The organism is Sphingobacterium sp. R2, assembly GCF_040760075.1.
Classification (GTDB): Bacteria; Bacteroidota; Bacteroidia; order Sphingobacteriales; family Sphingobacteriaceae; genus Sphingobacterium.
This window is the reverse complement of sequence record NZ_CP142884.1, coordinates 3,575,632-4,498,377: the sequence shown is the minus strand read 5'-3', so window position 1 is coordinate 4,498,377 and position 922,746 is coordinate 3,575,632. Positions and strand designations below refer to the sequence as shown.

Here is a 922,746-nt window from a genome sequence, read left to right as displayed (position 1 = left end):
AAGAAAGAAGAGAAAGCAACGATTCTTCTTGAACTTGCGGAGCTTTTAGAAGCTCCTGAGCGGTTTATGGGGCATAAAATATGGGGCAAAGTCTCTGAAGGACTGGTTAAACCCGTTGAGCTGCGCATGCAGGAACTGTATTCACATCCAGCTCCATTTAGCATATTTGGAGAAAATGAAATTGATGAGCAGGCCAAAAGGCAATTGTATGATGCTTTGAGATTACCCATTTCAAGACAAGGTGCATTGCTGCCGGATGCACATACTGGTTATGGGCTTCCTATTGGAGGCGTGCTGGCTGTAGAAAATGCTGTAATACCATACGGCGTTGGTGTCGATATCGGTTGTCGGATGAGTCTGTCGATATTCGATTTGCCGGGCAGTTATTTTAAAGGGAGAGAATTTCAACTTAGAAATATATTGAAGGAAAATACCAAATTTGGTTTAAATGAGACACATCGTGATAAACATGATCACGTTATTTTCAGCAGAGCTGAATTTCAGGAAATTCCTATGTTAAAGGAGTTGTTGGGTAAAGCGTACAGACAATTTGGGACTTCCGGCAGTGGTAATCATTTTGTCGAATTCGGTGTAGTTGAACTTCATACTGTGAGGGATGAATGGGGAATAAGTCCAGGGCTGTATCTGGGAATTTTATCCCATAGTGGCTCTCGAGGACTGGGCGCGCATATCGCTAAACATTATACAGCTCTTGCGGCACAGCAATGTCCCTTACCGCGCCACGTACAGCATTTGGCCTGGCTGGATTTAGCACGTGAAGAGGGGCAGGAATATTGGATGGCAATGAATTTGGCGGGAGAATATGCACAGGCCTGTCATGCTGATATTCATCGACGCCTGGCGAAAGCACTTGGCGGCAATCCCATCGTAACGATCGAAAACCATCACAATTTTGCCTGGAAGGAAATTGTGAATGGTGAAGAATGTATCGTTCACCGGAAGGGCGCAACGCCTGCTGGTGACGGTGTGCTGGGGATAATCCCTGGTTCGATGACAGCGCCAGGATTTATTGTGGAGGGGAAAGGAAACCCACTAAGTTTACAGTCTGCATCACATGGAGCTGGGCGTGTAATGTCAAGGTCAGCCTGTAAAAACAGTCTGACAAAAAGCGCCATGCTAAACGATCTGGAAGCACATGGGGTGCATTTAATTGGTGGGGCATTGGATGAATCACCGCGCGCTTACAAAGATATTCATCGGATCATGAAATTACAGCAAGAACTGGTTTGTGTTCTCGGTACATTCAGTCCGAAGATCGTTCGTATGGATAAATAATATGATGGAGGAAAAGTACGTGCAAGTTACCTCAGGACGAGGTCCTAAGGAATGTAATTTGGCAGTTAAGTTAGTTGCTAACCGCATCTCTTTTGAAGCTAGTAAAGTTGGGGTAATAGTCGAAGGATTAGCTACAGAAGAAATTGATGGACTTCCCAGTTCGTCGACCATCCGGCTGAGGGGAAATGATCTGGACCGATTGTTGGATAAATGGATTGGTACAGTCTGTTGGGTCTGTAAAAGTCCCTTTCGCCCTTTGCATAAACGCAAAAATTGGTTTGTGGAAGTAAAACTCGATTCTCCGGTAGCAAAGGAAGAATTCCTGCATCTGAAAGATGTCTATTTTCAGGCCATGCGTAGCAGCGGAGCAGGAGGCCAACATGTCAATAAGGTCAGTTCAGCAGTCAGAGCAACGCATGTTCCTACTGGTATCAGTGTACAGGTGATGGATACGAGGTCGCAGTTACAGAATAAAGAAATTGCAATGCTGCGATTAGCGGAGCGTTTGAAGGAATTGGGCCGTGAGGAGTTAAATGTGGCCAATGAGCAAAAATGGAAAAATCAAATCGAAGTGAAGAGAGGACAGGCAAAGCGGATTTTTCATGGACCTAATTTTGTCGAAAAATAGTTTTTTAGTCATTTATAGACAAAGCAACGATCCATGTGGTCATTCGGATTTAGATAGAAGCCTTGAGCCTGAAGTTCAGGGCTTCTTGAATTAATTGAAGTGTTTTTTGTTTATAGCCGTATTTTCTTCTGTAAATAACCTTGCGTTTAGAAAATAATTTGTTTTATTGGTATGGTAATGTGTATCTTTAAGAATAACGCTCTAAAGATGAGTGTTCAGACTACATAAACTTAAATAATTGCTGTTGCCTGTAGCTAAAGGCGATTGCAGGGCTTGGAATTTCAAATTCTATATTATGATAAAATCCCCAGGCTTCCTCTTTAGGGAAGCGATCAAGAACGAAAAACCATTGCAAATTGTTGGGGCCATAAATGCTAATCATGCCCTTTTGGCTGAGCAGGCGGGTTTTAAGGCAATTTATCTTTCTGGCGGTGGTGTTGCTGCCGGCTCACTAGGAATTCCAGACCTTGGAATTACCACACTTCAAGATGTTTTGATTGATGTAGATCGCATTACAAATGTATGTTGTCTCCCCTTGATGGTGGATATTGATACCGGCTTTGGACCGTCGGCCTTTAATGTTGCCCGAACGATAAAATCGTTAATTAAGGTGGGTGCAGCAGCAGTACATATGGAAGATCAGGCGGGAGCTAAACGTTGTGGACACCGACCGGGTAAGGAACTAGTCTCTTGTGCTGAAATGGTCGACCGCCTAAAAGCGGCAGTGGATGCGCGAACGGATGAACATTTTGTCATTGGTGCACGTACGGATGCACTCGCTTCGGAGGGTATTGAATTGGCTCTAGAACGCGCTGTCGCATATAAAGAGGCTGGAGCAGACTTTATTTTTGCTGAAGCAGTTCACCATTTGGACCAATACGTTCGATTTAGTGCAGCAACTGGCCTCCCTATTCTGGCGAATATTACTGAATTTGGACAGACACCGTTGTTTAATCTGGATGAACTGCGTCAGGCGGACGTTTCTATTGTTCTGTATCCACTTTCTGCTTTCCGTGCAGCTAACAAAGCGGCCACGGAGGTTTATCGTCACATTCGGCAAGACGGCGGACAGGCTAATATGGTGGACCACATGCAGACAAGAGAAGAGTTATACAGAAGTATCGATTATTATGCCTATGAAAATCGATTGGATCAATTGTTTAATAAATAATTTTATCAGATGGAAGAGACAAACAGTACAGGTTTTAAGCCTAAAAAAAGTGTGGCACTCTCTGGTGTGCCGGCAGGTAATACCGCTTTGAGTACTGTCGGGAAAAGTGGTAATGATTTGCACTATAGGGGGTATGATATCTTGGAGTTGGCGCATCAAGCCAGTTTTGAGGAGGTGGCCTACTTGCTTGTTTATGGAAGTTTACCAACTCAGGCGCAATTAAACAGTTACCAAAGTCAGATCTTAAGTCAGCGTGGGTTGCCGATTACGGTTCAGCACGTACTGAAGCAATTGCCATCAACTGCTCATGCCATGGACGTCTTGCGAACTTATGTATCTTTTTTTGGAAGTGTTTCGCCCGAAAAAGAAAGCCATCCCATTGCTGGGGCTCGCGATATTGCAACGCGTTTGATGGCGTCAATGGCTTCAGCACTGCTGTATTGGTACCATTTCAGCCAGCATGGGCGTGAAATTGAAGTTGAGACAGCTGATGCAACTTTAGGCGGCCATTTTCTGCATCTGCTACATGGAAAGGTACCCGCTGCTTCTTGGGTAAGAGCCATGCAGATTTCACTCAATTTATATGCAGAACATGAGTTTAATGCATCAACATTTACAGCGCGCGTCATTGCTGGGACGGGGTCTGATATGTATTCCTGTATAGCCGGTGCGATTGGTGCGTTACGCGGGCCTAAGCATGGCGGGGCCAATGAGGTAGCTTTTGAAATACAGAGCCGTTATGCAAATGCTGATGAGGCGGAAGTGGATATCCGGAGACGATTGGCTAATAAGGAAGTTATTATTGGGTTTGGTCATCCCGTGTATACAATCTCGGACCCAAGAAATGAAGTGATAAAGCAAGTGGCAAGGGAGCTGTCGGAAGAAGCTGGAAATATGACCCTCTACCTGATCGCAGAGCGATTGGAAAAGGTAATGTGGGACGAAAAGAAAATGTTTCCCAATCTAGATTGGTACTCGGCAGTGTCCTATCATATCATGGGCATTCCGACAGAGATGTTTACTCCTTTATTTGTTCTCTCACGTATTACCGGATGGTCTGCGCATGTTTTCGAACAGCGTCAGGATGGAAAAATTATCCGGCCAAGTGCACATTACACGGGTCCTGACAATAGAGCTTTTGTGCCTATTTCTGAACGGTAAATCGTGTTGGGGACTAATGATCAATCCTCTTATTAGCATGTAGCTATTAGGAAAATTAGGCGCAAGAGCGGATTTTAATCAATAAGTAAAACCACAGTCTTATACAAAATACACGAATGGGTTCAGCAATATCAAATGAAAGACCACAGCCAGATCAGGTTTTAGTGGACATTGTGGACTATGTCCTAAACGATCAAATTGGAGGGCAAGTCGCTTGGAATACGGCTTTTTATTGTTTTCTCGATACAGTCGGTTGCGGCTTGGAAGCATTAACATATCCCGCCTGTACCAAACTCTTAGGGCCTGTTGTTGCCGGTACCATTGTGCCAAACGGCGCACGGGTGCCAGGTACAAATTTTCAGTTAGATCCCATACAGGCGGCATTCAATATCGGCACGATTATTCGATGGCTAGATTTTAATGATACCTGGCTCGCTGCAGAGTGGGGACATCCATCAGATAATCTGGGTGGTATTTTAGCGGTAGCAGATTGGTTGAGTCGAAGCAATATAGCTAACGGTCAAAAGCCGTTGAAGACTAAAACCGTGCTGGAAGCAATGATTATGGCCCACGAGATACAAGGTGTTTTAGCACTTGAAAATTCTTTTAATAAGGTGGGGATAGACCATGTTATTTTGGTGAAGGTGGCTTCAACAGCTGTTGTAGGTAAGCTTCTTGGTCTAACAAGAGAAGAGCTTCTCAATGCGATTTCTTTGGCTTTTGTTGACGGGCAAGCGTTACGCACGTATCGACATGCACCAAATACAGGTAGCCGAAAATCCTGGGCTGCGGGAGATGCTACTTCGCGTGCTGTTCGGCTCGCATTGATCGCAAAAACTGGAGAAATGGGCTACCCCTCTGTTTTGACTGCGCCAACGTGGGGATTTTATGATGTATCGTTTCGAGGGAATCCATTTAAATTTCAACGAGAATATGGATCTTATGTAATGGAGAATATTCTTTTTAAAATCTCATTTCCGGCCGAGTTCCATGCGCAGACTGCAGCTGAAGCTGCTATGCAACTTTATCAGCAATTGAAGGAATTTGGAAAGAGCAGTGCGGATATTGCTCGTGTAACCATCCGAACACATGAAGCCGCTATTCGTATCATTGATAAAAAGGGGCCTTTGCACAATCCAGCAGATCGAGATCATTGTATTCAATACATGGTGGCAATTCCGTTAATTTTTGGCCGTTTGACAGCTGACGACTATGAAAATCATATCGCTTCTGATCCAAGAGTCGATACACTACGCGATAAAATTTCCTGCGTTGAAGATGTGCAATTCACTGCTGACTATCACGATCCTCATAAACGTGCAATATCAAACGGTTTGACAATTGAATTGATGGACGGTACAATATTGCCTGAATTAGTGGTTGAATATCCGATAGGTCATCCCAGACGTAGGGCAGAAGGTATTCCTAAGTTAATTGAAAAATACAAAACAAATCTTGCTCGTATATTTTCGGAAAAGCAACAGCATACCATTCTTGCTGCAACTTTGGACTACGATACTTTCCTTGAGCAGGATGTTTCGCATCTCATGGATTTGTTCGTCCGCCAATGCTAGTAAAATAGGGTGGCTTTAAATGTCACCCTATTTTTATTACCGCGCTATTCACTCAACCCAATATGCAGTTTTAATATTGTGATCGGTATGCTTTGTATCTTCGTATTTTTATAATCTGCTATTCCATTTGCATGGGAACATGCAGCAGCAGTCTCCAATTCAAATTAACTGATACGGTGCCAGTTTGACTCGAAACCATGATAAAATCTAAAATTCTTATCCGCCAGCTTTTTTAAAGATTCGGGGATGTCCCATTGATCGCCAAGGGGCTGAAATACCTGACATTCGGCCACGAAAAGCGGAAGCGTTGTGCGGTCGATGTGGCTAAATACCCCACCGGTATAAGAGGCATAACCTACGCCTAAAATAGCGCCGATGTCACCGTCAATGGGTTGATCGAGTATGCCTTCCTCGAGGCATCGATAACTATCTAATGCCATAACATGCAACAAACGCTTATGGATCGTTGCAGGCTTTATATTTTCCTTTAGAGATGAAATTTTGGGATTATTCCAAATCGTTTTGTTTTTGTTTTCACTCGGGTAATCGTAGAATCCTGCTCCCCATTTTTTTCCTTTTCTTCCCTGATCGACTAGCATTCGCAGGTAATTATATGCACGCTTCTGGCTGGTGTGCAGCCGCGGTAATTGATCATAAACATGTACCATCAGTTCCAGGGAAATTTCATCCAATACTGCCAAGGGCCCCACTGCAAATCCTGCTGCCGCCGCTTCTTTCTCGATCAACTCCGGTGATATACCCTCCAGAACCATGGTAATACCTTCGAGTAAATAGTTGAAGAAAACGCGTGAGGTAAAGAAGCCAGGGCCATCATGCACGACTATTGGAACTTTATTGAGGCGCAAAGCTGTAGTAAGTGCTTTTTCCAATGTTTTTTGCGCGGTTTGCTTACCGCAGATAATTTCGACAAGGGGCATGCGATCTACCGGAGAAAAGAAATGCATACCGATAAAATTCTCGGGATTGTTGCATGCTTTTGCTAGCTCCGTAATGGGCAATGACGTGGTATTTGTGGCGAAGAAACCATCTTTGTGCAAATAGGGTAAGCTTTCTTGTGTTACTTGCTCTTTAAGATGGAAATCTTCAAATACCGCTTCGATAACACAATCAGATCCATCAAGATCTGCCACTTGGTCGCTGGGTTTGATATGAGCAAGTAATTGTTGTTGCTGTGAGGAGTTGATTCCATCTAAAGCGAATAGTTTTTCGCAAATCCGCTTCGAATAGGCTTTGCCCTGTTCAGCTTGGTCGAGTGTAACATCTTTTAAAACGACCTCAATTCCCGCTCGTGCAGCTTCATAAGCTATACCAGATCCCATCATACCGGCACCCAATATGCCAATTTTCTTTAGGTTGTAGTCGTTAATAGGTGTGATCCTCGTGGACGATTTGGCTGATTTTACGCCATAATGGAATGTGCGGACCATACTCAGTGTCTCGGGAAGATTGATGACTTCCACGTACAACTTTGCTTCCTTCGCGGCAATTTCAAGAGGGCTGGATGAAAAGTTTGCTGTTAATAACTCGATAACAGCGTTTATGCCGGGATACAAGCCATGTGCCTTTCTTTGAATATTAAAGACTGCATCGGCTGATATTTCGTCGGTATGCCGACTTCTTTGTTTATCCAAACAATGAGGTCTATACCGGATTGAGGTTTTGGCTAATGATAGGCAGTCATCGGAGCGATACGCTAATTCGTCTATCAATCCCAGTTGGTGGCCTTGCTCACTACTTAAAAGTTTGCTTTGGGTCAGCAAGCGGAGCGCATCGTTGGCACCGATCAATGGTGGTAAGAAGATGGTTGTACCAAAAGCTGTAAACAGCCCGTATTTAGCTTCCGGAAAGCCTAATTCGATTTGTCTTGGTGCAATTCGATAGCTGGACCATAGCATAGTTGCTAGTGCTATAGCTGAACAATTACCAGTAAAGATGGAAACAATAGGTATATTAAACGTTTTCCAGCGCAATACCTTTACAAGAAGCTTGTATAATTCCGAGGGAGCTGCACGGTCCAGTGAAAATTGCTCAAATAACTGAATATATTCGATTTTCTCATCTGGAATAGGGCAAGTATACACCACCCCTTTGATTTCTTTTGTTTCGAGAACAAGCGTGACCAGGTCAACAAATTGTGTGAGATAACCTACAATATTCGGCTGCTTGGCTATTGCTGTTGAAATAGGGGTTATTGTTATGATATGATGTTCGTCCTGTTCTACCCAAAAGAGTGGATGTGTAATATAAGATTTGTTCTCCTGCATAATATGTGTCAATAGGTGTTGCTTTACTTCGGTGATTGATTTGAACTTTTGGATGGATAGGTTACATGATCTATCGTCATTTTGGCGATGATTTCGAGCATGATTTCTGATGTGCCGCCAATAATAGTTCCTACACGCACATCGCGATATAACCGGGCTATTTTATAATCTTCTGTAAATCCATAGCCACCAAATAACTGGAGACATTGATTTACAACATTCAGCGCCAGCTCACTCGCTTGTAGTTTAGCTATGGAGCATTCCTGGACAGCATATTCCCGCTGATTTTGCAGGTCAGAACAATGGTAAATAAAAGCTTTCGTCGTAGCTATATTCGCTTTCATTTGCGCGAGACGATGGCGGATGGTTTGAAATTCCTGAATTTTTTTGCCAAAGGCTTCACGTTGTGCAACATAGTCAAGTGTATACTGAAATGCAGACTCTGCGGTAGCAAGACTATGGATAGCTGCAGTTAGTCGTTCCAATTGGAGTCCATCCATTAAGTAGCGGAATCCTTCTCCTTCTTTACCAATGAGGTGCGAAATAGGGACACGAACGTTGTTAAATGCTAATTCAGCTGTATCAGAGGCATGCCAGCCAAGTTTTTTGATTTTGCTTGACGAAACGCCAGTTGCATTTCGATCGATAAGCAGCAAGCTGATACCTTTTGTACCCTGTTTAGGAGATGTCTTGACAGCCGTAATAAAGAAATCACCACAATACCCATTCGTGATAAAAGTTTTAGACCCGTTGACAATGTAAAAATCTCCATCGCGTACGGCTGTTGTCTTGATTTGCTTTACATCAGAACCGGCTCCGGGTTCCGTTATAGCGATAGCACTTACCATATCACCTGCAATAACGGGCTGAAGATAACGTGCTTTTAGATCTTCTGAACTATATTTGAGTAAGTAGGGAGCGGACATAAACTGAATAACAAGTGCAGAAATAGTAAATCCTCCGGAAAAGCAAGATGATAATTCTTCACAAAGGATCAAGGAGTAATAGAAATCCAGGTCTACTCCGCCGTAAGCTTCTGGCATATTTAGTCCCATAAGCCCCATATCACCCATTTTTTTCCAAATATTCCGATCTATTTCACCTCTATTTTCCCAGTCGTCAATGTAAGGTGTAATTTCTTTTTGAATAAATGCGCGAAGTGTATCGCGAAAAATATGATGTTCGGCTGTGAACCTGACTGTCTGCATAATCGTTTATTTTCCTTATTGGTTATTTCTGAAATACGAGCGTGTTTACGTATCTGTTCTTTCGGGATATTAGCTATACTAATTTAATGAAAAGCTTTGGCTTTTTACAAATATTTATTCTTTATTTTTCGTTCAATAGTTTAAGTAGGGAAGTTTTTCAAATGTTTTTTTGCTATTTATTCTGTTTTGATGTGTAAAAATAAAACGGAGTTGTTGTGCTGTATCTGTTAAATTTTTTATCTTTAAACATCAGGTGGCAGGCTTATCATCGGGAAAGCCATCTGATTTAGCAAAACAATTATAAACTTTTATCACATGTCAAGAAGAGTATTTATCGTTGCTGCGAAACGTACGCCAATTGGAAGTTTTGGTGGTGCATTATCTACCATTTCGGCACCAGAGCTTGCAGCTCACGCTGTTCGTTCTGTTGTTAAAGAAGCTGGTGTTGCTAGCGATTTGGTTGAGGAAATCATAATGGGTTCAGTTCTGCAAGCAGACTTGGGGCAGGCGCCGGCGAGGCAGGTGGCGAAGTTTGCTGGTCTTTCGGATCATACGGTTGCAACAACCATTAATAAGGTATGTGCGAGCGGGATGAAAGCAATAGCCGTTGCTGCACAGGCAATTTTTTTAGGGGATGCCAATATTATAATTGCGGGTGGGATGGAGAGTATGAGTAGAGTGCCTTATTATGCTAATTCCATGCGTTGGGGTGCTAAGTTTGGTACGCAGCGTCTGAATGATGGCTTACAGCGTGACGGCTTAAGTGACGCTTATTCAAATGAAGCTATGGGCTGCTTAGCCGAGCTATGTGCCGAAAAATATCATATAAGCCGTAAAGAGCAGGATCGGTATGCCATTCGCTCTTATAAACGCAGTCTCGATGCCTGGCAGAAAGATAAGTTTTTAAAAGAGGTTGAATCTGTAACAATACAAGGTCGTAAAGGGGACATGGTAGTTTCACAGGACGAAGAATTTTCCCAGGTCAATTTTGACAAAATACCCGAACTTAAACCAGCCTTCAAAAAGGAGGGGACTGTAACTGCAGCAAACGCATCAACCATCAGTGACGGAGCGGCTGCTGTCCTCTTGGTGTCTGGCGAAAAAATGGAAGAACTTGGGCTTGATCCAATTGCAGAAATAGTCGCTTATGCTGACGCAGAACAGGTTCCAGAATGGTTTACAACGACCCCAAGCGTTGCTGCAGAGAAAGTGTTGAAAAAAGCTGGATTGACACTCCAAGATATTGATTACTTTGAATTTAATGAAGCTTTTTCTGTTGTGGCTTTGGTAAACGCACAAATTTTGGATTTGCCAATGGACAAAGTTAATGTGTATGGAGGAGCTGTCTCTTTAGGCCATCCATTAGGTTGTTCGGGGGCAAGAATCGTGGTTACATTAACTAGTATTTTAAGACAAGAGGGTGGTTCATTGGGGCTTGCGGCAATCTGTAATGGTGGCGGTGGCGCATCTGCCATGATAATCAAAAAAACTTGATTCTTCTTCCAGATCATATTTTTGTACTTATCTGGAAGAAGCTCCATTCATTTATTCTATTGTTGATCATTCATAATTTCCAAGAGAATTGTTCTATTGGTTACAGCTTATATTGATTCTACTCTTCATATAGGCGGTTTGCCTCGACTCCGTGAAGGGCTAGTTCTGATTCGATTTCCGTAGGGTTGAGTCGTATGCCTTCTACGGTTAAGAGGTTATAGATAGAATCCAAGTCGATTTTCCATTCGTGGATGCCGTTCAATTTTTCAATAGCGTCTTTGATTTTGTCTACAAGACTGGGATGTTGAGCATTAGTTTCGAAAATGAGCTTTTCCATAGTGTTCCATATTAGGCCCGATAAAAAATCAGGCGTGTTTAACCAAAATAGTATAGACAATCATTTGATTGGCTAATTACGATAGTGTTAATATACGCCTAATAGTATTAAATTAATGGTCTAAAATGATTAAATTGTAATGAAGCTGTTAATTTTTGTAATAAATATGAGAATAAAAGGGCTGTGTTTCTATACTTGAATACATGACTTTTTTAATACACTATTTTTATGGGTACTGAAATTTTGGTAAGTTTGGATTAATCATGACTATTGAAATCTCCTATATCATCATCTTATCACTCCTCGCTATTGTTGTAGTACTATGGCTCTTATATTTTGTTTTGAGAAAGAAATATAGGAAGTTACTGCTAGATAACACGCTCCAAAAGGAGCTTTTTAATCGCATGGATAACCAAAAAATCGAGCATTTCCACCGGGCTCAGTTAAATCCTCATTTGCTAAAAAATTCGTTGAACGGAATGCTTTCTCATGCTTATCAGACCTATTATACCATGGATAAATTGGCTATGGTATTGGATTACGTATTGTATGAGAGCGAAGATGAGCTTGTTTCACCTAAAGCCGAGATTGAATTTGCGCGCAATCTCATCGAGATTAACAAAGTAAAACTGAGCCCCTTATTCGATATACGTGTTAAGTTTGACATTGATGAGGTAAATAGTTATATGCTGAACACACCTTCGTTGATCCCTTTAGTGTCTGTTGATCTGATTGAAAATGCGTTTAAGCATGCTGATTTTCACGGTTCTGATTCATTTATTTCCATCGTATTAATATTTAGGAATGGTTGGCTGGACCTTATGGTGAGCAATAGAATATCAAAACGCTCCCCTTTGCAAAAGTCAAAAAGTGGAATTGGTAGCAAAACTTTGGAGGAGCGCCTGATGTTGTATTATCCAAGTAGGCATCAGCTGCGGAGATTTGTAGAAAATGATGTGTATAATGCCCACCTTCAAATCAAATTATATGCGGAGTGAAAGAAACCTAAAATGTATTCTTTTGGATGATGAAATACCAAGTTTGAGATTCTTAAAAATGCTCTGCGAGCAAATTCCTGGTTTGGAGGTAGTCAAAACTTTTAATGATCCGGCTATACTATTGAGAGAATATGGTACGTTAAGTTTTGATTTTTGTATTCTGGATATTGAAATGCCAGGGTTCAATGGATTTGATGTCGCTAGGGAGCTGAAAGACTTTCCAATTGTTTTTTCTACCGCATATAAACAATATGCGAGTGATGCATACGATATCAACGCAGTAGATTACATGCGTAAACCAATATCATTGCAACGTCTTCAGCAAGCTATTATGAAGGTAGCGCAAATAATTGACAATCAGCCAGAAATAGTATCTTTTGGACAGTTCAATACCAATAAAGGAAAAACGATCTTGTATTTCGACCAGATCAACTATGTTCAGATCGCTGAGGTGGACAGCCGCGATAAAAAAGTCTATTTGGCAGATGGTTCGATCATTTTATTGAAAAATATAAGTTTTGATAAGTTGCTGGAGATTTTGCCTGTGCAGGACTTTATACGCATTAATAAAAAAGAGCTGATTGCGGCCAAGATCGTTAAATTTTTCTCTGCGGATGAAATTACAAGCAACCTGCTGGATCCACAAGCTATGCCCATTCTTTTCAATTTAGGCGAATCGTACAAGAGAATGTTTTTCGAGAAATTCAGCTGATTACAAAATTCCGTTGTTTCATTACATATTTTCTTAAACTGCGTTAGCGAAAAGCATTAAAACTCTCCGAGAATTATATTTTTGTTGTGACCGCATCTAAAAAGTACCGTGTTTGGTGCCTATCAGCCGGGATTTGGTATGCTGTTATAAGGATGTTTATTTAATTGCTATGGAAGATGAGAAAATATAGAAACACGATTTTCTACGTGGTTTTGATCGGTACATTACTCGCTGTAATGTATTGGGTGATTCGTATGGGGACACAGCTAGAATCTCCCGAACTTCTTCGGAGAGAAAAAACAAATAATGGCGCTTGGAAGGATTTTATAACCACGTTATGCGATAGTCTGCAGCATCCATTGGCGATATTGTTGGCTCAAATTGTAACGATTATTATCGCGGCGCGTATCATGGGCTGGATTTGTATTAAGATTAAACAGCCCGTCGTTATAGGCGAGATGCTCGCAGGGATTATATTGGGACCTTCGTTACTAGGTATTTATTTCCCAGCATTCTCACATATGCTATTTCCAATAGAATCGCTGAGTAATTTACAGTTTTTAAGTCAAATCGGACTGATCTTATTTATGTTTATCATTGGTATGGAGTTAGATTTGAATGTGCTACGGAATAAAGCGCACGACGCTGTGGTCATTTCTCATGCGAGTATTGTGATTCCATTTACCATGGGCATCTCATTGGCTTATTTTTTATATCTGTTCCATCCGCCGAAAAATGTAGAGTTTTTATCCTATAGCTTGTTTATTGGTATTTCAATGAGTATCACCGCATTTCCTGTTCTTGCTCGAATTATACAAGAGCGGGGTTTGCAGAAAAGTAAGTTAGGTGCAATGGCGATTACCTGCGCTGCGGCAGATGATATTACAGCTTGGTGTATTCTGGCTGTGGTAATTGCCATTGTAAAGGCAGGTGATTTTGCCAGTGCCTTGTATACAATCGGCTTGGCTATTGGTTATGTGTTCGTTATGATCAAAATCATTAGACCATTTTTAAAGCGCGTAGGAGAGGTGAAGGGAAGTAAAGAGGCTTTAAGTAAACCTGTTGTAGCGATTTTCTTTATCGTGTTGTTGTTATCTTCTTATGCGACCGAAGTGATCGGTATCCACGCACTTTTTGGCGCATTTATGGCGGGCGCCATTATGCCTGAAGGAAGTCGATTTCGAACAGCATTTATTGAAAAAATCGAAGATGTAGCGACCTTGTTGCTATTACCATTATTTTTCGTCTATACAGGGCTGCGCACACAGATTGGTTTGCTTAATGACCCTAATTTGTGGATGATCACCGTTGGTATTATTTTGGTAGCGGTGATTGGTAAATTTATGGGGAGTACATTAGCCGCACGTTTTGTCGGTCAAAGTTGGAAAGATAGCTTAAGTATTGGTGCATTAATGAACACGCGGGGTCTGATGGAGCTTATTGTACTCAATATTGGATATGATCTTGGTGTGTTAAGTGCAGAATTATTTTCGATGATGGTCGTTATGGCCTTAGTAACCACGTTTATGACAGGACCATCCTTAGATCTGATCAATTTTCTTTATCGACCCAGAAAAACGCTCACGCGGGAAGATCTGCACGATAAATCAAAATTTAAGATTCTACTGTCCTTTGCAAAAAGTAATACTGGGATTTCACTTTTATATCTGGCTAATGCTTTAACATTGAAAGCAAAAAAAAATGCTGAAATTACAGCGCTTCATATTGAACCTTCCAATGAGTTACATCACTATGAAGTGGAAACCCATGAGTTAGACAGTTTTCGTGAAATAAAGCAAGCTGCTCAGCAACTTGATCAACCGATTAAGACCGTATTTAAGATTTCGAGTGATATTGATAGCGGAATTGTTCAGACGTCTAACGAAGGCGATCATGATCTGCTCCTCTTGGGGGTAAGCGAATCTATTTATGAGGGTAGTTTGCTCGGAAGGTTCTTAGACTTTACTACGCGAATTATAAACCCCGAGAAGTTATTCCATACGGTTACAAATGCCGAATCACCCTTTACAACATATGACAGAAATCAACAGATCAATGCCAAAGTGAATGCTATGGTGGGCATTTTGATTGACAAAAACTTTGTGAAAGCAAGGCGAGTGACCGTTCCCATTGTCTTAGAGAACGACGAATTTCTCTACGAAATGATGCAGCGCTTTATCCATCATTCAGATGCTCAAATTATTGTTTGGGACGTAAATCAAGTCTTGAGGACCAATGCGGGTTTTAAAGAGAAACTTCGACAATTGGAACAACTTGTACCAAATCATCTGACAATAACTGAAAAAGGGTTAGACAGTGATACCTGGCAGGAGCAAGACCTCATGTTGATCAGCTTGCCCAGCTGGAACAAGATGATCAATAAGAAAGTACATTGGCTTTCCGCTACGCCATCCACGTTGTTGATGGCTGACCGTAAACCCTAAAAAAGTAGCCTTAAACAAAAAGCCCTTAAATCAAATGGATTAAGGGCTTTTTGTTTAAGGCTATGAATGCCTATTTATTTAATTTTTCTATTTTGATCTTTAGTCCGATCAGTTTCTCAATATCGGCCAGATAAGGTCTTTCTTCCACATCACAGAACGAGATTGCTTTTCCTTCGAGTCCGGCCCTTCCTGTTCTTCCGATGCGATGAACATAGGTTTCAGGTACGTTCGGGAGGTCATAATTGATAACGAGGGGAAGTTGTTCGATATCAATTCCTCTTGCAGCAATATCGGTGGCAATCAATATTTTTAGATGATTGTCTTTAAATTCACCCAGCGCCTTTTGTCTGGCGTTTTGAGATTTATTTCCGTGAATGGCTGCTGCTCTCAAACCATTTTTTGCAAGTAGCTTAACAATTTTATCGGCTCCGTGTTTTGTTCTGGAGAATACGATCGTACGTTCCTGCTTAAGTTTCTTTAATAAGACCGTTAGCAATTTGATTTTCTCCTTCTTTTCAACGAAAAATACCGATTGATTTACTTTTTCTGCTGTTGAGCTTACCGGAGTAACGTCAACTTCAAAAGGTTTATTCAATATTCCATGCGCAAACTTACGGATATTGGGAGGCATTGTTGCCGAGAAAAATAATGTTTGTCTCTTTGACGGAATCTTGGTCAGAATCTTTTTTATGTCGTGTATAAAGCCCATGTCCAGCATGTTGTCGGCTTCGTCCAGGACAAGCATTTCGATCTTATCTAGAAACACGATCTTCTGATTTACGAGATCCAGTAAGCGCCCCGGGGTAGCTACTAGGATGTCAACGCCCTTTTTTATTTCTTTGACCTGTTTTTCTTGGCTTACTCCGCCGAAAATGGTGCAATAGTTTACTTTTAGGTATTTTCGGTAAAAATTTATATTATCTCCGATTTGAATAGCCAACTCACGCGTCGGGGTGAGAATCAGCGCTCTAATCGGAACGAATTTACCCGACGTCTTGGTTTCTTCAAGACGTTGTAAAAGGGGAAGTGCAAAAGCGGCAGTCTTCCCTGTACCTGTTTGTGCACACCCAATCAGATCGTTACCTTTCAGTACAACTGGAATAGCCTTTTGTTGAATTGCTGTGGGATGTGTATAGCCTGTTTCTGTTATTGCTTTTAAAAGCGGATCGATTAAACTGAGTTGTTTAAATTCCATGCGTAGTATGTTCGAATTTGTCTTAAATAAAACCTTTTCAAATCATTTTATACTTTTTATTTGAATGCCAAAAGTCTTCAAATAAAAAGTGTAAGATTAATGAAAGTTTAAAGGAAGAATAGGAAAAAGAAATGGGATAAGTCATTGTGAATTACCCCATTTAACAAGAAAGTGTATTTTTTGGATTACGCCAATTTTACATTTGTAGCGCTGATCCCCTTTGGAGTTCTTTCTACATCATAAGTAACAACGTCGCCTTCAGATACTTGGTTTTTAAGCGCAGAAACGTGTACGAAAACATCTGCACTACCATCCTCTGGTGTAATAAAACCAAAACCTTTAGTTTCATTGAAAAATTTAATTTTACCTGTATTCATTATTTTTAATTAAGTGCGGCAAGTTAGGTATAAAAAACCATTAATCTTTCATTTTTTTTGATGAATTACAAAATGTGCTGTTGAGTTGGCTAATTCTCATCGTCAATGTAGACTTTCGCTGGGTTTGTCTATATATATTTTACAATGCGTATTGCAGGCACCTAAAATCATTTTTGTAATTTCATCGAAGCAATTTGCTTTTAATAAAGAAGGGAGCATTTCTCAATAAGGTACTCATCGGGGCGTATGTATTCATATCGGTAACCTCGGCGATGCGCAAATAACAATTTTTAAACCAATATCTAATGAATAGAAAAGATTTTATCAAATCGTCCACTGTTTTGGCTGCATCATCATTTTTCTTAAATGTCCAGGGTTCCAGTTTATTAGATCAGTCTATTCGAGTTGGGCTGATTGGTGTAAATGGCATGGGCTGGTCAGATTTGAATTCATTATTAAAGAATGACGGAATTGTGTGTACAGCTCTTTGTGACGTAGATGATAATATTCTTAAAAAGAGAGCGGAAGAGCTGCGGAAAAGGAATATAGACGTGGAAACTTTTGTAGATTATAAAAAGATGCTCCATAGCTCACTTGTCGATGCCGTTATCATTGCAACGCCAGACCATTGGCATTGCCTTCAAATGGTAGATGCTGTCAATGCAGGAAAGCACGTTTATGTAGAGAAGCCCATTGGCAACTCTATTCTTGAATGTCAATTAATGGTCGAGGCTGCGAAAAAGAATAAGGCTATCGTTCAGGTTGGCCAATGGCAAAGAAGTCAGCAACATTTTCAAGACGCTATTGATTTTGTTCATTCTGGAAAATTAGGCAAAATAAGACTTGTAAAGGCCTGGTCCTACCAAGGGTGGAAAAGTGCTATCCCCGTGGTACCTGACGAACCTGTTCCGGCGGGTGTTCATTATACAGAATGGCTTGGACCGGCGCAAAAAAGACCATTTAATCTGAATCGATTTCATTTTAATTTTCGATGGTTTTGGGACTATGCGGGTGGCTTGATGACCGATTGGGGGGTCCATATGTTGGACTATGCTTTACTTGGCATGAATGTTTCCGATCCAAAGTCTATTATGGCCTCAGGAGGCAAATTTGCTTTTCCGGATGATGCTGGACAAACGCCTGATACAATGACGGCCGTTTACGAGTTTGAGGGTTTTAATATTCAATGGGAGCATGCCAAAGGAATTGATCTTGGTCCCTATAACCGTAACCACGGTGTCGCATTTATTGGTAACAATGGTACGCTGGTTTTAAACCGTTCGGGATGGGAGGTGATTCCAGAAAAGGGGAGGATGGAAGAGGTCGCTATGCAACCTTCTTTAGACGATGGATTAGATAAGCACATGGAAAATTTTGTGGCTGCCATTCGTCAGCGTAATCCGCTATTGCTTCATGCACCAATCGAAGTTGGCGCCCATATTGCCATCTTTTCTCAGCTAGGAAATATAGCATTCAGGACAGGGCAAAAGCTCTACTGGAATAAAGAGAAACAGAATTTTACGGATCAGAAGGCGAATACGTACTTAGCATCGGTTTATCATAACGGATATAAATATCCAAAGGTATAATGCATTGCGACGGGTTGTTGATTAACATAATAATCAACAACCAATGCGTTATTTCTGTCCATCTTTGAGCACAAATTCATTTGCAAGATCGATCTCCTCGCGATTGATGGTATGACCTCCGTTTGAATATATAGCGAGCTTTACGTTTGCATTCATTTTTTCTAAAATGGATGCGGTTGTTTTGACCCGTTCTAATGGAACGTGAAAATCAGGATCGCTAGTGCCGAGGAGAATTGGAGTCTGTGCAAAATCTCCGCTGTAATTTTGGTGGTTAATTTCTTCACCTATTACGCCGCCGATAATTGCGACTGCCCCTCCGTAATGCTGCGCATGCCGTGCAAGGTATTCGAGCGTTAAGCAGGCTCCTTGAGAGAACCCGAAAAAATAAATGTCTTTGGCAGGGATTCCCTGCGCTAAAGCGAGTTGAACGGTATGGTCGATTAAGTCCAGTGCTGAACTCAACCACGGTTCGTTCTGTTGAACAGGAGCCATAAAGGAAAAGGGATACCAACTGTGGTTTTCGGCTTGTGGTGCCAGCAGTGCAAAATTATCGACCTGAAGGTACGATGACAGGCTAAGTATATCTTCGGCACTTCCGCCCCGGCCATGGATCATGATGATGGCTTTTTTTGCCTGTTCCAAATTGTGACCGGCTCTCTTGATGTTTAGTGGATGACTCATGTTGCTTTTTCTTTTTTGATAATTATGTTGTTCTTCTAAACCAAATATCTTGATAGCGCTCGGGATGGCGATGAAATTGTGCATTTACATAAGGACATAATGGAACAATTTTCATGTTATTTTCGCGGGCATAAGATACGAGCTTTTCAAGAAGTATTTTTGCAAATCCTCTGCCCTCATAGGCGTCATCTACCTCGGTGTGGTAAACAACAAGATTGCCGTCGATGATCGCAATGTTCATTAAGCCGGCTTTATGATTATCGGAGAATAATTGCAGTTCGCCGCGTTGACTTTTGTCGAGGATAATTTCAGTTCTTTCCATAGCTCCTTTTTTTGCAAGTGATTTGAAATGATTTATTTATCTAGTCTATTTTCGGTAATGCTTTTTCAATTTGTAATCGATGGCTTTCATACTGCTTTGGCAATTTGAGTGCAGAACCTAAACTCGAGAGCGGTTCATCCACAGTAAAGCCGGGGTTATCGGTTGCGATTTCAAAAAGTACGCCTCCTGGTTCACGAAAGTATAACGAGAAAAAATAGTCTCTATTTATTTTAGGCGTGATATCTAATCCTGCTGAAAGTATTTTTTCGCGGTACTCCATCAAAACGTTATCGTCTTTCACGCGAAATGCGACATGATGATTTGTACCGGCTGCATTTTTGCCGTAGTTCAGATTTTCATCTGCGATGATGTCGACCATGTAGGCTGTGGCTATACTGTCCGTCGTCAATCGATAACGATTGTCAATCTGTTGGCTAAGCGTATAGCCTAAAATATCGGTCAGTATATCTAAGGTTGGCTCTGCCTTTCTTAAAGAGAGTGTTACATTATGGAAGCCTTTTAAGGCATTTTCTGCTTGGATATCGGTGGTTGTCCAAGGAAGTCTTGGATCAGTTGTTTCAATAAACTGAAGCTGTAAGCCGTCGGGATCACGAAATGATATTAATTTCTCTCCAAAAATCTCATCTTCTATCCACTGGATGCGATATTGTGTTAAGCGATTTTTCCAAAAATCTAGACTACCTTTCGGTACGGAGTAGCCGATGTGGGTAGCCATTCCTGCACCTGGGGCTCCTTTTCCAATACCTTCCCAAGGGAAAAAAGTAAGGATAGTCCCAGGTTCTCCCATTTCATTGCCGTAGTAAAAGTGGTAGGTGCCGGGATCATCAAAGTTTACGGTCTTTTTTATAAGACGGACACCCAGTACTTGCGTGTAGAAATCGAGATTTCGTTTTGCATTATCGGCTATCGCAGTAATGTGATGCAATCCTAATATTTTATTTTCCATATCAACGTGTTATATTTTTCAACGAGTTATATTTTTTATAATGCGTTATGTTTTCTTAACTGAGATAAAGTTACACCAATTCAAAGAAAGTTTTATTGAACTAGATTAATAAAATCAATTGTGTATCAGTAACGGTATCTCTCTAAATTTAATTGGAAAATAACTTATTTATTAGGAATATAGACGATGAATTTTTGAGATAAGGCAACTATTCATCGCCTAGTTTGTTCTTAATAAAACATTATTTGATCAATTTCCTTATTAATTAGGCGGTGTTGAGTAATGTTTTTGTTAACTTCACGGTGATAATAAACCTGATCTAAATACTGGAAATAAATGGTAAATAATGTTTTTCCTGAAAATGAGTTAAGAAGGATAGAGAAACTAAAGTCTTATGAGTTAATGGGACTTGGGAAAGACCCTGAATTAGATGTTTTTGCGCAGGCGGCCTGTTTGATTACAGATTGTCCTGCTGCTCTAATTGCCATGATGGAACAAGAAACGCAACGTATTCAGAGTTGCGTTGGGATAGCGTTGGACACTGTGGACAGGAAGAATACCGTCTGTCAGTATACGATCATGAGTAAAGAAGTGCTCATCATTGAAGACACTTTTAACGATGTTCGCTCTTCTTCCAATCCCCTGATTCGCGAGGGAAATATCCGTTTTTACGCGGGGGTCCCGCTTTTGGACGATGATGGTGATGCGCTTGGGACAATTTGTGTGATTGATTTCCATCCTAAACAGCTTTCAGAGAAACAGGTCAGCTCCCTGGCAGAATTAGGCAAGGCAGTGACCAAGATATTACTAGGAAAGCATCGAAAAAAACAGGCGGGCTATTTCGCTGAAATTTTTCATTTGACCAACAATATCATTTGTGTTTTGGATGATATGCACAATGTTAGAGATGTTAATCCTGCATTTAGTAAAGTTTTGGGATTGTCCCGCTCGAACAGCTTAGGCAAATCTATTTTCACTTTATTGGGTGATAATGAAGAAAAATTAGCATCCGACTTGAACCGGGTAGCTGAAACAAAATACGGTATCCAAAGCAGTAGTACGATTCGAATGGAGAACGGCCAAATGGTGGAGATTGAATGGCATTTTAAATTTGATGCAGTCAACCGTGATATTTTGGCTTTTGGCAGAAATGTGACAGAAGAACGGGAAGAAAAGCTGAAACTGGAAAATTCGGAGCGTAGATTCCGTAGCTTTTTTGAAAATGCCATTGGCCTGATGAGCATGCATGATATGGAAGGTAATATTTTATCAGTTAATGAAAAAGGAAGAGAGTTATTAGGTTATTCCAAAGAGGAGGTCAAAGGGCTTAATCTAACAAACTTGGTCCCGGCCCATCATGTTGCTTTAGTCGCAGATTATCTTCAACGTATTGCAAGCAACCGAGAGGATTCAGGAATGATGGTTTTACAAACAAAAGATGGTGAAGATATCTCTTGGCTTTATCATAACATGCTAGAAACTGATGAAAATGGAAAGTCTTACGTTGTCAGCACCGCGTTGAATATGACGGACCGGCTACGGCTTGAAAATGATCTTTTGCATACCAAGCAGATCTTAGAACAGACAAATGCTGTAGCTCAAGTTGGTGGATGGGAGGTAGATTTGGCTAACAATAAGGTCTATTGGTCCGATTCTACAAAGCTTATCCATGGTGTACCACTTGATTTTACGCCGGATTTTGAGCATGCTATCGGATTTTATGAACAGGAGAGTCAGGGCACATTGCGACGAGTATTTGAAGAGGCAATTGCTTCCAGGACACCTTATGATACGGAATTACGTCTACTAAAGCAAAGCGGCGAGTCGATTTGGGTACGCGTAAAGGGTATTCCCGAATTTGAAAATGATGTATGCAAACGTGTGTATGGAATTATTCAGGATATTGATCATAGTAAATCGCTATTTCTGGAGTTAGAACGCAAAGAGTCGATGTTACGGGCCTTTGTAGATTACGTTCCGGCTTCTGTCGCCATGTTTGACCGAGATTTTAACTACATTTCTGTCAGTAATCAATGGTTGGAAGATTTTCATGATGGGGCGAATTTGCCGCCTAACAGTAACTTTTTTGATCTTTTTCCCAACATTCCGGAAAATAGAAAGAAAATATACCGCGATGCTTTAGCTGGCGTATCTTATAAGAATAGGGATGAGATTATTCAGGCCGGTGGATTTGCCGAAGCGCAGCATTTCAATTGGGAAGTTAGGCCATGGCATCTGGCTGATGGAAGTATAGGTGGGATCATTATTTTTACGCAGAACATTACGGAGTCAGTAAAAATAAATGATGAATTGAAATTAGCAAAAGAGCTAGCCGTGCTAGCGAGTAAGGCAAAGTCCGAATTCCTAGCCAATATGAGCCACGAAATTCGAACACCTTTAAATGGCGTGATCGGATTTTCAGACTTATTGTTGAAAACGCCATTAAATGATACGCAATTGCAATATCTTGGCTATATCAATGAATCGGGGAATAGCTTGCTCAATATTATCAATGACATTTTGGATTTTTCAAAAATTGAATCCGGAAAACTTGAATTATTTGTTGATAAATATAATCTATATGATGTAGCTAATCAGGTTATTAATGTCGTTCTCTATCAAGCCCAGCGAAAGGATGTCGAACTGCTTCTGAATATTGAGCAGGGGCTACCCGCTTTTGTTTGGGTTGATGAATCGCGTATCAAGCAAGTACTGGTGAATCTGCTGGGCAATGCGGTGAAGTTCACAGAAAAAGGCGAGATCGAATTTAAGATCAGTAAGCGCTATAATAGCGAGGATAAATTAGCGCTACGGTTTGAAGTTAGGGATACCGGTATTGGAATTCCGCCCGAGAAGCAGCAGCGTATATTCGATGCTTTCACCCAAGAAGATAGTTCCGTAAGTAAACGTTATGGTGGTACCGGACTTGGTTTGACGATCTCTAATAACCTGTTGAAATATATGGGAAGCAAACTGCATTTAGTGAGCAAAATGGGCGTCGGATCCACATTTTTCTTTGATATTGAGGTTCCATTTGAAGAACAGGAAGTTATAGATACAGCACTGCCATTAAATCGGGTTCTTGTTGTTGACGATAACGCTAATAATCGGATTATTCTTCAACATATGCTGTCGTATAAGAACATCGAATCTGTACTTGCAGCTAATGGTATGGAAGCTTTACAGTTATTGATGAAAGGTGAAAGGTTTGATGTTATTTTAATGGATTATCATATGCCGATATTATCGGGCCTCGAAACGATCGTTAAGATCAAAGAACTCTTTCTCAAGCAAGAGGAAGGTATTCCATTGATCGTCTTGCATACCTCATCGGAAGAGCATGAGGTGATTTCGGCATTTCGACAGGAAGAGCATTCTTTCTGCTTGCTTAAACCTATTAAATCGGAAGAATTGTATTCAACACTTCGCCGAGCGATCCAGCAAAATAGGCAGGAAGCCGTCCAAGCAAAAGCTAATGAAAATTTACCTGTGTCGTCAGATTTCTTTGATAAGGAAATTCAGGTGCTATTGGCGGACGATAATGCAGTCAATATGGCGCTCAATTTGCGCATTATGGCCAGTATTATGCCGGGTGCACGACTGACTGAAGTGTCTGACGGCGCTCAAGCCATTGCGGCCTGTATGAAAAAAACATTTGATTTTATTTTAATGGATGTTCAGATGCCTGAGATCGATGGTATCGAAGCTACCAAACAGATTCGCCAGATTGAAGGTTATGCCGACACACCTATAATTGGTGTTACAGCCGGTAATATTTCGGGTGAAAGGGAACGTTGTCTAGCTGCGGGGATGTCCGATTTTTTAGCCAAGCCTATTCGACAACAAGATTTGTACACAGCGTTAGATAAAGCTATATCTGGTAATCCGATTGTTGACGAAGGGTCCGATTTAGCGCACGACGATCAACATTTAGACATGCGTCGTTTGGATGAACAGGCGGGTGATGATCCTGCATTTCTAGCTTTTTTTCTGGATTTGGTCGTACGGGAGATAACAGGGGCTAGGAGGCAGCTTCAGGTGGCAATTCATGCCAGTGATATTGTCCATGTCAAGGAGCTGCTGCATAAATTGCGGGGCACTGCTTCAACAGCAGGGCTAGTCAAATTGGCCGAGATGACAAAAGAATTGGAAACAAGTTCCACCATTGAAACTGATCTTTCGACTGCTTTTATAGCAATTGAACAAGAAATGGATATAGGTTTGGAACTCATTACAAAAATTTTAAATAAATAACGCTATGTTGATTTTAATAGCTGAAGACGACGAATTGGTACTACGTACTGTTGAGCACAAATTGGTAAAAGAAGGGCACGAAGTTGTGTTGACCAGAAATGGCCGTGAAGCGATAGAGAAAATTAATGAACTGGATTTGGATTTAGTTGTCACGGACATTATGATGCCTTTTGCTTCTGGTATTGAAATTCTTTCGGCGATTAAGCGCGTTGGAAAGGAGATTCCAGTCATTGTATTATCGAGTATGGGCCAGGAGGAGGTTGTGGTCGATGCCTTCGACTTGGGTGCATCAGATTTTATGGTTAAGCCATTTAGTCCAAACGAGCTCATTCTCAGAATAAAACGCCTAAAAAATAAATAAACAATATGTATCACCATATCGCACTACATGAACTTATTCTTGCGATAGTTATCGTGTTGATCTTAGTACTGTTGTTGATTATTACCGTATTAGGATACAGCTTCTATAGTTATCGAATACTTCATAATAAGCAATCTTGGAGAGAAATCATCGAGTATAAGATTATGGAGACAATCGTAGGGAATGATGACCGTAGTGATAGCGATAAGGAATTTGCGGAACATTTAAAGGAGCCTTCATTTCGGGCACTTTTTTTAGATGTACTGGTTGATTCGGATCGAAAATTTTCTGGTGCTGCTAAACAATCGATTAATAGGCTGTTTCGTGATTTTGAACTGGAGGATGAAGCCTGGCGGAAACTCAGGCATCGCAGCGGCTATTTGGTAGCCGGCGGTGTTCAGGAGCTTGCAGCGATGAATGTTGAAGCTGCAATACCTGAAATCATGGAGAAGTTGAACGATCCCCGAACTGCCGTTTATCAGGAGGCCCAATATGCAATTGTTAGTTTTAAGGGATACGAAGGCCTTGGCTTTTTGGATCATTTCAACAAGCCGTTATCGGACTGGCAACAGCTCCGCTTATTGTATTCAATTCATGATATACCAGAACAGGCTGATTTACAGGTAAAGGATTGGATCCATAGTAAAAATGATTCGGTTGTTATCTTTACTTTACGTCTAATTCGAAAATTTAGATTGATGACCCTTTATACATTGGTCTTTAGCCTATTGGAACATCCTTCGATAAATGTTCGTGTACAGGCGGTAAGAACTTTGCAAGCTATTGAGAACAGTGAGACTATTCAGCAATTTATACAAGGTTTCGATCTGCAGCCACTCGCAGTGCAGAATGAGATGCTGAAGGCGATGAAGATGATCAAGAGTAAAGAAAGTGAGCATTTTCTTAAAGAACTACTGTGGAATCATAGCCCTGTATCAATTAAAATTTCTGCTGCAGAAGTACTTGTCGTTCTCGGAGAGGAACACTATCTGCGGGAGATCTCCCAAGATGGAGATACTTACGACGAACTTAAACAAATTATTAAACACGCTTTGCAAGAGAAAAAATGTTAGAGTTTTCCCATATCGTATATGAAATTATAGTTTGGCTATTTTTGCTTTATTCGGGGGCGGTATTTCTTATCTATGCTTGGATAGGATTATATGCTTATGGAGCTGTGTTTCGTTACAAACATGATAATACGTTTACGGACTATAGTATTATCGCCACCAACCCCAATGCACCTACATTCAGTCTGATTGCACCGGCCTATAACGAGGGTATGACTATCGTCGAGAATGTGCGGTCCTTATTGTCGTTGTATTACCATAATTTAGAAATTATAATCGTAAATGATGGAAGTAAGGATGATTCTATATCGAAATTGATCACGTCTTATGAACTTGAACCGACGTCATTCTTTGTTCAGGGAAACATTGAGACCAAGGAGATACGTGGAATCTATAAGAGTAAGAATCCGGCGTTTAAGAAGCTGATTGTTGTAGACAAAGCGAATGGGGGCAAGGCGGACGCCCTTAACGTTGGGGTGAATATCTCTTCTGGAGATTATATCGTTTGTATTGATGTGGACTGTATTTTAGAACAAGATGCCATTTTAAAACTAGCGAAGCCATTTCTAGAACAAACTGACAAACGCGTTATCGCTTGCGGTGGCGTTATCCGTTTAGCTAACAATTGTAACGTTGTGAATGGGTCTGTTGTCGATGTTAATTTGCCTAAGTCCTGGTTGGGGCGGACGCAAGCTTTAGAATATATCCGTGCTTTCATTTTGGGGCGAATGGCTTGGTCTAGAGCTTCGGGATTAATTCTTATTTCAGGTGCATTTGGCGCTTTTGACCGGGAAATTGTGTTGGCTTGCGGAGGCTATGACCGAAATACGGTTGGGGAGGATATGGAGCTTGTTGTTCGTATGCGTCGCTATATGGAAGAGCAAAAGCTGCCTTACGAGGTCGTTAATATAACAGATCCCTTATGCTGGACGGAGGTTCCAGAATCTAAAGAGGTACTACGCAAGCAGCGTAATCGTTGGATGCGTGGCACCATGGAAACCTTATGGAAGCATCGCAAACTCATGTTCAATCCAAAATATGGTCGTTTTGGTATGGTTAGCATGCCTTACTGGTTTTTCTTTGAATTTTTGGGTCCCATTGTCGAATTTACAGGTTACATTGTCTTTTTAATCTTTTTTATACTCGGAATTATCAACTGGCCATTTTTCTTTGCACTTTTTGCGCTGGTTATTGCTTCGGGAATTTTGTATTCCATCTATGCCATCTTGGTTGATCTTGTTAGCCACCAGGTCTATTCAAAGAAGCGGGACCTTTCGACGTTAATAACTACCGCTATTCTAGAACCATTTTACTTTCACCCCATTGTTGTTAAAGCTGGTGTCCAGGGGGTTGTTGACTACTTTCGCAAGCAGCATGGCTGGGGAGAAATGACACGACAAGGCTTTCAACAGAAGGATGCAAATGAGTCGGTTTGGAAATACCTCGGTCACCGATTAAATCTGTCGTTACAGAGCTTAGGCCCTGTGATGTTGGTTGTCTTTGCCTTGTATATGTTATCCGTTGGTGTAGAATGGTGGTGGTACGGTCGTCGATTTGCTCAACTTTCGGAGGTCCATGCAGGCAAATACTTGTTTTTGGATAACATCCTGTTCATCTTTCAAGCCTTAGCCTGTTTGGGTATAGGCTATTTATTGCTACAATTCTTAAGCAGATTTTGGGGGAGGCTTCTTTTGATCATTTCGTTCTCGTTTATTGTTGTTATGCAGTTCATCTTGTTTCTGTATTTTGGCGAATCGAGAAATTTGCTTGGGGCTGATATGTTCTATTACAGTTCGGAAGAAATGAAGCAAATTTTGGAGGCTAGCGGTATGTTAAGTGTTACCAATATTGCTTTACTTTTATTATTGATCGTAATTTCTTGGGTTCCCCTTTGGATTGCCAATAAAAAGACATTCAAGAAGACCTATGTTAGTATTGCACTGTTAACTCTTGGGTTGATGTCGTTTTTCATCAGCCCGGCTTCGCTTTTAGGAGGTAGCTCCGAAAAAGATGAATTTGTAGCCAATGTAAGCCGGAGTAAATGGCGTTATTTCTTTAATTCCAATTTATCAAATTATGTGGATGAACATCCGGGTATGCTCGCAATGTTTCATAAAGAGGAGGAGGATACAAAGGTGTTGGATTCTAAATTTCCTTTTTTGAAAAAAGAAGATACTAATGATTTTTTAGGGGCCCACCTTCAGAAAACGTCGAAAGTGCCCAATTTAGTTATTCTCATCATCGAGGGGCTAGGGCACGCCTACAGCGCTGAAAATGGCTATATCGGTAACTTCACCCCATTTATAGGCAAATTGAAGCAACAGTCTTTGTATTGGGATAATAATATGAGTTCCTCGGGTCGAACATTTTCCGTTTTACCGACCATAACAGGTTCGTTGCCTTTTGCTACACATGGATTCCTGGAACAAGATACCTTGCCAGACAATTTCAATTTATTTAATATTCTGAAGAGCAATGGATTTAATACTGGTTTTTTCTATGGCGGACATTCAAATTTTGATTTCATGAAGAAGTTCATGGATTATAATAAAATTGATATGCTCATCGATCAGGAAGCATTCGGCCCTCCGTATAAGAAATTGCCTGAAAAGGGGGAGGAAAGTTGGGGGTATGAAGACCAAGCTGTATTTAGTAAGCTTCTTGAGGTACAGAAAGTGCAGCAACAACCTTATTTCCATGTACTTTTGACGCTATCTACACATAACCCATTTTTGATTAACAATGCGGCACATTATGAGCAACTTTTTGATCAACGTATAGCGACATTGAACCTTACACCGGAACAAAAAAAGTGGGCTTTAGAAAACCGTACGCAGCTGGTCTCGGTGTTGAATTTGGATGATGCGATGGGACAATTTTTTGAATCCTACAAAAAGAGGTCAGATTTTGCAAATACGATTTTTGTCATAACTGGCGACCATGCGATGCCTGAGATACCATTACAGAGCAAAATCGATCGCTATCACGTTCCTTTGTTGATTTATTCGCCACTTTTAAAAGGGCCAAAGACTTTTCATCATTTTGTTAGCCATTTTGATGTTGCGCCTTCTATATTGGCCTACTATCGTGAGAATTTTGGCCTTAAAACCCCAGCTCAAGTTACTTGGATAGGTGAGGGCCTAGACAAAGGGGCATCTGCACAAGGTGATGGTATAGCCATGATGCAAAGTAAAAATCAATTGATTGATTTTGTCAGAGGTAATTACCATCTTTCCGACGGGCAATTGTTTCAGTTGGATGGTGTGTTCAATGAAGATGTCGCCCCGGATAATGCAAAAGAAGAGGTTTCAAAGCGCTTTGAATTATTTAAGCGCAAGAATAAGCTATTCTATACAGAGAAGCGGCTCATTCCGGATAGCGTCTATACCAACTATTTCAAACGGACAGGAAACCGCTAGAATTTTCGAATATAACCAAGGATGATGTCTAGTTGATTTCCTTTTTCTTTGGGACGGAATTCTTGGTTATAATAGGTGCCCGAAATTGAAAACAGATTACTTTGCTTAACAGAGAAATTATATTCAGCACCTACTTTGAATGTTTTTAATTTATAGGAAGCGTTGTCCAATAGATTATTTCGGTTTTCCTCAGGGCTCAGACCCGTTCCGGCGCTAAATCCGAAGTAATCGTTTGCTCCTTTTGTATAATAGCGGACTGTTCCGGTATACGATTGGGAAATATTCTTTTCGTCTGGAGTAAGGTAAGTCCTTAGATTGAACCACAAGTTTTGGTAATATTTTCCGACTGAAGCTGTGTACATCCAGATGTTGTCACTAAAATAGAGCTGACGATATCCGATTTCCCCCTCAAAGCTGTTCGGAAGATTGGCATAGAGAGACACACCAGTTCTATATTTCGCAAAAATCCCCACATTATTGGAATAGCCTGCTCCGACATAGAGGTAAAATATCTTTGAAAGCCGTGGGTAAGCCTCCATCTCAAATTGGACGCCATTTTCTGCAAATTTATTCGCATAGTTAGTTCTGAAAATTACAGATCCTATTGCTGTTGCCCGTTTATAACTTAATCCAACAATGTGCCAATTGTGATCAAACTGTTTGTCAAAATAGACAAAATTGTACGTCAGACCGATTGCATTTTTAGCGGTATACTCTTCAATATTTTTTGCCAATGCTCTGGCCTCCGTATTTTTTGGATTAATTTCCAACAAACTATGAATTGCCTTTTCGGCAGTTTCGTATTGATCGTTGCCATAGCTTATTTTGCCTTTTAGCAATAGTAAATCCTGAGACTGCGGATGTATGCGTAGCCCTTTATCGGTAATTGCAATTGCTCTTTCAGCCTGATCGTTCCAATACTCAAGCGAAGCGTAGGCCAAAAAGAAATCTTCATCAGTGGTATTTTTTCTATCCAGTTCCGTAAAGATGGCCCTTGCCGAATCTATCTTATCTGACCAGGTATAAATGCGCGCTAAAAAAATGTTGATATCCGTGTAGTCCGGTGCTTGAAGTAGCGCCTGCTTGGACAATTGAATCGCTTGTGGATAATCTTTTGAATCAAAAGCAACCTTTCGCGCTTTAGCAAAGAGATCATCGGCAGTGAGTTTTGTCTCTTGCGCCATGGAGAATAAAGGTATTAGTGATAGTAATGGATAAATTACTTTTTTCATTCCGGATTGTATAGTTGATATTTAAGCTTGCTAATATATAAACTAAAATTAGCAAAATTTGTTTGTGCACTGTGGTTTTAAATAAATTTTGCGCGCTCGTGAATCCTTCTAAACCATTTATGGGATACCATTTGAGACGACATTTAGAATGAGAGTTTAGAAAACCGCCAATTTAAGGTATCGATAATGGTTAACTGGTTGCTGTCTACAGGTAAACCGGTTATGATCTTAAGTACCTGCATAGCCATCATGCTACCTATGATCCCTGGCAGGGGCCCTAGTACTCCATTTTTATCGCAATTTGGAACCTGATCGGGGTTTGGGGGAGTGGGAAAGATGTCCAGAAGGTGTTTACTGCCTTCAAAGTTAAAAACTGCCAGCTGTCCTTCAAAGCCGTGGATGCTCCCATATACCAAGGGTTTATCGAGTTGCAAGCAAATTTGATTCAGTAAGTAACGTGTCGAGAAGTTATCCGAGCAATCTACTACTATTTGATAGGGAGCAAGAATTGCAGCCGTGTTGTTCGGTTCTATCTTCACCTGAACCGTATGAAAATCAATTGTACTATTATGCTGTCGAATATAGTCTTGGGCACTTTCGGTTTTAGTTTTGTGAATGTTGTTTTCGGAGTGTATGATCTGTCTATTTAGATTGTGGATTTCAACATGGTCAAAATCAGCCAGGCCAAGTTTACCTATACCTGCAGCGGCTAAATATTGAAGGACGGGACTTCCGAGTCCCCCTGCGCCAACAATCAATACCTTGGCATCCATGATTTTTCTTTGTCCTGAGACGCCAATTTCATCGATAAAAATCTGCCGGCTATAGCGCTCAAAAATATTGTCTTTTTTCATTTATTTTAACGTACTATGCCAGCGAAATTGGTTTCCCAGTCCTTCATCACTGGCGAGTATCCCATTTTTCGGATTTGACTTTTTATGGTTTCCATATCCCTTTCATCGCTTACTTCAAATTGTTCTAACGCTTGTGGATCGACCACATAGCCCCCCGGATTGGTTTTTGAGGCAGCGCTCATTGTTGTTACACCGATCGGTATAATATGATCTCTAAACGTTTCGTTTTCCCTAGTGGAGATAGAGATTTCCAAATTTTCATTCCACAGGCGATAAGCACAGATTAGCTGCAGTAGATCGCGGTCGGCCAAATGAAAATTTGGTTCCACAGAGCCAGCAGCTGGGCGTAGGCGTGGAAAGGAAATGGAATAACGAGTCTGCCAATAGTGTTTTTGTAAATAGGCAATGTGTGCGGCGGTAAAGAAACTGTCCACCCGCCAGTCTTCGAGCCCAAGTAATACGCCCAGTCCGATTTTATGGATGCCCGCCCGGCCTATACGATCAGGTGTATCCAAGCGATAATCAAAATTTGACTTCTTTCCCTTGGGATGATATTGCCTATAAACTTCGCGGTGGTATGTCTCTTGATAAACCAAAATGGCATATACGCCAGCGGCCTGCAATAACTCGTACTCGGATTGTTCCAACGGTTGTACCTCAATGGATATCTGCGAAAAATGGGACTTTAGAAGTTGGATAGCATGTAGGAAATAATTGATTTCAACAGTTTTGTTAGCTTCTCCGCTAACGAGGAGGATATGGTTAACTCCCATAGCTTTAAGTGCCATCGCCTCCAGTAACAACTCGGTATCGTTGAGCGTTTTTCGTCTGATTTTGTTGTCCATGCTGAAACCGCAATAGGTGCAAATATTCTGGCACTCATTGCTGAGGTAAAGGGGAGCATACAGCTGTACGGTTTTACCGAAGCGGCGTTGCGTGATTTGTTGTGTTTTTTGTGCCATTTGTTCCAGATACGGTGCTGCAGCCGGTGATATGAGCGCCCTAAAGTCGGCGAGCGTTAACTGGTCTTTTTCTAACGCATGCAGTACATCCTGCTTGGTAGCGTCATAAATCTGCGTGTGGACATCATTCCAGACGTAGGTATCGAGTATCGTTTTGAAATCTGTCATAAGTGAATTATCAATCAAATAAAAATGAAGTTAAGGGGCTCGAACCGATTGCTTGTGATCCGATCTTTCCTAAACCGGCCTCATAAGCCTTTCGTCCAGCGATAACAGCTTCTTTGAATGCTTCGGCCATACGTATCGGATTATTTGAGACTGCAATTGCCGTATTGACCAAGACGGCATCCGCTCCGATTTCCATGGCTTTGGCAGCATCGGAAGGCGCTCCGATGCCAGCATCGACAACAACGGTTACATTACTCTGTTCAATGATAATTTCAAGAAAGTCCAACGTACGAAGTCCTTTATTACTACCAATAGGGGCACCTAGAGGCATAACAGCTGCTGTGCCAGCATTTTCCAGTCTTTTGCAAAGCACTGGATCTGCATGGATATAGGGCATGACGACGAATCCTAATTTGGCCAACGATTCAGTTGCGCGTAAGGTTTCAATGGGGTCAGGTAGTAGATAGCGGGGATCGGGATGAATTTCCAACTTTACCCAGTTGGTTTCCAATGCCTCTCGTGCAAGTTGGGCCGCGAGTACCGCTTCTTGAGCGGTACGTGCTCCTGAAGTATTCGGCAACAAATGGATATTTTTCAGTTGGAGGGCATTCAGGATATTGTCGTCTATGGTATGCTGATCGATGCGTTTGAGGGCCACGGTAACCAACTGGGAAGCCGATGATTTAACGGCATGGCTCATTTCTGTGAGATTGCCGAACTTGCCCGTACCCAAAAATAGCCTGGATTCAAATACGCGATCGGCTATGGTTAAATTGCTCATATTAAAATTTTGTGGATTGATGAAACGATTGTTGGATTATGGGTTATACTACCGGAAAGTGCAATTCCATAAACTCCAGTTTGTAATAACTGTTGAATGTCGTCGAGGTGGGCTATACCGCCAATCGCGAATATCGGGATTGGGGATAACCCTTCTTGTCTAACCTGCCCGATGATATTTTCATATCCGTCGAGCCCCAATAGGGGACTGAGGTTATGTTTTGTCTTTGTAAAGCGGAATGGTCCGAGTCCGATATAGTCACAATTTTCCGTTATTCTTTGGTATACATCTGTAAAGCTATTTGCAGTACCGCCGATTATTTTTTTTGGCCCCAATAGCTTCCTTGCAGCATCGATACTGCCATCCTCCAGTCCGAGATGTACGCCGTCAGCATCGACAGCCGCTGCAAGCGCAGTATGATCATTGATGATACAGGTGGCACCATATCGCGAACACACGTTTTTGACCTGTTCTGCCAATCTGTAAACATACGCTTGGTGAGCTCCCTTCCATCTCACTTGTATCCATTTTACACCAGCATCAAGGGCCTTTAAAATATTATCTTTTTGTGCTGCTAATGTTTGTCCTTGTGATATGTATTGAAGTTTTTCCATAGTTTTTGTTGACATGCAATGAAATTTTGAATTGGGTCGGGATGCTGCCATAAAGCGCCGTACAAGGCTATTCCCTCTGCCCCTTCCTGCAACGGGAGGAGACAGTTAGCTTGGTTTATTCCGCCAAGTGCTATCAGACGAACAGTAAAATTAACGCGATTTGGAAGCTGATTCAGTTGAGCATTATACCTTCCGTATTCTTTTTTTGAAATACTTGGAAATATCGGACTTAGAAAAGCATAGGTCCAGCATTTATCCAGTTTGTTGAATGCCGCAATATCATGTACAGATGTCGAGCAAATAATTGTAGTGTTCACCTGATTGGAGGGACTATGCTGTCTGCTCCATTCATTCCGATGAATGCGTGAGATCCCGAGTTCCGTCGATAGGTGAGGGTGAGAATGAAGAACTAACTTTTCAAGATATGCAGGATCTATTGATTCTACATATCTTGCCATTTGTAAATCTGTAAAATGATATTTGCGTAAGTGCAGGATATCGAGCCCCTTCTCAAGAAGGGTATGGATAACCGCTTTTTCAGCATGTATGGTCTCTTCTGGCGTTAGTGCAATGATCATAAATAGAGTTCTTTACCCTGTGCGATAAATTCTTGCGATTTTTCAAGCATACCCTGCGCTGCACTATCCCGTATTTCCTGCGTAATCTTCATGGAGCAAAATTTGGGGCCACACATGGAACAGAAATGAGCTACTTTAGCTGCATCTGCAGGCAAGGTTTCGTCATGATACTCACGTGCGGTATCCGGATCTAGGGAAAGATTGAATTGATCTTCCCATCTAAATTCAAATCTCGCTTTACTTAAAGCATTGTCACGATACTGCGCTCCAGGGTGTCCTTTGGCCAAATCAGCAGCATGTGCGGCTAGTTTGTACGTGATCACACCATCTTTAACATCTTTTTTATTTGGTAATCCGAGATGTTCTTTTGGGGTGACATAACAAAGCATGGCACAACCGTACCAACCGATCATTGCAGCTCCAATCGCCGAAGTAATATGGTCATACCCCGGAGCGATATCGGTAGTAAGCGGGCCTAAGGTATAAAATGGGGCTTCATTACAACATTCCAGTTGTTTGTCCATATTTTCTTTGATCAGTTGCATGGGCACGTGGCCGGGGCCCTCTATCATTACCTGAACATCGTGTTTCCAGGCGATCTTGGTGAGTTCGCCCAGTGTTTCGAGCTCAGCAAATTGAGCCGCATCGTTGGCGTCCGCAATAGCTCCTGGACGGAGACCATCGCCAAGTGAAAAAGCAACATCATATCGTTTCATGATCTCACAAATCTCCTCAAAATGGGTATAGAGAAAGTTTTCTTTGTGGTGAAAAAGACACCATTTGGCCATGATAGAACCACCCCTTGAGACGATACCAGTTACTCGTGTTGCTGTAAGATGAATGTAGCGAAGCAATACACCGGCGTGTATAGTAAAGTATGAAACACCTTGTTCCGCCTGTTCGATCAAAGTGTCTTTAAAAATCTCCCAAGTAAGGTCTTCGGCCACACCTTTTACTTTTTCTAATGCCTGATAGATTGGAACGGTACCGATTGGAACTGGTGAATTGCGGATGATCCACTCGCGGGTTTCATGGATATTTTTACCGGTGGATAGATCCATGATCGTGTCGGCTCCCCAACGACAGGCCCATACCGCTTTCTCAACTTCTTCCTCTATACTTGAACTTACAGCGCTATTGCCAATATTGGCATTAATTTTAACAAGAAAGTTGCGCCCGATAATCATGGGTTCACTTTCAGGGTGATTGATGTTATTGGGAATGATCGCTCTCCCGGCAGCGATCTCTTCGCGGACAAACTCGGGAGTAATCGTTTTTCTAGGGATTCTGGCACCAAAGTTTTGGCCTGTATGCTGATGATCCATTCCGGGGGTGCTGGCTACTAGCTGCTCGATATGTTGATTTTCGCGGATAGCTACGTACTCCATTTCAGGCGTAATGATACCTTGCTTTGCATAATGTAATTGGGTGACATTACTCCCGGCAGAGGCTACTTTTGGTTTATGACTATAGGCAAATCGGAGTTCATCCAACGTTGGATCAGAAAGGCGTTGTTGTCCATATTCAGAGCTGATGCCCGCCAGCTGTATGACATCCTGGCGATTCAATATCCATTGTTCGCGAAGCCGGGGGAGACCTTTTCGGATATCGATCTGAAAATTCTCATCGGTATATGGACCAGAGGTGTCGTAGATTGTAATAGGGGGATTAATTTCTACTTGTCCATTGCTTAATTTGGTTGGACTTAAAGAAATTTGGCGCATAGCCACTTGAATAGGAAATAGTGTTCCAGGTACAAAAATTTTTTTTGAATTGGGAAAAGGGGATTGCGTAATTGTTTCAGCTGTCATTTTTTCTGAATTGAAGTGAATGATTAGGGTGATTTTTTTTAATCATTATCCGCCTTGCGATGCGGTTATTAAGATGATTTGATCGTGAGGTTTGAGTGTTGTTTTAGCCCAATCGTCCTTAGGTATAACATGGTTGTTGATGGCAGCAGCAACACCTTGGGTTTTGCCAGATAGTTCCAAAACCAATAGTTCCTCAAGTGAAGAAGGAGCGGGGTCGAAAGATCGAATTTGATGATTTATTGTAAGTTCCATTCCTTAATTTTTTTGGTTAAACTTTAGGAATGGCTACACGAAGGTACAGCAATGCACCTGTTAGACAGCTCACTTTTCCCTACGCCAGTATGATCCGGATCAGGTTCTAAGGGTAAAATCTCAGCCTGCACAAGCAGACACCCCTAAAGTTAAAACGAAGATAGTATTATTTTTGTGAAAGTTGCAAGAATTTTAATTTAAATGCCTCATATATACAGCAGGAAAGTACAGGTCGCGATTTGCGAAATATTTGATATATTAGTTTTTTAATCAGCTAAAACAATTTAACAGTAACCAAGAATTATATCCTTTAATGCGTAGAATTTTATTGATAATAATATTGTGTATGGCAAGTACTGCCTATGCACAATCCAAGAATAACTGCAAGGCTGTAAAGTTGACATGCGAACATCTGGTCAATCCTTTAGGCATTGACGCATCCCACCCGAGATTAAGCTGGCGCCTTGAAGACCGGCGAAAGGGCGCCCTACAGCAAGCTTATCAGATTCTTTTAGCGCAAGATTCCCTTGAATTGTTACATGGGGTAAAAGCGCATTGGGACAGTGGAAAGCAGCTAAGTTCGGCGATGTTGGTGCACTATAATGGTACCGAGTTAAAGCCGCGGATAAAATACTTTTGGAGAGTAAAAGTATGGGACCGAGACGGTATTTCCAGCGTTTCAGCAATAGCATCTTTCGAGACTGGAATGATGGGGAAGGATCTTTGGACAGGAAAATGGATCAGTGACAATAAAGATATCAATGCGCGCAACGCTCCGTATTTTAGGACTGAATTCACTATCAAAAAGCGGATAAAATCGGCTCGTGCTTATGTTGCCGCTGCCGGATTATATGAGCTTTCTATTAATGGCGTGCGCATTGGAGACCACCGTCTTGATCCTATGTATACGCGATTTGATCGAAGAACACTGTATGTGGTAGAGGATGTTACCGGACAACTACAACAAGGTGCGAATGCGATTGGCGTCGTTTTGGGGAATGGCTGGTATAATCACCAGCCACTGGCGGTTTGGAATTTTCATCAAGCACCGTGGCGGGCCCGGCCAATATTCTGTTTGGAGCTTAAAATCGAGTATACAGACGGTACGTGGGAGACGGTCGTTTCGGATAAGCAGTGGAAAACAGCTACCGGTCCAATTATCTATAACAATATTTATACGGGTGAGCATTATGATGCTCGACTTGATATGCCCGGCTGGGACAAACCTAAATATGATGATTCAACTTGGCAGGCTGTTCAGTACAGAAATGCGCCATCTGCACATATCGTTTCCCAACAGATGGTACCGATTCGGCTCGTGAAGTCCTATAAGCCCAAATCAGTGACAAAGATAGACCAACGTACTTATGTTTTCGATATGGGTCAGAATATGGCTGGAATTACAAAAATTAAAGTCAAAGGAGCTGCAGGGACTATGCTACATATCAAGCATGGTGAACGATTGTCGGCAGATGGGCGTCTTGATCTGTCCAATATCGATGTTTATTATCTTGGCGATAAGGAAAAGGAGCCCTTTCAGACGGACATTCTTACCTTAAGCGGTCGCGATGATGAGTTTATGGCTAAATTTGGTTATAAAGGCTTTCGTTATGTCGAGGTTAGCAGCAACATAGCAATAGCTTTGGATAGTTCTGCTGTAACTGCCTATTTTATGCACAGCGATGTTCAACCTATCGGACAGCTTAAAACATCCTCTGAATTGATTAACAAACTATGGAAAGCGACCAACAATGCCTATTTATCGAATTTGATGGGGTATCCTACAGACTGCCCGCAACGCGAAAAAAATGGTTGGACAGGGGATGGTCACCTCGCGATTGAAACTGCCCTGTATAATTTTGACGGTATTACAGTTTATGAAAAATGGCTGGCCGATCATCGTGACGAGCAACAAGAGAATGGCGTATTACCAGATATTATTCCAACGGGTGGATGGGGGTATGGTAATGCAAATGGTCTTGACTGGACAAGCACCATCGCTATTATCCCCTGGCAGATCTATCAGTTTTATGGTGATCCGCGCGCATTGGAAGAATGCTACGATAATATTAAACGCTATGTGGATTATGTAGACGGCATCAGCCCTTCTGGACTTACCACTTTTGGACGCGGAGATTGGGTGCCTGTTAAGGCTCAGTCCAATCTGGAACTGACGTCATCTGTTTATTACTATGCTGATGCGACCATTTTGGCTGCAGCGGCAAAGTTGTTTGGAAAAACGGCAGACCATCAAAAATATGATCAACTTAGTAAAAGAATTAAGGCGGCGATTAATGCGAGATTTTTGAATGTTTCTAATGGAATCTATAACAATGGAACACAGACGGAATTGAGTGTGCCACTCTATTGGGGAGTTGTACCGGAAGACATGAAAGCGAGGGTTGCGGCCAATCTAAATAGGAAAGTTGAAGAGGCTAACTTTCACTTAGACGTGGGCGTATTAGGGGCAAAAGCTTTATTAAATGCATTGAAAGATAATGGGTATGGAATGACCGCGTATAAAGTTGCAGTACAAGATACGTATCCGTCCTGGGGATGGTGGATTGTCAATGGGGCGACAACATTGTTAGAGAACTGGGATTTAAAAGCAACTCGTGATATTTCGGACAACCACATGATGTTTGGTGAAATTGGTGCCTGGTTTTTTAAATCTATCGGTGGGATTCTTCCAGATCCCGAACAACCTGGATTCAAAAACATCCTGTTGAAGCCTATTTTTCCTCAGCAATTGAAAGAATCATCGGTTTCTTACGAATCACCCTATGGTAAAATTTTATCTCATTGGAAATTACGGGGTAACAAGATTGTATATTATGTTCAGATACCTCCAAATGCGACGGCCACATTTTATCCTCCAAATAATGTAAGCAATGGTAATATCATCGCATTAAAGGCTGGTAAACATCGATTGAAATTGGAGCTCAAGTAAGGTTTTTAGTAGTATCAATCCTATTGTATTTGGTTGATGCCAATAAAAATATTTTATATTTGGAAGATATACGTGTAACGATTTCACCTTTTTAAAATCATCTCCCACTATAGGGAATGGAGTCAATCGTATCAAAATGAAATTTTCATTTTTTGGAAACTTGTCGTCATTAGGTGGAACTAAAAATAGAATATATTTAAAGGCGTCCTTTGTTGGGTAAATTGATTGTATAAGTTATTATCATAATGAGGACGTGGATAATAGCTCGATAATTGATAAAATGGATACAAAATATCAAATAATTGATACAGCAAATTGGAAGCGAAGAGAGCATTTCGAGATTTACCGTGGGGATGTAAAATGTGGATTTAGCCTTACAGTTAAGCTCGATATATCGGCGGTGGTCCAATTTGTAAGAATGCGGGGTTATAAGTTCTATCCTGTCATGATTTATCTCCTTTCGAGAGCAGTGAACCAACATGCTGAATTTAAAATGGCAATGAGAGGTAGCGAATTGATTTGTTGGGACAGGGTTGACCCTATTTACACCATACTGCATAAAGAAGCAGAAACTTTTTCGGCGTTGTCAGTAGGATATCAGGAACACTTAGCCTCTTTCCTCCAGGATTACAAGCATGTTCTTGAAAAATTCAGTGAAAGTAAGCTCTTTTTTCCTGAAAAGCCGCCAGAAAACCATTTTAATATTTCTGCTCTTCCATGGATTCATTTTGATAGTTTCAATCTTAATGTTGCAGATTTTAGCAATTATTTTTCACCGACATTTACGATTGGAAAATACAAAACTGAAGGAGATCAGATACTTATGCCCTTGGCGATACAGGTACATCATGCGGTATGTGATGGTCTCCATGTTGCAAAGTTGATTAATACGCTTGAGGCACTTTTTCAGGACGTCGAGTCTTTTTAGTCGAGTTGAAACTCGACATCCCATCGTGTTATTCTAGTCGTACATAGTTTAATAGTATTCTTCGTTTACTAGTTGTATATTTCGTTTTTTATTTTTTTTGTATATTTAGTATATTTTTAAACCAAATAATCTTCCCATTGTTATTTTAATAGTATGCTGGCAATGGGCATCAAATTGGATTTTGCAATTCACATTCAAATGAAATATACATTATATAGGGAACAACAATTAGCTTGCGATATAGCACGCGCTTGGAATTTTTTTTCATCTCCACAAAATCTTGCTCAGATAACACCTAAAGACATGGGTTTTGTGGTTGTTTCAGAATTTAATGGCGAAGAAATTGTAGAAAGTATGGTCATCGATTATTTAGTATCTCCAATTTTTCGAATTCCGTTAAAGTGGAAGACCAAAATAACGCAAGTGGAAAAGTATAAGAGTTTTACTGATTTTCAATTAAAGGGGCCTTATCGATTTTGGAATCATTTTCATGAATTTATTCCAAATGAAAAAGGCGTGTTGATGAAAGATACTGTTGAGTATGAATTGCCCTTCGGAATATTGGGTACAGTTGCGCACGGTATGTTTGTCAAAAAGAAATTAAATCAAATTTTTGACTATCGCTATGAGATTCTAGAAGAGCTATTTAATCGTCCTAATAATAAATCATAGCTACTCTTTAATCGCTTGTCGATCGGCGATAAATTACTAAATTAGCCTTTATTAACATTATTTATAGCTTTTACAATGAAAAAGATCTACCAAATAGTCAATGCAGTTGTTTTAGTCGTTACTATAGTTATCAATTACTTATCCAATACCGGCATTTTTAACGGGGAAACAATGGCAACGATATCAGCTAAGTATCAAAACCTTTTTACACCGGCTGGATATGCTTTCTCCATTTGGGGCTTGATATATCTGGGCTTGTTTGGATTTGTGGTCTATTTTGGACCATTATTAAAACTGACAAGAGAAAAGGAAGAGGTGATCTTAAAAGTTGGGTGGTGGTTTTTGGTTTCTTGTTTGGCAAATTGTTTATGGGTAATTACCTGGTTGTATGACTATACTTCTGTGACCATTTTTTTGATGCTCCTGCTATTTGTATCGTTGTTACGGATCATTCAAAATACTCGGGCTATTTCTTTTCAATCAAACCTCAAAAAACTTTTCTTTTTAAAGCTGCCTTTCCATCTGTATGCCGGGTGGATTTCTGTCGCTTTAATTGCCGACATTGCGGCCTATCTTACAAAGATCGGTTGGGGCGGGTTTGGCTTATCTGCAACGCTATGGACAATTATCATGTTTGTAGTCGCGCTAATTATTCATTTAATAATGATTTGGCAACGTCGTATGCCCGTATTTGGACTTGTATCTGCCTGGGCTTTGATTGCAATTGCAGTGGCAAATAAGGGAACGAATAGCATCATATATGCAGCGGCCATTGTCATAGCCATTATTGTTCTGCTAAACCTGTTTGTCTATTGTATTCGATATCGTAAACAGCTATTATTTTAGTAGTTAAATGGTAGGTAGGGCATGTTGGCATTAACCTCGACCGCTCTGTTGTTGGTCGAGGTTTGAGATTGTTTTATTAATTTTTAATTTTCTGTTTTAGATTTTTCATCAGCAAGCAATTGTTCCACACAGATTTTGCCGAATTTGTCTGCTGCCAGCGGACTGTCGGCGGTGATCAGCTTCCGGTCAACATGGCAATCGCCGCTAATTTTTTTATTTAAGATTTCAACCCCCAGCTGTTTCAGTTTCTCGCCATACAACCAAGGCATTTCGCCCGGCTGGTATCCACTTTGTGGAAGAATTTGATCCATTTCGTCAGGAAAAGAATTGATTTTATATCCTTTATATGGAAACTCATTCTCATCAATACCTTGTGCAGCAGATAAGAGGGCTGCGGGTCCATGGCATATTGTCAGCATAAATTTATTTTCGGCTATTACCCATTTAATCAGCTCTTTTACATCGTTATTCTCGGGGAGGCCGAGCATTGCGCCATGTCCTCCGGGAATGAAGACAGCTACATAGTCGACATAAGATTTAGTTGTGTCTGCTACAAAATCCTGGAGACTGTGTGGGTTTGAAAATTGTGTATTGTATTTTTCGAGAATTTTACCAATATGTTCGTCTTCATAAGGCATTGCCCACATCTCAAATTTTACCGTGCCGCCGGTTGGCGTATAGAAATCCACGTCAAATCCGGCTTGGTCAAAATGAAGAATAGGTACGAGTGTTTCAACGGGATGATTGCCTGTAGAAAATTTCTTTCCATTTTTCATGGTCATATAACGTTCCTCCGTACAAAGTACAAGAATTTTTTTTCTCGTATCTTTGTTGCCTTCATCATATTTTTTCTTACTATAGTCGGTTTTTGTAGTAACCATTTCTTTTCTTGAAAAAAAAGAAGGCTCATAGCCCATGCCGTCAAATATTGGCTCTTTGCTCAAATCTTTTGAAAATAAAGACATAATGTATGTATTGTTTATGGTGTATAACTTATCGTATTTATGCTATCATATGTTTTTGCCAGCTTATCGCTCGTTTATTCTCCAAAACAGCCTACATAGCAGTGTGGAGAAAATGACACATCTGCATGATCTTATAAGATAACAAATCTGAAGGCGATGCTGTTTTGTTTAAAAATTGATATGAATTTTAATACATCACCAGCAATCTATAACACCTACAAAAGCTTTTTTAGTTTAATTTGATGCTAATACTATCCTCTAAATGTCTTTAAAATGACTTTTTTTGGAAATCATAAACTAATTTGGTTTATTTTTAAACTATTTTGTTCAGTTGCTTGTTTGTAAATCAAAATATTAAAAATTATAATTATGAAATTCAACAAGAACATCAAACGACTATCGAGTATGGCATCGGCCTTAATGGTATTCTCGATGATTACAGTGTCATGTAGTAAAGACGATGACAAGCAGATGGAAACAACAGGAACAATCTCTGCGATGGTATCCATGAACAAGGATTATTCCATATTAGCCTCTGCCGTGACAAAGGCTGGTCTGGGCGAAACACTTTCTTCAACAGGACCATTTACAGTATTTGCTCCAAATAATGCTGCCTTCGAAAGCTCAGGGATGACTTCGGCAGATATTAGTAGCATGTCTGCAGAAAGCTTGAAATCCGTTTTGTTGTATCATACATTATCCGCTAAAGTAGTTGCTTCTAGCGTACCCGCTGGTCCAAATGCAGAAGTGAAGACAGCAAACGGAAGCAATGTTTACGTTACTAAAAATAGTAAGGGTATATTTGTCAATGGCTGGGCGGTAACCTCTCCAGATATGATGGCTACGAATGGTGTCATTCATGGTATTTCTCATGTACTTATGCCGGCAACAAAAAATATAGTGGCACTTGCTACAGCTAATAGTGATTTATCCTTCTTAGTTGCTGCAGTGTTGAGAGCAAGTCAAGGAACTACAAATGTTGCTCAATTGTTGAGTGGATCAGGACCATACACGGTTTTCGCACCTACAAATCAAGCTTTTATCAACGCGGGTTTTACCACAATAGCTTCAATTAATCAAGCTGATCCCGCAGCGCTGACTAAGATTCTAACCTATCACGTTCTTTCAGCTAGGGCTTTCTCTTCTGATCTTTCAGATGGACAGATGCTAAGTACCTTAAACGGTGAAAAAATCACTGTGAAATTGTCTGGAAAGGCAATGCTGAAAGGTAAAAGTAATACCAGTGAGTCCACAATAACTGGCGTAAACATGCTGGCAACAAACGGTGTTGTCCATGTCATTGATCAAGTTCTTCTTCCTTAATTTAGCGTTATGCTAGATGCTAGTTTGGCCGCAGAGAATTTCATTCTTTGCGGCCAAACCATTTTATATGCAAGCTGTCCTTCTTGATTCGATTGTGTTGGGAATTCTCTGGAATGAAATCAGAACCCGATCTTTTTTAGATCGGCTATTGCTAAAAAATGGAATTCGATACATTTATAGAGTTGTGATTCTTAAGGAATAATTTATTGGAAAACCGAATACATATACAATCCGACTGGGGGCTATTTATAAGAAATTTGGTGAATAGCAATGTTCAACGGATCAGAATTTAGCAATCATTATGTAGGCTCAGGAGCAGTCTATTCATAATTAAAAGGATTTACGCTAATTTCAATCATTAGATTCTCAAAATAGCAATAAAATCCGAATGTATTTCTGATTCTTTTGGGAGCTCCATCAATTTTTAATGCTTCGTTGTTTTTTAAAAGTTCAAAAATGTTTTGAACTGCAATTTCGTCGTCTTGATAAAAGCCGATATGGAAATTCTTAGGATATTGCGGTACATCTTTCTCTTTGTTCAATTCTTGTCCCCAAATTACAACAACAAAATTATTATTATCCTTCAGTACAGCCATTTTATTATTGCGGTTGACTATTAAATTGAACTTGAAAATATCTGTCAATAAATTAACGGCTTTATCAACATCTTTTACGACAAGATTGATATGATTAATATGCATATTTTTGTTTGATTTACAGACAAAGTTAGTAATCGGCTAATACACTCAATTGGATAAATCGGTCGTTTTCATTTTTATTTAGTAGGGTTGGTTTTACACCTGAGAATTTCTTTACCTGCCTAATGAAATGGGATTGATCCACATAATTAAGCTCCGGATAAAATATTCCCATTTTTAATTGTTTTAGGGAATTGGAAAAACGAATAATATTAATGTAAGATTTTAATGGAATACCAAACCAGCAGTTGAAATAACGGTTCATCTGCCGGCTGCTCCAAATCACCTTATTAGAAAGTTCTTCTACCGTCGTTTCGCCTTTTGATAGGTAAATCTGTTCGAATAGTTTTTTTTTCCTCACATCTATTTCGTTTTCAAATTGCTTTTCGAATATTTTGCAGGCTTTCGTGTAAAAGTTATCAAAATCTGCAAGATCATTCCTGCCAAATCCCAAATAATCATTTGGCAATACCAGTCTTTGGTTTCTTAATTTTTCGAAAGACTGCTTAAAAATATATTCGGCGGCCAACGGATAAAAACTGATGGCAAACATCGTCGATTTCGGATAGGGCGGCTTTAAAATGGGTTTATCACAGACTCCAGAAATGAAGATCTGAAAACTATTGTTTTCTTCCATCAGAAGAAATAAATCTATTTTTCCGTCAGGTATAATAATGCTTTCCTCTCGCTTGTTCGAATGATTTTTCAACATCCATATACTTTCTACCATTCCGATAAGTGAAGGAGACGGGGCTATAGAGGAATATTCCAGTGCATTTTTTGATAAATTCATACTGATAATCTATACAAAATAACATCTTGCAAAAGTAATATCGGCATACACGGTTTTTATTAGCAAACGTTGTGCTGATAAGAACCTAGTATCTTTTCAATAGCAAGTTACAAATTAAATACTTCTTCTGTCGAAATGGAATGTAACATTCCAAGTTAGCTTTAGTCATGCGAAAAAATACAATTAACCAAGCAATAGCGAGCAATATTTGATGTCTGGTTCCCCTAAGCGCAATTCTTTAAAAACCTTTTCACTTTGACGTTTGTGTTATATCAAAATTGAATGTATCGCGAATTGAAATCTAGGATTTTTCAATCGCCAAAAGAAAAACACTAAAACAAAATACCATGGCAGATAACAAGTCTAAAAAAGGGAAATCCGACAGAAGCAAAGTAAGCGGATCAGAACAGTACGAAATTCAATATTTCAAGGATAAGATGGGGGTGAGCAGTCAAGCTGTTGTTGGCGCAATACGGGCGACCGGATCGAATGAAAGAAAAGTTCTTGAAGATTATTTGAAGAAACGGCACGGGAAATAAACGTTATTTTCAATATACTTAAATACAGTAGTTATGGGACTGTCTAAATATCGCGAAAAGCGTTCCGAGGAGAACACCCCAGAACCGTTTGGAGGAAAGCCAAACGGAAAGGAACTTCGGTTTGTAATCCAAAAACATGATGCCTCACATCTACATTACGACTTTCGTCTTGAAATGGGCGGTGTTCTGAAAAGTTGGGCAGTTCCTAAGGGGCCATCAATCGATCCTACTGTCAAACGCCTCGCTGTGATGGTGGAGGATCATCCCTATGATTATCGAAATTTTGAAGGTTCGATTCCAAAAGGACAATATGGCGGAGGCACGGTTATCGTTTGGGATGAGGGACACTATGAACCGGCTGATGGGAGCGTTAAGGATATTTCCAAACAGGAAAAAGATCTCTTACATCAACTTCATTCTGGCAAGCTTAAATTTAAGCTATACGGTAAAAAACTTAAAGGTGAGTTTGCTCTTGTTAAGGCTCATGGGAGGGGAGATGATGGTTGGCTTTTAATGAAGCTGGAGGATCAATATGCTAGCGATAAGGATATTACTGCAAGCGATAAATCGGTGATATCGGGTAAAACTATTCAGCAGATGGAAAGGTCACCCGATAAAGTATATGGTGAAAATATCATTAAGAAAAACAGTACAGTAAAGGATAAACGTTCGACAAAAAACGAGGCATCCAAATTAATCAACGATCAGTTGGAAGCTGTTCCAAAGCATCGTGCTAAAAGCAAGAGGAATCTTCAGATCTTGTTGAAAAATGCGTCGTCAAAGAAGTTCTATTCTCATACAGAGCCTATGCTCGCTACACTTGTGGCTAAACCGTTCGATGATGATGAGTGGGTATATGAGGTCAAGTGGGATGGCTACAGGGCTGTTGCTTTTATGAACAAGGGGGAGGTTGAACTAAAATCCCGTAATGATAAAAGCTATAATGAAAAATTCTATCCACTTTATGAGGAATTGAAGAGTCTTAAATTAGACGCCATCTTGGATGGGGAGGTAGTCGTTTTAGACAAAAATGGGACAGCTAGTTTTGGAGCGCTACAAAACTGGCGCAGCGAAGCGGATGGTGATCTGGTTTATTACGTTTTCGATATCTTATGGTATCGGGGCCAGGATTTGAAGGACATGACATTGCTTGAGCGTAAATCAATTTTAAAAGAAGTTCTTCCCAAGAACAACTGCATTTTGATCAGCGAACATTTTGAAACTTCCGGCATTCATTTTCTGGAAGAGGCCAAGAAATTGGGGCTTGAAGGGATTATGGCAAAGCGAAAGGATAGTTTATATCATGTTCACAACCGTTCTAAAGACTGGTTAAAAATTAAAGCGAACAAAAGGCAGGAAGTCGTCATAGGTGGTTTCACCCTGAATGATGATTCCAGTAAATTGTTCAGTAGCATATTGGTCGGTGTTTATGAAGGGAAAAAATTGATTTATACCGGAAAGGTGGGTACTGGTTTCAATGTAAAACTTCAAAAGGAGATGATGGAACTATTTAAGCCGCTGATTGTTTCTAAAGCAGCTTTCTCTGAAGAACCTGACGTTAATAAGCCTTCGAGGTTTAGACCAAATCCGCCACACGCTACGGTGACATGGCTTAAACCAGAACTTGTATGCGAGGTGAGTTTTACGGAATTAACCAGCGATGGTATTATGCGTCATCCTTCGTTTAACGGCATGCGCGAAGACAAACGTGCTAAAAATGTTGTTCTTGAAGATGAAGCTCCTACAGAAAAAATGGTCAATCATATGGAAGATAAAATAGTTTCGCCCAGAGTGAAGGGGCAGCGGAAGAGCCTCTTAAATCCCTCAGATAAGACCCAGGTCAGAAAGGTCAACAAACATGAATTGAAGTTTACCAATCTGGATAAAGTTTTTTGGCCGAAAGAGGGAATAACAAAAAGAGACCTTATCAACTACTATTATCAGGCCGCTCCGTTTATATTACCTTATTTAAAGGATCGGCCACAAAGTATGAATCGATTTCCCAACGGAATTGAAGAAGATGGTTTCTACTTTAAGAACGTAACCGATACGGCACCAGACTGGGCGGAAACATATCTTTACCACAGTGAGGCTGATGAAAAAGACCGTCATTACCTTGTTGGAAAGGATGACGCTACACTACTTTATATGGCAAATCTTGGCTGTATAGAAATGAATCCCTGGAGTAGTACTGTGAAGAAGCCCGACAACCCATCGTTCTGTATTATAGACCTTGATCCGGATAAAAATTCTTTCGATCAGGTTATTGAGGCTGCACAAGTCACAAAGAACATATTGGATGATATGGGGGTAGCGAGCTATTGTAAAACCAGTGGTTCTACGGGGCTTCACATCTATATCCCGCTTGGTGGGAAATATACTTATGATCAATCCAAAGAGTTCGCGCGGGTTATCGTTACCCTAGTCCATCATGAGCTTCCTAAATTCACGAGCCTGGAGCGATCCATAAAAGATCGCAAGGGCAAAATGTATCTTGATTTTTTGCAGAATAGGCCTCATGCAACAATTGCAGCAGCTTATTCCGTTCGTCCTAAGCCCGGAGCCACTGTATCGATGCCATTACACTGGGATGAAGTCAAGAAAGGTTTGAAAATAAGTGATTTTCATATTCTAAACGCCCTTGATAGGATGCGAAGTGAAGGCGATATTTTTAAACCGGTATTAGGAAAAGGTATCAATTTAAAAAGCATAGTGGATAAGTTTGCTAAATAAGAGTTTCATTTTCATTAATCTATAATTTAAAATTCATTATTATGAACGTAAAACGTTTTTTTGGAACAGTATTAACTGTTCTGGGTATTGTCGGTTTAATATATACCGGATATGAACTTATTAACAAAAGTGCTGCCTATACAACTTTAGGTGTAATTGGTGTATTGGGGTTAATCTTCTTTTTCGCTGGTATAGGCCTTGTAAAGAATACCAAAGATGAGGCCTAATTATAAATCATTTTAATGAAACCGTTCCCAATTATTGGGAACGGTTTCATTAAATTTAATCCTATCCTGTACGTAAAATCCTGAACGCCTTTATCTAATTTAGGATGACTGACGTATCTATGTCATTTTGCTTGGACATTTTAACATGGATGTTCTAGACTGAAATCACTATACAGTATGAAACTGAGATATTAGCTTTAGTGTTGGTGATTATATAGCATGTTGCTGTTGGTCAATCTTAAAAAAATACAATTTCATGAAAATAAGGCGTTTTATTGCGTTGGCTATCTTGGGGCTTGATCCGGGGCTGTCAGTGTCTCAGGTTTCCACACGCGCTATGGATGTGCGAAAATCAGAAAAAGTGGTTGATGTTAGGCAGTATTTGAATCGGGTTGCTTCGTGGCAGTTGGACAGTATCGAACATAAGGGGCTACGTCATGCTGGCCGTGAATGGACTGCAGCAACCTTATTCACTGGCCTGATAGAGATGACAAAACATTCAGGTGGTGCACGTTATACCCGATATCTTGAATCTGTAGGCGAACAGTTTGATTGGAAAATGTATGCGGACAACTATCGGTATTATGCGGACAATTATTGTGTTGGTCAGCTGTATACCTGGAAGTATAATCGTGATAAAAATATTGATTACATAGCAGATTTCATCAGGTTGGCCGATACATTGGTAAGTCGTCCCCATAGCGAATCATTGGACTGGAAAAATAATATTGCACTTCGAGAGTGGGCTTGGTGCGATGCCTTATTTATGGGGCCACCGGCACTTTCGTCAATTTATAAAGTGACGGGAAACCTACAGTACCTTGATTTGGTAGACACTTTGTGGTGGAAGACTACAAATTATCTTTACAATCCCAAAGAGCGTTTGTTCTATAGGGATCAAAGTTATTTTGATAAAAAGGAAAGCAATGGTCAGGACGTCTTCTGGTCTAGAGGAAATGGCTGGGTTTTGGCTGGGCTGGTTCGTGTATTGAATGATATGCCAAAAGATTACAAAAGTCGCGCGCGATGGGAAGAGCTCTATCGTAACATGGTACAGCGGATTGCTTCCTTGCAACAGCATGACGGTTATTGGCGGACTAGCCTTTTGGATCCTGAGCGCTATCCAGCTAAGGAAACTAGCGGTACAGCACTATTTACGTATGCACTAGCGTGGGGAATAAACAATAAAGTAATTCCTTCAAAAGATTATGAAACTGTCGTATGGAAAGGTTGGAATGCACTCGTTAATGCGGTTCATCCCGATGGAAAGCTGGGCTATGTACAGCAAGTAGGCGAGGCTCCAGGCGAAGTAAACTACGATGATACGGAAATTTACGGCGTGGGCGCATTTCTTTTGGCTGGTAATGAGGTATTGAAACTCGCAGAAAAACGTAGTGCTACGGAAAAATAAATAATTGTAGGTAAAATATGTAGGTCCGAAAAATTGGTCGTAGCGATGTCTACGGCCAATTATCCGAGCGAAAAGATGCTACAGGAATACCTTCAGTAGAATAAAGTTCTCCGAAACACCAGTCATGAAAAGCATAGCGCACGGCGAGGGGTGCTTTCACCGCAGCTGACGTTACGACAATACGGTTATTTTGAAGTACGGCTATTGCTGGATGAAAGATTTGATCCGTGCCAGCGAGTTCAAATTGGGTTAATGATTTGCCATAGCTTGTGATGCCTAAGGGACAATGCTTCAACGAAACAAGTACTGTATCATGGAGGACGACGATTTTATCCAACGTTGGTGTTTGGTAAGCGATTCCCTTTTTTTGATAATGGCTACCCAACGCCCAGCTTGCCAATCGTTGTGCAACAATTGTTTTGTTGGCAGGATGAATATTGTGCATTTCACCTCCATCTATTGTAGCTGCCATACCCGCATTGGATAAGCTGTCTTGCGTTTTGAGTTGCATTTCACGAAGGCGTGGTAATAAAATTCCTTGTCCTCCGCCATATTGCATTGGGGCGATCTCTACATAGTAAAAAGGCCATTCTCCGATATCCCAAGTGTTTCTCCAATCGCGGATCATATTGGTTTGTAAAATATTGTAATCGTAATAATTATATCGGTTTTGTTCGCCTTGGTACCAAATTACACCTGCAATTCGAAATCCGATGAGTGGACAGATCATCGCATGATAGAGATTGCCCGGCTGTTGATGGACTTGTTTTCCGATCGCTCTGTTGGGTAATTTTTGTTGTCTTAGTGATCTTTCTACAAGCGATGGCTTCATCCATGCTTCAATTGGCGAGCCACCCCAAGTGGTTTGAATAATGCCTATAGGCACATTCAGGTGCTGCTGTAAATATTTTGCAAATTGGTAGCCCACCGCACTAAAATTAGCTACGGACGCCGCATTTGCTACAGACCAATTTCCGTTTACATCAAACGCTGCATTGTCGGCATGGCTTCTTTCTATTCGAAAGAGTCGAATCTGGTCATTGGGTGAAGCTAACAGCAGTTCTGCTGCATGGCGAATAGGTTGGCCGTAATAGCCCTTGATGGGCATGTCCATATTGGACTGACCGGAGCATATCCAAACCTCACCGATCAAAACATCGTGCAATGTAATTTTCTCTTCCTGCTGTATTTGTATGTTATGAGGCCCACCGGCTTTTGGAGTTTCTATCCATAGTGACCAATTTCCATCTTGATCTTTCGCTGTTTTATAACTCTTACCATCCCACGATGTTTTTACCTGTATTTTCTTTTTTGAAGTGGTCTTACCCCAGATCTTGACCTGACTAGATTGCTGCAGTACCATATTATCTGCAAAAAAATGTGGTATCGTTAACGCTGCGAAACTGAGTTGATAAACGAATATGCTGAATATGGAGGCGAGTATATATTTCATGTATTGAACTTTTTATTCCGTGTAAGTGTTGCTATCAATCCGGCAATGATCAATACTGCCAATCCTACAGCCATGACCATGTACGAGAACTGTGTAGTTAACGCTCCAAGAATCATGATTCCGATTCCCACTACTGCCATAGAAGCGGAAATAACCCTAATTCCAAATCGATTCTGCTGCTCGGTGTCGGCATGTCTTATCGCGAAGTTTTGGGGAATGCAATTGTTATCTTTCGCTGACATAGGGACGAGGCCATGTTGCGCCACTTGACCTGTTGAAAGATAGTACCATTCAAAAGCAGTTAATATAAGGATTGGAATGCCCATGCCGAATGTAGTTTCCATCGTTAAATTTAGCTTCAATCCCAAGGCGCCTGGTGCAATTGTTTTTAAAAATAGATTAACGAGCAATGAAATGATCGTGGCACATACGACGGAAAATCCGGTTTGTCTTTTTGAGAATAAGCTCCATATAATGGGAGCGAAGAGGGCACCGCCCGCGATAGATGCCGTGCTCAGTACTACAGTGACGATCCCTCCGGCAGATGGTATCCACATGGCAATTAGAATCGTACCTATGCCAAAGATTAATGTAAATAATCTTGCTATGGTAATAACCGATTTTTCAGAAGCTTCGGGCCTGATTAAGTTCTTATATATATCTTGGGCAAACACTGTTGCAGCCATATTTATGGTGGTGTTCGCTTTACTTGACGTCGCCGATACCATCCCTGCCAACACCAAACCGATAAGCCCTGCAGGCATAACCTTTTGGATAAGCATCATATAGGCGTCTTCCACCTCGAGTCCGGCCAGATTAGGATTGATAATGCGATAGATCATCGGCGGAAGCATCCAAATCAGTGGACAGATAAAGTATAAGATGCTAAAAATACCCGACACTTTTTTTGACTCTTTTGCCGACCCCACACTGGTATAGCGTTGTACATAGGACCAATTTCCGCCAAGATAAAATGTCTGGTATACAATAAAAGCCAGCATGAAGCCTATAGTATATTCTTCGTTAAAAGGTTTGAAAAAATCTTTGGGAGCCTCGCGGACCAAAGTTTGAAAGCCACCAATTTCACTGAAAGCAATTGGAATCACGATGACTACTGCAGCTGATAATATAACGAATTGTACCACATCCGTCACCAAGACGGCCCATAACCCACCCGCAGCGGTATACAAGATGATAATAAGTCCAATGATCACAATACACAGATTTACAGGCAAATCGGCCGCGACGTGAACCATCTTTCCTACGGGATAAAGAACTGCGGCGGTAGTGAATAAGCTTAAAAGCAAAGTCATATAGGTATAAAACTGCTTTTCCTTCTGACCAAAGCGTTTTCCAATATATTCTGCGGCAGTTGCCACACCTGTTTTTTTCCATCTTGAAGCGATAAAAAGGGTGACAAGCAGACCGCTAATAGCCATCGTCAGTTGAATGGCATTTGCGATTAGTCCATTTCGGTAAGCGATCGATCCCCAGACGACAAATGTACCTGCGGAAAAATAACTTATGAAAAGAGACAGTCCATTGATCCACCAGGGGGTTTCGCCTCCTGCTTCAAAAAAAGCTTGTCCAGTCTTACTTCCTACCCGTGTAAAAGTGAGCCCAATAGCAAAAATCAATAGGCTAAAAATGCCCATCACGATATAGTCTAACTGTATCATTCTATAGTTCTTTTAAAAGATCATTTATTTTTTTCGAAGCAACGAATATCAAATAGTGATGCGGGGACATGATCTGACGGGTGCATCATTTGTATACTAAGACGTTCGGTGCGTATCGGTTCGGTGAAGGTAATCCGGTTTAATGTCCTAAAGTTATCAGATGTTGAATATATAATTTTACCTGAGGAATCTTTAATAGTATATGCGCGTACACAGAAAGGCATTATGTTTTCTGGGTGACTCATTAATACTGATTCCATGGCATGGTCAAAGTCGGTATCAAACCACAGGTCAATGCGAGCGATTTCCTTCGGAGTGTCCCAATCGAGCACAACGGTAGGGGTCTCATCTTTAGGATGTGCAACCCAAGCATTTGCAGTCGTTACAGGTCTATTAACCCCATTTTTCAGTTGCTTACTTGTAAAAGTATCTATTTGCTGTTTGAAAGTTACAGCTATGTTTTGTCCATCGGGTCTGCGCTGTGGGCACCAGAATTCAAATTCATCTACGCCAACACCGGTAATTGGTATTTGCTTTCCATTGTTGGATACAGCTTTGTTAAAAGAATTAAATACGGACATGACGCCTGTTACGCGTTTTTCTGTATAACCCAATTGTATGTCAGGGTTAGACTGGAAAGTCAGAAAGACATATCCATCAGAAGCTAATAGCGTATCAAAATCGATGTCGATTGAAGTCGTTCCCTTGGTAAGGTGAATTGTGCGTGTTGCGAGGGTAATGTCCGGAGTGAAATTTCCAGCTTTCTCCGATATCCGTATCGACGTTTCCAAGACGGTATCTTGAAGTACTTGCACGGCTAGTTGAAAAACCGGAAGTTTCCCTTGTTTCATGGGAAGCAGTTGCGCTGATGGTATCGTCAGCGGCTTCCATAGACTGACGTCACCAAAACCCGTAAACGGTAATTCACTGGAAGTACTGATTTGCGCCTGCAGCGCAAGATCATGCTCTTCGTATAAGGCTAAAGACGGAATATGCTGACCCTCTGCCATTAAACGTTGTTGCAGCTGATGCATATTATTGTTTAGGGTCAGTTGCCGCGGCAAAACCTGGAGTTCTTTGCACAGAGCTGCTGCCATCCCTACAGCTTGACCGACATAAGCACAGGTTGCCATGACTCGCGTAGCGCCAAATGCCACATGACTTACACTGATTAGGCGCCCTGTCAGAAATAGATTACGAATATTTTTGCTAAACAGGGTTCTATAGGGGATATCAAATATTCCCTTGCTATGCCATTGGTTACAGCCTGGCAGTTCACTATATACGCCGTCGGCAGGATGCAAGTCGATGGACCAGCCGCCATAGGCAACTGCATCTGGATGCTGACGCTGTTCGACGAGGTCCTGTTGTATCATCATATAGTCTCCTTCAAAACGCCTACTTTCCCGTTTTCCAGGTATCATTCCTACCCATTCCAAGGTGAGCGTTTCGGATTCCGGAAAATTTCCGGAGTTTTTGATATAATTCCATACTCCATAGATGATTTTCCATAGCTCCCATTTGATGGTTTCCGTATCATGTATAGTATCCAAACGCCCGCCATACTCCACCCACCATAGTTTACAGCCATGTTCGTTTGCTTTAAACTGTTTAAATCGGGGGATTTGGCTGATTTCTTTAAGAGCGAAGGCAGGAGGGATAAAAGAAACAGGGATCCCGGTATCCTTGGTATAGAAATATAAAGAATGGCCCAATAACTCACCATATTCCTTACTTGGCGCCATACCTTCACCAAATTCCTCTTTACCTTCAGCGCCCATACGGAATGCAGCTCCTGCGAGAAAACCGACTATACCATCTCCCGATGCATCGCAGAATAATGGTGAATGGAAGGTGTATAGGGTCGAATTCTGGCTACAGAAAGCACGTATACTTTCTATTTGGTCTGCAGCAGATTTTTCTACATGATATACTGCTGTATTTAAAAAGAGACGAATGTTTTTTTCCTGATTTACTTTATCCATCAGGATCATATCCAAGATGATTGGGTTTCCTTGCGGATTGCGATAGGTGTTTTCCACCAGAATTTCGTCGATTACGCCACCTTCTCTGGACCAGCGATTATTGTTTCCCATATGTGAGGTGGCCCCTAACATCCAAAGGCGAACTTCGCTGGAGGCATTGCCACCCAAAACGGGTCTATCTTGTATCAAGATTACGTTTAAACCTTGACGCGCGGCAGTAATGGCGGTGCAGATGCCCGACATCCCTCCACCTGTCACGATCAGATCGCTATCGTATTGGATATGTTTTAGATTTCTTTTTTCTTGCGTGTTACTAGTAATCATGGATATAACTGGAATTAAGTGCTATCATTGGTTAAGACCAAATTTATCCATTCTAAGGGTAGGAGCTGGTGCACTTTGCTATAAAATTTCCATGGGAACGCTCCCTATAATTGGGAACGCTCCCGTGCTCGTTGCTGTTTTTGGGAATTACCCTCCGGATCGTACAGTAGAATCACGTACCATCAGCTTAGCTTCCATTGTGCGGATGATTGGCTTCCATTCTTCCATATCTTTTCCAATTAACCCCAATAGAAGTTCCATGGCTGTCTTGCCTATTTCCCGTACAGGCTGTGCGACTGTCGTGAGACTAGGTTCGGCGAAGCTTGAACCATAGTTGTCACTGAATCCGACCACAGCAATATCTTCAGGAATACGTTTATTCATTTTTTTGATTATCTGCATAGCCTCTATTGCAGTGGGGTCATTCACAGCGAAAATACCATCTATGGGATCTTCTAGTTCCACAAGAAATTTAACAAATATCTTGATTTTATTTAAGCTGAGGTCGGAGTCAATAATTAAATCCTGATCGATCGGAATGCCGTGTTTGATTAAAGCATCACAATATCCATTCAGCCTTTTTTGACTAATGCTGAGTTGCCTAGGACCTGCTAAGTGTGCTATTCTGCGCCTTCCCAAGCTGATGAGGTGCTCTACTGCATGGAATGCGGCATCGTAATCATTGACCACGACCTTCGGCACCATAATTTCATTACAGACTCTATTGAAGAATACAATCGGAATTTTCTTTCGAATAAATACTTTCCAGTGATCATAATTCAGTGTTTCCTTTGTTAGTGACACCATTACTCCATCTACACGATTGGCCAACATAACCTTCGCATTGGCGACTTCGGTGGCATAGCTTTCATTGCATTGCGATATCAGTACGGAATAGCCATGTTTACTGGCCTCTTCTTGTGCACCAACGACAACTTGTGGAAAAAAAGAGGTAGAGAATTCAGGTAATACAATACCGATCGTGTTGGTCTTGTTAGTGATGAGGCTTAGGGATTGCATATTGCGTTGATAATCTAATTTCTCAGCCAGTTCCAAGATTTTTTGGCGCGTTTCTGCCTTTACATTGGCATGGCCGGTAAGGGCTCGGGATACGGTGGACTTAGAAATATTTAGTTCGTTGGCAATATCAACAATTGTTATCTGATCACTTTTCATAGAAATAAGCGTTGGTCTCGATTTATAATGAGCGTTTAAAAATAAGATATGTTTATGATAAAGTGAACACTTTTTAATTTTTAGTGTTGGAGTCCTGTCCGTTTTCCGGCGATTTTAATGCAGTAAAGGTGCTTGTAGCGACATTTGCACCTTTACTGCTGTAGAGTGGTTACCTCGTTGTTAATAGCCGGGATTTTGTCTCATCAGTGGCATTTTTTGAATTTCACTTAATGGAATTGGCAGGAGGTACATTGCTTTCCTAAAATTTAGCGGTCGTAGAGCTGACCCCACCAAGTAGGTAAAGGTATTATCTTTGCGTGTGATAATTATTGTTTTGTTAAAGCCTTTGAGCACATTTTCGGCAATCATCCAGCGCCGGATATCATTAAAGCGATGATCTTCAAAAGCCAGTTCGATGCGTCTTTCATTTTGAATGACTATGCGCATCTGCTCGACATTCATCCCTGCCTTCAAACCATACATGCGGTCAGATCCCGGGAAAATTCCTGCTCTTTCACGTAATTCTTTCAGCTTGTCATACGCTCTTTCCGGGAATCCAGCTTCGTTGATCGCTTCAGCATAATTGAGTAAAATTTCTGCATAGCGAATAAGGGGCCATCCGCGTTCGGTAGAACCTGCCGTATTGGTCGCTAGATTTTCGTCCAGCATTTTTCTGCTATAATAGCCTGTGGAGTAATTGTTGGGTGTATAGGCATCGTTTGTGGGGTTGGCAGGATTCGATCCGTTACTCATATAGGTGTATATTGTCGTCTTAGGACCGGTGTTGGATACATAGGATAATCCATTATAAATAATGGAATAGTCGAATCGCGGATCCCGATTTGCATAAGGATTGTTGGGATCATAAAGCGGGCTTTCGTCCGTTGGTTTACCATCTCTCATGGGAAATGCAGCGACTAGATTGTGCGTAGGTTTCATCACTGAGCTGCCTGAACGGGTGGGAGGTAAGTAATAGGCCTCCAGCTCTTTCTGTGCTGTGCGATTGTAGGCGAGGATATATTCGCTGTTCATTCGTTTTAGGAATACTTGATAAAAACCGTTGCCCGGGCGAGTTTCATTATCTACATTGAGCGCATATTTGTGACTACTGATTACCGCTTCAGCAGCAGTTGCGGCATTTTGCCAGCGGTTTTTGTCATAGTTTGGGTATCCTACAAGTGCACTGAGTTCGGCCGTTGCCTCGCTACTTAGTCCACCGTTGAAGAGTGGGCTTGCTGCGTAAAGCAATACGCGTGATTTTAAAGCCAGGCAGGCTCCATTGGTAATCCGGCCAAAGTCGATATCTCTGTATACTACGGACGCGAGAGTCGCTGCGGCGGCATCCAGTTCTTGTACAATATAATTGATGGATTCTTCAAACGTATTACGTGGAAGGTCAATCAGATCATTGATTTCAAACACGCGATCACCAACAAGGGGTATACCGCCAAATGTGGCAACCATATTGTAATAATAGAAGGCGCGTAGGAAGCGTGCTTCTGCAACCATCCTTGTCCGGGTAGCAGGCGTAAATGGTGCATTGGGAAGCTTTGTCAACAGTAAATTAACGCGGCGAATATTGGCATAGGGGGTGTTCCATAGATCCTTGTTCGCAGCAAATCCCGTAAGTACATTGCTTGGGGCTATTACACCTTGTGCATAGGCATTTCCCCAGACCGAGACATTATTATTGCCTTCGGCATTATCCGTAGCCAATTCCATGTTACCTGAGCCACCAGCGGCCGAGAAGCGATAGGAATCAAAGCTATAGCCCATATCCTGATAGATCCTATTCAGAAAACCGAGCGTCCGAACGCTATCGGTAAAGACATCGTCAGCAGAAATGCCAACAGTTTTATCATCCAAAAATTTGGAGTTTTGACAAGAGTATATGGTGCCTGTCAGTGCAATTAGAAATATAAATATTTTCATGATTGTGCTTTAAAAAGTTACATTTAAACCGAAGTTGAAAATACGCGTTGGTGGGTATGGTAGGTCTGCAGATGATTCCAGCACTTCGGGGTCTAAATTGTATAGTTTGTCTAGCTTTGTCCATGTGAATAGATTATAGCCGCTGCTATAGATGCGTAATTGTTTTATTTTAAGCTTTTCAAGTGCAGTTGCAGTTAGTGTATAGCTAATTTCAGCGGTTTTAAGTCGGATATAGTCACCTGGTATAGCCCAAAAGTCCGAATACCAATCCCTTGGGCTTTGGCTTAATGAGCTTGTATATACTTGCGGATATTTGGCTGCGTTTCCTAATTCTGGTGTCCAATGTTGCAGGTGTATGGGGAGTGCTTTGCTGGCGTTGTGATGGATAACAGCTCCTTCGGCACTAGCGACGAAATTGGCGGCTCCCTGGAAGAGGACGGTAACATTAAAATTTTTGTAACCGGCACCCAATGTAATTCCATAGGTTGTATTGGGCAGGTTTGTATAGCCAAAAAAAGATTGGTCACTCGCGTTTATAATTCCGTCCCCATTTAAATCTTTGTATTTTAAATCCCCTGGACGACCGCCTGCGGGTTTGGCTACATTCGGATCCGCAATTTCTTCGGTTGTGTAAAACTCTCCTGTCCAACTGTATTTGAGCTTGGCTCCAATCGCTTGGCCGGTTTGTTTTTGATAAGGGTATAACGGTACTGGTTCGTCTCTAAACAACACCTTATTTTTTGCCAACGAATAGGTTCCTTTTACCGTGTATCGCCAATTGTCCTGGATTTGGCCTGTATAGCCTAATTCGACTTCCCAACCTTTATTATTGGTTTTTCCTAAGTTGACGTTAGGCAGTGTTTGGCCGAATACGGCTGAAACAGCGCCTCTGCTGGTGAGAATATCAAAGCGATTGTTGTCAAAATAGTCAATGGTTGCTGTCACCTTGCGATTTAAAAAAGCTAAATCAAGACCAATATCCATTTTCTTTTCTTTCTCCCAGGTTACCTGATTATTCCCTAAGGCACCCTCTGCAGCGGTGACATAGCTGTTATTGTTCGCTTCGCCAAATAATCCCGAACCGCTGCCAATACTGTAGTTTTGAAGATACGCATATACTCCACCAGTATTGTCAACGCCGGTTAGACCATAGGAACCACGCAACTTGAAAATATCAATAAAGGGAAGTTTTTGTTTAACAAATTTTTCTTCCGCGATGTTCCATCCGATAGAGGCTGCAGGAAAGAAGCCAAATCGACGTTCTTTTGCAAATCGATCGGATCCATTGTAGGCGCCGCTCAATTCCAGCAGGTATCGGTTCTTGAAGTCATAACCTATACGAGCTGTGTATCCCCGGAAATTTTCGGGGATAAAATTATAATCTTTTGCGCCCGTTGCGCTTTTACTGTTTTGGTTGTATAATACCAATGCAGAGACATGGTGCGCCTGTGCAAAGCTGCGGCTATAGTTAAGCATGGCTTGCAATGTGATTGCATAATTGGTACTTCCGGCACCATAGTTTAAGCTTGGCGTTGCGATGCGATAAACGTTGTCCTGACGGCCGAACGAATAGGAGTCGGTGGTCGGATCATAGATATAGGATGGGAAACCACCGCCAGCGGTAGGACGTTGTAAAGAACGGTTGTAAGCGTAGTCGTTGCGGTAGGCTAATGTTCCTTTGAAAGACAGCCCCTTTGTAATGAAGTTCAATTTCTGATTTGCGGATGCTGCCAGGTTCATATTATTATTGTGGGTACGATAGTAACCGTTGTACATCAAACGACCAATGAGGTTGTTGTTATTTCTGCCGGCAGAATTTCTCTGCCATACGCTATAGCCTAGACTACCATCGGGATTGAATAGGGGATAGTTGTAAGGCGCGGTTTCAGCCGTACGGCTGAGATCGCTGAAAATATTGTCGTTAGCACTTGCATTGTTGCGATTGGTTTCACCTAGGCTACCGAAGAAATCAAAACGCACATCGAGGTCATTATTCACTTTTAAATCTATGTTTGAGCGATAATTATATCGCTTATAATAAAATTTACTGTTAAGGTCTTCGCTGAAATCCTTTAATTGTCCACCTTGATTCAAATACCCGACAGATACGTAATATCTTGCGCGATCGGTACCACCCGTTACATTCAGTGTATTTGTCGATTGCGGTGCAAATTTGCGTAATAGAATGTCTGTCCAGTCATTATTGGGGTGCGTATAGGGAGAAGTTCCGTCTTTGAACAATTGCAGGTCTTCTTCTGAGAACTGAGGTTTAAAATTTGCGTTTGGATTTAAGTTATTTGTATTGACCTGGGACTCGACCAGGAGTTTGGCTGATTCGTAGGCATCTAAATACCGGGGCGTTCGGGTTAATTGACTCAGTGCATATTCAGTCTGAAAGTTGATTTGAGGCTTGCCCGACTTTCCCCGTGTTGTTGTCACTAAGACAACTCCATTAGCACCTTTGATACCGTAAATGGAGGTTGTTGCAGCATCTTTGAGGATGCTGATCGATTCGACTTCATTTGCATTTAAAGTTTGGAACTGTGCATAGGTGAACTCGATGTCATCAACAATAATAAGCGGTTGGTTGTTGCCGGTATAAGAACTTGTTCCACGAACATAAAACGTGGCACCATCGTTACCGGGTTGTCCTGAACGCTGCTGACTTGTAAATCCTGTTAAACGGCCCGCCAATGTATTTTGTAAGCTAGGTGATGGGCTTTGCCGAATTTCGTCACCACTAATGGAGCTTACAGCTCCTGTAAGTGTCTTTTTCGTGGTTTTACCATAACCCACCACGACGACTTCATCGATTTCCTGCTCACGTGGCACTAATTGGATGGTAATGGTATTTTTCCCCTGCACGTCTACCTCCTGGCGTAAATAGCCAAGATGGTTGACTACAATCGTCCCATTGCTGATATTTAATTTAAAGCGGCCGTTATCATCTGTGCGTGTTTGGTGATTTGTCACATTTTTCTCAGTAATCGTCACATCCTTAAGCGGACCACTGCTTCCTCGAACGGTGCCTGTCAACTGTCTTTCCTGACCGATAACAGTTGAGCAGGTGATCGTGGTAAGGCCAATGAGCGAATATATTAAGTTTTTCATTTAGAGTATCTGTCTTTTTGGTTAATAATAGCCTTCATTTTGGATCAATGCAGGATTTTTAGACGTTTCGCTATAAGGTATAGGCATATAGTAATACTTGGTTTCAAAATAAAAGGGGGTAAGCATTTGTTCGGTTGCCGTCACAGATGTCCCTGATTTATGGAGTACAAGACCTTTGAGCGGATTTTTGATTTCTCCAGCATCCTTCCACCGTCTGATATCCCAGAAACGATGTTCTTCGAAAGCCAGTTCGATACGTCTTTCATTTTTAATAAGATCGCGCATTGCGGTTTGGGCGATCCCTTCTGAAATACCATAGCGACTATTGTTGCCCGGTTTAATACCGGCCCGTGCTCGTATCATAGTGATCTGTTTGACTGCATCTTCGGTACGACCGACTTCGTTAAGGGCTTCGGCGTAGCTTAGTAAGACTTCAGCATAACGGAAATAGGGGAAATTATGGCTTTGATTTGCATAGGTCGTAGCGTTTGTGAAATCACCCAAGAATTTACGTAAGTAGTAAGCGGTCTTTGTCTGGTTTAAGAATGGTTTATTGGGTTTATCCAAACCACCTTCGAATGTTTCAATCGGCCTGCTCAACCACCTGAGCCCATTGTAAAAAAGGATAGCTTTTAATCGGGGATCGCGATTTTCATATTGGTTGAGATCGGTAGTTAAACCTACATAGGGTAAACCGGTATCCATTGGAAAGGCGTTGACAAAATTTTGAGTAGGGCTTGTTCGACCGTTGCTGGCCGCAGGTGCAACATAACCCACTGGTGCGTTATTTGCCTCTAACGAAGTTGAATTGGCCGATTGTTTGGCGAAGATTATATCTGTGTTTACCTTGGTTGTAAAAATGTTTGCATACGCTGCGGTACCCGTGCCAGCCGGTAATTTATGGTAACCTTTAGCGATCAACTCTTCGGCAGTTGAAAGAGTACGTGTCCACCTTCCATTGTCTTTGTTTGGATATCCGTTTAGGAGCTTGATTTGCGGGTTGATACTAACACCGCCGCCATTGAAAAGTGGGCTAGCTGCGTAGAGATATAATCTCAGCTTTAATGCTAAGACTGCTTCACTTGTGGCACGGCCATATTCAGTGGTAGAAAGCAGTGTGGAAGACGCTGCGGGGAGCTCTGCTTTAATTTCATCACACTCCATGGCGATATAATCCACACATTCAGCGTAGGAGGCCCGGGGTAAATTAAGGTCATCGTTGAGATCAAATACCTGTTCGCCCAATAATGGAATTCCACCGTAGCGCTTCAACAACTCAAAATACGCAAATGCCCTAAGAAACCGTGCTTCAGCTTTATAGCGACGGATCATGTTTTCGGGAATGGGTACTACCGATATATTTTGTAAGAACACATTTGCCCGGCGAATAATTGTATAGCTATTCTGCCAGTTATTGTCAGGATAATTTACAGCGGTCAACTGACCATTTGTAAATAGCCGAATATCCGAGGTTTCCGAAGATGGTACGGCATCATCCGTTGCTGCATCAAGCATATCTCCTGTAATGCGGTTGAAGCCGTTAGGAAGGAAGGAGTAGATTCCGAATAGGTAGGCTTTTGCCTGTACGCCCTCCTTGTCTGTGGGATCAAACACATCCCCGAGCAGAATCCGCTCTTCCGGTTGGTGTTCGAATTTGTTACATGATGCTATCCCGAGCATGGCAAAGACTAGCATACAAATTACTGGTTTTCTCATATCTCCCTGTATTATAATTGGATGTTTAGACCGAAACTGATAACTTTTTGTATTGGGTAGAGGCCACGGAAATTTTCAGGATCGGCGCCGTTAAAGGTTTTGGAGCTGAATGTAAAGATGTTGAATCCATTCGCGAAAATCCGTGCGGATTTGATTTTTGCGCGCTGCGTTAATGCCGTTGGTAGCGTATAACCCAATTCAATATTCCGTATACGTAAGTAGTTGCCATTGCGTAACCAAAAGGTTGAATACACATTGTTGTTTACGGCACCACTTTGTGGCCCCGAATCCGTGCTTAATCTTGGATAGCGAGCATCCGAGTTGTCCATGGTCCAACGATCGAGCTGTGTGCTGTAAGCTTGACCCGTGCCGCTGTTAAATTCCCGGTAACTATTGCCAGAAAGATAGACTTCACGATTTATCATGCCCTGAAATAGGATAGAAAAGTCGATATTTGCGAAGCTAAAGCCTAATTTTGCGCCCAGCAATACCTGTGGTTTCTCAGAACCTATTGGACCTTGGTCATATTGATTGATCAGACCATCACCATTCAGATCCCGGTAACGAATATCTCCCAACTGAGGTGAATAGCCCTCCATTGTTGGTGAAGATTCTAATTCAGTAACGTTTGTGTATAATCCTTCGGCAATATATCCTATGGTCTGTCCAACAGGATGTCCTGTAGCGGTCATCCAAGGATAAGGCAATGTAGGTTCGGCTTGGTATACCATTTTCGATTGTTGAAAGCTGGCATTGAGCAATGCATGATAGGAGAATTTGGATTTATGGTCACGCCATCCCAATTCGGTTTCAAATCCGGTGTAATCTTGTTTTCCAATATTTTCATTGGGATAGCTGATGCCTAATAGGGCATTATTACTTTTGCGTGTAATATTTAAGTCACGATACCTATTCTTATAGTAGGTTAATTCAAAAATAAGGCGTTCGTTAAGGAGTGCACCATCGATACCTAAATTTAACATGTTCACTTTGGCCCAGGTAGGATTGGGGTTGGCCAAATAAGATTCACCGATTGTGGCTGCCGAGCCCGCCGACGAACCGAAGAAAGTTTCTGGAGTACCATTATAACTTTGTATATAGGTGTAATAGCTCGCATTGTCACGACCTAACAAACCATATGATCCAAAAAGCTTGAGTCTGCTTATCCATTTGTAGTCCTTAAGGAGGTTTTCACGATGTACATTCCACCCTAGGCCGATAGCGGGGAATGTACCGTACTTGAACCCGCCGTCGTTCGGGTAACGATTAGCACCATTAACAGCAAAAGACATTTCTGCAAGGTAGCGGTTATCGTAGTGGTAAGCAGCATGCCCCGAGATGCCCTGTACAGTATAGGGTAGGTCTGAACCATTGACCAGATTGTCCCGATTGGCTAACAGCATAAGGTCGAGCCCATGCTTTTCGGTTTCATTGGAGTAGCCTATTGAAAGCTCCTGAAAATTTGATCTATTCTGAAATGCAATGTTATTGCTGTTATTTTGCTCCGTATTATTACCGTACTGTTTGTATATTGGTGCTTCGAGATCATCGTTCATTAACTGAAATACAGCGAATGATTTGTTTCGTACGTAATTTTCACGAAGGTTGGAAAAAAATGAAGCTCTGGCTTTTAACCACAAGCCTTTTACTACATCATCCAATGAACGTCTTAAGTAGAAGTCCGTTAGTATCGTACGCGTATTAGCTACGGCATATCCTGAAGCGTTAGTCTGCGCTACTATATTATTTTGAAATTTGGAAGAGCCGCCAAAAGTTCCATCTAAGTTATATATTGGATATGCACTGTTGGGGGTGTTTAAAATTGACTGAAAGATATTATCTGTCCCATCGTTACCGGGGCTGTTGGCATTCAATATACGGCCTTGGATATACACTCCGGCCTCCAGTAAATTGGAAAGCTTGACATCCACATTCGAACGGACGAAATAACCCTTCGCGTTGGTGTTCGTGCTATAATTGTTGTTGGCATTGGATTTTAATAGGCCGTTTTGACTGAGATGTTCGAGATTGACGAAATACTTGACATATTTGTTTCCTCCGCGGGTATTCAGATTGTATCGTGCCACAGTAGCGCTGTTTTTAATGACCTGTTCAGCCCAATCTACATTTGGATAGGCCTGTGGATTATTACCGTCTTTAAAGCTTTTTAGGGCAGTTTCACTAAAACCATTGTTAGTGACCGAAAGCCCATCATTTTGTAATGCTTCATTGTACAATAGGGCATACTGATAGGCGTCCAATGGTTTTCCGATCAAGTTCTGCAATGGTTTTTGGATGCCATACTGAGCCGAGAAATTAATCTGAGTCCTATCGGTGTACCCTTTTTTTGTGACAATTGCTATTGCACCGTCAGCGCCACGGATGCCTAGCATTGCTAGGGAGACAGCATCTTTTAATACCGAAATTGATTCGATCTCCTGCATGCCGATTTCCGTGACAGAGCGTGGAATACCATCGATTAGTATGATCGGCGGGCGGCCCCTGAGTTGATAGCTCACGTCTTCATTTAATGGCTGGCCATTGTTTTGGCTAACCTTTAGACCGGACAATTGTCCCGCCGCTGCAGTAAGGTAGCCAAATACCGGAGTTGAGGCAATTGCATTGCCAGGTAATTTGGACACCGAAGCTGTGGAGTGCTGCTTAGGTGTATTGAAATAGATTAATTGATTGATGTTACTGATAGAATCTTGCTCTAGAGTTTTCTCTAAAGAGACATCTTGCTGCGCATAGCTCCACAAGGGAAAACAAAAGAGCATAGCATAAGCTGTCTTAGATTTAAGCAAACTTTGTAATTCTAACATTCCTTAATTGGTTTAAAATTGGTCTTTTAAAATATGATCATCACGAATTTCGTAGCTTACATGGAAAAATAATTCCCGCTATCTTATACTTGGTGTATAATATAATAAGGCGCGCAGGTCTACTATATTCGGTTAGTCAATACCCAAAGATATTATAGTTGTATTCGGAAAGGTTTGCTGAACTGCTTTTTTTTTAATGAAACCGTTCCCAAATTTTGGGAACGGTTTCACGGTTAGAATGATCCGTTTTGGTGTTCGCGAATCTTAAGGGATCTATTTGAAAAATCAATCTGTCGGAAGAGGAGTGAGGATAGTTGGTTGCTTAAATTTTTTCCACTGTTGATTATTAAAAGATTTCTTCCTCAACATCTGAAGGCTCTGTTGGCGGTTGAATCGGCAGCCCTTCTGCATCATTTGCTTCTTCATTTTCAGCTATAGCTTCATCGTCAAATTCGCTTTCATCTTCAAAACCACTTTCTTCTGGAATATCTAGATCATCTTCTTCGGGGATGATTTTATTGTCAAATTCACTATCTTCCTCAAAACCAATTTCTTCTGGAATATCTAGATCATCTTCTTCGGCGATGATTTCATCGTCAAATTCGCTTTCATCTTCAAAACCACTTTCTTCTGGGATATCCAGATCATCCTCGTTTGGGATTTCTGGATCATCCTCGGATTCATATTCGAAAAGATCTTGATTGGGATCTTGTTGCGAGATAATCGCCAATGCAATGATAGGCATACCTTGATGCTGATCGTGCGTTATTTTTTTTACGTTCATATTAAACTTGTTTTATTCGTAGGACAGCGCATAATGGACAATTGTTGATCGATTAACTACGCGATAAATGCCACTTTATACCTGAAATTGCAGCTATACGCCTTTTACATTTTTTAATGGGCAACGTGTTTCTACTTTTTGTGACCGATTTATGCGTGAATTGACGAATCCATCATCTTTGATCGAACGAAAATACTGTCCCCGCTGTTAACTTTTTAAAAATTAATTTATGTGGAGAGCGTAAGATTAATATTCGCTAACCTGAAATTGAGTCAGTCATTAAAAAATTTATAGATAAAATGGAAAAACCGGTAAAAATGGATAGACGTAAAGCTTTGGGAACAATAGGAACCAGTGTGTTAGCTTTAGGATTAGTGGGAGGATGGCAGCCAGCTAAAGCCCAGCAAGCTGGAAATGCTATTTTACAGAATCCAAATGAAAAATACCCTAGACCACCATTTCAAAAGCAAATCCAGCCCTGGCCTGGATTGAGCAGTAAAATGAATCCAAAACCCGACCACGGCGAAGAATCATATAAAGGAAGTGGTCGATTGAATGGTCGAAAAGCTTTAATTACTGGCGGCGATTCTGGAATGGGTCGCGCTGCGGCAATCGCGTATGCGCGTGAGGGAGCCGATGTGGCTATTAACTATCTGCCGGATGAGGAGGCTGATGCCAAAGAAGTTGTTGCGTTGATCAAAGCTGCAGGGCGAAAGGCGGTGGCAATTCCAGGTGATCTTCGGGAAGAAAAGTTCTGTACGCGTCTAATACAAGAGGCTACACAACAGTTGGGTGGTTTGGATATTTTGGTCAATAACGCTGCCCGGCAGCAGACAAAACCTTCCATATTGGATATTACAACTGAAGAATTTGATGCCACCATGAAGACTAACATCTATGCTCCATTTTGGCTTATTAAAGCTGCTTTACCGCATTTGAAACCCGGTTCAGTTATTATAGGGACAACATCAGTACAGGCGACAGATCCATCGGAAGATCTTTACGATTACGCGCAGACAAAAGCCGCTACAACAAACTATATACGATCTCTCGCGAAACAGCTTGGACCAAAAGGTATTCGCGTGAATGGTGTAGCTCCTGGACCTATTTGGACACCGCTACAAGTGAGCGGCGGTGCAACACAAGAAAAGCTTGTGAATTTTGGAGGGGACACGCCCATGGGACGGCCCGGACAACCAGCTGAACTAGCATCAATCTATGTTCAACTTGCCGCATCAGATGCCAGTTATGCTAACGGACAGATCTATGGAGCAGCGGGAGGAGGTGGGCAACCTTAAGCTGATCCGCTACATTACGGAATAAACAGTTTTATCAAATATCTATCTAAGTGGTGTCTTGTGTTGCAATCGGTGATAAGCTGATTGCAACTCCTTTTGAATATACACTTTGCCGGAACTAGCTACTTATCCATCACTATTTATAATGACAAACCTTGTGCAAGATAAATTGTTCTTGATGTAAGATAAATTTTTCTTCAGAAAAGGCGATTTGATAATGTGGCCGGCTCATTAGAATACCTTTTAAATAATTGGAACATGGATCAGCTTAGCTTATTTCAAAACGAAGGATATCGTTTTCCGGAAGAGCTCCTAGAATTTGAAGCGGATTTTCTGACACTAGAGGAAGCTGATGATTTATTTCATCGATTGCTCAAGGAGGTTCGTTGGGAGCATACATCTAAGATGATGTACGATCGAACGGTATTGACCCCTAGGTTGACGGCTTGGTATGGTGATGAAGATACCAGTTACCAACTCGCTGGAAAAACAATCACTGTAAATCAATGGCTTGAACCTTTGAAAACTCTGAAGGAAAAGATCGAGCAGCGCTTTAATTATCGATTCAATTCAGTATTGCTTAATTTATATCGCGACAACAATGATTCGGTGGCCTGGCACCGTGATCGAGATAGCGAACTAGGAGATAGGCCTGTAATTGGATCGATAAGTCTGGGACAGGCGCGTTTTTTTGATTTTAGGAAGGCAGACGATCATAGTAAAAAGTATTCTTTGTTGCTAAGTCATGGCTCCCTGTTGCTGATGAAAGGCGATTTGCAGGAAACTTGGGAACATCGTGTCGCAAAATCAACGCAAAAAATGAGAGCTCGTATCAATTTGACTTTTCGCCTGATTGGCGATGTACATTAGGTTTTTTTAAGATCTTAATCAGTTTTTATTAGCATCCCTCTATTTTGTCCATCCCACGCTTCTCTTCCACTCTTCCATTTCTCGTTTTCTTTTTAAAAAGTCTTTTGGTGGCGACTGCTTTTCATGCACCGCCTGTATCCTTATCACTTCAGTTTGCTCTTCAAGCGTGTTTAGCCCGATTGACTTTCGTCGTTTATTTACTTTGATCACATCATCGACTGTATGCGCACTTAGATTTCCGTTTTCGTCCCAATCAAACTGGGTTCCATAACGTTGTGGCTGATCTTGAAATACAGCTATTCGGTCTGTCAGATAAGCTAAGTTTCTAGGGTCGGCTTTATTACTTTTTACAGCTGTCTTCAGTAGTTGGGCACTTCTCTTCATGAATTCTGGTTGTTCAATTGCATGCTGTATAATTAACCAGGTGGCTTCGCTCGCTTCTTTTCCCACTTTTTCTGCTGTAGGATAACCGATAGTGTTCATGATTTTGTCCAGAATCTTAGCATTTTTATTGTGTAAGGTCTTCATTTCTTCATTATACCCATCGCTTAGTTTACCCTCATTAATAAGCTTATCCCTTAATGCTAAGTCTGCATTTTTCAGGTCAATTATTTTTTTCGCAATGCCTTTATATTGTGTCATAAGTACCTTTTCGTAAATGACTGTTGTGATTGAAAATTTGAAGCATATTTATCATAGTAATATACAATTCATTCATTCATCAACACTTTTTACTATAATTAGATGCAAATTACCGACGGCCGTAATCCCTTATCAAATTTAATATGTAATTGTTGTATTATCAATAAGCGTTGAAATTCTGATGATCAAGCTGTTTATAAAATTTCCATTTACAAGATCATTGGGTCTCTTCTGAGTGAAGTATCTTCTTTCGATTGAACTTTTAGTAAACCTTTTTGTTTTGTATTTTTACGAAAACACGGCTGGTATCGCTTCTGCAATTCAGGATGTGTCGGTTTGATAATGACCAAATGGATAAGATTATGATAAATATCAAGGTATGTGTTTTAATTTTCTGTTATGCATATTTTTTCGCTCACAGCAATTGTAGTGCTCAGCCTACGAAGAAAAATCATAAGGCAAGTATTCAAAGTATCGAAGGTAAATGGTTCGACAAAAAAAATAAAAGACATCTATCCATCTATCATGAACATGGACAGGATTATTTTACCATTAACGATTGGTATGACATCGGCCGGGGTAGAGAACCAATGATTGATGCCTATAGAGCTTGGCCAAGAGGGAATAAATTGATCATGCTGCAAAGTACTACCGATCTGAGAGCCCCCTATGCAGAGATTCTGCCTTCTGGGAAGTTTCTTTTGTACCGTACAAAAAAGATGAATGATGAAAAAGGTCCTTTTATAGACAGCGCTTTCTTCTCTAGGTACAAATAACGGATTTTCCACCGTTCTATTCATGTCATTAAATTATGTCATTAAAATTGAGAGACCGATAAATTTATAGGTGTTGTCTAGATTTTTTAGTGGCAGCTGGTGAGGCAAAAATAGAAAAAATAGCATACGTAATGCGCAAGTTAAGCGTCATTATCATAACTAGAAGTGTCCCTATTGCCCATTTGTAAGATTTTTTAAGAAAATCAATATTCTGTAATTTAGCTAAAACAAATAGGTAGGGTAAAGCGCAAATAAGCAAAAAACTTTGGTATTTAATTTTGATGAAGTTTTAGAGAGCAAATGGAATATAAGAAAACAAAGCCTTGCAAAGAGTTAGAACCCTATATTCATTTTTATTGGGAACTTAGCGGAAATGAATCTGAAAGGGTGTGGGAGCGGGTTTTCCCCGATGGTTGTGCTGGCATCCTATTGAATTTAGGAAATAAATGTTTGACTGATAATGGTTGTTTCTCAATGGATTATGGAAAAACCTATGTAGTAGGTGCTATGAATGCTTTTAAAGATAGTCTTATTGATAACGATACACATCTCATTGGTGTTTGTTTAAAACCTGCAACTTTTGCTAATTTCTACCGTTTTACTGCTCAAAATGAATTGACAAACACTACGGTCGAATTTGAAAAAAACATCTCTTTTAATGTCGATAAAGTACTTGAAGAGCATTTCAATTTTTTTGATCGTTTTTATTCCGCAAGAATAATTACCCGAACAAACCACTTACATACTGTTATTGAGGGTATACATTTGTCGAAGGGAAGAATTAGCATTTTTGATCTGGCAAAAAGAAATTGTACAACCGTCAGACAGCTGGAACGAAATTTTAAAAAATTTATTGGACTATCGCCAAAGCAATATTCGAACATTATCCGTTTTCAGCATGCTTTATCCTTGATCAGAAATTCGACAGACAGTCGCAGTCTGATGGATATCGCTTTTGAGTGTGGCTATTATGATCATTCGCATCTGAGTCTTGAAATCAGACGGAATACTGGCCTTTTACCATCGTCACTTTAATTTTGTCGCATTTTTACAAAATAACGATGATAGCCTAGTCTTAAATTTGCAGAAACTTTAGAACGCTAAACATATGCGAAAAATTTCACTTTTTATTGCAATGAGCCTAGATGGATATATTGCAAAGCCTAACGATGACTTGAGCTTTTTAAAATTGGTCGAAAAAGAAGGAGAAGACTATGGCTACACTGAATTTATGTGTCAAATTGATACCATCATTGTCGGCAGAAAAACTTACGACTATGTCGTTCGCGAAATCGGGACCTCCCATTACGACAATGGACAGCGAGATGTTTATGTTATCACAAGAACAGAGAAACCACAAGTGGGTAGGACGATTTTTTACACAGGTGACTTAATCGAATTGGTAGCCCAACTAAAATCACTAGCTGGAAAAAATATCTATTGCGATGGTGGGGCGGAAGTAATCAATGCGTTTTTAAAGTGTGGCTTAATAGACGATTTTGTCATCTCGGTTATTCCAATTCTCCTAGGTAATGGGACAAAACTATTCAAAGACGGAAGACCTGAGCAAGCCCTACAATTTATGACATCAAAAGTTTTTGATACCGGGTTGATTCAACTACATTATAAGTGTACATAAAGAGCGGCCAGCTGAGAAGTTAATTTAAGGGCTATCCTACTTGGTTAAGTATTGAAACTGCTTTTCACATGGCACTCTTCCAATATATTTTGTTAATTCTACTGACATGATTAACATTTTTAAATGTCATTGAATAAGAAGCAAAAAAGAGTGACTCATCATCTTTAGAGTTGCCCTGTAACGTAAAAACGTTTTATAGGTGATGCTGATAAGTATTATTTTTACAACCGCTACTAAAGCTCGTCAACAAATATCGACTTAAGGTCTGAACGTCAAATAATATTAATAAAAATTGGTAGCAAATTGAGACAGAAGGACTATTGAAATTTTTGCTTTTCATGTATTTTTCCGCAATTGTAAAGCTTTACATGGAATCTCCCGATATTTGAGAAAAACTTCAGATATCAAGTGAATAATTTAAAGCAGGAAGTTCCATTTTACTAAATCGAACGTCTTTGCAGTACTTTGATAATCTAAAATGATAACTTAGGCTTAATTAATCAAAGTAAGATCGTTCATAAACAATTGCGATCAAAATAAAACCAAAAATGTACAGCATGAGATATGCTGAAAACGTTAACATTTTTAACGGTAAAGTCGACGCTCAACTAATCAAAATAAGCTCAATTATGAAAAGAATGCTATTTATTTTAATCTTGATAATATCCGCATCAGTTATTTTTCAAGCGAAGGCACAAACACAAAAAAACAACAATTATGATTTTTTTGATACTGTCGTCAACAATCACAATCAGATCTTTGGGCCTTCAGGTATTCCTTCAGCTATCGAAATGGTGCTAAAGTATTGCAAAGCGGTAGATTTTAATTTCTATGACTTGCAACTTAAATGGCAGAATAAAATAGATGGCTCTTTCCGTGATTTTGACCAAAAAGAACTATATGGGATTACTTTTTCTCAGAAATTTGTATTGCCCCGGGATGAAAGTTTTCCAATGGATAGTCTTTTTCAAACGATAGATAATGAATTGAAATCTGGGAAAAAGGTAATTATCGCACTTCAGGTGGAAACGGGCTGGTCGATTTTTGTGGTTTATAAAAAGAGTCCGGATGGTGAATTAGTTTCATACAGCAAACACGGCAGCCACACAACGATACTCAGAAATACAAAGGAGATTGTGAAAAAGTCTAATGGAACAGAAATCATGACGTACAGCATTTCATCTAATGAATAGAAAAATATGATCATGTTTTGCGCTATCATCAAAAATAATTTAAATTATGAAAAAGATGCTCTTTATTTTAAGTGTGTTACTATCCACATCTATCGGTTTTCATTTGAAGGCTCAAACACAAAAAGATGATGATTTTGAGTTCTTTGATACTGTCGTCAATAACCACAATCAACTCTTTCAAATGTCTTGCATCCCATCCGCTGTCGAGATGATACTAAAGTATTATAAAGTGGTTGATTTTGATTTTTACGGTTTACAAAATGAATGGCAGAACAAGGCTGATGGTTCTTTTCGTGATTTTGACAATAGAGAATTATACGGTATTACCTTTTCTCAAAAATTTGTTTTGCCCCGGAATGCAACCTTTCCGATCGACAGTCTTTTTCAGACGATAGATAATGAGTTGAAGTCCGAAAAAAAAGTAATTATCTCACTTCCGGTAGACGGTGGCTGGCATATGTTTGTTATATGCAAACAAACTCCGGATGGAGACTTTGTATCCTATAGCAAACTTGGAAGTCATACGCTAATCTTTAAAAATACAAAGGAGATTGTGAAAAAGTCTAATGGAACAGAAATCTTAACTTATCGTACTCCTCCAGGAATGTAGCCTTTTAGAATTCTAGAAGAAATATTTGCGTGTTTTTCATCATTTCAAAGTGGTTTTTCCTCGTGGATATATATCCGATATGGAAATTAATTTATTGTTCGTGCCAAAGGACCGCGATTTGTTCCATTTTCATTATAGTTTTTTATGATTTAAACCTACTATTTAATTTTATAGGAGATTATACTTTAAGGAAGGGAAATTTTAGCTATCCATTTAGTAATCCGATTGTTCAAAATCCAATACGATCTTTCTAATGATAGGTTGCAAGAATTCGACCCAATTGCGGATATCTGTTTCATCAAAATATACCAACCAGATGTCACTAGAGTTTGTGTAGATATTCTCAACTTTCTCAAATTTTTTCTTGTACCAAAGCTGTATCTTTTCATCCATAGCAAAAATATAATGACTACTTGGTGGAAAACGTAGTTTGTCTTTAACTCTATTTTCGAGTATGGTTACTGTGGTTAGATCGTCCATTGTTAAAAAGAAGGGGATTCTTTCCCTGAAAACAGAAGGTGAACCAATGTCATTGTTCTTACTAATCTGTACTTCAACTACAAATTTAGAACCAGCATAAGCATCAAAACCACCTTGGGCACATTGGAACCAAATAACTAAATTGTGATCTTTTAATTGCTTGTAAAAGCCTAACATGCCGCTTTTAGTCTTTTTAAACCCTAAGCTTTTTAATTCAGGAAAAATAATTCTGTTGATTATTCGATATACTTCCGTTGATTTCATTTTGCTTTATAAAGTTTTTTAAGTATTTAGCCTCTAATTTAAATAATTAAGTCCTCATTCTCACTAATAATAGATGTGAGTTCTTCTTCAGAATAATTTTCTATAACACCCTACTTGGTTTAAAACAATCAAAGATGGTAAGATTGTCCAGCCAATGTGATTCCCAAAATCCCTCAATGATTGTTTTCAAATAGGTAATACTACGTTTAGTCGAGGATTGTGCATCTTGTTCATTTGTTATGACAAAAATAGGGAATCCGTTTTGTTCTCCTGGGTACAATAGGTCCCTGTAACAGGATGGCTGTGTAAAGATATCAGGGTCATTTTTAATTGCCTTTTCAAAGTCAATTATTAAAGTGATACTTTTATTCGTCTTCTGTCTGGTCATATCTATCAGTCGGCCTTTTGTTACTAAATAAATTTTCCCCTAACAAGACGCAGTAGGAGCGAATGATGTTCACTTTTTGAAAGTGTTCTTTTTTCAATTGAAATACCTGGCAAACCTTTCAGACGCTGAGCTTGTTCATTTGTTGGAAGAATCGGTAAAAACTCTTTAGCAAAATGCCGATTATCTTTAATTTATCAATAAAGGTTATATAAGGTTACCAACACTATAAAGAATTCATATTTGCACTAACCTTTACAAATTTTCAAAATCAGATATTGTCTGGAATTATTTAAAAAAATGGTATGAAAAAAGCAGCAAGTAAAAAGATTAGACCGTTGCAAAAGCAGAAGCGACCCGGATTGGAAATAAATATGGCTCCAGTTCCTGACACTTCTCCGTTAACGTATCCTGCTGAAGGAAAGTTGAAAAACAAGGTCGCGTTAATTACGGGGGGAGATAGCGGCATAGGCAAAGCTGTAGCTTTGTTATTTGCAAAGGAGGGAGCAGATATTGTTATTGCCTATCTTAATGAAACAAAAGATGCAAAACAAACCAAGAAAGAGGTTGAATCCTTCTCTAGAAAATGTACGCTGATTAAAGGTGATTTGGGAAAAGAAAATCACTGTAAAAAAGTAATTGAATCTACGATAAGAATGCACAAAAAAGTTGATATTATTGTTAATAATGCTGGGCTTCATTGGGAAACAGAATCCATTGAAAAAATTACTACTGAACAGTTACAAAAAACTTTTCAGAATAATTTCTTTTCCTATTTCTGGATTACAAAGTATGCCATTCCTTATCTTAAAAAGGGGGCAAGCATAATTAATACATCCTCTGTGACTGCGTATAGAGGCAGTCCAAAGTTGATCGATTACTCTGCAACAAAAGGTGCAATAATTTCTTTTACACGAAGCTTGTCTGCAAATCTTATTGCTAAAGGAATAAGGGTCAATGCTGTTGCGCCAGGCCCGGTATGGACTCCATTGATAGCATCCTCATTTGACGCTAAAAAAAACTCAGAATTTGGAAGCGACTCGCCAATGAGAAGGGCAGGGATGCCAAATGAAATTGCACCAAGCTTTCTATTTCTAGCGAGCGAAGATTCAAATTTTATGAGCGGTCAAGTTTTACACCCAAATGGTGGTGAAGTGGTCAATGGTTAGCAATTGCGCTCATATTTAAGATCCCTATTTATGTTGTTTTTTGCGAGCAATGAACTATTGCAGTCCGAGGAATGTTTACGGAATAAATGTGACAATCTTGTTTAGATTTAGTTATTTGGGAGGTTATGATTGATATAAGCAAAATATTCTCGGACGGAGTTGAAAGTTCGTTTCTTGTGGAAATTGCAGCGAGAACGATAATAATGTTTCTTCTGATTTTGATCATACTCAGACTTTCAGGTAGGAGAGGTGTTCGCCAGTTGACTGTTTTTGAAGTGGCGATTATTCTCAGTCTTGGATCGGCCGCAGGAGATCCGATGTTTCAGGAAGATTTGCCAATTTCCTATTCGGTTGTTGTTTTTATTTGTGTTATTGTACTTTACAAGTTCATAACCTGGCTTACCTACAAGTCTGAGGTGATCACTCATTTATTAGAGGGTAAAGTTCTACCAATAGTGAAGGACGGAGTATTTCACATCAAGCATGAAGATGATGATAATTTTTCGAGAACGGAGTTTTTTTCAGAATTCAGAAATTTAAACGTAGAACATTTAGGGCAGGTTAAAGAGGGTGTTTTAGAGATTGATGGCACATTAAGCGTTTTATTCTATGCTGATGATGACGTCAAATATGGGCTACCACTGTTCCCTTCTTCCTATAAGATGGTTGATGTATCCAACTCTGAAGGGCCGTTTGCATGTATGTATTGTGGCCATGTTGTGTTTAATTTTGATAGCGATTCTCAATCCTGTACTCGGTGTCATCGAAAGGAATGGACTAAAGCTATAAATTCAAGAAGAGTTTAGCGTTGCCAGTTTCTGTAAAAATATTCATTCTCCGCGCAGACAGCGCTATTTTAAGAATATGAACTTGATTCAATTGAAAGGCTATAAAATAAAAAAAAATAATCAAAATATATTATCTTTTTGATTTAGAAAAATATCGTGATAATGCCCGAGGAATTTTAAAATAAGTCAGAGGTAATCCTGATAGACTAGTTTTAAACTTGTGTAGTAAGATACAGTATACAATACCTAAGTAATAAATTTATGTTTGGACAGCTCATTTGAAGCATGTTGTACATTTAGCGTACACTATTGATTAACAGCATTAAAAATAATATTTTGCATCTGCCCGATTTTTTGTGAATTATGCACATCATTAGCGATAATAAATAATCCCAATTGTTGCGCAATATAAATAGTACATAAACTGTTAAAGCCCAATTTTGTATTTCCGTTATGGTAAAAATAATGGATACCGTTTTCGGTATTATACATCCAGTTTAGCCAAATAGCGAAGCCGTTTGAACCAGTCAAAGTCAGTTGGTGGGAAAAATGAATTGCCGGATCACGCTCGTCCGCCTGGGCTTTAACATAGCCAATCAGATCACGCATTGTACCGTTCATGCTTGGCCCTATGTAATAACCTTCTAAGTTGACATATAATTGTGGCTTACGATCTTTGGTATAACCTTGGGCAAGTAGCGTACCTGTGGACGTTTTTGCGATTGATCCGATATTATAATATAGATCATCAGATGGTAACTTACCGCTAACCTTTACATTTTCACAATAATGGTAACTGGAGATTTTTCCTTTGTATATAATTCCAATGTTAAGACCGTTGGAGGTACTGTCTGACATATATTGCAGTGCCGCTCGATCGACAGCATGGTCAAGTTCGGACCGGAAAGGATTATCGGTTCTAACTTGCGACGGAGATTTATTAGAGGAAATCAAAGAACCTACCAGCAAAATTAAAATTTTTATATTCATAATGTATCTATTCATCTAAAGATCGCAATCAGGCATTTTCGGTTCACCTTTATATCAATTGTCCAATATTGTAAAACTTTAATTTCAAAACTAAAAATAAACATTTGAAAAAATATTGATCATGATTAAGTTTTGACTTTACAGTCCATCGAAAATTGACGGGATCAGCTAATCTGTAAAAATTATGCCGGGTATTGAAATTTTGTCTTTTGTGATAGCTGCATTATGCAGATGCGGGAAGATCGATATCTCAGCAACTTTTATAACTATCTGGATAAACTGGTTTCCATCATGATTTTATACACTCAGATTTCATTCATTTAATGGTTATTTTATATCCCAACGGTATATTCCCAATCATGATCAGTCTTGTCATTACATAGAAAACCCTCAAACAAATCGCTAGCGATAAGCTGATCATTTTTTTAAGGTCCATTGCTATGAGAAAGAAGAAGCTATCCCACTCAATGGTAAACAGAATTTCTTCATCGGCTGGGTATCGGTCATTATGGTAACTATAGATTTGCCTATTTGCTTCAGGAAGGTTTTTTAAAAAATCAATTTTCTTCAACGCTTCTTCATGCTATAGTAGCTTAGCCTCCTTTAGATTAGCTTTATCCGTTTCTTTTCTGTCAAGCTGAAAGAAGGGGAGGAATGAAGTTTTAAACGCCCGAAATATCCACATAGCATCTATTTTCTAATTTGTTAAATTGCGTATATTTGAAAGCTATATTCAATAACACCACCACACCTTGACAGTAGTAGACAAATATAAAACTGAACTCGATTTAGTTCGACAGAATCCAAAATTGTTATACAATTATCGATTTGACAAAGATGCAATAGATTCAAAACACTATGAGCGGTTACGACTCAATATTGCGATTTATAATGACCTTAAACAAACGGACTATGAAATCGTTAAATATCTATTTACCGAAGAAAAGGAATGGCGAAAATATGGAAAAGACGGAGAAGTTGACAATTTATATTTCTGCGCCTTCATACTGGCACTTTTCAATTTACCAGAAACCGTTTGGTTGTTTTTTGAAGCTAAAAATATTGATTTTGACAGCGCAATTGGATTTGATGGCGAATATTTGGTTTCGGCAGGAATTAAAGAATCCTACCAATATTTAAAAACTGCTGACAACCAGGAGAAAAAAGAATTGTTACAGTACATTGGAGAAGCGGAAGACAGTTGTATTTATTCGCAAGAAGACATTGACGATTGGAAAGAACATAAAAAATCCTACTTCAGATGTTACAAATTTCCAATTCAAGACCAGCTGTATTTTCTCTATTCGACAAATGAACGAGAACTATTTTTGAAGAAACTACCTGAATGGATCGATCAAGAAAGGGCCTGGACTTGTGATGAATTAAGTTTATATAGAACATACGCGAAGTATGCAAACGATAAGGTTTTAGAAATTGAATCGTTTAAATTGACACTTAAAAAAAATGATAAAGATTTTCTAAACGATATCTATAACCGACAATTGTCAGAGTTATATGTTGAGACCGGTGAAAATACTAAGGCTCTCGAAATCCTTGAGAGTATAATAAATGGAACAGATAACATTAATATTGTAAGAGATTGTATTGAACAACTTTGCAGGATAATTATTAACGCAAACAGTTCATCAGACGAGATAGCTAAGCAATCATATCAAATTATAAAAGTTCAACATAAACAGTACAGAAATTTTTCACCAATGGTGGACGATTTAATTATGTACGTTACAGAAATAATGGGGGAGGGAAAAATTACTGCGTATGACAGCAACTTGCCAAAAGCGGGGCGGAAGTGGTGGAAAAGGCTTTTTGGCTCTGAATAAACTACTCGGAATAAAACACCTGCAAATGAACCCTTCGTTGAGGTATTATCAATTTTATCTTATCGCCTTGGAAGGTATCATTTTATCAGCTTTCCATCCGATTACAGTTGGCGCTTTGCCAAATTTCTTTTTAAAGGCGTTAGAAAAATGCGACAGGGTCTCAAATCCGAGATCGAGATAGATCGCGGATGGCTTTTTGTTTTTTCTTTCAATTAAATGCCAGGCTTCAATCAGTCTCTTATCCTGTAACCACCTGCGTGGAGGCATACCGAAGGTCTTTTGAAAATCCCTTTTGTATCCCGAAAGGCTTCTTCCGGTGAGTTGTGCAAATTTCTCGATCGGGACATTGAAATGAAAATTGCTCAGCATAAATTTTTCTAGATCTATCTTATGAGGTTCTGAGAAATCGAACAAAAAGTTACGCAGTGCTGGAACAGCGATCAGTATCAGCTTGATGCCTTCTTTTACCTTTAAAAGACCCATCTCATCAGTCATTTCATCACCAGCACTTCGCGCATAGGGAATCACCGACTGGAAATAACCTTTGATAAACGCATTATTGGGCAGGCATATGTTTGGAAGTCCGATGTATTTACCCTGAGCCTCTATTTTTTCCTCTAGCGCTATCTGACGCATCAGATTTTCTTGTAGCGATATGACGATAGTTTCATAGTAACCATTTGGCTCCGGGGTTTTATTCAAGGTTCCCAGCTGATTTTTGTGAATTAGCAATACTTCTCCGGCAGATATCTTTACATGTTGCTCAGCGGTTTCGACAACCATCTGGCCCGACACCTGTAGTACCAGGGTATGGTGGTTCCAGACGCATGCTTTCTCCTTCTTTTGAGAAGAAAGGTAAGAGTAGAATATCACGCCGGGAAGTATTTCTGCTGGACTTTCCATTTATCTTTGTAAGTAAGTACCACCTTTAATAGCACCTATTGCAAATGTAGTGTTTAAAATTTTCAATTCCTCTGGGCTAAATACAATTTCCATCGCGTCAATATTTTCGGGTATTCTTGATCTACGGCTCATGCTCACCAGTGGCATTATATTGTCGCCCTGTTCTTTTACCCATGCGATCGCGAGTTGTGTAGGGGTGACATTTTTACGTTGAGCAACTTCTTTTAATACTTCCACTTTTTCAAGATTATGGATTAGGTTATTACCCTGAAAACGGGAAAAGTGATTTCGATGGTCATCGGCAGAAATTGGAGCTTTCAGGTCACCGGTTAACAGTCCCTCGGCCGTATTGGCAAATGCCACTACACCAATCCCTAGTTCTTTAGCTGTAGGCAATAGCTCAACTTCGATCTGACGGTCGGCCAAAGAATAACCGATCTCCAGTGCACTGATGGGATAAACGCTGTTGGCTTTACGGAGTTGATCGGCGGTGATTTCCGATACGCCTATATGACGTACTTTTCCTTCATCTACCAAACCGGCAATCGTTCCGATAATGTCTTCTATAGGCACACTGTCGTCCATTCTAGAAGGTTGATATAAGTCGATAGTTTCAATACCCAAACGTGTCAACGAATAGTTGACAAAATTCTTGATCGCTACAGGACGAAGATCCAAGCCGATCCATTGGCCGTTGTGGAAAATAGCCCCGAATTTGACACTGATGAAAGCATCGTCCCGTCTTCCCTTAATGGCTTTCCCAATAAGCATTTCATTGTGGCCTGCGCCATAAAAATCTCCCGTATTCAGGAAGTTGATCCCGCTGTCCAATGCTTGATGGATAGTTAAAATGCTTTCGGTTTCATCGGGTATCGCGCTACCCCATATTGATGACATCCGCATACATCCCAGGCCAAGTTTTGAAACCGTGGGACCGTTTTGGCCCAATTGAATTTTAGTGATTTCAGACATTTGATTGATTTAATGTTATTATACAAAGGTCCCGATTTAACAATAAGGTTACTTTCTTCTGCGGTTCAATTTACTTGTCTGTATGGTTCATTCATTAGTAAACTAAAGGCAATTCCTAGACTCATCCATCCAATTGTATAGTAAACACTGGTAAATCCTTCATATTTTTAAAAAAGGATATCCAGTTTGAATGTAACGTGTGAGGTCAAAAGGAAGCTGTTGTGGTGTCTGTTTTGCATGGCGATTTAATCCTGCAAATTATGATTGATCGCTTTTTCATAATGGATTTAGATTTTCGCAATGGCAAATGCTATGCAAAAATACGAGCTGGTTGACAACCGTTGAACTTGCTATTATTCTTGAAGAGTTGGGCTATGAGGAATAAAAAAACCTTGAGTCTGGGAGGATCTCAAGGTTCCTAATTACTACCTATTTTTGAAAAGTACTATTAATACAATATCAAACCCTATTTAGTTTTAAAAAAATTAAAAAAAGCTGAGTTACCATTACTGCGTACAAAATAAATGCTTAAGGAAGGCAGTCTGAAAGAATAAAAAATTGCAGTATATAACGAAAGTTAATCGATAAATCATTGAAAAATAATCTAAAAGGTTATAGTTCCCTTAATACCCTGGATTTTGGATTAGGTTAGGTTCGACTTGAAAGCTACTCTCATGGAAGGGCCAGAGGTATTGATGTGTCAAAAATTTTCTGTCTTCAATTTTAAGCACATCAGGTGTACCGTCTGTACGTTGTCGCATATGACCCAATGCAGGTTGATTAAGAACCGCTTCTGCTATTTTCCATCGTAGGATATCACTATAGCGCAGGCCTTCACCGGCAAATTCGACCCTTCGCTCATTGCGAATTAAGTCGATCCATTCCTGTTGAGATTTTACCGTTAAATTGACATCCGCTATACGCATATCAAGTCCTGCACGTTGTCGAATCTGATTGATACAGCTTTTTGCTAATTCATCTACATTATTTAACATAATTTTGGCTTCCGCATAGGTCAATAATACTTCAGCATAACGAGCCAGAGGAAAGTACATATTTCCGCCCGTCCGAAATGCATCAGCTTCATCGACAAATTTCTTAAACCAATAACCAGATCGGCTGCTTCGCAAATTTTGATAATAGAACAGACTCTTTGAATCATAAATATCTATTTTCTCATTGTTGAATAGGTCGCCCTGTCCAAAAATGCTAGCAGCATATCGTGGATCACGATTTAATTTGGGGTTGAGCTCATATTCCTGCTTACTGTGTAATGGGCATTTATCGATTGGCCGCCCTTGTAGTGTCCAATAACTATCGACCAACGACTTCAAAGGAACAACATAAGATTGTCCATTTCCAGTCTTATATTGTGGCGCAAGATGCTCAAAAGAATTTGTAGCAGAGTTATTGTGGCTTTCCATGTCAAATTTGATGATAAATTCCTTATTGGTTTTATCTGCCTGATAATTGAATAGGTTAGCATATTGAGGGTGAAGTTGGTATTTTCCACTATCCATTATTTCTTTCGCAAGCGTTGCGGCAAGATCATAACGTCCATTATAGAGAGCGTATCGCATGATCAATGTTTTGAAGGAGTATTTGTTGAACATATAGGCGTTTGTAGTACCTTCATTTTCAGGGAGCCTGTTTGCCACATCGTTGCTCATTTCAAATAGTTTGTTCAGTATTTCAGCTTTGGGTGTTACTTGAGGCGTAGCTTCTTCAAGCGTAACTGGTACGAGGACAAAAGGCACATCACCCCAAACTTCAGTGATTCTGAAATAATGCCAGATGCGCAATGCCTCCAAGATCGCTTTATATTTTTGTCGTATCGACTCATTTTCCACATAGGGAATATCAATATTAGCGATGTAAGTATTGATCCGCCCGACGTGTTTATTATATAGTGTCCAATAATACTCCGCCAAACGTGCATTGCTTGTCATATTACCATTGGCAATGACCATATGGTGGTCTGTCTCTATTCGTGCATAGGCGTTATCGCTACGGCCATCTAACATATAAAAGAGTAGACGGCGATCACCAGGTTCCATAAAAACATCCAAATAGCTACTGTATACTACCCGACGCAGATCTTCTTCGGTGTTGAAGAACTCGTCGAAAGATGTTGCGGTAGGATCTCGTTTATCCAGAAATTTTTCGCAGCTGCTTAACGTGGCTAGCGCAATTATCAAGGTTAAAATTTTCTTTTTCATTAGTATAGTTTTAAAAAATACTCGCACTCAATCCAACACTGTAAGTTGCCATACGCGGATAATTTCCGTTCCCATCATTTGTTCCAGGGCTATCGACATCAATACGTTCGGGGTCAAGGCCTTCCCATTTCGTGAACGTGAACACATCTTGTGCATTCACATATATTCTAAAATTTTTTATGCTTTTGCCGATTTTAGGAAATGTATAGCCAAGCTGAAGAGACTTGATGCGGAAAAAGGCTGCGTTGCTAAGCCAAACATCACTGAGTAGCGTATTGGGGCTTGGGCCTGTCCATAGACGTGGGAAACGGCTATTCGGATTGTCGGGACTCCAATGGTTTGCTACATATTCAACGCGTGGTGCACCGAGGTCGTTACTATTTCCGTCAACGTAAACCGGATAGGCTTCTTGCCCAATCAAGCGGCCCGTGCGCTTTCCTATTCCCTGGCCCAGGGCGGAGAAATCCCAACCTTTATATCGAATATCTAGATTTATTGCATAGTTATAATGGGGAAGGGGATCTGCCAGGTAGCTTCGGTCTTCATCGTTGATAATACCATCCTGATTTTTATCCACATAGCGGATATCACCAGGTTTTGAATTTGGCATTTTAGCGGGAGTTGCATCTACTTCCGCTTGAGTTTGGAAATAGCCGTCAGACTGGAAACCATAATAGTTATTGATTGGGACACCTTTATACCATATCCGGTTATTATCGCCTTTAAAGATCAATCTATCGTTTTCATTGTAACCAGCTTTGAGCATTCGGTTGCGGTTGTCAAAAAGCATTCCACCGATGGTATACGAAAAATCGTCCTTTTTGTCTGACCAGCTTGCAGATAGTTCCCAACCATTATTTTCCACGGCGCCGATGTTGACGGCAGATTCAAGACTATTTGATCCCGTGAGCGGAGGAACGGCAAATTGATCATAAATAAGATCGTATGAATTTTTATGATAAAGTTCAGCAGTAAAGGATAGTCTATTTTTAAATGCATTGACGTCTAGGCCCAGGTTCCATTGCTTCTGTTTCTCCCAGGAGAAATTTGGATTGGGAACACGTATTGTCCAGCCCCAGGTGTTTACAGATTCCTGCCAGAGGTATGGTGCTACATTTTCGTTTCCGATAAGTCCATAAGATGCTCTTACCTTAACGTTATTAACCTCGCCCGACTCAAGAATACGTTTGAAAAAATTTTCGTTATGTAAGTTCCAGGCGAAAGCTCCCGAAGGAAAAAATCCCCAGCGATGGCCAGGGGCAAACTTGCTACTTCCGTCTGAACGTCCGGTTAACTCCAAAATATAGCGGTTATTAAAAGAATAGTTTAGTTTACCGAAAAAGGAAGCTTTGCTGATTTCTCTAAAATCGGTGAAGGTATAATTCATCACTTCTGACCCTGCCGTAAGATAAATTTTGTCTTTGTGCTGGCGGAGCTCCTTGTTGAAGTTAATCAGCATCCGTGCGGTGAGCTGGCTTTCACTAACACCTTGTGAGGCATTGACATCATTTCCCCAAATTGCTGCCGGAGCGCCATTTTCATCAAAAAACTTGTAGGTCAGTCTTTTTTGTTTATTGGCCGATTTGTTAATCATGTAGGAAACGTTTCCCTCGATATTGAGATTGCTGTTGATGTTATATTTTGGACGTAAATTGATGGTACTACGATCATACATATTGTTTTTTGTACCACCATGTTTTATAGACGCGATGGGGTTGATATTGTTATGCAGAATATAGTGTTCGGGAAGTTCAGAATCATAAAAAATTTGTTGCGTTGGGTTCAACCGCCAAGCCTGTTTATAGAGGCCGTGTCCATCATCGTTTGCCAAAAGGCGATCGACCTGCAAACGGTGTGCGTAGAAGTCGGCCATTAATACAAATTTATCGGCAATGTTAATATTCGTATTGAAGCGGGCTGAAAACTTTTGAGTACCTTCAATCTTATTGAGGCCATTTTCTTTTATATGGCCGAGCATTAAATTAAAAGTACCAACGCCACCACCCCCGGATATACTCGCGTTATTATTAATCGCTGTCGACGTCCGTTCCATGACCTGATCGAGCCAATTGACCTCCTTTAATTCTCCGGAGGCATATTGGTTAATTGTTTCTTCGGGGTAGATTGCAGGTTGCCCCTGTTGGATTAAGGTTTCGTTTCGCAATTTCATGAAATCGACAGCACCGACAAATTTCGGAAGATCAATCGGTTTGTTGACTGCAAACCAGTTGTTGGTAACGACTTTAAATTGTCCCGTCTGTCCACGCTCCGTTTCGATGATGATAACACCATTTGCACCACGGGAACCATACATGGAGGCTGAGGCGGCATCTTTTAAAACGGTAATGCTTTTAACCTGATTGGGGTCAATGTCGTGGATGCTCTGTTCCATACCGTCGACGATGACCAAGGGATCTGCATTTTGTAAGGTACTTATTCCGCGAATGGAGATGGTACCCGGAACACTTCCTGGCATACTGTTTCCGCGCATCATTGTGACTCCTGGGATCGTTCCAGAAAAAGCATCTTGCATTTTAAAAATTGGGCGATTTTTAATTTTCTCCATATCCATTTGGGATACGGAAGATGCAATGTGTTTTTTGTCTACTTCGGAGAAGCCAACGACGACAACTTCATCAAGTCCCACTTCATCAGCGTCCATGATAACATTCAGCTCCGATTTATTGTTAATCGGGATTTCAAGCTGTTTGAATCCTACTGCACTAAAAATCAGGGTTCCTTTTTTGCCATCGGGGAGTGTCAGTTGAAACTCTCCTTTCGTATTCGATGAAGTTCCAGTGTTGGAGCCTTTTAGCAAGATGCTGACTGCACTCAATAGATTTCCCTTCGTATCATGTACTTTTCCTCTTACGACTTGTTGCTGCAGGTTGGATATGCTGGATGTACTTTGTTCTGGCAGAGCAACATCGCCATTCTTACGTTTGATGACAACTGTGCCACGATGTAACATGTAATAAAAAGCGCTACTCTTGAAAATTTGATCCAAGGCCTTATCGAGTGATACATCTGTGATTTCAACTGTTGCTTTTTCATTTTTCAGCAATCCTTCTTTAAAGATAAAATGTATACCAGTCTGTTTGGTAATGCTTTCCAGCACAGTTTCAATCCTGGTATTCTGGGCATGTAAAGTAATCTGAGCGGAGCTTGAAGCATAGGCGCCCATCATTGATGTCGCCAATAAGATTCCTGTCAGTTTCATTTTTAATAAATGGTTCAGAGTTTTCCCTTTGTCAACGGGACATAAGGTCCCTTTTGAATAAAATAAATTATTCATAAATTGGTATAGAATTAATGGTTTATGATCAGTGTTAATTCAAATTTGATGCAGGAGTATTTGCCGTACTTCTGCATTTTTTTTTATTAATTTAGGTTTTTCGCTTTTTTACATACAAAGTCCTCCTCAATAAGTTTATTGGTTTACAATTAGTTATCGGTTTACAATTAGTTTATCCTTGTCAATGGTCAATTTATAACCTGTCAAATCCTTTAGTACATTACAGAGTTCCGCCAGCGTTACATCTCTTTTCATGCTACCTTCATATCGTTCATTATTTAAAGGGATCTTGCAATCGACCTGAATTCCATACCAGCGGCTTATTTCATCAAGTATCTGTTGCATATCTTTATTTTTAAAATAAAAATAACCGTCTTTGAAGGCTGTGGCTTCGGCTTTACTAGCTAAAGGAAAAGTCTTCAGTTTTTTTTCGATAATCTCCGTCTCGCTACCGGCATTCATATAGATTTCGTGTTCTTCGTTGCTGACTTTAAGCTTTCCTTCTGTCAATGACACTCTCGTATTTGCACGATAGGAATTTACATTGAAAGCTGTTCCGATCGCTTGTATATTGATATGATTTGTTTCAACGATAAAAGGCCTATGTACATCTTTCGCAACTTCAAAATAGGCTTCACCTTTTAGGATCACTCGCCGCTCTTTTTTATCAAAATTTGCTTTATAGCTGAGTTCTGAGGCAGCATTTACCCACACTTTAGTGCCATCGCCAAGGGTTAATACCATAGTGGACCGTTTGGGAACTATTAAGGTGTTGCGTAGGTTTTCTGTTGAGTTCGATGCGTATACAAGTTGCCCATCTTTTAATTCGATACCTTGAGCAAAATATTGGATTGCCTTTTTTTCGGTCAATCGTATTTCTTTTCTCCCCTCAATTTTTAAAATTGCACCTGCTCTTCCGGGAAGAACGTCATTTTTGTGTCCATATATCTTATCAGGAATTAAATAGCTTACCGATTTTTCGTCCTTTTGTTTTTGCCATAACAGTGTTAGGGCAAGTATTACAGCAGCCGCTATTCCAATAATTTTGTACGGTATTTTGTTTAAGGAGAGGTATTTCTTTTTTGGTTGTAGAACAGCCTTCTTTGCCGTGAATTTTTGCTGTGTGATTAGCCATTCTTTGTTTACATCTATTTTACGAAGATCAAATGGAGCATAAATATCAGTATGTGATAGCCGACGAGACAAGCTATCCTTTGCGCTGGGATATTTTTGTAATAGATTTTTTAACTGGTCTTCTTTGTCGGATGGTAGCTCACCATCTTTTAATAGAAGAGCAATCAGTTCTGCTAATAATATTTCGTCGGTTTTTATCATAATTCATAAGCTAAATAACTTGAAGGGTCGATATGGGTGATCGACTCATCGAAAAAAGTGGAAAATTATTTTTAAAGCGTTGTGTGTTACAGTGTAAAAAACATATAAAGTATGCTTAGAAACTTCTTTTTTAGCAGATTTATCGCCCGCATCCGTTGTGTTTTTACCGTATTTACCGAAACATTGAGTTCCTGTGCCACCTCCTCGTACTTCATTCCGTCTAGATAGATTAAGCGGCAGACTCGTTGACAACCTTCGGGCAGTTCATTGAGTTCCCGATGAAGAGCTCCGATCAATTCTGCATTTATTAAATTATCTAGGATGTCGTTTTCATCCGGTTGGTCCGTATTAAATTGGCCCCGTACACGATCAAATACCACATTTCTTCGCTTGATATTCATCGCTAAATTTTTTACAGCGCTATAAAGGAAGCTTTTGATGACGGGCTCTCCCTTTAGTAGCAAGTCCTGTCTACCCATTAGAACGACAAATGCGTCCTGCACGATGTCTTTTGCAATTTCCTCTGAGCCAACCCATGGAAACGCAAATACACTGAGTTGCAGAAAATATTTGTTAAAATAATATTCTGTGGATAACATATCGTTTGCTTTTTTATGTAAAATATAAATTTTAAAAGTGATTTAAAGAATAATATTAGAGATTTTACGTAGGTAAAACCTTTTACAATTTTGAAGGTTCATGAGTGCTGGTCCACTTGTCAGCAGCATAATTCATCGCCTTTACGAGCTGGCTCTTGGTTGAAGTGTTCTTTATTTCCTTTGCGATCCATATCCCGATTTCATTCATCAGCGGAAAACCGAGAATTATTTTTGAAATTTATGCATAATAATTTGGTTATCATATATATACTGGTTTTATCGTACTTAACAATGTATACGTGGAAATAACCATCCTTTCGTGGAGTTATCTCAAAAACCTTAGATTCTATAGGCATGCCAGGTCATCAATTATTATAGTCGTTCAGCCTCCCGTACCCAGCTGGTAAGATGTGGTTGGCGAAGATACAATTGCGGACACTATATTGGACCGGATTGTGCATACTTCACATCAAATTGAACTAAGGTTTATAGTTTAAGAATATAAGCGTAATATTGTCAGGCTATTGGTGAAAATCCCCCAGATCACCAAAATCTGACGTGTCAGTATTGCCGGAAAGGGAATAACATCATCGGAATATGCGATACACTATCGAAACCTCCAAATCGATAATGATCTTGTCGGAAATGCAATTGGACCTGGAGTTTTGGGACGGAGAAGGCCTTTAATAATGATTTTTCTGTAATTCATTCAACGGATATAAACGTGAAAATGGATATCAGGTTCTTGCTAATGTATCAACTATAAAAATTGGCTCGTCAAATATTTCATCATCTTCCAGATACCCAGAATAATTGGCTGCGTTAAATTCTTCTATTTCTTTATAAGCGATTTCCCGTGGTAACCATTCAACATATATGAATGGCATGATTACCATGGTATAAATACAATCAATACTATTCGATTCGCCCTGTTCAATATATGTTTTCGAAGAAAAAGGAATTTCATTACCTAATTTCCATGCGAGGAAAAAGTTAAAAATACTCACCCAGATCACATACACCTCTGATGCTCCAATACATACTTCAAAATTTATCCCACGATCTTCTTTAATGAAAGGCCTAAACCTCTTGATCTGATATTGTGGGAAATCGTTGTGAAACTTATCCAAAATTTTATTCACAAGATCAGGATTTTCCTGTTCGAATTTGTCACTCCGCTTATAGATATCTATTAATTTAGGAGATCCATTTTCATAGTGTTTCCAAAAGAAATCCCTATCAAAATAATTATTAATTACGCTCTGAATTTTTTCCATATATAAATTATTGACAACCTGTCATTGGAATTTCGAGACCGTGCGGCCACTCAGATTCGAAGATACTGTTACTTCTGCACATATTTCTTATCTGCTATCCCATTTTGTTATGATATATACAGGAAATATATGCTTAATTGTATTTAAGGCGATTTTAATAGTTACTTTCAGATGATAATAAGTCATGTTAGACTTTAAATGAAGTGTATTTATATAAGATTAGATTATAAAACATTACAACAATACTATAGTGAAGTTGGTGAATATGGCCGCAAACTATACTTAAAGAATGAAGCTATCCGTGCAGGCAATTGGGATTTGTACGAAACGACTTTAAAAAAAGAATTTCCTGCTGATGGTGACTAAGAGATAAGAGAAGCCAATGGTGCTGGAAAAACAGTAGGAGTAAATTTAGTTCCGACAAAGGCAATACCTCCGTTTCAATATCTCGAGACCTTCGCGAAATAATAAGTGCTGCAACTTGAAATCCAAATATAATCAGGTTAAAATTTAAACTCCCCGTAAAATACCTCAGCCAATCTCCGTCTGTTAAGACAACATAAAATGTCAGAGCCATAAAACTGAGATGTACAAAGAGTGGAGCGTTAATTCTCTTCATTATCTACATTACGTTTGTGAAATCTTAATGTCTTTATCGATTTAAGAAGATCCTGTTCTGTTTGCGCTTTCAGGTTTGAACCATGAAGGTTAAATCGCACTTTTGAAGGGTCTCCCCATAGGTTGCCGATATACACTCCGGTGTTCCCTTTCCCGGATATCCTAGGAAAGACGATTTTCGCTCTTTTGTTATCAATGGTATCCCATGATACATTTTGTTTTCTGTATAGATCGGCATCAATATTCATCGACATCATATCTTTAACAACAATGAAATTGGAGGAGTCTAAGTTATATTCCTCTATCATCGGTCGAGTGATAACCTGAATATTTGGTTCTGTCAATGTATTTGAATACATGCCCAGATCGAAGTAAAGCGTATCCGTGTTGTCTACAGCAATTGCTCCGACGTAACTGTCGATTCCATTTTGTTTGACCTGCTGCCATTTATAGGGAACTTCAAGCGTAAAAAGACCAAAATCCATTCTTTTTGTGCGAGATGGATCTTTGCACGTAATAGCGAGTATAGTAAGGGCAGAAATATGGAATAGTTTTATGATCAGTTTCATGCTATGGCTTATGCGTTGAATCTACAAAATCCAGCTGAAAAGTATAAGGAGTTATTGAATTAAGAAGGTTATTTATAGCTCGATAATAAGGCTGTTATTAAATCCGTTATAAACTTCATTAATATAACCATGCGGATTGCAAATGATTTCGGTGTCACCTATTGAATAACGTGGCGGATCATGTACATGGCCATGGATCCAATAGGAAGGTTGATGCTTTAAGATAAAGGCTTCCATATCCGTGACGTAGGCAGCGCTGATCGGATCCTCCAAATACTTCATTGGCAGTGATCTTATACTTGGCGCATGGTGTGTTATTACGATACGATGTTTGGCTTGGTTGGCGTTAAGACTTTCCTCCAGCCATTGTCTCGAAGTTTGTTGGATTCTAAACGTATCAATACTTCTCAATTTGGCATAATGCTTCCCCAAGCTGATCTTCTTATAATCATTCATACGGCTTTGGCATAGCGATCCATAGACCGCAGGATTGCCCATTAAAGAAAAATCAGTTCATAGTGTGCAGCCATGGAAACAAACGTGGTCGATCTCCAAAGATTCATTTTTCCAGCACATGTATATTTGAATTGTTTGCAGCATCCTTAATTTTATATAGTGTCTTCGGATATGCGCCCTTGTAATACTCATGATTGCCCAGCACGTAGATGATGGGTATATCCAAAGAAAGTGATTTGAGCCAGCCGATCCCTTTTACTCCTATATCAGTATCTCCAGCCAGTACAAGTACATCCGCTACATTCAGATTGAAATCGTTGTATCCAAATTCTCTACGTAGGTCGCTAACGATGTGGATTTTCATCTTTGTCTTGTTTTGTCTCAGATTCTAATTTTAACTCACTAGCACTGAATGAGAGGGGGTATGTATAGCCGCATTTTACGGCAAGTCCAATTAAAGTTGTCAGAAAGGGTATTACTTTCCTATCTGTGTTTTTTTGCTAATTAATTTAGTATTTTTTAATTTATTATTGTATATTTGCTTAATAACCAATTAATAAATATTATGGCTAGATCAAAAAAACATTTGGGTAGATATGTAGATCCACGTACCGATTTCGGTTGGAAATTTTACTTTGGTAGAGAGGACAACAAAATCTTACTAATTGAGTTTCTCAATAGTCTATTTCATGGAGAGAAGACAATTTCGGATCTAAGATATAAGCCTGTAGAACAAGATGGCGATTATGAGGAAATGCGTCGTGTTGTATTTGATTTACATTGTATTGGCAGCGATGGTGAGGTTTTCATCATTGAGATGCAGCAGCTCTTTCAAGAATTTTTTAAGGACCGCGCGGTGTATTATACCTCACGTCTCATCAATAAACAATTAGCGCGAGGTAAGAAGGGTAGTGATTATTACCTACCAGAGGTTTACTTTATTGGTATTTTGGAGTTTGACATGGATAGAAATAGAAGTTCTGGTATATCACGTGTCACAGAGCGTCCTTATTTCTATGATGTGGCGCTGTGTGACAAATTGACCAAAGAAATATTTTATGATAAATTGGGATATAAAATGATTTCGCTTCCATTATTTAATAAACAGCCAGAAGAGCTAAAGACAGTTATGGATCAGTGGTTGTACTTACTTAAACATTTGAGTACCATGGATAGATTGCCAACATTTTTGGATAAAAGAATATTTGGTCTTATCTTTGAGATAGGAGAGATAGGTAAATTAACTGAGGAGGAACTAATGTCATACGAAGCAAGTTTAAAACATAAGCGTGATGCTGAGAGCGTATTTAATTCGGCTAAGAAATCCGGAGAAGCTTTAGGTCATGCTACAGGTCTAGCGGAAGGTCACGCTAAAGGTCTCGCTAAAGGACTAGCAGAAGGTAAAGCCAAAGGACTAGCAGAAGGTAAAGCCAAAGGACTAGCAGAAGGGGAACGCAAAAAAGCTCTTGAGACTGCTAAAGCATTTAAGGAAATGGGGCTACCTATAGCTGATATTGCTAAAGGCACAGGGCTTTCAGTCGAAGAAGTCGAAAAACTCTAAGGTTCGCTATTGGGTTTCTATGTATTCAACATTGCAGATGTAACTGTTGAAATAATTGTATCTAAATTCTCTATGCAAGTATCTAATAAGATGGATTTTCATTTTAGATTATATTAGTCAATTAAATGCCAGTCGCAATAACAAAAACGAAATTGTTTTACTGTTTGAGTTCTGGCTAGCTTCCCACTATTACACCTTATGATGCTCCACCTTGAAAATTAGCGGGGTCTTTATATAGAAAACATTAATTATAAGGCTAATGTTTATGCGCTTAATTTGGATGGATTCCTCAGCAAAAAAATAAAACGCTCCATCTTTCGTTATTTTGCAACATTCCGCCACAGAACAATATCAAAGTCAGTCAATAGTTGACAAATTTTACCTGCACTGTCTCTCCCAATGTAAGTAGCATAAAACCCATCTCCAAACCCCGTGGAGAAAAAGAAGGCATTTTGATTTTGAAAACTGTAATTTAAATAATCCTCGAATTTTTCGGAGAACATATTGTCCCAGTTTTTGTCGAGCAGCTTATCCAGACTATTTTTTGCTGCTTGATCAACGAAAAGACCTAGTCCTGAATCTACTCCGTAGCCATAGATTTCTTTGGATTTTAGCGGGATTGGATTCTGTTCAGGTAATAAGGCAAACTCCCATTTTCGGATGGGCTCATCTGAGAATTTTACTCGTGCAAATGCGACCCTTCGATCGTTATTGGCGTTGATAATTGCCATTGCCAATTCTACGGGAAACTCACCAAGAGGGAAATTTTCGCTGAAAGCTATTGCATCTCCTAAGGTAACGGGATCAGTTGCAATAATCTTGCCTGATGATACCTTTAAATTTCCTAAAGCTATCTTATCAAAAGTTATTTCGGTGCCGAATTGTGCTACTTTTGTGGCCTTAACGAAACTTCCCTCAAATATTTGAGGGAATGCCAGTGACGTGTCCTTAATGGTTGTTTTCGGTATTGTATCTTTGAAATCAAATTTGGCTGTCGGTACAACTATGTCGTTACTATTACTTGGAACTTTGTTCGTAAAAGTACATGAAAATAGCGCCAGGGCCATTAAGCATGTTGCTATTGTTCTTTTGTGCATTGAACGTATAATTATATTTGTCTAATTTACGACTCTATTTGATGATTTCTTTCCTTAATGAACTTTCTGAGCATTTGAAATGTTCTCGAATCAGCAATCACCCTCGTCATTGCAAGATTTTAATGAACATTACAAAGTGATTTCAGCTTTTCAAAACCTTCGTCTACTTCAAAATGGGGATCTTTCTGAAGATTTAGGGACAACGCTTTTTTAAAATCTTTACAAGCATTGCTCGCATCGCCAAGATCTAAATGAATGGACGCCCGATTAAAGTAACCTATAGCATAGTTCCTATTTAATTTTAAAGCTTTCTCTATTTCCACTAGAGCCTCTTTAGGTCTATTGGTTTCTCTATAGAGATTCGCTCGATTGTTATAAAGTATATGAAGGTCTTGTTGATTAGGAAATTCATTTAGTAATTTATCATAGTCCATAATCGCTTCGTCAAATAGTTTTAATTCCTTTTTAACGTTTATCAGATTTGCAAGCGACTTAAAATCTTTCGGCGATATTTTTAATTGTGCTATTAGATCATTTTTTGCATTCTCATAATCTTTTAATCTGATATAAGAATATGCTCTATCAAAATATATGTCCGTATAGGATGGATCTATTTCAATCACCCTCGAATAGTCAAAAATTGCGTTGTCAAATGCAGCAACTTCTTTATAAACACCTGCTCTAGCATAGAGCACATCGATGTTCTTGGGAGAAAAATCCAGAAATTTTGAATAATCCGCTATTGCAAGGTTGTAATTTCCTCGAAACCGGTGAATGTTGCCTCTATTTACGTAAGTGCCGGGAGAATTGGGGTACAGATTTATTGCTTTATCGAAAGCTGAAAAGGCTTCGTCAAATTTTTCTTTTTTAGCATATTTTATACCTAGTGCATTTAATTCTTCTACGGTCTGTGCGATTAAACTTTGACATAACAAAATTGTAACAATGAGCGATAATATTTTTTTCATTTCTGGGAATATATAAAGCTAGATAATATGGGCTTGTCCGGCCAATATACAAAAAGTTCAATAAATTGATATGGTGCAATATTACTATCGGCACCAATATCTTTAGCGATATAGGAGCGAGCTATGTAGACTTCTTTGGTTGCTCTACCAGCTGTCTTCCCTCAATCTTTAATAATTGCACCTATCTTAAAGGTTTTCTGTCCTCTTTCCACCATAACGGAATTAATTCTATTTGCGAAAAAATCCTTAACTAATTCCCAACTACTTATATTCATAGTACCATTCCCGTTTTTGTCGAGGTAGTCTATAATATTTAAATTACCAATAACTTTAAAATTGTCTCGAAACTTCATAAAGTCTTTTCGGAAAATTAAAAACCCGTAAGAACCTAAAAAGTATGGACGAGTCTCAGGATGAATTGACCACATGTTTTTAAGTTCATTATCAGAATATTTGAAGTAGTCACACTTTCTACGGTTTCCCGTATAATTTTATTCTAAACCAACTTTAATTTTTATTCATGGTTATTTTAAACACATAGACAATGGATATTTTGGAGTATAGCCACATGTCTATTTAAATAGTTTACAGGAGAAACTATTTTGGTAAATTGATAAGTAGTTCCTTTGCAGGTATTTCTTGAATTTTACCATCAACTTTTACGACCAAACTCTCACCCTTTGCAGCTCTTTCTTCTGCCAATTTTCGTAAAGCCTTTTGCACTCCCAAACGAATTCTTTCAGCAAGATTGATATTTTCACTATTTACCTTATCGTTCATTATGGTATTTCGATTTTAGTGTTGACCAAATTTCGCTATTTGAAACGAATTCTCCAAATTTATCACCTTGAGCAATTATTTAGGGTATTTCCAAGTAACACGTCTAGACAATTTGTAAGATGCTATTATCAGGCTAGGAAAGGCTTCACCCATCCAACTGCATATAAAAAATGAGAAACCCTAAATATCTATACTGTACACAATATTGCTAATATTATTAGTAATATTGTAAAATGAAACCGCTAGAAATCTTTTGCCGAAATCGGGTAATGCACGCTCAAATTACCGTGCATGATAAAAGCATGGGCATGAAAGACTATCATCTCTATAACAAAAATGGTCTTGCTTTTTATGTTTTTAGGAAATTTCAGGGCGTGTGGCAATTGGCATACGGTGTACTTGCCGATGACATAAAGGAAGCTTGCATTGACGCGCTTATACTTCGCTTTGATGCGGATGTGCCTATGTTGTTTTATCATCATGGAAAACGGCAGGTAGTGGAAGTTAGGGCCAAGGAATACAGCCTTTGGCATATTTATCTCAATAATGCTTATGTAGGAAGTATTCAATATTATAGCTTCACTAAGCAGTTCAATTACCACCTCGAAGACAATGGCTTATTGACCGATGATCACGTGCAAAAGTATATAGCCATGATCAGACGTGGGGAATTAAAGTGGATAAAGGACGATATTCGATGAAAAAAAATATAAAAGGAATAAAAAAACCTTGAGTCTGGGAGGATCTCAAGGCTTCCTAATTACTACCTATTTTTGAAAAGTACTATAAATACAATATCGAATCCTGTTTGGTTTTTAAAAAAATAAAAACGGCCGACTTACCGCTACTAAATATGAAGGAATAAATATTATGAATTCTTTTTATTAAATTACAAATCACTGCAAATTGCAGTAATGACAGGGAGTGGTGCGATAAGTCATATACTTAATACCGAGGGTTTCATTAATATTGTATTTCTATACCGGGGGTACATTCCATTCATAATTATTTATCAGAAACTAGCATTCCATATCTTAAATCAAGTTTAATATGATATTTATTATAATTATTTTAAAAATATAAAACTGCCATTATTCAATCGCTCTCAAATACAGTGCTTATTGATTAAAATTTGCTTAACAAAAGATAATTTTAAACAGAATATTTTCATTTTTTTGAAGAAATGATGGTATGATTCGTCAAATATAGGGGGATAATTCGCTTTTTGTAGATTATCAGTAATTTGTTTATGATTAAATTAATATCTTAGTTTTGAACTCAATTTAAATTATGATCTCAGTTATACACATAAAAAAATCATTTGTAAACAATTCTTCTATTACTATTTGCGAATTATTGCTTTACTTAAATGTTAAGCATACTAGAAACCTGTAGCAAGTCAACTCTATCTGGTGGTTTGCAGATCTGTATATGTTCGTTGTCAGGAGATATTTGCTATCCGTAATCCATATTGGGCGCTATACTTTTAGCGCCTATTTTCCAACTATTATAAAAAACATATGCGTTTACTTCATTTATTGTTATTTCTCCTAATTTCTTGTCAACTTTTATGGGGGCAAAAGAACGTCAAGCTTAAAATCCACCTTGAAGGTATACATAAAGAGGTATTTAACATCCATTTCTATGATGGTCTCGTGCAAGATTTTATTGATGCTAGTCAGAAAGATACCTTGATGCAGCTAGAGAGACTCACTTATACACCTTATCCAAGGATCTTAATTTCTTATAAAGGCAAATACTATAATTATCTTATTAACAAGCAAACTTCTACCATAAATATACATTATGATTCAAGTAAAGCGGATTTTCCTTTTTATTCCGATCAAAGTGAGGATATTACACCGATATATGATACAGTTTCCAGTCCCATTTTTCGGAAACTAAGAAGTGATCTAAAAACAGAGTACTTGCAACTTACTGAGCTATGGAGCAAACATGGATCTGAAATTCGTACAAATGATTCCGTCAAATTTGTACTGAGGGAATTGACTAAAGAAATGAATTCAAAAACAATGGAAGTATTGACGTCTTACCCAAACGACTTTTTCTCTTTTTTATATTTTAAAGAGCAAGTACTCATTCCGACACTTTCAGTGGAAGATGATTCTGAATATTATAATAATCTATTGGCTTACTACAACCGTACGTTTCCTAGTGAGTTTAGACTTACTGATGAAGGTAAACAGATAGTCAAAGATATGGAACAAAAAATCACTCCAGTATTTATCAAAGAAGGTGAGATGATGCCGGATATTTATTTTAAAGATATTTATGGGGATACAATTTTTTTTAAGAATCAACAGGAAAGCTTTGTGTTACTGGATTTTTGGGCAAGTTGGTGTGGGCCTTGCCTAGCGCAAATCCCTGACATAAGACTTTTACGTAATACTTTTTCCGAGGACTTGTTGAAGATTGTAGGCATTTCAATAGATAGCGATTCAGTAAGCTTTTTAAAAAGTATCAAAGAAAATGAGATGAGCTGGGTTCACAGTTTTGATCGAGGAGGTATACTTAGTGGTTCATTAGGTTTTACCAGTATTCCAAGGATAGTACTGCTGGATCGAAATGGTAAGATTGTGTACTATAAACATGGAGGACGTATTGATATGCAGAAGATAAACGCCATACTTCGGGAAGACTAATTTCAGTTTAATCAATTTTTTGTATTTGCAAATGCGAAAGCCTCGACTTCATCCTCAATTCCGTATTTGAGCTCTATCTCATTATTAAACGTGTCGAACCCGCTCCTGCCATCCAAGAACTGTTCAACGTGCTTTAATTCATGCGCTAATACTTCATTAAAAGCGGCATAGTTTAAATCACCTTTTTGGTGTAGAAGGATTTGGGTACCGTCAAGATATACGTCCTTCTTATAAACTAATTCAGACTGCTCCAATGTAATTTTCACATCCTTGTTTTCGCTGAGGGAGGTATATTCTGCTCTTCCATCTGCATTTCCAAAGCTAATGATCAAGTTGAAGTTGGAGCTCTCTATCCTGTTAAAAATCTGATTCAGCCCATTTAATTTATCTTTGAACGCTTGGTTTGTATTTGGGTTATTTAAATCAGCAGTTATTGCACTTCTAAAAGTACCAAGTTAAATACACTGCAAATTATTTTTTTTCAATTTGTATTGGGGATTCTTATCGAGATTGTAAGTCCCATCGTTAAGGACCGTATATTTAAAGAAGTTCATTGTCTTTATAAGTTCATCAAAGACTACAAGAAAAGATTCCCTTTGCTTCAAATTAGAAGTTTTTAAAACAACGAATGTATGTGTACTGTTTATTACCGGTGTTATTTTCCCGCTAGCTTTGGTGACATTCCATTTGGAGAAACCATTTATTCCTTTCATATTTCCCTCTAAGTCAAACCAGACATCTTCGCCTGAAGACTCTAATTTATAATTTCCACATATTAAATGAGCAAAGAAAATTTCTGACAGATCTTTGTTTGTTAAGAAAGCAGTAGGTTTTACAAATGAGATGGAATCTAAAACCATACTGTTTTTATCATTAATAAGTAAAAGCATCTCATTGGGCCTTTTTATTAACAAAAAGTCCTTGCCTTGTGGATTATAATCAAACATATGACTGGTCATTGTTTCTCCTATATTTAAAGAAAATCTATCTGAGCCTATCATTGCTGTCAAAGAAACAGGAACTAGATCGTCACCAATCGTTGGTTGATAATAAAGTTTATTTTTTTAAGCAAAAATGCTTGTATAGGAATACCCTGAGTTGGATCAGGTATTATCTTTTGTGAGAGGCTATCCGATAATCGGCTTGAAAACCAGAATTCTCTTGAAGCTTTGACATTTATTTTTTTTGCCCAAAACTGATAGAAAAGGTTAGCGCCAAAAATATTGCCAGGAAAATTTTAGTTAATTTCATGATCGAGAATTTTAGTTACATGCTGAATTGTCAATAGGTATGAAAATTACTTTATCTACATTACCAGATAGCCATAGAGAGCCAACTACACTTTCACCTTCATCACCTTTGAAGACGTCTATATGATTTACTCCACCTCTCTGCATATAAACAATACCATTTAATTTTGCAGATGACGAATCTAAAAATTCATTGGTAGAATTATAGGTTTTAATCTGGCTCTCCATACCTTTCGATTTATAATCAGAAACTAGATAATTTTTTAGGTTGGCAGCCCTTATGGGATAACCTTCTGATGATAACGGATCGTTAAATTCTGTTCCATAACTACCGAAGTCAACATCATATACTTCTTTTAATGCCGCTCCCACGGTAGTCTGTTTTAAACTATGCTTCTTATACTTATGCTACCAAGAAAATAACCTTATTTCTTCGCGCCAGGCTTTATATTTCAGATCTAAGATGTCATACGGCACAGCGGGATGGTAGAACAACGCATTTTCAAACTTTACGGGGTGTAAAGGGAAGTAGGTCTTTTTCTCAAACACGTGTCCATCATTTGTATGGATCATGCCATCTATTTCTTCTGTCCACAAGTCTAATATAAAAATTCTTTATCTGACACAGTTTAATTTACACCCTCCAAACAAATGAATAATTACTATCTGTGGGATTTACATACAATTAAACCAAAGAATGAAAGCAATTCACAATTTATGTAAGTAGCCATTAATATAAACCCTATAATGAGTCCAGCCGTATATATCGACTGGACTTTAAGATTTATCTTTTCAAAGCTTTCTCCTTTTCCTTTTCTTTAAGCATCCAGTTTCGGAGCTTTTCCTCTCTTTCAGGGCTAATACGCTTTAGAACAATTACTCCCTTTAAATTTTGAGTTCTATTCCCTGTAAATCTGTCGAATTCAACCGTTATATCATATTCAAAGCGATTCCATTTGGGAGAAGTGAGACTGTCAAACGGCACAGTTGTTATGGAATCCCCCCGTTGAACATATACCAAATTTGCCCAAGTAGCGGATGTCCTACTTGGAACACCAGACATCATTGCAACATCACGGAGATCCAAATGTATTTTTTCGACCAAAGTCTGTAGTATCGATAAGTCTTTTTCTTTTTTTTGACTGTAGGCAGATGTTAAAAAACAAATACCCAAAATTGTTAAAATGTTTTTCTTCATTTGTTATCAATTAATTGGGGTTAGAGGATACGCCATGGATCGGACAGTTTTTCCCATCGCCTAAGTTTGCGTATGGTTTGATCGTTTGTGGTTGACCATCGGCGCCCGTCACTGTGATAGTATGGTTTTTTACCCAGGTTTCATTTATTTCAACAGGTGGATTACCAAAGGTTGCATAATTATTTGCAAATGCGAAAGCTTCAACTTCATCCTCGATACCGTATTTAAGTTTTATCTCATTATCAAACATGTCAAACCCGATCCTACCATCCAAGAACTGTTCAACATGCTTTAATTCATGAGCTAATACTTCATTAAAAGCGGCATAGTTTAAATCACCCTTCTTATGAAGGAGGATTTCGGTGCCGGCAAGATATTCATCCTTTTTATAAACCAATTCGGACTGATCCATTGTAATTTTCACATCTTTGTTTCCGCTGAGGGATGTATAGGCTGCGCTGCCATCGGCATCTCCAAAGTTGATCACCAGATTAAAATTAGAACTCTCGATCCTGTTAAAAATCTGATTCAGTCCATTTAACGTGTCTTTGAATGCCTGGTTTGTATTTGGGTTATTTAGATCAGCAGTTATTGCACTTCTAAAAGTACCCAAATTATTAGAATAGTCAACAATCCCTCCAGAGCCAAGTCCCACAATTCCTTTTGTACAGGTACATTTCGGTTGTTCTTCCTCATTATTATCGGTTCCGCCATCGCCGTGATCATCACCATCCCAGTCTTCATCCCATTCATCATCCCATGGATCTTCCGGGTCGTCATCACCGCCATCATCCCAATTGTCATCGTCAACACCGCCGTCCGGGGGATATACATCAATTTCGGGGCCTTCGGTTTCCCATGCGACATCACTGTCACCACCTTTTAATTTGAATAGCTCATTCTCGGGTAGTAGGTCGACGTCGCTTGCAATGTCAAAAAAATTTAAAATAGGTTTTCTTTTCATATTTTCATTCATTTGTAATTTGTAAATCTTCCTTTCTTGTCTGTGGTGATGGGAACACTGATCTGTTTGACGTTGTGCTTTTTAAATCTATGCGACCACGAAAATATCTTGATTTCATTTCTCCAGCCTTTATACATCGTGTCCAGTATATCTGTTGCCACGGCGGGATGATAGAACTTGGCATTTTCGAATTCGATAGGCTGCAATGGAAAGTAGCTCTTCTTCTCAAAAACATACCCGTCATTGGTATGGATTTTATTCCCGATTTCTTCAGTCCACCAGATGTCGACAAACGGAAAAGTGTATTCATAGCCTTCTGTTTTATAACCGCCCTCTTTCCAGATCTTATAATATGTTTTTCCTGTTTTTGACCATGTCCATTCGGTCACATTATATATGTTGTCCTTCCGTATAGCAGGGATCAAAATTGTAAGATCTTCATTTCTTACCATGAGATCGATATCATCGTCCCAGGGCATAATTTTTCCGCTATGCCTGATCGACCCGAGCAGCGTTCCTGCATGCAGAAATATCTTCACATCCAGTGATGCGGCAGTTTCCGAAAGGTAGCATAATATTTCCCGTACTTCATTTATCTCGTCCTTCTCCCATGCGCTGTACGACTCAATGTATTCGATCATACTTTTTTTTCTTGCCAAATAAGAAGGGGCTTTGCGGTCGGCGAACATGGTCCAGTCCGTATCAACGGCAATCATCTTGATTTTACGGGAAATTCCCAGCTCCAAGAGCTGTTCTGCTAGTGGCCATCTTATTTCCGAACAGTTCTCTATGAGTTCCTTTATGGACTTCCTTGAAATAATATAAGACGAAGTACCCCAATAAAACCCAAACCTGCTGAATGCGATAGGCATGGCCGAGAGAATAATATAGATGCATTTCGCTTGAAATTGCCAATTTATATTCAATGGGAGTGGCATTTCCTTGATGAGATGAGCTATTAAAACATCATATGCTATGTAATAAGCCTCAGGAATCAGCCATAAAATCGTGATATTTATATTGGTATTAAACTGATAATTTCCCGTGATGAGTACACACGATATAAGTGTTATCAACCCAACCAATGCTGGCCAGAATATGGAGAAAATCTTTCTATTTCTTTGCGCCTGTAGGTATCCTGCATAAATAAGTGCTGCAACCTGCAATCCAAAGATAATCAGATTGAAATTTAAATTCTTCGTAAAATACCTCAGACAATCACCGTCTGTTAATAGTGCATAAAATGTCAAAGCCATAAAACTGAGATGTACAAATAGGGGAGCGTCAATTCTCTTCATTATCCATATTACGTTTGTGGAATCTCAATGTCTTTATCGATTTAAGAAGATCCTGTTCTGTTTGCGCATTCAGGTTTGAACCATGAAGGTTAAATCGGACTTTTGAAGAGTCTCCCCATAGGCTGCCGATGTACACTCCGGTGTTTCCTTTTCCGGATATTCTCGGAAATACGATTTTCGCTCTTCTGTTATCGATAATATCCCAGGATACATTTTGTTTTCTGTAAAGATCAGCATCGAGATCCAAATCCAATATCGGCATATCTTTTACAATAATATAGTCCGAAGAGTCCGTTGCACTTTCCTCCATCATCTGTCTGGTAATGACTTCTATGTTATGCTCTGTCAAACTATTGGAATACATCCCCAGATCGAAGTAAAGCGTATCGTTGTTGTCTACAGCAATTGCGCCGACATAACTGTCGATTCCGTTTTGTTTGACTTGTTGCCATTTATAGGGAACCTCAAGTGTAAATAGACCAAAATCCATTGTCTTTGTGCGAGATGGATCCTTGCAACCAGTAATGAGGATAGTAAGGGCAGAAATGTGGAATAGTTTTATGAACTGTTTCATGCTATGGCTTATGCGTTGAATTTACAAAATTAGGATGGACTATCCATCTATGGCTAGTATTTTTTATTATTAAATCGTAAACGGTTGGAGTGGAAGTGCCAAATTAATCATTAGCTTCGTGCAACATGATTTTCTTTTTAGATATAGACGGTGTCATGGTACATGCCAATCCACATAGGCATGTAGAGCAGGCAACTGATGACTTCTATGTATTCAGTAGTGCTGCTGTAGAGATATTTAATACAATATTCATTGCAGAGGAAGATCAGGTGATCCTCTCCACCTCGCACCGTTCTAGATATACAATAGCAAAATGGAAAAAGATATTTCTTGATAGGGATATTCGAATTGATTCACTTCAACTGTTGGATAATACTGAACAACATTTGATTGATCACTATACGCGAAAGATTGAAGACTATACTCAATAGGTAATTTCCTATTAATAGTTGTCGTATTGATTATAAGTCAATCAGAGAAAAACTGGAAAGCTGGATAATCTTTCAATTTGATAAAGTCAAATCTGTAGTAACAATTCCAATAGCTTATTATTCTACTTCGGATCGCCCTTTCATATAATGTGTTTTCAGTAAAGAATTCTTTGATCCAACTCTTTTGCTGCGGGGTAATGCATGCAATAATGGTCAAATGGATTTCCATAACATACTCACCTAATAGCTGCACTACATATGGAATGCTTTCCGAGGGAAAAAGATTCATTAGTTTCGCTATTGCTATTTCACGAATGTACCCATCATGATGACGGGTCATGAGACCTAGTTCCTCAAAATCCTTCATCGTTTCAACGTCATTTTTCGTTGTGGATCTATATATCCGATATGGAAATTGATTAACTTTTCCCTGCCATAGGACGTCGATTTGTTCCATTCTCATTGTTGTTTTTTGTTCATATCTCTATAACAAGGTTCTTATTAAACCCATTATACGGTTCATTGATATAGCCGTGTGGATTGCATATAATTTCAGTGTTACCGATTTTATAATTTACGGGAGTATGTATATGACCATGAATCCAATAGGAGGGTTGATGCTTTAAGATAAAGGCTTCCATATCCGAGACGTAGGCGGCGCTGATCGGATCGTCCAAATACTTCTTTGGTAAGGATCGCATGCTCGGAGCATGATGCGTCACTACGATGTTATGTTTTGCTTCGCTGACACTAAGACTTTCCATCAGCCATTGTCTCGAAGTTTGGTGGATTCTAAACGTATCGATGCTTCTTAATTTTACATAATTGTCACCTAATCTGATCTTCTTATAATCATTCATACGGCTTTGACATAGCGATCCATATGCAGCAGGATTGCCCTTTAACGAAAAATCAGTCCAGAGTGTGCAGCCATGGAAACAAACGAGGTTGATCTCCAAAGATTCATTTTCCAGCACATGGATGTTTGAATTGCTTGCAGCGTCTTTGATTTTATATAGTGTTTTCGGATATGCGCCCTTATAATACTCATGATTTCCCAGCACATAGATGATCGGTATATCCAATGAAAGTGATTTGAGCCAGCTGATCCCTTTTACCCCTAGATCCGTATCTCCAGCCAATACAAGTACGTCTGCTAATTTCAGATTGATATCGTTGTATCCAAATTCTCTATGCAGGTCGCTAATAATATGGATTTTCATCTTTGTCTTTTTGTATATCCTTATCTAATTTTATTTCACCATTACTAAATGACAGGGGATATGTATAGCCGCATTTTACCGCACATCCATTTTGATATCCCGGTTTCCATGGACTTGATTTTCGAATCAATGTTATTAATGCTTCACCGGTTTGATAACCAATATCTTTGGTTATCCGAAAATTACTGAGCCGTCCATCTTTCTCAATCGTAAAATTGATCATCAGTTTGCCATTTACTTTTGCTTTCTTGGCTGCCGTTGGTATCTTATAATTTTTAACAATCCAATTTTTAAATCCGTTTGTGCCATAAAGTGGCTCAGGAAATATTTCAATCATGTGAGGAGGAATATCCGCGATTGAGTCATCCAAAACAAGGGACTGACCGAAAGCCTGCGATAAAAGGCCTATTGATAAAATACATGTAAATGATAACTTACGAACCGATAAAATCCCCATTTTATTAATATATAATTCAGTAGCTAATTTACATATCTAATTTGTATCTTGATGCAACATGATTAATCTAGTTATAAGGAAAGTATTGAACGATTATGTCACTTTCATAAACGATTTCAAATATCAGTTCTCTCCAAATATGGATGAATTTGAACAAAAGAGCAGTCGAAATCGCTCGGGACAAATTGGTGGATTCAATTACCAGTTCCATGGTGCGGGCTGCCGTTTAGAGAAAGACGGTATAGTATGTGAATTTGACTTTATGCCAACCAATGAATATCCCATAAAATTTTCTTTATGGAAAATGAGCGAATTTATTTTGACCAACAAGGTATATGGAATAGATAAATTAGAGGAATCGGAATTACATGAGGTACTACATACACTGGTTGAAGATGGGACTCTTGTCAAATTGGTATTAGGTGGCGTGATTTCGGAAATATACCAAATTTAACGCAAAATTCTATTTTCGGATATACTCCTTAGGTATAGGATGTTTTTTCAGAAAATCAATAGCATCTTCGTTTTTTTTCTTAAAAAATGAAGATGTATTATAAATAATTTGGCGATCTTGAGCCGTCATATCATGATTATTTTTATCTTTTTTATTCGTATTTGTGCTCATGTTTTAAACCTCCTGATACAAAGTTCGTTATTATTTTTTAAATATAAAAAACGCATCATAATTTTTACCTCTCTCAAAGGATTCCCACTTGTCTTTATAATAGGCTCACTTCAAATATTTCTTGAATATCTTCCCAGAATTCCGCTATTCCCATTTGATACAATCTCGTTCTGGATGCCGTACTACCTTTTGCCATTACGATGACTTGAGGATGTTTATGAATAAAGTCTTAGACAGCTCTACCTACAGTAGTAAGGACCTTTTTTGTATCTAAATTATTTGATGTTGTTAGATCACTTATCTCTTTTGTACTAGGATCAAAATCTCCAAATCCAAGATTATATACGTTTTCCTCAATATTGATCTGTTGAAACTGAATTACTTTTCTTATGTTACCTTTTGGGCCTATACTGAAAAATTCGTAATAGTGTATGTCAGGCGTTTTTTCAAAACTATAATACTCCTCATGCATAAAAAATTGGTTATTTATCCAAATAGGTTTGATAATCCTGTTACTCCGGACTGGTACAAAAATACACAATTTCTCGGAAAGCTAAAAACACGCAACTTTATTCATCATAAAAGTTTCCGCTTTGCGTCCTCAAATTCGGCTTGTGTAAGTATTCTTTTTTCCACCAATCCATGTAATCGCTCTATTTCAGTAGCAGCATCCTTTTGGGGAATGGGGGAGTTGGGCACATAATTATGAACGATGGGCTGCGAAAAATATATACGGTTATATTTCAAATCAAAACTCTCTTTATTCATGGAGAGAAAAACGATAAAGTCAATCAAAGCGATAAATGCGGGTATAAGCGTCCAGCAGAAAAGGAGATAAAGGAAGCATAATCCGGTCTGCCCTAGGTAAAATCTATGTGCACCAAATCCTCCAAGGAAATGAAAATGTATTATCTTTTCGATTTAGGGAAACTAAATGTGTAATAATCTTGAAGTTAATAGCTGTAAGCCTATCAATTCAGCATACCAATTCCAACATTCCAATAGCTACCAATGTTGTCATCGGCGCCACTGTCTTTATCGAAATAGGCGCGAGCAATGTCAATTTCTTTGGCGGTCGCTCTACCAGCTATGAGAAGAAGATGCAGGAAATGTACAATCGTTTCATAGAAACGCTCAAGCAACATGTCCACGCAATTCGTTCTGATGCTATTATCGCGCTATGAGAGGCTTCATCCATCCAATGGCATATAAAAAATTTGAACCCTAAATATCTTTACCATATACAATATTACTAATATTATTAGTAATATTGTAAAATGAAACCACTAGAGATCTTTTGCCGAAATCGGGTAATGCACGCTCAAATTACCGTGCATGATAAAAGCATGGGCATGAAAGATTATCATCTTTACAACAAAAATGGCCTTGCTTTTTATGTTTTCAGGAAATTTCAGGGCGTGTGGCAATTGGCATACGGTGTACTTGCCGATGACATCAAGGAAGCGTGCATTGATGCGCTTATACTTCGCTTTGATACGGATGTGCCTGAGTTGATTTATCATCATGGAAAACGGCAGGTAGTGGAAGTTCGGGCCAAGGAATACAGCCTTTGGCATATTTATCTCAATAATGCTTATGTAGGAAGTATTCAATATTATAGCTTTACTAAGCAGTTCAATTACCACCTTGATGACAATTGCTTATTGACCGATGATCACGTGCAAAAGTATATAGCCATGATCAGATGCGGGGAATTAAAATGGATAAAGGACGATATTCGATGAAAAAGGATATAAAAAGAATAAAAAAACCTTGAGTCTGGGAGGGGCGAATCCTGTTTGGTTTTAAAAAAAATTATTCCTTGGTGTTGAGAATGAAGAATTAGCTGTCTATTAAGTTTTCTGTTACCCGATTTTTAACGATAGATGATTTAAGCATTAAAAAATATTTTACGTTGACGGATCAGGTTTGGATGATGTGGAGTACTCGTGAGACTGGCAATAATATTATGCTCAATTGCAGAACAAAAACAGCTCTTGGTCATATCAAACACAGCAGAGACTGCTCTCATGAGGTTCAAGCGTTCATCATTAAAAGCAACAAAGGGCTTATTTCCGAAATAGATAAACAAATTGCCCAATGCCTGGCGGAGATTAAACGACTTGTAGATCTTGATGAAAATTGTGGATCAAGACAATTTATACAGGGTTCGGGACTATTTAATGCATAATAAAATTCATTTGCATGAACGATTACAAGAAATCAATTTATTATTGATGAAGTACTTTGAAGACAATCCTATATGATAGGATTGTTATTTGTTAGATAAGATACTTTCCATTTTAATCTTTTAAGGCAGTACCTGTGCAAGGTCTCTAATAACGTTAATCTATTGTTTTAATAAATTTGCCTAAAGTATTGGAGGAAGGTATAATAATCTATGTGAAATGATCACTCGTTTACTAGCCATTATAGGGGGAAATTTATCTATTGCTTAAGCGCAGACAATTCACCCAATCTCCTTGCCAACCTTTCCCGTTCACCGCTGCCCGTGGTCGAAAAACGAAGTAGGGGCAGACCGTACTTTTCCAGTATGGCATCTTTCATCGCGTCGCGTTCCGATTGTTTTCCTTCGACGGCGTGATAAGCATAACCATCCACTTCGATCGCCAGAACCGGATTCTTGCCAAGTTTGTTGTAGATCAGAAAATCAAGGTGCGTCATGTGATGACCTGCATATTTTGCTTCTGCAGGCGTCATGAGTGAATAGTCGTCAATCAGGCTCCGCAATGGAAAATGGAGAAGCACATCGTATTTTGAAAACCTGTCATCAGATATTACGGAACGCACCAGAGTATACATTAAATTTTCACTATCAAATACCGATTTGATACGCTTCTGCGACAAGATCCTCTGTCGCTTTTCCTCATAGCCTTTGTATAGGTAATCAAAGATCGAATGCAGCTTACTCTGGATGATCGTGAAGTTATTGTATTCAATGTAACGAATCAGATCTGCAATATTGCTCTCATTTTCAGCATCGTTGCCATGTACCAATAGGATCAGCTGATCTTTAGCGCGGGAGATGGCCACATTTAGCCGGTTAGGATTATCTGTAAACTCGGAGATTTCATTGTCGACCGTTGAAAGAATAATCACATCATTTTCCCGACCCTGAAATTTATCAACCGTATCAGCTATAATCTCCGTACCCGCAAATGTACCCTGCAAGGCATTTGTCTGATTACGATAAGGTGTCACTATACCCAGGTCAACCGAAGCAAGCTGCTGCAGCGGAATGATCTCCTGTAGGATAACATCGATCTGCCGCTGATTCATCCGTGCCCGCGCATGGTTACCCGCCACTGTCCGGTAGACCAGTAGCGGTTCGCGCTCTGATGTTGGCTCAGAGAGGATAATGAGCTGTTCATTGTAGAATTTACGGTTACAGAATTCAATGATCTTTGGATGGCAACGGTAATGTTCTTTCAGCAGTGTTTTATGGACATCAGGGAATAACTGTGTGATGGATGCAAGTAAACTGTTTTTTGCATAATGATAAGGTTCAGACAGCTTGAATGCATGGAAGATTGCATCTGTCTTTTGGGCTATTGTCGCATCTACTACATTCGGCAGCTGCTTGAGGTCACCGACAATAACGGCACGTTTGGCGCATGATAAGGCCAATGCACCTGTCGCCAGATCCACCTGCGAAGACTCATCAATGATCACATAGTCATAGGTCGTATGCTCAGCCAGGCACCTGCGCAGCGAGTATGTAGTGCTCATGATGACAGGGTAGTCTTCGATGAAACTTGTGGACTTACCACGCAGATCAGCTTCCTGATATATCGGACGATCCTTATGCTGATACCTGTTGTAAAGTACATTTTTAAAAAGCCGCATCGCGATTCCCGTATACTCACGCATCTTTGCGTCAAAGGAGAAATTGTGTAAATCCTTTTCCAATGATCCGATACGAGATGCCAGTTCAGCAATCTTGGTTCGATAATAAGCCGATTGAGCAATCCTGATCATGTCCCAACGCGATAGGGTATAAAAGCCCTTATCTTTGATGCGGTACCTGAAACGATAGATTAGTTTCTTCCACCAGTTAAACTGTTTGCCAGTATGTTCCTGATCGGAGACGGAATTCCAGAGTGCCAGTAGCCGATCTGATGAAAGGTTTCTATTCAGTTTAAAGTCTGCTATTGATTTCACAGCATTCAGAAAATGCTGCTGTTCCGTTTTTATGTTTTCAACAAGGAGTTTCAGCGTGGCCAGCTCGTTCTTCTGTGCTAGTTTTTCGGTGAGCTGTAACAGGAGCTCACTATTCTGTTGTTTCAGTTGAGTGAACACTTTGTCATTTAACTGAAACTTGGATAGGTCAGGAATGTCCGATTGCGATTCTATAAATTCTCTTTTATTCTGGTTGCTTCCCAGCAAAGCAGCGATAAAGGAGAGCCCATTCTTATGCAATTTTTCATACACATTTTTCGTTGCCGAGTTATTGCTTGACACTACAGCTACACTTTGACCACGCATGATAGCGTTGGCGATTATATTTAGGATCGTCTGTGTTTTACCTGTGCCCGGAGGGCCCTCAATAATACTCAGTGGGTTGGCAAAGGCATTATTTACAGCCTCTTTCTGACTGAGGTTGAAACCGAAGGGGAATATTTCAATAGGAGAAGAAGGGAAACAATCCGCTGGCTGCGTTTCATTCAGATAATAGGATAGGATGGCATATTCAGGGATAAATGATATTCTGTCGTAACTATCCGATAGAATGTTTTTTCCTTCATCGGATTTAAGTCCAACGGCATCTGCAATCGCTTTTAGATACTTGAAAGTTGTCTGGGCTTTTTTGCTCTGCAAAGCAGATTTGATGATCTGAACTTTATCTTTATTGTACGTATATTTTTTATTGCTGCTTTTAAATGCCACAATACATTTCTCGCCTACGAAAGAATAGGACTGGATATCACTGGTCTTGTCCTTTCCATCAATATAGATGGCTTCTTTCTGTGAGAATATATTTGAATTGTGCATTCGTTAGTAATTTATATTGAAGTCTAATTTATAAATTTACCCTGAACTGCCGCAATCATTTTTGGCGGATATTTTCGGCACAATAACTCCCATTCGCTCAAAATTATACAAAAGTCCATTATGCTATAATATATCTGATTTTAAGAATGTCAAAATCAATATTTTAAAATAGAAGGATCTATGAATATAAATGGGTAGGTAGCGACTAGTCCTAGTTGATCATAAATTTTAAGATCCCCTGTTTTTGTAATCAATAATTTTTGATCAGGAATATTAATGTCAATATAGGCATCGCCATTATATGCAATTTCGGTATATGGTACTATAGACTCGCTATTTAATTCTAAACACTCATTGTCTATGTCACAGGGACCAAAATAAAGTTTATTATCCTTCAAAACCACTTTTTGGCCTATTCGTAATTTATAATTTTTTGAGCTATGAGAATCTAGCCAAACGCCCACAATTTTCATTATCTAAATCACTTTTGAGATTTTTTGTGATTTCATTATCTGTATTAGGAATTACTTTTTTTTCAGCCACTCCATTAATACAACTTATTAGCGTTAAAATGTTTAAAACAATTAATGTTACTATAATAATCTTTGTCATACTTTTATAGATTGCCCAATCAATTACACATGCTTCTGTCAACATAAGTCTTGTTGCCATTGGAGTTAATATAATAACAGCCTCCACGAGGGCCACGGATGTAATTTCTCGAAGAAGAACTACTTTTAGATGTATTTGTTTTGCGCGGCGAAGGGGAGGAGCTTGTACTTTTAAATTGATTGATATTTGATGATGTAGATTTGTCTTTTACATATTCCCAGGTTCCGTCGCTTTTTAATAATACCGTCTTTCCATCCGTCGTTGTAGCATATTTGTTTTGCGCACTTAGAGACAACGTAAGGATTGATAATATAGCGAATAGTATTTTTTTCATCATGTTGGTATATTAAACTGAGCTAAATGCTTCAATAGGTTTATACTGAGGACTTATAAGATTAAAATAGTAAATAGCAATTAGCTAAAACAATATCAATCCTACGAGTTCCTAAAGCATTGAATTTAATTTATCGTTGTCCCACTCAAAGAAGAAATCGCTACCATTAATTTCAACTTTCATCAAAAATGAATTAATGTCTAATCTAAACGGAATATTACAATAACCACTATACTCAGTGTTTGGGAATATTGTGTTCATCTTTATATAGCCATTTTGAATAGACGTAAGCCGATCAACCTGTTTTGCTTTCAAACTTTCTAAATTTTGGCGGGCGTATTGAGCGGCTATATAAGCGTTGCCACCATTAAATACTGTCGAATTTGATTTTGTATTTATGGAACCTGTCATGGACGTAGAACTAGTTCCAGCGTACATATTATTTCCGAAAAATCCATAATTAAGAGAGCGACCATTTGCAGTTACATATGTGTTCGAGTTTGAAGATATAAAAGAATAACCAGCTGCAACAGCTGCGAGCCCCTCAGATAGCCCATTCCAAAACATCTCACTCTTTTGGATTTTCTTGACCATTGAAAGGTATTTTTTATAGTCAAAAATTGGAGCAGTAAAGAATTTGGATTTCACTTCATATTGAGCATATATTTTGGATGGATCTAACAATATATCTTTCTTGTTGTAATTTTGTACAAAAATCTGTGGCTGAAAAAATTTCCCATAGTTTTCTTCAATGGCCAATTTAATCGCGATAATCATTCCTTTGTATGCATACCGTAGTACGGGGGAGCCTTCATTGTAGAAGATGTAAAATTCTCTCGAAGGTGTTTTACCAATGAATGCATCAACATCTAAAAACGCTGTTGATTGTGAACTATCGATCTTTAAATGAGGAAGGTTGAATTTCTTAATCGTTGCGCTTTGGACAGCAAAGGCATCGTTAACATTATCTATTTTTTCAAATTCAAGTGAAAAATTTAATTTTTCACCAGAATCGTTGAATAAATGTTTCTTTTCATCCAACGGGAGATTGTAGCTATTCAATAATTTTTTTGCCTTTCCGTTGGAAATAAGTTGTATATCCTCAGATCCATTTAATTCCAGAGATGTAATGCTTGTGTATGAAAAATGAATGACAGTACTATAATCGTATTGATCAATTTGTTCGATGATCAATTCGGGATAATTGCTATTATCGTAGTCTATCTTATTATATTGTGCTTTCGTAGAAAAATAGCTTGATAAGCTAATCCCTAACAATAGCATGCTTCTTAAACATACTTTTCCGAAATTCATTTTTTTCTAAGGTTAATATTAAAAACAAAGGTAGCGAAAAATCCTCTTTGCTTCTTCAAATAATAAATCAGCACATATCATTTTCGTTAAGTCGCGATAAGTTTTTAAATTTGCTATATGCAATCCGATCTCACATACGACAAAGCGAACTTGCGAGAATTGGCTTCTTTGGTGTCTCATGCGTCATTCAAGAAGCTTTCAAGCAGTACCAATCAGTCTTCTTATATCAGGAAGATGAAAAAGTATGTAGGTTGAAATGAAATGGTTGGAAATAAACCCAACCAATTAGGCGATTTAATCGCACATTCTTATCAGATCCTTGAACAAAATTATAGGCACGAATATATCTACAAGAATAAGTTGCTCAATGAGTATGTCTTGAAAAACTATTCCTTAGATGACACCATTCTACTCAATGAGTTTCGTGTTGGTCAGTCCATTGCAGATACGGTGCTTGTCAACGGCACAAATAAGGTTTTTGAAATAAAGACCGAGCTGGATTCCCCCGAACGCTTAGAAAGTCAGTTGAACGATTATTACCGAGCTTTTACCGAGGTTTATCTATTTACGCACGTTTCCTTGCTAAACAAATATCTTCGGGTACTTCCTTCTTACGTAGGCGTATTGATCTATACAGAAGAGGGAGAGGTTTCTGAATATCGTGCTGCTGTCAAATACACAGCTTGTCTTGATGCAAGCTACATGATGTCGTCCTTGCGAAAACCTGAATATAGCCGGCTTATAAAAGAACTGGTAGGTTTTCTACCTGACGTAACACCAGTATTTTATTATCGAGCATGTCTGGAAATATTAACGGAGCTGCCAGTAGAAGAAGTCCAAGCAATGTATTGCCATATCTTAAAAAGTCGTATTGATCCACAAACCAATTTATACTTGACTCTTGGCGATGTACCTTCATTCGTTAACTTCTCTTTTTATCAGGCGAAATACAATAAAAAGTCGTATCTTACTATGATTAATAATCTAAGTAAGAACCTATTATTATAAAGCGCTTATATATTTCCCGTATCTCCGAGGTAAGCAATTTGAGTTAATTGCATTACGTGAACCTGTAGGGCTTCCATTAAACCCAGAGAAGATCATTCCTATTATTGAACCTGTAAAGAAGAATACCTCATCGCTAAGGACAGCACTTAAAGCTTTAAGCGGGGCTAATATCCGTGTACAGTTGGTGGTAAATACTGAGCATGGAGAATTAAAAGGTGACAGTGAATCCATTTTTACTTAACACGGGTTTCTTTGCACGAGTCCATTAGTATCGGACGTTTTACATTAAAGGCTCCATTGCAGGTCATTTCCTTAAAAAATATTGAAGATTACGGACCATTTGAAATTCAGGATCGTGGATTTGATATTGAGGAGTTTATGTTGGTCCGATCTTATTTGTTAAAACTCGAAGAAGAGTTGTCAAAACCCGTTCGGAAGCAAGATGTAAACCTTGATTACTTGCCTACCCAATATCTTTGTGAGTATATTAAGTCATTAGGGTTTCATGCGGTAGAATATAGAAGCGCAATGAAGGCCGGAGGCTGTAACTTGGCAGTTTTTAATGATACTGACTTAGTTTGTACGGAAGTGAAACATTATCATGTGAAAGGCTTGAAATATAATTGGTAACATGCTTATGTTCAATTTTTTAAACTAGATTTTTATGTGTACGGTTTCCCGTAAATAGTCCTTCTTTCAAACCAATACTTTAGACTTACAGTTTGTAATCATAGCTATAATATCCCATCCATGTTAAATTGAATAAAAATGGTAAAGATGAAAAAAACAGCAATTTTATTTATGATGGTTTTAATCACAGGATGTGTTTTCTCCCAATCTAAGAATAATAGAAATGAATCAGGTAGACACCTAAAGCCAGCTGGGTTAAATAAATTTTATGGTACCTGGAAGTATGAGGGGCAGGATGAAGTGTTTACTATAGTTTTAGTAAAAGAAGAGTATTTTAATAAAATTAATGGTGATAAGTTAGATTTCGCAGTTGGTTACCATTCTTATAAAAAGGACGGTGCGTTGATCGATGGTTATGACGTTGGTGGTAAGAATACCATAACTACCGGATCTTTTGATAAAAAAATAGATAATGAAAATGTATTATCTTTTCGATTTAGGGAGACTAAAAATCGTGTTAATGCCCGAGGAACATTAACTTATGTCAAAGGAAATCCTGATAAACTAGTTTTAAAACTTATATTAGCGGAAGGTGGGGGAATGATAAGTATAGATGGTAAAGGTGGTCAATATAAACTTCACGTTCCGAATAATATTGAGTTGAAAAGAGTTAAATAGAAAAAATTGGTTTATAATGCATTCGATTGATATTTAGACAAGTACAAGTTAGTGCTAATTTAATTGCTTATCTATGTAATTTATAGAGAAGCAATTTTTTAATCTAAAGTAAGCTTAAAGAAACCGTTTAAAGTGGTTGGCCAACTTTGATATTTGCCTTAGCCCTAGGATTTGTAAAAATCTTGAAAGTTAATAGCAGTAAACGTATTAATTCGGCATACCACGACCAATTTCAGCCTTCCAGTTGCACCATTTTGCTCCCTGCTCCGAGAAAACCAATAATGAAACTTCGCCTCTTTGATCCCCCTTGAACCACAGTACTGCTTCTTCCTCATAGCGCTCTGCTGCCAATCTGCCATCATCGACAGGATCTGATCTCTTTTTCCCTTTGAACCCATTAAACAAAACTCGGAATTATAAAACGTTCATAAAATATGCACTTGGTTGGGCGGATACTTATATACTTGGGAAAATTGAGTATAATATATTGAAAGGATCAAAATATAAGACTTATTATTCCCTCAAATATGCTGGCGATCTGTTGTTTTTAAAAAGAAATTTCCGATGATAGACAAATTTGTCCTAAGTAATAGATTCGCTAATAATATTGAAGTCCCTAAGAAGGAAAGAAATTTTGTTTTAGTCGTAGAACCATTGTCCACTTCGATCAAACCGTTTTCGCATACAGGACCAGTTTTTAGCGGTTTCCGACACTCATTTTTACTAAAATTTGTCAAACGTTTAAATACGCTGTATAAGGAAATAATAGTTCCTTCAGGAGATTCAATTTAATTATTCAGGCTATAGTCAATAAAGACGGTACTCTTGGAAAAAAAATGCTTTTGCATGGAAATGAAGATGATCAATTGTAGCGATACCTATGTGAAAATTATGAAGCATATTAAGCCGAGGATAGTGTTGACCATTAACGTCGCTTGTTTCTTCCATACCAATCCTGGGGCAATCCTTTCACGAGTGTTATTGAGATTTTTGTACGCTTAAATCCTGATAAAAACATTTACTTTTGATGGTAGTGGTAGAGAAAGGGAGTTGCGTATTAAAGATTATATAGAAGATCCAAATGATCCGTTACAAGTATTTTAATGTTATTACAGGGTATTATGAAGTATAATAAGCAATTTTTGAGTAAACAGAGTCAATAAACTTAAAATTTAAATTAATATGAGAAGAGAACTTAAAATAGCTTTTGACGAGCTCGAAAAAGAATTACTGGTGATACCTCCGGATGATTTATTCCGTTTTATAGGCGGTTTTATTACCGGATCTAATTTAATTGGAAGTTCTGGACTTTCAACCCATGCGTCGCTTGATGAAGTGGTAGACTACTTGAAGGATAAAGGAATGAAATTTTTAGTAGACATTGCATGTACATTGGACAAAGTGAAAAAGCACCTGTCCTTTTAGAAGTCGAACAAAAGAGCTTATTATAGACATAAAAAAAAATCACAATATGCGCACACTAGCCATTGCACTATTTTCAGTGGTATTTATTTTCTCTTTTAACTCTTGCACTTCCATATCGCCCAGATATTTAGCACAGAATGCTGCGGCACATAGCGTTTCGAAGGTAGGCTTAAAAGAGACATACATTTTTGATAATTATCCCCAGAAGATAATTGGCCATAATCATAGCAGTCAGCAGAAGAGTGCAGCCTATAATGAATACTGTCTATCGAACTATATTGAACCAAATTATTATAAAACGGATAGTCTGCACTATCTTTACAGAACTTCATTGGAGCTCACCCAAAGAAATAAAATCCATTTCAAACTAATTGATACTTTATGAATGTCGTGCGTGAAAGAACGAGGAAAGTTAAGCCCGAACCGCAAGACTTTGTTTCTTCCAGAAATACCGATCTTGAAATCTATGTATTAGTCAATAGGTTCTTCACCAAAACTATTTGCTTTGCATTAGATAAACATGGTGATTTAGTAGTGCCCAGTGAGTCGACAGCAGCCGGCTTTCTTATTCTCTTTCCGCTCGCCGGCACCCTTAACCATGATGCATATACTTATCGTCGTATGGATACAATTGCCAATTAAGGCTTATGGTCGAGCATATCCTATTTAGAAGAAGGACGGTGATCATCGTTTGCTAGAGCTTCCTAGGCTTGGAATTGGTGAGGGGGTAAGTGATGGTGTAAATGAGGGAGTAAATGATGACGTTATACCTAGCGGAAGTGAGGGTGTAAACGATTTGCTAAAAATACCTGTTACCCCAATACATACCCGCCATCCCTTGGTTGTTATATGTTTGTTATAAAGTACTTAACAATGTATACTTGAAAATAACCACCCATTAATTGAGTTATCTCTATAACCTTTGGTTCACGATAGAGCGCAAAATTATCGAATATCATCTTTTATCCACTTTAATTCCCCACGTTGGATCATAGCGATGTACTTTTGCGCGTGATCATTGGTGAGCATGCTATTGTCTTCAATGTGGTAATTGAATTGCTTCGTAAAGGTGAAATACTGAATACTTCCTACATAGGCATTATTGAGATAAATGTGCAAAAAGCCCTCTTTTTTTGCGCGTACCTCTACTATCTCGATTTTACCTTTATGATAGAATAGCTCGGGCACGTCATCATCAAAACGAAGTATAAGCGCATCAATGCTTGCTCCTTGATGTCGTCCGCTAGTTGTCCATATGCAAGCTCCCAAACACCTTAAGATTTCCTGAAAACATACAAGGTAAGGCCATTTTTGCTGTAAAGATGATAGCCTTTCATGCCCATTCTCTTATCGTGTACAGTCATTTTAGTATATTTGGCGGCGTCATCTTCGGTTTTCACAGAAAAGGAGATAAGCTTCCATCGTGCAGCAACGATGCTGTCCTGACTCACGTTGACGGATCATAAGGTATATTGGGTAAAAGCCTAGATTTTGGTCTAGGCTTTTACTACAAATTAATTAACCTGTGTTGGTTTTGGATTTATTACTACTATTGGAAATTCGATAGTTGCATATCCACATCCCGGAATGTTCGCGGTTACCTGAATTGTGGTATTTCTTTCTGTTTCTCCTGGTGCAAAAGCATAATTACTGAGTACAGTATATTTAACTTTCGTTGGCGATATTATCTGCACATTCATACCGCTAGTACCAGTGAATGTTAGATTTTGATAATTCGAAATATTATCGTTTAAAGTCAAATTGTATTCGTAACTTTTTCCAGGGAAAACAGTCGTAGAACCTGAAATACCTCCGTTAATCCTTGCTCCGATCATTATTTCTCTTTCAAAAATTTTACCGTTTTTTATTGATCTCAAACTAACAACGCCATTCGCTGTACCTATCCTAGTTACTTTCCACTGATTATTTCCTAATGCTGTTAACGTTGCAATCCCTGACGCATTTTCTAAACTAACAGTATAAGGATTAGAAATTGTATAAATACCCTCATCGCAAATAGAAGCTGGTCCAGTGAATGTTGATCCTGGAATTTGATTAGGATTTAATTTTACAGGGGTATACATTTTATTTACCCAATCAGTCCATCCATTGATATTATATGGACTTGGATATCCCTCTTTGTAAAATCTCCATTGTGCCAAAATACCTGTACTTGGATTCGCCAGGGTGACTGCACCTGCTGGAATGACTATTTCTTTTTCAATGACTTTAGAAGCCGCATACTGTGGCCCATACCAGTCAGAATTTGAAATGTTTATAACACTAATCTGTGTATTTGGACCGGAAGAGTTTAAAAGGTACAAACCAATTTCAGCTTTGATTGGTAAGTCTGGCCAAAGATTCGTTGTAGCTGATAGTGCCCTTGATACAGTAAAAGTTGCGTAAATCGTTGTAGGTTGGTTATAATTTAGTAGAATTTCCCCATTTTCTTTTGGTGCAAATGGATACATCACAGTTTCTAAATTGATAAGTTGGGCACTAGCGAATTTACTTAGAATTAGTAGAGCAATGACACTTAAAATTTTAACTAATTTCATAACTTTTCTGCTCTAGCCGTTCTCAAATCTTGCGCAAATACTTTCAAATCAATTTTTAATTCAAGATAATCTATATTCAGGGTAAATGTCGCAGCACTGTAGTAAATACTGTCTTTTGGTACATTCAGTATTTTTGATGTTGCCCTATAAACGAATTCTTTTTCGAACTCTTCTCCGTCAATTAGGATGATATCATCTTTAGGTTTGGTCGATTCTTCCTTCTTACACGCGCCAAGGCCTAGCCCTAGCAGCGCAACAAATACTAAATATCTTTTCACGTGGTAATATAATTTAGCCATTAAGATAAATAAATTTGAGATGGAAAGTGTCATTAATAGAGAATTACTACCCAAAAGTGTAGAGTGAGGAATAGTAAAAACAGTGGATATACATCTTTCGCACTCGCGCCATTGTACCCTGTATAACCTTTGGCGATAAAACTATCCATTTTGATCCTTTGATAGGTGCGGCCTATTAATTAAATCTTCGTGATGCTTGTTGGAGAAAAATTAACTTAAAACTATATCTGCTAAAAATTAATTCAGGTAAGATTTCCCGTAACCCAACATTCTTTCAGACTAATAACTTGATCCCAAAATTCATAATAATCTTGAAAGTTAATATATGAAAACATCTTAATTCAGAATAAATAATGTATATTGGTGTGATTTAAATTAATGATGAAAAGAATTACTTTATTATTTACTACAAACGTCTGGAGCAGGGAACTTTTGGTGCATCTGAACTTAAGAAAGGTGAGCTGTCCTGGAGCGATCTGGTATTGATGGTCGAGGGTATACATGTTGTAAAGAGTATACAGAAAAAACGTTATTTGTTACCTCAAAAACAGCTTTTTTAATGGTATTAAGGCAATAAATGCGTATCTTTATGGCATGGAAAAAGCGCTGGAAAACCTCTCGAAAGAAGACCTTATCAAGGTTGTTTCCAGCCGTGATGAAGAGATAGATTATCTAAAGTCACAACTTGCCATGTACAATCGTATGCAGTTCGGACAGAAGCGTGAACGCTTCGAAGGAGACCCAAACCAGACCATGCTACCCTTTGAAGCAGAGCCGGCCGAAGTTGTTCAGCAACAGGAGGAAATCAAGGAAAAGATCGAGTATGTCCGTAAACGTCCTCACCATAAAGGACGTGCGAAGTTACTTGAACATCTACCGGTAGAAGAGGTCGAGATTCACCCCGAAGGAGACATGTCTGAAATGGTATGTATTGGAAAAGAGATTACCGAAGAGCTGGAGTGCGAGCCTGCAAAGTTCTATATCAAACGTTACATCCGTTATAAATATGCGGCTAAAGACGGAGATGGTATATCCATCGCAGGGCTTCCCGAGCGTGTCATCGATAAAGGCATCCCCGGGGCAGGCCTGCTGGCGATGATCCTAACACATAAGTATATGGATCACCTCCCATTATACCGCCAAAAGCAGATCTTCGCAAGGGAAAACATACAGATCCCCTCATCAACGATCGAAGGTTGGACAAAACAGGCACTCGAAAAACTAGACCCCCTTTATGAGCAGCTTATCTTCCAGACCAAAACACAGGGATATTTACAGGTTGATGAGACACCGATAAAAGTACTGGACAGCGATAAAAAAGGAGCTGCCCATACCGGTTATTATTGGGTCTATCACGCTCCATTGGATGGTATCGTGCTATTTGAATATAGTCCCACCCGTGGTGGCGCTGCTGCCGTGCCCATGCTTGGAAACTTTAAAGGATATCTCCAGACGGATGGATATGGTGTTTATGAAAAGTATGCCAAAAAGAAAGAGGTGACACACCTGGCCTGCTGGGCACACGCGCGCCGTGAGTTCGAAAAAGCTTTGGAGAATGACAGACCCAGAGCAGAAAAAGCGCTGTTGATGATACAGCAGCTATATACTATCGAGCGAAAAGCAAAACAGGATAATCTTTCCCCAGAAAAGATAAAGGAACTACGGCTGGAAGGATCCTTACCTATAATCAATGATCTGGGCAAGTGGATCTTTGAAGAGATAAAGAATACGCTCCCTAAAAGCCAGATCGGAAAAGCAATGGCCTATGCATACGCTAGATGGGATGCGCTATCAGCATACCTCTATGATGGAAATCTACTTATTGATAATAATCTTGTCGAGAATACTATTCGCCCTGTTGCCCTGGGACGAAAAAACTATCTCTTTGCAGGAAGCCATGAAGCAGCACAGCGGGCTGCAATGATCTACTCGTTCTTTGCTATCTGCAAAAAGCACGAGGTAAATCCGTTCCAGTGGTTAAAGCACACGCTGGAAAAAATCATGTCTATAAACCATAAAAACTTAAAGGAACTTTTTCCACAGAACTTCAAAAAATCAACTGACATGTAGTTAGTCGGGCGGATACGTACATATTGCCTTAGATCGCATTAGGCGTTAGCTTTGCTGTATGAACCACTTAGAAGAAAAAGGCGAGCGTATGCTGTGTATGATAGCAGACTGGCATCGGAGCGGAAAAAGTAAGAAAGCTTACTGCGCGGAAAATGGGATCAACGAAGCGACCTTTTATTATTGGTTTTCGCGCAGTAAAGAAAATGACACAGCAGGATGGCCATGGATCCAATAGGAAGGCTGATGCTTTATTATAATGTCTTCCATATCCGAGGCGTAGGCAGCGCTGATCGGATCGTCCAAATACTTCATTGGTAAGGATCGAATGCTTGGAGCATGATGCGTCACTACGATGTTATGTTTTGCTCCACTCACACGAAGACTTTCTGTCAGCCATTGCCTCGAAGTTTGGTGGACTCTAAACGTATCGATGCTTCTTAATTTGGCATAATTGTCACCTAATCTGATCTTCTTATAATCATTCATACGGCTTTGGCATAGCGATCCTTAAACTACAGGATTGCCTTTTAAGGAAAAATCAGTCCAGAGTGTGCAGCCATGGAAACAAACGTGGTCTATCTCCAAAGATTCATTTTCCAGCACATGGATATTTGAATTGCTCGCAGCATCCTTGATCTTAATTAGTGTTTTCGGATAGGCTCCTTTATAATACTCGTGATTGCCCAGCACATAGATGATCGGTATATCCAAAGAAAGTGATTTGAGCCAGCTGATCCCTTTAACCCCTAGATCAGTATCTTCGGCCAAAACAAGAACATCAGCTATCCATAGATTTATATCATTGTATCCAAATTCTCTATGTAGGTCGCTAATGATATGAATTTTCATTTTTAATTATCTTCAATCGTACTGCCATCGTCTATTTTCAATGTATAATTCAATATTTCTAAGATCTTTCCTGTACCGATCACACGGGGGCCTTCCAGAAATTCAAATAACATACCTTCGGCGAGTCTTCCTCTAAAATATATGACACCCGCTAATCGAATCGCCGCTTTAATTTCCTCTCCGGGATACACTGTATCTTTATCGATAAATGTTTGTTCACCTGATGTTTGCATTTCATCAAAATCAAATTTGATCTGAGGTCTATATTTAGAGAAAGCAGGAGTCTCTCTTCCACCTTCTTGTGGTGTTCTATAATGAAGCTGCGCTATGAAATCAGACATATATCATGACTTTTTCAAAAATGAATCAATTTATCGCAGTAATGAGTTGTCATCGGGATTGTACTTCTTATGATGTATACCCAATGCAACTCCAAATCCAACAAGTGAGCACCAAATGGTGACGATATTCTCACGCCCATTTAATGCTGCGAATTTAAATGTTGGATGGGCGTGCATATAATCTGCTATCGGCCATACTAATAAAGACAAGACGAATATAACCACCATTGACAGCCAGAACTTTGGAAAAGTCAAGTTTATATTCGTAATAAGTGCAAATAGTATGGCAGCTAAAGCCGAACCAATATACATCGCATGCATTCCCATCGGAGAAAGAATAAATACAGTGATGCCAATCGTGATGATAAAGATAACAATACTCAAAAACCAATGTAGGAGTATGCCTACCAATTTCTTGGGAAAACTGATCCTATCAAAATTGCTTAATGTTACGGCAAATGATATTAATGTCGGAATAAGGATAAATGACCAATCCCATTTGATGAAAACTGAAGAAATAAAGCCCGCCAAAATGCAGCAGAGTGAAGTCGTGGTTATTCTAATAATTTGCATTTTCCTGTTTTTAGATTTTACTTCATGAACCCCGATCGTTATTATAATCGTCTATGTCGGCAAATCTTGATTCCTCCAATATCTTTTTTCGATTTGTCTGACATTCCGTACATTCTTTAATTGTTTTAGGTAAGAAGCCAATAGGAGTAACTCATCATCGTTGGCGTTCCCTGTAAATTCAGCTATTTGGATTGCATTGCCATAGTTCAGCATTGATTTTTCAGCGGTGTCGTCTATTATAAGCGTTCTTTCCAATGAGAAGCCTTTACGTTTTACTTTGGATAACCTTTTTACGTAATAATATTCATCAGTCACACTGATCCGTTTTTTTGTTGTGCGAGATCTTCCCCAGATAAATTCAAAATCGACAGCGTCTGGTTTTATTTTATCAACGAGCTCATGCACGTAAGTATCATCCGCAGAGCTCCAAATAGCCAGTTTAAAATCTCCAACCAACTCTGATAAAAAATAGGCTAAATTTGGACGGACATATACATAATAAGGCCCTACAACAAAGTCTTCCCGCTGTTGCAGCTTATCTTTTGTAGCGTACAGCAATGTTTCGTCCAAATCCAATACCAAAAGAGTTTCCTTCATATTATTTATACCGGTTCATTTCCGGGGTTCTGACTTTAATATCCAAATTCCTCAAAGTTCGCCCGGCCCATTGTTATCCAGCTTTCCCAATATGATCGACCAGTAGACCCAGCACCGTTTGGGTCTATAGTATAAAAGTCAGCGATCACTTCAAAATTTTTTCTTGTATTAGTTTCGTTTAAAAAATGGGTTAAGCATGCCAGCATCTTGTTGAATGACGAAAAGATAATTTCGCTCAGTCCGTCGAGATCACCATCATATTCATGGTCGTAGACTCTGATCGGATAATCATTTGTTTCGACGGAGCCTCTTGTATCAAATACCAGTGGCCCTGTATCATTACCTTCATTCGCAAAGGGGATCAGGCCAAGTGGGATGAGTTGTTCAGCTAGGTACCAATCCAGATTAACTGTTATTTCAGCTAACGGTTGAGAAGGCAAAGAGTGAGGTAGTCTGACGATTGAACAATCACAGTCGGCAAAGAAATAGCGCTTATGCCATTCAATAAAGCTAACGGGTAATGAAGTGCCAAATTCTGCAGCCACTTTTTTGTAATCATCATTACTTAATGATCCAGGAATAAGCTTCCATTCGTACCAGCCATCTTCGTTTACCTCGGATGCCATCATTTCCCTTGGAACATCTTCTGTGTAAACAGAACTTACATCTCTGGTCAGATATGCATTAAAAAATTGTTCGATATTGTCGGTCATTTTCAGTCAGTTTTATCGCTTTAATTATTTAGTATTCTTGTGCCATGTTCTAATTTTAAATCACCCCAGCTTCCATTTTTGTCTACATCTAAAATCCAAAAATTCCCAAATCCATCTCCCGCTAGTTGAACTGAATTAGGAAAAAACTCTTCAAATCCGAATTGACCTACTCCGTCAAATGTGATTCCTTCAAGTCCAAAAAATTCAAAGCCGCTTGCAAATTGTAGTAATTCTCTTATCTCTGGCGGAATTTGTCCTGTCGGCAGTTTTTTGGCTAATTCGTCAATCTGTTGGTTGGTCAAACCTTCTTTTAGTTCTACTTTATATTCGTCGCCATCTTCTGAAATATATTGTTCTGTCAAAATGGATGTCAGTTTTTCTGTCGGTGTCATAAATGCAATTGTGTTTTCTTGATGTGTCGTGTTATGCTTGTAGGTAATTGGCGCGGAGACTCGTCGTAGCTGTATCGAAGATACGAAAGTGGAGCTGTTTTGCCAAGTCACTTGTTACAATTTAGTGGATGCGCCATTAAATTAGGAGTCTGAAGCTATCGGAATTTTTAAGGAGATACCACTAGCTATTGACAAGGAATTGAGGTTTTTTATAATTTGAGAAAGCCTTGAAGACGATTGTTTATTGAGCGATGATCACGTGCAAAAGTATATAGTCCTGATACAACGTGGAGAATTAAAGTGGATAAAGGACGATATTCGATGAAAAACGATATAAAAGGAATAAAAAAACCTTGAGTCTGGGAGAGACGAATCCTGTTTGGTTTTAAAAAATTATTTCTAGCTGTTGAGTACGGAGTACTAGCCATCGAAAAGTTTTCTGTTACCGGATTTCTAACTATAGATGATCTAAGCACCAAAAAATATTTTACATTGACGGGTCAGGTGTGGATGATCATGGAAGAGCTTTTTGATAAAAGACGGTTATCATTATCGAAGAGTGGGTTGATCTGGAGTGTTAGTAAGACTGATAATAACATTTGATGAAATAACCTAGTATTCCAGAATGAAATTATTACCAGTTGGCGGGTTTTGAACAACATTTTTTAAGAAATGAACAACAATTATCTCAACTAATCTCGCGATCTTTACGATAGATGAATGCCCAAAGCCGGTTAACATCTAGCCCAAGCGGACATCTAGCCAACATGGCCTCTCTCGACGGTTAACGAGGGAGGCCTTTTTGTTTATTTTATTGTCTTATTAACACGTTCAAGTAAATCAGTTACGGTTTCCCGTAAACAATCCTACTTTCAAACCAATACCTTAGCCTTACAGTTTGTAATCATTTTGAAAATTAATATCTGTAAACAATTTAATTCAGGATAAATAATGTATATTAGGCTTGGGTATTAATCTTGCCCGATTGAAAAGTATAATGTATGATAGTAACCACGACCAATTCCATCGAAGGGAGCGAGATTTCACGTTATAATGATCCAATAGCTGCCAATGTTGTTATCGGCACCACTGTCTTTAGTGATATAGCGGCGAACTATGTGAATTTATTTATTAACCTATTGAAAGAAGATCTAAAAACATTTTCGAAAGATTTTTGTCGACGTTCAAAATTGTTTTTAGAGGAAGTCGACTTTTAATCAATAAGTCATTGAAAGAAAAAGAAGATATGGGGATTGTAGGCCTTCAATTTATAAAATCAGATACAATAAAAGAGAACGATGAAAAATTAATATTAGTAACAATTCATCCTCAAGATTTTATTTCTCTTGTGCTTTCAATAGCTTGTAAACTAAAACTGTATATGATTATAAAATGAATTTATATACCGGCCGATTCAAATGATGTATATATAATTTTTTAAAAGAATAAAAATGGCAGAAACAAATACTACAATTATATTAAATGAAAGTACAAATGCAAAGAAATTTAATGATAAGAACATTATACATCTATCTCAATTTAATGCAGTAAAATCATTAATTAGTAAATTTCTTATAGAGGATTTGGATTCAAATCATTCTCATAATACGATAACCCTACTTGGATCAAGAGGTAGTGGAAAAACGTCTTTTCTACTAAGTCTTGAAAATGAATTAAAATCTCATGAAGAAATTGAAGTTTTAAATATTATTGACCCGACATTGATTGAAGAAAAAGGACACGTTTTTCTTAATCTTATATCAGCAATCTGTGATTTGGTCAATAATCATTTTACATCTTGTAGATGTAATCCCTATAAGTTTAATAAAGACATTGAAAATCAATGGAAGAAAAGTGTTACTAAATTAGCCGCAGGTCTTCCATCAATAGATCATCTTTCAAGAGATTCAGAATTCGTTTGGCAGGATCCAGAATATGTAATGGAGAACGAGTTGAGAGCTGTAGGAGCTGCAAGAAATTTAAGACAGTACTTTAATGAATTTTTAACAAAATCACTTGACATCTTAAAAAAGGAAGTCTTCTTAGTACTATTTGACGATATAGATGTGGATTCATCTAAAGGTTATGCTATTTTAGAAACCATAAGAAAATATTTTATTACTGGAAGGATTATTACAGTTTTAAGTGGGGACTTTAAGTTGTATAATTCATTAATAAGACAAAGTAAATGGAAAAATTTTGGTCAAGAAATACTTCGTTATGAAGCCTCTAAAGAATATCAATCTAATGAGGCTGATGGTAGGATTCGGTATTATGATGATATGGTAACAGATCTGACGTCGCAATATCTTTTGAAAATTATGCAACCTCAATATCGTTTTCAATTAGATACTCTATACAACGTTTTGAATTCAACTAACAGATTATGTATTAATATACAGGTTTCTGAAAAAGAGATGTCGATGCCTCTCGAAAAGCTACTTCAAAAGATATTTGCCCAATTAGGGGTAAATAATGGATATCAATTAGAAAGTCAAAAACATTTTTTGTTAAACCAACCCCTACGTACTATAGTACATTTTTTGCAAAGAATTGTAAAATCTATTAAAGATGATGATGTTGAATTAACTTACAATGTAAATATAGTATCGGTTCTCTTAGCTGATTTATATGAAAAAAATATTCTTATCGAAACACTAGTTAATTCACCAAAAAATATAAATATAGAAATACTCAAACTGTTAATTAGAGATAAACAATTAAAGGAATTATACCAACTTTCTCCAACATCCTCTGATAATAGTTTAAACGCTGGGGTATTTAGTTTAAATATATTATTCTCTTCCGCCGTTAGTAAATACAGATTCTTAATATTTGATTATCTAATTCGCATTTCGTTTCTAAGAAATATTATTGATTATTATCCTGAGGGATACAGTTTGGAGAGAGGATTAATCAAGGAAAGTGGAGTGCTGAATGATTTGGTGTTAAGAGATATAATGAACACTATGCAAATTTATCATTACTCATCTAAAGTCAAAAAGGGCAATAGTTTTTCGTTGATTAGTTTGTTGGGCTTAAAGATGGTAGCCAAGAAATCAGGTTTGGAAGATCGTCTAGATGCTGTTTTAAATCAGAAAGAAGTCTCTAGTGCTCAACGGATGTTAGGTTATGTTCCTTGTTTAGCTGGAGAACATTTGTATACGAATGGAAGTGAGTTGTTCTATTCTTTTTATACATTGCTTTCTTCAATTGGTGAATTATTAAAACGATTTGATCTCTTTGTAAATGATATTTCCAATTTGGAACTTGCATTTACTGAATTGTCCCAGATAAGATATTATTCTTTTCAAGAAAAGGTTTCTAACGAAATGGATGATAGTGATGATAGTGATAATAGTGAAGAGTTTAATGAGACAGAAATGCCAGATAGATCTGAAGATAAAGATATTCAGGAATTTACGAAAATAGTGAATAAATGGATGGAGGACTTTAGAGGTAATAATCTATCTATTCATTTGTTAGGAAAAATTTTTACACGGTTTTATGTTGGAATTTCTAATTTAATGAATTCTCATAATGAAAGAAAGCTAGGTCGGCTCTTCCATCTTAGTATTGTGAATTTCATGAATGCGATTCTAATTGAAGATGTTAGAGAAAATCTTTCATCAGGTGATTCAAGAGTTCTAGACTTGAACCATAGTAACATTGTTAGTTCTGAGAAAGTTTTCATTGACAATTTGAAGAAAGTTAATGGAAGTAAAAATAAGAAGCCAGGTGAGAAAGATAAACTGAAACTCTCTAAGTGGCTAATAGGTTGTCCTATGATAATTGCTTATTTAGATGAGTCGAAAAAAGATTTAGTAAATGAACTGAAGAAGTTTTATGATTATTCTTTAGATACAAAGTTTAATGTATACAAGTTATTAGATAATGTTTCTTTAGCTGTTAAAAGAAGCTCAGAAAACGTTAATAATAATAAACGAACGGACTGGAAATCTGACAAATCGTTAATAAAAAAAGTAAATTATGAAAAGTTAATAGGTTTACTTGAAAATGAAGGGGTTGATATGAAACTTTTTAAAAATATGGATACGGTTACTAATACGGCAAATAATAAAATTATTCGGAACCTTTTACCTTTTCTTCAGTCATCTGAACATATTCGTAACTTTCGGAATTATCTTGAAGAAAAAAGTTACTTCACTAATTAGCATATGTTAAAATACCTTTTTGATGATATAGAGTCTTTGGAAAAATACTACTCCAATGAGTTTGTAGATATAAAGCATGTTGGCATAAATTCTTTTTTAAAGAAAAGGGATGAAAACCGAAACCTACCAGACCATTATTATCGGCTCGAAAAAGAAGAGTTTTTTAAAGATGTGAATTCAATTGGAGATTTGTTTGTGGTGTCAATTCCAAAAATGGCTGACAGATTTCTTTCCATTGAAGGACAGGATCTTGTTGTTAGAAGTCTAGAGTTTTTTGGTTGGCAGGAATATATTTGTCATATTTCTCCTTTAGTTTTTATAGCACATAAGTTGGAGCCATATTTATTAGAAACATCTAAAGAGAATATATTAGTGAAAGACTTTTTTGAAAGATATATTCTCAAAAATACTCAGAATACGTGTTTATTAAAACCTAACATCATCCAATTGAATTCTAAATCAAAGAATTGGGGAGGTTTTCATGATTTACATATACATTTAAATGGTACATTGGAAACAGATATAGTTTGGCAAGATTTATTGTTACATCCAGATAAAATTCATAAAGAATTAAAAAAATCTTTTGTTAACAAAGAGAAAGTTCTTGAGCAATTGAAACAGGAATCGTTTTTGTTAACACCTGTTAAATACACCCATTTATTAAAAATAGCTGCCCGTTTGCGACAGTATTTTTTTATGTGCTGTAATCAACCAGAAACACTTTCGTCTTTCGAAAGTAAGGAATGTTTGCTAAGTCTGCTATTGAATGACGGTGATAGTTTTTTTGATCAATATCAGGCACCTCATCCCTTTCTTGATTATATTGAAAGTGATAATCAAGATTACCATCATCCCCATTCAATTGAATGTTTAATGTACGTCCTCCTTCTTAAAGAGATAAAAAAGAACCACAATGATGTATTATCTTCTATGTTCCATTTTTATAATTTAATTCTAGGATTAACAAATAGATTGCTAGTACAACAAAAACATCAAAAAGGATTTGAACAATTTCAAAAGATAACACTAAATGATATTAGACGGTATAGTGAATCAACATATTTTAGACGTTTTCATCAATTAAGTGGGAATAATGGAAATGATATTAATTATATTGAAGGGAGGATTGCTCCTAAAAACAATGAAACGGAACTACGGCTGCTATTAAAAGGGATTACTCAAGGTTGGAATAAATTTCTTGGTTATGCTAAGGGTGAGAGAACAAAAATTGCGACTTTAAAGTTAATAGTTCATTTTATAAAAGTCAAAGAAGATACATCAACTCCTTGGAAGGTCAGATTTGAAAAGCTTCGGAAAAGTTTATTTGCTCAAGCTCATGTTTTAAAATTATATTTAAATAAAAACGGCGGCTATCAAGACATACCTGTCGTTGGTATAGATGCTGCATCCAGCGAATTCGATACTCCTCCTGAGGTATTTGCACCCATATTTCGAATGCTTAGGAGAGCCGGAGTAAGGCACTTTACGTTTCATGCAGGAGAAGACTTTCATCATATTTTAAGTGGTATTCGGGCAATCTATGAAGCAATAAAATTCTGCGGGTTAAAAAATGGAGATCGCATTGGGCACGCAACTGCTGCGGGTTTATCCCCCGAACTCTGGTGTAATGAAGTTGGAAAAAATATTTATATAAGAAAAGGGGATTATTTAGACGATTTAGTTTTTGCCTATCATTTTATTGTTTCACAAAACATAGAAGAATTGAAAACCCAATTACCGCATTTAATTACAAAAATTCAGGGTTTGGCATTTGATATATATAAAAAGTTCTATGCTATTGGAATTATAGAACAAGCTTGGTTATTAAGATCTGCATGTCCATTGCATATGGAAGAGGATGCAGCTAGCCTACATGGAAACTTTAGTTCGGATGAATACGTTTTTTCACAAGATCATAAAAGGATGTATATTCAAGCCGAGGAAATACATAATTTATATCATACTTCTGAAATTAAGCAGGATCGAGACATTGTAGAAAATATAGATCCAATAGAATTTTTTTCGGCCTCCGACTTAGAACTTTTTCAAAAGGCACTATTGAAATATATGAATAAACAAGAAATTGTGATAGAAACACTTCCTACAAGTAACGTACGAATAGGAATTCATAAAGATTTCGGTACATATCAGTTATACAATTGGATTAAATGGAAAAAACAGGGATTAAGTATACCTCCTATAGTCATTGGAACAGATGATGCGGGAATATTTGCAACAAATATCTATAATGAATATGCCAGTGTTTATCTGATGCTCATTCAGCATCATCACCTATCTCATTCGGAAGCGATAGAGATAATTTCAGAGATTAATGAAAACAGTTTAATTTACCGCTTTACCTAGCTATAAAATCTATGAATGATCCTTTATCATTTACTGTTTTCTATCAAGAGAGTGTTCGGGGTAGTCAAGCCAATTTTATAAAAGAAATATCTGTTAGGGAAGTTTTAACAGATATTTATAAAGGAAAATACAGGAAGGATATTGAAGCACTTAGAGCGCTCTTATCTGACGGAAATGAGAAAATATATAAAGAAGAAAAGAAGAAATTACCAGCAATAACATTTGCTGCAACGTTTCATGTTAATAGAAATACAAATAATCTCAAGAGCTATACAGGATTACTTGTGCTTGATATTGATGATTTAGATAATGAAGATCAAGTTGTAGCAATGGAGAATTTATTACGTAATGATAAGTATGTAGTATCCTGTTGGCGTTCTCCATCCAATTTGGGGTTAAAGGGCATTGTATACTTAGAATATAAAGTAGATTTTCCTTTAGAACAAGCTGCTTATTTTCATCAAAGTGCTTTTAGTGAAGTGAAAAGCTATTTTTATAATACTTACAAAATAGTTTTGGACAAATCCGGAAAGGATATAGTTAGGACATGTTTTTTTTCTTACGATAGTAAACTTTCATACAATAGAAATTTTGATAGGTTTCCTGTTATATTAATTCCGACTGTCAAAGTAAAATCTAATAAAAGAAAAATTACTTCATATGCAGATTTAACAGTAGAGGCTGACATACTCAACAGTCCAAAAAACAAGAACAGTTCCTGGCACAGAAAAGAAATAAGCAATATTATTCGGTTCTTAAAGAAGCGTGATTTATCAATAACTGATGCATACAACGATTGGCAAATTGTCGCGAGAACAATTGCTTGTTGTTTTACTTTTAATATTGGACTTAAGTATTTTCAGATGCTCAGCATGCAGGATACAGCAAAATATGATAAACGAGAGTGTGAAAGATTTCTAAAAGCAAGGTATTTAGATACTAGAGAAGAGTTTTCTTTTGCAACAATTTTGTATTTAGCTAACAAAATAGGTTACCAAGATAGAGGAGTAGACCCTAATCGAAGAAAGATTAAAAATATAATAAAGTATTTAGCAAAAAATCGATTATCAATTACATTCTCATATTATGAATGGGAAAAAGTTGGAAAGGCAATTGTTCAAACATTTGATTATGATATTGGTGTGAAGTATTTTAAATTACTTAGCCAACAAGATCCAGGTAAATATAATGATAAACATTGTGAAGTTTTTTTAGAAAATCTATATTTAAAGAACTATGAAGGATATTCCTTTAATATAATAATTGAACTCGCTTATAAGAAAGGTTATAAAGGGAGTGGTGAAGTACCAAAGATGGCTTCCGAATTAAGTGTGGGGCAAGTCGTAAGTATTAACAGTGTTTTTGAGTCAAACAATGTTTAGAATGGCGAAACTAGCTGAGTATAAATTGTCGGGTACTTCCCACTCTTCTTTTCAATTCTCTGAGTACTACAATTATGAAGCAATTTTTAACATACTATGTAAACTTAGATGTAAAGTTGCTTTCAAGAGGAATGCGAAACATTATTATTTTGATCACATTAAAGGAGAAAAGTGTAAGGAAAACAAAGAAGATCTATTTCTAATGTCGCTTTTCCCTCCGAGAAGAAAGTGGTTGAAACTTGATCCAAACTTGAGAAATAACAAAAATAGATTACCAAAAACTTCAACGGAAAGAAACCTGATCAGTTTGAAGTTAACTGTCAAATATTATAAGAAGCGAGAACCTTCATCAGAATTCTTGAAAAAATTAGATGTTTATATAGCAAGTATTTGCGAAAATTTTCAAAGTGGTAATATATTGTTAAATAAGCCAAATGTTATACCCGTTTTAAAAAAGGAGGATGATGGATTTAAAATATGTCGACCTTTGTCAATTTATAGTTTAACAGATAAAATTATTTTATCAATTGCGAACAAATATGCAGTTAAAATTTTTGACGAGATATTTAAGGATTGTGGATATGCTTTTAGAGCTGTAAGGGAATTTCCAGAAGGAGATAGGTCGCCAAATCATATTGATGCATTTAAGAACATTATTGATTTTAGAACAAAACATTCAGATAAAGTAATTTGGGGTGCAGAATGTGACATGTGCAAATTCTTTGACACTGTTAATCATTCTTTTGTGATCAAAAGATTCGATCAGTTTGTAAAACAGAAGTACTTTAGAAAATTTGCAATAGAAGACTTACGTCTTTTGAGGCGTATTTTGAAAGAGTATTTAAAATCATATAATTTTAATAAGGATGTTCGTTCTCTGAGTAGTAATCAGGAGTATTTCAGAGATTTTAAGATTGAAAATGGGAGATTTGATTGGGTTGAAAAGGAATTTCTAGAAAATGATTTTTATAAAGATTTAAATAGGACAAGAATAGGGATTCCACAAGGAGGAGCTTTGTCAGGTTTTATTGCAAATATATTACTTCATGATGCGGACTGTAAGGTAATTAAACATCTAGATGAAAATTCATTATATCTACGTTTTTGCGATGACATGATTATCTTGAGTACTGATAGAAACATTTGCGTGAAAAGTTATGGTGCATATATTAATTCATTAACAAAATACAAGCTAGTAGTTCACCCTCATGTAGGTCCAGACTTCAAGAATCTTGTTGAATTTTGGTCTAGTAAATCAAAACTATGCTATAAATGGACTTCTGATGATACGAAAAACACATTTTGGGTTGGTTTTGTAGGACTAGAGATTAACTATTTTGGAGATATTCGAATTCGCAGATCTACTTTAAAAAAAGAGCTTAAAAAACAGGCTGATTTGATGTTAGAGATGAAAAGAATTCTTAAAAATGTTAAGAGAAAGAGCTCTTCTTCTTCTATTCTAGGTTCACTTCAGAAAAGAATGGTATCTATGTCAGTAGGAAGGGTAGATCTTTGGAACTACAAGTCTTATGCAAATGAAATGTCATGGGCTAAAGGTTTTAAAATATTGAATGATAATATTCATTCTCGAAGACAATTGAAAAGTTTAGACCGAAGCCGAAGCTTGAAAATTCATAAACTAATGAAATTTATAGAAAAAAAATATAGAGAAGACCAAACTACCAAAGTGGACGATACAACCGACAAAGATGACAAAAGAAGCTTTCAAATTAAACACTATGGGAAACCTTACAGCTATTATTATAATACTTTAAAGAAGTGAAGAGTAAAAGAAATATATACACTATTTGAAAGAGTTTTATATAGCTTATTTATCAGTAATTTCTAAATTATAGGAAATTATATAGAAGCGATTTGAATAAAAAATATTATTGATGGAAAATTCAAAAACTACATACACACCAAATCAAGAGAATTTGACTGAAGAAACTTTAGATTTTGAAGTTTATCATTATTGTGATGAATCTGGAAAGCCTGTGTTTTTAACAAAAGAAGTTTATAAGAAAGAAAAAAGAATTGTGTTTTTTCCCTATTCAGTAGACCAAAAGGAGGGATCTTTAAAACCGAAACGGATAAGAAAACTCGAGTTGATTGGATGGGACAGTATTGAGGATATTCCACATGATTTTCGTGTGACAGGAAAATATGGGCTTAAAACACTCAGGGCTAGACATTTTTTTGCAGGTCTTTACCTGAAATATAGAGATGTTTTTAATTATACTATAGGAATTAATATTCCCAATAGCTTCAAGCAAGATCATATTTCATTAAATTGGGCGGATTTAAAAACAATACTCAATGAAATTTATAAAGAAAAGATGACATATGATAAGGAAAAAGCGTTTTTAATAAATAAAGGCTTGGGTAGGATAAATTCGACTATCACACTTTCTAAACGATATATGCCAAGTGGGGAGCTTGGCCGTTTTCTTGGAAAATATGATTCTTTTGCTAAAGTTAACCAAGAGGACCTGAACGCTCTTTCGTCAATTCTAGATCTTATCCCTCCCAGTATTATTAAGACAACATCTAATTTTATAAATAGTAAGGAACAGATCAATAAGGTCTATATTGAAGATGTTATTAAACAATTTGAGAAATTATCTTCTTCAAGTAAAGACAATGAAAAACAATGGCAAGCATTTTTTGAGAAAAATGCTTGGATATTGTCTCACCTTTTTCCCTATGAGGTTATTTTGCGTAAAAAAGAGGCATATGTTGGAGGAAAAACTATAGATAATGATCAAGGAAGAATTCTTGATTTCTTATTCGAAAACGGTTTCAAAGATAATTATGCGTTACTAGAAACCAAAACACATAAAAAAGATCTTTTCAAAAAAATTGCTTACCGCAAACCGGATGTCTTTCCAATGTCTGACGAATTATCCGCCGGGATCACACAATGTCTAGATCAAAAAGATAATTTTATAAAAGATTTCGGCAGAAACAATCCATCATTTGATCCCAAATGCATACTTGTCATTGGTACAAAAAGCATGCTCACTGATTCTCAACGTCGTTGCTTTGAGTTATTAAGATCGAGTCAAAAAAATGTGGAAATAGTGACCTTTGATGAAATATTAATGAAATTAAAAGGTTTGCTTAAAGTCGTAAGTATTGATAATATGTCGTAATTATAACAATCCTAAATACCGAAAACTAAATGATGAAGGCACAATTATAATATTTATAACAAATACATTTTTTTACTTAGCTTAACATTATGAATAAACTTATCATTGTTGGAAATGGTTTCGACATCCATAATAAATTACCAACAAAATATACAGATTTCCTGATTTGGTATCTAATCAATTGTTTCAAAAGTTCTTCAAATGACGATGGAAAGTATAAAGAATTGATTGAAATATCTCACAATGTAATTTATCAAGGTAACAATTGCAGGGATATAACGGATTATAAACAGCTAGCTTTGTGGTTGATCACAGAATTTAATTTTGAATCGAGTGCGTATAGTCCGGATTTCATATCTAATGGAGGAATGTTTAAATTTCATTTAACTTCGAAATCAGAATTGTTTTTGCGTTTAATGAGTCATCAACGCGAACGAAACTGGGTTGATATTGAAATGACATATTACAAATTATTGAAAGATTGTCTATCTCTATTCAATACTATTGGAGAAGAAGAGAAGGCGGAGAAAAGATTAAAGAAGATTAATGCAGATTTTGAACTACTAAAAAGTCTTTTATACGAGTATCTTAAGATCGTTAGTGAGGGAGCTGAAGTAGAATACAATTTTGACTATTGTGCAGATGAATCAATTGATTCTAAAATTATTATTGATAAGCATCATATAAAAAATATACAAGAAGAGGATTATAAAGACAGTCGATATATAACGGCCAAAGATGTAACTATATTAAATTTCAATTATACAGGTTTACCTTACCAATTAAATAGGAGGAAGTACAATCATATTGATATACATGGATCTGTTAAACGTCAGAATAATCCTATAATTTTTGGCTTTGGAGATGAGATAGACTCTGATTATCTTGAAATGGAAAAAACCAATAACAATGATTTTTTAACCTATATAAAGTCATTTGGGTATTTTAACAATACAAACTATAAACAACTTATTGATTTAATTGATTCAGATTCTTATGTTGTGTATATATGGGGGCATTCTTGTGGTCTTTCGGATAGGACATTGCTAAATATGATATTTGAACATGACAATTGTGCTGCGATAAAACCCTATTACTGGCAAAAAGATGTTAATACCGACAACTATTTAGAGATCACGCAAAATATTTCGCGTCATTTTAGAAATAAGCAAAAAATGAGGAATAGAGTTGTCAACAAAGAGCTTTGTTCAGCGTTAGGTAGTCAAAATTAAAAGCTGACCTCTTAATGTATATTTAAAAACGTACAGATTTTTAATAAGTCTTGATGTAATTGGGTAATGATGTCAGTGATTTCGGTCAAACCAAAATGGTAAATCTTCAGTTAGAGTTCATTGTGGCGGGCAGTGGACAGCATCGTATGGGATGAAAACAGCTCTGACAAAGTACCGGTATCAAAGCCTAGGAGCTCCTTCAAATAATGTATATAGGTATTGACTGTATTACGGAAAATACTAAGAGCGGAACCTATTTTACGGTTACTGTCACAGTCCAAATGTAATGTGATTACTTGTTTTAATTCCCGCGGATCAAGTTTGGTGGCCATATCGCAGTATTTAAGGCGACAAGGTAATTCTTTCTTGAGCTTTTTAAAGTGGCACTGTAAGTACCCCATTTTTCCGACAGCTGGGATTGGACTTTTCTAATTTACGTTACTAATTGATTTATTTGTTGTTTGTGTCTAATATTTTTTGATAATTCCGTTGGTGTAAGATTCCCAAGACCTTCATGGGGTCTGTTGTTATTGTATTCATCCATCCATGCCTGGGTATGTTCTCTTACTTCTGACAAGTTGAAAAATAAATAAGCATCCAAAATTTCTTTGCGATAACTTCGGTTGAACCGTTCGATGTACCCGTTCTGCATAGGCTTACCGGGCTGGATAAATTGAATAGCGATGCCTTGGTCTTTACACCAGAGCTCAAAATGATGACTGGTGAATTCAGGACCATTATCTACGCGTAGACAGAGCGGATTGCCCTGCCAGTCTATGATTTGTTCAAGTGTCCGAGTTACCCGCAAAGAAGAAATTGAAGTAGCTATTTCGATACACAATATCTCACGGGAACAGTCATCCATCACATTAAAGGTTCTAAACCTGTTTCCGCTGGCCAAGCTATCGCTCATAAAGTCCATGCTCCATTTTTGATTAATGCTGACCTGTTGTTCCAGAGGCTGTTTCTCCCGAGCAGGTAGCCGACGTTTGCCACGCCGCTTCCTGTTCATATTTAATAGCTTATACACCCGATGAACTTTTTTGTGATTCCAGGGCTTCCCCGCTCTGCGCAGATAAGCGTAAAGTTTTCGGAATCCATATACAGGATGTTTGGCGGACAGATCATCTAATGCAGATATGACTGCACTGTCATCTTTCTTACTAACATAGTAATATTGTGAACGGCACATGCCTGTCAATTTGCAGGCTCCGGTGACACTCAAACCGTGATCTACGACAATTTCCTGGGTTAACTGTTTTTGCTGCCGGAGCCCCAACCTTTTTTTGTGATGACTTCTTTTAGGATATCATGGTTCATACTCAGTTCGGCAAACATCTTTTTCAAACGTGCATTTTCTTCCTCAAGTTCCTTTAGGCGTTTGACATCTGAGGCTTCCATGCCTCCGTAACGGCTCTTCCAGTTATAAAATGTGGCCTTGCTAATTTCCAGCTCACGGCAGATGTCTTCGGTCTTTCTGCCTTCTTCGCCCTCTTTGAGTGCTCGCACAATCTGGCTTTCTGTAAAACGTGTTTTTTTCATTTTATTACTTAAATCTAAACATTTATGTCCAGTTTTAAGCTGTTTGATTTTTTGGGACACTTACAGAGTCTTTCTTGTGGCAGTTGTTACTGCTGCGATACGTCCCTTTTTAAGGGCTATTCTTTTAAAGAAAGGTAACAGATCGTGGTCCTTTTGATTACCAATAGAATTTGCGACATGCCTTTTAAGTAATTTTGAATCTTGCTTGATGAGATTTTAAGAATGATTCACAATCACTGTAGTAATTATGAAGATCATTTGATATCTGATCATCACCAATGCTAAAAATAATTTTCCTATGTTCTCTGATTAATTTGCTCTTTTGCAAATGCTCTTCTTTAGTCAATTTATCACTATTATTAAATGATTTATAATACCCAATCTTCAATGCTGAATCAAAAATATCTTCCTTAGTTTTTTTTATAAATCGAATGTATTTCGTTATAGCGTTGTTTTCACCTAAAACAAACAAAGCCTCATACTCCATGTTAAACAATTCATTAACATATGATTCATATTTTAAATATCTGTATTGAATTTTTATAAATTCTGAATGTGTTTCTTGATACTCTTCGTTTAAATGATTACCTCTTTCTTTTAGTAATTTAATGCCTTTTTTATGTTCAAAATCAAATGAATATGGATTTCTAAGATCAACTATTAGCTCTTTTGAGCTTGGAAATACTTTAGAAAACCTGACTAATATATCAAGGTTTTTTTCGTTCTTCCATTCATCTTTTGCTTCTTTAGCAACCCCATAGGTGCGCCAAGCATAGTATAAAGCTATACCAGCAATAATAACAGTAGCAACATCAGATAGCATCTCAATTCCATCTTTACAAGTATATTCCATTGTTTGGTTGATATTATATTGAATCTGTATTCCAAAGTAAAAAAAGCACTTTTTTTTGCGCACTTTTCAAAAATAACAGACTATTTATATTAAAGGAGTATAATGCAAATAGTGTTACTTCTTTTGTAAATAAATAATAAATGGTTAAAAAATCAACTTTACTAGCTCTATTCCAGGAATTGGGTTCTGTACGTCTCTCAAGTGGCGAAATTACTAATTTTGAAGATTGGGTAGAACAAATTAAATCTTTAATGAAAATTCCCAACTAATAACAAAGATTAAAAGGAGCTGACTAACCAGCGCCTTTTTTCTTTTTATGTTCTGATTTAGCGGCTTCTTCAGTCGGCGTTGTTTCCGTCTTAACATCATCTTGGTAAGCCTCCCATGGATAAGTGTCATTTTGAGAGAATTGATCCTTATCTATTTTTACTTTAAACGCCATTGCTAGCCCTTCATTTTTTATGTGGATCTCAGTCTCCTCAATATCTTTTACCATTGGATGTTTAAGAGCAGATAAACGTTGATGTGCTTCTATATTTAGAAGCGTATCACCTGCTTTTGCACCCGAGAAACGACAAGCATACACAACTGGGATTCCGACAACTGTCAATTCAGATGAAGTATTAGCTATGCTAACGATACCACTATCAATTCCAATTCCTAAACCTACGTCCTTTATAAATACAGTAAATTTATTCCTACAATTTTTATAGTGCTCTTTAAAAACTAAATGACATTCTTCAGCAGCTTTTAAAGCTCTTAATATTGCTTCTTCTCCACTATAAAATTCAGGAAAAAATGCTAAAATTCCATCTCCAGTGAACTTATCAAAAATTCCAAAGTTTTCAATTATTATTTTAGATAACTTATCGCTTAGTGCTGTTATAAAATCAGAATATTGGGTAGGACTCTTAGCTTTTAACATTAATTCAGTTGAACGCCTTATGTCAATTGAAACTACCACTGCGAATGTTTCTTTGCCATGTTCAAAATTGGCACTGAACTCTGCTGAACTTAAGTACTTGGATACTGCTTCTTCATGGATCCTACTAATAATATGTGAACTTTTTTGCTTATTTTCTATTTCTTTCAACATTATTAGTGACTTTTCTTTATCACCTTGCGCAGCAATGAGCTGTCTCTTCAAGTCAATTATTTGCTCTTCAATAGCAATTTTGCTTTTGGAATTGGAAATAATTTTACTCATGTTAATGTACTCTTTATATTTTTCCACTACAGAGTTATAACCACCGCTCTCAATATTGTAATCTAATTTACCGCCTCTTTCTTGAAGTTGCTTAATTCTATTTTTTATAAAGTCAGAACTTGATTCACTACTTTCGTGACCATTTTTATTTTTATCCTTTTCTTCCATGTTGGTTAATTTGGTTTAATGAAACCAATATAAAACTATAATCCCATTATTCATAACTCAATGTCTTGTCCTGAGATAGCTTTACACTAAATTGTAAAGTATATGACAAAAAAGAGTAATGTGGAAAATTCCAAGCCGTTCCAAAGAATTGGAAGGTCTTATCCGGAAGAGTTAAAAAAGAGACTCGTGCAAGAAGTTGAGAGTGGTCGGCTCAGTCAACGTGCTGTAGAGAGGACTTATAAGATTAATCGGAAAACAATTGACAGTTGGATTACCCAGTTTTCTTTACTTCCTTTGAAACGTAATGAATTGATTGCAAAGCCGATGAAGGAACCAAATGAAAATTCAAAGATAAAACGACTATCAAAACAAGTTTTAGAGTTGCAGAAAGCCTTGGAAAAAGCCAACCTAAAAATTGATGAATTAGAAACTTTAATTCATGTTAGCGAAGAAGAACTTAAGATCAAAATAAGAAAAAAGCATGGTGCCAAACAGTCAAAAGAATGAGGCAGAGCCATTCCTATGTGAGTTTAGGGGATCTCTGTGCACTGTTTGGCGTAACACGACAAGCTTATTATGACGCTATCCGACACGCTGAAAAAGCTACTATTGCAAATATGGTGCTGCTGACTCTGGTAAAAGAAATACGGAGTCAGATGCCAATGTTGGGAACAAGAAAACTAATGTACGTGCTGGAACCAAAGTTAGTTGAACATGGCATTAAAATGGGACGGGATCAACTTTTTGATTTACTTCGGTTTCACGGCCTGTTGATCAGACGTCGCAAGCGCATCGCGCAACAACAGATTCAAACCATGTTTTTAGAAGGTATCCAAACCTCGTAAAGGAATTAATTACAACTGGCCCCGAGCAGCTGTGGGTAAGCGATATCACATATATTTGGACTCTACATGGGTTTAGTTATCTTAGTCTGATTACGGATGCCTACTCAAGAATGATCGTCGGCTATTCCTTGCATCCAACGTTAGAGGCGATTGGTTGCTTAAAGGCATTGGAAATGGCGATAACCGGTTGGAAGCATTTATCTTCGTTTTATCTCATCCATCATTCCGATCGAGGTATCCATTATTGTTGCAATGAATACACAGAAATGCTCCAGCGTTATGGCATTGCGATTAGTATGACGCAGAGTGGCAGTCCTTACGATAACGCGCTAGCTGAACGTGTTAACGGTATTCTTAAAAATGAATTCTATCCTAAGCGAGTATACCAAAATCATAAGGACGCGGCTAAAAACATTGATAAGATTATTAAAGTCTACAATTTGCGACGCCCACACATCAGTTTGGATTTCCAGACTCCCAAAAATGCACATTCTAAAACTGGTGAAATAAAAAAGAGATGGAAGCGATATCCTAGAAAATCGGTGGCTATAACAGCGGAAGTTTAAATCAATATTTTAGATGTGAAAAGTACTTTGTATAATTGTAAAGGATTTTCAGGATTACCAAAAAATGCTGTAAGATCTATTTAGGACTAATGGTTAAATCTGTAAAGTTTTTTCAGGACGAGACAGTAGTAGTAAAAGCGGACGAAATTCACAAGATCGAGTTGAAATCGAGTAAATGATCTCTCATTAATCTGATTATGAAAGACAAGGGAACATAATAGTTCTCATAGGATTTGCAGAAAAATAGACAAGACCCAATCCTGTTATTTTGTTATATTTAATCTTTGGAGAATAGTCTATTAACCCTAAAAAAATTGACCGAAGTAAATGGAAAGTAAATCATTAGTAAATCAATTAAAACTGGCATATAGTCCGCTGAGTAATTATGATTTTAGTATTTTAAAGGGAGATCGTGATATTCAGAATGCTCTACAAAATAGTAGCTTATATATTATAGCACAAAGACCGGTATTGAGTTTTGAAAATATCCGGATTAACAAGGTGGAAGGTCAGTTAGAATTCGAAATACATCAACAGGATAACAACGCAATTTTAAAATGCAAACTTCCTATTTTTCAAGAAAATCTTGTTAACAACTCTGATAGGTCGCACGTCTATTATTTTGGTTCACATGATCCACAATTTATTTTTGATGAAAACAATGTATCTAATGTTCATGGTATTAAAATTTACAAATCTTCCATCGAGCCAGAGAATTTTATTATTTGGTTTTCCCCTGAAAAATTCTTATTTAATTATTTAAATGGACACTTCAGCTGCTTCATTGATGGAGATGTAAGTTTATTGCTTAAGTACAATGTCCATTATGTTGGGCAGTCGACAGATCAAGACATTTGGAAAAGACTTACTGGACATGAAAAATTACAACAAATATTATCAGTGGAATATCCATTTGTATATGGCACATTACCGACTCACGAGATTGCACTGCTCCTTTTTGAATTTAGCGACAACATCTCATTTCAAACCTTTGATGGTGATGCAATATATGACGATTTTATGAAGTCATTTAGCGGTGAATATGATGTAGATCAAAGAGCAATATACTTGGACGCGGAAAAAGCATTAGTGAAGGCTATGACCCCTAAACATAACAAAATTCTTTTTAAAAATTATCCAAAAAGTACTGACGGCCTACATAAATACAAACTTTCTAGTTATTCGTATTCATTTATGGACCCGATAACATTTAAATATGGTAATGATGAAATACGTGGCGGTTTAAACGAATTTGGAGGAGATATAATTTTTATTGATAGTGATTCCAATTTTACCTTAAATAAGGCTTAATTCATAAAGTTGTTTAGATAAATAGTTTAATAAATATTTGTTTTAGTTTATCGTAATTGAAATTCTGGACGAATTTCAAAATCAAAGAGACTGTAACGTGAACTGTGTCAACGAAATAATTCAATAAGGTTTTTTTATATTTAATTATTCAAACGACATGGTCATGAAAGAAAAGACCCCATTTGATTTTTCGTTAGTGTTTGTTTTTAAATGTACTCAAGAGGGCTTCGCCGTTTTGAACGCTTCAAAGAGGAAGCTATGCAAGGTCTTTATAACGGAAAGAGTTTATCTCCCAATGATGGCGTTCTAGCGCCCTTAATTAAGCACTTACTGGAGTCGATGATGGATAGCGAGCTGGAAAGTCACCTTCAGGAAGATAAAGCTTCCGCGAACTCCAATCGTCGTAATGGCAAGACCAAAAAGACTGTTCGAGGTCTTAATACCGGTACATTTGAGCTTGAATCTGGACGGGATAGATCGGGTACATTTGAGCCCAAGGTAGTACCCAAACGTCAGCTTATTATAACAGAACAGCTTGAGGGACACGTGTTGAGCATGTATGCCAAAGGTATGAGCACACGTGCAATAAGTGATTTTATCCGCGAGATGTATGCTATGGAGATTTCTGCAACTGAAATATCCCGCATTACAGAAAGCGTCATGCCTGCTGTTAACGAGTGGCGAAGTCGTCCGCTAGAAGCCGTCTATCCCTTTGTCTTCCTAGACTGCATGCATTATAAAGTCCGTCAGAACGGTACTGTTGAGTCCCGGGCCATTTACAATATCCTGGGCATAGGAATGGATGGACGTAAAGACCTGATAGGGCTTTATAGTTCGGAAAACGAAGGAGCTAAATTCTGGTTATCCGTACTCACCGATCTAAAGCAACGCGGTGTAGAGGACATCCTGATAGCATGTATTGATGGACTGAAGGGCTTTCCTGAAGCTATAGAAGCTATTTTTCCAAAAACAAAAGTTCAGTTATGCATTGTCCATCAGATTAGATCAAGCATGCGATACGTTACAGAAAAGGACAAAAAGGCTGTTATTGAAGATTTAAAGCCCATTTATAAAGCTGTAAACGAAGAAATGGGATATGAAAAACTACTGGTCTTTGAAGAGAAATGGGGCAAGAAATACCCCATAGCCGCTAAGTCATGGCTCGATAACTGGATAAACCTCTCTACTTTTTTTGAGTATGATGAGCAGGTACGTAAGACTATCTATACCACTAATCCTATTGAAGGAATGCACCGTCAGATTCGAAAAATAACGAAGTCTAAAGGTGCATTCAGTTCTGAGCAGGTTCTTATGAAGCTGATGTTTCTGATAATAAAGGACATCTATAAAAAGTGGACAATGCCTGTGCATAACTGGGGCTTGACCATATCCCAACTTTACATTAAATTTGGGGATAGGCTCAAACTTGATAGCGGCTTTTAGATTTTGGTTAATTATCCAATGACACAGTTCAGTTTACACTCCCCCTATAAACCATCCCCAACACGTCATTTGAAACTTTTGAGGGTTTGCATGAGTGTTGGGGAGGGAAGCCAAATCAATAATAGACACTATAAATTTTTATGGCGTAATTTCTCAATTGGATAACTGTCAAAGGTATCATATTCTATAACAATTATATATTATAGTTTTAATCGGCTTTCAGCCACTTCGATAATTCTAATAAAATCTATAGGATCTCCATCAATAGATACTTGAGAACTCTCCATTAAATACTTTTGGATATATAATTTATCTTTTGTTTTGGCAGCAAGAAAATGCTGTAAGTAATATATAATAATATCGTAAGATATTGATTTATATGTAAACCCATCCGTAAAAACTTTTAAGAAACTAAAAAACAAATCTTTATTTATCTTTAATTCCTTTTGTATATCTTCAATTGTAAGCATGTTAAAAAAATCAAACCGTTGAACCAAATCTACAAATGAATTACTTCGACTTAGATATTCCCATCCTACTTTATTAGCTAATAAATCTCTAGCTTCAATGATAATGGAATTTTCTGAATTAAATTGCTTGAGGCTAGCAAAGTTTATTAGAACATTTTGAGGTTCTCGAATTATCTGCTCTGTCACCTTGCTTTCAAACTTAACCAAATCCCTTTTCAATCTAACAAACTCTTGATCAGCTAATTCCAATAGAGCTGAAAGTCGATTAAAACTCCTTTTATAATCATCGGGAATTTGCGCTTTCCCTTTATAACCCAAGTCATGTTCAATTTCAGCCCAAGCATGTTGCAAAATAGATCTAATTTGGATTTCAATTTTTAAATTTTTAAAATCTGAATTTTCATAAAGCTGTAATCTTCTATTGTCTAATTCTACAACTAAATGTAATGACTTATATCCAAATTGATCACTATTTAAAATCCTTTTATCTATGGAATTATCATTATCTATTTGAAATTCATCTCTTATTAATTTGTCAATTAAATCTACATCACTTTCCAAATAAGAAGTAATTCTTATCCCCACTAGATCTGTAATGTCCGAAAGACATTTGTATTTCTCAGATTTTCTATCAATTTTACTTGATAAGCTTTCATAGTTTTTTACTCTCCCGTCTATGTTATGAAAGGCTATTTTTTTTTGTTTTAGTAAATCATTAAGTAAACTAAGAGATTTATCCTTAAACCTGTTATAAACATGGATTTTACTCTCAAATTCATTAAGAATTTCATTCTTCATATTCAGATAAGTTATAATGAGGAAATATGGCATTCCGTTTCGGAATCACTAGCATAAAGATATGCCAAACCAAGTTAAAAAAGAAATCGGATTGCATCCCATTCTTTTTTAATGCTTCGCAGTTTGTCATACTTGATGCCTTAGTAATCCCTCCACTTCATAAAAGCTTGAAGATTTTTAATGGGTGCGTAGCACTAATTAAAAATCTTCAAGCTTTTAGAGTTTGGCTCGCCTGCTGTTCACTCAGGCTTCGCTCTTGTCATTATTTTTGATAAGCCCAGGTCACAAGCCCCTTTTTTCAAAAATACCGCCAAGAGGCTTCGTCTATTTCATAGATATCGTTGAATCGTCCTTACAGACTTTTCTTCAACGACCTTCGTTCAACTCGCAGGATGGCGAGCAATAATATCCTTTCTAGCCCCTTACAACTAAGTATTTATAATAATATTCAGAAGGGATTTTTATAAATGAAGATTCCGGTTTTAATTTACTTGTTGTTTCTAAAAGTCCAATACTTTCTTTACCATCGTTTACTGAGAATTGCTTTTCATAAAAATAGATATTTACAAGTAATAAAGCCCCAACAGAATTAATAACATTCTGTAAATTAGCCTGATAATAATATTCATTACGGTTATGCTTAACGTTATTATGACTCTTCCACCAAATGGGATTTTCACCATTAGTTATCCAATTTTCAAATGGTTTGTATTCTAATCCATATCTATTAATCGAAATTTTTTGATTCACAATATCTGATCCTGAAGACAATATTATGGTCTTGTAATCATTAATATTATTAGGGTTGGAATTTGGCTCAATCAGCTTACAAAACTGTTTAAGCATTACATCTACTTCCGAAGAAGATGATAATAAAATATGAGCAATCTCAATAGAATATGTTTGAAGATTATTTTCAGAAAATTCGATATATCTAGATAAGTTTTCTAAATCTTTTTCTATTGCTAAAAATTAATTCCAGTGATGGTTGATTTCGTGAAATGATATCATAACTAGGTCTATTTTTTCAATTTTTACTAGAATAAATATAGCGATTAATTTTGTCTGTGTCATACTTGCAAATATTCTAGAAAGGATAATTCCCTCAACTGGCAGGAAGGAGAGCTAAGAAGCTTGATTAATATAACGTGGCTAAAATGCATAAAAAAGGCCTTATCCTATGATGAAGTCTTTTATTCAGCAGAAAGTTAGGGGGGGCTCGATATTATCTAGCAAGGTATATTTCTAAAGACTTTAGTTGATCAACTATATCTGTTAGTCGGAAAAATATTATACCTCCAATTCTCTTAACACTTTAAACCCCTTATCTGTCAATTTATAGCTCTGTCGACTGCTGGTAACTGCCAATTTAGTTTTAGTAATTAATTCAGTGTTTTCTAATACATTTACTGTCCTAACGGCATTGTTGGTATCATTTTTCATCTTGGCTTTATTGAAAAGTTCTTTTCTTGTTTTCTCACCATCAACTAAAGTTAACAGCATAATGGCCATTTTTCGTAAAGAAGGCTTGATTATTTTGTTTTCGCTATTCACTAAGTCCGATTTGATTGGTTCGCAAATTTGCTCCAATTTGATTACTAAGTCGAAAAGCGGGTCTATTTCTTTGGGAAACTTTTTGTCGGAACGTTTATATTTTATGGGTGATGTCTGAGTCCTTACTAGTAAGCCAGTATTTACCAAAGAATTTAAAGAATTTTGAACTTTATTTGGCTCAATGTTGATTTTGAATTTTGAAGTAATAAGCTTTGACAATTCCGATGCAGTCAAAGGCTTGTCAAGTAATTTTTCCGGCAAAACTCTTTGCAAGATTATTCTCTTGGGAATTCCTTTTTTATCTGTTATTTCACAAATTAGAGGGGTTTTCGGATGAGTTTTTTTCAAAATAGCAATAAGTTCTTTCCAAGTTAAATTAAAAGAAAGACTACTTATAAGTTCTGTCTTTACCCCGATAAATTGAATATATTTATCTTGTTCCTCTTCATTTAAGTACTTTTCACCATTCTCAATTCGCTCGATTGATCTTTCGTTGATTCCAGACTTTTTAGCCATTTCTTTGCGTGAAAACAATAGCTTTTCCCTAACTATTCTGAGGTTTTTTCCGATAATAACATTGTTGTCTATTGCCATATGTTAATTTATGGCATACTGTGGAAAAAAATATTATTTATTTATGTGAAATATTAGATTAATTCACTAGGTTTGTAATAGTAATTCTCTCTATAGAAGAGGAGATTTATGGTATTTAAAACAAAGAGTCTTGCGGCTACATTTTCTGACGCCGTAACGCAAGGCAGTAGTTATGAATACCCATGTCTATTCTTATATAAAAGCTTTTATTATATTTGCTTAATAAGATAGATATGGGGCTACTGTTAGTCTGTGTTACGTTAGGCGTCAGAAACTTAATTTGTGGCCACAGCATGTAGCCCTTTATCTATCAAAGCTACTTCATGCAGGCAGGACTCGTTAACCAATAGCGAGTTATGATTATTAAAAACAAACATCCAAACATTTCAATCCCCCCTTAATTTTTTAGGAGTAAGAGTCTTTATGACCAAATCCGAATATTGTCAGTGTATCTATATCATCTGCTGTGTAACCAATTATTAGACAACTAACTCGGAGCATTTTTTTAAACTAATTTATGAACCTAAGCGTGTACGCGCGCGTGGTATAGGAATAGTATTGCTGTGTTTTTGGCGATGCTGATCATTTTAATGTCCTAAAAATGAACCAAAAATCAATTCAACTGCTACCCTTTGAGCTAGCATGTTATGAAATATACGACAATGGATACGATCCATTAAATACCATCCGGGAGTTCTGGTCCCAACATACCCTCAACGAATGTCAAGAGAGCCTTTGGTTGCTCTTTGAAAGCTATAGAAAGTGTGTAGTACAGGAAGATGCTACTGATGTTAAGCAGATGCATACCTTTTTGATGAAAGTGAACAGTGTGCTGATGGCTTATTTCCTGGTGCACTTTCGCAAGATAGAAATCGATACGGTACCATTTGCCTTTGCAGAACCTGCAGAAGCTATAATCGCTGATCTGGAAGCCAAGCAAAGGATCCACAGTTTCTTTAACCGAATTGCAGAATAATACCTAATCCATAAGCAGATGATAAAAAGAGCTAATCTTTACGCTGCCTTATTGGATAAGGGAGCGCTTGTAATGCTATTCGCATTGTTTTTCAATCTTGTTAATTGTTCTTTAAAGGTGTTAAAGAATACAACAATGGTTTTTACTTGCATTGCTGTATTTTATATGTTTAGTTTATCGGCTCAGACGCCCCGCAAGGAAAGCGGGGCCAATGGGCTCAATGGCCTCACAGCGCTCAATCCCGGTGATCCTATTCCCGAAGCTGTATGGAAAATGCCATTAGAACTGAATTATTTTGATGGAAAGAAAAAGATTGTAAAGCTTGCTGACTATAAAAACAAGCTGATTGTATTGGATTTTTGGTCCACAGGGTGCGCGTCCTGTATTGAGGGAATACCCAAAATGGAGCTCTATCAGCAACGCTTTAAAGATGATATCGTCGTTCTGCTCGTAAATAGCAAGCGTAATAAAGATACAGCGAAGCGTATAAAAACGAGATTTGAAAAATACAGGTTTGATTTTAAGTATACGCCGATCTTACCAACGATACTGGATGATACGGTCTTTACCGCTTTGATAGAGCACAATACACTGCCGCGTATAGCCATTATCAACAGGGCCGGTGCTTTTATAGGAACCAGCTCATCAGCGAGCCTGTCCGAACAGCATATTAGCGCTATGCTCAAGACGGATAAACTACCTTTCGAAAGTGAAAGAAATATCCTTAATAAGGTGATCGACCATGTCGAAACGCCCTTATTGATCGATACAGTGGGGTTGACCTATACCTCCACAATAGCGCGATATAAAGTGAATTACAACGGCATTTACCCGAATGTTCACTATAAGAACGGGCAGACATTATTGCAGACTGGAAACACTACCGTAAGAGCTATGTATCAACATGCTTTCCCGGAGGTGTTCAAAGATAAAGTGTACGGTACCTATGTCTTCCATAGTTCGGTGCCATACAAATTTAAAAAACTGCTGAACGATCCGCATACCTATTTCTGGTATCAGTATTTCAACAGGGACTCGGTAGACAACTACAGCATCAACCAGGCGTTTCGACGTGCATTGGTCGATAACTTTGCGGTGGATGTCAAACTGAAATTTGGTTTTCAGGATGTCTATATCCTAAAAATTGACCCCTCCAATAAAAGCATTTTGTCCAAAGGTGGTATGCGAATGCAGTCGATCGAAGAGGGAAGCTCTGCGCTGATCATGCAGAATGCAGGCCTTATTAGCATCGCGAATTTCTTGCGTACAACTTTGGATAGACCCGTCTTAGTCGAGGGAAAGAATCTTCCAAAAGTGGACCTTATGCTGCCGTCAAATTTCTATGACTTGGATAGCGAAAGCAAGATCGCAATGTTGGCCAAGAGGGGGCTTATCCTCAGTAAAAGTAGAAACCTCCTCGAGTATCCATTTTTCTATAAACCTATTGAATAAACGACCATGTTAAAATATATGATATCGGTTTTGTTATCCTTTTTATTAATGGGCATAGCAAAACCACAGCAAAAAGTTTGGGTAAAGGGCACCATTCTCACTAAGCGGGATAAATCGCCCATTGTGGGCGCTACCATAAAAGAACAGCGCAGAAACAACCAGGCAGCGAGTTCGGTTGGCGGGAAATTTTCTATACAGGTAAGTGATGACACCGATTCATTGGTTTTTAGCTACGTAGGCTATAAGACCGCCACTGTCGCAACCAAGCAGCTTCTAACACAACAGATCATCCTATTGGCGCAACAGGACAATTACCTGGAAGAGGCGACTGTCAATACGGGTTATCAGGTACTGAAACCAAATGAAATAACGGGAGCGGTAGATGTCGTTTCCAACAAGACCTTGAACGAACAGACAGGGACAAACATCCTGCAGCGTTTGCGCAATGTGGTACCTGCATTTCGCTATGACAATAATCCTGTTAAAAATACGGACCTCAATAAATTGAACATTTCGATCCGGGGATTGAGTACGATCAATGGAAACCTCGATCCACTCATTGTGCTGGACGGATTTATTTACGAGGGCGACATGGCCAATATCGATCCGAATAGCATCGAACAGGTCTCGATTTTGAAAGATGCAGCAGCCTCGGCGATTTGGGGTGCACGTGCAGGCAACGGAGTCATTGTCATCACATCCAAAAAAGGACGGATCAACGAAAGTGCGCGTATATCTTTCAATTCCAGCTTCATGTTGCAGGAAAAGTCGGCCTATACCAATCTGTATCGGGTGGACAATGGTACCTTTATGGATATTGAAAAGATGCTGTACGATAAGGGATATTACAATTTTAATATCAATACCTTGAAATATGTGGCCATGACACCGTTTGTGGATCTATTGGATAGGAGGGCAAAAGGCTTGATTTCTATAGCGGATTCGACGAAATGGGATAATTTTTACAGAACCCAAAATGGAGCTCAAAATTATATGGATAATTTTGTTTCCGATGCGGTTACCCAGCAGTATGCCTTAAATATCAGTGGCGGCGGCTTAAGCAATTCGTATAATTTTGGGTTAGGCTATACGCGTGCAGGTACCGAACTGGCAGCAAAGACGAGAAAGCTCAACCTACAGCTCAACAATAGTTTTAGGCCGACAGAGAAGTTACAGATAGACCTGTCGGTGTTGTTTACAGATCAGTTATTGCGATCGGGCAAACCGGCATTCAACTCTTTTGTTAATTCAAACAAAGCAGTGCCCTACCTGAGTTTCTTTGGGCCTGAAGGAGAGCAAATCCCTTTTGAAAGAGAATATCGTAAACTGTATCTGGATAATAACTATTCGAATGGTTTTCTCGACTGGAATTATTATCCCTTGTCCGACCATACAAATTCGCAGACATCAAATAAACTGCGGGAGCTCTATAGCAATCTGGCGTTGAACTATAAACTGACCTCGTACCTGTCAGCTTCTTTGTCGGGTCAGTACCAACAGCAGCAGGTGTTGGCCGCGGGATCGGATAATAGCGACAGCTATATAGCAAGGCGTACGGTCAATCAGTATACGCAGGTAGATAAGAATACCGGAGCAGTGAAATATAATGTGCCTAAAGGAGGCATATTGCGCACAAACAATGGGACAGGATCGTCCTATACATTAAGAGGGCAGCTGAACCTGAATAAATCGTGGACGGAGCATCGGGTAATCGGCGTAATCGGTGCTGAAATGCGCGAGCGTTTATACAAGGAAAATAGCCAAACGGCCTATGGGTATACGGAAGACCCTTTATTGACAGTTCCTGTCGACTATGTCAATACCTATCCCATCAACCCGACCAGTATCAATATGAATGTGGTCGGCGCGCCTTCTTTTCTCAAACAGGTAAATCGCTTTGTTTCGCAGTATGCAAATCTAAGTTATATCTGGCACGATAAGTATGGGGTGTCGGGTTCGTTCCGGAAAGACGGTGCCAATGTTTTTGGTGCTGCGACCAATGACAAATGGTCGCCACTTTGGTCCACGGGACTATTTTGGGAACTGGGTAAGGAGAAGTTTCTTGAAAGGAATTTTATCGATCATCTAAAATTGCGCGCCACCTACGGCTACAGTGGCAATGTGGATCTCCGTAAGACGAAAGATCCCGTGGGCAGCGTGTCGGTCGATCGAAATTCAAACCTGCCCATCATCATAATCACTTCTCTAAACGATCCGTCGCTCCGTTGGGAGAAAATAGGTACATTGAACATCGGACTGGATTACGCGTTTTTTAATCGCCGCATATCGGGCTCAATCGACTGGTATAATAAAAATGGACGGGATTTATATGGTTTATCCAATTACGATTATACATCATGGGGATACCAAAGTACAATTACTAAAAATATCGCCGCCATGAATGGCCGTGGTTTGGATCTATCCCTGAACACGGTAAACATTGACCGTGTGATCCAGTGGAGATCGCGCTTGACCCTGAGCTTTAACAAAAATAAAACGACAAAGTATTACTCAACCACACCAAATACCCTAAATACATTCATTAGCAATGGTTACGGGATCACGCCGATGGAAGGCTTTCCGCTTAATGGTCTTTCGGCTTATAAGTGGATGGGTGTAGACGGTAAGGGCCAGGGTTTGGGACTACTGGATGGTGAACCGTCGGCAAATTATAGCGCAATACGTGCAAGTATTGCAAAAGATCCACTGCATTCGGAAAGTATGGCCTTTATCGGATCGTCAAAACCACAGGTATTTGGCAACCTCGCAAATACTTTTGCATGGCGCTCTTTTGACCTTTCGGTTAATATCAGTTATGCGGGCGACTATTATTTTCGAAAACCTGTCACCTCTTATACGACATTATTTTCCACAGGTACGGCTTATCCGGATTTTGAGCGCAGGTGGCAAAAGCAAGGTGACGAATTGACTACCGCCGTACCGGCCATGTTTTATCCGGTCATATCCAGTGCGGACAGTTTCTATGCCAGCGCGGATATAAACGTGCTCAAAGCTGACCATATCCGTTTGGAATATATAAACTTCTCCTGGCGGAATTCGCTAAAGATAAACAACAGAGCAGTGCAGCTACAGATTTATGGTAATGTGTCCAACCTGGGTATTTTATGGCGGGCAAACAAGGAACGCATTGATCCAGAATTTCCCTATCGCATAGCACCTACAAAAAATTACGCACTGGGATTAAAATTAGATTATTAAACGATCAGCGATGAAAAAGATAAAATACTATGTGTTTTTACTAGGACTTATGATGGTTATCATGGCGTCGTCCTGTAAAAAGTTTCTGGAAGAAAAGGCGAATGCTTCTATGGTGGTACCACGTACCCTAGAAGATCTACAACGTATATTGGACAACGCCCAAAGTATGAACGCCGGCCTATCCTCCATGAGCGAGGCGGCATCCGACAACTACATGCTTACAGAGACACAGTTCAACAGTCTGCAGGAAGTATACAGACGAAACTATATTTGGGACAATGACGAATACTATTACAACAATGACTGGGCAAAAGGGTATACAGTCGTTTACAATAGCAATCTTGTGATCGATTTACTGAAGAAAATCGGCCGTACCGCCGACAATGCCCAGCAATACGATCAGGTATTGGGGTCTGCATTGTTCTTCCGGGCGAGCCAATATTTGAATTTACTATGGACATACGCCAAAGCGTATAATGAGTCCACCGCGGACGCTGACCTTGGTATTGTGCTTCGGGAATCGGCAGACTTTAATAAAAAGTCAGTCCGTAGTTCCGTTAAACAATGTTATGAAAGGGTAGAAGCCGACCTATTGCAAGCCGCGGAGCTATTACCTAACAAAACTATACATGTGAACAGACCTACAAAATCAAGTGTCTACGGTATGCTTGCCCGTTATTTTCTGTCCAAAAGAAGTTATGTAATGGTCGGTCAGTACAGTAGGCTTTATCTGGAAAACCGAAGTGAGCTGATTGACTTCAATGACGACAAACAGGTAAATCAAAACGCCACCTATCCATTTGAAAAATTCAATAAGGAAATTGACTTCTACCAAGAGTTAAGTGTAAACTATTTGGCTGTATCGCGCGCATTTGTGGATCCAACGGTATACAATTCCTATGCTGGGAACGATCTGCGAAAAGTGTTGTATTTTAAGAATAATGGAGCCGGAATAATCAACTTCAAGGGGAATTACAATCCGGCAGAAGGACTTTTTGCTGGCATTGCTACGGATGAGGTCATGCTGATGCAGGCAGAAAGTCTTGTAAGGTCGGGGCAAGTGAAAGATGGCATCGCGTTGCTGAATAAACTACTATCGACACGATATAAGAGCGGCAGTTTCCAACCTTATGAGGTTAGCGACCCAAAGAGTGCGTTGGAGCTGTTATTGAATGAGCGGCGGAAAGAACTCCTGTTTAGGGGGCTGCGCTGGATGGATATCAAGCGTCTGAACCTCGAGGAGCGGAATATCTCGATTGTACGCAGTGTTGCCGGACAGGTTTATACCCTCAAACCCAACGAAAATCGTTTTGCCCTACCTTTACCTTATGATGTTATACTGGAAACTGGCATGCCGCAGAATCCGAAATAACCAATACGGCCCCTAAATGGGGCCGTTCAATGTGAAAATATGTGCAGATCAGAAATTAATCCCTGTTGATCGGATTAAATGCCGTTGTGCTACTACCTCCTGTCCTGGTCGGAATATAATCGTTGGAAGAAGGACTGCTTTCTTGCGCACCAAGTTGTATTTTGGTAGGATCCAATTGTCCAGTAGATGTTAAATCACTGGAATCGACCTCTTGCGCACAAGCTTTACTGTTTCCATTACAATCTTGACCGTTGGGTGTAGTGGTCCAATTCGACTCGTCCTGTACTTGTGACGGATCCGAAGAATCACCATGGAAGTAAAGCATCACGCTGGCAAAAGATTTGCCGGATAATTTTTCAACAGCTTTTGCACCATTGAAACATACTGCGAAGGCTATCGCTAACATCATGTAGCCTTTGCGATTGAAGATACTAGTCATATGACTATCCTCCTTTCTGTACAGCAGACCGCTTTTATTTTTCTTTTTTAAATACTTCTTGGTCTGCGACAATTTGTGTTTATAATCAACCATAGTTTTTTCCTGAAACTACGGTCTGGTTTTCCTATGCTGTAGCCGAATTACTGTAACCCCTCTACAAAGTCGTTCGGGAACGGGGCGCCCTGCATGGGGTAGTCGAATGCATTCTTCGACTTTCCTCTTAACAGCGCTTGAACATGACCTATGACGATAATAATAAAAAATAGGAGGAACAGATTTATTCTGCTTTTATAGCGTTTATTTGTAATATGTTGAGCTATCCTATTTGATGTTTTACTACTGATGAAAAATCCTGCAAGACATAGCATAAATAACAGCGCATTTATCCAGAGGTGGGTGATCCGATTGACGTTGGTCAAAAAGCTGCTGCACATGCAAGGCGCATCTTTTAGTACGCCGAATACACCCAATGCGATATAGATACTGAAAATAAGAATCAAAAGAAGGGATACTGACCAACCTAGATATTCCAGTTTCTTACTCGGCATAAAAAGTAAGACCGCCAAAGAGATTTCCAACAGTGGCATCAACCAAGAAAGGACAGGCGCAAAGGCGCCGATAATTGGTTGGTGAACCAGCGAAAGCTCAAATGCATCATGGATCCAAATCTTATCCATGCCAACATATAGCCAGAATAGGATCATTCCGCATCGTATGATTTTATAGGTCCAATGGTATATTTTATCTCCTCTCATGTTACTGACGATTTATCTGCAGCGGTTAATGGGTTCACCTTATCGGGCTTTTACTTTCTCAACCATCTTATACCAAAGTTCGCCAGTAAAAATTAAGTGGGATATACAGAATCTGGACTCTTGTATATACAGAATCTGGATAATGGATGCCAATAGCTATAAAATGTATAATAGGGGCGTGTCAAATCATGGGTTAATGCGCTTAAAATATGCCGTTGGCGTCATGCCCGTTTGATTTTTAAAAAAGCGGACAAAGCTGCTGGGCGATGTGTAGCCGAGTTCGTAGGCAATTTCGTCGGTATGCATGCCATCAGCTATATACTTCTTTGCAAGGCGTAGCATAAACGCTATTTTGAGCTCCTGGGGGCTCTGTCCGTAATAGCTATGTATAAGTTGATGCAGATAGTCCTTACTGATTCCAAACCGGTAGGCAATATCTTCCAGTTTAAAATCCTGGCCATGCACTGTTACAGCCTGTTTGATGGCTGAATAGGCTGCTTTGGACTGTGCTTGCGATTGCGATATCTTCTCGTATTCTTCAAAAATCTTTTCCTTCGATAGCTGGATCAGTTTCTTGATGGCCCAGAGGATATTGACCTCGCTATCCAGATCGCCTTTTTTGATTTTTGCCGCAATGGACTTCATCAATGAAATGGTTCGGGGCCCCACCCGAAAATCAATGCTGCAGCAGGATCGCTTGTCTCCATTTCGATAGGCATCGACCAGGTGATGCAAGAACTGGAAGGGGCGTTCGTTGCCAGCCCGGAAAATACTGCCGCGGAAATAAAAGTTGACAAGCGTATAGCTGCCCGTAGGGATGTATATTTCATAATCTCCTCTGGTTAAGTAGAAATAGCGTCCGCGATTGGAAGCGATGCTGTAACTGGTCGGCTGTCTAATATCCTTGATGTGAATAGCGGAGTCATCACTTAAAATATAAATGATATGCATATCGGAGCGCTTTACCCTTACCGGAATGACGATATCGCTTGATAGCGCAACATCCAGCAGGTTGATGTAGCCAAGCAGTCCATCAAACTCCTGCAGGCAAGCCTGGCCAGAGGGGTGCCGGTAGTGACTGATCTTTCCATTGGATAGTGTTATCTGCGGCAGGATAGTCAACTCCGCAGGCGCACAGCACGCGCCAAAGACAGATTCAAGATGGAGATGTAATGCTTTTTTCATTCGCTTTAGGTGTATAAGTTTCCCCCGGTCAGGATTTCGGGATGATCGGGGGAAGTTGATTTTTCGATAAGGTCCAATTGGCTTCCTACTGTTTTAAATTTTTCTTCATCTGATTACTATTTATGATAAATATGGCTTTTATTTGATCACGGATGCAAGTGCAGTGTCCTAACCTCCGCTATTTTGGAGGATAATTTTCCCTTTAAGTACCGCGAATCACTTTTTAGTAGATTTTATTTAGTAAATTGGATGATTAAATAATAACAACCTAAACCAATTAAGGGAATTCGAATGAGCTTATGAAGGGATTAAAACTAATTGCGCTGAGCCTGCTTATTGCCGTGCTTTTTAATTTGATCGGAACGAACGAAATCGGGCTAAAGCCTTTTTGGCCGCCCATGTCTTGGACCTATGTATTCCAATTTACCCTATCCATCCTCTTGCCTGTGCTGCTTACACAGGGGCTCCTAAAAGTTTTTTGGACCTATTGGCAGAAGCAATATCCCGATCTGAACCTGCTCGATAACGGCAAGATCAAGACCGAGAGCTTACCCCACACTAAGCGCATCAGGGCGATACTATATACCGCCGCGGGGACTATATCCATCCACCTGGGTTGCATGTATGTGTTGTTTGATCGCATCGACGGTCAGGATAAGCTGTTTAGCATGTATTGCTTGTATTATTTGCCCTGGGTGAGTACGGGGTTGGTCGCCAATGTAATCGTTGTTTTCCGTCAAGGCAGGCTGTGGTGGCTAACGTCAGAAAACGTATTGGTCTTATTTGAGAAGGAGATTATGGCAAAGCAACCTACCGTTGAAAATAGACCAGAAAGCGCAGGACGCGCACAGCTGCCGACGGTATCGGATGCGTATATCGTACCCGGTTTTCTCTTTGACGTGCTGTATAATAGCAGCCCCTTCAATATCGAAAACTTGCAAAAAGATGCGGTACGGATGTTTGATGTACCATTCTATTTTTCGCAGAAAAGAAAAAGGGAGATCATTCTGATCGACGGCAGCCGTGTGGACGGCAGTCATTTTGTGCAGGAGCTGGAACGGCTGGGGCTCGACAAATGGTATTTCCGTATCAGTAAAACGTGCCGGGTGAATATGATGCTCGTACGTTATCCTGTAGATCCGTATGCGACGCACCTGGAGTTTAGAAAAGAGGTGTTCGATTATCTGCATACAAAGATGTCGGAACTGGAAATCACGAGCCTAATGCTCGTCACGGAATGGATGCGTAAAGAAAAAAAACTAAAGGATTTTATCGATAACCTACATACACTGCGGCATGAGCACTGGGATCGCCTTATACCGCTAAACTGATGCATCACGAAATTGTAAAACGCGATAGACCGGGCGCGGCAGCCAGCCAGTTAGCCTGCTGCCGATGATCTGTGCCATATCGCAGCGCTGATGGTGTCGTATTTCCATTGATTGCCCAACTTTCTTGGCACTTTCTCCCAACCAAATCCTGCCTTTACAATAATCTTGCTCGTATTGGGCTCAGCTTTTCCTCGTAATAAATTCGAGCAGCGCCCGATGCCGTCCCGATGAAATCCCGATGAAAGCTGGGAGTTGATAGGGAATTGATTGCGTGTTGGCTTTGCAATGCTATCAATTTTTTTGTGCTAGAAAACTCAACGTTGAGACAAATTCGGTCTGTAATCGGTTAGGTTTCTGATGCTTTTCGGTCAGCTGTAAGTCTTTAATTGATTTGCTTTTTGTTGTTGATTTAAAGTTTTTTATCTTTTTTTAATTTCCGAAAACAACCTATCCACATCTTTCTTGGCAAACAGTCCGGTTCCCTCTACCATCGTAGTCGCCGAGCCGCACGCGATGCCCATTTGAAGGACCTGTTTGAGATCGCCTTGTTGGGACAACACAGACACCATGCCGGCGACCATACTGTCACCAGCGCCCACAGTACTGCGTACTTTTACCACTGGGGAAGATAGCTGAATTCGTTCTGTTTCGGAATACAAGATAGCGCCCTGTGCACCTAGCGAGACTACGATAAGCGTTGCTTTACCCTCCGATATGAGCTGCTGGGCTGCCATGTCCAGATCAGCATGCCCCAATTCCTCTTTCCCCACAAGCGCAGCAAGCTCCCCGGCATTTGGTTTGATCAAAAACAAACCTTCCTCCAATGCGACGCGAAGTGATTCGCCAGAGGTGTCGACAATTATTTTACTGCCCTTGGTTTTGTACGTATGGATCAGTGACCGTATAAACTCAGGCGGTACACCAGCCGGCATACTACCGCTGATCACGACAAAATCCGGAATATACTTCAGTTCCGCAATCGAGGCCATGATCCCCTCCAGCTCGTTGGATTCAACGTGTTCTCCTGGAAAGCCGAATCGATATTGCTGATTGGTTGAACGGTCAACCACAATAAAATTTTCGCGGGTTTCGCCATTCACCCGGATAGGATCGACGGCAATATCTTCCAGCTTCAATAAGCTTTCGAGCAGACCGCCAGTCTTTCCACCGGAGGTAAAAAGGGCAGTAGAAGCCAAACAAAGTCTCTTCAAGGCGCGCGATACGTTAATACCGCCGCCACCTGGTTGGTATATCGGCTGTTCACAGCGCAATTTCTTTTCGGGAACAATATGCTGTACGCTGCTACTCTTGTCTACGGATGGATTCAGGGTGATTGTTAAAATAGATTTTGCCATTTTTCTACGTTATAATTGCTGTTCAGCGATAAAATAGTGCATTGTCGGAAAGCACTAGCCGATACACTAATTAAAGGTACTGATTAATGTTGATAGTGGAAGATGCCTGGCAGATTCTGGGCAGGTCGTTTAAAGCACAAGAAAGTGCCAACCGCCATAAAAAAGCCATGCCTGGGCATGGCTCAATGCTATCAGTTGTAGTTAACTTAGGCAGTCGATGGGGAAGTAAAATACTTCCTTCGGAACCAAAAAGCCAGATTGACCAATGCAATCAAGGCTGGAACTTCAACCAATGGGCCAATAACGCCGACAAAAGCCTGCCCGCTATTAATACCAAATACGCCGATGGCAACCGCTATAGCCAGTTCAAAGTTATTTCCTGCGGCAGTAAAAGCAATTGCCGTACTCTGTGCATAATCTGCGCCCACTTTCTTGCCAGCGATAAAGCTAACAACAAACATCAACGCAAAGTAAATCACCAGGGGAACAGCAATGCGCAGTACGTCGAAAGGAAGCTGGAGGATCATTTCCCCTTTAAGGCTAAACATGACAACAATGGTGAACAGCAAAGCAATCAGTGTAACCGGAGAGATAAATGGAATAAAACGCTCCTGAAACCAGTTTTCACCTTTTAATGCTATTAGCCCATACCTACTGAAGATTCCGGCAAGGAAAGGAATACCCAGATAGATGCCAACGCTTTTTGCAATCTCCATAATTGATATATCAACGGAGAGCCCAGACACGCCAAACAGCGGAGGCAATACAGTAATGAACAGGTAAGCGTAAAGACTGTACAGCAATACTTGAAAAATACTGTTGAGCGCAATCAGACCAGCAGCATATTCTCTGTTTCCAGCAGCAAGTTCGTTCCAGACCACCACCATTGCGATACAGCGGGCCAGCCCGATCAGTATCAATCCTGTCATATATTCCGGATAACCATTCAGGAAGAGGAGGGCCAAGGCAAACATCAATACCGGACCGATAATCCAGTTCAGCAACAGCGAGGTTCCCAGTACCTTAATATTCCGGAAAACCTTTCCAATATGTTCATAGCGTACTTTGGCCAACGGCGGATACATCATCAGGATCAGACCGACTGCCAGCGGAATATTTGTTGTTCCGCTGCTGTAACTGTTCACCCAGGTCGAGAACGATGGAAAGAATTTCCCGAACATGATTCCAACGGCCATTGCCAAAAAAATCCATAGTGTAAGGTAGCGGTCAAGAAATTTAAGTTTCGATTGCATAGGCTAGCATTTAATAGTATAGAATACATAAAACATCGCTGTTGCGATTTGAAGACTCCGCTGTTCGTAAACCTGTGTCTGCTGCGGCGTTCCGTCTGATACCTTGGGATCTTCAAAAGTAAGGGGTATGCGCTTTTCTGCTCCGGCAATGTAAGGACAACCACTGTCCGCCTGGGAGCAGGTCATAATTGCCGCAAATTCAGTTGATGGGTTGAACGGACTGTCATACTTTTTTGAAAATCCGATCATGGGCACCGCATTGTCGCTGCTCTTTATAGCATATACCGGATTATCGCCGTCAGCAATTGTTAAGATCTGAAAGCCCTGGGCTGTCAATGTTTCTGCAACCTGTGGGAAAAGCGCCGTTTCTTCTGTACCACCAGAGTAGCAGCAGACATTTGGTATCTTGAAATAAGTGGCGGCAGTTTGCGCCCAAATCTGGGCGAAATGGCTCCGGCGTGAGTTATGGGTACAGATAAAGTTCAGGTTTATGGGTTGCTTAGCTGTTACCTTCTGCTGGATATAATCTATCAGAAGCTGTAAGGCGGCTTTGCGCTCTTCACCAGCGAACTGGTCCCATTTCAACTGTGCGATCGTATTGGATAATCTAGGGTACATCACGATAGTTTATGGTTTAACAGCATCCCGAACCCGGAGTGCAGCAGGATGATTGATTGACCGATAGCTCAATAAGCTTCTTTTTTTGTTTTTCAACGGGAATACCGCAGGCATCCTCAGCAAGACAGGCAGTTGTGCGGCTTTTTAAAACAAAAGTCTTCCCATTGAAATCAAGTCCATATTTACCGATGGTATCAAGCTGATATTCTACTTCGATCTCCGCATCTTCCATTCCCAACTTTTCTTCCGAAAGGTTAATAATGTGGAGCAGCTTGGCGGGTTTCAGGCGGTGATCATAATCATCGGCATTCCAAAGCTGAAAGTTTACCGTTTTCTCCTGACGGACAACACCGCCACAGTCAATAAAATTTTTTGTGATCTGGCCCACTTCGGTTACGTGGAAGTGCTCGGGAACCAATGTTCCGTTATCCAATTGGAATTCAATAGTTTCCAATGTTGGTAGGATTTCTTTGATTTCAGATAGTCTCATGGTATTGGATTTAAATTAGTGTAATTATATATTGCAATATTACGATATTGATAATTAAAAAAAAGCGCTACGGACAACAGCTATTTACTTTTACTTCCTGGTTGAAAAACGTATTGAAATTGCGCTGCACCGACTTCCATACCGCTTCGTCAATACAATAGCAAACAGACTTTCCTTCAATAGTGCCCTGAATAATACCCGTAGCTTTGAGTTCCTTTAGATGCTGCGAAATGGTTGCCTGGGCAAGTCCCAGTTCATCCACAAGATCGTTGCAGATACAAGCTTTCTTATCTATAATGTACTGAAGTATGGCAATCCTTGCAGGATGGCCCAATACTTTGAACGCTGAAGCCACTTTATTCTGCTCGTCCGTAAAAATCTCAGTCTTGGTAAGTCCCATAGTGAAGCTTATTTAATATTGCAATATTACGATATTAATAGGTGAAATACAAACTGATATAAAAAAATGTCAGCTTAATTGGGTTCGCTCGGTTTTGCCATTATTTCGCCAAAATATTTAAAAAAGAGGTCCGCAAGGTATCTCAACCCAAAAATACTGGCTTACTTTCGTTCCAGTGGTATCTCTTCTACCAGAATTTCGTTTCCGGCCGCATCGTAATACGCGCAGGTCATTTTGTCGAGAAAGACCGTCCATTTTTCGATACCGCATGTCGCACACATCGCTATAAAAGTGGCGTAATCTGTTTTGCCCTGTTGATGTTCTTTTAGCGCTTTCTTAAACTGTTCCGCATCGACAGTACGACCAAGTATTAATGGCTCATGGCTAGCTGCTGAGCTGGTTTTGAAATGATTATCCCCATAATAATCGGAATGGCCATCCGTAACAAAAACGTCGTAAAGGGTAACACCCAATTTTTTGATGTCCCGGATATAGGCCGGGAAATCTGCGCCTGATTTTACCTTGCTATGTGCAGCATTTAGTTGTGCTATTGTAAACATGTTTTCTTAATTGTGTGCGTTAAAGACCTGTGAAATATCCTCCCATTCAGTTGTGAAGTAATGAAACAAAAGCATCAAATCGCCAAAACGGTGTTGTTGAGGTTATGTTATTTTTTAGTAACTTGATCGAACTAAAGATAAGGAAAACAGACTTAAAATAATGCTTGAACAGTTTAAAAAACACCTGGATAAATTTATAAAAATTTCCGATGATGAATTTGTCGATATCACCCAATATGTTGAGCTGCAACGCTTAAAGAAGAAAGAAAACGTACTGACCGAAGGGCAGATCTGCAAAGCCAATTATTTTGTGCTGGACGGAATTCTGCGAAAATTTTTCATTAACGAAAAGGGGGGGCAGCAGACCACTGAATTTGCGATCGAGAACTGGTGGATGACAGAGACCTTCTCTTATATCAATCAGACAGCCACAGAGTTTTACATCCAGGCCGTACATCCAACGCAGGTTCTGGTCATTCGCCAGCAAGCCTATGATGAAATGCTCGAGAAGCATCCGGCCCTGGAAAAGTATTTTCGCATGGTGTACCAAAAAGCGTATGCCGCAGCGCAGATGCGTATCAAGTTCCTTTATGAATACTCTAGGGAAGAGCTATACCTTCATTTTCTCAAAGACCAGCCGGCCTTTCTCCAGCGCGTACCGCAATATCTTGTGGCATCCTATCTGGGCTTTACTCCCGAATATCTCAGCGAAATACGCAAAAAAAATCTTTCTTAAACCCGTTTAAGTTTTTCCGGCTTCTCATTTCCCAATTTTGTAGAAGCAAAACAAAAAATAAGAAACATGGAAAAACGAATCAACATCAGTACGTCAGAACCACAGGGCTATAAAGCCATGTTGGGATTGGAAGGTTATCTTTCCAAAATTGACATTTCAAAAACGCTTAAAGAGCTCGTCAAAATTCGTGCATCGCAGATCAACAACTGTGCATACTGTATCAACATGCACACCAAGGATGCCATTAAAAACGGTGAAAGACCAGAGCGTATCTTTATATTGAGTGCCTGGCGGGAGGCGACCAAATTTTTTACCGAAGAGGAGCAGGCCATACTGGCAATGACAGAGGAAATAACCCTTATCCACCACCAGGGATTAACTGAAGAAACCTACAGCAAGGCGTTGAAGTTTTTTACTGAGAACCAGATCGCTCAAATCATTATGCTCATTGTAACCATCAATGCCTGGAACCGTATTGCCGTGAGTACGCATCTGCAAATAGAAGATTAATGATCAGAAAAACAGGGAGCTGTCGCAATAAAAGAGAAGTATTGCTTTAGCTCCCTTTATTAACTTACTGCAGTATTCAGTGCCCAGTCCTCAAAATGAATCTTGCCGGCATGGTATGCTCCGGCAGGTACGAGCAATGTTTTAGGAACAACCAGATGCATATATTTGCTATCGTCGTCAGAAACTACCCTTATGTGCTTCCCGGTGATCGCGATATATTTTGCGACAAAATCGTCCATATTGGCCTTTATGGGCCCCGCAATCTCGACCGTACCATTTTTAGGCTCCTCGAGTGCAAACTGCACAATGTAGTCTGTGACATCTTCTACGGCAATGGGCTGGTAATCGATCTTGGAAACAAATACCTCGTCTCCCTGGCCCTGCACGGCAATGATGGCATCGGTATGCTCATAAAATTGTGTCGAACGAATGATGGTATAAGGTATTCCGGACTGCTTGATATTGTCTTCCTGATATTTCTTGGCGCGAAGATAGCCGATCTCTGGCGCGTCGTCCGTTCCGACAATGGAAAGTACGAGGTGATGCCTGATGTTTGCAGCCAGCTCCGCTGTTACCAGATGCTTTCCTGCGGTCTTAAAAAAGTGGATGGCATTTTCTTCTTCCGGAGAGGAGGAATTGGAGAGATCGATCACGATCGCTGTATTTTCCAGCGCCTGGGAGAGACCTTCTCCCGTCATGAGATCCACGCCATGTGATGGCGAACCAATGACCACCTGATGACCAAGGTTGGACAGTTTTTTTGTGACCAGCCTTCCAGTAAGACCCGTACCACCGATTACTAAGATTTTCATAGCTGAGCGATTTAAATTTACAACTTATTTATACTCCAAAATTGATCAAAAAATGAACGCCGGTAAACTGACAAACAAAGGTAAAAGGTGGACAAAAAAAGAAGCCGTGTTTGAGTTGAATAGTATAAGGTTGTCTAATCCAGTTCCGCATTGGAACGTAGTGTCTTTCTGTAATCGCCCGGGGATAGCCCAGTTTTTTTTGTGAAAAGCCGGATAAAGTACTTGGTGTCTTTATAGCCTAGCTGCACCGCAATTTCTTTAATACTTAATCGCGAATAATAGAGGAGGCGCTGTGCTTCGCTCAATATTTCCTTCTGGATCAATGCGGATGCGGATAAGCCGGTAACCATTTTAACAACATCGTTTAGGTGGGCCACGGAGATGTTTAACTGCTGGGCATAGTCCGATGGACGTTTAAGGTTGCGGTAATCGCCCCTGACAAGATTTCTGAATGCGTTGGCTATACTCATAACCCGTGGGCTATGACTGATGGAGCCGGTGGCCAATTTGCGATCGTGACAAATTACCGCCTGGGCTATAAAAGCTGAAAGCAAGGGTTGCTGCACTTCCTGATAGGAAGTATTGTTTATGCTGTGCAAATTTATTAGCAAATCGAGCACGGACGTAAACCATTGTTGCTCGGGCGCTGAGAGGGTCAATATAATGGTTTCATGTAAAGCTGCATCAAGAATGTCCTTGGCTGAGCGGGTTATATGACGGCCTTCGAACGACATGTAATAACCCGATGCCCCTAATGTGCTGGTGATCTGATGAACCTGGTGCGGCGGGCAGATAAAAAGTGTTCCCGCAGGCATGGTGAGCGGTTCAAAATCAAATAGGACTTCCAGCTGGCCAGCCTCCACAAACATGCAGGTATAGTGGTCGTGCCGATGCGGATCTAGCGCTTCTAAGATGCCCGGAGTGGTACCATCCCATAGCCCAACAGCCATACTGCTGCTGGAATCCATGCTGTTCACTAAAATAGGATCTCTTTTTGGCATGCGTCGCAATTTTAAATTCAAATTTAGTTCATATCCTTTAATAATTACGATCGATGGGATTTTATGTGATGTAATCTCGTATAAACTTATGCGTTTAATTTTGAGTAGACCACGGTATCGAGAAATTTGCCGTTATAAAATTCATTTTCTTTGAAATAAGCTTCTCTTACAAAACCGCATTTTTCGAGTACGGCGCAGGAAGCTATATTCTCCGGATCGACTAACGCTTCGATGGAATGAAGTCCCATCGCTTCAAAGCCGTAGTTGACTACCGCCGCAATTGCTTCAGTGACATAGCCCTTCCCCTGAAACTCCGGAAGCAGCATATAGCCAATCTCTGCGCGATAATGCTCAGGCTTAATGTAATAGAAGCCTATTGTGCCAATCAGGGTAGAGTCACCCTTGATGCTGATCTTCCAATTGATCATTTCATTGCTGGTTATTTTCTCATCCGTCAGGCGAAGGAACTCGGCGATCTCGTCTGGCGAAGTTGCCACAGGGCGCGGAATGTACTTCATGATCTGTTCGTCAGAACGCAAGCGGTAGAGCTGCGGTATATCCGTTGCATCTGCTCGCCTGAGGGTTAGCCTTTCGGTGTGTAGCGCAGGAAATGGGGAGAAATTCAGTTTTAACATGGCTAGTTTATTATAATGTTGTGCTATGCTCTAATACTTTAGACGATAGCTGATTCAACTGCAAGGATAATAAAAACAGTATTAAATCCAGCTGTTAATTTAAATTTTAAAATAACTAAGCGGCCTTCTGCGCTTCTTTTTTTGAAGGCAAGCCCCTTAAATTGCTGCCGTCACTCGGACTAATTTTGAAATACTCGATTAACGATAGCATCGATAAAACGGCTATTAACTGCAGCGCCAAACTAAAATCGCGCATCTGATAAACCGTATCCTGGTAGTAACTGCTTGCCAGGTGCAGCGTCACTGCGCCCAGTGCGATACCCATACCGAGCGCCATTTGCTGCGCCGTATTGTACAGGGTATTGGCATTGCTCATCTTTTCATTCGGTACGTCAGCGTAAGCCAACGTGTTGAGACTCGTAAATTGAAGCGAGCGTGTCAGTCCGGAAAAAAAGAATACGATGGCCACCAGCCAAATCGGTGTCTGTAAGGATAGCAGCGAGAGCCCGGCAGTGACGAGCGTCAGGATAATACCATTGCCGATTAAGACTTTTCGGAAATCATATTTCCGTGTGATCCACATGGCTACAGGCTTCATGCTCATACTGCCCAGCATGTTGGCCATGTAGAGCAGACCGGCATGAAATGGGCTCAGTCCAAAACCAAGCTGCAACATCAGGGGCAATATAAAGGGCGCCACATTGATCACCATCCGCGTGATCGAACCCGAATACACCGTAATCCGGAAGGTCTTTACTTTAAGGATACTGTAATCGATCAGCGGATATTTGATGCGTCTGGAGTGCCATACGGCGACGGCCATAAGCGCAAAACTTGCAACAATGGTCACAAGAGGTTTTGTATAATTGCCGTTGGCAGCACCGATCATTTCGGTCCCCAGCATAATGCCGGCAAGACCGATACCGCTGATAAAAAAGCCGACGATATCAAGCGGACGGCTACTTTCTGAATCCATCGCCGGGATAAATTGATGCACTACCCACAGCGCAAATACGCCGACGGGTACATTGATAAAGAAAATCCAATGCCAGGTAAAATAGGTAGTGAAAAATCCGCCCAGTACAGGACCAATAATAGGGCCTAATAGTCCGGCCCAGGCAATATAACCGATCGCTTCAACCAGATCTTTCTTTTGGGTGTGCTTCAGTACGATGAGACGCCCCACAGGCACCATCAGTGCGCCGGCAGTACCTTGGCAGATGCGTGCCAGGACAAAGGCTGTTAAGCTGGTACTGAGCCCACAGGCGATCGACGACAGGATAAACCCTATAATCGCCATATTGAACACTTTTTTTGCGCCATAGCGGTCCGCAATCCAGCCACTGATCGGAATAAATACAGCCAACATAACGGTATAAGACGTAATACCCGCGCTGAGATGCACTACATTTGTCTCAAAATCATGAGCCATTTTGGGTAAGGCCGTGGATATCGCTGTGGTGTCGAGCATCTCCATAAGCAGCGTTCCCCCGACAATGAGCGATATGATGCGTGATTCTTTCTTCATTTTGCTCTTCTTCAATCCCGAACGGGAAATATTTGCCACAAAAGTAAGCGTATCGCATCAAACAAAAGTCATGTAAAGGCTATTTTTATCCGATAGCAATGGGGTTGCTTTCTCGCAGCAATCAGTTGCAAAGGGGGATATGTAATTATTGAGGGGCCACGTAGAAATACGTTGGCCTCTTTTTAACCATGCCTGCGTTGTATCAGATCAATATACCGCTAAATTAGGGCTTTGCATAAGGCAGCCGTGCAATCCGGTTGGTGGTATGATAGCTGTCGAGCCCGCTGCTCGTGACTGTGCCTGCTTCTTCGATATCAATATAGCCATCTTCCTTGACATAAGTATCCGGCACCAGCACGGTTGTGATCTGCCCAATGACCAAGGTGGTACCGTTGAGTTCAATGGCTGTTTGCTGCACAAATTTGCAGGCAAATTTTAGGGTGCTTTCGCGCACAAAAGGAGCCGGAATGTTTTCCAGGTATTCAGGGCTGAGCCCGACCTGTTCAAATTCGCTCACCCCTTTTGGATATTTGGCGCTGCACTGATGCGCCTGTTTTACAAAAGCTGGTGAAACATGATTGATGGTATAATACTGCTGTTCAACAATATTATCCAATGTACTGCTAAAGGGAGTGGCCGGCCGAACGATAATACCACATAGTGCAGGATCTGCGCCCAAGTGGAATAAGCTACTAAACGTAGCTAAATTTTCACTTCCGTCGCTGTTCTTGGTACCTATGAGAACCAGGGTTTTAAACCCGCCCAGTGAATTGATAAAATTGGCCCTGTATCTTCGCTCAAATGCGTCGATTGCGTTTTTAGTATAAATCATCGTGTATAAATGCTTTGTGTTCGATTGTTAGCGATCCTGTCTAGCAGCCCCTGCATAGGAAGCTACAGAAAGCCGGTATGGCATAAGATTGCTATCTTTCAGCTGCAGCAGGTCATCACCTTTAAATTGATGCATAAATATACTAAAACATCAATTGCAACATCATGTTTACAAAAACTTTTGCTATGGCAATGTTACACGCACGTAATGCTCCATTTTTTATATTTGTGGCAGATGCAGATCAAATTGCATACGATAGTAATAATAAAGCCTATGTTAAGACGAGTCATCGTTCAATTTCTCTTACTTGTGAGTGCCATGATGCTTGTTGTGAAGCCTTTGATCGGCTTTTCACTCTACCATCAGGCAAAAACGCAGGGCGAGAATGAGTTTATCACCGTTATCAAAGCCTTTAGTAAACGCAAACAGGAATATTTGGACTGGGTGGATGCAAAGGATGGGGTCTGTCTCACGCTAGCGCCAGTTCGCCATTTTGCGGGTAAAATAAAAGAGTTTTTTATTACCCGTTTTTTCAACAGGTTTGTTCCTAATTTCGGCGCGTTTGCTACTACGCAGTTCCAATCTATCCTTTTGCCGCTAGACCGGCTCTACCTCCGTCACCTCCAGCTCACCTTATGATAAAAAAGCCATTTTAATTGTATGAAACACGTCCCCCCGGGACGACAGACATTCATTTATTTTTAAAATAAGCTTTTTATATGTTTCAGAAACTTGTCCTTATGGGGCATGTGCTGCTCTGCTGTAGCCTATGGGGCTATGGTCAGGAGCGTCATGTGCCTATCAAACTCAACCAGCTGCTATCTTCGGTAACGGCGCATGCACCCGCTCTGCAAACCGACTATGTGCGTACACAGGTGCAGCAGGCTCGCGCTGCCGAAGTGAAAAATAACCGTCTGCCCAGCCTTCAGCTGTCGTATCAGGCAGATATCGGTTCCAATAATAATGTACCGGGGCCGTACTTCGGATTTGGTCTCGTGCCCACGAATAACGGTGGTATCAGAGCCGATAATAAGTATCAGGCGGTGAGCAGCAATCTTGGCATTGCAGCGTTCCAGTGGGAGCTGTATAATTTTGGTCAGTTCAAAGCCCAGGACGCACTCGCCCAGTCGGAGGTGAATGTCGAAAACCTCCGTTTTGAGCAGTCTAAATACGACTTACAGTCTTTTACCATCTACAGCTACCTGCAGTTATTAAAGCTGCACGACCTGATCGGTATTCAGTTGCGTAGTATAGCGCGTAATCAGGAAATACGGCAGTCCATATTTGCACTGGTCAAAAGCGGCATCCGGGCCGGTGTAGATACCAGTATGGCCGATGCCGAAATATCGCGGAGCCAGCTTAGCCTCATCGAGCTGGACAATCAGCAACAGCAATTGCAGATTCAGCTGGCCACGTTGTCGGGTATGTCGCCCCGGGAGATTGTCGCAGATACTTTGGCCGAAAAGATTCTTTTCGAGCAGGTAAAGAATGCACCCATTGAACTCGACGGTGGCCGCCAGCATCCGATGGTCGCCTATTATAATGCGTTGTTCGATAAGACCAAGATGGAAGAAAAGCTGGTTGCCAGCAGCTACCGCCCCAAGCTGTTCCTTTCCGGCGCAGTCTGGGGAAGGGCGTCCAGTGTGCATAGTGACAATAGCTATGGATCGCTCACCGATGGCTTTGGTTTGCAGCGTGGCAATTACCTCGTTGGCCTAGGCATCAACTACAACCTGTTTGACCTTCGCCGCAAAAAGGTAAAACTCAATACGCAGCGTCTTATGGTGGACGAGGCCGGACAAAAGCTGCAGGAACAACAGGCTAACATTGCCATGAATATCGCCCAGTCGGCCGCCGAAGTGGAAACCGCCGCACGACGGCTCAAGGAAATACCGCGGCAAACCAAGGCTGCGAATGCCGCCTATCGGCAGAAGTTTTCCCTCTACAAAAACGGCCTCATCGATATCGTGGAGGTCAACGTAGCCCAGAACATGCTCTATCAGGCAGAGCGCGATTACATCACCGCCAAGTATAATTATTACCTGGCATTGTTTCACCAGGTGGTGGCACAGAACAATGTCGATGGCTTTCTTCAACTTTTTAATTAATCTTTTATGTCACTTGTCACAGCTGCTTTACGAAGGCCCATTACCACGGTGATCATCACGCTGAGCTTGCTGCTCTTTTCGGTGCTGTCTGTACTGAAAATACCGATTGATATCTTTCCGCAGCTCAATTCGCCGACCATTTACGTCATCGAATCATACGGTGGGATGTCGCCGCAGCAGATGGAAGGTTTCTTTTCCTCGCGGATGCAGGATCAGTTTCTCTATGTTAATGGAATCAAAAATATATCTGCCAAAAATATTCAGGGCCTTACGCTCCTGAAACTTAGTTTTTACGAAAATACCGATATGGCCGAAGCCTCGGCGCAGGTGGCACTGCAGGTCAATCGGGCCATGAAGTTTTTTCCGCCAGGGGCATTGCCCCCGCAGGTGGTCCGTTTTGATGCTTCTTCACTCCCTGTGGGGCAGCTGGTGCTGTCTTCGAAGACCAGAAGCCTCAAAGAGATCTACGATATGGCGAGTACACTGGTGCGCCCAACATTTTCGTCGGTACCGGGGCTCTCGGCGCCGCCGCCCTTTGGCGCCAACTCCAGAACGATCACCGTGAATGTAGACCCCAACAAATTGCGGAGCTACAACCTCACCGCTGATGAGGTGGTGATGGCCTTGTCCAAATTCAACGTCATGTCGCCGTCGGGTAACCTGCACCTCAACAACACCATGTACGTAACCACCATCAATTCTTTGATCAAAAATGTGGCGGATTTTGCTGATATCCCTATTCTCACAAAAAATGGAATCCCGATTTATATCAAGGATGTGGCGCGGGTGTCGGACGCTTCGGATGTAACCGTAAGTTATGCCCTCATCAATGGGCGGCGGTCGGTGTATATTCCTGCTGTGAAGACATCGGATGCGTCTACCTGGGCGGTGGTGAGCAACCTCAAAGCCAAACTGCCCGAAATCCAGAATCTGCTGCCAGAAGATGTCAAGGTCTCTTATGAATTTGACCAGTCGGTGGCGGTAATGAATTCCGTGCAGAGCCTCTTGCATGAAGGTGGACTGGGCGCTTTGCTTACTGGACTCATGGTGCTGCTGTTTCTGCGCGACTGGCGGAGCAGCCTTATCGTCATTGTGACCATACCGGTATCCATTCTGATCGGTGTACTGCTGCTGACTTTGTTTGGACAGACCATCAATATCATGACCTTGAGTGGATTGGCTCTGGCTATCGGTATTCTGGTCGATCAGGCTACCGTGACCATCGAAAGCATACACCAACATCAGGAACAGGGGGCACATAAACGTAAGGCCATCTATCAGGCCTGTCAGGAAATCGCTGTACCGTTGCTGTTGATCCTGTTTTGTATTCTGGCTGTATTTGCACCATCCTTTATGATGACGGGGATACCGCGGGCCATGTTTCTGCCACTTTCTTTGTCCATTGGATTGACCATGATCGCTTCTTACTTTATGGCGCAGACGCTGGTACCTATTCTATCCAACTGGCTGCTCAAAGAGCATCATATCGGTCATTTCAAATCAGACTCGCCGGGATTTTTTGAGAAAATTAAAAAACGATACCGCTTTGGCCTGTACCGCTCCATGCGGCACAAGGGCAAAGTGATCATCGGTTATCTGCTGCTTACGGTAGGGCTTGCAGCAGCAGCGTTTATGTACATCGGCAAGGATATGATGCCCAAGGTCAATAATGGGCAGTTTCAGCTGCGCATCAAGGAACCGGATGGGACTAGGCTCGAACGTACCGAAGAGTCTGTCAAACAGGTGCTGCAGGTAATTGATAGTACGGTAAACCATCAGGTTGCCATTAGTTCGGCCTACGTGGGTTTGGTGCCCAGCAGCTATGGGGTGAGCAACCTCTATGTATTCAATACCGGTACGCATGAGGCAGTGATTCAGGTGAATCTCAATGCAGACTATCATGTCAATATGGATGAACTCAAAGATGCTTTAAGGCGTAATATCCGGTATAAACTGCCCAAATTGCGCCTCAATTTTGAGCCTATTGATATGACCGAAAAGATTATGAGCCAGGGAGCGGCAACACCGATCGAAGTGCGCATAGCAGGGAAGAAAATGGACGAAATAAAGGTCTACGCCGATAAGGTGGTCAGCTCATTGCAGCACATCGACTATCTGCGCGATGTGCAGATTGCGCAGCCCTTGCACCTGCCGACCATTGCCATTGCCATCGACCGCCTCAAAGCCTCACAGCTTGGTCTGCAGATGGATGATATTGCACGATCGGTAACTGCGAGTACCTCATCGAGCCGATTTACGCAAAAAATCCAATGGCTCGACGAAAACAATACGTACACCTATCAGGTACAGGTGCAGGTGCCGGAATACGTGATGAATACCATGGACGAACTGCGGGAAATTCCACTGGTAAAAGGGCAGCTGACGCCAACCTTGGGCGATATCGCTACTTTCAATACCCAATATGTACCGGGTGAGTACGACCGTCAGGGTCCAAGGCGCTATTTGACCGTAATGGCCAATATTCATCAAAAAGACCTCGGGACAGCGACTGCCGATGTGCAACAGGCTATTCGCGAGCTTCCGGCTCCGCCGCGCGGTGTCGTTGTCGAGATGAAAGGGATGTCAACCTTATTGCTCGATACCATGGGCAGTCTGCAGCTCGGCTTAGCCTGCGCCGTCGTTGTGATCTTTCTGCTGCTGGCCGCCAATTACCAAAGTGTCAAGCTTTCGCTAACCGCATTGGTGACTATTCCTGCAGTGATCCTTGGATCCTTGGCCATGCTTTTGCTCACCGGTTCTACGCTCAATCTGCAGTCTTATATGGGTATGATTATGTCTACGGGGGTGTCGGTGGCCAATGCGATCCTGATCGTTTCCAATGCTGAAACGTTGCGCATAGATTTTCGCAATGCCCGCACAGCGGCGCTGGCCAGCGCGACCACACGGCTGCGTCCCATCCTGATGACCAGTATGGCCATGATTGCCGGCATGATTCCCATGGCCATGGGCATGGGCGAGACAGGCGAACAGGCCGCTCCGCTGGGAAGAGCCGTTATCGGTGGATTATTTGCATCCACCTTTGCCGCTCTCTTCGTACTGCCGCTCCTGTTTGTGTGGATGAAGGAAAAATCCACGTTTGATTCCGAATCGCTGTTGCCGCAGGACGAGCCTGAGCACCGGCCTTCATCCATCCAAACCGATCCGCAGAAACTGCGGTGATAAAGGCCGCAAGGTTGAGTACACATAAAGAAATAGTAATTAAAGACAAAAATGCCAAAGGCATGCGGGCTGACTGATTGCAGCATGCCTGCCTTAAAGAAAATACAAACGCATGAAAAAGAACATGAATCGGATGCAAAAAATAGGCTATACATTACTACTGGCGGGCTTGCTGTCGGCTTGTGGTCGCACCGAAAAGCCAATTGATCTGACGCCAAAAAATCCGGCTAAAGCCAGTACTTACCAAACCACAGTAATACAAGAGAAAGTGATGTCTAGCAGCGTACGCCTGCCCGGTAAACTCAAACCCTTTAATGAGGTAAATATCTATGCCAAGATGAACAGCTTTGTGAAGCATATCTATGTGGATAGAGGAACTCTTGTAAAAAAAGGACAGTTGCTGATGCAGCTGGAGGCACCCGAGATGCTTGCTGCGGTACAGGCGGCGCATTCCCGTTTTGTGCAGGCACAGGAAACGGCTTCGGCAAGTAAGGATAAATATAAAAGGCTTAAAAATGCAGCGCAGGAGGAGGGGGCAGTGTCGCCGCTTGATCTGGATAATGCCCTTTCGAAGATGAAAGCGGACGAAGCGGTAGCGATGTCCGAGAAAGCGAATGTGGAGGAAGTTGAAATGTTGCAGTCTTACCTGAATATCAAGGCGCCTTTCAATGGCGTCATTGTGCAGCGTAACGTCTCCGAAGGAGCGCTCGTAGGACCGGGAAAAGGGAATGATCAACCGCTATTGATCTTGCAGGATCTCCATAAGCTCCGGTTGGAGGTACAGATTCCCGAGACGTATGTCGATAAAGTGGATCTCGCGAAAAAAGTGACCTATCGTTTCAATAATACGCCAAATAGGGTGTTTGAAGGGATGATTGCGCGTTCGGCAAATTCTCTGGGCGCCATGCAGTCGGAAGCCATAGAGGTGGACGTGCCCAACTCGGACAATAGACTCAAGCCTGGGCTCTACTGTGAGGTGGATATTCCCTTATCTGCAGGAGCTAATTCACTATTGGTGCCCTCCAATAGTATTGTGCGTTCGACAGAAAGGCAGTATGTAATTCAGCTCAAAGACGGCAAGACGCATTTTGTGGATATCAAAGAGGGGGTGTCGACACATGATTCGACCGAAGTTTTTGGAAAGCTGAATAGGAATGATCAGATCTTGCTGCACGCCAACGATGAAATCAAAGAGGGAGTCAAACTGCCTTTGGAAGAGTAAGCATCAGCCACTGGCTGATCCGTATGAAAGGCCTCCACGAGGCCTTTCAAACTTTTGTTAGCCTTGGGTTGCGACCAATAACTCAGACGTTATACCCAAAAATTCATTTTCCGCAGCACAGCAATCGGATGCAACTATTCGCGTTTAAAAAAAAGATGATTTATTATCATTTTTTAAAGCACAGACCGTCGCTTTTGGCACGATTATTTATCGATATTTATACTTTCATCGCATTCGTTTGGGCGTAACGACTATGGTTTAAAATTTTTAGAAGATTTATATTTATGCAAGGCACAATAGACAGGATAGACAGCGAGCATCACCGTTCGCAGGTGTTCCGTTTAACCTACAAAGGACAGGATTACCAGTTGGTGTTGTTAAAAAAATCTTTATCAAAGCTCGATACGGAGCTGCCAATTTTGCTCGATGGAATTGATCAAAAATTAGTAAGGAAAGGCGATAGCTGGTTTTTTGAAAATATGCATTCCGATCAACATTTTGCTACGGAGATCTGGCGTAATCTATCGCTTCGGTACCGCCTGTAAGCAAAAATTTGATCGTTCATAGTCTTCCTGTGGAAAACAAAAGAATTGTGCAACTTAGCCAACCTCGAGGCAGTTTGTTGTAATTGTTTGATTTTCGCCATCTATTGTTTCTATTTAGTCACCACCGTCGTTGATCGATGTGCTAAATTTGTCTTATAAATAAATTGATATGGAGACAAATAAAGTATGGTTTATAACGGGAGCGTCCAAAGGTATGGGGCTGTCGTTGGTCAAAAAACTCATTGAAAAAGGCTATCGCGTAGCAGCGACAAGTCGAAAATTACACGCTTTAATTGACGCAGGGGGGAATGTAGACATGGCGCTTTTTTTACCTCTTGAAGTGGATTTGACAAATGAGAAAGCTATCCGCGAAGCTGTCGCACGTACCGTTACTCACTTTGGGAAAATTGATGTTTTGGTAAATAATGCAGGCTACGGGATAGGGGGGGCGGTTGAAGAAATAGATCAGCAAGAAATCAAAGATAGTTTCGACATTAATGTTATGGCTGTCATCAAAACGATGCAGTCCGTTATGCCTTACTTCAGGCAGCAACGATCGGGCAACATCATTAACATTTCTTCTATTGCGGGGTTTGCCCCGGGAATTGGCTGGGCAATGTATGCTGCTACAAAATATGCGGTAACAGGGCTTTCGGAAGTCATGGCAGAAGATGTAAAGGAGTTTGGCGTGAAGGTGACGGTGGTGGCGCCGGGGGCTTTCCGCACCGAGTTTCTGCAAGATAGTTCGCTTGTTTTGGCCCAAAAGAAAATTGATGGCTACAGCGCGGTGAGGGCCTCCCATGAAAAATATGTCGCAATGCACGGGACACAGATTGGCAATCCCGAACTGCTGGCTCAGGTTTTTATCGATCTGGCAGAGCATCCCAATCCTCCTGTGCGCCTCTACCTAGGAAGCGATGCCTACAAAAGGGCAGCGGAAAAAATCAAGTTACTTTCGGAAGAGCTGGAAAGCAATAAGCCTATTTCTTATTCGACTGATTTTAATGCAATGTCGTAAGCGACAAATAGAGACGTTGTCATTATCAGTGACAACGTCTTATTTGATTTTCGTATATTCAATGCATGGAAAAATTGCAGTCGCTGGAGGAATTTTATCAGTCTAAATTTGAACGTATTCCGGAGAACATCCGTCATGGGGTAGGGCATTTCAATGTCTTTACAATTGATGAATATATAGGGAAGCATACGAAGCCAGTCGTCTATAGCCGAAAAGATTATTATAAGATCACCCTAATTATTGGTAAAAACAGAATACATTATGCCGACAAGGTGATTGAAATAAAAAAGCAGGCCTTGTTTTTTACCAATCCGCAGATTCCTTACAAATTTGAATGGATTGACGATTATAAATCGGGATTCTTTTGTGTGTTTACGGCATCGTTCTTTCATCATTTTGGTAACCTCAACGACTACGAAGTGTTTAAACCCAACGCCTTACCCGTATTTGAGCTGACGGATGAACAACTGGAAGATATTAAGCAGGTGTATAGGAAGATGCAGGATGCCTTATATTCGGAGTATGTACATAAATACGATCTGCTGAGAAATCTTGTGTTTGATCTGCTTCATTATACGCACGGCATGCAGACGGCGTCTAAAGTGGCAAAGAAGCAAGCAAATGCATCTCAACGGATAACCCATATGTTTCTGGAACTCTTAGCGCGTCAGTTTCCGATTGAGGATGCGCGCCAACGGATCGGCTTTCGCTCGCCCTCGGAATTTGCAGCACAGCTCGCCGTCCATGTTAATCACCTAAACCGCGCCGTCAAGGAAACCACCGAAAAAACAACCTCCACGATTATTGCCGACCGTCTGCTGCAGGAGGCCAAAATATTGCTGCGGCATACGGAATGGAATGTTTCCGAAATCGCTTATTCGTTAGGTTTTAAAGAGGCTACTCATTTCAGTAATTTCTTCAAAAAAAAGATGCAGATGACACCGCTCCGCTTTCGGGAAATGGATATCGTCGGTTAAATCTGTGATTATTGAACTATTTGTGGTCCTCTTGTGTTCTCTAAAGAACTGTAGATACATTGTAAAGATAAATTTAAACTGCAAAATATGAATGGATTGAATAAAAATATGCTGGGCGGACTGGTCGGTGCGCTTGTACTTAATGTAGTCCATACTGCTGCCAAACGGTTTGACTCCAAAGCTCCTGAAGTGGATAAAGTGGGGGAGGAGGCGATGCAAAAAACGGCGCGCTTTGCGGGTTTTAAACCGCCAAAAGGTAATGCATTGGTCGCGGCTACATTCGGTGCGGACGTCGCTTCAAATGCGATGCTGTATACGCTTATCGGATATGGCAGTCAGAATAACCTGCTGCTCAAAGGGGCGCTGCTGGGAACGTTGGTCGGCGTAGCCACATTGACTATCCCAGAACAGGCTGGACTGAATGCCGAACCAATAAAAAAGACCGATCGTACCAAATTAATGACCGTGGCATGGTATGTAATCGGCGGAATAGCGGCTGGACTGGCAATAAAGGCTATGGGAAAAAAATAATAATCGATTGCATCACGTTATGCACAGGGAGATTACGCTGCGCATAACGTGATGAGTTGATAAACAGTTTTATGCTGGCGAAGTGGCAAAGCGTAGGCATTAATCTAAAATAAAATTTTCCTGATCCTTCGTCAGCACAATCGGATCTGTCATTATTTTTTGCACATCGCTGAAACTGGCATTTCGAAAGTTCGCGACAAATTGCTCTAGATGAAAGGTGTTTTTGGGTAAGAAAGATGAGGCATTATTCTGCGCGTTATCCTGAAACTTTGTTATGATAGGCTGCATCAGGTCGTTATAATTCTTACAAGCAACGGCGAGATCATCTGGATCTAAAGCAATATAATGGGCTAAAGCTTTTGCGCCATAAATTGAAAGTGAAGCCCCCATGCCGGATAGCGCTGTAGGACAGTAGCCTGCATCGCCCAGCAGTACCATTCTTCCGTTGACCAGATTTGACGTATGTACCATGCCCATCTTGTCGATGAAAAATAAACCTTCGTCCAAAAGAGTATCAAGCAACTGATTTACTTCAGCATTGTAATTGCCAAAAACATGGTGAAGAATGGAGGCTGCGTTGTTTCTTAACCCGTGGAGGTCTTCAAAACTGCGTATATAACATTGGATGGCAATCTCATCTTCTGCGATGGGATAGATCGACAGCATTTTGTCTACATCGATATAGATTTTGAAAGCACCTACTTTCTTGTGGTGATAGCGCTTCAATCTGCCGCCTACGTACAGCATATTGAAGTCCTCAAATTGAACGTCTTTAAAATACTGCTGCCGAGTAGCAGAACGTAGTCCTTCCGACACGATAATCAAATCGACACACAGGGTCTTCCCGTTTGAAAGCTTTACTTCTGCGTAATCTCCCTTTTCGTTGACTTGTACCAGCGTGGTGTCAAAAAGGATTTCGACATCGCTCTTAATGGCGTCGTGCAATACCTCGTGCAATCCGCCCCGCGATATCAAAACCGAGCGTTCGATGTTTTCATTCATTTTGTCATAAGCGATGCTTTGGATGATGGTCTCGTCGGTTTCCACAAAATCAACGGTCTCGGAAGGGGATGACGCTGACTTGAGGGCTTGGGTAAGTCCGAGCTCGTCCATGATTTTCACACCGAAGCTTTTTAAAGATATAAGGAATCCAGCCTTGCTGAATGCGGGCGTGCGATCCACCAGCGTAACACGATGACCTTGCTGCGCCAAGAAGTTTGCTGCGGTTAAGCCGGCAATTCCGGCACCAGTAATTAAAATATGTTTTTTCATTGCACTATTTTTTAAGAATTAATGCAAACTTATGTATACTTTTAAGGCTAAAATAGTTCAATAAAAAGCAAAATTAGTCCAATAAAATGAGTGGTGTCGGTAAAAATGAAGAAATGAGCTATTGGGCCGATCGCCTGGGCGTTTCGCTATCGCCCGACAGACACGAATTGGAAATGCTCGAACTGAATGAGCTCAAGATGGTCGATCTGTTGCCCGAAATGCTGCTTATGATTCGTTCGGTGATGGCCAGGCAAACCTTTTGCTTTCGAAGGGAGCCGATCAAAATTATCGAACATGGTGTATCCATTTCGTTTCAGAATATCATTCATTCGGCCTCAACTCCGCAGGCACAACCTCATGTCCGCATCGTACCCCTGCACGTGGCAACCGAGTTGACATTTCCAAAAGCCGTCAATATCCAGCAGGTAACCATTCTCGTGAGCCTCGATTATTTAAAAAGTTTCATTGGAAAAGCACACCGGACATTCGATTATTTGTTTGATAATGATAAAACGCTTTGGATTGAGGAATTTATGTCGCCAGAAATAGCGGCAATCGCCAATGAGCTAGCAAATTCTAGTGATAGGGCGCCGCTTTCTGATGCTTTTTATAGGTTGAAATCACTTGAGTTACTTTTTCATCTGTTTAAAAACCTTTCCGCAAGAACGCAGGTGACGCATCAGCAATTGACAAAATATGAACTCGAATCGATCTATCGGGTGCGGGATCAGCTCGCAAACTACATGGACCGGCCATTTCTGCAGGAAGAATTGGTAAAGATAAGCGGAATGAATGTCATTAAACTTCGTAAGCTGTTTACACAGGTTTTTGGGATGGGAATGTATCCATATTATCAGCGTCTGCGCATGCAGGAGGCTGGGCGGCTTTTAAAGGAAGAATTATTGTCTGTTTCTGAAACTGGCTACCGCTTGGGATTTAGCAATTTAAGTTATTTTGGCCGATTATTCGAAAGCCATTTCGGATCTAAACCGAAAAAATGGATGCAGCTTCACAAGCATGTTTCTTCCGGATCTAAAAAATTCCGCGATACATTCTGAGTCTATTTTGACATGGCTTCCAACACTTTTAAATGCGATCGAAAAGCAGTCCCAAAGCTGCGGAATTCGTTGTACTGTATTTTATATTCGCTACACGTCTGCTTGACAATCCGGTTGAGTGCTGGATAATGGACGTGGCTAATCTTTGGAAAAAGATGATGCTCCACCTGAAAATTGAGTCCGCCAAGCAACCAGGTGAGTACCTTGTTGCGGGTAGCAAAATTTGCGGTGGACTGGATCTGGTGGATCATCCATTCTTCTTCGACCTTAGACTGGTCAATGGTTTTAAATTCGGTCTCCTCAACCACATGGGCCAGTTGAAATACAGTGGCCAGACTCATCCCACATACCGCACCTGAAATCAGCAATCCGATAAGAGTGGGCAGCCACCCCACGAAGATGACCGGAATAATGACAAATAAGCTGATGTGAACAAGCTTACTGACCCAGAAAATAATACGCTCGCTGAGCGGAAAATGAAATCGCTCAATTTTATCACCCATACGGCCACGAAAATACTTCTCATAATCCTGGTAAAAGATCCATGCTAAATAGGAAATCCCATAAAGCAACGGAAAGTAAAACCGTTGATAGCGGTGGTGCTTACGCAGTTTCTGGTCGTGATGTATACGCATAAACTTGACCTCGATATCGTGGTCTTCGCCATCGATGTTGGTGTAGGTATGGTGGGCGATATTATGTTTGAGTTTCCAAAAGTAGATATTACCGCCCAATAGATTGAGCGAGTAGGAAAGTAAAGTATTGAGGCGTTTGTTGTCTGAAAAAGAATTGTGCCCCGCATCGTGCATGATATTAAAACCAATGGCAGCCAGGTTGATGCCAAAAATCAGGCATAATACGATGGCAACGCTCCAGTGCAGGGGGGCGAATACGAGCAGGCTATATAACACAATGAAGCTGATGAGCAGGATAGCCGCTTTCAGATAAATTTTACGATTCCCTGTTTTGGGTTGTAGTGAACTTTGAAAATACGTATTGATTTTTTGTTTTAGCGTTTTAGAGAACAATGTATTTACATTGCTGAATTTTACAGACTGGGACATTTGACTTTTTACGGGAGAGATATGCTTTCTTTTTTTACGATTCGATCTTGAGTGATTGAATTGGTCTAAAGGTACGCTAATTTATTCGAACGACGATCATAATAAAGTTAAAGATTGTTAAAGCCTATCGTTCTCCTAAATTCAAGGGGTGAAACCGATGTCTTCTTTTTAAATAACCGATTGAGGGACTGTGGCTGTTCAAATCCAAGCTGATAGGCGATTTCGGCGACAGAAAGTTGAGAACGTGAAAGCAGATCTTTTGCTTTTTCGATGACCTTATGCTGGATGTGGTTCTGTGCGCTGTCACCAGTTTGCGCTCGCAGTAGATCGCTTAAATAGTTTTTTGACATATGCAGCCGTTCCGCAAAATACCCTACCTGCGGAAGGCTGGTACGTGCTGTGTCGGAGTCAAAGTATTCATCGAGCAGTTGCTCAAACCGGCTAACCAATGGTATATTGTGTACCTTACGGGTAGTAAACTGACGGTCATAAAAGCGCTGTGCATACACCAGTAACAACGCTATAAAACTGACAATGGCATCTTGGCTGTAGCTGTCAATCGTGCTTTCATATTCGCTCAAAATTCCCTTTCCGATCGTTCTGATCTGCTGCTTTTCCTTTTCGGATAGGAAAAGTGCTTCATTGACTTCATAGTCGAAAAAGCTATAGCTACCGATGTTGTTTGCCAGGTCATAGGTGCGGATAAAATCTGGATGGAAAACAACCGAATAGCCAACTTTGACATCAGAGCTCGTCGGATCTACAGTAATGGTCTGCCCGGGCTTGAAGAAGGTCATTAGCCCTTCGCGAAAGTCGTAGTGATGGGGGCCATAGCGCAATACGCACTGTGCATCTTCTTTGACGGAAATGCAATACAGATTGAGCAGAAAGGTGGTTTCTACCGATGGATGTGTATGCTTGTTCTTCGAGAAATCGATGATACTGAAAAGCGGATGCTGCGGTTTGGGCAACTGCAATGCTTCATGATACTCCGCGATGGAATTTACCTTAACAAATGTTGGTTCTTTCTTTGACATGTTCGTAGTAGCTATCAAATATCTTTAACGTTTTTGTATTGCCTAGCGTATGATAGGCTAATTTAAGTAAAATGTCATGCGCTTTGGGCAAACATGACATTTATATTTTTTACGATTGCAGCGGTATACTGACATCGCGCGATCCGGTATCTAATCCTACAGGTAGAATAGCTTCAATGCGCTGTAGCTCTTCGGGAGTCAACAGGATTTCGGTCGCTGCGATATTCTGTTCTAGATAGCGCACCTTTTTAGTTCCAGGGATAGGCACAATGTCTTTTTGGATGAGCCAGGCAAGGGCCAGCTGTGAGGGAGTAACTTGTTTTTCTTTGCCGATTTGTTCAAGCTCGCGTACGAGTTCCAGATTTTTGTAAAACTGCTCGCCCTGAAAGCGTGGAATAAGTCTGCGAAAATCATCTGCTGGAATATCGTCCGGCGACTTGATTTCTCCTGTAAGAAAGCCGCGGCCCAAAGGGGAGTAGGCCACCAGTCCGATGCCCTCCGTTTGTGTGAGTTCGTATACACCGTTGGTTTCCACCTCACGTCCGAAGAGGGAAATTTCATTTTGCACAGCCGTAATCGGATAGGTCGCATGTGCTTTTTTTATTTGCTCGGCACTGACTTCTGATATGCCTATATACCGCACCTTACCCGCTTTGACCAGTTCGGCCATGGCACCGACAGTTTCTTCAATAGGCACATTGGGGTCGGGTCGGTGCATATAGTATAGATCAATGACGTCGGTATCGATATTTTTTAGGGATCGTTCGATTGACTTCTGGATATAATCTGGCCGGCCATTTATACGCCAGGTCACTTGACCACTGGCATCAATCTCAAAGCCGAATTTGCTGGCGATGATAAACTCATTCCGTTTCCCCCTGATGGCCTTGGCGATAAGCTTTTCGTTTTCAAAAGGACCGTAAAGATCGGCAGTATCCAAAAAGTTTCCACCGAGTGCTAAGGATCGATGGATGGTCGCAATGGATTCTTTTTCGTCGGCCTTACCGTAAATATCGCCTGTGGATGCAAAACTGCTCATGCCCATACAGCCGAGACCTATCATTGGAATTTCTAGCCCTTGGCTGCCTAGTTTTCTTGTTTTCATTTGCTGCTATTTTTTTGTTACTCAAAATTACAGTGAAAGATCTGTTGGGTACTTACCCCAATTACAGAATAATGTAACCGAATTACGGATCGTAACGTATACTTCCCCGAATGACTTTCCATACGTGCTCTAATGATAAGAGCAAGGTACCCTGCGTCTAACTAAAAGTATTTGCGCAGCAATTTGCTGCATAAGGTAGTGGCCGAACCCCGCGTTCGACCTTTTTAATATAGGCTATTTGACATTGGAACATGTAATACTTCGATTCTGGCAGTGGCTTATTAGGATGGTCGTCCAAGTCCGATAAAGGTGCCAGCTTTTGTAGGATTTAATCTGTTCCAATAATTGTAATACTAATAATATTATAAATGTGTACCTTTACCAAGGTTCATAAGAGCCGCTAACTTTAATCAACTGTATGATTAACTTATATGGTGCGGATTCTACCTTTACGGTATCCCAAAAACATCTCGATCAGGCGCTTGAACAAGCCCGTATGGGCTTTTGGGAAGTAGGCTTGGTAGAACATAATTATATGTCTTGCACGGATCAGTGCAAAAGAAATTTTGGGTGGGACACGACTAAGGAATTTAGTTACAGTGATATGCTGGGCTGTATCGTAGAAGAAGACTTAGAGGCGATGCAAGATTGCGTGGCTCGATCTATTGAACTCCACATTCCCTATAGCGCGCAGTATCGTGTACGTCATACCGATAATAGCATACATTGGATTGAGGCGCGTGGATGGGTCACTTATGACGAGACAGGTTATCCGCAGGTCATATCGGGTACAACGCTTGATATTACTGAAAAGAAAGAACTGGAAATTTTGCGCGATGAAATGTTAAGCATTGCCATGCATGAAATCAAGACTCCGCTGTCATCTGTGAAAGGAACGCTGCAGATGCTGGAAAGGAAATTGGAAGTGCAAGAAGATACGCTATCGAACAAGCTGGTTCAGAATGCACTTAAAGCCACCGAGCGTATCAACCGATTGCTAAATGAAATGGTTGCGCCTGTAATGGTGATGGCCAGGGGAATTGCATTGGATAAGACCCAAATAAATCTATCACAGCTCGTACTTGAAATAAGTGAAAACGCTGGACTGGTGTTTCCTGAAAGTGATATACAACTGCATATACCTGAACAGGATGTCTTTCTGCATGCTGACGGATATCGTATCGGACAGGTCATCACAAACCTGATCAATAATGCGATTAAGTACAGCGATGGAAAATAGCCCGTGCACGTCAAGATGGCAGCCAATCAGGACGGAGTATCGGTGCTGGTGAGTGATCAGGGGATTGGCATAAAACCTGAAGATCGGAAAAAAGTATTTGAGAAATTTTATAGGGCCAATCGTGAGGGGCATATTGAAGGACTTGGTATCGGACTTTTTCTATGCGCCGACATCATATTGCGGCACGGTGGTCAGATCAAAATCCTTGAAAAGGAAGGTCCAGGTACGGATATCTCGTTTACACTTCCTTATAACGGGTAAGGCCGTAACTCTTCGATAAATACACCCGCTATGTAGACACCTGACTTGGATAGGTATTGGAGTTTTACAAACCACTTTAACGTAACATGTCAAGTCGAAATATCTATTTTCATTTATTTAAAACTATTGTTATTGAATGCAAGTTCTGAATTAAATGAACGGAAGAATGACTTCCTTTTTTCTGTTCATTAAAAGATGGAAAAAGATGAAAAGAAAAATAATAGTTTGCGATGAGAGCTCAATGGTATTGGAAGCCCTTTCGTTGGTTTTAACGGATAAGTATGAGGTGTATACCATTTCCCAGTCAAAAAAGCTGATAGGTGCAGTTGAAAGCATTCATCCCGATATCGTGCTCATGAGTGCAGAAATGCATTGGCAGTTTGATGGCAACCAAATCGTAAAAAGTCTTTTTACTAAAACCTTTAAAACTATTCCAGTGATCATGATGTCTGCCAATCCGACGGACAGTGAATCTGCAAAGGCATGGGGTGCTGACAGCTTTTTACCAAAACCTTTGGACTTAAATGAGCTATACTATCAGCTCAACAAATGTACAAAAATGACATGCCGATCGACTGCTTGATGGGCATCAGAGGCAGGTGTAGCTTTCAAATTTTTCGTTTGAATAGCGATGCAGCATAGTTGACGAATCAGCATGCATGGGGTATGGTAAACCAAAAGTTACTGCCTTCGCCCGGTGTGCTGTCCACGCCGATATCACCGCCATGCCGACGCACGATTTCAGCAGAAATATACAGCCCTAGCCCGAGCCCAGAGTATTTCTTTCCATCCGGATAGACGCGGTAATAGCGTTCGAAAATTTGATGCTGTAGTTCTCGGGCAATGCCTTCGCCATAATCGCGAACATGAATCTTGACATAATCTGCCTTATTTTCGATCCGCACATCAATTTTATAGGATTCGGGCGCATATTTGATCGCATTATTGATCAAATTGGAAAGGACTTGTTCGATACGCTGCTCATCGGCATTGATCAATGTGTCGAGATCCCCGATCAAGTTGAGCTGATGCTTTCCAATTATATTGATTTCTTGAAAACACGACCGAATTACATCCGCCGCTACCATGGGTTTTCTATCAAGTTTTAATTCACCTAAGCTGATGCGGTGCATGTTGAGCAGATCATCGACGAGCGCTGTTATTCTTTTGATACTGACGCTCGACATTTCAATCAATTTTCTTATGTTAACATCTGCTGATTTATCTTTGAGCATCTCCAGCATTTGTATCGTACCACGTAGACTGGTAATAGGAGTTTTGAGCTCGTGGCTGGCGATACTGAGAAAATCTTCTTTTTGAGCTTCGTAATTTTTGCGTTTGGTCACATCTACGGTTACGCCGATCAGGTCTAATGGTTTTCCTTCGGCGTCATAGCGGGGTAGCCCCGAGGAATTGATCCAATGTAGCGACCCATCGGGCCATCGGGTAAGATATTCAGCCTGATAGGTGATATTTTTAGCAATGGCTTCCTTAACTTTTTGTTCTACCGCCTCACGATGCTCTGGGACGATGGCCTGCATAAGGTCCTTAAATTGCAAATCTTCTGTTGTTGGAAGACCGAAATGAGCTTTGCAGGTGGCGGATGCCTGGTTTTTCCAGGTTTGAATATCCAGGTGATAGGTACCCAATTCTCCTGCTTTCAATGCGATTTCCAATTGCTGGTTGAGCCCCTCAAGATGTTCTTTCTGTAATATACGCTCGGTTACGTCATTGGCGATAACGATGATTGATTCTGTATTTCCATCTTCGCCCTTAACGGGTTCATATATAAAATCAAAATAATGTTGACTCACTACACCTTCATAATCAAACAGCACTGGCGCTGTATCACCAATGTAGGTTTCGCCATGCATAAATACGTTGTCGAGAATTTCAAGGTAGGGCTGATCGTGCAATTCTGGCAATGCAACCGCCAGCGGCTTCCCGATTACAGCAGTCGTTTTGCCCCAGATTTTGAGCACCATATCGTTGGCCACTTCAATGTTCATTTCCCGCCCTGTTAAAATGGCGAAAGCAATCGGTGCTTTGGTAATAAATGATTTTAAACGCTGCTCGCTCCTTTTTAGATTCTTATTGAGTAATAGGCTGATATCGTAGGATTTATACAGTTTGCTGTTCGAAAGCGTGAGCTGTTCGTTGGCAGCTTCCAGTTCACTGTTGAGGTCGAGTAGCCGCTGCTGCATATTGGCCAGGTTGGTGTTGGTGGAAGCCATTTCTTGTTCGTTTTCAATGGCTGCATAACGTAAAGCGACCTGATCCATTGCAGTACGGGCAAAGGACGCCAGCATACGCTCTTCGGCGGCACCAAATTCGCGATGTTGATCATCAGCAATACTGAAAGTACCGATATGAAATCCGTCGGGAGTGATCAATGGGGCAGCAGCATAGAAGCACAATCCATATACCTCGCTAAAATTAGCCTCCGGTCTGACCAGCACTTCGCCTTGCGGGATGATCTGCGATAGCAGGCTATCGGTATGGCTAATCTGTATCGGATCAATGCCGATGGCTGACTTAACAAAGATACGTTCTGCGTCAATAAAGGATAGCAGCAGTACCGGCGTCTGGAACACCTGGGCCGCTATTTCCAACAGCCCATCAAAAATATTTTCGCAAGGGCTATCCATAATTTCGTAACGCTGCAGTGCGGCAATCCTTTGCATCTCCCTACGTGGTGTAGCCGCTTCGCTGAATACATCTTCTGTCATATGACCGGATTATCTTTGTGTAAAGATAACCCAATCTTGGCAGATATGCTATGCCGATGCAATAAAATTAATATTAACGAACAGTGTTTAATACCTCCACCTCCTGAAATGTAAAACCCACGCGTATCGCCTTCAAACCTATCAGACCTTGTAGGTCTTCCACCTCAAACTGTTCGATATCAGTTTCAAGCAGGCCTTTGTGCTGAAGCAGGTTTATATAGCCCAGATATTCGGTTTCTTCGTGAATGGTGGAATAGACTATGACCAGTTTTCCTTTTTGGGTAATGCGTTCCGATTTTCCTTTAATCTTTGCTTTGTCGATGCGTTTCTTGGCAATTTCATACCGTACATTATAGGAACCGTCGATATCAAACTGTTTTTCGTCCATCCGGAAACGGATGGAAATAGGTGTTGCAAAGACAAGTACAAGCGAGGTCACCTCCAGCTGATGTGGAAGTGAGGGCTGCAGCACCTTAAATTCGTGTTCCATTGCACACATGACCTGCAGTTGCCATAAGCGTAAGTTGCGCAGGTAATACAGCTCAAAGTTGCGGTCGGGTGCAATGGATGCACCGATATACATATTGTGCTCGATACCATCCGTTTTATAGCGTTCGTAATAGTGAGGGAAATATTCCTGGGCTTCGACCTGTTTCTCGTCCAACACGGCCACGAGCTTTTTGTTGATCAGCGTGATGGAACTGTCGTAATCGCGACGTGCCTCATAAAAGCCGCCGATTGCTGGGTTGATACGGTTGAAATAACGGTCAATTGCATCGACAATGTTGGCATCTCGGTTGCTTTTTCGGAAATTCTCCAGGATAGGATGGATGTCAGCGTTAAAGTAATCGAGCATCTGCTGTTCGGTATCGGTCAGCAGCGCATGCTGCAGTGCCGCCAGGTTTCTTTCCAGGTCGAAAATCTTCTGCTCAAACAGGGGTAATTTTTGTGTTTGATTGATGGCCCTGAATAGCGTGATCAGATCGCTGTTTTGGTTGTACAGATCTTGCCGTATCGCTTGGTTGCGCGATTCGGATGACCCCTGCACGTCGATCTGTCCGTAAAGTGGATAGACATGATCGAAGACAATCTCCTGCAGGGCATAGTCTTTCCCGAAAGCGTGGTCGTTAATAAAACGGACAGCTTCTTCCTGAAACCGCCATTTGACACTTGGGTGGATGGAGGTATATTCCTTTTGGATCACAGCCTCGATCTGATTTTCCGTTTCGGAAAATGCTTTCGACACTTTATCTTTAATAAAAGGCAAAATAAAGTTGAGCTTGTTGGCATTGACCGAATTGAGCGCGCGTACCCGCGACGATGACAGCTCCAGCAGTCCCAAAACTTTTCCGCCCTCAATAAGGGGCACAAAAATAAAGCTCTTGACCTGCTGTTGCTTCAGCTTATTGATAAAATAAGCCTGTTTCGGATCGGTGATGGGCATCTTATCAATATCGGGTACGACAAGATATTCATCTTTTGTAAGCAGACTCTCGAGGGTATCGCTGCAGAGCATCTCTTCACACTCGGTGATGGTGGAATCATAGAGCAGATGGCTGTAAAGCTGCTTTTCGACAATCCGTAAGTTGTATTCGTTTCTGACCTTTTCGAATGAGGTAAGCCCAATACGCAGGTCGCTAATTTTGTAGATAGACCTAAATATGCTTTCAATTTCTGCCAGCTGGATTGCACTCTTCTCGCGGAGTAAATTACTTTTAAAGCTCGATACCGCATTTTCAATGGTGGCATCAAAAAGGGTCATTATGGCAAAGCCCTTTAAGATCCAGCTCCGTTCTGGGAATTTGGATTTCCATAAGTCAATATCCGAAAAATTGTCGATCAGTTCAACAATATCTTCTTCTGAAAGATGGACAGCGCGTTCGGTGGGGATGATATCCATAAAATCGGCATTGAATAATACGCGGTAATGATGGATGATATTATTTTTATCTGGAATATCCAAAAATTGGGGTGCATCCATGGCATCTACCTTAAAGCCATAATACTGGCTGATAATGACGCAGCAATTGAGAATATAGTAGGTGTCGGCAGAGATGTCACGAAGGGTGAATTCAAAGTGATCGCCAGCATCGCTTAAGATTTTTTCGAGCCTTGCGGTGTGATTGAACGTGTAGAGATGAAAAGGGATAGTAACGGCCTTGATCTCATTGTGTGTTAGTGAACTTGGGAACAGGTCGGCCAGCAGTACCCTGATGATAGGCTCGTAACCCAACAGCTCGTCAGTTTTCTCCACACCTTCGATAAGTTGGGGGTACTTCTTGATTTCTTCCAGTAACGCACGAGCGTAAACGGACTGAAACTCGACGGGCGATAAGGCAGCCCTTTCAAAGGCGGGTATAATTTTGTGAAAAGCGATCAGGGTTTTGAACGGACTGGAATCAAAGGAGAAGTTATACTGCATAGTGGTTGTTCCTGACTAAATTAGATTACTGCTGGAAGATGTACAAAATTAAAAAATAATCGGCGATTGCGGGATGGATTTTTAATACATTTTTCCATAAAACCATCAAACTGTATGGGCATGCGCTTGTTCTATACGTAAAAAAGCTTGAGCTGTTGTAGCAGATCGGAGAGGATGAGTAAAGCGATGTTGCTTAAAGCGGCGATAAACTTGCGCTCGTCGATTGGGAACGCAGGCAGAGGTCAGCGGACTGGCCACATCGACAAAGATATAATAACGTATATAAAAATTAAAAACTAATACCATGGAAGAGAGAACAACATTTACCGGGATCCCCGTGACTAATGACGAAGGAATAGAAAAGTATTTTGATTTTGAAGTAGGTAGGGAGGAAGGCCAAAACGAATATGCACGTATTACAATGGATGGCTGCCAGCTCATCTTAGATGAACAATTGGCTTACCTCAGCGGAGATCTGCCGAAAGAATGGCACAGGCCAGCGATCGATAAACTACTCTTTTTATTGTCGGTGGACCGTAATAGTGATGATAGCGCACAAGCGTAATAGGTATAAACAAAAAAAGCTCATCGTATGATGAGCTTTTTTTGTACCTAGGGCGGGAATCGAACCCGCACTCCCTTAACGGGAACAGGATTTTAAGTCCTGCGTGTCTACCAGTTCCACCACCTAGGCAGGTGAGCGAAAAACGAGATTCGAACTCGCGACCCCAACCTTGGCAAGGTTGTGCTCTACCAACTGAGCTATTTTCGCATTGGAATTATTATTCTTTCAATCGGTCAGAACATTGCGTTCTTCCTTTTCGGTGGTGCCAGCTGGATTCGAACCAGCGACACAAGGATTTTCAGTCCTTTGCTCTACCAACTGAGCTATGGCACCTTTTCAACGTAAGCTGTTTGCCTTATTGATGATGCAAATATAGACGGATTATTTGAATTACAAAAGTCAAAAGTGCTTTTTTTTGCGTTTAAACGCCAACCTGCTGATTTTTAAGTAAAAAAAATAAGGGGCTATCCGAATGGAATAGCCCCTGTATAGTTGGTTGACGCAGTTGATTACGACAATTTACCAACTTCTAAGACCAAATCAACAATTTTGTTTGAATAACCCCACTCGTTGTCGTACCAAGATACCACTTTAACGAAGTTGTCATTTAATGAAATTCCAGCTTTAGCATCGAAGATTGATGTGCGTGCATCACCTAAGAAATCTGAAGAAACAACTTCGTCTTCAGTATAACCCAAGATACCTTTCAATTCACCTTCAGAAGCTTCTTTCATTGCAGCTTTGATGTCTTCGTATGAAGCACCTTTGTTTAAACGTACTGTCAAGTCAACAACTGAAACGTCTGCTGTAGGAACACGCAATGACATACCTGTCAATTTACCTTTCAATTCAGGAAGAACCAAACCTACTGCTTTAGCAGCACCTGTAGATGAAGGGATGATGTTTTGGTATGCACCACGGCCACCTCTCCAGTCTTTTACTGAAGGACCATCCACTGTCTTTTGTGTTGCAGTTACGGCGTGAACTGTAGTCATCAAACCTTCAACGATACCAAATTTATCATTCAATACTTTAGCGATAGGCGCTAAACAGTTTGTTGTACATGAAGCGTTTGACACGATGTTCTGATCAGCTTTCAATTCTTTATGGTTAACACCCATGACAAAAGTAGGGGTGTCGTCTTTTGCTGGAGCAGACATCACCACTTTCTTAGCACCTGCGTCGATATGTTTTTGAGCCAACTCTTGAGTCAAGAAGAAACCTGTAGATTCGATGATCACTTCAGCACCTACTTCATTCCATTTCAAGTTTGCTGGATCTTTCTCAGCTGTAACGCGAATAGTTTTTCCGTTAACAACCAAATTACCGTCTTTTACTTCTACAGAACCGTCAAATTTGCCATGTGTTGAATCATATTTCAACATATAAGCCATATAGTCTGGTTCAACTAAGTCATTGATACCAACAATTTCAATTTCTGGACGATTGATTGCTGCTCTGAATGCTAAACGACCAATACGGCCAAATCCGTTAATTCCAATTTTCATATTCTTAATTTTTATTGATATAATATTTAATTAAATTGTGTATTGGTTCTTTTACTACAGATCCAATACTGATATTAAATTCTTCTGTGGCAACTTCCCGGAGGATGTTCTCATAATTGAACGCTACTGAACCCGTAAAGTTTACATCACTGTCGGGATATTCTTTCATTAGCGGTTTGATGTAAGTTTTTATAAACGTGCGAAGCCCGTTTTTAACCAATTGATTGATGAATAAATGATCTTTGTTGTCGAGGACAAAATCAGTGAATGAATTTAGAAAATTTGTCGGTTGAGGTGCAAAATACACCCGCTCCAAAATCATTTTCTTATCGACATTAAATTGTCTTTCCAACTTGTCCCGAAGATCTATAGGAAGAGACTCCGTCATATAATGTTTGAGCAGCTGTTGGCTGTTCCAATTTGTCGCCCCCTCATCGGCTAGGATGTAACCTAGGCCATAGTTGTTATCAATGATTTTTTTTCCTGTATAATAAGCTGCATTCGATCCACTGCCTATAATCCCAATAATGCCCTTTTCGTCGCCAAACGTAGAAATCGCCGAAGCGATTACATCATGGTCTACGCGCACACGAGCGTTGACAAAAAAACGTTCCAAGACATTCTTTATTTTATCCTTGCGCTCCTTGGACGATGACCCGGCACCAAAAAAATAAATCCGCTTTATTTTCTCGGCGTTGTTGATCAGATTGGTGTTCTTGTGCAGGTGCTGTAGTATGGAACGCTCATCTTGAAGATAGGGATTGATCCCGTTCATGCGAAAACCAGTGGTTACACGGCCTTTATCGGCCAATCTCCAGTCCGAAAATCGCGATCCACTATATACTACTGCTATCATGTCTGTTCAATTTATGATTATAAAATCTCAGCCATTTCCAATAAATCAGGGCTAAGTTTGATTTCCTTATTGCTGATTGCTTCTTCAATTGGAGTTGTCTGGATTTCATTGCCACGGAGTCCAACAGTAACACGTGTATTCCCTGCCAACAATTCATTGACAGCAGCAAAACCCAATCGACTAGCAAGCACGCGGTCGAAACTCGTTGGAGCACCACCACGCTGCAAATGCCCTAATATACTAACTTTCGTGTCGTAATGATCAAACTTTTCCTTTACTTTTTTCGCTACATAATATGCTCCACCGTTTTGGTCGCCCTCAGCAACAATAACGATAGAGGATGATTTCTTCTTAATCGCCCCATCTTCCAGGTGGCGGATCAGATCGTCAATAGCCGTTTCTTTTTCAGGAAGTAAAATCGCTTCGGCTCCGCCTGCAATACCGGCATTTAAAGCGATGCAGCCTGAGTCTCTACCCATTACCTCCACAAAGAAAAGACGTTCATGCGAAGCAGCCGTATCTCTGATTTTATCAATGGCTTCGATAACAGTATTATTGGCCGTATCATACCCAATGGTATAATCCGAGCCATACAAATCGTTGTCTATTGTTCCGGGTATGCCGACAACAGGAATGTCAAATTCTTTGGAAAAAAAGTTTGCACCTGTAAAAGATCCATCACCGCCGATCACCACCAAAGCTTCAATACCGGCAGCTTTAAGATTGTCGTAGCCTTTTTGACGACCTTCCGGCGTTTTGAACTCCATGCAGCGCGCCGTTTTCAATATTGTACCACCACGTTGGATGATATTGCTGACCGAGCGCGTATCCATTTCTATAAAATTGGCATCGATCATGCCTTGATAACCTTGGTAAATACCAGTTACTTCTAATCCTTTATGTAATGCTGTACGAACTACAGCACGTATACAGGCATTCATGCCAGGAGCATCACCTCCAGATGTTAAAACGCCTATTTTTTTAATTTCTTTTATCACACGCAATATTTTAGGTGATACGAATATAAGATTTTTATAGTGTATATTCTACACTTTGAGTAAATTTTTCAATATTTTTTTGCGCATCACGTTTAGGAAGCGTATAATTGTTACAGATAACCCGAAGATTAGTAACCGCTAAATTTAGCTCAGTATATTGCACATAAATTGATTTAGAAGTTTTGTATAGTAATTTTACCGTAGACTGTGTCATATTAGGCTTTCACGAAGGAGAATTAAAAGTTCTTCTGGCCGAAAGAAATGAATATCCTTTTAAGGATTGGTGGGCATTGCCAGGCTTTTTCGTGGACAACGATGAAGAGATGGAAGATGCCGTGAAGCGGATTTTGTATGAAAATACAGGGTTAAAAGATGTCTTTATGGATCAGCTCCATTCCTTTGCCGGTTTAAAAAGGCACCCAAAGGGAAGAATTTTGACCGTGGCTTATTACGCACTCATTCAATTGGATAATACCAAACTAAAAACTAAGCCTGTTACAAATTACATGAAACAGGCCAAATGGTTTCCTGTTCGTAATGTACCCGAACTAGCCTTTGACCACAAGCAGATTTTGGACCTCTGTCTGGAAAGATTGCAGCGCCGACTCGCTTATAAGCCTATCGCTTTTGAATTGCTTCCCGAAAAATTTACCCTCACCCAGCTACAGCTGGTCTATGAGGGAATATTGAATAAACAACTCGATAAGCGCAATTTTAGAAAGAAAATGCAAAACTATGGGTTCCTAAAAGAACTCGACGAGGTACAGACCGGGGTGGCGTATCGCGCAGCACGGCTCTATAAATTGGACAAAAGGAAGTTCCTAAAACATTTTCAGAATACGGTCGCGTTTTGATTGAACGATTTATAATATTAAGAGGCTGTCTCAAATTTATTTGGGACAGTTTTTTTGTTTAAAAAGTCTATGAGATAGATTTGTGTGTTATTTGTTGGTTATTTGAAAAAGACTCATATGGAGGGGAGAAATGAACAAAAAGTAGCTTTTTAGGCTGCTTTTTTTCTTAGATTTTGTGCTATTGCCAATAATCCCCATTCTATGGACACTTTTTCTTTACCCCGGAGCATAAATCTTCGGAACCCATGGTTCTGTTTAATGTTTGCAAAGACAGGTTCGACGTCACAACACCTCTGTTTTCGTTTAGCTACACCTACATCGCTGTTGAGCAATTGGTATGCCCTGTTCCTGTAAATCTCAAGTTGCTTATTCACCCCGATGATCCTATTTCCCTGTGATTTGTGACAGGCGCCATTCAACGGGCAGTTTGTGCAGTTTTTTGCCTGATACTTTTTGATTTCCTGCCGGAAGCCTGCGGAGGTCTTTTGGCTAAATGTACCTATACAATGCATTTCCTGTCCCATTGGACAGATATAGCAATCTTGTGAAGGATTATAATGTAATTTATCTACAGAAAATGGTTTCTTATCCCCACAGCTCTTTTTCTGTCCTTTGTCAAACATACCATATTTCACATAGCTCTCAATATTTTTTGCTGCCAGTAATGCATAGTTTTCTTCACTGCCATAACCGGCATCCGCGGTAAGGGTTCCCGGTGTTTTTCCAAAGCTGTCCTCATGTTGTTGCAAATGACCGGATAATGTTCTGGTATCTGTGGGATTGGAATGTATGGTGTAATTGACGATGTATTGATTGGACGTGGATATCTGGATATTATATCCTGGTCTGAGCTGGCCATTTTTCATATGATCCTCTTTCATCCGCATAAAGGTGGCATCGGGATCTGTTTTGCTATAACTGTTTCTGTCTCCCAGAGTAGCTTCCTGCTCTTCATATTGTACGATCTTCTCTGGATAGTTTTTGGTTACATAACGCAACTTTGCCTTCATCTTTTTATTTACCGAAGGTTTGTCGGATAAGACTCTGTTCAGCTTATCGACCGTAGCCCGGACTTTTTCGCTGTCAATTGTCGTCAGATCGGGAGGATCCGGGAGGTTGTCCTCCGACTTGGCAATACTTTGGGCGTAGTCCCATATATCTTTTAAGGCAGCTTTCATCTTTTCCTTATTGGTATGGATAGCTTTCTTCCAAACGAAAGTGTATCTGTTTGCATTAGCCTCTATCTTGGTGCCATCGGTGTAGACATCTTCTATGCTTAACAACCCTTCTTCGGCCAGGAGCTTAACAACTTCTTCAAATACACTGCGAAGTGCTTCTTTTAAGCGGACACCACGAAATCTGTTGATGGTATTGTGATCGGGATAGCTCATGCCGCTCAGCCACATGAAGTTGATATTCTCCCGGCAGGCTGTTTCCAGTTTCCGACTGCTGTAGACATTGCTTACATAGCCAAACACCAGAACCTTCAACAGCATTTGCGGATGATAACTGGAACAGCCTTTTATCTTGTAGGCATCCAAAAGACCCTGTATGTTGATACGGTTGATCACATCGTTAACAATACGTACCGGATGTCCTTTGGAGACCAATTCGTCCAAAGTTGGGGGAATTGCCATAATCTGATCCTGATAGTAAGGCTTAAAAGTAGGTCTTTGAGATGACATATATCTTTTTTTGAAATATAAATATATGAAAATCAATTAATTAAATCAAATTAAATATCATGAAATAACATAAAAAAGAGGCTGTCTTTTTGAGACAGCCTCTTTTTGTTGTCAGCCCAATATCAAAATTATTACAATTTCAAAATATATTTTGTAAAGCATGTTACTTTTTATATTTTTGAACAATTTCTGATAAAAGTCAGAAAGTTGAAAGGAGTTTTTTGAAGAATGGAAGATAGAAAAGATCAAATCATCGAGGCGGCTATACGGCGCTTTATGCATTACGGTTTTAGTAAGACTACGATGAATGAAATTGCGGAGGATATAAAAATTACTAAAGCGAATTTGTATTACTATTATTCAGAGAAGAATGCACTGATACGCGATGTGATTGTGCGTTTGACAGATGAGTATAGGGAAATGGAGGAAAGGGTGGCGGATGCACATGAAGGTACAACGTACGAACTGATCATCAAGATTTTGGAGCTGCGTGATGCATTTGTGCGGAAATACTATATGTTGCACATGAACGAAAATCTAGAATGGATAAAGGGTCTTTCGATGCAGGATTTTTTTCAGTGCCTGCATGACCGGGATGTGAAAGCCTTGTTTGAGATTTTGCAGGTAGGTGCAGAAAAGGGCGAAATCGATGGGGAACACCTCTATGAAACTGCCGAGATATATGTGGAATTGATGAAGAGTCTCTCGCTGATGTGCAATATTTCGGATATCATTTCGGGCATACCAAACCAGGATCGTTTTGATGAAGTATTACAAAAGCAAAAGTTGGCTACCAAGCTTTTTTTTAACGGTATAGGTAAAAAGTAGATATAAAATTAGGATAAACAAATTAGGAATGAAAACAATCAGAATACTAGCCAGCCTTTTATTAGGTACGATGGTTTTCCAAAGTCATGCACAACAACAGTTAACCTTAAGTGATGCCATTAAATTTGCGTTACAAAATAAGGCGGATGCAAAAAAGGCAGGTCTTGATGTCGTCAATGCCGAGCATAAAATTGCGGAAGTTAAGTCAGGAGCATTACCGCAGGTGAATTTTAACGGTGGAATTACCTACAACCCGATGATCCAAAAGGTTGCATTACCCGGGGAAATCGTCGGTCAGCCCGGAACAACCGTGATGGCGGCTTTTGGACAAAAATGGCAATCTACTAATACCATCAGTTTAAACCAACAGCTGTTTAACCAGACGGTATTTACGGGGCTGAAAGCCGCAAAAACCACCCGCGAATTTTATGTGATCAATAAGACCTTGACCGATGAGCAACTGATCGAGAAAGTGGCGAATAGTTATTATGATGTTTACCAATCTAAATTACAGTTAAAAACGGTTGAGAACAACCTGGAAAGTACCACCAAAACAAGGGATGTAATCGAAGGCTTGGTCAAAAACGGATTGGCAAAAAAAATTGACCTGGATCGTACCAATGTTTCCGTAACCAACTTGAAAGCGTCCAGGCAACAGCTGATCAATGCGGTGGAACTGAAAGAAAATGCACTGAAATTTGTGATTGGCATGTCCATGACCGAGCAAATTACAATGCCTAGTTCAACTTTTGAAACCGTTGCATTGGATGCAATATATGATCCGCTTGATGTGTCGAGTAGAACAGAAATTCAGGTGCTGTCAAAACAGAATGAATTGCTTGAACTAAATAAAAAGGCAGAGATCTCCAAATATTATCCGACGCTTTCGTTGACAGCGAATTATGGAAGACAGGGATTGGGACCTGTATTTCCGATATTTTCTAAGGCACAGGGGGTAAATTGGTCTGGCTTTTCTGGCATCGGACTAAACCTTACGGTTCCTATTTTTAACGGTTTCCTTACACGATCCAAAGTGCGTCAGGCGCAGATTGATATCGATAAACTGCAGATCGATATTGCCGACACCAAGCTGGCCTTGAATATGGCGGCTGAGAACTCACGGGTACAGATCAAAAACTCCTTATTGACAATCGAATCGAACCGTAAAAATGTTGATCTGGCAAAATCAGTATTGGATGATACAAATAACAATTATAAAAATGGCCTAGCGACATTGACTGATCTGCTGGATGCTGAAAATGCGTATGCAGATGCGCAAAATAATTTAAATACTTCGTTGCTGGATTATAAAATTGCTGAGGTGCAGCTGATCAAAGCGAATGGAAAACTTAAATCATTGATTAACGAATAATTGACTAATACAATATGAAACGCGGAATTATTACTCTACTTATTATTGCTGCTGGCTTAGCAGGAATATTTTTTGTGTTAAATAAAAATAAAAAGAAAAATGAAGCTGAAACAGCGGAGGTTGCCAAGAAGAATGCAGCAATCGCTGTACGTATCGATACAGCGAAAGTGTCTTCCATGGATTTACGCTATACCGCAAATGGCACCTTCTCGCCCAAACAGGAAGTAACTGTTTCGGCTCAAACTGCCGGCAGAGTTGTGAGAGTATTGGTGGATGAAGGTTCGCGTGTGAGCGCCGGGCAGACCTTGGCGATCATTGAAGGCGATAAGCTGAATGTCAATGTAGCCAATGCCCAAGCCGCATATACCAATGCGCAGGCCGATCTGCAACGCTTTGAAAGTGCTTACTCAACAGGGGGGGTGACCAAACAACAGTTGGATCAGGTAAAATTACAGTTTGAGAATGCGAAGAATAACCTACAGGCTTCCAAATTGAATGCAGGCGACGTAACCATCAAAACATCGGTGTCTGGTATTGTCAATGCGCGTAAAATCGAACCAGGTACTTACCTGAATATTGGAGCTCCGGCCTTTGATATCGTCAATGTGGCGACGTTGAAATTGCGTGTTAACGTTGATGAAAAGAACGTTGCAACGTTAAAGATCGGTCAGTCTGTGGATGTGAGTGCAAGTGTGTATGCCGATGAGCGCTTTACAGGAAAGATAACATTTATAGCCCCCAAATCGGACGGTAGCTTAAATTTTCCGGTAGAGATAGAGGTCAACAATGCATCAAACAAATTGCGTGCAGGTATGTACGGCACAGCCATCTTTGGTGAGGGTGTTGCCACCAACACCTTGATCGTGCCGCGCAATGCTTTTGTAGGTAGTGTGAGCGACAACAAGATTTTTGTGCTTAAAAATGGTAAAGCAATTGAAACAACGGTCAAATCGGGTAGAAACTTTGGTGATTACATCGAGATTTTAGGTGGTTTGCAAGATGGTGATCAGGTGATTGTATCGGGTCAGATCAATTTATTTGACCAAAGCCCTGTAGAAATTATTAAATAGAGAATACTGTAATCAATAGCCGATGAAACGCTGTCTTTGCACGGCTATTTAAAATAAAATATTCTAATGAAAATTACCGAAATATCGATAAAACGCCCCAGTATCATTATCGTATTATTTATAATACTGACATTGGGTGGGTTGTTTTCTTATACGCAATTGGGCTACGAACTGGTCCCTAAGTTTGAAATTAACGTAATCACGGTACAAACAATCTATCCGGGGGCATCGCCTGCGGAAGTGGAAAGTTCGGTCACCAAGAAGATAGAAGATGCAATCTCTTCGTTGGAAAGTATCAAAAAGGTGGAGTCGACCTCGCTCGAAGGGGTTTCGATTGTGATGGTTACCCTGAATAACGGTGCAGATGTCAACTTCCTCCTGACAGATGCCCAGCGAAAAATCAACGCTGTCGTCAACGATTTGCCGGACGATGTGAAGACGCCTTCGCTCTCCAAATTCTCATTTGATGACGTGGCAATCATGAGTCTGGCCGTTACATCCAACTTGTCAGAGAAAGAGCTTTACGACTTATTGGACAATAAAATCCAACCGGTCTTTGCCCGTATCAACGGGGTTGCCAAGGTGGACATGATCGGTGGGGAGGAACGCGAAATACAGATTTCTGTAGATCCCAAAAAAATTGAAGGTTATGGACTCACAATTTCGCAGGTGCAACAAACGATTGCATCGTCCAACCTGGATTTTCCTACAGGTAACGTCAGTACCCGCGACAACCGTACAACGATTCGTCTTGCAGGTAAAGTAACCTCTATCGAAGAATTGCGCAATCTGCCTATCACTACGCCTGCAGGCGTGCAGATCTATCTGCGCGATATCGCCGATGTACAGGATGGTATCAAAGAGATTGAAAAGGTGGCACGTTTGGACCGCCAAAACACGATTTTGCTACAGGTATTTAAACAGTCTGACGCGAATGCCGTGGCTGTGTCTGAGGCCGTAAAGAAAGTGATCGCTGTGCGTGATAAAGATGGAAAGGTGATTAGTGGGGTAGAGAAAGATTATGCGGCACAGAATATTAAAATTCTGGTGGCCAATGACTCTTCTGATTTTACCTTGAATGCGGCTGATAACGTTATCCACGATTTGATGATCGCCATTGCTTTGGTGGGTTTTATCATGCTTTTCTTCCTGCAAAGTTTGCGTAATGCTGCCATTACCATGGTAGCGATCCCGCTCTCCTTGATTGCAACTTTTATCGGTTTGCTACTGATGGGGTATACCTTAAACCTCATGTCCTTACTGGGATTGTCACTGGTGGTAGGTATCTTGGTGGATGATGCGATCGTAGTGATCGAAAACATTCACCGCCATATGGAGATGGGGAAAAATAAAGTACGCGCAGCGTATGATGGGGCGTCTGAAATTGGATTTACGGTAACGGCAATCACCTTGGTCATTGTCGTCGTGTTCCTTCCAATCGCCATGTCAACGGGATTGGTGGCCAATATCCTTGCACAGTTCTGTGTGACTGTCATCATCTCGACGCTATTGTCCTTATTGGTATCCTTTACGGTCGTACCGTGGTTGTATTCACGCTTCGGTAAATTGGAGCATCTAAGCAAGAAGTCGCTGTTTGGTCGTGTTATCCATGGTTTTGAAAGTGGTCTGAACAGCTTTACACATTGGGTTGCCGGTTTGTTAACCTGGTCATTAAAAAATGTCAAAACCAAATTGGCGACTTTAGGTTTAGCGATCGGTTTACTTATTGCATCATTCGCACTCGTGGTAAAAGGTTATATCGGTTCCGATTTCTTTCCGAGTGTAGACCGGAAAGAATTTTTTATCCAGCTGGAACTCGATAAGGATGCTTCTTTGGAAAAGACGAACTTGTTAACACAGAAAGCGGAGGCCTATATTACGGCGAAGCCAGATGTCAAGGAAATCATTACGACAGTTGGTCAGTCCTCAGACGGAATGGCGTCGACAACAGGCTCGCGTTATAAATCGGAGATCCATGTGATTCTCGACAAAGAAAATTTTGAAGGCAACTCACAGGTGTATTCAGCGACTTTAAAACGCGAACTGGAAAATAAGCTGATCGGTGCCAAGATCAAAACGGTAAACGTAGGTATCATGGGAGCGGAACAAGCACCATTGAAATTGACCATTATTGGTGCCTCGGTTGAAGATGCCCAGGAATTTGCTGAGAAAGCAGCAGATCTATTGCGTAAAATTCCAGGATCTGCGGGGGTTAAGTTGACTTCCGAAGCGGGTAATCCGGAGATCAATGTGAAGATAGACCGCGATAAAATGACTTCGTTGGGATTGAACGTATCTACCGTAGGTATGACCATGCAGACAGCATTCTCCGGTAATACGGATAATAAATATAGAGCAGGGGACAACGAGTACGACATCAACATACGCTATAACGAAAGTGGTCGTGCAACAATCGACAATGTGCGAGCCCTTAAATTTATCAACAATAATGGTGCTTCCATTTCATTGGATCAATTTGCTGAAGTGACGTATGGCTCTGGACCTACTTTGTTAGAACGACGCGACAAGTCGCCAGCCGTATCTATTCAGGGGCAGGTTATCGGTAGACCGATGGGTACTGTCGCTCAAGAGTGGCAGGCGCAGTTTGAGAAATTGCCGCGTAAACCGGGAATTGTATTTGTATGGGGTGGTAATATGGAAAATCAAACTGAAGGTTTCGGTACATTGGGAATTGCTTTGTTAGCATCCATCATACTAGTATACCTTGTTATGGTCGCACTGTACGACAGTTTTATCACGCCGTTTGTCGTGTTATTCTCGATCCCATTGTCGTTTATTGGTGCATTGTTGTTCCTGGCATTGGGAAATCAGACCTTGAACATCTTTACTATTTTGGGTATTATCATGTTGATTGGTCTAGTTGCTAAAAATGCGATCATGCTCGTCGATTTTGCCAATCACCGTAAGGAAGCCGGCGATAATACTCATGACGCTTTAGTGGCTGCCAACCATGCGCGTCTTCGTCCGATCCTGATGACGACAATTGCGATGGTTTTCGGTATGATCCCTATTGCAATCGCTACAGGCGATGGTGCAGATATGAACAGAGGGCTCGCTATTGTCATCATCGGTGGTCTATTGTCCTCCCTATTCTTGACGTTAGTTGTAGTACCCGTGGTGTACTCCATTTTTGATAGTCTTCAACGTCGTTTTGGAAAGAAAGAGAAGACTGACTATGAAGCCTTGATAAAGGAAGATTATGACCATGTGGACGTGGCAGAACATTAAAAAATAAGTAAATCTAATAGCCAAAAAAGGCGGTTAACATATGTTAACCGCCTTTTTTGTATTAATTTTAGGTTAATCAATCGATTGCATAAATATTTTTTATTACATTGCGTCGCATTAACAAAATATACACTTAAAATTGAGACAAGCATGTGTGGAATTGTAGGATACACAGGTTATCGTCAGGCGTACGGTATCGTCATTGACGGATTGAAAAAGTTAGAATACCGTGGATATGACAGTGCTGGGGTGGCATTGCATAAAGGTGATCAGATCGATGTTTACAAAAAGACAGGTAAGGTCGCAAACCTAGAAGAATTTGTGTTTGGTCACGATCTCCAATCCACTACAGCTATCGGCCATACACGTTGGGCAACACACGGTGAGCCTTCGGACAGAAATGCACACCCCCATTATTCGAATAGTGGACGCATAGCCATGATCCATAACGGGATTATCGAAAACTACGCTTCTTTGAAGTCGGAGTTGATCAACAAAGGATACACATTTAAGAGCGATACGGATACAGAGGTGCTCGTCAATTTTATTGAAGAGATTCAATCTCAGAACGAATGCTCGCTAGAAGAAGCTATTCGTATTGCCTTGAAACGGGTAGTAGGCGCTTATGTGATCCTCGTATTGGAGGCGGGTCATCCAGATCGTATTATTGCAGCGCGCAAAGGAAGTCCTTTAGTTATCGGTATCGGTAAAAATGAGCATTTTTTGGGTTCAGATGCTTCGCCGATGCTGGCCTATACCAAAGAGGTGGTATACATCAACGATTACGAATTGGCGATCATTACGCCAGATGAGCTGATCTTGAAAAATCTGGGTAATGAGCGCATCACACCGTACGTTCAAAAATTAGATTTGGAATTGTCAGCGATAGAGAAAGGCGGTTATGACCACTTTATGCTAAAGGAAATATTTGAACAGCCCGATACTATTTTTGACTCCATGCGTGGTCGGTTAGACCTGCAGTCGCATCAGATTACCCTGAGCGGTATCGAAAAGTTTGCAAATGAAATCAGCAATACCAACCGCATTGTGATTGTCGCTTGCGGAACAAGCTGGCACGCCGGACTTATCGCAGAGTATATTATTGAGGAACTGTGCCGCATTAATGTCGAGGTCGAATATGCCTCGGAATTCCGCTACCGTAATCCGGTTATCCATCCTGGAGATGTAATTTTGGCCATCTCACAAAGTGGGGAGACTGCTGATACGTTAGTCGCTTTGGAAAATGCCAAAAAACAAGGTGCTATTATTTTAGGTGTCGTCAATGTGGTGGGATCTTCTATTGCCCGTCTTTCGGATGCTGGTGCCTATACCCACGCAGGCCCTGAAATCGGTGTAGCAAGTACCAAAGCGTTTACGGCACAGCTAACAGTACTAAACCTCATTGCTTTAAAAATCGCTTCGTTAAAGGGTTCCATCAGCGACGAACGTTACCAGACACTTGCTCAGGAATTAAATGAAGTTCCGAAGAAAGTGGAATGGATCTTGGATACGCAGGTGGAGAAAATCAAGCAGATTGCCAGCAAGTACAAAGATGCCCGCGACTTCCTATTCTTAGGTAGGGGATATAACTTTCCGGTTGCCCTCGAAGGTGCCCTGAAGTTGAAGGAAATTTCATATATCCATGCCGAAGGTTACCCGGCAGCAGAAATGAAACACGGTCCTATCGCGTTGGTAGATGAGAACTTACCTGTTGTATTTATTGCCACTAAAGATGCTTATCACGAAAAGATTGTATCGAATATCCAGGAGATAAAAGCACGTAAAGGCAAAATTATCTCGGTTGTCACCCAAGGCGATACTGTCTCTGAGAACTTATCGGATGATTTTATGGAAATACCGGCAGCCGATGAAATCATTGCGCCATTGATTTCTGTTGTGCCATTGCAACTCCTGTCGTATTATATTGGCGTCGAGCTAGGGTTGGATGTGGATAAACCACGTAACTTAGCTAAGTCCGTAACTGTAGAGTAAGGAGGCTGATGAGTATATTGAAGAAAAAACCTTTGGAACAGCTGGGATATGGATTTATCCCCGCTGAATTTATTCCAGCAGGACAGGACGAATATACCCTGCGTTTTCAGCAAAATCCGCGGAATGACTTTCGGGATCTGACCGATGAAGAGGTTGAGCAGCTAATCAAAAACGGCAACTGGTCCAGCGACTGGTCCAAAGTTAAAGTATCGGCGGTCTTTGATCCAAATCAGATCCAGCATTGTAAATTCTATGGTCTGGTCCGTATCGGAAATCTGAGCCCAAGTTACCTGGACTACCGCAACTTGAAATTGCCTATAGGCCTGTATCATTCGACGATTGTAAGTTCGGATTTTGGCGACGATGTTGCTGTCCATCACGTGGGTTTTCTGTCTTACTTTATCGTTGGCAATGAGGTGCTGTTAAGCCAGATTAAGGAAATGGAAACAGGCAGTACAGCGAAATTTGGCAATGGTATTCTCCGCGATGGCGAAGAGCCCGAAAAGCGCATACAACTGGAGCTCTGCAATGAAAATGGTGCCCGCTCGGTCTATCCTTTTGATGGCATGCAGTCTGCAGACGTGTACCTCTGGACGCGCAATCGACAGGATGTTGCGCTGCAAAAGCGCTTTGGGGAATTAACTGATCAGAAGTTTGGCAGTCAACGTGGCTTTTACAGTCAGATCGGCGACCGTTGTGTCATCAAAAATACTTTCACGATCAAAAATGTAAAGATCGGAACGGATGCTTATATCAAAGGGGTCAGCAAACTGAAAAATGTGACGGTAAATTCCTCGCAGGAATCGTATACGCAGATTGGCGAAGGCTGTGAGCTTGTCAATGGTATCATAGGCTACGGCTGCCGCATATTTTACGGTGTTAAAGCGGTACGTTTTATCTTGGCGTCCTATTCGCAGTTAAAGTACGGCGCCCGTCTGATCAACTCTTATCTGGGAGACAACTCCACGATTTCCTGTTGTGAAGTATTAAATTCTTTGATCTTCCCGGCGCATGAGCAGCACCATAATAATTCTTTTTTGTGTGCGGCGCTCGTGATGGGCCAAAGTAATATGGCTGCGGGAGCTACGGTAGGATCCAATCACAACTCCAGAGCAGCGGACGGAGAAATTATCGCGGGACGTGGTTTTTGGCCCGGACTCTGTGTCAGTTTAAAACACAACTCCAGATTTGCATCGTATTGTCTCATTGTCAAAGGAGATTTTCTGCACGAATTGGACATTAGATTGCCTTTTACTTTGGTGAGCAATGATGTACAGCATGATCAGTTGGTGTTGATTCCGGGCTATTGGTTTATGTACAATATGTACGCGCTGGTGCGTAATGCCAATAAATATGAGGCTAGGGATAACCGGCATTTCAAAAACCAATATTTTGAATACGATATGTTGGCACCGGATACGGTGAATGAAATGTTTGAAGGAATGGATCTGTTGGCTTTGGCTGTTGCAGATAGTCTTCATACCGCAGCAGGTAAGGATGTGCAAGAGCGTATTATTGCCGGTCGTGCACTGCTCGCCAACAATATGGATCTTAAGAATCAGACTATCGTGCTCCAAGGAGCAGAAAATTCCCGAAGACCTACCGTGATTCAGAAAGTTGGTGAGGCGTATCATTTGTATCGTTCTTTTATCAAATATTACGGTGTGTTGCATCTGATGGATGCTTTGGAGGACGGTCTTTCGCTACAGGACATCATTGAATCCTTAGCGGATAAGGCGCGTACAAGCTGGCAGAATATTGGTGGACAGTTGATCGAAAGCAATGCGTTGCAAGCTTTTCTGAATGATATTAAGTCTAAAAAAATAGATTCTTGGGATGAAGTCCACGAATTCTATCATGATAAAAGTAAAACTTATGCCTTGGATAAACGTGAACATGCGCTCTTGTCTTTAATGGAGATTCTAAATTTAGAAGGGATGGCTTTATCAGCAGATAAAATCGTATCTTTGTTGGATCAGGCACTCGGACACCGAATCTGGATTGGTGAACAGATTTACAAATCGCGCGCTAAAGACTACAAAAATCCATTCAAAAACATGGTGTATGCCAATGATGAAGAACGTGATATTGTGGTCGGAAAGCTGGAGGAGAATTCCTTTATCAATCAACAACAAAAAGAATTAGAGACATTTAAGATAAGGGTTGCTAATTTGAAAGGGCAATTTTAAAAGAAAGGCTTCCGCTCGGAAGCCTTTTCTTTTTTGAACTCCGCACGGCCTGAAGAAGCTCCACACGGCCTGAAGAAGCTCCACACGGCCTGAAGAAGCTCCACACGGCCTGAAGAAGCTCCACACCGCCCGAAAATCCACACTGCCCCCGAGCATGTGTTAGAGTTCTTTAATCATTAATCTTATCCAGCGGTTTGCGTTTATTCTCTTTGATCTGTTTAAAGTGACTCGGTGTAAGTCCAGTAACCTTTTTAAATTGATTACTTAAATAAGCAACACTGGAGTAATTGAGTTTGTAAGCAATTTCACTCAGCGTGAGTTCGTCGTAAACCAATAACTCCTTGACATATTCAATTTTCTGCCCAATGAAGTATTTTTCAATGGTCATGCCTTCCACGTCTGAAAAAAGATTGGAGATGTAGTTGTAGTCGTGATGCACTTGCTTGCTGATAATTTCGGAAAGATTGAGGTTAGTATCATTATGCTGATTGCGGATAAGATCCAATACAACATGTTTGACCTGCTCGATGATGACCGTTCTTTTATCGTCAATCAGCTCAAAGCCAAGGCTGGAGAAAGTGGAAGCAAGTTGCTCGGTCTCCGCTTTGGTTAGCTCTTCATCGATTTCAACCTGACCCAAGGAAATATGTTTGATATGAAGATTGAGCTTGGTCAGTTCACTTTCAACGACCATAATGCACCGATTGCACACCATATTCTTTATCGCAAGTTTCATATGTAAATTATTTTAAATACAAGTTACCCATGTAAACCCAAAAATCGATAATTTATTGGACTTGGGGTTGTAAGATTTAGAGAATATCTTGTAGTATTTTTTAAAGCGTTACGGTTTGATTTCAATTGGAGTGCCTATTGGAACGGCTTTAAAAAGTTCGTCAATTTCCGAGTTCGTAAGCGCCATACAACCTAAAGTCCAGTCCATGTGCCGCTGCAACTTGCCGATAAAGCCCATACCATTTCTGAGGCCATGTATCTTAATGTCGCCGCCGGCTTCCTTTCCTAAGCCTTTGGCGTGGGCTACATCTGCTTGATTGGGATAGGAGACCCCAAGGTTTTTGTGGTAATCGCTATATTGATTTTTATCGTTGATTGTATAGAGACCCTCCGGTGTTTTCAAGTCGCCTTCAAACTGTTTGGCACCGATAGGTTGTCTACCCAGTGAAATCCGGTAAGTTTTTAAAAGCCTCCCATCACTGTACGCTAGTAACGACCTTTTTGATTTGTAGACGACAAGCTTGTCGACTTTAGCGTCGTTCCCTAATGTAGGTTCCGGATAGCTGTTGTAGCCCCACAGGCCAAGAGCAAAAAGGATAAAGATAGCGATAACCGTTTTTAATACTATTTTACGTTTTTTTTGTCGCTTCATCTTTGTGGCGTTTTAAAAGTGTATTAAAGGGTAAACGAAGTGCCAGGCACTGCGCTGGCACTTCGTTTATTGTTATGCTTGAGGTTTTCGGAAGATAAAGTAAAATCCGACCAATATGAAAGGTATACTCAATAACTGACCCATGTTTAAAGCCATACTTTGCTCGAAAGCTTCCTGGTCGATTTTAAAATGTTCTAGAATTATACGCGCGCCAAACAGTAGGACCATAAAAATCCCGAATAGCTGACCTCGCTGACGATTGGGATTTGATTTAAATAGGGAACCGATGATGATAAAGATCAAAATATAAGCGATAGCTTCATAAAGCTGTCCGGGATGACGGGGTATATTGTCTACACGTTCGAAGACAATAGCCCAAGGAAGATCACTGGGGGTTCCAATAATTTCGGAATTAAAGAAATTTCCAATCCGGATAAGTGCGCCGGCAATAGGGACAACGACGACGAGTCGGTCTGCAAGCCACAGAAAATCGGTTTTCGTTTTTCTGCAAAATAAATAAAGAGCGACAAGAATCCCCATGGCTCCGCCATGGGAAGCTAGGCCTGCAAAGCCTGTGATATGGAACCCTGTATTATCCCACCTGAACGGTAGGAAAATCTCCAGGATATGATCTTTATAATATTCAAAATCGTAAAACAGGCAGTGTCCTAATCGTGCTCCGATTAATGTGCCCAGAAAAATATAAATTGATAGTTGATCGAGCTGCTCCTGTGTACGGCCTTCTTTTTTGAAAATACGCAACATGATGACGTACGAAACAAAAAATGCCAATAGCCAGCACAGTGCATAATAACGCAGGGCAAAGGCGCCGAAGTTGAACATTTCAGGGTCTATATTCCAATGTATTGCACTTAGTATTGAATTCATAAATTTTATAGCTGTTTAAATTACTTTGGAGTAAAGATAAGCTTTAATCTCATTTTTTTGGGGTATAATTTACTTAAACAGGAGAACACACTCATGGCGTTTGTTATTTCAGGTAGGTAGGCCTTCTTTCTGTTATTATTTTCCAAAAAACATTTTTACTTTTGCAATTCATTGAAATTTTCATATTTTGACGAAAGTAAATAGAAAAGGAAAAGATGGCAGAAAAAAACAAGAAAAAAGAGCCGAAACACAATACGATTGTGACTAAAGATTCGCTTTCATTTTTTGAAAAATATATCAACAACGCTTCTCCGACAGGATTTGAGTGGGATGGACAGCGTTTATGGCTGGATTATTTAAAGCCTTATGTCGACGAGACATTTGTAGACAACTACGGTACTGCCGTGGGCGTAATTAACCCGAAGGCGGAGTACAAAGTGGTGATAGAGGCTCACGCTGATGAGATTTCTTGGTTTGTCAATTATATAACAAAAGACGGGTTGATCTATGTGATACGCAACGGTGGTTCGGATCACCAGATAGCACCCTCGAAGCGCGTAAATATTCATACGGAAAACGGTATCGTCAAAGCCGTATTTGGCTGGCCGGCTATTCATACACGTTCGGGCGAGAAAGAGGAGAACCCGACATTAAAAAATATCTTTTTGGATTGCGGTTGCAGTACCAAAGAGGAGGTCGAAGCATTGGGTATCCATGTTGGTTGTGTGATCACTTATGAAGATACATTCTCTGTCCTGAATGATCGTTACTACGTCGGACGTGCGATGGACAATCGGGCAGGTGGCTTTATGATCGCTGAGGTGGCACGGTTGTTAAAAGAGAATAAAAAGAAATTGCCATTTGGATTATATATCGTAAATTCGGTGCAGGAAGAAATTGGTTTACGTGGAGCAGAAATGATCGCAGACCGGATCAAACCGAATGTCGCTATCGTTACCGATGTAACGCATGATACGCAGACTCCGATGATTAATAAGATCACGCAAGGAGACCTGTTCTCAGGAAAAGGCCCGGTATTATCGTATGCTCCAGCTGTGCAGATCAACTTAAATAAGCTGTTGGTGAAGGTTGCTGAAAAGAACAATATACCTTTCCAGCGTCAGGCTTCTTCCCGTTTTACTGGAACGGACACAGACGCATTCGCCTATAGTAATGGTGGTGTACCGTCGGCGTTGATTTCTTTGCCACTGCGCTATATGCACACCACAGTAGAAATGGTTCATAAAGAGGATGTCGACAATGTGATCAGACTGATCTATGAAACATTATTGAATATAGAGAATGGACAGGACTTTAGAACATTTACAAAGTAGAATTTAGAATATATTAACTTATCATTAGAATTATTATGGAAAATAACCAAAATCAAAACGAATTGAGCATCGAGTTGACAGAAGAAGTAGCAGAAGGAATCTACTCAAATCTTGCGATTATCACTCACTCTAATACTGAATTTGTGGTTGACTTTATCCGTGTGATGCCAGGAGTGCCAAAAGCAAAAGTGAAATCAAGAATCGTTTTGACTCCGGAGCATGCGAAACGCTTGTTAGGTGCATTGGTTGATAACGTGAATCGTTTCGAAGCATTGAACGGTCCGATCAAAATGGATGTAGGTGCTGCTGAACAACCTCAACAAGGTGGTGACCCTACTGTAGCATTTCCTTTTGGAACTCCACAAGGTCAAGCATAGTTGATAAAAACTATCCCTGAGATATAAAAAGCGTCAATGATCCCATTGGCGCTTTTTTTTGTTTGTAATTTGATGATTACTGTTGTTACGCTCTTAAAAACGTGCTTCAAAATGTAATATAGCAACGTTTTATCGATCCTGCTGACATCCTATCGTACCTAATCTTTTCGGATTTTCTCGATATGAACGAACTTATGTATTTAAAAGTTGTTATCTATGGATGCTGGCCCTTTTGTGCATGCGGCATACCCGGTATATTACCTATGGATAGCCCTTGCGTCAGGCCTTTACATTTACTAAATTTAACAAACTAATTTCAAAAAGGAGAATGATATGGATATTCAAGTGCGGAACTTGACAAAGAAGGATTATGTTGATTTGAAAAAATCGATGGAGCAGGCATATGATGGTGTAGGTGAAACCTGGTCGAAGGAGAATATTCAGGACCTGATCGATTTATTTCCAGAAGGACAATTATGTGTGGAGATTGATGGACATGTTGTCGCTTGCGCCCTGTCCATTATTCTGAATTCAAAAAAGAATAATATCTACGATAGCTATTATGAGATTATTGATAATGGCAAGTTTACCAAGCATAGTGATGAAGGCGACACCCTGTATGGGATAGAAGTGTTTGTACATCCCAATCATCGGGCTCTTCGTCTTGGACGCCGGCTTTATGATGCACGCAAGGAGCTGTGCGAACAGATGAACCTCAAAGGTATCATTGCTGGCGGTCGGATACCCAATTACCACAATTATGCGGATAAAATGAGTCCGCGGGTGTACATTGAGAAGGTCAAACGCAAGGAAATTTTCGATCCTACATTAACTTTTCAGCTTTCAAATGATTTTCACGTCAAGAAAATCCTCAAGCATTATCTGCCTGAAGATGCTGAATCGATGGAGTTTGCGACGCTCCTCGAGTGGAACAATATTTATTATGAGGCCGAGACGCGATCGATTTCGACAACAAAGCAAACCATCCGTCTGGGATTGGTTCAATGGCAGATGCGCTTATTTGATAATCTGGACGCATTTTACGATCAGATTGAATTCTTTGTGGATACCGTAAGTGATTATGGAACCGATTTTATTATGTTTCCCGAGTTTTTCAATACGCCGCTCATGAGCCCGTACAACGATCTTCCGGAGCGTTTGGCAATGGAGAGGCTTGCGCAGCACACTGCGGAGATTATTGATCGCATTCAGCAATTTGCCGTTTCCTATAACGTTAACATTATTGCAGGCTCTATGCCTTTGGTAGAAAATAAAAAACTCTACAATGTTTCTTACCTCTGCCATCGCAATGGCAAACTAGATCAGTTTAAGAAAATCCATATTACACCTAACGAATTTAAATACTACGGTATGGTCGGAGGGAGTGAAGTAAAGGTTTTTGATACCGACTGTGGTAAGGTAGGGTTGTTAATCTGCTACGATGTCGAATTCCCTGAGTTGAGCCGAATTTTGGCAGACCAGGGCATGCAGATTCTTTTTGTTCCCTTTATGACTGATACACAAAATGGTTATATCCGTGTACGTACCTGTGCGCAGGCCAGAGCGATAGAAAACGAGTGTTACGTAGCTATCGCTGGTTCTGTGGGCAATTTGCCGCGTGTAAACAATATGGATATTCAGTACTCGCAGTCTGCTGTCTTTACGCCTTCAGACTTTGCCTTTCCGAATAATGCCATAAAAGCGGAGGCAACCCCAAATGCCGAAATGGTACTGATCGCCGACGTTGATCTGTATGCGCTTCGGGATCTACATGAATATGGTACCGTTAAAATTAAGAAGGATCGGCGTAAGGACCTGTATGAAGTAAAACTGCTCAAGTAATTTTAAATATGCTTTTAATTTATTAAAATATGATACAAAAAGTCAAGTGGGGAACGCTGTCGATCGTTTTCATGATCATGTCATGTCAGTCAAATAAGAAAAGCGATACAGCTCAAACGGTCCGGACCAATTTTTTTGATGTTTCGGGAATGGATACCACGGTGCATCCAGGGGATAATTTTTTTGAGTATGCGAATGGAGCCTGGATGAAAAATACCCAGATTCCGGCATCTGAAACAGGATGGGGATCATTTTACATTTTGGAGAATGAAAATTTGGAGAAGCTCCGATCTGTTTTAGAAAACGCTGCAAAAGGAGCTAATAAGAAGGGGTCCGATCAGCAAAAGGCAGGCGATTTCTATGCGAGTGGCATGGATACCGTGACCATCGATAAGTTGGGCGCAAAGCCGATCGAAGGAGCAATCCAGAAAATCAATGGACTGAAAAGCATCGATGAACTGATTGCGTATGCCGCAGATGGATTTAAGGAAGGCGGTGGTGATCTCTTTACATTTTATGTCGCTGCAGATGATCGGATCAGTACGAAAAATGCATTGCAATTTTTTCAGGGCGGACTTAATCTACCTGAAGCAAGTTATTACCTCGATCAGGATGATAAAGCACAGAAGATCAGAAAAGCTTATGTCTCCTATCTGGTTAAATTGTTTGGATTGATCGGAGAGGGCGCCAATGCACAAAGATTGGCAGAGGACGTACTTCAGCTGGAAACCGCTATCGCCAAATCGCATGCGACGCCGGTAGAATTGCGTGATCCCGTTAAAAATTATCATAAATTTGCGGTGCAGGATTTCCAAAAGCAGACCCCAAATCTTAACTGGAAAGATATCCTAAATCGCTTGGATATCAAAACCGATACCATCCTTGTGCAGCAGCCTAAATGTTATATTGCTTTAAATAATTTGTTGAAATCACAATCGCTAGAGGTCTGGAAGACAAAGCTAAAAGCAGATTTAGCAAATGCTTCTGCTGACGCTTTGAGCAAGGAATTTCGGGAGGCTAAATTTGAGTTGTTTGGAAAAATATTGAATGGTCAGCGGCAGGAGAAAGAACGCTGGAAATTAATGGTAAGCTCCGCAGATCAAAACTTGGGGGAGATTGTCGGAAAGTTATATGTGGATGAGTATTTTAAACCTGAAGCAAAGAAACGGATGCTTGAACTGGTCGACAACCTGCAAAAGGTGTATAAAAGCCGCATCGAGCAATTGGACTGGATGACACCGGAGACCAAGAAGAAAGCAATCGAAAAATTGGAGGCCTTCACCAAGAAAATCGGTTACCCCGAAAAATGGAAAGATTATAAGGACGTGGAAGTGGCTAAAGATACCTATTATGCCAATTTACAGTCTGCAGCAAAACATGCTTATAAAGAAATGGTAGGCAAAATCGGTAAACCGGTTGACAAGTCGGAATGGCTGATGACAACACCTACGGTAAATGCATACTATAATCCGCCTTACAACGAAATTGTATTTCCAGCTGGGATATTGCAATTTCCATTTTTTGATGTGAACGCAGACGACGCCGTAAACTATGGCGCTATTGGCGCCGTTATCGGTCACGAGATGACCCACGGCTTTGATGATCAGGGACGTCAATATGATAAAGATGGTAATTTGACCGATTGGTGGACTGCGGTCGATGCAAAGCAGTTTACAGAAAGGGCCAATCAGGTAGCGAAGTTATACAGTAGTTTCACTTTGTTGGACAATCAACATGTGAATGGTGAACTCACGCTGGGCGAAAATCTCGCTGATATTGGAGGGCTCAATATTGCCTATGACGCCTTTAAATTGACCAAGCAAGGGCAGGGGCAAGAGAAAATCGATGGTTTTACACCGGATCAACGCTTCTTCCTGAGTTTCGCGCAGGTGTGGCGCGTAAAGAGTAGTGATGAAAGAATGCGTTTGCGCTTAAAAGTCGATCCGCATAGCCCCGAACAATTTCGCGTAAATGGCCCCGTGTATAATATGGAGGCTTTCTACAAGGCATTTAATATACAGCCCACGGCAAAAATGTATGTAGCACCCGAGAAGAGAGTTTTGGTTTGGTAATAACTTTTGGGGACGAATGGTATTGTCTTGATGGTTCTTAGGGCAATACTATGCACAAAATAACGTTTAAGTAGAAATGAAAATATAAATTTGTCTTTGAATTGTGAGAAAAACTGATTACTTTTGCCCTTCATTTAATAACACATTTAATTAATTAACAATGTACGCAATAGTAAATATAGCAGGACAGCAATTTAAAGTTGCAAAAGACCAGTTCCTTTTTGTACACCGTTTACAAGGAGATGAAGGCGCTAGTATTGAATTTGACAATGTATTGTTAGCAGAAGACGGTGGTAAATTTACCATTGGTACACCTAGCGTTGCTGGTGCAAAAGTTTCGGCTAAAATTTTGTCTCATTTAAAAGGCGATAAAGTTATCGTTTTCAAGAAAAAACGTCGTAAAGGCTACAAAAAGAAAAACGGTCACCGTCAACAATTTTCTAAAATCCAGATCACTGGTATTACGTTATAATTGAATTTTTAATCAGACAAACAGTCTTAAATTAAGATAAAGAAATGGCACACAAAAAAGGTGCGGGTAGTTCGAAGAACGGCCGTGAGTCACATAGCAAGCGTTTAGGTATCAAAATCTTCGGTGGTCAACAAGCAATCGCTGGTAACATCATCGTACGCCAACGCGGTACACAACACAATCCCGACACAAATGTTGGTATTGGTAAAGACCACACATTGTTCGCTTTAGTAGACGGTAAAGTAGTTTTCCGTAAAAAAGCTAACAATAAATCTTATGTATCTGTAGTTCCTACAGAACAAGCATAAGGTTATGCAACAATATTTGAAGAGGCATCAAGAAATTGATGCCTTTTTTCTTTTTACTACTTATCTGCTTATCCTTCATGTCTGCGGCTGCAACTGGCCGGCTCTACCGCTGTCGCAATAGTGCATTAACACCATCGTAAAACGTTTGGTTGCAGCATCGCGCTATTCAAATGTCTCATCCCGCTGTAGGCTATATCGTCTGGCTTGATAATGAATAGTTTAAATTATTAAACAGATTTAAATTGTTATTTTCTGTTAAATGTAACTGCTTTGGTACAATTTTTATAAACTATTAGTGTTTTTAAAATATACACCAATTGACAAGATATCGACACAGATTAAATAGAAATTTACAAGCAGTAGCAGCGAAGCCCGCTTGGTTTATATATGTGGATACGATATGCGTGTGTAGACGAGATGATATAGCTATCGATAACAGAGCGGAATATGATGCATTCATGTGTCCATATCATGCAGACAAGAACGAATAAATACTTACATATGAAATACAATAAGTTGGGATATGCTATGTGCGCTGGATTATTTGCCTGTTCATTCTATTCCTGTAGTTCCATTTATATGCCCAATGTGCCATCCGCGCCAATGTTTACAGAAGCTGGGGAAGTGTATGTTTCGGGTAATATTAATACCAAAGCTAATGTATCGGCCAACCTCGGTGTCGCGGTCACAGATCACGTGGCGGTGATTGCCAACGGTTCTTATGTGGACAGTAGATCCAATATCAAAGACTATGCGCAAAAAATGGGAGAAGCGGGAATAGGCTATTATACACGGTTTGGCCGTAAAAATAACCGCGTATTTGAGGTTTATGGCGGTTATGGGGTGGGCAATACGAATGTACTAGATAAGCGTTCATCGACCATGGGACAGGCTATTGTGGAAACGAAGGATATGGATTTTGACAAAGTATTTGTGCAGGTCAATTTTTCATCAGAAAAAAAGGATGCCCTGAAACTATTTGGTAACCGGCATGACATCGATTATGGTACCATCATCCGTCTCAGTAATATGCGCATGAAGAATTTTGCCATCGATGGCCTTCCTGCAGAAAAAGAAGAAAATATGCTGGTCGAGCCTGTATTTTATACCCGGATGGGGCTTGGAAAAGGGTGGAAGCTGCAATATACAAATGGTATGGTTTTCGGTCTAAAAAGTAATACCTATTTAAAAGCAGGTTATCCATTGTTTACGTTGGGAGTTTTATATAAATTTGGAGGAAAATAGCGGCTATGAACAAGAAAATATTATTGGCGTTTTTTGTAGTGCTGGGTGTGTTTATATCCGGCTGTGGAATAAATCGGCAAAAAGCGCAGATCGAGAACTTGGCGAAATGTAAGTTCGATGTAGAATCGGTGGATAGTATCCGCTTGGCAGGGACATCGCTGCAACGACTGATCAGAAATAATCAGATTGACTTAGGGGCAGCGCCAAGCTTAGCATTGGCGTATCTTCGGAAAGATATTCCCTTAGACGCTGTTATCCGGCTTAAAATAGATAATCCGACGCTTAAGAAAGCGTCTATTAATAAATTCCAGTATATCATTCTTTACGGTGGGCAGCAGCTTGTTGAAGGTATTGTCAATCAATCCTTACAAATAGAACCCGGACAATCTACGATCGCTAATGTACGTATAGCAACCAATATCTACGATTTGTTGAAAAATTCGGATCTACAGGATTTTTTAATGTCAAGCGATGAAAATAAAAAAGGAATATTCACGTTAAAAGTGAAACCTTCAATCAATATCGCTGGTCAATCTGTTTTCTATCCGGGCTATATTACCATAGATAAAGCGGTAAGCCGCAAGATCCTACTTTAGCGTATCGGTGTAAGCGATAAAATAATAAGGTTTTTCATGAAAGTGGAAAACCTTTTTTGTTTGTTCGGCAGACAATGGATCGGTTAAAGGCAGTTTAGCATTTGTGTTTAAAACTGTGAGCCTAGTTGAAGTGGGGGAGATTGTAGGGAGTGATTTTGCTAAACCGTTATTACAAATAGACTATTATGTGAAGAATTAAACTGTAATAAAAAAGTTATAGTGTCAAAGTGTAAAGTGTACACCTTATTTTATATTTTAGTCTTTAATTACAAACCTAAATATGTTTAAAAAAATCTTTATTCCTGTTTTATTATTGACTGGCGTGCATGCTATGGCGCAAAAGGCCTTTGAGCCTTACGAGCAGTCTATTGAAGGAACTAATTTGACATTTAAAATGCTTGCCATCCCTGGTGGTAACTTTAAAATGGGAAGCACGAGTGGAGGTAAGGCGGATGAAAAGCCTGCACATGAGGTGAAATTGGATCCATTTTGGATGGGTCAATATGAAGTAACATGGGATCTGTTTGAGCCATTTCTCTATAAAGACTATGAAATTGCAAAGAGTAAGGACGGCCAAATAAGTAAAGAAATCGATGCTGTTACTCGTCCTACGAAGCCGTATTTGGATATGACTTTTGGTTTTGGGAAAGAAGGACATCCAGCTTTGGCAATGACGCATTACAATGCCATCCAGTTCTGTAAATGGCTATATGTGCGTACCGGCGTGTTTTATCGTTTGCCCACAGAGGCGGAGTGGGAGTATGCTGCCAGAGCAGGTTCCAAGACGGCGTATTTTTTCGGTGATCAAGCAACGCAACTAGCAGATTATGCTTGGTTTAAAGAAAATGCGGAAGAGAAAACGCATGTTGTCGGACAAAAGAAGCCAAACCCCTGGGGGCTTTATGATATTTATGGCAATGTAGCGGAGTGGACTTACGACCAATATAAAGCTGATAGCTACAGCGAAGGTACGGGAAAGGTGTTGACCAACCCGGTAGTGGTGCCGACTACCCTTTATCCACATGTCGTCCGTGGTGGTGCATTCGATAGCGCGGCTGATGACCTTCGTTCGGCGGCTCGGGGAGCTTCAGATCCAGTATGGAAGCAACTGGATCCGCAAGTACCAAAAAGTAACTGGTGGTTTCCGGAAGCACCTTTTGTCGGATTGCGATTGGTAAGACCGGCTAATCCGCCTAGCCATGAGGAGATTATGGCGTATTATGATAAAAAACCAATTAAAGATTTTTAAAAATAAAATAATCAATATAAAACTGTTATGGAGAATCTAGAAAGAAGAGATTTTATTAAAACTTCTGCCGTAGTGGCGGGTGGCGCAATGTTGAGTTCGTTACCGCTATCGGGTGCCTATGCTGCAGGTTCGGACGTCATCAAAGTTGCCTTAGTCGGCTGCGGGGGCCGGGGAACAGGAGCCACTTTCGATGCACTGAGCTCAGGAATGAACATCAAGGTTGTCGCGTTGGCCGATGCCTTTAAAGATAATTTAGATAGTACTTATAATACCCTCAAAGAAAAATGGCAAGATAAGATCGATGTGAGCGACAACCATAAATTTGTCGGATTTGATGCTTATAAAGATGCAATTCAATTGGCAGATGTGGTTATCTTAGCGACGCCACCGGGGTTTAGGCCGACACATTTCGAGGAAGCAGTCCGTCAGGGTAAGCATGTTTTCATGGAAAAACCCGTCGCCGTTGATATCCCGGGGGTGCAACAGGTGTTGCGGGCAGCGGCAGAAGCAAAGCGCAAAAAACTGAATGTTGTTGTGGGTTTGCAACGCCGTTATCAAACAAATTACCGGGAGGCTATCAAACGTATCCAAGAAGGTGCCATCGGTGATGTGACATCGGGACAAGTATATTGGAACTCGGGCGGTGTATGGGTGCGTCCACGCAAACCGGAACAGACAGAAATGGAATATCAAATGCGTAACTGGTATTATTTCAACTGGTTGTGCGGTGACCATATCGTCGAACAGCATGTGCACAATATCGATATTGCCAACTGGGTAAAAGGAGCTTATCCGGTATCGATTCAAGGCACCGGAAGTAGGGCGCATCGTACCGGTAAAGAGTATGGCGAAATATACGATAACTTTGCATTAGAGTTGACTTATGCCGATAACAGTGTTGTCTATAGCCAGTGCAGACACTTTGAAGGCATTCATAACCGGGTTGACGAACAATTTCAGGCAACCAAAGGACGTGCGTATCTCTCTGCGGGGGGACAGGCTGTGTTGTACGACTGGAAAGGAAAAGAAATCTATCGGCACGACCCGAAAGGGAATCCAAATCCCTATCAGCAAGAACATAAAGAACTTTTTGCGGCCATTTCTAAAGGGGAATATAAATTTGATAATGCTGAATACGGTGCTTACAGTACATTGACCGGTATCATCGGACGTATTGCTTGTTACACAGGTAAGGTAATCAAGTGGGACGAGGCATTGAAATCGACCATTAAATTGGGGCCGGATGTACTCGCGTGGGATGCAAAACCAAAATTGCTGCCCGATGCAGAGGGCTTTTATCCAGTGGCAGTGCCTGGCCAAAATACAAACCTTTATATTTAAGCTTTTAGGCTGATGGAATTAAAGTGTTATGTGTGCATCCTATTTTTTAGTATCGTTTGTCGCATGCATGTACAGGCGCAAATTCCGTTGCCTGAATTACACAAATTTAAGCTGGAAGGGCCCGCACAGGGGACACAATTCCATATCACTTATTTTGCTTCCGACAGTCTCTTGAGACGGTCGGAAGTTGATAGTATATTGACGGCCATTGATTTGTCGATGTCAATCTATCGCAAAGACTCGAAAATATCTCAGTTCAATACCGATTCGGTTAAGTCTATTGTCATGGATAACCACATGGCCAAGGTGATAAAAGCTTCTTTTAAGTATCATAAATTATCACATGGTCAATTTGATATTACGATTGCCCCGTTGGTCAACCTTTGGGGCTTTGGTGCATATAAGAGTGTCGCAGCCCCAGATTCGGCGACGGTATTGCGAGTGAAGGAACTTGTTGGCATGCAGTATTTGAAGGTGAGCGGGAATCGGCTGATCAAGAAGAAAAAGGGCGTTAAAATCGATGTCAATGGTATTGCACAGGGCTATACGGTCGATTTTTTGGCGGACTATCTTGAGCGAAAGGGAATTGTCAATTATATCGTTGAGGTCGGTGGTGAAATTAGGGCTTCGGGTACGCCACCTGCGGGGCAGGGGTTTTCCATTGGTATCGTTCAGCCTGATGATACTGGCGGTGAAGAATTGATTACTGCTGTGGCGCAGCTGAGAGCGGGTGCCCTGACCACGGCTGGTAGTTTCGAAAAGTATATTCAATATAAAGGGAAAAAATTGGGACACCATATCGATCCCGTTTCAGGTTTTCCATATACGAGCGATATCCTAAGTGTCAGCGTCTATGCAAAAACTGCGATGGAAGCAGATGCACTGGATAATTATTTTATGGGCATGGAACCCGATAAAGTGATGACAGAAGCCAAAAAATTTAAAGATGTGGCAGTATTTGTCATTTTTAAAGATAAAAATCAAACCATTCAAACGATTTATTCGGAGGGATTTGGTAAATTATTTAAAAATTAATCAATTATAAAATAAAATGAAGAGATCGGATTTTATTAAAGGTAGTCTTTTGGCCGCTGGGGCAGGACTGGCTGGACAGACTTTTGCGTCAACAACTCAACATACAGCAAATACGATGGATAAAGGTAAAACATTCAACTTAAATTATGCCCCGCATCAGGGGATGTTCAAAAACCACGCTGGGGATAATTTTCTCGATGAAATTCGTTATATGTATGATTTGGGTTTTCGTGGGATTGAAGATAATGGTTTTTTAGGGAGAACTTTGGATGAGCAGAAAAAGATCGGTGATCTGTTGGCCAAGCTGGGTATGACGATGGGCGTATTTGTGGTGGACGGCGGCCAAAACTGGATGCCATCATTGGCGACCGGCAAACAAGAGTATTTGGACAAGTTTGTCGAAACCTGCAAGAAGTCTGTAGAAGCTGCCAAATATTGCCATGCGAAATGGGTCACTGTAGTGCCCGGATTTTATGAACGTAGACTTCCCTGGGGCAATCAGTTTAGCAATATCCTAACAGCGATGCGCAAAGGCGCCGAAATCTTTGAGCCGCATGGTTTGGTAATGGTATTGGAAACTTTAAGTGATACACCAGATTTGTTTTTGCAGCAGACACATGAGACGTATGCCTTATGTAAGGCTGTGAACAGTCCGTCCTGTAAAATTTTATATGATATCTATCATATGCAGCGTACCGAAGGTGATTTAATTGCCAATATGAATCGTTGTTGGGACGAAATTGCCTACATACAGATCGGTGATAACCCGGGTAGAAAAGAGCCAACTACGGGCGAAATTAATTACAAGAACGTATTCAAACATATTCACAGTAAGGGATATAAGGGTATCATGGGGATGGAACATGGTATATCCAAGCCAGGTAAAGAAGGTGAGGATCGCTTGGTGGCAGCGTATCGCGAGGTGGATAGCTTTTTGTAATATTTTAATAGTGTACTATTGACAATTAGATTTAATTTCTTAAATTGAGCAGGTAAAACCAATTAGTAGTATTGTAAAACACCATTTTTTTTTATGATTTCATCAACAATAAAATTTAAACTATCCTTCATGATGTTCCTCGAATTTTTTATTTGGGGGGGATGGTTTGTGACATTAGGTACTTTCTTGAGCAAAAATCTACATGCAACGGACTTTGAAATGGCTAATGTATTTTCAACACAATCATTGGGAGCAATTATCGCCCCTTTTATTGTCGGAATGATTGCCGACCGCTATTTTAATGCGGAGCGTATTTTGGGTGTTTTACACTTGGTGGGCGCAGTATTGATGTACCAAATGTATGGTGCTGCAGACATGGCTACTTTTTATCCGTATGTATTGGCTTATATGGTGCTTTATATGCCAACGTTGGCTTTGGCTAGTTCAGTTTCCTTTAGGCAATTGACCAATCCGGAAAAACAATTCTCAGGTATACGCATCTGGGGAACAATTGGTTGGATCGTAGCAGGTTTAGCAATCAGTTATATCTTTAGATGGGATGCATCAGCATCAGAGGGTGCTTTGAAAAATACATTTTTAATGTCAGGGGCTGCTTCATTGGTACTTGGGGTATTCTCGTTTGCATTGCCTAAAACGCCGCCGGTTAAATTGGATGAAAACGAAAAACCATCCTTTGCATCAATCATTGGCCTGGATGCGATTAAATTATTGAAAGACAAAAACTTTTTTATCTTTTTCATTTCTTCGGTATTGATCTGTATTCCATTGGCCTTTTATTACTCAAATGCAAATTTATTCCTTTCAGAGATAGGTTTGGAAAATCCAACGGGTAAGATGACTATCGGTCAGGCATCGGAAGTATTGTTCTTATTGGCTTTGCCAATTTTCTTTACACGATTTGGCTTTAAGAAAACAATCCTTGTGGGTATGCTTGCTTGGGTAATCCGCTACCTGTTATTTGCTTATGGCAATGCGGGCGAGTTATCGTTCATGTTATTGATCGGTATTGCATTGCATGGTATCTGTTATGACTTTTTCTTTGTTTCCGGTCAGATTTATACAGATAGCAAAGCGGGTGTTAAATACAAATCGGCGGCACAGGGCTTAATTACTTTGGCAACGTACGGTGTTGGACAGCTGATCGGTTTCTGGGTTGCTAGTTATGTCGGCGACAAGTACAAAGATTTGAAGGCAACTGACCTGGCGGCATTTTGGAATCATACCTGGGTCGTACCAGCAATTATCGCAGCGGTGGTATTTTTTATCTTTCTAGCCCTTTTTAAGGACGAAAAGATTGATAGTACAAATGCTGTACACTAAACAGAAAAATAACTATTTAAAAAAACAAATAATTAGAAGAGAGATGGCAACAAATACTTATGACGCAATTGTAATCGGTTCGGGGATAAGTGGTGGATGGGCTGCGAAAGAATTGACAGAGAAAGGGCTGAAAACAATTATGCTGGAGCGTGGTCGTAACATCGAACACATCAAAGATTATACTGCGCCAAATAAAAATCCATGGGAATGGCCACATGCTGGCGGTCGTACGCAAAAAATGATCGAAGAGTATCCGGTGTTGCGTAGAGATTACCCATTGAACGAAAAAAACCTGGATTTTTGGGTAAATGAAAAGGAGAGCCCTTATACCGAAGTCAAACGTTTTGATTGGTACCGTGGGTATCATGTTGGCGGTAGATCGCTGATGTGGGGAAGACAATCTTATCGTTTAGGCGATTTGGATTTCGAAGCGAACTTAAAAGACGGTCACGGTGTAGACTGGCCAATTCGTTATAATGAAATTGCCCCTTGGTATAGTTATGCGGAGAAATTTGCTGGTATCTCCGGTAATCGCGACGGTGTACCATCTTTGCCAGATGGAGACTACATGCCTGCAATGGCGATGAATATTGTTGAAAAAGACTTAGCGGAGCGTTTGAAAAAACAATATGGCGGTCAACGTCATTTCATCATGGGTAGAACGGCAAACATTACTGTTCCGCATCACGACCGTGTAAACTGTCAATATCAAAATCAATGTTGGTTGGGTTGTAACTTTGGTGCCTACTTCAGTACACAGTCGGCGACTCTTCCTGCAGCGAAAAAAACAAATAACTTGACATTACGCCCTTTTTCCATCGTAACTAAAATTATCTACGATAAAAACACGAAAAAGGCAAAAGGTGTAGAAATTGTCGACGCTGAAACAAATCAAACCTATGAATTTTTCGCAAAGGTCATCTTTGTTTGTGCATCTGCATTGAACTCAACATGGGTATTGATGAATTCTGCCACAGATGTTTGGGAAGGCGGTCTGGGTAGCAGCAGTGGCGAATTGGGGCATAACCTGATGGATCACCATTTCCGTTGTGGTGCCGGAGGTAAGATTGATGGTTATTTGGATAGCTATGTGTATGGCCGCAGACCGACAGGTTTGTATGTACCTCGTTTTGTAAACGTAGAAGGTGATACCAAAAAACGTGATTATGTTCGTGGATTCGGATACCAAGGTGCGGCAGGTCGCGGACGTTGGTCTGGTGCTGTTGCCGAGATGGAAGTGGGGGGTGCATGGAAAGATGCCATCTGTGAGCCAGGTGATTGGACCGTAGGTTTTACCGCTTTCGGAGAAACGTTACCTTACCACGAAAATAAAGTTACGCTTGATAAAAGCAAAAAAGATAAATGGGGATTACCTGTATTGTCATTTGACGCGGAGATCAAGGATAATGAATTGAAGATGCGTGGTGACATGCAGAATGAGATGAAAGAAATGTTGGAAAAAGTTGGCGTGAAAGATATCTATACCTACGATAATGTATATGGCTTTGGTCAAGGTATCCACGAGATGGGGACTGCCCGTATGGGACGTGATCCAAAAACTTCCGTCTTAAATGGTAACAACCAAGTGTGGGATGCATTGAACGTCTTTGTGACTGATGGTGCTTGTATGACTTCTGCAGGTTGTGTCAACCCTTCATTAACGTACATGGCGCTTACTGCTCGTGCAGTTGACTTTGCAGTAAGTGAATTGAAAAAAGGTAACATCTAACAGCTAAAGATTCATAACAATGGAAAATAACTCAAATAAGACGAGTAGAAGAGGTTTTATAAAGAGTGCCGCGACCGCTGCGGCGGCTTTTATGATCGTCCCTCGCCATGTATTGGGCGGAAATGGCTTTACAGCTCCAAGTGACAAATTACAAGTAGCAGGTATCGGTGTAGGAGGCAAAGGTTTTAGCGACATCAATGCGTTTCACGATTCAGGGAAAGCAGATCTGGCTTTCTTGTGTGATGTGGACGACCGTCGTGCGGCCGGTGCATTAAAACGGTACCCGAAGGCAAAATATTATAAAGACTACCGCGAGATGCTGGATAAGGAGCACAAACGTATTGAAGCTGTTTCTGTTTCGACTCCAGATCACCAACATGCAATTCAGGCGCTTGCAGCTATGCAGTTAGGTAAACACGTGTATGTTCAAAAACCGCTGACACACGATGTTTGGGAAGCCAGAGCATTGACGCATGCCGCAAAGAAATATAAAGTAGTTACCCAAATGGGAAATCAAGGGGCATCCAATGATGGACCACGTTTTGTCCGTGAATGGTACGAAGCTGGTCTTATTGGTGATGTACATACAGTATATTGTTGGACAGACCGTCCAGTATGGCCTTCGGGAATTGCTTGGCCTACAGGTAAAGCTGAGATTCCGAAAGAACTGGATTGGGATCTTTGGTTAGGTACTGCTCCTTACAAAGAATATGTCGACAAATTGGTGCCTTTCAACTGGCGCGGCTGGTGGGATTATGGTACCGGTGCATTGGGCGATATGGGCTGTCACTTGTTGGAAGTGCCTTTCAGTACCTTAGGGCTTACCTATGTACAGGATGTACAAGCAACTGTAGGTTCGGTATATGTGGATGAGTTCAAACGCGGATATTTTCCGGAAAGCTGTCCGCCGTCAAGCCATGCAACATTAACATTCCCGAAAACACCGCGTACTAATGGCCCTGTCACATTACACTGGATGGACGGTGGTATTCAGCCCGCTCGTCCGGATGAATTAGGTCCAAACGAAATTTTTGGTGATGGTGGTAATGGTATCTTACTTGTCGGTACAAAGGGAAAAATCCTTGCTGATACTTATGGACAGAATGCACGTTTATTACCAACGTCGAGAAAAGAACAAATTGCCCAAAAGTATGCGCGTGTACCCGGACAAGAAAGTGGACACTATGCACAATGGGTAGAAGCTTGTCAGGCTGGATACGGTAAGAAAGAGGTGAGTTCGCCATTTGAGATCGCCGGTCCGTTGACTGAAGCTTTATTGATGGCTAATTTGGCAATCAGAGGAGCTGATTTACGCATCGATGGCAAATATCCTGGACGTAACCTGAAATTGCTTTGGGATAACAATAATATGCGCGTTACAAACTTTGATCATGTCAATCAGTATGTAAAACGGAATTACAGACAAGGTTGGGAAATGAAATATAATTTCTAAAATTAAGATATTTAGTAGTATGAATAGAAGAGAAGCATTACAACGGGTTGCCTTAATTTTAGGAGGTACCGTTATTGGCGCTAATTTATTTTTGGAAGGTTGTACACGTTCAGCAACGAAAGATGTGCAAGCCTTATTTGAAGCTAAGACGACCGACTTGCTAGGTGATCTAGCGGAAGCTATCTTACCTAAAACTGCCACTCCGGGAGCGAAAGAAGCTGGGGTAGGAAGTTTTATCCCTGTCATGGTGCGTGACTGCTATACAGAGAAGCAACAAAAAGCGTTTTTAGATGGCTTGGGCAGTTTGGACGACAAATCGAAAGAAGTAAAAGGGAAACCATTCCTAGAACTTTCGGCGGAAGATAGAACGGCGGTCGCGGCGGCCTTGGATAAAGAAGCGAACGAGTTCAACAAAAAACAGGCGGAAGATCAGAAAGATATTCGGGAGAAAAATAGAGAGAAACAGAATGAATTGTACAATTATGTGGATAATGATCCACCTCATTGGTTCACCATGTTTAAGCAGCTAACGTTGACCGGTTTCTTTAACTCTGAACTGGGCTGTACAAAGGCATTGCGCTATGTGAAGATTCCCGGAAAATTTGATGGTAATCTTCCATACAAAAAAGGAGACAAAGCATTTGCTTAACAAAGCTTGGAAAAGTAAAGATAAAAGGAGACCATGGTCTCCTTTTTATTTTGTCTCGATTGCCAGGGCAAAATGGATCCGCTGCTGTTTAGTAACCGTCATAAAATATCCCTGATCGGTAGAATCACCATTGATTTCTACTGTATCGTTATAACGTAGTTCACGAAGGTAATTCATCTCCAACGACCGGATCTGATTGGTTAAGACAAGTTCCATAGGCAATCTATCCATACACCAGTCGAGATATTTAACATTGTTAGCGTGGTTGACAATATCGAGATCGGAGAGCTTTACGATATATTCATCCCTATTTTTGACCGTACTGGAGATATCGAGCTTCGAAAAAGGCCGCTGAGTGGCTGGACGGTCGGGATATGTGACAAAATCTTCGGTCGAAATTGCCAGTGTTTCGGAACTTCTTTTTACTGTATTGATGACGGCCCAATAACTGCTTGCTGTCACATAAGTCTGCCCATTCACTGTAATTTCAAAATTTCTGGTCGAGCGTGCGCCTTCCAGTTCCTGCACCCAGGTTTTGACCTTGACAATATCCATCCATTTGGGTAACCTCGCAATCTCAATTCGGATACGGCTTAGTACCCACGTTTGGTTATGTTTAGCCATTTCTTTAAATCCAAAACCCGCTACATTGGCATGCTCTCCAGCGGTGAGCTGTAAGATATTAGACAAATCGGAGAAACGGATGCGACCATTGGAGTAGCACTGGGTGAAATTAATTTCCCACTCTTTTTCGAAGACAGATCGTTCCATATAGCATATATTTTCCGCAAAAATAGATAATTGGAATCACTTGTGCCATCCCTATACGATGAAATGACACGCTATCCAGATAACGCGAACGCTCTCCAAGGTACAAACGTATTTTTATTGTAAAATAAATGATAGTTTTCTATTAGCATATTGATTATTATAGTTGGAATTGGTAGATTTAGATAAGCCAATGGCAGAAGAAGATAAAATAAGATTGGCTTGAAAGCGTTATTGATTATGTAGCGCAAATACTATTGTTAAACATTAAATGCTCGTATTATGGTTGGACAACTAATAGCTAAAGAGGAAATTCCTCAATTTAAATTTATCCCGGCGATTGAAGATAAGACTGCGACCTTTATGGATAAATTGAAAGGTGCACTTCGGTTGGGAAATGAGTTTAAATCCAAAACCGAAATTGCCTTTCAGACAGATTCCGGACCAAAACGTATTGAGACCACGGTGTGGTCGTTGACTGATAGATATATTCAGATTAAAAGTGGGATTTTAATACCATTAAAGTCTATTATAGCCATTGATTATTAAGTAATAAAAACGGAGGCTCCTATTTAGGAGCCTCCGTTTTGTATGATTACATCTTGCTTATTGGCAAAATTGGCTTTTGTTTTGTCTCTAAAACGAGTGGGTTACAAGCCGTAATTTTAGTATGCTTCTCCTGTCAATTCCTTTAGTCGTATTTCCGACACTTTAGCATCGTATTGTGCCGTATAGCTACGTGTCATTGCATTGATGTAATTTAGCTGCGCCGTTCTTACTTCCAAGGTCGTGATGGTACCGATGCGAAATTTATCCATGGTGATGTTTAAATTTTCTTTTGCCAGTTCCTCATTTTTCCGTTCTACATTGGCCAATTCGATGTTGGTAATGTAGGTTTGAAACAAAGTTCTTACTTGAGCCTGTATATCTTGTTTTTGCTGTTTGATCTGTATTTCAGAACTTTTAATCTGAAATTTGGCGATACGCTCGTTTCTATTTTGCAAAAAGCCGTTGAATATGTTCAGGGACGCCGATACACCGTAGGTGAGCCCTCTATTTTTATTTTCTGTAGAGAAACCAAGTGAGGAGTGAGATTCGTTCCAATTATACCCACTATTTAAACCAATTTTGGGATAACGTTCGGCTTTTACTGCCTTTAGGTTGAGTTCGGCGACGCGGTTGTTGATGATGGCAAGCTGAATTTGAGGATTTTGTTGATCAGCAATTTCGATGAGATTACCCAGTTTAAGATCCGTATCCAGTTTCATTTCATCTTCAACGTCAAAGTCTAGACTCAAATCTCTTGTCATCAATTGGTTGAGGTATGTCTTGGTGTTTTTAAAGCTTTCGAGCTGTCTAAGCAGGTTTGTCTGATCGGTATTCAGATCGACTTTAGCATTCAGCAGATCAAGCTTGGAACCTTTTCCGATCTGCAGGCGATTTTCGGCCAGAGTAACCCGATATTGAGAAAGTGTAATGGTTGTATCTAATGCGTTTATCAATCGTTTTTGCTGCACAAGATTATAATAGGTGGCCATGACTTCACTGAGTTGCGTAGTGACCTCATATCTTATCTCAGCCTCGCCCTGACGCTGTATTTCTTTAAATCGATCCCTACGCGCAAACATACCCAGTCCGTCAAATACTGTCCAGTTTAAGTTAACGCCATACGACATATTGTCATTTTTTGCATTGGAAACCTGCTGTACCTGTCCATCGGCCCTAACCTGTCTTGAGTTCTGGACCGAATTACTTCTGTTAAATGTACCGGTTACTGCGGGAAGCATGCCAGCGCTTCCTAAACTGGTATTCTCGATATCAATGTTGTTGTCATTTTTAGCCAAAAGAATATTGAAGTTATTGCTCAACGTTGTTTTTAGCGCATCTTCCAAGGTCAATATCGCTTGGGCACGAGCTTGAAACATGATGGAGCAAAGCCATAGTAGTAGGGTGAAATTTCTCTTCATGTTTTAATTATTCGTAGCTTTTAATGTTATCAAATTCTGGTCTATGCTTTTTTTGTCGCGACCACATATAATAAATTGCCGGGATGATGAATAAGGTCAGAATAAGCGAAAATATGGTGCCTCCGACAATTACTACCCCCATCCCAATTCTGCTGGTCGAAGCAGCGCCGAGCGACATCGCAATTGGCAATGCGCCGAGCGCAATGGCCAAACTGGTCATTAAGATCGGTCTAAGCCGGGATTCGGCTGCATGCATAATGGCTTCAAATTTTTCCATTCCCTCTTCTCGCATCTGGTTGGCAAATTCAACAATCAGGATACCATTTTTGGTGACGAGTCCGATCAGCATAATCGTTCCGATCTGACTGAAGATATTCCAGGTCTGATCAAATAACCATAAACTGATCAGTGCACCGGCTACAGCCATGGGAACAGTCAGAATGATGATAAAAGGATCAAGGAAGCTTTCAAATTGAGCCGCTAAGATCAAGTAGATTAGTAATAGAGCCAGACCAAATGCAAATAGGGTATTGGAGCTACTTTCAATAAAATCACGCGATTCACCGCTAAGGTCGGTAGTAAAGCTCTGATCGAGTACTTTTTCCTTTATCCGATCCATTGCAGCAATACCGTCGCTCATACTCATACCAGGAGCCAGGCCTGCGGAAACGGTAGCGGACATATAACGGTTGTTGTGATAGAGTTGGGGTGGACTACTTTCTTCTTTCACGCTGACAACGTTGTCCAATTGGATAAGCTGCCCCATGTTATTGCGTACATAGATGGAAGAAAGATCCGTTGGAGTCGCCCGACGGTCATTCTCAACCTGGCCAATAACTTGATATTGTTTTCCGTCGCGCATAAAATAGGCAAATCGTTGACCGCTCAGCAACAATTGTAAGGATTGCGAAACATCCAGTACAGAGACGCCTAGGCTTAGCGCCTTTAGCCGGTCAATTTCAACATGAAGCTCTGGCTTGTTGAACTTGAGGTTGATATCTGTTGTTGAGAACGTGGGATCGTTGTTGACCTCATTCATAAATTGCGGTATTTTTTCCTGAAGTTTTTCAAAATTCTGTGCTTGGATAATATATTGCACAGGTAACCCACCTCTACGATTCATGGATATTGTGGGCGACTGTGATACATTGACCCGAACAGCATCGTATTGTTTAGTCCATTTGGTCAATTCCTTCGCAATATCATCCTGGGATTTCTGGCGCTCACTGGGGTCAACTAACGTCATCCGAATACGTCCAGAATTGACGGACGCTGCTCCGAAGCCAGGTGAAGTGATGTTGAGACTGATTTTATTCTCCGGAATTGAATCATACACGAGTTTGTCCAGTTCCTGCATATAACGATCCATATATTCGTAGGTAGCACCTTCTGGACCTGTTACATTGACAGAGATATTACTTCGGTCATCATAAGGTGCAGTTTCTTTTTTAATGGACGAAAAAAGGATTCCAATAACCACAAAACAGATGATTAGGATCGGAAAGCTGATCCATTTGAATTTCATGAATTTGTCAAGGGCATTAGCATACCCCTTGTTCATCTTGACAAACATGGGTTCGGTCCAATTATAAAATTTTGTTTTTTTGTGTCCACCACCTTTGATAAGATAGGCATTGAGCATAGGGGTGAGCGTCAGGGAAACAAACGCAGAAACTAATACGGCCGAAGCGATAACGACTCCAAATTCGCGGAACAACCGACCCACAAAGCCTTCAAGAAATATAACAGGTAAGAATACCGCTGCAAGTGTGATTGAAATCGAGATAACGGCAAAGAAGATTTCCTTTGAGCCCTTCAAAGCAGCTTCTATGGGAGACATACCTTCTTCCACTTTCTTAAAAATATTTTCCGTCACTACAATCCCATCGTCGACGACAAGACCTGTCGCGAGTACAATCGCAAGCAGAGTAAGCACATTAATCGAAAATCCGAACATGTACATAATAAAAAATGTTGCAATCAATGAGACGGGAATATCCAGAAGAGGCCGTAATGCGATACCCCAGTCGCGGAAGAAAAAGTAAATAATTAAGGTGACCAAGATAATTGAAATCAGCAGTGTCTCGGCGACTTCCTCAACAGATTTTTTAATAAATGTAGTGTTGTCAGAAGCTATGTTAAGGATAATATCTTGGGGTAGATCTTCCTTGATCTGATCGAGCATTTTATAAAAATTATTGGCAATATCGAGGTAGTTTGTGCCGGGTTGAGGAATAATTGCTATACCAACCAATTGCTTCCCATTGCTGACCATTTTTGTTTCCAGATTTTCGGCATCTATTTCTGCCCGGCCAATGTCGATGAATTTGACAATACGGCTGCTATCGGCTTTCAGAACGATAGCATTAAACTGTTCGGGTGTAGAAAGGTTTCCTACGGTTTTTACAGTGAGCTCCGTGGTATTTCCAACAATTTTTCCAGAAGGCAATTCAACGTTTTGATTATTCAGTGCCGTGCGGATATCAGAAGCGGTGATACCATAAGCAGCCATACGGTCGGGGTTGAGCCATAAGCGCATCGCGTAGCGCTTCTGACCGTAAATTTGGGTACTGCTGACACCTGGAATTGTCTGTAGTCTTTCTGAGATCACATTTTCGGCGTAGTCGCTCAGCGAAAGTTTATCGCGCGTTTCACTTTGCAGCGTCAACGTGATAATAGGATCGGAGTCGGCATCGGCTTTGGAAACCACTGGCGGAGCATCGATATCCTGAGGCAAGCTTCGGATGGCCTGAGATACCTTATCACGGACATCATTTGCCGCTTCTTCAAGATTTTTCTGCAGACCAAACTCGATGGTGATGTTACTGGACCCCTGGTTACTGGAGGATGATATATTCCGGATGCCATCAATGGAGTTGATGGCTTTTTCCAGCGGTTCGGTAATCTGAGATTCAATGATATCTGGATTTGCACCCGCATAGTTTGTTCTAACAGAAACAATAGCCGGGTCAATGGAGGGGTATTCGCGGACGCCCAAAAAGCTAAAACCAATGTAGCCAAACAATATAATGGTTATATTGACGACAATAGTTAAAACCGGGCGTTTAATAAAGATAGCAGATAAATTCATGCTCAGTTAGTTAGCTAGTGATACCTTAACTTTTGATCCATCCTTTAACGACAGGACACCTGTAGTTAAAATGGTGTCACCGGCACTGATCCCAGATAAAATGACAATATCTTTGTCTGTACGTGCACCCGTTTCAACCTTCACTTCTTTGGCTAGGCCATGCTGTACTATAAACACTTTTTTTCCGTCCTGAACAGGTACGATGGCTTCTGTTGGGATGGATATCGCATCGTTTTCTACCTCGATTGGAACGCTCACGTTAACAAATGATCCTACTTTCAATTTTCCCTGCTCGTTGTTTGCGCGGGCTCTGACTGTAAGTGTCCTGGTGTTAAGTGATACTTGAGGTTCTACAGCGTAGATAGTTGCTTTCATGACGGTTGGGTCATTGGCGACACTAAACTCGATCGGCATATTTACTTTAACGATACTGCTGTATTTTTCGGGGACTGCGAAGGTGATTTTTACCAAGTTGTCCTTGACCAGATTTGTGATCAGCGTGGTGGGCGAGACAATGGCTCCTACAGAGATATTCCGTAATCCAATCATTCCGCTAAATGGCGCCCTTATGGTAGTCTTTGATATTTGTGCCTGGATCAACTGAATCTGTGCGGCAGAAGTTTTTAAGGCCGCACTGGCAATATCAAATTCCTCTTGACTGATAGCGCCTTTTTGCAACAGCAATTTGGCTCGACGTTCATTTTCTGCATTGAGCTGATTGGTCGTTTGGGATTGTCTTAATTGTGCCTGCAGTTCTATATCATCAATCTTGATCAAAGGTTCACCCTGCCTGACACGCTGCCCTTCTGCAAAATATATTTTGGTGATTCGACCATTGACTTCACTTCTGACCTCGACCTGCTCTTCTGCGTCAATGCTTCCCGAAAGATTGATCGATCTATCGGCGACAGAAGATTTGGCAATGATCGCCTGTGCCGGCACTGGAACATCTTTTTTCTCCCTCGGCTTATCGGTTCCCTCTTTGTCTTTTTTAGCAGTAACCAGAAAGTATCCACCTCCAAAAACAGCGCAGGCCAAAAGAAGGTAAATGATCGATTTTTTATTCATATGGTATAGTATCTTGTGTACTTTTTATATTTAACTGGTAAATATAGGTTTATTATAATGTGGTTACGGGTTGTCAAAAGGATTTTACAATATATACAAAACTGTAGCAAGATCATGCACAGTGTTTTTGCTGGGAGCGAAGGGAGAAAAAAAGCTAGAAATTCATTTCTAGCTTTGCGTTTACTATTTTTTTGATTTTGTCTTTTGTTCCACTTCTTTTGGAGCCTCATCGTTTAATTTCGGCTTGATTGCAGCTCTGGACAAATGCGGTCTTCTTTTTCCAAAAGAACCATTCGATATTTTTCCTCTTCTGGTTTTGATGTCACCTTTTCCCATAGTGTAAAATATTTTGGTTTTTAAAATTATATATAACCTAAATATAGTGATTTGTTTTTAAAGAGTCAACTGTTTTGTCTTCAAATAATGGGAAAAATACGTTTTTGGACATCAATTTTGAAGTTTTGGGTAATGGTATCAAAAAACAAATTGTTGATTGGTTTGTTTTCGGCAACTAAGTAGGGAATTTCCAATATGCTATTTTTTAATTTAATACGGTAATAGCCATATAACAACCCTCTGGTCGTCTGAATCGATTCAATTTTCTGCACGGCTTCAATATCCTTTAAAAGGTTAAAGCTATAATTTTCTCCTTTTAATTGTTCAATAAATACTTCATCAGTTTTGGCATTATACCATACTTGCTGGCTCTTTACCTTATTAAAATGGTTGTTGAACAAAAAAAGATAGCCTATAAGAAAGAATGCAATGGGAAGGAGGAAGAGGATAATTTTTATCTTCACAAACAGCAATACGGTAATCAGAATCAGGATGACACCCATGATGACATTGGAAATGGTTTTTTTTAGATTTGCCTGGATGACTGCGGAGGAAGCCTCAATCAATTGAAAACCTGATTTTAAATCTTTGGATCCACCAGCAGCAAACCCAAAAAGATTAAATTTTTTGCGTATCATCAGATAAGCAATAAGGATAAAAAGTCCAATGATCAGGAACCGCATATTGTATACCTAGTATTGTTCATCTTCGTTTGGGTATTTTACTGCTTTCACTTCAGCCACATAATTGCTTACTGCAGTGGTAATTTGCTCATGCAATTTAGCAAAATGACGCATAAATTTAGGTTTAAAATCTGCATTCATGCCCAGCATATCGTTAATGACAAGTACCTGACCATCGCAATCCGGTCCAGCACCGATACCTACCGTAGGAATTGTCAATGTTTCGGTCACTGCCTTGGCCAATTTTGCAGGTATCTTTTCCAACACAATTGCAAAACAGCCGGCGTCCTGTAAAGCAAGCGCATCCTCGATGAGTTTAGCTGCCTCTTGTTCTTCCTTGGCACGGACACCAAAATTACCAAATTTGTTGATAGATTGAGGAGTAAGGCCCAGGTGACCACATACGGGAATACCGCCGGCAATGATTTTTTTGATGTTTTCTATGATTTCAAGACCACCTTCCAGTTTCAGTGCATGTGCGCCAGATTCCTTCATCATACGGACGGCTGCGTTGTAGGCCTCATTGGCAGATCCCTGATAAGAACCAAAGGGCAAGTCTGCCAGCACCATGGCGCGCTGCGTTCCCCTTGCAACTGACGCCGCATGGTATATCATATGATCAAGGGTAATAGGCAAGGTGGTTTCATATCCAGCAAATACGTTGGCGGCAGAATCTCCAATCAAAATAACATCAACACCCGCCTGATCAACCATTTTAGCCATGGAATAATCATAGCTGGTCAGCATAGATATCTTTTCCTGACGGTCTTTCATGGCTTGTAGCATGGCGGTGCTTACGCGTTTCATTTCTTTGTTTACAGACATCTTAACTTTTATTTTGTGTCCAAAAGTAAGCTTTTTATAATACATTGACCAATATTCTGCCTGGTGTTTTGTATTTTTGCCAAATGATACAAAATGAGAATCGTCTATTTAAATTTCCTAAATTTTCAGAATTAATCATTCATGAGGATGAAAATTTGATTGTTATCAATAAGCCACCGTTTGTAGCTTCTTTGGATGAGCGTGAGGGCGGAGAGGTGAATATCCTTCGATTGGCGAAAAAATACCATCCGGATGCACAGGTGTGCCACCGTTTGGATAAAGAGACTTCGGGTATTTTATTAATTGCCAAAAACCCCGAAACGTATCGTTCAATTTCTATCGCATTTGAAAAAAGAAGAGTGAATAAGACTTACCATGCGATCATAGGCGGTACGCACACTTTTCAGAATTTGCTGGTTGATTTACCGATCTTGAATCAGGGCAATAAAAATGTATCGATTGACCGTGCCAATGGCAAAGCAGCGGAAACTATATTCAATTCGATCAAATATTACAAGAATTATACATTAGTGGAATGTAAACCCATTACTGGACGGATGCACCAAATCCGTATTCACCTAGCGACACAACACGCAGCAATTGTTGGCGACGATATGTATCGCGGTAAACCGGTCTATTTATCCCAAATTAAGAAGCGTGGGTATACCTTGTCGAAAGACGAGGAAGAACAGCCTATCATGAAGCGTTTTGCGCTACATGCCAAACATATCGAATTCGAACTGAATGGCGTTAAGTTGGTTTTCGATGCGCCCTATCCAAAGGATTTTGCGACCTTATTAAAGCTGTTAGATAAGTTTGATTCATAAATAGGCCATTTACAGATGAACCCGAAGACAAAGAAAATAGTCGGAAACGTTGTATTTGTACTGGTTATTGGTTTGCTGATTTGGCCAACAAGTAGAAGTTATTTTCAGCAAGCCCTAATGAAAATAGGCTTTTTTAAACTAAAGTTAGAAGTTACGCCGGACGCTAAAAAATCTTTTGCGACTTCGCCCAAGTTAGGCACTGAGGTATCTTTTATAAACCAGCAAGGCATGCCCGTAAAGGTGGCTGATCTGAGAGGAAAGGTGATTTTTATCAATTTTTGGGCAACTTGGTGTGCCCCTTGTCGGGCCGAAATGCCTTCGATAAATAAACTTTATAATACGTATAAGGATAGCGCCCATGTTGTGTTTTTGATTGTTGAGGTAGAGGGTGATAGAGCGAAGGCCGAAGCGTTCATTAAGGCAGAGGGATTGAACTTACCGCTAAGCTTTCCGAACAGTGATATTCCAAAGGAGTGGCTTTCTGGGCCTATTCCAACAACACTCATATTGGATAAGGAAGGAAATCTTGCCGCAAGACATGAAGGGCTGGCTGACTATTCGACTCCAGAGGTGACCAAATTTATTCAAGATTTAATCAATAAATAATTTTTTAAGATCTCTAAAATAAGCATGACAAGAGCAGAACTTATTCATCAAATAAAAGCGAAACGCTCATTTCTATGTGTCGGACTGGACACTGACCTAGCCAAAATACCTGACCATCTTTTAGACGATGAGGATCCGATCTATAGCTTTAACAAAGCTATAATAGAAGCAACAGCTGATCTATGTGTAGCCTACAAACCGAATATAGCATTTTATGAATGTTATGGAATAAAAGGCTGGCAATCGCTTCAAAGAACCTGGGCTGCCTTACCAAAGGACTGTTTTAGTATTGCTGACGCAAAAAGAGGGGATATCGGTAATACATCCGGACGTTACGCGATGGCATTTTTTGATGAAAAGGCTTCTGGTCTCGGATTCGATAGTATCACCATTGCACCTTATATGGGCAAGGACTCGGTAACGCCGTTTTTGGATTTTAAAGACAAATGGGCTATCGTGCTAGCGCTAACATCAAATGCGGGTAGCTTAGACTTTCAGAATTTTGAGAATAAAGAGGGGCTGCAGTTGTTCGAACAGGTGATCGACAAAGTCAATACCTGGGGCACGCCAGAAAATCTTATGTATGTGGTCGGGGCAACCCGGGGAGAAGGATTTATCAAAATTAGGGAGCATGCGCCAGATCATTTTTTATTGGTTCCGGGCGTGGGTGCTCAGGGGGGCTCGCTCGAAGATGTATGTAAATTTGGTATGAACAAAGATTGTGGACTTTTGGTCAACAGCACAAGGGGCATTATCTATGCTTCAAAAGGGACTGATTTCGCTGAAAGAGCGCGGCAGGAAGCTTTAATTCTTCAAAAAGAAATGGAAATAGAACTGGTAAAAGCGGGTATTATTTCCTGATTTGACATTTAATAATTCATTCGTAATACTTACCTTTGCAGCATGCCAGAAAAAATTATAATTCTAGACTTCGGGTCTCAATACACACAGTTGATCGCAAGACGTGTCAGAGAGCTAAATGTGTATTGTGAGATACACCCGTTCAATAAATTGCCAGATTTTGACGACACCGTAAGAGGTGTTATCTTTTCGGGAAGTCCTTATTCTGTTAGACAAGAAGATGCGCCACAAATAGATTTTGTCGCTATTCAGGATCGTTTCCCACTTTTAGGCGTATGTTACGGAGCGCAATACATTGCTCAAAAATCCGGCGGTGAGGTGTTACCTTCTGAAATTCGTGAATATGGTCGTGCAAATCTGCAGTTTGTCAATAGTGAGAATGAATTATTGGCAGGCGTACCCACGCAATCGCAGGTATGGATGTCTCATGGCGATACGATTAAAGAAGTACCTGCACATTTTGAAATTATAGCGAGTACAGATAAAGTGCGCGTAGCAGCGTATCAAGTAAAAGGTACCCGCACATACGGTATACAATTTCATCCCGAAGTAACGCATAGTACAGACGGTGCTATCGTATTGAAAAACTTTGTTGTCAATATTTGTGGTTGTGCACAGGAATGGACACCAGATGCTTTTGTCGATACAACGGTATCTTCTTTGAAAGAGCAACTAGGTGATGATCATGTTATTATGGCTTTGTCTGGTGGGGTAGATTCGACAGTTGCTGCGGTGTTATTACACCATGCAATCGGAAAGAAACTCCATTGTATTTTTGTAGATCATGGTTTGCTTCGTAAGGATGAATATGAGCAAGTATTGGATTCTTACAAAAATATGGGCTTAAATATTAAAGGAATCAATGCAAAAGATTTGTTTTATGGTAGATTAGCTGGAGTTTCCGAGCCAGAAGAAAAACGCAAGATCATTGGTAATTCGTTTATTGATGTCTTCGATGAAGCTGCAAAAGAGATCCAAAAGGAATTGCCTGAAGGCATTGAAGCGAAGTGGTTAGGGCAAGGAACAATTTACCCTGATATCATCGAATCAGTTTCAGTGAAAGGGCCTTCGGCGACTATCAAATCACACCATAACGTTGGAGGCTTACCTGATTTCATGAAGCTGAAAGTTGTGGAACCACTTAAGACTTTGTTTAAAGATGAAGTCAGAAGAGTAGGGAAAGCGCTGGAAGTTGATCCGTCAATTTTAGGTAGACATCCATTTCCTGGGCCGGGTTTGGCAATTCGTATTTTGGGTGATATTACACCCGAGCGTGTACGTATTGTGCAAGAGGCTGATGCGATCTTCATCAATAATCTGAAAGAATCCGGTTGGTATGATAAAGTATGGCAGGCAGGCACAATTTTCTTACCTGTGCGTTCAGTAGGCGTTATGGGTGATGAGCGCACTTACGAGCACGTCGTTAGCTTGCGTGCGGTCGGTTCGCTAGATGGAATGACTGCGGATTGGATACATTTACCATATGATCTGTTGGCAAAGATTTCAAATGAAATTATCAACCATGTGAAAGGAATAAACAGAGTTGTGTATGATATCAGTTCAAAACCACCCGCTACAATTGAGTGGGAATAAAATATGGGTTGCGGCGCTTGTAGCGTTATGCCTTGCAAGCTGTACAACCAAAAAAAGCACAGTATTGCGTTCGCCTTCCTCTGGTCATGGCGAACAGCAAACTGCTGTTACTAAACCACCTGTTGACAAAGAAAGTACCATTACCAGGATGGGGGATACCCAACATGTCAATGGCTATGCTGTGAAAAATAATCGCATCGCACTGCTTTTGCCGTTCGAGTTAGGTAATATTGCAGGCACAGTTAGGAAGGAAGACGTGGAGCGCTCATCTTTGGCGCTGGATTTTTACCAGGGATTTCAGTTAGGTCTTGACAAAATTGCGAAGGAAGGTGCTTTGTTCGATTTGCAGGTAATTGATTCTAGAGACAATGTTGCGTATAATGCAACATTGGGTACATCGGCCAATGTCAAAGATGCCGTGCTCGTGGTGGGACCAGTATATCCGCGTGAGATTAAGAGCTTTGGGCAGGCCTTTGCAAACAAGAACGTTCTACAGGTTTCTCCATTGGCAGCAACCATGGCTTCTGAATTTAGCCTCCCCAATTTGGTTTCTATAACACCATCTATTCGTACACACGCCGAAACATTGGCGAAGTATGTTGCCGAGCAATATTATAATGGGGATCAGATTGTTATTTACGATGCTGGTGATGATGACAGCAAACAATTTTTGGTCAATTTTGCAAACGAGATTACCAAAGCTAACCCACAGGCTAAAGTAAAAACGGTTATGAGCATCAATGAGCTTAACAACAGTCTTGTGTTGGCAGGTACCAATCATATCATTTCAGGTACTGCCAATAAAAATTTAGTAAAGGGCCTCTTGGATGCTATGGATGAACGCTTTCTGAATCCAGGTAATCAGTTTAAATTATATGGACACCCAAACATGGCCAAGCTTTCCTTTGAGAATTTCGAAAACATGGATTTTTATGCATTGACCATTACCTCTTCTAACTTGGTTGATGAGACGGATGGAGATACCAAAAAGTTTATTGGAAATTACAAAGCTGCTTATAAAGTTGATCCGTCCGAGTTTTCTTACAAAGGGTATGACGCTGCATTGTATTTTGGTCGATTGATTCATAAGTATGGAGTGGATTATGTCAGCCGAATGACGCAGGAGAAGTTTTCGGGATTGAATAGCGATTACAGATTTGAATTTTACCCAAAATGGGGCTATGCAAACAGATCGTTGGGCATGTTGGTCTATCACGATAAAAAATTTGAAAGAAAATAATCTTTGAATGGCTGAATTCAGTGAAAAACGTGTTCATCAGCAAATACGTAATTTTGAGCGAGCAATGGATGGTTTTGAAGCTGATCAACCATTTTCACGTTATTTAACAACTTTTTTTAAGCTAAATAAACAAATGGGATCTTCCGACCGAAAGGCCGTCTCCCGTTTGTGCTATAATTATTTCCGTTTAGGGACTGCAGCTCCGCAGTTATCACAGCAACGTAGGCTGGTAATTGCCGAATTTCTATGCGAGCAAGAAAGCCCCTTAGTGGCAGTTCTTGAACCTGCTTACGCCGATAAGCTTCACCTTTCAATCCGAGACAAAATTAACTTTTTGGAGTCTGAAGGCTTTTTTAAATTGGAAGACCTATTTCCCTTTACGGAGCATATTTCTGAAAAGGTGAATTTAACTGCCTTTTTGGAAAGTCAGTGCATTCAGCCCTATTTATATATTCGGGTAAAACGAGGAAAGACAAATTTCGTGCGCGCCATTTTAGATGGTAGTCAGATTCCCTATACCACTATTGGCGAGCAGACCATTGCCTTAACTAATGGTACCTCCTTACAACGATTTGATGCCTTGGATGGCATTATTGAAGTACAGGATCTTTCTTCACAACGTACTTTAGCGTATATGGAGCCCGGAGAAAATGAATCCTGGTGGGATACATGTGCAGCTTCGGGTGGTAAATCCCTTTTATTGATGGATGCTTGTCCTACCGTAAATTTGTTGGTATCGGATATTCGTATGAGCATTCTTCGGAACCTCGACGAGCGTTTTGATCGTGCCGGAATAAAGCATTATCGCAAGAAAATAATTGATCTTAGCAAAGATACTTTTCCGCTCCTTGGGAGCGAAAAATTTGACGGAGTACTTTTGGATGCGCCGTGCACAGGATCAGGAACGTGGGGACGTACGCCCGAAATGATTCGGCAATTTAGGGCCGATAAGATCGCTGAATTTAATGCACTTCAAAAAAATATAGCCAGTCATGTGGTGGGGCATGTAAAAGTGGGTAAGCCACTAATTTATATCACTTGCTCCATTTTTAAAGCAGAAAATGAAGATGTTGTCAGCTATATTGCTGATCATTTTGGTTTTGAAATAGCACGCATGGATTACCTGGAAGGGTATACCGAAAAGGCCGATAGCATGTTTGTCGCGCGTTTGATAAAAAAGTAATATCTTATTGTAGAAAGTGTATAGGCTATTTTTTCCAAACGGAAAAAATAGCCTTTTTTCATGACTATACGTATTTTTGTTGCATTCGTTAGTCACATTTACTGGGGATCACCAGTACCGGGCAGGTAGATTTGCGAATAACCGATTCAGAGACAGAACCAGATATAAAATGATCAAAACCGGTCCGCCCATTAGAGCCCATGATAATCAGATCCGCAGACCATTCGTGCGATGCAGCCAGAATTTCTTCTTTAATAGATCCTATTCGATTAAACAAATAGACTTCGCCTGCACCAGTAAACTCGCGGCTTATCTTCTCTAAATACTTTTGCGCATTGTCCTGCTCCATTTCCGAAACCTCCGGAACGATGATAGGCTGCTGCCCCAATAAGGGATCTGCTCCAAAATTGGCAGGAGAAGTAGGGGGGATAACGGTGACAAGGGCTACGGAAGCTCCAAATACCTGGGCCATTTCTTTCGCATAATGTATTGCCTTTTCAGCGCATGGCTCGTCGTCAACAGCGACTAATATCCTTTTGAATTTTGAATTTGTATTCTCCATATCTGCTATTATTGATTTATCTTCGTCATATAATATATAATCATAGATTGGACGATTTTGTTTTATTAGCATATGAAATATGGTATTTGTACACTTGCTCTCGTACCGTTACGTCTAGAACAGGCACACCGTAGCGAGATGGTTTCTCAGGTATTGTTTGGAGAGCTGTTTGAGATCCTGGATGAACAGGCGGATTGGACATCAATACGTTTATTGGAAACGGATTATTTGGGTTGGATTCAAAACGGGCAGTTTCAGCAACTAGCCGACTTGGATAGACAACATTATTTAAGTGGAGAGCCTACTATTGTTGGACGGGAGGGTGGAGTTCTTTTTAACGATACAACACAATTGCAGCTCTGTCATGGTACCAAGCTTTATCTAAATGCAGGGAATACCGTCAATTTATCGCAATTGACATTTACCTATCAAGGTCGTATCAATACCTATATCAGAGAGCAATTTGAAACCGAGTTAGCGCAATTGGCCTTAAGTTACAAAGACGTTCCTTATCTATGGGGTGGACGTTCGCAATGGGGGATTGATTGCTCTGGTTTCTCCCAATTGATTTATAGGTGTTTCGATATATCCTTACCACGCGATGCTTACCAGCAGGCCGAGATCGGGCAGACTGTAGATTTTGTTTCGGAAATACAGGTAGGGGATTTGGCTTTTTTCGATAATGCCGAAGGAAGGATTACACATGTAGGGATTATGCTGGATCGCGATACGATTATCCATGCTTCTGCAAAAGTTCGTGTGGACAGGATGGATTCAGCAGGTATTTTTAATGCAGAACTGAATTGCTATACACACAAACTTCGCATTGTTAAACGGTATAATTAACATAGGAAAAAGAAGGGCGATAAAATAGTTTATCGCCCTTCTTTTTTCTATGTGTTTCGTTGAGACTAGAATTTGAATGTCAAACCAAATTTAGCAGTATCAAAGAAGTTGTTAAAGCTATTGATGTTTGCATTAAATTCATTAGATGATTTAGCACCATCAACATCAACTTTTGAAGTTTTGAACGACAATAAGTCAGTCAGACCAAAATTGATCGCAATCTTAGGTGTCACAAAATAGTTGATCCCCAAACCAGCGTTCGCACCGAAACCTTTTGTTTTAGCCATATCAATTGTGGTAGTTCCATTATTGATTTTTCCATCTTCTTGCGCATAACCAGCACCAAGTTGTGCATACGTTTTGAATCTTGAACCTAACTCAAGGAAATAGTAACGTCCAAATGCACCTATACCGAATTGGTTGTTTTTTACATATGATTCATTCGACTGATCTACGTTCTTTGTCGCTTTTTCATTACCAACGTTTACATCTAAACCAACTGCGATCTTGTCAGAGACGAAGTAACCAACAGAAGGGTTGAAGTTAAAGGAATTTGTTTTTGTTTGATTAGTCTTATCGTTTGAAGTATTAGCGGATAGGTTACCTTCAACAATAACATCGCTCTTTTTGAATCCGAATTCTTGTGCTTGTGAAGCAAATGTCAAACCAGCTACAGCTGCTAATGTTAGTAAAACTTTTTTCATGTCTTTTTTTATTTAATAGTTTGTTTTAATGTGCCAGTTATTACTTCCTGACTTTTTAAATTTGTTAGTCAAATATCGAAATCATATTCTATTTTTTTGTCATTGGATTGTCTAGATATTTGATATAATCGTAAATTATAGTGGATCAAGGTCTTAAAATTTGTTATAATTTTATTTTTATTGTTTCTATTTAATGATAATGATATTATGCTGACTTTTTGTATTTAATTGTCAAATTCAAGCAAGAAGATAAAAAAAAGCCATTTGTCAGTATTTGACAAATGGCTTTTTTTCATTATAAAATTAAATCTTACTCGAAATATTCTTTGATTCGTTCGAAGAATGATTTTTCACTTTTACCTGGTTGAGGTTTAAAGTTTGGTGATTCTTTCAGTTTGTTCAGTAATTCTTTTTCTTCATTAGACACAGCTTTTGGTGTCCATATATTAACATATACAAGCTGGTCTCCCTTGTGGTAAGAATTAACCTCAGGAATACCCTTTCCTTTTAACCGTAAAATTTTACCACCTTGTGTGCCGGGCTCAATTTTGATTTTTGCTTTTCCGTCTATTGTCGGAACTTCCACGCTGGTTCCTAATGTAGCATCTACAAAATTAATATACAAATCGTAGATGACATTGAGTCCGTCGCGTTTTAAACTTTCGTGAGCAACTTCTTCGATCAATATAATTAAATCTCCCGGTACACCACCACGTGGGGCTGCATTTCCCTTTCCGCTCATGGATAGTTGCATGCCTTCACTTACCCCTGCCGGGATATTGATGGAGATTGTCTCTTCGCCACGTTCAAGTCCTTCACCACGACACGTTGTACATTTTGCCGTGATTTCTACGCCTTCACCATTACAGGTAGGACAGGTGCTTGTAGTTTGCATTTGTCCTAAAATCGTATTGGTAACTCGTCTAACTGATCCCGATCCACCACAGGTTTTACAGGTATGGAAAGAAGATTTATCTTTAGCACCCGATCCGTCACAGGTATGACAGACGACTTGCTTGTTGACTTTTACCTTTTTCTCAACGCCTTTGGCAATTTCCTCAAGCGTTAACTTAACTTTTATGCGTAAGTTGCTTCCTCTGGCTACGCGGCGTCCGCCACGCTGGCCACCGCCGCCGCCAAAGAAACTTTCAAAGGGATGTCCTCCGCCAAAGATATCACCAAATTGACTGAATATGTCTTCCATATTCATGCCGCCGCCGCCGCCGAAACCACCGCTGGCAGAATTACCAGCATGGCCAAATTGGTCATAACGTTGACGTTTCTGTGGATTGCTCAAGATATCGTATGCCTCAGCAGCTTCCTTAAACTTTTCTTCAGCCTCATGGTCACCCGGATTTTTGTCCGGATGATACTTTATCGCTAGCTTGCGATACGCTGATTTAATCTCCTTCTCGTCCGCTGATCGCGAGACACCAAGTATATCGTAATAATCTCTTTTTGACATCGTCTTAATATTATTGACCTATAACTACTTTTGCGTGACGGATAACTTTGTCACCTAAGTAGTAACCTTTTTCGATCACATCCACCACTTTGTTCTTTAACTCTTCTGTAGCGGCAGGTATTGCTGTAATAGCCTCTTGTAACTCAGGATCGAAATCTTGGTCTTTAACGTCCATTTCCTTTAACCCTAATTGCGATAATGTTTGTCTGAATTTATTGTTGACAATTTCCATTCCCGTTTTGACCGACTCAACATCAGTTGCAGTCTCCATGGCTGTTAACGCTCTGTCAAAATCATCCAATGTAGGCAACAACTTGCTGATAACATCTTTCCCAGCTGATTGAATCAATTCAACACGTTCTTTACTTGTACGTTTTCTATAATTGTCAAATTCGGCAGATAGACGAATGTACTTATCCTTTGCCTCTGCCAATTCTGCAGCCAGTTTATCTTCAGTAGACAGTTCTTCTGCTAGGTTATCAGCAGGTAGTTCTTGTTGTTCAGAAGAATTCGTTTCTACTGGATCTTGGCTTTCATCGTAATAATTATCTTGCTCATTCATATCTTCAATGCTAAAATTAGATTCAAAAATTTACTCTATGCTTCGTTTGTCAAAGTTTTTGCCAAACAATAAAATTCCGACAGCTTGTCAGATTTTATTAAAAAAGCCTAACAATTTGTCGGAATCGGTATTTTTATATGTCAGTTTTCCGTTTAGATACTGACATTGTCCTGTAATATACCATCACCGGTTTTAATGATACGGGAAGGCATATTGCGGATAATGGTATAATCGTGTGTGGCCATCAATATAGCTGTTCCTGAGCTGGCAATATCTCTTAGCAACAAGACAATTTCTTCTGATGTAGCAGGGTCTAGGTTACCTGTAGGTTCATCTGCCAAAATAATTTCTGGATTATTTAACAATGAACGGGCAATCACAATACGTTGCTGTTCACCACCGGAAAGTTCATGGGGCATTTTCTTCAATTTGGAGCGAAGTCCAACTTTTTCCAATACGTCCAAGATACGGCTATCGATCATTTTCTTGTCTTTCCACCCTGTTGCTTTCAGTGCAAACTCGAGGTTTTTCTCGATGCTTCGATCCGATAGAAGATGAAAGTCCTGAAAAACGATTCCCAGTTTTCTACGCAGGTATGGAACATCATTTTCATGCAGTTTTTTTAAATCAAAACCAGCAATCATGCCCTCTCCATTACCAATGTATAAGTCGCCATAAATTATCTTTAACAAACTACTCTTTCCACTGCCGGACTGACCGATAAGGTAGATAAACTCGCCTTTGCCGATATTTAGATTTACATTCGACAATACCAAATGTTTCTGTTGGAAAATGTCAACGTTTTTTAATGTAATAACTTTATTTTCAATCATGGAAGCTAAAATTCTAATTTTTTAATTTGTCCAAAGGGCATTTCTCTAACCAGTTGCATGATATATGCTGCCTTTTCTCCTAATCCGATCTTATCAAGCGATTTGTCCGGGCGGTCGACTCTAAAATATGCAAGTAAGGTGAACGCATCATCTCTTAGTTGTACATAATCAGGGATTTTGGCTACACCTTTTACTTTAATGATATACATAGATTCAAAGTTAGTATTTTTAATGCAATTTCTTTACTACGAATTTAAAGGAAGCTTAACAGTTGGCAAATAGAAAATCCAGCGTATTCACCCCATCGGCGTAATCATCTAGCGATGGACACTGGCTTTCGCCAAAATGAAATTGGGGAGACGGCACTTTCAATGCCAGTTCGGATACAACACATTGAATGTTTTCTTGCGCTAATGTCAGCTTATTCTCGACTTCAGCAATTGTTTCGTAAGTTTCATAATAAACCACGGCAAGGGGAGAAGCTGTTTTCTCATCTTCTTTCAGCAATAAAAATCCATTATCAAAATGTTTGTCGCCATTGATCAGATAGATGGATTTGTTGTAATCATAATTATTGGTATATTTAAAATGCGCTGTCACATTATTGAATGCCGCTATACCTTCAAAAAAATGGGCTATTGGATACTCCTTTGGTATAAATAGTTTGGAAATAGAGCGGCAACCCAGTCCAAAATAATCGAAAATATCATGCCCAAGAGCTTCCAGCTGGCTAGGAGATTCCGCTCCCCCCAACACAGCTACACTATTTCGATTGCGGCGGATAATATGCGGCTTGGTACCAAAATAGTAATCGAAATAGCGGGCGCTATTGTTAGATCCCGTTGCGATGACCAGGTCGAAATCTTTTAATCGGTCAACAATTTCAAAAGCATCGCCAAAATATGGATCAATTTTTTTCAGCAGACCCATCACATAGGCCGTCAGTCCCGCGTCGTCAGATGATACTTTTATTTTGGCTTTAAAGCCACTTATCAAAACGGCGAGGATGTCATGGAATCCGACCAAAGGTATATTGCCCGCGAGAATTAATCCTACAGTTTTTGTCGATTGTATATCTGGGTATGGCGCCAACCAATGCGTAAGTTTCTCTATGGTAAGATTTTCTGCAATCGCCCGTAGCGCGCGTTCAACATTTTGTGGGGTATACCAGGGGTTTTTATGTTGGGCAGATTGGATAATCTGACTGGATTCTTCAGAAGGCAGTCGAAGCTGCTCGCCTAATTTTACAAATGCATTTATTCGTTGTTCCTTTGTCAAAATATTAAAATTTTAAAAGATGAATACACAAATTTGTGTTATATTTGTGCTGTTAACATTAATCAACGTGAATCATCTAGCCTTATTGTACAATTCGACTTTGTTTCATATTGATAATGCAAAAATAGTTTATTTATCATAATTGTGAGGTTATAAATGGCGATTAAAATTACAGACGAATGCATTAACTGTGGTGCTTGCGAACCCGAATGCCCAAATAATGCGATATACGATGCTGGTGTAACTTGGAAATTCTCAGATGGGACTGCTTTGGACGGGATTATTGATTTTGGCGACGGTGTTACACTTGATGCCAATGAGTCTCAGGAAGCAATCTCTAATGAAGTCTATTATATTGTTTCGGATAAATGTACAGAATGTGTAGGTTTTCATGATGAGCCTCAATGTGCAGCGGTTTGCCCTGTAGATTGTTGCGTGGACGACGAAGATGTGCGTGAGTCTAACGACGAGCTATTAGCGAAAAAATCTTGGTTACACGCGGAATAAGTTTATTGCTCCGCAAGAGATATGAGGCAGGAAAAGAAATTTTCCTGCCTTTTTTGTGTTTTACAATTTTGAGAAATCGATATTTTGTTGCGAAACATGGCTATTTGGAATAATAATATTTGCAAAAGCATAGTATTTTTTTATTTTTGTTCTTTTGACCATTAAAATCTTTTAAATGTTAAAAACCAAAATAGGGTTGATGACCCTGATCACAGTTACATTAGCTTGTATCATTGCTGTATTATACGAATTTGATGTTGTAGGCTTTTCGCATGAATTTCTAATGGCTGTCCGTTGGATAGTTGCTACCGTTTTGGTTGTCAATGCGCTTTTTAAGAAAAATTTGACCACCTGGATTTTGACCTGCATGATTATCGGGATCTTCGTTGGGTTAGATTTTCCAAATCTGGCGATTTCCTTGCAGCCTTTAAGTAAAGGTTTTATCAAGTTAGTGAAAACAATTGTTGGACCTATTCTCTTTGCAACGCTCGTTTACGGAATTGCAGGCCATTCCGATTTGAAGCAAGTGGGACGTATGGCATGGAAATCTATGCTGTATTTCTTCTGTGCTACAACCTGTGCTATTTTTATCGGTTTAGGCGCTATTAATCTTACTCGGGCAGGTGTGGGGGTTGATGTTGCCCATATGCCGCATGAAGAACTTCCTGCGCCCAAAGAAAGTATGGATGAGCATATCCTTAAAACACTTCCTGACCATGTGCATCCCGTTTATAAATTCACTTCTTTTATACGTGACCTCTTTCCTGAAAACATTGTAAAATCCGTTGCTGATAATCAGGTTCTGCAGATTGTAGTCTTTTCGGTTTTATTCGGTATCGGATTGGCGATGGTGGAAGAAAAAAAGCGTAAACCTTTGGTAGATTTTACCGAGAGCATGTCTGAAGCGATGTTTAAATTTACAAACATCATTATGTATTTTGCCCCAATAGGGGTTGGAGCGGCTATGGCCTATACCGTAGGGCATCTTGGTGTCGATATCTTGAAGAATCTCTTCATGTTATTGGCTACGCTGTATTTCGCTTTGATCTGCTTTTTATGTCTGGTCCTTCTCCCTGTCGCGCTTTACTTGAAAATCCCTGTCAAACGGTTTATCAATGCAATTAAAGAACCTGTTTCAATTGCATTTGCGACAACGAGTTCAGATGCCGCATTACCGAAAGCAATGAGTGCGATGGAAAAATTTGGGGTCCCCCGTAAAATTGTATCTTTTGTCATTCCTACCGGGTATAGCTTTAATCTGGACGGAACATCCCTTTACCTGTCATTGGCAGCAATTTTCGTAGCCCAAGCTGCAGGTATACATTTGTCGTTTGGCCATCAACTGATGATTGCCTTTACATTGATGATCACATCAAAAGGCGTTGCCGCCGTTCCAAGAGCTTCATTAATTATTTTAATTGCTACAGCTGATCAGTTTGGATTGCCTACATTTGTTATTGCTGCAATTTTGGGTATTGATGAATTGATGGACATGGCCCGCACTTCGGTAAATGTTGTGGGAAACTGTCTTGCAACGGTTGTTGTCGCTAAATGGGAAGGAGAGTTTGATGAGGAAGCCCCTTATCGTGAAGATACAGAAGAACTGGTGTAGAAAAGTATAGGGACTGGTAAATAGTCTACTACTAAAAAGGCAGTTTTAACCTTGGTTAAAACTGCCTTTTTTATTATTTAACTGTGCCCTCTACATAGTACCAGAGGTCACCTTGTTTTTTGAAGGTAGACTTTTCATGGTGAACCTGCACTTGCATCTGTGCATCCAGATAATGTGCTTCGAACTCAACGGTATGGAGCGTAGATTTAAGAATTTGAAGCTGCATCCATTTATTCTCTATTGCCCAATGTCCGATGGCCTGTTTATTTTGGAACCTTCTTGTCGAGGGATGAAATGTACGGTATAAAAAATCGATTTCTTTTTTTACAAAGGCACTATATCGTGCGCGCATTAATGCTTCCGCTGTATGTGCTTTGGCATGGCAACGATGTATTTGTTGGCAGCATTCATCATAGTTGATGCCCGTGCCACAGGGACATAAATGGCCTAATTCCATCACTTTTCTAAATTTTACCAGCCTTTAATCGCACCATTTTTAAACACTTTTTTAGCTGTTGCTTCTACTTCGGGTGACTGATAGGCTTGAATAAACTGTTGTACCTTCTCATCGTTTTTATTATCTGCGCGGGCAACAATCAGGTTCACATAAGGAGATTCCTTGTCTTCTGTAAATAAACCTTGTTTTTCTGGATCCAGTCCAGCTTGAGCGGCAAAACTATTGTTGATGATGGCAATGGTCACTTGCGGATCATCAAGAACGCGAGGCAGCTGCGGAGCTTCCATTTCGATAATTTTAATCTGTTTTGGATTAGTCACGATATCGGTCACTTTGGGTTGTATACCTACATTTTCTCTTAATCCGATAATGCCTTCTCGTTGGAGAAGCAGTAGTGAACGTCCACCATTGGTGGGATCATTAGGAATAGCTATAACGGCACCAGGCTGTAAAGCAGTGATCGTTTTTATTTTGTTTGAATAGGCAACGATGGGAAATACAAAGGTGTTTCCAACGATGGTTAATTTAGTGAAACCGCGTTGTTTCGATTGCTCCTGTAAGTAGGGCTGATGCTGGAACACATTCACATCAATATCACCCTGATTTAATGCCTCATTCGGTACCACATAATCATTGAATGCCACCAACTCAACATCGAGATCGAACTTTTCTTTCGCAACCTTCTTAGCCGTTTCTGCAAGCTCTTTTTCTGGACCTGATACCACACCCACTTTAAGGATATGCTCTTTCTTTTCTTTGTTATTGCATGCCACAACCGTGAGGAGACTGAGGGCTAAGATTACAAATGCATAGTTCAATTTTTTCATATCATCCAATTTATATTATCGATGGTTTACTTTTTTTGAGATGTAATCTCCTGTGTATTGCAACAGGAATACGATTAAAATTAATAAAATTAAAACAGAATTCATGATAAAAGTATCATAGCCGACATAACCATACTGATAACCAATCTGTCCCAGTCCACCAGCACCTACAGCGCCACCCATTGCGGAGTAACCAACAAGAGTAATTAACGTAATTGTTGCATTGTTTACAAGCGAGGGGAGAGCCTCAGGAAGCAACACTTTAAAAATCACCTGTTTTGCGTTTGCGCCCATTGCTCTTGCTGCCTCAATCAGGCCATTCGGAATTTCAAGTAGGCTATTTTCCACAAGTCTTGCAATAAAAGGTGCTGCACCTATACTTAATGGAACCAATGCTGCGGACATCCCGATTGATGTTCCGACAATATGACGTGTAAACGGAATCATCCATACAATAAGTATAATGAATGGAATAGACCTAAAAATATTCACGAACAAGGATACAAGTTGGTGCATACCTTTGTTTTCGAGCAACTGATGTTTTCGGGTTAAGAAAAGATATATTCCAAGGGGTAGCCCCAGGAGAAAGCCAAAAAAGCCCGACAGAAAAGTCATGGCTAAGGTCTCTAAAGTACCTGATAACAGCAGTGTAAATACCTGATCAGACATAGCCTAATATTTTTGTTTGTGCATGTTTTTCTTTTAAGAAAGATAGACTGTTTGTTATATTTTCTTGTTCTCCGGATAGTTCAGCCAATATAACACCGAATTTTAGTTCGCCAATATAGTCGATTTGTGCCGTAATAATATTTGTTTTAACGCCAAATTTTTGTTCCAATTGCGCTATAAAAGAGATGGATTCTTCATTTGAGGTGAGGTAGATTTCTACCAGTGGATTCCCCGTAGTTTTTAATAGTTCCTGGAAACTCAACGGAATTTCAACTGCAAGTGAAGATTGAATAAAATTCTTGGTGGTTGTCTCTTTTGGATTGGCAAATATTTCCTCTACCGGGCCCGTTTCGATCAGTCTTCCCTTGTCTAATACGGCCACTTGGTCACAGACACTTTTTATAACATCCATTTCGTGTGTGATCAGCAATATTGTTAGGTCAAGCTGCTTATTTATTTTTTTTAGCAGCTTGAGGATAGCATTTGTTGTCGCTGGATCGAGCGCACTTGTAGCCTCGTCGCAAAGAAGTATATAGGGGTCGTTGGCTAAGGCTCTTGCAATGGCAACGCGCTGCTTTTGACCGCCTGAAAGATTTGCAGGATAAACCTCGGCCTTGTCTTCCAATCCTACCAAATGCAGTAGTTCCACTACCTTTTGATGGATAAAATCTTTTGATTTTCCCTCCAGTTCAAGTGGAAAAGATATGTTTTCATATACCGTTCTTGAGGATAAGAGATTGAAATGCTGAAAAATCATTCCAATTTTTCTCCTTTTCAGTATAAGGCTACTGGCGGACAGCGACATCAAATCGTCGCTTTCTATCATTACTTGACCAGAATCTGGTCTTTCTAGCAGGTTGACACAGCGTATCAATGTACTTTTTCCGGCCCCAGAGGAACCTATAACGCCGAAAATTTCTCCTCTGCCGATAGACAGGGAGACATCTTTTAAGGCATCAATACGCGCGGCTTTTACTTCAAACGATTTGGATATGTTGTTTAGTTGAATCATTGACTCTGTCAGGAGTTAAATGTTTTATTTGGACAAATGTATGATGATGCCATAAATGTACACAAATGCCACGGATAAAAAAGAACTCATTACGCCCTTTTTTATAGTGTTTTGTAGGCCGAAATTACTTGCTTTGCCGATCCGAGTTTATCAATGCCATATTCGATAATATCACCATCTCGAAGGAACCTTTGCGGCGATTTTCCCATTCCAGATCCTGCAGGCGATCCTGTAGAAATAATATCACCTGGAAGTAAGCTCATGAATTGACTCAAATAGGAAATTAACTTGGGTATACGATAGATAAAATCGCTGGTATTACCATCTTGCATAAGTTCACCATTGAGCTTCAGCCATATTCTTAAATTATCGATATCTTCTATTTCGTCTTTAGTAGCTATAAACGGACCGATAGGTGCGAACGTGTCACATCCTTTACCTTTATCCCAGGTTCCGCCGCGTTCAATTTGAAATTCACGCTCCGTAACATCGTTGTGCAGCACGTAGCCAAATACATGATCCAGCGCCTCTTCCTCCGTCACGTAGGAAGCTTTTTTTCCTATAACGATGGCAAGTTCAGTTTCCCAATCTGATTTCACAGAGGATTTCGGAAGGGTAATTCCATCAAAAGGACCGTTGAACGCCGATACAGATTTCATAAAGACAATAGGTTCTGAAGCCTGCTCCAATTTTGTCTCTTTCACATGATCATCAAAATTAAGTCCTACGCAGAGAATTTTGGAAGGGGCTTCCAATGGTGTTCCGATACGCTCATCATCAGCTATCTCTTCAAGCTTGTCACTATGCTCAATGACGTAGGTTTGAAGTCTTTCCAAATTCGAAATATCCGCAAAGAAATCGCGGTTATATTGGAAATTTCCTACTGAAACATCATATCTCTTTTCGTTTAAAATGACTCCCGCCTTTTCGGAGCCCTTTGCGCCATATCTAAAAATCTTCATAAGCCGCAAATATACGGATTTTGTCCCAAAAAGGGCAGAAAGTAACAGCAATTAACAATTAATCGATATGTAAATTGTCTATACAATTATTATCCAAAAGCGGGTATTTAAAGGGAAATCTCTCCTGAACAATCTTTTTGTTACTTACCCATGTGCCATCGAGTATCATTTCCTGTCCTTTTTTTCCCAGCATCCACCGGATCAAAAATGACGGGGTAGGCAGCCTCAAGTAGAAAGGGCCGTATTTACGCCTGGCGATCCTTTTGGTAAATTCGCCAAGGGGAAGCGGTTCAGATGAGCAGGCATTGTAAATACCTGCGAGGTTATTGTTTTGTATGCCAAATAACAGCATACGACAGAGATCATCCATATGGATCCAGCTGAGCATCTGCTTGCCCGAACCCAATATCGGAATTGAACGGAAGGGTAGGAAGCGGCCGACTTCCTTTAATAATCCCTGGTCCTTGCTGATCACAACTCCAAAGCGGAATACAACAAGTCTTTTTCCCAACGTTTCAATAGGTTTAACACTTCCTTCCCAAAGGTTGCAAAGCCAGGATAGAAAATTGCCGCCTTGAGGGTCTTCTTCTGTAAAAGGCCTTTTCTGGTAAGGGTCGTCTGCTCCATACCAACCAATAGCGGAGGCAGATATAACTGCTTTAACATGATTTGGCAGCTTTTTTAAACTTTGGTAAAGCAACTGCCCACTTTCTACGCGGCTGGCAATAATTTCTTGCTGATACGCTTTTGTCCAGCGCTTGGCGTTGAGATTTGCACCTGCCAGATTGATGATATAGTCAGCTTCTTGAATCGATTTGACGTCTATTTCCTGTTTTTTGGGATCCCAATGTACATATTTGACGTTGGCCTGGGCAGGATACGACTTGGGATTTCTTGTAAAAATAATCACGTCATAGTGATTGGCAACCAATAGCTTTGTCAAATGGAGACCAATAGCTCCACTACCACCTGTAATAACCACTTTCTCCATGAATCGAACGTTGATTTTAGTAAATTAATTTGAACATTTCACTCCTCCCTCTATTACTGATACTAAATATACTGTTTTGGTTTATAAAAATCATGAATTATCCTTAGCAGCCAGGTATTTTTCGTTGTCATAGCCTGATCCCGCAATACGCTTTAGTACTGCATCTAAGAACGTTTTTCCTGCATTGTAATCGAGTGTCGCTGTTTGCTCATCGTCGTTTCAGTCTACTTCAGCATGAGCTGAAGCGCATTTTCTATAGGTTTTTTGCACATAGCACAATTTCCAGGAATTTTGATGTCGCTAGCTATTAAATTGTTGTCTTGCGCATAGTTTGTAAGAGCGCATAGCGAGATCACCCCTGTCGCGATATAGTTTTGTGTTTTCATAGCATAAAATGAAAGGATGAATTTGGCCCTCGTGCGTAAAAACGATATAAAATACTAGTTGGATGTCGAAAGCTTTTGAAAACTCGTACCACTCCATTGGAACTCTTCCTGTTTTTTTGTGATTTTAAGATTTGGATTTTCTACATTATCGTCCAAAGCTTCCCCTTCTTCGATGTATTTATAGATAATCTGATTGTTTTTGCCATGTTCGGAAGGAAATAGCATCTTTTCATCGTAATAATAAATACCTGCATCAGCGACCGAATACCGACTCGGTAGATCAATAAGTTGCTTTCCTGTCCAGCCCATATAGTAATATTCTGATGGTATGCCGCAGGCTTCACCCAAAAACTCCATACGCAGAATCTGCTTGACGTTTTGCAGACCCATTGCCGGAAGCAATTTACTTTGAGCGAAGGTTTGCCCAGAGTAGGTGAAACGATAGGTATGTTCTGCTAGAAAATCTCCATTTGCATCGAGAATTTTAACACCTGTTGAGAAGTGATTCTGTTCGTCGCTACTTTCAGTCAAACGATCAAAACCGTATATGTATTGCGAGCCATCTGAGGCGCTTTGTTTTCCAAGCGCCAATAGCCCCAGCCAAATAAAGCCAGTTTTTTTGATGCCGTCTTTAGTATAGGTTATTTCATGCCAAGGGGCATAAAAATTTTTTATGGTATTTCCCTTAAATGGTGGGCTAGTGATCGTAACAACATTTCCTACAGATAGCGAATCAACAATGGCAGCTTTAAGATTAGGTTGCTTGCGCACGTAAGCTTTTGCTGCAAAGACGGTGGTCTGCTGACCAGCCCGAACATTCCATAAGTTGAAGTTATCGTCGAAGTTTAAATTTTCTTGCGCTTCTGTGTAGAGTGGCCCTGCACCGAGTATAACTAAACAGTATCCAATTAATTTTCTCATATTTCACGGTTCTTTATTGCAAAAATAAACCAATTGGTTCTAAACTTGATCACTGGTTTCAGGTATTTTTTAGCAGTCGTAGGGAATTTTTATCTATCCACAAGTTCAGCTATGTTATGGTTCTATTAACTCTTCTTAAACTTTTATGCTACCCAAGTGCAAACTATCTGTATTACCTTCGCCATAGCTTTCTAAAAAGAAGATAAACATTTCGTAGGTCACTTCATTTTTATTTTTCTTGATCTTAATGTTTTGTTTTCCAGAAGATAAGGTGCTTTCTAAGTCATTGGTCAACATCTGAAAGGGCACTCCTTCATCTGCCGCACTATACAAAACTAAGAAGGAGTTGTAGTGCTGGGTTTTATATTTTTCTTCCAGATAGGTGTCATATTCCCAAGTAACTTCAAGCACTTGATTTTCCTGATCATATTCGATGCTATAAGAACTGATGGGATTTGGACTTCCTTTTGCGATCATAAACTTCTGCCAGTCAATCGCAAATCCATCATCTTGACGAATGAGAGCTTCTTTCAAATTATACGACATCGCGGCGTCGTATGGCCTTTTAGGGGCGCTATACGTCTTATACCCCAATTTGATGATCGGATTGAGCATAATGATATGTGACCTCACCATTTTGAAACGTGTTCGAGAGAGCAACTGACCAGCACTGGGCTTTCGCTTTTTTACGCGAGGAAGAGACCGTACATAATTTCCTGCTTTAGTCAAAACAAATACAACAGAACCTGCCTTTCCCGAGACCGATCCATTGACGCCATTTTTAAGGATTGCCATAATTGCTTTATTAAGTTTATAAACATTTAATATAAGCATTAAAGCTGGTAAAACCTAATATCAATTTATCCCTATAAACAAAATTTATACATTTTTTAGCCAGTAATTAGTCACTACTTCGTCACTACTGACTGAATGATGACTGAGTAATCACTGAACGAGCACTGAACAAGCACTGTCTAAATGGCAAATTTGGGTATGAATTGATTAGGTTTTGCTAGCCTTAGAAATTAGCGGAGTAAAATTTTGGATGGGCTATGCCTTTGTAACAAAAATTTCATCAAATCATAGTTGATCGTTGTGTAGTAGCTTTACTGATTAAAAGGGAATTTACTTTTTTGTAAATAAACTACTAAGTATATAGATTTTATTGTGGAATAGTTTTATATTTGGTTAGTCGTTAACGATTGGCGTTGGCAACGATTATAAAATTATCTCATTAAATATTATACAAGTATGAAAAACGACTACTTTTTCTATCGAGAGAGCTATTGCTTCATTACATCTAATTATTATCTATTTATTTGTCGAATGCGCATGTGCTGAAGAGCACACCTTCCTTGTGCTTATTGTTCAATAAGCATTCCATCTTATTTATAACAAGCGTACCAATGGCGTTGGCACTTGTTTGCATTTTCACATTAAATAGAATTTACGATGAAAAAACACAGAGTACTTTGGTATTCGCTTTCAATGGTGCTTTTTCTGTACGCATTTGGAAGTGTACGGGCACAAGAACCCAGACCAATTATTAATGCATCGTTAATCGGTAAAGTTATCGATGCGAAAACCAAAGAACCCATTCAGGGCGTTACGGTACAATTGGAAGCGGTAACACATAGTGTACAAACGGATAACCAAGGTAATTTCCAGTTTGTGACAGGACAGAAGCTTCCATTTACGTTAATTGTCAGTTTTGTAGGCTATGAGAAAAAACAGGTAGTCGTCAATTCTTCACCGACTGTAATAGCGTTATCGCCCATCTCAACAGACTTGGATGAGGTTGTGGTTGTAGGGTACGGAACCCAGAAACGTCGTGATCTCACTGGAGCTGTGGCGACCTTGCCTGAGAAGCTTCTCAGACAGCCCGTATCCTCGCTTGATCAGGCATTGAAAGGGGGGATCTCGGGCGTTCAGGTTACACAAACTTCGGGACAACCAGGCGGGGGTGTGAGTGTTCGCATTCGCGGTGGCGCATCCATACAAGGGGGAAATGAACCCCTTTATGTTATTGACGGATTTCCGGTATATAATCAAACTGAAAGTACGGGAGTAGGGAGCGGTACACCAGTCAACCCATTAGCAAGCATCAGCCCAACTGATATTGAAAGTATTGAAGTTCTAAAAGACGCTGCTGCAACGGCAATCTACGGATCCAGAGGGGCGAATGGGGTAATTTTGGTAACAACAAAAAAAGGTAGAGCAGGACAGGTACAATTAAACTATGATGGGAGTTTTGGCGCACAAAATGTATTGAAACAAATCGAGGTATTGAATGCTCACGATTTTGCAATCTTAAGAAATGAGGCTTTGTACGATGCGAATCCCAACCTCGGAGCTTTTCAATACCGCAGTCAAACTGAAATCGATCAGCTGGGTGCTGGTACAAATTGGCAAACAGAAGCGTTTCGTACTGGGAAGATTTATAATCAGCAGCTTTCTTTATCGGGTGGAGCTGAAAAAGTGAAATACTATTTAGGAGCAAATTATTTTGATCAGCAGGGTGTCATTGTCAACACTAATTTCAAGCGTGTAGGATTTAGATCAAATATCGACGCCAATCCTTTCGACCGGTTACAGGTTGGTGCAAATTTATCGATCAACAAAACTTATGCGCAAATAGCTCCGACAGGAATTGTCAACGCTCTGCTTCTAATGCCTTCGACGGCAACTGTGTATGACGCCAACGGTGCTTATACATTGCGAAATCCTTTTGAAAACATCTTTGCCAACCCAATAGCGACCTTAAAAGAAACGACAAATTCATCCAATGGACTACGGATATTGGGAACTTCTTTTGGACAATATCGTATTTTAAAAGGTCTACAAGCGAAGGTGTTGGTTGGCGTTGACCTAAATGGCCGAAATGATAAGTTTTATTTGCCATCCTATATCTATGAGGGGGCAGGCTCAAAGGGGAAAGCAAGCTTAGGGAATTTGGATGGAACCTCATGGCTGAATGAAAACACATTAAACTATTCGGCGAACACAGGAAAACATACGTTCAATGCTTTAATAGGATTTACGCAGCAAGAAACCAAAAATACGATCTTCAACGCTGGAGCAGAAAATTTTGTGACCGACGACTTACTGTTCAATAATCTACAGAGTGGATCTACCATTGTGCGTCCTTCTTCTGACAGCTACACATGGGTATTACACTCTTATCTTGCCAGGGTAAATTACAATTTCGCAAACAAATATTATGTTTCGGCCAGTCTACGTCGTGATGGTAGCTCTCGCTTTGGGGCAGACAACAAATGGGGAAATTTCCCGTCGATAGCACTTTCTTGGCGCGCTGCCAATGAGTCTTTTTTTAAGGAAGCATTTCCTGGAGTAGATGATTTTAAGATTCGTACAAGCTTTGGAACCACAGGTAATCAAGAAATCGGGCAATATCAATCCTTATCTACCTTATATAGCCTAAATTATCTGTTTGGAAACAACGTGGTCACTGGTTTTGCCCCGCAACGTATTCCCAACAAAAACCTCGGTTGGGAAAGCACTGTACAATATGATGGTGGTTTTGATATCAGTTTACTTAAAAAGCGTCTTCAATTTACAGTTGATTATTATTATAAAAAGACAAAGGATCTCTTACTTAATGTGGAAATACCTTGGACCTCCGGTTATGCCTCTTCCCTTCAAAATTTTGGTTCTGTATCAAATAAAGGATTTGAATTGGGGTTGAAATCGAGGAATATCGAGGGATTGTTCAGCTGGAGCACAGATGTAAACTTTTCCCTGAATCGCAACAGCGTACTGAAGATTGGTGACGGCGCCAGTTCTTATATTTCTGGAAATTATATCATTAAAGTTGGAGAGCCTCTAGGCACCTTTTATGGCAATGTTACTGACGGTATTCTGCAGTCGGGAGAGGAGGGTGCCAAGGGTAAATTTACAGGAAATGCCAGTCCTAAAGCGGGTGACCGTCTTTACAAAGATATCGATGGTGACGGACGATTTACGACTGCAAATGATAGAACGATTTTAGGTAATGCACAGCCGGATTTTATTTTTGGATTGACCAATAGTATTTCCTATAAGGGTTTTGATCTTTCGTTTCTTATCCAAGGCACTGTCGGGAATGATCTTCTGAATATTAATAGGCAGAATTTGGAGATGTTTACCGGTCAACAGAATGCATCAATTGATGCATTGGAGCGCTGGACTCCCTCAAATCCGAGTCATTCTTATCCCCGTGCGAAGTTGGATCCGGCTCCTGTGTTTTCGGACCAATTTGTAGAAAGCGGCTCTTTTGTACGGATAAAATCATTGCATTTCGGATACAGTTTTCCTAAAGAGTGGCTTCAGGACGCTAAGATAAAGGAACTTAATCTCTATCTAACGGCTCAAAATCTTTTAACCTGGGCCAAATATACAGGTTTTGATCCGGAGGTTACCTCAGGCAGCAATGTACAGATAGGTACCGATCTGGGCATTTATCCCGCATCTAGATCTTTTTCTGCAGGGGTTTCATTGACCTTTTAATAGCTCGCTAAACAGGAATAGTAAACAGTGCTAAGTTTAGCTCATTATCCATAAAAAGCAATTGATTCAAATGAAAAAAATACATGTTTTATCCACTGTCATACTGATTTTTCTAACGGCAATTTCCTGCTCGAAATTGGAGGAGGATCCGGCAAGCGCCTTGGTTTCGGAGCAATATTATCTTGATCAAGATCAAGCTATCGCTGCAGTGACAGGAACTTACAGAAAGTTATATGAAACTGGGCAGTCTTTGTACAACAGCTTGCTACAGATCGGTGTTGAAATGGCCACAGATGATTATGAAGCAGGGCCGCGGGCTAGAAATGCACATGTTAGGGCGCTGAGCAATCTAACTCATGATGCATCCAATGACCGTATGGAACAACTTTGGAAGCAAAGCTACGATGCGATCAATGCATCAAATGTCAATATTGCTAAAATAAGTGTGCTGTCTGCGGATCGCATCGATCCAATTCTCCAACAGCGTCTGATCAACGAGGTGAAATTTTTAAGGGCACTTCACTATTTTAATTTAGTGCGTTGGTTCGGACCAGTTCCGCTGATAACTAAACCAGTAGAGACTTTATCTCCTCAAGAACTTTATGTAGCGAAAGCGACAGAGGATGCGGTGTATGGATTAATAATAGCAGATTTAAAATCTGCTTTGGCGCTGCCTAACTATAAGTCTTATTCGGAATCAGATAAAGGACGCGCCACAGCTGGAGCAGCCAAAAGTCTTTTGGCTAAAGTCTATCTGACGCGAGGGGACTGGGTGAATGCAAAATTATTAGCCAAGGAAGTTATTGATAAAGAAGGTTATGCGCTTTTCCAAGATTTTGCCGATGTTTTTAATATTGGAGAGAAGAATGGTGTTGAACATATATTTTCAGCTCAATTTAAAGGCAACAGTGGCTATCAGGGAAATTCTTTGGCCAGTAGATCTGCGCCAGCCGATATTCCTGGCATAAACGGGGATTACGCAGATGCGCTTCATAGCGAGGGCGGGCTGTATAAAAGCTTTGCGGCAAATGACAAACGCCTGCTCGCGACCTTTACAACGGGGATGGTGTCGCCAACAGATAATAAATACTATGCCTTAAACAAACCACAATTTAATAAATATTATGATGAAACGGTTGTAGGAAATCAGGGGCAGTCTTCCAAGAATACGCCGATCATCCGTTATGCGGAAGTGTTATTGATTTTTGCTGAGGCCGAAAATGAGTTGAATGGGCCAACTTTAGAAGCGCGTAATGCTATTAATGCGGTCCGTCGTCGTGCAGGGGTGGAAGATATATCCACTACAGAAACGAAAGATCTTTTTAGAGAATCGATTTTTGAAGAGCGCAGAAAGGAGCTTGTTTACGAATATCAACGATGGTTCGATCTGGTCCGAAGGGGAACTACCTACTATGTTGCTAAGCTGAAAGCTGCCGGTAAAACGAATGCGTCGGCCCGCCATATTCATTTTCCGACGCCACAACGGGAACTGAATCTCAATCCAAATCTCACGCAGCACCCCGACTGGATCAATAGATAATATATTAATTAAATTTTAAGTAGATGAAAACGACATGTTTATTAGTTGCACTTTGCCTAACCATCTTACCTCGGATAAGCTTGGGTCAGGACAATCGGCCAAATATCGTATTGATTTTGGTTGATGATTTGGGTTTTTCGGATATAGAGCCCTACGGCGGAACGGACTTGCAGACCCCCAATTTGACGGCCTTGGCCGAAGAAGGAACGAGATTTCAGGAATTTTATAACAATTCCATTTGTGCTCCTACACGCGCTTCCTTACTGACGGGGCAGTATGCGCATCGCGCAGGTATAGGTTATTTTAATGTGAATCTTGGGCTGCCTGCTTATCAGGGTTTTTTAAATCGGGAGTCACGGACGCTGGCTGAAGTTTTGAAACAGGCCGGATACTCCACTATTATATCGGGGAAATGGCATGTGGGTGATGATTACGATCAGTGGCCGGCACAGCGCGGGTTTGAGCGGTCTTTCAATTTTGTTGGTGGGGCGTCTAATTTTTATGAAGTAAATGGACCTGAACAGCCAACAGTACCATTGTTCCGAAATAATAAACCTTTTTATTTACCCAAGGGGCGTTATCTGACAGATGAGATTACGGATCAAGCCATTGGCTTTCTAAAAGAACAGCAAAAGGATAAAAAGCCTTTCTTTTTGTATTTGGCATTTAATGCCCCGCATTGGCCTCTTCAGGCGCCGGAAGAAGAAACTCAAAAATATATAGGAGTGTATCGTGAGGGATGGGATACTTTGCGTACGCAGCGTTTTAAAAATGCGCAGCAAAAAGGTGTGTTCCCGCCAGGGCAGGCCATTGCAAAAAAGGACTCGACCGTACAGAACTGGGATAAATTGACCTATGATGAGCAGCAGTATTGGCAACGTCGGCAACAGGTCTTTGCTGGTATGATCGATCGCATGGATCAGAGTATCGGCCGCATCAGACAAACGTTAAAAGAGCTAAAAAAAGATAAGAATACGCTAATCATTTTTTTGTCGGATAACGGAGCCCAGGGCGGGGATCGTACACGCGTGTATACGGCAAGGAATACAGAGACTGTCGGATTACCAGGTTCCTATGATGTGCAAAACAGCAATTGGTCCCAAACCGGAAACTCACCGTTGAGAAGTTACAAAGATAATCCGTATGAAGGCGGCATTGGTGCCCCTTTTATTGTGTGGTATCCAAAAGAGGTAAGATCAAACGTGATTAAGAAGGGGGGAGGCCATCTTATTGATATCGCTCCCACCTTGTATGACTACGCAGGTGCAACCTATCCGAAGCGTGTTGGTGACACGGCGACAAATACACTTCCGGGGCTGAGTTTGCGCGCGCTGCTGCGTTCAGATAGCAATCAGATCGAGAGGAATGTTCCGCTGTTTTGGGAACGGGCGGGGAATCGTGCTGTTCGATATGGTAAATGGAAACTGGTCTCATTATTTAAAGAGGGGAACAAACCCGAATTATACAATATTGATGAGGACCGGGGCGAAAATAACAATCTTGCCAGTCGTTATCCAGCTATCGTGAAAGATCTCGAAGCAAGGTATAAAGCCTGGGCTGAAGAGAATTCCGTTGTGGATTACAAGCGTTTAAAAACTATCAATCAATTTCGTTAGGAGTAAAAAGAAAGAACATGAAGAAGATAGTTTCGATATTATACCTTGTTTATATTACATTATGGTTTGGCTATGCACAACAGAAAAAACCAAACATCATTTTGGTTTTGGCCGATGATTTAGGCTATTCTGATCTTGGAGCATACGGTTCAGAAATTTCTACACCCAATTTGGATCGTTTAGCCAACGAAGGGCTAAGGTTGACGCAATTTTATAACAATTCCATATGTGCACCCACAAGGGCCTCCCTGATCACAGGGCAATATCAGCACAAAGCTGGCGTTGGGTATTTTTCCAATGATCTTGGACTGCCTGCTTATCAGGGTTATATCAATTCGGAATCGCTGACCATTGCTGAAGTCCTTCGGTTGAATGGTTATATTACGGCAACTTCGGGTAAATGGCACGTGTCTGGAAAAGGGAAAAGTTTACCCTGGGAACGCGGTTTTGATTTGGTTTTCCCAAGAGTGGAAAAAAATGCTGATTCAGGCGCACCGACTTTTCAGGCACAAACCGATTCTGAAGGCTATCCCTTGGAAGATGCATTTTCAACAGAGGTTATCAATCGTGAAGCTGAGGCATTTCTGGATCAGATCAAAACGCAGGATAAACCCTTTTTTCTCTATTTAGCACACACAGCGCCACATTGGCCATTAGTAGCATTGCCGCAAGATATCGCCAAATACAAAGGGCGGTACGACAGCGGGTGGGAGGTGATACGTCAAGAACGCTTTGAGCGACAGAAACAATTAGGGCTGGTATCGCAAGCAAGCCGACCATCGCTTGTTGATGAGGATATTTACGATTGGTCACGATTATCATTTGATCAAAAAATGCTTTGGGCAAAAAAAATGGAAGTGTTTGCGGCTATGGTCGACAGATTGGATCAGACTATAGGGAAATTGTTAGGTAAGCTAAAAGACAATGGACAATTGGACAATACACTGATTGTTTTCTTGTCAGACAATGGTGCGCCGGCTGAAGATCTTGTTCGTTGGCATCATGGCGCCCGCATAAATAAAGGACCGGTTGGAACACTGGGTTCTTATGAATCGCAGAGCAAAAATTGGTCATATGCATCCAATACACCCTTTAAAGCATTTAAAGATTATACCTATGAAGGTGGGATTAATACACCATTTATAGCTTGGTTTCCTGGTAAAATAGGGAAAGGCATCAAACAGGGCACTGGTCACGTCATCGATCTGGCGCCGACGTTCTACGATTTGGTTGGCGCAGTATACCCAAAAGAATATGAGGGACATAAGGCGAATGCTTTACCAGGAAAGAGTTTGCTTCAGGTTTTATTCCAAGATCAAGATACCGTTCGGCGAGAAGAAGGTTTATTTTGGGAGCGCGCCGGTAATCGTGCTGCCCGTATTGGAAAATGGAAACTTGTATCGATCTGGCCGTCCTATAAATGGGAACTTTACGATCTTGCGCAGGATCCTACTGAACGGAACGATGTTGCCGGACAGCATCACGACGTTGTGTCCCGTTTGTCTACTGCTTATTTCCAATGGGCAAAAGAAAACGGTGTTGTGGATTTTGCAGAATTGGAAGTTAAGGAACCCAAAACTATGAAGGATTTTAGGGAAAGTAAAGTGCAGGAAATACCAGTACCCCGCAATTTCTAACTGCTTAAATGTAAAAAAGAGGCTGTCTCAAAAAGACAGCCTCTTTTTTATGTTATTTCATGATATTTAATTTGATTTAATTAATTGATTTTCATATATTTATATTTCAAAAAAAGATATATGTCATCTCAAAGACCTACTTTTAAGCCTTACTATCAGGATCAGATTATGGCAATTCCCCCAACTTTGGACGAATTGGTCTCCAAAGGACATCCGGTACGTATTGTTAACGATGTGATCAACCGTATCAACATACAGGGTCTTTTGGATGCCTACAAGATAAAAGGCTGTTCCAGTTATCATCCGCAAATGCTGTTGAAGGTTCTGGTGTTTGGCTATGTAAGCAATGTCTACAGCAGTCGGAAACTGGAAACAGCCTGCCGGGAGAATATCAACTTCATGTGGCTGAGCGGCATGAGCTATCCCGATCACAATACCATCAACAGATTTCGTGGTGTCCGCTTAAAAGAAGCACTTCGCAGTGTATTTGAAGAAGTTGTTAAGCTCCTGGCCGAAGAAGGGTTGTTAAGCATAGAAGATGTCTACACCGATGGCACCAAGATAGAGGCTAATGCAAACAGATACACTTTCGTTTGGAAGAAAGCTATCCATACCAATAAGGAAAAGATGAAAGCTGCCTTAAAAGATATATGGGACTACGCCCAAAGTATTGCCAAGTCGGAGGACAACCTCCCGGATCCTCCCGATCTGACGACAATTGACAGCGAAAAAGTCCGGGCTACGGTCGATAAGCTGAACAGAGTCTTATCCGACAAACCTTCGGTAAATAAAAAGATGAAGGCAAAGTTGCGTTATGTAACCAAAAACTATCCAGAGAAGATCGTACAATATGAAGAGCAGGAAGCTACTCTGGGAGACAGAAACAGTTATAGCAAAACAGATCCCGATGCCACCTTTATGCGGATGAAAGAGGATCATATGAAAAATGGCCAGCTCAGACCAGGATATAATATCCAGATATCCACGTCCAATCAATACATCGTCAATTACACCATACATTCCAATCCCACAGATACCAGAACATTATCCGGTCATTTGCAACAACATGAGGACAGCTTTGGAAAAACACCGGGAACCCTTACCGCGGATGCCGGTTATGGCAGTGAAGAAAACTATGCATTACTGGCAGCAAAAAATATTGAGAGCTATGTGAAATATGGTATGTTTGACAAAGGACAGAAAAAGAGCTGTGGGGATAAGAAACCATTTTCTGTAGATAAATTACATTATAATCCTTCACAAGATTGCTATATCTGTCCAATGGGACAGGAAATGCATTGTATAGGTACATTTAGCCAAAAGACCTCCGCAGGCTTCCGGCAGGAAATCAAAAAGTATCAGGCAAAAAACTGCACAAACTGCCCGTTGAATGGCGCCTGTCACAAATCACAGGGAAATAGGATCATCGGGGTGAATAAGCAACTTGAGATTTACAGGAACAGGGCATACCAATTGCTCAACAGCGATGTAGGTGTAGCTAAACGAAAACAGAGGTGTTGTGACGTCGAACCTGTCTTTGCAAACATTAAACAGAACCATGGGTTCCGAAGATTTATGCTCCGGGGTAAAGAAAAAGTGTCCATAGAATGGGGATTATTGGCAATAGCACAAAATCTAAGAAAAAAAGCAGCCTAAAAAGCTACTTTTTGTTCATTTCTCCCCTCCATATGAGTCTTTTTCAAATAACCAACAAACAACACACAAATCTATCTCATAGACTTTTTAAACAAAAAAACTGTCCCAAATAAATTTGAGACAGCCTCTTTTTTCTCTTTGGCGGAGAGGGCGGGATTCGAACCACCTCTTCCAAACTACTTTAAGCCTAATTTTTAAAGGTATTTTAAATTTACTGCCACGAATTTGCCATTAAATATTTAGCTAATTTCAAGAAATAAATTTTGTCAGAGACTCAATAAAAACAACTAATCTACTTTATCAAATATAGGAATTTCCATTCGAATATAATAAGGAATGAATAGAGGGAAGAAAGAAACGAAGGCAATCAAAGATCAATGCCAAATATGCTTTTCCCTTTTTATTTTTGACTCTAAACAAATCTGGCGAAAGGATGTCAGGAGCTAGTTTTTGTCCTCCATGGCTTGGTTTTTTCTCATTGTTGCCTGATGATACAATAGCTAATTTATCAAGGTCAATGCGATCTGACACCGCTGAATTTTCACTTAATAAATATTCATTTTTGGCATTAGCAATAAAAACGGTCAGGCCTGTATCTGATCGATAATACTTAAGCTACATTCCTTGCTAAAAATCATACTAAGATCTATAAATCCTTATTTTCATTACGGAGCAATTCCAAACAAAATAATTTGATAGTCCCTCGTTAAAACCATTTTAGAGCGCGTTATTTTTAAATTTTGTTTACTTAGATGAGCTTTATATAGCTTTAATACGCTTGATTAATTATCTTTTACAATTATTTTTCTAATCAGTGAGCTGCCAGACGAGCTTGGTAGTGTTTTATAATTTCCTTTGTGCCAGTAAGTTGCTGTTGAATTCTGATAGCCTGCTGTATATACTTCATTATTTAGCAAAACAATACTTAATGCTTGCGAATCGTCAGAACTTAAGGTGACAGGTGTTCCATTTTTCCAATATTTCGCCGACATCGTATTGCCAGTGGCCGAAACACCACAGCCTCCAATATAAACATCATTATTTTTCACGATTAACGAAGTTCCCCGGCTACTTGAAGTTCCATCCTGGATCAACGTAGGTTGTGAAAAATTTTTGGAATATCTTGTTTGTATCTGCCCTTGTTTATTGTAAATGGTAGACCACATTGTATACACATCGTTACCTATAATATAGATCGCCTGATTATCTGCTGCCGAGTTTTGATCGGAAAGATCAGTACGCTGTCCGTTCTTCCAGTAGCACGTAACAGGATTAAGCCAATTAAGTTGCCTTCTTTCGCCAATAACATAAACGTCATTTCCTAGTACAGCAATATCGGAAGAAATTGCATTCTCACCGGCATCCGTTAGGGAAACGGAAACTCCATTCTTCCAGTATTTAGCAATATACGTTGTACCTCCGCTTACCATTTCCTGTCCAGCAATATAGACATCAGTACCCGCAATAACAATACTATTTGCCCTCGCATCATTTGAGCCATCAGTGAGATCAACTGCGGAACCATTTTTCCAGTATCTTGCAACATATTTACCATTTGCATTTATCTCATAACCTACTACATAAATATCTGCTCCATTCATTGTCATTCCCACAGCTTCAGATGCTCCTGGTCCCTTTCCCAATACGGTCACGCTTGAGTTTTTCCAATATATAGCCTTATCATTGATTTTTCCAACAGCATGAATAATTGGACCAGATTCTGATAAGCTATCGTCATCATCACGTTTACTACAACTCAAAAACAATAAAGCGGTTAAGATCATTAAAGTAAATGTAAAAGGCAAAGTTTTCATATGCATTAAATGGTAAATTTAATTTTGCATATGTCAAAAACTAGGCCGAATAATTATTTACTATCATGAGCATGTTCTGAAGACTATGATGACATTTGAGAAATAAGTCTTACAACATCCCTTGCCTTGGTGATCGTTACATCATATAGCACAAAAGAAGGGGATTGTTTTGACGTAATAAAGATCCAGATCTGCACTTGTTAGTTTTGAATCGATCACATTTACGCCATTTTCATCTAATAAATGTAGCTGCATTTCACTGTAAACGTTTGTGCTTAATGCTCCTGTTTTCTTACAGGCACTGAAGAAAGTAAGAAGACTTGTGAATACTAATAATAACTTGTTCATATTGATGTTATTTGTAAATTGAATAAACCATATCTCGCTTATATCGAAAGTTTAGGTTTCCTGAATCTGTGCTTGCATAGCCAAACCAACCGTTATTCTGACCCCGCCAGCCCCAATCCATGTGAAACCATACGTAGCCACCTCCTCTTGCTTCATATGCAATTATGCTTATAATCGCATTGGTTAGACAATCACTCACTTTGAGGTATAATACATTTTATATTTTTTTTACGATCTAAAGCTTTTTTGATCATAGAGCTTTTTTTATTTTATCTATTTCCTCAACTATGCGATCTAATTTGTCATCATCTTGCGAAGGTAATCTATCGTCGATTCTATTACTTTTCATATTGTGAACTTCCTGTTCTAGTTGCTTCAGTACCAACAATGGATCATATACTCTATCACTGTTCGACAGTTTATTTTTAAGGTTGTTCATTTCCTCGCTGATTGATTCCTGTTGGGTTATTGCGTATTCCTCTGTCTGCCTCACCGAATGATGTCCCATCATCTCTTTGACCACATGGATCGGCACTCCATTTTTAAGTGTTACTGTGCTGGCAAAAGTACGTCTGGCTTTGTGTGTGTTGAGCGTATCTTAAGGAAATTGCATAATACCGCAATTTCCTTAAGATACTCATTCATTTTTTGATTAGACTTTACTGGCAGTACTGATACCCGTTGACGATAGATCGGATGATCTTTATAACGTTCCATGATCTCGATTGCCTTTGGCAGTAGGGGAACGTCAGTATTGGATTTGGATTTTTGTTCGCTTGACATAATCCACAAGGCACCGTCTATTCCCTGTTTAATATGGTAGGGATCCAACTGGTAAGCATCAATGTAGGCAAGTCCGGTATAACATTGGAAAATAAATATGTCTCTGATGACAGCAAGCCGCTCGGAAGAAAAGACTTTGTTCTCCAGCCTCTGAAGTTCATCAGAAGAAAGCGGCTTTTTATTACACTTTGTTTTCTTGCTTTTGAACAGCTTAAAAGGATCCTTAGGAATAATATCTTTCGCAATAGCCCTAAAGACAATGGTTTTAACACTTAATATTGCTCCAACAGGCTATGAGAACAGCAAGTTGGAGTCAAAAGGCTTTATGCCTTCCACAGAGATTTCAGACTTTCCCATTAGAGGTCAGAAAGTTAGGCTAAATATGAGCCGCCGCCGCTGGACAGTGTTAGATACGGGAGATATTATCACAAGAGATTGGAACCTGGTGCGTGAGGGTACTCGAATGACGACTGAATTCGGGCTTTTTTTAAAGAAGATATTTGGATAACTATCCTGTAAGTGCCCACTTGGTAGGGTTATTCTTCCAGATGGACGGCAAGCAATTACAAGATCAATACAAGAATTATCTGAGCGATTTTCAGTCTTGGGATCAGAAATCTCACGCAGAGCAATGGACACTTTTTACAGATAATATAAGCGAAAAACTTAGTATTGATGAAACGAGCTTCAGTAACGGCGAACTTTATACTATTGTGAGTAATAAAGCGGCTAAAGGCAAAAAAGGAACTATTTTAGCTACCATCAAAGGAACTAAAGCTGAAGATATTATTAACGTTTTAGAACGTATTCCTTTAAGATTGAGGAATAAAGTAAAGGAAGTGACCATGGACATGGCACCCAATATGGCTAAAGCTATCCAGCGATGCTTTAGAAATGCTAGACGAGTAATAGATAGATTTCATGTACAAAAACTAGCCTACGATGCTGTACAGGAGTTACGGATCAAATATCGCTGGGAGGTCTTAGATGAAGAAAGTTATAAGATAACACAAGCTCGTAAGCAAGGAGAGTCTTATGAGCCAGAAATACTTTCAAACGGAGATACCTTGAAACAATTACTTGCAAGATCTAGGCATCTACTATTCAAACATCCTTCTAGATGGTCTGAAAGTCAAAAATATCGAGCAGAGCTGCTTTTCTTGCGGTTTCCATTATTAAAAAGCGTATGATTTGAGTCTAGCATTAGGTAACATCTTCCATAAATCTAAGAGTAAAGAAGGTGCTTTTACTAAACTAGCGTTGTGGCATAATCAGGTAGAAAACGCTGGAATACAGTCTTTCGAAAGTGTAGCAAGATCTATTGCGGCACACCACGCAAATATCCTTCACTATTTTGATAATAAGAGTACGAATGCTTCTGCAGAATCTTTCAACGCTAAATTAAAATCTTTTAGAGCCATATTCAGAGGGGTTAGAGATACTACATTCTTCCTATACCGAGTAATGAAATTATATGCTTAAAACTTACTGCCCCCCAAACTTTCGGTATGATCCCTTAAAACTTACTGCCCCCCAAACTTTCGGTATGATCCCAAACTTTCGGTATGATCCCTATAAAATTCCAGGGCCGCGCAATTTCTAACTGCTTAAATGTAAAAAAGCTTTCTGATATCAGAAAGCTTTTTTTGTCTTTGGCGGAAGAGGCGGGATTCGAACCCGCGGTACCGTTTCCAGTACGACAGTTTAGCAAACTGTTCCTTTCGGCCACTCAGGCACCCTTCCTTGTTTTGACATTGCAAACATAAGGCAATTATTTGATTCTGCAAAGTCTAAATAATAAAAAAAATGCAAAAAAAATGTAACGTTGCAATAAGCGTTTGACAGTCAATTTGTTGTTTGATAATTAAAATTGCATCGTTTTTTTGCTTAAATCGTAATCCACCCGAACATGATAGATACTTTTGAGCATGGCCTTAAAAATAACCGCAGATTCAGTGATATCTTTTAAGGTAATGTTGCTATTGTTGAATTGCCCACCCATCAATTTGTGTTCAATAATCTTATCGACAAGATTATTGATAGACTCTTCGGATGGCTCTTTTAACGCGCGGGACGCAGCTTCGACTGAGTCTGCCATCATGAGCACTGCTGTTTCCTTTGAAAAAGGAATGGGGCCTGGATAGGTAAATAACGACTCGTCAACCAATTTATCCGGATTGTTCTTCACGAAAAGGTTATAAAAATAATCTACACGGGTAGTACCATGATGCGTGCGGATAAAATCAAGGATAACGTCCGGCAATTGATGTTTTTTAGCAATATCAACACCCTTTATGACGTGCGAAATAATAATCTGTGCGCTTTGTTCAGGGGATAGCTCATCGTGAGGATTCTTTTCTGTCTTTTGATTCTCGATGAAAAATTGAGGATTAGTCAGTTTGCCGATATCATGATAGAGTGCTCCAGCACGTACCAATAGTGGATTTCCACCAATTTTATAAATCGCCGCTTCCGCAAGATTAGCCACCTGTAAAGAGTGCTGAAAGGTGCCTGGAGCTTTAAATGAGAGTTCACGCAATAATTTGGAATTACTGTTAGTAAGCTCCATGAGCGTAAGGTCAGATACGATACCAAACAATTTTTCGAAGGCATAAATCATGGGGTAGGCAAGGAGCGTAATCAATACGCTGACGAAGAATGGAAGGAGGTCGGACCAATAGATCGTGTCAATGGAACCATTTCTGGTCACCACCAATCCAATATAGGCAATCCAGTACGTTCCCAGAATGATTGCCGATGAAATAAACAATTGCTCTCTTTTAACCAATGTTTTGATACTATAGATCGCAACTATACCCGCCATAAATTGTAGAAAAACAAACTCAAAGCTATTTGGGACGAATAATCCTGCTAATAAGACCATCAATAGATGGATATTGAGCGCCACACGTGTGTCAAATAATATACGAATGATAATGGGGACAGCACAAAACGGTATATAATAAAGGTTAGGTATTTTGATTTTAATGGCCCAAGATAACACGGCAAGCATACCGATGATGACGATCATGATAATGACGAGCAGTCTGTTATTAAAGTAGATGTCTTTTCGAAACAGAAAAAGAAACACCATCAAAATAGAAAGTGCCAGCGAAATAATCAAAAATTGACCTAAAGTCACATAATTTTGGTTGCCGCTGATCTTGCCTTCATCTTCATATACCTTACGTAGTGATTCAAGCTTTTGGTAGGTTTCATTGGAAATTATTTTATCTTTTTCGGCTATGAGTTCCCCTTTTTGGACAACGCCACGCGTAGCTGATATGTTGGCAATTGCGTTTTGTTCCAAGGTCTCTGTCTGCTGATCATTATAAATGTAGTTAATGGTAATATAGTTTTTTAGTGTTTCCGACAGCCAGCTCTTCTGCTTTATTTTGGTCAGTTTGGGCATAATGTCGTCCATATAACTGTAAGAGCTTTCGATCGTATAGCAGTCGGCCGTATTTTTTTGGCTGGCAACTTTGTCTTGAATGAGCGTAAAATTATAATGCTTAGAGGCTGGGGATTTGTCGTTGCTACGGTTTTGAAATCTATTGTTCAAGGATAGGATACCTTTGCTATACAGATGATTTAGGATGGCGTTACCGGCATTTCTATAATCCGCTATATTTTCATGTGTAGTATCTAATTTGCTGCTCTGCCACTTTTCCGCCAGATCGGTGTTGAATTGATCAATTTGCTCTTTACTGGTGGTTGTATTGGCATTGTAGATAGGCTGAATGGTATTTAAGATGCTTTTCTTGTCCGCATTCAATTCTTCTTGCGTTTTTAATATGGCAAAATTGTAAGGCGATATTAGATTTTCGTGGTTCCATACTTTACCTTTTTGAAATTCATAGCGGAAACGGGGTTGTTTGGGAAGAAATATACAGATCAAAAAGATGGTAATAAGTATTAATCCAATTTTGCGGACAAGGTTTTCCGTTGTATTTAATTCTCTTCTGTATTTTATTTTTAGTCTTCCCACTGCGAGCTTTATTTTATATTCTGTAAATATACAAATGTAGTTATAATTTATTTTCTGCCACTTCTGCCAATTTTCCTTTATGGGCATTAAATAGGCTAAAGGCTGTGATGAACAAAAAATACTTGTTATCTTTGCAGAAAAAATACAACATGTCAACAAAATCACATCTCATTGCACCATCCGTCCTTGCTGCAGACTTTGCTAAATTATACGATGATATCATCATGGTAAACAACAGCGACGCAGATTGGTTTCACATTGATATTATGGACGGTGTTTTCGTTCCGAATATCTCTTTTGGATTTCCAGTTATGCAGGCTATTGCAAAACATGCGACTAAACCTTTGGATGTACATTTGATGATTGTTGATCCAGATCGTTATTTGCAAGTGTGTAAAGATTCAGGCGCAGCAGTCATTACTGTGCATTACGAGGCCTGTACGCATCTGCATCGTACGCTGTCTGCTATTAAAGAGTTGGGTTGTAAAGCCGGGGTTGCATTGAACCCACACACGCCGGTGGCTCTTTTGAAAGATGTGCTCGCGGATTTAGACTTGGTTTGCATCATGTCAGTCAATCCGGGATTTGGTGGTCAAAAATTCATTAAAAATACCTATGCCAAAGTGCAGGAGTTACGTGCGATGGCTGCGGGTGTGAACGATGGCCTGTTGATTGAAATTGACGGGGGAGTGACGACTGCAAATGCAGCGCAGCTATTGAAAGCAGGGGCAGATGTGCTGGTGGCCGGATCGTTTGTCTTTAATGCCACAGATCCTCTGGAAACGGTCAAGACATTGAAGGACATCGATATACATGTAGAAACGATATAAATAGAATAGGTGGTTTAGTCATATAGATCACCTATTTTTTTTAAACATCAGGCAGTAAAAATAGCGAATTGGAAAAAACGGGCATGATTGCAAAAGGCTGTTTAGAACAATTCCAAATTGCTTTAAATAGATGGAACGCATGCGTTTAAAGCTGTATTTTCACTATTTTTGTATTTAGTCACAGGAGTTGATTTACGACAAATAAGTTAACTTCAAACATGAAGTGGAAGGGCTAAATTGTGATTTGATCTGGAAACCGATCGATGGCTTATTAGCTTAATTATATTACAGTCAAGGTGGTTTAGCAAGACATTGTGTCTTTTTGGCTACCCTTAAAATAGAAAGATAGATATCTATGAGTATTTACAACGATTACGTACAAGAGGTTGTAGAACGAGAAGGCCAGGGGTTACATCCTAAGCCAATTGATGGAGCAGAATTACTAAGTGAAGTAATTGCTCAGATTAAGGATTTAAACAACGATAATAGAGCAGATTCTTTACGATTGTTTATTTATAATACACTGCCGGGTACAACTCCTGCAGCTGGCGTTAAAGCGCAATTTTTGAAGGAAATTATTTTAGGTGAATCTATTGTTGCTGAAATCACACCTGACTTTGCTTTTGAGTTATTGTCCCACATGAAGGGTGGACCTTCTATTGCAGTTTTATTAGATTTAGCTTTGGGTGATGATGTCATGATTGCTAAACAAGCTGCCGAAGTGCTTAAAACACAAGTTTTCTTATATGATGCTGATACAGCACGTTTGAAAGATGCTTATCAGCAAGGTAACGAAGTAGCTAAGGATATTTTGGAAAGCTATGCAAAAGCGGAGTTTTTTACGAAGCTACCAGAGGTGCAGGAAGAAATTGAAGTGGTTACTTTTATTGCGGGTGAGGGCGATATCTCGACAGATTTATTATCCCCGGGAAATCAAGCGCACTCACGTTCGGATCGTGAATTACATGGTAAATGTATGATCACACCTGAAGCGCAACAGCACATTCGTGAATTGCAGGCGCAACATCCAGGTAAAAGTGTCATGTTGATTGCTGAGAAAGGAACGATGGGTGTAGGCTCCTCTCGTATGTCGGGAGTAAATAATGTGGCACTTTGGACAGGTAAACAAGCAAGTCCTTATGTTCCTTTTGTGAATATTGCGCCGATTGTCGGTGGTACGAATGGTATTTCGCCAATTTTCTTGACAACGGTAGATGTGACTGGTGGTATTGGTATCGACTTGAAAAACTGGGTGAAGAAAGTGGATGAGCAGGGGAATGTTGTTCGTAACGAAAAAGACGAGCCCATTCTTGAAGAAGCTTACTCTGTTGCGACGGGAACTGTTTTAACTATTAATACAAAGACGAAGAAATTATATCATGGCGAGCGTGAGCTGATCGATATTTCGAAAGCTTTGACTCCCCAGAAAATGGAATTTATTAAAGCCGGCGGCTCTTATGCGATTGTTTTTGGTAAAAAGATACAAACATTTGCTGCAGAAACACTGGGCATTCAAGCGCCTGCGGTATTTGCTCCTTCAAAAGAGATTACTATTGAAGGGCAAGGCTTGACAGCAGTGGAGAAAATCTTCAACAAAAATGCGGTCGGTGTTACGCCTGGTAAGGTCTTACATGCGGGTTCTGATGTTCGCGTTAAAGTAAACATTGTTGGTTCTCAAGATACTACTGGTTTGATGACAGCACAGGAGTTGGAGGCTATGGCTGCAACAGTCATTTCGCCGACAGTGGATGGTGCTTATCAGTCGGGTTGTCATACCGCATCTGTATGGGATAAAAAAGCGCAAGCAAATATTCCCAAATTGATGAAATTTATGAATGACTTTGGATTAATTACTGCGCGTGACCCACAAGGCGTGTATCATTCCATGACTGATGTTATTCATAAAGTTTTAAACGATATCACTATCGACGAATGGGCCATCATTATTGGAGGGGACTCCCATACGCGGATGTCCAAAGGTGTCGCTTTTGGCGCTGACTCGGGCACCGTTGCATTAGCGTTGGCTACTGGAGAGGCTTCAATGCCAATTCCTGAGTCGGTAAAAGTTACCTTTAAAGGGAGTATGAAAGAGCATATGGATTTCCGTGATGTAGTTCACGCTACCCAAGCGCAGATGCTGCAGCAATTTGCTGGAGAGAACGTGTTCCAAGGTAGGATTATAGAGGTTCACATTGGTACGCTTTTGGCTGATCAGGCGTTTACCTTTACTGACTGGACAGCAGAAATGAAAGCGAAAGCTTCCATTTGTATTTCTCAAGATGACACGTTAATCGAATCTTTGGAGATCGCGAAAAAGCGTATTCAAATCATGATCGATAAAGGTATGGAAAACAAAAATAATGTTTTGCATGGCTTGATCGAAAAGGCAAATAAACGCATCGAGGAAATCAAAACAGGGGTTAAACCTGCATTAGCCCCGGATACGAATGCGAAATACTATGCTGAGGTGGTGATTGATTTGGATATCATTGAAGAGCCAATGATTGCTGACCCGGATGTAAATAATGCGGATGTTTCTAAACGCTATACACACGATACGATCCGCGATCTTTCTTACTACGGCGGAAGCAAAAAGGTAGACTTGGGTTTCGTAGGTTCATGTATGGTACACAAAGACGATTTGAAGATCGTTTCTAAAATGTTGAAGAACATTGAAAAACAAAAAGGCGCAGTTACTTTTGAGGCTCCTTTGGTAGTCGCAGCCCCAACGTATAATATTATTGATGAGTTGAAAGCAGAGGGCGATTGGGAATTCTTGCAAAAATACTCGGGATTTGAATTTAGCGATGCATTACCTAAAAGTACTGCACGTACAGAATATGAGAATATTATGTATTTAGAGCGCCCAGGTTGTAACCTCTGTATGGGTAACCAGGAAAAAGCGGCAAAAGGAGATACGGTCATGGCGACTTCAACACGTTTATTTCAAGGTCGTGTCGTAGAGGACAGAGACGGTAAGAAAGGAGAGTCTTTGTTGGCATCGACTCCTGTAGTTGTGTTATCAGCAATCTTGGGTCGTATTCCGAACATTGACGAATATAAAGCTGCTGTCGAAGGTATTAACTTGACAAAGTTTGCACCTATTCCAACAAAGTAGTAATAATTAGTGTTTAGTAACTTAATTAAACAAATAAATTAGAGAGATATGGCTTTTGATATTGATATGATTAAAAAGGTCTATAGCCGTTATGACGAGCGCATTGCTGCTGCTCGTCAGGTGGTTAATAAACCTTTGACTTTATCTGAGAAAATATTGTATGCACACCTTTGGGATGGCAATGCTACTGAGGATTATACGCGTGGCGTTTCATACGTCGACTTCGCACCAGACCGTGTGGCTATGCAGGACGCTACTGCTCAGATGGCATTATTGCAATTTATGCAAGCTGGACGTCCAAAAGTTGCAGTTCCTTCTACCGTTCACTGTGATCACTTGATTCAGGCGAAAGAAGGAGCAGACAAAGATTTAGCGCGAGCTAAAAACGAAAGCTCTGAAGTATTTAACTTTTTGAGTTCTGTGTCCAATAAGTATGGTATCGGTTTCTGGAAACCTGGCGCTGGTATTATTCACCAAGTCGTTTTGGAGAACTATGCGTTTCCAGGCGGAATGATGATCGGTACAGACTCACATACGGTAAATGCCGGTGGATTGGGTATGGTTGCTATTGGTGTTGGCGGGGCTGATGCCTGTGATGTAATGGCTGGATTACCTTGGGAGCTGAAATTCCCGAAATTAATCGGTGTTAAATTGACTGGTAAGTTAAGCGGATGGGCTGCCGCGAAAGACGTTATCCTTAAAGTTGCTGGTATCTTGACCGTCAAAGGGGGAACTGGAGCGATTGTGGAATATTTTGGCGAGGGAGCAGAGTCGCTATCTTGTACAGGTAAGGGAACCATTTGTAACATGGGCGCTGAAATTGGCGCGACAACGTCGACTTTTGGTTATGATGAATCCATGGAGCGCTATCTACGTGCTACAGGACGTGCTGAAGTCGCCGACGCGGCAAATGCGATTAAACAACATTTGACTGCGGACGCGGAAGTTTATGCTAACCCAGAACAGTATTTTGATCAGCTTATTGAGATTAATCTATCCGAATTAGAACCATCTCTTAATGGTCCTTTTACACCGGACTTGTATACGCCAGTGTCTCGGATGCGCGAAGAGGCTGAAAGAAATGGCTGGCCTTTAAAAGTTGAATGGGGATTGATCGGTTCATGTACAAACTCGTCCTATGAAGATTTGTCACGTGCTGCCTCTATAGCAAAACAAGCGGTGGATAAAGGTTTAATTACTAAAGCTGAATTTGGTATAAATCCGGGGTCAGAGCAAGTTCGTTTTACAGCTGATCGTGATGGTTTGCTGAAAACATTTGAAGACCTTAATGCAACGATATTTACGAATGCCTGTGGTCCATGTATTGGTATGTGGGATCGTGTAGGCGCTGATAAACAAGAGAAAAATACCATCGTTCATTCATTCAATCGTAACTTTGCGAAACGTGCAGATGGTAATCCGAACACCTATGCATTTGTGGCTTCTCCGGAATTGGTGGCGGCAATTGCGATTTCTGGTGATCTGGGCTTCAATCCAGTTACTGATACGTTGACGAATAGTAAAGGTGAGCAAGTAAAATTGGATCCACCGGTAGGGGACGAATTACCTACTAAAGGATTTGCGGTAGATGATCCGGGTTACCAAGCACCCGCTGTTGACGGTAGTTCCGTCGTCGTTGATGTGGCGCCTACCTCTGACCGTCTTCAATTGTTGCAGCCTTTCGCAGCTTGGGAAGGTACTGATTTGAAGGGTTTGAAATTATTGATCAAAGCAAAAGGTAAATGTACGACAGACCATATTTCAATGGCTGGCCCTTGGTTGAAATACCGTGGTCATTTGGATAACATCTCCAATAACATGTTGATCGGTGCGGTGAACTTCTTCAATGAGAAAACAGATAACGTTAAAAATCAATTGACAGGCGAGTATGGCCCTGTGCCAGCAACACAACGTGACTATAAAGCACAGGGTATTGGTTCAATTGTCGTTGGTGACGAAAACTATGGAGAAGGTTCATCCCGTGAGCATGCTGCAATGGAGCCTCGTCATTTGGGTGTTCGCGCAGTATTGGTGAAGTCTTTCGCCCGTATTCACGAGACAAATCTGAAAAAGCAAGGAATGTTGGGATTGACTTTTGCAAATAAGGATGATTACGATAAAATTCAGGAGAACGATACGATCGATATTATCGGTTTAACTGAATTTGCTCCAGGTAAGCCCTTAACGCTGGTATTGCACCACGATGATGGAACACAAGAGCAGATCTTGGCAAATCATACGTACAATGCGCAACAGATTGAGTGGTTTAAAGCTGGTGGTGCCTTAAATATAATTCGCAAAAATCAAGCACAATAGTATTGATGAGCATACAAAAAAAGCCGCTTTCGTATAAAGCGGCTTTTTTATTTTGTTTTGGGATGACATTTCTGTGATCTTCGTCATATTTTACTAATTCTCATTGAATTTATTTGCTTATAAAATAGAATGCCGGTACTTTTGCGCAACGTTTTTAGCACTGATATGAGAAAAATATTTTTAACAATTGGAGCGCTTGCCTTGAGTGCTTCTGCTTTATTTGCACAAGAAAACCCCGAAATAGGAAAGAGTATTTTCAAACCAAAAAATTTGAGAACCGAAAGTAATAAAGGAAAATTCTTTTTCTTTTGGGGGTATAACTTCTCTTCCTATGCAAAATCCGATATTCATTTTACAGGTCCAAATTATGATTTTATTCTTCACGATGTAAAAGCTGCTGATCGTCCAACTAAATTTGGTTCGACTTATTTTGATCCGAGTCGGTTGACTATCCCACAATTCAACCTTCATTTTGGTTATTATATCAAAGATAATTATTCCATTTCATTGGGCTGGGATCACATGAAATATGTCGTTGATATACCCCAGCAGGTAAAAATTTCAGGTTTTATTGGTGAAGAAATTTCTAATCCAGGTATCCCGACCGGAAACCGTGCCGGTCAATATAATGGTGAATTGATTACAGTGGATTCCGCGATGCTAACATTTGAGCACACCGACGGTTATAATTTTGCTTCGGTAGGCTTGGAGCGTTATGATGATATCATCAATAATCGAAAGGGCCAACAGGTGCTGACCATGGAATCTGGTGTAGATGTAGGTTTACTAATTCCGCGTTCGGAAGTTCATCTTTTTGGTGAGGGAGCAAACCACTTCTGGAACATTGCTGGTTATGGCGCTTCGGCGAAAGTTGGGCTGCACTACCGTTTTTACAAAGGGCTGTACCTGCAAGGAAATTTTAAAACTGGATGGACTGATCTGACCAACATTCGTACAACTGGAAGGAGAGGGGTGGACAAGGCGTCGCAACAGATCTGGTTTTTTGAAAACTATTGGGCTTTGGGCTTTAGGTTTTAAATCATAAAAGATAATAAACTATATAGGATAACAAACAGGCTACTTTAACGTAGCCTGTTTGTTCATTTGCGTTTTTATTATTTTCAAGATACACCTTAAATTTCATCCAACTTAAAGATCTCTTTTACCCGTATGCCTTTCTCGGTACGTTGTAGTGTGCAGCATTCGTGAACTGAATCGTGTTCAAAAAACAGGATGTAGTCGTTGTCTACTATTTCGTTCCAGTAGCTGTGACGTTCTTCCATAGTAACTAAAGGACGTACATCATATCCCATCACGTAGGGAATTGGTATATGGCCTACCGAAGGGAGCAAATCAGCCATATACAGTATCGTCTTTCCTTTGTATTGAACCTGTGGTAACATCATGGATTCTGTGTGGCCATTTGCATAGCGCATGCTGATATCGCTTCCGAATGGATTTTGTACATCTTCAACAAACTTTAATTGTCCGCTCTCTTGTATCGGAAGAATATTTTCTTTTAGAAAAGAAGCCTTCTCCCGGGCGTTGGGGTTAGTTGCCCAAGACCAATGGTCTGCATTACTCCAAAAATGAGCGTTTTCAAAGGCCGGAACAAGTTGATCACCTTCTCGCGCTATGGCACCACCACAATGATCGAAATGTAGGTGGGTTAGAATAACATCGGTGATGTCATTTCGGTGAAATCCAATATTTTTTAATGATCTGTCTAATGTTGCATCACCATGAAGATAATAATAGCTAAAGAATTTTTCATTTTGCTTGTCTCCAAGGCCCGTGTCCACCAACATTAATCGATTGCTATCCTCAATGAGCAGCAGACGATTTCCCCAGGTACACATATTGTTGGAATCTGCCGGGTTTGTCTTGTTCCAGATGCTTTTAGGGACCACACCAAACATAGCCCCACCATCGAGTTTAAAGAATCCCGTTTCTATAGCATATAATTTCATCTTGTTATTTTGTATTTACTTTTTGAACAGTACGTATTACCATTGTTTGCCGTTTTGAGTAATCAAGGATCCTTTGAGCTAGAATTTTAACGCCTATTAATATTTGTAAAGGATGGGACAATTTACGAAAAATATATTATATTATTTAATGGCCATAACTTGAGTTGCTAAAAAAAGTTGCTAAAAAATGCAATTCTTTTTACCTTCGTAAGCTACTGATAGTTAGCGTTTTGTTTTTGTGTTTTTTGTACAATAAGCTTGATTTTTAGATAATTATGTTTTGTTTTTAGCGAAAATTGCTTTTAAATTTGAGCACATTTTAAAACAAACAAAAAATATGAAAAAGGGTAACATTGGAAACGCGCCTGATTTGAAATATTTGAAAATTGATAGCACGAAGAGTGTATTTTATCAATTACCCGTTTCTGAATTGGTTAAACATGCTTTGGTAAATCAAGAGGGAAGGCTTTCTGATACAGGAGCGCTTGCCGCTGATACGGGAAAATTTACGGGGAGGTCCCCCAAGGACCGCTTCCTGGTGGAGGACTCTTTAACTAAAGACAACGTATGGTGGGGGGAAATCAATCAACGGATGTCTCCAGATCATTTTGAGGCGCTATTTTCGCTGGTAGCCTCGCACCTGGCTGAGCGAAATATATACATCAGAGATTGCGCTTCGGGTGCTGATCCGATTTATCAAATTGGGATCCGTGTTGTTACAGAGACAGCTTATCAAAGTATATTTGCCAACAACTTGTTCTTACGTCAGGAGCCTAATCCAGAAGTTCGGCCACCTTGGTCTATCTTAGCTGCTCCGACCTTGTTGATTAAAGAACCACATGCATATGGTATCCTTAACGAAAATTTTGTTGCAATTGATTTTACGAAGAAAATTGTATTGATTGCTGGAACAGGTTATACGGGGGAAATTAAAAAGAGCATTTTTTCCATCTTAAATTTTATTTTACCATTCGAGCATAACGTCCTTTCTATGCACTGTTCTGCTAATACTTCCGACGATGGAGATACTGCATTGTTTTTTGGGCTTTCGGGTACTGGAAAGACGACATTGTCTGCTGATAAAAACAGGCGGTTAATTGGAGACGATGAGCATGGGTGGAGTGAACGGGGAGTTTTCAATTTTGAAGGTGGTTGTTATGCCAAATGTGTTGGTCTAACAGCCGATAAAGAACCGGAGATCTATCATGCCATTCGTTTTGGTTCGCTGTTGGAAAACGTGATTTTGGATGATCAGGATAAACCTGATTACAATGACATCAGTAAAACCGAGAATACGCGCGTGTCTTATCCAATTGACTTCATGGAAAATGCTGAAATAAGCGGTATAGGCAATGAGCCGGCTCATATTTTTTTCTTGACAGCGGATGCTTTTGGTGTACTTCCGCCAATTTCATTGTTGTCTACCGACCAGGCTGTCTATCATTTTGTAAGTGGCTATACTGCTAAGGTTGCGGGTACAGAGGTGGGGGTGAAGGAACCTATGGCCGCATTTTCAACTTGCTTTGGACAGGCATTTTTACCGCTGCATCCCGGGAAATATGCGGCGTTGCTTCGCTCAAAACTAGAACAGAATCGTAATATTAAAGTCTGGTTAGTGAATACGGGCTGGATTGCAGGTCCTTACGGAATAGGACGACGGATTAAACTTGCCTATACCAGAGCGTTAATCCGAGCCGCAATGGATGGTTCATTATTAGAATCTCAATTTAATAGACACGATATCTTTGGGTTAGATTATCCGACCAGTTGCGGAGCGTATGTTCCCGAACAAATCATGGATGCCCGGGGCTTATGGAATAACGATGAGGCCTATGATATGCAGGCAAAACGCTTGGCGAAACTATTCATAGCAAACTTTGAAAAATTTAATAACCAAATGCCAGCGAGCGTTCTCGAGGCAGGCCCTAAAATTGAGCCCACTGTCTTCGTTTAATTCATTTTGCATTCGTACAACAGAAAGAGTAAACATGGGCTCTCTCTTTTTGTTGTACGAATCTTTTTGTGGGGCTGAAAATCTTTAATCGTGTTTTTTAACGAAGGAATCTACTTGCTCCTGCTCGCTTCCGACAAGGGCATTAATGATAAGCTTGAAAGCTGCCAATCGTGCTTTTTTCTTATTGTCTTTAACAATTTCAAACCAGGGTGATTTTTTTGATCCTGTTTTCTTAAAGAGGTTTTCAATATAATTTGTGTAAATATCCCATTTTTCCTGTGCCTGTTGGTCAAGCGTTCCTATTTTCCATCGCTTGAGTATATCTTCCTGACGCTCTTTTAATCTTTCGGCCTGTTCTTCTCTGCTGATGCTCAGAAATAACTTGATGACAATGATACCGTCGTCAATTAATTGTTTTTCAAATTCTGGAACCTGACTCATAAATAATTCATGTTGTTCTTTGCTGCAGAATCCAAATACGGGTTCCACTACTGCACGGTTATACCAGCTTCTATCGAAGATGACAATTTCTCCGGCATTAGGAAGCTGCTTGATATAGCGTTGAAAATACCACTGTCCAGATTCTTCATCGGTTGGTTTCGGTAAAGCGACAATACGGACCTTTTTAGGATTTAAATATTGGGCTACGCGACCTATTGTGCCGCCTTTGCCAGCGGCGTCCCTACCTTCAAAAATAATGAGCACCCGCTTCCCTTTTTCAATAATTTCGTATTGGAGCTTCAACAACTTGACCTGTAGTTCATAAAGCTCTTTTTCATAATCGTAAACATCGTTGAACTTTTTTATTTCAAGAATGCCCTGTTGCTCCAAGTAATTTAAAACATCTTTGTTTTCGTGGATCTTTTGAAGTTCATTTAAATCGTATTCTGCCATAAAATATTTATTTAAGCGATCGTTTTTATTAAAGTTACTTATTGAATTGTTAAAAAATGTCAAATTTCAAATAAAACTTATGTTTCTAATACTAATATCTAGGCAGATTACGTTTCTTAATCAGAACACCAAATGGATGTTCACTTAGATTAGACTTTTCATAAATTTAGGTTAATAATTGGTTAGGTTAGCTCGGAGTTCCCCACTTCGAGCTTTATTGTATTCTAGCCATTAGGCGGATTATTGGAGACGTAGTGCTTACGCTATGTTGTGAATGCTCTAACTGTTAAAAAATGTTAAACGGATGTGGTGGACATAATGATTAGAGAAAAGTAGCGTTTTTACTACAAATACTTTTCATAAATAGGTTAATATATGGCTAACGAAAGCTCAGAGTTCCCCGCTCTGGGCTTTCTATTTTAATCTATAACTTATCAATCGCCGCAAGATAAGATTGTTGAATATATCGAGGTATTGCATTATGCTTCTTTCAAATAGATGAGGGATGGTACTGGAGTTGAAGATTGATTAAAAAAAGAATAGCCAAGATTTATAGTCTCGGCTATTCTTTTTGGCTATTGTTTTGCGTTGTCAGGCCACTTCACGTAGATCCACAGCCACTACGCGCGATACACCTTGTTCTACCATGGTGACCCCATAAATGATATCTGTGCTTGCGATTGTTTTCTTATTGTGCGAGACCACTATAAATTGGGAATTTTTAGAAAAATCCCGTATAATATTGTTGAATTTATCAATGTTGGTATCATCCAAAGGTGCATCCACCTCATCGAATATACAAAATGGCGCTGGCTTAGAAAGATATAGTGAGAACAGTAAGGCTGTTGAAGTCAATGTTTTCTCCCCACCCGATAGCTGATTTATAGACAATGGTCTTTTCCCTTTTGGTCTAGCGATAATATCGATGTCTGAATCCAAAGGATTGTTTGGGTCTGTCAAGATCAGATCACAGCTATCTTCTTCGTTAAATAACGAACGGAATACTTTGACAAAGTTATTTCTTACTGCGTCGAATGTAAACATGAACTGCACTTTAGCGGTGTCGTCAATTTCCTTGATCGTCGCCATCAAAGAGCCTTTTGCTTCGATCAAATCTGCTTTTTCTTTATTGATGAAATCATAACGTTCGTTCATCTCATCGAAAGCCTCTTTGGCCATCAGGTTGATGGTACCGAATTCGTCTAGCTGCTTCTTGAGTTTACTGCATTTGGCCGCCAGTGTAGCTTGGTCTTCTGTAAGCTGAGGAATATCTTCTCGATCGATTAAGTCTTTAAGTTCAATGTTAAATTCGACGGAAAGGCGTTCTTTTAACGCATTCAGGTCAATTTGAAGGCTTGTTTTTTTATCTTTAATTTCGGAAACAAGGAAATCGCTTTGTTCTTTTGAACGGCGTAATTGCGTTAACGAATCTTCCAGGTTATTAATTTTTTCCTTATCGGCATAATAGCTGTCTTCCAATTCTTTCAGTCCATCCTCTAAGGCAATCTTCTGCTCGTACATCGCGATAAGATCTTGATCTTCATCGTCTTCAAAAGGAATGGTGGTACGTAATGCTTCTTGCACTTCAACCAGTTCTGCACTATTCTTTTCGATACGGATCTCGTGATCGTCTTTTTGTGTTTCTCTAAATTCCAAATCTTTGGCGATATTCGAAACTTTGTTTAGCTGTTGGTGATAAGCAATATTCTCTTGATTATATCTGGTCGATTCTTCGTTGAGTATTTCAGAGATTTCATGAAATTGGTCTTGCAGTAGCGCTAACTCGATAACGCTCTGTTCCTTTTCTAGCCGTAACTCTTGGATTTGGGGCTCAGCAATTTTTAAATTCGACTCGATAGCAGTAACTTTCTCTTCAATATCTCTTTTGCGTGTTTGGGAGTTGTTGATGAACGTTTGATATTGCTCTTGCTTTGTTTTTACAGTAATCAATTCATTATTAAGCCGATTGAACTGAAAGCGCAACTCATTGATCAGCTCTTTTTGAGAATTGCCTCGTAAGGTTTCTAGACGAGCTGTTTCGGCCGTTATCTTATTTTCAAGTTTTCCAATTTCTTGGTTGATTGTCTTGATCTCTTGGGATAATACTTCTAGGTTTTTAGCTCTACCAATACGTTTACCTTCAAACAGTCCTACAGATCCCCCTGACATACCCAAATGATGTTTTGCATAACGTCCGTTTTTTTGCAAAATTACCTGTCCTGATTCGGGAAGTTTCTCATCCAGATCTTTTTCATGCTCCTTTTTAAGGATGAAAACCTGCTGGAGTAGTAAGGTGCACAAAGACTTGTATTTTTCGTCTACGGTAATCACATCCAAGGCCGACATTAAATTATTATTCGGTACAGGAGGTGGGGTAGGAGTTGTCGTTATTGCATCTAAAACAAAGAAATTTGCGCGTCCTTTTGCGGCGTCGCTTAGTAGCTGAATGGCTTGAACAGCATCCTGTTGTGTATCGACAACATAATGGTTCATAATAGGTTCAAGGTAATTCTCGATAGCGACTCGGTAATCTTCCTGACAAAACAATACATCTGAAAGCAGCGGTGGTTGTTTTTTCCAGCCTGCATTTTTCTTCAAAAAGCGGATGGATTCTGGAAAACCTTCCAAATTGTCAACCAGAGATTTTGTCAGATTATATTCGTTTTGCTTGGCATCTACCAGACGAAGATCTTTGGCAAGTTGGGCTTTGAACTCTTCTAAGTTTGCTTGACATTGACTAATTTGCTCTTGGAGCTCTTCTTCCAGTTGATTTGCCGAATCGTACTGTAATTGCTGTGCTTCTACACGACCTTCCAGTTCTACGACAGCGGAATTGAACTGTTGTAATTCTTTTTCTTTCGCTTCGGTATCTTCACTATTGCGAATTAGTTCTTGTAAAAGAGCCTCTTTCTGTATCGTAAATACGGCAAGATCTTTTTCCAATTTATAAATCTTTGCTTGTAAATCGGCGTTACTTTTATTAAAAATATCAAGCTTTCCTTTTGCAGATTGTTGCTGTCCTCTCAGTTCTTCAACTTCTAATTTATTCGACTCCAGGTTGCTTTTTAATCCGTCCAGTTTATTTTGTTCGTCAAATAACTCTTCGTTTAATCGCTTAATGGTATAAACGACGTGATTAAGTTGTTGTTTGTCGCTGTTTATATCAATGCTTAGACGATTTTCTTTATCTTGGAGATTTTTAACCTTTTCGTTTTTGATCTTTTTTTCAGATTCGTAACCACGAATCTTATTTATGAATTCCTGTGTAGTTTTCTGCTGTACAGATAGATTTTTTTCCTGCTCTAAGTTTGTTTGACGGAGTGATTGAAGGTCATTTTCCGCATGCAGGATATTCTGTTGTACATTTTGTGCATCTTTCTGGACGTTGGATTCTTGTGTCTGAAGCCGTTCTAGTTCTGTCGAGAAATCTGCGATTTTATAATAGGCCAGATCAATACTGCTCTGTCGGTATTCTGATTTGAGTAAGGTGTATTTCTCTGCTTTTTTAGCTTGATTTTCTAACGACTTGAGGTTCTTTGTAATCTCAAAAAGTAGGTCGTCGACACGACTAAGATCGGCTTCTGTATCTCTTAATTTCGCTAGGGTCTGTTTTTTACGTACTTTATATTTTGAAATTCCGGATGCTTCTTCAAATAGGTTTCGTCGAGAGTTATCCTTATTATTGATGATCTCATCAATCATTTTCAATTCAATAATGGAATAGCTATCGGCGCCGACACCAGTATCCAAAAACAAATCAGTAATATCTTTTAAACGACATTTCACATCATTCAACCGATATTCGCTATCGCCGTTTCGGAATAATTTTCGGGTGACAGTAACTGTGGAGAATTCAGTTGGTAGAATATTATTGTTATTATTGAAGGTCAGCGATACTTCTGCAAGATTTGCGGGCTTTCTATTTTTTGTCCCGTTGAAAATAATATTTTCCATTTTATCTGAGCGCAGCATTTTCGTACTTTGCTCTCCGAGTACCCAGCGTATTGCATCGACCACGTTTGATTTCCCACAGCCATTGGGGCCAACAATCGCTGTGACACCGTCATTGAAGTTGATCGTGATTTTATCTCCGAAACTCTTAAATCCTTTAATTTCTAGTTTGGTTAACTGCATTTATACCAAATTTGTTTGTCGTTATAAGCTTGCGAAAATAGTAAAATTAAACAAGATTTTTTTCTTTCTTTATTCACATTTTGCTGTTTCAGGATCACATGAAGGGCCTTCTTCACCTCTCTGTTGCAGCGGAGCAGATTGGCTTGCTAAGCATTCCTTTATGGTATTATGAAAAACTTCCATGGGCTGTGCTCCGGGGATAGCATATTTGCGGTCGAATACAAAGAAGGGAACTCCCCGCAGGCCAAGGTTAACGCCTTCTTGGATATCTTGCGCAACATCGTAAGCAAAATCGTCTGATTCGAGCAAGTTTTTAATGGCATGAGCAGGAAGTTCGTATTGAGTCGCAATATGCGTAAGAATCTGGTTGTCGTTAATATTTCGGCCGTCTGTGAAATGCGCTTTAAACAACGCTTTCTTAATTGGTGTACCTTTTTGGTAGCCTTGGGCAAAATGGATCAGGCGATGCGCTTTTCGTGTATTTACGACAACTGCTTTGTCAAAATTCAGGGCAATTCCCAGCTCCCTTCCCTGTGCGCTGAGTTGTGATGTCATTGCAACCACATCATCCATGCTCATTCCTTTCGTTTGTACGAGATAGTCATAAGTGGGTATTGCTGGTGCATCTTCGGGATAGTCGGGGTTAAGCTGATAAGATTTCCAGATAATTTCAGCCGCTGGCTTATTTGCGGATTCCTGAAGTGCCATTTCGAGCTTTGTCAGACCAATATAACAAAATGGACAAATGATGTCCGACCAAATTTCTATTTTCATATTTCTTTTTTTACTGCGTATATTGTAATCAAAAATACATATAATCACGATGATAATTTGTTTAAATTGTTTTTGGAATGTCAACAGATTATTATTTAATGTTTATCGATGTTGGAGCAATCTTTTTTGAATCGTAAAGTTACACTCGTCCTGGGCGGCGGTGGTGCAAGAGGACTGGTACATATTGGCATTATCAGACGGTTGGAAGAGTTGGGTTTTGAAATAAATGAGGTCGTAGGGTGTTCTATAGGTGCACTCGTTGGCGGGATTTATGCGCAGGGAAAGATGGATCTTTTAGAAGATTGGATGCTTCGCTTAACCAAGAAGTCGGTCTTTAACATGATGGATTTTAGCTGGAGAGGATTGGGGATGATGAAAGGGGTAAAGGTGTTTAACGCATTAAAGTCCGTCATCCCTGATGGTAATATAGAGACATTTCCAATTTTGTTCAAAGCTGTGGCTACGGATCTCAATTACGAAAAGGAAGTTGTACTGGATTTTGGGAGCATGTATGATGCTATTCGGGCTTCTATTGCCATTCCGGCAGTGTTTACGGCGGTGGAGGAAAATAAGCATGTGTATGTTGACGGTGGTGTTCTAAATCCATTACCCATCAATCATGTGACGAGGAAGGAAAACTTGATCATTGCGGTTAACCTTGAGTCGAAACCAGACAAACAATATTCTGCCATCAAAAAGCTCGATCCAAAGACGTCGAATTCATTGGATATTCTGCAGGCGTCTTACTATGTGATGCGCAGGAAAATGAGTCAGATGATAGTCGACTTATATCGCCCGGACGTAGTTGTTGATATACCTTATAATATCTGTAATCTATGGGATTATCATCGGACTGAATTTTTGGTTCAAAAAGGAAAGGATTATATAGAGCAGGCACTAAAAGAAACAACGTCCGGATCTAATGAATTTTGATCCGGACGTTGCTTCTCTGTGAAAATCATCGAGCGCTCAATTTTCGTATTATTTTTTATGAGGATTCGATGTGTTTATTAAAACAAATTGGGATAATCGCTGATGATGCCATCCACTTTCATCGTTTTTAATTGCTCTATTTCTTCTTTGGTATTGACCGTCCACGGAATTACTTTAATGCCAGCCTTATGACATTGCTTAACATAATCGTTTGTCACGATTGTATACTGTGGACTTATACTATAGGGTACAAAACCGAGTTCAGCAATTGTTTGTTGGACATCTTTACGTTCGTTTCCATTTATGAGGTAGGACACCCTGATCTGAGGGTAAGCCTTGTGTAGGTATTTAATTGCCCTGCTGTCAAATGACTGAATGATAGTCCTTGCTGCGATTTTCTTGTCGGTGATAACCTGAATGATAAGGTCGACAAACTCTTCTACGCGAGGATGCAATATGCCGTCTTGACCGTCTTTACTTTTAACCTCAATGTTGTAGAACATCGGAGTGTTTCTTTTGTGTTGAGCATATGCTTCCGTACTATCAATAAGATCCGACAGTTTTGCGATACGTGTAACTTGTTTTTTCTGCTGCGGAAAGGCTTTATAAAATTTAGAACCAATATCATATTTAACCAAATCACGGTAAAGCATGTTATAAACCTTTAAAGATTTATCCTTTTCTGAAATTTCAGCACCATTGGGTTTCAATACAAATTGGGGATTAAGATAATCATCATGAAAAACGATCACTTTGCGATCTTTGGTGATATGGCAATCCATTTCTAACGTGGTCACTTTGTCAATGTTTATTGCATTTTTCATTGCAGCGATAGACTCTTCAGGATAGAGTCCTCGGCCCCCACGATGGGCTTCCAAACTTAGTTTCGGGAAATTGTCTGAATTTGCTTTTACAGATTCTTTCCTGGCTGAACAAGATAAAAATGGTAATAATGTGCCCAAAATGGCAAATTTGAGAAAACTACTTTTCATTGTCGATCATATTTAAAAAAATAGGGAAGGTTATTGTATTGCCCTTTCGAAGACGCAAATATACGGATATATCTTATTTTTTGAGTCTTTTGCTTTCAGTGGGATTTGTCGATTATGGCTAAGAAATCTATTTTTTTTGTCTTTTTTGCAACAAATTATTGCCATTCCTTTTAGAATTGCCTTTATTTGCACAAATCTCAAATTAGATGGCGAAAAATTTATTGATAGTTGAGTCTCCAGCGAAAGCGAAAACGATAGAGGGATATTTAGGAAAGGATTTTTTGGTTAAGTCGAGTTATGGACATATTCGCGACTTGGTGAAAACCGATGATGCGATTAATACCGAAAATAATTTCGAACAAAAGTATGAAGTTCCGTCCGATAAAAAGGCTGTTGTCAGCGAACTGAAGAAATTGGCTAAAGCTGCTGAAACCGTTTGGCTAGCGTCCGATGAGGACCGCGAAGGAGAAGCGATTTCATGGCATTTATTTGAGACGTTAGGATTGAAAGATGAGAGCACGAAAAGGATCGTTTTTCATGAAATTACGAAGCCAGCTATTCTGAAAGCTATTGACAATCCGCGTAAAATAGACTATAACCTTGTTAACGCTCAGCAGGCTCGACGCGTACTGGATCGGTTGGTTGGTTTTGAGTTATCACCGGTCCTTTGGAAGAAAGTTAAACCTTCATTGTCTGCAGGACGAGTTCAATCTGTTGCCGTCCGTTTGATCGTAGATCGTGAACGTGAGATCAATAAATTTGAGCCCGAGGCTGCCTTTAAGATTGTAGCGTTCTTTCATACTGGAAAAGTTAAAGATAGTTTCAAAGCTGAGCTTCCACAGCGTTTTGCTACGGAAGCGGAGGCTACCAAATTTTTGGAAGATTGTAAATCCGCCCTGTTTTCTGTTAAAAATTTAGAAACAAAACCTGCCAAACGTTCGCCGTCGGCTCCGTTTACAACGTCAACTTTACAACAGGAAGCCAGTAGAAAACTTGGGTTTTCTGTGGCGCGTACGATGCAGGTCGCTCAGAGGCTATATGAATCGGGGCGAATTACCTATATGCGTACCGATTCTGTTAATTTAAGCGATACGGCAATTGAAGCGGCTGAAAAGGAAATTAAATCTGCTTATGGCGACCAATATCATAAGGTCAGAAAATATAAAACAAAGACATCAGGTGCACAGGAGGCGCACGAAGCTATCCGCCCGACCTATTTTTCTGAGCATACCATCGATGGGGATGCTTCTGAAAAGCGGTTGTACGAACTTATTTGGAAAAGAGCGATTGCATCACAAATGAGTGAGGCTGAGTTTGAACGTACGTTGGCAAAGATTGCCATATCGACACGTTCAGAAGACTTAAGTGCTTCAGGGGAGGTGATGAAGTTTGATGGATTTTTAAAAGTTTATATGGAATCTTTGGATGACGATCAGGAAAATACAGTGGATGAAGATAGTGATAATGCTATCCTTCCACCGTTAGCTACTGGTCAACCATTGACTTTGAAAAGTATGTCGGCAACGGAGCGGTTTACACGGCCTCCTGCACGATATACAGAAGCGGCTTTGGTGAAAAAATTAGAGGAATTAGGAATTGGTCGTCCTTCAACCTACGCACCTACGATTTCCACAATTCAAAATCGGGGTTATGTTGTAAAAGAAGAGCGCGAGGGTAAGTCTCGTGATTACCGTGTATTGACGTTGAAGGATGCTGAATTAACGGCAGTCACAAAAACCGAGATTACGGGTGCTGAGAAAGGAAAAATGTTCCCAACGGATATCGGTGTTGTGGTGAATGATTTTTTGGTTGAACATTTTAATGGTATTGTAGATTTTCACTTTACCGCAAATGTGGAAAAGGAGTTTGATGATATTGCGCATGGTTTGACGGAATGGACAAAAATGTTGCATGATTTCTATGGACCCTTTCATTCTGAGGTAGAGGATACTTTAGAAAATGCTGATCGTGCGAATAACGAGCGAGAGCTTGGCATCGATCCGGTTTCGGGAAAACCCGTTTCAGTTCGCATCGGTAAGTTTGGCCCATTGGTACAGATTGGTTCTCCGGATGACGAGGAGAAGCCCCGCTTTGCTTCTTTACGTAAAGGGCAGATGATCGAAACCATTACTTTCGAGGACGCCATGGAGCTCTTTAAATTGCCTAAAAAAGTCGGTTTATTTGAAGAGAAGGAAATGACGGTTGCGGTGGGTCGATTTGGACCTTATATCCGCCACAATTCGGCATTTTATTCTATACCGAAAGGATTGGATCCTTTGGACGTTACTGAGGAAGAGGCAATACAGATCATTAAAGACAAGCGTCAAAAAGATATCGAAAAAGTCATTCGCGTATTTGATGAAAATGAGGAAGCTCAAATTGAACAGGGCCGATGGGGACCATTCATTCGATTTGGTAAGCAAAACCTGAAAATCCCTAAAGGGACTGAGATTGACAAAATAACGTATGCTGATGTGTTGAAATGGGCTGAGGCTGATGCACCAAAAGGTAAAACCGTTAAAGCAAAAGCAACAGAAAAGAAAAGCGTAGCTAAAAAGGCTCCGGCTAAGAAGGCTCCAGCTAAGAAAACTACAAAGTCTAAATAAGGATGAAAGCAAATTTGCCTGAAAATATTGTCAAAGACATTATGATCGCCGTCGTTCTGGAAGGCGAGACCGTAGAGACAAAAAACTGGACAGTTTATGTCATTAATGATAAGAACATAGCGATTCAGAATGTATTGATCAGCTCAAAAGGCTATGGCGAAAAGGATGGACGTCAGGTTACTACCACTACTTTACGTCATTTTATAGGAAATATAGCCGCTAAATCTTTCGATCGTGTGGAAGCAATAGATGAACAGGTTTTCGGTCTGACAAACGAATATTGGGTGAGTTTCTACATTGACAACATCATTTACGATAAGAAATACATTTTCTTGCCTGAAAGCATAGTAGATGGCAACCTAACGAAAGTTCCTTTGGTGAATAAGCCAGGTGTAATTATAGGAGGAAACGATTAATGAGCGGGCGTCACAATTTCATTATTGCAATAGACGGATTTTCATCGTGTGGTAAAAGCACATTAGCCAAATCTTTAGCGAAAAAACTGAAATTTGCATTTATTGACAGCGGTGCAATGTATAGAGCCGTTACGCTCTATTTTATCCGTCATAACATTGACCTGGATGATCAAGAGACTATTGAAAGTGCGCTGAAAGATATTCATATTGACTTTATACCCAATGCAGTAAAAACGGAAATTCATTTAAATGAAGAGGATATCTCTGAAGAGATTCGTCAGATGTATATTTCGGATAAAGTGAGCGATGTGAGCGCAATTAAAGCCGTTCGCGTAGCCATGGTTGCGCAACAGCAAAAGCTGGGAAGCAGAAGGAACATTATTATGGATGGCCGGGATATAGGGACCACCGTTTTTCCCGATGCTGATCTCAAAATATTTATGACTGCTGATCCTAAAGTTCGGGCGGCGAGGCGTTACCTTGAATTAACTGAAAAAGGGGAAGATGTAACATTAGAAGAAGTCGTTGAAAATTTAGCGACACGTGACCGCATCGACAGTACACGCGCTGAAAGTCCATTACGCCAAGCAGATGATGCAATTGTATTGGACAATTCCAATTTAACGCCTGAACAGCAATTGCAATTTGTTGAAGAAGAATATTTGAAAGCGAGAGCCGCAAAAACTCAAGCATAAATACAAATAAGCGGGGGAGATTGATCAATCTCCCCCGCTTATTTTCTTATCAATGTTTTGAGGTTAACTATTTCACACTATTAATTTGTTGTTGTTCTAATAACTTACCCACATTATTTTTTTCTCCAAATTCCTCTGTTTGTTCTTGAAATGATTCCAGAAGAGCTTTGATAGCATCCGAATTATCTGCTGTACGTTGATAGATATCGGGAATTGTCTTTTCAATATTCTTGTCGCCCAGTTCGATGTTATCAACTTCGATTTTGCCTATTTTTTCTAAAACAGCTTGTTGACTATTCCGGACATCTTCTAACTCTCTTGCTATTTTTTCCATCAATTGGAATTTCTTCAATTTATCCATATGCAATATCTTTTAGTTACTATGATAAGAACAAGGTGCTTTAAAAATTTGTTTTATTTTTTTTAAAAAAGGATACCGAGCATTGTTTAAAGTAATGGATATATGGTTAAAGAGAAAGGCGAACCATAACTGGTCCGCCTTTCCTAACTGCTTCAATTCCTTATGAATTTGTTCGTCCTGGATAAACTTCAAGTGCTTTTTCCAAACAAATTAGGGCATTATTAAGATCACCTTGATTCAGTACGTAGGCGAGTCTCACTTCATTTATACCAGCTCCCGCTGTGCTGTAGAAACCCGTAGCCGGAGCCATCATGACTGTTTCATTGTTATACGAAAATTCTTCCAGCATCCATTGGCAAAATCTGTCTGCATGGTCAATTGGTAGTTTGGCGACGACGTAAAATGCTCCTCCAGGATTAGGGCAATAGACCCCTTCAATGGCATTAAGTCCTTTCACGAGGGTATCTCTGCGCGCTGTATATTCCTTCGACACCGCTTCAAAATAGCTGTCGGGTGTATCGACAGCTGCTTCGCCTGCAATCTGTCCTTCCAAAGAAGGGCTTAAGCGAGCTTGAGCAAATTTAAGTGCGGTTTGGTATAATTCTTTATTTTTTGTGATGATACATCCAATGCGGGCACCGCATGCAGAGTAACGTTTTGATACCGTATCGAAGATAACAACATTGTTTTCGAGCCCTTCTAAATGCATTGGAGAAATAAACTCTCTACCGTCATAGCAGAATTCGCGATAAGCTTCATCCGAGAATAGGTAAAGGTCATATTTTAAGCAAAGCTCGCGTAAAGCCTCTAATTCTGCTCTCGAATAAAGATAACCCGTCGGGTTATTGGGGTTGCAGATACAGATCGCTTTGGTTTTGGGCGTAATTACTTTTTCAAACTCAGCGATAGAAGGGAGGGCAAATCCGTTTTCAATGTATGACATGATGGGTTTAATCACTACATCTGAGGAGCAGGCAAAACCGTTATAATTTGCGTAGAATGGTTCTGGAATAATAATTTCTTCGCCTTCATTCAAGCAGGCCTGCATTGCAATTGTAATGGCTTCCGAACCACCGTTTGTTACTAATATATCTGTAGGCTCGATATTATAATTTAGTTTATTATAATATTCAGCTAATTTGTTCCGATAGGAAGCAGTACCTTCAGATGGCGTATAGGCCCAAACTTTGAACTCTATATTTTTCAAAGCATTGAGCATAACTTCAGGCGTCTGGATATCAGGCTGTCCGATATTAAGGTGGTATATCTTCTTACCTTCTTTTTTTGCTTGATCAGCATACGGCGTCAGTTTTCTGATTGGTGACGCAGGCATATTAAGCCCTTTTTCTGATAGTACTGGCATTATAGTTTTTTTAAAATTAGTCGTGCAAATTTAACCAAAATAAAACAAAAAAAGCCACATCATGATGTGGCTTTTTTTGTTTTATATTTCCAATGTTATTATTCCACTATACCCTTAATGTAGAGGGTTTTTACAGGAGTCTTGGTATTCGATTGCACGGTAAAGCTCTTTGTGAATGGAGCTTTGGCAGCTGCATTATAGGTCACTTTGATGGTGCCGCTTTCACCCGGTTTAATTGGGGTTTTTGTGAATTCTGCTACTGAACAACCACACGTTGGGACAACGTTTGAAATAATAATTGGCTCACTACCAGTATTTGAAAATTTGAAATTATACGAAACGGGTGTGCCTGCCGGTATTTTTCCAAAATCGTGGGTTTCTTTTTCGAATTTAAATTCCCCTTGGCCGGCCTGCATAGACGAGAAACCAATAAAGGAAATGATCACTGCTAAAATTGTTATATACTTTTTCATGCTTCTAAGATATTACTTTATGATTAAAATAGAACAACTGATATGCCAAATGTAGTATTTATTGCCTATTAATCTCCTATCTAACAACTTTATTACAGTTATATTATACCCTCTTTAAGTAGGTCCTGAATGTGAATAATGCCGTCATAATCATTTTTGTAGGATACCAATAGTTGCGTGATGTTATTTTCGCGCATGATATGAAGGGCATTTGCCGCGAGTTCATTTTTATCGATGATTTTGGGTGATTTTCCCATAATATCTCCGGCTGTTACACTTCCGAGATCGGTGTGTTTTTCTAACATGCGTCTTATATCGCCATCGGTGATAATGCCAACGATACGGTCACCGTCCAGTACAGCTACTGCACCCAGTCTAAATTGTGTAATGGTAATGATAATATCGCTGACAGTGGCCTGCTGTTGGACGCTAGGTTTTCCATTCTGATCAGACAGATCGCCCACTCTTAAATACAATTTTTTGCCTAATGCTCCGCCAGGATGATATTTCGCGAAATCTCTGTCTGTGAAATCTCGGCATTCCTGTAATACGACAGCAAGTGCATCACCCATGGCTAATTGCGCCGTTGTACTCGAGGTGGGGGCCAGATTGTTGGGGCACGCTTCTTTTTCGACCGTGGTGTTCAAGATGTAGTCGGCATTTTTTGCCAAATAGGATGCTGTATTTCCGACCAAAGCAATCAATACATTCTTTGTTTGTTTTAAAAAGGGAACCAGCACCTTAATCTCGGGTGTATTGCCACTTTTTGAGATGGCAATAATTAAATCATTTTGCTGGATGATTCCGAGATCGCCATGAATAGCATCAGCTGCATGCATGAAGATTGATGGCGTTCCAGTCGAATTTAGGGTCGCTACTATCTTCTGTGCAATAATAGCACTTTTGCCAATCCCAGTAACGACAACCCTTCCTTGTAGATTTAATATGCGATTAACAATGGTAACAAAATCATCATCAATATATTGGGCTAAGGCAGCTACTGCTTTCGCTTCTTCTTGAATAGCTTGAATAGCTATATTTTTTATTTCGTAGTTGTTTTTCACAAAAAATACTCTTACTTTTATATATTAGAATAGATTGCAAAAATAGATTATTTTTCAAGATTATTTCTTCATTTATCTATCTTATTTTTGCCCAAGGCGCAATGGAAATAGAAAAATCACTTTTCGACAATTTACAAGATTTTTTTGGTTTTGATACTTTTAAAGGAGATCAAGAGGCTATTATAACGAGTATCCTTCAGCGAAGAGACACGTTTGTAATTATGCCTACCGGGGGAGGGAAATCAATTTGCTACCAACTTCCTGCACTCATGAGTGAAGGGACTGCAATTGTCATCTCGCCGCTGATAGCTTTAATGAAAAACCAAGTAGATCAACTTCGTGCATTCGGTGGCGAAGACAGTATCGCTCATTTTTTGAATTCTTCTTTAAATAAGAGTGAGATCACAAGGGTTAAGGATGATGTAGTCGCTGGAAAAACCAAGTTGCTGTATGTTGCTCCTGAATCTCTTGCCAAGCAAGAAAATTTGGAATTTTTACATCAGATAAAAGTATCTTTTGTTGCTGTTGATGAAGCGCATTGTATTTCGGAATGGGGGCACGATTTCAGACCAGAATATCGTAAAATTCGCCAGGTAATTAATGAAATAGGGCCAAATATTCCAATTATCGCACTTACCGCTACCGCTACCCCGAAGGTGCAGTCGGATATTCGTAAAAATTTACAGATGAATGATGCTGTTTTGTTTAAATCATCATTTAATCGCAGTAATTTATATTATGAGGTAAGGCCCAAAAAAGATGTCGTTAAAGAGATTGTTCGTTTTATCAAAACTAAATCTGGAAAGACAGGCATTGTATACTGCTTAAGCCGTAAGAAAGTGGAGGAGATTAGCGAGGTTTTAAACTTAAATGGGATTAAAGCTTTACCTTACCACGCAGGATTAGATGCTAAAACCAGAGCGGATACACAGGATAAATTTCTGATGGAGGACGTTGAAGTGATTGTGGCGACAATTGCTTTCGGTATGGGAATTGACAAACCGGATGTTCGCTATGTGATTCATCACGATATCCCTAAATCTATGGAAGGATATTATCAGGAAACTGGGCGTGCTGGACGTGATGGGGGGGATGGTTACTGTTTGGCTTTTTACTCCGAAAAGGATGTGGAAAAACTCACTAAGTTTATGAAAGATAAACCTGTGGCTGAACGGGAGATTGGTACACAGATCTTAAAAGAAGTTATCGATTATTCCGAGTCTGCTGTTTGTCGTCGTAAACAGATCCTTCATTATTTCGGAGAAAATTTTGATGAACAGGGGTGTAATAACATGTGCGATAACTGCCGCTCCGCGAAGGAATATTTTGAGGCGGAGGAGTCATTGCGTGATGTACTTGGATTCATTCAGGAGCAGGGAGAGAAGTTTGATGATCATCACGTGATCAACGTAATGATGGGACAAAATAATCAACCGGTGTCTTCCTATAAGCATGATGAGCATCGCTTATTTGGAAAGGGGAAAGACAAAGGCGTTATCTATTGGAAATCTTTGGTTAGACAGGCTGTTCTGGATAATTTTATTGAAAAAGATATTGATCATTATGGTCTTTTAAAATTGACAGATATTGGTAGGCATTATATAGGCAATCCTTATCAATTAAAATTTGTCTTAAATCGTCCAATAGAAGGTGGTGACCAAACAAGTTCGGACGATGCGGGGCATGGTACAGGGGCATTAGACACGGTTTTGCTGGGCATGTTGAAAGACCTGCGGAAGAAAATAGCAAAGGGAAAAGCTTTACCTCCTTTTGTCATTTTTCAGGATCCTTCGCTCGAAGAGATGTGTACGCATTACCCAGTCAGCATAGATGAATTGAAACAGATTCAAGGTGTCGGGAATGGCAAAGCGATCAAATTTGGGCCGCCCTTTATTGCCTTGATCAAAGCGTACGTGGAGGAGAATGAAATTGACAGACCTGTGGATCTTGTCATTAAGAGTACAGCGAATAAATCGGCTTTAAAGGTATCTATCATTCAAAATATTGATCGTAAAATAGCTTTGGATGATATTGCTTCAGCTAAGGGCATTACTTATGAGGAAATATTGAAGGAAATTGAGACCATCGTAAATGCGGGTACCAAAATAAATATCAATTATTTTATTGACGAGATTATTGATGAGGATCGTCAGGATGAGGTGTATGACTATTTTAAGACGGCGGAGACTGATTCAATTAATAATGCATTGAAAGAACTTGGAGGCGATGACTATAGCTATGAGGATCTCCAATTGATGCGGATAAAATTTTTATCAGAGCTTGGCAATTAATTATTTATAATGATATGATTAACAAATACATTCCTGAAATTAAGAACGGGACATCGCAGAATTTCTTTTTAATGGCGGGGCCTTGTGCGATTGAAGGAGAAGAAATCGCTTTGCGTATCGCTGAAAAGATTTTTACTATTACAGATAAACTTCATATTCCTTACATTTTTAAGGGGTCTTATCGTAAGGCCAATCGATCTCGCCTAGATTCCTTCATGGGTATTGGTGATGAAAAGGCATTGAAAATTTTGGAAAAGGTTGGTAATACCTTTGGGATTCCGACGGTGACGGATATTCATGAAAGCCATGAGGCAGAAATGGCTGCTGCATATGTTGATGTTCTTCAAATTCCAGCTTTTTTATGCCGGCAAACTGATTTGTTAGTTGCTGCGGCAAAAACAAATAAGGTCGTTAATGTCAAAAAAGGACAATTTTTGAGTGCCGGGTCCATGAAATTCGCAGTCGATAAAATTTTGGAATCAGGCAATGAAAAGGTTTTTTTAACTGATCGTGGCAACACATTTGGTTATCAGGATCTTATTGTAGATTATCGCGGAATTCCGGAAATGCGTGCTTTTAATGTGCCTACAATAATGGACTGCACACACTCTTTGCAACAGCCCAATCAGACGTCTGGTGTAACAGGAGGGAAGCCAGCTTTAATTGAAACAATAGCAAAAGCTGCAATTGCAGTAGGAGCTGACGGTCTATTCATCGAAACCCATCCCGATCCAGCAAATGCGAAGTCTGATGGAGCGAATATGTTGCATTTGGATTTGCTTGAAGGTTTGATGGAAAAACTGATACGAGTTAGACAAGCTATTTTATAGTATAATAAATAAATCGCAACAAGAGGGAGCCAAAAGGCTCCTTTTTTAATAATCAATTGGATCAAACTTAAAACTCATTATTGTATGTTCTCAAGAATAGTGTTGACAGTATACTTACTGTTATCTTTTTCTGCTATCAAATCGCAAGAGAATTATCGTTGGTTTTCACCACTTGAAGATGGGCATGTACAGGGTAGATTGGCGAATCGTAAACTCTCTGCCTTTAACCGACTTCCGGATGAATTGGAAAGTCAAGTACGTAAACCTGTATGGGAACTTGGTAAAAATAGTGCGGGTTTCTATATCGATTTTCAGACATCTGCTCCCGAAATTACTGTTCAGTATCAGGTGGAGGGCGAGCTTAATATGCCACACATGCCAACAACTGCTGTCAGCGGCGTCGATCTTTACGCTTTTGATACAGCAAAAAAGCAATGGAAATGGGCGTATGGTAACTATGATTTTTCGGACACTGTCTCTTATAAATGGAAGAATATTGGTCGTAATGAAAAGTTTAATTATCGCTTATATCTTCCATTATATAATACAGTTAAGTGGTTAAGAATCGGTGTTCCAAGCACAGCTAAATTCTCCTATACGCATACTACTCCAAAAAAGCCAATTGTCGTCTATGGAACATCAATTGGCCAGGGGGCCTGTACCAGCCGGCCAGGTTTGGCTTGGACCAATCAAGTAGGACGTGCGTTTGAGCACGAGGTAATCAACTTGTGCTTCTCGGGTAATGGCCGACTGGAAAAGCCGATTTTGAATGTAATGAATAGCGTGGACGCAGCCTGTTATGTACTGGATTGTATTCCGAATCTCGCTATTTCGAAGTCTTTAACAGAAAAGCAGCTGGATTCTTTGTTGGTTTATGCGGTAACGTTTTTAAAAAAAGAACATCCTGAGACGCCTATTATTTTGACACAACACAGTTCTGGAAATATTGAACAGGTCTTTAATGAAGATAAAAATGCTGAATATCAGCAAAGCAGCCGCGTATTGAAAGCTACTTTCAACAAATTAAGGTCAAAAGGAGTTCGCCAGCTTTTTCTGTTATCGAGTCAAGAGCTTAATTTGGATCTGAACTCTACGGTTGACTACGCGCATCCAAATGATGAAGGGATGGAAAGAATTGCAAATGCTTATATTAAGTTGTTGAGAAAGGTTTTAAATTACAATTAAAAAGGGAAGTCGAAACTTCCCTTTTTAATTGTAATTTATTTTGAACTTCTATTTCTTTTTCATTTTCATGGTCATTTTCGCTTTTTCACCGCCGCCATAATTATAAGTTTTAGCATTGCTTTCTTTCTTTTGGTGAAAGGCTCCTCCACGAGAAATATCTGTTTGGTCTTCTTCCTTATTCACCTTTTTCTTCTTATCGGCGGTCGAATTATATATGGACACATCTTCGGGTAACGCCAGTAGGTCCATTCTTTTACCAACGGCCTGTTCGACTTTTTTTACCATAGGTAATTCCAGGTCTGTCGCAAAGGTTAGTATTACAGTTTCTTCGTTCTCTTCATTTTTGAGGAGATGATTTAAGAATTGCTCCTTCTCATTTGGTAATTCAAATTGGAATAAGAATGGAATAGCGGAAAGATCAATATCATTTGTGTTTTCTCTCGCAATAATCAATACACGGGATTGACTATTTTCTTTGAAGTCTTCAATGGCTTCATAACCGAAATCGTCGTAAAATAATGGATTGAGTACCGCAATTTCTTCTTTATTCCTGCTGAACAAGTGGCTGGCTAATTTTTGGGCCGTAAGTTTCGTGTTTACAAAAACTACTACTTTCTGAAATACTTCTTTATCTTGCAGCAGATGATTTAATAAATTGATTTTTGTTGTGAAATTAGGGACATGGTATACGAACAAATCCAAGGTGTCAACAGTATCGTTTTCAAGTTCGTCTACCTCTATGACGGCATAGTCTTCATTCATGAAATTGTCTACCATGTCATATAGTTTCTGATGTTCAACCGTACTGAATATGATATGTTGCACTTTACCACAGCTTTCCGCCAATTCGCGTACGGGTGTTTGCATTCCTTGTTTGATAATCTCTTCCGCATCATCGATAATTAACGTCTGAATTCGATTGAGATTTAGCGCTAGTTTGAGATAAATCGCTCTAGCGCGATTTGGTGTAGCTACAACAATATCCTTTCCGTCAACTAATTCCCCAATTTCCTCTTCCATACTGCCTGATGCGCGTAATCCAATAATGCGAAGGTCTCTATTTTTGCTCAGTTGGTAGAATTTTTCAACAATTTCGTCGATACGTTCTTCATTTGGCGCCAAGATCAAAAACTTTGGAGCTTCATCTGTTGTGAATTTCAACTTCATCAAAGTGGTTAAAACATAAGTTGTGGTTTTGCCAGCTCCTTCAGGAGCGATGGCAATAACATCCTGTCCACCAAGAATTCTGGAAATGCACCGACCCTGAATTTCCTTTGGAGCCAGATAACCGAGTTCAGTCATCGTAGCAGTCAATCTTTTGCTAAGTTTTAGTTTCTCTAACGACACGTATCCTTTAATTTATGTAAGTTACAAAAATACAAATTTAGATCTTACATCAGCTAATGTGTTCCCATTTTTGAAAACAGATTGATAACGATGACTCCAGCGATGATTAAAACCATACCAACAATGGCCGCTGTATCGGGAATCTGTTTAAATAAAAACATACCCACCAGGGTGATCGCTACAATTCCAACTCCTGACCAAATTGCGTAGGATATACCCACAGGTAAGTATTTCAGGGTAATACTTAAAAAGTAGAATGCAATAATATACCCGACAATACTGATAATCGTTGGTTTGATCAGCGTAAAGCCTGCCGACTTTTTGAGAAAAGTTGTTGCGAAGATCTCAGCAGTTATAGCAAGAAATAAATAGAAGTACTTCATTGTAGCAAAGGTATGATTTTTTGTTTAGCAAGCTCCGTCAGATTTGCATACCAATAGCATTCGTTTTACTTCTATGTACGATAATTTATTGTGTATAAAGCCAAATTTATCTAAGTTTGGGCTATTCACATAGCGAGATACAATATTTGATTTTATGGGGTATGTTCTGAATCTTTGGCGTTCTATTCTAATATTTTTTCTTTTTCTATGTCCACGTTTTGTTGTGTTGGCTCAAGAACAGCTGCAGGAGTTAAGGAAATCGTATTACAGTCTTCCTTTGGGAAGCAGAGAGCGGTTTGTACTGACGGGAAAATACGCACAGGCCCTGTATTTTAATAATGAGAAAGCGCTGGCGGGTCAACTACTGCATGACAATATTCAGTTGGCTAAAAACTATCCCGACAAGCAGTATTATGCGTATTTGAATTGCATTGCTGCGATGAATAGCTTTAATGATCATGCTTTTGAAAAATCGCGATTTTATTTGGAACACGCTAAATCTGTGCTCCCAATTGTCAATGAAAATGGAACAAAGGGATATGTACATTATTGTGCTGGGTGGATTATGACTCGGCAGAATAAAGAAGATGAGGCAGTTGCGCAATTCCATAAAGCAATTTCTTACTTAGATAAGGCGCCGCAGACAGAGGCAAATATCGCTCGTAAATTGGCGGTTTATAAAGAACTCACAGCAATCTACGCCAATCAACGTAATTATGATTTTCAGGAAAAGTATACTTCATTATTGTTGGAAACGGCTAAAGCAGGAGGGAATGTCAATAGCTTATTTGATGCGTACATGCAAGCTGGTTATTTGTTTGAAGAGGAGTACAGGTTAAATCGGGGGAATTTTGATCTATTGAGTAAAGCTGAACAACACTATCTTGATGCGTATAGCTTGGTTAACAAGAATGATAAACATCTTATCAATCCGACGGATCTAGCCTATGTTTCTGTTAATCTTGCAAATCTATACCACGAGTTTTATTTGGATAGTGGTGCTAAAAAAGCAATAGCCTACGCTAAACAAGCTTTGGATATCGCTGCTGAAACTGGACAATATGCCATCACGGTGCCCGCCTATGGTATTCTCGCGGATGAAGCTTTCAAAGTTGGCAGCCGTGATGAAGGTAAGAAATACCTGCAAATAGCTTTGGATAATCTTAATCGAGAGCCACATTACGATTATCAGGTGGGTTTAAGTCTATTTAGCAGGCTGGCCGAAGTAAGTGTTGAAGAAGGAAAATATGAAGAAGCGTTCAACTATCAGAAAAGCTACATAGATGTATTTCAAAAGGCTTTCAACTCGGATAAACTAGATAAGACCAAACAGTTGGAACTGAAGTTTGAGCGAGAATTGCAGAACCAGAAGTTAATGCGTCTTCGTTTAGAGGGGGAGAAAAAGGAACAGCAGATTAAGTTGATGAAAGCTTTGAATGACAGACAGCATCAACTGGTTGAGAATTTGAAATTGAATGAACTGAATCGTGCGCAGCAGCTTAAAGTATTACAACTTGAAAGAGATAAGAAGGAGCAAGATTTGCAGTTAAGCCGACTGGAGAATACACAACGTTTACAAGAACTTGACGTGTCAAAAAAGAAAATTGCTTTTAAGTCGCGTATGAATTCAATTTACATTTGCTTATTTATTAGTTGTTTGGTTGTTATTGTTTTGTTATTCTATGCCTATTGGCAGCGTTCCAATGCATTGAAACAGCGGGAGCATTTGCATCAATTAGAAATCGAAAAAAATAATCAGCAGCATGCAATCGAAAGCCTGACAGCAATGCTTGCCGGGGAAGAGAAGGAGCGGACGCGTCTTGCCCGTGACTTACATGATGGCTTGGGTGGTTTACTGTCTAGTACGAAGTTAGGTTTGTCGGAGCTTAATAAAGCTACTTTAGAAAAGAAATCCGTAAAGGAAGGAATAGATCGAAGCATTGATCTCTTGGATGGGGCGGTAGATGAACTTCGTCGGCTTGCCCATAACCTTATGCCTGATCTAATTGTGAAATATGGTTTGAAGGAGACTTTAAGAGACTATGCAAGTCGTATGAGCCAGGTTACCTGTGTCGTTGAATGCGAATTTCTGCAATTTGAATCCACGTTGAGTACTGAACAGGAAATTTCTTTGTATCGAATTATTCAGGAATTGGTCAATAATGCGTTGAAGCATGCCAGTGCTTCCAATATTTTAATACAGCTTTCTTCACATAATAAGCGTTTACATATCACTATTGAAGATGATGGCAAGGGTTTTGATATAAAAAGTGTCGATTTGCAGCATGCAGCAGGAATGCATAATGTGCGTTCAAGACTTTCATTTTTAAACGGCGAAATGAAGCTCATGTCTGATCAGGGCTCGGGTACTACGATAGAGTTGGAAATACCCATGGTTTAACTTTTAGAAAAAATGATTAAGATAGCGATTACAGACGATCACCCTTTGTTGCTTGAAGGTTTGAAAAACATAATCAACGCGCATGAAGATTTTGAAGTTGTCGGCATGTATTCTAGCGCGACAGAGCTGTATAAGTCTATTGCGGTAGACATGCCAATGGTATTGCTCCTCGATATTAATCTACCTGACGCTAACGGGATAGATTTAGTTAAAGGACTGAAAGAGAATAATAATGATTTGAAGATAATTGCATTTAGTGTACACAATGAATTTGCAGTCATCAATAGTATTCTAAAAGAGGGGGCGGATGCCTATTTACAGAAAAATGCAAATGGCGATGAAATACTGACTGCTATTTCAGATGTTATTGTTGGAAAGCGCTATATCTGTGAGAAAACCAGGATTATTTTGAATCAGAAGTCAGAAATAGGGCTGAAGCAGGTGCCGAAGTTGACTCGGCGTGAAAAAGAAGTGCTCAGTTTCGTGGCGAAAGGTATGACAACTAATGAAATTGCCGACGTTCTCTTTATCAGTTCGCACACAGTAGAAAGTCATCGCAAAAATTTAATGGAGAAATTTCAAACGAAGAGTGTTACTGCCGCTGTAAAATCTGCCCTTGAATATGGTTTAATTATAGAATCATAAATGGAATGACCAATTCCCTGATTTCAGGGGTGGAAAAGGCGCTGTTTAGTTGATATTTTTGATCCCATTACTTTAAATTTCGTTATAGATTGAAATCAATATGATAAAAAAGACAATAATTTGGACGATAGGGATTGTTATTCTTTTAATGATTACCGTATGGGGAATATATAGTTTTAGGCAACAAGAGTCATACAAATTATTGGTGCATAAAGAAAGTAAAGCATTATTAACTGTATCATTGGATGATATTCTGTTGAATCAGTTTTTTAATACATGGCAACTATCACCAAAAGAGCGTTTGCATTTGGGCAAAAGGCTCAGTAAACTTCAAGATAATGGTATTGACATCAAAGCGAATGTTTTTCTTTTTGCCTTGGAGGAACATTCAAAAAATTTTTATGCTTTTTTTCAGCTAAGGGATAAACAGCAATTTCTATATTTTCTAAAGGATGTCATTCATGTTGATTCTATCGAAAAGGGGGTGGAGTCTGGGATGGCCTATGCGTATGATGAGACGAATAAAATAGCATTTGTATGTCGAGGAAATGATTTATTGGTTGGTGTAGGTTTTGATCTTGATAAGAAGAAGGAAGAGATGTTGCAGCTCATTCAATCAAAAGGTGATATGGTAACTATTAAACAATTTATCGATGATCCGAGCACACTTACCGGTCAATCGGTTCGTTACAGTGATTTATCTACTAACAATTATGTTGAACTGACATTGAAGGGTGATCATGTTGATGTTTATGGTGAATTTACATCAAGGAATTGGAACTTTCCGAAAGCGTTCCTTGTCAGGGAACTTGCATCGAAACAATATATTGCAAAATCTTGGGTGAATATTTCTACAAATCAACTGAAAAATAAAATAAAACTAGCGTTTGAAGAATTTCCGATGATGACTGATTCTCTTTTCACACATTTAAACGGTAATTATATTGATATTGAAATATTAAAAAATAAGGTAATTCAGACCGATACGATTATCAATTATGCGGTTGATGAGAATTTTGAAACGGTCGAAGAGAAGACGCTTTACAATACACGCGTTCCAGAAGTGCGGATTACCATGCGGGGAGATAGTAACCTCAACAAGTTTCTGCCCAATAAGCTATTTTACCAGTGGTTTAAAAAACAAGATAAGGGATTCAGTATGTTGTCGACATCACAGGACGTATACCGATTAAATGTGAGCTATAAGAATACTGATGAGTTATCTCATGTTGCGATTCATCTGGCGGACTGGCCAAATGAAGTTAAGGTTCCGCCCATTTTAGCGCTGAAAACCATTGCTTCAGATATCATTCTTAGTCTAAGGGTCGTAAACCGGGATCGAATCGTTCTGGAAGGCACTTTAAAGGACTATTCGCATTAAAGCATATAAAAGACAAACTTTCTCTACTAATTAATGGTTTGTTGTTGAGATAAAACGCGAAGATATGGATATTAGAACTAAGAGTAGCAGTAAAATAAAAACCTATTGGCGGATTTTGAAAAGTACTGTTGCGGGATTTCTCAATGAGGATTCAATGAAGTACAGTGCGTCACTATCTTATTATACCGTTTTCTCGATCGGTCCAATATTCGTTCTAATCATTGCTTTGGCTGGAATTTTTTATGGAGAGGATGCCATTGAGGGGAAGGTATTTTTGGAGTTACGCAGTTTTGTGGGAAATAGTGCTGCTAAGCAGATTCAGGAGGTTATTCAGAATTTACAATTGTCAGGAAAGTCAAATCTGGCATTGCTGTTCAGTAGTGTTACCTTAGTTTTAGCTGCAACAACAGTTTTTGGAGATATACAAAATTCCATTAACAAGATTTGGCACGTACGTGCGAAGCCAAAAAAAGGATGGCTAAAGTTAGTTCAGGACAGACTTTTGTCTTCATCATTAGTTATAGGATTGGGATTCTTGCTGGTTGTTACACTAATTGTTAATGGTGTGATTTTGACTTTGATGGATCAGCTGCAGCGATATTTTCCAGATATGACAGTTATGTTGGTAAACGGAATCAACTTTAGTTTATCCTTTGGAACAATTTTTCTTTTGTTCAGTGTGATCTTTAAGATACTGCCGGACGTTAATATTCCTTGGCGAACGGTTCGTGCTGGTGCTTTATTTACCTCCATTTTATTTGTGTTAGGCAGGTATTTCATTGGGGTCTATTTAGAACATTCGGCTACACAAGATACTTATGGTGCGGCGGGTTCGTTTGTATTGATCTTGTTGTGGGTGTATTACACAGCCGCTATCCTATATTTTGGGGCCATTTTCACCAGAGAATACGCGACTGTGATGGGAATTCCAATAGAGCCTTCACCATACGCTGTTCATGTCGAGATTAGGGAAATTGAACGAGATGTTGCTGAAATTCCTCCAGCTCCATTAACACAGGAAGAACAAACTATAGTGATAGCGGACGCTCCAAATTATGTGAAAAAACAATAGCTGTTGAATTGAAACCGTTCTATATAGGGATAAGAAAAATGGAACGAAGCGTATATGTTAGAAACTTTATTGAAATGCTGAGAACTATATTAATCCGCTGTGGTAATCAAACATCAATTCGCGAAAATAGCAACCGATGAGGTGTCTCCCGCGGGCGGGGAAACCACATCGGTTTTTTTGTTTTAGTAACTTAGGAATTCAGTCCATTTTTGTTCAGACGCTGCTGAAGCAAGTACAGTTTCCAAAAACATCATGCCCCGGACACCATCAATTACGGTCGGGAAGTCAGTCTCTTCTTCTGTAGGAACTTTACCTTGCATGGACGCTAAAAGTGTCGTTGCAAAATTTCTATAGATATTGGCAAATGCTTCAATGTATCCTTCTGGGTGGCCAGCTGGTAAGCGTACATTATGTTGTGCGAGTGGCGAAAGATATGGTTGTCCGGCTCTAAAGAGCTGTGTCGGCTGATCGACATGTTTGACGATTAGTGTATTGGCATCTTGTTGGTTCCATTCTAAACCGCCTTCTTCACCATATACTTTAATTTTTAAGGCATTTTCTTCTCCGGCAGCGACCTGTGAGGCAGATAGCACTCCCGTTGCACCGTTTTCAAATCGCAGTAAAATATTGCCGTCGTCTTCCAGTTTTCTCCCGTCGACAAAAGTTTGTAAATCGGCACACATTTTAGTTATTTTCAGGCCTGAGATATATTCTGCTAAATGTGCTGCGTGGGTTCCGATATCACCCATACATCCGCTTTTTCCACTTTTTTCTGGATCTGTGCGCCAGAATGCTAGTGAGAGTCCGTTTTCAATGAGTTTACTGAGCCAACCTTGTGGGTACTCGACCATAATCTTTCTGATTGGACCTAGTCGACCTTCTTTCACAAGTTGACGGGCCTGTTTTACCATAGGATAAGCGGAGTACGTATATGTCACACAAAGGGTTAATCCGGTTTCTTCAACTTTTTCTTGAAGTAAACGCGCTTGTTCAAGTGTGAAAGTCATCGGTTTTTCAAGGACGACATGAAAGCCATGGTTTAAAGCCATCATTGCCGGTTCGAAATGAGCAAAATTAGGGGTGACGATGCTGACGAAGTCCATACGTTCTTGCGTAGGGCGTTTACTTTCTTCTAAGATCATTTCCTGATAACTTCCATAACTTCTTTCTTTTGGAAGTCCTAAAAGTAATCCAGATTCTTTGGCAACAATAGGGTCAGCGCTTAGTGCTCCGCAACATAATTCAATATGGCCGTCGATTGCTGCAGCCATACGGTGAACAGCACCTATGAAAGCATTCTTTCCTCCGCCTATCATACCCATTTTAAGTTTTGTAGTGCGCATAAAGTTAAATTTATAATGACGAGATCTTCTGTTTTACAACCCCAATAGTTTACGATTGAGGTTATCGTTGGTTTCTACTGCAGCAAAATTATCGAATGCCTTATCGGTAACCCGTATGATGTAGTCTTTAATATGCAGGGCACCTTCGCGAGCACCATCTTCAGCATTTTTAAATGCACACTCCCATTCGAGTACCGCCCAACCTTTAAAATCATACTGTGTAAGTTTGGTAAATATGGCTTTAAAGTCCACTTGTCCATCGCCAATTGATCTAAATCTACCCGCTCTACCTTGCCAGTTCTGGTAGCCACCATACACACCCTGACGGCCAGAAGGTGTAAATTCAGCATCTTTAACATGAAACATTTTAATTCGCTCGTGATAAATGTCGATAAATTCGAGGTAATCGAGGCATTGAAGGACAAAATGGGAGGGATCATAAAGTATGTTTGCCCGTTTGTGATTGTTGACATTTTCGAGAAACAGGTCGAAAGTAGTACCATCGTGGAGATCTTCCCCTGGATGTAATTCATAACAGAGATCGACATCATATTGCTCGCATTCATCCAGTATGGGTAACCATAATTTGGCAAGTTCCTCAAATCCGGTTTCAATCAGGTTGGCTGGCCGTTGTGGCCAAGGGTATATGAATGGCCATAGTAATGCGCCACTAAAGGTTGCTAATGCTTTCAGTCCAAGATTGTGCGAGGCCTGTACGGCATATTTTAATTGTTGTATGGCCCACTGTTGTCGTGCTGCGGGATCTTTATGTACATGTTGTGGCGCAAAGGCATCAAAGAGATCATCAAAACTTGGATTTACAGCGATTAGTTGTCCTTGAAGATGGGTTGAGAGCTCGGTGATTTCCAATCCATAGGACTGTACTTTAGCTTTTAGGTCGAGTGCATAGCTTTTGTCGCGTGCTGCTTTTTCTAGATCAATAAACCGGGAATCTAAAGTTGGCAACTGAATGCCTTTATAGCCGAGCGCTGAGGCCCATTGGCAGATATTTTCTAAAGAATTAAACGGGGGTTCATCGCCGATAAATTGTGCGAGAAAGATAGCAGGACCTTTAATTGTTGTCATATTTATTACGTTTTGAAAAGACCATATTCCAGACTGAAAAGACTTATATGCCGATTAGTCTGAAACAATGATTTAGTCTCTTGTTTATACTGTTATAATCTGGTTATTCAAGTTACGAACTTGTCTTATACAATATTACAAAAATTTGCAACCGGTTGCAATTAAATCAAAAAAAAAGCTTAAACTTGTTTAGGGAATTTATTCTACTTCGTTGCCGAGGTGGATAAGCTCGAGGTGCAGGGTAGATTTATCATTAAACTTTGCCATTGTTTGTGATAGAAAAAACTCACTTCGGAAAAGGAGTTTTCCAACAGGTAGTAACCAATAAACCAACTACAACTACATGAATAATAATGTATACGATGCTATTGTCGTCGGGTCTGGAATCACTGGCGGCTGGGCAGCGAAGGAACTAACAGAGCGGGGACTTAAAACCATAATGTTAGAAAGAGGACGCAATATTGAACATATTAAAGATTATCCATCCCCCAACAAAGATCCATGGGATTTTCCACATGGTGGCCGTGTACCGTTGGATATTGCGCAGCATTATTTGCCATTTGGAATCAAAAATCAATGGATAAACGAAGGAAATATTGATTTTTGGACCAATGAAACTGAAAGTCCATATAAGGAAATAAAACCCTTTAATTGGTTCAGAGGTTATCAGGTTGGCGGGCGGTCGCTAATGTGGGGGCGGCAGAGTTATCGTTTGTCGGATATTGATTTTGAGGCTAATAGCAAAGATGGTTACGGTATAGATTGGCCTGTACGTTATCGGGAAATTGCGCCCTGGTACAGTTATGTCGAGAAATTTGCCGGCATCTCTGGTAATAAAGACGGAATAGCAGTGCTGCCTGACGGTGAATTTATGCCGCCGATGGATATGAATGTTGTAGAAAAAGATCTTGCCGCACGACTGAAATTGCGTTACCAGGGCAAGCGGCATTTTATCATTGGTAGGGTTGCCAACATAACAGTTCCGCATCATAACCGCATCAATTGCCAATACCAAAATAAATGCTGGCTTGGCTGTAATTTTGGCGCTTATTTTAGCACACAGTCTGCCACATTACCTGCTGCGATGAAGACAGGAAAGTTAACGTTACGCCCGTTTTCCATTGTAAAGAATATTATTTATGACCCTGATACGCAGCGAGCTAAAGGAGTTGAAATAGTTGATGCAGAAACGAATCTGACGTATGAATATTTTGCCAAAATTGTTTTTGTTTGTGCATCGACGTTAAATTCCACCTGGTTATTAATGAATTCCGCTACTGCTATATGGGAAAATGGTCTGGGTAGTAGCAGCGGGGAACTGGGGCATAATTTAATGGATCACATGTTAAATAGTGGTGCTGGCGGAAGCGTAGATGGATTCGAAGATAAATATATTTTTGGTCGAAGGGCTAATGGATTATATGTTCCGCGATTCGTTAATGTTCCCGGAGATAATAAGCACAGAGATTATGTTCGTGGTTTTGGCTATCAGGGCGGTGCTTCGAGGCCTCAATGGACAGGTGAGGTCGAGCATATGCGCGTGGGCGGGGCCTGGAAGGATGCTATTACTGAGCCTGGCGGCTGGAAAATTGGATTCACTGCTTTCGGGGAAATACTGCCATACCACGATAATAAAGTCGTATTGGATTCGTCTATTCGCGATAAATGGGGACTTCCTGTATTAGCAATAGATGCAGCGATCAAGGAGAACGAGCGGAAGATAAGACGCGATGCCAGTAATGAAATGGTGGAAATGTTAACATCAATTGGTGTCAAAGATGTAAAGACCTACGATAATGGGTTCAGTATGGGGCAGGGAATTCACGAAATGGGCACAGCACGAATGGGCAACGATCCAAAAACATCAGTACTGAACAAATTTAATCAAGTATGGGACGCGAAAAATGTTTTTGTGACAGATGGGGCCTTTATGACTTCTTCATCGTGTGTGAATCCATCACTAACGTATATGGCATTTACCGCAAGGGCGGTAGATTTTGCGGTAAATGAGCTAAAAAAAGGTAATCTTTAATATGTTAAAATTTTATCAATGGCGTTACGCTAATTGACTGCGGGATCAATTAGGGAAGTGGTTAAACTCATAAACTTCAAAAGATTTTTGTTATCAAAGATGAGCGTAGTAAAATGCGTACCCGTTTTCATGGTCAGGCTAGTACCGCCAGGGTAAGCGTTTCCATCATCAAGCTTCTTCTGTTTGACTTGGTGACGACTGAATTTTGAGAGCGCGTCCTTGAGGGTTGTTTTATTCATTGCTAGATCAAAAGGTAGCCCTTCGATAACCAAAAACTTATCTTCAGGAATATCGAAAAAAAGTTCATTAACAGTTTTGTCATCGCCGTAATTGCTATACAGTTCTAAGCCAGATGTAGCGATCCATTTTGCATACTTTTCCGCATTGGCGTCTTCATAAAATTCCGTTTTGACATGCAACGCCGCCGCAATTTTATCCACTGTCTGTGGAAATATAAATTCTCCATTTTTATTTAACATTGTCCTTAGATCCACTTTGTTTTGGGCAAAAGCAGTTGTCGCAAGCAGTAAAAGAATCATATTTAATGCGAAGCCTTTTATTTTTATCATCATCTTGTCGTGTATTTGAAGTCTGATTATTTCAATGTAATTAAAATAATCAAACGAATATAAACATACAATAGTATGCTGTATCTTTTTTTTTAAAATCCACTAAACGTTCACCTATGGACATTCAGGTCGCTAAAGGCATTGTATTCGATTATTTTAATGTAACCCCAAAAGGGAATATAATTGGTCTTTTTTATTGCTGGCGATAGGAATAATTTTTCCATTCGAAAGCTGAACGATATTTCCATTTAGCGACTGAATATAATCTGTATTGACGATGAATGCTCTATGAATTCGAAAGAAACTGGAATTGTATAAAATTTCCTCCATGGCTTTCAAGGTAGATAATGTCTGATTCGTACCGTTAAGCGTGACAATGGTCAAGTAATTGCCCTGAGCCTCGATGTAGACAATATCCTTTAGCATTAGTTTGATGAACTTGCTTTCACTTTTTATGAAAATTCGATCTGTTTTTATAGAACTGTTTTTTAGCTTTTTAAGCATATCTAGTTGTTCCTTTACTCTATTTACAGCTTTTAAAAACCGATCGAAACGAACGGGTTTTATGAGGTAATCCGCCGCTCCTTTTTCAAATCCGTCAATGGCAAAATGCCGATGTGCTGTGATAAAAATAAAGATGGGTTGCTGCGCTAGGGTTTCCAATAGATCTAAGCCCGTCAACTTGGGCATTTCAATATCACTAAACACCAAATCAATGGCATTATCTTGCAAGAAGCTCATGGCTTCGATTGGCTTTCCGAATGTCTTTCTCAGTTCCAGAAAGGGTATTTGATTGACGAAATCTGTAATGAGTTCAATTCCTAAAGGCTCGTCGTCGATGACGATGCAACTATACTTTTCAATCATGCTGTAATGTGATATTTAATACAACTTTAAATTCGCCGTTAGTATCTGTGATTTGGAGATCGCTCTTTGTCGGATAAATGAGGTGGAGGCGTTTTCTTAAATTTTTAATACCAATACCTTTAGACGGAGCTGTTTTTGTTCTATCTAAATTATCATAGTCATTTTTAATTTCAAAAATAAATTGATCTTTGGTAATGCTAATAAAAAGTTGGACAAATGAGTCCTCTTCATTTTTAAGTCCGTATTTAAAGGCGTTTTCGATTAGATTAAATGTCAATAATGGCGCAATTGTTAGGTTGGCAGCGTGCTGTCGGCCTTCGATTTTCAATACAATTTTATAGTTTTTCGGATGCCGCATTTTTTCTAGTGAGAAGTAATTCTCAATAAAATCGAGCTCTTTCCCTAAGGAGACATATTCTGTATCCGAGTCATATAACGTGTATCCCATTATTTCGGATAAATTTAAAACAACCTCTGGCGCTGTTGGATCTTTTTTCATGGTCAAACGGTAGAGATTATTTAGCGTATTGAATAGAAAATGTGGATTAAGTTGAGCTTTCAGAAAGTCTTTTTCTACCTGTATGTTTTCCAGTGACAACTTTAACTTCTGCTCTTGAATTCGCATCCTATCTTTGTTTATTCTTCTCATATCAATTAATATTTTGGTAAAGAAAAAAGGAGACATCGAATAGATAACAGATAATGCATTTAATGCAATCACCTTGAAACTGAAAACCGACCAAAGATTTGGAATGAAGTTTCTTTCTTTGCCCATTAATGGGTATAAGTTGGATAGGTCATAACCATATCTGTAGGCTACTACATAAAAAAGATTATTGATAAATAACCAAATAAAAATACATACGGGCGATGCTATAAACGGTAATATCCATAGTTTTGAATTTCGCGCATAGGGTATGATCCAATAGAAAAAGAGATAAAAGACTACAAGTGATGAAATCAGGACGCGGATCGATAAAAATAAGGATTGATTCGGCGGAATTGCCAACACATAGTAGTAGTTGCAGAACAGGAGCACCGTAAATATGAACCACATACCAAAATGTAATATGATTCGAACACTTGGCGTATAGAATGTTTCAATATTCTTTTTTTTAACGAATGGATCTACCTGGGCGATAAATTTGGCAAGCTTATACTTTTTCATTGACCCTTATTTATTTTAATTTAGTAGCTCGTTGAGCTGCAAAGATAAAAATTGTTAACATTTATAATCTTCCGTTTTCCTCCATATTACTAGATTCCATTTTTTTCGCTTTAAACGCCGTGCCCTTTTTGAAATTATATATTAAGGAGATGGAGCAAACACGTGATTGTTCTTTATGACTTATCCAAATTTTAGTATCGTTGAAATAACTTGTTGCTGTATAATTATTGGTATAAAATATATCACTGATGCTCGCCTTAGCCACCAATTTATCTTTCATGAGTTTTTTCTGGATTCCTAAATCGACCGATCCGATGGCTTTAGTTACAATATTTCCGATTAACATTTGTGGTGTATAGAATGCATTTATATTCATACTATAGCCTTTACCACAGGATATTTCCTGTTCCGTCTGTACAAGGAAAGAGGCTTTTTTTAAATTAAAGTTTGGAGAAGCGGAACGGGTATGTGTGAACAGAACGGTATTCGTGCTTGACCAGAAGGAAAAGAAGTCTACAGGCACGCTGATGGTAGCGGTCCATACCTTTTGAGTACCGACGTTGTCTTTAATGACGGTCAACAGCGCTTCTTTTGCCTGGTTGCGTATGATTTGTGATATGGCGTTTTTTGTCTGTGAATAATTTAATGCGCTATAGTATTTTTCTTTCCAAAGCCCACCAATTTCTATTGAATTTGTAAATTGTGGTCTCAAATAGGGATTTCCTGTCTGTACGGAATAATTATCGATATAATATTTATATGGATTCAAATCAAAGTATGAAGGACGTCTAATTCTTCGATTGTAGGAAAAAGTAAGGTAATTGCTTCCTCCCATATTTAGGTCTTTCTTTAAAAATATGCTTGGAAACCAATTGAAATAATGTTGTGAAAGATCTGCCTGCTGTGCTCCCCAAAGTCGCCCCTGGACAATGGATTTCTCTCCTCTAATCCCCAATTGATAATCAATTTTTGCCCATTTTCCCGTGTAATTGGCGTAGGTTGCATAAATTCTTTCTTTATAAGCGAATTCGAAATCAAGCGATGGACTTGGTGTCCAATGTTTATTGAAAATCTGATAGTTATTGGTGTTTATGATATCTGTCGCTGTAGACTTTAAGCCAATGGACAAATTATTTTCTTTTTTTATTATCCAGTTGTATTTTGCTTCGCCCGTAAATATTTTTGCTGTACTTGGATAATTTAATCTAAATAACGTATCGCTCATTACGCTACCTTTGGCATTCCAATCCGTGCTGTTGCTGATACTATTTCCAGTACGCTTATTATGTGTATAATCGGCGATTACAGTGACCTTAGAATGCAAACTGTCTGTTTCCCTACCATAATTGAATCCAATGTTTTGATAATTGGATTTCGATTCGGAAGGAAAGCTGCCCGCCGAAGTGATATCTTTAGCTGGATCTGGGTAGCGCACTGTCGCATGGGCAACCGAGGGACCTGTAAAATTACTATATTGGCCCGTATAGGATAATCCGAAAGATTCCTTCTTTGAACGATCATATGTTACAACCGTTCTTATCCGGCTATTGTTGTTTGTTTGTGTATTGTCTGTTGTTTGACTATATAGACCATTATTGGGAAAATTTCTCTGCTGTTTGAGTTCTTCATAGGATTTAGCGTGAGCGTAAGCATAGCTTGCGGTTAAACCAATTTTTTCCTTCCGATAATTTAAAGCGGCGTAAGGATTGTATGAGGCATATTTTCCGAGGCCTAGTCCATAGTCATTGCCGATATAGCCATTGATTCCTTGCTTATCATTTTTCTTCAAAATAATATTAATTATGCCACCACTGCCTTCTGCATCGAATTCCGCTGAGGGATGTGCCATAATTTCAATGCTTTGGATATCACTGGAACGTAATGACTGAAGGTAATTTTTAAGATCGCTTCCTGCCAGATTAATACTTTTACCGTCTACAAGAATGCGTGTGCCCATTATCCCGTTAATTGAAATTTGGCCGTTATTGACAAACACTCCTGGTGCTATTTTAAGTAAATCTAATGCTGATTTTCCAACAGCGTTGGCTGTTTGCCCAACATTCATGATGAGACGGTCAATTTTTCGCTGTATGACCGGTCTGCGATTGTTTACCGTCACTTCATCTAGCACGAGGTTAGTTAAGCGTGATTTGGGAACTACAAATGCGATGGTTTCATTCGGTTCTTTAATATCGATTTTTTGCTGCATTTTGAGTACTTTTTCAATATGAACTGAAGCGAGATAAGTTCCTTTTTCGTTGATGAATAACTGAAAGTTGCCATACTCATCGGCTATTTTCTCTATAGCTGTATCTTTCATTGCATGTAATGGCTGAAAGGAAACGGTTGCGTAGGGGACTGGATTTCCAGATTGATCGGAGACCTTTCCGATGACTGTGCTTTGAGCGAATAGCAAACTGTTAGCGAAAAATGCAATCAGAGTTACTACTATTAATTTGTTCATAAGTTTCGAATAATTACCCAAAGCTATATTCGACGATGGTTTTATTCAATTTTTTGGGATATATGTTGGTTTTTTCGGGATGAAAAAAGTAAATTTAGTGATAAGCTATTTTGAAATCTATACCTTTAGTTTTGATAGTAGGGCAAAGGTTTAGAAATAATTGCCTCGAAAACAAATTGGTGTATTGAACAGTTATAGATTAAGTGTACTCTCACGGCGTTTTTTAATAAAAGATATTCATTCTTTATGATCACAACGAAATATTTCAATTATAGGCAAATATTCAATTTAGCAGGTGCACATTTGATATGGCTTACGCTTTGGTGCTCCCTCGTGGCGGTTATCTATTATTTTTTTAACTGGCAGTGGATGATAATTCCATGGGTTCCGTTGGCCTTGATCGGGACGGCTGAAGCATTCTACGTTGGTTTTAAAAACAATCAGGCCTATGATCGACTTTGGGAAGCCCGAAAAATTTGGGGTTCAATTGTTAATTCTAGCCGGTCATTCACAGCTATGTTATATGCGTTTAACACCGAAAATGGTGATTCTATCGATCTAGTAGAACGGAGAAAAAAGATTGCTTACCGTCATATTGCCTGGCTGTATACGCTTAGGGAGCAATTGTTGGTTCCCACGGAATGGGAGCACATCAGTTTAAAAAAATATATTGGTTCTATGAATGTGAAAAGAAACAGACTTATTAAGGCCGGTTTTCCTGATTACAGTAGGACATCTATTTTTTTGAATAAATATCTTTCTGCTGCGGAGTTCAACGCACAGCGTGAATACAAAAACTTTGCGACTTATCTGATTTCTCAACAAGCTAGGGAAGTAAATGCCTTGAAAAATGATAAGGTCATCTCTGATTTCAATCAAACTCAATTACAGAACTGTTTAAACCAATTTTATGATTATCAGGGGCAGGCAGAGAGAATCAAAAAATTTCCTTCGCCGCGGCAGTTTGCGAGTACCGCATTTGTGTTCAATGTCATTCTTATCATTCTGCTTCCATTAGGTTTAGTAAATGAATTTGCGAAATTGGGCGATTGGGGTATATGGACGAGTATTCCTTTTTGTGTGGTCATAGGATGGATTTATATTGTGATGGAACTGGTGGGTGACTACACTGAAAATCCATTTGGAGGATTGATGTTTGATATACCGATGCTATCGATCTGTCGAACCATTGAGATTGATATCTTGCAGATCATAGGAGACGAAGATATTCCAGAGCCTATTGCTTCAAAAAATGGCGTTTTAGTTTAAGTTTCTACAGCATAATGGCTATGGTATTTTTGACTTCAGTGATCATAAATGAGCTATGCGTGCTTGCGATATGTTTTAGACTCGTCAATTTGGTTAACATAAAATTACGATAGTCTGCCATGTCCTGCACACATATTTTTAATATATAGTCGAAATCTCCGCTCACATGAAAGCATTCTGTTACTTCCTGTAGGTTCATCACCTCTTTTTCAAAATGTAGGATAAATTCTTTTTTATGTTGCACTAATTTAACGTGGCATAATACCAAGAAATCTTTCGCTATTTTGCGTTTATCCAGTACTGCAACATATCCTTTAATGATTCCCGTATTTTCGAGTTTACGTACGCGTTCGTAAACGGCTGTCGCTGATAAGTTAAGTTTGTGGGATAGCTCTTTGGTTGTTTGTTTTGCGTCTTGTTGTAGAAGTAGCAGTAATTTTCGGTCAGTTTCGTCGAAATGCATAGATTTATTTTTGGTTTAATGGATGTTTTCTTAAATCAAATAGATTTTTTTACTAAATATTTTTTGTATAGTAGAATTATACTCTAATATAGCTATAATTTATTGTAATCTAATTTAAAATTCCCCAATTTTAAAGATAAAAACATGGAAGATTTTAATGCAGCAAATGAAATTCAAGATTTGCAATATTTTGGTGAGTTTGGAGGTGTAAATCCGTCAATATCGGACAGTTCCACCTATACCTTTCTTTCCGCTAAAATGATGTTAGATACATTCGAAGGAAATGGAGAAGGTTGTTATCTTTATTCAAGACATTCCTCTCCAATGAATGTACACTTAGCGAAGGCATTAGCAAAAATGGAAGATACCGCTGCGGCTAATGTGACATCTTCTGGGATGGGAGCCATAACTACGGTTCTCTTACAGCTCTGTAAAAGCGGAGACCATATTATTTCAAGCAGGACAATCTATGGGGGAACGTACGCTTTACTCAAAAATTTTCTCCCACCTTTCCAAATCGAGACGACATTCTTGGATATTGATGATTTTGAAGCATTAGAAAATTCGATAAGACCCAATACAAAAATTTTGTACTGTGAAAGTGTGAGCAATCCGTTGTTGCGAGTGGCGGATCTGAGGAGGTTATCGACGCTATGTAAAAAGTATAAACTAAAACTGATTGTTGACAACACCTTTTCTCCTTTGTCAATTTCACCGATACGCTTGGGCGCAGATATCGTGATTCATAGCTTAACAAAGTTTATCAACGGTAGCAGCGATAGTCTTGGTGGTGTATATTGTGCAAGCCAGGAATTTATCGACGAAACTAAAAACGTCAATAGTGGAGCTTGTATGTTGCTGGGACCAACAATGGACAGCTTACGCTCGGCGAGTATACTGAAGAATCTACGCACGCTTCATATACGGATGAAACAGCATAGCTATAACGCGCTTTATTTAGCTGAGCGATTTGAGCAAGATGGATTAAAGGTTTCTTACCCAGGACTGGTATCTCATCCCAACCACGAGTTAATGAAGAGCATAATGCATGAAGCGTATGGATTTGGCGGTTTAATGACCGTGGACGTTGAAACGACTGAAAGAGCTAATGATTTGATGGAGATGATGCAGTCTGAAAATTTAGGATATCTTGCTGTAAGTTTAGGTTTTTACAAGACATTATTTTCCTGCTCGGGCCGTTCGACCTCATCCGAAATTCCTGAGCAGGAACGTTTAACAATGGGAATTTCAGATGGATTGATCAGATTCTCTATTGGTTTAGATGACGATATTGAGCGGACTTATACGAAAATGAGAGCATGTATGCAAAAGGTCGGTATATTGAAATAATTATCAATTTAAAAACACCTTTAGGACATTATGTCATGTTTTGAATAAATGTTAGGAAATTTCACTATCAAATAGGGTTGAAATAGAGCCAATTGTCACGAGCACATCAGTATTTCGGAAGTAAGCTTCTAGCGATCCAACGATATATCTTTTGGCATATCATTAGCAGTTTAACACATGTATTTGGTACCACATGGCAAAAAGACTTCTATTCATTTTATTCCTATTTATTTTAGGGGATTTCTATTTTTTTCAGGCTTTCATTACCGTTGCTAAAAGTTCAGTTTTTCAGAGTATATATTGGTGTTTGGATTTATTGTTGCTTCTGGGAGTTTTCGCTTTATTTTTCTTGCGGAAGGCAGGTCATGAAATCCAGCGGTCAGCGACCAGTTTGGTTACGGCATTTTTGATTGTTTTGATACCCAAATTGATCGCTATTCCATTTTTACTCCTCGAAGATCTTACGCGCATTTTCCGCTCTTATCCGCCGCGTAGTATTCTTTTGAGCGAGATTGTCCTACTCATTTCGGTACTTATGCTACTGATTATTTTTTTCGGGCTAACGAGAGGTCGTTATTTTTATAGAGTACGAGAAGAAGTTGTGAGTTTTCCAGATCTCCCCGAGGCGTTTAACGGCTTTAAAATTACGCAACTGTCAGATATCCATTCTGGGAGTTTATCTGATAGGAGAAGAGTGCGTAAAGGTATTGATTTAGCAAATGCGCAGAACAGTGATCTTGTATTATTTACTGGCGATTTGGTCAATAATAGGGCTTCTGAAATGGAGCCATGGGTTTCAGAATTTAATCGCTTGCAAGCTCCGTTCGGCAAGTTTTCAGTTCTTGGAAATCACGATTATGGGGATTATGTGCCATGGGATAGTGTCGAATCAAAAATCGCAAACCTGAATAGACTTAAGGATATTCACCATGAAATGGGATTTAAATTATTACTGAATGAATCAATAGCAATTGAAAAGCAAGGAGATCGTATTTCTTTAATCGGTGTTGAAAATTGGGGCAAAGGTGGATTCCATCAGTATGGCGATCTTACTAAGGCTACCATTGGTTTGAACAAGGATACTTTCAAAATTTTGATGTCTCATGATCCTTCCCATTGGGATCATGTTACCTTGGGTCACGATCAGCATGTACATTTAACCCTCGCTGGTCATACACATGGTATGCAGTTTGGGATCGAATTATTTGGATTTAAATGGAGCCCAATTCAATATTTTTACAAACAATGGGCAGGGCTGTATCAAAAACATGGAAAATATCTTTACGTCAATCGTGGATTTGGCTTTCACGGTTTACGAGGGCGAATAGGAGTATGGCCTGAAATCACTGTTGTTACTTTGAGGAAAATTGATTAGACGCAAGAAACAGTCAAAAAAACTCGAATAATTTATACGTTCTAATTGGCTCATATCTTACTCATAGAAATATTGCTGATGACTTCAAAATCTGAAATTCTATAATCGTCGTCAAAGAATAGTCCATTTACATAGCGTTGTATGGGGTAGAATAAATCTGCGGGCGCGTTACCGAAAAAGGTTTTAAAATCATTCGGAATAGAATACAATTTATTGTATTGACCTTTCCCCAAGCTGATACCACCGATTTTTTTCAAATAACCGGTTATCTTGTGTTTATGTTTACCAGAAAATATTTCTTTTGTTTCGACAAAATAATCCTCAATATAGAAATTACGGATGTCCTGAAGTTTAAGGTCACTTTTGGGGTCTGGTTTAATGCGTCTAGCGTAGGAGACATCCACTAAAGTGCAACTGGCTTTCTGTACCTTTGAAACATCAATAAAATACCCTTCATCAACCATAAGATGTTTACTGTCTTTATATATCCCTAACAACATCTCATTGATCTCTCGGTCGGAGTAATCCGATATATTAGAAGATCTTCCTAACTTCTCAAATGCAAGGCCACTATTACTCCAATTTTTTCTAATTCTATTAAGCTCGTGCTGTTGAAAAGTTTTTATTTTCTCCATAAATCCTCTGTATAATTTATCTTTAGGAATTTTAAAGATAAATCTAAAACTTCACTTTCGTTAATTTTCAGGTATGTTATGTGTAATTTGAAACAAATCTAATTTAATAGAATTCACGTTACATACAGTTGAAAAATATTAACAATCAAATTTTAGTACACTTGGAGACTGGAAAGAGTCTTATTAGCAGTAGTTTATTGATTCGCTCCAATGCATGAGCTATTTTGTTCCCTTTATCTGTATATCCAATGTGAACTCATCGTTTATAGCGCGGTTGCCTAAGTCAGAGAAGAAACTCGCAGAACGATACTGTATATCAAAATCCAAACGATTGACTTTTATGCCGACAGCTTCTGCAGCTAGACCATCTACCGAAGTGGTGACTTTCGCAGGAAATGATATTGATTTTGTTTTATTCTTTATTGTAAGATTACCTGTTATGATTGGGTTTGCTTTGCTGTTGTCAACTTTACTGATGACAAATTTCGCGGTGGGATAGCTCGGGACATTAAAAAAATCTTCATTTTTTAAATGCTCCGTCAATTTGGGCGCATCAGTACACGCCATGGAATTCATATCTATTGTAAAGCTACCGGCTATGATTTTTCCTTTATCGGTCTGTATACTACCATCTTGTAGATTTATAACGCCTACATGTCCACCGACGACCTTTTTGGCGCTCCATTTGATTTTCGAGGATTCGGTATTCACCTTATAATTGATTTTTTGTGCAAAAGCCATCGCTGTAAAGCAAAGAAGAGCCAGCGTTAAATTGATTCTTTTCATTGGAATGATTTATATGTACTCAAATATACACTGTACTATGCATAATCTATATGTTGAAACTTGCTTTTTTGTTTGTCGAATGTCAATATTCCGATTCGACTTCTTCATTCATCAACAATACCTATTAACTTTACACAAGTTAAAATGAGGATAGAAGTCATTTTCGTATCCAAATGTGGTCTATAAAAAAAGATAATATGATTAAATCGAAAGGTTATGCGGCAAAAGACAGTAATTCTCCACTTGAATACTGGGAATTTGAAAGAAGAGAGCTGGGTGCAAACGATGTATTAATAGATATCTTGTATAGTGGCATCTGTCATTCAGATATTCATCAAGTACATGATGAGTGGGGTGGTACACACTACCCGATTGTACCAGGGCATGAGATTGTAGGCCGCATTAGTGCAGTTGGTGCTGACGTGACAAAATTTAAGAAAGGTGATCTTGCAGGTGTCGGCTGTATGGTTGCCTCGTGCGGTACTTGCGAAAACTGTAAAGCAGATCAACAGCAGTTCTGTTCTGAAAAGAAGACCGTCTGGACCTATAATAGCAAAGATGTGATGCATGATCACAGCTATACCTTTGGCGGCTACAGCAATAATATCGTAGCGGACGCAAATTTTGTGCTTCATGTGCCAGAATCATTGGATATTAAAAAGGTTGCCCCACTGCTTTGCGCTGGGATTACAACGTATTCTCCATTAAAAAGATGGAATGTCAGCAAAGGTCATAAAGTTGGTGTATTGGGGCTAGGTGGATTAGGGCATATGGCTGTTAAAATTGCGGTAGCGATGGGGGCAGAAGTTACCATGATTAGTCATTCGCCACGTAAAAAAGACGATGCGGCTTTGCTTGGCGCGCATAAGTTTTTAAATACGCATGAGTCTAATGAGATTGACGAGTTTTCATCGTATTTTGATTTCATTATTGATACAGTATCGGCTCCCCATGATTACAACCTCTATTTAGCACTGTTAAAAACAAAAGGGGTTTACATTTGTGTCGGAATTCCAGCTGCTCCGATGGAGATTAATGGCCGGTCCATTATGGGGGGGAATAAGGTCCTAACGGCGTCCAGTATTGGAGGAATACAAGAAACTCAGGATATGCTTGATTTTTGTGCAGCGCACAATATTCTGCCTGAGACAGAAATGATCAATATTGATTATGTCAATGAGGCTTACCAAAGGGTATTGGACAGTGATGTTAAATATCGATTTGTAATCGATATGTCATCCATCGAAAAGTAATATATAAAAGGGTCGACTCGAAATAGGGTGACCCTTTTTTCTACCCATCATTCGTTACTCCTTCACCTGCAAATGTTCGTTTTCCGCTACAGTATTGATCCAGATGATTAATTGGAGCTTCGCCGCTTGATTTGTTCTTAAACCATAGAGCCTTAGATTTTTCTCCCGGAATTATCCTATTTATAATGCTTTGAACGATTATTTTGCTCATGCAATATTACGTTTTCTGAATTCGTTTTATGACAATTTTATGTGACAGGTGTTTGCGCTAGCACGCTTCTAATAATGTAACTTTAATGTCTACACAGCGGTGTGATCCAGTTTTTTTTTTAAATGGAACAATACATAAATTAAATGAAAAAGATAGAAATACAACACACAGATTTGCAGATAGCACCTCTAAATTTTGGCGGAAATGTTTTTGGATGGACGTTGGACGAAAAGCAGTCGTTTGAGATTTTAGACCAATTTGCAGGTGCAGGATTTAATTTTATTGATACGGCGGATACGTATTCGTGGTGGGTAAATGGCATAGGAGGGCAATCCGAGGAAATAATTGGTAAATGGTTGAAGAGCCGCGGCAATCGACAGGAAATAGTAATTGCTACGAAAGTTGGCTCAGAAACTCGGGAGCATGGTTACGATATTTCAAAAAAACATATTTTAAAATCTGCTGATGATTCGTTGAGACGATTGGGAGTAGATCATATTGATTTGTACTACACGCATTTTGATGATAAGGTAACACCAGTGGAAGAGACATTATCGGCTTATGATGAACTAATTAAAGCAGGTAAGATTCGCTATATTGCAGCTTCTAATTTGTCGCCAACAAGATTGATTGAAAGCTTTGATGCTGCCGAGAAGAATGGTTTGCCAAAATATGTGGCCCTGCAACCACATTACAATCTCGTTGAAAGATCAGGTTTCGAAGCTGATTATGCCCCATTGGTTGAAAAGTATGGTTTAAGTGTATTTCCCTATTGGTCACTTGCGGCTGGTTTTTTGACTGGTAAATACCGAACAGAAGCCGACTTCGACAACACTACTCGCGGCGGTGGGATAAAGAAGTATTTCGACAATAAGGGAAAAGCTGTCCTTAAAGCCTTAGATTCGATTGCCGACAAACATGGCGTAAAGCAGGCTACCGTTGCATTAGCTTGGTTGTTGGCCAAACCGCTGATCACGGCACCAATCGTAAGTGCAACAAGTGCGTCCCAATTGGAAACATTATTTGCTGCTCCAACGCTCAAATTGGATACAGAAGATATTCAATTGTTGAATGAAGTAAGTAAATAACATGTGGCTTATCTTTTATGATCGCCTTTAGTTTCCAAGTAATCCATTAAAATCTCCATTATCCGTGGAGATTTTTTTAGTCTTTTGACTGGGATTGCAAAACATGAATAGAGCAGCTTATTTTCCAAACATATTGCACTTTGTTTGAATAAACGGTATAACTGACTATGGTTTTATTTAACTTCGTTTTTTGATCTTTGTTATGGATTTTAATGCGCTATTTTCGAAAAAAAACACACTCGATCGTCTTTCAGAAAAGGATATCTTACAGACCCATGACTATCTTGAGTTTGTAAAAGCTTTTTCGCGGATCACCTATCAAAGTATTTACCTGATAGATTATCAAAGTAAAAGCTTTGAATACGTTTCTGATAATCCTCTTTTTTTAGCTGGTTTGACCGCTAAGCAGGTGATGGAAATGGGATATGCTTTTTATGAGAAATATGTTCCTGCTGATGATTTTCAGATGCTTATTGATATCAACGAAGCTGGATTTAGCTTTTACGAAAAGCTGCCACTTGAAGAGCGGAAATCATACGTTATATCATACGATTTTCAAATACAACATGCTCCAAATAGACCGGTTTTAATTAATCACAAGTTGACGCCTGTTTTTTTAACAGAAGAAGGGAAAATATGGAAAGCCATTTGTATCGTTTCTTTATCCACCAATATTTCTTCAGGTAATGTAGTGATCGAAAAACTTCATGCTGATTTACTATGGGAACTTGATCTGTTGACAGGAAAATGGATATCCCGAAATAAAATAAATCTTACAGCGCGCGAAATAGAGATATTGCGCTTTTATCATCGTGGACTCAGTATTCAGGAAACATCCGAACGAATTTTTGTTTCTATCGATACGGTGAAATTTCACCGGCGGAAATTATTCGAAAAGCTCGGGGTAAGTAATATGAATGAGGCACTTGTCATTGCACTGAACAGTCGGTTATTGTAGTGATGTATGGAAATGTGATCTCTAAAATAGTTTAATAGTGCCTCTTTATGAGGCGCTATTAAACTATTTTTTTACCAGCAGTGGCAGATATTTCTCGTAACCTTGTTCTTTCATATTATCTTTTGGAATAAATCGGAGTGAAGCACTGTTTATACAATATCTCAATCCTCCTTTATCAGCCGGACCATCATCGAAAACGTGTCCAAGATGTGCATCTCCCGTCTTGCTACGTACCTCTGTTCTGCGCATTCCGTAGGAATTGTCAGATAGTTCGTCAATTACACTATCACTGATTGGTTTGGAAAAGCTCGGCCATCCACATCCAGATTCAAATTTATCAGTAGAAACAAATAAAGGTTCTCCCGTGGTGATATCTACATAGATACCTTCTCTAAATTCGTCATTATATTCATTGTCAAATGCGCGTTCAGTAGCGGCATTTTGTGTAACATTATATTGTAACGGGGTAAGTACTTTCTTTAGCGTCTCTTTATCTGCTTTTTTGTAGGATCCTTCGTTTTCCTGAATTGCTTTTTGCGCATTTGCTTTGCGAGCCAGCTCAAATAAATCTGGGCTTATATGGCAGTAACCGCCGGGGTTTTTGTCCAGATATTTTTGATGGTAGGCTTCAGCATCATAAAAATTTTGTAAAGGCTCTACTTCTACGACTATTTTTCTTGAATACTGACTTGCCAGTGCAGCTACTCGTTCTTTGATCATTATCGCGTCACTTGTATTGGTATAATATATACCGGTGCGATATTGTGTACCGATGTCATTACCCTGTTTATTCAGTGAAGTGGGATCGATCGTTTTGAAGAATAGGTCGATTAGAAGGTTGAGATCTACGATTTGAGGATCGTAGCTCACCTTAACGGTTTCAGTAAAGCCAGTCGTTCCACTGGACACTTGTGTATAAGAAGGGTTTTTAAGATTTCCGTTGGCATAGCCAACCTCGGTTGCGGTAACGCCACGAACTTGTTGAAAAAAATGTTCGGTTCCCCAAAAACAACCTCCGGCGAAATAAATTACGTGATCTATTTGATTTATAGTATTCATAGTTTTTTGTTTTGTCGATTTTAAATCATTCCCCTTTTGCGAAAAACACACCTTAACAATTAGAAATAGACCAAAGGCTATCGTAAGGAGTATGATGAAGTGTTTCATAAGTATACTTCTTTAGCTTTGAAACAACATTGTTTGTTTTCCATAGTGATCAAAGACCGTACCTGTATTTCGAAGTATATTATTAGATTTTCATTTGAATAGATTCTATGTGCTCTTTTTACAATCGTACGACTAAGCTAATCAATTCACGCTAAAATGTGACAAATTGATAATAAAGAGATGATTCACTCGCAGCATAGCTGACAGGTCATTTCAGATACATCTTGTCTGACGATTCTTATCGACGTTCGAAGTGTATGCGGTATTCCCATCTGAGCATTTAGTTTTACTGCTAAACGCATGAAGGTGATTCTACCTTAGTTTGGGTAATATGAGTTGGAGAGGACGGTAGTCCTACGCTAAAAATGGATCCTTCATTAGGTGTGCTTTGAATGTTTACAATACCATTATTTCTCTCAATCAAATCCTTGCACAATACAAGTCCAACACCCGATCCAGGCTCATGTTCAGTTCCAAAGGACTTTTGCTGAATCTCATTAAATAGCGCGGCTGATTTTAACGGATTTATACCTATACCTTCATCCTGAATATGGATATGCGTATAGAGATCGTCCACACTAATATAAATGTTGATATTCCCATTAACATAACTAAATTTTATCGCGTTACTGATTAAGTTTCGTAAAATGATAGTGGTATGGTCTCTATTGGCAATTATTTGCGTGTCTGGAGGTATATCCAAGTTGATTTTGAGTTGTTTAGATTGCGCATTATCATTGAAGCTTTTGATAATGTGTTGAATAATGGGTTTAATCAATAGTTTCGATGTGCTACAATTCATGCCTTGCATATTGCTGCTGCCCCATTGCAGTAGGTCATCTAACGCTTGATTCTGCTGAGCGATTTGTTGATAGATTTGTTGAATATATTCCTGTGAAGTGGTACTGTTTAGCATTTGGTTACGGAACATAAATACCAGTGCTTCTAGGTTGGCAAAAGGACTTTTGATGTCGTGCGCAATAATAGAAAATATTTTTTCCTTGTCGCGATTCATAGATTCTAAATTAAGGCGCTGCTGCTCGATCTTTTTCATATTTTTATAGATGATATCGAGAAAAAAGTTGACCGCCACGACGATAAAAGCAAGCGCATTAATAATATTGAACACAGATCTTGATCGCGGAACGTGCTGGCGTAGTGGAAGTATATCGGGTAGCAGATATAAAAGTGAAATTAGAAAAGCTATCGTAAGACAAAGTACTATATGAATCTTTCGGTTTTCATACATCAACATTGCGACGATTAATGTGCACAATAAAAAATATTCTCCACCATTTCTATAGAGCAAAGCTCCTGCAAAGAAAAACACAGAATTACTTGTTAACAATGTGGCCTTAGCGATGTTGTATTTCCCATAATATTGAAGGACAAGCACTGTAAAGGCACAAGTCGAATTGGAAAAATTAATCGCAGATAAAATATAACGTTGATCGATAAGATTAAGGATTGCAAAGAAAATAGTTGGAAATAAACATAACAATGCAATCAGATTGATCATGTACACGCGTTTGAAATCGATGTATGACATGCCCGGATGTGCACCAATATAGGAAAATAGCTTCCAATATTTACGTAATTTATTCATAAAGACGCGTCGGATTAACTTATAATGTGTTAATATCCAAAATTAACATAAATCGGGAGTTCAACAATGGTTTTTCAATATTTCATTGTTTCTATACTACGCTATTTGTCTCCCATATTGGTTGAAGATAATCCTTGCTATAGGCGCTGTTAATAATTGATCTTGTGATTGTAATTCTTTATCAATTCTCAATACGTCCCAAAATCAGCAAGATGCGAATAGAAGAAATCGCCCCAAGAGCTGGTAGATTCAATTTTAAGGTAACGCGTGCTAATTGATGCGTTGAGATCGACATTAATCCAAGAACCTGAGACTTTTGGCAATTGTGCTGTTTTGATTAGGGTCCAACTTGTACCGTTCGTACTTGCATAAATATTGACATCTTTTATTGCTCCATTTAAATTATCTCGATTACGAAATGCAAGGCCCTTAATAGTGCGTACAGCTCCCATATTGACCGAGAAGAAATGTGGTTGGGGTGTTTGGGTTGACGACCATGGGGTATGCCAAACAGTGCCTCGGTTCATATCCAGGACATTATTTGCAGTTGAACCAGGCTCATTGCTATCGCTTCCGATGATGGACCAACTTGTCGTCGGCAATAGTTTATAAGTAACAACTTTGGATAGATCGGGAATATTGTTGGTAAAGTTATAAGCGTAACGTATGGTTGTGCGATTACCATTAATGTGCATAAAGCCAATTCTCATTTCATAATTTCCTGTCAGGTCATAAAAATCAGCGAGTGGGCATTCGAATCTAAAACTATCCTGACCGATGATTTTTGTCGCCCATTGTACGGCATCATAATCATTGTTACCACCGAAGGGCTCTCTATCATGCCAAACAACAATATCATTGATAGGCTTGTTAGTAGTAAATTTTCCGGAAATGATAATCGTATTGTTTGTAAAGCTCGAATTCAAAGATACAATTTCTGCTGACGCAGATGCATACCAATCACTTCTAGTCACAGAACTAAATACTTGACTATTATTAAACGTCGCCGCGGTGGTACTTGTCAGGGAGGTTGTTGAGATTCCATAAGTGGAATTTCCTGAGCCCATTAAGGCTGTACCTAAAGTGGGTGCCAAGGTCTTATTCATTTTGTTGTGGCTGGCATTCAAGCCATGGCCTAATTCGTGAATCATACCACCAATCCATACGGTTGCCTTCCACCCAATATCGCCGCCGATTCCCAAATTTTTAGCATCAAGATTTGCATAGTCCAATGCGTAACAACTAGTGCCGGTACCATAGAATGGCGGGCCTCCTGGATTTGCAGGATCGGTGTTGTAAGTCGGAATAATAATGAGGTTATGCTCGCTTTTCTTTGCCGATGGATTTTGACCAAAATATGCATCTACCTCTGTCTTTACTGCTCCGTTGCCCCCAGAATAGGGGTAAGTTGCTTTTCCAAATTGCCCAGCAATGTAATGAATATTTATTAACGTATCATTGACCAGATCTAATCCAAAAGATTTTCGACCAAATCCTTCGCGGTCCATGTTATTAGCAAACATATTTTGCGCATCTAATAGAATTCTGCTTAGACGTTTTCGGAAATTGGGAATAGAATCCACATCATTGGGAACGAAATAGATCACGTTTAGTTTGTAAGGGTTGCTGTTCCATTCGTTGATCGCGGTTGCTGCTGAGGCTTTTGCTTTGAGAGGGCCGAAACTCTCTGTTGTGTTCATCAAAGTTTTGCTACAGGACGCAGTAAGTAGAGCAAGCGATGCTAATAGTGGATTTAAAAATTTTCTCGTAATGGTTTATCTTGTGTGTAATAAATATAAATGAAAGTCCATTTATTTCGGTGTAAGAAAATAAACTTTTGATAAAATCAGTTTAGTCAATCGATTGATTAGTCAAGTTTGAGAATTGTTTTGTAACATTTTAAATTTCTATAAAATGATTTGACTCAACCATGGATTTTTAAAAGAATGGGACAGAAATTGAACTATATACTTATTAGTAAGTCTCAGGGATAGGTTTTAGTCACTATAATATCAGTACTTTTTTATTTTAACCAGTTAGTTTTGATCATATCATTGGTCCTATATCAATTCCACAATCCTTCTGACCGAGCCGGCTCATTTTTCGATTGTTAACCTACTAAAACAACAAAAGCCAATCGAAAGATTAGCTTTTGTTTGTGATCCCGCTGGGATTCGAACCCAGGACCCATACATTAAAAGTGTATTGCTCTACCAGCTGAGCTACGGAATCGTACTTCGTTTTAGAACTATTGTTCGTTGTTTGAAGTGATGCAAAAGTAGGGCTTTAATCCTATTTCTGCAAATATTTTTGGCTTAAAATCACCTTTAAATAGGTAATAACCTGATTTTAAGTCGAAAAAATTAATTGTCTTCTAAATCCATGATTTCTTCCGCTAACTGTTCCCAGCTTTCCTGAAATTGTATCAATAATGCTTTTGCCGAGTTGTATGAGCGCGTAGTGTCCTGTAATTTAGCAGCATCGGAATAGACCGCTTCATCGGCAAGCTTTGACTCTAATGTTTTGACCAAAATTTCCTGTTCTTCTATTTTTTGTTCAAATGCCATTAGTTCTTTATTCTTTCTGCTCAATAAGCGCGTTTTATCTTCCGTAAGCGGTTGCTTTTCTTTCTTCGCTTTCGGTTCTTCCTTGGCTTTTTTCTCCGTCTTACCTTCAGTTTTGACAATTCGTTTTGCCGCCCATTCTTCATATTCCTGGTACGTACCTGGGTACTCTTTGATTTGTTTATCTTCTATGTACCAGATTTTATTCGCGACATTATCCAAGAAATAACGGTCGTGGGATACAACAATAAATGTGCCTTCGTATTGTTGCAAAGCTTGGATCAGAATGTTGACCGACTGCATATCCAAGTGGTTGGTCGGCTCATCGAGTGCCAAGAAGTTGGCATCTGCTGTTAATGCTTTAGCAAGGGCCACACGTGATTTCTCTCCTCCAGAAAGGACTTTAATTTTCTTGAAGGCATCATCCCCTGTAAAAAGGAAACAGCCTAGGATAGACCGTAATTCAGTTTCTGTATGTTTCGGTGCAAAGGCTTGTAATTCGGCAAGGATGGAATTCTCCAGGTGTAAGGCCTCAAGCTGGTGTTGCGCAAAAAATGTTTGCGACACATTATGGCCTTGTTCAGCCTTTCCATCAAACTCGTGATCCGCATCAGCCACAATGCGTAATAATGTCGATTTACCTTTACCATTGGCACCGATCAAAGCGATTTTATCGCCCTTTTCAATAATTGCTGAGGTGTTTTTTAATATCTCTAGGTTAGGATAGGACTTGGAGATATTTTCTAAAGTAACGACATGGCGGCCGGAAGGTTTCGAAAATTTAAAACTAAAGTTTACCGTCGGATTATCGTCATCTACGTCGTCAATTCTTTCCAAGCGATCCAAAGCCTTGATGCGTGACTGAGCCATTTTTGCTTTCGATGCTTTGGCCCGAAAGCGCTCAATTAAGCGCTCTTCCTGTTTAATTTTTGCTTGTTGGTTTTTGAATTGATTAGCCTGAAGTTCATTTCGCAGTTCTTTTTCTTCAAGGTAAAAACTGTAGTTACCTGCATAAAGTGTTAATTTCCCTTTACGCGATTCGACCGTTTTCTTAATGATACGGTCCAGGAAATATCTATCATGGGAAACAATCACAATAGCACCATCGAACGACTGAAGATAGTTTTCAAGCCATTTAATTGAAGGTAAGTCCATGTGGTTGGTAGGCTCATCTAGCAATAAAATATCCGGAGTCTGTAGAAGGATACGGGCTAGCATGACCCGCATACGCCAACCCCCTGAGAACGTAGCTAGCGGTCTTTTTTGTTCCGCTTCAGAAAAGCCAAGACCTGCGAGGATTTCATGAGCTTTAAATTCAATGTTATACCCATCTAGGGCTTCGAATTCTACCTGTTTGTCACTCAATTTATTCAGAATATCATCGGAGTAGTCTGTTTCTAATTTACCAAGTAACTCTTCGATTTCGGCATGTAATTGATTTTGGCGTTCAAAGGCTTCCATTGCAACATGCAAAATGCTTTTGTCAGAATGGTATGATAATAAATCTTGGTTTAAATAGCCAATTTTCAGGTCCTTCGCCATAGAAATTGATCCTGATGTCGGTGTGTATTGACCGACAATAAGCCGAAGCAACGTAGATTTACCTGTGCCATTAGCGCCGATCAGGCCAACTTTATCTCCTGGTTTGATATGCCAGTTTGCTTCATCATATAGGGCACGAGATCCTATTTCAAATGTTAAATTATTTATTGATATCATTTCAACTGCAAAAGTACAAAAGTAATGAATATTTCTTCTTGTTTGAGTAACTTTGCGATTATGTATAAATTAGTCAAGCCTATATTCTTTACAATGAATCCCGAGATGGCTCACCACAAAGTGACCGGAGGATTAAATGTTTTCTCAAAAATTTGGGGTGCAAAGCAATTATTGAATGCTTTTTTTACAGTCGAAGATCCACGTTTGGAGCGTGAAGTTTTTGGGTTGAAGTTTAAAAATCCAGTAGGTCTTGCAGCGGGATTTGATAAAAATGCGGAGTATATTGCTGATATGGCTAATTTGGGGTTTGGTTTTATTGAAATTGGAACAGTAACTCCTAAACCGCAACCCGGTAACGATAAACCTAGAATGTTTCGTCTGGTAACGGACGAGGCGCTGATCAATAGAATGGGATTCAACAATCAGGGCGCTGATGTTGCTGCGAATAGATTAAAAAACTTGACAGATCGTAAAGGGTTATTGATAGGAGGGAATATCGGTAAGAATAAACTTACGCCGAATGAAGACGCAGTTAATGATTATATCTATTGTTTCAATGCATTATTTGACCATGTGGATTATTTTGTTGTCAACGTCAGTTCTCCCAACACGCCTGGTCTACGCGATTTACAGGAGAAGGAACCGCTAACAAACATCCTCAATACCTTACAGGGGTTAAATAATAGTAAATCAACTCCGAAGCCTATTCTACTTAAAATCGCTCCCGATTTAACAAATAGTCAATTGGATGATATCGTGGAGATTGTTATGGAGACGCGGATTGCTGGCGTTATTGCGACAAATACCACTGTCTCAAGAGATGGATTAAAGAGTGCAACGGCATTAACTCAAGAAGCAGGGGGAGTGAGTGGACGTCCTTTAACAAAAAGATCTACGGAAGTTATTCGGTACCTTAGTCAAAAATCGAATAAGGCTTTTCCAATTATTGGTGTTGGTGGGATTCATTCGGCTAAAGATGCCATTGAAAAATTGGATGCAGGTGCTAGCCTTGTTCAGGTTTACACCGGATTTATTTATGAAGGGCCTGGTTTGATTTCCAATATTTGTAAGGGTATACTTCAGACAGGAATGTAATAATGACAATTGCAACTGATTTTGATCTGAAAGATTTTTTGGATAAGAAAGTTGAGGAATATAATCAACCTAATTTTATACCCAATGATCCGATAGTTATTCCACATCAATTTTCTGCGAAGCAGGATATTGAGATCATGGGTTTCCTGGCGTCAATTATGGCTTGGGGCCAAAGGAAGACGATCATCAATAAATGCAAGGAGCTTATTGATCGAATGGATGGTTCACCGTACGACTATATTATGAATCATCAAGAGCAAGATCTAAAAAGTTTGTTGGGGTTTAAACACCGTACATTTAATGACACGGATATTCTCTACTTCATTGAATTTTTCAAATATCATTATGGTCATTTTGATTCTTTGGAAGATGCTTTTCTGGTAGGGCAGGAGAATAGAAAGGAGATTGATATTGAACTGGCGCTTAATACATTTAAAATGTATTTTTTTTCACTGCCGGACTATCCATATCGCACACGTAAGCATATTAGTAGCCCCGCACAGAAGTCCACTGTTAAACGAATCAATATGTTTTTACGCTGGATGGTTAGACAGGATAACAAAGGTGTGGATTTCGGTATCTGGAATCGCCTTTCACCAAAAGATCTGATCTGCCCTTGCGATGTTCATGTGGAGCGTGTGGCGCGTAAATTTGGTTTGATTACATTTGATAAAGTCAATTGGAAGACAGCGCAGGAGTTAACAGCAAACTTACGTTTACTTGATCCGCTGGATCCCGTCAAATATGATTTCGCCTTATTCGGTCTGGGAGTAGAAAGGGAACTGTAATTAAAAAGCCTGTATTTTATACAGGCTTTTTAATTACAGTTCATTTTTATCCAAATAAATCATAATCCCTATCTTAAATCAGTATAGCAGACAGCCGTTCATTTAGGCAAAAGATTTTTCATTTAAATGATCAATCTTAATCAGTAAATCAACCAATCGATTGGAATAACCAAATTCATTATCGTACCAACCAACTACTTTGACCAACCCCCCAACAATGGAAGTGAGCTGAGCATCAAAAACGCAGGAATAAGGGTTATTGATGATATCAACTGAAACGATTGGATCTTCTGTATAATACAGCACTTCCTTCAATTCATTTTCGGCTGCCGATTGAAAGGCCTTATTAATTTCTTCAACCGTGGTCTGCCTTTCAAGCGTACAGGTGAAGTCCGTTAATGAACCATTGAGGACAGGGACACGTATTCCAGCGCCGCCGAGCTTATTCTGTAAATGGGGAAAAACGTTGGTGATAGCTTTAGCTGCACCTGTTGTTGTTGGAATGATTGCAGATGACGCTGCCCGCGCTCTCCGTAAATCTTTATGTGGTGCATCATGAAGATTTTGATCGCCTGTCATGGAATGCACCGTTGTGATATAACCATCTTTTATGCCCCAATGGTCATCTAAAATTTTTACTAAGGGAGCAACATTATTGGTCGTGCAGGAGGCATTGGATAAAATGGATGCCGAAAGATCGATAGTCTGATCATTAATGCCGAGCACCACTGTCGGAATATCCTTGTCTTGCGCCGGTGCCGAAATAATTACTTTCTTTGCACCTGCCTCTAAATGTAAAGCTGACTTGGCACGTGTCGTAAAATGCCCTGTTGATTCTATCACAACATCGATATCTAATTCTCTCCACGGGAGCATCGAAGGATCCTTTTCATTAGTAACGCGGATTGCTCTGCCATTAATAATGATGTGATTTTCGTCATGGGACACAGTGCCATAAAAAGGGCCGTGCACCGAATCATATTTAAATAAATGGGCAAGCGTCTTTGTATCTGTCAAATCATTTATTGCAATGATCTTTATCTCATCAGAAGCTCCGCGAAGAAAAATATTACGCAATGTATTTCTGCCAATACGGCCGAATCCGTTGATTGCTATGTTGAGCATTTCAGATTATTTATGAAATTCGCTTATTGCTTCGTTGATATTTTTTTCGCCCTCCCAATGTGCTTTCAGTTTACCATCTGCTCCATAAACATAATTCGCTGGGAATTGTGTCGGCACATGGATTTTTTGAATAAATGTCTGATCTTTATCGATCAATACTTCAACATTTGATGCTTTGGATAATTTTGGAGCAAAACTGTCAAAAAAGCCCAATACTAAAGCAGGGTCATTCATGGAGATATAATAAATATTTACATCTTTTAAACGATCTATATTTTTTTCTAACTCGACAGCCTCGTGCTGACAATGACTACAGCCTGGATCAAAAAGAATAAATACGGTATTTTTGTCTTTGCCAACATTATCGTTTGTAACTCTTATCCCGGAACGAAGTTGATAAAAAGTAAAATTAGGAAGAATGCCAGCTGGTTCGGAAGATTGGGTGGGAGCCGTCTGCCCGTGATCATGTCCCGCATGGTCGTGGTTTTCTGAAGTGACCTCTTGTGTAGGTGTGGTTTTGCCTTCAGTTTTTGATTTGTTATTGTCGCCACATGAGTATAGGATTCCAGCTATGAATACCGCTGTTACTCCTAAGACTATTTTTTTGTTCATAGAATACATTTGCTTTTAAATCAGTATCAATGATTTGATCTTTTCTTTCGTTAGCATCCAATATTAGATTTTTAATTATCAGCAATACTCGAATACATTAACGAACCAAAACTATGAAAAAAAGCGGATTTTATGCCTTACAATTTTATTTATGACAGTTTACTGGATATCGAGTTTGGTGATTAGATACATGTCGATAGACACATTTCAATTGTTTAGCTTTCCTTACTCGATAATATTTGGTTTCTCACCCATTGCCCCAGATTCTATTAGGGATGTTGACTGAATAATTTCTGGTGCGCTTTTTCCAAATTCAATACTGTAAACTTTGAGAAGTACACCAACACAGGATAGAATTAAAGGACCAAATATTAGTCCAAGCATACCGAACAAATTTAACCCAAGTAGTACACCGAATACCGTAATTAGGGGATGTACATCACCCAGCTTTTTTAAGATGGTAAAGCGGAGAACATTATCTATACTCCCTATAATAATGATTCCATACAAAGCAAGACCTATAGCACTTCCGGATTGGCCATTGGCGAGTAGAAATAGTGCGGCTGGTAAATAGACCACCATTGTTCCTAAGATTGGAATTATTGTGGAGACAGCCGTTAATATTCCTAAAAAAATAGGACTTTCCAGTCCAAAAAACCAATAGCCAAGTCCGGCAACAATACCTTGACACATGGCTAAAATTGGAATACCAATAGCATTGGATTTCACCATCATGTCGAACTCTTTCCATAACTCAGCCTTGCTAGCTTTGGTAAAAGGAATGGCGTTATAAATTGTTTCCTCCAGCCTCTTGCTGCTTACAAGCATAAAATAAAGTACAAACAATGCCACGAGTAAATTGACTCCAACTTCTGCGACGGAGTTAAGAATATTGGGTATAAACTTAGCCGCTCGCTGGAGCGTTTGCATCAATGCAGAATCTGAAAGGTCAATATTACTGAAGTAGGGACTGGATTTTAAATAGCTCTTTACAGAATCAAATTTCTGCATCAGTTCGTCTTTGTTGCTAATGACCTCTGTAACCTGGGGTACCATGTAGTTGATTAGCAGATAAAGCGGTCCAACTAAAAAAACAATTGTCAGTAAGATTAATAGAATACTTGCCGCCGACTTATTCCATCTTTTTTCTTCGGTGAGCTTATAGTTGATTTTTCTAAATAGAATATAGAGCGTTATCGCCCCTAAAAAACCTGGTAAATAATAAAATAAGCTCGTAAAGATCAATATGCATATCGCTAGTATGATAAGGATAAGCATAATTTGATTAATGGAATTATTATTGATTTGTTTGTATTTCATATAGTTGACAAATATACTGTCTTTGACCTGTTTTATCGTATGACAATATTTCTTTAGAAAAGTTTTATAATGCTACATTATACTTCTTTTTTTGAATCTTAGTTTTGGTTGTACGGCATTAGAATATCTTTTAAGATAGTCAGGATATCATAGTGCTTGATAAATAGTATGGATTGTTGAATGTGCGGGGAATGGCAACTGCTTCCAGATTGGATCGTATTACTATTCATTTTGCTTCCCTTAAGAAAAAAAGGATGAGACCCTTTCCCTTTTTTGCTGTTCGAAAATAAGCCCATAATCTTTATTTTTTAGTTATTGCGGCCTTTTTGCAACGGATATGACCGCAATAACTAATATACAAAATAACTTTTGATCTTAATTAATAAAAATTTGACTACCGTGGTCTTCATCTTTTTCTATGGAAAGGGATATTGGAATTCTTTCTTTGAGCTCCTCAACATGAGAAATGATCCCTACAATACGATTTTCGCGGCGTAGCTCTAACAGGGTTTCAAACACAATATTGATTGACGCATTATCTTGTGTGCCAAAACCTTCATCAATAAAGAAAAAGTTTTTGCTCGCTTTCGTACTCGACTGCACGCTCTCGGCGAGCGCGAGTGCCAGGCTTAGCGATACTTGAAAAGCCTGACCTCCGGATAAAGTTTTTACACTACGGCTCTTCCCTTCATTTAAATAATCTATAATCTCAAACTCATTGTTTTCGTTTATCTGCAGACTGAGTTGATTTCGTGTCATACGGTGAAAACGAATATTGGCGTGGTCGCACAATTGACGTAGATAAATTGAAGAAACATATTGTACAAAACCGGCACCTTTAAATAGATTGAAGAGTTGTTTCAAATTTTCATTACGTAAGTTTAGCTTCATTTGTTGCTGCAGAAGGGTCTCTTTTTTAGCGTAGGAAATCATCAATTGGTTGAGTTCCTGCCTCAGCTTGGCAACATTTTCGGTACTTTCTTTCAATTGTTGAGCGCTTTCTTTCAGCGCCTTTTCCTGTTCAATAAAGATTGTTTCCTCGTACACTTGGTCAACGAGCTTATGTTCCAGTTGAGCAATCTGCGCCTTTACAGTTTCGAAATCTATTTGAAACTGTTCCAGCTCAAGTCGGATCTGCTGTACAGGCAAGTTTTGTGCGAGTATCTGCTTAACCTCCTCGATCGCATTAAACGGCGAAGCTAAAAGATGCTGCTGCAACGTGTTGTCAACTTCCAGAATTTCACTTTCAATTGTTTGGAGTCGTTCCAAAATGGCATTCACCACACTATTTTGCCCTGCGAACTGACTGTTTAACTCGCTTAGCTTATCGTTTATCGAAACAAACTCTTTTTCTACCGTAATATTTGAGGTTTTGATTGCGTTATATTCTTCTTCGACAGTTTGGGCATCTTTCGATTCGTAATCGAACCAGCTGAGGAGTTTTAAATTGCCAATATTTTGATTGATCTGTGCTTGCTTGCTTACTTCGTCGCGTTCAAATTGCCCCAAGGCTTTGTTGTATTTCTCCAGATTTTCCTCTACAGACGCTAAAGCAGTCTGATCATTTACAAGCTGATTTTCGAGGGCCTGGATTAGGGTGTCAATTTTGGAAAGCTCCTGTTTTTTGGAAGCATAGATCGATTCATCTGTACTGCTATAGCCAGTCCATACAAATTCATTGAAATGGGCCATTTCTATCGACTTATGCAATTCAATTTTCGTGTTCAGTTCGTGTTTTTGATCTGTCAATGATTGCAGGCGAAGAACAAGTTTCTCCACTTGGAATTTTTGATCCTGTTTTAGTTTTAGGAGTTCGGTCGTGTCGGTCATCAATTTTTCATGAGCAAGGATTTCAAGCGAAATATCCTGCCCATGGTTGACCATTGGATGTTCAATAGCCCCACACAGGGGGCAAGGCGATCCTTCTTTCAAATCTTTAGCATATTGGGATAGCCGCTGCTGCAAAAGCAGATGGGCCTTTTCGTCCTGTAGCTTATTGAGTTTTTGTTCCAATTGGTGAACAACACGGGCATGAGTTGATTGAAATTCCTCCAGGTTGACGTCGGCATGCTTTAATTCTCGTCTGATTTCGCTGGCATTGTTTTCTAAATCGACCAATTGCTTATTAAGCTCTTTTTCTTGTTGTTGTATACCCTGTTGTTTAGTATACCATCGGCCCAATTCCATCAATTCATGCGGCGAAGGTTTAGCACGCTTTAAATTCGAAATCTCACTTTCAGTTTCCTGGATTTTTGCTTTATAATGCGCTTGTTGTTTTTTCGCTTCTACGACAAAATGGCGGCCTTTTTCAGCGCGATCTTGCAAGCCTTTAATTTCATTGGAAAAGGTAATCAATTGCTGTATCAATTCAAGATCCAATTCCTGCATACGGCGTCGCGGCAGCAGTTCATATTTCGGTTTTAATACATTTAAGCGAGATTGATGTTGCAGTATAAGCTGTTGTATTTCTGCCTTTTTTGCTTCTTCGTTCGCCAATTTTCTTTGCGTTGATCCCTTATCAATATCTAATTTTTCTTTGGATTGGAGGATGTGTAAAAATTTGGCTTGGGCCTCCTCAAACCGGCTTAATCGTAGCCTTAAATTCTCCTTTTGTCCTTTCTGTTCAAGTAATTCCTCGTAACGTAATTTCATCCGGTTCAATTCAAGAAAATCCGCTTTAAGTTTTTGGAGCAGCATGAATTTTTCATGCTGTACTTTATGCGAAGATTCTATAGAAGCGAAAGATTGAAGTTCAACCTGTAACTTTTCGTTGGTGGCTGCTACAAGGTCTAAAGTGATCTCCTCAAATCCAAATAATTGACCATTCAAGTGATCTAATTCCGATTGATTTTTCTTATATAGTGCGGAAACTTTATCCTGTAGGTCGAACCGATGCAATTGAAAAATCTCTTTCATCATATCGGTGCGCTCCCTGGCGCCAAGTTCTATAAATTCCTTGAATTGTCCTTGTGGAATGATGATTGTTCTTTTGAAGTTCTCATAGCTTAGTCCTATTATTCGCTGTGTATTACTGCTTTCCAATGGTACCCATGTATCATTTAATTTCTCATAGAGCACGACCGTTGGCGATTTAACGTCATCGAAGTTTTTGGAGTTCCGTTTAAATTCGCGCGTAACTCTAAATGTGCGTCCTTCAAAGTTGACAAAATCAAGTTCTATATATGACTTGTTTGACTTCAGATTCATCATATTATATCCACGTTTGTCGCGTGCATTCAAACGTTCTGTTTCCCCATATAACGCATAGGTAATCGCTTCTAATATGGACGATTTACCAGAGCCCACTGTGCCGAAAATACCAAAAAGTCCAGCTTCGAGAAGTGCAGTAAAATCGATCGTCTGGCGATCCTGATAGGAATAGATGCCCTCTAATATTAGCTTTAATGGAATCATGCAATTAAGAATTTAAAATTTCGCGAAATAGATCAAGGATATCGTCATTGGGCGCTTGATTGGCATTTCTGGATTTAAAATAATCTTGAAACAATGCAGATATGTCTTGCTTAAGATTGATTTCTTTGGTGTCTATAGATTCGCCATCACGCTGTTTAACCACCGGAATCAAATAGATTATTCCTGAATGCGCCTGATAGATCCGCTTGCGGTCTTCTGCTTTCAAAAAGGTGTCGGATTTCAATGTCAATTCTATCAAGGCATCTGGATTTGCTTCTAGCCAGGAAATGCAACTTTCAATATCCTCAAATGTTTTTCTAAATAATGGTTTGCCTTGTGTAAGTGGAATCGGAGTTACTGCAGCCTGTGTATTGGGCGATACATCTACTAGCGCTACAAATTTGGTTTTTCCAGCCTCTGAAAAACTATAACATAGGGGAGATGATGCGTAGATAACTGGTTTCTCTGGAGAGCCTATATTTTGATAACCATGTAGATGTCCTAATGCCGTATATTGGACTTGTTCCGGAATAGCTTGTGAATAGATCAAGTCTGCATTTCCTATTTTGACCGGCTTTTCACCATCCGGCTCTTCCAAAAGTGGACGACCTAACTTATTCATATAAAGATGGGCAATGAGGATATTAATGCCTTTTTCATCACAATAGGTCTCGGCAATTTTTTTCCATTCGGAAGATAAAACCTCATTTAACTTACTTTCTTTATCTTCACCTAAATATTGTTTTAAGCGGATCTCATTGGCATAAGCGGTATGAAGGATTCGAATCGTATGCTCATACTGAGGTAGTTTCAAGATGATAATGCCTTTATCTGCATGTACAACAGCGAAGCCTTCCGTAGCAAAAGGAGTGACGACGGCGTGCGGATGGCCGATTAAGATGATTCCGGAGGCCCTTGCCAACGGATCGGGTGCATCAATCAAATATGGTGAATCATGATTCCCGGCAATAGCAATTACAGGACGCATGCCATCCTTACTAAGACGTTTGATTGTTTTATAGAATAGCTCAATTGCTTCCACTCCCGGGTTAAAAGCATCAAAGAGATCTCCGGCAATAATCACTAGGTCGACATTTTCCTGATCGGCAATCTGAACGATCTCATCCATAACCAGGGTCTGTTCGTCTATTCGAGAGAAACTTTCCAGTCGTTTTCCAAGGTGCCAATCGGCGGTATGTAATATTTTCATGTGAGAACTTCGATTTGCGTCAACAGTTACAAACTAAGATAAATTTGATCTGAAATGCAATTATAATTGGATGGAATCGTATAAATGAACGCTCGTTCCTTATTGTAGATTCAGCTGATTAGCGATGTTTTGAATCACATACAGACTGTCGAAAATGTTAAATCTTGTTAAATACGGTTGTCAAAAATCATTTAATTGTATTTTTAATGATCCAAATTAAGCTAAATTTTATATACATAAGTATGCGAAGAGTTTATTTATATCTATGTTTTTTCTGTATGCTAGTGATACGTGTAAATGCGCAGGAAATACAAGCGATTAGAGGAGAAACGACCTATCCCTTTTTATTGAAAAATTCTGGACCAGATTCTTCCAATATGGAGAAGCAACCTCTTTTCGTTTTTTTGCATGGGCGGAGTCTTTCAGGTACAAATTTGGATCGTGTAAAGCGCTATGGTATCCTTTATGCTATCAATAAGGGGCAGGAAGTTCCAGGTATTATTGTTGCTCCACAGTCAAAGGGTGGCTGGGATGCAGATAAAGTAATGGAAATTGTGGATTATGTCATCGGACATTACAATGCTGACCCGGACCGTATTTATGTATGTGGTATGAGTATGGGGGGCTACGGCACTATGGATGTGGCTGGTAAATATCCGGAAAGGGTAGCGGCAGCTGTGGCCATATGTGGTGGTGGATCGAGTCAGTATGCGTCCAACCTGACCCAGGTGCCCATTTGGTTGCATCATGGAACGGCCGATCGGGCGGTGCCAATTTCAGAATCTAAAAAAATTATGCGGGCGATAAAAAAAGAAGATCCAGATGCTAATGTGAGTTTGAATGTGATAAAAGGAGGTACACATGGAAGTGTAGAGCGATTATTTCACGACGATGCAATTTACAATTGGATGTTGAAATTTAGGAAAAGGCACAAGTCTTAAAAGATTTGTCAGCTGGTATAGCTGCTTTGAATAAAAAAAACCTGATGAATCACCATCAGGTTTTTTTTATTAGCCTTCATTGTTAAACGTAGACTGTCTTTTTTGAAACTGGGCCATCAGAATATTCGGTTGATGGATCAAGTGAGTTTTGCTTAAATATTCAGCGTTATCTGCGTAAATAAACAATAATGTGCCATCTTTGATGGTATTAATGATAGGGGCTGCAAATTCTCTCGGAACGGCAGGGCAGCCGTAACTTTTTCCGAGTCTACCTAAACTCGCTATTGTTCCATTGCTACAATAATCTGCACCATGCATCACGACATATCTCGCTTTGGCATTATCATTTATCCCTTTCTCAAGACCATTCAGTACCAATGAATAGCCATTCTCACCATTGTATGTATTTTCAGTCGTGAAGAATCCTAACGAACTTTTGAGCGATTCCTGTTGATTTGAAAAATTTACCGCATAATTCTCGCCGCTATTTTTGCCATGCGAAACTAACGTATTAAACAGTACCTTTTTCTGCGCAAGATCTAATACTACAAGCCTCTTTTCAGTGGATGCCAGCGAGAAATCGATGACCGTCATGATATCTTTGTTGTGGATAGGAAGGGCTTTTCTACCTTCCATTGCTTGACGAAAAGCTTCGTATTGTAATACTTGAGCTAGGTTCATTTCATCATATAAGGAATCAACTTCTGTCCGTTGACGCTCCACATTTATACGATGCTCGCTGGCTTGTTGCTGTGTTGTTTTTAATTCTTCTTGTGATGAAAGTGCTGTATTAAGCGCCATCAAAAGAAAGATAAACGTATTTCCCATTTTACTCCTTTTCTCTATAGATGTTCACAAAAGTAACAATTAAAATTAATACATATTTGATTTACAGAATGTTAAATATTGTTAATCAATAACTATAACGAGTGACGAAAAGTCTTTTGACCGTTTATAGACAAATTGAGCATGAGATGACGCATTTCTGACGCACATGTGTGATTTGGGAATAGTTCCAAGCGTTTCGCTATATTCGATGATATTGCCATTTGGGTTGTTAACAGGAATACCGTGTATATATGCACCTGCAGTAAACCGGGTGGCATAAGGCGCAAATCCACCATAAATTTTGGTTCCATCTTTGTAATAAAACATCTTCGATTTATGTTCTTGCACCACAAAAAGACCAGTGGGCGTTTCCTGGGCATGCGGAGGCTTATGTCGCCCGCTGGTTGCTGGATTCATGCTTCTGACGAGCCATTCATTTCCAGCTTTTTCCAATGTACAGATATTTTGGTTTTTAATATCTACAATTGTAACAAATTTAAATTCAATCGTATCGCGAATAATTTGAAGATAGCGCTTTGGCACGTTGTATTTCCCTTCAAACGAAATACCTTCGACCGAAACCCTGTCTAGGCTGTCCGGTCCCTGCACACGGACCAGCCACCCATCGCGGCCATAACGCACCGCTTGATTGCTTTTTAGATCGTAGAGTGGTGCGGCCTGATAACGCTCCACATTAAAGCTGTCAGAAACCCGTTTATAAGAGTCCCGTTTGTAGCCCTGAATTGTTGGCGCTTCACCTTTCTCATTCTGATAGTTTTGAAGTACAGCGTATAGGGAAGGAGTTTGTTGAAAATTGGTAACAAATGCTAAGCGTTCTTTAATTTTGTGCCATTGGAAAGTTCGTGTAGTATCCTTATAAGGATAGGTATCTTGCAGGGTATATTTTTTATACTGTAGCTCTTTTTTGATAATTATATCTTCGACTGTGATTAGCTTTGGTTTTTCATTTAACTTTTCAGGCACCTCTTTTTTTTGTTGACTATTGGGTGGCTTCGGCTTTGCGCTATCTTTTTTACCCTGTTGGCATCCAGTCAACAGGAAAATTAGACTTAGTACTAGACATGCTAATCTTTGACTCATATATGGATTTATAAATTATTGCTTTATGGTTTAAACTTACCTAAATTGTCGATGATTTGCAATTTTATTGTGCGTGATTAAGAACACTTTAAGGGAATACTGCCAATCACAGGTGTTTTAAATCACGTGATGGGAACGAATGACTATTGTCTTTTTTGGGTGCTTAACTGACCTGAATCTATTCAGTTGCTGACTTAATGAAAGTCAGGTCAAAGCGGTAAATGTTTTGCATCAGCAATAAAAACGCTAGCTTTGCCATTTGAATTACACGATATGGATACAATTGTTATTTGTTCGGCGGCGATCCTCAGTCCTGATGGCAATTTGTTGATGGTTCGGAAAAAAGACTCCGCTTATTTCCAGTTACCAGGAGGCAAAGCAGCACCGGGAGAGAGTCAGGAGGAGACGTTGATACGTGAGCTTCGCGAAGAGCTAAGGTTTGATGTACCGAAAAAGGATTTAGAATTTTTAGGTAGCCATACAGCACATGCCGTCAATGAGGCAAATACGCTGGTAGCGGGTAATATTTATTTAATTAGATTGAGGGTGGCTCAGTCTTTTAAAGCTTATGAGGAGCTCGTAGAGGTAGTTTGGATCAAGCCGGACAATTGGCCAAGTTTTAAGCTAGCGCACCTGGCGACAGAGTTTGTTATTCCCCGTTGGCTCTCTGGAAAATTGTAAATTTAAACAAATGATTTAATCTTTAAATATTGATATTTCTGTATAGCTGCCTGGCTAAAATAAAAGAGCGGAGTTCTACCTGAATTCCGCTCCTTTAGTTTTTGCTGAATATTCTTTCTAGAAACTGTAGACACAGGCTAACAAAAATTGTCCGGCAGATTTAGTTGGACTTAAATCATTTTTGATGAATCTTTCTGTATTTCCTTTATCAATTCTAATCTCCGGTATAAATTTGAAGCCGTGATAACTGTATTCTGCTGTTAATGTTGTAGCGAGAATATTGGTACTTGGGATCCCATTTTCCTCTTCCTTATGTGTTTGGAAAAACTCTTCACGCAATCCTAATCCAAAATTTTCCGAAAAGTGAACTCTTGGATAGAGAGCGACGCCCGTATATCCTCCACCATCTCTCTTTTTATAATTGGTTGCATTTAAACCAAGGAAAAATTTGGGTGAGAAATCATAGTTAGCTACGAGGTCAATCAATGTTCCTGAACTATAATTTGTTTTTCCACCTGCTGAGGATCCTGTGAGAAAATTAAGATAAAAGCTACTTTTATCATTGGGTGTATAAGCTAGCTGGGAGCCTAGGTGCGACACACCGTTCATATCTTGGTACACGTTCCAGTCATTAAATATTCCGACCATTAACGCTACCTTATCTGAGAAACTGTACGTTGCTTTCAGTCCCGCATCTTGAAAAGGTCCTGCACCAAAAAGATAAGATGTTGAATAATGAAAATTGTAGGTGGGTGATATCACTTCAAAGCCTACAAATGTTCCCATAAAACCTGCAGTAAGATTTAGTTTTTCAGTGAGGTCGTAGCCTACATAGAGATTTTGTATGTGAAAGCTATTTTTATCATCACCAGCTTGACCATCTCCATTCATGATAGAGCGATATTGACCGCGAGGTCCAAAAGATAACTCGCCTACAAATGAAGCCTTTTTAAATTTCTTTTTAACAGCTAAATCTACCATCCCGATGGAAACGGAATTGTTGTCTTCTGTGAAATAGGTGTTAATATTTGGTTTGTTTTGGAAGTCATATTTCCAATAGGTGTCTACAGAACCGGATATTTCGATTCCCTTTTCTTTGTTTTCTTCTTGTGATAAGGCTGTATTTATAAGAAACACAGATAAAATTGCTGTTGTAAGAAGTTTTTTCATTTTTTTGGAGGTTTAAGTTTGATTTGTTTGGTATTTCTGCTGTTTTTATTTTGTAATTTTCCTTTTTACCATGATTTTAAGTCGATTTTTATAGATTAATATTGGTTTTTGTTTTTGTTATTGTGAAATTATGTAAAAAAAATCAAAAAAAATAAATAATGATTGTATTTTTTTAATAAAAAGACTTTATATTTGATAAAAATATAAATGATAATAGGTTTTTGTTTTGTTTTTGTATTTTTTCAACAATTTTATTAAAGTATTAATAAACACTAATCAGTTTAAACACATGAAAAAAATTATTCCACTTATTGTTCTAGTTCTTTTAGGAGTATTAGGACTTGTATTTCCTTCAATTGACTTGTCTGATCTGAATAAGGCAGAGTTTGATACAGGAGACACCGCCTGGTTGTTAACTTCTTCTGCATTGGTATTGATTATGACGCCGGGACTTGCATTTTTTTATGGTGGTATGGTTAGCAAAAAAAATGTGATATCAACCATGATGCAAAGTTTCATCTGCATGTGCTTGATGACAATTCTTTGGGTAATCGTTGGTTTTAGTTTAGCTTTCGGAGACGATATCGGCGGAATCGTGGGCGATCCACGTACATTTTTTATGATGAAAGGTACATTGGGAAATGTTGCATGGGGAGCACTGCCAACCATACCTTTGGTTTTATTCGCTATGTTTCAGCTAAAATTTGCGATTATCACGCCAGCGCTGATTACAGGTGCTTTTGCAGAACGTATTCGCTTCAATTCATTTATGCTATTTATCATTCTATTTAGCATTTTTATCTATATGCCATTGGCTCATGCAACTTGGCATCCTGAGGGAATTTTAGCCAAGTTTGGTGTTCTTGATTTCGCTGGTGGTACTGTTGTGCATATGTCGGCGGGCTGGGCAGCATTAGCGGCCGCGATCTACTTAAAAGGCCGCAAAATACAAGTCCATAATCCTGCACGTATCAGCTATGTGATTTTGGGTACTGCTTTATTATGGTTTGGTTGGTTTGGATTCAACGCAGGTTCTGCAGGAGGTGCAAATTCCTTAGCGGCTTATGCTTTTGCAACAACGACTACTGCCTCAGCTATGGCTGCTATGGCATGGATATTTGTTGATATTATCCGTGGAAAGAAACCTTCTGCAATGGGAGCATGTATCGGTGCTGTGGTTGGGCTGGTAGCGATTACTCCCGCCGCTGGTTTTGTTAGCATCCCACACGCAATGATTATTGGTCTGGTGGGCGCATTGGTCAGCAACCTTGTTGTTTACCTAAGAAGTAAAACAAGTATTGATGATACATTGGATGTATTCCCTTGTCACGGAGTAGGCGGTATGGTGGGTATGGTGCTTACAGGTGTATTTGCACATCATAACATCAACCCCGTGGTGGTAGACAACGGGCTGTTTTTTGGCGAAACAAAATTATTCTTTGTTCATATGGTCGCTCTATTTGCCGTGTCATTTTTTGCTTTCGTCGGCTCATTGGTTTTATTAAAAATTACTGACCTTATTGCTCCACTTCGTGTGGAAGAAACGGACGAAGAACTTGGTTTGGATGTGACTCAACATGCCGAAGCCTTGTAATTAAGAGAAAATAAACGCCGTTTATATCTTATCCCAAACAATCTTCTGTCTAGCAGCTGTATTGTTTGGGATATTTTTTGCACCTTTGCCAAAGTCACATAAAGGCTTAGAGTGGGTAAGCAAAAATTTCTAAAAGTGAAAGTATGAGCACGGATACCAAAGAAACATTGCGTTCTGATTTTGAAAAAATGATGCGTTATTGCATACAGACAGGCGGAGATTTTGGATTCAATCTGTTTGGTGAATATGCGGTATCGGCATTAAATTTCTACGTCGGGAGTTCTATTCTGACAATAAGTGAAAAGCATGAGGCAGCGTTGTTTTTGGCTACTCTTTATAACGCAGGTATCAGAAATGTCATAAGCGATAAAGACCTTCAAGAAATTGCGGACGTGATTGCACAAGACGCAACATTAAACTACCAGTTGCTCACTCCGATTTTCAATTAATGTTTTGTCCATACAAGATCACCTGTCTTATAGCCACATTGAAGAGCATAGGTTAGAAACTCATTTCTAATTTTAGCTGGAATATCTAAATCCCTGCCTAAAATCCACATATAGTCGAGATTTTCTCCAAAGATAAGCGCATATTTGTAATCCGATGTTATTTTGACAACGTTATAGCCACTATAAAATGGGCCAAAGAACGACACCTTAAGTGCTCCTTCATTCGGACTGTTAACAAATTTGGCTTTTCCAATAGATTGTCTCCATCGTCCTTTCTCTTCGCTATACCCCTGATTATTTACGCGGATCGTACCATTTTTATTCATACTATATTCGGCGGAGACCTTACTTAAGCCAGTTTCCCAACGAAAGTCAAGCCTTGCTATTTCATACCACTTTCCGAGATATTTATCCAAATCGAATGGATCGACAACATCCGGCCGCGAAATGACAGGTTTAAGAGCATTGTATGCTACTGTTCCTAGTGCTACCGTGGCCAAAAGCAGGAGTGATTTTTTCTTATCCATATTCATTTTTTTTCGAAATTATTTGTTAATAAAACAACAATTTTAATACCAATAAGGTTTAGAGAAGCCAGGCTATTTTATTAATTTTGTTGACTTAAAAATTGTATTGGTGTATTCAAGGGAAGAGATAAAACAATTAAAACATTCGTTCTGGACGAAGTTTGGTCAGTTTATGGCATTACATTTATCTGCGGATGGAGAAAAAGCAAATTGGATTAATTACAAAACAGGTGTAAAGCATTTGTATTTTAAAATGGATGCTGATAAAAGTGAAGCGAAAATCGCGATACAATGGTCGCAGCCGGATGCAGGTATCAGGGCGTTGATGGCTGAGCAGTTTCTTCAGTTTAGAGCTTTACTGCATGATCTGCTTGGCGAAGAGTGGATTTGGGAGATGGATGGAAGAGATGAATATGGAAAGCCAATTTGTCAGATTTATACCATTATGCAAGGGCATAGTATTTTTAGAGAGGCGGATTGGGCCGAACTTATTTCATTTTTTAAGCCCCGAATGATTGCGCTGGATGAATTTTGGTCGTCAGCAAAATATTCGTTTGATTTATTTAAATAATTTTAATTTAACTATACAAAGATGGGTTTGATACAAAATCAAATCAACATGTCTAAAACCGGCTAAATTACGCTGGAAGTTGATTTGAGACGGAAAAACAGCATCATTTAAAACAACTATTCAATGAGAAATATTATTAAGGGTTTACTCGCGATGACGTTATGTTTTCAGCTTTCATCGGTATTTGCATGGGGAACGATCGGACACCGTGTGGTTGCTGAAATTGCAGAACGTCATTTGACTAAAAAAGCGAAAAAGAATATCGAAAAAATTATTGGTCAGCAAAAGCTCGCCTATTGGGCCAATTGGGGTGACTTCATTAAGTCGGATCCTAATCCCGAATTTAAAAAATTAGGCAATTCACATTTTATCAACTTAAATTCCAATTTACCTTGGGCAGAGTTTCAGTTGGGGCTTGAAAATTCTGCCGATGAAAATTTGTATAAGACCGCTATCCGTATCGAACAATCTTTTGCTGATAAGACTATCGCTATGGATCAACAGAAGCAAAATCTTTATTTTTTGATCCATATCTTAGGGGATGCGCATCAACCCATGCATGTAAGCCGTGCTGAAGATCAGGGGGGGAATAAGATTGAAGTAAGCTGGTTCGGTAAAAAATCGAATATCCACCGTGTGTGGGATAGTGATTTAGTGGATAACGAAAAATATAGCTATACAGAGTACGCAACAGTGCTCGATGTAAATAGTAAAGAGCGAAACAAACAATTGGCGGCTGGAGAACTTTCAAATTGGCTCTATGAATCCAACCAATTAGCGGAAAAAATTTATGCTGACGTAGCAAATAATGCCAATTTATCCTATTCGTATGTTTATCAAAATAAAGATGTGATGGAACAATGTATGTTGAAAGGTGGCTTACGCTTGGCTAAAGTCTTGAATCGGATCTTTGGCTAAGATATAACATATCAATATTATAGAAAAAAGACTATATTGTACACAAAATTGCGAGTAGAAATCAGAATTGACTTAGTGCCACAGCTTTAACGGATTAATTCCCAAAGAAAGACCAAAATCAGCTAGAATTTGGTCTTTTTTTATGTCTGCTAAAACTTAAAAAGTTATTTTCATCAAATTGATGAGATAGGCTTTTAACACAGCTTTTTTTTCTTGGTATATGTTACCTTTTGAAGCCCTAAAATGGTTTTTATGATTAGATTTAAACAATGCCCAAAGATCTTTTGTTTTCTTCGTAATAAATCAAAGTTCGATGACTATATCCCAATTGCTTAAAAAAATTGTACCATTTGCCAAACCTTACCGGCGATTGATTTTTTACACCTTACTTTTGACTATCGTGGGATCTTTTGCAGCGCAAATCAATGCTTTTATCTTGCGCTATACCGTCGATCGCATGAACGATTTGATGGTCGCGAAAGAGCCTCTTTCCAAGGGCATGTATATCGTTGGAATGATCAGTATCATTCTGCTGGCTAAAGAGATCATCTACGCGATCGTACAGTTTGGTCAGAAATTTTATGGTGAGAAACTTCGTATTTATATTGCAAGGGATTTTTCTCAATCTATTGTCGATCGGATCTTGACGTATAAATTAGCATTTTACACATCTTCAGATAACGAAAGCGGGAAATTGGCCACTCGGATAGACGCGGGGATCAGTTCATTGACGCGGTTGGTACAGAATTTTTTTATTGATATCTTACCTTTATTTGCAAATGCAATTATTGCGCTTATCTGTATGTTTTACGCGAACGTATATGTAGGTTTGATTGGGGTTGCTGTTATTCCCTTATACCTGTACATTGGGCAAACCCAGGCCTCAAAGCTGACCGGATTTAGACGGCAAATGCGGAAGTATCGGGAATCCAAAAATAATCGGATTATTAGTTTGATCGATTCCATACTAGTGATCAAATCATTCGTTCGCGAACCAGAAGAGGCCAAGCGGCATGAGACGATCCAATACGAGATGACTGAAAATCAAATGGCAACTCGGAAAACCAGTTTTCTATACGATAGCATTAAGAATTTTGTCGAACAGATTGCAGTCGTTATTATTATTGTTTTAACATCGTATTTAGTACTTTCGGGGCAGATCACCATTGGGGCAATCATGTTTCATATTATGTTGTTTAACAATGTTTCTGCGCCAATACGACAACTTCATCGTATTTACGACGAGGTCAATGATGCATTGATCTATTCGGAGTCTTTTTTTGAGATCCTAGAGTCCGATGAGCAGATTGAATCTAAAGGTGATTATATCCCTGTGCAGATCAAAGGGCATTTGGAACTTAGGAATGTGTTTTTTGAGTATCCAAACGGTACCGTTGCTTTGAAAGATGTCAGTTTCGATATCAAACCGAATGAAATAACAGCTTTGGTCGGTTTAAGTGGAGCCGGGAAGAGTACGATTATCAATTTATTGGATAAATTTTACGAACCTGCTGAAGGACAGATTTTCTTAGATGGCGTGGATTTATCGAAATATGATACCACCTATCTACGTCAACAAATCGGAATGGTATTGCAAAAAAATCACATTTTTAAAGGAACGATTTTGGAGAATATTGAATATGGAAAAATTGGGAGCTCCAAAGATGAGATAATGGAAGCCGCTAAGAAAGCCTATATTCATCAACAGATCATGGAGCTTCCAAAAGGTTATGATTCAGATGCGCAATCTTTATCCGGTGGTCAACAGCAACGTATAGCCATCGCACGGCTGTTCCTAAAAAATCCTCCGATTATCTTTTTGGACGAACCAACGGCTAATTTGGATGCTATTGCTACCGAGCAGATCAAGAATAGCCTAGACGCCATAAAGAAGGATCGTACAGTAATCATTGTCTCTCATAGTATCTCTCAGATCATTGATTCCAATGCAATTGTTGTAATGGAAAACGGTCGCGTCGCCGAAAAGGGCAAACATGAGGATCTTTATGCGCATAAAGGCACATATCACGCTATTTTTTCTGCGATGGCCAATAGTTTGAATCTGAGTAAAATAAGTAAGACATTACAGGCTGACGAACGATAAAAACTAAGGTCAGGCCGATCGGCTATGTAGGATCATCCCCATAACCACCAGGACGATCCCAATCGAGGAAAAGCCATTTGGAAGCGCTGCATGTAAAAGAAGGACTTCGCCAATCAAAGTAAAAATAACTTCCATCGCCTGTGTGGCTTCTACGGCAGCAAGTGCCTTATGGTCGTGATGGACAAGATCGGTCGCTGTAAAAAATAAAAGTGTCGCTATCACACCCGAACATAGCGCCACAAGGAAGGTTTGCAAAAGCTGACTATCTGTTGGTAATCCATTTTCCAAATAGCCAAATAGACTAAGCGCAATCCAAAAAGGCATGCTACAGATTGTCATGCCTAACGTACGCTGAAAAGCATCAAGTCTATTCCCTGATATTTTCATCATCTTACGGTTGCCTAAAGGGTAGGCGACTGCACCAACTAATACTGGAATTGTTCCTAACAGCATGATATTTAGCGAAGTGGATTGAGCTTCTGCAATTTGCATTAGGAGGATGCCGATAAAAATAATAATAGAAAATAGGAGGGAAGCTTTTGATATCCCGTTTCGGTATCCCTTCTTCTCGATTAACGGACCAATGAACATACCTGCAATGATAGTAAACTCGAAGGTACTCGCTACAAGCCAGGAGGGGCCATAATTGGCACCAAAGGTTAGGGTTGCATAAAACAAACCGAAACCAATCGTACTCCAAAGCAACCATTGTACTAAATTTGATTTTATTTCTTTCAGTAAGCTGCTGAGATTTCCCCTTATAGCGACGATAATGAACAATATGGGTAACATCCAAATAAATCGTAAGGAGGCCGTCCATTGCCAGCCTCCGCCAGACACTGCCATAATGCGATTGAGAACAAAAGTAGTGGCAAAGAAAAGCGCTGCTAAAGTTCCTAGCAGGATGGCGTTATTTTTATTCTTTTTTAGCGTAAATTGGAAAAGCATAATTAAAGTGAAAAGGATCTATACTTCAATTTGTGAAAGTAAGCAAATGCCTCTTTAATTGAAAATGAAACAAAAAGTAATTGATTTTTATCACGATTTTCTCATTTAAAATTCCTTATTTTGCCTATTCAATAAAGCAAGTAGTAAGAAAATTAATCAAGATGATTATACAACCAAGAACTAGAGGTTTTATTTGTTTAACCTCGCATCCACAAGGGGCTGCGCAAAACATTAAAAATCAAATTGAATACGTAAAATCCAAAGGTGAAATCGCGAATGGTCCAAAAAAAGTATTGGTAATCGGCGCTTCAACCGGATTCGGTATTGCATCTCGGATTTCGGCAGCATTTGGTTCTGGAGCTGCTACGATCGGCGTATTTTTCGAAAAGCCTGCAGCCGAAGGCAAACCAGGTACTGCCGGATGGTACAATTCTGCAGCTTTTGAGAAAGAGGCGCATGAGGCTGGATTATATGCCAAAAGCATTAATGGTGATGCTTTTTCTGATGAAGTGAAAAAGCAAACTATTGAACTTATTAAACAAGATTTAGGACAGGTTGATTTAGTGGTTTACAGTTTGGCTTCACCACGCCGTACTCACCCGAAAACTGGTGTCGCGCATGCTTCTGTTTTGAAACCAATACAAGAGCCTTTTACCAATAAGACTGTAGATTTTCATACAGGCGTAATTTCAGATATTACTATTCAACCTGTCGAAAATGAAGAAGATATTGCCAATACAGTAGCAGTAATGGGTGGAGAAGACTGGAAGTTTTGGATTGAAGATCTTAAAGCTGCAGGCGTATTGGCTGAGGGTGCGAAAACTGTCGCCTACTCTTATATAGGACCTGAACTTACTTATCCGATTTATCGTAATGGTACTATTGGCCGTGCTAAAGATGATTTAGAAGGAACAGTACCTGAAATAAACGCTATTTTGAGTGATATTCATGGGGTTTCTTATGTATCGGTTAACAAGGCCTTGGTTACGCAATCAAGCTCGGCTATTCCCGTTGTTCCTTTGTATATTTCTCTTTTGTATAAAGTGATGAAAGAAAAAGGTATCCACGAGGGCACAATTGAGCAAATGCAACGTTTATTCGCTGAGCGCCTATATACAGCTGACGGAAAAGTTTCCCTCGATGAAAAAGGCCGTATTCGTGTTGACGATTTGGAGATGCGTCCGGATGTTCAGGCAGAAGTTGCAGCATTATGGGAAAAAGCAACCACTGAAAATTTAGCAGAGATTTCGGATATTGAAGGCTATCGCAATGAGTTTTTCAATTTGTTCGGTTTCAATTTCGACGGTATCGATTACAACGCGGATACAAATGAAGTTGTTGGAGTGCCCAGCATCGAAAGCTAAAATCTGCGAATTCGCATAAAAAAAGCGGCTGATAAGTGAAAATTCAGCCGCTTTTTTATGAAATACAGATTTCATAAACTACTTTTATGCGCTCGTGCTACCGCTAAGCAAGTGCTTTTCTTTTCGTATAGATGAGGTTTCCAACCACCGCAAAACCTATAGCAACCATGATCGAACTAAAAGGATAGATAGCGTCCATGCCTATATTGTTTGCCACAAGACCGATCAGAGGTCCTGTAATTCCCAAAGAAATATCAATAAATAGGCCATAGGCTGCTAATGCCGACCCCTGTTGGCTTTGGTCGACTCTTTTAATCGCTTCAACACCAAGCGCAGGAAAGACTAGTGAAAAACCAAGACCGGTCAATGCTGCCCCTAATAAAGTCCAAATGGGGTTTATCACTGTAGCAATTAGTAATAATCCTAATGATTCAACAAAAAGACTCAGCAACGCGACTTTTAAACCACCATATTGATCAATAACTTTATTGAATACAAGTCTGGTCAAGATAAAGAAGACTCCAAATACCGTTAAACAGGAAGCTCCATTTTGCCAGTCGAAATGCTCATAATAGAGTGTCATGAAAGTCGAGATACTTCCGAAGCCAAGTCCACCCAGAGCAAGACAGATTCCAAACGGAGCTACTAAAAGTAATATCCGTTTGAAGCTAACCGTTTCCGTCCTTTTTCGAACAACCCGGTAAGGTGTTTTTGAGCGACAGTATACATAGCCAAATAGACCCACAACAATTGTTAGCACGCCTAAAGCTTCGTAACTGATATGATCTACCATCAGGACACCTAAGGGAGCACCAATGGCCAATGCGCCATAACTCGCTATGCCATTGAACGAGATCGCTTTAGCCGCAAACTCATCACCGAGTTCCATAAGTGCCCAATTTATGGGGCTGGCACCAACCATACCCTCAGCAATTCCAGTCAGTAATCTGGTGATTAGCAACAGACCTAAACTGATAAAGGGCTGTGATTTAAATAGGAAAACAAGCAGAAGCAGTATACCAGACATGCCAAAAAATAGCATACTCAGCAAAACAGAAACTTTCGGTCCCTTCGTATCAACTATTTTTCCGGCATAACCCCGAAGTAAAAAAGTAGCAATGTATTGAATGCTAATGACCAGTCCGGCGACAATTGTGTTAAATCCCAAAGTCTGGTGAATAAAAATGGGTAGGGTAGCAAGTGATAGGCCGATGGTGAAATAACCGAGGAAGGTTAAAGAAACATAGCCTAAAATCTTTTGATTGACCTCCCGAAGAGAAACTGTCATCTTAAAAATTTTAGGCAAAAATACGTCTTTAAGCTTATTATTTGAAATTAAATCAATAAACAACTGTCTCCTTAACATCACAATTCTTTTCGAGCCATTGCTGATCAAATTGCTTCGGGGAAACTCGTTTACCCTGATAGATGTAGTACATTTTTTCGGCCTCGCCTTTTACTGGAGGGCCAGGTATTTTGTTGATTATTTTTTCTTCGGGACAGTCTCGTATTAAAACCTGTTGATCAAGTTGACGGGTTTTGCAGGAGAAGAGCATAGGTACAACGATAAAAATAAAGTATAGTTTGTTCATGAGTTTAGTTTTAATACGATAGTTAACGTATCAATTGGAGGGAATGCGACATGAATTTGTGAAATGGAACACAACTTTTTCAACAGCCATTTGTTCTATAAAGGTACCTGAAAGGCTAGAATAGCCGACAAGGTAAATTTATGTTATAGCATTAGTTTAAATATTTATTGTAGAAAACATGAGAAGAAAAGCAACAGCCCAATGGAATGGCAATCTTAAAGAAGGAAAAGGTAGTCTGACTACCGATAGTACAGTTTTAGATCAAACACAGTATTCCTATTCAACACGGTTTGAAAATGGTGTCGGAACAAATCCTGAAGAGTTATTGGCTGCAGCGCATGCAGGATGCTTTACTATGCAATTGAGCGCCTATCTTTCTGAGGAAGGTTTTGTTCCTGATGAGTTGACCACTGTATCGACTATTGTTATGGAAAATGGATCCATTGTACGGTCTGAACTGGAGTTGAAAGCGAAAGTTCCTTCAATAGACGAATCTACTTTTCAAACAATAGCGCAGAAGGCTAAAGAAAACTGCCCTGTAAGTAGGGCATTTACTTTTGAAAAAACGTTAAATGCTGAGCTTTTATAACCGATTTTCTATCATGAACAAAAACGTATTCTTTCTTCGTAAAGAGAACAAAAAGATGTTATTTTGGGCGTATAAAGAATAGGTGGTAATATTGAATTTTAATCAATCAAGTTTTGGTTCAGAAAAAGAAAAACAGGTTAAATTCCACGGGACTGGCAGAGAGAAATATTGAGGAGGGAAAGATATTTTTGGAAAAGCATGCACAGCAGGAAGGTGTCATTGTATGCCCCTCTGGTCTGCACTATAGGGTGTTGACAACAGGCGGCGGGCAAATACCTAAAAAGTCTGCAAAGGTTATTTGTCATTACAAGGGTGAACTTCTAGACGGTACTGTATTTGATAGTTCCTATAAACGCAAGCGTCCCGAAACGTTCTATATCAATGAGCTGATAGAGGGGTGGCAAGAAGCAATTTCAATGATGCCAGTAGGATCTATTTGGGAGGTATGCCTTCCGCCAAATTTGGCTTATGGAAAGGAGGAGTTGGTATCTGGAAGGGGAGGGCAATGTACTTTATTATTTCAAATTGAGTTAATTGCCATTATAGGTTAGCACAAATAATATTCATAAAAAAACCGCATGCTAGGATGCGGTTTTTTTATGAATGTTTGCTTTTTATTCTACTTCTTTGATCTTAGCATTGATTTCGGCAGTTTTAGCTTCATCCTGCATAAAGATATAATAATTCTTCAAATTCGTTAATGCATCTACATTTTTAGGCTGTAAAGAAACTGCTTTTTCTAAATAAGGAAGCACTGGCTTTAATTCGGCTTTAATCTTATTTAATTCAGCGTCATACTGTGCTTGTGTTAACTTTCTATTATTATTAACAACATTTAATTTCTCACGTGTTTTATTCATCAACGTGATCGCTAAATTAGTATTTGCCTCAAAAAAGTTTGGATCGATTTCTAATGCCTTCTTGTATGCTGCAACTGCAGCCTCATCATTTTTTGCAGACGATTGCGCGATGCCTAGGTAATAATTTAAGCTTTTATTGTTAGGATCTTTCGCTAATTGCGCTGTAATAGCATCAATTGTTTCCTTTTCATGACCTGTAATTAAATTCAACTCAATATTCTGGGTCATGGCTGCGTTGTCATCAGGATAAGCTTCAGCTGCTTTTTTTGCATATTCCAACGCAGATGTAGTATCTTGCATACTTAGATATAATTTAGGTAAGTCTACCATAATTGTCTTATGCGAAGAGAAATCTTTTCTTGGAATCAATTCTTTGTAGCGTTCAATTGCATTTTTATAATCTTTGTTCGATAATGCCGCAACTCCACTGTAGTAGGTTACTAACGTATCGCCAGGAAGATAAGTCAATGCTTTTGTAAAAGAGCTATACGAATCAGCATATTTTTGAGCTTGATATTCTTCAGCACCTAAATTGAAGTTATATTGTCCTAAAATTTGTTCTGCAACCGTAATATTGGCTTTATTAGTACCATCTGTATCCAATTGTTTTGCTTTAGTAATTCCGTCTTCAGCCAATTTAGCCAATTCAGCAGATTTATCAATTGTCGAAAGATTAGCATTTACTAACGCATACACTGTCCACGCCTCGGCGTTATCTTTCGTTTTTTCGTTGACTACAGCAGCATCAATAGCTTCCTTTGCAGATTTCAGGTTGGGCAAACCCAACTGCACCGTACCAGCATCTTTCAATTCTTGAAATTTTGCCAGGCCAGTTTTCGCCTTTTTTATATTACCGGTTTGCGCAAAAGAAACTGAGGTACATACAGTACCCATTGCGGCTAATAATAATAGAGATTTTAAATTCATATCTATTTAACTGTTAATTGATTCAATAATAAATTCACCCTGTCTAATTGCGATGCATCGTCAATAAGCGTATAATATTTCGCCAAGGCTTTGAGCGCATTGACATCATAAGGTTTGATTTCATTCGCTTTCAACAGGTATTCAATAGTTAATTCTTGTATATCCTGATTCGTAGGTTCCTTTAATAAAGTTTCCAGATTGATAAGCCCTAAGGCAAGATTAGACTCGTAATTATTCGGATCCAATCGCAATACGTTGTTATAATATTCCTTGGCCTTTTTGATGTCATTGGCATTTTCGTAGGAATAGCCAGCGATATAGTTCAATTCCACATTTTCTGGCTCCAAACGGATAGCGTCAGCGATAACATTCAGTATTGCATCATAAGAATGATTAGCGGAGTAGACATCAATCAACCTAAAAAGTATCTGCTTATTTTCAGGAAATGCAACATGTCCTTTTTCAAGAACGTTTAAAACATCCTGTTTAGTACCTCCCAGAGAATAAATATGTGCCAATTCAAGATAGTAATTGGGCTTAGGTTGCTCACTCTTAATAAGCTCATTATAATATTTGATTGAGTTCATATAATCTTTATTCTTACCCGAAAGTACGGCGAGATTATATTTAAGATCATTATTTTTGAATCCAAGAGAATCTATTCGAAGATATGCCTTATAAGCTTTATCAAATTTACCATCCTTTAAAGCAATGCCTGCCTGATAGGAGATGGCCCCGGCTAAATTTTGACGAACATAATCCATTTCAGCAGGAAAATTTCGGCGTGCTTTTTTTTGATCCAGAAGCTTAAGCGATTTGATGGATATATCAATAGGATCCGTCTTATATTGTTGTTTCCTTGTTGAGTCTGCAACCGCCAAGGAACTATACACCAATGCTCTTAAAAGATTATTGTTGACAGAAGCAGAATCTTTCTTTGATTGAAAAGCCGCGTCTGCAAATTTCCGTGCGTTTTCAAGATTTTTGAACTCGCCGGTTTTGGTATATAAAGCAAAACTGTTGCTGCCCTCTTTCAAATTGGATTGGGCAACAACAGTTAAACTACTTGCAGATATTAAAAATGATATCAGTAAGTTTTTCATCAGTCAATTATTCTTCGTTTGATTCCGTGCTTTCTTCGGAGTTTGATTCCTTATTCTCTTCCGAAGTAGAATCGTCGTTTTCGGTTAACTCTTCGGTCAATCCAGACTCTTCTAGTTCTTCTTCACGATCGACTTTTGTAATAGAGGCGATCTCATCGTTATCTTTTAAATTAATAAGCCTTACACCCTGTGTAGCTCTACCCATTACCCTTAATCCCTCAACTGCAATACGGATAACGATGCCAGATTTATTGATAATCATTAAATCTTCCGCGTCTGTTACGCCTTTTATGGCAACGAGTTCGCCCGTTTTATCAGTAACGTTGATCGTTTTTACGCCTTTACCACCACGATTGGTCACCCGATAATCTTCGATGTCTGTACGTTTTCCATATCCTTTTTCTGAAACGACCAGTACCGTTGTCTCGGAATCATTCACACTAATCATGCCAATCACTTCATCACTTTCAGTTGATAATGTGATACCACGTACCCCAGTCGCAGTTCTTCCCATTGGTCGGACAGTAGACTCGTTAAAACGAATGGCTCTACCAGAACGAAGTGCCATAACGATTTCACTGCTTCCAGTAGTTAAGCAAGCTTCGATCAACTGGTCTCCTTCATTGATATTAATGGCGTTGATACCGTTAGCGCGTGGGCGAGAATACGCTTCTAAAGATGTCTTTTTGATGGTACCTTTCTTGGTACACATGATGATGAAGTTGTTTTCCAGATATTCTTGGTCTTTCAAATTCTTCACTAATATAAACGCCTTTATTTTCTCCTCTTTTGGAACATTGATGATATTTTGCAGTGCTCGACCTCTCGAGGTGCGGCTCCCTTCCGGAATTTCAAAAGCTCTCAGCCAGAAACAACGACCAGCCTCGGTAAATAGGAGCATATAATTATGTGCAGATGCTGTAATAATATGCTCGGTAAAATCCTCTTCACGTGTATTTGTACCGATCGATCCGCGACCGCCGCGGCCCTGACGCTTGTATTCAGATAGTGGAGTGCGTTTGACGTAACTATTGTGGGAGATTGTAATCACGATTTCTTCGTCATCAATAAAATCTTCCATACGCATATCTTCAGCAGAGTGTACAATCTGTGATCGACGTTCGTCTCCATATTTTTCTTTGATCTCAATCAACTCATCTCTGATAATCTTCATACGAAGATCTTCATCTTCTAAAACTGACTTTAAATAGTCGATCGTTTTCATCAATTCAGCATATTCTTCTTTGATCTTATCCCGTTCCAGTCCAGTAAGACGACGTAAAGTCATATCAAGAATTGCACGGGCCTGAAGATCAGAAAGACCAAATTTTTCCATTAATCCAACACGAGCATCTTCAGGTGTTTCGGAGTTACGAATTAATTTGATTACCTCGTCCAAATGATCCAGCGCAATCAAATATCCCTCTAGGATGTGCGCACGTTTTTCTGCTTCAGCCAATTCATAGCGTGTACGTCTGACGATGACATCATGTCTATGCTCCACAAATTCATGAATCATATCTTTCAGATTCATGAGTACAGGCCTTCCTTTAACTAAAGCGATGTTATTAACTGAGAAAGAGGTCTGTAGCGCAGTGTATTTATACAGGTTGTTTAAAACAACGTTCGCGTTCGCATCACGTTTGATATCGTACACAATGCGCATACCTGTCCGATCAGATTCATCACGGATGGCTGATATACCTTCTAATTTCTTTTCGTTAACCAATTCGGCCGTACGCTCGATCATATTGGCCTTGTTCACCTGATAGGGAATTTCGGTTACGATAATCTGTTCACGTCCAGATTTAGTTGTTTCTATCTCTGCTTTTGCCCGCATGACAATCCGGCCCCGTCCTGTATTACAGGCATCTTGAACACCCGCATAACCATAGATAAGTGCACCTGTAGGGAAATCAGGGCCTTTGATATGTTGCATCAATTCGGCTATCTCGATATCACGATTCTCAATGAACGCTACAGTACCATCGATAATCTCAGTAAGGTTATGTGGCGCCATATTCGTAGCCATACCGACTGCAATACCAGATGCCCCATTGACGAGCAAATTGGGAATACGAGTAGGGAGAACAGTTGGCTCTTGTAAAGAGTCATCAAAGTTATTTTGAAAATCAACAGTATCTTTGTTGATATCGGATAGCATTTCTTCAGCAATTTTCTTTAATCTTGCTTCGGTATAACGCATAGCCGCAGGTGGATCACCGTCAATAGAACCGTAGTTACCTTGGCCGTCTACCAACGGATAGCGTAAACTCCAATCTTGAGCCATACGAACCATGGTGTCATAAACGGATGAATCACCATGGGGGTGATACTTACCTAATACGTCACCAACGATACGGGCAGACTTTTTGTAAGGCTTGCCACTGGTAACCCCTAAGTCCAGCATTCCATAAAGAACACGTCTGTGTACTGGCTTCATGCCATCACGTGCATCAGGGAGCGCTCTTGATACAATGACAGACATGGAATAGTCAATGTAAGCAGACTTCATCTGATCCTCGATGTTAATTGGGATAATCCGGTCGTTTGCCGGAACAAGATTGTTGTCGTTTTCTGTTTCTTCAGCCATATGAATTTGGTTTCAATAAAACTAGTAAGCAAGCCCAATAAACTGGCTTGTTACGCATGCGAAGTTACAAAAATTTAACCTCAAAAGCGAAAGTTTGAGGCGCTATTATATATAAAAAAGACAATCAACGATGGATTGTCATTGTACTTATGAGCTATCAATTTTATTTCAATTTCTTAAAGCGGAGACGGACTGAATTGCCGATCACAATTAAGTTCGAAAACGCCATGCTTAAGGCCGCCACCATAGGGCCGAGGAAACCAAGGGCAGCGAGCGGGATGGCGACAATATTGTATGCAAAGGCCCAAAAAAGATTTTGTTTGATTGCCAGTAAGGTGTGGTGACCGATCTTGAGTAGCTTTTCAATGGACCGGAGATCACTATTCAGTAGGATAACTTTGGCAGACTGAATTGCAACATGAGTCGAATCACCAAGAGAAATGCCCACATCCGCTGCAGTGAGTGCTGGCGCATCATTGATACCGTCACCAACCATGGCCGTTGGGCCTTTCTTTTTAAGCTTATACAAGATTTCTAACTTTTCCTCCGGTGATTTATCCCAATATACGTCGGCAATACCAAGCTTCTGGGCTGTGCGCTCACATTTACTTTGACGATCGCCACTCAACAGGATGGGGCGTATACCCTTATCTTTGAGATATTGGATGAGTTCTTTTGCGTAAGGTTTTAGTTGATCTTCAAGTACAATACCCGCTATAACCATTTCGTTAATTGTTAATGTAAGGTCATAACGGTTTGAATAATCCTTTGATCCAAGTTTGGCATTGCAAATGGAATAACTATTCCCATTCGTATCTGTGGCAAATATCCCCTTTCCTCGTATCTCATTAACTTCCTTGAAGATAATACGGAAGGGTTTGATTTCCTTCAGCTGTTTTCGGATCGACTTCGCTATAGGATGGCTAGAATAACTTTCCAACTGTGCTATGATCGATTCGACTTGAGATTGTTCAATACCGAATGTTTGAATTGCTTTGATATTAAAATCGCCAGTTGTTAGGGTTCCAGTTTTGTCAAATACCATTTGTTTGAGTTCGGACATTTCCTCAATAGTGCTTCCGCCTCTGATTAGCATACCTTTTTTTGCAGCTCTACCCAAGCCGACCATAACAGCCGTAGGAGTTGCTAATCCCATTGCACAGGGGCACGATACAACCAGGGTGGCTATTGCATTCATCAAAGATTGTTGTAGTGGCAACTGTGCGATAAAATATGTGATGAAAAAAGTGAAGAATGAGATACTGACAACGATCGGTACAAAATAAGCGGCTACCTTATCGCCGAATTTTTGAATAGGAGGTTTTTTACCTTGCGCATCTTTGATCAACTGGATGATTTGATAGAGCACACTTTTAGATCCCACTTTGGTTGCGACAATTCTAATATTCCCCTCGGTCAGTAATGTACCGCCAATTACAGCATCATACTTCAATTTTTCAACGGGCATACTTTCTCCTGTTAACATCGACTCGTCTACCCAGCCTCGCCCTTCCAAAATATCGCCGTCGACAGGAATCTGATTTCCTGTGTTGACTTTTAAAATATCACCAGATTTAATTTCTTTGGCCAATATGGTTATTTCCTGATCACCATCGATCTTAATTGCATCCACGTTTTGGTATTTGATCAGATCTTTGATTGCAGATGTCGTTTTTTTTACAGCCCGTTTTTCCAATACGTTTCCTAAAAAGACCAATGTAATGATCGTAGCACAGGTTTCGTAAAATTGATAATCGTGCCCAAGATTATAGCCTGTGCCAATCAGACTATAGATAAAAGCTGCTGTAGATCCGACTAATATGAGCACATCCATATTTGGCATTTTATTCCATATGGATCGTAACGCACTGATCCCAAAATAGGAAAAGCCAATAAGATATACAGGTATACAAAGGCAGAGCTGGATATAAGGATCATGGAGCAAAGGATAAGCGGTAAACATATGGCTCCATAGAGGTACGGTAAAAATCAAACAACAGAAAAACTTAAATTCAATGGAGTGCCAAAAGCTAGGCTTATCATCCTGACCATCGATTACTTTGTATCCTAAAGACTCAATCCCTTCGACCAGCATTGGTATTTGCTCTTGGGGGATATCGGAAAATTTGACTTCATCAGCTACGAAATCAATATAGATGTCTTTAGCTCCGTTTTTTTCCAGGTATTTGTGGATTGAAATAGCACAATTTGCGCAGTGCATTCCGGTTACATGTAGTTCAGTATGCACGTTGGATTCCTTCATTTAATCGTAAATAATATCTTTACGCAAAGATAGGTATTTCCTGATAATGCTTTTTGCGTAAAGTAAAATTGTTTAGCTTAGCAGGCCGCTTTTATTCCGTTCTTATAGAGATATTCTTGTGCGGTAGGTATTCAGAAATCAAGCTTTGAAGGATTAAAACAGTTTTAGATTTAGGGTAAAAATGAGAAAGTCAATTTCAATTTCTTTTTTTATACGGATGATACTGCTCGTTGCATTGACGGCATCATTTGTTCAATTTGAAAGCTTTTATAAGCAAAAGGAGATTATTCGAAATATCGCATACGGATTAAACACATTTTTAACCGCAAGTGTTTTGATATCAATTGGACATTTTATACTTGTAAAATTATACAACAGTAGAAATGAACAACAGATTGTCCGTGGTAATTTTGTACTTGGCATTACACGTGTCGCTACTGTCTGTAATGTGTTTTTCTTTATTGTTAGCCTAATGATTGCCGTTGGTATTAATCCGAAAGATTTTATTACCAGCATGACAATCGTTGCCATGGCGATTGCTGTAATATTTAGAGAATATATCACCAATATGATTTCTGGTTTGATCATCATGTTTTCCGATCAATTTTCGGTGGGAGACCGGATAAAAATAGGTGAGTACCAGGGAAAGATTGTCGATATCACATTGGCCAATCTTGTTGTACGAGATGAAGATGACGACGCGGTAATGATTCCAAACAATTTAGTATTTACGGCAACGCTAGTCAATAAAACTTCTCAAAAATCAAATAAAATTGTTGTTAAGTTTGAGTTACCTATTGATATTGCTGTTGCAGTAGAGGAATTGGAATGTTATTTAACACCTTTGTTTCAGCAGAATCCTAATTTGGACCATTCCAAAGGTTTTATTATTAAGGTTGCTGATATTGCTAAAGATTACATCAAATACAAAGTTGAAGTTAGTACGATTTCTTCCAGCAACAAGATACATCAGCAGGTACAGAGCAGAATATTGAATGAAATTTTGCAATTTCAGCGCGGCAAAGGTTAAATTTTCCTGACTTTGATATTTTTGACGAAGTGATGGCCCCCTTTTTCCAGAATCAGATCTGCGCGATATCGTGTTGGCAGAATATTCTTAATTAAGTTAGGCTTATTAATTTCATTCCAGATACTTACGGCCATAGACTGGCTTTCTTCAGTCGTCATATTTGCATATTTGTGGAAAAATGACGCTGGATTTTGGAACGCAGTTTCGCGAAGTGACTCAAATCGGTTGGTGTACCATTCGATCAAGTTTTTTTCGCTGGCGTGCACATAAATAGCGTAATCAAAGAAATCGGAGACGAATACGCTATGGCCTTTTCTCGGCCGCTGGGAATTGACTTGCAATACATTGATTCCTTCTACAATGAGAATATCGGGCTGTTCGATGATTTGTTGCTCTTCGTCTGGCAATACATCATAGATCAGGTGGCTGTAGACGGGTACTGCAATCCTTGGAGAACCGGACTTCACGGCTGAAAGGAAATGGATTAATCTTTTGGCATCATAGCTTTCCGGAAAACCTTTCCGGTTAAGAATCCCGAGTTCAATGAGTTGCTTATTCGGATAAAGAAAGCCATCTGTGGTTACTAGATCTACTTTTGGCTTTGAAGGAAGTAGACTGAGTACACGCTGCAATACCCTTGCTGTAGTACTTTTCCCCACGGCAACCGATCCGGCAATACCGATGATGTACGGAAGTTTGCTTTCCTCCTTACCAAAAAAACGATTTGTTCGCCGATGAAGGCTTTGGAAACGATCGATATGAATTTCGAGTAAGTGACTCAACGGGACATAGACTTCTTCTATCTCCTGATTTGTCAGGGGTTCATTTAGCGCATGAAGGGTTTCTAAGTCTTCGGTACTGAAGTTGTGCAAAACTTTCCCGTTTAAATTTTTCCAGTCTTCACGTTTGATCGATCGAAAAGGCGAGTCTATTGCTATTTGTGGATCCAACTGCATCGTTTGCTATATTTTTAATACAAATATCTTTATTTCAGCATCAGTAACCTTTTCCATTCGATTTTAACAATTTTAAAGGCCGATTTTGCGCGGGCAAATATAAATACTGTTATTCGTTATCCCAAGAAACGCTATAAATGATTTGACGTTATTATAATCGGATTTGCTAATATTTTATGCACAGGACACTTCTCAGCAATTTTGAATAGGCGCTGTTTTTGGACATCGTCTAAATCTCCTTTAAAACTAATATAGCATTGTATATAGGTCGTTTGTTGCTGCTCACTCGTTTGTACTTCATGTGTTAGACGAACCAATACTTCTTCCAGGGGCCATTCTTTCCTGTCAGCGTACATTTTTACTGTTATGGCCTTGCAGCTCCCTAGAGAGGATAGTAGCAAAGGAACGGGATTGATGCCCTCATCTTCGCCGCCTAAATCTTTTGGTTCGTCTACCGTTAGCTGATGCTTTCCATAGTTTACTGTAGTTGTATAGGGAATTTTCCCTATTGAAACGATTACTTCATTATTCATACAATTTGAATTTAAGCTTCGACATCTTCCAATAAACCTTCAATAATCAGGCTTCCTGTTGCCGGATTTGTTGCCAATGGCACATTATAAAGATCACATACACGCATGAGCATTTGAATATCAGGTTCATGTGCATGTTTTCCTAGTGGATCGCGAAAGAATATGATTCCATCAACTTTTCCTTCAGCTGCTAATGCCGCAATCTGTGCGTCGCCTCCCATTGGGCCACTTAGTTTCAATTCTACCGGAAGGCCAGTTTGTCTGACATATGAACCCGTGGTCCCTGTGGCAATGATATCAGCGCGTTCTAACAAATCTTGGTGATCTTTGACAAATGCCACCATTTCTGGTTTCTTGCCGTCATGGGCTATCAATGCAATTGTTTTTTTCATCAGTATATAATTATGTGTTAAGCGATTGGCTTATCTATGGAAAAGAACCGTTCTGATCCTATTTTGCAAACTATTTAAAAAATATATAGGATATAATGATTGCAGCTATCACTCCGGCCAATTCAGCCAGTAGAGCGCATGGAAGCGCATGTCGAGTGCGTTTAATTCCTACCGCTCCAAAATATACTGCAAGGACATAAAAAGTGGTCTCCGTGGATCCTTGAATAACACACGCAACCCGAGCCGCGAAATCCATTGGACCTTTTGCATTCATCAAATCAACCATAAGTCCACGTGCGCCAGAGCCACTCAACGGTTTCATAAAAGCAACAGGTAGCGCGTCCACAAAGGACGTATCCAAACCACACAAGGCAATGCCTTTAGCAATACCCGCTACCATATAATCCATTGTCCCGGACGCTCTAAAGACGGCAATTCCAACAAGCATGGCAACCAAGTAAGGTATTATTTTAACGGAAACCTCAAAGCCTTCTTTGGCTCCCTCAATAAAGGAATCATAAACATTTACCTTACGGAAAAGTGCCAACCCTATGAAAGAAGTAAATAAGCTAAATAAGATAACATTTCCAAATACTTTGCTGAATATTTCGATCTCCGATTGTTGTAGCCCAGAAAAGTAATAAAGCAGTCCACCGATAAACAGGCACATGGCACCCAAATATCCCAAAACTACACGATTCAACAGGTTGATTTTTTGATAAATCGCTACAAGAATCAACGCGACCAGAGTGGAGAAGAATGTCGCTATTAAGATTGGTAAGAATACATCTGAAGGATCTGGTGCTCCCGCTTCTTTTCGATAGGCCATGATAGAAATCGGCAAGAGTGTTAAACTTGATGCATTGAGGACTATAAACATGATTTGGGCATTCGATGCAGTTTCTTTGTTTGGATTTAATTCCTGCAGTTCTTTCATCGCTTTAAGTCCCAAAGGCGTTGCAGCATTATCTAAACCAAGCGCATTGGCCGAGAAATTCATAAGAATAGAGCCAAGCGCAGGGTGATTTTTTGGAATTTCAGGAAATAATCTATGAAAAAAAGGGCCAACGACTTTCGCGAAGATATTAATCATTCCACCTTTTTCACCAATTTTCATGATGCCTAGGGCAAAACTCATCATGCCGATCAGTCCCAAGGAAATTTCGGCACCTGTTTTCGCACTATCAAAGATTGAGTTTACAACTTGCTGGAAAATTTCGGTATCCCCAAAAAAAATGAGTTTTACAAGGGCTACGGCAAATGTGATTAAAAAAAATGCAACCCAAACGTAGTTTAATGCCATATCGATTTAAAATATGCGTAAAAGTAATCTTTTAGAATTTATCCATCAACTTGCTCCATGGATTTTTCTTCTCCTTCTGATTCTTTTCTTTAATGAGATGAGCAACAATATAATCCAGCGTATCTTCATTTTCACTAATCATTTTATCCGATAACGAGATCAATTTCTGGATATTGTTCATCGATGCAGCATCTAGCGCCGCATTGATGCTAGAAAGGTTCGATGGTTCTATACGAAGATAATTTTGCTGTTTACCGTTGCTTCGAAATAATTGCTTTATGAAAAATTCAGTGCTTTCAGAAGACGCACTTGTCATAATATCCACTAGTGCTGGACCGATTTGGATGGCAAGATTCTTCTTAAAATGTTCGTAATTATAGGCTGTTTTTGAAACACCCGTTCCTAGCGACACCATAAACATATCATTTATCTGCGTGCTATTAAATGCCTTTAGGACTTCGAGTAAAGCGCATATGGAAGGGTTTTGGGCAAATACGCCGCCGTCAACCAATGGGTATCTGGTTTTTGAAAGGGAGTAGATTTCAGCGACGGGGAAAAATGTGGGTGCGGCAGAAGTCGCTCTACAGACATCCTTGAGGTAGAAATCTCTCGCTTCACCATGTGTAATTGCTTTCTGTTGTCTGAAAAAATGATTTTTTCGTAATTCGATATTATATGCTGTAATAATACAGGGCTTGATTAATTGACTCAATCTCGAATTTTGAAAATATTTATCGAGCACGTTTGATAAAGGAATAGGGGAATATAATTCACTGACCAATCCGAAACCGCCTAAAAAGTGCCGCCATTTGGAAGCGTTGAAAATTTCAGTACCATGATTGACAAATAAATTTAACGCATCTCGCGCAGAAAATTTTGGTTGGGAGGGATTTCCTTCTTCCGGATAGAGCAGAATACTGGTGAGAATTCCCCCACTACTTGTACCTGCAATGAAGTCAAAATACGAGGCGATACGAGCATTTGTATCCATCGTCTGCTTCTGTAGTTTTTCTTCTAGAGCTACAAGTACCATTGCGGGAATGATGCCTCTTATACCACCACCATCAAGCGCGAGAATATTCTTCATACCAAAAGCTGATTTCGTTTATGCTATGTAAATATAATAAATGTATACAATTGGCCGAGCTATTTTCTTGGAGATAATCAGGTCATAGCCACTGTTTTCAAAAGCTTTATCTAGGTTTTTGGCTATCCTTTCCATTCATCGTATTGATACCTCAATACCAATTCCCAATCTAACAGGGATTCAAGACGTAATCTCCCTGCTAATGATAGAAATGGTAGCGTGCTGGTAGCATCTTGAACTAATTAAAAAAGTGAACTATCTTCAATTAAAATTTTGCGATTCATATGCACAGTTGGTAATTCTTTATCAGTTTTTACACAATAAAAAAAGCTGTCTCAATTTTTATTGGGACAGCTTTTTTTGTTCAGATTGGATCGATTTAATTGAACCAAGCGAATACCTCGTCTTTCGTTGGCATATTGATATCTAATTTAAGCTTTTTACGCATACCGCCAAGGTCGTTAAAGACCTTATTTGGATTTGCCTCTTTTAAAGCTTCGATGGTTGTAAAACCCATTTTTTGCAGTGCTGGCACCCATACTGCAGGAATTCCTTCCTGCTCGTAATCTTGTATTTCCGCTACTCGAGCAACTTTTTCTGGGCGCATTTGTGGAAAGAAAAGAACTTCTTGAATGGAGGCATTGTCTGTCAGGAACATGATCAAACGATCCATTCCAATACCAAGTCCAGAAGTAGGCGGCATACCATATTCGAGTGAACGTAAGAAGTCTTGGTCAATAAACATTGCCTCGTCATCCCCCTTTTCGGAAAGGCGCAATTGCTCTTCAAAACGTTCACGTTGATCAATCGGATCATTTAGCTCTGAATACGCATTGGCAATCTCTTTTCCGCAGACCATTAGCTCAAAACGCTCTGTTAAACTAGGATTATCTCTATGTTTTTTGGTCAAAGGAGACATTTCTTTAGGATAATCTGTGATGAATGTAGGTTGAATGTAGTGGCCTTCGCACTTCGCACCAAAAATTTCGTCTATTAATTTACCTTTTCCCATCGTTTCATTCACATCAATACCCATTCCTTTAGCAGCGATACGAATTTCATCTTCAGATTTTCCAGTGATATCGAATCCAGTAAATTCTTTGATAGAATCTGTCATCGAGATACGTTTATATGGGGCTTTAAAGTCAATTTTATGCGTGCCGAATGTAACTTCAGTTGTTCCATTGACGGCGGATGCACAGTGTTCCAAAAGACGTTCCGTAAAATCCATCATCCAATTGTAGTCTTTATAAGCTACATAAATCTCCATCGCTGTGAATTCGGGATTATGCGTGCGGTCCATTCCTTCGTTGCGGAAGTTTTTAGAAAATTCATACACACCGTCAAATCCTCCTACGATCAATCTTTTTAAATATAACTCGTTAGCAATGCGAAGGTATAATGGAATATCCAACGCATTGTGGTGGGTTATAAATGGACGTGCTGCTGCTCCACCGGGAATAGACTGTAGAACTGGTGTTTCTACTTCCATATAACCTGCATCGTTAAAAAACTGACGCATTGCATTGAAAAGTTTGGTCCGTTTGATAAATATATCTTTATTACCTGGATTGACAATCAAATCCACATAGCGCATTCTATAGCGTTGTTCAGGATCTGTAAAGGCGTCGAAAGTTTTTCCTTCAGCAGATTTAACAACAGGTAGCGGACGTAGCGATTTAGATAAAACGGTAAGTTGTTCTACGTGCACTGCAATCGCTTCAGTTTGTGTTGTGAATACATAGCCTTTGATTCCGACGATATCACCAATATCCAACAGTTTTTTAAAAACTACGTTGTATAAATCCTTATTCTCGTCTGGGCAAATGTCATCCCGCTTAATATAAGCTTGAATACGGCCGGTAGAATCTTGAATTTCAAAAAATGAAGCACTTCCCATGACACGACGGCTCATAATGCGTCCAGCTAGGGTAATGTTTTTATAATTCAATTTATCTCTATCGTAATTTTCTAAAATATCAGCAGCATGTGCATTAACGACAAATTCATTCGCTGGAAACGGGTCAATTCCCATATCCAACAACGATTGCATCGCTTGTCTTCTAAGTTGTTCCTGTTCGGATAATACAGTACTCATTCGGTATGAATAATATTTAAAATGTGAAAATCAAGCAAAAATAGCCATTTTTTTCAATTCTTTTTATTGATTTTTTTATGAAATCGTTGTAGCGAAAATGCTTAGGGTATCGTTAAAGTGTAAAAAAATAGTTAAATAGTGATATTACAAGGGGACAATTGGCTATTTAGTTTTAAGTTTTATGATTTTAATTCGGTTATTTCCTCAAAAAAAGATGTTGGTTACCGGGGGAAATGTGGTGAATTGTTGCATAGATAATGTAATCGATTGCATATCAAAGGCAATTTGTCTAAGTTTGAGACTTAATAATTAAATAGGTTAAGTGGGTATAATTCGATCATATTTTTATAACAAGAAGTTATCGTCTTTAGATGATGCCTTAGCACGTTGCTTGCTAGATCGCGAGGATGGGAAGGCCTTCGTTTATAAGAAATATTATGGATATCTCATGGCAATTATTATCCGTTATGTAAAACAGGATGTGGATGCTGAAGAACTTGTGAATGAGAGTTTTGTTAGAGTTTTTCGAAAATTGGAGTCTTTTAATCGGGATATTGACGATGAAAATTTAGAAAAGTCTTTTCGAGCTTGGATAGGTCGAATAGCGGCTAATATTTCCATTGATTTTTTACGAAGTAAGAAGCAACTTTATTCGGTTGAAGATCTCGGAGAAGGTGACATGCACACACCAGCAGTTCAGTTGGATAGTCGTTTGGAAGTCAATGAGATTATGCGGCTGTTGGATCAGCTTCCTGAAATTCAAAAAACTATTTTTAATCTCTATGAAATTGAGGGTTATTCACACGATGAAATTGCCCAAATGCTTAATATACCTGATAGTACTTCACGTACTTATCTGACGCGAGCGAAGCAAAAACTTAGGAAATTATACTTGAATTATACAGGCGTAGTTCAAGAAATAAGATAAATATTGTTGTTACGATGAAAGACAATAAGAAAAAGGAATTGATAGATGAGATCATTGGACAATTAAAAGACCATGAACTGCCTTATAAAGAAGGTTCCTGGGAGAAATTTGCCTCAACGTATGATCCTATCCCACGTAGTCCCTCGAATTGGAGGTATTGGAGCGCAGCAGCTGCCTTACTCGTGTTTGCTGGTGTTGGCTACTGGGGCTTAAATAACGATACGCCTAAGGATGCACCGTCTGTGGTCAAAATCGAGAATCAGACAAGTGATGATGTGATCGTAAATAATAAGGATTTGAAAGAGTCCATGAAGCGTTCACTATCGGGTGTTATTCGTGATGATGATTTAGTCAGCGAGAAGTTATTTCAAACAAGACCGTTTACCTACGCAGGGGTGACAAACCATTCCGTTCAACATGTCGAAAATAACCGTGTGGTATTAAATGCTGGACGGGTAATGCAATCGACTGATTTAACTTTTTCGAAGGAGATTACCAGCCCACAAGCAATCCCATTAAAGAATAATAAGTTCTCAGCGAATATTCATTGGGACGAAGATGAAGTGGAAGGTCTTACCGCTCAATCTAATTCGGTTTCAATTTCTTCTGGTAATAGGACACAGCATGATGCGGCAAAGCTTTCACAGCTCTACGCTATGCAACAAGGGGCTGCGAGAACAAGCATTATGCAGAATGAAACCAGTCGAGAGAAAAAATGGGAGATGGGGGCTTTTATTTCTCCAGCTTCAACTTCGGAGAGTATAACACTTGGCGGTGGCGTTGCACTAGCTTATAATATATCGAGCAAAATAAGCCTCCGGTCCGGAGCCTCTATTCAACATTATGGTGCTGTTTCTGGGAATACGCCTATTACTCCAGCAATGTCTTCAAACTCATTTAGTTTAGATGCACCAAATTATATTTCACAGTCAACTATCAGTAATTCTTTTATTACGCGGGCAGCGGATGCAAAGGATGCCAAGAGCAATGAACGAGTCTCTGGTAAAATCTTAACCGTGGACATTCCTGTGGATGTGAGATATGCGATTACGAGGAACTTTTACACGTCTGTGGGCGTCTCTTATGTAGGTGTATTGGATCAGGAACGCGCGATGATTTATGAGACTAATAATGCAGAATATAAACAAAAATCTACAGATAAAAATGTGGATGAAAAAGGTGTAAATGGCTTTGTTAATTTTTCTGTTGGTAGGAAGCAAAAAATTGGTAAACTATCGATTTCTGTAGAGCCTTATTACAAAGCCCCGATTGGAGGACTAAAATCATCCGATTTGAACTACAGTAATGGGGGAGTGAAAATAATCACGAGTTTTTAATCCTACCTGATAATCAAAAGCCGCAATAAGTGTTTAATTTATTGCGGCTTTTTTATCGCATTCTAGGTATTAAATTTCATCTACGCGAACCCAACCCATTCCTGCGGCTTTAGCACCTTCAACTCCCGGAATACCATCTTCGTACACCAAGCATCTTTTGGGATCAATATTTAATTGTGAGGCTGCCAAAAGAAAAGGCTGGGGAGAGGGTTTCCCTTCGGGAGTATCGCCTGCACACACCAATGTTTCCAGATCATCCCATACACCAATGGTATTCAATGTCATCGATAAAGTCGATCTCGTTCCTCCAGATACAGCAGCAATATGTTTTTTGCCTTTTTGATATTTTAGATGTTCAACGACATAATCTACTGGTTGGGTTTTAAATACATATTCATCGCGAAATATAGTAGATTTAAGCGCGGAAAATTCCTGATAATCGAAATCCACTTCATAGCGTTTGCTGATTTCTTCTGCAACAGCAACAGTTGGCCATCCGGCAGTTTCGTCGATCAAATTAACATCCAATTCAATTCCATAGTGTTCTGCCGCAGCTTTGTATGCTTGTTTATGCGCGTGCATATTATCTGCCAAAGTACCATCGACATCAAACAATAGCGCATCGTAGGACTCGGCGAGGAGGTTTAGTAATTCAAATTTACGTTGTGATTCAGGTGACATATATTTTTAATAGTGAATGGTAAAAATAAAGAAATATAATTGGACAAGCAAAAAGAAGCCTTTCCCGAATTTTAGGAAAGGCTTCTTTGCGGTTAGCCCGGTATTTATTTTAATACCAGAGGCAACATATAACTAGTGGGCACTTAAATTTTTAGCTTTCTCCGCATCGAAATTAGCCTCTAATTCTGCTAGTTTTTTCTTACCATAGGCCATGCGTGTAATCACGACGAACAGAACGGGAACGATAAATATCGCAAGGAGGGTAGCGGCAGTCATACCGCCAAATACGGTCCAACCAATTGTTTGGCGAGATATAGCACCAGCACCGTGGGATAGCATCAATGGAATAATCCCCAAAATGAATGCAAAAGATGTCATGATGATTGGGCGTAAACGCAATTTTACTGCATCTAAAGTTGCCTCATAAAGGTTCATTCCAATATCAACCCTTTCCTTGGCAAACTCTACAATCAGAATTGCATTTTTGGCTGCTAGACCAATAATTGTAACCAAACCGATTTGTGCATAGATGTTATTATCCAAGGTTGGAATCAGCGTCAATGTTAAGATTGCTCCAAATACGCCCAACGGCACAGATAATAAAATAGAAAATGGTACAGACCAGCTTTCGTACAATGCTGCTAAAAGTAGGAACACAAATAGAATACACAACGCAAAAATTTGAATGGTCTTAGATCCCGATTGCATTTCTTGTAATGATAGACCGGAAAATTGATAGTCAAAACCTTCTGGCAAAGTTTGGGCAGCAACTTCCTGTAAAGCTTTCAGAGCATCCCCTGACGAATAACCCGGAGCTGAGCTACCGTTGACCTCAATACTTCTAAAGATATTGTAGTGATTGATGATTGAAGGCATTGTCGTTAGTTCATAAGTAACCAGGGTACCCATAGGTACAGGGTTTCCTGAGATATTGTTGACATACAACTTATTGATATCTTCAATATTCATGCGGTATGGTATATCGGCTTGTGTAACAACCCGATAACTACGTCCATACTTTGTGAAGTCATTGACATAACTACTACCTAAATACGATGATATTGTTGAATAGATACTTGAGATCGGCACACCCATACGTTTTGCCTGTTCACGGTTTACCTCCAATTTGTAGTTTGGCGAATTGGTATTAAACAATGTGTAAGCCATTCCAATTTCCGGACGTTGGTTGGCAGCCATCAAGAATTTACCGACTGTGGCTTCGAAGTCTTTGATGTTTACAGTTTGCAAATCCTGTACCTGCATCGAGAAACCCCCAGATGTACCTAAACCTGGAATTGCCGGTGGCGTTACAGCTAATACTCTGGCCTTGGTATAGCCTGCATACTTGCCCATAATCATCCCTGCAATATCGTTTGCAGTGCGTGTACGCGTTTCCCAAGGTTTAAGCGAAACGAATACTGTCGCTCCATTGGATTTAAATGCACGATTCAAGATATTGATACCGGAGATTGCAGTAACATATTTGATTTCGGGGAATGTCTTATGCAGATCAGCTTCAATTTCTTTTAGCACTTCATTTGTACGCGCAGAGGATGAACCTTCTGGCAACGTTATACCTGCAAAAAATGCACCACCATCCTCAGAAGGAATAAATCCAGTAGGTTTGGTTGTAAACATCCATCCTGTTCCAATAAAAATACATAAGAGAATGATCAATACCAGGGGTGCTTTTTTGATCGCCTGTTTTACACCATTTGAGTATTTTATCGTTACTTTTTCAAACCAAACATTAAATTTATAGAAAAATTTATTCAATCCTCTTGCGCCTTCATGTACTGCTGTAGGCTTCAATAAAATTGAACATAATGCTGGGGTTAATGAAAGCGCTATAAATGCAGATAGCATGACGGATACGGCGATCGTGATGGCAAATTGTTGGTACAATTTACCGACCATGCCTGGTATAAAACCGACTGGTACAAATACGGCTGCCAAAATCAATGCAATTGCAATAACCGGAGCTGTAATATCGCCCATAGCGCGCCTTGTTGCTTCTTTTGCATCCAGCTTATAGTGGTCGATGTAATGCTGTACTGCTTCCACAACAACAATGGCATCATCCACCACAATACCGATGGCTAATACAAAAGCAAGCATCGTCAGGTTGTTGATTGAAAACCCAAACATCAGGAAGAAGATGAAGGTACCCACGATGGACACTGGAATGGCCAGTACAGGAATTAATGTTGCCCTCCAACTTTGAAGGAAGAAAAACACCACAACCGTAACTAGAATTAATGCTTCAACTAGCGTGTGTATAACGGAAGATATTGAGGCATTTACAACGGATACAGTTTCGTAACTGATTGTATAATCTACATCTGTTGGGAAAGATTTCTTCAATTTTTCCAAAGCATTAACAATACCTTCAGCCGACTCGACTGCATTACCTCCAGGTGTCTGGTTGATCATCATGGCCGAGGAGGTCATACCGTTTACGGTAGATGATGTACCATAATTGAACTGACCCAATTCTACACGTGCAACATCCTTTAAAAGTACAATAGACCCATCCTTATTGGTTTTTACAATGATGTTTTCAAAATCCTCTGGATTGGAAAGGTCACTATCGGTAATCACCGGGTACTCAAATACCGTTGACGACTCTTGCGGACGTCCACCGACGCTACCGCCAGGTATACGGGAGTTTTGTTCTGCAATTGCAGTCGATACATCGGCAGGAGTCATGCTCAAGTTAGCCAATTTGTTCGCATCAAGCCATACCCGCATGGAGAATGGCTGACCAAAGGCGGTTACGTCACCGACACCTTTCACACGTAATAGAGCGTCTTTAACGTATAAGTTGTTGTAATTAGCTAAGAAGTTTTCGCTTCTCGTTCCTTTTGGAGAAGTTAGCGCAACTAACATAAGGATGTCGTTATTGGCTTTACGTGTAGTAATCCCCAGACGTCTAACAGCTTCAGGAAGGGCTGGTTCAGCAATTCCCACACGGTTTTGTACATCTAGGGTAGCTATATCGATATCCGTACCTACTTCAAATGTCACCGTAATTGTTGCTTGACCATTGGATGTGCTATTAGACGACATATAAATCATGCCAGGTGTACCATTGATCTGACTCTCGATAAGAGTTGTCACGGTTTGTTCAACCGTCTGTGCATCCGCTCCAGTGTAATTTGCTGTAACAGTCACTGTTGGAGGCGCAATAGAAGGATACTGGCTAATTGGCAACGTCGATACTGCAATAATTCCGATGATTGAAATCAAAATCGAAATAACGATTGCGGTAACTGGCCTCTTAATAAATACTTCTGAAATCATTCTATATTTTTTAGATTCTCTTTAAAAATTAGTGGTGTTATTTTCCCTGAGGAGCTCCTTTCGCAGCCTGTTGAGCTGCCACGGCAGCATCCACTACTTTAACTCCATTTTGGACATTCATAGTGCCATCGACGATAATTTTCTCGCCATCTTTGACACCTTCTTTGATCACGATTTTGTCGCCAGCTTTGATACCCAGTTTTACTTGATGTATCTCCGCTTTACTGCTGTCGTTGACGGTATATATATTGAAAACACCTAACTGCTCAAATACCGCTTTGTAGGGAACAACAATTTCTTCTTTGGAAGAGGTTGTTGATACATTCATGGTGATATTCATACCTGCACGCAGTTCATTGGCATTGTTCGGAAATGTCGCCCGTACTTTGATCGTTCCAGTTGCAGGATCGACTGCCCGGTCAATGGTTGTGATCGTTCCTTTGCCCTCATAAGTGCTTCCATTGGGTAGCATAAGCGAAAGATCGGAAGACGAACGGCTACTTTGTAATTGGCTAAATTTGCTAATGTCCTTTTCATTTACCTGAAACTCTACAGCAATTGGACTTGTAGAAGATAAGGTGTTCAACAGGGTAGTACCAGGATTCACTAAAGCTCCCAACCGTACCTGTGATATTCCTACAGTGCCACTAAACGGAGCCCGAATAGTCGATCGTGATAAATTGGTATTTGCTGTGAGTAGTGCTGCGCGAGCAGACTCTACCTGTGCTTGAGCAGCAGCAACGCTTGATTGCGCATTATCAAAGGTCTGTTTTGCGATTGCATCCTTATCTGCCAATGTTTGATATCTTCCTAAATCTCTTTTTTGGCGATCCAATTCTGTCTGTGCGACTTGGAGGCTAGCTTTAGCCTGTTGAACCGCAGCATTATAGCGTGTACCATCAATTTCATAAAGCGCTTGTCCTTTCGTAACTGCTGCGCCATCTGAGACATATATTTTGGTGATATAACCGCTCACTTCTGCAAATAAGTCTGCTTCATTCAGCGGTTTAACTGTCGCAGGATAGCTTATTGTACCTGTTACAATCTCATGCGATGCTACACCGAAAGTAACTGGAACGACTTTCTCGGCTTGCGCCTGTGGCGGCCCTTGCTTTTTAGCATCTTTATTTCCACAAGAGGTCCATACTAAAGCTGTCCCTAGGAAGAAAGCGAATAATAATTGTCTTTTATTCATGATATGTATTAGTTTCCTTTTTAATTGATTAATTTGTTTGAATTGATCCGATAGCTTTTTGCACATCAAGCTTACTCGCCAACAAGGCATAGAGCGCATTCAAATAATTCAGTTGTGTTGTCTTTAAATCAGTCTCAGCTGTCATCAAATCCAGATATGTTTTGATCCCCTCATCATATTGTAGTTTGATTGTCTCATAAACTTCTTTGGAGAGTGTAACATTTTCCTGGGCAGTTTTCCAGTCACTTAGATTGGCATTATAAGTGGCACGTGCCATTGAATATTGCGTATTGACCGAAGTCTCTAAGTTCTTAATATCCCAATCAATGCGCTCTTCCTGAAGTCTGGATTTATTGATTTGATTTTTACGCTTAAATCCTTGAAAAATAGGGAGCGATAGATTTAAACCTGCAACCGAACTAGGAATATTATCATTGTACAACTTTCCAAAACTGTTGTTTCTGTAGTTAAATGCGTAATTATAGAAAGCACTGATGTTTGGAAGATAAGTCCACTTATAATATTGCGTGTTTAATTGTTGAATCTTTTTGGAAGTCTGTAATTGTTGAAATTCAATGCGATTGGTCACATTCAATCCGGAGGTCGTATCCAATAAGATTTGACTTTCCATATCAGCGTTATTGAAAGATAAGGTCAAGTTTTGACTTTTATCTAATGCCAAAAGCTGTTTTAAATAGTCATATTTATATTTGCGCATCTCTACGGTACGCTTTTCGTCAGCTTTGGCATTAGCCAAGGCGATCTGTGCACGCTTGTAATCGGTCTTATCCACCACACCAACTTCATAACGTACATGTGAATCATTGTATTGCTTTTGGAGGCGGGCGATGTTTTCCTGAACAATTTTAATTTGTTCTTCCGAAGTCAAAATGTCGTAATAAGCTTTGCTGACATCGACAACGGCGTCGATTTTCTGACTTTCGGTATTTTGTCTGTTACTTAGCCGAAGCAGGTCAGCCCCTTTTTTGGCTTGCATTAACGCCGGGTTTAGAATTTGTTGGTCAGCCTGCAACGTTAATGCACTACTATTTTTAGTTCCCAGAGGGATATTAGCACCATTAAAGAACATCGTCGGCAATTTGACGTTGTGATTGAAATTGCCGGTTAAACCCAGCTGCGGATACCAACCAGAAAGTGAAATATCAATATCTCTTTCCCCGATGGTTTCATCAAGCTCGGCTTGCTTAATCGAAATTTTATTCCGTAAAGCATAATCTATCAGCTGCTGAAGTGTCGCATTTGGCGGCAAGCTTTCAGGTTGCTGTTGTGCAAATCCTGTATTACTCAGAAGCGAAAGGGTCGCTAAAGAATAAACGATTTTATTAAACTTCATATATGTAATTAATTATTATTTTCTTTATTAATAGCTCCGTCCCAAATAATCCCCACCAGTATATCAACATTTTGTTCAGAAAAACTCAGATCTTTGAATTTGATACTATGTACCGTCGATAATGCCACTCCGATGTAACTGGCCACTAACAGATGGACATCTACCTGCTTTAAAATTTTCCGATCGATACCCTCTTGCAGGAAGTCGACAACTTTATTTTGCCCGCCCAAGGGCTCTTGTATCTCCGCTTTATTTTTTTCGTAGTAAGGGGACGAAAAAAATTGCTCAAAAAAACTGAAGATGGGCCCATTCTCGAGATAGAATTTGACAAAATTGCGCCAAATATGAAAAAATGAATCTCTATACTCGAAATCATCTCTTATACCATCAAAAATATAATCATTTAACAGTGTTCTACAGTGTTTGAACAGCGCAAAGATCAGATCATCTTTTGAAGGGAAATAATGGTAGATAGTTCCTATAGCTACATCAGAGTCTTGTGCGATTTTACTCATCGGCGTTCCATGGAAGCCGTTGGTCTGTATCAGCTTTAGCGTACTGGCCAATACAGCTGCAATTTTTTCATTATAATTCATCAATCGAACGTTCATTCGGTTGCAAAATTAGCGATTAATTTAGTTCCAAAATGTCAGAATATTGTTATAAATCAATAAATCAAAAATCAAAAACTTTGGATCAATAATACAATAAGAGAAAATAAATAAAATTGTTTTTTATTTTTTGCGTTAGCCTGCTGATCCGTATCAAACAACAGCAAATTCATGGTTAATATCAGCCTGGTGTATAGGCAATAGGTGGGTTGGAAATGGCTTAGAAAGTTGGCAATGGCTTAAAAAAAGAAGCGGCGTTTTTGATCTAACCGCCGCTTCCTTTAATTGCATTTTTTTAAGTTCTTATCGACCTCTTCTAGGGAATAAATCTGTTTCCCTTTGTTAATTTTAGTATTAATGTAGGTCAACACATAAGCGATATCGATTGAAGAAAGGTTTGAGGCAGGCATCGTATTGTTAAACTTTTTACCTGCAACTTCAAGTTCCCCTGAAATGCCGTACTTGATGATACAAGCTAGTTGATCGCTGTTTTTTTGAAGAAATGTAGTGTCAGTTAATGGGGGATAGAGATTGCCCAATCCTTCACCGTTATCCCCGTGACAATTTTGGCAATGTGTCCGATATACTTTTTGGCCATTGACTGCATACTGTGCTGTTTTGATATCAACTTCATGCTGACAGCCTATCCATGTTGATAAGATCACACCAATGGTTACGACGGTTGTTAAGAGGGTACGCATGTTACTTTTTACTCTCGCTCAATAGAAGCGGTAAGTCATTCATTAGTTTTTTCACCTGCTCATCATTGGTACCATCATAGGCTCCTCGAATTCTTTTGTCTTTATCTATTAAGACCAGATATCCCTGATGATCATAGCCACCAGGTGCGTTCTTATCTTCGGCTGTATAGACCAGGTATTGATTGGCTAGACCATATATCTCGGCTTTAGTTCCCGAAACAAATTGCCAATGATTATTGGTAACGCCCAATTTTGTCGCATAATCTTTCAACACATAAGGTTGATCGTATTTAAAGTCGATACTATGTGATAAAAAGCGAACTTCCTCATTATCCCTATATTGTTGATATATTTTTAATAGGTTGCGGTTCATCGTCGGACAGATACTCGGACAATGCGTAAAGAAAAAATTGGCAATATATACCTTCCCTTCAAAATCCTTATCTGATATCACTACACTGTCTTGATTAAGCAGATTAAATGCCGGAATAGTATGATAAAGTGTATCTACAATTGTTTTTCCGTCTACTGTTTTTTCTATAGCTTCTCTTTCGCCATAGATGGGTAAAGTTGTCTGGTTATTGTTTTTGCAGGAAAATAAACCAAGTAAAAGGCAAGCTGCGGAGTAAAATTTAGTTATGTATCTCATGAGTCTACTCTTTTTTTTAAGCTTGATCATTTTTTTGCGAACACGCGAATGTTCATGCTGTCAAATGTCGGGCTTATTCAAATGGAATGTATTCGTTTAAAAACTCTTTAATTTTTCGTGGCTCTCTTTCGAAACATTATCGAATATCTTTTTCATATCACTTACCTTTTGAAGTTCCGTTTCAAAATATTTAACATCTGTAGAATCAGGATTATATCCCTTCATCCAGTCCATCATATGTTCTGTAGCGCTCTCTAAATTAGCTTTCAAAATACTGAGCTCTTTTCTCGTTGAACTCGTATCCAGATCAGGTTTAGCTGTCTTCATAGCTTTTAAATTGTCCAAAATTGAATCTATCTTGACAGCATCGCGGTCGAAATGAGCAATTTGAGGCATGATCTCGTCATGTATTTTAATTGTTGAATCCTGTAAGGCCTTCACTGTCGTTTCACCATTCCCCTGAGTTCCACATGCTGCTATTGCCAACGATGCGATAGCTAGAAACGCGATTTTATTCATGTTGTTATCTTTTGGTAATTTGACAAAGATATTAATTTCTTATGGCTCAACATTTCGATTTCTCGAAGGGAATGTAAAATTCAAGTCACGAATATAGGTTTCGCAACGTACAGTAGCGCACAGGTCGCCGGATTTGTCTTTAATTTCTAATGAAAAGTCTTTTACTACCCGACCTTTTGTTCGGATGGTATGTGCACATTCTTCAAGAATTTCATCGGAAAGCTCCACACTATACTCTACACTCGTTTTACCTGGCTTTTTAAAAACGATTTGCGATGATTTTAACCAAGCTACAGTTTTCTTAAAACCGATTTTTTGAAGGTATTGATCAATTAGGATAGGAAAGATCGGGTCGGCTGCAGAAAATATCGTTCCTCCGAATAATGTTTTGTTGGTATTGATATTGAAGGGTGTCTTATAAATTTTTACTTTGGCACCCTGAAAGCCAGGGCTAATTTTTTTTACCCATATCCCCTGAAATAGAAAAGGGGGGTAAATGCGTAATAGCCATGTTAAGGCAAGTGGACTATATCTCATGATACAAAAATAGAACAATGTGTCGGATTATTGTTTGAAATCTTGGTTTTATAGCTCCACTATGGTATTTTTACAACTTAAAGAAACCTAAAATGTCCGAAATAAAAGGAAAACAAGCCGACAGAAAAGTATGGTTACTCATTATGATCGCTTCATTGGGCTACTTCGTCGATATTTATGATTTAGTAATTTTCTCCATTGTCCGTATTCAGTCCTTCACTGATATTGGCGTTCCAGCAGCGGATATGCGTGTTCAAGGTGAATTTGTATTAAATATGCAAATGGGAGGTTTGCTATTGGGGGGAATTATCTGGGGGATTATCGGCGATAAATTTGGGCGTTTAAAAGTACTATTCGGATCGATTCTTTTATATTCCTTGGCAAATATTGCAAATGGCTTCGTACAGGATGTACTGATCTATGGTATTATCCGTTTTATAGCGGGTATTGGTTTGGCCGGGGAATTAGGGGCTGGAATTACGCTGGTTTCCGAAAGCATGCATAAATCAAAACGTGGTTATGGCACTATGTTAGTTGCTGCTGTGGGTGTTATAGGAGCGGTATTAGCCTATTTTGTGTCGGAGGAGTTTGATTGGCGGACAGCTTACTTTGTCGGTGGGGGAATGGGCCTGCTGTTATTACTCTTGCGTATTGGATCTTTTGAGTCAGGTTTGTTTCAAGAGCAAAATGAATCGGATATCAAGAGAGGAGATATCCGGATGCTTTTTACCGATAGAAGCCGTTTAAAAAGGTATATCAATTGCCTATGCATCGGTCTTCCTATTTGGTTTGTTGTGGGTGTTTTGGTTACACAAGCTCCTGAAATAGGAGTTGCTTTAGGTGCTATCGATACACTAAGCGCCGGCCAGGGGGTAATGTTTACCTATATTGGTATTTCTATCGGGGATGTACTAGCCGGAGTATTTGCGCAAGTTTTAAAATCCCGTAAAAAAGTGGTCTTCATTTGTCAGTTAGTTATCATCGGAAGTTCCCTCGTGTATTTGCTGAGTAATGGTATCACAGCTACAAAGTTCTTAACTCTTGCTTTTATTATGGGATTAGGAGTGGGGTATTGGGCTACTTTTGTAACGATTTCAGCGGAACAATTTGGCACGAATCTCCGCGCTACTGTTGCAACAACGGCACCAAATTTTGTGCGAGGTGCACTCATTCCCTCCACTATGCTTTATGGGTATTTGGTCAACGCGCTTGGAATTGCACCAGCAGCGATTACAATGGTTTTACTTCTTTCGGGAATAGCAATTTATTCACTAACCCAGTTAGAAGAAAGTTTTGATAAAGATTTGGATTATCAGGAGAAATAATGCCACAATACACTATTTTTTCCGACCGGGACATTTCTTACAGCGTTTACCTTCTTTGTATTTTTTGCAACACTTTTTAAAGCAGGCGCAGGAAAAGTCAGAAAATGGGTTCATTGCAGTGTTTCTAAACAGAAACAAACCACCTTTACTTTCCGACTCATCTGACTCTATCGCAGTTTCAATAATTTCGTTCATGCCACAAAGTTACGATTTGTTTAAAACAGTTCTAAATAATAGCGTCGTTTTTACATTTTTTTGATGAGATTTTCAATGACTTTTGGGAAATGTTGATGTTCCAGTTGCTGCCCTTTAAATTTTATGGTGTCAAGGGTATCATTTGAGTCAACTTTGAACCGTGCTTGATAGATAATTTCTCCCTCATCGAAATGCTCATTCGCGAAGTGAATTGTAATCCCGTGCTCTTCTTCTTTATTTGCTAGAACAGCCCGATGAACATGGTCGCCATACATCCCTTTACCCCCGTATTTTGGTAGCAGAGCGGGATGAATATTAATGATTTGATTTGGAAAAGCTTTCAGAAGATTATTGGGCACAAGCCATAAAAAACCAGCTAACACGATCAGATCAATATTTAAGTTTTTAAGAATATTCACAACATTGTCGGTGTTGTAAAATTCCTCACGATCAAAAATATGTGCAGGTATTTCGAAATTATCGGCTCGTTGAATAACGTAAGCATCTGGATTATTGGATAGAATCAAGGCGACCTCAGCTTCGTCCGAATACTTGAAATGTTCCATTATTTTTTGCGCATTGGAGCCTGAACCTGAAGCAAAAATAGCAATTCTTTTTTTCACGATTGATGAATATTAATTAGATTTGATCGATTTAAAAATTAGCCCAAACTTACGGAATTTTTGTAAAAAAACTAAAACAATAGTCGAATAAACCATATTTTTAAGTATTATTAATCGAAATTAATTGAACGGTTACTATTGGTTTAAAATTTTTTAACATGAAATTTCTCTATTCCCTAATTTTTGTCAGTATTTCTTTTTTGTTTCAACCAGCCTTTGCGCAGGCTCCCAAAACACTTCCGCCGTTTACATTCGACGAGGTCTATCAAACCGGCAAATTTGATTCTGATAAACTTCCAAAATCTGGATATATCGTTTTGAATTTTTATGACCCCGGTTGCGGACACTGTCAAAAAATGGGTGCTGGTATTGCGCAAAATTTGACCAAATTAAAAAATACATCATTTTACTTTATTTCGATGAATGATAAACAATATGTCGATGGATTCGTTAACATGCATGCAAAGGCCTTGAAAAATGCCTCAAATGTTAAATTCTTATTTGATAGCGGTACGCAGTTCATCGAAAAGTTTAAACCTAGTAACTACCCTTCATTGTATATTTACGATGCGAGGACGAAGCTACTCATGCAGCATTTAGATGGCGAAGAGGACGTAAATAAGCTGCTAAAAGTCTTAGGTGTGAAAATTTAAATAGTATATATTAAACGAGAACGCCCGATTATTTTGTCGGGCGTTCTTGTTTAATTACTCATTTTTGTTGATAAAGACAAATTTACCATCGAATACATCCAGGCGGATATTGGAATCGCGACTTACTTTTCCGGATAAAATCTCCTTTGACAGTTCGTTTAAAATCCTTTTTTGAATGACACGTTTTAGCGGTCGTGCTCCATAAATAGGATCATAACCGAGTTGCGCTAACCAATCCATCGCTTCATCAGAAGCTGTAATAAATATATTCTGTTCGGCTAACTGTCTTTGCACATGGGCAAATTGTAAACGGACAATGTCTCCAATTTCGTTACGGCTCAGTGGTGTAAACATGATCACCTCATCAATTCGGTTCAAAAACTCAGGACGAATCGACTGTTTCAAAACATCAAATACCTCGTTTCGTGTTTTAGCAACAATTTCATCCCTATTATCGTCGGTCAAGTGACTGAAATTCTCTTGTATAATGGCCGAACCTGTATTTGATGTCATGATGATAATTGTATTTTTAAAGTTCACCGTACGGCCCTTGTTGTCTGTGAGGTGCCCATCATCCAATACCTGAAGTAAAATATTAAATACATCGGGATGCGCCTTTTCAATTTCATCTAATAACACCACAGAGTAGGGCCTTCTTCGCACGGCCTCTGTCAACTGTCCGCCTTCATCATAACCTACATATCCCGGAGGCGCACCTATTAAACGTGATACGGCATGCCTTTCTTGATATTCCGACATATCAATACGAACCATCGATTGCTCGTCATCAAATAGAAATTCGGCGAGCGCTTTTGCAAGCTCGGTCTTTCCGACTCCAGTAGTACCGAGAAATATAAAAGATCCTATTGGTCGTTTCGCATCATTGAGACCTGCGCGTGACCGACGAATTGCGTCGGAAATTGCTTCAATAGCCTCGTCTTGACCTGCAACACGTTTATGCAGTTCTTCTTCTAGATTTAATAACTTCTCTCGTTCGGACTGGATCATCTTACTCACAGGTATTCCAGTCCATTTGGCGACCACATCTGCGATATCTTCAGAGGTAACTTCTTCTTTAAGCATCCGCTTGCTTTCTTGCTTTTCTGCAAGTTCCGCCTTTAACCTGTCGACCTTTTCTTGTGCTTCTTTGATTCGTCCATAACGAAGTTCGGCCACCTTTCCGTAGTCCCCGGAGCGCTCTGCCTGTTCAGCTTCGAGCTTAAAATTCTCAATGTTCTCGATCTCTTGGTTTACATTGTCAACAAGGCTTTTTTCTTCTTGCCAAGAAGCTCTCAGGGTATCGCGCTCTGCAGATAGATTAGCGATACTTTCGGAAAGCTCTGCAACTTTTTTGTCGTCATTTTCACGCTTCAAAGCCTCTCGCTCAATTTCCAACTGCATGATGCGTCGTTCAAGCTCGTCCACTGCCTCCGGTACGGAGTCCATTTCAAGCCGTAGTTTAGATGCAGCTTCATCAATCAAGTCAATTGCTTTATCCGGTAAAAAGCGATCGGCAATATAGCGCTGCGATAATTCCACTGCTGCGATAATTGATTCATCCAGGATGCGTACTTTATGGTGCGTTTCGTATCGTTCTTTTAAGCCCCTGAGGATGGAAATTGCATCTTGGGTATCCGGTTCTTCCACCATAACTTTTTGGAATCTACGTTCCAGTGCTTTATCTTTCTCAAAGTATTTTTGGTATTCATTCAGCGTTGTAGCACCAATAGCACGCAATTCACCTCTTGCCAATGCTGGCTTGAGGATATTAGCCGCATCCATCGCACCTTCACCGCCACCTGCGCCTACTAATGTGTGTATTTCATCGATAAATAGTATAATGTCTCCGTTGGAATCTGTAACTTCCTTTACAACCGCTTTTAAACGTTCTTCAAATTCACCTTTGTATTTTGCTCCGGCAACCAACGCACCCATATCCAAAGAAAAAACAGTTTTAGATTTTAAATTTTCGGGTGCATCGCCTTTGATAATTCGGTAAGCGATGCCTTCTGCAATAGCCGTCTTACCAACCCCAGGTTCACCAACAAGTATTGGGTTGTTTTTGGTGCGGCGGGAGAGGATTTGCATCACGCGTCTGATTTCCTCATCACGACCGATAACTGGATCCAGCTTTCCTGACTCCGCATATTCATTTAAATTTCGTGCATATTTTCCTAGCGCATTGTAGGTGGCTTCAGCATTCTGATCGGTTACTCGACTATTTCCACGTAACTCTTTGATAGCTGTCTTCAGATCTTTTTCAGTAACACCCTGTGATTTTAGTAAAGTTGATGTCTTATCGGAACTTGCCAAGATACCGAGCAATAGGTGCTCAACAGACACAAACTCATCATTAAATTCCTTTAAATAACCTTGTGCTTTCTGCAACGCATTATTTGCCTCACTACTTAAATAAATATTACTACCGCTAACTTTAGGAAAACCCTCAACTTGTTTGTCAAGTTCAGTTCCAAGATAGCTGATGTTAACATTTAATTTTTTCAATAAGTGGCTGACAACGTTTTCATCCACAGCGAGTAAAGCTTTTAAAATATGCGCTGTCTCAATCGCCTGTTGCTGATGGCCAGCAGCAATTTCAGACGCCTTTTGTATGGCCTCTTGCGCTTTGATTGTATAATTGTTAAAATTCATTTTATTGTCTTAATTAAAGTTTTGTTGATATGTTGGATTATAACAATTGAAGTGCCAGTTGGGTTTTTAACTACATTTCGGAAAAAATGGCAATATTATTTGTTGAATCATGACAAATTTTCAGTCCTTAAAAATAATGCGCTTGATTTTTAAATATTTGCCTTGCTGCTGTAGAAAATTCTTGTTTTTGACTTGCAATTTTGATGTAGGGTTTCGATATTTGCAACATCTTAAAACGGTGAGCCGTAATTAAGATTGAAAAGAAGTAACGCCTCTTTAGCTCAGCTGGTAGAGCAACTGACTTGTAATCAGTAGGTCATTGGTTCGATCCCGATAAGAGGCTCTATTTATGCCACAAGCATTGAAACTTCTTTAAAAAGCCTCTTTAGCTCAGCTGGTAGAGCAACTGACTTGTAATCAGTAGGTCATTGGTTCGATTCCGATAAGAGGCTCCTTGAGCGACACTCATTAAAATTCAATTGAAAGCCTCTTTAGCTCAGCTGGTAGAGCAACTGACTTGTAATCAGTAGGTCATTGGTTCGATCCCGATAAGAGGCTCAGACAATCCCCAAGATATTCTTGGGGATTGTTTTGTTTAGACCAATTTGTAATTTATCCAAGTTTTTCAGTTAGCAGAAATAAAGTGGCTTCTAACTATCCAATGGTTTCTGTCGCTAATTCCTTAATTTCTTCTACGGTTAGCGTATGATTGCCTTCCATATAGTGGTTGATCGCTTGTAACATGGCATTTGAAACCTGCACTACAGACAACGCCTGGTATGCTTTTAACAAGCCTATCTTATTGAAGATACGAAGCGCAGTTATCGCAGCTTTTTCACCAAGGCGATCGGTATTCGGCCGGATCAGTGCGCCTGGCTGTACTATAATAAGTCTATTGAAATTAAGGGCCTTAACATCTTGCTCAAGGCTCCCTTTCATGCGGTTGTAGAAAAATTTCGATGTGGGATCAGCGTGTACAGCCGACAACAAGATAAAGGTAGAAAGACCATTTTTCTTTGCCAATGCTGCGAATTGCAAATTAAGATCGTGATCGATTTTCCATTGTGCTTCTTTACTTCCTGCATCCTTTAATGTGGTGCCAAGACATGAAATACCAACATCGCCCTGAATGTGTTGTTCAAAGTCAGTTAAATGATCAAAATCAACGATGACCTGTTTTAATTTGGTATGCTCCTCGAAAGAGATGCGCCGTAATAAAACAACAATTTCTGTAATTTTGTCATATTTCATCATCAATTGAACAAGCGCCCTTCCTGTAGCACCTGAACCACCAATTAAAACTACCTTCATTGTTTCTGTTCGTTATTTCGTTGATAATAAAGTTGAATGAATTGTCTTGCTCAGCGTGATTTGCTCTGATGACACCGTATCAATCTCTGTAATTGGGTTTTCCAGGAGTAAAACGAACAATGGATTGATCCAATCGGAGTGTATCTGCCACTGTAATAAGATCTTCCTCGACAATAAAATTTTGATCTAGAGCGGTTTTTATCGTCGTAAAATCCTCTTGATCTGCATCCTGGAAATATAGAAGGGATTGGATGGTCGATACAGCTACAAGTTCGAGTAATTCATCTTCACCTTCGCGTCCAACATAAAAAAAATCTGCCATAATAATTATATATGATGTTATACGAAGATACCTTTTTATTTTTGAAATTCGTCAATTAACCCGACAACTCGTTGAGTTGCGAAAGCGAGTATTTAAAAAGTAAACTGAAATTTTAGTTTACTTGGTAGCCATAGTAAAATACATTATATTTGATAGAGACATGTTGAGATTACTAACAATAAGTTTTTATAAAGATGGATAAAGAGCAGGTACAAAATTGGTTGGATAATGGATATGACCTCATTCATCATGGAAGGCCAGTAAAGGTTGAAGGTGATTTATGGGAATACATTGATGGGTTAGGAAGCTATGAAAATGTATATGTATTGCGAGAATTGATCTACTGGACTGAAGAAGAATTGGCGAATATTGGTAGGTAATGTGGAGACCCTGAAATTTATCTTCAGGATCCCGTAGCTATCTCTTCGTAATTAAAATATCATATTACGTTTGAAAGCACAGCCTAATTCAATGATCGAATCCGTTTTTGCAATCCCAGGAATGCTGTCAATTTTTTCATACAGCAATTGTCGCATATGTTCGTGGTTCTTAGCAATAATTTTTACATATAGCGTGTAATTGCCCGTAATGTAATAGCATTCTGTAACTTCTGGTATTTTCTTAAGTTCTTCAATAATTCGGCTCGAATCATGGTCTTTTTCTAAACTTAACCCTGTAAAAGCACCCCAATCATAGCCTAGCTTTTTTTCATTTAATACAGGCTTTATACCGGCCAGTATTCCTTGCTCCGTCAAGCGGATGATTCGTTGATGAATCATGGTATTGGAAACTCCCATAGCAGTCGCTATCGCAGAGTAGGCCATTCGTCCATCTTGTTCTAAATATTTCAAAATCTGGCGGTCGAATTCATCAATACTATTCATTTTTTTATCCGTTTAAAAGGTGATTTTACTATTTTAGCGCTAATTTAGTGTAAAATTTATTTTTTTTAATAATAAAATAGTGAATTTGTATATTTGTTTTTATTTAAAAAATCTGAATTATGAGTACAGTTGTTAAACACGGTAAGGGCGATTTATTCATTGCCAAAGAAGAAAAATACGGAGCGCACAATTATCATCCTCTTCCAGTCGTATTGGAGCGCGCTGAAGGCGTCTTGGTGTGGGATGTGGATGGAAGGGCCTATTTTGATTTCCTTTCCGCATATTCTGCAGTCAATCAGGGACACTGTCATCCAAGAATAATTCATGCCTTAAAAGAACAGGCTGAGCAATTGACACTCACTTCCAGAGCATTCTATAATAATAAATTGGGTGATTTTGAGGAAATGCTCTGTCAACTATTCGGATTCGATAAGGCATTAGTGATGAATTCGGGAGTAGAAGCGGTAGAAACAGCAATGAAGCTTTGCCGTAAATGGGCTTACCAAGTAAAAGGTATAGTACCTAATCAAGCGAAAATTGTCTTTGCCAAGGATAATTTTCATGGCAGGACAATCTCTGTTATATCCGCATCGAATGATAATACAGCAACACATGAATTTGGCCCCTTTTTAGAAGGCATAGTACTCGTTCCGTATAACGATGTTGATGCGCTAGAACAGTTATTTAAAGCAGATAAAAATATTGCCGGTTTTATTGTTGAGCCGATTCAGGGCGAAGCGGGTATTGTCGTTCCGGATGAGGATTATCTAAAGCGAGTTAGAAAATTATGTACAGCATACAACGTCTTGTTTATTGCAGACGAAATTCAAACGGGTATTGCTCGGACAGGAAGTATGTTGGCGTCCTATAATATTGAAGATGAGCATAGCGATAGTAAACCAGATGTTTTGATTTTGGGCAAAGCTTTATCTGGCGGTGTATTTCCGGTATCGGCAGTGTTGGCAAATGATTCCATTATGTTGTGTATTAAACCGGGCGAACATGGTTCTACCTATGGCGGGAATCCATTAGCCTGTGCAGTAGCTATGGAAGCGCTAAATGTTGTGCGGGATGAAAATTTGACGCAACGGGCGTTTAAGATGGGGACATTGTTTTTGGATGGATTGCGTCGGATTGCTGCCAAGTGTACGTTAATTACAGAAGTGCGCGGGAAGGGGCTCTTGACAGCCATTGTAATTGATGCGGATGAAGAAAGTGATTTGGCCTGGAATATCTGTCTCAAATTTAAAGAAAATGGACTTTTAGCGAAGCCTACACATGGTAACAAAATTCGGTTGGCTCCGCCTTTGGTTATTACAAAAGAGCAGGTGGAGACTTGCCTAGAAATCATTGAGCGATCGTTGACTAATTTTAAATAGTGTATGGAGAGAATGATTGAATTGATCAAAAACAGGTCGGATATCGGAGCAGGGACTAGGGGGTCAGATCTGGGCATCGACGCCATCGAGATAGCTGCAATTAATAAAGGAAGTCAGTATTTCATTAACTATCCATTTGTTGATGTGCCCACTCGAAATAGCTCCATTTATCAAAATGATCATCATCCTTTTGCAAAACATATTCAGCAGATTTATGAACAATGCAAACAAGTAGCTTCCACCGTCGAAGATAGCTTATCTTGCGGCAATTTTCCATTGGTGTTTTCAGGGGATCATTCCTCTGCAATGGGGACCATTAGTGGTATAAAGTCCGCTTATCCTGATAAACAACTTGGCGTGGTCTGGGTAGATGCCCATGCCGATATTCATTCTCCCTATACAACACCCTCAGGCAATATGCATGGAATGCCTTTAGCGGCGATGTTGAATGAGGATAATTTGCCATGCAAAATCAATGAAATAGACGAATCGACACAAGAATTTTGGAATAAATTAAAACGAATAGCTGGCCCGGTAGGTAAAATACAGTCCAGTCATTTAATTTATTTTGGTGTGAGGGATACGGAAGAACCGGAAGATCTGCTCATTGAACGACTTGGCATTAAGAACTATCGTGTGGAAGATACGAGACAGCGGGGAATAACCGACTGTGTGGCTGAAGCATTGGAAATCCTGGAAGCATGTGATATGGTATATATCTCTTTTGATGTGGATAGTATGGATAGTGAATTGATCTCGGATGGCACGGGAACACCAGTACCTAAGGGGTTTTTGCCAAGGGAGATTGTGTTGATTTTAGAAGAGATCATCCGATCTGGAAAGGTGATTTGTTTTGAAATTGTTGAAGTTAATCCGTTATTGGACAACAAAGGTAATAAAATGGCAGAGGTGGCATTTGATATATTAGAACGGATCACGCCGCTCATTGAATTGAAATCGGGTAATTAACCGGTTTTGGGATTGTCTATTTTCAAGCCCTTTTATTGATGTGTATCGTCAACAAAAGGGCTTTTTTAATAGTATATCGTTGAGCTTGTCGAATAAAAATAACATAGCCTTGCTTATGTTAAAACGCGTATTGCTTTATGTGATTTAATATTGTGTTAACATGTTTCATGTACATTTGCAATTCGATTATTTACGTTAAATATGAGGATTTCTGATAAAATTGTTTTGTTTCTACTTTGTTTTATACAGCTTTTTTTGTGGCACCCGGGTACTGCGCAGGTTGAATCCTTTAAGGATATTAGAGGATTAAGTCAAAACCATCCTGATTCTGCAATTATGCTCGTCAAAAAACGTTATGCAAAAGCTGTTACGGATAAAGACTTATTGTTACAAGGCAATTGTTTACAGGCGATTGGATGGTTATGTGTTAATCAGGGACATTATGGACAGGCGCAGGACTACTATTTTCAAGCCGATCGAATCTACACGCAATTAAATTCAAAACAGCATCTTGCTTCGAATTGGAGTGATATCGGGGAGCTCAATATTTTCAACAAACAACATGATGTAGCGAAAGTTTATTTTAACAAAGCACTACATACTTTTCGAACAGAAGGGGATAAAAATGGAGCGGCAGGCATATTAGGGAATATAGGTCATTTATTTGAAAAGGAAGCGAACTACGACTCCGCCTTTTTCTACCAGCATCTTGCTTTGTCCATTTATAGCAGTGTGGGTAATAAAAATGGAGAAGCCAAGATCCATGAAAATCTGGGCAGTATTTATGAAGATCTTGCCAGGTATGACAGCGCTTTTTTTCATTTTGAAAAAGCAAGTACCCTCTATACGGAAACAAAAGACAATTATGGAAAAATTGTGGTCATCAATAATATGGGCGATATTTTTAGAAAGACCAATAAATATCCAGAAAGTATCAAACTGACACGATTGGCTTATCAGATGGCGGAAAATTTGGGTGATGTGTATCAAATGGCTGCTACGACAAAAGATTTGAGTAGGACCTACGCCTTGCGTGGCCAAATGGATAGCGCATATTTTTATGCCGAAAAGAGCCGGAAGTTGGTGCTTGAACTATATAGCGTAGATGGTGCTCGACATACCGCTTTTTTTCAGGCGCTCTACGATATAAATCAAAAAGCTGAGGAGATTGAAAAATTGCAGGTAACAAAAAGAATCAACTTAATCATGCTGTGGGGAACAATCGTGGTTCTAATTTTGTTAATTGTATTATCTTATGTATTGCATAGCCGCCAGAAAATTAAGATCAAAAATCAGATCGCCGAATCCCGAAAACAGGAAGCTGAACGCGAGTTGACCGAAATTGCACTTAAAAACCAGTTGCTTGAAGATAAACAGCTCAAGCAAGAACTGTCGCTCAAGCAAAAGGAATTGACATCCCATACCTTAAATTTAATCCGTAATAATCAATTTTTGGAAGAACTTCGTGATGAATTAAAAGGAATGGTTAAGGACGAACGCCGGGATCAAAAACGACAAATGCAGAAGTTGGTGTTGCAAATCAATGAAAATATTACGCAGGGCATCCATTGGAAAGAGTTTATGGGAACTTTCGAAAAGGTGCATCACAGCTTTTTTGAAAAACTTATTCAACGATTTCCAGATTTGACGGCAGCGGATATGCGGTTAATCGCATTGCTTAAAATAAATTTGAATAATATCGATATTGCCGTCTTGTTGGGCATATCACAAGATAGCCTTCGTGTTGCCAGACATCGATTGCGAAAAAAATTAAGACTGGAACAAGGGGAGGACCTCGCGGGCTATCTTATTGGGATTTCATAATTTTTTAACACAGGGGTAATAGAATGTTAATGGCGCTTAAATTGCGTTTAAACTACTGTTTATTAGTTGTTTAGTAGTGTCTGTTTCCTCGCTGTATAGCCCACTTTCTACCTTGTTTCCTTGTTGTAACGCTCGATATTTTGTGTGATTAAAATTGGCTGCCATCTTTGCAACAACAATCAAAGATTCATAATAATCTAAGCAAAATGAAAAACTTTTTAACGGTATTACTTGCCTCCAGTATTTCGGTCAGCGCTGCTTATGCGACCAAAATCAAAGGTAAGGTATTGGATGGTCAAACTGGTGAAGCTATTGCCGGTGCAACAGTGTTCTTGGAACAGCGTGGGCTATCGACCAAAACACAATTGGATGGTTCGTTTGAATTCAAAGGATTATCTGCGGGTGTGGATAGGGTTCATATCAAGCATATGGCCTATGCCGAACTAATTAAAGAAATCGAAATTCAAAAAGAAAATACACCTCATTTTATTTTTCAGCTGACGTCTACCGAACAGACATTAATGGAGGTAACCATAAAAGGACGTCGGAATGGGGGGGATGATGATCCTAGTGCAAGGCGTTTGGAAAAGAATGCGTCACAAATTATGAATGTTGTTTCGGCGCGCGCAATAGAGATTTCTCCCGATATCACCGTTGCAAATGTTGTACAGCGTGTTTCGGGTGTATCCATAGAAAGAAATTCGAATGGCGAGGGACAATATGCTATTCTAAGGGGGATGGATAAACGTTACAATACCACTTTGGTGAATGGTGTAAAGGTCCCAAGTCCAGATAATAAATACCGTTATGTGCCTTTGGATTTATTTCCTTCAGATATGTTGGAACGCTTAGAAGTCTACAAGTCGCTAACACCAAATATGGAAGCCGATGCGGTGGGTGGGGTTGTCAATATGGTTATGAAATCGGCGCCGACTAAATTATTGTTACAAGCAAATTTGGCAACAGGCTACAGCCAACGTTATTTTAAGCATGATTTTGGAAGTTTTTCAACAGGCGGAACCTCGGCAAAATCGCCCTATGAACAGCATGGAAAGAATTACAATGCAACCGCTGCTGATTTTAATAGGGGGGCATTGGATTATACCTATAAAAAGCCCCTTCCAGACCTTGTCGGCAATTTGACAATAGGCAATCGGTATTTGGATGATAAATTGGGCTTTATTTTGGGTGCAAGTTATCAAAATTTACATCGAGGTAGTCGTTCTATTTTCTACAAATCGGCTGTCGTTGGCGTAAATCCAAATGCGGTAATTACTGAGCAGAGTGATCGACAATATGATGAACAGCAACAACGCTTAGGTTTGCATAACAAGATCGACTATCGATTTAATCCAAATCATCGGATTAGCTTTTATCAAATGTATGTGAATTTAAATAACATGCAATTGCGTGATGCTGTAAATACGGTATACAATGGCCAGTATGATCCGAGTATTGGTAAAGCCGAGCTGACCTATGTGACAAGAAGCCGAAAAACACAGCAACAGATCTACAATGGTACGCTACAAGGGGATCATCATTTTTTAGATAATCGTCTGAATGTCCGTTGGTCAGGTGTGCTTTCTTCAGCGCGCAATCAATTGCCACAAAATACGATGATCAGTTTGGATGGCGTAGAAGAAAATTTTCAACGTAAACGGACTTCGCTCGTGAATAAGTCTCCTGTAACCTATCGTTGGGAGCGGAATACCGATAATGATCATGCAGGCTATTGGGATGTAGCTTATAAAGTTCCAATGGAAAACAGTAAGCTGGAGCTATCGACCGGAGGTTTGTATCGTGATAAACAGCGTAGTAGTTTTTACAATAACTACAACTTATCAACAGCTTCGGCAGAAGAGGCAAAGTATAAATACGGCGTGGATTTTCAGCGCTATACCGATCTCAATTTGACTGTTACCAATCCTACTGGAGCTGTCGCAAATCCATTAACTTACGACGCCGGTGAAAAAACCACAGCAGTGTATGGCATGTTTAATTATGAGAATGACAAATGGCAGATGATCGGTGGGATCCGGATGGAGCATAGCAATCAGCATTATAAATTATTGTTTCCGGCTGGAGAAAAAAGACCGGAAGGATCACAAATGTATACAGAGTGGCTGCCAAGTTTGACCATGAAATATCATTTGGACGAAAAACAACAGCTTCATGCGGCCTATTATCGTGCGTTAAACCGACCTGGATTTTATGAAATTGTACCCTCAAGTGTGGTTAACGAAGAGTTTTTAGAAAAAGGAAACCCAGATTTAAAACATGCCTTAGCAGATAACTTCGATTTAAGGTATGAATTATTCCCTGAAGCTTCCTCTCAATTTCTTGTAGGTATGTTTTACAAGAAAATCAAAAATCCAATTGAATATACCTTTCAACCGGATGAGCTTCGTAAGCAGGATGTATACTACACCCCCGGTAATTTTGGTAACGCCAACAACTTTGGTCTTGAGGTTGATTATATCAAGTATATCCAGAAATTTGGTGTTAAGGCCAATTATACCTATACCCATTCACGTATAACAACCGCTAAGATGTCACGTCGAATCAATGAGACCACACAGGATACTGAAGCGATTATCGTGGATCAAACGAGACCGCTATATGGGCAAGCTGCACATGTGGCCAATCTATCGCTACTTTACAAAGATGCCAATAATGGCTGGGAAGGACAGCTAGCTGGATCTTATACCGGCTCACGCATCAATACAGTGTCGCAATTTTTGAACGATGATTTATGGCAAAAAGGATTTGTTCAGTTAGATGCTTCTATTGAGAAGAAATTTAAAGCTGGTTGGGCCATTTTTGCCAAAGCCAACAACATCTTGAATACAGCAATGGAATTATATGTGAAAGGAACAAATCCCGAAAATGAGAAGATTGCTGAAAAGCTTATTGAAGGCGGAAATACGTTGATTAGAAAGGATTTGTATGGACAGAACTATATCCTTGGTTTACGTTATTCGTTTAGTAAATAATAGAACTGCGTAAAACAGGGCATGTTTTAATCTGAACATGTGCGACGTTAAATAAGAACAGTTTGTTTCGGTGAAGCTTTCACTTTTTTGGAAAGCCAATGTTTTGGATAAGTGAAATCTGCTTCATCATTAAAAATTAAATATATACAGATGAAAAATAAATGTATTTTATCGTTTCTAGCGTTTTTTATCGTGGTGCTAAGTGCCTGTGAAAAAGCAAATATTGATGTTGATACTTCTGATGCTGATGGAAGTGCTATAGGTGAGGTCTCCGGTGTGTGGAGCAAAGGGAGTGTGCAGCATATCAAGGGAGATATTATTATTCCCGAAGGCAAGAGCCTGACGATTGAGGAAGGTGTAACCGTATTGATGGATTCTGTCAATAAGCCTGAAATTGTTGTTTTGGGTAATTTGTATGCACTCGGTACAGCCGAAAATCCTGTGAAGTTTACGGTTGAAAATGGATATAAGACAAAGACGAATGAATTTGGCAAGTTATGGGGCGGAATTTTAGCCGCTCCAAGCTGCCAGGAACTTGTTTTGGACAATACCGTCATTGAATATGGCGGTGCAATTACATCGGATGCGTCGACTTCTGTAAAAATGGGCTTGTATAAAAAAGTTTCTGGTGAGGCTTTGCCAGCTTTGTGGTTCTCAAATCCAGACGGAAAGCTAGTGGTTCAAAATAGTACTGTAAGTCATTTTCACGAGGATTGTACGTATATTGAAGGTGGAAAAATCATTTTCGCTAACAATCGTTTCTTTTCTAATGGGGTGACAGGTGGAGAAGCGATGAATTTCAAATCCGGATGTCTTGCCGATGTTGCTTATAACCTCGTGTATAGTGTAAATACCAATGCATTAAAACTATCCAACTCGGGAGACCGTACGCCGCAGGCTTATATTATTATTTATAATAATACCATGCTCAATACAGGGTGGCGCAGACCTACAGCCAAAGGAGGCTCCATATGGCTAGAAGCTTCTGTCAGAGCGGAAATTTATAATAATCTTTTTGCCAATACACGGTTTGGAGTCAAGCGGGATCCTAAAAAACCAGAAGATAGCCGTTCTGTGTCAGGTAATAATTGGTATTATGGCTACGGTCAATTGACTGTAAATCAGTTTCAGGTCGGTAAAAATGATATTGTAGGCGGTAGTAACGATGTTAGAGGTAAAGTGGCAGGGGAGAATAATCCTAAATTTGTTTCTTATCCGTTAGAAACATCGGTTGACAATTACGTATTTGATTCAACCTGGGATTTTCATCTTCAGGGGAATTCACCGGCATTAAAGGCCGGTACTTTGGCTTTTAAACCCCATTTTACGAGCGGCCTGGTGATGTCAAACGGGCTAACATATAATTCTCCTCAGCCTGCAGCGTATGTTGGGGCATTGGGTTCCAAATTCTAATTTACTTCATATCATGACAAATTTAAAAACACTACTAACACTAACTTTGGGAGCATCAACCCTGCTTCAAATGGCATGCAAAAATGGCCAAACAAATAGCGTAGAATCAATCAAACCCGTTATTGTGACCGATGCTGTACGTTATGATTCGGATGATCCTGCAATTTGGATCAACAAGAGCGATCCGAGCAAGAGTCTGATTATAGCAACGGATAAAGATGCCGATGGAGCTTTATTCGTGTACGATCTACAGGGTAAAACGGTCAAAGAAAAAGTAGTTTCGAATTTAAAACGACCAAACAATGTTGATGTAGCCTACGGTTTGGTATTGGGGGGGAAACCTGTTGATATCGCTGTCACAACAGAGCGTATGACCCATAAATTGCGTATTTTTTCACTACCTGACATGAAGCCGATCGATCAAGGTGGATTAGATATGTTTGTTGGTGAAACTGAGCCTGAATTCAGAGATCTAATGGGGATTGCCCTATATACTTCTCCAAAAGGAGAGATCTATGCTATTGTTGGGCGAAAAAATGGACCAAAAGAAGGCTATTTGGGTCAATATTTATTGGAGGATAATGGTTCTGGTTCGGTAAAAGCTACACTGGTTCGCAAATTTGGTTCATTTAGTGGAAAGAAAGAGATCGAGGCGATAGCGGTGGACAATGAGCTTGGGTATATATACTATTCTGATGAACAGGTTGGCGTAAAACAATACTATGCGGATCCAGCAAAGGGCAACCAACAGTTGGCATTGTTTGCTACGGCAGGTTTTAAAGAAGATCATGAAGGTATTTCGATTTATAAAGTGACCGACAGCACTGGATATATCTTGGTATCGGACCAGGGTGCAAATCGTTTTCAGGTTTTTAGTCGGGAAGGAACCAAAAGCAATCCTTTCGAACATAAATATCTGAAGACTGTGCCAGTTATGGCAACACAAAGTGATGGTTCAGAAACTACCTCTTTTAATTTAAATGACACCTTCAAACATGGCTTGTTTGTTGTTATGAGTGACGATAAAACATTCCATTATTATCGATGGGAAGATATTGCCGGAGCCGATCTGAAGAAGAAATAGTTACAGAATAAGTTGGTTTGCAACAGTTGTGATCCAATTTGCAACTGTTGCTCATTTGTGTTTGAATCGATGCGTGAGCAGAAATTTGTATCTTTATTCTGTTTATGTATTTTGTTTCTTTTTTTATTCCAAATCATGAAATAGTGTAAACCGTCATTTTGATAAAGATTTGGAAGTGGAGAGAATCGAATATTTATTTAATAGCTTTAGAAAATGAATACGGTTAAAATACTATTGGTTGAAGATCATATGGTCGTGCGTAATGGTATTAAACTACTTTTGGAATCTCAGGGAGAATTTAAAGTAATAGGAGAAGCCTCTGGTGGTACAGAGGCATTGTCTCAGTTGGCGGACGGAGTAGTGCCAGATATTGTTTTGACGGATGTAAGCATGGAAGTAATGGATGGGATGGAGCTGTTAAAGAATATCAGGCAAAAATATCCATTTGTCAAAGTTGTGATATTGTCTATGCTCAGTCAAATTTGTTATGTTGTTGAGGGTTTTAAAAATGGATTGTCAGGATACTTGCTAAAGAATATCGATTATAATGAATTACTTTTTGGATTAAAGCATGTAGCCGAAGGTGGCCGATATATAAGTGAAGAAATTAGCATAGCACTGCTTGAGCAAGTGTCTTCGGATCGACTGTGTATTGATAATGGTGCTAATATCATCCTGGAGCTGGATTTAAATGAGCGAGAGCTAGAAGTGCTCGAATTGATTGCGGATGGTTTTACAAATCTAGAAATTGCCGATAAAATCTTTTTGAGTAAGCGTACTGTAGAAGGGTATCGTCAGAACTTGCTCGATAAAACAAAAGTGAAAAATACAGCAGAATTGGTCAAATATGCTTTTCAGCATGGCTTATTAAAAAAATGATAATTGATGTTTTTCACATGTATTCACAAGGTAATGCATGGGGGGAGGTATTATATTAATTTACTTTTACTGATTTCTTAAAACGATTGTAAATAAATACACATACTCCAATAACAATAAAGGGTAGACTAAGTATTTGCCCCATATTGATGAATAAGGAGTCTTCAAAATGTTCTTGATTTACTTTCAAAAATTCATCCAAAAACCGGAATGAAAATAGCAATATCAGCAATAGAGAGAAATAATTGCCGTCGTTAATTCGAAACTGTTTTTCTTTCCACAATCGATATAATACTATGAATAACAAGAAGCAAAACAATGCTTCGTAAAGTTGTGCCGGGTGTCTAGGTATGTCATCAATATGTGTAAACACAAAAGCCCAAGGCAAATCACTGACTTTCCCGATCATTTCGGAGTTAAATAAGTTGCCGACACGGATACAGGCTCCTGCTAAGGGCACAACCAAAGCAATACGGTCTGCCAGATGAAGAAATGGAAGGTGCTGTTTTTTTGCAAATAAATAGATTGCTATAACGACGCCTATACCTCCACCATGGCTTGCTAGACCACCTTCCCATATCGCAACTATCTTTAAAGGATTATTTAAGTAATAGCTCGGATCGTAAAAAATAACATGCCCCAACCTAGCGCCTATAATAGTGCCCAAGACAATGTACAAGGTGAGCTGATCTAAAAATTCGATTGTATGGCCTTCATTTCTTAATATTGATCTTGATACGCTATAACATAAAATAATACCTAATAACCAAAATAAACCATACCATCGAATTGGGTGATCAATAATCGGAATGACGAAAATATCAGGATCTATTTTCCAAGTTATATAATTCAATATTTGATTACTTACCATATGTTTATTTATTGTGTTTTTTTAGGAGATAAGTATATCATAATGCTGTTTCGTTACACTTATCATAAAAAAAATAAATATAATTGTAAACAGATCGTTATATAAAGAATACGGATGATACAGAATTTGGCAAGATTTATTTTTTGTTTTCTATTGTTCCTATTGATGGTACAGTTGTTTTCCTGTCATCAAAATGGTAGGCAGCCCTCCAAAAATAATAAAGTGAGGGAAGATAATTCACTTACTTTAACCTATCAGGATACGTTACTAAAATATCTCTCTTTACAGGATTTTAAGGATCACACGATCATCAATAAGAAAGCAATAGAATTTGGGGAGGATCAGTATTTTAATAGATCTGGCTATAATTGGATTTTTTTAGCATATAACTACCTGCTACAGGATAAAATTGATTCTATTGAAATTGCATTGGATAACTTGGATGGGAAAGTGTCTCCAGATTTGTGTGTGCTGAAAGACTATTTTAGCATTAGAGCTAATTTTAGTTTTAATGATGTCACGAATATTGGTACGATGGAAAAAATGATCGATGCTAAGGAATATGCGTTAGAAATTAAAAGTAGGTTTAGCTTTCTTTTTTTTAATCTGTTGGCTAATGCAAACTATCGTCGCGCAGAATACAGACAAGCATTAAGAGATAATGAATCATGGTACTCTTATCACCCCAATAAATACGATCCTCATGTTGCCCAAGCATACCAGGAAATCAAATTTATGCAGTACATTGAATTACATGATGATAATAAATTAAAAGAAACATTGGATAGCTGTAAATATTACGCTAATAAAACGACGGATTCAGCGATAATCATGCGTATGTACAATCTGCAATCCCAATATTTCTTTAGCATCGGTAATAATCGACAAGCTGTTGAGGCATCCCAAAAGTATTTTAATTATTTATCTTCGAGCAAGATGCTCAATTCTTATGCTTATGCTAATTTGGCAAAAAATTTTTTAAATAATCATCAAATTGATTCGGCCATATATTATTTTAATGCAGGATTACAGTTTATCCGAACGCATAAAAGCAAGCAAAATAAATTGTTTTATTATCAGAATTTGCAATTAGCCTATGCATTAAAAGGAGATTATGAAAAGGCTTATTTTACATTAGATTCTGCTTATCAAGATTATAAAAATAGTATAAAAAACATTGAAAATGATCGGATAAATGAGATTAATACGCGATATGAAACCGAGAAAAAAGACCAGGCTATAAAACTTCTGAAAACAACCAATGCTTTTAATTATCAGATTATGGTTCAACAGCGGTGGATTTTTGTCATTTTATTTGCCCTTATCTTTAGCCTTGCATTTTTCATCTATTATCGAAATAAGCAGAAATTATTGACAAATATAAATCAGCGTATTATTGCTGAAAATAGACAATTGATTTTAGAACAAAAAACACGGCAAAATCAGTTAAATCCACATTTTATTTATAACGCAATTGCTAATTTGCAAGGTTTGATCAGTAGCGAGCAAAAATCAAAAGCAAATCAATACCTCATCCTCTTATCCCGTCAAATTCGAGATATACTCGAATTAAATAGGGAAGAGTATATTTCTTTGGACCAAGAAATTAAGTCATTAAAGAATTATATACTTTTACAGCAGATGCGCTATCAAGATCTATTTGATTTTGAAATCGAGAAAGGTAATATTGATGTGGATGATGTCATGATTCCACCAATGTTAATACAGCCGTTTGTTGAAAACGCTATTGAACATGCTTTTAAAAATTTAAATTATCGTGGTTACTTACAGATTCTTTTTAGTCAGACGTCAGATCAATTGCATATTATTGTCAGTGACAATGGCAGGGGAGTGCAGTCTGATATGATAAATGCTAGGCATAAGACTTCTTTATCACAGATTATCACTAAAGAGCGTCTTGAGCTTTTGTTTAATGATCCGATGCAAAAAGCAACGATTGAAATAAAACCCAATTATAGGGAAGATAATAGAGGATATCGTGTAGAAATACATATCCCACTTATTTTTACATTTTAATTAAATACGTGAAATGATTAAAGTTTATATTCTTGAAGATGAGCATAATATCTATTTGTATATTAAGTCTTTATTAGATTCGATACCCTATGTTCAAATAGTAGGGTATAGCCCATCCATTGTTCAGGCAGAGCGCGAATTGCCAATATCCAATCCGGATCTTATTTTAGCTGATATTCAACTTAAAGACGGATCAAGTCTGTCCTTCCTTTCAGAGCTGAAATTGGACATTCATACTATTTTTATAACTGCCTTTAACCAGTATGCCATAGAAGCACTCAACATAGGTGCAATTGCTTATTTATTAAAGCCTCTTGTTCCAGAGCAATTTATCGAAGCAATTGAAAAATGTTATAAGAAAAGTACAGAATTTAGATTCAACAGTATGCAGTTAAGCATGGCTGAAAGCTATCTAAAGGCGCCTAGCAGGCCTCGGAAAATAGCGTTACGTACATTTGAATATACCCAGATAGTCAATATTGATGATATTCTATATTGCCATGGTGACAAAGGTTATACCACATTTTATATTAAAGACAGCAAACCTATGATGGTTTCAAAAGTCCTCAAACATTTTGAAACCATGCTTCCAGAATCAGATTTTATCCGTTGCCATCAATCTTATTTAGTAAATGCAAACTACATAAAAAAGTATTATAAAGATGGGCAGATTGAAATGTCTGATGGTAAAATGATTCCTGTTGCGACTAGAAAAAAGGATGTTATCCAACAATTCCTGAATGAAATATAAGCCTTAAACTAACACATACCTCTTACATCAGCTTTATTACTAAAAAATGTAGCAGTATTCTTTATTGCTAAAATATTTAGTATTATATTTGTTTGTTATTAAATAGGAGGGGCTATGATGTTAGAAGAAAAACAGGCTTTGATCGGCAAGCTTAAAAGAGATCTGCTTGTCTGGCAGGGTGTACCTGAAAGGTCAGGTGATGAAATTGCTATGGATTTGGGACCTTTGGAAAAAGCTTTTCCAAATGGTACCTTTCCCAAAGGTGTAATACATGAATTTGTTAGTTTTAGCCGTATAGATAGTGCTGCATCCTGTGGTTTTATCGTTGGTATCCTTGGAAAACTAATGCGAAATGCTGGAATTTGTATATGGATAAGCTCAGTCCAAACCGTATTTCCGTCTGCAATCAGCACATTTGGGGTCGACCCTGCATCGATTGTTTTTGTTTCCATGCAGCAGCAAAAAGATGTTTTATGGGCGATGGAAGAAGCGTTGAAATGTCCTGGTATAACAGCAGTATTAGCCGAGATACATCAGCTGGATTTTGTTCAATCAAGACGGCTTCAACTTGCTGTTGAAAAAAGTAAAGTAACTGGTTTTATACTTCAACATAATCCGAAGCTATTGTTGGCCACCGCTTGTGCGGCACGATGGAAAGTCACTTCTTTGCCTAGTCAATCGATTGAGGGGTTACCCGGTATTGGCAACCCCTGTTGGAATGTCGAGCTGCTTAAAGTAAGAAATGGTACAACAGCCAAAGGAAAAATAGTTTGGACTCCGGAGGGCTTTAAAATATTATCCAACAAGGATATCGAGTCAGAAAATTGGAACTATAATTATCAAAATCTTGGTTAGTCATGAAAAAGAGATTTGCGTCATTATGGTTTCGTTATTTAAAAACAGATTGGTTTACTGTGTGTAAACCACAATTGCAAGATATTCCCTTTGTTTTGTCGATCGCAGTTCAAGGAAAACTGATCGTTAGTGCGCATAATTCACTAGCAGAGCAAGCGGGCGTATATTCAGGTATGGCCATAGCGGATGCGCGGGCATTTGTTCCATCACTTAAAATTATCCATGAACAAGCAGGACTGTCTGAGAAATTGCTGCATTTTATAGCTGGTTGGTGCATAAGATATACACCACAGGTTTCAATAGATGAACCCGACGGGATTATGTTAGATATTAGTGGTTGTGCCCATCTTTGGGGCGGAGAATTGGCCTATTTAACACATATTGCCTCTACATTTAAACACCATGGTTATACTGTTCGCATAGGTATTGCTGATACCATTGGTGCCGCTTGGGCGATAGCGCATTTTGGAGCTGATGATAGTATTATAAGAGAACAGGGCCAATTGGAGGCTCTTCTGCCTTTACATCCAGCAGCATTACGATTGGAAGATAGTCAATTGAAGAGGCTGCAAGCGCTTGGATTACAATCCATAGGAAGTTTTGTTCACATGCCCCGGACAGTTTTGCGTAGAAGGTTTGGCGCTAGTTTGCTGCTTCGCCTAGATCAGGCTATGGGATTAGAGGACGAATTTATTACTCCTATAAAGTCTATTTTACCGTATGAAGAGCGTTTACCTTGTCTTGAACCAATATGTACACCAAATGGTATTGCACTGGCTTTAGAAGATTTAATAAATAAATTGTGCAAACGATTGTCGGCAGAAGGTAAAGGATTACGTACAGCCAAATTAAACTGTCATCGGGTAGATGGAAAAATAGAGACAATTACTATTGAAACAAGTCGTGCTACAGCTCAGGTAAAACATATTCTTCAGTTATTTGAACTAAAAATTTCACAAATTGAACCCGCATTGGGTATTGAATTATTTACGCTGGGTGCATCCAAAGTAGAGGAAGTAGATCCTGTTCAGGAAACTCTTTGGGAAAATCGAATTGGACTAAAAAGTCCATTGGTTACCCAACTTTTAGATCGTTTAAAAAGCAGAGATTCCAGTTGTGAAATACTACGATATGTTCCATCTGCACACTATTGGCCTGAACGATCCATAAAAATAGCTGCTTCTATGGATGAGGTCGCATCTGCTGAATGGCAAACCGAGCGTCCACGTCCGACACGACTGTTAAAGGTTCCCGAGCGTATTATAGTCACAGCACCTATACCCGATTATCCTCCCTTAGTGTTCCGTTATAAGGGAGATAGTTATACTATCAGAAAAGCAGATGGTCCCGAACGAATTGAGCGTGAATGGTGGATTGATCCAGGTGAACATCGGGATTACTATGCCGTGGAAGATCTAGAAGGCCGGCGGTTTTGGCTGTATCGATCTGGACATTACGGCGGACAGGAAGATGAATGGTTTTTACATGGCTTTTTTGCATAAAGATGAATTATTGTGAATTACAGATAACAAGTAATTTCAGTTTTCTCGAAGGTGCCTCGCACCCCGAAGAATTGATTGAACAGGCGGCTCAATTGGGCTATCATGCTGTCGCAGTAACTGACCGTAATAGCCTTGCTGGTATTGTTCGTGCACATGTAGCGGCTAAAAAAGCCGGTGTACGGCTTATTCCTGCCTGTCGCTTGGACCTACAAGATGGCCCAAGTTTACTCGCTTACCCGACAGATAAAGAAGCGTATGGTCGACTTTCAACATTGTTAACCGTTGGGAACTTAAGGGCTGAAAAAGGCAAATGTGAGTTGTATAAAAAAGATGTATTTCAATATGCTGAGGGAATTATGTTTATTATTTGTCCACCTGAAAAATTGGTGGCTGGTTTTGAGCTAGATCCTTTTTTTATTGAATTTGTACAGCAATGTCAACAGTTCCTCCAGGGCTTTCTTAGTCTAGGTATTAAAAAACTCTATCGTGGAGATGATTCAAAACTATTGTTTAGAATAAATCAACTTGGTAAACAATGCGATATTCCACTTGTTGTTCTCGGCGATGTATATTATCATATACCTGAAAGGCGTGAATTGCAGGATATTTTAACATGTATCCGTCAAAAATGTACTATACAAATTGCTGGGTTCAATTTGCATCCCAATGCAGAACGCTACCTAAAGTCAATCACTGAAGTTGAACGTTTGTTTAGGGGGTATCCCGAGGCTATCGAACAGAGTGTAAAAATTGCAAATGCTTGTCATTTTTCCTTAGATGATTTGAAATATGTATATCCCGATGAGTTATCTTCTAATGGGCGAACGACGCAGGAGGAATTAACCTATCTAACTTGGGAAGGAGCCAAGAAAAAATTTGACGGTGATATCCCCGATAGCATTCGGGAAACGATTCAAATGGAACTTGATTTTATCCAGCGTAAAAATTATGCTTCTTATTTTTTGACGGTATATGATTATGTTCGATTTGCCAAAGAAAAAGGAATTTTATGTCAGGGGCGAGGTTCCGCGGCAAATTCTACGGTTTGTTACTGTTTGGGAATTACTTCGGTGGATCCCTCTAAATATAGGCTTCTTTTTGCACGATTTATGTCCGATGCCCGCGATGAACCACCAGATATAGATGTCGACTTTGAACATGAACGTCGTGAGGAAGTAATCCAATATATTTATGAGAAATATGGACGCAATCGAGCTGCCATTGTGGCTACAGTTACACAAGTACGTTCAAAAGGAGCTATACGTGATGTTGGTAAGGCCATGGGACTATCTTTAGATGCTGTAGGGCGTTTAGCAGGCATAGTAAGTAGCCATTGGGATGATGTTATCAATTTAGAGCGTTTAGTTGAACAGGGCTTTAATCCCGAAGACCAGCATCTGAGAAAAGTGCTGGAGTTGACGTATCAATATATTGGATTTCCGAGGCAACTGGGCCAGCATACTGGTGGGTTTGTAATTACACAAGGTAATTTACATGAACTCTGTCCTGTAATAAATGCTCGAATGGATAATCGCACCAATCTCGAATGGAATAAAGATGATCTGGAAGCACTCGGTTTTCTGAAAGTAGATGTATTGGCTTTGGGAATGTTGACCTGTATCCGAAAGGCTTTTGAACTCGCAAGAAAACATTACGGAAAAGAGCTTACACTCGCCGACATTGGAGCCGAGGACGATCCAAAGGTTTACGATATGATCTGTCATGCAGATACCTTAGGTGTATTTCAGATTGAAAGCCGGGCCCAGATGTCGATGTTACCCCGATTAAAGCCTAAAAAATTTTATGATTTGGTGATTGAAGTGGCTATAGTACGTCCGGGACCTATACAAGGGGATATGGTGCATCCCTATTTACGTCGTCGAAATAAAGAAGAAGAAGTTGATTATCCTAGTCAAGAGATCGAAGCTATTCTTGAAAAAACTTTAGGAGTTCCTCTTTTCCAGGAGCAGGCCATGGAAATTGCTATAGTTGCAGCAGGATTTACACCTGCGGAAGCCGACGAATTGAGGCGTAGTATGGCAACATTCAAATCCAAAGGGCAGGTATCTTCCTTTCACCAAAAAATGGTCGATGGCATGGTCAAAAAAAACTATTCAGAAGAATTTGCCAATCGAGTCTTTAAGCAGCTGGAAGGATTCGGAAGTTATGGCTTTCCAGAGAGCCATGCAGCATCTTTTGCATTACTAGTATATGTGTCCTCATGGCTTAAGTATTATTATCCAGATATTTTTGCTGCATCCTTATTGAATAGTCAGCCGATGGGCTTTTATCAGCCCGCTCAAATTGTTATTGATGCACAGAAACATGGTGTACTGGTACATCCTATTGATGTAAATCATTCAACTTGGGACAATACGTTAAAGGGTGAGATGGGTAAACCACATGCCCTTCAATTGGGGTTACGCCAAATTAAAGGATTTTCCATGGAAGAGGCCGTCGTGCTAACTACTGGTCGGCACAATGGCTATTCATCCATTACTGCAATGATGGACGTTGGATTATCGCTTGCTACCTTAGAAAAGTTAGCGCATGCAGATGCGTTTAGGTCGCTGAATATGGATCGTCGACAAGCACTTTGGGAAATTACAGCATTAGGTGATCGGCCAATTGAATTATTTAAAGGGCAAGCTTCTGAAAGTATAACCGAGGGACAGATCCAGTTACCATTGCTTACGGAAAGTCAGCATGTGGTTGCAGACTATGCAAAAACATCGCTATCCATTAAAGCACATCCGGTGAGCTTTTTGCGAGGAAAGCTAGATCTTCTCCATGTAGTGCCGACAGCAAAATTGGGAGGGATAAAAAATGATATGCCGGTCAAGATATGTGGATTGATTACCGTTAGGCAACGTCCAGGAACCTCTAAAGGTGTTTTGTTTATCACCATTGAAGATGATACAGGTTTTGCAAATATTGTGGTTTGGAGTACTGTGTTTGAAAAATATCGGAAAGAGATCCTTCGGGGAAAGCTCCTTATGGTCGCTGGTAAAATTCAAGCTGAAGGAGAAGTTATTCATGTCATTGCGCAACGTTGCTTTGATATGTCTGGCTTGCTAATGGATTTAACAGCAGAAAATGATAATGCTGCAGGCGTATTTCATAAAGGAAGAAATTTTCATTGATCTCTCATTTATTTATGATAATTCGGCCATGGAGGGTAAGCATGCTTGCGTCACTTGAATGATATTAATTTTTTTTCTGCGTAATGCCTATGATTTTTATTTGCCCAGCGGTTCTGGTCAATGGGAAGCGAGCCCGCTGAGCATGTCCATTCCCTATGATTATGCTTTGGTAAACAAATATAAGGCAATGGAGTAACTACTTTGATTTTCTGCAAGATATGGTAAGTATAATGCTAACCTAAATTATGTTCTATTTTACTTATTAGAAGGTAAACATGCTACTGCACACACGACAATCAACAGCAATATGACCGATAGTGACATTGAGTAGCCATAGGATGAGGAGATATGCTGCCAACCCAAAAAAATGCTTTCTTTTTGATGGAAAAATACACCAACAATACAAGCAATGCCTAGGCATATCGATAATTGTTGTATGGTAAGATATACGGCAGAGGCGTCAGCAATAAACCTCTCATTGAGATCTTTTAAAGCAAGTGTCATTAATGCGGGCAATACACTGCCACAGCCAATACCATAAAAAAAGAAGAGTGCATGTAATTGATCATTATCTAAAAACTGTGTATTGAAAATAAAAAGATGAAACAACAAGCCCAAAATCATAATTCCTAATCCATTAAGTATAACTATTTTTCCATAACGCTGTATTAATCTACTTACAATAACGCTAGCGAGTACATAACCTATGCCTTGCTAAATAAAGGCAATTCCAGTCATTGTAGACGTATAATTTTTTTGATTTTGAAGGTAATTGGAATTAATGATAAAGTAGGCATCCTGAACCATATAATAAGCTAATGCAGCGAGAAGCCCTATGTTGAAAATCCGATTTTTGAATAGGAAGAAATTTAGTAGGGTAGGATAACCTCTTTGTTGTAGTTCTCGTTGCTTTTTTAGAAACAATAAAACGAAAAAAAGTGTTCCTCCCAACAGCAATTGTGACCACAATGGCCATTTCAACTCCGGACCCATGATTAATGGAAAAATTATCCCCATCAAAAGCGCAAACAATGTTAGCATTGGCATAAAAGAGATCGAAGACTTTACACTGGAATCATCTTTAGGCGTATACCGATAAACAGCAAAGAAGGCGAGAAATCCAATAGGCACATTGATTAAAAAGATAAGGCGCCAGCTATCGTTTATCCAGGTTTGATCGGGGAGTATTCCACCCAATAACTGACCGATCACCGAAGCAATACCCGCTATACTTCCATAGATGCCCAATGCCATGGATCTCTTTTCTGGATTTTGAAATAATAAAGTAATCAGTGCAATACCTTGTGGAACCATCAATCCAGCACTAATTCCCTGGGCCAGCCTTCCGAGCAATAAGGCGTAGAGATTGCTTGAAACACCACATAGAAAAGAAGCGAGGGTAAAACCGGCCATTCCAACTAAATATAACTTTTTCTTTCCATAGCGATTTCCGGCATTTCTGGCATAAATCAAAATACTTGCGTAACCAACAATATAAAGTACAATAATCTATTGCGTATCACTATTACTTAAGTGGAGCGCATGCTGAATGTTCGGAAGGGAAACATTCAAAATAAAAAGGTCTATGACGAAAAGAAATACAGCAGTTGAATGGAAGGTACTGCTCATTAAAGCTATAGCGAAACAATGTCCCAAAAGATTTGGTGAGCTTAGGCGTGAAATGGAAGATTTGGCGCAAACGACATTGACTGTCCAGTTGCGTGAGCTCGAACGTGACGGAATTTTATGTAGACAGATTTATGCCGAATCTCCGCCACGGGTAGAATACAAACTCAGCGAGTTGGGAAAAACTTTATTGCCGGTCATCGAAAGACTTGATGAGTGGTGGGCAAGTTACCAGAGCGAAAGGGGATAGATAGAAAACGAATATAATAATCGAATCAATTCCAACTGTTCTTTTGAGCACGTATATACGGGGATGATTTATAATGCTTACGACGTCTTGTTTATAGCAAGACGTCTTCATCAGTGATTCCTTTAGATAATAAGTCGGAAATACTCCGCAGTGTTCTTTGAGAAATTTCTGTTAACGCTTCAGTGGTGAAGAAAGCCTGATGTGCGGTTACCAAAACATTAGGATAACTCATTAATAGTTGTATGGTCTCATCTTCAATAATTGTCGTTGATAAATCTTTAAAAAACAATTTTTCCTCTTGTTCATACACATCAATACCCAGTAATCCGATTTTGCGCTCTTTAAGCGCTTTGATAACGTCATTGGTATTAATTAAGTTACCTCTACTTGTATTAATGATTGTAACCCCATTCTTCATCTTATCCAATGATTCCTTATTAATCAAATAGTGGTTTTCAGGAGTGAGCGGACAATGTAGCGAAATGATGTCTGACTCCTTAAAGACTTCATCCAACGATTTATAATCGACGCCTTTTGCTACAAGCTCAGGATCTGGATATAAATCATAGGCAATGACATTCGCGCCAAACCCTAAGGCTATTTTGATAAAAGCCTTTCCAATTTTTCCAGTGCCAATTACTCCAATCTTTTTCTGATAAAGATTGAACCCCAAAAGTCCATGCAATGCGAAATTTTGTTCCCTAACCCGATTATAAGCTTTATGCGTTTTACGATTTAATGTCAATAACATGGCCATTGTATGTTCAGCAACTGCTTCGGGAGAATAAGCTGGAACTCGACACACTTTTATTCCAAACTCCCGTGCCGCTTCTAAATCAACATTATTAAATCCCGCACAGCGCAAGGCTATCAACTCAACACGTTTTTCAGCAAGTACTTCGATAACTTGTCGGTTTAGTTTATCGTTGACAAATGCACAGATTACCTTCTCGTCTTCAATAGCATTCACAATGTGTGGCCCTAGGTGCGTCTCATAAAAATTAAACTGAAAACCATAAGTACTATTTTCTTTTTCAAAGAATAACTTGTCATATGGTTTTGTGGAAAAGAAGGCGATTTTCATAAATTGTTTTCTACGTATTAGTATAATATAAATATACAGTATAAATTATTAATTGGGATATACACAAGCGGTTTTATTTCGTCCATTCACATTATAAACTATCGCAGTAGAGCCTTAAGACTATTAAATAATAAGTTGAACGATATAGTGGTGAATACAAGAAACCAACACGCTAAAGCATGCTATGAATTGAAATTAATGCTAGATAATTTTTTGCGGTCTTGTAGTTGTGTGTCTACAACGACTTCTGTTTTTTTTTCTAAACTTTGTAGGACTATGAAGCACTAAAATTAAAACCCTATGAAGAACGAAAAGAAGAGAATTCTTGTTATTGAAGATAATGAGATTTTATTGAGCACGATGCAGTTTGTTCTTTTAAGGGAGGGCTATGATCTATTACTTGCAAATTCTGGGAAAGATGCGCTCTCGATGGTTTTCGACGATAGCCTTGATTTAGTCATAACAGACTTATCATTACCTTTCGCGAACGGTTTCGAAATAATCGAACGCATTCGGAAAAGCAATACGAATAATCAGGTACCAGTCATCATTATTTCGAGTTTCCGTGACGATAATAGTATTTCAGAAGGATTTAAGGTAGGCGCCAATGATTATATTAAAAAGCCTATTTCTCCGCACGAGCTGATATCACGTGTACGGTTAAGGATAGGTCATGCTTAATCAAGGGTTGTGAGTGATTTTGCTCGCATCTATCCGTATAATAAATTTCAATATGATGTGGAAGTGTATTTTAGGTCTATTTTCATTGGTAACGATAGTGCAAGCACAAGATCGAATCACATTAGTTGAATATGGGAAAACAGATTATATCATTCAAGCGGATATAGACAATCCTGTTTCAATGCAAGCCGCGGGTGTTCTCAAATCTTTCACAAAAGAAAGTACGGGCGCAGACTATGCTATACAAGCTAAAGTTGATGTTTCGGATGCTATTATTTTGGAAAGCCTACCCATAACGGAGTCCTTTCCCGAGGATAGTTATTCTATTGATGTTGTGGGAAAGACTATTTGGATTAAGGGAAGTGGTAGAGGAGTGTTATTTGCGGCATACCGTTATGTAAGGGATATCATTGGCGGAAGAAAATGGTATGTAGGTAATGAAAACACCTATATTCCTAAGTCTACTAGTTTATATGTAGCTGCAGATCTAAAAATTCTTTCAAAACCAAGTTTTCAGTATAGAGAGGTCTATTTCCCAGTAGAACTGGATCAGGAATACATGGATTGGTATGGTCTCCATTATCTGGAAGACAAGTGGGGGGATTGGGGACACACTGCCAGTAAAATACTGCCACCATCGATTTATTTTAAAAGTCACCCCGAGTATTATTCGCTATTTGATGGGAAGCGCCAGCCGGCTCAGCTTTGCCTCTCTAATGAAGATGTCTTTACACATACCGTTGTTTACTTTAAGCGCAGGATGCTTGAAAATCCGAACGCTATTTATTGGTCTATTGCGGCTAATGATGACAGGGGAAGCTGTGCGTGCGATCGTTGTCAGGCTATAAATATGCGAGAAGGGGGACCGCAAGGCTCATTAATACACTTTGTGAACCGGGTAGCCGCAATCTTTCCAGATAAAAAATTCACGACATTGGCTTATCTTGAAACGGCTAATGCACCTGCACATTTAAGAGTTGCAGATAACGTGTCGGTTATACTAAGTAATATTGATGCTTTCCGGAAAAATGATATCACTGTTGAAGCCTCGGCAGCAACTTTCAGAAGGCAATTAAGCGCTTGGAAATCCAAAGCTAAGCATGTCTTTGTATGGGATTATTTGACCCAGTTTACCAATTATCTTACACCTTTTCCAATTCAAGGGACAATGCAGAAAAGTCTACATTATTTGAAAACACAAGGCGTAGAAGGCATTTTTTTACAGGGTGGTGGTGCGACTTATAGTGATATGGCGGAGCTAAATGCCTATGTTTTGGCCAATCTTGCCTGGGATACGGACGTTCGGTCAGAAGATCAATTAATGAATGAATTTATCGAGGGCTATTACGGTAAAGCCGGACCTTTTGTGAAAGCATACCTTAAACAGCGAAGAGGTCGTTTGCCGGGGCCGTCCTCTGCTTTGTCGATTTATGGAAATCCAATTGAAAATAGAATTGATTTTTTAAGCCCAGAAGCAATGGATCAATATAGGATGTTATTAGAAAAGGCAGAAACTGCCACTAAGGATAACCTCTTATTGGCATCACGCGTTAAACGTATCCAATTAGGGCTGGATTACACCTATTTACAGCAAGCAAGATTTTATGGCTTCCATGATCGCGGTATATTTGTGCGGGATGGTAATCGGTGGGTAGCGAAACCAGATGTAACGCGCAGGGTCGCTCAATTTGTTGAAGATGCCAAAAGGCTAGGGGTAACAGAACTCGCCGAAGCTGGAGCATCGCCGGACAGTTATGCAAAAGAATGGAGTGACATTTTCAATGCCGGAGTTAGAATAAATAAAGCTTCAGAAGCAAGTATCACATCGAAAAATCCATTTGACCCATCATTCCCAGCAAATGGGTTAAAGACACTAACGGATAGCGTTCCGGGCTATTTGGATTATAGTTACAATTGGCTATTGTGGAATGGTAAGCCAATGGATATTACTTTCGACTTTAAACAACCAACACAAATAGATACAATCGAACTCAATTTTCTGAAAGATGCCCGGCATTGGATATTTCCACCAAAGGAATTACATATTTCGCTCGCTATAAATGGTAAAGATTTTCAAGAAGTATCCGTTCAGAAGCATGCATCCATGAAAGAAGATTATAAGGTGGATAAAGTTCGATATCAAACATTAATAAATAGTAAGGTTACTGCTATTCATATTTATGCTGTCCCGTATAGAAAATTACCGCTATGGCGAAATCATCCCACAAAGCATCCACTGATGGCGTGTGATGAAATTTGGCTATATTGATCTTGTGAAATACTTAACTTAATTCCAATTGTTTTCGATATGGTTGTTAATCATTGCAACACTCTTCGGTGCTATCGCTGCAACTGCGGTATGGCGAGTTTTGGAGCCCAAAGTTTAGTTGATTCCACTTTTATTTAACGAGTTTTATAGGCAGGCATCTACGTATTAAACTCGTTAAATGAAAGTAGAACGTTGCTGGCAACAAAACTATCTTAAATCCGATAGGTCAGCAATAAAGTTCAAAACCTGTTCCTCTTCGGTAGCCCAAGAAGTAATTAGGCGAATAGCAGCATTATCATGATCTATTTCTTTCCAAATGTAAAACTGATATTTTTGACTCAATGCCTGAATGAGAGACTTTGGTAAAATAGGGAATAGCTGGTTTGTGGTGGAATCTGTTAAAAAGGAGTAGCCCTTTTCTTTAATTGCTTTAGAGATTTGCATCGCATATGAATTTGCTTTTTGCGCCAGTTGAAAGTACAGATCATCTTTAAACAATTCGAGAAACTGTACGGATAAGACGCGACCTTTGGCTAGTAAGGCACCTTTTTGTTTGATCGCATAATCGAAATCCATCGCCAATTCGGGCTTATTGAAAATGATAGCCTCACCTAAAAGCGCACCGTTTTTTGTACCTCCAATATAAAATACATCACAATATTTTCCAAGATCTGATAGCGCTAAATCATTGTTGGCCGCTGTCAATGCATGTCCTAAACGGGCACCATCCAGATAGAGTAGCAAGTGATGTTGCTGACAACATCCGAATAACGCCTGTAGTTCTACCAAGGTATAAATTGTCCCAATTTCTGTAGAATTTGAAATATAAACTATTCGTGGTTTTACCACGTGTGGCGCTAAAGCATGTTCTTTCAATGTTTTTATGATATCTTCAGGAGTTAATTTTCCACTTATAGTTTCTACGGTAATAACTTTATGCCCGGTTGCTTCAATAGCACCAGTTTCATTGGCAGATATATGTCCAGTCTTTGCACTAATCACGGCTTCATGAACGCGTAAGAGAAACGATAGTACCAATAGATTGGTCTGTGTCCCCCCAGATAGAAAATAGACGCAGGCTAGTTCATTAGCTATCTTTCTCCTTAAAATGGATTTTGTCTCTTTAGCATATTCATCATCTCCATACCCAGATTGCTGTATGAGATTTGTTTCAATAAGTTTATCTAAAATGCGGGGATGCGCCCCTTCTGAATAATCGTTTTTAAAACTATACATAAATTTATTTTTTAGTTGACCTGCTCTTAACTCTTTTGTTCCAATTTTTACTAATATTAGCAATGAATCTTGGCCGAATCAAAAGTATAAATACATAGCCGTTTTTCAATAATCTTGACATTGAAAAAGATTTCTTTTTCTACCACTAAAACGGCATTGTAAAAATGAATGACTAAATTGGCTAGTGGTTGCTAATCAAATTTTTATCTATATGGAATTATGAAAAGAGTTGTATTTGTTGGAAGTATCTTGCTGGCATTTGAAATGGGCTATGCTTTCAATACCGCTAAGCACTTGACTATGGTAAATTTGTTCATATCATGGATATTGAAGGAAACAAAATAGAGCTTTGGCAACCGAATGATATGGTTTACGAAAATATGGGAATTGATATGGGAGTAACAACTATAAAATAAGTTATTTTAGTCACGTTCAGTAAGAACCGATTTTAACTTGAGATGCCAACCGAAATCGAGAGACGTAGCTGCGATAGCCCCCAAACAATAAGCGATTAGATCTGACCATACGAATCCCTGGCCAAATACAAGACGTAACAGCATATTGGTTCTGATCCATAAAAAGAACGGAGATTGTATGAGTTGTAAAAATTCGATCGTAAAACAGCATACAACAGTGATGATGCTGGAAAAGAGAAATGAATTTTTAATTAATATAAAGCGTGATAGCCAGTAAACCATCACAGCATAGAGTACATCACCGCAGATCGGTGGTATTGCCCCTATTTTTCGGGACAACAGACCGAGAATGATAGTGGCTATGGCTAGGAAAAGGTACTGAATATTTGTAATTTTTTTCAACACGATACTAGGTGTCTGGTTTATTGCCTTAAATAGGAGACCGTTGGAACAACATTTCCGAAAATCTTCTTGTTTCCTTTTGTGGCTACAAATTCACCCTTTTGCGCTATCGTACTGGCAATTGAAAAAATCACAATGGTGTCGGTTTGAGGATGTATTGTAGCGAGTAGTTGTTTGTTTTGATCAAATATCTGAAGCTGGTTGACCAGCGTTTGGTTGATTTCCATGGAATGAATTGCCGCTAGTGGAATAGTTTTGAAATCTTTTTTCGAGTTCTTAATGGATAAATTCTTACTGTCAACCTGTATATCGATCTTAGGATTGATGAATTGTAAGAGGATAATCAATGGTCCAATTACAACTACCGCGACCAATATGCCTAAACCTTTCGCGGAACCAAAATTATTTGCCGCATCAGCAAGCCCATTTATACCACCTAAAAAGACATAAAGAAGAACAAATACTACTGCTAAATAACCTGATCCGAAGATTAAACCCTTTTTTATATTATGTGATTTAAATTGAAAAGTCTTCATAAAATGCGCATTTAATTTTTCGATTTTTTTTGTTAAAGATATTTATATTTATGTAATCAGACTGATTAGGTATACATTTTTTTAATTTTATCATAGGCAACATTGGAGAATATCATTGAGATTAAGCGAGTTAATTTGTTAAAGAAGTCAGATTATTTTCTATTATTGAATTATACAGTATTCACAACCCTTGGGATTGTGAGTATATTTTGGGATTGGCAAGCAAGCATTGGGCCTTTGATAGTTACGATTTTGATTTTAATAATCATTCGCAAAGTAGATATTTGGTCCTATATAATCTGGTTTATTTTTGGATTTATTAGTTTAAGCTTTTTTTTATCATGGATATTTAATCTGTCTTTCGGGATATTTTTGCTCCAAACTGCTTGTTTTACAGCGGTTAAGCCTGCGATTTCTACATTCAAGGGAATTGGACGTGACCGTACCGATATTGTATTTTCGTTAAATTCTACTGAGTTTATGTGTCTATTGCCAGAAAACAATGATTACAAAGGGTACGCAATGAATCCCATGGGCTATAGAAAGTGGTTTAAGATAGCTGACATTATCTCTGTAAAACGTGATCGACAAAATTTAGTGATTGCTTTAAGGGAGCGCCTCATTCGTCCTCGTGAACTTAACACAGAGGATGTAGACCTCATCATAAATTTTTTCCAGGCGCGCATGCCGCATCTCACCAATACTCTTGAACCGGAAAGTGTTCGCCGAGAGGAGGAAAGAATAGATTGGGTTAAATTAACGTTTATTGCTATACCCGCTATTTCCGCGGGACTTGCAATCTATTTTTTTGCCTATAACGGAAGGAATTTTTATAGCACAATTTTGGTCGTTTTTTTAGCAATACTTGTTGCCGTGGTTTTATTAAAGATTATTAATCAGTCTAATCACACTACTCAGAATGACTAGCGTTGTTATTTAAGAAATTTGCATACCATTGTCCGGAAGATTTTATAATACGCATTTGATTTTTGAAATCAACATACACCAGTCCAAATCTTGGACGATAGCCCTCTGCCCATTCAAAATTGTCAAGAAAGGTCCATACAAAATATCCTTTAATATTTACATTTTCCTGTTTTGCACGATAAACTTGCTTTAAAGCGTCTTGTAAATAGTTAACTCTTTTTGGATCATGAACGATACCATTTTCTACTTGATCGGCAAACGCAGCTCCATTCTCAGTGACGATCAAAGGGGGCATATTAGAATATGAACTAAATTTTTTAAGCATATAGTAGATGGAAGCTGGGTAAACCTCCCAATTCATTTCGGTCATTTCAACTCTACGCTTTTTCGCAGATACTATTTTCGCTCGAAGATAAGGAACAAACATTGCGTATCGTATAACTTCCCGTGTATAATTTTGTACCCCTATGAAATCCATGTTAAACTTCAAATCTTTTTCATCATTCACTTGAATATACTTTTCGATTCTATTCAGGATTTTAATCTCTTCTGTAGGATAGCCCATACCTAAAAGCGGCTCTATAAAGAGACGATTTAGCAAAACATCTGCTTTTTTTGCCGCTAAGATGTCCTTATCTCTTGAAGAAAAAGGTTCTACATGAGAACAGGAGAATGTGGTGCCAACATGGCTATCAGCTTGTATTGATTTAATGATTCGCCCTCCATGTGCCTGTGCTAAAGCAGCATGATGGACTGCAGCCAAAAAATTGCCCAAGCCTCTTCTTTCCGGAGCATGTACACCAAAGAAATAGCCCGCGGCAGTGAAGACAGTAGGCTCATTGAGCACCATCCAGTTCTTGACACGATCACCATAGGTTTGCACACATTTGGAAACGAATTCTCCAAACCAGTCTTTCACCTCACGGTTTACCCACCCACCTTTTTTCTCTAATGCATGCGGTAGATCCCAATGATACAATGTAATCCATGGAGTAATTCCAAGTTCAAGAGATAGATCAATTAGGCGGTCATAAAAATCCAGACCTCTTTGATTTACTTCGCCTATTCCATTTGGAAATATACGGCTCCATGATAAAGAAAATCTGTAATTGGGAATATGCATTCCCTTCATTAGATATAAATCCTGGTCATACCGATTGTAAAAATCACAGGCTTCATTGCCATGTTGATTTTGGAATACGCGATTCCTTTTTTGTACGAATACATCCCATATTGAAGGTCCCTTACCGTGCAGGTCGTGAGCCCCTTCAATCTGGTAGGCAGCTGTGGAAACTCCCCATATAAAATCTTCGCCAAAGGCGTCTTTGGTTAAAAGCATGTATGATAATATGATTATTGGACCTTTATCTCATTCTTTGAAACCATTAAGTTTTGTAAAATCTTAACGGTGAATAAAATGAACTGAATTGGCCCAAAAAGATTCTAAATAAAATCCCCCCGACAAAATAGCTTATTGTTTTCATAATACATACATTAACCCCTTTTAATTTTATTTCCTATCGTTCTATAAAATAACACAACTTTTATGAAGTCGATGTAAACGAAAGATTAAATGATAGTACAATAAGTGATTCGATCAGCTTGGAAAAAAAAAGCTATTTAATTTCAAATTCCGTAAATATCGTTCTCTTAAATTCTAAAACTTCTGGTGTAATTTTGAAGCCATCACCACCATATCCCTTATTGAATGTCTCTAAAGCCATTCCTGTCCGATATTGATTTGATTCGTTTGACACGGTCCCATCATTGGACAAGTACAACAGTTTCCCGATTTTAATATCAGCCCTCGAAGCAAGTTTTTTTGCAGATTTTAAAGCATCATCATACGCAATGAGGTCGGCTTCTCTCAAAATACTGTCTGCTTTAGAATGGTCAAAAGATATCGACCCAATTCCACTTATTTTAGTTTCTAATAGTTTTCCTGTCAATTCTGTGAATTTAGATAAATCATGTAAAACGAAATCGATTGTTTGCTGCGCTTGGTAACCTACAAATTTATTGGTATTGGCAACATATTGATAATCTTTGTTAGCCGAAACACTGCTAGTTTTAATATCTTGTTTGTCATTTCCGTATTTTTTCAGCAATGCTAATACTGTGTCGACAGTCGCTTGCGTTTCTCTTACAGCATCTACCATCCTTGGTTTTGTAAAAGACGTATTGATTGTCAAGGTTACTTGATCAGGCATAATTCGGATCTTTCCCTCACCACTTACACGAATTCTATTCGGATTCTCATGAGCTATTTTACCGCAGGAAGATAAAAATAAGCTTCCGCTTAAGCCTATTAGAAAAGTATAGATTAATAGCTTTTTCATACATTTTAATGTTCAATATGATGTTTATAATTAACTAATTGCCTAAATATAATAAATATATAGGAAATACCTATCGGCAAACATCACTTGAAGGAATAGGTTGCGGGAATAAATTGAATAGGATAATAGAATAGTTTTTATAGAAATGGCCAGAATTTCTTCTGGCCATGACTACTTTGTGAACTGTTTTTTTTAATGGATCGATTATGCTAATCAACGCTCTTTGAATAAATCTTGAGCTGCTTTTGCAATGACTTTCTAGCCATATGTATCCGTGTCTTGACTGTACCCTCAGGAATCTGAAGATGCTCAGCGATCTCATAATACTTAAATCCTTCTAAGAACATTACAAAAACATTGTAATAGTCTTTCGATAGACTGTTTAATGCCTGTTGAATATCCGATGCCACAAAATTACTCTCTCCACGATTTGTTGCCATGTCGTTTCGATAGCCAGTGCTGATATATTCACTTCTATAATTCTCCAGTCGTTTATTACGTGTATATTGATTGATATACGTATTTTTCATAATGATATAGAGCCATGACATCAACTTAGGATGCTTCAGAAACTTTTCGATAGATGCTAGTGACCTAACCATGGTTTCCTGCACCAAGTCCTCCCGCTCATCTGGATCATTTGTAAATTGCGCTGCCAAATATTTTAATGTAGGTCTTTTTTCCTTAAAGAGTTGATCGATTGTTGTATTTTCCATTTTATCAAATTTTAAGTGTCTATCTTGTTGCATTTACTGCAATTAGGATGCTAGAAAATAGTACTAAAAATAGTGGCTGTACTGATTTTTAAGTCATGGTTATGGTATGTTTTATCTTTAAACAATTGTAAATCAAATTTTTAAATTGTGATTTTGTGTCGCCAACGTATTTTAATTTGTCTATTTTGCTTAAACAATAAGTGTTTTCCTGTTTAATTTCCCCTTTTTATCTACTGCTTACACGTATTTATACGTAGTGTATTAATTTGTACATTTTATTTAAAGAAATAGATATTAATTTTTAAAACTGTTGCCCTATTTGGATGGTTATAGGTACAACATGACGTGGAAAGCAATATGGGGAACGACAACAAAAAAATATATTTTGACATATCGGAAGGAGCGAAAGAACAGTATGAAAGATTTGAAGATCATTCGGAATTGAAGCAGGCATGGGATGGTAGTCAGGAGGACTTCTATAAATTGATTATCAAAAACCAACAGGATGATCTTGGAAAAATAGGACGGTATTTCCGAGATGAATTGGCTCAGGAGCTTTATGGAATGCGTATATCACTTCAAAATTTTACAAATCGCTATGGTGATTTCGAAGAGTTACGTAGTTTACGCGATTCACTTGGGACGTTGGTTATAGAAATTCGCAATAAAGCAATTTTACTTTATAATCCGATTTTAAATGACTTAGGAATTTTTCATGCAGTAGATGAGTTGGTAGGGAGTTATAAGAATCAATCTGGTTTTACAATTGATACGTTACTTGATCCACATTTGAGCGAGTTGGACCGCGAGACACAAGTCCATCTATTTAAATTCATAACGGCGTTATTTCAATATTTAAATGATGAGGTAACTGCTAAGGCTATTGCGATATCAATACAGGTGATTGAATTTGAGATCTTAATCAAAATTTCTCCCTTTTTTAGACAGGGAGATGCATTCTCAAAAAAACCGGCTGTAAGTAATCCTATGCGTTTAACAAAGATTGCTGAACTTTACAATGCACGCATTATGAATGATACGCTGACGACCGGTATTATAATTAAATTGACTATTTAAACAGATAATAATGATAAAAATCCTATTGGTTGAAGACCACATGGTTGTTCGTAACGGAATAAAATTACTATTGGAATCGCAAGATGGGTTTGAAGTTGTTGGGGAGGCTTCTAATGGAAAACAGGCGCTCCAATTCTTAGCTTCAAATCCTGTCCCGGACATTGTATTGACCGATATCAGTATGGATGAAATGGACGGGATGGAACTACTGCAGATGATAAAAAACCAGTATGAAACGGTTAAAGTGGTTATATTATCCATGCTTAACCAGATCAATTATGTTATTGAAGCTTTCGAATCTGGACTTTCGGGCTATTTGGTTAAAAATGTTGGCTATAGCGAATTACTATTTGGATTAAATCATATCGCGGCTGGTGGTCGGTATCTAAGTGAAGAAATCGCCATGATATTGTTGGATCAAGTCAGCTCCGGACAAAGTTATACACAGCTGCGAGGAGAGATGTATGAAGATTTCGACATCTCGGATCGAGAGCTTGAAGTATTAAAACTGATAGCTGAAGGGTATACCAATGTTGAAATTGCAGACAAGATTTTTTTAAGCAAGCGTACAGTTGAGGGCCATAGGCAAAACTTAATTGACAAAGCTGGAGTAAAAAATACCGCGCATTTGGTTAAATTTGCTTTCGAGCGAGGTATTTTAAATTAATAGTTTCATCAATCCATCGCTGTATTGATGACTGGTCATATCCAATACAGATTGACGTAATGGTCAATCTGTATTTTTGGGTTAGTTGGTTTTTTAACATGTTGAGCACGGTATGGATTTTTCTCATCCTCATCTCTATATTTTAGTTTTCGTCCGTTGGATTTTGATGTTTATAATTGATGTTTTCCTCTTCTTCGGGATCTATCTCGTCTAAGTCTGGTTCAGGATGTTCGCTAGGATCAGTGTCATTTGGATCCGGCGCTGTTCGTTTCCCAAGTAATCCTTTCCCGTACCATATGTTACTAAAATAGTAGGCAATAATAATACCTCGTTTTACTACTGCACTTTGTGATAATATTTCTTCCATTTCGATTTTTGCTTAGTTGATTGCATCCCACACTAAGGGACGCTATTCTATTTATAAATAAACAATGTCTGTTGGAAAATAGTTTGACAGATTTCAGTATTCAAGATTAGGGATCAATCGATCAACATTTGTTCAGGGAATGGTTCAACAATAGGGAAATACAGGTGGACAGTAGTCCCTTGCCCGACTTCAGATTCAATTTTAATTGTTCCGCCTAACCGTTCCATTATTCTTTTGACGAGTGAAAGACCAATGCCCGTACCAGGTATTGAACCTACATTATTGGCTCTGGTGAACATTTCGTAAATATGTGGCAATTGTTCACTTGGAATTCCAATACCGTTATCCTGAATTCGATAATGCGTATGGTCATTTTGATGGGAACTATCAATTGTTACTACTGGCGTATCAGATTGTGTTGAATATTTTATTGCATTAATAATCAAGTTTGAAAAAATTTGATATGCTGCACTTTTTTCGCCCCAGATCGGTAATAGCTTGCCAAAACACGGCTGGCAATTATTAACATCGTACAGCATACTATTTTCTTGAAATATGCGCTGTATTATGTATGCCATCGGAATTGGTTCTTTGTCCAAAATGCTAGCGCGATGTTGGCTTATTTGAACCATATTATTAATGATATCTTCTATATTTGTAACACTACGGCTGAAATTCTGATACCATCTGTTGATTTTTGTTAAGTCAATGTTGTCCGGGTGTTGTTGTAGGAATTGTATTCCCATTTTTAAGATGGACAATGGATTCTTTAAATCGTGCGATAAGGTATGGGTAAACATTTCCAACTCGTTATTCAAACTGAGAAGCTCTTCATTCAGTAATTGGCGTTCTTTTAATTTGGCAAAAATAGATTCTTTGATGATTTGGTTTAGGCGAAGAACGAAATTGATTTCAGCATCATTCCAGGGTTTGGCGACATCGTAACGTATGTCCTCCCAAATTTTGAGTCTTTTGTTTTCAGATTTTGTATTTTCCAACATCATCTGCATCACCTGACTACGGTTTTCTATTCTAAACCAAACGATATAATAGTCATTTTCCAAACCGACTTTTAAATACATTAAACCTGCAAATTCAAGTTTATCGCTAAACTTATCCTGATGATTCAGGCGAAAATTGTAATCTTTAAAGAATTCTTTATCGGTATGATTTTGGAGAAACTGTATAATTTTGTAAAATTGGGCTTTATGGGGGGAATGCCCATAGTTAAAAAGATCACCCTGGTTGAATATTGTCAAACCATCTGCATGTACCAGTTGGGTTAAAATATCCATATGCTGAATGAGAGCACAATTTACCATCTTATTTTCAGCTAAGCTTCTTTTCAGCTCTTCTTCAGCATTTTTAAGAAGTTCCGTTCTTTCCAAAAGATTCTGTTTGATATAGCTTTCATATTTGCTGGCTGCTGCCTGGATGGCGAATGTACACAGTTTTCGCTGTTGCAGATCAACTAAACATTTTTCTTTGTTCTGTGCAACTACAAGTCCCCAAAAGTCTTCATCGATACAAATGCGAAAAAACAAGGCGCTTTGCACACCTATTTTTTTTAAAAAGAGACGATGAGGTTCTGGTAATGGAGCTAACAAACTCGATAGAGAATCAATACCATCGTCCGTAGAATAAAATTCTTGCCCCTCGATTTCAATTTGTGGGGCATATCGATATGAATAGCTTCTATAGTATTCCAAAGCTTTTTCGGGCATAAAATCTTTAGAGAACTCCTTTCCTTTGAAATGAGATTTTCCATTCGCAGTATGCTCGGCAACCACTGTGCTATAGCCTGTTTCCTGGATGTGTAGAACAAAAACTCGATCATAATTCAATAATTTGCTCACTGCAGCACAAACACGATCCCAATTGTTGGGGTGAATACTATCAAGCAGAAAATTAAGTTCATTAATTTTTTTGGCAGCGATGTTTTTTTTGTGCTGTCTTTCCCATTCTAAATAAATGAATGGATCATGTTTTCGCAATTTTACATAGATACGTTCTTTATTTACTTTAATGGTTAAAATATGGCTGGATTGTTGGCTATCAATAAAATCAGTCACTGCATTTTTGACCTTGATGCATGACTCGCCAAATAGCTTGCTTACACTATGAAAAAAATTCGTCCCTAGAAACTTTTCTTTTGAAATATCCACATGTAAAGCAGATTCTGATATCCCGACAACCATAAAATCCCGGTTTAGAACCACTAGACTTCCAAAAGATTGAAGCTTATTGACTAATTGGCTGTTAGATTGATAAGTATAATTCATGCTGCACCAAGATTCCTTATGATATAGCTAAATATACGTATAAATTACTTTAATACAGCTAAAAATTACGATGGTAAGTTCATTAAAAAATAGTTTTGAAATGCTCCACCGCAATACAAGAAAGCGTAGCAATTCTTTTTGGGAAAATTAACTAAAGTTGCACATCAAACTTTTTTGCTACAACGTTAGCCATACCTTTAATTAGTGATTTCCACTGTGGATAGGAGGCACCCAATTTAGCAGCTAAACCGACGAAATAATTTCGAATGTTATCACTTACGTTATCGTTGTCTACGTTGATGATCTCATTTCTACCAGCATATTGAAACAGCAAGCTGTTTCTACGTTGCTCGATCAGAAAAGTAGATGATGAAATTCCTTCAAAAAAGTGCGCTGTATTTTTATCGTCTGGATGACTTGGATCGGGGCAGGGTTTCAGTGTGATTGCAAATATCTGATAATCCGCAGTTTTCTCGGACATAATATGAACTACATTTATCCAGTCGTAACCACCGCTAGATGGAAGTCCGGGCCCAGGAATGTCCAGTCTGATGTAATCATGCAATTCCAAGGAGCGTTCGATGGGCATACCGTAACCCGAAGTAAGTTGAAATACTGTAGCCGGAGGCGCTGAAAACTCATACCACTGATTTACATTCTTTAGATTATCTACCGCTAAATCAAAAGCCATATTAGCAATAGCCTCACTTGGAAACTCCAGCGACTCAAAGCAATCTAAACGTTTGCCATCTTTCTGTTGTGGAATGATATTTTTCATATTTCCTCCTTTTCTTTCAATAATTAAATATTCGTGTTATTGTAATCTTTTCGATATTATACTATCAATTGAACTTACAACGCTATTGTATTCGCAATAAAGTATCCTATACGTGATCTCCCTTTACTGATTGTGGCTTTATGCTATATCCTTCGATTAACCTAAACTAGCTTTAAGTTTTGCAAGCAAATTATCCGCATTAGTATGATTAACTTTCATCTTTCGAATGGTTGGTCGTTTACCCTTATCTTTTTGTTTAATTATTTTTAAAAGGTCGTCCATATATTCATTTTTATAGCTACTAATATCAAAAGATTTGCTATGTTGTTCAATCAATTGTGTTGCCATATCCATTTCTGCTTTTTGAATTTTTACTTTATTCGGTAGTTTTAGTTCATCGAGCGCTCTGATCTCTTGTTGATAACGGATTTTATTCAATACTAATGCGTTTTTATAAGGCTTTATGATTGCTAGGTGTTCAACGTTTCGCATAACGAAAGATCCTAAACCGGCCATTTTTGTTTTTTGGAGCGCTTTTATCAAGAGTTGGTAAGCCTTTTCACCACCTTTTTGCGGTTCTAAATAATAGGGTGTCTCAAAATATACACTATCAATATCCGCTACCTTTATAAACGCATGCAAATTGATCAATTTTGTTTTTTCTGGACTTGCATCTTCGAAATCTGCATCTTCCAAAATAACATAATGGTCTTTTATAAAATACCCTTTGACAATATTGTCCCATTTCACCTCTTTGCCAGTGTTTTCGTTTACGCGCTTAAATTTGATATTGGCTAAATCTTTCCTATCGAGCATATCTAAATCTAAGGAGGCACTTTCAGTTGCACTGTATAATTTTATTGGGATATTGACCAAACCAAAACCAATAGCTCCAGTCCAAATTGCACGCATAAATTAATGTTTTTAGTGTTATGAGCTGAACCTTGATGCGCATGAAATGGTTTGAAATTTTATGAAATAGCTTTCTCAGATCAACTGTTTAGAAATACGATCACATTATAAATACGATCAGAGTTTATGCGCCTGCTACAATACGAGCTTCACTATTTTTCCGCAGAAAACGGGATAGTTTATCTTCCAGCTTCGCTAAGGGTAATTTATTTTTAATCGTTGGGAACTGTCCCTCCATAAATACCCGCTGTATTGCTGGATGCACATAATATTTCTGTGACACAGTCTTGGTATTACCAAGTTGTTCAGCAACATTTTTAATGACGTTATTGAGCTGTCTTTTTCGCGCATTGATAGCCTCCGCCGGTTTGATTTGCGCAAGCTGATAAAACGCTTCTCGGCTAGCCCCCCAAATGCGAATACTTTTGCAGCTGATCTGCCCTTTCGAATTTTCGCGCAGATAGTGATTAAAAGCGGAACCACAGAAGCTGCTTTCGCAATCTGCGCTATCAATCTGAAATATCCTTTTCCCTTTCATTTTTAGCAGTTCCGTCAATAGCTTTGCCTGTTGCCTATTTGACCATGATTTTTGTTGGAAAACTCCCTTTTTTCCTTTGTATGCTAATGATATTGTATTATTTGCGATAGTAACGTGTCTTTTTTCCAGCGTACTCAGGCCGTAAGATTTATTGGTGATGGTGTAGCGTTTGTTGCCGATACGTATGAGTGTACTATCCATTATTTTAAAAGCAATTGCACACAGTCTATTCATGTCCCATTGCTCTCGTTTAAGATGTTTTGTACTGATTTTTCTCAACTCCTGCAAGTATTTCCCCATAAAGCGGATGTTGCTAAACTTTGCTGCTTGCCTTTCGTCAACAAATTTCGAATGATAAATATATTGTTTACGCTCTTTTTGGTCATACCCAAACGCTTGTAAGTCGCTTTTGGCACTTTTGGCAATCCACACATCCTTCCAATTGGGTGGAATTACTAACTTCATAATTCTATCTAAAATCTTTTGATCCAAAACTTCTGTTCCGGACATATCGAAATATTTAAAAGACTTGCCTATTTTCTTTCTGGTATATCCAGCCTTTATTTTCATATTACTCTTCAAAGTCGACGTGATACAATGTTTAAAATAACTCAGCACTGTTTGCAAGCATCTTGATATAACCTTGCGCTTCTAAAGGATATTGAGAGGGTAGATTCGCAATGCTGTCTATATTAACCCCTATACGATCGATTGTTCGATTAATGTTATTAATAGTGTTGTCTTCCATTTAATTTCCTTGGTGAGTGAGTTGTTTTTTTTTGCTTAGAAGAACAAAATAAATAGCGGTTCTGTTTTATAAAAGCAACCATATTATTCTAACACAATAGCGCTGGTTTAAACGCCGGTATATCGCGCCTTGTCAATCCTAGAAGAATTCTATTAAAAAGGCCGCTTTAAAGCAGCCTTTTTAATAGAATTCTTCTACTTATTTCCTCGATTAGCATAGAAGGTCTTTTTGCTTTGCTCATTATCCGCTTTGATCGGTTTGTTGATCGATCCATTCAAATTTTGTCCCTGTTCAACGGTTTTGACAGTTCCTTTTCCAATAGGACCACCGCAAATAATAAGCATAATGACCGTATTTTGCTGATTTGTGTTTTTAACTCGTGATTTCATACCTTTTATATGTGTTAATTTGCGAATCATAATAGCTATACAATAATCTTATTAATTAGCTAAAATATCTTTTCCGAACCTATTAATAAGATAACCTTAGCATCTTTAAATTGTTTACGTTTAATGTTGGACCTTACGCCACCTTCTTATAGACTTTGAGTTGCTTTTGCAGCTTCTTCCTCGTCATGTGTATTCTCGTTTTGATAGTACCTTCGGGAATGCCAAAATAGGACGCTATTTCATGATATTTATACCCTTCAAGGAACATCTGGAATACCTGGTAGTTCTCTTCTGATAAACTGCACATGGCTTTTTGAATGTCATCCGCAATAAATTTATTCTCGCTTTTATTGGCTTCTGCCGCATTGCTGCTTTCCAAACCGATATACGTGTCGTGGATATCGGTAATGCGTTTAGCCTTGCGATATTGGTTGATATATACATTTTTCATGATAACATATAGCCAAGACATTAATTTAGGATGGCGGATAAAATCATCAATCGATTTTAGTGCACGGATAAGTGTTTCTTGAATTAAATCCTCTTTTTCATCTGGATCATTCGTGAATTTACCAGCAAAATGTTTCAAAAGGCTTCTCTTTTCTTCGACTAATAAATTTAAATTGTAGTTGCTCATAGTACCATTTGTTATATTGATGGATGTTTTATTTGCTGGATCAAGTACAATTAGAGTGCTAATTTTTCCATATTAAGCCGTTTTGGAACATTGCCAAACAGCTACATGGGAAAAATACGTGTGACCAGAGTAATTGTTTTTGTATCGGAAAAACTACAATACAGCACCATGGAGCCGATCTAAATGATCAATCAGCATCAATTGACATAATTTTGAAAGGGTATTTGTTCCCTGAAGAAATGTCTAAATTACGGGGCACCACGTTTTTAATTAAATGTGATGAACGTCTATTTTAATCCACAGGTATCTAAAAGCCTTTTTTGTCTTTTTGTTAAACTAATTAGTTTTGGCTGTGGTTCTTAGATAAATATTTAATATAAAAACAATTAGACTATGAAGAAGACTAGAAAATTTGCGTTAGTTGCATTGACATTAATGACGGGGGGCGTAATGTTATTCTCCTGTCAAAATTCCGATAAGAATACATCCGAGGGAGCAGGACAATCGGACAACATTGCGCCGAGTGACGCAGACGAGACGCGGTATAATTTAAGCGAGCAGCAAAAGATGAGCATGCAGAAAGATACCAGTCTAGCAGATACACTAAGAAAAGATAGTATTAGCGGTAAGTAGCATTGTCGATAACAATAATTGGGCTTTTAAAGGGTAATCCCTAATGATTTGTTAAAGCGTTTGTCTAAAAAAAACTCCCTCAACTGAGGAAGTTTTTTTTGTTTTTAAATTGATTTCAAATCGTCATCATCTTGTTCCGAACGATCTGGTCCTGCTCCGTCAATGTCTTCTTCTGTCTGGATTTTTTCCTTATTGTTGCGATCACGTTGTTCTTCCTCACTTGGATCAGGTCCATCGCCATTTTCTGGATAATACAGATCTGGAGTTACATCTTCAAGATCGGGTACTTTAGGGGGCGTATACGTACGGCCACCGTCGTTTGTTGATGGATCGTTGTCTAAGGGGTCTATTCCGTTTAGCAATAGCGCATTGTTGTTGAGATACTGTGAATACGTATCATTAAATCGAATCGTTGCATTCATAATTTTTTAAAAGAGAACACTATTCAACTCTTATTGGTTGACTCTTTTTTAGGAAATATATCCCGTAAAGTTTAAAAACTAATTCAAAACTTTTCATTTGTCGATCTTGTTATTATTCCAATTAAAGTCATTTTCAAATTATAATAGAGATACGATGAGAAAATTTACACTACTTTTATTAATAACAACGGGTATTGGTTATCAAGCGAAAGCGCAAAAAATTGAGACAATTCCTCAGATGTCTTCAGAGGTCGGTATTGAACCGATACGTCAGGGAAACTGGATGGTCGGCGGATCGATCGGCAATTTAGGATATAGTTTCGAAGGAAAATCATTTAATATAGCACTTCAACCGAGGGCAGGCTATTTTGTGTCCGATGGTTTAGCCATTGGCGCGCAGGCTAATCTTGGCTTGACTACTATTAAGGATGCGGATAATGATTGGACGTACGGGATTGCACCGTTTGTGCGATATTATTTTCCAAATGCTGGATCAACGACAGGAAGATTTTTTGGGCAGGGTGATATTGGTATTTCGGGAAGTTCTAAGGGTAACGATGTTGCTCTTGCGGTAGGGGCAAATGTTGGTTATGCTCATTTTATAACTCGAACAGTTGCATTGGAAACGACTTTTGGATATAATTATAGTAAAGCCAATATCAATACAGGTAGTGGTGCAAGCGGATTAGGCTTCAGTGTAGGTTTTCAAATCTATTTACCAGGCAAGCGCTAAACAGCGAAATTAATTACCACCTTAAACAAAGCATGTTTCCAAAATAAATTGGAAACATGCTTTTTTTGTGAACGTATTATTACGTACGCCATGGTATGAAAGACTCTTTTTTTTTAAATGCATTCTATTCAGAAAACAATTGAAGCGCAGTGGATGTTTCATCAAAAAGAAGCGGAACGATGACAGCAACAAAAAATATTGGATTGGTACTTAAAGATAGAATGGGTAAATGGTCTTCTTATAATATTCCATTACTTAAAGAGTGCCATCTTAACAACAAGTTAGTAAAAAGCAATGAGTTTGAAGGGATTTTTATTGTAGGAAGTTTGGCAACAGGACTTTATATTTTTTCATTGTACAAAAATCGGTTTATCGATTTGATGGGTAAACAAATTGATACGGAGGATATTTGTGAACATTTTAATCAATATAAGCAGGCATTCATTTAAGTAGCTACTTCATCGAAACAAGCATAATTAAGAAACGTTCATTTGTCATCCATACGATAGAAGGGAAATATACGGATATGCAGTATGTGCGATCAACTTTTATTGATCGCACATATTTGCTTTAGTTAAAAATTGGCTTATCTAACTTTATCGCTAAACGATAAACAGCATTCATCAATCCAACATGACTGTATGCTTGAGGGAAGTTACCCCACTGACTTCCATTTTCCTCTGTAACATCTTCACTGAATAAGCCGAGGTGATTACTGTAGGTAAGCAAACGCTCAAAAATTTCTTTTGCCTCATCGACCCTTCCAACACAGGCTAGCGCTTCGACATACCAAAATGCACAGACCAAAAAAGTCGATTTAGGTCTTCCAAAATCATCTTGATGTTTATATCGATAGAAAAGGCCATTTTCTCCCTTTAATTCTTTCTCAAGCATTTCGAGGTGATGTAGCGCCTTTTCCGATTTCGGATCTAAATAGTCCATTAGGATCAGCTGCAAGGTGCTTGCATCCAGGTTACTGCTATTTATTGCATTTTGATAGACTTTACGATCATCATCATAGCAAGCCTCAATATATGCTTCTGCCTTTTTTAGAAGAATAGTTGCGCGTTCCTCCATGTCTTGATAGCCGTTTTGGCGCGCAATGAGTAGTGCCGCTTTACATCCGACCCATTGAAATAAGTTAGAATAGCAATGGTGGTTTGCAAAATTTCTGAATTCCCAGATGCCTGCATCCTTTTCCTCAATTGTAGCCTCAATTTTTTCGAGGATGAAATTCACCCATCCCAAAACGTTTTTATTCTCATGAATTTTAAAGCGCTGATCTGTGAAGAGTGGTAGTAATGCAATCATTGCTTGACCATAAACATCATTTTGAATATGTTCGAAAGCTTGATTTCCAATTCTTACCGGACCACTTCCTTGATAGCCTTCCAAGTAAGGTAAGATATGTTCTGTAAGCTCTGTGGTGCCAAGAATACCGTACAGCGGTTGAAGTCTTCCGGGATTACGATGAGTGATGCCAGCAATGTAATTTGCGAAGCTTTCCATTTCTTCAAATTGACCAATATGTGTTAGAGCCGTCAGTACATAATAACTGTCGCGTACCCAGCAATAGCGATAGTCCCAGTTTCTTCCAGAACCTGGATATTCCGGTAAACTAGTTGTTGAGGCGGCGATAATTGCTCCCGTGTCCTCATATTGGTGAAGTTTGAGCACTAATGCTGATCGGATAACCTCTTTTTGGTAGATGTTAGGAATACTACAGCGTTTAATCCACCGTTGCCAATAACTAATTGTCTTTTGCAGAAAGTCTTCACACGTACTTTCAATGGCCGATTCAAAAGCCGAATCGTAAGTGAGTACAAGATATCTGTTCTCACTTATGATGGTCCAGCTGTCGTCCTGGAAGAAGTGAGAAATGGGCAAATCAGTAGTCAACCGAATTCGTTCTCCGATCTGGTCACTCGTATAGAGAATGTGATTGCTTCCGCGTGTTGGCTTGAGCATCACACGGCCATAATCTCCTGTCGGCTCACACTTGATGTTGACACTAGGAGCACCATAGAGCGGCTCTATTTTACGTATCAACATTAGTGGCTTAAAATACCGTCCAAATTGCTCGAACCGTGGTGCAAAATCTGTTATACGGTAACCATACGAATCGGTATGGATTTCTGTACAGAGTACATTGGAATTTTTAATGTAATACTGTTTTGTTTCTTTAATCGGCTCTTCAGAACTAATTCTAAACGTTCCGCCTTGATTTTTATCAATCATGCCGCCGAATATAAAGCTGTCCTCAAAAGACGGCCAGCACAGCCATGATATGTTTGTGTCGATGCCGACGTGTGCAATATAGGAACAGTTACCAATGATTCCTGATTGATAGGTATGTCTTTTTTCAGTAATGTTTTCGCTCATTATTTTATAATAAGTTGATCCAAAAATTGAAGAACATCTTCTTGTTCATCTAAATAATATTTTGCTGCAGATTTGTTACTGCCTACTTTGATACTTATGGTTGACTGAGGAAGATATCGGAATAAATCTTCATCGGTAATATCGTCACCAATTGCCAACATAAAATCGGGCTTTATATGGCCGGCGATTTCCAATGCAGCCTTACCTTTGTTAACTTCCGTATTTTTAACTTCTATCACAGCATTCCCATCCAACAGCTGTAATCCATATTCATTCAACATGGGATTAAATACCTCTTTAAGTTCAGTTGCTTTTAATTCTCCCAATCCGAGTTCGACTTTGCGATAATGCCACGCTAACGAATATGGCTTAACTTCCACGAAAGCACCAGGAGTTTGATCGGCTAATTTTTCCATCAGCTTTTTTACTTCGGGCATCCAATGTAGCGCTAATCCTTTTTTATATGACCAGCTGAAATTGGGGAAATTAGACCAAATGCCATGTTCTGCAACTAGATAGTAAGACCGGCCATCAAACCAGGATGATAAACTTTCCTGTGAACGGCCACTTATGATAACTAACGTATTTAGTGGATCTGAAATAATGTTGTCCAAAAGATTATAGAGTAGGGTGGTTGGCGTTGCCTTTTGGGCATGGTTCTGAAATTTGACCAGTGTGCCGTCATAATCCAGAAAGAAAAGTCTATTGCTGCTTTTGCTATAGCGCTCAGAAATACTGTTAAATACCTTATCCGAAATTCGTCTCGCCCATTCGTCACGCTGTATAGCCTTAGTTTCAGCTAGGCGATTGGTAAAGAGCTGGACCCAATGCTGAACATTAAATTTCTCAATAATTTGCATATTGGAATCGGCCCGTTCCTGAATCTCTTCAGGAGCCATAGTTAGCGCCTGATAAATACGATCTGCAGTTTCCATACGGTTAAATGGATTGATAATTAACGCATCAACGAGTTCTTTGGAAGCACCTGCAAATTCGCTTAATATTAATACACCTTTCGATAATGTTTTACTGGCGATGTATTCTTTACTGACCAAATTCATTCCATCCCGAGTGGAAGTAATCATACAAATATCTGATGCAACATATAATGCAACCAACTCTTCGAATGGAAGCGATTTGTAGAAATACAATACCGGTGTCCAGCTAAGGTTTCCATAAATAGAATTGATTTCACTTACTGTTCGATTAATCTCATCCTTCAATTTTTTGTATTGCGAAACCTTATCTCTAGATGGCACAATTAGCATGTACAAAACTACTTTGGTGTGCCATTCAGGATATTTTTGGAGGAAAGTCAGGTAAGCGCGTAGCCTTTCTAAAATTCCTTTACTATAGTCGAGCCGGTCGACTGAGATTATTATTTTTTGATCAGGAAAGTGACTTCTAAATTGGGTAGCTACAGCCTGAATTTTAGGTTGAGTACTGACTTCAACAAACTTTTGAAAGTCAATGCCCATGGGAAAAGATTCTATAAATATATGTCGATCTTTATATTTTAACTGATTATGTCCCGACGAAACGTGCAGAATTTTTTTGCAGGCATTTAGAAAGTTTTGGCTATCTGCAAAGGTATGAAATCCGATAAGATCTGCTCCAAGCAACCCTTCAACTAATTCTTTTCGCTGTGGGATGTTCATAAAAAGTTCCTCAGAGGGGAAGGGAATATGATGAAAATAGCCAACGTTGAGTTCTTGATTTTCTGAGCGTAACAATTGGGGCAGTAGCATAAGCTGATAGTCTTGAACCCAGATGAAATCGGAAGGCTCATCAATAGAGATAGCCGCTTCACAAAACTTTTTATTCACCGCCACATAGGTAGACCAATATTCTGGATCAAAATGGATGTAGCTTGGTTGGTAGTGGCAGATAGGCCAAAGCACCTCATTGGAATACCCTTCATAGAAATTGCGAATTTCGTCTTTTGATAAGAAGACAGGAAGTAAATTCATCGGTTTCAGAAGCTCAATAATTCTTTCCTGTTCCTCTTTATCTTTAGGCACAATTCCCGGCCATCCAACCCATAAGATCGCATCTGTTTCAAAGGCTGAATTTAAACCAGTTGCCAGTCCTCCTGCACTGGGTTTGATGATTAATTTTTCTTTTTTTCGTTCTATTTGTATCGGCAGTCTATTTGAAATTATTATTTTCTTCTTTTTTTTCATAAGAATATTAGATCGATTTATTTGTCGTGTAGAAGAGTTATATCGAATATAACGGTGGGTATTTAATCCATTGTTTTAACAACCTTGGCGGAAAATAGTTTGGATAAATTCAAATTACAAGGATCAATGGGTACGAACGCGAAGCCTATTTCGGCTTGTTTTAATATCTAACGAATAACTTTTGGAGCGTTTATGTTCAGAATATCAAAAAAAAGGCCTGTAATTTCTACAGGCCTTAATATGGTATACTTATTTGGATCACGTTAGGCTGGCTGAAGCTTTTTCTGCGTCCAGCTTTTTCATGAATTGATCGAGTATGTTACCTAGTCTACCTGAAATTTTTCCTAGAATACTTTCCCAATCCTTAACTGTACCGTCGCAGTTGTCTGAAACGATTTTGATACTATGAAAGGCAAGATTCTTCTGGAAACAGAAATTCGCTAGCGCATAAGATTCCATGTCAAAAGCCATAGGGTTTAAATGTTTAATATCCTGATAAAAAGATGAATTTACATGGATAAAACGATCTGATGTCAACAGCGCATCTTCGTAACGAAACTCATCAGCCGATATCGATTCCAATACTCCCTGCCCCTTAAAAAATAACGTGTTCTCTAGAAAAAATCCATCCGTATAAGCGTCTCCTTGCGCGTAATAGGACGGATAAAGAACATGTCCTATGGGATGCCGTGTACAGCCTACTGTACCAACATTGAGAATAATTGGATTAATTCCCAGTATTTTGATGTCTTCGTAAAGTCTGGCGACAGACAAGAGCGCATTTACTTTGCCAACACCAATTTCATAGATGTAAGTGGATTTACTTGGCGAAGGAAAAGATAGCTCGTTCTTATTTGCTACCAAGATTACCGTTTCAATATCTTTATTCAGGATCATTTAATTTTCTTCAATATAAGGGTATTCAAATTCCAATTTTCCAGCAGTGATTAAATTTAAGAAGTTAACACAAGCTTGTTTTGAGGAATCAAAATCCATGAATGTGTAATTTCCACAGCTAATAGGATTTTGGAAAGGAACTTCATATCCTGCTGTAAGAATTATTTCAAGCACCTCCTTCATTAATTCCGCCACGTGTTGAGGAGTTCGCTCTGTGCCGGCCAATACAACATAAAATCCTGTGCAGCATCCCATCGGGCCCACATAAATGACTTCATCACCCAAAATCGTTCTAATTTCCGTTGCGAAGCAGTGCTCGAGTGTATGCATTACTTCAGGAGACAACATACGCTCAGGTGAATTCGGCCTAATCATTCGAATGTCGTAAGTTGTATAATTTTCGACATTGCTGTTAGTGGTGTTAGAAGCTTTCGCGTAGATCCCTTGTTTTAATTTGGTATGATCTACTGTAAAACTATTTACTTTTGCTTTTTCTTTTGTGTACATCTTAATCTGTTCAGTGCTACAAAGCTTGTCGCCTTATAGGGGTTAAAAGTTAACTGTTAAAAATTTCTACAAAGATACTAGATTATTATAGAATAGGGCTAAAGAACGACTATTTTAACACTTCGTAATGTTCGACTGTTGGGAATGGATCGTAGTAGTGATGTAAAAGTTTTTCCCATTCCTTAAATAATGCAGACTCCCTGAAACCGATGGTATGGTCCTCTAAAGTTTCCCATTCCACCAACAGGATGTACTGATTATCCTTTTCGATGCATTTACGGAGAGAATGCGTGATGTATCCTTTACTTGCACTGATATACTGGCAAGCTGTTTTATAATCTCTCTCAAAATTGGATTGTTGCCCTTCAATAATTTGTAATATAGCTACTTCTAAAATCATAATTTCGTTTTGTATGTAAGTTTTAGTAATATATCAAACTTAGAGAATTTGTTTTTTATATGCAATACAGCAACAATCTTAATCCGGAAATTTATTCTATATTCAATTTAAAAAGGATTTAGGTCTGACCAATGTATCAAATGTATTTTATGCATTGTTGACTTGTAAATTCATAAGCTCGACGACTAAAGGAATTCCAGGATTACGATTTTGGGCGTTCCAAACTAATGAAAGCGTTGTTCGCTGTGGCAGAGCATCCAGTTCCAAAAACGAGACATTAACATGGTATCCATTTTTTAAGGACGACGGAACAATTGCAACACCGATCCCCTGAGCCACCATATTAAATATGGTCAATGCATTGACTGTACGAAGCGTTACTTTGGGAATAAACTTATGATCACTGAAAATACTCATGACCAGATCGTAATAGGAGTGACTATAGTTTTTGGAAAACAAGATAAATGATTCATCTTTTAAAGCATCCAGACTTGGCTGTGGAGATATCAAAAGTGGATGGTTATTGGGTAATACAAGACTGAAGTGCTCCGTATATATCGGTTGGCTACTTAGTCCAAGCGGAACTTCGGAAAGACGGACAAATCCCAAGTCCAATTCTCTTTTTTCCAGCAGATCCAGCTGCGTTTCATTCGCCAATTCGTGAAGAGATAGCTCAATGTCGGGCTGCTGTTTTTTCAGATTAATAAGTAATTCCGGAAGGATAGTCTGAACAGCCGATCCAATAAAACCGAGCTTTAGGGTGCTTATTTTTCCGTTGGCATAACTCTGAAGTTGAGTTTCAATTTGTGCTAAATGTCTAAATAACTCCTGCGCCTCTTTAAATAGATACATTCCGGCCTCTGTTAACATGACATTCCGCTTAGTGCGTTCAAAAAGTAATACTCCATAATATTCCTCTAACTGCTTAATTTGCCTGCTCAAACCCGGTTGTGCAATAAACAATCTTTCCGCTGCCCTTCGGAAATGCAATTCTTCGGCCAATACTTTGAAATATAATAAGTGTCTAAACTCTATTTGATAATTCATGGTTATCAATTGATGATGGAAATGGTATTTCTGCTTATCAAATATAGCAAGTACTTTTGGGTAAAGCAGATTGGAAGATGGATAAATTTTTATACGGCAGTGGGCATTTGACTTGTTCCACAGCCTTAGCAATAGCGAAAGGATTGGTTCGGGGAGAGTTATCGTCCGACGTCAGGGAAAAGATCGATCAAAGCGCCAGTTATGTCAGCAAAATAGTTGAGCGCGGTGAGGTCGTCTATGGGATCAACACGGGTTTCGGTCCGCTCTGCACGACACGCATTGATGCCGGTCAAACGCAATTATTACAGGAAAATATTCTTAAAAGCCATGCTGTAGGTGTGGGTGAACCTATAAGTGATGATTTAGCAAAGTTGATGCTTATCCTTAAAGTTCACGCGCTTTCTAAAGGATTCTCGGGTGTTCAATACAGTACAATTGAGCGGATGATTTGGCATATTGAGAATGATATCATTCCTGTTGTGCCAAAACAAGGGTCAGTCGGAGCTTCGGGTGATTTAGCGCCTTTGTCTCATTTATTTTTACCATTAATTGGTTTAGGAAAAGTCAAGGTAGAAGGGAATGTCGTTCCTACAGCCGCCATTTTGAAAAAATACGGTATGGCTCCGATTCAATTAGGCGCAAAAGAAGGGTTGGCACTGATTAATGGGACTCAATTTATGGCAGCGCATGGCGTAATGGGCGTTATTGAACTATACCGTATGCTTGAAAATGCCGATATTATTGCCTCTATAATGATTGAAGGCTTAAATGGTTCGATAAAACCCTTCTTTTCGGAGCTACATGAATTACGACCGCACAAGGGAAATCGTTATGTTGCTGCAAGCATCTTTGATATGCTTCACGGATCGGCTATTCTTGAAAGTCACAAACACTGTTCCCGTGTGCAAGATCCTTATTCTTTGCGTTGTATTTCTCAAGTTCATGGCGCATCACGCAACGCTTGGTTTCATTTAAAAGATACCATCGAAATTGAAATAAATGCGGTGACCGATAATCCTGTGATCATTAACGATGAACTAACCATTAGCGGTGGTAGCTTTCATGGGCAATCTATTGCGTTACCTTTGGATTACGCCACATTGGCGGCATCTGAAATTGGGAATATTTCTGATCGGAGGGTCTACTTGTCTTTAGAAGGTCAAACCAATGGTGTACCCAAATTGTTGATGAAATCAACAGGACTCAATTCAGGATTTATGATCTTACAATATAGTACGGCCGCCCTAGCGAGCGAGAATAAGGGACTTTGTTTTCCGGCGAGTGCCGATAGTATTCCAACTTCTTTAGGCCAAGAAGACCATGTGAGTATGGGATCTATCGCCGGACGAAAACTGTTGCAGGTGATTGACAATGTCGACAAAATATTAAGCATTGAACTGTTGTGCGCCGCCCAAGCTAAAGATTATCATCAACCGTTAACATCAACCGCTGCACTGGAAGCTATCCATGGGAGAATCCGTCAGTCCATCCCACATATTGAATCGGACCAGCCGATGGAAGAGCTGCTAACCGAAGCATTAAGATTGGTGAAATCAGGAGAGCTTATCGCATTGCACGGTCAATATGCTGCTCGAGAGATTGCTGAAGAGTTAAAACAGCAGTTCGAGGTATTTTAAACTAAGAATGATGAGAAAGGACGTAAAATTAGTTGGGCCTTTTAGGCAAATATTAACCATGTCAAATATGCCTATTAAAGGGCCAGTCGACGATAGCCAATTGTCTATTATTGATGAGGGGGGAATTTTAATCGCAGGAAACACCATAATGGATGTGGCCGCTTTTGATCAGTTACTACAGCAATGGGGGCAGCAGGTGGATTTGATCCATGTTGAGGGAGATCAGGTCGTTTTGCCAGGCTTTATTGACTGCCATACACATATTACTTTCGCAGGCGATCGTGCAAATGATTTCGCCCTTAGAAATGCCGGCTCAAGCTACTTGGAGATCGCTGCGGCAGGAGGTGGGATCTGGAGCACCGTTTCCCATACGCGGGATTGTGATGCCCAAGAATTGGTAGAGCTTACCATAAGGAGAGCACATTTACTATTGAAACAAGGAATCACAACCATCGAAGTTAAAAGCGGTTATGGGCTTAACGTTGAACAGGAACTTAAATTATTGCGCGTCATCCGTGAATCAGATCGACAAATACAACCAGACCTTATCCCCACCTGTTTGGCAGCACATATGCTTCCGCGGGATTTCAAAGGGTCTGCCAAAGACTATCTCCATATGCTGGCTGAAGTTCTATTTCCGGTCTTAAAATCTGAAAAGCTATCAAATCGGATGGATGCATTTATCGAAAAAACAGCTTTTCAGGGAGAAGACATTGTCGCTTATTTACAAAAAGCAAAAAATATGGGTTTTGATCTGACGGTCCATGCCGATCAGTTTACGACGTCTGGAAGCCGGATTGCGGTGGAGCTCGGTGCTAAATCTGCAGATCATCTTGAGGCTTCAACAGCTCTTGAAATTGAACTTATCGCACATTCGGACACTGTCGCGGTGGCTTTACCCGCAGCTTCCATCGGATTGGGTTGCGGTTTTACACCCGCTAGAAAACTGTTGGATGCAGGTGCATGCCTAGCCATAGGTAGTGATTGGAATCCGGGATCTGCTCCAATGGGGCAATTATTGACAAGTGCTACGATTTTGGCAGCGGCAGAAAAGTTGACCAATGCTGAACTACTCGCAGCATTAACCTACCGTGCGGCAAAGGCATTGAACTTGTCTGACCGGGGGATTTTGGCGAAGGGAATGCGTGCAGATTTTAGTTTATTTAAAACCGACAATTATCAGCATATTACTTACTACCAAGGAAGTTTGCAGCCTACAGCAGTATGGAAAAATGGTATGGAAGTATTATCATTATAACACCATGAAAGATACATTTAAGATAGAGGTTGCGGAAGGTATCCCTTCCACACTGCCGCCAAAGGTAGAGCGTGATCACACCATTAGCCACGCTCCCCGACGAAAGAATATTCTTACAAAGTCAGAAGAGAAGCTAGCTATACGGAATGCATTACGCTATTTTCCTAATCACTGGCACGGCATTTTAGCGCCTGAATTTTTGCAAGAGCTTCGTGATTATGGTCGAATTTATATGTACCGTTTTAGACCACAATACACAATGCATGCTCGACCAATAGCCGATTATCCGGCGTTAAGTAGGCAGGCGGCAGCAATTATGTTGATGATTCAGAACAACCTCGATCCTGCGGTCGCACAGCATCCGCACGAATTGATCACTTATGGTGGAAATGGAGCCGTATTTCAAAATTGGGCTCAATATCGTCTTACTATGCAATATTTATCGCAAATGACCGATGAACAGACATTACATCTTTACAGTGGTCATCCGATGGGACTTTTTCCATCTTCAAAAGACGCTCCTCGTGCTGTGGTAACCAATGGCATGATGATTCCAAACTATTCGAAACCGGATGACTGGGAACGTTTCAACGCGTTGGGCGTTACGCAATATGGACAGATGACAGCCGGCTCGTACATGTATATCGGTCCACAGGGTATTGTGCATGGAACGACTATTACAGTTATGAATGCATTCCGGAAACATCTGGCGGTAAATGATACCGTTCAAGGAAAGGTGTTTTTGACTTCTGGCCTAGGAGGAATGAGTGGGGCCCAACCGAAAGCAGGTAATATTGCAGGATGCATAACGGTATGCGCTGAAATAAACCCCGACGCAGCGAGAAAACGACATGAGCAGGGATGGGTTGACCGATTGATAGTGAGCATACAGGAACTTGTTAAACAGGTAAAGTGGGCAATGGAAGAAAAGGAAATAGTATCTTTTGCCTACGTCGGTAACATAGTCGAAGTATGGGAGACTTTCGATCGTGAAAATATCCACATTACTGTAGGGTCTGATCAGACATCATTGCATAATCCGTGGTCCGGCGGATATTATCCCATGGGATTAACCTTTGATGAAGCAAATGTTTTATTGGCGAGTGACCCGGACAAATTTAAGCAATGTGTGAGAAAAAGTTTGGTACGACATGTTGATGCAATCAATAAGCATGTTTCCAAGGGAACATATTTTTTCGACTACGGAAATGCATTTCTTTTGGAAAGTAGCCGTGCCGGCGCAGCAGTCTGGAATGATAAAAAGGACCAATTCCGCTATCCGTCGTATGTACAGGATATTCTTGGTCCCATGTGTTTTGATTACGGTTTTGGGCCATTTCGTTGGGTTTGCACCTCTGGAAGAGCTTCGGACCTGAAAAAATCTGACGAAATAGCCATGACCGTTTTAGAGGATCTTCTAGCAGAAGCCCCCTTAGAAATTCAGCAGCAGCTACGAGATAATATACAATGGATTAAAGAAGCTGATAAAAATAGGCTCGTCGTAGGTTCTCAGGCGCGCATCTTATATGCCGATTCCATTGGACGTATTGCAATTGCAAAGGCCTTTAATGAAGCAGTGAAAACTGGTTTATTTGAAGGGCCGATTGTTTTGGGTAGAGACCACCACGACGTTAGCGGAACAGACTCACCTTATCGGGAAACCAGCAATATTTATGATGGAAGTCAATACACAGCGGATATGGCTATGCATAACGTCATTGGAGATAGCTTTCGAGGGGCGACTTGGGTCTCTATCCACAATGGCGGTGGTGTCGGGTGGGGAGAAGTAATCAACGGCGGTTTTGGCCTACTCTTAGATGGTTCGGACGAAGCGGTTGTTAGATTGGAAAAAATGTTATTTTTTGATGTGAATAATGGGATTGCTAGACGTGCCTGGGCTAGAAATAAGGAGGCAAACCAGGCGCTAGATCGTGCGATGGAAAAGAATGCCAAATTACAAGTCACCCGTGCGCATCTTGTGGATGACCAAATTATTGAACAATTATTTGATGTGAAAGAATGAAACGTTTGTTGGATGATTCCGAAATATATAGCAAAGGTGACCAAGCTGTTTGGAAGGGACGTGTGGATGGTCAGAGTCGTGAATGGATGCGCTGGCATCAAGTCATGAATTGTGTTGACCTTGGTGAACCATCCGATCTTCGCCAAGCCATCGCTTTTCTTGGATGCTGTAGTGATGAAGGTGTGGCCCGCAATCAGGGACGAGTGGGAGCCAAAGAGGGCCCAGCTGCACTCCGGAATGTATTGGCCAACCTTCCCGTTCATTTTCCAGATAAACTTAAACTTAAAGATTGTGGTGACATCATATTAAAGAACAATGATTTAGAGTCATGTCAAGAATATTTGGGAGATGCTTTGAAAATTATTCTCGAGCGAAAAGGATTCCCAGTCATATTAGGCGGAGGTCATGAAATCACCTACGGCCACTATCTAGGGGTTAGTCAATATCTAAAAAACGTGAATGAAAGTTTAGGTATCATTAATTTGGATGCGCATTTAGATATTCGTGCCTTGCAGGATGGCAAAGGAAATTCTGGAACGGGATTCTATCAAATTGAACAGGATCAATCGGCAGCAAATTTGCCTTTTCATTACTTAGCAATCGGAATTCAGGAAATAAGCAATACAAAGGGATTACTAAATTATGCTCGCGAGAAGAATGTGCAGATTATAGAACGCGATAGTTTGGTCTATGAGAAACTTGATGAGATTCGGGAAAAAATAGTTGGTTTTTCCAAATCGGTGGATTATGTGTATTTGACCATAGATCTTGATGCCTTTTCTTCGGCCTATGCCCCTGGAGTCAGTGCGTTGGCATATAACGGTATAGTTCCAGATCAGCTATTTTTTACGATCTACGATATTCTTTTGGATCTACCTAATCTGCGATCTGTTGATTTGGCTGAATTAAATCCACATTTTGATATCGATTCGAGGACAGGCAAATTGGCAGCTGATCTGCTATTTAAATTGGTAAATAAATTAGCATCAAAAATTGAATAACCGCCGTAAAGCACATCACACACTGACTTTCACACTATTCTAAAATAAGCGCGGGTCATTAGGATATATCCTGTTTTGTAAAAGTTTATGGATATTATTTTTGGCAGCTAATATTTTTAGTATATTTGCTTTGTGTTATGAGTATAAATCAAAGCAAAAAACAAGAGTTTGCCATCGTGGATATAGAGACTACAGGTGGTTATGCAAAATCGAGTCGGATCACGGAGGTTGCTATTGTTATTCATGATGGTAACCAAGTTCTTGAACGCTGGGAAACATTAATAAATCCAGGAAAGGAAATTCCTAACTCCATTTTTGCGCTTACTGGCATCGATAATGATATGGTAAAGGATGCTCCAACATTTGAAGAAGTTGCCGAGCGCATTTATGCAATGCTGAAAGACCGTATTTTTGTTGCGCATAATGTCAATTTTGATTACTCATTCATCCGTTTTCAGCTTCAGGAATCGGGATTTGAATGGTCAGCAATAAAATTATGTACAGTACGCTATGCGCGAAAAATAAAGCCGGGGTTATTATCCTATAGTTTGGGACGTTTATGTGATTATTTAGATATACCAATAGAAAATAGGCATCGTGCAGGTGGCGATGCCGATGCGACTGCAATTCTTTTTGCTTATTTGAAAGTTCTGGATACTGAGCAGATCTTTCAGGAGATGATTAAACACAAGGCGATAGATCAACGTTTTCCGCCGCACTTAAATCCATTAGCGTATGAACAATTGCCGAATGAGGCTGGGGTCTACTATTTTCACGATAAAGATGGAAAAGTAATTTATGTTGGAAAGGCTGTAAATATAAAAAAACGGGTATTGTCCCATTTCACTGGAAATAACATTCAAGCACAAAGGCAGAATTTTTTAAAGGAAATTCATCATATCAGTTATGAATGCTGTGGTACGGAGCTTATGGCGCTACTTTTGGAATGCGCGGAGATTAAACGGTTTTGGCCAAAATATAATAGGGCGCTGAAGCGGTACGAACCGAAGTTCGGATTGTTTTCCTATGAAGATCAAAACGGCTACCTTCATCTTGCCATTGGTAAGACAAATAGGGGACAGCCATGTATTCAAGTGTTCCAGCGTGAATATGATGCAATACAGTTGCTCCAAACATTCATTCAACAAGATGCTATAAATCCGCAATTCTGTCAGTTTGGGCAAGCCAGTTTGTCAACAAAATCCATAAAGAAGGATGTCTTGCCGGATCGTGACCTACACAACACCAGAATTGAACGCTGTATTGAGGAGTGGTTGGTACAACGTCCATCGTATGTACTGATCGATAAGGGACGTCATTCTGAAGAGAAAAGCTGTATTGTTATTGAAAATGGTACTTTCTATGGCATGGGCTATATTGATCAATGCTGTCAATATGATGGTTTTGAAGATATAAGAGCACAGGTTAAAAGATATCCAAGTAATCATTACATGATGGAATTAGTCAAAATGGCAGCAGCAAGGCATCCTGCTAAAATACATTTTTTAACAGAATCGACTTTTTTACCAAATACTGCTGCAGAACCGGATTCCGTCTATGAAAAATTAGAACCAAATAGTCTTTTTAACTTAAGTTAACTGTATATACTTGCTTATCGCAGTTATTTTTTTAGATTTTGGTCATCCCAATCTCAGTAATTTGTTAAAGAAATGTGAAATAGTAGATTTTAGAATATTATGGTTCGATAATTGAAACGCATTTGTTAAACATAGTAATAAGGACTTTTCATAATTTAGGTTAATAATTGGTTAGTTAAAACCTGAGGCTCCCAACCTCAGGTTTTCTTTTTTTACTTCTTTTGGAACTAGCATTCATTTAAAATATACAACAGGATACGTGCTACCAAATTTGTCCTTTCGGCACTACTTGTTCAGTGCTCGTTCAGTGCTTGTTCAGTGATCACTCAGTATCCACTGTATAATCATTGACTGATCACTGTCTAAAAATTGAATTAAAAATGAGATAAGGGACAAGGTGGTATCAGCAATTACACGTTCAAAAATACAGTTTGAATCAAGTATTTTTATTTAAGCTTTTTTTGCGTCAAATAACTTTTTTCCTCAATAGAAAGTGTGTTTTTACTGTTTGTTTTTTAGTCAAATGACATTTGTCCCGATTTTGTCCCCCTAAGTTTTTTCTCTACATAGTTAGTTTAAGCTACTTTAGTATTCGTATACTGTAAACGGCGAAATAGTAAAACAAAGATGGGGCGTTTTCTTAAAGTAGCTGCGGTATATCTTATCCATATCTTTATATAAAAAGGGCTCAGGCCCTTTTTTTGTAAAATTATACCGAACTGGCTGCTTTAAAAAAGATGCCTGATTTAAATTTTGATGTAGATATTTTTTTTTCTTAGATAATAGGCAATCAACCAATTTAAAGCGACAAATAGCAGCGCAAATAGGGCGGAGGATAATCGTTGGTTTTGCCAGCTATCAAACAGGAAATGGTAGCTTAAGTTCCAAAGATTTTGATGTGTATCCCCGATGAGAATAAAAGAACAAATCGTGGGGATTAAGCCGCTAAGACAATAGATAAATAGTGTATTCTTACCGAAATCGTCAAGGACAGTGTAAATTATCCCTTTGATGTTTTGAAATTCGATAAGATAGATTAATATACTGAGAAAAGAGAGTGCAATTCCAGTGCTGAATACGGCGTAGCTGCTGGTCCAGATCTTCTTATTAATAGGAAAAACAAATGACCATAGATAGCCAATCAGGATAAAGGACAGACCTACGATAAATAGGTTGATCAGCTCCCTTTTTCCTGTCAGTTTTTGAATAATGTACTTTCCGGTAATATACCCGAATATCGTTTGACTGATGGCCGGTAAGACGCTCCAGATATCCTCTGGATCAAATGCTGTGCCCTCGCCGTGGTAGAGATGGGATGCACCGAAGATTCGAATATCAAGTGCAGTTCCGAACCAACCGTCCAAACTATAAGGATCCGATGGATTACTATAGTAGCAAATCAACCAATAGAACAAGAGAAATGCCGTACCGATGATAATTGCGCCTTTATCTTTAAAATAATATACTAACATGGCGCAACTGAAATAACAGATAGCAATACGTTGCAATACGCCGAAATACCTGTACTTGGCAAATGGAATCCACTCGAGCTGGTGAAGACTATTCCATTCTACAAAAGGGAAAACATTTAAAAACAGACCGAGTAGAAAAAGGATGATTGTTCTTTTGACAATTTTATTCCAGTATAGTCCTGGTGCCAGCTGATCGCTATTTTTTAAAGAAAATGCCATCGAGTTTCCGACAGCAAATAAGAAAAATGGAAATATAAGATCTGTAAACGTACATCCATGCCAGATGGAATGTTCAAGTTGAGGAAATACATGATGATAGTTGCCGGGATTATTGACGAGAATCATAGCCGCGAGTGTAAACCCACGGAAAATATCCAGTGATTTAAAACGAGTCATAATAAAGTATATTTGTAAAAAAAGGCTGTTCAAGGAATTAATCCTTTGAACAGCCTATGCTTGGTCTAATTAATAGCCTGGATTTTGAGTCAGGCTAGGGTTTGCCTGCAATTCCAATAATGGTATAGGGAGGAGCAGGCTATTTTGGTTAAAATTATACTTAATTTGTGTGGCATTACTTTGAGTGCCATTATCGCATGTAAATTTGATCTCATTCAATTTATTCATGACTTCCACTGTGACACCATAGCGATTCAGATCATCCCAACGTTGACCTTCGAAAGCAAGTTCCAATCGGCGCTCGTTGAGAATAATGGCCTTTAGTGCAGTGGAGCTGACACCGGATAAATCGGGCAGCCCTGCGCGATGACGTATGATGTTTATAGTGTTTATCGCGCCAGAAGCATTTCCCAAGGCGTTTTGAGCCTCTGCTTTAAGCAGAATGATGTCCGCAAGACGCAAAAGGTAAAAATGATCGCCACTTTGGAAGCTGTTGGCATGTTTTTGCTTTACATTAAATGGGATTTCTGTATCGGCATCTCCACAAGGGTTCCAGAACTCATCTGCCCAAGGAACAGAGAAAAACCAGATGTTGGCATTCTTTCGTTCAGTGTCGCCAGCGTTGTCATAAGCTTCGACAAGATCTTTCGAAGGTGTGCCATACCGGCGCCATTCGTTTTCGTTGATTTGGCCATTTTCATCCAAATCTGGGAAAAAGAATGCGCCACCCCAACAGCTTAGATTGGGACTGCCGGCGATATAGGGAATCTCCATGATAGATTCACTGTTATAGTTATGTTTACCGTCAAAAAGATCCGCATAGTTTTGAAGGAGCTGATAGCCACCTTTTCCAGTAATCACTGCATTGGCGTATTGCAATACCTTATTGTAATCGCGATCAGGGCGTTGTGCCCATATTTTGGTCAGCAAGGCATTTGCAGCACCTTTTGTAGCTCTAACCTTGTCAATAGAGGGCTGTCCAAACCCATCGGGAAGATTGTTTGCTGCCACTTGTAGATCCGAATCTATAAAATCATAAACCTCCTCTACAGTTGATCGCTTGATGCGTAATACCTCCGAATCTGTACTGTTGGAGTGTTTTTCCAAGGGGACACCACCGTAAAGTTTGACCAATTGATAATAATGGAAGGCTCTTAAAAATGAAGCTTCTCCAAGAATTTGTTTGCGTCTTTCATCCGAAAAAGTAGGATCTGTGACTTTATTAACATTGTCGATAACGATATTGCATTTTGAGATTGCTCCATACAGTTCTTCCCAATCCCTGCGTACCATTTCATTGGTATTGGTAATCGTATTATAGTCAATTTGTGCAAAGTCTATCTCACCACCACCGGCCGCATGCGCATTGTCCGAACGGATATCGGTCTGTAAAATCATCTCCCATTGATAATAATTGGCATTGCTTCCCGGGCGGGTACCATTGCCTATAAAAGAATTATAGGCCCCATTTAATGCTTTCTCAATATTGTCTCCGGTAAGATAGGCATTTTCACTCGTTACCGTGGAGGTAGGCTGAAGATCTAAAAACTTTTTGCAGGAATTTAGAGCAAGAGAAGCCAATAAGGCGATGGCTAATGACGTATATCTAGTTGATTTCATTGTTTGTAAGCTAAAAGGTTAAAAAGTTAGGTTTAAACCAACAATAAAGGTGCGTGCCTGCGGCGAAGTACCAAAATCGATGCCCGGCGCCATATTGGAGCTCACGGTTTCCTGGTTAGTTCCCCCATACATGCTTACCTCAGGATCTAGACCTGAGTATTTTGTGAATGTTAACAGATTCTCTCCTGTCGCATAAAGACGGACCTTATTGAGCTTCCATCGTTCAAGCACTTGTTTAGGTAGAGTATAGGCCAAGGTCATCGATTTTACCCTGAGGTAGGAACCTTTCTCTACAAAACGGGAAGAAATCTGTGAATTGTAGTTGTCATCTGTATTATTTAGATCCGGACGCGGCATAGTACTATTTTTGTTATTGACTGTCCATCTGTTTAATACGGCAGTACTTTGGTTTCTCGGTTCCCACATACCCTCTGTATAAATACGTGTCGCATTAAGGATATCATTTCCCTGTACACCCTGCAAGAAAAAAGAAAAGCTGAAGTTCTTATAACTAAAATCATTTGTCATGCCATAAGAGAATTTTGGTGTAGCATTACCAATGATAGCCATATCACTCGTTTGAAGACCTGCTTCAGGGTCGGCCATCTGATAGATCATATCTCCGGTCTCTGGATTGACGCCTTTCGCGACGTAACCCCAGAATGATCCCAATGCAACCCCTTCTTTTGCGATCGTACTATTGCCACGGCCATCAATATTTCCGTCATAGTAGGTTCCGCCATCAATATTCAGTACTTTATTGCGATTGAGCCCAAAGGTGACTGTTGTATTCCATTTGAAATCGTGAACGAAATTTCGGCTACTCAATTCGAATTCGAAACCTTTATTCTGTAGGTCGCCGAGGTTTTTAAGCGCAGTTCTATAACCGGAACTATAGGGAACTCTTGAGTTGAGAAGTAGGCCTACAGTCCTTTTTGCATAATAATCTGCACCAAATATCAATCTGGAATTAAAGAAACTGGCATCAACACCAATGTCGGTCTGGTTTGTTGTTTCCCATTTTAGATTGGGGTTGTCCAAGGTAGAAGGTGTATACCCCGGTACAACCTGATCGCCGATATTGTACGATCCCGTGACGTCAACTAAACCAAGATAGGAAAAGGCCGGGATTTGGCTATTTCCAACCTTACCCCAACTAGCGCGGATTTTCAGATCGTTTACCGTGTTTTTCAGCGAACTAAAGAAATCTTCATTGGATAAACGCCAGCCGGCAGAGAAAGAAGGGAAGTAACCCCAACGGTTATTAGGCCCGAATACAGATGACGCGTCAGCTCTCAGATTGGCTGTAAATAAGTACTTGTCGTTATAATCATAACCGATTTTTGCAATGCCGGAAACAGTGGATACAGCAGCATCTATCGCTGTTGGCATCGCCGTAATCATCGAACCTCCATTGACGGTGTGAATTGCTGGATTAGCAAAATTCTGGGTAGCGATATTTGAGATTGTTGTTTGTGTTTTAGTGGCAATATAACCTAGTAAACCTGTGAAGTGGTGCTTGTCACTAAAAGTTCTGTCATAGTTTAATGTATTTTCGGACATCCAATACTGATTGTCCTGCTGCTGGAGCGTCGCCATTCCTTTATATTTTCTACCCTCTGTCGTGCGGAACGGATCCACAAAAGTGCGGTACTGGTTGTTAAATTTCTCATACCCAAACAGCGATTTGAATTTTAGTCCCGGTAGAATATTGGCTTCCACAAAGGCATTTCCTGTAAATCTGTTGTTGATATAGCTGTGCTCGTTGCCTGTTGCCAATGCAACGGGGTTGTCAAGATCTGTATAGAATGGATCCACTGTGAAAGCACCTTTATCGCCATATATCCCGATTACTGGAGAGCCCAGGTAAGCATTCATGATGACTCCATTTCGGGAGTTCTCGGTAATGTCCACGTCGTACCAACGGTTGTAAGATAAGCTTGTTCCAACTTTAAAGATTTTATTGATCTGATGATCCAAATTAACCTTGAAATTGACCTTGTTTACTGTATTTGTGATGACTGTACCATTATCTTTTTGATAAGATCCAGAGATGTAAAACCCTGTCTTTTCATCTCCACCGCGTACTGAAGCCTGGTATTTTTGGCTGTGACCGGTGCGGAATAGCTGATCGGGCCAGTTCGTATCAGCGGTATATTTCGACCAATCCAAGGCTTCCCCCATCTCAGTCATTAATTCTCTATATTGTGCGGCATTTAGAACGCTAGGCTTTTTTCTGATGGCTGAAAATCCTTGATAGGTTTCGAAATTTACCTGTGTCTTACCGTTTGTTCCTCTTTTGGTCGTAATCAACACAACGCCATTGGCTCCCGAAGATCCATAGACAGCGGCAGAAGCAGCATCTTTTAAGACCGATATGCTTTGAATATCTGATGGATTGAGCTCCGATATATTTTCAGTAGGAACACCATCTACAATGTATAATGGATTGCTACCTGCAGTAATTGTTGAAGTTCCGCGAACACGAATGGAGAAGCCAGCTTGCGGTTGTCCGGAGGATTTTACAATTTCTACCCCCGCCATTTTACCTTCCATGGCACTCGCCAATTGGGTCACAGGGCGATCTTCAATATCTTTTGTACTCATGGTTGCAATGGCTCCCGTGATGTCTTTTTTCTTCTGTGTTCCAAAACCGACCACAACGATCTGTTCCAGTTGATTGTTGGCAGTTTTCATCTGCACGTTGAGGAAGCTATTGGAGCCTACCGTACTACTGATAGTCTCATAACCTATCGAACTAAAGCTGAGTTGATGTGTAGGGGTCGCTTCAATCGAGAATTCACCTTTACTGTCTGTTTCCGTTTGTTTACCTGTTGTTGTATTGCGGATTGTGACCCCTGTTAATGCTTTACCATCGCTATCGGAAACGCGTCCTTTGACAAGCTGTTGTACATTCATCGTGTTTCTTAAGGGTATGTCATCTGTTTTCCTTTTTAGAACAATGGTGTTGTTGACAATTTTATAAGAATACGATAGCTTTTTCAGGTTGTCATCCAGAATTTCAACAATAGAACCATCTTTATGGTTTATTCGGATTTTTTGGTTATCATTAATCTGCGAGTTATCGTACAGAAACACATAAGAACTCTGACGTTCGATTTCTTTTGCGAACTTTGCCAACGTGTATTCTTCGTGTTGTAATTTGATTTTAGACTGGCTCATATTTGCCAGCGCAACATTATTTGCATGGGAAATGCACTGGATAGCTAGTAAAGCGGCAAATAACTTTGCTCTTTTGCCAGCCTTTTGAATGGGTATACTTTTATTCATAATCAGTTGGTTAATTAGATTTTATATTGATAAATTTAGAGTTCCACTTCAATTTTATTGTTGCGTAATTGGCACTTTATATCAAGGAAATTGAGCGTCTCAACCAATTCTTTTGCTGTGGAATTGCGTTTTATTTTTCCGGTCAATTCACGCTTCAAGTTTGTCCCTTTGTAGACAACATCTACATTATACCAGCGTTTTATAGCAGCGAGCGCATCTTTGATCGGTGTTGATTCAAAATAGAAAAAGCCATTTTTCCAGGCCATTGCTTCTTCGATATTAGCTTCTGCTATGATAAGATTCCCGCCTGTGGTAAATGCTGCTTGACCAGGTTTCAGCATTTTTGACTTGCCGAATTGCGAGACTTGTACAGAGCCTGCTATAAGTGTGGTTTTATTGTTTTCATTTGGATAGGAGCTTACATTAAAATGTGTTCCGAATACGCGAATGGTTTGTTCATTCGATCGCACATAGAATGGTCGATTACTATCGTGGCTGACTTCAAAATAGGCTTCACCAGATAATTTTACTTCACGGCTATTTGACGCAAAAGATTCAGGAAATGTCAGCACGGAGCCAGCGTTTAGCCATACCTTACTGCCATCGGCCAAAATGATCGTATACTCTGTTCCAATCGGCGTTTCAATGGTATTGGTACGGCTAGCAGCAGTATTCTTACTGGCTGTAAATTGATATTGCACGGTTCCGGAAGCAGTTGTAACAATTTTCACCTGTTCATCCTGATGGAGAACACTCTGTTGGTGGGCAGAAAGGTCAATTTTAGTTCCGTCGGCTAAAGTTAATACCGCTGCCTTAATACCCGGATGAACTTGCTGTTGCGTCTTCACGGCTAACTGCGGGCTATCTTCGGTTGTTCTTTTAACAAGGTAAAGGGGTAGTATAAATAACAGTGCTAAAGCAGCAGCTATTCCACTCAATTTCACCCATTTTGGAATTCGCTTGATTTTTGACGCTTGGATTTCCTCCTTGATATGTAAGAATAACAGCTCTTTGAGTTGTTGTTCATCCGTTGCGAGCTCCTCGGGGATAGGGAGAGGTTCGCCATTACTTGTTTCATACCATTGTTGCAGTTCGGCCTCTTCTTCAGGGCTACATGTGCCTTGAAGCCATTTATAAGCCAATTGCTTTATCCGGAATTGATTATGATCAACCATATTTAGGAGTTATTTTTATATAGAGTCCCTAAATTGGGCTGATACCCTGACAAGAAGAGAAAAAAAATTACAAAGTAATCAGAAAGCGCTGAATACCAGCGCGTATTTTTTTTAAGGCACGGCTTAATTGGGTTTCGACAGTTTTCACCGAGATGTTCATACTTTCAGCGATCTGCTTATAGGAGAGTCCTTCTTCGCGGGATAATCTGAAAACAAGCTGGCATTTTTCAGGCAGTTCCGAAACAAGCTGATCTAGCCGAACACGAAGCTCTTCAAACTGGAGCCAATTTTCCGTCGAGTTATCAAAATCCACCCATTCCGTATCATGCTTAAAAGCTTCCTGTTTGTATTGTTGTGCGAGATATTTAAATACTTTGTATTTTACGGCCACAGCGAGGTAGGAGGCGAGATTGCTTTCAATTTGGAGTTGATTACGGCGTAGCCATAAGGAAGCAAATATATTCTGTACGATTTCCTGTGCATCTTCCACCGAATTTGTTTTGCGGGCAGCCTGATAATAGAGGGTTTTCCAGTAACGATCATATAAGGCTGCGAAAGCGATGGAATCGTCCTGTTGAATCAATACGATTAGCTCCTCATCTGAATGGGCTCCAAAATCTTTCATACACGTCAATACTATGTTTTTCTATGGTTACGCTAAGCTAATAGCGGAGTAAATGTAATGACTAAATGATTAATAATATAACTTTAATTAATAAATGCGATGCTCATGAACAAATTTGATGCTTTCCTAAAATATTACCTGCGCGATAGGCATAAAAAAAGAGCATCTGTTAATTCTCAGATACTCTTTTTTTTCAAAGTAACTACTTTTTAGAAGTTTGGCTTCAACAAGTATTTATCGTAGAATCGGAAAATATGATCAGCTGCTTCCTCGGCCGTATCCACAATTCGAAATAGTTTTAAATCCTCTTCACTGATATATTTGTTTGAAATCATCGTATTCTGAACCCAATCTATTAATCCTTTCCAATATTCAGAGCCGACCAATACGATTGGAAAACGCGCAATTTTACCGGTTTGAATCAGTGTGATTGCTTCAAACAGTTCGTCCATCGTTCCGAAACCTCCAGGCATAACAATATACCCTTGAGAATACTTCATAAACATGACCTTTCTGACGAAGAAGTACTTAAATTCAAGCAATTTGTCGCGGTCAATATATTTGTTGTGAAATTGCTCGAATGGTAATTCAATGTTCAATCCAACAGATTTACCCCCTGACTCATAAGCACCTTTGTTCGCTGCTTCCATGATACCTGGCCCGCCGCCCGAAATAATACCGTAACCACGTGCTGTCAATAAACTTGCAATTTCTACCGCCATTTGATAATATTTGTGTTCACGCGGGGTACGCGCAGATCCAAATATTGACACACAGGGCCCAATTTTTGCCAATTTCTCAAATCCATCCACAAACTCTGACATCACTTTAAAAATCTGCCAAGAGTCCTTTACTTTAATTTCCTGCCATGTTTTGTTTTCAAATGCGCGGATAATTTTATCTTCTTTTGTAATATCCATATATAACGTTATACATTTAATTTCTAAAACCTAATTTTTCAAAAAGGAATACAATATAGCTATTTTTTTAATACTAGCTACTTTTTCTGATTATTCTTACATTTGCATTATGAATTTTTCTTCTAAACTTCTTGAGAACGCGGTTGCTGAATTTGGAAAATTACCTGGCGTTGGACAAAAGACGGCTTTAAGATTGGTTTTGCATCTGTTGAAGCAATCCGATGCAGATGTAGCGCGTTTTACGGCCTCTATCGATCGCTTAAAAGAAGATATTCAATATTGCCAAGAATGTTTCAATATTTCTGACCACAGTATATGTGAGATATGCGCCTCATTCAAACGCGATAAAAATTTGATCTGTGTTGTAGAAGACACGCGAGACGTGATGGCCATCGAAAATACAAATTCCTATCAAGGTGTATATCATGTATTGGGCGGATTAATTTCGCCTATGGATGGTATTGGCCCTGCTGATCTAAAAATCGAAGGGTTAATTAATCGAATCCAAAGAGGTGAGGTAGAAGAAGTTATTTTAGCCCTTTCAGCAACAATGGAAGGGGATACTACCATTTTTTATTTATACCGTAAATTGCGTGAATTTGATGTAAAAATTACAACGATTGCCCGCGGTATTGCCTTTGGTGGCGAGTTGGAATATGTCGATGAGCTAACCCTGGGACGCTCCATTGCGACACGGGTGCCTTACGAGCGCAACGTTGGTTAATTGTATTTCAGATAGATTTGTTTCACGCCTTCGTGTACTTTTCTTCCTTTGTCAATTTGTTGTTGTCGCCATAAGCTGTCGGTAACCATACGATTTGCTTTTTTATTTTTTAAGATATTCACATAAGCAATTTTACCGAGTACCGTCTTTTTTAAACCCAATAGTGAACACGAATAGTCTCCCAATAGATAATGATTGTAGTAGAGGTGAATTTCGCGCATGAGCTTTCGTCCCCATTTGTTTGTGGGGAAGGCTGCTTTAATGGGCTCTTCCATAAGCGCTTTTGCTAAAGCTAAACTATCCTGATCTCCTGATTGTTGTGTCATGGTCCAATAATACAAAGCTTCAATGGCTTGCTCCTCTGTGTCGGGGAGAAGTTGCAATGGAATACCCAGCAATGTTCCGATAAACTTCCAGACATGGAATAAACCTTCTACCTCGTTTTTCAATACATTGAATTTCATATGTTTTAGCCCTGTTAGGTAAACAAGAGAAAATCCGAGATTGGTTGCAAGCATATCCCAGGTATTTAATGGAATACCCCATTTTTCTGTTTGCCACTGACCGTGCTTTAGGATGTTTAATCGCGCATACGAATGGATACATCGGGTGAGTAGAATGGCCTCTATGCCGATATTACCCTTTTTCAGCGCATCATCGCCAGTGATATCCACCCAAAAGGTTACCGTTTCGGTGAGTCGTTTGACAGCCCCTTTTTTTAACGCACCTGTAAAGATTAAGGGTTTATTGATCGCACTGGATTCATAGCCCCCCATGAGGACATAATCCCGTAATACAATAAGTCCTGATAAACCAGAACGTTGACTGAGCCCAATGCCTTGTTCTATTTTATCCCAATCTAACCAAGAAGGGCTGAGATCTAATGTATTTAAAAAATTCAGCAATACATGTTCGTATGCTGCATCAATAGGCTTGCCTGCAAGTGCATCTTTAAGCAGTTGTTGCCCTTGATGGAAACCAATTTTTAGGTGTAGCTGCTCGACAAATTGGTCGCAGCTATTGTCAAATTGATAGAGTAAAGGAGTAAATTGATCGGCAGCAGCGATGGAAAGTTTCGTCGGCAATTTGCGAAGCAATTCGACACCAAAACCCTTCGACCAATAAAAAGAAAATGAACTTGTATTAACTTGATAACGTTCGGGCACTCGCATATCTTTTATTGAATTGTCCAAACGGTATAACTCCCAGTTAGTGTGATACTATCATTTGATTTATTAAACTTAAAGTCTATATAATCCATTTGACACGATGAGAGATCACTGCAGCAAAATTGACGATCAATTTTAAAATGAAGTCTAAATGAACCTTCGGTACTATTTGTATAAAAAGTTAATCCACTTATGCTAAAGTCACTTAAATGCGGTGCGCCATCTTTATCTTCCAATTGCTCGATAACGTAATCATTGATTTCTTGCTGATGTTTGGCGATGAATGGTATAAGATCTTGATTGCTGAATGGTATGATTAAATCGTCTTTTTTTAGTTGGATTCTGATGTTAATTTCTGTCATCTTATTATGCTGTACTAATAAAGATCTCTCCAGTTTGGAATATATAAACTGAAAATTGCTTCTGTTTCTTTTCGCGTCTTATGAGCAAATTTACAGAAAGCCTTTAGAATAATTAGATTGATGTGTTCTTTTTCGAAATCAATGAGTCGATTTGAAAAATGAAATCCACCTTCAACGATTCTAAAATTGTTTTTGGATAATTTATGGATGGTTACTGTAGCTACATCATATATATCCAACTGTTCTTCCCAATAAGCAATCTGCTTGATTATTTCATGGTAGAGTAATTCCTGACTCCATTTGTGCAGTAATTTCAATGTATTCGTGCTCTTCTTTTGATATACACATATACTTGTAGCTGTCAGTTCAACGGCTGCTAGCGTTGTGGAAGGATAGATTTTGACCAAATAAGGTTTTCCAAATAGGTAGTAGGGATTTTCTAGATAGGAATAGGATATACCTTCCGATTTACTTTCTGGCGGGTTTAACTTGATGTACTCTTTTAGGAAAGCAACATCGCAATGTGCCGGAGCATGTACACGATAGGGTGATGAACTAAACGAAATTTGGATATAATCTTTATTCCAGGGAACTATTTCATAAAATATACGACCGATTTCGATTTGCATTTCTCGATTTTAAATTAGATATGGAGCGTCGGCATTCAATATCGCTTGACAGCCTAGCAGCCGTGTTAAAGTAACATTTTTTTATAGTAAATAATAGTTATAATCGTAACAATTTTCTTTTAGACAGGAAATTCAAACAATAAGAGTTTCGTTTGGACAAATTATGGACTACGAGTAACCAACTTCAGACTGTAAGTAGTATGTCTGTACGACGTAGCCATAATATCTACACAAGCTGTGATAATTCGTACAAAGATCATTGGCTCAAATCTCTTAGCTTTGTTGAAAAATGATTTAGACATGAATGAAATTAATCAAAATACTTATTTGTTGAAGAATGTATTGCTAGAAACTGGCTTTCTTTATGAGCATGAGGAAATTGTTGCTACAAAAACAGCATTGTTTGACATTCAAATTGAAGCAAATAAAATAAAAAGTATTGAGCCAGCGCAATCGGTAGCGAATGGAAAAGCTTTTGATGTGAAAGGTAAATTGGCATTGCCGCCATTCCGTGACATGCACATTCATTTGGATAAAACATTATACGGGCTGCCCTGGAAGGCGGTATTTCCAAAAAATAGGACTGTAAAAGATATGATTGCCAAGGAACAGGTGATCATCCCCGAGTTATTGAAAACCTCTGTCGAACGGGCCGAAAAATTAATCGCGCTTTTACAGGGCTACGGAACAAATTTTGCACGGACGCATTTTAATGTAGATCCAACATCGGGAACAAAGTCATTGGAGCATTTGTTACAGGCGCTGGAACATTTAAAATATTCATTTGCTGCAGAACTGGTAGCATTCCCCCAGCATGGTCTATTCTATACAGAATCGGCGAAACTAATGGAGGAGGTAGCTAAATGGGGGCAGGTGGATTTTATTGGTGGTTTGGATCCCTTCAGTATTGACGGCAGTATTGAGAAACCAATGGACTTGACAGTTCAACTTGCATTGGATAATAACAAGGGAATCGATATCCACTTGCATGAGGGTGGGGAATCAGGTGTTAAGACCATACATTATTTGATTGATAAAGCATTGGAAAATCCGGCATTGCAGGGACGTACATTTATCAGTCATGCTTTCGCCTTAGGTTACATGCCGAAAAAGGACTTAGCCTATACGGCCGAACGATTGGCAGAAGCGAAAGTTGGTATATGCAGTTCGGTTCCTTTTCGCAATATGTTGATGCCATTTCGGGAATTGAAAAAAGCGGGAGTGGAAGTTTTTGTAGGAAACGACAATGTTCAGGACCATTGGGGTACTTTCGGTAGCGGTAATATGCTTCAAAAAGCCAATCTAGCTGCGGAATTATATGGTTATGAAACTGAATTCGAGTTATCCCGTTGCCTTCGTTATGCGACCAATGGCAAAATCCCGCTCGATGATCAAGGGAATTCCGTATGGCCGAAAGTTGGAGATGATGCTAACCTCCTTTTTGTCGATGCGAGTTGTTCTGCAGAAGCAGTTTCTCGGATCTCAACCGTCTATGGGCTTATCCATCAGGGAAATGTTATTAAATGGAACAATAGCTCCCAAGCTTAATTGAAAGTAGCAAACAATCATAAATTGAAAATGCCAATTTATCGTCTGGAAAATTGGCATTTTCAATGCTAGTGGGAACGTTTAGTGTAGGAAAGTCGTCTTGCAGTAATCTATTTTATAAGAACCTTGCTCATTGACCAATTGAACTTCATTTTTGGTTCGGATGTCATTACCGTAATCAATAAATACAATAAATTTGCTTTCAGTTACTTTGTCGATTTTGACATCCTTGATATCCAATGCGTCGTCATTACCTCTTCCAAATAACCAGGTTTCCTCCGTATATAAAGGGTAGATTTTCTCCCATTTGGCCCTGTAAGCTGCCTCAGCTTTGGGTAGGTCTTCATCTGTGAGGTTGGAGGGACCGTAAATTTCATTCGCATCTTTTAAAAAGGCTTGGAATCGCTTGGTACATAATGCGTCCTCTTTATCCAGATAGTAACAATATTTTCCAGATGCGGAACCTGTACATTGAAAAATTCCTTTCAACCAAGCTTCTGCTTGCTGATGCTGACCCACTGCCGTGTCTTGCTTCGCTGTCCTTGTGCTGTCTTTGAATGGTATTTGCTTTGCAGGATGATTTGCAGTAGCGCTTTTATGGTCTTGCGCTGAATTTGTACAGCTTGCTAACATGCAAAACAGCCCTATTGTTGCATATAAACTTTTCATTTTTTGATATTGTCTTAATATTGGAATAAAATTAGCATATAAATTGGATAACATGATCACGGATTACCACTATATTCAACAGAATATTCATCAAAAAATCTAATTTTCCATTCTTTTTGAAATAATGCAGAGAGCCGTAAGCCTACCGTGTCGATTTAAGACGCAATGAATTTGCGTAGTTCAGGAATTTTAATCTTTTTTTACAACAATTATTTATTTTTATTACCTGTATATCAGTGTTATATAATTTTATATGAGTTTTTTTATTTCTTTTTATTGTTACGCAAATTCCCTGCGTATTAAACCAATGATATTTGTAATGTCAACAATGACAAACGTTCTTTGATGGAAATTATAGCGAAAAGCTTTAAGATATATACTTTATTATAAAGTATAAAAGAGCCTTTCTTCTTCAGATTGCATCCTGGTCACCTGTTTCAGTATAGCAGGTTAGTATTGTTCTCTATGAGCTTCAATATACTGATAAAACGATAAGTTGAAAGGAAAGTGCTCGTGTTAGAGGTTCGAATCCTCTCCTGTAAAAAAGGTAGCTCAAGGGTAGAGCATAGCATTTAGTTGTGGGGCGTAGGTTCGATTCCTACTCCTGAGCAATCAGGATAGTTCAGTCTGGTTAGAATAACAACACAATCGTGTGGGTTCGAATCCCACTTCCATTTTCGGATGGAATAGCATAAGGGTATTGCATTGAACTGTCCATTCGGACATTCAAAGTTAAGACTTTCTTCAAAAAGGTCATTTGGTAGAAGCTTGCTATCTTTTATCCTGCTTATACGCTGTTTTTCATGCGATTGAGCAATGGATTGATGGCCTGAGATTCCTAAGTGAGGTATCTGCATTTATCATAAAAAGTCATGACGATAAGATGGGGTATTTGTTCATCGACTTTTGATTTAAAAAAAGGGTACCAGAACTTTCGAATCCCGCTTGAGGTCAAGGGATAAAAAATAGCAGGTTTTATAATAGAAATGAGGAAAATTTAAAAGAATATACAATGAAAAGAGTACAGCTAACTACAGACGAAATCGGATTGGTTGTTAAGAACAATGCGGTGATCCGTGTTTTGAAATCCGGTAACTACTGATTAGGATTTGGTAAAAAACTGGAGAAGTACACGACGACTCATCCATTTCCTTCCGGTCGCAATGTCGATGTACTGTTGCAGTTGACAGGTTTTCGCGAATTGGTCGATATCGTTGAAGTGGGTGATACGGAGATCTGTCTTGTTTTTTTGAATGGTAATTTTGAAAAGACGTTAGCGTCTGGCAGACATGTTTTTTGGAAGGAATTGCGCGAACGCAGATTTCAATTGGAAGACATTACGGAGATTGAGATCCCTGCATCTGTTAATCGTCAATTGCTGGAGAAGCAGAGCTTAGGCTATTATGTACGTCAATATAAGATTGAACCAAATGAGAAAGCGCTGCTTTTTGTAGACGGTGTGTTTGTAGATATTTTGAAGTCGGGAACGTATTGTTGGTGGAAGAATGCGAAAACCATAGCGATTTCAAAAGCTGATATGAGAGTCTTGACGTTGGAGGTAGTAGGACAGGAGATCTTGTCCAAAGATAAGGCACAGATCAGAATCAATTTCACGCTGCAATATCAGATTGTGGATATTGTCAAAGCGCTATTGGATAATAAAGAATATGAAAAGCAATTGTATTCGTTGATGCAGTTGACCTTACGGTCCTATATTGGCCAGATGACTTTGGACGAGTTGATGGAGCGAAAGACTGAAATACAAGGCTATGTCTTAGAAAACACATTGCCACAAGTCGCAGGCTTGGGTATAACACTGTTGACCTGCGGCGTTAAAGATGTTATTTTACCAGGAGATGTGCGGGACATCATGAACCAGGTGTTGATTGCAGAGAAGAGGGCACAGGCAAATAGTATCATGCGTCGTGAAGAGACTGCTTCGACACGGAGTTTGTTGAATACAGCGAAGCTGATGGAAGAAAACAGTATGTTGTTTAAATTTAAGGAAATGGAATATGTCGAAAAGATTGCTGAAAAGATCAATACGATTTCGGTTTCCGGAAATGGACAAATTGTTGACCAACTCAAGCAATTGTTTGTGAAATAAAAGATTAATAAGTTGAAAGAGGTGCAGGTAGCAACGTAAAGAGATGTTGTTACCTGCTTTGGAGAAGTCGTATGGCTCCTCCATCAAAAAAGAACGTAAAAAAATGGAAAATAAGAGAATAAATGGCAATGATTTAATTGCATTAGGGTATAAAGAGAATCATTCCTTGGGCGTGGCATTAAAGATCAATAGTAAAAGACACGGTTTTACGCGGGTAGAAATGCTCGAGAAGTTCAAGTCTGTCCTGGAAGATCCGACCAGCTATTCAGAAGATGCTGTTTTCGGAATTTTGGCCCATGCTATACTTGGGCAAGAGGCTGTTGATAAGTCGTTAATTGCATTGAACGAGACTCCTGCGGAATATACGATTTATGGTGCATCTGAAATCGAAACAGGGGCGAAAGCACAAATGAGTGTTGCCATGAAATTACCTGTTTCAGTTGCCGGAGCGTTGATGCCAGATGCGCATCAAGGATATGGGTTGCCAATTGGTGGCGTACTGGCGACTAATAATGCGGTGATTCCTTATGGGGTCGGTGTTGATATTGGCTGTCGTATGGCTTTGTCGATCTTTGATTTGCCAGCCTCATTTTTGGAAGACAATTTAATGACCTTGAAAGACATTATTCTGCGTAATAGTAAGTTTGGTGCTGGCAATGGATATTTGAGACATGAACGTGTAGATCATGCTGTATTGGATAACGAGTTGTTCACTGAGAACAGCTTCCTTTCCGCATTGAAGGATAAAGCCTGGACGCAATTGGGATCTTCAGGTGGGGGGAATCATTTTGTAGAGTTCGGTATAGTCGAATTTGAAGAAAGAGATGAGGGTTTGAACATTGATAGCGGAGCCTATTTAGGCTTATTGACCCATTCAGGTTCAAGAGGAATGGGCGCTACCATTGCGGCACATTATACCAAGTTGGCTAAATCCTTGTGTAAGTTGCCTTACCAGGCTGAAAATCTGGCCTATTTAGACTTAGATACTCATGAAGGGCAAGAATATTGGCTAGCGATGAATCTCGCCGGCGACTATGCGTCAGCTTGCCATGAAGTGATCCATGAAAAGATTACGTTGGCTTTAGGGGCCGAATTGTTGGCGAAGGTTGAAAATCACCACAATTTTGCATGGAAAGAAACGTGGAATGGTCAAGAGGTTATTGTCCATCGAAAAGGTGCTACGCCAGCTGCAAAAGGGGTTATGGGGATTGTTCCAGGCTCCATGGCTACACCAGGATTTTTGGTTCGTGGAAAAGGGGAGTCGAATGCGATACAATCGGCATCTCATGGGGCAGGCCGATTGATGAGCCGTACACAGGCGATTAAAACGCTATCTTCCCATGATCTCCATTCGATGCTTAAAGATAAAGGTATTATGTTGCTTGGGGCAGGGATGGATGAAGCGCCGATGGCCTATAAAGACATCCATACCGTAATGGCTTCACAAAGAGATCTTGTTGATGTCGTGGCAAAATTTTCGCCTAAGATAGTCCGTATGGCAGATGATGGAAGCAGGGAAGATTAAATCATGAAAAAAGCGCCTCAAATATGTTTGAGACGCTTTTTTATTATAATTTGATCATGTTTTGTTGATCAATGCGTGAGATTAAAGTGGTTTGGCTGTCGCCACTTCCTTATAGGTGTATACATTATAAGGATATAGCTTTTTTGCCAGCGCTTTCGCAATAAAACTACTGATGAGTAGCGGTGCTAGTAATAAATAGCCTGAAGGAACAAGGCTTGCAATAATAAAGATTGCCGTAAATGGTGCGTGTATAGCCGCAGAAAGCATAGCTGCAGCACCAAAAAGAGCAAAATTTATAACCACCAATTGTGTGCCGAGGTAATGATTACAAAGCTGTGCAAACAAAACGCCTAAAAATGCACCGGTAACAATACTTGGGGCAAAAACGCCGCCATCACCACCTGCACCTAAGGTCAAAGAGGCTACAAAAGGTTTTAAGAGAACAAGCAGGATCAGCGGAAGAAAGTATAGTAAATTGACAGAATCATGCAGACTGCTTTTTAGAATTTCTCCAAGACCATGATAGCTGTCACCATACAGTGCCGGCAAGAAAAAGATTAACGTCCCAACAGTGATTGTGCCCAAATTGACACGGATAAAATTACTTTTTATGCCTGCAAAATAGGACTTTGCATAAATAACAATTTTAGTAAAATATAACGCTAAGATCCCGCCAATCAGTCCTAAAATAGCGACAAAAGGGATCGCCTGCCATCGCCATGCTTTTACCTCAAATGTAAATAAAGGACTTGCGTCAAGGTAATAAACAAATACGGATGCCACAGCCATTGAAGTTAGTCCGCTAATGAGTAAAGTCTTATTATATCTCCGTGCAATAACCTCAAAAGCAAAAAGAAAACCACCCAATGCGCTTCCAAACAACAGTGTGACTCCAGCAATTACGCCTGCGCAGATCAACTCGGTTTTGTAGGCCCAAGCCGGATGTAATCTCTTATACGCTTGGTTACCCACTGTGGCTGTGGCAACAACTGTGGAGACTTCAACACCGGTTGAACCACCAAAAATTACAGTTAGAAAACCATTGATATAATGTGATGGAATCTTAAAAAAAGGCAAATGGTCTTTTCTTGTTTCCAATGTTGTATAGATTTCTTTGATCCCTTTGTTTTTTCTATTTTGAAAAGCGTATTTCCGTAAGAAATAAATAGCTGTAATACCTATGCTGGGTAGAATAATCAACAGTTTAGGATTCCAGGAAGATACTCTTTCAAACAATTCTTCCTGTACATAACCTGTGCTGTGCTTGAGACTGTATGCCAATAAGCAGCAAATGATACTGACAAGAACTGAACTTCCGATTAATTTTAAATAGCTATATCGAACAACTTTTTTTCTGTATGTCGTATTGCCTTGCATAATGTTTTTCTTTAAATCGGCTCAAAGGTAAGTGTTATTTAGTTTAATATATATGATGAATACCTTAAAACATACTTTTTGTTACGGTATACCCCCTAATGGATGCCGATGTATATATCCACTTTTGCATCTTGTGGATTTTGGGCTTTTTCGCCATATATTTCAAAGTCTGCGGCATACGTTCTTGGTAAATCTGAGCTCCATATCTTTTGCCAAGTTTCATAAACGATGCCATCTTCTAAACTTCCTTCTGCAGTAAAGTGTTGGTAACGATTTTCAGCGATATGAATACCGTCCAAGTCTTCGGGTACTTCTTCAAGATTGCTCACTTTACAGCCCAAGAAAGTGGTATAAGGTAAGGTATGATCCTTTTCATATTCGGTATAGATACAGTAGAGTTCGCTGGATATCTTGTTGGGTATACGGCTTAATACATCTTCTTGAAAAAAGCGTGCCCAAAGTTCTGGAATGTCCTTAGCTGACTGTCCATCTTGGTTGCTCGTACGGATGGCGAGGCCAATTATACTAAATGAAGGAATTGTTTTATTTTTCATGTGTCTTATTTTTCCTCAAAGTTAGTTTAGCGAATGACAGCATTATGTCACGAGTGGGAAAATAATGCGTTTATTTTAGGTATTTGATTGCTTTTATTTAAAGAAAAAGTATGGTGCGAAAACCGCGTGCTGCATAATAAGAGATGGCTCCATTATGATACGTAAAAACTCGGCTATAGCGTCGGTCACAGAATAAAGCACCACCAAGTTTGCGGATAGCTTCTGGCGTTTGTATCCAGCTAGAAGTTTTCAAATCAAATTCACCGAACATCTGTAGCTGGCGATACTGTTCTTCGGAAAGGAGCTCAGTCCCCATCTTCTTAGCCTCTTCCACTGCACTTCCAATAGGTTTGTTTTCTTTTCTGTCATTTAGTGCCTTTTGGTCAAAACAAAGACTTCTTCTTCCTTTGGGGCTTTCCTCCGCACAGTCTACGTAGGCATATACCTTTGTTTCTGGATCAATAATAACGATATCAGGCTCACCGGCACTCTTTTCCATCTGGTGGAGGCTCCACAATTTTTGGGGATTGTCACGTAATTTGTCAGCAACCTCATTCCAACTGATCTGTGGATGCCTATTCGCAAATTTATTAAATCTTTTTTCTAAAGTCTCCAGCAGTAAAGACTGGTCCTCTGGTGCAATTGAATTTTTCATAATGGTTGTCTTTGTGGTATTAAAATTACGTAATTAATTCAAATGTAATGTAGCTTGATATTGCAAATGAATTAAATTCCTTGTTTCAAAATTGAATTAAATTTATATTTTTACGTTCAATTTTTATATAAATATGGCTTCAGGAATATTTGCAATTCTAGATGATATTGCAGCGTTGATGGATGATGTGGCAGTAGCGAGTAAAATCGCAACAAAAAAAACTGCTGGAATCTTAGGTGACGATTTAGCGGTTAATGCCGAAAAAGCGACTGGCTTTTTAGCTTCACGCGAGCTCCCGGTTTTATGGGCAATTACAAAGGGCTCACTGCTCAATAAATTGATAATTGTACCTATAGCATTATTACTAAATGTATTTTTTCCAATTGCCATCAAATATATTTTAATCTTAGGAGGTTTCTATCTTGCTTTTGAAGGTGTTGAGAAGATTATTGAATACCTGTTCCATCGCAAACATCCTACGCAGGAAACAAAAGTGGAGACTGTTGTTGCTGAAAACTCAGTTGCCGCTGAAAAAGCGAAGGTAAAATCGGCTATTACGACAGACTTTATTCTTTCTGTGGAAATCGTCATTATTGCTTTGGGAACAGTTCTGGGAAAAAGCTTGTCCTTACAAATTATTACGGTTTCGGTTGTTGCTTTTCTGGCTACAGTCGGAGTCTATGGTATTGTAGCACTTATCGTTCGTATGGACGATGCAGGTTATAAATTAATTAAAACTTCCCGTGAAAAAGGTCCTGTTGCGAGCCTAGGTCGGTTTTTAGTCCGTGCACTTCCCTTTGTTATCAAATTATTGGCTGTTGTAGGTACATTTGCTTTAATTCTGGTTTCAGGCGGAATATTTGCGCATTATATTGATTTTTTACACCATGCGCTACCAGCCCTGCCAGGAATGATAAAAGAGCTGTTGTTTGGACTAGGAGGAGGTATTATCGTGGTGATTTTATTTACGATTGGCAAAAAGCTGTTTAAAAAGAAAAAATAAACACCTATTGATCTTTGATGATGGCAACCGTATAACAAAAAAGGCAGCAGGTATATCTGCTGCCTTTTGTCGTTTCTGGTTCTTAAATTGTATCTGTTGCCTCTGCAGCGGCATCTATTTCTACACGTTCACCTTTTGTATTAATCAAAATTACATCGTCCGAATCCGCTAATGAGACAGAAGCTACACCATCACTGAAAGAGGTAGCCCCGCTGTATATAAATGGTATGGCCACTTTTCCCTGACCATCTAAATAACCATATTTTCCATCTTTACTAGCAAGGAAAAGATTAGGTTCTTCTGTAACTGAAATTAAATCGTAGTCTGGAGCAACGATTTTATTGGTTTTTATTTCAGTAAGATTATACGTGTCGTTTTCGATACTGATGAAATGCGTTGAATTATTTTCAGAAATATAGCTATAGGTCGCCGGGACAATTATTTTGCCCGCCTGATTCAATATACCATATTTATTTTTCTGCTGAAATACGGCATAACCACCGTTGATGAACGATATCATATCATAATTTGCGGAGATTAAAATTTTGCCGGATTTATCCATGACCCCATATTTTTCGTTTAGTCCAAAAACAAGTTGTCCAAGGTGATCATCGTAACCTAAATAATCGTATTGGAAGAGGATGACTGGTTTACCGGCCAGATTAATGGCACCATATTTTTCATTTTTATATTGAACTATACTAAGATCGCCAACAAATGGTGCGATGTATAGGTATTGTGCTGGTACAATTGTTTTTTCTTCACCGTCTTGTACCCCTAGGAGATTAGTTTCAGTATCTTCAAATAAATACAGGTTTTCAGCAATCTGATTGCTTTCTTCCGAATCTTCCTCGTCGTCATAAATGGATGTTACTTGCTCATAATCCTCAGGAACGATAAAATCTTTATCGTCCAGTTGGCTATCGGCGATGTTCTGGGCAATCATATCCATTCCAAGAGGTGTTGTTAACTGCAGCACCGCCCCGGGGATTTTTTTGAACAGATCAAATCCCTCCCAATAGGTGGCTGGCAATTTATCGCTATACCAGATCGACAAGGTACTGTTTTCGTCATTATCTTCTGAAATTGGCATTTCGACCTGAGCTAGTTTGCAGGGATAACCGGCAATCATTTTCGTCTGGTTTGGGACGAATTTGATCGCATGTGGGCTGCGCGCATTTTCTTTAACGACGTATTTTGTCAGCGCAGGGTACAATATAATGGATTGTTCTTCATTTTTTTTAAGGAGAAAGATTGACTCTTCACTGTCTCCGGAAGCTGATATAACTTTAATTTTATCATTGTTAACATACGCTTCGTAAACAGAAACTGGAGCTGCTTGTACTTTTTCGCTGGGATCGACAGCATACGTAATGGCATAGTTGATCTTGAATGCTTTATTGATCTGTGCAAACGACATTGTGCTGGCCGCTAAGATAGCTGCGAATGATAGGGATATTTTTTTCATCTTATTAAACTTTGAATGACAAATATCCTGATCCAAAGTGGGGAGTTTTATCCCTGAAATCCGTTATTTAACGATAAATCGACATGTTTTAACTGAATACATTGATTTTGGGAGTAAGCTGAACGACCTTTTCCATATTTAATCAATAATCAGCTGATATTTAAGTAGTAGGTCAGGTAGTTGTTCCGGGCCAAATTTACTTTTTTTCATACGATTGGCCTCTGGATCTAGCTGGATATTGATCGAAGACCGAAAATCGCAGCCTTCGAGATTGCATTGTACAAAACGGGCATTTAGCAAATTCGTTTTTTTAAACAGCACCTGTTGAAGGTTGGCCCGTTCAAAATCTACATGTTGCAAAGAGCATTGTTCAAACTGGAACTTCTTTATATTTCTTTCAAAAAAAGAGGAGTAATCCAGAACCGAGTTGCTGAAATTGGCATGAAAGGAAAATGAACTACATTCATTAAAATGTATGCCTAGCATTTTGCAGTCATCAAAAACAACATGATCTAATTGTGTGCCCTTTAGACTTACATTAGAAAGATTACATGATTTAAAGTCACAATTTGTGAATAGAAGATCTACGAGTTCTGCGTCCTGGAAATCACATTGCTCAAAGGTGCATTTGTAGAATTCCTGAACTTGCTTCAGTTCAGCTGTAAATGTCTGTTTAGTGATTGTTTGTTCGACAAGTTCTTCCATTCTGTATTGTGTTGGCATTGATTTTAGCGAAAATAAGCAATTCTCCCGAATGATTTTACTTTAAAATAAAGTCAAAGGCGCTATTTCCGCTTGCGCACAAAATACCTGATTTCATGGATAAAAGCGGGGATTCTTTATAGCTATTTTTGATTTAACCATTAAAAAATAATTCTTGGGCTGCTGGGGGGTAAGACTGAAGTATTGTAGAACTCTGGTAGGTTTTTATATAGTTAGTTAAAGGGCACTGATCAGTGCCCTTTACTTTTTTAGATATTTTGATGCGCTAATTTGGACAATGTTAGTTGTTCTTTAAATATTGACGCAGCACATATTGTAGAATCCCGTCATTCTTAAAATACTCAATTTCGATGGCTGAATCAAGCCTTGCTTTTACCTGAAATGTGGTGACTTTTCCGGTTTCATGTACCGCCTTTACCGAAAGAAGTTTATGGGGTGTTAAATCGGTCTCAAGTCCTGTGATGCTATAGACTTCTGTTCCATCTAGTCCTAATTTCTCTGTATTTTCATCATTGATAAAAACCAGTGGTGCTACGCCCATACCGACCAGATTGCTTCGATGGATACGCTCGAAGCTTTCAGCAATTACAGCCCGCACGCCAAGAAGGAATGTTCCCTTTGCTGCCCAATCTCTAGAGGAACCCGAACCATACTCTTTTCCCGCAAGTATGATGAGCGCTGTGTTGTTTTTGCGGTATTCCATAGCGGTTTCATACACCGTCTTCACCTCATTGGTGGGGAAGTAACGGCTAAATCCACCTTCACGATCGGTAATTTTGTTTTTAATACGCACATTGGCAAATGTTCCGCGCATCATCACTTCGTGATTCCCACGTCTAGATCCATAAGAATTAAAATCTTCTTTACTTACCTGATGTGATCTAAGGTATTGTCCAGCTGCCGTATCTTCTTTGAATGAGCCGGCAGGAGAGATATGATCCGTTGTTACCGAATCGCCGAGATAGAGAAGTACTCTTGCGTTTTTAATATCCTGTATCGGGTTAGGAACAGCTTGTAAATTTTCGAAAAAAGGTGATTCCTTGATGTAAGTGGAAGTGTTGTCCCATTGGTAATTTTGGTCAAGATTTACTTCAAGTTCTTGCCAATCTGTTGACCCGTCGAAGATCACATCATAAACTTCTTGAAAGTCTGACTGTTTGACACAGGCATTGACGGTTTGCATAATATCTTCCCGGGTGGGCCAAATATCTTTAAGATATACAGGCTCACCGTTGGGGTCGTAATCAATTGGCTCTTCCAATAGATTGATATCAACTCTCCCGACGAGGGCATAGGCAACAACTAGCATCGGCGACATCAAAAAATTCATTTTGACCTGCGGATGTACGCGTGCTTCAAAATTTCGATTTCCAGATAATACTGAGGCGACAATCAGTTCACCCTTTTCTACCGCTTCTGCGATTTGGGGCGGGAGGGGGCCTGAGTTTCCAATACAGGAGGTACAACCATAGCCCACGGTGTGAAAACGTAATGCGTCAAGGTCTGCTTGGAGTCCTGATCGTTCTAGGTATTGCGTAACGACCTTTGAGCCTGGTGCTAAAGAAGTTTTTACCCAAGATTTGGTGCGAAGTCCGCGTTCGATCGCGTTTCGAGCCAATAAGCCAGCGCCGATCATGACGGTAGGATTCGAAGTGTTGGTACAGCTTGTGATGGCTGCAATGGCAATACTACCATCACTAACAATATACTCCTTATGATTATGTTTTATGCGAACCGCATGTATAGACTCCTGAATAACTTCATGTGGCGAAGCATGGTCGACAGGTACTTTTCCAAAGGTAAACTCTGTGCCTGAACCGCCATCGGCGAGCCATGCTGATTCAGATCGCTGCAGCACAGGAACATATTGTCGGTGGTGTTCGCTGTCCAACAGTGTTGAAAATGTAGCTTTTAAATCTTTTACCAAAATCTTATCTTGAGGACGTTTGGGGCCTGACACGGTAGGCTCTAGATTGGACAAATCGAATTCCACCACCGAAGAATATTGAATATCCTCCTTACCCGTACGCCAAAGAAGGTTATTTTTGCAATAATCTTCGACAATTTTAATTTGTTCAGCACTTCGATTGGTACTATTCATGTATTCGAGGGTTCGGTCATCAATTGGAAAATACGTAACCGTACAGCCAAATTCTGGAGACATATTTGAAATCGTTGCACGATCTGTTACCGATAAACTGTCTAATCCCTCTCCAAATACTTCAACAAATTTTCCGACAACGCCTTTTTCGCGGAGGACTTTTGTTATGGAAAGTACCATATCTGTGGCAGTGCATATACCTGGTATTTTTCCACTGAGCTTAAGACCGATAACTTCCGGGCAGGTGAAAAAGATGGGTTGTCCAAGCATGGCTGCTTCAGCTTCTATGCCGCCAACTCCCCAGCCTAACACGCCAATACCATTGACCATGGGCGTATGTGAGTCTGTACCTACCAATGTGTCTGGAAAAAGCCAATTGTCACGCGCTATAACGCCTTTGGCTAGATATTCCAAATTGACCTGGTGACAGATACCCATCCCTGGTGGAACGACAGTAAAATTTTCTAATCCTTTCTGCGCCCATTTTAGAAGTTCATAACGCTCGCGGTTACGTTCATATTCTAGGGCGACATTTTTATCATAAGAATATTCAGTGCCAAAGTAATCTACCTGAACGGAGTGGTCAACCACGAGATCCACTGGTATGGCGGGATTTATCTTCTGTCCATCCTTGCCATGACGGATAAATTCTGCACGCAAGGATGCCATATCGACCACTGCAGGTACTCCTGTAAAATCTTGCATTAAAATCCGGGCCGGTTTGAAGGGAATATCTTTATCTACAGGCTTGGGCGACCAGTTGATCAGTGTATTAACATGATCATCCGTGATACTGAATCCATCGTGGTTACGCAAAACATTTTCCAATAATATACGAATGCTAAAAGGTAAGCGATTGATGCTACCTCCCGGAAGGTCCTTAATGGAACTGTAATGGTAAGATCTTCCGTTAATTTCAATTTCGCGTATTGATTTCTCTTTGCTCATATTCATCTACGTATTTTTATTAGTATATAATATGCATAGGCCCAAATTTGTTTGTAATATCTTTTACACACACCTCTTTACCTAGTTTATGTAAAAAGTTTATTGTTTTTTCGGCACCGCTAGAATCAGACTTTGGATAGATGCTAGGATTATTAAAGATAGCAAGGTAATGGAAGATAATTTATGTTTCATTTAGTATTTTCGGCATTTTCTTGCTAATATTGCATGCTAATTGTATAAGGAGAAATTATCTATGCCCGTCAAACTTCCTAATAACCTTCCTGCTATTGAGCTGCTGAAAAAAGAAAATATATTTGTCATGAGTGATTTAAGAGCAAATGAGCAAGATATTAGACCACTACGTGTTTTAGTACTTAATTTAATGCCTCTTAAAATTACCACTGAAACAGATTTTATCCGTTTGCTGTCCAATAATCCCTTGCAGGTGGAAATGGAGTTTTTACGACTTGAAACACATGTCTCCAAGAACACACCAGAAGAGCACTTGGAAATGTTTTATAAGAGTCTGACTGAGGTAAAGGAAAACTTCTACGATGGAATGATCATTACGGGTGCTCCGGTTGAAATGGTTGCTTTTGAGGAGGTGACCTATTGGAATGAAATCAAGACGATCTTTGATTGGGCGAGAACGCATGTTACCTCCAGCTTGTATATCTGCTGGGCTTCCCAAGCGGCATTATATCATTTTTATGAGGTAGAGAAGAAGCCGTTAAGGGAGAAACTTTTTGGTGTATTTAAGCATACAGCTTTAGATAAAAGACACCCTTTGTTCCGGGGGTTTGATGATGAATTCTATATCCCTCATAGCCGCCACACGACTGTTGAAAAGGATGATCTTTTAACGAAGGATGGTTTGGAAATTCTTTCAGAATCTCCGGAAGCGGGTATTGCTATCGCTTCATCCCGTGGGGGGCGAGAGTTTTATTTGACTGGACACTCGGAATATGCACCTTTTACATTGGACGAAGAATATAAACGAGATCTGGAAAAAGGTCAGCAGATTGCAATGCCAGTCAATTATTATATCGATGATAATCCTGAAAATCGCCCTTTGGTTCGCTGGACAAGTCATGCAAATCTGTTGTTCAATAATTGGTTGAATTACTTCGTTTATCAGGAAACACCTTTTGACCTGAAAGATGTTATCCATTTGGGGGAAATCAAACAGGGATAATCTGAGTTGCTTTTTGAAACTTATTTGTTGCATCGACAATAGCATAACTTTTCTTAAGTTTGTAGATAGCGACAAACAAACTCAATTTTATATGAAGAAAAACATACTCTTAGCAGCCCTGCTAACCTGTGGCTCATTGATAAGTAACGCGCAAAACAATGCAATTAATGTGACTTATATGGACAAAAGCGTGCGCCCTCAAGATGACTTTTACAATTTTGTGAATGGACAATGGATGAAAACAGTCAAGATTCCTTCAGATAAGGCGCGGTGGGGATCATTTGATGAGCTTCGTGAAAATACAGATATTGCTACGTTAAAGGTACTGCAAGAGTCACTTTCAGGCGATTTTCAGAAAGGAACAGACAATCAGAAGATCGCAGATTTGTATAAATCGTTCGTTGATATGAAGACGCGTAACGCACTTGGATTGGAGCCAGTTAAACCATATCTTGATAAAATCGCTGCGATTAAAAATTTCGAAGATTTATATCAGTATCTTGTTGAAGTGGCGCCTATTGGCGGAAATCCTTTTTTCAGTGGTTATGTTTATGCACATCTTAAGAATTCAGCTGTCAATACGGTATATTTAGGTGGGGGAAGTCTTGGGTTGGGAAGATCCTATTATCAGGTAAATGACAAGAAGAATGAAGAGACGTTAAATGATTATTCCACCTACATCTCTTCACTTTACGCCAAATCAGGTCAACTTACAAGGGATTTAAAGGGTCCTAAGATAGTTGCCTATGAAAAGCAGCTGGCTTCAAATCTTAAAACTGTTGAGCAATCAAGGGACGCCAATGGCCGTTATAATCCGATCGCTGTTGCAGATCTGAAAAACATTGTGAAGAATATAGATATTGCAAAGTACTTAAATGACGTCGGTTTTAAGGCTGACACGGTTATCATACCGGAAATAAAATACTATGAAAACCTCGATAAAGTTTTTAATCCTGAAAATCTACCGGTGATTAAAGAGTTATTGACATTTCATGTCCTAAATAACGCGGCGTCTTACACTACGCAAGAATTAAATGATCTGTCTTTTGATTTTTGGGGGCGTAAGCTGAAAGGACAGAAAGAACAACGTGCGCTAGACAAGCGCGGTGTAGAGTTTGTTAACTCCATCGCGGGAGAGCTATTGGGAAAGTTATATGTGAAGGAAAGCTTTCCTCCTGAGGCTAAAGCCGAGGCTGAAGAGCTTGTAAGCTATTTGATTAAAGCATTCGGCCAGCATATCAAGGATCTTACTTGGATGTCTGACGACACAAAAGTAAAGGCGTTGGAAAAACTTGCTAAGTTTAAAGTTAAAATTGGTTACCCGGATAAGTGGAAAGATTACAGCAAACTTGAAGTGGGCACGTCGTTGTATGCAAACGTATTGGCATCGAGCAAATGGGCATTTTATCAAAATTTGGCCAAACAAGATAAGCCAGTGGACAAGTCTGAATGGGGGATGACCCCGCAAACTGTAAACGCTTATTATAGTCCATTGTTTAACGAAATTGTCTTTCCAGCGGCTATTCTTCAATCTCCGTTCTATGATTACAAGGCCGATGCAGCTGTTAATTTCGGTGGTATTGGTGCGGTAATTGGTCACGAACTTTCGCACGGCTTTGACGATCAGGGCGCTAAATATGATGGGAATGGAAATCTGAACAATTGGTGGAGCGATAGGGATAAGGCAAAATTTGAAGCCGCTGCAGATGCATTGGTCCGTCAATTTGAATCTTATGAACCTGTCCCGGGAGTTTTTGTCAACGGACGTTTCACATTGGGCGAGAATATTGGTGATTTGGGTGGCTCATCTGTCGCTTTTGATGCATTGCAACTTTATTTGAAAGATAAGGGCGATCCCGGATTGATAGATGGGTTTACCCAAGATCAACGCTTCTTCCTTTCTTGGGCAACTATTTGGAGGACCAAAACAACGGATGAGTTTGTGGTCAACCAAGTGAAGACCGATCCCCACTCTCCAGCGCAGTATCGTGCTTTTGCGCCGATTATTAACCTGGACGCTTTTCACAAAGCTTGGAATACCAAGGAGGGAGACAAAATGTTTGTCCCTGTGGATAAGCGGATTAAAATTTGGTAGTTTGTTTATGAGATCAATAAAAAAAGGGCGTATTGAAAAATGGAATACGCCCTTTTTCTTGACTTATTTTAAGTTATTTCATCCATTTCAAAACCAAATAGAACCCAATGGCTGTAATGGATAAACTCAATGCAATGGCCCACCATAGCGTTGTGAAACCAAAGGAATCGACAATACTTGTGCCCAGGATTGGCGAAAAAATATTTGCAGCTGAAAAGGCTAGCGAGTTGAAGCCCATGTAGGCTCCTTGCGTTTTTGGGGAAGACCTATTGACAGAAACGGTTGCCATAAAAGGCAATGTGAGCATTTCTCCCAATCCAAAAATAAAGAATGTGAAATATAACCAAGCAAGTCCACTACTAAAATTTAGCATGGCATATGAAATGGCACATAGAAATGTTCCAAAGACGAGTGTGCTAATTAATGAAAATCTCTTCTCGGCAATATGAACAATAAACATCTCTAACAACACGATGACGAAGCCGCTCCATCCAAGCAGAAATCCAATTTGGTGATCATTCAAATGGTGGACTTCTCGGTAGAATATCGGTAAGGTAGTGATCAGCTGAAAAAAACAAAAAGAGAAGATACAACAAAAGATATTGAATAGGACAAACGGCACGTCGGTATAAGGATTTTGCCCTTTTTGAGACATTTCATTATCAGGTGTACTATCTTTTTTTGATCTGATATCGCTTCTTTTTTGTCTTTTATGAAAAAAGACAAAGAAAATTATTGCTGCACAGAGAACTGCAAGGGAATTTCCATAAAATATCCAATTGAAAGAGATGGCTGCCAAAAAACCTGCCACCGCTGGACCGATTGAGAAGCCCAGATTTATAGCCAAACGATTCAATGAAAAGGCGCGGGTGATATTTTCAGGTTTAGCGTAACTTGCTACTGAGACGGAGTTTGCAGGTCTAAAAGCATCAAAAATCAAGCTTAACGTAAAAATCATGACGGATAGCGACTGTACCTCTTTAAAGTATGGTATCAGTAGGAATAAAGGAGCGGCCAACACTAGACTTCCGAACTGAACTTTGAAACTGCCAATTCGATCTGTCAGCCAGCCGCCTATGTAAGATCCACAGACGGAGCCAATACCATAACACATCAAAACAATTCCGACTTGTTTTATATCAAAGTGCAAAATTCTGGTCATGTAAAGACCAAGAAATGGAATCACCATGCTTCCCATTCTATTGATCAGCATGACAATAGCAAGCAGCCACGCAGCTTGTGAGAGTCCTCTAAAGGAGTCTAGGTATATTGATAAAATTCTTTTCATTTAAGGGTGAATCAGCTTATGTAAGCCTTATGGTTCTTCTTATTGTCTTGAAAAAAAATGCCAAATTGATTAGTCAATTTGGCATTTATGAATAGTGAATCAAATTATGCCAACATAGATGCTGGAATTGTAGGATCTACGAGATAGTTGCTCGCCACCATTTGTTTCTTTTTGGAACCCGGCTCCATAATGAAGTCAATCCTCCCCAGATTAATTCCTGCAAAACCGACTTGATTCACGATTGTCTTCCTACCTTTTAAATTGGTAACTATTGTGGGTTCATTTAAAAAGGTATGCGTATGTCCGCCTATAATAAGGTCAATATCTGATGTTTTGGCTGCAAGCACCAGATCCGAAACTTTATCGTTTTCATATTGGTAACCTAAATGCGACAGACAGATGACGAGATCGCATTTATGTTTTTCCTTGAGTATCTTTACCATTTTTTTGGATACCTCAATTGGATCCAGATATTTCATTCCCTTAAAGTTATTGGGATCTACCAATCCCTCGATATCTACACCGAGCCCGAATACACCGATTTTTATACCACCCTTATGAAATATGGTGTAGTCTCTGGTTTTTCCTTCCAATACTGTTCCTTTGAAGTCGTAATTGGCCGTTAAAAACGGAAATTTAGCATGGTCCAAGTATTTCACAAGTCCGTCCAGTCCATTGTCAAATTCATGATTTCCAAATGTTCCAGCATCATACCCCAATTTCGTCATAAGATCCAGCTCCAGCTTCCCTCCAAATAGATTAAAATAGGGTGTACCTTGAAACATATCGCCTGCATCTAATAACAGAAGATGTTCCTCCTCTTGGCGGATCTTATTGATCAATGTGCTTCGACGGGCAACACCACCTAAACCCTGGTATTTGCCACCATCCATAGGAAAAGGTTCAATGCGGCTATGCACATCGTTGGTATGTAAGATTGTAAGTTTTACTTTTTTACGCTTAGCGTTAGCTTGAAAAGGAAGTGACCCTAATGCAACTGCAGCAGAAAACCCACCAACTTGCTTGATAAATGATCTTCGGTTAATTGATTTTAATTCTTCCATCTAATTCTGCATTTACTTTTTTGCCTTCTTTCGTTAATTCACTCACATATTCAATCAGTCCTTCTCGCATCCGCTGCGGATAATTTGCCCGCGATACAGATTGTGTCAACAGTGTCAGGTTATCGCCACCATTAGCGAGATAATCATAGGTTACCAATTTATACAACTTATTGTCTTCAATTGCTATACCTTTGATTTTAATGTCTTGGGCTTTGTTGCCTGTAATGGTCAACGTCATCCCAGCGATCGGTTGTCCATGTGTTGAGGCGATAAAGTCTGCAAGTTGACGAATTTGACTTCCCTTGAGCTCGAGAATTGTTAAAGTGTTTTCGAAAGGCATCACCTCGAAGATATTTCCAACGGTAATATCGCCTGCTTTCAGATCATTTCGGATTCCACCCTTAGTAGCAAACGCGAAATCCGCAGGGTTATGGGCATTGTGTTCACTCATCCACAACAAGGCTTCACAAAAAAAATTGCCCATTAATGTTTCTGCCGTTTTCTCTTTTGTCAGCGCTTTGTCCGCATGTCCAATCACTCGATTCATCTCAGCTTCCATTTTATATTTGAAGGGCTCATAGATTGATACGACTGTAGGATCAGCTTGCATATCGCTATTGATATGATATTGTTGGAAATCTTTCTGCGTTGGATGGAGCTGCTTGCTGCAACTGGCAACCATCAAAAGTGAACCGACTCCAAGGCTACCAATAAAGGCAATTTGCTTTGATATCTTCATTCTTTTTTCGTTTAACCAAATATTGAACAAAGTTAGCCAATTATATATGAACAAATCTTATCCAATGTTAGCTAATTTTTAAAAACAACAAAAGCTTAACTTCGTATGTTAAGCTTTGTTCATATAATTAGAAAAATAACAACCTAGTGTACTAATTCCGACTCAGTGATAGGGTTGGTGTCCAACTTATTCTCTAGTTGAAGAACTTTTCTACTCTTGCTACGCGCGGACAGTTTGGCTCGATACGCTTTCCAGTTCATTAACAGGACTGAAAATAATATCACAGCTAGTCCGAAAATCTGCAATGAGGTCACTACATGCGAAGTGAAAAAATGACTTAAAATAAGTGCAATGATTGGGTTCACATAGGCATACGTACTAACTTCCATTGCGGGGCGCACTTGTAGTAACCAAATATAGGAGCTAAAAGCGAGGATTGAGCCAAAAGTAATTAGGTAGGCCAAGTTGAACCAGTCCACCGGCGCCACGCTACTTAGCGAAAAGGTTGTATACTCACCGGTGAAAAGGGCGGTGATATTAAAAAGTATACCTGCAGTAACCATTTGCCAAGCGGTCTTCACCATGACATGTAAATCCTCTTTCTCTTGTTTCTCAGTTTTTTTGAAATATTTGGAAATTAGAGACCCCACGGTCCAAGCGATAGAACCCAATACTAAAATAGATAGGGCGATCACCTTAAGTGTTCCATCGGTATTATCATTGGTCGACATAATCTGTTCAGCGAATAACATCACCACTCCACAGAAGCCTAACGCAACACCCAAAACCGTGCTAATACTGCTGAAATTTTCTCTCCATTTGGGTTTATCCAATAAAATAAACCAGATCGCTGCTGCTGCTGCAATAATGGCGGCAACACCACCTGAAACATATTGTTCGGCCCAGATCACCCCAGCCATATCGACAAAAAGCAATAGAAATCCTACAATTGCTGCTTCCTGAACGGATCGTTTATTAAACAATTTATAACCTTTTATTGCGCAATATGTCATTAGAATCGCGCTGGCTGTAACAAATCGAAACGAACCTAAAATAAATGGTGGAAAACTATGTAGTGCCTTTTCTATAAAGAAAAAGGTGGATCCCCATACAACATAAATAATGATATAGGCGATAACAACCATTAACGGGTTAGCAGCCTTTTTTTGTCCTTGCAACATGATTAAACTTCCTTTCTATTACTCAGGTATCACCACCTGTTGATCTTCCTTAACCGTTTGAAGTACAATTGTAGTGCGAGTAGAGATAATCCCTTCCACTTTACCTAAAGTATTTCGCATCAGATCAACTAATCCGGTCGAATCTGCAGTTCTTACTTTAATCAGGTAACCATCATCACCCGCAATGTCATGTACTTCCTGTACTTCAGGAATTTTGGCAAGTGCCAACCCAACTGTTTGTTCACCAATGATATCATTGGCTTTTATGAAAATAAATGACAAAAGTTTTTGATCGACCGCTGCAGGATTGATCTTTGCACTGTATTTTAAAATTACGTCTTTTTGCTCCAGCTTTTTTACGCGTTCTAGAATCGCAGAAGGTGCCATACCCAGCTCTCTAGCGATATCCGCGTTGTTGATACGTCCATTGTCCTGCATTAAACGCAAGATTTTGTAGTCAACCTGATCTAAATTATATTCTACTTTTGTCATTTCGACCGCAAAGGTACGGAATAAAGTATATAATTCAAAGCATTATAATAATTTGTGAATATAATTCTGCTTATTAAGTATTCTTCGTGAATATTATTCGGATATAGTAACAATTTAAGTTGATAGGATACGTTAATGCGTTAAAAATAAATATATTGTCTTTTAACGGTCAGAGTTCGTGATCAAAAAACGTATCGCTTTCTTAATTTCATAATCATATTCCTTGTTGAAAGTATGACACTCAGTCCGATTAGACAACCTAAACAGACACAACCGAAACGATCTAAGGCAGCGAAATAGGAACGGCTTTCCTGTTCATGCAGATAGACTATAATTAGCGCAACCATCGATGTCCTTGCTACAGCTATAATATTGAGTAATTTACACGTAATCAACGAAGCAAGGATGCCGATTACCATTGCGTAAAGTTGCTGGATAGGAACAAAATATAAGCTGAGTCCAATGGCGGATCCTATGAAATTGGACTTAGCCCGATCGATCGCTATCTTCTTTGATTCATTCTCTTGTGGAGAAATCACCAGTATAATCGAGATAAGGGTCCAAGAGACAGAATATTGGGGAAAGGATACAAATAATGGATAACCAATAAGAAAGCCAATTAGTACGCGAATGGTATATATAATAAAATCGGAATGGAGCGTATAGCGGAGGAATAGATTACGCATATAAGAATATCAAACGTTAATTTAAATGATGTACTGCAACAAAAATACAAGCATTGTTTGAATGAACGAAATAAAATCATCACTTATGATAAACGTTACTGCTTGCGTTTTTATGCGTTTTTTAATTTTGATTTGGGTATTTCTTGCATTCTTTTTTTTACCAATGCATAAATTTGACTAGATTTGTTTGTACATTAAATGCAGATTAAGTGAAAGATCAGAATCAATTAGCCTCATTAGCTTCACAACTCAAAGGGGAGCTCTATTATACCCATGAAACTAAGGACCAAACGATGTTGCTGGCCTATTCAACCGATGCGTCTGTCTATCAGGAAAAACCGTTGGCCGTAGCGATACCCGCCGATATTGGTGATATTAAAGAATTAATTGATTTTGCTCGACAGAATAGGGTTACAATCATACCACGTACTGCTGGCACTTCCTTGGCAGGCCAAGTAGTTGGCCATGGTATTATTATGGATATTTCTCGTCATTTTAACCATATTATTGAGCTTAATGTTGAAGAGCAATGGGTTCGCGTTCAACCGGGGGTAATTCGTGATGACTTAAACAACTATCTTAAGCCTTTTGGGCTGATGTTTGGCCCTGAAACTTCAACGGCAAGCCGAGCCATGATAGGCGGAATGATTGGTAATAATTCTTCAGGCCTGCATTCGATCGTCTGGGGCGATACACGGAACAATTTGATTTCAGCAAATGTAATCTTGGATGATTGCTCGGAAGTGGCATTTGAAAGCTTAGATGAAGCGGGCTTTTTTAAAAAATTATTATTGACTGGGCGCGAGGGGGATATTTATCGTCATATGAATTCATTGTTAACCAATCCTCAGCATTTAAGCGCAATTGAAACCGGCTATCCGAAGCGATCGATCACAAGAAGAAATACAGGTTACGCGCTGGATATTTTATGTGATCGTTCGGGTCCTTTTAATATGTGTAATTTATTGGCAGGTTCTGAAGGTACACTGGCTGTTGTTACAGAGGCTAAACTCAAGTTGATGCCCTTGCCTCCTCCTGAACTAGGTTTGCTCTGTGTTCATTTTGCCGATATGGTAGAATGTATGCATGGTAATGTTGTGGCTTTAGCGCACAAGCCAGAAGCTTCCGAATTAGTGGATAAATACATTATGGACTTTACGGTTGGACATCCAACGTACAAGTTTAATCGCTTTTTTATAGAAGGCGATCCGCAGGCGCTATTGATTGTAGAGTTTAGGGGGCATACAGCGGCCGAAACAGCAGCGAAAGCGATGGCATTGAAAGCCGATCTCGTTTCGCGTGGACTAGGTTATGCTTATCCCTATATTACGGGTATGGACCAAACGAATTTAGTTTGGGATGTACGCAAAGCGGGACTGGGGCTCATTCGTAATTTACCGGGGGATAGTCAGCCCGTAAATTTGATTGAGGATTGTGCGGTATCGCCTGAAGATCTCCCTGCTTATGTGAATGATATTCAAAAACTTTTGGTGGAAGAGGGCGTGCATGCGTCTTACTACGCACACGCTGGCGCTGGCGAATTGCATATTGAGCCATTTGTAAATTTGAAAACAGCAGCAGGGAAGCGTACTTTTCGTTCTATCCTTGAAAAAACCAGTGATTTAGTCTTGAAATATAATGGCTCATTGAGTGGTGAACATGGTGATGGTCGTCTTCGCGGAGAGTTTATCGGCAAAGTGCTCGGCGATAAAGTCTACAAATTACTTGAAGAAGTAAAATTTATCTTTGATCCACAGGGGGTTTTCAACGCAAATAAAATTGTCAACACACCACCAATGGATTCTCACCTCCGTTACGATAATGATAGCAACCGGACAGAAATAAAAACCTATTTTGATTTTTCTAAAGATGAGTCTATTCTTCGATTGGCAGAGAAGTGTTCAGGCTCGGGTGATTGTCGGAAGACTGAAATTACTGGTGGAACAATGTGTCCTTCATTTATGGCTACGCGCGATGAAAAAGATACCACACGCGCACGGGCGAATATGTTAAGACAGTTTTTAACAAATTCCACCAAGAAAAACCGTTTCGATCATGAAGAGATTAAGGAGGTCATGGATCTATGTTTAAGCTGCAAAGGTTGTAAAACAGAATGCCCTTCGAGTGTGGACGTGGCTAAAATGAAAGCCGAATTTTTACAGCATTATTATGATGAACATGGGGCTGGTTTTAGAACAATGTTAATTGCTAATTTCACATATTCTCAGAAGTTGGGTTCGTGGGTGGCACCCCTTTATAATTTTGTTGTAAAAAATGATTTTCTGTCTGGCTTGGTCAAGAAAATCGTCGGGTTTGCACCGAAACGTTCGCTGCCTACAGTAAATGGGACAACTTTGAGCCAGTGGGTAAAAACACAAGGTCCTGTCAAGGATGCCAAGCGTAAAGTCTATCTTTTCTCGGATGAGTTTACCGAATATAATGATGCGGAAATCGGTATTACTGCATATAAATTGCTGATTGCCTTGGGCTATGAGGTGATTATTCCAAAACATGTGCAAAGTGGACGGACATACCTTTCCAAAGGCTTTGTGAAAGAAGCAAAGAACATTGCCAATAAAAATATTCATTTTTTAAAGGAATTAATAACCGACGAAACCCCGCTTTTAGGGGTTGAACCATCCGGTATCATTACGTTTAGAGATGAATATTTAAGCCTGGTGGATGATGATATTCGTATTGAGGCGCAAAACATAGCTAAAAATGCATTGATGATCGATGAATTTTTACTGACAGAGATGAAAGCAGGACGTATTCGTCAGGAACAATTTACAACGGCAGCAAGAAAAATCAAGCTTCATGGTCACTGTTATCAAAAGGCTTTCCATCTGGTTACTGTGACGGAACAGGTATTATCATTTCCGACGAATTTTAGCGTAGAGACAATTCCTTCTGGCTGCTGTGGTATGGCGGGTTCATTTGGTTATGAGGCCGAGCATTATGACGTTTCAATGAAAGTTGCCGAGCTGGTTTTGTTACCAGCTGTACGCAAAACAGAAGCCGATACCCTGATTGCCGCAGCAGGCACCTCTTGTAGACATCAAATCAAAGATGGGGTCGGAAGGAAATCTTATCATCCTGTGGAAATTTTATATGATGCTTTATTGAAATAAAATAAAAACATTGCTAATTGTTGTTTGTTATCTGTAATATTGGTAATATTATAAGCAATAATCATTGATAACTGATAACAAACAATTCATTATGTACAAGATTCAATCTATAGCATTTTTTGCAGCCGCTACGATGTTGATGGCTGGTTGCGGAAACTCCAATCAGAAGAAGACTGATGGAAGCGATACCACAGCAGCGAATAAAATTGATGGCGTTAAAATCGAGCAGTTTACAAATGGTACTCCGGGAGCTGAGAAAAAGAATTTTTTCTTACGTATTACTGATGAAATCAAAACGGATTCAAGTCGGATCTACATTACAAAATCTCTTTACAAACAGGATACGGTGGGAGCGAAGGTTGAGGTTGTAGATTTTATTCCCGCTGGTATCATAGATGGTCAGCCCAGTGATGATGTTGGTTTCACGAAGGGAAAAATTAGAATTTCATCTTCAGGTCCACAGTCTGATCATTTAATTAAAGCTTTAGGGGAATTATTTGAGATACCGACGACTGATGCTTTTACAAAGGATGTGATTCTTCCGAATGTGTTTTCATCCAATAAAGTGAACGCGGATCTATCTAAAAAAACAGCCTATAGCTTTAAATTATTCTTGGATAATAAGAAAGCTGAACCGGCAGAGCTCTTCTTTAACGTTGATACCTACAAACAATCCATTGAGTTTTCGGAGAAAGATCCTTCGTTCCGGGTTGGATTATTGTCCGCGCTAACGGGTAAGTAGTTGAAATGTTATATACAGCGCGATGTCGTTAAGCAGGAAGCGATAGTTGTCGTAAACGTCTCATTACTCATACAATGAAAAGGCTAGATAAATTCTAGCCTTTTTCGCTTTTTAAAAATAAAAGAGATAGATTTGTGCTAATAAATTTAGTTTAATATGAGGAAATCCGGTACTGCAGACCTTCCATTGCATTATGGTAAAGTACCTGCGTGGCTTTACGAGCGTATGGCTTCATTAGGGCGTTCAATCGTGGAAGTTATGCTAATGGATTATGGAAAGGATGAGGTTTTAAGGAGGCTTGCTGATCCATTTTGGTTTCAAAGCTTTGGAGCTGTTCTTGGCATGGACTGGCATTCCTCTGGAATTACAACGGCTGTTATGGGTGCATTAAAACGCGCTATTAATCCAGACGCCAAGTCATTAGGGCTCTACATCTGCGGCGGAAAAGGCAAGTTGTCCATGCAAACCCCACAAGAACTACTTCAGGTTTCAGATCGTATTGGATTAAATGCTAACAACTTGATTCGCAGCAGTAAACTTGTTGCGAAGGTGGATAACACAGCCATTCAGGACGGTTACCAATTGTATTTACATAATTTTATCTTGGCAGATAATGGCAATTGGTCAGTCGTGCAGCAAGGTATGCATGAAAAAGATAAGACTGCCCGTCGTTACCATTGGCATTCTGAAAAGATCAAATCGTTTGTGGAGGAACCGCATGCGGGTATCAGCGGTCCCTCACAGGGTATGATCTTCAATTTAACGGCTGCTGAAGCGGCGGCAAACAGAGCGGGTATTATGACGTTGGTTAGAGAGGATTCGTTTAAAGTTATACAAGAATTCGCTAGATTGGCCATGCCATCTCATCACGATGTACGTGCATCGGATGTCAATCTAAAAAGATTGGGCGCGATGTTATACGTTGCTCGTGAAAGTCCACTTGTTGATTTTGAAGATCTACTTCTTTTAAAGGGAATTGGCCCCCGTACGTTGCAATCATTGGCCTTAGTCAGCGAAGTAATTCATGGTGCACCATCCCGGTTTAAAGATCCGGCTCGGTTTTCGTTTGCTCATGGGGGAAAGGATGGACATCCATTTCCGGTTCCATTAACTATTTACGATGAAAGTATTCAGATTTTGAAAAAAGGCATTGAGAAATCTAAATTGGGTCATGGTGACAAATTAAAGTCCGTCCAGAAATTACATCAGCTGGTGTTGGATAGTGAAAGAAATTTTGAGCCACAGTTTGATATGCAGCAAATTATAGTGGAGGAACGAAGGGATTCTTGGAAGTATGGGGGCAGAACAGTCTTGGGAGATGCAGAGCCTTTGCGAACAAATGGACGGGGTTTGCAATTATCACTTTTCTAGCGGAAATCTGCGGATTGTAATTGTTTTGTTAAAATTTGTTAAAGATCGATAAAATCGTTTTTACGCTAGTATATTTGCTCCCACAATGAAGGCGGTTATTACCATATTCTTTTTCTTATGCTTCTTAATTATCAGAAGCAGTAATAGCCATGTTGTTTTCATTGAATCTGATCGGCCGACCGTTAGTTTTATGTATCAGCACAATCCCGTTGATTTAAAGCAGTATATTGATGCCCCGGCAGCGCACATTGATCCGCTGTTTTACGGTAGTGTACATGAAGAGAACCCGGTTATAGCTGAATTTGATTACGAGAATTTTCAATTGACCAAAGATTTGCATGCCACATCTCAACTTATTGCGCTGCTTCTCTTTGCAATTGTCCTTTTCATCTTTGTTTTTCGATTTGCAAAGAAAATTCCTTTCTGCAATTTCATAGCCTATCTTTTCCCTCAAAGATACGTTCTTCAACAAAACTGGAGAATTTAAAATATCCCTTCGAAATTTCATTTGCTTTGGTGGTTATCCTAGGATATGCTCCGCTTAGCCGTAATCGATTTGTACAATCTATTATTAAGTCGAAACGACCATAATCCAAAGCAGACGTCATTTCACCAACCAGCACAACAAACAATCAGACTTATTTTTTAATTAGACACTTACAAATGAAAAGAGTATTTATGCTCGCTAGTTTGGCTATTAGCTTATGCCAAATCGGGTGTACTTCCAAAAAGGAAGAAAAGGAAGAAAAAGAGAAATTCACAGCGACCTCTCCGGTACAAATGGACACCACTATTCGTAAGGATTTTGTCTCCCAGATTAGATCTTTCCGAAATATTGAGCTTCGGGCTCAAGAGAAGGGCTATCTTGAACAGATTTTCGTGGACGAAGGACAATTTGTCCATAAGGGGCAACTACTTTTTCGGATAATGCCGAAGATGTATGAGGCCGAATACCGAAAATCTTCTGCAGAAGTTAATGTAGCGGAAATTGAAGTTCAAAATACAAAAACATTAGCTGATAAAAATGTTGTATCGCCCAACGAACTCGCTATGGCTAAAGCGAAGCTTGAGCAAGCCAAAGCCGAGGCAGCGATTGCAAAATTACATCTCTCCTTTACAGAAATCAGGGCACCTTTTGACGGAACGATTGATCGGATTCCATTGAAATTGGGAAGTTTGGTGGATGAAGGCGAATTATTGACAAGTCTGTCCGATAATAGTGAGATGTTGGTTTATTTCAATGTTTCCGAACCAGAATATTTAAGTTATCAAACTAACGTGAGTAAACGCGGGGATACCCATGTGGGCCTGCTACTTGCTAATAATGAGCTATTTGCTCAAAATGGTCTTGTAGAAACCATAGAAAGTGAATTTAACAGTGAAACAGGAAATATTGCTTTTAGAGCGAAATTTCCCAACCCAAACCGTCTATTAAAACATGGCGAGAGCGGCAAGGTGGTGATGAACTTTCCGTTGAAACAAGTTTTAATTATTCCACAGAAAGCGACATACGAAATGCAGGACCGTAAATATGTGTATGTAGTCGATAAGGATGGGAAATTAAAAGCTCGTCATATCACAATCGGTAACTCTCTACCAGATCTGTATGTGGTAACGAGCGGACTTCAAAAAGATGATAAATTTTTGTTGGACGGTATTCAGAAAGCAAAAGAGGATGATAAAATCAGCTACAGCTTTGTGCAACCTAAAGACGCCATTTCAAATTTGAAGTTAAAAACAGAATAGACCCCTTACACTTAAATTACTATGTTTAGTCGTTTTATAAATAGACCAGTACTTTCGATCGTTATATCACTGATCATTGTGTTTTTGGGTGTGCTTTCTATGGTACAGCTTCCTGTAACACAATTTCCATCTATATCGCCACCGAAGGTGAATATCACTGCGGAGTACCCTGGAGCAAATGGTGAGTTGATGATTAAATCAGTTATCATACCGCTAGAGCGGGCGATAAATGGGGTTCCGGGCATGAAATACATGGCTTCAGATGCCGGTAACGACGGGGAAGCAAGTATCCAGGTGGTATTCAATCTAGGAACAGATCCGAATCAGGCTTCATTAAATGTGCAGAACCGTGTGGCTTCTGTGGTGAATAAGCTTCCTCCAATTGTGGTACGTGAGGGGGTGAAGATTACACGTGAAGAATCCAATATGCTCATGTACATCAATCTCTATAGCAAAGACAAGGAGCTTGATGGAAACTTTATGTATAACTATGCGGACATGAACATTGTCTCCGAATTACGTCGTGTAGACGGTGTTGGGGTGGCTAATATTCTTGGAACGCGCGAATTAGCGATGCGTATTTGGTTGAAACCAGATCGTATGACAGCCTACAAGATTTCTGCAGAAGAGGTGATGAAAGCCTTATCAGAGCAGAGCTTGGAAGCTTCGCCAGGTAAAGCGGGCGAGTCATCTGGTATGACCTCCCAATCTTTTGAATATGTATTGAAATACCCCGGACGTTTTACGACGACTGAAGGCTATGGCAATATCGTGTTACGTGCGGGTGAGAATGGTGAAATGTTACGCTTAAAAGATGTTGCGGACATCAAATTCGGTTCGGCGATGTATGATATCTATTCTACATTGAACGGAAAACCATCCGCAGCGATTGTCTTAAAACAATCCTATGGAAGTAATGCTTCTCAGGTAATCCAAGACGTTAAAAGCAAAATGAAGGAATTGAAGGCATCTTTTCCTAAAGGGCTGGATTACGAAATTAGCTATGACGTTTCAAAATTTTTGGATGCATCCATGGAAAAGGTAGTCCATACTTTATTGGAGGCATTTGTGCTTGTTGCTATTGTCGTCTTTCTATTCTTAGGAGATTGGCGCTCGACCTTGATTCCAACCATTGCAGTACCGGTTTCATTGGTGGGATCATTTTTGTTCATGCAATTTTTTGGAATTACCATCAACTTGATCACCCTGTTTGCATTGGTGCTCGCCATTGGTGTTGTTGTGGATGATGCGATTGTGGTTATTGAAGCCGTCCATGCCAAAATGGAAGAGCTTCATATTTCGGCCTATAAGGCGACCAAAAAAGCGATGCATGAAATCAGCGGTGCCATTGTTGCAATCACGTTTCTCATGGCAGCAGTTTTTATCCCCGTTGCTTTTATGTCTGGTCCCGTAGGGATATTCTATCGGCAGTTTTCCATTACGATGGCAACTTCAATTATTTTGTCTGGTGTTGTTGCATTAACTTTAACGCCTGCGCTCTGTGCGATTATGTTAAAGAATAATCATGGCAAGGCAAGGAAGAAATCCATTATTGATAAATTTCTCGATTCTTTCAATAGATTGTTTGATAAGATGTCTAACAAATATGTTTACCTGTTGAAAGGCATTGTAGATAGACGGTTATTTACATTTATAGTCTTGATTGGTTTTTGTATTGGAGCCTACTTTTTGAATAATGCTGTTCCTGCAGGTTTTATCCCCAATGAAGACCAGGGGATGATTTATGCTATTATTCAAACGCCGCCAGGATCAACATTGGAGCGGACGAATTTGGCTGCTCAGACCTTGCAAAAAGAAGCAGAAAATATAGATGGCGTTCAATCGGTATCTTCATTAGCGGGTTATGAAATCCTGACTGAAGGAACTGGAGCAAATACAGGTACTTGTTTGATCAACTTGAAAAGCTGGGAAGAACGTAAAGAATCCTCGCAAGAGATTATTGAGCAACTAGAAGCCGCTGCCAAAAATATCCCAGGGGCGTCTATCGAATTTTTCCAACCACCGGCCGTACCGGGCTATGGTGCCGCGGGGGGATTTGAGCTTCGTCTTTTGGACAAAGCAGGTTCTGGTGACTACAAGAAAATGGAAACGGTAAGTAAGGATTTTGTACGTGAGCTGAACAAGAGACCTGAACTATCTTCTGTATTTACCTTCTACAGCGCGAGTTTTCCGCAGTATATGTTGCATATTGACAATGATCTGGCGCAACAGAAGGGTGTTACTATTGATAATGCGCTGAATACGCTTTCTACTTTGGTTGGTAGTAACTACGAAACGAACTTCATTAAGTATGACCGTCAATATAAAGTTATGGTTCAGGCTTTGCCGCAATACAGGGCTTTGCCGGAAGATATCTTAAAGCTGTATGTGAAGAATGAAAAAGATGAGATGGTCCCATTTTCAGCATTTATGCATATGGAAAAGGTCTATGGTCTTTCTGAGATCACGCGCCACAATATGTATTTGGCCTCCGAAATTTCAGGTTCTGCCGCGTCCGGCTACAGTAGTGGTGAAGCAATCCAGGTGATTAATGAAGTCGCTGCCAAAACGTTACCTCGAGGCTATGGTATTGACTGGGCTGGTATCTCCAAAGATCAAGTAGGTCGTGGAAATCAGGCAATTTATATCTTCTTAATTTGTCTTGGTTTTGTCTATTTGATACTTTCTGCTCAATATGAGAGCTTTATTATGCCTTTTGCGGTATTGCTTTCTTTACCAATCGGAATCTTTGGGGCCTTTCTATTATTGAAGTTATTGGGATTGGAAAACAATATTTATGCACAGGTCGCTTTGGTCATGCTCATAGGTTTACTTGGTAAAAATGCTGTGTTGATTGTTGAGTTTGCTGCCCAGCGGCATTCGCAAGGATTGAGTATTATTGAAGCTGCCTTGGATGGTGCAAAAGTGAGGTTTAGACCCATTTTGATGACGTCTTTTGCCTTTATCGCAGGCTTGATTCCCTTAGTTATGGCTTCTGGCCCAGGTGCAATAGGGAACCGTACGATCGGTACGGCAGCAGCGGGAGGTATGTTGTTTGGTACAGTGTTCGGTATTTTAGTGATACCAGGCTTGTACTATATCTTCGGAACTATTGCCTCTAGACGTAAGCTTATTAAACACGAGGATGAAAATCCATTAACTGAAGAACTTGATAATAATGACTAATCGCAGAAAAATACAATGGGTCATTGCAATTTCGCTTTCAGCAGCAGTGACGGGATGTAAGGTTCCGAAAGCGACACAAATACAGGAGAATAAATTTGTTCCGCAGCAATTTACAGACGTAGAGAAATCTGACACAACAAATTCAGCATCGGTTAAGTGGCGTGAATTTTTTACTGATCCAAATCTAGTTGTATTAATAGATACAGCGTTAAAAAACAATCAGGAACTGAATGTTACTTTGCAGGAGTTGGCAATCGCAAAGAATGATATTCTTTTACGAAAAGGGGCGTTGAAACCTACCGTTGGTTTACGTGCGGGAGGAGGTGTTGAAAAAGTTGGGCGATATACTAGCCAGGGGGCGGGTGATGCCAGCACAGAAATTGCTCCTGGAAAGGAAATGCCGGATCCACTAGGAGATTTGACAATTGGTGCGTATGCAAGCTGGGAAATCGACGTTTGGAAAAAACTTAAGGACTCCGAGCAAGCCGCACTCAACCGCTACCTTGCTACGGTAGAGGGGAAAAATTTTGTCTTGAGTAGCCTTATTGCCGAGGTTGCCCGTTCGTATTATGAATTATTGGCATTGGATAATCAGTTGACCATTATCAAACAGAATATCGAGCTACAGGACAATGCACTTGCGGTAATCCGATTGCAGAAGCAGGCTGCTCGTGTAACAGAACTGGCGGTTCAAAAGTTTGAGGCTGAAGTGTTGAAAACCAAAGGTATGGAATTTGAGACGAGGCAACAAATCAAAGAAACTGAAAACCGTATTAATTTTCTATTGGGGCGTTTTCCACAAGAGATCAAACGCGACAAAAGCAATTTTGTCGATTTGATCCCGGCGAAGGTTCAGACAGGCATACCGAGCCAATTACTGAGCAATAGACCTGATATTCGTGAGGCAGAGTATGAACTCACTGCAGCCAAATTGGATGTAAATATTGCACGGAAAGAGTTTTATCCCTCTTTGGAGATTTCGGCTGCTTTGGGTTTACAGGCATTTAAACCTTCTTACTTGTTTAAGATGCCGGAATCGGTTTTATACAATTTAATTGGGGAGCTTGCGGCACCATTGATCAATAAAAATGGGCTTAAAGCGGAATTTAATACGGCTAACGCCAAACAAATACAGGCTGTATATAATTACGAGAAGACAATTCTGAATGCTTACTTAGAAGTCTCTACACAACTTTCTAATATTGAAAACCTAGGGCGCAGCTACGATTTCAAAACAAAAGAAGTTGAGGTTCTCAATAATTCCGTGTCTGTGTCAAATGATCTCTTTAAATCAGCGAGGGCAGACTATATGGAGGTTTTGATGACACAACGCGATGTGCTGGATTCGAAACTTGAATTGATAGAAACGAAGAAGCAGCAGCTCAATGCTGTTGTCAATATCTATAAAGATTTGGGAGGAGGCTGGAAATAAGTTGTTTGTTTGAATGGACCCCGCTAGGCGGGGTTCTTTTTTTATAAGCCCGTGCAAACTTCTTTCTTGTGGAAATAGAATTAATGCTTATTTTTAATCCTTATTTAATCAATCGAATTTGTTTTATGGAATCACAAGAGTACATTCTTATCAATGATGACGCTGAAAGGGGAGTGTTTTATAAAAAAACTTATCTTCATGTTGCGCTTTCGATTTTGGCATTTATCGTTTTGGAAACTTTGCTGATCAAATTGATCCCTTATGATTTTATCGTTTGGATGGTTAGCGGAAAATTTATTTGGTTGTTTTTATTGGGATGTTTTTGGTTAGGGTCCACACTTTCATCAAGATGGACACTTTCGCAAAGCCGTCAAACCCAATATCTAGGACTAGCTTTCTATATTGTACTGGAAGCAATTATCTTTCTGCCAATGATTTTTATGGCGGTGTTTATGACAGAAGGAATTAGTGTCATTTATCAAGCAAGTATAATGACTTTGGCATTGTTTACCGGGCTTACTGTTGTAGCATTTGTATTCAATAAAGATTTTTCATTCCTCAGGAATATTCTGGTAATTGGAGGCTTCTTATCCTTGGGGGCAATTGTCGCTGGTGCTATTTTTGGTTTTGAACTTGGATTATGGTTCTCGGTTGCAATGATTGCATTTGCTTCCGGAAGCATACTCTATCAAACTCAAAATCTGAAGTATAGTTACGGCAACGAACAATACGTTGGAGCGGCGCTACAGCTATTTTCATCAATAATGTTGCTGTTTTGGTATATTCTACGAATTTTAATGCGCAGAAGATAAATTTTGTTCATTTTAAAAATAAGACACGGTGGTTAGAGTAAAGTTTATTTTAACCACCGTTTTTTACTTTTGTATAGTCTCTATTTTAGTCTATTTTTTAGATTCTTCAGCCCTTGATCGAAATCTTTGTTCATATTCATGAATAAATTCATAAAGTTCCATGGATAGGGCGATTTTCCTGAAATCCCCCAAGTCACTGAGGTTTGATTAGGCGAGATCTCTTTTAGGATAAAATAACCTTTGGCTGGTTCACCTATGCTGAAATCGAGGGATATTTCGATCGTTTCGCCATCGACTACAATCCTGCACGCGATTGACAAAGAAATAGATCTGACTAAGCTGATACAATCAGGTAATAGTTGTCGGGGTCACGTAGGATAAATTGATCTTTCAAAGAATTCTCGTTATAATGTATATCCTTCTCTATGACTGCATTTAGCAAAGTGGCGTTTTCGAAAATTTGCTGTAAATTGTCTACTCTAAAGAATAATATGAGTCCATTCCCTGCCTGTATTTGATTCCGCATAGTAGGATGATCATGTTCCCCCCATCTGTGTAAACAGAGAATAACAGTTCCGTTATCTGTGAGAATTTCAAATGTTTCTCCTCCATGTTGACCGGTACAGCCTAAAAGCTTTTGATAGAATTGTGAGCTTTGGGGAACGTTATCCACTGCGATGATTGGTTCTGTCCGTATCATGTTATCGTTGACTTGAATTTACTAAGGTTAATAAAAGAGACTTAGTGATTTCTCTCTCACCAAATCTAATATCATGCGATAAGCGGCCACCGAGTTACCGTGTTGATCCAAGGCTGGACTATAGGCCCCTATACCCATTTTATTCGGTACACTTACAGCGATTCCGCCACCAACACCCGATTTACTTGGAAGTCCCACAGTTCTGGCATATTCGCCGCTAAATTCGTACATCCCTGCAATGAGCATTTGCGATTGAACTAGCTGAGATAGACTTGGATTATTGTATTGCTTATTTCCATCATAGCGCACACAGTGATTGGCAAAAAAGAAACCTATTTTAGCCAGATCCTCTGCGGTTATCTCAATTGAGCACTGTTTAAAATAATTATTTAGTTTATCTTCACCATCACCATCAATGAGTCCATTGTTGCGCATCAGGTAGAACATACCTCTGTTTCGATTTCCAGTCTCCCGTTCCGAATTATATACGGATTTACTATAATCAATCTTTTCATTATTTGTTATAAAACGAATCATATTGCGTATTTTAAGAAAAGGTTCCTCACCTGTTCCTTTAATAAGCGATGTCGTTAAAATGGCGCCAGCGTTCATCATTGGATTGAGCGGTATACCCGATGTTTCCAAATTCGCAAAATGATTGAAAGGTTTGTCTGTGCCATAGTATCCCATATTATTAAAAACAACTTGCTCGCCATTTTCCAGTACGGCAATCATTAGGGAAACAATTTTTGAAATACTCTGAATTGTAAATCTTTGCTGTACGTCGCCGATACTAACAATTGTTCCATCACTATTTACGACCGAAAGAGCAATGGATGACGCGTTGGCTTTACCCAATTCCGGAATATAGTCGGCTACTTTACCTTCTTTGAATGACTGTCTATTTTTATCCAATATTCTATCCAACAATGCTTTATCAACAATCGCAGATTTAGCACCCTGTTGATTTTGAATGCTATTTTGAGCAAAGGCTACAGGAATTGATCCGCAAGATATCAAGCCAATAATACAGGCTACCAACCTAACATTTTTTCTCATTTTTTAATTATTTATTCGTTCCAAAGATAGGGAACAGTGTATTAAAAAGAAAAGAGGTGCCCAATAGATAACGTTTTTAGCACCTCTTCCTAGTAGGTCATCCTTTAGGCTGCATTTGGAGCTGGGTCCACATTCCAACCGGAAAGTATACCGCCATAGAAAAAGAAGGTGACGTAAAAATTCTTTTTGCTCACCTTATCAGTAACGAGGTATTTTTGAGTGACATCATATGCATCTATTTTTTTATATCTAAATAATGCTATCGGGCTGGCAGCAGGGTTTTCTGAACGGACCAAATCTTGTATCTTTTGGTTGATTAATTTCATAATTCCTTCTTTTTTGAAGGGATTATTTTCGATTTTCACATGTGCCAAACCTGTTAAAGTTCCATTATTTTGAGCTTTCTTCGCTTTCGCAGCAGCTGTATAGGCTCTGAATTTTTCCTTGATCTGAGGGTCTTTTAAGCTATGGATGGTAAAAATAGAAATTCCCTGCGCACCATTATTTAGCGCTTCATCCATATCGGTAAATATTTCCTCATTATTTTTAGCCATCAACCCACAGTATAGGGACGTATTTGCACCTTTATCGCGCACATTTTCTAAGGTACAATCGCTAATAAAGCTTGGATCTTCTGTATAGAAATTGCTGTACACCATTGGAAAAACAACATCTAAATTCCACTTACCCCAATCTTGACGTACCATACGCGAAGCCATTTTGGGGGTCGGAAATGGGGATGCTGCCATTGTTTTGCCATGAGAATGAACAATTTCTGCAATCATATTGGCGATATCTGTTATCTGATCGCAACGAAATTGGCGCCATTTGAGATCTTTCGATGGATCTTTTTGTGCACGAGGGTCATAGCCATATTGTTTTTTAAATTTTTCTATAGCAATGGGATGGTAGCCGTAATCCCAAGCGGGATACTCGCGATCTTGGACAATATTATATTTAGGCCAAAGGGTTGTGGGGAGGACAACATCCACATAACGATTGTAGTCAATAGAGATACCCTCCAATCCCTCAACTTCACAATAGGATTCAATTTTCTTTTTGATATATTCTTTTACTCCTGGTACTACGGGCGATAAAAATTTATAATAACCAACGTATGCAGTAGTATCTGCGAGACTTTTTCCATTGCGATTGACACTGAACCAATCTGGATGCTCTTTAAGTATTTTATCTCTGTCGTGTTCCAGATTCATCGTCCAAAGCCAGGCTATAACCTGGATGCCGTATTTTTTTGCAATAGGAATCGCTACACGATACTCATCTGGACTAGCAGCATTTAACATCACGCCATCGATCCCTAGATAGTTCATCTCACGGCAAATAGAATCAAAGTTTGTTTTGGCCTTGTAATCTAGCCAGGTCCAAAACATAGCGGTTTTTTCTTTGTCTGTGGCGTGAACGCTTGATACTGAAAAGCTTTGAATCAAAAGGAGCGCAAGGCCAATAAAGCATGTTCTGATTAGTGTTTCTTTCATAATATATTTATCGATTCTAAAATGTATTCCATATGTAAATGATGAAGTTTTCTCATGAACTGCAAAACTCATGAAAAGATCAATCTATAGGTTTTAAATTTAGATTGTATTGAAATTCGCGTGTGAAATTACATAAAAACGTGGAATTTATACCTGATCTTTTTTTAATCCGTTTGATTTTCTTACAGTTATTAAATTTTATTAGAATAACAAAACATTTTTTAGAGCTATGTGTTGTACCTACAACTTTAGATTTAGGACGATAAGATTATTAACAATGAGAAGTAAGCTGGGCTACTGGCTAAGAAAAAAAATGTTTTAGTATGAAGAAACGCTACATTCCAATTTCTATTGCATGTTTATTGAGCCATACCTTGGTCAAAGGGCAAGAATCAGGTACTGTACAAGAGCATAAAGTTGATTCTGTGCAACAAAAAAAAGATGACACGACATATCCCAAGCTTCAGGTGAAAGGTTTGTTTCAGGCCCGTTATCTCGTTAGTGCTACAAAAGATGTCGATGTCAATGGGCTACATCACAGTGATGGTTCAGGTACGGATAACAATTTTATGGTAAAATATATGCGGGTACAGATGCGCGCTCAGATTAGCAAGCGTACTGAAGTTGCCGTATTAGCTAACCTCGCAGATTTCAAAAGTGATCCCAAAACAAAAGTGCTCGAAAATGCCTACTTGAAATATACATTTAGTCCCAAATTGGCAATCACAGTGGGCCAATTTCGTCCTTGGTTTGGCATCGAGGAAACTTACCCTATTGACATCATCAAATCGTTGGACTGGTCGAACCAGTATCTTGAATTCGGTAAATTAGGTTGGGCAAGTTTTCAAATCGGGGTTGCTGCGACAGGCGAGACTACGCTAGGCGATATGCCCTTTAGTTATTCCTTATCTGTGCTGAACGGGAACGGGAAGAATCAAGTTGTTGATAACGATAATGGTAAGCAATATGCCACCCGTTTGGTCTTTGGGCTTTCAAAGAAGTATGGTGTTAATTTAGGGCTTAATGGTGGCGTAGGTGATGTGATGAAAAAACAAGTACATGCATTAGGTGTAGATCTAACTGGTAATGTTAGTTTTGGTAAACGATGGAATCTTGATATGCAACTGGAAGCAAAACAGGCGATCAATCATAACCTGTATTATTCTTTGGAAGAAAGTGCGCGAACATCCAAGTTGAGCGACTATTTGGTCCGCGGTATCTATTTTCTACCCAACTTAAGATATGAAGTGAATTATTTCAATCTAAGTGCTTTTGAGCTATCATGTCGGTATGAGTATATTGACCCAAATTACAAACTCAATGCAAATGCGCGTCAAACATATACGCCGATGTTTGGCTTGGAATTTTTAAAAAATTATGGTGCAAGAATACAGTTGGGACTTCAATTGGACCGATATAAAAAGCAAACAGAGAATACCAGCGAATTCAACAAAAATTTATTTATTGTTCAAGTACAAAGTCGATTCTAATCTATTAAACTACGTTTATCATGAAAGAAATCAGTATTAAAAATGTTGCCATTACTTTTCTAGTAGCACTCATTTTATGGTTTATCCCAATACCGAAAGGCGTCCGTCCAGAAGCCTGGCATTTATTTGCAATTTTCTCCGCAAACATTCTTGGGATTATTTTAAAAGCGGCTCCTATGGGTACGATGTGTATGATGGCCATTGCGTTTACGGCCCTGACACAAGTATTGGCGCCGGAAGATGCGGGTAAGTCGATTACAAAAGCTTTGACAGGTTTTGGAGATAAGGTAATTTGGTTGATTGGTATCTCCTTTTTTATTGCCCGGGGTTTTATTAAAACTGGACTGGGAAATCGAATTGCCTTTCTTTTTATTCGAGTTTTTGGAAAGAGTTCATTAGGACTTGCTTATGGATTGGGCTTGGCGGATGTTTGTTTGGCTCCGGCGATTCCCAGTAATACAGCTCGAGGGGGTGGGATTATTTATCCCATCATGAAATCGATGGCAATTAGTTTTGATTCTGTTCCAGATAAGCCAGAGACACATCGAAAATTGGGATCCTATCTGACTTTAAATAGTTATTATATGAATCTAATTGCTTCTTCGATGTTTTTGACGGGAACGGCCAGTAATCCAATGTGTCAAAAATTTGCTGCAAACCTAGGAATTGATATTACCTGGATGTCCTGGGCGATTGCTGGATTTATACCCGGTATTGTCGCATTTTTTGTAGTTCCGCTTGTTCTTTATAAGTTATATCCACCTGAATTGAAAAAAACAGGTGATGCACCTAAGATGGCGGCGCAGAAATTAAAAGAGATGGGACCAATTTCCAGAAATGAATGGTTAATGCTTTTGGCGTTCTTTATCTTATTGGCATTATGGATTTTTGGTGGTTCTTTTTCAATTGATGCGACAACCACAGCCTTCATCGGTTTGACACTACTTTTACTGACCTCTGTATTGACCTGGGAGGATGTTAAAGCCGAAAAAGGAGCATGGGATACGATTGTTTGGTTTGCTGTTTTGGTTATGATGGCCAGTTCCTTAAATGAGCTTGGCTTTATCGGCTGGTTTAGCGACCTGATCAAAGTACAGATTGGTGATTTAAGTTGGCAAATAGCCTTTCCGGTAATCATTCTTGTTTATTTCTTTAGTCACTACATTTTTGCGAGTGCTACCGCGCATGTTGCGGCTATGTATGCGGCCTTGTTGGGGGTTGGTGTTTCTTTGGGTATTCCGCCAATGCTGCTTGCAATGATGCTTGGATTCTTGGGCTCTATCTATGGTGTTTTGACACATTATGGCCATGGCCCTGCACCGGTATTTTTTGGAAGCGGATACGTCGATTTAAAATCATGGTGGCTGCGTGGACTGGAAATTGGTATCGTATTATTGGTGATTTATATGGGCGTTGGTGGATTGTGGATGAAGGTTATAGGCTATTATTAAAATTAAGATCTTATTATGTTAACTACATTGTCAAAGAAGATGCTTATGTGTCTGACGGGTTTATTTTTAGCGTTCTTTTTACTGATTCACTTTCTTGGGAACTTACAGCTATTCTTACCGCAGGAACAAGCACATCTACAATTTAATGCCTACTCACATTTTTTGGCAGGCAATATCTTGATCAAAATTATTTCTTACGTACTTTATGCAAGCATTATTGTGCATGCTTTGGACGGATTGATCATCACCGTAAAGAATAAAAAGACCGGTGCCCACTATGTTTCAGATCATCGGGGAAGGGCAAGCAAGTGGTATTCGCGAAATATGGGGATTTTAGGGACCCTGATCCTCATTTTTTTAGTTATCCATTTCCAGAATTTTTGGTACGTGTATAAATTTGGCGCTCTTCCACTTGATGAACGCGGTAACAAGGATTTATATGTGCTTGTAATTGAGGTTTTTCAGCAATGGTGGTATGTACTTATTTACGTTTTATCTATGGTTGCCCTGTGTTATCATCTTATTCATGGGATTCATAGTGCGATTCGAACTTTGGGCTTATTCCATCCCAAATTTGTTAAATGGTTTAAGATTATTGGTATCAGCTATTCGGTCATCATAAGCATTGGTTTTGCTTTGATGCCTATTTATATATTTTTTACAGTTAAATAAGGGGGAGAAGTCATGACATTAAATTCAAAAATACCGGATGGACCATTGGATCAAAAATGGACCCGTTATAAAAAGACTGCCAAGCTTGTTAATCCTGCAAATCGTAAAAAACTGGATGTTATCGTTATCGGAACCGGACTGGCGGGTAGCTCCATCGCAGCTTCTCTTGGGGAGATGGGGTATCAGGTAAAATCCTTCTGCTTTCAGGACAGTCCGAGAAGGGCACATTCTGTGGCTGCTCAAGGTGGTGTAAATGCCGCAAAAAATTATAAAAATGACGGGGACAGTGTTTATCGTATGTTTGTTGATACGCTAAAGGGCGGTGATTTTCGTGCCCGTGAGGCCAATGTCTATCGTATGGCCGAATGTTCGCTCAATTTAATCGACCAGGCAGTTGCACAGGGTGTTCCTTTCGGTCGTGAATATGGAGGCTATCTGAACAATCGATCTTTCGGAGGTGTACAGGTAAGTCGTACATTCTATGCGAGAGGTCAAACTGGACAGCAGCTTCTTTTGGGAGCTTATCAGGCACTTATGCGCCAGGTCGGCAAAGGTGCCGTACAGCTTTTTTCCAGGCATGAAATGCTCGACATCGTTGTAATAGATGGAAAGGCACGTGGCGTTATTGTTCGAAATCTCGATACAGGGGAGCTTGAACGACACGCTGCACATACCGTTATACTAGCAACCGGAGGGTATGGTAAAATTTATTATCTATCGACACTAGCAATGGGCTGTAACGGCTCTGCCATTTGGCGGGCACACAAGAAGGGTGCATTAATGGCCTCCCCGAGCTGGATTCAGATTCATCCGACTTCGTTGCCGCAGTCTGGCGATTATCAGTCTAAATTAACACTAATGTCAGAGTCGTTACGTAATGACGGAAGGATTTGGGTTCCCTTGAAAGAAGATGAGAAGCGGGAACCAAACGCTATTCCGGAGGAAGAGAGAGATTACTATTTAGAACGTCGTTATCCGGCATTTGGTAATCTTGCTCCAAGGGACATTTCATCTCGGGCGGCCAAAGAACGGATTGATGCTGGCTTTGGGATTGGTCCACTTAAAAATGCTGTTTACCTTGATTTTGCGAAAGCTATTAGAGAACAGGGGAAACAGAAAATACAAGAGAAATATGGTAATCTGTTCGATATGTATGAAAAGATTACGGGATATGATGCTTATAAAGAACCGATGATGATTTCACCCTCCGCGCATTTTTCAATGGGGGGATTATGGATAGATTATGAGCTGATGACAAGCCTGCCGGGCTTATTTGCGTTAGGTGAAGCTAATTTTGCAGACCACGGTGCAAATAGATTGGGTGCCAATTCCTTGCTCCAAGCCTCTGTGGATGGTTATTTTATTGCGCCCTATACGATTGCAAATTATTTGGCAAACGATATTCACACGGGGAAAATTTCTACAGACCATATTGAGTTTGAACGTGCAGAGGTAGGTGTTCGTGCGCAAATTGATCGATTTTTAAAGATCAAAGGCAGTAAAACCGTAGATTATTTTCATAAAACACTGGGTAAAATACTCTATGACTATTGTGGGCTCGCGCGTAATGAGAAAGGCCTCCGTTATGCTATTGTGGAGATTAATAGGCTGAAGCAAGAGTTTTATAAAGATGTAATTGTTAGTGGTGAAGCCAATACCTTAAATACAGAATTGGAAAAAGCTGGACGTGTAGCCGATTACTTTGAAATTGGAGAATTGATGTGTTATGATGCGTTGACGCGGAACGAATCCTGTGGGGCACATTTCCGGGAGGAATATCAGACTGCAGATGGGGAGGCATTACGGAATGACGCTGAATATCAGTTTATTTCCGCTTGGGCCTGGAAGGGAGAGGGGCAAGAACCTGAGCTAATTCGGGAACCATTAATTTTTGAAGAAATACAACCAACTGTAAGAAGCTATAAATAAATAGAACGATTATGGATTTACACCTTAAAATATGGCGGCAAAAAGATCGCAACGCTACAGGAAAATTAGTTACTTACACCTTAACAGATCTCAATCCACATATGTCGTTTTTGGAGATGTTGGATACCCTAAATGAACAGCTTATTACGCATGGAGACGAACCTGTAGAATTTGACCATGATTGTCGTGAAGGGATCTGTGGACAATGCGGCATGATGATCAATGGCATCGCACATGGACCACTTAAGCATACAACCACCTGTCAGCTACATTTACGTTCATTCAAAGATAACGATACGATTCTTATCGAACCTTTCCGATCAGCAGCATTTCAGGTTAAAAAGGATTTAAAAGTGGACCGTTCGGCATTTGACCGGATTATTTCTTCTGGGGGATTTGTATCCATCAATACTGGTCAAGCCCCAGACGCGAGAGTGATTCCTATTTCTCATGAGTTAGCTGAGTCAGCATTTGACTCAGCGGCCTGTATTGGTTGTGGTGCTTGTGTTGCAACGTGTAAAAATGGTAGCGCCGCATTATTTACCTCCGCAAAGATTACCCATATGGCTTTGCTTCCACAGGGAAAAGAAGAGCGCAGTGAACGTGTTTTAAATATGGTGAAGCAAATGGATTTGGAGTCATTTGGTCACTGCACGAATACAGAAGCCTGCGAGGTGGAATGCCCACAAGGTATATCAGTTTTGAATATAGCGCGCATGAATTTTGAATATAACAAAGCACTATTTTTTAAAAAGAAATAGAGACCAACTGTCGAAAAAAGTGGCACGATTGTTTCTTATATCGGATTTATAATAAAAACTGAAGCCATAAAAGAGGTGTACGGGATTGATGAAGGTTACTAACCTTATCCCTGAAAGTAGGGATTTGTAAGATTTTTCGGTTAATAAATAGGTTTTTGTAGTAATTTTGAAAAAAGAAATTCATTAAAGTTTTAGCGATTGATATGAAGTGTAGTAGGTTGTTTGTGGTACTTTTCATTTGTAGTACAATGTTTAGTGTAACCGCATGTAAGGATTTTTCAAACAAAGTCTTGGGAAAAGGCGAGCTGAAGGACACACTTACGGAAAAATTGGTTGTCAAGGAAAAAATACCACATTTGTTGAATAGGTGGGATTCACTTCAGAAAAATCAGATTCAATTTACAGTAGATAGCTTGCATCCTGTTCCGATCAAACAGCAAAAGCGTGAACTTAAAGATTCCTTGCGTAGGGCTTTTGATAAACACCCTAAACATATTTATTTAACTTTTGATGACGGTCCATTGATTGGTAGTGCCTTTATCGATTCTATTGCGAAAGAAAAAAACATTAAAGTGAGTGTATTCCTTATTGGCAAGCACGCCAATATGAGTAAAGGTAGGAAACGTGATCTTGCGCGATATGAATCAAATCCTCTCGTGGCATGTTACAATCATAGTTATACACACGCAAATAATCAATATTCTAGATTTTATAATAACCCTCAAAAAGCTTTTGCTGATTTTGAAAAAAATGAAACGGATCTCAACTTGAAGCATAAGATCGTTCGACTTCCGGGAAGGAATATCTGGATCTATGATCATGTACGAAAGATAGACCTCAAGAACGGAACCAGTACGGCAGATTTGCTTCATAAAAATGGCTATACGATTTATGGTTGGGATGTGGAATGGAGACTCAATAGTATTACTGGAGCACCCATTCAGAGTCAGGAATCGACCCTGACTCATATTAGGAATTATATGAACAACAAGAGTTCAATGGTACCGAACAATGTCGTTTTCTTGATGCATGATGATATGTTCCAAACGAAAAAGGGACAGCAGGAATTGTCTTTGTTAATCGACGCACTTAAAATGGAAGGCTACCAATTTGAATTTATGCAAGATTATCCCATTAAGTATTAATTAAGCACGCTGGCATCAAAAGATGACAGCGTGTTTTAAATTGCCTACCGTTCTATTTGCTCTCTTACAATCTTTTTTCCTATCTCTTAATAATTGCTGTTTAACTACTGCGCTATGCTGCAATTTTGGCTGTTTTTATTAAATTAATTATAGATGTAATTAGAAAGTATAGAAAGCTGTCCTTTTATTTTATATGCACTAATATAATTTCGATATTGTAAAGATGTATTTATTCACGCAATCCTTTGTGAAGGTCTATGTAATAAAGAGGTCAAAACAATCTTAAAAAAAAATTAAAATTATTTTGCGAGTTGTGCGAAAAGATCACTTACTAAATAAAAATCAAGTAACTTATTTACAGGTGTTTATGTAAAATATGTTAAATAGTGTAAAAATAACACTTGTATTTTATCATAATTTTTGTAAATTCAAAATGCATATTCAATTATAAACCGCTGTTGTAAGATGCTAAACCGATAAATCTTATCACGGCAAAAAAAATAACTATTATAAATAGAATTTAAACATTAAACAGTTTTTATGATCAACTGCCATTATTTCTCAAATCAATGGAAGAGAGCGTTTTGGACTGGTTCACTGTGTTCTTTAGTCACATTGAGTCCGCAATTCGTCGACGCTGCAACGTTTGCAAGCTATGGAATTTTCTTTCAACAAGAGTTAAGTGTTACAGGTAAAGTGACCGATGAAGCTGGAATGCCTATTCCAGGAGTGACCATTTCGGTAAGTGGAAGTAACTTAGCGACTAAGACCGACAATGAAGGTAAATACAAGTTGGATAAGGTGCCAAGTACAGGTACCCTCAACTTTCGAATGGTTGGTAAGCTATCAATGGATGAAGCTGTAAAGGGAAGACGTATTATTGACGTCATTCTACTCAATTCACAATCTAGTTTGGAAGAGGTTATCGTGGTAGGCTATGGAAAGCAAAAAAAGGAGACTGTGACTGGGTCTGTAGCGACGGTTAAAGGGAGTGATCTTGCCAAATCACCAGCATTGAACATCTCAAATGCATTAACAGGCCGTGTCCCTGGTGTCACAGCGACCAATGGGAGTGCCGAGCCCGGTTATGATGGATCTAACATCAAGATCCGCGGGACAAATACGTTAGGGAATAGCAGTCCTTTGGTGGTAATTGACGGTGTTCCGGCGCGTGAAGGCGGAATCGAGCGGCTTAATCCCCGTGATATTGAAAATATATCGGTACTTAAAGATGCTTCTGCAGCAATTTATGGGGCGCGTGCGGCTAATGGCGTTATTCTTGTCACCACGAAAAGAGGAAAAACAGGTAAGCCACAATTTTCCTACACTTTTAATCAGGGATATTCCCAACCTACTGTAATCCCTAAATTGACCACTGCTGCCCAATTTGCCGAAATTAGGAACGAACTTGAGATCTATAATCTATCGGTCGACGAATGGTCTGCAGCATATAGCGCAATAACGGATAAAGGAAGTTATATTAAAAAAGATGGTGGAGTATTAGATGCACCTTTTAAACCTGAGGATATCCAAAAATACCGCGACGGGTCTGATCCTTGGGGCCATCCAAATACAGATTGGTATAAGTCTACCCTAAAAGATTGGTCGCCGCAACAGCGCCACAATCTCCAGATCAATGGAGGTACTGAGGATGTCAAATATTTAATGTCCTTGGGTTATCAAAATCAGGACGCCTACTACAAGAACTCTGCCACAGGCTATAAACAATATGATTTGCGAATTAATCTCGATGCTAATATAAGTCAATATATCAAAACGCAATTCGGCGTATTAGGGAGACAGGAAAATCGTAATTTTCCAACAAAAACTGCTGGTACAATCTTTAGAATGCTTATGCGCGGAAATCCCACGCAACCTGCAATTTGGCCAAACGGTATGCCAGGACCAGATATAGAAAATGGTGAAAACCCCGTCGTTATCACTACTAATGCCACAGGATATGATAGGGACAAACGCTATTATTTCCAAACGAATGGACAGGTTGAAATTACTAATCCATGGGTTGATGGTTTGAAGCTTACCCTGAATGCATCTGTAGACAAATATGTGAAAAACCAAAAAACCTGGGTGATACCCTGGACATTATATTCGTGGCAAGGTGCATATGAAGCTGATGGGGAAACACCCCAACTGGTCCCTGGGCGACGTGGCCCTGCGGATCCAAATTTGAATCAAAGCAATGAAGATCAATTAAATATCCTACTTGGGGGTATTTTAAGCTTTGACCGGAAATTTGGAGACCATCAAGTGAATGCTATTGCGGGTATCAATAGAGAAACAATTGATAACGATAAATTCAGTGCTTATCGCCGCTACTTCCTTTCCAATGCAATTGATTATCTTTTCGCTGGCGGGGAACAGGAAAAAAATAACGACGGTGCGGCATGGAAGCGCGCACGTCTAAATTATTTTGGTCGGTTTGGCTATAACTACAAAAGTAAATACATCGCCGAACTCTTGTGGCGTTACGACGGTTCTTACATGTTTCCTGAAAGGGAGCGATTTGGGTTCTTCCCTGGGGCAATGGCCGGGTGGGTCGTATCAGAAGAAAATTTCTGGAAGGAAAATATTCCTGTAATTAATTATTTCAAAATCCGTGCTTCTTACGGCCAGATGGGAAATGATAACATCTACTATGATGATAAATTACAAGAGTATCAATATTTTTCTACGTATTCTTTTGGAACGTATATCGTAAATGACAAGTTAGCCAAGTCTCTTTACGAAAGTCGTATACCAAATGAAATGATTACTTGGGAAGTAGCCAATAACTACAATCTCGGATTTGATTTTCAGTTTCTTCAAGGCAAGTTGAACTTGGAATTTGACATCTTCAAAAACCGCCGTAATTCAATTTTGTGGCGCAAAAATGCGTCCATACCGCAGAGCACAGGAATGACGCTCCCAGCTGAGAATATCGGTAAGGTGGATAATAAGGGATGGGAGTTTAATCTCGGTTACCATGGTAAAGTTGGGGAACTTGGTTATACTGTAGGTGTTAACGGCGGGTATGCGAAGAATAAAATCATCTTCTGGGATGAGGCACCAGGAGCGCCGGCATGGCAGCAGAGTACAGGAAAGCCAATAAAAACTGATATCTATTATATTTATGATGGCGTGTTCAAAGATTTAAGTGACATTGCAAACAATCAATTAGATTACAGTGCAATAACAAAAACGCTACGTCCTGGTGACATGAAGTATAAAGATTACAACGGTGACGGAAAAATCACACCCGATGATAAAGTTAGACGCGATAAAAATAGTGATCCAACATTTCAAGGCGGTTTCAATTTTAGCCTTACCTATAAAGATTTTGACTTATCGGTATTATTTCAGGGTGCTACAGGCGGAGAGATCCGTGTCGGTACAGATGAGTCTGGATCTATTGGAAATTTTGTGGAGGAATTCTACGAAAATCGCTGGAGTATCAGTAACCCGAGCAGTGTATATCCACGTTTAACAGACCGCGGTAATCAATATTATTCCTATAATAACACGTATTGGATGCGAAGTACAGATTACCTCCGACTTAAGAATGTAGAATTAGGGTATAATCTATCCTCTAGTATATGCAATAAAATTGGTATAGGCTCATTGCGTCTATTCGCGAATGGAATGAACCTAATTACTTGGAGTAAAATCAAAATGTATGATCCGGAAGCTGTAAATGCATTAGGACAATATTATCCACAAGCAAGATTAATCAATCTGGGCGCGTTATTATCGTTTTAATCAACAGGAATTTAAAAGAAGAAGAAGATGAAAAAGATTACCAATATATCACTCATTCTACTTGTATTATCTGCAACATTACACGCTTGTAATGATGATTTTGTAAGTACAAAGCCACTCAGTGAAGTGCCACAGGAGGTGGTGTGGTCAGATGCGGGCTTATCAGAAGCTTTTGTGACTGAAATTTATAATGGATTTGGAGTAGGTGGATTTTATGAACAGCAAATGGCTTCGATGACGGATGAAGCCCTATTCACCCATCCAAACCGGGGAATAAATACAGTTACTGAATCGCGCTCAAACCCTGCCGATCAGGGCTATATTATGGAAACTTATGAATATGGGCGCATGTATACACGCATCCGGGCAACTAATATTGCGATTTCTAATTTAACAGAAGCCAAATTTGATAAAACAAAGGCAGATAAGCTTTTAGGTGAGGCTTATTTCTTACGTGCTTATTATTATCAGCAGCTGTTACGCTACTATGGCGGAATACCGATCGATAATAAGATCTATACGCTGAACGATAAAGACTACATGGTTCCTAGAAATACCTATGAAGAATGTGTCAATGCCATAGTTAAAGATCTTGACAATGCGGCTCAGCTTTTGAAAGGTGCATCTCAAGTAAAAGGAAGGGCGAGCGAAGCTGCTGTACTGGCATTAAAATCAAGAGTTTTGCTGTATGCCGCTAGTGACCTTCACGATGCAAATAAAGCAAAATCAAAGTCTACATTATTAGCAGGATATAAAAACCCAGAGTATATAATGTATACCACAGGTAATCAAACCGATCGTTGGGCAAAAGCTAAAGCTGCTGCTAAGGCTGTCATTGATCACAGCGAATTTGCCTATAAACTTGATTTAAATCAGCCTGTTTCGGCTGCCGATGGAACGATTAACTACATGGCTCTTTCCTTAGGTGGGGGGAGTAAAGCAGTTGACTTTACCGCGGCGAAAGACATTATTTTGGGCCGATTTTTTATCGATGAAAAAGATGAACGCGGTGGTTGGGTAGGTCGCGACAATGGACCGAATGGTTACCACAATTGGGCTGGAAATACGCCAATACAACTGTTGGTAGATGACTACGAGACGATTGCCGGTGAAAAGTTCGATTGGTCAAATCCAACTATGGCAGCTAATCCTTATCAAAATCGCGATCCGCGTTTGAAGGCAACTCTATTGTATGATGGTGCAGACTGGAAACCTCGAACAGCTGATGTGGCCGCAAGGGATAAGGCAAATCAGATTCAGACGGGGCAATATGAGGTGGTTAATGCACAAGGTCAAAAAAACACACATTTTGGTCTCGACACAAGAAAGAGCCCTATTGAAGATTGGAACGGCTCCCGAACGGGCTATTATATCCGTAAATTTACTGATCCAGATCCTACAATGGAGGACCAAAATACAAGACAACGTATTCCATGGCCGATGTTTCGTTATACGGAAGCGGTATTAAACTACGTCGAGGCATGTCTGGAGTTAGGTGAGGAAGGCGAGGCTAAAATATGGATGAATAAAATTCGGTTTAGAGCTGGAATGCCTGCAATACCTAGTAGTGAGAGTGGAGCGGCGTTAAAAGCACGCTATCGAAACGAACGTCGTGTAGAGTTAGCTTATGAGGAACATCGCTTCTTTGACGCAAGACGTTGGATGATAGCTGCAGAAACAATCGGCCGGAAGGCAAATATTATCAATATTACTGGAACGCTTAAGGCAGGCAAAAGTGTGACACAATATAAATATGATCCAAGCAGTTACACCTATAAATATGTTGTATCGGATATTGATCCAGGAATCGAAAACCGAAATTGGGATGACAAGATGTATTTTACATCTTTACATCGGGACGAGATTAATAGAAATACGAAGTTAATTCAAAATCCCGGATATTGATTCAGAAAGGCCTTCATTATAAATGGAGGCCTTTTCAACGTTATTTTTAGGATGATCCATCATGCCCACTTTCCAAGGGATGAGCTCTGTTCCATAAAAGAGGATTGCTGAAAAAGTGTTCGCGCAATAACAGGGGCAAGAAATACAAAGAGGTAAATTTGAGATCCCTGAACTGAAACGTAAAACTTATAGAACCGATAGAAATTGAAGTAATTGGTCATCAACGTTATGTAAGCGAATAATTTGATTTTAGCTAATGATTTGACAGCTAGCAGAATTTGTTTTACAATGAGTTCAGACATGGAATTTTTTTTATACAGGTGAATTGCGCCACTTTTTTTCTTAATTTGCATCCATGTCAAATCAAGCGAGTAATTATCAGTTATTTTCTACTGATATTTTGGCACTTTGGAGAAGCCAAAATGTTTCTTATATCAAAGTGGAGGAACTATCTGTTGTTAATGGAGTTACCTTTTTTGAACTTATACCAGATTCGGAACTGTTGGATGAGGTAGGGGTTGATACCCTTTATCCTATAGATTCTGAAGATGTTGAAGATATGATTGTTTTCAACAAACATATTAAATTTGTCGTTCATGATATTTACCTAGATGAAGATTAATCAGCAATTAAGTGATCTGATTGTAAGAGACCTAGCTCTTCATATTCAATCTTTCTTCCTGAAGATCCAATAAACGAAGGTGCTTTTTAATAATTTCTTCGTCTAATAGAAGCTCCTCACGATTTTTATTGATAAGCCACATGCGTTGAGTTTCTAGAATGTCAATATATATTTTGCGATATTCTGCGTAATTAATGATAATTTCAGAGCTCCGCAATTGATTTTCATACTTCTCTAACTGATCCTTTAATGTCGGAAAATTTTCAATTTTGTCGGCGTAGTCATTTCGAATTTTATCCACAGCGACTTGAGCTAGTCTATTCTGGATTTCATAATCGATTTCCTTCTCGCTTCGGACAAAATCTCTATCTACTAATTTGATTGTTCTTAATATAAAGGGGAGTGTTAATCCTTGAACGACCAAGGTTAATAGGATAACGACAAATGTAATAAAAAGAATAAGGTTTCTTTGTGGAAAAGGAGTACCATCCGACAGTGTTAAGGGAATGGAAAGCGCTGCAGCAAGAGAAACCACACCACGCATTCCGGTCCAACCAATAATCATTGGGGTTTGCCAACCTGGTGATTGGGCATCGGCGACTGTTATGAAATGTTTCATCACTAAAGTGGTGATTACCGCAGCATATCCAGCGAAAATTCTGACGAGAATAAGTACTATTGTTACGGCTACACCGTAGCCAATTGCCGTAGATATATTGGTGTCTCCCAACCCCGAAACAATTTCAGGTAAATCTAATCCAATAAGCATAAATACAATACCATTCAATAAAAAGCAGAAGCTTTCCCATACTGTTACGGTGCGAATTCGGGATGCACTACTTAAAAAGTCGTGGCTACGATAGGATAAGAATAATCCACCACTTACCACCGCCAAAACGCCCGAAGCGTGAAGTTGTTCTGCGATCAAATACATGGAGAAAGGTGCTATGAACGTTAGCAATAGGTCTGTATTTGAATCGGTGGGCAACAGTTTGTGCATTTTGAGGAAAATGTATGCAATTGCAAGCCCTATTGCTACACCGCCAACGCACATCCAGATAAAGCTTCCGGCAGCTTGGTACCATACAAATTGTCCTGTAGCTGCGGCGATCATTGCAAATCTGAAGATTATTAATGAGGAAGCATCGTTCAATAAACTTTCACCTTCCAGAATGGAAGCCAATCTTTTGGGTACTTTTACGAATTTTAAAATTGCGCCAGCACTAACGGCGTCAGGCGGTGACACTATTCCTCCCAATAAAAATCCAAGTGCTAAGGAGAATCCCGGGATAAAATAATTGGCAAATACGGCAACCGATAAGGCTGTAAAAAAGACTACAACGAAAGCAAAGCTAAATATAATCCTACGCCATCTCCATAATTCTTTCCATGAAGTTGACCAAGCAGCCTCGTACAAAAGTGGAGGTAAAAAAATAATAAATATTAATTCAGGCTCTATTTTTATAGCAGGAACTCCTGGTATAAAACTAATTACAAGTCCGGCTAATACAAGTAAAACGGGGTAGGCAACTTGAACTTTTCTCGCCAGTAAGATCAGCATCGTGATCAATAGGAGCACAAATAGATAGAATTCAAAATTTTCTAACATATATAAATTTTAGGTATATAAATATAGAGCAAATTTCCAAAATTCTTTCATAAAAGAGGGCTGATCTGCTTATTGCAAATTGGAAGAAATATTTCTTGAAGACTGTTGCATCTTTTCCTATTTTTGTTAGAAAAAGAAAAAAGATGGAGAACGAAGTGATCGGTTTGAAACGAGTCGCAACACTATGTATCTTGAGAAATAAAGATAAATTCCTATTATTAAGACGCTTAAAAGAACCTAACAAGGATATGTACGTTCCTGTTGGTGGGAAAATAGACCCCTTTGAAAATCCGGATGCAGCTGTTGAGCGAGAGGTTTTCGAAGAAACAGGTATCCATATAACTTCAAAACAGTTTTGTGGTATTTTGACAGAAACTTCTCCAGTTAATTACAACTGGATCAGTTACGTATATGTATCAGACATCGAATTTGTCGATGTACCGTATTGTAATGAAGGAGATTTAGAATGGATTTCAGCGGCGGATTTATCCGCTATTCCGACGCCAATAACCGATCTCTATATCTATGATTATGTGGCAAAGAAGAAGCATTTCGCCCTTAATGCTACCTATGACTCAGCCGTGAACTTGACGGGGCTATGGGAGCAGTATAGTAATACTAAGCTTATTTAGAATGCTTTAATTGAGTAAGAAAAATGACTGTTAATAAAGACGCGATTAAAATCATTGCCTTTGATGCTGATGATACATTATGGGTAAATGAACCCTATTTTCAAAAAGCAGAACATGATTTCTGCGCACTGCTGGAGAACTATCTTCCGCAGCATGCAATTTCACAGGAACTATTTAAGACGGAAATGAACAACCTGTCGCTTTACGGATATGGCGTAAAAGGTTTTATTCTTTGTATGATAGAAACTGCCAGCCGTATTTCTGCTGGTCAACTGCCTTTGAGCATAGTAAACAAAATTATAGAAATTGGACAGTGTTTATTAAAAATGCCGATTGAATTATTAGATGGCGTAGAGGATACGTTAGTACAACTCAGTGCACATTACAAATTGATTGTAGCTACAAAGGGCGATCTGCTCGATCAGGAGAGAAAGTTGAAGAATTCTCCTCTTCAAAAATATTTTCATCATGTTGAGATTATGAGTAACAAAAAAAGTGAAGATTATAAGAAACTGTTAAGCAAAATTGAATGCCCGGCCGAGAATTTCATGATGATAGGAAATTCAATAAATTCCGATATTCTACCCGTTTTGGAAATTGGTGCACAGGCAATACATATTCCGTATCACGTAACCTGGTCCCATGAACAAGCTAGCGATGAGATAAAACCAAGTAGTTTTCTTGAGATAGATAGATTAGATAAATTGATACAAATCTTGCTTTAGTTAAAAATAGAGATCTCGCTAAACACTTGTCGTAAAATCACGTTATTTTTAACATGCAGGAGACAATTAATAACGCCGTTAGGCCGCTGTCAACCGTATAACGCTGAGCGGAATGGTCTTAGCGCCAAGAGTACTATCAGCGTATGGGTGCATTAAAATTAACTGCGAAAAATGCGACGCATTAATACCACGAGGAGAAAAATAAAGGATCTCTATAGATATAGAACTTAGCCGACCTGATTATTTTGAATCAGAATCCGTTAACAATAAATCCGCTAAAATTAAGAGATATCATTGTGTTAGAAACGATCGAAGAAGGCAAGTCGGTTTTTAAACGTAGTTAAGAGCACCCTTTTAATTCTCATTGACGTAATCCTCCTAGTGATGCCTGTTCCCTCTTTGGTGGTAGGGCACATTTTTAGCGAGGTTCTTCAGAACCTCATTACCGTTGGAAGATACAAATGAATTAGCATACTGCAACGATACAATATCCGTGGCGTCCATGTCTGGAAGGTTTTTAATCTGATTGTGCCATTTAGGTGGATAGGATAGATTGCTCTTTTCTTGTCGATGGTCTTTCTCCATATTAATGTGTACAGATCGTTTTTTCCAACGGCTGTAAATAAATGCCGCAACACCGGCTGCTGCAGTGATCATTAATCCAATTCGTGTATTCATTGCTCTAATTTTTTATTAGTTGAACAGTTCATTAGTTCAAATTGTTCAAAAAACTTTATATTGATGTTACCAGAGATTACACATCAAAATTTATAGTATCCCCTGTGAAACCATACAAATGAGTCAATATAGGAGATACCCGCCTGAAATCGGACGGCAGATTTGCTCGGATTGAGCAATTTTTGTATCATTGGGGAGATCATAACCAATGCAGCAGCTTAAGTCTTTTTTATACGCATGTCTCCAACTCTTTCTTCTCCTTTTCTTAGGACAATCTTCCGTTTGGAGCCAGGTCAATACGTATGCGTTTAAAACCTTAACTTCTGACCAGGGCCTGGTCCATAATCATGTCAATTGCGCACTCAGGGATAAGTACAATTACCTTTGGTTCGGTACCGAATCTGGGCTGAGCCGATTTGATGGGGCGCAGTTCACAAATTTTCGCTATTCTGCCAATAAACGTAGCGGCCTGAGTGGAAATTCGATTTCCGCAATCTTTGAGGGACCAGAAGGCAATGTATGGATTCGTACCAGCAACGGGATGAATGTGTATGATCAGCGCTCAGGTATTATTATCCAGCAGCTTGATTCCATACTGACCCGCTTAAAGTTGCCCGTCAAAGACGTACATACGATAAGACAGCTGGAAGGGCAGATCTTTGCACTATTGTATAGCGATCGTTCGCTGATCTTGTACGATAGCCTAAAGAAAACCTATCGTACTGTACCGTCGTTGACAAAAAACAACCGAATCGCTGATGTGATAGCTGGTCAAGGACACACGATCTGGGTAATCTACGAAAATGGCCTGTTGGGCCACATCGATACCAAATCATTGCGAAGTACCAAAACCAGCCTATTGTCGATCAGCAGTAAGCTGGTAAATTATAATCTATTTGCCGACCGGGAAGGGGCGATATGGATTTTCTCAAAAGACATTCCAATTGGTGTATACTGGCTTGACCCGAAAGATGGATCAATTCAACACCTCCAAAAAGAACTGTCCAATCCTTTTGTAGGCAATATCGTGCAAGATGATCAAGGACATCTTTGGCTAGGAACTGATCATGGTGGGATCAATGTTTATGATAAAAAAACAAAAAGTGTACAGATCCTCGCTAACGATAAATATGATTTACGGAGCCTACCTTACAATAGCATAACGGCTTTATATCGGGATAAGTCAGGTATCATATGGACGGGCACCTATAAAGGTGGCATCAGTTATTATCATCCCAACCTGTTGTTATTCTCTTTAATTAGGAACTATCCAGGGCTTCCTAAATCGCTTCCCTTTGACGATGTCAATAAGTTTGTACAGGATCGAAAGGGTAATCTATGGATCGGGACAAACGGTGGGGGATTGCTCTATTATAATATCAGTCAGAAAACATTCACGCAATACCTGCATGATCCTCAGGATCCCAACAGTTTGAGCTCCAACGTGATTGTTTCCTTATTGCTGGATACGGAAGATAAGCTGTGGATCGGAACTTATCGAGGTGGTATGTGTCGATTTGACGGCAAAAGTTTTAAGGTTTTCCACCGTGACTCGGCCCCCGGGAAATTGAATGATGATAGTGTATGGGAGATCTATGAAGATAGCCAACATCGGATATGGATAGGAACGCTAAGTACCGGCCTGTACCTGTTTGATAAAAAAACAGCACAGTTTTCGAAAACATATACACGGCAGGGCCAAACCATCAACAGCAATTATATCTCTGTCTTATTTGAGGATTCAAAAAAACGTCTCTGGATCGGCACAGCTACAGGATTGGCATTGTTGGCCCCCGACGAGAAGATTACTTATATCAATACATCCAGTTCGCCTATGAAACTCATGAATGATCTAATTTATGATATCAATGAGGACAAAGCCGGTCGTATTTGGGTAGCGACACAAGAGGGACTGCATGTAATCGATGGTACTAAAATAAGCTATCTTACACAGCAAAATGGGCTTAGCGACGATGCAATCCTGGCACTCTTGGTCGATGATCAAGGTGATGTTTGGGCTTCCACAAACAAAGGCCTGTCGGCGATTGTCGGTACAGGACAGGCAGAGAAGTTTATCATCCGCAATTTTACGCAGGAATTGGGCCTTCAGGGGAATGTATTCAATGAAAACGCTGCTTTAAAAATGCGGGACGGAAGGCTTGTCTTTGGTGGGCCAAAGGGGTTCAATTTTATTGATCCTGCGAAAATTAGCCGCGAAAGTGAACTGATCTTGCCGCTTTTGTCCAATCTCTATTTATTCAATAAGCGGGTAGCCGTCGGTGAAGAATTTTCGGGTCGGGTCATTTACGATCAAGCCCTGAATAATCTTAAGGAACTGAGGCTTCCGTACAACCTCAATGCCATTTCGCTGGAGTTATCGACCTTTGACTACCTACAGCAACATAATGGACTCTACCAATATCAGCTTGCTGGTCTAAGTTATGAATGGTTTGATTTTGAACCGGGAACCATGCGGGCCAGTTTTACCAATCTGGACACCCGCAGCTACAGCTTGTATATTCGGCATGCTATCGATTCAAGTAGTTGGTCAGATGGTGTACTACTTTTGACAATCGATATACAGCCACCGTTTTGGCGCTCAACAATGGCCTTTCTTTTTTATGCCGGTTTGATACTAGTCGTCCTATGGGCTTATTTTTATTTGACAAAACTGCGCGTCAGGACGCGTAATCAACTTTACCTCGCTCAGGAACAGGCTGCACAGGCAAAGGAACTGGATGCGTTGAAAACACGTTTCTTTACCAATATAAGCCATGAATTCAGGACTCCGATCAGCTTGATTCTAACTCCAGCACAGCAGCTGCTGGATGAAGAACAGCATCCAGAAAAAAGAGCCGACCTAAACTTAATCAAGAAGAATGCAGAACGCCTGCTTAAATTGGTCAACCAGCTGCTGGACTTTAGAAAATTGGAGAAAAGTGAACTTGAACTGAATGAAGAGTATGGGGACCTCATGGGATTTATCCGCGAACAGCTCGATGCCTTCGCCGGGATAGCTCAAAGTAATCAGATCTCGTTGCAGGTCAATATCGCTCCAGACACATATCTGTCCTGGTTTGACAAAAACAAATTGGAAAGCATTATTTTCAATCTGATGTCAAATGCGGTCAAATTTAGCCCGGTATCCGGCATTGTGGCATTCAGTGCCGAAATCACTGAACAAGAAACAGAAAAGATACTGTGTATTGAAGTTCAAAATCAGGGTATAGCGATTCCCGAAAATTTACAAGCCCGCGTTTTTGAACGTTACATACAACTGGATGTGCCAAATGGAAAACGGAATCAGGGTACAGGCATCGGGCTTTCTATTGTCAAAGACTATGTCGAATTCTTGAGTGGAAATATCAGGCTGAGTAGCAATGCGCACTGGACGACATTTAATGTTCAGTTGCCCATAAATAAGGCCGTAGCGAGCGCCGATCCCATCGAAAGCAGTAAGCAGGATAAACCCGCTATTTTATTGGTGGAAGATGATATTGATTTCCTTCATTACTTGGAGCGAACCCTGAGTTCGGTCTACCTAATTCACGCTGCACAAAGTATTAATGATGCAAAATTAATCCTAAGCAAGCAGCAGGTCGATCTTGTCATCACGGATCTTAGCCTGCCTGGAGAGAGCGGACTGGATTTTTGCCGCTTTATAAAAGCCCAGGCTAAGTTGGTTCATATCCCTGTGCTGATTGTAACTGCGGTAGTCAATCAGAAGATTGAACTGGAGGCCTTACAGGCCGGTGCAACAGATTATATAAACAAACCTTTTAATATCAGTCTACTGCGTTCAAAATTGGCGCAGATACTCCATCAGCAGCAGACGTTGGTAAAACGGTATAAAAAACAGATCAACGTTAATCTGGCGCAGCCCGATATCGTATCTGCTGATGAACAGTTTATCCGTTTGCTTGTAAAGGAAATTGAACAGGATCTCAGTGACTCTTCGCTTTCTGTCGAACTGCTAGCCAAAAGAATGAATCTCACCCGCGTAGGGCTTTATAAAAAGGTGCTTGCCATCACAGGCTATTCACCGATGGAATACATCCGACATATTCGACTCAAGCGTGCCATGCATCTGGTTCAGAACTCGAAATTATCGATGGCTGAAATCGCTTATGAAGTTGGATTCGGAAATCCGAAACAATTCAGCAAATATTTTAAATCTGCATTTGGTAACCTGCCGTCTTTTTATCGAAAAAGCTTATAAATAAATGGTTTAGTTGCAATGTCGTCTGCATGTCTTACCGCATAAGTTAACAAAATAACCCCTAAAAGTTAACAAAACATACCCCTTATACAACCGGTTGCATTTTATATTTGATCTGTTCTTTCAATAGGAAAGGACATGTAATAACCAAGGGAATATAATAACCAATAAATCTTATTTAAATGCGCAACTTAACGTACGCTTTAAGTGGTTTGATGCTCTTCGCAATCGTACAGCAGGGATTTAGCCAAGCCAATAAAGCTCATTATGAAAAAATGCCTTCTGGTATTAAGGTCAGCTTCAAAAATTCGGAGACCTCCATTGATCAGGATATTTATTTGGATGTCTTGACCGACAAGATTGTGCGTGTCACAGCTGTTCCGGCTGGTGCAGCCTTACCAGGACAAACAAGCTTAGTGATCGTCGATTCACTGCGCCGGCAAGTAAAATCACTTGCGGTAAGCTCGACCGACTCGACGGTAAATGTACAAACGGCCAATATGCAGACAGTGGTTTCCTTGATAAATGGTAAAGTGGAATTTTTTGACCTTAAGGGGCAATCCATCTTTAAAGAAGCAAAGCGGAATTCCAGTTCTTTCTTAGCCAATAGTTATCAAGGTGATGCATTTTATCACATTAACCAAGACTTTATTGTCAATGCGGAAGAAGGGATCTATGGACTCGGCCAACATCAGAATGCAGTGATGAACTATAACCGCGGAAAACAGGTTTCGCTGCTGCAATATAATACCGAAATCGGAATCCCCTTTTTACTGTCCACCAATAACTATGGTATTTTATGGCACAATTACTCCATTACAAAAGCGGGCGACGTGCGGCCGTTATTGCCCCTAAATGCTTTTAAGCTGCAGTCAAAAGAAGGTGAACCGGGGTGGCTCACAGCAACCTATGTAAACCGGAACAAAGGCGAAGAGGTTTATCTATCCCGGCCGGAATCGATCATTGACTATGGCTACCTAACAGATCAGCACAAGTTTCCAAAGGGCGTAAATCTGGCCGAAAGCAAAGTCATCTATGCCGGAAGTTTCTCTTCGCCCTACACAGGCAAACATGTGCTGCATTTTAAATATTCGGGTTATATGAAAGTCTGGATTGATGGGGAGCAGGTCGCCGACCGCTGGCGTCAATCTTGGAATGCAGGTACCTTTGAGATTGAGAGAGACCTCCAGAAAGATAAGATCCACCAGATCCGCATGGAATGGATACCAGATGGAGGGGAATCTTATTTTACATTAAACTGGCAGAGCCCTATCCCAGAAGTGCGTAAAAATGTATTTTCCTTTAATTCGGAAGCTGGCGATGCCATTGATTATTACTTTGTTCAGGGGGCATCGATGGATGAGGTCATTGCAGGTTATCGCCACTTGTCCGGCAAGGCACCGATTATGCCGCTTTGGAGCTTCGGATTTTGGCAGAGCAGAGAACGCTACAAGACGCAAGCGGAAATTGAAGCGGTCGCAGCTGAATTTCGCAAACGTAAGATTCCAATCGACAATATTGTGCAGGATTGGTCTTACTGGGCTGAAAATGACTGGGGGAGCCAGAAATTTGATGTAAAGCGTTTCCCAGATCCTCAGGCCATGGTGAAGAAGCTGCATGATCAGCACTTTAAGATTATGATTTCGGCCTGGCCCAAAATCAATGAAGAGTCTTCCGTCTACCAAGAATTTAAAGCCAACAAATGGATCTATCCACGAAATATTTATGATGGCAGAAAAGACTGGATCGGAAAGGGCTATACCTCGACATTTTATGATCCTTTCAACAAAGCGGCACGCGACGGGTTCTGGAATTTGTTGGACAACAACCTGTTCAAAATTGGGATCGATGCCTGGTGGATGGATGCCAGCGAACCAGATATTCACTCCAATATTGATCTGGATGAGCGTAAATCAGTTTTTCAGCCGAGTATAGGGTCATCTGTTCGCTATTATAATGCGTTCCCTTTGCAAAATGCCAAGGGTATCTATGAGGGCCAGCGTGAAACAGACCCTAACAAACGGGTATTTATTCTGACGCGATCTTTTTTTGCAGGGCAGCAGCGCTATGCGGCGGCGGCCTGGAGCGGCGATATTGCTTCGAGATGGCATGACATGAAAGATCAGATTGCGGGGGGTATCAATTTCTCGATGTCCGGGACACCTTATTGGACCATGGATGCGGGTGGCTTTTTGGTTGAAAATAGGTTTCACAAACCGAATGCGGCGGACTTGGAGGAGTGGCGCGAGCTAAATAGCCGCTGGTACCAATACGGGGCATTCTTGCCTTTGTTCAGGGCGCATGGACAATATCCCTACCGCGAGCCGTATAATATCGCTCCTGTGGATCATCCGGCCTATAAAAGCATGACCTATGCGATCAATCTACGGTATAAATTACTGGCCTATAATTATAGTCTTGCCGCGAAGACTTTTTTTGAAGACTATTCGATGATACGTGGACTTGCCATGGATTTCCCGCAGGACAATGATGGATTCCAGAGCAACGACCAATACCTTTGGGGATCATCCTTGCTCATCAGTCCAGTCACTGAAAAAGGAGCGACCTCACGCAAGATACACTTTCCAAAAGGAGCCAGCTGGTATGATTTATACAGTGGCAAGATGGTAGCAGGCGGGCAGGATCTGGTTGTTGCAGCACCATACGAACGTATCCCTGTTTATGTCAGAGCCGGAGCAATAGTACCCATTGGGCCTGTCATGCAGTATACGGCCGAGAAAAAGCCGGATGTGCTGGATCTTTATATCTATGCCGGAGCAAACGGTCAGTTTTCACTCTATGAAGACGAAGGGAGCAATTATAATTATGAAAAAGGGAAATATAGCCGCATTGATTTCAGCTATGACAATTCTGCACAAATACTGTCTTTGGCCAGCCGTCAGGGAGATTTCGACGGCATGCTGACCAAAAGAAAGTTCAATATCATTTTCGTCAGCGACAGCAACGCCGTCGGACTGGATGTTTCATCAGCAAAATCAACAGTGGTAACCTATACAGGCAAAGCCTTGCAGGTCAAATTAAAATAATAAAAAACCAATTTATAAATCAAGACATATGATAAGCAAACAATTGTTGAGCAGGGGCATGGCGGTCGTTGTCATGACCAGCGTGACCTCTTTGGTCTGGGCACAATCCTTCACCGGATCGATTGTTTCGGCTGATTCAGGATTGCCGATCGGGGGCGCGAGTATCAGCGTAAAGAATCAGAAGATTTCAACGAGCAGCGATGAATCGGGCAAGTTTTCTATTGCAGCCAGCACAGGGACGATATTGACCATTACTTACGTAGGGTACAAAACGGAGGAAGTTAAAATTACGGGGCCCAATATGGTGATCCGCCTACAGCCGCAAGCTTCCGATCTCGAAGAGGTGGTGGTCATTGGCTACGGTGTACAAAAGAAAAAACTGAATACAGGCGCCAATTTGAAGGTGGAGGGTGAAGAACTGCAGAAACGCAATCAATTGAACCCGCTGCAGTCGCTTCAGGGGCAAGCACCGGGTGTATCCATTACATCAACTTCCGGTCAGCCGGGAGCAGATATGAAGGTCGTCGTCCGCGGGCTGGGAACAATCGGTAATTCGGGCCCCTTGTATGTCATCGACGGCGTTCCGGGAGGGGATATTTCGGTCTTGAATGCGGCCGATATCCAATCTATCGACGTACTGAAAGACGCAGCTTCGGCCGCCATCTATGGTTCGCAAGCTGCCAATGGGGTTATCCTGGTCACCACCAAAATGGGGACTGCGGGAAAAAATGTGCTGTCGTTTGATGGCTATACGGGCATTCAGAACGTTTCGCGTAAAGCAAAATTGCTGGATGCAGATCAGTACAAGCTGATCATGAATGAGCAATCGCTGAATTCGGGGGCCGCGCTGATTGATTTTAACGGCATGGACGGTCTGGCCAATACCAATTGGATGGATTATATGTTCAAGGATAATGCAAAAATGGACAATTACAATGTTGCCCTGACCGGCGGCAATGAAAAATCCACCTACGCCTTATCGATGAATTATATTGGTCAGGAGGGTATTGTAGGCGGTAAAGACGTTTCCAACTATCAGCGTTATGGTTTTCGGACGAATTCGGAACATAAACTCTTTGATAACGTTGTGAAAATAGGTCAGCACCTCAACTTTAACTACATCAAAAATCGAGGCATCAGTGTCGGCAATCAGTACAGCAATACGCTGCGCGGTGCGTTTGCCACTTCGCCTTTGTCACCGGTGTATTCAGACAACGGCTTGTACGGAAGTCCTTTCAATGATACTTCCAATTCACCTTGGTACAATGGGGACAGCAATCCATATGGGGTGATGATGACCAATTCGAACAACGCCAATGATGGCCAAAAATTATTGGCCGATATCTTTGCGGAAATCGAACCAATCAAAGGCCTAAAGGTCCGGTCATTGCTGGGATTTAACTATTATGCTTCAGAATACAGAAGTTTTACGCCCTTGTACCGCTTCTCCATCTACACCTACAACCAAGATCATACAACAACCTCACAGAACATGAGCAAAGGTCATACGCTGACCTGGACAAATACCGCTTCCTATGACTTTGATATCCATACGGATCATCGTTTTTCGGCCATGGTCGGTATGGAATCGCTACGTTACCAGGGAACTTACCTTTCGGGGTCCAACTGGAATCTACTTTCGCAGTTCAATGATTTTGCACATGCTTACTTGGACAATACCACAGGCCAGGCACACCTGGATGAAAAAGGGAACGTCGTCGAAACGCGTACGGTGTCTGGAAAGCCTGAGAACATCACCCGTAGAGTCTCGTACTTTGGACGGCTGGGTTACAATTATAAGGAAAAGTACCTGTTGAATGCGACATTGCGTGCAGATGGATCCTCTAAATTTTCGCGCAGCAACCGCTGGGGATATTTCCCTTCGGTGTCGGCAGGCTGGGTAATTTCTTCGGAAGAGTTTTTTAAAGAACATTTAGCGGCTGTAAACTTCTTTAAACTCCGTGCTTCATGGGGGCAAGTGGGTAATCAGGATATCGCTGATTTTCAATATGCGGCACCCATCAGTACCTCAACAGGCATTACATCGTCCAACCCCGGCGCACATTATGTTTTTGGAACGAGCAACAATAATATCGCTGGGGCCTATCCGAGCCGCTTGTCCAATCCGAATCTGACCTGGGAAACTTCCGAACAGACCAATATCGGATTTGATGCCAAATTTGCGAACAGCCGTCTGGATGTTGTTGCCGACTTTTATGTCAAAAAGACGAAAAACTGGCTGGTTACAGCGCCTGTTTTGGCGACAACTGGAACGTTGCCCCCTTTTATCAATGGCGGTGACGTGAAGAATACAGGGGTGGAACTGGGACTAAATTGGGCGGATAAGATCAATGAAGTCAAGTATCGTCTTGGGGTAAATGGTGCCTATAACAAAAATAAGGTGGGACAGATACCAACTGAAGATGGTATTATCCACGGACAGACAGCCATGTTATACGATAACTCGGAAGAATTTTACCGCGCCGCAAACGGCCTACCCATTGGCTACTTCTGGGGCTATAAAACAGACGGTCTATTCCAGAACCAAGCCGAGATCGACGCCTGGAAAACAGCTGGAAAAGGTATCCTTCAAGCCGATGTAAAACCGGGTGATGTAAAATATGTAGATCAGAATAACGATGGTATTATCAATGCCTCGGATAAGACAAATTTGGGCGTGGGCATGCCTAATTTTACCTATGGATTTAATATTGGACTGGATTATAAAGGATTTGATTTCTCGGTGAACGCCTATGGTTCCCTTGGAAACAAAATTGTACAGTCTTACCGCAATCATGCCAATAAACAAGCAAACTATACCACACGAATATTAGACCGATGGACCGGGGAAGGTACTTCCAGTACGATCCCCCGTGTTACGGAAACTAATGTCAATTGGCAGTTTTCAGACCTTTATATTCAGGATGGAGACTTTCTTCGGATCAGCAATGTGACCTTAGGTTATGATCTGTCGAAGCTGATCAAATGGAAGTATGCTAATCAGATCCGCTTCTACGTACAAGGTCAAAACCTGTTCACGTTCACCAAATATGATGGGATGGATCCCGAGATCGGTTATGGAACAGATGGTTGGGTATCGGGTATCGACCTCGGTTACTATCCAAGACCAAGGACTGTATTATTTGGCCTAAATGTTAAATTCTAAACACAAGAAATCATGAAAAAAACGAGCTATATCTATCATTCCATGTTATTTGGGTCCTTAATCTTAGGATCATGTTCATCCAGTTTTTTGGATGTCGAACCGATGACAAGCGTTTTGGAAAGCAACTTTTATAAAACCGTAGCCGATGCTGACATGGCGCTGGTCGGCTGTTATGATGGTTATCAACGGACGAGCTCCAATGGGAGCCAGTCTTTCTATCTGACAGCAGAGGTGGCCGCCGACAATTGTTTTGGCGGAACAGGTACAACAGACGGTCGCTCATTTCAGGCAATAGACCGTTTTGATATTGCGCAGTCCCAATCGGACAATAATATCTTTGATGGTACCTGGTCTGATTACTACGCGGGAATTTTCCGCTGCAATACCCTTTTGGGAAAATTGGACGGTACTGATTTTTCAGGCAACACAACAGCGCGGGCACGTATCGAAGGGGAAACGAAATTCCTGCGGGCCACCATGTACTTTGATCTCGTCCGTCTATTCGAAAACATCCCTTTGCTAACGAGCCCGACCAATGAGAATATTCCACAGTCGGACCCCAAAGCGATTTATCAACTGATTGTTTCAGACCTTAAATTTGCGGCTGCCAATATCCCAGCAACAGCTTACCCCAAGTCAGCTTCGGCAACCAATGATGGTCGGGCAACTCCATTCGCTGCTAAAGCGCTACTGGCCCGTGTTTATCTATTTTATGCAGGCTATTATGGCGGCGAAGATATCGGTGTATCCAAGGCCGAAGCCCTGGCGGGACTCGAAGATGTTATCAGCAGTGGCCAGTTTGCGCTGGTGGCAGATTTCAAAAATCTGTGGCCGGCAGCGAGTTATATCCCCAATGCAAGTAATAATACGCTAGATATTTCTAAATATGCCGGTAAGGGAAATGCTGAGGTTGTATTTGCACAGAAATTCAACAATACATCAAACTACAACGGTTATGTTGATGGCAACCGCTGGGTCGTCTTTCTGGGCTTGCGTGGTAAAAATTGGTCGCCTTATGGCCAAGGATGGGGGGCATGTACGGTAAGCAAAAAGTTCTTCAATGAGTTTGACAACATGGATACACGCAAAACTGCCTCAATTATTGATATCGATGGCGAGAACATCACGGGATTTGACCTGAAAGACCAGCGTGAGTATACAGGTTACACCATCAAAAAATACGCCCCCACGGCATTGCCGGACGGCACCACCAATACAGGCGGGGATAAGGATATGCAACTGTCCCAGGACCAGGATTACTTTGTCATCCGCTATGCTGATGTCTTGCTTATGGCGGCAGAACTCGGTTCCGCAAACGCACAGAAATACTTTGACGAGGTAAGGAAAAGAGCTTACAAGGCCAATTTTGTGCCGCTAGCAGTTTCAAAAAACAATATTCTGAAGGAAAGAAAATTTGAATTTGCATTTGAAGGTATCCGCTATTGGGATGTATTGCGGCAGGGGCTGAATAACGCCGCCGCTACACTGGAAACAACCGAAGATGTGCTCAGTGGATCTGTGCCGGAGAAGGTCACTGTGACTAAAGAGCGTTTTTTGACAACGAAAGGATTTATGCAAATACCCAACAAGCAGATTACCCTATCCAATGGTGTACTGAAACAAAATGCTGGATGGAACTAAACACAGGTATACTTGGACTTACTATTGGTTGAATTATAACTAGACAAACATGAAAAAGATATTCACATATGCCATCTGCTTTTTTGCGGCGATGGTAATCTTTGGAGCTTGTTCTCCCGAGAATTATACACTGGGAGACATCGATGTCACTTCGACGCAGTTGGAGAAGGGAAAGGCCTTTACCGTTGAACATGATGCCAGTAATCCCAATATTGTGTATTTAACAAGCTTGATGGATTCAAAATATACCCCATTGTGGGAGCATCCACAAGGACGGAGTCAGGAGAAAAAGGTAACCCTGAGAATGCCTTTTCCCGGTGAGTACACCGTTAAATTTGGTGTCGAGACGCGTGGTGGCATCGTCTACGGCGAGCCAGTGACATTTAAAATCGATCAGATGTATGCCGAGTTTATCAGTGACGAGACCTGGACCTTATTGACGGGCGGGGCAGGGGAAGAGAAAACCTGGTACCTCGATCTGGATGCTGAGGGCATTTCCCGCTACTTTAAAGGTCCAATGTATTTTTACGGCACCGGTGACTGGTGGGGAAGCATCAATAAAACAGCCGCGCCTTTAAATAGCGATAGCTGGAGCTGGGAACCCGATTGGAAAGGCAATAGCTGGCTTATGCCTGCCGGCGATTATGGAAGTATGACTTTTGATCTGAAAGGCGGTGCAAACATCAACGTGAATCATGCTATGCTGGGCAAAGTCCAGAAGGGAACTTTTAATATCGATACCGAAAAGAAAACCATCCGTATAACCGGGGCTTCGCCTTTACATGGAAAGCCACAAGATGGGATCGTTGTCGACTGGGGTGATGTACGAATTATGTCGCTGACCGAGAATACAATGCAACTGGCGGTATTGCGGGATCCCGTGCTTTCGAACGACGGAGCAGCTATGCTGACCTTTAATTTTATCAGCAAGGCCTACAAGGAGAGTTTGACCGAAAATGCCTCGGATACCAATAAGACTAAATAAGCCTATGTTGAAGCGACTATTTCACACAGGATATAGCCGAATGATGATCCTGCTCTTCCTGTTATTGGCGACTGCGGGCTCCTTAAGTGGACAGTCCAGAAAGGTTATTGATTTTAATGGGGGCTGGTGGTTTAAACTAGATAGCAGCCAGCAATATAGCAATGGACGAAAAGGAGAGGGCTGGCGAAAGCTCGATCTACCACATGACTGGAGTATCGAAATGCCATTTAGAGAAAACAGCCCCGCAGGTAGCGGGGCTGCTTACCTCGATGGTGGCGTAGGATGGTATCAAAAAACGTTTAAGCTGGCGCAGGCTGAGCAAGGGCAACGGATATTTATTGCATTCGAAGGTGTATACGAAAATAGTGAAGTCTGGATCAATGGGCATTTCTTAGGAAAAAGACCCAATGGTTATATCGGATTTGAATATGAGCTTTCCCCTTATTTATACTGGGATGGTAGGGAAAACCTGCTTTCAGTAAAAGTAAACAATAAGAATCAGCCCAACTCGCGTTTCTATTCGGGGTCGGGGATCTATCGGGATGTCAAATTAATCAGCCGTAATCCAGTCAGCGTAGGAACGAACAGCACCTTCATAAGAGCTGGGCAGCTCAGTGAGAAACGTGCTGTCGTGGATCTCTCCCTGGAAATTGAGCATAACCTTGAGGAATCAAAAAAGATTACGCTACTGACAGCGGTTCTTTCGGCTCAAGGTGCTGTTGTCGCAAGCAAACGTACCACGTTGAGCGCTGTCAAAGCAGGTCAGCACTCCATCGCTCAGCAGATAGTCCTCGAAAATCCCGTCTTATGGGATATTGAAAATCCCTATCAATATACGGCAAAAATTAAACTTATTGTTGATGGTCGGGTTGTGGATGAACAGCTTACGAAATTTGGCTTACGCAATTTTAGCTTCGATCAGCAACAGGGCTTTATATTGAATGGGAGGCAGCTTAAAATCCGGGGTGTCTGTTTACATAGTGATCTCGGCGCTTTGGGTATGGCATTCAATACGTCGGCAGCATTACGTCAGCTCCGCATTATGAAAGCAATGGGGGTCAATGGGATACGCACATCACACAACCCTGCGGCTCCAGCGTTTTTGGACCTTTGCGATAGCTTGGGTTTTGTCGTGATGAGCGAAACTTTCGATGTCTGGAAAGGGCATAAAAACCCTTATGACTATCATTTATACTGGGACGAATGGTACAAGCGGGACTTTGTTGACCATGTCAAAAGGGACCGTAATCATCCGTCACTGTTTATCTGGTGCCTGGGCAATGAAGCGCAGGAGCAATGGCATTCCAAAGCTGATGGTACAGCCATTCCGATCGCATTGGCAGCAATCGTCGATAGTCTGGATGACACACGTCCGACCACCATTGCCAATAATGAGCTTTCCAAAGCAAATCCCGTGCTGATGAGTTCGGCGGTAGATCTGATTGGCTACAACTATAACCATAAGAAATGGGCAAGCTTCCCACAGGACCATCCCGGAAAGAAGTTTATCGTAACGGAAAGCACTTCGGCGTTGGAAAGTCGCGGAACGTATGATTTGGTTCCTTATGATTCTAGTCGCATGTGGCCTGAACGATGGGATATCCCTTTTTCTGGCGGGAATGAAGACAGGAACATATCGGCTTACGACAATGTATTTACACCATGGGGTTCAAATCATCAGACAAGCTTAAGGTTGATGGAAAGGTATGACCATATTGCTGGGATGTATGTATGGACCGGATTTGACTATCTCGGCGAACCCACACCGTACACCTGGCCGGCACGAAGTTCGTACTTTGGTATTGTGGATCTAGCTGGGTTTCCGAAAGATGTCTACTATCTGTATCAAAGCGTATGGACAGAAAAGCCGGTCTTACATGTATTGCCACATTGGAATTGGAAGCAAGGTGACCGGGTAGATATAGTCGTGTATTTTAATCAGGCTAACCGGATGGAGCTTTATCTGAACGGTAAAAAGATAGGGGAGCAGTCCAAGGACCCAGACCGGTACGACCTTGTATTTAAGGCCGTTGAATTTGAACCAGGGGAGATTGAAGTAATATCGTTTCAAGGTGGCAAGAAACTGCTAAGTAAAACGATCCGCACGGCAGCGAAAGCGCATCGTATACAATTGTTTGCAGAAAACGTGACTTTCAATTCGGCAAACAAAGAACTTGCCTTTGTGCATGCCTATATCGTGGACGAGTTTGGTACGATTGTTCCTGATGCAGACGATAAAATCGAATTTGAGGTGGAGGGAGATGCTGCAAAAATTGTGGCGACAGACAATGGCAATACGACGGATCTGAACAGTTTTCAATCAACGGCACGAAGGACATTCAACGGTAGAGCTTTGGTCATTATAAAAAGCATAGATAGAGGTAAAATCATCCTTCGAGCCAAAAGCAGGGGGCTTTTGGCTGATGCAGTAGTGTTGATAAGTGAGTAAATTTTTGAAAAAATGTGAGTGTAATCAAAAACTATTAACGCACTGTCTGCATCAATCATACTTTCAGTGCGTTAATTACATGATGTGATTTACTTATATAGCAATTTTCCCTCCGGTTATTGCTAGTGTGGCACCTGCTATGTAACTGCTATCTTCGGAAGCTAAAAAAACATATGCTGGGGCAATCTCTGCCGGTTGTGCTGGTCGTTTGATTGGGGTTTCCTTGCCAAAATTTTGTGGTTCCGGCATAGTCGAGGGTATTAACGGCGTCCATACGGGTCCGGGAGCTACAGCATTTACGCGAATACCTCTATCCTGTTGTAGAAGCATTTGCGCGAGATTCGCTGTAAAATTTTGTATAGCTCCCTTAGTTGCCGCATAGTCTAAAAGAACGGCACTCGGATGATACGAGTTAACGGAGGCTGTATTTATGATTGAGCTTCCAGGTTGCATGTGAGGTACTGCTGCTTTTGATAGATAGAACATACTTCTTATATTAGTTTCGAAAGTACGATTCCATTCCTCTGCTGTCAACGCGTCGAGTGTCTTATGCGCCATTTGGTAAGCAGCGTTGTTAACTAAGATATCTATGCCTCCGAGTTCAGATAATGCACAATCTATTAGTTGGTTACAATAGTTTTCGTTACGGAGATCTCCTTTATATAATATAACTTTACGGCCTGCCTCTCTTACGAGGCGAGCAGTTTCTTTTGCATCTTCATCTTCGATATCATAGCCGTAGCTGATTACCAAATCTGCACCTTCGCGCGCATAAGCGATCGCAATGGCTCGGCCAATACCTGAATCTGCACCTGTAATAACAGCTTTCGCACCGTTAAGCTTACCACTGCCAACATAACTTTTCTCACCATGATCAGCTTGTGGTTTCATGGAAGTTTCCGTTCCAGGAACTTGCTGTTTTTGTTTTGGGAAAGGTGGTATAGGATATTTTGTGTGTGGATTTTTAAACTGTGACATATTGTTTATTTTTTGTTGTAGTATTGTTGTCTCTTGAACAATTCTTGTAATGAAATCGTTCATAAAAACGATATTATAATGAAAATACGTCGTTGAAAAGATCTTTATAAGGGGCGCAAGATTGCATTGGGAAAAAGAGAATGGAGGATTTATTTTATCTATTGCCTGTTCATCACGCTATCAATATTCTTCTTAATGTTGTCTAGATCAAAAGGTTTTGCTATAAAGCCATCCGCTCCATTATCAATGGCAATGGTGGCGCCATCAACGCTAGCGGAAAGCACTATAACAGGCAAATCCTTTATTTTATCGTTTTCACGAATTATCTTTAGCGCCTGATCTCCAGACAACAAAGGCATCCAAAGGTCGAGTAGGAGCAAATCTGGTGAATGCATTTCTATCTGCTCAATCAATAAAGTGCTATTGGCGACAGTTACGACAACGTAACCTTCCAATTCTAAATATAGCTCGAGAACTTCAAGTATTCCCTCGTCATCGTCACAAATCATTATTCGTTTAGCTTCCATGTACTTTTGGTTTTTGCATAATAGATAATGTAAGAATAAAATTAGTGCCCTCATCGACCTCACTTTCCATCCATAAAGGCACTTTTAGTTTTTAAAAGAGATACAAATCATATGCCTTTAATACCGTAGAACGTATAAATCACCGGTAATTCAAGTACTTTAACTCTAACAGCCTTGTTAGGAAACTTTTTAAATGGATTTAACTCAATGAAATCTAAGACATGGATAGATAGCTAATTTAGGGCAGTGGTGTCATTTAATTTAACTCCTCTTGTGTGAATTGGAATACAATATATTGCAGTTGATGCGGTAATAAATAGATCAGTCCTATCTTTTCCTCCGAAACACACGTTCGATGTCCAAGGTTCATTAATCTCAATGTGTCCAATCAATTCACCTCTCGGGCTATAGATAGAAACACCTCTTCCAGTAAGGTAAATATTTCCTTCGTTGTCTAGGGTAAGTCCATCAGAGCCCTGCTCTATGACCGCTGTCTGCCCACTTAATTTACCCTCAGCATCAATCATATACCGATACGTTTTATTTCGTTCAATGTCTGCTACATATAGATATCTTCCATCAGCCGAACCAACTATCCCGTTTGGCTTAGTTAGATCATCAGCCACCACAATTGGCTTCGTTCCTTTTCCGAAAGGAAGGTAGTATACTTTTTGCCCCACTATCTCTGGTTTCTTTCTATCCCAATAATCACGCTGATAATAGGGATCTGTAAAATAAATACCTCCTTTTTGATCCACCCATAGGTCATTTGGGCCATTCAATTTTCTTCCATCGACATCTGATAGCAGCACCGTAACTTTGCCATCCATGTTTATCGACCAAATTTCGTTTTTCTCATCCGAACATGAAAGTAGTTGATTCAAATGATTAAAGTACAGTCCATTTGCACGGCCTGAAGAATCTTTAAACACCGAAAGATGACCGTTTGTGCAGTATCTCCAGATTTTGTTATTTGGCTGGTCAGTAAAATAAATATTGCCACCTCGATCCACGGCGGGACCTTCTGTAAATTTAAAATCCCGAGATATTAATTTCAAGCTGTCTTGAATAAATAACTGGGCTCTTATGTTTATCCCCCCTAACATAAAGAGGACGAATAAGAACGTTTGATAGTACCTGCAATAATTAACTGAATGCTCCATAATAAAGTTTATTATTTCAAATTATTATTATCAATTTTAGTTCCACCATCAAAGTAAAGGCGATATTGCTATACTTGTTAAAGAAACCATACCTTAATGTGCTTGAATGATCAAGTATAATGTATCATGATCAGATACAATATAGCCTTTATTTTATTAAATTTATGGTAAAACTATCTCTTTAGCAGCGATATAAAATGCGTCTGTGAGTAAAATAACGACTTGTATTTAGATGGTTAAATTTGACCATTGACTCAAGTATAACATTCCTGGTAACTTTGGGAATGATATAGATGTTCAATTTACCAATTTAAGTATTAAGATTCAAAAATTACAAGTGCCAAATATGACTATTCCATTTAGTATTGTTTTGTTAAGTCTTCTTATAATGACTTATCATACGCCTTTTTCAAACGTAGGAGAGCGGCAAGTTACTTATACTGATTATTCCCGAGGACGAACTTTGAGATCCCAAATGTGGTATCCAACTGCGGATACAACTATTAAAGATACGCAACTACCATTCGTTTTACCACCTACAGTAAAAGATGCAGAATTTATACAAAAGAAATATCCATTGGTTGTACTTTCTCATGGTACAGGCGGAAATCGATATAGCTTATCATGGTTGGCGATTGAATTAGCAAAGAACGGATATTTTGTGATAGCTCCCGATCATTGGGGAAATACGCTCGATAATAAAATTCCAGAGAACTTCGTGCGTTATTGGGATAGGCCGCTCGATATGAGTTTTCTAATTTCATCACTGCTTAAAGATCCTGTTTATCATCGTTACATAGACAGTAATAAGATAGCGGGAATCGGATTTTCGTTGGGAGGCTACACCACTTTAGCACTTGCTGGGGTTAAAATAGATTGTGATAAACTCAAGATAAATGCATCTAAAGCGGAAAATCGCAACCAATTTGTTGTTCCTGAACTGGGAGATCTTCAAGAACTTATACAGGAAATCCCATGCAACCAAGTGCCAGGAAATTTAAAAGATAGTCGATTTAAAGTTAACATAGCTTTATCACCAGCTTTGGGACTGGTGATTATGGAAGAAAAACAAAGCAAAAAATCTTCTGTTTTAATCATCGGAGCTGCAGATGATTCCATTGCTCCACTAGCATCAAATGCGCTTAAATATAGCCAAGTTATGAAAGGCTCAAAATATAGCATACTACCTGTTAAAACGGGTCATTATGTTTTTTTAAACGAAGGAAAATCGTTTTTAGTTAATGAAGAACCGACTTTTTACTGCGATCATAAGACTATTGACAGAAGAGCGGTTCATCGTCAAGTGGCTGCAGAAATAAAAAGTTTCCTTTGGGAGCATCTGAAGTAATTGACCACCGATTTTTTAATATTAAGCTCAAGTAGCTATCAACTTCATTTCCTCTCATAGAGATGCCATTCCACGCGCTAAATTAGTTGAAAAGTGATATAGTAGTAAATCAATTAGTGAAAAAGTAATTTTAGTAATTTCTGTATTAATAAGTTAATTAGTGCAGGATTGTTACAAATAAAGTTTTTTCTTAATTTTGGTATTTTAGTATTTATAATTTATTCAATTTATGCTTTTCATCTATACGCGGTACGAGTACGTTCTAGGAAGTAAAAATATTTTAGCTACATTAAAGAATGAGACAATACCGCAAAATTTTAATCTCAGTATCATCACACCAGCAACCAAATTTTTAGGATTCCCAGTTGGTGGGGGTTTAGTAAAAATGTCTCGTTTAGTGAATCAAAATGGCCAGGTTATCCACGCTCGAAATTATTCACCCGAAATAAAAGAGGAAGTTAAGAAATTTAAAAAGACGCTTAAAATCCCCTATTTCAAACTATGGAAAGGGTATTTGATGATAGCCTCAATAGCGATTGCCGGCTCTATCATTTACGGTATAAAACTAAATTTGGATGGTAAGAAATACCGTAATGAAAAGGATAAGCTTGTGGAATCGGCTCGACAATTACAAGTGGGACAACTGTATGGAGCAAGTTTCTTTACTGACGCTGAAGGAAATAATATCGAAGGTTTGCCCGGAGGTTGGGTTAAAATTCTAAAGATAGAAGGAGATACAATTTTTGTCCAACGATCAAAAAAAATGACAGATCGGGCGATGTTTGAAATGAAAGATTTGGATTCAATCAAACCAACAACCGATGAAGATTGGAATAACCACATTGAGAGGATGGATTATCCACTATTCAAAGAAGCGGTCCTGAATAAAGATTTATCAAGAATAGATCTGTCATATATTGGTGCGGGCCATGATAAATATTCTGGCGTCATTATGTCTTTCAAGGGCGTTGAGTAGTTATTTTTATTAAACTAATCACATAGAAAATGGGAGAGCAGTTTACCAACTTTGACGGGGTGGAAAACGAAAATAAGCAGGAAACACAACGCACTATATTATTTCGAAAAAGCGGTCGATTTTTAATTATCTTGCCTTTTTTAATCCCTTTATTTTTTATCGGAAAAACTTTCGGTTGGTGGCAAAAGGAGTTTGTCGCGAGAGGTTATATTATTGGCATTGAGTCAAATGGTAAAATCTATGAATTGGGCAATGGTGGCGTATTTGCGTTCAGTAAACGTTTCGTTAGCGATAAGAAAGTGTTTTTAAAAGCTGGATCAGGTACGGTATGTTTTATTTCTGCACTAGCGGAGCAACACTACCAACTCAATCCTGAAAAACCGAGCAATCCATTTTTTCAGGGGAGCGTCACCTTTATCAATTACGATAAATCGAAAATTTTCTGTCGAGAGGAGAGAAAATACGTTGACGCTAGTTCATACTATACGGTAAATAGTGCTTTTGATCGGAATGGCCAACTTTTGTTGGCCTACAGTATCGACGAAAAAGCTCCAAAATCTTTAAGGAAGCCCCCATTTATAAAAACTATCATTAATCAAGGTATGTCTCGCCGGTCGGGTGGAAGTGTAAGTGATGTTAAAGATCCTTATATCGATGTCTCAGCGATCTTTGAGCAATTTTTTCATAGAGAATTGAATTATTCAGTTGACGAGGAAAAGAAAATCATACGTTTAATTTTATAGTTGTCGATAGAGATCTTATCCGAGCAGTATGCAAAAAACTGACTTAAGTTTTTTTTTAGCCTCTGTAGTTATGGACAAGCATCCACCGTTCTTGGATGTCAAGTTTATGTGCACGCTCGTAGAGGATTTTAAAATTATTACGTTATAATTAGTCCTCATCTATATATTTCTTAAGTACTTCAAAAAGTTCAGCCTGTCGTATAGGTTTGCCAAGAAGGTCATTCATTCCGTATTCAATGCATCTTTTTCTTTCTCCCTGTACACTGCCGGCAGTTAGGCCTATGATAGGTACATCTTGATAACCCGGCAACATCCTAATATATCGGGTCGCATCAATACCACTCATTATTGGCATCTGTACATCAATAATAATAACTGCGAACTGCTTCTTCTTACATTCTTCCAATGCCTGAATACCATTAACAGCTTCTGTAAGTAGCACATTAGGAGCAAAGGATCTGATTATCTTATTATTCAGGGCCATATTCACAGGGTTATCATCAACCAATAGTACTTCCGATGGTAGACCAAATAACGGTAGTTGTGCTCCAGCTTGGTCCAGTATGTTTTCTCCTGCAGTATCTTTGTTAATGTTTTTAATTATTTGGTATAATTCATTGGATTTTATAGGCTTCATCAAAAGATACATATTTTCAGTATTTTTACGTGATGTATACGTATCCAGTTCGTCGGAGGAAGAAGAGAGTAGTATAAATTGGGTAGTCTCTTTGCGCTGATTTAATAGTCCTTTTATTTTATCGATTGTTTCTACTCCCGACATTATAGGCATATGATAATCCATCAGGATCACGTCGAACCGCTCACCTTTCAACATGATATCTAACGCTTCCATTCCATTAGAAGCCAGGGTAGACTTGATATCTTTATAGGCGAGCATGTGTTCTAGAATGATTCTGTTGGATTCATTATCATCAACGATTAGAGCCGTTTTAATAGATATATCATCCTCATCTTCCCATTCGGGAATTTCATAGGGAACCTTGATATCGAAGAAAAACACTGAACCGCTTCCCATTTGGCTGATTAGGGATAAATGACTTCCCATATATCCCAAAATATTGTTGGAGATGGTTAGCCCGAGCCCTGTGCCTCCATATCTTTTGCTAATTGAACTGTTTTCTTGGGTAAAAGCATCAAAAATATATTTCTGTTTCTCAGTAGGAATTCCAATCCCGGTATCTCTTACTGAAAAGCGTAAAGTGATCATATTATCTTCTATGCGTAACTGTTCTACCTTTAATTCAATCTCTCCCTCTTCCGTGAATTTAACCGAATTACCCAAAAGGTTGATTAAGATTTGCTTTAACCTTGCTTCATCAAAGTATAACATTTTTGGTAAATCTGGTTTAACATTCAGCAAGAGCTCGATATTTTTTTTGCGCGATTGATAAAGTATAACATTTATAACTTGGCTTAGCATATCGTAAATATTGCTTTTTTCGATTGAGAGCTCCATTTTTCCGGATTCTATTTTAGAAAAATCCAAGATATCATTGATAATTCCAAGCAGATTTTCACCGGACTCATTGATATAATTCAGATATTGCATCTGTGTTTCATTGAGTAGTGTTCTCAAGAGTAGGTCAGAAAAACCAATAACCCCATTCAAAGGGGTACGAATTTCATGACTCATGTTGGCTAGAAATTCGGATTTTGCCTTGCTGGCAAGATCTGCGGCTGCTTTCGCATTTTTTAGCTCATCATTAATTTTCACTGCATTAGTAATATTCTGTATGGAAATAATGATACCGCCTACTTCGTCGTTTGTAAGATACCAAGGTCCCACTTTAAGGTCATAATGCTGAATTTCTTCCTTTCCTTTCACCTTTAATTTAAAGTCTTCATGATTGTAAGTTTGTCCCAACAATGCATTCCTGTAGATTTCTGTTCTATCTCCTGGAATATCCGGAGATGTGCTGAAGAGATTTTTGCCGAGAAGATTCACGTCATGAATATCAAATTCCTCTTTCCATTTGCTACTTACAGCAACATAGTTAAAGACTTTGTCGAACATAGCTAAAGGAATGGGGACATCAGTGGCGAAAGATTGCATCATAGCCTCTTTGCTCTTGATTTCCAAAAACATTTTTTTAAAGATATCAATGTCCTGGATAATTCCATAGACCCTTTTGCAGATTTCATCTTCAAATTCAGGAATACCCTTTACTCTCACCCAGATTGTAATGCCGTCATTACGCAAAAGCTGAAGCTCTTCATCAAAAGAAATTCCTTGTTGTACAGCCCTTTCAAAGAGAGATCTTAGTCGTTTTTCATTTTCTCCTTCATAAAATCCAAGAGCATTTTCAAAATTTGGTTGGAAATTGCTTTCGATTTTGTGAATTTCCCTCGTACTTTGAGACCAGAAGAGCTTACCAGTTTTCATATTAGCCTCCCAGCCGCCAACTTGTGCAACCGCACTTGTTTCCTCCAGCATTTCCTTGGTACGAAAAAGATCCTTTTCGAGCTTATCTCTGCGTAAAATGTCGGACTTTAATTGTATATAAACGAAGATAGTAACACCAATGGCTGCAACTGCAGAAAAGAGGATAAATAGAACAGTCCATTTAGAAGACGTATTCAGATCTTCATTTTTTATAGCAAGCTGAATTTCCTCATGTTTGACAAATTCGTTAACGAGCATACGGCATTTATCCATTGTCCTCTTATTTTCTATCAGTTCTTCTGGGGTCATTAATAACCCATTTTTACGATTTTCAATCAGTAAGACATAACCTTTCATCATTGCTTCTGAATTACGTAGCAGATCACTTAAGGTATTCATTTGTTGTTTATCTTTGAGTTGAAATTTACTTTCTTGAGCAACGAGCAGCGGATACTCCTTCCTGCTCTTATTAAAAGGTTCCAGAAAATTTTCCCTACCGGTAAGTTGATATCCCCGATTGCCTGTCTCAGCATCTAAGAGTATGTTTAGAAGATCTTTTATCAAACTTATAGATTCCTTACTTTTTAAGAAGCTTTCTCTATTCTCCATCTGGTTTCGTATGCTGATATAAGATGCTACGGAACTCGCAATCAGCAGTATCAATGAGAGCACTACACCTATCTGAAGATTTCTAATAATTTTTTTCGGCATGGTATTGATGTTTACAGTTAAGATACTAAAAAAGTGGAACATTATATAAGGAGCTACAAACGAGCTTTAAACTATCAAATATGCAAAGCGATTTATAGTAATCTCTAATAAAAAACTATAACTAAGTTGAGGATGTTATATTTATATCATTAAAAGCCATCGAGGCTGTATATTCTAGGTATTTTGCCCTATCAAATCTATCCATATGGTGTAATGGGCCTATAAATACGCTTTGAATGGATGACACGCCACAATATCTCAATATGCCTTTTCCCAATTGAACCAGCCCACAAGAATGGTAAATTTCTTCATAAGTATCCAAAGATAAATCGCCAGATGTGGTAATAATTCTTGCTGTTTTTGAACTTAGCAGACCTGTACTAATCCCATTTTTATCACTTTTAAAAGCTAATCCTGGTAGAAATAAACGGTCGATAAAGCCCTTCATAATTGCAGGCATACCCATCCGCCACAGCGGATGTATCCAAACCTGGTGTTGGCTCCATTGTATATCTTCGAATGCTTTTACCAAATCTGGTTCAAGGTCCATCCTTTGTCGATAACCAAACTGGAGATTGGGGTTAAAATTTAATGCTCCTATGGCCACGTAACGTATATCAGCGCCATTTGTTAAGGAAGATTTAATATATGACTGCGCTAATGCTTCGTTGAAACTATCACTATCGGGATGTCCGTTGATGACTACTATCTTCTTCATTTCGTTTGACTTAAAATGCTGTTGGATAACTTGATTTGCTGGTTGTAAAATGGCTTAACGTTTTATAAAGTGACTACTATTTTTCCGACTGTACGGCCGGTTTCGATGTGTATATGTGCCTTTGCTATCTCGTCGAAATTGTACACATGAGAAATATGAGGTATCAAAATACCTCTTTCTAATAGTGATGCAATTCGCTGCATATCAACACCGCAAGAATAAACCGACATGAAATAGCAGGCATGTAACTGCTTTTGTTGCGCTTTAAGCTCGTCGTCTTTTGTGTGGCCAGACGGTAATGCCACTATAGTTCCAAACGGTTTTAGTACACTTACAGACTTTTGGAAATTATCGCCTCCAATGGTTTCTAGTACAAAATCTATGTCATGAAGTACATCTTCAAAATGCGTCGTTTTATAATTAATGTGTTTATCTGCACCCAAGCTGAGTACAAAATCTCGATTGGAATTAGATGATGTTGCAACCACATAAGCACCAATATGTTTTGCAATTTGTATAGCAAAATGCCCTACGCCACCCGAAGCTCCGTGAATAAGAACCTTATCTTGCGGTCTCAATTTTCCATAACTGTCAAACGCCTGCCATGCTGTTAAGGCCGATAAGGTACTGGCCGCGGCTTCGATATGGCTAATGTTATGCGGTTTAAAAGCAAGATGCTCCGCCGGAGCAGAGACGTATTCGGCATACGCTTTGCCGTGACCAACAAAATTGATCATCCCGAAAACTTCATCACCAATTTTGAATTGATGAACCTGATCCCCGATTTCTATCACTTCTCCAGAAACATCCCACCCCAAAATCAATGGATCATGATGTGCCAATTCTTCTGCTAAAGGTGCTTGCCTGCTACGGACTTTAGCATCAACAGGATTCACACTTATGGCTCTTACCTTTATCAAAACTTCATGTGCTTTAACACTTGGTTTTTCAATATTCTTGTAAACAAGACCAGTTGTATTTCCGAACTTTTCCAATATTATTGCTTTCATTTTTTTACTATTTGTTAGGCAAATATAGACCGATAAAAGTCCCTAAAACAGGTACTTTTACAGTATTTATTGGTAGTTTTGTAGTATGCCAAAAGAAAATATTTATCAATCAATAGAAGTTTTTTATGAAAAGGTGGACCACTGCCCATTGCGGGACAGGGAATTTAATTTTTTTGAATTGGTTTATGTTATTTCGGGATGTGGAGTTCACGTTGTCAATGGGAACAAGCTCGCTTACCATGCGGGTGATATGTTTCTCCTTGCACCGCATGATCGTCACGAGTTTGATTTAGAAAGCATATGTGAGTTTATGGTGGTACGTTTTAGGGAAAGCTATATAAAAGAATACCAATGGAAAAGTATTGACCATCTGGAATGTATATTATATTATGCTTCACATTTAGCTGGTTCTGTCCTTGTCAATAGAGAAGATCAGGAAATGGTTGCTTTACTTATGCAGAATTTACGACAGGCCATAGCTCATCAATCCATCTACAACGAGGATCTTAACCGTCATTTGGTCAATGCTGTCATTGTCATTGCAGGAAGAAATATTGCTGTGATGAAGCCTAAGGGCATCTCCTCTAAATCAGACGGTCGAATATTGCAGATACTAGATTATATACAGGAAAATATTCGAGAGCCAGAATTACTGAAAATTTCTGCAATTGCTAATCAGTTCGGTGTAGCTCCAACTTACCTCGGTACTTATTTTAGAAAACAATGCGGCGAAACCATCCAAAGTTATATATCCTCTTATCGTATTCGTTTGATAGAACATAGATTACGGTTTAGTGACAAAAGGGTTCATGAATTAGCCGATGAATTTGGGTTTGCAGATGAAAGCCATATCAATAAGTTCTTCAAAAGACATAAAGGTTTGAGCTTAAAAGGTTATCGCAATACTGCGCATCAAAATATATCGAAAGAAGCTTACAAGGCTTAAATATAGCCGATATCGAGCTAAAAAACCTACCAGATTGCCGATCCAATGCTTACCATAAGATATTCTATATCTTCCAGTAAATAGGGCAGATGGAATATTCGAAGAGGCGGTTGTGAATAAAATTATTCCGCCCAGTAATTAGAGCTAATTCTGGGCGGAAAGGATTGATAAGGGAAGGGATAATATGACGGATGTTTTATTCTAAATTTGTCAATGGAACAAGCCTAAAGTTTGCAAGGTACATCTGAAAGTTCTTCACAGCTTGCGGTGTATGGCCATCTTCGTTGACATCGTAATTCGTATAGCCCACCAGTGATTCAAAGCCATTTGTTTGCAACGATGTTGAATAGTCTTTTAGCGAGCTCATGGCTAATGTTGGAAAATCGCTAAACTTAAGCGTAATAGTTTTCCACCCATTTTCAAATTTAAACGGGTTTAGCTCAAGACCTCCTGTAATCACTTTTTTCCATTCCCAAGGAGTGATATTATAGAGGTAGGCATAGTTTACACCACTTCTATTTTTATTCATTTTAAATGGAATGGCGCCCGATATCCACGGTGACGGCATATAGAGGTCAAATTGTATGGCGAGATTTTCAATCGACGTATTTCCTTTTATATCCCCATTTTTTGCAATCAATGTATTGAAAGCTTTGTAGGCGTAAAACTTAAAGAAGTTGCCACTTATACCATTATTTGCCGCTACGGGTATATCGACTTTTGTCGCTGGTATAGCGATGACGTATTCTGGGTTTTGGGGAAGGCCTGTAAGTGCAGTTATTTCCAATGGATTTGAGTAGATTCTGATCCCATTGTTTCCTCCGGCAATCATAGCTTCCTCTGTGAACGTTCGTAGAAACACGCCATTTTGAAAAAACATGTAAGGTGCAGAAGAATAGCGCTCATTATCGATGTCAATCGTAACACGACCATATTTTTGTCTATCGATGTTAGCCGGAACAATCACTTGTAAAATGGAGTCATTGGCAGATTTTATAATGCCTTTTGTCGAATCAGGGAAAGTTATCGCACTGGCTTCTTTCAGGTTTTTGCCGTATACTTCAATGAGATCTCCGGCATAGGGCATTGTATAGGACACTCCAGTGATCGAGGGTATTTTATCGGGGTCGCGAAAAATAAATCCATCAAAGCTTGCTTGACCTGCTGAGGTCACGAGCTTGATCGTGTGCAAAAGAGTTGGGTCATTTACGTCACTCCCTGTCGGTACGGTCTCTGGTACATTAATAATAATGTCTGTGTCAGTCACATAAATAGGTATAAATGGAACCTGCATTCCGTTAAAATATACGCGTTGCAGCCCGTTAAAACCGTTGCCGTGAATACGAATCCAGTTGTTGAAAAAAATGGAAGATATCTGGGAGCTCTCTGTATTTCGGCTGTGTGACCAGACACCCGCAATCTGAATGTTGCTGCTAGATACATCCTTTTTGCAAGAAAAAAAGCTATAACATATCAACGTTAAAATGAATATATATATAATTCTTAAATTTTTCATGTCAAATTATTTAAAGTCATAATTTATTGGAGCTGAGGTCAGTTCAGGATCAGTTGTTACATCTGCAGAAGGATAGGGCAAACACCAAATATTGGATGTTGCGCCCACTGCGTGCACATAAGATCCTGCGGGCAGATTGTGTACCACTGACTGGGGCTTATACCCACTTTGCGCGCGAGGAGAATTTGTCCAGCCTTTACCAGAAGGATAGAGCAGAGGATCATAGGTGTAAGCCCAAGCAGCATAATTAGTAAATGGAGTTTCAGCATCACTATCTTTCAGCTTGTTGTTAAGAAGGTTAAGGATCCAGTCCATGTCGTAGAAAGATCTCCTTTTAAGATCAGTCCAATAGATTGTTTCATAAAAAAATTCGAGTCTCCTTTCCATAAATAATTTATTGCGGGTAACCGTTGTTGTAGCCACGTAATTTTGTGTATTTTTGCTGAATGCCCTTTCTCGAACTTTATTAAAATAAGCTAGCGCAAGCGGATCAGCAGTCTGTTGCTGTTTTCCCAGGGCGGCTTCAGCATACATGAGATAAATTTCCGACATCCGTAGCATGGGCGATACTAAGCCTGTATTGCCCTGAACGGCGGCACCATCGGTGTCTTTACTGCTTCCGACGACGAATTTTTTTAGATTGACCTTTGTCTTTCCACTAGGCACAGTCCAGCTTCCCGCGCTTAAGTGTGTTCCTATGTAATTGTAATTTTGTCCGGGTACTGCTACACTTCCACGCATGCGTGCCAACGCACCATCATCAACGAAAGACTTTAGCATATCGTAAGAGGCGAATATCGCTCCGCCCCCGTTCAAGTTTCCTGTTAATTCTCTGTTGTAAGCAAGATCGTTCAATGGACTTGTATATCCCCATTCTGTAATACCTGGTATAAATTGAATTCCAAACAAAGTTTCTGAATTATTATTGTTCTGCGTTCGCCATAATTGTTCAAAATCGGATAACATAGCATAGTAGCCGCCTTCAATTACTTGTTGACATAGCTTTTTTACTTGCTCGAAGTAATTGTCAGCCAATCCGCTGTTGCTACCGCCATTATTCCTGCTTATATATTCAGCTGAAAAATGATTACCCATGGCGTAATTTGCAGCCATGAGGTACAACCGCGCCAGCATACCGCGTGCGCTATCTTTGGTGACCCGACCTTTTGTATCGGTATCTTTAAGATGTTCGGCCGCAAATAGTAGATCATTAATGGCATATTGTACCACATCTTCAAAGCGATTTGGCGGAGTTAGCGGATTTAACGTATGGTTTCTAGGATCGTCTATAATAGGCACATCATGCCAAAGATTGGCAAGATACCAATAAGCGGTTGCACGCATAAAACGGGCTTCAGCTTCACATGCTTTTGCTTCCGTTTCGTTTACACCATTTGCGATCGCTGTCTTTACATAATCATTGATAATGTAATCCGCTTGGGTAATGACAAGATATAGTGATGCCCAGGAGTTCGCGATGCTATTGTAATTGGCAACTTCAGAGAACAAAGCCGTGGTAATCAGTTCGCCGGTGACTCCATCGACATACAGATTCCCCGCTCTGGCTTCGGTGATTTCCCGAAGTGAGGTGTTGGTGGTATACCATGGACGACAGTACAGAAACGCTGTGGCACCACGGAGGTCAGCGATATTTTTAAACGATTCATTAGCTTGTTTCTGTGTTTCTGATGTTACATCGAGGTATTTTTCGCAGCTGGAAAAGCCTATTAAAGCGGCACAGGCCAAAGAGATATAATAAAATGCTTTTTTCATGATCAAATTGATTAAAAAGTAATATCTAAACCCAATGTGTACGTCCGAGGTGAAGGGACAAATCCACCGTCTACGCCGTAGCGAAGCATACTCTGACCCGAGCTAGAGCCTACTTCGGGCGTGTAGCCTTTATATTTTGTGAAGATGAACACATTCTGTAAATTGGAATATACCCGAATAGTATTGATATTATATTTTGATAAGAATTTTGTAGGAAAACGATAACCCAATGCAATATTCTGTACCCTTAAGAAAGTTCCATCTTCTACAAAACGATCACTAAAGATACTATTTTGAGCGTCTCTGACCGATATTCTGCCTAATTCAGGGTCTGAGCCGGGTAGCACATAAGCGTTCCAAACGTTTGTATTTTCTGCATTGCCATCGTAGTAACCAATTTGAGCATAATTGGCTACCCCTTTTCGAACGTTGCTGTACGTTCTGGGATTGTCTAGAGATGTTCGGAGAATATTAAAGATCTTATGGCCGAATGATCCGTTTAGAAATAGCGTGAAATCAAAGTTTTTGTAATTAAATGTATTGTTCAGACCAAACGTAAATTTAGGCAATGGGCTTCCGATCAATGCCATGTCAGCATCGTTGATGATCCCGTCCTGATTTAGATCTGCATAAAGGATGTCGCCTACATAGGTGGAGGTTGCTAAACCTTCATTATTCACGATATCTCCAATTCTATTCTTAAAAGTTGCTGTAATTACCGTACTGGTGCCGTTACCGTTGTCTTTTAAATAGTCTGCGGCAGAATTAATTCGGCCACTCTGCTTATATCCGTAAAATTGCGAAATAGGCCGACCCTGCATCGTTTGTGTGATGATATTTGTTCCATTAGAATAATCAATTTGCTGAATTGTTGCTGTACTGGTATTCATCCGCGTTACCTTATTTCTATTGAGGGTAAATACGAGTCCGCTTCGCCAATTAAAATCAGGTTTTTTGACGTTATGTGTATTGAGAGAAAACTCAATTCCTTTATTTTGAATTGCACCAATATTATAATAAGGTGGGGCTGCCGAGCCAGGGGTATTGCCACGTGTTCCGGTAAATGAGGGCAACGACAGCCGCAAAAGAAGATCGTCTGTGATTTTATTGTAAGCATCAAAAACTAGTTCGATACGGCGTTTTAAAAAGCTTAGATCTAAACCTATATTCCATGACTTTGTTGTTTCCCATGTTATAAACTCGTTCGGAATATTTGAAGTCGAATATCCGATGCCCCAGTTATTTGTGAGGGCATTGGCCAAAATGGCTTGGTAAGCAAATGCGTCAACATTGGCATTGCCAACAGCTCCATAGCTCACTCTAAATTTGAGGTCATCGATTGTATTTTTCAGAGGAGCGAAGAACCGCTCCTGGGATACCCGCCACGCCAGCGCTGCTGAAGGAAAATTTCCCCATCTATGGCCTCTAGCAAAGTTATGCGATCCATCACGGCGAAATGTTGCGGTAAAAAGATATCTATCATCATAATTATATGTACCTCTTGCAAGGAAAGAAACCCTTTTGGTTTCGTTTGAGTTTCCGGCATTCGAATCATATTCCGCGTCGCCAGCGTCTAAACCTGGCAGTTCACTTGAACCGTATTGCCGCTCACCCATTAAAAATTCATAACGTGTGGCAATGACTTCATTTCCGAGCATAAATGTTGTCTTATGTTTTGTGCCAAAATCCTTGTTAAAATTTAGAAGGTTTTTCAGCGACCAGAACGTATTGAAGGACTTTTCATGTCTCGTTTCAGCGTTTGATTTAATCGAAGCCCCGAATGTATAAGCCGGCAAAAACTGCTGATAATTATTTGTATTACCTTCCCCGGTGAGTTCGGATCTAAAATTCATCCATGTCGTCGGTTTAAATTCCAGGTAGAAATTACCTCTTCCTCCGAATTGGGTCCGATTACGTTGGTTGAGCTGCGCAATCGCCAATGGGTTTGCAAAGCCTAGATTATTGGCATCATACTCCGACGAGGGGCCACCAAATGTACCATCGGCGTTGCGTACAGGTATAGATGGTGTTTGGAGCAAGGAGCTTCCTACAACACTCCATGCTGAAACAGCAGTAGCCTGTTTAGTATAATTTGCATTCAGTACAGCACCCATCTTTAGCCAGGGGCGCAATTCGGTCTCTTGGTTTAGTCGGAAAGTAAATCTTTTGAAGCCTGCCCCATATATGATACCATCTTGATCAAGATAACCTGCAGATACTGCATAATTGGAGATCTTGGTGCCACCTCTTACAGCAACATCATACGTTTGTAGTTTTCCCACCCGATAGAGCTCATCTTGCCAATTTGTTCCTTCACCTAAATACTCAGGGTGCGCAAAATCAGTCCGAAAGCCATAACCAAGCACATTGGAAAACGCGTTGTGGTGTACGGCATACTCCCTGAGATTCATCATTTCTATCTTTTTTGGGAGCTCTTCAAGACCATATTTTGCATTGAAACTGATGATAGGGCGCGCATTTTTACCCTTTTTCATCGTGATTATAATGACACCATTTGCACCCTGAGCACCATAAATTGCGGAAGCAGATGCATCTTTAAGCACCTCGATACTTTCAATGTCATTCGGATTGATCCCTGCCAGTGCATTCACGTCGTTATTACCAGTCTGTCCACTCATAATAACTCCATCTACAACGTAAATAGGCTCATTGGTACTGTTGATTGAGTTAATTCCCCGAATCTGAACAGAGCTTCCGCCTCCAGGAAGGCCAGAGTTGGATGACATTTGTAACCCCGCTATACGCCCCTGAAATACTTGATCTATTGTAGTGGGTACAGATTGTTGTATACTCTCTGCCGAAATTGACGACACAGCACCTGTAAGGTCACTTTTCTTCATTGTACCATACCCAACGTTTACAATAACTTCGTCAATTTTCTTGGTGTCTTCTTGCAGGATAACGTCAATCGTTCTACGATTTGAAATAGCGACTGTAATGGATTGATAACCTACGCTCGAAAAGTTAAGGTTTGCATTTTTTGGAGCCTTTATGGTATAGAAGCCATCATTGTTTGTTTTGGTTACGGTACTGGAATTCTCTATTCTCACCGTAACGCCAATCAACGGCTCACCGGACAAATTTTTCACTGAGCCTGTTATCTGTGTACTCTGACTGAAAGCTTCTAGACAGGTGAACAAATACAGAATTATTAATAAATGAATTTTCATAATTTAAAGAGGTTAGTTTATTGTTCCAATTTTTCTCTTTTGAAAAAGACTATTGATTTATTTCTAGTTTTTAAATCAATTGTTACGCCTAAAGAATAGGAAAGAAATTTTTGGCTTGGCACGTCGCAGTAGATGTTCAGTGGTTGTTAAAAATTGGACTGATGGATGAAATTGGCGCACAGCAATACTCATTCCTTGATTTGGATTTTTCATAATATAAATAGTATTTATAATTGGTTTAGGGAATTTCGTTCGACATAGGTCGGAATGCTTGCCCTTTGTTGGATTTAAATGTCGTGATAACATTTTAAAATTAAAATACAGTTGTGTTTCATAATCATTGTAATTTGTTACATCCTTTTTTAACTTACTGTGATACAGATGTAAAAATTACGATGAGCATATGCGCTAGAAGATTTATTTTTCTTGCTTGTTGCTTATTCCAACGATCATTTTTATATTTGGCGAATTAACTAAACATGAAAGCGAAACAATTCATATGGATCTTGCTGCCATTGATGCTCCTACAGAGTTTCTCAAATGTATGGCTATGGTCTGTATTTGAATTGAATAGGGATTATATCGCACGCAATGAATGTGTAAATCGCTTCAATGAAAAAGCACTGTCCTGCCGCGGACAATGTGTATTGATGAAGAAAATGCGCGAACATGAGGAAAAAGAACAAAAAAATCTTGAATCTCGTATTATTGACGTAGTCTTTGTCGACAGCTCCCACAATTTTTCTTTTGATATATCTTCCTTAAATCACGAAGATAATATTGGTTTGACTTACCCAGAGTACAAACAAGATTATTCGTACAATCCCATTTTTACAATTTTCCATCCACCATTGGTTTAAATTATTTTATAGCATGTAACAATTGATAAGCTATTCAATGCGATAGCTTTTTCAATTGCGATTGTCAAAAATAAATAAATCAAGATAACATGAACACATATTCCCGTATTGGGATATCTGTGGGCTTATTTTCATTTTTAACATGCCAATTTATTGCATGTTCGCCATCCTCTGTTTCAGATCGATTACCCATTTTAGGGGAAAGAGAGATTACTGAAACTGATAAGGACGGAATTAAGCTTATGGATACCCTATACCATACAATTCCCGATTTTACACTGGTAGATCAGGATAGCAACATCGTGTCTAAAAATACATTGAAAGGAAAAATCTATCTGACCGATTTCTTTTTCACGCGTTGTCCCACGATCTGTCCCGTCACTGCTCGCAATTTGCTTCAGGTAGCAAAACACTTTGTCAATGAACCCCGGGTTGTTATTGTATCACACACGGTAGACCCCAGATACCACAGACCCTATGTGTTGAAGCGGTATGCAGCAGAACTGGGCGCACCCTCCAATTGGCTTTTCCTTCATGGTCCGAAAGCCGCGGTGTACGAGCTCGCTGGTAATGAAGGTTATTTCTCGTTCGCACAGCAAGATCCGAATGCTCCAGGAGGATTCGTTCATAGTGGTGCTTTTACACTTGTTGATACTGCTTTTCGGATCAGGGCTGTATATGATGGTACAAAAACAGATTCAATTCCAAAAATTATAGCCGATATTCAGGTTTTGCTGAATGAAGGATAACAAAAGACAATTAAATGAAATTATCAAAACTAGTTTTCAAACTAACCGTAGCATTTTCAATTGCCTTATTGGCGATCGCTTGTTCGTCCGAAAATAACGCCAAAAAACATACTGGTGCCAAGGATTCCGTGGCACCATCCATTCCCAGCGAATCCGAACTTATTCCGATCTCTGATACCACAAACAATGAGCTAACATTTAAAGTGTTTGCTGATGCTAAACTTGACAATAAGTACCACACTGTTTATTTACAGGTAAAGGACAAAGATGGCAAACCTTACAATAGTTCATCCCTTGACTATTACCCACAGATGGATATGGGAATGATGAAACATGGAGCACCTTTTGAACATCCTATTGCTTTAGGCGAGGGCTGGTACCGTGGGGCAATAGTGTTTATCATGGCCGATATACCGGATATGGGACCAGGCTGGCATTTGTATACCCTTTTAACAAGGGACAATAAAATAGATACCGTGGTCATTAAACTTCCGGTATCAGCCACAAAGACAATTCGGACGATGAGCTCCGGTACCCGGGATGATAGTCGCGTATTTATATCTAACCTGCTACCTGACACAGTAAAGCAAGGACAGCATCCCATCAAGTTTTTGATGAGTAGGATGGAGCACAATAATTTTCCACCATTGGATGGATACGTCATCAAGCTGAAAACAAATATGCCATCTATGGGACACGGCTCTTCGGGCAATAAGGATGCTGAAGGAATAGGAAATGGTTACTATGAAGGCGAAGTTAACTTTTCCATGGCCGGACAATGGGAAATCATCGTTGAACTGTGGAAAGACGGCAAGAAAGCGAATCAGGATGATATTAAATATTTTGTTCAGGTAATTAAATAGTAATTGAAATAAAAATATGGAATTAGCATAACATACGGCTGTTTTTTCAACTCCAAATAGCTTCCAAGTTTGCGATAATTTTATAACCAACACACATATAAAAAATAAATTATTAAAATGAAAAAAAATCTAATGTTTTTATTGACTGCAGTTGCAGGTATTATTCTTTCATCTTGTGAGAAAGAAGTAGTTAAAGAAATCTTAACTGACAGCCAGGGAACAGCAACGCTCAAATTCGACGCAAGATATGGTGACCAGGATTTTGAACTGAACAAAAAATATGATTTCAAGCTGACCAATGAAAGTGGCACCTACAATCTTCAATTTGATTTTAACAGATTCCGTTACTGGGTCAGCAATGTCAAGTTGATCAATGCTGCCGGACAGGAAGTCTTGGTACCCAATTCATATTACCTAGTAGAGGAAACCCAAGAACTGGTCGTTGATCACTCCAATGATGTCTACCCTGCTACAAAAAGAGAAGAAATACAGCTCAAAAATATTCCGGTAGGACAATACAAAAGTATCAAATTTTCGATCGGTGTTGAGCCTAAATATAATGATAACTTCTCGTTGACCACAGGGGAGCTTGGCGTGCTGAACGGAATGGGGTTTGATGATGGATGGATGTGGTTTACAAGCTACAAATTCTTGAACCTGAAAGGAAATATCTATTGGGCCGATGGCAATCCAAACAAAAAACCATTATTGTGGGATATCGGTTCCAATGATCTCTATACTGGTGCAGAGAAAGAAGTTACATTTGATAAAAATATTGAAATCAGTGGTACCAACACTTCCAATATCAATTTTAATGTCGATGTGAAAGAGCTTTTGTCAAACACCCGTTATCCTTGGGCCAATAATACCATCAGTCAGACAACAAAAGATCTGATGAAAGGCTTGCGCGATACGTTTCTTTCCAAGGCAATAGTTTTCAAAGGAACTGAATCCAAAACAAAATAAGATCAGTGGGGATGTCAATGTCAAAAAATAATAAGGTACTGCATTTTGGATTTTTGTTGTTGGCCAATCTAATGTTTTCCTGTCAGAAGGAAACCATAGAAACGGTTGATCCGGAAGATAATACGCCTTACGTAATGGAAGTGCCCGCCAACTTTCCAAAGCCTGCCGCTATGCAAGACAATCCCCTGACCAAAGCTGGCGTCGAACTCGGACAGCGCCTGTTTTACGAACCCTTATTGTCCTCTACCATGACAGTAAGCTGCGCAAGCTGCCATCATCAGGATCGTGCTTTTTCGGATGGTCTGATCCTTTCAAATCTTGGTATCTCTGGCAAAGCCCTGGATCGGCATTCACCTGCATTGTTCAATCTGGCCTGGGCCAATAATGGACTTTTTGGGACGGCGGATCCAAAAATTTAGAATCGCAGGCCTTTGGTCCTTTGACGCACGAGGATGAAATGGGAATTTACTTTCCCGAAATGGTCGATCGTTTAATGGCAAAACCTCTTTATGTCGGTCTCTTTAAAGAGGCATTTGGAGAAAATCCTACGGCTGCGGGTGTGGTGAGGGCCCTGGCCCAGTTTCAGCGCACAATTATATCCGCCAATTCAAAATACGATCGCTACAAAAGGAAAGAGGGACAGGTTAGCTTCAGTGAAGACGAACTGCTGGGTATGCAATTGGTTCAGTCAAAATGTGGAGGCTGTCATTCTACAGACTTATTTACAGACAACAATTATCACAATAATGGTATAGATACCGATTTTAGTGACGATTCCAAAGATTGGGTTTACAAGGGGCGATATCGCATCAGCTACGATATCAAAGACTTAGGCGCGTACAAAACGCCTTCTCTAAGAAATGTCATGGTAAGCGCTCCTTATATGCATGACGGACGCTTCGCAACCATTGACGAAGTCTTAAAACACTATCAATCCGGAATAAAAAACACAATATATACAGACCGGCTACTTTTTCAGGCTAATGGAAATCCGGGGATTGCTCTTTCAGACAGAGAAGTAAAAGCGATCAAAGCATTTTTGATCAGCCTTACTGACGAGAAGCTACTTTCAGAAGCGAAATACGCTAATCCAAAGTAAAGCATCAAAAAAAAAACATAAAAACAAAAAATATGAAAACGATTCAATTTAATATTTCGGTATTCATTCTTGCTATTTCACTCTTTTTAGCTGCCGGATGTAGCAAGAAGGATGCACCTGCACCTGACGATACTAAAAAAGGAGTGTTCTCCATCGAATTTGACAATATCGTTGGCGATGAGACATTGGGATTTGATACCCGTGCGTATAGAAATGCGAAGGGTGAAACTTTTCGGATCAAAATACTACGGTATTATATCAGCAACATTAAGCTCTACAAAGCAGACGGCAGTGAATATGTGGTTCCACAGGAAAAAAGTTACTTTTTTATAGAGGGTTCGGATAAAGCTACACGGTTTGCAAAAGTTGAGGTTCCTGAGGGGGACTATAATAAAGTCAAATTTATCATCGGGGTTGATAGCGCACGTAGTACCATGCCAACGGAAGCAAGGCAAGGTGTGTTGTCCTTTAATCCTGAAGAGGGGCATGACGGAATGTACTGGGGATGGAATCAGGGTTATATTTTCTTTAAGCTGGAGGGGTATTGTGATGCAATATCGGACGATCAGCAAGGGGATCCAACGGGAAATAAACAGTTTAAATATCATATTGGTGGATATGGAGGTTACAATCCCAAAGCACCTACACTCAATAATATAAAGGAGATCAGTATGGATTTAAATCAGGCTGGCATCGCCCAGGTCCGCGAAGGCTTGCGAAGCAATGTGCATTTGTTCGTTGATGTGATGAAAGTGTTCAATGGGCCTTACACATTTTCCATTGTGCAGCATCCAAATGTCATGTTTAGCGAATTCAGTCAAAATATCGCCAATAACTTTACCTCCTTGTTTACCCATGACCATACCGAAAACTTCGTAAAAAGCGAATCTGAATTGTAACTATGAAAAAGTTTATTGTTTTTTCACTCGTCTTAGCCCTGGTCTGGGCCTGCCATAAAGCAGATGATATTGTGGAGGATATATTTCCCGGCTTTGTACCTCCGGGTAATTTTCCGGATCCCGTTTATAAGTTTGAGCGTAATCCCATCACATCCGAGGTGTTCGAGTTGGGGCGCCAGCTTTTTTATGAACCACGTTTGTCCCGCAACAATACCATTGCCTGCGGGAGTTGTCATATCCTTTCAGCGGCATTTACCCACCATGGTCACGATGTGAGCCATGGTATTGACGATAGGCTGGGCATACGAAATCCGATGCCGATTTTCAATATGGCCTGGCAAAAGGAATTCTTTTGGGATGGTGGTGTCTTCGATTTAGATATGTCGCCGGTTAACGCAATTACAAATCCTGTGGAGATGGACGAGTCAGTAAGTAATGTACTGAGCAAACTGCGCAAAGATTCCGATTATCAGCAACGGTTCAAGAAAGCCTTCGGTAGCGAGGGGATTACAGATGAGCGGTTCTTTAAAGCGCTTTCTCAATTTATGCTTATGGCCATTAGTGCCAATTCAAAGTATGATCAGGTTACGCGGAAGGAAAATGGAGCCTCTTTTACAGATACTGAAAAAAAAGGCTACCTCTTTTACCAAAATAACTGCGCTCGTTGTCACACAGAGACTTTATTTACCGATCGTGATTATCATAACAATGGATTGTTACCCAATCATGCCAACGATATCGGCAGGGATACCGTTACCTTGAATCACAATGATCGCTATAAATTCAAGACGCCAAGCCTGCGCAACCTATCCTATACAGGTCCTTATATGCATGATGGCCGATTCTTGACTTTGGATCGTGTATTGGAGCACTATCGTAATGGTATGGTCGATTCAAAAACCCTAGATCCGGGATTTCGGAAAGCGGACGGCACTTTGGGTGTCCACATGTCGGATGAAGAAAAGGCTAATTTATTGGCGTTTTTAAAAACATTAAATGATGCCTCTTTCGTAAACAACAAAATATTGGGGGAACCTGGAAATACGGGTTTCGTGGTAAACTAAAATTAAATATGAAGCGAATAAAGATAAAACTATTAGTTCTAGCTATGGCCCTATTGCCCCTTTCATCATGGGCATGTGATATCTGTGGCTGCGGGGTAGGCAGCTATTACTTGGGCATACTGCCCCAGTTTAACAAGCGTTTTGTGGGTGTACGTTATCAGTACAAGACCCTACAGACCCATCTTGGACCCACTTGCAATCGGACGCCGATAAGTGCGGATGAGACTTATCAGACAATGGAACTGTGGGGGGCATGGAATTTTGGAAGCCGCTGGCGGGTTATGGCAATTGTTCCCTACAATTTCAATGAGCGTAAGATCCCTGGAAGTGGCGATATGGGGAAGATGGATGGGCTTGGAGATGTGGTCGTTTATGGTTATTACAAAATCTTCGAACAAATGGGAGGTACCCGCTCAAACAAGATGTTTAACCATTCCCTTTGGATAGGTGCAGGGATTAAAGCGCCTACTGGAAAATATGATAATTCTCAGCGATCATCAGCCAGTCAGGATGAACCCAACAACTTTCAGCTGGGTACAGCCAGCACAGATTTTATGATCAATCTGGCTTACGACATCCGTATTATGGACCTTGGATTGAACACCAATGTAAGCTATAAGATGAATACAGAGAACAAGTACGATTATCGTTATGCGAATAAGTTTTCTGTCAATTCATTATTATACTACAAATTCAATATAAAAGATAAAGTCCGTATTTCGCCCAACTTAGGAGTAGGTTACGAAACACAGCCTAAGGACGTCACTATGGCACGATATGATGTAGCACAGTCGGGAGGATATAGTTTGTCCGGAATAGGCGGTGTCGAAGTCAATATGGGTAAAATCAGTGTGGGAGCCAACTATCAAGCCTTATTGTCCCAGGATCTTGCCGACGGACGTGCCAAGTCAGGTCCACGCTGGCTAACCCATATTTCCTATAGTTTTTAATCACCATAATATAAAGAGAGATGAACAAAAGAATTAATGTAATCCTTTCCTGTATGGGTATCGTCGGGATGATCGCTTGCGGCGGTAATGGAGAAAACAAAAAAGAAAACGATACCAGTAAAGCAGCAAACCAAACCGTAGCATCGACAGATGCAGCAATGTTGGATTTTAAATCAGATGGATCCAAGGGAGTGGGGCCTGTCAGCACAATCGAACACAAAGCATTTGATGCACAGCTAGCCAATAAAGGTGTAGAGCTCTTTGTTTCCAAATGTGCCATGTGCCACAATTTTGAACGCACTTTAGTGGGACCATCGTTGGATGGCGTTGTAAAGCGCCGTACACCGGAATGGATTATGAATATGATGCTGGATCCAGCCACTATGCTTGAAAAAGATGCCGATGCAATAGCGCTGAGCAAAGATTTCAGTTCGCCGATGATTAGCTTAGGACTTCAGCAAGAAGAAGCCAGAGCTATTTTGGAATATTTGAGAGAACGTAATAGCGCCTCGAAATAAGTTTACCCATTTTATTTTTTACATTAAATATGAGACAATGGTTGTACCAAAAGAAAAACTAGATTTTTTAAGGATATTGATTCCTCTTCAAGCGGAATCGTGATTATGCCTATAGCCCAATTTTTACATGCTAAGAGATGCCAACCATTTTATACTATTTGGTGTTATTAAGAGGGAAAGCGATTAAACTATACTTTTCAAGAAAGTATTTGGAGCATATGGTAAAACTAAAGTCAAGATATATATATTTCAATAGTATATTTTGCACAATATAGTTTTAGTTGTAACTTTGATTACACGATGAGTTTTTAAACTTGGCTGATCGAATTTGATCTTTACGTTACATTGTCAATTATTTTTACTCCATAAGGTAATGGAGAGATATTTTAACACTTTATAAAAAAAATCGCTAAATATTAAAAAACATGAAAGTACTATTTGTAGTCACTTCCCATGATGATTTGGGAAATACAGGACATAAGACGGGATTTTGGGTGGAAGAATTCGCTGCTCCCTATTATTCATTTAAAGATGCTGGCTTTGAAATAACCGTTGCTACTCCAAAGGGCGGGCAGGCTCCAGTCGATCCAAATAGCGAGGTTCCAGATGCGCAGACGGCGGCGACCGAAAGATACTATAAAGATGAGGAAGTACAGCGAATTATTGCCAATACCGAAAAATTGAGCGATCAAAAAGCAGGCGATTTTGATGCCGTATTTTATCCGGGAGGTCATGGTCCGCTTTGGGATCTGGCAAATGATAGGGATTCCCAACAATTGATTCTTGATTTCTATAATGGCAAAAAACCTGTAGGAGCTGTGTGTCACGCACCCGGTGTCTTTAAAAATGTAAAATTCGATAACGGTGAAGCATTTGTTAAAGATAAAAACGTAACTGGTTTTTCGAATAGTGAAGAAGCTGCTGTCAAACTAACTGAGGTAGTACCATTTCTTGTAGAGGATGAGTTAAAAAAATTAGGCGGTCATTATACCAAAACAGATGACTGGGGTGTGCATGTGGTGGAAGATGGTTTTCTTATCACTGGACAAAATCCTGCATCTTCAGAAGCTGTTGCGGAGAAGCTTATTACACTTCTAAAAAAATAATAATAGACGATGAAAGGCAGTTTGTACTGCCTTTTGTCATTAAGCGGCACAACAACACTACTTAATGTCAAATTAGTCACATGCACCCCACCTTACCGTTGCTGGACAAAATTTTTGAAGGTGGGAAAAAATAATAATAAAATGGGCACTCAAATTCAAAATAAGATAAAAAACGTATTTGAAAAACAAAAAGACTTTTTCAGAACGCAGACCACGAAGGAAATTACGTTTCGTAAAATTCAATTGCAAAATTTCCGCAAGGTCTTTGCGAGTTATACTGACGCAATCTGTGAGGCTTTGAATATCGATCTTGGGAAAAGCAGGAAAGAAGCAGAATATGCCGAAATTCAAATTGTATTAAATGAACTTGATGATATGATCCAGAATATGGAAGAATGGGTAAAACCAACTTTCGTTAAATCAAAACCGCATACTTCAGGAGCTGATGTCATTAGTAAATATATTTACGAGCCCTATGGCGTGAATTACATTATCGGTCCATTTAACTATCCTGTTCAGTTGACTTTCAGCCCGCTCATCGGCGCCCTGATGTCGGGTAACACGGCTGTAATAAAACCATCTGAAAACACCCCACATGTTGCACAGGTTATTGAAGATATCGTAAAAGAAGCGTTTGATGAAAATTACGTTGCTGTATTTCAGGGTTCTATCGAAGAAAATAGCTTCTTATTGACTCTTCCGTTTGATTATATCTTTTTCACTGGAAGTCCAAAGGTTGGTAAGATCGTCATGAAAGCTGCCGCTGAGCAGCTTATACCGCTAACATTAGAGTTAGGTGGAAAATCCCCAACGATCGTTCATCACGATGCTGACCTAGAAAAAGCTGTTCAGCGTATTTCTTCAGGCAAGTGGATTAATTGCGGACAGACCTGCGTTGCGCCTGATTATGTTTATGTTCATGAATCTATCAAAGACGAATTTATAGACCGATTTAAGTCGTATTTGAGAGCAACTTACGAAGACAAATCATTAGGAAAAATAGGGAAGATTGTCAGTCAGCATCAGATCAAAAATTTAGCTTCTTATCTAGAAGCAGCGTCAGAGAAAGTGATCTATGGCGGTAAATACGATCTTGAGACACGTCATTTCGAAGCTACACTCATGACAAATATAAGTTGGGAGGATGATGTGATGCAACAGGAAATATTTGGCCCAATATTACCTATCCTCACTTATACTGATATAGACATAGCTTTAAATGAAATTAACTGTAGACCAAAACCTTTGGCGCTTTATGTGTTTTCGGAAGATCAAAAATTTGCAGACGATGTGATCGCACGAACAACAAGCGGTGATGCCGAAATTAACAGTACATTGATTCACGTGGGATCTCATTATCTCCCTTTCGGTGGAGTAGGAAATTCGGGAATGGGTAAATATCATGGTAAGTTCAGTCTAGAGAATTTTAGTCATCAACGATCTATTCTTCAAGTTATGTAGGATGTAACCTCAAATTTAATACAATAGAGGCTGCTTCTTACCAAAGCAGCCTCTATTGTATTAAATGACTGATCGGGATAGTCGTTTCATTGATAGCATGAATAATATCCAGCGGTGTAAGTTACGAGCTGATAAATTTTAAAGATTTGAGACCTGATGCGACTTTCAATTGTAATTTCTTAAAAGAAATTTATCATACACCATAACTTGCACAGTTTTTGTTTAGGTATCGTGAACTATTTAACGCTGCATTAGGTTGGTTATATAAGACCGTTTGCGCTGTCAATTTATTGGGTTCCTTACAACAAAATATGAAAACTGTTTTTATTTTAGAAGATGAGGTTGGTATACAGGAAGTACTTGAACTTCTTTTATCATCACAAAATTATAATGTCGTAACCTTTTCAACCGTGAAGGAGTTCAACTGTAGGGAAATGGCTGTTCAGCCGGATTTGTTTATGCTTGACGTGATGCTGCCTGATGGACTCGGAACCGAGGTGTGCCGAGTGCTTAAATGCGATCCAATAACATCTAAGGTACCGGTATTATTGATGAGTGCTCACGCTAAAATTATAAAAACCGATGATCCCCATAGCGCTGATGATTTTATGAGCAAACCATTTGATATCAACGATGTTATTTCAAAGGTTGATAAGTTGACCGCACTTCAGGCATAAGACAGGCTTGAATATAATGCTATTGTGATTAATGGGGGAGTGGTAGGCTGAAGGAAAAGATACTACCTTCATTTTGATCACTCTCTACGCCTATAGTTCCATCATGGAGTTCTACTATTTCCTTGCATAGATAGAGACCTATACCAAGGCCCGCTGTTCCACCAATGCTAATTTCCTTCACCCGATAATAACGTTCAAATATTCGTTCCTGGTCATCAAATGCAATGCCTTTTCCATGATCTCGAATACTAATTTTGATATTTTTATCGTCCAAAACATAATCTGTAATTATCGTCGATCCAGCAGCAGAATACTTTATGGCATTGCCAATTAAGTTATGTATGACCTGCGCTATCTTTTCTCGGTCAGCATATAAATTTACTGCCCCACAAGATTTAAAAATAAAGTTATGGGTTTTGACAGTGAAGCATATCTCTTCTTCAATTTCTGAAAACAACAATTTAAAATCAAAAACTTTTTTATCCATATACATCATACCCGATTCCAACCGCGACACATTGAGAAAGCCATTAATCATACTTGTCATATAGTCAACTTGCTTTATAGATTTACCAAGCATATTTTGAGGAGCAGCTTCCTTTGTATGAAAGTCCATTTGCTGTAACATTTGCAGATAAGCTTTAAGCGATGTTAGTGGTGTCTTAAGCTCATGACTCACCATACCCATAAAATCATCCTTCCGCTGTTCTTCTTTTTTTTGCTCTGTCACATCCCTAAGTGTACCATTAAGACTTAGTGGATTTCCATTTTGATCGTAGAATACTCTTCCATTTGCCTGAAGAAGCCTTATTTTTTTATCAATCTTATTTTTAATCCTATATTCCACAAAATAATGACCATCGGACTCAGGACTAATCGCGTATTGAATTGCTGCCAAAACATGATCCATATCCTCTGGTAAAATTACAGATATGGCTTCTTGAAGATCTGCATTTTCATAAGTTGAAAGGCCAAACCAAGTCTTGAGCATGGAGTTCCCCGAAAAATTATTTGTAGCAATTTGGTAGTAGAATGTAGCGAGCTCACCAGCTTCTATTGCCAGGGCGAGCATCTGCTGATTATTTTCATTCCGTCTTCTTTCCAAAAACTGTTGGGTAATTTCTTCTAGGATGATAAGCACACCTGAAATGTCGCCATCTCCTGAAAATATAGGCTGATAGATAGAATTTACGATCGCTTCTCTCAAGCCATCTTTGTGCAACAGTTTTACCGAGAATTCTGTATTAATTTTAGGCTCTCCGGTTTTATATACGTGTTTAATCCATTCGTTAACCGGCTGTCCCTGAAGCTCTGGCCGCGCACTTTCATGAGGAAATCCGATTAACTCTGACTCTTTGCGCCCCCAAATCTTGAGGATTGCAGGGTTGGCAATTTCAATGAGATGTTCGGGACCGTTTAACATGGCAATACCCACAGGTGCCTGCGCTATGATTGTTCGGATATACTCTCGACTATCTGCAAGCTGCTTTATATAGCTATTAAGTTCTTCATTCGTGGCGGTAAGTTCCTCAAGCGTAGCAGCCATTTCCTCATTGAGTGCCTGCTCTATTTCTTCTTTCTGCTTTATCTGCCTTAAAAACTCCCGGCGTGAAGTTACTTCGAGTGCAGTATTAAGAATACACCATGTTTTCTGATCTTGGTCAACAAGCGCTCTATATTCGTAATCAAAATAATCCAGTGTTTCCTTTCCGTTTTTGATCAGTACAGCGGGCGCCTCAGATACAGCATACGTTTTTCCGGTATGCCACACTTCTTGTAGCAATTTTAGAAACGGCTGGCCCTCAAGTTCGGGAATCGCTTCCATTAACGGTTTGCCGATAACAGAAGATTCTTTGCCCCAGAGTGCTAACATACCAGCATTTGCGAAACGGATAATCATATTTTCGCTGGAATATATAGCGGTGGGTGCAGGCGAGGAAGCTAAAGCCTGAATAATTAATTCAGTACTAAAGGAATTATCAAATGGGCCTTCGGTCGGGGAGTTCATACACCAGCAAAAGTATGGAAAAGATAATTTAAATCCATGTATAATCGCATTTAAATCCGCTATATGTTTACTCAAGAAACTTAATAATAGCTATCGTTCGAATTTTCTGATTTTATTGTATCTGTCTCTCTAGATTGCAGATTTTTGATCGGTAACATTTAATGCGATATTGCTGATTTTTTTAAAATGCGACTAAGTTCCATTATTTTCTTTGATAAAGTTTGCCTTTCAGTATTGGATTTGGCTAGGTTAATGGCCTGTTTGTAATGTTCAATAGCTCTTTTAATGTTTACGCTGGAATACAGGTAACCTAACAATTCATGATAATAATTGCTTTCAACTAAATTTAACTTTTTGGCTTCAGGAATAGCCTCTTTGTTGCCATAAACTTTGGCAAAAGCAAAAGTACGATTTAGTGCTGTGATCGGTGAATAATCAATTAAAATAAGTTGGTTATAAAGCTTTAAAATGTAATCCCATTTATTTTTACCGGTCGTTGTAGTATGCCAGTAAGCAATTCCCGCTTCCAGATGATATTTTGACAATTCGTTACCTGTTGTTGCATTTATCAGATAATAATTTCCTCTTTCAATAAGTGATTTATCCCAAAGACTTTTATCTTGCTCGTCAAATAAAATAGCCTCATTTTTATCATTTGTGCGCGCCCTAAGTCGTGAACTTTGAAAACACATAAGAGCCAATAAAGCATTGCATTCAGCTGTGTTTGTCAATGAATTCTCCGTCAATAACAATGTGAGTCGTGTTGCTTCTGAACAAAGATCTATTTTAATTTGCTGTTTGTCTGATTTAGAAAAATAGCCTTCGCTAAACAACAAATACAATGTTCTCAAGACAATGTTCAATCGCAAGCAAATTTCGGTTTTTGTTAAACTTTTAAGTTGAAAATTATCATTTCGAAGATTTGCCCTCGCTCTTTGGAGTCTCTTCTTAATAGTTTCTGACTTTGTCAAAAGCGAGTCGGCAATTTCCTCAATGCTAAAACCGCAAAAAATCTGAAGTGCCAGGCAAATTTGGCTTTCATCTGAGTTTACAGGATTACACACGGCAAAAATCATCGCTAATTGACTATCGGAAACCATTTGTGAGTCAAATTCGAAATTGGGCTCAACTTCGATGCAAGGCTGTATTTCCTTTTTTATTTTTGTCTCAAAAACAGATAGTTTCCTGAAGTAGTCTTTGGTTTTGTTCTTTGCCACCACATAGAGCCATGCTCTTGGATTTTCGGGTATTCCGTTGACGGCCCAATGTTGCGAAGCTTTTAAAAATGTATCGCTGACAATATCTTCTGCAATTTCTATATGCTTTAAACCAAAATTACGACATAAGACCGCCGTTATTTTTGTATACTCCAATCGGAATAAATGAGATAGAAGCTTCATGGTATAGAATTTTTACACACTCTATTAAAATTATGCAAAACTTTCCAACAAAAATGTTGTTGGAAAGTTCGCTTGGATTTATCTAATCACGTTTGACAACTTCTCGAACTTCAATGCTTCCACCCACTTGGGTAAAAATTGGATTGTCTTTCGCCATTTCTACTGCTTCGTCAATATGATCTGCTCTTACAACAATATAACCGCTGATAAATTCTTTAATTTCTGTATAAGCCCCATCTGTTATCACATTGTTGGGCCTTACCGTTTTAGCACTTCCCTCAAATGGTAATAGTGTGCTGCCTTTATCCACCAATTTGTTTTGTGATGCAATTCCAGCTAACCAATTCATACGTTCCTCCATTTGTTCAGGCGAAGGTTTGAAGTCTGAAATGTCCTTTAATCTAAAAATTAATGCAAATTCTTTCATATGTTTAAAGTTGTTATTATTTGCAGTTAATACGATTGATTTACTAAAATAGGGACAATCTTGTGCTGATTTTAATACTAATTTATTAAAAAAAGCGTTTACAGCCAAGTTTACTTATATCTTCGTAACCGCATTGCCAAATACAGTGATATTCATAATAATGTCTTAAAAATTGCAGTGAAGATTGATTACCTGCGACCTGATGAACTTAATTTAAAGAAGTTTTAAGCTTCCTAATTAATTATGCTTTGCATATATTAACTGCGTTAACGCCTTTCTTTCTATTTTCGAGATCAAATGTTACGGCGGCACTTTGAATTACATCATTCAGTAGGGCATGATGAGTTGACGAAACTATCCTGAACTCCATCTGACGGTGTAATAAAACCGAGTACTTAATAAATAGCACTACGCATAAAGCAGTTAAGTCAAATTATTTCCCTAATATCTTTTTCCTATGGTTCACACCCCAGTTGTGTAGTTCCTCAATTACCTTTTGTAATGTAAAGACATAATCAGTGGCCGTATATTCTACCAGCACAGGCGACTCATCATACACGGTCCGTTTGACGAGCTGGTGTTCTTCCAGATCTTTTAGTTCTTTAGCGAGTACTTTTGAGGAAATTTTCGGAATACTTCTTTCTATTTCCCTAAAACGTTTGTGGCCACTCATAATGGAAATAATGATGAGGATTTTCCATTTTCCGCTGATAACGTCAAGGGTATCACGAACGGTTAGCATTCTCGCCATACAGTCGGATTCGGTACTTTTTGGAAATTGATCTTTCATTTTACTTACTTTAAGGTAACTGCTTACTTTAGGGTAACTGCTTACTTTAGGGTAACTGCTTACAAAATGTAAGCAAATGTAGGTATTTTTGAATTACAAAAAATCTATTACAACAATTAAAGTAAATTAAAAATGACAAAACAAATTGATTTCTCACAGAATCCAGGTGCAAGAACAAAACGTAACTATTGGATCATCAGCTCTATTACCATGGCGTTAATCATTTTGCCATCCTTCTTCGCACCAAGGGAATATCTCATCCAGACGACCAAAAACTTGCAGTTTCCAGATTACTTCACACTTGAACTGGATATCTTAAAAATCGTGGGAGCCATCTTCATTCTTATTCCAGGTATTCCGACGATGCTTAAAGAATGGGCTTATGTAGGTTTCGGAATTCTCTTGCTTTCCGCAAGTCTAGCACATGGTATTGTCGATGGGCTGGCGAAAGGTATTGCCCCGCTTATTCCGTTTGCGTTGTTGGCTGTATCTTATTATTATTTCCGCAAACTAAACTATGAAAAATAGTACACTAGCGATAATATTATTCCTGCTTTTCATTATGACGTTTGGTAAGGGAAGGAACCAGTGCAATTAAAAGAAACAAAAAATAGGACGATGGGAAAAAAAATGAAAATAGAAATATGGTCAGATATTATGTGCCCTTTCTGTTACATCGGAAAGCGTAATATCGAGAAAGCTTTAGCTCAGTTCCCTTTTATGGATCTTGTAGAAGTAGAATGGAAAAGCTTCCAACTTGATCCAACTATACCCGAATCCCCCAAATATCAAGACGATATTTATATGTTTGTGGCCGACCGGAAGGGATTAAGTTATGAGGAGTCAAAAAAGAGACATCACGATCTGATGAAGTATGCTCAAACTGTAGGTCTTCAATATAACTTAGATAAACTATTGGTCACCAACTCAATGAAGGGTCACCGGATTATACAATTTGCCAAAACCAAAGGTTTAGGTGAGGAAGCTGAAGAGGTTTTATTTAATGCCTATTTCACCAAAGGTAAAAATCTTAATGATCAACAAACCTTGGTCGAGCTCGGACTAGAAATAGGTTTAACGGAAGGTGAAATCAATACTGCACTGACAGACCCTATCTATATGCAAAAAGTAAAATTTGAGAGCCAAGAAGCACAGACCTTAAGCGCTAAAGGGGTTCCTTTTTTCGTAATCAACCGCAAATATGCTATCGCTGGCGCTCAACAGCCCAATGATATTTTAAAAACCCTTGAAAATTCCTTCTCTGAGTGGCGGAAAGAAAATCCGCAGACAACATTAGGAATAATACAAGGAAAAAACTGCTCAATTGACGGCGATTGCAATTAAATGTCATAGGGAAAAAGCGTTTATGCTCGTCATACTGGCATTTGGATGCAGTTTGGATGCGTATAAAGCGTTATTGGTACTAAGACAGGTCAGCAGCAATAAATGTTGCTGACTTTCATATTGAATATTTAGGTCCATTAGATCAGTTATTTATGGGTCAAAGTTAATAGGACTAGAACTATTTAACATGTTATCGGTTTATAGCAAATAAATTGATTACATTTGTCTTATTGATCTTATCGCATGAATTCTCCCAAAAACATTGATCCTGAGTCGTTGCTCAGTGTACTTTTTCACTCACCAAATGCTACGGCAGTCTATCAGGGAGAAGACATAAAAATATTAACCGCCAACTTAGCAATGCTTAATTTCTGGGGAAAAGACAGATCCATTGTTGGTAAAAACCTGCAGGATGCCGTTCCTGAACTTAAAGGACAGCCTTTTGTTGATATTCTCAAAGGAGTATGGTATTCGGGTGAAACTTACATCGCAAAAAACTGTTCGGCGTTTCTTCAAAAAGATGGTGTTATCCAAGAGTTTTTCTTTGATTTTGAATACAAAGCTATTTTAGATGAAGACGGCTGCATAGCGTATATCCTTCATACTGCTTCAGAAGTTTCCGAACGTATGGAAGCGTTAAGACTTGCAGGGGAAAAGTCACTTGTGGAAAACAATCTTAACGAAAAGCTTTTGGCCATAAATGAGGAGTTTAAAGTAATAAATGCAGATCTTCTATCTAAAAACGAGGAACTCATTACTTCAGAAGACAATCTTCATAAACTAATTTCTTTGTTGCATGAGCAGCAGCAGCTTTTCCGAATTATGATTGAGCAGTCTCCTGTTGCCATGGCTACTTTGAAGGGTCCTGACTTTGTTGTGGATGTGGTTAATCAGCATGTTCTTGACATTTGGGGTAAAGATCGCTCTGTATTGGGGATGCGGCTTGCTGACGCCTTGCCTGAACTGAAAGATCAGCAATTCCTCGATATTTTGAAAAATGTTTATGAAACCGATCAACCTTTTTACGGAAAAGAGCTTAAGGCCCTACTTACCGTAGATGGGGAAACGCTAGAGCGCTATCTTAATTTCGTTTACCAGCCTACGAATGGACTCTCAAAGGAAGAAAAGCTTATTCTTATTGTCGCGACGGATGTTACAGAACAGGTAAATAGTCGAAAAGCAATCAATGAAATAAATACCCGACTGGAGATTGCAATGGATGCTAGTAGATTAGGTTCTACCGAGGTGCAGCTAGCAACTGGAAAGATGGAGAGTACAGATCGATTTAAGATGAACTACGGATTTATGCCAGAGGAGGAATTTTGTTACGCGGATCTGTTTGAGGCAATGTATCCTGAGCATAGGGATCGGGTAAAAGCACTCGTGCAGCAGGCCATTCGTACCAATGGAATTTATAGTACCGAGTACCCTGTCAAATGGCGCGACGGCTCCACTCATTGGATTCAGGCTCATGGACGTCCTCGTTACAATGATCTGGGTGTGGCTGATCGGATGGTAGGCATGACATTAGATATTACCGATCGTAAACTTTTTGAGCAGCAGAAAGATGACTTTTTAAGTATTGTGAGCCACGAATTGAGAACGCCAATAACGGTTTTAAAAGCTTCCCTACAGTATCTTGAACTTTTAAAGGATAAGCCCTATAGTAATCTTCATTCAAAAATGATCAACCAATCTTTAAGGAGCGTGGAGAAGATGAACGAATTGGTGGCTGAACTATTGCAAATACGTCGCCTTACTGAGGGACAGCTTGAAATTAAGAAAGATTGGTTTAATATGTTTGATCTTCTTCAGCATACCTGTGACCATATTTGCTTTGAGAAAGAATATCAACTGGTTGTTTCGGGAAATCAAACTGCAAGCGTGTATGCCGATGAGCATAGGATCGATCAGGTTGTTATCAATTTTGTCAATAACGCCATGAAGTATGCGCCGATGTCGAAAGAAATTCATCTAAATGTCGAGGTACTGGAAAATCAATCGGTAAAAGTCTCTGTCCGCGATTTTGGCATAGGCATCGAGCAAGAAGCCCTGCCTAAATTATTTGACAGATATTATAGGGTAAGTCATTCGGGTAAAGAATATTCTGGATTAGGACTTGGTTTATACATCTGTTCTGAAATTATCAGAAAACATGAAGGCCAGATAGGAGCCCAGAGTGTTGTTAATGAAGGAAGTACATTTTGGTTTATCCTACCGAACGGCAAGTTATCTGATTAGATTTCTACTATAATTCGCCTTCTTATTGCTTGTTTCATAAAGATTATTTATTAAAATCTCACCTTTACACAGATCAATTTACTGCGATAAACCGTCATTTCTCATTTTTAGAAATTCTTTGTTGTAGAATTAACTGTAGCATCCCTCGTGGTTCCAGTTGTATATTGCGTATAAAATACTTTAACTAATTATCGGGAATCAATCTTTTACCTAAACGATTTGGGATCTGTCCGAGCATTTTCTGACAAGAACACTTCATCATTTATAGTTGTCCGTTTGTCATTTATTTTTCTTAGTCCATTGGTTTTATTCCTGATTTGTACCTGAAAGTAACAGGAAAATACAAATAAGTTATATCAGACTAACAACAATGCTCTTAAATATTAAACTCCTTTTGGCAATCATGCTTTTCAGCTTTGCAAGCCCTCAATTGATGTATGCTCAGATTCCAGATTATGTCATCCCTGAAATAAAAGGGAACACGATCGAAAAGACGCTGGTTGTTTTTATCACTGGCGATGGTGGATATAACAATTTTAGCAAGAGCTTATTGCGCTATTTTGAGCGAGACGGTTTCGATAGGTTGATCCTCGATTCAAAAAAATATTTTTGGAAAAAGAAGACACCGAAAGAGGCAAGTCAAGATTTTGAAAGATATATTCACCAGTATCTAGAAAAGTCTAAATGTGATAATATCTATATCATCGGCCACTCCTTTTCTGCGGCAGTACTTCCGTTTATAATACATAACTTCTCGGCTGCTCTGCAGAAAAAAATCAGGCATGCTACCTTTCTTTCTCCAGATCGATATGCAAGTTTGGAAGTGACATTATCCACTATGCTTAATTTCAAACAGAAGCCAAATGAGTATGAGGTTCTTCCTGAAGCGCTCAAATTGAGATCTATTGCTTCCACCTATATATTTTGTAAAGAAGGTGAGGAGGAATTAGCATCCATGTTTCAAAAATCAGGATTATCCGTAGCCCGGTTAGACGGACCTCATAATTACAACAGAAATTTTCAAGCAATTTACCAGGCAATCAAGCTCACTAAATAAAGCTTGCAAACCAAACGATTATTAAAAAATAAAAACATTTTAATGAATTTTATGCGCAGCTACCTCGTTTTCCTTTTTTTATTTGCTATTTCATCCTTGCCTGCTCAGGAACTCATAACCGGAAAAGTTGTTGATGCCAGCAGCGGTCTAGCAATAAGAGGTGTTACCGTCAAACATATGCAAAGCGGCATTGCAAGCAGTACCGATCAATCGGGTAATTTTCATCTGCAGATTTCCGCCTTAAAAGGAACACTATCCATTAGCTCGGTTGGTTACACAAGCCAGACGATGCTTGTTTCGCAGCTTACTCCAGGGAAATCCCTAACAATCATACTTTCCGAATACAGTCAAAATCTGGACGAGATAGTTATCAACGCGCCGAAAAAGCGGTACAGAAATAAGAACAATCCAACGGTCGACTTTATCCGAAAAGTAATCGAAAAACATGACGAAAACAATGCGCTTAAAAGTGCGGATCAGGTTTTTTCAGAATATGAGAAACTTTCAATGCCATTGGGCATTCTCAATGAGAAAACTGCCGACTCCCGTCTTCTGAAAAAGTTCACTTTTCTTAAAGCTGGGCTTGATACAGTAAAGTTACCGGGACGGTCGCTTATACCGATTTACATGAATGAAAAGCTTGGAGCTAGAACGATATCCAATAGTCAGGGTTCGTTGTATACGTTAAGAGCTGAGAATCAATCGCGGGTAGATCAGTTTATCGATGAGGACGGATTAGACGAATACTTAAATAAGATCTACGGATTGAGCGATGTATATGAGAATGATGTGGCCATTGGTAACAGACGTTTCTTAAGTCCGATTGCCACCCTGGGACCTTCTTTCTATAAATATTATAGAATGGATACGATCAGCGAAACATCGCCTAAGCAATTAAAAATCCGATTCCTGTCTCCATCTTTTTCGTATGCCAATTCTTGTTGTGTCCATAATATAAGTTTGCGTTCAGATCAAAGATGTTCAATCTTTAAAGAATTCCTGTAGCACTTCCATTGCTCAAAAGTCGGAAAATAAAGGTAATTCGTAAAATTAAAATGACCAACGCTTTTTGACATTTAGTAAAGTCTGTTTGTCCGTTTTATTTTTAAGGCTGAAGTTTATCAACTTGCTTTGCAGCACTAAATTTTTGCACATGAAAGAATTAATTAAGAACGTATGCAAGCAAATACTAGTGTTTATGCTAGTACTAAGTACATCATGGGTAGTAGCTCAGACAGCAGGAAATGAAATTGAGGTCAAAGGGACCGTTGTTAGCGCATCCGAAAATAAAGTATTAGCCGGAAGCACAGTTGTAGTCAAAGATGCCGGCGGTAAAATAGTTAGTTCGACCAACACGGGCAAGGATGGAGCATTTAACTTAAAAGTACAACCCTCCACCACGATCATTGTTTCTATCAATTATATTGGTTTTAATACCTATGAGTCCGATGCTATAACGCTACACCAAGAAGATCTAGATTTAGGACGTAAATATCTGGACATTAAAAGCACCATGCTCGAGGGGGTTAACGTAGTGGCAAGCCGGAGAAAGCCTTTGGTTCAAAGCACGAAAGACAAGCTCATATACAACGCCGCATCGGATATCAGTAACAAATCAGGAAATGCAGCGGATGTATTACGGAAAGCGCCGATGCTGACTGTAGGTGCCACTGGTGATCTAAAGTTGCGCGGTAACGCTAATATTAAAGTGCTGATCAACGGCATACCATCCCGAATTATGGCGAAAAACCTCAAGGAAGCCTTAAAAATGATTCCGGCAAGTTCCATTGTTTCCGTAGAAGTGATGACTAACCCTTCTTCCAAATATGAGGCAGAAGGTGCCGCCGGTGTGGTCAATATCATCACAAAAAAGAAACTAAAAGGAACTAGTGGAACATTGGATATCACAGGTGGAAATCTGGAACAAACTGGAAATCTTTCCCTTAATATGAGGACAGGTAAATTTAACTTTTCAGCGATGGGTAACTACAGTCGGGAAAAAGAAAAAATGATATCTTCTCTTGATAGAACCAATCTGAATAACGGAATGGAAACTGGATCGCTGTTTCAAGAATCTAATATGATTCAAACCACAAAGGGCGGTTCTGCCTCTTTGTCAGGACAATATAAAATTGATTCCCTTCAGACACTTGAAGCGAGTTATTCGTATTGGAACGGCTCTTGGCCCCAAAAGGGTGGATTATTTAATCGATATACAAATGCTGACCGGTATCAAGTGTATCGGCAAAAAACGGAGCAAAGTGGTAAATTCAATTTCTCTGAATGGGTATTGAACTATCAGAAAAAATTTGATCGCCGAGGGCAGGAATTACAACTTATAGGGATGGCTTCTACTGCATCTGATGTGTCCAACTACTTGACCCAACAGTATAAACCCGATGATCAACTGGCGTTTACAGAACGCGGCCCCAATACAGGTAAGGAAAAGGAGTGGAGTCTTCAAGCGGATTATTCACATCCTTTTGGAAAAGAAGGCAAAACTTCGCTAGAGACAGGCGGTAAATATTTGGGAAATAATTCCAAAAGCGTGTATGAAGTCCTAAGCAGTGCAGTGCCTGTAGATCCGAGCCGTTCCGGAAGCATGCAATACAGACAGCAGATTTTTTCTGCATACGCTACCTTAAATTTTGATCTTGGAAACGATTGGACATTACGTCCGGGAATTCGCTTTGAGAATACAAACATCAATGCCACATTTCAGAATAATGCACCCTATAAGCGGAAATTTTCAAACTGGGTGTCCAATTTGTTGGTTGTAAAAAAATTGAGTGAACGCCATGAAGTAAAGTTAGATTATAATGAAAGAATTCGCCGTCCGTGGATCATGGATCTGAATCCGTATGCAAATGCAGCGGACCCGTTGAATATCATGCAAGGTAACCCCTATCTTAAACCAGAGCTTACCAAAAAACTCGAATTTTCACATACCTATACCGGAAGTAAGAACACCTTATTGACAAGCAGTATCTATTATAGCTCAAACAAGAATGCGGTGGAGCAGATTGCTAGAGTGAATGAAAAAGGAGTCTCTTATACCATGCCGGATAATATTGGTGAAAGTAAACGAATGGGAGTGAACGTCAATTCGGTATTCAATCCTGTAAAAATCTGGACGGTCAATGCCGGCATAGAGGTCTTTCATTTAAAATTCCGGAGCAACTCTTTGGGAATGAAAAACGATGGAACATTTTTTAACTCAAGCATCAGTAATACAGTTAATCCGATGAAAGGTCTGCAATTGAGTGCTTCAGGGGATTATGGTAATGGTTTTATCACATTACAGGGTAAAAATACCGCAAACTACTCTTACCGCTTTGCAATGAAGAAGGATTTTATGAATAGTAAAGCTAGTCTTACGTTGGCCGTCATCAATCCATTCCAGAACAATTTTAAGGAGACGGTTTATGCTTTTGCCCCTACATTCCAAAGTACCCAGATCAACAGATTTTACAACAGAGCCGCTACGTTGACATTTAGCTGGCAGTTTGGCGGACTACATGCTTCAAATGAAAAAGAGAATCATTTTAATGATCAAACGGATGATAAATCTCCAAGAAGGAGAAGAAAGTAATTGGAAAAAAGTGATGAAATTCTTTTTACACAAACAAAGAAAAGAAACAATTAAAAACACAAATCATTTTTCAATATATCGTGTTTATGGATTCTTTCAACCTTACAAGTGGCAATTGCTCAGCTCCTTAATGCTGATTTTTATCGGAGCAGGAGCAAGCATGGCGATGCCATTTCTACTGCGGAATATTATTGATGATGCCCTTCCGCATGGCGACATACACTTGTTAATTACGTTAGTTATTGCGATGATTTTGGTAACGCTAATTTCTGCCGTAATCAACATGGTTCAGGCGATACTTTCAACAAAAATTGGACAATCTGTATTGCATGACCTGCGGATAAAGCTGTATTCTCATTTGCACACACTTTCATTGCGATTTTTTACGAATACGCGTGGCGGCGAAATTCAGTCCCGCATTACGCAGGATATTGGATCACTTCAGGAACTTGTTTCCAACACTGCCCAGGAGGCCGCAAAGAACTTAAGTATTGCGATTATGACTGTTATTGCAATGTTTCTCTTAGATTGGAAACTTTCACTGTTTTCACTAACCGTTGTTCCGTTTACGTTGGTATTAAGTAATTGGGTTGGTGCATTGAGAGAAAAAGTTTCCGAAAAACAGCGAAAGAAGCTGGCCGACTTATCTTCAGAAATCAGTGAATCCCTATCGGTACCGGGAATGATCCTATCGCGTACAATGGGGAAATCGACATTTCTAATTAGCAAATTTTCCAATACATCGAAAGATGTAGCAGATTTGGAAGTTCACTCACGTACATCCAATGAATGGCAGTGGCAGATTATTTATTTGTTGCTGACCATTCTTCCAGCACTGACGTTATTACTTGGAGGGCTCACGATGCAAAGTGAAAACCAAGTTTCAATAGGGACAATCATGGCTATCATCGCACTACAGGAGCAACTTACGTTCCCTTTACAAGAGTTGCTACGGACAGGTATTGAGGTCCGAAAAGCACGCGTCTTGTTTTCACGTATATTCGAGTATCTTGACATGCCTGCTCAGATTAAGAAAATAGCTGGAGCAGTTGTTTTGGACAGGAAGACAGCAAAAGGGGAAGTGAAACTCGAAAATGTCAGTTTTTCATACGAGGATGGTGTTCAGATCCTTTCCGAGGTGACAATTGATATATCAGGTGGAAGTCAGGTCGCCATAGTTGGAGCTACAGGGTCAGGAAAGACAACTATTGGATATCTTATTGCGGGACTTTATGAAGTGGATAAAGGTGCGATTTATATCGATGGAGTTGACATCAGGAAATTAAGCCCTGATTCACTTACCGATATTTTAGGTGTTGTTTCACAGGATCCCTATCTAGTTAATGGAACTATAAAAGAGAATCTTTTGTTTGCTAATCCCAATGCAACTGACCAAGAGTTAATTGCTGCAGCGAAAATTACAAAGTTGCATGAATTTATTGTTAATCTGCCAATGCAGTACGATACGCCTATTGGCGAGCATGGATATCGCTTTTCTGGCGGTGAGAAACAGCGGCTTTCGTTAACGAGGACATTATTGAGAAAACCTGCTATTATTATTATGGATGAAGCGACAAGCGCACTAGATACAATTACCGAACGTCAACTATCAAGTGCCTTAATTGATTCTATGCAGCATACTACTACGATAACAATTGCACATCGATTGTCAACGGTCCGCCATGCAGACCAAATTGTGGTAATGCACCGTGGTCAGATAGTAGAGAGCGGTTCCCATGAGGAGCTAGCAGCAAAAAATGGTTACTATACAGAACTATTAAAATCAGACGGAGAAAGAGGAGTATCAAAGTTAGCAAACTAAGATGTAGGAAGGTATGACCGATCTCAACAAGTGGGTCCACATGTTAACAACTGCATTGATGTCTTGAGCACAATATGCTGATGTATAGATTATAAAAAAGAAAGTAGCCGGCTTTCCAAAACATTTTGGATAGTGTATTGTTAATTCAAGCAATCTTTATATCCTAATTATGAAAGTACTTTTTGCTACTAGGTCATCAGTTTTCTTTTTATTGCTGCTATGTGCGAGCTGCTCCTCCTTGATTAACACTGTTCAAGTTCAGACCCTGACAAAGAATTATTGTATGCCCAATGTGATTTATCAATCCATTCCGCTGCAACAAATTTCGCTTTCTGATAGTATCCAGCTACGAAAACATTTTTCTGCTCATGATTTTGTACTGATTAAATACCTGAATCTATCAAATCCTGTAATAGCGTATTTAAATAGTACCAATGATACTACTGTAAAACTACTTGCGAAACAGAAGATGATTGAGCAGTATATGCTGTTTGAGTCTGAATTGAACGCAATCGCTGCAGAACTAGATTGTAATGGTGAACGCATTGATAAGCTCGCCGGATATATAGACGGTATTAATACGAATAAACAGACTAGACTTACAGTGGCATCAATTCTTTTAGGCGCTGTGACGACGGTGACTGCTACCACTGTAAATAACAAAAAGCTTAATAACGGATTGAGTATTGCTGGTGGTTTGGGAACAGCAGCATTGGGATTCATGACGCTAAACCCGAAAGGAAAAAAGGTACGAATGACCCTACAGCGCAATATGCTCGAAAGTATCTGGTATCAAAACAATAATGCCCAAATTTATCCAAGTTCCATCTGGGGGATTATTTCAGAGAAGAATTTCAGCAATTCCGTAAATCTTTCCCTAGTGGAAACAACGAGACAGCGTTGGTTACAATATGGCTTGGACGACAAAAAGGATAGCTCACTGGAGAAACTCTACTTTAGAGATGGTGGTATTTTCGCCGCAGAAGAACTTCATGATCTGGCAAATATGCACAATGAATTGCAGGCAACCATTCGATCGATCCAACAGGACATGCGAAGTCTCATGCTACGGATAACATCCATAAACCTTATCCCAGAGTTACCTAGCAAGGGAAAAAAGCGCCATTAAACCAACCGACAAAGAAAATGGTATTACTTATCCACGATAGAAATTATTTTTAACATCATTGCGATCACGTTTTCTTTGGTCGAAGGAATTACATTATGAACAATTGTATAACCTTCAACAAAAGGGATAAGAAAGCTGACAATCTCCTCAGGTTTACTGCAAAATTTGGCAACCAGATCGATCATCCAAATACAATATATTTTATAATATGCTTCTACTGCATGCTCCAATTCTTTATTTCTAGCGGCCAAAGTCCATATTTCCTGAAACATTAGTGTTTGATGACTGGATTTGCTATCGATTAATAACATGCTCAACACCTTTTTCAAAAAAGTATTTTTATCGGGAAGACTATCCGCTGTTAAAAGTTTTATAGCCTCTGTAAGCTCCTTTTTACAGCTTTCAAAGTAAAACTCAACTGTGGCAATGAAGAGGAGATTCTTATCCCTATAATAATATTGGAGATTACTTAGCGATATATCGGCACGTTTAGCAACCATTCTCATCGATAGCTTTTCCGCTCCTTGTTCAGTAAGGATCGCTATCGTTGTTGATAAAATGTGTTGTAACCGCTCTTCTTTTTTATCCATCCTTCAAATTTAAAAATAAATCTTAAAAATTTCGATTATTTAGGTCAAATGACCTATATTTGAAATAGGTCATTTGACCTAGGTTTAATTTCATAGAATAGCAATAAAAAACATTTGAAAATGAAAAATACAACAATTTTACACACCGCCAATGAATTTGTATCCAAAGGAGATAATGAAAGCTTCTTAGCATACTGTACGCCGCAAACAAAATGGGTTTTCGTTGGAGATCGGATTTTAAATGGAAAAGATGAAGTTCGTGCTTACATGCAAGAGTATTATAAAGAACCGCCAGTTTTCAACGTTGAAAAGACCATTGAGGAGGGCGATTTTGTTACAGTGACTGGAGAAATCCGATTGAAAAGTAAGATCGGAAAATATGAACATTTTGATTATTGTGACATTTGGAGATTTGAAGATGGAAAGATAGCGGAGCTTAAAGCCTTTGTCATCCAGAAACCCTAATATTTTCTATAAAACACAGTCACAGTGAACTAATAGTGTAGATATATCATGATTAAAATAGTAGTTTTAAACAATACCAATATCGATGCAAATATTCAAAATCAAGTTTCTGAACTATTTAAGCAATTGAGCCCTAATAAGCGACAATCAAGATTGGATGAAGTTTTAACGGAAAACAATAAGGTTAGCGTACTTGCATGCTTTATAGGGGACAGAATCGTCGGCATTGCCTCAATGGCAGTCTATCGTGTAATATCGGGCAGCAAAGGCTGGATTGAGGATGTTGTCGTAGACAAAGACTATCGCGGAATGGGGATTGGCAGGAAACTCATCGAAAAACTGCTAGCTATTTCCATCGAACAGCAGCTAATTGAAGTTCTGCTATTTACCGAAGAACACCGCACATCGGCTATAGAATTATATGAAAAGCTTGGTTTCAATAAAAGGGATAGCAACATCTATATATTGAAGAAAAGATGAAAAATAGAAAAATGAATCTTACGAGAACGAATAAATCCTAAAATTGCGACAAGGTCTGTAGCGGTAAAAACAGAATAGATAGGTAAGAACCGCTATCTTTTTAATTTATTTTTCTGCAAGCTTTATGTTAGTAAAAATAAACATCACAACATATTTTTATTATAAACATAGATTAAAGTTTTACGGCTAAATTAGCGGAAAAACGCCTAGGCATCATTTGGTTGACGTAACTACCCCAGTATAGCTTATTTGTGAGGTTATCCACTTTAAAGCTTATCCGGAATCTTTTGGTGTCATAACCCGCCACAGCATTCATGACCAGGTATTCGGGAATATGAAATTCACCAAACTGACGCGATTGACTGATGTAGGCTTTGCTATTATAATTACCACCTCCACCAATTGAGAATCCCTGTAAGGCTTTAGCCTGAAATGCATAGTTTACCCATAAATTGGCAGTTTGCGCTGGTCCCGTCCACTGACGTAATCCATCGATATCGGCGTTTGTATTTATGGAGTAAGCTTTATTGTAAGCATATCCAGCAATAATATTGAAACCTTTCACCATGTTGACAATTAATTCTGTTTCCAGTCCGCTACTGATTTGTCCCCCGTCCTGTATAGTGAAACCATTGCGGGTGGGATCAGGTCTGAGGATATCGTTCACTTTAATATCATAATAACTTATTGTCGAATTTAATTTGCCATCAAGCAAATTAAGTTTGAGGCCGGCTTCCCATTGATTAGCATTGCTTGGCTTAAAAACCGTTCGTGCACCATCGGGCTGTATAGCAGGACCATTGTTTGCGAATCCGTTCATGTAATTTCCAAATAAAGATATTTTGTCTGGTATAAGCTGGTACACGAGTCCCAATTTCGGCGAAAGATTTGTTTGGCTAAACTTTCCGGTAACCGTATCAGCCGCCAGATCGTATGAGCCCCCAGATGCAAAGTGGTCAATGCGAAGGCTCGCCATGGCCAAAAAATTATGAGATATATTAAAAACATCAGAAAAGTAGGCGCTATAAGTGCTTTGTTCACTGATTGTACGTATGGGATTTAGTGTGGCTAAAAATGCATCTACATTAGCTTTCGAAATATGAGTATAAGCTGGATCTTTTCCTTTTAAACCAATACGGTCGAACGGGTAGGCAATAATGAAGTTTTCATTGGATCGGGCGTTATAATAATCCAGCCCCACTACCAAACGGTTGCGATGGCCGGCAAGCTCGAAGTCTCCATTGAAATTTTGTTGAATTTCAATACTATTATAATTTGAGTTACTATATCGGATGTTTCTATTCACACTGTCCTGCATAATTTCATTCCATACGCGGTAGCCAACACTGGAGTGTTTTGTTTGCGAGATCAGCGTTTGTGACTTCCACTTAGCTGACAATTGATAAGCGGCTTCAGCATAAATGCTAACGGATGGTTTAGATTCCGTTAGGTCGTTCCCATGATAATATCTCTTCCAGTTGATTCCCAAGCTTTCTGTGCTTTTTTTTGTGAATGACATTTCGGGAAATAGGCGATGGAAGTCATTTGCTTTCTGTTGATAGATCTCCGCATCGATCGAAATTGTTAAACGATCATTTACTTTATACAAGAGAGATGGTGCAATAAAAAGACGTTTGGTAAAACCTGCATCCATGTAATTGCCATCATCGTGGTAAGCAATATTTGTGCGCATCAGAAGTCCAGCATCTTTTACCAGGGGGGTGTTAATGTCGGCAGTAATTCTATTCAGGTCGAATCCGCCCAATGTATATGAAATCTCCCCCTTAGCTATGTCGAAAGGTTTCTTTGTCACCCGGTTAATCAATCCACCAAACGAGGTCAAACTATTTCCAAATAAGGTGGCCGACGGGCCTTTCAATACTTCGATGTGTTCTATATTAGCGACTTCCAAACTATTATCTTTTCTATCCTGGATGCCATTCCTGATGAAACTGTTGTTCTCAAAACCGCGCATATAAAAGGAGTTGCTTCCATTGACCAGACCCTGGCTCACACCGGTTACATTTTTTAGCACATCATTGTACGTCACGATGAGCTGTTCCTGCAAAATTTCCTTGGGCACAACATTGTATACTTGGGGATTCTCCAAATTTTTTAAAGGTAACTTTGCTACCTGTTCGGATTCTTTCTTTCCAAACCTGCGGTATCCCGAGATTTCGATGCCGTCAAGTACCCTTTCTTTTAGACTTAATACAAAGTCTACCACCATTTCCTGACCATTAAGTAATGTGATTTGTTTTGACTCCATGTTTGCGCCCAAATATTTGGCAGAGATTATATAATTTCCAGCTTGTAATGTGGTAAAGCTGTAATCTCCATTATTGTCAGTTTGGACTGTTTTTTTGCTTTCCGAAAGCGATACCGTTACAAATGGCATTCGTTCCCCAGTTTGTGATTTTATTGTACCACGCACTGCTGCTGTTTGGCAGAATGCTTTATGGGACGATAAAATCATAAGTAAAATAAAAAAAATCCCTATGGGATTAAAAAAGTTAAAATTGATCGGTGGTTTCATGTCAATGATATAGATGATTATGACTACAAGGTTGTATTTAATATTTATTTAGAACAAATATAAATAATAAACCTGTACTCCATAATACTATTTGAATTTTGTGAATGAAGCAGCGTACCTCATGTGGGTAGCATCCAACTAAGGAAACATTTTTTTGAATTGACCTTAATGCTTTCGTTAAAAATTTCTTTAGAAAATGAAACGGCATAGAATTGAGCGAGTAATAAAAGTTATTCATTGTTTCTCCATGAATAGTACTATTTAAGATGTCGTTTATACCTTGATATATATTGCTATCCCCAATAGTTTTGCATACAAATATTATATACGAATACGATGGATAATAAGAACAGTAATGAAGAACATTTTAGACCTTATGGTACAATTGCATTTATGTTTATGTTGTTGATTTTAACGGCGCTTGTATGGTTTAGCGTTTATTACATTCAGATTGATAGAGCTTAAACGAATAATATCATGGTAGATAAATACGAACTAAGAGCGATTGTCCTTTTTGTTACATCGGGAAAGAAAAATTCGAAACTGCCTTAAGTGAATTTGCTTATAAAAACCAAGTAGAGGTTGAATGGAAAAGTTACCAGATTATGCCGGAACTGCAAACCCAACCCGATAAGAGTATTCATGAGGTTTTAGTGGATCAAAAAAGGATAAGCTTAGAGCAGGCCAAGCAGCTTAATGGATACGCCACACAGATGGCAAAGCATGTAGGTCTGACCTACAACTTCGATAAAACAGTTCCTGTAAATACGCTAAAAGCTCATCAGTTTCAACATTTTGCTAAAGAAAACGGTAAGGGAGATCAAGCGGAAGAGATTATGTTTAAAGCCTACTTCACAGACGGTAAAAATGTTGATGACATTCCTACACTCGTTAGTTTGGGTCAATCGATAGGTTTAGACGGAGTGGCATTACAACAAGCCTTAGAGAATCAAATCTATATACAAGCGGTAAAAAAAGACATAACGGAAGCTCAGGAAATTGGTGTCAATGGGGTACCATATTTTGTTTTCGACAGGAAACGAGCAATTTCAGGAGCTCAAGATCCTAAAGTTTTCCTTGAGATACTACGAAAATCCTTTGAGGAGTGGAGAGAAGAAAAACCGAAAGGCAAACTTGACTTAATAGAAGGTGCTGTTTGTAAACCTGACGGTACATGTGAACAATAAATTTTAACAATAACATATAGCAAAATGAAAATAGCTGTTATCGGTGCTACCGGTTTTGTGGGTAGTCGAATCACAAATGAATTAGTAAATAGAAATCATCAGGTTTTGGCGATTTCGAGAAAAGAAAACACTTCGGATAAAAGTAATCTGCAGTTTGCACAAGTGGATGTCACAGATATTACTACTTTGACATCATCCATAGAGGGGGTAGAAATAGTAGTGAATGCGTTCAGTCCAGACGCCAATAATCCAAATTTAGCAGAAGACTTTATGAAAGGTTCATTAGCCATTCAGGAAGCAGTTAGAAGTGCCGGTATTAAACGTTATATCATCGTGGGTGGTGGTGGAAGTTTGCTAAACGAAGAGGGCGTAGCGATCTTGGATACTTTACCACAGGATTTGCCTTTTATCCCGAAAGCTCAAGCAACAAAAGCTTATTTTGATGTGATAAAACAGGAGAAAGATTTGGATTGGGCGTATTTTAGCCCTGCTTTGGAGATGAACCCAGGTATCACGATCGGCAGAACCGGTCAATACCGTTTGGGAACAGACCATCCGGTGATGAACGCGGATGGAAGAAATTTGCTTTCAGCAGAGGATGTCGCTGTAGTGATTGCAGACGAAGTTGAAAAACCTCGACATCATCAAACTAGATTTACAGCAGGGTATTGATGGTCAACGGATCATTCATAGTACTAGGTGGAATAATTCTAGAAGCATATATTTATCAAAGGTAGGTTAGGCTATCTGCCTTTGATTAATCTTGATTTATTCATTATTGATGTTTTATCATGGGAAATTTAATTCATACAGAAGCTAATATTTCATTATTAATATTAAGAGTGGTAGCTGGTATTATCATTTTGCCTTATGGATTAAAAAAAATAGGATGGAAGAAAAATAGTCCCGGAAAAAGTTTTCAGGGTACTATTGAAATGGGAGTTCCTTATTTTATTGTATTTTTGGTGACCGTAGCACAGACACTCGGCGCGGTTTCTCTCCTTTTTGGTTTTTTAGTAAGAATATCTGCTCTTGGTAACTTTATTGTGATGTCGGGTGCATTAGTTGTACATTTTAAAGACGGGTGGAGCATGAATTGGTATGGTAAAAAAAACGGTGAAGGGATAGAATATTTTGTTTTGATTTTATGCATCTTGTTCGTATTAATGTTAGACGGTGGAGGTTTATTTTCATTCGACCGCTTTTTAATGAACTTTTTTTGTTATTAACGAACAATTCGGTACACATCTGCTCAGTATTTGCCTCGGGTTGGTATCAAGCAGAGTAAATTAGGTTCATAACATGGATTTGGTCTTGAGTAGCAATTCAAATGCAACAAAGCGGAAATGATAAGTGGATACGGATTAGGAACAAACGTTAACTTAACGTATAAAAAATGGAAAAAAGAATTTAGATTTCAAGGACTGGATGCTAAAACTGAATTACAGATTTCATTGTGGCTTGTTATTCCCGCATTAATTATGATGTTTGGAACCTTGTATCTATCCCATCAAATTTTTTCGAATGCATTTTTTCTTTTCCCAATTATTATTGCGGCACTGATTACAATTTTAGGAAGTATCACACTACTGCAAATCATCAGCAATAAGATAAACGATAAGGAATGGATCATCAGAATCAGTAAACAAGAAACTATTAACGCAAGATTTAGAAATAATGTATATGATTTTAATCTGACTGATATCGTGATGATTAAAAATATGGGAAATAAAGGTGTTCGCTATTTAACCATTAAAACTAACGGTAGGCTTCTTAATATAAGAGTCGGCCACACTGGCTTCGCTCCTTTTTCCACCGAAGCAGATATCACTGAGCTGGATGCATTTATAGCTTATCTAAGGCCCTATATAGATCAGAATTTTAACACAAAAGTGCTCAAGAATGCAATAAACCCCAACGTTATTCCAAATTTTGGTGTATTTGTAAGAAAAGGCGAAAAAATCAAATACAGCATCATCAATAGGATGGAACCCTGGCAGGTTATTGCAATGATCTTATCCATAGGCATCATTACCATGATCATTTTTTTCAGTGTAATGGAATATTATTTTTTTAAATAAAGGAAAAATGGCCGGAAAAAAGTTGTAGCAAACTATTAATTTATTCATCGTAGAGCCAATATGATGAAAGATTTAAATGTAAATTTAGACATGAGTAAAATTTTGCGAGAACAGTTCCGAAAATATATCGATATAACAGATGTGGAGTTTGATTATATTTTGAGCCATTTTAGCTTTAAGAAATTCAAAAAGCATCAATTCCTCATACAGGAAGGTCAGTTCGTATTAAATGATTACTTTTTGCTCTCTGGCTGTGTGAAATCATATTATACTGACGAAATCGGTAAAATACATATTCTTCTTTTCGCTATTCAGGATTGGTGGATAACAGATTACGAAGCCTATTATTATCATAAGAACGCAAAAGTCAATATTGATTGTCTGGAAGATACCGAAGTGCTATGCCTTAGCAATGAAAACAGAGAAAAGCTCTGCCGCGAATTCCATCAAGTCGAACATTTTTTCAGAAAGAAAACAAACCGCAGGAACGTGGCGTTGCAAAACAGAATCCTATCCTTACTGAGCAGCTCTGCAAAGGAGCGTTATGAAAAGTTTGTACAAGACTATCCATCGTTGGTGCAAAAGTTGCCCAAGCACATTGTTGCTGCTTATCTTGGTGTAACAAGAGAAACACTGAGTCGCTTATACGCGCCAAACAATTGATCTACCTCACATTTTTTTTGTGAGGTACGTCCTTTATATCTTTAAAGAATACCCTGAATTTTGTTTTGTCAAATTAAAAATTAAGCACAATGACAAAATTTAACATTCAAACAGCAAGCAGCACTGTGAACTGGACAGGAAAGAAAATTCTGGGCTTACACACGGGAACTATTCAAATCAAAAGTGGTTTTTTGACTTTTGAAAACGATCAAATCATCGATGGAGAAATACAGATTGACATGACTTCAATTGTAATCACCGATATTTCTGACAAATCTATTTACAAGGAGTTTTTTGATCATTTAAACCACGATGATTTTTTCTCGGTCGATCAATTTAAGACAGCTTCTATGAAAATCAACAATGGAAGAAAGGAAAATATGCATTACTTCATTAGTGGTGATTTGACCATTAAGAATATTACACAGCCCATTCATTTTACGGCGACTGTAGAAATATTCAGCGATTTCTTGCATGCATTGGGCGAAATCAACATTGACCGGACATTGTACAATATTCGGTATGGTTCCGGAAAGTTTGTACCGAATTTGGGCGACAAATTGATTTACGATGAGTTTGTACTACAGTTCAAATTAGTTGGGCAACGCTAAATTTATTCATATGTGGAGAAAAACAAAATTCACTAAACTCCTTGGAATAGATTTACCCATCGTTCAAGGTCCCTTTGGTGGAAAACTATCCTCAGAGGATCTTACAGCACTAGTGTCAAATAAGGGCGGATTAGGCTCTTATGGTGGACAGCCGTATGATGCTGCCGAACTAATTTCTATATCTAGAGGCATCAGAAAATTGACCTCAAAACCATTTAACATTAATCTATGGGTTAATGATCAAGATGCTACGGCCGGAGATTTTGATGAAAGCAAGTTTCAGCAAGTTATCAAACTTTTGGAGCCATACTTTGAAGAGGTCGGTGCAGAACCACCGACATTTCCTTTGCCAGCGAGTCCTAAGTTTGAAGAGCAGATTGAAGCTATTTTTGAGATAAAACCAGCGGTTTTTAGTTTTGTTTATGGCATACCCTCTGAAGCAATTTTGGAGAAATGCCGGCGATTAGGAATCATAACGATAGGAACTGCTACTACGTTAGATGAAGCTATCGCTATAGAACATGCTGGAGTCGATGCCGTGGTAGCCACAGGCTTTGATGCAGGTGGGCATCGGGTTTCATTTCTGGATAAACCCGAAGAAAGTTTAATAGGAACGTTTTCATTGATTCCGCAAGTCGCGGATAACCTAAGAATCCCTATCATAGGCGCTGGCGGTGTTGCCGATGCCCGTGGGGTAAAAGCGGCAATGGCACTGGGTGCCGACGCTGTTCAAATAGGAACAGCTTTTCTGGCTACCCGGCAATCTGGAGCAAGTAAAATACATCGTGAAAAATTATTCTCAAAAGAAGCCCGCTATACAACATTGACCAAAGTTTTTACAGGACGATTATCAAGAGGATTGAAAAACCGCTTGACAGAGGAGTTAAAAGAATTTCAAAATAGTTTGGCCCCTTATCCATTGCAGGGAAAAATTGTTGGTAAACTGGGGGCGTATCCTGCAAATTCCGAATCGAATCCTGAATTGAAGTCGTTTTGGGCAGGTCAGGGGGCCTCTATTCTTCAATATCATGACGCAGAAAAACTGATTGCAGCTATTAGTGCTGAAATGGAAAGATAAGAAGTATGTGCAATTTAAAAACGATCCGAAACTTACTTTTTACTCGTTACATCAATTATAGAGAAGCCGAGTTTTAAAGGTCGGCTTTTCTATACTCCATGTTGGCATTTGGGATTCGTTTATATGAATGTTAGATAGTTTTTCGCGACATAATCTTTAGGCTTCTTGATTTTTCCTTAGAGAACACTTTTTCAGCTGTTTTTGTCCCATATCGACTATAGTCTAGAGCAAAAAGGTTAAGAGTATTTGCCGAACCCAATGGTTCGGGTAAACCAACTTTATATAAACAAATCAGCAGCCAGTTTAATACTGGCTATTTTTTAATTCAGATGAGATTGAACAGGATATTAGTAAAGTTGCTTTATACATCTTAGTCACTTTGGATTAAAGCTTACTCAGGAAGACTTGGATCATTTTTTTTGCCAGGATCAATGTCGATCGACAATAAATCGTGCGATTCACCCTTCAAATAACTGCGCATCTTTTCGCTCATAGCTCCCATAGCGAACGGAAAGTAATGCATATAACATATCAGGTTTTACGGCCTCTTGAATACTGTCCAAACGGTCTTTTTTTTGGTATTGGAAGTCACCAAAAGTTCATTCCGCCTGCTAGTAGCATTAGTTTGGCGCACAAGATATAGGAATGTCAGAATTAAACCGTAATTTCATCGATCAAACAGCTTTAACATGACATTTCTATACCGATATCTTCCTCTATATGCGTTGCTAACTACATTGCTATTTTCTCTCCATGTTTTTTCGCAAAAGCAATCAGGAGTGGATAGCAATGCGTTGGCAATTCAGTTCGTTGAGCGACAGCTTCCCGAGGGCGATTATACCGCAGCGGTGTTGGGAGTTCCACGTCCCAACGCAGCGCAACGTGCAATCGTTGAGAAAATGAAACAAGCCGTGACCGCCAATGAAGATTGGTTTTATAAAACAAGGAAGGAATTAAAACCAGGAGAGCCGATACCGTATCACGAGAATCTAGGTATTAGCGAAGAGGAGTATGCTGTTTTTATGAAGTTCTCCCAATCTGTCAAATTAGACAAAATAGGGGTTATTGAACTCAAGATCGTGCGTAAGGAAAATAGTTTACAATTTGAACCGAAAGATTTCGGCGACTATTTAAAATATCTAGTCTTCGATTTAAAAGACAAGAGGGTCAGGGTTGATAGTCTGGTATTGGAATACAAAGAGCAGATCACGATGGATGCCAAAAGGACAACATTGGTTGCAGGGCCATGGGTAGGTTACTCCTGGCAGCTCGAAGAAGTTAAGAAAGACGGACAATTAATTTCAGATCCAAATAAAGTAGTTCCTGCAGAAATGGGAGAATTGGATATAAAATCTATTAAGGTAATTATTGGCGAACTCGCTCATAGCAATCAGCGTTTTCTATATCTCAAGAGTAACATTGTCAATAAAGGACATTTGCTTGCAAAACAGGATTTAGCTCTTATATTAACAAAAAAATAAGCTGAAATCCAACGTCATGCTTAACTTATTGACTGATCGGAAGATTACATAAGGAGATCAATTCTGCGACATTATCTCATTTGTTTGCTTAAGATAACTTTTTATCTTGAATAAACCTTTAAAGTGAAACCGACCAGTATCTGTAACGAAGTGAGGTTTTCATCATTGAGATGCATCAGCTTCTTTCAAGAATTTTTTAAGGACCGCGGTGTACTATACCTCACATCTCATCAATAAACAATTAGCGCGAGTTAAGAAGGGTAGTGATTATTACCTACCAGAGGTTTATTTATTGGTATTTTGGAGTTCGACATGGATAGAAATCGGTGTTCTCGTAGATCCCATGTCACAGGGCGGACTTATTTCTACGATGTGGCGCTGTGTGGCAAATTGACCAAAGAAATATTTTATGATAAATTGGGATGTAAAATGATTTCGCTTCCATTATTTAACAAACAGCCAGAAGAACTAAAGACTGTTATGGATCAGTGGTTGTACTTACTCAAACATTTGAGTACCATGAATAGATTGCCATCATTTTTCGATAAAATATCATTTAGATAGGAGAGATAGGTAAATTAACGGAGGAGGAGCTAATGTTATACGAAGCAAGTTTAAAACAAAAGCGTGATACTGAGAGCGTATTTAATTCGGCCAAAAAATCCGGAGAAGCTTTGGGTCACGTTAAAGGCCTAGCAGAGGGTAAAGCCAAAGGTTTAGCAGAAGGAGAGCGTAGAAAAGCGCTTGACACTGCTAAGGCATTTAAGGAAATGGGGCTACCTATAGCTGATATTGCTAAGGGCACAACACTTTCTGCCGAAGAGGTCGAAAACTCTAGTACATCGGTGCTAGCGTGCTATAAGTGAAACCTCTCTCGCAGCAGGCTAAAACCATCAATCATTTTATTTCCAACATTGCGTTAATACATGACTTACCAATTATCGATATTGGCGGATTTTTCAAGAATGGATTTAATCAGCCCATTAAAGTACGCGTTTACGAATTGATGCCTTTTCTCTTTTTTGGGGTTACCGTTGCCTTTGAAATAAAATTTTTTCACATCCATTTTATTCCAAGTGCCGTTGTAGTTCATAATTTGAGCACTGAAAGTTGGACTGTTGATTCTTATTTTTCCATCTTTAAACAAAAAAGACAAGGTGTAATCGACATCGTAGTAAGCGATAGCGGATGTTTTAAGTCCTCTTTGTTGGTAGGCTGCTAAAGTTATCGCTTGCCCGGGAACCAAAGTCAAGCCTTCTTTGGGATTGGAATATAAGCTATTGATCGACTTTAATACATTGTCGTAAAGTTCTTGCTGTTTAGCGCCAGGAACTTCTACTACGGTATAATCTAGATTCTCTTTTGAAACGAAACCTGTTGGCGCTAGAGTAAAATATTGTGAAAATGCTAAATTTGTAAACAGAAGCAAAAATATTCCGATAAGGATGTAATTTTTCATATTCAATTGTTTTAAAGGGAATTAAATAAGTCAACTTTACAAAAAGATCTTTAATTCCATCAATTCTTTTTGCAATGTACTTGTTTGTAAAGAAAATTCAAAATTAAAGGGTTGGAGAATTAAAAGTAGCTGGCGCGCCGATGAGACATTAGTGTGCATTTTATTATTTTCTTACCTTAGTTACTTTGAAACGATGAAAAAGATATAGGGTGCCAGGTATGACTTCTATAGAAGATTTTTTAAGCGAATATTTTGATATTCTGCAAATTGATGCAGATGAGGTAAATTGTTGTGTAATCACTTTAAAGGATTATCGGTATGCTATTGACGCCGTCAAGTTAAATTTTTACCTGGTCGTTTTATGCCGTCGGGGGGCATGTAATGTCACTGTTGGGCACCACGATTTTTCAATAAGTTCATCTACCATATCCATCATTCCGCCACAAACACTCTTTTCCATTAAAAACTTTTCAGGAACTTTTGTAGCTGATCTTTTGTTTTTTAAATCAGACTTTATTAAGAAAGGATTTGTAAAAAGTGAAGTTATGGAAGAGTTGTTGCTGATCAATCCAGATTACCCTCCCATTTTTGATCTGGAAGAAACGAAGTTTCAGGATTTCTCCTATAAATTCGCGAAAATAAAGGACGAAACAGAAAGTCAGTCACCCTTTTGTCTTGAAGTGTCCAGGCTATATATTCTGCAGATTTTATACGACTATAACAGAGTCTGTGAATTGTGTCTATTAAATTCGGACAAGTTAATTAATCGGCAGTACCAAGTTATGTATGCGTTCAGAAAACTGGTAGATAAAAATTTTCATCAGTACAAAACAGTAAAAGAATATGCAGGCCTCATGTATCTGTCGTCAAAATATCTAAGCGAGTGCGTGAAAAATCAGACCGGCATATCTGCTCTCGCTCTTATTCAAAACAGGATCATGCTCGAGGCCGAATTACTCTTAAAATACGCTACACTTTCCGTAAAAAACATTTCTGATAAACTGGGCTTTACTTCCACGTCCTCTTTTTCCCGTTTTTTCAAATCTGTAAAAGGTGTATCTCCCATACACTACCGTGAAAAACCGAAAAATTGACAACATAATCGGAACTTCCGTAATTGTTTTAATCTGTTTTCGTTTAGAAATTTGTTCAAGTAAATTAAAGCAAACTTTATGAAGAAATTAGTGATAACGATGGCATCTGCTGCTGCGTTAACTTTTGCTGCATCCTGCACTAAGCAACTGGATAAAAAGATTTCAAATGGAAATAACAAGATGAAAGCGGTACAATTTAGAATAGCGCGGCCTACCAACAATTTGAATGAAGTAGTTAAATTCTATAACGAAATGCTGGGTATGCAAATAATCGGTAAATTTGAAGATCATTTGGGTTACGATGGCGTGATGTTGGGTATGCCTGACAAAACCTATCATCTGGAGTTTACCCAGCAAGCGGAAAAGGTTTCTTTACCGGAGCCGACGAAGGAAAACCTACTTGTTTTTTACTACGATAATGAAGACGATTATAAACGCGCAAATGAGCGTTTAAAGAATGCTGGAATTGATGGCGTCGAACCTGAAAATCCGTACTGGAAAGATAAAAGTGTCACGTATGAGGATCCAGACCGGTGGCGAGTTGTCCTGTTTAATGGAGTATATAATCCTTAAAAAGAGTATTCAGGTGAAGGAACGAGAGCATTATGCCGCCCCAGATGGGGCAACATATTGGTATTTATCAATTTGATCGATAAAGAGCTATATTGACTTCACCTGCAGCAGGGATCATTTTGCGGTTATGCATTTTGGATCTTTACCTGCGGTGAAGTCTAATGCTCTTCGTTTTTCATGATTCTAAAGAAATATTCTCTGTTTGCTCGCGATATGGGGATGGTATCATTGTTTAGCATCATGATAATCCCATCCTTAGAAAAGCTAGTCACGAAATCTGTATTTATTAAATGCGACTGATGTACGCGTATAAAATTGGGTGAAATAAGGATATCTTCGTAATATTTCAATGGTTTGGAAACAATTATGTGCTGCCCGTTCTTGAGAATAAATGTTGTATAGGAACCCGAGGTTTCACACCTGATGATGTTTTTGAGCTTCACAACATGCATAGCCTCTATGGTGGGAAGCACTATTCTATCATGCTTTTTTGCGATACTCGAAGAAGGAGGAATAACATGTTGAAAATCCATATATTCAGATTTTTTGCCTGCTATACGATCAAGCGTCTCTCTTAACTCATGATGGTCTATTGGTTTCAGAAGATAGTCGATAGCATTAAATTTGAATGCCTTTATCGCATGCTCCTCATACGCCGTAGTAAAAACAAGATGGAAATTCTTATGGCTAATCTGTTCAAGAACATCAAAACCGGTCCCGTTTTTTAGCATGATATCCATAAAAACCAGGTCTGGCTTTAAACGGTCAATAATTTTGACGGCTTCCGGCAGCCCTTCCGCGTAACCGATCACCTGGATTTGTTCGGACGCCACCATTTCAAGAAGGATAGAAAGGGCCTCTCTCAGATGATATTCATCTTCTATAATAACTGCTTTATACATTTTTATACGATTGGAATATTGATCGTGATTGTGCATCCATCACCAGAGCTTTGGGAGGTAAAATGAGGTATACGCTCGCCTGAGTCGTTCTTTGCATAGAGTGCCAGTCTTTCATCTATTATTTTTATAGCCAATGGATCATGTTTGTTTTTTTGTTTTCCTGTTTGAGAAGCCTCCATTCCAATTCCATTATCTTTGATAACACAAATCAATACCTGCTCCATTGATTTTTTTGTAAATGTTATAACTAAGTTTCCTTTCCGATGTGACAAAGGTTTTAGCCCGTGTTCGATCGCATTTTCCACCAAAGGTTGTATGAGCAGGGGTGGTATTTTTTCGTCCATATTGATGTCGTTTGCAAATTCGATGCTATAATCAAACGAATGGTTAAGCCTCAGTTGTTGCAGTTCAATGTAACTTTTCAAGTTTGCGCTCTCCTCTTGCAAGGTTACTGATTCTTTTCTGGAATGATACAAGGTCTCTCTGGTTAGCCGTGCAAATTTATTAAGATAGGTGAGCGCTTTTGTACGGTCATCTTTCAGGATAATGCTCTGAATATTCGCAAGGCAATTAAAAATAAAATGAGGGTCCATCTGAGACTGAAGAAACCGTCGTTCCAGCGAAAGCTTCGCCAATAGGTTTTCAAGACTGTCCTTTTCCAGCAGGTTGAGCTTGAGTTGATCATTTATTTGCTGCTGCTTCAAGTTATCCGCTTGCTTCTGGTAAAATCGCTTTCTATAGTAAAAAGAAATGAAAATAAAAATAACAATAACCAGCAGGATCAGGGAAATTACATAGCCCAGATTCTTATTTTTTTCCTGAAGCAATTTTTCATTCTCTAACTGCTTTATTTTACGAATTTTTTCAGCCGATTCAAATTTTATTTCCGCAAGCTGTAAATTCCGCTGCATGGTTTCGTCGTAGGTAAGGCGATTATATTTGCTAAAGGACTGGTCATAACGATAATAAGAAGAATAATCTTTTTCGCTAGCGGCGACTTCCTTGAGGCTGGCATAAAACTGGGCTAATATTTCATGGTCTTTATACGGTAGCCGAAGCTGGTAAGCAATTCCGTCCAGAAACATTTTCTTTGCTCTGCTATATTCCCCCTGATACAATAAATATTTTCCACGCAATCCGAGACTGTTTCGGTAAGTAACCTTCACATTGTATTTTTTGCTTATGGCAATGGCCGTATCCAATTGCCGTGTAAATAACATGCCATCCATCAGCTTTGGCCGTCGTATCAACAGTGCCGCAAGATTAAGATGAGAAATAGCAATGTTACTCTTACTCGGTATCCTATTGTTGTTCACAGAAGCGTAGTCTGCAGTCTGCTTTAAAAATTGTACAGAGTTCTCCCATAAGGAAATGTTATCTGCGTGTTTATCTGTCAACCCTGTCAGGTAAGAGCCCATTGCCAATCGGGCGTGTAGTATGCTTTCAGCATTTGAAGATTGTTGCGCATGTTTCATCGCTTCGCGCACATATTTTTCGACCCGATCATCCGAACTTAAGGAAAAGCTATAAGAAATATCGGCGCATATCTGAGCGCATAGCGCATAATTTTTATGCTTTTCAAAAAGTGTATTGGCTTGAAGCTGGTAATTCAGCGCGGCTGTATTTTCATCGAAATAGGACTTGAGGTTTCCCATAACCATATACGCGTAAGCCTTTGCCCGCTCATCATTTGTTTGTGAGGAAATTTTGTAGGCTTGCTCGGCATAGTTATTAAATTCCTTTGGGCTATTCAGTCTTCGATAAGTTAATGCCAAAAAGGCAAGACAGATTGCTTCATCTTTTTTAGAATTTGATTTCCTGGCCAATAAGAGCGCGTTATTGAGCATTTGTTTCGCTTTCGCACTATCCGTAAATCTGTACGAGTATCCCTGGGATGCCAATGATTCAATTTTTGAGTCCTGGGCTTTCAGTGAAGCGGTGAATACCATCAACGGAATTAATATTGCATGGAAAAAATAGCGTTTGGTGAAATGTAGGTGATCCATAAAATGCTGCAATATTTTTTTTCAAATATAGCTATTAAATCATTGGGTTAGTTTTTCGTATAGGGGCTAAAATCTACCAAACAACAAGTAAAAACGTCCAGATACAAATTACCCCTTGGAATCGATCGCTTTAAAATAGTAATATTGATCTGCTTAACTGACAAAAACACATCAGCGAAATAAACGTAAACGGCGTAAAACTTGATTAACATGGAAAATACAATTAAAAATTTTAAGAAAGAGGGTAACCGTTATATACTTAAACGGCAGTATGGATTCGGTATATTGATTGTCGCTGGTCTAACAGTTTTGGCCTGGTTCGGATACACATCTAATAATGGAGCAATGATGTGGATTTTTGGAATCTTCGCGGCACTATGTTTTTTATCCATTTATACAGAGCGCATGGTGATTGACTTAGATGCGAAAGCTTTGTATATCAAAAGAGGTTTAAAAGCAGAGACATGCATTCCCTTTTCAGATATTGCCCATTATCAGATGAGTAGGTTGATCTACATTTTTATACCCGTCAACACATCACTCAATGTATGCTATTTTTCAAAAGGTGAAGAGAAATTCGCCATTGTTGCACAGGGACTGTCAAAACGTGGTATGCAGGATATTTTAAATGATATTGAAGAAATAACACGTCCTTATGTCAGAAATTAGCATGTATAAAATCGTTGACAGTGGTAAATTATTTAGTTTTACGCCCAATCGCCAAAGCGTTAAACTATCCGTTTGGACACTTGTTGTTGTTTTATCACTGGTTTTACTATCCATTATCTTTTTTCATGATATCAACCGGGGAATGGCCATTCTGCTTGTTGTGCTCGGTCCATATCTCATTCTACACAGCTTTTATGATATTTTCATACGCGCCGAAATCTGCTACATTTTTGACCAAGAAGACCGAATTGTATATAGGAAAAAGCCGTTATTTCCTACAAAAAAGATTATGGCGTTTGAAGAAATGGTCATTTTCACCAGCGCCACCGGAAGCTACTGGCACTATGCCATTGGGGCAAAAAACAACCATCTGGTAAAAAGTTACAGGATCAGTGAAGACTTTAAGGAGGGAAGAAAAAAATCCGCAAATGAATCAGCATACGAGATTGCTATTTTAGCAAAGCTCTATGAAATGCGACAGTTGCCCGTAGGTTGAGATCGAATCATACGGTGGTCAGTTTCTATGAATTTAACAACAATTAGACAAAATAATGAAAGATACACTTCATCAGCACGCATTAAAAGCACTTGCCGAAGGCAATTATGCTCTGGCAGCGAAATTTTGGCTGGACGGATATGCTCTTCCTCATGATTTGGATGAACTTCATGAATTATTTTACCATATCGATAACCTCAATGAGGCAAGCGTTGACCCTAATTTATGTGCCATATTGGGTCTTATAGCACTCGACTATAATGAAATATTTGAATCCAACAGAGAAAAAGCTTTAGAAAAATGCTTAGACTGGGCTAATGGTGGGCTTAAAATTGATCCTCACCATTACCACTGTTGCCGGAATGCTGGTTCTGCGTTGTACTGGCTTGAAGACTGGGACGGTGCTTTGCAATATTACCAAAGATCCTGTCAATTACGGTCGTCTCCGGTATTAGAGATCCGCATCTTCCGAATAATCAATAGACACAGTGACTATCCAGATTTTTCACAACTTCGTCCTTCTGTGGATTCGCAATCGGCTATGGAATTATACAATGCTGGGGTTGAAATCGATTATGTTCTCAAGCAATATGCGGGAATGTCGGAAGTCGAGCACCCACGGCTCACCGAACTAAAAATAGAGTTCTACACCCAAGCCTATCAACTTTTTAGAGACGTAGTTTTGACCGAGCAGACAAACAGTCTTAATTACGCCCCGCATACCTTCGCCATGTGCTGTAATAATCTTGCGCGGGAGTTCAATTTCAAAGAGGCATATCAAGATGCTGTCACCATTGTCAACGAGGGCATAACACAAAGTAAATTTATGGTGATTCTTCTCAATAGAATGTACATTTATATGTGCGCTGGTATGCCCAAAAATGCCATTATGGATGGTGAAGAGCTTTTGCAAGAATATGTTGAAGAAATGGACTTTATCACCTTAATTAGCACTATTGATGGAATATGTCTCAGCCACTCAGATATGGGTCAATATAAAGAAATGCTGTACTGGGCCGACCAAGGTCTTGAATACTATCAATCGGTAAATCCAAGTGACCCGATCCTTCAAGACGAGGAAATTGTACGCTGTGTGACCAATTTTTACATATCGAAATCCAAAGCTGCGTCAATGCTTGGCTTAGATGTTGATAATTCGGCGGATTCCGAACAGGCTGACTCCTTACTGGAAAATATGCCTGACAATCCGAGTTTGATGATAAGCAGAGGAGAATCGTTTTTAAGGGATAAACAATGGGTAAAGGCTTTGGAATGTTACAATCAGGCAGTACATTTCGGGCTGGAAAAAGGAATGGCAAGATCTGTTCAAGTTGCATTGTACAATCGGGGATATGTTTTAGAGGTGCATATGAAAGATAGTGAGTCAGCTCTTGAAAGTTTTGAGCAGAGCATTGGGCATGGCAACACAGATTTTTGGTGTTATTACTGGGCCGTACACAGTGCATACCACCTGACAGAAAATGAAAAAACTGTGCATTACGGTACATTGGCAATCTCCATGCTGCCGGAACAGAAAGAAATTACAGATGACATCGCGGCAGAACTATATGAACATATCGGTACTTCGCTGATTGATATCGGACATTACACAGATGCAGTGAAAAATCTTGAAATTTCACTTGGACTTTGCTATAATCGTATCGCAGAAGATAACTTAAAAATCGCACGGGCAAACGCCAAAGAGCCCGGTTTTTTTAGAAAGTTTTTCGGACAATAGCAAAATTTCAATTTTATAAATTTACTATCGGCGTATGGAGAATACAATCATCAGGAAAATAAAAAAATCGGACAACGATGCGCTTTCAAATCTGATCAAAGCTGTTTTTGAAGAGCACAACGCACCAAAAGAAGGGACTGTTTATTCCGATCCTACCACTTCAGATTTATATGCACTTTTTAGCAAAGAAAGCGCTGTGCTCTGGGTAGGTGTGGTAGATGGCATAGTAGCGGGCTGTTGCGGGATTTATCCCACTGCTGGATTGCCGCCGTACTGCGCAGAGCTCGTTAAATTTTACCTCAATCCAGCGTTCAGGGGGATTGGGCTTGGTAAAGCGTTAATGAATAAAAGTATCGAAAGCGCAAAGCGTCTAGGCTACGATAAAATCTATCTTGAGAGCTTTCCCGAGTTTTCAAATGCGATAAAAATGTATCAAAACATGGGCTTCAGATTACTTCAAAAGCCATTAGGGAATTCTGGACATCATGCTTGTTCAATTTGGATGCTTCGTAGTGAAGGACCTACGAGTAATTAGGATTTATAAGTAATCAGCCAAGGGCTTAGGTATGGTAATTGTTAGAAAACAATTTGTAAGTATCTTTAAAAACCATTTTCGTTTGTATGGCTTTAAAAAAAATCAGCATAGTTTCGTTTGCAGTTCTATCGTTTGTATTGCTTTGTGGATGTACGAAGAATAAACAGGCCATTCAATTGAAAAAAACTATGGACGACAAGGAGGATCAGATAACTTCTATGTTGATTGGCGAAAAAGGTATGGAATCTGCTAAACTGAATTATTTGATCAAACGTGAGTATGACAGCGCCTTATTAATAATCGATCAACAGGAAACAGCCTTCAACGTTATTCTTAAAGATTTGAAAAATGTAAATGTTGAGGGTATAAAAAAAGGTAAAGAGTTCCAGCAGGCTGAGATACATTACTATACGGCGCTTAGAAATCTATATCTCTTCTCGAAAAAAGAAGTTGAGCAGCAAAAAAAAATAGAGCAGGAAAAAAACGAAAATAAATTTAGCATTGCCATTGATGAAAGATACAAACTCGCTTTGGATAAACAGCGTTTATATCAATTCGTTTACGAAGCGGATGATAAAAGGAATCGTATGAAGAAGCAATTTGAAGTTGAAAACAGTCTTTGATAAATCACATTTTTTCCTGCGATTCTAAGCAATACGATTAATCATTAATAAAGGAGTTTATTTAATCTGCGCAACGTTAAAAAAATAGTTATCATCCTCCCTGGGATCTTTATATCCACAAAATTCATCGACCTTATCTAAGCTAAATAAATAGCCAAAATTCGGCTCAGGAAATGCCTTTTCAACGTTGCGTCTATAGCCCTCGATCTTAACAGTGTATTTTCCGGAAGGGTACCGAAACTTGAAACCCTGATAAAGCTTGTTGCCATCCAAAGTTTCATAGGAAATGCTTTCCGCTTCGAAACTCTCCTTAGCAAGATCGGAGAGAAGACCTATACTGGCAATCCAAAAGCTATCATATACATTTAGGTTGAAACCATCTTCTTCTAAAGTCTTTTCCCATTCATCCCCAAAAACTTCGCCAAGGTTTGAAGTCTTAATTTGGTATTTGATTGAATCAACAGGTAGAATTGGAATCCAAACTCCTTTGGCTAGTGAATCGAGATATAAAGATTGATTTTCTTGAAAAATTTTTAAGAGCTTTTTGCTCCTAATTTTATTTTCCTTTAAAAATGTGCTAACAGCATTCTCGGAAAATAATGCTATACCATAACTTGAAACCGTAATTACCTTTTCTTTCATTGTTTATATAAAAAATCTAAACTTCCTGAAGCCTTCCCGCTTTTTAAACATTGAATAAAGATAAAGATATGCATTAAGAAACTCAAGATTATTCGAAAGTATATTAGTACAATGCTGGTACAGAGAAGTTATTCAAACATTGCTTTAAGGATCGGCGTCATGGATTGATCTGTACTGCCTGTATTTACGGAAGTTGTACCGTGTCAAATGATCCAAACTTCCCTAGATTTGTTTAAAAATTTTAGGAATACAATGGATATACTTACCAAATTTGCACTTGCAACAGACGAAACCGTAGATATGCTACTGGACTTAATACATGAACTGGCCTCGGAAAAATTCAGTTCCATGGTCGATCAGATGTCTGTAAAGCTTTACATGGATAAATATTACGACAGAAAGTACTTTATCAGTGAAATGAACAGTATGTCCAACCAGTGGCTAATCGTATATGTCGATGAGAAAGCAGTGGGTTACGCAAAAGTTACTTCCAGAGGCAATGTGCCACAATCACTTAAAGACATGCGTGCGATACGGATCGGCGATTTTTCGGTGCTCAAAAAATTCACGCATCCGGAAGTTCTTGAATCACTATTTCATAAATGTCAATCATTATGTAACTATGTAGATGCTATCTGGGTCAATGAATATGTTGGAAATCCCATGATCGAATTCTTTGAAAGCAAGGGGTTTCAAAAAGAGGATGGTCCATGGGAACACGACGAAATCGCTCTGCCATCGGTCTGTCTGATCCACATTAACGGGCACAAGGAAGGAAAAAACTGCTGATGATAGCGGCAGTAATCGTTGACATGGACGATCTGTTGATCAATTCAGAGACTTTTTGAAGAATCGCAGAAAGGGAAGTCGCTGTAGCTATAAGTCTATCAGCGGCCTTTCTTTTTTGTCAGTGGGCGTTCCTCCCACCAAAGTATGCCTGTCTCTATAACTCCAATGCCTGCCCAAACCGCATAAGACGTACCGAGTGGTAATTCATTAGTGCTAGAGGGCTAAAAAATATACAGTACAGATACTATTATAACAGCTGTCCAACAATCCTAATTGCTTCAATCCGTTTTGGAGAGAAAGTGTCAGCAATAACTACCCTGAAATACTTGTTAAAAGTATCCGAAAAAGAAAAGGTGTATCCTGGTGTAAATCTCACTCCAATTTTTTCACATTGATCATAAAAGTAACTCATATCGATTTCCTCCGGCATTTTTACCCATAGATTATACCCACCCGTAGGTGTTGCGATATATGTGTTTTCGGGAAAATATTTGGAAATCAGATTGATTGCTAAATGTGCATTCTTGGCCAATTGCATTCTGAAAGCCCTAACATGCCGGTCATAGCTACTACCACTAAGCAATCGACTGACCGTTTCTTGATACAATGGAGATACTGTACTTCCCAAAGTAAATTTTACCTGCTCGGCGCGCTCAACAAATTTTCCAGCGCTTAGCCATCCAAGCCTTATTCCCGGAGCAAGTGTTTTTGCGTATGATGCATAAGTTAAAACCAATCCACTATCATCAAAGCTTTTAATTGTGGTGGGTCTATGTCCCTGAAAATGCAGGTCACCATATATATCGTTCTCGATAACTGCCACATTGTGGAACCTGGCGATTGTCAGCAGCATTAATTTTTGTTCATCACTCAGTAATACTCCAGTAGGATTATGGAAGTTGGGTGTGACGATGACCGCTTTAACAGTATTTTTTTCGCAAGCCTTTTTAAACAGATCTGTGTCAAAACCATTTTTTCGATCAACAGGAATTTCGATTACCCTCAGTTTTAGAACCCTGATAACTTCCAATACCGAAAACACACAAGGGCTTTCTACCGCGATTACGTCCCCTGTATCACAAGTAGAAGCCAGAGCGATATACAATGCCTGCAACGCGCCATCAGTAATGATCAGTTCGTGAGGATTAAAGATTGTTTGGTAACCGGCAGCACGCTCAATGATAGCCTCTTTTAGCGCAGGCGAGCCATTCGAGGGATAATAGCGTAGTATCCCAGCTCCCTGATCCCGAATCACCTGCTGCATCGTACGAAGCAACGATTTTTGAGGAATCAATAAATCACCGGGAGCCGCCACGTTGAACTCAGATATTTTCCTTCCCATTCGCAGCGAAGTCGTGAGCGCAAGATTATTTTTAAAGATAGCGTCTCTAACCACAGGAAGGTGTCTGGTTTTTACAGACTCGTGTTTTGTTTCTGGTCTGTTACTGACATAATATCCCGATTTTGGTATACTTTCTACTAAACCGCTTATGATAAGATGTTCGTAACCATCCTGTACAGTACTGATACTAATATGATATTGTTCTTTAATCTCTCGCACGGAAGGCAATTTATGGCCCGGCTTGAAAAGCCCTTCCTTGATGTTTTTTTCTATAATGGTAGTGAATACCTCGAATTTATACGACTTCATCTGTATTGGTAGTTTTTATTGAAACTGTATCTGTATTACAAATTTAATACTTTTAATTTTGAGAAAACTAACAAAATGGCATTAAACTATAATATCAATATACCCCAGGACTTACGAAATCTACCCACGACTTCATTAACTGACTTCTGTGAAGATCTACGGTCTTTCCTCATCGACCATATTTCATTAAATGGAGGTCATTTTAGTTCAAGCCTTGGCGTTGTAGAGCTTACCGTGGCGCTGCATTATGTATTTAATACGCCGACGGATAAAATTGTTTGGGACGTAGGGCATCAGGCCTACCCACATAAGCTGATCACGGGAAGAAGAGGCATTTTCCATACCAATAGAATGGAGGGAGGGATCAGCGGTTTTCCATCGAGAGAAGAAAGCGAATTTGACGCTTTTGGGACTGGACATTCCTCAACATCTATTTCTGCGATTTTGGGTATGGCCTGCGCCGCTAGGTATCGCAATGAAAATGACCGTCAACATATCGCTGTAATAGGGGATGGAGCTATGACAGCGGGATTGGCCTTTGAAGGATTGAACAATGTCGGATTTGAAAAAGCCAATATGCTGATCATATTAAACGACAATAATATGTCAATCGATGCCAATACGGGGGCATTACAACATTATCTTACGGGCTTAACCGCAGGAAAACAGTATAATATGCTGAAATCACATATTAAAAAATTGTTGTTACTCATTAGTCAAAATTATGATTGGCCGCTTACGAAGATCAGGAAGCTTGAAAAAATAATCAAATCCGGTATTTTAGATTATAGCAATCTTTTTGAAGCTTTAAATATTAGGTATTTTGGACCTGTAAATGGACACGATATTCAAAAGCTGACTAGCCTATTAGAAAAGCTGAAGTATATACGTGGTCCCAAAATATTGCATTGTGTCACTGTCAAAGGCAAAGGATATCTGCCGGCATTGACAGATCAGGCGAACTGGCACGCGACGGGTAAGTTCGATAAGCAGACAGGGGAAAGATTACAGGACATAAAGCAGCATAATATGAAAACTTTTCAGGCGGTATTCTGTGAAACATTAGTCAAGCTCGCCCGAAAAAACAAACGTATTATTGCCATAACCCCCGCTATGATGTCCGGAAGTGCGCTTACCACAATGAAGAAGGAAATGCCTGATCGCGTTTTTGACGTAGGGATCGCAGAGCAACATGCCGTTACTTTTTCCGCTGGTCTGGCCGCAGACGGATTAATACCGTTCTGCACGATATATTCTACTTTTTTACAGCGAGCCTACGATCAAGTTATCCATGACGCTGCACTCCAAAAGTTGAATATTATTTTCTGCATCGACAGGGCAGGAGTTGTTGGTCCCGACGGGCCAACTCATCATGGTGCTTTTGATATATCTTTTCTTCGGTGTGTACCCAATATTATAGGCGCTTCGCCAATTAATCTGGAAGATTTCAGAAATCTTCTGTACACTGCTCAAGAAAAAGAGGAAGAAGGCCCTTTTGCTATCCGTTACCCTAAGGGAAATGGTATAAGTACTGATACTGATTCTTCCTTTAGGAAATTGGAAATAGGAAAAGGACAGAAGATGAGAGATGGTGATGACATCGCAATACTTTCTCTTGGTCCTATCGGACAATATGCAATAGCGGTATGCGAGGAGCTTGCCCTTGACCATATAGAAATAGCACATTATGATCTAAGGTTCTTCAAACCGCTGGATGAAGATATATTACATCAAGTATTCCAAAAGTTTTCAGTTGTCGTTACAATAGAAGACGGCTGTATTGTCGGAGGTGTGGGGAGCGGCGTAATGGAGTTTATGGTCGAGCACGGTTATTCATCTGTCATAAAGCGCCTTGGTCTGCCAGATACCTTTGCCTCGCAAGGCACGCAACAGCAAATCCATGAAAAGTATGGGTATGGCAAAAAATCGATCCTAGCGCATATCAGGAAATTACATCACAACTTTATGATGAGCAAAAACAAGCAATGATATCAATCATTTATCAAGCGCCTATTTTTTCTGATAAAGTTATTGTAAATATCCTTTTGTAAGCAGTTCTTTATTACAAACTGTACTAGTTAATCAGTCAGTTTCTGTAATGCTATAGTCATGTCATTCTTTATTTTATTTGCGATGTAAAATATATTTTTCAAAAATGAATACAGATAAAGTAATTCAGGACACACTTTCTCAAATAAAAAAAGCAAGGCCGACAATGACCTTAGTGGTAATTTTATCGCTGGGGACTTTTATAGTTTTCTTTCAGGGATTTATGGTAGCACCGATCTTACCTCAGCTTTCTTCACTCTTCGGTGTGTCTGTTCGTTATGTAAGTTTTATCGAGCCTGCATATTTGTTAAGCTATGGACTATCTACTCTAATATACGCGCCTTTGTCAGATAAATATGGGCGATTTCCCATAATTATATTTTCCATGATCGGCTTTATATTGGTGACAGGTTTTACAGGTTTTGTGAACACTATCGATCAAATGATCATTCTGAGGTTGTTGACCGGTATAATAGCAGGAGGGGTAGCTCCTACAACGATTGGTTGGATAGGAGATCAATTTCCTTATGAAAAGAGGGGGCATGCACTAGGTGTTTTTTTTGGATTTATGGCCGCTGGTACAGCTTTTGGTTCGAGCTCGGGAGCGTTGTTGACTGCATTTGTTGGATGGCAGATGTTATTTTGGATTGTTGCTTTGGTTGGTTTATTGATTTTTGTCGTTTTGCTGATCAATCATAAAAATTTTGTTCAGGACCAATCTGAAAAAGAGTTCAGCTTGACGAATACGATTAAGAATTACAAGAATATTATTCTACTGCCAAGAGGTTGGCGAACTTACATGTTTGTACTTTTTAATTCTATGTTTCATAGTGGAGTATTTGCGTGGACGGGGTATTTCTTTTTCAAGAACTATCATTTAAATGAAGAAGGTGTGGGATTGGCGTTGCTAGGGTATGGCATACCAGGATTGTTGTTTGGACCTTTTATAGGTAAGCTCGCTGATAAATATGGGCGTAATCGAATAATTCCCATAGGTATCTGCGTGGGTGCGCTGTCGGCTTATTTGTTGGGGATGAACTATACATTGACATTATCATGTATTTTTATAGCAACGCTATCGCTAGGGTTTGATATGACACATCCGCTATTTGCGGGAATTATTACAACCCTTTCTAAACAGAAAGGCGTCGCCATTGGATTGTTTGCTTTTGTAATGTTTATGGGATACGGATTGGGTAGTTTAGGTTTCAGTCTTATAGTGAACATTGGATTGAACACTAGTTTTAAGTTATTTGGACTTATTGCAGGTATTGGAGCTGTTATGTCTATGTTGGCTTTTAAAAATGAAAAGTAATTTTTTTTAACAAATCGTAACTTAGTCTTAAAGACTATCGGTTTGCGAGAGATTGGCACCATCTTTTATATCGGTAAATCACCGTGACTTTTATAGTAAATATATCATCTGCCGCAGGTTGGGTTGTCTGGAAAGTTTGCTTACTGCGCAGCAAGCTATTCTACTGTCTCCGAATTCGTAATCGACGGGGCATTACCGCAGAGTAAAATCTATGAAGGAAATCTTAAAGATAGGTATTTAAAAAGCACATGCTATAAATGATGAGTATTTAGCTGTATTTAAAAGTTTTAAGGTTCTTTCACTCTAGCCGGCTGTTTTGAAGACAGTCGGCTTTTTTATATAAACTAATCATTATAATTTCAAGCATCTTTTAATTAAATGACCTTCGGAAACTCAATGGCGAAAGTTTCGTCTTTGTCTTGAAAAGTTTGCTGAAAGACTGAGGATGCTCAAATCCCAATTCATAAGCGATTTCAGTTACGGAAAGATTGGTGGTGGATAACCTCTCTTTTGCTTTTTCGATCAATTTCTGATGTATGTGCTCCTGAGCATTTTTGCCAGTGAGCTGTTTCAGCAGACCGCTCAGATAATCAGGAGAAACATTCATGGCATCGGCGACGGTTTTTACCGAAAGAAGTCCACGGTCAGGCCGCTCGTCATCTGAGAAAAAAGAATTCAGAAAGTTTTCTACTTTGGTAAGCATTTGATGGCTGCTGATTTTTCTTGTAATGAACTGCCGGTTGTAAAAGCGCTCACAGAATTTGAGCAACAATTCGATCTGAGCGACGATGATGCCCTGAGAGTAGCGATCAATATTCGCATGATATTCCTCTCTGATATTCTCCATAATATTAAGGATGGTTTGTTCTTCCTTACTATAAAGGAACAGTGCTTCATGAATCGAATAATCGAAAAAGGAGTAATCTTTAATATTTTTAGATAAAGGATGTCCCCCAAAAAAATCAGGATGGACCTGCAATAGATAACCGCTGCCCTCGCTGCACTTGCTGCCAGATGAATCCGGACTTCTTTCTATCCTGAAAACCTGGCCTGGTGCAATAAAGAACATCAATCCTTCATCAAAATCATAAATTTGCTGACCATAGTAGAGCTTTGTCCCGACATCTCGCTTTAAAGCAATCGAATAAAAATCCATGACAATATTCACCTCACCGATGTTTTCGGGAAGCTGCAACTGCGAATATTCAACCAGGCTTATTAGCGGATGCGCAGGTTTGGGAAGCCCCCTCAAGCGGTGGTATTCCGTAATCGATTTTATTCTTACAATTTTCATATATGCAAATTTAAAATATATGGAGAGTTGGCGGTTTTACTCTTACCTATCTAAATAGTGATGCCTGTAATGACTACACCATTTAAATATCCTTGATTCGGTTATCAAAGATTTGATCCTCCCGAGATCTCGATACGCTGTGCAGTGATATAACAGGCAGCATCGCTGCATAAAAAAGCCACAACGCCACCGATATCTTCCGGAAGCCCGACTCTTCCCAATGCTGTCTGAGAGGCCAGATGCTTATTCATCTCTGTATTATCACGAACAGCGCCCCCCATAATATCGGTCTCAATCGGTCCTGGTGCAATGACATTGGCTCTGATGTCTCTGCTTCCTAATTCTTTGGCCTGAAATTTTGTCAACGTTTCCATAGCACTTTTAAACGCGGCATAAACTGCAAAACCGGGGGTGGTAAAACGCGTAATACCGGAAGAGACATTTACAATACCTCCGAAGTTATTGATTTGAGGAAGCAGTTTTTGGGTAAGGAAAAACGGCCCTTTAAAGTGTACATTTTCCATTTCTATAAATTCCTCTTCAGTTACATTTTCATACTCAGCATGAAGCATAAAACCGGCGTTATTGATAAGAAAGTCAAACTTGTCCGTGTCGAAATGGGACTGCAATTCAGCTGTCAGATTTTCCACAAATACATCAAAACCAGAAGATTTTGAAACATCAAGCTTCATCGCAATTCCCTGGCGCCCTAAGTCCTTAATTTGTTTTACTACTTCATCGGCAGCTTCTTTTTGATTGTTGTAGGTAAAAATGATATCTAGCCCATTCTTCGCAAGACTGAGCACCATGTCTTTTCCCAAACCCCGGCTTCCACCTGTTACGACTGCAATTTTGTTTTTTGATAACATACGTATTTTTTTTGTTTTAATATCACGCAAAATTAGAATAATAGTTCAATGATGATTTAGCCAAAAGCCGGACTGATTGTAGCCAAAAGCCGTATAATAATAGTTCATCGGCAATTTTTCCGATGATAAGCATTTCGAATATAATTATAAGATGAATGCTTTAGATAGGTCTATCTGAGTTGTTCGTTTTGTTGTTCCCAACTCTTTTCTAATCTAGATTGTCCTATCTTTCCAGAGTTTTGATAATTTGATACGGACTCATTCTGGGAGCATGTCATCATTTCGTCTGTCAATTGTCAAACTATGAGAACCATCTCACAATTTCAAATCAAAACCACAAATTTGTAGAAGAATAATTAATAGAAAAGGCTTCTCAATGATTAAATATTCAGTTCTGGATCTGGCAACTGTCGTACAGGGTGACCAGCCAAGCGATACTTTTAAGAAAAGTGCTGATCTTGCACGTGAAGTTGAACAGCTAGGGTACACTCGTTTCTGGCTGGCCGAGCATCACAATGTGGCTAATGTAGCAAGTTCAGCAACAGCAGTTCTGATCGGGCATATTGCAGGTGTTACAAACCGGATTCAAGTAGGGTCGGGGGGGCATCATGTTGCCAAACCATGCTCCCTTGATCGTAGCAGAACAATTCGGTACATTGAGTTCACTCTATCCAGGCCGCATCGACCTAGGTGTGGGACGGGCGCCAGGCACGGATCTATTGACAATGCTGGCCATCCGCGGTGAGAATTTCAGGGTGGAGCCAGATTTTCCCGGAGACATTAGGCGCCTGCAGCTTTTCTTTTCTGCTGAAAACAGTACCAGCCCGGTAAGAGCCATTCCCGGAGAAGGACTCGATTTACCGATCTGGGTTCTGGGATCAAGTCCCGAAAGTGCTTTATTAGCCGCTGAGATGGGATTGCCTTATGCCTTCGCCAGTCATTTTGCACCGAGGCATCTTAAGACTGCGATACCTTTATACCGACAGCACTTCAAGCCGTCGGCCCAATTGCGTGAACCTTATGCTTTGGCATGTGTAAATGTGATAGCTGCTGATTCTTACGCAGAGGCCCACCGATTGTTTACTTCCCTACAACAATTGTTTCTGGGAATCGTTTCCGGGAACCATAAACCACTTCAGCCGCCCCTTGATGACATGAATGAGGTGTGGAGCAATTCCGAAAAACTCTCTGCCCAACAGATGCTCACTTATTCGTTCGTCGGCAGTCCTAAAACGCTGCAGTCGTCCCTTTCGTCGTTTCTGCAGGAGGCAGGTGTCAATGAGATCATGGCGACTTCCCCAATCTTTGCGCACGATGCCAGGTTAAATTCGTATCGCCTGTTTGCAGAAACCATACAAGCAATAAATGGATCGGTAAAAGGAAGCAAGATCTAAGGTAAAGTCGGTGAGCCATGGCCGGTATTTAATACACTGCTTAAATTAGTCAAACTTTTTAAGGAGAGTACAATCGGATTTTTTTTCTTAAATTTTCTCATTTGCATCCAAAGTTGAAAACAGGCAAGGTAAAATGAGATCAAAAACTAAAATTTACCGCAAATTCTTTTGCAAATTCCTCCAGTTTTATCACTCCGCTTACAACTGAACCATGCTCGATAAAATCTTGCTGCAAAACTCCTTTTCTTATACCCAATCCCATTTCTGTATAGAGTTCGGCTACCTCCTGTGGAAGTCCCCCTGCAGCATTCCATTTAATGATTCTTCATCCTGAAATTGGACCCAGGGCAGGGCAGGCATTCAATATCTTGTCCCGCCGCTGCTAATTGCTGACTAAGGGGGCGACCAACATTTCCTAAAGACCCTGTTATTATAATTTTCATAACAAAACATTTTTTATTTATCGAAACAAAGGTATATTTGCGCTTACTTATATACAAGTACTTACCCTAAAGTGTGTATCATGACAGCTATTAAGACAACATCCACCATTCAGCAGAATAAGCAATATGCGCTTGATAACTGTCCCGTAAGTTATGTCATGGAAAAAATCGGAGGATATTGGAAACCGATTATATTATATCATCTTTCAAATGGGGAAAAACGTTATAGCGAGTTGAAGCGGGCAATACCGGCAATAACCGAGAAGATGCTAATTCAACATTTAAAGCAAATGGAGCATGATGGTCTGGTAATCCGCAGGGCTAAACCTATAGTGCCGCCACACGTTTCATATATCCTTAGCGAATCGGGTGAAGCTTTAATACCTGTTATTGATGCGATGGCAAAATGGGCACTTAAAGAAATGGAAAAGTAATATATTTTACTATTTTAAACTTTTGGTCGTTTAGCCTCCGTAAATGAGACACGTTGTCCATTTTAAATAAAAAAAGCCAGCAATACGGTGGCTTTTTTCGCTTTGGGGAAAGTAAGAGATTCGAACCTTATAGGTCAAAGCCGCTTCCAGTGCGTATTTTATAGTGCTAAAAACAAAAAATGCCACGAATAGCGATTATTCGTGGCATTTGTATCATTTGGCGGAAAGGGAGGGATTCGAACCCTCGATACAGTCATCCCGTATACAGTCTTTCCAGGACTGCTCATTCGACCACTCTGACACCTTTCCGTGTTTCAGTGCACAAATGTAGCAAATTTTTAAGTTATTGCAATATTATTCGTACTATTTACCAACGGATTTATTATAGGCTATTGACACTAAGCGTATTGTTTTTATTTTTTTTGGAATAAAACTTATTGCTTAATTTTCGGGATGACAAATAATTATTTCGACATCAAACGTGAACTTCTCAATATAGCCCTAAAACGCACCAACGATCGTATTTCAATGATAGCATCTGCTTTGGAGACAGCCAGGGATTCGAGTACCGACGACACCAAAAGTAGCGCTGGAGACAAATATGAAACATCACGTGAAATGATTCAACAGGATATTAATCGCTACCAAAAGCAACTTCTCGAAGCGAATAAAGATTTACAGCAACTCCTCCATATAGAATCTGTATTGAATAGTGAGACCGACGTTGCTCGAGTAGGGACTCTCGTTCAAACCAATGTTGCCCTTTATTTTATTGCTACAAGTATTGGAGCAGTGAAAATAGGAGATAGTAATATTTTCGTCATCTCGCCGCTAGCGCCCATCGGACAGCTACTTATCGGAAAGAAGATAGGAGATAGTTTTGTATTTAACAACATCGACCAAAAGGTGGACGCAATTTATTAGGTATCCAAAAAGCTGAAAAATTAAACAATAGTGCGCTTCATCTGTTCTAATAAAGTACAGATATGACGAATGACATGAAACTAAATAAATTACTTTTAACCCTTTCAGTTGGTGCCTTATCCTTCATTCACGCTTGTAGATCGCCCGAATCGGACGAAAAACTAAAATCAACAATCCAGGCGGCCTTAGAAACTACGCCTGGTATCGAGGTAAATGTTGAAGAAGGAAATGTTACCCTGGATGGACAGATAGGTTCCGACTCGCTTAAACAGAACATAGAAGACAAAACGAAAATGGCAGGTGGAGAGAATATAAAATCCATCCATAACAATATCGTGGTAAACCTACCGGAACCTGAAGATGCGCGTGAAAAATATCATGAAATTATTGGTGGGGCGGTTGATTCTACTTTGACAAGAGACGTCAACTTAGTTCTGGAAGATTTTCCGACAATCACAGCGCAAGTGAAAGAGGGAATTATTGTAGCAACCGGTAACCTTGAAAAATCGAAAATAGATACACTGAAGAAACGATTGGAACATATCAAACCCAAAGGCATCGATATGAAAGGTGTGATTAGCCGTTAAGATTTAAAAAGATAAAGCTCCCCATCTAGCAATAGGGAGCTTTATCTTTTGTTCATATGTTTATTGTGCAACGAAGTTAAACATTTTCGATCAAATCGCGTATCGCGACCGATGCAATTGCACCACCAAATGCAGCAGGCAGATACGACATGGTACCATAAGCTGATTTTTTAAAATTACTCCCATCGGTGTATAGCAAAGAATCCTTATTTGGCAACTCGGTTGAGAAGGCCACTTTAACGCCATCCCGAATACCATGTTTGCGCAATTTCTTACGGATATGCTGGGCCAATTTACAATTATAGGATTTACCGATATCGGCAATTTTTATTTTAGTGGGATCCACTTTACCACCTGCACCCATTGAGCTGACAAAAGGGATGTTCGCTTCCAACGCTCTCCGAATAAAGAATAGCTTCGGCGTAATACTATCAATAGCTTCCACACAGTAGTCTGGTGCCAGTTCTAATAATGCAGGTATCTTTTCCGGGATGATAAAATCCTGTATCACCGTCAGATCCAATTCAGGATTGATCGCTAACAATCGTTGACGCATAATTTCCGCTTTCGCTTCGCCATGATTGGTCGCTAAGGCTGGAAGTTGTCTATTACGGTTGGATGGATCAACTGTGTCGCCATCAATAATGGTCATCTTCCCCACACCTGCCCGGCATATAAATTCCGCAGCAAATGATCCTACACCGCCTAAACCCAAAATCATCACATGTGAATTCGCTAATTTCTCGACCGCCGCTCTACCAATCAGCGCTTCGGTACGTGACAGCCAACTTAAATCTTTCATCTATTTAATCTGTTTTATATCATCATGATGCCCGCGTATCTTTTGTCCAAAAGGAATATCCAAAGTAAGCGGGTTCATCTATTAAATACTTTTTTGTAATTGTGGTACAAAATCTCTTTTAATTCATCCAATTCAATTGATCTAACTTGTGCCACATAGCGATAAATTGCCTCAATTTCTACGGTCGTATCGGTATCGGTTTCTAAAAATAAATGCCGCAGTGGGACATCTAGCAAAACCTTATCCTGGCTTCCGTTTAAACAATGTTTGCCAATCGATAAATAATAACCTTGATCTACCAATTGCTCCGCCAAGGTCTCGTTTTTACGGTAGCCATGAAAAATAACAGGACCTTTGAAATTTGCGCTCTTTAAACATGCTACAACCTCTTGAAAAGCGCGCACACAGTGTATAATCAATGGTTTCTGATATCTCTTGGCTATGGAAACCTGCTGATCAAAAAGCACTTGCTGTTCGTTGAGAGAAATGCTTATAGTTTTGTCCATACCGCATTCACCTATAGCTAAAACCTGCGACAGGCCTAAAGCATTCACCATCAACTCTAATTCGCGTTGTGCATCCCCATCCATATACCAGGGGTGTAGACCGATTGAACAATCCGCCTGAGTAATACGCTCGGAATGGTTCAATGCGATATTCTTTATAGAATAAACCGCATCCGCTTCGACGGGATAATCCCGATGCGTATGAATATCGATATAGGGAATCTGTGTTGCCAACGGCACAAAGGTCGAAAAAATACTTGAAGCAAAAAATATTCTCTACAAAATTAGTATAGTTTTATTCCTTCAAGCTAGCACCTAATGCCTTCAGTATCGCAGACGCCTTCAAAAGGCATTCTTGATATTCCTGTTCCGCAACGGCCTGGTTGGTCACCGCTCCACCAGTATGAAATGAGAGGTATTGTGTCTGTGCGTTGTAAAGCAATGAACGAATAACGACGTTGAAATCGAATTCATCGCGAACAGTATCAAAGTAACCGATAGATCCTGCATAAATACCGCGCTTTCGAGCTTCAACTTGATCACATATCTGCATCGCAGCGATTTTAGGAGCTCCCGTCATCGAGCCTGCTGGAAAGGTATTCCGAAAGACATCCACATTAGCGACCTGTGGCGACTGTATGCAGGTAATGGTCGAAATCATCTGATGCACCTGCTCAAAAGACTGGATTTCAAAAAGCCGCGTAGCTTCAACTGTTCCAGGCAACGCACTTCGCGTCAGATCATTGCGAACCAAGTCGACGATCATGACATTTTCGGCAATCTCTTTCTTGGACCTCAACATATCCGCTATAATCTGCTGGTCTTCTTGCGGATTTGCTCCCCGTTTTGCCGTCCCTTTAATGGGTTGTGAAATCAGCTTTCCGAGTCGCTTCGCTAAAAATCGCTCTGGCGAAGCACTTATGATAAAATGATGGCCAACTTTAAAAAATGCACTGAATGGGGTAGGCGATATGGTATTCAATCGATGATAAAGTTCAACAGGAGAAACATCAGCATTTTCAGCAAAAAATTCCTGACAAAGATTTACTTCATAGATGTCCCCACGCTGAATATGTGCCTGAACAGCTGCGAAAGCGTCCATATATGCGCTTTTCGTCCAGCGCGATCTTACCTCCAACGCCATTGGAAATACCTCAGGAATCTGTGTATCAGAAATAGCTTGGTAAATTTCAAGAGGATTCTCTGCCTCTATATGTACCTGCTCAGCAGTCCATCGAAGCGTAATAGCGGGCACAAAAAAATAAGCTTCTGGAAACTCGAGCTGATCCGTCCCAGTGGTCTGTAATGGTTCAACCTCATTCTTAAGGTCGTAAGAAAGAAAGCCAGGTATAAATTCAGATCGATGTAACTTCAAAAAAGCATCGAGCCCGTCAAATACATTTTGATTGGCACGGAACGAAAACAACGCCTTGACGGCTAATATTTGCTCAAATTTGCCCCATTCATCGGACATCCCATTACTATTAAAGAAAGAAATTTCATCAAATTGCCCCGACCAGTGCAGGGCTTTTTGATGAAATTTATCTTTAGAATCGAGAAGATCAAAACTTTCGATCCGCATAGTTTATTTTGACAAAGCTAACGTTTGTTTACGATCAGGACCTACCGATAGGATTGTAATAGGCACTTCAAGAGCTTTCTCTAAATAAGAAATATAATTTTTTAATGCTTCAGGGATTTCTCCTTCAGCTGTTATGCCTGTCAAATCTTGTTTCCAGCCCTCAATTTCTTCTAAAATAGGCTCCGCCTGATGTGTGATAATTTCATAAGGCATATAATCAATCACTTCACCGTTATATTTATAGTGCGTACAAGCGTAGATTTTGTCGAAAGTATCCAACACATCGGCCTTCATCATAATCAAGTCTGTAACGCCATTCAACATAATCGCATACTTTAAAGCTGGAATATCAATCCAACCCGTACGACGGGCACGGCCTGTAGTCGCTCCGAATTCATGCCCCAGTTGACGTAACTTTTCACCCGTCTCGTCGTGAAGTTCAGTAGGGAAGGGACCGCCACCCACACGAGTAGCGTAGGCTTTAAAGATACCATATACTTTACCAATTTTATTTGGCGCAATACCAAGTCCTGTACACGCTCCAGCTGTAGTGGTATTGGACGAAGTAACGAACGGGTAAGAACCAAAATCAACGTCTAATAACGTACCTTGTGCTCCCTCGGCCAATACACGTTTACCTTCTTTCAAATATTGATTCACCAAATGTTCTGAATCTACATGTGGGATAGACTTAATGAATTCGATAGCATCTAAAAACGCTTGCTCTTTTTCACTAAAATCAGGTATATCACCATAATGTGAAAGAATATTCAGATGCTTTTCTTTCAGCTTTTGGTAACGCTCTTGAAAATCAGGAAGTGTCGTATCACCTACACGTAAACCATTTCTACCGGTTTTATCCATGTAAGTTGGACCAATACCTTTTAGCGTAGATCCAATTTTTCCTGCACCCATATTTGATTCTGAGGCAGCATCCAATAATTGGTGTGTCGGCAGAATAAGGTGTGCTTTGCGCGCTAGTACCAAATTGCCTTTACCCACCGGATCAAAACCAGCTGTCTTTAAATTGTCTAACTCTCTTTTTAAGATAATCGGATCGATAACGACACCATTACCTATAAGATTTAGTGTACCTTCATTGAAGATACCAGATGGAATTGTGTTGAGTACGAATTTCTTGTTATCGAATTCCAACGTGTGTCCGGCGTTAGGGCCGCCTTGGAAACGAGCGATCAAATCGTATTTTGGACAAAATACGTCTACGATTTTACCTTTACCCTCGTCACCCCATTGTAAGCCCAAAAGCACATCAACTTGCATAGCTTTTAAAGTATAGTAATTAAATGTTATTAATAAAAATAGACTCTATTTAAAAATAAAATGTTCAGGAATTTTTCTCCTGAACATTCCTGAACAAATGTACTATTATATTTAAGAAAATATAAGATTAATTTGAAATAGCTGTGTGCACTACAGCCTCCTCTTTCTTGTTTTTAAGTTGACAGTCTTGACACACACCATACAAATTGAGCGAGTGGTGCTTAATGTCAAATTTTAAAAGATCTCCCATCAGGCTCTGAATTTGGTTGATACGGGGATCACAAAACTCCACAACCTTATTGCACTCAATGCAGATCACGTGATCGTGCTGTTTAAAACCATAAGATTTTTCAAATTGCGCCATGTTCCTGCCAAACTGGTGTTTTGTAACCAGGTCGCAAGACACCAAAAGTTCTAGGGTATTATAAACTGTAGCACGACTGACACGGTATTTTTTGTTCTTCATATGAATATACAAAGACTCTACATCAAAGTGATCGGTACGTGAATAAATCTCTTCCAAGATCGCATAGCGCTCTGGTGTTTTTCTTAGATTTTTGTTTTCTAAGTAGGCCTCAAAGATTTTTTTTACAGTTGCAAAATTTTCAGCTTGATTCATAGTAAAAATATTCTTGTACAAATTTACCAATTAGGATTGATATTTCCGCTATTAAAAATAGGGGTAAGGTAAGTGCTTTAAAGCGATTTTACATCCAAATGCTAAACCTAGCTTTCCGATTCATAGCGATTAACACCCGTTATTCCTCTAACCTGCTTCAAATTTCTCATTAAACTTTCAAGTTGAGCAGTATCATTCACATAAACCATAATATTACCATCAAAAATACCGTCATTACTTGAAATTGACAGCGATCGGATATTGACCGTAAATTCTTGGGAAATCACAGTTGTTAGCTTATTTACCAAACCAACATCATCGATACCAACAATATGTAAACCCGTCAAAAATGCAGAATCTTTTGTGGAGGCCCATCGCGCTTTTAAAATTCGATAACCATAATTTGCCATCAATTTTGAAGCATTGGGACAGCTCGTACGGTGAATTTTTATACCGTCATTGACCGTTAAAAAACCAAAAATATCATCGCCGGGAATTGGATTACAACAGGGGGCCAACGTATAGTCCACCTTTTGCATATCATCACCAATCAAAATCGTATCGAATTCCTTCTTATTGATCTTTTCGACCAATCCGCCAATATGGGTGTTAAATTGGTTGCCAGAAGAGTTATTTATATTGACTTCGGCGGCCTTTTCGTGGGCAACATACTCTCGTAATTGCCTCATATCGACTATTCCCTTGGCAACATTGTAGAACAGATCTTGTGAACTGGGATACTTTAGAAAATTAGCAATTTTGTTGATATTGTCCGTGTTGTAAGTTACTTTAAGTGATTTTAACTTACGCTCCAAAATCTCTTTTCCGTCCTCGGCAACTCGCCGCTTTTCTTCTTTTAAGGAAGACCTAATTTTCGATTTGGCTTTTGCAGTGACAACAAAGTTTAACCAATCTTCCTTAGGAGACTGTTTGCTCGATGTAATAATCTCGACCTGATCCCCATTTTGTAAAATATGACTCAAGGGGACCAGTTTGTGGTTTACTTTAGCGCCAATACAGCTTGCCCCAATATCGGAGTGAATTTCAAATGCAAAATCCAAAGCCGTGGCATTGTTGGGCAGTTGTATCAGTGTCCCTTTCGGGGTGAAGATAAAAATCTCATCCGAGAACAGGTTCATTTTAAAATCATCCACAAAATCCATGGCATTCTGATCCGGACTGCTTAAGACATCGCGCACCTTTTTGATCCATTGATCCAATCCAGAATCAGAATTTGATTCTTTGTACTTCCAATGCGCAGCAAACCCTTTTTCAGCAATCTCATTCATGCGTTTGGTACGAATCTGGACTTCCACCCACTGCCCTCTGGGCCCCATTACTGTCGTATGCAACGATTCATACCCATTTCCTTTCGGCGAGGAAATCCAATCCCTAAGCCGGTCGGGGTTAGGACGATACAAATCTGTGACGATGGAGTACACTTTCCAACACTCGGTCTTTTCCTTCTCATCCACGGCATCGATCACAATCCGTATCGCAAAAAGGTCATAAACTTCTTCAAATGGAATCGACTTTTTCCGCATCTTATTCCATATGGAATGAATTGATTTGGGGCGACCAAATACCGAAGCTTTGATTCCCTGTTCCTGCAATATCTCCTTGATGGGATCGATAAAATCACCTATAAATCGCTCACGCTCCGCTTTTTTCTCATTCAGTTTTCGTGCGATAAATTTATAAGTATCCGGATCGGTATATTTCATTGAGAGATCTTCCAATTCCGATTTTATGGCATAAAGTCCCAGACGATGGGCAAGAGGTGCATACAGGTAACTGGTCTCCGATGCAATCTTCAACTGCTTATCCCGAGCCATAAATTCCATCGTGCGCATATTGTGCAACCTATCTGCCAATTTGATCAGAATGACACGGACATCGTCTGCAAGCGTGAGCAACATTTTCCGAAAATTCTCCGCCTGCATGGAACTATTTGGATCAAAAATTCCCGAAATTTTAGTCAGTCCATCGATAATGCGACGAACTTTTTTACCAAACATTTCTTCAATTTCATCCAATGTTACATTGGTATCTTCAACTACATCGTGGAGCAACGCACATACAATAGATGTTGTCCCTAAACCGATCTCTTCGGCAGCAATCTGGGCAACAGCAATTGGATGAAAGATATAAGGCTCTCCTGATTTGCGTCGCATTTCCTTATGACTATCCAATGCCAAGTCAAATGCCTTGCGAATCTCCTGCTTATCCCCACGCTGTAAAGTTGGCTTACAGGCGCGTAACAATGCACGGTAACGTTTCCTTATCTCTTTGTTTTCTGCTTCAATATCAATCACATAATCTTTCATAAACGTTGCAGGTAAATGATGTTTTTTGAGTAAATTTGTGTAATTTAGTTAATGTATTCTTGAACACTATTTTTCAAGCTAACTTATTTTGTAATAAATCTACCAAAATATTATAGCATTGACAAATTAAAAAGCGTTATATAATTGCCCAGATGAAGACAATTTTGTTTTGTTTGCTTTTTCTAACAGGGACTTTGTCCAGCCGGGCACAGTCGCAATCGCTTACGCTCCCCCTTTATGGAGAAGGAGCGCAGGAGACCGTAAACAGCTATATGACGACAACATTGCCAACGGGTGAAATACTACCGTGGTTTCCTATACCAACGGTCACCGTGATCGCCAAAAGGACTTGGTCAAGTGAAGAAGCGCGCAGGGAATACCTCCGCTTTAGAAGAAATGTCCTGAAGGTTCTACCTTATGCAATCTATGCGCAAAAAAGATATGATCAACTCGATAGAGAACTTGCTTTGACAGCGGACAAAAAAGAACAAAAAGCCCTAGTGGAGAAGTGTGAAAACGATGTCAAACAGATGTTTGATCGAGAAATCAAAAATATGACGATTTCTCAAGGCAAAATACTTATTAAATTGATCGATCGGTATACCGGACATACCGGTTACGAAATGGTAAAGGAAATGAAAGGCGGCATTTCGGCATTTTTCTACCAGGGAGTGGCGAAAATATTTGGCCACAACCTAAAGTCGACGTATGACCCCAAAGAGGATTTTGCCATTGAAAATATTATAAGGGAATTCGAAAAATCGAGACCTCAGCCTGTTATGTAACCCAGTAAAAGAAAACCAGATGAAAACAGTATATGACTTTGATGCGCTTCAGTTTAATGGTAAAAAAAAGTCCCTCGCAGATTTTGAAGGGAAAGTGCTGCTCATCGTCAATACCGCCAGTCAATGTCTATTGACCAGGCAGTTTAAATCGCTCGAAAAACTGTATCAGAAATACAAAGACCAAGGTTTCGAAATCCTGGCATTTCCGGCAAATAATTTCCGAAATCAGGAACCATTAACTGGTAGTACGCTCGAAACATTCTGCCGGATCAATCAGCAGGTGAGTTTCCCAATTTTTAAACGCAGTCATGTTGTTGGTGAATATACTTCTCCGCTCTACCGATTTCTATCCAATAAACAAGAAAATGGACGTATAAACAGCAAACCTTCTTGGAATTTCCACAAATACCTCATCAACAAAAGGGGCGAAGTCATAGATTTCTATTATCCGATGACTTCGCCATTATCACGTAAAATTTGCCACAATATCGAACGTCTTTTACAAGAGTGATCTTTAAACTGCTTACCTTTGCAGCTGCTTCCTATAGCGTATTCTAAACGGCCAACACTACATATCGGTGAAACGGGATGATTTACTATCAAAAGGGAAGATAAATTAAACAGAGAATTATTTATATGCTAAAATTAGATCTACTTGTCATTGCTGTCCATCCAGATGATGCTGAACTAGGCGCTGGGGGTGTGATGGCAAAATATGTTGCCGAGGGAAAAAAGGTAGGAATTGTTGATTTGACTCAAGGTGAGCTCGGCACGCGCGGCACAGCAGAGACCCGATTTCAGGAAGCAAAAGATGCCGCAGAAATTTTAGGATTAACCGTTAGGGAAAATCTTGGACTGAGAGATGGTTTCTTTGAAAATGCCGAAATGGAAAAAATGGCGATCATAAAAGCTATCCGCAAATATCAACCAGAGATTGTGATCACAAACGCCATTACCGACCGCCATCCAGATCACGGAAGGGCAGGACAAATGGTTAACGAAGCCTGTTTTCTTGCCGGCTTAAGAAAAGTGGAAACTTTTGGCCCAGATAATGTGCCTCAAGATGCTTATCGTCCTCGGCTGGTACTCCAATTTGTACAGGACTACTACATCAAACCTGATGTTGTCATTGATATAACGGATTATTATCCTATTAAAGAAAAATCGGTGCTCGCCTATAAAACTCAATTTTACACCGGAGAAAATGTGAACCCGGATGAACCGCAGACCTATATTTCCAATCCCGATTTCATGCAATCAACAGCGGCGAGGGCGCGCGAATTTGGACGCTATATTCAGGCGAAATATGCCGAAGGATTTACTTCAAAAAAAATATTGGGTGTAGATGATCTTTTTCAGCTAAAATAAGGATTTATAGTTAAACTGATACTGTGGCAAAATAAAATGCGGGATCATTTATCTTTTAATTAGAACGATCCCGCATCATTCATCCTGCTAATATATTTGCTACACTCAGGAAATAAATCCTTTTACGTACTGTTTTGTAATTTCATTTTGCGGATTCAATAAAACTTGTTCCGTTGGTCCAAATTCAAGAATTTCTCCGCCATAAACAAACAAGATATAATCAGATACCCGCCGCGCCTGTCGCAATATATGCGTTACCAATACGATGGTATAATCTTTCTTCAGTTCGATCAACAACTCCTCAATTTTAGCAGTCGACAATGGATCCAAAGCAGATGTTGATTCATCCCCAAGGATAATTTCAGGTTCCACAGCTAATCCTCTCGCCAAACAGAGCCTTTGCTGCTGACCAATGGACAATCCGCTAGCAGAGTGATTCAACCGATCCCTGACCTCATCCCATAAAGCCACATTACGTAATTGCGTTTCAACAATCTTATCGAGCTCTTTCTTATTTCTTGTGCCATGTATTCGTGGACCATAGGCGACATTATCGTAAATGGACATGGGCAATGGATAAGGTTTCTGTGAAAGCAACCCCATCTTCTTCCTGATATGCGTTACTTCGGCGTTCTTACCATAAATATCCTCACCATTAACCAGAACGGAACCGGTTATTTCAACCCCCTTAGTATCGTCTACCAACCTATTCAGCGTTTTTAAAAGCGTTGTTTTCCCACATCCCGATGGTCCAATAATAGAAGTTACACTATTGTTTGGCAGCGCAAGGTTGATGTTTTTCAGTATATGACGTCCGTCAATATAGACGTTAAGATCCTTTATTTCAATATGCGGATCTATCAAGGGGTTTACTATCGGCGATTCTTTTGTTTCGATTGAAGGATATGAGTGCATACGACAATGATTAAGATAATGATTGTTAAAACTAAAGCTGAAGCATACGCCCGACCCTGTACTTCAGGGATAGGACTACTTAACTGAAAAAATATAGATAACGGTAATGTTGCCGCCGGCTCATCGATATATTTAGGAAGATTATCGCTAAAACCAGTAGTCAATAAAACTCCTGCCACATCACCTATGGCACGACCAAAAGCTAGTAAAACAGCGGTAAGTAAGCCTGTACGAACACTTCTCAGCATTACCTGCGCCAATTCCCAACGGGTGGTACCCAGTGAAAGGGTAACATTTTTCAGATCTTCTGGAATGGTCTTGATCAACTCGTCCACAGTACGTACCACAATTGGAATAGTCAGGAGCGTTACTGTAATAATACCACCTAATAGGGAAGCGCGAATACCCAAATAGACCATAATCCCAAAACCTACTGCACCATACACAATCGAAGGGACGCCATACAATACATCGAACAATAATTTGGAAAACTGTGTTATCTTGGATTGCGCGCCCAAATAGATATTCAGATATAACGAAATCGGAATCCCGATCAGCGCAGAAAGGGCAGTTGAAACACCTGCCAAGTACAGCGAACCCAATATCGCATTCAAAATACCACCTTCCTTGCCGATGTAAAATCCACCTTTAGGCAGCTGACTGACCATTTCCCAATTGAGGTAGGGAAGTCCCTTATACACTATCGTGCCGACTATAAAAAAAAGCGAAGCTGTTACCGTTATACCCGAAAGATGCATAAAAACTTTTGCCACCTTTTCGCTCAATAGCCGTCTTTTCGTATTATCCACGCTGACCTCCTTCCAGCCGTCTTAATATGAGACGGGAAATTAAATTAAAAATAAATATGATCACAAATAAGAGCAGTGCTGAGAACATCAGCGCTGACTCATACAGTGGGATTGACATCATTTCACCAAAATTATTCGCAATTAAGGCGGGGATAGGATACCCCGCATCAAATACTGAAGTCGGCACCTTAGCAACATTTCCACAGACCATTAATACCGCTATCGTTTCACCAAAGGCTCTGGATGTAGACAACACGATGGCCGCAACAATCCCTGGTCTGGCTTTTTTGAGTATAACGTGTTTGATCGTATCCCATTTCGTTGCTCCCAAAGATAGCGAGGCAGCCTTCAGGTCATAAGGAATGGTTTGAAGAACCTCCACCATAATGGAAATCATGATCGGAAAAATCATCACAGCTAAGACGATACCACCAGCGAGCACAGAATACCCGGAGGCTACAACACCAAAAACTGGCGCAATATACAACTGAATCAATGGTACAATAAACAAAACACCCCAGACACCATAAAGCACTGGTGGAATTGCAGCTAAGATATTGACCAAAGGAAGCATCATATTCTTTAAAGCATCCGAAGCATATTCGGTCAAGTAAACAGCCGTTAATATACAAAGCGGAATCGCAATAACAAGAGAAATCAGCGTAACTGCAAGCGTACCGGCTATAAATGGCAAAAAGCCAAAAGACCCTTTCATCGGTGACCACAGCTTACCCGCTAAAAGCTGAAAAATATCACTGTATTCAAACAAAGGAATTGATTTGACCGTCAAACCAATTGCTATAATAACCACAACTGAAAGTGATACGAGCAACAGGAGGAAAGTGGTCCGCCGGACGAGGATATCTTTTACGAGACGAGTATTTAGCATGCTATAACTTATTAAGTTCTTCTTTTATCAGTGTTTCATTTAACGGAACATAGCCATTTTCAAGCAACTGCGACTGTGCATTTTTCTGAAGCACAAAAGAAATAAACTCCTTCAAAAGAAGGGATTCGGTCTTATTTCGTGTTACAAAGGTTAACTCTCTTGAAGGCGGAGCGGGATATTTCCCAATGGCTACAGCCTCGGTCAATTGAGGTAGTGTGCCATAAAACTGCTCATCATCTTCAACGTGTCCATTTTTGTTCAGATCCAAGGGAACAACAGCAATACGGTCAAAAACCTTGTTGGTTTTCAGGTTGTAGACATAATTAAGATTATTGAACCCAATCCCATGAATATCATCTTTAATAGCCTGCGCAATACCTGGGTCACCAAAAATCCCAATACCTTGCAGATCTTCTTGCTTATGATCAAAAAATTTAGCCCAGGTCTCCGCTGCGCCAGCGGCATCGGAACGCACATACACGTTGATAGGATCTGCCGTAAACTGAGGATCAATTTCCTTCCAGGTCTTAAACTTTCGATTTACAAAAATATTCAGCAACTCTTCGCGACTCAAACCACGCTTTAAAATCGCCGGGTAATTCGGGTTGGCCGGATTGATGGTACAGATAACAGCATCTTTTGCAACAATAATCGGAACAGCTCCTTTTTTAATTTCCTGCTCATGCAGATCTCTCGATACCATTCCAATATCAACCATACCTGTCAGCACATCGGCGATTCCTTTTCCAGCACCTCCCGCTGAAATATTGAAGCGAACATTCGGATGTATTTTTTTAAAATCCTCGCTCCATACTACAACTAACGGATATAGCGCGAAAGCTCCTGATAGCGAAATATTACCTTCATAACCATGCTCTTTTGTATATCCATTCTTCACTTTTGGCGCGCAGGAAGTCAATCTGAACATCATTAAAACACATAAAATAAGCACAATAAAAGGCTTTCTCATCTTTACTCCTAATAGTCTACAGGTTTTGTATATTAATTTTTATAAGGCAAATATATATTAATTTGGTAGATATTATAGAATATTAAAAAAATATTTTTACATTTGACATCGAGAAAAGAATACCAAATCAATAGATTTTATTTGTTATATGCAAAGCTTCCGCACAGAATTAGAAAACCCTATCGTGGAAAAGGAAATTATCGAACTTGAAAAAAAGATTCGGTTGTTCCATGAGGGCAAAATTGCCGACGAGAAATTTAGATCGTTGCGTTTGGCTAGGGGGGTCTATGGACAAAGACAACCTGGAGTTCAAATGGTTCGTATAAAACTTCCATTTGGAAAGGTTACCTTCAAGCAATTGCTTAAAATTGCAGCGATATCAGATGAATATGCAAGCAGCAATTTACACCTTACAACACGCCAAGATATACAGATCCACTATGTCAGTCTAGACCGCACTCCCGAGCTTTGGGCGAAATTAGCTGAAGACGACATTACTTTAAGGGAGGCTTGTGGGAATACAGTCCGTAATGTCACCGCTTCTCCAACTTCGGGCATCGATCCAAAGGAACCATTTGATGTTTCGCCATATGCTCAGGCGACCTTTGAATATTTTTTGCGCAATCCCGTTTGTGCGGAAATGGGGCGAAAATTTAAAATGTCTTTTTCCGCCAGTGACGAAGATACTGCATTCTCCTATATCCATGATCTTGGTTTTATTCCAAAACTAAAAGTTGTTAATGATGTGCAAACCAGGGGTTTTAAAATACTATTGGGTGGAGGATTGGGATCTCAGCCTTTCTTAGCATCAGTAACAAACGAGTTTCTACCCGAAGATGAACTGATCCCCTATATAGAAGCAACACTTCGTGTTTTTGATCGTTATGGCGAAAGAAATAACCGAAATAAAGCTCGATTCAAATACCTTATTCAGAAATTAGGCTTAGAAGAAGTGCTCAATTTAATTGAAGCCGAAAAGATCGCAACGAAGGTAAAAAGCTATCCGATCGACCGAACCAAAATCGAACAGCCATTACCACCGGACGACAGCCAGCTATCAATTATTGATCTAGACAGCGATCTAAATTACCAGATCTGGAAAAACACCAATACATTCGGACAAAAACAAGAAGGATATTATGGTGTCTATGTGCGGGTATCCACGGGTGACATCGGTACAGACAAAGCTCGCGCGTTGGTTGCTGGTCTGAAGGATTTGGTCGCGGACGATATCCGTATCACGCAGAACCAGAGCTTACTGCTAAAATATGCAACACAAAAGTCACTACCACATATTTATCAATTACTTCAATCGTTGGATCTAGCCCAGGTCGGTTTTGATAGTACAGCAGATGTCACAACCTGCCCTGGTACGGACACCTGCAATCTAGGCATCTCAAACAGTACCGAAATGGCCCGGGTTATTGAATCTTATATCGCTGAATTTCACCAGGATTTTGTCTTTAACCGCGATTTAAAAATCAAAATTTCGGGTTGTATGAATTCGTGTGGCCAACATGGATTGGCACATATCGGCTTTCATGGTAGTTCCGTCAAAGCGGCGGGCAAAGTCGTCCCTGCAGCGCAAGTTATGCTTGGGGGTGGAACAATTGGTAATGGTGAAGGGCGTGTTGCCGAGCGTATTATTAAAGTACCGACGAAAAGAGTGTTACATGTTGTCGAATGGGTGCTCAATGATTATAAGAAAAATGCAGAAGCAAATGAAAATTTCCATGCTTACTACGACAGACAAAGTAAAAATTACTTTTATAATCTTTTAAAACCACTATCGGATTTAACCAATCTTGCTGAGGACGAATTTGTTGACTGGGGACATGAAGGAACTTTCCAAACGGCAATCGGGGTTGGCGAATGTGCAGGTGTTGTTATTGACTTGGTTGCCACGTTGATCTATGAGGCGGAAGAGAAGTTACAATGGGCAAATGAAACATTTCGTGAATCCAAATTCTCGGACGCGATTTATCATGCCTATAATGCCTTCGTCCAAGCTGCAAAAGCCCTATTATTAGATAAAGGGGTTAGCGCAAGTACACAAAATAGCGTAATCAACGAATTCCAGTCACATTTCGTGGAAACAGGTGAATATAATTTTGAACAAACGTTTCAAGAACTAGTTTTACAGATCAGTAAAACTGAACCAACGGAGCATTTTGCAATCAAGTATCTTCAGGAAGCGACAAAGTTTATCAATGAAGTCTATCAACGAAAAAATTTAAAACCAGCATTGGTGTAGGAGAGAATAGGTATGTCAATAAAAGCAAAAGTAACATTAGTAGGAGCGGGGCCCGGTGATCCGGATCTGATCAGCCTAAAGGGGATCAAAGCAATAGAAAAAGCAGATGTCATTTTATACGATGCCTTGGTGAATGAAGAATTACTGGATTATGCACAGGCTGAATGCATCAAAATATATGTTGGAAAACGAGCAGAACAACTTTCTACATCACAGGATGAAATTAATCGCCTTTTGGTAGATTACGCCTTAAACTATGGTCATGTTGTCCGCCTAAAAGGAGGTGATCCATTTGTTTTTGGTCGTGGTGGAGAAGAAATTGATTACGTACAACAATATGGTATTGAAACGGCAGTTGTGCCGGGTATTTCCTCCGCAATTGGGCTTACCGGACTACAACAACTTCCATTGACTTACCGGGGAATCAGTGAAAGCTTTTGGGTAATAACGGGCTCAAAGTCAGACGGCTCGTTATCATCGGATCTTTATTTGGCCGCGGATTCCAAAGCGACGGTAGTAATCTTGATGGGGTATGGTAAATTGGCTGAAATCGTAGCCATTTACCGCGAGAGGAATCTACATAACCTACCTATCGCACTGATTCAAAACGGCTCGTTACCGAATGAAAAAGTTGTACTTGGCACAATAGACAATATTCTTGATGAATCTGTCGAGAAAAGAGTCGGTGTTCCTGCCATCATCGTAATCGGTGATGTTGTCGCAAAACACCGTTCATTTCATGAGATTAAAGAAAAAGCATTAGCATTGTAACCATGAACCAACTCTTTCCCATATTCGTTAAACTTAATCAGATCCACACGTTGCTTGTCGGCGGAGGAAAAGTTGCGCTGGAGAAATTTGAGGCTATGGCGTCCAATGACAACGCTTTAAATCTGACCATTGTAGCCAAGGAAATTATCCCCGAATTTGCGGAGTTACTAAAAAAATATCCGCAGATTGATCTATACGTTCGCCCATTTGCATCAGCAGATATTATGGACAAACAGCTCGTCATTGCAGCAACAAATAATATGGAACTCAATGACCAACTCCGCAGTTTAACATCCGAACAGCATATATTGTTTAATGCAGCAGATAAACCTGAATTGTGTGATTTCTATCTCGGATCTATTGTAAAAAAAGGGAACCTGAAAATCGCCATTTCCACAAACGGAAAGTCACCAACGATAGCTAAGCGCTTGAAAGAGTTGCTAAATGACCTGTTGCCAGAAGAAATAGACGAAACATTGTCACTCATGAGCGCTTATCGGGATCAGCTCAAAGGGGATTTCGAATTTAAAGTAAAGAAGTTGAACGAACATACAAAAGATATATTAGGTCATGAACGTTAAGGAACTCAAAGAAATTATTGGAGATAAAAAAGGAGTAGAGCTCCTGCAGACCGTGACTTCATTGTTCCCTAAGGAAGTCATTTTCTCAACCTCTTTTGGTATAGAGGATCAGATTATCACGGAATGGATCGGTAAAAATAACCTGGATATTCAACTATTCACATTGGATACTGGCCGACTGTTTAAAGAGACCTATTCGTTGTGGAGCCGTACGCTGGAGCGTTACCCCTTGCAGATTAAAGCATACAGTCCTAATAACTCGTTATTGGAAGATTTTATCAGCAAGAAAGGTCCAAATTCTTTTTACGAATCGGTAGAGAACCGCAAAGAGTGTTGTCGAATCAGAAAAATTGAACCGCTGCAACGTGCCATCAGCGGAAAGAAAGTTTGGATAACAGGTATACGTTCGGATCAGTCTGTCAATAGGCACGATATGGACTTTATCGAATATGATGAGGTAAACCAAATTATCAAAATACATCCTTTGTTTGACTGGACTTTTGAAGAGGTAAAAACGTACTGTAAGGAGCATTATATTCCATACAATGTATTACATGACAAAGGTTTTCCAAGTATTGGATGTCAGCCCTGTACCCGTGCGATACAAGAAGGTGAAGATTTCCGTGCCGGCCGATGGTGGTGGGAAGATCAAAGTAAAAAAGAATGTGGTTTGCACGCTGTTAAGTCATAAAATAGCCAAGTAGAAACCCAAATTCATTAAATAAAATTTTATTATCTCAGAGAATGGACTATTTAGATCATTTAGAAGCGGAAGCAATATATATTTTAAGAGAGGTCGCCGGACAATTTGAAAAACCTGCGCTATTATTCTCTGGAGGCAAGGACTCCATTACACTTGTCCACTTGGCAAAAAAAGCATTCAGACCCGGTAAATTTCCTTTTCCATTGGTTCACATTGACACAGGTCACAATTTTCCCGAAACAATTACCTTCAGGGACGCGTTGATTGAAGACATAGGAGAAAAACTTATTGTTGGTTATGTTCAAGACAGCATTGACCAAGGCAAAGTCGTTGAGCAGAAGGGAAAAAATGCAAGTCGGAATGCCTTGCAGACAGTTACCTTACTCGACACAATCTCCAAACATGGTTTTGATGCCTGTATAGGTGGCGCACGCCGAGACGAAGAAAAAGCCCGTGCCAAGGAAAGAATCTTCTCCGTGCGAGATGAATTTGGACAATGGGATCCGAAACGCCAAAGACCTGAGCTCTGGAGCATCTTTAATGGAAAAATAAACAAAGGCGAAAATGTACGCGTGTTTCCCATTTCAAACTGGACCGAATTGGATGTTTGGAATTATATCAAGCGTGAGCAAATAGCCTTGCCGTCTATCTATTTCAGTCATGAACGGGAAGTCATTACGCGCAATGGTCAATTGATGGCTGCCGCCTCATTCTTAAATATCGATGCAGACGATGTCATAGAACGCAAATCCGTACGTTTCAGAACGGTAGGCGACATGACATGTACAGCGGCTGTAGATTCAACGGCTACTGAACTGGACGACATTATCGCTGAGATCAAAGCATCAACCGTGAGTGAACGTGGAGCCCGTATGGATGATAAAGTATCTGAGGCTGCTATGGAAGAGCGCAAAAAACAAGGATACTTTTAACCCTATTTCAAATCGAATACCAGAGATTGACAACAATGAATATATTGAAATTTATTACGGCCGGTTCTGTAGATGATGGTAAAAGTACCCTCATAGGCCGGTTATTATACGATACCAATTCCATTTTGGATGACCAATTGGAAGCTATACAACGTGCCAACCGGAAAAATGACGATGGGACAGTAGACTTGGCCATATTAACGGATGGACTTAAAGCTGAACGTGAACAAGGCATAACAATCGACGTAGCCTATAAGTATTTTCAGACCGAATACCGAAAATATATTATAGCCGACGCTCCAGGACATATCCAATACACCAGAAACATGGTCACTGGCGCTTCCAATTCCGACCTTATAATCATTTTAGTTGATGCACGTAAAGGCGTAATTGAGCAGACAAAACGCCATTCCTTTATTGCTAAATTACTGGCGATGAAGCAAGTACTTGTCTGTGTCAACAAGATGGATATGGTCGATTATAGTGCTTCTGTTTTCGAGCAGATCAAAGCAGATTATTTAACGTTAGCTAATAATCTCGGACTTAAGGATATTGATTTTATACCTGTGTCAGCATTAAAAGGAGACAATATTGTCCATAAGTCGGAAAGAATGAGTTGGTATGCAGGCGAATCTTTATTGGATTACCTGGAAAATGTAGAAATTCACGAACAGGAAGCGGCCAGCTGGAGGTTTCCCGTCCAATGGGTTGTGCGGCCACAAACCGATGATTTACATGACTATAGAGGGTATGCAGGCCGCGTACTAGGAGAGGGCCTTAAGGTTGGTGACCAGGTAATTGTTTATCCGGCAGAAACTTTTAGCACAGTGAAAGCCATCGAATTAAACGGACAACAACTTCAACGGGCTGAAAGTGGACAATCGGTCATTATCCATCTCAGCGATGATGTCGACATTAGCCGTGGTGACACAATTGCCAGCGTGGAAAACCCACCAAAATTCGAACGTAATATCCAGGCAAATTTGTGCTGGTTTGACAACAAACCTTTGGATACGGATCAGATTTATCTTATTCAAAGTCACAGCAAATTAACCAAGGTTAAGATTGTAGACGTTTTATACAAATTTGATATCAATACACAGGAAAAAATACATGATGAGCCAATTAAACTAAATGATATTGGTCGAATAGCCATTAAATCAGCTGAGAATCTAGTATTTGATTTGCAACAGGAAAATGCCGCAAATTCTCAAGCCATTGTTATTGATCCACGCACAAATTTAACAGTCGGCGCATTGATGATCCAAGCTGTCGACTAACGAAGACAATTAATCGTAAATATTCAACCTAAATATTTTTTAAGGAACTCAGACCATGTTTGGGTTCCTTTTGTATTTGCTGCCGTGTTTATTAAAACCAGTGGATTTACAAAATACTATTAAATCGTACCTAAAAGGAGGCTATACAAATCTTCTATTTAACATAATATAAATTATAAACAAAACTATACTAGAAAAGGGTATAGGTTTTACACTAAAGCAGAATCATTTTACACTTAAACAGAATCATGTCCGCTTGTTACCAATAAAAATCGAACAAAATACGGCTAATACATTAATGCACACACATTTCGGCAATTAATAATCGGTTTTAAATGATAAATATAAAGTATGAAATTTCATTAAAACAGATTATTATTTGTAAATAATTAACAAATATTGGTTGTTCGTTAAAAAATACATAAATTAGTGCCAGCCAAAGGGAAATTTTACTAATTAAAACATGTCAAAAAATTATAACGACTTTATCTCCATCGTTGAGAAACGAAATCCAAATGAACCAGAATTCTTACAAGCTGTAAAAGAAGTTACCGAGGACCTATTTCCTTATATTACAGAAAACCATCCTGAGTTTTTCGAACAAAAGATTCTCGAAAGACTTACTGAACCAGAGCGTATTATATCTTTTCGAGTAACTTGGTTGGACGATAACCATCAAGTACAGGTAAATCGCGGATACCGTGTTCAAATGAACAGTGCTATTGGTCCTTATAAAGGCGGTCTTCGCTTCGCTCCTTCCGTGAACCAAAGTATCCTTAAATTTCTTGCTTTTGAACAGGTATTTAAAAATAGTTTGACCGGGTTGCCGATTGGTGGCGGCAAAGGCGGCTCCGATTTTGATCCGAAAGGAAAATCGGATAATGAGATCATGCGGTTTTGTCAGAGTTTCATGACCGAGCTTTATCGTCATATTGGCGCTGACACGGATGTTCCTGCTGGAGATATTGGTGTTGGAGGACGTGAGATAGGCTATTTATTCGGTCAGTTTAAACGCCTGCAAAATAACTTTACTGGTGTTCTTACCGGTAAAGGTGAGTTGTGGGGAGGTTCTTATATACGTCCAGAAGCGACAGGTTATGGTTTATTGTATTTTGTTGACTGTATTTTCAAACATCAGGGAAAATCATTGAAAGGCAAAGTAGCCACTGTTTCTGGTGCAGGCAACGTGGCATTTTATGCGGTTGAAAAAGCATTGCAGCTGGGGGCTAAAGTGATCACAGTATCAAACAGTTTAGGAACATTGTACGATCCGGATGGCTTTGATACTGAAAAAATGGCCTTTGGAGCTTCATTAGGAAGAAGTTTGGATCAATACCCATCCAAATACCCGAATGCTCAGTTCTTCCCAGGCCAAAAGCCTTGGCAATTTAAATGCGATATCGCATTACCTTGTGCAACGCAAAATGAATTGGATGAATCCGACGCCAATATGCTTGTAGCAAATGGTTGTATCTGTGTAGCCGAAGGCGCTAATATGCCTTCTACAGCTGAAGCTATTAAAGTATTTCTCGATGCAAAAATCAGTTTCGCCCCAGGTAAGGCAGCGAATGCTGGTGGTGTTGCTGTCAGCGGCTTGGAAATGTCTCAAAACTCCATCCGTACACAATGGTGTACCGAAGAAGTTGACAATCGTTTAAAAACCATTATGGAGAGTATCCACGAAACCTGTTTAAAATATGGTAAGGAAAGTGAATTTGTAAATTACTTAAAAGGTGCCAATATTGGTGGCTTTATCAAGGTAGCAAATGCCATGAAAGCCCAAGGTATCGTCTAGAAAGCCTTTTTCTAATCATATCATAATCCTGAGCGCTCAAATGCATTGCATTTGGGCGTTTTTTTATACTTTTATAGCAAATTTAAAAACAAGAGATTTACATGAGACTAATAGCTGAACTTCCTCATCCTGATTGCAAGATTTCAATTTTTGGGATGAACCAAAAATTCATCATTAAGTTTGAACAAGGCAATTTGGAACAATCCTATAAAATTGCGGAAATGGATATTATTGGTGGTGTAAATGGTGTATTCGATTTGCTTGATGAGGAATTTCTAAAAAGTGTAATTGATCAATTCGCATTGATGCGTCAGTCTTTTAACAGTGCTTACGGCAGATACGAATAATAAATTTATGTTAAACTATCTATATTTTGCTGCATTTTGGGCCTGCCAGATTATCTCCTCCATCCTATTTAAGCTCGGTGGACTACACCCAAAATATAAATGGACAACTTTGATTGTCGGAAATATTATTCTGCTCTCTGCAAGCTGGTTCCTTGTACAGTTATTCAAAAATGTATCTCAGCCCATTGTTATCGCCTTGTGCTCTGGTGGCACATTCTTGACCGTGCAATTAGCCATGGCACTGTATTTTAAAAGTCCGCTGTCCTGGATGCAGGTACTTGGCATGTTTGTCATTATCTCCGGTATGGTGCTGATAACCTTTGGTGGTAAAGAAACGATTTAACTTCAATTTACAGGACGAAAGCTCCCGCTCGACGCCAGCTAAACGACCACATACATTTAAATAAAAATTTAAATGAAAATTGGAGCTCACAATAGCAACCTTTTGAGCTCCAATTCATTTTGTCTACAAATAAGCGTAGGTGATACCATCACCACCACGGTCTTGATGTTCGTCCTCAAAACGACTAACATGACTATATTTACGTAAATAATCGCGGATAAATTTGCGCAAAATTCCGTCACCCTTTCCGTGGATGATTTTTAGCGATGGATATCCGATCATGACCGCCCTATCCAGCACGCGTTCCAGCTCATGAAGCGCATCCTCCGTTCGCATACCCCTCAGATCAATTTCAGGCTTAAAGTCCGCCACCGAAGCTGCCGATGTTGACCTTGATAAACTTTTTGCAGATTTTTTTCCTTCCCGTCCCACTAGCTTAATCACATTCTTCCGCTTTTGTACGGTACGCAATTCGCCCATAGCGAGAATAAGATTATTTTTAGCAATTTCTACCACCTGTGCCTCAGCACCATTATCTAAAATTTGAACCCAGTCCCCAACAGTTAATTCGGTGGATTCCTGAACGTTTTCTTTAATAGCTTGCTTTGCCGGCTTCTGTTCTTTAGGCAGTACGGCCTGGAGTGCCTGATCTAAGTTATTACGCAATTCACGGGTCTTTTCTTTATCTGCTTTGACCGATTTAATTTGAGCAACCGTATTCTCAATGAGTTTATTTGAATTCTTTATAATCTGTTGCGCTTCTTCCTTAGCCTTCTTCAGAATGACTTTTTTATTTTCTTCTAGATAGGTTTGCAGTTCCAGGTATTCGGATTTGATGGTCTCCAGTTCTTTCTCCCGCTTAATTATCGCAACTTTGGTGTCAAACACCTCTTTCTTCTCTCTTTCGAGATCAATCAAAAGGTTGTCAACTTTCTTTTGCTCCACACCAATTTTGCTTTTCGCAGACGCTAATATTTCCTTACCTAAGCCAATTTTTTGAGCAATTTCAAAGGCATACGAACTCCCCGGTTTACCGATCTGAAGAATATACATTGGCTTCATTTCGCGGTTGTCAAATAACATCGAAGCATTCTCTAAACCGGGCGAATTGCTCGCAAATACCTTCAGATTACTATAGTGTGTTGTCACTACGCCTCTAATCTGCTTTTTATTGAGCGATTCTAATACAGCTTCAGCGATAGGTCCACCAAACAAAGGATCGGTACCGGTCCCAAACTCATCGATTAAAACCAAGGTACGCCCATTGGCAAATTCCGTAAAATATTTCATCTTTGAGAGATGTGCACTATAGGTACTTAAATCACTCTCTATCGATTGATCATCACCTATATCTGCAAATATCTGCTTAAAAACGCCCACTTTCGTCGTTGGGTCAGCAGGAATTAATAGCCCAGATTGCACCATGATCTGCAATAGGCCTACCGTTTTCATGCAGACAGATTTACCCCCTGCATTTGGTCCCGAAACAACAATTACACGCTGGACATCGTCAATTTGTATATTCAGCGGCACAACAGTATGATGGTGATTTAATAATAAAAGTGGATGCCTAGCATTCACCAAATTAATCTCCACTTCTTTAGACAATTCGGGCATTTCAGCCTCGATGTCCAAAGCAAAAAGTGCTTTTGCACGTACAAAATCTACTTTTGTCAGTAGTCCATGATAAGAAAGCAACAACGGAAGGTGCGGACGAACTTTATCGGTCAATTCCACTAGGATACGAATCACTTCTCGTCGGCGTTCAAATTCTAAATCTCTAATTTTATTGTTGAGCTGAAAGACTTCTTCAGGCTCTATATAAGCCGTTTGACCTGTAGCAGATTCATCATGAATCAAACCTTTAAGCTTTCGTTTATTCTCTGCTAAGACGGGAATACAAAGCCTTCCATCGCGTATGGTAAGATTACCATCGGCGGTCCATCCACTATCCTGAGCACTTTTAAAGATGCTGTTAATGCGCTTTAAAGCTTCTTGCTCAGCCTTTTGAATCTGTTGAGTAATCTCCAACAGCAGTCGCGAAGCATTATTTTTGAGCTTTCCGCGCTCATCGATCACCATTTCGATATCACGAATGATGCCCTTCTCTATCGGTAAATGTTCAAAGAGAATCTCAAGATTGGGATAAAGCCCCTCACGTTCGTTAAAATAACGGATGATAGCGTAGACAGTCTTTAATGAAAGTAATACTTTAAAGAATTCCTCTTCAAGCAAAAAAGCTCCCTCTACCCGAGCTTTTTCAATAATGGACCGAAGTGGAAAAAAATTCTCAACAGGAAATGCACTGTCGTTCACCAAAAGGTCTTTAAACTCATTGGTCTGTCTTAAAAATCGATCAATCTGATCAAAACGGGTCTGTGGCTGAATTTTATCCACCAAATCCCTACCCGATTCGCTTAAGCATTTTTGTCTTATTTTATCTTTTATCTCGGAGAATCCGAGCTTATCTATTGCATTTAATGGATATACCATAGAAATCATATTCGTTGAATAATTAAAGTTTCACCGGAGGCTTCATTTGCCTCGGCGGGCTGAGAACTGGTCCGCTTTCCAGTTCTGCGTTTGGTAACTTCCGAAGTGGAACCTCCTTCGGTGTGATTACAGTATCCTTACCTGGGCTGCTCCCTACACCCGAAGACGCATCAACTGGTAAAGCTGGGATACCTACAGATAATTGATTCATAAGATAACCATCTACACTGATACCGGTTTTCATTTGGAAATAGCGATTAAAAGATGAAGCGGCTTCTCTAAAACTCAATTTTGTTGTATTTGGCGTATAATGAATAAGTGCGGCAATTCTTTCCTGATAAGCTTGTTGCCCACGCATAACCCGATTGGTACTATCCTGAATACGTACATTAACAATCGAGTCTCTGCTACGGATAGAATCTTGCTTTTTCCTATCGATGTCTGCATAAAACTTATTTTCTTTCGTTAGATTTTCTTCCACTTTTTTATAAATAGCAGACATGACTTCTGCATCCTTTCCATAATAGTCTAAATTCTTTTTAAAAGAAACGGAATCCAAACCATATTTATCGAAGGTAACTTGGTACAGAGGCAACATGACTTTGCGCGCACTATCAATGGGTAAAATATTGAGGTATGAATCTGTCAATTGAATTTCGGTCAGTGCATCCACAAACTTACTTTCGGAGATAATATCTTTGTCCCCTGTACGTACACAGGCACCAAATAAAAAAATGACTGCAAGTAGATTCAGTATTAATCGTAGCATTTCGTAGTTTTGTACAAATTTACAAAAAGCACCGACATTTGGCACTTTTTACATCATCAAAACTATATCGGAAATGAGTATTGCTAGTAATTTAGAAGCGTTAAGATTGGAGACTGAAGCTGTCGGCGTACAACTTGTGGCTGTATCGAAGACAAAATCCAACTCAGATATCATGGAAGCCTATGAGGCAGGTCAACGTATTTTTGGCGAAAACCACGTTCAAGAGTTAGTTGAGAAAGCGGAGCTTTTACCCAAAGATATTCAATGGCATATGATTGGCCACCTTCAAACGAATAAGGTCAAGTATATTGCTCCTTTCATCAGTCTAATTGCATCTGTTGATTCGCTCAAATTACTGAAGGAAATAAATAAACATGCCCAAAAATCAAAACGCACCATCGACTGTCTTTTACAAGTTTATATTGCTGAGGAAGACACCAAATTTGGTTTTGACCATGCTGAACTTATCGAACTGCTCCGCGACGATGAATTTCTCGAATTGAAGAACATCCGTATTTGCGGTTTGATGGGAATAGCCTCAAATACAGATAACCAGAAAGTAATAAAAGCTGAGTTCTATGAGCTTAAAATGTTGTTTGATGGGATCAAAGCAAGTTTTTACAGAAAAGATGAACATTTCAGCATTCTTTCCATGGGCATGTCCTCCGACTATAAATTGGCTATAGAAGAAGGTTCAACAATGGTGCGTATAGGAAGTACAATCTTTGGAAAACGAGTAATCAAACACTTTAAAAACAATGACTAAACAAATTATAAGACAAGCTGTTAAAGCTGACTGCCCACGGATGCTCGAATTGATTAATGAACTGGCAATTTTCGAAAAAGCACCCGATGAGGTCACGGTCTCACTTTCGGAATTTGAAGACGCAGGATTTGGAAAATCACCTGTTTGGGGGGCATTTGTCGCAGAAGTAGCAGACGAAATTGTCGGCATTTCATTATATTATACCAGATATTCAACCTGGAAAGGCCGAAGACTCTATTTGGAAGATCTAATCGTGACAGAAAATATGCGTGGATCAGGAATTGGAAAACTACTGTTTGATAAGACGCTGGCCTACGGCAAACAGTGCGGTTATCATGGCATGGTATGGCAAGTCTTGGACTGGAATGAACCGGCCATTAAGTTTTATGAAAAATATAAAGCGGACTTTGATGCGGGATGGCTCAATGTATCAATTACTTATTAAATAACGGATATTATCATTTTAATGCGGTTTCAGTTTTCCTTAAAAATATTAGTTATCAGCTATCTGTTTTATGCTTGCAATGGACAAAGTGTACCTGCCGATGTTGTTCAACCTACAGATACACTCTCCTATAGTAGAAAAAGCATAGACGAGCATAGCAATTATTTTCTTAAGGAAGAAAATCGACTAGACACGACCTATTTTCGCGCAAAATACCCTGTTTTTGATGAAGATAAGATCAATGATCTGATTACCAATATTGTTCATCTCGAAGGCGATACCAGTATGCAGGAGGCTGCCCATCGTTTTATTAACGCTTACAATGAATATGTGGAGGATAATAACGGTAAGTCTACAGCAACCTGGAACCGGGAGCTACAGGTGGATGTGATCGCCAATACGCCAGTTTTTCTGGGAATAAGGGCCCAACAGGAAGAGTACACGGGCGGTGCGCATGGTGACCACTTTACCCTTTATGCAAACTTCGATAGGCAGTCAAACAAACAGATTGTAATTGATGACATTATTCAAACACAGCATAAAGATAAGTTTATCAAAATCGCTGAGCAGTATTTCCGCACACAGGAAGGGTTAAGTAGCGATGATCTATTAAATGGAACGTATTTTTTTGAAGACGGTAAGTTTTCGCTCGCAGATAATTTTACGATCGAAAAAGACGACATCCTATTTCATTACAATGTGTATGAAATCAAATCCTATGCTGAAGGGATTACTGAATTGCGCATTCCCTACGCTACTTTCAGACATTTGATTTCAGAAAAAGGATTACAGTATATTCATAGTATTAATTAGCAATCAACTAAACTAATAAATAAATGCAGGTTTTTAAATTTGGAGGTGCATCCGTTAAGGATGCTGAAAGCGTCAGAAACTCAGCACGGATTATCTCGAAATACAAAGGCGACGCCTTGCTCGTTGTCATATCCGCTATGGGAAAGATGACTAACCTTCTCGAAAGATTGACCAAAGAATATGTTAATAACACGGGAAACCAACTTCAGACGCTGGATGAGGCCAAACAATTTCACTTTCATATCCTTCAAGAATTATTTCCTGAAGGTGAACACCCTATATTTGATGAAGTTGCAAACTGTTTTGTCGAGATCGAGTGGATTTTAGAGGAGGAGCCTCAAGATTCATACGACTATCTGTTCGATCAAATTGTATCGATGGGCGAACTTATTTCCACCAAGATTGTGGCAGCTTATGTGGCCTTTATTGGTGAAAAGGTACGATGGATCGATGCACGGGATTATATATTTACGGACAACACCTATCGTGAGGCTGTCGTCGACTGGAACAAAACGGAAGAAAAAATCCGCACAGATCTTCCAGCTATTCTCGACGAATACATTGTCATCACACAAGGATTTTTGGGCTCTACTTCTGAAAATTTCACAACCACCTTAGGCCGTGAAGGGTCTGACTATTCTGCAGCGATATTTGCATCCTGTTTAAATGCCGAAAACGTAACGATCTGGAAAGATGTACCGGGTGTACTCAATGCCGATCCCAAATGGTTTGAAAAGACTGAACTCATTCCTGAATTGTCTTATACCGATGCGATAGAGCTTACCTATTATGGTGCAACGGTCATCCATCCGAAAACCATCAAGCCCTTACAGAATAAGAAAATTGCACTGAATGTACGCTCTTTTGTCGATCCTGACTCGCCAGGAACAATGATCAGGAGTACGAATCAGACTTTACCTGTTCCGTCCTTCATCTTTAAGGTGAACCAAATTTTCATTTCGATCTCGCCAAGGGATTTCTCATTTATCGTGGAAGATAATTTAAGAGACATTTTCAATCTATTCCATGAGCACCGTATCAAAATAAATATGATGCATAATACAGCCATCAATTTTACCGTTTCGGTAGACGATACAGGAAAAAATGTGGTAGACTTAATTAACGAGCTCGAGCAGCGCTTCAAAGTCAAATATGAATCTGGACTTGAACTGATCACTATTCGCTATTACAACCAGGAGACCATTGATCGAGTTCTGGTCGATAAGGAAGTGATAAGCGAACTAAAAGACACCTATACTTGCCAGCTTCTTGTAAAGAAAATATAAATGAATACACTGATCCTTCAAGAGGAGATTCAGCAGTTTCTGGATAGAAACGCAGAGCAGTCTCCTGCTAAAATCGCACTTAAAAAATCTCCTTTTGAAGGAATATCGCCGTCCGAGCTTGCTACTCAACTGGACGGGAAACAACGAGCAAGTACAAAAATCCCCCTGTGGGCCAATACGCCGGGAATCTATTTTCCCCCAAAGCTTAACTTGGAGCAATGTTCTTCAGAGAAAACAGCATTATTTAAAAGTACACTGATAAATGAGGGAACGCACTTAGTCGATGTCACCAGTGGTTTCGGTGTAGACAGCTTTTACTTCTCAAGGCAGGCGGCGCAGGTTACTGCCTGTGAATTAAATCCTGAATTGGCAGCCGTCTCAAAACATAATGCGGCTATATTAAAGGCAGACAACCTTCACGTCATTGCCGCTAACGGTGTGGATTACATCCTCGATGACGCAAACAGACGATTCGACTACATCTATTTAGATCCCTCTCGAAGAGTTCAAAACAAAAAGGTCTTTTTATTAGATGAATGTGAACCTAATTTAGTTCAATTACAAGATGTTTTTTTTCAGCACAGCACTACCATTATCAGCAAACTGGCACCACTACTGGATATATCCTCTGCCGTGCAGCAACTGCGACATGTGAAAGATGTTTATGTCGTATCGGTTCAAAATGATTGTAAAGAGCTTGTATTCGTACAAGAAAAAGATTATGAAGGTGGTGCAACCGTTCATGCTGTCAGATTATTTCAAGGACAGCAACAAGTTATCTCCTTTACCTATGAAAGTGAGCGCGCCGTTGTTAATGAATACAGTGAACCCCTGTCCTATCTGTATGAGCCAGATGTTGCACTTTCCAAAGCTGGTGCCTTTAAAATTGTTGGCCAAATTTTCAATGTTAAAAAATTACATAAAAATACACATCTCTACACTTCCGATCAGAAAATCGAAAATTTTCCCGGTAAAACATTCCTGATTAAGCAGGTGGAATCCTTTACCGATTTCAAGAAAAATAAGAAACCCTTACAATCGGGAATCATTGCCAAAAATTTCCCCCTCAAAACAGAGGAGATCAAAAAGAAATTTAAAATTAGGGATGCGGGAGACTCGTTTGTATTTTTTACAACAACCCAAAATGATCAATTTAGTGTCATACATACACAACGAATGCTAGAATAGACATTTTCATTACAATTGTCGAAAATCTTCTCCTTAAATTTAATGCATGGATAAAATAGAGTTATCAGCATTGGATTTGGCTCCCATAAAAAAAGGAGAAAATACAGCTAGCGCATTGGCCCGTACGGTCAAAATTGCCCAACATATAGAACAACTGGATTTGAAAAGGATTTGGGTTGCAGAGCATCACAACATGGAATATATCGCCAGTTCTGCGACATCCCTTTTGATACAACATATTGCATCAAACACAAACCGTATTCGTGTAGGATCTGGCGGAATAATGTTGCCCAATCATGCGCCTTTGGTTATTGCAGAGCAGTTTGGAACTTTAGAAACCTTATTTCCGGGACGTATTGACCTCGGTTTAGGACGTGCTCCAGGTACAGACCAGTTAACTGCAATGGCTTTACGCAGAAACAACCTAAATACCGCTTTTCAATTTCCTCAAGAGGTGAAAGATCTGCAACGTTACTTTAGCGCAGACAATTTTGATGCAAAAGTACGTGCCTTTCCGGGCGAAGGTTTGGAGATACCCCTGTACATTTTGGGATCAAGTACCGACAGTGCCTATCTGGCGGCAAGCTTAGGGCTTCCTTACGCTTTTGCGACACATTTTGCACCTGCGCAATTTGCTTCGGCGAGTATGATCTATCACCAAAATTTCATCCCATCTGACGTGCTGGAAAAACCTTATTTTATGTCGTGCGTCAATGTTATCGCCGCAGATAGCAACGAAGAAGCAGAATTTTTAGCAACCAGTTTCTTCAACCTCTTTGCCGGTATCGTAACAAATACAAGAAGACCATTATCAGAACCCACTCCAGAAGTAATTTACAAAGGAATACCGGCAATCGAGCAAGCTGTTAAAAGTATGGCTTCATGTGCTTTCATTGGTGACAAAACCAATATACGTCCACAAATCGAGAAATTTGTAAAAGACCATAAAGTAGATGAGATTATCGCTACTTCCTATATTTTCGACGATGAAAAATGCCTCAAGTCATTTTCGCTGTTAAAAGAAGCACTTGCTTAAAAAATCGCTCGATTTATATACGGTGAATTTTATATATTTAAACTAAATTCACCGTATATGAATATCTATAATGCCTTCGCACTTCTAATGGGATTGTTTTCCCTCCAAGCATGCACGAATCCCACTTCTCATCAGGTCGGTGGAAAAACCGACACGGACAAGGCCACTGACACATTGTCCCAAGTCGTTGCGGACAGCAGTACAGTTAATCAATCCTTAATAGCCGATCCAAAGAAGGGACAGATTTTGCTCGTGCGTAGCTACCGAGTTTGGGAAAAGGAAGATCCTACAGCTGTTTTAAATAAGGATTGGTACGACCTTTATGAAGAAAATGGCAAATATTACCTGGAAAAAGTTGATTATGAAATAAAAGACGGTTATGACGAGTGTGCTGGCGTTCCAATTCGAAGCATTGAATCACGCAGAAACTCATTGCTATTCCTAAAGTTGGAAGGACTCCAAGCCGGTGCATTAGAAAATTTAAAAGTTACCCATTCCGAAATATGGCCTCAGGAATCGGTAGAATATGCGTTTAAAAATCAAAAAGTTACCCTGAGAGGATTTGGAACAATTAAATCCACCGAGGTGCAGACCGATGACAAAGGTCACGAGAAATTATTCCATGAGGTGACCAATTACAAACTAAGCTACATTTCAAACAAAGAAAACAAAGAAAAGACCCTATTTCATATCGATCAATTTGATGATGTATTTATGTCCACACTTTTTGTTGGGGATATCGACCGGGATGGTGTTCTGGATTTTATCTTTTCTAATCCGAGTCACTATGAGGAGCAAGCAATGCTGCTATTCTTGTCCAATCACGGCAATGCACTGACTTTTGAAGCTGATGCACAATTTGATTGTTAAAGCTGGTTAACATGGCTAGAATCAACGTCTACTTACATCAAATGAAGTCCATTGATCGCGCATTGCTTTCAGTGGGCATGTTTTTACTGATCTACATCATCTCTCCAATCCAATCCCTTCCACTGTTAAACCTGCTGCTATGCTGGCTGGGGTTTTGTATATCTTATACCGCCATATCCTGGTTTACATTTTATACCATGTCGGTTGAGACAATGGCAAAGAAAGCTCAAAAAGAAGATGGAAGCCGGCTTTTTGTCTCCTTATTCATCATTTTGGTCACCATAGGTTGCTTTGTTTCTGTCCTGATGATCATTATATCCAGCAAGGACAAACAGCTGAAGGATGCGTATATTATCGTCATTTGCATCCTAGCCATGATGGCTTCATGGATATTAGTTCATACCATCTATACATTTCATTATGCACGTCTATATTACGAAAATAGGTCCGACGGTGGTGGCTTAGAGTTTCCTGGCGACGAGAAGCCTGATTATCTGGATTTTGCATACTTTTCATTCGTTATGGGATGCACATTTCAAGTATCCGACGTGGGGATATCTTCAAAAAAGATACGCCGGGTAGCACTTTTTCACGGTCTCCTCTCCTTTGCTTTAAATACATTTGTTGTTGCATTGACGATAAATATCATTTCTGGATTAATCAATTGAGTTTTCGATCAAAAAGTCTTATTTTAGAGCAAAAATTACACACATGAAGTTTTTCAACGTCTTACTCGCGCTTTGTATCCTCATTATTTTAGTAGCTTCGTGTGCCAAAAATCAAGATTCAGGTAACGCTACTGCAGCAGCAGCGGGCAGTTTTATCGGGCGTATCCAATACCAAGATAATTCATTGGAAGTAGATCGGGATAATCGGCTTATTCGCGTTTTAAAAGAAAGCAACGGTACCTACAGAGTTGAGTTCTTCACGGGTATCCCAAATATTACTTCGCTTAGATTGAATCAAGAAAACGATACGACTTGGGTATCAGCTGACACGACAGGATTAAAGAATGTCAAAATTGAAGGAAAACGATTAACAATTAATTATCAAGCTAATAGCCAAAGTTGGGTCGTTGAAAATGCAGTCCGTAACTAATAATCAATCTAAATTGTCATATTAACTTCATTTTCTGTTTGAAAATTATTGCTTTCTCCCTATATTTAGTCAAGCATAAAGGAAAAGAGAAATGAAACAATTCAATAAATTAGGTGCGATTGCATCCGTGTTGGCTATTGCGCTTGCGTTGAGTGCATTTAGTTTCCAACAGGACAAACCAAAGGAAGAGCCCAAACCAACCAATTTAAAAGTTCTCCCAAAAAATATTTCCCATGACGAATTGATTTCCACCATGAAGGAATTTAACGTTGCCTTGGGCGTAAAATGTGGTTTCTGTCATGCACCATCAAAAGAAGATCCTAAGAAATTGGACTTTGCCAGTGATGAGAACCACAAAAAGGATATTGGGCGGGCGATGATCAAGATGACCCAAAAAATCAATAAAAAGTATTTTAACCGCAGTTGGAATAATGCTCCAGCCAAAGCAATTTCCTGTAAAACCTGTCATGGCGGGAAGGAAGAACCCGAGATGGTCTTAGCGAAAAACTAATCAAACCACATATTCATTTAACACCATAATACCGCGTATTATGGTGTTTTCTTTTGTTTTGGAACTTCGTTAATTACCACTCACCTTTTCTGCTTGTTGCGCCATTTGCCCAGCAGCCTACTCGTGGCAAAACTGACCAAAGTACCCAGTGCCGCTGTCAGGGCTGTTTGCAACACATCCCCCAGGGAAATGCTGGCCCAGATGGAACAGAGGGTACCGCCTATGGCCGAGATGCGGATATTATTCACTTTCATCATCCACGCTCCTTTCAGCCATAGTTTTGGCCGTATCGTTTGCCGCATGCACATCAGCTTCCGATGGCGGTTTTCCGTCACTTACCTCCGGTTGGAGTTTAGCTTCATCCAATACCTTTTCTACGATCCCCAATCCCAGAGCCAGGTAGTTCAATACGTTGCCAACCTTTTCCGGTAGTTTAACAGGAGCCGCCAGCACCAGCTGCAGGACCTGTCCTATTTTGTTAAAGATTTTTTTCATACTTTTTGCATTTTCAGTATCCCTACCATTAATACATCTTTCGTTAAGCTAAGGAGATCATGGAATTGAAAGCCTTGCGTTCCGACTGTCTATCGCTGACGCGAGATGACGATAGCATAAATCATTGTCCGAGCATAGCGAGTTTGATTTATGCCGTCAGCTTGCTAAGAAGAAGGCCAAAGGAATGCAGCAACTAATTCCAGATCTCCAAAGCCTTAACGAATACTCAAATACACTTCATCCCCCATATCCCACAGGCTATACACCAGCGCTTTAAGCTTTGCTAATGCCTTGCCGCTATAATCCCCAGTACCTTCGCCCGTTAACGTCGTTACCGGCGCAATGCAGCCCTGCAATTCACGGAGTGCATTGTTGGCCGCATGGATCAGTATTGCTTCGCGGCCGAGCACCAGCGGGATGCCAATCTGCTCACCATGTTTGGGGTAGCGCCGTTTCTCCAACTTATATCGACCAATTGGAATACAGCTGATCCTTGGCGTATTATTTCTATCAGGCAGCTCGATTGTATGGCATATCTCTTCGCCTTGATAGCTGATGGTACCATTGGTTCCCCGTGCTCCATACTTTCGTAGGAGCAGCAGGGTGTGTTTAACAGCCATATTAGCTAATGGATAGTTTACCCAGGTAAACACTCGGAGAAGTCTTGATACCATCCTGATGACCGGTAAATACCCAGCCTTCCAGCGTGTCACCGGAGTAGCTAGTAGGCAGCTTGAAACTCATACTTGCTTCTTCGCGAGTCGCAGACTCCAGGATACTGAAGAAATTCTTGCTGCTGTTGTACATGAGCAGAATAACAGAATCGCCGGCGAACGCGTTAAGTTTGTTGAACTGCGGCTCCCATGTCAACATGATCTCCTGCGGAAAAGCTTCTGACCATTCTGCACCCATCAGCGTTGCCAATGAGCCCTTGGAAATAACGATCTTTGCATAATCTATTTCGAATGCAGGGTAAGTACCTGTTACGCCACCATAATTCAGGAGATATTGTAGCGCCTTGTTGTACCCTGTTGCTTTACTCTGCAATTTGTCCGAATAGCCCAGGTTGAGTAGATCCTTGATCGGCGAAAGAAAAGCTACCGCGGTTGCAAATCTTGCCCGCTGTGCGATCTGTCCTTCACTCGCTTTTTTGTTTGTAATCTTGGAGAGTGAGCGGACATAATCCACACCTCGCCAACTGCTTCCTATTACACTTCCTACTTTCCCAGAGTAGGCTCCGTGTATACCTTTTAAAAATCTTGCCATGATTATACATGTTTAAATAATAAATAGTTACGACTGTCATGAGCAGTCTTTGTTTTGCTAGCAAGAGCTAAATTAGCATGACTTTTTTCAGTAGAAGGATAAATGCAGGGATTGATATTACACGGGTGGAAATGCTGTCATTGCCTGTCAACTTTAACAGATCGGCAGCCCCCTCGGTAGTCCGTTGGGCCGTTAAGCGATCGTATTCGGGACGTATTCGGAAAAGATTGCAGACAGCTTCGACACAGCTTCGGCTGCTGTTCGGGTATTGTTCGGGTGCTGTTCGACTGGGAGTCGAAGCCGACTCGAAGCGTTGTCGAAGCCCACCCGAAGGAGCGTCGAAGATGTGCCCCAGCTGTGTCGAAGCAAAGTCGAAGGATAGCCAGACCGTCGCCGAACAGCTGCCGAAGCGTAGCGATGTGAAGAAACTTGCGTTCGCTTGTTCGCAAGAAATAACAAAGGAGCCTTTTGGCTCCTTTGTTACAACGCGCTAAATCCGCCCCTTACGCCTGCTCTCTTCCAGTTGCTGGTGTAAATCCGACAAGTAATAATAGTGCCGCTTGCCCAGTTTCCTCGGCCTGAGCTTTCCTTCGCGGACCAGTCGGTAATACTTCGATTCAGAGATACCCAATTTGTCGAGCACATCAGCGATATCAAGCATATGATCCAGTTCGGAAGGTATCTCCGCTGTTTCCGTAGATACTTTATTCATTTCTTCCGTTATATGCGTCAATATCGCTTTCAATAAGGAGGTTATGACCTCCAAAAGGTCACAAATGCGATTCATTAAATTTAACATAACCATGCAATTAAACATGCTGGTCGCCGAAACGAGTCACTTTGCACAATTGGCACTGTGCAGCGGCTCCATCACCACAGCGTTAGACAATACTTCTGTTTTAAGCCAGATTAAATTCCTCTTCCAATTTGCTTTCATCTAGCGTATCTATTATTCCCCAAAAATTATTGATGTTGTTGCGCAGCTCACGCGAGGGCGTGACCATTATTTTGAGCTTATCCTCCGGCAACAATCGATGTAGTTTCTCCTTGATCTCAGCGGTAAGTTCCAACATGGTGGGCCGATTTACGGGCACGCGAAAATAGAGCATATTGACATACACTCTCGCCCGTATTTTGACCAACCATGGATTTTCACGCAGTGCTTTGGTGGTTACCTCTATCCGACACAACTTTCCGTCATGCAGATAGACATCTGCCGTACGTTGTTGTTTATAGATGATCACCGCATTCAGGCATTTTATCGTGGTACTGTCTGTCTGTTCTTTATCCTCCCATTTACGCAAAAGGTAGACCATCAGTGCTAGCCGATCCCGATCGCGCTGCCACAGACGGAACAAGGTAGCCTGGGATTCTGATTTTGGCACAGGTGGGAGATCCATCGCTGTGGTTTGGACATTGTTTCCGGATAGCTGCCTTGGGCTCTTCACCAGTTGGTCGGTCACATGTTTAACAGAATCTCTATTTTCACCAGTTTCGGATCCACCTGCTACTAGCAGTGGCGCCTGATCTTGATCAAGCTGCTGCCTGGCCGCAGAAGGGATCTGGATCGGCGTCTGAACAAAGGATTGCCAATCGAGCAATACCCATTTTGGAAAGCGATTTACCAACAGTATATAGGCAGTCACTATGGGAAAGAAAAACCAAAAATCAGTGGTCAGATACCATCGTGATAGCAAGATCAATCCCGGCCTGTGCGGTAACAATACTTCCAGTACGACGCCGTGGATAGCTAGGACAACACCGGATGCGCAGAGCAGATAGATCACAAAATTTAGCTTGGTATTGCTACTGAACCGCTGCCTAACCACCAAGGCTGCATGTATGTAGCTGATCAGTATAGCGTAGACCAGCAACAGCAACACTGTACCAATCCATACCGCCATAAAGCGCTTACTCTGAATACGGACGAGCATCTCGCTGCCAGCAGAACCCAGATTGATGATCAAAGCAAGGATAAAGCACAAGAAAAAATGAAGTGGATAATAGCCTATTTGGCTCCATCGGGCAATACTAGTTTTTATTAAATACGGAAATAATCTTCTACTTTTATTTAAATTCTCCGATCGCATAAGGAATAAAAAATTGGTCTGGTGATTGGTTAAAACAAAACACTTACCTCAAATTTACAAAATTTCTTTAAAATAATACTAATTTCCCGGCGAAACATTCCGTCAAAATATACCAAATCCTGTCATATCTAACTAAAGAATTTGTTTTCTAGGGTTTTAGCTGATTTATTTGTGGTTTTACGTAACAGCAAAAATATGAAAAGAACATTTGACCAAGCAGGTGTCAACGACCTGCAGCTAAAAGTATTGACCCTTCCTTATGCCGAGCGCCTTCCTATCATCAACTCCGTCATGAGCGATTTTGTCGGCTTTATGCACGCCTATTTTGAGCTACGCGTCAGCCAGATCCAATATCTAAATACTATGTCGCTTGCACTCAAAACCGAACTTAGCATCGGGATTGCCGACAGCTGGAACAACGGCCAAGCCGTTGACTTCCAAAAGAACAGCAGCTCTGTCGATGAAGAAAAAGACACACCAAAGGACATCATCCTTTCACGATACAATTCATCCAGTGACCTACCTGTTGCGAACAGATTGTTGCCGACAGGTTATTTTTCTATCCGCATTGTTTATCGGCATACTGCAGGCAGCTAATCCACGTTTCTCCGAAACAGACGTGGCCTATTCCCCAAAAATACTAGCGCTATGCGGACCGCATCATTCAGGTTGATAGAAGAAGATATGGATTTTGTGAGCAAGAGTACGCTCACAAAATCTTTTCATCAGCAGTTGCCGGGTAGCCGGACCCGACTGCTATACCATCCACAAATTTGTTTGTTTGAGGAGTATCTGCAGACCGGCAATTTGGAGAGCTATTGCTATCATTTCGAAGTGCATAGCTCAACAACAATTCGTTTTGAAATATGCAGTCCGCAGACCCATCTGCTCTACCATCTCGCAGGGCGTGCTCCGATCCATTACCGCCAGCCACAGGTCAAAGACACCTTTATTTTCCGCCCGCGGCATGGTGCGTTTCTCTATGCCCCCGAAACGGAAATTACATTAAAATTTGAACCCGGAACCTATCACATTCAAGGTTTTACACTACCTTTGAATCTGCTTCATATCGGCGGGATTCCTGGCTTTGAGTATCTATCTAGCGTGATCGCAGCACATAAAGGCAGGCTTGCACAGTACCGAGTGAGCCTTGACTTTGCCGCTATGGAGCAGACCCGACAGTTATTTGCTGAGCTCACGAGGGAACTCAGCAAGAAGCCGTTGATACCCAAAAGTATTATACTTCACAAAATTCAGGATCTGCTCCTTCTGAGCAAAAATAAGCTACTCAAAGCGCAGGGTCTCCTGAGCCACCATGACTATTTGGCTCTACAGGCCCGAGCGCTGATCAGCAAGCGGATTGCAGAAACGGAAGAGCGGATTTTGATCGGAGATATTGCTGCTGCGCTACACGTTGCAAAAGATCAACTCAACAGATACCATATGCAGCGCTATGGCGAGACGCTATTGCATTTTCGCAACCAAGTATTGGCCGACAAGGCAAAGCATCTGCTGGATCGAAAAATGCCTGTACAGCTCGTTTCGGACTTTTGTGGCTTTGGTCAGATTTCTAGTTTTACCCGATTTTTCAAAAATGAGACGGGGTTATCTCCGACAGCCTATCAACAGCTGACCTTTAATTCCAAAAAGCGGAGGTAGGTTTAGATTCACGGATTTTGTCAAATCCTGATGCGCTTTATGTCAAATTATGCGCACCAGCGGTCGCTATCTTTGGATTATGAACCATATCCCCATAGGACTGGGTGAATTTATAAACAAAGAAGTATGATCAAGCAAGAGACTATACAGCGTACACAACGAGTCAGGGAAAATTCGCTAAATGAACAACCATTCGCCGCGGATATGAGCGCCCCACGTCGGCAATGGCCTTCGCAACTGGTGCAGCGAAAATATTCTGGCTTGGCGAAGATGAAACTTTTGCTTTCAGTGACCTGCTGCTGTGCTGGTCCTGTACGTGACAGGCACGGCCGTAGGTTTACCACATTCCCGTGTGGCGGTACGATACAGCATTTACGTGAAAAGGGCTGGCCTAATGCGGCGTTTCGGTCAGCCCGGCAGAATCTGTGAAACCGGATACATCCTGGATGTAGCTGATTAATAAACAAGATTTGACAAATTAAAATTTTGCAACATGGCTTTATTTCAATTGAACAATCAAAGCGCACCAGCAGACGAAAGTAGCTATTCATTAGCTTCCGGTACTCCTAGTTGTGTCGGCGACCAACGCATTTGTACAATTACTGCAAATGACAATGGTTCGGGACAACCAGAAATAGATGAAAATCTATTGAGCGAAATGGTTACCGCTTTGAATACGCACAGCAATACGACAAACGTTAAACTGAAAGCTTAAGCTCGCAAGTTTAATATTCTAAAGGCCGAAGTAAATATCTTCGGCCTTTCTGCATTTATTTAGCTAGGTTTTTGATAACAATTTTTTCAATCATTCGCTCCTCTTTTGACACTGTAAATCCAATTGCCTGCATAGTGTTTTTAAAAGACACATAGTCTGTAACCGCGCCGAGCTTCACTTTTTCACTCGTATCATTGACATCCAAAATAATAGGGGGAAAATCAGGATTGTTTATTTCTAACAATGTACAGGCCATTTTTATACCCATGCCGTCGCTAGGTTTATTACTATTATTTGCCGACCGCTTTGTTACCAACCATATTTCACTGTCTTCCAAAGCAAATGACACGTTCAATCTCATCCTGTTTGTCATATCGGCTACCAGCGCATTGACACGCTGTTCTTCCGTCCACGATAGTGGCCAAAAAGATTCATAGCAAAACCCGTGATCTTTTAACCATTGTGATTTTGATTCGGCTTGGTAATCCAAAAAATCTGTTTCATCTAAATCAATAAGTTTCACTCTTTCTTTTTTCATTAGGGGCAACTTTCTCACATTGGAATAAGCGTAGTACAAAGCCGGAAGAAGCGATACATTAGTCATTTTGTACCGGATCTTTTCTCCTATCGTATCCCTTTGATAAGTACTCGGTAGGCCATTCTTGTAAGCCGACAATGTGGACGTCAAATCTGCGTTACCATCAAAAAATTGGAGCTCCTCAAAATCATTCTTAATTGGCCATTCCTTTGTGGTTTTACCCGCCAAAATCTCCTCTATTGACTTTTTAGTAACCATATCACCAGCAGTAATAGCTATAACTTTTCCTTTGTAAATCCATACCACATGAGGATAGCCCTTATGTGGAAATAAATTTTTAAAAGTATTGTCTTCAACTACGACATCCAATTTGTTAGTTTTTGTGTATGCATTCTTTTTGAAGAAAATACTTACTACAGCTCTACTCTCCGGTGATATCGGAAGTATCTTTATCGTATTGCCAAACGCTACTTGCAGCCTATTATTTTTTGGAAAGGCTTCGATACAGGCCGTACAGTTGGTCATAAAAAAATCTAGAATAACCAAATCAGGTTTCAAGCTTGTAAAGTTTATTTCACCTGTTATCGCTTTCACCTTGTGTTGAACTTCAAATTTATCACCAATTTGAAGTGCGTTATTGTCTTGATCCTGTGCATATAAGTATACAGTATTAAAAAAATACAGGATTATTAGAGACAGCAAATTTATTTTCATTTTCATCTACCGTTGATTTTGTTTTATTAATGGATTAAATTCTATTACCTTTTTAGGGATTAGAAATGCATAGCGCAAATCATTTGGTTCTATCGAATAGACAACATTGTCGATTATTCGCCGAAAGGTCTTTTGAAATGCTGGATCTTGATTTAATCTTTTCATATCCATCCACCTTAAGTTGCGCATGATCAAAGATTTATTACGCTCGGCCAGCACTTCTTTCAAGACTAATTCCCTATCATCTGAACTGAAATCCAGATACGTATTTTTGACATATCTTGATCTTAATAATTTATTCAGGTATCCAATAGCATCGACTACCTTATTATTTCTCACTAACGCTTCCGACAAAGTTAAGTAGAGCTCATCTGTGGCAACCCCACAAAATGTCGAGGCGTTAACAGCGCCATCATATCTTCCCTTGAAGGCGTATGTACCGTTATTATTGCTTTTAAAATATAGCGTCCTTCGCAGATCATCATTCTTATAGGATTTGATTAGATTGGAATCGATTTTTGCTATAGTCGGATTAATACTGGCATTTGTAAAAGTGACTGCATGAAAAATCACTTCATCGTTAAAACGTGCAAAGGGCGCTGATGCCGTTTTACTCAGTGTAGTATAGTCAATCAGAACCGCATAAAGATCCAGTGCTTCTCTTGCTCTCTTTTCAGCTATCCCATAGTCGCCCATCATTAAACCCAAGCGGGCTAAGGTCGCTAAAGCAGCTGCCTTTGTCGGCCTCGTTTTAATCACAATTTTATCTGGAAGTAATGGTACTGCCTCTTCTAGATCTTTTTTGATCTGCTGATAGCTATCCTCAAGCGAAGACCGAGATTCAATATAGTCGATGTCTGGATTTAACCTTAATACCACGCCAAGGATGTTCTTTGCTTTGGCGGCATCATACCCCACAGTAAATACATTCAGGAGCTGCATCCATGCGTAAGCTCTAAAAAACAGAGCTTCGCCTTTAATGCGTTCATAATCTGTAGGGTTAACACTTCGATCAATATCCTTCAATAAGCTCAGTACCTGATTAGCAATGAGGACTACTTTATATGGAGCCTGCCAATGATTTGTGGCCAATTCAGCCATTGGATTCCATACATGGGCATTTCGGTCTTCACTATTTGCTATTGCGTTAAAATTGGCCGCGTTAAGGTAATAGTGATCAGAAGCAATATCCGGAATCGGAGAAAAACTTGAGTTCATCGTACTTCTATTATCGAGCAAGGCATCACAGTCTGCCAATGTTTTTGGTACGAGCATTTTTTGATCTGGCTTCACATCCAGATATTTATTACAACCTGCAAGTGTTAATAAACTGCAGGCTAGCATAAAAATAATCTTTTCTACTTTCATCTTAACTCTTCTTAAAATGTTACCTTATAATTCGACCTTAGCACCTAGTGATAATGTAAATGGTAGCGGAATAGCATCCCTATATTCAGGATCTATGTTGAGTTTGTTCGCTTTCCAAATAATCCAATTGATATTTTTTGCAAAGGCTGTCAGTGCAAGCGATTTACAAAAGCCCGATTTTGGTAATCGATAGGATAAGTAAAGGTCCTGCAGACGCAAATTATCTCCTTTGATGACCAGTACTTCAGATTTTTTGTAAAATTCATCTCGCAGCGAATTCAATGGATATTGTAATGATGGGACTACCGTTGTTAATTCGTCACCGGGCTTCTGCCATCTTTTCAAATAATCATCGTGCCCCACACGATTAAGCGCAAAGTCCATTTCAAAAAAAGATTTGCGAAACATATAGTGCCCCCATCGTGCCTGCATATTAAAAGCAAAGGAGAAGTTGCCGATTGAAAACTCGTTTTCCAGCGAGCCGTAAAAAACGGGGCGTCCAGGTCCGACATATTTCATGTTGTCTAGCGAACCGTATAAAATACCGTTATAGTCCGTAGACACTTCACCATTCAGATATCCACGCGGATCACCATTCTGCGGATCAAGACCTGCGGAAGCAAAAGCGAAGACTGCCCCCTCTTCAAATCCTTCGCGCAGGAAACCGCCTGCAGAACCCGAGGTAGTAACGTAGGTCGCCGGGCTTGACCATTTATAGGGATATCTGGCAACTTTAGTCCTATTTTTACTCAAAAGCAGCTTATTATTCCAGCTAAAGTTCCCATGACGGATGTTTTGGCTCATAACTGTGAACTCAAAACCTTTCCCACGTAATTCACCACCGTTCTTGGTAACCGATTCATACCCCATGGTAGGGTCAATAGGAATATTTGTGATCAGATCTTTTGAATTCTTATTGTAGTATTCGAATGTTCCAGAAATTCGGTTCCGAAAAAGACCAAAATCCAAGGCCAAGTTCATAGTCTGTATCTTTTCCCAGGTCAAACTTGGATTAGGCGCCGAACTTAGCGATCCATACGGCAAATTTGTATAAGAGTCTGCTCCATTATAATAAATAATTGGGTATGCACTATACGATGTATTGGCCCTACCAGCGAATCCATAGGTAAACCGGAGTTTCAACTGATTAATGTGATCATTTTTCGCAAACCGTTCTTTATCCATTCGCCATGAAACACCTGCTGACCATAGTGGCTGCCATTTGTTATTGGCTCCTATTCCAAATATGTTGGAGGCATCCTGACGCAGGCTACCTGATAGGATATACTTTTCTTTAAATTCGTAATTAGCATTAGAAAAGAAAGATACAAAGCGATTTTGCTGCAACATTAGATCTACTCCATCCTCAATCGTACTGCCACCATAACCTTTATTTAAAATCGGAAAAACCGAAGTATAATCTACAGGTAGGTGATTGAGATTTTCGCGGTTATAACCATATAGGATATTTGCATTTCTAGTATATTTCTTATCCCTTATCTCGCTGCCACCCAACAATTGTATGCGGTGTAACTGATTAGGTGAAAGCCAGCTGTAGTTTCCCTGAAAACGCAACGTATGACTTTCCGTATTATCATTGATGTAGTTCATACGATCACCAATAGGAATTGGTCTTTTTAATACACTATTATCATTCCACTGAGAATAAAAATTGATCATATTTCTTGCTGCGTAGGAGTCAACTCCTACCCAGTCTTCTATCGGATTTTGAAAATTCTGATAAATATAAGCTAGGTTAAGATTGAGGTTGTCGATCAATCTGTAGCTTGCCGAAAAATTGATCAGTAGATCTTTTGGATTGGCTAGTTGATGGTTCGCATCTATTTCCTTTAATGGGTTAAAATGCCAGTCCATTAACTTCCCGTTGCCAGCCGTGTCCCTATAAGCCTTTCGTATCGGCACAATATCCACATCTACTGGCTGACCATTATTATCTACCAGCTTAAGGTAAGGCCACTCACTTCCATTTGCATCTGATGCACCGTATGAGATTGTCTGTAAAATACTCTGGTCTCTGGCGTGTACCTTTGTGTATCTTATATCCGTATTGATCTCTAGGTTAGCAATAGGCTTGGCCTTAACCGAAGACCTGAACGTATATCTGTTATTTTTAGAGGCAATATTTTGATTTTTGTTGATATCAGTTCCCAAAGAGAATAAATAGGTGATTTTTTGATTGCCACCGGATACATCCAAATTATACTGTTGGAGGAATGAGTTTCTATAAAAATAGTTGCTGTAATCATCACGTACGTCATACCGCCTAAAATTTTCGATGGCATTGTCGACATCCTTTTGTATCGCATTTCCACTTCTCAACGCACCGAGCATTTCAATAACCGGGCTTACGGTACTGTAGCTATTCCTGTCATTCAAATAGTAATCATAGTAACCTTTATCAAATAGATATCTTTCGTAATCTATAAAATTGGGGCTGGACATAAATGGAAGCTTATAAATGTCAGGTCTGCCTGCAAATGTCAGATTAGACGTAAAATTTACCCTTCTAGGTTGGCTGTAGCTTCCACTTTTACTAGTCAGCACAATGACGCCACCCCCGCCGGCTGTACCCCAGATGGACGAAGCTACCGCATCTTTTAATATCGTGACACTCTCAATATCATTTGGATTAATATCACGTACATCACCTTCATAAATCGCATTGTCCAATACCACTGTCTGCTTAAATGTTCCTGATATCGCTGATCTACCGCGCATTAAAAGGTTGTTGGGCGGTGTAGCATTATATGGTGATCGGTCAGCAAACTGGTAATCTTTATCAATACGAAGGCTGACGCTTGCGTTTTCTAGACGGTCTAATATATTACCCCCAACGCGCTTATTTAATATCTTATTATTGATCAGCTCAAAACTCCCCGTCGCCCGCTCCTTCGGAATTTTTTGGTACCCGGTAGAGACCACCTCCACCTCTTCCAATTGATTCTCTAGTGGTATCAGTTTTATAGCCAATGATACTCCAGCACTATACGAAGTTTCTAAGCGCTTGAAACCGACATGGGAGAATGAAACAGTAACTTTAGGATTGGAGACTGTTAACGAAAAGGAACCATCATTTTTGGACGAAGCCCTACCCTTTTCACCTTGCACTTGGATGGACACTCCTTGGATGGGTTTTCCGTCTTTGGAGGATACGACAGTACCGCTAATGGATAACAACCCATTGGCCCCGCTGTCCTTGCGGGGCGTCTGAGCCGATAAACTAAACATATGAAATACGGTAACAATTACTAAAAGAGTCCTTAGGATTAATAGTTCTCTTAAGCTATATACTTTATTTATAATAAAATTATGTTGTGTATTTGCTAAATTTACGTACTGGGCTTGCTGTTTTGAACAGGCAATACTTCTACCAGTCCTTATAAAATTGTTCATTTTAAGGTTTTAAAAATGGTCATAATCTTTCCCTTTCCTCGCGGAGGCGATGGAATAGGTTATTAGAATAACTCGTAAAAATGTTCCGATATAGTAGTCTCTAATTGGTTACAAAGCAGATGATATATTTACAATGACACTTTTTCGGATGGTCATACAGACCTCTAACCTTAATAGAACTAAGGGGGATTGGGATTTTTTTGATGTTTGTTTTTAATAATCATAACTCACCTTTTAGGGTTATTTCGATGAGTCTCAAATAAGGTAAAAACGTGGGTTACTACCTTGCATTATTCCCCGGGTCTCACTCCTTCGAACTCAGCAGACGATAGTACCCACGCCTTTACCGTTGCTAATATAGCAAATAAAGGCATATGGGTGCAATCTATCGCTCTCGTGTTCGATTAAATTGTGAGACTTGGGAAACGAGACTCTTAAATTACACTAGCAGACTTAATAAATTATAAGTCAGTAAAATATTACAGCAAATATAGATATAAATATTTTACAAAAAAAGTAAATTAATAATAATTTTTAGCGTAAGTTTCTAACGGTATTTGTCTTATGGCAAACCAAGACAAAACTTATAATGAGCGTTTGGCGAACAGATTGCGTGAAATTATGAATATTTTAGGAATGACAGTATCTGGATTCGCTGAATTTATTGGAAGAGATTCATCACATATATACGGAATTCTAAATCTTACTCGACCATTTAGCGATTCATTCGCAGTTCATATTGGAAATAAACTCAGCATTAATGGGGCGAAAGTATTAAATCTAAACATTGCCATCCCTCAAAGTGTTTCTAAAACCGAAAGTGTGACTACCTTTAAAAATGAATACAAAGATGTTCCTGAATATTTCTTAAGCACAAAGAACGATAGAAGCATTGATTCCTTTATATCTGAAATTTTAATTAGATCAAAATTTTTGACAACACCTCGTTATTTAAATGAAATTGAGTTATTCATTAAATCAGAATATAATAAGACATTTATTGGAGATCAATTATCTAAAGCTCTTAGATATTCTGTAAGAAAAGGTGTATTAATGAGTGAAAAGAGACCAATAAGGTTAACGAATGGTAGCCTAGGGAAAAGGCAGGTAGATATTTATTGGGTAGAATAAAATTTGTGCAAAGTAACGTACATCATTTTTTAACAACCAATAAGAAAACTGAGAATTAAAATATCTAAGCTTCAGGAGAGTGAGGGATTGCCACCTAGCATTATAATCAATTGAAAGCTTGACAATTGCAATTTTCAAATTGAAAGATGCCACATATGGGACACACTCATCTATCTTGTTAATTCTCGTAAAATCTTAACTACAATAAACTAAGTTCTTTAAGCAAATATAAGCATTTTGAGGACAAATCCGCTAATTCTTAGATTTTTGTACTTTTTTCATTTCACATGAACCCCTCTCACTGGGGAGAGAGGGACTCCAGTCGAACACTTGATCCCTTTATTATCTTTCTTTGAAGGTATTAAATAAGACAAATTACTTATTTTAAAAGAGACCACCTCAAAAAAAACGGTCTCTTTTTTTATATTATTTTTAACCGTAGTTTATAACATAATTATAATCTTTTTTAATATAATTTAAACTCTTTGATCTCCTTATAATCAGAATAATCTACTGTCTGGTAATATTTGTCTTTTGAAAAGCTTTCGACGTGCTTCTCCTCTGACTTTTTAAATACAACTCCTTTTACACCGTTGATATCTTCCAATTCGACAGTCAGCTTTTTACCATATAGCCTAGAGTAAGCTGTACTAAAAGTCTCACACAGTGATTTTGCGTCATTTTCTGGAACTTTCGGCAGCCAGGTAACCATCCATTGGACCCTTTCGTCCACATGGTCAGTCATATCAAGCGCACAATGTCTCCAGAAACATTTCACTTCAGCAGCGCGGGCTTCACGGCCGAGCTGAACTAACCCTTGCAGGCATTCAATAGTGAGATGATAATGATTATTTTTGACAGCCGTACATCCCAAAAAGCCTAAATCCTCGATACAGCGATATAAAATATCTGAGTCCTTTAGGAGGATCGCTTCTTGCCCTATCTTTGTCAAATAATGGGCAAAATGGGTAAGATGTATTCTAAAAAACGATTCCCTCTCTCCTGTCTCAGGTTCATAAACTCCTTTCTGTGCGAGTTCCCGACAAAGGGAACCGATGTATAGTACACAGTCGCGGTTGGTCGACATAGCCGTCTTTGCATAACGAACCAAGATTCCAACAAATTCATTATATGGGGAAGTAGTTTGAAGTTTATTAATTGCCTTTTCCTTTAAAAAGTCACCTGTCTTATATACCAGCCCAGAAATCATTGGTACATTCTTGGTACCGACCACCTGCCCAAGAATAATTTCGAAGGTATCGGTAACCTGCTTATTCACAGAAAAACGGAAACCGGAACTGTAATCCGCATTTTTATTGTTGACAGAGAGATCCGTCAGTATAAAAAAATTATTGATAGCCTCTTCAAAAATAACACGATCACCATTCTTCAAGCCCAATTCGATAACATTGCAAAGCAAGGCAAATGGATCGTTCGGGATGACACTTGTATTATACTTCGTTGAAAAACTGTGCATTGGAGATTCTCCGGGTAGTGAAAGCTCCAATTTCTCCCTTTTTTCTTTTGATTTTGCTTCTTCAGCTTTATAGAGTTCAAGATATTGTTGAATATTGTTGTCCTTCAAACTTTTCTCCATATAAAGCAGTGGATTACATTCTTCAATTGAGATAATAGGAAGGAGAATAGCCCCATAGATTAGCAAAGGGATGCAAACTATACCTGCTGTCGGTACATAGGTTTTATTGATGATCAAATTGACAAGTGGAATGACTGCAATAAACACGACTGCATAACAATAGATAAGATGGCGGTTTGAAATCGATCGCAAGAGTGCTTTGTAGGGCGAAAATTGGTATTGCAAGAAGGAAAAGCTAATAGAAAAAGTTGCAATACCTATTCCTGTACTTACAAAGGCTATGTTATATGTTGCTAAATCTTTTAGGTTTGCAAAATACATAAGTACTACACTTAATAAAATAAAAGGAAGTAGCGCTAATAGCTTTATTTTAGAATTTTTTTTCATAAAATGTAAAGATTAAATTTCTTATCAGCAATTATAAAATATAATAGTAGGATAAGTAAAATTGCTAATTTTTCATGGTTTAAAGGTTTTGTAATTAAAGCTCAAAAGAAGAATTTTTTAACAACCTTTCAGCAAACAGATTATGGAGTAGAGATCAATCATAAGCTTACGTTATAAATACATGGAAAAAAATGAGATTGAATTTTATTTCAATATTCCTTTTTAATCAGTCCCAATTGTTTTGCTATATCCATTGTCATTTTGCTAAATGGCCTTTTGTGAATATCTTTATCTTTTGTATAATTCCCAATAATTACTCTATCAAAATCATTTTGACTTAATGATAATTTTGAAAAATTATTTTTTAGAGTTCTTTTGAAACTTTCATTATAAATTTGATTCTTAATGATCAATTCTGAAATGATATCCTTTTGTGTAGCATGTATTTCTCTGATAGAAAAAGCATCTTGCAATGACTTATATCCAGTAAGTGGTGCAGAGCTGTCATCAAAAACAATTTCAATACTGTCAATATCTTTCGTTACTAAGTAATCACATTCAGATGACTTGGTGATTGAAAAATTGAATTCTGATTTACTTAATTTTGAAATTTCGTCGGTATAAAGTTTAAAATTTACTAAATTCTTCTTTTTTCTCTTGTTGCATGATGAACAACAAGGATATAGATTAAATAATGAAATGCTTAAGTAAGGGAAATCATCTTTTGGATAGTAGTGATCAACTTCAAGTCTTGCATCAATTTTATTGGCAATTTTTGCAATAGAGACAGTTAGTTGCGAATTACAATAGATACATGATTTTATGCCTATGGATCTGAAATATTTTGGATAAAAATTTTTCCTTAAAGCAGTATAATTTAGAGCTTTTTGAATATGATCTGTTAGTTGGAATTTTAGCAATTTCCCATTCGGATCAGTAAGGGATGGCTGCGGCAATGGACCTGTTCTTTGTTTGATTACTTCTATTTCTAGAGGTGTTCTTGTCAAAAATGAACTGTCATTAAATAACTGAATAATACTTTGGAGATAAGTTATCTCATTTTGACTATATATAGTTTGGTCAATTGCTGTAAGTTTATTCAATGCGGAAATTCTTTGCGCATTGATTTCTGTCCTAAAAGAATTCTGAATATATTTGATTTTATTTGTGTGTAAAGGTATCACGACTATTTATTTAATAATTTGCTTAGTTTATCGATTTGCGATCTAATAAAATTAGATTCATCAACTGGAAATGCCTTACTGTACAGTTCCATTAAACTATTATACAAAACTGGCTCACCAACTATTGAGATGATTGATGAACATTGTTTTTGATCTAATTCTTTGTAATTGGAATTTTCGCTTTTTAAAGTTTTAATCTCATGTTCTAACAAAGTAGTTTTACTGCTTTCTGTTTCATCTGCTAGTAGCATTTTAAGCGATTCGATTTTTTTATTATTTATATGCAACGTAAGACTTTCAATAACCGATTTTATTTGGGTTTTTGCCCATTCCCCCATAAATCCGTTTTGCATAAAAAAGTCATTTGCCAAAAGGTCATGAACATTCGCGCCAAAAGTTTCGTTACCTTCAAAACAAGGTTCTCCTTTAACTAATTTCAAGACAAAAGCGTTTGGAATATCTGATAAAATATAAGGTGAATGTGTTACAAAAGTTATGTTTAATCCCTTGATGTGTTTGAGATTCTCAGGATTGATTTTACCAATATAATCTAATAAATCTGCAATATACGTCCTTTGCCACTCGGGGTGATAATAAAGTTCAATCTCATCCAGTATAATGTTAATGTAATTGTAGTGAATTATTTTTTCAGATTCTACTGACTTGTCCTCCTTTAATTGTTCAACAGAATTGAGATTAATAAGATGATAAACTATAGAACTAACACTGTGGATTTTTTGTTTTTCTCCAGAACTCAATGAACCAAATGTAGAACCATCTTTCGGTAATATGTTTATATGGAAATAAGAAGGTGGCGACATCATAAAGGTATTGACCATAAATAATTCGTTTTTTTGGATTTCCTGTATCTTTCTTGACAACTCATCAATGTCTATAATAAAAGATTTTCTAAAATCAAGATTGGGCAACAAGGTCTGATAGTATTTCAAATAAAGAATAGCACCTTTTACTTTGAAAATCGCGTGGCTGTCACTTTCTTTTATTCTTCTGACATATGCATTAATATTTTGAATATTATTTCCTTTCGGATCTCTATATCTCTTGAATGCTTTGTAGTCAGAAAAAGCCATTTTTATAAGTTTCTTATGAATGTATGAAAGTGTAACATTCACAAATAAATCATCATCAAGCTGTGATTCTGTTATCTGAAATCCAAAATGTTGCCTAAAGGCGTCATTTAATCTTTCTCTTACTTTCGGATCTATGGATTCTTGTAAGTTTACATGAGGATTCGGATTGTAGGTTAGTTCTAATTTAGATGCAATTTTATTGTTTGCAATATTACGTAAACTGCTTTCTTCTTGGCCTTCCTTAATTGGTTCAAGAAGATTGGCTAATAATCTTCTCGTGAGCAAATGTTTTTCTCTATTCACGTCAATGATACCATCGGTCCTCATTGGGTTTAATACAATAGGTGTCTGGTAGCCATCATTTTTGTAAAATAAAGAATCAATCCAATCACCAATTTCTAAAGAGTTCAAAGCAAAATGAGAATAATTTACAGCTATTGTATAAAAAAACTGTTTTAAGTCATCAATGGTTTTAATCTGTTGCTCTGAAACCTTAGCAACAAATTTATTGTTTTTTTGATTATAGGTCTGTTGGTAAACTTTACCTTCTTTAAAAATAATATTAATTAGCGTCTTGAAATCAATAGAATACAGAATTTCTAAATTTAAAAATTTAAAAGGTGTCCGTTTTCGATTCTTATCACCTTCCAGTAGATTTAGGCTACTCCCTATATTGTAATTAGCCCAATATAACAATTCTATCAAAGTACTTTTCCCCGACCCATTCCCGCCTACAACTGCATTAATATTAATTGGAATATTATTAAGTGAGGTTTTTAGCTCATATAGATTGACATCTGTTTCAGGGTTGTAATCTACTTCTGAAAAATCATTGTTTCGAAATTGATATTCATTTCTGAATTGGTAAATTTGCTTCGGTTTTAAAATTTTTAAAACATCAAAAGTAATTGAAGAGTTTTTACGTGTTTCTTTGGTTAGTGGTATTTCACCAACTTTAATAGCTATAATTTTAAAATTTTCTTTGTTACTCATTATGTGCTATAATTGTAATTATTCAGGAATCTAAATTACATTTTTTTCTCCTTGCAGAGAGATAATAAAATTTAATTAATCACTCATTTACCAATAGCGCGAGATTTGCTAAACTACCATGATAGCGAGGTGAAGGTCAGGAAGGTCAGCTTATATATATTGAAAATGACATTTTCATTCTATAAAATGATCAGATCGATTTAGTGGAAAAAATTTTCGGTAAACATCTTGAAAATTCTGCTTATTATTATGGAAATTAAACAGTCTGTAATTTCTCTCGCAATTTACATCTGTCAATAGCGGAAATATTCATACCTCCTTCAATGTTTAATAGCACATGAAATGAAAAAAGTGCTGTCTAAAACAACACTTTTTAAAATAAATACTTTGAAAACCCATCGAATTCTATTTTCAATTAAGAAGAGCGGATAAAATAATCTTTTAGCCTATTCATCAGCATCATCTCACGAGTATAGTTATCGCTATTCATTATTTCATTAAATAAATCGAATAACTCTGATCGAGTAAGTGCCATCGATTCCATTCCATATTTATGAAGTTTTCTATTTAATTCACAGATATGAATAGTGTAAGATCCTTTTGTTGAAAGATCTACATAGATGTCTCCAATTTTACGAATGTGCTCCTCATAATCGTCAAAATGAGGGTGAACAACTAAAAATCTATTTGAGGATCTCGGATATTGAATTAATGTCTTTTTACCTTTTACAACTTTCTCCAACGTCCCAGCGACTTCCTTATTATTCTTAATTTCATTGCAGTCACTACAGATTACACATAAATTTTTAGGCTCAAACATAAAACATACATATTCGCTTTTTGGAATAATATGTTCTAAGTGACAATTTTTCACAGACCTTAAAGAAATCTCATTTCTACAATAAAAACATTTTTTTGTTAGATTCCTATAATAGTTTCTTATAATTTTTCGAATGTCTTGAATTTCATCAACTCCCCAATCAGAACTTTTAAGATCAGGTCTTTCTAAAAAGTCCGAAATTCTCTTTTTTACTTCTTGAGTATAAACCACCGGATTATTGATATCAGCCATTTTTTTTAAGTTCTTTAATCAATAGAAATAAGCTTTTAACAGGATCATTATTCTGCAAGTTTTTTATTTGAGATTTCAAAAGCTCATAATTTCTTAAATCTTCATCATCAAAATGCTTCGTTTTACCAACTTTTGAAATGATAGAAAATGATATCCTAGCTAAATATTCGTTTTTAAATCCCGGTGTATTAAAAACATTTGCTAATTGAAAATCTACAGAATTATTGGCCATTTCATGGCCATTTTTTAATTCCATATCATCCATTTGCAAAATAAAACAGTTTGGTTCTGACAGCCTTGCGATTATTTGCGGAGAATGCGTAGCTATAATAAAATGGCAATTCTTATAATTTTTGAATGTTTCCATTAAAAGAGTAATATACCTTTCTTGCCATTCTGGATGTAATGAAATTTCTGGTTCATCTATTACAATCAGGCTCTCATCTTCAATGTGACATGCAATACCCAAAAATGTTGTGAATATACACTGCTGCCCTGAACTTGCTTCACTAATTTTGTGAACACGCTGAGTTTCGAGTTTCATAATTTCCACGTCCTTTAATCTCGCAATGCCGCATTCAATGAGAAATAATAAATCGTGAATTTCCATTTCGGAATGAATATATTCAATATTCATAGTAACTGTTGGCAGACGTTTTACTTTTCTAAAGTCGTATTCGAAAAAAATATTTTTTAATTTTTCAATTTTTTCATTTTTAAATTGATCCTCAAAAAAATGACGATGAACTTTACTCGGACCTCTAGAAAGATTGTTCAAATCTTGATCTTCTAGAAATCTTTTGACTTGCGTAGATGTAGTTCCAATTTCAAATGTGATAAAAAGCTCATCCGAATATCCTAAGTACTTTAAAACATTTATTACTTCCAAATAATTCCCTTCTTTGCCCAATCGTATATAGAGTAATTCTTTAATGATTTTAGACATAAAGCCAAGTGAAATATCATATGATTTCACGTCTCTAATTCCTATATAAGAATAAAAAGTATTAATATACGGCTCATAATATTGAGGTTGCATAAGTGGAAATTTATCATAGGGACTTGTTGAGACTGCAATTATTTTTTTTGGTTCATTAAAATAAACAACATCACCTGGTTTACTATTTCCATGTTTTTTTATAATTTTAGGTGGAATAAAATTTTCGATTACCCCATTTAACAAACGACTTTTACCACTCCCATTTTTACCAACAATTATTGTAAAAATATTTCCTTGATTCTCATTGTCAGGATTATAAAATTTATAGGACTTATTTCCTTTACTATAGCTAATTATCATTTTATCGATTATTTTTCATGGCTTTAAACTGTAAATATACAATTATACAATAGCAGTTAAATATATTTGCGAGTAATAATTGTTTCTTGTATTATTGTGAGCTATATTATAACTATCTTCAAATTTTTCCTGATTTGGAATTGCTGTTTTTTAAAAAATTTCATCACTACAAATTATTTGGTGCTTAAAAATTTGTATAACACTTTATTAAATACTAAAGTATATCATTGAAAAAAAAGAATCCTATAATAGATATCATTTAAATTTAGTGAGACTTATATTTTATCTCACAAATAGTCGGGTTAACTTTTTAATTATTATATAGCTAATAAAAACTAATAAATTTTAATGTCACGTTCACGGGCAGCATTCTAATTAAATTTGATTAATATGGATTTTAAAAATTTTAAAACTTATAGTGATAGCCCACAAAATGCATTTGAAACCTTTTGTACCCAATTATTTGAACGGTATCTGCGCCGTAAGTATAAATCCAACCTTATAAAATTTCGAGTAGTAAATGGGGCTGGCGGCGATGGCGGTATAGAAGCATACGGGGAGCTGCAGAGCGGCGAACTTATTGCTGTGCAAGCTAAATGGTTTCTTACAAGCATGCAGCTTTCACAAATTAAACAGATTGAAAAATCTGTCAGAACAGCAATGAATCATCGCAATAATATAGTAGAATATATCATTTGTGTTCCACGTTCTCTTGCATCAGTAAAGACAAGTAAGGGAAAGAAAACAGCCACAAAAACAGAAGAAAACCGCATCGATGAACTCGCTAAAAAAATAGGAAAAGATTTTCCCAACACAACCTTCACTTGGTGGTTTGAGCAGGATATGCAAAACCAGTTGCTTGAATTAGATAATGAGGGCATTAACAAATTTTGGTTTGAACGAGATATTATAACTCATAACCAACTGGTGCAGCAATTTGAAATGGAAAAGGCCGCCTGGATAGATAAGCGCTACATTCCAGAGTTACATGGCCCGGGTATTATTCAGCAACATATTGAAGAGATTTTGTATAGCCAGCCTTACCGCAAAAACTTACTACGCCGGATAGAGAGAGCCACTAGAACATTGCAAAACACGACAAGTCTCATCACTGCCTTTAATGGAACGCTAGAAGAATCGAATATTATGTTGCCTGAATTATTTTCCATACGGGCAAATATAAATCATAACCTAGCAGCACTTTTTCCAATTGTCACCGCTATACAAGAGGGAGTTAATCAATTTCCCTTAGTAAATTTTCATTTGATGCCAGTAAGCAATGATTTGTTTATTGCCCTAGATAAATTGCAACCAAGTGCGCTGCAACTGGGTATTTATAAGCGTTTATATAATTCACTAAACCGAATCGTAGACCTCGATCTTCAAGAAATCATTGACCAAATTAGAAGTGAGCTGGACCAATCAGGGAGACTTTTTTTGGGAGAAGGGGGAACAGGTAAAACTCACGCCTTTTCCAATACTGTTGATGTCCGATTAAACCAGCAAGAACTTCCAGCGTTGATTATTCGAGCTAAAGGCGCTCCGGTTGATGATTGGACTTTATTATTAAAAAAAGCACTGGATATTGATAATTGGAACAAAAACGAAATGTTGTCGGCACTTGAAACGCTAGCTGTCCGCGCAGATCATCAGTCTGCAAGTACCTTAAATCCAGGAGAAGAATTAAAAAATGAACCTGCCAAGATTATCATTTGCGTCGATGGATTGGAGGAAGATACGGAACACTGGCCAAAATGGTATGAACGTATAAGAGAGTGTGTGACCCTTAAGAATCGTTATTCAAGGGTAAGGTTTGCATTTACAGCTAGACCTTACTTTCTTGACGCAGCCGAAATGCCAACTGCAGGTAATTTTCGAATTATTGACATTCCAAGGGAAGGAGACCTGCCAGTACAGCAACTGATTGATCGGTATTTTAACCATTTTAGTATTAGCGTACAGCCTAAATCTCTGATCCGAGGTATGGATACTCTATATGCGCTACGCTTATTTTGCAAATTGTATGAAGGGCAGAAACTAACTGCCGACGATGCAATATTGATAGCTGAACATGACCTCCTCCATGAGAAGATCAACCGGATGGATGATGAATTCAAGCAGGTAAAGAGTCCAGGAGGAGCTAGAACACCCGTAAGAGATGCGATAGAGGTTATTGCTGACGTGTTTTATTCAAATGCGCAGATAACTCATCAAGAACTGTATGCCTTTTTAAAAGATGGGACCTTGCATTATCTTGATAATGGAGAGATTGAAAGAGCGATTGAATTTTTGGTTAATAACGCTTTTCTCACCAAAAGCGAGATTCCTGTTGGAAAAGGCGCTATTCGTAAGAAACAAATAAACTACACCTTAACCTATCAGTCTACAATGGAGATCATAATGGCTGAAAAATATGTTGAACGAATAATAAACAAAGAAATTGCAGCCATTCCTGAACACCTTCGACCTTTATTAGAAGTTGCCGAAAAATCCGAACAAATGTTAATTAATCAGCGCATTGTACAGGAAATTGTTAATATGCTTTTCCACAACCATAACCTCATGATTGGCCGAGATAATTTTTTGGCTGATGGTATCTCAAAAGCGACAATTCAACAGTTGCAGACAAAAGCCCTGATCCAAGCTCCGCCCAAAATTGCAGCAACTTTTGAACATAGTATAAAAAATTTATATTTTAAAGATTACAAAAGCCGCTATATTGTTTTCCGTGAACTCATTTACCCTTCAGCAGCATCCTCAGCTAATTATTTTGGTGCAGAATACCTTCATAACATACTTATGAAGCAACCAACAGCAGTTGATCGCGATAAAATCTGGCTAGGAATGGATAGTCAGGATATCCATGAACTTGGAAAAGAAGAGAGCCTCCAATATCACCTTTATGATCTTCGTAGGGTAATTGATCCACGTGGCGAAGGTGAACTTTACCTATCGGAATTATCTTTGCATAATGAAAATCCACTGATTTTTGGTTGGGCACTCGCATCCCTGGACCAATCATTTCGGGAGCGCCTTCGTACCGCGCTTACCGCTTGGGCAATAAAGCAGCCACAAGAATTTGAATTATTATTGAATAAATTATTCCCTTGCAACGATCCACAAATACAGGAAGATCTCGCATCTATTACGTTGGGAGTTGCCACTAGGTTGAAAGACAGAGAGGCTTTAAAAGCATTAGCTGAATGGGCTTTGACAAATGTTTTTGCCGGACCCGCTAGCCACTTTGATGTAATCGTTAGAACTGGCTTTAGATCCATAGTTGAAAAAGCCTTTTACTCAGGGATAATCAATGAAGAACAGGCTAAACACGCCCGGCCACATCGGGTCGAGACAATGCAATTTATCCAGATTGATGCGGATGCTTTGGAAAAAGGCGGGGAAGAGATTTATCCAATCGTACATGATCTAGCATGGTACGTGATTAAAAAATCATTTACTGATTTTCTTGATTATCAATCTATAGATAAGTTTTCAGAGCCCGAGGACGATGGGGAACATTTTTTAAAAGCATATATCGATCAGCTCGGTCTCGAGGACCTATCAGTTTATGAATGGGCGATCTCGGCTGCAATTGCGTATATGAAATCACTGGGATTTAATCGCATTGAAGAAAATGGAAACAGCACGACCGAAGCTACCCATGGCGCGAAAAGCAACGTGTTTACTCAAGAGGAAAAATATACTTGGCTTGCCGTCCATTTTATCCAGGGCTATCTATCTGATTATTTGCCCTTACAAAACAGTGAAAATTTCGTTACCGATTATATGCAAATTGTTAGCATCAGCAATCCCGCTGAATTCCTTGAGCAAATATCTCATGCAGAAACACCAGATATTGAGGATAATTGGATAGTGAAAGAGCCGCTAGCTCCTGAAATGCAATCTCAAGGAACTCCTGACGAACAGGTGAAAGTTGCTGTGGAAAGTGAACCAGACATAGATTTTAGTAATTGGATTAATATTAGCGATAAAGACTTGCGAAGTGATGGAAGTAACAAAGAATGGCTAGCGCTATTTAATTATACTCAAGTCCACGACTCAAAATCTTATATTAATTCGAGCCTAGATATACGGGGTGTATTGATTGAAAAAGGACAAGCACCGGCATTATTAGATTTAGTGAAAAACCATCCACGTAGAAGTTCTTTTGTCGAATCTATTGACCGAATGGTTAGCTCACCAGATACCGACATTTATAGCAATCCATATGATGTAGTCTGGATGAAATGGATCGGTGAAAGTTACAATACAGAAACCTATTACCCAATAACGGAGGGAAAAGAAAAAGTAATGCATTATGCTGTAACCAGCGTGACAAAAGACACGGTGGAAAATGGTGAACAAGAAATATACATTCCTTCAAAGATAATCCGGGATATGATTGGTATCACCGAAATGGAACAACAGATATTCCTGGATAATGATGGCCGAATTATGGCTATAAATCATATTTTAAGTAGCCCTAATTATGATAATCAGGAAATGACACTTATTTCTAAAGAAGAATTTTTGGAAAATCTAGAAGCTGAAGGGATGGAGGTAGTCTGGTTTGTCGATCTATTCCGTTCGAAGAATGCGCTAAATGATGCCATTAAAAGCGATGAGCATCCAATGAAGACCCGTAAATACATGGTATGGTATGAAAATGGTGAACTAAAGTGGGAGAAATTTTGGGATGCTCGTTTTTCAAATCGACGCGATAAAAATCCTGATGAGATAGTTGACGAAGAAATTGACTGGAGACATATTGTACTGCCGCAGAGTTCCTTGAAGGTTTCTATGACTAACTCAGATGTGGAAAAAGATTCGGAAGAATCAGATGATGATGCACAAAAATAACTTTTATTAAAAGGAAAGAGACTCATTATGAGTCTTTTTCCTTTTAATTTAGGTCTATGTTTGGCAGAAATTTGCCAAAAAACTCAACGCTTATTAAGAATAGACTATACAGGGAAATAAGAGCAAATTTTATATGAACTTTGCCAAATTACCACTAATTAGTTAGGATACGGCATTAACCTTGACAGTATTAAGGTCACTTACCGAACTGATCTAAGTGGCAGCAATAGTCGCATGGGCCTGTTTTTTTAAAAATCGAGGTACATTTTTCCGTGATGGTCTTTTATAGTACTCAAGGCTGGTGTAGTCAGGAAGTTCATGGTGGATCAGCATCACAACTACTTAACAAATTCTTTGGATTGATCGCAGGTGTATTTATTTCCAAAGGGAATATAAATATACAGCCCGGTTGAGCCGCTGGTCTTGCAATAACTCTCTACAACCATATCATCCAAAATGGCCTTTGCAACTTGCGCAGCTTTACTCACTGATCGAATGAATTCTTATCAGGGACTAGGTCAATAATACAAAAGCTTGGGTGATCAGGCTATTTTATCGTGCTGCTCCATGGATTCATCTCGAAGTAATTTCTAATTGAAATATTAATTCAAGAGTAACTCAAAAAGCTATTTCCGTACGACAGCAATTGTAGTGCTTTATTAATCATTTTTAAATTTGTATCTAATACGAATCTAAATCACAGTAACTTTATAATATTAAATAGCTAAATTTATATAAACGATAGTTCAGAAAAAAATGGCGGATCTATTTGGTAATAAGAAGTTTGAATTTGAATTAAAAGGCCTGAAAATTGTTGTAATTGAACATACCGTGCAAGATCAGCAAGTCTTTCGACTTGAATTTGCAGACAATCGAAAACCACTGGTAATTGCCCGGGTGAAAACATGGAATGGAGAAATGTGGACAAGCATACCACAGGGACGACAACAAGAAGCTGAATAATTTGGTAGTGAAATAAGTAAACATTTAAAAGAATAAATACTATGTGTTATTATAACGGTCAAAGAGTATCCAGAGATGAATTTATCCGGTTGATGGCATTAGAAAAAGCAGTAATGAATTATGACTTCTTGGATCAAGAAATACATGAAGGATTTAATTATGGAAATATTGCTGTTTTAAGACCTACCGATGATAAGTGCAATTTTGATATTGTACAAATGGAATGGGGTTTTATTCCCTCCTATATCAAAAACAGAGAGAAGGTACATCAGATGCGTTTCGGTTACAAGGACGCTACCGGAAAATGGCATCAAGCCTATACAACGCTCAATGCTAAAGGCGAGGAACTACTTCTGAAAGATGAAAATACCGGCAAAGAAAAAATGTTCCGTAAAGCTGCCTTAGAACGCAGATGTTTGATTTTATCAAGTGAATTTTATGAGTGGCGGCATATTTATCCAAAAAATAAGCGAACCGGCCTGCCTCTTAAAACAGCCAATAAATATCCTTATCACATTGGTTTAAAAGACAAAGCCTATTTCTTTATTGCTGCGATCTGGCAGAACTGGACAGATAAAGATACAGGTGAAACGGTCGACACAGTAGCCTTAGTAACAACAGAGGCAAATTCGTTAATGAGACAAATCCATAACAGCAAGAACCGAATGCCTACAATGCTTCCCGACGAACTGGCCTGGGAATGGATGATGGAAGACCTTACGGAAGAGCGTATAATTGAATTGGCAACATATCAGATAAGTGCGGGCGAGATGGACGCCTACACAATCGAAAAAGATTTTAAAACAACCGGAACTCCGACTAAAGCATTTGTCTATGCCGAAGTGCCAGAATTAACCTATGAGGTTTAAATTCAAAATAAAATTCCATCATTAAATAACATTTTAAATAGATGATCAGGTGTCATACTAATACTCTATACGTGATACTGATCACCTTTTTTTAAAACTAGCGATAAGGCTTTTGTTCAAATTCAGTTATGGTATTAAATCTTTGATATTCTTTATAGGGATCAGCTGTAAAAAATTCATCACGATAGTTTAGGTAAACTTATACTCAAGCCTTCCTTTCTACCGGATGACTTGACTTTTGAAATTGGTTAAAAGGTTCATTGGCGTGCCGATCTTCGATACCTTGATCGTATGCGCTTCCCGCTGTATCTTTTGCAAACACAAAAGGATGCCGCTTCAATCGCTCACGCAAAAGCCCCGGTCCCACCAGATATGTCACTAAACCTGATAATCTCATTTTTCTGAATACCTTTCAATCACTTTTATCAGGTCGATTCCTTTCCCAAGAACCGATTTAAAAATATCGCCTTCACTAGCTAACCTTTCCATTGCGTTGAAGATATGAAAATCACTCATTTTAAGCCCCTTCTTCACTTCATCCCAAGATTACTGGCATCCTTAGCATATCGATGGATAACGTGACACAGCAAATGCTGTGTAGCGAAGAATTTTTGAAATTCCCTGCCTGTGAATCGGTCTCCTATTTTTTCGATCTGAAGATCGACAAGATTCTTAAAGTCTGTAAACTTATATTCTGGTTCGTCCAATAATGCTAATGTCCGTTTGAAATATCGAATGCTTTGCTCATCAGTCAATAGATATTCGTTAAACAGGTGTTCGGAAAATAAATCGGTCACTTATAGATGTCCCAACGCTCGAACTCACCCTCATTAAATTGCTTCGCAATAAAACCATCTAAAGTCGGACGGACACTCATCTTAACTGTTCCTGGATGAACAAATACGATTTTTACTGGCAACGTGTCAAATCCAGGAATTGACCTATCACTGAATGCAGTATCTTTTGCCGCTACAATGGATTCCCGCACACCATCAGAGATCGAATAGTTTTTATCCGTAATATCCTTGTCCTTCTGCCCTTTAAGCTCAAAGTAGTATCGCCACTCTTTCCCCTCGCCATCTTTCCCTACCGCTATAATGTCTTTGCCATATTGATTTTGTCCTTTGGACTCCTTTGCAGTAGTCACGATGCGAAAGCCCATCACTGAAAGTAATAATGGGAATAACGCATCCAACTCTCGGTCCTCCTTTAAGGTTTCGAGGTACTCTCGTATGAAGATATTATCGCTTCGCATTCTTTAAATTCTTTTGACCAATCTAATTGAGATATGTTATTCATTCTTTCCGCATCGATATTCTCCGGGTCTGAGAAGTATATTGCCGGAAATTGCTTTTCATAAGCAAGTTTTTTTAACTCCATGACTTTGCCCGTAACCTTATCCAAATAGCCGCCCCCTTTGGAAAGATTAATAGTAGTAGCCAACTGACGGACAATTGAACTTTTATCTACCTGCTCTTCTAACTGTTCTGACATTCTCTTCTGAAATATTTCGTAGTATTTACGGAGTAATGCCGACTGTGTGAAACGGGATCAAGTTCTTTTATTTTTAACTTTTCATCGTTTTTTGCGAACTCGATATCCATTTCTTTCTGGACACGTGATAGCAGTTCAGATTTCTTAGGATTATCATCAGCTATATTGTCTTCCAAAGTTGAATATACAGTGGAACCGTAGTTTTTGATTTCCTCCGCTATCCTGACCATGAGGCTTTCGGCGACAAATACATTTTTACTATGCAAGAGAGGCAGTAAAAGCGGCATACAATCCAATACTCTCGCATCATCATCCAATAATGATACCCATAGTTTATATTGGTCTAAAGATGGTAGATCAGTTAAATCGACGGAAAATCTGAAGCGGCGGTCGAATGTATTGGTTATTTGTGCTAGTATAGAAACACCCGCAAATCTCACAACACCTCTACGATCTATAAGTAAACCAATCAGTCCGTTATCAAATGAATGTCGATGGTTTTCATAAAGGACAGAAAGTACGCTTTCAGTCTGACTTGCATTAAATACTTCTTTAACCGTTAACGCACGCTTGACTACAAATTTGAAAAATTCGGTACAGCTTGGGTGATTATAAAATACATCTAAACAGGACGAAAATATCTCACTTTCGCAATATCGATCCGCCAATCCGTCAATAATTCGAAAGACCAACTCACTATATTTTTGACTTAAATTACTTAAGCCCCTCAATCCTATAACGACAAGATCTGTATCCACTGATATACAGAGCTGTTCAATACGTTGCAGACATTTCCCTTTTAGTGCTTCGTCTGCCATACTCTCGTTATTAGCCATCCGCTGATAGAAGAATGTGAGAACCCTTTTGATATCATTATTAGTATCAAAAATCGTTTCAGACATTGCGTAATAATTAGTAGCTACAATCGGATCAGAGGCCATTGTCGCGTTAAGCGCCATTGCAATGGCTTCATGATGTTTGTCATCGGCAATAAGAAGATCCAACGTCTCATATTTTGGCTTCTCGGCACTTAAAATACCGGCAATAACCGATGCTATCAATTCTGTACGATAGGGAGTTGATTTCAATAGCCGGTCCAAATACTCCTCGGCTAGTACGGCATCCTGAGCGGTAAAATCGATAACTTTCGTGAGCAGATTCTGAAGCATGCCAGTTCTATTGCTACTAAGCGGAAAGTAATCCCAAAGAGAAGTAGTGATATTGTATAGTGTTTCGGACGTAGGACCTAGTGTATCAAGATGAGATACAACGACAGCCTGCAATTCTAAATAGAATGCTTTGCTTAGTTCCAATGCGCCTCCTAAATCCACATAACTATCTCCAACTGTAGAAATAACCGATGATTTTATGAATCTCTTTTCAATAACATTGAACCGCCTTATTTCATCCCTATTCCCTCTGAAATAATAACACACTTCCAATGACCGTTCTAAACTATCCTTCAATCCGGGGCTTGCCGGTGGATTGGATAGCTTATCCATTTTGTTTAAAATAGTGGCACACAGCAATTCATCTGGCTCAACCGCAATTTCCTCACCCTCTATTTTTAACAAGGATGAATAAGTAACTTTTTCTGATTCAGAAAAGCTTGCTTTACCAAATCTAAACGTCTTATCCGCTATAATCTTACCGGCAAGATCATTGTATATTTTAAGATGGGGTTCGTTATGTTCCATTTTACTTTCGATTAATAAACAGGTCTGGATCAATCATCATAACCGGAATATTCTCTCGGCAGGGATCGATCGCAGCCGCGTCCTATGAAAATCTTTTTGCGAAGCGATCAACTCAAACCTTAAATCGACATTATGTTCTTCCTGAAGGACCCTGGAAGTATTGCGCTGCGCCATTTTAGCCTTTGCAAATAGCTTTATAGCCTTCAGTTCAGATTCCACATTAGGATTAAGATCAATGGCAAAGCACATTGCCTCATTGTATTGGATAAAGAATACTATGTCCTTAAGCAAAGTTTCGTCACTTAAAAAACGAACGGAGATCGACAAGCGTTGACCAGAGAATGATTGATTTTTTGCCAGCCAGCAGGAATTAAAAGTTTTCATCTGACTATCATCAACAAATAAACCACCCAATCCGGTGAGTGAATCAATTACTTGCTTACTTATGTTATCCAGATCTCCGACAACATCTGTTTCCTGCCGGTGAGCTGCGTCGATATACCAGGTCAATTCAACCCATACAGGCCCAATCGCTATCCATGCAATCTGTGACAACTGTTGCTGTATAACCGTTACCATTTGATCCTTCACATGATTCCGGGACTGTACAGTAGGAATGTTATCCGAAAATGATATATCAAGAAGTACTTCCCCATCTACAGAATAGGGATCAGGGTGAGCATTCTTCTTATCGCAGTTCCTAAATTGCAAGTTAATATCCATCGCTAGTAGGTGTTTTTTAAGTGGTATTCAAACTTAGCAAAGATAATTTTGAAAATCAATAAATTAGAGAGTTATGTAGCGCTTTATACCTATATAATCCGTTAATACTAGATCTTCCCTTTTGGGACACCCTCTAACACCTGATATACGGATCGACTTTTCCAAGTTACTTCCTTCTCCATACGTGCGAGACAAAAGAGTGCCTCGCGGTCGTGATTAGAGAGCATGACACAGTTGTAGATATAAATCTGATTATGTCCGAATTTAAAATTTGCCCATTTTCTGACGACACAATACACAAGATCTAAATCCTCTTTATAGAACCGTACCCAAGTTTTCTCTTTGCTATTAAATAGCTTCACTGTAATCATATACACCGGCATAATGAACGAAAGATTACTAAATTATTTAGCATTTAAAACACTTGGATTTAATTATTGATCCTACCTTAAAGTAGGTTACGTCATTAGCAATATGCCAAAATGCACCAAAAGAAGCCTATTGGCGCCTGTATACATTAAAATAGTACTAGATGTGCAACAGGAATGCACGCTGCGAGAAACAGAGCCTAACGTGCCATATTAAGCCATTGAGTAAACCATAACTATTCCCTTCCTAACACTCTCAATAATTGAGCAATTTTGAAATCCAATGTTTCCTCTCAATACTGACAGGCTATTGAGCTATGGAAAGCACAAAATATCAGCATTAAGAATTAATATTGAACAGATTACACATATAATTTGGTTTGATTTTTGCTATTTAATTAAAGAAAATGCTATGTACTTGGAAAAATGGAAAGACACCTCCTTTGGCACTGATTATGGCAACGACTTTTTGGAATTTATTGAAGAGATTAACAGTTCTCCAATAACAATGCTTGATATCTACCAGCAATGCGATTTAAAAAAGTATTTTGATCAACCGGACTTGATTCTTCAGCGGAGAGATAATAATGTATATCTAGGCAATCCCGGATTTGATCTGTTCGTACATTACGAAGATGCCGTAATTTCGCTCTCGGCAGTAATCGTAGAGTCTGAACTATGTGGAGAAGCGGATCTTACAGAGGCCTACGGTAATGAAACGGTGTCTTTCCAGGTATCCAAACAGGAATTGGAAACAATCAAGTCATCACTACATTTTATATATAATAATCCTGACAAATTCGTCCTGTTTGAGATGTGCGCGGCAGATGAGAAAGACGAAGTATTGAATCACTTATCGGAAATGCTGGACCAATTGCAGGTTTGCATAGACAAGAAATAGTACGTTGATAATAACCTTTAAGGTTTGTATGCTATGGGGCTCAATAATATTGAATGCATTTGATCCCGCTGGGATAATTTGTGAATATTGAAAACGCCCAAAATGAGCGACTTAAACCATCTCTATCATATCAGGGCACCACTTTGGGCACCCGTCAATTTTGAGCAATTTGATATGATTTAAAGAACTTACCGTTATCCCTACAAATTCACGGGATAACTTTGAGAATCATAATGTAAAAATAGAATTTACCTAATCAGTTACTAACAATCGACACGTTAATCCTTTTCAAGTCGGCTTAGTGCATCTCCAAATTGAGGACTCTTATTGTTATCCAACATAATTTGCTTTAATTTATCCCAATAGATTTTGGGAAGCGTTTCAGATAAATGTTTGCATATCAAATATGCCAGATTTTCTTCAAAACTCAGCCATTTTTCGTCATACAATATTTCCGTACGGGCCGAATTGAGATTTAAATCTTTCGTGCCTGCTATATCAATAATCAACCGAAGGGGTATTGGCCACTTTATTTGAACCTGCTGATTTTTTGCACTCCAGTAATCAGGAAAAATATTAAATGGCACCTCTATTCCGTGTAATGTAAGAATAGCTTTCGATTTAGCCAATCTCGATGATGACGGACTAAGGTTCGCATTTCCATCTTCGTCAATTTCAATTGTCTTAGATTTCTTTTCAATTTCGTTTGTTCCGTACTTTATTGATCGTTCTAAGGTGTAATCATCTCCATCTACATTGACCTCCTTGGCATGCAATTCAATTTCCGACACAGGTTCTCCATGCTCTTCTAATATTGCCACTATTACCTTACCGAAAATACCATATTCATCATCAGAAATGGAGAAATTAATTTCTTTAATATTTGGTTCAGCTCGCCAGGTATAGTCCCTAAGATCGTCAAAGGATAGATTTTTAAACCTTTCACCGTTATGGATGTAACTTTCTGTGGGAGTAATGATCTCAATGGCAAATGGAGGTCTTGGTATTATCTTACAGATAGAATCAATTAAGTCCTTATCCTTTAAATATTTCCAAGGGTGTCCTTGTCTTAAGGCAAGCTGAGTTGAAGTCCCAGGTTCAACCATATTACCTTCTCTTACCCAAAAAATGCTATCCTGTCCTTCGACGATAATTTCATAAGCATCGCTGGATTCATATGGGCCTTTTAACCTTTTTGTATTAACCATCAAATAATCGGAAACCATGAAGCAAGATAATATACCAATTCCAAATCTGGAAATAGGCGTATAATCTAACTCAACTGTTGCTTTTAGATCATAAAATTCTGAAGATTTGTAGTAAGATGTTCCAATGCTGGAATAGAACTTATTGATAATGTCCAAATCCATTCCCGTTCCATTATCGATAATTTGCAAAAAGTCATCACCATCTGTGTAGAATCTAATTTGTATTTTCGGCGTGTAGACATTTTTCCAACTTTTCGCCATTGCTTGCCGAAGCAAACATGCGTCAATAGAATTTTGCAACAGCTCCCTTAACGCGACTTCAGGATGGCCATAGAGTTTAGTGCCCATCAATAAATCTATTACTTGGGTTTTATTAAGTGTAAATTTAGTTTCCTGGTAATTGTAAGCTGGCTTTCCGGTCGGAAGTTTTTTTGCAGGGCCAATTTTGCTTCTGTCTACTTTTAACGGTAAGCTGATTTTATAATGTTCGGGAAATGGATTTCTTACCGAGTCGTTCAATCTGTTGAGAATCGTATTTGCAGCTGCAAGTTCCTTATCTATCTGACCACAGAATTGTCTAATAGATGATTCGATAGCTGGATGCTCGCAACGTGCCTGAAATCTAATATTGACGTTATTAATATCCCATGCGTCTATATTTCTATGTTTTTGCCACTCTCTGATAGATATAGGATTTCTAACAAATAGATGGGAAAACAAAACGGGCGGTGTTCTTTTTCCATCGAAATCAAGTATATCGGCAAGTCTCAATATCACTCCTATAAAAGGAATACAAGCATAGGTTCCGGGGCCACAGAGTAAGGATGTATCAAATTCCAGCAACGTTGCAGCATCTTCATTATGACTGAAACATAATTGCGCAAATTCGTTGGTTAAATCTATGTCTCTATATTTAATCTTTCCATTCCAATCTTCATCGATAATAGTGCGAGCTCTTTCTGCATGTGTGGATCTAATATATTCCGAAATCATGTGCTTTTTGAGCAGTTCGACTTTACTCAGCTGACCTTTGGATTTTAAGCCTTCGATTTCATCAAGAATTGACGGGAAGCCCTGACAATACTTTTTAAACTCCAGATATTGTTTTGAAGATTTATCTTTTAATGAATCATTATCCCATAAGGAACTCCATATAATGGTATCTTGTTTTGATGCAGCCATTCCAATGTCATGAAAGAAAGCAGTCAGAATTAAAAGCATCAATTCGGGAACAGAAAGTGCAGATATTGTAGTGGACGGAATAATCTTTTCCATTAATCTCAACACCCTGAACAGATGATCGCCATCATGTAGAGTATACTCACCCATATGTAACATGATGGTTTTTGTTCTCTGATATGCATAGTAGACAGCCTCATCAACTAAAGATATGACATGAGATCCAGCGGGATCTGAAGTACATTTAGCTTTTAAAACTCTGTACAATTCACTCGATTCTAATCCTAGCTGCGTTTCCTGACGCCAATCATCAGTGTTTGCTTTATTTTCGATATCCATTAAAGTAAATTTTAAAACATCTTTCTCATTCTATCCATATAAACATATTCTTTCCAATAGTTTTCAAGTTTGGAGTAGCCAAAGGAAACAGGATTCTCCTCGAAATTCCAAAGTTCATCCGGATGTTCGCGTAGAATTGTTATAGGCCTAAGGAATAAGTCACTCGACCTTATTTCAATATTTGATATTGAATTCTGATGGCTTCTCCATTTCATGGCTGCCTCTATTTTCCAATCATCTGAACTCCCCGCCACTAAAACATATCTAAACCGTCCTACAGCACCGAAAATTCTCTTTTTCTCGGCAGGATATTCATGAAAATATCTATCCCATTCGCGTACTTGCTCCAATGCAGCATTGAGTTCTGCAGACGGCTTCCCTGACGTATTGAATAATCTCATTCTCGGCTTTTCAATTTCCAACAACACCCACTCAGGACTATCGGAGTTGTCATTTAGCCAGGCAAAGTCGCATCTCAACTTCGCACCAGATGACAATTCATGAAACAGCGGTTGTACGCCATATTTTCTTGAATACAGTTCGTAAAAAAGAAAAGAATTTCGTTTTAGAACTTCAAGTAATTTAAGCTCGGAGTTTATCGTAAATGCTTCATTTAACTCCCTTTCGACTGAATCAGCGTTCCAGTTCATACTAATACATTAAGGGCGTTGAATGATAACCTTAAATTGTTCTGCCTGTGTATCATTTGCAAAATCAATATTCGGGTATAGGGCTACAGCTCTTGAAACTCCTGTTCCCAAGCCTTTGTAAGGCAGGACAAATTGTGCAACGGACTGGAGGATTGGGTTTCGTGCTATTGATATACCATTTCTAATATTCTCAACAGTCAAAGAATTAGGTAATTTACCCGGACTGTGAATTTCAACCCTGTTCCTGAAAATGAAAATCTTGATCGTTGACTGGATGAAGTAGTCCCGATGTATCAGTGCGTTAACTAACAGTTCCTCAAATACCTCATAAGGTATTTCCCATATCGCAGGGCTGTTAAAGGAACTTCCTGTTTGTTGCTTTCTCATATTTCTATCCACAAATCCGATTGCCTTCTGAAAGACCGTCAGCATATTACCTTCGATCGGTGCCTCACTATCGGAAAATGTACTACCAGTAATATCATCCGCATCAACAGAGACACATTGGATAGTGAATTGAGGACGGAATTGCTGTCTGCGATCACTAAATAACAAGAGTCCTGCCAGGGTCAACTGCCCTTCAGACAAGAGATTCAGGTTTTCGAGGGATTTTGGCAGATCAATACCCATATCTTCCAAACCTCTACCGTATTTAGTATGAATAAATTTATTGAATAGATCAACATCAATATCAGCAATCGTACTACCTACGACAGGCAATTCATCTGCAAACATAATTTTACTGCTTTGTAATAGCCGCGCTATTTCATCATTTGATGTTACTCTCCTTTTGTCAGAGCCATTTTTCATGAAAATTGCGCCACTACGATCTTTATAAGGTTTACTGATTCCTTCTTTAAGTTCTACAACCACCAGATTCTGCTCATTGACCCTTACCGTTTCTGTCTTGATAACTATGGGAGGAAAAACACTTTGAGAAGCGACATTAACCAACTGTTGATTTACTGACTGTAACTCCTGAAAAGAAAGTCCATTTAAATCTCCCGTTTTGTCGTTCACCCCAATAATTATTATTCCACCTTCCGTATTTGAAAAGGCTACCATTTCCTGGGCAAGAGAGTCGATGTGAGGGAGGCGTTCTTTAAACTGCACCCTGGAGCTTTCTCCTTGTTGGATGAGTTCCAATAATTCTAATGCTTCCATAATTCGTATATCATTTTACGTTGGTTAAAGGCTTCTTCGCCGCCTTCCATAATGTTTACAATCCTTTTTTGTATGCTAGTGTCATCAATACTGCCTTCTGTTGTAGAAATTACACCATTGTGATAAGAACAGCAGATCGTTTGCTCGCAATCCCCAAGAACAGGTATATTGGGGTTATGTGTTGCAAATACAAATTGAGTACTGTCTTTCAACTTTCTTAGTTCGGTAATTACATCTGAATAAATAGTCTGGTTATCCAAATCATCTTCGGGTTGATCGATGATGATGATATCGTTCTCCTTTAAGGTCAGGATAAACAAGATAAGTGCAGACGCTCTTTGTCCTAGGGAGTGTTCATTTAATGGCCTTCCGTTATAGTAGATCACATATTTGTCCGGTACACGGTAGGTCAGGAATGCATTAATATTATCTTTGAACTTACCAGTAAAATTTGAAAGGTTATTACCTCCGGATAAAATACGGCTCACTTTGCTACCATCCACCCTAAGATCATTATAGACCTCAATCAAATCTGCGTAATGATCTGCTATTTCCGACAAAGCTGCATCGCGTAAACCACTTCCCCGGACACTCGCTCTTATAAACTCTTTGAAACGATCCTTATTCCCTTTAAAGTTGACTTCAATTCTTAATTTAGACTGGTCGTTATTCAGCTTTTGCACTTCTTCCACTACCAATTGATATTCTGCATGCCATAGCCCTTTAAGGTCTACAAGTGCTTGTTTGAGCTTTTGCAAAGCTTGCTCCCTTCGTTGATCAAGCTTACCGATTTCTATCAATTTTGCGTTTTGCAGATCAAGGTCTTTGGACAACCTAACATACGCGTCGGCTTCTATATTAGGTAAATTGATTTCCCTTTTTATTTTGGAAAATTCTTCTTTTAACTGCTCATATTGCGCTATAAATCCATCCTTAAGATTATCTATGGAAAGTTTCTCTTTTTTCAGTCCTTCAATGATACCTGAAATTTTTAGGAATGTCTCTTCAAACCTGTTGAATGCTTCATAAACAGCAACAAATAAGGAAGAATTCTCTTTTGACTGATAGTTTTTCTGTGCAGCAAACAATTCCCTGTAATCATTTACCGTTTCCTGCAAGCCATTGATAACACTGTGCTCAAATTGAAGTATATTATCCAGTCGGTTGTTGTCTTTATCGAACTCTATTTGCTTGTTTAGTTTTTTATCTATTTCATTATCCTTGAATATCCTCATATTCAGTTCAATAGATGCTTTTCTTTCTTCTATCTCCTTTTTCTGGGACAGGGATTTGTTGATGCGCTGGACTTCCGTCAACAATGTTGTTACTTCACTATTCTTTTCCTCGACCTTTTGTCTTACAGGCATCAGTTTATCACCCATAAGTTTGGAGATAAGATCTTCAGTTGAAGTCTCACCGCCTATGTCAGACAGATCTTTCTGACCGTAATAGAGTGGCTTGTTCAGGATGGCGTTTACTTTGAGGTTATGCTGTAATTGTCCATTCTGGTAAATGTTGGTAGATTCCCCCATTATTTTTTCTGCGACAAAAACCTGTCCGTACTTGTCCACCAATTCTATCGTTAGTTTCCCCCCGCTGCCAAGAAAATTCTGAACCAAACGTTCTTTATATCCTGGCTCATGGGAGTTGGCACCTAGTGGAATGTCAAGCGCATAACGGATTGTTTCCAACAGTGATGACTTTCCGCTTCCTCTAATACCAATAAGGTTGTTCATGGCTGAGCTGAAGGATAGTTTCTTATCCTGCCATTTACTCGTCGTAAAACTAATTGACTTTAGCCAGGCCTTTTCTATCTTATGGGGACCGTGCGATACTCTTTCATGATGATCCAGTAGCGCATATTTCAGTGCGTCAAAATTGAACGCACCTATTTTTATATAAGTCTTCTTTTCTTCGCCATTTTGCTTGTGAGCCTTACCCACATCTTCCACACATTTGCAATCTGAACCTTCTACAAATGCGGGAAGTTTCCCTGAAAACCATTGGTTCAATCCCTGTAATTGATCATAGCTTCGGAATTTTTGGAAAGCCAAGACAAACTCCCGGAAAAGCTCGCTATTTGCAAATTGCTGTTTTCTTCCACCGTCCAATTCTTTCAGGAAGCCGCTATCCTGGTCAACATGGGCCATCACTATAAAAGAATCCCTGCCTTGTGACTTATGGTTACTTAGTTTCTGAAGTACATTTTCAAGACTATAATTGCAACGTGTGTTTTCATTTTCCTTATTGGCAACACCTTCAAAGGCTGATGTTAAAAACTGATTTATATAATCTTCTTGTCCGGTAATCCATGATGAGTGGTCAAATACAATCAGGCAGTGAATGCCATTCGCTCCATCATTGACTGATAATTCGACACCGGGTAAAATCCAAATATCTTCTTTCCATGCCTTTTTCCGGAAGTTAACAAACTCATCCCTGTCAAATTTATTGTGGTTGGTAACTACAGCAATATGAACGTCTTCCTCTTTAAGCCTTTGAATACACTGGTTAAAAAAATCATTGGGGTTTGCAAGAGGCTTAAATTCCTTGTCCTTATGTGTATGTAAATGAAAATCGGCACGAAGCCATGTGGCTCCGTTTTCAAATATCATCGGTTTTGATTGTTGTTCCTGATTCATCATTTATCCTGTTTCTTTTTCAGTATATCAATTTTCTTTTCTGCGGCCTTTAATGCCTCCTTTGCTACGTCTTCTCCAGCAAGATCAGAAGCTACCTTATCACTCAAATAAGATATCAGAAGAGCTTTCTCATCCAGTTTAAGTGCTTTGGCAAGTAAGCCGATTTGCTCACGGGTAGGTTTTCTTTCTCCCTTTTCAAACTTACTTATCATAGCTGTATCAGCATTGACGGCAGCGGCTACCTGCCGCAATAGCAGACTTTCCGATTCTCTGGCCTCTTTGAGTATTTGCCCTAACGTTTTCAATTTGTCGTATTTATTCTTGTCAAGATATGCCAAATTTAGTGAACTTTTCTGGAATTTGTACTAATGATTATCGTTATGATCGAAACCGGTTTATTTCAGTCTAAAAGTTATTCTTACAACTATTGTTAATTGTATCGATAGTGTCTGCACAATTAATTTAAAACATTCAGTTTGTTTGTTGCATTAACTATAGTATTAGCTAAGAACTTATCCGCAAAAGGGGATGTTATTTATCCCTTTTCGCAGATAAAAGCTTTAGCAAATAATCGGCTCAAATTATCCCTTCCTCACCACTAAATGGCTCAGCCCCGGATCGTTAAGCAGGCGTTCCATTTCCGATTGGATAATGTCCTGAACGTCCTGGATTACTGCAACCATAATTCCAACATTTTTTTGATACTGTTTTTTACTTCGTGCATCTTTTTCTGTAGCACTTTTTTCTCCACTTCATAGACCAATAGCCAGCTTTTAAATTCAGCGATCTGATGGAGCGTGTGCAGTTTTTTTACAGACTAGTTGAAGTTGTTTCCGACCGCATTTAACTCAGTCCGCAGCTTCACTAGTTCTGCCATTGCGTCATCCTGTGAGCTGTTCCGGTAGGTGGTTACGATAGGTTTGTCAAACAGCATCCTACGCACATATTCACTCAGCTTTCGGCAGGTAGAAGCCTTTCATTTCTTTCCAATTTCGGCATACTCATCCGGCGTCGACCGGCAGATGACTCGTCTTGTCCTGTTTGTTTCCTTTCCTTCCATCACTATTCATTTTACTCACATTTCAATTATTGTTTCATCGGTGTTCGTGAGAACGCTTCGCTTAGTTCACGTTTACAAACTGTATTATCCTACCAAAAAGTAAAGCCCGCGGGTTCCGAGAAGAGGGCTAAAAATCCCGGTTGTATGACAACAGTTCATCTTGCCGATTGAGCACGCATCCGAAGGATCATCATTAGGACGAAGATGCATCATCCCGGACATTAGGAACACCTTAGTCCAAACATGTAAAACGGACAGACTTCGCTTCGATCCCAATCAGAAGTTAGATCTAACACACAGCGAACGAAACTTACTTATCTTGGAGCTTTCTCATTATTTTACTCATGAATACCCTAATCTCCACATAGGTGAGGTCTGTTGCTCGCTCTATTTCCCTTATACTGCGCTTATCGACATGCAGCATCCAGAAAACTTGCTGTTGCTCGATTGGAAACTCGCTGAGCGCAAGGTGAAGTTGTTGAAGCTAACATTCTGTAAAGTCCATTTTGATTGAGGTTTCATTCTTTTTCATAGCTTTTGAATTTTTAAGCTGCCAGCTTAAATAAGCATATTGCCAGTATCTAATGGTTATGATGAACAATTTTAGTGACATTCATGCTAAAATAATATATTGAATCGCTTCAATAGGGAACTTTTGATAAATTAAACGGCGCTAAGAGTTTTTCAAACACTTAGCGCCCGTTGATACCTCGGCAAGAACAATCAGCATTGATCTTTCTCTGTTTTCTATAAGATATTATCACACCATTTATAGGTAAAAGGAATGTCCACTTGGTTTAGAAATTTGGCCTCGTATAACTTGTGCATAACATTTATAAAACAGGAATAATGTCTAGGGAAATCCTCAACGGACAAAGGAAATGTCAATACCTTATTAGACTTTAAACCACTGTACCAGAACAATGAAAAGGAAAGTGGATCGGTGAACAAACTACCTGTTATACAGCAGAATGGTATGTAAATTATGAAAAAGTAAAAAGGTAACAGAACTGGCTGTAAAATACCATCTTCTAAATGGGAGATTAAAATTGTATGTGTTTCCTATCAAACCTATCCCTAACAACCATATTATCGGCGTATATGCAGGAGCCATAAATCCAAGCAGACTCATACTCCATTCACTGGCAGGAAGAAATATTAATAAAATCCATGAAAAGAAATACAGGATTAAGCCTACACTATATAGAACAACCCCTTGAAACTGACGAGTGCTACCAAGTTTCAAGGGCATCAAGAACGTCAGAATAAGTAATATAAACCTTGAAATATTTTCCCCAAAAAGAATAATTGCTACAGAAACATCGCCAGCAAATGCATCCTGCCATTTAGTGGCAGTACGTAGCGAAAGCAATGAGAGTCAATGCTATTTTCTATTCTTCCGTATATAGCTTCTGAATTTCTGTATTGGGGAGGGTTGAATTACATTTCCTCTTCCTAGTAAATCCCCCCCTATTATCTTAGCCTCACTTTTAAACAATAGGAACGCGTAGAATAATCGCAGAAATCATTTTTAGTATCTACGTATTAAAATATTGACAGGAAATTGAAGCAAGTTCTATATATAGATTAATTATTCACTATATCAAAACTGCTATAAAATGAAAATGGTATGCCAATTTCGACCAAAAATCGTTATTATTGCGTTGTGGTTTGATTGAATATTGGCTTGTTCGTATTCAAAGCAAACAACACTCTTTGAATACTTTGAAAATCAGATTTTTAGACTTTTAATAAAAACCAATATGGGCCGAAGGTGTTCGATAGAGCTACCTGTTAGCCCGCTGAGACATAAAAACGCAGTTTGAGGCATGAAAAATAAGATTCTGGCAGAATCGTGGCAAAATGATTCTTTAACAGTGGCAAAACAGCTCTAGCAGGGCTAAAAACAAAGAAAGTTCCGGTCCATCACTCTCCGCAATTAACTAGAAGCAAATAGCTCCTAGATGGTCTAAAAAGCTTTAAAGCCTGTAATTTTTAAAAATTACAGGCTTTTTCTTTTGGTGGGAATTTGCAAAACTTACAAAAACACTCCTAATTTTTGTGGCAGATTTGTGGCAATTTTATAAGTCAAAAAAAACTGCCACAAAAAACACTTAAATCACTGTATATCAATACATCAATCTCGTCAACGACTTCACCAAATAGCAATCGCAAAAGATATAATTCCGAATGATTCTTTTGAGATGTTTAAAAGCAAAAAGACAAAATGTAATAAAAAGCCACTATCTTTAGAGCAACTTGAAAGGGTTGAAAATAAAGTGTTTTCTTCTGAGCGACTCTCGCTAATAAAAGAATGCTTTCTCACTGAAAAACTGCAATGTAAGAAATTAACGCTACCAATTGTCATTACCTTAGGTTCACCTTTTAAAATATCATATGAATAGTTCTTTCAAGATCATTTTACTGCTATTTGCAAGCACATTGTCTCAGCAGGTTTTTGCGCAAAGTACTTCGGACAGCATTGATCTCTTCATAAAAGAGAAAATGTCCAAGTTAAAAATTCCTGGACTTCAACTTGCCATCGTAAAGAACAACAGGTTAGAGAAACTGTCCGCGTATGGTCTTGCCAATATTGAACATCAAGTTGCCGTTGATTCAAAAAGTTCATTCTCAATCAATTCCATGACAAAGGCCTTCGTGGGTGTAGCTATCATGCAATTACAGGAGTGGGGCAAGTTAAAGGTAGAAGACCACATCTCCCAATATATTTTAGATATTCCTGATGATTGGAAATCGATTACCATTAGGCAATTATTAAGCAATACTTCCGGACTTCCGAACAACATAGACGACAAAGAGCAGGTTCTTGGTGATGGCACAGAAGGGAAAAACTGGGAGATGGTAAAGAAATTACCGATACAATTCAAACCGGGGGAAAGGTTCAGCTATAATCAGACCGGATATTATATACTGGGAAGAATAATCACTAAATTAAGTGGTAAACATTTTACTAAATTTATTGACGATAATCAATTTAAGGTGGCAACGATGAGCGCAACAGAGTTCGGCGACTCCCATGACATCATACCCAATAGTGCAGGGGCATATTCTACAATTGTCAATGTGGCCGGTAATTGGATCAATGACGGCAAGCTGCATAATGCATTTGCCACTTTCCCACTCTTCTTCAGAACTGCAACTGGTATAATATCGACATCCGAGGACTTGGCCAAATGGCTGATTGCATTACAAAGCGGAAAGCTGTTGAATAATAAGAATAGCGTCCAGCAAATGTTAACTTCTGTAACTTTGAACGACGGTCATATTGATGGTTTTAATAGGCTCACTAATGGCTATGCTTTGGGCTGGCCGACCGTAGTCAGAGATGAACATCCCGCAGCTGCTCCTGTAGGTGGAATGCGCTCTGCATTATTTGTCTATCCTAAAGATGATCTGTCAATAATCGTTCTGACTAATCTTCAGGGTTCTAATCCGGAATGGTTCATTGATGAGATAGCAGGAAATTATACATGTTCAACATATACCTTTCTGCCATCTGCTTAGGGGCAACTGTAACAAACTGTGGCGGAGTTATAGTTAAATTCTGTCTCCTAGTTTTGTCGAAATGATCAAAGCGGTATCCTTCTTCCTCCAGATCAATCATATCTTCATATGTGTAACGGTTTTCGGGGTTGATCCTTTTCCGAAATTCGAATTTCTCAACATCGACAATGAATTCTATACCACTAGCGGGATCTTTGTAAATCGGTAATTCTCTTCTCATAACTCACCCTTTTACTATTCTTAATGGTATGCTGAGCAAAGTATCGGAACTAATTAATTATGTTATTCAAAAAAGATATTGCCAGTATAATATTTCCGTCATATTAAACTAAGTTACTTTAGTGCTTTACTACATACCTTCTATTAGCTCTTCCCTCTAGCAAAGTATTTAAAACATCAGGCAGTTCATCAATTGAAATTATATCCACCATTTCAGAAAGAAAGTTAGGTTTGAAATCATTAGCAAGTAAATTCCAGATCTCTTCCTTAAATTGTAATGGTTGCTCTACTGAATCTATTCCGATCAACTTGACGCCTCTTAAAATAAAGGGATATATGCTGGTATTTAGATCTCCAGAAGCCACATTTCCACAACAGGTTACTACTCCGTTATAATGCAATGATTTTATTATTCCCGATAAGATCTTCCCCCCTACACAGTCAATACCCGCTGCAAAATCGCTACTTGACATGGCACGTGCATCATATTTTGCAATAAAATCTTCTCTTGATATGACTTCAGAAACACCAAGAGTACGCTGAAAATGATCCGTGCTCTTCCCGGATATGGCTACGACATCGTACCCATTCTTTGATAAAATAGCCGCAGAAAGACTCCCCACCCCCCCGGTAGCACCACTTACTATTATTTTTCCGCTTCTAGGGCTAATTCCTGATTTAATCAAGTTATAAACAGAAATACCAGCCGTCAAACCTGCCGTACCAAAAGACATGGCTTCCAATGGGGTTAGTCGCGCTGGTAATGGGATGATCCACTCCGCTGGAACACTAATATATTGGCCAAATCCTCCCCAAGTATTCATTCCCAAATCATACCCTGTTACAATCACATTATCTCCCTTATTGAATCGACTGGATCTAGAAGAAACGACCTTTCCTACGGCATCTATTCCTGGTATATGAGGAAAATTTCTCGTCACACCTCTGTTCCCCGAAGCAGATAGCGCATCTTTGTAATTTACGGATGAATACGCTACTTTAATCAGTACATCGTTTTCGGTTATCTGATCGAAAGGGACATCTTCAACTTTACTTTTAAAAATTCCTTCACTTTCTGTGATCATTAAGGCTCTGAATGTATTACGCATAAAAATAATTTTGAGTAAATTTGAACATTAAAAAACTAAAAAGCAATAACTTACAAAATGATCATATACTGCACAAAAGTTCAGTTTATTGATTATCAAGAGATAAAATAATGTCAGAAATAGAAAAGATTGAAACCGTTTGCCCATCGGATATTTTTCTGCAAGTCATAAAGGGTAAGTGTAAGACTACATTAATTATGCTTATAGGGAAAAATAGGAACCGTTTTACGGAGATGAAAAAGACACTGCCCACAATTAGTGAGCGTACGATTGCAAAACAACTTAGGGAATTGGAAGCCGATGGTATTATTAGCCGAAAGGTTTTCAATGAAGTTCCTTTACGAGTTGAATATTATTTAACAGAATACGGCGAAAGTATTTATCCGATCGTCCGCGATATGCGTAAATGGGGACACATACATTTAAAGCATTTGGAAAATGCTTATCGAAATCAATCGAAATGAATTACAAATAAATATATATTTTCTGAGTTTTTCGATCATCTTCTCCGACCATACTGCTATATATTAAACGAATGAAAATACCAGTTCTTTATTCCAATGCATCGTTTTAAGATAAACTCACTATCCGCACCAAGGTAAATACCATTGTATCGTCATTGCTTAATTTTTTTTACATGAGCCATTTTGCTACAGGAAAATTCCTAAGGTTTCTTGAGTTTACCCCTTCCTTTCGATAATTGTGCAGTTTGGGTTCGATATTTTCTGCAATAGGTTTAAAAAACGGGAAGCACTTGAAGAAGCATCACCTTCCCCATAGGTGCTAATAAGCACCATTAAATATTTGACTTGAGGATATTCAGTATAATTATCCATATCGGTCATGTAGGTTTTTAAACCACTATTTATTAATTGGTTAAAAAACTTTTGCGCAAAAATTCGGGTGCCACCGGTCTCCGAACCTACTAATAAAATATATTCAGCATCCAGTGCCGAATAGATATTCTCCGGTATGTATACTGCTGCGGACAACTTTTTATTTTTTAAAATAATACCGAATAAAATATAGACTATAAACCCTAATGCCGCAATGAGTAATATAACGGGCCAAGTATGATCAATAGGACCACCTATCTGTAGCCAAATAATATGACTAATAAATATTCTCTCTGCGGAAACCGCTGGCATGCTGCCAATATTTATTGCAGCCATTAATGTTTCAATCATCTTATTTTATAAGTTTAATATCTGCTCTTATTCTTATCAAAAAATCAAAAACAACAGTGGAATGATAATACCTAAGGCAAATTCAATCCCACGGATACCGAAGAAACCTCGGTCACCTTTGTTCATAATCAACCCGGTAATGATAACAATGATGATACTAATGGCAAAAGTATCGGAAAAATACCTCCAATAAGTACCTGGATTATAGTGTAGAAAGGATAACTGGAAGAGAAAGGGGCGTCTTTTGATCCCTAGATAGTCCACCTGCCCGTTTGTGGTGTTAATGGTAAAAGAGGAGCCGGTAGAAAGGACTCAAGCTAGGTTTTATAATTAAACGGTCTCAAAATATTATTGATCAATGATCATTTAAAATCGTATTAAGAATATTATTTCTATCAACTGTGCTTTCAGTTTCATCATCATTATTTTCATCTAAAGACCGCCGGTCACCTCATCTTTTACCATAACTTTTCTTGTTTATAAACAACGGTATAAGCAAAAATGTTTATATTGGTACTATGATTCAGCAATACGAAAAATACAAAGGTATCCATCCAGGGATTATACTTGATAGAGAATTAAAAAAACGTTCTATCAAGCAACGCCCTTTTGCTTTATCTATAGAAGAACATCCTCAAACTTTTAATGCAATTACCAAAGGTAAAAGAAGATTTAGCACCTCATTGGCATTAAAGATTGAACGAGAACTTGGATTGGAAGAAGGTACTTTGGTGATATTGCAAGCATTTTATGAAATCCAAAAGATCAAAGAAAAAGAAAGCAAAAGCACTCCTAAGCTGAATGTTTTGAGCAAGGCTTTGTTTTGGGATACAGATATTCAGCAAATAGATTGGGAACGACAGTATAGGGCTGTTATTCAACGTGTTTTTGAACGAGGAAATGAAACTGATAAGGAAGAAATCATTCGTTTTTATGGAGCTGAAAAAGTAGAAAAGGCTTTGCAGGATTCTAATATCAGAAGCCCATATACCATATACAGACCCAATAAAATTACCGGCTAATTATGATGTATTATGACCCCGTTAACGATCTTTTGAAAAATACATTGATTACGCTAATGGAATCTTCAGTATTAGATTCTTTTCGTTTAGTGGGAGGAACAGTGGAAGTACCCAGGCTAACCCGCCTAAGTACTTCACTACCTTATTTTGTTTTTGTCGGACGTACTTCGATCTTACTTGGAAGTACATTCTGATTCATTTTCAATAGATCTACCACCATTTGTCCGATATCAGCGGGTTGAATTTTCCAATGATCCTCTTCGTTAGGGGTATGACCATTGAAATTTGAGGTAACTGATCCCGGCATTATGGTAGTACATTTCACATCATAATTCCTAAGGTCAAGCATTGCGGCTTGTGTAAATCCCACAAGACCAAATTTGGTCGCATTATACCCTGCACCTTGGGCAAAGAAATTTGTTCCAGCTAATGATGCGATTGAAATAAAATATCCTTTATTTTCCTTTAGCTGTTCGACACCGGCTTTAAGGGTATGAAAAGCCCCGGTCAGGTTGGTGTTGATCATGGCATTCCAATCGTCAAGTGACATTTCGTCTACGGGAGCAAAAGTCCCCATACCCGCATTGGCAATAATGATATCCAGCTTTCCAAATTTTTCAACGATTGCATCGACAGCCTTTTTTTCATCTTCAAAATCTGTCACGTCTGCTTGGATTGCGATTACATTCTGATTTCCTAATTCGTGTTTTGCTTTTTCTAAATCTTCCGTGTTACGGCCAGAAATAGCTACCTTTACTCCTGCTTCAATAAGCGATTTCGCTATTCCAAAACCTATCCCTTTTGTTCCGCCAGTTATATAGGCCACTTTATCCTTAATATTTTGCATAATATTTTATTTTTTTGATCTTGAATGTATAGTTCCTTCTGTCAGTTGTTATTAAAACCTTCTCTTAGCTATTTACTAATCCGTTGCAATCCATCAGAAACTATAACTCGAAAAGTCGTAAAAAGGTTCTTTATATTTTATCTTATTTAACTTTACACCCTCTTTCGAAGCGTAGAGGATTTTTATTTAATGTTACGTTCTTTTTTCCACTTACGAATTCGCCCTCTTGCATCGGTATAAGGCGAAGACGTGTTAAACTGAATCATCTTCCTAAAGTCCATTTCTCATAGCAGTAAACCTCATATAATTTACTTAAAATAAGACATGATTTGCTTCACCCGTTTTTCAGTCTGGTGCGCTTGTGCTTATAAAGGGTAAATCAAAAGGTTATCTCCTTAAATGTCTTGCAATGTAAATGCGGATATTTTTTCGGGGTGAAGACTATGGGATTGGCTATTTTGCATAGTGTTATTATAGGACATTTTTGAGCTGGCATAGTCGCCTATAAGCGTGGTAAAATGTACTATAATGCCACATTATGTAACTTAGCTTTCGCCGATTTGCATACTATGGCGTACCAAAATCTGCACGAGGATGTCAGCATGACGAATCGCGCGCCATATGCGCAGGAGCTTGAAATCGGGCTTCCAAAGCAAAAGATGCAGAAATAATTTGCTTAATTGCGTATATTGCAATTTATATTAAATCGCAAACTTATATGGAATTAAAAAGGTTTTTGGATGCCCAGAACCAAGTTTATCTGACGGCACTTTCTGAAATCAAAAATGGCAGGAAGACTTCCCATTGGATGTGGTATGTGTTCCCGCAGCTCAGGGGTTTGGGAAGTAGTGCAATTTCCGACGAATATGGCATCTCCGGTGTGTCTGAAGCAATCTCATATTTGGCCCACCCCGTTCTTGGGAAGCACCTGATTGAAATTTCAGAAGCCCTCCTACAGCTCGATGGCTTTACGGCAGAAGAAATATTCGGTTATCCCGATTCCCTCAAGTTGCGCTCCTGCATGACATTATTTGCCATGGTTAGCGATACTGAAAATATATTTGATAACGTCCTCAAAAAATATTTTGACGGTGTTGCTGACGAGCGGACAGTATCGGCGATCAGAGCAAAAAATATAAGCTAATGTAATCTCCATACAAAAACCTGCTATTTTTATATATCAACTTATTCTTTGAATAATCAATATTCCAAGACACCGTGTAACCATGTCAACTTGCTTAAATGGACCTTCCCGGAATAATAAGACGGATTGATTTTGATCTCAGGGTTGCCGATAATTCTATCTGAATTCATAACAAAACATAACATTTTAAAATGACAAAAATATTTTTACTGCTTTTTTGTACGCTGACAACATTAATTGGAAGAGCTCAAACGGAAAAGATTTACTCAAAAGCATACGGAAAAAGTGAAAACCCGGCAATAATTTTCATTCACGGCGGACCAAGAGGAAACTCAACACTATTTGAAGGAACAACTGCAGAAAATTTAGCAAGAAAAGGTTTTTATGTTATCGTTTATGACAGACGTGGTGAAGGTCGTTCAATCGACAAAACTGCAAAGTTTACGTTTCAAGAAGCAATTAGCGATTTAAATAGCATTTACGAAAGATATAATATCAAAAAAGCAAATATCATTGCTCATAGCTTTGGTGGCTTGGTTGGAACACTCTTTACAGAACAAAATCCTGGAAAAGTAAATTCATTAATTCTTGCAGGTGCACTTTTTTCACAACAAGAAACGTACAACCATATTTTGGAAACAACACGAAAAATCTACAAAAAAAAGAATGACACCTTAATGCTTTCCAAAATTTCCGAAATTGAAAAATTAGCTAAAAATTCGGCTGAATACAGAAAGCAATGTTACGAAATTGCAAGTATGAACAACTATTTCAAAATGCCATTTCCGACAAATGAAGCAAACCAATTGCGAGAAAATTATGAAGATAGTGAATACGGAAAAAGCAATATTCGAAATGACGACGCTCCTATTTTGTTCTATAAAAATGAAAGCAAAAATAATATTGACACCAAACCTATATTAAAAAAACTAGAAAAAGAGAATGTAAAATTATTTGCAATTTATGGTTTACAGGACAAAATCTTTTCAGAAAATCAATTAAGCGATATGAAGAAAATAGTTGGAAAACAAAATTTCAAAACAATTGACAATTGCTCGCATTATCCATTTGTTGACCAGCAAAAGCAATTCATTGAGATAATCGAAAAGTGGGTTAAATAAAAAAACTACGACCAACAAGGTATTGCCAAAAAGTTTGCTGTAAGCATAACACGACACACCAAGGCAACAGAATTGTATTAATGACACCGAAGAAAAGCTGAGATCCATTTTGACCGAACAATATATGTCAGAAGATGGCGACGAATATAAAGTAGAACTAAAAGAAGGTTTGACCAACAATAAGAATTATTTAATAGTGGGCTATTTTTTGGTTAATTATAACCATTGGCAATATTTGCTGAATTAGGATAAATTTGCGCTAAATAAAAAGTCACGCTGCAATCATCAAATATAGACGTAAGCACAAGGAAAGGACAAATTAATCGGCCTAACCTAATACCTTTTAAATAATATGTTTTATAAATTACAACAAAATAAATTTATCCAATGGACGATTATTCATATCAGATACCTTGTCGCATTGGCATTCGTCCCTTCCGGATTTACAAAAGTAGTTGGTGAAAGATTTACTCAATTACCTACAACCAGTACCATAGGGCAGTTTTTTGAAGTACTTTATCTTTCCGGTATCTATTATAACTTTCTAGGTGTCATGCAGATAATTACTGCAATCCTTCTTATGACGCAGCGATTCGCATTAATTGGAACATTTCTCTTTTTGGCCATAACAGCCAATATCTGGATGATTACAATTTCAATGCACTTTAAGGGTACTTGGATCATCACTAGTTTGATGATGTTTGCGGGTTTAATTCTCCTTTATTGGGATAAAAATAGAATCTCAGAATTGATTTCGGAATATGATTCACCCAAAAAAATGTATCCTCCAAAGGTATCAAGAATTTGGGTTAATGCGGGTATAATTTATATAAGCTCCTTACTCATCATTTGCTTTGTTGGTTCGAAAAACGATATGCTATCTAAAACCGTTTATGTCATCGCCCTATTTATTTTAGTAGCCACTACGCTTTACTCCAATTTTGTTTTCTGGAAAAAATCAAATTAAATAGAATTAATCCTTTTGAATGACTTTCTGAACCCCAACGGAGTCATGTTGGTCTTGGCCTTAAATAATTTATTAAATGATTGTGAATGTTCAAAGCCCAGTTTATAGCCGATCAGTGGTTCTTTCCTTCGCAAATGATGGCTGAGACGCCTTTTTCTTTTGCTATTTTTATAAATAATGAAACAAAACCTATTTCATCCCCCTCACCGTGCACTGAGGGAGATAATCTGATCACCGAAACATTTACGCCTTTCGCAACCTGATCATCCGCTGCATTTTCAGTAGCAATCCTTGGATGCGGATGGTTCATCGCTCTGTCATTCTCCGTTGTTATTCCATCTTTTGAAAACAGCGCAGTTCCAGAAGTAATCAGAAAGGGTTTATCAGTTCCAACCAGCGCATCTCCGATAGCTTCGATCACTTTACTATCTAAAATGCACATTTCGGGAAAACGACTAAAATCGTGAACAAATCCTAAATGGATCACAGCATCGGAGAGTTTGGCTCCTGACTTTAAGCTTTCAAAATCCATCAGGTCACCAACATGGGGCTCTGCTCCTGCGTTAATTAATTTTTTAGCAGATTCTTCTGATCTTGCCAAACCTAGAACCTTGTGACCAGCTTTTAATAATTCCTGTACTACAGCTGTTCCTACGAAACCTGTAGCGCCTGTAACAAATACTTTCATATCCTAAATTATTTATAAACCAAAGTTCAGATTTGACAAACTTATAAATGTAGCCGAAAGTAGTTATGTTGTAGCCATAACGATATTGTTTGTATAAATATCTCGTCCTTTCAGACATTTTAATCGCTAAAATTTATCTCAAAAATGTTTTGTTTTGAGTGGTTGCTGAACTGTATACTCTGTAATTGAAATATTCTGTAGTCATCTGTAGATTTCCTGGATATTATCATATCAGTACAGATCTTTTGCTATTGAATGTTGTTCGCTTTAAGAATTTAGAAAGTAAGGACTTTCCACTTTTTTTTCTATTTTTAAGTATGAAAGAATCCAATCCAAATCTTGGAAATGCTCAGGAGCTAACGATTAATGCCGTTCAGGCGCAGCTTAGGTCATTTGCCTACTTCTTGCCATTTGCGCTGATCTTTGGTCTTGCCTTTTACGCGCTATGGCCGCAAAAGCTTTCTATTGCGAATTATAAAGCCGCTTTTCCGTCGGGTACAGCTGGGATTGCCTCGCTGATACTCATTATTATTGCGGGAGTGATTGTACATGAGCTTATTCACGGCATCACTTGGGCCAGATATGCCGCCTCGGGATTCCGGTCCATTCGCTTCGGCATCTTATGGAAGTCCATCACGCCTTACTGTCATTGCAAAGAACCGCTGAAGGTGAGAGATTATCAGATCGGTGCGGCCGCTCCCGGTATAATCCTAGGCATATTACCTTCGGTAGTCGCCCTGTTTTTAGGCAATATATTGTGGCTGGCATTCGGACTGTTTTTTACGATGGCAGCAGGTGGAGATTTAATGATTATACTTATGCTCAACAAGCAAGGTAGGGCAAACTTAGTACAGGACCATCCCTCCAAAATTGGCTGCCTGATTTATCCCAAAGAGGGCCTGAACCGGCAATAGAGTTGTCCAGCACGGAAGATTGTATGGAGATATTAGATGGGATATGCGAGTAATGAACCTACATCCGGTGCATATTGCTATACTTTATAATCTCGCATATCGGTAGGATTTAGCTTACCGGTGCTAATTACTGTGTTATAGTTTCACGTATGGTGAGATATTTTGTAGTTTTAATGTAGAGTGAAAATATTTATATGAAACTGAATGTACCTACAGATTGCGATAATGCACCTAAAAGGAGATTAATCAAAGATTTTATAATAGCTCTGTATAAAAACGAATTTGAAACTATTGCTAATGGGATTGAAGATGAGTTTGAATTTAAAATAATTGGTCATAAAACAATTTCAAACAAAGAAGAATTAAGAAAGTATTTGAATAAAAATGTGGAAGCGCTTGAATTGACCTTAGATGAAGTATTAAGTCACGGTAAGTTTGGTGCTTGTAATGGAACGTATAAGACTAAAAAAGAAGAAATGTTTTTTGCCTATTTCTTTGAGTTTAAATCTGCAGGAAAAAATACAATTAAAATAATTTCTGAATATAAGATTGCCAATCATATCTAGTCAAAAAATCCTCAGCGCCAAGAATAGTCAACTTGAGTACCAGCGTTGGCTCTCTTTCATTACTAAGTAATCCTGATTGGCCTGCCTACAACTATGCTAAATACGGAGTTTACGAAATATCAAAAGCGGCTCTAAAAAGGTACACAATCCAGCTAGCATATGAACTCCGTGATACAAATATTAAAGTAAATGCCGTTTATCCCGGACTTACGAAAACCGATTTTACATACTTTAATGGCGGCGAAGTCAATTAAAACATAAAATCCTCTTTACTGAATGTAAAGAGGATTTTTGTACCCGGAGCCGGAGTCGAACCGGCACGGTTTCCCACTGGTGTTTGAGACCAGCGCGTCTACCAATTCCGCCATCCGGGCATATCCGTTTGGGATGATGCAAAAGTAAGCAAAGTTTTTATTATTCCAAATTACCCTAACAATCATTTTTAAAACCCACTGATAATGAATAAGAAAATTTAAAAAAAACTTTTAACTCCCCTATCAATAGATTGAAAACGGGCTTTTTTACCTAATTTTAATTAGGAAACAATCAAATGATCATGGAAAAAGTAAAACTCGGAAATAGTGAAATTGAATTCAAACCGCTTGTCTTTGGTGGAAATGTATTTGGGTGGACCATAGATGAGAAGCAATCCTTCGCCCTTTTGGATGCCTTTGTCGATATGGGATTCAGCCTGATCGATACATCTAATAATTACTCGCATTGGGTGCCGGGGCACAGCGGATCTGAATCAGAAACAATCATTGGCAAATGGATCAGCAAAAGAGATAGCCGTGATAAAATTCAGATTGCTACAAAAGTCGGTGGAAGACGGATAGATAATAGCAAACCTAATCTGAAAAAAGAATATATCATTAAATCTGTGGAAGATTCGCTCTTGCGCCTCAATGTAGATACAATTGATCTTTATCAATCGCATCATGATGATCTGACAACACAAATCGATGAAACACTGGAGGCTTACCATCACCTGATCCAGACTGGAAAAATAAAATGGATCGGTGCATCAAATCTCAGTCCGGAACGTATTGCGGAATCCCTCCGGATTGCTGAAGAGCACAATCTGCCCGCTTATATTGCTATGCAGCCGGAATACAACCTTGACGACCGAGTGAAATATGAAAAACAGTATGAACAATTGGCCATTGACAATCACCTGGGTGTAATCAGCTACTATTCACTCGCCAGTGGCTTCCTCTCGGGTAAATACCGCTCTTTGGATGATATAAAAGAGGTAAAGCGCTACGATGCATTAAAAAACAGGTTTAATGCCCGCGGTCTACGTATTCTAGATGCCCTGGCTGAAATAGCCCATAGCCAACAAGCAAGCATGTCAGCCATTGCATTAGCCTGGATTTTACATAGACCTTCGGTTACAGCGCCTATTGTAAGTGCAACCAGTATCAAGCAGCTCGAAGAACTCAGCAGAGCTCTCGAAATCAAACTTACACCTGAAGAGTACTACCTATTGGACAAAGCAAGCTCTTAGTAAACTAAAATACAGGTAAATCAGGTTAATGACTTGAAATAGAATAAATTAACTCCTAAAAGATCGCATTGCCAAATAATATTTGGCCTTAAAGCATAGGGGACAATCAGACTGATTTAAATAGTAAAACATATTATTCACATAAAACACATAAGACCCTGTCTACCAACAATAAAAAAAGTGAAGCAAAATAATATTTTGCTGCACTTTTTTTATTAAATCACGCTTTAATGATCTTCCTTATTTATCTTTTTCATTCAACAGCGACAGAATGGCAACGGGCACCATTGCACTGATATCGCCTCCATTAAACCAGACATCCCTAACAATGGACGAAGAAATATGAGCTGTTCCGGATCTACTCATCAAGAAATAACTTTCCACCTCATTATTGAGCAGCAGATTATTCTGAGCAATGGCATTTTCAAATTCGAAATCACTGGTATTCCGGAGCCCACGTAATATAAAACGGGCTTCAACCTGCCTGCAGAACTCCACGGTTAAGCCTTTATATTTATGCACCTCAACCCCGCTTACGTTGTTAAAAACACGACTAATTGAATCTACCCGTTCGTCGTGATCTAACATTCCTTTTTTATTGGCGTTATAACCTACCGCAATAATGATTTTATCAAATAGCGGCATTGCTCTTTCAACAAGATCTTGATGGGCTAAAGTAAAAGGGTCAAATGATCCCGGAAAAACAGCAATTTTCATATTAGATAGTCTTAGCGTAAAAAGAAAATGATGAATACCCGTATTTTCTAGTTTCTATAAAATTTGGATGATCTTCCATCTGCCTTGTTGATGGATGCTCAACGACAAGGAGCCCACCTTCACGCAGTAATTGTTGATCAAAAATTAGTTTTGGTAATTGTGGTAATTTAGGAATATCATAAGGTGGATCTGCAAAAATAAAATCATAAGTATGCTTACAGCTAGCAATAAATTTAAACACATCGGCTTTCCTAGCTTTAATCTGCTCCAATTTCATCTTCTTCGCTGTATCATTGATGTATTGCACGCATTTGAAATGAAGGTCTATCGCATCCACATGCGCTACATCCCGCGATGCGAGCTCAAAACTGATATTCCCTGTTCCTGCAAAAAGATCCAGGCATGCTAAACCATCAAAATCCAGCTTGTTCTGTAAAATATTAAACAGCGCTTCTTTGGCGATATCCGTGGTTGGTCGCACAGGTAAATTTGTTGGTGGATTGAGCCTTAAGCCTCCTAAACGACCTCCGATTATTCGCATAATATAGAATCAAATAATACATTATATGGAGCCAGATTTGATTCCACCTCCCTATCAGCCAATACAACTTTTGTTTTCAAATCCAATATTTCGATATCAGCAGTATACGTTGAGATACGTCTATAATAAGATTCATTTGGGATTTCCCCTGAAAGAAGCACTTTATTAATGGAGTCGCCAAGGTTGAATTGCGTTAAGATATTAAGCACATAATAGCTAATATCATCCAGCGTATGAATTTCAAAACTATTATAGAGCTGAAAAACTCCGTTTTTAAACAGATAAAAGTCGACAGCATTTTCAGCCACAAAATGAATTCCTAAGACGCTGCCTCTAATCGAAACGCGCTCCTGTGCGCGGTCAAGCACGACAGCGAATTCGGGAAGTATCACAGCATCAGGAAACAACCTCCTCCATCTATTTAATAACAATCCATCAAACTGATATACAGCAACTAAATTAAGATTATCTAAAGAATAGCTAAATGTGTTTTCAAGATCGGATGTACCTAAAAATTGTAGGTAATCGCTAATATTATCGCTTAGAAAAAATTCTTTTGGAATAAATGTAAATGTCTGATGGGGTATCACAACGCGGACAAATCGAAACGGAAGGCTCATGATGCGTGTCGCATCCAAAATCGGCTCTTCCGACGGATATTCGATCACGATGGGGGCGACTGATTTTTTATCAACCACCGCCAAGATATCCTTCTGGAAGCCAGCTTTGACCAAAAGATTGTACTCCGGTAAATAATGGATATTAAATTGTTTTGAAATATAATTCATTCGCTGAATTGTAAAGATTAAAACTTCTTAACGCAAAAATAGCTTTTTCTAGAGGATAAGACAAACCTTTTAAATAACTTTGAGGGTGTTCATCAAAAATCTGTTAATACAACAATTCCCGTGGCAGGCCACCGATCAGCAGCTGGAAGCCTTCGGATTATTGGAAGAATTTCTACTCGCTTTTGACAAGCAATCCTGCTTTGTTCTGAAAGGGTATGCTGGTACGGGAAAGACTACGTTAATTTCGGCGCTGGTTAAAGTACTGCCAGCACTACGCAAAAAAGCTGTCCTGCTGGCTCCAACGGGTAGGGCTGCAAAAGTGATTACCTATTATTCGGGTCGAAAAGCACTCACCATCCACAAGAAAATCTATCGAAAAAAATCTGCTGTTTCATTTCAGCTGGATTTCACCTTAGCGGAAAACCTTCATGAAGATACCCTATTTATTATCGATGAAGCGTCAATGATATCCAATGCTCCTGTAAATGCATTTTCAGGAAGTCTTTTGGATGACCTGATCCGCTATGTGCAATCCGGAAAGAACTGTACCCTGCTGTTTGTCGGAGATACCGCCCAGTTACCACCTGTGGGACTTCTGGACAGCCCCGCATTAAACCCAAGTTATCTTGAAAGTGAATTTCATCTCTGCGTTTATCCGTTTGAGCTGACGTCCGTTGTCCGGCAGTCCAAAGATTCCGGTATATTGTACAATGCGACAAAAATACGCGAAGAGATAACCTCTGCAGAAGAAGATCAAGAAGACTTTCCTTTTCCAAAATTCATAACTAAAGGATTCAAAGACCTTTACAGAATGACAGGTGAACGGTTAATAGAGGGTATAAACTATGCCTATGATAAATATGGACTCGAAAATACAATGATTATCTGCCGTTCAAATCGCTCTGCAAATTTGTACAACCAAAACATAAGGAACAGGATTTTGTTTCGGGACGAAGAACTGACCGGTGGAGATTATATTATGGTGGTGAAGAACAACTACTTCTGGCTGCAGGAAAACAACATGGGCGATGGTTTTATTGCAAATGGCGATATGGCCAAAGTACGAAAAGTAAGTAACATCCACGATCAGCATGGTTTTCGGTTTGCAGATGTCACACTTGAATTTGTAGACATTGACGAAATAGAACCGATCACCTGCCGCGTGATCCTAGACAGCCTCTATACCGACAGTCCCAACCTGCCTTATGAGACCCAGAAGACACTCTACGAAGAGATTGCTTTGGATTATGCCGACATTATGGATAAAAAAGACCGCCTAGAAGCGATCAAAAAGGATCCTTATTATAATGCGCTTCAGATTAAATTTGCATTTGCAATTACCTGCCATAAAGCGCAAGGGGGCCAGTGGCCAATTGTCTTTGTCGATCAGGGGTATATAAACGATGAGATGTTAGATCTTGAATTTTTAAGATGGTTGTATACCGGAGTAACACGGGCAACGCAGGAGCTATTTCTCGTTAATTTCAATGAAAACTTCTATCCATCATAGGATTATTACACGAATCATTCGCAAAAGAACCTAATTATAGATATTTTTACAGCAAAAACCATTATTACACGATTATCTATATCATTATTTAATGCATAAGTTCTACTTTATCTTAGCAGCCAGCTTATTACCCTATATTGGCACTGCTCAACAGGCGAAAGAGGCACCTATAAAAGCCAACTATCAGTTGGCGGCAAAATTTTCCCCTGAAAAATTAAAGAAAATGATTTTTTCAACGAGTATCAAACCAAACTGGATCAATTTTTCTGATCGATTTTGGTATGATTATGCAAGCCCGCAGGGAAGAAACTGGTACATTGTTAACCCTGCCCTGAAAAAGAAAGAACTCCTTTTCAATAATGATGACATCGCCGCTCAAATTACTAAAATCGTTAAAAACCCTGTAGATGCACAACATTTGGAACTACAAGGGCTTCGGTTTACCAAAGATGAGAAGAAATTAAGATTTCAGGTTCAGAGTACGCAAGATACCGTGAAATCCAAAGATGAAATACAAAAACTCAAGAATAAGTCCGATACGACCAAGAAGAAACTCTTTTATCTGGAATATGATCTGGCAACAAAGTCTGTCTTAGAAATCAGTGATTCGACAAAAGTAAAACCACCTTTGAGTTGGGCGAGCTTCTCCCCCGATACCAATACAGTTTACTTTGCAAAAGACTACAATTTGTATTGGATGGACAGATCCAATTACCTTAAAGCGGTAAAAAATGAAAAGGACAGCACCATTGTAGAACACCAGATTACAAAAGACGGTGTACAATATTATGCTTGGGGCGGCGATGAATACAGCACTACTACCGGTGAAGAAAAAGATAAAGACAATGAGACTAAACGTAAGCGGGTATGGATCAGCTGGTCGCCGGATGGGCGTTATTTTACCTTGAGCAGAAAAGACAACCGTGCATTAAAACCTTTGTGGGTAATCAATAATGTTGGCTCATCTCGCCCAACACTTGAAACGTATAAATACCAAATGCCAGGCGAAGTCGACTCGACAGAGACTGAACTTTATATCTTTGATGCAGGAGCAAAAACTCCACGCCGCATCAATGTTTCCGCGTTTAAAAATCAGACGCTCTCGACCTGGACAAAAACCCCGGATAAAAATTCGTATAAGGAGGATTACTTTATCAACTACTGGCTGGGCAATAATGAAGAGTTTTATATTTCACGTTCTAGCCGCGACCTCAAACGGATTGACCTCCTAAAAGTGAATATAAATGGTGCTGTAAACACCATTATCCAAGAACGCTCCAATGTATATCTGGATGTTCAAAAACCATTCTTGATCGAAAATAAAAAGCAATTAGTCCATTGGTCAGAAAGAGATGGCTGGGGCCACTACTACCTCTACGACACGAATGGAAAATTGATCAATCAAATTACAAAAGGCGCCTTTCATACGGAGGAAATTACCGGTTTGGACCCTGCTTCCGAAGCATTATACTTTACTGCATCGGGCCGAGAGAAAAACGAAGACCCTTATTATTTACATCAATACAGTATAAATACAAATGGCTCTGGCATTAAACTTTTAAACCCGGGGAATTTTGATCACCAGGTGGAAATGAGTGAATCTTCAAAGTATTTTGTCAATAATTCCTCTAGGGTAAACACAACGCCCGAATCTGTCTTATACAATAGCAATGGACAAAAAGTAATGACATTGGAAAAGGCCGATCTATCGTTACTTTTTGCTGCAGGTTACAAATTTCCAGAACCCTTCAAGGTAAAAGCTGGAGATGGTGTTACGGATCTCTATGGGGTGATGTATAAACCATTTGATTTTGACAGTACCAGAACGTACCCCATTGTCGAATATGTTTACCCTGGACCTCAGACCGAAGCAGTCAATAAATCCTTTGGAAGAAGCATGGACAGAATCGACAGGCTAGCGCAGTTCGGTTTTATCGTGATCACCGTCGGTAACCGTGGTGGACATCCTTCACGTTCGCAGTGGTACCACACCTACGGTTACGGTAATCTACGCGACTATGGTTTGGAAGATAAAAAAGTAGCGGCAGAACAGCTTGCTGATCGTTATAAATACATCGACATTAACCGTGTGGGTATAACTGGCCACTCCGGCGGTGGATTTATGTCTACGGCCGCGATGCTTGTTTATCCTGACTTCTTTAAAGTTGCGGTGTCTGGTGCTGGAAACCATGAAAATCAGATCTACAACCGCTGGTGGAGTGAGCGTCATCATGGCGTCACAGAAAAAGTATCCGCAAAGGGCGATACCACATTCTCGTACCAGATCAATAAAAATACAGAGCTCGCAAAAAACCTAAAAGGTAGATTACTTATCGCTACCGGAGATATTGACAACAATGTACACCCGGCTAACTCCATTCGAATGGTCGATGCACTCATTAAAGCAAACAAAAGATTTGATTTCCTGCTGTTACCCGGACAAAGACATGGTTTTGGCGATATGACAGAATATTTCTTTTGGAAAATGGGCGATTACTTTAGCCAGTATCTGTTGGGCGATTCCAAAATGAACGAGGTTGACATGACCGAAATAAATCGAGAAAAACCACAAAAATAAAGGTTGCATGACCTACGATGAAAAATTGGCATTTTTATCCGTTACCTTGAGATCTTTCGAGGTAACGGATTTTTCTTTGGATATTCTTCAAGGGATAACTCTGGCCGATCTGTTGAACATCTCCTTAGAGAAAGATAAAAAGATAGCCTTTCGCGCCGCATGGGTTTTTGAAACCATCGTTTTAAAAAATACGGCACTGCTAAAACCGGTTCTTCCACAATTCCTGGATAATTTAAAAAAACAAAAGAATTGGAGCTGCCTTAGAAGTTACACGAAGGTTCTGCTATTTTTGACGTCGAATAAGAATAAAGAATATTCACTTGGGAATGAGGCAGAAGAAGAAATCATCGAGTACTCCTTCCAATGGATGATCGACCCTCCGTGTCCTGTCGCTGTACGGGTCAACTGCCTGGACATTTTAAATAACCTACGGAAAAAGCATCCTTGGATACAGGAGGAGTTAAAGGCGCAGATAAGCTATTTTCAACGGACAAAACCTAGTCCGGCTTTAATGAGCCGGACCAATAAAATTATGCAGCAAAAAAACTAAAATATACTTTTCATTCGTGCTTAAAACAGTGTGTTTCCTTTCGAATGATTGACTCGGCCCAAGTGCTTATAAGCAGCTTCTGTACATTCGCGACCCCGCGAGGTCCGCATAATGTATCCTTCTTGAATCAGAAAGGGTTCATAGACTTCCTCAATCGTACCTTCATCCTCCCCAACTGCTGTCGCTACAGTTTTTAGTCCGACAGGTCCACCCTTGAATTTGTCAATAATGGTTGTTAAGATTTTATTGTCCATCTCGTCTAAACCATTCTCATCCACATTAAGCGCATGTAAAGCGTACTTTGCTATTTCTTTATCGATGCTTCCGTTACCCTTTATCTGCGCAAAATCCCGTGTACGGCGCAGTAAAGCATTGGCTATCCGGGGTGTCCCCCTGCTCCTCCGCGCAATCTCGTAGGCCCCTTCCTCAGATATCGGTGTGTTTAAGATATGAGCCGAGCGCAGCACGATAGTAGTCAGCAGTTTTGCATCATAATATTGTAGACGTGAATTAATTCCAAAGCGTGCGCGCAGGGGGGCTGTCAACAGACCCGAGCGCGTGGTGGCACCAATCAAAGTAAACGGATTCAGCGAAATCTGCACAGACCGTGCGTTTGGCCCTGTCTCCAGCATGATGTCAATTTTGAAATCTTCCATGGCCGAATAGAGATATTCCTCCACCAAAGGACTTAAGCGGTGGATCTCATCGATAAACAAGACATCTCCCTCTTCCAGATTTGTCAATAACCCCGCTAGATCACCCGGTTTGTCCAATACAGGCCCTGAAGTAATTTTGATACCAACCCCCATCTCATTCGCAATAATATGCGACAAAGTCGTTTTTCCTAAGCCCGGAGGGCCATGCAGCAAAACGTGATCCAGCGCCTCGCCTCTCAGCCTGGCCGCTTTCACAAAAATATTGAGGTTTTCTAAAATTTTAGCCTGTCCCGTAAAATCTTCAAAAGCCTGAGGCCGCAATGCCCGTTCAATATCACGGTCGGTATTACTGAGACGTTCTGCATTTGGATCTAAATTCTCATTCATGGTGGCAATATTTTTAATTTCTCTTATAGCGTTTCCCGATACTACCTAATTTTAATTGGATAACTCCGAAAAAAGCTTCCTTAAAGATACTGGTGCTCATCTTTGATGTACCTTCGGTCCGATCTGTAAATATAATGGGTACTTCAACCACTTTAAAGCCATATTTTATGGCGGTGAATTTCATTTCAATCTGAAAGGCATAACCCACAAACTTAATCTTTTCGAGTGGGATTGTACGGAGGACTTCTCTAGTAAAACACACAAACCCCGCGGTAGCATCCTGGATATTTATCCCAGTTATAAAACGAACATATACCGAAGCGAAATACGACATCAGCACCCGGCTCATCGGCCAATTGACTACATTCACGCCCTTGATATAGCGCGAACCTATACTCATATCAGCACCATCCACACAAGCCTGCCGTAAGCGAAGCAGATCCTCCGGATTGTGACTAAAATCTGCATCCATTTCAAAAATATAGTGGTAATGTTCGCGCGATAGCGCCCATTTAAATCCATGGATATATGCCGTTCCCAACCCCAGCTTCCCGATCCGCTCTTCAATAAACAAACGGCCGTCAAATTCATTAAGCTGTAAATTCTTGATGATGGTCGCCGTTCCATCCGGGGAACCATCGTCTACAATTAAAATATCAAATGCATGTGATAAGGAAAAAACTTTGCGAATGATTTTTTCAATATTTTCCTTTTCATTATATGTTGGAATGATAACTAAACTATCCGTCACTTTTTTATATTTAAGACCAGTAAAGGTAATCATTTGCGTTAAATTCTAGTGCAGGAATTCGATGAAATATACAGGATAATCAACATTGCTCCGATGAAAAAGCAGTAAACCCTTCAAGCTCAAACCAACACACAGGCATCATAAATAAACGACATCTAGTAGGTTGCTCGCCATAAAAAGAAAAGCCCGTTACTTTGGGAGTAACGAGCTTTCATTAACCAATTATAAACTTAAATTATGAGACTGCAAATATGATTAAAATTGCGCTCATTTACAAACTTATTTGCGTTTTCATGCAACATTTTCAATACAATACACCTTTTAAATGTGCTAAATCGTTAATAAAACACGCATACTACCGCAGATTAGCGATCTACCTCACCCAGAACAATATCAATAGACCCCAGAATCGCAATCAAATCAGCTATCAGCACGCCTTTTCCGAGTTCCGAAATCACCGATAGGTTATTAAAACTCGGTCCCCGCGACTTTACACGCAATGGAATATCTGATTTATCTTTTGTGACAAAGTAAAAACCCAATTCTCCTTTCGGATTTTCAGCACGGACGTAATAATCCTGCGCTTTCAAATTTACTTTTTTCGGAACCAGCGCTCTCGGATCAAATTCAGCTGTACGTTTAAAGTCTTTCTGTAATCGTTCAAGACATTGCTCAACAATGCGAACAGATTCCTTGACTTCGTCTACCCTAACTTTATAACGGTCCCAGCAATCGCCGATTGCGCCCATTTCACCTTTTCCGACAGGTATCTCAAAATCAATTTCTGGGTAAACCGAATAGCCATCTATGCGTCGCAAATCCCATTTTATTCCTGAAGCCCGAAGCATAGGTCCCGATACACCATAATTTATCGCAACGTCAGCAGGAAGTATACCTATTTTAGCCGTACGGGAGATAAAGATTTGATTCTGAGTCAATATTTCATCTAGTTCGACCAATTTAGGTTTGAAGTAGGTAATAAATTCTGCACAGCGCTCTTCAAAGCCGACAGGCAAATCATAGAACAAACCGCCTACCCAGATATAGTTGTACAACATCCTGGAGCCAGAAGCCCACTCGAGCATATTCATAATGTGTTCACGGTCACGGAAGCACCAAAGAAACGGCGTTGTTGCACCGATATCAATACCATATGTTCCAATAGCAATCAGGTGCGACGCAATTCGGTTGAGTTCACAGACCAGTACACGGATATACTCTATCCTTTTAGGTATTTTACGATCAAGACCAAGCATGCGTTCGACACCCATCACGAAAGCATGACTATTATTCATCGAGGCGAGGTAATCCAGGCGATCAGTAAAAGGAATTGTCTTTGCGTAATTTAACGATTCGGCATGCTTGTCAAAACAGCGGTGCAGATAACCCAAATGTGGAACAACCTCTTTCACAATCTCTCCGTCGGTAATCAGCTGAAGCCGGAGCACCCCATGCGTTGATGGATGCTGAGGCCCCATATTTAAGACCATTTCCTGGCTGGATATCGCTGTAAGGTGTTTTTCATAGCGCACTAATGCCTCTTTATATTTTGGATTCGCCATTTCGATCATTTAATATGGATGCCATGATATGTTTCTGCCTCTTCATAATCCTTCCGTAAAGGATAACCTTCCCAATCGTCAGGTAACAGAATCCTTCTAAGGTCCGGATGTCCCTCAAAATAGATACCCATCAGGTCAAATGCTTCGCGCTCATGCCAGTCTGCCGTACGCCATACCGAAGTAAGCGAAGGAATCTCTGGTAATTCGTCCAGCGAACGATTACCTGACAGCTCAACTTTTAAGACCAAACCGTGTTGATAAGGCAATGAATTGAGATGGTAGACAACGGTAAAATGCGTTTGATAGTCCACCGCAGTAAGATTGCTCAAAAAATCAAAATACAGCCCCTCCGTATCCCGCAGGAATAAACAGACGGCTACGATATCCTCCTTATCAACAAATAATGCTGGCTGCAGCCCATTGCGATCTTCATTAACAATAATTTGGGTTCCAAATCGGGAAACAAGCGTCGATTTAATTTCGTCAAATGTCATATTTATGGGGCTATACGCGTAATCGTCCAGGAGTCGGACACTTTTTTGTAAACGATACGATCATGCAGCCGGCTTGCACGTCCCTGCCAGAACTCGAAATAAATCGGTTTCAGCAGATAGCCACCCCAATGTGATGGTCTAGGTACAGCGTCACTTCCATTATATTGGCGTTCGAGTTCTTCCACCTTGTTTTCCAAAAAACTGCGGTTTGGAATTTCGTGGCTCTGCGGGGAAGCCAGTGCACCGATACGGCTTCCTTTAGGTCGTGATTGAAAATATTCATCCGAATCGGCCCCACTTACAAAATCAATAACGCCTTCGATCCGGACCTGCCGTTGCAGTTCAGGCCAGAAAAACAATAATGCAGCATGCGGATTAGCTTTCATCTCCTCCCCTTTACGACTCTCATAATTTGTAAAAAAGACTAAACCTTCTGCGACAATATCCTTCAATAGAACAACTCGCGAGGACGGCAAATGATGGGAAGATACGGTTGAAAGCACCATAGCATTGGGTTCGTTCACCTCGCTGTGGATAGCCGCATCAAACCATTTTTTAAACTGGTGGACTGGATCTCGATCCACATCCGATTCAGATAGGCTACCTAATACGTAATCCTGTCTGATTGCTGCAATATCTTTATGTTGAATGGACATAGAAACCTATTTTTATGTCCTACAAACTTACTAAAATCATTGCTTTTTCTCTATAAAGTTAGTAGAAATTGACAAAATCCCAATTTTGGCACAAATCTCGCATAGTGCTAATTAAAAAACATTAGATCAACAACTCATTAAAATACGCGCTATATGTTTACCGAACTTGATCCTCAAAAAGGAAGTTTACTAATTTCCGAACCGTTTATGTTAGACCCTAGATTCCTCAGATCCGTGATATTGCTATGTGAATATCATACGGAAGGATCGCTCGGGTTTGTTCTAAATAATCAAACCCATGTTCGCATTGGCCAATTATTGGAATCTATACCGGATTGCAATTTCCCCATCTATGTGGGTGGCCCCGTCGCTCAGGAAAGCCTCTTTTTTGTACATAACCGTTTTGATTTATTGCTGAGTGGCGAAGAAGTTGCTCCTGGGATCTATTTTGGTGGCGATGAAGAGAAGCTTATCGAAGCCATCCAGACGGATAGCATAAAAGCTGACGAATTAAAATTCTTTATCGGCTATTCGGGATGGTCTGCAGGTCAGCTTGAGGCTGAAATTAAAGAAAATAGCTGGGCTGTACAGAACAAATACCACCATCAGCTTATTTTTGAAGGGAACGGTGAATTGCTATGGAAAGATGCCATTATTGGACTTGGCCCCAAATATGCACATGTTGCCAACTTTCCGCAGAGCCCTAGTTTGAATTAGGCTAAGAGGCTTTCGATTGCTGACAGCCTACTATAAGATCCTTTTAACGAAATACACGCACTTATGACAAAATAGGACGTTTTCTGCCATCATGTCTTATAGGAGGTATTTGGAACATAGATTGTATGTTGTAAACAAATCATAAATTTAAAAAATAGCGACATAAAAATTATGAATCCAGAAAAAGGTAGTATTTCAATTCACACGGAGAACATATTTCCCGTAATCAAAAAGTTCTTATATTCCGATAATGAAATTTTCTTGCGTGAACTGGTATCTAATGCCGTTGATGCTTCTCAAAAAATCAAACGCCTGGCTTCTTTAGGTCAATATCAAGGTGAAACAGGTGAATTGATTGTAGACGTAAAATTTGATGAAGCTGCCAAAACCATCACTATTTCCGACAATGGTATTGGTATGACAGCAGAGGAAATAAAAAAATACATCAACCAGATCGCTTTCTCCGGAGCGACAGAGTTTATGGAAAAATTCAAAGAAGCAAATGATGCAAATGAAATCATTGGCCGTTTTGGTTTAGGCTTCTATTCCGCATTTATGGTGGCCGATACGGTGGAAATCGAATCCTTATCCTATCAGGATGGAGCAGAACCAGCCCATTGGACTTGTGATGGTAGTACATCTTACGAAATTTCTACAGGCACAAGAACCACACGTGGTACTGATGTCATTCTACATATTAACGAAGAGTCCACTGAATTTTTAAGTCAGGCACGTTTACAGAGTATTTTAGATAAGTATGCTAAATTTCTTCCCGTTCCAATCCGTTTTGGTACAAAAACAAATTCTGAGCCGGATGGTGAAGACGAGGAAGGAAAACCAAAATACAAATCTGTAGAGGTAGACAATATTATCAATAATACTTCTCCAGCATGGACAAAGTCACCGTCTGAATTAAAAGATGAAGATTATTTGGCATTCTACCGCGAGTTATATCCTTACTCTATGGATGAGCCTTTGTTTTGGATTCACCTCAACGTAGATTATCCATTCAACCTGACCGGTATCCTTTACTTTCCTAAAGTTAAAAATGAACTTGAGATCCAGCGTAATAAAATCAAACTTTACTCGAGACAAGTGTTCATTACCGACGAAGTGAAAGATATTGTTCCAGAGTTCTTGATGTTACTTCACGGTGTAATCGATTCTCCAGACATTCCATTGAACGTTTCCCGTTCATTTTTGCAGGCGGACAGCAACGTTAAGAAAATCAATAGTTACATCACCAAAAAGGTGGCTGACAAATTGAACGAAATATTTAAGACTGACCGCAAAGGCTTTGAGGAGAAATGGACGGATATCGGCTTATTTATCAAATATGGTATGCTAAGCGATGAGAAATTTGCTGAAAAAGCAAATGACTTCTGTTTGGTAAAAAATACGAAAAACGAAAGTTTCACCATCAAAGAGTATTACGAAAAAGTCAAAGATATCCAAGTAGATAAAGATGGAAACATTATCTACTTATATACGCATGATGCTGCTCAACAAGATGGATTTATCCAAACTGCATTAAACAAAGGTTATGATGTATTGACACTCGATGGTCCACTAGATACGCACTTTGCGGCTTATTTGGAGGAAAAGGGTGGTGAAAAGGTGCAACTGAAACGCGTAGATGCTGACGTTATCGATAAATTGATTCAGAAAGATGAAAAGGTCGAACTGGCTCTTTCGGAAGAAGAATCTAAAAAAGCGCTGGAAGTTTTCGAAAAAGCAATTTCACGCCAAGATATGAAAGTTGAAGTTGATGCGTTAAATGAGGGTGATCTGCCTGTATCGGTAACGATTGATGAATTTATGCGCCGGATGAAAGATATGGCTAAGACAGGTGGCGGTATGAATTTCTATGGTTCATTGCCCGACAATTATAAGGTAACGGTTAACGGTAACCATCCACTGATCAAAAGAATTTTATCAGCATCGGACGAAGAAGGCTCTAAACTAGCAAAACAGGCTTTTGATTTAGCACTCTTATCCAGAGGTTTATTGTCTGGAGCGGATTTAACATCTTTTGTGAAGAGAAGTGTAGAAATGATATAAGGGGGCAATCCTTTTACTAAAAAAAGCGGTTTCGGTAATAGAAACCGCTTTTTTTTAGTAAAAATTAGAAGCAAATGGTAGCCTTGGGAGTAGCGAATTGCATATCAGCACTGCTATGGACGGGTTACGAGGTTTTTTATTAAAATTTAATAAACTAATCTTCACCTAGTTGGCTTTAAACGCTGTTTTTTTTCAGTCAAATATTTGGAGGGAATAGGGTTTAATCTTACTTTTGTATCATCAAAATCACGGTAGGTATAGCTCAGTTGGTTAGAGCACTAGATTGTGGTTCTAGGGGTCGTCGGTTCGAGCCCGATTACTTACCCAAAAAGGCAGATCAAATGATCTGCCTTTTTTAATTTTACAGGTTATTAGCAAAATAAATCTCCTTGACCAGCTACCCATTATCCGAACAAGGGAACAAGCTTCAAAGTCAACCTATTCGCTTTTACAATCCAGGTACAGGATCCATGAGCCCCGGATGGCGTGGATCATAAATAGCCACAGCAACTTTAGAGTCTGCACAGCCATAATACAAAAACCATTTTTGTTTAAAATACACCAACCCTTCAATAAAAACCGTCCCGTCGATATATTGCCCACTTTTTTCGAAAGATTCCATGGGGCGTAAAAACGGAACATCCATTCGAGCTAATACGCTTGTCGGATCGCGCGGATCAAATAGAACCTGACCTGCGGAATAGCTCTTTTTAGCAAAACGCATATCGCCTTTCTCAGCATGATTCTTACCATTGTATAACAATAAAATTCCTTTATCTGTCAAAACTGCCGGAGGACCGCATTCAGTCAATGCGCTATCGAAATAACCATGCCTTGGCGAGATGAAGGCTTTCATTGCACCTCTATTGTCCGTTACGGGTTCCCAGTCAATCAGATTATCGGATGTAGCACCATACACACCATACTCCCCCCAGTACAACCAATATTTTCCGTTGATTTTGGCAATCACCTGTTTATTGCCTTTCAATACGGTCACAATAGATGCCGATTTATGCGGTTCATTGATTAAGTTGGGCTTATTTTTCGATTTTTTAAAAATGGGGCCATGCTTCACCCAGTGTTTCAGGTCAGTGGACATTGCTACACCGAGTCGCGGTACCTTTCGGTTCCATTGGGTGTAAAACATGACAAAACGCCCATCCTCTGTTTGCGCTATCCGAGGATCTTCCGTCCCGCCAGGCCATTCGTTATCCTGTTGGTCGTCGGGAGCAGGGTAGAATACTGGTGTTTTGAGTCGTTCGAAATGAATGCCATCGGCACTGGCAGCTAGTCCCAGCCTGGAGGTACGGTGGCCAATCGCCTTTCCTGTCCGATCCTCGGCGCGATAAATGACATACACACTATCTCCCTTAACAACCGCTGCAGGATTAAAGGTATCGTTATCCTCCCATCGAATTTCTTTTCCCAACATTGGATCATAAAATACCGAACTCGTATCAGGTTCAATAATTGGATTTACTCCTCTGGGTCGCTCAAAGCCCCCAAATACCCAATGTTCTTTTCTAAACTGTGCATCACGATGTACGTTACAGCCGCTTAAAACGACCAACAAAACAACGCCTGCAAATTTTACGATATTAGTCATAATTTCATTGATTTCTTAATCTTTATATTGCTTTTAACAACAGCCTGTAGCGGAAATTATAATTGGACTCATTCTGTTTGCAATAGCCTGTTAATCTTCAAATAAATAGAAAGTTGGATATTGCGATACACAGTATAAAAGTATATATTTATAGCATGATCTCAAAACAGGAACGCCACTATTCATTACAGGTATCTTAAAACATCCGTTTTTCTTCGTCGCTATCCGGTTTATCTACTTAACGACAAAAGAATGGCATAATCGGCTATCTAAAATACGTTAGAAATAAAAAGGCGATGTGGGCGAGAGAATAAAAAGGCATTAGAGCTGTCTATAAATAAATGAATAACTGGCGAAATCTGCCGTATTTTAAACACAATGAAATATACTCAAATTAACACAGGAATACTTAGTTTTGGCATGTCTGGACGTGTCTTTCACGCACCATTTATCTATACAAATCCACATTTTAATCTTAGTGCTGTCGTGGAACGCTCGAAAAAGGCCGCCAACCAATTTTATCCCGGAATAATAAGTTACGATAATATTGCGGACTTACTAGCTGACGAAACTATAGAACTGGTCATTGTAAATACACCAAACTATACCCATTTCCAATATGCTAAAGAGGCGCTAGAAGCAGGAAAACATGTTTTGATAGAAAAGCCTGCCGTTGATGACACTACACAATTCGACATGCTTCTTTCCATCAGCAAAAAACACGGTAAACACGTATTCTTCTATCAAAATAGACGGTATGACGGTCACTTTTTAGACATAAAAAACGTGATTGACAGTGGAGAGTTAGGAAAGCTGATTGAAGTGCATTTCAGATTTGATCGCTATAAAATGGAATTGGGACAAAAATACTTCAAGGAAGATACGCAGTATATTTCCAATGGTATTACCTACGACCTCGGTCCTCACCTTATTGATCAGGCCATCTCCCTTTTTGGAAAGCCGGTTAAATTTACCAAGACGACCTCCATTAACAGGCCGGATTCTAAAGTGGCAGATTATTTTCACTATCAGCTCTCTTATCCTGAAGGATTGAATGTGTACTTAACGGGCAGTCTTTTGGTTGCTTCTCCACAACCAGCCTTTGTCATCCACGGTACAAAAGGGAGTTTTATCAAGAATATGACGGATGTGCAAGAACAGCAATTGCTGGATGGTATGTTACCCGACAATCCATCTTATGGCCTTGAGCCAGCAGGTCTCGAAGGGAAACTCGTCACCATAGATGCGGCGAATCAAAAACATGAATCTTTCGTAACGCCACATAAAGGAGATTATAATCAGCTGTTTGAAGCCATTTATGAAAGCTTAAGAAATAATGTCGATTACCCTATCAAAGCGGATCAGATTAAATGGCAGATCGAATTGCTTGAAGCTGAAAACACCTAAGTTTCAATAAAAATCAAATGGCGGCACGGTTCAGAAAAAATAGCATGTGCTGCCATTTTTAAGTTGACTGTCAAAGGCATTCGTTCGGTTCGATATGGATCATCACATGACCAAGATCAGGAATATGTGCAACCAAATGGTCTTTGAGTTTATGCGCCAGCTCATGCCCTGCTCGTACCGTAATTTCACTATCGACAATAGCGTGCAGATCGACGTGATATTTAGCCCCCGATTTCCGGACAAAACATTTTTCTGTCGCTTTTATCCCCTCCACTTTTAATGCCTCTTTCCGGATGTCATCAATGACTTCTTCATAGACATTTTCATCCATGATCTCGCCAAGCGCTGGTCTGAAAATATGATAACAGTTGTAAAGTATGAACCCTGCAGCAAATAATGCGGCATAGTCATCGGCATTTTCGTATCCTTTTCCGAGCAACAATGCAATCGATATCCCAATAAAAGCCGCAACTGATGTTATCGCGTCGCTTCGATGGTGCCAAGCGTCTGCACGCAATGAAGAACTATTTGTTTCTTTACTTTTCTTCATAACGATCCTGTAAGAAATTTCTTTCCATACAATGATCCCGCCGAGAACGATTAAGGTCCAAGGTTTTGGCAAGTCATGTGGCGTTCCTATATTCTCAATACTTTCATAAGCGATTATGGTTGCCGAAACGATAAGAAAACCGACCACAATAAATGTGATAAGGGGTTCTACCCGACCATGACCATACGGGTGATTGTCGTCGGCAGGTCGTTGCGCATATTTTAAACCCAGAAGGACGAGAAATGAGGAGAAAATGTCCGCTGTTGACTCAATTGCATCCGCAATCAGCGCATAGGAGTTTCCGAAGAAACCTGCTAGCCATTTTAACAAGGCCAGTGATGCATTACCAACAATACTAAAATAAGTCGTTCTGACTGCAGTTTGCTCTTGAAGTTCGGACATCGCTATAAATTAACTTGACAGCTCGAAATTACTGTTTTTCTTTTCAAATTCTACTCTCTTTCTCTAATAAATAGCGATTACAATAATCGATCGTTAACTGCCACTCGCGATATCCTGCAAGGCTTTTTTTATCTCAGGAGCTCCATAGTCACGGCTTCCTTCCAAACGCTCTACAATCTTTCCATCTTTATCCAGAATGACTGTCGTCGGTATCGACTGTCCTAAGAATTCTGCAGGAATATCACCCTCTGCTATATAAAGAGGTAGGTCATACTTATTTTCTGCCATGAATGCTGAAGACTTTTCCATGTCGCCATCAACATCTACTAGGAGAAAAACGATATCCTTATTATCTTTAAGGGATTGCTTAAGTTGGTCAATAGAAGGCAGTTCATGAATACACGGAGGACACCAAGTTGCCCAGAAATTGATAAACACCACCTTACCTTTTAAAGCACTTAATTGAAGCACCTTACCCTCTTTATCTTTAAAAGATAACTCCTGTGCCGTGGGTGCAGCAGCTTCAGCAGGTTCCTCCACCTTTTCGGTCTTGACCTCATTTTTGGTTCCCGTATTTCCACAGCTTAAAAATAAAATTGACGATAACGCCGCAAAGCCCCAAAAAATAGATCTGCTATTAAACTTAATACGCATTGTTTTTTGTTTCATTAGATTATTTCATTTACAAATAAATTGCACCTTGCTAAGTGTCAACCCGACCTTTCTGGTGGGAAATTTTTCAAAGCATGAGCTAATTTAATCTTAATTATCCGTGACCACAAGTGCCGGATACCGACATGCAACATAAACTACTGAAAACAAAGCTAGTAATCACCAATAAAATAAAATCTCAAAACTCATCAGCAACTTCCACAGGGTTGATCAGCAATCTATTGATTCTTTAACCACATAGAAATGATAACACAAAAATCACCCTAAAGTTGATATAACTTTAGGGTGAAGTTCAATAAGGATGTTTCAATAGCGTTATTGAGCAATTAAGCGGAGCAGGCCACTGCATCGAAGCCCTTTCTTTTAATAATTTCAACAACTTCTTCTTCCGAAATACCTTCACATTTGACAGTCAATATTTTGTCTGCATTCGCAGTGTCAACGTTCCACTCAATAATACCGTCCATACGATCCAGATCAGCACTTACTTTGGACACACAGCCTCCACAGTTAAGGTTGGTTTTAAATTGAAGTTCTTTTCTTTCCATGTTATTTAATTTTAATATGATCAATCTATTCAATTATTTACACAAATATCGCTATATCCCATTTGGTTGTACTTACGATTTTTCTGTTTTGTTTTACAATATTTACCGTTTAAAAACGAAGCTTACGGCTTAACCATAATTAGCTATTTTTTCCAGCGAAGTCGCAAGCTATTACTGACGACACTTACACTGCTCAATGCCATTGCAGCGCCAGCTATCATCGGGTTTAAAAGAAAACCATTGACTGGATACAGGATACCTGCAGCGAGCGGAATGCCAACCAAATTGTAAATAAACGCCCAAAACAAGTTTTGCTTGATCGTTGTGACCGTTTGTTTTGAGAGTCGGATTGCCTGTGGTATTTTCGTTAAATCAGAAGAAATAATGGTCATTTTGGCCACATCCATAGCGATATCGCTTCCTTTTCCCATGGCAATACTGACATCGGCTGTTGCTAAGGCTGTGCTGTCATTGATACCGTCACCCACCATAGCCACCACCTTCCCCTTTTGCTGCAATTCTTTAACAAAATCGGCTTTGTGCTCTGGCAATACCTCCGCTTTGTAGTGCTGAAGACCTGTTTCCGCAGCGATAGCCCTAGCAGTGGTCTCGTTGTCACCAGTAAGCATATATAGTTCAATTCCCATTGCTTGCATCTCCTTGATGGCACGTACAGAAGTTTCCTTGATCCGATCCGCAATAGCAATGACAGCTAATGCAGTCTGACTATTGGCAAACCAGATCACCGTTTTAGATTGATTTTCCCATTGCGTGGCACGTTCCATCAATTCCGTCGAAATTGTAATCCTATTTTCCGTTAACAATCTCCGGTTCCCCACATAGTAGGTTATGATCCCTTCACTGCCCTTGACACCTTTCCCCGTGATACTTTCGATAAAAGATATTGGTGTTGCTTTTACATCATTGTAATAGGCTACAACAGCTTCTGCCAAAGGATGCTCCGACTGTGTCTCCAAGCTCAATAAAATACCTTTTAACTCATCTGCATTATCCTTCCAATACACATCCGTAACCACTGGTTTTCCTGCTGTAATGGTTCCGGTCTTATCCAAAACAATTGCATTTACCTTTTTGGCCAACTCTAGGCTTTCCGCATCCTTAATTAAAATGCCCTGCTCAGCTCCTTTACCCACGCCAACCATGATTGCTGTAGGCGTTGCTAAACCCAATGCACACGGACAGGCGATAACTAAAACCGTTACTGCAGCCAATAATCCTTGCGCCAGATGATTTTCTCCACCCCATGTAAACCACACTAGAAAAGTTAAAATAGCAATACCAATGACAACAGGAACGAATACAGCAGCAATTCGATCGACCAGCTTTTGCACTGGTGCTTTACTCCCCTGCGCGTCCTGCACCATTTTAATGATATTTGCCAGCATGGTTTCTTTACCCACTTTTGTTGCTCTAAACTGAAAGCTACCTTTCTGATTCATCGTCCCTGCAAAAACCTGCTCATTTTCCATTTTTAAAACGGGAACCGGCTCCCCGCTTAGCATACTTTCATCGACATAGGAATTTCCACTGATAACAAGCCCATCGACAGCAATCTTCTCACCGGGTTTTACAAGGATGATGTCGCCCACATGAACGGCTTCTATCGGGACCTGACGCGCTGTTCCATCGGATTGAATGACTATCACTGTCTTAGGCTGCAGCCCCATTAGCTTTTTAATAGCGGATGAGGTGTTACCTTTGGCCTTCTCCTCCAGTAGTTTACCCAACAAAATGAAAGCTATGACAACTGAAGCGGCCTCAAAATATACATGCGCATGTAAGCCGCGTTGATGCCAAAAGTCAGCAAAAAGCATGTTGAATACACTGAAAATGTAGGCTATCCCTGTACTTAATGCAACGAGTGTGTCCATGTTGGCGGAACGATGTTTTGCCTGCTTCCACGCATTGACAAAAAAATCCTTGCCCAGCCAAAGAACCACTGGCGTGGAAAACAGCCACATGATAGGATTAGCGTAAGGCATATTCATAAAAAACATACCAATGATCACTACGGGAAGTGATAGCAACACTGCCCAACGTGTTTTGACCTTAAGCTTACGGAATTTCTCTGCGTGAATAGCCTCCAAAGTTTCCTGCTGTGTGGATTCCTCTTCAATTAACAGATCATAGCCACCAGCTTGGACCGCCTTTTGGATTTTTAAAGGATCTGTCACACCGGGAATATATTCAACAGTGAGATTTCCTGTTGCATAATTTACAGCTGCATTAACAACCCCCTGTTCATATTTCGCCATACTTTCAGCGCTACTGGCGCATGAGGCGCAAGTCATCCCAAGAACTGGAAATGTTTTGGTCAATGTAGAAACACCATAACCAAGATCTTTGATCGCCTTTACACTGCTAATGACTGCTTCACTATCCTTCGGTACGATAGCAGCTCTGTGATTATTCAATTCCACCTGATAGCTCGCCAGGCCTTTAACCTGGGCTAGTCCTTTTTCGACAATTGATGCACAATGTTCGCTTTCAACATCTTCCAAAGGTATATAAACTGTATCTTTATAAAGATCTGTCGCCATAACGGATTGTTTAATTTTATACAACAAATTTGGCCACAAATAAGATGCAAATCGTTACACAATTAAGGAATTGATTTGTAAGATTTAATCACTAATAAGATATGAAGGTTAAATTCAACGGAAAGAATTAATCTCTTTGAAACGCTTTACATTTCAACTTTTTCAACAAAACCGTAAATGATATAATCACCACGTTGTTCGAGTTTAATCGTTTCCACTCCATTCCCCATGGATGCATTGTTTTCTTTATCCATAAAATTTTGAATTCGGTCAAATGCGACACCGATTTTTGTTTCCCCGTCCCTATAAATCTGATATTTGGCGGAGCTTTGCCAGCTTACTTTTTTTCTAAATAACCGTAAACCTTCTCTTTTCAAAAAACAGTGCATTTCATTCGATAAATTCATATTCTCATTTGTTTCAATCGCTCACCCTACTCACCTCTTCATTTGGCAGACGCTTTTATCGTTTAAGGAATTACCTCAAAACTTATATCTAGCTTATCTATTGGAGCCACAAGATTTTGATGGCTAAAGAAATGGTTTTCCGAAGCTAAAATAGATAGGTCTAAGATAATGACCCAAATAGAATTCTACAATTAAGCTACCGCTATTTCATCGTACTCAAATGCTATTTCGTCGAATATGATAACAGCATACAGTTGCCCTTCTTTCACACAAATCATCTTCTGAAAGGTTGCATAAACAAAGTTTAGCATAAAATTAAACAGAAATAGCAACAGGCGCTATTTTTTCGTCGAATGGATTTTTTAGTTCGTCGGCTTCATTTTCCATTCCGTCGATATTTTTCGTCGTTCTTTTCCGTAGAAAGCACATTTGTGTACAATTTAAACGTATTATTTATGGAAAACATTGAAAATTTTTTAGCGGAAGATTTTGTATTGGATGTACAAACTGTCTGCGTGGTTGAACCGATCTCATTTTTCGATTTTGATGATATGGAACTAGTTACGATTAGGACAGTCACATCTTCAAAAGTAGTATAAAAGAGGATAAAGCTGTAAAGGCGTTCTGGTAGGCGTCTTTACAGCAATCGTCTTTGCGACCCCGATACATAAAAAACAAACCAAGTATATGACTTCACCCCAACTCAAATGTATTCTCATAGAGGATGAACCCTTGGCAACAAAAAAAATGGTTGAATACATCCATATGTTTCCAGATCTTCAATTGATAAGAATGGTCGAAGACATTGAAAATCCAGCATTGTTTAGGCAAGATTTAAAATCGGCAGACATCCTATTCTTAGATCTCATTGTTAGCGGCGGCAACATCAGTACGCTTGCCGATTTGATCGTCGATATTCCTATCCTAATTATTACCTCCGCTTTGTCACATCGGCAATATCCTGAATTTATCAAAAATAGGAAGCATTTTGCACTGCAAAAACCAATTTCGCCCGAAATGTTTCAGTCCTGTATAAAACAGGTCATGAGATACTAGTCCCGCCTACCTATGTCATTATTCCAGTTATCCGATTATTTTCTTCTGCGGACACCATTACTTCCCGCTGCAGTTGCCGTTGATCTTTTAAGGATAAAAGAGGCAGATGTTATGGAAGAGAAACTTCGTCATCTGTTTCAAGGTGAGCGATTAAAAGAAGCACTATTTCTAGCAAGCCCCTCCTTCTCCGTGGAAGTAGAAAAATGGATTGACTACAAGAAAGCGAGTAACCCAAAAATAATGGCTTCGCTACTCAAATATGCGATTCGGATGAGCACAAGGAGTACGCCTTTCGGTTTATTCGCAGGTGTATCTTTAGGGAACGTTATAGCCTCCGAAAAAAAGGTGTCATTAATCAGGGGTAATACCCATAAAACTGTATTGAAACTCGATGCCTCCATTGTGACAGGGATTATTGCACAGGTCTCAAAAGACAGAAGAGTTTATAGTCAACTCAATTATCGCATTAATCCAACCTTATACTTAGATGGCAAGTATTACAAATACTATCAAAAAGTAACAAATGGGAAGAAAGGGCAGAATATACTAAAGCGCATAAGACCTACTCCTGTTTTGGATCGTGTCGTCGAATATTTCCAAAGCGATGAGCGAACTGCCAACTATCAATCATTGACTGATTTGCTGCAGCTTCTTGGAGCTTCAAAAGCACATGCTACCCTATTCGTCAATAACCTCATCAGTCTCGGGATTATATCCTCCGAATTACAACCCAATGTGATTGGTCGAGGTTATCTTGACAGTTTGATCAAGACGCTTGAAAGAGTGGATAAGGAGGGATATTATTTGAATGCTTTATCAAGGATACAAACACTGCTGCGTAGTTCTCCATCTGCCGTTAACATACAGAATGACGTGGTTAAATTATTGCAGCCTATAATTCCAGACCTCGACAGGAACAATTTGTTGCAGGGAGACCTACTTATTGAAATGGAAGACAACAAATTACCCAATACTGCATTAAATCACCTAAGCGATCAATTTCAGGATTTACTACCACTTTGCACGCCGGCAAAGTTGACAGATTTTGACCGGTTTAAAGCTGCATTCTTTGATAAATATGAAGATAGAATGATCCCATTGACTACGGCCTTAGACCCCGATACCGGTATTGGTTATGGCCGTCAGGAGGGTGTATACAATATAAATGATGAAATACTTGGAGAAGTAAAAAATATAGCCATAACTGAAGAAAAAAAATATGACGACCACCATTATCAAGACCTGGTGATTGAAAAATTTGTAGAAAGTGTAAAAAGTCATTTCACCGAAATTCAGCTAACCAGAAGCGATCTAGATCATATTGCTAAAGGGTGCAAACAGACTCCCAATGCCATACCTTCCTCGTTCTATGCCATTGGCAATCTTCTGAGAAGCTCACGTGAGGAACATTTATGCTTCAATCTGGGTACTATTGGTGGTTCGTCATCCGGAAACTTAATTTCCAGATTTGCACATCTGGATGAGAAATTGGCTAACAAATTAAAGGAATCTGCCAACAGCGAACAACAGCAATTTCCAAATGCAATACTCGCTGAGATATGCCATTATCCAGATAGCAATGCTGCAAATATTATTTCTAGACCAGCACTCCGAAGAGCATCCATCTGTCTGACCGCAACTATTGACAAAGAACAAGAACAAATTGACGTAAGTGACTTATACTTGTTTGTCAAAGACAATCGCCTAGTCTTGTGGTCCAAAAGTTGCAATAAAATGGTTATCCCCCGTTTGACGACGGCCCACAATTTTGAGCAGGGTATGAATATCTATAAATTTCTTGCAGATTTCCAATTCCAAAATAACAGGCTGGATATCTCTTGGAATTGGGGAATTATGAAAGAACAGCCTAGGCTCCCGAGAATAAGCTACAAAAATATTATCTTATCCCGAGCGCAATGGCGCATTCAAAGACTTTCAAAATACCCAAGTCACCCCCACGATTTCGTGAAAAATATGCAGGCAGAGCTCAAAATCCCAACAATGGTTGTCATCAGCAGCGGCGATAATGAACTGCTGATAAATTTAGACAATCCTTTTTGCGCGGAAATACTATTGGATCACATCTGCAAAAGGGAAACAATTTTAATCGAATATATCCTGAACGATTATTCATCCGTTGTAAACGATAAAGATGGAAATGTTTTTGCCAATGAGATCATTATTCCAATTGAAGCCCAGCATAAGACCTTCACAGATGAATCGGCCCCCCAAGAAAATAACCTAAAAAGATGTTTTCCCTTGGGAACAGAATGGCTTTACGCTAAAATTTATTGCGGATTACATTTTGCAGACACCCTATTAAAGGATCTTTTCCCCACGTTCATCGCTGCTATCAATCGAAAAAATGCCATAAAAAAATGGTTTTTCATACGTTATAACGATCCAGCTCCCCACATAAGATTGAGGGTGGAGCTTTCAGACCCAAGCTATTGTTCTTTCGTTGTCTCCACTATAAATCATCTATTGGAACAATTTGTGGAAGAGGGCCAGATTTCATCAATATCCTTTGATACTTACAAACGCGAGATTGAACGATATACCCCATTATGTATGGAACCTAGCGAGGAGTTATTCTTCCGGCAGAGCGAAATCATATTAATGACAATGCAGCAAAGCAGTTCAATAAACGATCGCTGGCTTTTGGCTTTTCAACATATGGAATCATTATTTGATGCTGCAAAATTTACGCTATTCGAAAAAAGAGATTTTTGCATCCAGATGAATACGTTGTATCAGCAAGAATTTGACAATAATAAAAATCTATGGGTTCATCTAAACAATAAGTTCAAAGATAGGAAAGACTGGTTCGCTCAGCCATTAGACCACCTGGGAGAAACCAAAGAGAAACTAAGTGCAGTCCAATACAGCATATTCTCCACCTTACGGAAACATACAGATGAAGAAGAGTTCCGGTCAACCCGGGCCTCGTTATTGTCAAGCTATATTCACATGTTTATTAATCGATTGTTCATGTCGGATCAACGTTTGCATGAACTTGCGGTCTATCATTTTATGGTTTGCTATTATAAAATGCAGATCGGGAAACAGAAAGAGCGTATGGCCTCGATAAATTAAATTTTTATATCAGTCCCATCTTAGCAAAAAGCTGATTGCGGTATTGCAAACCTATACCGAGTTCTGTCCCATTTTTCAGAATTACTTTGCTTGCCTCAACACCCTTGATCTGCTTGACATTAACGATATAAGAACGATGCATGCGCGCAAACATATCCCATGGCAGTTCTGCTTCCATATCTTTCATGGTAGACAGTAAAGTTTGCATCCCTTCTACGGAATAGATCTGTATATAATCCCCCCAAGCTTTTAGGTAGAAAACATCCGTAGGATCTATAAAAATAGTCTTATTCCGATCCCTTATTTTAATCGCTTTTCTTTCTCCATTAGCGGCCCTTCTAGAAAACAGCATAGCCTTCTGAACTTTCTCTATTGCTTTGATTAACCTTTCTTCTGTCAGCTGTGGCTTTAAAATATAATCGATTACATCCAGTTCGAATCCATCGACGGCATATTCATAATGGCCAGTTATAAACACAACAAAAGGCGGATGAACAAGTCCTTTGAGAAAAGTAATGCCATCCATCTCCGGCATATCAATATCCGACAAAATAAGGTCTATCTCATGCTTTTTCAAGATATCAATGGCCTGCGACGGATTTTCAAATACACCCAATATTTCGATCAGCCCCAATTTGGAAACTAATTTCTCCAGGCGACCTCTTGCAATTGGCTCATCTTCAATAAGGATAGTTCTAATTCTATTCATAAGTACTTAGCAATCCACAGCTTTGGTGCTACGGCTTTTCTTCAGGAAGTAAAGTTACGACGAGATTAACAGTAAACACACCCTCATTTGACTTTATTTCCAAAATGTGATGATGGGGATAGTGAAGTTCCAGTCTTTTTCTTACATTTTCTATCCCTAAGCCACCGATATAATTTTCTGGTTTTGAAAGTTCCCTATACGCATTGGACACGTTCAAATGCACCTTATGGTCCTTCACTTTTATGGCTATGGATATCCATCCCGCCGATGAACTTAGGCGAGGTCCATGTTTGAATGCATTTTCAACAAACGGAAAGAAGATCAGGGGCACCATCATACAGTTCTCGTCATCAGCCGCCAGATTTAGATTGATCTGCACGGTCTCACTATAACGCAACTTTTCCAATTCAACATAGTCTTTAAGCAGTTGAAATTCGCGACTAATATCCACCTTGGGCTGATTGCTCTCGTGAAGCAGGTACACCATAATACTACTTAAACGCATCATACTTTCGCCACCTCTTTCATCACGGTCGGATACCAGTACATAGATGCTATAAAGTGTATTAAGTAAAAAATGAGGGTTGATCTGGTATTTTAGGAAAGCGAGCTCCAACTGAACGTTGTTTAATTCCAATGCGGCATTTTTCAGTTCGAGCTTCGTTTTGGAATTTTTGACAGACATAAATGCCTGTACTATTTTTACGGTCAATGGTAGGGCCACTAAAAAAATAAAATCCAATAAATAATCGCTAAGGGAAGAAAGCCGAAAGGCTCCAAAGATTCCATTACTTTGTACTATTTCGAGATAACTTGACAAACGAATATCTGGTGTCAAATATTTTAACGTTAATAGGGCGCCAAAATAACTTAGAAACGACCACCAGGCATAAATAAACAATAGCCATAACATACACAGCAAAAACTTTCCGGGAATAAACCAACGCGGAATAATAACATAAGCTGTCACATAAAATATGGTCAATAAAGAAAATACATCTTTTAGAAACAATATCCACGAATGATGAATATCTATCCGTTGATAGGAAATAAATTGCATTCCCAAAACCAAAAACCAAAAACACAAATGAAGAAGAATACGTTTCCCCGTATTGTAATTTTGGAAAAAACTGTTCATAGATAGCATATCTTTCAAAAATATCAGTCTAATATAAAAATATCATTTAGTTTGTACGAATGTAAATTGTCAGGAAATGCAGTAAAAACACATTTTCATAAAAAAAAGCTATTACTATCTTCCTTATATTTAACTTTACAGAACCGACAAAAGCAACAATTCGATAGGGCGCAAATAGGGAGCGAAAATAACTCTAAAGGTATACACGGTTCTCAATCTTACTATAAACTCTTACTTTTATTAAATGAGTTACAAACACGTTTTTAAAGTATCTTTAACTTGGCATCATGCAGAACAGCCCAATCTTCAGGGATTAAAAATTTATAATAAAAACCACTCCATTGCAATTGAGGGAAAAGCAGATCTTCACGTTTCAGCCGCAAAAGCATTCAAGGGCGACCCCTTATTATACAATCCAGAAGATCTGCTTCTCAGCAGCCTGGTTTCTTGCCATATGATGTCTTACCTATATGTATGTTCGCAAAACGGCATTCAGGTTTTATCTTATACGGATAACGCCCTTGCTACCTTGGCGACTGAAGGAGATGGCAGCGGCCGTTTTACATCGGTGACATTACACCCTGAAGTGATTATCGCAGATGATTCAAAAATAGAACTTGCTTTATCGCTACATAAAAATGCAAACAAACTTTGTTTTATTGCCAATTCATGCAATTTCAAGATACTGCACCATCCGACATGTAAAGCCATCAATACAGCATCTTAGCGCAATCATAAATAAAAGACTGATTACAATTTAGTAATCAAATAACATACAAGTTTTTAAGGATTTGATTATTTTTGGAACATAATGGAAAATTCCAAGAAAAAAGCAGCAATCGGATTTATATTTATCACATTACTCATCGATATTACAGGTTGGGGAATCATCATTCCTGTTGTTCCTAAACTTATTGAGGAGCTGATCCATAGTGACATCAGCGAAGCGGCTAAATATGGTGGCTGGCTTGGCTTTGCTTACGCTTTTACGCAGTTCATATTTTCTCCTGTCGTTGGCAATCTCAGTGATAAATATGGGAGAAGGCCTGTTATATTGATTTCCCTTTTTGGATTCGCGGTAGACTATATCTTTCTTGCCCTTGCTCCAACTATAGGATGGCTTTTCTTGGGAAGAGTTATTGCCGGATTGACTGGAGCCAGCGTTACAACAGCAAGTGCCTATATTGCAGATATATCAACCGATGAAGATCGGGCGAAGAACTTCGGCTTGATAGGTGCTGCATTTGGTTTGGGCTTCATCATTGGTCCTGTTATCGGAGGTTTACTCGGCCACTATGGCGCTAGAGTTCCATTTTATGCCGCCGCTGGGTTGTGCATGCTAAACTTCCTTTATGGCTATTTTATTCTGCCTGAGAGCTTAGAAAAAAATAGACGCAGAGCCTTTGACTGGAAACGTGCCAATCCTGTTGGATCTTTTAAATTTCTCGGAAAACACCCGGAAATATCTGGTTTAATCGTTGCCTTAATTTTAATATATATTGCAGGACATGCTGTTCAGAGCAATTGGAGCTTTTTCACCATGTATAAATTCAATTGGACCGAAAGAATGGTCGGTATTTCGTTGGGTGTCATTGGTTTGTTGATTGGTTTGGTACAAGGTGTTTTGATTCGATGGACAACACCCAAACTTGGCGAACAGAAAAGCATTTTTTATGGTCTGACCCTTTATGCCATTGGCTTATTGCTATTCTCATTTGCGAGCCAAGGATGGATGATGTTCGCATTCCTAATCCCCTACTGCCTAGGCGGTATTTGTGGCCCAGCCTTACAATCGGTGATAACCAAAAATGTTCCTTCAAACGAGCAAGGGGAACTTCAAGGCGCATTGACCAGCCTGATGAGTGCAACGTCAATCATTGGTCCTCCGATGATGACCAATCTTTTCTATTACTTTACTCATGACAACGCACCATTCAAATTCTCCGGCGCACCATTTTTCTTAGCATTTGTTCTGATGTCAATAAGTGTAATAATTGTATATAGCGCTTTTAAGAAGAAGCGGAAACAACAGATAAATCAGCTTTAAATATTCGTCAATGGATTTTCGTTATGTTGCGCGATCCTGCGAAACTAGCATATAGCATAGCTGCCTTCCTTAGCTTTCAGTTCATATATATGACATTATTTGATTTCATTATGTGAACAAATGCTGATAATTAATGTTCGTGCCCACCTGTATTGCTCATTTTAGCATTGATAAAAAAGGCGCCCTTTACAACAATTTTAGTTCCGGCAGGAATTTCGCTAACCGGGGTAATCGCCGTATACCCCAAAGCAGACACACCTTTTTGAATCTCAATTTTTTCAAAATTAATGTTCTTGGCCTGTCCTTCTCCATGATTGCCGGCTTCTTTCTCGTTGCTATGCGCATGTTCTGCTTCGCCCTCATCGTGCGCATGCCCGTGATCGTCGTGCCCTTCATCATGCTCCTCAGGTTTCTTTTCTGTTTCTACAAAAATATAGTACCTGCCGTCGGCCTCCACAATGGCGTCATTCGGAACAGCCGGGGTCCGCACATTATTGATACCGATCATCCCCGTAATGTTCATTCCATCAATCAAGCCCACTTTGCTGCCCACAACGGTACTGTGCACAGCGATGGTCTTGCTGTCTTTTTCAAAGGAAGAACCAATGGTAAATACTTTCGCGGTATACGTTTTGTCTGGATTGTTTGTCAGTTGGAAGTGTATTAACTGCCCCACTTTAACTAAGGGTAGATCCTTCTCAAACACCTGCAGATCCAAGTGCAGCAGACTATTGTCAACAATCTCAATTACCGGCGAAGAGACATCTACATAACTCCCAATTTTCGCAAAAACATTACTCACTGTTCCATTGATAGGGCTTGTCACGGCCAATGAAGTGCGCATATTGGACAGATTCACGCTATTGGGGTTAATGCCCATCAATTGGATCTGTTGTTGCAAAGAAGCCTTCCTAGCCCGTAAGCTGTTGAATTCTGCTGTTGCTGCCTGCAGATTTTTCCGTGCGCCCGCATTACCTTCATTAAGTTCCTGTTGCCTTGCCATTTCTTGTTCAGCTAAGGTAATCTTACTTGCAAGGGATACATATTCCTCCTGCAGCTGTACAAACTGCGGGTTGGTAATCGTAGCGATCACCTGCCCCTTACGTACATTGTCTCCCAATTGTACATTCAATGTCTTCACCACACCACCATAAAGCGCTGTTGCATTGGCTTTATTGTTATTGGGTACACTCAAAATTCCATTAGCCTTAAGGTTAGCCGTTAGTTCCTTCTCTTCAATACCGCCAAAAACAATACCCACGGCTTTGATTTGCGCCGCACTCAGTGCCGCTATGGTAACCGGCCCTTCCTCATGCCCTTCTTCGGATTTAGGCGCTTCCTTTCCTTCTGGTTGAACTTTATGCTTCGATTCTTTAGAACTGCAACCGTAAAAAACAGTAACGGCTACACATACGATAAATATCTTTATGAAAACTTTCATTGTTGGCTTATTTGTTATTGAAGTAATTATATTGAATCGCTGATTGATTATACTGATTAAGGACTTCTAAATAATTCTGGCGAATCCCTATAGCCTGACTTAAAAATTGACTTAATTCAGCAAAATTGATCTCCCCTGTTCTATAACCCAAACTAGCCGCTTTAATGATTGCATCGGCTTGTTTTAGACCCGAAGACTCGTAAAATTGCAGTAATGCACTGTTCTTGTCAATTTCAGCAAGTGCATTCCCTTTATTTGTCTGAAATACCTGCGTCTCATATTCTAACTTACGCTGTTGAACTTCCATTTCAGCGTTGGCAGCCTTTACTTTACTTTTATAAGCGCCTAGGCTAAAGACCGGAAAAGATACGGAGACCGAGAATCCCGATAACGGTTCCTTGGCTCCCCAAACACGTTGGGAGAAAAATCGACCCGAGAACTCCGGCTTATTTGTATTTTTCTGAACACTGATATTTGATGATGCGATATTTACATTTTGCTGCTGTAAAACAAGTAAAGGATGTACTGTTTCCTCAGATGGACTGGCGTTCACGATAATCTTCTCCAAGGACTGATCCAATGGGAGCATCCATTCATTACGATCCAGCAACATCATTAATTGCTGCTGCTGAATAACAATATCCTTTTTGTTTTGAACCAACTGAGCCTGCAGCTCTTTCAATTTTGCTTCTGCAGCGATCTTATCCAGCGCAGCGACATCACCAGTCTTAAAACGTAATTCTGTTGCTTTAAACATGCCGCTGTAGATACTATCCAACTCCATATACAACTTTTGGCGATCCTGGAGATACCAGAGCTGAAAATAGGCTGCCCTTACATCTTTGGTAATCGCAGTTTTCAATACATCCGTATTTAGATTCGCATATTTTAGTTGCTGTTTAAAATAATCTTTACGCGCCGCATAGAGTCCGGGCCAGGCCATACTTTGCGTTACACCGATTTTCAGCAGCCCGGTCTTATCTGATGGACGATAGTCTTCATTTTCTGCAAAGATCCCTGTCTTGGGAATTTCGGTTGCCGTTTTGACATTAAAACCTGCTCCTGCGATCTCAGCCTGATTGATCTGAAACTGACGATTGCTCTTCAGCGCAATTTCCACAGCTTCTGTAACAGAAATGCGCTCCTGGGCAAACACCTGAAAGCCCAACATCATAAATAAGAAAATAAATATTGTAAAAAAGGTCTTAGCACCACTACTTCGTTTCATATTCCATTTAGAATTAAAAATTATATACAATAACGGCAGCACAAACAAGGTCAGGAAAGTTGCCGTTATTAATCCGCCAATCACAACGGTGGCCAGAGGCTTCTGAACTTCAGCGCCGGCACTTGTACTGATAGCCATCGGTAAAAAGCCCAGTGAGGCTACCGTCGCTGTCATGAGAACAGGACGTAAACGCGTCAAAGTGCCTTCTTTAACACGCTGAAAAATATCATCTACCCCCTCCTTTTTCAATTGATTAAAGGTTCCAATTAAAACAATACCGTTGAGTACGGCCACCCCAAATAAGGCAATAAAACCGATACCGGCACTAATACTGAAAGGCATGCCACGCAACATTAAAGCAAAGATACCTCCGATAGCACTCATTGGTATTGCGGTAAAGATGAGTGTGGCCTGCTTAAAGGAATGAAACGTGAAATACAACAGCATAAAAATAAGCAATAAGGAAACTGGCACAGCAATCAACAAGCGTGAGCTCGCCTTCTGTAAATTCTCAAACTGCCCCCCATAGGTGAAATAATAGCCCGCGGGAAGCTTTACATTTGCAGTCAATTGTCGTTGGATTTCTTTTACGACGGTTTGAACATCACGCCCGGCCACATTAAAACCGATCACAATTCTTCTTTTACCCGCTTCGCGGCTGATCTGTGCCGGCCCCAATTTGTAATCAATGGCAGCAACCTGAGAAAGCGGGATCTGCGTACCCGTATCTGTAGGAATCATCAGATTACGCACATCATCAATGCTGTTTCGGTGCGTTGTATCTAACCTGACGACCAGATCAAAGCGACGTTCATTTTCATAGATCTGTCCCGTACTCCGACCGGCAAAGGCAGTACTCACCACATCATTGACGTCCTGAATTGTCAATCCATAATTTGCGATACGGGTGCGGTCATAAACGATATTGATTTGCGGGAGACCGGATACACGCTCCACCTGTGGAGAAGTTGCCCCTTGAACAGATTGAATCTGAGCGGCAACCACATTGGCGTAAGCGGCCAGTGAATCGATGTTTTCACCGAAGATCTTTACAGCAACATCCTGACGGATACCCGTCATTAACTCGTTGAAGCGCATTTGAATCGGTTGATTTTTTTCGAAGAAAACACCCGGAATTACTTCTAGCTTCTCCAGAATAGCACTCCCCAGTTCTTCATAAGAACGGCCCGACTTCCACTCTTTTTGAGGCTTCAATACCACCATAACATCTGTTGCTTCCGGTGGCATAGGATCCGTTGGCACCTCAGCGGCTCCTGTCTTGCCAACAACCATCTTCACTTCAGCAAACTCTTTGATAATCCGGGAAGCCTGCATGGAAGTTTCAATACTCTGCGAAAGCGAACTTCCCTGCGGAAGTATGCAATGGAATGCATAATCACCTTCCTGCAATTGTGGAATAAACTCGCCACCCATATGCTTAAAAAAGAAGACCGATAAAGCAAAAATGGCAACAGTTAAACTCACTATCAGGTATTTAAACCGAATGGCTTTCTGTAATAAAGGGGCATAAATAAGCTGTAATCCCCCAATCATGCGGTCGCTCAAGGTTTGATTGTCGTTCTGTTTTTTCGGCAGGAACAAAGCGCACATCATAGGAATATAGGTTAGCGAGAGAATCAATGCGCCAAAAATAGCAAACCCAACCGTTTGTGCCATTGGACGAAACATCTTCCCTTCAACCCCCACCAATGTTAAAATTGGAATATAGACAATGAGAATAATAATCTCACCAAAGGCTGCACTGGTACGGATCTTTGAAGCAGACTCAAATACCTCATGGTCCATTTCGGCCTGGGTCAATTTCTCGGTTGATTTTCGTAAGCCTAAATGGTGTAGCGTAGCTTCCACCACAATGACGGCTCCATCCACAATCAAACCAAAATCTATCGCGCCCAAACTCATTAAATTGGCGCTTACGCCGAAGACGTTCATCAGTCCAAGTGCAAACAGTAAAGCCAGAGGGATTGCTGATGCTACAATAAGACCTGCCCGCAAATTGCCAAGAAAGAGTACCAAGACAAAAATGACGATCAGGGCACCCTCGATCAGATTTTTTTCAACGGTACTGATCGCACGCCCAACGAGATCTGTTCGGTCCAAATAGGGTTCTATGACGACATCATCCGGTAAAGATTGCTGAATAGTCGGTAATTTCTCTTTCACCCGATTGACCACCTTATTGCTGTTTTCACCCTTCAACATCATGACAACACCCCCTACCGCATCGACCTCACCATTGTAGGTCAGGGCTCCATAGCGCACTGCATGACCAAAACGCACATCGGCAACGTCTTTTACATAAATCGGTATAGATCCTGATTTGCGGATAGCAATATTTCTGATATCTTCCAAGGACGTCGCCAGCCCAATTCCCCGGATAAAATAGGCATTCGGTTTTTTATCAATATAGGCACCACCTGTATTTTGATTGTTTTTCTCCAAGGCAGTAAATAGCTCCGGAATAGTGATATTCATTGCCTTAAGTCTATTCGGATCAACAGCTACTTCATATTGTTTGAGCTCACCACCGAAACTGTTGACCTCGGCAATCCCAGGTGTTCCATAGAGCTGACGGGCAACAATCCAATCTTGCATGGTGCGCAAATCTTTTGCATTGTATTTCTTTTCGCTACCCTTTTTGGGATGGATAATGTATTGATATACTTCTCCCAGTCCCGTACTTACTGGAGCCAGCTCCGGTTTACCAATACCTTGTGGAATCTGATCCACAGCTTCATTTAAACGCTCACCAATCAGCTGACGGGCAAAATAAATATCTACATCATCGTCAAAAACAACGGTAATGACAGAAAGGCCGAAGCGTGAGATACTCCTGATCTCTTCAATTTTGGGTACAGTCGCAATACTTTGTTCAATTGGAAAAGTAACCAATTGCTCCACTTCCTGTCCGGCAAGCGTTGGACAAGATGTAAAGATCTGGACTTGATTATTGGTAATATCGGGAACGGCATCTATGGGCAGTTTCGTCGCACTCCATGCCCCCCAAATGATAAGAGACAAGGTCATCAAACCGATAACAATCTTGTTCTTGATGCTAAATTTTATAATATGATCTAACACAATATACGTGATTAATGCTTAAGGAATAACTCATTAGAATATCTTCATTGCTTGTCGCAATAAAATGCAACAGGCGTATTCCGAGCACAAAGCTGAATAAAGAACAGCATAGCACGCTCCATCAGATTTGTTTTTAGAATTTTTACGAAAAATTAAGCATTAACTTTTGGCGGCTGCCAGATGCTTCCAAAATAACTGGAAACAATCGCTGTATTGCGGATAGGATTACGATTATCAAAATAAATTGATACCGGGACACCATCTATTTGCGGAAATTGATAGGCATAAGCCGTTATATTTCCACTGCAACAATTGCAATAGCAGAAAATAGAACAGGCATCAGATGCATCATCACCATGGTTGTGTGTTTGATTTAGCTTCGCTTCCATAGCAGTCTCTTCGCAGTGATTGTTCGAATCGCTGCACGGGACAAAGGAAAGTCCCAGAATATATGCTATCAATATGAAAACAATTAACCTCATGGATATGCAAACTTAAGAAATTAAATCAAAATTCTCTTCATTGACTGAAAAATCCTCTTGATCCACATTAACTTTTGCTATCGATCAAACCTCTTTTAGCTTTATGCCTTTTGGCAAACCGTCCGAACGGATGCCATTTTTGATAATCCCCATAATTTCTTTGTTTGGCAAGCAATGAAAACTAAATCATAGTAATACCAAATTATACCAAACAACAATTTTACGTCAATTATTTCACAGTGATCATTCAGCGCTCATTCAGTTGTCACTGAACAAGCACTGAATGATCACTGAACAAGCACTGAACAAGCACTGTCAAAACACCAAATTTGGTATAGCGTTGATCTTTGGTTTTTGCGCTGTGAGATGACACAAAAAGGATAAGCTACAAGCAAAATTGTAAACATTCGGCATAAGCCTATTACAAGGTTAGATTGATGATCTTACCGAACAGAATAGTTAGAGAATAGCCTGTAGACGCTGTGGAAAATCTGCTATCTTCGAAAGACTCAACTGTTTCATAACCTGATACAAATGTGTCTTGAACATATTGATCGTATGTTTGCCGCCTGCTGCACCTAATGCGCCTACACCGTACATAAAAGGCCTACCCATAAAATTGAATTCTGATCCGACAGCATGAGCACGCGCCAAATCAACACCCGAGCGAATCCCACCGTCCAACATTATTTTTATATTCTTTTTATATTCGGGATTACTAGCCAAACGAATTAATGAATTGATCGAAGACTCACTTGCGTCTAGCTGTCGTCCCCCATGGTTTGAAACAATCACACCATCCACCCCCAATGCGATGGAAGCCTGCATATCTTCATCTGTTGCAATTCCCTTCAGCACCAATGGGCCTTTCCATAGGTCCCTTATTGCTTTAATCTTTTCAACATCAACTTTACCCGTAAATGTCTTATTCATAAACTGTCCGAGTTGGGCTAAGTCAAGACCTTTTTCCATATAAGGTTTTAAAGTAGCGAAAGAAGGAATACCATGTCTTAAGGTCTCAATACCCCAAGTTGGACATGCGAATGTTTGCAAAATATTCGAAACGCTCATTTTAGGTGGCATGGACAATCCACTTTTTATTTCGCGATACCGAAGTCCGAACGCCGGCACGTCGACCAATACCACCAATACTGGACATTCGACAACCTGTAAACGCCTGATAATGTCATCTCGCAATTTATTCTCGGTAGGGTGATAGAGCTGAAACCATGCTTTCCCATCCGACACCTCGGCAATACGCTCAATACTACTTGTCGATACGGTGCTCAAAATATAGGGAATATCAATTTCCGCTGCCGCTTTCGCAAGAATTTCCGGCGCATTTGGCCACATCAATCCTTGAAGTCCAATAGGTGAAACACCAAATGGCGCGCTATAACGGCGACCAAATAATTCGACAGAAAGATCTATTTCATCGCTCGCTGAAAGATATTGAGGCTTTAACAAAATGTTGTCAAAATCGTTTTCATTTCTGGCGAGATTCAACTCTTCGTTTGCTCCTCCGGTCAAATAATCAAATGCAAATCGGGGAATTCTTTTCCTCGCTTTATTCTTTAAATCTTCAACAGAAGGATAACGCGTATTATATACAAATTTTTGGCTCATGACTGATTATTGTTTACATATAGTCTATAACTGCGCGCCAAACTTAGATAAAATGCATTTCAAATGCAAAATAATTACAACTATTATAAAATCAATCCTCGCTAGAAAAAGAGATAAGCAGGATAATTTAAATGATTGAAGCATATAGATCTGCCGGCCAAACATTTTTAAAAGAATGCCAGTACTTTACTGTTAGCTCAATAATTTCTTCTGAAAACCAAAGCGTACAAGTCCTGCAGTATTCTTAGATCCTGTTTTCTCGATTAATTGTTGCCTATGCCCTTCGACCGTCCTTTTGCTTAAATAGATCTGATCCGCTATTTCAGCATTGGTATGCCCTTGAGCAATCAATTCCAGTACGGATAGCTCCCGTTCAGAAATATCATACCTGGCCATTATTGCTGTTCGGTCTACATCCATATGGGTATATTTCGATAAATTTCTAATAATATCAATACTCAGTGATGCACTAATGTATTGTTCACCTCGGATAACCTGCTGGATTCCAAAAAGGATTTCCTCCACATTAGAATCTTTTAACAAATAGCCATCGGCGCCGAGGTTAAAAATTTCCTGGACAACGTGGATATTATCCTCCATCGATAAAACGATGATTTTTATATCCACATATTTCTTTTTTACTTCTTGAATGAGCTGAATGCCATCTATCTGCTCCATGTGAATATCTGTTAAAATGATATCTGGCTTCGATGAACTGTTTAGATATTCCAGGGCTTTTTCGCCATTTTCGACCCCCGCTATTACAGTGATGTCCTGTTGTGCCTCTAATATTAGTTGGAAACCAGATCGCACCAATGTATGATCATCCACCAAAAGCAACTGTTTCATAGCTTTATGTATTTTCGTTTTAGTTTAGTTGAGTGACTGATATTGAAAGAAACAGCTTTCAGACCAAAAATGTTTTAGTAAAAAAATGTTGAGTAAATACAAACACGCTCTGATAAATACTCGATCGATCAAGATGTAAGGATTATCATTTTTTATTCTCTTCTAAAACAAACCCTAAGTTCTCAACCTATGTTCACTTAGTAAACAAATAAAAATCAAGTATCGGTATATTATGGAACACACATTTGACTACGTACACGAACTGCTTAATAGACAGATGGCCTTACGTGCCAAAATTGAAGAGAGCCCAATAGCTGGGGATATCATGATGGTTTACGGCCAAGATTTTTATCAAGAGGAAGTAAGAGCGATGGGGTTGGCGATGATTCGTGACGGTTGGGACGTAGAGGGCGAGCAACTAATACAAGATTATGTAGCAGAGCATTATCCAGCGCGAACTAATGATGAACTTATTTGGATTAATAAAATGATGCACTATTTGGAGGCAGTCACTGATACATTTATCGACAACCTGCAAGCTGCGGGCTATAAATGGCTGCAGGGTAATGTAGACATGCCCAATGAAAATGTTCTATTTTATCCGGTTCACGAAATTGATGAATTTGGAACATTATCTGCTAAACTAGGCATCAATAATTTGATTGATCTCAAAAATAGCGACGAACTGGAAAATTTGCGGGGCTGGATTTATTACCGGTCTGAAAGTAAGTAGCCTCCATTAGGCCGAAGTCACCTTTGAATCACAGCGGATGGCTTCGGCTCTAACTTTCTCTAGAAAACTGCTTCTAAAGCGCTCGATTTTTTTCACATTCTTCAAACCTACTTGAACGGATATAACATAGGCGTCTGCCGTAATGTCTTTCGTTAAAATTTTTACATCGAGACTGAGATCAATCTCATCAAAAGAAGAAATGGTATCCCGCAACCATTTTTTCCAATCTTCGATATTTCGGGCTGTGATGATCGTTAGCTGGAGGTTCAATCGGATATCTGAATCGTCAAATGTCCAATTGACTAATCGACCTGAGAGCAGATCACCATTTGGTATAATTACTTGCGCACCCTGATCGGTCAGCAAGGTACTGGATCGGATTCCGACTTGCATAACTTGTCCTTTTTTGTCTGCAAGTTCGACATAATCTCCAACCTTAAATGGCCGCTCAAATACTAAGATAACGCCCGAGACGAAATTGTTGATTATATTTTGCAAGCCTAGACCTATACCAACACTCAATGCACCTATAATCACAGTGAGTTTGTCAACACCCAAGCCTAGGATACGTATTCCGATAAGAAACCCAATAATAAAAATTACGACACGCACGAGCGGCAACAATGCATTAGGACGCTGATTTACTTTTGAGGTCGGCCGATCAAGAAGATCTTTTAAGTTCTTTTGAATCCAGTTTGCGGTCCATATTACTACAAAGGCTAAGAGAACATCACCATATGTATAGGTCACACTGCCGATGGTGTGCGTGCTATTCAATAGTCGGTCACCTAACCGGCGTAGCTCACTCGTAATATGCAAAGTGTTTGCCCAGATGATAATGGCCAATATAAAAGAAAAAAATCCAGTTATTCGGTGCAATGCTGCAATCATTTTATGCTTATCAAAACGATTTATAAATTGGTCATTCCTTGAATTTTCATAAGAATTAACCACATCATGAGCGAGCATATCACGAAATGCGCGCATCGATAATGTTTGCAACAATCCTACAGCACCTGCGATATTGAATGTGCGTGCTAAATTTAGGAAACCCAAAATATTACATATGATCGCTACGATACAAAAAAATAGTAATAACCATCGTGCTGTTGATCCTAAGTGATTGAATGGTGCTTTTCCGTCGCTATTCCATCGCAGCCCCCAGAGTAAACGGAGTCCCAAAAGGTTGACAAGGACAACTATGGTCCGTGAAATCCAATCTACGTCTAAAATTAAATTGCTGACCAAAACCGCAGTATAGTAAAAGAAAATGGACTGCATGACTTTAACTTGTATATCCGACAACGCGGCACGTATCAGTAAGTATAAAAATGCAAACACAAGTAGATAGGTCATTTCCAGCACAAACACTGGAATTCTAAGCGAGGTCAAGGGTAGTAGAATGAGAAAGAATATTGCATATTTCAGAATTGGAATCCACCATGGCTGATTGCGATGTAAAGGTAAAGCTTCATCCGCCCCCACTGCGCTTCTCCGCATCTGATATAACCAATAAAAATAGGCAAAACTGAATATGATAAGTAGAACGCGGCCGTCCCATCCAGTGTCATAATAACTTTGCGAGAAGCCATCTTGCTCAAGATTCTTTTGTATAATATGTTTCCAATGAAGCCAAGTGGTAATACCTGAAGCTGCCTGGACCACCTTCTCTTGCTGCTGGGCTTTGTCGCTAAGATCCTTCATGTCTAATAGAAGTGATTCAATATTCCGCCCTAAAGTAGCCGCACTATCTTGAATTGCGCGCCAGGAAATTCCAGTAGAATCCTGAGGAACTGTCTGCTTTTTCAGCATATCCACTTTCTTCTGTAAAGAAAGCAAAGGGGGTTTAACCTCTTGGATGTACCGTTGTACTTGATTTGGCACAACCAACTCGTTGTTTGTTCTTTGCCAGGCCACTCTCCGTTTCACGCTGTCAAACTCGGCATAAGAATGGTCTACCTCCATACGCCATTTTTCGAGCAAATTTCTGGCTGAGGCGACTGGGTTTTCAGGTAATGAATCGATTAAAGCGATCGAATCCTTAGCCCTTAAAGCGGAATCAACTTTTTGCGCGTACAATGTAGAAATGAATAAGCTAAGTTGAATCAACAAACTTAACTTAAGTACGGTGCGATTTATTACACCCTTAATAGTTAGCATACTCCTTATTTCTTTTTTATTATGGGTTTAATTGGGTTTGTTCCCAGAGCCGCCGTATAAATTATTGTCGAGATAATTCTAGTCCGAGGGCTTGTCTCTGTGTAAGTTATCCAACGGAACTCCCTGTTCCTTACTTTGCTCATTTTCCTTGGTCCTATCCTGCGATCGGCTTCGATGGATGTTGTCCAATGGAAGGCCACTTTGTTGGGTTATTGTGTCTGTTTTATATTCTACTTCGCTATGCTTGTTAGCGTCACCGCATGCGGTTGACACAGCTGCAATTACAATTGCTAAATACATGTATTTTACCATTATCTTCTATTTAATAGTTTAACCTTTTACTGTTTCATTAAGTTGTGGTTATCATCCACGCGAATAATATCTCGTGTACATACTCTTTAACTAGAACATATGCAGCCGGCATCTCAGCGGTCGCGATTTTCAAATTGAGTACTTCTACTTATTACTGATGTGCCTTATACCCTTTAAACACTGGTCGCCAAACCACTCGATTTAGTTGGCTGTTTATAAAAAAAAGCAGATTACATGATTCATTTAGATAATTTACCTGAAGATTGCCTTAACTTCTTCCAGGACACCCTTCAACTTTTACAGCAGAGTGATAGCCAATTCATGGTAGGCGGAGCATTAGCAATGTTCCACTATACGGGAATAATAAGGCCTACAAAAGATCTCGATATATTTTGCAAAAGCAGTGAATACCCTAAAATTCTTAAGCATTTTGCGGCAAACGGCTATCAAACGGAATTGACCGATGTTAGGTGGCTGGCTAAGATCTACAAAGACCCTTATTTTATCGACATCATTTTTGATAGTGTCAATCACTATTGTACAGTACAGCAGGATTGGTTTGATCGAGGTCCAGAAGGAATTCTTTTTGACACCAAAGTGCGCTATATACCAGCAGAGGAGTTGGTCTGGTGTAAGCTGTATGTACAGAATAGAGAGCGACACGATAGTGCTGATATTAATCACATTTTTTTAAAATACGGAAACAAACTTGATTGGGATCATTTATTGGTGCGAATGGATCAGCACTGGCATCTGTTGCTTGCACAGATACTGATTTTTCAATTTACGTATCCACATGATTATCGCGACATTATCCCAAAAGGACTATTTGACGAGCTTCTCCTACGCGCATCGGATCAGTATAACCTACCTCCATGCCTTGAAAAAGTATGCTTGGGACCGCTAATTGATCAGACACAATACGAGATCGACATTAAACACTGGGACTATAAATCTTATACGATAAAAACTGTTTGATATGAACAAAACAACGATAGCCGCCTTGGGCGATATACATATGAATGTGAGTCAGCAGGGAAAATGGAAAATAGCTTTTGAAGAAATTTCAGAGAAAGCCAAAGTGCTACTATTATGTGGTGATTTAACCGACACTGGCGATGAGGAAGAAGCTGAGTTACTTATCTCGGAACTGCAGTCCGTAAAAATTCCGGTGCTTGCGGTATTAGGTAACCACGATTATGAAAAAGGACGACATAAGCAGATTCGCCAGATTTTGATTGACAATAAAATTATTGTTCTTGATGGAGAAGCCACTGTAGTCGAAAACATTGGATTTGCAGGAGTGAAAGGTTTTGGTGGTGGATTTGACCGCTACATGCTCTCAATGTTTGGGGAAGACGCCATGAAAAGTTTTGTTCAGGAAGCTGTCAATGAGTCTTTGCTGCTGGACCGCGCGTTGGCACGGCTTGAGCAAGAACATGCGACTATAAAAAAAGTCGCTTTGCTCCATTATGCACCTATCGCAGAGACTGTTTCAGGAGAACCCGAACAAATCTATCCGTTTTTAGGCTCTACACATTTAATGGAGCCACTACAACGTCGTAAAGTTAGCGCCGCCTTCCACGGCCATGCACATGCTGGAAAATTCGAAGCCCTATCGCCCACTGGAATACCGATTTACAACGTAGCAGTGCCTGTACTGAGAGCGCATCACGGAAACGATAGGGCTTATGCTCTTATCGATATCTAATGGGATACATCATTCATTGGTTACTTTCAGATTGATGGTTCGGATTTGATGAAGCAATTTAGGAAGCTAATAGCCTAATTGTTCACGTTAAATTATCTTATTTCAAACTTTAGACGATTTGAATCGGTTATATAACAGTAAATAAAGGATATCATTAAAATTTAATTACATGGAAAATTTAAAGAATAAACGGATCGCTATATTGGTTGCGGATGGTTTTGAAGAAGTTGAATTAACAAGCCCTAAAGAAGCACTGGAAAATGCGGGCGCAAAGACGGATATCATATCGCCTGCTGATGGAAAAGTTAGAGCAAAAAGTGGAGATGAATGGTCAAATGATTATCCAGTCGATGTTGCTCTCCAAGAAGCAGAGGAGGATCGATACGATGCTTTACTTCTTCCAGGAGGAGTGATAAGTCCTGATAAATTGAGGACGAATAAAACTGCTATTGCATTGATCAACGCGTTTTGGGAACGGGACAAACCGATTGCAGCAATTTGCCACGGTCCTCAATTGTTGATTAATGCAGATTTGGTGCGTGATAAAAAGATTACCTCTGTTGCAGCTATTCAAATGGACCTTATTAATGCAGGCGCCTTATGGGAGGACAGCGAGGTGGTAGTCGATGATAAACTCATCACGAGTCGCACACCAGATGATCTGCCGGTCTTCAATAAATCGATTATTAAAGAATTCGCTAAGGATAGAAAGAATAAAGCGTAATAGAACGATTCCATAGGTACTTAAACAGTCAACCATTATATGCTGCAACATGTTCAATGTATAAGTAAAAATAAACACATATATCATGAATACGACAAAAAGTTCAGGTGGTACGAATGCTGTTAATAAACATGAAAAAAAATAGCGTTATTATAAATGAATAGCGTGGATGATAAAAGAGACCCGCTGAATTGCGGGTCTCTTTTACTTCTTACTTTCCTTAGGCCTATCTGTAGGATCATTCGGCATATCGTTAAGTTGATCGACCTGCGGGTCTACCCCAGCCTCTGCATCGCCTTCATCCTTATCATTTACAGCCCGAATGACTTCGCCATTCACACCTAGTTTAACTTTTTTTTTCTTCTCCATCTCTGTTCCGACTACACGATTTTCGTTTTTTGTTGCCATGTCTTTTTCGTTTATTATTTTATAACTATATAATATTATCTATTAATGCCATATTCAGAACCAGGTTTGTTTAAGGTATGCATAAATGAACAGCCTTCAACTTTATAAAGTTCTTTAGAATTCTATTTTTTCAACAAAAAATAAGAACAAACCTCATTCCTGTAACAATAGATAAATTAAATTCGAAACACTTTCAATTTGAACGTTGTTCTCCAGTTGAGCGTATGCGACTGCATACAATGATTAAATAATAAAGTAAATATGAAAAATCTAACAAAATTAATTACCGTTGGGCTGGTTTGTTTTGCCGCTTTCGGATGTAACAGCGCGAAGACCGATGATGAGAAATCAAAAGAGCTAATGCGGGACTCTGTCCCAAATGATACTACAACAATACAATATCGTGACACTAATTCTGCACAATCTAGAGGAGAAATACCGCCGACACCTCAGCCAGACACATCGACGACGCGGTAATAGCGTGCGAGAATTTGCTACAGTTATTCCAATAGAATTTGGATAACCGTCAATTCTCTTTTATTCGAAGAACATGTAATCAATTCATTAGCGAGAGCTAGAGCATCATAACATCTTCTAGCTCTCCTATTTAAAGTTATTTGAAAGTCAAATTGATTTTCGTGAATCCCAAGCCCTGCAGAAGTGGTTTAAAAACCGTATTGGCGTTCGCTTTGGTTTGCTGAAGAATATCTGATTTTTTAACATCATCTGCAACTGCCTTTTCTGCAGCTTTATACGCTTCATCTACAAGTTCGGCTTCTCTCATAAAGGCCATTTTAGTATCATATACCTTGGACGCTTCATGGTCGATCTTAATATAGCAAATTTCAGGAGCCGGTAACCTGATAGCGACTGAATCCCCAATCACTTCAATATCTTCCGGGGTAAGTTTCGTCAGATTTACACACCCTACTGCATCCGCTTTGACAATTAATAATACACTTGCATCAGGTAAAAATGTATTGACATTCTTATGTTCTACAACATCACTATAACGATATTTCACCAATTCTAATTTCCCCATAGCCTCAATACGATCCACTAACAACTGATGCTTACTTTCCACTAACGGACCGCTATTGTATTTATTGTAGATAAACCAACCGCCCACTACCAAAATGGCTACGACAATTAAAAATTTTAAAAATTTTCCCATAAATTATACTGTACAAATTAAAGACCAAGTTGCCTATTTATCCAATTAACCTCGAAATATTATCCAAATACTAATGTAAAATTCGCCAACTTGGTAAAAATAAAAATTCTATCTTTTGATAGACAATTGTTTAATTAAAAAGTTTAAAAAACATTTGGAAAATATCAGGTATAATACTACTTTTGTGACATCAAAATCACGGTAGGTATAGCTCAGTTGGTTAGAGCACTAGATTGTGGTTCTAGGGGTCGTCGGTTCGAGCCCGATTACTTACCCTGAAGGCGGATCAATATCAATTGATCCGCTTTTTTTTGTCTTTTACATTCCTAGCGCCACATAAAGCCACCTATACGAAAAAAACGCAGCAACTTATTGATCATCGTCAAGGCAGGCTTTTTAACTTTCCATTTTAACCCATCAATTCCTGTGGGTGCTGCATTGAAATCCTTTACTGTTGCCTTTCCTGTTTTCATATGTATTGGCGCATCATCTCTTCGGTTCTTCTCCACAACTAAAATACTGTCGTAATAGTGGAGCGAGCTTACCGAACGTGTAAATCCGTTTACTTTCAACCCACGTTGCTCCGAATGGTAGGCGTTGATGTAATCGATGAAATTCTTACTATATTCAATAAAAGTTCCATTCCTTTTATGTCCCCCACCATAAAACACTTGATAAGATGTGTGCAGATCTTCGCACAGATAAACTCCAGTATCTTTTACATGATCAAAAAGTTCTTCAAAAGTCACAATCTGCTGTTTCATGGTATGGCCGCCATCATCGATTAAAATATCAATCGGTGGAATAGATTCTTTTACCTGACGCAGGAATTTTCGGTCAGACTGTGAGCCAATAAATATCTCCACATTCTGTTCTTCGAGCTCCTTACAATGCGGGTTGATGTCAATACCGTATATTTTCGCGCGATCACCAAAGTAGTTTTTCCACATCTGAAGGCTTCCTCCCTGAAAAACCCCCACTTCTAAAACGACGATATCTTTGCCTTTAAAACGACTAAAATGTCTGTCGTATATATCGAAATAATGCATCCATTTATTAATCAATTTTGCATCATTATTCCGGAAATAACTTTCTAACTCGTTCATTATTTTTGGTTTATTCTGATTCGTTCTTTTATTTTTATGTGGTGAATTTATAGAAATCTAACGAGAAAAACAATGCTATATTTTCTGTTTCTAATGGACTCATTTAGACGAAATCACTCTCTAACCGCACTACATTTCTTTCTTTGGATTTAGAACTCGATGATGACGATTTCTGTGGAAACAATCAAGGAAATGACACTCTTTTCCCCTAATATAATCTAATTTTATTTTTCCTATGATATTCTTCAAATACTCTTGCTACCTTTGTGATTCAAATCAAATAAATATGCCAAAAGAGACTAAAGAAGGGCTTTATCAAGGAGTTATAGAGAAAGATGACAATGGAAACTATTTTTGCGGCCCTTACCTACTGGATTATCAGACCGTAGAAACTTACTATAAATTGGGTGACCGTGTTAGCCTAAAAACCATCATTAAAAACACAAGCCGCAAAAGCATGGAGGCTTATCCTCAAAAGTCGGTTAAATTTTCATTTGCTTCTACGGAAAATGATTAATATTAATTCTGGAAAGGGTATCATTTGGTTAGCACTTTTCAACATACCTTTCGACCGGTTAAGGCCATTAAGGCGTCCGTAACACTGTGAATTAAGGGAGGTTATTATACTTGAATTTAGACCTTTTAAAAACTCTACATCCGTTTAATCGGTAGAAAGATTAGAGCAATAGTATCAAAGACCATTGGATCTGTGAGCATTGTGTTGGTTGATCTAGAAAGTATGTAGTTTTTCAGTAATACATATCAGCAAATCAGGTATTGACTCGCTGATATGTAATCTACTGGGGACTGCTAGTTCATCCTATACACTTTAAGCTGTTTTTGGAGTTTTTTACGCACCATGTGTATTCTAGTTTTAACAGTACCTTCTGGCATATCAAAATACGATGCGATTTCGTGATATTTATAACCGTCCAAAAACAGGCGGAAAATTTCATAATTATCTGAAGTTAAGCTCGTCATCGCTTTTTCAATATCTTCAGCCATGAATTTATTTATTCCTTTATTATGTTCAGTTGTATTTGTACTTTCTAAAACGACGTACTGATCTTGAATTTCAGTAATTCGTTTTGCTTTTCGATACTTATTGATGTACGTATGCTTCATAATGACATATAACCAGCTCATCAATTTTGGATGTTGTACAAATTCATCTATTGACTTCAATGCTCTAATCCATGTCTCTTGTATCAGATCTTCCTTTTCATCCGGATCAGCTGTAAACTTGGCAGCAAAATGATTAAGCAAACTTCTTTTTTCGTTAATGAGTACGTTTAAATTGTAATTGTTCATAACTTATCCTCTTTCTTTGTTCAACTGATTGTTTAAAATGGTTTTACAAGCTTAGGGTAACAAGAAGAGTGCTACACTTTAAACCCTTTTTTGCTTGAACGAGAAATCACATTGCTCCGAGTAGAAATACGTTTTCCAACTCTTCTAAGCCTAATTAGCAAGCTTCAACACATATATTCCATATAATTTAAATGGCAATCAAAAAATGAGCACGATTAAAAAAAGATAATAAGGTATTTATATACTATTAAAATGTTAGAAATACGTTGACAATACATCTTAACGATTTAGTTTAGAAAAAAGAATGTGCCAACCGTATCATAAACTGAACACTTAAATCGATCTAAAATAATTTATCAAAACAAACTATACGTATGCGAATGATGTTCTACTGGAAAAAACAAATCAAAAATTATGGGAAATTTATTGTACATCATCGCTGTTATTTTAGTTATCATTTGGGCAATTAGCTTTTTCGGAGGATATGCTACAGGAAATATCATCCACGTACTATTAGTTATTGCTATTATTGTTGTACTGCTACGCGTTATTCGCGGTGCCGCCTAGCGTGATAGAGAAAGCTGAAGATTTTGAAAGCCGAACACGTCCTGGTTCGGCTTTTTCTATGAACTGCCATACAGCAAGGATGGTAGTTTATTTTAAATAAAAATTAAATTGTCGGCAAACATTTTATCCTACAGCATTGTTCAGACTAAGAAAAAACGTTGTAAGTCACCAATCAATTTCAATAAACTTGAAACAAAAACTTATCCACTATGATACAAAATTCAGAAGTTATGATACACGCCGCTCGCTTAGGCAATATCGAAGTTCTACGTGAATTGATCTCTCAGCACACTGATGTCAATACTCGTGATAGCAAGGGCTATACGGCGTTGATAATTGCCTGCTACAATAATAAACTCGCCGCAGCCAAATTATTATTGGAAGCTGGTGCCGATGTGAATGCTCAGGACTATGGTGGAAATACAGCGCTTATGGGAGTAGCTTTTAAAGGCTATTACGATATTGCTAAACTATTAATAAGTTATGGTGCAAATTTAAATTTGCAGCATGGCAACGGCGGCACTGCGCTCATGTTTGCAGCCATGTTTGGTCGAAATGAAGTTCTTCAACTTTTGCTGCAACACGGTGCAAATACAAGTTTGCTTGACACGCGTGGGCTATCTGTAGTTGACTTAGCCGCCCAACAAGGGAATGATGCCGCAGTTGCCCTTTTACAGAATGACACTTTCTTAAAATAAATAGCCCGCTTATGCGGGCTATTTATTTTAAGACTATGCTGGAACCTTACGTTTTTTTTCACGCTCCCAAAACCGATGTTTGCCAATTGCCTTAATAAATTTATCAGCTAAAGACTTCACGTCACCTTCAATGATTAACCCCGCGTCCAAGGGAGAGCCTCCGTCAAACTCCGGCGCATTACTGAGAAAATAGGTAGCATCCAATACTGGACGGGCCTCCGAATCCGCGGCAATAGCTTTACAGTGCTTAAAACCCTCATTTAGAAAATGAATTGCATCAGGATTGGATTGTAATTTGTTCACGCTGGCCTCTCCTCCCGGCACGTATATACCATCATACAGTACGGATGCTGCCGTCAAGAAGCTTTCCTCAACTTGGATCGGCTTATGATCTGAACCTGTAATTTGACCTAACTTTGGTGAGATTATATGAACGATGCCTCCTTCTGATTGGATAGCATCTGTCACAATTTTGAGCGAACTTGCGTCTACACCATCAGCAGCAAGTACCGCGATTTTTCGGCTTGCAATCGTATCTTTAACAGTATTTTCCATACTTAACGCAGCCGATTTTTTTAATTTCACTTTAACTTCAATAGGCTCATAGTCGGAAGGATTTGCATCTGCTGGTAGACTTTTATTAATTGGAGTTTCGAGCTTTTCCTGTACCTCCAGCCCCAGAGCGGCGGCTACTTCGCCTGCTAGGCTCTTATCAACCAAAGATAATATTCCAATCATTCGCTGTCTTACCGGAACTGATTTTACTTTTCCTAATTCGAAACTGAACGCGTCGATAATGTGGTTCCTCTCTGGCTCAGATTGACTATTATAAAATAATCGTGCCTGGCTAAAATGGTCTCGGAAACTATCACTTCTTGCACGAACTTTTCTCGCATCAATACGCTCTTGGTAACTCTTAAATCCTCCTGCTTCTTCCTTAACTTGCAGCGGATAATTATCCCCCAACGAATTTGGTCCATAACTTGTCTTCCCGCGGTCGATTCGTTGACGCATAAATCCATCACGTTGGTTATTGTGAGATGGACTAATAGGTCTGTTAATCGGAATTTCGTGAAAATTGGGACCTCCTAGGCGAATCAACTGGGTATCTGTATAGGAGAATAAACGCCCCTGTAAGAGCGGGTCATTCGTAAAATCGATTCCGGGGACAATGTTGCCAATATGGAAGGCAACCTGCTCTGTTTCAGCGAAGAAATTATCCGGGTTTCGATTCAATGTCATTTTACCTATAGGCAATACGGGTACAAGTTCTTCAGGAACAAGCTTCGTCGAATCCAATAGGTCAAATTCGTACTTAAATTCGTCAGCTTCAGGGATGATTTGTACGCCAAGCTCCCATTCTGGAAAGGCACCACTTTCGATAGCTTCCCAAAGGTCCCTCCGGTGAAAATCGGGATCTTTTCCAGAAATATTTTGAGCTTCATCCCATGCAACAGAATGAACTCCGAGCATTGGTTTCCAATGAAATTTAACAAAATTTGATTCTCCTTGGGCATTGATAAATCGAAAAGTATGCACTCCAAAACCCTCCATCATACGATAGCTACGAGGTATGGCACGATCACTCATTAACCACATGATCATATGTGCCGACTCGGGCATCAAAGAAATAAAGTCCCAAAATGTATCGTGGGCCGATGCAGCCTGTGGAATTTCATTATCAGGTTCGGGTTTTACCGCATGAACAAGATCTGGGAATTTCATGGCATCCTGAATAAAGAATACCGGCATATTATTACCGACCAAATCGAAATTACCTTCTTCAGTATAAAATTTGACGGCAAAACCACGTACATCGCGTGCCAAATCTGTTGATCCCCTTGATCCAGCAACTGTTGAGAAACGAACGAACACAGGCGTTTCTATTTCGGTTTTGTTCAAAAAGCCTGCTTTTGTTAACTCACTCAAAGGCTTATATAATTTAAAAACACCATGTGCACCAGACCCTCGAGCATGCACAACACGCTCCGGAATGCGTTCGTGATCGAAATGGGTGATCTTTTCCCGTAGAATAAAATCCTCTAAGAGCGTTGCACCTCGATCACCTGCCCGTAACGAATTTTGATCATCATTAATTTTGACTCCCTGATCCGTTGTCATCTCTTGACCTGTAGCATCAGCGGTATGAGGTCTCAGTGCGCTGACTTTTTGATTATCAACTGCTTCAACCTTTTCCGTTTTTGATTCTTTTTTTTTCATTATAGTCGATTTATGGGTTTACACATTTTTAATTGAGTTAAAACTTGTGAAAGCAAAGACTAACTACTCACTCTAATCCCAGTAAATTATTGGATATTCCCTGTAGGAACTCTTCCAACCAACTAATCGTTTGTTTTATTTATAATATAAATGCTAGCTTTTCGCTATTACTATTGCTTGCTGCTCTTAAAGATATTCGGGATTTCATTTCTTGGATCGATCGGTTCGGTCTTAAAATTACATAACATCATATTTTTTTGACATTTTAGGTATCCTATCTTTCGAAAGATCATTTCTCATTAACATCATTTAAGCGGCAAAATTTATCTGGGAAAAGTGGATTTTAAGGTCATCATAGAAAAGGGTTCACTTCTTTATTGGCTTTCTATGTACTTATCTATTGCCGCGGTTGCCTCTCGTCCAAGACTACTGTTAAAACTTTTTTAGCAATTATATGTACATTACGGGAACCGCTAAAGCGAGAAAAAGCTAGGTTGGAAAGGACCTAGCTTTTAAACTTTCTTCATGGCTGGACAAGCCGTCTTTGATAGTAAACAACAGTAATAAATACTTTGTTTGAAATTTGTGATTATCTCTGTATGCCCTTTGTTCGCTCAGATAAGTGCTGTAATTTTTAAAATAACCTATTGAGCACTAAAAACGTACCCAGACCATGGTGATAAGGAATAGGCTGTAATTGCGTGCTCGTTAGTATCAACAATAAGCTCATCTTGCGTTTCATGAGTATCAAATATCAATCGCCACTTGAGATCTTCGGGTAAATTTACGCGCTGTATAATGTCGGAGAAGTTCATGATTACTACGATAGCCCGCTCCTTTTTTTGCACCCGAAGCAGAAGGATTTTTCTATCTTCGATGCATTTGACCGTTAACTCATTCCGTTGTATATCTTTTAGCAACGGGTGCGTTTTTCGCAATGCTATTAAAGATTTGTAATACAATAAACGTTGTCGATATGGTTCGCTATTGAGCTCTTCCCAATCCAATACAGCCTCTCTAAATGTACTTTCGCTCTGTGGATCTGGGACATTGGAATTTGTAAGAAAATCTTCAAACTCTTTCTTCCGACCTTCCCTAACTTGTTGCACAAGCTCAGGATCGCCATGACTTATAAAATATGGAAAAGGTTTTTCCGTCCCCCACTCTTCACCCATAAATAGTAAAGGAAGGTAGGGAGACATAAACACGGCAAAAGCCATGAGACGCGCTTTTGCTGTAGAATAAATCGTCACCGCACGGTCTCCTAGCATTCTATTACCGACCTGATCATGATTTTGGCAAAAAACGATGAAGCGAGGCCCTTCGAGACCAAAACTGTCTGTTCCAAAGAACTTTTCCCGGTGGAAAGAGTAATTGCCGTCGAAAACATAGGCTTTCTCATAGGCTTTTGCCAAATCATTCAATCCATTAAATTCCTCATAATATCCCTTTTTCGGTTCGCCCACCGACACTCTTAAGGCGTGATGAAACTCATCTAGCCACTGTGCATCCATATTAAAGCCATTTTTTGTCAATGGATCTAAGAATCGCCTATCATTGAGATCACACTCAACGAATAAAAAGCGATTTTTACCTGACTTGATGATAATTTGGTCCGTTTCTTTTCGGATTTCCTGGAGGATGTGGACTGCTCCAAAATCTTTAATCGCGTGCACCGCATCGAGTCGAAGAGCGTCAATATGAAAGTCTTCAAACCACATACGGACGTTATTGACTACAAAATCCCGCTGCCCATGACAGAAACGATCATCGTAATTAAGAGCATCACCCCATGGCGTATGATATTTGTCGGTGAAATATGGTCCGTAATTCGAAAAATAATTTCCTTCAGGTCCGATATGGTTATAGACCACATCCAAAATCACAGCTATATTAGCTGCATGGAAGGCATTCACAAGCCGCTGAAATTCAGAGACTCCTCCATAGGAATGCTGTACTGCAAACGGGAAAACCCCATCGTACCCCCAGTTCCTCACTCCTGGAAACTGTGCGATAGGCATGATCTCTATCGCAGTTATACCCAAATCCTTTAAGTGCGGAATTTTTTTTATGACACCATCAAAGTCGTGAGATGAAGTGAATGTTCCGACGTGAACTTCGTAGATCACGAACTCGGAATTTTTAGGAGGCTGATAGTCTTGATCAGTCCAATTAAATCGGAGATCCATTGCCGCTGATGGTCCGTGCACTCCTTCAGGCTGGGAAAGTGAAGCCGGATCTGGGAATTCGTTTCCGTCCACATCGATCTTATACCGATCTCCAGGAGTTATTAACGTACTCTCTGCATACCAATAGCCATATTGCTGTGGTTTTAGGGGTATTTCCAAGTTTTTGTCATGCAATCGACAAATTACAATTTTTGCTATTGGTGCCCATACGCAGATTTGACATGATTCGCCTTCAAAACGAACGCCTACATGTTTAATTTCGGTCTTGCTCATACACTATCCAGTCTATTATTGGGATTGAAATAACAGGATGGAACGTGACGGAACCAATACAGTATCACCCGCAGCAAACTCTCCGAAATTCTCTATCGTATCGTTATTCGTATCTAAGATCTTAATCCACCCAGTTCCATAATTTTCGTTTGGAAGCTGATATGATACCTCTTCCCAATACGCATTAAACAAGAGGTAAAAACTTGCATCCACAATTTTCTTTCCGTCGTTATCAACTGATCTAATACCTTCACCATTTAAATATACAGCAAGTGAACGAGCATGATCTTCCTGCCAATGATGATCGTCCATCTCGGATGCATCAGGTAAAAACCATACAATATCCTCAACACCTGTACCGCGAATAGGTAATCCTTGAAACCATTTTCGGCGACAAAATACAGGATGTTTGCTACGAAGATGGATTAATTTTTTGGTGAAATCCAATTGCTTTTCATCCATTTTAGTCCAATCCAACCACGAAATCTCATTGTCCTGGCAATACGCGTTATTGTTTCCCTGCTGCGTTCTGCCAAATTCGTCGCCAGCCACAAGCATGGGAACCCCTTGAGAAAGAAACAATGTTGTCAGCATATTTCGTTTCTGTTTCTCCCTTAAGCTATTAATCGCTGGATCATCTGTGGGTCCTTCGAAACCACAGTTCCAAGAACGGTTATGACTCTCTCCATCCTGATTGTCCTCACCATTTGCCTCATTGTGCTTTTCGTTATAGGATACGAGATCGTGAAGCGTAAATCCATCGTGTGCGGTAATGAAATTGACACTGGCCGAAGGGGTCCGGTTGTCGCCATGGTATAAATCAGAAGAACCAGTAAGTCGGTTTGCGAATTCGGCAATCATGCTATCTGCTCCAATCCAGTAATCACGGATACAGTCGCGATACTTTCCATTCCATTCGGCCCAGCCGGGAGGGAACTCGCCAACTTGATATCCCCCTTCTCCGATATCCCATGGTTCGGCAATCAGTTTAACCTGCGAGATGATTGGATCTTGATGGATCACATCGAAAAAAGAGCTCAATTTGTCGACTTCGTGCAGTTCACGCGCCAATGCTGAAGCCAGGTCGAATCGAAATCCATCTACATGCATTTCTTGAATCCAATAACGGAGACTATCCATAATCATCCTTAGTACATTTGGTTGGCGGGTATTTAGTGTATTGCCTGTTCCGGTGAAGTCCATGTAATAACGAGGGTCGTCAGCTAATCGATAATAAGAGGCATTGTCAATACCTCTGAAAGAGAGTGTTGGTCCCATTTCGTTACCTTCTCCGGTATGATTGTACACCACATCTAAAATAACTTCTATCCCTGCCTCATGCAGCGCTTTAACCATCGCTTTAAATTCCGAAACCTGTTCTCCATGGTAGCCTGAGGCGGAATAGCGCACATCTGGTGCAAAAAACCCGATGCTGTTGTAACCCCAATAGTTGCTGAGCCCCTTATCCTTTAGATGACGGTCCGTCAAAAAGTGATGAATTGGTAATAATTCTACCGCTGTAACACCTAATTCCTTCAGATAATTTATGGCAACAGGGTGACCCATTGCGGCATAGGTTCCCCTTATTTCTTGAGGAATATCGGGGTGCATTGCTGTAAAGCCTTTTACGTGTGTTTCATAAATCACACTCTTATGCATAGGAATATTGGGTTTCTTATCGCTACCCCAGTCAAATTTGTCGTTTGTAACGACAGCTTTAGGAATAAACGGAGCACTATCAGTTGTATCCATGCTTAAGTCATCTTCTCCTATTTTGTAGGCAAATAAAGCATCATTCCATTTAACGGTTCCCGAAATTGCTTTTGCATATGGATCGATCAATAATTTATGTGGGTTGAAGCGATGTCCGTTTGATGGGTCATAAGGGCCATGTACTCGATAACCGTAAAGTTGTCCAGGTTTTATTCCAGAAACATAGATATGCCACACTTGATGTGTTTTCTCCGTGATTTTAAATTTAGCGATTTCTCGCTCATCTGAATTATCATAGAGATAAAGTTCAACAGCCTCAGCGTGTTCGGAGCAGAGTGCAAAGTTCACTCCTTCCCCATCGTAGGTTGCTCCTAAAGGGTAAGGATTTCCGGTATAAATTTTTGTTTCCATCTTTGTGTTTAACGATTATATAATCTATTGTAATTAAGTATTTTTTCTTGAATTTCGGATGTAAATGCTCGCTTGTGCATGCGCCATAGCCAGTTACCAACAGTACTGGCTGGCCTATTCATACGACATGATCCATCAAGATTTAAAATGTCTTGCATCGGCACTATAACCTTATCCGCTACAGAGGCATAAATTGACCGAATAAGGACATCATTTACATTCTCACTATCAACTATTTTTCCAAAATAGTTTTTCATATTTATTTTGCTCGATAGACTTAGGTCCTGATTGTACCAAGACAATGTAGTATCATTATCATGTGTACCGGTGTAAGCAACTGAGTTTCGAAGATACTGATGTGGAATGTGAGGTGATCGGGACATATCCTCGCCAAAGGCAAATTGCAGTACCGCCATACCGGGAAATTTAAATCGATCGCGAAGATTATATACCGCGGCATCGACATCACCGAGATCCTCCACAATAAAGGGCATATTTTCCAAATTGATCTTAACTTGCTCAAAGAAAGCCTCACCAGGCCCAGCCAACCATTTTCCATTCTTTGCAGAGTCCTCTTGACTAGGAACCTCCCAATAAGATGAAAATGCTCTAAAATGATCCAATCGCAAAATATCGAACAACGAACAGTTGTGCGCTAGCCGATCAATCCACCATTGGTATCCATCATGTTGAAGAGATTCCCAATTAAAAGTTGGCATTCCCCATAATTGGCCTTCAGCATTAAAGTAGTCGGGAGGTACTCCTGCAACAGATTTCATATCTCCGTCTGGTTGTAAGGAAAAATAGTGTGGATTCACCCACACATCTGCTGAATCGTAGGCTACGTAAAATGGAATATCACCAATAAGTCTGATGCCATAATCCCGAGCAAATTTTCTTAAGTCATCCCACTGTTTGAAAAATAGAAATTGGAACCACTTTTCTTGTTGTAATTCATCTTGAAATTCAGCAGCAAAATTGGTCAGCGCGGCACTTTCGCGATGTTTATAAGGCTTTGGCCACTCATACCACGGTTTATTTCCATTTTTATTTTTTAAAACCTTGAAAAGTGCATAGTCATTTAACCATTTCGATTCGCGATCTATAAAATCGGAAAATTCAAATCCTTTATGAGCTGGCAAACGATTATAGGCATGTTCCAATAGTTGGTATTTTTCCAAAACTACTTCAGCAAAATTTATCGTTGGCGATACCTTACTTTTTAAGTGTTTTATTTCATCCTTTTGGAGCAGACCTAATTTTATCATCTCCCGTAGATCTATGAATAATGGATTTCCGGCCCTGCTACTCAGCGTGCTATAAGGGGAATGGAATTGTGTAGCATCCGTAGGGCCCAATGGAAGAACTTGCCACCAGCTTTGACCGCTTCGGTAAAGTTGCTTCACAAATCGTCTAGCTTCTGCGCCCAAATCTCCTATCCCGAAAGGAGATGGAATTGAACTAACATGCATCAAAATGCCCGAGCTCCGCTGAGGTGGACAATCCGTATAACTTATGATGGCCATTGGAAGATCCGAAAATATCGTATTGACAGCAATGTCCATTCCTTCGCCCTGTGATCCCGTAAGGATATGCTTCCAGGCCACGGAATGGTTTGATAACAGATGAATTTTCGTATCAGACCAATCAAACGAACCAACAACAAATTCTGAGATATCGCCGGTTTCTGCGAGATTTAAGGGAACAACTACAACTATCCATTCCTCACCCGATCTACGCGCGAATGCTAAAATATTATTACGAAAGCGACCAGTTACCTTAAGGGGTATGTAACTACCATCTGATGCGAGCGCACGGTGTTCCTTACGCAGTTTCACCAATTCTTTTACTAACCATAATTTAATTTTTCCATCAAACCTATCTTTCCATAGATCTTGGATAAGTATCTTTTTATCCCCATTTTCAATAGCAGACAAAATCTCCTTCCTACGCGTATAATCTATGGGTCTTCGATTGTCCGGATCGACAAAACTATGGTTCCAAAGCTCTGAACCCTGATAGATGTCAGGTACGCCAGGGCAAGCAAACTTTAAAATTTGCTGAGTAAGCGAATTTATGACACCAAAATCGGCCACCACTTCTAAGAACTGATAAAAGCTGGTAAAAAATGGACGGTCTTTGTCCAGCAGGAAAGTGGCGAACTCCTGAACAGAAGTTTCATAGTCCACATTTGGACTCTCCCAGCTAGATCGTTCTTTCCCCTCTCGGAGATATTTAACCAAGTAGTCTAAAAAGCGCTTTTCAAATGCTAAGGATATATTGGAATCACTCTGTTCCATGGGAAAAGAAGCGACCAGAGACTGATAGATAAAGTATTCATCATTTGGATGCGGAAGATCTCTTGGATATTCGCTACGGACGACATCGTGCCAGATTTTCACTTCTTTAATCCACCTTTGCGCCATAGCGGTTAGTACTAAAAGACGACTACGCGCATCTTCACCGCGTTTGGTATCGTGAGTCGAACTTGCATTCATTGACAGAGACCAGTTCATCTGGCGCTCCTGCATCATTTTATGAAATTCCTTTTTACTCACACCCCAATTCCCTGGATGATCGCCCACTTCATTATGGCCAATAAAGCGGTTATACGTAAACATTAAAGTATCTTCCACCCCCTTCGCCATTACAGGACCTGTCAATTGCATACAACGCATGAAAAATTCTAACAGATCACTTTGGGTTTCCGACTGATAATTCACCTGTGCCTGTTCAAAGAGATTCTTGAACTGATTAACCAGAGTTTGGTCAAGCTCAGAAATATGCGTTAATTTTTCAAAAATTGATAAAAACAATTTGTAGGTTGATGCAGACAACGGAAAGTGATCATCGTAAACGCGGTAAATTGGAAAAGATGATAAGAATGATTGTAAAATATCTTTTAGCTGTTTTTTTTTAACTTTGCTATTAATACGTAAAATACTTGACAGTAACTTTGTGAGGTTTCCAAGCTCGCCCTGCATGTGTTTATTGAGAATTGCAGACTTTTTTAAATATTGTTGTTCCGCAATAGATGAATTTTTGCCAACTAATTTCGTATAATATTTATCTAAAATTTTCTTTCCAGATTTTGATGTTAAGACATTATTGCACATCGATAAGAAGTCGTACCCTGTTGTTCCCTGTATTGGCCATTCATGGGGTAGCACTTCTCCATGCTCCAATATTTTCTCAGCAACTATGTATGTCGCTGAGCCAACAGACTTCCTCAAATTATACAGATAGGCGGTCGGATTGTAAAGTCCATCGATATGATCAATCCTCAATCCGTCAATCACTCCCTCTTTAACCAGTGTTTTTATCAGCTTATGGGATTCATTGAATACATTATCATCTTGTACATTTAAACAAATGAGTTCATTTACTGTAAAGAAACGTCTGAAATTTATTTTTTCGTTTGTGATCCACCAAGGGCAAAGTTCATAATGTTGAGCGTTGACCAACGCATCAACATCATTCAAATTACTATTAAATTGATCGAGAATTTTCTTTAACTTTCTTTTCGTCAGTTTATTAAAAATTTGAGCACGCAATACTTTCCATTCTTCATGATCTCCATCGGCTTGAACGGTATTTATCTGAGTCAAAAGTCCCTCAAAATTAGATGGTGTAGCCTGTAAATAATCCTTGAGGATAACACTATAAGATTCAGGAGAAATTGGGTAATGGTTTCCCTTATAAGACAGCTGAAGACTATTATCCAAAAAAATGATAATGATTTCGTTTTTTGAAATCGCTTCATCCAGATTATCTGTCAATATAGGGACCATCAACTTGCCCTTCTCAAACAAACCTGCACTATAACAGGTATCAAAAAAAGTGCTAAATTTCGATGATTGACCAAATTCCAGAACATTCATAAGCCATTCATTTGTTGGATGAAATGCCATATGGTTTGGAACAATGTCTTGTAACCATTTAATTTGGTATTTATTCAATAGATCCTTAATCGATTTCAGATCTTCTAGATTACCCAACTCGTTATTTATCCGATTAAAATTTACACCATCATAGCCATGAATGCTCCCAGGAGTCGACTGGAAAATAGGTGAAGCGTAAATTGTATCTATACCTAGATCTCGGAGATAAGGAATTACACTTTTGAAGTCTGAGAAGTTGAAATCTTTATGAAACTGAATCCTGTATGTGGTATGTGGCGTATTAATAGACACTTTTTTAGTTGTGTGCATGGCTTGCTGATATCTTTTTAAATCAGAACATCTTTCGCCAATTTTAGTTCATTGGATTTTTAAGAAAAAAAGGTTATGATTTATAAAAAACGGTAAAGCAAAAAAACATTTTAAAATTAAAACGAATTTGCGTGAGTTGCGTTCTTACAGTACTTCTTCAATAATTGCAGTTTAAAAAATATTATACACATGAAAAAAATAGGAATTACGTTTTCTGCTTTTGATTTGCTTCATGCAGGTCACATTAAGATGCTCGAAGATGCCAGAGAACAATGCGACTTTTTGATCTGCGGATTACAAACAGATCCTACTCTCGATCGCCCAGAAAAGAATAAGCCGACCCAATCTGTATTTGAACGCTATATGCAGTTGAAAGCGTGCAAGCACGTTGATATGATTATACCATATGCTACTGAACAGGACTTAGAAGATGTATTACAATCGTTCAAGGTTCATGTTCGCATTTTGGGAGACGAATATATGGATAAAGCATTTACAGGCAGAAAATATTGCGAAGACAAAGGGATAGAACTATATTTCAACAGAAGGGAAAATAGATTTTCGAGTTCGTCTTTACGGAAAATAATTGCATCCAAAGAAAAAAACAACAAAGGTGCTGTAGTGAGTATAAATGAGGCACCAAATTACGCTTTGAAGCGGATAAATGCATAATTTAACAATTAACATATGATAATAGGTATTATATTTGGGGTATTCGACATGTTGCATGTAGGCCATATTGTGGCCCTTCAGGAAGCTAAGAGTCAATGCGATTATCTTATTGTAGGTCTTAAGACAGACTCAAAAATACAAGAAAACGATAATCATGATGCTGCACAAACTATGGTTGAAAGGTTTATCAAATTAGAAGGCTGCCACTTTGTTGACGAGATTATTCCGTATGAGTCTGATGATGATATTACGGATATGCTTCAGTCGCTTCCTGTACACAAATACTTTATAGGTGAAGAGTATAAGGCTGTAGATTTTTCAGGGAGAGATTACTGTGTTTCAGAAGGAATTGAAATTCATTACACCAAAAACAAAAATAGATTTTCAAGCCAATCACTGCGAAAAATAGTAAGCGAAAGAGAGATAGAAAAGGCAGAAAAAAATTTTAACACGAATCTAAAATATCATACTGCCGATCACACAGCTATAACTCCATCTTGAGAAACCACTGAAAGACTTGTTCGACAGGATTCTAATCAACAGCATTCTTTCCGTAGTCAGGAAAATTGAAATCGGAAAAATTGAAATAGGTGTTTATTCGCCCCCCTGCAGCATTCTTCTGTATAGCGCAATGATTTAAATCTATTAGCAGCAATTCACAATTTTAGAACAAGCCCGAATTGCTGCTATTCAGTATATACAGTCACTGCACCACCCACCTCAAATTTATTCATTCTATTAATCCTTTTAAGAACGTTCGATACTTGTCTAGTTCGATATTTGTCAAACTAGACAAGTATATGAAATTAGCGATCCGATTACGTTGTTCCTTCAACTTGTCAGCGTATAAATAACGTTGATAAACTGGTTGAGCGATAAAACGCTACTCGGAAAAGTTTTATACGGTTTTGTTTTTTGGATGTTTTTAAACAATGGAAAAAATTACAGCATCTATAACACTCATAATCAGAATACCTAAGCAAATTTAAGTATAAATCACATATCCCGTAATATTTACTTGAAGATAGTGCAGAAGCTTATAAATAGGCATTTTTGACAAAAAACTGCACTGTTGTTGTACTGACTGACCAGTATTCATTAAGATTATTAAATAACAATATGCAACATATCGAAATAAATTCATTTTTTAGAGAAAAGAGAGGTTTGCTCAAAAATTTCGCTTCACAATTCACCTCGGATCCTGAGATTAAGAATGACCTCATACAGGACACCATGGTTAATGCATTAAAATCAATTGAAAAGCTGATGCATAATCCAAAAGTAGGTTCTTGGTTATACGTAATCATGCGGAACATCTATATTAATCATTATAGAAAAACGAAAAGGACCGAAAATTATCATCATGAGTATGCGTCCCTTGTAATGAATGAATCTACTTCGACAAATGCAAGCACAACTAAGTTTATTTTAGATGATATTCAGAAAGCGTTAAATCAACTTTCACATGAAAATTATGAAATTTTTAATATGTTTCTGGAAGGATTTAAATACTATGAAATCGCGGAATATATGAATATGCCCGAGGGAACGATCAAAACACGTATCCATTTTATTCGTAAGACGATGAAAAAACAACTTTCGGTATACCATTAATAGGCTATCGTTAATTAAAACCTTCGTTAAATTATAAAAAAGAAAACTATTTACAGATAAATCTTGTTATTTAAAAAACTTCACTAAATAAAGAATATTATGATTTCAAACAAAACATTATTTGCATCCCTAGCCGCTTTAACATTGTTAGCATCGTGTAATAACCAGACGCCACAGGAAAAGGCGGCTGAAAATATGGAACATGCGGAAGAAAAAGCGGCAGATGCGAACGAAGAAGCGATGAAGACTTCTGAAGACGCTGCTACAAAGGATGCCGAAGCAATGGTCTATTCGGATAAAGCAGCGGCAAACGCTGCTATAGCTTCGGTTGCTGCGCCTGTTCTTTCCAATGATAAAGCAAAAGAGCTCTATACAAAACTTGGAAAAACTTGGGTAGAACGTATCAATGCTGAAACCGCTGACAAAGCATTGGATAAAGAAAAATCGTTATTAGATATCAAAAACGAAATTGAAAAAAGTGTTGCTGACGGTAAAATATCAGCTTCGGATAAAGATAATATCATGAAATATCAATCCGACTGTATCGCCGCAGTAAAAGCTGCTCTTTAATACGGCGGAGAAATAATAACAATAATTGTGATATCGGGGATGTCTTGCAGATTAATTTTAATTGCAGGACATCTTCATTTTTATGGTAAAACGAAGTTTAAATTATGCAATTATCTATCGACATTTGATGAACTTTGTACTGCTTCTAGCAGGTCATTGATATCAAATGGCTTTGCTATAAAACGATTAGCCCCTGCTCGAAATGCCACATCTTTTCCATCCTTACTGGCGGATATGCATATTACAAACAGTCCTTTCAGTTCTTCATCTTCTCTAATTTTTTTTGTCAACTCATCTCCAGAAAGCATCGGCATCCATAGGTCTAATAAAATGACATCGGGTCTATTTTCCCGGATCACTTCTAAGGCATTAAGACTATTTGTCTCAACAATTGTGTCGTAACCCGACATTTCCAAAAGCATTTGTAACATGTCAACTATTGTGCTATCATCATCACAAATGAAAACCGTTTTGTTTTCCATACTTTATTCCAATCCCTAATTTTGAACGTTATCTGCTCATTCATTATCACATTGTGTTCCTTTGTTTACCTGACCCGTCTTCAATGAGCGATATTCATCAAATATAATTCATAAATATGTTATAACGCGAAATTCTTAAAAATTTTCTTGATGATGCGTCGCAGAGCAAAAGACTTTGGATACAGAGTTAAAATACATTAGCAATAACTTGCTTTAAAAAATCGATTTGCCGTTGGTTTATCTTTTTGATGGCTTGTGTGAATGTAAACCAGGCGCCACGATCCACTTCAGGATAAATTTGTATTTTTCCTGATCTAGGAGGCCATTCCAATGCAAAGGTATTGCTGATGAGTTTATGCGGATCCATATCTCCCTCAATTGCCCAACACAATACTTTTTTTCCTCCTTTCTGTTGAATAGGACGCAATTCCATAAACTTTCCATCAGGCACATATCCTGTTTCTTCCATAAACTCTCTTTTGGCAGCTGTGAGGGCATCTTCGGCAATATCGATCTCTCCTTTCGGAATAGTCCAATAACCCCCATCCTTCTTGGCAAAATATGGTCCTCCAGGGTGTACTAAGAAAAAATAAATTTGTTGTTCATACACTTTATACAATAATAGTCCCGCACTACAATTAAGTTTTCTAGCCATTCGTGTTATTATTTAATCTAATCCATGTAGGGGCATGATCGCTACTCTTCTCCCATCCACGAACATCCCGATCTATACCACCTTCCATTAACCGAGCCTGAATCGAAGGACTCAAAAGAATGTGATCTATACGCATCCCTGCATTTCGAGCATAGGCATGCCTAAAATAATCCCAGAAGGTATAAACTTCCTTATCTGGAAAAAGTGAACGTATAGCATCTTGCCATCCATCTGTTAGCAGTAGACTGAAAGCATCCCTAACTTCTTTTGTAAAGAGTGCATCATCGCTATATTTTTCTGGCTTATAGGTGTCTATCTCTCCTGGAATAATATTGAAATCACCGATCAGAATAGCCGGTACATTCATCTTAAGAAGTGTTTTAGACCTTTTGTTCAACCGTTCTATCCAATTTAATTTGTAATCATATTTGGCCCCTGGGAGAGGATTGCCATTCGGTAGATAAATACAACATATGACAACGTTTTGGATTATGACTTCCAAATATCGACTTTGATTATCCTCAGGATCTCCGGGGAGAACTCTTGTGATTTCTTCAATCTCGTATTTCGAAAGCACCGCAACTCCGTTCCAACTTTTCTGGCCATGCCAAATGGCATGATAGCCAAGATCACTTATCTCTTTCAACGGAAAACGCTCCTGGGGCGATTTTAGTTCTTGAAGACAAACCACATCTGGCGACTCTTCTGCCAACCATCTTAAAAGGACTGGAAGCCGCGCGTTGATACCATTTATATTATAAGTTGCTATCTTCATGAACTAAGTATGTTAACTGAAAACACAACGAGCCAAAGGTCAAAATTGTTTGAAAATTTCTGATATTATCGTATTATAAAATCTACATCCAAACATGTCTTATCAATTGATATTAGGTATTGACGTCAATGTTGAATGGCTACAAAGACAAAAACAAGTTTTACTACGCTATAAATACGGAGTTATATTGAATTTTACGGTAGTTGCATCACTATGCTACGCTATTTCAAGTAAAAAAGTACGGATATGCCATTACACACTGTCTTTGGGTATAAATTTTGATTTATCCTCATCAAAATAATTACACTCAAAATCGCGTACTGATATGGAAAATATTGATATAAAAGCAAAAAAAATAGGATTGGAAAAGGGATATTATTTGTTGCTAATGGCCATTCTCGATCTTCCAGTTAAAGAAGTACAAAATACAAGTAAGGAGGGTTAAGTTTTATGAAAAAAATAGCAATTATAAGTACATGCCCACCACAAGAATGTGGACTGGCTACCTTTACCAAAGACCTTAAAGAAGGTATGGAGTTAGATCCTAGCGTCCATATTGATCTTATCGCATTATCAAAACATGGAGTAGAGGATTTCGACGAATCTGTTCGCTTTGTTATTCATAGAGATCGACTGGACAGTTATCATCAAGCGGCCCGCCTTATCAATGAGGAATACGACTATTGTATTATTCAACATGAGTTTGGAATCTTTGGCGGTGTTGATGGTATTTTTATTACACAAATTGCAAACAACCTCACCATACCATTGTTAACAATATTTCATACTATTTTGCAGACACCATCGTTGCAGCAAAAAGAAATTATGGAATTACTTTTAGAGAAATCCCAGGCAGTTGTAAGTCTTTCACCGAAAGGGGTCGAATTATTGAAAGAGCAATTTGATCCAGCGCAAGCGGGTAAGATTAAATTTATACCACATGGTGTTCCGCTGTTTGATTACAATCAAGGTTTAGCAAAATACAAATTAGGTCTCCAAGACAATTTTGTCATGATGACCTTCGGCCTGATTGGGAGGAGTAAAGGATTGGAGTATGCTATAAAATCCCTAGCTGGTACCGATCTACCTGGATTCAAATATCTGATCATCGGAAAGACACATCCTAATGTTTTGGCTCATGAGGGAGAATCCTATCGTTTTGAATTGCAAAATTTAATCAGTCAACTGAATTTGGAAGATAAAGTTGTTTTTATTGATAAATTTCTGACAGATGAAGAATTGAAAGAGTATCTGACCGCGTGCGATATCTATCTATCCCCCTACCCTCACGAACAGCAAATCAGCAGTGGAACACTGTCATTCGCTGTGGGAGCAGGTGCTGCTGTTATCTCTACACCATATTGGCATGCCAGCGATTTATTAAAAGATGAACGCGGTATATTGACGCCTTTTAACGATTTAGAAGCAATGCGTGCTAATATCAATTTATTGTACTCTTCAAAACGTCTTTTAGCTTGGCATCGGTTTAAAGCGCGCAGTTACGGTGAGCAGACTGTGTGGAAGAAAGTAGCAAAAATGTACATCGATCTCCTTCAAAGTTTAGCCACACCAGTCAGGTCATTAGTCGATTATGAAAAATATGTCTCTTTTGACTTGAAAAGAGAAGCATAAAAATAAAGGTTCTCAGTAATCACTGAGAACCTTTATTTTTTAAAAGCGTATTTAGAATTTCTAACGCCTTGATGCTATACCTAAACTGAGCTTCCTGCATCCCTATAGTCGAACTCAACTCTATTTTTGATGTCAATAAGATCTCCTGCTTATATGCAACAGAGACAAATGCGAACAATTTGCCTTTTGATTCAGGGACTACGGTTGCGTATCCGGTTGTGGCAACCGACCAATCTGTATGGAACATTCTGCCCGCCGCTAGTGCCATTTCTTCTGTTGTTGTTGGCGATACACAGTCACACCTTTCCGCTAGCTCCGCATCGACTTCAAGTGTGTTAATTTTGGTATCAATAGAATAGGCTGTAACACCGCCAGCGAAAATTTCTGTTGCTCCTTCCATCTGCGAGCATGCTAACTGCAAAAATCCTGCAGTTACACTTTCGGCAGTAGAGACACGGGTTTTAGTACTAATTAGACTTTGTCTTACCTCTTTTAATACTATTTCTGGAAAATCTATTTGCGTCATATTGTAAAAATAAGTAATGTAACTGCTTAGTGGCCAATTTATTTTTAACTTTATAATAAATTTCCGTCGTTCAGCTCGCAAGTATTGCGCTAACCTGTAAATATGCTGTCGCTATTTGTTTTATTTTTGTTGTCCAAACCAGGTATGTCGCCTGAACAGTCAGAACTTTTCCCTAAATTTAGTACACTAAGACGTTCAAATCTCTTTTGAAACCAAACAGTAGCTAAGGGAATATCGTTTTTAATAAATAGATTTATTTATTTTTCAACATTATTTTAACCTAATAACTATGATCCAACAGTTTTACACCTACCTAAAAATTATTTCATTCTTTCTAGCTGTAGATCTATTGATTTTACTGAGAATACGGAGATTATCAATCTGGAAATCAAATGAACTTTTTGCTAAACGAGTTTGGTGGTCTTTAAGTTTGCTATCCTATCTCTCGATATTTCTCAATTTATTTTTTAAATGGAATAGTTTCGCATCAGCATGTCCGGTATTTTTTCCTATCACTTTACTGTTTGCTAAAATTATAGTTCTCTTCTTTATTGGAATTGATGCAATGTGGCGTGCTTCCACTGTGTTCAAGAATCTCTTTATAAGACCTAAACGATTATCTGAAAAAGATGGAAATACACTATCCATTACAAGATCTGATTTTATAATCAAAAGTGGTCTTGCTCTGGCCAGCGTTCCTATCACTGCGCTTTCCCGTGGATTTGCATTAAATTTGTATGACTATCAAATTAAACATATCGATTTAGTTTTACCACATTTACCACAATCTTTCGATGGAATGACTATTGCTCAGATTTCTGATATACACGCAGGAAGTCTTTTCAATCAGGATAAAGTGAAAAGGGGCATTGACTTGCTGTTGGGGGAAAATCCTGATATCATTTTCTTCACGGGAGATTTAATCAATGATTTTGCATCCGAAATGGATCATTATTTGGACGTATTCAAACACCTCAACGCCCCCTTAGGAACATTTTCTATACTCGGTAATCATGATTATGGAGACTATCATTTCAATAGACATCATTTTTTTGATAAAAGTCGATTAACAAAAGAACAGAACTTCGCCGAGCTTAAAAGCATTCACAGTCAATTGGGCTGGCAACTGCTTCTCAATGAATCAAAAGAACTTGTAGTGAACAATGATAAAATTACAATTATCGGCGTGGAAAACTGGGGGTTAAATAACCCTAAGAATTATGGTGACATCGATTTGGCAATGGCTAAGGTTGATAATTCATCTTCTGTCAACTTCATGCTTTCACACGATCCTTCACATTGGCGAGCTGAAATCATCCCCAAATATCCCAATATCGATGTTACTTTTAGCGGCCATACTCATGGCGGACAATTTGGTTATATCAACCCAAATTATCAATGGAGTCCAGTGAAATATGCTTACCAGGAATGGGCAGGTTTATATCATGAAGGACAGCAGGCACTCTATGTAAACGCTGGTTTTGGCTATCTAGACTATCCGAGCAGATTAGGAATGTTGCCAGAGGTCACGATATTTCATCTAAAAAGTAAAGGTTAACATTGACACCGTTCCACTTACCATAAACCATTACCTTATACACTTCGTTATTTTCTCTCCGAAAGAATAAGATTTTACCGACAACGCTAATCTAATTTTACGTACACCATTCCAAAAAGTATCCAAAATCAGCTTAAGCATTGTTCGATAGACAATTATCTTGGTAGTTTTTCTGGACGGCGCATACGATAAGAGGTCGCTGTAATAGCGTGCAAAAAGGACTCAATATCTTTTATTTCACCTTTCGTCAGATGTAGAGGTTGCATCAATGGATCAGTTACAGGATAAAGTGGATCTTCTGCTTTCTGTTCTGTAGTAGCGGAATTCATCTGCATACCACGATTGTACATATTCAATAGCCCGGTCATATTCCAAAACAGCCCGTTGTGCATCCACGGATCGGTATTCATCACGTCGCGCAGAGATGGTGTGCGAAAACGTCCTACATCGGCAGGATCCTTTGTGATCTCATATCGACCTAGATCCTGATATTTCCGTTTGTAATAGGTGAGTCCAATGTTATGATAAAGATCATCGGTAAAAAATTGACCATTATGACAATTCATACACCGCGCTTTGGTACGAAATAAATGAAGACCGCGAACTTCCTGATCAGACAACACTTTATAATTGCCATCTAAAAACTCATCAAAACGGCTTCGTCTGCTTGTCAGTGTCCGCTGAAAGGCGCCGAGTGCTTTTAGAACCTCTGGCATGGAGTAATCTTCTTCACCGAAGGCCGCTATAAATAACTTATTGTATGCAGGAATAGCCTTTAACTTGGGAATCAGCTTCGTCAGTTCCATGTCCATTTCGTGATGTGCCTCAATAGGACCCAACGCTTGTTCCTCCAATGAACCGGCGCGGCCGTCCCAGAACAATTCCTTGCGCGCATACACATTGAGCAAAGATGGAGTATTGCGGGTGCCCTCTAGATGATCATTGCCAACTGGTACCGTAAGCTTGTCAGCCCAGGAAGTTTGCGGGTTATGGCAGCTGCTACAGGATATTTGATTACTCCCCGATAGAATGGGATCAAAAAAAAGATATTTTCCCAACTTCACATCAGGCTTTTCCATTAAAGAAAAATAGCCGGTATCGATCTTGGGAAGAGACTTGAATTCACTCCAACGAACCCCTATATCTATTGTTGGTTTTGGCCATTCGTCCACCGGTCGTCTATAATATAGCTGTATCTCATCATCAAAGGCTTGCTGTCGATCTTTCATCGAAAGTAAGCCTACAAAACCAACAATAGTGGCCAATACACAAAACTGCTTTTTCATTTTCTCTCTTAACTATTCTTATAAAGAAGTAGGATTACTAATTAATCTATTTTTTTAAAAAATATAGGAAACCCCCAATTTACCCAAAAACCAATCTTTACCTGTCACACTTGACAACGTGTAGTCTACCGGCACCAAATTACCCCTATACTGATAATTCATCTGGAACTGTATACTCCAATTATTCTTCGTATGATGCGTTCCCCATACCCAGGACATATTCCAGCTATTACTTGGAGCTGTGTCGTAAAGATAATCTTGATACAGTATCTGCTTTCCAAAATCCCCCGTATTTAGCTCAGATACATAGAGATCATGGCTTGGGGACCATTGTTTAGTATAGCCTATAGATCCTATTATCTCAGCCCATTCGCCAAGCCGGAATGTACGATTCACTCCGAGTTCCAGTTTAATTTGATCAAATACCATATGGTTACTGCTAACACCATCTTTTTTTTCGGTCTTATACATCCCAGCATGGCCTTCAAACAAATACTGGTGTACCCCAAGTTGAGTTTTTAACGAAATTTCATGGCGGCGATAGGTGTAGTTATTCGCTAGGTAAGTATAATTAAAATCCTGGCCATTTTCAATTTGCCCCTGCAGTGCTACCCTGATCAATTTCTTATGATTCATCTGCCGGCTCCATAAAAAATCGATTGATCCGATATCCTTTTTATAATCATTTAAGGACAAATAGGTTTGTTTAGAATTATCATTTCGTCTGAATGATTGTTCTTCATTAATGTAGCGGCCATTGAGATAAATCTTATTGCTATCATTGGGTTTCAGCAAGATATGAGCACCAACTCCTTTACGATGAATAATATCATAGTAATTAATTTCTTTTAGTCGATCCTTCGCACTTCCAAAACCGTTCATCATCCAATTGACATACAATGGATCTTCTTTATTTGTTGTATACTTTTCATTTTTATAACCGACGTTGGCACGTTCAGAACCATACCCCCAAATACCAGTAATATGATAAGAAAGTGTCGGAAGATTGTGACCAGCACTCAATTCAAACTGAAGGTTCATATCCTTGATATCGCCTCTGGGGTCATTGTTTGAATAATGTGAGCCCAATCGATAATCTATACCAAGGGAAATCGGAAGCTTATCATCGAAGAAAGCTCTTTGGATTCCTGCATCGAGCTTATAGGTCTCCCGATTGTATTTATTTTTTCGCAACGAACCAAAATACAATGGCGCATCCGCATTCCATCGGGATTGGTGCCGCAAAGCTGTGCTGTCTTCTACGGAACGATCATAGGAAAATCTTCCCCAAAAGCTAGGCTTGCGCCAATCGGTCTTCCCTTCCGTATAAAATTGGGATTGACTGAGACCATCAGTTCCCTGAGCCGCCTTAAAGCCGCCTTGTCCCTTGCTGTGCTGAATACCTAATAGGGAAGATCTATTTTTGATCTCCTCAGGAATCCATACCCTGTTTCGTATTGCCATATCATGCATTATCACAAATGATGGTTGATACCAATAGTTCAAAGCTGCTGTTGAATCTAAAGAATTGGACTTACTTTGCCCTATGACAGGGTGATAGGCTAAGAAAGCACCCCAAAACAACATGATGTATCTCACACTTTTCATTCAGGTATTTTTTATAAAATACCAGCTTTCGTTCGGAAACCTGGTATTGGAATAACCATTTGTCATTAATCACCAAATCCAAATGGATTAGCTTTTATCACCATAAAGTCCGCTGTAGAATTATTTGTGTCCCTTAATTTACGAACCCCATTAGTAGTTCTTTCGGTCTTGCGAATAACAGATTGCGACGAATAACCGCCTAATGGTGCGAAAGTAAAACCGGCATCCTGTGATGCTGTCAATTTTTTAGGAATTCGAGCATCCTCGGTGTTTGGCTGCACCTCAACGGCATCCATAATCCAACGGACAGGTAACTGTCTATATCTTTTTGCGGTAGAGGTCGGAACGCTGATGGATGGCTCGGTATAGCTCTTCAGATTTTCCACATCTGAACGATTTGCGTGTTTAAAAATAACATAACCGTCGCGCCCTAAATTATCTAATATCCAGTCATTGCCTGTATAATCTAATATCTCAACATTGGGTACAGCAGCATTGTCAATATCTGTTGCAAAAGGAGTTTTCCCAGGGATATCTCCATAATAAACCTCAAAATTGGCTTTACTAAGATCTACTGTAAGATCAGGATTCTTGATGGCTACTTCCTTGCCATTATTGCCGACAAACGGCGCTTTATGGTTTAGTGCATTTTGGGCAATCACAATACTTTTACCAGGTTCCACTGGATAGGTCTTTCCGTTGCCAGGAATCATAAATAAATCTCTTAAGTAAACATAGTCTGTATTTGCTGATTCGCCGCCTCCCATTCCCAAAGATTTACTCCAATCCAATTGTCCATTTGGCTGGTAATAATCGGATTGCCTGGTCGGAGACTGTCTTCCCCATAACCGGCCAAAGTAGAGGCTATCGGCATATAAAACACGGTCTGTATTATTGTAAACTTCAAAAAACTGATCTCTGAACAAAGCCCCTTCTTTATTATCAGAACCCGCATAGTAAATCTGCTTGATGACAAAATCGCCCAATAGACCTGCAATCAATTCCAAGTCCAAAGTCGTAGAACTTGTTAAACTGATTTTTTTCAGGGAAGCATTAAATGTTACGTCCTCTTTGCTTGATTCGCCTGTTAAACTATTGTATTGCTCCTTAGGTATTGTAATAGAAGCATCAATATCATACTCACCTGGCATAATGGAGGTCAAATTGACCGCACCTTGTGACGCGGAATATGTACCACTGGTTTTTGTTGCTAGGTTGGTAATCTTAACAATAGCCTTGCTTAAGTCCAACTTGGTGTTAAAATTTTCAGAAGCATATGTTAAGTTCAGCTTAATATCCAGTGGTTGTATACCAGGTGTATTATCTTTTTTACAGGAAATAAAAGGTAAAAAGAGAAAAGGAATTAAGTAATGAGTTTTCATCTTGTTTAGTTTTTATGTTAAAATTTATAAGTCAGTTGGGCGCCATAATTAGGAGAAGAATTCGGAGCTTGCACTGAGGTAGCCCCTTCCCTATAAAATCGCGGTTGGTAATCCAAAAAGTTATAGACGTTAAATGACAGGTAAATATTCTTGCCTATTTCCTTAGCCATATTAAGACCGAAGTTCCAGTAGACGTAGTTGTTTTCAATATTTGCCCGGTCAGCTTCCTCTTTCCTTCCTGTATAGAGTTCGAGATGCTTCGGGTTGTTCATATCAAACTGCTCAATGGCATGATACGTATAATCGCGTGTATAATATCCCACAGGAATAATATCTCGGTAGTTAGATTTATTGTAGTTTAATAATTCACAGTCTGCACTCAGTTCAATAATCAAACGCAACTCCGGAAAATGAGTCGAACTTCGTAATTGCGCTCTACTTAAATAGTTCTTCGTGGATTTCGATGGAAAAAATCCAAGGACAACGTCATCTAAAGCTGTTTTTTCGGTATTAAAATTCAAACGGCTCAGCGCATTAGAACTAGAATTAGCCAAAGTAAATGCGGTTGTAGCGGAGAAAGTCGTCATAATCTGTTGAATTCTGGGTGTAGAATACATGACTTCTGCACCAAAATTGGACGATTTATTACTATTGGCAAAGTACAAATTAGACATTAAATACTTTCTCGTCCCAGTCTGTTCAACCGTTGGTTTGCCCCCGGGCACCGCAGTGGCCGTGTATGTAGGTAAGTCCATTAATTGATCAGCCGTAACCGTGTTGATTCCGCGCGTATTTTTTTTATAAAAAAGATTGGTACGCAGCTGATGCCCATTCTTATGCCATGAAAGTGATGATTCGAGGGTTTGCCCTACACTACTCTTGAGATTGCTATTATCTTTTTCATAACGCCGCAAGTAAATCAATGCCATACTTTCGTTGACTTTACCATTATAGGAATTTAGCAATATAATTTCATCAAAGGTCGGCCCGGGATATAGTTGTGCTAATCCAGGAGATTTGAAGGATAGGCCGTATGCCAGCCCAATCTGAGTTGATTTAGAAAGTGAATAATTGATGTTTGTTCTTGGAGAAATGGATGAATGACCATTCATAAGATCCCAGCGAACTCCCGCCCGCATGCTAAGATCCCTTCCCCATACTTTGGTCCGCATTGCATCCTCGGCATACAAACCTAGGTTTTGCAAAGCGTTTGTTAATGAAAAATCATAATACCTATCCGATCTTGCTCCAAGATCCTTCTTTGGAATAGAAGGATCTGCAATTCGCCCCTTTCCACGATTGATGTCATAGCTATAGTTACTTCCAAAGTTTATCTTGTGGATAATATCGCCTGTAATGACGATCGCATTTCCTTCCAATCGGGCATTTAAATTCAATGGCCTATTGTCCACATGATCCAGAGCAGTATATTGACCAGGGGCGTATTGTCCTTCTACAATTCCAGTTTGCACAGAATCGGTATAGAGCACGACTGCATCATTATAGTAATACTCACGATAGGTTTTCTGCAGTGTTGAACTTAGTCCTGCATTGAAACTGATACTTTTTAGGAATTTATGACCCAAATTGTAATTGGTCCGACTAGAAGCATTCCAGCCCCAGCCACCAAAAGAAATGGCATTTGAGAGTGGGTCATCCGGATCCTTTCGTACCTGATCAATCACTTTATTGTAAGATCCTGAAAAAGTCTGTTTCAGACGCTTATCTGTACCAAAGTAGTTTGTCCAGATCAAAGTCCCATTCACGCGGTCGTATTGTTTCAGCTTGTCTCTATTATCTGCGTAAGATTGTACATAACCTAAATCCAGGTTAATTGTCCCAAGCTTTTTTCCCAGTGACATTCCCTTGGACAGACTATATGAAGTTGCATTACTTCGAACTTGAAGCCTAAAAAAAGCCGGGGTCTTGCCTGCCTGCCTTTCGATGATAACGGCACCGTTTGACAAATCGCCATAACGTGCTGGTGCTACGCCTGAAATAACTTCCAAATGTTCGATATTTTCTATCGGAATCTGACGCAAATCCAGACCGCTGAACACATTTTCTCCGGAATAGAATTTTCCTGTTGTGGGGCGGCCGGTTAAACCATAATCTGAAGGTCTAATTGCATTCGTTGAGGAAGACATGCCAAATATTCCTGCATTCCGTCCTTGCATATTTCCATTGTTGCCCAAAACCATGTCATCCATTATAATAGCGACACCAAAGGAGTTATTCAATTCATTAACCTCGCGCGAGCGCCCTGTAGTCTCACTAAAAGCACCTCTCAGCGTTAGATTTTGCATCTCCTGTACAGAAGGAGCAGTATTCTTCCGGTTTGGCAATCGGTTCAAAAGATCATTTAAACTGAGTGCAGGATACCGTTCAATCATTTCCCGATCAAACACAAGTGAAGAGTTACTCAGCTCTCCCCGCTTCGCCTGTACTGCAACTTCATCGAGGGCAAGGCTCATATCCTGCAACAAAAAATTTTCAATCTTCTTTATCGAATCCAACAAGACTGTTCTTTCAACCTTTTTCTTACCGATATAGGAAACCGACAAGGTAACAAATTTGCCAAGCTGCTCTTTGGGGATGGTTAGACGATATTCACCAGCACCATCTGTCATACTGGAGAGTCCCAGTTGATCCAAAATCACGGTACTTCCCAATAGTACATTCTTATTACTATCAGTGATCTTTCCCTGGATGTATATTGACTGTCCATGTGCATTTGCAGCTGTGCAAATCAAGATTAAACTGGTCCAATAGAGCTTTTTCATAAGTAAGAATAAAAACGCATAAAGAAGCGTGTTTATTTAAAATAATTCTAAACAGTTACAAATGTAAGATATTAAAACCTATTATTTAGAATTATTTTTAATTATTCTAAATAATATAACGCACAAACGATTACAACAAAGCAACAAAAAACGCACAAAGCGTTAAATGGCGCCCGATTGGCTCACCTAGATTTATACTTGGATTAATACTCGGCCATCCGAAATCGGCTCACTATGACATCGTTTCAAAGAACGCTCCCCTTCCCCGATCGATCTGCACAATAAGTGATAGTTTTGTTGCGAAATTGATTGAACAACTGTATTTTTACAGCGGTGAAAAGATTTTTTCTTTACATATTTCTATTTTTGGTCATTGGAGAATCAACGATGCTGTCCCAGCTGGCGAAACTGCCCAAGCTGTATCAGCATTTTACAATCCATAATGAGATAGGTCCGCCCATAACCTTTATGGAATTTCTTTCCATGCATTATTGGGGCCAGGATCTTCCTGACAACGATGAGCAGGAAGACATGAAACTGCCCTTCAAAAAATATGATCTAACAGCATTTTCATTTGTCTTTGTGTCCAACCATAAGATTCATTATGTTAGGCCGCATCAAGTCGCAGTGGATAGTGCTTTTGGTTTGCCTAAACCGAATAATTATTCCAGATCCTATATTTCCGCATTATTCCGCCCGCCTCAAGTCTAATTTATATTAAATCAGCATGTTAAAACAACCTGATTTTTCAAGTTGCAGGTCTTTTTTTGTCCCAAAATGAGGTTTGCACGATTTCTTATAATTTAGATTTTACTAAAATGCTTAATAGAATAATACAATTCTCAGTTCGAAACAAACTGGCGATTGGTCTTTTTATATTGGTATGGGTCGGCTATGGCATCTACCAATTGACCAAGTTGCCTATCGATGCCGTACCAGATATTACGAACAATCAAGTTCAAGTTATCACGACCGCGCCCTCTCTTGGTGCCGAAGACGTTGAGCGACTTATCACCTTTCCCGTGGAATTGGCTGTCAGCAATGTTCCCGAAATCAAGGAAAGTCGAAGTATGTCGCGGTTCGGTCTATCTTTAATAACCATCGTATTTGAAGATGGCACCGATATCTACTGGGCGAGACAGCAAGTCACAGAGCGTCTCGCACAAATTGAAATAAACGAAAATGCAAGTGCTCCTACACTTGCTCCCGTCACTACAGGACTTGGTGAAATCTACCAATATGTCCTCAAACCTCAAAAAGGTTATGAACAGACCTATTCGCTGGCAGACTTGCGCACCATTCAGGACTGGACTGTGCGCCGTCAACTTCTCGGAACTCCCGGAGTTGCAGATGTTGCTACATTTGGTGGAGAACTCAAACAATATGAGGTTGCTGTAAACCCATCCAAACTGAAAGCCTTGAATATCAGCATAAGCGACGTCTTTACGGCACTCGAAAACAACAACCAGAATACAGGCGGAGCCTATATCGAAAAAGGCCCCGCAGTATTATATATCCGAAGTGTTGGCTTGACAAAATCCATAACCGACATCAATAAAATTGTGGTCAAAGATAATGGTGGCGTACCGATCCTCATCCATCACGTCGCCGAAGTCAGGTTGGGCTCAGCTATCCGTTATGGCGCACTAACAATGGCAGGACAAGGCGAGGTATGCGGTGGTATTGTCATGATGCTCAAAGGTGGAAACTCTTCGGATGTGATCAAAATCGTCAAAGATAAAGTCGATCAAATTCAGAAAACACTCCCTAAAGGAGTTCTTATCGAACCCTTCCTCGACCGCACGAAAATGGTAAACAACGCCATTGGAACGGTAGAACACAATCTCTTGGAAGGAGCTCTCATTGTCATACTGGTTCTTGTGCTGTTCTTAGGCAACCTGAGGGCAGGTTTAATTGTTGCTTCGGTCATCCCGCTATCCCTACTCTTTGCCATCAGCATGATGAACACATTTGGCGTCAGCGGCAACCTAATGAGCTTAGGAGCACTGGACTTTGGTTTAATTGTCGATGGTGCTGTTATCATTGTTGAAGCCATCCTACACCATATTCATTTTTCAAAAAAATATAAGGGCATCGATAGTTTATCCCAACAGGAAATGGACCGGGAAGTGACTTCTTCAGCCTCCAGAATGATGAATGCCGCAGTTTTTGGACAAATTATCATCTTGATTGTCTACTTGCCTATTCTTTCGCTTACTGGAATCGAAGGGAAAATGTTTAAACCGATGGCTCAAACGGTAGCATTCGCTATTTTAGGCGCTTTCATTCTATCTTTGACCTATGTACCAATGATAAGCTCACTGGTGGTGAGCAAGAAGCTCAATCATAAACCCAATATTTCGGATAGGATTATGACCCGTCTCGAACGGGTTTATCAAAATGCACTCACTGGTGCACTTGCTATCCGTAAAATACTCGTTGCCATCACAATTGCACTTTTCGCTATTTCAATCGTTGTATTTTCAAAAATGGGGGGTGAATTTATACCTCAATTGGAGGAAGGTGACTTTGCTGTAGAGACAAGGCTGCTCGTTGGTACCAATCTCTCGACAACTATAAATGCAATGGATCGGGTTTCGGAAGCCTTAAAAAATCGTTATCCTGAAGTTGAAAAAATTGTGTCGCGGATCGGAAGCGCAGAAATACCAACAGATCCAATGCCTATTGAAGGTGGTGATATGATCATTGTCTTAAAACCAAAGTCGGAATGGAAAAATGCTAAATCATTTGTGGAGTTAGCAGGTAAAATGTCTTCAACAGCACAGGAAGTTATGCCCGGGATAACGACAGGCTTTCAATTTCCTGTACAAATGCGTTTTAATGAATTAATGACGGGCGCAAAACAAGATGTCGTGTGCAAGATTTATGGAGAAGACCTCGATAAATTGGCAAACTATGCGCAGCAATTGGGCGATATTGCAAAGACAGTAAAAGGAACTGCAGACTGGTACATCGAATCAGTCACGGGAATGCCCCAGATTGTCATAGACTACAACCGGGATGAGATAGCAAAATATGGTCTCGATATCGCTTCCATCAATCGCACTGTTAATTCGGCTTTTGCAGGAGCTTCCGCAGGCAAGATCTATGAAGGTGAAAAAAGCTTCGATCTTGTTGTGCGCGTAGGTAATGAAGGTCGCCGTAATATTGAAGATGTCAGGAATCTACAAGTAACGACCGCCAAAGGGTTACAGATTCCACTTAGCCAGATTGCACATATTGATGAAGTGGAGGGTCCTAACCAAATCCAGCGGGAAAATGCGCGGCGCCGTATTATCATGGGCTTCAATGTCAGGGGGCGTGATGTGCAAAGCATCGTGGAGGAATTGCAGCAAAAGGTTGCTGCCCAGCTTAAAATGGATACAGGCTACACATTGACTTATGGTGGTACATTTGAAAATCTGCAACAGGCCAAGGCCCGCCTGAGCATTGCTGTGCCCATTGCCCTGCTTTTAATTTTTGGGATGCTTTACTTTGCATTTTCGTCGTTAAAAGATGGCGCCCTGATCTACACTGCAATTCCCCTGTCGGCGATTGGAGGTGTTTTTGCCCTGGCACTTCGGGGGATGCCCTTTAGTATCTCGGCAGGCATTGGTTTCATTGCGCTATTTGGTGTTGCCGTTTTAAATGGCATTGTCTTGATCTCGGAGTTTAACCGTATTAAAAAGGAAGGGATTATTACCGACATGCAGGAACTGATCATGGTGGGCACTCGCAATCGTCTCCGCCCGGTACTGATGACCGCCGCCGTGGCTTCCCTGGGATTTTTACCAATGGCATTGAGCAATGGTGCAGGTGCTGAAGTACAACGTCCACTGGCAACGGTTGTTATTGGCGGTTTAATCTCAGCAACATTCCTTACCCTCTTTGTTTTGCCCGCATTATATCTGTTGTTTAATAAATCTGACAAAGCCTTTAGCAAACCAAATTCGGCTGTAACCAAAATAGTCCTATTGGTTCTATTGTCTTGTTCCTTTTTTCAGGATGCTCAGATTTCGGCACAAACGATCAACAGTACACAGCATATATCTTTAGCGCAGGCCATACAGCGGGCAGAGCATAATAGTCCGCGTATCCAACAGCTCAGGATCAATGAACAAGCTAAGGAAAAATTGGCCAAAACCGGATTCGACCCATCTAAATTAGCTATTTCAGGCGATTACGGTCATGTGAATAGTGCGTATACCGATAATCGCATCGGTATCAGCCAAACGGTTAGTTTTCCAGCTGTTTATAAAAAACAGACAGCAGTCTTACAAAACGAGCTCTCTTTGGCGCGTGAATCCACCAAGTTTAATCTCCTGGAGATTCGCACCGCCGTTAAGAGTCTGTATTTCGATTATCTGGCAATGGGCAAACGAAAGGAGCTCTTGTTACGCGCAGATAGTCTGTATCGTATTTTTGAAGCAAAGACAAGCAAACGCTTTGAAGTTGGCGCAGCAAATATCCTGGAGCAAACCGCAGCCCAAACACAGCGTCAAGAAATCAATAATCAATTAAAGCTGCTTCAAAAAGATATGAACATCACCCTGAACAGATTCAATTTCTTATTGCAAGACAGCATTCGTTTTATCCCAGCCTCCGACACAATTAAATATAAAGAAGTTATGTCGATTCACCCGGACTTATCCAGTCAGGCTGAAGCACTTCCAGCCTATAAGATTGCGCAACTTCAGACACAGACGGCACATGCGCAATGGCAACTGGAGCGTTCAAAGTTGCTTCCTGAAATTACAATAGGATATAATAGTCAAACGTTGCAGGGGGTACAAACCTTCCATGGTCAGGAGGTATTGTATCGTTCGTCCGACCGTTTGAGCTACTTCAGCGCCGGCATCAGTGTACCCCTATTTTTTGGAGCGCAGTCCAATCGAATAAACGCGGCAAAACTCGCATGGAAAGGTCAGTTGAAAGAACTTGAATACGTAAAAAGTGAATTGAAGACAGAATCAAACAATGCCATCGAGCAGGTTGAGAAGTTTAAAGAAGTACTAAAATATTATGAAGATCGTGGATTAAAGCATGCAGATACAATTTTTGTAACAGCCGACAAGCAATTCGTCAATGGCGAAATAGACTACCTACAATGGGTCATTCTTGTCAACCAGGCCATTGGCATACAAAGCGAATACATCAATACATTAAACAGTTACAATCAAGCAGCCATCCAATTAAGTAAGTTATACAATGAATAAATCGTTAAAAAACACAGTATACAGTTTGATCCTTTTTTCCTTCGTTGCCTGTGCTCAAGGAGAAAACACCGAAAATAACAGGCCAGCGCCCGTGGCAGATTCTACACCTCTAGCGCAAAGTGTCCAACTTGAACCCAAACAGATTGCAGCAGCCGGTATTGTCATCGGGCCCCCTACAATCGAAAATGTCAGTGGCAAAATTACATTACAGGGCCATGTCGCTGTTGCGCCGGAAAGCACTGTGAGCCTAAGTTTTCCCATTGGTGGCTATATTAAATCGACGACTATGCTCCCTGGAAAACCCGTGCGGAAAGGTCAGATATTGGCAACTATCGAAGATATGCAGTTTATCCAGATCCAACAGGACTATTTGACTGCACAGACAAATTATGTGCTCGCCGAAACAGAATATAAAAGACAATACGAGCTCAATCAAAGCAAGGCAAGCAGCGACAAGGTGTTCCAGCAGGCCAAAGCAGATATGGATCGTGAACGTATCCTAATTCACTCATTGGCGGAAAAACTGCGTCTTATCGGAATCGAGCCGAAGAAACTGACGACGACAGGCATCAAAAAAGACGTACCTATATTGTCTCCAATCAATGGTTTTATCACCAAAGTGAATGTCAGTGTTGGAAAATATACCGCTCCCACAGATATCCTATTTGAGATTGTTAATCCATCAGACATGTATCTTTCCCTACAGCTGTTCGAAAAAGATCTGGCTAAAGTCAAGATAGGAAATACTGTTTCTGCATATGCCAATACGGAAGTCGCTCGAAAAATTCCGGCCACAGTCTTTCTTGTCAACCGCACTTTTGATGAAAATAGAATGGCTGAAGTGCTATGCCGTTTTCAAAAATCCGATGCTATTTTGACCCCTGGGATGTTCATGAATGCCGATCTTCATATCAATAATACCAAGGCAATGGTTGTACCAGAAGACGCTATCCTACGTTGGCAAAATAAATATTTTGTATTTGTACAACATAGCGCTGGTTCATTTCAAATGAATGAGGTAAAATTAGGTATCCAAGAGAACGGAAAACAGCAGATTCAGGCCGATAACATTCGACCGAACACACAATTAGCACTCAAAAATGCTTTCGCGTTACTAATGAAAGCACAGAATAAGGAAGAGTAAAATCATACTTATCGAATAAATCATTTCAACTGATAGCCGCCATTTATCGTCCTTTTAAGAACAATGAATGGCGGCTTTTAATTTCGGACAAGCCGATCATCCATCTAACCTGCGTTAGTTAACGTACGCAAACTTAGATTTATTGTCGTAAACTGAGGTCAAATGTCGCTCAAGCGAGCGATCGTCATTTTTTGTTCTGTAACCACCGGACATATTTATTTCAGAATAGTTCGAAGTGCTTTTCGAATGATGTATTGCGTTTCCTTGGTATCGCTTTCCTGTTCCCAGCGATTACAAAGTGCCCTAACAAAACTGGGTTGGCTTTTGCTGGCGTCATTTAGCCAATTTCCAACACTATCCTGAACATATTTTGAAGGGTCAGATTTTAGCGGTTCTAAAATAGACAAGGCTAGACTTGGCTCCTGCTTCAAGCGATCGATGTGCTTACACCATACACCTCTCGGTCGGGTTGCCTCCGAAGCAAAACGTCTCAAATTTTCATCCTTCTCCATCGTCCATAGACTCAGACCAGCAATACTCCTTTCCAAGTCCAAAGCTATCCTATTACGTATCGCCATCCAGCTGATTTCTCGCACCCCAAAATGCCGATCTGCGGCAAAAGGACGCATTGACAACAGTAGTTTCTCAATTTCAAGCTGCTTATTATCTCCGACCGTGTAGGTTGCCCAGCAACGCACGAGATCTGCAGCATGATTGGATAGTATTGTCAGGAAGGTATTATCACGATATTGTGTGATCAAATCGAGCAGCGCCCGCCCGATCGTTTCATTGATGGAATTTACCGTCGGTTTCTGTAACTGATCAAGCAGTACCAAGATTGGTTTCAAGTAATGAATGCGCCCATTTTGCTGAAGGATATACTCGAGTAAAAACCGTGGATCAACAGCGAGCCACTCCATAAGATTTGCAGTTTCAATTTCTCCACGGTTCAGACTGGCCAGGCAATCTATCGAAATATCCGCTATCCGTCTTGCTCCTTTACGTTGTATTTTACTCATAGCTGTGCTATTAACTCTTCGATATTAAGCCTATTCATATAGTTGACATCCATAAATCGATAAGATATCGTATAATCAGGATCGATCACAAAAACAGCAGGGACCGGCAGTCTGTTGCTGTCATTACCATTGTAGGCGGATAAATTGATTCCCAAGCGATCATAGCTTGAAATGGCATAATCCTGAAGTTCAAATGAGATGCCAACACTGATTGCCAAAGCATTATCTTCGTCAAACAACAATTCGAAATCCAAATTGTTGTCCGTCAGAAGTGCTTCGCTAAACTTAGGCACTTGTGGCGAAATTGCAAGAAGAGTGGCTTCAACAGCAGTAAAATGAGTCAAATTCTGTTGTAAAGCTCTTAACTCGAGATTACAGTAGGGACACCAGCTACCGCGGAAAAAAGCCACAATAACCTTTCCTTTCTTCAGAAGTTTTCCCAGCTCAATTTCTTCACGCTTCAAATTCACCAAATTAAAATCAGGGAACTTGTCCCCTATCTGCAGACTCTTTTCGGTTAGATCTCCAGACTGTAGATCCTGAATGGATCTGCCAAATATTTCCTTTATTTCGAGAGGAAGAGTTGCTAAATTCGCATTTAATTTAGCAATTTCGTATTCTAAATTTTTCATGATGCTGTATGTTATTTCTGCAAAGTTTTAAAAGTAAATGCACAATCACAATACCGCATTTTATTATCCCTATGGGACAAAAAAGTCAATTTTATGCGTATAACAGATAAAACAATAAAACAAAAAATATGTCCATTGGAATTTGCTGTCAATGCGATTAGTGGGAAATGGAAAATTCCGATTGTATGGCGTATCAATGAAGGGGAAAAACGCCCAAGTGAAATGCTTCGTGGTATTGCAAAAGTTGATAGACGAGTGCTAAACCAACAATTGGGTGAAATGGTCAATGATGGCATTCTAATCAAACAATCTTTCCATGAGCTTCCTCCAAGAGTGGAGTATTCATTGACCCCCTTAGGGAAAAGTTTAGTGGAAGTACTCTGGAAATTGAATGCTTGGGGAGAACTTTTATTGGAAAATTCCAATAAAAGTTAGCACAGACGGGCAGATTCGATCGACAAAGCGATGCTCTATCTGCGAGAGAAGTATTTGACCCTGCTATAACAGCTCTTAGCGAAAACTGCAAAACACAAAACGCTGTTTCGTGTCGAAGGGTGTTATATGGTCAATATCATTATTGTCATAAAGTGCAACCGCGCCATTAAGATGACACTGATCAAAATATTTTTGAAAGTCAGATCCAATAGTAATGCTGTCGCTTGCGTTGCGATTTTACTGTCCGGAATAACAATGCCCGCCACTTTTTTTACACTTTTTTTAGATGATTTACTGCCATAACTTTAAGATATTTAGAACAAAATTATGGTGGCAACAGCCTATAGGAATAGCAATAAGTACGTTTGAAATGTCAAAATTTACCGTGTGCAATTTTCAATCTGCATAGACAAATTGATTACGGTAGTTCAGGGGAAAAACCCATTACCGAAGTCTGATCTGAAAAAGCATAGATCGGTCCCTTGGGTAAGAGAAAAATGCTATTGTCATGTAACTCAAATATATTATTATCAATAGAAAGATATCCGGCACCGGTTTCGACAAAAAAAATACGATGATAGGTCAGTCTATTAAATGTTTCATGATCGTTAAGGTGGTGATCTATCCGACTTATAGAAAAAGAATCATCTATTACAGGTTCAATTATAATCTTCTTAGCTGATTTCATACTGTAAAATCAATAAACCTTGACAATCTCTATTGCTCGCTATTTGAAAATATCCATATTCTCATCATAGATAGGGCTCTTCATATCCAAAAATTTCAGCACACTATGAAATACATGATTTTGGGTCAAGGTTTTATTTGGTTTCAACTGTTTTGAATGGTCAGACACCCAGACAATAAAAGGAATTTCATATTGCTCTTTTGGAGCAATACTCATTGGAAGCCCATGCATATATAGGTTATTTTCACCCAATGACTCCCCATGATCAGACACGAATAACATGGCACTGTTATATTCTTTTAATCCTTTTAGGTCTTCTATCAGCTTGTGTAAAATATAGTCCGTATAGACGACCGTATTATCGTAAGCATTGATCAGCTCTTCTTTTGAACAATTCCCTAATTCTACACTATTACAAACGGGTTTAAACTTTTCGAATCGAGCTGGGTACTTCCTGCTATATGTTGGACCATGGCTTGTACTTGTGTGAAGAACGACAAATACTTTATCCTTTTTACTCGCGCATATCCGTTCTTTTAATCGTGTTAATAAAACCTCATCGTAAGCACATTCTTCACCTTTACAGTTTGCTGCAAGCTGGTCAATTGTTTCATATTCTTTAATATGTACAGGCGGCTCACCCCAATTGCTTGTACGCCATATTACATCAACATCATTTCTGTAAAGGTAATTTGGCAGAATTTCGTATAAATCGTCTGTATTTTTGTGTTCCAATAAACACTTTACTCCTGCTGTGGTGTAGGTCGAACAAGAGGTTGCATCAAAATGATAAAGATTGGGTGTCTTTGAAAGCAAAGGATTTGTATTTTTTTGATATCCATACAACGAAAAATTCTCCCTTCTTGCAGATTCTCCAATAACAAGCACGACCACCGCTTTTCTGTGGTCAGTTATCGTCGCGTCAGGCAATAATATCTCTTTTTTATTCTTTTGATGTTCGTGAATGTAAAAACGTGAAATATTTACGGTATAAGACCAAGGCATGGCAAGCGCGCCGAGAGTCTTAGAATTCTTATCAATCCATAGCCAGTTACTTGCATTAGCAAATATTAAAATAGTAATAAACAACAGGGATAAAGAGGTCGTAATAAGGAACTTTTTCGGTTTATCTTTTATTATTTTGGCTTTGATAATGAAGATACTAGGAATAATGCCAAGAAAAATTAAGTAGAGTATCAATTTGAATGAAAAGAAACCACTGGACTCAGAATACCGGGTATTCAATATATTACCGATCATTGTTTCATCTAGAATCACGCTATACGTATTGACAAAATAAACGGCGACTGAATTGATCAGAAAGAACAAAACAAGTATGGATTTCCCGAAGCGACGTGACGCCGAAAAAAACAGATAAAGTACAAAAGCATTCATCACCAGCATTAAAACGATTAAACTAGCAATCAGAATAACGCCGCCAAAGCTTCTATAATCAATGTTGTTAAAAACAAAAGTATAAAACGGAAAATGGAAGAATATAAAATTCAACACACTCATGAATATGACAAAATGTACTAATTTTAAGCTGTTTTTTAGCATAAACTGTAATGATTTTATAACGTACAATAATTAAGCAGATAAATGTAAAATAAATTATTAGCAAATTATTATTAATTATCGTATCAGCCAATACAATGCTCAAAACAAGGGAGTAAAATTAAATCATACTAAATTTACCAATTATTCATACGGATGCTGCCACGGACTGCGATAGGGTCTGCGCAGCATTCGAGTGGCCTCGGGGTCACCAATACATATTTTATGTGTTGGATCATACACTAAGGGGCGATTTAGCTGCATCGACAAATTGGCTAAAATACAGCTTGCGGTCGATATATACCCTTCTTCGATATCCGCTATAGGAAGACGATTATTATCAATTGCCGATAAAAGATCAAGCATATGCTTTCTGGTAGCAGGAGCAGTATGAAGCTCTATCCGTTGCTCTGTAAGATCTTCGGGAAACTCTTCTTTTTCCAAAATAACATCTTGTCGAATGGACTTACCATCTCCGATAGGGATAAATTCATATTTCATAACGCTCCCCTTCAAAGTACCTTTATCACCATATATAATGAATGCCCAAGGATAGTCTGGGTCTACTGGTGAACCCCATGTCCTATGCTGCCATACGCAATTCAGATCTTCGTATTCAAATATGGCCGTTTGCGTATCGGCAATTGTCGATTTCCCACCTTTTTGAACATAAATTCCCCCTTTCGCATAAACGCTTTTTGGCCATTTAAGCTGCAAAAGCCAACGCACTGTATCAAACATATGCATTCCCATGTCCCCGGTTATTCCGTTCCCGTAGGCCATAAAGGTTCGCCACCAGCTACCATGAGGTAGGCCATCATAGGCACGCAAAGGTGCTGGCCCAGTCCAAAGTTCATAATCAAAAAAATCTGGCACTGCTTCGGCAGGAGGATTGCCATTCTTTCGCATAGGATAGTAACAGCACATTTCTACATGAGAAATTTTACCGAGTAAACCGCGATCGATCACACGATTCTTGGCATCCACAAGATGAGCTGTGCTTCTGCGTTGAGTTCCTACCTGAACTTTTCTGTTATATTTTCTTGCAGCACGCCAAATCGCATCGCCCTCGAGCACATCAACACTAATAGGTTTTTGCAAATAAAGATGGGCACCCGAACGTATTGCGTCAATAGCCTGTTTTGCATGCCAATGATCTGGAGTTGCTATTAGAACGAGATCAAATTTGTGATTAGCCAGCATTTCCCTGTAGTCATTGTAAAGTTTCGGAACCTTTTTCGAAACCTGACGATCACTAATTAGGCGCCCCGCTTCATGTAAGTGATGGTTATCAACATCACATATCGCAACGACATCGACATCACAAACCTGAATTAAACGACACAAATCACTTCTCCCGTACCAGCCTGCACCAATCAACCCAACCCGAAATTTTTTCACGATATCTTTAAATGACAAGGCTTTAACTTGCAAGGCTGACAAGGTTAGGACTGCTCCTGCTCCTTGGATAAATTTCCTGCGATTTAAATTGAAAGTACTCATAATTTAATGGTTTATTACCTAATATAAGAATAATAGGCAATAAACCATTAAAAAGCTGTCATTAATAGCTGTTTACGTGAATATTTAATTGCTTTTAAATAACACTTTTACTACCTTAGGTAACGATTAAGATCATTAAATAACTATTATGCTTACAAAGAAGATTCTCTGTTTTGCTCTTGGCTACTTTTTACTTTCGCAGCTATATGCTCAAAAAATCAAATTGATACCAAATAATGTATTGCCTTCGCAGGTAGCTACTCAGTTAACGAACTTCAAGGGAGAAAATGTACTACAGGTAAAAGGACTTACAGATGGTGAAAAAACAATGGCACTGTTAAAAAATGTCGACTTCCATAACGGAGTGATTGAGGTAAGCGTTGCGGGCCAGCCCATGGATCAAGCGGGAGAAACCGCCCGTGGCTTTGTGGGCATTGCTTTTCGAACAAGCGGCGACATCTCAAAAACAGAAATCTTTTACCTACGTCCAACAAATGGCCGGGCTGAAGAACAATTGCGTAGAAACCATGCAACCCAATATATCTCTATTCCGGGATATCCTTGGGAAAAATTAAGGGAAGAGAGTCCTGGAAAGTATGAAGCTTATGCTGATATGGGACCTGGGGAATGGATAAAAGTAAAAATTGAAGTCAATGACGAAAAGGCGAAACTTTATTTAAATGAATCTTCTCAGCCAACTTTGATCGTTAATGATCTCAAACAGGGCAAAGACTTGCGGGGAAGCATTGCACTCTGGGTCGGCCCGGGCACTTTAGGACATTTTAAAGATCTCAAATTAATTAAAGGAGATTGATAGTACACCATTAACTAAACATAAAAAGCCCTAGAGCGGGGAACTCTAGGGTCTTAGCCATATATTAACCTATTTTATGAAAAGTATTTGTATTAATAACGTTTAAGTTCTCTATTTATTTTGTACAAAATGGCGATTTGTTACTTTTTATTTTACCAAAATAATCTTCTAAAATCAATGCTTGGATAAGGCATACAAAGCAAATGTACCTAGCCAATGCGAACCCATATAGTCATCATTGTTTGTAATATTAGGCAAAGAGTACATTAAATGTTTATTAGCCAATTTGTGTAGATAACTCAACTCAGGAAGAGCCCTTGCGATACCATTCAAACAATTTGCACGACTAAAGTTAAGTCCATCCAAATGAACTAAATGTCCATCTGTCCGGTCTTTCACAATACCGGGCTCAAGATTGAAGCTTACACTAAACAGCTCTGGCATAAATTCCTTCAGCCATTTGCGGTAATCCTCCTTTTGAAGTACCAAACTCATACATAGTGCTTCCTCAAGACAAGGAGAAAGAAAATCACTTCCACTTGGCTCAAAAGAAATGTTGCAGCCTTTGTCTTGGCTAAATAATCGTGAAGCATTAGTCATCAATGATTTTTCGAATGTTACATTCCCCGTAGTTCTCGCGTAATCTAAAGACAACGAAAGACCAAATGCAGAATTATCGTGGTATCCTGTTCTGATCGGATAAACCAATTTGGGCAGATACTCCTCATAAGATCGTACGACATGACTCGCCAAAGGTTCTAGGTTCATGGCCCAGCGTTTTGCATCTGCATCTTTCCAGGTTAACAACTCTTTATGTAACTGTAACAACCAAGCCCATCCATACGTACGCTCAAAATTTTTATTATTCTTATCTTTGAAAAAAGCTAGTTCGATCGCAACATTTTCTGCTGTTATATTTTGGTTTAATTGCCGCCGAATTTCTCCAGAACTATCCAGATTGGGAAATTCCTTCAAAATATGGACGATTGACCAATAACCATGTACAGAAGAATGCCAATCAAAACAACCATAAAAAATTGGGTGTAGTATGCGCGGTGATTTCAGATCGAGATCATTACCTAGCACCTGTCCGAGTTTATTGGGATACTCCACTCCGATGCAATGTAATGGTAAACTGAGCAAATGCTTCGCTTGCATACTATCCAAAACTAAAGGCTGATTATATGTGCTTGTGTTTACTTTAATTTGCGAATTATTATGGCAGGCTATAACAGCAAATGATACGCAAAGAATTCCTATTGCTTTTTTCATATTTTTTTTAAACTGTCTGTTATCTAATCAAGTAATTCCTTTACTAATTTGGGAACAGCGACAGTAGCTGCCTCCTCAAAAAAAGTTATATTACGCAAGGATTTGTTGTTCGGTATTTTTTTATCGATTAAAAATGTTTTGCAACGATTGGGTGCAAATTCTTTGAGTCCAGCTGCAGGATAAACTTGCAACGAGGTACCTACAATGATCAATATATCAGCTTCCGAAACGAAATGGACAGCCTCTTCGATTGCTGGTACGGCCTCTCCAAACCAGACGATATTAGGCCTCAACTGACTCCCTTTTTGACACAGATCCCCCATTTTGATCTCATTTCCGACAATTGGATAAACCAGTCGGTCATCAATAGAGGACTTTGCCTGATCTAGGCGACCATGCAAATGAATAACTTGCGATGACCCCGCTTGCTCGTGTAAGAGATCGACATTTTGTGTGATAACAACTACATTGTATTTAGATTCAAGTTTGGCTAAAGCAAAATGAGCGAGGTTTGCTTGTGCCAACGAAGCCGCCCTCCTTCTCAGATTATAAAACTCTTGGACCAGTGACGGATTTCTACGCCAGCCCTCAATAGAAGCTACTTCCATCACATCATGCCCCTCCCATAATCCGTTTGCATCCCTAAATGTAAGTATACCACTTTCTGCCGAAATACCAGCTCCACTTAATACTACGATATTTTTCTTTTTCATCTCAATTTACTTCGTAATGAATTTAAAAATAACCCTCTTAGGTGACCATCTGGAGGAAGAACGCCTACCATCGATCATTCCGCTATCAGCAAAGTCGCATAATCATTACGAAGCTTTAATCGAATAGAATCTTTACTCGCCGCAGCCCGCCGATTCATTTCCTCAAACGAACGTTGGTAATATACAAAAGCTTTATTTGGAATATGCAATTGCCTGGCATTTTGAATATGAAACCGATACCGATTGTTCTCCAATTTAACATGCTGATATATTCTATAGGTCACCACTTGAATTTGTATTTTATCAAACTTCGAAATAATCTTTAAATTTGCAGGCTCATAAAAATATTTATCCTTAAAATACATAAATTCATTAGACTCTGCCAAACTTAGTAAAGATAAATTTCCTTGAACCACTTCCCTTACCAAAGAATCAGCCCGCAAGCGTTCAGTCTTACTTCCATCCCCAGAATAGCAACAAATAAAAATAAGAGCGAAAAGCGGAATTAATGCAATTTGAAACACATTCATAGGACTAAATTAATAAAAAATGCTATCGTGCCACAAACCAGGAGAAATATCGCGTACACCTAGTTTAAAGGTTACTCTCAATAGCACCGACTTTCTCCCGATAGAGTTCTATAGGGGCATCCAATAATATGGCAATAACCGTCATGTTTTTATCTAATCGTTCTGCAGGGGCTTCGATATAGATAATCCCGGGAATAGTACTCCAGTATAGCTTATTAAAGACTTCATGGTTGATCATTGATCCTTCGCCAACTAAACGTACTCTCGCTACGCCATTCTTGATACCTTTTAGCGCAATTGGGCCTGTTGGTTTCCCCTCGACAAAAAGATATAGGGTCTGACGATCTTTGGAAAGCGTACTGAGCCCTTCGTAATGTCCCTCAGGCAATCCTTCTCCAGTTTCGTAAAGTGCTTCGGCATGATCTTTAATCCAATTCAGTACCGTTGAATTGATCTCACTGTTACTCCCTAGTTTGGTATCCATACCATCCACAGTCAATCCTGAATTATTAAAAATATTGTTACCTAGGTGCAGTGTTGAGGCAATCTGAACCAAGGCTCTATCGGCAACTGGGTTATCCAACACAGATTTCAATGTAACTTTGGTATCTCTCGGTGACTCCCAACGAAGCGCCTCGGCAAAATTCAACTCGAGTACGGTAACATCCTGATCGAAATTCACCTTGGTCAAATCTAGCTGAACAACTCCATCCGCTGATTTAAGGTTCACTTTCGAGGCTATATCTCCAACAACTGAAACAGTTTTGATGGCTGTATAATTGACCAGCCCTTTGAGCAAAAGCTCTGGTTTCTTTTCGTAAACATATAGATAAAGTGTTTTTCTGTCTTTCGATAAAGCAGACTTCCCACTGTAGTTTGCAAATGGAATACCAGCCCTTGTACCGTAGATTGCGTCGGCATGTTTACGTGTCCATCGTCCAAGCTGCTTTAAAATCTCTAATTGCTCCTCAGGAATAGTTCCGTCAGCCTTCGGACCAATATCCAATAAAAGATTTCCTCCCATGGAAATGCAGTCTACCAATGTCCGAATAATCATATTGGATGATTTGTATTTCTTATCAAAGGGTTGATATCCCCAGGAATCATTCATAGTATAGCAAAGTTCCCAAAACTTACTATCTGGACGCGTTACCGGAATCCCCTGCTCAGGAGTTTCGTAATCGCCATGATGGTTCAATCGCGAGTTTATAATAATATTCGGATTATATTTTCGCAAAAGATTCAGAGTCTCTTGCGATTTCCATTCTTCTGCCGTATGTTCCCAGTCTCCGTCAAACCAAATTAAATCCGGTTTAAATTGTTCAGATAATTCGCTTAGTTGCTGTTGGTAGTATTTGACGTAGTTATTCCAACGGATAGGCTCTCCTTTCAATTCATAACGCTTTCTATTGCGCGTAAAAACATCATAATATGGGTGGCTCCAATCGGGTAACGAATAATACAGTCCAGTGTGCAAGCCCTCTTCTTGTATTGCTTTCACAAACGGTGTAATTACATCCTGTTTTGCAGCCGCGTCTTGTAATGTAGTGATCGCTTTATCAGCCTTCGTATTCCACATCGAGATTCCGTCATGGTGTTTGGTCGTAATCACCGTGTATTTCGCACCAGCATCTTTAATCAATTTGGCCCATTCCTTGGGTTTATAACCCTTTGCTGTAAACCCATTAAGCTGTTTGATATAATTGTCATGGTTAATATAATTATTGAAGAATGACCAAGATTCTGAGATCCCATCTACAGAATAAATACCCCAGTGAATAAAAATACCCAATTTGGCATCTTCAAACCAATCCATTTTTTGCGTGGATACATTGTCCTGAGCTGAAACGTTTAGGCACGCAGACGCTAAAAGAATAAAAAGAGAAATCTTTCGATAGTTCATAAGGTAATTTTACAGTTTACATAACAAGTTTATGCCGGAAAAATACATATAAATTTGCAGAGTTATATTGTTTAAGCGATAAATTGTGCATACAACAACCAAATTGCTTCCATATTTTAGAAGCAGCATAAATTGAATCGCTTATCCCAAGAATCGCTTACGATTAGCTACATATGGATAATAAACACGAGGATATTCAGAAAGTTACTTATAACCTATCGCAATAGATGTTCGTTATTATTGGATATAAAAGCAAATTTATCTATGTTTGAGGGGTATGATCGAATTATATACAGATGGTGCTTCAAGCGGGAATCCAGGCCCAGGAGGTTACGGAACTATTTTAAGAACTATTTATACGGGCGATAATGAAACCTTTAAAGGCAAACTTATCGAAAAGGAGTTTTCGGGCGGTTACCGTAAAACGACCAACAACAGAATGGAGCTAATGGCGGTTATCGTTGGCCTCGAGGCCTTAAAAAACTTGCATCAGCAAGTTACAGTGTATTCTGACTCCAAATATGTTATTGATGCCATTGATAAAAAGTGGGTATATGGCTGGATCCAAAAAGGTTTCGCTGGGAAAAAAAATAAGGATCTCTGGTTGCGGTTAATGAGCGCCTATAAATTGCACAACGTACGACTTGTATGGGTAAAAGGTCACGCTGGGCATCCGTTAAATGAGCGTTGCGATCGTTTGGCTGTTGCTGCAGCCAAGGACAAAGTGAACTGGAAAATTGACAGTGTCTTTGAAATGGAGGAAGGTAAATAAAAGAGGGACATGCTTTTGTGCAATGCCCCTCTTTTATTTCAACTTGATTATTCGCCGCTTTCTTTAGCCGCTAAATATCTTTCAGCTTCCAAAGCTGCCATACAACCTGTACCCGCAGCGGTGATCGCCTGACGGAAGACATTATCCTGAACGTCTCCACAAGCAAACACTCCTGGTATATTGGTAGCTGTACTATCGGGTTTGGTGATCAAATAGCCTGTTTCATCCATATCCAATACACCTGTGAAAAGCTCGGTATTAGGCTTATGTCCAATAGCGACAAAGAAACCTGTTACTTCGAGATCTTTTTCAGACTGGTCCTTGTTGTTAATAACACGTATTCCGGTCACCACTTGACCATCTCCCAAAACTTCTTTTGCTTCAGAGTTGTAGTGAACTTCAATATTTGGCGTGTTCATAACACGATGTACCATTGCTTTAGAAGCACGAAACTCGTCACGGCGCACCAACATATGTACTTTTGAGCATAATTTTGCAAGATATGTTGCTTCTTCTGCCGCTGTATCCCCAGCACCTACAATTGCAACCTCTTGGTTTTTAAAGAAGAATCCATCGCAAACAGCACATGCAGAAACTCCAAAGCCATTATATTTTTGTTCAGATTCCAGACCTAACCATTTTGCGGTTGCTCCTGTTGCGATAATGACTGTATCTGCGGTAACTTGTACAGTTCCATCGATCTCAACACGGTGTAACTCCCCTGTAAAATCCACTTTAGTCACATATCCAAAACGAACTGAAGTACCAAAGCGCTCCGCTTGTTCACGCAGATCTTCCATCATCACGGGGCCCGTAATACCTTTTGGATAACCTGGAAAATTGTCCACTTCAGTGGTTTGTGTCAATTGTCCCCCCGGAACAATACCGGTATAAACTACTGGTTTCATATCCGCACGTGCTGCATAAATTGCTGCCGTATAGCCTGCTGGCCCCGAACCAATAATCAAACACTGTATATGCTCAACTTCTTGTTTGAATTCCATAATACTTTTTCTAAGCTATTAATTAAAGTTATTTTTTAAATTTATCTTGCAATCCTTTCAACATATCCAAAGAAATGCTCTGTGGCGCCTCTTCATTTTGTTTATTGAACTCTTTTTTCGCAAGTTTTTTATCTTCTGCAGAATGAGCTACAGCAGCTTTAGTTTTTTGCTCATTCTTTTCCTTTTTGTACCTATTCCAGATATTTTCTAGCACTTTTTTGGTATACAATGGAAAATCTCCATTTTGCATCCAAGCGTAGTAGCTCGGCTCCTGCTCAAATACCTCTACAATTGGTTTTCCTTTGTGTTTTCCAAAATTGATCGTTTCCAAACCGTCGGCATTGTAAACAAGACGTCCGGCAAAATCCACTGGCTTACTTAAATTTGTAAATGCATGTAAAGCTTCCACATCGTTGACGACAGGATGAGACACCACACCATGTTTATCTTCAAAAGGTACACCTTCATACTTAGTCAGCTGCGCTTTCAAAACTTCGTAAGTTGCGCGTACATCCGCTTCAGCAGTATGTGCATTTTCGAGGTTTTCATTGCAATAAAACTTATAGGCAGCTTTCAAAGTCCGTTGTTCCATTTGATGAAAGATATTTTGAACATCCACAAATGCCCTACCCTCCAATGAAAAATCCACACCAGCCCTTAAAAACTCCTCCATCAACATTGGCACATCAAACTTATTGGAGTTATATCCTGCTAAATCTCCATCCGCAATGAAAGAAGCTAGTTCGACTGCTATCGCTTTAAAATTAGGAGCATCCTTTACATCCTCATCGTAGATCCCATGGAAAAAAGAGGATTCCGCCGGAATAGGTATTTCCGGATTAACCTTCTTAGTATAGACTGTTTCTTCTCCACTGGGCATCACTTTCAGAAATGACACTTCAACAATACGATCGGACGCTACATTAACGCCTGTAGTTTCCAAATCGAAAAATACCAATGGCCTTTTTAATTTTAATTCCATACTGGATAGTTCACTTTTTTATCAAAAACCAAAAATACAAAGTAGTATTCGATTTTCGTAGTCTAAGAAATTTAATTTACAACCGCTTGATGAACTGGTTCTTCCTGGCTTATTTTGCCAACAACAACTTTCACCATCGCGTTAAAGTCCAAATATTTATTGGCAATATCATACACCTTTTCAGGTGACATATTTCTAATCTGATCCATATAATAAGAATAATATGTTAATGTCATCTCATTTAACAATACACTTTTAAACTTATCAGCATGCGAAAAGATACTTTCCAATGATCCTAACATTGAACCTTCCATATAGGTTTTAACAAGATTTACCTCGTCTTTTGAAGCCACTTGTACTTTTAACAAGTTGATCTCCTTTTCAATCTCTGCTAAAGTCGCTTGTGTTACATCCACCCCAACTTCGGTTACAATGGTCATAAAGCCTGTATGTTTGAGGGTAGCTATGGCTGAACCAATACTATAGGTGTAGCCTTTTTCTTCTCGAATATTACGCATGAGACGGGAACCAAAAAAGCCTCCTAACAAGGTATTAACAAACTGTAAAGCAGGATAATCAGGATGTGTTCTTGAAATGGTTTGACAACCTAAGCGAATAGCAGACTGCAAAGCGCTATCTTTCTCCTCATAGGATAATTCGGAGGAACCTTGGATCAATACAGGTTTCTCTAAGGAAACCGAAGGTGCCCCATGCCACTCCTCTCCAAAAATCTGCTCAAGTTCTTGTAAAAGCTCGTCGGAAACGTTTCCAGAAACAATTAGCGTGCAATTGCCAGGTACAATTTGTTTTTGGTACAATTCGATGAGTTGCATGCGAGTAATCGCGTCATAATCTTCTAGCTTCGGTGTCCGTCCATAGCGATTACCCGTACCGAAGATCAAGTTATAAAATTTACGCCTAGCCAGATAATCATTTTTCTGAATAGAAACCTGAAACTTCTGTTTGTTGTTACGTAAATAGGTATCCAGCTCCTGCTGTGGTATCGATGCCTCCGTAAGAATATCTTTTACAAGAGGTAGAAGTACTTGACTATGTCTGTTCAAGGTATAAAGGGATAGTGAAGTCACGTCAAAAGAGTATTCCGGAATTAGAAATGCGCCATAAAAATCCACTTTATCCGCAATCTCTGCACTGGACATTGACTTGGTACCCTCTTTAAGCAAAGCACTTAAAGCGCTATTTAATAAAGGGTTCTCTATCTCTCCATCAAGATAGGAATTGTTAAAAATCCATTCGATACGCACCAACTCTTGTTCAGGCGACTGAAATATATAGACTGGCAAACCATTTCCAAATTGTTTCTTTATCGGTTCTTTTAAACTGATGTTTCCAATTTCACGAAACACAGGTCTTTGCGTTCTATCCAACATGTATAGCCTCCTCCATTTTTGATTTATACATTAATATCGAAGCATTTTCGAGTCTAAAAATTGCTTGCGCTTGGCGCTGAACCTCCTCGGCACTTACCAACAGGTATTTGGAGACCTCAGTGTTGATACCATCTGCATCGCCTAGCAACTCATGATAAGCTAGATTCATCGCTTTATCCAAAATGGATAATTCTGCAAAGACATTGGTCGATTCGATTTTATTTTTCACCTTTTCCAACTCCTTCATAGGTACTAATTCGGATTTTATAATGTCCAATTCAGACCACACCGCCTGCTCCGCTTCTTCTAGCGAAATGCCCGCAGTTGGTTTCCCTTCTATAATGAAAAGGTTACTATCTATGCTTCCCATGACATAAGCGTTTATCTCGCTAAAAAACTTTCCTTCCTTAACCAACCGTCGATACAAACGTGAAGAAGAACCTCGGGATAAAATATCTGATAAAAGATCCATGGCAAAATAACCTTCTTCCAATCGTGACGGCCCATGAAATGCCATGTAAAGTGCATCCAAAGGCACCTCCGCCCAAACAGTTTCACGCCGCATTGCTTTCTGTTCTGGTTCTTTCGGCAATTGACGATCATATTTTACACCAGGTTCAATATCACCAAACCATTTTTGGGTTAAAAACTTAACTTCTTCAAAATGTACATCACCTGAAACAACCATTATTGCATTCTGCGGATTATAATGTAATTTGAAAAAGGCTTTCACATCTTCCATTGTAGCTTCCTCGATATGACTCAACTCCTTGCCGATCGTTGCCCATCGATACGGATGTACCTGATAAGCTAAGGGGCGCAACTTAAGCCATGCATCCCCATAAGGTTGATTCAAGTAACGCTGCTTAAACTCTTCGATCACTACATTCCGCTGTACTTCGAGACTCTGTGCTGAAAAAGCCAAACTCAACATCCGGTCCGACTCTAACCACAACGCTGTCTCGAGATTTGAGGACGGCAATGTGATGTAATAATTGGTGATATCGTTGCTTGTGAAAGCATTATTCTCTCCTCCGACTTTTTGCAATTCAGTATCAAAATTAGGAATATTGATACTGCCACCAAACATTAGGTGCTCAAATAAATGGGCGAATCCGGTTTGCTCCGGCGACTCATCCCGTGCACCCACATCGTATAAAATGTTGACACAAGCCATAGCCGTATTGTGGTCCTCGTGAACCAAAACACGGAGCCCGTTTTCTAATATAAATTTTTGATAAGAAACCATCTTATTTTTTTCGGCGTTTTTAAATCCAGTTAATACCTTTTCGTAATAAAGATAGGGTCTTGGCTTCTTCAGAGCCGGCTTCAGGATGATAATCATATGCCCAATTGGCTTGGGCTGGTAAACTCATCAATATCGACTCTATACGTCCATTCGTTTCTAACCCAAATTTGGTACCCGAGTCCCAAACAAGATTAAATTCTACATAACGACCGCGACGTATAAGCTGCCAATTTTTTTGCTGTTCGGTAAAAGTTTTATGCCGGCTCCTTTCTACTAGTGTTGTGTACGTTGGAGCAAAAGTGCGGCCTAGATCGCATGAAAAAGCAAAAATCTCATCCATACTAAGCCCTGTATTTTCACTATTTAACTTGTCATAGAATACACCTCCCACACCGCGCGTTTCTTGCCGATGACGAATATAGAAATAGTCGTCGGCCCATTTCTTAAATTTACCGTAAAAAGTGCTATCGTGCTTATCGCATACCGCCTTTAGTTGTTGATGGAAATAACGGGCATCAGTCTCATCAACATAGTGCGGTGTCAGGTCTATTCCTCCACCGAACCAGCGAATCTGATCGTTTAACTCAAAATAGCGAATATTCATGTGTATAATCGGCACCAGAGGGTTATTGGGATGAATCACAATCGAAACACCTGTAGCAAAAAAATCATCTTCATCTACTCCGAACGATTTTTTAAGCGTTTCAGGCAACTTCCCATAGACAGCAGAAAAATTAACTCCGCCTTTTTCTAAGATACGACCATTTTGAATAATTCTGGTACGACCGCCCCCGCCACCTTCTCTCTCCCACAATTCCTCTTCAAAACTCGCCGAACCATCTAATTTTTCCAGCGCCCGGCATATTTCATCCTGAATTTCTTTATAAGCTAAAGCAATTGCTTCTTTTTTTATCATCTATTTTCTTACAAATTTTTATGTTAATTTTTCGCTCAAAGCTTGAATAATTTTAGACGAAGGAAGATGCTCATATAAAATTTGATGTACAGCATCACATATAGGCAATTCAACATCATATTTTTTAGCGTATTCCTGAATACAAGCAGAAGCATAGTACCCTTCAGCTACCATATTCATTTCTAACTGCGCCGACTGTACGCTATACCCTTTTCCGATCATGTTTCCAAAAGTCCTATTTCTGCTGAACTGAGAATAAGCTGTTACTAAAAGATCTCCCAAATAGGCCGACGTATTTACATCACGAGAGGTATCTCCATCCACTTTGCCCACAAATCGTCGCATTTCCCGAATCGCATTGGACACCAATACAGCCTGAAAATTATCTCCATAACCTAATCCATGACAAATGCCGCCAGCTAGAGCATAAATATTCTTTAGTACTGCCCCAAACTCTATTCCAAGTACATCGACAGACAAAATGGTTTTGATAACACGTGAGGATAAAAACGAAGCGACCAAAGCCGCACTATCTAGATTTTTGCATCCGAAAGTTAAATAAGACAATTTACCTAACGCCACCTCCTCGGCATGGCAGGGACCTCCCACCACACAGATTTGGTCTATATTAACCGAATAGCGCTGCTCCAAAAACTCACCGATAATCAAATTATCTTTAGGAATAATCCCTTTGATAGCCGAAACAACAATTTTATCACTGAAATCTTCCTTCGTGACATTTGCTAAAGCATCTTTCAAATAAGCAGCGGGAGTATTCAAAATCACTATATCTGAATTCGCAATCACATTTTTTGCATCAGTATCAATCGTAGTAATGTTAAGGTCAACGGATACGCTGCTCAAATACGTAGGATTGTGCTTAAACTTCTGGATATATTCTGCATCCTCTTCTTTTCTTACCCACCAAAAAATATGTTTATCTTGGTCATTCTCGCATAGCATCTTGATCATAGCTGTAGCCCAGCTTCCGCTACCAATTATACCAATCTTTTTCCCCTGCATGTCTTTAATTTGTTTTCGGAAGCAAATATACTTATTTACTGGCTAGATATATGATTCACGCGAAGAGATATGATATTTTCGTTACTTTCTAAGTGAATAAGCGTTGCCAAAAGCCTATTTTCAAACCGACATAATATTCTTTATCTTCTAATTTTACGGGGTAAACAGTAATAAAATCATGCTGGTCAGGATTACCCCTACCTGAAATTAAATCAAATTCGTGGCGGTGAAAAGGACAGATTACTTTTCCACGCTCACACCAGCCATTTTTCAGTGGTGCTCCAGCGTGAGGGCATTTTCGGGAGAAAGCATAGAGTTGGTCTTCAAACCACGTTATACAAATAATTTTTCCACCGAATTTATGTTCGCTGATGCCCTGATTTTTCAGAAAATCGGCATGTTCAATTTTGTACCAATGAACCATTCGACAAGATAGCTAAAAATTACAGTGAATTTTCTATCTTTGTGCAATTTCAAAAATTTACACTATATATGGCTTTACAATGCGGTATCGTAGGTTTACCAAACGTCGGTAAATCAACATTATTTAACTGTTTGTCGAACGCGAAAGCGCAAGCGGCTAACTTTCCATTTTGTACAATTGAACCAAATGTTGGGGTAATTACCGTACCGGATGCCCGTCTCAATAAATTAGCTGAATTAGTCAACCCACAACGTGTTGTTCCAAATACAATCGAGATCGTCGACATCGCAGGTCTTGTAAAAGGCGCTTCGAAAGGTGAAGGCTTAGGCAACCAATTCTTAGGAAATATTCGTACAACCAATGCTATTATTCACGTTTTAAGATGTTTTGACGACGGAAACGTGATCCACGTTGATGGTTCGGTAGACCCCATCAGAGATAAAGAAATCATTGACACCGAGTTACAGCTTAAGGATTTGGACACTGTTGTAAAACGTATCCAAAAGGTTGAGAAAATGGCTAAAACAGGCGGCGACAAAGACGCAAAAAGAACATTTGACATCCTATCGATCGTTAAAGATCATCTTGAGGCAGGCAAATCTGCACGTACGGCAGCGATAGAAGCTGAAGATTTTGAGTTTATTCAGGATTTAGCATTATTGACCGCTAAACCTGTACTTTATGTATGTAATGTAGATGAAGGCTCCGTCAACACAGGAAACGCTTATGTCGAACGTGTTAAGGAAGCTGTAAAAGACGAAAAAGCTGAAGTATTGATTATCTCTGCGCAGATCGAATCCGAAATTGCACAACTGGAAAGCTACGAAGAACGCAAAATGTTCTTAGATGACCTTGGCCTTGAAGAATCTGGCGTACACAAGCTGATCCGCGCCGCATATTCGCTTTTAAATCTGGCCACTTATTTTACTGCTGGTGTACAAGAAGTCCGCGCTTGGACGATTGAGAACGGATTTACAGCCCCTCAGGCTGCAGGTGTCATTCACACAGATTTCGAAAAAGGATTTATCCGCGCTGAAGTAATTAAGTATGACGATTTCGTCACGCTTGGCTCCGAAAATGCAGTAAAAGAAGCTGGAAAATTATCAGTGGAAGGAAAAACATATATTGTCCAAGATGGCGATATCATGCACTTCCGTTTTAACGTATAACCATCCCACCTGTTCAAACAGGTAAACATAAAAAAGAGGCGAACACTTCAAAAGTATTCGCCTCTTTTTTATGCTTTATCATCTCCTTTTTTATTGCCAAAACTATGCCCCACCTAGTGGACGAGCTATTACCAAATTCGCCTTGTAAGCACAGTGAGTCCACCATGAGTCCACGTTGAGTCCACCTTTTTATTGTCCAGTCACTGTGCTCTCACATTATTCGAACCCCGCTCACAGGCCGAAGTAAGTACCGCATTGTTGTCAGGCAGACCTGTAGAAGCCTCCACTAAAAACACTTTTACATTAAGCTAGGGATACAAGGCTTGCTATTTAACAAAATAGCGATGCTCAATCACCTCAACTTTTTTGATATCCTTATCTTCTAATACTTTCTTAACATCACAATGACCCGTTACGCCACGATAGATCAAAGCTCCACCAAGGGTTAATCCAGACAATCCAGTAAGTGGGGATTTAAACAGTTTTTTAACACCCAAGCCCAATATGAATCCGCCGGCAATCACCGACAAAACACGCTCAGAGTTGCCAATATTTTCTTCGATACAATCGTCTTCGATCTTCGTTTTTATCTTATCAAATGCAAAGTTTAGTAGGTTACTCATAATTATCTCTATTTTATTTATCGTACATGTTATAAACAAATGGTGCCCTAAAAAAGTTTAGGAATAGAATAATAGTTTTTTATGTTGTTTCTCCGACGACATCTCTTATATTCGTATTTAACAAATTAGAAATACATGCAAATCAAAAAATATTCTGGTGAATTGGTACCTTTCAATGGTGAATCGCTACGCCATTCGCTTTCTCGTTCCGGTGCCAATGCTGACCAGGTCAATCAGGTCTACGATAAGGTTCTCAACGAAATATATGATGGCATTTCAACAAGAGAACTCTATCAGCTGGCCTTTGATACTTTAAAAACAGTACGAAATTCCTTCGCCGCACGTTACAGCCTTAAGAAAGCCCTGCGTGAACTCGGCCCTGAAGGCTTCTACTTCGAAAAATACATTGCTCACCTATTACGATCCATCGGCTATGAAAGCACCACGGGACAGACCGTACAGGGGCATGCTGTTTCGCATGAATTGGACGTTGTCGCCTATAAGGACGGCAAACTGATTACCGCGGAGTGCAAATTTCGAAACGATATTGACGCTAAAATATCGGTCACAACACCTATGTATTACCTTTCCAGATTCAAAGATATCAGCAATATCAATTATCAGTTTTTTGGAAAGCAGCTGCAATTTCAAGAAGGCTGGCTGATTACCAATGCTTACTTCACTTCCGACTCGATTGATTTTGCTAAATATTATAATATCAACCTGCTCTCTTGGGATTACCCCAAAGAAAATAGCATTAAAAAAAGAGTAGATAAAGCAGTTTTCTATCCAGTCACTTGTCTAACAACGCTTTCAGACCTTGAGGAACAACAACTGCTCACAAATCAGCTTATTTTAGTGAAAGATATCGTTAGTAATCCCGAAAAATTGGATCTTCTAAACTTAACAAAAGAACGGAAAGAAAAGGTTTTAAATGAGGCTCGCGAACTCATAAACTATCAAGTGGAAGAAGAGTATTAATAACATACTAAAAAAAGCATTATGTCTATTTGTCCAAACAGGTATACATAATGCTTTTTTAGTAACCGATAGTACTCTTACAGCTTGGTTGGATGATAGATCTTGCCATATTTTGCAAGCTCGCTTAAATCTGTTTTTTCCCAAAATATACCATAAATAGCCGCTCCGGAGCCCGACATAGAAGCATATATCGCTCCTTTTTGATATAAAGTTTCTTTGATTTCTTTCAACAATGGGTAACTCTCGAAAATACCATCCTCAAAATCATTTCGAATATGGAACTTCCATTCTTGGATAGGTAAACGAATTGCTTCTTCCAAATTAACTTCGGGCACCTTAGGTTCTACACCAGCATAAGCTTCCGCTGTAGAAATATGAATATTGGGCATAATGACTGCAATATGGTAGCCATCCAAATTTAGATTTAAGTCTTTAAAATCAGTCCCAATGCCTGTTGCAAAAACAGGATTATTTGCGATAAAAAAAGGGCAATCGGCTCCTAACTTTGCGGCATACCCCGCTAGTTGCTCTTCTGTAAGATTCAATTGAAAGAGCGTATTGAGCCCTTTCAAAACAAAAGACGCGTCGGCAGAACCGCCCCCTAAGCCTGCTCCAATCGGAATTTGTTTGATCAAATCAATTGAAACGGGCGGAATGCCATAATCTTTTTCCAACAATTCAAAAGCTCTTATACAAAGGTTATCACGGAGATTTCCTGGGATATGTTCTCCCTGAATATTTAGTGTTGTCTCCGTAGCAGTCGTATCCAATAATTCGATAATATCGTAAATTGGAAGTGGATAAAAAACACTGTTCAGCTCATGATAACCATCCGTACGCTTGGCAATTACTTGCAGTCCAATGTTTAGTTTAGCGTTTGCAAAAAGTATCATGTGAAATGCTCTAAATCGTATATTTTTAAATTAATAACTTACCAATGAAAAGATATTATCACTGAACCTGGATAATCTTCCTTTCGCCTTTAGGAAGTCTAAAGAGATGATAAAACTATAAGCGACGATCTCGCCACCAAGTCTTTCAATAAGTTTACTGGCGGCAACGACGGTCCCCCCTGTTGCTAAAAGGTCGTCGTGAACCAATATGCGGCTTCCTTTTTCAAAAGCATCTTCATGGATTTCAATCGTTGCTTGGCCGTATTCCAATGCATAAGATTCAGATACGGTCTTAAAAGGTAATTTACCTTGTTTTCGAATTGGAATAAAAGGCAAGCCCAGCCTATTGGCAAGTAAAAATCCAAATAGAAAACCCCGGCTCTCAATTCCAGCAATAGCATCTATCTCTATTCCTTGCAATTGATCAATAATCGCATCAACCATTTCGCTACACAATGCCGCATCTTTCAACAAAGGGGTAATATCTTTAAAGACAATACCAGGTTTAGGAAAATCCACAATATCCCGGATTTCCAATTTCAATTTATCTTGAATCATTCTCAAATATTAAATAAGGCGCAATCTTCGCAATCGCAAGATCTGAAAGTGTTCCTATTTTTGTCAAATCTTCTATATTGACATAACTTCCATGTTGATCCCGATAATTGACGATTAGTTTCGCATCTTTAGGGCTAAGATACGGATGTTTAGCCAATGAATTTGCATCAACTTTATTAATATTGATTTTTTTGATTCCATCTAAATTAGCTACAACAATATAGTCTTTAATTAGATCATACGTTTCAGCCGTAACTCCATAAACCTCCTTTAACTGTTCTATACGATAGAAACCACCAAGAACATCTTTATATTTCAAAATACGTTTGGATAGAATTGAGCCTATCCCTTTAAGACTGATTAATGCCGTAGTATCACAGGTATTAATATCGATAAGTTCAGCTTTATTTCTTTCAAATTTATCATACAGCAAAGGTGCTCTGTCCTGTTGTTTCGTTCGTTCCGAATCGGGAATTGTTTTTATTTGGATGTAAGGCTCTAATCTCTTGTAAAGTCGCTCATTAATGGAGTAAATTTTCTTCAGATCGGTTTTTACCTTAAAACGCCCCCCCTTTTTTTCATAATTTTTCAGTACTGCAATCTGTTTATCAGAAAGTCCCAACTTATGCCAATCAGCGTGAGGTAAATTATTTGGATCAAAATAAAATAGCTTTTCATCATCTAAATCTGTAGTCGGCGAGATGGATACAACACTTTCGTTTTTATTCACATAGGGGCTATTAAACTCCTGTTTGTTGGGTGTACTGGAAATCTCTATAGAATCGTGAAAGGACTGTTCAAAAAGTTTGGCCTGATTTGGAATAGGATCTCTCGTATTACGTTTAATCAGCGTATAAATCGTCGCAAACAAAACGATAATCACCAAAATAATGAAAAATCCATTTTGTTCTGTTTTACTAAATTTAAAATAAGCCAATAGCCTTTTCATAAGCCGCTAACAATTGGGTTGTTTAAATTTAATAAATTATAAGGAAAATAAAAAGGGAATTATTAAAAAACAATTCCCTTTTTATTAATTATTATCTACAAAGAGATTTATAACTTTGACTTATCAACTTTTTCAACTTGACTACCGTCTTTTAAGGTTTTGGAAATCGCATCAAATGGTCTAGAAACGACCTCGTCTCCTTTTTTCAGTCCTGAAGTAACAATGATATTTTTATCATCCTGAATACTTGTCTTAACCAAAACCTGCTTAACTATTTTATCTTTTAGGACAAATACATATTCATCAACTTTCTTATTTGTATTTGTAGAGTCTTTATCATCAGAGCGCACGGTTACCGATTGAATCGGGACAACCAGTCCTTTATCGTGTTTTGTAAATATCTGAACTGTTGCAGACAGACCCGGTTTAAATGGCGATGCCACATTCTCTTTCATCAAGTCTTGATACGATTCTGCGCTGATGCGAACTTTTACATTAAAATTTGTCACCTGATCTGTCGATGATGTCGCCGTAGTTGTCGTTGCGATGTTTTTAGACGAGCTAGCGATTTCGGTCACAACACCTTTAAACTTTCTGTCCTTAAAAGCATCGACTTCAATCTCAGCTTGATTCCCTACTCTTACATTGTTAATATCATTTTCATTTACATCGACATTTACCTCCATCGAACTCATATTGGCAATACGCATAATTTCTGTACCGGCCATCTGTGCCGTTCCAACCACACGCTCTCCCTTTTCGATAGACAACAAGGAAATGATACCATCAGATGGCGCATAAATTGTCGTCCGATTTAAATTGTCCTGTGCTTCTTTTACTGATGCCTGCGATTGATCAATTCCATACTTTGTAGAACGTACAGTCTCTCTTTGTGCTTGGATAGAAGCCTGTGCTGCATGATATTCGGCCGAACTTTTATCCATTTCTGAGGCAGAAATAACACGTTTTTCAAAAAGTTCCTGATTCCGTTTATAGGTAGCAGCTACATTTTTGAAGTTTTCTTCCTGTTGTTTTAATTGCTGTTGCGCAGCGGCTAAATTGGCTCGCTGTGAATTCATTGCTGCAACAGATCGATCATAACCAGATTGCAAAATATCTGGTTTGATCCGACAGAGTACTTGTCCTTTTTTAACAAAATCACCTTCTTTAATGTTAAGCTCAACAACCTCTCCAGATACCTCTGAACTCAGTTTAACCTCCACTTCAGGCTGAATCTTCCCACTTGCAGAAACTAATTCATCAACATCCATCTCTTTTACTACATCCACCGCGACTTTGGTAATCTCTCCTTTGCCAAACCAGCCTGCTTTAAAACCTATAAAACCAAGGACTACCAAGAGCACTACTATAATCAATATAATTTTTCCAATGCTACGTTTTTTCTTTGCCATTTCTTTTGTTAAATCAAATAGGTTAATTGTTATCGAATTGAATTGGATTTCCGAGGTAATAATCAATGATCTTTGATCTGAATATTACATTATATTTTGCTTGAATAAGGTCAAATTCGGCCTTATTTCGTTCCGTTTGAGCAGTAAACAACTCCAGTGAATTCGCCATACCAATATCGTAACGTTCTTTTGTCGCCTTAAATGCTGTTTCAGCACTTTCAAATGCTACGGTAGCCGAGCTATAGCGTTGTTTGGCCGCATTCACATCCAATACAGCCTGATTAACGGCCTTGTTTAAGTTATTTTTTGCCAATTGCTCGGAGGCTTCAGCCTGTTTCAAACCGATCTTTGCCTTGGCCACATTTACTTTATTCTGATTTCTTGAAAAAATTGGAATAGCAAGAGATAAACCGGTAAAAAAAGACTTGTTATCCGATATTTGTTGGCCAAAAGGTACTCTAAAAAGGGTCGCAGGATCCAATGGATCTGTTTGCCTTGTTGTCGCAGATGAGTAATTCGTTCCATAACTCACGTTCAAATTGAGTGTTGGATAATAGCCCCCCTTTGCAATATCGATTTGTTTCAATGCGACCTCTTTATCCAATGCAGACTTATGAATATCCGGCTGCAATGTGAGCGCTTTCTGGTAGACATCCACCGCATTTTTATCCACTGCATGAACCAATATAGATTCCAAGCTTGGACGTTCCAAGGAAATAGGCGTTTCAGGAGGCATTTCCATCAGCTGCTTCAAGGTCAACAAAGACATTTCATATGAATTTTTCAAATTAACTTTGTTCAATTCATTTGTAGCAACCTGATTTTTTGATTTGGCAAGATCGGCAATCGTTTTATTACCAACTGCAAACTGGATGGAGTCCAGTGAAAATTGCTGTTTCGACAAAGCGATCTGGTCATCACTCGCAACCATCATCTCATGATTGGTAATAGCTTCCAAATAATTAACCAACACATTGAGCACAAGGTCATTCTTGATCTTATCCACCTGAGTCGCCGTAGACTCCAGTTGCAACTTATTCGCTTTGATCTGATTGATCTGTTGAAAGCCCTGAAATAAATTGACACTTGATCCCACCGAGCCACTGGTTCCTTTTGTCCAGGTGTTATTGACGATTCGTCCGGAAGTTAAATCGAAACCAAAGCCATAACGAAAACTTTGATCCACGCTAGCACTCAGGTTCGGCAATAAATTACTTTTTGCCTGAAACAAGTCCTGCTCAGCAAGGTCTTTGTTCAGCGCCGCTTGTTTTATCTGTACGTTCCGTTCCAATGTCATACGAATGGCTTCTGCCACCCCCACAACCTGTTGGGCTTGAACCAAATCATTAGTTCCTAGAAATAACCCAGTAAATACTACTGCAGAATAATAAAATCTTTTCATGTCCATATGTAGAACCATACATTTTTTTTTAGATTTGAACTTCATTTATCGGTTATGTATTTTGTCAAATCTCCATTTTTCCTTAGATGGCTATATCCCAAATCAATATGGAATATGCCACGTCATGAAAAAAAAGTCTATCTTACTTTTGACGATGGTCCAATTCCTGAAATTACACCTTTTATACTCGATATCCTAAAAAAATATCAGGCAAAGGCAACATTTTTTTGTGTTGGTGAAAATATTAAAAAAAATCCACATTTGTTTCAACGAATTTTAGATGAAGGGCATCAGGTAGGCAACCATACTTACAACCACCTCAAAGGCTGGGAAACAAATGATGAGCAGTATTTGGCAAATGTTGCGAAATGCCAGGAACTGACCCAGACCGATCTTTTTCGTCCGCCTTATGCCCGAGCAACAAAATCCCAACTCCGTCAACTCTATAAAAAATACCGAGTGATCATGTGGGATATTATGTCTGGTGATTTTGATCCGAATTTAAGTCCCCAGAAATGCCTAGAAAACGTTCTGCCCAACATTAAAAATGGCTCTGTTATCATTTTTCATGATAATATCAAAGCCATTCCTCGTGTCGAATATGTTCTACCTAAAACAATAGAGTTTTTATTAAAAAATCACTATCAGCTTTCGAGAATAGATTAAGGTTTACTTCTAACAAACGTCACCTCAGATTCGTAATATTTACCTACACTGACACTGAAATACCCCAGTGCATTGTTGCTTAAATTTGAAATCGGATTAGATGGTGAAGCCGAACCGGGATTAATCATTTGAAAACTATTCCAGTAATTGTAGGCGCCTACATCGATACATTGACGTAGGATACGCACGCGATCACCAACTTTCAAATCTCTATCACGGTCGACAATATCGTGCTGCACCTCTAAGCCATTGTTATACTTATCGTTAAAGACATCAATAAAACGTAATTTACCTCCATTGACCGACATTTTATACTTATAATAGTTACCTTTTTCCGGTGGATCGATAAATACGAGGGTCGGATAGTAAATCGTGTCAGTAAAAATAATTCGCTCTGAAAGCCCAATAGAATCCACATCCACATAGCTGGGAACCTTTGATACCCCTTGGATCTCCCTTCCATCAGCGGTCTTTACCTGCAACTGGTAAGTGACCTTTTCCTGTAACCGTAATGTTTTATTGGTATACAGCCCATCAGCTCCCGCTTGAAACATATAAGTGCGATTATTTTGCATATTCTTAACGCTCACCTCCGCATCTGTTATCGGAGAAAATAGAGAGTCTTTAATGCTTACAACCTTCTGTATACTAATCTCATGTTGTTGATCCGAAACCATCAAATCTGCGGTGATAACCAATTGACCTGTATTTTCGGGCAGTTCCAAATCTATTTTGTCCTCGCAGCTCCCTAAAGTAAATAATGCAACAGCTATAACTCCTAATATCTTCTTCATTCTTTGCTAAAATTTAAAATTCCAAGTAATCGATGGGATCGTCCCAAATAATGCTATCCGATAAATCTCGGTGACATTGGATTGCCCTTCTTTTTCTCTAAAGTCGATCAAATAAGCATTTTTTCGATTATAAGCATTATAAAGACCAAACGACAAGCTCGAGTAGCTATTCTTTGTCCGCTTAATATCATAAGTTGCTGCCAAATCCAGGCGGTGATAAGCAGGCATCCGCTGCCCATTTCTTTTATCGTAATAAAAGATCGTACGATCGTCAACAAAATATTTCCCCGCGGGCATCGTTACAGCGTCTCCTGTATAGTATACGAAATTCGCGCTTAAATTCCACTTCGGATTTAACTGATACTGCGCTACAATAGCTATATTATGCGTTTTGTCCTGACGTGCGTTAAACCATTGACCATCATTAATTTGTTCAAATTGCCGCTCACTTTTGGATAAAGTATAACTCAGCCAGCCGCTAAATCGCCCCAGTCTCTTTTTCAGAAACCATTCAATACCGTACGCTCTACCTTTTCCAAACAGCAATTCTCCTTCCAGCAATTCATTTGCCTGTAGATCGGCGCCATTCCTATAATCAATCTGGTTCTTTAAATCTCGGTAATAACCTTCAACAGAGAATTCATATCTGTTGGATGCAAAATTCCGAAAGTAACCAAGCGAATACTGATTGGATAGCTGGGGTTTAATCGTATTATTGCTCAGTACATATTGATCTGTAGGAAGACTACTGGTTGTATTGCTCAATTGATGCAGATACTGAACATTGGTATTAAAAGAAGCCTTTAACGTCGTTAAATCATTGATAGCGTAGTTTAAGGAAACGCGAGGTTCCAGATAGAAGTACTTTTTACCCAACTTGCCATTTCCCACATAGGTAGAATCTACGGCCTCACCTGCAGAATCGAAGGTATAAAATGTACCCGGCCCCAATGTTGCGTAAGCGGATGCCCTCAGTCCGTAATTTAATTTTAAACGATCGGTAATAGACCAGTCATCGGTTAAATAAGCAGCAACATCAGCACCCTTGCGATGTTGAATTTGCAATGAATTCACCTTCGAATCTTCGCCAGCTTCGATACTTGCCGGTCGGATTTCCTGCAAGGCTGCCTGCAATCCAAATTTTAGATTGTGACGGTCCGAAAGATTGTATTGGAAATCTTGTTTAAAATTATAATTAAAGATGTCTGAACGGATTTTAAAGTTGTTATCATCCTCAATCTTAACCTGATAATTGAATTTGCTAAAAATAAGCGTAGTATTGCTAAACAACCTATTGCTCCACACATGGTTCCAGCGCATGGTTGCAGTCGCATTTCCCCAATTGAAGTCAAACAAATCATGATAAGCCATCGCATCCTTGCCGAAATATCCAGACAAGTAAAGTGTATTCTTATCATTGATGCGATAATTTAATTTTGCATTGAGGTCATAAAAAAAGAGCGCACTCTTCTTAATATTCTCATCACTTGAAAGCTTTAAGAAAAGATCAGCATAAGTACGTCTACCGGAGATCATAAATGAGCTCTTGCCTTTTTGAATCGGCCCCTCCAGTTTAAGCCTCGAAGCGATAAGCCCCAACCCACCTTCCACATTGAAATGCTGATTATTTCCATCCAGGGTTGTTATTTCCATTACCGAGGATATTTTACCTCCATATTGAGCTGGAACGCCCCCCTTATAGAAATTAACATCCTTGATCGCATCGGAATTAAATGTTGAGAAAAAACCGAACAAGTGCGAGCTATTATATACAGGCGCTTCGTCCAATAAGATTAGATTTTGGTCGCCACCACCGCCACGCACGTAAAAATTACTGCTTCCTTCACCACCACTGGTCACTCCCGGAAATAGCTGAATGGTTTTTAGAATATCCTTTTCCCCAAATAATACAGGAACCTTTTCAATTTCTTTTGGACTGAACTGGGTAAGCCCGGGAGTCAGATCCTTAATGGATTTCCGTCTATTTCCTGTTACCGTCACTTCCGCCAGTTGATTTTCTTCTGGCACCAACTGAATAATATACGTAGAGTCCTTATCAAATTGAACAGAGAATACTTTGGTCTTATAACCTACAGAAGAAACCTCCATCGGTTTGCTTCCATCACGAAGCGACAAGCTAAAAAAACCATATTTATTTGAAGCGGTGGATTTCTTTTCAGTATCATTTCGTATTACGGCACCAATAATATTTTCACCACTAATACTGTCCCTAACGAACCCAGAAATAGACTTAGACTGTTGGCTATATGCCTGCTGCACGCAGAACAAAATGGAAGAAAAACAAAAAACAACCTTTATAGGCTTAAACATAATCGAGTGAAGTCAAAAATTTTGCTGAAAATAATAAAAAAGCCTTACAATTTGTAAGGCTTAATAATAAGTTTATAATTTGTTAGTTAAGTTCTCTGTTTAACAAAAATAGCATTTTATTCATTTATGCCAAATTTTTATCCATTTTTCTTTTCACTTTTCTTTGCTTGATCAAAATATCCTTTAAAAAAAGCCATTTGATAAACTATTGAACGTGACCAGTACTCCCAATTGTGCCCGCCTTCACTTGTAATAAAAGTATGATTTATATTATGGTACATTAATTTATCGTGCAATGCAACATTAACAGTGTAGAAAAAATCTTCCTTACCGCAGTCGATGATTAAGCGAAGTTTATTGTTGACTAATTTAGGAACCATATTAATAACAACACGATTATCCCATTCTTGCGGTACATCAGCGTAATTTCCAATGCGATCTTTAATTTCCCAGTTTAAGGGAAAAGGTCTAAAATCTACTCCACCAGCTGTACTTCCTGCAGCGCCGTAGCTATCCTGATGTTTTATGGCCAGAGACAGCGCACCGTGCCCCCCCATACTTAAACCACTAATTGCCCTTCCGCTCCGATCCTTGATCGTCGAATAGTGCTGATCCATATAATCGATCAGCTCTTTGGACACAAAAGTTTCATATTGGTAATTTTTATTATTCGCAACATCCCAGTACCAGCTTCCAAAACCACCGTCAGGACATACCACCATATAACCATATTGATCTGCCAATGTGCTTATACTGGAATTCTTGACCCAGTTACTGTAATTACCGGAATAACCATGCAACAGGTAGAGGACGGGATAGCTGACTTTGTTCGAGTAACTTTGAGGAAGAATTACGACAGTCTTAATTGCCTTTCCCATGGATGGGCTCTGAATGGACAAGGTGTCCACTTTGGCAGCAAAGGCGTTCGTGAGGGTACATAAAAATAAAACGAAGGCAATTAACATAAGCCTAATACCTCTTGAACAAAATAGGCAGTTTTTGATAGGCTCGGTTTGATGAAAATTATGCAGCGAATAACTGAAAATAGGTCTAGTGTTTATCATAAATTTATTGATTTCTTTCAAAAAAATAAAGATAGGATTTTAAACCAAATGGACGCTCGCTAATTGTATAAAATCCATTTCCCTTGCTATCGAAAGCTATCGCTTCCCCTTGTGGCTCCACCTGATAAGGCAGAATAGCTGGCTTTTGTTGGAGTACCTGTTTCCAGGATTCACTCCAGTTCCTCTGCCAATAGAAAATATGGGTAATATTCTTTACGAGCAACTGTGTACCGGTCGGATCTATAGCGGCAGCAGTAGCAAAAGTAAATGGGAGCTCCGCTACGCTATTTAAGGTAAAATACTGCTGTTTAGAATTTGTAAATACCGCTGCGGAATAAACAGTCGATCGAAATTCACGTTTAGATATTACATACAACATTTTGTCTATTGGATCAATCATAATCGATTCGGCATCTAAACGTTTCTGGCCCGGAAATTTAAGAAAGATCGCCCGAATTGACTTTTTCGGAATAAGCCCAGGATCATCAGCCTGAGGCTCAGGAAATACATACAGGCATGTCCAGGTTCTTTTCCCGCTATTGTTTCCGATGTCCGCAAGGACGATAAAATAGGTGTCCCCAATTTTCACCCGATCGATATCCTCACAGTCGACGACAGATACCCCTTCGAGTGAAAACGTCTTCAGTAGTTTGGCCTGACGATCAATTAAATAAATAGTTGCACCATCACCATTATCGTTATGCACCCAAAAATTGCCCTCCCGATAAGCCGGCGTGATACCCGACACCTCTTTCAGTTGTGGATCCGTCAATTCCCCAAGGGCAATTTGCGTTTTAAAATAATCCTTCCTATTTTGGCTGTAAACCTGCAGACTTAACAGAGAAAATACAAGTAGCAGGCACAGATTCACCCGTGCAATATTCATGTTTAAAGATACGTTTTTATTGATATTTACATTCTAATTATGAAGAAGCCTTCCACATACAGTTCATTGCTCCTTTTTTTAACACTCTTACTCCCCTGTCAAAGCTTACTTGCCCAGAGCTCTTCATTTCGCGTAAAAGTAAAATCAGGTCTTCAGCAAACACCGCCGTATCTTGTCAAATACTACAACAGCAAAGATTGGGAGAAATTCTATGCCGAAATCTTGCAATTTGATTATGACCCCAAATTTGACTACGACATCAGGATCCTCAAACGTCAAAACGGTTCACATTCGACATATACCTTAGCCAAAACGATTACAAAATCACTATCGGAAAATACAGCGGTGGCCACATGGGAAGTTGGAGAAAACTACGTGAATGCCCAGAGCCTTGGCAAACTGAAATGTCTGCAGGTAAAATCTGACAAAAGGAATAAATGGGAATACCTCACGTCAACAATTCAAGGTTTCGATTACAAGGAAGGCTACCGTTACCGTATTCGTGTAAAACAAACGAAACAAAAAGATACAGACTCCGTCAGTTATAGTTTAATTGAAGTCCTGTCGAAAGAACGTGCAAATGAACTGCCCAGTGTGGCCACATTTCTTGCTCGTTTTAAATGGAATCTACTTCAGCTAAATGGAAAGGATGTCAGCTCCAGCAAAGCAAGTATCGGGTTCGATGCCAAAAATAGCACGATTACCGGCACAACGGGATGCAATAATTTTTGGGGAAATTTTGCCATTAAAGACGATAAAATCAGCTTTCTACATCTAGCAAGCACCATGCGCGCCTGCAATGGGATAAATATCGAAAATGACTTTTTTCAAATTTTTGAACAAAAACAAATTCAATTTGACATAGCCGAACAAACCTTAAATTTATATAACGACAGAAAACTAGTAATGATTTTTGGGTTGGAGCGAGAATAAAAAAACACCCAAAGTCTGGGAGACTTTGGGTATCTTAGCCATATTATTAACCTATTTTATGAAAAGTATTTATGCCATTTGGAAATGACATAAACAAATATGTGAAATAAATCGGAAACAATCGAAAGCATAATAATATTTTAACAAAATTTTAACATTTCAAAAAACAATGAGACAAATGGTCATATAAATGATTCATTTAGTCATATCCCAATCAAATCTATCCCGTACCTTACAAGTTTAAACCGACATAATGATTAAAACATTTTTAACATCGACAACCTTACTTTTAACCGCGACACTTTTTGCCCAGAAGAATCCTGTTATCACGGGAAACTACGCTGATCCTGAAGGCATTATCTATGGCAATAAATATTGGATATTCCCAACCTATTCGGCGCCTTATGAAGAGCAGATATTCTTTGACGCGTTTTCATCTTCCGATTTGGCCACCTGGACAAAACATAGCCGCATCTTGGAGAACAGCAACGTTAAATGGGCGAAAAAAGCCATGTGGGCACCTGCAGTATTGGAAAACAAGGGCAAATATTATCTGTTTTTCGGAGCCAATGATGTGCATCAGGGAGAGATCGGAGGCATTGGGGTCGCTGTGGCTGACAAGCCAGAAGGCCCTTATACCGACCTATTGGGCAAACCCCTAATCAACGATATTATCAATGGCGCTCAGCCGATAGATCAGTTTGTTTTCAAAGATAAAGACGGCACTTTCTACATGTATTATGGCGGTTGGAAGCACTGCAATATGGTCAAACTCAAACCAGATTTCACAGGTTTGCTCCCTTTTGATGATGGTACCTTTTACAAGGAAATCACCCCTAAGGATTACGTCGAAGGACCGTTTATGTTTATAAAAGATGGAAAATATTATTTCATGTGGTCGGAAGGCGGCTGGACAGGCCCCGACTACAAAGTCGCTTATGCCATCGCCGACTCGCCCTTTGGCCCTTTTGAGCGCATCGGGACAATATTGGAACGGGATCCCGAGGTAGCCGTTGGCGCGGGTCATCATTCGGTTATCAAAGTACCCAACAAGGACAAATATTTTATTGTCTATCACCGTAGACCGCTTGGCAAAGATGGAGCGAACGAGCGAGTAACTTGCATCGAAGAAATGAAATTTGACAAAAACGGACATATCATACCTGTTAAGATGACCTTTACAGGTGTCAAACATCCATTAAACTAGTGGAATTGCTACACTTTTTGCAAACAACAAAAAAGAAGCCCAGATCAAACGAACTGCGCTTCTTTTTTATGAAAACAATTACTGCTTAAATGCTAGAAATTGCATTATTCAATGTTTCAGAAGGACGCATTGCTTTCGCAGCCAATTCATCATTCGGGAAATAATAACCACCGATGTTTTGTGCATGCCCCTGAGCCGCGATCAATTCTTCATTGATTTTCGCTTCATTTTCTGTTAACACATTTGCAACGGTCGCAAATTTCTCAGCTAATTCAGCATCTTTTGTTTGCGCTGCCAAAGCCTGCGCCCAGTATAATGTCAAGTAGAAATGCGACCCACGGTTATCGATCTGACCAACTCTACGTGCCGGAGATTTGTCATTAGCCAAGAATTTCTCCGTTGCCTCATCCAATGTCTCCGCCAATACCAGCGCTTTTGGATTATTTTGTGTTTGAGACAAGTGTTCCAAAGAAGCACCAAGTGCCAAGAATTCACCTAATGAATCCCAACGCAAGTAACCTTCTTGAAGGAATTGTTCTACGTGTTTCGGAGCCGAACCACCAGCACCTGTTTCAAATAAACCACCACCATTCATCAATGGAACGATCGACAACATCTTAGCTGATGTACCCACTTCTAAGATCGGGAATAAATCCGTCAAATAATCACGTAATACGTTACCAGTCACGGAAATAGTATCTTCGCCTTTACGAATACGTTCCAAAGAGAATTTCGTCGCATCAATCGGAGATAAAATACGAATATCCAAACCAGTTGTATCAAAGTTTGGCAAGTATTTTTCTACTTTTTTAATGATTTCTCTATCATGTGCACGGTTTTCATCCAACCAGAATACAGCTGGTGTCTCAGATAAACGAGCGCGATTCACAGCCAATTTCACCCAGTCTTGAATCGGAGCATCTTTCGTTTGACACATACGGAAGATATCTCCTGTCTCTACTTTTTGCTCCATGAAAACATTTCCTTCCGCATCAACAACGCGAATAACTCCGTTTCCTGCAGCTTGAAAAGTTTTATCATGGGATCCGTATTCCTCAGCTTTTTGCGCCATCAAACCTACGTTTGGCACAGAACCCATTGTTTTTGGATCTAAAGCACCATGCTCCTTACAGTCTTCAATTGTCGCTTCGTAAACGCCAGCGTAACAACGATCAGGAACCATAGCAATCGTATCTTCTTCTTGACCGTCTTTATTCCACATTTTACCACCGATACGGATCATTGCTGGCATAGAAGCGTCAATAATTACATCAGAAGGTACGTGGAAATTTGTAATACCTTTATCCGAATTTACCATCGCTAAAGCAGGACCATTTGCGATAGCAGCGTCGATAGCAGCTTTCACTTCAGCCTCTTTTGCATGACCTGCGATTTTAGCATAAACCTCGCCTAAACCGTTATTCTTATTGATACCCAGCTCTTTGAACAAATCGCCATATTGCGCAAAAACATCTGCAAAATAAGTTTCAACAACAGCACCAAATATAATCGGATCAGAAACTTTCATCATTGTTGCCTTTAAATGTGCAGACAACAATACTCCTGCGGCTTTCGCTTCAGCGATAGCATCAGCTACAAAAGCTTTCAATGCAATTAAGCTCAACGTTGAAGAATCAATAACTTCACCCGCTTTCAATGCAGAAAGTCCTTTTAATTCTGTTACTGCACCTTGCTCATCAACAAACTCAATTTTGAATTGGCCTTCATTTTCAACGGTTACCGACTGTTCTGAACCGTAGAAATCACCTGAAGTCATGGATGACACCTTTGTTTTGGAATCTTTCGCCCAAGCACCCATTTTATGTGGATTTGCTTTTGCATAATTCTTAACCGCTTTAGGTGCACGGCGATCTGAGTTTCCTTCACGCAATACAGGATTTACAGCAGAACCCAATACCTTTGCATACTTAGCTTTGGCTGATTTTTCTTCATCTGTGGTCGCTTCATCAGGATAGTTCGGAACAGCATATCCTGCTTGCTGTAATTCAGCGATAGCACCTTTTAACTGCGGAATTGATGCGGAGATATTCGGTAATTTAATGATGTTCGCTTCAGGAGTTGTTGCCAACTGTCCCAACTCAGCCAATGCATCAGTAATTTTTTGATCTTCTTTTAAAAATTCTGGAAAGCTAGCAAGAATACGGCCTGCTAAAGAGATATCTCTCAATTCAACATCGATACCAGCTGTAGCTGTAATCGCTTGAACGATAGGCAAAAACGAATAAGTCGCTAATAAAGGAGCTTCATCTGTTTTTGTCCAAACAATTTTTGATTTGTTTGACATAGTAATCTATTAGAAATATGTTTAATTTTTAATGCTATGTGAAATCATTGAAAAATCTGAATTTCTCAAAAATTCGCCTAAAGATAAGAATTAATGCCATAATTAACGAGGAATTGCACCCCTTTTGACAATAAAATTGTGAAAATAAATATATTTTGGCAATACAGAATAAGTCGCTTCAGCTCCGCCCAAAAGTATCCCTCTTGACATTTCAGTGACCGGATACTACAGGCGAAATCCTATTTTAGCTCAAATTAAAAAACACAACTGACAATGAAAACATTCAAATTGAACAATGGAATTGAAATTCCGGCAATTGGATTTGGAACTTGGCAAATTCCCGAGGGCGAAGAAGCTTATCAGGCAGTTAAAGAAGCTCTTGCCGCTGGATACACACATATTGACACTGCAGCTATATATGGAAACGAAAAGAGTGTTGGGAAGGCTATAAAAGACAGTGGTATAGATCGTAATTCACTGTTTATTACAACAAAACTCTGGAATACCGAACGTGGATACGATAAGACAATTGCTGCATTTGAAAAATCACTCAGCGATCTACAATTGGACTATCTCGATCTTTACCTGATTCACTGGCCAGCCAATGAAACACAATTTGCAAACTGGGCTGACATCAATGCGGACACCTGGCGAGCTTTTGAGCATCTGTATCAACAGGGAAAAATAAAAGCGATCGGTGTGAGTAATTTCCCAAAAGACTACCTGGCCAAATTATTGGAGTCAGCGACAATCGTACCTGCCGTGAACCAAATTGAATTTCATCCGGGTTATCTTCAGAAAGATACCGTGGCGCTCTGCCAATCCAATGACATCCTTGTTCAGGCTTGGTCACCCCTGGGTTCGGGCAGAATATTACAGGATGAAACACTCGTTGCACTGGCTAAGGAAAAGAATACAAGTGTTGGACAAATCTGTATCAAATTTGCCTTATCTCAGGGCATCTTGCCGCTGCCAAAATCAACCAATCCCGATAATATAAAACGAAATTTAGCTATCGACGATTTTGAGCTGACAGCAAGCGATATCAAAACTATCCTCGATTTACCTGAAATGGGGTTTTCTGGATCGGACCCTAAAAAAGTCGCTTTTTAACTTCACAAACAGCCCCTTGCTGGATCCGCTTCATACGACGTCCAGTAAGGATTTATAAAATTATTTACTAATCTCGACAATCTCGAAAGGCACTTTTTGAAGTGGATAATCTTGATTGTCCGTTTTTAGCTGGCTAATTTTCATGATTACCTCAAAACCTTCATAAATTTCACCAAAAACAGTAAAATCATGATCCAGTCTGGGCTGCCCACCATTGGTAAGGTACTCTTTCCTTTGTGCAGCAGTATATTTTATACCTTTCTTTAATTCCAAACTGTGGAGTTCCGCTGCTGTAATTTTCTTCCCCACAACAAAATAGATTTGATTCAAAAAAGATGCCTTTTCGGGGTTCCCGTCTCGTCCCGCGCCAAGTGCTCCCATTTTATGAAAAGCACGATCGTCGAATTCCGCTGTCAGCCGTGGCTGTTGATGAAGAGGATCTGCAGCCTCACGTTTTGCAATATCTATATCATGCTCTCCGCCCTGTACAACAAAATTTTCGATAATCCGATTAAATAAAGCGTCGTGATAAACATGATCTCGAATTGAACGCAAAATTAAATCACGATGATGAGGTGTATAGTCATAAAGAACAACTTTAAAATTACCGAATTCGGTTTTAAAAAGCAGATGTTTTGACTGTGCATAACCATTAAATACAGTAATCAAGACAAAATATAGCGTGATTTGAACTTTCCTTATCGCTTCCATAAAACAATTCTTTAGTGTGTATAAAAATACATAAAATTTAGTTTTGCGAAAGCCAAATTAGAACAGTTTTCTCTATGTCTCGTAATTAAAATAGCACACGATTTATCGTAAAGTTCCCTCACTCCAAAAACTTACGAGCAAAACTTGCAAATAAGCAAAAATTTATCTTAGTTTATAGGAAACTTATTCAATACTATGCAGTATATACCAAATTCAGCCCGATACCGTAATATGATCTATAACCGCTGCGGGCAATCCGGCCTTTTATTACCAGCAATATCTTTAGGCATGTGGCATAATTTCGGAGACGATACTCCGCATCAAACCAAAGCAGATATCTGTACAACGGCATTTGACCTCGGCATTACGCATTTCGATCTTGCAAACAATTATGGACCACCTGCTGGAAGTGCTGAAAAAGCCTTTGGACAAATTTTACAGGAACAATTTCACGGCCTACGGGACGAAATCATCATTTCATCAAAAGCAGGTTATCACATGTGGAGTGGACCCTATGGAGAATGGGGTAGCCGTAAATATCTGATCGCAAGCTGTGAACAATCACTTAAACGACTGGGTATCGACTATGTTGATATCTTCTATTCCCATCGCTTCGACCCTAACACACCATTAGAAGAAACCATGTTAGCGCTAGATCATTTGGTCCGCAGCGGAAAAGCGCTTTATGTAGGTATTTCATCTTATAATTCCCAAAGGACTAAGGAAGCTTATGCGATCCTAAAATCATTAGGGACACCCTTCATTATTCACCAGCCCAGCTATTCCATGCTTAATAGATGGGTAGAAACTGATGGCTTACTTGATACCTTGGAGTCGATTGGAATTGGCTCTATTGTATTTTCGCCGCTGGCGCAAGGCATGCTCACCGACAAGTACTTGCATGAAGTCCCTCAAGACAGCCGCGCTTCGCAATCAAAATCACTTCAGAAAAAATTCCTAAACGAAGAGAATCAGAAAAATATCCTTTCTTTACATGCTATCGCACAGCGTAGAGGACAATCTCTAGCGCAGATGGCTATCGCTTGGGTCCTACGTAAGAAACAGGTTACATCGGCGCTGATCGGTGCATCAAAACCACAGCAAGTTAAAGATTGTGTAGGTGCACTAACAAATTTGTCTTTTAGTCAAGATGAGATTCAAGAAATTGATCTCTATGCAAAAGACGGTCATATTAACATCTGGGCTCAATCCGCAGAGATCGATCAAGAACGATAAATTAAAACTGATAAAAGTATTGAAAAGATAGAGAGCCCAAGTAGAAATGGGCTCTTTTTATGATTCGCCCATGTTTTGCAATATCTTCCCAAAAGTATTTATATTACGGCTTGTCATTTTATTTTTCAAATGCTTTTTCCGCAACACGTTTCCAAACGCCGAATCCAAGGTATTCCCTTTGGGCACTCGCCAATAAAAAATAGCATGGACTATTTCAGCATTCTCCCCTGGCAAAGGGATTGAATGGTTGAATTCGCCCATCAATATCCTTTCGATGCCGTCGAGTCCAACAAATGCATATACATTATAATCGTCATGCATGTCGAAAGGATTATTTTTCTCGAGCAAACACACTTCTTCCTTTGACCGGATAAACAAGGAAGCATCATAGAAAAAATGTGTCGACATGCATTCTTCCATTAACCGCTCAAGGAGTTCTGCCGACTGGTCAGACGAAAAGATAATATTTCCAGAAGCCATTATGGATGTGACATCAGCCATCTTAATATCAATTCCTTTCACATTCACTCCACGTAGGAAAGCACAGGATCTCATTTCTTTAAATTAATCATTTAATTCCTTTATTGGATCCCAGAACAACTTTTTAAAATCCTTAACTCGACAGTTCTTTATAACAAGTCCCTCTGCTTCCAAACGTTCCTGAAATCCAGGCACTGCTAGCATCCCCCCACTTGAAATTACTCGGTGGGCCGGAACATCGGCCGGGCATCCACCCATTACCTTGCCAACATGCCGCGAATGATTGGGATAACCTAGGGCCTTGGCAATCGCCCCATAGGTCGTCACCCGTCCATGTGGAATCAATTTAGCCACTTCATATACTTGTTTTTTGAATCTCTCCTCCATATTAACACGCTTTTTAGTAAACAAAATTATTAATATGGAGAGTCAAACGACAGCGCTCTAAATACGACATATCGATCATTTACCCAAAACTTTCGATATGATCCTTATGATCCCCAATTCTTATGTGATTTAAAAATATTAGGTAATGCGTGAAAGTACCACACACAAAAAGCCCCTTTATGCTAAATAAAAGAGCTTTTTAGTACGCCAATCAGGATTCGAACCTGAGACCGTCGGTTTAGAAAACCGATGCTCTATCCAGCTGAGCTATTGGCGCGTTTCTTTTGGTAATGCAAAAGTAGACATTTGCTTCATATTTCCAAAATATCAATTCGATTTTTTTGTGGTTTTCCAATAACTCGTTGCATTTCAACAAGATTATTTTATTGATGTAGGTCAAACAAAATAAATAAAACAGCTGTTACCTTTGTGTTATTAAACAAATAATAAAAACATAAAATTATGGCACAAGGAAAATGGGAATTAGACGCTGCACATAGCGAGATAGAATTCAAAGTAAAACACATGATGATCACAAACGTTAAAGGAAACTTTGACATTTTTAAAATAGATGTTGATGCAGCGGGAGAAGATTTTAAAAATGCGCTTGCGAAAGTGGTTATTGATACGGCATCTATCAATACGCGTAATGAACAACGCGATGGCCACCTCAAAAGCGCAGAATTCTTTGATGTAGAAAAATATCCAGAGATTACGTTTGAAGCAACGAGTTTAGAAAATGATGAGATTAAAGGAAATCTGACGATACGTGATGTTACTAAGCCCGTATCATTCGACTTAGAGTTTGCTGGCATACAAAAAGATCCTTGGGGCAATACCAAAGCTGGATTTATCGTAGAAGGTAAAATAAAACGTTCGGAATTTGGACTTAGCTGGAATGCTGCACTGGAAACAGGTGGCGTGATGGTAAGTGATGAAGTAAAATTTAGTGCTGATATTCAGCTTATAAAAGCTCAATAAGCTCAATTTATAAAATAAAATTTGGTGGAAGAGCAAAAATTCGTACTTTTGTCGCGGAGAGTTGGCAGAGTGGTCGAATGCGGCGGTCTTGAAAACCGTTAACTGTCACAGGTTCGGGGGTTCGAATCCCTCACTCTCCGCAGAAAAAGCCTTTCATTGTTGAAAGGCTTTTTTATTTTGTAAGGAACTCTACCAAGTGAAGAACTAAACCATTGCTGGTAGCAGATCCGCATACCAATTTTGTTAAGCGATATATTTATGTACAATATTTTCCAGATCTTCCAAATCAAATGGTTTGGATAGAAAATCATCTGCTCCGGCGCGATCAGCCAGCGATTGAATATCGTTGTTCGCTGAAACGTAAATTACGGGAATATGATTAAATCGAACATCCGCTTTCAGCAGCCTAGTTGCTTCAACACCTCCTATATTAGGAATCCAATTGTCCATCAAGATGAGATCAGGCTTTGAAGATTCGACCCGTGGGATAATATCATGAGAAGTTTCGGAAACTTCAACATTCAACCCTAAATCCATTAATACGACAGTTATGACTTCCAAAATAATGGTATCGTCATCAAATATTAATACAGTTTTTGTTTTACTCATAAAATAGTTAAAATACTTTACTCCCTACGTTTAATATTGGATAAAAAATCATATCTACATGCATACAGCTACAAGGTATAAAGTTTTTTCCAAATTTTATGATTGCCAACAGCCGTAAAGTTATGCTGAATGCTAGAAAATCGTATCGTTTCTTTACTACCTAAACCTAAATATCCTAAATTTTCAAGACTCGAGTCGAATAATTTAAAAACTCGTTCCTGCAATTCCTTATTGAAGTAAATCAATACATTGCGGCACAAAATCAATTGAAAACTGTTAAACGAAGTGTCGGACACCAAATTATGCGTTGATATAATCATTTTTCTTTTCAATTCATCATCAAATTTTGCACACTCATAATTGGCAGTATAATAATTCGAAAAGTCCTGCTTTCCCCCTGATTCCATATAATTTTCAGAGAAAGTCCTGACCAAGCTCAATGGATAAACGCCATTACGCGCAATCTCAAGAACTCTAGGATTAATATCTGTTGCATAAATCAACGACTTATGGTATAGATTAGCTTCTTTTAACAAAATGGCCATAGAATATGCTTCTTCACCTGTAGAGCAGCCAGCAACCCAGATCCGTATTAAAGGATAGGTACCCAATTGAGGAAGAATTTCTTCTCGAAGTTCCCGAAAAAATAGCGGGTCCCGAAACATCTCTGTCAAATTTACCGTAATCTCTTCAACGAAATGTTGTAGAAATTCGGCATTGTCTTTCAAAGCAAATCGCAGTTCAGCAAAGCTTGCCAATCGGTCGTTGGTCATTATTCGATTAATCCTTCTCTTAATGGAGGCTCTACTGTACTGCAAAAAATCATAGCCATATTGACGGTATATATCCTCGAGCAAGATATCAACCTCATGGTCTCTTATCATATTATAGCCCAACATCTAAATCAATCTTTCAATTTCAAGCGTCAATTTATCAACGTCAATAGGTTTAGAAATATAAGCTTGCGCCCCGGCATGTAAACATTTTTCTCTATCCCCACTCATCGCTTGTGCCGTAACAGCTACAATAGGTAACCGACTATTGGAATTCAACTTTCGGATTAACTGTATTGTTTCATAACCGTCGACCTCCGGCATCATCATATCCAACAAAACCAGGGCAATCTGATCGTCCGTTTTCAATAGTCGGATCGCATCCAGAGCTGAATTACTGCTCAACACCCGATATCCTTTGGCCTTTAGAGTCAAACGCAATGCAAAGATATTTCGCTGATCGTCATCTACAATTAATATCACCTTATTTTGATCCATATATCCAAACTTCCTTAGTTATCATATAACCACACACGCAATAAAGACAGCAATTGATCAATATCCACCGGTTTGGAAATATAATCAGACGCACCAGCCTGAATGCATTTCTCCCGATCACCAATCATCGACTTTGCCGTAACAGCAATAATTGGTAGTGCTACGTATTGGGAATTCTGACGGATATTTTTGATCGTCTCATAGCCATCCATCTCAGGCATCATCATATCCATCAGCACGATATCGACGGATTCTCCCGAAGCAAGGACATCTAAGGCCTCTTTTCCATCCATGGCCGGAAGGACCTTTACTTTAAATTTCTCCAAAGCTTTGGTCAAGGAATAGATATTTCGAACATCATCATCGGCTATGAGTACCCTCTTTCGTTTCAACACATCGGTTAATGACCCTAATCCATTATTCTTTCTTTTTATATCATCTGCATTATTGACTTCTATTAAATGCAAAAACAACCCGACTTCATCAAGAATACGCTGATAGGAATGTGCAGTCTTCACCACAACGGAATCTGCATATTTCTTTATCTTGAGTTCCTCAGATTTGGACAGATTTTTTCCGGTAAAGATGATGATAGGTAAGTTTTCAAGACCTTCATGCTGCTTAATAGCCTCCAAGGTATGGTATCCCATTTCATCGGGCACCCCCATATCCAAAATTACACAATCAACATCGGCCGTGCGCAAAGCCGTGATACTGTCTTCAACATTATTTTTTACTTCAAGGGCGATATTAAAACTACTTAAAAAATAAGATAGTGCACTGGCATGTTTGGGATTTTCCTCCACAATAAGTACTTTCTTCGGAGAGGACTTTAGAGCCAATTCAATCTTTTGAAATATGTTTGTCATTTGCTCTAAAGCAACAGGCTTATTTATGAAATCAATCGCTCCTTTTAATAAACTTTCTTTTTTTACCGATAGGGAGGACATGACATGCACGGGAATATGGCGTGTTGCCTTGTCACCCTTCAATCGATCCATAACTGCCCATCCATCCATTACGGGCAATTGTATATCCAATAAAACAGCAGCAGGTTTGTATTTTAATGCTGCAGGCAAAGCGTGGTCACCACGCACCACCACAACACCCTTATACGTTTGTTTGCGTGTATACTGCAATAGGGCCTTAGCGAAATTAACGTCGTCCTCTACAATCAATATTACCTTGTCATCCTCTTTAATCGTATCTCGGTCATCAGGTACTTCCTCTGGGATGGGAATCGTTAATGGATTATAACCATCCTCTCTAATGAGCTCAATGACGTCCTCCACCTCTGAAGATATCTCATCAACAAGCTGCTCTTCTTTCGACAGTACCTCACTGACCTCATTTTTATATTTTGGAATAACAAACAAAAATGTACTGCCTTTCCCCTCCGCACTCTCCAACCTAATCTCTCCACCCAAAAGACGCGCAATTTCACGGCTAATAGAAAGTCCTAAACCTGTACCGCCATACTTTCTTCTGGTCGATCCATCGGCCTGTTGAAAAGCTTCAAAAATGATTTTTTGCTTCTCAAGGGGTATACCGATACCAGAATCAACAACGGCAAAAACCAACTTATCCTTATCCTGGGAATCTTCGTAAATATCCAAGCGTACCTCACCTTCCTTGGTAAATTTTATTGCGTTCGAAATCAAATTGCGAAGAACTTGGTCTATCCGAAGACGATCGCCCTCAAATCTTGCAGCCACCTCATCACTGATATTCGTTTTGAAAATCAATCCCTTTTCTTGTACAACCGGCAAAAACAGACTATTTAAATCTGATAGAATGTCGTTTAGATCCAACGTCGTATATTCCAAAGTCATCTTGCCGGATTCAATTTTAGAAAGGTCTAAGATTTCATCAATAAGTGTTAATAAACTTGATCCCGAACTCTGAATGACTTTGGCAGACTCAATCTGATCTGAATTCAGATTCTCGCTGACGTTCTCTGACAGCAACCGCGAAAGTAGCAAAATTGAATTGAGCGGGGTACGGAGTTCGTGGGACATATTGGCTAAAAATTCCGATTTATATTTCGTGCTCATCGCCAACTCCTCGGCCTTCAGTTGAATTTCCTTATTGCGTTCTGCAATCATTAGATTTTTATCTTCGAGCAATCTAGAACGCTCTTCCAGCTCTTTATTGGATTGTATAAGTTCCTCCTGTTGAACTTTTAATTCCTCTTCCGAAGACTGAAGACGTAGCGTTTGAGCCTCCAGTTCTGCATTTAAACTCTCAAGTTCTGCATGTTGTGTCAACAGCTCTTCAGACTGCACTTGGGTCTCTTCCAATAATGTTTGAATCTTTGCACGTCCTTTGGCAGACATCAACGCAATGCTTATCTGCCTGGCACACTCATGGAGAAAGGTCAATTCAACTGCAGTAAAATTATTCATTTGACCGATTTCTAATACCCCTAGCACTTTATCTTCAACCAATAAAGGTAAGAATTGAATATAAGGCACATTAATTTTTCCATTCGCAAAACTTACTACATATTCCCCCGTATTAATATTATTTAGAGCTTTTGTTTGCCGGTCAATATACACCTGACCGATATATCCTTCGCCAGGTAAGAAAGATTTCTGCACCTGACTATCCAGTCCATAGGTACCCATTAATAGTAATCTCTCTTCATTAAAAATATAAATTGCACCACTAACCGCATCCATATAGCTCACAAGGGTTTTAATGGAATCCGAAGCAATCGCATCTTCGTTTTTATTCCCCATTAATTCTATATAGAGTTTAGCATAACCCGCATGCAACCAGTCATTATCAGTAAGTTGTCCAAAGGATTTCTGCAGCGCTTTAGACATCCGGTTAACAGATTTCGCTATCGCGCCAAGATCGTCATCCTCCAATTCTTCCACTCTTACATCGTATTCTCCCAATGCGATACGATTAGTAATCCTTTGGATTAAATTTAAACGTTTTGAAATTACTTCATCCTTTTCCCGAAGTGATTTTTCAAGCGTTAGGCGCTTTTTGAAATCTCTCCTTAACCGAACATAAAAATAACTGGTAATAATAAGAGAAAGTAAAGCACTGATTACAATAAATAACGTTGTAATTAAAGAGGAATTATCCAGTTTAGCCGATTTGCGATCAATATTCTCATCCTCATATTGAATAATTTCATTGATAATCTGACGGCATTTGTCCATCACCATTTTACTGCGATCCAACTGCGCAGCACTAACCACCCCACCCTTTCTTTTGGTAGCTACCGATTCCTTTAAAATTTCCATCCTCAAGTTTGCTGCTGTTAGGAAGCTATCCACCTTAACTCCTTGTACTGGATCCTGATGAGTTAGCATCTCCATTTCCTTTAATTCGGCAGGTAAATTTGCTAATGCATTATCAAAGGGCTCTAAATAGCTCTCCTTTCCAGTTAATAGAAACCCCCGATTCCCAGTTTCAGCTCCTTGCAAAGAATTAAGGGCGGTATTCGATAGATTGATAATCTTTCTTGTCACAGCAAGCTCCCGACGATGCCTGTTTTGTTCCTCAATCCCGATATAGGAAGCCGTAGAACTCATAAGCAGTACAATCAATGAAAAACCGATTCCCCAAGTTATATTACTGATTATCTTAGCATTTGGCATCCTCGGGTATAGTTACAGGTAAAGTAAAGGAAAACGTAGCTCCTTGTCCACCCGAACTCTCAACAGAAATCGTTCCTTGGTGAGCACGAATAATTTCAGCGCAGATATAAAGCCCTATGCCGAGTCCCTGAAAATCAAAAGACGTTTCTTCTACACGATAAAATTTCTCAAAGACATCGGCCTGCTTTTCTACAGGTATTCCTATTCCGAAATCAATGACACTGATTTTTACAGTATCGCCAATAACAGTACAGTCGACAATTACTTTTTCCGTACCAGCAGCATATTTATAGGCATTGGTCAAAAAATTTACCAGCACCTGTTCAAGGCGGATCTCATCACCATAAATCTGTACATCTGTAATATCACCTGTTCGTAGCAGTTTCATATTGCTTTGCTCATGCGTCTGAACAATGGAGTCTATCGCACTTTTCACCATATGCTCAAGCGGAAATACTTTTTTATTAATCAACAACTTCCCATTATCGATCTTTGAGAGATCCAAAAGGTCAGAAATTAGACTATTGAGTTTGTCTACCTGCCCCTGCACCCGTGTTACATATTTTGCTTCGGCACTCTCTTCATCTAATTTTAGCTTTCGATCCAGTAATTGCATGTATGCCTTTATGCTTGTCAATGGTGTTTTCAACTCGTGACTCGCGATACTAAGAAACTCATCTTTTTCCTTTTCTGCCTTTTTCTGTGCGTCAATATCCGTAAATGTTCCTACCCATTTACTTTCGCCTTTTTCTAAAATAGGCCACACACGCAAAAGTTGATACAGATATTCACCACAAGCCCGTCGTTGAATGCGAACCTCCATTTCTAGTGGCTTTCCCGAACGAAGACTGGCATGAAGCTCCTGCTCAATAGACGGATCGCCAGGATATGTTTGCGGAAACTTTACAGCATCATCGGAAAACTGAAACCAGCGACCATTTACAAAATCAATAGTCCCCTCATGATTACATGTAAATGCAATTTGTGGTAAAGACTCCAGAAGTGTATGCAAATAGTCTACCTTCGAACTAAGCTCTTTCTGTGCCTGCTTACGCCGTTCCACTTCCAGTTCTAATGTTTGTTGAACATCTTTAAGTGCTTGCGTCTGTTCATATAACCGATAAAATGTCTTTACTTTCAACAGGAGAATATCAGGATCAACAGGCTTGGTCACGTAATCCAAACCGCCCGAATTGTACCCTTTCGTGATAAAACGTTTATCCGTATTTACAGCAGACAAAAATATTATCGGGGTTTCTTTCGTTTTGCTAAACCCTGCAATATTTTCAGCGACTTCAAAGCCATCCATATCCGGCATCTGAACATCCAGTATAATTAATGCATAATTATATTTTAAAATCTTCTTTAGAGCTTCCTCCCCAGATTGAGCGGTATCAACTTCAAAATTCTTGGATTCAAGTAACTTTTGTAACGAGTAAATATTATCCGGATTATCATCAACAATTAATATCATAGTGTATTTGAACTTAGCATCAAGGTTAACAAATCTAAAAAAATTTAGCTGAATACCACTAATCGAATTGAGGATTACCAAAAGCAAGATATATCGGAATGAAATAAGTAAAACTTTAGTGTATCAAAGGCTGTTTTATTGATATATGATACGTTTTACATCGAAAGGTATATACTGTATTCCGGGCAAGTTTTATCTTGACCCCTGGAAACCTGTTGATCTGGCAGTTATCTCCCACGGTCATGCAGATCATGCTCACTGGGGAATGAAAAAATACCTCTGTCATCATTTTACAGTAAATATCCTTCGAAGCCGGATAGGCCCTGATATTCAAGTTCAGGGACTGGCTTATAATGAACCTATACATATTAATGGTGTACGTGTTTCTTTGCATCCGGCCGGTCATATTATTGGCTCCGCCCAGATCCGACTTGAGTATAAAGGGAAAGTGGTTGTATTTACGGGGGATTATAAAATACAGGACGACGGCCTATCGACACCTTTTGAACCAATTAAATGTCATGAAATTATTACAGAAAGCACCTTTGGTCTCCCTATTTATCGTTGGGAGCCAGTTGATACGCAAAATGAACGCTTGCAATCGTGGATTAAAAACAACCAGAGCAATAGAAAAACTTCAGTATTTATAGGTTATTCACTGGGAAAGTCGCAGCGCATTTTAAATGCAGTTCATGAGATGGGTCCAGTATTTGTTCACTATAGTATTGCTAAACTTAATGAAGCTTACCTTCAAGAAGGAATAAAATTACCGCCCTATCAAATTGTAGATCTAAAGGAAGGACTCAAAGTACTCGACAATCAGATTGTATTACTTCCACCTGCCTTATTGGATAGCCAAACGCTTCAAAAGATACCGAATATGGCTTATGCGATCTGTTCGGGCTGGATGCAAATCCGCGGTGCACGACGATGGCGTAGTGCTGATGCAGGATTTGCGATCAGTGACCACGCCGACTGGCCTGGTTTACTGCAAGCTGTACGTGGAAGTGCAGCGGAAAAAGTATATGTCACACACGGTCAGACGGCAACATTCGCCAAATACCTGAATGAAATCGGTATTGAAGCCGAAGAAGTCACGACTCAGTACGGTGATGAAGAAGATCCTCAGGAACAAACGACTTAAGACAGCCCATGAAAGAATTTGCGAACTTAATCAATGCGCTGGACAGCAGCAATAAGACGAACTTGAAAAAAGAGGCTATTTTGGAGTTTTTTAATCGAGCCTCTGAAAAAGACAAACTTTGGTTTTTAGCCCTGATGACAGGAAAAAGACCTAAACGTAGCATTGCTGTAAAGGATCTCAAGATTTGGACATTAGAAATAACAGAAATTCCCGAATGGTTATTTGTCGAATCATACGCCGCTGTAGGAGATCTGTCCGAGACCTTATCCCTACTTTTACCACCTGCATCTCAACTGATAGAAAAAAGCTTAAGTGAATGGATGGATGAAATTACCACCCTGCAGCATGCCACCATTGCGGAAAAGAAAACTTTTGTTCTACATTCTTGGAATGCACTGACTACAGTCGAGCGTTTCATCTTTAACAAACTTCTGGGCGGAAGCTTCCGTTTGGGGATTTCCGCAAAAGGCCTCATCAATACCATAGCTCAATATACAGGTACCGAAGCCAGTGCCGTAGCACATAGCATTATGGGTGAGTGGAATCCGAATGAAGTCGAATTCGAAAAGCTCGTCCGCGGTGCATATAGTGACACAAATTTGTCCAAACCTTACCCTTTTTGCCTCGCTTATCCTATTGAAAAAGATGCTGAGCAGCTCGGAAAGATTACCACATGGCAAGCTGAATATAAATGGGATGGTATCCGTGGACAGATGATCAAACGCAATGAAGACATCCACATCTGGTCTCGCGGCGAAGAGCTCGTCACGGCCCAGTTTCCGGAAATTACAGCAGCACTTAGTCAATGGGAAGGAGATTTCGTACTGGATGGAGAAATTCTTGCTATTAAAGACGGACAGGTACTCAACTTTTCCGAACTTCAAAAACGGATCAATCGCAAAACCATTCCAAAAGCGCTTCGAGATGAAGTCCCTATTTCAGTTTACCTTTATGATCTGTTGGAACTCCATGGTAACGATCTTCGCGATAAGCCGCTAGCCTATAGGCGCTCCTTGCTGGAACAACTCCATACAGCAAATCGGGATACCATCTTAAAATTGTCACCCTTGATACATGCTGAAAACTGGACAGCACTCCAGCAGATTCAGGCGGCAGCGCGCGAAATCAACAGTGAGGGTATCATGCTTAAGAAAATTGATTCCGCGTATCATGCAGGCCGCAAAAAAGGAGATTGGTGGAAGTGGAAAGTAAATCCCATGAGCATCGATGCCGTACTCATTTACGCACAAAAAGGAAGCGGCCGCCGCAGCGCTCATTACACAGATTATACCTTTGCCGTAAAGGATGGAGATCAGTTAGTCACTATTGCCAAAGCTTATTCAGGACTTACCGATAAAGAAATCCTTGAGGTAAGCCGATTTGTGAAAAAGAATTCAATCGAAAAGTTTGGCCCGGTGAGAACGGTTAAGCCCGAACTAGTTTTTGAAATTGCTTTTGAAGGAATAGGTTACAGTAAACGGCACAAATCAGGTGTAGCATTGCGATTTCCGAGAATACTACGCTGGCGAAAAGATAAAATTGCTACGGAGATCGACGAATTGGATAACGTTAAAAAATTGATACAATAAAAGTTTGATAGCATACAGTGAGCGATAAAATAGTGCATAGCGAAGGGTTTCGAATTGTAAGCAATTATTTTGAATCCCAAGGAAATAGCCCCTTTAGCTTTCAGACAAAGGCCTGGGAGAAATATGCACAGGGATACAGTGGACTGGTTATCGCCCCCACAGGATTTGGAAAAACCTTTTCGCTATTTATGGCGGTATTGATAGATTTTCTAAATAAGCCAGAACGCTATCAAAAAGGATTAAAACTACTGTGGATAACTCCGTTGCGCTCGTTAGCGAAAGATCTTGCCCGTGCCATGCAAAAAGCCATAGACGATATCGGACTGGATTGGGTAGTGGAGGTTCGCAATGGGGATACCGATGCCAAGGTGAAAGCCAGACAAACACGATCGATGCCTGATATCCTACTGGTTACGCCAGAAAGTTTGCATTTGCTACTGGCGCACAAACAACGTGACAAATATTTTAAGAATCTCCAATGCGTAACGGTCGATGAATGGCATGAACTTATGGGCAACAAACGCGGTGTTATGGTCGAGCTCGCGCTCGCATTTCTCAAATCACAATTTAGAGCATTGCGTGTTTGGGGTATCACAGCGACAATTGGCAATCTCGACGAAGCAATGGAAGTTCTATTACCAACGGAAAAAAAGCGCATTAAAATTGTTGCCAAAGAAAAAAAGCGGATTGCAATCAAACCGATTTACCCTAGTAAAGTAGAACTACTGCCCTGGGCAGGTCACCTAGGAGGAAACTTGGCTGATCAAGTCGTTCCTATTATACTCAATAGTAAAAGTACCATTCTCTTCACCAATACACGCAGCCAAAGTGAGATGTGGTATCAGCTCCTTTTACAGGCGCACCCCGATTTTGCCGGACAAATTGCCCTCCACCACAGCTCAATCGATGCGCACATTCGTGAATGGATCGAGGAGAATCTTAGTAGCGGTAAACTTAAGGCTGTTGTATCAACCTCTTCATTAGATTTAGGTGTAGATTTCAAGCCCGTGGATACAGTTATTCAGGTAGGATCAAGCAAAGGTGTAGCTCGATTTATGCAACGCGCTGGCAGAAGCGGACATAGTCCTTTCGAAACATCAACCATCTACTTCGTTCCAACACACTCACTGGAGCTGATCGAGGTTGCAGCGCTGAAAGATGCTGTGAAAACCCAAACCATTGAAAACCGCGACCCGATGGTGCAGACGTTTGATGTGCTTGTTCAATTCATGGTAACGATCGCTTTGGGCGGAGGATTTCGTTCGGAAGAACTGCATGCGACCATTGCTAATACCCATGCCTTTAGATACATGGAAGAGCAAGAATGGCAATGGTGCATGTATTTTATCACCGCAGGCGGAAAGATCGGTAAACGCTACGAAGAATTCCACAAAGTTATACAAGATGACGACGGAAATTGGATTATCAAAAACCGTCGTTTGGCTTTGTTGCATCGACTCAATATTGGTGCCATTGTAGGCGACGCCATGATGCGTGTCAAATTTCTTTCGGGCGGCTACATTGGAATGATCGAAGAATACTTCATAAGCAAACTCAAAAAAGGTGAGCGGTTCATACTCGCAGGACGAATCCTAGAACTTATTATGGTTAAGGACATGACTGTATTTGTAAAAAATTCATCCGGAAAAGCCATAACGCCAAGCTGGCTTGGCGGCAGACTACCGCTGTCGTCCAATCTCAGTCACTTTCTTCGAAAAAAGCTCTCCGAATCTCAAACTCCCCCCTCAAATGAAAAAGAACTGCAATTTTTAGCACCTCTTATAGCAAAGCAATCCTCCCTTTCTGCAGTACCGAGTGAATCGGAATTCTTGGTTGAGCATATCAAAACGAAAGAAGGTTATCATCTCTTTTTCTATCCTTTGGAAGGTAGGTTAATACATGAGGTGATGGCTGCCCTCGTCGCTTATCGTATCAGCAAATTGTATCCCATCAGTTTTTCCATGGCCATGAATGACTATGGTTTTGAACTCTATTCCGATAAAGAAATTCAACTGACCCAGACTCAGCTCGAAGCAGCCTTGAGTCGTAAAAATCTAATGGAAGACGTTATTAGCAGCATCAACTCTGCCGAAATGGCCAGCCGCAAATTTAGGGATATCGCTGTTATTTCGGGATTGGTTGTTCAAAACTACCCGGGCACACAGCAAAACAACAAATCCCTGCAAGCATCATCAGGAATTATTTTCCGGGTACTGATGGAACACGATCCCGACAATTTACTACTTAAACAAGCTTTTAGCGAAGTATTTAATCAGCAGTTGGAAGAATATCGTTTAGTAAAAGCGTTCGACAGGATTAATAATAGCAAAATACGTTATACCTTTGCCCAAGAATATACGCCATTAAGCTTTCCCATTAAGGTAGACAGTCTCCGGCAGTCGTTGTCGAGTGAGGCACTGATTGAACGTATTCAACGGATGGAGAAGAGCAACGCGCAAAAAAAGAAACGTAGAAGATGAAGCTTTCTGAACAAACAATCACATTCAATAAACAACAATTAACACTTAACAATCAAAGGTCTATATTTTGGCAAGCAGAAAAAGCATTGATCCTATCAGACCTCCATCTTGGCAAAGCTGCACATTTCAGAAAAAACGGCATTGCCATCCCTACTGATACAGCTATTGCCGATCTTAAACGACTTGAAGGCTTAGTAGATCACTATAAACCCGATCAAGTTATTGTGGTCGGTGATCTCGTTCATGCAAGTATCAATAGTGAAGTCCTGTTACTGGAAGAGTTCAGGAAAAGATATACAGGACTCAAGCTCCACCTGGTCAAAGGAAATCATGATCGGCTATCGAAAAATATCACCGAGCAATTTGCTATCCAACATCATGACGAAGTTTTTGCTCTAAAGCAAATACAATTTAAACACCATCCTTCCGACGCAATCGATCCGTCATCGTTCCGGATTAGTGGCCACTTACATCCGGGGGTGAGTATCGTTATACCACCAAAGCGACAACTTCGCCTACCTTGTTTTTTAGTCTCTGAGCATCAGATCATACTACCTGCATTTAGCAAATTTACAGGAATTGACAGCAGGGAACTATCCATTAAATATAAATGTTACGCAATCTCAGAAGACCTCATTTTTCCTATTCAAAAAGGCAGGTAGCAATGAAAATTTAATTACATTTTGAGCTCGCCAGGCGAAATCCCATAATATTTTTTAAAAGCGCTGCTAAAGTTATTCTGATGTCCATAGCCCGTTAATAATGCAACCTCGTAAACTGTCATTTTGTCTTCCAAAAGATAGCTTTTGGCCTTTTCCATTCGTACCCGTATAAGGTAATCGTGGATAGTAACCGAAAAATACTCTTTAAAATCCTTTCGGAGTTTACTCTCACTGGTGAGTACCTCTGCAGCGAGTTCCTTTTGGGTTGGTGGATTTGCAATGCGTTGTTCCAAGATTTGCCGAGCCATCTCCAGGCGTTGCACGTCCTCTTCGTGGAATAATGAGTTACTACTTTCCTTCTTCTCGTTATATTGCTCAAATTGGTACATCAATAATTCAACAATACGCGATTCAGTATGCAATCGGCGGATCTCACCTTTCTTTTTGGATTCAATCAATTCAGCTATGGTATGCTGCATCTCGTAAGTTGCTATCAGGTCCTCTTCTGAGTACGATGTATACTCTCCCTTTTCGATCTCGTGCACAAATTGTTGATGCAACAGCGAGTCACGTTTAATCAGATTGAGATAATATTCCTTCGATATAACGGCTATAAAGTAAGTATATTCGATTCCAGGCTCTACATCATGAATAGATTTAATCGAAGGAATATAACGGATATTGTGTCTGCTCATACCATAGGGTAGTTTACTGTCTGTCGGCTTAAAAAATATAAACTGACTTGTGATTGTCTCCCCTTCAATCTCCGTAAGCACTTGTACAGGCCGATCAAACTGCATCTTTGAATGCAAGATAAACAATCCTGAAGTGGATAGCTGGAAATTCTTCATATGCACAGGATCCTTGGATATGGATACTCTATTTTCCACTAAAGGTTTGTCAGGAACATAACTATCCGGAATCTCCTCTTCAAAAAGCCAATCTGATAACTCTACTATTTTACTTTTAACCAACATGATTACAAATACAAAATATGTCCGAAATACTCAAAATTAAAGAAATAAGTTGGCACGTTAAAATTATTTATAATCTTTCTAAATAAAAACCTAACCCAGATCAATATCCATTTCCTCCAACTGAACATACGGTTTCAATGTTCTTGGATTCATAATGACGTTTGATTCCACCGAAAAGATGGTATAAATTTCCTTTTGGGCGAGCACCTCTACAGGCGTTCCATGAAAAAGCTTACGCCCATTTTTTAGCATGAGGATACGATCGGCATACATTGCCGCAAAATTGACATCATGCACAATCAGCACGACCATAAATCCTTTACGGGCAAGCGCACGGGCTATCGCAAGGACTTTCTGCTGATAGTGTAAATCGAGGGCAGAGATTGGCTCATCCAATAACAGCAGTGAATCCGGATTGTCCCAGACCTGTGCCAAGATGCGTGCAAGATGGACACGCTGCTGTTCGCCACCCGATAAGCTCAGAAAATCCCGCTCAGCGAAAGCCGACACCCCACAAAGCTCCATGGTTTCCGCAACGACACTATAGTCATGTTCTTTCGGTGTATTCTTGTAATGCGGATACCTTCCCATCAGCACAATTTCCTTCACGTTAAAGCTTAGCGTCATCTGCTGCTGCTGGCTCAACAGCGCCCTGCATTTAGAGAGCGTCGCTGGGTCATATGTTGATAAAGCCCTTCCATTAAGATGAACAGCTCCCGAATCAGGCTTCTTTTCACCACAAAGCACCCCAATCAGCGTAGATTTACCAGCGCCATTGGCTCCTAGAATTGCTAGAACTTCACCTTTGCGCACCTGAAAGGTAATATCCTTCAGGAGCTTTCGTCCGTTCACTTCATAGTTGATCTTCTCTACACGTAGCATAATGCGATTATTTTTTAAGCTTCTGCCAAAAGGCTATTTATCTTTGATTAAAATATACAAGAATACAGGTGTACCCAGTAATGCTGTAATCACGCCGATGGGCAATTCGATGGGTGCCACAGCGACCCGGGCGATCACATCCGCCAATGTCAACACCAGTGCCCCTAATAGCAATGAACCAGGAAGCACAAATCTGTGATCCGCCCCACCCATCAGGCGAACTGTATGTGGAACAATCAATCCCACAAATCCGATGATGCCCGATACGGCAACAGAAGCTCCCACTGCTAATGTGGAGAGGATGACAACCCATCGTTTGACACGGTCCGTGCGCATCCCCAATAGATCTGCCTGCAGTTCCCCCAATGCAAAAGCATTTAGCGACTTACCAAAAAAGGGCAATATCAATATCGGGATCAAAATAAATGGCGCCAAAGCCGTTAAGTTATTCCAAGTAGCACCGCCCAAACTGCCCAGCATCCAGAAAGTGATGGTACGCAACTGCTGTTCTGTAGACAGATAAGTCATCAAACCTGTTAGCGCCCCCGCAAATGCATTAATAGCAATCCCCGCCAATAACATGGTGGTTACATTGGGGCGCCCGTTCTTGCTTGCAATACGGTAAACGAGAAAGGCTGTTAAACCCGCCCCCACAAACGCACCAAAAGCCAATAAATAATAACCGATCCAGGCAGATAATGAAGTAAAGAGGAAAGTCTCAAAGGCAATGATCAATACCGCAAAAAGAGACGCTCCTGACGAAATCCCAATCAGTCCTGGTTCAGCCAGCGGATTACGGAATATACCTTGGATTGCAGCACCGGATATACCAAGCGCTGCACCTACCAAAAGTCCGAGCAAAAGACGCGGCATACGAATCTCAAAAAGAACATCTCCTTGCATATCAGGCACACTGCTGGCACTCCCCAAGTGCAATTTTTGCATCAACATCGTTAAGATATCAGCGGACGGAATATGATAAGCCCCCATCCCCAAGGCAACGATACTGACAACAACCAATACCAGGCCCAAAGCCAATAGGATAAATTTCTGCTTCTTTTGCACCGGCTTTATTTTGAATCCATTACTTTTCCAAATCCATGGTGCAATGCTAAGATTGCGTCAGGCAGCCGGTTACTGAAATTGACCAGTAGTGAGGCATTCATCACCAAGATACGGCCGTTTTTACCCGCATTCGTAATACGCATGCCCGGCAATTTGAGGATAGCATCCTCTCCGCCAAGACTACTCGCGCCAAAATCAAATAGCAACACAATATCTGGATTGGCCTGCACCAGCGCTTCCGTCGTATAGGGCTTGAAATCCGAAAATTCCTGAACCGCATTTTTACCACCAGCCAGATTAATCATCGCATCCAGGCTACTGCCCTTACCTGCCACACTCATGGTACCTGTACCACGGGCATATAAAAACAATACTTTGGGCGCTGCTTTACCCTGAGTTTCCTTCTTTACTAATTCCATGGTATGATCCAAGCTTACTTTCGTGCGGGAAACCAGATTTTTACCGGCGGCAGATTCACCGACGGCATCTGCGACCTCCTGGATGTAACGAAGTGCCCCCGGAACAGAATAATTTGGTTTAATGGAGACGAACTTCACACCAGCCGCACGGATCTGCTGAATGACCGATTTGGATACATCGCCTTCATTCGCAATGACGATGCTCGGTTTAAAAGATAACAGACCTTCGGCCGAAACCGACCGATTTTTGCTTACCCTCGGCAAGGCTGCAGCCGCTTTGGGCGATATACTTGTCACATCGGTAGCGACCATGCGCTCGCCTACTCCCAGTCCGTAGATCGTTTCGGTCAACGAACTGTTTAACGTAATGATTCTCTGCTGTGCCGTCGCCCATCCACCGATTTGCATCACAAAACACAGTATAACAACATAAAATCTACTCATCGTAATTTTTTATCTCCATGATGACGATAGCGGATTTCCAGGAATGGTTTTCGCATCTCGCCTTTCAACTTGAGTACAAAACAAATCAATAATCAGTCTAAATACAAATTATATCGAATCTTTCAGAATAGCACACCACAACATAAAAAGAAGTATAAAATACTAATAAACAACAATATAACCCTTAAAATATACTACTTTTCAGTCCGCAAAAAACGGATTAAATAGAATTTATGACATTTTGCATAGAGAAAAATTCAGACGGATTACCGTTTTTTGTAACATTATTTAGAATTAGTAAAAATAAAAATAGTGTTTAGAAGCATCTCATCTATTCGAACAAGCACCCTGATCGCCTTATGTGCCTGCCAGGTTTATACCCTGCAAGCACAGGAAAAATGGAAAATCTCCGGTGTATTGAAAAACGAATCCAATAAAGGCGTAGCCAATGCGACCGTATATCTTTATCCGGACAAATATGCTTTTAAAACAGATACTGCAGGGAGATTTCAATTTAGTCAGCTCTATGCTGGGCGCTACGAATTACAGGTACAGGCCATGGGTTATCAGCAGTACCGTCAAGTTATCGATTTGGAAGACAAAAATCAGCAGTTGAGCATTGTGTTAAAAGCTGAAGAAAGGCAGATGGATGTAGTTGATGTGCAGGGTAAAGCGCAGGCTGTAGACAATCTCGTTAAGGCCGAAAATGCCGCCATGCCCGTTAAAGTCATCACCAAACGTGAAATTGAGCTTATGGGCAGCCGCCGACTGGATGAAGTTCTAAAAGAACAGACGGGTATAGCCATCGTCAACGATATTGCCGGGGGCTCCCGAGCCGTCGGTGTACAGATCCAGGGATTCAGCAGCAACTACGTGATGGTCCTTGTAGATGGACAACCCATGCTGGGGCGCAACAGTGGCAATTTTGACCTATCCCGTATCTCGGTGACCAACATCGAACGTATCGAAATCATCAAAGGCGCATCCTCCTGCTTATACGGCAGTGACGCATTAGGTGGTGCGATCAATATCATTACTCGCCATGGTGCAATCACACCACAGGCACAGGCATCGCTTCTTTATGGCAGTCTCAATACCGTTGATGCAACGCTGGAAGCCGAAACACCTTTTGCTAATCAACGCGGGAGCGCCGTCTTTTCGGGCAATTACTACCGCACGGATGGTTTTAATACCGACAAGCAGTATCTGGACTCCAAGAGCACCACATTTCCACCCTATACCAACTATAGTTTCCAGGGGCGAGTGCGTTATCGTACAAGCAAAAATGGCACTTTGGGCGTTACAGGGCGTTATGCAGCCCGAGAATCTGAAATGATCAATGCATGGTCCGAATCGGCCGCACTACAGGATAAACAAAAAGATCAGGACATCAATCTTTCGGCGAGTTACGACCATAATTTCGAGTCGGGACTGCGCAGTATGACGCGTTACTATTTCTCGCGTTTCCACTCCCAGATTGCCGCACAATGGTTGCAACAAAGTATTGTTGCAAGTGCCGAGCAATTCGGTCAGAATGTACACCGCATTGAACAGCAATTTGCGTATAGCCCCGCGCAGCAGGTCAAACTTACCGGTGGTGTAGGCGGCAGTCTTGAACTGATGGACAACCAGGATCTGGATGCCAAGCGCTCTTTGAACAGCGCATTCGCCTATTTGCAGACCGAATGGAAACCTGTAGACCGCTTATTGACGACGCTGGGTCTACGCTACGATCAGACCAATGTCTACAATGGCCATCTGAGTCCAAGTTTGGGTATACAATACCATGTCAGCCCTAAGCTTTTGATCAAAGGTGGTATCGGAGCAGGATTTAAGGCACCCGACTATAAGATGCGCTATCAGGTCTTTTTCAATCCAGCAGCCAACTATTTGGTCGTCGGTTCAGAGAGCGTAGCCGATGTGATTGCAGCCATGGATCAAGCCGGAGAACTGAGTTATAAAAACAGCTATATGCTCAATTTGGTAGCGGGTAATCTCAAAGCCGAAACCAGCATTTCAAACAATATTGGAATTACTTGGAGTCCGTCCAATAGATTTCAGGCCGATTTCTCGGTCTTCTACCATCGGATCAACAATCAGATCAACACAGTCAGTGTAGGTAACGGGACCAAAGTAGCACAGATCTATAGCTACCGCAACCTGCCCAAAGCCATGAACAAAGGTTTTGAAGTTTCATTGACCTATCAGGCGACCAAAGATCTGCAATTGTCGATGGGCTATCAATACCTGATTGCCAAAGACTTGAGTGTTTTGGATAGTATTGCCAAGGGAAGTTATCCCTATAACCAGATCAACGATCCCGCTACAGGCGAATATCGCCAGAGTAAAAAATCGGATTATTGGGGTATTGAGGACCGTTCGAGACACATGTTCAATGCAAAAGCCCAATATGAATATAAACCCTGGGGCGTCAATGTCAATGCGCGTGTCAATTTCAGAAGTGCCACACCTTTTCAGGAATACAATGGCAACCAGTTTATCGACAAATATGACATCTTTATCCCCTATCATACACTGGTGAATATGACGGTAGAAAAGAGTCTGATGAACCGCAGATTGACACTGCGTCTGATCGGTGACAATTTATTCAATTTTACAAGCCGTTATTTACTTGGGCAACCTGGACGCGTTATTATGGGCGGCGTGAGCTACCGTTGGATAAAAGAATAATAAGGACTAATGAACAAGAATTTAGCACACAAAGTACAAGATAAAAGATGAGAACGATTCGCATGATTATTGGAGAATGTAGCATCTGGCTTTCCTTTCACAAGATTGGCCGTTGTATTTTTTCAGCACTATTGTTATTGACAGTGGTATCCTGTGGGAAAGATAAAGACTATACGATCGGATTAGAAGATGGCAAAAGTACAATGATCAAAGATCTTGCTGGCGATACCGATGCAGCCATGGGCGAAGGTACTGAAGGAAAAGAGCAAAGACCATTTTTTATATTTCTTTTTCGTTTTAAAGATCAAAAGCAAATATGGGTTAAGACCAAAGCCGATTCTGCGCAGTGGCTTAAAACAAAGGATTGGGATATTGCCTTTACAGGTCCTTATAATTCAGAGATCTATGTGAACAATTCCCAGCATGAATACAATCCGGGTTATGGCGGCCAGGCAAATAATACCGCTGTGGTTTTACTGCGACAAGCCTATCAGAGTGTCACTGTAGCCCCTTCGGATGAAGAGTTTAATAAAAGTGAAGTAAACAAAATTGGCTGGGCAGCAACAGATGGTTCGGATGGCTGGTTTCGCTATAGTTTGAGCACCCATATTATGCAGGCGCTCCCCAATCGTACCTATGCGATTCGCTTACCCGATGGCAAATATGCCAAATTACAGCTGATCAATGCCTATAAGGGAAACCCAGCGGCGGTAACCAACCTAAATTGGCCTGCCCCATACTATACATTTAGATATTATGTACAGCAGGATGGCAGCAAAGACTTAAATACAAACACATTATAATAAGATAATAAGGAAAAATTACACAATTAAATTAAAGATGAATAGATTATTTACAACAGCAGCACTACTATGTGCATTGAGTTTAGGTTTTACTTCTTGTAGCAAGGACGAGGCAGTGGTAGAGGAGCCAACGGAGCAACCAGAAGAAAAGCCTGAGGACCCAAAACTTAGTGATGAGACAGCTGTTTCATCAACTGCAACAATCGCAGTTCCTTCTGGCGTAAAGACTTTTTATGATTTTAAAACAAATACTGTTCAGGAAGAAACTAAGAGTATGATCAATCTTTCGGGGATGTATGGTTCAACTTTACAAAACACTTCATCAGATAATTATAAAATGGGCTATTTTGATCAGGCAAACACGAGTATTGAAAAGCTGACACTAACATCGGTATTAGCAGCCAACATCACTTTGACTGACAAACTCGGCATTGATGCGTCAAGTGCCGGAGCACCGGTGACAGGCCCAACATGGATTATCTATGATTTTGCAAACAATCATGCTGTCTACCCTACTGCCAATCGGTACATCGTAATGTACAAAGGTGAGAAATTGAATAACGAAGCAGATGAGCTTTATGTAATTCAAGCAGGCGGCATTACTGCAGCTAATGGAAATGCAACCTATAACATCAATTTTAAAAAGTTTGTTAAACAGTAGTAAACTGAAATATAAGTTTGAGAAGGTCTATTGAGAAGGCCTAAAGAAACATACTAGCAAATCAGCTGATTAAAATTCCAGCTGCTTTTGTTAACCAAAAATCAAAAACCGAAAAAAATATATTAAATACCAATTTTCATACATACTTTATCAGCAAAAGATTTTATCTTTACTATTATTTAGAATCAATTTAAATAAAAATACCATACTAACAACCATACTACATGTATAGAAAAGGGACAAAGTATCGACTAACACAAAAAACTAGTAACAATGAAAATAAAGAAACGCAGCAACCTATTAAAATTCATACCGGTATTGGCATTTTTAATTGTGTTGGGGGCCTGTAGCAAAAGCGAGCCCACAGTAGTAGAGCCTGAACCAGATCCTGTTGCACCAGAAGCTATGTTTAACCGCTTGATTACGGTTAAGAACTTTGGCGAAGACTTACCTGCTGGGAGTGCACCAACCACGGCGCAATCACCAATATATTACAGCCTGGAACAGAACAAAGCTGTGACACCGGATTATAAACTAACCGCACGATGGGACATCTCTTGCTCAGAAATATACCGCAGTTTTATCAATTGCAACAATACAGCAAATGGATTTGGTAAAGGTGGCCCAGGGAAAGGCGGTATACTCATTGTGAAGAAAAAATTTGAAGATGTAATCGATATCCCTTCAGACGCCGAGTTTCGCAAAGGTGAAAAAGCATATGGTACAGATGATTCAGGAGCATTTGGTGAAGGTCTAGGTTGGTATTTATATGATTTTGATGGCGTAATCAAAGGTGGTGGAGCCGAAAACAAAAAACACGTTTGCTATCCTATCGAAAACAATACATTGATCGTCCGTACAGCCCAGGGGAATTATGCCAAGATCAAGATACAAAGTATCTATAAAGACCTCTTGGATCCAAAAGATTGGTTTAAAGATTCACCAACACCCTACTTTTCTTTCCAATATGTACTTGCCAAAGCTGGCAGTACCAAATTTACAATCACTAACTAAAAAAATAAGCATAGCTTACTTATTAGACACTAAACTAACATGAAAAGAATATACAGCATTTTAAGCTTCCTTTTTGTAGGATTGCTGCTAACCCGCTGCACCAAAACGGAAGAACTAGCCTTACTTCCAGCAGATAAAATACTGGAATACAAAGTCACCAATCTTCCAAATGACGAAGTTATTTATGGAGCCATCGACAATGAGGCCAATACCATTACGGTTTATGTCCCCTACTACTACGGTCTATTGGTGATAGATCCGAACATTAAACTCTCCAATGGAGCCAGTATAGCCGAAGAAATTTTGCCTGTTAAAACAGATGAAAAGAACCAGACGTATACTGTAAAGTCCGCTACAGGTACCACAAGAACCTATAGCTTAAAGATTGAATTGCAAAGTACACCATCTTTTGAAGCGACTTTTGCATCGACATCTTCTATTTCGCTTACAAAAGGCCCTGGAGGTGCTTTTCCAGCCATTAATGGAACCTTTATGCATACCAATCCTTCATTGGTGAGTATTGCATTGATTAATCAAGAAACCAAGGAGCGATTTAAGATGGCTACGCCCAATAGCTTGAAAGTTTCGGTGATTGGATACCAATTAAGCTATACGGGTACCGAACGGGAAAACCGCATTCCATCTGATATTAAAGCAGGCATTTATGATGTAGAGGTGACCAACATCAACCATACCATTACATTAGCCAATCCGCTCAAAATTACATATCGTCAACCGGATGTAATTGTTAGCTTATCGGGTCTAAATTTGGCAAAAAATAAAGACTGGACCATTAAAGCCAACTTAGATAAAGTGATTTTAGATCCGACAGCTGTTATTATGACACTCAATGGAAAGGATTATCCATTGACCATTAAATCTTATAACCGTACCGAAATGACGGTTTCCTTACCAACAAATCTTCCAATCGGAACCTTTGATAACTTACAGATCAAATTCCAATTTAAAGACTGGGCCGATGTTGTAAAGACACAGTTGTCTCCAAGTACAATAACGGAATCATAAACAAGCATCCACAGTATGCCATGGTGGCATCAAAATTAAATAAATTAAAACAAGAGGAGATCTCGATATGAACTCAAACATCAAAACTATCTTAAAATCTGCTATGGCCGTGACTGTGCTATCGGCAGCAGTATGGGCAGCAGCCCCAACAAAAGAATCAGCAACAGTTCCTTTAGCGCTGAACCAAGCTAAGGCAAATAGTAACTACACTGTTGTAGGTCAATGGTGGAGCCCAGCAGCTGCAGCAACTTGGCCTGCAGTCTATGTAGACCTTGCTACAGGTGCACAAAGCTTAAGTAGCTCTGGCCAAGTTGCATTCTTTAGCCATGTAAATGGTTCGATCAAGGCTAATGGATCTTATTCGATCAGAACGGTAGCAAAAGACATCGCTTCCGTTACAGCATCAGATTGGGCAACAGCGACTCCAGTATCATCACAGGGTAGTGGCGAATGGTATGAATATGATTTAGATAGCCATGCAAACCAAGCAATCCAACCTTTGACAGTGTTGGTCGGAAATTCTTCCGGAGCTTCGTATGCTGTTAAGTTAATTAATTTTACAAATGTTGGCCAACAAGTAGTGGCAGGTCAATTACAAGTAAAAGCAGATACCAGTATCGAAGTTAAGGCATTATAGTCCTTCCTATTTAATGAATGAAAGATTCCGCAACCTGGTGGATGGGGTGCGGATCTTTATAACCTAATCATCATCCGCATAACGATTTTTTAACCAAAAAAAATTATGCAACACTCATTTTTGAAAAAACAAATACATATCATTCAATTTCTAGCTATTTTTATGCTAGCATTAACATGCTGGTCCTGTAAAACCGAATACCCCAGCCTACCCTACAACGACATCGAATCCTTTAGCATTCAGGATGCTGATGGCAAAACTTTGTCAGCCAGTATTGTGAATGACCAGATTATCTTATATTGGCCACCCTTGGTGGAGCAGCCCGAAAGCATTACGCCCACTATTAAAATTTCGGAATTAGCGACAATTACTCCTGCATCTGGGACAGCAATACAGTTACAATTCGACAAACCAATTACCTATACTGTGCGGGCACAAGATGGTTCCAGCAAAAATTATACATTGGTATTCCAGTACAACCAGCCGCTGGTACAGGCAGAAATGAATCTGCTTGAAGGCAAATATTACCTTAGTTACCCAAAAAATGAGGATTTGGTAGTACGAGGAGAAAATATTTTGCCAGACGAGGCACAAACCAAGGGCTATCTGGTCGATAAAGATGGAAAAGAGACCTTACTTTCTTTTTCTCAACCTCCAACATCTTTCATTGCACAATTTAATACTCCAGAAGATCTCAAACCAGGCAAATACCACATCAAACTGATCTCCGGACGTTACACGAAACTCACCGATGCTTTTGAAGTATTCTTACCAACATTATACAACGTCATACAATGGCAAGGTATGTTTTATACTGGCAAAAAGGGCGGCGACTTGGTGCTGAACATAAATAGTAAAGAGACTTATGAACTTTATTTCAAGGCAGATTTTGACCATTTTATAGCGATTGATAACCTCAATAACGAATATACTATCAACAATGTAGTGTTTGATGTTGCAACGATGACAATAAAGCTACCCATTCCCGTATCTGTACGGGGAAACGCAATTAAATCCTTGAAGATGATGGATAAAAACGGGAAGTTATTGTCAGAAGGTGATTTTAGTATCACTTTAAATTAATTAACGTCTTGCCTAGGGTATTTTTGAGCGCGTATTTTCGCTATCACGGAAGGCAATTGATCGTAGCATGTTTCGTGGCACTGATACTATGCAGTTGCAGCAAGAGCGCTTCTGTTCCAGAAGAGCCTACAGCTCCTACTTTGCCAGAAGAAACCTTACGCCAACAATATAGTAAATCGGCAGAAAAATGGCCAGCTGCCGCTTGGTACAACAATATCAAGGTACGTGAACTGGCCGCTTTACCCGAAAACCCATCGAAAGATAAGGCCTAGCTAATAGCACTTGGCAAAGCCTTATTTTTCGACCCCCGCACCGGTAATGGCATGAAGACTTGCGCTTCATGTCATAATCCGGACACCTACTGGATCGACCAAAAAACAACGGCAGATGGTATCGCACTGCATCACCGCAATACACCTTCCATGGAAAATGTCTGGTACCTGGAAGGGAAACTCTTCCACGATGGCCGCGCAATGACTTATCGAGAGCAGATTGCCGAAGCCATCAACTCCGCCATCGAAATGGGCGGAAATACAGCTGCTTTATCCGCTAAGCTGCAAGCTATACCAGGCTACCTCAGTTTATATGAGGCGGCTTACTCGAGCCAAACGATGAGCGTCGAAGGATTACTGGATGCCATAGCAGCGTATTCAAGATCAATCAGCAGTGGTGAAACCGCCTTGGATAGGTTTATCAAAGGGGATTATCAGGCGTTAAATGATGCACAGCTTGAAGGTCTCCACCTGTTTCGAACCAAAGGGAAATGTATCGACTGCCATAATGGTGCCTTCTTTACCGATCTCGATTTTCATAACCTGGGTTATGCTGTTACCAGCAAAGTTGCCTTGGACAATGGTCGCTTTGAGGCAACAGGACTGGAAACAGACAAAGGTAAATTTCGTACGCCGGGCCTGCGCAATGTAGTCCATACTGCACCCTACCTGCAAAATGGTAGTATTGCAAGCTTAAGTGAACTGATCAACCTGCTGAGTCAGGGCATGCCCAAAAATCAGGACAACAGATCAATGGCACCTTATCGCCGCATATTCAAAACATCCGATTGAGCAGTAAAGAACAGGAAAATATCGTGGCTTTTTTGGAGAGCTTATCGAGCGTACCGACCAAGACCGAGCGGCCAGTATTGCCCTAAAATAAAAAATCCCAAAGGGACTAGCTTTGGGACATTTGAGTACTCCACATCCGCGGAGGCATCAAAAATTAAATAAATTGGCACAAAATTAGGCTTTTATATTAAATAAAAAAGTATAAAAGTATTAAATTTCAGATAATTATCCATTTGTAGCGAATCAGCTACAAATATATAGGACAAAATGCGCATCAAATTATGAGTCAAATCCGCCCAATAACTGGTTTATTTATTATAGTAGCCGCTACCTCGGCCTGCCAGCAAAACAGTAGAACAGCGACTTCACCCGATGAACTTATTAGTCCAAAAACAGGAACAAAAAAAGAACTCACACTCGATTCTATATACCTGTATGCCAAACAGCTCTACCGCTGGCAGGAATCTCTCCCTTCGTATACCACTTTTGATCCGCGGGGAAAATATGCCCAAATAGAACCCGAGCAAACGGCCTACGAGCGTGAACTTTTTGCACTCAGCCAATATGCCTTGCGCAAGAATGATAAACCCTATGAATGGTCGACCATTCCCAATAAGCCCAAATATTCATATCTGGAACGCCGTCGGACAGAAAAGAAAAGTAGCGGTCACATGGGTAGCACCACCACACCCTATCGGTATGCGACACACCTTTCTTACTGGACCGCAGGTAATAAACGGATTGCTTATGTATACATCCCCTCTTTTCCAGAGCTCCAGACAGTGAAGACCGAACTGGATCAACTTGCGGCCGAACTCGCACAGCAGCAAATTACTCATCTCATCCTCGATCTACGTCATAACGGTGGCGGTTATGTGGAAACAGCCGAATATCTAGCCAACCTCATTAGCCCGGCCAGACTGGATAAAAAAGTGATGTTTAGCGAGCAATTTCATCCGAATGTACAGCAAGGCAAAGCAAAACTACTCCTTAAACAACCCTATCTGGATGCCAGTGGCAAAGTGGTTCAATACAAAGGACGCCTTGCGACAATGGCTGATGTGGATTATAGTGAAAAAGCCAATACGCATTACTTTATCAAAAAGGGACATTTCAATTCACTACAGCAGCTGTCATGCATTGTATCTGAACGCACGGCTTCGGCAAGTGAATTACTGATCAGCAGCTTCAAACCTTATATTCCGATACGCCTGATTGGTCAGCAGACTTTTGGCAAACCCGTAGGTTTTTTTTCAGTCCAAATAGGAGATTTCGATGTATACCTGGCTTCATTTCTCATCCGGAATGCCAATGGCTGGTGTGATTATTTTGATGGCATACCCGTCGACCTGGCCTTAGCTCCGGTAGAAACCTCCCGCCATCCCGGGGATCCAAAGGAAGCCTGGCTTGCAGCAGCGCTAAAGGACATTACAAAAGACGAAAACCGCACAGCAATTTCGTCTGTTACTTATTTTCCGTTGCCAGCAGACGAAAATTTGCTACTTAAAACAAATTTTAGATTAAAGTAAGAAACTTATTGCAGCTGGACTTTGTCATACTTATGTTTAAATTAAAACCATTTTTCATAGATGATAAAGCAGAAAACAGCATAAATTTGTGGAAATAAATACGAATCTTTGTATAGAATCGTTATAAATAAAAATAAGAACATGTTAAGTCAACATATCAAAGAGCAAACGCACGCAGCTCACCAAAACGTAGAAGGAACGATCGTGCGCCAATTGAAAAATATTCGTTCTGAAGCAGATTACGCAGAAGTATTGAAAGGCTTTTATGCTTATTTCCGCGCCGTAGAAGATAGCATCGCTCCTTTTGTAACCGCAGAAGTATTGCCAGATTTGGCCGAACGCCGCAACTCATCTTACATCAAAAGCGATATCGAAGCTTTGGGTGGTAACGTAGATAACTTGCCGGAAGCAAATGCTCCAGCTGTAGCAAATATACAAGAAGCACTTGCATCATTATATGTTTTGGAAGGTTCCATCATGGGTGGTCCGTATATCGTGCAGATGCTCAACAAATATGGCGTTACCAAAGGAACTTCTTTCTTCGAAGGTTATGGCGAAAATAGCCGTGAGATGTGGGCTGGATTTACAGCGGTATTAAACAAATATTCAGAAGATCCTGCCACTTATGATCGCGCAGTAGAGATTGCAAACCAAACTTTTTATAACTTTGGCGAAGTATTCACTCCTATTGCTAGTGCAAACTAAAATAAGTGCACCGGTGTTTATTTCCTTAGATGGAGCAAAAAAACAACAAATCAAAATGGCTTAAGCGTGCCGGAATTGGAGCATTTCTCTTCTTTCTGGCTAAAGGACTCGTATGGCTCGCTGTATTCTTTTTCGCAGCGAAGTCCTGCAGCATATCTATTTAACACAACGTGTGAAGCATTCCTCTGACGCGCAAAAAATGCGTCAGAGGAATGTTTCTTTTTTAACCCAGGTTAGTCTGTTTTTTTTACCTCGAGCGCCAATGTATTCGGGTTGTGCTCGTACTGTGTTCGGACCACCTTCGGAGCTCAACAATCTGGTGATCATTATTGACCAAATCCCGAACAGGTAATTCCTGTTCAGGGTCTGTACGATAGCTGTACAGCACCTGTACAATATCTGTATCGCATCCGAATAAGGTACGAAGCAGGTACGAATCTGCTCCATACCGCCTGCCCTCTGACTTTATACTTTTGTAAGCACTGTCCGATACAGCTCTATACCCTCATGGCTGATAACCTGACAAGCTATTTCTTCGCTACTGATCGAGAAAGAGAAAAACCCGTATTGATCTTTCGCAAAACGACTATACGGCAGATCGGTTTTTACAAGCGTTACCTCTGATCCTGCCCCGGAGATAAACTGATGAAACTTCTTGCCTTCCACTTTTAAGTGCTGCAGCGAATGTTCATGTCCTGAAAGGTAGATATCTACTCCTCGCTTTTCAAAGATAGACTCCAAGACTTTTCGAACCGCCAGGGTGTCGTAATTCGTCGTCCGCGGCCCCGCCGTATACAGGGGATGATGACCGACGACAATTTTCCAATGGGCATCCGAGTTTTCCAGTAGCTGATCTAGCCAGGCCACCTGTTTTTCGGGTTGCTGTCCCGCAACATGTGGCCCATACTCGCTGTTACTGTAAAATTCAGGAATCATCGGATTAGTATCGATAAAGGCCATCAGTACTTTTTTCCCATCCTTAAGCGCAAATGTCTTGCTGTAATAACGCGCAGGCATCTTCCAACGTCTGCTGATCGTACTATAACGTACCTGTGCATCGGGATCTGATTTATAATCGTGGTTTCCCAAAATGGGATACCAGTCCCATTGCAGCGAAAATGCGGTATAGATATTTTCAAACGAATAATGCCACAGGGGATCATATTCACTGACCACTCCGGAAGGGTAAAAATTATCACCGGTAGAAATGATAAAGTCATTGGGATGCTGATCGGCCCATTGGCCCATCTGCCCCGCTACAGCCAACTGATGGTCGGCACCATTGCGTCCCCAGTCGCCTACAGCCATAAAATGGAGATCATAGGCATCTCTGGGTTTCAAAAGCTGTTGTATATCTTCGCTTTCAAGTTGCGTAGGTTTTGTCAGACCGAAGCTACTGAGCGTAATTCCGCCCAGGCCGGCTGTAATCGCCGTGCCCAGGGAATTTTTCATAAAAGTTCTGCGTTTCATCAATAGATTTTAATAACCAGGATTCTGTTGCCAGTGGGTGTTTACGTTTAATACAGTTGTTGGTACAGGGAAAATACGACGGAACTTCTCGCTCATGCTGGCAGGATACAGCGATCGGAATCCCCAGTTATCTTCAAATTTTCCGTAACGGATCAGGTCATTTCTACGCCAGGACTCATCAGCAAACTCACGTGCCCGCTCATCCAACACATCTTGTAGACTTGGGGCAGCCGTGAGTACAGGTGCATTGACATAGGCTCGGATCTGATTAACCAAAGATTGTGCGGTCTGACCATTGGTCGCGGTAGCCCCACGGAGTATAGCCTCCGCTTTCATCAACAGGATATCGGCATAGCGAAATACAGGTACATCATTGCTCTGATTACGCTGATTGGCTGATGTAACGGCTACGTCCATATAAAACTTAATGGATCTGTACCCCATCGAGCGTCCCTTTTGGTCGTTACCTACATTCAGCGTGGCCGCACCATCCGAACGCAAAGTAATTTCTTTAGTGGTCTCCAATTGCCAATCAAACTGCGCATCTGCATCCGCAGCATTATAATCCTGATCTATGCCGCGTTTGGAAGTTCTGATCAGAAAAGGACGAGTCTTATCTTCTGTATAATTTGACCAATAATATTGCTTACCGCCGATGTATGAGGCATTTCTTTCGTCGCCTGCCAGATTAAATTTCTCCAAATAGCTTGGTAATACACGAAAAGTCCCCCCAACACTTTGAGGCAATGTTGCAAACTGATTTTGGGCACTTCGATGTATCCAGAAGCGCGAATAAGTCATACCCTGCTGTTTTTCACGATCATAGGGTATGGCAAATATAAAATCCTTTACCTGATAACCATTATCGGGGCGAAACTTGGCCATAAACTTGTGGCTTGTCAGGTTGAACTGTCCTGAGGAAATAATCTGGTCGCACATCGCAACCACATCATTTAATTTTTCATTTTGTGTACTTGGATTGTAATTGGCTACGTCCGTAGCCGTATAAACAGCCCAGTTGAGGTACAACTTAGCCAGCAATGCTTCGGCCATATATTTCGTTGCTTTTCCATATGTTGCTACCGAAACCGTGGTCGGTAACAAATCCTTCACCGCAAGCAATTCGGCCTCAATAAAACGGCAAATTTCAGCACGGCTTGAACGTGCGGGGACAGCATCAACAGGCCCTGTGATCAACGGTGCGGCGCCAAAATTATCCATCAGTATAAAATAATAATAAGCACGGATTGCGCGGGCAGGTGCCGTCAGCTTTTCTTTATCTTCCCCGAATAATGCAATGGCATTATTGGCTAAGGTGATTCCAGTGGAAGCATCGTTCCAGATACTTGGTAAGAGGCCGTTGTCTGCGTTCCAATTGTGCAGATGGAATTCGCGGTATCGACCGCCATCAAACCAGTCTGTACCCATGGAAACACTCACTGCTTCATCTGCCGAGAGTGTTTGGACCATCCAATGATCGCGCCCCATTGCGCCACGATAGGCGGCATATACATCGGCAAGAATTGCCTCGGCTGCACGTTCCGAATCCGGAAATTCCGTCAGTTGTGATTTTATATCAACATCCAGATCGGTACAAGATCCCAGCGAAAAACTCAATGCTGATAAGGTTAATAAACGAATTAATAGTGTTGGTTTCATATAAATTAGTTCTTGTTCTATAGGCCATGTGGCATGCTCCATTTATGTCAACAGGATTGTTTCGATAAGAAGTTTTCCATCCCACAGATCTGTCTTATAAATTAAAGTTAAGGCCAAACATAAACGTTCGCGTCCGTGGGTAGGTCTGGCGGTTATCAATTCCCGGAGTTAGCCCTCCCAATCCCACCTCGGGATCAATACCTTTATATTTCGTCAATACAAATACGTTGTTCATCGTTGCATATACTCTTAGGTTTTTAATCGGTATATTTTTCATCGGTATCGTATAGGCCAACGTAACATAAGCCAAACGCAGATAGCTTCCATTCTCCAGGTAACGGTCCGATAGGTAATGTGCATTTATATCCGTCATGCGCTCGGTTTCCACAACGCTGGCAAGTACGTTTTTCTGCCCAGCATTACCAACAACGTTTGAATGGCGCGCTCGGGTAGCGTTCATAATTTTCTGTCCAAAAGTGCCTTGGAACATTCCGGTTAAAGAAAAATTCTTATACGAAAAGCTATTGTTCCAACCCAGTGTCAACTTGGGTTGTGGACTTCCCGTCACAGCCTGATCTTTCTTCTGTGGTGTTGTGGTTGTTTCGCCTGTACGCTCGCCCGTTTTCTCATCTCGGGTATAGAATACCGACACTCCTTCATCGTTGTAGCCGGCCCATTCCCAGGTATAAAACTGACCGATAGGTGCTCCCGGTGTCAGCCTCTGCTGAAAAACATTGGTCTGCCCAGCCCCACCCAGATCCGACAATTCGATATAATCCTGCGTAAACTGCTCGTTGGCAATGCTCACCACCTTATTGGTATTGTGGGACAGTACCAATCCGGTATTCCATTTGAAATCCTCTTTATCAATGGCATTTGCATTCAGACTCAGTTCAATCCCCTTATTCTCTATTTCACCAACATTGGCAGTCAGCGTTGGATAAATATATTTCGATTTGCTTACCTGATAATCATAAATCAAGTCACTCGTTTTCTTTTTATAGACCTCCAAAGACCCTGTCAGGCGATTTTTTAGAAATCCGAAATCCAGGCCTAGATTAATCATACTGGTTGTTTCCCATTTGAGGTTCGGATTGCTATTGCGCAGCACCATCAACGTACGTAATGGGTTTACCTGACCATCGGCACTTACATAATCGAAAAACTTGGATGAGGCACCACGTACAGACTGCGCTGTAAATGCATCAAAGCCCAATGAGTTGCCACTCACCCCGAACCCCGCACGCAGCTTTAAGTCATCAAAAATTCCGGTTTCACGGATGAATGGTTCCTCCGAAAGGCGCCACGCTGCAGATACCGAAGGAAATGTCGCCCAACGATTGTTGGTTCCGAAAGCCGAGGAACCGTCGCGTCTTACCGTCGCCTGTAGGAGATACTTGTTATTATAGGCATAATTCACACGACCATAAACAGATATCATACGCAAGGTGGAAAGATAATAGTTCCCAAAGCCCAACAAATCAACTACATTGGCCATACCCGGATTATAATAACTCAAATCGTCACTGTAATAATCGGAAGTCGTCAATTGAAAACCATCGTTATTGTTGTTCTCCTCCCATGAATAACCTGCCAGTGCAGCTACCTTATGTTTTCCGGCGAATGTCTTTTCATAACTCAGGTTCATTTCCATCACTTTCCGTTCATCTTCTACAGCGGCACGGATAGATTTGCCATTCTGACCACGTGCTGCCATCGAAAACATCGAGTAGTACTGTGCATTGTTAAACTGCCTATTTTGCAGCGAAAGATCAATATTATAGGTTAACCCGGGCAAGATCTCATAGCCCAGTTTTGCATGCGCCTGGAGCACCTTAGTTTTAGAAAAATTTGTATTCTCTTCAATTAAGGAAAGTGGATTGGCATATTGCGAACGATCGGCTTTTTCAAACCAGGAACCATCGGTATTTCGGACCGGCGATACAGGCAGGTAATAGTACATCGCATCATACACGCTGAGTCCCTGATCCAAAGCAAGCACATCATTCTGCTTGGTGATACTTGCGTTGACATTGAAAGAAGCCGTCAGCCGGTCATTCAGCGCCTTGGTCTGCAAAAACGCTCGAGCAATCTGCCGCCCCATATCAGTCCCTTTGATAACCCCATTGTTTTTGATGGTATTGAGACTGATGCTATACTGTGTTTTTTCTGCACCTCCAAGAATGGATATATTATGGTTGTTCGATATCCCTGTCCGCTCCACAGCTCTTTGCCAATCGGTATCTGCCCCTAAGTCGTCCGTTGGTTCCATCGAAAATCCATTATCATTGACATAAGACCGGTATTGCGCCGCATTCATCATCTCATAATGCTTAGCCACTTTATCGATCGCCAAATAGCCGTTGTAATTGATATTGGTCTGCCCTGATTTTCCACGCTTCGTTGTAACGATAATAACGCCATTGGCCGCTTTTGAACCATAAATTGCGGTCGCTGAGGCATCGCGAAGCACGTCAATAGACGCAATATCATCGGGCGCTACCAAAGCCAGCGATGCACCCGGGACCCCATCGATCACATAGTAGGGTTCCATCGCTTCACCACTACGTAACGTTGAAGCTCCTCGGAGACTAACGGAAGGCGTCGCATTGGGATTACTGTTATTGGTTGAAATCGTCAGGCCGGCAACCTTTCCCTGTAGCATCTGTGCTGGTGAGGTAAATACACCGACATTAGCATCTTCCGCTTTAATGCTTGTGATCGAGCTTGTCAGATCTTTTCTGGACACACGACCATAACCAATGACGACCTCATCCAGTTTAACGGCACTCTGCTGAAGCTTCACACTCAACGACAAAGGTTTTCTTGCCTCTATGACATAACCCGAAAGCGTATCGGACTGAAATCCAACAGCCGAAAACACAAATTGATAACCAGCATGTTCCACCAAATTCTGAAAATGGAATAGTCCCTGACTATTTGTGCTGGTGGTCACACTAGCGCCTCCATTGACCGGAATGGCTTTCACGCTGACACCGGGGAGGAACTCGCCCTTTTCATTTTGAACAGCGCCTTTCACCTGTTGCTGTTGTGCATGAACTGGGGTTAGTCCAGCTGTAAGCAATGCAAAAATAAGCAGATTCCTTTTTTGTGGATTTGTTTTTCTGAGCATATTTGTTAATTATTTAGATGTTCGGTAGTCGTTTTTTCCTGCTTATAAAGCGTGTAGCTGCCGTCCGCATTGGCAACAAAGCGCAATTCATTGATTAAGCAGATTGTTGTCAAGATATCTTTCAAGGAATTTTGCTGTACATCAATCTCACCCGTATAGTGAATAGCCGCTATCCCCTTGTCCCCCAAATGAATCTGCTTTTTGAATGCTATTTCTAAAGCCTGTAACACAGCAGGCATAGGTGTATTTTTAAGATTTAATAAATCCGGAGCAGACACATCAGGCATGTTCAATGGCTGTTTTTTATTGACGGCTTCAATTCTTGTTGCACCTCGTGAATCAACCGTCAGCTTTTGACCCGGGCCATCCAGAAACACGTGTTTGAAGTGATCGCTTAGGGACGACACAAGCACCTTTCCTGTATGCAATGCAACAGTCACAGATTGATGCTTCAATTTGGTATTAATCGTAAAGGATGTACCGAGCGCTGTCGTTTTAGTGCCATTGGCAAGTACCGAAAATGGACGATTTGGATCTGAAACAACATCGAAGTATGCTTTACCAAGAAGTTCTATATCGCGGGCATGTTCAGCAAAATTTTTCACATAGCGAATCTTACTTTGAGCAAACAAGCGTACATGCGATCCATCGGGTAGATCAAAGATTATACTGCGGGGATTTTTATTTTCTTTGGAAATCCAAACCGTATCTTGAGCTGCTACAACCGACTGAGCTGCTGACCACTGATCAGCAGGCTGCGGAACTGAATCTTGCGTCCACCATGTGACAAGATAAAAGGAAAAGAAAACGATAATCGCCGCCGCAGCACTGTATCGAAGCATCTTGACCAACCGATACCGCCGTAAAACCTTGCGCTCCATTTCCTCTTCTTCATGTAGAATGGCATATTGAATCTTCGCTTTCATCGCTTCTGCGGGCAAAGGCTCCTCCATTGCTGTGCTATCAAATTTCTCCCAATCTTCGTCCTTGAAAAGTTCGTTCACGAGGAAGGGCATTTTCCAGATCTTCTTTTTGATCTGATGCTGCTTTTTATCATGCTTCATACTCCTATTACGCAGGCCAGCACGACATCCCTTAGTGCTTAACAATTATTTAATATAGGAAAGCGACATTTATAGTTGCCGAAGCTAGAGCATGATGGAATAAAGATGTTGTTTAAGCTGAAGAAGTGCTTTACTGATATGCTGTTCTACGGTTTTTGTGGAAATTGAAAATTGAGCGGCAATCTCTTTATGGGAAAGACCTTCCTTACGGCTCATTTCAAATACCTTACGACGCATTGTGGGCATGTTCTGAATATCCTTTTCCATCATACGCAACAATTCTTTGTTTTCTATCGCGCGAATCAAACTGTCTGTAAAAGGAGTTGCGGCGGCCTGTCCCTCATATTTAAACCTTGTTGCCTCTTTACGCAGCAAGTCAATCATCACCTGCCGTGCCATACCAAATAACTGTACCAAGATGCTAAGCTGATCGTCAAGTCGCTCTCTTTGGTTCCAGAGTTTAATGAAGGTCAGCTGTGTGACCTCCTGCGCGATATAGTCCGATTGCGTACGCTTGAGTACAAAACCGAAGATCTGCCGATGGTATTTATCGTATACGATATTAAAACTTTTCTGATTGGAAGATTTGATTGGCTGAACATGTTCCATTGCGATGTCAAAATTAAAAGCACAAGATTTCTTCAATATTAAGTTAAAATCAATATTAAATTAAAAAAAACAAATACACAGCATCTCATATAGCGCAATTCATTCTTACTTGAACAAATTTTATGTAAAAGAAAGCAAAAATCTACCTAGTATTGCAGGCTGGAATATATCATATAATAAGCAGAGTTCATAATTGTTGAAAAATCGCTGGCAAATAAAAGCACAGTCCATCACCCAAGTCCGGTAAACGTGTTCGACGAATACTTAACCAGGGGATTATTCATTTTGTATTATGATAAATTTGGCAAAGATTACGATAGCGTCTTTATATAAGCCTGTCTTAGCATGGTTCTCTAAGCAGAATTAATCCTATTCCGAGTCTCGCTATTGGCACAAAAACGCTATTACGTGTGGCTTATTCTTTCGATGGGGATTCCATAAGCTACGCCTTGTTCAATATGACGGCACATGCTGATGTGATGCCGAATACTATTCATAATGCTATCCTATTTGCTTTGTTAGGCACTTCGACAAACATAAACGCTTTCCTTTATCACGTTTAAAAAAGATGTGCCAATTTATTTTACCTTTAAAACCAACTTTAATACGACTTAACGGCGGAATTACCCATTCATTTTAATAATAAGTTCTTATATACTATGATTAACAATATTTTATAGCTATATTTGATAAATAATCGGCTCCATTTGCTTATCTGAAATCGAAAAGTTACAACACTTCCCGCTCAGTTTCGCATCTTTAGAAGCATTTTTTGTTGTCAAAATAATAGGTGAAGTACCTTTTTGAACTTGAATATACCCAAGCACATTAAACTACAAACATCATTTCTTGCATACAAATCGATTGAATAGGGTTAAGATATCCGTATCGTAACGCGAATTTATTTATAGAATACTTTAATAATAATATATAAAACAATGCAAGAAGGAACTATTAAATTCTTCAACCAAACAAAAGGATTTGGTTTTATTACTCCAGCTGCTGGTGGAGATGACATTTTCGTACACGTATCAGGATTAATCAACGAAGTACGCGAAAATGACAGTGTAACATTTGATGTAGAAAACGGTAAAAAAGGTGTTAACGCTGTTAACGTACGTATCGCATAATTAAGTAAACACACAAGAAGATATCTATTTATCTTCTTGCGAAGTGCAGCGGGCAACCGTTGCACTTTTTTTATATATTCGACATACCACAACGCTATTTAATTCGTCAAAAATATTCAATAATGTATATTTAAATCACCCCACCTTCAAGCAACCTTCAGGCTTAGGCAACTTTCTTTGTCACGTCATAATGTCGGTCCTGACGTCGGAAATTATTTCTACTTTCAATAATCAAACACCTTAATTTACAACTTACACACTTAATGAACATAAAATACATATATAGCTGTAAATAATAATTATATAGATTTTTATTCAAGAATTCTATTTTCATTTATTTGCTGTATGGCTCAAATTTTTGATGATTATTCAAATAGGATTGTTCCTACATGGAATACTATAAGACTACAAGACCTAAAAGTACATTATGAGGGCCTCCATGCGATTTCTTTATACTTATAGACCAAGCCATAAGAAAATGGAATTGACATTATTTACCCGCTAAAATCTACAATATCAATAAACATAAAAATTTGAAAATATATACATTAAATATATCCATATAAACTCACAGTTATAATACAAGCACATCAAAACCCGCCCATCGTCTATGTTAAATTTCAAGTTTCAGATGCAGAGCCAATATGAATTTTGTTCCTTTTTTAGTTTATGCGATAATATTTCTAAAATTATAGGGTAAAGTGCAATAACCATATCGATTATTGTTACCGAGTATTTTTGCCCGCATTTATACGGTATTTAAAATTAGTTATTACAATTTTCCATTTTATTTCGAATTTTGAATTAAATTCGCGCACCATGGTTAAGCGTGGTATACTATAGTATATGAGAAAAAATCCTTCCGGAAACAGCAATGCAAAGCAACGTAGCGAAAACAAGAACAATGATATAGATCTTTATCTAAAAGCATTGAATTCTGCCTATTCGGGAATTATTATTACAGACAATTTGCAGCATGACAACCCTATTATTTATTGTAATAAAGCTTTCGAAACCATCAGTGGATATACACAAGATGAAATAATAGGTCACAACTGCCGCTTTTTACAAGCGCAAGATCGTTCGCAAGAAGAACGTAAAATTATCAAAGAAGCGATTCTGCGGGGTGAAGAATGCAAAATCGAAATTCGCAATTACCGCAAGGACGGGTCCCTTTTTTGGAACGAGCTTTTTATTTCCCCGGTAAAGAACGATGAAGGTCTGGTAACACATTTTATCGGCGTTCAAAATGACATCAGTGATCGAAAAAAAGCTGAGCACGATCTTCGTGAGGAAAAGTCACATGTTGAGCTCAAAATACAGCAGAGAACGAAAGAACTTCAGGACAAAGAGAGCTTTTTATCCAGCATAATTGAAACAGTTAGAGAGAGCCTCTTGGTATTAGATGCCAATTACATCGTAATAAGCGCCAACAAGCATTTCTTAAACTCTTTTAAAGTGACCACAGAGGAAACGGTAGGAAAGGAGTTATTTGATTTGGGTAATCAGCAATGGGATATTGCTTCTTTAAAAGAGATGCTTACACAGATACTGCCTACCAATAACCCAGTGATCGACTATGAAGTGGATCATACGTTCCCTTATATTGGGCGAAAAGTGATGTTGCTAAACGCCTATCGTGTTGAATTCGAAGGAAAATACAAAGACCGAATCCTCATCGCGATCGAAGATATCACTGAAAAGAAAGAGCAAGATCGACGTAAAGATGATTTCTTGTCTATCGCAAGCCACGAACTCAAAACGCCATTGACAACCATCAAGGGGCTTTTTCAGATTGTACAGCGACTCAGTGTCGACAATACAGATCCAAAGTTTATTTCTACATTAGATAAAATAGCAGCCTACATCGATCGGTTGAACCTGCTTATAACAAAACTCTTGGATACTTCTAAAATTCAATCTGGAAATTTGGAACTGCACATGGAACCATTTGAGATCGATAAAACGATACAGGACGCCGTAGAGAGTATGCGACTTGCCGTTCCTGACGCTGATATTCATTTTTCAGGTAGTTCGGATAGTATCGTGGAGGGCGACGAACTACAGATTATCCAAGTGCTCAATAATCTGCTATCAAACGCTATTAAATATTCTCCAGAATCTAAAAAAATTGAAGTTAGTATCCATAGGGTTGCTACCTTTGTCAAGGTGTCTGTGCGCGACTACGGTATGGGAATAAGCTATCAGGACAGATTAAAGATTTTCGAACGATTTTTCCGCGTCAGCCATATACAGAAAAAATTCCCGGGGTTAGGAATCGGTCTCTATGTTTCACACGAGATCATTGTCAATCACAACGGTACATTGTGGGTGGAAAGTGAGCTGGGTGAAGGATCTACTTTTAATTTTACATTACCCATTCTAAATAATAAATAAAAAATATGCAGACTAAAAAGATAATGATCTGTGATGATGACCGAGGGATACTCGAAATGCTGGAACTTTTTTTAGATATGGAAGGATTTAATGTCATATGCGAATCGAATAGTACCAACCTGACAAAGCAATTAATTTCCCATCAGCCTGACCTATTGTTATTGGATCTTTGGATGCCAATAATTTCTGGTGATCAGCTGATCAAAATGATCCGAAGCACACCCGAAATCAAAGACACCCCCATCATCGTGCTTTCAGCTAGCGTGGATGGACCAGAGATTGCAAGCGGTTTAGGTGCCAATGGTTTTATCGCAAAACCTTTTGATCTGGTAGATATCACTCAAAAAATTGATACTATACTAAAGAATTAGTTTAAATAGGCATTGAAATACGCTCACTATATTTCATAAAAGCACTTTTAATCAAAAGTGCTTTTATTTTAAATACAAATAGTATATCATTTATCGTCGACTTAGTTTATCAACCAATAAGAATAGATCGTCCAATTCAAATGGCTTGGACAAAAAGGCATCAGCTCCACATTCGGACGCAATCTGCTTTCCCTGCAACTTCGCAGACATCAAGATTACCGGAAGATCGGCATGTTTCTCCGAGTGTCTCAGCTCGCGTACGATATCGTCACCAGATAACCAAGGCATATCAATGTCCAATATTAGAATATCAGGGCATACTTCGTCCACAATGGCCAAAAGTTCTCTGCTTTTTATAACGGGATAAACATCGCTTAGTTCATTTTTTAAAGCCAGCTCTAATACGTTAAGGATAAGTCCGTCATCATCACAAATAACAATTTTCTTTTTCATTTTTTGATTGTTTATAAACACCGCAATGATTGAAAAATATGGTCTAGGAGAGAATAAAAAAAATAGACCTAAGCTGGGCAGATAATTGGTTACCAAACCTATTATATCATCTTTCTTTGAGATTTCGACAAGGTAGTCAATTTATGGGATAAACAATTGCTTTATTTAATTAAACATTCTATCAGCAGCGTCGGACGCTGCTGATAGAATGTTTAATTAAATAATGGAAATCCTAAAATCGAGCGGGGTAATTTGTGTTTTTCTTTTGAACAATCGGGTAAGCGACTGCGGATGCTCAAACTTCATTCGTTCCGCTATTTCGGCTACAGAAAGATCCGTTTCAGCTAATAGCTGCTTGGCAACTGTAACTATAAAATTTTCAATATGGTACTGTGCTGTCTTTCCCGACACCTTTAGCGAGATATCATTAAGAAATCGTGCAGTACAATTTAGTTTTTTGGATAAGGATGTAGCAGTCGGCGGTGATATCATAAAACGCCTCTCCTCGTCGAAAAACGCATACAGCTCCTTTAAGAATTGACACTGTAATGCATTAATTTCATCCGATTTATCTTCCATGAAGCGTTGGTAGAACCTTTGCATATGGTACAACAGCAGATTCAGATAGGAAGCGATTATTGTCGAATGAATTTCACTTTGAGGCATTTTGGTCTCTTCAACCAATAAGTTGAAGAGCTTCGCAATAAGACGCTGATGGTTGTCTTTCAGAACCAATGACTCCTGCATTGAGTATTCGAGAAATCCAAGATCCTTTAATCTGTTCCGCAGGCTATAACCTTTAAAAAGATCCGACCGAAAAGCAAAATAAGCGCCTTTTTTTAAATATCCTTTTATTTCGGAGACTGGAAAATAATACTGATTGAAGAATAATAATTTGTCGTACACTTCATCTGCATCATTAACTGTTCCAAAAACTATGATGAAGCATTTATCTTCAATCAGTTTTTGAGCAGCATTCAGAAATTCATCATCATTATTAAAGTCGTTGAAATAATAGGTATGATTCAACTTAAAAGCATATTGCAATTCACTCATCTTGTCGGCACTCAGCATATATAATTATGTAATGGTATAAATTCTTAATATAATGATTCCAAAAAAGTCTCATATCATTATGAACCCATACATAATAGCGATTGTTTCCATTTTTTCAAAATTCACATCGTCCATTGTCCCTATATAGCTACAGGGACATTATTGAAGGTGACTGAAAAAGTAGTACCGACGCCAAGTTCACTTTCCACATGCAATGTTGCTTTGAGCTTATTAGCGATTTGCTTCACAATGGATAGACCAATGCCCGAACCTTCATAACCTTCGGTATTCGACATACGTCCAAAAATTTCAAAAATTCTATCACTCTCCTTCAGATCTATGCCAATTCCATTATCTTTTACATCATAACGAACGGTATCCCCATCCCTAAAGCTATTTACAGAGACTTTTGGATTTTCCTTCTTACTGCTGTATTTTATCGCATTGCCGATAAGATTCAGAAACAATTGATATATTAAGGTTCTCTCCCCCATAACCTGTAATGTCTCTCCCATATTAAACTCCAAATGGGAGACCTGATATTGCTGCTTACAATTCTCAACGATATTAAGAATCTTTGACCGCGGATTGATCGGTTCAAACACAAAGTCGACATGGTTTACTTTAGACATTTGGTATACTTTGTCCATCATATCATTCATGAGTTGCGTTCCTTCCAGGATATTTTTCATTGACTTTTCAAGAAACTCCCGAGAGACATCCTTTTTATATAGCAACATCTGAGCCGTTAGCTGAATGGTAGTCAATGGATTTTTAAGATCGTGGGTCAACGTATATCCAAAAGTATCAAGTGCATTATTTGAGCGCACCAGTTCCCTGTTCAGTTTGTCAATTTCTCCGCCACGTTGCGCAATAGACTGCTGAATGATATGCGTCATATTTTCAATAAAAGCAAGTTCTGAAGGACGCCATTTTTCGGACTTGCCTTTTGTTATCTTCTTCCACGCTTCAAACGAAGTGCGTGGCGAAGGAAAAGCAATCTTTTTTTCGGCGTCAATCTGCATCACTTTTTCTGGTTTCCCCGCCCAAACTTCTTCAATCAAACGCTCCTTTCTGAAAACATATAGGTACCAATTCGTTACAGGTAAAATGCTAATACGCAAAACACCAGGAAAAATCTCCACATCGTCACCAAAGCCAGTACACTTAAATCGATCGGTGACGAAAAACTCCTTAGTTCCAATCTCCTCATCAATCTTTTTGAGGATCTTTCTGTCCGGCACTTCACCAACAGTCATGATCGCCCGATCGCGTTTAATGATGAGCCCCTGCCCATTCATGACCTCCATGATCCGATTAGCATAATTTTCTAACACATCATACAAGTCACGTTTGACCAACAATTCACTTTTTAAACTATGCTCCAGCTGAGAAAGGCTTTTATGCAAACGAACTTGTTCTTTCTGAAAATCTGCGAGGTAGCGGTTTACAGCATATTGAGTCAGCAATGTACATAAATGCCGTTGCGAGAGATCCACATGCATAGGTTCCCGATGCTGACATGCAACAAGTCCCCAGAGTTCATTATCGACAATGATACTAAAGCTAGCACTGGCCTTTACGCCGGCATTTTTAAGGTATTGCAAATGCATAGGCGAAAGCGCCCTTAAGCTACAACGTGTCAGATCAAAATATTCTGCAGCCTTGCCCATAATTGGAATTGCTCGCTCATCAACATCAGCCGTATGCCGCGCGTGGAAGATACGGTAAAGTTCTCGAGCCTGTGCTGGAATATCAAACTCCGGATACCTATAGTTTAACAGCGATTCTAATTCCTCGCTCCTACTTTCCGCAATCACCTGACCGCTATTATCCTCCATAAAACGATAAATCATCACCCTATCAAAGTGGATGATATCTTTTATCAGTTCGGTCAATGCCTGCCAGCAAGATTTCCCTTCACGTTGGTCTTCTAAATGCTTGGCGTAATAGTATAATTTGGTTGTTTTTACATCTTGTGGAGTACAATCTTCAATCTCAAGATATATTTTTCCGTCATATCGGTATAAACTGAGAAAGTAATCTTTTTGATGAATCGTCACTCGTTCAACAAATCTGGCGAATAGACTTTGAGAAACTGCCTGTTCAATTTTATCTCCACGTAGCCCAAACGACGGTGCGACATGATCCAGAACAGCTTCAACGGTCATACCTAACACCGTAGAACTTGCTGCCTCCATAATCACGGCACAATTTTCACTTACACCAACACACTTATCATCCTCGAAGATAAATAGATAGCCAAAAGACTGAATATTACCACAAAGATGAATCTTTTCATCATGACAATTAACTTCACGCATACACCTACTATTTCATTAAATAAACATATGGTAAAATCAACAGTTCTATTTTCCATCAATGCTATCATATGATGCTAAATTAATAAAAATTATTAGAATGTTAAACTATCCTATTTACATCATAAAACTATGCAGAAATCTTCATCGGCATCTGGCAGTTTTAAACCCAAAAGCGCACTATATCAGGAATCGCTACCGTCGGTTGTAACAATGGTGTTGGCATAGTTTATTGCTAGGGATAAAAGGGCTTTCATATTTTTTTTGTATATTGTCTCACTATGAAGATAGTAGATATAACAAAAGACACGCTAATCAGTGCTCAGAAAGAAGGATTTACCGTATTAATAACGAAATTTAATTCAGATCCATTAAACCCAACATGGATTGTTGATAAGGTGGAAAAAGACAAGATAGAATCTAGCAAAAAAATACTGAGCGAAAACTATCAGTTATGCTATTCCATTAAAGAAGCGATAATGACAGTTGATAGCCGCCCATTTATTGGGAAATTACAGCTGAATAACTAATAGCATTTAATCTATTTATAATTTCTAACGTATTATTTTAAGCCTTAATAGCTACGGTACTACATAGTAATTCACTTATATCACAGTCAGTCACCCAAGCGATTGACTGTGATATAAATAAATACCAATGCCATAACAATTGGAACATTACCTTTAAATTTGGCTGTCAAAAATGCAGTGACATCGACAAGATACACTGGCGCAGGCTGCCTGGGCTGATAAAGCCTCTTCCCCCGTAATAATAGCGGGTATTAAATAGATTATCGGCAGTCAGATTGCATTTAAGTTGTCGGTATGCATAACCAATATTACCATTGCAAAGGATATAGGCATCGGTATAGAAACTTCCCGCACTTCGGCTGTTAATGATTAGATCCTGACCCACATAGTTACCTCCGAATCCAACATTCCACTTGCTTTCTTTGGCTAACGGCCGGTCATAACTCACATACCAAGTGGAAGACCATTTGGGCCCAGCATTTACCGGTCTCAAACCCTGCACTGCAGCGTCAGCAACCGTTACTTTGCTTATGTTGTGGGCTCCCCCTACATGTATAAAGAGATTGGGTAAGGGTTCTGACTGTATATCCAGCTCCAGACCGCGGCTATATTGCCTCCCCCCTGTGTATACTTCGTGGCATCGTTAGGATCTGTCATTACGGTGTTCCGTACGCTGATGGCATAATAACTCAATGTCAAATCGAGTGCATGATCAGGAACCGCTATTTTGACCCCAGATTCGAGCTGACTACCGTATTGCGGTTTTAAATTATACAAGACACCATTTATGCTCGTTGGCGCAAGATTTTGAAAGCCGCTCATATAATTTCCAAACAATGTCGCCACTTTTGGAAGAAGCTGATAAGTGAACCCTATCTTTGGGGTAATAGTTGATTGCCTATAATCCGCAGTAGTTATGCCTGTTAGCAAATCTTTCGTCCCCAAATTGATCAGTCTATCATATCGCGCACTGAGCATCAATGTCAACGCATCTGTTGGATGGATAACATCTGAAATGTAAGCCGAATAACTGTTTTGCGGAGCAACGGAATTGCTGGGCTGTTTAGAAAGTACAAGATGACGGATCAGGTCTGCATGCAATAAATTTGCTGTAGGCAAAGGATTGGCGATGAGTATAGTATCGACATAACCGGCATTTTTATAATTCGCAGCATAGCTATAGCGGTGGTAATCAAGACCGACCAGCAATTTATTGTCCAGCCCCACTATATTAAAATGACCGATAAAGTTTTGTTGCACCTGATAATTACGCATACCCTCCTCATCATAGTGCAATACCCTCCTTGCTACGGCAGTATTACTTTTGATCAATAAGTTTGTTTGATAATCGCCGTTCGATGTACTATTTGTACTGGCCAAGTTTGTTTCAGACTGCCAATCCGGAGAAATGGTGTAACTTATCTTTGCATAAAAATTCAATGAAGATGTTTGCCATAGCAAAGTGTTATCGGTGTAAGATTTAAAATAATCTAAACTCAGGCTGCTGGCATGCTCAACATTGCTCAAAGTTCCACCGACGAGTGGATTTGCTGGCGTAAATAAAGGACTATTTGTCGTATTCCTGCGCAAGAATTCTGCCTCTAGCCTCACCTTAAGATCTGGACTTAACTGATAACTGAGACTCGGAGCGAGAAAAATACTTTTATTTATTCCTGCATCCTGAAAACTCTTTCGGGACGTATAGGCGCCAAACATTCTGAACAGCGACTTATGGGTTGCATCTAAATGGGTATTTAGGTCGATACCGATGCGCTGAAAAGCATTGTTGCCTGTAGCCAGCGAAAAATTCATAAAGCTACTGTCAACGGGTACATACGTAAGTACATTGATCAGCCCACCAAAAGCCATGTTTGTTCCTCCAAACAAAGTACCGCTCGGCCCCTTTATCACATCAATTTGCTGAATATTGCTATTTTCATCACTATACTGTAAATAAGCATTTAAGCCATTTCTAAAATTGCTCCGCGTCCGGAATCCACGAATAGTAAAGTAAGGTGCCACTCCGGCCCAGCTAGGTGTTACACCCGCCGCATTCGATAGCATCCCGGACTGGGTTGTGTAGTTTCTATTTTTAATGAGGTGTTTACCCACGCTGGCAGTTACCTGTGGATTTTCATAGTCAGGGATATTCATGCGGGCAGACTGAAAGCTAGCTTTATCCTTGGCGCTGAACCGTGCGTTGATATAAACAGAGTCAAGCTGTTTGGGCAATAGTGAATCTTTATATTGCGCTCTTGCAGTGCTGCTAAAAATGGTAAATACAAGCGTAAACGTGAATACGTACGCTAAATATATCGTTTTCAAAAGCATTATAAGTTAAAGTGAACCAATAATAAATGTAGATTAAAACTAGAATCCAGTATAGCGAATCCCGGACAAACCGAAAGTCGTCATAATGAATAATAGATTTTATCTCAAAAAATGGGATAATCCGTTAGAATTATGCTAATGAAACAATGGGTGGTCTGAGTATTTTAGGAAAGAAATCAAACTTAAGAAACAAGGGAGACCTCGCCTTGCGAACAGAGCGCTCAGATTTTGGGGTAAACATTTTTGGCAAAGATGTCGAAAAATAGTGGTGACAGAAAAAAACCGGTGTTTTGGAGAAATATTCGTGAACATCTCTCTCACGTTGCGCCTCCTTCTTCAATATGCGTATAAGAAAGCATTTACCATCACAATGTAAGGCTGGGTTACTTTTATTGATACAATAGGTATTGGCAATTTCGCTACGATTCGCATAAAAGCTTAGCACAATAAAAATCTTGCTAAAGCTCATCAACATGACGCATAGCAGCAGCAGGTTTATTGTAATCGATTTGAAAATTCTCGCAACCATTGTTATAGCCGCAAATATAGCGATTCTTCAGCGAAAGGGGCCAAATTTTTATCAAATTTGACCCTCCTAATCTGCACCAGTTTTTCTGCGGTATCGATATACCCGCAATATGATCCTTAACTTATCAATTACCTAAAGAAACCGTCCATTAATATTTAACAGATTTTTCGAGTTCCTTCACAAAATCTTTTCCCCAATAATGGATATCGTAGTGCTCGATATGCTCATAAAGCCGACGGGCTCTCACTTGAGCCTCGCCCGGTTCCATCACCAAAGCTTTCAATAAGGCATCTTTCATACTCTTACGATCATAGGGATTTGTCAAAATGGCATAGGGCAGTTCCACCGATGCTCCCGCGAATTCGGAAAGTACAAGTGCTCCTGAAGTGTCCAGTAATCCATGGGTGGCAATGTATTCCTTTGCGACAAGGTTGAGGCCGTCACGCAAAGGTGTGATCCAGGCAATATCGCTTAACGCATAATGTTTGATAACCTCCTCAAAAGGAAGCGCTCTGTAAAAATACTGTATCGGAGTCCAATTCATCGTTGCATATTTTCCATTGATCTCACCCACTGCCTGATTTACCTGATCGCGGATTTCATCGTAGATTGTCATCCCCTGCGATGGCGGTGTACACACGTTCACCAGTTCAATCTTACCCCTAAATTCTGGGTATTCTGCTAAGAACTCTCCAAAAGCCTGAATTTTCTCCAACGGGCCTTTTACATAATCTAAACGCTCGATAGATATAATACGCTTTACTCCTGATTCGTCTTTGTTTCTTTTGAGCGCATTGATCTCCAGCCTCACCTGATCATCCATCAAAATCTGTTCGATATGATCCTTGTTTACGCCGACCGGTTGAGCTCCCAACCTGATCTGTCTACCGTCTACTTCAATGACCTTCGTCATTTGATCTACTCCGAGGGCGCAGCTATAAGTCAGAAACTGATTGGCAACATTGACCTTTTTGATCACCTTAAAAGGTGTATGGCTACGGATTACATCCACAAAATTCTCTACGTAACGCGGAATATGAAAACTAATAAAATCGCAAAGCAGCAGACTTCCGATAATTTCTTTGCGCCACGGAATAATATTAAAAATGTCAGCCGCCGGAAAAGCGGTATGATGAAAGAAACCAATTTTTAGATCGGGTCGCATGGCCTTTAAAAACGACGGTACCATCCATAGGTTATATTCATGAATCCATACGAGGGCCCCATCGTCGGCTTCTTTTGCTATACGTTCGGCAAAGTACTTGTTAATCATCAAGTAGTGGTCCCAATCTTCGTGGTTAAACTTTGCACGGTCCACAAAAGAAAAGATAGTTGGCCAAAAGGCCTCTTTTGAGAACACGCGGTAGAATTTATCAATGTCTTCTTTTGACAACGATATGGTGGATGCTACCAGGTTGGGATACCTGCTTTCATCTACCAACTGATTAGGAACCGGCTGACCATCCGGCTGCAAAACTTCCTCGCCGATCCAAAGACCAGAACGCCCCTTTTCAAATAAGCCCAATAATGAAGGAATAATTCCGTTTGGACTTTTCGGAGACACCCGTACGGTCTTGCCATTGATCGATTCCTTTTCAAAAGGCAGTCGATGATACACCATCACGAGCTGATCCGATTTTTTAGCTCTGCCTTTTTGAGGCACTATTTTCTGTTCAGTACGGATGAGTTGCTGGAAAGGGCGATACTTGCTCATATACTCTAATATCCCACCCGCTCCGGCGGCCTCGGCAGCGTAAGCTGTGTCCATTTGACCAACAGCTTCAAGCAAGCTGCCCTCCGACTTTCCTACGGCAACACCGCGAAAACCGATCTCAAACAAGGCGAGATCATTAAGGGTATCTCCAGCTACCATTACATCGTCCGCCTCGACATCCAAAAATTCAATCAGCTTTTTAAGCGTTGTACCTTTGTTCACACCCTTCGGAAGCAAGTCCAGATACTGATCAGCCGAAGTAATCATATCACACTCATACCTGTCGGCCACCTGCTTTACTAGATTGAGGTCAACCTCAGGTTCATAAAAAAAAGAGCTGCGCCGCTGTTGTGGTACATGTTGGTAACGCAATTGCGGAATCTCATCCAGCGCTGAACGGATCGCATAAGTCTGCGGCCATTTTTCCTCAATTTCGCTCTGTAAAGGCTCAATTGCTTCCAGGCTGTGGCCATTCACCACTGTAGCTCCCACATCAGCTATTATAAAATCTGGCACCGGAATAAGTGGATCGCTCAGCAAAGGCAATACAGACTCCAAGCCTCTCCCTGTCACAAAAACCAGCTGCATATCCGCACTCGCCTTTATCAATCGATATAACCTGAGGCGGTCTTCCATTTTACCTCCCAAAAAAGTTCCATCTAAATCTGTTGCTAATATCATATTATCTTATATTCCTTTCTAAAAGTTTAAATTCATCTTTTGCTGCCATATGGTTGTAAAGCACCCGGTAGGCAGTCTGTAATAGGGGCATATTGAGTTCGAGACTTGATACGGTATTCATTAGCCCCTTTGTCGCATAGTAACCTTCGGCAACCATACCCATCATCCCACGAGCCTCAAAAGCCGAAAATCCCTGGCCGAGATATTGACCAAACTTCCTGTTGCGGCTATGCCTGGAGTATCCCGTCACCAATAAGTCGCCCAAATAGGTCGAGTTACCAAGCCGAGCATTGGGTACGCCAACAGCTTGCAGCAACAATCCCAGTTCGTCGATTGCATTCGCAACCAGCACAGCCATAAAGTTGTCGCCATAGTGCAATCCTTCAGCCATACCGCAGACAATACCGACCACATTTTTATAAATGGCCGCGTACTCCACCCCGATCATATCAGCGCTATAGTGCACCTCCATATAGGGTGATGCAAAACCGTTCGAAATCGTTTGAATAACGCTTTCATTCGACCCACATAAGGTTATATAAGTTTTTTTGTTTCTTGCAATTTCTTCTGCGTGGCAAGGGCCCGCGATAATCGCCTGCTGTAAGTCGGTCAGTTCAAAATGCCGGGCAATGAATGCACTGGGAAGCAAATTCTCCGGCCCTACGGTTCCTTTTATTGCGGTAATCACAAATTTGCCGCTCATATCCTTTTGGGGGATTGCTTCGCAAACTTGATCCAGTTGCGCACTTGGAACAACAAACAGGATCACTTTCGAGCGCGCCACGATCATATCCAGCTGATCAGAAGCATAAATTTTTGTATTATCAAGTTTTAAAAAAGGTAGGTAGTCGGGATTGATAGCATCGTCATTGATTGAGCGTACCTGTTCGGAACGCCGCATATACCAGTTCACATGTATGCTATTTTCTGTTAGAATTTTAACCAGGGCCGTGGCCCAACTCCCACCACCAATCACACTAATCTCATTCAAATTATTGGGGGTTTTAAAGAGGCAAAAACAGCGATTTTTTGCCATCGGGTTATCTATTAATTGACAAAAGTAATGAAAAATTAATCAATAAGCAAAAAATACCAATTAAAAGCGTATTTTAACGTACAAAAACACGTGTTAATATTTTTTCTTAAATTTGTCTGTTCATATGAAAAATTCAACTATGCTAAATCTCAGTGAACAATCATCAACTTCAATCTATCAGTACATTTTCGATCTCTTTTCCAAATTGGGCTTACCCGCACAGCAGTCCCATATAGCAACCGCTGCAGGGCTCCTTTTGACCGCAGCATTACTCCTCTATGTGCTCGACTATATCATGCGCGGTGTATTTTTTACAGCGCTAAATAAAATTGCACTTCGAACTTCAACCAAATGGGATGATTACCTTTTGAGCAATAAGGTACATATTCGAGTGAGTCGTGCCATTCTCGTTTTGCTGGCGCGACAGTTGTTACCGATTGTTTTTCTGGGCTTTCCAGTGTTAACGGCTGCTTTGGTAAAATTTTTGGATTTAGTGGTGTTGCTGACTATCTATCATCTTATGAATAGCCTATTGAAAACCTGCCGTGATATCTTCCGCACTTCAAATGGTTTTAAAGATAAGCCCATTGACAGTTACCTGCAGGTGGTACAGATTTTTTTAATTTTTGTGATCGGAACACTCGCTGTCTCACTTCTAACAGGAAACTCACCATGGTCCTTTCTCGTGTCACTGGGCGCAGCTTCCGCAATTCTGATGTTGGTATTTAAAGATACAATTTTGGGATTTGTTGCCAGTATTCAAGTGTCGGCCAATGACTCCGTGCGTGTTGGTGACTGGATTGAAATGCCCAAATATGGTGTAGATGGTGACGTGTTACAGATTAATCTTAACAATGTCAAAATACAGAATTGGGACAAAACCATTGTCACTATACCGACCTATACGCTTCTCAGCGATGCATTCAAAAATTATCGCGGAATGCAAGAGACTGGTGGTCGTCGTATTAAGCGCGCACTGAATATTAAAATGTCATCAGTACGGTATCTTAGCGAGGAGGAAATAACAGCATTGAAAAATATCCGAATACTATCGCCTTACATTGATCAGCGCGAACGCGAGATTGCCGCATATAATAAGACATGGAATACAGACAATTCTTCGCCAGTTAACGGCCGAAGAATGACGAACATTGGTCTATTTCGGGCTTATGTCCTCGCATACGCAAAAAACAACCCTAATATCCACCAAGAATTGACGTTATTGGTACGTCAGCTGGCTCCGACTGAATATGGCATACCCTTGGAATTATATATGTTTACCAAGGGAACACAATGGGTATATTTTGAAGATACGATGGCCGATATTTTTGACCATCTGCTCGCAGCAATCAAACACTTTCACTTGCAAATCTTTGAACTGCCGGCGGCAGACGATTTGCGTTTACTAGTATCGAGAGAAGAACATGCTGAATCTAGCTTGTAACTAACAAATAGTGCCCAATTGTCTTCCTATAAAAACTATTGGGCACTTTTCAGTAAACCGTTATCGGAATACCCGCTGGATCAGTTTACCGATCTCAGCAAAGTCTTGGTGATTACTAATCGCGCGCTTTTCTGACACGTCATTGTTATTATCAGTAAAGGGATAAATCAGTAGATAATTGTTATCAATCTGATTTTCGTTAAGGTATTGGGTAATGGTATGAATTGGCGACTTATACGAAAAGCGGTTACGGTCGGCCATTAGCACGATTAACCCCTGATCAGCTGTTAGTCCGCCAATAACCTGATCGACTTCTTTCCAGTCGGATATGGTTACAAATGACGCTTCGACAGCCGACTTTTTGATGATCCGATGAAGAATTTCGATGATATCTGCTGTACTGTAAAATATAAGTGGGGCACTCGAATTGCGCGCAATATTCCATATTTTTGATAGCGCTTCAAAAAAGCCGGATTCCCGGTATGCCAATGGGGGGATAAGCACAACATACTCTTTTACAGTTGAAATTGGTTGAATAGCACGGTATAACATTAAATTGACATGCTCATTTTTTAAATAGCCATTATACAGATTATACATAAAAGACGTTGAAAAGCCCTTATCTTTATCCAAGCCAATAATCAGATCCGAAATGGATTTTTCTTTAATCACATTATTTATTCCGTCAACTACTCCGTTGTCATGTCGGGTAATAGCCTGTACCTGCACATCAGCCGATGCTCCCAGTTTCACTGCGGATTCAAGAATCCTTTCTGCATTTTTTACCGAAGATTCATTCTTATCCTCACTAATGATATTTAAAGCAAAGAGCTGATCTTCTTTTGATTTTGTACGGATCAGCAGTCCCAAATTGACCATTTTTTCTGTCATCTGTTCGGTATTGATCGGCAATAGAATATGAGCATCGGGCAGCTTATCCCCTGCTATGGTATCTTCGCGATCTGCCTCAGCAATGCGCTGCGCATTGGACATTGACACAAAAGATGAGATCGTACACGAAATCAGAATCAGTAAAATACTCCCGTTCAGCACATGTTCATTGAGTAAACGAATGGGTTCACCTTCTGTTGTTTGGCCGAGAATAATATTATAACCCACCATAACAGTGGCTAATGTTGCGGCAGCAGAAGCCGAGCTCATCCCAAATATAAGCATACCCTCTTCTTTATTAAGACGGAAGGTCTTTTGCGTTAGCATGGCGGCTATATATTTACCACCAATAGAGGCGACCAACATGGTAGCTGCTACCCCAAGGGTTTCCCAGCTCTTAAAAAATGCCGAAAAATCAATGAGCATACCCACGCTAATGAGGAAGAATGGAATGAAAATAGCATTTCCAACAAATTCAATCCGGTTCATCAATGACGACGTATGTGGAATCAGGCGATTTAACGCGAGACCAGCAAAAAAGGCACCAATTATGGATTCAATACCGGCCAGTTCCGCCAAAATCGAAGCCAGATAGATCATCACGACGACAAAGATATATTGGGATATTTTGTCCGGCACGTTTTTAAAAAACCAGCGGGCTATAATCGGGAATACCAACAAGACAACCAAGGCAAAAGCAATCATTGAAACACCTAATCGAATCCAAAAGACTGTACCCACTTCCCCCTGAGACACGCCTACAATCACAGCCAACACCAAAAGAGTCAGCACATCTGTAATCATAGTCCCGCCAACGGTAATGTTGACGGAAAGATTTTTTGCTATGCCCAAACTACTGATCATAGGATAAACAATCAACGTATGTGACGAAAATAATGCGGCAAATAAAATTGAAGTCGCTAACGAAAAATGCAATACATAATATCCTCCGATAAATCCGAGGATAAACGGCGCCAAAAAAGTATAGATTGAGAACGTGATACTTTTCCATTTATTCTTCTTAAAGTCACCCATATCTATCTCCAATCCAGCTAGAAACATAATGTAAAGCAGCCCTGTCGTTCCTGTTACCACAACACTGCTGTCTCGCGAGAGCATATTGAAGCCATAGGGACCAACAATCGCACCTGCTACCAGTAAACCTAGCAGATGTGGAACTTTTATTTTATTAAGTAGCAGCGGCACCAGCAGTATAATGAGCAACTCGATAAAAAACTTAAGTAAAGGGTCTTCAACCGGAAAAGTAATGTGGTGAATACTGGCTAGGATCATCTTTCAGTGGGTGTAAGTTCAATAGAAAAGTTTGCTTGACAGTCGCCTTGTGTGCCGATCGTCTGTGTTCCGCGCATGATCTTAGCACCAATCAGATCAAGGTTCATCTGAACCCTCGCCCTACTTTCGTCCATACTATCTTGTACTTGAACCAAGCTAATCCGATTATCCAATAAAGAACCTTTAAAAAGTCGCGTCGTTTTATTTTTGGTATAGGTCTTTACATAAATACCTGTAGCATCAGCCATAAATTCCCATTGCTCGTTCCTCTGGTCACCAATTACATAATTGTTGCAATTCGACGAACGGCAGACCAATCTGCTACTCCATTGTCCTGCGATCGAATCTGGCCAATGCTGCACTATTGTGTCGGGCCTAAGCCGCTTGGATTCTGCTGCGCGCAGGCTATCCCGCATGGCTAATAATGCATCGTATTCAGACTCTTTCCGCGCAAAATCATGTTCTTTTTTTAAAAGTTGTTCTTCACGATCTTGCAAATCGTTCCTTCCAGTCTGACCGCAGGATACGATGAGTACTAAAAGAAATATCATGTATACTATATTCTTCACTTTAATCTAAATTATCTATAAATAAATTCTACTACAATATCACGTTTATACAAACCGTGAATCGGAGATAACGTGCAACAACCTCAGGCGAAATCATCCGCTATGACTGTTACCTCATCGTAGATTTTTGTTCGCATTACTACTAATAAACATTTCATTTTTCTCCTCCGAAATGATTTCCAAAAAACGGTCGTAGTGCTTTAATACATCGCTGATCAATTCATTTCTTGTAAAGTACTGAATATCATACCCCTCACGGGCATCTCCAAAATACGATTTAGGAAAATACGTTTTTTTATCATCAAATTCTGGAAGATTCTCTTCTTCAACCACATAATCAGAAACCACTTTGACCTGGCTTTTTACGCCATAGATAAAATTGTTAATTACGTCATGCCGGATTTCAATTTGTATCCGCTTGGGCTGCGCTAACTCTTGAATCTTTGCTTCAATACCATTATACTTAAATTCTGCCTGCAAATCCTCAAAAGCGACCATCACGGTGTTCTTCATAAACTCTTCAACAGATTCGCGACTTTTAAATGAGACAATCTGTTGCAGGCGATCTTTCCAAAGTTCCCCCGACCACGGGACCGTACTGACCGAAAAATCACGTTCATAATAACTCCGATCAATGGTCAATGCTTTGACCAAACTGACACAAAAAAGCAGCATAATCAGCGAAAAAGGTAAAGCCGTGATAAGGGTCATGGTTTGCAATGCCTGCAATCCACCCGTATTTAACAACATAAGCGCCAAGATAGCCAACAGAGCCCCCCAAAATACCATTTGCCATTTTGGTGACTTTTCGGCATTCTTAGTAGAAATGCTATTCATCACCAGGATCCCCGAATCGGCTGAAGTCACAAAAAAGATAATGATAATCAGAATGACCAGATAGCTCACTATCTCGGAGAATGGTAAATAGTCCAAAAACCTAAACATCAAGGCATCAGGATTATCAGCCAGCGCGCTCAATGCACCTTTGGCAAAGTGCATATCAAACCACATCGCACTATTACCAAAAACAGACATCCAGATAAAATTAAATATGGTCGGGATAATAAGTACTGCCGCAATAAATTCGCGAATGGTGCGCCCTTTGGATATTTTAGCAATAAATAACCCAACATAAGGAGACCATGATATCCACCAGGCCCAATAAAGAATCGTCCAATTGTAGAACCAGGGCAATGTAGCTTCGTCATACACATGCGTATCAAAAGTTAAACTAAAGAAATTGTTTACATAATTACCTATTCCTTCCGTAAAACTTCCGATAAGGTAAACCGTTGGCCCTAAGAAAAGTACAAACAATAACAAGATCACTACGGTAATTATATTAATGTTACTCAATAGTTTTACCCCCTTATCAACACCGGATGTAGCTGATAAAATAGCTAATAGTGATAACACGGCAACAATAACAATCTGATAGGTAAAATTATTCTCAGGCAAAATCCCTAAAGTTTGCAAGCCTGCATTGACTTGGACCACGCCAAAACCCAGCGTCGTCGTAATGCCGAAGAACGTACTGCAGAGGGCAAATACATCAACAGCATTACCCCATTTTCCATTAATCTTATTTTTTAATAGTGGATAGAAACAACTCCGAAGGGACAGCGGCAGCCGATAGCGGTAAGCAAAATAAGACAGAGCCAGTCCCACAACGCCATAGATTGCCCAAGCATGTATACCCCAATGAAAAAATGTATACAGCTGGGCATTTTGAGCTCGATTGATATCATGATGGCCAGCAAATGCGTCTGTTGAAAAATGCTGCATCGGTTCAGCAACGCTGAAATACATCAACCCGATCCCCATACCGGCGGCAAACAACATAGAAATCCATGAAAAAAAAGTATACTCGGGTTTACTGTCGTTACTTCCTAGCTTGATATTACCAAATTTGCTAAACATCAGGTAAAGGAGAAAAATAACAAATAGTGTCACAGCCCATACGTAAACCCAGTTGAGGTTAACAAAGATAAATTGCTTGGCAGTATCTAAAATACGTACAGAAAGGGTCGGAAAAAATACCGACAATAGGCAAACGCCTATGATAAAGATCAGACTAGGAATAACAATTCCTTTATTAAATGTCGATTTTGACAACATCACTAAAATTAAATTTGTTTACAATGGAGTGCCAAGACAGTCGTCTTGACACCAATATATACGCTACATTAGGCATTGCTACGGATATGAATATCGCGTTGCGGAAAGGGAATCTCAATACCAGCCTGATCCAAAGCTTCTTTGCAGTTAATAATCAATTGCTCCTGCATCGTCCAGAAGTTTTCATTTGAAGTGGTTGCGCGCACAGATAGCGTGATTGCGCTATCTCCCAACTCATTGACCACAACCTGCGGCGCAGGGTCTTTGAACGCATACTCATTATTTTGAACAACCTCCAATAGTATCTGTTTAGCTTGTTTTAAGTCAGCACTGTAAGATACACCGATGTCGAACCACGTTCGGCGTGTACCCAAAACGGTGTAATTAGTAATACTACTGTTCGATAGCATGCCATTAGGAACGACAAGCTGCTGATTTTGCGGTGTATTTAATTTTGTATTGAAAATATCAATTTCAATCACAGTCCCTGAGACATTCGAGCTCGAACTTATATAATCGCCCACACGAAAGGGCTTCAGCAGTAAAATCAATATTCCGCCCGCAAAATTAGATAAAGAGCCCTGCAGCGCTAAACCGATAGCCAAACCCGCAGCACCAATAATAGCAACAAATGCTGAGGTTTGAACACCCAATTGTGTAACGACAACAATAAATAGTAATATATTTAAAATCCAACCAATTAAATTACTGAGAAAACGCTGCAAAGAAACGTCCATTTTCCGGCGTTCGAAGGCTTTGTCGATCATACGCTTCAACAAACGGATAATCCAAGATCCAATTAAATATATCAGTAATGCTGAGATCAGGGCTGTAATAATACGTGGCGCCCAGGCAATTGCAGAAGCAATAAAATTATTCCAATGTGCCTGTACGTCGTTCAATTCTAAATCATTCATAGTGCTTGTATTTAAAAAATGTAATACTGAATTTTCAATATAATCTAATATTGATTAAATACCAAAAAAGAAAGTGGATGTTATTTCTAACAACTAAGTAGCACGATTGTTTCTAAAAAGTACTGCATGCGGATTTAACCTCATAATAATAAATAGAATTTGTAGCGGATATACCACAAAACAGCACCATAAAGACGAACAATTTGTCCAACAAGAATTAAGCAACAGATGCTATACCGTCATTCATGAGAAAATGCAGCTCCAAAGCGAGCTTAAAAAGCTCGAATTAGCTTTGTGGAAGAAATTCACCAGCCAGGTGATGGTAAATTATCCAACATACATTAGCAATGTTATAAAATTAAAGCATAAAAATAGTTGATATGAATAGGATAACACATATATATAAATAATACATATATACGACCACATAAAAAATAAACAAAATCTATTCAATATTTCAGATAGTCTTGACTCGTTTTACCTACTTTTAGCCGACCTAAGAGTTCAATTTTACATGATGGAAGATTTGATCAATAGAATTTATAATATTATTTGGAGTGATGCGCTTGTCTACCTTTGTCTGCTTACAGGTATATACTTTACCGTTCGCTTTCGCTGTCCTCAACTGATGCAGGTTCGGGAAATGATCCGTTTGCTTTTTAATGGCAGTAGTTCCGATAAGGGCATCTCCTCTTTTCAGGCTTTCTCTTTGGCTATTTCAGGACGTGTGGGCACGGGAAATATCGCAGGTGTCGCGACAGCAATTGCCATGGGGGGGCCAGGGGCTATTTTCTGGATGTGGGTAATTGCATTTTTAGGCAGTGCTTCAGCTATTGTAGAAGCGACTCTTGGCCAGATGTACAAAGAGGTAAACGATGGTGAGTATCGAGGTGGCCCAGCATTTTACATTCTTAAAGGACTTAAATCCAAAACTTTTGCATGGGCTTTTGCAATCGTCACCATCATAAGTACCGGTTTTTTACTACCCGGGGTGCAGAGCAATAGCATCAGTTCAGCAGTTGAGTCTGCTTTCCACCTATCTCCCAGCGTGACGGGGTTGGCGATAGTTGGCCTACTCGCCATCATCATTATAGGTGGGGTAAAGCGTATCAGTACCGTCGCGGAATATGTTGTACCCTTTATGGCTGGCGCCTATATCCTTATGGCTTTGGTTATTATTGGGCTCAACTTTACAGAGATCCCTGCCGTTATTTCTTTGATCGTCAAATCTGCCTTAAACATGGAAGCCACATTTGGTGCTATAGCAGGAATGGCAATTTCCTGGGGGGTAAAACGAGGTATCTATAGCAATGAGGCCGGCCAGGGCACCGCCCCACACGCCGCCGCCGCCGCCGAAGTATCCCACCCCATCAAGCAAGGTCTCGTACAGGGATTTTCAGTATATGTTGATACCATGTTTGTATGCACAGCAACAGCCTTAATGATCCTCTTTACCGGCCAATATAATGTCGAAAATCCAGCTGGTGGATTTATTGTACAGCACCTTCCGGCTACAGAAATGGGACCAGCTTTTACACAACAAGCAGTATCCCATCATTTCCCAACGATCGGAAATGCCTTTGTCGCATTAGCGCTTGCCTTCTTTGCGTTTACCACCATCATGGCTTACTATTATATCGCTGAAACTAACATAAGTTTTGTTAGTCAAAAAAAACGACATAAAACCTTACTCATCTGGATTTTGCGACTACTGATTTTAGTATCGACCTATGTAGGCTGCACCAGCACAGCTAAATCTGCCTGGACATTGGGCGATATTGGAGTCGGACTGATGGCCTGGCTTAATCTGATCGCCATACTTCTGCTGCATAAAAAAGTACTTACGCTCTACGCAGATTATTGCGAGCAGCAGAAAGACAAAATAGACCCAGTATTTGACAGCAGTAAATTTCAATTTCCCAATCTGGACTTATGGTCCAAAAAAAATAGACAACACGATGAGTCAATTGATTAACCTTACCGTATTCAAAAATTTTTTCAAATCAAGTAATGCCGGTGGTATTTTACTATTTGTTTGCGTAATTATATCACTTATTATAGCCAATACTTCCGCAGGGCCCACATTGCAATCTTTTTTGGACACTTCTGTCGGTTTCGATTCTGATAAAGTGCATTTAAAGTATAGCATTCTACTTTGGATAAATGATGGCCTCATGGCAATATTTTTTCTACTTGTTGGACTCGAGATCAAGCGCGAGATAGTAGAAGGCGAACTCTCCTCTCCTAAACAGGCATCGTTACCGATACTATGTGCTATTGGAGGAGCCATAGTTCCTGCGCTCATATTTATAGCATTCAACACAGGCCGTGCAACAGCCGGAGGTTGGGGTATTCCCATGGCAACCGATATCGCTTTTGCATTGGCTGTAATAAGTCTATTAGGGAACCGGATTCCTGCAAGTTTAAAAGTGTTTTTAGCCGCTTTGGCTATCGTTGACGATCTGATCGCTATTTTAGTAATTGCTTTTTTCTATTCGTCGGGCATTGAAACTACTTTTTTAATTTATGCGGGCATCGGTATGATTATCCTCTTTGTCATGAATCGCGTGAATGTGCAAAATCCTTATTTGTATCTGATCCCAGGCATATTCATCTGGTACTTCATCCATCATTCGGGTATACATGCAACGATAGCTGGTGTTATGGTCGCCATGACAATCCCAACAAATGATACAGACATTGAGTCTCCTTTAGAGCTTTTAGAACATGCTCTTGTGAAACCTGTAAATTTTATCATTATCCCCTTATTTGCATTTGCCAACACCAATATCACCATTGAAAGCGAGATGCTTACAGGACTTGTCGCACCTATGGGATTGGGTATTAGCCTAGGCTTACTGCTTGGTAAGCCCCTTGGAATTTTGATCATGACTTTTGTGTGTTCAAAACTAGGCATCAGTAGCCTCCCAGAAGGAAGCTCATTCAGACATATCTTTGGTGTGGGCTTATTGGCCGGAATTGGCTTTACAATGTCTATATTTATTTCGATCTTATCCTTCAGCGATCTGTTACATATTAATGAAGCGAAGCTCGCCATTCTGCTGACTTCCCTACTTGCCGGAACTTTAGGATATCTCGCGTTGTCAATATTTGGTCAGAGACAAAAATAAATATTTTTAAAAAATGGCCTACGATGATGCAGCTACGTTGTGACGCACGACGGGACTGGCTTACCTAGAAAAGGGATTTGATTGTCTTTTATAAGTAAAAACAATTCCATTTTAAAACTTTTCCTTAATCCTTTATGAAAATTCATAGTTAAACCTATCATAACAATAATGGAGTCGAGATCCTCAGTGTTTAAATTGATTAAAACCAAGTGGGTCTTTACATCGTATATTATCAAACAAGAACGGACAATCGCTATGAAAAAAGCATTTTTATTACTACTGCTAGGGTTAGGCTTATTTACGCTGAGCAAATTTGGGTTTTCACAGAAATCGGATCCACCGAAACAGAAACAGATTGAGAAACAATTGGCGGCCCCTATAGCCAAGCATGATCAGGTTATTTATTTTGCCGGTGGATGCTTCTGGGGTACCGAGCATTTTTTTAAACAAGTGCGCGGCGTTACGGCCACGGAAGTAGGTTATGCCAATGGTAATTTAAAGCATCCTAGCTATGAACAGGTTTCTACCGGAAAGACAGGCTTTGCTGAAACCGTCAAAGTCACTTATGACCCACAAATCGTTGAACTTAAGCTTCTCGTGGATTTATTTTTAAAGACAATAGACCCCACCTCCCTCAATAAACAGGGAAACGATATCGGAACACAATACCGTACCGGTATTTACTATACCGATAAATCAGTTATTCCAGTTATTAAGAAGAGCCTAGCCGAACTGAACAAGCAATATCCGGCAAAAATAGTTGTCGAACTCGAGCCTTTACAGAATTACTACGATGCGGAGGCGTACCATCAAAAGTATCTAGACAAAAACCCTGGTGGCTACTGCCATATTGTTCCAGAGATGTTCGATCTGGCGCGCAAAGCCAACCCGGCCCCCAAGGATTCTACTGCGCCGAAAAGTTATCACAAAAAAGATAGAAGCACACTTAAAAAGCAACTTACACCACTGCAATACGATGTAACGCAGAATCAGGCAACTGAACGTGCCTTTGACAACGCATACAATGATGAGTTTAGAGATGGTATTTACGTGGATATTACCACTGGTGAACCACTATTTGTCTCGACAGATAAATTTGAATCAGGTTGTGGATGGCCCAGCTTTTCCAAACCGATCAATCCCGACTTAGTCGAAGAATTAGCTGATAACTCCCACGGTATGCGCCGCACAGAGGTACGCAGCAAAACCGGAGACGCTCATTTGGGCCATGTTTTTGACGATGGTCCATCGGACAAAGGCGGTTTACGCTATTGCATCAATAGTGCATCGCTCCAATTTATCCCCAAAGAAGAGATGAAAGCCAAGGGTTATGAGAAATATCTGCCCCTACTCGTCAAGAAGTAAAACGAAATACTCAACCGCTTCTTAAAAAACTGGTGCAAGTCTGCATCAGTTTTTTTTTGAAAAAAATAAAAAAAAATTAGGATTTAGAAATCCAAGCGTTCCAAAAAGTCGTAAATGATTATAAGTACAGAAAAATATTATAAACTAAAAGACTTTTGTTATGGAAAAGATAACAACTCCCCACAACGATTCGCTATTGACTCCCAATGGTGATATAGACAAAAAGGATCTCCGCAGAAGAGATTTTTTAAAGTTTGCAGGCGCCAGTGCAGCATCGCTGGCCATCCTCGGTTTGTCGAGCTGTAAAAAAGACCATGATGACAACATGGATAACGGCGGAAAAGGCCTATATTTTGGTAGTGGCGATATCGCTATCCTCAACTATGCCTATGCTCTGGAGCAGCTCGAAGCTGCCTTCTACATTCAATTGGTCAATAATCCCTACTCAGGCATGACCGATATGGAAAAAGTCTTCTTTACCGATATCCGTGATCACGAGATTGCCCACCGTGAATTTTTTAAAGTTGCGCTGGGTGCCAAAGCAATCTCCAGCCTTGAATTAAATCTTTCAAGTATTAATTTTAGCAGCCGTGAAAATGTACTGGCAACTGCCAAAACATTTGAAGATCTCGGGGTATCCGCATATAATGGTGCTGGGTGGCTTATCAAAGACCCTAATTACCTGTTGTTAGCCGGAAAGATTGTGTCGGTAGAGGCACGCCATGCGGCTTGGGTAAGGGATATGATCGATAACGGCAGTTTCGCCAACCAGGAAGTTGTTGATTCCAACGGACTCGATGTGGCAAAAAGTCCCAGTGTCGTATTGAGCGCCGCCGCACCCTTTATCAAATCTAAAATTGATGTATCGGATCTACCAACTTATTAATTCACCTAAACACAGATTATCATGAATCTTTTAAATGTTTTTGACCAAATAAATGCTGTAGATCCTGAGTTCAGTGATCGTATCAGCCCACGTCGCGAAGCTATTAAAAATCTAGCTTCCATGAGTAAAAAAGTAACCTTAGCGGCGCTGCCTTTTTTTGTCAGTGAACTTTTCAAAAAGGCTTACGGTGCAACCGCCCCTACAGATGTCAATGGCGTCCTCAATTATGCACTCACGCTCGAATATTTGGAAGCCGAATATTATACGATGGGGGTTGCTAAATCTGGACTTATCCCTTCGGGTAAGCCTCTTGGTGCTATCACGACCATACGGGATCATGAAGTCGCCCATGTCAACTTTTTGAAACAGGTATTGGGTAGTAAGGCTGTATCGAAGCCAACATTTGATTTTACGGCTGGTGGCACTTTTGGTAATGTCTTTAGCGATTATGACACATTTTTAGCTGTTGCACAAGCGTTTGAAGATACCGGTGTACGCGCTTATAAAGGCCAAGCAGGCATCTTAGTTGGCAATCGGGTTGTCCTTACTGCAGCATTGCAGATTCACTCGGTTGAAGCTAGGCATGCATCACATATCCGTCAGATGCGTCGTGCACGCGGGGGTGGTGCAGCAAATCAAAAACCTTGGATCACTGGCGCAAACGATTCTGGTATCGGTACCGTTGTCGACGCTGTATACGCTGGTGAAGATAATGTAAAGCAGGCAGGTGTTGATATTACAGCACTCAGTAGTTCCATTGGAAAGATCTCCACAAATGCGGCTACACAATCTTTTGATGAACCATTATCTGCCGAAGCTGTACTTAACATTGCAGGTTTATTTATCAAAGCTTAATAAAAGTCAAGCTACCTGTTAAAACAGCCCTGGTCTGCTATTCAGATCAGGGTTTTTCATACTATGTTTCATACAGAGTAGATTTCATATAAAATCATAAATCCCATTTTTCCAGCCTAATATTTTGTCAGAATCCGCATCAAGCCAGTTTTTAAGTAAGGTAGCATACACCTTTCTAAAATCTTCGGCATACTGGAGATCCCCTTCATTGAGTTGGGTCAGATCCGGCAAATCATTTAGTAATCCTTGCTTTTTTAATCCGCCCGAGACCAAGAAAAGCTGATTGGCGGTACCGTGATCGGTGCCATTGCTCGCGTTCTGTGCCACCCTTCGGCCAAATTCCGAAAAAGTCATGAGCATAACATGCCGAAAAAGCCCATCTTGCTTTAAATCCGCTACAAAAGCTTCTACAGCATCATTGATCGTGCGAAATAGGCTCTCCTGCCGTTGATTTTGGTTGATATGCGTATCAAAACTACCGATCTGCAAATAATAAACCTGCGTATTGATATCCGATTTAATCAGCGAAGAGACCGTCTTCAGATCCTTCCCAAGCTCCGAGTCGGGATACGTCGCTGCAGTCTTTCTGGCTTTGCTCTGTTCAAAGATATAATCGGCATTGTTGAGGGTATCCCCCAGCGTCTGGTACAGATAAGCAACTGTTTCGTCTTCATGCTGATGCCGATGTTCCTGATACAGCTTTTTAAAATACGCTTCACGACTTGTCTGATAAAGCTTTTTGGGATCTTTAAATGCGAATGCCTTTTGATGCCTTCCTTTGAGCGCGAGGCTAAGCATATCATTCACCTCCAAAGCTTTCGTAGGATGGTCGCAGTCGTAACAGGCCTGATCAAGATAGCGCCCTATCCAGCCGCTCTCCAAGTATTCATCACTTCGGCTCGCACTATGCCAGATATCCATGCTACGAAAATGCGATTTGTTTGGATCGGGATAACCGACATTATTAAGCACAGCCAGCTCCCCACGATCAAAAAGCGTTTTAAAAAATGGCAACGCCGGATGAATACCCGCTTCATCCGTGAGCCGCAGCGCATTATTGATGGCAATCGTCTGCCGCTCGCGAAAGTAAATATCATTACGGATCGGAATGATCGTATTAAGCCCGTCGTTTCCTCCGCTGAGCTGTAATATCACCAATACCTTATTCCGATTTTCCAGCGCAGGGGACGAAGATAGGGCTTTTAAGAAATTAGGCAACAGTAGCGATGCCGACGCGAGTGAACTCGCTTTGAGAAATTGCCTTCGTTTAAGAATCATAGTAGTCGTTCTAACGGTTAACAAAGCTGATATTCGGGAGTGCTCATGGCTTCAATAATTGCCAGTCGAATATTTTCACTGTCATATTCATCCCGTAATGCTTTTTCAAAGGATATCTGCCGCTGCAACAAAATACGAAAAGGGTCTCTCCCCCCAAAAGTAACTTCTACAGTGGACCAGTCAATGGAAATTTTTGGATTCTTATAGGCTTTTGCAAGCGCCCTCGACTGTTTCAGCCCCATGTCGAGGTCATCGTCATTATGGACATCAAGTTCGAGCGGCCGCAATCCGCTCCATATCTGCGGCAGCTGCATGCGGAGCAACAAGGTAGAGCTGTCTATCCATGCTTTTCCCGACGGCCAACCCGACACGTTAGGCGGATACAAAAGCATCTGTCCCAATAATTTCTGATAAATAATAAGGTTTTCCGGGTACGCGATCTCCATGGGTAATATGCGCATAATACCAGCCATAAGTTCTATAGGTGACTTTACTTTGTTGCCTATATGTTTAACATCGTAAAACCAGTCCGCCGTAAATATGCTGTTGACAAGTTGCCTGATATCATATCCTGAATGATAGAAATCACGGCTCAGTAAAGAGACAATTTCCTCATCCACCTGTTCGTTAACCAAAAAACGGTATAGCTTTCGCGTAATAAACTGGGCTGTAACTGGCTGCTCCAATATACTATCCAAAATATCATTTCCATCAAAATTTCCCGTTTTCCCCAAAAATGTTTTACTGCCGGTGTCATGAAACTTTTTGCGTACCAAGAATTGACCATCCTTATCGTAAGACCAACCTGTAAAGGCGCGCGCGGCCTCCCTAACATCCAATTCAGTATAATTACCTCGTCCCATTGTGAAGAGCTCCATCACTTCCCGCGCGAAGTTTTCGTTCGGATGCCCCTTTTTATTTTGCTGGTTGTTTAGGAAGCTGAGCATAGCTGGGGCTTTAGAAACGGCAAATAGCAGGTCCCGAAAATTTCCTAGGGCATGCTCTCTGATTTCATTGAGGATGTGCGCACTAAAATTGGCATTGATGACCCTGCTCGCAAAGTGACCATGCCAAAAAAAAGCCATTTTCTCCCTGAGCTGGTCCTCACCATGCACCATTGCCTCAAGAAAATTAAGATTGATTTCAATATTACGCTTCCGGTTGAGCTGCTGTACCAGCTTTTTATCTGAAGCATTCAATTGAGATAGAGTCGTATAGTCAACCGCCCGCTGCTCCGAACTGAAACTGATCGGGTGGAATGGACGCGCCTGCGCATATACATTCCATATTGCTTTGGGAGATTGCTGTTCAAAATCCGTAATCTGCTGAAGGCTCATTCCAAATCCCGCTCGATTGGCCAGATGCTTATTTTTTATAAAATCAGAAATCATCATGCTTCCATTTATACCTAAATAACGAATTATCTATAGCTTTTAGCATAAAATAGCAGAGATTTAACAAACATTAAGCTAAATTAACAGTTTAATTATCAACTACTTTCAGGACTGCTAATTTTTTATTAAATTTAATGTAATATGGGCATACGGTCATTCAACTTGGCATTTCATACATATTTTACGATCGACTAGTCGACAAACCTTTAAAAACCGAATATCACATGTTAAAATTAACCAGGGTATGGGTATTATTATCGTTTCTTCCGCTGTTCATACAGTGCGTGGGAAGTCAAAGTGAGCCGTCCGAAAATTTCGATTGGCTTGTAGGAGAATGGCAGCGCACCAACGAAGCCAAAGATAAAAAGACCTTTGAATATTGGAAGAAACTGACCGATTCTGAATATGTAGGCTTTGCATTTACATTGCAAAACATGGATACCATTCATCAGGAAACCATGCAGTTGCTAAAATCTGATGGTAACTGGAATTTAAGGGTTAAAACGCCTGATGAGAAAGATTTTATCGCATTTACCATGACCATGATGAAAGATGGCCTGTTCGAATGCAATAATGACTCGCTTCCGTTCCCAAAAAAGATTTCTTACTGGCGGGACGGTGAGAAATTGAAAGCAAATGTGGCAGGTGATAGCCTCCAGATTCCTTTCGATTTTAGTAAGATTTCCAAATAGGGAGCTCTACAATCCTTTACGTTCAAAGCCAACTGAAACATGTCAGTTGGCTTTATACACTGATGCCGCCAGTTTCATCTTTTTTCGAACCACCAAAGCAATCACCCAAACAAGTAGAAGAATACCTAAAATTGCGCCGCTTTTGGCGTTTATACCGGGAAAGAAATTATTGAGGGAATGAAATGCACTGACAGCAACGAGTGACCCCGTTGCATCGGCGACTTTACCTATTCCCCAACTTCCCAACACCAAAATGGCGAAAAATGAGAACTGAACCGGCGTAAAATCAAAATTGAGATGCCATAAAAACCATAGTAATGACAGCAGCACTATGTTGTAGATAGGCTTTAATGCTTTAAACTCCTGATAGAGAAAGCCCCGCCATCCAATTTCTTCCAGCAGACCGTAGATAAGCACAGTAAAAACAGTTAAATATGGAATAGTACCTTTTAAAAAATAAGACACCGTGCTGATCAAAAGTACCGGAAATGTCCAATATAACGTAATCGGAAAAAGGAGACTCTTATAGTTTCCTTTGAGTGATAGTATGGGCTTTATCTTGAAAGTCACAAACACAATCCCAGCTCCAAGCGCAGGCCCCATTCCTGTTAGGATGGATTTTAAATACGGATTGTCGATGGCATGTAGTAATTCAGTTTTGTTGGTCAAATAGCGGCATGCGATGGCAATAATATAATAAACAATAACGGCCCAATAATTGATTTTTCTTTTCATCCTATATGTATAGCTTTTTTGCAATGCCCAAAAATAACTGCATTGAAACGAAAAACACTTGACGAAAGTTAAGAAATCTTTTTTCTTATTCTGCTCAGGCTCTCCGGTGCTATACCCAGATAAGAAGCGATAATTTTAAGCGGTGTACGCTGAAAGATATAGGGTCGTTCTGTAATCAGTTTCTGGTATCGTTCGGTGGGCGACAAAGTCAGCAAATTAATTTGCTCAGATTGCTTAGCTGTAAACATGATATCCGAAATCGCTTTCCCGATAAGAAGTGATCGGTCGGACTTTGCATAGAGCTCCTGTAAATTCTGATGGCTTACCGACCAAAGTTCTGTATCTTCGAGGCATTCCGTTTTGATGACAGTCGGTCTCTGTGAAATAAAAGAAAGGTAATCGCTGAATAGCTGGTTTTCATAATATAGATTGATACAGATGTCTTTATGCTGATAAGGCACAAAATGTCCTACCGAACCCGAAACTAGAATGTTGATAAACTTTTCGGTCTTATCGTATGCCTTCACGATTTCATTTTTCGCAAAACTCCGACGTTGCACCACTTTTGCAAATTCAACCCAAAATTTAATGTCGACGGAATAATAAGTATCAAATACCGCTTTGATGTTTTCAGGAGATGGCCCCTTCATATCGCTTTGTTTTTATAATACGAAGTATCGCTCATCTTCCTAATCACCCTTTTTCCGGCTGCTGTATGGTAAAGAAAGGAAACCCCTCCACTGACACCGTATAAATCCATTGTTTGAAGACTTTCCACCGGCAATCCAAGCCACATGACATTGAAGATACTTAAGCTATCTCCGTGCGAAACAAGGATGATATTCTCTTCATTACCAGATATTATCGTTTCATAAAAGGGAATCATCCTTTGCCATACGTCAAATCTGGATTCTGCATCACTAAAACATTTGTCGTAGATTGATCGTTCTTCCGCCTCGATATTGTCTTTAAGCCATTGAACCGATTGCCCCACCGCTCGTCCAAGGTAACGTTCTTTTAGCGCGGTTGCCGATTGGGGAACGACATTAAATTGTTTTCCAATGATATCGGCGGTCTGTGATGTTCTGCTGAGCGGTGAGGTATACACAGAAAACTTCGTATCCCGAAATTCCGGCTTTAAATTAGCAGCGATATTTTCCGCTTGTTGGATCCCTTTTTCCGTCAATGGCCAATCATTCCAAGAACCAATCATGCCGTTCGTATGATGCACGGATTCCGGATGTTGTATCGTGATGATATTTTTCTTTTGAAACATACGTATATGAGTAGACATTTAAGAAAAGCTGACGGCAACTTGGTTGCCGTCAGCTTAAACTTTATGCTGTCCACAATGGATAGCGTGTGGTTCAAAAATACCGAAACTTTAGTATAACGACAAATTGTCGTTGGTTTCCAGTAGCGCATTGATACACCACATATAGGCCGCCTGCCCATGATAATCGCCCGTATGTCGAGGGCGATCGTAATAATACTGTTTATCGTTCTTTTTATTGGTACCCACACAGATTTCTGATACCGCTCCTTGCCCGTCAACATATTTTGCAAGCGCCAGCCAAGCTCTTCGGGCAACGGGACCATATTGCTTTTCATTTAACCAGCCGTGCTTTACCCCGGTTATGATCGCATAAGCAAACATTGCCGAGCCCGAAGTTTCTGCCCAACAGTCAGCTTCATCAATCAGCTGATTCCACATGCCACTTTTGCGCTGCTCTTTTTTCAAACTCGCCATCATGGTAAGATAGCCCTTCAAAATACGGGGCCGGTCAGCATGGTCTTTCGGAAGCATGCGCAGCAATTCGGTCATACCCGCGGCCATCCAGCCATTACCACGTCCCCAATAGTAAGGAACATCAGGTGCATGGTAAAACAATCCGTTGGGGCGTTGTAATTTATCTAAATAAAGCACCATTTCTTTCGCCGCGCGGTCGAGATATTTTGACTCACCCGTTGCTTTAAAGGCAGCCGTCTGTACAATCGTAATCATGTACATATCGTCAATCCACATCCGGGTCTGCCAGGAGTATCCCTGCTGAGCCCAGTTTTTAGCCTCCTGCCCCGCATTTTCTGGTACCTGCCATTGCGTGTCCGCGTAGGGCAAGCCCAAGTCGAGATAACTTCCCTCCTTAGTCAGTTGGTAGAGACGCAAAGGCAGACTTCCAAACATATTTAAGTCTACATGATTTTTCGGTGGCAGCAACTGTGGCTCGCTCGATACGAGTTTGGAAAATCGATCTTTCATTGCTTGCATCAACTTTGCATCATTTGTTACATGCGCATAGTTAATTGCACCGGTCCAATAAAAGGTCTCCGGATAGCTGATCCATTTACCGGCATGTAGCATATGTTTGCCCGCGATAAAACGATGCGCGATGCGATGTCCGACCTCCATTGGATCTGCCTCGGCCGGAAAACTTACCAGATTCGACTGTGCGATTAGCAGTTGAACTGGAAGGATCAATAAAAATAAAAGGGTCTTCTTTATCATATGAATGAGTTTTATGTATATATAAAATGATGTTAATTATCAAATAAGTATTAAAAAATTCCCAACTTATTGCGCTAATGCACAAAAGTCTTGGGCCCTCTGGGTGCTATTCCACTTTAGATTCATCCGCAACAGCATCCTCCCATTGATCCCATACTGGCGTAGCCGGATTGTAACCATCGTAGCCATAGTTTTGCTTTAACTGTCCTTTAATATTCGAAGTGATCGCTACATTGGGGATTGGCCAATACATATTCTTTTTATCCATGGTATAGTTAATATCACTTAGGCCTGTTGCATTGACATGAATGATGCCTTTGTTGTATAAGCTATAATGCACAATGCGTTGATACCAGTAGCTACCGCCACTGGCATCTGTGCCACTTTGTTTATCAAAATTATCCAGATTATATACATTTCCCCATTCATCCGGTTTGCCGCTACGTGCCAGGCAAAGCGATACCCGTTTCAATTCCACATTACGCCATTCCTCCCAGTAGAGCTCGCGAGCCCTTTCATTCATAATATCTCCAATGGTCACTGGCCCATCATAGAGCTGCGTACATTTTGCCCGCTTACGTATGGCATTTAAGTCATCTTTAATAGTTCCATCAGACGGATTGATATAATACTTGGCTTCGGCGCGCAAGAGATAGGCTTCTGCCAGGCGATAGAGGTACCAATCTGCAATGCTACCGTTGGTAGCCCCCCGCGAACCGTCCGAACCGCTGATATTGGCCTCGCTTACTGGGTCATCCAGAAAAAATTTATAATGGGGCACATCGTACCAGCGACGGATGGTATCGCTACAAAGGAGTTTCCCTGTCGCTGGATCGTTAAGTAAAAGTGGTTTACCAAAATCTTTGGAAGCTTTATTGTTGACCTTGTAATCTTCCATGCGTACCCAGTTTCCTACCTTCGAACTGTGGCGCAGGTCGCCCTCATCTTGCTTTCCGTTGACCGCCCATACCCCCTGGGACTGGAAAGAAGTGGGTCGAAAAGTTCCAATACCGCGACCAAAGGCCCGCATGTAATCATATTTTGCATTGTAATCCCCACTGTTGCGTTTGATATTCAGCAAAGCCTGTTTCCCATCGGTCGTTTGTATCCGCGAGTCGAACACAAAGGGATATAAGATCCGCATGGTGAGCATTTTCACAAAAGACTCCGCATCGGCACCCCGGTTGGGCATTCCCATGATCACCTCGCGGTTGCTGGCGATCAATTTATTTTCAGGTCGGTGCATATCCCAGATCACATTACGCGTAATAGGCCAGGTCTGCCCTTCCCCGCCATCATTAAATGTACCGAAGCTTTCAGTCATCAAAGCATAGCCCGACTGGTCAATCAGGATATCGGTTTGCTCTCTGGCCTTTTGGTACTCCCCTATGGCCAGATAACATTTTGCCAGCAACATGCGGCAGGCCCCTTTGTTGATCATACCGATCAGGCTCATATTTTTCTGATCCGGTACCCATTGGACAGCAAATTCCATGTCCTTGGTTATCATCTGCAAAATGGCATCGCGCTTGGTACTTCGGTAATTCTGTTTGGGCACATCGATGATTGTCGTCACCAAAGGAACATCGCCATACTCAAACACCAATGCCATATAGCGGAAAGCCCTATGGAAATAAGCCCGTCCTTTATAAGCATTCCGATCTTGCTCGCTCAGGGTCTGAACCTGATCCACGTACTTGATAATGGTATTGGCATAACTGATCCCTTTATACGTTTCCTGCCATAGATACCATAGGCTGTTAGATCGGTCGAGATTCTGTAAGCTGGAGTTGTCACTGGTCGGTGTCAGCATATTGGCCACATCCGCCATCATGCTGCGTTTGTCCGTATTGCTGGCCACCATTAGTTCAGAAAAGATGTACTCTGTACCTAGGGTCAGCATCTCGTTATGATCTGTGGCCCAATACCCCTTAAGATGGCGGTCGCAGATGGCCATTGCTGAAAGTAAACCAGACTCGGTATTAAACGTTTCATTTGGTAAATAAATTGACAGCGGGTCGGGCTGCAAAAATTCTTTCGAGCAGCTGCTTATCGCTAGTGTACTGGCAAGCAAAAAGGCTATACCCTTGCCCAGGTTTCTGGATTTGTTTCGTATATTGTTCATGTACATCACAATTAATCAGGTTATAAAGATAAATTCACACCGAAGGTAAATACCCTTGAGGCCCAGGATCCTGTCTCTGGATCGCCGTATTCCCAGTCATTCGTCCAGGTTGCCACATTCCGCACCGTACCATACAGCTTCACCCGGTTGAGGTTATATTTGGAGGTCAGATGTCTTGGCAATGTATAGCCTACCGAGATGTTGTCGAGCCGGATAAACGAGCGGTCGTATAGCTGCGCTGCACCCTCTGCACCGATCGGTCCCTTAGCCTCAATACGGCCATAGCGATCGGTCGGATTGTCCGGTGTCCAATATTCCTTTGCGGGCAGATTAGCCAGTCCATAAGCCATACGTCCGCCGTCATCATCGTTATTCAGGTAATTGCCCGACAAACTTTTGTGCCCCATCGCCGAATAGATATTAAAAGAAAAACTAAGGTCATTCCACAGGATAAACTCGTTGCGCATCGACCAACGGAAACGTGGGTCCGTCTGCCCTAAAAAAACCTTGTCATTATTATTATATACAGGTTTTGTGATATCGCCGTTCACAACATCATCTGCGGTATACACATTGGCTACTTTGGGATCACCAGGCGCCTGCCCATATTTAGCCGCCTCGGCCGCCTCATTGGCCTGCCAGATCCCCGTCACCTGATAATTCCAGATGGCACCAATGGGCTGTCCGATAAACCAATTGTTCGAAATTTCATCCATTTCCTTACGGCCGGTCACATTTCCATTGGCGTCCAGCACATCTTGGTAGTTCTTGTAAAGATGCACGATCTGATTTTTATTGTAGGCAAAATTGAAGGAGGTCGACCATTGTAATTTTTCTTTCTTCAGGTTGACGGTGTTTAAGGTCAGTTCAATTCCTTTGTTGTCCACCTGCCCCAGGTTGGTGGTGATACTTCCAAATCCTGTAAAATTGGGTAGCTTTTGCTCCATGATCATGTCGTGGGTTTGCATCAGGTAGTACTCCAATGTTCCTGAAATGCGATTTTTTAAAAATCCGAAGTCCAGACCAAAATTCCAGGCTGTGGTCTTTTCCCACTGCAGGTTTGGATTGGCCAGCCGATCCACCATCAGGTAGCGGTATTGAACCAGTTCGCCGGCCGAGTTGAGGTAGCCATGCATCTTGCCACTGCCCGAATACAGGTTGGCCAACGCTAGATTCGGATCGGCCAGTTGCCGGTTTCCATTTTTACCGTATGAAACGCGCAACTTACCGTAATCCATTACATTCCCCCAGTCAAAGAATTTTTCTTTGGTAAAGTTCCAGGCTAAGGCTACAGAAGGAAAAGTCGCATAGGGGTTGGAAGTACCGAAAGCTGAATAACCATCCCGTCGGATAGACGTCGTGAGCATATAGCGGTCATCGTAGGCATAAAATAAACGGGCCAATAAGGCATCCGCTGTCTGATGGGTATCGTAGCTATCAAAGCTGCTGTTTTCCTTTGATCCATTTTTGGTATTGTGAAAGCCGAGGGCATCCGAAGGTAGGATATTGCGTGCCTCAATGCGATCTTTCCAGGATTGCTGTTCCTCAGCTTCCTGCACCAAAGTTACCATCAGGCGGTGTTTATCCGCAATGGTTTGTTCCCAAGTGATGGTGTTGTTGAGCGACCAGTCGAAACGCTTCGTTTGCTCGCGGTTTGCACCACGATCTGCCGGATTGGAACCCGGTAGTTCGGCCGACATAAAGTAACGGTCATGGAAATACTGCAAGCGTGGCGAAGCATTAAATGAATACGTGATATTAAAGGGCAGTTTAATTTTAGCATTGAAAATAGAGTTAAACACCGAATATCCTTTGTCCAGCTCTAGGTATTTCTTCTGAAAATCATAATTGTACCCCCGCTGACTGAACTGTTCGCTAAGCGGATATTGCAGCGGATTGCCGTTGGCATCTGCATAATCTGCGTACGGGCTGTTGCGCAGGATTTGATCCATATCGATATCTATATTCCCGTCCGAGCGGTCCTGGAAATTAACGTTTGCACCCAGCTCAAGCCAGTCGGTCACCTTTGCATTGATTTTCATATTGGCCCGCACAGCCTTGTAAGTATCGCTCACGACAGTGCCCTCATTCTTGAGGTAGCCCATAGACAGGTAATAGTTCACCCGGTCGCTTGCTCCGCTGATGCTAGCGTTGTAATCTTGGTTAAAGCCCGTACGAAAGGTATGATCGGCCCAATCGACCGTTTTTCCATCCAGAAAGTTCTGCAGCGCATTTCCTTGCAGCCCCAAACGGCGGCCCCAGATACTCCGGTCAGATTCGCCACTTTCATTGGTCGATTGCGCACGCCAGGCATCGAGCGACAAGGATGCCGGTAGCTGCCCTGGATTGAGGTAAAAGCCATAAGGCACCGTCAGGTTACCCTTAGCATCCCGGGTCTGATAAGCCTCATATAAGCCCGTCGTGGGATTAACGCCGTAGGTATTTTTGGTATACCAATCCTCTCGGTGCTGCAAATAGGCATCTGGGCTGAATCTTTTGCGGTATTCACTCAACTGTGTTGCACCAGCATTCATCGTCATATTGATGGTCGGTTTGCCCTGCTTCCCTTTTTTTGTGCTGATGATAATTACGCCACTGGCCGCTTTTGACCCATAGATAGCTGCAGCGGAAGCGTCCTTCAATACATCAATCTGCTCAATGTCATCCGGATTGATTTCAGAAAGTTCACCATAGAAAATCATCCCATCAAGCACCAGCAAGGGGTTGTTGTGTCCGCTGTTACTATCGTATACCGACCGTTTACCCCTTACCTCAATAGAACCGCCCCCTTTGGCCGAAGCATCATAGCCAATATTCAGTCCTGCCGAGCCACGCAAAATATCCTGTACAGTTTTGGGGTTTTCATTAGCAATGCGATCCGGATGGATTTGTGTCACCGAGCCCGTTAGGTCTTTTTTACGCATGGTACCGTAGCCCACCACCACCACTTCATCCAACTCGCCCGTGGTAGATGTTAGCTCCACATTGACGACGTTAGTTGCTGTTAGGTCGACCTCCTTGCTCTTGTATCCCAATAATGTAAATACTAACGTTTTGCTTGCGACAGGTATGGTAATGGTATAGGTTCCATCCGCCTTTGAAGCGGTGCTTACGTTGCTACCAGCCACATTGACAGTCACGGCAGCTAGCGGCTGGCCGGTATCATCTGTAATTTTACCTGTAATCTCACGATTTTGGATAGCCTTGTCCAAGGCCTTTAAAACGGGTACATTGGCCCTTACTATCGCAGCAGGACTCGATAAAGCGACAAGACACCACAGGCAGGAACAGGGTAGCCATTTGCTGGTGGCAAAACCATAAAACAGATTTTGTTTTAGTTTACAATTGTTTCTCATAAAGAAATACTCACTTTAGATGAATCAGTAATTTTATAATTGGCTTCCTTGATTCAAGGAATCTTAATTGTAAAAGTGAAGATTAGGAATTAGAAAAACAGGACGATATTGTATCAAAAAATTGCGACTTTGTCTCAATAACGAACATTTCGGTCAAAAAAGTGCCTAGCGGGACACCTCCGACCTTTAGCGATCCGTTCCAACACATCATACTTTGAAGTTATCAACATTTAACTACAACGTTTTCGTTCTTTAACTATAACGTTTTCGTATTTTTCGTATGACAAAATGCTTTCTCCAAAATCGATGATGATGCGCCTGCACTAAATAAGTTGACGCGTATTTTAAATAAAACCCTAGTTTTCGTGGATTGATTTAAAATGATCAACCGTGTAATTTTGGATTATACCAAAAGAAAAGAACGATGAAAAAGTTATTTTGCATAGCCGTACAGCTATTTACTTTATTGATTGTCAGCTCTTGCTCAAAGGACAGTGTGGAAAATGGTAACGGATCGAGCACTTACCCCGCTGCATTGAAGGGAACGATTTATTACGACTGGGCGACTGAAGGGGTGCTGAAGATGAGCTTACCCGACGGCGTCGGTGGATCTTTTATACCAGACGACTCAAAGCTGAATAATTTCGATATTTCACGCGATGGAAAATGGAAACTAACCGCTGTAAATGCAAGCACATTAGGCCAGTACGATGTAAAGTTTACGATCAGTGCTATGAACAGCGGAAACATCGTCGAAGAATTTATTTATAACAGCCCTGCTGGAAACTCCTACTGCAAAGGCTACCTATCCCCCGACAACAGCTTAATCCTGGTAACGTCAAATGACTTTCAGGACGGGGTGACCATTTTAAAGCGAAACGGCGAATTTGTCGCACGTATTGTAGACATTAATGGTGAACGGCTGGGCTTCAACGAATCGCGGGTATGGCTACCAGGAAATAACATTGTCTTGACACATGGAAAGTATATCATAAAGATTGCTCCCCCTTATAACTCCGGAGCCTTGGTGAAGGAAATGAACTATCAGGACTGGGGCAAGCTGACGGTCAACCAAGCGGGAACACAATTTGCACTCAACATCGGCAACCATATCTACACCATGGATGTAGACGGAAATAACCTCAAGCAGGTCACTTCAAGCAATTTTAAAGAATCGATGCCAGCATTCTCACCGGATGGAAAATACCTATTGATTGGTACCAATTATCGGTCTACGGGAACACTTGGATACCTATGGGACTTAAAAATTATTCCGAATGATGGTAAGCAGCACGATGTTGGTTTAGAAACCAATAGTGCTTCCGAAGTCCTTCCTGTCATCTGGAAAGGAAAAGACAGAATTGAAAGCGCTGATGGACAGATGATTTGGCGGTAATAAGAATTATTTTGTATTTTGAGAAATCAATATTCTGTTTCCCGTGCATGCATAAAATGTTACTATTTATCGCAGTGCTCTGTGCACTGCCACGCTTCAATGCCCTTGGCCAGCAAAAGAATCAACTTGAGCACTATAGCGATAGCCTATATCAACAACTGCTGCGTGTGGACGATCAGGAGCGCAAGGCCCAAGCCCTGTATGAATTGAGCTTTTTCTGGTGTGATTACGATAGTATCCAAGCGCTCAAGTACATCGCAGAAGCCGAACAGGTATTAGGCCCCATGCAAAAATCCAGCTACTATAGGGGACTATCCTATTTCTACCGCGCTTCGGTCTACTTTGACTCAGCCCCTTTACTGGCGAAACAGCTTTATTTACGGGCTGAAGATCAGCTTAAAAAAATCGATCAGAAAAATAACGTTTCCGCGCAGAAGCACCGTGCTCGGCTTTGGGGAAGTTATGGCGCATTACTTCAGCGCGAGGGAAAGTCGGATGAATATGTACATGTGCTGCTCAATAAAGTGATACCGATAGCGGAACAGCTTCAAGACAATATCCTGCTGGGCAATAATTACCAGAATGTTGCGATGTTGCTGATGAATCTCCAGGCATATGGCAAAGCCGAACAATACTATGAGAAGGCTTTTCATCTGCTACAGGCCAGAAAAGATTCCGATGAACAGCTTTTCACATTGTATGTCAATGCTGCCCGCAATGCATTGTTTCGGCAGGATGCTATAACAGCAAAAAAACGACTCGATAAGGCTGAGCAAATAAGTCGCCGTATTCCCAATTCATCCTATATACCCATTTACCACACCGTGACAGGAAGCTATTGGGCGGCAGAAAAGAACATGTCCAAGGCTAATATCCATTTTGAACATGGACTTGCTGCTGCCAAAAGACAGCAAAATAAGGATATGACGGCATCCATTATTTTTGATCAATTCAGTGCGTTACAAAAAGCGGGACAATATCATGCTGCCTTGGACAAGCTATTGGCCGTACTTCCTTACGTGCAAAACAAAGAGTCCCTCAGAAACAAGCAAATGGTATATGATAACCTCGCGACCACAGCCGTCAAATTGGAACGATGGCGAGAAGCTACCCACTGGTACGAAGCGCACAAAAAACTGTCCGATACCCTTTATCAGGATAAGGGTAATGCGCGAATCATGGAACTGGAAAAAATATATCAGACGGCAGAAAAAGAAAAGGAACTATTACGTATAAAAACAGAGAACCAAGGGCATCAGATTGCCCTTCAAAGGACACGCATGTGGGTCGGTGTTCTTGCTTTCGCTATGCTTATTTTATCCTTTTTTTCGTTCACTTGGTACACCGCATTTCGCAACAAGAAAAAATTGTCCACTCAAAAAGAGATGCTCTTAGAGAAGGAAATCAAAAACCGCAAGCAACAAGAAAAATTGAATCTTTATAATGCGATGCTACAGGGACAGGAACGAGAGCGAAGTCGCATCGCACGGGATCTGCACGACGGATTGGGCGGAATACTGGCAAGTACCAAATTAAAACTTTCGGCGTTTGCGGCAAATGCCAATCCTCATCAAGAAGCCGGAAAAAAGATGGATCTACATCTAATTATTGAACAGCTGGATCATTCCGTTGACGAACTCCGGCGGATAGCACGCAATATGATGCCAGAGTCGTTGCTATATATGGGTCTTGAAGTAGCCCTCAGAGATCTTTGCAACGCCATGTCACATCCCAAACTTCAGGTCGATTTTCAGGCTTCAAACCTACAAGAACACTACCCGCAAGATTTTCTGATTGCGGCGTACCGCATTTTGCAGGAATTACTGACCAATGCCATAAAGTATAGCGGAGCTTCGCAGGTGTGGGTACAATGTAGTCAGGTGGCGGATAAGTTCCATATGAACGTAGAGGACAACGGCAAGGGTTTTGATCCCCAGCATACAACAATGACCAAGGAAGGGATTGGTATTTCCAACATTCGCAACCGGGTCGACATCTTAAATGGACAATTAGAGATTGATGCAGCAGTAGGAAACGGCGCATCATTCCATATTCAACTTAATATACATGGATAAGGTTATTTCAGTTATTATCGTAGACGATCATCCACTCGTACTGAATGGATTTGAATTTATTTTGAAGAACAGCGCAGACATCGTTTTACTGGGCACATTTACCTCCTCGGCTGATGCTTTAGCTTTTCTTCAAACCCACCCTGTCGATATTGTTTTGGTCGACATCAACATGCCCGGCATGAATGGTATCGATACCACTGCAATCATAAAAAAGGATTATCCCAATACCCATGTTATTGCGATCAGCAACCTCAATGAAGGCAGCATCGCCCTTCGTATGCTACAGGCGGGAGCTCTGGGTTATCTTCTCAAAAATGTCTCTGCCGAAGACTTAATTCAAGGTATACATTCCGTTCATCGGGGTGAACAGGTGCTCAGCCGCGAAATGAACTTTATATTACAAGGTAATCAGCAAGATTCTGTTCCAAAGATTACAGAAAGAGAGCGCGAGGTACTTAAATGGATGGCACAAGGCTATACCACGCCCAAAATTGGCGAATTGATGTTTATCAGCCCATTGACTGTGGAAAGTCATCGGCGAAATCTGCTACAAAAATTCTCCGTGAGCAATTCGGCCTCCTTGATTCACAAAGCTACGGAAATGAAGTTTATCTAATAGGCAATGCGCTGTCGTTGGACAGCGCATATCAATGGCACACCGGCACATAAATCAGGTCTACACCGCCTTCATAGACATTGAATACCGGCCGTGATTCCCATACAATGGTGCAGCCCTGTTGCCCACCGCCCGCCTGTTGGCCGCCCGATCTAAGAAGCTCAAAATGTGTATTTAAGATAGATTCTGCAGGCACACCGCCACCAGATTTAAGATATTTAATTTTGACGTCCAGCATCAGCTTGTCGTCAAAAAGTCTTCCCTTCCACGTGATCTCCTTAGCACTGGCGGTCAGCGATCCATTGACTTCTCCGTTGTCGGCGACGGATAACTCGCCCGAGTCAGCGGTAAACCGCCACGAGCGCCCGGTTTGCTTCCCTGGAATAGCAAAAGAAAATCCCTCTTCGCCAGACAGTTCCATGAGAAGCACCAAGGTGGAGCTATCACCTTTTATTTTATCGATGCTGAAAGATCCTTTTCCCTTTACCGGCGCTAAACGATCGTATCCATGTAAATACATGGTCGACTCGGTACTGCCCAGATAGGCCTGTCTATTCATACGTTCATTGAACGTCTGCTGATACGAACCAGAATCTTGGGATTTACCACAGGCCATCGTTGTAAACAATAGCGGAAGGACTAACGCTTTTGCGCTGTATTTCATATTTAAATATTTCATAAAACTTCCGTTTTCGTTTTTTGTACACTGTCGTGCGAAGAAAAATTCTATGCATTACTCAGCTCTATTCCAAAATTAACCTTTAGGCCGTTTGAAGACAATCCACGAAAACCATGAAAATTAAATTAGGAATACTGGCACACCAATATTCAGCTTGGCTTGCAAATGCATTTTGAAACTTGGGACTTCGTTAGATAAACTTTTTAATGCTCATTATATAGCCCATGTGGAGCCCTTCATGGAAATTATTCCATTCGAAGGCATCGTATATTGAAGCGACGTGGAAGCCCGTCCCCGTGGTACGGGAGTTATAGTGAAGAAATAGATTGTTGTTAAAATCCAGGATAGTCGGCTCAATTTGTTCAACAAGCAAACTTTTAAGCAGATCCGCTTCCTGTTGGGATACTGGTACTGTTGGTTTTGTACCCGACTGATACTTCAGAAAAATTTCTTCTGGAATATGCCCTTTTACATTCGATCCGATATAAATTAATTTATGCTGTGTGGCAATGATGTGCCCGATGTTCCAGATCAGGTTGTTGCCGAAGCCGACGGGAATGCGATTGAGCTCTTCTAAGGAATAGTGCTCAAAAAATTTGAAGTATGCCTTACGGCTCGTTTTCCAGGCATTAAAGAGTGACTCCATGTTGTAAAGCAATTTGTAGTACACTTAAAGAATGATTGTTACACATTTATACGAGATCAATACGGCCAAAACGTGCGAGTTTATCTGCCCATTTCGCACTGTAGGCGTTGTTCAACTGATGCAGTTCACCCATGGCGGATGTCCGCACAGGCGAGATATGACAGCGTTCGAAGACATCCTTCTTCACGCTCATAAAGTTTGTCTTTTTGTAAAGATTATATTCAGCAAAGAGATCTTGATCCAATATACTTACTATTCGGGCAGATTTACCATAGAAATTGTTATCAATGCGGTTAACATCAAGACCGCTTTGATAGGGCAAGAACAGGCGATCAAAGAAGCCTTTGATTTTCGAGGGGATATATGAACGGTAAACGGGACAGAACAACACGACATGTTTGGCCCAATGGAGACGACGCAAAGCAAACTGCAGATCGGCTTCCAAAGCGGTCGAATACAATGAAGGAAGTTTAATATTGTAATTAAAGAGCAGATCTGCAATCCGCAGATCATGCACAATGCCGTCCGCCTGCTTTACACCCGTTCGATAAGCATCCATCAAAAATTCAGTAGACGCTGTTTTAAAAAGATCCCCATTGATTAATAAAACGTTCTTCATCTTTTGCTAACATAAGCAAAAAAAATGAATCGCAAATTGATCTCCCCCAATAAATCTGTTAATCCAGTAAAGACCAGGTTCGCTTCGTCTGAACCTCCTGCACAACCTTTTGCTCAGCAACGACTATATTTTCCCGTCGTTGACCGATATATTCCAGCGTCGCCAATTTACCCCATAAGGAAACCATGACCTGCATAAAATCAGCCACACATTCCATCGCTTCTGCAATTTCCAGATGATCGTAACGCAATTCAATAAGGTTTGATAAGCGTTCCTCAAAATTTCCGGGTGTCACATCTTTCCACTCATAGAAATATTTCAGCATTTCCTCCCGTTCAGCAGATTCGATCAGCCGCACAGCATTAAAAAATACATGCGCAAAATCCGAAAAATATTTTAAAAGATAAATGGGTGGCTTTTGCGGAAGGATAGATCGGTATTCAAAAAATGAAGTGGCCATATACGCTAAAATACGCTCCGTAATAAAGCGAATATTAAGCCCCAGCTCGGTGATTTTAGGTTTATTCACCGTTTTATCCATGATGCGATAGGCAGCTGACTGAAACTCATTCAATGCTCGGTAAAAGCGGTTGTGAAAATCCATCAATTGCGGATGACTTTCGATATAAACGCAAGGCATAATGTATTGCGAAACCAATAAGGTCTCCTGTCCGTCGTTTGCAAGCTTGCCAATAGGCATAAAAGAACCACTCACCTGCCCTTGCTGTACAGTAGACTTCGCCACGATGTCGATTGTGTATTCTTTTTTTACAAAAGGGTAACGAAGGGGCGATTCCTCAGGATCAGGTTCGCCAAAAGCCGATTTTCTAAAGGGATGTACATATAAAACTACATAATGCTCGCCGACAGCAATTTTCGACACATCCATAAAGGCACTAAAATTCGCCTCAACGGCACCTTGCTGATAGGCAATATTGATTCGGCTTCCATCGCTGGTGACCGCATTGCAAAAACGAACTTCTACCTCCAGATAATTCGTATTTTTCTTCAGCAGCGAAATATCAAACGAACGATCATACCCAGCAAAGGCCGGCAACAATCCAAAATTTGCATGATGGAGCCCCACCGATATGCCGTCGCGGACGAGATCTTGGGTATAGAGATCCGTGTGAACAAAATCACCACTGGAGAGTTTCATCCCATCCACCCAATTGATACCTTCGTAATTTAATGGTTTTTGCATAAGCTTAATGTTATCCTATCGTTTCTGAAACACGCTTGGCGTGAATAGTCATTTTTTCTGTAATCTGATTGCCTGAAATGTCTGCATTTGGGTCTATATATACATTTCTTCTAAAAATAGACCTTTTCACAACAAATATCCATCGCTGGTATTCCCCCTGATCGTCCACGTAGCGTACTGGGGCGCTCGGAAATTTAGCATTATAATCTTCAATAAATTTTTGGAACCATAGTCCGAAGTTCATCTTTTCTGGCGCTTTCACCTTCACGCGCAACGGCTCCACATCCTTGCTGTCCTTATAGAGTTCCAGTTCCAATACCAATAGCTTATCAAAATCAAGGTGATCCAGACTGATTTCTTCAGGAAACCGTGGGTATTCCCACACCCGATGAATTTCCATAGGGATAGATAATAGCGCAATGTAGGTCCACCAAAAAAACATAGGAACCATAAAGATGGTAATACTGGTGGCTGCCCACCAGCCCAGTCGGAATGGACTCATCCAATCGAAAAACAGTTTATATATATATATACCCAGCAACAGCATGACCAGCATGACAAAAAACACAAATACCTTTTTGTTCTCCAACGTGTTCAGATCCCATTTACTCAGCAGATATACCCAAAGCACACCTATTCCCAACGCATATATCATGGTCATAAAATAGCCCCAGGGCATATAGCCAAAGCCCAAAAACCCGAAAAAACCGGGCAATGCCAGAGCCAGTCCTCCCAATAGGATCGAAATAATTAACCTCTTATTGCTAAGGAGAGAATTTTTCTTATTCCAGACCGACAATACAATTGTCGAAATAAATACCAATAAAGGCGCAAGTATGTACCTCAAAAAAACTGTTTGTACTTCCATTTCAGCTGTTGCAGTATTCACAAACTAATATACTATCTTTAAATAAACAATTTATAATTAAAATCCCCCGACAGAGTGAAAACAATCTACTGGGTTAAAACAATCTATTGGGCTTATATGTTCAAGGAAAAATGATTTCTATGAAAAAAAAGGACGGTTTATTCACCAGCAATAGCATGACATCAGATATCAAGGCCAGCCAAAAGGCGGCGGATCTCATTCAGTACGGCGTAGATCCAGATCATATTATTTTCACTTGTGACGGTTCTAGCCGTCGCCCCTTCTCGACAGAAATTCAATCTGTCAGCCCTTATATTTCCGAGACGAGCAATGAAGAATTTGTACGCATCCATATGAACCGTGAAGGCTTTTACGATATGCTACCCGAAGGCCTCTTTCATACCCTGCATGCTGGCAGCGAAATTCTTGACGAAGATGTTATGATCCAGGATGTTCGAAACAAGCGTCGCCAAGAGCAAAATGCACGTCAGTTTTTCGCTCCATTTGAAAACGAACTGTTCTCTTTACGGACGCAACTGGATCAATATGAAAGCCGGCTTGATATGCAAACTACGTATCAGGATATGAGCAACCTACTGCTGTCCAATTTCCCCGAACTACACCGCCTGAGCCCACGCCAACGTGTAATCTGGATGCATTTTATTCCTGAAATCCACAACCATAAAAACGATATCGCTTATGCCCAACAGCTGTTGCGCAACTTGCTCAACATTCCCATTGAAATCCACCGCGCAACACATGACCGTAAAATCGACTGGCAAGAAATTGGGCTTCCACCCAGTACATTGGGCTATTGCCAGCTCGGAGTCGACAGTTTGACCAGTATGAACTTTGAGCGCAATGAGAGCTATCTTAACATCACAATAGGGCCGTCCTATCCCCAACTTTTAAAGAACTATCTGCCCAACGCCAAAGACGAATATATCATTCATCTGGTGTTGGACCACCTTTTCCCGGCTCATTTAAACCGACACTTGCGCTATGACCTCCTTCCAGAAGTAAAACATAGCTACTTAAGCGATGAACAGGGCAATAACCCCACTGTATTGGGGCATACCTCATACCTGTAGTCAATATAACTGTAGTCTACTTAGTTGTAGTCTACGAGACAGTCGATCCTACTCGCTATACAACAACTTATAGCGTCTTTAGTAGCAGACGATAGTGCACTTCCATGCTGCTACGCACCTGTAGCTTACTCATCACCTGTTCCAATAACTCATTCCATTCCGACGTTTCCAAATCAAAGCTTCCATCGGGCTCCACGTAGATATCAGTGGTTTTCTGAAACCCTTTTCTTGGATCAGCATCCATCATTACTCCAGACTTAATTTCAATACGTTTAACCACCTGTCCCAGTTCCAGCTTAATGAAATTGATAATGTCGTTTTTACTAACGATGCGATCTCCGGTGGTCACATTGTATTTAAAGGCCTGCAAACTATCCCTTCGGTTGAGACGTGAACGTCCCCCTCTACTGTTGGTAAGAAATACAAGCTGTTCGTAATTTTTTACTGCGCCCAGCTGGATCTGCAAAGGTGTACCGACAGCAATGCCATTGGCTAGCTCTGCTTGGGTCATCCACATCTTTGTAAAAAGAAGGTCGCCATCATTTTTTGGATTCATTACAATGTACTGCTTGAAATCATTCTGCCGGAGATGCAAGGCCTTTCCCTTCTGCTGTATCATCGCTAAGTTTTTATCCAGCTCACGCAATATAGCATTCAAGAAATCAGCATTATAAGATGCAAAAGCAGCTTTCTCATCCCGTATCAATTCAAACAGGTAGTCGAGCAAATCTTTGGCAGTACGATTATCAAGCCTTTCCACTCCGCCCTGCCGCACGGTGTAAAACCCTGCTTCGGCGTGCACACCGGATCTGTTGTAAGGCACTTCACTGTATTTTTCCCCCTCCTGATCCAATACCTCTTCCACCGTCAGTAGCTGTTCAAGCTGCGCGGTTTCAATAGCAACAATGTTTTTAAGGGCTTTCACCCGATGCTTACCTTCGACCAAGCGCTTATTTACAACGGGAAATGCGTTTATCTGTACATGGAGTTCATCAAGCAGCTGCACCGGCATAGACGTCGGCATGTCAATACGAATCCAATCCAGATCCTCCTCGAGTCGATCCGTCATCTGCTGTTCAAAATGCGCTGAAACTTCCTCAGGTAGCGAACTCGTTTTGTCAAAACAAGCCGCATCCGGCTCATCGTCCAAAGTAAGAAAATGTTGCTGATAATATCCCTCTATATCCTGGCTTAAGTTAAAGAGGTAATTTTTACGGTCAAACAGTTCGTCCACTAAGCGATCCGTACGTTTTAAAAACCTATTTTGATGATGTTTTATGGGAACTCCATTCAGGTGCCATTTTGCAAGGTTTAGCACTTTGTAAATCTCCCGGTTAACCTGATAATTGCCCCAGTCAAAATAGAAATTTAAACCTGCAAAAGCTTTCTTACGATCGTATTCCATACATTTGATCCCCAGAAAGACGGAATGTCCAGTATTGATATGCAACGATTTTCCTAGCGAACGTTTTACATTGGGTTGTATTTCAAACAGCTGCCGGGGCGTAGCCATATAACGGATTTTTCCATGAAATAGATTCACTTCTTCCAAACTGGAAAAATTCATTTCCACCATTTTTTCCTCTTTTGAAACGCCCAAAGAAGCAATTTTCTTCTTCATGTTCATATGCAGATAAGGACTTATACGCACCTCAGCCTCACTAGGTTGGTACAGCAAGATCGCATGAGCTGGTAGTGGCGCCACCAGATAGTCCGGTGCCAAGAGACGACCGATCTTATCAAATATCCGGTTCTCAAAATCGCGCACATCATTCGACACCTGAAAGATCTCACTGCTCAGCACTTCCATCAATAAAAGAACCACTGGATCAAAGTCAAAGACCTTTTGGATTCCCCAAAGCTCCTGGGCCTTCTTTATTATCCTATTGCGAATCTCTTCCTTACTCGAGTAAAAAATATCGTTCATCTGCTCTTTGCTCACTACTTAGCTAATGGACTTAAAAAT

The 922,746-nt window shown here is 39.7% G+C and carries 805 protein-coding genes, 14 tRNA genes, 7 pseudogenes and 1 riboswitch (2 of these 827 cut by a window edge); of the genes and pseudogenes, 392 read left to right on the top strand and 434 right to left on the bottom strand.

Features of this window, described 5'->3' with window-relative positions; genetic code table 11:
• The 5 genes from VXM68_RS18875 to VXM68_RS18855 form a co-directional block, all read left to right on the top strand.
• Positions 1 to 1,296 carry the 3' portion of an RtcB family protein gene (locus VXM68_RS18875; protein ID WP_293953325.1) on the top strand. Its footprint begins 96 nt before the window's first position, so only the last 1,296 of its 1,392 coding nucleotides appear in the window; its start codon lies off the left edge, out of view; the stop codon is at positions 1,294 to 1,296.
• Between the two features lies 1 nt (position 1,297).
• Complete coding sequence (gene prfH, locus VXM68_RS18870; RefSeq protein WP_294185081.1) at positions 1,298 to 1,924, top strand: peptide chain release factor H; 627 nt, start codon at positions 1,298 to 1,300, stop codon at positions 1,922 to 1,924.
• A gap of 295 nt (positions 1,925 to 2,219) precedes the next feature.
• Positions 2,220 to 3,095, top strand: coding sequence for a methylisocitrate lyase (gene prpB / locus VXM68_RS18865; protein ID WP_294185079.1), 876 nt, complete (start codon positions 2,220 to 2,222; stop codon positions 3,093 to 3,095).
• A gap of 9 nt (positions 3,096 to 3,104) precedes the next feature.
• Positions 3,105 to 4,256: a 2-methylcitrate synthase gene (gene prpC, locus VXM68_RS18860; protein WP_367209693.1), complete on the top strand. Its 1,152-nt coding sequence runs from the start codon at positions 3,105 to 3,107 to the stop codon at positions 4,254 to 4,256.
• Positions 4,257 to 4,372: 116 nt separating this feature from the next.
• Entirely contained in the window at positions 4,373 to 5,830 is a 1,458-nt protein-coding gene (locus tag VXM68_RS18855) for a bifunctional 2-methylcitrate dehydratase/aconitate hydratase (RefSeq protein WP_367209692.1), read from the top strand.
• A 164-nt stretch (positions 5,831 to 5,994) separates the two neighbouring features.
• Here VXM68_RS18855 and VXM68_RS18850 read toward each other — a convergent pair whose 3' ends face one another.
• Together VXM68_RS18850 and VXM68_RS18845 are read right to left on the bottom strand one after the other, a co-directional pair.
• Positions 5,995 to 8,115, bottom strand: a complete 2,121-nt coding sequence (locus tag VXM68_RS18850; protein ID WP_367209691.1) for a 3-hydroxyacyl-CoA dehydrogenase NAD-binding domain-containing protein — start codon at positions 8,113 to 8,115, stop codon at positions 5,995 to 5,997.
• A 23-nt stretch (positions 8,116 to 8,138) separates the two neighbouring features.
• Complete coding sequence (locus VXM68_RS18845; protein ID WP_367209690.1) at positions 8,139 to 9,323, bottom strand: acyl-CoA dehydrogenase family protein; 1,185 nt, start codon at positions 9,321 to 9,323, stop codon at positions 8,139 to 8,141.
• A gap of 315 nt (positions 9,324 to 9,638) precedes the next feature.
• Here VXM68_RS18845 and VXM68_RS18840 point away from each other — a divergent pair, with 315 nt between their 5' ends.
• Complete coding sequence (locus tag VXM68_RS18840) at positions 9,639 to 10,817, top strand: thiolase family protein (RefSeq protein ID WP_367209689.1); 1,179 nt, start codon at positions 9,639 to 9,641, stop codon at positions 10,815 to 10,817.
• A 118-nt stretch (positions 10,818 to 10,935) separates the two neighbouring features.
• Here the strand turns inward: VXM68_RS18840 and VXM68_RS18835 are convergent, their stop codons facing one another.
• Positions 10,936 to 11,154 carry a hypothetical protein gene (locus VXM68_RS18835; RefSeq protein ID WP_367209688.1) on the bottom strand — a complete coding sequence of 73 codons (219 nt, stop codon included), beginning with the start codon at positions 11,152 to 11,154 and terminating at the stop codon, positions 10,936 to 10,938.
• A 263-nt stretch (positions 11,155 to 11,417) separates the two neighbouring features.
• Here VXM68_RS18835 and VXM68_RS18830 point away from each other — a divergent pair, with 263 nt between their 5' ends.
• From VXM68_RS18830 to VXM68_RS18820, 3 genes are all read left to right on the top strand, one after another.
• Positions 11,418 to 12,152, top strand: a complete 735-nt coding sequence (locus tag VXM68_RS18830) for a histidine kinase (protein WP_293953664.1) — start codon at positions 11,418 to 11,420, stop codon at positions 12,150 to 12,152.
• Positions 12,142 to 12,864, top strand: coding sequence for a response regulator (locus VXM68_RS18825; protein WP_294185069.1), 723 nt, complete (start codon positions 12,142 to 12,144; stop codon positions 12,862 to 12,864). The genes VXM68_RS18830 and VXM68_RS18825 overlap by 11 nt, the downstream gene beginning before the upstream one ends.
• Positions 12,865 to 13,040: 176 nt before the next feature.
• Positions 13,041 to 15,308: a cation:proton antiporter gene (locus tag VXM68_RS18820; RefSeq protein ID WP_367209687.1), complete on the top strand. Its 2,268-nt coding sequence runs from the start codon at positions 13,041 to 13,043 to the stop codon at positions 15,306 to 15,308.
• Positions 15,309 to 15,378: 70 nt separating this feature from the next.
• On the opposite strand, the gene VXM68_RS18815 is transcribed toward VXM68_RS18820, so the two are convergent.
• Both VXM68_RS18815 and VXM68_RS18810 read right to left on the bottom strand, forming a co-directional pair.
• Positions 15,379 to 16,503 (bottom strand): DEAD/DEAH box helicase, encoded by a 1,125-nt coding sequence (locus tag VXM68_RS18815; RefSeq protein ID WP_293953670.1) that lies wholly within the window; start codon positions 16,501 to 16,503, stop codon positions 15,379 to 15,381.
• A gap of 185 nt (positions 16,504 to 16,688) precedes the next feature.
• Positions 16,689 to 16,880, bottom strand: a complete 192-nt coding sequence (locus tag VXM68_RS18810) for a cold-shock protein (protein WP_046672944.1) — start codon at positions 16,878 to 16,880, stop codon at positions 16,689 to 16,691.
• Positions 16,881 to 17,185: 305 nt separating this feature from the next.
• On the opposite strand from VXM68_RS18810, the gene VXM68_RS18805 reads away from it, so the two are divergent.
• Complete coding sequence (locus tag VXM68_RS18805) at positions 17,186 to 18,469, top strand: Gfo/Idh/MocA family oxidoreductase (RefSeq protein ID WP_293953672.1); 1,284 nt, start codon at positions 17,186 to 17,188, stop codon at positions 18,467 to 18,469.
• A gap of 48 nt (positions 18,470 to 18,517) precedes the next feature.
• Here the strand turns inward: VXM68_RS18805 and VXM68_RS18800 are convergent, their stop codons facing one another.
• Genes VXM68_RS18800 through VXM68_RS18790 form a run of 3 tightly spaced genes read right to left on the bottom strand, consistent with a single transcriptional unit; the run spans position 18,518 to position 20,439 of the window.
• Positions 18,518 to 19,150: an alpha/beta hydrolase gene (locus VXM68_RS18800; RefSeq protein ID WP_294347211.1), complete on the bottom strand. Its 633-nt coding sequence runs from the start codon at positions 19,148 to 19,150 to the stop codon at positions 18,518 to 18,520.
• A gap of 22 nt (positions 19,151 to 19,172) precedes the next feature.
• Positions 19,173 to 19,472, bottom strand: coding sequence for a GNAT family N-acetyltransferase (locus VXM68_RS18795; protein ID WP_293953675.1), 300 nt, complete (start codon positions 19,470 to 19,472; stop codon positions 19,173 to 19,175).
• A gap of 40 nt (positions 19,473 to 19,512) precedes the next feature.
• Positions 19,513 to 20,439: a ring-cleaving dioxygenase gene (locus tag VXM68_RS18790; RefSeq protein ID WP_367209686.1), complete on the bottom strand. Its 927-nt coding sequence runs from the start codon at positions 20,437 to 20,439 to the stop codon at positions 19,513 to 19,515.
• A 336-nt stretch (positions 20,440 to 20,775) separates the two neighbouring features.
• Between VXM68_RS18790 and VXM68_RS18785 the strand changes: the two genes are divergently transcribed.
• The 4 genes from VXM68_RS18785 to VXM68_RS18770 are packed head-to-tail and all read left to right on the top strand — an operon-like array spanning position 20,776 to position 29,543.
• Positions 20,776 to 24,693 carry a response regulator gene (locus VXM68_RS18785; protein WP_367209685.1) on the top strand — a complete coding sequence of 1,306 codons (3,918 nt, stop codon included), beginning with the start codon at positions 20,776 to 20,778 and terminating at the stop codon, positions 24,691 to 24,693.
• A gap of 4 nt (positions 24,694 to 24,697) precedes the next feature.
• Positions 24,698 to 25,054 carry a response regulator transcription factor gene (locus VXM68_RS18780; RefSeq protein WP_367209684.1) on the top strand — a complete coding sequence of 119 codons (357 nt, stop codon included), beginning with the start codon at positions 24,698 to 24,700 and terminating at the stop codon, positions 25,052 to 25,054.
• 5 nt (positions 25,055 to 25,059) lie between these two features.
• A complete protein-coding gene (locus VXM68_RS18775) occupies positions 25,060 to 26,127 on the top strand; it encodes a HEAT repeat domain-containing protein (RefSeq protein ID WP_367209683.1) in 1,068 nt (355 codons plus the stop codon).
• Positions 26,121 to 29,543, top strand: coding sequence for a sulfatase-like hydrolase/transferase (locus VXM68_RS18770; RefSeq protein ID WP_367209682.1), 3,423 nt, complete (start codon positions 26,121 to 26,123; stop codon positions 29,541 to 29,543). Before VXM68_RS18775 ends, VXM68_RS18770 begins: the two co-directional genes overlap by 7 nt.
• Here VXM68_RS18770 and VXM68_RS18765 read toward each other — a convergent pair.
• The 8 genes from VXM68_RS18765 to thiS form a co-directional block, all read right to left on the bottom strand.
• Positions 29,540 to 30,775 carry a YaiO family outer membrane beta-barrel protein gene (locus VXM68_RS18765; RefSeq protein WP_367209681.1) on the bottom strand — a complete coding sequence of 412 codons (1,236 nt, stop codon included), beginning with the start codon at positions 30,773 to 30,775 and terminating at the stop codon, positions 29,540 to 29,542. The two genes, VXM68_RS18770 and VXM68_RS18765, sit on opposite strands and share 4 nt — an antisense overlap.
• Positions 30,776 to 30,918: 143 nt before the next feature.
• Positions 30,919 to 31,629, bottom strand: coding sequence for a ThiF family adenylyltransferase (locus tag VXM68_RS18760; protein ID WP_367209680.1), 711 nt, complete (start codon positions 31,627 to 31,629; stop codon positions 30,919 to 30,921).
• A gap of 5 nt (positions 31,630 to 31,634) precedes the next feature.
• Positions 31,635 to 32,759, bottom strand: coding sequence for a 2-iminoacetate synthase ThiH (thiH, locus tag VXM68_RS18755; RefSeq protein WP_367209679.1), 1,125 nt, complete (start codon positions 32,757 to 32,759; stop codon positions 31,635 to 31,637).
• 10 nt (positions 32,760 to 32,769) lie between these two features.
• Positions 32,770 to 33,540: a thiazole synthase gene (locus VXM68_RS18750; RefSeq protein WP_367209678.1), complete on the bottom strand. Its 771-nt coding sequence runs from the start codon at positions 33,538 to 33,540 to the stop codon at positions 32,770 to 32,772.
• Positions 33,537 to 34,169: a thiamine phosphate synthase gene (gene thiE / locus VXM68_RS18745; RefSeq protein WP_367209677.1), complete on the bottom strand. Its 633-nt coding sequence runs from the start codon at positions 34,167 to 34,169 to the stop codon at positions 33,537 to 33,539. The genes VXM68_RS18750 and thiE overlap by 4 nt, the downstream gene beginning before the upstream one ends.
• Positions 34,115 to 34,732: a thiamine phosphate synthase gene (locus VXM68_RS18740; RefSeq protein ID WP_367209676.1), complete on the bottom strand. Its 618-nt coding sequence runs from the start codon at positions 34,730 to 34,732 to the stop codon at positions 34,115 to 34,117. The genes thiE and VXM68_RS18740 overlap by 55 nt, the downstream gene beginning before the upstream one ends.
• Positions 34,729 to 36,543, bottom strand: coding sequence for a phosphomethylpyrimidine synthase ThiC (gene thiC / locus VXM68_RS18735; protein WP_367209675.1), 1,815 nt, complete (start codon positions 36,541 to 36,543; stop codon positions 34,729 to 34,731). The genes VXM68_RS18740 and thiC overlap by 4 nt, the downstream gene beginning before the upstream one ends.
• 45 nt (positions 36,544 to 36,588) lie before the next feature.
• On the bottom strand, positions 36,589 to 36,795 hold the full coding sequence (thiS, locus tag VXM68_RS18730; protein ID WP_307185913.1) for a sulfur carrier protein ThiS: 207 nt from the start codon (positions 36,793 to 36,795) through the stop codon (positions 36,589 to 36,591).
• Between the two features lie 59 nt (positions 36,796 to 36,854).
• Positions 36,855 to 36,950: riboswitch (TPP riboswitch) on the bottom strand.
• Between the two features lie 191 nt (positions 36,951 to 37,141).
• Here thiS and VXM68_RS18725 point away from each other — a divergent pair.
• The 4 genes from VXM68_RS18725 to VXM68_RS18710 all read left to right on the top strand — a co-directional run bounded on the left by VXM68_RS18725 (position 37,142) and on the right by VXM68_RS18710 (position 42,191).
• On the top strand, positions 37,142 to 39,745 hold the full coding sequence (locus VXM68_RS18725) for a family 78 glycoside hydrolase catalytic domain (RefSeq protein WP_367209674.1): 2,604 nt from the start codon (positions 37,142 to 37,144) through the stop codon (positions 39,743 to 39,745).
• A gap of 280 nt (positions 39,746 to 40,025) precedes the next feature.
• Complete coding sequence (gene catA / locus VXM68_RS18720; RefSeq protein WP_367209673.1) at positions 40,026 to 40,673, top strand: type A chloramphenicol O-acetyltransferase; 648 nt, start codon at positions 40,026 to 40,028, stop codon at positions 40,671 to 40,673.
• 198 nt (positions 40,674 to 40,871) lie between these two features.
• A complete protein-coding gene (locus tag VXM68_RS18715) occupies positions 40,872 to 41,345 on the top strand; it encodes a hypothetical protein (protein WP_367209672.1) in 474 nt (157 codons plus the stop codon).
• A 75-nt stretch (positions 41,346 to 41,420) separates the two neighbouring features.
• Positions 41,421 to 42,191 (top strand): hypothetical protein, encoded by a 771-nt coding sequence (locus VXM68_RS18710; protein WP_367209671.1) that lies wholly within the window; start codon positions 41,421 to 41,423, stop codon positions 42,189 to 42,191.
• A gap of 83 nt (positions 42,192 to 42,274) precedes the next feature.
• On the opposite strand, the gene VXM68_RS18705 is transcribed toward VXM68_RS18710, so the two are convergent.
• The gene (locus tag VXM68_RS18705; protein WP_367209670.1) at positions 42,275 to 43,156 is read right to left on the bottom strand and encodes a DJ-1/PfpI family protein; all 882 of its coding nucleotides are present in this window, start codon (positions 43,154 to 43,156) and stop codon (positions 42,275 to 42,277) included.
• A 369-nt stretch (positions 43,157 to 43,525) separates the two neighbouring features.
• Here VXM68_RS18705 and VXM68_RS18700 point away from each other — a divergent pair, with 369 nt between their 5' ends.
• Positions 43,526 to 44,479, top strand: coding sequence for a fasciclin domain-containing protein (locus tag VXM68_RS18700; protein WP_367209669.1), 954 nt, complete (start codon positions 43,526 to 43,528; stop codon positions 44,477 to 44,479).
• 320 nt (positions 44,480 to 44,799) lie between these two features.
• On the opposite strand, the gene VXM68_RS18695 is transcribed toward VXM68_RS18700, so the two are convergent.
• The gene (locus VXM68_RS18695; protein WP_293953715.1) at positions 44,800 to 45,180 is read right to left on the bottom strand and encodes a VOC family protein; all 381 of its coding nucleotides are present in this window, start codon (positions 45,178 to 45,180) and stop codon (positions 44,800 to 44,802) included.
• A gap of 25 nt (positions 45,181 to 45,205) precedes the next feature.
• Positions 45,206 to 45,970, bottom strand: coding sequence for a DUF6597 domain-containing transcriptional factor (locus VXM68_RS18690; RefSeq protein ID WP_367209668.1), 765 nt, complete (start codon positions 45,968 to 45,970; stop codon positions 45,206 to 45,208).
• Between the two features lie 347 nt (positions 45,971 to 46,317).
• On the opposite strand from VXM68_RS18690, the gene VXM68_RS18685 reads away from it, so the two are divergent.
• From VXM68_RS18685 to VXM68_RS18670, 4 genes are all read left to right on the top strand, one after another.
• Positions 46,318 to 46,509, top strand: a complete 192-nt coding sequence (locus VXM68_RS18685) for a DUF3606 domain-containing protein (RefSeq protein WP_293953719.1) — start codon at positions 46,318 to 46,320, stop codon at positions 46,507 to 46,509.
• Between the two features lie 33 nt (positions 46,510 to 46,542).
• Entirely contained in the window at positions 46,543 to 49,242 is a 2,700-nt protein-coding gene (gene ligD, locus VXM68_RS18680) for a DNA ligase D (protein ID WP_367209667.1), read from the top strand.
• Positions 49,243 to 49,283: 41 nt separating this feature from the next.
• The gene (locus VXM68_RS18675; RefSeq protein WP_209574231.1) at positions 49,284 to 49,469 is read left to right on the top strand and encodes a hypothetical protein; all 186 of its coding nucleotides are present in this window, start codon (positions 49,284 to 49,286) and stop codon (positions 49,467 to 49,469) included.
• 256 nt (positions 49,470 to 49,725) lie between these two features.
• Positions 49,726 to 50,880 carry a glycoside hydrolase family 105 protein gene (locus VXM68_RS18670; protein ID WP_367209666.1) on the top strand — a complete coding sequence of 385 codons (1,155 nt, stop codon included), beginning with the start codon at positions 49,726 to 49,728 and terminating at the stop codon, positions 50,878 to 50,880.
• A 49-nt stretch (positions 50,881 to 50,929) separates the two neighbouring features.
• Here the strand turns inward: VXM68_RS18670 and VXM68_RS18665 are convergent, their stop codons facing one another.
• The 9 genes from VXM68_RS18665 to VXM68_RS18625 all read right to left on the bottom strand — a co-directional run bounded on the left by VXM68_RS18665 (position 50,930) and on the right by VXM68_RS18625 (position 67,862).
• Positions 50,930 to 52,333, bottom strand: a complete 1,404-nt coding sequence (locus VXM68_RS18665; protein ID WP_367209665.1) for a sialate O-acetylesterase — start codon at positions 52,331 to 52,333, stop codon at positions 50,930 to 50,932.
• The gene (locus tag VXM68_RS18660; protein ID WP_367209664.1) at positions 52,330 to 54,012 is read right to left on the bottom strand and encodes a sodium:solute symporter family protein; all 1,683 of its coding nucleotides are present in this window, start codon (positions 54,010 to 54,012) and stop codon (positions 52,330 to 52,332) included. The genes VXM68_RS18665 and VXM68_RS18660 overlap by 4 nt, the downstream gene beginning before the upstream one ends.
• Positions 54,013 to 54,032: 20 nt before the next feature.
• A complete protein-coding gene (locus VXM68_RS18655) occupies positions 54,033 to 56,321 on the bottom strand; it encodes an FAD-dependent oxidoreductase (RefSeq protein WP_293953728.1) in 2,289 nt (762 codons plus the stop codon).
• A 147-nt stretch (positions 56,322 to 56,468) separates the two neighbouring features.
• Entirely contained in the window at positions 56,469 to 57,497 is a 1,029-nt protein-coding gene (locus VXM68_RS18650) for a LacI family DNA-binding transcriptional regulator (protein WP_367209663.1), read from the bottom strand.
• Between the two features lie 180 nt (positions 57,498 to 57,677).
• Positions 57,678 to 59,429, bottom strand: coding sequence for a RagB/SusD family nutrient uptake outer membrane protein (locus VXM68_RS18645; RefSeq protein WP_293953732.1), 1,752 nt, complete (start codon positions 59,427 to 59,429; stop codon positions 57,678 to 57,680).
• A 9-nt stretch (positions 59,430 to 59,438) separates the two neighbouring features.
• Positions 59,439 to 62,540, bottom strand: coding sequence for a SusC/RagA family TonB-linked outer membrane protein (locus tag VXM68_RS18640; protein ID WP_367209662.1), 3,102 nt, complete (start codon positions 62,538 to 62,540; stop codon positions 59,439 to 59,441).
• Between the two features lie 21 nt (positions 62,541 to 62,561).
• Complete coding sequence (locus VXM68_RS18635) at positions 62,562 to 64,256, bottom strand: RagB/SusD family nutrient uptake outer membrane protein (RefSeq protein ID WP_294185022.1); 1,695 nt, start codon at positions 64,254 to 64,256, stop codon at positions 62,562 to 62,564.
• Positions 64,257 to 64,267: 11 nt separating this feature from the next.
• Positions 64,268 to 67,078, bottom strand: a complete 2,811-nt coding sequence (locus tag VXM68_RS18630; protein ID WP_367209661.1) for a SusC/RagA family TonB-linked outer membrane protein — start codon at positions 67,076 to 67,078, stop codon at positions 64,268 to 64,270.
• A gap of 346 nt (positions 67,079 to 67,424) precedes the next feature.
• A complete protein-coding gene (locus VXM68_RS18625; RefSeq protein ID WP_367209660.1) occupies positions 67,425 to 67,862 on the bottom strand; it encodes a hypothetical protein in 438 nt (145 codons plus the stop codon).
• 317 nt (positions 67,863 to 68,179) lie between these two features.
• On the opposite strand from VXM68_RS18625, the gene VXM68_RS18620 reads away from it, so the two are divergent.
• Both VXM68_RS18620 and VXM68_RS18615 read left to right on the top strand, forming a co-directional pair.
• On the top strand, positions 68,180 to 69,160 hold the full coding sequence (locus tag VXM68_RS18620; protein WP_293953742.1) for an SDR family oxidoreductase: 981 nt from the start codon (positions 68,180 to 68,182) through the stop codon (positions 69,158 to 69,160).
• 258 nt (positions 69,161 to 69,418) lie between these two features.
• Positions 69,419 to 70,030 carry an alpha-ketoglutarate-dependent dioxygenase AlkB gene (locus tag VXM68_RS18615; protein WP_367209659.1) on the top strand — a complete coding sequence of 204 codons (612 nt, stop codon included), beginning with the start codon at positions 69,419 to 69,421 and terminating at the stop codon, positions 70,028 to 70,030.
• A gap of 39 nt (positions 70,031 to 70,069) precedes the next feature.
• Here the strand turns inward: VXM68_RS18615 and VXM68_RS18610 are convergent, their stop codons facing one another.
• On the bottom strand, positions 70,070 to 70,672 hold the full coding sequence (locus VXM68_RS18610; RefSeq protein WP_367209658.1) for a DUF6624 domain-containing protein: 603 nt from the start codon (positions 70,670 to 70,672) through the stop codon (positions 70,070 to 70,072).
• 362 nt (positions 70,673 to 71,034) lie between these two features.
• Between VXM68_RS18610 and VXM68_RS18605 the strand changes: the two genes are divergently transcribed.
• The 5 genes from VXM68_RS18605 (at position 71,035) to VXM68_RS18585 (ending at position 74,890) form a co-directional block, all read left to right on the top strand.
• Positions 71,035 to 71,448, top strand: coding sequence for a hypothetical protein (locus VXM68_RS18605; protein WP_367209657.1), 414 nt, complete (start codon positions 71,035 to 71,037; stop codon positions 71,446 to 71,448).
• A 300-nt stretch (positions 71,449 to 71,748) separates the two neighbouring features.
• On the top strand, positions 71,749 to 72,483 hold the full coding sequence (locus tag VXM68_RS18600) for a DUF6597 domain-containing transcriptional factor (protein WP_367209656.1): 735 nt from the start codon (positions 71,749 to 71,751) through the stop codon (positions 72,481 to 72,483).
• A 73-nt stretch (positions 72,484 to 72,556) separates the two neighbouring features.
• A complete protein-coding gene (locus VXM68_RS18595) occupies positions 72,557 to 73,087 on the top strand; it encodes a dihydrofolate reductase family protein (RefSeq protein WP_367209655.1) in 531 nt (176 codons plus the stop codon).
• Positions 73,088 to 73,716: 629 nt separating this feature from the next.
• On the top strand, positions 73,717 to 74,280 hold the full coding sequence (locus VXM68_RS18590; protein WP_367209654.1) for a hypothetical protein: 564 nt from the start codon (positions 73,717 to 73,719) through the stop codon (positions 74,278 to 74,280).
• 46 nt (positions 74,281 to 74,326) lie between these two features.
• Complete coding sequence (locus VXM68_RS18585; RefSeq protein ID WP_367209653.1) at positions 74,327 to 74,890, top strand: hypothetical protein; 564 nt, start codon at positions 74,327 to 74,329, stop codon at positions 74,888 to 74,890.
• Between the two features lie 213 nt (positions 74,891 to 75,103).
• Here VXM68_RS18585 and VXM68_RS18580 read toward each other — a convergent pair whose 3' ends face one another.
• On the bottom strand, positions 75,104 to 75,634 hold the full coding sequence (locus VXM68_RS18580) for a hypothetical protein (protein WP_367209652.1): 531 nt from the start codon (positions 75,632 to 75,634) through the stop codon (positions 75,104 to 75,106).
• A 690-nt stretch (positions 75,635 to 76,324) separates the two neighbouring features.
• On the opposite strand from VXM68_RS18580, the gene VXM68_RS18575 reads away from it, so the two are divergent.
• Both VXM68_RS18575 and VXM68_RS18570 read left to right on the top strand, forming a co-directional pair.
• Entirely contained in the window at positions 76,325 to 77,188 is an 864-nt protein-coding gene (locus VXM68_RS18575; protein ID WP_294185001.1) for an SDR family oxidoreductase, read from the top strand.
• 218 nt (positions 77,189 to 77,406) lie between these two features.
• The gene (locus VXM68_RS18570) at positions 77,407 to 77,994 is read left to right on the top strand and encodes a DUF421 domain-containing protein (protein WP_293953755.1); all 588 of its coding nucleotides are present in this window, start codon (positions 77,407 to 77,409) and stop codon (positions 77,992 to 77,994) included.
• 288 nt (positions 77,995 to 78,282) lie between these two features.
• Here the strand turns inward: VXM68_RS18570 and VXM68_RS18565 are convergent, their stop codons facing one another.
• A complete protein-coding gene (locus VXM68_RS18565; RefSeq protein WP_367209651.1) occupies positions 78,283 to 78,966 on the bottom strand; it encodes a hypothetical protein in 684 nt (227 codons plus the stop codon).
• Positions 78,967 to 79,718: 752 nt separating this feature from the next.
• On the opposite strand from VXM68_RS18565, the gene VXM68_RS18560 reads away from it, so the two are divergent.
• Complete coding sequence (locus tag VXM68_RS18560) at positions 79,719 to 80,807, top strand: hypothetical protein (RefSeq protein WP_367209650.1); 1,089 nt, start codon at positions 79,719 to 79,721, stop codon at positions 80,805 to 80,807.
• 54 nt (positions 80,808 to 80,861) lie between these two features.
• Here VXM68_RS18560 and VXM68_RS18555 read toward each other — a convergent pair whose 3' ends face one another.
• The 7 genes from VXM68_RS18555 to VXM68_RS18525 form a co-directional block, all read right to left on the bottom strand.
• Positions 80,862 to 81,710 (bottom strand): AraC family transcriptional regulator, encoded by an 849-nt coding sequence (locus VXM68_RS18555; RefSeq protein ID WP_293953767.1) that lies wholly within the window; start codon positions 81,708 to 81,710, stop codon positions 80,862 to 80,864.
• Positions 81,711 to 82,682: an aldo/keto reductase gene (locus VXM68_RS18550; protein WP_294184993.1), complete on the bottom strand. Its 972-nt coding sequence runs from the start codon at positions 82,680 to 82,682 to the stop codon at positions 81,711 to 81,713. It abuts the gene before it with no gap.
• Positions 82,683 to 83,305: 623 nt separating this feature from the next.
• Complete coding sequence (locus tag VXM68_RS18545; protein ID WP_367209649.1) at positions 83,306 to 84,901, bottom strand: RagB/SusD family nutrient uptake outer membrane protein; 1,596 nt, start codon at positions 84,899 to 84,901, stop codon at positions 83,306 to 83,308.
• A 10-nt stretch (positions 84,902 to 84,911) separates the two neighbouring features.
• Positions 84,912 to 88,196, bottom strand: coding sequence for a SusC/RagA family TonB-linked outer membrane protein (locus tag VXM68_RS18540; RefSeq protein ID WP_367209648.1), 3,285 nt, complete (start codon positions 88,194 to 88,196; stop codon positions 84,912 to 84,914).
• A gap of 153 nt (positions 88,197 to 88,349) precedes the next feature.
• Positions 88,350 to 89,531 (bottom strand): FecR family protein, encoded by a 1,182-nt coding sequence (locus VXM68_RS18535; RefSeq protein WP_367209647.1) that lies wholly within the window; start codon positions 89,529 to 89,531, stop codon positions 88,350 to 88,352.
• Between the two features lie 86 nt (positions 89,532 to 89,617).
• Entirely contained in the window at positions 89,618 to 90,130 is a 513-nt protein-coding gene (locus tag VXM68_RS18530) for a sigma-70 family RNA polymerase sigma factor (RefSeq protein ID WP_294184986.1), read from the bottom strand.
• 737 nt (positions 90,131 to 90,867) lie between these two features.
• Positions 90,868 to 91,407, bottom strand: a complete 540-nt coding sequence (locus VXM68_RS18525) for a hypothetical protein (protein WP_367209646.1) — start codon at positions 91,405 to 91,407, stop codon at positions 90,868 to 90,870.
• 198 nt (positions 91,408 to 91,605) lie between these two features.
• On the opposite strand from VXM68_RS18525, the gene VXM68_RS18520 reads away from it, so the two are divergent.
• Positions 91,606 to 91,773, top strand: coding sequence for a hypothetical protein (locus VXM68_RS18520; protein ID WP_293953781.1), 168 nt, complete (start codon positions 91,606 to 91,608; stop codon positions 91,771 to 91,773).
• Between the two features lie 239 nt (positions 91,774 to 92,012).
• On the opposite strand, the gene VXM68_RS18515 is transcribed toward VXM68_RS18520, so the two are convergent.
• The 3 genes from VXM68_RS18515 to VXM68_RS18505 all read right to left on the bottom strand — a co-directional run bounded on the left by VXM68_RS18515 (position 92,013) and on the right by VXM68_RS18505 (position 93,414).
• Positions 92,013 to 92,594 carry a hypothetical protein gene (locus tag VXM68_RS18515; RefSeq protein ID WP_367209645.1) on the bottom strand — a complete coding sequence of 194 codons (582 nt, stop codon included), beginning with the start codon at positions 92,592 to 92,594 and terminating at the stop codon, positions 92,013 to 92,015.
• A 72-nt stretch (positions 92,595 to 92,666) separates the two neighbouring features.
• Entirely contained in the window at positions 92,667 to 93,092 is a 426-nt protein-coding gene (locus VXM68_RS18510) for a metallophosphoesterase (RefSeq protein ID WP_367209644.1), read from the bottom strand.
• A 61-nt stretch (positions 93,093 to 93,153) separates the two neighbouring features.
• Complete coding sequence (locus tag VXM68_RS18505) at positions 93,154 to 93,414, bottom strand: metallophosphoesterase (RefSeq protein WP_367209643.1); 261 nt, start codon at positions 93,412 to 93,414, stop codon at positions 93,154 to 93,156.
• Between the two features lie 201 nt (positions 93,415 to 93,615).
• Between VXM68_RS18505 and VXM68_RS18500 the strand changes: the two genes are divergently transcribed.
• On the top strand, positions 93,616 to 94,611 hold the full coding sequence (locus VXM68_RS18500) for an Rpn family recombination-promoting nuclease/putative transposase (protein WP_367209642.1): 996 nt from the start codon (positions 93,616 to 93,618) through the stop codon (positions 94,609 to 94,611).
• Positions 94,612 to 94,931: 320 nt separating this feature from the next.
• Here VXM68_RS18500 and VXM68_RS18495 read toward each other — a convergent pair whose 3' ends face one another.
• From VXM68_RS18495 to VXM68_RS18480, 4 genes are all read right to left on the bottom strand, one after another.
• Complete coding sequence (locus VXM68_RS18495) at positions 94,932 to 95,708, bottom strand: DUF4241 domain-containing protein (protein ID WP_367209641.1); 777 nt, start codon at positions 95,706 to 95,708, stop codon at positions 94,932 to 94,934.
• Positions 95,709 to 95,827: 119 nt separating this feature from the next.
• Positions 95,828 to 96,676 carry a tetratricopeptide repeat protein gene (locus VXM68_RS18490; RefSeq protein ID WP_367209640.1) on the bottom strand — a complete coding sequence of 283 codons (849 nt, stop codon included), beginning with the start codon at positions 96,674 to 96,676 and terminating at the stop codon, positions 95,828 to 95,830.
• A gap of 161 nt (positions 96,677 to 96,837) precedes the next feature.
• Positions 96,838 to 97,104 carry a hypothetical protein gene (locus VXM68_RS18485; RefSeq protein ID WP_294184971.1) on the bottom strand — a complete coding sequence of 89 codons (267 nt, stop codon included), beginning with the start codon at positions 97,102 to 97,104 and terminating at the stop codon, positions 96,838 to 96,840.
• A 169-nt stretch (positions 97,105 to 97,273) separates the two neighbouring features.
• A complete protein-coding gene (locus VXM68_RS18480; RefSeq protein ID WP_367209639.1) occupies positions 97,274 to 97,456 on the bottom strand; it encodes a hypothetical protein in 183 nt (60 codons plus the stop codon).
• A 308-nt stretch (positions 97,457 to 97,764) separates the two neighbouring features.
• Here VXM68_RS18480 and VXM68_RS18475 point away from each other — a divergent pair, with 308 nt between their 5' ends.
• A complete protein-coding gene (locus VXM68_RS18475) occupies positions 97,765 to 98,157 on the top strand; it encodes a hypothetical protein (protein ID WP_367209638.1) in 393 nt (130 codons plus the stop codon).
• Positions 98,158 to 98,976: 819 nt separating this feature from the next.
• Positions 98,977 to 100,119 (top strand): TlpA family protein disulfide reductase, encoded by a 1,143-nt coding sequence (locus VXM68_RS18470; RefSeq protein ID WP_367209637.1) that lies wholly within the window; start codon positions 98,977 to 98,979, stop codon positions 100,117 to 100,119.
• Between the two features lie 11 nt (positions 100,120 to 100,130).
• Here the strand turns inward: VXM68_RS18470 and VXM68_RS18465 are convergent, their stop codons facing one another.
• The 8 genes from VXM68_RS18465 to VXM68_RS18430 all read right to left on the bottom strand — a co-directional run bounded on the left by VXM68_RS18465 (position 100,131) and on the right by VXM68_RS18430 (position 105,403).
• Positions 100,131 to 100,451, bottom strand: coding sequence for a hypothetical protein (locus VXM68_RS18465; RefSeq protein ID WP_367209636.1), 321 nt, complete (start codon positions 100,449 to 100,451; stop codon positions 100,131 to 100,133).
• A gap of 123 nt (positions 100,452 to 100,574) precedes the next feature.
• Positions 100,575 to 101,129 (bottom strand): hypothetical protein, encoded by a 555-nt coding sequence (locus VXM68_RS18460; RefSeq protein WP_367209635.1) that lies wholly within the window; start codon positions 101,127 to 101,129, stop codon positions 100,575 to 100,577.
• 252 nt (positions 101,130 to 101,381) lie between these two features.
• Positions 101,382 to 101,741, bottom strand: a complete 360-nt coding sequence (locus VXM68_RS18455) for a hypothetical protein (protein WP_367209634.1) — start codon at positions 101,739 to 101,741, stop codon at positions 101,382 to 101,384.
• A gap of 36 nt (positions 101,742 to 101,777) precedes the next feature.
• On the bottom strand, positions 101,778 to 101,942 hold the full coding sequence (locus VXM68_RS18450; RefSeq protein WP_367209633.1) for a hypothetical protein: 165 nt from the start codon (positions 101,940 to 101,942) through the stop codon (positions 101,778 to 101,780).
• Between the two features lie 211 nt (positions 101,943 to 102,153).
• Complete coding sequence (locus tag VXM68_RS18445) at positions 102,154 to 102,567, bottom strand: hypothetical protein (RefSeq protein ID WP_367209632.1); 414 nt, start codon at positions 102,565 to 102,567, stop codon at positions 102,154 to 102,156.
• Between the two features lie 10 nt (positions 102,568 to 102,577).
• A complete protein-coding gene (locus tag VXM68_RS18440; protein WP_367209631.1) occupies positions 102,578 to 103,531 on the bottom strand; it encodes a hypothetical protein in 954 nt (317 codons plus the stop codon).
• An 8-nt stretch (positions 103,532 to 103,539) separates the two neighbouring features.
• On the bottom strand, positions 103,540 to 104,829 hold the full coding sequence (locus tag VXM68_RS18435) for a LicD family protein (protein ID WP_367209630.1): 1,290 nt from the start codon (positions 104,827 to 104,829) through the stop codon (positions 103,540 to 103,542).
• Complete coding sequence (locus VXM68_RS18430; protein ID WP_367209629.1) at positions 104,816 to 105,403, bottom strand: hypothetical protein; 588 nt, start codon at positions 105,401 to 105,403, stop codon at positions 104,816 to 104,818. The genes VXM68_RS18435 and VXM68_RS18430 overlap by 14 nt, the downstream gene beginning before the upstream one ends.
• Positions 105,404 to 105,528: 125 nt before the next feature.
• Between VXM68_RS18430 and VXM68_RS18425 the strand changes: the two genes are divergently transcribed.
• The gene (locus tag VXM68_RS18425; protein WP_367209628.1) at positions 105,529 to 105,834 is read left to right on the top strand and encodes an HAD domain-containing protein; all 306 of its coding nucleotides are present in this window, start codon (positions 105,529 to 105,531) and stop codon (positions 105,832 to 105,834) included.
• A gap of 37 nt (positions 105,835 to 105,871) precedes the next feature.
• Here the strand turns inward: VXM68_RS18425 and VXM68_RS18420 are convergent, their stop codons facing one another.
• From VXM68_RS18420 to VXM68_RS18410, 3 genes are read right to left on the bottom strand one after another with little or no spacing between them, the layout of a single operon-like run.
• Positions 105,872 to 106,291, bottom strand: coding sequence for a hypothetical protein (locus VXM68_RS18420; protein ID WP_293938222.1), 420 nt, complete (start codon positions 106,289 to 106,291; stop codon positions 105,872 to 105,874).
• A 19-nt stretch (positions 106,292 to 106,310) separates the two neighbouring features.
• Positions 106,311 to 107,057, bottom strand: a complete 747-nt coding sequence (locus VXM68_RS18415) for a metallophosphoesterase (protein ID WP_310080129.1) — start codon at positions 107,055 to 107,057, stop codon at positions 106,311 to 106,313.
• The gene (locus tag VXM68_RS18410; protein WP_367209627.1) at positions 107,038 to 107,514 is read right to left on the bottom strand and encodes an energy transducer TonB; all 477 of its coding nucleotides are present in this window, start codon (positions 107,512 to 107,514) and stop codon (positions 107,038 to 107,040) included. The genes VXM68_RS18415 and VXM68_RS18410 overlap by 20 nt, the downstream gene beginning before the upstream one ends.
• 58 nt (positions 107,515 to 107,572) lie before the next feature.
• Here VXM68_RS18410 and VXM68_RS18405 point away from each other — a divergent pair, with 58 nt between their 5' ends.
• Positions 107,573 to 107,968 carry a hypothetical protein gene (locus tag VXM68_RS18405; RefSeq protein WP_367209626.1) on the top strand — a complete coding sequence of 132 codons (396 nt, stop codon included), beginning with the start codon at positions 107,573 to 107,575 and terminating at the stop codon, positions 107,966 to 107,968.
• A gap of 9 nt (positions 107,969 to 107,977) precedes the next feature.
• On the opposite strand, the gene VXM68_RS18400 is transcribed toward VXM68_RS18405, so the two are convergent.
• From VXM68_RS18400 to VXM68_RS18390, 3 genes are all read right to left on the bottom strand, one after another.
• Positions 107,978 to 108,139: a hypothetical protein gene (locus tag VXM68_RS18400; RefSeq protein ID WP_367209625.1), complete on the bottom strand. Its 162-nt coding sequence runs from the start codon at positions 108,137 to 108,139 to the stop codon at positions 107,978 to 107,980.
• A 229-nt stretch (positions 108,140 to 108,368) separates the two neighbouring features.
• Positions 108,369 to 108,611 (bottom strand): hypothetical protein, encoded by a 243-nt coding sequence (locus VXM68_RS18395; RefSeq protein ID WP_367209624.1) that lies wholly within the window; start codon positions 108,609 to 108,611, stop codon positions 108,369 to 108,371.
• Between the two features lie 104 nt (positions 108,612 to 108,715).
• Positions 108,716 to 109,048 (bottom strand): NINE protein, encoded by a 333-nt coding sequence (locus tag VXM68_RS18390; RefSeq protein ID WP_367211311.1) that lies wholly within the window; start codon positions 109,046 to 109,048, stop codon positions 108,716 to 108,718.
• Positions 109,049 to 109,086: 38 nt separating this feature from the next.
• Between VXM68_RS18390 and VXM68_RS18385 the strand changes: the two genes are divergently transcribed.
• The 3 genes from VXM68_RS18385 (at position 109,087) to VXM68_RS18375 (ending at position 110,330) form a co-directional block, all read left to right on the top strand.
• Complete coding sequence (locus VXM68_RS18385; RefSeq protein WP_367209623.1) at positions 109,087 to 109,323, top strand: heavy metal-binding domain-containing protein; 237 nt, start codon at positions 109,087 to 109,089, stop codon at positions 109,321 to 109,323.
• Positions 109,324 to 109,416: 93 nt separating this feature from the next.
• Complete coding sequence (locus VXM68_RS18380; protein ID WP_367209622.1) at positions 109,417 to 109,884, top strand: hypothetical protein; 468 nt, start codon at positions 109,417 to 109,419, stop codon at positions 109,882 to 109,884.
• Positions 109,885 to 110,054: 170 nt separating this feature from the next.
• A complete protein-coding gene (locus tag VXM68_RS18375; protein WP_367209621.1) occupies positions 110,055 to 110,330 on the top strand; it encodes a hypothetical protein in 276 nt (91 codons plus the stop codon).
• A 257-nt stretch (positions 110,331 to 110,587) separates the two neighbouring features.
• Here VXM68_RS18375 and VXM68_RS18370 read toward each other — a convergent pair whose 3' ends face one another.
• The 4 genes from VXM68_RS18370 to VXM68_RS18355 form a co-directional block, all read right to left on the bottom strand.
• Positions 110,588 to 113,152 carry an AAA domain-containing protein gene (locus VXM68_RS18370; protein ID WP_367209620.1) on the bottom strand — a complete coding sequence of 855 codons (2,565 nt, stop codon included), beginning with the start codon at positions 113,150 to 113,152 and terminating at the stop codon, positions 110,588 to 110,590.
• A gap of 155 nt (positions 113,153 to 113,307) precedes the next feature.
• Positions 113,308 to 113,625 carry a hypothetical protein gene (locus VXM68_RS18365; protein WP_294347359.1) on the bottom strand — a complete coding sequence of 106 codons (318 nt, stop codon included), beginning with the start codon at positions 113,623 to 113,625 and terminating at the stop codon, positions 113,308 to 113,310.
• Between the two features lie 158 nt (positions 113,626 to 113,783).
• Positions 113,784 to 114,101: a hypothetical protein gene (locus tag VXM68_RS18360; protein WP_294347361.1), complete on the bottom strand. Its 318-nt coding sequence runs from the start codon at positions 114,099 to 114,101 to the stop codon at positions 113,784 to 113,786.
• Between the two features lie 108 nt (positions 114,102 to 114,209).
• A complete protein-coding gene (locus VXM68_RS18355) occupies positions 114,210 to 115,412 on the bottom strand; it encodes a hypothetical protein (protein ID WP_367209619.1) in 1,203 nt (400 codons plus the stop codon).
• 261 nt (positions 115,413 to 115,673) lie between these two features.
• Here VXM68_RS18355 and VXM68_RS18350 point away from each other — a divergent pair, with 261 nt between their 5' ends.
• The 4 genes from VXM68_RS18350 to VXM68_RS18335 all read left to right on the top strand — a co-directional run bounded on the left by VXM68_RS18350 (position 115,674) and on the right by VXM68_RS18335 (position 117,728).
• A complete protein-coding gene (locus VXM68_RS18350; RefSeq protein WP_367209618.1) occupies positions 115,674 to 116,420 on the top strand; it encodes a sce7726 family protein in 747 nt (248 codons plus the stop codon).
• A 7-nt stretch (positions 116,421 to 116,427) separates the two neighbouring features.
• Entirely contained in the window at positions 116,428 to 116,661 is a 234-nt protein-coding gene (locus tag VXM68_RS18345) for a sce7725 family protein (RefSeq protein WP_367211310.1), read from the top strand.
• An 11-nt stretch (positions 116,662 to 116,672) separates the two neighbouring features.
• The gene (locus VXM68_RS18340) at positions 116,673 to 117,050 is read left to right on the top strand and encodes an RES family NAD+ phosphorylase (RefSeq protein WP_367209617.1); all 378 of its coding nucleotides are present in this window, start codon (positions 116,673 to 116,675) and stop codon (positions 117,048 to 117,050) included.
• Between the two features lie 147 nt (positions 117,051 to 117,197).
• Positions 117,198 to 117,728 (top strand): DUF6705 family protein, encoded by a 531-nt coding sequence (locus tag VXM68_RS18335; RefSeq protein WP_367209616.1) that lies wholly within the window; start codon positions 117,198 to 117,200, stop codon positions 117,726 to 117,728.
• Between the two features lie 207 nt (positions 117,729 to 117,935).
• Here the strand turns inward: VXM68_RS18335 and VXM68_RS18330 are convergent, their stop codons facing one another.
• A complete protein-coding gene (locus VXM68_RS18330; protein ID WP_367209615.1) occupies positions 117,936 to 118,133 on the bottom strand; it encodes a hypothetical protein in 198 nt (65 codons plus the stop codon).
• 777 nt (positions 118,134 to 118,910) lie between these two features.
• Between VXM68_RS18330 and VXM68_RS18325 the strand changes: the two genes are divergently transcribed.
• Positions 118,911 to 119,153, top strand: a complete 243-nt coding sequence (locus VXM68_RS18325) for a hypothetical protein (RefSeq protein WP_367209614.1) — start codon at positions 118,911 to 118,913, stop codon at positions 119,151 to 119,153.
• Between the two features lie 381 nt (positions 119,154 to 119,534).
• A complete protein-coding gene (locus VXM68_RS18320) occupies positions 119,535 to 119,795 on the top strand; it encodes a hypothetical protein (RefSeq protein WP_293953828.1) in 261 nt (86 codons plus the stop codon).
• Positions 119,796 to 120,098: 303 nt separating this feature from the next.
• Here the strand turns inward: VXM68_RS18320 and VXM68_RS18315 are convergent, their stop codons facing one another.
• The 4 genes from VXM68_RS18315 to VXM68_RS18300 form a co-directional block, all read right to left on the bottom strand.
• Complete coding sequence (locus VXM68_RS18315; protein ID WP_367209613.1) at positions 120,099 to 120,422, bottom strand: hypothetical protein; 324 nt, start codon at positions 120,420 to 120,422, stop codon at positions 120,099 to 120,101.
• 5 nt (positions 120,423 to 120,427) lie between these two features.
• Positions 120,428 to 120,604: a hypothetical protein gene (locus tag VXM68_RS18310; RefSeq protein ID WP_293953831.1), complete on the bottom strand. Its 177-nt coding sequence runs from the start codon at positions 120,602 to 120,604 to the stop codon at positions 120,428 to 120,430.
• A gap of 63 nt (positions 120,605 to 120,667) precedes the next feature.
• Positions 120,668 to 121,711: a hypothetical protein gene (locus VXM68_RS18305; RefSeq protein WP_367209612.1), complete on the bottom strand. Its 1,044-nt coding sequence runs from the start codon at positions 121,709 to 121,711 to the stop codon at positions 120,668 to 120,670.
• Positions 121,708 to 121,989, bottom strand: coding sequence for a hypothetical protein (locus VXM68_RS18300; RefSeq protein WP_293953834.1), 282 nt, complete (start codon positions 121,987 to 121,989; stop codon positions 121,708 to 121,710). Before VXM68_RS18300 ends, VXM68_RS18305 begins: the two co-directional genes overlap by 4 nt.
• A gap of 615 nt (positions 121,990 to 122,604) precedes the next feature.
• Here VXM68_RS18300 and VXM68_RS18295 point away from each other — a divergent pair.
• Complete coding sequence (locus VXM68_RS18295) at positions 122,605 to 124,080, top strand: IS66 family transposase (RefSeq protein ID WP_367209611.1); 1,476 nt, start codon at positions 122,605 to 122,607, stop codon at positions 124,078 to 124,080.
• A gap of 177 nt (positions 124,081 to 124,257) precedes the next feature.
• Here the strand turns inward: VXM68_RS18295 and VXM68_RS18290 are convergent, their stop codons facing one another.
• From VXM68_RS18290 to VXM68_RS18260, 7 genes are read right to left on the bottom strand one after another with little or no spacing between them, the layout of a single operon-like run.
• Entirely contained in the window at positions 124,258 to 124,566 is a 309-nt protein-coding gene (locus tag VXM68_RS18290) for a hypothetical protein (protein ID WP_367209610.1), read from the bottom strand.
• 21 nt (positions 124,567 to 124,587) lie between these two features.
• Positions 124,588 to 124,929: a metallophosphoesterase gene (locus VXM68_RS18285; protein WP_367209609.1), complete on the bottom strand. Its 342-nt coding sequence runs from the start codon at positions 124,927 to 124,929 to the stop codon at positions 124,588 to 124,590.
• Positions 124,930 to 124,931: 2 nt separating this feature from the next.
• Positions 124,932 to 125,270 (bottom strand): hypothetical protein, encoded by a 339-nt coding sequence (locus tag VXM68_RS18280; protein ID WP_367209608.1) that lies wholly within the window; start codon positions 125,268 to 125,270, stop codon positions 124,932 to 124,934.
• A 30-nt stretch (positions 125,271 to 125,300) separates the two neighbouring features.
• A complete protein-coding gene (locus VXM68_RS18275; protein ID WP_367209607.1) occupies positions 125,301 to 125,843 on the bottom strand; it encodes a hypothetical protein in 543 nt (180 codons plus the stop codon).
• A gap of 51 nt (positions 125,844 to 125,894) precedes the next feature.
• Positions 125,895 to 126,440 carry an NIF family HAD-type phosphatase gene (locus VXM68_RS18270; RefSeq protein WP_367209606.1) on the bottom strand — a complete coding sequence of 182 codons (546 nt, stop codon included), beginning with the start codon at positions 126,438 to 126,440 and terminating at the stop codon, positions 125,895 to 125,897.
• A gap of 35 nt (positions 126,441 to 126,475) precedes the next feature.
• Positions 126,476 to 127,153 carry a hypothetical protein gene (locus tag VXM68_RS18265; RefSeq protein WP_367209605.1) on the bottom strand — a complete coding sequence of 226 codons (678 nt, stop codon included), beginning with the start codon at positions 127,151 to 127,153 and terminating at the stop codon, positions 126,476 to 126,478.
• 20 nt (positions 127,154 to 127,173) lie between these two features.
• A complete protein-coding gene (locus VXM68_RS18260; protein ID WP_367209604.1) occupies positions 127,174 to 127,545 on the bottom strand; it encodes a hypothetical protein in 372 nt (123 codons plus the stop codon).
• A 1,001-nt stretch (positions 127,546 to 128,546) separates the two neighbouring features.
• Between VXM68_RS18260 and VXM68_RS18255 the strand changes: the two genes are divergently transcribed.
• The 8 genes from VXM68_RS18255 to VXM68_RS18220 all read left to right on the top strand — a co-directional run bounded on the left by VXM68_RS18255 (position 128,547) and on the right by VXM68_RS18220 (position 139,853).
• On the top strand, positions 128,547 to 128,762 hold the full coding sequence (locus VXM68_RS18255; RefSeq protein ID WP_367209603.1) for a heavy metal-binding domain-containing protein: 216 nt from the start codon (positions 128,547 to 128,549) through the stop codon (positions 128,760 to 128,762).
• Between the two features lie 11 nt (positions 128,763 to 128,773).
• Positions 128,774 to 128,941: a hypothetical protein gene (locus VXM68_RS18250; RefSeq protein WP_367209602.1), complete on the top strand. Its 168-nt coding sequence runs from the start codon at positions 128,774 to 128,776 to the stop codon at positions 128,939 to 128,941.
• A gap of 55 nt (positions 128,942 to 128,996) precedes the next feature.
• A complete protein-coding gene (locus tag VXM68_RS18245) occupies positions 128,997 to 131,720 on the top strand; it encodes a P-loop NTPase fold protein (RefSeq protein ID WP_367209601.1) in 2,724 nt (907 codons plus the stop codon).
• Positions 131,721 to 131,723: 3 nt separating this feature from the next.
• Complete coding sequence (locus VXM68_RS18240) at positions 131,724 to 134,084, top strand: hypothetical protein (RefSeq protein WP_367209600.1); 2,361 nt, start codon at positions 131,724 to 131,726, stop codon at positions 134,082 to 134,084.
• Between the two features lie 11 nt (positions 134,085 to 134,095).
• Positions 134,096 to 135,466 carry a BT4734/BF3469 family protein gene (locus tag VXM68_RS18235; protein ID WP_367209599.1) on the top strand — a complete coding sequence of 457 codons (1,371 nt, stop codon included), beginning with the start codon at positions 134,096 to 134,098 and terminating at the stop codon, positions 135,464 to 135,466.
• Between the two features lies 1 nt (position 135,467).
• Complete coding sequence (locus VXM68_RS18230) at positions 135,468 to 137,249, top strand: reverse transcriptase domain-containing protein (protein WP_367209598.1); 1,782 nt, start codon at positions 135,468 to 135,470, stop codon at positions 137,247 to 137,249.
• 112 nt (positions 137,250 to 137,361) lie between these two features.
• On the top strand, positions 137,362 to 138,621 hold the full coding sequence (locus VXM68_RS18225; protein WP_367209597.1) for a Shedu immune nuclease family protein: 1,260 nt from the start codon (positions 137,362 to 137,364) through the stop codon (positions 138,619 to 138,621).
• Positions 138,622 to 138,710: 89 nt separating this feature from the next.
• Positions 138,711 to 139,853, top strand: coding sequence for an AbiH family protein (locus VXM68_RS18220; RefSeq protein WP_367209596.1), 1,143 nt, complete (start codon positions 138,711 to 138,713; stop codon positions 139,851 to 139,853).
• A 110-nt stretch (positions 139,854 to 139,963) separates the two neighbouring features.
• On the opposite strand, the gene VXM68_RS18215 is transcribed toward VXM68_RS18220, so the two are convergent.
• The 4 genes from VXM68_RS18215 to VXM68_RS18200 all read right to left on the bottom strand — a co-directional run bounded on the left by VXM68_RS18215 (position 139,964) and on the right by VXM68_RS18200 (position 143,623).
• On the bottom strand, positions 139,964 to 140,185 hold the full coding sequence (locus tag VXM68_RS18215) for a hypothetical protein (RefSeq protein WP_367209595.1): 222 nt from the start codon (positions 140,183 to 140,185) through the stop codon (positions 139,964 to 139,966).
• Between the two features lie 101 nt (positions 140,186 to 140,286).
• A protein-coding gene (locus tag VXM68_RS18210) for an IS3 family transposase (RefSeq protein ID WP_367209594.1) occupies positions 140,287 to 141,395 on the bottom strand; the annotation gives its coding sequence in 2 pieces (ribosomal slippage) (positions 140,287 to 141,134 and positions 141,134 to 141,395; 1,110 coding nt in all).
• Positions 141,396 to 141,579: 184 nt separating this feature from the next.
• Positions 141,580 to 142,248 (bottom strand): hypothetical protein, encoded by a 669-nt coding sequence (locus VXM68_RS18205; protein ID WP_367209593.1) that lies wholly within the window; start codon positions 142,246 to 142,248, stop codon positions 141,580 to 141,582.
• Positions 142,249 to 142,540: 292 nt separating this feature from the next.
• On the bottom strand, positions 142,541 to 143,623 hold the full coding sequence (locus VXM68_RS18200) for an adenylate/guanylate cyclase domain-containing protein (protein WP_367209592.1): 1,083 nt from the start codon (positions 143,621 to 143,623) through the stop codon (positions 142,541 to 142,543).
• Between the two features lie 102 nt (positions 143,624 to 143,725).
• Between VXM68_RS18200 and VXM68_RS18195 the strand changes: the two genes are divergently transcribed.
• The 5 genes and pseudogenes from VXM68_RS18195 to VXM68_RS18175 all read left to right on the top strand — a co-directional run bounded on the left by VXM68_RS18195 (position 143,726) and on the right by VXM68_RS18175 (position 147,788).
• Positions 143,726 to 144,130 (top strand): transposase, encoded by a 405-nt coding sequence (locus VXM68_RS18195; protein WP_367209591.1) that lies wholly within the window; start codon positions 143,726 to 143,728, stop codon positions 144,128 to 144,130.
• Positions 144,127 to 144,468, top strand: coding sequence for a hypothetical protein (locus tag VXM68_RS18190; RefSeq protein WP_367209590.1), 342 nt, complete (start codon positions 144,127 to 144,129; stop codon positions 144,466 to 144,468). Before VXM68_RS18195 ends, VXM68_RS18190 begins: the two co-directional genes overlap by 4 nt.
• Positions 144,468 to 145,034: pseudogene (locus VXM68_RS18185) on the top strand (IS3 family transposase); the annotation flags it as partial. The gene VXM68_RS18190 and the pseudogene VXM68_RS18185, both read left to right, overlap by 1 nt.
• Positions 145,035 to 145,361: 327 nt before the next feature.
• Positions 145,362 to 146,345 carry a hypothetical protein gene (locus VXM68_RS18180; RefSeq protein ID WP_367209589.1) on the top strand — a complete coding sequence of 328 codons (984 nt, stop codon included), beginning with the start codon at positions 145,362 to 145,364 and terminating at the stop codon, positions 146,343 to 146,345.
• A gap of 210 nt (positions 146,346 to 146,555) precedes the next feature.
• The gene (locus VXM68_RS18175) at positions 146,556 to 147,788 is read left to right on the top strand and encodes an IS256 family transposase (protein ID WP_367209588.1); all 1,233 of its coding nucleotides are present in this window, start codon (positions 146,556 to 146,558) and stop codon (positions 147,786 to 147,788) included.
• A gap of 200 nt (positions 147,789 to 147,988) precedes the next feature.
• Here VXM68_RS18175 and VXM68_RS18170 read toward each other — a convergent pair whose 3' ends face one another.
• The 3 genes from VXM68_RS18170 to VXM68_RS18160 all read right to left on the bottom strand — a co-directional run bounded on the left by VXM68_RS18170 (position 147,989) and on the right by VXM68_RS18160 (position 151,204).
• On the bottom strand, positions 147,989 to 149,056 hold the full coding sequence (locus VXM68_RS18170) for a GTP pyrophosphokinase family protein (protein ID WP_367209587.1): 1,068 nt from the start codon (positions 149,054 to 149,056) through the stop codon (positions 147,989 to 147,991).
• A gap of 414 nt (positions 149,057 to 149,470) precedes the next feature.
• The gene (locus VXM68_RS18165; protein ID WP_367209586.1) at positions 149,471 to 149,902 is read right to left on the bottom strand and encodes a hypothetical protein; all 432 of its coding nucleotides are present in this window, start codon (positions 149,900 to 149,902) and stop codon (positions 149,471 to 149,473) included.
• A 444-nt stretch (positions 149,903 to 150,346) separates the two neighbouring features.
• Entirely contained in the window at positions 150,347 to 151,204 is an 858-nt protein-coding gene (locus VXM68_RS18160; RefSeq protein WP_367209585.1) for a helix-turn-helix domain-containing protein, read from the bottom strand.
• Between the two features lie 601 nt (positions 151,205 to 151,805).
• Between VXM68_RS18160 and VXM68_RS18155 the strand changes: the two genes are divergently transcribed.
• Genes VXM68_RS18155 through VXM68_RS18140 form a run of 4 tightly spaced genes read left to right on the top strand, consistent with a single transcriptional unit; the run spans position 151,806 to position 158,223 of the window.
• A complete protein-coding gene (locus VXM68_RS18155) occupies positions 151,806 to 152,180 on the top strand; it encodes a hypothetical protein (protein WP_367209584.1) in 375 nt (124 codons plus the stop codon).
• A gap of 18 nt (positions 152,181 to 152,198) precedes the next feature.
• Positions 152,199 to 153,632 (top strand): TlpA family protein disulfide reductase, encoded by a 1,434-nt coding sequence (locus tag VXM68_RS18150; RefSeq protein WP_367209583.1) that lies wholly within the window; start codon positions 152,199 to 152,201, stop codon positions 153,630 to 153,632.
• 48 nt (positions 153,633 to 153,680) lie between these two features.
• A complete protein-coding gene (locus VXM68_RS18145; protein ID WP_367209582.1) occupies positions 153,681 to 156,851 on the top strand; it encodes a SusC/RagA family TonB-linked outer membrane protein in 3,171 nt (1,056 codons plus the stop codon).
• A 10-nt stretch (positions 156,852 to 156,861) separates the two neighbouring features.
• Entirely contained in the window at positions 156,862 to 158,223 is a 1,362-nt protein-coding gene (locus VXM68_RS18140; protein ID WP_367209581.1) for a RagB/SusD family nutrient uptake outer membrane protein, read from the top strand.
• A gap of 55 nt (positions 158,224 to 158,278) precedes the next feature.
• On the opposite strand, the gene VXM68_RS18135 is transcribed toward VXM68_RS18140, so the two are convergent.
• From VXM68_RS18135 to VXM68_RS18125, 3 genes are all read right to left on the bottom strand, one after another.
• A complete protein-coding gene (locus VXM68_RS18135; protein WP_367209580.1) occupies positions 158,279 to 158,755 on the bottom strand; it encodes a hypothetical protein in 477 nt (158 codons plus the stop codon).
• Between the two features lie 47 nt (positions 158,756 to 158,802).
• Positions 158,803 to 159,417: a MauE/DoxX family redox-associated membrane protein gene (locus VXM68_RS18130; RefSeq protein ID WP_367209579.1), complete on the bottom strand. Its 615-nt coding sequence runs from the start codon at positions 159,415 to 159,417 to the stop codon at positions 158,803 to 158,805.
• A 186-nt stretch (positions 159,418 to 159,603) separates the two neighbouring features.
• The gene (locus VXM68_RS18125) at positions 159,604 to 160,539 is read right to left on the bottom strand and encodes a helix-turn-helix domain-containing protein (RefSeq protein WP_367209578.1); all 936 of its coding nucleotides are present in this window, start codon (positions 160,537 to 160,539) and stop codon (positions 159,604 to 159,606) included.
• Positions 160,540 to 160,901: 362 nt separating this feature from the next.
• On the opposite strand from VXM68_RS18125, the gene VXM68_RS18120 reads away from it, so the two are divergent.
• Positions 160,902 to 161,933: a hypothetical protein gene (locus VXM68_RS18120; protein ID WP_367209577.1), complete on the top strand. Its 1,032-nt coding sequence runs from the start codon at positions 160,902 to 160,904 to the stop codon at positions 161,931 to 161,933.
• Positions 161,934 to 162,352: 419 nt separating this feature from the next.
• Here VXM68_RS18120 and VXM68_RS18115 read toward each other — a convergent pair whose 3' ends face one another.
• From VXM68_RS18115 to VXM68_RS18090, 6 genes are all read right to left on the bottom strand, one after another.
• On the bottom strand, positions 162,353 to 163,288 hold the full coding sequence (locus tag VXM68_RS18115; protein ID WP_367209576.1) for a 1-phosphofructokinase family hexose kinase: 936 nt from the start codon (positions 163,286 to 163,288) through the stop codon (positions 162,353 to 162,355).
• A 206-nt stretch (positions 163,289 to 163,494) separates the two neighbouring features.
• The gene (gene arsB, locus VXM68_RS18110; protein WP_367209575.1) at positions 163,495 to 164,541 is read right to left on the bottom strand and encodes an ACR3 family arsenite efflux transporter; all 1,047 of its coding nucleotides are present in this window, start codon (positions 164,539 to 164,541) and stop codon (positions 163,495 to 163,497) included.
• 3 nt (positions 164,542 to 164,544) lie between these two features.
• A complete protein-coding gene (locus VXM68_RS18105) occupies positions 164,545 to 165,159 on the bottom strand; it encodes a low molecular weight phosphatase family protein (RefSeq protein ID WP_367209574.1) in 615 nt (204 codons plus the stop codon).
• A gap of 16 nt (positions 165,160 to 165,175) precedes the next feature.
• Positions 165,176 to 165,649: a DUF6428 family protein gene (locus VXM68_RS18100; protein WP_293887947.1), complete on the bottom strand. Its 474-nt coding sequence runs from the start codon at positions 165,647 to 165,649 to the stop codon at positions 165,176 to 165,178.
• Positions 165,650 to 165,716: 67 nt separating this feature from the next.
• Positions 165,717 to 166,049 (bottom strand): helix-turn-helix transcriptional regulator, encoded by a 333-nt coding sequence (locus VXM68_RS18095; protein ID WP_293953878.1) that lies wholly within the window; start codon positions 166,047 to 166,049, stop codon positions 165,717 to 165,719.
• A gap of 161 nt (positions 166,050 to 166,210) precedes the next feature.
• Positions 166,211 to 166,609, bottom strand: a complete 399-nt coding sequence (locus VXM68_RS18090; RefSeq protein WP_367209573.1) for a DUF1398 domain-containing protein — start codon at positions 166,607 to 166,609, stop codon at positions 166,211 to 166,213.
• A 160-nt stretch (positions 166,610 to 166,769) separates the two neighbouring features.
• Here VXM68_RS18090 and VXM68_RS18085 point away from each other — a divergent pair, with 160 nt between their 5' ends.
• Positions 166,770 to 167,345 (top strand): Crp/Fnr family transcriptional regulator, encoded by a 576-nt coding sequence (locus tag VXM68_RS18085; RefSeq protein WP_367209572.1) that lies wholly within the window; start codon positions 166,770 to 166,772, stop codon positions 167,343 to 167,345.
• Between the two features lie 66 nt (positions 167,346 to 167,411).
• Entirely contained in the window at positions 167,412 to 167,855 is a 444-nt protein-coding gene (locus VXM68_RS18080; protein ID WP_367209571.1) for a carboxymuconolactone decarboxylase family protein, read from the top strand.
• A 59-nt stretch (positions 167,856 to 167,914) separates the two neighbouring features.
• Here the strand turns inward: VXM68_RS18080 and VXM68_RS18075 are convergent, their stop codons facing one another.
• From VXM68_RS18075 to VXM68_RS18055, 5 genes are all read right to left on the bottom strand, one after another.
• Complete coding sequence (locus tag VXM68_RS18075; RefSeq protein ID WP_367209570.1) at positions 167,915 to 168,667, bottom strand: SDR family oxidoreductase; 753 nt, start codon at positions 168,665 to 168,667, stop codon at positions 167,915 to 167,917.
• 134 nt (positions 168,668 to 168,801) lie between these two features.
• Positions 168,802 to 169,668: an AraC family transcriptional regulator gene (locus tag VXM68_RS18070; RefSeq protein WP_367211309.1), complete on the bottom strand. Its 867-nt coding sequence runs from the start codon at positions 169,666 to 169,668 to the stop codon at positions 168,802 to 168,804.
• Between the two features lie 86 nt (positions 169,669 to 169,754).
• Positions 169,755 to 170,303 carry a GNAT family N-acetyltransferase gene (locus tag VXM68_RS18065; protein WP_367209569.1) on the bottom strand — a complete coding sequence of 183 codons (549 nt, stop codon included), beginning with the start codon at positions 170,301 to 170,303 and terminating at the stop codon, positions 169,755 to 169,757.
• Between the two features lie 115 nt (positions 170,304 to 170,418).
• Entirely contained in the window at positions 170,419 to 171,831 is a 1,413-nt protein-coding gene (locus tag VXM68_RS18060; protein ID WP_367209568.1) for a DHA2 family efflux MFS transporter permease subunit, read from the bottom strand.
• A 223-nt stretch (positions 171,832 to 172,054) separates the two neighbouring features.
• Positions 172,055 to 172,663 (bottom strand): flavin reductase family protein, encoded by a 609-nt coding sequence (locus VXM68_RS18055; protein ID WP_367209567.1) that lies wholly within the window; start codon positions 172,661 to 172,663, stop codon positions 172,055 to 172,057.
• 273 nt (positions 172,664 to 172,936) lie between these two features.
• Between VXM68_RS18055 and VXM68_RS18050 the strand changes: the two genes are divergently transcribed.
• The 8 genes from VXM68_RS18050 to VXM68_RS18015 all read left to right on the top strand — a co-directional run bounded on the left by VXM68_RS18050 (position 172,937) and on the right by VXM68_RS18015 (position 182,244).
• Positions 172,937 to 173,302, top strand: coding sequence for a hypothetical protein (locus tag VXM68_RS18050; RefSeq protein ID WP_293953909.1), 366 nt, complete (start codon positions 172,937 to 172,939; stop codon positions 173,300 to 173,302).
• 80 nt (positions 173,303 to 173,382) lie between these two features.
• A complete protein-coding gene (locus VXM68_RS18045) occupies positions 173,383 to 174,771 on the top strand; it encodes a TolC family protein (RefSeq protein WP_367209566.1) in 1,389 nt (462 codons plus the stop codon).
• 6 nt (positions 174,772 to 174,777) lie between these two features.
• Positions 174,778 to 177,951, top strand: coding sequence for an efflux RND transporter permease subunit (locus tag VXM68_RS18040; RefSeq protein ID WP_367209565.1), 3,174 nt, complete (start codon positions 174,778 to 174,780; stop codon positions 177,949 to 177,951).
• 112 nt (positions 177,952 to 178,063) lie between these two features.
• Positions 178,064 to 179,173, top strand: coding sequence for an efflux RND transporter periplasmic adaptor subunit (locus VXM68_RS18035; RefSeq protein WP_367209564.1), 1,110 nt, complete (start codon positions 178,064 to 178,066; stop codon positions 179,171 to 179,173).
• 284 nt (positions 179,174 to 179,457) lie between these two features.
• On the top strand, positions 179,458 to 179,718 hold the full coding sequence (locus VXM68_RS18030) for a hypothetical protein (RefSeq protein WP_367209563.1): 261 nt from the start codon (positions 179,458 to 179,460) through the stop codon (positions 179,716 to 179,718).
• Positions 179,719 to 179,887: 169 nt separating this feature from the next.
• The gene (locus tag VXM68_RS18025; protein ID WP_367209562.1) at positions 179,888 to 180,736 is read left to right on the top strand and encodes an SDR family NAD(P)-dependent oxidoreductase; all 849 of its coding nucleotides are present in this window, start codon (positions 179,888 to 179,890) and stop codon (positions 180,734 to 180,736) included.
• A 65-nt stretch (positions 180,737 to 180,801) separates the two neighbouring features.
• Entirely contained in the window at positions 180,802 to 181,713 is a 912-nt protein-coding gene (locus tag VXM68_RS18020) for a helix-turn-helix domain-containing protein (protein ID WP_367209561.1), read from the top strand.
• Between the two features lie 87 nt (positions 181,714 to 181,800).
• On the top strand, positions 181,801 to 182,244 hold the full coding sequence (locus VXM68_RS18015) for a hypothetical protein (RefSeq protein WP_367209560.1): 444 nt from the start codon (positions 181,801 to 181,803) through the stop codon (positions 182,242 to 182,244).
• A 99-nt stretch (positions 182,245 to 182,343) separates the two neighbouring features.
• On the opposite strand, the gene VXM68_RS18010 is transcribed toward VXM68_RS18015, so the two are convergent.
• The gene (locus VXM68_RS18010) at positions 182,344 to 183,516 is read right to left on the bottom strand and encodes an FAD-dependent oxidoreductase (protein ID WP_367209559.1); all 1,173 of its coding nucleotides are present in this window, start codon (positions 183,514 to 183,516) and stop codon (positions 182,344 to 182,346) included.
• Between the two features lie 86 nt (positions 183,517 to 183,602).
• Between VXM68_RS18010 and VXM68_RS18005 the strand changes: the two genes are divergently transcribed.
• Entirely contained in the window at positions 183,603 to 184,574 is a 972-nt protein-coding gene (locus VXM68_RS18005; RefSeq protein ID WP_367209558.1) for a helix-turn-helix transcriptional regulator, read from the top strand.
• Positions 184,575 to 184,576: 2 nt separating this feature from the next.
• On the opposite strand, the gene VXM68_RS18000 is transcribed toward VXM68_RS18005, so the two are convergent.
• The 3 genes from VXM68_RS18000 to VXM68_RS17990 all read right to left on the bottom strand — a co-directional run bounded on the left by VXM68_RS18000 (position 184,577) and on the right by VXM68_RS17990 (position 187,780).
• Complete coding sequence (locus tag VXM68_RS18000; protein ID WP_293953928.1) at positions 184,577 to 185,638, bottom strand: acyl-CoA desaturase; 1,062 nt, start codon at positions 185,636 to 185,638, stop codon at positions 184,577 to 184,579.
• 107 nt (positions 185,639 to 185,745) lie between these two features.
• Positions 185,746 to 186,675 carry a helix-turn-helix domain-containing protein gene (locus VXM68_RS17995; RefSeq protein ID WP_367209557.1) on the bottom strand — a complete coding sequence of 310 codons (930 nt, stop codon included), beginning with the start codon at positions 186,673 to 186,675 and terminating at the stop codon, positions 185,746 to 185,748.
• A 109-nt stretch (positions 186,676 to 186,784) separates the two neighbouring features.
• Positions 186,785 to 187,780 carry an aldo/keto reductase gene (locus tag VXM68_RS17990; protein ID WP_367209556.1) on the bottom strand — a complete coding sequence of 332 codons (996 nt, stop codon included), beginning with the start codon at positions 187,778 to 187,780 and terminating at the stop codon, positions 186,785 to 186,787.
• Between the two features lie 418 nt (positions 187,781 to 188,198).
• Between VXM68_RS17990 and VXM68_RS17985 the strand changes: the two genes are divergently transcribed.
• The 3 genes from VXM68_RS17985 to VXM68_RS17975 all read left to right on the top strand — a co-directional run bounded on the left by VXM68_RS17985 (position 188,199) and on the right by VXM68_RS17975 (position 189,864).
• On the top strand, positions 188,199 to 189,020 hold the full coding sequence (locus tag VXM68_RS17985) for a PAS domain-containing protein (protein ID WP_367209555.1): 822 nt from the start codon (positions 188,199 to 188,201) through the stop codon (positions 189,018 to 189,020).
• Between the two features lie 15 nt (positions 189,021 to 189,035).
• Complete coding sequence (locus VXM68_RS17980; RefSeq protein ID WP_367209554.1) at positions 189,036 to 189,281, top strand: sensor histidine kinase; 246 nt, start codon at positions 189,036 to 189,038, stop codon at positions 189,279 to 189,281.
• A gap of 205 nt (positions 189,282 to 189,486) precedes the next feature.
• Positions 189,487 to 189,864: a response regulator gene (locus tag VXM68_RS17975; protein ID WP_293953938.1), complete on the top strand. Its 378-nt coding sequence runs from the start codon at positions 189,487 to 189,489 to the stop codon at positions 189,862 to 189,864.
• A 67-nt stretch (positions 189,865 to 189,931) separates the two neighbouring features.
• Here VXM68_RS17975 and VXM68_RS17970 read toward each other — a convergent pair whose 3' ends face one another.
• Together VXM68_RS17970 and VXM68_RS17965 are read right to left on the bottom strand one after the other, a co-directional pair.
• A complete protein-coding gene (locus tag VXM68_RS17970) occupies positions 189,932 to 192,010 on the bottom strand; it encodes an ATP-binding protein (protein WP_367209553.1) in 2,079 nt (692 codons plus the stop codon).
• 73 nt (positions 192,011 to 192,083) lie between these two features.
• On the bottom strand, positions 192,084 to 194,432 hold the full coding sequence (locus tag VXM68_RS17965; RefSeq protein ID WP_367209552.1) for a GAF domain-containing protein: 2,349 nt from the start codon (positions 194,430 to 194,432) through the stop codon (positions 192,084 to 192,086).
• 304 nt (positions 194,433 to 194,736) lie between these two features.
• Here VXM68_RS17965 and VXM68_RS17960 point away from each other — a divergent pair, with 304 nt between their 5' ends.
• Positions 194,737 to 194,997 (top strand): hypothetical protein, encoded by a 261-nt coding sequence (locus VXM68_RS17960; protein ID WP_293953944.1) that lies wholly within the window; start codon positions 194,737 to 194,739, stop codon positions 194,995 to 194,997.
• A gap of 44 nt (positions 194,998 to 195,041) precedes the next feature.
• Here the strand turns inward: VXM68_RS17960 and VXM68_RS17955 are convergent.
• The 6 genes from VXM68_RS17955 to pfkA form a co-directional block, all read right to left on the bottom strand.
• Positions 195,042 to 195,126: transfer RNA gene (locus VXM68_RS17955), tRNA-Leu, on the bottom strand.
• Between the two features lie 5 nt (positions 195,127 to 195,131).
• Positions 195,132 to 195,204, bottom strand: a tRNA-Gly gene (locus tag VXM68_RS17950).
• Positions 195,205 to 195,257: 53 nt separating this feature from the next.
• Positions 195,258 to 195,330: transfer RNA gene (locus VXM68_RS17945), tRNA-Phe, on the bottom strand.
• Positions 195,331 to 195,506: 176 nt separating this feature from the next.
• A complete protein-coding gene (gap, locus tag VXM68_RS17940) occupies positions 195,507 to 196,505 on the bottom strand; it encodes a type I glyceraldehyde-3-phosphate dehydrogenase (protein ID WP_293953961.1) in 999 nt (332 codons plus the stop codon).
• Between the two features lie 4 nt (positions 196,506 to 196,509).
• Complete coding sequence (locus tag VXM68_RS17935) at positions 196,510 to 197,361, bottom strand: hypothetical protein (RefSeq protein ID WP_293953963.1); 852 nt, start codon at positions 197,359 to 197,361, stop codon at positions 196,510 to 196,512.
• Between the two features lie 17 nt (positions 197,362 to 197,378).
• Positions 197,379 to 198,359, bottom strand: coding sequence for a 6-phosphofructokinase (gene pfkA, locus VXM68_RS17930; RefSeq protein WP_293953965.1), 981 nt, complete (start codon positions 198,357 to 198,359; stop codon positions 197,379 to 197,381).
• A 182-nt stretch (positions 198,360 to 198,541) separates the two neighbouring features.
• Between pfkA and VXM68_RS17925 the strand changes: the two genes are divergently transcribed.
• A complete protein-coding gene (locus VXM68_RS17925; protein WP_293953967.1) occupies positions 198,542 to 199,213 on the top strand; it encodes an NUDIX domain-containing protein in 672 nt (223 codons plus the stop codon).
• 149 nt (positions 199,214 to 199,362) lie between these two features.
• Here VXM68_RS17925 and VXM68_RS17920 read toward each other — a convergent pair whose 3' ends face one another.
• Positions 199,363 to 200,898, bottom strand: coding sequence for an IS1182 family transposase (locus VXM68_RS17920; RefSeq protein ID WP_367209531.1), 1,536 nt, complete (start codon positions 200,896 to 200,898; stop codon positions 199,363 to 199,365).
• 228 nt (positions 200,899 to 201,126) lie between these two features.
• On the opposite strand from VXM68_RS17920, the gene VXM68_RS17915 reads away from it, so the two are divergent.
• The 6 genes from VXM68_RS17915 to VXM68_RS17890 all read left to right on the top strand — a co-directional run bounded on the left by VXM68_RS17915 (position 201,127) and on the right by VXM68_RS17890 (position 211,598).
• Entirely contained in the window at positions 201,127 to 201,726 is a 600-nt protein-coding gene (locus VXM68_RS17915) for a TetR/AcrR family transcriptional regulator (RefSeq protein ID WP_307186056.1), read from the top strand.
• 28 nt (positions 201,727 to 201,754) lie between these two features.
• Entirely contained in the window at positions 201,755 to 203,098 is a 1,344-nt protein-coding gene (locus VXM68_RS17910; protein WP_293953971.1) for a TolC family protein, read from the top strand.
• A 14-nt stretch (positions 203,099 to 203,112) separates the two neighbouring features.
• On the top strand, positions 203,113 to 204,168 hold the full coding sequence (locus VXM68_RS17905; protein WP_293953973.1) for an efflux RND transporter periplasmic adaptor subunit: 1,056 nt from the start codon (positions 203,113 to 203,115) through the stop codon (positions 204,166 to 204,168).
• Positions 204,169 to 204,234: 66 nt separating this feature from the next.
• Positions 204,235 to 207,417 carry an efflux RND transporter permease subunit gene (locus VXM68_RS17900; protein WP_293953975.1) on the top strand — a complete coding sequence of 1,061 codons (3,183 nt, stop codon included), beginning with the start codon at positions 204,235 to 204,237 and terminating at the stop codon, positions 207,415 to 207,417.
• A 150-nt stretch (positions 207,418 to 207,567) separates the two neighbouring features.
• The gene (gene glmS, locus VXM68_RS17895; RefSeq protein ID WP_293953977.1) at positions 207,568 to 209,409 is read left to right on the top strand and encodes a glutamine--fructose-6-phosphate transaminase (isomerizing); all 1,842 of its coding nucleotides are present in this window, start codon (positions 207,568 to 207,570) and stop codon (positions 209,407 to 209,409) included.
• An 8-nt stretch (positions 209,410 to 209,417) separates the two neighbouring features.
• The gene (locus tag VXM68_RS17890; protein WP_367209551.1) at positions 209,418 to 211,598 is read left to right on the top strand and encodes a DUF4954 family protein; all 2,181 of its coding nucleotides are present in this window, start codon (positions 209,418 to 209,420) and stop codon (positions 211,596 to 211,598) included.
• 169 nt (positions 211,599 to 211,767) lie between these two features.
• On the opposite strand, the gene VXM68_RS17885 is transcribed toward VXM68_RS17890, so the two are convergent.
• The 3 genes from VXM68_RS17885 to lgt (VXM68_RS17875) form a co-directional block, all read right to left on the bottom strand.
• Positions 211,768 to 212,334 carry an AraC family transcriptional regulator gene (locus VXM68_RS17885; protein WP_293953981.1) on the bottom strand — a complete coding sequence of 189 codons (567 nt, stop codon included), beginning with the start codon at positions 212,332 to 212,334 and terminating at the stop codon, positions 211,768 to 211,770.
• Positions 212,335 to 212,442: 108 nt separating this feature from the next.
• Entirely contained in the window at positions 212,443 to 212,985 is a 543-nt protein-coding gene (locus VXM68_RS17880; RefSeq protein WP_294350677.1) for a L,D-transpeptidase family protein, read from the bottom strand.
• A gap of 72 nt (positions 212,986 to 213,057) precedes the next feature.
• Positions 213,058 to 213,873 (bottom strand): prolipoprotein diacylglyceryl transferase, encoded by an 816-nt coding sequence (lgt, locus tag VXM68_RS17875; protein WP_293953985.1) that lies wholly within the window; start codon positions 213,871 to 213,873, stop codon positions 213,058 to 213,060.
• Positions 213,874 to 214,088: 215 nt separating this feature from the next.
• Between lgt (VXM68_RS17875) and VXM68_RS17870 the strand changes: the two genes are divergently transcribed.
• The 16 genes from VXM68_RS17870 (at position 214,089) to VXM68_RS17795 (ending at position 231,856) form a co-directional block, all read left to right on the top strand.
• Positions 214,089 to 215,207 (top strand): M42 family metallopeptidase, encoded by a 1,119-nt coding sequence (locus VXM68_RS17870; RefSeq protein WP_293953986.1) that lies wholly within the window; start codon positions 214,089 to 214,091, stop codon positions 215,205 to 215,207.
• A gap of 35 nt (positions 215,208 to 215,242) precedes the next feature.
• On the top strand, positions 215,243 to 215,584 hold the full coding sequence (locus tag VXM68_RS17865; protein ID WP_293888008.1) for a DUF3467 domain-containing protein: 342 nt from the start codon (positions 215,243 to 215,245) through the stop codon (positions 215,582 to 215,584).
• Between the two features lie 333 nt (positions 215,585 to 215,917).
• Positions 215,918 to 217,426, top strand: coding sequence for a GNAT family N-acetyltransferase (locus VXM68_RS17860; RefSeq protein WP_367209550.1), 1,509 nt, complete (start codon positions 215,918 to 215,920; stop codon positions 217,424 to 217,426).
• Positions 217,427 to 217,455: 29 nt separating this feature from the next.
• On the top strand, positions 217,456 to 219,498 hold the full coding sequence (locus VXM68_RS17855) for a M13 family metallopeptidase (RefSeq protein ID WP_367209549.1): 2,043 nt from the start codon (positions 217,456 to 217,458) through the stop codon (positions 219,496 to 219,498).
• 160 nt (positions 219,499 to 219,658) lie between these two features.
• Positions 219,659 to 219,970 (top strand): 50S ribosomal protein L21, encoded by a 312-nt coding sequence (gene rplU / locus VXM68_RS17850; RefSeq protein ID WP_028068281.1) that lies wholly within the window; start codon positions 219,659 to 219,661, stop codon positions 219,968 to 219,970.
• A gap of 44 nt (positions 219,971 to 220,014) precedes the next feature.
• Entirely contained in the window at positions 220,015 to 220,278 is a 264-nt protein-coding gene (gene rpmA / locus VXM68_RS17845) for a 50S ribosomal protein L27 (RefSeq protein ID WP_046672918.1), read from the top strand.
• A 501-nt stretch (positions 220,279 to 220,779) separates the two neighbouring features.
• A complete protein-coding gene (locus tag VXM68_RS17840; protein WP_367209548.1) occupies positions 220,780 to 221,523 on the top strand; it encodes a hypothetical protein in 744 nt (247 codons plus the stop codon).
• Positions 221,524 to 221,528: 5 nt separating this feature from the next.
• Positions 221,529 to 222,119: a hypothetical protein gene (locus tag VXM68_RS17835; protein ID WP_293953994.1), complete on the top strand. Its 591-nt coding sequence runs from the start codon at positions 221,529 to 221,531 to the stop codon at positions 222,117 to 222,119.
• Between the two features lie 280 nt (positions 222,120 to 222,399).
• On the top strand, positions 222,400 to 223,368 hold the full coding sequence (locus VXM68_RS17830) for a formylglycine-generating enzyme family protein (RefSeq protein ID WP_367209547.1): 969 nt from the start codon (positions 222,400 to 222,402) through the stop codon (positions 223,366 to 223,368).
• 27 nt (positions 223,369 to 223,395) lie between these two features.
• Positions 223,396 to 224,709, top strand: coding sequence for a Gfo/Idh/MocA family oxidoreductase (locus VXM68_RS17825; protein WP_294184800.1), 1,314 nt, complete (start codon positions 223,396 to 223,398; stop codon positions 224,707 to 224,709).
• Positions 224,710 to 224,721: 12 nt separating this feature from the next.
• A complete protein-coding gene (locus tag VXM68_RS17820; RefSeq protein ID WP_293954000.1) occupies positions 224,722 to 225,744 on the top strand; it encodes an FAD:protein FMN transferase in 1,023 nt (340 codons plus the stop codon).
• Between the two features lie 16 nt (positions 225,745 to 225,760).
• Positions 225,761 to 226,684 (top strand): TIM barrel protein, encoded by a 924-nt coding sequence (locus tag VXM68_RS17815; RefSeq protein WP_294184804.1) that lies wholly within the window; start codon positions 225,761 to 225,763, stop codon positions 226,682 to 226,684.
• A 96-nt stretch (positions 226,685 to 226,780) separates the two neighbouring features.
• Entirely contained in the window at positions 226,781 to 228,025 is a 1,245-nt protein-coding gene (locus VXM68_RS17810; RefSeq protein WP_367211308.1) for a nucleoside permease, read from the top strand.
• Positions 228,026 to 228,068: 43 nt separating this feature from the next.
• Complete coding sequence (locus VXM68_RS17805; protein WP_293954004.1) at positions 228,069 to 229,754, top strand: GMC oxidoreductase; 1,686 nt, start codon at positions 228,069 to 228,071, stop codon at positions 229,752 to 229,754.
• A gap of 19 nt (positions 229,755 to 229,773) precedes the next feature.
• Positions 229,774 to 231,207 (top strand): Gfo/Idh/MocA family protein, encoded by a 1,434-nt coding sequence (locus VXM68_RS17800; protein WP_367209546.1) that lies wholly within the window; start codon positions 229,774 to 229,776, stop codon positions 231,205 to 231,207.
• Between the two features lie 19 nt (positions 231,208 to 231,226).
• Positions 231,227 to 231,856, top strand: a complete 630-nt coding sequence (locus VXM68_RS17795) for a gluconate 2-dehydrogenase subunit 3 family protein (RefSeq protein ID WP_293954006.1) — start codon at positions 231,227 to 231,229, stop codon at positions 231,854 to 231,856.
• 45 nt (positions 231,857 to 231,901) lie between these two features.
• On the opposite strand, the gene VXM68_RS17790 is transcribed toward VXM68_RS17795, so the two are convergent.
• The gene (locus VXM68_RS17790; RefSeq protein ID WP_293954008.1) at positions 231,902 to 232,627 is read right to left on the bottom strand and encodes an acyl-ACP thioesterase domain-containing protein; all 726 of its coding nucleotides are present in this window, start codon (positions 232,625 to 232,627) and stop codon (positions 231,902 to 231,904) included.
• Between the two features lie 279 nt (positions 232,628 to 232,906).
• Here VXM68_RS17790 and VXM68_RS17785 point away from each other — a divergent pair, with 279 nt between their 5' ends.
• Positions 232,907 to 233,173, top strand: coding sequence for a hypothetical protein (locus VXM68_RS17785; RefSeq protein WP_293954010.1), 267 nt, complete (start codon positions 232,907 to 232,909; stop codon positions 233,171 to 233,173).
• Between the two features lie 116 nt (positions 233,174 to 233,289).
• Here VXM68_RS17785 and VXM68_RS17780 read toward each other — a convergent pair whose 3' ends face one another.
• The 6 genes from VXM68_RS17780 to panB all read right to left on the bottom strand — a co-directional run bounded on the left by VXM68_RS17780 (position 233,290) and on the right by panB (position 240,594).
• Positions 233,290 to 234,591 carry a TolC family protein gene (locus tag VXM68_RS17780; protein ID WP_293954012.1) on the bottom strand — a complete coding sequence of 434 codons (1,302 nt, stop codon included), beginning with the start codon at positions 234,589 to 234,591 and terminating at the stop codon, positions 233,290 to 233,292.
• 7 nt (positions 234,592 to 234,598) lie between these two features.
• Entirely contained in the window at positions 234,599 to 237,682 is a 3,084-nt protein-coding gene (locus VXM68_RS17775) for an efflux RND transporter permease subunit (RefSeq protein WP_367209545.1), read from the bottom strand.
• Between the two features lie 6 nt (positions 237,683 to 237,688).
• Positions 237,689 to 238,750, bottom strand: a complete 1,062-nt coding sequence (locus tag VXM68_RS17770) for an efflux RND transporter periplasmic adaptor subunit (protein ID WP_293954016.1) — start codon at positions 238,748 to 238,750, stop codon at positions 237,689 to 237,691.
• Between the two features lie 183 nt (positions 238,751 to 238,933).
• The gene (locus VXM68_RS17765; RefSeq protein ID WP_293954018.1) at positions 238,934 to 239,086 is read right to left on the bottom strand and encodes a 30S ribosomal protein THX; all 153 of its coding nucleotides are present in this window, start codon (positions 239,084 to 239,086) and stop codon (positions 238,934 to 238,936) included.
• A gap of 80 nt (positions 239,087 to 239,166) precedes the next feature.
• Positions 239,167 to 239,724, bottom strand: a complete 558-nt coding sequence (locus VXM68_RS17760; protein ID WP_367209544.1) for a hypothetical protein — start codon at positions 239,722 to 239,724, stop codon at positions 239,167 to 239,169.
• A gap of 54 nt (positions 239,725 to 239,778) precedes the next feature.
• Complete coding sequence (gene panB, locus VXM68_RS17755) at positions 239,779 to 240,594, bottom strand: 3-methyl-2-oxobutanoate hydroxymethyltransferase (RefSeq protein WP_367209543.1); 816 nt, start codon at positions 240,592 to 240,594, stop codon at positions 239,779 to 239,781.
• Positions 240,595 to 240,677: 83 nt separating this feature from the next.
• On the opposite strand from panB, the gene VXM68_RS17750 reads away from it, so the two are divergent.
• The 6 genes from VXM68_RS17750 to VXM68_RS17725 are packed head-to-tail and all read left to right on the top strand — an operon-like array spanning position 240,678 to position 246,904.
• Positions 240,678 to 241,421: an RluA family pseudouridine synthase gene (locus tag VXM68_RS17750; protein ID WP_294350651.1), complete on the top strand. Its 744-nt coding sequence runs from the start codon at positions 240,678 to 240,680 to the stop codon at positions 241,419 to 241,421.
• Between the two features lie 15 nt (positions 241,422 to 241,436).
• Positions 241,437 to 242,027 carry a TlpA disulfide reductase family protein gene (locus VXM68_RS17745; RefSeq protein WP_293954023.1) on the top strand — a complete coding sequence of 197 codons (591 nt, stop codon included), beginning with the start codon at positions 241,437 to 241,439 and terminating at the stop codon, positions 242,025 to 242,027.
• Between the two features lie 24 nt (positions 242,028 to 242,051).
• Positions 242,052 to 242,888: an orotidine-5'-phosphate decarboxylase gene (gene pyrF / locus VXM68_RS17740; protein WP_293954025.1), complete on the top strand. Its 837-nt coding sequence runs from the start codon at positions 242,052 to 242,054 to the stop codon at positions 242,886 to 242,888.
• A gap of 42 nt (positions 242,889 to 242,930) precedes the next feature.
• Positions 242,931 to 244,481, top strand: a complete 1,551-nt coding sequence (gene guaA / locus VXM68_RS17735) for a glutamine-hydrolyzing GMP synthase (RefSeq protein WP_293954027.1) — start codon at positions 242,931 to 242,933, stop codon at positions 244,479 to 244,481.
• A complete protein-coding gene (locus VXM68_RS17730) occupies positions 244,438 to 245,721 on the top strand; it encodes an ABC transporter substrate-binding protein (protein WP_293954029.1) in 1,284 nt (427 codons plus the stop codon). Before guaA ends, VXM68_RS17730 begins: the two co-directional genes overlap by 44 nt.
• 7 nt (positions 245,722 to 245,728) lie before the next feature.
• Entirely contained in the window at positions 245,729 to 246,904 is a 1,176-nt protein-coding gene (locus VXM68_RS17725; RefSeq protein WP_367209542.1) for an RsmB/NOP family class I SAM-dependent RNA methyltransferase, read from the top strand.
• A gap of 88 nt (positions 246,905 to 246,992) precedes the next feature.
• On the opposite strand, the gene VXM68_RS17720 is transcribed toward VXM68_RS17725, so the two are convergent.
• Positions 246,993 to 247,538, bottom strand: a complete 546-nt coding sequence (locus VXM68_RS17720) for a universal stress protein (protein ID WP_294184828.1) — start codon at positions 247,536 to 247,538, stop codon at positions 246,993 to 246,995.
• Between VXM68_RS17720 and VXM68_RS17715 the strand changes: the two genes are divergently transcribed.
• Positions 247,539 to 248,312, top strand: a complete 774-nt coding sequence (locus tag VXM68_RS17715) for an NlpC/P60 family protein (RefSeq protein WP_367209541.1) — start codon at positions 247,539 to 247,541, stop codon at positions 248,310 to 248,312. It abuts the gene before it with no gap.
• Between the two features lie 65 nt (positions 248,313 to 248,377).
• Here VXM68_RS17715 and VXM68_RS17710 read toward each other — a convergent pair whose 3' ends face one another.
• From VXM68_RS17710 to VXM68_RS17685, 6 genes are all read right to left on the bottom strand, one after another.
• Positions 248,378 to 249,016, bottom strand: coding sequence for an OmpW family outer membrane protein (locus VXM68_RS17710; RefSeq protein WP_293954034.1), 639 nt, complete (start codon positions 249,014 to 249,016; stop codon positions 248,378 to 248,380).
• Positions 249,017 to 249,326: 310 nt separating this feature from the next.
• Positions 249,327 to 250,481: a molecular chaperone DnaJ gene (gene dnaJ / locus VXM68_RS17705; protein WP_293954036.1), complete on the bottom strand. Its 1,155-nt coding sequence runs from the start codon at positions 250,479 to 250,481 to the stop codon at positions 249,327 to 249,329.
• 10 nt (positions 250,482 to 250,491) lie between these two features.
• Positions 250,492 to 251,043, bottom strand: coding sequence for a nucleotide exchange factor GrpE (locus VXM68_RS17700; RefSeq protein WP_293954038.1), 552 nt, complete (start codon positions 251,041 to 251,043; stop codon positions 250,492 to 250,494).
• 152 nt (positions 251,044 to 251,195) lie between these two features.
• Complete coding sequence (locus tag VXM68_RS17695) at positions 251,196 to 251,876, bottom strand: cell division ATP-binding protein FtsE (protein WP_293954040.1); 681 nt, start codon at positions 251,874 to 251,876, stop codon at positions 251,196 to 251,198.
• Positions 251,877 to 251,881: 5 nt separating this feature from the next.
• Entirely contained in the window at positions 251,882 to 252,085 is a 204-nt protein-coding gene (locus VXM68_RS17690; protein WP_209580968.1) for a fructose-6-phosphate aldolase, read from the bottom strand.
• Between the two features lie 55 nt (positions 252,086 to 252,140).
• The gene (locus tag VXM68_RS17685; protein WP_367209540.1) at positions 252,141 to 253,154 is read right to left on the bottom strand and encodes an acyl-CoA reductase; all 1,014 of its coding nucleotides are present in this window, start codon (positions 253,152 to 253,154) and stop codon (positions 252,141 to 252,143) included.
• A 156-nt stretch (positions 253,155 to 253,310) separates the two neighbouring features.
• Here VXM68_RS17685 and VXM68_RS17680 point away from each other — a divergent pair, with 156 nt between their 5' ends.
• The gene (locus VXM68_RS17680) at positions 253,311 to 253,661 is read left to right on the top strand and encodes a 4Fe-4S dicluster domain-containing protein (RefSeq protein ID WP_209580961.1); all 351 of its coding nucleotides are present in this window, start codon (positions 253,311 to 253,313) and stop codon (positions 253,659 to 253,661) included.
• Positions 253,662 to 253,836: 175 nt separating this feature from the next.
• The gene (locus tag VXM68_RS17675) at positions 253,837 to 255,273 is read left to right on the top strand and encodes a cation:dicarboxylase symporter family transporter (protein ID WP_294184833.1); all 1,437 of its coding nucleotides are present in this window, start codon (positions 253,837 to 253,839) and stop codon (positions 255,271 to 255,273) included.
• A 73-nt stretch (positions 255,274 to 255,346) separates the two neighbouring features.
• Here the strand turns inward: VXM68_RS17675 and VXM68_RS17670 are convergent, their stop codons facing one another.
• The 8 genes from VXM68_RS17670 to VXM68_RS17635 form a co-directional block, all read right to left on the bottom strand.
• The gene (locus tag VXM68_RS17670) at positions 255,347 to 255,730 is read right to left on the bottom strand and encodes a YchJ family protein (protein ID WP_367209539.1); all 384 of its coding nucleotides are present in this window, start codon (positions 255,728 to 255,730) and stop codon (positions 255,347 to 255,349) included.
• Between the two features lie 14 nt (positions 255,731 to 255,744).
• Positions 255,745 to 256,557, bottom strand: coding sequence for a methionine ABC transporter substrate-binding lipoprotein MetQ (gene metQ / locus VXM68_RS17665; protein ID WP_293954048.1), 813 nt, complete (start codon positions 256,555 to 256,557; stop codon positions 255,745 to 255,747).
• Positions 256,558 to 256,572: 15 nt separating this feature from the next.
• A complete protein-coding gene (gene metI / locus VXM68_RS17660; protein WP_209580951.1) occupies positions 256,573 to 257,226 on the bottom strand; it encodes a methionine ABC transporter permease MetI in 654 nt (217 codons plus the stop codon).
• Positions 257,219 to 258,238, bottom strand: coding sequence for a methionine ABC transporter ATP-binding protein (locus VXM68_RS17655; RefSeq protein ID WP_367209538.1), 1,020 nt, complete (start codon positions 258,236 to 258,238; stop codon positions 257,219 to 257,221). Before VXM68_RS17655 ends, metI begins: the two co-directional genes overlap by 8 nt.
• Positions 258,239 to 258,339: 101 nt before the next feature.
• Positions 258,340 to 259,200 (bottom strand): fumarylacetoacetate hydrolase family protein, encoded by an 861-nt coding sequence (locus VXM68_RS17650; RefSeq protein ID WP_293954052.1) that lies wholly within the window; start codon positions 259,198 to 259,200, stop codon positions 258,340 to 258,342.
• Between the two features lie 58 nt (positions 259,201 to 259,258).
• The gene (locus tag VXM68_RS17645; protein WP_367209537.1) at positions 259,259 to 260,191 is read right to left on the bottom strand and encodes a TIGR01777 family oxidoreductase; all 933 of its coding nucleotides are present in this window, start codon (positions 260,189 to 260,191) and stop codon (positions 259,259 to 259,261) included.
• A 440-nt stretch (positions 260,192 to 260,631) separates the two neighbouring features.
• The gene (locus tag VXM68_RS17640; RefSeq protein WP_367209536.1) at positions 260,632 to 261,498 is read right to left on the bottom strand and encodes a hypothetical protein; all 867 of its coding nucleotides are present in this window, start codon (positions 261,496 to 261,498) and stop codon (positions 260,632 to 260,634) included.
• A 135-nt stretch (positions 261,499 to 261,633) separates the two neighbouring features.
• Positions 261,634 to 262,293: a DUF6266 family protein gene (locus tag VXM68_RS17635; RefSeq protein ID WP_294184846.1), complete on the bottom strand. Its 660-nt coding sequence runs from the start codon at positions 262,291 to 262,293 to the stop codon at positions 261,634 to 261,636.
• Positions 262,294 to 262,950: 657 nt separating this feature from the next.
• On the opposite strand from VXM68_RS17635, the gene VXM68_RS17630 reads away from it, so the two are divergent.
• The 5 genes from VXM68_RS17630 (at position 262,951) to VXM68_RS17610 (ending at position 272,453) form a co-directional block, all read left to right on the top strand.
• A complete protein-coding gene (locus VXM68_RS17630) occupies positions 262,951 to 266,004 on the top strand; it encodes a SusC/RagA family TonB-linked outer membrane protein (RefSeq protein ID WP_367209535.1) in 3,054 nt (1,017 codons plus the stop codon).
• Positions 266,005 to 266,074: 70 nt separating this feature from the next.
• Entirely contained in the window at positions 266,075 to 267,544 is a 1,470-nt protein-coding gene (locus VXM68_RS17625) for a RagB/SusD family nutrient uptake outer membrane protein (RefSeq protein WP_367209534.1), read from the top strand.
• Between the two features lie 23 nt (positions 267,545 to 267,567).
• A complete protein-coding gene (locus VXM68_RS17620) occupies positions 267,568 to 269,160 on the top strand; it encodes an arylsulfatase (RefSeq protein ID WP_367209533.1) in 1,593 nt (530 codons plus the stop codon).
• A gap of 17 nt (positions 269,161 to 269,177) precedes the next feature.
• Complete coding sequence (locus tag VXM68_RS17615) at positions 269,178 to 270,797, top strand: arylsulfatase (RefSeq protein WP_367209532.1); 1,620 nt, start codon at positions 269,178 to 269,180, stop codon at positions 270,795 to 270,797.
• 120 nt (positions 270,798 to 270,917) lie between these two features.
• Entirely contained in the window at positions 270,918 to 272,453 is a 1,536-nt protein-coding gene (locus VXM68_RS17610; protein ID WP_367209531.1) for an IS1182 family transposase, read from the top strand.
• A 782-nt stretch (positions 272,454 to 273,235) separates the two neighbouring features.
• On the opposite strand, the gene VXM68_RS17605 is transcribed toward VXM68_RS17610, so the two are convergent.
• The 4 genes from VXM68_RS17605 to VXM68_RS17590 all read right to left on the bottom strand — a co-directional run bounded on the left by VXM68_RS17605 (position 273,236) and on the right by VXM68_RS17590 (position 275,398).
• Positions 273,236 to 274,273 carry a hypothetical protein gene (locus VXM68_RS17605; protein ID WP_367209530.1) on the bottom strand — a complete coding sequence of 346 codons (1,038 nt, stop codon included), beginning with the start codon at positions 274,271 to 274,273 and terminating at the stop codon, positions 273,236 to 273,238.
• Positions 274,274 to 274,408: 135 nt separating this feature from the next.
• On the bottom strand, positions 274,409 to 274,615 hold the full coding sequence (locus tag VXM68_RS17600) for a hypothetical protein (protein ID WP_293954070.1): 207 nt from the start codon (positions 274,613 to 274,615) through the stop codon (positions 274,409 to 274,411).
• Positions 274,616 to 274,865: 250 nt separating this feature from the next.
• A complete protein-coding gene (locus tag VXM68_RS17595; protein WP_294184853.1) occupies positions 274,866 to 275,126 on the bottom strand; it encodes a hypothetical protein in 261 nt (86 codons plus the stop codon).
• A gap of 38 nt (positions 275,127 to 275,164) precedes the next feature.
• Entirely contained in the window at positions 275,165 to 275,398 is a 234-nt protein-coding gene (locus VXM68_RS17590; RefSeq protein WP_294184854.1) for a hypothetical protein, read from the bottom strand.
• Between the two features lie 259 nt (positions 275,399 to 275,657).
• Here VXM68_RS17590 and VXM68_RS17585 point away from each other — a divergent pair, with 259 nt between their 5' ends.
• The 3 genes from VXM68_RS17585 to VXM68_RS17575 are packed head-to-tail and all read left to right on the top strand — an operon-like array spanning position 275,658 to position 276,880.
• A complete protein-coding gene (locus tag VXM68_RS17585; RefSeq protein WP_367209529.1) occupies positions 275,658 to 275,906 on the top strand; it encodes a hypothetical protein in 249 nt (82 codons plus the stop codon).
• The gene (locus VXM68_RS17580; protein ID WP_367209528.1) at positions 275,899 to 276,588 is read left to right on the top strand and encodes a transposase; all 690 of its coding nucleotides are present in this window, start codon (positions 275,899 to 275,901) and stop codon (positions 276,586 to 276,588) included. Before VXM68_RS17585 ends, VXM68_RS17580 begins: the two co-directional genes overlap by 8 nt.
• 1 nt (position 276,589) lies before the next feature.
• Complete coding sequence (locus VXM68_RS17575; RefSeq protein WP_367209527.1) at positions 276,590 to 276,880, top strand: transposase; 291 nt, start codon at positions 276,590 to 276,592, stop codon at positions 276,878 to 276,880.
• A gap of 171 nt (positions 276,881 to 277,051) precedes the next feature.
• Here VXM68_RS17575 and VXM68_RS17570 read toward each other — a convergent pair.
• Together VXM68_RS17570 and VXM68_RS17565 are read right to left on the bottom strand one after the other, a co-directional pair.
• Positions 277,052 to 277,141 (bottom strand) — tRNA-Ser (locus VXM68_RS17570).
• Positions 277,142 to 277,262: 121 nt separating this feature from the next.
• Complete coding sequence (locus VXM68_RS17565; protein WP_293957727.1) at positions 277,263 to 279,386, bottom strand: HDIG domain-containing metalloprotein; 2,124 nt, start codon at positions 279,384 to 279,386, stop codon at positions 277,263 to 277,265.
• A 149-nt stretch (positions 279,387 to 279,535) separates the two neighbouring features.
• On the opposite strand from VXM68_RS17565, the gene rpe reads away from it, so the two are divergent.
• The 4 genes from rpe (at position 279,536) to VXM68_RS17545 (ending at position 286,688) form a co-directional block, all read left to right on the top strand.
• Complete coding sequence (gene rpe, locus VXM68_RS17560) at positions 279,536 to 280,216, top strand: ribulose-phosphate 3-epimerase (protein ID WP_294184856.1); 681 nt, start codon at positions 279,536 to 279,538, stop codon at positions 280,214 to 280,216.
• A 355-nt stretch (positions 280,217 to 280,571) separates the two neighbouring features.
• Complete coding sequence (locus VXM68_RS17555) at positions 280,572 to 283,334, top strand: bifunctional aconitate hydratase 2/2-methylisocitrate dehydratase (RefSeq protein WP_312363354.1); 2,763 nt, start codon at positions 280,572 to 280,574, stop codon at positions 283,332 to 283,334.
• Positions 283,335 to 283,382: 48 nt separating this feature from the next.
• Positions 283,383 to 285,650, top strand: a complete 2,268-nt coding sequence (locus VXM68_RS17550) for an aconitate hydratase (protein WP_312329723.1) — start codon at positions 283,383 to 283,385, stop codon at positions 285,648 to 285,650.
• A 165-nt stretch (positions 285,651 to 285,815) separates the two neighbouring features.
• On the top strand, positions 285,816 to 286,688 hold the full coding sequence (locus VXM68_RS17545; protein WP_312363356.1) for a hypothetical protein: 873 nt from the start codon (positions 285,816 to 285,818) through the stop codon (positions 286,686 to 286,688).
• 95 nt (positions 286,689 to 286,783) lie between these two features.
• On the opposite strand, the gene VXM68_RS17540 is transcribed toward VXM68_RS17545, so the two are convergent.
• The gene (locus tag VXM68_RS17540) at positions 286,784 to 287,620 is read right to left on the bottom strand and encodes an MBL fold metallo-hydrolase (RefSeq protein WP_293957722.1); all 837 of its coding nucleotides are present in this window, start codon (positions 287,618 to 287,620) and stop codon (positions 286,784 to 286,786) included.
• A gap of 337 nt (positions 287,621 to 287,957) precedes the next feature.
• Here VXM68_RS17540 and pckA point away from each other — a divergent pair, with 337 nt between their 5' ends.
• Positions 287,958 to 289,574, top strand: a complete 1,617-nt coding sequence (gene pckA, locus VXM68_RS17535; RefSeq protein ID WP_367209526.1) for a phosphoenolpyruvate carboxykinase (ATP) — start codon at positions 287,958 to 287,960, stop codon at positions 289,572 to 289,574.
• A gap of 84 nt (positions 289,575 to 289,658) precedes the next feature.
• On the opposite strand, the gene ppk2 is transcribed toward pckA, so the two are convergent.
• The 3 genes from ppk2 to VXM68_RS17520 all read right to left on the bottom strand — a co-directional run bounded on the left by ppk2 (position 289,659) and on the right by VXM68_RS17520 (position 295,376).
• The gene (gene ppk2 / locus VXM68_RS17530; protein WP_367209525.1) at positions 289,659 to 290,468 is read right to left on the bottom strand and encodes a polyphosphate kinase 2; all 810 of its coding nucleotides are present in this window, start codon (positions 290,466 to 290,468) and stop codon (positions 289,659 to 289,661) included.
• A gap of 591 nt (positions 290,469 to 291,059) precedes the next feature.
• Positions 291,060 to 294,602: a chromosome segregation protein SMC gene (gene smc, locus VXM68_RS17525; RefSeq protein ID WP_367209524.1), complete on the bottom strand. Its 3,543-nt coding sequence runs from the start codon at positions 294,600 to 294,602 to the stop codon at positions 291,060 to 291,062.
• Positions 294,603 to 294,671: 69 nt separating this feature from the next.
• Positions 294,672 to 295,376, bottom strand: coding sequence for a DsbA family oxidoreductase (locus VXM68_RS17520; RefSeq protein ID WP_367209523.1), 705 nt, complete (start codon positions 295,374 to 295,376; stop codon positions 294,672 to 294,674).
• Positions 295,377 to 295,484: 108 nt separating this feature from the next.
• On the opposite strand from VXM68_RS17520, the gene VXM68_RS17515 reads away from it, so the two are divergent.
• Positions 295,485 to 296,309: a patatin-like phospholipase family protein gene (locus VXM68_RS17515; RefSeq protein ID WP_293957717.1), complete on the top strand. Its 825-nt coding sequence runs from the start codon at positions 295,485 to 295,487 to the stop codon at positions 296,307 to 296,309.
• 77 nt (positions 296,310 to 296,386) lie between these two features.
• Here VXM68_RS17515 and VXM68_RS17510 read toward each other — a convergent pair whose 3' ends face one another.
• Complete coding sequence (locus tag VXM68_RS17510) at positions 296,387 to 297,301, bottom strand: glycerophosphodiester phosphodiesterase family protein (protein ID WP_294184863.1); 915 nt, start codon at positions 297,299 to 297,301, stop codon at positions 296,387 to 296,389.
• Positions 297,302 to 297,507: 206 nt separating this feature from the next.
• Between VXM68_RS17510 and topA the strand changes: the two genes are divergently transcribed.
• The 3 genes from topA to cmk are packed head-to-tail and all read left to right on the top strand — an operon-like array spanning position 297,508 to position 301,018.
• Positions 297,508 to 299,907 carry a type I DNA topoisomerase gene (gene topA, locus VXM68_RS17505; RefSeq protein ID WP_367209522.1) on the top strand — a complete coding sequence of 800 codons (2,400 nt, stop codon included), beginning with the start codon at positions 297,508 to 297,510 and terminating at the stop codon, positions 299,905 to 299,907.
• Between the two features lie 2 nt (positions 299,908 to 299,909).
• Entirely contained in the window at positions 299,910 to 300,323 is a 414-nt protein-coding gene (locus VXM68_RS17500; RefSeq protein WP_367209521.1) for a hypothetical protein, read from the top strand.
• Entirely contained in the window at positions 300,323 to 301,018 is a 696-nt protein-coding gene (cmk, locus tag VXM68_RS17495) for a (d)CMP kinase (RefSeq protein ID WP_293957711.1), read from the top strand. Before VXM68_RS17500 ends, cmk begins: the two co-directional genes overlap by 1 nt.
• A gap of 67 nt (positions 301,019 to 301,085) precedes the next feature.
• On the opposite strand, the gene VXM68_RS17490 is transcribed toward cmk, so the two are convergent.
• The 4 genes from VXM68_RS17490 to VXM68_RS17475 all read right to left on the bottom strand — a co-directional run bounded on the left by VXM68_RS17490 (position 301,086) and on the right by VXM68_RS17475 (position 304,279).
• The gene (locus VXM68_RS17490) at positions 301,086 to 301,379 is read right to left on the bottom strand and encodes a hypothetical protein (protein ID WP_293957710.1); all 294 of its coding nucleotides are present in this window, start codon (positions 301,377 to 301,379) and stop codon (positions 301,086 to 301,088) included.
• Between the two features lie 160 nt (positions 301,380 to 301,539).
• Positions 301,540 to 302,742 (bottom strand): pyridoxal phosphate-dependent aminotransferase, encoded by a 1,203-nt coding sequence (locus VXM68_RS17485; RefSeq protein WP_367209520.1) that lies wholly within the window; start codon positions 302,740 to 302,742, stop codon positions 301,540 to 301,542.
• 98 nt (positions 302,743 to 302,840) lie between these two features.
• Positions 302,841 to 303,215, bottom strand: coding sequence for a DUF1573 domain-containing protein (locus VXM68_RS17480; RefSeq protein ID WP_209579165.1), 375 nt, complete (start codon positions 303,213 to 303,215; stop codon positions 302,841 to 302,843).
• 98 nt (positions 303,216 to 303,313) lie between these two features.
• Positions 303,314 to 304,279 (bottom strand): SIS domain-containing protein, encoded by a 966-nt coding sequence (locus VXM68_RS17475; RefSeq protein ID WP_367209519.1) that lies wholly within the window; start codon positions 304,277 to 304,279, stop codon positions 303,314 to 303,316.
• Between the two features lie 101 nt (positions 304,280 to 304,380).
• Between VXM68_RS17475 and recQ the strand changes: the two genes are divergently transcribed.
• From recQ to VXM68_RS17460, 3 genes are all read left to right on the top strand, one after another.
• On the top strand, positions 304,381 to 306,570 hold the full coding sequence (gene recQ / locus VXM68_RS17470; RefSeq protein WP_294184869.1) for a DNA helicase RecQ: 2,190 nt from the start codon (positions 304,381 to 304,383) through the stop codon (positions 306,568 to 306,570).
• 14 nt (positions 306,571 to 306,584) lie between these two features.
• Positions 306,585 to 307,400, top strand: a complete 816-nt coding sequence (gene kdsA, locus VXM68_RS17465; protein ID WP_367209517.1) for a 3-deoxy-8-phosphooctulonate synthase — start codon at positions 306,585 to 306,587, stop codon at positions 307,398 to 307,400.
• 84 nt (positions 307,401 to 307,484) lie between these two features.
• Positions 307,485 to 308,585 carry an SGNH/GDSL hydrolase family protein gene (locus tag VXM68_RS17460; RefSeq protein WP_293957703.1) on the top strand — a complete coding sequence of 367 codons (1,101 nt, stop codon included), beginning with the start codon at positions 307,485 to 307,487 and terminating at the stop codon, positions 308,583 to 308,585.
• A gap of 48 nt (positions 308,586 to 308,633) precedes the next feature.
• On the opposite strand, the gene VXM68_RS17455 is transcribed toward VXM68_RS17460, so the two are convergent.
• Together VXM68_RS17455 and VXM68_RS17450 are read right to left on the bottom strand one after the other, a co-directional pair.
• Positions 308,634 to 309,932, bottom strand: coding sequence for a DEAD/DEAH box helicase (locus tag VXM68_RS17455; RefSeq protein ID WP_367209515.1), 1,299 nt, complete (start codon positions 309,930 to 309,932; stop codon positions 308,634 to 308,636).
• Between the two features lie 53 nt (positions 309,933 to 309,985).
• Positions 309,986 to 310,315, bottom strand: coding sequence for a multidrug efflux SMR transporter (locus VXM68_RS17450; RefSeq protein WP_293957701.1), 330 nt, complete (start codon positions 310,313 to 310,315; stop codon positions 309,986 to 309,988).
• Positions 310,316 to 310,469: 154 nt separating this feature from the next.
• Between VXM68_RS17450 and VXM68_RS17445 the strand changes: the two genes are divergently transcribed.
• The 4 genes from VXM68_RS17445 (at position 310,470) to VXM68_RS17430 (ending at position 315,814) form a co-directional block, all read left to right on the top strand.
• A complete protein-coding gene (locus VXM68_RS17445; protein ID WP_367209514.1) occupies positions 310,470 to 312,716 on the top strand; it encodes an ATP-binding protein in 2,247 nt (748 codons plus the stop codon).
• A 12-nt stretch (positions 312,717 to 312,728) separates the two neighbouring features.
• On the top strand, positions 312,729 to 313,361 hold the full coding sequence (locus VXM68_RS17440; RefSeq protein WP_312329713.1) for a response regulator transcription factor: 633 nt from the start codon (positions 312,729 to 312,731) through the stop codon (positions 313,359 to 313,361).
• Between the two features lie 100 nt (positions 313,362 to 313,461).
• Entirely contained in the window at positions 313,462 to 314,742 is a 1,281-nt protein-coding gene (locus tag VXM68_RS17435) for a hypothetical protein (protein ID WP_367209513.1), read from the top strand.
• Between the two features lie 64 nt (positions 314,743 to 314,806).
• On the top strand, positions 314,807 to 315,814 hold the full coding sequence (locus VXM68_RS17430; protein WP_367209511.1) for a YihY/virulence factor BrkB family protein: 1,008 nt from the start codon (positions 314,807 to 314,809) through the stop codon (positions 315,812 to 315,814).
• A 182-nt stretch (positions 315,815 to 315,996) separates the two neighbouring features.
• Here the strand turns inward: VXM68_RS17430 and VXM68_RS17425 are convergent, their stop codons facing one another.
• Both VXM68_RS17425 and VXM68_RS17420 read right to left on the bottom strand, forming a co-directional pair.
• Positions 315,997 to 317,157 carry a Gfo/Idh/MocA family protein gene (locus VXM68_RS17425; protein ID WP_367209510.1) on the bottom strand — a complete coding sequence of 387 codons (1,161 nt, stop codon included), beginning with the start codon at positions 317,155 to 317,157 and terminating at the stop codon, positions 315,997 to 315,999.
• A gap of 33 nt (positions 317,158 to 317,190) precedes the next feature.
• Positions 317,191 to 318,243 carry a sugar phosphate isomerase/epimerase family protein gene (locus VXM68_RS17420; protein ID WP_367209509.1) on the bottom strand — a complete coding sequence of 351 codons (1,053 nt, stop codon included), beginning with the start codon at positions 318,241 to 318,243 and terminating at the stop codon, positions 317,191 to 317,193.
• Positions 318,244 to 318,586: 343 nt separating this feature from the next.
• Between VXM68_RS17420 and VXM68_RS17415 the strand changes: the two genes are divergently transcribed.
• The gene (locus VXM68_RS17415) at positions 318,587 to 320,275 is read left to right on the top strand and encodes a GMC oxidoreductase (protein ID WP_367209508.1); all 1,689 of its coding nucleotides are present in this window, start codon (positions 318,587 to 318,589) and stop codon (positions 320,273 to 320,275) included.
• A 29-nt stretch (positions 320,276 to 320,304) separates the two neighbouring features.
• Here VXM68_RS17415 and VXM68_RS17410 read toward each other — a convergent pair whose 3' ends face one another.
• From VXM68_RS17410 to VXM68_RS17395, 4 genes are all read right to left on the bottom strand, one after another.
• Complete coding sequence (locus VXM68_RS17410) at positions 320,305 to 320,847, bottom strand: hypothetical protein (protein ID WP_294184878.1); 543 nt, start codon at positions 320,845 to 320,847, stop codon at positions 320,305 to 320,307.
• A gap of 153 nt (positions 320,848 to 321,000) precedes the next feature.
• Positions 321,001 to 321,711, bottom strand: coding sequence for a LytR/AlgR family response regulator transcription factor (locus VXM68_RS17405; RefSeq protein WP_367209506.1), 711 nt, complete (start codon positions 321,709 to 321,711; stop codon positions 321,001 to 321,003).
• Positions 321,704 to 322,879: a sensor histidine kinase gene (locus VXM68_RS17400; protein WP_367209505.1), complete on the bottom strand. Its 1,176-nt coding sequence runs from the start codon at positions 322,877 to 322,879 to the stop codon at positions 321,704 to 321,706. Before VXM68_RS17400 ends, VXM68_RS17405 begins: the two co-directional genes overlap by 8 nt.
• A 61-nt stretch (positions 322,880 to 322,940) precedes the next feature.
• A complete protein-coding gene (locus tag VXM68_RS17395; RefSeq protein ID WP_367209504.1) occupies positions 322,941 to 325,343 on the bottom strand; it encodes an outer membrane beta-barrel protein in 2,403 nt (800 codons plus the stop codon).
• A gap of 246 nt (positions 325,344 to 325,589) precedes the next feature.
• On the opposite strand from VXM68_RS17395, the gene VXM68_RS17390 reads away from it, so the two are divergent.
• Positions 325,590 to 326,612: a bestrophin family ion channel gene (locus VXM68_RS17390; protein WP_312329704.1), complete on the top strand. Its 1,023-nt coding sequence runs from the start codon at positions 325,590 to 325,592 to the stop codon at positions 326,610 to 326,612.
• Positions 326,613 to 326,616: 4 nt separating this feature from the next.
• Here VXM68_RS17390 and VXM68_RS17385 read toward each other — a convergent pair whose 3' ends face one another.
• Positions 326,617 to 327,075 (bottom strand): Lrp/AsnC family transcriptional regulator, encoded by a 459-nt coding sequence (locus VXM68_RS17385; protein ID WP_293957688.1) that lies wholly within the window; start codon positions 327,073 to 327,075, stop codon positions 326,617 to 326,619.
• A gap of 144 nt (positions 327,076 to 327,219) precedes the next feature.
• Here VXM68_RS17385 and VXM68_RS17380 point away from each other — a divergent pair, with 144 nt between their 5' ends.
• Both VXM68_RS17380 and VXM68_RS17375 read left to right on the top strand, forming a co-directional pair.
• Positions 327,220 to 328,425 (top strand): aminotransferase class I/II-fold pyridoxal phosphate-dependent enzyme, encoded by a 1,206-nt coding sequence (locus VXM68_RS17380; RefSeq protein ID WP_367209503.1) that lies wholly within the window; start codon positions 327,220 to 327,222, stop codon positions 328,423 to 328,425.
• Between the two features lie 193 nt (positions 328,426 to 328,618).
• Complete coding sequence (locus VXM68_RS17375; RefSeq protein ID WP_367209502.1) at positions 328,619 to 329,800, top strand: metallophosphoesterase; 1,182 nt, start codon at positions 328,619 to 328,621, stop codon at positions 329,798 to 329,800.
• A 50-nt stretch (positions 329,801 to 329,850) separates the two neighbouring features.
• Here VXM68_RS17375 and VXM68_RS17370 read toward each other — a convergent pair whose 3' ends face one another.
• Complete coding sequence (locus VXM68_RS17370) at positions 329,851 to 330,435, bottom strand: hypothetical protein (RefSeq protein WP_294184888.1); 585 nt, start codon at positions 330,433 to 330,435, stop codon at positions 329,851 to 329,853.
• 219 nt (positions 330,436 to 330,654) lie between these two features.
• Entirely contained in the window at positions 330,655 to 331,221 is a 567-nt protein-coding gene (locus VXM68_RS17365; RefSeq protein WP_367209501.1) for a YceI family protein, read from the bottom strand.
• Between the two features lie 197 nt (positions 331,222 to 331,418).
• Between VXM68_RS17365 and VXM68_RS17360 the strand changes: the two genes are divergently transcribed.
• From VXM68_RS17360 to VXM68_RS17350, 3 genes are all read left to right on the top strand, one after another.
• Positions 331,419 to 332,474 carry an NAD(P)-dependent alcohol dehydrogenase gene (locus tag VXM68_RS17360; protein WP_294184892.1) on the top strand — a complete coding sequence of 352 codons (1,056 nt, stop codon included), beginning with the start codon at positions 331,419 to 331,421 and terminating at the stop codon, positions 332,472 to 332,474.
• A 354-nt stretch (positions 332,475 to 332,828) separates the two neighbouring features.
• Positions 332,829 to 333,773, top strand: coding sequence for an aldo/keto reductase (locus tag VXM68_RS17355; protein ID WP_367209500.1), 945 nt, complete (start codon positions 332,829 to 332,831; stop codon positions 333,771 to 333,773).
• 202 nt (positions 333,774 to 333,975) lie between these two features.
• Positions 333,976 to 334,731, top strand: a complete 756-nt coding sequence (locus VXM68_RS17350; protein ID WP_367209499.1) for a response regulator transcription factor — start codon at positions 333,976 to 333,978, stop codon at positions 334,729 to 334,731.
• A gap of 63 nt (positions 334,732 to 334,794) precedes the next feature.
• Here VXM68_RS17350 and msrB (VXM68_RS17345) read toward each other — a convergent pair whose 3' ends face one another.
• The 6 genes and pseudogenes from msrB (VXM68_RS17345) to VXM68_RS17320 all read right to left on the bottom strand — a co-directional run bounded on the left by msrB (VXM68_RS17345) (position 334,795) and on the right by VXM68_RS17320 (position 341,787).
• Positions 334,795 to 335,259, bottom strand: coding sequence for a peptide-methionine (R)-S-oxide reductase MsrB (gene msrB / locus VXM68_RS17345; protein ID WP_349682268.1), 465 nt, complete (start codon positions 335,257 to 335,259; stop codon positions 334,795 to 334,797).
• Between the two features lie 63 nt (positions 335,260 to 335,322).
• Positions 335,323 to 335,790 (bottom strand): annotated as a pseudogene (msrA, locus tag VXM68_RS17340) (peptide-methionine (S)-S-oxide reductase MsrA); the annotation flags it as partial.
• A gap of 400 nt (positions 335,791 to 336,190) precedes the next feature.
• Entirely contained in the window at positions 336,191 to 337,504 is a 1,314-nt protein-coding gene (locus VXM68_RS17335) for a sensor histidine kinase KdpD (protein WP_293957679.1), read from the bottom strand.
• 188 nt (positions 337,505 to 337,692) lie between these two features.
• Positions 337,693 to 339,204 (bottom strand): discoidin domain-containing protein, encoded by a 1,512-nt coding sequence (locus VXM68_RS17330; protein ID WP_367209498.1) that lies wholly within the window; start codon positions 339,202 to 339,204, stop codon positions 337,693 to 337,695.
• 459 nt (positions 339,205 to 339,663) lie between these two features.
• A tRNA-Lys gene (locus VXM68_RS17325) sits at positions 339,664 to 339,736 on the bottom strand.
• A 131-nt stretch (positions 339,737 to 339,867) separates the two neighbouring features.
• Positions 339,868 to 341,787 (bottom strand): ABC-F family ATP-binding cassette domain-containing protein, encoded by a 1,920-nt coding sequence (locus VXM68_RS17320; RefSeq protein WP_294184901.1) that lies wholly within the window; start codon positions 341,785 to 341,787, stop codon positions 339,868 to 339,870.
• A 60-nt stretch (positions 341,788 to 341,847) separates the two neighbouring features.
• On the opposite strand from VXM68_RS17320, the gene VXM68_RS17315 reads away from it, so the two are divergent.
• Entirely contained in the window at positions 341,848 to 342,882 is a 1,035-nt protein-coding gene (locus tag VXM68_RS17315) for a quinone-dependent dihydroorotate dehydrogenase (protein WP_367209497.1), read from the top strand.
• 2 nt (positions 342,883 to 342,884) lie between these two features.
• Positions 342,885 to 343,670 carry a TIGR02757 family protein gene (locus tag VXM68_RS17310; RefSeq protein ID WP_367209496.1) on the top strand — a complete coding sequence of 262 codons (786 nt, stop codon included), beginning with the start codon at positions 342,885 to 342,887 and terminating at the stop codon, positions 343,668 to 343,670.
• A 102-nt stretch (positions 343,671 to 343,772) separates the two neighbouring features.
• Here the strand turns inward: VXM68_RS17310 and gap (VXM68_RS17305) are convergent, their stop codons facing one another.
• The 5 genes from gap (VXM68_RS17305) to VXM68_RS17285 form a co-directional block, all read right to left on the bottom strand.
• A complete protein-coding gene (gap, locus tag VXM68_RS17305) occupies positions 343,773 to 344,795 on the bottom strand; it encodes a type I glyceraldehyde-3-phosphate dehydrogenase (protein WP_367209495.1) in 1,023 nt (340 codons plus the stop codon).
• Positions 344,796 to 344,801: 6 nt separating this feature from the next.
• A complete protein-coding gene (locus VXM68_RS17300; RefSeq protein WP_312363508.1) occupies positions 344,802 to 345,407 on the bottom strand; it encodes a redoxin domain-containing protein in 606 nt (201 codons plus the stop codon).
• A 225-nt stretch (positions 345,408 to 345,632) separates the two neighbouring features.
• A complete protein-coding gene (locus VXM68_RS17295) occupies positions 345,633 to 346,727 on the bottom strand; it encodes an AI-2E family transporter (protein ID WP_293957672.1) in 1,095 nt (364 codons plus the stop codon).
• Between the two features lie 375 nt (positions 346,728 to 347,102).
• Positions 347,103 to 350,141, bottom strand: a complete 3,039-nt coding sequence (locus VXM68_RS17290) for an AAA family ATPase (protein WP_367209494.1) — start codon at positions 350,139 to 350,141, stop codon at positions 347,103 to 347,105.
• Positions 350,142 to 350,145: 4 nt separating this feature from the next.
• On the bottom strand, positions 350,146 to 351,351 hold the full coding sequence (locus VXM68_RS17285; protein ID WP_367209493.1) for an exonuclease SbcCD subunit D: 1,206 nt from the start codon (positions 351,349 to 351,351) through the stop codon (positions 350,146 to 350,148).
• Between the two features lie 278 nt (positions 351,352 to 351,629).
• Between VXM68_RS17285 and VXM68_RS17280 the strand changes: the two genes are divergently transcribed.
• The gene (locus VXM68_RS17280; RefSeq protein WP_294184914.1) at positions 351,630 to 352,292 is read left to right on the top strand and encodes a prolyl oligopeptidase family serine peptidase; all 663 of its coding nucleotides are present in this window, start codon (positions 351,630 to 351,632) and stop codon (positions 352,290 to 352,292) included.
• Positions 352,293 to 352,361: 69 nt separating this feature from the next.
• Here the strand turns inward: VXM68_RS17280 and VXM68_RS17275 are convergent, their stop codons facing one another.
• The gene (locus VXM68_RS17275; protein WP_294184916.1) at positions 352,362 to 353,120 is read right to left on the bottom strand and encodes a murein L,D-transpeptidase catalytic domain family protein; all 759 of its coding nucleotides are present in this window, start codon (positions 353,118 to 353,120) and stop codon (positions 352,362 to 352,364) included.
• Between the two features lie 81 nt (positions 353,121 to 353,201).
• A complete protein-coding gene (locus tag VXM68_RS17270) occupies positions 353,202 to 354,221 on the bottom strand; it encodes a L,D-transpeptidase (protein WP_294184918.1) in 1,020 nt (339 codons plus the stop codon).
• Between the two features lie 273 nt (positions 354,222 to 354,494).
• Between VXM68_RS17270 and VXM68_RS17265 the strand changes: the two genes are divergently transcribed.
• The gene (locus VXM68_RS17265) at positions 354,495 to 354,902 is read left to right on the top strand and encodes an NUDIX domain-containing protein (RefSeq protein ID WP_367209492.1); all 408 of its coding nucleotides are present in this window, start codon (positions 354,495 to 354,497) and stop codon (positions 354,900 to 354,902) included.
• A gap of 117 nt (positions 354,903 to 355,019) precedes the next feature.
• Here VXM68_RS17265 and VXM68_RS17260 read toward each other — a convergent pair whose 3' ends face one another.
• On the bottom strand, positions 355,020 to 356,072 hold the full coding sequence (locus VXM68_RS17260; RefSeq protein WP_294184922.1) for a porin: 1,053 nt from the start codon (positions 356,070 to 356,072) through the stop codon (positions 355,020 to 355,022).
• Between the two features lie 289 nt (positions 356,073 to 356,361).
• Here VXM68_RS17260 and VXM68_RS17255 point away from each other — a divergent pair, with 289 nt between their 5' ends.
• Together VXM68_RS17255 and VXM68_RS17250 are read left to right on the top strand one after the other, a co-directional pair.
• A complete protein-coding gene (locus VXM68_RS17255) occupies positions 356,362 to 357,666 on the top strand; it encodes an ammonium transporter (protein ID WP_293957664.1) in 1,305 nt (434 codons plus the stop codon).
• Between the two features lie 143 nt (positions 357,667 to 357,809).
• The gene (locus tag VXM68_RS17250) at positions 357,810 to 358,115 is read left to right on the top strand and encodes a hypothetical protein (protein WP_293957663.1); all 306 of its coding nucleotides are present in this window, start codon (positions 357,810 to 357,812) and stop codon (positions 358,113 to 358,115) included.
• On the opposite strand, the gene VXM68_RS17245 is transcribed toward VXM68_RS17250, so the two are convergent.
• On the bottom strand, positions 358,112 to 358,642 hold the full coding sequence (locus VXM68_RS17245) for a lipocalin family protein (RefSeq protein WP_294184925.1): 531 nt from the start codon (positions 358,640 to 358,642) through the stop codon (positions 358,112 to 358,114). The genes VXM68_RS17250 and VXM68_RS17245 overlap by 4 nt on opposite strands.
• 109 nt (positions 358,643 to 358,751) lie before the next feature.
• On the opposite strand from VXM68_RS17245, the gene VXM68_RS17240 reads away from it, so the two are divergent.
• From VXM68_RS17240 to VXM68_RS17230, 3 genes are all read left to right on the top strand, one after another.
• Entirely contained in the window at positions 358,752 to 359,213 is a 462-nt protein-coding gene (locus VXM68_RS17240; RefSeq protein ID WP_293957661.1) for a DUF4268 domain-containing protein, read from the top strand.
• Positions 359,214 to 359,336: 123 nt separating this feature from the next.
• Positions 359,337 to 360,131 (top strand): S1/P1 nuclease, encoded by a 795-nt coding sequence (locus tag VXM68_RS17235; RefSeq protein ID WP_294184929.1) that lies wholly within the window; start codon positions 359,337 to 359,339, stop codon positions 360,129 to 360,131.
• 313 nt (positions 360,132 to 360,444) lie between these two features.
• Positions 360,445 to 362,235, top strand: a complete 1,791-nt coding sequence (locus VXM68_RS17230; RefSeq protein WP_367209491.1) for an ABC transporter ATP-binding protein — start codon at positions 360,445 to 360,447, stop codon at positions 362,233 to 362,235.
• A 9-nt stretch (positions 362,236 to 362,244) separates the two neighbouring features.
• Here the strand turns inward: VXM68_RS17230 and VXM68_RS17225 are convergent, their stop codons facing one another.
• On the bottom strand, positions 362,245 to 363,183 hold the full coding sequence (locus VXM68_RS17225) for a multidrug resistance efflux transporter family protein (protein WP_367209490.1): 939 nt from the start codon (positions 363,181 to 363,183) through the stop codon (positions 362,245 to 362,247).
• Positions 363,184 to 363,344: 161 nt separating this feature from the next.
• Here VXM68_RS17225 and fabV point away from each other — a divergent pair, with 161 nt between their 5' ends.
• The gene (fabV, locus tag VXM68_RS17220; protein ID WP_367209489.1) at positions 363,345 to 364,547 is read left to right on the top strand and encodes an enoyl-ACP reductase FabV; all 1,203 of its coding nucleotides are present in this window, start codon (positions 363,345 to 363,347) and stop codon (positions 364,545 to 364,547) included.
• Between the two features lie 103 nt (positions 364,548 to 364,650).
• Here the strand turns inward: fabV and VXM68_RS17215 are convergent, their stop codons facing one another.
• Together VXM68_RS17215 and VXM68_RS17210 are read right to left on the bottom strand one after the other, a co-directional pair.
• Positions 364,651 to 365,835 (bottom strand): MFS transporter, encoded by a 1,185-nt coding sequence (locus VXM68_RS17215; protein ID WP_367209488.1) that lies wholly within the window; start codon positions 365,833 to 365,835, stop codon positions 364,651 to 364,653.
• A gap of 52 nt (positions 365,836 to 365,887) precedes the next feature.
• Positions 365,888 to 366,139, bottom strand: a complete 252-nt coding sequence (locus VXM68_RS17210) for a hypothetical protein (protein WP_312363519.1) — start codon at positions 366,137 to 366,139, stop codon at positions 365,888 to 365,890.
• Between the two features lie 178 nt (positions 366,140 to 366,317).
• Between VXM68_RS17210 and VXM68_RS17205 the strand changes: the two genes are divergently transcribed.
• Both VXM68_RS17205 and VXM68_RS17200 read left to right on the top strand, forming a co-directional pair.
• On the top strand, positions 366,318 to 366,728 hold the full coding sequence (locus tag VXM68_RS17205; RefSeq protein WP_294184939.1) for an OsmC family protein: 411 nt from the start codon (positions 366,318 to 366,320) through the stop codon (positions 366,726 to 366,728).
• A 113-nt stretch (positions 366,729 to 366,841) separates the two neighbouring features.
• The gene (locus tag VXM68_RS17200; protein ID WP_367209487.1) at positions 366,842 to 367,279 is read left to right on the top strand and encodes an FKBP-type peptidyl-prolyl cis-trans isomerase; all 438 of its coding nucleotides are present in this window, start codon (positions 366,842 to 366,844) and stop codon (positions 367,277 to 367,279) included.
• Positions 367,280 to 367,342: 63 nt separating this feature from the next.
• On the opposite strand, the gene VXM68_RS17195 is transcribed toward VXM68_RS17200, so the two are convergent.
• The 4 genes from VXM68_RS17195 to VXM68_RS17180 form a co-directional block, all read right to left on the bottom strand.
• A complete protein-coding gene (locus VXM68_RS17195; RefSeq protein WP_307186212.1) occupies positions 367,343 to 368,515 on the bottom strand; it encodes a tetratricopeptide repeat protein in 1,173 nt (390 codons plus the stop codon).
• A gap of 2 nt (positions 368,516 to 368,517) precedes the next feature.
• A complete protein-coding gene (locus tag VXM68_RS17190) occupies positions 368,518 to 369,618 on the bottom strand; it encodes a lipopolysaccharide assembly protein LapB (RefSeq protein WP_294184946.1) in 1,101 nt (366 codons plus the stop codon).
• Positions 369,619 to 369,625: 7 nt separating this feature from the next.
• Entirely contained in the window at positions 369,626 to 372,211 is a 2,586-nt protein-coding gene (gene gyrA, locus VXM68_RS17185) for a DNA gyrase subunit A (RefSeq protein WP_367209486.1), read from the bottom strand.
• Positions 372,212 to 372,374: 163 nt separating this feature from the next.
• Positions 372,375 to 374,474 (bottom strand): heavy metal translocating P-type ATPase, encoded by a 2,100-nt coding sequence (locus tag VXM68_RS17180; protein WP_367209485.1) that lies wholly within the window; start codon positions 374,472 to 374,474, stop codon positions 372,375 to 372,377.
• A gap of 181 nt (positions 374,475 to 374,655) precedes the next feature.
• Between VXM68_RS17180 and VXM68_RS17175 the strand changes: the two genes are divergently transcribed.
• Entirely contained in the window at positions 374,656 to 375,504 is an 849-nt protein-coding gene (locus tag VXM68_RS17175) for a mechanosensitive ion channel family protein (RefSeq protein WP_294184950.1), read from the top strand.
• Here VXM68_RS17175 and coaA read toward each other — a convergent pair.
• The 6 genes from coaA to lysS all read right to left on the bottom strand — a co-directional run bounded on the left by coaA (position 375,501) and on the right by lysS (position 381,873).
• Positions 375,501 to 376,460 (bottom strand): type I pantothenate kinase, encoded by a 960-nt coding sequence (gene coaA, locus VXM68_RS17170; RefSeq protein ID WP_293957647.1) that lies wholly within the window; start codon positions 376,458 to 376,460, stop codon positions 375,501 to 375,503. The two genes, VXM68_RS17175 and coaA, sit on opposite strands and share 4 nt — an antisense overlap.
• 131 nt (positions 376,461 to 376,591) lie before the next feature.
• On the bottom strand, positions 376,592 to 376,993 hold the full coding sequence (locus VXM68_RS17165; protein ID WP_294184952.1) for an OsmC family protein: 402 nt from the start codon (positions 376,991 to 376,993) through the stop codon (positions 376,592 to 376,594).
• Positions 376,994 to 377,004: 11 nt separating this feature from the next.
• Positions 377,005 to 377,385, bottom strand: a complete 381-nt coding sequence (locus tag VXM68_RS17160; protein ID WP_209579226.1) for a methylglyoxal synthase — start codon at positions 377,383 to 377,385, stop codon at positions 377,005 to 377,007.
• A gap of 70 nt (positions 377,386 to 377,455) precedes the next feature.
• Complete coding sequence (locus VXM68_RS17155; RefSeq protein ID WP_294184954.1) at positions 377,456 to 378,688, bottom strand: nucleoside recognition domain-containing protein; 1,233 nt, start codon at positions 378,686 to 378,688, stop codon at positions 377,456 to 377,458.
• A gap of 31 nt (positions 378,689 to 378,719) precedes the next feature.
• Positions 378,720 to 379,775, bottom strand: a complete 1,056-nt coding sequence (locus VXM68_RS17150) for a patatin-like phospholipase family protein (RefSeq protein ID WP_367209484.1) — start codon at positions 379,773 to 379,775, stop codon at positions 378,720 to 378,722.
• A gap of 379 nt (positions 379,776 to 380,154) precedes the next feature.
• Entirely contained in the window at positions 380,155 to 381,873 is a 1,719-nt protein-coding gene (lysS, locus tag VXM68_RS17145) for a lysine--tRNA ligase (RefSeq protein WP_294184959.1), read from the bottom strand.
• A gap of 322 nt (positions 381,874 to 382,195) precedes the next feature.
• Between lysS and VXM68_RS17140 the strand changes: the two genes are divergently transcribed.
• Both VXM68_RS17140 and VXM68_RS17135 read left to right on the top strand, forming a co-directional pair.
• Positions 382,196 to 382,801, top strand: coding sequence for an RNA polymerase sigma factor (locus tag VXM68_RS17140; protein WP_293957642.1), 606 nt, complete (start codon positions 382,196 to 382,198; stop codon positions 382,799 to 382,801).
• A gap of 14 nt (positions 382,802 to 382,815) precedes the next feature.
• Positions 382,816 to 384,138, top strand: coding sequence for a hypothetical protein (locus tag VXM68_RS17135; protein ID WP_367209483.1), 1,323 nt, complete (start codon positions 382,816 to 382,818; stop codon positions 384,136 to 384,138).
• A 69-nt stretch (positions 384,139 to 384,207) separates the two neighbouring features.
• On the opposite strand, the gene VXM68_RS17130 is transcribed toward VXM68_RS17135, so the two are convergent.
• The 9 genes from VXM68_RS17130 to VXM68_RS17090 form a co-directional block, all read right to left on the bottom strand.
• Complete coding sequence (locus tag VXM68_RS17130) at positions 384,208 to 384,819, bottom strand: HAD family phosphatase (RefSeq protein ID WP_294188185.1); 612 nt, start codon at positions 384,817 to 384,819, stop codon at positions 384,208 to 384,210.
• Between the two features lie 132 nt (positions 384,820 to 384,951).
• On the bottom strand, positions 384,952 to 388,122 hold the full coding sequence (locus tag VXM68_RS17125; RefSeq protein WP_293957639.1) for an efflux RND transporter permease subunit: 3,171 nt from the start codon (positions 388,120 to 388,122) through the stop codon (positions 384,952 to 384,954).
• A 37-nt stretch (positions 388,123 to 388,159) separates the two neighbouring features.
• Positions 388,160 to 389,317 (bottom strand): efflux RND transporter periplasmic adaptor subunit, encoded by a 1,158-nt coding sequence (locus tag VXM68_RS17120; RefSeq protein ID WP_294188183.1) that lies wholly within the window; start codon positions 389,315 to 389,317, stop codon positions 388,160 to 388,162.
• Positions 389,318 to 389,345: 28 nt separating this feature from the next.
• Entirely contained in the window at positions 389,346 to 390,671 is a 1,326-nt protein-coding gene (locus VXM68_RS17115) for a TolC family protein (protein ID WP_367209482.1), read from the bottom strand.
• Between the two features lie 8 nt (positions 390,672 to 390,679).
• On the bottom strand, positions 390,680 to 391,267 hold the full coding sequence (locus tag VXM68_RS17110) for a TetR/AcrR family transcriptional regulator (protein ID WP_293957636.1): 588 nt from the start codon (positions 391,265 to 391,267) through the stop codon (positions 390,680 to 390,682).
• Between the two features lie 296 nt (positions 391,268 to 391,563).
• Entirely contained in the window at positions 391,564 to 391,983 is a 420-nt protein-coding gene (locus tag VXM68_RS17105) for a cytochrome c (protein WP_367209481.1), read from the bottom strand.
• A gap of 1 nt (position 391,984) precedes the next feature.
• A complete protein-coding gene (locus VXM68_RS17100; protein WP_367209480.1) occupies positions 391,985 to 392,632 on the bottom strand; it encodes an SCO family protein in 648 nt (215 codons plus the stop codon).
• Between the two features lie 96 nt (positions 392,633 to 392,728).
• Positions 392,729 to 393,151: a transposase gene (locus VXM68_RS17095; protein ID WP_367209479.1), complete on the bottom strand. Its 423-nt coding sequence runs from the start codon at positions 393,149 to 393,151 to the stop codon at positions 392,729 to 392,731.
• Positions 393,152 to 393,190: 39 nt separating this feature from the next.
• Complete coding sequence (locus VXM68_RS17090; protein WP_294188172.1) at positions 393,191 to 393,688, bottom strand: DUF4442 domain-containing protein; 498 nt, start codon at positions 393,686 to 393,688, stop codon at positions 393,191 to 393,193.
• Between the two features lie 92 nt (positions 393,689 to 393,780).
• Between VXM68_RS17090 and VXM68_RS17085 the strand changes: the two genes are divergently transcribed.
• Positions 393,781 to 395,013 (top strand): MFS transporter, encoded by a 1,233-nt coding sequence (locus VXM68_RS17085; RefSeq protein ID WP_367209478.1) that lies wholly within the window; start codon positions 393,781 to 393,783, stop codon positions 395,011 to 395,013.
• Between the two features lie 245 nt (positions 395,014 to 395,258).
• On the opposite strand, the gene purN is transcribed toward VXM68_RS17085, so the two are convergent.
• Complete coding sequence (gene purN / locus VXM68_RS17080) at positions 395,259 to 395,831, bottom strand: phosphoribosylglycinamide formyltransferase (RefSeq protein ID WP_293957630.1); 573 nt, start codon at positions 395,829 to 395,831, stop codon at positions 395,259 to 395,261.
• 158 nt (positions 395,832 to 395,989) lie between these two features.
• Between purN and VXM68_RS17075 the strand changes: the two genes are divergently transcribed.
• On the top strand, positions 395,990 to 396,484 hold the full coding sequence (locus VXM68_RS17075; RefSeq protein WP_367209477.1) for a peroxiredoxin family protein: 495 nt from the start codon (positions 395,990 to 395,992) through the stop codon (positions 396,482 to 396,484).
• A 54-nt stretch (positions 396,485 to 396,538) separates the two neighbouring features.
• On the opposite strand, the gene clpB is transcribed toward VXM68_RS17075, so the two are convergent.
• Positions 396,539 to 399,136, bottom strand: a complete 2,598-nt coding sequence (gene clpB / locus VXM68_RS17070) for an ATP-dependent chaperone ClpB (protein WP_294188165.1) — start codon at positions 399,134 to 399,136, stop codon at positions 396,539 to 396,541.
• A gap of 270 nt (positions 399,137 to 399,406) precedes the next feature.
• Between clpB and VXM68_RS17065 the strand changes: the two genes are divergently transcribed.
• The 3 genes from VXM68_RS17065 to VXM68_RS17055 all read left to right on the top strand — a co-directional run bounded on the left by VXM68_RS17065 (position 399,407) and on the right by VXM68_RS17055 (position 399,694).
• Positions 399,407 to 399,479 (top strand) — tRNA-Thr (locus tag VXM68_RS17065).
• A gap of 36 nt (positions 399,480 to 399,515) precedes the next feature.
• Positions 399,516 to 399,588 (top strand) — tRNA-Thr (locus VXM68_RS17060).
• Positions 399,589 to 399,621: 33 nt separating this feature from the next.
• Positions 399,622 to 399,694: transfer RNA gene (locus VXM68_RS17055), tRNA-Thr, on the top strand.
• A 96-nt stretch (positions 399,695 to 399,790) separates the two neighbouring features.
• On the opposite strand, the gene VXM68_RS17050 is transcribed toward VXM68_RS17055, so the two are convergent.
• Positions 399,791 to 400,447, bottom strand: coding sequence for an NAD(P)H-binding protein (locus VXM68_RS17050; RefSeq protein ID WP_293957627.1), 657 nt, complete (start codon positions 400,445 to 400,447; stop codon positions 399,791 to 399,793).
• 79 nt (positions 400,448 to 400,526) lie between these two features.
• Complete coding sequence (locus VXM68_RS17045; protein ID WP_293957626.1) at positions 400,527 to 400,769, bottom strand: hypothetical protein; 243 nt, start codon at positions 400,767 to 400,769, stop codon at positions 400,527 to 400,529.
• Between the two features lie 194 nt (positions 400,770 to 400,963).
• On the opposite strand from VXM68_RS17045, the gene VXM68_RS17040 reads away from it, so the two are divergent.
• Complete coding sequence (locus tag VXM68_RS17040) at positions 400,964 to 401,149, top strand: hypothetical protein (protein ID WP_293957625.1); 186 nt, start codon at positions 400,964 to 400,966, stop codon at positions 401,147 to 401,149.
• Between the two features lie 51 nt (positions 401,150 to 401,200).
• On the opposite strand, the gene VXM68_RS17035 is transcribed toward VXM68_RS17040, so the two are convergent.
• Positions 401,201 to 401,653, bottom strand: coding sequence for an Lrp/AsnC ligand binding domain-containing protein (locus tag VXM68_RS17035; protein WP_293957624.1), 453 nt, complete (start codon positions 401,651 to 401,653; stop codon positions 401,201 to 401,203).
• A 119-nt stretch (positions 401,654 to 401,772) separates the two neighbouring features.
• Here VXM68_RS17035 and rocD point away from each other — a divergent pair, with 119 nt between their 5' ends.
• From rocD to VXM68_RS17000, 7 genes are all read left to right on the top strand, one after another.
• Positions 401,773 to 403,032 (top strand): ornithine--oxo-acid transaminase, encoded by a 1,260-nt coding sequence (rocD, locus tag VXM68_RS17030; RefSeq protein WP_367209476.1) that lies wholly within the window; start codon positions 401,773 to 401,775, stop codon positions 403,030 to 403,032.
• A gap of 3 nt (positions 403,033 to 403,035) precedes the next feature.
• Positions 403,036 to 404,001 (top strand): arginase, encoded by a 966-nt coding sequence (locus VXM68_RS17025; RefSeq protein WP_293957622.1) that lies wholly within the window; start codon positions 403,036 to 403,038, stop codon positions 403,999 to 404,001.
• Positions 404,002 to 404,202: 201 nt separating this feature from the next.
• Positions 404,203 to 405,825 carry a tetratricopeptide repeat protein gene (locus VXM68_RS17020; protein ID WP_367209475.1) on the top strand — a complete coding sequence of 541 codons (1,623 nt, stop codon included), beginning with the start codon at positions 404,203 to 404,205 and terminating at the stop codon, positions 405,823 to 405,825.
• Positions 405,826 to 406,031: 206 nt separating this feature from the next.
• Positions 406,032 to 408,818 carry a TonB-dependent receptor gene (locus VXM68_RS17015; RefSeq protein ID WP_367209474.1) on the top strand — a complete coding sequence of 929 codons (2,787 nt, stop codon included), beginning with the start codon at positions 406,032 to 406,034 and terminating at the stop codon, positions 408,816 to 408,818.
• Between the two features lie 150 nt (positions 408,819 to 408,968).
• Positions 408,969 to 410,231, top strand: a complete 1,263-nt coding sequence (locus VXM68_RS17010) for a right-handed parallel beta-helix repeat-containing protein (protein WP_367209473.1) — start codon at positions 408,969 to 408,971, stop codon at positions 410,229 to 410,231.
• Between the two features lie 13 nt (positions 410,232 to 410,244).
• Positions 410,245 to 411,315: a phytase gene (locus tag VXM68_RS17005; RefSeq protein WP_367209472.1), complete on the top strand. Its 1,071-nt coding sequence runs from the start codon at positions 410,245 to 410,247 to the stop codon at positions 411,313 to 411,315.
• A 213-nt stretch (positions 411,316 to 411,528) separates the two neighbouring features.
• Positions 411,529 to 412,194: a response regulator gene (locus VXM68_RS17000; RefSeq protein ID WP_367209471.1), complete on the top strand. Its 666-nt coding sequence runs from the start codon at positions 411,529 to 411,531 to the stop codon at positions 412,192 to 412,194.
• A gap of 55 nt (positions 412,195 to 412,249) precedes the next feature.
• Here the strand turns inward: VXM68_RS17000 and lgt (VXM68_RS16995) are convergent, their stop codons facing one another.
• On the bottom strand, positions 412,250 to 413,065 hold the full coding sequence (gene lgt / locus VXM68_RS16995; RefSeq protein ID WP_367209470.1) for a prolipoprotein diacylglyceryl transferase: 816 nt from the start codon (positions 413,063 to 413,065) through the stop codon (positions 412,250 to 412,252).
• 114 nt (positions 413,066 to 413,179) lie between these two features.
• Here lgt (VXM68_RS16995) and VXM68_RS16990 point away from each other — a divergent pair, with 114 nt between their 5' ends.
• The 5 genes from VXM68_RS16990 (at position 413,180) to VXM68_RS16970 (ending at position 421,353) form a co-directional block, all read left to right on the top strand.
• Complete coding sequence (locus tag VXM68_RS16990; RefSeq protein ID WP_367209469.1) at positions 413,180 to 415,102, top strand: sensor histidine kinase; 1,923 nt, start codon at positions 413,180 to 413,182, stop codon at positions 415,100 to 415,102.
• Positions 415,103 to 415,115: 13 nt separating this feature from the next.
• A complete protein-coding gene (locus VXM68_RS16985; protein WP_293957614.1) occupies positions 415,116 to 415,853 on the top strand; it encodes a LytTR family DNA-binding domain-containing protein in 738 nt (245 codons plus the stop codon).
• Between the two features lie 114 nt (positions 415,854 to 415,967).
• Positions 415,968 to 416,708, top strand: a complete 741-nt coding sequence (locus tag VXM68_RS16980) for an ImuA family protein (protein ID WP_293957613.1) — start codon at positions 415,968 to 415,970, stop codon at positions 416,706 to 416,708.
• 2 nt (positions 416,709 to 416,710) lie between these two features.
• A complete protein-coding gene (locus VXM68_RS16975; protein WP_367209468.1) occupies positions 416,711 to 418,210 on the top strand; it encodes a DNA polymerase Y family protein in 1,500 nt (499 codons plus the stop codon).
• A 2-nt stretch (positions 418,211 to 418,212) separates the two neighbouring features.
• A complete protein-coding gene (locus VXM68_RS16970; protein ID WP_367209467.1) occupies positions 418,213 to 421,353 on the top strand; it encodes an error-prone DNA polymerase in 3,141 nt (1,046 codons plus the stop codon).
• Positions 421,354 to 421,608: 255 nt separating this feature from the next.
• Here VXM68_RS16970 and VXM68_RS16965 read toward each other — a convergent pair.
• Positions 421,609 to 422,847, bottom strand: a pseudogene (locus VXM68_RS16965) (MFS transporter).
• Positions 422,848 to 422,938: 91 nt separating this feature from the next.
• On the opposite strand from VXM68_RS16965, the gene VXM68_RS16960 reads away from it, so the two are divergent.
• A complete protein-coding gene (locus tag VXM68_RS16960) occupies positions 422,939 to 423,229 on the top strand; it encodes a helix-turn-helix domain-containing protein (RefSeq protein WP_294188133.1) in 291 nt (96 codons plus the stop codon).
• Positions 423,230 to 423,320: 91 nt separating this feature from the next.
• Here VXM68_RS16960 and VXM68_RS16955 read toward each other — a convergent pair whose 3' ends face one another.
• Positions 423,321 to 424,313: a 2-hydroxyacid dehydrogenase gene (locus tag VXM68_RS16955; protein WP_293957605.1), complete on the bottom strand. Its 993-nt coding sequence runs from the start codon at positions 424,311 to 424,313 to the stop codon at positions 423,321 to 423,323.
• A gap of 300 nt (positions 424,314 to 424,613) precedes the next feature.
• Here VXM68_RS16955 and VXM68_RS16950 point away from each other — a divergent pair, with 300 nt between their 5' ends.
• Positions 424,614 to 424,994 carry a PleD family two-component system response regulator gene (locus VXM68_RS16950; RefSeq protein ID WP_294188130.1) on the top strand — a complete coding sequence of 127 codons (381 nt, stop codon included), beginning with the start codon at positions 424,614 to 424,616 and terminating at the stop codon, positions 424,992 to 424,994.
• Between the two features lie 52 nt (positions 424,995 to 425,046).
• Entirely contained in the window at positions 425,047 to 427,263 is a 2,217-nt protein-coding gene (locus tag VXM68_RS16945) for a DUF4838 domain-containing protein (RefSeq protein WP_367209466.1), read from the top strand.
• Positions 427,264 to 427,470: 207 nt separating this feature from the next.
• On the opposite strand, the gene VXM68_RS16940 is transcribed toward VXM68_RS16945, so the two are convergent.
• The 3 genes from VXM68_RS16940 to VXM68_RS16930 form a co-directional block, all read right to left on the bottom strand.
• Positions 427,471 to 428,499, bottom strand: a complete 1,029-nt coding sequence (locus VXM68_RS16940) for a low specificity L-threonine aldolase (RefSeq protein WP_367209465.1) — start codon at positions 428,497 to 428,499, stop codon at positions 427,471 to 427,473.
• Positions 428,500 to 428,921: 422 nt separating this feature from the next.
• Positions 428,922 to 429,320, bottom strand: a complete 399-nt coding sequence (locus tag VXM68_RS16935) for a DUF2809 domain-containing protein (RefSeq protein ID WP_367113705.1) — start codon at positions 429,318 to 429,320, stop codon at positions 428,922 to 428,924.
• 17 nt (positions 429,321 to 429,337) lie between these two features.
• Positions 429,338 to 429,853: a hypothetical protein gene (locus VXM68_RS16930; RefSeq protein ID WP_367209464.1), complete on the bottom strand. Its 516-nt coding sequence runs from the start codon at positions 429,851 to 429,853 to the stop codon at positions 429,338 to 429,340.
• 102 nt (positions 429,854 to 429,955) lie between these two features.
• Here VXM68_RS16930 and VXM68_RS16925 point away from each other — a divergent pair, with 102 nt between their 5' ends.
• Positions 429,956 to 430,780, top strand: a complete 825-nt coding sequence (locus VXM68_RS16925) for a hypothetical protein (protein WP_367209463.1) — start codon at positions 429,956 to 429,958, stop codon at positions 430,778 to 430,780.
• Here the strand turns inward: VXM68_RS16925 and VXM68_RS16920 are convergent.
• The 3 genes from VXM68_RS16920 to VXM68_RS16910 form a co-directional block, all read right to left on the bottom strand.
• On the bottom strand, positions 430,764 to 432,119 hold the full coding sequence (locus VXM68_RS16920; protein WP_367209462.1) for a GH1 family beta-glucosidase: 1,356 nt from the start codon (positions 432,117 to 432,119) through the stop codon (positions 430,764 to 430,766). The two genes, VXM68_RS16925 and VXM68_RS16920, sit on opposite strands and share 17 nt — an antisense overlap.
• A gap of 277 nt (positions 432,120 to 432,396) precedes the next feature.
• On the bottom strand, positions 432,397 to 433,119 hold the full coding sequence (locus VXM68_RS16915) for an SIMPL domain-containing protein (protein ID WP_294350437.1): 723 nt from the start codon (positions 433,117 to 433,119) through the stop codon (positions 432,397 to 432,399).
• Between the two features lie 209 nt (positions 433,120 to 433,328).
• Positions 433,329 to 433,835, bottom strand: coding sequence for an RNA polymerase sigma factor (locus VXM68_RS16910; RefSeq protein ID WP_294188114.1), 507 nt, complete (start codon positions 433,833 to 433,835; stop codon positions 433,329 to 433,331).
• Between the two features lie 345 nt (positions 433,836 to 434,180).
• Here VXM68_RS16910 and VXM68_RS16905 point away from each other — a divergent pair, with 345 nt between their 5' ends.
• Positions 434,181 to 434,912, top strand: a complete 732-nt coding sequence (locus tag VXM68_RS16905; protein ID WP_367209461.1) for a hypothetical protein — start codon at positions 434,181 to 434,183, stop codon at positions 434,910 to 434,912.
• A gap of 10 nt (positions 434,913 to 434,922) precedes the next feature.
• Positions 434,923 to 435,579 (top strand): response regulator transcription factor, encoded by a 657-nt coding sequence (locus VXM68_RS16900; protein WP_294188110.1) that lies wholly within the window; start codon positions 434,923 to 434,925, stop codon positions 435,577 to 435,579.
• A gap of 142 nt (positions 435,580 to 435,721) precedes the next feature.
• Here VXM68_RS16900 and VXM68_RS16895 read toward each other — a convergent pair whose 3' ends face one another.
• From VXM68_RS16895 to VXM68_RS16865, 7 genes are all read right to left on the bottom strand, one after another.
• Positions 435,722 to 435,946 (bottom strand): hypothetical protein, encoded by a 225-nt coding sequence (locus VXM68_RS16895; RefSeq protein WP_367209460.1) that lies wholly within the window; start codon positions 435,944 to 435,946, stop codon positions 435,722 to 435,724.
• Between the two features lie 113 nt (positions 435,947 to 436,059).
• Positions 436,060 to 438,228 (bottom strand): ATP-binding protein, encoded by a 2,169-nt coding sequence (locus VXM68_RS16890; RefSeq protein WP_367209459.1) that lies wholly within the window; start codon positions 438,226 to 438,228, stop codon positions 436,060 to 436,062.
• Positions 438,229 to 438,379: 151 nt separating this feature from the next.
• On the bottom strand, positions 438,380 to 439,006 hold the full coding sequence (locus VXM68_RS16885) for a hypothetical protein (protein WP_367209458.1): 627 nt from the start codon (positions 439,004 to 439,006) through the stop codon (positions 438,380 to 438,382).
• Positions 439,007 to 439,162: 156 nt separating this feature from the next.
• A complete protein-coding gene (locus VXM68_RS16880) occupies positions 439,163 to 439,918 on the bottom strand; it encodes a Ku protein (RefSeq protein ID WP_367209457.1) in 756 nt (251 codons plus the stop codon).
• A 124-nt stretch (positions 439,919 to 440,042) separates the two neighbouring features.
• A complete protein-coding gene (locus VXM68_RS16875) occupies positions 440,043 to 441,026 on the bottom strand; it encodes a DNA topoisomerase IB (protein ID WP_367209456.1) in 984 nt (327 codons plus the stop codon).
• A gap of 372 nt (positions 441,027 to 441,398) precedes the next feature.
• Complete coding sequence (locus tag VXM68_RS16870; RefSeq protein WP_367209455.1) at positions 441,399 to 441,593, bottom strand: hypothetical protein; 195 nt, start codon at positions 441,591 to 441,593, stop codon at positions 441,399 to 441,401.
• A gap of 133 nt (positions 441,594 to 441,726) precedes the next feature.
• Positions 441,727 to 442,230 carry an RNA polymerase sigma factor gene (locus VXM68_RS16865; RefSeq protein WP_294188094.1) on the bottom strand — a complete coding sequence of 168 codons (504 nt, stop codon included), beginning with the start codon at positions 442,228 to 442,230 and terminating at the stop codon, positions 441,727 to 441,729.
• Positions 442,231 to 442,623: 393 nt separating this feature from the next.
• On the opposite strand from VXM68_RS16865, the gene VXM68_RS16860 reads away from it, so the two are divergent.
• Positions 442,624 to 442,863, top strand: coding sequence for a hypothetical protein (locus VXM68_RS16860; RefSeq protein ID WP_294188092.1), 240 nt, complete (start codon positions 442,624 to 442,626; stop codon positions 442,861 to 442,863).
• A gap of 104 nt (positions 442,864 to 442,967) precedes the next feature.
• On the opposite strand, the gene VXM68_RS16855 is transcribed toward VXM68_RS16860, so the two are convergent.
• Entirely contained in the window at positions 442,968 to 443,285 is a 318-nt protein-coding gene (locus VXM68_RS16855) for a hypothetical protein (protein WP_294350417.1), read from the bottom strand.
• A 154-nt stretch (positions 443,286 to 443,439) separates the two neighbouring features.
• On the opposite strand from VXM68_RS16855, the gene VXM68_RS16850 reads away from it, so the two are divergent.
• Both VXM68_RS16850 and VXM68_RS16845 read left to right on the top strand, forming a co-directional pair.
• On the top strand, positions 443,440 to 444,018 hold the full coding sequence (locus tag VXM68_RS16850) for a hypothetical protein (RefSeq protein ID WP_294350412.1): 579 nt from the start codon (positions 443,440 to 443,442) through the stop codon (positions 444,016 to 444,018).
• 179 nt (positions 444,019 to 444,197) lie between these two features.
• Positions 444,198 to 444,467 (top strand): hypothetical protein, encoded by a 270-nt coding sequence (locus tag VXM68_RS16845; RefSeq protein WP_294188083.1) that lies wholly within the window; start codon positions 444,198 to 444,200, stop codon positions 444,465 to 444,467.
• A gap of 121 nt (positions 444,468 to 444,588) precedes the next feature.
• On the opposite strand, the gene VXM68_RS16840 is transcribed toward VXM68_RS16845, so the two are convergent.
• The 6 genes from VXM68_RS16840 to VXM68_RS16815 form a co-directional block, all read right to left on the bottom strand.
• Positions 444,589 to 446,400, bottom strand: a complete 1,812-nt coding sequence (locus VXM68_RS16840) for a glycoside hydrolase family 15 protein (protein ID WP_367209454.1) — start codon at positions 446,398 to 446,400, stop codon at positions 444,589 to 444,591.
• A complete protein-coding gene (locus tag VXM68_RS16835; RefSeq protein ID WP_367209453.1) occupies positions 446,400 to 448,583 on the bottom strand; it encodes a bifunctional alpha,alpha-trehalose-phosphate synthase (UDP-forming)/trehalose-phosphatase in 2,184 nt (727 codons plus the stop codon). The genes VXM68_RS16840 and VXM68_RS16835 overlap by 1 nt, the downstream gene beginning before the upstream one ends.
• A gap of 258 nt (positions 448,584 to 448,841) precedes the next feature.
• Positions 448,842 to 449,480: a hypothetical protein gene (locus VXM68_RS16830; protein WP_367209452.1), complete on the bottom strand. Its 639-nt coding sequence runs from the start codon at positions 449,478 to 449,480 to the stop codon at positions 448,842 to 448,844.
• Positions 449,481 to 449,987: an S-ribosylhomocysteine lyase gene (locus VXM68_RS16825; RefSeq protein WP_294188074.1), complete on the bottom strand. Its 507-nt coding sequence runs from the start codon at positions 449,985 to 449,987 to the stop codon at positions 449,481 to 449,483.
• Positions 449,988 to 450,096: 109 nt separating this feature from the next.
• Entirely contained in the window at positions 450,097 to 450,387 is a 291-nt protein-coding gene (locus VXM68_RS16820; protein ID WP_294350403.1) for an antibiotic biosynthesis monooxygenase, read from the bottom strand.
• Between the two features lie 147 nt (positions 450,388 to 450,534).
• Positions 450,535 to 451,434 carry a LysR family transcriptional regulator gene (locus VXM68_RS16815; protein WP_294350400.1) on the bottom strand — a complete coding sequence of 300 codons (900 nt, stop codon included), beginning with the start codon at positions 451,432 to 451,434 and terminating at the stop codon, positions 450,535 to 450,537.
• Between the two features lie 77 nt (positions 451,435 to 451,511).
• Here VXM68_RS16815 and hutH point away from each other — a divergent pair, with 77 nt between their 5' ends.
• From hutH to VXM68_RS16790, 5 genes are all read left to right on the top strand, one after another.
• Positions 451,512 to 453,071 (top strand): histidine ammonia-lyase, encoded by a 1,560-nt coding sequence (gene hutH / locus VXM68_RS16810; protein WP_367209451.1) that lies wholly within the window; start codon positions 451,512 to 451,514, stop codon positions 453,069 to 453,071.
• A 7-nt stretch (positions 453,072 to 453,078) separates the two neighbouring features.
• On the top strand, positions 453,079 to 454,329 hold the full coding sequence (gene hutI, locus VXM68_RS16805; protein ID WP_367209450.1) for an imidazolonepropionase: 1,251 nt from the start codon (positions 453,079 to 453,081) through the stop codon (positions 454,327 to 454,329).
• A gap of 4 nt (positions 454,330 to 454,333) precedes the next feature.
• Positions 454,334 to 456,352: a urocanate hydratase gene (locus tag VXM68_RS16800; RefSeq protein WP_367209449.1), complete on the top strand. Its 2,019-nt coding sequence runs from the start codon at positions 454,334 to 454,336 to the stop codon at positions 456,350 to 456,352.
• Positions 456,349 to 457,353, top strand: a complete 1,005-nt coding sequence (gene hutG, locus VXM68_RS16795) for a formimidoylglutamase (protein WP_367209448.1) — start codon at positions 456,349 to 456,351, stop codon at positions 457,351 to 457,353. Before VXM68_RS16800 ends, hutG begins: the two co-directional genes overlap by 4 nt.
• A gap of 137 nt (positions 457,354 to 457,490) precedes the next feature.
• Positions 457,491 to 458,951, top strand: a complete 1,461-nt coding sequence (locus VXM68_RS16790) for an exonuclease domain-containing protein (RefSeq protein ID WP_294188062.1) — start codon at positions 457,491 to 457,493, stop codon at positions 458,949 to 458,951.
• Between the two features lie 746 nt (positions 458,952 to 459,697).
• Here VXM68_RS16790 and VXM68_RS16785 read toward each other — a convergent pair.
• The 6 genes from VXM68_RS16785 to VXM68_RS16760 all read right to left on the bottom strand — a co-directional run bounded on the left by VXM68_RS16785 (position 459,698) and on the right by VXM68_RS16760 (position 468,444).
• Positions 459,698 to 460,819 carry an acyltransferase family protein gene (locus VXM68_RS16785; RefSeq protein WP_367209447.1) on the bottom strand — a complete coding sequence of 374 codons (1,122 nt, stop codon included), beginning with the start codon at positions 460,817 to 460,819 and terminating at the stop codon, positions 459,698 to 459,700.
• A gap of 69 nt (positions 460,820 to 460,888) precedes the next feature.
• Positions 460,889 to 462,439: a RagB/SusD family nutrient uptake outer membrane protein gene (locus VXM68_RS16780; protein ID WP_294350385.1), complete on the bottom strand. Its 1,551-nt coding sequence runs from the start codon at positions 462,437 to 462,439 to the stop codon at positions 460,889 to 460,891.
• A gap of 18 nt (positions 462,440 to 462,457) precedes the next feature.
• Positions 462,458 to 465,730 carry a TonB-dependent receptor gene (locus VXM68_RS16775; RefSeq protein ID WP_294188055.1) on the bottom strand — a complete coding sequence of 1,091 codons (3,273 nt, stop codon included), beginning with the start codon at positions 465,728 to 465,730 and terminating at the stop codon, positions 462,458 to 462,460.
• 35 nt (positions 465,731 to 465,765) lie between these two features.
• A complete protein-coding gene (locus VXM68_RS16770; RefSeq protein ID WP_367209446.1) occupies positions 465,766 to 466,905 on the bottom strand; it encodes a FecR family protein in 1,140 nt (379 codons plus the stop codon).
• Positions 466,906 to 466,972: 67 nt separating this feature from the next.
• On the bottom strand, positions 466,973 to 467,530 hold the full coding sequence (locus VXM68_RS16765) for an RNA polymerase sigma-70 factor (protein WP_367209445.1): 558 nt from the start codon (positions 467,528 to 467,530) through the stop codon (positions 466,973 to 466,975).
• Between the two features lie 209 nt (positions 467,531 to 467,739).
• On the bottom strand, positions 467,740 to 468,444 hold the full coding sequence (locus VXM68_RS16760; protein WP_294188194.1) for a TIGR00730 family Rossman fold protein: 705 nt from the start codon (positions 468,442 to 468,444) through the stop codon (positions 467,740 to 467,742).
• A gap of 115 nt (positions 468,445 to 468,559) precedes the next feature.
• On the opposite strand from VXM68_RS16760, the gene recR reads away from it, so the two are divergent.
• Positions 468,560 to 469,174, top strand: coding sequence for a recombination mediator RecR (recR, locus tag VXM68_RS16755; protein ID WP_120334345.1), 615 nt, complete (start codon positions 468,560 to 468,562; stop codon positions 469,172 to 469,174).
• Here the strand turns inward: recR and VXM68_RS16750 are convergent.
• The 3 genes from VXM68_RS16750 to VXM68_RS16740 are packed head-to-tail and all read right to left on the bottom strand — an operon-like array spanning position 469,171 to position 471,334.
• On the bottom strand, positions 469,171 to 470,367 hold the full coding sequence (locus VXM68_RS16750; protein WP_367209444.1) for an oxygenase MpaB family protein: 1,197 nt from the start codon (positions 470,365 to 470,367) through the stop codon (positions 469,171 to 469,173). The two genes, recR and VXM68_RS16750, sit on opposite strands and share 4 nt — an antisense overlap.
• On the bottom strand, positions 470,352 to 470,705 hold the full coding sequence (locus tag VXM68_RS16745; RefSeq protein WP_294188044.1) for a hypothetical protein: 354 nt from the start codon (positions 470,703 to 470,705) through the stop codon (positions 470,352 to 470,354). The genes VXM68_RS16750 and VXM68_RS16745 overlap by 16 nt, the downstream gene beginning before the upstream one ends.
• Positions 470,706 to 470,719: 14 nt before the next feature.
• Complete coding sequence (locus VXM68_RS16740) at positions 470,720 to 471,334, bottom strand: hypothetical protein (RefSeq protein WP_367209443.1); 615 nt, start codon at positions 471,332 to 471,334, stop codon at positions 470,720 to 470,722.
• A gap of 300 nt (positions 471,335 to 471,634) precedes the next feature.
• On the opposite strand from VXM68_RS16740, the gene VXM68_RS16735 reads away from it, so the two are divergent.
• The gene (locus VXM68_RS16735) at positions 471,635 to 472,882 is read left to right on the top strand and encodes an amidohydrolase (protein WP_367209442.1); all 1,248 of its coding nucleotides are present in this window, start codon (positions 471,635 to 471,637) and stop codon (positions 472,880 to 472,882) included.
• Between the two features lie 81 nt (positions 472,883 to 472,963).
• Here the strand turns inward: VXM68_RS16735 and VXM68_RS16730 are convergent, their stop codons facing one another.
• Positions 472,964 to 473,551, bottom strand: coding sequence for a hypothetical protein (locus VXM68_RS16730; protein WP_294188038.1), 588 nt, complete (start codon positions 473,549 to 473,551; stop codon positions 472,964 to 472,966).
• Between the two features lie 1,177 nt (positions 473,552 to 474,728).
• On the opposite strand from VXM68_RS16730, the gene VXM68_RS16725 reads away from it, so the two are divergent.
• Together VXM68_RS16725 and VXM68_RS16720 are read left to right on the top strand one after the other, a co-directional pair.
• The gene (locus VXM68_RS16725) at positions 474,729 to 475,658 is read left to right on the top strand and encodes a slipin family protein (protein WP_367209439.1); all 930 of its coding nucleotides are present in this window, start codon (positions 474,729 to 474,731) and stop codon (positions 475,656 to 475,658) included.
• Positions 475,659 to 475,701: 43 nt separating this feature from the next.
• Positions 475,702 to 477,183, top strand: a complete 1,482-nt coding sequence (locus VXM68_RS16720) for an RtcB family protein (protein WP_367209437.1) — start codon at positions 475,702 to 475,704, stop codon at positions 477,181 to 477,183.
• 81 nt (positions 477,184 to 477,264) lie between these two features.
• On the opposite strand, the gene VXM68_RS16715 is transcribed toward VXM68_RS16720, so the two are convergent.
• From VXM68_RS16715 to VXM68_RS16705, 3 genes are all read right to left on the bottom strand, one after another.
• On the bottom strand, positions 477,265 to 478,560 hold the full coding sequence (locus VXM68_RS16715) for a chloride channel protein (protein ID WP_367209436.1): 1,296 nt from the start codon (positions 478,558 to 478,560) through the stop codon (positions 477,265 to 477,267).
• 95 nt (positions 478,561 to 478,655) lie between these two features.
• Positions 478,656 to 479,114, bottom strand: coding sequence for a GyrI-like domain-containing protein (locus tag VXM68_RS16710; RefSeq protein ID WP_294188032.1), 459 nt, complete (start codon positions 479,112 to 479,114; stop codon positions 478,656 to 478,658).
• A 97-nt stretch (positions 479,115 to 479,211) separates the two neighbouring features.
• Entirely contained in the window at positions 479,212 to 479,769 is a 558-nt protein-coding gene (locus VXM68_RS16705) for a DUF4256 domain-containing protein (RefSeq protein WP_367209434.1), read from the bottom strand.
• Between the two features lie 133 nt (positions 479,770 to 479,902).
• Here VXM68_RS16705 and VXM68_RS16700 point away from each other — a divergent pair, with 133 nt between their 5' ends.
• Complete coding sequence (locus tag VXM68_RS16700) at positions 479,903 to 480,772, top strand: DUF808 domain-containing protein (protein WP_367209433.1); 870 nt, start codon at positions 479,903 to 479,905, stop codon at positions 480,770 to 480,772.
• 82 nt (positions 480,773 to 480,854) lie between these two features.
• Here the strand turns inward: VXM68_RS16700 and VXM68_RS16695 are convergent, their stop codons facing one another.
• The 3 genes from VXM68_RS16695 to acnA form a co-directional block, all read right to left on the bottom strand.
• On the bottom strand, positions 480,855 to 482,240 hold the full coding sequence (locus tag VXM68_RS16695) for a WG repeat-containing protein (RefSeq protein ID WP_312362970.1): 1,386 nt from the start codon (positions 482,238 to 482,240) through the stop codon (positions 480,855 to 480,857).
• 138 nt (positions 482,241 to 482,378) lie between these two features.
• Complete coding sequence (locus VXM68_RS16690; RefSeq protein ID WP_367209432.1) at positions 482,379 to 482,963, bottom strand: pentapeptide repeat-containing protein; 585 nt, start codon at positions 482,961 to 482,963, stop codon at positions 482,379 to 482,381.
• Positions 482,964 to 483,243: 280 nt separating this feature from the next.
• Positions 483,244 to 486,018, bottom strand: coding sequence for an aconitate hydratase AcnA (acnA, locus tag VXM68_RS16685; protein ID WP_367209431.1), 2,775 nt, complete (start codon positions 486,016 to 486,018; stop codon positions 483,244 to 483,246).
• Positions 486,019 to 486,265: 247 nt separating this feature from the next.
• On the opposite strand from acnA, the gene metA reads away from it, so the two are divergent.
• Both metA and VXM68_RS16675 read left to right on the top strand, forming a co-directional pair.
• Positions 486,266 to 487,207: a homoserine O-succinyltransferase gene (metA, locus tag VXM68_RS16680; RefSeq protein WP_294188017.1), complete on the top strand. Its 942-nt coding sequence runs from the start codon at positions 486,266 to 486,268 to the stop codon at positions 487,205 to 487,207.
• 91 nt (positions 487,208 to 487,298) lie between these two features.
• Positions 487,299 to 489,302, top strand: coding sequence for a M13 family metallopeptidase (locus VXM68_RS16675; protein WP_367209430.1), 2,004 nt, complete (start codon positions 487,299 to 487,301; stop codon positions 489,300 to 489,302).
• A gap of 73 nt (positions 489,303 to 489,375) precedes the next feature.
• Here the strand turns inward: VXM68_RS16675 and VXM68_RS16670 are convergent, their stop codons facing one another.
• The 6 genes from VXM68_RS16670 to VXM68_RS16645 form a co-directional block, all read right to left on the bottom strand.
• Positions 489,376 to 490,590, bottom strand: a complete 1,215-nt coding sequence (locus VXM68_RS16670) for an MFS transporter (RefSeq protein WP_294188011.1) — start codon at positions 490,588 to 490,590, stop codon at positions 489,376 to 489,378.
• A 104-nt stretch (positions 490,591 to 490,694) separates the two neighbouring features.
• Positions 490,695 to 491,654, bottom strand: coding sequence for a bifunctional UDP-sugar hydrolase/5'-nucleotidase (locus tag VXM68_RS16665; RefSeq protein ID WP_294350338.1), 960 nt, complete (start codon positions 491,652 to 491,654; stop codon positions 490,695 to 490,697).
• Positions 491,632 to 492,393, bottom strand: a complete 762-nt coding sequence (locus VXM68_RS16660; protein ID WP_294188006.1) for a 5'-nucleotidase C-terminal domain-containing protein — start codon at positions 492,391 to 492,393, stop codon at positions 491,632 to 491,634. The genes VXM68_RS16665 and VXM68_RS16660 overlap by 23 nt, the downstream gene beginning before the upstream one ends.
• A 143-nt stretch (positions 492,394 to 492,536) precedes the next feature.
• Positions 492,537 to 493,574 carry an EamA family transporter gene (locus VXM68_RS16655; RefSeq protein WP_367209429.1) on the bottom strand — a complete coding sequence of 346 codons (1,038 nt, stop codon included), beginning with the start codon at positions 493,572 to 493,574 and terminating at the stop codon, positions 492,537 to 492,539.
• Positions 493,575 to 493,592: 18 nt separating this feature from the next.
• Positions 493,593 to 494,066, bottom strand: a complete 474-nt coding sequence (locus tag VXM68_RS16650; RefSeq protein ID WP_294350330.1) for an Lrp/AsnC family transcriptional regulator — start codon at positions 494,064 to 494,066, stop codon at positions 493,593 to 493,595.
• A 182-nt stretch (positions 494,067 to 494,248) separates the two neighbouring features.
• Positions 494,249 to 494,752 carry an FUSC family protein gene (locus VXM68_RS16645; protein ID WP_294188001.1) on the bottom strand — a complete coding sequence of 168 codons (504 nt, stop codon included), beginning with the start codon at positions 494,750 to 494,752 and terminating at the stop codon, positions 494,249 to 494,251.
• Between the two features lie 209 nt (positions 494,753 to 494,961).
• Here VXM68_RS16645 and VXM68_RS16640 point away from each other — a divergent pair, with 209 nt between their 5' ends.
• From VXM68_RS16640 to dltX, 9 genes are all read left to right on the top strand, one after another.
• Positions 494,962 to 497,883, top strand: coding sequence for an FAD-binding and (Fe-S)-binding domain-containing protein (locus VXM68_RS16640; RefSeq protein WP_367209428.1), 2,922 nt, complete (start codon positions 494,962 to 494,964; stop codon positions 497,881 to 497,883).
• Positions 497,884 to 497,974: 91 nt separating this feature from the next.
• Positions 497,975 to 498,625 carry a hypothetical protein gene (locus VXM68_RS16635; protein ID WP_367209427.1) on the top strand — a complete coding sequence of 217 codons (651 nt, stop codon included), beginning with the start codon at positions 497,975 to 497,977 and terminating at the stop codon, positions 498,623 to 498,625.
• A gap of 156 nt (positions 498,626 to 498,781) precedes the next feature.
• Positions 498,782 to 499,996 carry a DUF763 domain-containing protein gene (locus tag VXM68_RS16630; protein WP_294350322.1) on the top strand — a complete coding sequence of 405 codons (1,215 nt, stop codon included), beginning with the start codon at positions 498,782 to 498,784 and terminating at the stop codon, positions 499,994 to 499,996.
• Between the two features lie 85 nt (positions 499,997 to 500,081).
• On the top strand, positions 500,082 to 500,483 hold the full coding sequence (locus VXM68_RS16625) for a hypothetical protein (protein ID WP_294187994.1): 402 nt from the start codon (positions 500,082 to 500,084) through the stop codon (positions 500,481 to 500,483).
• A gap of 176 nt (positions 500,484 to 500,659) precedes the next feature.
• Positions 500,660 to 501,742: an efflux RND transporter periplasmic adaptor subunit gene (locus tag VXM68_RS16620; RefSeq protein ID WP_145326753.1), complete on the top strand. Its 1,083-nt coding sequence runs from the start codon at positions 500,660 to 500,662 to the stop codon at positions 501,740 to 501,742.
• Positions 501,743 to 501,763: 21 nt separating this feature from the next.
• Complete coding sequence (locus VXM68_RS16615) at positions 501,764 to 504,928, top strand: efflux RND transporter permease subunit (RefSeq protein WP_294350314.1); 3,165 nt, start codon at positions 501,764 to 501,766, stop codon at positions 504,926 to 504,928.
• On the top strand, positions 504,921 to 506,360 hold the full coding sequence (locus tag VXM68_RS16610) for a TolC family protein (RefSeq protein WP_367209426.1): 1,440 nt from the start codon (positions 504,921 to 504,923) through the stop codon (positions 506,358 to 506,360). Before VXM68_RS16615 ends, VXM68_RS16610 begins: the two co-directional genes overlap by 8 nt.
• A gap of 68 nt (positions 506,361 to 506,428) precedes the next feature.
• A complete protein-coding gene (locus tag VXM68_RS16605; protein ID WP_367209425.1) occupies positions 506,429 to 507,172 on the top strand; it encodes a Bax inhibitor-1 family protein in 744 nt (247 codons plus the stop codon).
• 28 nt (positions 507,173 to 507,200) lie between these two features.
• Positions 507,201 to 507,314 carry a teichoic acid D-Ala incorporation-associated protein DltX gene (gene dltX / locus VXM68_RS16600; protein ID WP_367113703.1) on the top strand — a complete coding sequence of 38 codons (114 nt, stop codon included), beginning with the start codon at positions 507,201 to 507,203 and terminating at the stop codon, positions 507,312 to 507,314.
• A gap of 192 nt (positions 507,315 to 507,506) precedes the next feature.
• Here dltX and VXM68_RS16595 read toward each other — a convergent pair whose 3' ends face one another.
• The 3 genes from VXM68_RS16595 to VXM68_RS16585 form a co-directional block, all read right to left on the bottom strand.
• Positions 507,507 to 507,872, bottom strand: a complete 366-nt coding sequence (locus VXM68_RS16595) for a VOC family protein (protein WP_294187982.1) — start codon at positions 507,870 to 507,872, stop codon at positions 507,507 to 507,509.
• Between the two features lie 27 nt (positions 507,873 to 507,899).
• Entirely contained in the window at positions 507,900 to 508,931 is a 1,032-nt protein-coding gene (glsA, locus tag VXM68_RS16590) for a glutaminase A (protein ID WP_367209423.1), read from the bottom strand.
• A gap of 104 nt (positions 508,932 to 509,035) precedes the next feature.
• Positions 509,036 to 510,427 carry a hypothetical protein gene (locus tag VXM68_RS16585; protein ID WP_367209422.1) on the bottom strand — a complete coding sequence of 464 codons (1,392 nt, stop codon included), beginning with the start codon at positions 510,425 to 510,427 and terminating at the stop codon, positions 509,036 to 509,038.
• Positions 510,428 to 510,750: 323 nt separating this feature from the next.
• Here VXM68_RS16585 and VXM68_RS16580 point away from each other — a divergent pair, with 323 nt between their 5' ends.
• The 8 genes from VXM68_RS16580 (at position 510,751) to VXM68_RS16545 (ending at position 523,536) form a co-directional block, all read left to right on the top strand.
• Entirely contained in the window at positions 510,751 to 511,917 is a 1,167-nt protein-coding gene (locus VXM68_RS16580; RefSeq protein WP_367209421.1) for a porin, read from the top strand.
• Between the two features lie 20 nt (positions 511,918 to 511,937).
• Positions 511,938 to 513,368: an anion permease gene (locus VXM68_RS16575; RefSeq protein ID WP_367209420.1), complete on the top strand. Its 1,431-nt coding sequence runs from the start codon at positions 511,938 to 511,940 to the stop codon at positions 513,366 to 513,368.
• A 15-nt stretch (positions 513,369 to 513,383) separates the two neighbouring features.
• The gene (locus tag VXM68_RS16570; RefSeq protein ID WP_367209419.1) at positions 513,384 to 514,040 is read left to right on the top strand and encodes a succinate dehydrogenase cytochrome b subunit; all 657 of its coding nucleotides are present in this window, start codon (positions 513,384 to 513,386) and stop codon (positions 514,038 to 514,040) included.
• A 12-nt stretch (positions 514,041 to 514,052) separates the two neighbouring features.
• On the top strand, positions 514,053 to 515,969 hold the full coding sequence (locus tag VXM68_RS16565) for a fumarate reductase/succinate dehydrogenase flavoprotein subunit (RefSeq protein ID WP_088161590.1): 1,917 nt from the start codon (positions 514,053 to 514,055) through the stop codon (positions 515,967 to 515,969).
• Between the two features lie 11 nt (positions 515,970 to 515,980).
• Positions 515,981 to 516,730, top strand: a complete 750-nt coding sequence (locus VXM68_RS16560) for a succinate dehydrogenase/fumarate reductase iron-sulfur subunit (protein ID WP_367209418.1) — start codon at positions 515,981 to 515,983, stop codon at positions 516,728 to 516,730.
• A gap of 248 nt (positions 516,731 to 516,978) precedes the next feature.
• Positions 516,979 to 517,875, top strand: a complete 897-nt coding sequence (locus tag VXM68_RS16555) for a polysaccharide deacetylase family protein (RefSeq protein ID WP_367209417.1) — start codon at positions 516,979 to 516,981, stop codon at positions 517,873 to 517,875.
• A gap of 540 nt (positions 517,876 to 518,415) precedes the next feature.
• Positions 518,416 to 521,631: a SusC/RagA family TonB-linked outer membrane protein gene (locus VXM68_RS16550; RefSeq protein WP_367209416.1), complete on the top strand. Its 3,216-nt coding sequence runs from the start codon at positions 518,416 to 518,418 to the stop codon at positions 521,629 to 521,631.
• 27 nt (positions 521,632 to 521,658) lie between these two features.
• Positions 521,659 to 523,536, top strand: coding sequence for a RagB/SusD family nutrient uptake outer membrane protein (locus VXM68_RS16545; protein ID WP_367209415.1), 1,878 nt, complete (start codon positions 521,659 to 521,661; stop codon positions 523,534 to 523,536).
• 59 nt (positions 523,537 to 523,595) lie between these two features.
• On the opposite strand, the gene VXM68_RS16540 is transcribed toward VXM68_RS16545, so the two are convergent.
• A complete protein-coding gene (locus VXM68_RS16540) occupies positions 523,596 to 523,838 on the bottom strand; it encodes a hypothetical protein (protein ID WP_367209414.1) in 243 nt (80 codons plus the stop codon).
• Positions 523,839 to 523,891: 53 nt separating this feature from the next.
• On the opposite strand from VXM68_RS16540, the gene VXM68_RS16535 reads away from it, so the two are divergent.
• Positions 523,892 to 524,158, top strand: a complete 267-nt coding sequence (locus VXM68_RS16535) for a hypothetical protein (RefSeq protein ID WP_294187955.1) — start codon at positions 523,892 to 523,894, stop codon at positions 524,156 to 524,158.
• Positions 524,159 to 524,189: 31 nt separating this feature from the next.
• On the opposite strand, the gene VXM68_RS16530 is transcribed toward VXM68_RS16535, so the two are convergent.
• Positions 524,190 to 525,767 (bottom strand): Na+/H+ antiporter, encoded by a 1,578-nt coding sequence (locus VXM68_RS16530; protein WP_367209413.1) that lies wholly within the window; start codon positions 525,765 to 525,767, stop codon positions 524,190 to 524,192.
• Positions 525,768 to 525,910: 143 nt separating this feature from the next.
• Here VXM68_RS16530 and VXM68_RS16525 point away from each other — a divergent pair, with 143 nt between their 5' ends.
• Positions 525,911 to 526,399, top strand: coding sequence for an NUDIX domain-containing protein (locus VXM68_RS16525; protein ID WP_367209412.1), 489 nt, complete (start codon positions 525,911 to 525,913; stop codon positions 526,397 to 526,399).
• A 23-nt stretch (positions 526,400 to 526,422) separates the two neighbouring features.
• Positions 526,423 to 527,124, top strand: coding sequence for an HAD family hydrolase (locus VXM68_RS16520; protein ID WP_367209411.1), 702 nt, complete (start codon positions 526,423 to 526,425; stop codon positions 527,122 to 527,124).
• 378 nt (positions 527,125 to 527,502) lie between these two features.
• On the opposite strand, the gene VXM68_RS16515 is transcribed toward VXM68_RS16520, so the two are convergent.
• On the bottom strand, positions 527,503 to 527,802 hold the full coding sequence (locus VXM68_RS16515; RefSeq protein WP_367209410.1) for a hypothetical protein: 300 nt from the start codon (positions 527,800 to 527,802) through the stop codon (positions 527,503 to 527,505).
• A 208-nt stretch (positions 527,803 to 528,010) separates the two neighbouring features.
• Here VXM68_RS16515 and VXM68_RS16510 point away from each other — a divergent pair, with 208 nt between their 5' ends.
• From VXM68_RS16510 to VXM68_RS16485, 6 genes are all read left to right on the top strand, one after another.
• Entirely contained in the window at positions 528,011 to 532,021 is a 4,011-nt protein-coding gene (locus VXM68_RS16510; RefSeq protein WP_367209409.1) for a two-component regulator propeller domain-containing protein, read from the top strand.
• Between the two features lie 182 nt (positions 532,022 to 532,203).
• Positions 532,204 to 535,068: a TIM-barrel domain-containing protein gene (locus VXM68_RS16505; protein WP_367209408.1), complete on the top strand. Its 2,865-nt coding sequence runs from the start codon at positions 532,204 to 532,206 to the stop codon at positions 535,066 to 535,068.
• A gap of 28 nt (positions 535,069 to 535,096) precedes the next feature.
• A complete protein-coding gene (locus VXM68_RS16500; protein ID WP_294187941.1) occupies positions 535,097 to 538,234 on the top strand; it encodes a TonB-dependent receptor in 3,138 nt (1,045 codons plus the stop codon).
• Positions 538,235 to 538,246: 12 nt separating this feature from the next.
• Entirely contained in the window at positions 538,247 to 539,875 is a 1,629-nt protein-coding gene (locus VXM68_RS16495) for a RagB/SusD family nutrient uptake outer membrane protein (RefSeq protein ID WP_367209407.1), read from the top strand.
• 49 nt (positions 539,876 to 539,924) lie between these two features.
• The gene (locus VXM68_RS16490; protein ID WP_367209406.1) at positions 539,925 to 540,860 is read left to right on the top strand and encodes a hypothetical protein; all 936 of its coding nucleotides are present in this window, start codon (positions 539,925 to 539,927) and stop codon (positions 540,858 to 540,860) included.
• 4 nt (positions 540,861 to 540,864) lie between these two features.
• Positions 540,865 to 543,309 carry a glycoside hydrolase family 2 TIM barrel-domain containing protein gene (locus tag VXM68_RS16485; RefSeq protein ID WP_367209405.1) on the top strand — a complete coding sequence of 815 codons (2,445 nt, stop codon included), beginning with the start codon at positions 540,865 to 540,867 and terminating at the stop codon, positions 543,307 to 543,309.
• Positions 543,310 to 543,402: 93 nt separating this feature from the next.
• On the opposite strand, the gene VXM68_RS16480 is transcribed toward VXM68_RS16485, so the two are convergent.
• The 3 genes from VXM68_RS16480 to VXM68_RS16470 all read right to left on the bottom strand — a co-directional run bounded on the left by VXM68_RS16480 (position 543,403) and on the right by VXM68_RS16470 (position 545,872).
• A complete protein-coding gene (locus tag VXM68_RS16480) occupies positions 543,403 to 544,287 on the bottom strand; it encodes an SDR family oxidoreductase (protein WP_293957513.1) in 885 nt (294 codons plus the stop codon).
• A 158-nt stretch (positions 544,288 to 544,445) separates the two neighbouring features.
• Entirely contained in the window at positions 544,446 to 544,814 is a 369-nt protein-coding gene (locus VXM68_RS16475; protein WP_294187933.1) for a response regulator, read from the bottom strand.
• 233 nt (positions 544,815 to 545,047) lie between these two features.
• The gene (locus tag VXM68_RS16470) at positions 545,048 to 545,872 is read right to left on the bottom strand and encodes an SMP-30/gluconolactonase/LRE family protein (protein WP_367209404.1); all 825 of its coding nucleotides are present in this window, start codon (positions 545,870 to 545,872) and stop codon (positions 545,048 to 545,050) included.
• Positions 545,873 to 546,323: 451 nt separating this feature from the next.
• Here VXM68_RS16470 and VXM68_RS16465 point away from each other — a divergent pair, with 451 nt between their 5' ends.
• From VXM68_RS16465 to VXM68_RS16455, 3 genes are all read left to right on the top strand, one after another.
• The gene (locus VXM68_RS16465; protein ID WP_367209403.1) at positions 546,324 to 547,325 is read left to right on the top strand and encodes an alpha/beta hydrolase family protein; all 1,002 of its coding nucleotides are present in this window, start codon (positions 546,324 to 546,326) and stop codon (positions 547,323 to 547,325) included.
• A gap of 229 nt (positions 547,326 to 547,554) precedes the next feature.
• Positions 547,555 to 548,301, top strand: coding sequence for a hypothetical protein (locus tag VXM68_RS16460; RefSeq protein ID WP_293957509.1), 747 nt, complete (start codon positions 547,555 to 547,557; stop codon positions 548,299 to 548,301).
• Positions 548,302 to 548,330: 29 nt separating this feature from the next.
• Complete coding sequence (locus VXM68_RS16455; RefSeq protein ID WP_294187929.1) at positions 548,331 to 549,044, top strand: hypothetical protein; 714 nt, start codon at positions 548,331 to 548,333, stop codon at positions 549,042 to 549,044.
• 148 nt (positions 549,045 to 549,192) lie between these two features.
• On the opposite strand, the gene VXM68_RS16450 is transcribed toward VXM68_RS16455, so the two are convergent.
• The 3 genes from VXM68_RS16450 to VXM68_RS16440 all read right to left on the bottom strand — a co-directional run bounded on the left by VXM68_RS16450 (position 549,193) and on the right by VXM68_RS16440 (position 553,887).
• A complete protein-coding gene (locus tag VXM68_RS16450; RefSeq protein ID WP_367209402.1) occupies positions 549,193 to 552,159 on the bottom strand; it encodes a response regulator in 2,967 nt (988 codons plus the stop codon).
• 121 nt (positions 552,160 to 552,280) lie between these two features.
• Positions 552,281 to 552,877, bottom strand: a complete 597-nt coding sequence (locus tag VXM68_RS16445) for an NAD(P)H-dependent oxidoreductase (protein ID WP_367209401.1) — start codon at positions 552,875 to 552,877, stop codon at positions 552,281 to 552,283.
• Positions 552,878 to 552,939: 62 nt separating this feature from the next.
• Entirely contained in the window at positions 552,940 to 553,887 is a 948-nt protein-coding gene (locus tag VXM68_RS16440; protein WP_294350235.1) for an NADP-dependent oxidoreductase, read from the bottom strand.
• A gap of 85 nt (positions 553,888 to 553,972) precedes the next feature.
• Here VXM68_RS16440 and VXM68_RS16435 point away from each other — a divergent pair, with 85 nt between their 5' ends.
• Complete coding sequence (locus VXM68_RS16435) at positions 553,973 to 554,833, top strand: AraC family transcriptional regulator (RefSeq protein ID WP_293957504.1); 861 nt, start codon at positions 553,973 to 553,975, stop codon at positions 554,831 to 554,833.
• A 196-nt stretch (positions 554,834 to 555,029) separates the two neighbouring features.
• Here VXM68_RS16435 and VXM68_RS16430 read toward each other — a convergent pair whose 3' ends face one another.
• Genes VXM68_RS16430 through VXM68_RS16420 form a run of 3 tightly spaced genes read right to left on the bottom strand, consistent with a single transcriptional unit; the run spans position 555,030 to position 561,313 of the window.
• Positions 555,030 to 556,349: a glycan-binding surface protein gene (locus VXM68_RS16430; protein ID WP_367209400.1), complete on the bottom strand. Its 1,320-nt coding sequence runs from the start codon at positions 556,347 to 556,349 to the stop codon at positions 555,030 to 555,032.
• A 6-nt stretch (positions 556,350 to 556,355) separates the two neighbouring features.
• Entirely contained in the window at positions 556,356 to 558,122 is a 1,767-nt protein-coding gene (locus VXM68_RS16425; RefSeq protein WP_367209399.1) for a RagB/SusD family nutrient uptake outer membrane protein, read from the bottom strand.
• Positions 558,123 to 558,133: 11 nt separating this feature from the next.
• The gene (locus VXM68_RS16420; protein ID WP_367209398.1) at positions 558,134 to 561,313 is read right to left on the bottom strand and encodes a SusC/RagA family TonB-linked outer membrane protein; all 3,180 of its coding nucleotides are present in this window, start codon (positions 561,311 to 561,313) and stop codon (positions 558,134 to 558,136) included.
• Between the two features lie 479 nt (positions 561,314 to 561,792).
• Between VXM68_RS16420 and VXM68_RS16415 the strand changes: the two genes are divergently transcribed.
• From VXM68_RS16415 to VXM68_RS16355, 13 genes are all read left to right on the top strand, one after another.
• A complete protein-coding gene (locus VXM68_RS16415; RefSeq protein WP_367209397.1) occupies positions 561,793 to 562,173 on the top strand; it encodes a hypothetical protein in 381 nt (126 codons plus the stop codon).
• Positions 562,174 to 562,262: 89 nt separating this feature from the next.
• Positions 562,263 to 562,922, top strand: coding sequence for an SCO family protein (locus VXM68_RS16410; protein WP_367209396.1), 660 nt, complete (start codon positions 562,263 to 562,265; stop codon positions 562,920 to 562,922).
• Between the two features lie 14 nt (positions 562,923 to 562,936).
• The gene (locus VXM68_RS16405; protein ID WP_367209395.1) at positions 562,937 to 563,785 is read left to right on the top strand and encodes a FixH family protein; all 849 of its coding nucleotides are present in this window, start codon (positions 562,937 to 562,939) and stop codon (positions 563,783 to 563,785) included.
• Between the two features lie 117 nt (positions 563,786 to 563,902).
• Positions 563,903 to 564,751, top strand: a complete 849-nt coding sequence (locus tag VXM68_RS16400) for an MbnP family protein (protein WP_367209394.1) — start codon at positions 563,903 to 563,905, stop codon at positions 564,749 to 564,751.
• Positions 564,752 to 564,768: 17 nt separating this feature from the next.
• Complete coding sequence (locus VXM68_RS16395) at positions 564,769 to 565,170, top strand: cytochrome-c peroxidase (protein ID WP_367209393.1); 402 nt, start codon at positions 564,769 to 564,771, stop codon at positions 565,168 to 565,170.
• A gap of 20 nt (positions 565,171 to 565,190) precedes the next feature.
• The gene (locus VXM68_RS16390; RefSeq protein WP_367209392.1) at positions 565,191 to 565,850 is read left to right on the top strand and encodes a cytochrome-c peroxidase; all 660 of its coding nucleotides are present in this window, start codon (positions 565,191 to 565,193) and stop codon (positions 565,848 to 565,850) included.
• A gap of 32 nt (positions 565,851 to 565,882) precedes the next feature.
• Positions 565,883 to 566,749, top strand: a complete 867-nt coding sequence (locus VXM68_RS16385) for an MbnP family protein (RefSeq protein WP_367209391.1) — start codon at positions 565,883 to 565,885, stop codon at positions 566,747 to 566,749.
• A 2-nt stretch (positions 566,750 to 566,751) separates the two neighbouring features.
• A complete protein-coding gene (locus tag VXM68_RS16380) occupies positions 566,752 to 567,813 on the top strand; it encodes a cytochrome-c peroxidase (protein ID WP_367209389.1) in 1,062 nt (353 codons plus the stop codon).
• 8 nt (positions 567,814 to 567,821) lie between these two features.
• Positions 567,822 to 568,763 (top strand): transporter, encoded by a 942-nt coding sequence (locus tag VXM68_RS16375; protein ID WP_367209388.1) that lies wholly within the window; start codon positions 567,822 to 567,824, stop codon positions 568,761 to 568,763.
• Positions 568,764 to 568,783: 20 nt separating this feature from the next.
• Positions 568,784 to 569,281 (top strand): cytochrome c family protein, encoded by a 498-nt coding sequence (locus VXM68_RS16370; protein ID WP_367209387.1) that lies wholly within the window; start codon positions 568,784 to 568,786, stop codon positions 569,279 to 569,281.
• A 425-nt stretch (positions 569,282 to 569,706) separates the two neighbouring features.
• Complete coding sequence (locus VXM68_RS16365) at positions 569,707 to 570,387, top strand: type 1 glutamine amidotransferase domain-containing protein (RefSeq protein ID WP_367209386.1); 681 nt, start codon at positions 569,707 to 569,709, stop codon at positions 570,385 to 570,387.
• 141 nt (positions 570,388 to 570,528) lie between these two features.
• A complete protein-coding gene (gene mdlD, locus VXM68_RS16360) occupies positions 570,529 to 571,848 on the top strand; it encodes an NAD(P)-dependent benzaldehyde dehydrogenase MdlD (protein ID WP_367209385.1) in 1,320 nt (439 codons plus the stop codon).
• Between the two features lie 311 nt (positions 571,849 to 572,159).
• Positions 572,160 to 572,525, top strand: a complete 366-nt coding sequence (locus tag VXM68_RS16355) for a PleD family two-component system response regulator (protein ID WP_367209384.1) — start codon at positions 572,160 to 572,162, stop codon at positions 572,523 to 572,525.
• Between the two features lie 28 nt (positions 572,526 to 572,553).
• On the opposite strand, the gene VXM68_RS16350 is transcribed toward VXM68_RS16355, so the two are convergent.
• From VXM68_RS16350 to VXM68_RS16335, 4 genes are all read right to left on the bottom strand, one after another.
• Positions 572,554 to 574,533, bottom strand: coding sequence for an ATP-binding protein (locus tag VXM68_RS16350; protein ID WP_367209383.1), 1,980 nt, complete (start codon positions 574,531 to 574,533; stop codon positions 572,554 to 572,556).
• Between the two features lie 158 nt (positions 574,534 to 574,691).
• Positions 574,692 to 575,906 carry an RNA polymerase sigma factor gene (locus tag VXM68_RS16345; protein WP_367209382.1) on the bottom strand — a complete coding sequence of 405 codons (1,215 nt, stop codon included), beginning with the start codon at positions 575,904 to 575,906 and terminating at the stop codon, positions 574,692 to 574,694.
• A gap of 109 nt (positions 575,907 to 576,015) precedes the next feature.
• Entirely contained in the window at positions 576,016 to 576,360 is a 345-nt protein-coding gene (locus VXM68_RS16340) for a YciI family protein (protein ID WP_367209381.1), read from the bottom strand.
• Between the two features lie 433 nt (positions 576,361 to 576,793).
• A complete protein-coding gene (locus VXM68_RS16335) occupies positions 576,794 to 577,150 on the bottom strand; it encodes a helix-turn-helix domain-containing protein (RefSeq protein WP_312365684.1) in 357 nt (118 codons plus the stop codon).
• A gap of 132 nt (positions 577,151 to 577,282) precedes the next feature.
• Between VXM68_RS16335 and VXM68_RS16330 the strand changes: the two genes are divergently transcribed.
• The 8 genes from VXM68_RS16330 (at position 577,283) to VXM68_RS16295 (ending at position 588,335) form a co-directional block, all read left to right on the top strand.
• Positions 577,283 to 577,678, top strand: a complete 396-nt coding sequence (locus VXM68_RS16330; protein ID WP_312365685.1) for a DoxX family protein — start codon at positions 577,283 to 577,285, stop codon at positions 577,676 to 577,678.
• Between the two features lie 102 nt (positions 577,679 to 577,780).
• Positions 577,781 to 578,494 carry a DsbA family oxidoreductase gene (locus VXM68_RS16325; RefSeq protein WP_312365686.1) on the top strand — a complete coding sequence of 238 codons (714 nt, stop codon included), beginning with the start codon at positions 577,781 to 577,783 and terminating at the stop codon, positions 578,492 to 578,494.
• A 243-nt stretch (positions 578,495 to 578,737) separates the two neighbouring features.
• Positions 578,738 to 580,735, top strand: coding sequence for an ATP-binding protein (locus tag VXM68_RS16320; RefSeq protein ID WP_367209380.1), 1,998 nt, complete (start codon positions 578,738 to 578,740; stop codon positions 580,733 to 580,735).
• A gap of 370 nt (positions 580,736 to 581,105) precedes the next feature.
• Complete coding sequence (locus VXM68_RS16315; protein ID WP_367209379.1) at positions 581,106 to 581,792, top strand: AcvB/VirJ family lysyl-phosphatidylglycerol hydrolase; 687 nt, start codon at positions 581,106 to 581,108, stop codon at positions 581,790 to 581,792.
• A gap of 42 nt (positions 581,793 to 581,834) precedes the next feature.
• Complete coding sequence (locus tag VXM68_RS16310) at positions 581,835 to 582,797, top strand: carboxypeptidase-like regulatory domain-containing protein (protein WP_367209378.1); 963 nt, start codon at positions 581,835 to 581,837, stop codon at positions 582,795 to 582,797.
• A gap of 193 nt (positions 582,798 to 582,990) precedes the next feature.
• Entirely contained in the window at positions 582,991 to 585,384 is a 2,394-nt protein-coding gene (locus VXM68_RS16305) for a TonB-dependent receptor (RefSeq protein ID WP_367209376.1), read from the top strand.
• Positions 585,353 to 587,206, top strand: coding sequence for an ABC transporter ATP-binding protein (locus tag VXM68_RS16300; protein WP_367209375.1), 1,854 nt, complete (start codon positions 585,353 to 585,355; stop codon positions 587,204 to 587,206). Before VXM68_RS16305 ends, VXM68_RS16300 begins: the two co-directional genes overlap by 32 nt.
• 283 nt (positions 587,207 to 587,489) lie before the next feature.
• Positions 587,490 to 588,335, top strand: a complete 846-nt coding sequence (locus VXM68_RS16295; protein ID WP_367209374.1) for a hypothetical protein — start codon at positions 587,490 to 587,492, stop codon at positions 588,333 to 588,335.
• A 23-nt stretch (positions 588,336 to 588,358) separates the two neighbouring features.
• Here the strand turns inward: VXM68_RS16295 and VXM68_RS16290 are convergent, their stop codons facing one another.
• A complete protein-coding gene (locus tag VXM68_RS16290; RefSeq protein WP_293957460.1) occupies positions 588,359 to 588,925 on the bottom strand; it encodes a TetR/AcrR family transcriptional regulator in 567 nt (188 codons plus the stop codon).
• Between the two features lie 120 nt (positions 588,926 to 589,045).
• On the opposite strand from VXM68_RS16290, the gene VXM68_RS16285 reads away from it, so the two are divergent.
• Together VXM68_RS16285 and VXM68_RS16280 are read left to right on the top strand one after the other, a co-directional pair.
• A complete protein-coding gene (locus VXM68_RS16285; RefSeq protein WP_293957458.1) occupies positions 589,046 to 589,390 on the top strand; it encodes a nuclear transport factor 2 family protein in 345 nt (114 codons plus the stop codon).
• 48 nt (positions 589,391 to 589,438) lie between these two features.
• Entirely contained in the window at positions 589,439 to 589,870 is a 432-nt protein-coding gene (locus tag VXM68_RS16280; protein ID WP_293957457.1) for a GNAT family N-acetyltransferase, read from the top strand.
• A gap of 172 nt (positions 589,871 to 590,042) precedes the next feature.
• On the opposite strand, the gene VXM68_RS16275 is transcribed toward VXM68_RS16280, so the two are convergent.
• A complete protein-coding gene (locus tag VXM68_RS16275; protein ID WP_367209373.1) occupies positions 590,043 to 592,346 on the bottom strand; it encodes a TonB-dependent siderophore receptor in 2,304 nt (767 codons plus the stop codon).
• Between the two features lie 548 nt (positions 592,347 to 592,894).
• Between VXM68_RS16275 and VXM68_RS16270 the strand changes: the two genes are divergently transcribed.
• The 7 genes from VXM68_RS16270 to VXM68_RS16240 all read left to right on the top strand — a co-directional run bounded on the left by VXM68_RS16270 (position 592,895) and on the right by VXM68_RS16240 (position 598,026).
• On the top strand, positions 592,895 to 593,593 hold the full coding sequence (locus VXM68_RS16270; protein WP_367211307.1) for a DsbA family oxidoreductase: 699 nt from the start codon (positions 592,895 to 592,897) through the stop codon (positions 593,591 to 593,593).
• 24 nt (positions 593,594 to 593,617) lie between these two features.
• Entirely contained in the window at positions 593,618 to 594,265 is a 648-nt protein-coding gene (locus tag VXM68_RS16265) for an NAD(P)-dependent oxidoreductase (RefSeq protein ID WP_367209372.1), read from the top strand.
• A gap of 119 nt (positions 594,266 to 594,384) precedes the next feature.
• Entirely contained in the window at positions 594,385 to 594,822 is a 438-nt protein-coding gene (locus VXM68_RS16260; protein ID WP_367209371.1) for a DoxX family protein, read from the top strand.
• Positions 594,823 to 594,939: 117 nt separating this feature from the next.
• Positions 594,940 to 595,674, top strand: coding sequence for a hypothetical protein (locus VXM68_RS16255; RefSeq protein ID WP_367209370.1), 735 nt, complete (start codon positions 594,940 to 594,942; stop codon positions 595,672 to 595,674).
• 90 nt (positions 595,675 to 595,764) lie between these two features.
• Entirely contained in the window at positions 595,765 to 596,337 is a 573-nt protein-coding gene (locus VXM68_RS16250; protein ID WP_367209369.1) for a Crp/Fnr family transcriptional regulator, read from the top strand.
• An 89-nt stretch (positions 596,338 to 596,426) separates the two neighbouring features.
• Entirely contained in the window at positions 596,427 to 596,948 is a 522-nt protein-coding gene (locus VXM68_RS16245; RefSeq protein ID WP_367209368.1) for a YceI family protein, read from the top strand.
• 10 nt (positions 596,949 to 596,958) lie between these two features.
• A complete protein-coding gene (locus tag VXM68_RS16240; protein ID WP_367209367.1) occupies positions 596,959 to 598,026 on the top strand; it encodes an NAD(P)H-dependent flavin oxidoreductase in 1,068 nt (355 codons plus the stop codon).
• A gap of 391 nt (positions 598,027 to 598,417) precedes the next feature.
• Here VXM68_RS16240 and VXM68_RS16235 read toward each other — a convergent pair whose 3' ends face one another.
• Positions 598,418 to 598,549 carry a hypothetical protein gene (locus VXM68_RS16235; protein ID WP_367209366.1) on the bottom strand — a complete coding sequence of 44 codons (132 nt, stop codon included), beginning with the start codon at positions 598,547 to 598,549 and terminating at the stop codon, positions 598,418 to 598,420.
• A gap of 166 nt (positions 598,550 to 598,715) precedes the next feature.
• Here VXM68_RS16235 and VXM68_RS16230 point away from each other — a divergent pair, with 166 nt between their 5' ends.
• The 3 genes from VXM68_RS16230 to VXM68_RS16220 all read left to right on the top strand — a co-directional run bounded on the left by VXM68_RS16230 (position 598,716) and on the right by VXM68_RS16220 (position 600,373).
• Complete coding sequence (locus tag VXM68_RS16230) at positions 598,716 to 599,507, top strand: hypothetical protein (RefSeq protein ID WP_367209365.1); 792 nt, start codon at positions 598,716 to 598,718, stop codon at positions 599,505 to 599,507.
• Positions 599,508 to 599,807: 300 nt separating this feature from the next.
• Positions 599,808 to 600,071 carry a PD-(D/E)XK nuclease family transposase gene (locus VXM68_RS16225; protein ID WP_367209364.1) on the top strand — a complete coding sequence of 88 codons (264 nt, stop codon included), beginning with the start codon at positions 599,808 to 599,810 and terminating at the stop codon, positions 600,069 to 600,071.
• A 32-nt stretch (positions 600,072 to 600,103) separates the two neighbouring features.
• Complete coding sequence (locus VXM68_RS16220) at positions 600,104 to 600,373, top strand: hypothetical protein (protein WP_367209363.1); 270 nt, start codon at positions 600,104 to 600,106, stop codon at positions 600,371 to 600,373.
• A gap of 65 nt (positions 600,374 to 600,438) precedes the next feature.
• Here the strand turns inward: VXM68_RS16220 and VXM68_RS16215 are convergent, their stop codons facing one another.
• A complete protein-coding gene (locus tag VXM68_RS16215) occupies positions 600,439 to 600,966 on the bottom strand; it encodes a DUF4468 domain-containing protein (RefSeq protein ID WP_307186390.1) in 528 nt (175 codons plus the stop codon).
• 218 nt (positions 600,967 to 601,184) lie between these two features.
• On the opposite strand from VXM68_RS16215, the gene VXM68_RS16210 reads away from it, so the two are divergent.
• Both VXM68_RS16210 and VXM68_RS16205 read left to right on the top strand, forming a co-directional pair.
• Positions 601,185 to 602,060 carry a helix-turn-helix domain-containing protein gene (locus VXM68_RS16210; RefSeq protein ID WP_294187824.1) on the top strand — a complete coding sequence of 292 codons (876 nt, stop codon included), beginning with the start codon at positions 601,185 to 601,187 and terminating at the stop codon, positions 602,058 to 602,060.
• Positions 602,061 to 602,138: 78 nt separating this feature from the next.
• Positions 602,139 to 602,633 carry a VOC family protein gene (locus VXM68_RS16205; protein ID WP_367209362.1) on the top strand — a complete coding sequence of 165 codons (495 nt, stop codon included), beginning with the start codon at positions 602,139 to 602,141 and terminating at the stop codon, positions 602,631 to 602,633.
• Positions 602,634 to 602,791: 158 nt separating this feature from the next.
• On the opposite strand, the gene VXM68_RS16200 is transcribed toward VXM68_RS16205, so the two are convergent.
• On the bottom strand, positions 602,792 to 603,535 hold the full coding sequence (locus VXM68_RS16200; RefSeq protein ID WP_293883415.1) for a LytTR family DNA-binding domain-containing protein: 744 nt from the start codon (positions 603,533 to 603,535) through the stop codon (positions 602,792 to 602,794).
• 2 nt (positions 603,536 to 603,537) lie between these two features.
• Positions 603,538 to 605,541, bottom strand: coding sequence for a sensor histidine kinase (locus VXM68_RS16195; RefSeq protein WP_367209361.1), 2,004 nt, complete (start codon positions 605,539 to 605,541; stop codon positions 603,538 to 603,540).
• A 210-nt stretch (positions 605,542 to 605,751) separates the two neighbouring features.
• On the opposite strand from VXM68_RS16195, the gene VXM68_RS16190 reads away from it, so the two are divergent.
• The 5 genes from VXM68_RS16190 (at position 605,752) to VXM68_RS16170 (ending at position 609,602) form a co-directional block, all read left to right on the top strand.
• The gene (locus VXM68_RS16190; RefSeq protein ID WP_293957451.1) at positions 605,752 to 606,210 is read left to right on the top strand and encodes a hypothetical protein; all 459 of its coding nucleotides are present in this window, start codon (positions 605,752 to 605,754) and stop codon (positions 606,208 to 606,210) included.
• Positions 606,197 to 606,706, top strand: a complete 510-nt coding sequence (locus VXM68_RS16185) for a hypothetical protein (RefSeq protein WP_312329525.1) — start codon at positions 606,197 to 606,199, stop codon at positions 606,704 to 606,706. Before VXM68_RS16190 ends, VXM68_RS16185 begins: the two co-directional genes overlap by 14 nt.
• A gap of 55 nt (positions 606,707 to 606,761) precedes the next feature.
• Positions 606,762 to 608,444 carry a hypothetical protein gene (locus VXM68_RS16180; protein ID WP_367209360.1) on the top strand — a complete coding sequence of 561 codons (1,683 nt, stop codon included), beginning with the start codon at positions 606,762 to 606,764 and terminating at the stop codon, positions 608,442 to 608,444.
• Positions 608,445 to 608,478: 34 nt separating this feature from the next.
• Positions 608,479 to 608,979: a GNAT family N-acetyltransferase gene (locus VXM68_RS16175; protein ID WP_367209359.1), complete on the top strand. Its 501-nt coding sequence runs from the start codon at positions 608,479 to 608,481 to the stop codon at positions 608,977 to 608,979.
• A gap of 86 nt (positions 608,980 to 609,065) precedes the next feature.
• Entirely contained in the window at positions 609,066 to 609,602 is a 537-nt protein-coding gene (locus VXM68_RS16170) for a hypothetical protein (protein ID WP_293957446.1), read from the top strand.
• A 57-nt stretch (positions 609,603 to 609,659) separates the two neighbouring features.
• On the opposite strand, the gene VXM68_RS16165 is transcribed toward VXM68_RS16170, so the two are convergent.
• Positions 609,660 to 610,244 carry a hypothetical protein gene (locus tag VXM68_RS16165; protein WP_367209358.1) on the bottom strand — a complete coding sequence of 195 codons (585 nt, stop codon included), beginning with the start codon at positions 610,242 to 610,244 and terminating at the stop codon, positions 609,660 to 609,662.
• Between the two features lie 252 nt (positions 610,245 to 610,496).
• Here VXM68_RS16165 and VXM68_RS16160 point away from each other — a divergent pair, with 252 nt between their 5' ends.
• A complete protein-coding gene (locus VXM68_RS16160; protein ID WP_367209357.1) occupies positions 610,497 to 611,033 on the top strand; it encodes an N-acetyltransferase in 537 nt (178 codons plus the stop codon).
• Between the two features lie 98 nt (positions 611,034 to 611,131).
• Here VXM68_RS16160 and VXM68_RS16155 read toward each other — a convergent pair.
• Both VXM68_RS16155 and VXM68_RS16150 read right to left on the bottom strand, forming a co-directional pair.
• Positions 611,132 to 611,236 (bottom strand): annotated as a pseudogene (locus VXM68_RS16155) (hypothetical protein); the annotation flags it as partial.
• A gap of 44 nt (positions 611,237 to 611,280) precedes the next feature.
• Complete coding sequence (locus VXM68_RS16150; RefSeq protein ID WP_367209356.1) at positions 611,281 to 612,684, bottom strand: PLP-dependent aminotransferase family protein; 1,404 nt, start codon at positions 612,682 to 612,684, stop codon at positions 611,281 to 611,283.
• Positions 612,685 to 612,759: 75 nt separating this feature from the next.
• Between VXM68_RS16150 and dxs the strand changes: the two genes are divergently transcribed.
• Both dxs and VXM68_RS16140 read left to right on the top strand, forming a co-directional pair.
• On the top strand, positions 612,760 to 614,673 hold the full coding sequence (gene dxs / locus VXM68_RS16145) for a 1-deoxy-D-xylulose-5-phosphate synthase (RefSeq protein ID WP_367209355.1): 1,914 nt from the start codon (positions 612,760 to 612,762) through the stop codon (positions 614,671 to 614,673).
• A gap of 166 nt (positions 614,674 to 614,839) precedes the next feature.
• Positions 614,840 to 616,048, top strand: a complete 1,209-nt coding sequence (locus tag VXM68_RS16140) for an MFS transporter (protein ID WP_367209354.1) — start codon at positions 614,840 to 614,842, stop codon at positions 616,046 to 616,048.
• Positions 616,049 to 616,418: 370 nt separating this feature from the next.
• Here VXM68_RS16140 and VXM68_RS16135 read toward each other — a convergent pair whose 3' ends face one another.
• Both VXM68_RS16135 and VXM68_RS16130 read right to left on the bottom strand, forming a co-directional pair.
• Positions 616,419 to 617,342 (bottom strand): helix-turn-helix domain-containing protein, encoded by a 924-nt coding sequence (locus VXM68_RS16135; RefSeq protein ID WP_367209353.1) that lies wholly within the window; start codon positions 617,340 to 617,342, stop codon positions 616,419 to 616,421.
• Between the two features lie 104 nt (positions 617,343 to 617,446).
• The gene (locus VXM68_RS16130) at positions 617,447 to 618,211 is read right to left on the bottom strand and encodes an SDR family NAD(P)-dependent oxidoreductase (protein WP_367209352.1); all 765 of its coding nucleotides are present in this window, start codon (positions 618,209 to 618,211) and stop codon (positions 617,447 to 617,449) included.
• A gap of 376 nt (positions 618,212 to 618,587) precedes the next feature.
• Between VXM68_RS16130 and VXM68_RS16125 the strand changes: the two genes are divergently transcribed.
• From VXM68_RS16125 to VXM68_RS16115, 3 genes are all read left to right on the top strand, one after another.
• Positions 618,588 to 618,956: an LLM class flavin-dependent oxidoreductase gene (locus tag VXM68_RS16125; RefSeq protein WP_367209350.1), complete on the top strand. Its 369-nt coding sequence runs from the start codon at positions 618,588 to 618,590 to the stop codon at positions 618,954 to 618,956.
• Positions 618,841 to 619,605 (top strand): MsnO8 family LLM class oxidoreductase, encoded by a 765-nt coding sequence (locus VXM68_RS16120; RefSeq protein ID WP_367209349.1) that lies wholly within the window; start codon positions 618,841 to 618,843, stop codon positions 619,603 to 619,605. The genes VXM68_RS16125 and VXM68_RS16120 overlap by 116 nt, the downstream gene beginning before the upstream one ends.
• A 523-nt stretch (positions 619,606 to 620,128) precedes the next feature.
• Entirely contained in the window at positions 620,129 to 620,482 is a 354-nt protein-coding gene (locus tag VXM68_RS16115; protein ID WP_293883455.1) for a helix-turn-helix domain-containing protein, read from the top strand.
• A 218-nt stretch (positions 620,483 to 620,700) separates the two neighbouring features.
• Here the strand turns inward: VXM68_RS16115 and VXM68_RS16110 are convergent.
• Positions 620,701 to 620,791: transfer RNA gene (locus VXM68_RS16110), tRNA-Ser, on the bottom strand.
• Positions 620,792 to 620,935: 144 nt separating this feature from the next.
• Between VXM68_RS16110 and VXM68_RS16105 the strand changes: the two genes are divergently transcribed.
• Both VXM68_RS16105 and VXM68_RS16100 read left to right on the top strand, forming a co-directional pair.
• Complete coding sequence (locus VXM68_RS16105) at positions 620,936 to 621,406, top strand: hypothetical protein (RefSeq protein WP_367209348.1); 471 nt, start codon at positions 620,936 to 620,938, stop codon at positions 621,404 to 621,406.
• Positions 621,407 to 621,480: 74 nt separating this feature from the next.
• On the top strand, positions 621,481 to 621,993 hold the full coding sequence (locus VXM68_RS16100) for a BON domain-containing protein (protein ID WP_294187788.1): 513 nt from the start codon (positions 621,481 to 621,483) through the stop codon (positions 621,991 to 621,993).
• Between the two features lie 76 nt (positions 621,994 to 622,069).
• On the opposite strand, the gene VXM68_RS16095 is transcribed toward VXM68_RS16100, so the two are convergent.
• From VXM68_RS16095 to VXM68_RS16070, 6 genes are all read right to left on the bottom strand, one after another.
• Positions 622,070 to 622,795 (bottom strand): tRNA threonylcarbamoyladenosine dehydratase, encoded by a 726-nt coding sequence (locus VXM68_RS16095; protein WP_293957436.1) that lies wholly within the window; start codon positions 622,793 to 622,795, stop codon positions 622,070 to 622,072.
• A gap of 74 nt (positions 622,796 to 622,869) precedes the next feature.
• Positions 622,870 to 623,535 (bottom strand): TatD family hydrolase, encoded by a 666-nt coding sequence (locus VXM68_RS16090; protein ID WP_293957434.1) that lies wholly within the window; start codon positions 623,533 to 623,535, stop codon positions 622,870 to 622,872.
• 61 nt (positions 623,536 to 623,596) lie between these two features.
• Positions 623,597 to 624,883 (bottom strand): anthranilate synthase component I family protein, encoded by a 1,287-nt coding sequence (locus VXM68_RS16085; protein WP_293957432.1) that lies wholly within the window; start codon positions 624,881 to 624,883, stop codon positions 623,597 to 623,599.
• A 3-nt stretch (positions 624,884 to 624,886) separates the two neighbouring features.
• Positions 624,887 to 626,164 (bottom strand): adenylosuccinate synthase, encoded by a 1,278-nt coding sequence (locus tag VXM68_RS16080; RefSeq protein WP_293957430.1) that lies wholly within the window; start codon positions 626,162 to 626,164, stop codon positions 624,887 to 624,889.
• A gap of 127 nt (positions 626,165 to 626,291) precedes the next feature.
• Positions 626,292 to 626,783 (bottom strand): Fur family transcriptional regulator, encoded by a 492-nt coding sequence (locus VXM68_RS16075; RefSeq protein WP_209580691.1) that lies wholly within the window; start codon positions 626,781 to 626,783, stop codon positions 626,292 to 626,294.
• 107 nt (positions 626,784 to 626,890) lie between these two features.
• On the bottom strand, positions 626,891 to 629,110 hold the full coding sequence (locus VXM68_RS16070; RefSeq protein ID WP_293957427.1) for a bifunctional (p)ppGpp synthetase/guanosine-3',5'-bis(diphosphate) 3'-pyrophosphohydrolase: 2,220 nt from the start codon (positions 629,108 to 629,110) through the stop codon (positions 626,891 to 626,893).
• 152 nt (positions 629,111 to 629,262) lie between these two features.
• Here VXM68_RS16070 and VXM68_RS16065 point away from each other — a divergent pair, with 152 nt between their 5' ends.
• The 3 genes from VXM68_RS16065 (at position 629,263) to bshB1 (ending at position 631,263) form a co-directional block, all read left to right on the top strand.
• Complete coding sequence (locus tag VXM68_RS16065; RefSeq protein ID WP_294350112.1) at positions 629,263 to 629,895, top strand: DUF4294 domain-containing protein; 633 nt, start codon at positions 629,263 to 629,265, stop codon at positions 629,893 to 629,895.
• 19 nt (positions 629,896 to 629,914) lie between these two features.
• The gene (locus VXM68_RS16060; RefSeq protein WP_293957425.1) at positions 629,915 to 630,406 is read left to right on the top strand and encodes a glutathione peroxidase; all 492 of its coding nucleotides are present in this window, start codon (positions 629,915 to 629,917) and stop codon (positions 630,404 to 630,406) included.
• A 125-nt stretch (positions 630,407 to 630,531) separates the two neighbouring features.
• On the top strand, positions 630,532 to 631,263 hold the full coding sequence (bshB1, locus tag VXM68_RS16055; protein WP_293957424.1) for a bacillithiol biosynthesis deacetylase BshB1: 732 nt from the start codon (positions 630,532 to 630,534) through the stop codon (positions 631,261 to 631,263).
• Positions 631,264 to 631,368: 105 nt separating this feature from the next.
• Here bshB1 and VXM68_RS16050 read toward each other — a convergent pair whose 3' ends face one another.
• Genes VXM68_RS16050 through VXM68_RS16035 form a run of 4 tightly spaced genes read right to left on the bottom strand, consistent with a single transcriptional unit; the run spans position 631,369 to position 634,846 of the window.
• Positions 631,369 to 632,178 (bottom strand): phosphate ABC transporter ATP-binding protein, encoded by an 810-nt coding sequence (locus VXM68_RS16050; RefSeq protein ID WP_312329510.1) that lies wholly within the window; start codon positions 632,176 to 632,178, stop codon positions 631,369 to 631,371.
• Positions 632,136 to 632,987 (bottom strand): PstA family ABC transporter permease, encoded by an 852-nt coding sequence (locus VXM68_RS16045; protein ID WP_293957421.1) that lies wholly within the window; start codon positions 632,985 to 632,987, stop codon positions 632,136 to 632,138. Before VXM68_RS16045 ends, VXM68_RS16050 begins: the two co-directional genes overlap by 43 nt.
• Positions 632,980 to 633,876, bottom strand: coding sequence for a phosphate ABC transporter permease subunit PstC (gene pstC, locus VXM68_RS16040; protein ID WP_293957419.1), 897 nt, complete (start codon positions 633,874 to 633,876; stop codon positions 632,980 to 632,982). Before pstC ends, VXM68_RS16045 begins: the two co-directional genes overlap by 8 nt.
• 1 nt (position 633,877) lies before the next feature.
• Positions 633,878 to 634,846 (bottom strand): PstS family phosphate ABC transporter substrate-binding protein, encoded by a 969-nt coding sequence (locus VXM68_RS16035; RefSeq protein WP_367209347.1) that lies wholly within the window; start codon positions 634,844 to 634,846, stop codon positions 633,878 to 633,880.
• 148 nt (positions 634,847 to 634,994) lie between these two features.
• On the opposite strand from VXM68_RS16035, the gene VXM68_RS16030 reads away from it, so the two are divergent.
• The 9 genes from VXM68_RS16030 (at position 634,995) to VXM68_RS15990 (ending at position 643,852) form a co-directional block, all read left to right on the top strand.
• Positions 634,995 to 637,100 (top strand): HEPN domain-containing protein, encoded by a 2,106-nt coding sequence (locus VXM68_RS16030; protein ID WP_367209346.1) that lies wholly within the window; start codon positions 634,995 to 634,997, stop codon positions 637,098 to 637,100.
• A 12-nt stretch (positions 637,101 to 637,112) separates the two neighbouring features.
• Entirely contained in the window at positions 637,113 to 637,871 is a 759-nt protein-coding gene (gene cobA, locus VXM68_RS16025; RefSeq protein WP_367209345.1) for a uroporphyrinogen-III C-methyltransferase, read from the top strand.
• A gap of 2 nt (positions 637,872 to 637,873) precedes the next feature.
• Entirely contained in the window at positions 637,874 to 638,452 is a 579-nt protein-coding gene (locus tag VXM68_RS16020) for a bifunctional precorrin-2 dehydrogenase/sirohydrochlorin ferrochelatase (protein WP_294187769.1), read from the top strand.
• Positions 638,442 to 639,143, top strand: coding sequence for a phosphoadenylyl-sulfate reductase (locus VXM68_RS16015; RefSeq protein WP_293957413.1), 702 nt, complete (start codon positions 638,442 to 638,444; stop codon positions 639,141 to 639,143). Before VXM68_RS16020 ends, VXM68_RS16015 begins: the two co-directional genes overlap by 11 nt.
• A 53-nt stretch (positions 639,144 to 639,196) precedes the next feature.
• The gene (gene cysD, locus VXM68_RS16010; protein ID WP_367209344.1) at positions 639,197 to 640,087 is read left to right on the top strand and encodes a sulfate adenylyltransferase subunit CysD; all 891 of its coding nucleotides are present in this window, start codon (positions 639,197 to 639,199) and stop codon (positions 640,085 to 640,087) included.
• A gap of 35 nt (positions 640,088 to 640,122) precedes the next feature.
• A complete protein-coding gene (locus VXM68_RS16005) occupies positions 640,123 to 641,367 on the top strand; it encodes a sulfate adenylyltransferase subunit 1 (protein WP_367209343.1) in 1,245 nt (414 codons plus the stop codon).
• Positions 641,368 to 641,830: 463 nt separating this feature from the next.
• Positions 641,831 to 643,162, top strand: a complete 1,332-nt coding sequence (gene gdhA / locus VXM68_RS16000) for an NADP-specific glutamate dehydrogenase (RefSeq protein ID WP_312329505.1) — start codon at positions 641,831 to 641,833, stop codon at positions 643,160 to 643,162.
• 101 nt (positions 643,163 to 643,263) lie between these two features.
• On the top strand, positions 643,264 to 643,509 hold the full coding sequence (locus VXM68_RS15995; RefSeq protein WP_293957409.1) for a hypothetical protein: 246 nt from the start codon (positions 643,264 to 643,266) through the stop codon (positions 643,507 to 643,509).
• 7 nt (positions 643,510 to 643,516) lie between these two features.
• Positions 643,517 to 643,852, top strand: coding sequence for a hypothetical protein (locus VXM68_RS15990; protein ID WP_312329504.1), 336 nt, complete (start codon positions 643,517 to 643,519; stop codon positions 643,850 to 643,852).
• A gap of 123 nt (positions 643,853 to 643,975) precedes the next feature.
• Here the strand turns inward: VXM68_RS15990 and VXM68_RS15985 are convergent, their stop codons facing one another.
• Together VXM68_RS15985 and VXM68_RS15980 are read right to left on the bottom strand one after the other, a co-directional pair.
• Entirely contained in the window at positions 643,976 to 646,345 is a 2,370-nt protein-coding gene (locus VXM68_RS15985; RefSeq protein WP_367209342.1) for an endonuclease MutS2, read from the bottom strand.
• A 22-nt stretch (positions 646,346 to 646,367) separates the two neighbouring features.
• The gene (locus VXM68_RS15980) at positions 646,368 to 647,114 is read right to left on the bottom strand and encodes a DUF4296 domain-containing protein (RefSeq protein WP_367209341.1); all 747 of its coding nucleotides are present in this window, start codon (positions 647,112 to 647,114) and stop codon (positions 646,368 to 646,370) included.
• Positions 647,115 to 647,187: 73 nt separating this feature from the next.
• On the opposite strand from VXM68_RS15980, the gene VXM68_RS15975 reads away from it, so the two are divergent.
• From VXM68_RS15975 to VXM68_RS15930, 10 genes are all read left to right on the top strand, one after another.
• Positions 647,188 to 647,880, top strand: coding sequence for a YggS family pyridoxal phosphate-dependent enzyme (locus VXM68_RS15975; protein ID WP_293957405.1), 693 nt, complete (start codon positions 647,188 to 647,190; stop codon positions 647,878 to 647,880).
• Entirely contained in the window at positions 647,873 to 648,325 is a 453-nt protein-coding gene (locus tag VXM68_RS15970; RefSeq protein WP_367209340.1) for an N-acetyltransferase family protein, read from the top strand. The genes VXM68_RS15975 and VXM68_RS15970 overlap by 8 nt, the downstream gene beginning before the upstream one ends.
• Before the next feature lie 21 nt (positions 648,326 to 648,346).
• Entirely contained in the window at positions 648,347 to 649,138 is a 792-nt protein-coding gene (locus VXM68_RS15965) for a DUF3298 domain-containing protein (protein ID WP_367209339.1), read from the top strand.
• A 23-nt stretch (positions 649,139 to 649,161) separates the two neighbouring features.
• On the top strand, positions 649,162 to 650,424 hold the full coding sequence (locus tag VXM68_RS15960; protein ID WP_294187746.1) for an aspartate kinase: 1,263 nt from the start codon (positions 649,162 to 649,164) through the stop codon (positions 650,422 to 650,424).
• The gene (locus tag VXM68_RS15955) at positions 650,425 to 651,612 is read left to right on the top strand and encodes an RsmD family RNA methyltransferase (RefSeq protein ID WP_367209337.1); all 1,188 of its coding nucleotides are present in this window, start codon (positions 650,425 to 650,427) and stop codon (positions 651,610 to 651,612) included. It begins immediately after the preceding gene.
• A 46-nt stretch (positions 651,613 to 651,658) separates the two neighbouring features.
• A complete protein-coding gene (locus VXM68_RS15950) occupies positions 651,659 to 652,648 on the top strand; it encodes an LLM class flavin-dependent oxidoreductase (RefSeq protein ID WP_367209335.1) in 990 nt (329 codons plus the stop codon).
• 57 nt (positions 652,649 to 652,705) lie between these two features.
• The gene (locus VXM68_RS15945) at positions 652,706 to 653,518 is read left to right on the top strand and encodes a hypothetical protein (protein WP_294350041.1); all 813 of its coding nucleotides are present in this window, start codon (positions 652,706 to 652,708) and stop codon (positions 653,516 to 653,518) included.
• A gap of 11 nt (positions 653,519 to 653,529) precedes the next feature.
• Positions 653,530 to 654,186, top strand: coding sequence for a DUF1345 domain-containing protein (locus VXM68_RS15940; protein WP_294187739.1), 657 nt, complete (start codon positions 653,530 to 653,532; stop codon positions 654,184 to 654,186).
• Positions 654,187 to 654,229: 43 nt separating this feature from the next.
• A complete protein-coding gene (locus VXM68_RS15935) occupies positions 654,230 to 654,616 on the top strand; it encodes a hypothetical protein (protein WP_367209333.1) in 387 nt (128 codons plus the stop codon).
• A 91-nt stretch (positions 654,617 to 654,707) separates the two neighbouring features.
• Positions 654,708 to 655,127 carry a c-type cytochrome gene (locus tag VXM68_RS15930; RefSeq protein ID WP_367209332.1) on the top strand — a complete coding sequence of 140 codons (420 nt, stop codon included), beginning with the start codon at positions 654,708 to 654,710 and terminating at the stop codon, positions 655,125 to 655,127.
• 240 nt (positions 655,128 to 655,367) lie between these two features.
• Here the strand turns inward: VXM68_RS15930 and VXM68_RS15925 are convergent, their stop codons facing one another.
• From VXM68_RS15925 to VXM68_RS15915, 3 genes are all read right to left on the bottom strand, one after another.
• Positions 655,368 to 655,622, bottom strand: coding sequence for a hypothetical protein (locus VXM68_RS15925; protein ID WP_367209331.1), 255 nt, complete (start codon positions 655,620 to 655,622; stop codon positions 655,368 to 655,370).
• A gap of 215 nt (positions 655,623 to 655,837) precedes the next feature.
• Positions 655,838 to 656,242: a DUF5675 family protein gene (locus VXM68_RS15920; protein ID WP_367209330.1), complete on the bottom strand. Its 405-nt coding sequence runs from the start codon at positions 656,240 to 656,242 to the stop codon at positions 655,838 to 655,840.
• A 1-nt stretch (position 656,243) separates the two neighbouring features.
• On the bottom strand, positions 656,244 to 656,888 hold the full coding sequence (locus VXM68_RS15915) for a DUF6266 family protein (RefSeq protein WP_294350026.1): 645 nt from the start codon (positions 656,886 to 656,888) through the stop codon (positions 656,244 to 656,246).
• Between the two features lie 77 nt (positions 656,889 to 656,965).
• On the opposite strand from VXM68_RS15915, the gene VXM68_RS15910 reads away from it, so the two are divergent.
• Entirely contained in the window at positions 656,966 to 657,382 is a 417-nt protein-coding gene (locus VXM68_RS15910) for a hypothetical protein (RefSeq protein WP_367209329.1), read from the top strand.
• On the opposite strand, the gene VXM68_RS15905 is transcribed toward VXM68_RS15910, so the two are convergent.
• The gene (locus tag VXM68_RS15905; protein WP_293957392.1) at positions 657,379 to 657,687 is read right to left on the bottom strand and encodes a helix-turn-helix domain-containing protein; all 309 of its coding nucleotides are present in this window, start codon (positions 657,685 to 657,687) and stop codon (positions 657,379 to 657,381) included. The two genes, VXM68_RS15910 and VXM68_RS15905, sit on opposite strands and share 4 nt — an antisense overlap.
• A 100-nt stretch (positions 657,688 to 657,787) precedes the next feature.
• A complete protein-coding gene (locus tag VXM68_RS15900; protein ID WP_367209328.1) occupies positions 657,788 to 658,978 on the bottom strand; it encodes a hypothetical protein in 1,191 nt (396 codons plus the stop codon).
• Between the two features lie 195 nt (positions 658,979 to 659,173).
• Between VXM68_RS15900 and VXM68_RS15895 the strand changes: the two genes are divergently transcribed.
• The 4 genes from VXM68_RS15895 to VXM68_RS15880 all read left to right on the top strand — a co-directional run bounded on the left by VXM68_RS15895 (position 659,174) and on the right by VXM68_RS15880 (position 661,352).
• Positions 659,174 to 659,575: a hypothetical protein gene (locus VXM68_RS15895; RefSeq protein ID WP_367209327.1), complete on the top strand. Its 402-nt coding sequence runs from the start codon at positions 659,174 to 659,176 to the stop codon at positions 659,573 to 659,575.
• Positions 659,576 to 659,626: 51 nt separating this feature from the next.
• The gene (locus VXM68_RS15890) at positions 659,627 to 660,637 is read left to right on the top strand and encodes a helix-turn-helix domain-containing protein (protein WP_367209326.1); all 1,011 of its coding nucleotides are present in this window, start codon (positions 659,627 to 659,629) and stop codon (positions 660,635 to 660,637) included.
• Positions 660,638 to 660,763: 126 nt separating this feature from the next.
• Positions 660,764 to 661,066: a hypothetical protein gene (locus VXM68_RS15885; RefSeq protein ID WP_367209325.1), complete on the top strand. Its 303-nt coding sequence runs from the start codon at positions 660,764 to 660,766 to the stop codon at positions 661,064 to 661,066.
• A 64-nt stretch (positions 661,067 to 661,130) separates the two neighbouring features.
• Positions 661,131 to 661,352, top strand: a complete 222-nt coding sequence (locus tag VXM68_RS15880; protein WP_310081664.1) for a hypothetical protein — start codon at positions 661,131 to 661,133, stop codon at positions 661,350 to 661,352.
• A gap of 55 nt (positions 661,353 to 661,407) precedes the next feature.
• Here the strand turns inward: VXM68_RS15880 and VXM68_RS15875 are convergent, their stop codons facing one another.
• From VXM68_RS15875 to VXM68_RS15865, 3 genes are read right to left on the bottom strand one after another with little or no spacing between them, the layout of a single operon-like run.
• The gene (locus VXM68_RS15875) at positions 661,408 to 662,610 is read right to left on the bottom strand and encodes a TlpA family protein disulfide reductase (protein WP_367209324.1); all 1,203 of its coding nucleotides are present in this window, start codon (positions 662,608 to 662,610) and stop codon (positions 661,408 to 661,410) included.
• A complete protein-coding gene (locus tag VXM68_RS15870; RefSeq protein WP_367209323.1) occupies positions 662,611 to 663,972 on the bottom strand; it encodes a RagB/SusD family nutrient uptake outer membrane protein in 1,362 nt (453 codons plus the stop codon).
• Between the two features lie 24 nt (positions 663,973 to 663,996).
• A complete protein-coding gene (locus VXM68_RS15865) occupies positions 663,997 to 667,221 on the bottom strand; it encodes a SusC/RagA family TonB-linked outer membrane protein (protein WP_367209322.1) in 3,225 nt (1,074 codons plus the stop codon).
• A 729-nt stretch (positions 667,222 to 667,950) separates the two neighbouring features.
• On the opposite strand from VXM68_RS15865, the gene VXM68_RS15860 reads away from it, so the two are divergent.
• Positions 667,951 to 668,517 (top strand): hypothetical protein, encoded by a 567-nt coding sequence (locus VXM68_RS15860; RefSeq protein ID WP_367209320.1) that lies wholly within the window; start codon positions 667,951 to 667,953, stop codon positions 668,515 to 668,517.
• Between the two features lie 466 nt (positions 668,518 to 668,983).
• Here VXM68_RS15860 and VXM68_RS15855 read toward each other — a convergent pair whose 3' ends face one another.
• From VXM68_RS15855 to VXM68_RS15835, 5 genes are all read right to left on the bottom strand, one after another.
• Complete coding sequence (locus VXM68_RS15855) at positions 668,984 to 670,501, bottom strand: hypothetical protein (protein WP_367209319.1); 1,518 nt, start codon at positions 670,499 to 670,501, stop codon at positions 668,984 to 668,986.
• A 209-nt stretch (positions 670,502 to 670,710) separates the two neighbouring features.
• The gene (locus tag VXM68_RS15850; protein ID WP_367209318.1) at positions 670,711 to 671,685 is read right to left on the bottom strand and encodes a hypothetical protein; all 975 of its coding nucleotides are present in this window, start codon (positions 671,683 to 671,685) and stop codon (positions 670,711 to 670,713) included.
• A gap of 2 nt (positions 671,686 to 671,687) precedes the next feature.
• A complete protein-coding gene (locus tag VXM68_RS15845) occupies positions 671,688 to 673,769 on the bottom strand; it encodes an AAA family ATPase (protein ID WP_367209317.1) in 2,082 nt (693 codons plus the stop codon).
• A 415-nt stretch (positions 673,770 to 674,184) separates the two neighbouring features.
• Positions 674,185 to 674,841, bottom strand: a complete 657-nt coding sequence (locus VXM68_RS15840; RefSeq protein WP_367209316.1) for an HNH endonuclease — start codon at positions 674,839 to 674,841, stop codon at positions 674,185 to 674,187.
• A complete protein-coding gene (locus VXM68_RS15835) occupies positions 674,834 to 676,141 on the bottom strand; it encodes an AAA family ATPase (RefSeq protein WP_367209315.1) in 1,308 nt (435 codons plus the stop codon). The genes VXM68_RS15840 and VXM68_RS15835 overlap by 8 nt, the downstream gene beginning before the upstream one ends.
• Positions 676,142 to 676,531: 390 nt before the next feature.
• Here VXM68_RS15835 and VXM68_RS15830 point away from each other — a divergent pair, with 390 nt between their 5' ends.
• Positions 676,532 to 681,001: a hypothetical protein gene (locus VXM68_RS15830; RefSeq protein ID WP_367209314.1), complete on the top strand. Its 4,470-nt coding sequence runs from the start codon at positions 676,532 to 676,534 to the stop codon at positions 680,999 to 681,001.
• 338 nt (positions 681,002 to 681,339) lie between these two features.
• Here the strand turns inward: VXM68_RS15830 and VXM68_RS15825 are convergent, their stop codons facing one another.
• The gene (locus VXM68_RS15825) at positions 681,340 to 681,489 is read right to left on the bottom strand and encodes a hypothetical protein (RefSeq protein WP_367209313.1); all 150 of its coding nucleotides are present in this window, start codon (positions 681,487 to 681,489) and stop codon (positions 681,340 to 681,342) included.
• Positions 681,490 to 681,757: 268 nt separating this feature from the next.
• On the opposite strand from VXM68_RS15825, the gene VXM68_RS15820 reads away from it, so the two are divergent.
• Together VXM68_RS15820 and VXM68_RS15815 are read left to right on the top strand one after the other, a co-directional pair.
• Positions 681,758 to 681,964 (top strand): hypothetical protein, encoded by a 207-nt coding sequence (locus VXM68_RS15820; RefSeq protein ID WP_367209312.1) that lies wholly within the window; start codon positions 681,758 to 681,760, stop codon positions 681,962 to 681,964.
• Positions 681,965 to 682,005: 41 nt separating this feature from the next.
• Positions 682,006 to 682,833 (top strand): SOS response-associated peptidase, encoded by an 828-nt coding sequence (locus tag VXM68_RS15815; protein ID WP_367209311.1) that lies wholly within the window; start codon positions 682,006 to 682,008, stop codon positions 682,831 to 682,833.
• Positions 682,834 to 683,038: 205 nt separating this feature from the next.
• On the opposite strand, the gene VXM68_RS15810 is transcribed toward VXM68_RS15815, so the two are convergent.
• The 7 genes from VXM68_RS15810 to VXM68_RS15780 all read right to left on the bottom strand — a co-directional run bounded on the left by VXM68_RS15810 (position 683,039) and on the right by VXM68_RS15780 (position 687,118).
• Complete coding sequence (locus VXM68_RS15810; protein ID WP_367209310.1) at positions 683,039 to 683,230, bottom strand: hypothetical protein; 192 nt, start codon at positions 683,228 to 683,230, stop codon at positions 683,039 to 683,041.
• A 133-nt stretch (positions 683,231 to 683,363) separates the two neighbouring features.
• Complete coding sequence (locus VXM68_RS15805) at positions 683,364 to 683,630, bottom strand: hypothetical protein (RefSeq protein ID WP_367209309.1); 267 nt, start codon at positions 683,628 to 683,630, stop codon at positions 683,364 to 683,366.
• Complete coding sequence (locus VXM68_RS15800; RefSeq protein WP_367209308.1) at positions 683,627 to 684,088, bottom strand: hypothetical protein; 462 nt, start codon at positions 684,086 to 684,088, stop codon at positions 683,627 to 683,629. Before VXM68_RS15800 ends, VXM68_RS15805 begins: the two co-directional genes overlap by 4 nt.
• A complete protein-coding gene (locus tag VXM68_RS15795) occupies positions 684,043 to 684,327 on the bottom strand; it encodes a hypothetical protein (RefSeq protein ID WP_367209307.1) in 285 nt (94 codons plus the stop codon). Before VXM68_RS15795 ends, VXM68_RS15800 begins: the two co-directional genes overlap by 46 nt.
• Positions 684,312 to 686,024 (bottom strand): hypothetical protein, encoded by a 1,713-nt coding sequence (locus VXM68_RS15790; protein WP_367209306.1) that lies wholly within the window; start codon positions 686,022 to 686,024, stop codon positions 684,312 to 684,314. The genes VXM68_RS15795 and VXM68_RS15790 overlap by 16 nt, the downstream gene beginning before the upstream one ends.
• Positions 686,025 to 686,060: 36 nt before the next feature.
• A complete protein-coding gene (locus VXM68_RS15785; protein ID WP_367209305.1) occupies positions 686,061 to 686,747 on the bottom strand; it encodes a RusA family crossover junction endodeoxyribonuclease in 687 nt (228 codons plus the stop codon).
• A gap of 107 nt (positions 686,748 to 686,854) precedes the next feature.
• Complete coding sequence (locus VXM68_RS15780; protein ID WP_367209304.1) at positions 686,855 to 687,118, bottom strand: hypothetical protein; 264 nt, start codon at positions 687,116 to 687,118, stop codon at positions 686,855 to 686,857.
• A 409-nt stretch (positions 687,119 to 687,527) separates the two neighbouring features.
• On the opposite strand from VXM68_RS15780, the gene VXM68_RS15775 reads away from it, so the two are divergent.
• Complete coding sequence (locus VXM68_RS15775) at positions 687,528 to 688,016, top strand: imm68 putative immunity domain-containing protein (RefSeq protein ID WP_367209303.1); 489 nt, start codon at positions 687,528 to 687,530, stop codon at positions 688,014 to 688,016.
• A 278-nt stretch (positions 688,017 to 688,294) separates the two neighbouring features.
• Here the strand turns inward: VXM68_RS15775 and VXM68_RS15770 are convergent, their stop codons facing one another.
• From VXM68_RS15770 to VXM68_RS15745, 6 genes and pseudogenes are all read right to left on the bottom strand, one after another.
• Positions 688,295 to 690,742 carry an ATP-binding protein gene (locus VXM68_RS15770; protein WP_367209302.1) on the bottom strand — a complete coding sequence of 816 codons (2,448 nt, stop codon included), beginning with the start codon at positions 690,740 to 690,742 and terminating at the stop codon, positions 688,295 to 688,297.
• An 11-nt stretch (positions 690,743 to 690,753) separates the two neighbouring features.
• Positions 690,754 to 691,392: a Shedu anti-phage system protein SduA domain-containing protein gene (locus tag VXM68_RS15765; protein ID WP_367209301.1), complete on the bottom strand. Its 639-nt coding sequence runs from the start codon at positions 691,390 to 691,392 to the stop codon at positions 690,754 to 690,756.
• Between the two features lie 9 nt (positions 691,393 to 691,401).
• Positions 691,402 to 692,556 (bottom strand): RNA-binding domain-containing protein, encoded by a 1,155-nt coding sequence (locus tag VXM68_RS15760; protein ID WP_367209300.1) that lies wholly within the window; start codon positions 692,554 to 692,556, stop codon positions 691,402 to 691,404.
• Positions 692,544 to 695,201 carry a TrlF family AAA-like ATPase gene (locus VXM68_RS15755; RefSeq protein WP_367209298.1) on the bottom strand — a complete coding sequence of 886 codons (2,658 nt, stop codon included), beginning with the start codon at positions 695,199 to 695,201 and terminating at the stop codon, positions 692,544 to 692,546. The genes VXM68_RS15760 and VXM68_RS15755 overlap by 13 nt, the downstream gene beginning before the upstream one ends.
• The gene (locus VXM68_RS15750; protein ID WP_367209297.1) at positions 695,198 to 695,536 is read right to left on the bottom strand and encodes a helix-turn-helix domain-containing protein; all 339 of its coding nucleotides are present in this window, start codon (positions 695,534 to 695,536) and stop codon (positions 695,198 to 695,200) included. Before VXM68_RS15750 ends, VXM68_RS15755 begins: the two co-directional genes overlap by 4 nt.
• A 1,032-nt stretch (positions 695,537 to 696,568) precedes the next feature.
• A pseudogene (locus VXM68_RS15745) lies at positions 696,569 to 696,727 on the bottom strand (hypothetical protein); the annotation flags it as partial.
• A gap of 1,928 nt (positions 696,728 to 698,655) precedes the next feature.
• Here VXM68_RS15745 and VXM68_RS15740 point away from each other — a divergent pair.
• The gene (locus VXM68_RS15740) at positions 698,656 to 699,783 is read left to right on the top strand and encodes a serine hydrolase domain-containing protein (RefSeq protein ID WP_367209296.1); all 1,128 of its coding nucleotides are present in this window, start codon (positions 698,656 to 698,658) and stop codon (positions 699,781 to 699,783) included.
• On the opposite strand, the gene VXM68_RS15735 is transcribed toward VXM68_RS15740, so the two are convergent.
• Together VXM68_RS15735 and VXM68_RS15730 are read right to left on the bottom strand one after the other, a co-directional pair.
• Positions 699,722 to 700,003 carry a hypothetical protein gene (locus tag VXM68_RS15735; RefSeq protein ID WP_367209295.1) on the bottom strand — a complete coding sequence of 94 codons (282 nt, stop codon included), beginning with the start codon at positions 700,001 to 700,003 and terminating at the stop codon, positions 699,722 to 699,724. The genes VXM68_RS15740 and VXM68_RS15735 overlap by 62 nt on opposite strands.
• Positions 700,004 to 700,121: 118 nt before the next feature.
• Entirely contained in the window at positions 700,122 to 701,111 is a 990-nt protein-coding gene (locus VXM68_RS15730) for a YhdH/YhfP family quinone oxidoreductase (protein ID WP_367209294.1), read from the bottom strand.
• Between the two features lie 110 nt (positions 701,112 to 701,221).
• Between VXM68_RS15730 and VXM68_RS15725 the strand changes: the two genes are divergently transcribed.
• On the top strand, positions 701,222 to 701,575 hold the full coding sequence (locus tag VXM68_RS15725) for a winged helix-turn-helix transcriptional regulator (RefSeq protein WP_367209293.1): 354 nt from the start codon (positions 701,222 to 701,224) through the stop codon (positions 701,573 to 701,575).
• A 216-nt stretch (positions 701,576 to 701,791) separates the two neighbouring features.
• Here the strand turns inward: VXM68_RS15725 and VXM68_RS15720 are convergent, their stop codons facing one another.
• Complete coding sequence (locus tag VXM68_RS15720) at positions 701,792 to 702,298, bottom strand: flavodoxin domain-containing protein (protein ID WP_367209292.1); 507 nt, start codon at positions 702,296 to 702,298, stop codon at positions 701,792 to 701,794.
• 36 nt (positions 702,299 to 702,334) lie between these two features.
• Complete coding sequence (locus VXM68_RS15715; protein WP_367211306.1) at positions 702,335 to 702,583, bottom strand: PepSY-associated TM helix domain-containing protein; 249 nt, start codon at positions 702,581 to 702,583, stop codon at positions 702,335 to 702,337.
• A gap of 233 nt (positions 702,584 to 702,816) precedes the next feature.
• Between VXM68_RS15715 and VXM68_RS15710 the strand changes: the two genes are divergently transcribed.
• Positions 702,817 to 703,320: a transcriptional regulator gene (locus tag VXM68_RS15710; RefSeq protein WP_367209291.1), complete on the top strand. Its 504-nt coding sequence runs from the start codon at positions 702,817 to 702,819 to the stop codon at positions 703,318 to 703,320.
• A gap of 142 nt (positions 703,321 to 703,462) precedes the next feature.
• On the opposite strand, the gene VXM68_RS15705 is transcribed toward VXM68_RS15710, so the two are convergent.
• Complete coding sequence (locus tag VXM68_RS15705; RefSeq protein ID WP_294187645.1) at positions 703,463 to 704,167, bottom strand: SDR family oxidoreductase; 705 nt, start codon at positions 704,165 to 704,167, stop codon at positions 703,463 to 703,465.
• A gap of 182 nt (positions 704,168 to 704,349) precedes the next feature.
• A complete protein-coding gene (locus VXM68_RS15700; RefSeq protein WP_367211305.1) occupies positions 704,350 to 704,433 on the bottom strand; it encodes a ClbS/DfsB family four-helix bundle protein in 84 nt (27 codons plus the stop codon).
• 452 nt (positions 704,434 to 704,885) lie between these two features.
• On the opposite strand from VXM68_RS15700, the gene VXM68_RS15695 reads away from it, so the two are divergent.
• From VXM68_RS15695 to VXM68_RS15685, 3 genes are all read left to right on the top strand, one after another.
• Positions 704,886 to 705,311: a DUF1810 domain-containing protein gene (locus VXM68_RS15695; protein WP_367209290.1), complete on the top strand. Its 426-nt coding sequence runs from the start codon at positions 704,886 to 704,888 to the stop codon at positions 705,309 to 705,311.
• A gap of 191 nt (positions 705,312 to 705,502) precedes the next feature.
• Entirely contained in the window at positions 705,503 to 706,432 is a 930-nt protein-coding gene (locus VXM68_RS15690; RefSeq protein WP_312329475.1) for an alpha/beta hydrolase, read from the top strand.
• A 352-nt stretch (positions 706,433 to 706,784) separates the two neighbouring features.
• A complete protein-coding gene (locus VXM68_RS15685) occupies positions 706,785 to 707,399 on the top strand; it encodes a hypothetical protein (RefSeq protein ID WP_367209289.1) in 615 nt (204 codons plus the stop codon).
• A 112-nt stretch (positions 707,400 to 707,511) separates the two neighbouring features.
• On the opposite strand, the gene VXM68_RS15680 is transcribed toward VXM68_RS15685, so the two are convergent.
• Entirely contained in the window at positions 707,512 to 708,087 is a 576-nt protein-coding gene (locus VXM68_RS15680; protein ID WP_367209288.1) for an NAD-dependent epimerase/dehydratase family protein, read from the bottom strand.
• Positions 708,088 to 708,272: 185 nt separating this feature from the next.
• Here VXM68_RS15680 and VXM68_RS15675 point away from each other — a divergent pair, with 185 nt between their 5' ends.
• The 3 genes from VXM68_RS15675 to VXM68_RS15665 all read left to right on the top strand — a co-directional run bounded on the left by VXM68_RS15675 (position 708,273) and on the right by VXM68_RS15665 (position 709,821).
• A complete protein-coding gene (locus VXM68_RS15675; protein WP_367209287.1) occupies positions 708,273 to 709,001 on the top strand; it encodes a DUF3267 domain-containing protein in 729 nt (242 codons plus the stop codon).
• Positions 709,002 to 709,195: 194 nt separating this feature from the next.
• On the top strand, positions 709,196 to 709,567 hold the full coding sequence (locus tag VXM68_RS15670) for a hypothetical protein (protein WP_367209286.1): 372 nt from the start codon (positions 709,196 to 709,198) through the stop codon (positions 709,565 to 709,567).
• A gap of 32 nt (positions 709,568 to 709,599) precedes the next feature.
• Positions 709,600 to 709,821 (top strand): SDR family oxidoreductase, encoded by a 222-nt coding sequence (locus tag VXM68_RS15665; RefSeq protein ID WP_367209285.1) that lies wholly within the window; start codon positions 709,600 to 709,602, stop codon positions 709,819 to 709,821.
• 40 nt (positions 709,822 to 709,861) lie between these two features.
• Here the strand turns inward: VXM68_RS15665 and VXM68_RS15660 are convergent.
• A tRNA-Leu gene (locus VXM68_RS15660) sits at positions 709,862 to 709,941 on the bottom strand.
• A gap of 182 nt (positions 709,942 to 710,123) precedes the next feature.
• Here VXM68_RS15660 and VXM68_RS15655 point away from each other — a divergent pair.
• Positions 710,124 to 711,074, top strand: coding sequence for an aldo/keto reductase (locus VXM68_RS15655; RefSeq protein WP_367209284.1), 951 nt, complete (start codon positions 710,124 to 710,126; stop codon positions 711,072 to 711,074).
• Between the two features lie 240 nt (positions 711,075 to 711,314).
• Here the strand turns inward: VXM68_RS15655 and coaD are convergent, their stop codons facing one another.
• Genes coaD through VXM68_RS15640 form a run of 3 tightly spaced genes read right to left on the bottom strand, consistent with a single transcriptional unit; the run spans position 711,315 to position 713,120 of the window.
• Positions 711,315 to 711,791: a pantetheine-phosphate adenylyltransferase gene (coaD, locus tag VXM68_RS15650; protein WP_367209283.1), complete on the bottom strand. Its 477-nt coding sequence runs from the start codon at positions 711,789 to 711,791 to the stop codon at positions 711,315 to 711,317.
• A gap of 1 nt (position 711,792) precedes the next feature.
• On the bottom strand, positions 711,793 to 712,332 hold the full coding sequence (gene rsmD / locus VXM68_RS15645; protein ID WP_293952827.1) for a 16S rRNA (guanine(966)-N(2))-methyltransferase RsmD: 540 nt from the start codon (positions 712,330 to 712,332) through the stop codon (positions 711,793 to 711,795).
• A complete protein-coding gene (locus VXM68_RS15640) occupies positions 712,323 to 713,120 on the bottom strand; it encodes a DUF3822 family protein (RefSeq protein ID WP_293952825.1) in 798 nt (265 codons plus the stop codon). The genes rsmD and VXM68_RS15640 overlap by 10 nt, the downstream gene beginning before the upstream one ends.
• Positions 713,121 to 713,205: 85 nt before the next feature.
• Here VXM68_RS15640 and VXM68_RS15635 point away from each other — a divergent pair, with 85 nt between their 5' ends.
• The 3 genes from VXM68_RS15635 to VXM68_RS15625 all read left to right on the top strand — a co-directional run bounded on the left by VXM68_RS15635 (position 713,206) and on the right by VXM68_RS15625 (position 717,758).
• Positions 713,206 to 714,630: an ATP-dependent RecD-like DNA helicase gene (locus VXM68_RS15635; RefSeq protein WP_293952823.1), complete on the top strand. Its 1,425-nt coding sequence runs from the start codon at positions 713,206 to 713,208 to the stop codon at positions 714,628 to 714,630.
• Positions 714,631 to 714,721: 91 nt separating this feature from the next.
• On the top strand, positions 714,722 to 717,208 hold the full coding sequence (locus VXM68_RS15630) for a DPP IV N-terminal domain-containing protein (protein WP_367209282.1): 2,487 nt from the start codon (positions 714,722 to 714,724) through the stop codon (positions 717,206 to 717,208).
• A 7-nt stretch (positions 717,209 to 717,215) separates the two neighbouring features.
• Complete coding sequence (locus VXM68_RS15625; protein ID WP_367209281.1) at positions 717,216 to 717,758, top strand: hypothetical protein; 543 nt, start codon at positions 717,216 to 717,218, stop codon at positions 717,756 to 717,758.
• Between the two features lie 20 nt (positions 717,759 to 717,778).
• Here the strand turns inward: VXM68_RS15625 and ruvB are convergent, their stop codons facing one another.
• The 5 genes from ruvB to pdxH all read right to left on the bottom strand — a co-directional run bounded on the left by ruvB (position 717,779) and on the right by pdxH (position 722,264).
• Positions 717,779 to 718,801, bottom strand: a complete 1,023-nt coding sequence (ruvB, locus tag VXM68_RS15620) for a Holliday junction branch migration DNA helicase RuvB (protein ID WP_209580257.1) — start codon at positions 718,799 to 718,801, stop codon at positions 717,779 to 717,781.
• Positions 718,802 to 718,814: 13 nt separating this feature from the next.
• The gene (locus VXM68_RS15615; protein WP_293883676.1) at positions 718,815 to 719,552 is read right to left on the bottom strand and encodes a polyprenol monophosphomannose synthase; all 738 of its coding nucleotides are present in this window, start codon (positions 719,550 to 719,552) and stop codon (positions 718,815 to 718,817) included.
• A 365-nt stretch (positions 719,553 to 719,917) separates the two neighbouring features.
• Positions 719,918 to 721,114: an NADH-quinone oxidoreductase subunit D gene (locus VXM68_RS15610; RefSeq protein ID WP_293883593.1), complete on the bottom strand. Its 1,197-nt coding sequence runs from the start codon at positions 721,112 to 721,114 to the stop codon at positions 719,918 to 719,920.
• A 5-nt stretch (positions 721,115 to 721,119) separates the two neighbouring features.
• The gene (locus tag VXM68_RS15605; protein WP_294186297.1) at positions 721,120 to 721,608 is read right to left on the bottom strand and encodes an NADH-quinone oxidoreductase subunit C; all 489 of its coding nucleotides are present in this window, start codon (positions 721,606 to 721,608) and stop codon (positions 721,120 to 721,122) included.
• Between the two features lie 2 nt (positions 721,609 to 721,610).
• The gene (gene pdxH, locus VXM68_RS15600; protein WP_293952813.1) at positions 721,611 to 722,264 is read right to left on the bottom strand and encodes a pyridoxamine 5'-phosphate oxidase; all 654 of its coding nucleotides are present in this window, start codon (positions 722,262 to 722,264) and stop codon (positions 721,611 to 721,613) included.
• Between the two features lie 153 nt (positions 722,265 to 722,417).
• Between pdxH and VXM68_RS15595 the strand changes: the two genes are divergently transcribed.
• The 3 genes from VXM68_RS15595 to VXM68_RS15585 all read left to right on the top strand — a co-directional run bounded on the left by VXM68_RS15595 (position 722,418) and on the right by VXM68_RS15585 (position 725,367).
• Positions 722,418 to 722,981, top strand: a complete 564-nt coding sequence (locus tag VXM68_RS15595) for a YqgE/AlgH family protein (RefSeq protein ID WP_294186300.1) — start codon at positions 722,418 to 722,420, stop codon at positions 722,979 to 722,981.
• A 171-nt stretch (positions 722,982 to 723,152) separates the two neighbouring features.
• Entirely contained in the window at positions 723,153 to 725,042 is a 1,890-nt protein-coding gene (htpG, locus tag VXM68_RS15590; RefSeq protein WP_294186302.1) for a molecular chaperone HtpG, read from the top strand.
• A 251-nt stretch (positions 725,043 to 725,293) separates the two neighbouring features.
• A tRNA-His gene (locus VXM68_RS15585) sits at positions 725,294 to 725,367 on the top strand.
• A 123-nt stretch (positions 725,368 to 725,490) separates the two neighbouring features.
• Here the strand turns inward: VXM68_RS15585 and VXM68_RS15580 are convergent.
• Complete coding sequence (locus VXM68_RS15580; RefSeq protein WP_367209280.1) at positions 725,491 to 726,648, bottom strand: glycoside hydrolase family 130 protein; 1,158 nt, start codon at positions 726,646 to 726,648, stop codon at positions 725,491 to 725,493.
• Positions 726,649 to 727,026: 378 nt separating this feature from the next.
• Between VXM68_RS15580 and VXM68_RS15575 the strand changes: the two genes are divergently transcribed.
• Positions 727,027 to 728,055 carry a Gfo/Idh/MocA family oxidoreductase gene (locus tag VXM68_RS15575; protein WP_367209279.1) on the top strand — a complete coding sequence of 343 codons (1,029 nt, stop codon included), beginning with the start codon at positions 727,027 to 727,029 and terminating at the stop codon, positions 728,053 to 728,055.
• Between the two features lie 70 nt (positions 728,056 to 728,125).
• Here the strand turns inward: VXM68_RS15575 and VXM68_RS15570 are convergent, their stop codons facing one another.
• The 5 genes from VXM68_RS15570 to VXM68_RS15550 all read right to left on the bottom strand — a co-directional run bounded on the left by VXM68_RS15570 (position 728,126) and on the right by VXM68_RS15550 (position 733,195).
• On the bottom strand, positions 728,126 to 729,007 hold the full coding sequence (locus tag VXM68_RS15570) for a cation diffusion facilitator family transporter (RefSeq protein WP_293952803.1): 882 nt from the start codon (positions 729,005 to 729,007) through the stop codon (positions 728,126 to 728,128).
• Between the two features lie 93 nt (positions 729,008 to 729,100).
• The gene (locus VXM68_RS15565) at positions 729,101 to 729,676 is read right to left on the bottom strand and encodes a TlpA family protein disulfide reductase (protein ID WP_367209278.1); all 576 of its coding nucleotides are present in this window, start codon (positions 729,674 to 729,676) and stop codon (positions 729,101 to 729,103) included.
• 329 nt (positions 729,677 to 730,005) lie between these two features.
• On the bottom strand, positions 730,006 to 730,227 hold the full coding sequence (locus VXM68_RS15560; protein WP_367209276.1) for a heavy-metal-associated domain-containing protein: 222 nt from the start codon (positions 730,225 to 730,227) through the stop codon (positions 730,006 to 730,008).
• A gap of 143 nt (positions 730,228 to 730,370) precedes the next feature.
• On the bottom strand, positions 730,371 to 732,788 hold the full coding sequence (locus tag VXM68_RS15555) for a heavy metal translocating P-type ATPase (protein ID WP_367209275.1): 2,418 nt from the start codon (positions 732,786 to 732,788) through the stop codon (positions 730,371 to 730,373).
• 146 nt (positions 732,789 to 732,934) lie between these two features.
• Complete coding sequence (locus VXM68_RS15550) at positions 732,935 to 733,195, bottom strand: hypothetical protein (protein ID WP_293952796.1); 261 nt, start codon at positions 733,193 to 733,195, stop codon at positions 732,935 to 732,937.
• 455 nt (positions 733,196 to 733,650) lie between these two features.
• Between VXM68_RS15550 and VXM68_RS15545 the strand changes: the two genes are divergently transcribed.
• The 3 genes from VXM68_RS15545 to VXM68_RS15535 all read left to right on the top strand — a co-directional run bounded on the left by VXM68_RS15545 (position 733,651) and on the right by VXM68_RS15535 (position 737,347).
• Complete coding sequence (locus VXM68_RS15545) at positions 733,651 to 733,794, top strand: hypothetical protein (RefSeq protein WP_293952795.1); 144 nt, start codon at positions 733,651 to 733,653, stop codon at positions 733,792 to 733,794.
• 88 nt (positions 733,795 to 733,882) lie between these two features.
• The gene (locus tag VXM68_RS15540; protein ID WP_293952793.1) at positions 733,883 to 734,251 is read left to right on the top strand and encodes a hypothetical protein; all 369 of its coding nucleotides are present in this window, start codon (positions 733,883 to 733,885) and stop codon (positions 734,249 to 734,251) included.
• Between the two features lie 12 nt (positions 734,252 to 734,263).
• Positions 734,264 to 737,347, top strand: a complete 3,084-nt coding sequence (locus VXM68_RS15535) for a lantibiotic dehydratase (RefSeq protein ID WP_367209274.1) — start codon at positions 734,264 to 734,266, stop codon at positions 737,345 to 737,347.
• A gap of 4 nt (positions 737,348 to 737,351) precedes the next feature.
• On the opposite strand, the gene VXM68_RS15530 is transcribed toward VXM68_RS15535, so the two are convergent.
• Both VXM68_RS15530 and VXM68_RS15525 read right to left on the bottom strand, forming a co-directional pair.
• Positions 737,352 to 738,056, bottom strand: coding sequence for a LytTR family DNA-binding domain-containing protein (locus VXM68_RS15530; protein WP_293952789.1), 705 nt, complete (start codon positions 738,054 to 738,056; stop codon positions 737,352 to 737,354).
• 28 nt (positions 738,057 to 738,084) lie between these two features.
• Positions 738,085 to 739,194 (bottom strand): sensor histidine kinase, encoded by a 1,110-nt coding sequence (locus tag VXM68_RS15525; protein WP_367209273.1) that lies wholly within the window; start codon positions 739,192 to 739,194, stop codon positions 738,085 to 738,087.
• A 244-nt stretch (positions 739,195 to 739,438) separates the two neighbouring features.
• Here VXM68_RS15525 and VXM68_RS15520 point away from each other — a divergent pair, with 244 nt between their 5' ends.
• Both VXM68_RS15520 and VXM68_RS15515 read left to right on the top strand, forming a co-directional pair.
• Positions 739,439 to 739,921 carry an OsmC family protein gene (locus VXM68_RS15520; protein ID WP_367209272.1) on the top strand — a complete coding sequence of 161 codons (483 nt, stop codon included), beginning with the start codon at positions 739,439 to 739,441 and terminating at the stop codon, positions 739,919 to 739,921.
• 84 nt (positions 739,922 to 740,005) lie between these two features.
• Positions 740,006 to 741,241: a TCR/Tet family MFS transporter gene (locus VXM68_RS15515; protein WP_367209271.1), complete on the top strand. Its 1,236-nt coding sequence runs from the start codon at positions 740,006 to 740,008 to the stop codon at positions 741,239 to 741,241.
• 130 nt (positions 741,242 to 741,371) lie between these two features.
• Here VXM68_RS15515 and VXM68_RS15510 read toward each other — a convergent pair whose 3' ends face one another.
• The 5 genes from VXM68_RS15510 to VXM68_RS15490 form a co-directional block, all read right to left on the bottom strand.
• Positions 741,372 to 742,682 carry an efflux RND transporter periplasmic adaptor subunit gene (locus tag VXM68_RS15510; protein ID WP_367209270.1) on the bottom strand — a complete coding sequence of 437 codons (1,311 nt, stop codon included), beginning with the start codon at positions 742,680 to 742,682 and terminating at the stop codon, positions 741,372 to 741,374.
• Between the two features lie 7 nt (positions 742,683 to 742,689).
• Positions 742,690 to 747,012: a CusA/CzcA family heavy metal efflux RND transporter gene (locus VXM68_RS15505; protein WP_367209269.1), complete on the bottom strand. Its 4,323-nt coding sequence runs from the start codon at positions 747,010 to 747,012 to the stop codon at positions 742,690 to 742,692.
• 152 nt (positions 747,013 to 747,164) lie between these two features.
• Positions 747,165 to 747,494, bottom strand: a complete 330-nt coding sequence (locus VXM68_RS15500; RefSeq protein WP_294186332.1) for a DUF6660 family protein — start codon at positions 747,492 to 747,494, stop codon at positions 747,165 to 747,167.
• A gap of 459 nt (positions 747,495 to 747,953) precedes the next feature.
• Complete coding sequence (locus VXM68_RS15495) at positions 747,954 to 749,120, bottom strand: alpha-hydroxy-acid oxidizing protein (RefSeq protein ID WP_367209268.1); 1,167 nt, start codon at positions 749,118 to 749,120, stop codon at positions 747,954 to 747,956.
• Positions 749,121 to 749,312: 192 nt separating this feature from the next.
• The gene (locus tag VXM68_RS15490) at positions 749,313 to 749,969 is read right to left on the bottom strand and encodes a response regulator transcription factor (RefSeq protein ID WP_293952774.1); all 657 of its coding nucleotides are present in this window, start codon (positions 749,967 to 749,969) and stop codon (positions 749,313 to 749,315) included.
• Positions 749,970 to 750,201: 232 nt separating this feature from the next.
• Here VXM68_RS15490 and VXM68_RS15485 point away from each other — a divergent pair, with 232 nt between their 5' ends.
• Entirely contained in the window at positions 750,202 to 750,702 is a 501-nt protein-coding gene (locus VXM68_RS15485) for a hypothetical protein (RefSeq protein ID WP_293952773.1), read from the top strand.
• A 6-nt stretch (positions 750,703 to 750,708) separates the two neighbouring features.
• Here the strand turns inward: VXM68_RS15485 and VXM68_RS15480 are convergent, their stop codons facing one another.
• Both VXM68_RS15480 and VXM68_RS15475 read right to left on the bottom strand, forming a co-directional pair.
• Positions 750,709 to 752,862, bottom strand: coding sequence for a mechanosensitive ion channel family protein (locus tag VXM68_RS15480; protein ID WP_367209266.1), 2,154 nt, complete (start codon positions 752,860 to 752,862; stop codon positions 750,709 to 750,711).
• Between the two features lie 78 nt (positions 752,863 to 752,940).
• Complete coding sequence (locus VXM68_RS15475) at positions 752,941 to 753,162, bottom strand: hypothetical protein (protein ID WP_293952769.1); 222 nt, start codon at positions 753,160 to 753,162, stop codon at positions 752,941 to 752,943.
• A gap of 246 nt (positions 753,163 to 753,408) precedes the next feature.
• On the opposite strand from VXM68_RS15475, the gene VXM68_RS15470 reads away from it, so the two are divergent.
• The 3 genes from VXM68_RS15470 (at position 753,409) to VXM68_RS15460 (ending at position 755,609) form a co-directional block, all read left to right on the top strand.
• Complete coding sequence (locus tag VXM68_RS15470; protein ID WP_293952768.1) at positions 753,409 to 754,152, top strand: hypothetical protein; 744 nt, start codon at positions 753,409 to 753,411, stop codon at positions 754,150 to 754,152.
• Between the two features lies 1 nt (position 754,153).
• Positions 754,154 to 754,885, top strand: coding sequence for a metallophosphoesterase (locus tag VXM68_RS15465; protein ID WP_293952766.1), 732 nt, complete (start codon positions 754,154 to 754,156; stop codon positions 754,883 to 754,885).
• A gap of 169 nt (positions 754,886 to 755,054) precedes the next feature.
• Complete coding sequence (locus tag VXM68_RS15460) at positions 755,055 to 755,609, top strand: type 1 glutamine amidotransferase domain-containing protein (protein ID WP_294349854.1); 555 nt, start codon at positions 755,055 to 755,057, stop codon at positions 755,607 to 755,609.
• A 204-nt stretch (positions 755,610 to 755,813) separates the two neighbouring features.
• Here VXM68_RS15460 and VXM68_RS15455 read toward each other — a convergent pair whose 3' ends face one another.
• Both VXM68_RS15455 and VXM68_RS15450 read right to left on the bottom strand, forming a co-directional pair.
• On the bottom strand, positions 755,814 to 756,017 hold the full coding sequence (locus VXM68_RS15455) for a hypothetical protein (RefSeq protein ID WP_294349853.1): 204 nt from the start codon (positions 756,015 to 756,017) through the stop codon (positions 755,814 to 755,816).
• A 613-nt stretch (positions 756,018 to 756,630) separates the two neighbouring features.
• Positions 756,631 to 757,191: a DUF4230 domain-containing protein gene (locus tag VXM68_RS15450; protein WP_294186352.1), complete on the bottom strand. Its 561-nt coding sequence runs from the start codon at positions 757,189 to 757,191 to the stop codon at positions 756,631 to 756,633.
• Between the two features lie 201 nt (positions 757,192 to 757,392).
• On the opposite strand from VXM68_RS15450, the gene VXM68_RS15445 reads away from it, so the two are divergent.
• A tRNA-His gene (locus tag VXM68_RS15445) sits at positions 757,393 to 757,466 on the top strand.
• A gap of 51 nt (positions 757,467 to 757,517) precedes the next feature.
• Here VXM68_RS15445 and VXM68_RS15440 read toward each other — a convergent pair.
• Entirely contained in the window at positions 757,518 to 758,297 is a 780-nt protein-coding gene (locus VXM68_RS15440; protein WP_294186354.1) for a class I SAM-dependent methyltransferase, read from the bottom strand.
• Between the two features lie 286 nt (positions 758,298 to 758,583).
• Here VXM68_RS15440 and VXM68_RS15435 point away from each other — a divergent pair, with 286 nt between their 5' ends.
• Positions 758,584 to 758,814: a hypothetical protein gene (locus VXM68_RS15435; RefSeq protein ID WP_293952756.1), complete on the top strand. Its 231-nt coding sequence runs from the start codon at positions 758,584 to 758,586 to the stop codon at positions 758,812 to 758,814.
• 293 nt (positions 758,815 to 759,107) lie between these two features.
• Here VXM68_RS15435 and VXM68_RS15430 read toward each other — a convergent pair whose 3' ends face one another.
• The gene (locus VXM68_RS15430; protein WP_293952754.1) at positions 759,108 to 759,608 is read right to left on the bottom strand and encodes an RNA polymerase sigma factor; all 501 of its coding nucleotides are present in this window, start codon (positions 759,606 to 759,608) and stop codon (positions 759,108 to 759,110) included.
• A 414-nt stretch (positions 759,609 to 760,022) separates the two neighbouring features.
• Here VXM68_RS15430 and VXM68_RS15425 point away from each other — a divergent pair, with 414 nt between their 5' ends.
• Both VXM68_RS15425 and VXM68_RS15420 read left to right on the top strand, forming a co-directional pair.
• The gene (locus tag VXM68_RS15425) at positions 760,023 to 760,175 is read left to right on the top strand and encodes a lmo0937 family membrane protein (protein ID WP_115048587.1); all 153 of its coding nucleotides are present in this window, start codon (positions 760,023 to 760,025) and stop codon (positions 760,173 to 760,175) included.
• 230 nt (positions 760,176 to 760,405) lie between these two features.
• Complete coding sequence (locus VXM68_RS15420; protein ID WP_367209264.1) at positions 760,406 to 760,873, top strand: ankyrin repeat domain-containing protein; 468 nt, start codon at positions 760,406 to 760,408, stop codon at positions 760,871 to 760,873.
• Positions 760,874 to 760,906: 33 nt separating this feature from the next.
• Here VXM68_RS15420 and VXM68_RS15415 read toward each other — a convergent pair whose 3' ends face one another.
• From VXM68_RS15415 to treY, 4 genes are all read right to left on the bottom strand, one after another.
• Positions 760,907 to 763,093, bottom strand: a complete 2,187-nt coding sequence (locus VXM68_RS15415) for a catalase (protein WP_367209263.1) — start codon at positions 763,091 to 763,093, stop codon at positions 760,907 to 760,909.
• A gap of 644 nt (positions 763,094 to 763,737) precedes the next feature.
• Complete coding sequence (treZ, locus tag VXM68_RS15410) at positions 763,738 to 765,555, bottom strand: malto-oligosyltrehalose trehalohydrolase (RefSeq protein WP_294186360.1); 1,818 nt, start codon at positions 765,553 to 765,555, stop codon at positions 763,738 to 763,740.
• 15 nt (positions 765,556 to 765,570) lie between these two features.
• The gene (gene glgX / locus VXM68_RS15405; RefSeq protein ID WP_294186362.1) at positions 765,571 to 767,679 is read right to left on the bottom strand and encodes a glycogen debranching protein GlgX; all 2,109 of its coding nucleotides are present in this window, start codon (positions 767,677 to 767,679) and stop codon (positions 765,571 to 765,573) included.
• Positions 767,680 to 767,687: 8 nt separating this feature from the next.
• Positions 767,688 to 771,890, bottom strand: a complete 4,203-nt coding sequence (gene treY / locus VXM68_RS15400; protein WP_367209262.1) for a malto-oligosyltrehalose synthase — start codon at positions 771,888 to 771,890, stop codon at positions 767,688 to 767,690.
• A gap of 189 nt (positions 771,891 to 772,079) precedes the next feature.
• Here treY and VXM68_RS15395 point away from each other — a divergent pair, with 189 nt between their 5' ends.
• The 4 genes from VXM68_RS15395 to VXM68_RS15380 all read left to right on the top strand — a co-directional run bounded on the left by VXM68_RS15395 (position 772,080) and on the right by VXM68_RS15380 (position 774,746).
• Positions 772,080 to 772,562, top strand: coding sequence for an adenylyltransferase/cytidyltransferase family protein (locus VXM68_RS15395; protein WP_293952743.1), 483 nt, complete (start codon positions 772,080 to 772,082; stop codon positions 772,560 to 772,562).
• Positions 772,563 to 772,577: 15 nt separating this feature from the next.
• A complete protein-coding gene (locus tag VXM68_RS15390; protein WP_294186366.1) occupies positions 772,578 to 773,063 on the top strand; it encodes an adenylyltransferase/cytidyltransferase family protein in 486 nt (161 codons plus the stop codon).
• A 618-nt stretch (positions 773,064 to 773,681) separates the two neighbouring features.
• The gene (locus tag VXM68_RS15385) at positions 773,682 to 774,176 is read left to right on the top strand and encodes a sigma-70 family RNA polymerase sigma factor (RefSeq protein WP_293952739.1); all 495 of its coding nucleotides are present in this window, start codon (positions 773,682 to 773,684) and stop codon (positions 774,174 to 774,176) included.
• A 99-nt stretch (positions 774,177 to 774,275) separates the two neighbouring features.
• Positions 774,276 to 774,746, top strand: a complete 471-nt coding sequence (locus tag VXM68_RS15380; RefSeq protein ID WP_294349834.1) for a hypothetical protein — start codon at positions 774,276 to 774,278, stop codon at positions 774,744 to 774,746.
• Between the two features lie 110 nt (positions 774,747 to 774,856).
• On the opposite strand, the gene VXM68_RS15375 is transcribed toward VXM68_RS15380, so the two are convergent.
• The 3 genes from VXM68_RS15375 to xth all read right to left on the bottom strand — a co-directional run bounded on the left by VXM68_RS15375 (position 774,857) and on the right by xth (position 776,658).
• Positions 774,857 to 775,228: a response regulator gene (locus VXM68_RS15375; protein WP_293952736.1), complete on the bottom strand. Its 372-nt coding sequence runs from the start codon at positions 775,226 to 775,228 to the stop codon at positions 774,857 to 774,859.
• Between the two features lie 187 nt (positions 775,229 to 775,415).
• The gene (locus VXM68_RS15370; RefSeq protein WP_294186369.1) at positions 775,416 to 775,883 is read right to left on the bottom strand and encodes an NUDIX domain-containing protein; all 468 of its coding nucleotides are present in this window, start codon (positions 775,881 to 775,883) and stop codon (positions 775,416 to 775,418) included.
• On the bottom strand, positions 775,876 to 776,658 hold the full coding sequence (gene xth, locus VXM68_RS15365; protein WP_294349828.1) for an exodeoxyribonuclease III: 783 nt from the start codon (positions 776,656 to 776,658) through the stop codon (positions 775,876 to 775,878). Before xth ends, VXM68_RS15370 begins: the two co-directional genes overlap by 8 nt.
• A gap of 450 nt (positions 776,659 to 777,108) precedes the next feature.
• Between xth and VXM68_RS15360 the strand changes: the two genes are divergently transcribed.
• Complete coding sequence (locus tag VXM68_RS15360) at positions 777,109 to 778,290, top strand: glycosyltransferase (RefSeq protein WP_367209261.1); 1,182 nt, start codon at positions 777,109 to 777,111, stop codon at positions 778,288 to 778,290.
• Between the two features lie 19 nt (positions 778,291 to 778,309).
• Here the strand turns inward: VXM68_RS15360 and VXM68_RS15355 are convergent, their stop codons facing one another.
• Positions 778,310 to 778,816, bottom strand: a complete 507-nt coding sequence (locus VXM68_RS15355) for a CinA family protein (protein ID WP_294186375.1) — start codon at positions 778,814 to 778,816, stop codon at positions 778,310 to 778,312.
• Positions 778,817 to 779,105: 289 nt separating this feature from the next.
• On the opposite strand from VXM68_RS15355, the gene VXM68_RS15350 reads away from it, so the two are divergent.
• Positions 779,106 to 780,374, top strand: a complete 1,269-nt coding sequence (locus VXM68_RS15350) for a metallophosphoesterase (protein ID WP_367209260.1) — start codon at positions 779,106 to 779,108, stop codon at positions 780,372 to 780,374.
• 155 nt (positions 780,375 to 780,529) lie between these two features.
• On the opposite strand, the gene VXM68_RS15345 is transcribed toward VXM68_RS15350, so the two are convergent.
• The 4 genes from VXM68_RS15345 to VXM68_RS15330 all read right to left on the bottom strand — a co-directional run bounded on the left by VXM68_RS15345 (position 780,530) and on the right by VXM68_RS15330 (position 787,433).
• Positions 780,530 to 781,660 carry a cytochrome-c peroxidase gene (locus VXM68_RS15345; RefSeq protein ID WP_367209259.1) on the bottom strand — a complete coding sequence of 377 codons (1,131 nt, stop codon included), beginning with the start codon at positions 781,658 to 781,660 and terminating at the stop codon, positions 780,530 to 780,532.
• A gap of 54 nt (positions 781,661 to 781,714) precedes the next feature.
• Positions 781,715 to 783,268, bottom strand: a complete 1,554-nt coding sequence (locus VXM68_RS15340) for a DUF6850 family outer membrane beta-barrel protein (RefSeq protein ID WP_367209258.1) — start codon at positions 783,266 to 783,268, stop codon at positions 781,715 to 781,717.
• Between the two features lie 65 nt (positions 783,269 to 783,333).
• A complete protein-coding gene (locus VXM68_RS15335) occupies positions 783,334 to 784,650 on the bottom strand; it encodes a DUF4876 domain-containing protein (RefSeq protein ID WP_367209257.1) in 1,317 nt (438 codons plus the stop codon).
• A gap of 17 nt (positions 784,651 to 784,667) precedes the next feature.
• Positions 784,668 to 787,433, bottom strand: a complete 2,766-nt coding sequence (locus VXM68_RS15330) for a TonB-dependent receptor (protein WP_367209256.1) — start codon at positions 787,431 to 787,433, stop codon at positions 784,668 to 784,670.
• Between the two features lie 333 nt (positions 787,434 to 787,766).
• Between VXM68_RS15330 and VXM68_RS15325 the strand changes: the two genes are divergently transcribed.
• The 3 genes from VXM68_RS15325 to VXM68_RS15315 all read left to right on the top strand — a co-directional run bounded on the left by VXM68_RS15325 (position 787,767) and on the right by VXM68_RS15315 (position 793,793).
• Positions 787,767 to 788,144 carry a hypothetical protein gene (locus VXM68_RS15325; protein ID WP_312329439.1) on the top strand — a complete coding sequence of 126 codons (378 nt, stop codon included), beginning with the start codon at positions 787,767 to 787,769 and terminating at the stop codon, positions 788,142 to 788,144.
• A 107-nt stretch (positions 788,145 to 788,251) separates the two neighbouring features.
• Positions 788,252 to 792,649: a CusA/CzcA family heavy metal efflux RND transporter gene (locus VXM68_RS15320; RefSeq protein ID WP_367209255.1), complete on the top strand. Its 4,398-nt coding sequence runs from the start codon at positions 788,252 to 788,254 to the stop codon at positions 792,647 to 792,649.
• Positions 792,642 to 793,793: an efflux RND transporter periplasmic adaptor subunit gene (locus tag VXM68_RS15315; protein WP_312329437.1), complete on the top strand. Its 1,152-nt coding sequence runs from the start codon at positions 792,642 to 792,644 to the stop codon at positions 793,791 to 793,793. The genes VXM68_RS15320 and VXM68_RS15315 overlap by 8 nt, the downstream gene beginning before the upstream one ends.
• Before the next feature lie 215 nt (positions 793,794 to 794,008).
• Here the strand turns inward: VXM68_RS15315 and VXM68_RS15310 are convergent, their stop codons facing one another.
• Together VXM68_RS15310 and VXM68_RS15305 are read right to left on the bottom strand one after the other, a co-directional pair.
• Positions 794,009 to 794,812: a DNA alkylation repair protein gene (locus VXM68_RS15310; protein ID WP_367209253.1), complete on the bottom strand. Its 804-nt coding sequence runs from the start codon at positions 794,810 to 794,812 to the stop codon at positions 794,009 to 794,011.
• Entirely contained in the window at positions 794,809 to 795,444 is a 636-nt protein-coding gene (locus VXM68_RS15305; RefSeq protein WP_367209252.1) for a peroxiredoxin-like family protein, read from the bottom strand. Before VXM68_RS15305 ends, VXM68_RS15310 begins: the two co-directional genes overlap by 4 nt.
• Positions 795,445 to 795,537: 93 nt before the next feature.
• Here VXM68_RS15305 and VXM68_RS15300 point away from each other — a divergent pair, with 93 nt between their 5' ends.
• A complete protein-coding gene (locus VXM68_RS15300) occupies positions 795,538 to 795,879 on the top strand; it encodes a helix-turn-helix domain-containing protein (RefSeq protein WP_294349793.1) in 342 nt (113 codons plus the stop codon).
• A gap of 418 nt (positions 795,880 to 796,297) precedes the next feature.
• Here VXM68_RS15300 and VXM68_RS15295 read toward each other — a convergent pair whose 3' ends face one another.
• The 3 genes from VXM68_RS15295 to VXM68_RS15285 form a co-directional block, all read right to left on the bottom strand.
• The gene (locus tag VXM68_RS15295) at positions 796,298 to 796,567 is read right to left on the bottom strand and encodes a hypothetical protein (RefSeq protein ID WP_367209251.1); all 270 of its coding nucleotides are present in this window, start codon (positions 796,565 to 796,567) and stop codon (positions 796,298 to 796,300) included.
• Between the two features lie 39 nt (positions 796,568 to 796,606).
• Entirely contained in the window at positions 796,607 to 798,127 is a 1,521-nt protein-coding gene (gene eptA, locus VXM68_RS15290) for a phosphoethanolamine--lipid A transferase EptA (RefSeq protein WP_367209250.1), read from the bottom strand.
• A gap of 141 nt (positions 798,128 to 798,268) precedes the next feature.
• Positions 798,269 to 799,627 (bottom strand): Gfo/Idh/MocA family protein, encoded by a 1,359-nt coding sequence (locus tag VXM68_RS15285; RefSeq protein ID WP_367209249.1) that lies wholly within the window; start codon positions 799,625 to 799,627, stop codon positions 798,269 to 798,271.
• 148 nt (positions 799,628 to 799,775) lie between these two features.
• Between VXM68_RS15285 and VXM68_RS15280 the strand changes: the two genes are divergently transcribed.
• A complete protein-coding gene (locus tag VXM68_RS15280) occupies positions 799,776 to 800,441 on the top strand; it encodes a hypothetical protein (RefSeq protein WP_293952712.1) in 666 nt (221 codons plus the stop codon).
• A gap of 174 nt (positions 800,442 to 800,615) precedes the next feature.
• On the opposite strand, the gene VXM68_RS15275 is transcribed toward VXM68_RS15280, so the two are convergent.
• The 4 genes from VXM68_RS15275 to VXM68_RS15260 all read right to left on the bottom strand — a co-directional run bounded on the left by VXM68_RS15275 (position 800,616) and on the right by VXM68_RS15260 (position 804,859).
• Entirely contained in the window at positions 800,616 to 801,713 is a 1,098-nt protein-coding gene (locus tag VXM68_RS15275) for a DUF2891 domain-containing protein (protein ID WP_293952710.1), read from the bottom strand.
• A 23-nt stretch (positions 801,714 to 801,736) separates the two neighbouring features.
• Complete coding sequence (locus VXM68_RS15270; protein ID WP_367209248.1) at positions 801,737 to 802,426, bottom strand: NAD-dependent deacetylase; 690 nt, start codon at positions 802,424 to 802,426, stop codon at positions 801,737 to 801,739.
• Between the two features lie 74 nt (positions 802,427 to 802,500).
• Positions 802,501 to 802,956, bottom strand: a complete 456-nt coding sequence (locus VXM68_RS15265; protein ID WP_367209247.1) for a hypothetical protein — start codon at positions 802,954 to 802,956, stop codon at positions 802,501 to 802,503.
• A gap of 64 nt (positions 802,957 to 803,020) precedes the next feature.
• Positions 803,021 to 804,859 carry an alpha-L-fucosidase gene (locus tag VXM68_RS15260; RefSeq protein WP_367209246.1) on the bottom strand — a complete coding sequence of 613 codons (1,839 nt, stop codon included), beginning with the start codon at positions 804,857 to 804,859 and terminating at the stop codon, positions 803,021 to 803,023.
• Between the two features lie 277 nt (positions 804,860 to 805,136).
• Between VXM68_RS15260 and rnhA the strand changes: the two genes are divergently transcribed.
• The gene (rnhA, locus tag VXM68_RS15255; RefSeq protein ID WP_293952704.1) at positions 805,137 to 805,631 is read left to right on the top strand and encodes a ribonuclease HI; all 495 of its coding nucleotides are present in this window, start codon (positions 805,137 to 805,139) and stop codon (positions 805,629 to 805,631) included.
• Positions 805,632 to 805,678: 47 nt separating this feature from the next.
• Here rnhA and trxB read toward each other — a convergent pair whose 3' ends face one another.
• The 7 genes from trxB to VXM68_RS15220 form a co-directional block, all read right to left on the bottom strand.
• A complete protein-coding gene (trxB, locus tag VXM68_RS15250) occupies positions 805,679 to 806,635 on the bottom strand; it encodes a thioredoxin-disulfide reductase (RefSeq protein WP_294186397.1) in 957 nt (318 codons plus the stop codon).
• Between the two features lie 28 nt (positions 806,636 to 806,663).
• Complete coding sequence (locus tag VXM68_RS15245; protein WP_293952700.1) at positions 806,664 to 807,617, bottom strand: 3'-5' exonuclease; 954 nt, start codon at positions 807,615 to 807,617, stop codon at positions 806,664 to 806,666.
• A gap of 71 nt (positions 807,618 to 807,688) precedes the next feature.
• Positions 807,689 to 809,008: a M16 family metallopeptidase gene (locus VXM68_RS15240; RefSeq protein WP_367209244.1), complete on the bottom strand. Its 1,320-nt coding sequence runs from the start codon at positions 809,006 to 809,008 to the stop codon at positions 807,689 to 807,691.
• On the bottom strand, positions 808,998 to 810,257 hold the full coding sequence (locus tag VXM68_RS15235; protein ID WP_367211304.1) for a M16 family metallopeptidase: 1,260 nt from the start codon (positions 810,255 to 810,257) through the stop codon (positions 808,998 to 809,000). The genes VXM68_RS15240 and VXM68_RS15235 overlap by 11 nt, the downstream gene beginning before the upstream one ends.
• A gap of 19 nt (positions 810,258 to 810,276) precedes the next feature.
• Positions 810,277 to 811,173, bottom strand: a complete 897-nt coding sequence (hemF, locus tag VXM68_RS15230) for an oxygen-dependent coproporphyrinogen oxidase (protein WP_293952697.1) — start codon at positions 811,171 to 811,173, stop codon at positions 810,277 to 810,279.
• An 18-nt stretch (positions 811,174 to 811,191) separates the two neighbouring features.
• The gene (locus tag VXM68_RS15225) at positions 811,192 to 812,196 is read right to left on the bottom strand and encodes an NAD(P)H-dependent glycerol-3-phosphate dehydrogenase (RefSeq protein WP_209579997.1); all 1,005 of its coding nucleotides are present in this window, start codon (positions 812,194 to 812,196) and stop codon (positions 811,192 to 811,194) included.
• An 88-nt stretch (positions 812,197 to 812,284) separates the two neighbouring features.
• The gene (locus VXM68_RS15220; protein WP_294186405.1) at positions 812,285 to 812,620 is read right to left on the bottom strand and encodes a Rieske (2Fe-2S) protein; all 336 of its coding nucleotides are present in this window, start codon (positions 812,618 to 812,620) and stop codon (positions 812,285 to 812,287) included.
• A 68-nt stretch (positions 812,621 to 812,688) separates the two neighbouring features.
• On the opposite strand from VXM68_RS15220, the gene ychF reads away from it, so the two are divergent.
• Positions 812,689 to 813,789, top strand: coding sequence for a redox-regulated ATPase YchF (ychF, locus tag VXM68_RS15215; RefSeq protein WP_075992480.1), 1,101 nt, complete (start codon positions 812,689 to 812,691; stop codon positions 813,787 to 813,789).
• Positions 813,790 to 814,115: 326 nt separating this feature from the next.
• On the opposite strand, the gene VXM68_RS15210 is transcribed toward ychF, so the two are convergent.
• Complete coding sequence (locus VXM68_RS15210) at positions 814,116 to 814,412, bottom strand: DUF2892 domain-containing protein (protein ID WP_293952689.1); 297 nt, start codon at positions 814,410 to 814,412, stop codon at positions 814,116 to 814,118.
• A 135-nt stretch (positions 814,413 to 814,547) separates the two neighbouring features.
• On the opposite strand from VXM68_RS15210, the gene VXM68_RS15205 reads away from it, so the two are divergent.
• Positions 814,548 to 815,393, top strand: a complete 846-nt coding sequence (locus VXM68_RS15205; RefSeq protein ID WP_367209242.1) for an ATP cone domain-containing protein — start codon at positions 814,548 to 814,550, stop codon at positions 815,391 to 815,393.
• 77 nt (positions 815,394 to 815,470) lie between these two features.
• On the opposite strand, the gene ispE is transcribed toward VXM68_RS15205, so the two are convergent.
• The 5 genes from ispE to VXM68_RS15180 form a co-directional block, all read right to left on the bottom strand.
• Positions 815,471 to 816,286 carry a 4-(cytidine 5'-diphospho)-2-C-methyl-D-erythritol kinase gene (ispE, locus tag VXM68_RS15200; RefSeq protein ID WP_201671262.1) on the bottom strand — a complete coding sequence of 272 codons (816 nt, stop codon included), beginning with the start codon at positions 816,284 to 816,286 and terminating at the stop codon, positions 815,471 to 815,473.
• 30 nt (positions 816,287 to 816,316) lie between these two features.
• Positions 816,317 to 816,844 (bottom strand): adenine phosphoribosyltransferase, encoded by a 528-nt coding sequence (locus tag VXM68_RS15195; RefSeq protein ID WP_046676245.1) that lies wholly within the window; start codon positions 816,842 to 816,844, stop codon positions 816,317 to 816,319.
• The gene (locus tag VXM68_RS15190) at positions 816,831 to 817,793 is read right to left on the bottom strand and encodes a helix-hairpin-helix domain-containing protein (RefSeq protein WP_159726881.1); all 963 of its coding nucleotides are present in this window, start codon (positions 817,791 to 817,793) and stop codon (positions 816,831 to 816,833) included. The genes VXM68_RS15195 and VXM68_RS15190 overlap by 14 nt, the downstream gene beginning before the upstream one ends.
• A 107-nt stretch (positions 817,794 to 817,900) precedes the next feature.
• Positions 817,901 to 819,205 carry an efflux RND transporter periplasmic adaptor subunit gene (locus VXM68_RS15185; protein WP_367209241.1) on the bottom strand — a complete coding sequence of 435 codons (1,305 nt, stop codon included), beginning with the start codon at positions 819,203 to 819,205 and terminating at the stop codon, positions 817,901 to 817,903.
• Positions 819,206 to 819,227: 22 nt separating this feature from the next.
• Positions 819,228 to 820,607 (bottom strand): TolC family protein, encoded by a 1,380-nt coding sequence (locus VXM68_RS15180; protein WP_367209240.1) that lies wholly within the window; start codon positions 820,605 to 820,607, stop codon positions 819,228 to 819,230.
• Between the two features lie 54 nt (positions 820,608 to 820,661).
• Between VXM68_RS15180 and VXM68_RS15175 the strand changes: the two genes are divergently transcribed.
• Positions 820,662 to 821,273, top strand: a complete 612-nt coding sequence (locus VXM68_RS15175) for a polysaccharide deacetylase family protein (protein ID WP_075992474.1) — start codon at positions 820,662 to 820,664, stop codon at positions 821,271 to 821,273.
• Here the strand turns inward: VXM68_RS15175 and VXM68_RS15170 are convergent.
• The 4 genes from VXM68_RS15170 to VXM68_RS15155 all read right to left on the bottom strand — a co-directional run bounded on the left by VXM68_RS15170 (position 821,270) and on the right by VXM68_RS15155 (position 826,348).
• Positions 821,270 to 822,067 (bottom strand): DUF4249 family protein, encoded by a 798-nt coding sequence (locus VXM68_RS15170; RefSeq protein ID WP_367209238.1) that lies wholly within the window; start codon positions 822,065 to 822,067, stop codon positions 821,270 to 821,272. The two genes, VXM68_RS15175 and VXM68_RS15170, sit on opposite strands and share 4 nt — an antisense overlap.
• Positions 822,068 to 822,073: 6 nt before the next feature.
• Entirely contained in the window at positions 822,074 to 824,398 is a 2,325-nt protein-coding gene (locus VXM68_RS15165; protein WP_367209237.1) for a TonB-dependent receptor, read from the bottom strand.
• A gap of 137 nt (positions 824,399 to 824,535) precedes the next feature.
• Positions 824,536 to 825,276: an alpha/beta hydrolase family protein gene (locus VXM68_RS15160; protein WP_333577241.1), complete on the bottom strand. Its 741-nt coding sequence runs from the start codon at positions 825,274 to 825,276 to the stop codon at positions 824,536 to 824,538.
• A 190-nt stretch (positions 825,277 to 825,466) separates the two neighbouring features.
• Entirely contained in the window at positions 825,467 to 826,348 is an 882-nt protein-coding gene (locus tag VXM68_RS15155) for a hypothetical protein (RefSeq protein WP_367209236.1), read from the bottom strand.
• A gap of 39 nt (positions 826,349 to 826,387) precedes the next feature.
• Here VXM68_RS15155 and VXM68_RS15150 point away from each other — a divergent pair, with 39 nt between their 5' ends.
• Entirely contained in the window at positions 826,388 to 827,281 is an 894-nt protein-coding gene (locus tag VXM68_RS15150; protein WP_367209235.1) for a DUF4377 domain-containing protein, read from the top strand.
• Positions 827,282 to 827,534: 253 nt separating this feature from the next.
• Positions 827,535 to 828,488, top strand: coding sequence for a glycoside hydrolase family 43 protein (locus VXM68_RS15145; RefSeq protein WP_317667008.1), 954 nt, complete (start codon positions 827,535 to 827,537; stop codon positions 828,486 to 828,488).
• 85 nt (positions 828,489 to 828,573) lie between these two features.
• Here VXM68_RS15145 and VXM68_RS15140 read toward each other — a convergent pair whose 3' ends face one another.
• Positions 828,574 to 830,793: an NADP-dependent isocitrate dehydrogenase gene (locus VXM68_RS15140; protein WP_367209234.1), complete on the bottom strand. Its 2,220-nt coding sequence runs from the start codon at positions 830,791 to 830,793 to the stop codon at positions 828,574 to 828,576.
• 273 nt (positions 830,794 to 831,066) lie between these two features.
• On the opposite strand from VXM68_RS15140, the gene VXM68_RS15135 reads away from it, so the two are divergent.
• Entirely contained in the window at positions 831,067 to 831,906 is an 840-nt protein-coding gene (locus tag VXM68_RS15135) for an aldo/keto reductase (RefSeq protein ID WP_367209233.1), read from the top strand.
• Positions 831,907 to 831,966: 60 nt separating this feature from the next.
• On the opposite strand, the gene VXM68_RS15130 is transcribed toward VXM68_RS15135, so the two are convergent.
• Positions 831,967 to 832,617, bottom strand: a complete 651-nt coding sequence (locus tag VXM68_RS15130) for a peptidylprolyl isomerase (RefSeq protein WP_294349726.1) — start codon at positions 832,615 to 832,617, stop codon at positions 831,967 to 831,969.
• A gap of 195 nt (positions 832,618 to 832,812) precedes the next feature.
• Here VXM68_RS15130 and mgrA point away from each other — a divergent pair, with 195 nt between their 5' ends.
• The gene (gene mgrA, locus VXM68_RS15125; protein ID WP_293952658.1) at positions 832,813 to 833,853 is read left to right on the top strand and encodes an L-glyceraldehyde 3-phosphate reductase; all 1,041 of its coding nucleotides are present in this window, start codon (positions 832,813 to 832,815) and stop codon (positions 833,851 to 833,853) included.
• A 57-nt stretch (positions 833,854 to 833,910) separates the two neighbouring features.
• Here the strand turns inward: mgrA and VXM68_RS15120 are convergent, their stop codons facing one another.
• The 3 genes from VXM68_RS15120 to VXM68_RS15110 form a co-directional block, all read right to left on the bottom strand.
• Positions 833,911 to 834,408: a DUF1697 domain-containing protein gene (locus tag VXM68_RS15120; protein ID WP_367209232.1), complete on the bottom strand. Its 498-nt coding sequence runs from the start codon at positions 834,406 to 834,408 to the stop codon at positions 833,911 to 833,913.
• A gap of 9 nt (positions 834,409 to 834,417) precedes the next feature.
• Positions 834,418 to 834,720, bottom strand: coding sequence for an MGMT family protein (locus VXM68_RS15115; protein WP_367209231.1), 303 nt, complete (start codon positions 834,718 to 834,720; stop codon positions 834,418 to 834,420).
• Between the two features lie 203 nt (positions 834,721 to 834,923).
• Positions 834,924 to 834,997 (bottom strand) — tRNA-Arg (locus VXM68_RS15110).
• Between the two features lie 185 nt (positions 834,998 to 835,182).
• Between VXM68_RS15110 and VXM68_RS15105 the strand changes: the two genes are divergently transcribed.
• Entirely contained in the window at positions 835,183 to 835,701 is a 519-nt protein-coding gene (locus tag VXM68_RS15105) for a YceI family protein (RefSeq protein ID WP_293952652.1), read from the top strand.
• A 55-nt stretch (positions 835,702 to 835,756) separates the two neighbouring features.
• A tRNA-Ser gene (locus VXM68_RS15100) sits at positions 835,757 to 835,841 on the top strand.
• A 103-nt stretch (positions 835,842 to 835,944) separates the two neighbouring features.
• Here VXM68_RS15100 and VXM68_RS15095 read toward each other — a convergent pair.
• From VXM68_RS15095 to VXM68_RS15075, 5 genes are all read right to left on the bottom strand, one after another.
• Positions 835,945 to 836,310 (bottom strand): response regulator, encoded by a 366-nt coding sequence (locus VXM68_RS15095; RefSeq protein ID WP_293952650.1) that lies wholly within the window; start codon positions 836,308 to 836,310, stop codon positions 835,945 to 835,947.
• 68 nt (positions 836,311 to 836,378) lie between these two features.
• Positions 836,379 to 837,209, bottom strand: coding sequence for a protein-glutamate O-methyltransferase CheR (locus VXM68_RS15090; protein WP_294186439.1), 831 nt, complete (start codon positions 837,207 to 837,209; stop codon positions 836,379 to 836,381).
• On the bottom strand, positions 837,210 to 837,581 hold the full coding sequence (locus tag VXM68_RS15085; protein WP_294349715.1) for a response regulator: 372 nt from the start codon (positions 837,579 to 837,581) through the stop codon (positions 837,210 to 837,212).
• Positions 837,582 to 837,595: 14 nt separating this feature from the next.
• Positions 837,596 to 841,198 carry a response regulator gene (locus VXM68_RS15080; protein WP_367209229.1) on the bottom strand — a complete coding sequence of 1,201 codons (3,603 nt, stop codon included), beginning with the start codon at positions 841,196 to 841,198 and terminating at the stop codon, positions 837,596 to 837,598.
• A complete protein-coding gene (locus VXM68_RS15075) occupies positions 841,185 to 842,672 on the bottom strand; it encodes an ATP-binding protein (protein ID WP_294186445.1) in 1,488 nt (495 codons plus the stop codon). The genes VXM68_RS15080 and VXM68_RS15075 overlap by 14 nt, the downstream gene beginning before the upstream one ends.
• A gap of 145 nt (positions 842,673 to 842,817) precedes the next feature.
• Between VXM68_RS15075 and VXM68_RS15070 the strand changes: the two genes are divergently transcribed.
• Genes VXM68_RS15070 through pdeM form a run of 4 tightly spaced genes read left to right on the top strand, consistent with a single transcriptional unit; the run spans position 842,818 to position 848,547 of the window.
• Positions 842,818 to 843,816, top strand: a complete 999-nt coding sequence (locus VXM68_RS15070; protein ID WP_367209228.1) for a ligase-associated DNA damage response exonuclease — start codon at positions 842,818 to 842,820, stop codon at positions 843,814 to 843,816.
• Positions 843,817 to 843,824: 8 nt separating this feature from the next.
• Positions 843,825 to 845,405 carry an ATP-dependent DNA ligase gene (locus VXM68_RS15065; RefSeq protein WP_367209227.1) on the top strand — a complete coding sequence of 527 codons (1,581 nt, stop codon included), beginning with the start codon at positions 843,825 to 843,827 and terminating at the stop codon, positions 845,403 to 845,405.
• Between the two features lie 17 nt (positions 845,406 to 845,422).
• Positions 845,423 to 847,885, top strand: coding sequence for a ligase-associated DNA damage response DEXH box helicase (locus VXM68_RS15060; protein ID WP_367209226.1), 2,463 nt, complete (start codon positions 845,423 to 845,425; stop codon positions 847,883 to 847,885).
• Complete coding sequence (gene pdeM, locus VXM68_RS15055; RefSeq protein WP_367209225.1) at positions 847,882 to 848,547, top strand: ligase-associated DNA damage response endonuclease PdeM; 666 nt, start codon at positions 847,882 to 847,884, stop codon at positions 848,545 to 848,547. Before VXM68_RS15060 ends, pdeM begins: the two co-directional genes overlap by 4 nt.
• 14 nt (positions 848,548 to 848,561) lie before the next feature.
• On the opposite strand, the gene VXM68_RS15050 is transcribed toward pdeM, so the two are convergent.
• From VXM68_RS15050 to VXM68_RS15035, 4 genes are all read right to left on the bottom strand, one after another.
• Complete coding sequence (locus tag VXM68_RS15050) at positions 848,562 to 849,524, bottom strand: helix-turn-helix domain-containing protein (protein ID WP_293952633.1); 963 nt, start codon at positions 849,522 to 849,524, stop codon at positions 848,562 to 848,564.
• A gap of 90 nt (positions 849,525 to 849,614) precedes the next feature.
• Complete coding sequence (locus tag VXM68_RS15045) at positions 849,615 to 850,406, bottom strand: heme ABC transporter ATP-binding protein (RefSeq protein WP_367209224.1); 792 nt, start codon at positions 850,404 to 850,406, stop codon at positions 849,615 to 849,617.
• 33 nt (positions 850,407 to 850,439) lie between these two features.
• Complete coding sequence (locus tag VXM68_RS15040; RefSeq protein ID WP_293952629.1) at positions 850,440 to 851,471, bottom strand: iron ABC transporter permease; 1,032 nt, start codon at positions 851,469 to 851,471, stop codon at positions 850,440 to 850,442.
• A gap of 5 nt (positions 851,472 to 851,476) precedes the next feature.
• Complete coding sequence (locus tag VXM68_RS15035) at positions 851,477 to 852,334, bottom strand: hemin ABC transporter substrate-binding protein (RefSeq protein ID WP_367209223.1); 858 nt, start codon at positions 852,332 to 852,334, stop codon at positions 851,477 to 851,479.
• A 312-nt stretch (positions 852,335 to 852,646) separates the two neighbouring features.
• Here VXM68_RS15035 and VXM68_RS15030 point away from each other — a divergent pair, with 312 nt between their 5' ends.
• The 11 genes from VXM68_RS15030 (at position 852,647) to VXM68_RS14980 (ending at position 863,547) form a co-directional block, all read left to right on the top strand.
• Positions 852,647 to 855,025, top strand: coding sequence for a TonB-dependent receptor (locus tag VXM68_RS15030; protein ID WP_367209222.1), 2,379 nt, complete (start codon positions 852,647 to 852,649; stop codon positions 855,023 to 855,025).
• Between the two features lie 47 nt (positions 855,026 to 855,072).
• On the top strand, positions 855,073 to 855,828 hold the full coding sequence (locus tag VXM68_RS15025) for an HmuY family protein (protein WP_293952623.1): 756 nt from the start codon (positions 855,073 to 855,075) through the stop codon (positions 855,826 to 855,828).
• Positions 855,829 to 855,865: 37 nt separating this feature from the next.
• Positions 855,866 to 856,489 (top strand): hypothetical protein, encoded by a 624-nt coding sequence (locus tag VXM68_RS15020; protein ID WP_075992429.1) that lies wholly within the window; start codon positions 855,866 to 855,868, stop codon positions 856,487 to 856,489.
• A 273-nt stretch (positions 856,490 to 856,762) separates the two neighbouring features.
• The gene (locus tag VXM68_RS15015; protein WP_088161409.1) at positions 856,763 to 857,503 is read left to right on the top strand and encodes an HmuY family protein; all 741 of its coding nucleotides are present in this window, start codon (positions 856,763 to 856,765) and stop codon (positions 857,501 to 857,503) included.
• A gap of 39 nt (positions 857,504 to 857,542) precedes the next feature.
• Complete coding sequence (locus tag VXM68_RS15010) at positions 857,543 to 858,529, top strand: hypothetical protein (RefSeq protein ID WP_293952616.1); 987 nt, start codon at positions 857,543 to 857,545, stop codon at positions 858,527 to 858,529.
• 67 nt (positions 858,530 to 858,596) lie between these two features.
• Positions 858,597 to 859,166, top strand: coding sequence for a hypothetical protein (locus tag VXM68_RS15005; protein WP_367209220.1), 570 nt, complete (start codon positions 858,597 to 858,599; stop codon positions 859,164 to 859,166).
• 162 nt (positions 859,167 to 859,328) lie between these two features.
• Positions 859,329 to 860,249, top strand: a complete 921-nt coding sequence (locus tag VXM68_RS15000; RefSeq protein WP_293952612.1) for a hypothetical protein — start codon at positions 859,329 to 859,331, stop codon at positions 860,247 to 860,249.
• 74 nt (positions 860,250 to 860,323) lie between these two features.
• Positions 860,324 to 860,521 (top strand): hypothetical protein, encoded by a 198-nt coding sequence (locus tag VXM68_RS14995; protein ID WP_367209219.1) that lies wholly within the window; start codon positions 860,324 to 860,326, stop codon positions 860,519 to 860,521.
• A gap of 51 nt (positions 860,522 to 860,572) precedes the next feature.
• Complete coding sequence (locus VXM68_RS14990) at positions 860,573 to 861,313, top strand: cytochrome-c peroxidase (protein ID WP_367209218.1); 741 nt, start codon at positions 860,573 to 860,575, stop codon at positions 861,311 to 861,313.
• A 281-nt stretch (positions 861,314 to 861,594) separates the two neighbouring features.
• Positions 861,595 to 862,842 carry a S41 family peptidase gene (locus VXM68_RS14985; protein ID WP_367209217.1) on the top strand — a complete coding sequence of 416 codons (1,248 nt, stop codon included), beginning with the start codon at positions 861,595 to 861,597 and terminating at the stop codon, positions 862,840 to 862,842.
• 141 nt (positions 862,843 to 862,983) lie between these two features.
• Positions 862,984 to 863,547 (top strand): biliverdin-producing heme oxygenase, encoded by a 564-nt coding sequence (locus tag VXM68_RS14980; protein WP_294186481.1) that lies wholly within the window; start codon positions 862,984 to 862,986, stop codon positions 863,545 to 863,547.
• 465 nt (positions 863,548 to 864,012) lie between these two features.
• Here VXM68_RS14980 and VXM68_RS14975 read toward each other — a convergent pair whose 3' ends face one another.
• From VXM68_RS14975 to VXM68_RS14955, 5 genes are all read right to left on the bottom strand, one after another.
• The gene (locus VXM68_RS14975) at positions 864,013 to 864,999 is read right to left on the bottom strand and encodes a metallophosphoesterase (RefSeq protein WP_367209216.1); all 987 of its coding nucleotides are present in this window, start codon (positions 864,997 to 864,999) and stop codon (positions 864,013 to 864,015) included.
• A gap of 27 nt (positions 865,000 to 865,026) precedes the next feature.
• Positions 865,027 to 866,676: a RagB/SusD family nutrient uptake outer membrane protein gene (locus VXM68_RS14970; RefSeq protein WP_367209215.1), complete on the bottom strand. Its 1,650-nt coding sequence runs from the start codon at positions 866,674 to 866,676 to the stop codon at positions 865,027 to 865,029.
• A gap of 94 nt (positions 866,677 to 866,770) precedes the next feature.
• Entirely contained in the window at positions 866,771 to 869,809 is a 3,039-nt protein-coding gene (locus VXM68_RS14965; RefSeq protein WP_367209214.1) for a SusC/RagA family TonB-linked outer membrane protein, read from the bottom strand.
• A gap of 5 nt (positions 869,810 to 869,814) precedes the next feature.
• A complete protein-coding gene (locus tag VXM68_RS14960; RefSeq protein WP_367209213.1) occupies positions 869,815 to 870,873 on the bottom strand; it encodes a FecR family protein in 1,059 nt (352 codons plus the stop codon).
• 84 nt (positions 870,874 to 870,957) lie between these two features.
• The gene (locus tag VXM68_RS14955) at positions 870,958 to 871,482 is read right to left on the bottom strand and encodes a sigma-70 family RNA polymerase sigma factor (protein ID WP_293952597.1); all 525 of its coding nucleotides are present in this window, start codon (positions 871,480 to 871,482) and stop codon (positions 870,958 to 870,960) included.
• A 938-nt stretch (positions 871,483 to 872,420) separates the two neighbouring features.
• Between VXM68_RS14955 and VXM68_RS14950 the strand changes: the two genes are divergently transcribed.
• The 3 genes from VXM68_RS14950 (at position 872,421) to VXM68_RS14940 (ending at position 875,380) form a co-directional block, all read left to right on the top strand.
• Positions 872,421 to 872,612 carry a cold-shock protein gene (locus VXM68_RS14950; RefSeq protein WP_046676064.1) on the top strand — a complete coding sequence of 64 codons (192 nt, stop codon included), beginning with the start codon at positions 872,421 to 872,423 and terminating at the stop codon, positions 872,610 to 872,612.
• Between the two features lie 846 nt (positions 872,613 to 873,458).
• Complete coding sequence (locus VXM68_RS14945) at positions 873,459 to 875,009, top strand: PAS domain S-box protein (RefSeq protein ID WP_367209211.1); 1,551 nt, start codon at positions 873,459 to 873,461, stop codon at positions 875,007 to 875,009.
• Positions 875,010 to 875,014: 5 nt separating this feature from the next.
• Positions 875,015 to 875,380, top strand: a complete 366-nt coding sequence (locus tag VXM68_RS14940) for a response regulator (RefSeq protein WP_293952593.1) — start codon at positions 875,015 to 875,017, stop codon at positions 875,378 to 875,380.
• A gap of 90 nt (positions 875,381 to 875,470) precedes the next feature.
• Here the strand turns inward: VXM68_RS14940 and VXM68_RS14935 are convergent, their stop codons facing one another.
• The 3 genes from VXM68_RS14935 to VXM68_RS14925 all read right to left on the bottom strand — a co-directional run bounded on the left by VXM68_RS14935 (position 875,471) and on the right by VXM68_RS14925 (position 879,213).
• Complete coding sequence (locus tag VXM68_RS14935; RefSeq protein WP_367209209.1) at positions 875,471 to 875,833, bottom strand: PleD family two-component system response regulator; 363 nt, start codon at positions 875,831 to 875,833, stop codon at positions 875,471 to 875,473.
• Between the two features lie 216 nt (positions 875,834 to 876,049).
• A complete protein-coding gene (locus VXM68_RS14930; protein WP_367209208.1) occupies positions 876,050 to 876,907 on the bottom strand; it encodes a helix-turn-helix domain-containing protein in 858 nt (285 codons plus the stop codon).
• Positions 876,908 to 877,029: 122 nt separating this feature from the next.
• Positions 877,030 to 879,213, bottom strand: a complete 2,184-nt coding sequence (locus VXM68_RS14925) for an ATP-binding protein (protein ID WP_367209207.1) — start codon at positions 879,211 to 879,213, stop codon at positions 877,030 to 877,032.
• A 278-nt stretch (positions 879,214 to 879,491) separates the two neighbouring features.
• Here VXM68_RS14925 and VXM68_RS14920 point away from each other — a divergent pair, with 278 nt between their 5' ends.
• The gene (locus VXM68_RS14920) at positions 879,492 to 879,740 is read left to right on the top strand and encodes a hypothetical protein (RefSeq protein ID WP_209579862.1); all 249 of its coding nucleotides are present in this window, start codon (positions 879,492 to 879,494) and stop codon (positions 879,738 to 879,740) included.
• A gap of 166 nt (positions 879,741 to 879,906) precedes the next feature.
• Here the strand turns inward: VXM68_RS14920 and VXM68_RS14915 are convergent.
• The 3 genes and pseudogenes from VXM68_RS14915 to VXM68_RS14905 form a co-directional block, all read right to left on the bottom strand.
• Positions 879,907 to 881,894 (bottom strand): annotated as a pseudogene (locus VXM68_RS14915) (TonB-dependent siderophore receptor).
• Positions 881,895 to 882,748: 854 nt separating this feature from the next.
• Positions 882,749 to 884,995, bottom strand: a complete 2,247-nt coding sequence (gene ggpS / locus VXM68_RS14910; protein WP_293952583.1) for a glucosylglycerol-phosphate synthase — start codon at positions 884,993 to 884,995, stop codon at positions 882,749 to 882,751.
• Position 884,996: 1 nt separating this feature from the next.
• Entirely contained in the window at positions 884,997 to 885,986 is a 990-nt protein-coding gene (locus VXM68_RS14905) for an NAD(P)H-dependent glycerol-3-phosphate dehydrogenase (RefSeq protein ID WP_312378412.1), read from the bottom strand.
• A gap of 169 nt (positions 885,987 to 886,155) precedes the next feature.
• Between VXM68_RS14905 and VXM68_RS14900 the strand changes: the two genes are divergently transcribed.
• Complete coding sequence (locus tag VXM68_RS14900) at positions 886,156 to 887,475, top strand: mechanosensitive ion channel family protein (protein WP_367209206.1); 1,320 nt, start codon at positions 886,156 to 886,158, stop codon at positions 887,473 to 887,475.
• Between the two features lie 60 nt (positions 887,476 to 887,535).
• Here the strand turns inward: VXM68_RS14900 and VXM68_RS14895 are convergent, their stop codons facing one another.
• The 4 genes from VXM68_RS14895 to VXM68_RS14880 all read right to left on the bottom strand — a co-directional run bounded on the left by VXM68_RS14895 (position 887,536) and on the right by VXM68_RS14880 (position 893,263).
• Positions 887,536 to 889,659, bottom strand: a complete 2,124-nt coding sequence (locus tag VXM68_RS14895; RefSeq protein WP_293952577.1) for a cation:proton antiporter — start codon at positions 889,657 to 889,659, stop codon at positions 887,536 to 887,538.
• Positions 889,656 to 890,210 carry a hypothetical protein gene (locus VXM68_RS14890; protein ID WP_294349604.1) on the bottom strand — a complete coding sequence of 185 codons (555 nt, stop codon included), beginning with the start codon at positions 890,208 to 890,210 and terminating at the stop codon, positions 889,656 to 889,658. The genes VXM68_RS14895 and VXM68_RS14890 overlap by 4 nt, the downstream gene beginning before the upstream one ends.
• Before the next feature lie 132 nt (positions 890,211 to 890,342).
• A complete protein-coding gene (locus VXM68_RS14885) occupies positions 890,343 to 892,346 on the bottom strand; it encodes a BCCT family transporter (RefSeq protein WP_367209205.1) in 2,004 nt (667 codons plus the stop codon).
• Between the two features lie 68 nt (positions 892,347 to 892,414).
• A complete protein-coding gene (locus VXM68_RS14880) occupies positions 892,415 to 893,263 on the bottom strand; it encodes a mechanosensitive ion channel family protein (protein WP_367209204.1) in 849 nt (282 codons plus the stop codon).
• A gap of 514 nt (positions 893,264 to 893,777) precedes the next feature.
• On the opposite strand from VXM68_RS14880, the gene VXM68_RS14875 reads away from it, so the two are divergent.
• The 6 genes and pseudogenes from VXM68_RS14875 (at position 893,778) to VXM68_RS14850 (ending at position 899,500) form a co-directional block, all read left to right on the top strand.
• On the top strand, positions 893,778 to 895,238 hold the full coding sequence (locus tag VXM68_RS14875) for an alanine/glycine:cation symporter family protein (RefSeq protein WP_367209203.1): 1,461 nt from the start codon (positions 893,778 to 893,780) through the stop codon (positions 895,236 to 895,238).
• Positions 895,222 to 896,394, top strand: coding sequence for a Na+/H+ antiporter NhaA (nhaA, locus tag VXM68_RS14870; RefSeq protein ID WP_367209202.1), 1,173 nt, complete (start codon positions 895,222 to 895,224; stop codon positions 896,392 to 896,394). The genes VXM68_RS14875 and nhaA overlap by 17 nt, the downstream gene beginning before the upstream one ends.
• A gap of 168 nt (positions 896,395 to 896,562) precedes the next feature.
• Positions 896,563 to 897,231, top strand: a pseudogene (msrA, locus tag VXM68_RS14865) (peptide-methionine (S)-S-oxide reductase MsrA); the annotation flags it as partial.
• A 24-nt stretch (positions 897,232 to 897,255) separates the two neighbouring features.
• Positions 897,256 to 897,759 carry a peptide-methionine (R)-S-oxide reductase MsrB gene (gene msrB / locus VXM68_RS14860; RefSeq protein WP_349682260.1) on the top strand — a complete coding sequence of 168 codons (504 nt, stop codon included), beginning with the start codon at positions 897,256 to 897,258 and terminating at the stop codon, positions 897,757 to 897,759.
• A 160-nt stretch (positions 897,760 to 897,919) separates the two neighbouring features.
• A complete protein-coding gene (locus tag VXM68_RS14855; protein ID WP_293952564.1) occupies positions 897,920 to 898,645 on the top strand; it encodes a ferritin-like domain-containing protein in 726 nt (241 codons plus the stop codon).
• A gap of 21 nt (positions 898,646 to 898,666) precedes the next feature.
• Positions 898,667 to 899,500, top strand: coding sequence for a ferritin-like domain-containing protein (locus VXM68_RS14850; RefSeq protein ID WP_293952562.1), 834 nt, complete (start codon positions 898,667 to 898,669; stop codon positions 899,498 to 899,500).
• Between the two features lie 84 nt (positions 899,501 to 899,584).
• Here VXM68_RS14850 and VXM68_RS14845 read toward each other — a convergent pair whose 3' ends face one another.
• The gene (locus VXM68_RS14845) at positions 899,585 to 900,778 is read right to left on the bottom strand and encodes a DUF1501 domain-containing protein (protein ID WP_367209201.1); all 1,194 of its coding nucleotides are present in this window, start codon (positions 900,776 to 900,778) and stop codon (positions 899,585 to 899,587) included.
• 17 nt (positions 900,779 to 900,795) lie between these two features.
• The gene (locus VXM68_RS14840; RefSeq protein ID WP_367209200.1) at positions 900,796 to 902,172 is read right to left on the bottom strand and encodes a DUF1800 family protein; all 1,377 of its coding nucleotides are present in this window, start codon (positions 902,170 to 902,172) and stop codon (positions 900,796 to 900,798) included.
• A gap of 224 nt (positions 902,173 to 902,396) precedes the next feature.
• Here VXM68_RS14840 and VXM68_RS14835 point away from each other — a divergent pair, with 224 nt between their 5' ends.
• The gene (locus VXM68_RS14835) at positions 902,397 to 902,864 is read left to right on the top strand and encodes a DUF6265 family protein (RefSeq protein WP_293952556.1); all 468 of its coding nucleotides are present in this window, start codon (positions 902,397 to 902,399) and stop codon (positions 902,862 to 902,864) included.
• 42 nt (positions 902,865 to 902,906) lie between these two features.
• Here the strand turns inward: VXM68_RS14835 and VXM68_RS14830 are convergent, their stop codons facing one another.
• From VXM68_RS14830 to VXM68_RS14805, 6 genes are all read right to left on the bottom strand, one after another.
• A complete protein-coding gene (locus VXM68_RS14830; RefSeq protein WP_367209198.1) occupies positions 902,907 to 903,599 on the bottom strand; it encodes a CPBP family intramembrane glutamic endopeptidase in 693 nt (230 codons plus the stop codon).
• 68 nt (positions 903,600 to 903,667) lie between these two features.
• Positions 903,668 to 904,249, bottom strand: coding sequence for a Crp/Fnr family transcriptional regulator (locus tag VXM68_RS14825; protein WP_293952552.1), 582 nt, complete (start codon positions 904,247 to 904,249; stop codon positions 903,668 to 903,670).
• Entirely contained in the window at positions 904,246 to 904,875 is a 630-nt protein-coding gene (locus tag VXM68_RS14820) for a histidine phosphatase family protein (protein ID WP_367209197.1), read from the bottom strand. Before VXM68_RS14820 ends, VXM68_RS14825 begins: the two co-directional genes overlap by 4 nt.
• Before the next feature lie 108 nt (positions 904,876 to 904,983).
• Positions 904,984 to 906,105, bottom strand: a complete 1,122-nt coding sequence (locus VXM68_RS14815) for a glycoside hydrolase family 88 protein (protein WP_294186537.1) — start codon at positions 906,103 to 906,105, stop codon at positions 904,984 to 904,986.
• A gap of 106 nt (positions 906,106 to 906,211) precedes the next feature.
• Entirely contained in the window at positions 906,212 to 908,230 is a 2,019-nt protein-coding gene (locus tag VXM68_RS14810) for a RagB/SusD family nutrient uptake outer membrane protein (RefSeq protein ID WP_312363469.1), read from the bottom strand.
• Positions 908,231 to 908,250: 20 nt separating this feature from the next.
• Complete coding sequence (locus tag VXM68_RS14805) at positions 908,251 to 911,586, bottom strand: SusC/RagA family TonB-linked outer membrane protein (protein WP_367209196.1); 3,336 nt, start codon at positions 911,584 to 911,586, stop codon at positions 908,251 to 908,253.
• 424 nt (positions 911,587 to 912,010) lie between these two features.
• Between VXM68_RS14805 and VXM68_RS14800 the strand changes: the two genes are divergently transcribed.
• From VXM68_RS14800 to VXM68_RS14790, 3 genes are read left to right on the top strand one after another with little or no spacing between them, the layout of a single operon-like run.
• A complete protein-coding gene (locus tag VXM68_RS14800) occupies positions 912,011 to 912,982 on the top strand; it encodes a TolB family protein (RefSeq protein WP_367209195.1) in 972 nt (323 codons plus the stop codon).
• Between the two features lie 56 nt (positions 912,983 to 913,038).
• Positions 913,039 to 915,057, top strand: a complete 2,019-nt coding sequence (locus VXM68_RS14795) for a sensor histidine kinase (RefSeq protein ID WP_367209194.1) — start codon at positions 913,039 to 913,041, stop codon at positions 915,055 to 915,057.
• Positions 915,050 to 915,673 carry a response regulator gene (locus tag VXM68_RS14790; protein ID WP_367209192.1) on the top strand — a complete coding sequence of 208 codons (624 nt, stop codon included), beginning with the start codon at positions 915,050 to 915,052 and terminating at the stop codon, positions 915,671 to 915,673. Before VXM68_RS14795 ends, VXM68_RS14790 begins: the two co-directional genes overlap by 8 nt.
• Before the next feature lie 31 nt (positions 915,674 to 915,704).
• Here the strand turns inward: VXM68_RS14790 and VXM68_RS14785 are convergent, their stop codons facing one another.
• From VXM68_RS14785 to VXM68_RS14765, 5 genes are all read right to left on the bottom strand, one after another.
• The gene (locus tag VXM68_RS14785; RefSeq protein ID WP_367209190.1) at positions 915,705 to 916,352 is read right to left on the bottom strand and encodes a hypothetical protein; all 648 of its coding nucleotides are present in this window, start codon (positions 916,350 to 916,352) and stop codon (positions 915,705 to 915,707) included.
• A gap of 190 nt (positions 916,353 to 916,542) precedes the next feature.
• A complete protein-coding gene (locus tag VXM68_RS14780) occupies positions 916,543 to 916,998 on the bottom strand; it encodes a DinB family protein (protein ID WP_367209189.1) in 456 nt (151 codons plus the stop codon).
• Between the two features lie 46 nt (positions 916,999 to 917,044).
• The gene (locus tag VXM68_RS14775) at positions 917,045 to 917,617 is read right to left on the bottom strand and encodes an NAD(P)H-dependent oxidoreductase (RefSeq protein ID WP_367209188.1); all 573 of its coding nucleotides are present in this window, start codon (positions 917,615 to 917,617) and stop codon (positions 917,045 to 917,047) included.
• 58 nt (positions 917,618 to 917,675) lie between these two features.
• Positions 917,676 to 918,821, bottom strand: a complete 1,146-nt coding sequence (locus VXM68_RS14770; RefSeq protein ID WP_312329380.1) for a hypothetical protein — start codon at positions 918,819 to 918,821, stop codon at positions 917,676 to 917,678.
• A gap of 10 nt (positions 918,822 to 918,831) precedes the next feature.
• Positions 918,832 to 919,668, bottom strand: coding sequence for a TssN family type VI secretion system protein (locus VXM68_RS14765; RefSeq protein ID WP_293952528.1), 837 nt, complete (start codon positions 919,666 to 919,668; stop codon positions 918,832 to 918,834).
• Between the two features lie 374 nt (positions 919,669 to 920,042).
• Here VXM68_RS14765 and VXM68_RS14760 point away from each other — a divergent pair, with 374 nt between their 5' ends.
• On the top strand, positions 920,043 to 920,780 hold the full coding sequence (locus tag VXM68_RS14760) for a hypothetical protein (protein WP_367209187.1): 738 nt from the start codon (positions 920,043 to 920,045) through the stop codon (positions 920,778 to 920,780).
• A 67-nt stretch (positions 920,781 to 920,847) separates the two neighbouring features.
• Here the strand turns inward: VXM68_RS14760 and VXM68_RS14755 are convergent, their stop codons facing one another.
• Both VXM68_RS14755 and VXM68_RS14750 read right to left on the bottom strand, forming a co-directional pair.
• A complete protein-coding gene (locus VXM68_RS14755) occupies positions 920,848 to 922,707 on the bottom strand; it encodes a hypothetical protein (protein WP_367209186.1) in 1,860 nt (619 codons plus the stop codon).
• A 14-nt stretch (positions 922,708 to 922,721) separates the two neighbouring features.
• Positions 922,722 to 922,746, bottom strand: partial view of a GPW/gp25 family protein gene (locus VXM68_RS14750; protein WP_293952523.1) — the 3' portion only. The gene runs 407 nt beyond the window's last position; only the last 25 of its 432 coding nucleotides appear in the window; its start codon lies off the right edge, out of view; the stop codon is at positions 922,722 to 922,724.

What these genes read in the sequence shown, in the direction of transcription:
- prfH (WP_294185081.1), top strand. Translation starts at nt 1,298, where the DNA reads ATGATGGAGGAAAAGTACGTGCAAGTTACCTCAGGACGAGGTCCTAAG.
- prpB (WP_294185079.1), top strand. Translation starts at nt 2,220, where the DNA reads ATGATAAAATCCCCAGGCTTCCTCTTTAGGGAAGCGATCAAGAACGAA.
- prpC (WP_367209693.1), top strand. Translation starts at nt 3,105, where the DNA reads ATGGAAGAGACAAACAGTACAGGTTTTAAGCCTAAAAAAAGTGTGGCA.
- VXM68_RS18855 (WP_367209692.1), top strand. Translation starts at nt 4,373, where the DNA reads ATGGGTTCAGCAATATCAAATGAAAGACCACAGCCAGATCAGGTTTTA.
- VXM68_RS18850 (WP_367209691.1), bottom strand. Translation starts at nt 8,115, where the DNA reads ATGCAGGAGAACAAATCTTATATTACACATCCACTCTTTTGGGTAGAA.
- VXM68_RS18845 (WP_367209690.1), bottom strand. Translation starts at nt 9,323, where the DNA reads ATGCAGACAGTCAGGTTCACAGCCGAACATCATATTTTTCGCGATACA.
- VXM68_RS18840 (WP_367209689.1), top strand. Translation starts at nt 9,639, where the DNA reads ATGTCAAGAAGAGTATTTATCGTTGCTGCGAAACGTACGCCAATTGGA.
- VXM68_RS18835 (WP_367209688.1), bottom strand. Translation starts at nt 11,154, where the DNA reads ATGGAAAAGCTCATTTTCGAAACTAATGCTCAACATCCCAGTCTTGTA.
- VXM68_RS18830 (WP_293953664.1), top strand. Translation starts at nt 11,418, where the DNA reads ATGACTATTGAAATCTCCTATATCATCATCTTATCACTCCTCGCTATT.
- VXM68_RS18825 (WP_294185069.1), top strand. Translation starts at nt 12,142, where the DNA reads ATGCGGAGTGAAAGAAACCTAAAATGTATTCTTTTGGATGATGAAATA.
- VXM68_RS18820 (WP_367209687.1), top strand. Translation starts at nt 13,041, where the DNA reads ATGAGAAAATATAGAAACACGATTTTCTACGTGGTTTTGATCGGTACA.
- VXM68_RS18815 (WP_293953670.1), bottom strand. Translation starts at nt 16,503, where the DNA reads ATGGAATTTAAACAACTCAGTTTAATCGATCCGCTTTTAAAAGCAATA.
- VXM68_RS18810 (WP_046672944.1), bottom strand. Translation starts at nt 16,880, where the DNA reads ATGAATACAGGTAAAATTAAATTTTTCAATGAAACTAAAGGTTTTGGT.
- VXM68_RS18805 (WP_293953672.1), top strand. Translation starts at nt 17,186, where the DNA reads ATGAATAGAAAAGATTTTATCAAATCGTCCACTGTTTTGGCTGCATCA.
- VXM68_RS18800 (WP_294347211.1), bottom strand. Translation starts at nt 19,150, where the DNA reads ATGAGTCATCCACTAAACATCAAGAGAGCCGGTCACAATTTGGAACAG.
- VXM68_RS18795 (WP_293953675.1), bottom strand. Translation starts at nt 19,472, where the DNA reads ATGGAAAGAACTGAAATTATCCTCGACAAAAGTCAACGCGGCGAACTG.
- VXM68_RS18790 (WP_367209686.1), bottom strand. Translation starts at nt 20,439, where the DNA reads ATGGAAAATAAAATATTAGGATTGCATCACATTACTGCGATAGCCGAT.
- VXM68_RS18785 (WP_367209685.1), top strand. Translation starts at nt 20,776, where the DNA reads ATGGTAAATAATGTTTTTCCTGAAAATGAGTTAAGAAGGATAGAGAAA.
- VXM68_RS18780 (WP_367209684.1), top strand. Translation starts at nt 24,698, where the DNA reads ATGTTGATTTTAATAGCTGAAGACGACGAATTGGTACTACGTACTGTT.
- VXM68_RS18775 (WP_367209683.1), top strand. Translation starts at nt 25,060, where the DNA reads ATGTATCACCATATCGCACTACATGAACTTATTCTTGCGATAGTTATC.
- VXM68_RS18770 (WP_367209682.1), top strand. Translation starts at nt 26,121, where the DNA reads ATGTTAGAGTTTTCCCATATCGTATATGAAATTATAGTTTGGCTATTT.
- VXM68_RS18765 (WP_367209681.1), bottom strand. Translation starts at nt 30,775, where the DNA reads ATGAAAAAAGTAATTTATCCATTACTATCACTAATACCTTTATTCTCC.
- VXM68_RS18760 (WP_367209680.1), bottom strand. Translation starts at nt 31,629, where the DNA reads ATGAAAAAAGACAATATTTTTGAGCGCTATAGCCGGCAGATTTTTATC.
- thiH (WP_367209679.1), bottom strand. Translation starts at nt 32,759, where the DNA reads ATGACAGATTTCAAAACGATACTCGATACCTACGTCTGGAATGATGTC.
- VXM68_RS18750 (WP_367209678.1), bottom strand. Translation starts at nt 33,540, where the DNA reads ATGAGCAATTTAACCATAGCCGATCGCGTATTTGAATCCAGGCTATTT.
- thiE (WP_367209677.1), bottom strand. Translation starts at nt 34,169, where the DNA reads ATGTCAACAAAAACTATGGAAAAACTTCAATACATATCACAAGGACAA.
- VXM68_RS18740 (WP_367209676.1), bottom strand. Translation starts at nt 34,732, where the DNA reads ATGATCATTGCACTAACGCCAGAAGAGACCATACATGCTGAAAAAGCG.
- thiC (WP_367209675.1), bottom strand. Translation starts at nt 36,543, where the DNA reads ATGACAGCTGAAACAATTACGCAATCCCCTTTTCCCAATTCAAAAAAA.
- thiS (WP_307185913.1), bottom strand. Translation starts at nt 36,795, where the DNA reads ATGGAACTTACAATAAATCATCAAATTCGATCTTTCGACCCCGCTCCT.
- VXM68_RS18725 (WP_367209674.1), top strand. Translation starts at nt 37,142, where the DNA reads ATGGCAAGTACTGCCTATGCACAATCCAAGAATAACTGCAAGGCTGTA.
- catA (WP_367209673.1), top strand. Translation starts at nt 40,026, where the DNA reads ATGGATACAAAATATCAAATAATTGATACAGCAAATTGGAAGCGAAGA.
- VXM68_RS18715 (WP_367209672.1), top strand. Translation starts at nt 40,872, where the DNA reads ATGAAATATACATTATATAGGGAACAACAATTAGCTTGCGATATAGCA.
- VXM68_RS18710 (WP_367209671.1), top strand. Translation starts at nt 41,421, where the DNA reads ATGAAAAAGATCTACCAAATAGTCAATGCAGTTGTTTTAGTCGTTACT.
- VXM68_RS18705 (WP_367209670.1), bottom strand. Translation starts at nt 43,156, where the DNA reads ATGTCTTTATTTTCAAAAGATTTGAGCAAAGAGCCAATATTTGACGGC.
- VXM68_RS18700 (WP_367209669.1), top strand. Translation starts at nt 43,526, where the DNA reads ATGAAATTCAACAAGAACATCAAACGACTATCGAGTATGGCATCGGCC.
- VXM68_RS18695 (WP_293953715.1), bottom strand. Translation starts at nt 45,180, where the DNA reads ATGCATATTAATCATATCAATCTTGTCGTAAAAGATGTTGATAAAGCC.
- VXM68_RS18690 (WP_367209668.1), bottom strand. Translation starts at nt 45,970, where the DNA reads ATGAATTTATCAAAAAATGCACTGGAATATTCCTCTATAGCCCCGTCT.
- VXM68_RS18685 (WP_293953719.1), top strand. Translation starts at nt 46,318, where the DNA reads ATGGCAGATAACAAGTCTAAAAAAGGGAAATCCGACAGAAGCAAAGTA.
- ligD (WP_367209667.1), top strand. Translation starts at nt 46,543, where the DNA reads ATGGGACTGTCTAAATATCGCGAAAAGCGTTCCGAGGAGAACACCCCA.
- VXM68_RS18675 (WP_209574231.1), top strand. Translation starts at nt 49,284, where the DNA reads ATGAACGTAAAACGTTTTTTTGGAACAGTATTAACTGTTCTGGGTATT.
- VXM68_RS18670 (WP_367209666.1), top strand. Translation starts at nt 49,726, where the DNA reads ATGAAAATAAGGCGTTTTATTGCGTTGGCTATCTTGGGGCTTGATCCG.
- VXM68_RS18665 (WP_367209665.1), bottom strand. Translation starts at nt 52,333, where the DNA reads ATGAAATATATACTCGCCTCCATATTCAGCATATTCGTTTATCAACTC.
- VXM68_RS18660 (WP_367209664.1), bottom strand. Translation starts at nt 54,012, where the DNA reads ATGATACAGTTAGACTATATCGTGATGGGCATTTTTAGCCTATTGATT.
- VXM68_RS18655 (WP_293953728.1), bottom strand. Translation starts at nt 56,321, where the DNA reads ATGATTACTAGTAACACGCAAGAAAAAAGAAATCTAAAACATATCCAA.
- VXM68_RS18650 (WP_367209663.1), bottom strand. Translation starts at nt 57,497, where the DNA reads ATGAAAAGTGATCAGATAACAATTGTTGATATTGCCAACGAACTAAAT.
- VXM68_RS18645 (WP_293953732.1), bottom strand. Translation starts at nt 59,429, where the DNA reads ATGAAAATATTTATATTTCTAATTGCACTGACAGGCACCATATACTCT.
- VXM68_RS18640 (WP_367209662.1), bottom strand. Translation starts at nt 62,540, where the DNA reads ATGAAAAACTTAATATATTCGCTCATTGGCCTTACCACGATCACCTGC.
- VXM68_RS18635 (WP_294185022.1), bottom strand. Translation starts at nt 64,256, where the DNA reads ATGAGAAAACCAGTAATTTGTATGCTAGTCTTTGCCATGCTCGGGATA.
- VXM68_RS18630 (WP_367209661.1), bottom strand. Translation starts at nt 67,078, where the DNA reads ATGTTAGAATTACAAAGTTTGCTTAAATCTAAGACAGCTTATGCTATG.
- VXM68_RS18625 (WP_367209660.1), bottom strand. Translation starts at nt 67,862, where the DNA reads ATGAACGTAAAAAAAATAACGCACGATCAGCATCAAGGTATGCCTATC.
- VXM68_RS18620 (WP_293953742.1), top strand. Translation starts at nt 68,180, where the DNA reads ATGGATAGACGTAAAGCTTTGGGAACAATAGGAACCAGTGTGTTAGCT.
- VXM68_RS18615 (WP_367209659.1), top strand. Translation starts at nt 69,419, where the DNA reads ATGGATCAGCTTAGCTTATTTCAAAACGAAGGATATCGTTTTCCGGAA.
- VXM68_RS18610 (WP_367209658.1), bottom strand. Translation starts at nt 70,672, where the DNA reads ATGACACAATATAAAGGCATTGCGAAAAAAATAATTGACCTGAAAAAT.
- VXM68_RS18605 (WP_367209657.1), top strand. Translation starts at nt 71,035, where the DNA reads ATGATAAATATCAAGGTATGTGTTTTAATTTTCTGTTATGCATATTTT.
- VXM68_RS18600 (WP_367209656.1), top strand. Translation starts at nt 71,749, where the DNA reads ATGGAATATAAGAAAACAAAGCCTTGCAAAGAGTTAGAACCCTATATT.
- VXM68_RS18595 (WP_367209655.1), top strand. Translation starts at nt 72,557, where the DNA reads ATGCGAAAAATTTCACTTTTTATTGCAATGAGCCTAGATGGATATATT.
- VXM68_RS18590 (WP_367209654.1), top strand. Translation starts at nt 73,717, where the DNA reads ATGAAAAGAATGCTATTTATTTTAATCTTGATAATATCCGCATCAGTT.
- VXM68_RS18585 (WP_367209653.1), top strand. Translation starts at nt 74,327, where the DNA reads ATGAAAAAGATGCTCTTTATTTTAAGTGTGTTACTATCCACATCTATC.
- VXM68_RS18580 (WP_367209652.1), bottom strand. Translation starts at nt 75,634, where the DNA reads ATGAAATCAACGGAAGTATATCGAATAATCAACAGAATTATTTTTCCT.
- VXM68_RS18575 (WP_294185001.1), top strand. Translation starts at nt 76,325, where the DNA reads ATGAAAAAAGCAGCAAGTAAAAAGATTAGACCGTTGCAAAAGCAGAAG.
- VXM68_RS18565 (WP_367209651.1), bottom strand. Translation starts at nt 78,966, where the DNA reads ATGAATATAAAAATTTTAATTTTGCTGGTAGGTTCTTTGATTTCCTCT.
- VXM68_RS18555 (WP_293953767.1), bottom strand. Translation starts at nt 81,710, where the DNA reads ATGGAAAGTCCAGCAGAAATACTTCCCGGCGTGATATTCTACTCTTAC.
- VXM68_RS18550 (WP_294184993.1), bottom strand. Translation starts at nt 82,682, where the DNA reads ATGTCTGAAATCACTAAAATTCAATTGGGCCAAAACGGTCCCACGGTT.
- VXM68_RS18545 (WP_367209649.1), bottom strand. Translation starts at nt 84,901, where the DNA reads ATGAAAAAGAAAATTTTAACCTTGATAATTGCGCTAGCCACGTTAAGC.
- VXM68_RS18540 (WP_367209648.1), bottom strand. Translation starts at nt 88,196, where the DNA reads ATGAATAATTTATTTTATTCAAAAGGGACCTTATGTCCCGTTGACAAA.
- VXM68_RS18535 (WP_367209647.1), bottom strand. Translation starts at nt 89,531, where the DNA reads ATGATAAAAACCGACGAAATATTATTAGCAGAACTGATTGCTCTTCTA.
- VXM68_RS18530 (WP_294184986.1), bottom strand. Translation starts at nt 90,130, where the DNA reads ATGTTATCCACAGAATATTATTTTAACAAATATTTTCTGCAACTCAGT.
- VXM68_RS18525 (WP_367209646.1), bottom strand. Translation starts at nt 91,407, where the DNA reads ATGGAAAAAATTCAGAGCGTAATTAATAATTATTTTGATAGGGATTTC.
- VXM68_RS18520 (WP_293953781.1), top strand. Translation starts at nt 91,606, where the DNA reads ATGAAGTGTATTTATATAAGATTAGATTATAAAACATTACAACAATAC.
- VXM68_RS18515 (WP_367209645.1), bottom strand. Translation starts at nt 92,594, where the DNA reads ATGAAACTGATCATAAAACTATTCCATATTTCTGCCCTTACTATACTC.
- VXM68_RS18510 (WP_367209644.1), bottom strand. Translation starts at nt 93,092, where the DNA reads ATGGGCAATCCTGCGGTCTATGGATCGCTATGCCAAAGCCGTATGAAT.
- VXM68_RS18505 (WP_367209643.1), bottom strand. Translation starts at nt 93,414, where the DNA reads ATGAAAATCCACATCGTTAGCGACCTACGTAGAGAATTTGGATACAAC.
- VXM68_RS18500 (WP_367209642.1), top strand. Translation starts at nt 93,616, where the DNA reads ATGGCTAGATCAAAAAAACATTTGGGTAGATATGTAGATCCACGTACC.
- VXM68_RS18495 (WP_367209641.1), bottom strand. Translation starts at nt 95,708, where the DNA reads ATGCACAAAAGAACAATAGCAACATGCTTAATGGCCCTGGCGCTATTT.
- VXM68_RS18490 (WP_367209640.1), bottom strand. Translation starts at nt 96,676, where the DNA reads ATGAAAAAAATATTATCGCTCATTGTTACAATTTTGTTATGTCAAAGT.
- VXM68_RS18485 (WP_294184971.1), bottom strand. Translation starts at nt 97,104, where the DNA reads ATGTGGTCAATTCATCCTGAGACTCGTCCATACTTTTTAGGTTCTTAC.
- VXM68_RS18480 (WP_367209639.1), bottom strand. Translation starts at nt 97,456, where the DNA reads ATGAACGATAAGGTAAATAGTGAAAATATCAATCTTGCTGAAAGAATT.
- VXM68_RS18475 (WP_367209638.1), top strand. Translation starts at nt 97,765, where the DNA reads ATGAAAGACTATCATCTCTATAACAAAAATGGTCTTGCTTTTTATGTT.
- VXM68_RS18470 (WP_367209637.1), top strand. Translation starts at nt 98,977, where the DNA reads ATGCGTTTACTTCATTTATTGTTATTTCTCCTAATTTCTTGTCAACTT.
- VXM68_RS18450 (WP_367209633.1), bottom strand. Translation starts at nt 101,942, where the DNA reads ATGATCCATACAAATGATGGACACGTGTTTGAGAAAAAGACCTACTTC.
- VXM68_RS18445 (WP_367209632.1), bottom strand. Translation starts at nt 102,567, where the DNA reads ATGAAGAAAAACATTTTAACAATTTTGGGTATTTGTTTTTTAACATCT.
- VXM68_RS18440 (WP_367209631.1), bottom strand. Translation starts at nt 103,531, where the DNA reads ATGAAAAGAAAACCTATTTTAAATTTTTTTGACATTGCAAGCGACGTC.
- VXM68_RS18435 (WP_367209630.1), bottom strand. Translation starts at nt 104,829, where the DNA reads ATGAAGAGAATTGACGCTCCCCTATTTGTACATCTCAGTTTTATGGCT.
- VXM68_RS18430 (WP_367209629.1), bottom strand. Translation starts at nt 105,403, where the DNA reads ATGAAACAGTTCATAAAACTATTCCACATTTCTGCCCTTACTATCCTC.
- VXM68_RS18425 (WP_367209628.1), top strand. Translation starts at nt 105,529, where the DNA reads ATGATTTTCTTTTTAGATATAGACGGTGTCATGGTACATGCCAATCCA.
- VXM68_RS18420 (WP_293938222.1), bottom strand. Translation starts at nt 106,291, where the DNA reads ATGGAACAAATCGACGTCCTATGGCAGGGAAAAGTTAATCAATTTCCA.
- VXM68_RS18415 (WP_310080129.1), bottom strand. Translation starts at nt 107,057, where the DNA reads ATGAAAATCCATATTATTAGCGACCTGCATAGAGAATTTGGATACAAC.
- VXM68_RS18410 (WP_367209627.1), bottom strand. Translation starts at nt 107,514, where the DNA reads ATGGGGATTTTATCGGTTCGTAAGTTATCATTTACATGTATTTTATCA.
- VXM68_RS18405 (WP_367209626.1), top strand. Translation starts at nt 107,573, where the DNA reads ATGATTAATCTAGTTATAAGGAAAGTATTGAACGATTATGTCACTTTC.
- VXM68_RS18400 (WP_367209625.1), bottom strand. Translation starts at nt 108,139, where the DNA reads ATGAGCACAAATACGAATAAAAAAGATAAAAATAATCATGATATGACG.
- VXM68_RS18395 (WP_367209624.1), bottom strand. Translation starts at nt 108,611, where the DNA reads ATGCATGAGGAGTATTATAGTTTTGAAAAAACGCCTGACATACACTAT.
- VXM68_RS18380 (WP_367209622.1), top strand. Translation starts at nt 109,417, where the DNA reads ATGAAACCACTAGAGATCTTTTGCCGAAATCGGGTAATGCACGCTCAA.
- VXM68_RS18370 (WP_367209620.1), bottom strand. Translation starts at nt 113,152, where the DNA reads ATGCACAATTCAAATATATTCTCACAGAAAGAAGCCATCTATATTGAT.
- VXM68_RS18365 (WP_294347359.1), bottom strand. Translation starts at nt 113,625, where the DNA reads ATGAAAATTGTGGGCGTTTGGCTAGATTCTCATAGCTCAAAAAATTAT.
- VXM68_RS18360 (WP_294347361.1), bottom strand. Translation starts at nt 114,101, where the DNA reads ATGATGAAAAAAATACTATTCGCTATATTATCAATCCTTACGTTGTCT.
- VXM68_RS18355 (WP_367209619.1), bottom strand. Translation starts at nt 115,412, where the DNA reads ATGAATTTCGGAAAAGTATGTTTAAGAAGCATGCTATTGTTAGGGATT.
- VXM68_RS18350 (WP_367209618.1), top strand. Translation starts at nt 115,674, where the DNA reads ATGGTTGGAAATAAACCCAACCAATTAGGCGATTTAATCGCACATTCT.
- VXM68_RS18335 (WP_367209616.1), top strand. Translation starts at nt 117,198, where the DNA reads ATGAAAAAAACAGCAATTTTATTTATGATGGTTTTAATCACAGGATGT.
- VXM68_RS18325 (WP_367209614.1), top strand. Translation starts at nt 118,911, where the DNA reads ATGAGAAGAGAACTTAAAATAGCTTTTGACGAGCTCGAAAAAGAATTA.
- VXM68_RS18320 (WP_293953828.1), top strand. Translation starts at nt 119,535, where the DNA reads ATGAATGTCGTGCGTGAAAGAACGAGGAAAGTTAAGCCCGAACCGCAA.
- VXM68_RS18305 (WP_367209612.1), bottom strand. Translation starts at nt 121,711, where the DNA reads ATGAAATTAGTTAAAATTTTAAGTGTCATTGCTCTACTAATTCTAAGT.
- VXM68_RS18295 (WP_367209611.1), top strand. Translation starts at nt 122,605, where the DNA reads ATGGAAAAAGCGCTGGAAAACCTCTCGAAAGAAGACCTTATCAAGGTT.
- VXM68_RS18290 (WP_367209610.1), bottom strand. Translation starts at nt 124,566, where the DNA reads ATGAATGATTATAAGAAGATCAGATTAGGTGACAATTATGCCAAATTA.
- VXM68_RS18285 (WP_367209609.1), bottom strand. Translation starts at nt 124,929, where the DNA reads ATGAAAATTCATATCATTAGCGACCTACATAGAGAATTTGGATACAAT.
- VXM68_RS18280 (WP_367209608.1), bottom strand. Translation starts at nt 125,270, where the DNA reads ATGTCTGATTTCATAGCGCAGCTTCATTATAGAACACCACAAGAAGGT.
- VXM68_RS18275 (WP_367209607.1), bottom strand. Translation starts at nt 125,843, where the DNA reads ATGCAAATTATTAGAATAACCACGACTTCACTCTGCTGCATTTTGGCG.
- VXM68_RS18270 (WP_367209606.1), bottom strand. Translation starts at nt 126,440, where the DNA reads ATGAAGGAAACTCTTTTGGTATTGGATTTGGACGAAACATTGCTGTAC.
- VXM68_RS18265 (WP_367209605.1), bottom strand. Translation starts at nt 127,153, where the DNA reads ATGACCGACAATATCGAACAATTTTTTAATGCATATCTGACCAGAGAT.
- VXM68_RS18260 (WP_367209604.1), bottom strand. Translation starts at nt 127,545, where the DNA reads ATGACACCGACAGAAAAACTGACATCCATTTTGACAGAACAATATATT.
- VXM68_RS18255 (WP_367209603.1), top strand. Translation starts at nt 128,547, where the DNA reads ATGATAGTAACCACGACCAATTCCATCGAAGGGAGCGAGATTTCACGT.
- VXM68_RS18245 (WP_367209601.1), top strand. Translation starts at nt 128,997, where the DNA reads ATGGCAGAAACAAATACTACAATTATATTAAATGAAAGTACAAATGCA.
- VXM68_RS18240 (WP_367209600.1), top strand. Translation starts at nt 131,724, where the DNA reads ATGTTAAAATACCTTTTTGATGATATAGAGTCTTTGGAAAAATACTAC.
- VXM68_RS18235 (WP_367209599.1), top strand. Translation starts at nt 134,096, where the DNA reads ATGAATGATCCTTTATCATTTACTGTTTTCTATCAAGAGAGTGTTCGG.
- VXM68_RS18230 (WP_367209598.1), top strand. Translation starts at nt 135,468, where the DNA reads ATGGCGAAACTAGCTGAGTATAAATTGTCGGGTACTTCCCACTCTTCT.
- VXM68_RS18225 (WP_367209597.1), top strand. Translation starts at nt 137,362, where the DNA reads ATGGAAAATTCAAAAACTACATACACACCAAATCAAGAGAATTTGACT.
- VXM68_RS18220 (WP_367209596.1), top strand. Translation starts at nt 138,711, where the DNA reads ATGAATAAACTTATCATTGTTGGAAATGGTTTCGACATCCATAATAAA.
- VXM68_RS18215 (WP_367209595.1), bottom strand. Translation starts at nt 140,185, where the DNA reads ATGGCCACCAAACTTGATCCGCGGGAATTAAAACAAGTAATCACATTA.
- VXM68_RS18205 (WP_367209593.1), bottom strand. Translation starts at nt 142,248, where the DNA reads ATGGAATATACTTGTAAAGATGGAATTGAGATGCTATCTGATGTTGCT.
- VXM68_RS18200 (WP_367209592.1), bottom strand. Translation starts at nt 143,623, where the DNA reads ATGGAAGAAAAGGATAAAAATAAAAATGGTCACGAAAGTAGTGAATCA.
- VXM68_RS18195 (WP_367209591.1), top strand. Translation starts at nt 143,726, where the DNA reads ATGACAAAAAAGAGTAATGTGGAAAATTCCAAGCCGTTCCAAAGAATT.
- VXM68_RS18190 (WP_367209590.1), top strand. Translation starts at nt 144,127, where the DNA reads ATGAGGCAGAGCCATTCCTATGTGAGTTTAGGGGATCTCTGTGCACTG.
- VXM68_RS18180 (WP_367209589.1), top strand. Translation starts at nt 145,362, where the DNA reads ATGGAAAGTAAATCATTAGTAAATCAATTAAAACTGGCATATAGTCCG.
- VXM68_RS18175 (WP_367209588.1), top strand. Translation starts at nt 146,556, where the DNA reads ATGTACTCAAGAGGGCTTCGCCGTTTTGAACGCTTCAAAGAGGAAGCT.
- VXM68_RS18170 (WP_367209587.1), bottom strand. Translation starts at nt 149,056, where the DNA reads ATGAAGAATGAAATTCTTAATGAATTTGAGAGTAAAATCCATGTTTAT.
- VXM68_RS18165 (WP_367209586.1), bottom strand. Translation starts at nt 149,902, where the DNA reads ATGCTTAAACAGTTTTGTAAGCTGATTGAGCCAAATTCCAACCCTAAT.
- VXM68_RS18160 (WP_367209585.1), bottom strand. Translation starts at nt 151,204, where the DNA reads ATGGCAATAGACAACAATGTTATTATCGGAAAAAACCTCAGAATAGTT.
- VXM68_RS18155 (WP_367209584.1), top strand. Translation starts at nt 151,806, where the DNA reads ATGAACCAAAAATCAATTCAACTGCTACCCTTTGAGCTAGCATGTTAT.
- VXM68_RS18150 (WP_367209583.1), top strand. Translation starts at nt 152,199, where the DNA reads ATGATAAAAAGAGCTAATCTTTACGCTGCCTTATTGGATAAGGGAGCG.
- VXM68_RS18145 (WP_367209582.1), top strand. Translation starts at nt 153,681, where the DNA reads ATGGGCATAGCAAAACCACAGCAAAAAGTTTGGGTAAAGGGCACCATT.
- VXM68_RS18140 (WP_367209581.1), top strand. Translation starts at nt 156,862, where the DNA reads ATGAAAAAGATAAAATACTATGTGTTTTTACTAGGACTTATGATGGTT.
- VXM68_RS18135 (WP_367209580.1), bottom strand. Translation starts at nt 158,755, where the DNA reads ATGGTTGATTATAAACACAAATTGTCGCAGACCAAGAAGTATTTAAAA.
- VXM68_RS18130 (WP_367209579.1), bottom strand. Translation starts at nt 159,417, where the DNA reads ATGAGAGGAGATAAAATATACCATTGGACCTATAAAATCATACGATGC.
- VXM68_RS18120 (WP_367209577.1), top strand. Translation starts at nt 160,902, where the DNA reads ATGAAGGGATTAAAACTAATTGCGCTGAGCCTGCTTATTGCCGTGCTT.
- VXM68_RS18115 (WP_367209576.1), bottom strand. Translation starts at nt 163,288, where the DNA reads ATGGCAAAATCTATTTTAACAATCACCCTGAATCCATCCGTAGACAAG.
- arsB (WP_367209575.1), bottom strand. Translation starts at nt 164,541, where the DNA reads ATGCAATCGAAACTTAAATTTCTTGACCGCTACCTTACACTATGGATT.
- VXM68_RS18105 (WP_367209574.1), bottom strand. Translation starts at nt 165,159, where the DNA reads ATGTACCCTAGATTATCCAATACGATCGCACAGTTGAAATGGGACCAG.
- VXM68_RS18100 (WP_293887947.1), bottom strand. Translation starts at nt 165,649, where the DNA reads ATGAGACTATCTGAAATCAAAGAAATCCTACCAACATTGGAAACTATT.
- VXM68_RS18095 (WP_293953878.1), bottom strand. Translation starts at nt 166,049, where the DNA reads ATGGGACTTACCAAGACTGAGATTTTTACGGACGAGCAGAATAAAGTG.
- VXM68_RS18090 (WP_367209573.1), bottom strand. Translation starts at nt 166,609, where the DNA reads ATGTTTACAATAGCACAACTAAATGCTGCACATAGCAAGGTAAAATCA.
- VXM68_RS18085 (WP_367209572.1), top strand. Translation starts at nt 166,770, where the DNA reads ATGCTTGAACAGTTTAAAAAACACCTGGATAAATTTATAAAAATTTCC.
- VXM68_RS18080 (WP_367209571.1), top strand. Translation starts at nt 167,412, where the DNA reads ATGGAAAAACGAATCAACATCAGTACGTCAGAACCACAGGGCTATAAA.
- VXM68_RS18075 (WP_367209570.1), bottom strand. Translation starts at nt 168,667, where the DNA reads ATGAAAATCTTAGTAATCGGTGGTACGGGTCTTACTGGAAGGCTGGTC.
- VXM68_RS18070 (WP_367211309.1), bottom strand. Translation starts at nt 169,668, where the DNA reads ATGCCAAAAAGAGATCCTATTTTAGTGAACAGCATGGATTCCAGCAGC.
- VXM68_RS18065 (WP_367209569.1), bottom strand. Translation starts at nt 170,303, where the DNA reads ATGTTAAAACTGAATTTCTCCCCATTTCCTGCGCTACACACCGAAAGG.
- VXM68_RS18060 (WP_367209568.1), bottom strand. Translation starts at nt 171,831, where the DNA reads ATGAAGAAAGAATCACGCATCATATCGCTCATTGTCGGGGGAACGCTG.
- VXM68_RS18055 (WP_367209567.1), bottom strand. Translation starts at nt 172,663, where the DNA reads ATGATTTATACTAAAAACGCAATCGACGCATTTGAGCGAAGATACAGG.
- VXM68_RS18050 (WP_293953909.1), top strand. Translation starts at nt 172,937, where the DNA reads ATGTTAAGACGAGTCATCGTTCAATTTCTCTTACTTGTGAGTGCCATG.
- VXM68_RS18045 (WP_367209566.1), top strand. Translation starts at nt 173,383, where the DNA reads ATGTTTCAGAAACTTGTCCTTATGGGGCATGTGCTGCTCTGCTGTAGC.
- VXM68_RS18040 (WP_367209565.1), top strand. Translation starts at nt 174,778, where the DNA reads ATGTCACTTGTCACAGCTGCTTTACGAAGGCCCATTACCACGGTGATC.
- VXM68_RS18035 (WP_367209564.1), top strand. Translation starts at nt 178,064, where the DNA reads ATGAAAAAGAACATGAATCGGATGCAAAAAATAGGCTATACATTACTA.
- VXM68_RS18030 (WP_367209563.1), top strand. Translation starts at nt 179,458, where the DNA reads ATGCAAGGCACAATAGACAGGATAGACAGCGAGCATCACCGTTCGCAG.
- VXM68_RS18025 (WP_367209562.1), top strand. Translation starts at nt 179,888, where the DNA reads ATGGAGACAAATAAAGTATGGTTTATAACGGGAGCGTCCAAAGGTATG.
- VXM68_RS18020 (WP_367209561.1), top strand. Translation starts at nt 180,802, where the DNA reads ATGGAAAAATTGCAGTCGCTGGAGGAATTTTATCAGTCTAAATTTGAA.
- VXM68_RS18015 (WP_367209560.1), top strand. Translation starts at nt 181,801, where the DNA reads ATGAATGGATTGAATAAAAATATGCTGGGCGGACTGGTCGGTGCGCTT.
- VXM68_RS18010 (WP_367209559.1), bottom strand. Translation starts at nt 183,516, where the DNA reads ATGAAAAAACATATTTTAATTACTGGTGCCGGAATTGCCGGCTTAACC.
- VXM68_RS18005 (WP_367209558.1), top strand. Translation starts at nt 183,603, where the DNA reads ATGAGTGGTGTCGGTAAAAATGAAGAAATGAGCTATTGGGCCGATCGC.
- VXM68_RS18000 (WP_293953928.1), bottom strand. Translation starts at nt 185,638, where the DNA reads ATGTCCCAGTCTGTAAAATTCAGCAATGTAAATACATTGTTCTCTAAA.
- VXM68_RS17995 (WP_367209557.1), bottom strand. Translation starts at nt 186,675, where the DNA reads ATGTCAAAGAAAGAACCAACATTTGTTAAGGTAAATTCCATCGCGGAG.
- VXM68_RS17990 (WP_367209556.1), bottom strand. Translation starts at nt 187,780, where the DNA reads ATGAAAACAAGAAAACTAGGCAGCCAAGGGCTAGAAATTCCAATGATA.
- VXM68_RS17985 (WP_367209555.1), top strand. Translation starts at nt 188,199, where the DNA reads ATGATTAACTTATATGGTGCGGATTCTACCTTTACGGTATCCCAAAAA.
- VXM68_RS17980 (WP_367209554.1), top strand. Translation starts at nt 189,036, where the DNA reads ATGGCAGCCAATCAGGACGGAGTATCGGTGCTGGTGAGTGATCAGGGG.
- VXM68_RS17975 (WP_293953938.1), top strand. Translation starts at nt 189,487, where the DNA reads ATGAAAAGAAAAATAATAGTTTGCGATGAGAGCTCAATGGTATTGGAA.
- VXM68_RS17970 (WP_367209553.1), bottom strand. Translation starts at nt 192,010, where the DNA reads ATGACAGAAGATGTATTCAGCGAAGCGGCTACACCACGTAGGGAGATG.
- VXM68_RS17965 (WP_367209552.1), bottom strand. Translation starts at nt 194,432, where the DNA reads ATGCAGTATAACTTCTCCTTTGATTCCAGTCCGTTCAAAACCCTGATC.
- VXM68_RS17960 (WP_293953944.1), top strand. Translation starts at nt 194,737, where the DNA reads ATGGAAGAGAGAACAACATTTACCGGGATCCCCGTGACTAATGACGAA.
- gap (WP_293953961.1), bottom strand. Translation starts at nt 196,505, where the DNA reads ATGAAAATTGGAATTAACGGATTTGGCCGTATTGGTCGTTTAGCATTC.
- VXM68_RS17935 (WP_293953963.1), bottom strand. Translation starts at nt 197,361, where the DNA reads ATGATAGCAGTAGTATATAGTGGATCGCGATTTTCGGACTGGAGATTG.
- VXM68_RS17920 (WP_367209531.1), bottom strand. Translation starts at nt 200,898, where the DNA reads ATGTCATCTCAAAGACCTACTTTTAAGCCTTACTATCAGGATCAGATT.
- VXM68_RS17915 (WP_307186056.1), top strand. Translation starts at nt 201,127, where the DNA reads ATGGAAGATAGAAAAGATCAAATCATCGAGGCGGCTATACGGCGCTTT.
- VXM68_RS17910 (WP_293953971.1), top strand. Translation starts at nt 201,755, where the DNA reads ATGAAAACAATCAGAATACTAGCCAGCCTTTTATTAGGTACGATGGTT.
- VXM68_RS17905 (WP_293953973.1), top strand. Translation starts at nt 203,113, where the DNA reads ATGAAACGCGGAATTATTACTCTACTTATTATTGCTGCTGGCTTAGCA.
- VXM68_RS17900 (WP_293953975.1), top strand. Translation starts at nt 204,235, where the DNA reads ATGAAAATTACCGAAATATCGATAAAACGCCCCAGTATCATTATCGTA.
- glmS (WP_293953977.1), top strand. Translation starts at nt 207,568, where the DNA reads ATGTGTGGAATTGTAGGATACACAGGTTATCGTCAGGCGTACGGTATC.
- VXM68_RS17890 (WP_367209551.1), top strand. Translation starts at nt 209,418, where the DNA reads ATGAGTATATTGAAGAAAAAACCTTTGGAACAGCTGGGATATGGATTT.
- VXM68_RS17885 (WP_293953981.1), bottom strand. Translation starts at nt 212,334, where the DNA reads ATGAAACTTGCGATAAAGAATATGGTGTGCAATCGGTGCATTATGGTC.
- VXM68_RS17880 (WP_294350677.1), bottom strand. Translation starts at nt 212,985, where the DNA reads ATGAAGCGACAAAAAAAACGTAAAATAGTATTAAAAACGGTTATCGCT.
- lgt (WP_293953985.1), bottom strand. Translation starts at nt 213,873, where the DNA reads ATGAATTCAATACTAAGTGCAATACATTGGAATATAGACCCTGAAATG.
- VXM68_RS17870 (WP_293953986.1), top strand. Translation starts at nt 214,089, where the DNA reads ATGGCAGAAAAAAACAAGAAAAAAGAGCCGAAACACAATACGATTGTG.
- VXM68_RS17865 (WP_293888008.1), top strand. Translation starts at nt 215,243, where the DNA reads ATGGAAAATAACCAAAATCAAAACGAATTGAGCATCGAGTTGACAGAA.
- VXM68_RS17860 (WP_367209550.1), top strand. Translation starts at nt 215,918, where the DNA reads ATGGATATTCAAGTGCGGAACTTGACAAAGAAGGATTATGTTGATTTG.
- VXM68_RS17855 (WP_367209549.1), top strand. Translation starts at nt 217,456, where the DNA reads ATGATACAAAAAGTCAAGTGGGGAACGCTGTCGATCGTTTTCATGATC.
- rplU (WP_028068281.1), top strand. Translation starts at nt 219,659, where the DNA reads ATGTACGCAATAGTAAATATAGCAGGACAGCAATTTAAAGTTGCAAAA.
- rpmA (WP_046672918.1), top strand. Translation starts at nt 220,015, where the DNA reads ATGGCACACAAAAAAGGTGCGGGTAGTTCGAAGAACGGCCGTGAGTCA.
- VXM68_RS17840 (WP_367209548.1), top strand. Translation starts at nt 220,780, where the DNA reads ATGAAATACAATAAGTTGGGATATGCTATGTGCGCTGGATTATTTGCC.
- VXM68_RS17835 (WP_293953994.1), top strand. Translation starts at nt 221,529, where the DNA reads ATGAACAAGAAAATATTATTGGCGTTTTTTGTAGTGCTGGGTGTGTTT.
- VXM68_RS17830 (WP_367209547.1), top strand. Translation starts at nt 222,400, where the DNA reads ATGTTTAAAAAAATCTTTATTCCTGTTTTATTATTGACTGGCGTGCAT.
- VXM68_RS17825 (WP_294184800.1), top strand. Translation starts at nt 223,396, where the DNA reads ATGGAGAATCTAGAAAGAAGAGATTTTATTAAAACTTCTGCCGTAGTG.
- VXM68_RS17820 (WP_293954000.1), top strand. Translation starts at nt 224,722, where the DNA reads ATGGAATTAAAGTGTTATGTGTGCATCCTATTTTTTAGTATCGTTTGT.
- VXM68_RS17815 (WP_294184804.1), top strand. Translation starts at nt 225,761, where the DNA reads ATGAAGAGATCGGATTTTATTAAAGGTAGTCTTTTGGCCGCTGGGGCA.
- VXM68_RS17805 (WP_293954004.1), top strand. Translation starts at nt 228,069, where the DNA reads ATGGCAACAAATACTTATGACGCAATTGTAATCGGTTCGGGGATAAGT.
- VXM68_RS17800 (WP_367209546.1), top strand. Translation starts at nt 229,774, where the DNA reads ATGGAAAATAACTCAAATAAGACGAGTAGAAGAGGTTTTATAAAGAGT.
- VXM68_RS17795 (WP_293954006.1), top strand. Translation starts at nt 231,227, where the DNA reads ATGAATAGAAGAGAAGCATTACAACGGGTTGCCTTAATTTTAGGAGGT.
- VXM68_RS17790 (WP_293954008.1), bottom strand. Translation starts at nt 232,627, where the DNA reads ATGGAACGATCTGTCTTCGAAAAAGAGTGGGAAATTAATTTCACCCAG.
- VXM68_RS17785 (WP_293954010.1), top strand. Translation starts at nt 232,907, where the DNA reads ATGGTTGGACAACTAATAGCTAAAGAGGAAATTCCTCAATTTAAATTT.
- VXM68_RS17780 (WP_293954012.1), bottom strand. Translation starts at nt 234,591, where the DNA reads ATGAAGAGAAATTTCACCCTACTACTATGGCTTTGCTCCATCATGTTT.
- VXM68_RS17775 (WP_367209545.1), bottom strand. Translation starts at nt 237,682, where the DNA reads ATGAATTTATCTGCTATCTTTATTAAACGCCCGGTTTTAACTATTGTC.
- VXM68_RS17770 (WP_293954016.1), bottom strand. Translation starts at nt 238,750, where the DNA reads ATGAATAAAAAATCGATCATTTACCTTCTTTTGGCCTGCGCTGTTTTT.
- VXM68_RS17765 (WP_293954018.1), bottom strand. Translation starts at nt 239,086, where the DNA reads ATGGGAAAAGGTGACATCAAAACCAGAAGAGGAAAAATATCGAATGGT.
- VXM68_RS17760 (WP_367209544.1), bottom strand. Translation starts at nt 239,724, where the DNA reads ATGATACGCAAAAAATTTAATCTTTTTGGGTTTGCTGCTGGTGGATCC.
- panB (WP_367209543.1), bottom strand. Translation starts at nt 240,594, where the DNA reads ATGTCTGTAAACAAAGAAATGAAACGCGTAAGCACCGCCATGCTACAA.
- VXM68_RS17750 (WP_294350651.1), top strand. Translation starts at nt 240,678, where the DNA reads ATGATACAAAATGAGAATCGTCTATTTAAATTTCCTAAATTTTCAGAA.
- VXM68_RS17745 (WP_293954023.1), top strand. Translation starts at nt 241,437, where the DNA reads ATGAACCCGAAGACAAAGAAAATAGTCGGAAACGTTGTATTTGTACTG.
- pyrF (WP_293954025.1), top strand. Translation starts at nt 242,052, where the DNA reads ATGACAAGAGCAGAACTTATTCATCAAATAAAAGCGAAACGCTCATTT.
- guaA (WP_293954027.1), top strand. Translation starts at nt 242,931, where the DNA reads ATGCCAGAAAAAATTATAATTCTAGACTTCGGGTCTCAATACACACAG.
- VXM68_RS17730 (WP_293954029.1), top strand. Translation starts at nt 244,438, where the DNA reads ATGATATCAGTTCAAAACCACCCGCTACAATTGAGTGGGAATAAAATA.
- VXM68_RS17725 (WP_367209542.1), top strand. Translation starts at nt 245,729, where the DNA reads ATGGCTGAATTCAGTGAAAAACGTGTTCATCAGCAAATACGTAATTTT.
- VXM68_RS17720 (WP_294184828.1), bottom strand. Translation starts at nt 247,538, where the DNA reads ATGCTAATAAAACAAAATCGTCCAATCTATGATTATATATTATATGAC.
- VXM68_RS17715 (WP_367209541.1), top strand. Translation starts at nt 247,539, where the DNA reads ATGAAATATGGTATTTGTACACTTGCTCTCGTACCGTTACGTCTAGAA.
- VXM68_RS17710 (WP_293954034.1), bottom strand. Translation starts at nt 249,016, where the DNA reads ATGAAAAAAGTTTTACTAACATTAGCAGCTGTAGCTGGTTTGACATTT.
- dnaJ (WP_293954036.1), bottom strand. Translation starts at nt 250,481, where the DNA reads ATGTCAAAAAGAGATTATTACGATATACTTGGTGTCTCGCGATCAGCG.
- VXM68_RS17700 (WP_293954038.1), bottom strand. Translation starts at nt 251,043, where the DNA reads ATGAATGAGCAAGATAATTATTACGATGAAAGCCAAGATCCAGTAGAA.
- VXM68_RS17695 (WP_293954040.1), bottom strand. Translation starts at nt 251,876, where the DNA reads ATGATTGAAAATAAAGTTATTACATTAAAAAACGTTGACATTTTCCAA.
- VXM68_RS17690 (WP_209580968.1), bottom strand. Translation starts at nt 252,085, where the DNA reads ATGTATATCATTAAAGTAAAAGGTGTAGCCAAAATCCCTGATTATGTA.
- VXM68_RS17680 (WP_209580961.1), top strand. Translation starts at nt 253,311, where the DNA reads ATGGCGATTAAAATTACAGACGAATGCATTAACTGTGGTGCTTGCGAA.
- VXM68_RS17675 (WP_294184833.1), top strand. Translation starts at nt 253,837, where the DNA reads ATGTTAAAAACCAAAATAGGGTTGATGACCCTGATCACAGTTACATTA.
- VXM68_RS17670 (WP_367209539.1), bottom strand. Translation starts at nt 255,730, where the DNA reads ATGGAATTAGGCCATTTATGTCCCTGTGGCACGGGCATCAACTATGAT.
- metQ (WP_293954048.1), bottom strand. Translation starts at nt 256,557, where the DNA reads ATGAAAAAATTGAACTATGCATTTGTAATCTTAGCCCTCAGTCTCCTC.
- metI (WP_209580951.1), bottom strand. Translation starts at nt 257,226, where the DNA reads ATGTCTGATCAGGTATTTACACTGCTGTTATCAGGTACTTTAGAGACC.
- VXM68_RS17655 (WP_367209538.1), bottom strand. Translation starts at nt 258,238, where the DNA reads ATGATTCAACTAAACAACATATCCAAATCGTTTGAAGTAAAAGCCGCG.
- VXM68_RS17650 (WP_293954052.1), bottom strand. Translation starts at nt 259,200, where the DNA reads ATGAAGATTTTTAGATATGGCGCAAAGGGCTCCGAAAAGGCGGGAGTC.
- VXM68_RS17645 (WP_367209537.1), bottom strand. Translation starts at nt 260,191, where the DNA reads ATGGAGAAAGTGGTTATTACAGGTGGTAGTGGAGCTATTGGTCTCCAT.
- VXM68_RS17640 (WP_367209536.1), bottom strand. Translation starts at nt 261,498, where the DNA reads ATGAGAAAATTAATTGGATACTGTTTAGTTATACTCGGTGCAGGGCCA.
- VXM68_RS17635 (WP_294184846.1), bottom strand. Translation starts at nt 262,293, where the DNA reads ATGGCAATCCTTAAAAATGGCGTCAATGGATCGGTCTCGGGAAAGGCA.
- VXM68_RS17630 (WP_367209535.1), top strand. Translation starts at nt 262,951, where the DNA reads ATGAAAAAACACAGAGTACTTTGGTATTCGCTTTCAATGGTGCTTTTT.
- VXM68_RS17625 (WP_367209534.1), top strand. Translation starts at nt 266,075, where the DNA reads ATGAAAAAAATACATGTTTTATCCACTGTCATACTGATTTTTCTAACG.
- VXM68_RS17620 (WP_367209533.1), top strand. Translation starts at nt 267,568, where the DNA reads ATGAAAACGACATGTTTATTAGTTGCACTTTGCCTAACCATCTTACCT.
- VXM68_RS17615 (WP_367209532.1), top strand. Translation starts at nt 269,178, where the DNA reads ATGAAGAAGATAGTTTCGATATTATACCTTGTTTATATTACATTATGG.
- VXM68_RS17610 (WP_367209531.1), top strand. Translation starts at nt 270,918, where the DNA reads ATGTCATCTCAAAGACCTACTTTTAAGCCTTACTATCAGGATCAGATT.
- VXM68_RS17605 (WP_367209530.1), bottom strand. Translation starts at nt 274,273, where the DNA reads ATGCATATGAAAACTTTGCCTTTTACATTTACTTTAATGATCTTAACC.
- VXM68_RS17600 (WP_293954070.1), bottom strand. Translation starts at nt 274,615, where the DNA reads ATGAACAAGTTATTATTAGTATTCACAAGTCTTCTTACTTTCTTCAGT.
- VXM68_RS17595 (WP_294184853.1), bottom strand. Translation starts at nt 275,126, where the DNA reads ATGATGGGACATCATTCGGTGAGGCAGACAGAGGAATACGCAATAACC.
- VXM68_RS17590 (WP_294184854.1), bottom strand. Translation starts at nt 275,398, where the DNA reads ATGTCAAGCGAACAAAAATCCAAATCCAATACTGACGTTCCCCTACTG.
- VXM68_RS17585 (WP_367209529.1), top strand. Translation starts at nt 275,658, where the DNA reads ATGGTTTTAACACTTAATATTGCTCCAACAGGCTATGAGAACAGCAAG.
- rpe (WP_294184856.1), top strand. Translation starts at nt 279,536, where the DNA reads ATGTCAACAAAATCACATCTCATTGCACCATCCGTCCTTGCTGCAGAC.
- VXM68_RS17555 (WP_312363354.1), top strand. Translation starts at nt 280,572, where the DNA reads ATGAGTATTTACAACGATTACGTACAAGAGGTTGTAGAACGAGAAGGC.
- VXM68_RS17550 (WP_312329723.1), top strand. Translation starts at nt 283,383, where the DNA reads ATGGCTTTTGATATTGATATGATTAAAAAGGTCTATAGCCGTTATGAC.
- VXM68_RS17545 (WP_312363356.1), top strand. Translation starts at nt 285,816, where the DNA reads ATGAGAAAAATATTTTTAACAATTGGAGCGCTTGCCTTGAGTGCTTCT.
- VXM68_RS17540 (WP_293957722.1), bottom strand. Translation starts at nt 287,620, where the DNA reads ATGAAATTATATGCTATAGAAACGGGATTCTTTAAACTCGATGGTGGG.
- pckA (WP_367209526.1), top strand. Translation starts at nt 287,958, where the DNA reads ATGAAAAAGGGTAACATTGGAAACGCGCCTGATTTGAAATATTTGAAA.
- ppk2 (WP_367209525.1), bottom strand. Translation starts at nt 290,468, where the DNA reads ATGGCAGAATACGATTTAAATGAACTTCAAAAGATCCACGAAAACAAA.
- smc (WP_367209524.1), bottom strand. Translation starts at nt 294,602, where the DNA reads ATGCAGTTAACCAAACTAGAAATTAAAGGATTTAAGAGTTTCGGAGAT.
- VXM68_RS17520 (WP_367209523.1), bottom strand. Translation starts at nt 295,376, where the DNA reads ATGAAAATAGAAATTTGGTCGGACATCATTTGTCCATTTTGTTATATT.
- VXM68_RS17515 (WP_293957717.1), top strand. Translation starts at nt 295,485, where the DNA reads ATGTTGGAGCAATCTTTTTTGAATCGTAAAGTTACACTCGTCCTGGGC.
- VXM68_RS17510 (WP_294184863.1), bottom strand. Translation starts at nt 297,301, where the DNA reads ATGAAAAGTAGTTTTCTCAAATTTGCCATTTTGGGCACATTATTACCA.
- topA (WP_367209522.1), top strand. Translation starts at nt 297,508, where the DNA reads ATGGCGAAAAATTTATTGATAGTTGAGTCTCCAGCGAAAGCGAAAACG.
- VXM68_RS17500 (WP_367209521.1), top strand. Translation starts at nt 299,910, where the DNA reads ATGAAAGCAAATTTGCCTGAAAATATTGTCAAAGACATTATGATCGCC.
- cmk (WP_293957711.1), top strand. Translation starts at nt 300,323, where the DNA reads ATGAGCGGGCGTCACAATTTCATTATTGCAATAGACGGATTTTCATCG.
- VXM68_RS17490 (WP_293957710.1), bottom strand. Translation starts at nt 301,379, where the DNA reads ATGGATAAATTGAAGAAATTCCAATTGATGGAAAAAATAGCAAGAGAG.
- VXM68_RS17485 (WP_367209520.1), bottom strand. Translation starts at nt 302,742, where the DNA reads ATGCCAGTACTATCAGAAAAAGGGCTTAATATGCCTGCGTCACCAATC.
- VXM68_RS17480 (WP_209579165.1), bottom strand. Translation starts at nt 303,215, where the DNA reads ATGAAAAAGTATATAACAATTTTAGCAGTGATCATTTCCTTTATTGGT.
- recQ (WP_294184869.1), top strand. Translation starts at nt 304,381, where the DNA reads ATGGAAATAGAAAAATCACTTTTCGACAATTTACAAGATTTTTTTGGT.
- kdsA (WP_367209517.1), top strand. Translation starts at nt 306,585, where the DNA reads ATGATTAACAAATACATTCCTGAAATTAAGAACGGGACATCGCAGAAT.
- VXM68_RS17460 (WP_293957703.1), top strand. Translation starts at nt 307,485, where the DNA reads ATGTTCTCAAGAATAGTGTTGACAGTATACTTACTGTTATCTTTTTCT.
- VXM68_RS17450 (WP_293957701.1), bottom strand. Translation starts at nt 310,315, where the DNA reads ATGAAGTACTTCTATTTATTTCTTGCTATAACTGCTGAGATCTTCGCA.
- VXM68_RS17445 (WP_367209514.1), top strand. Translation starts at nt 310,470, where the DNA reads ATGGGGTATGTTCTGAATCTTTGGCGTTCTATTCTAATATTTTTTCTT.
- VXM68_RS17440 (WP_312329713.1), top strand. Translation starts at nt 312,729, where the DNA reads ATGATTAAGATAGCGATTACAGACGATCACCCTTTGTTGCTTGAAGGT.
- VXM68_RS17435 (WP_367209513.1), top strand. Translation starts at nt 313,462, where the DNA reads ATGATAAAAAAGACAATAATTTGGACGATAGGGATTGTTATTCTTTTA.
- VXM68_RS17430 (WP_367209511.1), top strand. Translation starts at nt 314,807, where the DNA reads ATGGATATTAGAACTAAGAGTAGCAGTAAAATAAAAACCTATTGGCGG.
- VXM68_RS17425 (WP_367209510.1), bottom strand. Translation starts at nt 317,157, where the DNA reads ATGCGCACTACAAAACTTAAAATGGGTATGATAGGCGGAGGAAAGAAT.
- VXM68_RS17420 (WP_367209509.1), bottom strand. Translation starts at nt 318,243, where the DNA reads ATGACAACAATTAAAGGTCCTGCTATCTTTCTCGCACAATTTATCGGC.
- VXM68_RS17415 (WP_367209508.1), top strand. Translation starts at nt 318,587, where the DNA reads ATGAATAATAATGTATACGATGCTATTGTCGTCGGGTCTGGAATCACT.
- VXM68_RS17410 (WP_294184878.1), bottom strand. Translation starts at nt 320,847, where the DNA reads ATGATGATAAAAATAAAAGGCTTCGCATTAAATATGATTCTTTTACTG.
- VXM68_RS17405 (WP_367209506.1), bottom strand. Translation starts at nt 321,711, where the DNA reads ATGATTGAAAAGTATAGTTGCATCGTCATCGACGACGAGCCTTTAGGA.
- VXM68_RS17400 (WP_367209505.1), bottom strand. Translation starts at nt 322,879, where the DNA reads ATGAAAAAGTATAAGCTTGCCAAATTTATCGCCCAGGTAGATCCATTC.
- VXM68_RS17395 (WP_367209504.1), bottom strand. Translation starts at nt 325,343, where the DNA reads ATGAACAAATTAATAGTAGTAACTCTGATTGCATTTTTCGCTAACAGT.
- VXM68_RS17390 (WP_312329704.1), top strand. Translation starts at nt 325,590, where the DNA reads ATGATCACAACGAAATATTTCAATTATAGGCAAATATTCAATTTAGCA.
- VXM68_RS17385 (WP_293957688.1), bottom strand. Translation starts at nt 327,075, where the DNA reads ATGCATTTCGACGAAACTGACCGAAAATTACTGCTACTTCTACAACAA.
- VXM68_RS17380 (WP_367209503.1), top strand. Translation starts at nt 327,220, where the DNA reads ATGGAAGATTTTAATGCAGCAAATGAAATTCAAGATTTGCAATATTTT.
- VXM68_RS17375 (WP_367209502.1), top strand. Translation starts at nt 328,619, where the DNA reads ATGGCAAAAAGACTTCTATTCATTTTATTCCTATTTATTTTAGGGGAT.
- VXM68_RS17370 (WP_294184888.1), bottom strand. Translation starts at nt 330,435, where the DNA reads ATGGAGAAAATAAAAACTTTTCAACAGCACGAGCTTAATAGAATTAGA.
- VXM68_RS17365 (WP_367209501.1), bottom strand. Translation starts at nt 331,221, where the DNA reads ATGAAAAGAATCAATTTAACGCTGGCTCTTCTTTGCTTTACAGCGATG.
- VXM68_RS17360 (WP_294184892.1), top strand. Translation starts at nt 331,419, where the DNA reads ATGATTAAATCGAAAGGTTATGCGGCAAAAGACAGTAATTCTCCACTT.
- VXM68_RS17355 (WP_367209500.1), top strand. Translation starts at nt 332,829, where the DNA reads ATGAAAAAGATAGAAATACAACACACAGATTTGCAGATAGCACCTCTA.
- VXM68_RS17350 (WP_367209499.1), top strand. Translation starts at nt 333,976, where the DNA reads ATGGATTTTAATGCGCTATTTTCGAAAAAAAACACACTCGATCGTCTT.
- VXM68_RS17335 (WP_293957679.1), bottom strand. Translation starts at nt 337,504, where the DNA reads ATGAATAAATTACGTAAATATTGGAAGCTATTTTCCTATATTGGTGCA.
- VXM68_RS17330 (WP_367209498.1), bottom strand. Translation starts at nt 339,204, where the DNA reads ATGAACACAACAGAGAGTTTCGGCCCTCTCAAAGCAAAAGCCTCAGCA.
- VXM68_RS17320 (WP_294184901.1), bottom strand. Translation starts at nt 341,787, where the DNA reads ATGATATCAATAAATAATTTAACATTTGAAATAGGATCTCGTGCCCTA.
- VXM68_RS17315 (WP_367209497.1), top strand. Translation starts at nt 341,848, where the DNA reads ATGTATAAATTAGTCAAGCCTATATTCTTTACAATGAATCCCGAGATG.
- VXM68_RS17310 (WP_367209496.1), top strand. Translation starts at nt 342,885, where the DNA reads ATGACAATTGCAACTGATTTTGATCTGAAAGATTTTTTGGATAAGAAA.
- gap (WP_367209495.1), bottom strand. Translation starts at nt 344,795, where the DNA reads ATGCTCAACATAGCAATCAACGGATTCGGCCGTATTGGCAGAAATACA.
- VXM68_RS17300 (WP_312363508.1), bottom strand. Translation starts at nt 345,407, where the DNA reads ATGAACAAAAAAATAGTCTTAGGAGTAACAGCGGTATTCATAGCTGGA.
- VXM68_RS17295 (WP_293957672.1), bottom strand. Translation starts at nt 346,727, where the DNA reads ATGAAATACAAACAAATCAATAATAATTCCATTAATCAAATTATGCTT.
- VXM68_RS17290 (WP_367209494.1), bottom strand. Translation starts at nt 350,141, where the DNA reads ATGATTCCATTAAAGCTAATATTAGAGGGCATCTATTCCTATCAGGAT.
- VXM68_RS17285 (WP_367209493.1), bottom strand. Translation starts at nt 351,351, where the DNA reads ATGAAAATATTACATACCGCCGATTGGCACCTTGGAAAACGACTGGAA.
- VXM68_RS17280 (WP_294184914.1), top strand. Translation starts at nt 351,630, where the DNA reads ATGCTAGTGATACGTGTAAATGCGCAGGAAATACAAGCGATTAGAGGA.
- VXM68_RS17275 (WP_294184916.1), bottom strand. Translation starts at nt 353,120, where the DNA reads ATGGGAAATACGTTTATCTTTCTTTTGATGGCGCTTAATACAGCACTT.
- VXM68_RS17270 (WP_294184918.1), bottom strand. Translation starts at nt 354,221, where the DNA reads ATGAGTCAAAGATTAGCATGTCTAGTACTAAGTCTAATTTTCCTGTTG.
- VXM68_RS17265 (WP_367209492.1), top strand. Translation starts at nt 354,495, where the DNA reads ATGGATACAATTGTTATTTGTTCGGCGGCGATCCTCAGTCCTGATGGC.
- VXM68_RS17260 (WP_294184922.1), bottom strand. Translation starts at nt 356,072, where the DNA reads ATGAAAAAACTTCTTACAACAGCAATTTTATCTGTGTTTCTTATAAAT.
- VXM68_RS17255 (WP_293957664.1), top strand. Translation starts at nt 356,362, where the DNA reads ATGAAAAAAATTATTCCACTTATTGTTCTAGTTCTTTTAGGAGTATTA.
- VXM68_RS17250 (WP_293957663.1), top strand. Translation starts at nt 357,810, where the DNA reads ATGAGCACGGATACCAAAGAAACATTGCGTTCTGATTTTGAAAAAATG.
- VXM68_RS17245 (WP_294184925.1), bottom strand. Translation starts at nt 358,642, where the DNA reads ATGGATAAGAAAAAATCACTCCTGCTTTTGGCCACGGTAGCACTAGGA.
- VXM68_RS17235 (WP_294184929.1), top strand. Translation starts at nt 359,337, where the DNA reads ATGAGAAATATTATTAAGGGTTTACTCGCGATGACGTTATGTTTTCAG.
- VXM68_RS17230 (WP_367209491.1), top strand. Translation starts at nt 360,445, where the DNA reads ATGACTATATCCCAATTGCTTAAAAAAATTGTACCATTTGCCAAACCT.
- VXM68_RS17225 (WP_367209490.1), bottom strand. Translation starts at nt 363,183, where the DNA reads ATGCTTTTCCAATTTACGCTAAAAAAGAATAAAAATAACGCCATCCTG.
- fabV (WP_367209489.1), top strand. Translation starts at nt 363,345, where the DNA reads ATGATTATACAACCAAGAACTAGAGGTTTTATTTGTTTAACCTCGCAT.
- VXM68_RS17215 (WP_367209488.1), bottom strand. Translation starts at nt 365,835, where the DNA reads ATGACAGTTTCTCTTCGGGAGGTCAATCAAAAGATTTTAGGCTATGTT.
- VXM68_RS17210 (WP_312363519.1), bottom strand. Translation starts at nt 366,139, where the DNA reads ATGAACAAACTATACTTTATTTTTATCGTTGTACCTATGCTCTTCTCC.
- VXM68_RS17205 (WP_294184939.1), top strand. Translation starts at nt 366,318, where the DNA reads ATGAGAAGAAAAGCAACAGCCCAATGGAATGGCAATCTTAAAGAAGGA.
- VXM68_RS17195 (WP_307186212.1), bottom strand. Translation starts at nt 368,515, where the DNA reads ATGAATTTAAAATCTCTATTATTATTAGCCGCAATGGGTACTGTATGT.
- VXM68_RS17190 (WP_294184946.1), bottom strand. Translation starts at nt 369,618, where the DNA reads ATGAAAAACTTACTGATATCATTTTTAATATCTGCAAGTAGTTTAACT.
- gyrA (WP_367209486.1), bottom strand. Translation starts at nt 372,211, where the DNA reads ATGGCTGAAGAAACAGAAAACGACAACAATCTTGTTCCGGCAAACGAC.
- VXM68_RS17180 (WP_367209485.1), bottom strand. Translation starts at nt 374,474, where the DNA reads ATGAAGGAATCCAACGTGCATACTGAACTACATGTAACCGGAATGCAC.
- VXM68_RS17175 (WP_294184950.1), top strand. Translation starts at nt 374,656, where the DNA reads ATGAGAAAGTCAATTTCAATTTCTTTTTTTATACGGATGATACTGCTC.
- coaA (WP_293957647.1), bottom strand. Translation starts at nt 376,460, where the DNA reads ATGCAGTTGGATCCACAAATAGCAATAGACTCGCCTTTTCGATCGATC.
- VXM68_RS17165 (WP_294184952.1), bottom strand. Translation starts at nt 376,993, where the DNA reads ATGAATAATGAAGTAATCGTTTCAATAGGGAAAATTCCCTATACAACT.
- VXM68_RS17160 (WP_209579226.1), bottom strand. Translation starts at nt 377,385, where the DNA reads ATGAAAAAAACAATTGCATTGATAGCCCATGACGGCAAGAAACCAGAA.
- VXM68_RS17155 (WP_294184954.1), bottom strand. Translation starts at nt 378,688, where the DNA reads ATGGCATTAAACTACGTTTGGGTTGCATTTTTTTTAATCACATTTGCC.
- VXM68_RS17150 (WP_367209484.1), bottom strand. Translation starts at nt 379,775, where the DNA reads ATGAAGAATATTCTCGCGCTTGATGGTGGTGGTATAAGAGGCATCATT.
- lysS (WP_294184959.1), bottom strand. Translation starts at nt 381,873, where the DNA reads ATGAGTACTGTATTATCCGAACAGGAACAACTTAGAAGACAAGCGATG.
- VXM68_RS17135 (WP_367209483.1), top strand. Translation starts at nt 382,816, where the DNA reads ATGAAAGACAATAAGAAAAAGGAATTGATAGATGAGATCATTGGACAA.
- VXM68_RS17130 (WP_294188185.1), bottom strand. Translation starts at nt 384,819, where the DNA reads ATGTCACCTGAATCACAACGTAAATTTGAATTACTAAACCTCCTCGCC.
- VXM68_RS17125 (WP_293957639.1), bottom strand. Translation starts at nt 388,122, where the DNA reads ATGATTTCAGAAGTATTTATTAAGAGGCCAGTTACCGCAATCGTTATT.
- VXM68_RS17120 (WP_294188183.1), bottom strand. Translation starts at nt 389,317, where the DNA reads ATGAATAAAAGACAATTATTATTCGCTTTCTTCCTAGGGACAGCTTTA.
- VXM68_RS17115 (WP_367209482.1), bottom strand. Translation starts at nt 390,671, where the DNA reads ATGAAGTTTAATAAAATCGTTTATTCTTTAGCGACCCTTTCGCTTCTG.
- VXM68_RS17110 (WP_293957636.1), bottom strand. Translation starts at nt 391,267, where the DNA reads ATGAATTATAATGAAAAAATTGCAGCTGTATTGGCCAGTACGCTAAAG.
- VXM68_RS17105 (WP_367209481.1), bottom strand. Translation starts at nt 391,983, where the DNA reads ATGCGTACCCTCTTAACAACCGTCGTAACCATTGGTGTGATCTTATCA.
- VXM68_RS17100 (WP_367209480.1), bottom strand. Translation starts at nt 392,632, where the DNA reads ATGAGATACATAACTAAATTTTACTCCGCAGCTTGCCTTTTACTTGGT.
- VXM68_RS17095 (WP_367209479.1), bottom strand. Translation starts at nt 393,151, where the DNA reads ATGAATAAAATCGCGTTTCTAGCTATCGCATCGTTGGCAATAGCAGCA.
- VXM68_RS17090 (WP_294188172.1), bottom strand. Translation starts at nt 393,688, where the DNA reads ATGAGATATAGTCCACTTGCCTTAACATGGCTATTACGCATTTACCCC.
- VXM68_RS17085 (WP_367209478.1), top strand. Translation starts at nt 393,781, where the DNA reads ATGTCCGAAATAAAAGGAAAACAAGCCGACAGAAAAGTATGGTTACTC.
- VXM68_RS17075 (WP_367209477.1), top strand. Translation starts at nt 395,990, where the DNA reads ATGAAATTTCTCTATTCCCTAATTTTTGTCAGTATTTCTTTTTTGTTT.
- clpB (WP_294188165.1), bottom strand. Translation starts at nt 399,136, where the DNA reads ATGAATTTTAACAATTATACAATCAAAGCGCAAGAGGCCATACAAAAG.
- VXM68_RS17050 (WP_293957627.1), bottom strand. Translation starts at nt 400,447, where the DNA reads ATGAAGGTAGTTTTAATTGGTGGTTCAGGTGCTACAGGAAGGGCGCTT.
- VXM68_RS17045 (WP_293957626.1), bottom strand. Translation starts at nt 400,769, where the DNA reads ATGGCAGATTTTTTTTATGTTGGACGCGAAGGTGAAGATGAATTACTC.
- VXM68_RS17040 (WP_293957625.1), top strand. Translation starts at nt 400,964, where the DNA reads ATGGATAAAGAGCAGGTACAAAATTGGTTGGATAATGGATATGACCTC.
- VXM68_RS17035 (WP_293957624.1), bottom strand. Translation starts at nt 401,653, where the DNA reads ATGAATAGTATTGATGAATTCGACCGCCAGATTTTGAAATATTTAGAA.
- rocD (WP_367209476.1), top strand. Translation starts at nt 401,773, where the DNA reads ATGAGTACAGTTGTTAAACACGGTAAGGGCGATTTATTCATTGCCAAA.
- VXM68_RS17025 (WP_293957622.1), top strand. Translation starts at nt 403,036, where the DNA reads ATGGAGAGAATGATTGAATTGATCAAAAACAGGTCGGATATCGGAGCA.
- VXM68_RS17020 (WP_367209475.1), top strand. Translation starts at nt 404,203, where the DNA reads ATGAGGATTTCTGATAAAATTGTTTTGTTTCTACTTTGTTTTATACAG.
- VXM68_RS17015 (WP_367209474.1), top strand. Translation starts at nt 406,032, where the DNA reads ATGAAAAACTTTTTAACGGTATTACTTGCCTCCAGTATTTCGGTCAGC.
- VXM68_RS17010 (WP_367209473.1), top strand. Translation starts at nt 408,969, where the DNA reads ATGAAAAATAAATGTATTTTATCGTTTCTAGCGTTTTTTATCGTGGTG.
- VXM68_RS17005 (WP_367209472.1), top strand. Translation starts at nt 410,245, where the DNA reads ATGACAAATTTAAAAACACTACTAACACTAACTTTGGGAGCATCAACC.
- VXM68_RS17000 (WP_367209471.1), top strand. Translation starts at nt 411,529, where the DNA reads ATGAATACGGTTAAAATACTATTGGTTGAAGATCATATGGTCGTGCGT.
- lgt (WP_367209470.1), bottom strand. Translation starts at nt 413,065, where the DNA reads ATGGTAAGTAATCAAATATTGAATTATATAACTTGGAAAATAGATCCT.
- VXM68_RS16990 (WP_367209469.1), top strand. Translation starts at nt 413,180, where the DNA reads ATGATACAGAATTTGGCAAGATTTATTTTTTGTTTTCTATTGTTCCTA.
- VXM68_RS16985 (WP_293957614.1), top strand. Translation starts at nt 415,116, where the DNA reads ATGATTAAAGTTTATATTCTTGAAGATGAGCATAATATCTATTTGTAT.
- VXM68_RS16980 (WP_293957613.1), top strand. Translation starts at nt 415,968, where the DNA reads ATGATGTTAGAAGAAAAACAGGCTTTGATCGGCAAGCTTAAAAGAGAT.
- VXM68_RS16975 (WP_367209468.1), top strand. Translation starts at nt 416,711, where the DNA reads ATGAAAAAGAGATTTGCGTCATTATGGTTTCGTTATTTAAAAACAGAT.
- VXM68_RS16970 (WP_367209467.1), top strand. Translation starts at nt 418,213, where the DNA reads ATGAATTATTGTGAATTACAGATAACAAGTAATTTCAGTTTTCTCGAA.
- VXM68_RS16960 (WP_294188133.1), top strand. Translation starts at nt 422,939, where the DNA reads ATGACGAAAAGAAATACAGCAGTTGAATGGAAGGTACTGCTCATTAAA.
- VXM68_RS16955 (WP_293957605.1), bottom strand. Translation starts at nt 424,313, where the DNA reads ATGAAAATCGCCTTCTTTTCCACAAAACCATATGACAAGTTATTCTTT.
- VXM68_RS16950 (WP_294188130.1), top strand. Translation starts at nt 424,614, where the DNA reads ATGAAGAACGAAAAGAAGAGAATTCTTGTTATTGAAGATAATGAGATT.
- VXM68_RS16945 (WP_367209466.1), top strand. Translation starts at nt 425,047, where the DNA reads ATGATGTGGAAGTGTATTTTAGGTCTATTTTCATTGGTAACGATAGTG.
- VXM68_RS16940 (WP_367209465.1), bottom strand. Translation starts at nt 428,499, where the DNA reads ATGTATAGTTTTAAAAACGATTATTCAGAAGGGGCGCATCCCCGCATT.
- VXM68_RS16930 (WP_367209464.1), bottom strand. Translation starts at nt 429,853, where the DNA reads ATGAAGACTTTTCAATTTAAATCACATAATATAAAAAAGGGTTTAATC.
- VXM68_RS16920 (WP_367209462.1), bottom strand. Translation starts at nt 432,119, where the DNA reads ATGCTTTTAACCAAAGACGCCTTTGGCGAAGATTTTATATGGGGAGTT.
- VXM68_RS16915 (WP_294350437.1), bottom strand. Translation starts at nt 433,119, where the DNA reads ATGAAAAAGCTATTAATCTATACTTTTCTAATAGGCTTAAGCGGAAGC.
- VXM68_RS16910 (WP_294188114.1), bottom strand. Translation starts at nt 433,835, where the DNA reads ATGGAAAATACAACAATCGATCAACTCTTTAAGGAAAAAAGACCTACA.
- VXM68_RS16900 (WP_294188110.1), top strand. Translation starts at nt 434,923, where the DNA reads ATGATAAAAATCCTATTGGTTGAAGACCACATGGTTGTTCGTAACGGA.
- VXM68_RS16895 (WP_367209460.1), bottom strand. Translation starts at nt 435,946, where the DNA reads ATGGAAGAAATATTATCACAAAGTGCAGTAGTAAAACGAGGTATTATT.
- VXM68_RS16890 (WP_367209459.1), bottom strand. Translation starts at nt 438,228, where the DNA reads ATGAATTATACTTATCAATCTAACAGCCAATTAGTCAATAAGCTTCAA.
- VXM68_RS16885 (WP_367209458.1), bottom strand. Translation starts at nt 439,006, where the DNA reads ATGAAAAATATCATTCCACAACAGAAAGATGGCAAACGTTTAGATTGC.
- VXM68_RS16880 (WP_367209457.1), bottom strand. Translation starts at nt 439,918, where the DNA reads ATGCGTGCAATTTGGACTGGAGCTATTGGTTTTGGTTTGGTCAATATC.
- VXM68_RS16875 (WP_367209456.1), bottom strand. Translation starts at nt 441,026, where the DNA reads ATGAAAATAAAGGCTGGATATACCAGAAAGAAAATAGGCAAGTCTTTT.
- VXM68_RS16870 (WP_367209455.1), bottom strand. Translation starts at nt 441,593, where the DNA reads ATGAAATCACGAGTTAAAAACACAAATCAGCAAAATACGGTCATTATG.
- VXM68_RS16865 (WP_294188094.1), bottom strand. Translation starts at nt 442,230, where the DNA reads ATGAGCAACTACAATTTAAATTTATTAGTCGAAGAAAAGAGAAGCCTT.
- VXM68_RS16860 (WP_294188092.1), top strand. Translation starts at nt 442,624, where the DNA reads ATGAAGAAGACTAGAAAATTTGCGTTAGTTGCATTGACATTAATGACG.
- VXM68_RS16855 (WP_294350417.1), bottom strand. Translation starts at nt 443,285, where the DNA reads ATGAATGCAACGATTCGATTTAATGATACGTATTCACAGTATCTCAAC.
- VXM68_RS16850 (WP_294350412.1), top strand. Translation starts at nt 443,440, where the DNA reads ATGAGAAAATTTACACTACTTTTATTAATAACAACGGGTATTGGTTAT.
- VXM68_RS16845 (WP_294188083.1), top strand. Translation starts at nt 444,198, where the DNA reads ATGACAGCAACAAAAAATATTGGATTGGTACTTAAAGATAGAATGGGT.
- VXM68_RS16840 (WP_367209454.1), bottom strand. Translation starts at nt 446,400, where the DNA reads ATGAGCGAAAACATTACTGAAAAAAGACATACCTATCAATCAGGAATC.
- VXM68_RS16835 (WP_367209453.1), bottom strand. Translation starts at nt 448,583, where the DNA reads ATGAAAAAAAAGAAGAAAATAATAATTTCAAATAGACTGCCGATACAA.
- VXM68_RS16830 (WP_367209452.1), bottom strand. Translation starts at nt 449,480, where the DNA reads ATGATCCTGAATAAAGATATTGAAACGGTAATCTTGGTAGCAAATAAG.
- VXM68_RS16825 (WP_294188074.1), bottom strand. Translation starts at nt 449,987, where the DNA reads ATGTACACAAAAGAAAAAGCAAAAGTAAATAGTTTTACAGTAGATCAT.
- VXM68_RS16820 (WP_294350403.1), bottom strand. Translation starts at nt 450,387, where the DNA reads ATGATTTTAGAAGTAGCTATATTACAAATTATTGAAGGGCAACAATCC.
- VXM68_RS16815 (WP_294350400.1), bottom strand. Translation starts at nt 451,434, where the DNA reads ATGAATTATCAAATAGAGTTTAGACACTTATTATATTTCAAAGTATTG.
- hutH (WP_367209451.1), top strand. Translation starts at nt 451,512, where the DNA reads ATGGATAAATTTTTATACGGCAGTGGGCATTTGACTTGTTCCACAGCC.
- hutI (WP_367209450.1), top strand. Translation starts at nt 453,079, where the DNA reads ATGATGAGAAAGGACGTAAAATTAGTTGGGCCTTTTAGGCAAATATTA.
- VXM68_RS16800 (WP_367209449.1), top strand. Translation starts at nt 454,334, where the DNA reads ATGAAAGATACATTTAAGATAGAGGTTGCGGAAGGTATCCCTTCCACA.
- hutG (WP_367209448.1), top strand. Translation starts at nt 456,349, where the DNA reads ATGAAACGTTTGTTGGATGATTCCGAAATATATAGCAAAGGTGACCAA.
- VXM68_RS16790 (WP_294188062.1), top strand. Translation starts at nt 457,491, where the DNA reads ATGAGTATAAATCAAAGCAAAAAACAAGAGTTTGCCATCGTGGATATA.
- VXM68_RS16785 (WP_367209447.1), bottom strand. Translation starts at nt 460,819, where the DNA reads ATGACTCGTTTTAAATCACTGGATATTTTCCGTGGGTTTACACTCGCG.
- VXM68_RS16780 (WP_294350385.1), bottom strand. Translation starts at nt 462,439, where the DNA reads ATGAAATCAACTAGATATACGTCATTAGCCATCGCCTTATTGGCTTCT.
- VXM68_RS16775 (WP_294188055.1), bottom strand. Translation starts at nt 465,730, where the DNA reads ATGAATAAAAGTATACCCATTCAAAAGGCTGGCAAAAGAGCAAAGTTA.
- VXM68_RS16770 (WP_367209446.1), bottom strand. Translation starts at nt 466,905, where the DNA reads ATGGTTGATCATAATCAATTCCGGATAAAGCAATTGGCTTATAAATGG.
- VXM68_RS16765 (WP_367209445.1), bottom strand. Translation starts at nt 467,530, where the DNA reads ATGAAAGATTTTGGAGCCCATTCAGATGAGGAGCTAATCGTATTGATT.
- recR (WP_120334345.1), top strand. Translation starts at nt 468,560, where the DNA reads ATGAATTTTTCTTCTAAACTTCTTGAGAACGCGGTTGCTGAATTTGGA.
- VXM68_RS16745 (WP_294188044.1), bottom strand. Translation starts at nt 470,705, where the DNA reads ATGACAGAAATTAACATCAGAATCCAACTAAAAAAAGACGATTTAATC.
- VXM68_RS16740 (WP_367209443.1), bottom strand. Translation starts at nt 471,334, where the DNA reads ATGCAAATCGAAATCGGTCGTATATTTTATGAAATAGTTCCCTGGAAT.
- VXM68_RS16735 (WP_367209442.1), top strand. Translation starts at nt 471,635, where the DNA reads ATGAATGAAATTAATCAAAATACTTATTTGTTGAAGAATGTATTGCTA.
- VXM68_RS16730 (WP_294188038.1), bottom strand. Translation starts at nt 473,551, where the DNA reads ATGAAAAGTTTATATGCAACAATAGGGCTGTTTTGCATGTTAGCAAGC.
- VXM68_RS16720 (WP_367209437.1), top strand. Translation starts at nt 475,702, where the DNA reads ATGTTGTTACCTGCTTTGGAGAAGTCGTATGGCTCCTCCATCAAAAAA.
- VXM68_RS16715 (WP_367209436.1), bottom strand. Translation starts at nt 478,560, where the DNA reads ATGCAAGGCAATACGACATACAGAAAAAAAGTTGTTCGATATAGCTAT.
- VXM68_RS16710 (WP_294188032.1), bottom strand. Translation starts at nt 479,114, where the DNA reads ATGAAAAATAAAACAATTCCTTCATTTAGTATAATTGGCCTCGCCATC.
- VXM68_RS16705 (WP_367209434.1), bottom strand. Translation starts at nt 479,769, where the DNA reads ATGAAAAATTCAATTGCACCAGAGGACCAGTCTTTACTGCTGGAGACT.
- VXM68_RS16700 (WP_367209433.1), top strand. Translation starts at nt 479,903, where the DNA reads ATGGCTTCAGGAATATTTGCAATTCTAGATGATATTGCAGCGTTGATG.
- VXM68_RS16695 (WP_312362970.1), bottom strand. Translation starts at nt 482,240, where the DNA reads ATGAAAAAAATATCCCTATCATTCGCAGCTATCTTAGCGGCCAGCACA.
- VXM68_RS16690 (WP_367209432.1), bottom strand. Translation starts at nt 482,963, where the DNA reads ATGCCAACACAATACAGAATGGAAGAACTTGTCGAACAAACAATCACT.
- acnA (WP_367209431.1), bottom strand. Translation starts at nt 486,018, where the DNA reads ATGAATATGAGCAAAGAGAAATCAATACGCGAAATTGAAATTAACGGA.
- metA (WP_294188017.1), top strand. Translation starts at nt 486,266, where the DNA reads ATGCCCGTCAAACTTCCTAATAACCTTCCTGCTATTGAGCTGCTGAAA.
- VXM68_RS16675 (WP_367209430.1), top strand. Translation starts at nt 487,299, where the DNA reads ATGAAGAAAAACATACTCTTAGCAGCCCTGCTAACCTGTGGCTCATTG.
- VXM68_RS16670 (WP_294188011.1), bottom strand. Translation starts at nt 490,590, where the DNA reads ATGAAAAGAATTTTATCAATATACCTAGACTCCTTTAGAGGACTCTCA.
- VXM68_RS16665 (WP_294350338.1), bottom strand. Translation starts at nt 491,654, where the DNA reads ATGGAAGAATTAAAATCAATTAACCGAAGATCATTTATCAAGCAAGTT.
- VXM68_RS16660 (WP_294188006.1), bottom strand. Translation starts at nt 492,393, where the DNA reads ATGAAGATATCAAAGCAAATTGCCTTTATTGGTAGCCTTGGAGTCGGT.
- VXM68_RS16655 (WP_367209429.1), bottom strand. Translation starts at nt 493,574, where the DNA reads ATGTTGCAAGGACAAAAAAAGGCTGCTAACCCGTTAATGGTTGTTATC.
- VXM68_RS16650 (WP_294350330.1), bottom strand. Translation starts at nt 494,066, where the DNA reads ATGACAAAAGTAGAATATAATTTAGATCAGGTTGACTACAAAATCTTG.
- VXM68_RS16645 (WP_294188001.1), bottom strand. Translation starts at nt 494,752, where the DNA reads ATGCGTAATCTATTCCTCCGCTATACGCTCCATTCCGATTTTATTATA.
- VXM68_RS16635 (WP_367209427.1), top strand. Translation starts at nt 497,975, where the DNA reads ATGTACAAGATTCAATCTATAGCATTTTTTGCAGCCGCTACGATGTTG.
- VXM68_RS16630 (WP_294350322.1), top strand. Translation starts at nt 498,782, where the DNA reads ATGAGGAAATCCGGTACTGCAGACCTTCCATTGCATTATGGTAAAGTA.
- VXM68_RS16625 (WP_294187994.1), top strand. Translation starts at nt 500,082, where the DNA reads ATGAAGGCGGTTATTACCATATTCTTTTTCTTATGCTTCTTAATTATC.
- VXM68_RS16620 (WP_145326753.1), top strand. Translation starts at nt 500,660, where the DNA reads ATGAAAAGAGTATTTATGCTCGCTAGTTTGGCTATTAGCTTATGCCAA.
- VXM68_RS16615 (WP_294350314.1), top strand. Translation starts at nt 501,764, where the DNA reads ATGTTTAGTCGTTTTATAAATAGACCAGTACTTTCGATCGTTATATCA.
- VXM68_RS16610 (WP_367209426.1), top strand. Translation starts at nt 504,921, where the DNA reads ATGACTAATCGCAGAAAAATACAATGGGTCATTGCAATTTCGCTTTCA.
- VXM68_RS16595 (WP_294187982.1), bottom strand. Translation starts at nt 507,872, where the DNA reads ATGATACGGACAGAACCAATCATCGCAGTGGATAACGTTCCCCAAAGC.
- glsA (WP_367209423.1), bottom strand. Translation starts at nt 508,931, where the DNA reads ATGAGAAAAAATGTTAGGTTGGTAGCCTGTATTATTGGCTTGATATCT.
- VXM68_RS16585 (WP_367209422.1), bottom strand. Translation starts at nt 510,427, where the DNA reads ATGAAAGAAACACTAATCAGAACATGCTTTATTGGCCTTGCGCTCCTT.
- VXM68_RS16580 (WP_367209421.1), top strand. Translation starts at nt 510,751, where the DNA reads ATGAAGAAACGCTACATTCCAATTTCTATTGCATGTTTATTGAGCCAT.
- VXM68_RS16575 (WP_367209420.1), top strand. Translation starts at nt 511,938, where the DNA reads ATGAAAGAAATCAGTATTAAAAATGTTGCCATTACTTTTCTAGTAGCA.
- VXM68_RS16570 (WP_367209419.1), top strand. Translation starts at nt 513,384, where the DNA reads ATGTTAACTACATTGTCAAAGAAGATGCTTATGTGTCTGACGGGTTTA.
- VXM68_RS16565 (WP_088161590.1), top strand. Translation starts at nt 514,053, where the DNA reads ATGACATTAAATTCAAAAATACCGGATGGACCATTGGATCAAAAATGG.
- VXM68_RS16560 (WP_367209418.1), top strand. Translation starts at nt 515,981, where the DNA reads ATGGATTTACACCTTAAAATATGGCGGCAAAAAGATCGCAACGCTACA.
- VXM68_RS16555 (WP_367209417.1), top strand. Translation starts at nt 516,979, where the DNA reads ATGTTTAGTGTAACCGCATGTAAGGATTTTTCAAACAAAGTCTTGGGA.
- VXM68_RS16550 (WP_367209416.1), top strand. Translation starts at nt 518,416, where the DNA reads ATGATCAACTGCCATTATTTCTCAAATCAATGGAAGAGAGCGTTTTGG.
- VXM68_RS16545 (WP_367209415.1), top strand. Translation starts at nt 521,659, where the DNA reads ATGAAAAAGATTACCAATATATCACTCATTCTACTTGTATTATCTGCA.
- VXM68_RS16540 (WP_367209414.1), bottom strand. Translation starts at nt 523,838, where the DNA reads ATGTCTGAACTCATTGTAAAACAAATTCTGCTAGCTGTCAAATCATTA.
- VXM68_RS16535 (WP_294187955.1), top strand. Translation starts at nt 523,892, where the DNA reads ATGTCAAATCAAGCGAGTAATTATCAGTTATTTTCTACTGATATTTTG.
- VXM68_RS16530 (WP_367209413.1), bottom strand. Translation starts at nt 525,767, where the DNA reads ATGTTAGAAAATTTTGAATTCTATCTATTTGTGCTCCTATTGATCACG.
- VXM68_RS16525 (WP_367209412.1), top strand. Translation starts at nt 525,911, where the DNA reads ATGGAGAACGAAGTGATCGGTTTGAAACGAGTCGCAACACTATGTATC.
- VXM68_RS16520 (WP_367209411.1), top strand. Translation starts at nt 526,423, where the DNA reads ATGACTGTTAATAAAGACGCGATTAAAATCATTGCCTTTGATGCTGAT.
- VXM68_RS16515 (WP_367209410.1), bottom strand. Translation starts at nt 527,802, where the DNA reads ATGAATACACGAATTGGATTAATGATCACTGCAGCAGCCGGTGTTGCG.
- VXM68_RS16510 (WP_367209409.1), top strand. Translation starts at nt 528,011, where the DNA reads ATGCAGCAGCTTAAGTCTTTTTTATACGCATGTCTCCAACTCTTTCTT.
- VXM68_RS16505 (WP_367209408.1), top strand. Translation starts at nt 532,204, where the DNA reads ATGCGCAACTTAACGTACGCTTTAAGTGGTTTGATGCTCTTCGCAATC.
- VXM68_RS16500 (WP_294187941.1), top strand. Translation starts at nt 535,097, where the DNA reads ATGATAAGCAAACAATTGTTGAGCAGGGGCATGGCGGTCGTTGTCATG.
- VXM68_RS16495 (WP_367209407.1), top strand. Translation starts at nt 538,247, where the DNA reads ATGAAAAAAACGAGCTATATCTATCATTCCATGTTATTTGGGTCCTTA.
- VXM68_RS16490 (WP_367209406.1), top strand. Translation starts at nt 539,925, where the DNA reads ATGAAAAAGATATTCACATATGCCATCTGCTTTTTTGCGGCGATGGTA.
- VXM68_RS16485 (WP_367209405.1), top strand. Translation starts at nt 540,865, where the DNA reads ATGTTGAAGCGACTATTTCACACAGGATATAGCCGAATGATGATCCTG.
- VXM68_RS16480 (WP_293957513.1), bottom strand. Translation starts at nt 544,287, where the DNA reads ATGTCACAGTTTAAAAATCCACACACAAAATATCCTATACCACCTTTC.
- VXM68_RS16475 (WP_294187933.1), bottom strand. Translation starts at nt 544,814, where the DNA reads ATGGAAGCTAAACGAATAATGATTTGTGACGATGACGAGGGAATACTT.
- VXM68_RS16465 (WP_367209403.1), top strand. Translation starts at nt 546,324, where the DNA reads ATGACTATTCCATTTAGTATTGTTTTGTTAAGTCTTCTTATAATGACT.
- VXM68_RS16460 (WP_293957509.1), top strand. Translation starts at nt 547,555, where the DNA reads ATGCTTTTCATCTATACGCGGTACGAGTACGTTCTAGGAAGTAAAAAT.
- VXM68_RS16455 (WP_294187929.1), top strand. Translation starts at nt 548,331, where the DNA reads ATGGGAGAGCAGTTTACCAACTTTGACGGGGTGGAAAACGAAAATAAG.
- VXM68_RS16450 (WP_367209402.1), bottom strand. Translation starts at nt 552,159, where the DNA reads ATGCCGAAAAAAATTATTAGAAATCTTCAGATAGGTGTAGTGCTCTCA.
- VXM68_RS16445 (WP_367209401.1), bottom strand. Translation starts at nt 552,877, where the DNA reads ATGAAGAAGATAGTAGTCATCAACGGACATCCCGATAGTGATAGTTTC.
- VXM68_RS16440 (WP_294350235.1), bottom strand. Translation starts at nt 553,887, where the DNA reads ATGAAAGCAATAATATTGGAAAAGTTCGGAAATACAACTGGTCTTGTT.
- VXM68_RS16435 (WP_293957504.1), top strand. Translation starts at nt 553,973, where the DNA reads ATGCCAAAAGAAAATATTTATCAATCAATAGAAGTTTTTTATGAAAAG.
- VXM68_RS16430 (WP_367209400.1), bottom strand. Translation starts at nt 556,349, where the DNA reads ATGAAAAATTTAAGAATTATATATATATTCATTTTAACGTTGATATGT.
- VXM68_RS16425 (WP_367209399.1), bottom strand. Translation starts at nt 558,122, where the DNA reads ATGAAAAAAGCATTTTATTATATCTCTTTGGCCTGTGCCGCTTTAATA.
- VXM68_RS16420 (WP_367209398.1), bottom strand. Translation starts at nt 561,313, where the DNA reads ATGAAAATTCATTTATTAATAATTCTGTATTTGTTCACCTGTCTAGAA.
- VXM68_RS16415 (WP_367209397.1), top strand. Translation starts at nt 561,793, where the DNA reads ATGAAAGCGAAACAATTCATATGGATCTTGCTGCCATTGATGCTCCTA.
- VXM68_RS16410 (WP_367209396.1), top strand. Translation starts at nt 562,263, where the DNA reads ATGAACACATATTCCCGTATTGGGATATCTGTGGGCTTATTTTCATTT.
- VXM68_RS16405 (WP_367209395.1), top strand. Translation starts at nt 562,937, where the DNA reads ATGAAATTATCAAAACTAGTTTTCAAACTAACCGTAGCATTTTCAATT.
- VXM68_RS16400 (WP_367209394.1), top strand. Translation starts at nt 563,903, where the DNA reads ATGAAAAAAAATCTAATGTTTTTATTGACTGCAGTTGCAGGTATTATT.
- VXM68_RS16395 (WP_367209393.1), top strand. Translation starts at nt 564,769, where the DNA reads ATGTCAAAAAATAATAAGGTACTGCATTTTGGATTTTTGTTGTTGGCC.
- VXM68_RS16385 (WP_367209391.1), top strand. Translation starts at nt 565,883, where the DNA reads ATGAAAACGATTCAATTTAATATTTCGGTATTCATTCTTGCTATTTCA.
- VXM68_RS16380 (WP_367209389.1), top strand. Translation starts at nt 566,752, where the DNA reads ATGAAAAAGTTTATTGTTTTTTCACTCGTCTTAGCCCTGGTCTGGGCC.
- VXM68_RS16375 (WP_367209388.1), top strand. Translation starts at nt 567,822, where the DNA reads ATGAAGCGAATAAAGATAAAACTATTAGTTCTAGCTATGGCCCTATTG.
- VXM68_RS16370 (WP_367209387.1), top strand. Translation starts at nt 568,784, where the DNA reads ATGAACAAAAGAATTAATGTAATCCTTTCCTGTATGGGTATCGTCGGG.
- VXM68_RS16365 (WP_367209386.1), top strand. Translation starts at nt 569,707, where the DNA reads ATGAAAGTACTATTTGTAGTCACTTCCCATGATGATTTGGGAAATACA.
- mdlD (WP_367209385.1), top strand. Translation starts at nt 570,529, where the DNA reads ATGGGCACTCAAATTCAAAATAAGATAAAAAACGTATTTGAAAAACAA.
- VXM68_RS16355 (WP_367209384.1), top strand. Translation starts at nt 572,160, where the DNA reads ATGAAAACTGTTTTTATTTTAGAAGATGAGGTTGGTATACAGGAAGTA.
- VXM68_RS16350 (WP_367209383.1), bottom strand. Translation starts at nt 574,533, where the DNA reads ATGAACTCCCCGACCGAAGGCCCATTTGATAATTCCTTTAGTACTGAA.
- VXM68_RS16340 (WP_367209381.1), bottom strand. Translation starts at nt 576,360, where the DNA reads ATGAAAGAATTTGCATTAATTTTTAGATTAAAGGACATTTCAGACTTC.
- VXM68_RS16335 (WP_312365684.1), bottom strand. Translation starts at nt 577,150, where the DNA reads ATGAAAGATCAATTTCCAAAAAGTACCGAATCCGACTGTATGGCGAGA.
- VXM68_RS16330 (WP_312365685.1), top strand. Translation starts at nt 577,283, where the DNA reads ATGACAAAACAAATTGATTTCTCACAGAATCCAGGTGCAAGAACAAAA.
- VXM68_RS16325 (WP_312365686.1), top strand. Translation starts at nt 577,781, where the DNA reads ATGAAAATAGAAATATGGTCAGATATTATGTGCCCTTTCTGTTACATC.
- VXM68_RS16320 (WP_367209380.1), top strand. Translation starts at nt 578,738, where the DNA reads ATGAATTCTCCCAAAAACATTGATCCTGAGTCGTTGCTCAGTGTACTT.
- VXM68_RS16315 (WP_367209379.1), top strand. Translation starts at nt 581,106, where the DNA reads ATGCTCTTAAATATTAAACTCCTTTTGGCAATCATGCTTTTCAGCTTT.
- VXM68_RS16310 (WP_367209378.1), top strand. Translation starts at nt 581,835, where the DNA reads ATGAATTTTATGCGCAGCTACCTCGTTTTCCTTTTTTTATTTGCTATT.
- VXM68_RS16305 (WP_367209376.1), top strand. Translation starts at nt 582,991, where the DNA reads ATGCTAGTACTAAGTACATCATGGGTAGTAGCTCAGACAGCAGGAAAT.
- VXM68_RS16300 (WP_367209375.1), top strand. Translation starts at nt 585,353, where the DNA reads ATGATAAATCTCCAAGAAGGAGAAGAAAGTAATTGGAAAAAAGTGATG.
- VXM68_RS16295 (WP_367209374.1), top strand. Translation starts at nt 587,490, where the DNA reads ATGCCCAATGTGATTTATCAATCCATTCCGCTGCAACAAATTTCGCTT.
- VXM68_RS16290 (WP_293957460.1), bottom strand. Translation starts at nt 588,925, where the DNA reads ATGGATAAAAAAGAAGAGCGGTTACAACACATTTTATCAACAACGATA.
- VXM68_RS16285 (WP_293957458.1), top strand. Translation starts at nt 589,046, where the DNA reads ATGAAAAATACAACAATTTTACACACCGCCAATGAATTTGTATCCAAA.
- VXM68_RS16280 (WP_293957457.1), top strand. Translation starts at nt 589,439, where the DNA reads ATGATTAAAATAGTAGTTTTAAACAATACCAATATCGATGCAAATATT.
- VXM68_RS16275 (WP_367209373.1), bottom strand. Translation starts at nt 592,346, where the DNA reads ATGATTTTATCGTCCCATAAAGCATTCTGCCAAACAGCAGCAGTGCGT.
- VXM68_RS16265 (WP_367209372.1), top strand. Translation starts at nt 593,618, where the DNA reads ATGAAAATAGCTGTTATCGGTGCTACCGGTTTTGTGGGTAGTCGAATC.
- VXM68_RS16260 (WP_367209371.1), top strand. Translation starts at nt 594,385, where the DNA reads ATGGGAAATTTAATTCATACAGAAGCTAATATTTCATTATTAATATTA.
- VXM68_RS16255 (WP_367209370.1), top strand. Translation starts at nt 594,940, where the DNA reads ATGATAAGTGGATACGGATTAGGAACAAACGTTAACTTAACGTATAAA.
- VXM68_RS16250 (WP_367209369.1), top strand. Translation starts at nt 595,765, where the DNA reads ATGAGTAAAATTTTGCGAGAACAGTTCCGAAAATATATCGATATAACA.
- VXM68_RS16245 (WP_367209368.1), top strand. Translation starts at nt 596,427, where the DNA reads ATGACAAAATTTAACATTCAAACAGCAAGCAGCACTGTGAACTGGACA.
- VXM68_RS16240 (WP_367209367.1), top strand. Translation starts at nt 596,959, where the DNA reads ATGTGGAGAAAAACAAAATTCACTAAACTCCTTGGAATAGATTTACCC.
- VXM68_RS16235 (WP_367209366.1), bottom strand. Translation starts at nt 598,549, where the DNA reads ATGCATTACTTTCCGTTCGCTATGGGAGCTATGAGCGAAAAGATGCGC.
- VXM68_RS16230 (WP_367209365.1), top strand. Translation starts at nt 598,716, where the DNA reads ATGACATTTCTATACCGATATCTTCCTCTATATGCGTTGCTAACTACA.
- VXM68_RS16220 (WP_367209363.1), top strand. Translation starts at nt 600,104, where the DNA reads ATGTTATACGAAGCAAGTTTAAAACAAAAGCGTGATACTGAGAGCGTA.
- VXM68_RS16215 (WP_307186390.1), bottom strand. Translation starts at nt 600,966, where the DNA reads ATGAAAAATTACATCCTTATCGGAATATTTTTGCTTCTGTTTACAAAT.
- VXM68_RS16210 (WP_294187824.1), top strand. Translation starts at nt 601,185, where the DNA reads ATGACTTCTATAGAAGATTTTTTAAGCGAATATTTTGATATTCTGCAA.
- VXM68_RS16205 (WP_367209362.1), top strand. Translation starts at nt 602,139, where the DNA reads ATGAAGAAATTAGTGATAACGATGGCATCTGCTGCTGCGTTAACTTTT.
- VXM68_RS16200 (WP_293883415.1), bottom strand. Translation starts at nt 603,535, where the DNA reads ATGTATAAAGCAGTTATTATAGAAGATGAATATCATCTGAGAGAGGCC.
- VXM68_RS16195 (WP_367209361.1), bottom strand. Translation starts at nt 605,541, where the DNA reads ATGGATCACCTACATTTCACCAAACGCTATTTTTTCCATGCAATATTA.
- VXM68_RS16190 (WP_293957451.1), top strand. Translation starts at nt 605,752, where the DNA reads ATGGAAAATACAATTAAAAATTTTAAGAAAGAGGGTAACCGTTATATA.
- VXM68_RS16185 (WP_312329525.1), top strand. Translation starts at nt 606,197, where the DNA reads ATGTCAGAAATTAGCATGTATAAAATCGTTGACAGTGGTAAATTATTT.
- VXM68_RS16180 (WP_367209360.1), top strand. Translation starts at nt 606,762, where the DNA reads ATGAAAGATACACTTCATCAGCACGCATTAAAAGCACTTGCCGAAGGC.
- VXM68_RS16175 (WP_367209359.1), top strand. Translation starts at nt 608,479, where the DNA reads ATGGAGAATACAATCATCAGGAAAATAAAAAAATCGGACAACGATGCG.
- VXM68_RS16170 (WP_293957446.1), top strand. Translation starts at nt 609,066, where the DNA reads ATGGCTTTAAAAAAAATCAGCATAGTTTCGTTTGCAGTTCTATCGTTT.
- VXM68_RS16165 (WP_367209358.1), bottom strand. Translation starts at nt 610,244, where the DNA reads ATGAAAGAAAAGGTAATTACGGTTTCAAGTTATGGTATAGCATTATTT.
- VXM68_RS16160 (WP_367209357.1), top strand. Translation starts at nt 610,497, where the DNA reads ATGGATATACTTACCAAATTTGCACTTGCAACAGACGAAACCGTAGAT.
- VXM68_RS16150 (WP_367209356.1), bottom strand. Translation starts at nt 612,684, where the DNA reads ATGAAGTCGTATAAATTCGAGGTATTCACTACCATTATAGAAAAAAAC.
- dxs (WP_367209355.1), top strand. Translation starts at nt 612,760, where the DNA reads ATGGCATTAAACTATAATATCAATATACCCCAGGACTTACGAAATCTA.
- VXM68_RS16140 (WP_367209354.1), top strand. Translation starts at nt 614,840, where the DNA reads ATGAATACAGATAAAGTAATTCAGGACACACTTTCTCAAATAAAAAAA.
- VXM68_RS16135 (WP_367209353.1), bottom strand. Translation starts at nt 617,342, where the DNA reads ATGAAAATTGTAAGAATAAAATCGATTACGGAATACCACCGCTTGAGG.
- VXM68_RS16130 (WP_367209352.1), bottom strand. Translation starts at nt 618,211, where the DNA reads ATGTTATCAAAAAACAAAATTGCAGTCGTAACAGGTGGAAGCCGGGGT.
- VXM68_RS16125 (WP_367209350.1), top strand. Translation starts at nt 618,588, where the DNA reads ATGATTAAATATTCAGTTCTGGATCTGGCAACTGTCGTACAGGGTGAC.
- VXM68_RS16115 (WP_293883455.1), top strand. Translation starts at nt 620,129, where the DNA reads ATGACAGCTATTAAGACAACATCCACCATTCAGCAGAATAAGCAATAT.
- VXM68_RS16105 (WP_367209348.1), top strand. Translation starts at nt 620,936, where the DNA reads ATGACAAATAATTATTTCGACATCAAACGTGAACTTCTCAATATAGCC.
- VXM68_RS16100 (WP_294187788.1), top strand. Translation starts at nt 621,481, where the DNA reads ATGAAACTAAATAAATTACTTTTAACCCTTTCAGTTGGTGCCTTATCC.
- VXM68_RS16095 (WP_293957436.1), bottom strand. Translation starts at nt 622,795, where the DNA reads ATGAAAGATTTAAGTTGGCTGTCACGTACCGAAGCGCTGATTGGTAGA.
- VXM68_RS16085 (WP_293957432.1), bottom strand. Translation starts at nt 624,883, where the DNA reads ATGCGGATCGAAAGTTTTGATCTTCTCGATTCTAAAGATAAATTTCAT.
- VXM68_RS16080 (WP_293957430.1), bottom strand. Translation starts at nt 626,164, where the DNA reads ATGCAAGTTGATGTGCTTTTGGGCTTACAATGGGGTGACGAGGGTAAA.
- VXM68_RS16075 (WP_209580691.1), bottom strand. Translation starts at nt 626,783, where the DNA reads ATGAATCAAGCTGAAAATTTTGCAACTGTAAAAAAAATCTTTGAGGCC.
- VXM68_RS16070 (WP_293957427.1), bottom strand. Translation starts at nt 629,110, where the DNA reads ATGAAAGATTATGTGATTGATATTGAAGCAGAAAACAAAGAGATAAGG.
- VXM68_RS16065 (WP_294350112.1), top strand. Translation starts at nt 629,263, where the DNA reads ATGAAGACAATTTTGTTTTGTTTGCTTTTTCTAACAGGGACTTTGTCC.
- VXM68_RS16060 (WP_293957425.1), top strand. Translation starts at nt 629,915, where the DNA reads ATGAAAACAGTATATGACTTTGATGCGCTTCAGTTTAATGGTAAAAAA.
- bshB1 (WP_293957424.1), top strand. Translation starts at nt 630,532, where the DNA reads ATGCTAAAATTAGATCTACTTGTCATTGCTGTCCATCCAGATGATGCT.
- VXM68_RS16050 (WP_312329510.1), bottom strand. Translation starts at nt 632,178, where the DNA reads ATGCACTCATATCCTTCAATCGAAACAAAAGAATCGCCGATAGTAAAC.
- pstC (WP_293957419.1), bottom strand. Translation starts at nt 633,876, where the DNA reads ATGCTAAATACTCGTCTCGTAAAAGATATCCTCGTCCGGCGGACCACT.
- VXM68_RS16035 (WP_367209347.1), bottom strand. Translation starts at nt 634,846, where the DNA reads ATGAGAAAGCCTTTTATTGTGCTTATTTTATGTGTTTTAATGATGTTC.
- VXM68_RS16030 (WP_367209346.1), top strand. Translation starts at nt 634,995, where the DNA reads ATGCAAAGCTTCCGCACAGAATTAGAAAACCCTATCGTGGAAAAGGAA.
- cobA (WP_367209345.1), top strand. Translation starts at nt 637,113, where the DNA reads ATGTCAATAAAAGCAAAAGTAACATTAGTAGGAGCGGGGCCCGGTGAT.
- VXM68_RS16020 (WP_294187769.1), top strand. Translation starts at nt 637,874, where the DNA reads ATGAACCAACTCTTTCCCATATTCGTTAAACTTAATCAGATCCACACG.
- VXM68_RS16015 (WP_293957413.1), top strand. Translation starts at nt 638,442, where the DNA reads ATGAACGTTAAGGAACTCAAAGAAATTATTGGAGATAAAAAAGGAGTA.
- cysD (WP_367209344.1), top strand. Translation starts at nt 639,197, where the DNA reads ATGGACTATTTAGATCATTTAGAAGCGGAAGCAATATATATTTTAAGA.
- VXM68_RS16005 (WP_367209343.1), top strand. Translation starts at nt 640,123, where the DNA reads ATGAATATATTGAAATTTATTACGGCCGGTTCTGTAGATGATGGTAAA.
- gdhA (WP_312329505.1), top strand. Translation starts at nt 641,831, where the DNA reads ATGTCAAAAAATTATAACGACTTTATCTCCATCGTTGAGAAACGAAAT.
- VXM68_RS15995 (WP_293957409.1), top strand. Translation starts at nt 643,264, where the DNA reads ATGAGACTAATAGCTGAACTTCCTCATCCTGATTGCAAGATTTCAATT.
- VXM68_RS15990 (WP_312329504.1), top strand. Translation starts at nt 643,517, where the DNA reads ATGTTAAACTATCTATATTTTGCTGCATTTTGGGCCTGCCAGATTATC.
- VXM68_RS15985 (WP_367209342.1), bottom strand. Translation starts at nt 646,345, where the DNA reads ATGGTATATCCATTAAATGCAATAGATAAGCTCGGATTCTCCGAGATA.
- VXM68_RS15980 (WP_367209341.1), bottom strand. Translation starts at nt 647,114, where the DNA reads ATGCTACGATTAATACTGAATCTACTTGCAGTCATTTTTTTATTTGGT.
- VXM68_RS15975 (WP_293957405.1), top strand. Translation starts at nt 647,188, where the DNA reads ATGAGTATTGCTAGTAATTTAGAAGCGTTAAGATTGGAGACTGAAGCT.
- VXM68_RS15970 (WP_367209340.1), top strand. Translation starts at nt 647,873, where the DNA reads ATGACTAAACAAATTATAAGACAAGCTGTTAAAGCTGACTGCCCACGG.
- VXM68_RS15965 (WP_367209339.1), top strand. Translation starts at nt 648,347, where the DNA reads ATGCGGTTTCAGTTTTCCTTAAAAATATTAGTTATCAGCTATCTGTTT.
- VXM68_RS15960 (WP_294187746.1), top strand. Translation starts at nt 649,162, where the DNA reads ATGCAGGTTTTTAAATTTGGAGGTGCATCCGTTAAGGATGCTGAAAGC.
- VXM68_RS15955 (WP_367209337.1), top strand. Translation starts at nt 650,425, where the DNA reads ATGAATACACTGATCCTTCAAGAGGAGATTCAGCAGTTTCTGGATAGA.
- VXM68_RS15950 (WP_367209335.1), top strand. Translation starts at nt 651,659, where the DNA reads ATGGATAAAATAGAGTTATCAGCATTGGATTTGGCTCCCATAAAAAAA.
- VXM68_RS15945 (WP_294350041.1), top strand. Translation starts at nt 652,706, where the DNA reads ATGAATATCTATAATGCCTTCGCACTTCTAATGGGATTGTTTTCCCTC.
- VXM68_RS15940 (WP_294187739.1), top strand. Translation starts at nt 653,530, where the DNA reads ATGGCTAGAATCAACGTCTACTTACATCAAATGAAGTCCATTGATCGC.
- VXM68_RS15935 (WP_367209333.1), top strand. Translation starts at nt 654,230, where the DNA reads ATGAAGTTTTTCAACGTCTTACTCGCGCTTTGTATCCTCATTATTTTA.
- VXM68_RS15930 (WP_367209332.1), top strand. Translation starts at nt 654,708, where the DNA reads ATGAAACAATTCAATAAATTAGGTGCGATTGCATCCGTGTTGGCTATT.
- VXM68_RS15925 (WP_367209331.1), bottom strand. Translation starts at nt 655,622, where the DNA reads ATGAAAAAAATCTTTAACAAAATAGGACAGGTCCTGCAGCTGGTGCTG.
- VXM68_RS15920 (WP_367209330.1), bottom strand. Translation starts at nt 656,242, where the DNA reads ATGGCTGTTAAACACACCCTGCTGCTCCTACGAAAGTATGGAGCACGG.
- VXM68_RS15915 (WP_294350026.1), bottom strand. Translation starts at nt 656,888, where the DNA reads ATGGCAAGATTTTTAAAAGGTATACACGGAGCCTACTCTGGGAAAGTA.
- VXM68_RS15910 (WP_367209329.1), top strand. Translation starts at nt 656,966, where the DNA reads ATGACTTTTTTCAGTAGAAGGATAAATGCAGGGATTGATATTACACGG.
- VXM68_RS15905 (WP_293957392.1), bottom strand. Translation starts at nt 657,687, where the DNA reads ATGTTAAATTTAATGAATCGCATTTGTGACCTTTTGGAGGTCATAACC.
- VXM68_RS15900 (WP_367209328.1), bottom strand. Translation starts at nt 658,978, where the DNA reads ATGCGATCGGAGAATTTAAATAAAAGTAGAAGATTATTTCCGTATTTA.
- VXM68_RS15895 (WP_367209327.1), top strand. Translation starts at nt 659,174, where the DNA reads ATGAAAAGAACATTTGACCAAGCAGGTGTCAACGACCTGCAGCTAAAA.
- VXM68_RS15890 (WP_367209326.1), top strand. Translation starts at nt 659,627, where the DNA reads ATGCGGACCGCATCATTCAGGTTGATAGAAGAAGATATGGATTTTGTG.
- VXM68_RS15885 (WP_367209325.1), top strand. Translation starts at nt 660,764, where the DNA reads ATGATCAAGCAAGAGACTATACAGCGTACACAACGAGTCAGGGAAAAT.
- VXM68_RS15880 (WP_310081664.1), top strand. Translation starts at nt 661,131, where the DNA reads ATGGCTTTATTTCAATTGAACAATCAAAGCGCACCAGCAGACGAAAGT.
- VXM68_RS15875 (WP_367209324.1), bottom strand. Translation starts at nt 662,610, where the DNA reads ATGAAAATGAAAATAAATTTGCTGTCTCTAATAATCCTGTATTTTTTT.
- VXM68_RS15870 (WP_367209323.1), bottom strand. Translation starts at nt 663,972, where the DNA reads ATGAAAGTAGAAAAGATTATTTTTATGCTAGCCTGCAGTTTATTAACA.
- VXM68_RS15865 (WP_367209322.1), bottom strand. Translation starts at nt 667,221, where the DNA reads ATGTTTAGTTTATCGGCTCAGACGCCCCGCAAGGACAGCGGGGCCAAT.
- VXM68_RS15860 (WP_367209320.1), top strand. Translation starts at nt 667,951, where the DNA reads ATGGCAAACCAAGACAAAACTTATAATGAGCGTTTGGCGAACAGATTG.
- VXM68_RS15855 (WP_367209319.1), bottom strand. Translation starts at nt 670,501, where the DNA reads ATGAAAAAAAATTCTAAAATAAAGCTATTAGCGCTACTTCCTTTTATT.
- VXM68_RS15845 (WP_367209317.1), bottom strand. Translation starts at nt 673,769, where the DNA reads ATGAGTAACAAAGAAAATTTTAAAATTATAGCTATTAAAGTTGGTGAA.
- VXM68_RS15840 (WP_367209316.1), bottom strand. Translation starts at nt 674,841, where the DNA reads ATGGCTGATATCAATAATCCGGTGGTTTATACTCAAGAAGTAAAAAAG.
- VXM68_RS15835 (WP_367209315.1), bottom strand. Translation starts at nt 676,141, where the DNA reads ATGATAATTAGCTATAGTAAAGGAAATAAGTCCTATAAATTTTATAAT.
- VXM68_RS15830 (WP_367209314.1), top strand. Translation starts at nt 676,532, where the DNA reads ATGGATTTTAAAAATTTTAAAACTTATAGTGATAGCCCACAAAATGCA.
- VXM68_RS15820 (WP_367209312.1), top strand. Translation starts at nt 681,758, where the DNA reads ATGGCGGATCTATTTGGTAATAAGAAGTTTGAATTTGAATTAAAAGGC.
- VXM68_RS15815 (WP_367209311.1), top strand. Translation starts at nt 682,006, where the DNA reads ATGTGTTATTATAACGGTCAAAGAGTATCCAGAGATGAATTTATCCGG.
- VXM68_RS15810 (WP_367209310.1), bottom strand. Translation starts at nt 683,230, where the DNA reads ATGAGATTATCAGGTTTAGTGACATATCTGGTGGGACCGGGGCTTTTG.
- VXM68_RS15800 (WP_367209308.1), bottom strand. Translation starts at nt 684,088, where the DNA reads ATGCGAAGCGATAATATCTTCATACGAGAGTACCTCGAAACCTTAAAG.
- VXM68_RS15795 (WP_367209307.1), bottom strand. Translation starts at nt 684,327, where the DNA reads ATGTCAGAACAGTTAGAAGAGCAGGTAGATAAAAGTTCAATTGTCCGT.
- VXM68_RS15790 (WP_367209306.1), bottom strand. Translation starts at nt 686,024, where the DNA reads ATGGAACATAACGAACCCCATCTTAAAATATACAATGATCTTGCCGGT.
- VXM68_RS15785 (WP_367209305.1), bottom strand. Translation starts at nt 686,747, where the DNA reads ATGGATATTAACTTGCAATTTAGGAACTGCGATAAGAAGAATGCTCAC.
- VXM68_RS15780 (WP_367209304.1), bottom strand. Translation starts at nt 687,118, where the DNA reads ATGATTACAGTGAAGCTATTTAATAGCAAAGAGAAAACTTGGGTACGG.
- VXM68_RS15775 (WP_367209303.1), top strand. Translation starts at nt 687,528, where the DNA reads ATGTACTTGGAAAAATGGAAAGACACCTCCTTTGGCACTGATTATGGC.
- VXM68_RS15770 (WP_367209302.1), bottom strand. Translation starts at nt 690,742, where the DNA reads ATGGATATCGAAAATAAAGCAAACACTGATGATTGGCGTCAGGAAACG.
- VXM68_RS15765 (WP_367209301.1), bottom strand. Translation starts at nt 691,392, where the DNA reads ATGAACTGGAACGCTGATTCAGTCGAAAGGGAGTTAAATGAAGCATTT.
- VXM68_RS15760 (WP_367209300.1), bottom strand. Translation starts at nt 692,556, where the DNA reads ATGGAAGCATTAGAATTATTGGAACTCATCCAACAAGGAGAAAGCTCC.
- VXM68_RS15755 (WP_367209298.1), bottom strand. Translation starts at nt 695,201, where the DNA reads ATGATGAATCAGGAACAACAATCAAAACCGATGATATTTGAAAACGGA.
- VXM68_RS15740 (WP_367209296.1), top strand. Translation starts at nt 698,656, where the DNA reads ATGAATAGTTCTTTCAAGATCATTTTACTGCTATTTGCAAGCACATTG.
- VXM68_RS15735 (WP_367209295.1), bottom strand. Translation starts at nt 700,003, where the DNA reads ATGAGAAGAGAATTACCGATTTACAAAGATCCCGCTAGTGGTATAGAA.
- VXM68_RS15730 (WP_367209294.1), bottom strand. Translation starts at nt 701,111, where the DNA reads ATGCGTAATACATTCAGAGCCTTAATGATCACAGAAAGTGAAGGAATT.
- VXM68_RS15725 (WP_367209293.1), top strand. Translation starts at nt 701,222, where the DNA reads ATGTCAGAAATAGAAAAGATTGAAACCGTTTGCCCATCGGATATTTTT.
- VXM68_RS15720 (WP_367209292.1), bottom strand. Translation starts at nt 702,298, where the DNA reads ATGATTGAAACATTAATGGCTGCAATAAATATTGGCAGCATGCCAGCG.
- VXM68_RS15710 (WP_367209291.1), top strand. Translation starts at nt 702,817, where the DNA reads ATGATTCAGCAATACGAAAAATACAAAGGTATCCATCCAGGGATTATA.
- VXM68_RS15705 (WP_294187645.1), bottom strand. Translation starts at nt 704,167, where the DNA reads ATGCAAAATATTAAGGATAAAGTGGCCTATATAACTGGCGGAACAAAA.
- VXM68_RS15700 (WP_367211305.1), bottom strand. Translation starts at nt 704,433, where the DNA reads ATGATTCAGTTTAACACGTCTTCGCCTTATACCGATGCAAGAGGGCGA.
- VXM68_RS15695 (WP_367209290.1), top strand. Translation starts at nt 704,886, where the DNA reads ATGGAATTAAAAAGGTTTTTGGATGCCCAGAACCAAGTTTATCTGACG.
- VXM68_RS15690 (WP_312329475.1), top strand. Translation starts at nt 705,503, where the DNA reads ATGACAAAAATATTTTTACTGCTTTTTTGTACGCTGACAACATTAATT.
- VXM68_RS15685 (WP_367209289.1), top strand. Translation starts at nt 706,785, where the DNA reads ATGTTTTATAAATTACAACAAAATAAATTTATCCAATGGACGATTATT.
- VXM68_RS15680 (WP_367209288.1), bottom strand. Translation starts at nt 708,087, where the DNA reads ATGAAAGTATTTGTTACAGGCGCTACAGGTTTCGTAGGAACAGCTGTA.
- VXM68_RS15670 (WP_367209286.1), top strand. Translation starts at nt 709,196, where the DNA reads ATGAAACTGAATGTACCTACAGATTGCGATAATGCACCTAAAAGGAGA.
- VXM68_RS15655 (WP_367209284.1), top strand. Translation starts at nt 710,124, where the DNA reads ATGGAAAAAGTAAAACTCGGAAATAGTGAAATTGAATTCAAACCGCTT.
- coaD (WP_367209283.1), bottom strand. Translation starts at nt 711,791, where the DNA reads ATGAAAATTGCTGTTTTTCCGGGATCATTTGACCCTTTTACTTTAGCC.
- rsmD (WP_293952827.1), bottom strand. Translation starts at nt 712,332, where the DNA reads ATGCGAATAATCGGAGGTCGTTTAGGAGGCTTAAGGCTCAATCCACCA.
- VXM68_RS15640 (WP_293952825.1), bottom strand. Translation starts at nt 713,120, where the DNA reads ATGAATTATATTTCAAAACAATTTAATATCCATTATTTACCGGAGTAC.
- VXM68_RS15630 (WP_367209282.1), top strand. Translation starts at nt 714,722, where the DNA reads ATGCATAAGTTCTACTTTATCTTAGCAGCCAGCTTATTACCCTATATT.
- VXM68_RS15625 (WP_367209281.1), top strand. Translation starts at nt 717,216, where the DNA reads ATGACCTACGATGAAAAATTGGCATTTTTATCCGTTACCTTGAGATCT.
- ruvB (WP_209580257.1), bottom strand. Translation starts at nt 718,801, where the DNA reads ATGAATGAGAATTTAGATCCAAATGCAGAACGTCTCAGTAATACCGAC.
- VXM68_RS15610 (WP_293883593.1), bottom strand. Translation starts at nt 721,114, where the DNA reads ATGGCGAATCCAAAATATAAAGAGGCATTAGTGCGCTATGAAAAACAC.
- VXM68_RS15605 (WP_294186297.1), bottom strand. Translation starts at nt 721,608, where the DNA reads ATGACATTTGACGAAATTAAATCGACGCTTGTTTCCCGATTTGGAACC.
- pdxH (WP_293952813.1), bottom strand. Translation starts at nt 722,264, where the DNA reads ATGTCCATTCAACATAAAGATATTGCAGCAATCAGACAGGATTACGTA.
- VXM68_RS15595 (WP_294186300.1), top strand. Translation starts at nt 722,418, where the DNA reads ATGTTTACCGAACTTGATCCTCAAAAAGGAAGTTTACTAATTTCCGAA.
- htpG (WP_294186302.1), top strand. Translation starts at nt 723,153, where the DNA reads ATGAATCCAGAAAAAGGTAGTATTTCAATTCACACGGAGAACATATTT.
- VXM68_RS15580 (WP_367209280.1), bottom strand. Translation starts at nt 726,648, where the DNA reads ATGACTAATATCGTAAAATTTGCAGGCGTTGTTTTGTTGGTCGTTTTA.
- VXM68_RS15575 (WP_367209279.1), top strand. Translation starts at nt 727,027, where the DNA reads ATGAAATATACTCAAATTAACACAGGAATACTTAGTTTTGGCATGTCT.
- VXM68_RS15570 (WP_293952803.1), bottom strand. Translation starts at nt 729,007, where the DNA reads ATGTCCGAACTTCAAGAGCAAACTGCAGTCAGAACGACTTATTTTAGT.
- VXM68_RS15565 (WP_367209278.1), bottom strand. Translation starts at nt 729,676, where the DNA reads ATGAAACAAAAAACAATGCGTATTAAGTTTAATAGCAGATCTATTTTT.
- VXM68_RS15560 (WP_367209276.1), bottom strand. Translation starts at nt 730,227, where the DNA reads ATGGAAAGAAAAGAACTTCAATTTAAAACCAACCTTAACTGTGGAGGC.
- VXM68_RS15555 (WP_367209275.1), bottom strand. Translation starts at nt 732,788, where the DNA reads ATGGCGACAGATCTTTATAAAGATACAGTTTATATACCTTTGGAAGAT.
- VXM68_RS15550 (WP_293952796.1), bottom strand. Translation starts at nt 733,195, where the DNA reads ATGAATTTATCGAATGAAATGCACTGTTTTTTGAAAAGAGAAGGTTTA.
- VXM68_RS15545 (WP_293952795.1), top strand. Translation starts at nt 733,651, where the DNA reads ATGGAAAACATTGAAAATTTTTTAGCGGAAGATTTTGTATTGGATGTA.
- VXM68_RS15540 (WP_293952793.1), top strand. Translation starts at nt 733,883, where the DNA reads ATGACTTCACCCCAACTCAAATGTATTCTCATAGAGGATGAACCCTTG.
- VXM68_RS15535 (WP_367209274.1), top strand. Translation starts at nt 734,264, where the DNA reads ATGTCATTATTCCAGTTATCCGATTATTTTCTTCTGCGGACACCATTA.
- VXM68_RS15530 (WP_293952789.1), bottom strand. Translation starts at nt 738,056, where the DNA reads ATGAATAGAATTAGAACTATCCTTATTGAAGATGAGCCAATTGCAAGA.
- VXM68_RS15525 (WP_367209273.1), bottom strand. Translation starts at nt 739,194, where the DNA reads ATGAACAGTTTTTTCCAAAATTACAATACGGGGAAACGTATTCTTCTT.
- VXM68_RS15520 (WP_367209272.1), top strand. Translation starts at nt 739,439, where the DNA reads ATGAGTTACAAACACGTTTTTAAAGTATCTTTAACTTGGCATCATGCA.
- VXM68_RS15515 (WP_367209271.1), top strand. Translation starts at nt 740,006, where the DNA reads ATGGAAAATTCCAAGAAAAAAGCAGCAATCGGATTTATATTTATCACA.
- VXM68_RS15510 (WP_367209270.1), bottom strand. Translation starts at nt 742,682, where the DNA reads ATGAAAGTTTTCATAAAGATATTTATCGTATGTGTAGCCGTTACTGTT.
- VXM68_RS15500 (WP_294186332.1), bottom strand. Translation starts at nt 747,494, where the DNA reads ATGAGGTTAATTGTTTTCATATTGATAGCATATATTCTGGGACTTTCC.
- VXM68_RS15495 (WP_367209268.1), bottom strand. Translation starts at nt 749,120, where the DNA reads ATGAGCCAAAAATTTGTATATAATACGCGTTATCCTTCTGTTGAAGAT.
- VXM68_RS15490 (WP_293952774.1), bottom strand. Translation starts at nt 749,969, where the DNA reads ATGAAACAGTTGCTTTTGGTGGATGATCATACATTGGTGCGATCTGGT.
- VXM68_RS15485 (WP_293952773.1), top strand. Translation starts at nt 750,202, where the DNA reads ATGGAACACACATTTGACTACGTACACGAACTGCTTAATAGACAGATG.
- VXM68_RS15480 (WP_367209266.1), bottom strand. Translation starts at nt 752,862, where the DNA reads ATGCTAACTATTAAGGGTGTAATAAATCGCACCGTACTTAAGTTAAGT.
- VXM68_RS15475 (WP_293952769.1), bottom strand. Translation starts at nt 753,162, where the DNA reads ATGTATTTAGCAATTGTAATTGCAGCTGTGTCAACCGCATGCGGTGAC.
- VXM68_RS15470 (WP_293952768.1), top strand. Translation starts at nt 753,409, where the DNA reads ATGATTCATTTAGATAATTTACCTGAAGATTGCCTTAACTTCTTCCAG.
- VXM68_RS15465 (WP_293952766.1), top strand. Translation starts at nt 754,154, where the DNA reads ATGAACAAAACAACGATAGCCGCCTTGGGCGATATACATATGAATGTG.
- VXM68_RS15460 (WP_294349854.1), top strand. Translation starts at nt 755,055, where the DNA reads ATGGAAAATTTAAAGAATAAACGGATCGCTATATTGGTTGCGGATGGT.
- VXM68_RS15455 (WP_294349853.1), bottom strand. Translation starts at nt 756,017, where the DNA reads ATGGCAACAAAAAACGAAAATCGTGTAGTCGGAACAGAGATGGAGAAG.
- VXM68_RS15450 (WP_294186352.1), bottom strand. Translation starts at nt 757,191, where the DNA reads ATGGGAAAATTTTTAAAATTTTTAATTGTCGTAGCCATTTTGGTAGTG.
- VXM68_RS15440 (WP_294186354.1), bottom strand. Translation starts at nt 758,297, where the DNA reads ATGAACGAGTTAGAAAGTTATTTCCGGAATAATGATGCAAAATTGATT.
- VXM68_RS15435 (WP_293952756.1), top strand. Translation starts at nt 758,584, where the DNA reads ATGCCAAAAGAGACTAAAGAAGGGCTTTATCAAGGAGTTATAGAGAAA.
- VXM68_RS15430 (WP_293952754.1), bottom strand. Translation starts at nt 759,608, where the DNA reads ATGAACAATTACAATTTAAACGTACTCATTAACGAAAAAAGAAGTTTG.
- VXM68_RS15425 (WP_115048587.1), top strand. Translation starts at nt 760,023, where the DNA reads ATGGGAAATTTATTGTACATCATCGCTGTTATTTTAGTTATCATTTGG.
- VXM68_RS15420 (WP_367209264.1), top strand. Translation starts at nt 760,406, where the DNA reads ATGATACACGCCGCTCGCTTAGGCAATATCGAAGTTCTACGTGAATTG.
- VXM68_RS15415 (WP_367209263.1), bottom strand. Translation starts at nt 763,093, where the DNA reads ATGAAAAAAAAAGAATCAAAAACGGAAAAGGTTGAAGCAGTTGATAAT.
- treZ (WP_294186360.1), bottom strand. Translation starts at nt 765,555, where the DNA reads ATGAGCAAGACCGAAATTAAACATGTAGGCGTTCGTTTTGAAGGCGAA.
- glgX (WP_294186362.1), bottom strand. Translation starts at nt 767,679, where the DNA reads ATGGAAACAAAAATTTATACCGGAAATCCTTACCCTTTAGGAGCAACC.
- treY (WP_367209262.1), bottom strand. Translation starts at nt 771,890, where the DNA reads ATGCACACAACTAAAAAAGTGTCTATTAATACGCCACATACCACATAC.
- VXM68_RS15395 (WP_293952743.1), top strand. Translation starts at nt 772,080, where the DNA reads ATGAAAAAAATAGGAATTACGTTTTCTGCTTTTGATTTGCTTCATGCA.
- VXM68_RS15390 (WP_294186366.1), top strand. Translation starts at nt 772,578, where the DNA reads ATGATAATAGGTATTATATTTGGGGTATTCGACATGTTGCATGTAGGC.
- VXM68_RS15385 (WP_293952739.1), top strand. Translation starts at nt 773,682, where the DNA reads ATGCAACATATCGAAATAAATTCATTTTTTAGAGAAAAGAGAGGTTTG.
- VXM68_RS15380 (WP_294349834.1), top strand. Translation starts at nt 774,276, where the DNA reads ATGATTTCAAACAAAACATTATTTGCATCCCTAGCCGCTTTAACATTG.
- VXM68_RS15375 (WP_293952736.1), bottom strand. Translation starts at nt 775,228, where the DNA reads ATGGAAAACAAAACGGTTTTCATTTGTGATGATGATAGCACAATAGTT.
- VXM68_RS15370 (WP_294186369.1), bottom strand. Translation starts at nt 775,883, where the DNA reads ATGGCTAGAAAACTTAATTGTAGTGCGGGACTATTATTGTATAAAGTG.
- xth (WP_294349828.1), bottom strand. Translation starts at nt 776,658, where the DNA reads ATGAAGATAGCAACTTATAATATAAATGGTATCAACGCGCGGCTTCCA.
- VXM68_RS15360 (WP_367209261.1), top strand. Translation starts at nt 777,109, where the DNA reads ATGAAAAAAATAGCAATTATAAGTACATGCCCACCACAAGAATGTGGA.
- VXM68_RS15355 (WP_294186375.1), bottom strand. Translation starts at nt 778,816, where the DNA reads ATGACGCAAATAGATTTTCCAGAAATAGTATTAAAAGAGGTAAGACAA.
- VXM68_RS15350 (WP_367209260.1), top strand. Translation starts at nt 779,106, where the DNA reads ATGATCCAACAGTTTTACACCTACCTAAAAATTATTTCATTCTTTCTA.
- VXM68_RS15345 (WP_367209259.1), bottom strand. Translation starts at nt 781,660, where the DNA reads ATGAAAAAGCAGTTTTGTGTATTGGCCACTATTGTTGGTTTTGTAGGC.
- VXM68_RS15340 (WP_367209258.1), bottom strand. Translation starts at nt 783,268, where the DNA reads ATGAAAAGTGTGAGATACATCATGTTGTTTTGGGGTGCTTTCTTAGCC.
- VXM68_RS15335 (WP_367209257.1), bottom strand. Translation starts at nt 784,650, where the DNA reads ATGAAAACTCATTACTTAATTCCTTTTCTCTTTTTACCTTTTATTTCC.
- VXM68_RS15330 (WP_367209256.1), bottom strand. Translation starts at nt 787,433, where the DNA reads ATGAAAAAGCTCTATTGGACCAGTTTAATCTTGATTTGCACAGCTGCA.
- VXM68_RS15320 (WP_367209255.1), top strand. Translation starts at nt 788,252, where the DNA reads ATGCTTAATAGAATAATACAATTCTCAGTTCGAAACAAACTGGCGATT.
- VXM68_RS15315 (WP_312329437.1), top strand. Translation starts at nt 792,642, where the DNA reads ATGAATAAATCGTTAAAAAACACAGTATACAGTTTGATCCTTTTTTCC.
- VXM68_RS15310 (WP_367209253.1), bottom strand. Translation starts at nt 794,812, where the DNA reads ATGAGTAAAATACAACGTAAAGGAGCAAGACGGATAGCGGATATTTCG.
- VXM68_RS15305 (WP_367209252.1), bottom strand. Translation starts at nt 795,444, where the DNA reads ATGAAAAATTTAGAATACGAAATTGCTAAATTAAATGCGAATTTAGCA.
- VXM68_RS15300 (WP_294349793.1), top strand. Translation starts at nt 795,538, where the DNA reads ATGCGTATAACAGATAAAACAATAAAACAAAAAATATGTCCATTGGAA.
- VXM68_RS15295 (WP_367209251.1), bottom strand. Translation starts at nt 796,567, where the DNA reads ATGAAATCAGCTAAGAAGATTATAATTGAACCTGTAATAGATGATTCT.
- eptA (WP_367209250.1), bottom strand. Translation starts at nt 798,127, where the DNA reads ATGCTAAAAAACAGCTTAAAATTAGTACATTTTGTCATATTCATGAGT.
- VXM68_RS15285 (WP_367209249.1), bottom strand. Translation starts at nt 799,627, where the DNA reads ATGAGTACTTTCAATTTAAATCGCAGGAAATTTATCCAAGGAGCAGGA.
- VXM68_RS15280 (WP_293952712.1), top strand. Translation starts at nt 799,776, where the DNA reads ATGCTTACAAAGAAGATTCTCTGTTTTGCTCTTGGCTACTTTTTACTT.
- VXM68_RS15275 (WP_293952710.1), bottom strand. Translation starts at nt 801,713, where the DNA reads ATGAAAAAAGCAATAGGAATTCTTTGCGTATCATTTGCTGTTATAGCC.
- VXM68_RS15270 (WP_367209248.1), bottom strand. Translation starts at nt 802,426, where the DNA reads ATGAAAAAGAAAAATATCGTAGTATTAAGTGGAGCTGGTATTTCGGCA.
- VXM68_RS15265 (WP_367209247.1), bottom strand. Translation starts at nt 802,956, where the DNA reads ATGAATGTGTTTCAAATTGCATTAATTCCGCTTTTCGCTCTTATTTTT.
- VXM68_RS15260 (WP_367209246.1), bottom strand. Translation starts at nt 804,859, where the DNA reads ATGAACTATCGAAAGATTTCTCTTTTTATTCTTTTAGCGTCTGCGTGC.
- rnhA (WP_293952704.1), top strand. Translation starts at nt 805,137, where the DNA reads ATGATCGAATTATATACAGATGGTGCTTCAAGCGGGAATCCAGGCCCA.
- trxB (WP_294186397.1), bottom strand. Translation starts at nt 806,635, where the DNA reads ATGGAATTCAAACAAGAAGTTGAGCATATACAGTGTTTGATTATTGGT.
- VXM68_RS15245 (WP_293952700.1), bottom strand. Translation starts at nt 807,617, where the DNA reads ATGGAATTAAAATTAAAAAGGCCATTGGTATTTTTCGATTTGGAAACT.
- VXM68_RS15240 (WP_367209244.1), bottom strand. Translation starts at nt 809,008, where the DNA reads ATGTTGGATAGAACGCAAAGACCTGTGTTTCGTGAAATTGGAAACATC.
- VXM68_RS15235 (WP_367211304.1), bottom strand. Translation starts at nt 810,257, where the DNA reads ATGGTTTCTTATCAAAAATTTATATTAGAAAACGGGCTCCGTGTTTTG.
- hemF (WP_293952697.1), bottom strand. Translation starts at nt 811,173, where the DNA reads ATGATAAAAAAAGAAGCAATTGCTTTAGCTTATAAAGAAATTCAGGAT.
- VXM68_RS15225 (WP_209579997.1), bottom strand. Translation starts at nt 812,196, where the DNA reads ATGCAGGGGAAAAAGATTGGTATAATTGGTAGCGGAAGCTGGGCTACA.
- VXM68_RS15220 (WP_294186405.1), bottom strand. Translation starts at nt 812,620, where the DNA reads ATGGTTCATTGGTACAAAATTGAACATGCCGATTTTCTGAAAAATCAG.
- ychF (WP_075992480.1), top strand. Translation starts at nt 812,689, where the DNA reads ATGGCTTTACAATGCGGTATCGTAGGTTTACCAAACGTCGGTAAATCA.
- VXM68_RS15210 (WP_293952689.1), bottom strand. Translation starts at nt 814,412, where the DNA reads ATGAGTAACCTACTAAACTTTGCATTTGATAAGATAAAAACGAAGATC.
- VXM68_RS15205 (WP_367209242.1), top strand. Translation starts at nt 814,548, where the DNA reads ATGCAAATCAAAAAATATTCTGGTGAATTGGTACCTTTCAATGGTGAA.
- ispE (WP_201671262.1), bottom strand. Translation starts at nt 816,286, where the DNA reads ATGATACTTTTTGCAAACGCTAAACTAAACATTGGACTGCAAGTAATT.
- VXM68_RS15195 (WP_046676245.1), bottom strand. Translation starts at nt 816,844, where the DNA reads ATGATTCAAGATAAATTGAAATTGGAAATCCGGGATATTGTGGATTTT.
- VXM68_RS15190 (WP_159726881.1), bottom strand. Translation starts at nt 817,793, where the DNA reads ATGAAAAGGCTATTGGCTTATTTTAAATTTAGTAAAACAGAACAAAAT.
- VXM68_RS15185 (WP_367209241.1), bottom strand. Translation starts at nt 819,205, where the DNA reads ATGGCAAAGAAAAAACGTAGCATTGGAAAAATTATATTGATTATAGTA.
- VXM68_RS15180 (WP_367209240.1), bottom strand. Translation starts at nt 820,607, where the DNA reads ATGAAAAGATTTTATTATTCTGCAGTAGTATTTACTGGGTTATTTCTA.
- VXM68_RS15175 (WP_075992474.1), top strand. Translation starts at nt 820,662, where the DNA reads ATGTATTTTGTCAAATCTCCATTTTTCCTTAGATGGCTATATCCCAAA.
- VXM68_RS15170 (WP_367209238.1), bottom strand. Translation starts at nt 822,067, where the DNA reads ATGAAGAAGATATTAGGAGTTATAGCTGTTGCATTATTTACTTTAGGG.
- VXM68_RS15165 (WP_367209237.1), bottom strand. Translation starts at nt 824,398, where the DNA reads ATGTTTAAGCCTATAAAGGTTGTTTTTTGTTTTTCTTCCATTTTGTTC.
- VXM68_RS15160 (WP_333577241.1), bottom strand. Translation starts at nt 825,276, where the DNA reads ATGGGAAAGGCAATTAAGACTGTCGTAATTCTTCCTCAAAGTTACTCG.
- VXM68_RS15155 (WP_367209236.1), bottom strand. Translation starts at nt 826,348, where the DNA reads ATGAATATTGCACGGGTGAATCTGTGCCTGCTACTTGTATTTTCTCTG.
- VXM68_RS15150 (WP_367209235.1), top strand. Translation starts at nt 826,388, where the DNA reads ATGAAGAAGCCTTCCACATACAGTTCATTGCTCCTTTTTTTAACACTC.
- VXM68_RS15145 (WP_317667008.1), top strand. Translation starts at nt 827,535, where the DNA reads ATGATTAAAACATTTTTAACATCGACAACCTTACTTTTAACCGCGACA.
- VXM68_RS15140 (WP_367209234.1), bottom strand. Translation starts at nt 830,793, where the DNA reads ATGTCAAACAAATCAAAAATTGTTTGGACAAAAACAGATGAAGCTCCT.
- VXM68_RS15135 (WP_367209233.1), top strand. Translation starts at nt 831,067, where the DNA reads ATGAAAACATTCAAATTGAACAATGGAATTGAAATTCCGGCAATTGGA.
- VXM68_RS15130 (WP_294349726.1), bottom strand. Translation starts at nt 832,617, where the DNA reads ATGGAAGCGATAAGGAAAGTTCAAATCACGCTATATTTTGTCTTGATT.
- mgrA (WP_293952658.1), top strand. Translation starts at nt 832,813, where the DNA reads ATGCAGTATATACCAAATTCAGCCCGATACCGTAATATGATCTATAAC.
- VXM68_RS15120 (WP_367209232.1), bottom strand. Translation starts at nt 834,408, where the DNA reads ATGAGATCCTGTGCTTTCCTACGTGGAGTGAATGTGAAAGGAATTGAT.
- VXM68_RS15115 (WP_367209231.1), bottom strand. Translation starts at nt 834,720, where the DNA reads ATGGAGGAGAGATTCAAAAAACAAGTATATGAAGTGGCTAAATTGATT.
- VXM68_RS15105 (WP_293952652.1), top strand. Translation starts at nt 835,183, where the DNA reads ATGGCACAAGGAAAATGGGAATTAGACGCTGCACATAGCGAGATAGAA.
- VXM68_RS15095 (WP_293952650.1), bottom strand. Translation starts at nt 836,310, where the DNA reads ATGAGTAAAACAAAAACTGTATTAATATTTGATGACGATACCATTATT.
- VXM68_RS15090 (WP_294186439.1), bottom strand. Translation starts at nt 837,209, where the DNA reads ATGTTGGGCTATAATATGATAAGAGACCATGAGGTTGATATCTTGCTC.
- VXM68_RS15085 (WP_294349715.1), bottom strand. Translation starts at nt 837,581, where the DNA reads ATGGATCAAAATAAGGTGATATTAATTGTAGATGACGATCAGCGAAAT.
- VXM68_RS15080 (WP_367209229.1), bottom strand. Translation starts at nt 841,198, where the DNA reads ATGCCAAATGCTAAGATAATCAGTAATATAACTTGGGGAATCGGTTTT.
- VXM68_RS15075 (WP_294186445.1), bottom strand. Translation starts at nt 842,672, where the DNA reads ATGATATTAATTGTTGATGATAATCCGGATAATATTTACTCGTTACAA.
- VXM68_RS15070 (WP_367209228.1), top strand. Translation starts at nt 842,818, where the DNA reads ATGATACGTTTTACATCGAAAGGTATATACTGTATTCCGGGCAAGTTT.
- VXM68_RS15065 (WP_367209227.1), top strand. Translation starts at nt 843,825, where the DNA reads ATGAAAGAATTTGCGAACTTAATCAATGCGCTGGACAGCAGCAATAAG.
- pdeM (WP_367209225.1), top strand. Translation starts at nt 847,882, where the DNA reads ATGAAGCTTTCTGAACAAACAATCACATTCAATAAACAACAATTAACA.
- VXM68_RS15050 (WP_293952633.1), bottom strand. Translation starts at nt 849,524, where the DNA reads ATGTTGGTTAAAAGTAAAATAGTAGAGTTATCAGATTGGCTTTTTGAA.
- VXM68_RS15045 (WP_367209224.1), bottom strand. Translation starts at nt 850,406, where the DNA reads ATGCTACGTGTAGAGAAGATCAACTATGAAGTGAACGGACGAAAGCTC.
- VXM68_RS15035 (WP_367209223.1), bottom strand. Translation starts at nt 852,334, where the DNA reads ATGAGTAGATTTTATGTTGTTATACTGTGTTTTGTGATGCAAATCGGT.
- VXM68_RS15025 (WP_293952623.1), top strand. Translation starts at nt 855,073, where the DNA reads ATGAGAACGATTCGCATGATTATTGGAGAATGTAGCATCTGGCTTTCC.
- VXM68_RS15020 (WP_075992429.1), top strand. Translation starts at nt 855,866, where the DNA reads ATGAATAGATTATTTACAACAGCAGCACTACTATGTGCATTGAGTTTA.
- VXM68_RS15015 (WP_088161409.1), top strand. Translation starts at nt 856,763, where the DNA reads ATGAAAATAAAGAAACGCAGCAACCTATTAAAATTCATACCGGTATTG.
- VXM68_RS15010 (WP_293952616.1), top strand. Translation starts at nt 857,543, where the DNA reads ATGAAAAGAATATACAGCATTTTAAGCTTCCTTTTTGTAGGATTGCTG.
- VXM68_RS15005 (WP_367209220.1), top strand. Translation starts at nt 858,597, where the DNA reads ATGAACTCAAACATCAAAACTATCTTAAAATCTGCTATGGCCGTGACT.
- VXM68_RS15000 (WP_293952612.1), top strand. Translation starts at nt 859,329, where the DNA reads ATGCTAGCATTAACATGCTGGTCCTGTAAAACCGAATACCCCAGCCTA.
- VXM68_RS14990 (WP_367209218.1), top strand. Translation starts at nt 860,573, where the DNA reads ATGAAGACTTGCGCTTCATGTCATAATCCGGACACCTACTGGATCGAC.
- VXM68_RS14985 (WP_367209217.1), top strand. Translation starts at nt 861,595, where the DNA reads ATGAGTCAAATCCGCCCAATAACTGGTTTATTTATTATAGTAGCCGCT.
- VXM68_RS14980 (WP_294186481.1), top strand. Translation starts at nt 862,984, where the DNA reads ATGTTAAGTCAACATATCAAAGAGCAAACGCACGCAGCTCACCAAAAC.
- VXM68_RS14975 (WP_367209216.1), bottom strand. Translation starts at nt 864,999, where the DNA reads ATGAAAAATTCCCTGGGCACGGCGATTACAGCCGGCCTGGGCGGAATT.
- VXM68_RS14970 (WP_367209215.1), bottom strand. Translation starts at nt 866,676, where the DNA reads ATGAAACCAACACTATTAATTCGTTTATTAACCTTATCAGCATTGAGT.
- VXM68_RS14965 (WP_367209214.1), bottom strand. Translation starts at nt 869,809, where the DNA reads ATGCTCAGAAAAACAAATCCACAAAAAAGGAATCTGCTTATTTTTGCA.
- VXM68_RS14960 (WP_367209213.1), bottom strand. Translation starts at nt 870,873, where the DNA reads ATGAAGCATGATAAAAAGCAGCATCAGATCAAAAAGAAGATCTGGAAA.
- VXM68_RS14955 (WP_293952597.1), bottom strand. Translation starts at nt 871,482, where the DNA reads ATGGAACATGTTCAGCCAATCAAATCTTCCAATCAGAAAAGTTTTAAT.
- VXM68_RS14950 (WP_046676064.1), top strand. Translation starts at nt 872,421, where the DNA reads ATGCAAGAAGGAACTATTAAATTCTTCAACCAAACAAAAGGATTTGGT.
- VXM68_RS14945 (WP_367209211.1), top strand. Translation starts at nt 873,459, where the DNA reads ATGAGAAAAAATCCTTCCGGAAACAGCAATGCAAAGCAACGTAGCGAA.
- VXM68_RS14940 (WP_293952593.1), top strand. Translation starts at nt 875,015, where the DNA reads ATGCAGACTAAAAAGATAATGATCTGTGATGATGACCGAGGGATACTC.
- VXM68_RS14935 (WP_367209209.1), bottom strand. Translation starts at nt 875,833, where the DNA reads ATGAAAAAGAAAATTGTTATTTGTGATGATGACGGACTTATCCTTAAC.
- VXM68_RS14930 (WP_367209208.1), bottom strand. Translation starts at nt 876,907, where the DNA reads ATGCTGAGTGCCGACAAGATGAGTGAATTGCAATATGCTTTTAAGTTG.
- VXM68_RS14925 (WP_367209207.1), bottom strand. Translation starts at nt 879,213, where the DNA reads ATGCGTGAAGTTAATTGTCATGATGAAAAGATTCATCTTTGTGGTAAT.
- VXM68_RS14920 (WP_209579862.1), top strand. Translation starts at nt 879,492, where the DNA reads ATGAAGATAGTAGATATAACAAAAGACACGCTAATCAGTGCTCAGAAA.
- ggpS (WP_293952583.1), bottom strand. Translation starts at nt 884,995, where the DNA reads ATGATATTAGCAACAGATTTAGATGGAACTTTTTTGGGAGGTAAAATG.
- VXM68_RS14900 (WP_367209206.1), top strand. Translation starts at nt 886,156, where the DNA reads ATGAAAAATTCAACTATGCTAAATCTCAGTGAACAATCATCAACTTCA.
- VXM68_RS14895 (WP_293952577.1), bottom strand. Translation starts at nt 889,659, where the DNA reads ATGATCCTAGCCAGTATTCACCACATTACTTTTCCGGTTGAAGACCCT.
- VXM68_RS14890 (WP_294349604.1), bottom strand. Translation starts at nt 890,210, where the DNA reads ATGATATTTCTTTTAGTACTCATCGTATCCTGCGGTCAGACTGGAAGG.
- VXM68_RS14885 (WP_367209205.1), bottom strand. Translation starts at nt 892,346, where the DNA reads ATGTTGTCAAAATCGACATTTAATAAAGGAATTGTTATTCCTAGTCTG.
- VXM68_RS14880 (WP_367209204.1), bottom strand. Translation starts at nt 893,263, where the DNA reads ATGAATGATTTAGAATTGAACGACGTACAGGCACATTGGAATAATTTT.
- VXM68_RS14875 (WP_367209203.1), top strand. Translation starts at nt 893,778, where the DNA reads ATGATGGAAGATTTGATCAATAGAATTTATAATATTATTTGGAGTGAT.
- nhaA (WP_367209202.1), top strand. Translation starts at nt 895,222, where the DNA reads ATGAGTCAATTGATTAACCTTACCGTATTCAAAAATTTTTTCAAATCA.
- msrB (WP_349682260.1), top strand. Translation starts at nt 897,256, where the DNA reads ATGTTCGATCTGGCGCGCAAAGCCAACCCGGCCCCCAAGGATTCTACT.
- VXM68_RS14855 (WP_293952564.1), top strand. Translation starts at nt 897,920, where the DNA reads ATGGAAAAGATAACAACTCCCCACAACGATTCGCTATTGACTCCCAAT.
- VXM68_RS14850 (WP_293952562.1), top strand. Translation starts at nt 898,667, where the DNA reads ATGAATCTTTTAAATGTTTTTGACCAAATAAATGCTGTAGATCCTGAG.
- VXM68_RS14845 (WP_367209201.1), bottom strand. Translation starts at nt 900,778, where the DNA reads ATGATTCTTAAACGAAGGCAATTTCTCAAAGCGAGTTCACTCGCGTCG.
- VXM68_RS14840 (WP_367209200.1), bottom strand. Translation starts at nt 902,172, where the DNA reads ATGATGATTTCTGATTTTATAAAAAATAAGCATCTGGCCAATCGAGCG.
- VXM68_RS14835 (WP_293952556.1), top strand. Translation starts at nt 902,397, where the DNA reads ATGTTAAAATTAACCAGGGTATGGGTATTATTATCGTTTCTTCCGCTG.
- VXM68_RS14830 (WP_367209198.1), bottom strand. Translation starts at nt 903,599, where the DNA reads ATGAAAAGAAAAATCAATTATTGGGCCGTTATTGTTTATTATATTATT.
- VXM68_RS14825 (WP_293952552.1), bottom strand. Translation starts at nt 904,249, where the DNA reads ATGAAGGGGCCATCTCCTGAAAACATCAAAGCGGTATTTGATACTTAT.
- VXM68_RS14820 (WP_367209197.1), bottom strand. Translation starts at nt 904,875, where the DNA reads ATGTTTCAAAAGAAAAATATCATCACGATACAACATCCGGAATCCGTG.
- VXM68_RS14815 (WP_294186537.1), bottom strand. Translation starts at nt 906,105, where the DNA reads ATGATAAAGAAGACCCTTTTATTTTTATTGATCCTTCCAGTTCAACTG.
- VXM68_RS14810 (WP_312363469.1), bottom strand. Translation starts at nt 908,230, where the DNA reads ATGAACAATATACGAAACAAATCCAGAAACCTGGGCAAGGGTATAGCC.
- VXM68_RS14805 (WP_367209196.1), bottom strand. Translation starts at nt 911,586, where the DNA reads ATGAGAAACAATTGTAAACTAAAACAAAATCTGTTTTATGGTTTTGCC.
- VXM68_RS14800 (WP_367209195.1), top strand. Translation starts at nt 912,011, where the DNA reads ATGAAAAAGTTATTTTGCATAGCCGTACAGCTATTTACTTTATTGATT.
- VXM68_RS14795 (WP_367209194.1), top strand. Translation starts at nt 913,039, where the DNA reads ATGTTACTATTTATCGCAGTGCTCTGTGCACTGCCACGCTTCAATGCC.
- VXM68_RS14790 (WP_367209192.1), top strand. Translation starts at nt 915,050, where the DNA reads ATGGATAAGGTTATTTCAGTTATTATCGTAGACGATCATCCACTCGTA.
- VXM68_RS14785 (WP_367209190.1), bottom strand. Translation starts at nt 916,352, where the DNA reads ATGAAATATTTAAATATGAAATACAGCGCAAAAGCGTTAGTCCTTCCG.
- VXM68_RS14780 (WP_367209189.1), bottom strand. Translation starts at nt 916,998, where the DNA reads ATGGAGTCACTCTTTAATGCCTGGAAAACGAGCCGTAAGGCATACTTC.
- VXM68_RS14775 (WP_367209188.1), bottom strand. Translation starts at nt 917,617, where the DNA reads ATGAAGAACGTTTTATTAATCAATGGGGATCTTTTTAAAACAGCGTCT.
- VXM68_RS14770 (WP_312329380.1), bottom strand. Translation starts at nt 918,821, where the DNA reads ATGCAAAAACCATTAAATTACGAAGGTATCAATTGGGTGGATGGGATG.
- VXM68_RS14760 (WP_367209187.1), top strand. Translation starts at nt 920,043, where the DNA reads ATGAACCGTGAAGGCTTTTACGATATGCTACCCGAAGGCCTCTTTCAT.
- VXM68_RS14755 (WP_367209186.1), bottom strand. Translation starts at nt 922,707, where the DNA reads ATGAACGATATTTTTTACTCGAGTAAGGAAGAGATTCGCAATAGGATA.